Here is a 670,090-nt window from a genome sequence, read left to right on the forward strand (position 1 = left end):
AGTTCCACTTCTGCGGACGAAAGTGCCAGCACCACTTGCGGGGCCCCGCGCCGGAACGCGTCGGCGACCTCGATCTCGGGCAGTTTGGTCGGGACAGGCGGTAGCGAGTTACGCACAGTGAGCAACCTTCGGGCGCAGATGAACCACGACCCCGGCCTCCATGAGGAGACCGGGGTTCGGTGAGTGGATGGGGAGGGGAGCCGGAATCAGCCGGTGACCTCCTGAAGTGCTGCGCCGAGGTCCTTCGCTTCTTCCGCGGAGAGCTCGACGACGAGACGGCCGCCACCTTCCAATGGCACTCGCATCACGAGGCCCCGCCCCTCCTTGGTCACTTCGAGGGGACCATCTCCGGTCCGGGGCTTCATGGCCGCCATAGCGTGCTCCCTCCGTCTCAACCGGCGCGCCCGGGTCGCGCACTCCCATGCCAGCCGGGTCTTGACCCCCATTGTCCCTCATCAGCGGCCGGGCGCGAACGCGGACCGATCATTTGCCGCCGTATCGGTGCTGGTATGCGCCACGCGGGGCTGAAAGACTCGGCGGAGGACCCACGATTACGCCAAGAGGAGCACCACAGTGACCACACCCGACGTCCTCCTGACCGCCGACGCCGACGGCGTGCGCACCCTGACCCTGAACCGGCCGGAGGCGTACAACTCGCTGACCGTCGAGCTCAAGGAACGGCTGCTCGCGGAGCTGCGCGCCGCGGCCGACGACGCGGACGTGCGCGCGATCGTGCTCACCGGCGCGGGAAAGGCGTTCTGCGCGGGACAGGACCTGAAGGAACACGTCGGGCTACTGCAGGCGGGAGACCCGGCCCCGCTGCACACGGTGAGCGACCACTACAACCCGATCGTCAAGGCCATCGTGGACATGCCGAAGCCGGTCATCGCCGCGGTCAACGGCACGGCCGCCGGCGCGGGTGCCGCCTTCGCCTACGCGAGCGACCTGCGGATCGCCGCCGAGTCGTCGTCGTTCCTGATGGCCTTTGCGAACGTCGGGCTCGGCCCGGACTCCGGCGCGTCGTGGACACTGCAGCGGCTCATCGGCCTCGGCCGCGCCGCCGAGCTGATGCTGCTGGCCCGCACCGTCGACGCGGGCGAGGCGCAGCGCATCGGCCTGGTCGGCGAGGTTGTGCCCGACGAGGAGCTCGCCGCGCGCGCCCAGGCCGTGGCCGCGAAGCTCGCCGCCGGCCCGACGGTGGCGTACTCGAAGATCAAGCACGTGCTCGCCGTCTCCGCGCAGTCCTCTCTGGACGAAGCGCTCGCGGCCGAAGACGAAGCCCAGACCGCGCTCGGCGCCACCGCCGACCACACCGAGGCCGTGGAAGCCTTCGTCGGCAAGCGCAAGCCGAACTTCCAGGGCAAGTAGCCGTCAGTGTTCCGTCCGGTTCCGGCCGGACGGAACACTCACGAGCGGTTCGCCCGGAAGCAGCCCGCGACGTGGTCGTCGACCATGCCGGTCGCCTGCATCAGCGCGTAACAAGTGGTCGGGCCGAGGAATGCGAAGCCGCGCTTCTTCAGCTCCTTCGCCATCGCCTTCGACTCGTCGGTCACGGCCGGCACATCGGCCATCGTCCGCGGCCGCTTGTGCTTCGCCGGGGCGAACGACCACAGCAGCTCGTCGAGCGGCACGTCCAGATCAGCGATCGCGCGCGCGTTGTTGACGGCCGCCAGGATCTTCGCGCGGTTGCGCACGATGCCGGCGTCGGCCATCAGCCGCTCGATGTCGGCGTCGCCGAAACGCGCGACCTTCGCCGGCTGGAACTTGCGGAACGCTTTGCGGAAGTTCTCCCGTTTGCGCAGGATCGTGATCCACGACAGCCCCGACTGGAACGACTCGAGCGACAGCCGCTCGTACAGCGCGGCCTCGCCGTGCAGCGGCTCGCCCCACTCCTCGTCGTGGTAGGCGGTGTAGTCCGGCGTCGAGTTCCCCCAGGAGCAGCGCTTGACGCCGTCCTGGCCCAGCAGATCGATCACTGCTCACCGACCGAATAATCCTGCACGAAGTTCGCGAACCGTTTCATCGACTGGTGCACCCCGAGCGAGAACGCCGGGCGCACCACGGGCCAGCCGAGGCGCCCGATCAGCCCGAACGGCAGGTCGAGGTGCTCGGCCCAGACGAACGTTGAGCGGGTCGGCCCGTTGGCCACGACCTGGAACGCCGCCGTGCCGCGCACAAGGCTGCCCAGGTGGCGCATGGTCACCCGAAGCGGCGGCTCCCACGCCGTGACCTCCATGGTGTCGGTGAACCCGACGCCGCCGATCCCCGTGGTGGCCGCGATCTTCGAGCCGACGCTGCGCCCGTTGCCCTCGAGCACGCGCACGGTGGTGCCGAGCACCCACTCGCTCTGGCGCGGCCAGTCGGTGAGCGCCAGCCACGTCGTGCCCGCCGGCGCCTCGACCTCGACGGACAGGATCAGGTCACTACTCACCCGCGGGCCTCGGCTCCGGCTGGGCCGCTTCGAGCTCCGCGACGCGGACGCGCAGCTCGTCGAGCTCCACTCCGAGCCGGCGCATCACCCAGTCCACTTCGGACATCTTGTACCCGCGCAGCACGAGCTGGTAACGCACGTGACGCACGTCCTCGCCGGTGATGTCCTCGGCGGGCAGGCGCGTGGGCGAGCTGCCCGGCGGCAGCGGGGCCAGCTCCTCGCCCCGGCCGAACACCACGGCGGCGAGCAGGAACACCACGGCGGCCACCAGCAGCATGACTACGAGGTAGATCAGCGCGGTCGTCACGCCACGATCGTGGCACACCGGCCCCAGGAACGTCGCGCGAGCACGACCAGACGCACCGACAGCAGTACATACGCCACCATCAGCAACACACACGGAACGGACAGGAACAGCCGCGAGACGTCCACGAACCCCGTCGCCACCACGAGAGTGAGCACCGAAGCGAGGTTCACGCCGACGGCGCCGGCGATGAAGTACCCGCACGTGCGCGCCAGGCGGACGCCGTCGATGCGACGGCTCAGCCAGCGTGCGCAGACCAGCGCGATGAGCCCCACGGCGGGGACCACGAACACCGCGCCGTGGGAGAAGTGCGTGGCCACGCGGTACCACTCGGGCGTCGGGGTCGACAGGCGCGTCCAGTCGCCGAAGGTGAGGATCCGGGCGAAGTCCCAGGAAAGCTGCATCGCGGGCACGCCGAGCACGAGCTTCCACAGCGTGCGCACGCCGCTGTGCATGGACAGCTCCGCCTGGTAGTCGTCGGCGACCACCGCGACGCCACCGAAGTCGGCCACCGCGCGGCGCTCGGCTTCCTCGGCCGGCCAGCCGCCTTCGCGGTACGCGTCGGCCGCGTCGTGCAGGCCGTCGCGTGCTTCGGAGAGCAGGTCGTCCTTCGTCGATCGGCAGCCGACGAGCCGCCGGTCGAGATCGCTCAAGTACCCCTCGATCGCGTTCACGCGGACCTCCCCCGCCGTCATGCCTCCGCCCGCAGGACGCCGCCGATCACCGTGGTGAACTCCCGCCACTCGGCCCGCTCGGCGGCGAGCGCCTGCTGCCCGGAGCGGGTGAGCCGGTAGGTGCGGCGCTTGCGCCCCGACACCACGTCCCACTCACTGGCCAGGTAGCCGGCCCGCTCCAGCCTGCGCAGCGCCGGGTACACGGTCCCGGTCGGCAGGTCGAGCGCGCCGTCACTCCGCAGCGAGAGCGCCTCGATGATCGCGTAACCGTGCAGCTTCCGGCCGTCGAGCACAGCCAGCAGCAACGCGTCGAGGTGCCCGCGCAACGTGTCCGCCTTCATAGGTGGGCAGTCTACTCATGTCGTCCCCGGAAGCGTAATCCCCCGTTCCACGCCGGGGACCCGGGTAAAACCCTGAGATGACCCGGATCTCATAGATTTCTCAGCTACATGTAGCTGCGCTACCTATACACTCGCTCGGCATGGACCCCCTACCCATAGCAAGACTCCAGTTCGCGACCACGACGTCGTTCCACTTCCTGTTCGTGCTGCTCACGCTGGGCTTGGTGACCGTGACAGCGGTCATGCAGACACGCGCGACGATCAGCGGCACTCCGCAGCTGCTCCGCATGACCCGGTTCTGGGGCCGGCTGTATGTGATCAATTACGCGCTGGGCATCGCGACCGGAATCGTGATGGAATTCCAGTTCGGGCTCACCTGGACCGGGCTTTCCACATTCGCCGGCGACGTATTCGGCGCGCCGCTCGCGATCGAGACGCTGGTGGCGTTCTTCCTCGAGTCCACATTCCTGGGGCTGTGGATCTTCGGCTGGGGCCGGCTGAACAAGTGGCTGCACCTGGCGCTGATCTGGCTGGTCACGCTCACCGCGTACGCGTCGGCGCTGTTCATCATGGTCGCCAACTCGTTCCTGCAGAACCCGGTCGGCAGCCACTTGCAGGGCGGGGTGCTGCACCTCGACGACTTCGGCGCGCTGCTCACCAACCCCGCGCTCGTGGCGTCGCTGCCGCACGTCATCGGCGGCGCGTTGATGACCGGCGGCTTCTTCGTGACCGGCGTGAGCGCGTACCACTTCCTCAAGCGCACCGCGGAGGTCGACTTCTTCACCCGCTCGATGCGGTTCGGCGTGGTCACGGCGCTGATCGGCAGCATCGTCACGATCAACCAGGGCTTCGTGCAGTTCGGCGAGCTCGCGAAGTACCAGCCGGACAAGCTCGGCGAGAGTGCCGTCGGGGTGCCACTGGCGGCGATGATCGGGATCGGGTTCGTTGCGCTGCTGTGCTCGCTGGCCGGCACGATCCTGCTGATCCGCAATTGGCTGATGCGCGCCCGGTTCCTGCATTACCTGATGGTCCCGGCGATCGCGCTGCCGTTCGTGGCCGCGATCTGCGGCTGGCTCGTGCGGGAGATCGGCCGCCAGCCGTGGCTGATCTGGGGGAAGCTGCGCACGGCCGACGCGGTCGCCGACGTGCCCGGCGGCCAGGTCCTGTTCTCCTTCATCGCGTTCGGCGTGCTCTTCGCGGCGCTCGCCGTGGCGGACTGGGTGCTGCTGTCGCGGATCGCGCGGCGTGGGCCGGAGCCGGAAGAGGCGCCCGCGGAGCCCGAACTCCCCGTACTGAGCGGAGTCTGACGATGACGACCATCTGGTGGGGTGTGCTCGGGCTGCTGCTCGGCGGGTATTTCGCACTGGCCGGCTACGACTACGGCGTGGGCTTCCTGCTGCCCGGCCTCGGCCGCGACGAGGCGAAGCAACGGCGGGCGCTGGGTGCGCTCGGGCCGTTCTTCCTGGCCAACGAAGTGTGGCTGATCGCCGCCGTCGGGGTGCTGTTCGGCGTGTTCCCGCACCTGGAGGGCCGGGTGTTCGCCGGCGCGTACGTGCTGGTGGTGGCGCTGCTGCTGGGGCTCGTCACATTCACCGCGTCGGTTCAGCTGCGCAGCCGCCGGCCCGACGCGCGCCGCGGGCCGTGGTCGTTCGGCATCACGGCGGGCGCGCTCGTGACCACGCTGGCGTGGGGCCTGTTCCTGGGCAACCTCGTGCTCGGCCTGCCGGTCGACGCCCAGGGCAACCCGGTCGACGACGTGCTCGCGCTCTTCGACCCGTACGCCGTGCTGTGGGGGCTCGGGTTCGTGGCACTGTTCGGGCTGCAGGCCGCGGTGTTCCTCACCGTGCGCGGCCCGGCGGAGCTCGCCGGCCGGGCGGCGCGGTTCGCGAAGACGTTCGCCACGCCGGTCGGCACCTTCCTGGTGGTGGCCACGGCGTGGGGCGCGCTGGCGGTGTCGGGGATCTCGTGGGCCGCGATCGCGGTGACAGCGGTGGCGTTCGCCGCGTTCGGGACCGTCCTGTTCGGACTGCGGTCCAAGCGGTACCGGCTCGCGCTGCCCGCGGCGATGCTGCTGTCGACGACCCCGGCGTTGGTGGTGGGCGCGCTGCGGTTCCCGACGATTCTGGTGTCCACTTCGGACCCCGCGTACGCGCTGACCCTTTCCGACGCCTTCACCGCACCCGAGACAGCGGGGCTGCTCGCGTGGTTCGCGGTGCCCGTGCTCGTGGTGCTGGTGGTCGTGCAGTGGCTGACCTGGCGGGCGAACCGCGGGCCGGTCGACCGGCAGTCGTTACTGCACTTCTAGAGGGGGAAAGAAATGCCGTCACTGCCCGGCTCGCGCCGGTACCTGGTCCTGCTCGGAGTCCTCGGCGCGCTGACCGCCGGGGTGGTCCTGTTGCAGGCCGAAGGCCTCGCGACGCTGCTCACCGGCGGCAGCCTGGGCGTCACGCTCCTTGTCGCAGTGGGCGCGCGGGTGCTGCTCACGCTGGGGCAAAGCGTGGTCACCGGCCGGTTCGCGGCCGACGCCCAGGCCGGGCTTCGCCGGCGGCTGCTCGGGTCGACGGCCGACGCCGGCGTGGTCACCACGCAGGTCACGAAGGGCGTCGACGCGACCACGGCGTACCTCACCGGCTACCTGCCGGCGCTCGTCGCGTCGGTGCTCGTGCCGGTCGCCGTGGTGGTGCGGCTGGTCACGACGGACCTCACGTCGGCGCTGATCGTGGTGGCCACGCTGCCGTTGATCCCGGTGTTCGCGGCGCTGGTCGGGGCTCGCGCGAAGGCGCGCACGGAACGGCAGTGGGCGCTGCTCACCCGGCTGGGCGGGCACTTCCTCGACGCCGTGCGTGGCCTGCCGACGTTGAAGCTGTTCGGCCGCGCCCGCGCGCAAGCCCAGCACGTGCGCGCGATGGCCGACGCCCACGCCGACGCGACGCTGGGCACGCTGCGCGTCGCGTTCCTGTCGTCGCTGGTCCTGGAACTGGTGGCGACGCTGTCGATCGCGCTGATCGCGGTGCCCATCGGGTTCCGCCTGCTCGAAGGCTCTCTCACCGCGCACACGGCGATGCTCGTGCTGGTGCTCGCGCCCGAGGCGTACCTGCCGTTGCGCGCGGCGGGCGCGAAGTTCCACGCGGCGGCCGAAGGGCTCACGGCGATGCGTGAAGCCTTGGCTACTCCCCTGCCGGCCCGGCGCGGTGGCACGGTGACCCGGCCGGCGGGCCCGCCGGAGATCGAGTTCGACGGTGTTTCCGTGCGCTACGGCGAGGTAACCGCATTGTCCGAAGTGGACCTCGTGATCGGTCGCGGTGACCACGTCGCCATCACCGGGCCAAGTGGTGCCGGGAAGTCGACGCTGCTGGCCGTGCTGCTGGGGTTCGTCACGCCGACAACCGGCCGGGTGCTCGTGGATGGCGTCGACCTGCGGTCCCTCGACCACGCGGCCTGGCTGTGCGACACGGCGTGGCTGCCGCAGCGGCCGACGTTGTTCAGCGGCACCGTCGCGGAGAACATCGCGTTCGGTTCCGGAGCCGACGTACCCGCCGCCGCCCGCGCTGCCGCGCTCGACGAGGTCGTCGCCGAGCTGCCCGAGGGCTACGCGACGCGCATCGGCGAGCTGGGCGCGGGATTGTCGGCGGGGCAACGGCAACGCGTCGGCCTCGCCCGCGCCCTTGCTCGAACCGACACCGGGCTCGTGCTGCTCGACGAACCCACCGCGCGGCTCGACCGGCGCACCGAGCAGGCGGTGCTCGACGGGGCCGCGGCGCTGCTGCCCGGCCGCACGGCGTTGTTCGTCGCGCACCACCCCGCGTTGGCCGAGATGGCGACGCGTTCCGTCCCGCTCGTGGGCGGCCGAGTTCCGCTGGGGGTCCGATGAACGTCGCGCGACTGCTCCGGGCCGCGTTGCTCGCGGCCGGGGCCGAGATCTCCGGGCTGGCGCTGACCGGAACGGCGGCGTGGCTGTTGATGCGGGCGGCCGAGCGTCCGCCGCTCGCCGCGCTGACCGTCGCGATCGTGGCGGTTCGCGTTTTTGCCTTGGCCCGCGGTGGTTTGCGCTACGCCGAGCGCCTGGCCGGGCACGAGGTCGTGCTGCGTTATCTCGGCGCGTTGCGGGCCCGGGTGTACGCGGCGCTCGTGCCACGGCGCGTCGCCGAACATTCCGGCGCCGACCTCGTGACACGGCTTGTGTCCGATGTGGACGCCGTACAGGACGCCGTGCTACGGCTGGCACTTCCGGCTGCGGTGGCGGGAATCGTCGGCCTGGCGTTGGCCGTGGTCACGGCATTCGTGAGTCTCCCGGCCGCGGCGGTGCTCGTGGCCGGGCTGCTCATCGCGGGTGCGCTGCTGCCGTGGCTGGCCGCACGTGTCACGGCGAAGAGCCAGGCCCTCACCTCGTCCGCGCGGCAGGAGCTGGCCGAACGCACGGTCGAGCTGGTCACCGGCCGCCATGAACTCGTGGCCTACGACGCCGAACCTCAGGCGACGAAAGCCGCCGACACCGTGATCGACGGGATCGCCGCGCGGGCCCGCAGCGTCTCGACCCGGCTGTCAGCGCTGACCGCGGCCGGCGCCTTCATCCAGCTCGCGACGACGGCAGTCGTGGCCTTGCTCGCCGGCGCCAGTCTGCCGGTGACCGCCGCGTTGACACTGGCCGTGCTGGCGCTGTTCGAGATCGTCCTGCCCCTGATCGCCGCGGCCCAGCGAGTCCCGGAGCTGCGGACGTCACTGGACCGCGTGCGCGAACTGCTGGCGACCACCCCGCCGGAGCCTCCCGAACACACCGGACCCGGTCACCTGAGGCTGGAGAACGTGACAGTCCAGTACCCGGGCCGACAGCCCGCCCTCCAAAACATCAACCTCGACCTCCCACCGGGCACCCGGCTGGGCGTGCTCGGCCCGTCGGGCGCCGGCAAAACCACCCTGCTCCACGTCCTGCTCGGCTTCACCACACCCACGTCCGGCCGGGCCACAGTGGACAGTCAACAGATCCAAGGCCCCAGCCCGCAGGTGGTCTCCGGCGCCCTCGCCGACGCGCACGTCTTCGCCACCACCGTCCGCGAAAACCTCCTCATCGCCTCGCCAAGAGCGTCCGCCGTCACCGACCTCGACGTCCCCCTGGACCGCGACGCCACCACCCTCTCCGGCGGCCAGCGCCAGCGCCTGGTCCTCACGCGTGCCGTTCTCGCCGCCCCGCCGGTCCTCGTCCTCGACGAGCCGGTGGAAGGCCTCGACGAAACCCACGGCGACGAGGTCCTCGCCCGCGTCCTCGCGAACGCAAAAGGGACCGTCGTCCTCGTGACGCACCGCCCTGAGCACCTGGCCGGCTTCGACCGCGTGCTCAGCCTCGAGGACGGGCGGCCCGCACCTGCGCCATCGGCGGCCGGTCCAGCACGGGGATCTCGCTGACGTCGGGCAGCCACTCCCCCGACACCTGCACGAACTGCGTCAGCCGCGCGTCGGCGTCGGTCGGCACGCCGCAGCGGCCCAGGGCCGTGCCGAGGATCTGCCGAGCCATCACGCCCAGCTGCAGCAGCGAGCGGTTGCGGTGCTTGCGGACGCCGAGGTTGACCTGGGCGAGTCCGTCGAGGCCGTAGCGCTGTTCGGCGTCGAGCAGCAGGCCGATCTCCACGCCGTAGCCGCCGGCGAAGGGCACCGACTCGAAGAACTCGCGCGTGCCCGCGTACTCGCCGCCGAGCGGCTGCACGAGCTCGCCCAGCGCCGGGCGCAACGCGGACAACACGGGCCGGGCCAGCAGCTCCGTCACGCGGCCGCCGCCGGTGCTCTCCAGCCGCAACGGACGCCGGTAGAAGCCTTTGACCAGGTGCACGCCGGGTTCGGTGAGCAGCGGCCCGAGCAACGCCGGCACGAACGCCGGGTCCGGGTCCACGAGGTCCGAGTCGAGGAAGACCACGACGTCGCCGGTCGTCGCGGCCAGCGATCGCCAGAGCACCTCGCCCTTGCCGGAGCGCGGCGGCAGCTCAGGCAGCACGTCCTCGCGGTGCACCACCCTCGCGCCGGCCGCGGCCGCGACCTCGGCGGTGGCGTCGGTGGAACCGGAGTCGACCACCACCAGCTCGTCGACGACGTTGCCGAGCAGTGGCCGCACCGACGCGACGACGTCACCGACAGTTCGCTCTTCGTCCAGCGCCGGCAGCACCACGGAAACCGTGCGGTCACGCTTGGCCGCCAGGATGTCAGCGGGCGTCCACGCGGGTTCCTGCCAGGTGCGACGTTCGAACCAGCTCATCGGCCGATCGTGCCATGCTGGTGCCACCGACCTGCCCGCCGGAGGGAGACCCCTTGCTGCCCCTGCTCGTCCGTTTCGTGCTCGGCCCGCTGGTCCGCACGATCTACCGCCCCGAGGTGGAGGGTGTGGAGAACGTGCCGGCCGACGGACCGGTGCTGCTCGCGGCCAACCACCGCGCGGCGCTGGACACCGGCGTGATCACCTTCACCACGCCGCGCAAGGTGTGTTTCCTCAGCAAGGCCGAGTACTTCACCGGCACGGGCCTGAAGGGCCGCTTCATCGCCAACTCGCTCGACGCGCTGGGCTACATCCCCGTCGAGCGCGGCAGCGCCTCCGCCGGCCTCGCCGCCCTGGAAGCCGGGCGGCGCGTGCTCGACGACGGCGGCGTGTTCGCGATCTACCCCGAGGGCACGCGTTCGCTCGACGGCCGCCTGCACCGCGGCCACACTGGCGTCGCGGCGCTCGCGCTGTCCACCGGCGCGAAGGTCGTGCCCGTCGCGTTGTGGGGCACCGAGGGCATCCAGCCGGACGGCTCGAAGATCCCGCACGTGTGCAAGATCAAGATCAAGTTCGGCACCCCGCTGGACTTCTCCCGCTACGAGGGCCAGGACTCGTCGTCGGCCATCCGCCGCTCCGTGACCGACGAGGTCATGTACTCGATCCTCGAGCTTTCGGGCCAGGAGTACGTGGACACCTACCACAAGCGCCCGAGCGAAGGCGCTGCTTGATCCGTCAGTTCCACTTCGGGGGCGCAGGCGGGGCGTACTCGGCGAAGCGGTCCAGCAGCGCCGACGCGTCGGAGTCGACCAGCAGCAGGTCGCGGTAGCCGGCGCCCAGGAACCCTTCGGTGACCATGTGGTCGGAGAAGGACACGAGCGGGCCGTAGTAACCGCCGACGTCGACGAGACCGATGGGCTTCGAGTGCAGGCCGAGCTGGGCCCAGGTCCACACCTCGAACAGCTCCTCCAACGTCCCCGCACCGCCGGGCAGCGCGAGGAAACCGTCGGACAGCGCGGCCATCTTGGCCTTGCGCTGGTGCATGTCGGAGACCACGTGCAGCTCGGTGAGGCCCGCGTGCGCGATCTCCACACTGGACAGCGCCTCGGGGATCACGCCGATCACCTCACCGCCCGCCGCCAGCGCGGCGTCGGCAACCACGCCCATGGTGCCGACGCTCGCACCGCCGTACACGAGGCCGATGCCGCGCTGGGCCAGCAGTTTGCCCAGTTCGGCGGCGGCCTCCGCGTACGCCGGGGTGAAGCCCATCGAGGACCCGCAGAAGACGCAGACCCGGCGCAACGAGCTCATCAGTGGGTGTCCTCCCAGGCCTGGTACGACTCCTCGACCACGCGCACCGCGTCGTCGATGTCGTCGGTGAGGTGCAGCAGGTCGAGATCCTTCTCGCCGATCTTGCCGCCGTCGAGCACCGACTTCGAGATCCAGTCGTAAAGCCCGCCCCAGTACTCGGTGCCGAACAGCACCACCGGGAACTTGGTCACCTTCTTGGTCTGGACCAGCACCAGCGCCTCGAACAGCTCGTCGAGCGTACCGAAGCCGCCGGGCAGGCAGATGAAGGCCTGCGAATACTTGATGAACATCGTCTTCCGCGCGAAGAAGTAGCGGAAGTTCACGCCCAGGTCGACCCACGGGTTCAGGCCCTGCTCGAACGGCAGCTCGATGCCGAGGCCCACGGAGAAGCCGCCGGCCTCGTTCGCGCCGCGGTTCACGGCCTCCATCGCGCCCGGCCCACCGCCGGTGATCACGGCGAAGCCGGCTTCGGCGAGCGCGCCGCCGATCTTGCGGCCCAGGTCGTACTCGGGGTCGTCGCGCTTGGTCCGCGCGGAGCCGAACACGGTCACCGCACGCGGCACCTCCGCGAGCGCGCCGAAGCCCTCCACGAACTCGGCCTGGATGCGCAGCACCCGCCACGGGTCGGTGTGCACCCAGTCGCTCGGGCCGCGCGCGTCCAGGAGCCGCTGGTCGGTGGTGCTGCCCTGGTCACGACGGTCGCGCCGAAGCACGACCGGGCCCTTGTGGCGCTCCACCGGGCGCTCGGGGTACTGGCCGTCCGGAAACTCAGACTGTTCACTCACCAACCCAGCCTACGGGCCGTCCCGCCAGGCAGAACCCCAGCGTCGCCACCATCGGGCGACGTCGGTGACGGCGAGGTGAACGGTCCCTTGTGGACCACCGGTCCACACCTACCAACGACCGGTTCACGGCAAGTCCCGACGAAAGTAGCGCCGCGTACCGCAGACCGGTAAACGCCCTGATGTTCAAGGGTTTTTCGAGGTTGATTAATGCCTGGGTAATGCTTTCCTGGGCCATTCGGAGCATTGACCGACCCTGTGACGACTCCTTTACTCACGGTGATCATCCCCGTCCCCGAAGGGAACCCGATGACCGGCAGAAGAGGGATCACCGCAGGCCTGGCGACGCCGGTGTTCGCGTTGGGCGCGCTCACGCAGCCGTCCGTCGCGGCGGCCGCGGTAGCGCCGGACATCTCGCTCGCCAACATCAAGACGCACCTCAACCAGCTGGAGACCATCGCCCGCCAGAACGGCGGCAACCGCTCAGCCGGTGGTGGTTACGCGGCCTCAGTGTCCTATGTGGAGGGTAAGCTGCGCGCCGCCGCTACACCGTGACCCGTCAGACGTGCACGAGCTGTGCCGGTCGGACGCAGAACCTCGTCGCGGAATGGCCGAAGGGCGACACGAACCGCGTGCTCATGCTCGGCGCGCACCTCGACAGCGTGAGCGCCGGGCCGAGCATCAACGACAACGGTTCCGGCAGCGCGTCGATCCGGAGGTCGCGCTGACGCCGGCGCGCACCGATCCGGCGATGGCCCAGCGCGTGCGGTTCGCCTGGTGGGCCGACGAAGAGTCGGGGATGCGCGGCTCGAAGTTCTCCGTGAACAGTATCGCGGCGGCCAAGCGGGCGAAGATCACCGCGTACCTCAACTTCGACATGATCGGCTCGAAGAACTGGGGCTACTTCGTCTACGACGACGTCGCTTCGATCAAGAACGTGTTCGACAAGTACTTCGCGACCGCGATGCTAATGCCTGAGCAGCCCGGCTCCGCGGAACTGGAGGAGAGGCTCTTGCTTCCCGAGCACCGCCGGCCGGAGGGGTACGGCCTCGCGTTCCTCGAATCCGAGGAACACTCGGGGGAACCCCGACGGCACATCGTGACCGAGTTCGGCCATCGAGGCACCGCAGTCGTCGTCTGCGAGTACCTCGAGGGCCGCGACGGTGAGCAGGTCCCGATGGTGGATTTCCGCTGCTCGCGCCGTCGCCGTCTGCAGCAGCGAAGCGGTGCCCTTGCGGTCCGGGCGGCGCCGAGCCGGCCCCGGCCGAGAGCGGCGCGCCGCAGCCACCACGAACAGTCCGGTGAGCACCCTGTCCGGCGCACGTAGCCAACCCAGTCTTAGATGGTGTTGCCTATCGTCGGACTCAACGAAAAGGGAGTGGTGATGGCGACGGACACAGGACGAGCCGGCGAAGCCGGGGCACTTGTCGGGGCCGCGGTACGAGCAGCGCGGACGCGATCGGGGCTGTCCACACGAGATCTTGCCGCGCGCGCCGGCATCAGCCAGCCCTTCCTGAGCCAGCTGGAGCGAGGGCTGCACGCACCGTCGGTCAACACCTTGTACCGGCTCGCCGAAGCGCTGGCCGTCTCCCCCGCCGACCTACTGCCCGCGTTGCCGGCCTCGCCGATCTGCGTGGTGCGGGCGGCGGATCGCCGGCTCGACGCCCTGAACGAACGGCCCGAGACGGCGTCCTCGAGGACTGCCCGCGGCTCGGGCGCCATCGCCGAGATCATCGAGTACATCGCGGAGCCGGGCCAGGACATCGACGGCTGGTTCTGGCGGGACAGCGACGAGGCGCTGATCGTCCTGGAAGGCCGACTGCGAGTCGACTTCGAGGGCGAGGAGTCCGTGCGGCTCGATCCGGGCGACTGCCTGTTCCACCCCGGCACGACCCGGCACCGCTGGGCCCGGGTGGACGAGGACCGGTTGCGCGTGGTGCTGATCGTCGCCGGCGATAGGTGACACCAATCGAAACGGGGGATTCTTCGGTTCGTTACATGTCCGCAACACAGGTCACCACACTGGTGAACCTGGTGTGCGGAGGCAGCCGCCCCGCGCTCGATGCGAAAGGTCGGTGCCACCATGTCCGGTCCCCACTCCGGCACCCTGCAGGTCCCCCTCATCGACCTCAGCCGCTGGCCCGGCGGGTCCGCGTCCGACCGGGCCGCGATCGCGGCGGCGGCCGACGAGGCGGCCCGAACGGTCGGCTTCATGCAGATCGTCGGGCACGGCATCCCGGCCGCGGCGGCCGACGGGCTCGCCAGGGCGATCGACGCGTTCTTCTCCCGGCCGGCGGACGAGAAGCGACAGTGGCTCCCCGCGACGCCGGAGACCAACCGCGGCTACACCCCGCCCCGCGCGGAGAAGGTGAGCCTCAGTCTCGGTGTGACCAGCCCGGAAGACCTGTTCGAGGCGTTCAACGTCGGCGCCGACGTGACTGCGGCCGGGGCACCGGAGCTGCCCGCCGACCACTACCCGGCGAACATCTGGCCACCCGTGCCCGGTTTCCGGGAGCGGGTCACGGAGTGGATGACCCACGCCGGCGCACTGGCCCACCGACTCACCGACATCTTCGCGCTCGCGCTCGGCCTCGATGAGGACTTCTTCGCCACCCGCACGACGCACTCGATCGACGTGCTGCGGATGAACAACTACCGGCTGCCCGAGCAGGAGACGGTGGTGGACCGGGGTCAGATGGGCATGGGGGCGCACACCGACTACGGCATCGTCACCGTGCTGTGGGCCGACGCCGTGCAGGGGCTGCAGATCCTCGACGGCGACGGGGCGTGGCACGACGTGTTGCCCGCCGACGGCGCGCTGCTGGTCAACCTCGGCGACGCCCTGGCCCGCTGGACGAACGACCAGTGGCGCTCGACCCTGCACCGGGTGCTGCCACCGACCGACGGCACGGGCCGGTTGATCCCGCGCCGGTCGGCCGCCTACTTCCACGACGGCAACTTCGACGCTGTCATCGAGGTCTTGCCCCAGTGCGTGCCCGAAGGCGAGCAGCCGCTCTACACGCCGACCACCGTGGCCGACCACATCGCCGCCAAGCTCGCCGGGTCCCGGGCTCTTCGGCCGAACGCCGCGGCGGAGCGCGAGGCCGCCCGCCTCAACGCCGCCGCGGCCCGCTAGGAGGCCGGCATGTCCTCCACCGAGAACGGGGTCCGCCACCCCACCGACCAGGTACCGCCGACGGGCCGGCTGCTGCTGCTGGGCCTGCAACACCTGTTCATCATGTACACCGGCTGCATCGCGGTCCCGCTCATCTTCGGGGCGGCCGCCGGCCTGTCGCACGACACGATCGCGCTGCTGGTCGACGCCGACCTGCTCGTGTCCGGGGTCATCACGCTGATCCAGAGCGCAGGGGTGGGCCGGATCCTCGGGGTCCGGCTGCCCATCGTGGCGGGCGCCACGTTCACCCTGATCACCCCCATGATCCTGATCACCAAGGGCTACGGGCTACAAGCGGTGTACGGCTCGATGCTGCTCGCGGGGATCTTCGGGCTCGTCATCGCGCCGCTGTTCGCGCGGGTGGTGCGGTACTTCCCGGCGATCGTCAGCGGCACGGTGATCACGGTGATCGGGCTGTCCCTGATCGGGGTCGGCGTGCAGCTGGTCGCCGGGAGCGACAGCACCGCGCCGGGCTACGCGTCGGTGCCGCGGCTGGCGCTGGCGGCCGGGGTGATCCTGGTCATCGTCGCGTTCATGCGGCTGTTCAAGGGAATCCTCGGCCAGGCCGCGGTGCTGATCGGGCTCGTGCTGGGCACCGCGGTGGCGGTACCACTCGGTTTCGTGAACCTGGCCGGGGTGGCCGGCGCCCCGTGGTTCGGGTTCCCGATGCCGTTCCAGTTCGGCGCCCCGCACTTCCCGATCGCCGCCGTGCTCTCGATGTGCGTGGTCATGCTGGTGACGTTCACCGAGTCCACGGCCGACATGCTGGCGGTCTCGGAGATGGTCGGCAAGCCGCTCACCAGAGGCGACCTCGCCCGCGGCCTGGCCGCGGACGGGCTCTCCGGAGTGCTCGCCGGAATCATGAACTCGTTCATCGACACCGCCTACGCCGAGAACGTCGGCCTGGTCGAGATCACCCGCATCCGCAGCCGGTGGATCACGGCGGCGACCGGCGCCATGCTGATCGTGCTGGGCTGCGTGCCCAAGCTCGGGGCGGTGGTGGCGTCGCTGCCGGACCCGGTGGTGGGCGCGGCGGGGCTGGTGATGTTCGCGATGGTGTCCGCGGTCGGGATCAGGGTGCTCAAGAAGGTCGACTACGCCGACAACCACAACCTGCTGGTGGTCGCCCTGTCGATCGCGGTCGGCATGGTGCCGGTGGTGGCGCCGTCCATCTACACGCACCTACCACAGGGCCTGCAGATCGTCTTCGGCAGCGCCATCACCAGCACAGCGCTGTGCGCGTTCGTGCTCAACGTGTTGTTCAACCACACGCGGGGGAGCAGAAAGCGCGCCCCTGCCGCCGGCGTGGAGCAAGCGTCGCGGGCGGCGTGAGCCAGAGGCGGCCTGGCGCGGATTCGCGCCAGGCCGCCGCGGCCGGATGCACCTGGAACGTGCGCGCGAGGGGGTCCCAGCCAACCGGCAGTGCGGGCGGCACCTCGACGGTCGAGGTCCACTCCACCGACTGGCCGCGCGTGAGCGAATCCTCGATGTATCACACCGCCGGCAAGGGGAGGCCGATGCCGCGCTCTGCAGCACGACAGCGTTGCTGTGCTTGGTCACCGAGACCACGCGGTCGAGCTAGCCGTAGCCGTGGTTCAGCCGGACCCCGCGTCCGTCGGTGACCGTGGCAACCTCGGGAGAGCGAGTCGTAGGTGTAGCTGGCAGGCCGATCAGGTTGTTGAGCGAGTCGTAGCTGTTGGTCGTCGAGTTGTTCAGCCCTCCAGTGGCAAAGATTGCTTTGAGGGTGATCGCTGGAATCTCCTTCCTCCAACCCGATCTACTTGTCCAGACCACTCATTTGTCTAGACCACTCGTTCGTAGGTAGTCAACTGCTCCGTTCGCCGCTTACCGTTCCCCGGAACGCCGCGTGCTGGGACAGCGTTGCCGCGAGACGGGAGCCGGTATGTTCGGTCGCAAGTCACGGATCTTCGGCGCGGTGGTGGCCGCTGCGCTCGCCCTGCCGCTGGCGGGGCTCACGGGAACCGCCGGGGCGTCGGTGCAGGCCGACACGTGCGCGGCGAAGTCGAAGCCCGCCGGGAAGGTGCTGCAGGGCTACTGGGAGAACTGGGACGGCGCCGCCAACGGCGTGCACCCGGGCCTCGGCTGGGTCCCGATCACCGACGCCCGCATCAAGTCCCACGGCTACAACGTGATCAACGCGGCCTTCCCCGTCATCCGGTCCGACGGCACGGTGCTGTGGGAAGACGGCATGGACGCCGGCGTGAAGGTGGCGACCCCGGCCGACATGTGCGCCGCCAAGGCCTCGGGCGCCACGATCCTGATGTCCATCGGCGGCGCGGCGGCGGGCATCGACCTGTCGTCGTCGACGGTGGCGGACAAGTTCGTGAGCACGATCGTGCCGATCCTCAAGAAGTACAACTTCGACGGAATCGACATCGACATCGAGACTGGTCTGACCGGCAGCGGGAACATCAACTCGCTCTCCGCTTCGCAGTCGAACCTCATCCGCATCATCGACGGCGTGCTCGCGCAGATGCCGTCGAACTTCGGCCTCACGATGGCGCCCGAAACCGCTTACGTGACCGGCGGCAGCGTCACCTACGGCTCGATCTGGGGCTCGTACCTGCCGATCATCAAGAAGTACGCCGACAACGGCCGCCTGTGGTGGCTGAACATGCAGTACTACAACGGCTCCATGTACGGCTGCTCCGGTGACTCCTACGAGGCCGGCACCGTGCAGGGCTTCACCACGCAGACCAACTGCCTCGCCAACGGCCTGGTCGTGCAGGGCACGACGGTGAAGGTGCCGCTCGACAAGCAGGTGCCCGGGCTACCGGCGCAGTCCGGCGCGGGCGGTGGGTACATGGCGCCGAACCTCGTCTCGCAGGCCTATCGTGCCGTTTCAGGCGTAAAGGGCCTGATGACCTGGTCCATCAACTGGGACGGCTCGAAGAACTGGACGTTCGGCGACAACGTCCGCTCGCTCGAAGGCCGCTGAACCCGGCGCCGGGGCCTGAAACACCAGGCCCCGGCCCCGGAACCGCTGCCCGGGATCCCGCTGCCGGACTTCACTACGGCTCAACAGGTCCGGCTTCCGTTGACGTCGCTGATAACGTGCCCCGACAAAGTCAAGCAGAGGAGACGACGTGTTCGGGCGCAAGCGAAGCAACGGACAGCGTGGCGGGCCCGTGACGTTCAACGCCGATGCCGGACTCCTGAGTGTGCGGGTCGGTGACGAGAACGGCCACCCGCTCCCGGGCACGCAGATGGTGATGCTGCACAAGCGCAGCCAGCGTCAGACGAAGGCCGTCGCGGACGAGTTCGGCCTGGCAGTGAGCACCTTGTCGGCCGGGACATACGCGGTGTCCGTGAGCGCGAGCGGCTACCAGGCACAAAACAGCACCGTCGAGGTCGTGAGCGGCGACCACACCTCGCTCGCGGACCTGCGGCTCGTGCCGGACGACAACCGCCAGCTCCCCGACCCGGGCGAATGGGTGCTCGACCCCGACCACACGGCCATCCGGTTCATCGCGCGGCACATCGGGCTGTGCGAGGTCCACGGCCGGTTCCGCAGCTTCCAGGGCAGCATCGTCGTCGGCAAGCAGATCGAGGACTCCACCGTCGAGGTCGTGATCGACGCCGCGAGCATCGACACTTCGGCCGAGAAGCGCGACGACCACCTGCGGTCCCCGGACTTCCTCGACGTGCGCCGCTTCCCGCAGATCCGCTTCCACGGGCACCGGTTCCGCCGCGCGCCCGGCGACCGCTGGAGCATCGACGGCACGCTCAACCTGCACGGAGCCAGCCGCGGCGTGCGGCTGGACGCCGGCTACCTGGGCCTGCGGACGTGGAACGGCGACCGGCTCGGCGCCATCGCCACGACCGAGCTGCACCGCGAGGACTTCACGATCAACTGGCAGCAGACGCTGGCCAAAGGCCTGGTCATGGTCGGCTCGACGATCGAGATCAAGCTCGACATCCAGGCCGTTCGCGCTTAGCCGTCCTCGCCACTCACCCCCGGCCGCCGGGTTGCGGCAAGCACCCCAATGCCGCGTTCGGTGCGCCCAACGCACCCGATGCGGCGTTCGGTGCGTTCAGCGCACCCAATGCCACATTGGGGGTGGGTGAGCAGGGCGCGGCGGCCGGCCGTCAGCTCAAGAACTTGCGCAGGATGTCGGCCACCTGGCGGATCTCCGCCACGTGCACGTGTTCCTGCTGCGTGTGCGCGAGGCTCGGGTTGCCGGGGCCGAAGTTGACGGCCGGCATGCCCAGCGCCGCGAAGCGCGCGACGTCGGTCCAGCCGAGCTTGGCGGCCGCGCGGCCACCGGCGGCGGCCACGAGCTCGGCGGCCGCCGGGGCCGAAAGACCAGGCAACGCGCCCGGCGAGAGGTCCGTGAGCGTGGCGTCGTAGCCGTGGAAGACCTCACGCACGTGGGCTTCCGCCTGCGTGGGGTTGCGGTCCGGGGCGAAGCGGAAGTTGACCGTGAGCACGGCGGCGTCGGGCACGACGTTGCCGGCCACGCCGCCGGAGATCTTCGTGGCCTGCAGGCCCTCGCGGTAGGTGAGGCCGTCGATGTCGACCACGCGCGGCGCGTACTCGGCGAGCCGGCGCAGGGGCTCGGCCAAGGCGTGGATCGCGTTCTCGCCCATCCACGCGCGGGCGGTGTGCGCGCGGGTCCCGCTCGTGCGGATCTCGACGCGCAGCGTGCCCTGGCAGCCGGCCTCGATCGTGCCGTTGGAGGGCTCGCCGACCACGGCCAGGTCGCCGGCCAGCCACTCGGGCAGCTCGCGCTCGATGCGGCCGAGGCCGTTCTTGACCGCTTCGACCTCTTCGTTGTCGTAGAAGACGAAGGTGATGTCGTGCTTCGGTTCGGGCAGCGTGGCGGCGAGGTGCAGGAACACCGCGTCGCCGCCCTTCATGTCGACGGAGCCGAGGCCGTGGAGCAGCTCCTCGTCGCCGGATCCGGTGCGGTGCGACGGGAGGTTGGCGTTCTCCGGCACGGTGTCGAGGTGCCCGGCGAGGATCACGCGCGAGCCGCGGCCGAGGTTCGTGCGCGCGAGCACCGCGTCGCCGTTGCGGACGACCTCGAGGTGCGGCGCCTGCTCGGTGAGCGCGGCCTGCACGGCGTCGGCGAGCCGGCCCTCCTCGCCGGAGACGCTGAACGCGTCGACGAGGGTGGCGGTGAGGTCGGCGGGGTCGGCGCGCAGGTCCAACGAGGTCATACCGGCACCGTACCGACCCGGTGCGAGGGCTACGGTGAGGGACGTGCGCACGCGAAGCTCCCTGGTCGCTCTCGGCGGCGTCCTCCTGACCCTGGTCCTGACCGGCTGCGGCTCCGAGGCGGGCCCCACGCCCGGCCCGAACCCCGGCTCGCCGGGCCCGGACGCCCTGCCGATCAAGCTCGACGCGCTGTCCGCCGACGCCTGCTACACGAGCCCGCAGACGCAGCTGCCGAAGGGCTGCGAGAAGTTCGTCACGGAGGTCGGCGGCACGGCCGCGTCGGTGCACGAGCGCGCAGCGGCCGGCAAGACCGTCGACGTGGCGCTCGACCACGCGGCGGCCGCGCTCGACCAGGGCGTGAGCGCGTTCCGCGGGGCGGGGTGCACGACCGTGCCGAGCCCGGGTGGCGCGTGCACGCAGGCGCTGATCACCATCTCGGGCGCGCTCACGTCGGTGAAGAAGCTCGTGAACCAGCAGGCCACCACGGGTTGAGGCGCGTCACTCGACTACCGTGACCGGCGTGAGCGAGCAGACCCCTGACCCCGAAACGACCGGCGCCGTCGGCGTCGGGCTGGCCACCGTCGCGTCCGACGGGACGGTGCTGGACACCTGGTACCCGCACCCGAAACTGACCGGCACCAGCGCCAGTGGCACCGAGCGGCTGTCGGCCGCCGAGACCACCGAGCTGCTCGGCGACGCCGCGGCAGCGCTGCTCGGGCCCGACACCGACCGCGGTGTCGAGGTCGTCGCGGTGCGCGTGACGATCGACAGCCTGGCCACGGCCCCGGCCGACGCGTACGACGCCTACCTGCGGCTGCACCTGCTGTCGCACCGGCTCGTGCAGCCCCACGGGCAGAACCTCGACGGCATCTTCGGCAAGCTGGCCAACGTCGTGTGGACGAACCACGGCCCGTGCCCCGTCGAGGGCTTCGAGCAGACCCGGCTGCGGCTGCGCAGCCGTGGCGCGGTGACCGTGTACGGCGTGGACAAGTTCCCGCGGATGGTCGACTACGTGCTGCCCACGGGCGTGCGCATCGCCGACGCCGACCGCGTGCGCTTGGGCGCGCACCTCGCGTCCGGCACGACCGTGATGCACGAGGGCTTCGTGAACTTCAACGCCGGCACGCTCGGCGCGTCCATGGTCGAGGGCCGCATCTCGGCGGGCGTGGTCGTGGGCGACGGCAGCGATGTCGGCGGCGGGGCGTCGATCATGGGCACGCTCTCGGGCGGCGGCAAGGAGGTCATCGGGATCGGCGAGCGCTGCCTGATCGGCGCCAACGGCGGCGTGGGGATCTCCCTCGGCGACGACTCCGTGATCGAGGCCGGGCTCTACATCACGGCCGGCACGAAGGTCGTCGTCGACGGCAAGACCGTGAAGGCCCGGGAGATCTCGGGTATTTCGGGTGCGCTCTTCCGGCGGAACTCGGCGACGGGTGCGGTGGAGGTCGTGTCGCGCACCGGCGTCGGGATCGAGCTGAACGAAGCGCTGCACGCGAACTGATCCTTTACGAAACGGGGCGCGCTCCACCAGGGGCGCGCCCTTTTTCGTCACACGTCACGTCCACTCTGCCTGCGGGTTCACCTACCATTCATGTCGTGACCACCGAATCGTTGCCCTCCTCGACCCGCCGCCGCGCACCTGAGCCGACGACCCCGGCCGAGCTCGGCCTGCCCGACGAGCCCGCGAAAGCCGGCCCCCGGGACCCGGCGGCCACCCACATCCGGGCCAAGCTGGACCACGAGCTGCGCGAGCTGCTGGCCCGCGAGCCCGGCACCCGCAGCGGCGCGGATCCCGAAGACCTGCACCAGATGCGCGTCGCCCTCCGGCGGATGCGCAGTGTGCTGAAGACCTCCGGAGCGCTCATCGGCGGCTCCGCCGAGCCCGTGCGCGTCGAGCTGGGCTGGCTCGGCCAGTCCCTCGGCGAGGTCCGCGACTACGACGTGCTGATCGGCCACCTGCGCGAGGTGATCGCCACCTTCGAGGTCCGCGACCAACCCGCGGGCCGTCGCCTGGTCTCGAAGTTCGTCACCGAACGCGGCGCCGCCCGCCGGCGGCTGGCGCGCGCCCTGTCGAGCGCCCGCTACGCCACGCTGTTGCAGCGCATCGCCCAGCTCACGCGCACGCCGGACCACGAGCTCGACCCCACGCCGCTCGGGTCGGGCAGCCTCGCCACCGACGTCCGCAAGCCCTACCGCCGCCTTCTCAAGGCCGTGCGCGCCCTGCCGTCCGACCCGCCGGACGACGACCTGCACGCCCTGCGCATCTACAGCAAGAAGCTGCGCTACACCGCCGAGCTGGCCTGCTCGTCGGCGAAGAAGAAGCAGGCCGCCGCCCTCACCGACCTGGTCAAGGCGACCCGCAAACTCCAAACCGTCCTCGGCGACCACCAGGACGCGGTGATCGCGGCCGAGAAGGTGCGCTCCGTCCTGCCCGGCGCCGACAGCGAGGTCGGCTTCATCGCGGGCCGGATTGCGGAACACGAACTGCTGAAGCGCACCGAGGCCCGGGCGGCTTGGCCGGCGGTGTGGGCCCGGATCGACAAGGCGGCTCACGCGGCTCTCTGACCGAACACCCGCCGACAGACAGCCCCCGCCCTCCCCAGGGGGGCGTCCCCATGTCCATTCTATCGGCCACCTCCGACAAAACCGGTGGTCAAGCCGGTTGGGGACCGAGTCGTCCACAACTCGACGGAGCTGTGGACAACCCACTCAACCCCAGTCACTAAGCCGTGATCGACCAGACGTAGCCGTCCGGCCGAACCAGCACCCGGCGGCCCGCCGCGGCCTCGTAAGCCGCGTACGCGTGCCCGCCGACGTCCACCAGGTCCGGGCCCGAAGCCACCGACCCGGCGGGCAAGATCCGGTACCCCGGAACCTCCGACGAACCCACCACACCCGAACCGAAAACCAGCTCCGCAGCGTGCGGCCCCCGGAACAGCTCGAACAGCCGCATCGACTTGCCGTTCGCATCCACCAGCGGTGCATCCGGAGCCCGGTCCCCCGCCCGAAGCGAGCCGGCACCAGCACCAGCCAACGGCCCACCTCGGTACCCGACATCCAGCTGCTGCGTCTCCGACCCCCGCCGATGCGCGTCCTCATCCCCGTCGGTGTATTTCTCCATCAAAGCCGTCGAAATCCCCAGCACCCGCGCCGCGACCGCGCGCCGCTCGGGCTCGTAGCTGTCCAGCAAGTCGGCGGACCCGGAGGCCAGCTTCCATCCCAGGTTGTACGCGTCCTGGACCCCGGTGTTCAGCCCCTGCCCGCCCGTCGGCGGGTGCACGTGCGCGGCGTCGCCCGCCAAGAACACGCGCCCGACGCGGAAGGAAGCAGCCAGGCGGATGTTCGGCCGCCACACGGTCGACCAGGCCAGGTCGAACAGCTGAATCCCCCCGCCCGACACGGAGTCCAGCCGCGCCTGCAACGCCGGCAGCGAAGTCTCCACCGCCAGATCCCCATCCCCCAGTGGCGCCCCGAACTGGAAGTGCGGGGTACCGGCCAGCGGCGTGAACGCCACCCCGCTCATCGGCGACGAAGCCGGCGCGAACCAGTACGACGAGTCGTGCGAAAGCCCCGAAGCCTGGACGTCCCCCAGCAACATCCGGATCGACTCATCAGTTGTGCCCTCGAACGGAATCCCCAGTGCCTTGCGCACAAAGCTCTTGCCGCCGTCGGCGCCGACCAAGTACGCCGCCTCCACCGTCTCCCCCGTCGACAGCGAAGCCGTCACACCCGAAGAAGACTGCGTGAAGCCCTCCAGCCCCACCCCGAGCTCCACCTGCACCCCGAACGACGACAGCCGCTCCCGCAGGATCCCCTCTGTCTGCGACTGCCCCAAGAACCAGATGTTCGGGTACGGCACCGCGGGCGTCGGCTCGACGGTGTCGCTCATCCAGCGCTCCTGCACGAACTCGCCGTCCAGGTAGACCTTCATCGGGTACTGCGGCGAGCCCGCGGCCAGCACCGCGTCGAGCACACCCAGGTCCTCGAAAACCTCCAGCGTGCGGGGCTGCAGGCCGTCGCCGCGGGAGCCGTTGAAGAACGCCGACGCCTTGTCGATGAGCCGGACCGCGACGTCGCGCCGGGCCAGTTCGATGGCCAGCGTCAGGCCGGTCGGGCCCGCTCCCGCGATCAGCACTGCGGTGTCCATGTCCCCTCCAGTGAATTAGAATTCAATGAATCTGGATTCATCATGCGCGCTGCTAGCGTTCCTGTCAAGGGAGGTGCCGAGATGACGGCGACGAGCCGCAAGGAGAAGGCCGCCGAGACGGAGACCGCGTTGAAGGAGGCGGCCAAGCGCGTGTTCGCGCGCAAGGGCTACCTGAACACGAAGATCACCGACATCACGGCGGAAGCCGGCCGCGCGGCGGGCTCGTTCTACAACCACTTCGCCGGCAAGGAGGAGCTGCTCGAAGCACTCCTGGGCGACCTGGCCGCGGCGGGCGACGAGGAGGCGGCCGCGGAGGGCCACCTGTCGGACTTCAGCGACCCCGAGGCCGTGCGCTGGCACGTGCGCCAGTACTGGGACTTCTACAAGGCCAACGCGGCCACGATGCAGGCGCTGCGCCAGGCGTCGATGGTCCACGACGGGTTCGCGAGCACCCTCGCGAGCTTCGGCGTCACACAAGCGGCCGACCTCACGGGACACCTCGAGCGCGTCACAGCCGCCGGTTACGAGCTGCCCGCGTCGACGCAGCTGAGCATCGTGATGATGTACCAGCTGATCGACAACTTCGCGCAGATGTGGCTCACCGCCCCGGAACCCACGGGCTGGACGGCGCCGAGCGACGACGAGGCCGTCGAGGCGCTCACGAGGTTCGTCTACCGGGGCTTCACGGGACGCGATTTCTGAGCGGGCGCACCGAAGCGCGCCCGCTCGGGAATCAGGAGTTCAACCGCTCCGCGGCGGTGTCGATGCGCTCGTCGGTGGCGGTCAGCGCCACGCGCACGTGGTTGCCGCCGGCCGGGCCGTAGAACGTGCCCGGCGCCACGAGGATGCCGCGCTCGGCCAGCCACGCGACGGTGTCCAGCGCCGGTTCCCCGCGCGTGGACCAGAGATACAGCCCGGCTTCGGAGTGGGAGATCTCGAAACCGTTGTCCTGCAACGCTTTCCGCAACACGAGCCGACGGCGCAGGTAACGCTCGCGCTGCGCGGCGACGGCCTCGTCGTCGGTCAGGCCGGCCACCATGGCCTCCTGCACCGGACGCGGCACGATCATCCCGGCATGCTTGCGGATCTCCAGCAGCTGCTTGACCAGCCGGGGATCGCCGGCGATGAAGCCCGCGCGGTAGCTCGCGAGGTTCGCCGACTTCGACAGCGAGTGCACGGCCAGCAGCCCGTCGAGCCGTCCACCGTGGACGGACGGGTGCAGCACCGACACGGGCTCGGCGTCCCAGCCGAGCGAGAGGTAGCACTCGTCCGACGCCACGATCACGTCGCGCTCACGCGCCCACTCCACAACCTTGCGCAGGTGCTCGACCCCGAGCACCTTGCCGGTCGGGTTCGACGGCGAGTTGAGCCAGATCATGGCCGGACGCTGAGGACCGAGCTGCGTGAGCCCGTCCGCGCGGATGACGTCGGCGCCCGCCAGCAGCGCACCCACCTCGTAGGTCGGGTACGCCAGCTCGGGGATCACGACGGTGTCGCCCTGACCGAGGCCGAGCAGCCGCGGCAGCCAGGCCACGGCTTCCTTCGACCCGATCGTCGGCAGCACCGCGTCGGGCTCCAGACCCTCCACGCCGTAGCGCCGGCCCAGCGCCTCCACCGCGGTGGTCCGCAGCGCGGGCGTGCCGTGGGTGGCCGGGTAGCCCGGGATCTCCGAGACCGACGCCAGCGCGTCGCGGATCCCGGCCGGAACCGGGTCCACGGGCGTGCCGACGGAGAGGTCGACGATCCCACCGGGATGCGCCTGCGCGCGGGCCTTGACCTCGGCGAGCGAATCCCAGGGGAAGTCGGGCAAGGGGCGGGTCGTCATTCGCCCTGCGGGGGCAGCGCCTTGATGAAGGCGGGGTCGTGGCTGGTCTTGCCGACCTTGGAGGCACCGCCGGGCGAGCCCAGCGTGTCGAAGAAGTCGACGTTGGCCTTGGTGTAGTCGGACCAGTTGTCGGGGACGTCGTCCTCGTAGTAGATCGCCTCGACCGGGCAGACCGGTTCGCAGGCGCCGCAGTCGACGCACTCGTCGGGGTGGATGTACAGCATCCGCTCGCCCTCGTAGATGCAGTCCACGGGGCACTCGTCGATACACGCCTTGTCGAGCACGTCGACGCAGGGCTCGGCGATCACGTAGGTCACTGCGTACTCCTGCTTTTCTCTGCTTAGCCAGTCCCTGCGGACATTACGCGCTTCCCGAGGCACCGGTAGTGCTTAGGCAACCCTTAGCCATACCCCTGGTATGGGGCCGAATGTCCCGCTCAGCGGTCCCGGCGGCGGGGCTTCGGGGCGTTGCGCGCGTCGCCGGTGATGGTGAACCCCGGGCCGGCGGGCTTGGTGTCGCCCTCGCGCTTCTCTTTGAGGGTGCGTTCGAAACCGTCGGCGATCTCGTCGACCAGGTCGTCGTTGTGCTTGTCGTCCCTGCGCACGTAGCTCATCGGTTCTCCCTGAGAACATGGGGTGCCGCCTCAAGGACAATCTAACCGTGAACGACTCGGAAAAGCTCGAACTCGTGTGTGCGCAGGCCTGGCAGCCGGTGGTCGACGAACCCCTCGGCGACTGGCGCCTGCGCTGGGCCGGCGGCTTCACCGGGCGCGCCAACAGCGCACTCGCCGTGGGCAACCCCGGCCGGAGCGTGGCCGTCGCATTGAAGGCCGTCTGTGACTTCGCCCACGATCGGGGGATCCCACCGGTCGTCCAGGTGATCCAGGACAGCGGCACCGAGCGTGAGGTGGCGGCCGCCGGCTGGCGCGAGTGGACCAAGCACGCCGCGGGCTACCAGGTGTCGGTGCTCGTCGGGCCGCTGCCGGCCGGGCCCGCGCAGGACGCCGAGGTCCTCGACGAGCCGACGCCGGCGTGGTGGGAGCTGGCCGCGGACAACTCGTCACCGGGCACGGCCGAACGCCACGTGCTGAGCACGGGCAAGGTGGGTTATGGCGTGGTTGACGTGGACGGCGTCACCGCCGGAGCTGTGCGCGGTGCCATCGTGGACGGGTGGCTGCACGTGTCGCGGCTGGCCGTGCGGCCGGAGTTCCGCCGGCGTGGGCTCGCGTCGGCGCTCATGTTCGCGCTGGCCGGCTGGGGCCGCGCGCACGGTGCGGAGAGGTGGGTGTTGCAGGTGGCCGTGGCCAACGAAGGCGCGTTGAAGCTGTATTCCGCGCTCGGCTGTACGGAGCACCACAGGTACCGCTACTGGGGCCCCGGTGCCTCCGCGTGCGAGGATCCGCAGTCGTGAAGATCGTCGTACTGGTCGGTGGAGTCGGTGGCGCGCGCTTCCTGCTCGGCGTGAAGACCGCACTCGGGACGCCCGCGATCGGCGAGCCGGAGAGCCCGTCACCGCACGAGGTCACGGCGCTGGTGAACACCGGCGACGACGTGTGGATGCACGGCCTGCGCATCTGCCCCGACCTCGACACCTGCATGTACACCCTCGGCGGTGGCATCGACACCGAACGCGGCTGGGGCCACGCGGGCGAGACGTGGGTCGTCAAGGAGGAACTCGCCGCGTACGGCGCGGAGCCGACGTGGTTCGGGCTGGGAGACAAGGACATCGCGACGCACTTGATCCGCTCGCGGATGCTGCGCGCGGGCTACCCGCTCTCGGCCGTCACCGACGCGCTGTGCGACCGCTGGCGCCCGGGCGTGCGGCTGCTGCCGATGTCGGACGACCGCGTGGAGACCCACGTCGTGATCGACGACCCCGACCAGCCGGAGCAGCAGAAGGCGATCCACTTCCAGGAGTGGTGGGTGCGCTACCGGGCCGACCGGCCGGCGCACTCGATCGTTTCGGTCGGCGCCGAGGAGGCCAAGCCCGGGCCGGGGGTGCTCGAGGCGCTGGGCGAGGCCGACCTGATCCTGTTCGCGCCGTCGAACCCGGTGGTGAGCGTCGGCACGACGCTCGGGGTGCCGGGTGTGCGCGAAGCGCTGCGCAAGTCGAAGGCCAAGGTCGTGGGCATCTCGCCGATCATCGGTGGCAAGGCGCTGCGCGGCATGGCCGACGCGTGCCTCACGGCGATCGGCGTGGAGACCTCCGCCGAGGCCGTCGGCCTGCACTACGGCGCTCGCTCCGACGGCGGGGTGCTGGACGGCTGGCTCGTCGCCGAGGAGGACCACGATGTGACGGTGCCGGGCGTGGCCGTGCGCGCGGTGCCGCTGCTGATGTCCGATGTGGACGCGACCGCCGCGATGGTGCGGGCGGCCTTCGACGTTGCGGGAGTTTCCGGTGTCTGATTCGGCCAAGCCTGAGTTCAGCGATCACGCCTCGGCCAAGGTCGAGATCCTGCCCGTGACCGGGCTGCCCGAGTTCCGTCCGGGCGATGACCTCACCGGCGCCCTCGTCGCGGCCGCGCCGTGGCTGCGGTCCGGCGACGTGGTGGTGGTGACGAGCAAGGTGTTCTCGAAGGTCGAGGGCCGGCTCGTGCGCGTGCCGAGCGACCCCGAGGCCCGCGACGCGGCGCGGCGCGAGCTGATCGACCAGGAGACGGTGCGGGTCGTCGCGCGCGTCGCGCGCACGGTGATCACGGAGAACCCGCTGGGGATCGTGCAGGCGGCTTCGGGGATCGACGCGTCGAACGTGCAGGGCGACGAAGTCGCACTGCTGCCCGCGGACCCGGACGCATCGGCGCACGCGCTGCGCGGCGGGCTGCGGGAACGGCTGGGTGTCGAGGTCGCCGTGGTCGTCACGGACACGATGGGCCGCGCGTGGCGCGTCGGGCAGACCGACGCCGCGATCGGTGCTTCGGGCCTGCGCGTGCTGCACGCGTACGCAGGGCAGGTCGACTCGCAGGGCAACGAGCTGGCCGTCACGGAGATCGCGGTGGCCGACGAGCTCGCCTCCGCCGCAGACCTGGTCAAGGGCAAGCTGGGCGGCCTGCCGGTGGCGGTCGTGCGCGGCCTGCAGCTCACCGACGACGGCTCCACCGCGCGGAACCTGATCCGGCCCGTCGACGAGGACCTGTTCCGCTTGGGTACCAACGAAGCTCTGGCACAGGGGCGGCGCGAAGCCGTGCCGCACCGGCGTTCCGTGCGCACGTTCTCCGACGCGCCGGTGGATCCATCGGTGGTTCGGCGGGCGGTCGCGGCGGCGTTGACCGCGCCCGCGCCGCACCACACGCACCCCGTGCGGTTCGTGTGGCTGCGCGACGCCGGGTTGCGCGCGAAGCTGCTGGACGCCATGCGCGAATCGTGGCGCGCGGACCTTTCGAAAGACGACTTCACACCGTCGCAGGTCGAGAAACGCTTGTCGCGCGGGGACATTCTGTATCGCGCGCCCGAGGTCGTGATCCCGTTCCTCGTGCCCGAGGGCGCACACACCTACCGCGACCAGCGGCGCAACGACTGCGAACACACGATGTTCACGGTCGCCGCCGGCGCCGCGGTACAGGGTCTGCTGGTCGCGTTGGCGGCGGAGGACCTGGGCTCGTGCTGGATCGGGTCGACGATCTTCGCGGCCGACCTCGTGCGGTCGACGCTGGGCCTGGATTCGCGCTGGGAGCCGCTGGGCGCCGTCGCGATCGGGCATCCGCTGGAGACGCCGCCCGTGCGTTCACTGGGCGAGCCGGGCGAAGGTCTGGTGGAGCTGTGAACTTGCATTCGGACGCCGTGACGGTCCTTTCGACGTGGACCCCTTCTCTGGGCTCGCAGGAATCTTTGCGCCAGGCGTTTCTGGGTTTCCTGGCGACGCGGGACGACACCGTGCAGCGCTCGTGCGAGGCAGGGCACCTCACGGCGTCGGCCGTGGTCCTGGACTCGACGGGTACGCAGGTGCTGCTGACGCTGCACCCGCGCGTGGGCCGCTGGCTGCAGCTGGGCGGGCATTGCGAGCCTTCTGACGCGTCGGTCGCCGAGGCCGCTCTGCGCGAGGCGACGGAGGAGTCGGGCATGGCCGGCCTGACGATCGGCGCCGAGCCGGTGCACCTCGACGTGCACCCGATCACGTGCTCCCTCGGCGTGCCGACGCGGCACTTCGACGTGCGCTACGCGGTCCGCGCGCCGGCGGGGGCCTTGCCCGTCCGCAGCGACGAGTCCGACGACCTGCGCTGGTGGCCGGTCGGCGCCCTGCCCGCGGGGTCGGAGGACTTGGCCGAACTCGTGAACGCGGCCGTTTCGTCCCGTTAGCATGGCGGGCATGCCCCTGGTGCCCGCCAACCCGCACATCCACACCGGCGACGGTGGTTTCGTGAGCGGCTGGGTCGTGGCCGTGGGGTTCGGGGTGGCGATCGTGCTGGTCGTGGTGGGTGTGATCGTCAGCCTGCGCAGGAAGCGCCGGCGTTAGGGAGGTTCCGCGGTGACCGTGAGCTACGACAGCGCCTCTTCGGTGCCGCCGTTCGAGCAGGTGCGCTCGTCGATCGCCGCGCAGATCAACGACGGCACCCTCGCCGTCGGCGCCAAGCTCCCCACCGTGCGCGCACTGGCCTCGGACCTGGGCGTCGCCCCGAACACGGTGGCGCGCGCCTACCGGGAACTCGAGGAAGCCGGCCTCATCGAAACGCGCGGCCGGGCAGGGAGTTTCGTGGGTGCTTCGGGGGATGAGTCGCGTTCGCGGGCTCTGGCGGCGGCCGCGGATTACGCAGCGGTGACGCGGCAGCTGGGGCTGTCGACGGACGAGGCGCTGGCCATCGTGACGGCCGCGCTGCGCTGACCGTTTCGGTTTCGCCCGGCCCCTGACGGCCGGTCCCCCTACGATGGCGATGGCCTGTGGCCGGGGAGAGGGGATTGTGTCGTGAACGCCATTCAGCCTTGGCATCTCATCATCTTGTTGCTGCTGGCGGGCATCGTCGTGGCGATCGTGGTGGGTGTGCAGGCTTCGAAGAAGCGGCGGCAGCCGCCGATTCCCCGGCCGTGGCAAGGAATGCAGTCTCCGGGATATCCGCCGGGGCAGCAATCTGGATATCCGCAGCAGCCGGGGTATCCGCCGGGCCAGCCGTACGGGGGCTATCCGGGACAGCAGCCTCCGGCGCCGCCCGGCCGATACCCGCCGCCGCAGCCGTACCCGCCAGGTCAACAACCGCCGTCCGGATTCGGGAACTGAAAAGGAGATTCAGCCGCCGTGTTGCGTTTCGCACTCCCAGCGCTGCTGATCATCGTGCTGGTGATCATCCTCGTGCTGAAGTTCACCGTCGGGCGGAAGCCGAAGCAGCAGCCTGGTCCGCAGTACCCGCCGCAGCAGCAGTATCCGCCGCAGCAGTTCGCGCAGCAGCAGCCGATGCAGCCGGGGCAGTACCCGCAGCCGGGATACCCCGGGCAACAGCCAGGACCGTATCCGCAGCAGGGATATCCCGCGCAGCAGCAAGGTCAGCCGAACCAGCAGGCCGTGCAGAACTGGCAGCCCTACCCCTCACCGCAGCAGCCAGGCCAGCCGGGTCAGCCTGGTCAGCCGGGTCAGCAACAGCCGAACCAACAGCCGGGCCAGGGTCAGCAGCCGCCGCAGTAGGTCACATCGCGCGGTAGTCGCGGAGTTCGATGCGGGGCCCGAAGCGTGGCGCACGGGCCCCGCCGACCTCCAGGTACCGGATCGCGCGCTGACGTTGCGGGGCGTAGGGCGCGAGGAGTTCGGCCATGGCCTCGTCGTCGATGCGGTGGCCGAGGAGCGTGTGACCGACCATCGACGGGATGTTGTAGTCGCCGAAGCTGACGGCGTCCGGGTCGCCCCAGGCGCGTTGGGCGATTTCGGCGGCGGTCCACACGCCGATGCCCGAGACCTTGCGCAGCAGGGCCCGGCCCTCGGAACCCCTTAGCGCCACGGCTTCCTCCAGCCGTGGAGCCACGCGCGCGGCGTTGATCAGCGCCGTCCGGCGTTTGAGGTCCACGCCGATGCGGTGCCAGTTCCAGTCCACAATGGACCGGATTGCGACCGGCGACGGCGGTACGCGCAGCGAAGCAGGCCCCGGGCCGGGCGCGGGCGTGCCGAACCAGCGGCACATCTCGGCCCACGACCGGATCGCCTCCTTGCCCGACACCTTCTGCTCCAGCACCGCCAGCACGAGCGAGTCCCACACGCGCCGCGTCGAGCCGAGGCGCAGGCCGGGGGCGTCGTGGCGCGCGCGGGCGACCACGGGGTGGTGCGCGACGAAGCCGGTGTCGTCGTCCTCGGCGCCCAGCAACGCCGGCACGCCGTCGAGCAGGAACTCCGCGCCCGGGCCCCACGCGTCGGCCTCGACGACGCCGTCGGGCCGGCGCAGCAGAGCCAGCGTGCCCTTGCCGGACGGCGTGTTGGCGGCCAGCCACCAGACGCCGCGGTCACCGCGGAAGTTCAGCGAACCGCGCCCACGGCTGAGCGGGCCCAGCACCGCGGCCAGGTCCAGCGGGAAGGGCGGTCGCCACTCGATCATGCGTCGCTCGAGAACCGGATGCCGCCGTCGGGCAGGGTGACGCCGGGCCAGACGCGGGCGCCGTCGAGGAGCTCGCAGCCCGCGCCTACGGACGCGCCGTCGCCCAGGACCACGCCACGCAGCACGGCACCCGCCCCGACGAACGCGCCGCGGCCCAGCACCGAACGCTCCACAGTGGCCCCGGCCTCGACCACGGCTTCGTCGAACACGACCGAACCGTCGACGGTCGCACCGTCGCCGATCACGGCCTTCTCGCCGACCGTCGTCCCGCCCGTCAGCTGAGCCGACGAAGCCACGGAAGCACCGTCGAGCACCAGCGACTCGCCGGTCGGGCCCGCCAACGCGGACGTCGGCGCGATGCCGCGCACGAGGTCCGCACTGCCGCGGACGAACGCCTCGGGCGTGCCGACGTCGAGCCAGTACGAGGAGTCCACAAAGCCGTGCAGGTGCGCGCCGGCTTCGAGGAGTCCGGGGAACGTCTCGCGCTCCACCGACACGCGCCGGCCCGCCGGGATGGTCTCGACCACCGAGCGGCGGAAGACGTAGCAGCCGGCGTTGATCTGGTCCGTCGGCGGGTTGGGCGTCTTCTCGAGGAACGCCTGCACGCGGCCGTGCTCGTCCGTGGGGACGGAGCCGAAGCGGCTCGGGTCGGGCACGCGCTGGAGGTGGAGGGTGACGTCGGCGCCGGTGTCCACATGGGTCTGGAGCTGGTGGCGCAGGTCGGCGCCGGAGAGGATGTCGCCGTTGAAAATGATCGCGTGGTCCGCGCGCAACCTGTCGTACACGTTGCGGATCGCGCCGCCGGTGTCGAGCGGCTCGTCCTCGACCACATACTCGAGCTCGAGGCCGAGGGCCGCCCCGTCGCCGAAGTACTCCTCGAAGACCTCGGCACGGTAGGACGTGCCGAGCACGACGTGGCGGATCCCGGCCGCGCGAATTCGCGAGAACAGGTGACTCAAGTAGGGGGTGCCTGCCGTCGGCAACATCGGCTTCGGCGCGGACAGGGTGAGCGGCCGCAGGCGGGTGCCCTTGCCCCCGACCAGCACGACGGCGTCGACCTCGAGCTCGGACGTCACAGAAAACTCCTCTTGTATCACGCACCGCTGAGCGACAAGCCGCGGGAAACGCTGACGGCTGCGCCCCCGAGGGCCTACCCTAGACAGGAAACAGGTGGGCCTTTCCCCAGAGGCCCCGGGTCAGTCGGGAGGCCGAGGGGATGGACCCCCGCGATCGCGCGGACGCTTTGCTCGCACGCGCACGTTCCCGCGGCGCCTTTGTGGTGACGCCGGACAACATGACATCGCCGATGGACGCCTCCAACACGCAGCAGATCCCGAGATCCGTGGTCTCGGAGCTCGACCAGCAGGATCCCGACACGACGACGCAACTGCCGGCGTCGTTGATCGAGGAGAACGACGAGCATCCGCTGGCGAAGCCGAGCACGACCACGCCGCTGGAGGTGCCGGCCGCGCAGGTGACCACGCCGCTGGTGGCGCGCCCGCAGGCCGCGCCCGTGCCGAGTCCCCTGCGGGAGCCTGCCGAGGAAGAGCTGACCGGGCTGGTGCCGACGATCAAGCAGAGCAGCGGCCGGTCGAACCTCTCGCGGCGTCTCGACGGGCTGTGATCACGCGCCCTCGAGCTTGACGCGAACGGCCAGCCCGAGCTTCACCGCCGCCAGCACGGGCTTCCACAGCACGCCCTGGTGCCGGTCGGCGAGGTAGCGGTAGGCGCTGGCGTGGTGCGCGCGCAGCATCTTCTTCGACACGCGCGCCGTGGACACGCCACCGATGTGCATCACGCTCGACGAGGGCGCGTAGACGTTCAGCCAGCCGGCCTTCGCCAGGCGGTCGCCGAGGTCGACGTCTTCGAAGTACATGAAGTAGCGCGTGTCGAAGCCGCCGACCGAGTCGAACGCCTCGCGCCGGAACAGCTGGCACGAACCGCTCAGCCACTCGGACGTGCGCTCCTGCGGCGTGGCGTTCTCCTGGCGGTACTGGCGCGTCCACGGGTTGCCCGGCCAGACCGTCGCGAAGACGGCGTGCCCGATCCCCCGCCCGAACGACGGCAGAAGACGAGCGGACGGGTAGACGGTCCCGTCGAGGTCATGGATCAACGGCCCGAACGCACCCCCACGCGGCCACCGCTTCGCGACCTCGAGGAGCGCGTCCAGCGACCCCCGCTCCCACTCCAGGTCCGGGTTGACCACGACGACCCACCCATAGCTGTCGTCGAGCGCCGCCACGCCGCGGTTGGCGGCCGTGCCGTACCCGACGTTCTCGCCGATGCTGACCAGCCGGACGTTCTCGCGCTCCGCCGCCTTCTCGGGCCCGCCATCCGTGGACGCGTTGTCCGCGACCACCACACGGACCTCACGGTCGGTCGCCTTTTCCAGCGTGTCGAGGAACTTCTCGAGCATGTCGCCGGGAAAGTAGGTCACGGTCACGACGGCCAGATTGTCGCCGTAGCTGCGCTGCTCAGTCACGGCACCCATTGTCCCCTGCTCACACACGGCTACGGGCATGCATCGACCCCGTCACCGAGGGTGATGCCGGGCGGGCCGGGCGGTCTTCGGGACACGACGCCGTTCGCCCTGCCGCCGGTTTCGGCGAGCACCCGCGCAGCGTTCAACCGCGCCGGTCAGTGCATTCGGCGGTGCCGATCCCAAGCCTTCCCATACGCCTCCCGATGACGCTCCGCCGTCGTCGCCCAGGAGAAGTCCTTGGCGCGCTGCTGGGCGGCCGCCGAGAGGAAGGCGCGGTGGGACGGGTCGGCGAGGAGTTCGGTGATCGCGGCGGCCACGTCGCCCGCGCCGACGCCGCAGTAGGCCACGGCGTCGCCGCCGACTTCCGGTAGCGACAAGCGGCGGGTGGTGAGGACAGCGGCGCCGCAGGCCATGGCTTCGAGCACGGGCAGGCCGAAGCCCTCGCCCAGGGACGGGTAGGCGACCAGTTCGGCGCCGCCCAGGAAGCCCGCGAGAGTCCCGAAGGGCAGGTACCCGGCGCGGATCACGCGCAGGCGGTGGGGCACGGCGTCGAGTGCGCGTTCGACCTGTGTGTCCCAGCCCGGCTGGCCGGCGAGCACCAGTGCGGGGGCGTCGCGCTCGCCCGACATCGCCCGGGCGTAGCCGCGGATCAGCGCCGGCACGTTCTTGCGCGGCTCGAGCGCCCCGAGGAAGGCGATGTACGGCGTCCGCCCGATGCCGACGGCCGCGCGAGCCGCGGCGATCTCCTCGGGGGACGGCGGGTGAAAGCGTTCCGTGTCCACGCCGTGGTGGATGATTTCCAGTTCCGCGTGCCGGACGGGGGTCACGCGGCCCAGCTCCAGCGCCGTCGCCTGGCTCGGAACGACGCACAGCGTCGCGCGGCGCAGCGCGGCCACGGTCCACGCGCGGAAGAACCGCGCCTTCACCGACGAGTGCAGCACGGGGTCGGTGAAGAACGTCGCGTCGTGCAGCGTCACGACCGAAGCCGCGCCGCTCGCGAGGGGCATCGTGTAGTGCGGCGAGTGGACGACGTCGGCCGCCAGCCGGCGCACGAGCCGCGGCAACGTCGCCTGTTCCCAGGTCAGACGGGCCGTGCGGGTGGACGTCGCGGGCGACGCGGGCACCACGCGCGCGCCGGGGGCGAGCCGGTCGTACAGCGACAGGTCACGGGGCTGGCACACGACCGTCAGCCGCGCGCCGTCCTGGTCCAACGCCGCGACGAGCGAGTCCACGTACCGGCCGACGCCACCCCGATCCGCGGGCACCGCGGTCGCGTCGATCAACACACGGGGATCACCGGTCACGTGAGCAGAGTACGGCGATCACCCAGCGAGCAAGTAAGGAACCGACGAACTGACAGTGCGTGACCCGATCTCGCAGGTGACTCAGGTTCGCTTCCGATGCGCCGCCCACACCGCTTCCGCCGCGGCGCGCCACGTGAACTCGCGCGCGCGGTCGCGGCCGAGCCGCACCAGTTCCGCCGCCCGCGAAGGCGACCCGAGCACCTCACGCAACCCGGCCGCCAACGCCACCGCATCACCCCGCGGCACGACCACCCCCGCGCCACCGGCGACCTCCACCAGCGCCGGCACGTCCGTGTGCACCACCGGCACTCCGGAAGCCATGGCCTCCAAAACCGGCAGCCCGAAGCCCTCCGCCAAACTGGGCACGGCCAGGACGCTCGCGCCGCGCAGGGCCGTAGCCAGTTCCGCGTCCGTGACCTTGCCCAGGACGTGCACGTCCGTCAGGCCGCGCGAAGCCGCGAGGTGCACCGGATCGATGCCGCCCCAGCCGGGCTGCCCGGCGAGCACCAAGGCGACATCGCCCACCGCGGCGACGGCGTCCACCAGCACGTCGATGCCCTTGCGCGGCTCGATCGTGCCGACGGCCAGGACGTACTTCGACGGCAGGTCCAGCGCCGCCTGTCCCTGAGGCACCGTCACGCCGTGGGGCACGACGCGCACCGGCACGGTCACGTCCACCAGCACGGCCAGCTCGTCGGCCGCCGCTCGCGTCGGCACGATCAAGGTCGACGCCCGGCGCGCGGCTCGCGCGATCATCGACCGGTGCCAGCTCACGCCGCGGGCGGTGAGGGTCTCGGGGTGGGTCCACGGCACGGTGTCGTGGACGGTCACGGTGAGCGTGCGGCCCGCGGGCGGGCGCGGGGGCGCGAAGGGCGTCGGCGCGTGGACCGCGTCGCCGCCCGGCCACCAGGGCACGCCGAGCTGCCACAGGCCGACGAGGGCACGCGGCGGAACCGGGAGCGCGCGCGGCCCCTCGACGCCTTCGACAACGGCAGGCGATACGTCTGCGTGGCGCGCGACCACGCTCGACACCGTCCAACCCGGCGGCGCGGTGCGCGCCAGCGCGGGCAGCAGTTCGGCGGTGTACCGGCCCGTACCACCCGGGACGGGGGCGAGCAGCTGCTCGGCGAGCACTACCAGTTCGGGCACGCCGCTATTCTCACCCAGGTGACCAGCGCGGAAACCGGCAGCACCGTCGTCGTGGTCACCTGGCGTGGCGCGGCTCACGTCGAGGCCTGCCTCGACGCCCTCGCCGCCCAGACGCGTCCACATCGGACGCTCGTGATCGACAACGCCTCCGACGACGGCACGGCCGCCCTCCTGGCGGCCCACCCGTCGAGACCGCAGGTCATCCGCCTCAGGCGCAACACGGGCTACGCGGGCGCGATGGCCGTGGCCCTCGACCGCACGACAACCCCGGCCATCGCCTGGCTCAACGACGACGCCGCCCCCGAACCCACCTGGCTCGCCGAGCTCGAAGACACCCTCGACGAACAGCCGCTCGCCGCCGCCGTCACGAGCCACTTGGAGCTCGCCGACGGCACCACGCAGTCGACCGGCGTCCGCCTCACCGCCGACGGCCACGGCGCCGACCTCACCGAACCCGTCGACGAGGTCTTCGGCTTCTGCGGCGGCGCCGCACTCCTGCGGGCCGACGCCGTGCGCGCCGTCGGCGGCGTCCCCGCGAGCTTCTTCTGCTACTACGAAGACACCGACACCGCGTGGCGCCTGCGTCTGGCCGGGTGGCACGTCGTCTCGGCCCCGAAGGCCCGCGTCCGCCACCTCCACGGCGCGAGCACGAAACCCGGCTCACCCCTGTTCCACCGCTGGAACGAACGCAACCGTCTCCTCATGCTCCTGCGCTGCGCCCCGGCCGCGATCGCCGTGCGCGAAATCGTCCGCTTCGCCCTGATCACCGCCCTGCTCCCCCTCCGCCGCAGCAAGCCCGACGCCGCCAACTTCCACGTTGGCCTTCGCGCTCGCGTGCTGGCCGAAGTCGCGATCCGACTCCCCGCCACCCTGCGCGCCCGCAGACGCACAGGCACGATCACCACCCTCGGCCGAGGGGCGATCTGGGACGCCTGGGCGGGCCCTTAAGCTGGGTCAGGGCCGACACCACGGACAGGAGCTCGTTTTGGCGCTGGGGGAACCTCAACCGCTCGTCTCGGTGATCGTGGTGAACTACCGCGGCGCCGAAGACACGATCACCTGCCTTCGCGCGCTGTCGGCCGAGCTGGACTACGAGCACGTCGAGCTGATCTGCGTCGAGAACGCCTCCGGGGGCGACGACGCCGAGCGCATCCGCGCCGCCGTGCCGGACGTGACGCTGATCGAGTCGCCCGTGAACAGCGGCTTCGCCGGGGGCTGCAACCTCGGCGCGAAGCACGCGGGCGGCACCGTCCTCGCCTTCCTCAACAACGACGCCCGCCCAGCGCCCGCGTGGGTCTCCGCGGCCGTCGCGGAGCTGCGGGCGCAGCCGACCGTCGCGGCGGTGGCCAGCAAGGTCGTCGACTGGGACGGCACCGGCACCGACTTCGTCGACGCGGGCCTGACCTGGTTCGGCATGGGCTACAAGCGTCACGCGGGCAGCCCGCTGGCCGACGTGCCCGAGGCGGAGCGCGACGTCGCCAAGGACGTCCTCTTCGGCACCGGCTCGGCGATGTTCGTGCGCGCTTCGGTGTTCGCCGAGCTCGGCGGCTTCGACGAACGATTCTTCATGTTCTACGAGGACGTCGACCTCGGCTGGCGGCTGAACCTGCGCGGCTGGCGCGTGCGCTACGTGCCGGAATCGCTGGCGTATCACCGCCACCACGGCACGATGTCGGCCGTCGACGCACCCGAGACCGGCCGCGAGACCTTCCTGCTGGAACGCAACGCGCTCGCCGCGCTCTACAAGAACCTCTCCGACGAGTCGCTGGCCAAGGCCCTGCCCGCGGCGCTCGCGCTGGCCGTGCGCCGCGCCACCGCCCGCGGCGGGCTGGACCCCGAGCAGCTCAACCTCGAAAAGGGTGTCGGCCCGGTCGAGACGGGCGACCTCGCGGTGCCCCGGACGACGGTCGCGGGCGTGCTGGCCATCGACCGGTTCGTGGAGATGATGCCGTCGCTCGCCGAGTCGCGCGCCGAGGAGCAGGCCGCCCGCGTCCGCACCGACGCCGACCTGCTTCCCTTGCTGCGCAAGGCTTTGGAGCCCGCGTATCCCCTGCCGGACTACCTGCGCGCCCACGACATCCTCGTGGAAGCCTTCGGCATCGAGGCCGTGTTCGGCCAGCGCCGCAAGATCCTCGTGCTCACGGGCGACTCGATCACCGAGCGCATGGCCGGCCCGGCGATCCGCGCGTGGAACATCGCCTCGACGCTCGCGGCCGAGCACGAAGTGCACCTGATGACCACCAACCCGCTGCTCTCGCCACCACCCGCCGCGTTCAAGATCAGCTCGGGCAAGTTCCGCGACCTCGACGCGCCCGTCGAGTGGGCCGACGTGATCATCCTGCAAGGCCACGTCCTGGAACTCGCGCCGACGCTGAAGAAGCAGCACGCGAACAAGATCGTGGTCGCCGACGTCTACGACCCCATGCACCTCGAGCTTCTGGAGCAGGGCAAGGGCGTGGCCGACGACCAGCGCGCCCTCGACCTCGCGGGCGTCACGAAGGTCCTCGACGCACAGCTGGAGCGCGCCGACTTCTTCCTCTGCGCGTCGGAGCGGCAGCGCCACTTCTGGCTGGGCCACCTCGCCGCGCTGGGCCGACTGTCGCCGCGGCTCTACGACGCCGACCCGACCACGCAGTCACTGCTGGCCGTGGTGCCGTTCGGCCTTTCGCCGCAGGAACCCGTGCGCACCGGCCCCGGCCTGCGCGCGTCGCTCGGTCTCGGCGAGTCCGACCGCGTGGTGCTGTGGGCCGGCGGCGTGTACAGCTGGTTCGATCCGCTCACGCTCATCCGCGCGATGGATCTGCTCTGCCAGAACCGGGACGACGCGCGGCTCGTGTTCCTGGGTATGAAGCACCCGAACCCCGAGGTCGCCGAGATGGACATCGGCGCGCGCACGATCCGCCTGGCCGACTCGCTGGGCCTCACCGACAAGCACGTGTTCTTCAACGAGCAGTGGGTCCCGTACGGCGAGCGCCAGAACTGGCTGCTCGACGCCAACTGCGGCGTGACCACGCACTACGAGCACGTCGAGACCACGTTCGCCTTCCGCACGCGCGTGCTCGACTACCTGTGGGCGGGCCTGCCGATCGTCACCACCGACGGCGACGCGTTCGCCGACCTCGTCCGCACCGAGCGGCTCGGAGTCGTCGTGCCGGCCGAGGACGCGGAGGCGCTGGCGGCCGCGCTGGAGAAGTCGCTGTACGACAAGGAGTTCGCGGCCGGCTGCGCCGAGCGGATCGCCGAGGTCGCGCGCCGCTACGCGTGGCCGGAGGCGCTGAAGCCCCTGGTGGAGTTCTGCCGCAACCCGCGGCCCGCCGCCGACCGGCTGCCGGGCACCGCGGACCTCACGACCACCGCCCCGGTTCGCGGCACGGCCCTGGTCCGCCGCGACGTCGACCTCGTCCGCGAGTACCTCGCGCAGGGCGGCGCGAGCGAGCTGGCCCGCCGCGTCGGCGGCCGCGTCGTGAAGGTCGCCCGGCAACGGTTGCGCCGTGGCTGACCGACCGCTGCGCGTGCTGCTCGACGGCACTCCGCTACTCGGCTCCCGCACGGGCATCGGCCGCTACACGGCGGCGTTGAGCGAGGAACTGGCGTCGATGTCCGAAGTGGACCCTCGCGCGGTGGCGTTCACGTTGCGCGGCTGGCGAAAGCTGCGCGGCGTCCTGCCCCACGGCGCGCGGGCGCGCGGCATGCCGGTGCCCGCGCGGCTGTTGCGCCGCGCGTGGCTGCGTTCCGAGCTCCCGCCGGTCGAGCTGTTCGCCGGCCCCACCGACGTCGTCCACGGCACCAACTTCGTCCTCCCCGGCCGCCTGCGCGCCGCCGGCGTGCTGACCATCCACGACCTGGCGTTCCTCGACGAACCCGGTGAGCTCGCGCCGTCCGACCGGGCGTTGCCGGAGCTGGTGCGCCGCGGCGCCCGCCGCGCCGACGTGATCTGCACACCCACCTCGGCCGTCGCCGACTCGGTGGCCGAGCGCCTGGACGTCTCGCGCGACAAGATCGTCGTCACCCCGCTCGGCGTGAACCCGGCGTGGTTCACCGCGCGCCCGCCGGACGACGGTCAGCGGGCGAAGCTTCGCCTGCCCGAGAAGTACCTGCTGTTCGCCGGCGCCGCCGGGCCGCGCAAGGGCCTCGACTGGCTGGCCCGCACGCACGCGTCGGCGCCCGATCTGCCGCCGCTCGTATTCGCCGGGCCGGGCCCGTTCCCGCGGCTGCCGCGCTCCGGGCAGACGGGCTATCTGTCCGATGTGGACCTCAGGACCGTCGTCGCCGGGGCGGCCGCGCTGGTGCTGCCGTCACGCGACGAGGGCTTCGGACTGCCGGTGCTGGAGGCCATGGCGTCCGACATTCCCGTGGTCTGCACGGACATTCCGGCGCTGCGGGAAGTAGCCGGTCCGTGTGCGACGCTCGTGCCCTACGACGACGTCGACGGGTTGGCGACGGCGTTGCGGCAAGCCGTGCTCGATCCGCACGCGACGGCCACGTCCACAGCCCGCCGCACGCACGCCGCCGGCTTCACCTGGCGCAACTGCGCGACGCTGACCGTCGAGGCCTACCGCCGGGCCGCCGGCCGCTGATCCGCTCGTGAGTGGCGCCCGCCGACGGAACCGGCGCGCGCCACTCACGAGTCAGCTCCGGAAGTACTCCGCCAGCGCCTCGCGCCACGGCCGCAACGGCGTCAGCCCCGCCTCGCGCCAGGATGCGTTGGACAGCACCGAATACGCGGGCCGCGGCGCCGGGCGCGGGAACTCTTCGGTCGTGCACGGCCGCACCCGCTCGGGATCCGCGCCGATCTCCTCGAAGATCGCCTTCGCGAACCCGCACCACGTCACCTCGCCCTCGCCGGTGCAGTGCAGCACCCGCGACGACGGACCCTCGCCGGCCGCGATCCGCCCTGCCAGCTCCACCAGCCCACCGGCCAGGTCCGCGGACCACGTCGGCGATCCGACCTGGTCGTCCACCACGGTCAGCTGGTCCTTCTCGCCCTCCAGCCGCTGGATGGTCTTGACGAAGTTGGCCCCGCTCTTGCCGTAGACCCAGCTCGTCCGCACGACCCAGGCCGACGCGCCGGATCCGAGCACCGCGTCCTCGCCGGCCGCCTTGGTCCGCCCGTACGCGCTCTTAGGGCCCAACTCGTCCGTGACCTCGTACGGCCGCGAAGCGTCGCCCGGGAACACGTAGTCCGTGGACACGTGCACCAGCGGCACCCGCCGCGACGAGCACACCGCGGCGAGCACCCGCGGCCCGTCGGCGTTCACGCCGAACGCGCGAACCTCATCCTGCTCGGCCGCGTCGACCGCCGTGTAGGCCGCCGCGTTCACGACCACCGGGGCCGCACCCGAGGCGGCGGCGCGGGAAACCAGGGCGTCGAGTGCCCTCACGACCTCGCCCGCCGAGCGGAGATCCAGCTCCGCCGAAGACGGCGCGACCACCTCCACCTCGGGACCCGCGAGCGCTGCCAGGTCGCGGCCGAGCTGGCCGGAACCGCCGGGGACGAGCAGAGCGAGCCGCACCGTCTTACCTCCACACGAAAAGCTTCGCCGAGCACGAAAAAAGTTCAGGATGTGCCGAGCGCGGCGCGGCCCTTCAGCGGCTCCCACCACGCGCGGTTGTCGGTGTACCAGCGCACCGTACCCGCCAGACCGTCCTCGAAGGACACCCGCGGAGCGTAACCGAGCTCGGAGCTGATCTTGGTGATGTCGACGCTGTAGCGCCGGTCGTGGCCCTTGCGGTCCTCCACGGGCTCCACCCGCTCCCAGCCGACGCCCACCGCGTCGAGCAGCCGGCCGGTGAGCTCGCGGTTGGTGAGCTCCGTGCCACCGCCGATGTTGTAGATCTCGCCGGCGCGCCCGCCGTCGGCGACGAGCTGGATGCCGTGGCAGTGGTCGTCGACGTGGAGCCAGTCGCGCACGTTGAGACCGTCGCCGTAGAGGGGCACTTTCAGCCCGTCGAGGAGGTTGGTGGTGAAGAGCGGGATGACCTTTTCAGGGAACTGGTACGGGCCGTAGTTGTTCGAGCACCGCGTGACGCACACGGGCAGCCCGTGGGTGCGGAAGAACGAGCGCGCGATCAGATCCGACGACGCCTTCGAGGCCGAGTACGGCGAATTCGGCTCCAGCACGTGGTCTTCCGACCACGAACCGTCCGCGATGGACCCGTAGACCTCGTCGGTGGACACGTGCACGAACTTGCCGACGCCCGCCTCCAGCGCGGCCTGCAGCAGCGTCTGGGTGCCCAGCACGTTGGTGAGCACGAAGTCGGCCGAGCCCAGGATCGAACGGTCCACATGCGACTCCGCCGCGAAGTGCACCACCAGGTCGACGCCGCGCATCAGGTCCGAGACCAGGGGGGCGTCGCAGACGTCGCCGCGGACGAACCGCAGGCGGGGGCTGCCGGCGACCGGGTCGAGGTTCGCCTCGTTGCCGGCGTAGGTGAGCTTGTCCAGCACCACGACCTCGGCGTCACGCAGCGTCGGGTAGGCACCCGAAACCACCTGCCGGACGTAGTGCGATCCGATGAACCCTGCACCGCCCGTGACCAGGACTCGCATCCTTCTCCACCCTTCGTGCCCGCTTCTCGTGCCCGACCGGGCAATCCGACCACCAGACTACGGATGACTCACACGAGACTCGGTAGAGTCTCCTGGAGGCACTCTGGTGCCCATCGGGCATGGGTGGGGGAGGAACGCGTGACCGAGTGGCCTGGGTCACCGCTGCCGTCGCAGCGGGTACCGGCAACGCAGGGCCGCGGCGTACTCGTGGTGCTGCGCCGCGGTGGCAAGGTCGTGCTCTCGATGTTCTCGATCGTGGTCCTGGCGCTGACCTGGTACGGCTGGCAGTTCATCGGCGACCCGCAGACCGGATTCACGACCACGCAGATCTTCGACGAGCCCGAGGCGCACGCCAAACCGCTCGACGGCGCCATCGACATCCTCCTCGTGGGTCAGGACAGCCGCACCGACGCGCAGGGCAACCCGCTGCCGCGCGAAGTGCTCGACATGCTCCACGCCGGCATCGCGGACGGTGAAAAGCAGACCGACACGATGATCCTGGTGCACATCCCCCAGAACGGAGAGCACGCGGTCGCCATCTCGTTCCCGCGCGACTCGTGGGTGGAGATCACCGGTGGCTTCGGCAAGCACAAGCTCAACAGCGCGTATGTGTACGCCTACAACGACACGTTCAAGACGCTGCAGAATCAAGGCGACGCCGACCTCAAAAACGTCGACGAGAAGTCCAAGGTGGCCGGTCGCAAGAACCTCGTGGCCACGCTGGAGAAGTTCATCGGCAAGCCGGGCATGATCGACCGCTACGCCGAGGTGAACCTCGCGAGCTTCTACGAGATCACGAAGGCCATCGACGGCGTGGACGTGTGCCTGAACAAGGCCGTGAAGGAGAAGAAGTCCGGCGTGGACCTGCCGGCGGGCCGCCAGAGCATCTCGGGCGTGCAGGCACTCGCGTTCGTGCGCCAGCGCTACGGCCTGCCCAACGGCGACCTCGACCGCATCGCGCGCCAGCAGGCGTTCCTCTCGGGGCTGGCCAACAAGGTCCTCTCCGGCGACGTGCTCACCAACCCGGGCAAGATCGCGCAACTCGTGGCCGCGGTGAAGAAGTCCGTGGTGCTTTCCGAGGGCTGGGACCTCACCGAGTTCGCGGAGCAGATGCGCGGCCTGACGGGCGGCAACGTCGAGTTCCACACCATCCCCACGCAGGGCAACGCGGTGATCGGCGGCGCCGACGTGTTGCGCGTCGATCCGGCCCAGGTGCAGGCGGAGGTCGACCGGCTCACCTCCGACGGCACACCCGACACCCCCACCTCGACGCCCGCCACGCTGCCCGGCGCCGGCGCCGTGACGGTCGAGCTGTTCGACGGCAGCGGCGCCGACGTCGCCACGCAGACCCACACCCTGTTGCAGGGCAAGGGTTTCCAGCTCGCCGGCGACACGAAGCTGTCCACCCGGGCGAGCACGGTGATCCGCTACAACCCGGCCGACGACGCCGCGCTCGCGCTGGTCCGCCAGGCCCTCGGCGGCGACCTCGAGGCCGAGCCGGACTCCGACGTCACCGCCGGGCACGTGCGTGTGCTGCTGGGCAAGGACCGTCGCGGAGCGGGCGCCGGATCGGGGTCGACCCCGACCGTGACGAGCACCCCGACCAAACCCAGCGCGCCGGCCGCACCACCCGCTCCGCCGATTACGGCCGGCGGAGTGCCCTGCGTCAACTAGAGTCGGGCACTCAGCGTGGCGGCCGGGGGCGGCCTCTAGGCTGGGCTATGGGGAGGTACGTGGGGTGGACGAGAACGAGGACAAGCCGGACCGCGCCGAGAGCGCGGAGCCGACAGAGCCGTCGCCGGACGAAGCCGTCGAGCCGGCTGAAGCTGCCGAGACGCCGGACTCGGACACGGACAGTGACGAACTGGCACAGTCTTCCGACTGGAAGCCGTCGCCCTACCCCCGGTTGGACCTGCCGCAGCCGACGGTGCGGACCCCGCGTGTCCGCCCGGGCCGCGCCGGCCGGATCACCCGGCGGATCGCGCTCGGGCTCGTCTCGGTGCTGGCGCTGGGCGCCACCGGTTACGCGTACGTGACGAAGGACCAGCTGCAGAGCAACGTCCCCACCACCGACGTCCTCACCCCCCGCGCGGGGGAACCGCCGGCCCCGCCCGCCGACGACGGCGCCACCGACATCCTCCTCGTCGGCAGCGACGCCCGCACCGACGCGCAGGGCAACCCGCTGCCGCTGAGCATGCTGAAGTCGCTGCGCACCGAGGAGAAGGCGGGGATCAACACCGACACGATCATCCTGCTGCGCTTCCCAAAGGACGGCAGCAAGCCGTCGGGCGTCTCGATCCCGCGGGACAGTTGGGTCGACATCCCGGGCCGCGGCCAGGCGAAGATCAACTCGGCGTACGGCGTGGCGAAGGCCAAGTTCGCCGACGCCGAGCGCGCCAAGGGCGAGCGCGACCAGGCGAAGATCGAGCGCGACTCCGACAGCGAGGGCCGGCGCGTACTGGTCCAGACCGTGCAGGACCTCACGAAGATCCGGGTGGACCACTACGCCGAGATCAACCTGCTGGGCTTCTACCTGCTCACCGAGGCGCTCGGCGGCGTGAAGGTGTGCCTGAACCACTCGACGTCGGACAAGGACTCGGGTGCGGACTTCCGCCGCGGCGTGCAGACGGTGTCGGGCGGCGAGGCGCTGTCGTTCGTGCGCCAGCGCAAGAACCTGCCCCACGGCGACCTCGACCGGATCGTGCGCCAGCAGGCGTTCCTTTCCTCGGCGCTGCACCAGGTGCTGTCGGCGGGCACGCTGACCAGCCCGTCGACGGTGAGCAGCCTCATGGACGCCGTGCACCGCTCGATCACGCTCGACGACGGCCTCGACGTGCTCGACTTCGCGCAGCAGGTGAAAGGCGTGGCGTCCGGCGACCTGAACTTCACGACCGTGCCGGTGATCACGGCCAACGGCCGCAGCGCCGACGGGCAGAGCATCGTCGAGATCGACCCGGCGGCGGTGCGCAAGTTCGTCTCCGGCCTGGTCGGACGCGCGCCCACCGGCGGCGGTGGGGCCGCGGCCGGCGCGCCTGCGCCGCGGCTGCAGTCGGGCATCCCCGGCGTGCCCTGCGTCGACTGAGGCCCCGGCTAGCCTGGGGCGCATGAGTCTGACCGAACAGCTGCTGCGCCCGCTGCTGGCGTCGCCCGCGAAACCGCTGATCACGCACTACGACGACCAGCTCGGCAGCCGCGTCGAGCTGTCGGTGGCGACCACGCTGAACTGGGCCGCGAAGACCGCCAACTGGCTCGTCGACGAGTTCGACGTCGAGCCGGGCGACGACGTCGCCGTGCAGCTGCCCGCCCACTGGCAGACCGCCGGCATCCTGCTCGGCGCCTGGTGGTGCGGCGCCCGCGTGGTCCCCGAGCCCAACGGCGCGCGCGTGGTGTTCATCGGACCGGACGCTTCCGTCGACGCACCGGCCGTCGCCGTGGTCTCCCTCGACCCGATGGGCCGGGGCCTGTCCACTCCCCCGGCGGGCGGCGCCCTCGACTACCTCACCGAGGCGCGGATGTCGGGCGACCAGTTCACACCGATGTCCCCCATCCCCGGGGACACTCCCGCGCTCGGATCGTCCACAGTGGACGGGGTTCTCGCGGAAGCCCGTGCGCGCGCCGAAAAGCTGGGTCTGACCGCCACCGACCGCACCCTGTCCACCTTGGACTGGACTATCCCCGAAGGCGTCCTGGACGGCTTCCTCGTGCCCCTGGCCGCGAGCGCCCACCTCGTCCAGGTCACTCACGCGGACCCGGCGAAGCTCGACCGCAAACGCGACGCCGAACGCACCACCACCTACCTCGGCTGACCGTCAGCGGCGGAAACCCGCTTGACGGCCAACGGTTTCCCCGGGTCGGATGACGTGCCATGACCCCCGGACAACCGCACCCCCTCGACGACGACCTCGTCCGGCGGCTGGTCGCCGGGCAGTTCCCGCGGTGGGCGGCGCTGCCCGTGCGGCGCCATCCCTCGGGCGGCACGGTCAACGCCGTGTACCGGCTCGGCGAGGACTTGGCCGTGCGGCTGCCGCTGCTCGAGAGCGGGGCGAAGGACGTCGCATTGGAACAGGAGTGGCTGCCTCGCCTCGCCCCGAGCCTGCCGACCGCCATTCCGGAGGTGGTCGGGGCCGGCGAGCCCGCCGAGGGGTATCCGTGGCCGTGGTCGGTCTACGGCTGGCGCACGGGCGAGCACCCCGAGGCGGAAGCGCTTGCCAAGCCGCTGGCGCTGGCCGAAGACTTGGCCGGGTTCGTGGCGGCGATGCGGAGCATCACCTTGCCGCGAGCGCAGCGCGCCCACCGCGGCGGACCGCTCACCGAGCTCGATCCGTGGACGCGGGCCGCGATCGGCGAACTCCGTGGCCTGCCGCAGGAGGGCATCGACTGCGACGCCGCGCTCGCCGTGTGGGAGCAGGCGCTGCGCGCGCCGGGCTGGACCGGGGAGCCGGTGTGGCTGCACGCCGATCTCATGCCGGGCAACCTGCTGCTCGAGAACGGCCGGCTGACTTCGGTGATCGACTTCGGCTGCACGGGGACGGGTGATCCGGCCTGCGATCTGTTCCCCGCGTGGAACCTGCTGCCGGCGGGTGCGCGGGAGGTCTTCCGCGAGGCGCTCGGCGTGGACGACGCGACCTGGGCCCGAGGCCGGGCCCGCACGCTTTCCCAGGCGCTGGGCGCCCTGCCGTACTACCGGGAGACGAACGCGGCGATGGCGAACACCGCCCGGCACGTCATCCGGACGGTGCTGGCCGAAGCCCGCTGACGCTGTGGTTACACGGTTTCCAGCTCGGCCATAGGGGTGGTACGGGTACGGGCCTCGCGCTTGCGCCAGAACAGAACGTGGTCCAGGGAAAGCCACCCGCCGTTGAAGCCGAGGGCGAGGGCGGCCAGGCCGAGCACCAGGACGAGCTCGTAACCGCCCGTGCCGGTGAGGCCGTTGGGCGCGTGGACGGAGAGCAGCGCGCCCGCCATGTCCACGACGTAGCCGACGGCGATCAGCGGCAGCAGGAAGCCTGCAACGAACGCGACCGAGCCGAGCACCTCGAGGATGATCACGAAGACCGCCGCGATCGTGGGCAGCGGCACGCCGACCTGGCCGAAGAAGTCCGCGGTGGCGCCGACCCCGCTGTTCCACTTCTGCAGGCCGTGGGCGAAGAACACCACCGCCACGCCAATGCGGCCGAGCAGCAGTGCGACGTCCTTGACTCGAGCGAACATGAAAACTCCTGATCGGTGATCTTCCCACTGCCCCGGCCCACAGTAGGTCGGAGGGCGCCGCCGAAGCCCGCTTCGGCGAGTGATCGACAGGAAACCGACAGGCACCGGAAAATACTCGCTGTACGCGTCCGTCACCGAGCGGTATCGTGCCGACCGCCCTGTTCGAGACGGTGAGGAGACCCCGATGCGCCGACAGTCCGACCGACCCCAGTTCGGCCTGTCCATCGCATCGATGAGGACCTCACCCGTTCATGAAAACCCTCACCCTTGGCATCCTCGCGCACGTCGACGCCGGTAAAACCAGCCTGACCGAGCGCCTGCTCTTCGAGACCGGCGTGATCGGCCACCTCGGCAGCGTCGACTCCGGCGACACCCAGACCGACTCCCTGGAGCTCGAACGCCGCCGCGGAATCACCATCAAATCGGCTGTGGTCGCCGTGACCACGGGCGAGCACCGGCTCACGCTCGTGGACACCCCCGGCCATTCCGACTTCATCGCGGAGGTCGAACGCGCGCTCGGTGTGCTCGACGGCGCCGTGCTCGTGGTGTCCGCAGCCGACGGGGTGCAGGCGCAGACCCGCGTGCTCATGCGGACCCTCACGCGCCTCGGCATCCCCGTGCTCGTGTTCGTGAACAAGATCGACCGCGTGGGCGCGCAGGAAACCGCCCTGCTCGACGCCCTGCGCACGCGGCTTTCCCCGCGTTGCGTCGCGCTCGACACCGTGACCGGACTCGGGACACCGCAGGCGAAACCCGTGCCGCTGCCACCCGGCGACGAGCTGGCCGAGGCGCTGGCGGACGACGACGAGTTCTTGGCGTCCTACGTGGAGGGACGTGATCCGGACTACCACGCGGCCCTGGTCCGCCAGGTCGCGCGCGGAGCCGTGCACCCGGTGGTGTTCGGCTCGGCGATCACCGGCTCGGGCGTGGCCGCGCTCGTCTCGCGCGTGCGGGAGCTCTTCCCGGCAAGGGAACGCACCGAGGCCGGCGAGCTGGCCGCCACCGTGTTCAAGATCGAACGCGGGCGCGCCGGGGAGAAGATCGCGTACGTCCGGGTGCGGTCGGGTTCACTGAGCCCGCGCAGGCGGTTTCCCTTCCACCGCCGCGAAACCGACGGCACGGTCACCGAGCTGACCGGCCGCGCGTCCGCCGTGCGGGTCTACGAACACGGCGCCATCCCGGTCGACGGCACGGCGTGCACCGGCGACGTCGCCCGCGTGTGGGGCCTCAAGGACGTGCGGATCGGCGACCACCTGGGTCTCGCCGGCACCCTGGCCGAGCCCGGATTTTTCGCCCCGCCCAGCCTGGAGACGGTGGTGCGGCCCGTCGACCCGGACGACGCCGTGGCCCTGTACTCGGCGCTGGAACGACTGTCCGAACAGGACCCGTTGATCAGCGTCCGCCGCCACGAACACGAAGTCTCCGTGCGGCTCTACGGCGAAGTCCAGAAAGAGGTGATCCGCTCGACGCTGGCCGAGGACTTCGGCCTGGCCGCGGAGTTCGAGGAGTCCCGCATCCTGCTCGTCGAACGCCTCTGCCGTGCGGGCCACGCCGTGGGCCACCGCGCGCCTGATGAACGCGTGTACTTCTGGGCCACCGTCGGCCTGCGCGTGGAACCCGGCCCGCCCGCCTCTGGCGTCGCATACCGGCGGGGAGTGCACCTCGGCTCACTGCCGCTGGCATTCCACAAGGCCATCGAGGAGACCGTGCACGAGCAGCTGCGCCACCGCCCGCGCCCGGTGATCGACTGCGTGGTGACCTTGACCGACGCCGCGTTTTTCCCGCCGCTCACCACGGCCGGCGACTTCCGGGGCATGACCGCGCTCGTGCTTGCCGAAGCCCTGCGCGCAGCCGTCACCCGCGTGCACGAACCCTTGCACAGCTTCGAAGTCGAGGCCCCGGCGAACGCGGTGAGCGGCGTGCTCCGCAAGCTCGTGGAGCTGCGCGCGGTGCCCGACGAGCCCACGGTCACGGCCACCGGCTGCACCGTCACCGGCACGATCCCGGCCGCGTCCCTGCACGAGTTCGAGCAGGCGTTGCCCACGCTGACGCAGGGCGAGGGGGTGTTCTTCAGTGAGTTCGCCGAATACCGGCCGCGCTGAGCTTCACCGCCGGTGCGCCCACGAGGCCCCGAAACAGTACGCGCCGAACGCCGCGAGTCCTAATGCGACGATCGTGAGCAGCACCGTGCCGAACGGCTGGCCTGCCAACGTCCGCAGCGCCGCGTCGAGGCCACCGGCCGCCCGCGCGTCCGACCGCAGACCGGCGTACCCCAGCAGGACGGCGATCACGGCGAAAACCACGCCTTTCGCCAGGTAACCGCCGGTGCCGAGGCGGGCCACCCAGCGCCTGGTGGCCCGCGGCAGTTCGAAGGTGTCGAGATCCTCCATAAACGACCTCCGCACGCCCTTCACGCCGGCCGCGACGGCCACCGCGGCCACGCAACAAGCCGCCACCACGACGATCGCCGGTCCGGCCGGCAACGAGAGGAGTTTCGCCGTGGCCTCCTGCTGACGCTGGTTGCCCGCGGCCGAACCGGCGCCCACGGCGATCCGGATCGCGCTGTAGCCCAGCGCGAACACCACGATCGCGCGCCCGGCCGCGCCGAGGCGTTTGCGCACCCGTTCGCCGCCGGACACCCACTCGTAGCCGGTCGCGGCCATGAGCACCTGCCACAACCCGAACGCGAGCAGCCCGATCGCGAGCACCCACAGCACCACGAGGCCGAAGGAGTTCGAGCCGATCTCCTGCAGCGCACCGTTCTGGTCCGCAGGTGCGTCGCTCCCACCGCCGAACGCGATGCGCAGCGCGAGGTAGGCGACGATCAGGTGCACCACCCCGTAACAGGCCATGCCGGCGCGGCCGAGTGCTTGCGCGGTCGTGCTGCGGCGGGTGTTGCCGATCGGGATTCTCGTTCTGACTGCGTTCATCCGGGCACCTCCGTGGCCGGAGTGCCCGGGTTTCACCCGCCTGACACGAAAACCGGGGCCGATTGGGCCATTCAGCGCAGTCGGACTGTCCCGAATGGACTCAGGCCGGGCGGCGGCGCACCGAGTCGAGCGCGGCCCAGCCGCCGTGGGTGGCCAGGAGTGTCAGTACCTGCTCAGCGTGTGCGGCGAAGCGCTGCAGATCTTCGTGGAGCTTGGGCGCGCGGTCGGAGTCCAGTGGCGCGAAATCGTCCCACCACAGCCCGATCACGGCGCTCGCGCACAGCGCCAGCGACTGGATGACATGCACGAACTCCTCCGACGGGTCGGCGGAAGTCTCGCGGTACACGGTCTCGATGTCGTCGCACGCGCCGAGCAGTTCGCGCAGCTGGTTGACCGCGTCGGCGGGAGTGCCGTCCCACGCGGCCGTGGGCCAGGCGCGGTCGCTCAGCTCGAGCCACAGGCGCCAGCCGGCGACCAGCTCGGCGTCGTCGCTCGGCTTCCAGGTGTCAGGGACCGGCCAGAACATGTCGACGACTGTGACACTCGGCCGCGGGGCTGCACAACCGGAATGGCACAACGGGACGAAAAGAGTTCGCGTTTGTACCTAATTCTGGAATCCTCGTTACGTGCTGATCCGCGACGCGACGAGCCGAGACTGGCCCGCCATCTGGCCGTTCCTGCACGACATCGCCGCCGCCGGCGAGACCTACGCCCTGCCCCGCGACCTGGGCGAACAGGCCGCGCGCGACCTCTGGCTGATGTCCCCGCCCGGCCGCACCGTTGTCGCTGGGAACGATTCCGACGCCATTCTCGGCTCGGCGAAGATGGGGCCGAACCGCGAAGGACCAGGCTCGCACATCGCGACCGCGAGCTTTATGGTCGCGCCCGCTTCCGCCGGTCGAGGCGTCGGCCGCGCGCTCGGCACACACATGCTGGAGTGGGCGCGCGCCGAGGGCTACCGTGGGGTGCAGTTCAACGCCGTGGTCGAAACCAACACCCGCGCGGTCGCCCTGGGGGAATCACTCGGCTTCACCGTGATCGGCACGGTGCCCGGGGCTTTCCACCACCCGGTGCGCGGGTACGTGGGGCTGCACGTGATGTACCAGTCGCTCAGCTGATCACCGGGGGCACGAACACGCACTTCGGGGTCTGCGCGTGCGCCGGGTCGAGCGCGTTGAGCACCTCGCGCTCGGCGATCGGGTCGTACGGAATGCCCAGGTGGTCGGTGAAGTCGGCCGAGCAGACGTCCTGCAACACGATGTTCTTGACGTTCGAAGCCGGCTTGAGGAACGCGTTGGTGTAGGGCGTGACCACGTCGTCGTACTTGGTCTGAATCACGGTGTAGTCGATGCCGGGCACCGTGTCGCCGCCGGCGTTGAGGTCGGTCAGGAACGCCGAACCGGTGGACTGCTCGTTGCACGACGCGCACGCGAGGCCCACGAGATCGCGCACCGGCGGGATGGCCTGCAGCGTGCTGAGCAGGCCGAACAAGCTCGTGCCGTAGTTCGACGGCGACAGGCCGATGAGCTTGCCGATCTTCGAGGCGCCGCCGAGGTACTTGATCCAGTAACGCGGGTTCATGCCGCCCTGGGAGTGCCCGACGACGTCCAGCTTCGCGGCCCCGGTGGCCGCGAGGACCTTGTCCCCGAACGCCGCGAGCTGCGCGGCCGTGCCCGCGACCGGGCCGACGGTCTGCAAGAAGCTGCCCGGCGAGCCGCCGAAGTTTCCGGCGAACACGCAGTAACCGTGGTCGGCGAGCACCTTCGAGAGGTTGGCCCAGTTCTCGTATGCGTTGGCCGTGGTGCCGTTGGACAGCAGCACCGGATTGGGGTGTTCGGCCGACGGCTTGCAGTTCCAGTCGTTGGCGCCGGGCGGGGCGATCGTCGGCTGCACCACGGAGTACAGCGCGGCCGAGATGATGTTCGGCTGGACCGGACCGGTCGCCTCCTTCACCGCCGCGTCCGCGGTGCCGGTACTCAGGGCGACTGCTCCCACTGCCGCCACGAGAACCACTACCCGACGCCCGAACGCGCGCACACCCATCCGCTCCACCTCTCTGTGAACCGATGGTGACCCCAGTCACCTGATCAGTTAACGCGTTGCGAGAGGAACGGAAACTCCTCCGAGTGGGTTACTTGCCCGCAGCGTGGGCTTCGAGGAATTTCTTCAGGTGCGGGTACACGTCCGACGCGTGGGTGAGGCTGAGGAAGTGCGCGCCGCTCACGATCGTGACCAGCGGTTCGGCGTTGGGCAGCGCGGCCACTAGCGACTCGGCGCGCGCCATCGGGTACTCGTTGTCGCCGCTGCCGTGCAGCACGAGCACCGGCAGCTGGATCTCGCCCGCGCGTTCGAGCACGCTGTCGCGGCTGACGAGCGTCTCCATGATCCGCTGGAACTTCTCCCCCGGGACCTCGAGCCACTTCGTTTTCCACGCGGACGCTTCGTAGTCGCCGAGGCAGAAGACGGCAACGCCATCGACCAGTGGCTCCGGCCCGGCTTCGAGCCAGGCGGCGATCAGGTGCCGGTAGACCGTGGCGGTGCCTTCGGCTTCCTTCTCGGCGGACGTGCCGAGCACGGCCATCGCGGTCACGCGCTCGGGCTGGAGCAAAGCCATGCGCAGGGCGATGAACCCGCCCTGGCTCGTGCCGATCACGGCGGCCCGCTCGATGCCGAGGTGGTCCAGCACGCCGAAGGCGTCGCGGGCGACGTCCCAGTAGTCGAAGTCCGCGTCGGCCGGAGTGCCGCCGTGGCCGCGTTCGTCGATCGCGATGAGCCGGTAGTCCGCGCCGAAGGACTGGACCTGTGGCTCCCACATGTCGATGTCCATCAGGAAGCTGTGCAGCAGCAGGACAGCGGGGCCATCACCGCCGTAGTCGACGAAATGCACCTGCTGCCCACCGTTGACAGTCACCGTCGCCATCCGACACCTCCGCGTTGGGGATCAGCATGGCACATGTCTCACATGCGCCCGGATCGGGCAAGAGGCAGGGAAATCCTCCCCCGAATGCCCGACGGTGCCGCGGTTTCGCCGGTGCCGCGCGGATCAGTTCACGGCGGTGTGCGCGGCGAGGAAACCCTTGAGGTGCGGGTTGACGTCGGCGGCGTGGGTGAGGCTGAGGAAGTGCGCGCCGTCCGCGATCGTGACCAGCGGCTTCGCGTTCGGCAGGCCGTTGACGAGCTCTTCCGCCTTCTCGACGGGGTAGGCGCGGTCGGCTGTGCCGTGCAGGACCAGCACCGGGGTCTGGATCTCGCCGAGGCGGTCGAGGAGGCTGTCGCGGCCGGCGAGGACGCCGATCAGCAGGCCGGCTTGCTCGCCCTGGTAGTGCTCGCGCCACTTGGCCTTCCACGCCGTGGCGTCGAAGCTGTCGCCGAAGCAGATGGCGGCGACGCCGTCGATCACGCCGTCGGGGCCGTTCTGCGCCCACACGTCGCCGAGCTGCCGGTAGACGGCGGCGACCTCGTCGGGCTCGGCGGCGGCCGACGTGCCGAGCACGGCCAGCGCGGTCACACGCTCGGGCTGGAGCAAAGCCATGCGCAGGCCGACGAACCCGCCCTGGCTGGTGCCGATCACGGCGGCGCGGTCGAAGCCGAGGTGGTCGAGCACCGCGAGCGCGTCGCGGGCGACGTCCCAGTAGTCGAACGGCCCGTCGGCCGGGGTCTCGCCGTGGCCGCGCTCGTCGATCGCGATCAGCCGGTGGTCGCCGCGCAACGCCTCGACCTGCGGGAGCCACATGTCGACGTCCATCAGGAAGCTGTGCAGCAGCACGACGGCCGGGCCGTCGCCACCGTGGTCGACGTAGTGGACCTGTTGCCCACCGTTCACGGTCACCGTGGCCACACCGCACCTCCGCATTGAGACAGACAGACGTTTTGTCTCACGTTCAGGGTGTTTTGGCAAGCGGAGTCGGCCATACTGCGCGGATGGCCGGCCCTCCCTCCACCGACGACGTCGTCCGCGCGGCGACCGAGGCGTACCTGCGCGGCCGGACGATCGACATGTCGGCACTCGCGGCCGAGCTCGGCTTGAGCCGCGCGACGCTGTACCGCCGCGTCGGCAACCACGAGCAGCTGCTCGGGCGCGTGCTAGCCGACAGCACCGAACGCACCTACCTCGCGATCGAGGCCGGCGTGACCGGTCCCCCGGGCCTCGCGCGGACGCTGGTGGTAGTCGAGCTGTTCATGCGCACCGTCGTCACGCTCGCGCCGCTGAATGACCTCGCCCGGCGCGACCCCGTGCTGTTCGCGAAGGTGATCATGTCACCCGGCGAGGTCGAGTCCCGGGCGGCCCGCCTGTTCACCGAGCTGCTCGACCGCAACGGCCTGCGCTTCGACGCGCCGACGGCGGCCGTCGCGCAGGCCGTGATCCGCATCGGCGACTCGTTCATGTACTCCCAGCTCCTCGGGGGCGAGCCGCGGCTCGACGACGCCGTACAGGTCATCGGGCTGCTGCTCGCCACCGCGAAGTGACCTTCCGCGGCTCGGTGATCAGCGCCGGCGCAGGCGCTTGTCGAGGATCGCCGGCGTGGGGTTGATGTAGAAGTCGCCCGAGTGCACGTCGACCCCCGGCGGCACGATCTCGTCGATGCGGTCGAGCACGTCGTCGCTCAGCTCCACGTCTGCGCCGGCCAGCAAGTCGGTGAGGTGCTCGGGCCGGCGCGGGCCGATCAGCACCGACGTGACGGCCGGATGGGCGCGCACGAACGCGATCGCCAGGTGCGGCACGGAGATCCCCGTGTCGGCGGCGAGCTTGGTCAGCTCCGCGACGGCGTCGGCCTTCGCCTGGACGCCCGGCCGCGAGAGGTCGAACATCTGCGCGCCGCGGCCGGCGTTGCGGTGCCCGGCCGTCGGGTCGGCGCGGCCGGAGAGCCAGCCGGAGTTGAGCGGGCCGAAGGTGAGCACGCCCATGCCGTAGCGCTGCGCGGTCGGCAACACACGCTGCTCGATGCCACGCGTGAGGATCGAGTACGGCGGCTGCTCGGTGCGGAAGCGCTGGTGGCCACGGCGTTCGGCCGTCCACTGCGCTTCCACGGTCTCCTCCGGCGAGAAGAACGAGCTGCCGATCGCCCGCACCTTGCCCTCCCGCACGAGGTCCGACAGCGCGCCGAGCGTCTCGTCGATGTCGGTGTCCGGGTCGGGCCGGTGCAGTTGGTACAGGTCCACGTAGTCGGTGCCGAGGCGGCGCAGGCTGTTCTCCAGCGCCCGCTTGACCCAGCGCGGTGAGCCGCCGCGCTGGTTCGGGTCCTCACCCATGGGGAGGCCGAACTTGGTCGCCAGCACCACGCCCTCGCGCCGACCCGCGAGCGCCTTGCCGACGATCTCCTCCGACTCCCCGGTCGAGTAGACGTCGGCCGTGTCGAGGAAGTTGATGCCGGCGTCGATCGCCGCGTGGATCATGCGGACCGACTCGTCGTGGTCGGTGTTGCCCATGGCGCCGAACATCATCGTGCCGAGCGCGTACTCGCTCACGGATATGCCGGTGCCGCCGAGAATGCGTCGTTTCATGGTTCCCACGCAACCACCCTTCGCACCCGAGGTGAGAGGACTCCCTCTACCGGGGGTCCAGCAGACCCCCTCTCGAGGCGGACATCGGCCTTACGCTGGGTCGCATGAGCGAGCAACTCCGGGACTTCCTGCGCTCGCGCCGAGCGAAGATCACCCCCGCCGACGCGGGCCTCACCCCGCACCCCGGCCCCCGGCGCGTGCCCGGCCTCCGCCGCGAGGAGGTCGCGCAGCTCGCGGGCGTGAGCGTGGACTACTACGTCCGCCTCGAACGCGGCCGCAACCTCAACGTCTCCGAGTCCGTCCTCGACGCCATCTCCCGAGCCCTGCAGCTCAACGACCTCGAGCGCACCCACCTGTTCACCCTCGCCAAGCCCACGCGCTCACGGCCGCGGCCCCTGCCGCCCCAGCGCGTCCGCCCGGGCCTGCAGCTCGTGCTCGACAGCCTCCACCACGTGCCGGCCATCGTGCTCGGCCGCCGCATGGACGTGCTCGCCGCCAACCGCCTCGCCAACGCCCTCTACTCCGACTTCGGCGCCCTCCCTCCTCGCTCCCGCAACATGGCCCGGCTCATCTTTCTCGACGACACCGTCCGCGGCCTCTACACCGACTGGGAAGGCGCCGCCCGCGGCGTCGTCGCCACCCTCCACCTGTATGCGGGCCGCTACCCCCACGACCCGGCGCTCGCGGAGCTCATCGGCGAACTCTCCCTTGGCGACCAGGACTTCCGCCGCTGGTGGGCCGACCACGACGTCTTCGAACGCACCCACGGCGTCAAGCACTACCACCACCCGCTCGTCGGCGAGCTGACGCTGGGCTACGAAGCCATGACCCCCGTCGACGACCCCGAACAAACCCTCGGCATCACGACCGTCGAGCCGGGCTCCCCTTCCGAGGAACGCCTGCGCCTCCTGGCGAGCTGGACCTCACCGGCCACAGTGGACGGTTAGCTTTCGCTCGAGTATTCGTCCTTGAACCCCTCCTCTCCCAGTGCTGTGACAAGACGCGCCCGCAACGCCTCCCGCACCTCGGCGTCATCGGGATCGAGCACCTGACCCCGCTCCCGCAACGCCCTGTCCACTTCCGCCAGCAACCGGACGGCCCCCGCGGCGTCTCCATCCCTCTCCGCCAGCACGGCACTCGCGAGTTCGCCGTACGGCACCAGGTCACCGACGCCGCTCTCCCTCGCGTACCGCCGAACTCCCTCGAACAACTCCCGAGCCCGCCCGGCGGCGCCGGACTCCAGCTCGACGTACCCGAGGTTCAGCTGCTCCCAGACCACGAGATCAGCCAGCCCCGCCTCCTCCCGCAACGCGATGCTCCGCGCGAACAACTCCCGCGCTTCCGCCAGCTCGCCCCTCATCCGCGCGACTGCCGCCAGCACATGCACCGGCCCCCGCTCCAACGCCGAGTCATCGCTCCGGCGCGCGACCTCGAGCGCCTCCACGGCCAACTCCCGGCACCCGGCCAAGTCCCCACCCCGCACGGCAACCCTGGCCAACATGCACAGCGCATCAACCTCGCCGGCAGCGTCGCCCTCGGCCTTCGCCCGCCCGAGCTCCGCGCGACTCAACCGCTCGACAGCGTCGGTCTCTCCTCGCCGAAACGCAGCGAACGCCTGTTCCGCAAACGCCATCCCACTCCCTTCCGACCCAGCGACCGACGCACCGAACGCTCCCTCGTCACGCCGCTTCCCGCAACGGCACCTCGATCAACTCCGCCGCAGCAACCAGCTGCGCGGCAAGCTCGCGCGCCCCGGCCCCGTCGACCTCGACATCGGCCCAGCAGTCCCGGTTCTCGACGTGCACCAGCACCGTCTGCCGCTCGGTGGTCTCGGTCCGCCAGGCCGTCGCGGAGACGATCGGCGGCTCGGCGCCGTCGGACACCATCCCGCGCACGTCCGGCGCACCTGCATCACACGCTTGCCGCTCCTCGTCCTGGTACCGGCACCACTCCGCGTGCCGATACGGCCGAGCCGCCCATCCCCTACCGACCAGGTCTTCGTCATCACCACTCCTCATTCGGTGCTCCTCGTGCAGCACGGTGCTCCATCAGCACCGCTGTCACCCAGAGTGCCTCAAGCGGCGCTGCACGTCAAGCACTACACTGCTCCTCGTGCAGGATTACCCGGAACCACCGCGCGAAGCTCCCGGCGACGCCATCGGCGCCCAAGCCGAGCGCACCTTCGCCCTGAACATGCGCGCGCTACGAGAAGAGCTGGGCGTGTCCCAAGCGGGCCTCGCGAAGAAGCTGGAACGGGTAGGAATCCAGCTCGACAGCACAGCCATCACCCGCATCGAAAAACACGCCGACGGCACCACCGGGCGGACAATTCGCCTCAGCGAAGCCGTCGCCATCGCGAAGGTCCTCAACACTTCGCTCGCGAACATGGTCCTGCCCGCGCGCTCGAGCCTGTTCGAACAACTGTCCCACGCGGCAGAAGAACTGGAATCCGCAACCGACGCCGCCGACACAGCCAATCGCCACCGCGACGACGCCGAGGAAAAAGTCCGCACGCTGCAAAGCCGCTTCGTCGAGCGGGAAGTCCCCAGCCTGCACGAGATCCTGCGCTACACCGCGCGAGACCTGCACCGTCTGGCCGACACCTGGAGCGAGCAGCGGGATTCGTTCAAACAACAGCGGATCAACCTGGCGAAGAACGCCGACGCGACCGATCCCGAAACCGAGTCAAGGCTGCTGCAACTCGAGGAAAAAGAACTGATCTGCCTCGACATCCTCTACCGCATCGAAGATGCCGTCAAGATCCGCGCCGGGTGGCGACGGCAATAAAAAAGCCCGCGCACCCGGAAAAGGTGCGCGGGCCGAACGACAAGAACCTCAGCCCTTGAGCAGAGCCCGAGCCATCACCATGCGCTGGATCTGGTTCGTGCCTTCGTAGATCTGCGTGATCTTCGCGTCGCGCATCATGCGCTCGACCGGGAAGTCGCGGGTGTAGCCGGCGCCGCCGAACAGCTGGACGGCATCGGTGGTCACGGACATCGCGATGTCGGACGCGTAGGCCTTCGCGGCCGACGCCATGAAGCCCGCGCGCTTGTCGCCGCGCTCGGAGGCGGCGGCGGAGGCGTAGACGAGGTGGCGGGCGGCCTCGATCTTCGTGCCCATGTCGGCGATCATGAACTGCACGCCCTGGAAATCGCCGATCGCCTTGCCGAACTGCTTGCGGTCCTTGACGTACGCGATCGCGGCGTCCAGAGCACCCTGGGCGATGCCCAGCGCCTGCGCGCCGATGGTCGGGCGCGTGTGGTCGAGCGTCTTCAGCGCGGTCTTGAGGCCCGTGCCCGGCTCGCCGATGATGCGCTCGGCCGGGATCGTGCAGTTCTCGAAGTAGATCTCGCGCGTCGGCGAACCCTTGATGCCGAGCTTGCGCTCCTTCGGCCCCACGGAGAAGCCCGGGTCGTCCTTGTGCACGACAAACGCGGAAATGCCGTTGGACTTCTTCTCCGCGTCCGGATCGGTCACGACCATCACCGTGTACCACGAAGATTCACCCGCGTTGGTGATCCACGCCTTGGTGCCGTTGAGCACCCAGTGATCACCGTCGAGCTTCGCCCGTGCGCGCATCGACGCGGTGTCCGAGCCGGCTTCGCGCTCCGACAGCGCGTACGACGCCATCGCCTCGCCCCGCGCAATCGAGGGCAGCACGATCTTCTTCAGCTCTTCCGAGGCCGACAGGATGATCGGCTGCGTGCCGAGCTTGTTCACCGCCGGGATCAGCGACGCCGACGCGTCGACCCGCGCGACCTCCTCGATCACGATGCAGGCGCCCACGGCGTCGGCACCCTGGCCGTCGTACTCCTCGCCGATGTGCACGGCGTTGAAGCCCGACTTGGTCAGCGCCTCCAGCGCCTCGGTCGGGAACCGCTCGTTCTCGTCGACCTCGGCCGCGTACGGCGCGATCTCCTTCTCGGCCAGAGCCCGGACCGCGGCCCGCAGCTCCTCGTGCTCCTCGGCAAGCTGGTACAGGCCCTCGGCCACTTCCGTCACCTTCTCTGCAGCAATGGGGAGAGTTCTGTCGATGTTAGCGCTCGTTCACGCCGGGCGCTCCGCTCGTTCTTGTGTCCTTGGCCGCACTCTTCGTAAGGTCGGGTGATGGCCATCACCGCGTCGACGCCGCCGCCCGGATTGCCCGCTTCCCTCACTTACCCCGATGTTCCGGTGGGTTCGATACTCGCCGGTGCCGCCGCCCGCTTCGGTGATCGCACCGCGTTCGCGATGGGCGACGACAGCCTCACCTTCACCGAAACGTACGCAGGCGCGTGCAAGTTCGCCAACGCGCTGCTCGCCCGCGGCATCGGCCACGGCGACGTGGTCGCGATCCACCTGCCCAACTGCCTCGCCTATCCCGTCGCCTACTACGGCACCCTGCTCGCCGGCGCCACCTTCAGCCCGACGAACCCGCTGCTCCCGCCCGACGACCTGGCCTTCCAGCTCACCGACTGCGAGGCCGCCGCGGTGGTCACGTTCGGGCCGGTCGCGGGCACCGTCGCGGCCGTCGCGGACCGGATCCCGGCGCGGCTGACGATCGTGGTCGCGCCGAGTGCGCCGGCTTGGTCCGACGCCGTCGTCGAGTTCAAGCAGTTCTTCGCCGAAGCGCCGGCCACCCGGCCCGACGTGGCCATCGACGTCCACCACGACCTCGCCCACCTCGCCTACACCGGCGGCACGACCGGCCGGTCGAAGGGCGTGGAGCTCACGCACCGCAACATCGTGGCGAACACGCTGCAGAGCGCGTGCTGGAGCAGCGGCTCCATCCCGGCGCTGGATACCCACGGTGACGTGATCCTCGACCAGATCGGCAGCGCGGACGAGTGGGTCGGACGCCTCGGCACCGGCGTCGCGATCAACCTGACGCCCTGGTTCCACGCGATGGGCGTGATCGCCGGCCTCAACGCCGCGCTGCTCAGCGGTTCCCAGACCGTGCTGCACGCGCGCTTCGACCCGGCCGCGTACGTCTCCGACGCCGAACGCCTGCGCGTCACGTCCCTCGGCGGCGCGCCCGCATTGTTCGCCGCGCTGCTGGCGACGCCCGCGTTCCACACGGCCGACCTGTCGTCCGTGCGCAGCATCGGCTCCGGCGCGGCGCCGATGAACCACGAGATGATCCGCGCGCTCCACGAGCGCTTCCCCGGCATCGTGATCGCCGAGGGCTACGGCCTCACCGAGATGACGATGGGCGCGGTGATCTCGCCGTCGTACCGCTCCGGCGTGCGCAAGGTGGGCTCCGTCGGCGGGCCGATCTTCGACACGGAGGTGAAGATCGTCGGCCTCGACGAGGACCCGCTGCCCGCCGGCGTTGAGGGCGAAGTCTGCCTGCGCGGGCCACAGATGATGCGCGGCTACCGCAACCGGCCGGACGAAACGGCCGCGGCGCTCGTTGACGGCTGGCTGCACACGGGCGACATCGGCGTGCTCGACGAGGACGGCTACCTGTCCATTGTGGACCGCAAGAAGGACATGCTGTTGTACAAGGGATACAACGTCTTCCCGCGCGAGCTGGAGGAATTGCTCATCGCATTGCCGGGAGTCGCGACGGCCGCCGTGGTCGGCCGCCCGCAGGCCGACGTCGGCGAGCTGCCCGTCGCGTTCGTGGTGGGGCAGCCGGATGCGGACCTGAACGCCGAGGGGCTGATCGCCGCGGTGAACGAGAAGGTGGTGCCGTACAAGCGGATCCGGGAGCTGTACTTCGTCGACGAGATCCCGGTGTCGGCGGCGGGGAAGGTGCTGAAGCGGGAGCTTCGGAAGCAGCTGCCCTGACCTACTGGCCGGCCTTCTCCCGCAGCGCCGCGTCCTTCTCCAGCACCAGCGCCTCCAGGCTCGACTGGAATTCCGCCAGCTTCGACTGCAGCTGCAGGTCCGAAGCCGCCAGGATGCGCACGGCGAGGAGGCCGGCGTTGCGCGCGCCGCCGACGGAGACTGTGGCGACGGGGATGCCGGCGGGCATCTGGACGATGGAGAGCAGCGAGTCGAGGCCGTCGAGGTACTTCAGCGGGACCGGCACGCCGATGACGGGCAGCACGGTGGCGGAGGCGACCATGCCGGGCAGGTGGGCGGCACCGCCGGCGCCGGCGATGATGGCGCGCAGGCCGCGGGAGGCGGCGGACGTGGCGTAGTCCAGCATGCGCTGCGGGGTGCGGTGGGCGGAGTAGACGCCGACCTCGTACTCCACGCCGAACTCCGCCAGGGCCTGACCGGCGGCCTCCATGACGGGCCAGTCGGAGTCGCTGCCCATGATCACGCCCACCTGCGGCGCCATATGTGTTCCCTTCAGTGGATCAGTGGATCTCGTAGCCGTCGAGCCAGACGGCGTGGGACAGCCAGTGGGCCGACAGCAGCGCGCGGTTGCGCAGGTCGTCCATGTCGTCGCCGACGAAGTTGACGTGGCCGAGCTTGCGGCCGGGGCGGTCCTGCTTGCCGTAGAGGTGGATCTTCACGTCGGGGTAGCGCGCGAACAGGTGGTGCACGCGCTCGTCCGGGCTCATCTGCGGCGTGACGTCGGCACCGAGCACGTTGGCCATCACGCACGCGGGCGCGACGAGGTCGGTGCGGCCCAGCGGGTAGTCGAGCACGCCGCGCAGGTGCTGCTCGAACTGCGACGTGCGAGCGCCGTCCATCGTCCAGTGGCCGGAGTTGTGGGGGCGCATGGCCAGCTCGTTCACGAGCAGGCCCTTCTCCGTCTCGAACAGCTCGACGGCCAGCAGCCCCGTGACGTCCAGCATCGACGCGATGCGCAACGCGAGGTCCTGCGCTTCGTGCACGCGCTCCTCGGACAAGCCGGGCGCGGGGGCGAGGACCTCGGTGTTGATGCCGCCGGTCTGCACCGTCTCGACCACCGGGTACGCGGCTCCCTGGCCGAACGGCGAGCGGGCGACCAGCACCGCCAGCTCGCGCTTCATCTCGACCTTCTCCTCGACCAGCAGCGCCGTGCTCGCGTCGAGCAGGCGCGGCACCACCTCGCGCGCGTGCCGCGCCGTGTCGAGCATCCAGACGCCGCGCCCGTCGTAGCCGCCGCGAGCGGCCTTGAGGACCACCGGCCAACGGTGCGCCGCGCCGAAGCTGATCACGTCGTCCACAGTGGACACCTCGGCGAACGCGGGGCCGGGCACCTCCATGCCGGCCATCATCTCGCGCATCACGAGCTTGTTCTGCGCGAACCCGAGCGCCGATGGCGCCGGCCGCACCACGACGCCCTCCATCACGAGCGTCAGCAGGTGCTCACCCGGCACGTGCTCGTGGTCGAACGTGAGCACATCGACACCCTGCGCGAACTTCCGCAGCGCCTCGAGGTCGGTGTGGTGCCCGATGACGACATCGGACGCCACGAGCGCGGCCGAATCGTCCGCACTCGCCGACAGGACCCTCAGCGACTGACCTAGGGAGATCGCCGCCTGGTGCGTCATGCGGGCCAGCTGCCCGCCACCCACCATGCCCACCACGGGAAGACCGGTTCGTTTGTCCATAGCGCCGCTCAGGTTACTTGGCGAGACCTGGCGGAGCTGCGGGTACCGGCTCAGTGAGCCGCGCCACCAGCACCCGCGGCCAGCCGCGCGCGTCCGTTCCGCTCCCCGGCCGCCGCCTTGGTGCGCGCGGTCAAGTGCTTCACGACGTACTCGGCATCGCGACCGGCGCCACCGACGAGCATCGACGAGAACGCCCACTGGAACGACAGCCCCACGAAGTACAGGCCCGGTGCCGTGGTCGCCACGCCGCGCTCCTCACGCGGCCAGCCGGAGCCGTCCGTGACGGATGGGTCGATCCAGGAGAAGTCCTGGCGGAACCCGGTGCACCACACGATGTTGGCGACGTCGAGCGCTCGGCCGTCGCCGAGGACGGGCGCACCACCGCGGACGCCGGTCGTGCGGTCGGCGACGAGCTCGACGCCCTCGCGGGTCAGATCGGCGCGCTTCACCCGGATCAACGGTCCGCCGTGCGCCCGGATCTCGGACCGCATTGCACGGCCGAGCGGCGTCCGCAGGGTCATCAAGTGTTTGGCCGCGAAGAACAGCACCGGGAAGATGACCCGGGCCGGGCGCCGGTTGATGTCGAACGGGAACTCACCGCGGATCGGCCCGCTGAGCACCGTCGGATGACCCGCCCGAGCGGCCTCGTACGCGATGTCGCCGCCCGAGTGCGAAGCGCCGACGACCAGCACCGGCCCGGGCTTCAGCTGCGCCGGGTTGTGGTACTCGCTGGAGTGCAGCTGCCGGATCCCGGGGTCGAGCCCCCCGGCGAACTCCGGGACCCGCGGCGCACGGCCGAAGGTACCTGTCGCGACCACCACGTTGTCGCAGGTGAACGTCGTGGTCCCGGTGGTCACCTCGTAACCGGCCTCGGTTCGCCTCACGCTCTCCACGCGCTGCCCACCCCTCACGGGCAGCGAGAACCGGCGAGCGTAGGTCTCGAGGTAGTCCGCCATCTCGTCCTTGGTCGGGTAGTGCATCGGCGGACCCGGGTAGGCCATGCCGGGCAGCCCGGCCGCCAGGGCCGGGGTGAACAACCGCAGCGTGTCCCAGTGGCAGCGCCAGTTGTCCCCGATCCGGTCGTTGCCGTCGAGGACCACGAAGTCGCGCCCCCGCCGCGCGAGGTAGTGGCCGGCTGACAGGCCCGCTTGCCCCGCCCCGATGATCACGGTCTCGGTGCGCTCGTGCTCGTTCATCAGTGACACCTCCTGACCAGCACGTTAGGAGCCGCCCGCGCGGTCGGCATCGAACAGCCGTACCACTTCGGTCCGGGGCGGGATGGTCCGTCCGTACCACGGGTCAGATGAGGTGGTGCTGCACCGCGTGGGTGGCCGCGGCGGCGCGCGAGGGCACGCCGAGCTTGGCGAACACGTTCTGCAGATGCCGGCGCACGGTGTGTTCGCTGATCACCAGCCGCGCCGCGATCTGCCGGTTCGACAGCCCCTCGGCCACCAGCGCCAGCACCTGCAGTTCCCGCTCGGTCAGCGAGGTGGGCGGCGTCGGCAGAATCGGCGGAACGCTCGTGCCGGCGCCGAGCCGGTGCAGGACCTCGCGCGCGGTGGCGAAGTCCACCTCGGCCGCGTCGTCATCACCCGTCAGCTGCCGGGCCCGGCCGATGAGCAGGCGCGAGCGGGCTCCGTCGTACGGCGCGTCCAGCTCGGCCCACCCCTCGCACGCGGTGCGCAGCTCGGCCAGCGCGGCCGACGGATCGCCCTCCGCCAGCAGGACCGAGCCCCGCGCGTGCGCGGCCGTCGCCCGCAGCAGCGGCATCCCGATCTCGGCGGCGATCGCCGTCAGCTCGTCGGCCGCGCCGCGGGCGGCACCCGGTTCTCCGGCGGCCAGCACGATCTCCACCTGCGCCGCGAGCATCCGGGCGCGCACGAGGTGGTCGTCCGCCGCCTCGGCCACGGCGTGGCCGATCGCCGAGACAGCCGCTGCCGTCCGGCCCTGGGCCAGGCGCAGCAACGCGCAGCCGGGCTGGGTGGGATGGCCGTACTCGCCGGCTTTCCGGTAACCGTCGTCGGCCGCGGTGAGCTCGCCGCGCAGCCGCCGCAGCTCGGCCTCCTGGTACAGCGCCATGCCGAGCGCCGGCTGACGGCGCAGGCCGGAGAGCCGCTCACCGGCGCGGCGGGCCTCCACCAGGGCTTCCGGCCACGCGCCGAGCGCCTGCAGCACCTGCGAACGGTGCACCAGGCACTGGCCGCGGAACAGCACCAGGTCCGGCTGCGCCGCGCACCACGCGCTCAGCGACGCCGTCCACTCCTGCGCCCGGATGACGTCGAAAACCTCGTGGCAGCCTTCGATCGCGCTGCAGTAGACCACTCCGGCGGGGATCGGCGACACCTCGCCCGAGGTCACCGAGACCATCGCCTCGTCGAGCAGGGCCAGTCCTTCGGCGGTGCGGTGCAGCTTGATCAGGGCCCGGCCCTGCGCGTGCCGGCCCAGCGCCAGCAGGTCCGTGTCGCCGAAGCGGGAAGCGATCTGCACAGCGGCGGTGAACGCGTCGTGCGCGCCCCGGGTGTCACCGCCCTGGATGCGCTGCAGGCCGACCGGGACGAGGAGGTAACCCCGCTCGACGCAGTCCAGGCCGTGCTCGTCGAGCAGCCGCCGCGCCCGCGCCAGCCAGCCGTTCGCACGAGCCGGCTCACCCCGCAGCAGCAGTGGCAGGGCCAGGAAAAACGCGCATCGGGCAGCCTCGGCCGGCCCACCATCCCGCACGTACTCGAGATACGCGCGCTCCCGTGATTCGAAACTTTCGTCGTCGTGCCCGAGCAGATATGCCGCCGTCGAAAGGCGCACGAGATCTTCCGCGGTGAGCGACGCACGGCCTCCGGTGAGCCGTGTGTACACCTCCCGCCACGCCTGTCCGGCGAAGGCCCGCTCGGCCGTCTCGCCGTTCACCACCGCCATGCACCTCCCGGCAGTCGTTCCACTGTACGACGCGGATTCGACGCTGGGGAGCGGCGATGCTATTTCGCCAGCCTCGCCACGGGAGAGCTCAGCCGGAGCTCGCGCACCGCCAGGCCGACGATCGTGCAGGCCGCCGCGACGACGTAGGCGTTGCCGAGGATCGACCAGCCCAGGCCCCACGTGAACTCGACGTCGGCGCCGTTCGGGACGAGCATGACGACTTCCGAGGCGAACAGGGCGGTGGCCGCGAGGGCCCACCAGCGGCGACCCGTGGTGACGAGCAGGGCGATCAACGGCACGGCCCACACCCAGTGGTGCGACCAGGAAACGGGCGAAAGCAGCAGTCCGTAAAACGCCGTCACCAGCAGGGCGGCCTTCGGTTCGCCCCTGCGGTGCAGCCGGATCACGAGCCACACGGCGGGCACGGCGAGGACCGCGCCGACGGCGACGGCCACCGTGAGCGACCACGGGGCGAGGGCGGAGGCGCGGTTGACGAGGCCGTTGAGCGACTGGTTGAAGATCCACGTGACCGAGCCGACGCGGCTGGGGTCGGTGGCGGACTTCGTCCAGAAGAACCACGCGTCGTGCGGGATGACGGCGAACATGACGGCCTCGAGGCCGACGAAGGTGGCCAGTGCGCGCAGGCCGTCTTTCCAGCGGCCGGTGAAGAACAGGTGCGGCACGAAGATCAGGGGCGTCAGCTTGATGGCCGCGGCGACGCCGACCAGCATGCCCGCCCGGCGTGAGCCGCGCAGCGAAAGCACCAGAACGTCGACGACCACGAACGCCATCAGGATCAGGTTGATCTGGCCCAGGAACAGCGTTTTCCACACCGGTTCCAGCGCCAGGGCCAACGCGGTGCCGCCGAGGAGCCACCAGCGCGAGGGGCGCGCGACGACCGCGATCACCACGGTCAGTGACACCACCGACAACACCGTCACCACGCCCCACACCAGCCCGGCCGGCACGAGGGCGAGCGGGAGGAACAGCGCGGCCGCGGCGGGGGTGTAGGTGAACGGCAGCCGGACCCAGTCGGGCAGGGTCGTGAGATCGCCGGTGGTGTAGAGCGGCTCGCCTTTGAGCAGGGTCAGCGCGCCGCCGCGGTAGACGGCGCTGTCGGCGCCGAGGTGCCGGTGGGTGAGCCAGACGGCGGCTCCGAGGACGAGTGCGAGGAACGGCAGCGCCAGCAGGCGCGGGTCAGTGAGCCGGCGTGGCGTCGGCACGGTCCGCGGCCTCCCCTGAGCCCGAACCCGATCCAGAACCGGAATCCGGCCCCGAATCCGGGCCTGGGCCCGAACCGCGATTACGCGCCCGCCGCTGCAGCCCCCACCGCAGGATCAAGGCAACCCCCAGCACCACCGGCATCAGGATGTACGCGTCACCGAGGACGTTCTGCCACACCTTCCAGTGCAGCTCGACGTTGCGGCCGTTCGGCAGGATCAGCAGCACGCAGCTGACGAACACGAACGCCACCAGCCCCGTGCCCAGCCAGCGTTTCCACGCCGTGGCGGGCGTCGTCTTCGGCAGGCGCGACACGAGCAGCACGATCAGCGGCGCCACCCACACCCAGTGGTGCGACCACGAGATCGGCGACATCAGCAGCGTCCAGAACGCCGTGACGAGCAGTGCGGCCAGCGCCTGGCCCTTGCGGTGGAAGCGGATCAGCAGCCACAGCGCCGGGATCGCCAGCAGCAGCCCGATGCCCATCGCCGCCTTCGACGCCCACGGCGCGAGGTCGGTGGCGCGGTTCATCAGCGCGTTGAGCGACTGGTTGCCGGCCCAGTGCACGGGCCCGATGCGGCCGGTGTCGGGCAGCGTCGTGGTCCAGTAACGCCACGCGTCGTGGGAGTTGATCAGGAACATCAGGCCCTGCAGGACCACGAACGTCGCCAGCCCGCGCAACGCGTCCTTGCGGCGGCCGGTGATGAACAGGTGGCCAAGGAACACCAGCGGCGTGAGCTTGATCGCCGCCGCGACGCCCACCAGCACGCCGCCCCACCGGCTGCCGCGCGCGCCGAGCACGAGCATGTCCAGCAGGATCATGGCCATCAGGATCAGGTTGATCTGACCCAGGAAGATCGTGCGCCACACCGGTTCCAGGCCGAGGAAGACCACGAAGAACACGATCGTCGACCGCGCGGGCGAGGCCCACCACCGCGGCCCGTCCTCCTCCGGCCTCGGCAGCGCGCCGATCGAGATCCGCACGGACAGCGCGAGCGCGCCCAGCGAGACGGCCGTCAGGAACCCCCACGCCACCTGCGTCGGCACGAGCGCCAGCGGCACGAAGAACAACGCGGCCGTCGGCGGGTACGTGAACGGCAGCAGCGCCCACCACGGTTCGGTGGACAGGGTGTTGGTGTCGTAGAGCGAGTCCCCGTGCAGCAGGGTGAGCGCGCCGCCGCGGTAGACCGCGCTGTCGACCCCCAGCCCCCACTCGTGCGTCCAGCCCCAGATTCCGACACCTATCGCGACCAGCGGGATCACCGACAAGATCAGGATCGACCGCGGCCGCATCGACAGTCTGGCGAGTGACTTGCGCAGGGCCAGACGAGGCTGGACAGCGCTCGCCGGAACTTCGCCGTCGACGGCGGAGGGTACGGTCCTGGTCACCACACCAGGAAATCATGAACGCGCCGGAGCAGGCCCGATGGGTCGGGCCGGGGCCGAGCGTCAGCCCCGGGCGAGGTCCGCCAGCAAGTCGCACGCACGGTCGTGCGAAGCAGGCAGGCGGACCGCCGAGACGCGCGGCCGGTTGACCTCCCGAAGCTGCGCGTCGACCGACAGCCGGTCGTTCAGGGCCCGGCGCAAAGCCACTCCCCGCGAAGCCAGCCGGCCGTCCCGGCGGCACAGCACCGCGACCACCGACGGCCCCAACGTCGCGTGGCTCTCGCCGGTGTCGAAGACCGCGCGCATCGCGTCGGCCACCAAGATCATCCCCGTCAGCCGGGGCCAGCCGGACACCGCGGTCAGGTCCATCGCCACCACCAGCAGCACGTGCTCGTCGGCCGCACTCGCCCGGTAGACCTCCGCCAGCCGCGTCCGCAGGTACGCGGCAGAAGGCAACCCGGTCAACGGATCGGTCACCTCGGTGTGCACGAGCTGATCCGTCGCCACGTCCGCCCACGCCAGCGCGGTCACGCGCAGTAACCGCGCCGGTGTCGCGTCGACGTCCGGTGAGACAAAGCCGTCGACCGCGTCCGGGTCGGCGAGCACCGCGTGCAGCGCGGCCAGGTCGGACAGCGTCTCCGCGAGGTTCGCGCCCGCGGCGGCCCGGGCTCGACCGAGGCCGGCCAGCGCCGTCTCCGCGCCCGTCGCGCCGTGGCGGACCACGGCGGCGCACACGGCGTCCACTTCGGGCAGTGCCCAGTCGCTCGGGAAGCGCCACCCCGCGGCGAGACTGGCGGTGCGCCATCTGGCCCGCAGCGCGCGCAGGTTCCGATCCCGGTCGAACCGGGCGCGGGACTCCTGCTCGCCGGCGGGACCGGACAGTGCCCCGGTCGCCGGTACATCCACTGGCCACCGCTCCTTCCCGGTCGATGTCGATCTTGTCCTGCTCCACTCAGGGGACGTGACACCACCGTCCGCGTGACGGCGTTCCGGGGTCTTTTTCGCAGGACGGGCGCAGCGACACACCCCAGACCCGGGTGAACTTGTTGCGCCGACGGAGTCAACACACCGACCACGAGGTGACGCGTATCGCCGCGTCCGTCACACTTGTGCTCGCGTTACAGAGGTAGATCGTGGCTGGCCAGGCCGCGTGCGCCAGATGAAGGAGCCTCGTGTCCACCGTTCCCGCCGATCTGTCCGGTAAGAGCGACACCGAGCTGATCGCCGAGGTCCGCTCAGGGAACATCGCCAGCTACGGGCCCCTTTACGAACGCCACAGCCGCGCCGCCCACAACCTCGCCCGCCAGCTCGCGCGTTCGAGCTCCGAGGCCGACGACCTGGTGTCCGAAGCCTTCTCGAAGGTCCTCGAGACGCTGCGCGGCGGCAAAGGTCCGGACACCGCGTTCCGCGCCTACCTCCTCACCGCCCTGCGCCACACCGCGTACGACAAGACCCGCCGCGACCGCCGCGTCGACCTCAACGAGGACATGAGCGACGTCGGCGGGGCCATCGGCGAGGCGCTCACCGTGCCGTTTTCCGACACCGCCGTGGCCGGGCTCGAGCGCACGCTGGCAGCGAAAGCGTTCGCGCGGCTGCCGGAACGCTGGCAGGCCGTGCTCTGGCACACCGAGATCGAGCAGCAGAGCCCGGCCGAGGTCGCGCCGCTGCTGGGCCTGACCGCGAACGGCGTGTCCGCGCTCGCCTACCGCGCCCGCGAGGGCCTGCGCCAGGCGTACCTGCAAGTCCACCTGCAGGAAACCGCCGCCGAACGCTGCCACGCCACGGCCGAGCGGCTCGGCGCGTGGACGCGCGACGGGCTGTCCAAACGCGAACGCTCCCAAGTGGAGAACCACCTCGACGAGTGCGAGGACTGCCGCGGGCTGGCGGCCGAACTGGCCGACGTGAACGGCGGCCTGCGCGCGATCATCGCTCCGATCGTGCTGGGCGGCGCCACGCTGGGTTACCTCGCGACGATCGGCGCCGCCAAGGCGAGCGCGGCCACGGCGGGTGCCGCCGTGGGTGCCGGCGCCGCCGCGGCGGGTGGTGCCAAGGCCGGTGCCGCAGCCGCAGCTTCCGCGCCCCGCCAGTTCGCGGGCGTCGCGGCTTCGGGCGCCGCCATCGTGGCGACGGTGGCGGTCGCGCTGGCCGCGGCCGGCTCGCCGCAGGAGATCCCCGTGGCCGCGCAGGTCCCGCCGCCGGCCGCCGCGCCCGCGGTGCCGCCGGCCAAGCCCGCGCCTCCCGCGCCCCCGGCCCCGCCCGCACCGCCGCAGGCGCCGCCGCCCGCGGTCCCCGCGCCCCCGCCCGTCCAGCCGCCTGCCGCGCCGCCCGCGGCACCGCCGCCCCCGGCGACACCCGCGGCGGCGAAGATGTCGGCAACCACTCCTTCCGGTGATCTCGAACTCCAGCCCGGCGCCGGACCGGTGAACCTGCCGATCACAGTCCGCAACGACGGTGGCAGCCCGTCCGACCCCGTGCAGGTCGCGTTGAACCTGCCGCCCGGGGTGTCCGCCGTGCCAGCGGGTGGCGGTGGCGGTGCCGTGAGCGGCTTCTCGCGCCAGGCCGAAACGCCGGCGACGACCCAGCTGAGCGTCGACTGCCCCGGCGGCACCGGCACCGTGACGTGCAAAACGGGCTCCGGCCTGCAGCCCGGCCATACGGCCGTGCTCACGTTCCGTCTGCAGGCCGACGACTCCGCGCAGGGCGGCACCGTCACGGGTTCGGTCACGGCGGGCGCGACGATCAAGGTCGCCGTGAGCGTGAAGGTCACCGTGAAGTCCCCGCCCGACCTGCTCGCGCTGCAGGCCGACACCGACGGGCTCTCGGCGTTCCCGTGGACGCGCAACCCCCTCGTCTACGTCCGCGTCCGCAACACCGGTGACACCACGAAGCCGGTCACGGTCACGTTCGACCACGCGCTGTACCAGTCGTGGAGCCTCAGCGGCTTCCCGTGCCACTCCACGGACACGGGCGCCACGTGCACCACGCGCGGTGCGCTCGCACCCGGCCAGCACGTGAACCTGTGGGTGCGGCTCAAGGGCCGCCCGGCGCACAACGCGGCCGTGACCGTGAACGCGACACTCGGCAAGGCGGCGCAGCAGGCCAAGGTGTCGTTCGGCTGCTGGCTCAAGATCTGCGACGTGCCGTACCCGACGACCGGAGTCCCGCCGACGCCGTCTACTTCCTCGACGACGACCCCGGAGACCTCCGAATCGTCCAGCTCGTCGAAGAAGCCGCCGCACCGGAAGCCGACGCCGTCGAGCACCCCGCCGGCGAAGCCGACGGACCCGGTCACCACCACCCCGCCGAGCACGCCGTCGACCACCACGAGCGCGCCCCCGACCCCGGGAAGCGGCAACTCCGGCAAACCCGGCGAGACCCCGCCGTCGATCGAGCCCCGCGGCTTTTTCGACTGGCTGAGGGGGTAGCGTCGTCCAGGTGCGAGGGTTCCTGGCGAAGCACCGCGAACTGCTGCGGTTCGCCGTGGTCGGCGGGATCAGCTTCCTGATCACCACGGCGATCACCTACGTCCTGAAGTTCACCGTGCTCCGGCAAAACCCGGTCACGGCGCTCATCATCGGCGTGCTGATCGCCACGATCTTCTCCTACGTCGCCAACCGCGAGTGGTCGTTCCGCACGCGCGGCGGCCGCGAGCGCACGCACGAGGCCGCGCTGTTCTTCCTCATCAGCGGCATCGCGCTGGGGCTCAACGCGTTGCCGCAGTGGATCTCGCGCTACGTGCTCGACCTGCAGCAGCCGCACCTCACGCTGCTCGGGCAGGAAGTCGCCGACTTCGTGAGCGGCATGATCATCGGCACGCTGCTGGGCACGCTGTTCCGCTGGTGGGCGTTCAAGAAGTGGGTGTTCCCCACGGAGGGTGCCCGCCTGCGTGCGATCAGGTCATCGGACGATGCGGACATTCCCGGCAGGAAGGCCGCCTGAGACCCGCGGTGACCTCGGGTTCTCTAAACTGGGCGGCGTGACCGTTGTCGAGACCGTGCTGGCCCGCACGCCGGAGCCACTGCGCTCGGTGCTCATCAAGCACCGGGAGATGCTGAAGTTCGCGATCGTCGGCGGGACGACTTTCGTGGTCGACAACGGCGTCTGGTACCTGCTCAAGCTCAGCGTCCTCGAGTCGAAGCCGACGACCGCGAAGGCCATCGCCATCATCGTGGCCACGATCGTGTCGTACGTGCTCAACCGCGAGTGGTCCTTCCGCACCCGCGGCGGACGCGAGCGGACCCACGAGGCCGCGTTGTTCTTCGTAATCAGTGGCGTGGCGGTGGTGGTGAACCTGATCCCGCTGTACGTCTCGCGGTACGTGCTGCACCTCGAAGAGCCGTTCGTGTCGAGGTTCATGCAGGAGTTCGCCGACTTCGCGAGCGGCTCGATCATCGGCATGCTGCTGGCGATGGTGTTCAGGTACTGGGGCTTCAAGAAATGGGTCTTCCCGGCTGAGCTGGGCGAACGCCGGCGCGAGCAGGTCACGCGGCTGCCGCGGTAAATTGGTTGCTCGTCGACATGCACTTGTCTAACGTCATGTTTGTTGTTGTTGCTGTTGCTTCTTGAGACGCCACCCGGGGTCGACCGGGCCGGTGGGACGAATCCGAGGTGGTCGCCGAGCGCGAAGAGGACCGCACCCGTTCACGGGTGACGGTTGGAACCTTTTCCCGTCTCGTGCCCTCGCACGCCCTCGTGCGGTTTTTGTTCTGTCTCAAGGAGTTCTTTTCGTGATCCTCGTTCTCGGCGCCACCGGCAAGGTCGGCCGCGCCCTCGTTCCCGCTCTGCTGGACGCCGGTGCCTCAGTCCGCGCCCTCACGCGCGACCCGGGCCGCGCCCGCATCGACCCCCGTGCCGAAGTGGTGCGCGGCAACCTCGACGACGTCGGTTCCGTGCCACTGGACGGCGTCTCCCGGGTGTTCGTGTTGACCTCCGGCCACGGTGGCGACTCGGCTGCGCAGGAGACCGCGCTCGCCGGCGCCGCCGCCCGGGCCGGCGTCACCCACCTCGTGAAGCTGTCCACCACCGGCGTCCACTTCGGACAGACGGACCCGATCACGCTCGCGCACGCCCGTGCGGAGCAGGCGATCCGCGAAGCCGGTCCGGCGTGGACGATCCTGCGCCCCGGCGCGTTCATGGACAACCGCCGATTCTGGCTCCACTCCGCCCGCACGGACGGCGCCGTGTACGTCCCCGAAGGCGACCCCGCGTCGGCCCTGGTGCACGTCCGCGACGTCGCCGCCGTCGCCACGCTCGTGCTCACAACCCCCGGCCACGAGGGCGCCACCTACGAGCTCACCGGCGGCGAAGCCCTCACACCCGCCCAGCAGGTCGCCATCCTCGCCGACGCGCTCGGCCGGCCGGTCCGCTATGTCGAAGAGCCTGAACCCGCCGCCCGCGCGCGCATGCTCGCCCTGGGCTGGCCGGCCCAGGCGATCGACGGCGCGTTCGAGCTCAAGCGCCAGTCGGCCGGCCGGGAGGACGTCGTGTTCGACACGGTGGAACGGCTGCTGGGCCGCAACCCGCTGACGTTCGCCGACTGGGCCAGGGAAGTCGCCGGATGACCAAGCAGGGGACCGGTCCCCGGCCGCAGCTCTAGCCTCGGCCCCCGAAAGGGGGGCGCGAGGTGGACCAGGAACCGGCGGTGCCCGAGGTCGTGGTCGTCATCGGCGCGGTCTGGCTGGTGGGCATAACCTGGTACACCATCGCGAAGATCCGCTCGTCCAGGACGTTTCGCCGCCAGCAGGTGCTTCAGATCGCCGGGATCAGGGAAACGAAGCCGGGTCCCGCCGAGCTGGGTGCGCTGGTGTCGGTCCACCGCTCGGAGGGCCGACACCGGCGGCGCCGGGTCGCGCTGCGGGCCACGCTGATCGGGTTCGTCGGGCTAGCGGCCGTGCTCTGGATCGACTTCACTGCGCTCGGCGACGACTCAGGCGACCACGTGGTGCCGATCGGGGGCTTCGCGGCGCTGGCCGGGCTCGCGTTCGCCGTGCTGGCGAGCGGCATCAGCGTCGGCGTGCGCGAGGTGCGGCACGGCGACGAGGAGTTCCGCCTGCACGAAGGCGGCTTCGTCCACACCGACCGCCACGGCACGCGGACGGTCAAGTGGGCCGACGTCGCCTATGTGCACCAGCGGACCGGCGGCACGCGCTGGACCGCCGTCGGCAAGCTCGAACTCCGCGACGGCGCGCGGATCGTCGTCGCGGGTCTGGTCGAGAACTGCTCATTGCTGCTCGAACGGGCGAAGCTCGCAGTCCACCTCGGTCGGTACCCGCGCCGCTCGGCCTAGCGCGGCACCGGCTCCGCCGGCCAGCGGACCTCGCCGACATCGTCCGGGCGGGGCACCTTCAGGAACAGGCTGAAGATCGCCGGACGCTTGTTCGACAGTTCGAGGCGGCCGCCGTCGGCTTCGACGAGGGCGCGGGCCAGGGCGAGGCCGACGCCGGTGGAGCCACCGCCGGAGAAGCCGCGTTCGAAGATGTGCGGGGCGAGCTCGTCGGGCACGCCGGAGCCGGTGTCGCCGACCTCGATGACGACGGTGGCGTCGGACTCGCCACGGCGCGCGGCGAGAGTGACGGTGCCGGCACCGTGGCGCAGAGCGTTGTCCAGTAGGACTCCGATGACCTCGCGCAGGCGGCCGGGGGTCGCGCGGGCCATGAGGCCGTCGGCGATCTTCAGGCGCAGGTTGCGGCCTTCGACGCGCAGCAGCTGGCGCCACTCCTCCGCGACTTGCGGCAGCGTCGCGTGCAGGTCGACGGGCTCGGCGTCCACCTCGCGAGCCGCGCGGGCGGCGGCGAGCAGCTCGTCGAGGGCTTCGGCCAGGCGGTCGGCCTGCTCCTGCGCGGCCCGCGACTCCTCGACGACGTCGGGGTCGCCGTGCACCGTCAGCGGTTCCAGCCGCAGCTGCAACGCGGTGAGCCGGCTGCGCAGCTGGTGCGAGACGTCGCCGACGAGCTGCCGCTCCCGCTGCACGAGCTGCGCCAGCGCCGAGGCCGACGTGTCCAGCGCCTCCGCGACCATGTCCAGCTCGGCCACGCGGTAGCGGCCCGGGTCGGGCCGGAAGTCACCGCCGCCGAGGCGCGACGCGCGGTCCGCGACGTGCCGCAACGGTTTCGCCAGCCGGCGCGCGGTCACCGTCGCCACCACCGCGCCGGTGCCGACGGACAGCACCACCAGCAGCACCACGAGCAGCGTCACCTGCGTCTGCTTCGTGCGGACGGGACCCCTGGGGATCGACAGGACCACCTCACCGTGGCGTGCCGTCGGCACGATCTCCACGACCGGGTCGGGCCCGGGGTTGACGCCGAGGTGCTTCTCGATCAGCCCGTCGCCGCGGACCTCCAGGAACCCGCCGTGCGGCACGCCCACGCGGAACTGCTGGATGTCGATGTCGTCGCCGTTGGCGACCTGTGTGTCGACGGTCGCGGCGATCACCCGCGCGCGTTCGGCCAGGCTCTCGCGGTTGAGGTTCTCCACCAGCCGCCAGGCCGTGACGCCGAGCGGGATCCCGAGCACGGCCGCGGTCACGAGCACGGCCAGCAGGATCGCCATCAGGATGCGGCGGCGCATGCTCATCGCGCGACGCTATTCGACGTTGAAGCGGAAGCCGACACCGCGGACGGTCGCGATGCGCCGTTCGCCGTCGGAGTGCGTGGACTTGGCGGGGCGCCCGGCCGCCTCGTCGGCCGCGACGGCGAGCTTGCGCCGCAGCCAGGACATGTGCATGTCGAGCGTTTTCGAAGTCTTCGACTCCAGCTCGTTCCACACCTCGGCGAGGATCTCGTCGCGGCTCACGACCTGGCCCGCGCGCGTCATCAGCACGCGCAGGAGCTCGAACTCCTTGTTCGCCAGCTGCACCTCGTGCAGGTCGACGGTGACGAGCCGCGCCCCGAGGTCCATGCGGACACCCCCGGACTCGAGCACCTCCGGCACCCGGCGGCGCAGCAGCGCGCGGATGCGGGCCAGCAGCTCCGCCAGACGGAACGGCTTGGCCACGTAGTCGTCGGCCCCCGCGTCGAGCCCGACGACGAAGTCGACCTCGTCGGTGCGGGCGGTGAGCATCAGCACCGGCAGCTCGGTGCCGCCGGCGCGCAGTCTGCGGCACACCTCCAGCCCGTCCATGCCCGGCAGGCCCAGATCGAGCACGAGCAGGTCGACGCGGTGGGCGGAGGTGGCGCCGAGCACCGCCGGTCCATCGGTGACGACCTCGACCTCGTACCCCTCTCGCTGCAGCGCCCGGGACAGCGGCTCGGCGATGGTGGGATCGTCTTCGGCAAGTAGGACCATGCTCACCTCGCCAACCTTACGGCGAACACCCGTGAAACCATCGTGACCGTGCCTGGCTACGAGGATGATCTGACCCTTGCCACCCGGCTGGCTGACGCCGCCGACGCGATCACCACAGCGCGTTTCCGCGCGCTCGACCTCTCGGTGTCCCGCAAACCCGACCGCACTCCGGTGACCGACGCGGACACCGCCGTCGAGGACGCCATCCGTGCGATCCTCGCCACAGAGCGCCCCGGCGACGCGGTCGCGGGCGAAGAACGCGGTGGTACGGCCGGCGCGACCGGCCGCGCGTGGGTGCTCGACCCGATCGACGGAACCAAGAACTTCCTGCGCGGCGTGCCGGTCTGGGCCACGCTGATCGCGCTGGTCGAGGACGGTTCGCCCGTCGTCGGCATGATCACCGCGCCGCTGCTGGGCCGCCGCTGGTGGGCGTCGCGCGGCGACGGCGCGTACAGCAGCGACACGGCCGGCGTGCGGCGGCTCGCGGTGTCGGCCGTGGCTTCGCTGGAAGACGCGTACCTCTCCACGACGGACCTCAACACGTGGACCGAGTACCACTCCCGCGAGAAGTACCTCGCGCTGACGGAGGCCTGCTGGGAGAGCCGCGCGTTCGGCGACTTCTGGCAGCACTGCCTGGTGGCGGAGGGCGCGCTGGACCTCGCGGCGGAGTGCATCGTGAACCCGTGGGACGTCGCGGCCGCGCAGGTCCTCGTGACGGAGGCCGGCGGGCGGTTCAGCGACCTCACGGGCGCGGCGACCTACGAGGGCGGCTCGGCGTTGTCGAGCAACGGCGCGCTGCACGACGCCGCGCTGGCCGTGCTCAAGCGCTGAGCCGGCCTGCTCCTGGTACTGCTCCGACGGGCTCGTGAGTGGCGGTTCGCCCCGCCACTCGCGAGCGGTTCAGTGTCCGGGCAGCACGCCGACAGCGCCGCGCGCGACCTGCGACCACGCGAGGCGGCCGAACAGGTAGTGGCAGGCGACCTGCTCGGACGTGAAGCGCGCCCAGTCGTAGCGGTTGCCCTGCTCGCGCCAGAAGACTTCCCAGCCCTCGTCGTCGGCGGGCATGAGGCACCACGCGTTGTCGGCCTCGGTGCCGACGGAGACGACCTCCGCGGGCACGCCCAGCCGGTCGAGCCAGCGCCGGATCGACTGCGTGTTCATCGCGCCTCCCGCATGACGTCGGCCAGGAATCCCAGGGTGACCAGCTCGTCGGCGGCCAGCACGGCACGGTAGCGGATCCCGCCGCCCGGCTGCCCGAACCACTCCGGCGTGGTCGAGCTCCACATCGGCACGGGCTTCACCACGCGATAGCGCCGGTAGCCCGCGTGGCGCGTGGACTCCGGCAGCGAACGCTGCGCGAACGGCGTGCCGTCGACGGTGAAGAGGCGGCCGTGCTCGTCGCCGAAGCGGTCGAGCCACGTGTTTTCCGGGAGTACCACGGCTTTTTCTTCCTGGACCGGTGGCCACCCGGTGTCCTCTGCGCCCGGCTCGTAGCCCTCGAAGAGCGCGGCGGGCGGCTGCGGGTCGGCGGGCGGCGCGGGCGTGCGACGGAGGCCCCGCGAGACGTACTCGAGCGTCGCGGTGTCGTCGAGCAGCGCCGAGTCCGGGTGGTCGAACGGGCCGGAACCGTTGTCCGGCAACGGCAGTTGCAGCGCGGGCCGGTCCGCGGCCACGGGCAGGTGCCCGATCGGGAACATGTGGACCAGGAACAACGCCAGCACGCTCTCGCGCTCGGTGCGCAGCGCCCCCATCGGCGGAGGCGGAGGCGGGGGCGGCGGCGCCGGGTACGGCACGGGCCCGCGGAAGACCTGGTTGTACGGCCGGCCCGCGAACGGCAGGCGCGGGGCCGGCTGTGCGGGCGGGAGGCGGGTGCCGGTCGGGGGTGTCGGGACGTCGTCGAACCCGCCGTCGAGCAAGCCGCCGTACTGTGCGGGCAGCCGGATGGGCCCGGTGGCCAAGTCGGTGTCGACCGGTTCGGCGTGTTCGGACACGGACACCCTCTTCTCGGTTGCTCCGGCTTCAGGAAAGACGTCCGCCGCGCCAGCCGGTTCCACACAATTCCCCGATAGGGGGAACTTCCGCGCGGCACCGGACAAGGTGGTGATTCCACCTTATCCGGCAGAGGCGATCTTCCGCCTCACCAAGGCCCGCGCCACTCCGCGTCGTTCGACGACCTCGAAATCCGCGCGCGTGAACAGACCGAGGGTCCCGTGGTAAAGATCCGCGGGCGGGCGGTCGCCCGCAGCCGCGGGGTAGCCCTCGACGATGTCGGCGCCGCGCTCCGCCGCGTACTCGACGGCCGCGTGCAGAAGTGCGGTCGCCAGTCCTTGCCGACGGCCGCGACGGTCGACGTAGAAGCACGTCACCGCCCAGACGTTCCCGGGTTCGGCCGAAGCCGCCACGGGAGAGCGCGCCAGCCGCGGGTTGTCCGCCTTCGGCGACACGGCGACCCAGCCGAGCGGCTCACCGTCGACCACGGCCAGCAGACCCAGCGGCACGCCGGATTCGGCCTCGCCGCGCACGTGCGCCTTGCGGCCGTCGCGCCCCGCGGCCTTGAAGTCCGGCCCGGTCAGGCGGAAGAACGCGCACCAGCAGCCGCCCTGCACGCCGCCCGGCCCGAAGAGCTGCTCGAACAGCGGCCACGAAGCTGCGTCAAGCGGGACGAACTCGCGCACGTCAGCCGGCGAGGGCGGTCACGACCCGCGACGGGGACGGCCGGCCGAGCTGCCCGGCCATCCACACGCTCGTCTCCACGAGCTTGCCGAGGTCCACGCCGTGCTCCACGCCGAGGCCCTCCAGCAGCCACACGAGATCCTCGGTGGCGAGGTTGCCCGTGGCCGACTCCGCGTACGGGCAGCCGCCGAGGCCGCCGGCCGATGAGTCCACAGTGGATACTCCGGCGCGCAGCGCGGCCTCGGTGTTGGCCAGGGCCTGGCCGTAGGTGTCGTGGAAGTGCACGGCCAGCGCGGAAACGTCCACTCCGGACTTCTCGAACTCCTGGACCAGCCGCGTGACCTGACCGGTGGTCGCGACGCCGATGGTGTCGCCCAGCGACAGCTGCGAGCAGCCGAAGTCGAGCAGCCGCTTGCCCGCGCGCACGACCTGCTCGGCCGGCACCACGCCTTCCCACGGGTCGCCGAAGCACATCGACAGGTAGCCGCGCACGTCCAGGCCCTCTCCGCGCGCCCGCGTGACGACCGGCTCGAACATGGCGAACTGCTCGTCGAGCGTGGAGTTCAGGTTCTTCTGCGCGAAGGTCTCGGTGGCGCTGGCGAAGATCGCGATGTCGGAGACACCGGCGTCGAGCGCGCGGTTGAGGCCGCGCTCGTTGGGCACGAGCACCGGATAGCGCACGCCCTCGCGGCGGTCGAGGCCGGCGAGCAGCTGTTCGGCGTCGGCGAGCTGCGGCACCCACTTCGGGTGCACGAAGCTGGTTGCCTCGAGCGTGGTGAGGCCGGCTCCGGCAAGGCGGTCGAGGAACTCCAGCTTCACCTCGACCGGCACGACGGCGGACTCGTTCTGCAGGCCGTCGCGCGGACCGACCTCCCAGATCGTCACGCGCTGGGGCAGGCCCTCGGCGGGGACCCGTTCGGGCAGGCCGACTTCGCGGGCGCCCACGTCAGCGCCGCCGTCCGCGCGGCGGGTGGTTCGTCGGCGGCAGCGGCTCGGTGTCCTGGGCACCACCCTGTCCGCCCTGCCCCGGTGCGCCGCGGTAGTCGTCGTACGGGTTGTCGTTGACCTCGCGGTAGATCACCGTGTGCACGCGCTCGACGTGAGGGATGTCGTCGAACTTCAGCGGCTCGTCCGAAGCCGACTCGATGATCAGCGTGCCGCAGCCGAACACCCGGTCCAGCAGGCCGTGCTCGAACTGGACGCTGTTGATGCGCGACATCGGGATGTCGATGCCGGTGCGCTTCACCACGCCTTCGCGCGCGATCAACCGGTCGGTGGTCACGATGAAGTGCGTGGTCCGCCAGCGCACCAGCGGCGCAAGGAACAGCCACACCACGAGCACGAGCGCCACCACGCCGATGGCGATCATCGCGACGTTGTTCCAAGGCGCCGTCACGTCCTGCGCCAGCAAGATGAGCCAGACGGCGGCCGCGATCGTGATCACGAAGGCCACGAACGGGAAGATCAGCATCTTGAAATGCGGGTGGCTGTGCACCACCACTTCCTCGTTCTGGCTGAGCAAATCGTCCGGATAGGCCACGGCGGACGCTCCCCTGGTGTGTGCCTGTGCTGTGTCTGCGCTGGTCGACTTACCGTACCGGCGCGAGGGCGCCGGCGGCGCCCGGACACCGCGGTTTACCAATCCGACCAAAAGTAGGCCGACTCTCGCGCGGCACGTAACCGTTGCCGCGAAGCCGTTCGGCCGTGACTGTGGTCGGATTGGTAACGATCGGCACAGTAGGTCACGCCGGGCGCACGTGCACCACGTCGCCGGCGGACACGGTCACGCGGCGGCCGTCGGTGGCGTCGACCAGCAGCTGCCCGGTCGCGTCGAGGTCGGCCGCGCGGCCGGTGAGGGCGCGGCCGCCGGGCAGCTCGACGCGCACCTCCTGACCGAGGGTCGCGCAGTGGGCGCGGTAGTCGTCGAGCAGGCCGGCGGCGGTGAGGTCGCCGGACGCGGCGCGCCAGCGGCGTTCGAGGTCGTCGAGGCGGGTGAGCAGGGCCAGCGCGACCTCGGTGCGGTCCGGGTCGGCGGCGCCCTGCTCTGCGAGCGACGTCGCGGGCAGGCCGCCGGGGCCGGCCGGCACGTCTTCGCCGAGCGGCAGCACGTTGAGGCCGATGCCGAGCACGACAGCCGGCTCGCCGCCCGCGACGGCCTCGGCCAGGATCCCCGCGCACTTGGCGCGGTCGGGTCCGGCCAGCACGTCGTTAGGCCATTTGAGAACGGCGTCGACCCCCAACTGGGCGGCGACCCCGCGCACGGCGAGGCCGGCCACCACGGACAGTGAACCGAGCGCCGCGAAGGGGACGCCCGCGGGCCGCAGCGCCACGCTCAAGTACAGCCCGGCGCCCTTCGGCGAGCTCCACGAACGCGCCCGCCGGCCGACGCCCGCGGTCTGCTGCTCGGCGAGCAGCACTGTGCGGTCCGCACCCCCGTTTTCCAGGGCTTCCCGCAGGTCGGCGTTGGTGGAGCCAGTGGACTCCACCACGTCCACCCGGGAGTACCGATCGCCGAGTCCCTCGCGCAGTCGCGCTGCGTCCATGCCAGACATGTGCCCAGAATATGAGAGTCCCCCTAACGTGCAAGCGACTCGCTCGTTACGCAGAGGTGCGCTCTCCTAGATTGGACGCTGTGACGCCGCCTGACCCCGAGCACAGCGCTGTGCTCGATTCAAAAGACGTGCCGGATTCAAAAACCGGGCCGGAAGAAACTGCCGTGCCCTCGTCTGCCGCTGCCGGCAAGGGGACAGGCAAGTCCTGGGCTCGCGGTGCGTTCCACCGTGGACTCGTCGCGCTGCCGCTCGTGGCCGGCCTCGTCACCGCGGGCTGGCTCGTGGCCGACCGTGACCAACCAGCGCCGCAGACTCCGGTCGCGACCGCCGCCACGGCTCAGGCCGGACCGTCGGTGCTCGAGGTGAGCGCGCCCGTCGCGGCGCAGGAACCCGGGCAGGGCGCCTCCGGCGGTGGCGGCAAGACGCCGTTGCAGCAGTGGGCCGAGTCGCTCGCCGGCCCCCTCGACATCCCCGCCGACGCGCTGATCGGCTACGCCAACGGCGAGCTCGCGCTGCGCTCCGAAGACCCCGGCTGCCACCTTTCGTGGGTGACGCTCGCGGGCGTCGGCGAGGCCGGCTCGGACCACGGCCGCCACGGCGACAACCCGATGGGCTTGTCGCCGGCGGCGTGGAAGAAGTACGGCGCGAAGATCCCCGGCATCGACAAGCCTGCTCTGACCGACCCCAGCTCGGCGTCGGTCGCCGCGGGCCGCGCCCTGTGCGCCGGCGGCACCGACCTGTCCGCGGGCACGGGCTGGTGGAAGTCGATCGCCGCGTACGCGAGCAAGGACACCGAGCTGTTCCGCCAGCGCGTGCTCGGCAACGCGCAGCTCTACGCCACGCTCTCCCTCGACCCCGCGAAGGCGAACAGCCCGGCCGTGCGCGCCACCCGCTTCGCCCTCGGCCAGCTCGGCCTCCCCTACGTCTGGGGCGGCAACGGCCCCGACGCCGGCGCCGCGGGCTTCGACTGCTCCGGCCTGACGAAGGCGTCGTACGACAGCGCCGGCGTCGCGCTGCCCCGCACGGCCGACAGCCAGTTCCGCTCCCTGCCCCCGGTCACCGGCGAACCCGAGCTGGGCGACCTCGTCTTCTACGGCTCCCCGGCCACGCGCATCCACCACGTCGGCCTGTACCTGGGCAACGGCCTGATGATCAACGCGCCCACCGAGGGCCAAGCCATCCAAATCCACACCTACCACTCCCGCGGCGACGACTACGCGGGCGCGGGCCGCCCGGCCTGATCACCGTTACTTCAGCCGCCTTGGCGACGGGCAGGCTCGGTTGGCCTTTCGCCGTGCACAGCCAGGAATCCGGTGAGCCGCTGGTCGATCTGCTCGCGCGCTACGCACGGGTGAACGCGGACAGGACGTTCCTGAAGGACGCGGGTGTCTCCCTGCCGAGGGTGACGGATGCGACGAGCGCGACGCGGACGTGTTGGCTGCCTCCGGTCGGCCCCACGACGTACTGCGGCGGACCACCCACGACGACGCGGTCGCCACACTCCGGGAGCTCGGTGCCGCGTGGGACGTTCGTGGTGCGGCGTCGGTGTGGGTTGCGGGGTTGTGGTCGGCGTCGTGGGCGTGGCGCCCCGCGCTGACCGGGGTCCTGCTCGCGCGGGCTGCCCGAGCACGAGTCCGTTCCGTATCGGGGATCAGCCGTCTGCCGGGTGTGCGGGACGAACGCGTTGCCTGTTCTCGCCCCGACGGAGGAGTGGTACCGGCGGCACACCGAGGGCGCGCCTGGCGGCGGCGGACCACCCCGGACTGGTGCGGCGCTGGTCGGACTACGTCGAGCGGGACCAGCGCCCGAACGACCGGGTCGAGGTCCAGGGACCGCTGGCGTGGTGGCGATCGTCGGACGGTTTGCGCGAGGACGTCGTGCACGAGGTGTTCGCCGACTTCGACGTCGAGTCCCTGGACCTCGACGCGCCGCGGCCGGCGCCGGACCCGTTGCCCGGCGCGACGATCGTGGCCGGGTCCGGGAGCTGGCGAAGCAAGCCCGCACCGGCGCGGTTCCACGATCCGTCGGCACGGAACCAGCCACGGCGGGCGACGTGTACGCCATGCGGGTCGCCGCCGACCGGTGGGTGACCGTGTACGTCTGGTCGGTCGACTCGAAGGCCTGAGCACCCAGTTCGGGGCCACTCAGCCGAAGACGAGCCGCTTTCCCGCCTTGCCGGGCTCCAGCAGCTCGAACTTCAGGCTCAGATCGGTGCGAGCCAGGAGCTCCACTTGCTGGGTGAACGGCTCACTCGTGGCGTACACGGTCTTCTCGAACTTCCACTCGTCCTTGAACCACGCGCGGAGCGCTGCGAGAAGACGTTCGTCCATTCCCTTCTCCATTTCGGGCCGGCGAGCCCAGAAGAAGACGACCGCGTCGACGTCCGCCCAATCGTCGGCACCGACGGGAATCACCGTGGACTTCGCGAGGAACGTGGCGCTCGGGGGGAAGACGTAGACGCAGCCCACGCACCTGGTGCCGGACGGGTCGAGCACGGTGTAGTTGAACGCGCGGTGCGCGGCATGGCGTTCTTCCATATCCACGACGTCTTTCCGGTTCTCTTCCACCGTGAAGTCGTCTTCGGGCCACGTCGACTGCCGCCACAACCGCAGAGGCTCCCGCGTTTCCATCACGGCGGCGTAGTCCTTCTCCGTGTCGCCGACCACGATCGGACGCAAGGAGAACTCGTCGGTCTTCAGCTCCGGGGGAACAGGTTCGGTCGCATCGGTGAATGGCACGTCCGGCTCCTTCGACGAGTTCCCCATGGGTACTGATCACCGTACGACGGCGCTCAACCGAGTTACGGCGGCCGGAAACGCGTCACCAGTCCGAAGGGACCAGCAGCTCCTGCGGTTTGCGGTCGGCGTGCATGGTCCACAACAGCTCCGCCAGGTCGGCCGGATCGGCGGCCGGGAAGGCGGCCTCGGGTTGGCCCGATGCGCGGTAGTGGTCGTCGAAGGGCGTGCCGGTGATGCGGGCGCCGATGTGGAGCTGGCCGACGAACACACCCTGGTCGGCGACCTCCGCGGCCAGCGCCTGGAGGTAGTTGCGTTGCGCGGCAAGGAGCGTGGCCCAGCCGGTCATGTGGGCCCGGCCGGAGACGGCGGCGGCGCCCTGGGCGGTGAGGATCGCGCCCTCGCCGCGAGTGAGCATGGCGGGAAGGAACTCCTGGACCACGGCGAGGAGGGCGTCGAGCGTGAGCGGCATCAGTTCGTGCAGCCGGGCGGCGGTGAGGGAGACGGCGGCGGTGAAGCCCGGGTCGGCGGGCGAAGGGGCGTAGTAGACGACGTCGGGGTCGCCGACAAGAGCGCGGATCCGCGTGGCGAGAACGGGAATCGAAGCCGTTTCGGACAGGTCTGCGGGGAGGACGTGGGCGGTGCTGCCGTCGGCCGCCAGCACGGCGGCGAACTCCTCCAGCGGAGCCCGGCGGCGGGCGACGAGGACGACGTCGTAACCCGCCTTTCCATAGCGGCGGGCGATGGCGCGGCCGACACCCGGGCCGGCTCCGAACACGACTAGCGACTTGGTCATGGTGACAAGCCAACTCCGCCGAGGCCAGACTATCCATGGTCGACGGTCCAGGATTCCTTTGCGATCGTCTACCGTCGTAGTCATGGACGTGCTCACCGACCTCCTACACCGCGCCCGCGCGAGGACCGCGCTGGTGCGCCAGCTGATCCAGCGCCCGCCTTGGTCGGTCGCGTACGCGGACGCTCCCGCGCTCACCGTGATGGCCACGCTCGGCGGCCACGCGTCGATCCGGGTCGGCGGCGAGCCGGTGCGCCTCGAAGCCGGGGACATCGCGCTGGTCACCAGCCGCGACTACACCATCGCCGACGACCCGGGCACGGCCGAGCAGGTCACGATCCGCGGAAACCGCAAGTACCTGCCCAGCGGTGAACCCACGACGGAGCACTGGTTTCTCGCCCCGCGCACGTACGGCGACGGGCTGCCCGGCGCGACCGTGATGCTCCGGGCCGCATACGAACTCCACGGCGAGGTCAGCGATCGGCTCCTCACCCTCCTGCCGGAGCTGGCCGTGGTGCCGGCGGGACCACGCACGGGCGCGACGCTCGACCTGCTCGCGGCCGAGGTCTCCCGCGACGAACCGGGCCAGGGCGCCGTGCTCAATCGGCTGCTGGATCTGGTGCTGGTCCAGGCTTTGCGGGCCTGGTGCGCCGAGTCGCCGACCCCGCCGTCGTGGTACCGCGCGCTGGCCGACCCGGGCGTCGGCGAGGCGCTGCGGCTGCTGCACGGCGATCCCGCGCACCGGTGGACGGTCGGCGAGCTGGCCGCCAAAGTCGGCTTGTCCCGAGCCGCGTTCGCCGCCCGGTTCGCGACGCTCGTCGGCGAACCGCCGCTCACCTACCTCACCGGCTGGCGCATGACGCTGGCCGCGGATCTGTTGCGGGACACGGAAAACCCGATCGCCCAAGTCGCCCGCGAGACCGGTTACACCGACGCGTTCGCGTTCAGCGTGGCGTTCAAGCGCGCCCGCGGCGTCAGCCCTTCGGACTGGCGCCGGACCGTTGCGGGCCAGCTTGCTAGCCGGGGCGTGCGAGATCGCCTTTGAGCCGATCTCGCCGGTGGTCACCTAGGAGCTGGTGCTGGAACGAAGCGTGAGCCAGTACGTGATCCTCGGTGCCGGCCTCGATTCCTTCGCCCAGCGGTACCCCGGAAAGAGCACTGTCTTCGAGATCGACCACCCGGCACCCAGGCCTGGAAACGCGAGCGCCTGCAAGCCCTCGGCTACCCATTGCCGACGCTGGTGCCCATCGAGTTCGAATCCGGCCAGTCGTGGCCCGCCGAACTCGAAGCCGCGGGCTTCGACCCGACACAACTCGCGGTTTTCGCGTCCACGGGCGTGAGCATGTACCTGTCGAAGGCCACCACGGCGGAAACCCTGCGCGCCATCGCCGGCCTGGCCAGCGGCACGACGCTCGCGATGACGGAGAGGACTTCCTGGTCGCTCGGGTCTGATCCGGCCACGCACCGCGCCAACCGGACGAATGCGCTACTCCACCCCCTTGTTGTTCATTTTCCGACCACGCGCCGGACCCCAACCGGGCACGCCCCGGCCCGCTGGCGTCCCCATCATGAGTCGCCCTTCCCCCCGACCCAGGAGGACTCATGATCCGCAAGCGGATCGTGGCCGCGCTCGCCGCGGCGACGCTGGCCGCGGCCGGCGTTGTCACGGCGGCCGCGACGAACACCGGCGAACCGGACGTGGCGCCCGCCGCCGCGGCCGTACCGGCGTTCGACCACGTCGTGCTGGTGATGTTCGAGAACAAGAAGGCCTCGTCCATCACCTCGTCGGCCGCCCCGTACTTCACGTCCTTGGCCAGCCAAGGCGCGAAGTTCACCAGCTCCTTCGCCATCACCCACCCCAGCCAGCCCAACTACGTCGCCCTGTTCTCCGGCGCCACCCAGGGCGTCACGAGCGACTCCTGCCCCGCCAACCTCGGCAGCAAGGCCAACCTCGGCCAGCAGCTGATCGGCGCCGGCAAGTCGTTCAAGGGCTACTCCGAGTCGATGCCGTCGGACGGTTACACCGGCTGCTCCAGCGGCACCTACATGCGCAAGCACAACAGCTGGGTGGACTTCTCGAACGTCCCGGCGGCCAGCAACGTCCGCTACTCCAGCTTCCCCGCCGACTACACGACGCTGCCCACGGTTTCCTTCGTGACGCCGAACATGTGCAGCGACATGCACGACTGCTCGATCGGCACGGGTGACACCTGGCTCAAGAGCCACCTCGACTCGTACGCGCAGTGGGCCAAGACGCACAACAGCCTGCTGATCGTCACGTTCGACGAGGACAGCGGCACCTCGGTCAACCAGATCTACACCACGTTCGTCGGCGCCCACGTGAAGCCGGGCAGCTACTCCGAATCCATCAACCACTACACGGTCCTGCGCACCATCGAGGCCTCCTACGGCCTGCCGGGGATCGCGGGCGCGGCGAGCAAGTCGCCGATCCTCGACGTCTGGCAGTGATCCCTCCCGCGGGCGTGTCCCATGTGTCCACAGTGGACACAGGGGGCGCGCCCGCGGGCTCCAGAAGGGCGCGTCCGTGTACCTCTCCACCATCGGCCGCCGCGAGCACAAGGTCTCCCGAGGGAAGATCGCCGCGAACGTGCTCGCGCTCGGCACCGTCAGCCTCGTCACGGACATCTCCTCGGAGATGGTCACGGCGGTGCTGCCCATCTACCTCGTCCTCAGCCTGCACCTGAGCCCCGCGATCTACGGCCTGGTCGACGGCCTCTACACCGGCGCGACGGCGCTGCTGCGGCTCGTCGGCGGCTACCTCGCCGACCGCGTGAGCCGGCGCAAGACCATCGCCGGGATCGGGTACGCGATCTCGGCCGTCGCGAAGCTCGGGCTCGTCGCCGCCGGCGCGTCGGCGGGCGCGATCGGCGCGGTGATCACCGCCGACCGCACCGGGAAGGGCCTGCGCACAGCCCCGCGCGACGCGCTGATCACCTTGTCGGCGCCGCAGGACATGCTCGGGCGCGCGTTCGGCGTGCACCGCGCGATGGACAGCGCCGGTGCGTTCGCGGGACCGCTCGTGGCGCTGGGCGTGCTCGCGTTGGTCGGCGCTTCGAGCACCGACGCGTTCGACGCCGTGTTCGTCACCAGCTTCTGCATCGCGGCGATCGGCGTGCTGCTGCTGATCCTCTTCGTGCGGGACCACCGCACGCCGCGCCCGGCCACCGGCACGGTGTCCCCTCGCGCGGCGGCAGCGCTGCTCAAGTCGGCGCCCGTGCGGCGGCTGCTGATCGCCGCGTGTGTGCTCGGCACGGCGACCATCGGCGACGGCTTCGTCTACCTGCTGCTGCAACGCCGCGAAGACATCGGCACGGGCTGGTTCCCACTGCTGGCCGTGGGCACGAACCTCGCCTACCTCGTGCTGGCCGCGCCGCTCGGCTCTCTGGCCGATCGGTTCGGGCGGCTGCCGGTGGTGCTCTGCGGATACGGCGCGCTGGTCGTGGTCTACCTGTTGCTGGCCGGGCCTGTGTCGGGCTGGCCGCTGGTGGTGCTGTCGCTCGCGCTCTACGGCGCGTTCTACGCGGCCACCGACGGCGTGCTGATGGCGCTGGCGGGACCGGTGCTGCCGGAAGCCCTGCGGACCACGGGCATCTCGCTCATCCAGACCGGCCAGGCGGTGGCGTACTTCGTCTCGTCCGCGCTGTTCGGGCTGGCGTGGCAGGTGTGGGGCATCGGGCCGTCGATGGCCGTGGCGGCGGGCGCGGCCGTGCTCGCGATCGTGGTGACGTTCGGACTCCTTCGGAAGGCGCGATGAAAACGCGGATCTTGGTGGCAGTGGCGGGCGTCGTGGTGCTGGTCGCCGCGGCGGCGGTGTACGTCGGGATGGCGGCGGCGCGCAACCGCGACGTCGCGGCCACCGGCACGGTGTCCCTGGCTCCGGGCCCGCGGCTGCTCGTGCGCAGCACGGCCGACGCCTCGCGCGGCCACGTCGTCACGGTGTCGGTGGCAGACCCGGGCGGCCCGCGCGCGGTGTCTCCGGTGACGTGCGCGCGCGTCTACGCTGCCGCGGGCACCGGCCTGTGCCTGCGCCAGGACGGCGACCTGACCACGTACCAGCTGGCGGTGCTCGACTCCGGGCTCACGTCGAAGCGCGAGATCCCGCTGGTCGGCCTGCCCAACCGCGCGCGCGTCTCGCCGAGCGGCAACCTGGTCGCGTGGACGGTGTTCGTCACCGGCGACTCCTACAACGGCGGCGTGTTCTCCACGCGCGCCGGCATCCTCGACACGCGCACGGGCGAGCTGGCGCCGTCGCTGGAGGACTTCGCGGTGACGCTGAACGGCAAGCCCTACCAGGCCGTGGACCTCAACTTCTGGGGTGTCACGTTCACCCGCGACGACCACACCTTCTACGCCACGATGTCCACGGCCGGGCACCGCTACCTCGTGCGCGGCGACTTCCGGGCGCACACGATCGTGTCGCTGCGGGAGAACGTGGAGTGCCCGTCGCTGTCGCCGGACAGCACGCGCATCGCGTTCAAGTCGGCCATCGACGACGACCCCGCGAAGGGCTGGCGCCTGTCGGTGCTCGACCTCGCGTCGGGCCGCGTGACGCCACTGGCCGAGACCCGCAGCGTCGACGACCAGGCGGCGTGGCTCGACGAGCGCTCCGTCGCGTACGCCATTCCGCGCGGCACCCAGCACTCGGACGTCTGGACGGTGTCGGCTGACGGCAGCGGCGTGCCGCGCGTGCTCGTGCCGGACGCGGAGTCGCCGGCGGCGCTGGGCTGATCGTCGCCCGGACGCCGACGGGTGTCAGACTTGTCCGGAACAGCGGATCTGACACCCAGGGAGAGCGATGAGCGCGGAGCCGGACCCGGCCGACGTGCTCGCCGCGGAGCTGGCCGCGCTGCGCGCGAGCGCCGGCAACCCGTCGTTCCGCAAGATGGCCGAGCGCTCCGGCTGCATCTCCCACACCACCTTGCACGAGGCGGTGAAGGGCACGCGGTTCCCGTCGTGGGAGACCACGCGGGAGTTCGTGAAGGCGTGTGGCGCGGGCGAGGAGCCGTGGCGGGCGCGGTGGGTGGAGCTCAAGGGCGTGCCACCGGTGCCGGAACCCGTCGCCGTGGCCGCGCGGGCCGCGCCGGGTCCTGCCGAGCCTCGCAGTCCCGAGCCGGACGTCGAAGGTGTCCGCATCGCCCCGCCGCCGCGCAAGCGCTCCACCCGGCGGAACGCGCTGGTCGTCGCCGCTGCCGTGATCGCCGTGCTGGCCGCGGTGGCCGCGTTCGTCATCCCCGGCAAGCTGATCGCTCCGGCAGGCGACGCGAGCGCCCGCGTCCCCGGCGACAACACCAAGTTCATCGCCGACGTGACGGTGCCCGACGGCGCGGCGGTGCACGTCGGCGTGACCGTGCAGAAGGTGTGGGAGCTCGAGAACTCGGGTTCGGTCCGCTGGCACGAGCGCTACCTGCAGCGCATGGACCTGCCGCCCGCGCCGGGCACCTGCCGCACGCCCGAGCGCGTGCTGATCGGCGACACCGCGCCCGGCGAGCACGTGATGATCAGCGTGCCGCTGACGGCGTCGGACGCGCCGGGCCGCTGCTGGATCGGCTGGAAGATGGTCGACGCCGCGGGCACTGAGTTCTTCACGACGAAGCGTCCGGTGTACGTGCTCGTGACCGTCGTCCCCTGACGCTGTCAGATTCTGTAAGACCTGGTCAGGTCGGTACCGAACACCCCGTTCCCGCCGGAAAATAGATCGCAGCGAAGGCGTGCCTCCCCCGTCTTCGACGGATTCTGGGGGTCGGTCCGTGGGGTGGCCCGGGCGAAGGGTGCCCCACGGACCGCCGATTTCACGCCGTGCGGCGGAACGTGCTCCGGTAGGCGCTGGGCGACACCCCGAGCGCGCTCTGCAGGTGCTGGCGCAGCGACGCCGCCGTGCCGAAGCCGCAGTCGGTCGCGATGCGGTCGATCGGCAGGTCCGTCTCCTCCAGCAGCTGCCGCGCGCGTTCCACGCGCTGCTGCGTGAGCCACTGCAACGCCGAGATCCCGACCTCCTCGCGGAAGCGCCGCGTGAACGTCCGCACGCTCATCGCCTCCTTCGACGCCAGGTCGCGCAGCGTCAGCGGCCGGTCGAGGTGCTCCAGCGCCCACGCCCGCGCGGCGCCCGTCGACGCGGACTGCGGCTCGGGCACCGGGCGGCGGATGAACTGCGCCTGCCCGCCCTCGCGGTGCGGGGAGACGACGGTGCCGCGCGCGACCTCGTTGGCCACAGCCGCGCCGAAGTCGCGCCGGATCAAGTGCAGGCAGAGGTCGATGCCGGACGCGACGCCGGCGGAGGTGAAGACGTTGCCGTCCTCGGTGTAGAGCACGTCAGGGTCCAGCTTCACCCGCGGGTACTCCAGCTGGAACTCGCACGCCGAACGCCAGTGCGTGGTCGCACGGCGGCCGTCGAGCAGGCCCGCGGCGGCGAGTACGAAGGCGCCGGTGCAGATCGACGCGATGCGTGCGCCGGGGCGGATGCGGTCGATGGCGCCGGCCAGCGCCGGCGGGTACTCGCGGCCGGTGGGCTCGTACTCGAGCGAAGACGCCGGGATCACCACCGTGTCGGCCTCGGCGATCGCCTCCGGTCCGACCGCGACGGGGATGACGACGTCGGAGTCGGTGCGGACGTCGCCGGGCTCGGGTGTGCAGGTGACCACCTCGTACAGCGGCTCGCCCTCGGCCGAGCGCGCCTGGCCGAACAGCCGGTGCACGATGCCGAGCTCCATCACGAGCATGCCGTGGCGCACGAGCACCGCCACGTGGTGCCTCTCCGGGTGCCGGAAAACGGACATGGCCCGATTCTTTCACAGGTTGTCCATCGGGCCACTTTTTCCGGGCCGGGCCGCGAGCGACCCTGGCGACATGAACGTCCTCTGGCTCTTCGCCCACCCCGACCCGCACTCCCTCGGCGGCGCACTGCGCGACGAGGGCCTGGCGACGCTGCGCGCCCTCGGCCACGACGTGCGCGAGTCGGATCTGTACGCCATGCACTGGAATCCGGTCGTCGACGAGATCGCGGCGGTTCCGGACGACGTCCGCGCCGAACAGGCCAAGCTGACCTGGGCCGATGCCGTGGTCTTCCAGTTCCCGCTCTGGTGGTACGGCACGCCCGCCATGCTGAAGGGCTGGTTCGACCGCGTCTTCGTGAAGGGTTACGCGTACGACGTCCACCGCCCCGACGGCCGCCCCGCCCGCTATGGCGAAGGCCCGCTGGCCGGCAAACGCGCGCTGGTCGTCGTCACCACCGGCTCGCCCGCCCCGGCCCTCGGCCCGCGCGGTGTCAACGGCCCGCTGCCCGACCTGCTCTTCGGCCTCCAGCACGGCACGCTCTTCTACACCGGCATGTCGGTGCTACCGCCCTTCGCCGTGTACGACGCGGACCGCATGACGGCGTGCGCGTTCGCCTCGGCGGCTTCGGCCTTGCGGGCCCGGCTGGGTGACCTCGGGACGGCTTCACCCCTCCCGTTCCGCCCCCAGAACGGCGGCGACTACGGTCGCGACCTCGTGCTGCGCCCCGAAGTGGCGCCCGGCCGCGAAGGCCTGGACGTTCACCTCTGCGGCGCCACCAGAGGCGCACCCGGTCGCTGACGGCTACCCGGTGAAGAAGGAAGCGGCCGACTTCATGGCCGCCTCGTCGGCCAGCACGTCGCCGGGCCTGCTCCCGTTGCCCAGCAGCACACCACCCCAGTGCATGCCCAGGTACGCGGCGGTCTTCTCCAGCGTGCCCACCAGCGGGTCGGCCTGCTCGGGCCCCTCACTCAGCACGCTGACGCCCCACAGCGTCTTGCCCTTCATCCGAGCCTTGAACTCCGCCCCCGGCACCCTCATCCACCCCGACCAGTAGTCCAGGTACAGCTTCACGCTCGCCGCCACCGAGTACCAGTACACCGGCGACGCGATCACCAGGTCCGTGGCCGCGAACGTCGCGTCCATCAGCACCTTCTCATTGCCCGCCGGCTCCGGGTGCTCGCCGAAGCCGTGCCGCCGGTCCTCGAACGCGGGCAGCGGCACCTCCGGCAGCCGGATCCACGTTTGCTCGTGCTGCCGGGTGATCTCCCTCGCGGCGCGCCGGGCCAGCATCTCCGTGTTGCCCCCGGCGCGAGCGGCCGCCACCAGGAACAGGAAGCTCCGATCCATCACGATCTCTCCCCCATCAAGTCTATGCATGTGCATTCAAATGTTGTCACTGCATGTACTCTGACGTCAAGGGGAGGGCCGATGAGCAACGACGAAGACGCGTGGGGCCGGCTGCTCCTGCTCCACACCCGAGTCGAGCAGGAACTGGCGAAAGCCTTGCAGCGCAAGCACGGCATCGGGTTGTCCGAGTACCGCGCGCTCGGCAAGCTGGCCGCCGCGCCCAAGGGTGAGCTGCGGATGCAGGAGCTGGCCGAAGCGGTGGGGCTCAACCAGAGCTCGGTGAGCCGCATGGTGGCGCGCCTCGAGGACCGGGGCCTGAGCGTCCGCGATCTCTGCGAAGACGATCGCCGGGGCGTCTACTCCGTGATCACCGAAGCGGGCCGAGCCCGGCACGCCGAAGTCGAGACGACCTACCGCACCACTCTCACGGCCGCGCTCGACAAGGCGGGCGCCGACCCGTCGCTCGCGGCCGCGATCGCGTCGGTCCGAACCGCCTGACTCCGGCCCGCCCCGAGAAGCTCAGCCCAGCGCGCGGTTGTACGGCGCGAACCTCCGCGCCGCTTCGCCCGGCAGCGACCTACCGCCGTGGACCAGCCGGGGAGCCGGGCCGATCGGCAGCAGCCCCGACGCGCGGCACCACTCGGAAAGGCCCGCCTGGGCCAGATCCACGTCCACCCGGATCCGTCCGCCGGCCGCCCGCGCGATGCCGCGGATCAACGCCCGGGCCTGCTCCTCGTCCGGCGCGACCACCGGACCGATCACCGTCACCCCGTCCAGCACGGTGCCCAGAGCGAACCCGTCGTCGGTCACGTGGACGTGCTCGGCCTCGAACAGCAGCCGGTCCAGCAGCGCCTCCCGCGCGAAGCCCTGCGCGCCGGCGTCGAGTGAGTACACCCGGGCCACGTCGGCCGGCGTGATCGGCCGCGAAGCCGGACCACCGTCGTCGGTGAGCACGCCGATGTGGCCTTCGCAGCCGCCGTCGACCACGAAGCCCAGGGACTCGTACAGCCGCAGCCCGAAGTCGCTCGCGTGCAGGAACACCGTGGCGTCGCCCGCGGCCGAAACCGCCTCGGCCGTCACTCGACCGCCCAGGCCCTGGCGTCCGTGCCGGGCGGCGACCACGACCATCGAGATCGACGCGACCGGTCCCGTCTCCACAAGGATCGAGGTGGCGGCGAGCCCGCCGTCAGGCGCGTCGATGCCGAAGCCGCGGCCGACGTCGAGCAGGATCGACCACTTGCGGTGCTCCCGCGGCCAGTCGCGGTCGGCTCCGAGATCGAGGCAAGCGGACAGATCGGCGGGCCCGAGCGGGCGGACGGGAAGCACGCAGCCAGCCTATGCCCGGGGAGGCGTACGCCACACGCGAAGCGACCTGGCGGTAGCTAAGCTCCGCTTCATGAGCAGTGCGACGCAGCCGCTCGGGACTCCGCCCGAGGAAGAACCGGACATCCACACCACGGCCGGCAAGCTCGCGGACCTCTACCGCCGCTACGACGAGGCCGTGCACGCCGGATCCGAGCGTGCCATCGAGAAGCAGCACGCCAAGGGCAAGAAGACGGCCCGCGAGCGCATCGATCTGCTGCTCGACGAGGGGTCGTTCGTCGAGCTCGACGAGCTGGCGCGCCACCGCTCCACGAACTTCGGGCTGGAGAAGAACCGCCCGTACGGCGACGGCGTGGTCTCGGGCTACGGCACCGTCAACGGCCGGCCCGTGTGCGTGTTCTCCCAGGACGTCACGGTCTTCGGCGGCGCGCTCGGCGAGGTGTACGGCGAGAAGATCGTGAAGGTCATGGACCTCGCGATCAAGACCGGCTGCCCGATCATCGGCATGAACGAGGGCGGCGGCGCGCGCATCCAGGAAGGTGTGGTGTCCCTCGGCCTCTACGCCGAGATCTTCCGCCGCAACACCCACGCTTCGGGCGTGATCCCGCAGATCTCCCTGATCATGGGCGCGAACGCCGGCGGGCACGTCTACTCGCCCGCGCTCACCGACTTCGTGGTGATGGTCGACGAGACGTCGCAGATGTTCATCACCGGCCCGGACGTCGTGAAGACCGTGACGGGCGAGGACGTGACCTTCGAGGAGCTCGGCGGCGCGCGCACGCACAACACCAAGTCCGGCGTCGCGCACTACCTCGGCTCCGACGACGAGGACGCGATCGCCTACGTCAAGGAACTGCTGTCGTACCTGCCGCAGAACAACCTGTCCGAGCCGCCGGCCTTCGAGCCGGGTGAGCCCGCCGGGTTCTTCGACGACGTGACCGACACCGACCGCGAGCTCGACACGATCATCCCCGACTCGCCGAACACGCCATACGACATGCACGAGGTCGTCACCCGCGTGCTCGACGACGGCGAGTTCCTCGAGGTCCACGAGCTCTTCGCGCCCAACATCCTCGTGGGCTTCGGCCGCGTCGACGGCCAGAGCGTGGGCGTGGTCGCGAACCAGCCGACGCAGTTCGCCGGCTGCCTCGACATCGCGGCGTCGGAGAAGGCCGCGCGGTTCGTGCGCACGTGCGACGCGTTCAACATCCCCGTGCTCACCTTCGTTGACGTGCCCGGCTTCCTGCCCGGCACCGACCAGGAGTGGAACGGCATCATCCGCCGCGGCGCGAAGCTGATCTACGCCTACGCGGAGGCCACGGTCCCGCTGGTCACCGTGATCACGCGCAAGGCCTACGGCGGCGCGTACGACGTGATGGGCTCCAAGCACCTCGGCGCCGACGTCAACCTGGCCTGGCCGACCGCGCAGGTCGCCGTGATGGGCGCGCAGGGTGCGGCGAACATCGTGCACCGCAAGACGCTCGCGGCCGCCGCGGCCGAGGGCCGTGACGTCGACGCACTGCGCGCCGAGCTGATCCAGGAGTACGAGGACACGCTGCTGAACCCGTACGCCGCCGCCGAACGCGGGTACGTCGACTCGGTGATCGTGCCGGCGCACACGCGCGGCCACATCACGAAGGCGCTGGCGCTGCTGAAGACCAAGCGCGAAACGCTGCCGCCCAAGAAGCACGGCAACATCCCCCTGTGAGGTCTCCCGTGAGCGATCGCCCCTTGCTTCGCGTCGTCCGCGGCAACCCGGACGACGCCGAACTCGCCGCCCTCACCGCTGTTGTGGCGGCGGTGGCGGCGTCTTCGGGTGGCTCGCCCGCGCCCGAGAGGCGGACGTCGTGGTGGAACGACCGCGCGGCACGGCTGGGCACGACGCCGCAGCCGGGCGACGGCGCGTGGCGGGCTTCGGCGCTGCCGCGCTGACCCGAGCTTCGGCCGGGTTCAGCCCGTGCAACCGTTCACGACGCGGTCGGCCAGCGCGTCGGTGAACTCGCGCGTGACGGGCGCGCCGGTGACCAGCACGCGGTAGTGGACGGGCCCGATGGCCTGCTCCACCAGGCAGTCGAGGTCGGTGTCGGCGGGGAGCTCGCCGCGGGCGACCGCCCGTTCGAACGGCAGCCGGTCGCGTTCGTGCTGCCCGTGGATCTGCTCCGCACGCAGCCGCGCGGCCAGCTCCGGGTCGTGCTGCGCCTGCCCGATCAGCGCGCGGAACACTGCGCCGGCGTCGGCCGTGGTCAGGAAGGTCGCGACAGCCGCGAGGTGCTCCCGCAGGTCGCGGCGCAGGTCGCCGTGGTCGGGCGGCACGAGCTCCTCGGCGAGGTCGTCGCCAAGCGCGTCCAGCAGGATGTCCACTTTGGACGGCCACCAGCGGTAGATCGTCTGCTTCGCCACGCCTGCGGCCGCCGCGATCCGCTCGATCGTGAGCCCGGCGAAACCGTGTTCCACCAGCAGGTCGTCGGCGGCCTCCAGCACGGCGCGGCGTGCGTCTTCGCTGCGGCCGTAGCGGTTCCCGTGATGCCGGCGCGTGTCCGGTGCAGTGGTGTTTCCCACCTCGGCGAGCCTAATCGGCTTCTAGACAAGACGCAACGTCGCGTCTAGCGTAGGCCGCGGCAAAAGGGGGTCACTCGACATGTGTTCCGCGTGTGGCGTGCCGACGCACGTCCTGGAGGAAGGCGGCGGGGACGGCGCGGTCGCGACCGCGCCGCGCAAGTTCGCCGCGCTGTACAACAAGGACTGCCGCCCGTACCTGTTCGGCGCGGCGCTCGCGATGATGGCCGACAACATCGAGCACGTCATCACGTACTGGGTGCTGTGGGAGAAGTTCCACTCGCCCGCGCTCACCGGCTTCGAGGTGATCAGCCACTGGGTGCCGTTCCTGCTGTTCTCGGTGTACTTCGGCGGGCTGGCCGACCGGCACGACTGCCGGCGGATCATCCAGGCCGCGCAGGTGTTGTTCATGCTCGTGTCGGCACTGTGGGGCGTGCTGATCCTCACCGACACGTTGCAGGTCTGGAGCGCGTGCGTGCTGCTGATCTTGCACGGTGTCGCGGGCGCGGTCTGGGGTCCGGGCGAACAGCTGATGCTGCACGACTTCGTCGGCCCGTCCGAGCTGCCGAGCGCGGTGCGGCTCAACGCGACCTTCCGCAGCCTGGGAATTCTCTTCGGCCCGGTCGTCGGGTCGGCACTGCTGCTCGGGCTGGGGCCGGTGGCGGGGATCTTCGTGAACGTCGCGTTCTACCTGCCGCTCACGATCTTCTTGTTCCGCACCAAGTTCACCGGTCACACGCGCGACGGCGGCATCGTGGCGCGGCCGCGCGTGGGGCTGTTCGACTCGGTGCGAGTACTGCGCGAGGTCGGCGCGAACCCGACGATGGTCGGGATGATCATCCTGGCCGGGCTCGGCGCGTTCTTCGTCGGCGCTTCCCTGCAGAGCGCGATGCCGATCTTCGCCCAGGACCTGGGCGCGGGCAGCGCCGGCACGGCGTACGGCGTGCTGCTGTTCGCCAACGGAGCCGGCGGTGTACTCGGCGGCATCCTGCTGGAGGCGACGGGCCGGATCAAGCCGAGCGTGTTCGCGGCGGTGGTCAGCACGGCGATCTACGGGTTGTCGAGCCTGTTCTTCGCGATGACGGCGAGCTATCCGCTGGCGTTGGTAATGCTGGTGATCGGCGGTGTCGCGAACCTGGCGTCGATGTCGATCGGACAGACGGTGGTGCAGCTGCTGGCGAAACCGGCCGAACGCGGGCGGGTGATCGGGGTCTACAACGTCTCCGCCAACGGCCTGCGCGCCGGGAGCGGGTTCACCGTCGGCCTGCTCGGTGCGGCGGTGGGGGTGCACTGGTCACTCGGGCTGAGCGCGGCCGCGCTGACGGTGGGGACGGGTATTTCCGGCTGGTACTCGCTGTGGGGGAAGCGGGCGCGGGAGGCGCGGAAGCAGTTGCAGCACGTGGCTGACTGAGGTCTGGAGTCCTTTCGGTGCCCGTCGCCCCTTGTCCGGGGCGGCGGGCATCCGCGTTTGCGCTGGTCACGCACAGCGACCGCGGTTTTTGTCGGTGCCGCCGGTTACGGTGTCTTCGTCGGGTCCAAACCTTGCCATCACCGTGCGCGACAGAGCGCTCACCAGCGCAAATCGCACTGGACCCGCCCGTACCCGAAGTCGTATAGTCCCGTTGCATATAGTCCACATGGAATAACCACGCCGGATCACTCGAAAGGATCAACAGCCATGGTTGCGGCGAAGCTGACCGCTCTGGGGGTGGCCGTGCTGGAGCTTCTCCACGAGAAGCCGATGCACCCCTACGAGATGGCGCAGCTCATGCGCGAGCGCTACGTGGACCAGCGCGTGAAGCTGAAGGCCGGGTCGCTCTACCACACCGTGGAACGGTTGCAGCACAACGGTTTCGTCGAGATCGTCGACACCCAGCGCGACGGTCGGCGGCCCGAGCGGACCGTGTACGCGATGACAGCGGCCGGCAAGGACGTGTTCGAGCAGCGAGCTCGGGAGATGCTGGGCGACGTCGCCCAGGAGTACCCGGAGTTCCTCAGCGGGCTGGCGGTCATCGACGACCTCGGCCGGGACAAGTCGCTGGCCGAGCTGGAGCACCGCCTCACGCTGCTGCGCGCGAGCATCGCGGCCGACCAGGTGATGTTCAAGAAGGTGCGGGACAACGCGGTCCCCGAGATCTACTGGCTCGATTTCCGCTACGCCGCCGCCCACCGGGCTTTCGAGCTCGAGTGGTGCGAACGCCTGCACGCCGATCTTTCCTCAGGGCGCATCCGGTTCCAGGGCGAGAAGCCCTCCCTCAGCCTCATCAAGGAACACCATGAACGCAAGACAAGCTAACCCGTGGGCCGCGCTGAGCGCGTTGTGCCTCGGGTTCTTCATGATCCTGCTGGACACCACCATCGTGTCCATCGCCGTGCCGAACATGCTGAGCACGCTCAACACGGGCTTGAACTCCGTGGTGTGGGTGATCAGCGTCTACCTGCTGACCTACGCCGTGCCGATGTTGTTCACCAGCCGCCTTGGCGACCGCTTCGGGCCGAAGCGCGTGTTCCTCGCCGGCCTGGTCGTGTTCACGGGCGCGTCGCTGTGGTGCGGCCTGTCCGGCAGCGTCGAGATGCTCATCGCGGCGCGCGCCGTGCAGGGCCTCGGCGCCGCGCTGATGACGCCTCAGACGCTGGCGTTCATCACGCACCTGTTCGCGCCCGCCAAGCGCGGCCCTGCGATGGGCGCGTGGGGCGGCGTCGCCGGCCTGGCCACCATCGCGGGCCCGCTGCTGGGCGGCGTGCTGGTCGACCACCTCGGCTGGGAGTGGATCTTCTTCGTCAACGTGCCGATCGGCGTGATCGCCATCGTGCTGACAGTGCTGCTCGTGCCCGACTGGCAGCCGAAACACGCGCACGCCTTCGACTTCATCGGCATCTTCCTGTCGGCGGCCGGGCTGTTCTGCTTGGTGTTCGGCGTGCAGAACGGCCAGCAGTACGACTGGGGCACGGTCTTCGCCGGCATCACGGTGTTCGAGTTCATCGGCGCCGGCGTGGTGCTGCTCGTGGCGTTCGTGCTGTGGCAGAAGTACAACCGCCGCGAACCGCTCGTGCCGCTCAACGTGTTCAGCAACCGCAACTTCTCCGCGGGCACGCTCACGGCCACCACGGTCGGCTTCACGATGACCGGCATGTTCCTGCCGCTGATCATCTACATCCAGACGGTGCTCGGCCTGAGCCCCACGCTCGCCGGTGTGCTGACCGCGCCGATGTCGCTGCTGTCGGGCGTCATCGCGCCGTTCGTGGGCCGCGCGTCCGACCGCATCAACGGCAAGTACCTCGTGATGGGCGGGCTTTCCCTGCTCGCAGTGGGCATCGGCATCATCGCCGTGCAGGCTCGCCCGGACACCAGCCCGTGGGCGCTGATCCCGGCGCTGCTCGTCTGCGGTCTCGGCATCGGCTGCATCTTCTCGCCGATGAGCAACCTGACCATGGCCTCGGTCCAGCCCCAGCTCGCCGGCACCGCGTCGGGCATCTTCAACACCGCCCGCCAGGTCGGCGGGGTCCTCGGCAGCGCGGCCATCGGCGTGCTCCTGCAGGCCCGCATCAGCGCCTCCATCGCCGACGAGGCCACCACCGCCGCGGCGCAGCTGCCCGAGCAGTACCGCCAGCCCTTCACCGACGGCATCGCCCACGCCGCCGCCTCGACCGGTGAGTTCGGCTCCTCCGCGAGCCCCGCGCCCATCCCGGGCCTCCCCGCCGACGTCGCCGCCCAGGCGGGCCGCCTCGCCTCCGAAGCCGTCCACAACGGCCTCAGCGACGCCGCCCGCGCCACGCTGATCCTGCCGATCGCCGTGCTCATCCTGGGCGTCGTCTCGGCGTCCTTCCTGCGCCGCGTCACCCCCCGCCCCGCCCCGACGGCCACCACCCCGACCTCGTCGGAAACCCCGGTCACCGCCTGACTTGGCAGGCCAACCGAGCCTCGTGCACAGCTCAACCACGCTGCCCAAGACCGGCCGCATCGGCCGGCTCGGGCAGCGGCGGACGACAGCTGCGGGCTCGCGGCGCCTATGAGTGGCCAAACCGGCGAACCCAGCCCGCACTCACGGGGCTTGGCCGGTGCGGCACAAAACGACGTGCTGCCCCTCGGCCGCCGGTGCGGGAGCCGGGGCCGAGGGGCGGCACGTTTACCGCGGGAGAAAAGTCGAGGGGTCAGCAGCCGGGTACGGCCGGAGTCGACCGGCCGGGCGGCAGCAAGCTCACCCGCGCAGAGGTGGGGAGCTCTTCAGAGCCTCAGAACCACCAGCACGAACTGGGTCGCGGTGTTTCGGCGCGCGCAGGCGTGCCCACCACGCGGAGCGCAGCCTGGTCGGCGGCGTGGATTCCGTCACCCGGACCGTCATGCGGCACCGTGGTCCCTTCCCGGCATCTGCCTTGATACCGTCGAGGCGAGCTGAGCCGATATGTTGCGAGCAACAACAAACTAGCTCCACGTTCGGGTGTTGCAGGTCACAATTCGGCAACGCTCGCTACGCGCGGTAGCTTTCACCCGTGCGTCTCGTACTTGCTTCCCAGTCCCCCGCCCGTCTCGCGTTGTTGCGCGCCGCTGGGCTTGAGCCGAGTGTCGTGGTGTCCGGCGTCGATGAGGACGCCGTGGCGGCGGCGCTCACCGATCCGGCGCCCGATGAGCTCGTGATGGCGCTCGCCGCGGCGAAGGGCAACGCCGTGTTCGCCGAGGTGGCCGGTATCCACTCCGACGCGGTGATCGTGGCGTGCGACTCGATGCTGTCGATCGGCGGCGCGATGGTCGGCAAGCCCGGCACGCCAGAGATCGCGCGGCAGCGGTGGGAGGTGATGGCCGGCAACTCCGGCGAGCTGCTGACCGGCCACGCCATCATCCGCGTCGAGAACGGCCACCGCACCAAGGAAGCCGCCGGCACGCAGCGCACCACCGTCCACTTCGGACGGCCCAGCGCCGAGGAGCTCGACGCCTACATCGCCACCGGCGAGCCGCTGCAGGTCGCGGGCGCGTTCACGCTCGACGGGCTCGGCGGCTGGTTCGTCGAGGGCATCGAGGGCGACCCGTCGAGCGTCATCGGGCTCAGCCTGCCGCTCGTGCGGCGCCTGCTGACCGAGGTCGGCGTGAGTGTCGCGGATCTCTGGACGCCTCCCACATCCTGAGAAGACTTTCACTCCACCGAGTGATCGAAGAAAGTTCATGTTCGGCCCGGTTCGAGCCTGAACGGGAACTTTCGACCTCTGGGGTGGCTTCGTGTCCTTCCTCCGCGCGTACACCAAACCTCGAGTCTTCGCGGCCGCGGTGATCGGCTCGCTCGTCGTGGGCGCGGCGCTCGGCGTCCTCGCCCGGACGACGAGCGCCACAACGCTGACCAACGTCCTCCACGAAATCGGCGAAATCTTCACGACGCTGCTGCAGATCGCGGTGATCCCGCTGGTCTTCACGGCGATCGTGGTCGGCATCACCAGCCTGCGCGGCCTCGGCGGCGGGCGCACGGCCGCGCGGCTCGGCGGCCGCACGGTGCTGTGGTTCGCCATCACGTCGTTCATCGCCTCGCTCATCGGCATCGCGATCGGCACGCTGTTCAGCCCCGGTGCCGGCGGCCTCGGCGCGGGCATCGCGGCCACGGCGAAGAACGCCGACAAGGCCGCCAAGAGCGTGAGCAACTGGGGTTCGTGGGATTCCTTCATCGACGGTCTGCTCCCCCAGAACTTCTTCTCCGCCTTCGCCGACGGCAACACCCTCCAGGTGCTCTTTCTCGCCGTGCTGATCGGCGCCGCGGCCTACAGCCTTGGCGACAAGGCCAAGCCGTTCGTCGACTTCACCACGAGCGTCTTCGAGATCATCCAGCGCTACCTCGGCTGGATCGTGCGCCTGGCCCCGCTCGGCATCGCCGGCCTGATCGGCGCCGCCGTGTCCAACTACGGCGACGCCCTCTTCCGCCCGCTGCTCTCCACCACGGCCGCGGTCTACGTCGGGTGCCTGCTGGTGCTGTTCGTCGTCTACCCGATCCTGCTGAAGTTCGTCGCCAAGATCAGCCCGGCCACGTTCTTCGCCAAGGCCGGCACGGCGATCCAGTTCGCATTCGCCTCGCAGTCCTCCGCCGCGACGCTGCCGCTCACCCGCCAGGCCGCGGTGAACCTGGGTGTCGAACCGTCCTACGCCGCCTTCGCCACGCCGCTCGCCAGTGCGACCAAAATGGACGGTTGCGCCGCCGTTTTCCCTGCCATCGGCGCCATTTTCATCGCCAACCTGTCGGGCGTGCAGCTGAGCATCGGACAGTACGTGGGCATCGTCGTGGTCGCCGTGCTCGGCGCGCTCGCCACCGCGGGCACCACGGGCTGGCTCACCGCGCTCACGCTCACCACCGCGTTCATCGGCCTCGACGCCAAGCAGGTGGCGCTGGGCATCGCGCTCATCTACTCCGTGAACCCGATCATGGACATGATGCGCACGGCCACCAATGTCGCCGGCCAGATCGTGGTCCCGACCATCGTCGCCCGCGCCGAAGGCCTGCTCGACGACACGGTGCGCGACACCCCGGCCCCCAAGGTCCAGGCCGAGCCGGTCAGTGCCTGACCAAACCGCCTGACCAAACCGCCTGATCCGACGCGACGGCGGCTGGGCAACAGCACCAGCCGAACTCAGCCGCCGTCCGCGCACGGCCGCAGCTCCGAGGCCCGCACCTCGACCTGCGGCCACCCCCTCAGATCCGACGGCGACGCCACCTTCTCGGTACAGCCGAGCTCCGTACCGTCGAGCTGGTAGACCTCGGCGAGCACCGGCGCGGCCTGGCACTTGGGCGTGCCCGGTGTCGCATCCGGACACTCATGCCGCACGACGATCACGTCAGGCCGGCCGTCGGTGTCGACGTCGAAGAGCGAAAGCGTGCCGGCGTCGGCGAAGTAGGGCTTCCCGAAGTCGCGCCACACCCCGCCCGAGCCGACGAGCAGCTCGCCGAACGCGCCGCCCGCGCCGTCGCCCCCGCCGACGTCGCCGGTCACGAGGCACGCCGACGTCTCCCCCGCGATGCAGCGCAACGACTCCGCGGTCAGCTTCGCCCCCATCGTGGTGATCGCGAGCTCGAACTCCGTGCCGGGCTGCGGCCCCACCTGCACGCGCCCCCAGCCGCCCGACGCGTCGGAGAGCAGCACGACCGGGGTACCGCCCACGGTCATCGCGGCCAGCTGGCGGCACGCGCCGCTGCCGCACGTCGCCGTGGTGGGCGCCGCCGGCTCCAGGCTCACGGGCGGAACGCCGGGCGCACCGTCGGGTTTCGGGCGCAGCACGACGACGACCACCAGCGCGGCCACCGTCACCACGGCGGCGAGCACCGCCGTGAGCAGCGCGGACCGCGGGGTCCGGGTCGGCGAAATCCGCATAGCCGAGACTGTAGGCGACCTTGCGGAGGGTGGCCGTCTATGTTGTTCCGGTGACGAACCCCAACCTCCCCCCGGCCCTGTACCTGCCGACCGGCCCGGTCTCCGGGACCACGGACGGCGGCACCGGTGCCAACATCGAGCTGCGCCGCACCCCCGACGGCCGCGTGGCCCTGGTCGCGTTCACCGCGCTCGACCGGCTGATCGACTGCTGCGGCGACCACCAGCCGTGGATCATGATCAACACCGAGCACCTGCCGAAGATCCACCAGGTCAACCCCTACGACGTGATCGTGCTCGACTCCGAACTCCCGGTCGAGCTGCGCCACACCGCGCGGGTATAACGAAACCACCGGGTGGTCCAGCTCTCATCCAAGCGGGTAGTGCGGTCCGTAGACTCCGGGACACCAGGCAGTGGAGCTCACGGGAGGTACCGGGTGACCGAGCAGGACGTCGCGAGCACGGGTGGTCCGGTGACCAAGATTCTCGTCGCCAACCGCGGTGAGATCGCGGTCCGCGTGATCAGGGCGGCGAAGGACGCGGGTCTCGAAAGTGTGGCCGTGTACGCCGATCCCGACCGCGACGCACCCCACGTGCGCCTGGCCGACGAAGCGTTCGCGCTGGGCGGCACGACCGCCGCCGAGAGCTACCTCTCCATCGACAAACTCCTCGACGTGGCCAAGCGTTCCGGCGCCGACTCCGTCCACCCGGGATACGGGTTCCTGTCGGAGAACGCCGATTTCGCCCAGGCCGTACTGGATGCCGGGCTCACGTGGATCGGCCCGAGCCCACAGTCCATTCGCGACCTCGGCGACAAGGTGACCGCGCGGCACATCGCGACGCGCGCCGGCGCGCCGCTCGTGCCCGGCACCAAGGAGCCGGTGAAGAACGCGGACGAGATCATCGCGTTCGCCGACGAGCACGGCCTGCCCGTGGCGATCAAGGCGGCGTTCGGCGGCGGCGGACGCGGCCTCAAGGTCGCCCGTACGCGTGAGGAAATCCCTGAGCTGTTCGAGTCCGCGACGCGCGAGGCGGTGGCCGCGTTCGGCCGCGGCGAGTGCTTCGTGGAGCGCTATCTCGACAAGCCGCGCCACGTCGAGGCGCAGGTGCTGGCCGACCAGCACGGCACCGCGATCGTCGTCGGCACGCGCGACTGCTCGCTGCAGCGCCGCCACCAGAAGCTCGTCGAGGAGGCGCCCGCGCCGTTCCTGTCCGACGACCAGCGCCGGCGCATCCACGAATCGGCCAAGGCGATCTGCAAGGAAGCCGGCTACTACGGCGCCGGCACCGTCGAATATCTCGTGGCCACCGACGGCACCATCTCCTTCCTCGAAGTGAACACCCGCCTGCAGGTGGAGCACCCCGTGTCCGAGGAGACGACAGGCCTCGACCTCGTGCGCGAGATGTTCCGCATCGCGCGCGGTGAGAAGCTGCGCATCACCGAAGACCCCGAGCCGCGCGGGCACTCCATCGAGTTCCGCATCAACGGTGAGGACGCCGGCCGCGGTTTCCTGCCGGCGCCGGGCACCGTCACGAAGTTCATCTCGCCCAACGGCCCCGGCGTGCGCGTCGACTCCGGCGTGGAGTCCGGCAGCGTGATCGGCGGCCAGTTCGACTCGATGCTCGCGAAGCTGATCGTCACCGGTTCCGACCGCAACAACGCGCTTGAGCGCAGCCGGCGCGCGCTGGCCGAGTTCGTGGTGGAGGGCATGGCGACCGTGCTGCCCTTCGACCGCGTGATCGTGGACGACCCGGCGTTCATCGGCGACGAGAACGGTTTCTCCGTGCACACGCGCTGGATCGAGACCGAGTTCGACAACAAGATCGAGCCGTTCGTCGCACCTGACGCAGAGGCCGAGGAAGAGGCCCCGCGGCAGAACGTGGTGGTCGAGGTCGGCGGCCGGCGCCTCGAGGTGTCGCTGCCGGGCGGCTTCGCGCTCGAAGGCGCGGGCGGCGGGGCGACGGCCACGAAGGCCAAGCCGCGCAAGCGCTCGGGCGGCGCGAAGGCAGCGGTGAGTGGCGACGCCGTCACGGCGCCGATGCAGGGCACGATCGTGAAGATCGCGGTGGAGGAAGGCCAGCACGTCGAGGCGGGCGAGCTGATCGTGGTCCTCGAGGCGATGAAGATGGAAAACCCGGTCACGGCGCACAAAGCGGGCACCGTCACAGGGCTTTCGGTCGAGGTCGGCGCCGCCGTGACCCAGGGCACGCAACTTCTGGAGCTCAAGGACTGAACTTGTGCCGAATGTCGTGGGTCCCCGGGCCCGCGGCGGCATACCATCGTCGGTGTGACAGAGGTTCCGTCTCCGCAACTGCGGATCAGCGACCAGGAACGGGAATCCGCGCTGAATGCGCTCGGTGAGCACATGAGCGCGGGGCGGATCGACATCGACGAGTACGGCGAGCGCTCGGCGCGCATCACCGCGGCCAAGACGCGGGGTGAGCTGGCGGGGCTGTTCGACGACCTCCCTGCTCCGCACCCGGTGTACGGCGGTGCGGCGCCCGTCGCGCCCGCATCGGTTCCCGCCGCGCCTCCGGTTCCCGCCACCGCTCCGCAGACGGCGGTGGCCCGGCCGGACGGGTGGAACGGTGGCCAGCGAGCGGCGGCCGCACTGGTACCACTCGTGTGGATCGCGACGATCGCGCTGATCGCCACGGGCACGCTGCCCGCGTGGCCGCTGGTCATCGCGCCGATCGCGCTCAGCATCATCGGCCGAGCCCTGTGGGGCCACGGCGGCGGCAACCACCACAACCACCGGGACCGCCACCGCGAACACCGCATCGACCACCGCGAAGCCCGTCGCGAGATGCGCGACGAGATGCGCGACGAGTTCCGTCGCCGACGCGACCGCTGGTGAGGCGCACCCCGTGTCCGACATGCGGCTGAGCGACGAGGAACGCCAGGACGCGCTCGACGTGCTTTCCGAGCACGTCCGCACCGGCCGCCTGGACGTCGACGAATACGGCACCCGTTCGGCCAAGGTCACGGCCGCCAAGCGGGTCAGCGACCTGGAACCCCTGTTCGACGACCTGCCCTCACCCCGGCCGAGCGCGCTGCTGGCCATTTCGCGGCCCAACGCCAACACCGTGCCTGCTCCGAGCCCCGCCGGCGACAGCGCGTTGATGCGCTTCGCCCTGCGGTTCGCCGTGCCGATCGCGGTGGTGGTGGCGATCGCGGTGTTCGTGCTGTCGCGCGGGCGGCTCATCCTCGTCTTCGCGCTGCCCCTGGCGATCCTCCTGATCACGGGCTGGCGCCGGCGCTGATCCACCGATCGGTGGAGGCCGGCGTCGAACAGTGGACCCCGGCGTGCGCGTCGAGCTGCGAGAATCGCGCCCATGATGGGTGTGGTGCCGGGTGTCGTGCACCCGCACGGCGAGCGGCTGGCCGGGCCGCTGTTCGCCGTGATCGGGATCGTGGTGCTCGCCGTGTGCACGATCTGGGCGGCGGGTGACCACGTCGGTGCGGTGACGCTCGTCGTCGCGGGCCTGTCGGCGGCGTGGCTGCTGCTGCTCGTACCCTTGTTCCCGCGCCGGGCGCAGCACCCGTGGCTCGCGGTCGGGTTCTTCGCCGGCCTGCTGGCCGGAGTGGCCGCCCTCACGACGCTCGACACCACCTACACGGCCTTCGCGTCGATCGGCTACCCCATCGCGTTCGTGCTGTTCGCCGCCCGCTGGAGCATCTTCGCCGTCACTGCGACGGCCGTGGTTCCCTTGCTGGCCAAGGGAATCTGGGGCGCGGACACGCCGACGCCGGCCTGGGTGTTCGTCGTCTCGGTGGTCGGGCCGATGCTGTACGCGGCGTGGTTCGTCGGCGCGGAGAACGACAAACGGCGACGCGCCAACGCGGCCCTCGCCGAGGCCAACGCGCGGCTCGAAACCGCGCTCGAGGAGAACGCCGGGCTCCAAGCGCAGCTCCTCACGCAGGCGCGCGAGGCCGGCGTGCACGACGAACGCCAGCGCATGGCGCGCGAAATCCACGACACGCTCGCGCAGGGCCTCACCGGCATCGTCACGCAGCTGCAGGCCGCGGACCGGGCTTCGTCCGCGGAGTCCCGGCAGCGCCACCTCACCCAGGTCCACACGCTCGCCAAGGACAGCCTCACCGAGGCCCGCCGCGCCGTGCAGGCGTTGCGGCCCGAGCCGCTCACGGACTCGCGGCTGCCCGAAGCGTTGGCGGAGCTGGCGCGGCGCGTCACGGACACGTCGGGCGTCGCGGTGACGGCCGAGACCTCCGGCGAACCCGTGCCGCTGCTGCCGGAGCTGGAGGTGACGCTGTACCGCGTGGCGCAGGAAGCCTTGGCCAACGCGGAAAAACACGCGCGCGCTTCGCGTATCGCCGTCTCCCTCACCTACACCGGCGACGTCGTCCTCCTCGATGTCCGCGACGACGGCGCCGGCTTCGACCCCGCGTCACCGGCGTGTGGCGACGGCACCGGCTTCGGCCTTCAGGCGATGCGCCAGCGCGTGCGGCGCGTGGCGGGGATGTTCGTGCTCGAATCAGCACCGGGCGAAGGCACCGCGGTCAACGTGCAGCTTCCGGCCATCCCGGCGGACCGATGATCCGCCTCCTGCTCACCGACGACCATCCGATCGTCCGCGACGGCCTGCGCGGCGCGTTCGAGGGCTGTTCCGACATCGAGGTGATCGGCGAGGCGGCCACGGGCGTCGAGGCGCTGGCCTTCGTCGCGCGCCATCACCCCGACGTCGTCCTCATGGACCTGCGCATGCCCGAGCTCGACGGCGTCGGTGCGATCCGCCGGCTCGCCACCGAGCACCCCGCCGTGCGCGTGCTGGTCCTCACCACGTACGACTCCGAGTCCGACGTCCTGCCCGCCATCGAGGCGGGCGCCACCGGCTACCTGCTGAAAGACGCGCCCGTCGCCGACCTGCAGCACGCCGTCCGTGCCGCCGCCCGCGGCGAGTCCGTGCTCGCGCCCGCGGTGGCTGCCCGCCTGATGGCACCGCTGCGCCGCCCCAAGCCGGGCGCGTTGACCTCCCGCGAGCTCGATGTCCTGCGGCTGGTCGCCGCCGGCGCCACCAACCGCGCGGCGGCGAACCAGCTGTTCATCAGCGAGGCCAGCATCAAGACGCACCTGCTGCACGTCTACGCCAAGCTGGGCGTGAACGACCGCGCGGCCGCCGTCGGCGAGGCTTACCGGCGCGGGCTGCTCTGACCTTCACCCATTTGCCGGACAACGTCCGGTTCGTCTGCTTCGTGAACTCTCCGACAAAGGGGAGGAATCACATGAAGCTCAGAGCACTGGCGGTCGCCGCGGCCGCTGTCGTCGTGACCGGCCTGGGGGCAGTCCCGGCGAGCGCGGAGACCTGGCACGCGACCTTGCTGCCCCTGCCGAAGGGGCACGAGGACGCGACCGGCTTCCTCATGGGCGCCGACGGCCACGGCGGCTTCGCCGGCGAGTTCGCCATCGACGGCACCTCACAGGTCGTGACGTGGACCAACGGGCAGCCCACCGTGCGCGGGCTCCCGGTGGGTTACGAGTTCGCGAGGGTGGTCGACGAGAACAGCTCCGGCGTGGTCCTCGGCGACGCGGTCGACTACGACACCGGCCTCAGCCGCGGATTCCTCTTGGACGGCAACGGTTTCCACCTCCTGCCGGAGGCTCCGGGTTACGTCGGCAGCCAGGCCACCGCGCTCAACGACCGCGGCGACGTGCTGGCGCTGCTCTTCGCCGACGACCCGGCCAAGGACGCCGTCGCACTGTGGCCCGTTCTCGGGCAAGGCCTGGTCATCGTCCCGCACACCGGTGAGTGGGCCGACGCACGCGACCTCGACGAGGACGGCACCGTGCTGTTCTCGGACCATCTGTGGAAGAACGGGGGGAGCACGCCGCTGACCCTTCCGGCCGGTTACTCCTCGGCGTTCGCGCTCGCCATCCGCGACGGCGTGGTGGTCGGGTTCGCGAACCCGGACGGCCCGCCGCCGAGCCAGGCGTTCAGGTGGACCGCCCCGGACCGCCCCGAGCCACTGCCCCAAGGTGACCAGGCCCGGTTCGTCAACAGCACCGGGCTGAGCGCCGGTCAGCTGCCCAACCTGACGACGCCGAACGCCGGCGCTCCTTTCGCCTGGCAGGACACCACGCCACTCGGCAAGTTGCCCCTGCCCGACGGCTACCGCAGCGGCGACGTCCACTCCGTCGGCGACGACGACACGATCGGCGGAATCGTGTCCAACGGGCCGCTCGACGAGGGTGGCGCACCCGTCATCTGGGAGCGCTGACGGCCCGGCTCTGGTTACCCTCGTGGCGTGGAACCCGTGGAGATCAACGCGGGCGCGTACTACCTGCGCCAGCTCCGGGCGGACCGGCACCTCGACGACCGGGCCGCGCTGATGGAGGCGTTCGCCGATCCGGAGCACAAGCGGTACGTGCTGAACTACCGGCTGCGGACGCTCGACGAAGCGACCGAGTACATCGCGCTGCGCACGGTGCAGTGGTCGTGCGACGAGCGGTGCTCGTGGGCGGTCGCGGAGCCGACGACCGGACGGCTGCTCGGGGAGGTCGGGTTGCGGGATCTGGACCTGACGTTCGACACCGCCGAGGCCTCCGTCTGGACGCATCCCACGGAGCGGGGCAAGGGCGTGGCGAGCACGGCGCTGAGCGCGGCTCTGCGCTACGGCTTCGGCGGGCTCGGGCTGCAGGAGATCAGTTACCGGCACGAGGAGAGCAACGTCGTGTCGGCATCGGTCGCCGCGAAGTGCGGGTTCGCGTACGTCGGACCGGAGCGGACGCCGGCGCCGACCGGCGAGCCGTTGATCAGGTGGATCCGCAAGGCCTGAACCAGCGGTGAAAATTCAGCGAAGGGCGCCTCGGCCGAGCCGGGGCGCCCTTCGGTGCAAAGCCGCCAACGGCACCTTCGGGGAATCCAAGTCCCTCAAGGTGCCCTTCACAGACCTCAGCTCACCGGCTCGATGATCCCCGACCGAGCCTCCGGCGCCGAAGCCCGCAACGCGTCCGCCGACTCGTCCGTCGGCTGCGACTGCGACTCGCGTTCGGCCTCCACGCGAGCCGTGTAGACGTCGACCTCGCGCTTGATCGTCTCCGCGGACCAGCCCAGCACCTCGCCGACGAGGCGCGCGACCTGGTCGGCGCAGTCGGCGCCGCGGTGGGCGTATTCGATGGAGATGCGGGTGCGCCGCGCGAGCACGTCTTCCAGGTGCAGCGCGCCTTCGTGGCTGGCGGCGTAGACGACCTCGACGCCCAGGTAGTCGGGCGCGGAGTCGATCGGCTTGAGCAGCTCGGGACGGCCGTCGGCCAGCGTCAGGACCTCGTGGACCAGCGAGCCGTACCGGTCGAGCAGGTGCCGCACGCGGTACGGGTGCAGGCCGTGCTGCGAGGCCAGGTGGTCGGCCTGGTTCACGAGAGCGTGGTAGCCGTCGGCGCCGAGCAGCGGCACCTTGTCCGTGATGGACGACGGCGGCCGGCCCGGCAGGTCCACCACGGCGGCGTCGACGGCGTCGGCCGCCATCACGCGGTACGTCGTGTACTTGCCGCCCGCGATCGCGACCAAGCCCGGCGACACGCGCGCGACGGCGTGCTCACGCGAAAGCTTCGACGTCTCCTCGCTTTCGCCCGCCAGCAGCGGACGAAGGCCGGCGTACACGCCCTCGATGTCGTCGTGGGTGAGCGGTGTGGCCAGCACCGTGTTCACGTGGTCGAGGATGTAGTCGATGTCGTGCTTCGTGGCCGCGGGGTGCGCCAGGTCGAGGTGCCAGTCGGTGTCGGTCGTCCCGACGATCCAGTGGTTGCGCCACGGGATGACAAAGAGGACAGATTTTTCAGTGCGCAGGATCAGTCCCGACTCCGAGACGATCCGGTCGCGCGGCACCACGATGTGCACACCCTTGCTCGCGCGCACGCGGAACCGCCCGCGCCCGCCCGAAAGGCGCTGCAGCTCGTCGGTCCACACGCCGGTGCAGTTGATGACCGCGCCGGCCTGGATCTCCGTCTCGCGCCCGTCCTCGACGTCGCGCACCCGCACGCCCGAGATGCGGTCGGCCTCGCGCAGGAACCCCACCACCTGGGTCGACGTGCGCACCACGGCGCCGTAGTGCGCGGCGGTGCGGGCGACGGTCATGGTGTGGCGGGCGTCGTCGGACTGCGCATCGTAGTAGCGGATGCCACCGATGAGCGACGACCTTTTCAACGCAGGAACCATCCGCAAAGCACCCGCCCGGGTGAGGTGCTTCTGCCCCGGAACGGACCGCGCGCCGCCCATCTGGTCGTACATCAACAGGCCCGCGGCGGTGTACGGCCGCTCCCACACGCGGTGGGTCAGCGGGTACAGGAAGCTCACCGGCTTGACCAGGTGCGGGGCCAGCGTGGTCAGCATCAGCTCGCGCTCGTGGAGCGCTTCGCGGACCAGGCCGAACTCCAGCTGTTCCAGGTAGCGCAGGCCACCGTGGAAGAGTTTGCTCGACCGGCTCGACGTGCCGGATGCCAGGTCACGGGCCTCTACGAGCGCCACGCGCAGGCCGCGGGTCGCCGCGTCGAGCGCCGTCCCGGCACCCACGACCCCGCCGCCGATCACGACCAGGTCGAAGGTCTCCTTGCCGAGGCGCTGCCAGGACTCCTCGCGCACCGTCGGCCCCAGCTTCGCTTCCGTCACCGCGGCTGCCCTCCTCGCGACTGGCTGTTGCACACCCCCAGCATTGCACGACTACCGAGCACTTCGCCCGGCCGGAAACTTGTCCGTACCGGCGTGGCAGAGCAGCATGGACGATCTCGGCGCAACGAAGCGGCGAATTGGGAGGGAAGCGATGAGCGAACAAATCTCTCAGAGGTCAAACGCTTGGAGCCGACTAAGCTCGAGTATTGGTGGCGAATTACTCGCAGAGTTTCTGGGAACCGCCGTCATCATCCTCCTCGGCTGCGGCTCGGTCGCGGTCGCGGTGGTGGGGCTGCCCGGCTCCGGCCGGCAATCGGTCGATTTCGGTGCGTCCAACTGGCTGATCATCGCATTCGGCTGGGGCATCGCCGTGATGTTCGCGGTCTACATGACCGCCGGCGTCAGCGGAGCGCACCTCAATCCGGCCGTCACGCTGGCGTTCGCGGTCCGGCGGAAGTTCGCGTGGGCCAAGGTGCTGCCGTTCTGGTTCGCCCAGGTGGTCGGCGCGCTGGCCGGGGCCGCAGTGGTCTACGCGGTGTACCACGACGCGATCAACACCTTCAACGCCACACAGAACCCACCACTGTCGCGACCGGACTCATTGGGCACGTTCTCCATCTTCGCGACTTTCCCGGCCGAGTACTTCGGCGGCGGAGTGTGGGGACCCTTGCTCGACCAGATCGTCGGCACCGCGATCCTCGTCGGCATCATCGCGGCCTTGATCGACACCCGCAACAACGCGCCCCAGAGCAACATGGGACCGTTCCTGATCGGCTTCGTGGTCGTGGGGATCGGGCTGTCGTTCGGCACGAACGCGGGTTACGCGATCAACCCGGCACGCGACTTCGGGCCAAGGCTGCTGACCCTGTTCGAAGGGTGGGGGAACAAAGCCTTCCCTGGCAACGGCGACTGGTTCAGCAACTACTGGTGGATCCCGATCGCCGGGCCTCTCATCGGTGGCGTGGTCGGCATCCTGATCTACGACCTGCTCATCGGCCAGGTGCTCACGGCACGCGAGAACGCGCTCGTCCAGGTCGAGCCGGAGCCGGGGCGGGTCCCGGCCGAGGAGCCGAGCCATCGGTCGAGCGCCGAATGACCGGCAAGATCACGTCTCAGCTGGGTCTCGCCAGAGCGAGGGAGCAATCATGACTTCGTACGTAGCCGCGATCGACCAAGGCACCACGTCGACCCGCTGCATGATCTTCGACCACTCCGGCCGGGTGGTCGCCGTCGACCAGCGCGAGCACGAGCAGATCTTCCCGAAGGCCGGCTGGGTCGAGCACAACGCCGAAGAGATCTGGGAGAACACGCGCGCCGTTGCCGGGGGCGCGCTCGCCAAGGCGGACCTGACCACCAAGGACATCGCCGCCGTCGGCATCACCAACCAGCGCGAGACGGCGCTGGTGTGGGACCGGACCACGGGCAAGCCGGTGTACAACGCGATCGTCTGGCAGGACACGCGCACGGACAAGATCGTCGGCGAGCTCGGCGCGCTGGGCGGTGGCCAGGAACGTTATCGCCAGAAGGTCGGCCTCCCGCTCGCGACGTACTTCTCCGGCCCGAAGGTCAAGTGGATCCTCGACAACGTCGAGGGCGCCCGCGCGAAAGCCGAGGCCGGTGACCTGATCTTCGGCAACATGGACACCTGGGTGCTGTGGAACATGACGGGCGGCGCCGACGGCGGTATCCACGTCACCGACCCGACCAATGCGTCTCGCACGCTGTTGATGGACCTCGACACGCTGCAGTGGGACGCGGACATCGCCGGGGAGATGGGCATTCCGCTCTCGATGCTGCCGGAGATCCGCTCGTCGTCGGAGGAGTACGGCAAGGTTCGCGAAAAGGGTGCGCTCGCGGGCGTGCCGATCGCCGGGATCCTGGGCGACCAGCAGGCCGCGACGTTCGGCCAGGCCTGCCTCTCGCCCGGCGAGGCAAAGAACACCTACGGCACCGGCAACTTCGTGCTGCTCAACACCGGCACTGAAAAAGTCATGTCGGACAACGGCCTGCTCACCACGGTCTGCTACAAGATCGGCTCCAACGACACCGTGTACGCGCTCGAGGGCTCGATCGCCGTCACCGGTTCGCTGGTGCAGTGGCTGCGCGACAACCTGGGCATGATCGCGTCGGCCGCGGAGATCGAGGAGCACGCCCGCACGGTGGAGGACAACGGCGGTGCGTACTTCGTGCCGGCGTTCTCCGGTCTGTTCGCGCCGTACTGGCGCTCGGACGCGCGCGGCGCGATCGTCGGCCTCACGCGGTTCGTCAACAAGGGCCACCTCGCGCGGGCCGTGCTCGAGGCGACCGCGTTCCAGTCGCGTGAGGTCATCGACGCGATGAACGCCGACTCCGGCGTGCCGCTCAAGTCGCTGAAGGTCGACGGCGGCATGGTCGTGAACGAGCTGCTCATGCAGTTCCAGGCCGACATCCTCGGCGTGCCCGTGATCCGGCCGGTGGTCGCCGAGACCACCGCCCTTGGCGCGGCCTACGCGGCCGGGCTGGCCGTCGGGTTCTGGGCGTCGGAGGACGACATCCGCACGAACTGGGCGCAGGACAAGCAGTGGGACCCGTCGATGGACGAGTCCCGCCGCGAATCGGAGTACCGCAACTGGAAGAAGGCCGTGACGAAGACGTTCGACTGGGTCGACTGACCCGCGGTTTCGTTTCGGCGATCGGCCCCCGTCCTGCTTCGGACGGGGGCCGGTCGCGTTCCTGGATCCGGCAGGTGTTCGGGTCAGGCGCCCCAGCCCTCTTGGGTGCCGGACTGCTCGTTGGGTGCCATGAGCTGGAAGGACGCGCCCTGGTTGTCCTTGGCCATGAGCATCCGCCCGAACGGCGTGTCCACCGGGTTCTCGGTCACGGTGCCGCCCAGCTCGGGGATCTTGGCCGCGGCGGCGTCGACGTCGACAGACCAGAAGTAGGTCATCCAGCCCGGCTCGTAGTCACCGTTCGCCTGGCCGAGGCCGCCGGTCGGGCGGCCGTCGATGTCGAGGGTGGCGTAGGTGAACTCGTCGTTCGAGATGTCGTTGAACGAGTAGCCGAAGACGTTGCCGTAGAAGGTCTTGGCGGCGGCGAAGTCGCGCGACATGTTCTCGTTCCACGCGAGCGCGCCCGGTGCGAGCGTGACCTGCGTACCGGAGTGCTGACCGGCCTGCCAGAGGCCGAACACGGAGCCTGTCGAGTCCGTCGCGATCGCCATGCGCCCCTGGGTCATCACGTCCATCGGCGGGGCGACGACGTGGCCGCCGGCCTCGGCGATGGCGGCCACGGCCTTGTCCACATCGGACACGGCCAGGTACGTGGTCCACGCGGCCGGCATGCCGGCTTGCTCAGCCGGGATCTCCCCCACCCCGGCCACCGGCCGCCCGGCGAGCTGCGCCATGCCGTAATAGCCGGTTTCGGCGCCGCCGAACTGCACGTCCCAGCCCAGCAGGCTTTCGTAGAACTTCGCGGCGGCGGTTCTGTCGGGCACCATCAGGTCGACCCAGCACGGCGTGCCGTCGGGCCAGCGTTCGTCGCGGAACAACATCTGCACTCCCCATGATCAGTTGCGATGCGGATTGTGTCTGCGGCCACAGTCTTACACCGGCCACCGACAAAACCGCGAACCATCACGAACGAGCAGCGATCAGTGACCGTCGGCGACGAGCCGCGCGTAGACGATCACGTTGTCCTCGTAGTTGTGCGCCGCGCGGTCGAACGCGCCGCCGCACGTGATGAGCCGCAGCTGCGCGTCGGGAGTGTCGCCGTACACCGCGTCGCTCGGGAACACGTCCTTCGGCACCTGGTCCACCTTGGTCACTTCGAACCGCGCCGTGCTGCCGTCTTCCCGCTTGATCGAGACCTGGTCCCCGGGCGCCATTTCCTTGAGGTGGAAGAAGATCCCCTCGTGCTTGTTGCCGTCCACGTGCCCGAGCACCACCGCCGGGCCGCGCTCCCCCGGCGTCGGCGAGTACTCGTACCAGCCGGCCTGCAACGGCGTGCTCACCGGCGGCACCTGCACGGTGTTGTCGGCGTTGAGCCCGAGCGGGACGAGCGTGGAGTGCGCGTCGATCTTCGGGATGTCCAGCGACACTGGTTTGGACTTCGGCAGCACCACGGACGTCTCGGGCGCCGGCGGCGTCAGGGAATGTCCCACCGGCGGCGGGGACGAAGCGGACGGAGCGGCGCAGCCACCGAGCACGGCCAGCGCAGCCAGAGCCACCGCGGCGAAAGTCTTTCTGAACATGTCTCCCCCTTCGGGTCCCGAGGGCGCACTGAGCACCCAACCAGGTGACCGAGCGCGGTCGCCGGAGGGGCCGCGACTCCCCTCCGGCGACCGGGTTTCGTCAGCCGCGCGAGCGCCGCCGCGCCAGCACCATCCCCGCGCCGCCGAGGGCCAGCACGCCCATCGCGCCCGCGGCCAACGCGAGCCCGGACGACGAGTCGTCGACGGGACCGTCGGTGCCACCGGTCTGCGGCGCCCCCACCGGCACCTTGGTGACCTGCTTCGGCGTCGTCGGCGTGGTCACCACGGCGTCCTTGGCCGGCAGGACCTTGAAGCTCTGCGCGAGCTTGGCCTTGCCGCAGAGGAACGTGACGGTGTAGGTCCCCGGCTTCGCGTTCTTGTTCACGTCCGCCAGCGTCTGGTAGACGTACGCGGTCTCGAGCGGCTGCTCCGTCCCGACGGCGTGGAGCTCCCCGAACGTGATCACCGGCGAAGACAGCTTCATGCTCGTCTTCGGCGGGCACACCACCCGCGCCGTGACCGAGTCACCGGCTCTGGCCGCGCGTGGCAGGACCGTGAGCGACGGCTTGGGCGGCCGGTGCTCGCCCGTCGGCGGTGTGGGCTTGTCCCGACGTGGGCGGGACCGGCGTCGAGGTGCTCGACGCCGGCTGCCCGGGCGTGGTCGGCGCGGTGGACTCGGCCGCGAAGGCCGGCGCGGCCGTGAGCAGACCGGCCGCGAGAATCGACGAAAAAACTGCAATGCGTTTCATGGAGTTTCCCCTCAACTGATTTTCCGCAACGGAGAACAGCGGATTCCACAACCCCGCGCGTACAGTTCCCCCTGCCGCGCGACCGTGCTCCTCCGACACCATGAAGACGTCTCTGACCTGCACCGGGTTGTCAATCAGGGTAACGATTCGAGCACGTCGGGAACTCGGTCCGGCGCACACGAAAAAGCCGCCGGAAATGGTTCCCGGCGGCTTTCAGTGGGTCTGGATGCGCTATTCGGCGAGGCTTCCGTCGCCCGCCTTCGCGGCGCCAGCAGGAACCGTCGCCACCTGGGCGGCCGGCACGGTGAACGTGGCGGCGTAGGTCTTTCCGCCGCACGCCACAGTGAGCGGGTAGTCGCCGGCGGCGGTGCCGGACACGAGGTCGGCGTCGGCGGAGACGGTGGCGCGTACGCCGACGAAGGGGCCGAAGTCGTAGTTCGCGAACTTCAGCACGGGCGAGCTGAACGTGGTCGAGCCGGCCTTGGCGCCGGGGCAGTCGGCGAGGGCGACGTTGGACTCGCCGCGCTGGAAGTGGTTCACCAGCCCGTGCAGGGCCGCCGTGTCCTGGTTCAACTGCACGGTCACGGCCGGCGCGGGCGCGGCCGCGGGCCCTCCGGTCGCCGCCACCGCTTGTCCGGCCACGGCGACCGTCCCGATCGCCACCGCCGCAACGAAAACCGCCCTCTTGCGCACCCTCGGCCCCTTGTCCCGCTCAGTCATCAGCCTGTCACCGCACAAGACGCGGCGAGCCACGTGGGGTTGCGCGGGAATGGAAAAACTGTCCGAACCAGATCGACCGGGATCAGTCGAGGTCGTCGTGGCGCATCAGCTGACGCCCCGCCTCGGTGATCGAGCCCGACAACGACGGGTACACCGAGAACGTCAGCGCCAGGTGGTCCACCGTCAGCTGGTTTTGCACGGCCAGCGCGATCGGCAGGATCAGCTCGCTCGCCGACGGCGCCACGACCACACCGCCGACCACCACACCCGTGGCGGGGCGACAGAAGAGCTTCACGAAACCGCGGCGCAGGCCTTCCATCTTGGCGCGGGCATTGGTGGCCAGCGGCAGCATGATCGTGCGCGCCGGCACCTCGCCGGAGTCGATGGCGTGCTGGCTGATGCCGACGGTCGCGATCTCCGGGTGCGTGAACACGTTGGCGGCCACGGTCTTCAGCTTGATCGGCGCGACGCCCTCGCCCAGCGCGTGCCACATCGCGATACGGCCCTGCATGCTCGCCACCGACGCGAGCATCAGCAGGCCGGTGCAGTCACCCGCCGCGTAGATGCCGGGCACGCTGGTGCGCGACACGCGGTCGACGGTGATGAACCCACCGGGGCCGGGCTCGATGCCCACGCGGTCGAGGCCGATGTCGGCGGTGTTCGGGATGGACCCGACGGTCATCAGCGCGTGGCTGGCCTCGATCACCCGGCCGTCGGCCAGGTGCACGGCCACGCCCTTCTCCGTGCGCTCCACGCGCTCGGCGCGCGCGTGCTTCGCGACGGTGGTGCCGCGCTGCGAGAAGACCTCTTCGAGCACCGCGGCGGCGTCGGCGTCCTCGTGGGGCAGCACGCGGTCGCGGCTGGACACCACGGTGACCTTCACGCCCATCTCGGTGTACGCCGACGCGAACTCGGCGCCGGTGACACCCGAACCGATCACGGCGAGGTGCTCGGGCAGCTCGGTGAGGTCGTAGAGCTGGCGCCAGTCGAGGATGCGCTCGCCGTCGGGCACCGCACCGGGCAGCACGCGCGGGGTGGCGCCGGTGGAGATCAGCACGACGTCGGCGCCCACGGCCTCCGTGGTGCCGTCGGCGTGGGTCACGGCGACCTTGTGCGTCGCCAGGCCCGGCTCCTCGTCGCAGAAGCTGGCGGTGCCGTTGATCACGCGCACGCCCTCGCGCTGCACGCGGGCGCGGATGTCGGCCGACTGCGCGAGCGCGAGGCCCTTCACCCGGCCGTGGACGGTCGGCAGGTCGACGCTCGTGTCGGCCAGATCGGTGTTGATGCCCAGCTCACCAAGGTCGTGCATCTTCGCCAGCGCGCCGGAAGACGCGATGAACGTCTTCGACGGAACGCAGTCGTAGAGGACACAAGCGCCGCCCAGGCCGTCACGCTCGACGATCGTCACGTCGGCGCCGTGCTGCGCGGCGACCAAGGCGGCTTCGTAACCCGCCGGGCCCCCGCCCATGATCACGATCCTGGTCACCTGAGGTCCTCCTCGATACGCGTGTGGCCGGTGGGTCCAACGGTACGCGGAGGGGTCCGTCGCCAAGCGAAGTGGCCGGACACGGCATGTGCATCCGCTCGTGCGCTGAGCGGGTCGCTAGGCTGTCGCCCGTGCCGTTGTATGCCGCTTACGGATCGAACATGGAGCCCGCCCAGATGCTGGAGCGCGCCCCGCACGCACCGATGGCCGGCACCGGCTGGCTGGAGGGCTGGAGGCTGACCTTCGGGGGCGAAGACCTCGGCTGGGAAGGCGCGCTGGCCACCATCGTCGAGGACCCGGCCTCCCGGGTCTTCGTGGTGCTCTACGACGTGACCTCGCTCGACGAGACCGGGCTCGACCGCTGGGAAGGCGGCGAGCTCGGCATGCACAACAAGATCCGCCTGCGGGTCCAGACCATGGACGGCTCGGTGCTCGCCTGGCTGTACGTGCTCGACGCGTACGAGGGCGGCCTGCCGTCCGCGCGCTACCTCGGCGTGCTCGCCGACGCGGCCGAGGCCGCCGGAGCCCCCGCCGACTATGTGGATGACCTGCGCACCCGGCCGTGCTCTGGGATCACCGGCTGACCACAGCCCTGTGGACAACTCGGCGGATTTACGCGCCGACCTGGGCATCATGAACGGTGTTCACCATCAGTCGGTAAAGCTCTGACACGGCTTCACGTTTTCTGCTTGCGACGCTTTGTTTTGCGGCCGTCGTGCGAGTTGTCAAAGGTGCTTATAGGCGGCTTGGATCCGTTGGGGTATAGGTAAAAACGCTCGTTTCAACCACTTTCACCGAAGTGCCCCGGCGGCCGTTGATCACCCGCTGTGAATAGGCGGCTCGACGGCTCGATGAGGGTTCACGAGACCGGGTGAAAACGGTGTTCACAGGGCTTTGCCTGGACGCAAAAACCACCCGCTTGAGTTATCCACAGCTCGGCCGAGCTGTGGATAACTCAAGCGGGTGAGGCTGTGGACAACTCAGGCGAGAGCGGCCAGCGCGGTGTGGACCAGCGTGCGGACACCGACCATCAGCGCCCGCTCGTCGAGGGTGAAGGTGGGGCGGTGGATGTCGGCCTGAGGGGCCGGCGGGCCGGGCCACACGCCGAGGCGGGCGAACGCGCCCTGGGCGTGCTCGAGGTACCAGCCGAAGTCCTCGCCGCCGGAGGACTGCTCCGTGCCGGCCAGGCCTTGCTCCCCGAGAGCGGCTTCGACGCCCGCGCGCAGCAGCGCCGTGGACTCCGGGTCGGAGACGACCGGGGGCACGCCGCGGCGGTAGTCGAGCGAGAAGCCGACGCCGGTGGGCGCGAGCAGCGACTCCACGGACGACGCGACGAGCGGTTCGAGCGCCGTCCACACCTCGTGGTCGGCCGTGCGCAAGGTGCCGCGCAGCACGCCGTCCTGCGGGACCGCGTTGGCGGCCTGGCCGGCGTGCACCGCGCCCCACACGAGCACCGTGCCCGAGCGCGGGTCGACGCGGCGCGACAGCACCGACGGCAGCGACGTGATGACCGTGCCCAGGGCGTACACGAGGTCCGCGGTGAGGTGCGGCCGCGACGTGTGGCCGCCGGGCGAGGTGAGGCGCAGCTCGATCAGGTCGGCGGCCGAGGTCAGCGCGCCCACGCGGGTGCCGACCTTGCCGACCTCCAGTCGCGGGTCGCAGTGCAGGCCGAAGATCCGCTCGACGCCTTCGAGCGCGCCCGCCGCGATCATGTCCAGCGCGCCGCCAGGCATGACCTCCTCGGCGGCCTGGAAGATCAGGCGCACGCGGCCGGGCAGCTCGGGAGCGCCGGCCAGCGCGCGGGCCGCGCCCAGCAGGATGGCGGTGTGGGCGTCGTGCCCGCACATGTGGGCCGCGCCTTCCGTGGTGGAGGCATACGGCAGACCCGTGTCCTCCGTGAGCGGCAGCGCGTCCATGTCGGCACGGAGAGCGACGCAGCGCTCGCCCTGGCCGATGTCGCACACCACACCGGTGCCGCCGGGCAGCACCCACGGCTTGAGCCCGACGGCGCGCAGCAGCGACACGACCAGCTCCGTGGTCGCGAACTCGTGCCGCGACAGCTCCGGGTGGGCGTGGATGTGGCGGCGCCACGCGAGCACGTCGGTGACGTTGGCCCGCAGCCAGTCGTCCAGCCAGAACGGCCCACGCCCCGCACCGAGATCGTCCACAGGTGCCATGCTGACGCCGGCTTCGGTGATCAGCGCGATGGGCGCCTCGATCGGGTTGGCCATGCGACCCTCGGGGTCACCTGGAACGTCCGGACGTGAGTCAAGCACAGTCACACCGCACCTCCTCCCGCTCCCGCAACACCGGTGGCGCCTGGGACCCGCACCGTGCCGTTCGATCTGTCGTACGCATTTGCAGATGATCGTGCACCATGCAGGTGGCAAGCCGCTCGCCCCGACGGGGGACCCGAGACGGCCGGTACCGGATCTGCGTTGAACGGCCCGACGAAATTCGGTCAGGGTGAACCGGGCCGATTCAGCCGTTGCCCTTCTTACGCTTCCGCCGCCCGAAGAACACGATGGCGAGCAGCACGACGGCGACACCGCCCGCGATCAGCTTGTTCCGCGTCTTCTGCGCGTTGGCCTTGTCGGTCTGCGTCGGGTCCAGCACCGGACCCGGCGCCGCCTGCTGCGGGGCCGGGAGCAGCGCTTCCGCAGGTGCCGCGGTCTGCGCTTGGACCTGGGCTTGAGCCTGAGCCGGCGCCTCGACGACGGCCGCCTGAGCCGGAGCCGCGCAGTAGAACAACGCGCCCAGCAGGCCGACCAGCAGCAGTCCCCGCACCTTCGCCATGACATCCCTTCTACGGCACTGCGTCGCATTCTGCCCGCCGAACGGCCGCGACGTCAGCCGCCACGCGGTGGAGGCGCTCCGTTCAGCCCGCGCCATCGCCCGCCGACCGCATCTCCACACGGTGACCGGTCGTCACGGAGCGTGGAGCGGTCGTGAGGTCAGACCAAAGTCACTTCGGGGGACCGTTCGTCAGCCGAACGGGGCCGGTGGGCCACCGAGGGTGGGTTCGGCGGGCCTTTTGTCGCCTCGGTTGCTCGAACGGGGGTTGGGGGGTGGCGGCTTCGCGGTCATCTGCGGGGTTGGCGGTGGTGGCTTCGTTGTCATCCACGGGGATGGCGTGTGGCGGGTCCGCAGTCATCTGCGGGGATGGCGGGTGGCGGCTCCCCTTATCCGGCTCCCGTTATCCACAGGGCGCTCGCGGTGGGCGGAGTTGTCCACAGATTCCGTTTCGGCCGTTTTTCAAGGTCAGGGGCCGATAGACTGGGATGGGGACGCCCCCCAAGGGAGGGCGGGGGCTGTCTGGCGGGCGGGGGCTGTCTGGCGGGCGGGGGCTGTCTTCCACAAAAACAGCTCAGCTGTCCGTCGGTTCCCCGAACGCCGTCAAGATCCGTTCCGCCGCCAGCGTCGCCGTCAGCTCGCCGTCGCGGACCGCGCGTTCGATGTCGGTGACCTGGGCCCGCACCGAAGGGTGCGACGTCAGGCGGTCCAGCAGCTGCTCCCGCACCATCGACCAGGTCCAGTCGACCTGTTGCTGGCGGCGGCGGCTGGAAAGCTCACCGGACTCCTGCATCAGCGAGCGGTGCCGGCCGATGGTCGCCCACACCTCGTCCAGGCCGGAGCCCTCGAGGGCGCTGCAGGTCAGCACGGGTGGCGTCCACGGTGCGTCCTTGCCGTAGATCATCCGCAGTGCGCCCGAGAGCTCGCGGGCGGCGCGGGCGGCGTCGCGGGTGTGCGGGCCGTCGGCCTTGTTCACGGCGATGACGTCGGCCAGTTCGAGCACGCCCTTCTTGATGCCCTGCAGCTGGTCGCCCGTGCGGGCCAACGTCAAGAACAGAAAGGAGTCGACCATGTTGGCCACCGCGACCTCGGACTGCCCGACGCCGACGGTCTCCACCAGCACCACGTCGAAGCCCGCGGCTTCCATCAGCACGATCGTCTCGCGGGTCGCCCGCGCGACTCCACCCAGCGTCCCCGACGTCGGAGACGGGCGGATGAAGGCGCGGGGATCCACGGCCAGCCGCGACATGCGCGTCTTGTCGCCGAGGATCGAGCCGCCCGTGCGGGTGGAGGACGGGTCCACGGCGAGCACGGCGACGCGGTGGCCGGCCGCCGTGAGGTCCGTGCCCAGCTGGTCGATGAAGGTCGACTTGCCGACGCCGGGTACGCCCGTGATGCCGACCCGCTGGGCGCCCCCGGCGTGCGGCAGCAGCTCGACGAGCAGCTCCTGCGCCTGCGCCCGGTGGTCCGCCCGGTGCGACTCGACCAGCGTGATCGCCTTGGACAGGGTGCCGCGGTCGCCCGCGAGCACGCCCTTCGCGTAGGCGGCGACGTCGATCCTGCGAGGCAAGGCTCAGGACTCCTGGTGCGCGAGCTGCTCCAGCAGGCCGATCGCCGCGTCGGCGATGACCGTGCCCGGCCCGAAGATGGCGGCGGCACCGGCGGCGCGCAGCTCGTCGTAGTCCTGCGGCGGAATGACGCCGCCCACGACGACCATGATGTCCGACCGCCCGAGCTCGGCCAGCTCGTGGCGCAGCGCCGGCACGAGCGACAGGTGCCCGGCGGCCAGCGAAGACACGCCGATCACGTGCACGTCGGCCTCCGACGCCTGCCGCGCGACCTCACCGGGCGTGGAGAACAGCGGGCCGACGTCGACGTCGAAGCCCAGGTCGGCGAAGCCGGTGGCGATCACCTTCTGGCCGCGATCGTGGCCGTCCTGGCCCATCTTCGCGATCAGGATGCGCGGCCGGCGCCCCTCGTTCTCGGCGAACTTCTCGACGAGCGCTCGCGCCTTGTCGACGTTGTCCGACTTCCCCACCTCTTCCCGGTACACGCCGGAGATCGTGCGGATCTGCCCGGAGTGGCGGCCCCAGATCTTCTCCAGCGCGTCGGAGATCTCGCCGACGGTGGCCTTCGCGCGCGCCGCGTCGATGGCCAGCGCGAGCAGGTTCCCACCACCCCGAGCACCCTCGGTCAGCCGGCGCAACGCGTCTTCCGTCGCGGCGGAATCACGCTCCTCACGCAGCCGCCGCAGCTTCTCCAGCTGCTGCGTCCGCACGCCGGCGTTGTCGACCTTCAGCACGTCGATCTGCTCGTCGTCGGTGACCTGGTACTTGTTCACCCCGATCACGGGCTGGCGGCCGGAGTCGATGCGCGCCTGCGTGCGCGCGGCGGCCTCCTCGATGCGCAGCTTCGGGATGCCCTCGTCGATCGCGCGCGCCATGCCGCCCGCGCTCTCGACCTCCGTGATGTGGCCCCACGCCTTGCGCGCGAGGTCGTAGGTCAGCTTCTCGACGAACGCACTGCCGCCCCACGGGTCGATCACCCGCGTGGTGCCCGACTCCTGCTGCAGCAGCAGCTGCGTGTTGCGGGCGATGCGCGCGGAAAAGTCGGTGGGCAGCGCGAGCGCCTCGTCGAGCGCGTTGGTGTGCAGCGACTGCGTGTGGCCCTGGGTCGCGGCCATCGCCTCGACGCAGGTGCGCGCCACGTTGTTGTACACGTCCTGCGCGGTCAGCGACCAACCCGACGTCTGCGAGTGCGTGCGCAGCGAAAGCGACTTCTCGCTCTTGGGATCGAACTGCTTCACCAGCTTCGCCCACAGCAGCCGAGCCGCACGCAGCTTCGCGACCTCCATGAAGAAGTTCATGCCGATCGCCCAGAAGAACGACAGCCGCGGCGCGAACTTGTCCACGTCCAGCCCCGCGTCGACGCCGGCGCGGATGTACTCGACGCCGTCGGCCAGCGTGTACGCCAGCTCCAGGTCGGCGGTCGCCCCGGCCTCCTGCATGTGGTAGCCGGAGATCGAGATCGAGTTGTACTTCGGCATGTGCTGCGAGGTGAACGCGAAGATGTCGGAGATGACCCGCATCGACGGCTGCGGCGGGTAGATGTAGGTGTTGCGGACCATGAACTCCTTGAGGATGTCGTTCTGGATCGTCCCCGCGAGCTGCTCCGGCTTCACCCCCTGCTCCTCCGCCGCGACCACGTAGAGCGCGAGCACCGGCAGCACGGCGCCGTTCATCGTCATCGACACGCTCATCTTGTCGAGCGGGATGCCGTCGAAGAGCTGGCGCATGTCGTAGATCGAGTCGATCGCCACGCCCGCCATGCCGACGTCGCCGGACACGCGCGGATGGTCGGAGTCGTAGCCGCGGTGGGTGGCCAGGTCGAAGGCGACCGACAGGCCCTTCTGCCCGGCCGCGAGGTTGCGGCGGTAGAAGGCGTTGGACTCCTGCGCGGTGGAGAACCCGGCGTACTGGCGGATCGTCCACGGCTGGTTCACGTACATCGTGGGGTACGGCCCGCGCAGGAACGGCGCGATGCCCGGGTAGGTGCCCAGGAAGTCCACATCGGACAGATCCTCGGCCGTGTACACCGGCTTCACGCCGATGCCCTCGGGCGTCTCCCAGGCCAGCGCGTCGGGGCCCTTGCCGGTGGCGTCCTGCACGGCCTGCGCCCACGCCGCGCGGTCCCCCGGCTCGGGGGTGCCGAGCGGGACGTCGGCGAAATTCGGGATGCTCATGCTTCCACTCCCAGCTGTACGTGGATGCCGGTCAGGACTTCGAGCGCGTCGCAGCCGGCGAAGACGTTGCCGCTCACGCCGGGGTAGCTCGCCTTGCCGGCGAGCAGCACCTTCTCGGCGCCGAGCGACGCGGCGACGTCGGCCGCCTGTTCTTCGTACGCGGCGTCGGTGCCGCAGAGGCACGCGATGCGCGCACCGCTTTCCCGGAACGCAGCGGGCAGGTCGTCGGTCGCCCCCGGGTTCACGGCCTCGAGGCCGCCGGCCTGGAACAGGTTCGCGGCGAACCCGGCGCGCGTGGTGTGCGCGGCGACGGGACCGAGCGTGGCGAGGAAGACCTTCGGCCGTTCGCCGTGCTCGGCCAGGTACTTGTCGGAGGCGTCGCGCAGCTGCTCGAACGCTTCGGCGTAGCGGTGGCGCGGCAGGCCACCGTCCACAGTGGAGCTTACCGTTTCCCTGGTCACGGGTTTCTCGGCCAGGTTCGGGAACTCGCTCACGCCGGTGATCGGGTCTCGGCGCGTGGCCAGGCGCTTCGCGCGCTTGTCCCACGTCGCGGCCAGCCGCGCGGCCAACGCGCCCGACGCCAGCTCGGCCTCGACGCCGCCCGCGCCTTCGATCGCGGTGAACTCGGTCCACGCGGCTTTCGCCAGCTCGTCGGTGAGCTGCTCGACGTACCAGGAGCCGCCGGCCGGGTCGATCACGCTGCCCAGCTTCGACTCCTCCAGCAGCACCGCGTTGGTGTTGCGGGCGATGCGCGCGGAGAACGCGTCGGGCAGGCCGATCGCGGAGTCGAACGGCAGCACGGTCACGGCGTCGGCGCCGCCGACGCCCGCGGCGAAGCACGCGACGGTGGTGCGCAGCATGTTCACCCACGGGTCGCGCTGAGTCAGCATCGCGGGCGAGGTCACGGCGTGCTGGTGCATACCACGCGCGCCGGCGGGCGCACCCGAAACTTCGAGCACGCGGTCCCACAGCCGGCGGGCGGCGCGGAACTTGGCGATGGTGAGGAACTGGTCGGCCGTGGCGGCCAGGCGGAACTCCAGCTGCGCGGCCGCGGCGGAGACGTCCAGACCGGCTTCGGTCAGCGCCCGCAGGTACGCGACACCGACGGCGATCGTCGCGCCCAGCTCCTGCGCGTCGGAACCACCGGCCTCGTGGAACGGCAGGCCGTCGGCCACGAGCGTGCGCACCTTCGGGTACTTCGCGGCGACGCGCGCGGCCAGCTCGGCGGCGGGGGCGACAGGCAGCGCTTCGCCCGTCCGCGCGCCGACACCGATCGGGTCCGCGCCGAGCACGGCGACGGCCTCACTGGGCGGAATTTCACGCTCGGCCAACACGTCCAGCAGAGCGTCGGCCGCGGCGGCGTACTCCGCGCCGGCGTCGAGGACCACCGGCGCGAGGTCGAGGTAGACCTCGTTGAGCGCGTCGGCCAGCGCGTCGAGCGGGAGCGCTTCGCCGCCGACGCGCAGCCACACGGACGTGGCGCCGCCTTCGAGGTCGGCGAGGATCGCGGTGTTGGTGGCTTTGGCGTCGGCCCGCAGGTGGCGCACGCGCACGTCCCACCCGGTGCCGATCACGCCTTCGGGCCGCGCGCCACGGACGAACGGCGGCAGCCCCGGGTAGCCGGGCTCGCCGGCGGCGTCTTCACGCGTGTACAGCGGCTGGATGTCGATGCCGTCGTACGTGTGGGTGACGAGTTTGCTCTCCGGCGCCCCCGCGAAGTCCTCCGGCAGACGGCCACTCTTGCGCAGCACTCCCGCCACGAGTTCCTGCCACCGGGCCCGGTCGGCGGCAGGAAACCCGGCCGCCAGCGCGAGCTCGGGTTCGGAGATCGGCACCGACTCCGGCCCAGCCACGTTCGTCATACCCAGTGATGGTAGAGGCACGCCAGTGCCGGCACCTGTGACTCTAGTCGCCCCACCAGAGTGTTCAGGGGTATCCGCGGAACACGGGTGGGCAGGTCTTGCACACTGGGTCGAAGAGTGTCGCTGCCTTACGACACAATCAGGGGGTGTCCTCCTCGAAGGAAGAGCCGAGCCCAGCACAGTCGAGCGCAGCCGAGCCGCAGTCCCGTGTGGTCGCCGGGCGCTACCGGCTGCGATCCGTGCTCGGCTCGGGGTCGATGGGCACGGTGTGGTCGGCCTACGACGAGTTCCTCCACCGGCCGGTGGCCGTCAAGGAGATGAAGCTGCCGCCGGGCGTCCCGGCGTCGCAAGCGGACGAGTTGCGTGAGCGGACGCTGCGCGAGGCGCGCGCGATCGCGGTGCTGTCCCACCCGAACGTGATCATCCTTCACGACGTCGCGCGCGACAACGACGAACCGTTCGTGGTCATGGAGCTGCTGCCCTCGCGCAGCCTCGCGCACATCCTGCGCGACCACGGGCCGTTGAACGTGGAGCAGGCGGCAGCCGTCGGCATCGCCGTCGCCGCGGCGCTCGAAGCGGCGCACGACGCGGGCATCACGCACCGCGACGTGAAGCCGGGCAACGTGCTCGTGGCCGGTGACGGGCGGATCAAGCTCACCGACTTCGGCATCGCGCGCAACGTCTCCGAAGCCACGATGACGCGCACCGGGATCATGCTCGGCTCGCCCGCCTACATCGCGCCGGAGGTCGCGTCGGGTGGCGCGGTCACGCCGGCGGCCGACCTGTGGGGCCTGGGCGCGACGCTGTTCGCCGCCGTCGAGGGCGCGCCGCCGTACGACGCGGACGGCGATCCACTGGAGACAGTCGGCAAGGTCGTGAACGGCTCGGTGCCCAAGCCGAAGCCGGGCCCGCTGGCCGACGTGATCGCCGCGTTGATGAAGAAGGAGCCGGAGAAGCGGATCTCGCTGCGCGAGGTGCGTCACCGGCTGTACCCGTTGCAGGGCAAGACGGCGCTCGACCTGTTCGGGCCGGAGCTGTTCCGCACGCCGGACGGGAAGAAGACTTCGGCGCAGCTCGATGCAACCGACACGCAGGTCTTGGAGACGGTGGCGCCGACCGACAAGAAGTCGGAGGCAAGTGGCGCACTGGCGGCGGACCCGGGTCCGTTGCCGTTCCTGCGGCAGGGCGCGGCTCCGGCTCCTGTTGTCGCCGCTCCGGTTGCCTCTGCTTCGCGGCGACGCAGCCCGCGCGCGTCGGCGTTGCTGGCCGTCGCGGCGGTGGTGCTGTTCCTCGTCGCCGGTATCGGCGGGTTCGCGCTGGCGCGCCTGATCAGCGGGCAGTCGCTGATCCCGCCCGCCGGCAGCGCCACGTCCGCCGGTGCGCCGGGCGCGACGGTGCCGCCACCGCAGGACGTGAACCTGGTGCAGCAGCGCGGCCACGCGAGCGAAACGGCCAATTCCACGCGCGACACCGAGTACGTCATCTCAGTGCCGGAAGGCTGGCAGCGCTTCATCGCCGGCCGGTCCTCGAACAGCGTCGGCGCGTCCACGGTCGTGCAGTACGTGTCGCCGGACGGGCACCAGTCGTTGCGCATCGAACGCTTCCCGAACTTCCTCAAGAAGCACGACGTCGCGGACTACGAGGGGAGTCTCCGGGCCTCAGCGGACCCGGGCGGGTTCGCCTTCGCCAAGGTCCCCGTGCAGACCGACGCCGGGACCGAGATGATCTACCGCACCGTGGAGCACGGCGATTCCGCGCAGAGGGGCCCCGATTCCTCGATCACCCGCACGACCTTCGCCTTGCTGAAGACCTCGGGCGAGTCGCTGTGGGCCGTCTCGCTCACCGTGCCGCCGGAGATCGAGCCCGACGGCGCCGAAACGTGGGACCGGATCAAGCAGACGCTGTCGTTCCCGGGCGACCAGTAGGACCTCAGCCCAGGCCGTCCGGGTAGCGCCGGCCCGACTCGGCCGCCTGCGCGAGGCGGCGCAGGCCCGCGAACAGCCGGTCGCCCAGCACGGTGCCGACCACGGCCGCCTCCACGATCCGATCCAGTGACGGATGAGCGGCGAGCGTGTCGAGGTCGACCTCGGCGATGCGGTCGGCGAGCGTGGCGTAGTCCTCGATGCGGTCCAGCAGCGCGGGGTGACCGAGCGCGCGGATCGTGCACAGCGTGGTGATCAGCCCGGGCGCCGCGGGGTGCTCGGGCGCGAACTTCCAGCCGTGGGCCGCGGTCAGCTTTTCCAGCAGGTCCAGCGCCCACGCGCGGGCCTCGTCGTCGACGTCGGACGTGCCGCCCACGAGGGCGCGCTGGGTGACGCCGAGGACGTCGTTGGTGGGCTCGCCCGCGTCGATGGCCGCGAGCACGCCGCCGACGGTGGCCACGGACAGGCCGCCGACGTCGAGCAACGCGCGGATGAGCTTGAGGCGCTGCACGTGCTCGTCGCCGTAGCGCGCCTGGTTGGGGCTGGTGCGCTCGCCCGGGTGGAGCAGGCCTTCGCGCAGGTAGTACTTGATCGTCGCGACCGGCATGCCGGACTCGGCGCTCAGTTCGGCCATCCGCACGGCCGCATCAACTCCTCGAACTCGGGACTCGGTCAAAGGACTCAGGCATTTCAGGACTCGGGTCATCTCAGGGACATCCCTGAGGACTTCTCAGCTTGGATAGTCTAGCTTCCCATAATGGATACTATGACTATCCATCCTGGGAGGACATCATGACCTTGCTTCCGAGCCGAACGAACACCTGGCACCGGCCGTCCACGCTCTTCGCGGCGGGACTCGTCGTCACCGCGCTGGCCTGCGTCGTCGCGATGGTGGTGGACCAGCGCACGGTCCTCGGCGCGCCCGTGTGGGCGAAGCTGCTGAAGTTCGCCATTTCGGGTGCGCTGTACTTCTTCACGTGGGGCTGGCTGGTGTCGCTGCTGCCCCGCTTCCGCCGGACCGCGCACGTCGCCACGACCGTGGTGATCGTGCTGTTCGCCGCCGAGTACGTGGTCATGGTCTTCCAGGCGGTGCGCGGCCGGCCCAGCCACTTCAACAACGCGACGCCCCTGGACAACACGCTGTTCCAGCTCATGGGCGGCATGGTCGCCACCATCTGGATCGCGACGCTCGTGCTCACCGTGCTCCTGATGTTCACGCGCCTCGAAGACCGCGCCACCCACTGGGCCGTCCGTACCGGCGCGGTCATCTCGCTCATCGGCATCGGCCTCGGCGCCCTCATGACGGGCCCGACGGCCGCCCAGCAGCAGGCGTTGAACGCGACCGGCGTGTCGGCTCTCGTGGGCGCCCACAGCGTCGGCGTCCCCGACGGCGGCCCCGGCCTGCCCATCCTCGGCTGGAGCACCACCGGCGGCGACCTGCGCATCCCGCACTTCACCGGGATGCACGCGCTCCAGCTGCTGCCGCTGGTTGCGCTGGGGTTGGGCCTGCTCGCCACGCGGGTGCCGCGCCTTCGCGACAGTGCGGTTCGTGTCCGGCTGGTGTGGGTCGCGACATTCGGCTACGCGGGCCTCGTCGCCCTCGTGACCTGGCAGGCGCTGCGCGGCGAGTCGCTGATCCACCCGAGCGCCCCGACCCTCGCGGCCGCCGGCGCCCTGCTCGCCGCGGTAGCGCTGGGCGGCTTCGCCTCGGTGTACCGCCCGACCCGCGAGCTCGTGCGATGACCGCGCTCGCAGTCACCTTCGGCAGCGGGGGCGAGCCGCCCTTCGCCGCCCGCACTCCGCGGCGGCGCGGCGGCCGGGCCGCCGCGCGGTCGGCGGGCCGCCCACCCCATCGGGAGCTCGTGCGATGACCCAGCAGTCGTTCACCTGGACCTTCCCCCTCGCGACGCCCTTCTGGGCGCTGATGATCTTCGCTCCCACGTGGCGGCGGACGCGGCAGATCATGGCGTCGCCGTGGGTGCCGTTGCTGCCCTTGGCGTGTTACTTCGCCATCGCGATCCCGCACTTCGGCGAGCTGTGGCAGGCGGTGAGCCGACCGGACCTCGCCCTGCTGCAAGCGTTTGCGGGGTCGTCGGCGGGGGCGGCGTTGTTGTGGGCGCAGCTGATCGCGTTCGACCTGTTCCTCGGGCGGTGGATGTTCTTCGAGGCGCGCGAGCGGGGGATCCCGTGGTGGCAGGTCAGCCCAGTGCTGGTGCTGACGATTTTCCTGTCTCCGTTCGGACTGGTGGTGTTCCTGGCGCTGCGTAGTGCCCGGATACGCTCGGCGCCATGACCAACCACGAGGAAGCGGCCGCGGCCGCCATCGCCGAGCGGACCGGCGTCGAGAAGCACGACATCGCCGTGGTGCTGGGCTCGGGCTGGCGCCCGGCCGCGGACGTGATCGGGACGGCCGAGGCGGAGATCCCGTTCGGCGAGCTGCCCGGTTTCACCACTCCCGGCGCTGTGGGGCACGGCGGGACCGTCCGGTCGCTGAAGATCGGCGACAAGCGCGCGCTGGTGCTGCTGGGCCGCACGCACTTCTACGAGGGCAAGGGCATCGACCCGGTGGTGCACAACGTGCGCACCGCCGCGGCGGCCGGCGCGCGCACCGTCCTGCTCACCAACGCGGCCGGCGGCCTGCGCGAGGGCTTCAGCGTCGGGCAGCCGGTGCTGATCTCCGACCACCTCAACCTCACGGCCCGCTCGCCGATCGTCGGCGCGAAGTTCGTGGACCTCACCGACCTCTACTCCGCCCGCCTGCGCGGCGTCGCGAAGGAGATCGACGGTTCGCTGGAGGAAGGCGTCTACGCCGGCCTCACCGGCCCCCACTTCGAGACGCCCGCCGAGATCCGCATGCTGCGCACGATGGGCGCGGACCTCGTTGGCATGTCGACGGTCCTGGAGGCCATCGCGGCCCGCGCCGCCGGGGTCGAGGTGTTCGGGCTGTCGCTCGTCACCAACCTCGCCGCCGGCATGACGGGCGAGCCGCTCAACCACGAAGAGGTCCTCGAAGCCGGCCGCCAGGCGGCCACGCGCATGGGTTCGCTGCTCAAGGAGCTCATCGCCCGCGCGTGACGACGTGCTGCGAAGGGCACCTCGAACGCGAGGTGCCCTTCCCGTCGTCAGACGTACTCGGGCAGCTGCGCGGTTACCTCGTCCGGCGACGGCATCGCCGCCACCTCCGCCGCCAGCGCCCGCACGGCGTCGGCCACCGTCGAGTCCGCCAGAAGCCGCCGCGCGCTCTCCCGCACCGCGTCGGCCGTCACCGCGTCGCCGAGGAGTCGCTCGCCGACGCCGGACCCGGCGACGGCTTCGGCGTTGGTGAACTGGTCGGCGCCCTGCGGCAACACGAGCTGCGGCACCCCAGCGGAAAACGCGCCCATCGTCGTGCCGCTGCCGCCGTGGTGCACCACGAGGTCGACGTGCGGCAGCAGTTCCGACTGCGGCACCCACGCTTCGAGCCGCACGTTGGCCGGCACCTCGCCGAGTGAAGCGACGTCGACCGACGGTCCGGTCGCCACCAGCACGTCGACGTCAAGCGCCGCGAGCCCGGTGATCGCCGCGGTGAGGATGTGCGCCTGGCTCATCGGCGTGGTGCCGAGCGTGAGGTAGACGAGCGGGCGGCCGTGGTCCACGACCCCCGCGGGCAGGTCGCCCGGCTCGCTCCAGCCCACCGGCCGCAACGGCAGCCTCCGGGCGCGCGCGACGAACTCGGGCGACTGCACCGACGGCGGGCAGATGTCCACGAACGGGTTGCCCCACGAAGGCCGGTCTCCGCCGGTGATGCCGAGTTCGGCGGCGTAGTCGTCGAGGGCGCCGCGGATCTCCGCCATCAGCCCGTCGGCCGAGACGCGCCCGAAGCCGTGGCCCATGGCCGGGATGCCGGCCTTCCTGGCTGCGAACGCGCCGCCGGAGTTGCCGACCTCGTAGATCACCAGGTCGGGCCGCTCCCGCTCGAACAGTGCGCCGAGGTCGGCGACGAAGCGCTCGGGCAGCACGCGGCCGAACACCTGGCCGATGACCTCGGCCATTTCCTCCTCCGACGCCTCACGCCGGCGCTGGGCCGGATCACCGGCGTACTTCGAGGCGAACGCGTCGTAGATCGTCAGGCCGGCCTTCTCCGGCCGCAGGCCCGCCTTTTCGAGCACCGGATGGAAGTCCTCCGCTGTCGCGAAGGCGACGTCGTGCCCGGCGCCGCGCGCGGCGACCGCGAGCGGAATCAGGGGGTAGAGGTGACCGTGGGACGCGAGGGAGGTGAACACAAGTCGCACCACTGCGACGGTAGTGACTTGTGTGCCGCCCCGTCAGGTGAATTCCGCAAGGACTTCCACCGTCCGCTGTTGCTCGGCGGCGGATCCTTGGGGCGAAAAGAAGAATTCGGTCACGCCGGCGTCGCGCAGCCGGCCGAGCTGAGTGGTGACCGCGTCCTCGTCGCCCACCACTGCGACGTCACCCGCCCCGGCCACGCCCTCACGGTCGAACACCGCGCGGTATTCCGGCGAGCGCGCCGCCAAGGCGAAATCCGCCGAAATCCGCGCCCGCACACCGCTTTCCTTGGCTGTGACGCACGCCGGCAGCGCGGCGATCACGCGGGCCGCCTTCCCGATCGACGGAACCACATACTCTCCCAACGCCTTCGGCCCCGCGAGCCACGTCACCGTGCCGTCGGCCAGCTCGCGCGCGACCCTCAACATCGCGGGCCCGAGAGCCGCCACGACCACGGACGGCGGCTGCGCACCCGGCACCGCCACGGATCCGAAAGCCGTGAGCGTCTCCCCGGAAAACGCGACACTTTCCCCTCGTAGCAACGGAATCAGCACCTCCAGGTACTCCCGCATCCGCCGCGCCGGGCGGTCCACCGGCAGCCCGAACATCGGCCCGACCATTCCCGCGATCCCCGCCCCGACTCCGAGCGTCAGCCTGTTGCCCGTCACCGCCTGCACGCTCAGCGCCTGCCCGGCCAGCACCAGCGGATGCCGCTGTGGCACCGGCACCACGGCCGTTCCGAACGCGATTCCCGGCACCGGCCCGAGCGCACCCAACGCAACCATCGCGTCCCACCCCAGCGCCTGGCTCACCCACGCCGTCGCGAACCCCGCGGCTGCCGCGACCCGCGCCTGCTCGACCAGCTCCGCGGCCCCGGTCGGACCCCGCAGATCCCCGACCGCGATCCCGATTTTCACCTGATCCTCCTAAGTGGGGTACCACCCCGTTTCAAGACCGGTACGATACGGAGGACCGCCCCGTTTTGCAAACACGCAGCCACCAGCGACAAGAGGCAAGCCCATGCGCGCCGACGCCCGCCGCAACTACGAGCGGCTGCTCGCGACCGCCGTCGAGGTCGTCGCGGAGCAGGGCGCAGATGCCTCGCTCGAAGAGATCGCTCGACGCGCCGGCGTCGGCTCCGCGACGCTGCACCGCCACTTCCCCGGCCGCGCCGCGCTGCTGGAAGCCGTGTTCCGCGAACGCGTCGAGAACCTCTGCACCCTCGCCGCGGAGCTGGCCACTGCCCCGAGCCCCGGCGACGCGCTGGTCACGTGGCTGCGCGCGGTGGTCGCCCACGCCTCCGCCGCCCGCGGCCTCGGCGCGGCCCTGCTGCTCGGCGCCAAGGAAGGCCGCGAGTACCACGCGAAGATCCTCGACGCGGGCCACCGCCTCCTGGCCCGCGCGCAGCAGGCGGGCGAGGCGAACGAAGCCACCGGGACCGACGACCTGCTCCTGCTCGTCAACGCGATCTCCCTGGCCACCGAGGACGACGCGGACCGCGCCGACGCCCTGCTCACCCTGGTCGTGGCCGGGGTCCGGCGCCCGAAACCCGTACGCTGACCCGGTGCAGAACACGATTACTCCCGAGCTGCGCGATGCCGCCTACCGGTGGATCGCCGAGGACCCCGACCCGTCGACGCGCGAGGAGCTGCGGCAAGTGCTCGACCGCGCCCTCGCCGGCGACGCCACCGCGGCCGACGACGTCGCCGACCGGATGGCGGGACCGCTCGAGTTCGGCACGGCCGGGTTGCGCGGGCCGGTGCGGGCGGGGCCGAACGGGATGAACGTCGCCGTCGTCACGCGGACCACCGCGGGCGTGGCGCAGTGGCTCACCGAAAAGGGCCTCGCGGGTGGCGTGGTCGCGGTCGGGCGCGACGCGCGGCACGGGTCGGAAGCGTTCGCGCAGGCGGCCGCCGAAGTGCTTACCGCGGCGGGCTTCGCCGTGAAGACGATGCCGCTGCCGTTGCCGACGCCGCTGCTCGCGTACTCGGTGAAGCACTACGACGCGATCGCCGGAATCCAGATCACCGCGTCGCACAACCCGGCCGCGGACAACGGGTACAAGCTCTACGACAGCACCGGCGGCCAGATCGTGCCGCCGTCCGACGGCGAGATCGAGCACGCCATCCAGGCCGCGCCCGCCGCGGTCGACGTGCCGCGCGCACCCGGGGCCGAGGTCGTCGACCCGCGCGCCGCGTACCTCGCCGACGTCGCGAACCTGCCCAGAAGCCCGGAGCGCGAGCTGCGGATCGCCGCCACCGCGCTGCACGGCGTCGGCGCGGCGACGCTGGAAACGGCGCTCACGCAAGCCGGGTTCACCGACGTGCACTTCGTCGCCGAGCAGTCGCGGCCCGACGCCGACTTCCCCACCGTCTCGTTCCCCAACCCCGAGGAACCCGGCGCCACCGACCTGCTGCTGGCGCTCGCGTCCAAAGTGGACGCCGACCTCGCCGTGGCGCTCGATCCGGACGCCGACCGCTGCGCCCTCGGCGTGCGCGGCCGCGACGGCGAGTGGCGCATGCTGCGCGGCGACGAGACGGGCGTGCTGCTCGGCTCACACCTGCTGTCCACAACGGACAATCCCGATCCGCTCGTGGCCACCACCATCGTGTCGTCCTCGCTACTCGGCGAGCTGGCGAAGGCCGCGGGCGCGCGCTACGCCGAGACGCTCACGGGCTTCAAGTGGCTGGTGCGCGCGGGCGAAGGCCTGATCTTCGCCTACGAGGAGGCGCTCGGCCTCTGCGTGAACCCGGGTTTCGTGCGGGACAAGGACGGCATCGCCGCCTCCGTGTTCGCCGCCGGGTTCGCCGCGGCGCTCAAGGCCGAGGGCCGCACGCCTCTCGACGTGCTCGACGACATCGCCACCGGCCACGGCGTGCACCTGACGGACCAGGTTTCCTTGCGGGTCACCGACCTTGCCGTGCGCGGCAAGCTGATGGCGAGCCTGCGCGCCGAGCCGCCGGTGACACTCGGCGGCACACCTGTCAAGCAGGAAGACCTCCTGCCCGACGCCGACGTGCTGCGGCTGCGCGGCGACGGCCTGCGTGTGGTGATCCGCCCGTCGGGCACCGAGCCGAAGTTGAAGGCCTACCTGCAGGTGGTCACGCCGGTGACCGGTGACCTCGCGGCGGCGCGGGAAACCGCGTCCACTCGCCTCAGCGCGGTGCGGGAAGACATAAACATGCTGCTGAGCTGACCGGGACCGGGGGCCCCGGTTCGACGTCGCGGCCGAGCAGGGTCGGTCCGAACAGGCCGACGACGTCGACCAGCAGCAGCACCACGAACGCCGCGATGAACTCCCGCCGCCGCGAGAGGATGGCGGCGAGCAGGCCGACCACCGCGGGCACCATCCACGGCCACAGCCGGTCCATCTCGCTGGTCCAGCCGTGGGGCGCGAAGATCGCGTCGGTGAACACGGCGAAAACCAGCGCGAGCGTGCTGACGAGCCCCGCCAAGCCGAGCAGTACGATTGCGGCTACCACAAGACGGGGCCGCAGTCTCTCCCCCATCACCGGACCCAGCCTGCCCGCGCGTGGACACGGGCACAAGTGGCAGGCTGCGGTCATGGCCACGCTGTTACTCGTGCACCACACCCCTTCGCCGTCGATGCAGGCGATGTTCGAAGCCGTGCTCGCCGGCGCGAAGCACCCGGACATCGAAGGCGTCGACGTCGTCCGCCGCCCCGCGCTCGGCGCGACCGCGGCCGACGTGCTGGCCGCCGACGGTTATCTGCTCGGCACCCCCGCGAACCTCGGCAGCATGAGCGGCGCCCTCAAACACTTCTTCGACACCGTCTACTACCCGTGCCTCGACTCGACGCGCGGCCGTCCGTTCGGCGCGTACGTGCACGGGAACAACGACACGGCCGGCACCGCGCGCCAGCTCGCGTCGATCACCACGGGGCTGGGCTGGACACAGGTCGCGGACCCCGTACTGCTCACGGGGGAACCGGACAAGGCGGCGCTGGAAGCGTTGCAGGAGCTGGGTGCGACGGTGGCCGCAACACTCATGGGCTGACCGGCCCAGAAAATAAAGGGGCCTGTCACCGGAAGCCCTGGGGGTCGACCTCCGGCAACAGGCCAGATCAAGGGTTCGCTACGAGGCGATCAACCTTGACCACTCAAGCGTACTACAAATGGCTGATCACGGCGAGCCAGGCGCAGGACAAGATCCCGCTCCGGGTTCCGAACACCCCCAGAGTGCGGACGTGTCCGGAGCGGGACGCGGCCACTGTAAACCACTGCATACAGGCGGTGTCAACAGGTGCGTACAGTAGACACGCCGTTACCGATCCGGCCAAAAGTAGGCGGGCACCGAGCCGGGCGCTCTCGCGTCTGGCAACCATTCCCGCCGTGGCTGTGGTCGGATTGGTAACAGACGGCACAGTACTATCCGGACAAGGGGAAAGGGGCGGTGATGCCACGGCAACGCACCTTCGCGGAGAAGCTGAGCACGCTCATCGACTCGTCCCGGGCGGACGGCCGCGCACCGCACAGCTACCGGGAGATGTCGGCGGCGATCGAGCGCACGGGCGGGCCCGCGATGTCGCCGGCGTACCTGCAGCAGCTGGCGACCGGAAAGCGGATCAACCCGAAGATCCACTACGTCGAGGCGCTGGCGAAGCTGTTCGGGGTGCCGGTCACGTACTTCTTCGACGACGAGGACGAGCGCGTCTCCGGAGACGCGCCGGCCGTCGAGGCGAAGCTGATGGCCATGCGCGCGCAGGAGCTCTCGCCGCAGGGCCGCCGTCAGGTCATGGACCTGCTCGACCTCGTCGAGCGCTATGAGCGCGCCGAACGGGAAGGCCACAGCGGACCGTGAAGGAACGCGAACTCCGCAAACGCTGCCGGCGGCTGCTGAAGGACCTCGACATCAGGCCGCCGCTCGACGTCGGGCAGCTCTGCGAACGCCTCGGCGAGCGCCGCGGCCGCGCGATCCGGCTCATGGCCTACCCGCTCGAAGTGCCCGGCCCGTTCGGCTGCTGGATCGCGACCGCCTCGGCCGACTACATCTTCTTCCAGCAGGAAACGACGAAAGCCCACCAGGACCACATCATCCTGCACGAGCTCGGCCACCTGCTCGCCGACCACGAACCGGGCGGAGACGCGGAACCGGCCGATTTCCTGCGGGGCCCGGCCGTGGAAAGCCTCGACGGGGACACCGTGCGCCGCGCGTTGCGCCGCACCTCCTACGACGAGGCCCACGAGTGGGAGGCCGAGACGGTGGCCACGATCATCCTCGAGTGGGCGTCGGTGCTGAACTACACGATCCCGCGCGCCGCGGCCGACCACGACCTGCGGCGCATCCAAGGCACGTTGGGCGACCACCAGGGCTGGCTGTGACCGCTGCCTTCTTCGCCCTCTTCACCGCGGCGCTCGCCTGGCGCGTCTACCAGCTGGTGCGCTCGCCGCGGCTGCCGAACTGGGCCGTCACGGTCACCATCGCCGCGTTCGCGCTGGCGTTCCTTGCCCAGCAACGCGGGGTCACCACGTGGTTCGACGGCCTGACCGCCCCGGGTGGCGCGCGGCTGGCGAACAACGTGCTGCTCTCGTGCGGCGTCTGCTCGCTGCTGATCTTCTTCCTCGGCTCCGCGCTCGGCCCGCGCCAGGCGCGCCGCGTCGCGCTGGAGCTCGTGCCGCTGGCCGCCGCGATCGCCGTGATGACGTTCGCGCTGGCGATCACGCCGGTGCCGCTGCGGGGTGCCGCCCTCGGGCCGGACACGGTGCACGAGCCTGGGATCGCGTTGTTCTACTTCAGTGGTGGGGCGTACCTGATCTACGCGATCACGGCGTGCGCGGTGTGGATCGTGCGCTACCAGCGCGTGGCCGACCCGCACCTGCGCACGGGCCTGCGCATCGGTGCGGCGAGCCTCCTCGCGGCGGCCGCCGGCAGCGTGTTGCGGGCGCTGTACCTGGTGGTGGCGTGGGTGTTCGACGTGGCCGTGCCGGCGTTGCTGTGGCTCGGGGTGCCTCTGGTGATCCTCGGCAGCGTGCTGTTCCTCGCGGGCATCACCTATCCCGGTGTGCGGGCTCGCGTGGCGGCTGTGGTCCGGCGGCGCCGGCACCGGGCCGACCACCACCGCCTCGCTCCACTGTGGACACTCCTGGTGGCGGCTTACCCGAGCATCGTGCTGCGGACGCCGCCGGGCAACGGCCTGCGCGACCGGTTCGCCGTGCACCGCCGCTACTACCGGCGCGTGATCGAGATCCGCGACGGGCTGGTGCAGCTGAGCCCGTACCTGGAGACGGACCTGGCCTCACTCGCGGCCGACGATCCGTCCGCCGCGGCCGCGGCACTGCGGACCGCGCTGGCCCGCCAGGCCTCAGGTGAGGTGAGCGACGGGCGGGCCAAGCTCGTGCTGCCGGGCGGCGGCGCGGACCTGGAATCGGACGTACGGCCGCTGCTGTCGCTGTCGGCAACGCTTGTGGGAAAGGAAAACTGAACGTGGACACCCTGATCACGGCGGCCCGGGTGCTGCCCCGGCCCTCGACCCCGATCGACGGCGGCGCCGTGCTGGTGCGCGACGGCGAGATTGTCGCGGTCGGTCGGCCCGACGAGGTGGCCGCGGCGGCCGTCGACCCCGTGGTGCGCGATTTCCCGGACGCGACCGTGCTGGCGGGACTGTTCAACTCCCACGTGCACCTGTGTTTCGACGCCACGCGCGAGATGCTGCCGAACTTCCTGGCCAGTGATGACACCGATGTCGCGAACGGTGCGGAGGAACGGCTCGGGCAACTGCTGCGCAGCGGCGTCACCACCGTACGCGACCTCGGCGGCCGCACCGTGGTGAAGCCGGCCGGCGGACCGCGGGTGCTCGCGGCCGGGCCGCCGATGACCGTCCCGGATGGACACTGCCACTTCTTCGGCGGCGTGGTCTCCTCCGACGCCGAGATCCGCGCGCGGATCGACGCCAACGCGGCCGCGGGCGCCGACGTGATCAAGGTGATGGCGGGCGGCGGCCAGATCACGCCCGGTGGCGCGGAGATGTGGGAGTCGCAGTTCGACGCGCGGCAGCTCGGCGTGGTCGTCTCGCAGGCCGCGCGGCGCGGACTGCCGGTCGCCGCGCACGCCCACGGCGCCGACGCGATCGCCGACTGCGTCGAGGCCGGCGTCTCGACGATCGAGCACTGCACGTTCATGACCGGCCCGCAGCAGACCGACCTGCGCCCGGAGGTCGCGCGCCGCATGGCCAAGGGCGGCGTCTCGGCGTGCTCCACGAGCAGCCGCAACTGGCGGATGATGGTCGAGCGCATGGGCGAGGACCTCGCACGCCGCGTCTACGGGCGGCTGCCGTGGCTGGAGGAACACGGTGTGCGCCTGCTCTCGGGCACCGACGCGGGCCTGCCCGGCTCGACGTTCGACGACCCCGTGGGCGCGCTCGAGCTGTACGAATGGCTCGGCTTCTCACGGCGGCGAATCCTCGAGATCGCCACCGAGGACAGCGCAGCGGGCCTCGGCCTGGGCTCGGTCACAGGCCGGCTGGAGCCCGGGCTGGCGGCCGACCTGCTGGTGGTCGACGGTGACCCGCTGGCCGAACTGGCGGCGCTGGGCAAGCCACTGCTGGTCATGGCGCGGGGCGTCGCGGCTTCCTGAGCTGCGCGCTTACTGAAGTACTGGGTTGCTGAAGTACTTAGTTACTGAACAGGGTCGATCTTGACCTTGCTCACGCTCCCTTTCGATACGTCGGTGCATTGAGTACGCTGGCGTATCGAAAGCGGGAGGCCTGATGATCGAACCGACGGCGGACCGCGTGCCGCGCCGTCGCGCGGAGACCCGCCGGCGCCTGCTCGAAGCCGCTCTCCCGGTGTTCGCCGAAGAGGGCTTCGGACGGTCCACAGTGGAGCAGATCTGCGAGCGCGCGGGCTACACACGCGGTGCGTTCTACTCGAACTTCGCCTCGCTCGACGAGCTGTTCCTGGCCATGTGGGAAGGGCGGTCGGCGGCGATGATCGCGGCCGTGCGCGCGGCGTTCGACGCGTTCACGCCGGTCGATCTGCCCGACGTGCGGGCGGTCGTCGAGCGCGTGCTGCCCGCGATCCCCGTGGACGACGCGTGGTTCCGCGTGAGCGCCGAGTTCACCGCCCACGCCCTGCGCAACCCCAGCCTGCGGCGCGTGATGACCGCGCGCGAGGAAGCCATCGCCGAAGCGCTGATGCCGCTGATGGTCGAGCTGCTCGCGCGGGCCGGCCGCTCGATCCCCGATCCCGTGGCGCTGGGCCAGGCGCTCGTCGCGATGCACGACGGCACCAGCGTGCAATGCCTGATGGACCCCGACAACCCGCTCGTGTGGCAGCGGCGCCGTGACCTGTGCGTACAGGTGATCACGGCCTACACCGAGGAGACTTGAGGTTGGACGCCTTCGAAGCGGACGCGATCGTGGTCGGCGCCGGCCTGGCCGGGCTGGTCGCGACCCACGAGCTGGTGAAGGCCGGGCGCCGCGTGCTCGTGCTGGACCAGGAGAACCGCGCGAACCTGGGCGGCCAGGCGTTCTGGTCTCTCGGCGGGCTGCTGTTCGTGAACAGCCCCGAGCAGCGCCGGCTGGGGATCAAGGACTCCTACGAGCTGGCGTTGCGCGACTGGCTCGACTCGGCCGGCTTCGACCGCGAGGACGAGGACCTGTGGGCGCGCAAGTGGGCCGAGGCGTACGTCCGCTTCGCCACGTACGAGAAGCGCGACTACCTGCACGAGCTGGGCCTGCGCGTGACGCCGCTGGTCGGCTGGGCCGAGCGCGGCGGCGGCAAGGCGGGCGGGCACGGCAACTCCGTGCCGCGGTTCCACCTGACGTGGGGCACCGGGCCCGAGGTGGTGCGGGTGTTCGCCGAGCCGGTGCTGGCGGCGGAGCAGCGCGGCCAGGTGCGCTTCGCGTTCCGGCACCAGGTCGACGAGCTGGTGGAGACCGACGGCGTGGTCACGGGTGTGCGCGGGACCGTGCTGGAGCCGAGTGATCTGCCGCGGGGCAAGAAGTCTTCACGGGTCGCCGCCGGTGAGTTCGAGCTGTCGGCGCCGGCGGTGCTGGTGAGCTCCGGCGGCATCGGCCACAACCACGAACTGGTGCGGCAGAACTGGCCCGTCGACCGGCTGGGCCCGGCGCCGGCGACGATGATCCCCGGCGTTCCGGCCCATGTGGACGGTCGCATGATCGGCATCAGCGAGGCCGCGGGCGCGCGCGTGGTGAACCGGGACCGCATGTGGCACTACGTGGAGGGCATCCACAACTGGGACCCGATCTGGCCGGACCACGCGATCCGGATCATCCCCGGGCCGTCGTCGATGTGGTTCGACGCCAACGGGGTGCGGCTGCCCGCGCCGAACTTCCCGGGGTTCGACACGCTGCAGACGCTGAAGGCCGTGCTGTCGACCGGTTACGACTACTCGTGGTTCGTGCTCACGCAGTCGATCCTCGAGAAGGAGTTCATGCTGTCGGGCTCCGAGCAGAACCCGGACATCACGGGGAAGGACCTGAAGCAGACGTTGCTCAGCCGCGCCGCGAAGGGCGCGCCGGGGCCGGTGGACGCGTTCAAGCGCCACGGCGTCGACTTCGTGGTGGCCGACGATCTGGCGACGCTCGTCGACGGGATGAACAAGATCGCTCGCGGGCCGGCCCTGGACGTTTCCTTGCTGGAGCGCCAGATCGTGGCTCGTGACCTTGAGATCGGGAACCGGTACTCGAAGGACCTGCAGCTGATGGCGGTGGCCAACGCGCGCAAGTTCGTCGGCGACCGCGTCGCGCGCGTGGCGAAGCCGCACCGGATCCTCGACCCGGCGCACGGGCCGTTGATCGCCGTGCGGCTGAACATCCTCACGCGCAAGACTTTGGGCGGCGTGCAGACGGACCTGGACTCGCGCGTGCTGCGGGCCGACGGCACGCCGCTGACCGGGCTGTACGCGGCGGGCGAGGTCGCGGGCTTCGGCGGCGGTGGCGTGCACGGCTACAACGCGCTGGAGGGCACGTTCCTCGGCGGCTGCATCTTCTCCGGCCGCGCCGCCGGGCGCACCATGGCCCGGGCGGTGAAGTGACGCGGCGAACGACCGGCACCGTCCTCGACGTCGACGGGGTCGCAATGCACCTGCGCGAAGACGGCCCCGCCGACGCGCCGGCCGTGCTGCTCGTGCACGGCTTCAGCGGCTCGCTGCACTCCTTCGACCGCCTGGCGCCCCTGCTGGCCGACCGCTTCCGCGTGCTGCGTCCCGACCTGCGCGGCCACGGCTGCACGGGCGGCCACACGGGCCTCGACGCCGTCTCCCAGGCCACGACCCTGGCCGGCGCCCTGAAGCTGATCGGCGCCGGCCACGTGACGGCCGTCGGCCACTCCTTCGGCGCCGACGTGGTGCTGGCGCTGGCTTCGCTTTCGGGGACCGTGACCCGGACCGTCCTCATCGGACAGGCGCCGGACTACAGCCACGCCACTTTCCCGCCGGGCAACGGTTTGCTCGCGGCGCCGTTCGCCGGCCGCTTGCTGCACCGTTTGGCTTCGTCGGCCCCTGTCGGTTTCGTGTTGCGCCCTACCCCGCTGCGCCAGGCCCACGCCGACTTCTCCGCCACCAGCCCGGCCATGGCCCACGCCGTCCTCACCGAACGGCGCCGCCTCCTGGCCACCAACCCGCTCGACGCGCAGATCTCCGCGCTCGGCCTGCCCACCCTCGCGATCCTCGGCCGCCGCGACCGCCTCTACGACCACACTTCCGCCGCCACCCGCTACCACACCGCCGGCGCCGACGTCACCTTCCTTGATTCCGGCCACACCCCGTTCGTCGACCAGCCGGCCGAAGTCGCCTCGCTGGTCGCCTCCTTCTCCCTCCAGCCCTGACCCGGCCCCGCCGAGGGGGCGGGACCGCTGCAGCGGCTGCGAGGGAGACACGAAAACAGCCCCGCCGGGCTTTCGCCGGGCGGGGCTGTTTTCGGTGATCTACAAGGAAAAACTCAAGCCGGCGTAACCAGCCCACCCACGGTCGCGGCGACGTCGGCCAGCGCGACCTGCTGCTGTTCCCGCGTGGCCAGGCTCCGGACGGTCACGTTCCCACCGTCCCAGTCCTCCTGGCCCACGATCACCACGGCCGCGGCGCCGGCCTTGTCGGCGCGGGTGAGCTCCTTGCCGAGCTTGCGGTGCTCGATCGGGGTCGACGTGCGGAGGCCGGCGCGGCGCAGGGAGGTCGCGACCTGGCGAGCGGCGTCGGCGAGTTCCTCGGTGACCGGGATGACCATGACGTCCACCTCGGTGCGCGGGGCGGGCGTGAGGCCGTGGGTGTCGAGGAAGTCCATGAGCGTGACGTCGCCCATGCCGAAGCCGATGCCCGGGATGCGTTCCTTGGTGAAGAGCGAGGCGAGGTCGGCGTAGCGGCCGCCGCCGAAGAGGGCGCGGCGGTTCTTCGGCGAGGTGTCGAAGACCTCGAACACGGTGGACGTGTAGTAGGCCAGCCCGCGCACGATCATCGGCTCGAACTTCACCAGGCTCGCGGCCGAGCTGGACAGCACGCGCACCAGGTTCGACTGCTCCTTGACCTCCGCGGGCAGCTCGTCGAGCAGCGCGGCACCGGAGCCGAGGGCCTCGGTGAGCTTCTCGAACTGCTTGTCCGTGAGTCCGATCTCCTCGGCGGACGAAGCGTGCTCCTCCGCCGACGTCTTCTCCCAGCGGTCCACCAAGCCGAACACGGCCGGCAGGTGCTCCGCGGAGACGCCCACCACGTCGATGAGCGCCGACGTCAGCAGGTTCCGGTCGTTCACGCGCACGGCGAACATGTCCGAAGACGCACCCACCGACTCCATGAGGTCGTGGATCAGCTCGAACATCTCGATCTCGCAGTTCGCGCTCTCGGAACCGAAGATGTCCGCGTTGATCTGCCAGTGCTCCCGCACGCGGCCACGCTGCGGGCGCTCGTAGCGGAAGCAGTTCGGGTGGCTGTACCAGCGCACGGGGAACGACAGCGATTTCGCGTTGCCGGCGATCATCCGGGCCACCGACGGCGTCATCTCCGGGCGCAGCGCGAGGCGCTCGCCACCCTTCGTCGTCAGCGTGTAGAGCTGCTGGTCGGCGATCTCCTGGCCCGACTTCCGCTCGTAGATCTCGGCGGGCTCCAGCACGGGAGCGTCGTAGCGGAGGAAGCCGTAGCGCTCCAGGACGTCGTAGAGATGGCCGAACACCTGCGTGCGAACGGACATTTCGGCGGGGACGAAGTCTCGGGTCCCCTTGACAGGCGCGGTCGACAGGTATTCAGGCACGTCATCAAGCTTAACGACCGTGCCCAGCCGTTAAAGGAAGGCCACCCCGTACGCCGTGATGAGCACGGCCGCGCCGAGCAGCACGGCTCCGGCGGTGGTGATCGACATGCCGACCCGCGTGCGCAGCATCGCCAGGAAGAACCCGCCCGACTGCGCCAGCACGCCGAACAGCAGCAGGAAGCACGCCACCCACCGCAGCGAATCCGACAGCCCGCTGCGGTCGAGCACCTGCAACGCCACCAGCGCGAGTACGAGCAGCACCCCGGCGTGCGCGTGGCCGGCGCGGAAGAAACTCTTCTGCCGGTCGTTGAGCACCCCGCGCTTGAGCAGCCCCATCAGCGCGTAGCCGCCGTACATCACCGTGGGCAGCGACACGAGGGCGATGACGGTGAACAGCTGGACCGGTCCGTGCATGGCTTTCTCCTCCCAGAGCGTTCTGGAAGTAACCATAACACCGTTTTAAAACACTGTCACGCTACGCCTTTCGCAACGCCTACCGGCGCGCCCGTTCGACGTCGGCGGCGGCGCGGCGGTGAGATTCGGTCGTCGTCCCGGCGAATAGGGTCGACCGATGACTTCACGGCCTTCCGTCGAGCAGTTCCTCCGGACCTTTCACGACCGTGACCCTGGCAAGCAGTCGGTGAGCATTCGCGAAGTCCTGACTCCGGACGGCCGCACGGCGTATGAGGCGTTCGCCGACCGCGTCGGCGACGCCGATCGGGTGCTCGACCTCGGGTGCGCGGACGGGGAGCTGCTGTCCGTGTTCGCCGATCACGGAGCGCAGCGGTTGGCGGGGATCGATCTTTCGGTGAACGAGCTCGCGTTCGCACGCCGGCGGCCGGAGCTGCAGCACGCGGATCTTCGCGTCGGTCGGGCACAGGAGCTGCCCTGGGAAGACGAGTCGTTCGATGCGGTGGTGTCGCACATGGCGTTCATGCTGATGAGCGAGCCGGATCAAGTTGCGGCGGAAGCGGCGCGAGTGCTGGTGCCCGGTGGGCGGTTCGCGATCGCGGTGGGAAGCGGTGGTGCCGAGGAAAGTGCTGCCCTCGAGGTGTTCCGGTCGCTCGCCCTGCCGCTCTTTCGGGCTGCTCGCGGGCAAGGGTTGTTGCCGAGGTTCGGTGATCAGCGCAGTCGGACCAGGGAGGGTCTCGACGAGATCCTCGGGCCGGTGGGGTTCGCGCCGGTGACGTGGGAGCGGATCACCATCCGGCACCGCAGTACCCCGCTGGCGGTATGGCAGGACAACGCGGAGACGTTCTACGAGTTGTCCGTGGTGCCGAAGGATGAGGTGGCCGAGTTGCGGGAGAGGTTCCTGGCGGAGGTCGAACCGCTCGCGGTGGATGGCTTGGTGCCGTGGGCGATGGGGATCAACGTTGCTGCTACTCGGCTGGTGGGTGGTGGCGCGTAGTCGCGGACGGCTCGGGAACGAGATCGATCGCAGTTGCCGGGCGTGAGGTGGGAGGCGGAGCAGCCGGGTTCAGGGGCGCCGGCCGCTGGCGCTCAGGCCCTCGTGAACCTCAGCGTGAACGTCGCCCCGACGCCCGGAACCCCCGCCGCGGCGATGGTTCCGCCGTGGCCCGTCACGACTTCGTGCACCAGCGCCAAACCGAGCCCGAACCGGCGGCCCTCACCCTGGCCGCCGTGGGCGAACCGCTCGAACAGCCGCTCCGCATCCCGTTGCGCGAAGCCGACTCCGGTGTCGGCGACGCGGATCTCGACGTGCCGGTCGTCCGGGTTCTCCAGCGTCACCTCGATCGACCCGCCGGGCGGGGTGTGGCCGATCGCGTTGTCCAGCAAAGCCGACAGCACCCGCCGCAACGCCGCCGGCACGCCCGGCACCACGTCGAGCAGTCCCGGCGAACGGCGCACCTCGATCCGCACGCGCCGGTCCCCCGCGCGCACGGCTTCGGCCTCCACCGCCTGCTCGGCCAGCAGACCGAGCTCCACCGGCTCCAGCAATGGCCGCTCGTTGCACGCCTGCGTCGACAGCAGCAGGTCCTCCACGACTTCACCCAGCTCGCGTGTGCCGGAGACCAGCAGGTCCAGGTCGTCCGAGGGCACCGGCGACACCCGTGCCCGCCGCGCCAGCAGCTGCGCGCGCGTGTGCAGGCGGGTGAGCGGCGCGCGCAGCTCGTGCGACGCGTCGGCGACGAAGGTGCGCTGGCGCCGCAACGCCTCGCCCAGCGGCCGGATCGCGCGCGCGGCCAGGACGAAGCCGCTGAAGACGGAAACCAGCAGTACCACCAGTTCCGCGATCACCAGGCCCATCAGCAGCTGCTGCCGGTCGGCGGCCTGGTAGCGCTGGTCGACGAAGACCTGCCACACCTGGCCGCCGTGGTCGACGGCGCGGACCGTGAACGTCGAGCCGGCCAGTTCCTGTTCCGTGGTCACGGAACCGCCGGGCGGCACGGTGGGCGCGGGCGGCGGCACGAACGGCAACGCCGCGGGCACGTGCCCGGCCGGCGTCACCAGGAACACGCAGCCCGGCGGCGTCGCCGACAGGCCCTGGGCCAGCGTGTAGTCGATCTGCCGGTCGACCTCCTCGCCCTGGCCGTGCACCAGCACCCAGTACGCGATGGCGCCGGCGGCGAGCACGACCAGCGTGATCACCACGGCGATCTGGCTCGCGATCGTCCGCCGCGCGCGCCGCAGCGCCCGCGTGTCGGGATCGACGATCACCGTCACATGGCCCCGATCTGGTAACCCAGGCCGTGGACGGTCTTCACCACCTCGCGACCCAGCTTGCGCCTCAGGTAGTACACGTAGGTGTCCACAATGGATTCCCCCGTCGAGTCGGCGAACACGTGGGTGCGCAGCGCCTCCCGCGGGTGGATGGCCTTCGGCCGCTGCGCGAGCGTGCGCAGCAGCTCGAACTCGCGCCCCGACAACGTCACACGCTCCCCGCGGGGCAGCACGACCTCGTGGCGCAGCAGGTCGAGCGCCGCGGTGCCGAGCGGCAGGCACTCGGCACCGTCGAGGTCCCGCCGGCACAACGCGCGCAGCCGGGCCAGCAGCTCGTCGGTCTCGAACGGTTTCACCAGGTAGTCGTCGGCGCCCGCGTCGAGACCGTGGACGCGGTCGGCCAGCTCGCCCAGCGCCGAAAGCACCAGCACGCGCGCGGTCACGGCCCGGCGCCGCAGCCCGGCGAGCACCTCGAGCCCGTCCATCACCGGCAGCCGCCGGTCGAGGATGATCACGTCGTGGTGGCCGGTGAGGCCACGGTGCAGGCCGCGCTGGCCGTCGTGGGCGAGCTCGACCTCGTAGCCCTCGCCGGTGAGCAGCTCGGACAGCATTCCGGCCAGTTCACGATCGTCCTCCACGAGGAGCACTCGGGCTGCGCTTCCTGCCTCTTCGTGCACGTGTTCATACTCGCAGTCAGCGCGCCGATTGAACCCTCAACTTTCGTAGGGAATCGATCATTTACCCGCTGGTTGGGCCGAAAGGAGGAACTCCGGCAGCTGATCGGACGAGTACTTCTTCCGATCCCGCCGGTCGATCCAGCTCAGCAGCGGGGCGGTCATGATCGTGGTCACCAGGGCCACGAGCACCAGCACTGTGAACAGCGCCGGCGACACGATGCCCGCCTGCAGCCCGACGTTCAGCGCGATCAGCTGCATCAGCCCCCGCGCGTTCACGAGCACGCCGATCCGCAACGCGACCGGCTGCGGCTCCCCCGCCAGCCGCGCCGCGCCCCACGACGCCCCGAGCTTCCCGACGATCGCCACCACCACGCACAGCAGGGCGAACAGCAGCAGGTTCGGGTCGGCCAGCAGCGCGAACCGCGTGTTCAGGCCGGAGTAGGTGAAGAACAGCGGCAGGAACACGACGTTGCCCACCGGCAGCAGCTTCGAGACCACGGCGTCGGCCGCTTCGCCGCGCGGGAACGCGATGCCGGTGACGAAGGCGCCGAACACCGCGTAAAGCCCGATGGTGTCGGTGAACCACGCGGCGGCGAACAGGATCATCGCGGTGACGAGCAGCCGCTGGTCCACCGACATCCGCGGGCTGGCGAACATCTTCGAGAACACCCGCCGCGCCACGATCCACACCAACAGCGCGAACACCACGCCGCCGCCCAGCGCCAGCGCGATCGGCCCGGCCGAGCCCGCGTGCATGCCGACGACCACCGCCAGCAGGATCCACGCGAGCACGTCGTCGACCGCACCGCACGCCAGCGCGAGCGAGCCGAAGCGCGTTTTCGTCAGGCCGCGTTCGGTGATGATCCGCGCGAGCATCGGGAACGCCGTGATCGCGATCGCGACCCCGACGAACGCCGCCGACACCACCGGCGACACGCCCGGCTTGGTGATGCCGACCCAGCCCGTGCCCACCACGGCGACGCCGATCCCCAGCACGAGCGGAATCCCGGTCCCGGCGCTCGACACGGCGGCCACCAGCTTCGACGACTCCCGCACCGTTTTGGTGCGGAACTCGTAGCCCGCGCCGAACATGTAGAGCACGAGCCCGATCTGCCCGCCCAGGTACACGAGCGTGCGCACGGTGTCGGGGAACAGGTACGACTGGACGCCCGGCAGCAGGAGCCCGAGCAGCGACGGCCCGAGCAGCACCCCCGACACCATCTCGCCGACGACGGGCGGCTGCCCGAGCTTCACGGCGAGCATGGTCACGAGCCGCACCACCACCAGGATCACCACCGCCGCGAGGAAAAACGCGGGAGCCGCCTCTGACGCGGTCATCATTCGCCTCCGTGGTTCGCGAAGTAGTTCACGCACAAACGCTTCTGCCGCGCGTCGAGCACCATGTAGGTGCCGAACACGAGCTGGGCGAGGCTGCGCCACACGTCTTCCCAGCGATCGCGCACGGCGAGGTACGCCAGCGGGCCGCGGGTCGAGCGCGCCGAGCCGCGCGGGGTGAGGAACACCGGGCCGCGGTTGGGGATCGAGCGCGTGTGGGCCGCGCTCGACACGACGGAGTAGCGGCGCAGGAACTCCCGCGTCACCACGCGCATCGTGATCGGCGCCAGCCCGCGGGCCGGGCACGCGCGGTTCTGCGCGACGCCGAAGGGCAGGAAGTTCACGTCCTTCTTGGCGGGCGCTTTGCTGGAACCTGCTGCGTGCGCCGGGCACCCGACCGGCGGCTCCCAGCGCGACGGGTCGAACTCGTCGGGCCGCTCGAAGCCCGCGTGGTGGAAGTCGGGGTAGCTGAACAGGAGCACGGTGCCGGCGTCGATCGTCGTGTCGTCGAGCTCGATGTCGCCGGTGGTGATGCGGTGGGCGATGCCGAAGAGCGGGTAGGTGCGCAGGCCCTCGTCGATCACGCGGTCGAGGTACTCGTCGTCGTCCGGGTCGGCCGCCAGCCGCCGCTGCACGTCCGGGTGCTGCGCGATGATCATCAGCAGGTGCGCCATCGCCTCCGACATCTGCACCACGGCGGTATTGAAGAACGTGCCCTGCAGGTAGAACACCTGCTCGTCGCGCGTGAGCCGGGTCGGCAGCGCGTGCGGGATGTCGCCGAGGCGACGCCGCAGGTACTTCGTGAGCTTCGCGCGGCGGCGCATGTTGCGGGGCCGCACGCACTTCAGCGCCGACACGACGTCGTCGGCGTGGCCCACGATGAGGTCGCGCGCCTCGGGCGGGCACGGTTCGCCGAACACGAGCTCGTAGTACAGCTCGGCCCAGATCGGCATCATCTCGTCGCGCAGCCGGATCAGCCGGCCGTCGCCGACTTCCAGGCCGTCGAGCACGTGCTCGGCCACGCGGCGCGTGAGCTCTTCGGACTCCGCGCGCGTCTTCACGAGGATATGGCGCGTGGTCTTGGCGACCTCGTCGTAGCGCGGCCCCGCCTCCAGGTGCTCCTGGTGGACCTCCGGGCCGGGCGCGAGCCAGTACCAGAACAGGTCCGACAGCGCCGCGCCCTTGCTGCGCCCGTTGGCCGCCGGGTCGGCGTACACGCGGCGGAAGTTCTTCACGCCCACGCGCTCGCCGGGGATCGGCAGGCCTTCGTCGCCGTTGACCAGCGCGAAGATCTTCACCCGCAACGCGACCACGCGGCCGGGCAGCCATTTCGGCAGCGAACCGACGAGCCCAGCCGCCAGCGCGGCCGTGAGCAGCCGCCTCATCGGACGAGGTCCGCGGTCAGGTCGCCGAGCGCGGCGGCCCCGCACAGCGCGAGCGTGTGGTCGGTCTCTTCCCGGAGGCGTTCCAGCACTTCCGTCACCCCTTCCTCACCCGCCGCGGCGAGGCCCCACACCACGGGCCGGCCGACGCCGACGGCGGTGGCGCCCAGCGCGAGCGCCTTCACCACGTCGGTGCCCCGCCGCACGCCGCCGTCGAGCACGAGCGGGATCGCGCCCGCCACGGCCTCGGCCAGCGCGGGCAAAGCGTCCACAGTAGACACGGCGGTGTCGAGCTGACGGCCGCCGTGGTTCGACACCACGAGCCCGTCGACGCCGGCCCCGACCGCGAGGCGGGCGTCGTCCGGGTGCAGCACTCCCTTGAGCAGCACGGGAAGCGCCGTCGTGCGCTTGAGCCACGCCACGTGCTCCCACGTGAACTCGGCCGACATCTCGATGTCGCGCACACGGCCCGAACCGTCGCGCAGGTTCTCCACAACCAGCCCGGGCGGCAGGTCGTGGAAGCCGTTGCGGTGGTCGCGTTCCCGCCGGCCGAACACCGGCGAGTCGACCGTGACCACGAACGCCCGCACGCCCGCGCGTTCGGCCCGGCGCACCACGGACTCCGTGAACTCCAGGTCCGGCTGCAAGTACAGCTGGAACCACAGCGCCGGGTCGGCCGCGGCCTGGCGCGCGGCGTCGGCGATGTCCTCCACGGCCGTGGTCGCGGCCATGCTCACCACCAGCACCGTGCCGGCTTTCGCGACCGCCTTCGCCGTCGCCAGTTCGCCGTCGGTGTCCGCCAACCGGTGGAACGCCGTCGGCGACACCAGCACCGGCATCGACAGCGGCGAGCCGACCAGCTCCGTCGCGAGGTCGCGCTTGGCCGCGCCCCGCAGTACGCGGGGCACGAGCACACGCCGGGAGAACGCCTCTTCGTTGGCCCGCAGCGTCAGCTCGTCGCCGGCGGCACCCGCGTAGAAGTCGTAGTGCGCCGGGTCGAGCCGCTCGCGCGCCGCGGCTTCGAGTTCCGCGATCGTGCGCACGGGTCAGGCCAGCTGGTCGGTGAAGAACTTCGTGAGCGCGTCCACGTGCACGGGGCGGTCCCACTCGTTCTCGAGGTTCTCCGTCACGTGGTGGGTCGCCACGAGCTCGCCGCGCCGGTAGTGGCGGACGATCGGGTGCAGGTAGTGGCCCTCGCCGTTGTCGTTGGCGACGTCCTGGCTCGCGCGCTTCACGGTGAAGTCGAACGGGTCGACCTTGTCGTGGTCCGGGCCGTAGTCGAGCGTGATGAGGAAGGCGTTTTCGGCGCCGTTGAGCGGAGAGTCGGCGAAGCGGGCCACCGGCATCTCTTCGAGGTAGCGGGCCTGGCCGCCCTCGACGATGAGGATGTCGGCGAGGAAACCGAACTGCTGGAACAGCCCGGAGGTCCGGTTGATCCGCTTGAGCACGGCGTCGACCAGCTCGCCGGTCTCGGCCTTGAGCACGGTCTGCGGCCACTCGTTGTCGTGGTAGCGCTCTTCGAGCACCTTCGACAGCGCGCGCACGCCGTAGCGGAAGCCGTGGATGAACCCGCTGGTGGCCTTCTTGAAGTCGCGGGCCTGCGTGATCGTGCCGGCGAAGTACAGGCCGGGCACGTTCACCGACTCCCACGACGACGTCTGCGCCGGGAAGCGGTCGTTGATCGTGAGCTCGGGGCGGCAGTCCTCGTCGAACATCGAGGCGTCGAAGCGGAAGCCGGTGGCGGCGATCACGCGGTCGTAGCGGATCTCCTTCACGACCTCGTCGGCGCGGGCGAAGGCGAACTTCACGTGGTAGCCGTCTTCGTCCTTGCGGATCTCCCGCACGTCGCCGTCGAGGATCGCGTGCTGCAGCTTGAGCTGGTACATGTCGAGCACGCCGGCGTTGAACGCGCGCAGGTGGCCGACGAAGTGCGTGCGCCAGGCGAGCTTCACCGGGCGCGGACCGGCCACGTGCAGCACGGCCGCGTACGCGTTGATGCTGTCGGCGGTCTCGAAGGCCGAGTTGGCCTTGCCGAGGATGAGCACGCGCTTGTTGGTGAACTGCGCGGGGTCGGTGTCGAAGTCTGCGTACTGGTCCACGAGCTCCATGCCCGGAACGTCGGGGATGTACGGCTTCGTCACACCGGTCGCCATGATCAGGCGCTTGGTGGTGAACGCGACTCCGTCGCCGTCGGTGATCGTGAAGAGAGCGCTTTCCTTGTCACGGCTGATCCGCGTCACCCGGGTGCCGTAGCGGATGGCGATCTTGTGCTTCGCCGCGTAGTCGGCGGTGTAGCGCACGAACGTCTCGGCCGGCGGGAAGAGCTCGGCGCTGTAGTCGGTGAACAACAGGGGGTCGGGACCGTCGTCGAGGAGTGAATTCCAGTCGACGCGCAGGTTGAGCTCCGGGTCGGTCCAGCCCGTGTGCTTCTTGTTCACCGAGATCAGCGTGCGGTGGCGCGGGAACCTCGTGAAGAACGTGGCCGGCGTGGGGCCGGCTTCGAGCAAGAGGTAGCGGTGACCCGCCTGTTCGAGCTGCCGGCCGAGCTGCAGGCCCGCGGGCCCCGCGCCGACCACCAGATAGTCCAGAACGTCGTCCACCACACCGGCCTCCAGCCTCGATCTTCGCCTGACGGCCGACAGCCTGAACCCGAGATCTCAGAAAAGGCTCAGAGATCCCGATCAGCGGGTGGGCGAAAATCCGTGAAGGGCACCTCGGGGGAACCAGCGTCCCGCAAGGTGCCCTTCACGGTCAGGTGGCTCAGCGTGACAGGAGCTTCATCGCCGTCTCGGAGTAACGCTTGCCGGCCACTTCGGCGGCGGGCACGGCCGTCTCGATCGCTCGGATGTCCTCTTCGGACAGTTCGAGCGCGACGGCGCCGACGTTCTCGTCGAGGTACTTGCGCCGCTTCGTCCCCGGGATCGGGACCACGTCGTCGCCTTGGGCCTGCACCCAGGCGAGCGCGAGCTGCCCCGCGGTCACGCCCTTCCGCTCGGCCAGTGCGCGCAGCGCCTCGACCATCGCGAGGTTCTTCTCGAGGTTGCCCTCGGCGAAGCGCGGCTGCGTCTGGCGGCGGAAGTCGTCCTCACCGAAGTCGGCGGCCGAGGTGAACTTGCCGGTCAGGAACCCACGGCCCAGCGGCGAGTACGGCACGAGGCCGATGCCGAGCTCCCGGCACGCCGGCACCACGGCGTCCTCGATGTCGCGCGACCACAGCGACCACTCCGTCTGCACGGCAGAGATCGGGTGCACGGCGTGGGCGCGGCGGATCGTCTCGGCGCCGGCCTCGGACAGGCCCAGGTGGCGCACCTTGCCCTGCCGCACCAGCTCGGCCATGGCCCCGACCGTCTCCTCGATGGGGACGTCTGGGTCCACGCGGTGCTGGTAGTAGAGGTCGATGTGATCGATGCCCAAGCGCCGCAACGAGTTCTCCACGGCCTCGCGCACGTACTCCGCGTCGCCGCGCACCCCGCGCTTGCTCGGGTCCTCGCGGTCGCGCACGAAGCCGAACTTCGTGGCCAGCACGACCTTCTCGCGCCGGTCGGCGATCGCGCGGCCGACGAGCTCTTCGTTGGCCCCCATGCCGTACATGTCGGCGGTGTCGAGCAGCGTCACGCCAAGCTCCAGCGCGCGGTGGATGGTGGCGATCGACTCGGTGTCGTCACCCTCTCCGTAGAACTCGCTCATCCCCATGCAGCCGAGGCCCTGCGCGCTCACTTCGAGCGTGCCGAGGCGGCGGGCAGGCAGCGTCGACCCAGCCATGTTTTCTCCTGGAGTTCGGTCTGTGAAGGGCCCCGGGAGTCCCAGGGGCCCTTCACGGAAAGGATTTACTTGCCGGCCGCGCGCGCGAGCCGCTCGGGGTAGCGCGCCCCGGCCACGGCGCCGGCCGGAGCCGCCTGCTCGATCGCCGCGATGTCCTCTTCGGACAGTTGCAGCTGAGCCGCGGCGACGTTCTCTTCGAGGTACTTGCGGCGCTTCGTGCCCGGGATCGGCACCACGTCGTCGCCTTGGGCCTGCACCCACGCGAGCGCGAGCTGCCCGGCGGTCACGCCCTTCGCCTCGGCCAGCGCGCGCAAAGCGTCCACAATGGCCATGTTCTGCTCGAAGTTGCCGTCGGCGAAGCGCGGCATCCCGCGGCGCATGTCGTCCTCGGGCAGGTCCTTGACCGACGTCACAGCGCCGGTCAGGAAACCGCGGCCGAGCGGCGAGAACGGCACCACGCCGATGCCCAGCTCACGGCAGGTCGCGAGGATCTCGTCCTCGATGCCGCGCGTCCACAGCGACCACTCGCTCTGCAGCGCCGTGACCGGGTGCACCGCGTGGGCGCGCCGGATCGTGTCGGCGTTCGCCTCGGAAATCCCGGCGTAGCGGATCTTTCCGGCAGCCACGAGCTCGGCCAGCGCGCCCCACGTCTCCTCGACGGGCGTGTCCGGGTCCACACGGTGCTGGTAGTAGAGGTCGATGTGGTCGACACCCAGGCGCTGCAGCGACTCGTCGCAGCACTGCTTCACGTACGCGGCGTCGCCGCGCGCGCTCATGCCGCCGTCCTTCCACACGATGCCGAACTTGGTGGCCAGCACCACCTGGTCGCGCCGGTCCGCGATCGCGCGGCCGACCAGCTTCTCGTTCTCCCCCGCCCCGTACACGTTGGCCGTGTCCAGCAGCGTCACACCCAGCTCCAGCGCGCGGTGCACGGTGGCGATCGACTCGCTGTCGTCGTCGCGCACGCCGTAGGCCTGGCTCATTCCCATGCAGCCCAGTCCCTGGGCGCTTACTTCCAGCTCACCGAGTTTCCTCGTAGCGATCACGCGGAGATCTCCTCCATGGCGGACACGTGGCCGAGGACCTTGCGTTCCACCTGGTCGTAGTTACTGATCTTGTAATCCAGAATGTCCAGGCACCCCTGGAGCTCGGCGATCCGGTCGGCTACCGACTGGCGCTGCTCCACGAGGATCGCCTTGCGGCGCCCGGCGCTCGCGACGCCGTGGCGCCGCAGTGACGCGTACTCGCGCATGCTCTTGATGGGCATGCCGGTGAGCCGCAGCTTGGTGAGGAACCCGAGCCAGTTCAGATCGTCGTCCGAATACGCGCGTCGCCCCGCCGCGTCGCGGGCCGGCGGGTCCAGGAGCTTGATCCGCTCGTAGTACCGAAGGGTGTCGATCGACAGGCCGCTACGTCGTGCGGCTTCCGCTATCGAGTAGCTCATACGCTCGACAGTACGACCTGGAGTGCGCTCCAGGTCAAATCCCGATCGGGTGGGGTGATGCCCGGATTGCGCAGGTCAGCCGGTCAACCCCCGTGAAATGCACGCCGGCCCGCCCACTCACGCCCAGCCCTCAACACCCTGGACCGACCACATCACCCGACTGACGGTCGCGTACCGTAACACCGTTGCGTTACCCTGAGCGCGTGCCCCGTCCCCGTACGCACGACGAAGCCCTCCGGCTGAAGCTGCTGGACCGGGCCGGCGAGCTGATCTCCGCCGACGGCCCGAAGGCCCTGTCCCTGCGCAAGCTGGCCGCCGACGCCGGGACGTCGACCACGGCCGTGTACTCACTGTTCGGCAGTAAGCCGGACCTGGTCAACGCGCTGTACGTCGAGGGCTTCCGCCGCTTCGGCGAGCGACTGAACGCCGTGGAGCGGACCGACGACGCCGTCGCGGATCTGGTGCGCCTCGGCGTCGCCTACCGCGCCAGCGCGCAGGCCGATCCGCACCTGTACGCGATCATGTTCACGCGCTCCGTGCCCGGATTCGAGCCCAACGCCGAGGCCGACCGCCTCGCCCGCACCACCCTCGAGCCACTCGAGGACACCATCCGGCGCGGAATCGCGTCGGGGCAGTTCGCAGACGTGGCGCCCGAGGTGATCATCGTCAGCTCGTGGGGCCTCGTGCACGGGCTGGTGTCGCTGGAGCTGTCGGGGAACCTGCCGCCGGAGTTCAGCGTGAGCGGTGCGTACGAGGAAGCCTTGCGCGCCAACGCTTCCGGCTGGCTCAAGGGACCGAACCCGGCGTAAGCGCCACGGCGGGCGATGGTCACCGCCACCGTCAGGTCAGCTTGAGCTGGGCTTCGATCACCACGTTGCCCGCGGCGTCGTAGGCCTTCACCTTCGACCCCGGGTCCGTGTCCGGGTAGTTGTCGGCGTCGGTGTGCCAAAGCGCGAAGGTGCCGTGCGACAGCACCGCGTCCTGCGGCTGCCGGCCCGGGTAGGTGACCGAAACCCGCGTCACGTTCGGCGGTACACCGCCGGCGAACACCTGTCGCTCGGGCTCACCCGTTTCCTTCACCGGGGCCAGCACCGAGCTGAGCACCCCGAAACCCGAGAGCGGCCTCAGCTCACCCTGCCCGCCGGCCGGGTCGACCGCGTAGTAAGTGTCCCCCGCCCTCCCCGGATAGGGGCGCGCTGAGCAGGTGATCACGTGCTGCCCCAGCCGCGCGACAACGAACCTGCGGTTGTTCCAGCTGAGGTAGGCGCCCGCCACGTAGGCGTCGCGGTCCGGCACCTGCCGCTGGGACCCGGCCAGGCACTCGCCGAGGAACTTGCCCGCTTCCGACGTCCGCTCCGCCGGTGCCGGGAGATCGACCGTCGTCACCAACGGCGCCGGGGCCACCGGCACGACAGCGGACGCGTCCACCGGCCTGAGGGGCAGCACCGGTCCGAGGGCGACCGGCACGGTCGGCGCAGAGTCGGTGAACACCGCGAACTGGTGGGACCTCGCCGAAACCGTCGAGACAGGAGGGCCGCCGAGCAGCGGGTTCGACCCCGGCGCAACTGCCTGCACGCTCTGCCATGACGGGTCCGCCAACCCCGCGACCAGGCCGTCGGCCGTGCGCAGGAGCACCTTCGTATTCGTGCCGGGCACCAGCACCGGCTTCGCCCCCGGGTCCGAGACGGTCACCGACGTCGCCGTCACCTCGCAGAACACCGGCTTGTCCCCGATCGTCGCGGCGATCACGATGGCGGCGCCGTGGCCGGCGATCAACTCGATGTTCCAGCCCCGCGGATCGGTGATGGCGGAGCTGTAGGGCTTCGCCGCGTTCCAGCAACGGTCGAGCACCGCCTGCGCGGCGTCACTCCCCGCATTCGGCGCCGCGGGCGTCACCGGTCCGTTCGCGCCGTCGCGCACTACGCCGGTCGCGAACACCGCACCGGCGGCGAGCACCACCACGGCCGCCGCGGCGAGCCACATCGGACGGCGGCGCGAGGGCCGGCTCTCGTCGGCGAGCCCGGCGCGGATCCGGAGCCGCATGCGGTCGCGTACCTCGGGCGGCAGTTCACGGCGCGGGGGGAGGTTGTCGATCATTTGTCCTCCAGAAGGGCACGCAAATGGGCTCGCGCCCGGGACAGGTGCGAGCGGACGGTGACCTCCGCTACTTCGAGCAGCGCCGCCGCGTCGGCGGTCGGCACGTCGCCCAGCAGGCACAGCTCCACGACCTGGCGCTGCGCCTTGGACAATCCGGCGACGGCGTCGAGGATCGCCTTCAGGCGTTCCTCGCCGTCGAGCTGGGCCGCGACGGCTTCGGCGTGATCCGAAACCACCTGCGGTTCCGGGATCCGGCTCAGCAGCCGCAGCCGCCGGCGCGCGCCGCGGTGTTCCGTGCGGGCGAGATTGCCCGCGACGGTGTACAGCCACGGCAGCGCGCTGTCCCTGATCAGCTTCAGCTCGGCGCGCTTGCGCCAAGCGATCAGGAACGTGTTCGACGTCAGGTCCTCGGCCACCGCCCACGACCCGGTCAGCCGGTAGGCGTGGTTCCACACCGCCTGCGCGTGGCGTTCGAACAGCTCGCCGAACGCCCTCTCGTCCCCGCCTGCCGCGCGCCCGAAGAGCTCGGCGTCCACGGTTGCCCCTTGGATGGTCACACCGGGAAGTGGCCGGGAACCTCCGAAGTGTTGTGAGTGTTGCGCTGGTGGTTCAGACCGCTTGATCAGACCGCTTGGTTAGACGGCTTGTTTAGACGGCTTGGTTCAGACCGCGCCGTACTGGCGGTCTCCCGCGTCGCCGAGCCCGGGGACGATGAAGCCGGAGTCGTTGAGCCGCTCGTCGATGCTCGCGGTGACCACGCGCACCGGCAGGCCGGTCTTCTCCAGGTGCGCCAGACCTTCGGGCGCGGCCAGGGCGCAAATAGCGGTCACGTCCGTCGCACCCCGGTCCGTCAGCAGCCGGATGGTGTACTCCATCGACCCGCCCGTCGCGAGCATCGGGTCAAGCACCATCACGGGCCGGTCGGCCAGCGACTCCGGCAGCGATTCCAGGTAGGGCGTCGGCTTGAGGGTCTCCTCGTCGCGCGCGAGCCCGACGAACCCCATCTGCGCGTCGGGGATCATCTTGTGCGCCTCGTCGGCCATGCCAAGGCCGGCGCGCAGCACGGGGACCAGCAGCGGCGGGCTGGCCAGCCGGTAGGCCTCCGTGCGCGCGACGGGCGTGTGGATCCGCTCGGTGCGCACCGGCACGTCGCGGGTGGCTTCGTACACGAGCATCACAGTCAGCTCGTGCAGCGCGGCCCGGAACGCCGCGCTGTCCGTCCGCGCGTCACGCATCGTGGACAGGCGGGCCTTGGCCAACGGGTGATCGACGACGTGCACATCCATGCCGCCTAACTTAGCTGCCGAGTGTCGTCCGCGTCTCGGCTCATCTCGTAGTAGTTCACCGCCTCGAAAAAATGCCCCACCACGGGCGCCAGCTTGTCGAACGGCCACGCCGGCACATCCGCCACGTTCGCATCATCCGGCGGCTCGATGCAGACAATCATCCTCCAGTTGGCGTACGATCCACTGATCTTCCAAGACTGGCGCATGGGTTTCCTCCTCCGCGAGAACACGAGCCAAACGTTCTCCCGATGCCAGAACCGCACGCAACCTTCCTTCAGGTGAGCGATCTTTCGTGCCACCGTGGCAAGAGGACAAAGTGTGCCCATGACGAAGAACAAAGGAGTCTCCGTTCGGCAGCGGAGAGTTTCCGGGGAACTGCGCCGCCTGCGGTTACTGCGGAAGATGACCTGCAAACAGGTGGCCGAAGGCGTGGACTTCTCGGAGAGCAAGATCTCCCGCATGGAAACGGGCGACCGCGGCTTGTACCCCGACGACGTCGCGGCGATCCTCGGTTTTCTGCAGGCTCCGTCGGATCTGCGGCAAGAGCTCATGGCGCTCGTGAGGGGTGGCGAGGAGCGCAACTGGCATGAAGTGAACGGGAAGTTGCCACCCACGTGGAAGGACCTGATCCGGTTCGAGGAGCAGGCTTCGGTCATCAAGAACTACGAGACGCTGCTGATCCCCGGCATCGCGCAGATCCCTGAATACAGTCGCGAACTCATCCGCGGCAACGACACCCTACTCACCGAGACTGAGGTCGAGAGCTTGGTAGCCGCGCGCGCTACCCGGCAACTGATTCTGAGCCGCAGAGATGCCCCCTCGGTTCACCTCATCATCGATGAAATGGCCTTGCACCGCCAAATTGGCGACTCGGCAACAATGCATAATCAGCTCCGGCATCTCCTGCAGCTGAGCCGACGCTCGAACGTAACCGTGGAGATCGCTCCCTTCGCGGCCGGCGCGCACCCTGGCTTGCGCGGCCCCTTTGTCCTCCTCGAATTTCACAGCGAGCCGACCCTTGCGCACGTCGAGAGCCCGGGTACCAGCAGCTTTCTCGAAGAAGATGACTACATCGACAGCGTCAAGACCGCTTGGCGCAGCATCCGCTCCATCGCCCTGTCATCAGACGCCTCAGCCCGGATGATTGCCGATATGATCGGCGAGTCGACTCAAGCCGAGGAGTACGAACCATGATCGCCCCCGACTTCGCCCAGGCCATGTGGCGGAAGAGCTCCTACACCACCAGCGACTCCAACTGTGTCGAGTTCGCGGCTTGGCAAACGAGTTCCTACACCACAGACCAGTCCAACTGTGTCGAGGTTGCCACCTCATTGGTCGAGATCGGGATCCGCGACACGAAGGACCGCGCGGGCGGCCACCTCACCGTGTCGCGGACCGCGTGGACCGCCTTCCTCAGCTCCGCGCGCTAGCGAACCAGCGAACCCACCGCCGCTGCCAGGCCGTTTCGACGGCCCGGTGGTGGTGGTTCTCGCGTACCCACGTCACAGCGTCGTCAGGCCCAAGGTCGGAGAGCGTGGCAAGACAGGCGAGGACCGTGCCGGTGCGGCCGACCCCTCCGTAACAGGCCACCTCCACCGATTCCCCCGCCAGCGCGCGGGCGTGCAGCGCCAGGATCTTGCGCCGAGCGTCGCCCCAGTTCAGGGGCAGCAGGAAGTCCGGCCAGCGGATCCAGTCGTGCTCCCAGGTCAGCCCGGCGTCGTACTTGCGGCGCAACCGTCCCGAGCCCAGGTACAGACCATAAGTCGGCGCCGGGCCTTCCGGCGCGGGTCGGCCGAGGCCGCGGCCGCGGACCTGGGCGCCGTCGGGCAGTGCGAGGGTCCCCACCAGAGCAGATGCCATCGCCCCATCTTGGCCCTTATCCGTCGTTCGATGGACCCCGAGCGACCCCGATCGGGCTAGGCTGCCGCGGGTGAGTGACGACGCAGCCCTTCCGAGCCCCGACCAGATGCGGGCCTCCGACGCCGACCGCGAGCAGGTCGCGCAGGTTCTGCACCAAGCGCTGTCCGAGGGCCGCATCACGATCACCGAGCTCGAGGAACGGCTCTCCACCGTCTACGCGGCGAAGACCATCGGCGAGCTGAAGCCTGTGACCCGCGACCTGCCGATCGGCGCCACGCCCACCACGCCCTCCACAGCTCTGCAGCCGGCCACCAGCCGCGCCCTCGGCCTCCCCGACAGCCGCATCGGCGGCCACCCGGGCTCCAACGTCTCGATTGGCGTTCTCTCCGGCGCCATCCGCAAGGGCAGCTGGGTACTCCCGCCGCAGCACACGAGCGTCGCCTTCTGGGGCGGCGCGGAGATCGACCTCCGCAGCGCCCGCTTCGCCGACAAACAGTCGACCATCACCGCCGTCGCCATCATGGGCGGCATCGAGATCACGGTCCCCGACGACATCAACGTCGACGTCACCGGCCTCGGCCTCATGGGCGGCTTCGTCCTCGAAGACAAGTCCGGCGCCCCACCCGCGCCGGCCACAGCCCCCACCCTGACCATCAACGGCCTCGCCTTCTGGGGCGGCGTGGTCGTCTACCGCAAGAAGGCGAAGAAGGACAACCCGCAGATCGAATCCTGAACGCAGGCCAGGTAGCACAACAAGGTCGACGCCCACGTGGTGTGGACATCGACCCCGTGGGAACTGATCACTAGCGGGGTTGGCGTGCCCGGCTGGTGAAGTGGGCGACGGCAGCCGCGATTCCCAAGATCAGGCCGAGGGCGACGAGATAGGGGCCGAACGTCAGTGCGACGTCGGCGCCGATGTTCGCCCCATTTCCGGAGTCAGAGGCCTGGTAACTGATGGATCCGACAGACAGCACCACCGCGCCGACCGTGATCACGATGATTGCCCCCAAGCCGAGGCCCTTCGTCACGCCTGTCATGGACTCTCCCCTAGCTGTGATCGCCGGTGCCCTCATGATGTGAGCGACCGAACTGCCGAAGCCCGCAGGGAACTTTCCCCTGCGCCAACGGTTTCAGCGTTGCGACAGGTGCGCGTCCATGCGGGGACGGTTTCCTCGCTACGTCACCCGAGGGCATCGCCGCCGGTTGATCTTGCCTCGCACGATGACACCGCGGGATCAAACGGTCGCAAGTAACCCGAACAGCGGAACCGGCCATGGGTCCCACGGGGGCCCGCAATACCTCCTTCGTGATCTGTGGACAACCCGCCCGACCCCGGGCAGTCATCCACAGATTTCCGTGAGTGACCCGGCACAGGACGTGGCCGACCTACACTCACAGGCATGACCACAACCACCAGCCCGAACGCGGCGCCGGACACCCCGGCGCCGCTGGCGGACGTGACTCGCGACGAGGCGAGCCTGCGGCGGTTCCTGCACGGGCTGCCCGGCGTCGACCAGGTCGGGGTCGAGCAGCGAGCGGCGGCCTTGGGCACACGCAGCATCAAGAAAGACGCCAAGCGCTGGGCGATCGACACCGCCATCTCGATGGTCGACCTGACCACGCTGGAAGGCGCCGACACACGCGGCAAGGTCCGCGGGCTCGCGGCGAAGGCCTTGCGCCCGGACCCGGAGCGACAGGACTGCCCGCGCGTGGCCGCCGTGTGCGTGTACCCCGACATGGTCGAGGCCGCGGTCGACGCGCTCAAGGGCAGTGCCGTGCACGTGGCGAGCGTCGCGACCGGGTTCCCGTCCGGGCGCACCAGCCGTGAGGTCAAGCTGGCCGACACGAGGCTGGCCGTGGAATACGGCGCCGACGAGGTCGACATGGTGATCGACCGCGGCGCGTTCCTCGAGGGCCGCTACATGGACGTCTTCGACGAGATCCGCGCGATCAAGGCGGCGTCCGGCGAAGCGCACCTGAAGGTGATCCTGGAGACCGGCGAGCTGGCGACGTACGACAACGTCCGCCGCGCGTCGTGGCTCGCGCTCCTGGCGGGTGGTGACTTCATCAAGACGTCCACCGGCAAGGTGTCCCCCGCCGCGACGCTGCCGGTCACCCACGTGATGCTGCAGGCGGTGCACGACTGGCACGAACAGACCGGCGAGCTGCGCGGCGTGAAGCCCGCGGGCGGCATCCGCACGGCGAAGGACGCGATCAAGTACCTGGTCGCCGTGCACGAGGTGGCCGGCGAGCAGTGGCTGACCCCGGACCTGTTCCGCTTCGGCGCGTCCAGCCTGCTCAACGACCTGCTGCTGCAGCGGCGCACCCAGGTGGACGGCCACTACAGTGGCCCCGACTACGTGACGGTGGACTGACATGGGCATCTTCGAATACGCCCCCGCGCCCGAGTCGCGCGACATCGCGAACCTCAAGGACCACTACCGGCCGTTCATCGGCGGCGAGTTCGTCGACGGTTCGGGCGAGCCGCTCAAGACGGTGAACCCGGCCACCGAGGAAATCCTCGCCGAGGTCGGCACGGCGTCGGTGTCCGATGTGGACACCGCGGTACGCGCGGCGCGCAAAGCCTACGACACCGTCTGGTCGAAGATGCCCGGTAGCGAACGCGCGAAGTACCTCTTCCGCATCGCTCGCCTGATCCAGGAGCGCTCGCGCGAGCTGGCCGTGCTGGAGTCGCTCGACAACGGCAAGCCCATCAAGGAATCGCGCGACTCCGACGTCCCCACGGCGGCGGCGCACTTCTTCTACCACGCCGGCTGGGCCGACAAGCTGGAGTACGCGGGCTACGGCCCGAACCCGAAGCCGTTGGGCGTCGCGGGCCAGGTGATTCCGTGGAACTTCCCGCTGCTGATGCTGGCGTGGAAGATCGCGCCCGCGCTGGCCACCGGCAACACCGTCGTCCTCAAGCCGGCGGAGACCACGCCGCTCACGGCGCTGGTGTTCGCCGAGATCTGCCAGCAGGCCGAACTGCCGCCGGGTGTCGTGAACATCCTGCCGGGCGCCGGGGACATCGGTGCGGCCATCGTGGAACACGGTGACGTCGACAAGATCGCGTTCACCGGCTCCACCGAGGTCGGCAAGCTGATCCAGCGCACGGTGGCGGGCACGCGCAAGAAGCTCACGCTGGAGCTGGGCGGCAAGGCGGCCAACGTCGTGTTCGACGACGCGCCGCTGGACCAGGCCGTGGAGGGGATCGTCAACGGGATCTTCTTCAACCAGGGCCACGTCTGCTGCGCGGGTTCTCGGCTGCTGGTGCAGGAATCCGTGGCCGAGGAGGTCATGGAGAAGCTGCGCTACCGCGTCTCGACGCTGCGGATGGGCGACCCGCTCGACAAGAACACCGACATCGGCGCCATCAACTCCGCCGAGCAGCTGGCGAAGATCCGCGGGCTCGTGGAATCGGGCGACGCGGAGGGCGCGCAGCGCTGGACCAGCCCGTGCCCGGTGCCCGACCGCGGGTTCTTCTTCGCTCCCACGGTGTTCTCCGACGTGCACCAGTCGATGCGGATCGCGCGCGAGGAGATCTTCGGGCCGGTGCTGTCGGTGCTCACGTTCCGCACGCCGGACGAGGCCGTCGCGAAGGCCAACAACACGCCGTACGGGCTGTCGGCCGGCATCTGGACCGAGAAGGGCTCGCGCATCCTCTGGATGGCGAACAAGCTCCGGGCCGGCGTCGTCTGGGCCAACACGTTCAACCGCTTCGACCCCGCCGCGCCGTTCGGCGGCTACCAGGAGTCCGGGTTCGGCCGCGAGGGCGGGCGCACCGGCTTGGAGGCCTACCTCAGTGTCTGATTCAAAGCAGTCTGAGTCGCGCATATCCGTCGCGAAGACGTACAAGCTCTACATCGGCGGGGCCTTCCCTCGCTCGGAGTCGGGCCGGGTCTACCCCGTCACCGATCCGCAGGGGAAGTTCCTGGCCAACGCAGCGCACGCGTCGCGCAAGGACGTGCGTGATGCCGTCGTGGCGGCGCGCAAAGCGTTCCCCGGCTGGTCGGGCGCCACGGCCTACAACCGCGGCCAGGTGCTCTACCGCGTCGCCGAGATGCTGGAGGGCCGGCGCGAGCAGTTCGTGAGCGAGGTCGCCGCGTCGGAAGGTCTCGCGCCGAGCCAGGCGGAGTCCCTTGTGGACGCCGCTATCGACCGCTGGGTCTGGTATGCCGGGTGGACGGACAAGATCGCGTCGGTGCTCGGCGCGGCGAACCCCGTTGCGGGGCCGTACTTCTCCTTCACCGTGCCCGAGCCCACGGGCGTGGTCGGCGTGCTCGCGCCGCAGGCGTCGTCGCTGCTCGGCCTGGTGAGCGTGCTGGCGCCGGTGCTGGCCGGTGGCTCCACGGCCGTCGTCGTCTCGAGCGCCGAGCGGCCGCTGCCGGCGATCACGCTGTCGGAGGTCCTGGCGACGTCCGATCTGCCCGGCGGTGTCGCCAACGTGCTGACCGGCCGCGCGGCCGAGCTCGGCCCGTGGCTGGCTTCGCACGGTGACGTCAACGCGCTCGACCCGACCGGCGCCACGCCGGAGGACCGCATCACGCTGGCGCGCGAGGCGGCGGGCACGGTCAAGCGCGTGCTCACGGTCCCCGACGCCGAACCCGACTGGACGCCGACGCCGGACCTCTCGCGGCTGCGCCGGTACCTGGAGGCGAAGACCGTCTGGCACCCGCTGGGCGTCTGATCCCGGACTGAAAGCCAGACATAGAAAAGGGGCGGGCGGCACCCCCTGGTGTGCCGCCCGCCCCTGAAACCAGAGCCGTCACGCAGTCGGCGCGAGCCCCTGCGTCACCGCGCCGACGTCGATGGTGTGGCTGACCGAGTCGGCGTCGACCTCGCCGAGGGTCCAGTCCACGTTGACGTTCGGGTTGATGTAGTCACCGTGCTGGTTGGAGTCGGACGGCGCCACGACGTTGAGCCCGTTGGGCGTCTGCTGCTGGGCGTAGGGCTCGATGCCGGTCCAGTGCAGCGGCACGTAGGCCGAGGAACCGTCGACGAGCGCCACGGCGGGCGCGTCGGCCGGGGCCTGGTTGTTGATCAGCACGTTGTGCGCGCCGATGAGGTCCACCTCGAGGTTGCCGGGCAGGTAGCAGCGCTCGCCCGGGTTGGCCGTGAACTGCAGGGCGCCGTAGCGGTTGCCCGCGCCCGCGCCGCCGTAGACGAGCTTCGAGGTGAACTGGTTCGACGTGCACGGCTGCACCGACGAAGCAGACGACGCAGGCGAAGCAGACGAAGCCGGCGCGGCGTTCGCGGTCCCGGCAGCCAGAGCCGTTGCCCCGGCGGCGATCCCGGCCACGGCGACGGCGGCGACAACGCGGCTGATGGTCTTGCGTGTGGTCATCTCGGACTCTCCCCTGTTCGAACCCGGGCAGCCTCTCCGCCCGGCAGAACGACCGTTTTGGTGATTCATTCCCCTCGGTCGCTCTCACCAGGAAAGACGTCCACGCCACGGGCGGGATGTCCGGCTGTGGGATCAGCCGCAGAAACGCAACCCCAGCCACCCCGAAGCGTCACAAAGAGTGAACACGCGCGCGGGCGCGGTTCAGTTGACCGGTGCCGTTCAGCTGGTCAGGGCGGTTCAGTTGATGTCGTGCCGGCCCAGCGGCCGACCCGGCAACGGCGTCCCCGGCCGGGCCTGCAGCCCGTCGATCATGATCGCGATGCTGCGTGCGGTCGACATCCGGGCGATTTCCGGCGAACGGGACTCCAGCTGACGCAGCAGTAGCGCGAACAGCATGGCCACGTCGCCCTCGGCGACGTCCGGGCGCAACGTTCCCTCGTTCTGCGCGCCCTGCACCATCGCTTCCAGCTCGACCAGCAGCTCTTCGCGCAACCTCGCGATCGCCGGGTCTTCCTTCAGGATCTCGTGCGCCTTCTTCGACAACATCGCCAGCTGCACGGAAAGGTGCAGCTCAACGGACTGGTGCAGCAGCCGCACCAGCGCCCGCCAAGCCGTGGGCTCCTGTTCAGCCGCCTCGCGCGCGTCGTCCAGCACCCGCGAGAAGTTGTCGACGGCCACCGCCCGGATCAGCGCTTCGCGGTCGGGGAAGCGCCGGTACAGCGTGCCGACGCCGACACCGGCCGCGCGGGCGATCTCCTCCATCGGCACCTCGGGCCCGAACTCCGCGAAGATCGTGCGCGCCGCGGCGATGATCTGGTCGCGGTTGCGCCGCGCGTCCGCACGCAAGGGGACCTGGGGATCCGCACTCATGGCCCACCTTCCGCTCGCCGGGAACTCGTTACGCGCGCAAATTCTCGCATGGACAGCGCTCCACGCACCGCGACCACAACCCGTCACCCCTTTGCTAGTGGACGACGATCCTCCGCTTCGGTACCGTGGGAAATGAACCGGAATGTAATCCTCCACATACATTGCGTAAAGGTTCAAAACCGCCAAAAGGGGATCACACCATGACAGAAGTTGCCGAACCCGAGCTCGCCAGCTTCCCGATGGCGCGCACGTGCCCGTTCGCGCCGCCGCCGGAGTACGAGCGTTTCGAGGACGAGCGGGCGAAGCTCGTCGAGCTCGACTCGGGCCAGCGCGCCTGGGTGCTGTCGAAGCACGAAGACGTGCGCTCGATGCTGAACGACCCCCGGTTCAGCTCCAACCGCTTCAACCCGGGCTTCCCGGTCCTGTTCCGCGACGGAGCGCCGCGGCGCGAGCGCAAGCTCAACCCGTCGCTGATCAACATGGACGCGCCGGAGCACGGCCCCGCGCGCCGCGAGGTCGTCGGCGAGTTCACTGTGAAGCGCATGAAGGCACTTCAGCCGCGCATCCAGGAGATCGTCGACGAGCACATCGACGCGATCCTCGCCGGCGACCAGCCCGCCGACCTGGTCTCGGCGCTGTCGCTGCCGGTCCCGTCGCTCGTGATCTGCGAGCAGCTCGGCGTTCCCTACGCCGAGCACGACTTCTTCCAGCAGCACAGCTCGCGCATCCTCAGCCGTGAGGTCTCCTCCGACGAGCGGCTCGAGTCCGTGATCGCGCTGGAGGAGTACCTCGACAAGCTGGTCGCGGACAAGGAGGAGAACCCCTCCGACGACCTCCTTGGCCGCCAGATCGCGAAGAAGCGCGAAGAGGGCGAGTACGACCGCAATGACCTCACGTCGCTCGCGTTCCTGCTGCTCATCGCCGGTCACGAGACCACGGCGAACATGATCTCGCTCGGCACCGTCGCGCTGCTGGAGAACCCGGACCAGCTCGAAGCGATCAAGGCCGACCCTGGCAAGACCCTCGACGCCGTCGAGGAACTGTTGCGCTACTTCACCATCGCCGAGTTCGCGACCACGCGCGTCGCGACCGAGGACGTGGAGATCGCGGGCATCACGATCCCGGCCGGCGACGGCGTGATCGGCCTCAGCTACGCCGCCAACTTCGACGGCGATGCCTTCCCCGAGCCCGAAAAGCTCGACATCACCCGTGGTGGGCGCAAGCACGTGGCGTTCGGCTTCGGCGCGCACCAGTGCCTCGGCCAGAACCTCGCGCGCATGGAGCTGCAGATCGTGTTCGACACGCTGTTCCGCCGCATCCCGACCCTGAAGCTGGCCACCCCGGTCGACCAGCTGCCGTTCAAGCACGACTCCGCGATCTTCGGTCTCCACTGTCTGCCCGTCACCTGGTGAGGGAGGAAGCATGAGCACGATGGAGGAACTCCCGGTCGCCCGGAAGTGCCCGTTCGCGCCGCCGGAGGAGTACACGGCCACGCGCGAAGAGGCGCCCGTGCACCGGGTGAAGATCCCGGACGGCAAGCAAGCCTGGACGGTCTCGCGGCACGAGGACGTGCGAGCCGTGCTCAACGACCCGCGGTTCTCCGCCGACCGCTTCCACCCCGACTTCCCGACGCTCGTCCCGGGCGGCAACGTCATCCGCCGCACCGAGGCCGAGCGCACGATGCTGGCGATGGACGCGCCGCAGCACGGCCCGGAACGCAAGGCGGTGCTCGGGGAGTTCACCGTCAAGCGCGTCGCCGAGCTGAAGCCGCGGATCCAGGAGATCGTCGACGGTCTGATCGACGACATCCTCGCAGCCGACGGACCCGTCGACCTCGTGGAAAAGCTCGCGCTGCCGGTCCCCTCGCTCGTGATCTGCGAAATGCTCGGCGTCCCCTACGAAGACCACGAGTTCTTCCAGGAGAACACCAAGCAGCTCATCAACCGCGCCACCTCGGCAGACGACCGGCGCGCCGCGTTCGAGCGCGTGCAGCGGTATATGGGCGAGCTCATCGCGAAGAAGGAAGCCGACCCTGGTGACGACCTCATCAGCCGGCAGATCGCGAAGCGGCGCGAAGACGGCACGTACGACCGGGCGAAGCTCGTCAGCCTCGCGTTCCTGCTGCTCGCGGCCGGGCATGAGACCACGGCGAACATGATCTCGCTCGGCACCGTCGCGTTCCTGCGGAACCCGGAGCAGCTGGCGCTGATCAAGGCCGACCCGGCCAAGACGCTGACCGCCGTCGAGGAGCTGCTGCGCTACTTCTCCATCGTCGACAACACCACGCGAATGGCGAAGGAGGACGTCGAGATCGGCGGCGTCACCATTCCCGCCGGTGAGGGCGTGGTGGTGATGACGTACGCGGCGAACTGGGACCCCGAGGCGTTCGAGGACTCGTCGGCGTTCGACATCGAGCGCGGGGCGCGCCACCACGTGGCGTTCGGGTTCGGGCCGCACCAGTGCCTCGGCCAGAACCTCGCCCGGACGGAGCTGCAGATCGTGTTCGACACGCTGTTCCGCCGGATCCCTTCTCTGCAGCTGGCCGTCGACGTCGACGACCTGCCGTTCAAGGACGACGCGCTCATCTACGGCCTCTACGAACTGCCCGTGACCCGGTGAAGGAGGAGCGATGACCACGGCCGAGGAACTCGAACTGCCGGTGGCGCGAAAGTGCCCGTTCGCACCGCCCGAGGAGTACACGCAGATCCGCGAGGAACAGCCGATCACGCGTGTGAAGATCCCCGACGGCAAGGAAGCCTGGGTGGTCTCGCGGCACGAGGACGTGCGGACGGTGCTCAACGACCGCCGCTTCTCCTCCGACCGCTTCAACCCGAACTTCCCGATCCTGGTCAAGGGCGGCAACGTCTTCCGCCAGACCAACGCCGAGCGCACGATGATCACGATGGACGCGCCGGAGCACGGCCCCGCGCGCAAGTCGGTGCTGGGCGAGTTCACCGTGAAGCGCGTGAACGCGATGCGGCCGCGGATCCAGGAGATCGTCGACGGGTTGCTCGACGAGATCCTCGCGTCCGAGGGACCAGTGGACCTGGTCGAGAAACTGTCGCTGCCGGTCCCGTCGCTCGTGATCTGCGAGCTGCTGGGTGTGCCGTACTCCGAGCACGACTTCTTCCAGGAGAACACGGCGAAGCTGCTCAAGCGCACGGTGAGCTTCGACGAGCGGCGCGCGGCGTTCGAGCGTGTGCGTGGTTACCTCGGCCGGCTGATCACCACAAAGGAAGCCGACCCGGGCGACGACCTGCTGGGCCGGCAGATCGTGAAGCTGCGCGAGGAAGGCAACTACGAGCACGGCGCGGTGCTGGGCCTGTCGTTCCTGCTGCTCGTCGCGGGCCACGAGACCACGGCGAACATGATCTCGCTCGGCACCGTCGGCCTGCTGCAGAACCCCACGCAGCTGGAGACGATCAAGGCCGACCCGGGCAAGACGCTCGACGCGGTCGAGGAGCTGCTGCGCTACTTCACGATCGTCGACACGGCCACCGCGCGTGTCGCGGTGGAGGACGTGGAGCTCGACGGCGTCACCATCCGGGCGGGTGAAGGTGTGCTCGCGCTCGGATACACCGCCAACTGGGACCCGGCGGTGTTCGACGAGCCTTCGAAGCTGGACATCACTCGCGGGGCGCGCCACCACGTCGCGTTCGGTTTCGGGCCGCACCAGTGCCTGGGCCAGAACCTCGCGCGCGCCGAGCTGCAGATCGTCTTCGACACGCTGTTCCGCCGGATTCCGACGCTACGGCTCGCCGTCGACGTGGACGACCTGCCGTTCAAGGAAGACGCGTCGATCTACGGGCTGTACCGGCTGCCGGTGACCTGGTAGAGATCAGTCTGCTCCCACCACGAGCCAGGAAGAGGAAGTCATGAAGATCATCGCGGACACCGGCAAGTGCGTCGGCGCCGGCCAGTGCGTGCTCACCGAGCCCGCCCTGTTCGACCAGAGCGAGGACGACGGCACGGTGATCGTGCTCAACGAGACGCCCGAGGGCGAGCTCGTGGACAAGGCCCGCGAGGCCGTGAACGTGTGCCCGAGCCAGGCGCTTTCGTTGCAGGAGTGAGTTAGCTGGCCGCGGTGAAGAGCACCGTGGTGTAGTCGCAGGTGAACTGACCGCCGCGGGCGTCGATGGCGGCGCCCACGGCGGCCAGTACCTCTTCCTGCTGTGGCTTCGGGACGCGGGTGAGGCCGCCCTGAGTGGGGAGCAGATCGAGGTACTCGGCGCGGGTGTAGTTCTGTTGCCAGGTGTAGAAGTGCCTTTGCGGGTTGTGGAAGCCTGTTTTGTGCAGTGCTTCTTCGGTTTTGTCGATGATGGGTTTGTAGGCTTCTCTGTTCGGGGTTCTGTCGACCTTGATGGGGAAGTTCGGGGCTACCTTGCGGAACGCTTCGCCGAAGGCTTTCGCGATGTCGTCCGGCGGCAGGAAAAGGTGCCAGAAGACGGCGAAGGTGCCTCCTGGCTTGACCACTTGGGCAGCTTTCTCGGCACCCCTCTGCGGATCCACCCAGTGCCAGGCTTGGCCGGCGGTGAGGATGTCGAAGGTGCGGTTCTTCGGGTCCCACTCTTCGAAATTGGCGACTTCGACGTCGATCCCGGTGGTTCGGGCGAACTCGGCCATGCGCTCGTCGGGTTCCACTCCGAGCACCTGGCAGCCCGTGTTTTTGAACTGCCGCGCGGCGATGCCGGTGCCGGTGCCGACGTCGAGGATGCTTGCGCCGGGGGTGTTTCCGACGATCTCGGTGATCAGCGCTTCCGGATACCTCGGCCGCGCACGGTCGTAGCGCCCGGCGTCGATCCCGAACGACTCGGCTGTCTTCCTCAACTCGTGCGGCTCAGGTACCCCCATCACGCCCACTCCCCTCAGACAGGCCCCCGCCCTCCCTAGGGGGGCGTGCCCATGTCCAGTCTACTGGCCACCCCCGACGAAACCCGGGCCCAAGACGGAAATGTGCCGAGTAGTCCACAACTCGACGGCCCTGTGGACAACTCGCGACGAAACTCCCGCGCACTACAGAACCCGGCTGGACGAAAGGCATGCGGCACAAGCACTTCACTGACTTCGACGGCTTCCTGACCGAACTCGTCCTCGACCGCATCGCCCAGGTCCGGGCCTTCTCCGACACCCTCACGGATGCGGCAGGCACCGGCTCGATGGTCGACAACGTCCACGGCTCTCCAGCAGGTCTTCACCTCGGTCGCCGTCTCCATCGTCGCCCTCATCACCTTCCGCGACGAACTCCGCACCCGCCTCCGCGCCGCTCGCCCCGGCACCGGCGTCCCCCTCGCCTCCGACGCCGCCCGCATGCTCGCGCGCTACCTCACCGCCGAACGCACCCTCGGCCGCCTCACCCCGGACGCCGATGTCGACACCCTCGCCCCGACCTTGGTGGGCGCCGGGCACCTTCACTTCGCCGACCGCTCCCCCGATGCGTCGTCCTTGCGTCCCATGGTCGCGGCGGTCCTTTCAGGCGCGCTGGCATAAAAAGGTGGCCACCCCCGAACCGACGAGGATGGCCACCCGAAAAACAGAACCTACTTCACCGCACCCATCGACAACCCCCGCACCAGGTGGTTCTGCGCGAACCACCCCACGATCATCACCGGCAGCGAAGCCAACAACGCCGCAGCGGACAACTGCGCCCAATACAAACCTTCACTCGTGATGAACCCGACCAAAAACACCGGCACCGTCCCAGCACGGGCGGCCGTCAGGTTCACCGCGTAGAAAAACTCCGTCCACGAGAAAATCACGCAAATCAGCGCCGTCGCGGCGACGCCCGGGGCGACGACCGGCATGATGATCTTGCGCAGCAGCGTCGGGAGGTTGGCGCCGTCGATGTGGGCCGCCTCGATCATCTCGCCGGGGACCTCGAGGAAGAACGAGCGCATCATCCAGATCGCGAGCGGCAGGTTCATCGACGTGTACAGGATGATCAGCGCCCACACCGTGTCGAGCAGGTTGGTGTTCTGGGAGATCACGTACAGCGGGATGATGGCCGCGACGATCGGCAGCATCTTGGTGGACAGGAAGAAACTCAGGGCGTTCTTCGTCTTCTTCACGGGCGCCAGCGAAAGCGCGTACGCCGCCGGAATGCCGAGGAGCAGCACCAACAGCGTGGACACCACCGTCACGAACGCCGAGTTCGCCAGGTACGGCAGGAAGCCGCCCTTGAGAACCCCGGAGATCTGGTCGAAGGTCGGGCTGAAGAAGAGCTTCGGCGGGTCCGTGTAGGCGTCGGATTCCTGCTTGAACGCCGTGAGGATCATCCACAGCAGCGGGAACACGAAGAGGATCGCGACGATCCACGTGACGACCGTGAGCGAACCCGCCCCGTAGCGGCGCTTGCGCCCGGAAACCCCCGAAACCTCGGAAACAGCCGTGGTCATTTCGTGCCTCCGTCCACCGAGAACGCGCGGAACATCAGGCGCAGGGCGAACGTCGCCACGATCATCGTGATGATCACGACCACCACACCCATCGCCGACGACTGGCCGATGTCGAAGCCCTCGAACGCGCGCTGGTAGATGTAGAACGGCAGGTTCGTGCTGGCCGTGCCCGGACCGCCCTGCGTCATCAGGAAGATCGCGTCGAAGCTGTTCACGATGTAGATCGCGCCCAGCAGCGTCGCCAGTTGCAGGAACCGCGACAGGTGCGGCAGCGTGATCGACACGAACGTGCGCCAGCGGCCCGCGCCGTCGACCGACGCGGCCTCCAGCACGTCCTTCGGCTGGCTCTGCAGGCCGGCGAGCGTCAGCAGCATCATGAACGGCGTCCACTGCCAGATGATCTGCGCCATCACCGCGGCGAGCGGGAACTGCGAAAGCCAGTCGACGTCGGTGCCGAACACGAAATGCAGCAGGCCGTAGGTCGGGTCGAACATCGTGGTCTTCCACAGCAGCGCGCCGGCCGCGGGCAGGATCAGGAACGGCGTGATCAGCAGCGTCCGCACGAAACCGCGGCCGACGAACTTGCGGTCCAGCAGGATCGCCAGGCCCAGCCCGAGCAGCAGCGACAGGAACACGCACACCACGGTGAGCACCACGGTGTTGAGCAGCGCACCGAGAAACGTCGAGTCGGTGAAAACGTCGGCGTAGTTCTGGAAGCCGACGAAGTGGAACGAACCCGGCCGCACCAGGTTCCACGACTGGAACGAGTAGTAGATGGTGAGCAGGAAGGGAATCTGCGTCACCGCGATCACGAAGATCAACGCGGGCAACAGGGGCAGCCGCCGCTTCCCCGCCTTGTTGGTGGCCTTCTTCGTGCTCGCAGGGCGGGTGGTGGCCGGCGCCGTGCCGGCGGGGACCGAAATCGTACTCATGGCTTCACCGCCTGGTAGGACTCGCCGACTGTGGCCGCGTACTTCTGCGACTGCTGTAGCGCGTCCGCTACTGAGGTCTGGCCCGCGATCGCCGCCGACAACTGCTGGCTGACGCGCGTGCCGAGGTCCTGGAACTCCGGGATCCCCACGAACTGGATCCCCGGGTACGGCACCGGGCTCACCATGGCCTTCTGCTGGTTGGCGTCGGCGATACCGTCGAGCGTCGGCTGGGCGTAGGCCTTGGCCGCATCGCGGTACTGCGGGATCTCGTATGTCGACTGGCGCGTGCCCGGCGGCACGCGGTTCCAGCCGTAGGTCTCGCCGACCTTCTTCGCGTACGCCTTGTCGGTCATCCAAGCCATGAACTTCCAGGCGTCGTCCTTGTCCTTGGCGACCTTCGGGATCCCGAGCGCCCATGTGTAGAGCCAGCCGCTGGCCTGCGTCTTCTCGACCGGGGCCGGCGCGTAGCCGTTCTTGCCGACGACCTTGCTGCTGGTGGGGTCTTCGGTGGTGCCGGTCATCGACGTGGCGTCGTACCACATCGCGGCCTGGCCCTGGGCATAGCGCGTGCCGCACTCGGAGAACCCGGCGCTGGAGGCGCCGACCTCACCGTGGTCGCGCACGAGGTTCACGTAGAAGTTGGCCGCCTGCGTGAACTCCGGGCTGGTGAGCTTGGCGTTCCAGTCCTTGTCGAACCACTGCGCGCCGAAGGTGTTGGCAACGGTGGTGAACGGCGCGAGGCTCTCGCCCCAGCCCGGCTTGCCGCGCAGGCAGATGCCCGCGATGCCGGCGTTCTTGTCGTCGAGCTTCGCCGCGTAGTCCGCGATCTGCTGCCACGTGGGGTGCGCCGGCATCGTGATCCCGGCCTTGGCGAACAGGTCCTTGCGGTAGACCACAAAGGACGATTCCCCGTAGAACGGCACCGCGTACATCTGGTTCTCATACGACAGCGACTGCCGGATGCTGGGGATGAAGTCGTTCTCGTCGTAGCCAGGAGTGGCCTTCATGTGCGGTTCGAGGTTTTCGAGCCAGCCGTTGGCCGCCCACTGCGGGGCCTCGTAGTTGCTGATCATCACCACGTCGAACTCGCCGCCCTGCGTGGCGGTGGACGCGGTGATCTTCGCGCGTGCCTCGTTCTCCGGCAGGGAGACGAACTTGAGGTGCACGCCCGGGTTCGCCTTCTCGAACTCACTCGAGAGCGAGATGGCGTCCTTCATCTGGGGGTTCGAGACGATCGCGATGACGAGCGTCCGCCCACCGTTGCCGAACGATCCGGCTCCGGCGCATCCCGTGACGAACAACGCTGTTGCGGCAAGGAGGCACAGGAGCTTACGCACGGCCACCTCCGGGGAGCACCTGGATCTTGAGGCCGGAGCCGCCGCGCATCTTGGCCAACGCGTCGGGGTACTGCTCCAGCGGGAGCGTGTCGGTGATCAGCGCTTCGGTGTCGATGAAGCCCTTGGCGACGAGGTCGAGCGCGCTCGCGTAGCTGTTGAGCACGGCCATGGAGCCGACGATGGTGATCTCGTCGTTGTAGATGCGGAAGGGCGAGAGCGCCACGCGGGCCTCGGCGGGCGCGACGCCGAACACGAGCAGGCGGCCGCCACGGCGCAGCGCGTCGAAAGCCGACTCGATGGCGGGGGCGGCGCCGGTGCAGTCGACGGCGGCGTCGTAGAGCTCACCGTCCAAAGCGGACACGTCCTCGGCCACGGCGGTGGCGCCGAGGCTGGTGGCGCGCGGCAGGCGGCTCGCGTTGCGGTCGACGACCGTGACTTCGGCGCCCGCGCGCTGCAACAGCTGCTGCATGATCAGGCCCATCGTGCCGGCGCCGACCACGAGGAACCGTTCGCCGGCCTCGACGCCGATGCGGCGCACACCGTGCACGGCGCACGAGACGGGTTCGACGAGCGCGCCCTGTTCCCACGTCATCGAGTCAGGCATCTTGTGGCACGTGTCGGCCGGTACGGCGACGTACTCGGCGAACGCGCCGTTGACCGTGTCGCCGGTGGCGTTCCAGTTGGCGCAGAGGTTGCCGTGGCCGGAGCGGCACGGCGTGCAGTAGCCGCAGTACAGCGACGGGTCGACGGCCACGCGGTCGCCGATCTTCCACTCACCCGGTATGTCGGCGCCGAGCTCGACGATCTCGCCGGCGAACTCGTGGCCGGGAACGATGGGGTACGGCGTCGGCGGGAAGTGCCCGTCGGCGATGTGCAGGTCGGTCCCGCAGATCCCGCAGGCGCCGACCTTCACGACGACCTGGCGCTCTCCGGGCTTCGGATCGGGAACGTCGCCGACCCGGATTTCCCCGGGCCGGTCCACGATCGCGGCACGCATGCCTCATCCCCTTCCTAGGCGCTCATCTGAGCAGCATCAACGTGTGGCGCAGCTAATTGGTGAAAGCATTACAGGGGTTTTTTAGGGGTTTCGTCAACCTTTCGGGTTGGATTCTGCGCTATGGTGCTCATATGAGCAGGCAGAAGGCCCGGCCACTGCTGACCGAGAGCTTGGAGCTGGCTACCATGGCCCGCCGCTTCTACGTGCAGGGCCGCTCGAAGCTGGAGATCGCCGAAGAGTTCGGCGTGAGCCGGTTCAAGGTCGCGCGCCTGCTCGACACCGCCCGGGAGACGGGCCTGGTCAGGGTGGAGTTCGACCTGCCCGCGCCGCTCGACGTGGAGCTGTCCGACGAGGTCAGGCGCGCGTACGGGCTTCGCCGCGCTTTGGTGCTCGAACGAGCGGCGGCGAAGGAGCCGCGCGAGGTCGTGCGCAAGAAGGTCGGGACGCTCGCCGCTCACCTCCTTGAGGAGATCGCCCGCCCGACGGACGTCATCGGGCTGTCGTGGGCCCGGTCGGTCAACGCGATGACCGAGGCCATCAGAACGCTTCCGCGCTGCCCGATCGTGCAGTTGTGCGGAGTGCAAGCCGGCATGGACATGCGCGGGCGCTCCGTCGAAACCGTGAGCCGCGTGACCTCGGTCTCCGGCGGCGACGCTTATCCGATTTTCGGCCCGCTCGTGCTGCCGGACCGGCGAACCACGGAGATCCTGCGCCACCAGCCCGGCATCGCGGAGACTTTCGGGCAGTTCGGCAAGCTGACGAAGGCCGTGGTGAGCATCGGCGCCTGGTCACCCGGCGAGTCCACCGTGTACGACGCCCTGGACGAAGCCGAGCGCGCCGCCATCGCCGCGCGCGGGGCGACGGCCGAGGTCGCGGCTCGGCTGTTCGACGCTTCGGGAAACGCTTTGTCGACGGGTCTGGCGCACCACGTCCTGGCGATCAGCACGGAGGAGCTGCTCGCGGTGCCGGAGGTGATCGCGATCGGCTACAGCGAACCGAAGGCGGCCGCGGTGGACGCCGTACTGAGGTCCGGCATGGTGTCGACGCTCATCACGGACGCGGCGGCCGCGGTGCCGTTGCTGGAGCTGGCGGAGAAGCGGCCTTTGTCAGAGTGAGCTGTCGACGGCGAGCACACCGGCGAGGATGACGAAGCAGATGCCCGAGCCGGCGTCGACCTTCCGCTGGGTCTTGGCCTTGACGCCGGCGACGCCGATGGCTCGGCCGACCAGCACATAGGCGAGGCCGACGACGAGCTCCACCCCGAGGTAGGCGGCGCCCAGCTCGGCGAGCGCTGTCGGGCTGCCGGTCGTGGTGAACTGCGGCAGGAGGGCGGCGAAGAGCAGCAGCGCCTTGGGGTTGCTGATGGCGACTGCGAACTCGTTGACCACTACGGCTCGCAGGTTCCTGCTCTTGGGCGGATCCTGCGTCTGGCTCATCTCGCGGCGGGCCTTGAGGATGCTGCTGATGCCGAGCCACAGCAGGTAGGCGACGCCGATCCACTTGAGGATCGTGAGCAGCTCGGCGGACGCGGCCAGCAGCGTCCCCAGCCCGGCCGCGACCAGACCGATCAGGACCACGAACGCCACGAACCGGCCGCCGATGCCGGCCATGGCGTAGCCGACGCCGTAGCGGGCGGCGTTGCGCAGGCCCAGCAGCTGGTTGGCGCCCGGGATGAGCGACACCAGGACCGCGGCGGGGACAAATCCGGCCCAATCGACCATGGCTCGCCTCCTCGGGTTTCGTCCCGGGGGACGGTAACCTGGGTTTGTCCGGCTGGGGCAGGGTTTGTGACGAAGTCTTCGGGCGTTGCCGGCTTCGGACGGTCGATGTCGCCGCTCAGGCGGTTGTCGGCCGAACGTTCGAGCATGGTTTACCGCGCGCGACGAGGACATCAACCTTCACCGCGACTCACCAGCGCAACGCGCCTCGAGCCGGTGGGCTGTCTCGGACAGCACCTCCCGACTGCACCCACCGATGTGCTCCGCAGCTCACCACGGCAGCGCGGGCGCAGCTCACCGCACCTGCAGGCAGAGTCCGCGACTCAGGCCACGTCGCTGGAGGCAGTTCACAGCGCGCCGAAACCCGGGCCTACGACACCACCGAACACCGCGAACTTCCCGGACCACAGCGAGCACAACCCACCCGCGACAACCCTTTGTGCATGCGCGCCGGCCCCCCGCAGACGCTGTCTTCGACACGCGGGCGGCGTTCGTCTCGGGGTGATCTCAGGGTGTTCACCGGATGTGCCCGCGGTGGTGTCCAGGCGATTGTTATTGCCGTGACTCGGGTTTCGCCGCGGTGGCGGCAGGCGGTGGTGTGGCTGCACGCGGTGTCGTCGATCGCGTGGATGAGCCAGGCGATCGGGCTCATGACGCTGACGCTCGTGGCGCTCCAGGGCGACGCGGCCACGCGCGCCACCGCGATGAACATGGCGCGGCACCTGGACACGGCGTTGCTGGCACCCATGGCGAACGCCGCCGCGTTCACCGGGCTGGTGCTGGCGGGCGCGACGGCCTGGGGGTTCTTCCGGCACTGGTGGGTGCTGGTGAAGTTCGGGCTCACGCTGGTGCAGCTGTACGCCGGGATCTTCCTGCTGTCACCCGCCCTCGAGAACGCCGCCGCGACGGCCACCCCGACGTGGCAGCAGGCCGCCGGCGCGGGGCTCATGGCGGGTGGATTGGCCGTGCAGGCGTGGATTTCCGTGGCGAAGCCGTGGTCCCGCACACCCTGGTCCCCGGCCGCGAAACCCGCGACGGCGCCCACGTGGGTGTTCGTGGCGGCGATCGTCGCGCCGGTTCTCGACACCACCATGGGTCTGGTGCTGGGCTACCCGTTGCCCGCGCTGTCCCTGGTGATGCTCATCGTCCTGCTCAGCGGGCGGCGGCAGCGCCTGGCCGTGGCCTGACGCTGCCGCTCGTTCACTCGACGTCTCCGCCGCTGGCGGGCTTGGCCTCAACGTCGCCGCCACTCGCCGGCTTCGCTTCCACATCCCCGCCACTGGCCGGCTTGGCCTCGACGTCACCACCGCTGTTGTTCTTGTCCTCCACCATGGTTCCCTCCTCCTTCTCGGCGCGCCCAACGCTAAGGCGCACCGCGGAGCCCCACGGTCACTTGGACAAACCTCACTCAAACGGACGCGCGTCGTCAGAGCTGATTGACGTCCGTGATGCGCACGACGGCCGAGCCGATCTCGTCCGAGGCGCGCAGGTCGACCTCCGCGCTGATGCCCCAGTCGTGGTCACCGGCGGGGTCGTCGAAGATCTGGCGAACGCGCCACACGTCGGGTTCCTGCTCGATGAGCAGCAACGCGGGCCCGCGGGCGTCGGGGCCGATGCCCAGGGAATCGTGCTCGTCGAAGTAGTCCTCGATGGCGTCTTCCCAGGCGTCGGCGTCCCAGCCGGCGGCGGCGTCGAGCTCGCCCAGGGCGTAGTAGTTGCGGCGGGCGGCGAGTTCGACGCGGCGGAAGAGCTCGTTGCGCACCAGGACGCGGAAGGCGCGTTCGTTGCGGGTGACCGCGGGTGGCTCGGAAGGCCGGCGTTCCACAGGAGAACCGTCAGTAGACGGATGCCGCAACGCTTCCCACTCGTCCAGCAGGCTGGAGTCGACCTGGCGGACGAGCTCGCCCAGCCATTCGATGAGGTCCTGCAGCGCCTCGGTCTTCGCCTCGTCCGGGACGGTGTGGCGCAGGGCGTCGTAGGTGTCCGCCAGGTACCGCAGCACCAGGCCCTCGGAGCGCGCCAGCTGGTAGAAGCCGATGTACTCCACGAAGTTCATCGCGCGCTCGTACATGTCGCGCACCACGGACTTCGGGGACAGCTCGTAGTCCGCGACCCACGGGTGGCCCTGGCGGTAGCTGGAGTACGCCGCGGAAAGCAGCTCCTCCAACGGCTTCGGGTACGTGACCGCCTCGAGCAGCTCCATGCGCTCGTCGTACTCGATACCTTCCGCCTTCATCGCCTGCACGGCCTCGCCGCGGGCCTTGAACTGCTGCTGCGACAGCACGGGCCGCGGGTCGTCCACAGTGGATTCCACAATGGTCACGACATCAAGCGCGTACGAAGGCGATTCCACATCAAGCAGCTCCACCGCTGCCAAGGCGAACGGCGACAACGGCTGGTTCAAAGCGAAGTCGAACTGCAGATCCACCGTCAGCCGCACGATCCGGCCATCAGCGTCCGGCGTGGACAGCCGCTCGACGACACCCGCGGCCAGCAACGCCCGGTAAATGGCGATCGCCCGCAGGATCAGCTTCCGCTGCGCCGGACGGTCGGAGTGGTTGTCCTCCAGCAGGTGGCGCATGTGGTCGAACGCGTTGCCCGGCCGGGAGATCACGTTCAGCAGCATCGAGTGGCTGACCCGGAAACTCGAGGTCAGCGGCTCGGGGTCGGCCGCGATCAGGCGGTCGAACGTGCTCTCCGTCCAGTTGACGAACCCCTCCGGCGCCTTCTTCCGGACGATCTTCTTCCTCTTCTTGGGGTCGTCGCCCGCCTTCTCGAGGGCCTTCGCGTTCTCCACGACGTGGTCGGGCGCCTCGACGACCACGTACCCGTCGGTGTCGTACCCGGCGCGACCCGCGCGGCCGGCGATCTGGTGGAACTCGCGCGCCTTCAGATGGCGCTGGCGCACGCCGTCGTACTTGGTCAGGGCGGAGAACACCACCGTGCGGATGGGCACGTTGATGCCGACGCCGAGCGTGTCCGTCCCGCAGATCACCTTGAGCAGCCCGGACTGCGCGAGCGTCTCGACCAGGCGCCGGTACTTCGGCAGCATGCCCGCGTGGTGCACGCCGATGCCGTGGCGCACGAGCCGCGAGAGTGTCTTGCCGAAGCCCGCGGAGAAGCGGAAGTCGCCGATGAGGTCGGCGATCGCGTCCTTCTCGGCCTTCGTCGTCACGTTGATGCTCATCAGCGTCTGCGCCCGCTCGATGGCCGCGGCCTGGGAGAAGTGCACGACGTACACGGGCGCCTGGCCGCCGTGGAGCAGCTCGGACATGGTCTCGTGGATGGGCGTGAGCGCGTAGCGGAACGTCAGCGGCACGGGCCGCTCCGCCGACGTGACGACCGCCGTCGAGCGGCCCGTGCGCCGGGCGAGGTCCTTCTGGAAGAACGAGACGTCGCCCAAAGTGGCCGACATGAGCACGAACTGCGCGCCCGTCAGCTCGATGATCGGGACCTGCCACGCCCAGCCGCGGTCGGGCTCGGAGTAGAAGTGGAACTCGTCGGCGATCACCTGGCCCACGGGCGCGTCGGCACCGAAGCGCAACGCGATGTTCGCCAAGATTTCCGCGGTGCAGCAGATGATCGGCGCGTCCGCGTTCACGCTGGAGTCGCCGGTCATCATGCCGACCTTGTCGGCGCCGAAGATCTCGATGAGCTGGAAGAACTTCTCCGAGACCAGCGCCTTGATCGGGGCGGTGTAGTAGCTGCGGCGGCCATGGGCGAGCGCCGTGAAGTGGGCGCCGACGGCCACGAGGCTCTTCCCGGAGCCGGTGGGCGTCGAGAGGATCACGTTGGCGCCCGAGACGACCTCGATCAGCGCCTCCTCCTGGGCCGGGTACAGCTGGATGCCCCGCTCGGCCGTCCACGTGGAGAAGGCTTCGAACAGGGAGTCGGCGTCGGGATCCGCTGGCAGGAGGTCTGTGAGTGTCATAGCGCTGCCCATCGTGCCATCCCCGGGCCGTCAGTTCCGCAGGGGCGATCGCGGGTGCTTGCCCCAACCCGTAGGCTTCGCGGTACCGCGCACCGACCGGGGGATACTTCCGGGCACGCGCGCGTACACGGGCGTTACTCCGGAGGGTTCAGGCATGGCACAGGACATCATCCCGATCGAGCTCGGGCTGCCGCAGGGCGACGTCGTCACCCTGTGGGCTCCGCGGTGGCGGGAGGACGGCGAGGAGTGGGAAGCGTTCCTCGGCGACGAGGACGACCTGTACGCCTTCCCGGACGCCGCTCACCTGGCCGCTTTCGTGCGCACGTCCGACCAGCACGACCTGCTCGACCACCCGGCGTGGGACGCGGTCCCGGCGCTGAACGTGCCCGAGCTGATCCCGGACGACGACCACTCCTACGACCTCGTCGGCGTGCCCGAGCTGGTCGCCGAGGAGCCCGACTCGTGGACGATCGCGGAGCTCGCGGAGATCGTCGGCATCGTCCGTTCGCTCGCCGACGTCTGCGAGCTCGAAGAGGTGCACGAGGTCCTCGACGCGTACGAGGGCTTCTCGCTCCTGGAGCAGGGCCGGCTGCCGTTCACCGGCCGCGAGGGCGAGGCCCTGTGGAACGACCTGTCGAAGGCCGTGTCCGAGAAGTGGGACATCGTGCTCGACGCGATCGACAACCTCGTGACCGTGCCCGACGTCGACGCCGCCGTGCTTGAGCAGACCGCCGAGGAGCTGGCGGCGTTCCACGAGGAGTCGGCCGAGGCCGAGGCCGCGCAGCCGGAGGACCTCGAAGCCGTGGACGCGCCCGACTCCGACGAGGAGGAGGACGACGAGCCGGTCGGCTTCTGGGGTGAGGTCGGCATCGACCCGATCAAGATCGTCACGGCCGGCGCCGAGTACTACACGCTGCGCTGCTACCTCGACGACAAGCCGATCTTCCTCGGCAGCGAGGGCGAGATCGACGTCTTCTCCTCCGAGAAGGCCCTGCTCGCCGCCCTCAAGGACGGCAAGGACGTGGCCGACACCGACCTCGCCGACGTGTCCACTTGGGACGACGTGCTCACGAAGGCGGCCGCGGACGACCTCGAGATCGACATCGACGCCGAGAACACCTACGTACTCACCGGCCTCGACGACGACATCGCCGACGGCGTCGAGTCCATCGACCCCAACCAGCTGGAGCTGGCTGTCGAGCTCATCACCGACGCCGCCGACTGGGCCGAGGACGACTCCGTCGAGACGGCGCTGTCGCAGAACGAAAGCCTCGGCTGGCTCGTCTCGTTCGTCCTGCGCCCCGACCCGACACGCCTCGAGCCGAGCGCGCCGTTCGACACCGAGCAGAGCGCGTGGCGCAAGCTGGTGGAGTCGTTCGAGAACCGCCTGACGGTGGTCTGAACCTCTTGAGTTGACGGAAGGCCATCCGCTGGGGATTCCCGGTGGGCGGCCTTTTGTCGTTGTGAGCCTCGGCCAGATCCCGGCAGTGAACCCCGCCCTCCCGCGGCAGAGCTCCGGCAAAGTTGTTTGTGCTGGTCATGGGCGATTTCGAAGAGTGTCATTGACCATGCGTCGCGGTGTTGATGTGGCCTGTGTTGGGCAGGGCTTCGTCGCCAGGTTGCGCGGGACGGCGATTGTCCGGGGCCGGTGTGGGGCCCCTTGATCAGCAGTCGGTTGTTGCTTCCCCGGCAGCGAGTTGAGCTCTGCACGCGGCCTGGATCTCGCGCACAAGTTGGTCCTTCGGCCGACCCCAACCCGCGGCCCACTCGTCCTCAAGGCCGAACACCTGGCCGAGCGGGAGCGCGATGACGCTGTCGGAGTAATCGGATCGGGCCACGATCTCGTATACTTTGTCCAGGACCCACCGCTCGGTGGCTCGCCCGTCGGCCTGCATACGCGCAAGTTGGGCGAACACCACCTGGGCTGCGGCAGCATCTGAATCCGGGATAGCTGCACGGCAGTCGGCCAGCGCCGCGGGCAGCAGGTCGTGGACCTCGTAGGGCTCAGCGCCGCCAAGGCCGGCCAAGGCCCTGAGTGCCTCTCCGTCGTAGCCCCGAACGAGCCAGTGCGCTGCCCAAAGGGGGATGCGCTCGGACGGTACCGTGCCGAGCGTTACCCATGCGGCGACCAACTCCGGAGTCGGGAGCCCACCGGAGCCCGGTGCCGGCCAGTCGTGCATGCCGGCCATGATGCCCCGGCCAGAGGGACATGCCCTCAACGATTTGTTCAAAGCGGATCTCTTCGAGTCTTCCGCCAGGCCGGGCCGACCCTCAGGATCGCCCATCGGTCAGGACGGCCACAGGAACCCTTCCTGAGCTGCAAAAACACCGCCACTAGTTCTGTCCACACACAAACTCCGAGTAGTGCTGGACCGCGCCAAGTCGGCCGGGCGCCTGCGCGCGGACTTCGAGCCGGCCGACCCTGGCGCCGCTGGTGTCCGCGATGGCGCAGCTGATCCGCTAGTCCACGCCGGACACCTGGCTCCGCCACGGCGCGTTCTTTCGGGATGGGCTACGCGCCTAGTCCTCTTCGGACCGCGTCCCGATCAGTGGGCCACTTCAGCTTCCGCACGGACCGGGACCACAGCGATGGCCAGTGCGGGGAAGATCGCGACGAGGCAGAACGCCAGCGCGTAGCGGCTGTCGCCGATGACGAGGCCGAGCAGGGGTGGCGTGAGGGCCCCGGCGATGTTCTGCGCGGTGTTCTGGGTGGCCATCGCGCGGCCGGACCAGGCGACGCCGGCGAGCTCGGCGGAGGCGGTGAAGCCGAGGCCGTTGTCGGCGACCGTGATGATCGCAGCGAGGACCAGGGCGATCAGCACGAGCCACAGCCACGTCACGTCGCCGAGGGCTACGAGCAGCATCACGACCACGCCGGCCACCGCGAGCTGCCGCATCGGGCGCAGGCGGCTGCCGACGCGGTCGGACCAGTAGCCCGACCCCAGCCGGCCCGCCGCGCCGAGCACCTGGGCCACCGCGAGGAACACGCCGGCGCCCGACGGGCTCCAGTGGTGCTGCGACACGAGGTAGACCGGCGCGAACGCCGAGACCGTGAACTGCGGCACGACCAGCAGCGCGCTCGCGCCGTGCACGCGCCAGAGCCACGGCTTGCGGTACGGCGAAGGCGGCTTCGAAGCACCGGCGGCAGGGCGCGGCGGCCGCGGCGGGTCGGCGACGAACACCGCGACCAGCAGCGCGACCACGATCCCGAGCACGGCCGGCAGCAGCATCGCGGCCTGGAACCCCCAGCGCGCGGCCAGCGGCGGCAGGCCCAGCGCGGCCACGCCGACGCCCAGCGGCTGCGCCGTCTGCCGGATGCCCATCGCCATGCCGCGTTCGGACTTCGAAAACCAGCCCATCACGACGCGGCCGCTCGCCGCGTTGACCGAAGCCGTGCACGCTCCGGCAACAAGGAACAACCCGAAGAGCAGCCCGACCGGGTGATGCCACAGTGCGGCGTACACCAGGAGTAACCCCGAACCGCCCAGTCCGAGGGCCATGATCAGGCGCTCTCCGTAACGGTCCGCAGCCGCGCCCCACACGATCAGGGTGAGCAGCAGGCCGATGCTCGGCGCGGCGACGACGGTGCCGGCCTCGGCGAGCGTCAGGTCGTCGGCGGCGCGCATCGCAGGGATCAGAAAGGGCAGCCCGTAGAGGAAGGAACAGCTCGCGGTCTGCGCGGCGAGGCCGAGCGCGAGAATGAGCCACCGTCGAGAACTGGGCTTTTCGCGTATCGCCTCACCGGCCGCGACCTGCGACATCTTTCCCACCGTCTCACATATTGAGAATTAGTTCCTACATTCTGAACTTTAGTTGGGCATGCTAACGAACGCAACCGCCAAGGAGGCGGTCACGTCCGGAAGCGTCGGAGGTCAGGCCAGAGCGGCGTACCCGGGCTTGATCACGTCGTTGATCAGCGACAACCGGGCGTCGAAATCGAGGAACGCGGATTTCATGGCATTGATCGTGAACCAGCGAAGATCATCAAGACCGAACCCGAACGTGGTCGCCAGAGCGGTGAATTCACTGGTCATCGTGCATCCGCTCATCAGCCGGTTGTCGGTGTTCACCGTGACCCGGAAGTGCAGCCGGGCGAGCTGGGCGATCGGGTGCTCGGCGAACGACGCGACGGTGCCCGTCTGCACGTTCGACGTCGGGCAGACCTCCAGGGGTATGCGGCGGTCCCGAACGTAGCTCGCCAACCGTCCAAGGTGGACCGTTCCGTCCGAATCGGTCTTGATGTCCTCGACGATCCGCACGCCGTGGCCGAGCCGTTCGGCGCCGCAATACTGGATGGCCTCCCAAATGGACGGCAAGCCGAATGCCTCGCCCGCGTGAATCGTGAAATGCGCGTTGTTCTGACGCAGATATTCAAATGCGTCGAGATTTCGGGTCGGCGGAAAGCCGTCCTCGGGGCCGGCGATGTCGAAACCCGCCACGCCGGCGTCGCGGTGGCGCACCGCCAGCTCGGCGATCTCGAGGGCGCGGGCGTGCTGGCGCATCGCGCAGAGCAACGTGCGGACCTTGATCGCACCGCCCGCGGCGGCCACGCGCTGTGTTCCCTCGACGAGACCGGTCTGGACCGCTTCGACCACCGCATCGAGTGACAGGCCGCGTTCGACGAACAATTCGGGTGCGTAGCGCAGCTCGGCGTAGACCACGCCGTCGGCCGCGAGGTCTTCCACAGCCTCGGCCGCGACCCTGACCAGCGCTTCCTCGGTCTGCATCACGCCGCAGGTGTGGGCGAACGTCTCGAGGTAGGACACGAGCGAGCCGGAGTCGGCGGCTTCGCGGAACCAGCGGCCGAGGGCCGCGACGTCGGTGGTCGGCAGAGCGTCGTAGCCAGTCACTTCGGCGAGCTCGACGACGGTGGCCGGGCGAAGGCCGCCGTCCAGGTGGTCGTGCAGCAGGACCTTGGGGGCCCGAAGCAGGGTCTCTGCGTCGAGCGGGGTTACGTCTGACATGCACCAACGGTAGTCTCGTTGTCATTCCCCTACATGGCGGTAACTCTCAGCGTCGAGGCAACCCTCAGCTTTGACGATCAAGGAAGGAATCGGCCATCCGGGTAACGCGGCCGTTATCCCGTCTTAGCGGGGCCCATACGCACAGCAATTTTTCACTGGATAAGCTTCGTCCCACGTCCCTTCCATTTCCCCGCCGACGAAGGACACAGCAGTGACCACTGACAACCACATTGCCGCTCCGTCCTTCGACCGGATGCGCAACATGCTGGTGCGCGCGGCCGAAGTGCGCGAGAGCGAACAGCAGCAGATCTTCGACGCGCTGGACGACATCTACGCCCGGCTCGCCCCGGTCGACTCGCTGGGCGCCGTTCGGAAGCGGCTGTCCGAGATGCCCGACCGCACCGAGGTCGGCGTGATCGCGGAGCGCCTCGACGAGGCCATGACGCGGCTGGAGGCCCAGGACAACGCGATCGCCGCGATCACCCACGCGGTCGAGAGCATCGTCGACAAGCTGGCCAAGCCGTTCGCGCAGCTCGACGGCCGGCTCGACGGCGTCGCCGCGCGGTTCGAGGGCGTCGCGGGCCGGATGGACGGGCTCGAGGACAAGCTGCAGAACATCCACCGCCGGCTCGACGAGCTGGGCGGCCACCTGGACAAGCAGGACGCCAAGCTCGACTCGATCCCGCAGACCACGCAGGCTCCGGTGCGCGAGCGCATCGAGCTCGCGGAGGCCACTCTGCGCGAACGCATCGAGACGGCCGACCACGAGCTGCGCACCCGCGTCGACGAGCTCGACCGCGCCACTCGCGAGCGCTTCGACAGCACCGCCGACGCGCTGCGCACCGCCATCACGGAGACCGGCGAGATGGTCGACGCCTCCGAGCGCCTCGAAGGTCTGGTCAACCGCCTCGACACGGTCACCCAGCGCCTCGACGACCTGGGCAACCGTCTGGACAAGGTCGAAGACGGCTTCGTGTCCCAGCTGGGCGACCTGGACGGCTCCATCAAGTCCGGCCTCTCCAAGGTCGAAGGCACGCTGGCCAAGCAGCCCGACACCGACTCCGTCGACTCCCTGGTGCGCCGCTCGAACGACGAGTCCGTGCGACGGATCGGTGGTCAGCTGGACGAGGCCATGGCGACCTTCGCCGAGCTGATGCTCGGTGGCGGACCGGCCGTGCAGCAGATCTCCCCGCCGGCGCCCGCGCCGCGTCAGCCGCGGCGCAGCTCGCGCAACGGCCGGTCCCCGAAGGCCGTGGACCCGAAGGCGAAGAACGGGTCTGAGCCGGAAGATGCTGCTGGTGAGTGAAGTCTGAACCTCCGGATATGAAAGTGCCCCCGCCTGATGGTGGGGGCACTTTCATATCCAACGCAAAGATCGTCGGTCAGGAGCGGATGGTCTCCAGGACGATCGGCCCGACAGCCGGAGCCGTGTCCGACACAGAGAACGCGCCCGCCAAAGCCTCCAACGCGCCGGCCACCGCGTCCGGTGTGTCCGTGTGCAGCTCAAGCAAAGGCTCGCCCGCGGTAACCGCCTCGCCGGGTTTGGCCAGGCACAGAATGCCCGCAGCGGCCTGCACCGGGTCTTCCTTCCGAGCCCGCCCCGCGCCGAGGCGCCAAGCAGCGACACCGACCGCGTAGGCGTCCAGCGAAGACAGGACGCCCGAAGCCGGAGCCGGGACCACATGGACATGCGCGGGCGGGGGAAGCGGCGCCGAAGGATCGCCACCCTGAGCGGTGATCATGCGGGACCACGTTTCGTAAGCCTCGCCCGAAGCCAGCACCTCCGCAGGGTCCACTGAGGACAAACCCGCCAAAGCGAGCATTTCGCGGGCCAGAGCCACGGTCAGCGAAACCACGTCAGCCGGACCGCCGCCCTGCAAGACCGAGACCGCCTCGGCGACCTCGACCGCGTTGCCGACCGCGCGGCCGAGAGGCACGTTCATGTCCGTGATCAACGCAGTGGTCGCGACCTCGTGAGCCGCGCCGATGGAGACCAGGGTGGAGGCCAGCGAACGAGCGTCGGCCACTGTCTTCATGAAGGCACCCGAGCCCGCCTTCACGTCCAGGACCAGGCCCGAAGCGCCCTCGGCGATCTTCTTCGACATGATCGACGAAGCGATCAGCGGGATCGACTCGACCGTGGAAGTGACATCCCGCAGGGCATACAGCTTCTTGTCCGCCGGAGCCAGCCCCTCCGTGGCCGCGCAGACGACGGCACCGACCGACGAAAGCTGCCCGGTGATCTCGTCCAAAGACAACGCCGCGCGCCAGCCTGGGATGGACTCCAGTTTGTCCAGGGTGCCGCCCGTGTGGCCGAGGCCGCGGCCGGACAACTGGGGGACGGCCGCGCCGCAAGCAGCGACCAACGGTGCCAACGGCAGAGTGATCTTGTCGCCGACACCGCCCGTCGAGTGCTTGTCCACCGTCGGGCGCCCCACGGACAGCGACAGGCGCGAGCCCGACGCGATCATCGCGCCCGTCCAGCGGGAGGTTTCGCCAGGGGTCATCCCGCGCAGAAAGATGGCCATCGCCAGCGCGGCCATTTGTTCCTCGGCCACAACCCCCTGCGTGTAAGCGTCCACCACCCAGTCGATCTGCGCGTCGGACAGAGCTCCGCCGTCGCGTTTGGTCCGGATGACGTCGACCGCCACTGGATCTGACGCCGCCTCCGCGGGAGGGAGTGCGTCGGCGGAGGTCACGGGAGGTCCTCGGGCCCGAAGGCGTCGGGCAGGACGTCGGACATCGGCAGGATCCCGCGTGGAGTGTCGACCAAACACGACGACCCGCCCAGCTCGAACAGGATCTGCCGGCACCGCCCGCACGGCATGAGCAGCTCACCCGCGCCGCTGCGGCAGGCGACGGCCACGAGCCGGCCGCCGCCCGACAACCGCAGCTGGCCCGCCATCGTGCATTCCGCGCACAGACCCAGGCCGTACGAAGCGTTCTCGACGTTGCAGCCCGTCACCATCCGGCCGTCGTCCACGATGCCCGCGACGCCGACGTGCAGGCCCGAGTAAGGCGCATAGGCCGAGGCAGCAGCCGACACCGCCGAAGCCCGCAGCGCGTCCCAGTCCACAGAGGTCATCAGTCCCCCTCCCCTCGCCGATAAGGCGCACCGTCGGCCTTCGGTGGACGGAGCCGTTGCGACGCCACCGCGAGCACGATCAGCGTCACGAAGTGCGCCGTGTACGGGATCAGGTCGCTCGGCAGCGTGTCGTTGGTCCAGTAGATCGCGTACAGCGCCCCGGCCCCGATGACGCCCAGAGCCGCCGCCAGCCAACGCTTCCGAATCAGCTGCACCACGACGATGATCGCCAGCAGGATCACCGCGCCGTACAGCAGCGCGAGCACCGCCTCGCCACCGCCGGCGAGCTGCAGGCCGTCCGCGTACCCGAACAGCGCCGCGCCGCCGAGCAGGCCGCCCGGGCGCCAGTTGCCGAAGATCATGGCGGCGAGACCGATGTACCCGCGGCCGTTGGTCTGGTTCTCGAGGTAGTCCGCGCCGCCCTTGAGCAGAACCAGCGAAGCGCCACCCATGCCGGCGAAACCGCCGGAGATCAGCACACCGAGGTACTTGTAGCGGTACACGTTGACACCCAGCGACTCCGCGGCCACCGGGTTCTCACCGCACGAACGCAGCCGCAGGCCGAACCGCGTGTGCCAGAGGATCCAGTAGCTCACCGGCACCAGGATGATCGCGATCATCGTCAGCGGCGCGACGCCGGTGATCAGACCACGCAGGATGCCGGCGACGTCGGAGATCCCCACGCGCTGCTCGTTCTCCAGCGTGCCGAGCCAATCGGACAGGCCCGACGCGGAGTACGTGTCGAACTTCGGCACCGGCGGCGACTGCCGCGGGTTGCCCGAGATCGGCTCGAAGATCAGGTTCGCCAGATATTTCGCGATGCCCAACCCCAGCAGGTTGATCGCCACACCGGAGACGATGTGGTTGACGTTGAAGGTCACCGTCGCGATCGCGTGCAGCAGGCCGCCGATGGCGCCGAACGCGATGGCCGAGAGCAGGCCGACCCACACGCCGCCGTAGTACGCGCCCCAGGCCGCGCCGAAGGTGCCGAGGATCATCATGCCCTCGAGGCCGATGTTGACCACGCCCGCGCGCTCCGACCACAGGCCGCCGAGCGCACACAGCAGGATCGGCAGCGCGAGCCGCAGGGCCGTCGACGCCGTGTTGCTCGACGTCAGCGCCGAAACACCGGTCGCGTACGACGCCGTCGACATCACCGCGATCGCCACCACGGCCCAGATCACGCCACGCAGCCAGCCGGGAATCCGTCGCCGCCGTTCCACCACCGGCTCCGGCATGCCGGAGGCGGGCTCCTTCATGGGGAACTCCGTCACCTGGCTCACACCGCACCGCCTTCCGCGACGGAGGCACCCTTGCGCCCGTTGCCGGCGAGCGCCCGGCCCACCCTGCGTTGTTCGGCCGCGAGGTCGGCGCGGCGCACGATCTCGTACGCGACGACGACCGACAGCACGATGATGCCCTGCATGATCGTCGCGATCTCCTTGGACACGTTGATCTGCTCCAGCGACACCGCCGAGGTGTCGAGGAACGCCCACAGCAGCGCGCCGAACGCGATGCCGCCGGGGTGGTTGCGGCCCAGCAGCGCCACGGCGATGCCGGTGAAGCCGTACATCTGCGTGGCCGTGATGCCGTAGCTGTAGTCGCGGCCGAGCAGCTCCGGCATGGCGACGAGACCCGCCACCGCACCGGAGAGCAGCATCGCGATCAGCGTCATCCGCTTCGCGCTCACGCCACCGGCCGCCGCCGCCGTCGACGACTCACCGCTCGCCTTGAGCTCGAAGCCGAACCGCGTGCGGTTGAGCATGAACCAGTAGGCGATGCCGATCACGATGGCGATGAAGAAGAACCCGAACAGCACGCCCGAGCCGAGGGGGACGCCCGGGATCCGGCCCGACGGCGCGATCGTGCGCGTGCCGATGTTGTTGCCCGACTGCACGCCGAACTGGTCGGCGTTGACGAGGAACGCGATGATGCCGGCGACGATCGAGTTCAGCATGATCGTCGAGATGACCTCGCTGACGCCGCGGGTCACCTTCAGCACGGCGGGGACCAGCGCGTACAGCGCACCCGACGCGACCGCGACGATCAGGATCACGATGGTGTGGAGGATCGGCGGCAGCTGCAGCGCGCCGCCGATGATCGCGGCGACCACGGCCGCGAACCGGTACTGGCCCTCGACACCGATGTTGAACAGGTTCATCTGGAAGCCGATGGCCACCGCGAGCCCGGACAGGTAGTACACCGTCGCGAGGTTCACCGTGTCCACGGCGGTGGAGCCCTTGAAGAGCTGCCCCACCATGGTCCCGTACGCCTCCAGCGGGTCGGCGCCGGAGATGACGAGCGCGATCGCCGAGAGCAGCACGGCGAACACGATCGCGAGCAGGGGCGGCAGCAGCCGCGTGCGCCACGAAGTCATTACGCTTCTTCACCTTCTTCGGCACCGGTCATGGCGGAACCGAGTTCCTGCGGGGTCACCGTGGCGGGGTTCGCCTCGCTCACCAGGCGCCCGCGCAGCATCACGCGGATCGTGTCGGAGAGCCCGATCAGCTCGTCGAGGTCGGCGGAGATCAGCAGCACCGCCAGGCCGTCGGCGCGCGCCTGCCGGATCTGCTCCCAGATCATGGCCTGCGCACCGACGTCGACACCGCGCGTCGGGTGCGAAGCGATGAGCAGCACGGGGTTGCCCGACAGCTCGCGCCCGACGATCAGCTTCTGCTGGTTGCCGCCCGAGAGCGCGGCGGCCGGCACATCGATGCCCGGCGTGCGCACGTCGTACTCGCGCACGATGCGCTCGGTGTCGCGGCGCGCGCCGGCGATGTCCAGCAACTGTCCACTCGAGACGGGTTTGCGCGTCTGGTAGCCGAGGATCCGGTTGGCCCACAACGGTTGCGTGAGCAGCAGGCTGTGGCGCGTGCGGTCTTCGGCGATGTAACCGATGCCGGCCTCGCGCCGCGCGAGCGTGCCCAGCTTCACCAGGTCGTGGGTTTTGCCGTCGGCCTCGGCGAGCTCGATGTGCCCGCCGCTGGCCTTGCGCATGCCCATGATGGTCTCGACGAGCTCGGTCTGGCCGTTGCCCTCGACGCCCGCGATGCCGAGCACCTCACCCGCGTGCACCGTGAACGCGATGTCGTCCAGCAGCTTCAGCTCGGAGTTCTCGGCCGTGAGGCTCAGGTCCTTCAATCGCAGCACGTCGCGGTCGGTCACCGTCGACTCGCGCGTCTCGGGGCTGGGCAGCTCCGAACCGACCATCATCTCCGCCAGCTGACGGCTGGTGATGGTCTTCGGGTCGGCTGTGCCGACGGTGGTGCCGCGCCGGATCACCGTGACGGTGTCGGCGATGGCCCGCACCTCGTCGAGCTTGTGGGAGATGAAGAGGAAGGTGTAGCCGTCGGCCTGCATTTCGCGGACCGTGCTGAACAGCGCGTCGACCTCCTGCGGCACGAGCACCGCGGTGGGTTCGTCGAGGATGATGATCTTCGCGCCGCGGTAGAGGACCTTCACGATCTCCACGCGCTGGCGGTCGGCCACGCCGAGCTCTTCCAGCAACGCGTCCGGCTTGGCGCGCAGGCCCGTCTGCTCGGAGAGCTTCTTGAGCCGGGCGCGCGCTTCACCGCCGATGCCGTGCAGGGCCTCGCCGCCGAGGAACACGTTCTCGGCGACGGTGAAGTTGTCGGCGAGCATGAAGTGCTGGTGCACCATGCCGATCCCGGCCTGGATGGCGTCCTGCGGGTTGCGCAGCTTCACCTCGGTGCCGTTGATGGCGATGGTTCCCTCGTCGGGCTGCTGCATCCCGTAGAGGATCTTCATCAGGGTCGACTTGCCCGCGCCGTTCTCGCCGCAGAGGGCGTGCACCTCGCCCGCGGCCACGGTGAGGTTGACGTCGGAGTTGGCGACCACACCCGGGAACCGCTTGGTGATCCCGGTCAGCTGGACGGCCGTCGTGCCCCGGTCGGGGACGGCATCGGCCTCGGCAGTGCTCATGGGAGAGGCATCCAGTTCTGTCGAAACGCGTGAGGGCTCGGAAGGAAGATCCTTCCGAGCCCTGGCACGTGGCGTGTACTACTTGGTCGGCTTGTCCGAAACCTGGATGGCGCCCGAGATGATCTGGGCCTTGTACCCTTCCAGCACGTCCTTGATGTCGTCGACCTTGCCGCCGGAGGTGGCGTAGCCGACGCCGTCGACCTTCAGGTCGAAGCGCTGCGGCAGCACGCTCAGGTCACCCTTCGCGTCGGCCTGCAGGAAGTCGAACACCGCGACGTCCACGCGCTTCATCATCGAGGTGAGGATGATGTCCTTGTCGGCGGCGACCGTGGCCTGGTTGTACTGGTCGGAGTCGACACCGATGGCCAACGCCTTGCCCGACGTCTTGGCGGCGTCGAACACACCCTTACCGGAGGCACCGGCGGCGTGGTAGATCACGTCCGCGCCGTTGTTGATCTCGGCGGCGGCCTTGACGTTGCCCTTGGCCGGGTCCTGGAAACCGGAGAAGTCGCCGGCCGGCGTCAGGTACTCGTCCTCGATCTTGACCTTGTTCGACACGGCCCGCGCACCCTGCAGGTAGCCGGCCTCGAACTTCTGGATCAGCGGCGTGTTCACCCCACCGACGAAGCCGATGTGGCAGTTCTTGCTCTTGTAGACGGCGGCGACGCCGGCCAGGAACGAGCCCTGCTCCTCGGCGAACACCAGCGGCGTCACGTTGGGGAGCTTGATGGTGTCGTCGTCGACGATCGCGAACCGGGTGTTCGGGTGCTTCGGCGCGACGGCGGCGACCGACGGCGCGTAGGCGAAACCGACCGCGATGATCGGGTTCAGGCCCTGCGACGCCATCTGCTCGAGCCGCTGCTGCTTGGCCGACTCGCTCTCGCTCGGGCTGGCCGTGCTCTCGTTGACGGTCGTGATGCCGAGCTCGGACTTCGCCTTGTCGACGCCGGCCGCGGCCGCATCGTTGAAGGAGGCGTCACCCCGGCCGCCGATGTCGAACGCCAGGCCGACCTTGAGCTTGCTGCCGTCCACCTTCTCGCCGGACGAGCTGCTGGTCGTGGCTGCTGCCGGAGCCGCGGGCGGCTTCGGCGCGGTGACGCAGCTCGTGTCAGAGCTGCCAGCCGCGGCGGTGTTGCTGCTGCTGCCCCCGCCGGTGTCCTTCGCGCACCCTGCCAAGGTGAGGACCCCGGCCATGGTCGCGGCGGCCAGCGCGGTTCCACGCATGCGACGCAACGTGTGTCTCCCTCCCCGCTGATCCAGCGGACTAAGTGGAAGCGACCCGGTACCGGTGTCTTCCTTCGGTGCCGAGTTCAACCGCCAGACCGTACCCAACAGCCAGACAACCGCCATAGGAAAGGCACGCTACGTAACACAAACGTTTACTCAGCGGTCTGATTCGCGACCGATCGTGTACTTACGGTGATCAACTGGTTCAGGAAGGTACTCACCAGCTGTCACAGCCCGGGGTCCCGCGGCCCGTCGTCGCCGCGCGGTGAAACCCGTCCGGACGATCTTCGTCCACCCCCGGCGGAGGGCCTGGCCGACCGGGCGTTGCGGACATCACGAAAACCGTTCGGGCCCGGCTGGTTTTTCACCCGCCGCCGCAAGCGGTACCGGCCTGCTGAATCGAATCGACCGGGCCGGGAGCCCCAGGTCGGATTCGCCCTGGACCGCCCGTGCCGCGTGGCCGGCGCCACACGTCCGAGTGGTGCGGGACGCTCCGGGTGTCTGGTCCATCACAGAGACGAACCCGGAGGTGAGCCGGGTCCAGATGGCGGGTCTAGCATCCTTTCATCCACGCTCGATGGCCCTAGATCTCGGCACCGCTGCCGGCGTTGTCCCCAGTGGACCGACGCGGAAGCGGGTGCGGACCTCACCGGTCAGCCGGGCACAACAGATGACGTTGGAGGCCGTTCACCGATGTCCACCACGGCGAGCACTGCCACCGAGGCAGGAGCGAGCGATCGGGCGGGTGCCTCACGCCGGCAGGGGACCTTCTACCGGGGCGACCCCGGCATGTGGTCCTGGGTGCTGCACCGCATCACCGGCGTGCTGACATTCTTCTTCCTGTTCGTGCACGTGCTCGACACCTCGCTCGTCCGCGTGTCGCCGAACACCTACGACCAGGTGATCGAGACGTACAAGACGCCGCTCGTGAACCTGCTCGAGGTCGGTCTGGTCGGCGCGGTTCTCTTCCACGCCCTCAACGGCGTCCGCGTCATGCTGGTCGACTTCTGGTCCAAGGGCCCGAAGTTCCAGAAGACGATGCTGTGGGTGATCGGTGTCGTGTGGGTCGTCGTGATGATTCCGGGTGCGTTCTTCATGCTGAAGCGCACGGTCGAGACGCTCTTCGGGGGTAACTGACCATGGCCGACTCGCTCGTCATCGAATCGCCGCGCACCCCGAAGCGCCCGGCGGCCCGCCGCAGCAACTTCGAGCTCTACAGCTGGCTGTTCATGCGCATCTCGGGCCTCGCGCTGATCATCCTGGTGCTGGGCCACCTGCTGATCATGAACATCCTCGACGGCGGTGTGCACCGCATCAACTGGGGCTTCGTCGCCGGCCGCTGGGCTTCGCCGTTCTGGCAGTTCTGGGACCTCGCGATGCTGTGGCTCGCCGAGATCCACGGCGGCAACGGCCTGCGCACGATCATCGACGACTACGCCCGCAAGGACTCCACGCGGTTCTGGCTGAAGATCCTGCTGTACGTCTCGATGGTCCTGATCCTGGCCGTCGGCACGCTGGTGATCTTCACGTTCGACCCCGAGATGCCCGCCAGCTAGGCGCACCCACCACACACAGTGCTCGATTCCTGATAAGCGGAGCAATCCCTATGCAGTTCCACAAGTACGACGTGGTGATCGTCGGCGCCGGCGGCGCCGGCATGCGCGCGGCCATCGAGTCCGGCCAGCGCGCCCGCACCGCGGTCCTCACCAAGCTGTACCCCACGCGGTCCCACACCGGCGCCGCGCAGGGCGGCATGTGCGCCGCGCTGGCGAACGTCGAAGAGGACAACTGGGAGTGGCACACCTTCGACACCGTCAAGGGCGGTGACTACCTCGTCGACCAGGACGCCGCGGAGATCATGGCCAAGGAGGCCATCGACGCGGTCCTCGACCTCGAGAAGATGGGCCTGCCGTTCAACCGCACGCCCGAGGGCAAGATCGACCAGCGCCGCTTCGGCGGCCACACCCGTGACCACGGCAAGGCGGCCGTGCGCCGCGCCTGCTACGCCGCGGACCGCACCGGCCACATGATCCTGCAGACGCTGTACCAAAACTGCGTCAAGTACGGCACGGAGTTCTTCAACGAGTTCTACGTGCTCGACCTCGTGACCAGCGAGGACGAGAACGGCAACCCGATCGCGTCGGGCGTCGTGGCCTACGAGCTGGCCACCGGCGAGCTGCACGTGTTCCAGGCCAAGTCCATCGTGTTCGCCACCGGCGGCGCGGGCAAGATCTTCAAGACGACGTCGAACGCGCACACCCTCACCGGTGACGGCCTCGGCATCATCTTCCGCAAGGGCCTGCCGCTGGAGGACATGGAGTTCTTCCAGTTCCACCCGACCGGCCTCGCGGGCCTGGGCATCCTGATCTCCGAAGCCGTCCGCGGCGAAGGCGGGATCCTGCGCAACTCCGAGGGCGAGCGGTTCATGGAGCGCTACGCCCCCACCATCAAGGACCTCGCGCCGCGCGACATCGTCGCCCGCTCGATGGTCCAGGAGGTGCTGCAGGGCCGCGGCATGGGCCCGAACAAGGACTACGTGGTCCTCGACGTGACGCACCTGCCGGTGGAGGTCCTCGAGACCAAGCTGCCGGACATCACCGAGTTCTCGCGCACCTACCTGGGCGTCGACCCGGTGAAGGAGCCGGTGCCGGTGTTCCCGACCTGCCACTACGTGATGGGCGGCATCCCGACCAACATCCACGGCGAAGCGCTGCGCGACAACGAGAACGTGATCCCGGGCCTGTACGCGGCCGGCGAGGTCGCGTGCGTGTCGGTGCACGGCTCGAACCGCCTGGGCACCAACTCGCTGCTGGACATCAACGTGTTCGGCCGCCGCGCCGGCATCGCGGCCGCGGAGTACGCGCTGGCCCACGAGCACGTCGAGCTTCCGGAGCTGCCGACCAAGCTGGTCGAGGAGCAGCTGTCGGGCCTGCTGTCGGAGCACGGTGACGAGCGCGTCGCCGACATCCGCAAGGAAATGCAGCAGACGATGGACTCGCACGCCTCGGTGTACCGCACCGAGGACACGCTCAAGCAGGCGCTGACCGACATCCAGGCGCTGAAGGAGCGGTACACGCGGATCACCGTGTCGGACAAGGGCAAGCGGTACAACACCGACCTGCTCGAGGCCGTTGAGCTGGGCTTCCTGCTCGAACTGGCCGAGGTCCTGATCGTGGGCGCCCTGGCGCGCAAGGAGTCGCGCGGCGGCCACGCCCGCGAGGACTACCCCAACCGCGACGACACGAACTTCATGCGCCACACCATGGCCTACAAGCAGGGCGAGGGGCTGTCGTCGGACATCCGCCTCGACTACAAGCCGGTGACCTTCACGCGTTACGAGCCGATGGAGCGGAAGTACTGATGACTGCGGCAACCACCGAAGAAGCACCCGCGGCCTCGCAGGACCACACGCCGATCACGGTCACGCTGAAGATCCTGCGCTTCAACCCCGAGGTCGACACCGAGCCGCACTGGGAGTCCTACGACGTCCCGGCGCAGCGCACCGACCGGCTGCTGAACCTGCTGTTCTACGTCAAGGACTACATCGACGGCACGTTCTCGTTCCGCCGGTCGTGCGCCCACGGCGTGTGCGGCTCCGACGCCATGCAGATCAACGGCATCAACCGTTTGGCCTGCAAGGTGCTCATGAAGGACCTGCTCGAGAAGGACGGCAAGAAGACCGTCATCTCGATCGCCCCGATCAAGGGCCTGACGACGTTGAAGGACCTCTACGTCGACATGGACCCGTTCTTCGAGGCCTACCGGTCGGTCAAGCCGTACCTCATCAACTACGGCCACGAGCCCTCCCGCGAGCGCATCCAGTCCCAGGCCGACCGCGACCGCTTCGACGACACCACCAAGTGCATCCTCTGCGCCTGCTGCACGTCGTCGTGCCCGGTCTACTGGAACGACGGCTCGTACTTCGGTCCGGCCGCGATCGTCAACGCGCACCGCTTCATCTTCGACTCCCGCGACGACGCGGCCGAGGAGCGGCTGGACATCCTGAACGACTCCGAGGGGGTGTGGCGCTGCCGGACGACGTTCAACTGCACGGACGCTTGCCCACGTGGGATCCAGGTGACGAAGGCGATTCAGGAAGTGAAGCGCGCACTTTTGTTCAAGCGCGTCTGAGAAATTCGTTGCGGAGAGGCCCCCGTCCGGTTCGCCGGATGGGGGCCTTTTCGTTGCCGATTTGCAGCCAAGGCGGACAAAACTCCCCTGAACGGCGCTAGGGCGACTGTGCGTGATGGGACTAGCCTGACGAGTTACCGATGACTCGGACGGTCGTGCGACGGGGAACGAGCAGATGAGTGCTGGTGCGGAACTACGTAAGGTGCTTTCCCAACACTTGGCACGGTTCATCGCAGATGTCGAAGAACTCGTGTTCCGACATGGCTACTTGCGGGTGTTCGCGGCGGCGGTCGCCATGCTCGGCAGCGTGGGCCTGCTCGGCGAGGTGCTCGGCATGGAGTGGTTGCGCACGACGTTCGCCAGCATCGCGGGTGGGCTGTTCGTGATCGCCAGTGCGATCTCCTTCGCCGGCACCCACAAACTCCGCACCCAGGCGCAGCACAGTGAGGAGCTGCTGCACCGGTACGCCGACGCGCTCGCCGGGCGCACGCGCAAGCCCATCGCCGTGCAGGAGTGGATGCAGGAAGTGACCATTGAGGACAACGGCGACGCGTTCTGCCGGCGCGTGCTCGTGCTCCACGAGGCGAACGACAACGTCCCGCGTTACCTGTCCGTGAATCTCGTGTACTACGGAACCACGCCGATGTCCGAGCGGGCCCGTCGATTGGTGCAGTACAAGGCTTTCCACGCCGGGCCCGAAGACATCGACCAGAAGACCCGCGCCAACGCGACTTCGATCTGGTCCACCTCCGCGAACGGAAAACCGAAACTGGACATCTATATCCACCTCGGCACGATCGTTCAGGAAGGCGACGTGGTCACCGTGGAATGGATTTGGCCGAGGTACTCGGTGGACCTGATGTCGGGCGCCGAACCGGAATCGTTCGACGTGATGTTCCGCAAAGAAATCAGCAAGTTCGAGCACCGGGTGATCTTCCGCAACGTCAAGCGCGACTCGGCCTTCGTCGTGCGAAACCAGGGCGCACAAGGACTGCGGCGGCTCCGGCAGGGCAAGGACGTGATCGTGGAGTTCTCCGCGGCGAATCCGAAAATGGCTCAGTACATGGGGTTCATCGCCGACTATTCACCCGATTTATGACGGTCATAAAAAAAACCCGGAGTGCGGACTCCGGGTTTTTCGGGTGTGCGACCGGAACAACCGATCAGTTGCCACCCGTTTCGGAACCGCCGGACATACAAATTCCATTCGGGTAATGCGAGCCGACGCTGGAAGGGCTCGCGTGAGCGCTGACACTACTCCATTCGCGCTCCCCTGTCATACCGGCGGACGGCCGTATCCGGCGACCGCCGAGCCACCCGCCCCTGGCTCAGGAATCGCCCGAAGATCGTTCCTTCGATCGGGTGGAGCGCAGCGCGCGCCAGCCCAGCACCCCGATGATCGTACCCAGCACGAAGGACACCACCGTGAGCACCGCGTGCACGATGAAGTACGCCGTGGGGGAACCATCGGCTGACCAGGACTGGGAGCTGGCCCAGAGGTTCTTGGCGAAGGTGATCCAGATGATCCAGGACCACACGCCGAACAACAGCAGGAAGACCGCAGTACCTCGCGAAATGCGCATGCCCCTGAGTATGCAACCGGGCTCGCGCCGCTAGATTGCGTGGGTGCACAGCGTTTTCTCCCGGTCGCTCCCGGTTCTCGTCGCAGTGGTGGCCATTGGGCTGTTCGGCGGTGGAATCGGCCCGACGGCAGCCGTAGCCCAGGCTCAGCCCTGTCAGGACCAGGCCGCGCCGCCCGCGCCGGTGGACACGTCGGAGAAGCCGGCGCCCGGGCAGCCGACCCCGCCGCCTTTGCCGGTGCCCGTGGAGCCCGTCGGGGGGCTGCGCATGGGCGGCTGCGGGATGATCCTGCCCGACGGCGCGCTCAACCCACCGGACGGCAACACGGCCGCGTCGTGGGTGGTGCAGGACCTCGACACCGGCGACGTCGTCGCGGCGAAGAACCCGCACGCGCGGGAGCGGCCGGCGTCGCTCATCAAGACGCTGCTCGCGCTCGTCGTCACCAGCGAGATGAAGCCCGACCAGATCGTGGTGCCCACGAAGGAGGACGCCGAGCAGGAGTGCACCTGCGTCGGCATCGTGGCGGGTGCGAGCTACACCGTCGACCAGCTGCTGCACGGCCTGCTGATGCACTCGGGCAACGACGTCGCCCACGCGTTCGCGACCGCGCTCGGCGGGGTCGACATCGCGACCACGAAGATGAACCTGCTGGCCAGGCGCATCGGCGCCACGGACACGCGCGCGGCGACGCCGTCGGGCCTCGACGGGCCCGGAATGTCGACCTCGGCCTACGACCTGAGCGTGATCTTCCACTACGCGATGAAGCAGCAGGAGATCGCGCAGGCCGTGGCCACGAAGTCGTACACGATTCCGGCGGCGGGCGGCAAACCCGCCATTCCGGTCTTCAACGACAACAAGCTCCTCGGTGTCTACCCCGGCTTCCTCGGCGGCAAAACGGGCTTCACCGACGACGCCCGCCACACCTACGTCGGCGCCGCGGAGAAGGACGGCCACCGCCTCGCCGTGGTGATGATGCGCGCCGAGCAGCGGCCCACGAAGGTCGTGGACCAGGCGGGCAAGCTGCTCGACTACGGCTTCGCGCTCGAAGCCGACCACGCCGAGCCCGTCGGGCGCATCGCGTACGAGGCCCTCGTGGCCACGGCGCCGCCCGGTCCCCCGGCGAACGTCGCCGCCGGCGCCGCATCGTCGGCCGCGCCCGCGAAGGAAGACCCGTTCGGCACCACGGGCTGGATCCTCACGCTGGTGGTCGCCCTGATCATCATCGGCGGGTTCGTGATCGGCCACCAGCGCAAGAAGCAGGCCCAGCAGTAGATCGGGCCTAGTCCCGCCGGCGCCCCATCCAGCCGAGCAGCGCACCCACGCCGAACACGCCCGCGGCCGTGCCCAGACCGAACCCGCGTTGGACGGTCACGCGCGGCTCCAGCAGCACCGGCGCCGGCGGCCGCACGACCTTGCGCTGGTTCTCCTTCGCGGTCGCGGTCCAGGCCGTGACCATGAGGATGAACCGCGACACGAGGTTCGCGAACACGAGCAGACCGATGATCGGCCCGAAGATCGCCGCCGCCGGCGACTTCGTCACGCTCGCCAGGTAGATCGACGCCACCTGCTGCAGGATGACGAACCCGATCGCGGCGACGATCGCGCCCTTCACCGCACTGCGCATGGCCACGTGCTCGCGCGGCAGCCGCGCGATGACCCACAGGAACACGAGCGTGTTGGCCGCCAGGCCGAGGATGATCGTGGCCACCCGCAGCACCCAGACCGCCCAGGTCTCGTGCTCCAGGCCGACGAGCTCGAGCAGGTACTGCCCCACCCCGCCGCCCGCGGCGGTCACCGCGAACGACACGATCAGCGCCACGCCGAGCCCGACGAGCGACAGCAGGTCCTTGATCGTCGTCGACACGATCGGCTGCGGCTTCTTCTCCTGCCCCCACTGCGCCGTGAGCGCGTCGCGCAGGTTCGACATCCAGCCGATGCCCGAGTAGAGCGCCAGGAGCAGACCGAAGATCCCGATGCCGCTGCCGGACTTGATCGCCGCGTCGACGATCTGCGTCACGAGCCCCTGCAACGCCTCAGGCACGGAACTCTTGATGCCGTTGGTGATCTGGGCGATCACCGCCGGGTCGCCGCCCACGACCATGCCCACGATCGCGAACGCCACCATGAAGATCGGGAAAACCGCCAGCACGCTGAAGTACGTGATGGCGGCGGCGTAGTGGTTGCCGTAGTTCTCGCCGAAGGATTCGTTGGCTCGGATCAGGTGATCCAGCCACGGGTACTTCCGCCGCAGCCGAGGCAGCAGCTTTTCCTGGTCACCAGTCTTGTTCGCCACCGTAAAACGCTAACCACGGTGGGTGATAGTCGCAACGCGAGCGGGTACCCGGGGGTCAGTCCAGGGCGGCGAGCACCGCTCGGTAGGCGTCGCCGACGCGACCGGCCGACGTCGTGATCACCCGTGCCCGCGGCCGGTCGGCGAGGAGGGATTCGAGACGGCCATAGAACGCGGCGACATCGGCCGCGGTCGTGTCGTGGTGATGCGGCCCGGGCGTGCGCGAGGCGAAGCGGCTGAGGACGTTTTCGCGGGTGTCCCAGAGCACGAGTTCATGAAACGAAGCGCCGACGTCGTGGGCCAGTTCTTCCAGCTGCAGCAGGAAATCCGGGCGTGCGAGCAGCTGCGGGACGACGACGTCGTGGCCCGCGGTGAGGTGCGCGCGGGCGGCGGCGAGAGCCAACGCGCGCGCCGCCAAGCCGGACTCTTTCGGCCGCGCGCGCCAGCCGCCGACGAGCGAGCGCACGCGGTCGACGTCGAGGTTCAGCGTCGGCGGGTGGGCCTCCGCGAACCGCTCCGCCAACGTCGACTTGCCGATGGCGGGCGGTCCGTTGAGGACGATCAGCCGCACTTACGTCCCCTGAAAACCCTGGGCGATCTTCTGGCCGGCGGGCACCAGCAGGCTGGTTGGCCTCGGCGAGGGTGCTGCCGTTGGGGTGGCCGTCGTGGTCGACGCGTCGGTGCCGATGGCGGGGCTCACCACGTCGGCTGTGAGCAGCGGGCACGGCTGTGCGACCGGTTCCGGGAAGACCGGGCTCGAGTAGCCGACGATGCTCGGGCCGGCCGGCGCGTTTGCCTGCTTCTCGAGGTTCTGCATCACGCGCTTGGCGATGTCCTGCAGCTTGCCGACGCTGCCGTTGCCCTTGAGGTCGAAGTCGAAGCTCGCCATGGTGTCGCCGAGGATCACGGTGGCCTGGCCCGAAGCGTCGGGCGCTGGGACCGGGCGGCGCTTCGAGTACGCGTGCACCGGGCCGAGCGTGATGCTCGCCGGTGCGCCGGCGAACGCTGCTGGCGTGTCGGCCACGGGAGGTACGTACGCGGGCTGCGACACCGCGACGGCCAGGCTCTCCTGCAGCGTGCCGTCCTTCGGCTCCAGGGCGTAGGCGCACTTGTTGAGCGCCAGCCCGTCGGCCTTGGAGTACGTGATGGCCGAGGTGTCGAGCGGGCCCTTGCCGTCGCCCACGAGGTCGGTGCGCTCGAAGTTGACGGAGTTCGGGTCCGGCCGACGTGTCTTCACTTTTGTCCCCCGGACAAAAGCTCGATCAGCGAGAGGCAGGCAGGAAGCCCAACCGCTCGTACACGGTGGCGAGCGTGGGCGCTGCCACCTCCCGGGCACGCTGCGCACCGCGGGCAAGAACCTTGTCGAGCTCGGCGACGTCGTCCAAATAGGACTGGACGCTTGCCTGCAGCGGCGTGACCCACTCGACGAGTACCTCGGCGAGGTCCTTCTTCAGGTCGCCGTAGCCCTTGCCCTCGTACGCCGCTTCGAGGTCGGCGATCGAGCGCTCGGTGAGCGCCGAGTAGATGCTCAGCAGGTTGGAGACGCCGGCCTTGTTCTCCGCGTCGAACTTGACCTCGCGGCCGGTGTCGGTCACGGCGGAGCGGATCTTCTTGGCCGAGCGCTTGGGGTCTTCGAGCAGCTCGACGAGACCGTTGGCCGCGGACGCCGACTTGCTCATCTTCGCCGTCGGGTCCTGCAGGTCGTAGATCTTCGCGGTGTCCTTGACGATGTAGGGCTCGGGCACCGTGAACGTCTTGCCGAGGCGGTTGTTGAAGCGCTGCGCGAGGTTGCGCGTGAGCTCCAGGTGCTGGCGCTGGTCCTCGCCCACCGGCACGGCGTTGGCCTGGTAGAGCAGGATGTCGGCGGCCTGCAGGATCGGGTACGTGAACAGGCCCACACTGGCGCGGTCGGCGCCCTGTTTGGCCGACTTGTCCTTGAACTGCGTCATCCGGCTGGCCTCGCCGAAACCGGTCTGGCACTCGAGCACCCAGCCGAGCTGCGCGTGCTCGGGCACGTGACTCTGGACGAACAGGGCACTTCGGTCAGGGTCGACGCCGATCGCGAGCAGCTGCGCGGCCGAACGGCGCGTGCGCTCCAGCAGCACCTTCGGGTCCTGCTCCACCGTGATGGCGTGCAGGTCGACGACGCAGTAGAAGGTCTCGTGCGTGTCCTGCAGCTTCACCCACTGCCGCAGGGCGCCGAGGTAGTTGCCGAGGTGGAACGAGTCGGCCGTCGGCTGGATCCCGGAAAGCACCCGCAGGCGCCCGTTCTGTTCGTCGGACACGTCGGCGATTCTTTCAGGAGCCGGAGAGGCGGGTCACAGGGAGGTCTCTCTGGAGTACTCGGCGGGGGTTCTCAGTGGGGCTTCGGCGGGGTGCCAGGGCGTTTCCAGGGCGTTACTAGGGGTGCTGGATCGGCGCGAGGGGCCGGGTGGGCTCCTCGGTGTCGGCAGGCTCGGGGGTGGGCAGGGCCGTCGCGGTCGCCGCGCGCGTCTTGCGGCGCTGGCGCAGGACGCCGAGGGCCATGCCGACGATGCCCAGCGCCACGGCGACCAGCCCGACGGGGCCGAGGATGCCGAAGCCTGCCGAAGGGGTCTCCGCACGGACGACGCTGTCGTCGGCGAGCGCCGTGCCGCTGCCCGCGAGCAGCAGGACGGCCGGCAGCACGGCGAGCGTCGCCGACCGGGCCGAGCGCAGCGTGCACCGCAACAGGAGATGACCTGGGTTGCGCACCGGAGTGCCTCCCGCGAAGTGATGTTCCTGGCGAGATCTCTCACCCGTAAGGATGAGTCATACAGTGAAAAAACTACCGAGCGTGTCAAGACCTGTCGGTTCTGATCAACTCGGGCGCCGAGACTAGCGCCCGTCCGGGGAGGGCAGGTGACCACCCCCGGGCTGACGGTGTCACCGGTGGTCAGCGCTCTTTCGCCGGTTTTTCGGGCCGCCGAGGTCGCCCGAACGGCTGTCACGAGTGTCGGCTTGGTCCGGTTCCGGTCGCGCGGCGCGAGCAAAATGTGAAAAACGTTCACCCGTTTGGCGGCGACGAACTACGGACAGCAAGTTATTCACCAACCTTGTTGGTCTGATCGCGTCTTCTTGACCGAATCACGACACTAGGCCCTGTTTTCTCCCGAGCGATTGGTCTATACCTCTGTGGTATAGACCACTTCAGGGGCGAACAAAGGAGTGAGCCCATGTCTCTCCGAAGGATCCTCACCGCCGTCGGGATGGCCGCCGCGGCCGCGATCACGGTGCTCGTGCCGGCCACCACGGTTGCGAATGCCGCGCCGGCCGCGAGCTTCGTAGTCAGCGAGTCGCAGTTCAACCAGATGTTCCCGGGCCGGAACTCGTTCTACAGCTACAGTGGACTGACCAACGCGCTCGGCGCATACCCCGGCTTCGCGAATTCCGGCAGTGACACCGTGAAGAAGCAGGAAGCCGCGGCGTTCCTCGCGAACGTGAGCCACGAAACCGGTGGCCTGGTGTACATCGTGGAGCAGAACACCGCGAACTACCCGCACTACTGCGACACGAGCCAGTCGTACGGCTGCCCCGCGGGCACCGCCGCGTACTACGGGCGCGGCCCGATCCAGCTCAGCTGGAACTTCAACTACAAAGCCGCGGGCGACGCGCTCGGCATCGACCTGCTGAACAACCCGAACCTCGTGCAGAACGACTCGGCCGTCGCCTGGAAAACCGGCCTCTGGTACTGGAACACCCAGTCCGGCCCCGGCACCATGACCCCGCACGACGCCATGGTCAACGGCCGCGGCTTCGGCGAGACGATCCGCAGCATCAACGGCTCCATCGAATGCAACGGCGGCAACCCCGCCCAGGTCCAGAGCCGCATCGACGCGTACAACAAGATCACCGGCATCCTGGGCGTCGACCCGGGTGGCAACCTCAGCTGCTGACGCTGCCGAGGTTGCCGGCAGGGCCCCTCGGTGGCGGCTGAGGGGCCCTTCTGCTTGGCAGGTAAGGAAATCAGCCTCGGCGGCGGCGAAACCGGCGCCGGGGCCGGGGCCGCACCGCGCTTCGGTGAGAGATCAGCGCGGGAAAGGCACGTCGTACGTCGCCGTGACGGGGGCGTGGTCGGACCAGCGTTCGGCGTAGGTGGCGGCGCGCTCCACGACGACCGACTGTACGGCGTCGGCCAGGGCCGGGGTGGCGAGCTGGCAGTCGATGCGCCAGCCGGAGTCGTTGTCGAAGGCCTGGCCGCGGTAGGACCACCAGGTGTAGGGGCCCGGGCCGTCGTGGAGGCGGCGTTGCACGTCGGCGTAGCCAGCCTCTTCGAAGACGCGGCCGAGCCAGGCGCGTTCTTCGGGCAGGAAGCCCGAATTCTTGTGGTTGCCCTTCCAGTTCTTCAGGTCGACGGTGTCGTAGGCGATGTTCCAGTCGCCCACCACCACGACCTCGCGGCCGGCCGCGGCGGACTTGGCGCGCAGCTCGCCGAGGTAGGGCAGGAAGGCCGCCATGAAGCGCTCCTTCTCGTCCTGGCGCTCGGTGCCGACATCGCCGCTCGGCAGGTACAGGCTCGCGACGACGACGCCCGGCAAGTGCATCTCGAGGTAGCGCCCGCTGTCCTCGAACTCGGGCTCGCCGAAGCCGACGCGCACTTCGTCGGGCTCGACGCGGCTGTAGAGCGAGACGCCGTTTCGCCCCTTCGCAACCGAGGGCGCGTGGGCGGCGAACCAACCCTCCGGTTCGACCACGTGCGCGGGCAGCTGCGCGGCCTCGGCCCGCACCTCCTGGCAGGCGACGACGTCGGCCTTCGTGGTGGCGAGCCACTCGACGAAGCCCTTCTTCACGGCGGCCCTCAGGCCGTTGACATTCACGGTGGAGACGGTCAGCACCCCGCGCACGCTACCCGCCGGGTCCGACAATCCTGTGCCAGACTGCGCGCATGGCGCGACTCACCGTGCTCGGCAGCTGCGGCGCCTGGCCCGAACCCGGCCGCGCGTGCGCGGGATTCCTTCTCTCACAACGAAACCACCACATCGTGCTCGATCTCGGGTACGGCGCGGCGAGCCGGCTCTTCACGCACGTCGCCGCGAGAGACCTCGACGCCGTCGTGATCACCCACGAGCACCCCGACCACATCGCGGACCTCACCGCGCTCAGCCGCGCGTGGCACTACACCGTCGAGGACCAGCGCTTGCCGCTGCACTGCGCCCCCGGCGTCCTGCGCCGCCTCGAAGCCGCCGAGCCGCGCCCGCACCCGGCCACGATCTTCGACATCCGCACCTTCGCGCGGCCCGAAACCGTCGGCCCCTGGCAGCTCACCTCCACGCCGCTCCCCCACCACGTGCCCAACCACGGCGTGCGGCTGAGCTCGCCGCACGGCACCGTCGCGTACTCCGGCGACACCGGCCCGTCGCGGCTGCTCGTGGAGCTGGCGCGCGACGCCGAGCTGCTCATCTGCGAAGCCACCCTCCAAGGCGAGCCGCCGGACGAACCGCGCCACCTGCTCACCGCCGCGGAGGCCGGGCGGACGGCGGCCGAGGCGGGCGTCCAGACCTTGCTGCTGACGCACTTCTGGCCCGGCGCCGACCGTTCCGTGTCCGCCGCGGAGGCGCGCCGGGAGTTCGACGGCGAGGTGCTCATCGCGGACGAAGGCCTGACCATCGAGCTTGACGCCCACTAGCTAACAGGATTAGCTTTAAAGCTATGACAGTTAGCCAACCCGATGTCCCCTAGAGCCGGCCTCACGCCGGACGCCGTCGTCACCCTCGCCCTCGAGGTGGTGGACGCCGACGGCGCCGACGCGCTCAGCCTCGCCAAGGTCGCCGAACGCGCGGGCGTCGCCACGCCCTCGCTGTACAAGCACGTCGGCGGGCTCGCCGCCCTGCGCCGGCTGGTCGACCTGCGCGTGGTCGCCGAGATGACCGAAGCGTTGCGCGGTGCGGCGACCGGCCGTTCCGGTGACGACGCGATCGAGGCGCTCGCCGACGCCTACCGCGCGTACCTGCGCACCCACCCCCACCGCGTCGCCGCACTGGAAACCGCGCCCGACGAGGGCGACGAGGAGCTCGCGAAGGCCACCCATGGCGTCGCCGAAGTCGCCTTCGCCGTGCTTCGCCCGTACGGGTTCGACCAGGCGAAGACCGTGCACGCGACGCGGTGTCTGCGCGCGGCCGTGCACGGCTTCGCGAGCCTCGAAGCGTCCGGCGGCTTCGGCCGGCCCGAAGACGCCGACGCCAGCTTCACGCTCCTGAAAACGATGCTCGTCCGCGGCATCACCGACTACGCCAGCTGAGGAGAACCATGTCCTTCGTCCTCGCCGTTCTGCTGTTCACCGTCGCGCTGGGAATCCCCGACGCGCGGTTCCCCTGGCAGGCCAAGGCCAAGGCCACGCCTGCCGAGAACGAGGTCGGCAGATGATCGCCGGGCACTTCGGGCTCGCCGCCGCCGTGAAAGCCGGCCGGCCCGCCGTTCCCGTGTGGACGCTGATGCTCGCGACCGCGTGGCTCGACATCGTGTTCACGCCGCTCTACCTGACCGGAATCGAGACCATCGATCAGTCGGGCGGCACGGGCTACGGCGAGGGCGTGATCCACGCCGACTACACCCACTCGCTCGTCGGCGCGCTCGTGCTCTCCGCCCTGTTCGGCCTGGTCGCGGCGCGGTGGCTCGGGCGCAGCGCCGGCGTCGCGCTCGGCGCGGTGGCGTTCTCGCACTGGCTGCTCGACCTCGTCGTGCACCGCGCCGACCTGCCGATCCTGCCCGGCAACGCGGGCAACCTGCCGACGTTCGGCTTCGGCCTGTGGCGGCTGCCGGCGGTGTCGATGACCGTGGAGGTCCTGCTGCTCGTGGTCGGGATCGGCCTCTACTGGCGGGCCGCGGCGAAGCGCGACCGGCGCAAGGCGCGCACGCTGGCGCTGATCGCGGCGCTTTCAGGCGTGATCACGGTGGCGCTGGACTTCGCGGGCCTTTAGCCCTTCAGCGCCCGTTCGCGCCGAAACCATTCAGCACTTCGAACCCTCGAGTGGCTTCACGAAGCTGCTCGCCACCCACTTGTCCTTGGCGACCTCGCGGAATCCGTTCTGCTGCACCGGCATCGCGTCGAACTCGGCGCCGTTGAGGTACTTGCCGACGATCTTGCCGTTGCCGTCCGGGGTTTCGCGGGCGTTGAGGACGTCGGCGGTCACCGCGACCTTGCACCCGGTCGGGGAACCCTGGGCGTCGGCCTGGCCCTTTTGGTTCAGGACGTAGATCACGATCACGGCAACGATCACACCGATGATGATCAGGGTCTTCTTCGGTATCAACCCCAGGATCACGGCCGCTCCTCCGTCACCAAAACGTCAGTCGCGAAAAATCGGGCTCCACCAGGGTAGACACGGAGTGGGTCCGCCCGACAGGTCCGGTCGGACAGACCACCCGGAGGCGCCAACAGCGTCACCCTCTGGTGACAACCGGTAGTCACGACGAAGGGGCACCTCGGAAGACTCCTCCGAGGTGCCCCTTCGCGGTGGTGGGAAAGGCAGTTCAGCCGGTGGCTGGTGCGGCCTTCGAATCAGCCCTGGGCGATCTTCTTGGCCAGGTTCTCGTCGAGCGTCCCGAGGAACTCCTCGGTGGTCTGCCACGCCTGCTCCTTGCCGACGAGCAGCGCCAGGTCCTTCGTCATCTTGCCGCCTTCGACGGTGTCGATGACCACGCGCTCGAGGGTGTTCGAGAAGCCGATGAGCTCCGCGTTGCCGTCGAGCTTGCCGCGGTGCTCCAGGCCCCGGGTCCACGCGTAGATCGACGCGATCGGGTTCGTGGAGGTCGGCTTGCCCTGCTGGTGCTGGCGGTAGTGGCGGGTGACCGTGCCGTGGGCGGCCTCGGCCTCGACGGTCTTGCCGTCCGGCGTGCGCAGCACCGACGTCATCAGGCCGAGCGAGCCGAAGCCCTGGGCCACGGTGTCGGACTGCACGTCACCGTCGTAGTTCTTGGTGGCCCAGACGTAGCCACCCTCCCACTTGAGCGCCGCGGCGACCATGTCGTCGATGAGGCGGTGCTCGTAGGTGAGGCCCTTGGCGTCGAAGTCGGCCTTGTACTCCGCCTCGAAGATCTCCTGGAACACATCCTTGAACATGCCGTCGTAGGCCTTGAGGATCGTGTTCTTGGTGGAGAGGTAGACCGGCATGCCGCGGTCGAGGCCGTACTGCAGCGACGCGCGCGCGAAGTCCTCGATCGACTTGCGGTAGTTGTACATCCCCATGGCGACGCCGCCGCCCTCGGGGAAGTTGGTGACCTCGAACTCCATCGGCTCGGAGCCGTCGGCCGGGGTGTAGGTCATCGTCAGCGTGCCCGGGCCGGGGACCTTGAAGTCCGTGGCCTTGTACTGGTCGCCGTGGGCGTGACGGCCGATGATGATCGGCTTGGTCCAGCCCGGTACCAGACGCGGCACGTTCTGCATGATGATCGGCTCGCGGAAGACCACGCCGCCGAGGATGTTGCGGATGGTGCCGTTGGGGCTCCGCCACATCTTCTTCAGGCCGAACTCCTCCACGCGCGCCTCGTCGGGCGTGATCGTGGCGCACTTGACGCCGACGCCGTGCTTCTTGATGGCGTTGGCGGAGTCGATGGTGATCTGGTCGTCGGTGCGGTCCCGCTCCTCGATGCCCAGGTCGTAGTAGTCCAGGTTGACGTCCAGGTACGGGTGGATCAGCTTGTCCTTGATGAACTGCCAGATAATGCGGGTCATCTCATCGCCGTCGAGCTCGACGACGGTGCCCTGGACCTTGATCTTGGCCATGAGCAGCGGTGCTCCTTCCGCGGATCTTCGCGTTATTTCTTCGACTTCGTCGGTAGCGGTACAAGCGTACTGCTTGCCGGAGCTGGATGGTTCCAGAAGTGGTCGGCATCAAGTCTCCACCCCTGGCGCGAGGCTCCGACGGGTGGGCACGCCACGCGTTCGCGAGTCGCGGAACCGGGTGAGGTCGGCGACCATCCCATCGGGGAACCATTCATCCGGGAGGTCACGCTATGTCGTATTCCGACCCGTACACCAGCTTTGAACCCGCCACGGTCCCGCCGCGCGGCCGCGCGGTCCCCCGGGTGCTGAGCGGGCTGCTGGGCCTCGTGGTCACGCCCGTCGCACTCGGCCTGCTCAGCTACGGCGGCTACCGGCAGCAAACGCTGATCGCGGTGATGAGCACGCGCCGCGACGCACTCGGCATCGCCCTGATCGCCGGCGGCGCGATCCTGTTACTGCTGGTGGCGGCGCTGGGCGCGTGGTCGTCGTCGGGTCCGCTGCTGGGCGGGCTCGTGTGGGGTGTGTTGCCGGGCGTCGTCGTGCTGGCTGTGCCGGAATGGGGCTTCGACCTGCTCGACGTGCTGCCACGCGGCGGGCTGTCGTTCGGGCTGACGTCGTGGTTGTTCTCCGGTGCACTGCTCGCCAGCGGGTTCCTGCTGGTCGGCACGAGTCTGGCGACCACGGTGGTGCGGCGGCGACCTGTGCGGTGATGGGGTTCGGGGCGCAGTGAGAACATCGTCACATGGGTCTGTTCACCGTGGCCGAGGCGCGCGCCGAGCTCTCCCGGCTGCTCCCGGTCCTCGCCGAGCTCGTCCGCGTACGCGCCGACGCCGCCGAGCTCGCCGCATCACTGCGCCCGGGCGGCCGCGACACCCCCCTCGGCGGCCTGCCGGAGTGGAAGGCCGCACAGGCCCGCCTCGACGAGCTGATGACCACCGTCCAACGCACCGGCGCCGAGCTGAAGGGCTTCGCGCCCCTTCTGGTCGACTTCCCGGCGTCCTTGGACGGCGACGACGTCCTGCTCTGCTGGCTCGAGGGCGACCGCGAGCTCGCCTGGTACCACCGCGTCGACCTCGGCTTCGCGGGGCGGCGTCGACTTCGCTGAAAAACCGCTGGTCAGAGCCGATACGGTGCTTGTCGTGACCTCAATCTTCGACGAACAGGCCGCCAGTTACGACGACGATCTCTTCCACCCCCTGGTGGCGGACACCCTGATCTCCCTCCTGCCCCCGCGCCCCGCGTTGCTCGTCGACGCCGCCACCGGCACGGGCGCCGCAGCGTTCGCTTCGCTCCGGCTTTCGCCCTCGTCGGTGCTCGGGGTGGACTTCTCCACCTTGATGATCGAGCGGGCACGCGCGAAGGCCACTTCGCTGGATCCGGCGGGCGTGATCTCGTGGCAGGTGGGTCCCGCCGTGCCGCTGCCGGTCGCCGACGGCGCCGCCGACGCGGTGGTGTGCGCGTCGGCGCTGCACTTCCTGGGCGCCACAGCCCTGACCGACTGGGCGCGGGTGCTGCGACCGGGCGGGGTGCTGGCGTTCAGCATCTCTTCGTCGGCGCGCTTCAAGCGGGACGGGCCGATGGCCGAGCTGATGCCCCGGGACCTGCGGATTCCGGGCTCGGAGCAGGAGGCCGCCGCGCTGGCCACGGCGGCGGGGTTCTCGTCGGCGGAGGGTCAGACGGTGAAGGCCCACCTCGGAGGACGGGAGCGGTCGGTGTTCGCGGTGAGGGCGGTTCGGTAGCTGCTTACCCGCGGTTGATCGGAACGGCGGCTCCGGCCACCAAAGCCCGGTGGCCGGGGCCGCCGAAGCGGAACTTGTGTTCGATCAGTGGTGGAAATGGACCGCACCAGTCGTGGCGGGACCGGTGGGGCCGGAGCAGTGCAGGGTGAAGGTCGTGTCGAGGTCGGTGATGGTGCCGTCGGCGGCGCGGGCGAGGCGGGTGACGGTGAAGTCGGCGGTGGCGTCGTCCGCGACGTCTGCGCAGACCTGGTTGCCGTCCGCCTGAGTGCCACGGAAGGCGGCGAAGCCCGGGGTGTCGAGTTGCGGCGCAGACTGGTCCCGGAACCGTGCGCCGGTGTAGGAGCCTTCCTGCAGTTGCCGGCCGGCGGGCGCACTGAGCTCCAGGCGCGCCCAGTCCCAGCCGCCGTCGGCGTCGACCTTCACGGCACCGTTGTACTCCCACGCGGTCAGCTGATCCGCACCCCACGAGTAGCTGCCCACGAACGCGTGCGCGCCGGCCTCGGACGTATAGGTGAAAGCGTCCTGCGGATCCGCCTGGGCCACCGCGACGCCCGCCGTACCGACCACGCACACCGCGGCCGCGACGATCAGCGGTGCTACTTCTTCGCCGCCGCCTTCTGCTCCTTCTTGAACGCCCGGACCTCCGCCAGCGTCTTGGCGTTCACCACGTCCGCGATGGAACGGCGGGACCCGCGGTCCCCGTAGGCACCAGCCGCCTCGCGCCAGCCCTTGGGCTGCACACCGTACTGCTTCCCCAGCAGTGCAAGAAAGATCTTGGCCTTCTGCTCCCCATACCCGGGCAGCGCTTTGAGCCGCTTCAGCACCTCCGGCCCGTCCGGCTTGGGCCGCCCCTCAGTCCAGATCGCCTCGGCATTGCCGTCGTAGTGCTCCATGATGACCTGGCACAGCGCCTGCACCCGACGTGCCATCGACCCGCCGTAGCGGTGAATGGCAGGCGGCGTCACACACTTCTCGACGAAGTCCTCGGTGTCCGCCTCGGCGATGCGCCGCACGTCGAAGCCGCCCATGCGGTCGGCGATCTTGCGCGGGCCGAGGAAGGCGACCTCCATGGAGATCTGCTGGTCGAGGAGCATGCCGACGAGCAGCGCGACCGGGTCCTCGCTCAGCAGCTTGTCGGCCTCGGCGTCGCCGCTCAGGTGCACTTCACGCGTCATGCGGTCCATTTTGGCAGGTCGCGACCCAGACGCGCAGCTCCCCGAGCGGGATGGCGCCGTAGGCCAGCGCCGAGGCCAGCTCGTCGCCGTGTTCGTAGCCGACGATCGGCAAGCCCGGGAACGCGGCGGCGGCGCCGGCGACCGCGCCGGCCCAGTCGTCGCCGGTGAAGTTCCACAGGCCGACCGCGGTCGCGCCGCGGTGGGCGATGGCCGCGCCACGGAGGTGGACGAATGACGGGTCCGGTGACGCAGACGAGGGCCACCCCGACGACGACAGCACCGGGAACTGCAACCACGTCGCCGAGAACACCACCTCGAAGCCCGGCAGCTCAAGCGACGCGAAGCTGTCCTTCACCGAGCAGCCGGCCGAAGCGTCCACGAACGGCAAGATGTCGGCGGCGGTGGCGTCCGGCGACAAGGTCACCGCGTCGGGGTAGAACTCCGGGGTGCGCGCGGGCGAAGTCCACGCATGCGGGCCGAAGACGCCGGAAACTCCGCCGATGCGGCAGAAAACGTCGCACCACGCCGCGTTCTCCGAAACGGCCGCCCTCAGCAACGGGCGAACCACAGTACGTCCGGTTCACCGCGCGGCACCGGGACCTCCACCACGCGTACGTCAGCGAAGCGCCCCTGCAACCGATCCGTGAACGCAGGAGAAGCGTCGGCACTCCACACCGCCAAGACGCCGCCCGGGCGCAGCAGGCGGGCCAGACCGTCCACTCCGGACTCGCCGTACAACGAGGCGTTGCCCTCGGTCACCGTCCACTCGGGACCGTTGTCGGTGTCGAGGCACAGGGCGTCAAAGGTTTCCCCCGAAGAACGCAGCCACGACACCAGATCCGCCTCCACCAGCGACACTCGGTGATCCTCCAGCGCCGCACCGTGCATCGCGCGAAGCGGGCCCGTGCGGTTCCACGCGATCACCGCCGGCTCGCGCTCCACCACCACAACCGACCCGACGTTCGGGTGATCCAGCGCCGCCCGCAATGAAAAACCCACCCCCAGGCCGCCGATGAGCACACGGGCGCCCGGCGCCAGCAGGTCGGCGGCCTCGGTCACGAGAAGCCGTTCGGATTCCCCGTTTCGCGTGTCCATCAGGAACACACCGTTCTCGATCACCTCGAGCGCCGCGCCTTCGCGACGGAGCACGAGCTCACCGCCCAACCCGCGGGCCACGTCCAGAACCTCAGCCACACCGTCAGCTTCGCACAACTGCCCTGTACGCGGCCGCGAAGCGCTCCTACTCTCAACCATGGAGGTGAAACCCCATGCACGCGACGGTAGGAGACGAGATCCAGGTCCACGGCCGCACGGTGGGAGCTGCCGAGCAGCGCGCCGAGATCCTCGAGGTGCGAGGCCCGGACGGCTCACCACCGTACGTGGTCCGGTTCGCCGACGGACACGAAGCACTGCTGTACCCCGGGCCCGACTGCGAGATCGTCACCGACTAGCCGACGGCCACTTCTTCCCGGGCCGTCACGCGACGAGCGCGGCGCGTCTCCCAGAAGAAAACCATCACCGCGATCGCGACTGCGCTCAGCACCGCGGCGATCTCCGGCAGCACCGTCGGCCCCGCCGACGTCAGCACGGCGCCGCCGACGATGCCGGAGAGCCCGACGCCGAGGTAGATCGCCGACGCGTTGAGCGAGAGGGCCAGCTCGGCGTGCCCGGGCGACAGCTCGATGAGCCGGTGCTGCATCGGCGGGTTGATCGCCCACGTGATCGTGCCCCACACGAAGAACGTCACGCCCGCGCCGGCCACGGTCACCGACGTGAACGGCAGCAGCGCCAGCACGACGGTCATCCCGCCCAGCACCAGGAGCACCGGCACGCGCGCGCCCCACCGGTCGGCCGCGCGGCCGCCAAGGTAGTTGCCCAGTGCGCCGCCGATGCCGTAGCAGAACAGCAGCACAGTGACGGTGCCTCCGGTGATCCCGGCCGTCACGGCGAGCAGTGGCGACGAGAGCGTGTAGACCATGAACGCGCCGAGGCACGCGAGCACCGTGGTGACGAGCAGCGCGACCACGCGCTTGTCGCGCGCCACCGCGAAGCGCTCGGCCAGCCGCACCGCGGGCGGCGGCGCGACCCGCGGCAGCACGAGCCGCACGGCGACCGCGCCGGCCAGCGACAGCACGCCGACGAGCAGGAACGCAGTCTGGTAGTCCCACTGCTGCGAGACCAGGCTGCCAAGCGGCACCCCGAAGATCAACGCGACTGTGAGCCCGCCGAACACCATCGCGACTGCGCGGCCGCGGCGTTCCGGCGTGGTCAGCTCAGCGGCCACGGCGCTGGCGGCCGGAGTGAAGACAGCGGCGCCGACGGCCGTGACAACCCGCGCGAGAAGCAGCGTGGTGTAGCCAGGCGCGACGGCGGCGAACAGGTTGCCGAGACCGGTGACGACGAGCGCGGCCACCAGGAGCGTCCGGCGCTCCCAGCGGCCGGTGACGGCGGCGAACAGCGGCGAGCCGATCGCGTACGCGATGGCGAACGACGTGACGAGCTGCGCGGCGGCGGTGGCCGACACGTGCAGCTCCGAGACGAGCGACGGCAGCAGTCCGGCGACGATGTAGCCGCTGGTGCCGACCCCGAAGGCCCCGAACGCCAGCACGGCGTTACGCGAGCTCCCCGAGGTGGAGACGCTGGACATGGTGGTGCCCCCAAGAGGTGAACGGGATTGGTTCGACGAACGTCGTAGTTCGATGCCGACCGTACACCGCGGGCCCGACAATTTCGAGGAACGTCGTACTATGGACGCATGGCCGCCACCACGCACCTGACTCCGCTCGTCCACCCCGAGTGCGACGAGATGACCGTCGAGTCGGTGCTGCGCGCGCTCGCCGACCCCGTGCGCCTGGCGATCGTGCGCCAACTGGCCCGGACCGAAGCCGAGGTGTCGTGCGGCGGGCTCGAGGTGCCGGTGACCAAGTCCACACTCACGCACCACCTCGGCATCCTGCGTGCCGCGGGCGTGATCGCCGGCCGCCAGGAAGGCACGACGCGGTTCAACTCCTTGCGCCGCAACGATCTTGACGAGCTGGCGCCAGGCTTGCTCGACGGGGTGCTCGCCGCGCGCCGCTGACGGTCGCCCTACGTGAAGAGCCTCACCCGGATACCGGGATGACAAAACCACGCCCTATCGGTTGAACTGGGTGCAGACAGCACGACGGCGTCGGGGCCGCACGGCTGTCTTGTTTTTTGCCCCTCGTCTAAAGCGCTTCAGAACGGGGTCGCCCCGGGCTGAGTAATCGATTTCTCAAGGAAGGAGAGCCGTGCCCGTCGCGTTGCTCGCGCTCGCCATCGGTGCCTTCGGCATCGGGACCACCGAGTTCGTGATGATGGGTGTGCTGCCCCAGGCCGCCGCGGACTTCCACATCGACATCCCCACCGCCGGCTACTTCATCTCCGCCTACGCGCTCGGTGTCGTGATCGGCGCACCGCTGCTGACCGCGGTGGCCGTGCGGCTGCCGCGCAAGACCATGCTGCTCGCGATGATGGGCCTGTTCACGCTGGGCAACGCCCTGTTCGCGCTGTCGCCGAACCAGGGTTTCGGCATCGCGTTCCGCTTCCTGGCCGGCCTGCCGCACGGCGCGTTCTTCGGCGCCGGCGCGGTGGTCGCGTCGAGCCTGGTGAAGCCGGGCGACCGCGCGAAGGCCGTGTCGATGATGTTCATGGGGCTGACGCTGGCAAACGTCGTCGGCGTGCCGCTCGGGACGTTGCTGGGCCAGCAGGTGGGCTGGCGGGCGACGTTCGGGGTGGTCGCGGTGATCGGCCTGTTCGCCGCGGCCGCCATCGCCAAGCTGGTGCCGCACCAGGGCCGGCCCGCCGAGGCAACGCTGCGCGGTGAACTGGGCGCGTTCCGGCGACCGCAGGTGTGGCTGGCGCTGGCGATCGTGACCTTCGGGCTCGGTGGGGTGTTCGCGTGCATGTCGTACATCGCGCCGATGCTCACGGACGTCGCCGGGTACTCGCCCGCAGACGTGACGCTGCTGCTGTCGCTGGCGGGTGTCGGGATGACCGTCGGCAACTACCTGGGCGGGCGGCTCGCGGACCGCGCGCTGATGCCTTCGCTGTACGCGGCGATGCTTTCGCTGGCGGTGGTGCTGGGGATCTTCACGCTGACGGCCCACTCGAAGGTCGGCGCGGCGATCACGATCTTCTTCGTCGGTGTCGCGGGCTTCATGATCGGCCCGATGATGCAGACGCGGATCATGCAGAAGGCCGGCGGAACTCCGTCGCTGGTGTCGGCGGCCGTGCAGTCGGCGTTCAACATCGCGAACTCGATCGGCGCGTACCTCGGTGGACTGGTGATCGCCGGCGGCCTCGGGCTGGTGGCGCCCAACTGGGTCGGCGCGACGCTGGCCGTGCTCGGGCTGTCGATCGCGGCGGTTTCCGGGACCTTGGACCGGCGCGACGCGCGGGCCGAGGAGCAGCGGGAGCTGGTCCTGGCTTCGTGACACCCGGATGACGCGAAGCGGCCCCGCACCAGTGCTCGGTGCGGGGCCGCTTCGCGTTCCGGGACTACAAGCCGTCAGGACGTGGCGTCGAACGGACCGCCCGTGATCGTCAAGGCGATGTACAACACGGCAGCGCACAGGGCGAAGTAGGTGACGATGTCCACGACCTTGCCGCGGATCGCCAGCAGCCCGACGCGGTCCTCCGGCAGCAGCAGCCGCAACAACCCGCCCACGAACAGCGCGGCGCCGACCAGCACCGCGCCCTCTCGCCAGTGGTACTGCAGGATCCGCAGCGCCGCGGCGAGCAGCAGCAGCATGACCAGCCCGAAGGGCACGTGGACGGTCCACGACCTTTTCGTGCGAGGCCGGTCTGCGGTCATGGTCACCGGCTCGCGACCGCGCGCTCGGCGGCTTCGACGACGTTCGACACGAGCATCGCGCGGGTCATCGGGCCGACACCGCCTGGGTTCGGCGAGAGCCAGCCCGCGACCTCGGCCACGCCCGGGTCCACGTCGCCCGTGAGCTTGCCGTCGACGTGGGAGACGCCGACGTCCAGCACAGCCGCGCCGGGGGCCACCATGTCGGGCTTGATGATGCCGGGCACGCCGGCGGCGGCGATGACGATGTCGGCGCGGCGGACCTCGGCGGCGAGGTCGCGCGTGCCGGTGTGGCAGAGCGTCACGGTGGAGTTCTCGCTGCGGCGCGTGAGCAGCAGGCCCATCGTGCGGCCGACGGTGATGCCGCGGCCGACCACCGTCACGTTGGCGCCGTCCAGCACCACGCCGTGGCGGCGGAGCAGCTCGATGATCCCGTACGGCGTGCACGGCAGCGGGCCGCGCTGGCCGAGGACGAGGCGGCCGAGGCTCGTGGGGGCGAGGCCGTCGGCGTCCTTGTCGGGGTCGATGCGCTCGAGGACGCGGTTGGCGTCGAGGTGCTTGGGCAGGGGCAGCTGCACGATGTAGCCGTGGCACGCCGGGTCGGCGTTGAGGTCGTCGATGACGGCCTCGAGCTTCTCCTGCGAGATGTCGGCGGGCAGATCGCGGCGGATCGAGTTGACGCCGATCTTCGCGCTGTCCGCGTGCTTCATCTTCACGTACGAGTGCGAGCCCGGGTCGTCGCCGACCAGCACCGTGCCCAGCCCGGGGACGACGCCCCGCTCGGCGAGCGCGGCCACCCGCGGGCGCAGCTCCGCGAAAATGGCGTCCTTCGTGGCCTTGCCGTCCAGAATCTTCGCCGTCACGGTGACCATTCTCGCAAAGCGCCGCCCGCGCCCGGATCTCGCCCAGGCCGCATACGCAGCGTGCTCGCCGCACCACCCGATCGGCCCGCGCGTCGTGATCGGACGCGCAGGGCCACCGGACGTAGACTCGTCGTCACCCCAACGCCGGAGCCCAGTCCCAGCCCGCACGGGTGTGTGATCTTGAGCATCGCGCGTCGACCGAGGTCAGACCGCCCCTGAGTGGCAAAAGACCTATGCGGGGTGCGTTCGCGCGCGCGAACAGTCAAAATGTTCCCGTGGCACAACCGACGACGCAGCTGAACGCGACCGAGCAGGACACACTGGTCAAGCAGATCGGACTCGCCCTGCTGCGCGCAGCACCACGCGACTGGCGCAAGGTCACGGTGGAGTATCGGGCCGTCGGCAGGTACCACGAGCTGACGGGCGAGATCCGCACCGAAGACGGCACCGGGCAGGAGTGGGTCGCCACCCACGACATCGCGACGCTCTTCGGCCGGCTGCGCGCGGGCATGTACCGCGACGGCCGCGGCACGTGGTTCAACGCGCGCTACCAGCTCGACCACCCGTCCAGCTACAACCTCGAGTACAACCGCGAGGAGCCCACGTGGCACCTCGCGCCGCCACCCCAGGCGTACCAGGACGAGCTGCGCATGTTCCCCCGGACAGAGGAGAACGTGCCGGAGTGGCTGATCCGGCGCCTGTCCGGCCTCGGCCCCGAGCAGCCCGGCCCGCACTTCCGCATCGCGCGGATCTTCGACACGATCGGTCCCGCCGGGCGTCCGGTCATCAACCGGCCCGATCTCGACGTCGCCGAGCAGGACCGCCTGCTCGACTACCTCGACCACGCGCCTGTGGTGGTGCAGGACCGCGGCTACGACATCGACCGCCTCGCGCCGACGCCCGAGGCGACCGTGCCCGTGGCCTTCCACAGCGACGGGCAGTGGATCTGGCCCGCGGCCGTGAACTTCTACCTGCGCCGGTACGGCGTATCGCCCGAGCCCGACCTGGTGGAGCACATCCGGTCCAACGGCTTCCAGCTGCCGCAGGTCGACGACCTCGCGCTGCAGGGCGCCACCGCCTACCTCACGCGGGGCAGTCAGCAGCAGCGTCCAGGCCCGCCGCCGCAACAGCAGCAGCCGCCCACGCCGCCTGCTCCCCCGGCCGCCCAGGCGCCGCCGGCCCCGGCTCCCGAAGCCGCTCCGCCCGCGCCGGTCGACGTGCCGCTCGCCGTGCACACGCCGCCCGCCGAGCCGGAGGCCCCGGCCGAACCGCCGTTCGAGCAGGTCTTCGACGGTTCCGGCCCGCAGCATGACGACGGCCCGGGCTTCGAGAACGAGCAGTACCAGGACGAGCGCTACGACGAGTTCGGCGACCGCTTCGGCGGCGAGGACCACTTCGAGGACCAGCAGCACTCGGACTTCGAACCGGCCCCCAACGGCGCCGGGTCGAACGCGGGCGCGCCGCCGAACGGCGCCGCGGCCGACAACCCGACGCCGGTGGCCGAGCGGACCGCGATGTACGCGCCCGTGGACCCGAACGCCGCACGGCAGGCGCACGAAGAGCAGCAGCGCACAGCGATGTACCCGCCGGTCGACCCGAACGCCGCACCGCCCGCGCACGAAGAGCAGCAACGCACGGCGATGTACGCGCCCGTCGACCCCAGCGCCGCACCACCCGCGCACGAAGAACAGCAGCGCACGGCGATCTACGCGCCGGTCGACCCGAACTCCGCCCCGCCGGAGGAGGACGCCGAGCAGACGGCGCTGTACGCGCCCGTCGACGCCGCTCCGGCCGAGCAGCCGCTCGAGGAAGAGCCGGTGCTGTTCACTCACACTGAGGAACCTTCGCGGCATGAGGAGCCGGCCGAGCAGCACACCGCGCTGTACGCCCCGGCCGACCGCGGCGAGGAGCAGTACGAAGAAGCCGAGTCTTTCGAAAACGCGCAGTCGTTCGAGGAGGCGCGGTCGTTCGAGGACACGCGGTCGTTTGAGGGTGGCCAGCCGCTCGAGAACACGCAGACGTTCGAGAACAGCCAGACGTTCGAGAACAGCCAGTCGTTCGAGGACGGCCAGCACTTCGAAGACGGCCAGTACGACCAGTCGGGCCAGTACCAGGACGAGCAGTACGAGGGCGACGAGCACTACGACGAGCAGCCGTACGGCGAGTCCCAGTACGGCGACCAGCCCCGCGACGGTGGCGGCCCCGCCGGCCGCGAACCGGACTTCGACTCGGGCCCGCCGACCGCGATGATCACGCCCGACGAGGGGGTGCCGGGTGTCCTGCCGGTGCCCGAGCTGCCCGTGCCGCCGCGCGCCGGCGCCCGGCCGGAGCCGGCCGGGGAACCGCAGCGGCAGCCCCAGCAGCCGCCGAGACGGCCGCGTCGCGATCTCCCGGCCGAACCCGCGCTGGCGAAGCTGCAGACGCGCCTCGACGAGCTGGACGTGCCGGACGCCGCCTACCAGCTGGGCACGCCGACCGAGCGCGGCTGGACCGTGGAGCAGGTGGACGAGGGCTGGCGCGTCGGCTGGTACGACGGCGAGCTGATCAACCCGGCAGTGTTCGGCGACTCCGACGACGCCGCCGCGTTCATGCTCGGCAAGGTCCTGCTGCACCCCGACGGCCACGAGCCCGCCGAGGAGCAGCCGCCCGCACCGCCGGCAGAGCCCGTGGCCGAAGCCCCGAAGCCGCCGGTGGTGACGACGCTTTCGCCGGAGGTCGCCACGGGTTCGTTCCCGGTGCGCCCGCGCGAGGCCGTGCCGCCGCAGGAGCAGACGGCGTTCACGTCGGCCGAGGAGCTGCTGGGCGACGAGCCCGAGGCCGAAGAGCCGCCGCAGCGACAGGTCCCGCCGCCCCCGCCTCCGCAGCCGCCGACGCAGGTGACCCCGCCGGTTCAGCCGCTGCAGCGCCGGGAGCCGCCGATGCCCCCCGCTCCCCCTGTGGGTGGCGGGCTGGGCTTGCCGACTGGGCCCGGTGTGCCGCCGGGTGCTCCCGTCGGCGGGCCGGGTGGACCCGGTCTCGGTGGTCTTGGTCTCGGTGGTCCTGGTCTCGGTGGGCCTGGTCTCGGTGGTCCGGCCGGCCCCGGTGGACCGAGTGGACCGGGTGGACCGGGTGCGCCCGTCGCGCCGTCGCGCCGGGAGGAGCCGGCGCGGGCCAACGGAGCGCCGCGAGCCGCCGCCGGTGGCGGTGGCGGTGGCAACAACCAGTGGCCGATCGGGCCGCTGTCGGGTGAGCCGCCGCTGACGTTGTTCCGCGGCAAGGAAATCCGTGAACTGCCCGCGGGCAGCGAGCTCGACCGCTTCGGCGGCCCGAGCGGCAACCTGACCTACGCCGCGGGGACGCCGTTCGAGGAGCGTTCGCTGGTGCCGGAGTGGGTGAACCGGCCGTACCACGTGTACCGCGTGCAGCGTCCGCTCGAGACGCTCGCCGGTGTCGCGATCCCGTGGTTCAACCAGCCCGGCGGGGGTTCGGCGTACCTGCTGCCCGCCTCGATCGAGGAACTGCTGGCCGAGGGCGACCTGCTCGAGCTGGAGCCGGGTGAACCGCCGATCGACTGAGTTGTTGATTGAGTTGCTTGCTGAAAAGGGGCGGGGCCTGCGGGTTCCGCCCCTTTCACGTCCCGCGGGCGTAGCGGTGCTTGACGCGAGCAGGAAGTATTCGGGATCGCCATCCGGCCGCAGGACGACCTCGGGCAGCTGCCGTTCGGCGGGCACGTAGTGGCCTCGCTGTTGAGGCGCAGGAGCAGGTCGCGGGTCGAGGTGGCGAGCAGCGCGGCGTCACCGCCTTGGCCGGGCGCCGGCTTCACGGTGATCCGCAGCAGCCGGTCGCGGTCGTTCTGTCCGGCGCTGGGGCAAGTGGCGGCGACGGTCGATGGCCGGCCAACGCCGGGTCTGATGTCAAGTGCCTTGCTCTGAGTTGTCCACAGCAGCCAGCGGGGGCCCCGACTTGTCCACAGATTCCGCGGTGGCCACTTTTCGGGGCCTGGTAACGATAAACTGGGACGGGGACGCCCCCCAGGAGGAGGGCGGGGGGCTGCCCTCGGCCCGGGCCGGCGCAGGCACCGTGAACACCGCCACCCTCAGCGGTCGTACTGCACGAGCGTCGGCATGCGGGGTTCGCCGAAGAGCTCGCGGGCAAGTGCCGGCCGTTCGGCGAGGAATCGCCGGGTCGACGCCGCTGTCGGGTTTCAGGCCCGGTTTCTTCGATGTGTCACTTGACGATGAGGCCGTGGGCGGCGGCGAACCCGATGGCTGTCTCGACGTCGACGTAGGCGCCGCGCAGGTCGGCCTGCACGAGGGCGTTGGCGTCGAGCCGGGTGCCGCGCAGGTCGGCGCCGGGGAGCTTGGCGCCGAGGAGGCGGGCGCCGGTGAGGTCGGAGTCGCGCAGGTCGGTGTCGGTGAGGTCGGCCTCGGTGAGGTTGGCCTCGCGCATGCGCAGGCCGGACAGGTGCAGCTTGCGCAGCCGGCCGCGGGCGAGGGAGACCAGGGACAGGTCGCACTCCGTGAGCGCGATGCCGAGGAATCGGCAGTCCACAAAGGATGAACCGAGCAGCGAGCACGACGACCACCGGCTGTCGGCGAGCACCGCACGGTCGAACGTGCAGCTGCGGAAGGCCGAGGCGTCGTGGCGCGAGCCGGCGAGGTCGGCCTTGGTGAAGTCGCAGTTGTCGAACGTGCAGCCGCGCGTGCGCAGGTCACGCAGGTCGGCCTCGGTGAAGTCGCAGCCCGTGAACTGACGCTTTTCCCACCACTGCCCGGAAAGCACGGCGTCGCGGTAGTCCTCACCGGTCTCGATCACCTCGACAGGATGTCACACGGCTTCAGCGGGCCTGGCGCATGGCGCGGAACATGGCCCGCGCCGACGGTGGCGCGGGGAGCTCGTCGGTGGTCGCGGCCGTGTCGAACGACTCGATCATGTAGGCGAGGAAGCGGCGCCAGGTGTTCGGCGCGGTCTGGGCGGTCGCGGTGAGCACGCCGGCGTTGGCCATGAGCAGCATGATCAGGTCTTCGGCGACGAAATCGGGCCTGAGCCGGCCCGATTCCTGTGCTTTGCCGATGAGCCGGGCGAAGTTCTGGTATGCGCGGCGGCGCTGGGCCTCGAACGCCTTCGCCGTGGGGAACGAGAGCGTGAGTACATGGGTGAACCCCTGGTCCTCGGCCTGCATCGCGCAGAGCGTTTCGAGGTAGCCGCAGAAGCCGTGCCACGGGTCGGGGGTCGGCGAGGGCGGTTTCGACGGATTCGGCGTAGATCGTCATCTTCTCGGTGAAGACGCTGGTGATCAGGTCTTCACGGGTGGGGAACCGGCGGTAGAGCGTGGCGATGCCCACGCCCGCCGCGTCGGCGACCTCGCGCAGCGGCACGCTCAGGCCGCGCTCGGCAAACAGCCGGTGCAGTCGCCGCTGCCGGTTTGGCTCGCCGTCGGAGGCAGCCCCGCGTCCGTGGTCCGCGCCGGGCGGCTCGGCCTGCCGTTCGCGCTCGGCATCCTCGGCGGGCAGGCGCCGCAGTTCGCCCCGCTGATCGACGTCCACCGCCGCGCGCTCACCCACTACGGCCACGCCCCGCAACCCGTGGCGATCACGCTGCACGGCTTCGTCGCCGACACTTCGCAGGCCGCGGCCGACCTCTACTACCCCGCCGACGCCTCGGTCATGAACCGCATCCTCGCCGAACGCGGCATCCCACCCACGACCCGCGCCGAGTTCACCGCGAAGACCACCCTCACCGGCGCCTACGCGGTGGGCTCGCCGGCGGCCGTGGCGGAGAAGATCCTTTACCAGCACGAGCTCTTCGGCCACGACCGCACGTTGCTGCAGCTGGGCATCGGCTCGGTCTCGCACCGGGATTTGCTGCGGGCCATCGAGTTGCTGGGTACAGAGGTGGCGCCGATCGTGCGCGCCGAGGTCGCCCGCCGGGGCTTTGTCGGGGTCACCGGAAGTCCCGCGACTTCGCCGTGATCCGCAAGGGCAGCGGCTCCAGCTTCTGAGCGCGCACGCTCGCCACGCCGTCCGCCTTCTCGACGACGCCGCGGACCAGCAGGGCGGTGCTGGAGCGCGCGACGCGGTGGAAGCGTTGCCAGAGGCCGAGGGTGCAGACGACGTTGACCATGCCCGTCTCGTCCTCGAGGTTGATGAAGGTGACGCCGCCGGCGGTGGCGGGGCGCTGGCGGTGCGTGACGGCGCCGCCGACGAGGACGCGGGCGCCGTCGGGCTGGTCGAGCAGGCGGGCGGCCGGGACGACGCCCAGGGTGTCGAGGTGGTCGCGCACGAACTCCGTCGGGTAGCTGTCCGGCGAGAGGCCCGTGGCCCACACGTCGGCGGCGGCGAGGTCGAGGTCGTCCATGCCGGGCAGCGTCGGGGCGTCGGCGCCGGGAGCCGTGCCCGGCAGCTTCTCCGGGCGGTCCTGCGCTACGGCGCCCGCGGACCACAGGGCCTGCCGGCGGTCGCCGCCGAAGCAGCTGAAGGCGCCGGCCGTAGCGAGGGCCTCCAGCTGTGGCGCAGTGAGCCGCACGCGGCGGGCGAGGTCGGACATGCTCGCGAACGGGACGCCCGACCGTTCGGCGACGATCTTCTCCGCCAGCTCGTCGCCGATCAGCCGCACGGTGCCGAGGCCGCCGCGGACCGCGTGCAGCTTTCCGTTGTCCGGCAACGGTTCCAGCGTCGCCTGGGGCAGGCTGAGATTGATGTCGGGGCCGAGCACCGTGACGCCATGGCGCCGCGCGTCGGCCACCAGCGACTGCGGCGAGTAGAACCCCATCGGCTGCGCGCGCAGCAGCCCCGCGCAGAACGCGTCCGGGTGGTAGTACTTGAAATACGCGCTCGCGAACACCAGGTACGCGAAGCTCAGCGCGTGGCTCTCCGGGAAACCGAAGTTCGCGAACGCCTTGAGCTTCAGGAAGATCTTCTCCGCGAGCTCCGGCTCCAGGCCGTTGGCTGCTGCGCCGTCGAGGAACCGCTGCCGCAGCAGCTCCATCTTCCGCTCGGAACGCTTGGACCCCATCGCGTGGCGCAGCTGGTCGGCCTCCGCCGCGGTGAAGTTCGCGACGTCGAGCGCGATCTGCATCAGCTGTTCCTGGAACAGCGGCACGCCTTTGGTCTTGTGCAACGCGTTTTCCAGCAGCGGGTGGTCGTACTCCCACTCCTCGCGCCCCTGCTTGCGTCGGATGTACGGGTGCACGGAGCCGCCTTGGATCGGCCCGGGCCGGATGAGCGCGACCTCCACGGCCAGGTCGTAGAACTCCTCCGGCCGCAGCCGCGGCAGTGTGGCCAGCTGCGCGCGGCTCTCCACCTGGAACACGCCGATCGCGTCGGCGCGGCAGAGCATCCGGTAGATGTTCCGGTCCTTCAGGTCCAGGTCGGCCAGGTCGATCTTCTCGCCCTTGTACTCCTCGACGAGGTCGAGCATGTAGTGCAGCGCGGACAACATGCCCAGGCCCAGCAGGTCGAACTTCACCAGCCCGGCCGCGGCGCAGTCCTCCTTCTCCCACTGCACCACGCTGCGGTTCTCCATCCGCGCCCACTCGACCGGGCAGACCTGGCTCACCGGCTCCTGGCAGATCACCATGCCGCCGGAGTGGATCCCGAGGTGGCGCGGAAAGTCCTCGAGGGCGAACGCGAGCTGCACGACGTCGTCCGGAATATCGTGGTCGTGGTCCTTTTCGGTGCTGCGCAACGCTCCCCAGCGGTCGATCTGCTTGCTCCACGCGTCCTGCTGGCCGGGTGAGTAGCCGAGCGCGCGGGCGGCGTCGCGGATCGCGGAGCGGGCGCGGTAGGTGATCACGTTGGCTACCTGCGCGGTGTTGAGGCGGCCGTGCTTGGCGAAGACGTATTGGATGGCCTCTTCGCGGCGATCGGACTCGATGTCGAGGTCGATGTCGGGGTAACCGTCGCGGTCGGGGGCGAGGAAGCGTTCGAAGAGCAGCTTGTACTTCACCGGGTCGACCTTGGTGATGCCCAGCGCGTAGCAGACGGCGGAGTTCGCGGCCGAGCCCCGGCCCTGGCAGAGGATGGTGCTGTCGCGGCAAAAACGCACGATGTCCCAGACGATCAGGAAGTAGCCGGGGAAGCCGAGGTCTTCGATGATCTTCAGCTCGTGCTCGATCTGGGCGTACGCGGCGGCTTCGTCCTCCTTGCCGAGGTAACGCTCTTCGGCACCCTTCATCGTGAGGTGGCGCAGGTACGTCGTCTCGGTGTGGCCCTCCGGCACGTCGAACGGCGGCAGCTCGGGCGCGAGGAGCTCCAGCTTGAACGAGCATTCGACGCCGAGCAGCGCCGAGCGTTGGACTGCGCCGGGGTACCGCCGGAAACGCTCGGCCATTTCGGTGCCGGAGCGCAGGAAAGCGGCGCCGTCGCTGGGCAGCCAGCCTTCGAGGTCGTCGATGCCGCGGCGCGCGCGGATCGCGGCGACGGCGTCGGCGAGGCGGCCGCGTTCGGGACGGGCGTAGTGCGCGGCGGTGGTGGCGACGGTGGGCAGGCCGAAGTCGTTCGCCAGCTCGGCGAGGAGGTCGTTGTGGGTGCTGTCGAGGGGCTGGCCGTGGTCGAAAAGCTCGACGTAGACGTTGTCGCGGCCGAAGAGCTCGACGAGTTTTCTCAGCTGCGTGGCCGCGGCGGCCGGGCCTTCGCCCAGCAGCGCTTGCCTGACGGAGCCTTTGCGGCAGCCGGTGAGCACGGCGCACTGGCCGGTGACCTCTTCGGCGACGGCGCGCAGGTCGTAGACGGGACGGCCTTTTTCAGCCCGCTCTTGCTCGCCGGCGGCGCCGACAGCGCAGTCGTAGCCGCGCAGCTGGCCGGCGGTGATGGCACGGCACAGGCTGCGGTAGCCGTCGTCGCCGCGCGCGAGCAGGAGCAGGTGCTGGCCTTCGGGGTCGGCGACGCCGTTCTGCGGGGCGGAGAGGCCGAAGCTCAGCTCGGTGCCGAACACCGTGGCAACGCCCAGCTCCTTCGCGGCTTCGGCGAAGCGGACGACGCCGTACATGCCGTCGTGGTCGGTGAGCGCGATGGCGTCGAGGCCGAGCCGCGCGGCCTCCTCCACGAGCTCCTCGGGGTGGCTGGCGCCGTCGAGGAAGCTGAAGTTGGAGTGGCAGTGCAGCTCGGCGTACGGCACGCGCGACCCGGACTCGACCTCGCTGCGCGGCGGCGGCACGTCGGCGGGGCGGCGGTAGACGTCGCGTTTGCGGCCCCACGCCGGGCTGTCGCCGTGGTCGCCGGGCGGCACGTCGCCGTCGCCGGACAGGGCCCGCGCGAGGTCCTGCCAGGGGACGGGCGGGTTGTTCCAGCCCATCTAGTCGTTTTCGGGGGAACTGCGGGGCCCCGGGATGAGCGGGGGTTCCCGGCGCACGGAGGCGGTTTCGGTTTCGTCGTCCATCAGTCGTAGATTCCTTCCACTGTCCACACAGGATTTTCGGTGCCGGAGCACAGGACGAGCACGGCTTCGTCGGCGTCGTCTCCTCCGGCGGCGGCCAGGAGCAGCTGCAGGCGGGCCTGTTGCGGCGTGGCCGCGCGACGGCTGGCCGCGACGGGCCACGGGCCGGCCCAGTCGAGGACCATCCGCGGAGGGGCGCCCGCGACGCTCAGCCGGCACGGCGGCGCCGTGAGCTGCTTGCGGCTGGTGATGCCGACGGGCACGCCCTGCTCGTCGACGACCTTGACCGGCACGGGTTGTTCGAGCACCGTCGCGGGTGACGGCGCGGGCAGGCGGCCCGGCCACGTGGCGTCCGGCGGCGAGACGGGCTCGCGCGGGTCGCCCCACGGGATGAGGCGGACGCGGCCGGCGGGGTCGCGGCCGCCGTCGAGGATCGGGGTGACGACGCCTTCAGGGCCGAGCAGGCCCTGCACGCGGACGAAGGCGCGGGCGGCGCGTTCGGTGGTGAGCTCGTCGTCCTCACTGCGGTTGCCACCGTGCCAGAGGCCGAGCTGCAGGGACTTGCCCTCGACCGTTTCCTCCGGCTCCAGCCGCAGCCGCGCGACGCCCGAGGTGGGCCGGTTGCCCTTCAGCCAGCCCTCGAACTGCCACCGCACGCGGTCGGCGACCCCTTGGGGTGTCAGGGGTTCCGCGCAGCGCCAGACGCGGCCGAGCTGCTCGCCGCCCTCGGTGGTGGCGTAGATGCCGAGGCGCGTGCACGCCAGGCCGCGGTCGGCGAGAGCCGCGTGGAACCGCGCGCCGAGGTTCTTGGCGAGGAACGCCGCGACGTCGACGCGTTCCAGCACCGGGTCGAACTCCTCGGTGAGTGTGAGGTCGGCCGGCGGTTTGCGGCGCAGCGGAGGGCGCTCCGACAGCCCGCGCGCCAGCCGGTGGGCGAGCACGCCGTCGAGGGCGAAGCGGGACATCACGTCGCGTTCGGTCAGCTCCGCGAACGCCCCGAGTGTTTTGAGGCCCAGGCGTGTGAGCAGGTCGACGAGCTCCTTGCGCTCGACGTCGGGCTGGTCGAGCTCGGTGATGCGCAGGGGTGCGAGGAATTGTCTCGTTTCCCCGGGCGGCACGAACTCACCGTGCCGGGCCGCGATCGTGGCCCCGAACAGCCCCTCCGCCACCCCGACCTGGCACTCGACGCCCGCCACCGCGGCCACCTGGTCCAGCAGCTTCTCCGCGAGCGGATGCTCGCCGCCGAAGTAGCCCGCCGCGCCCGCCACGGGCACCGCGATCAGCCCCGGCCGCACCACCTCCAGCCCGACGACCAGCTCCTCCACGGCGCGCGCGACGTTCTCGAACAGCCGCGCGTCCCGCCCGTCGTCCACGCCGAACACGCCCAGCTCGGGACACTTCGACTCCGCCTCCCGCCGCCGCATCCCCCTCCGCACGCCGTTCTTGCGCGCCACCGCGGTACACGCCACGACGCGGTTGGCGAGGAACACCGCGGCCGGCTTGGTGAGCGGCGCGCCGGCCGCGGCCACCGCCGCGACGGCGGGCCAGTCGGGGCACCAGAGGACGAGCATCCGGGCGGGGAGGGTGGTGGTTCTGGGGGTTTCTTCGGTGATGGTCATCCGGCCACCTCGGGGTGTCTGATGTGGACGGATGTCACGCGAGTTCCGGCGGTCGCCGGAGAGGAAAGGACGTGCGAACCGGGCGCACGCCGGCGTAAAGCCGACCCACGCGGCACAACGACGAGCACGAAACCCGCGCAGGCGGCGCCACGGCCCCGGTCTGCCTTCGCACGACCATCCCGCACGAAGTCCGGAGCGAAACGATCTGAATCGCGTAGTCGCTGTCCCAGCGAAACGCAGACGGCAGTCATCCCACAGCCTCCTCGTCAAGCCGCTGCAGCGGAAGACCCACCGGAACCGCGAGCGGCTCCACCGGAAGCGCACGGCCGTCGGGGCCGGGCAAGGCGACGGAAACCGACCGGGGCCGAGCAGCGGAACCCCGCCCGCGAGCGTGGACCTCGGCGGTCCGGGAGCGCAGAAACCCCGCCCCAGAGCCGAGAAACCCCGTCCACTCGCCCGGGACGCAGTGGAGTTCCACGTCGGCCGCGGGCCAGGGGCCGAGGGTGAGCAGGACGGTGCCGCGGTGGCGGGCGCGGGCGGAAAGGCGCCGGGCGACCGCGGGGCGGACGGAGCGGGGCTCGGTGACCACCAGGTCGACGCCGTCGAGGAGGGCGGCGACCACGGACGGGTACTCGGCGCCCGGGCGGGGCACGAGGGCGAGGCGCGACACCTCGACGCCGTGCTCCGCCGCCGCGGCGATGCCCAGGGAGGGCACGCCGACCACCGCCGCCCACGACCCGGCGGCGGTGGCCTCGGCGAGCAGGGCGAGGAGCAACGACGGGGAGCGGTGGACCGCCACAGTGCTCCCGCGCCGGAGCCCCGCGTCGGGCAGCAGGCCGGCCAACGCCGGGGACACCGGGAGCACCCTTCCCGTCGTCCTGGCGTGCTCAGCCTGCTCCGCGACCCGGCTCGCCGTGCTCACGCCGGGCAGCGCAGCGAGCCGAGCCACGGGCTCCACCACTGCCGTCACCGCACACCCCTCCCCTCCACGCACACGCCGGCGCCCACCCTCACCGCAGGCCCAGGCCAGGGCCCCACAGGACGAGCACCGACGCACCGCGGGGAAGGCGGCCTTCGACACCCTGCATCGAACACCTGTTCGATGCATCAAGTAGACCGGGATCCGGCAGCCGTGTCAAGCCGGGTCTGATGTCGACGGACGATAGTTCGCACTTTCAGGTCGTTGTTGTCACGGTCGCCGGCGCCACGAGCCAGGCGACAGCCGAGCCAGACGGGAAACCCCGCCGCTCGTGCTCGGTAGTGTCGGCGAGTGGACGGGACGAACCCAGCCGGCGAGGTTTCCTACAACCGGAGAGCCTTCGCTGAGGCGTACGTGCTCGCGCGGGCATCCGAAGACGATGCTTTCGGGGAATACCAGCAGGAACAGTCGGCGTACAACACCGCACTACGCGCGCACCGCCAGTGCGTGCTCGATGGACTACAGACGTTGTTCCAGCTCAGGCTGGACAGGGAATCGATCAGCTCCACGCCCGGCGCGGCTCCGTTGTTCATGCTGTTCGCCAGCACCGCCGCCTCCTGCCTGGCATTGCGAACACCCTGGTCGAGCTACCGGGAAGCAGGCCTGTTGCACCGCAGACTCGGCGAACTGGGCCCCGCGGGCGTTCGGATCATCGAGGCATCCGAGCTGATCACCCAGCTGACCGACCAGTCCCGCCAAGCCCACCTCGACCTCCTGGCGGAACTGCTCGGCGTGCTCCTCGGTGAGCGCGGCGACCTCGTGTTCACCTCGGCCGACCTGCTTGCCGCCGGCGTGGACGACACACCACCCGACAGCCGTGACTACCCGTGGGACTTCGAGAACGACTGAACGGCCGGACACAACCGTCCTAAGTAGAACCACAGAACCCGAAGCGCGACAACCACAACACGCTCGGTGTCCGCGATACACTGGGCCGAACGGGGCCACCGGTCCGTACCACGTCCGAGCGAAGCTGGTGGAGACAAGCATGAAACACCTCGCCCTGCGGCCGTTCGCCGAGGAAGATCTGCCGGTGCTCGATCGGTTCGCCGTGGAGCCTGACGTGATGGGCGCGTTCCAGTGGGCCGGGTTCGGCAGCGCGCAGGAGCGCCGGCGGCGGTTCGCCGAGGACGGGTTCGTGGGGGACGCGTCGACGGCCGTCGCGGTGACCGTGGACGGGGTGGTGGCCGGGATGGCGAGCTGGGAGGCCGCCGATCGGGGTGGGCCGGCGGGTGGCTGTTACGAGATCGGGGTGACGCTGCTGCCCGACCACCGCGGCCACGGCCTCGGCACGAAGGCCCACCGTCTTCTGGTCGAGCACCTGTTCCGTTTCACGCGCGCCCACCGGCTCGAGGCGTTCACCGACAGCGAGAACCTCGCCGAGCAGCGCGTGCTGGAGAAGGCGGGCTTCCACCGTGAGGGCCTGATGTGCCAGGTGACCTGGCGAGACGGCGCCTACCGTGACGAAGTCGTGTACGCGCGCCTTCGCGAATAAAAAGGGGCCGGCCCTCGAAAAGAGAGCCGGCCCCCAGGAAAACCTCAGTGCGCGAAGTGGCGCGTCCCCGTCAGGTACAGGGTGACGCCGGCCTTCTCGGCCGCCGCGATCACCTCGGCGTCGCGGATGGAGCCGCCGGGCTGCACGACGGCGCGCACACCGGCCTCGAGCAGGACCTCGAGCCCGTCCGGGAACGGGAAGAACGCGTCGGACGCGCCGACGGAACCCTTCGCCCGGTCGCCCGCACGCGCGACCGCGAGCCGCGACGAGTCGACGCGGTTGACCTGGCCCATGCCGACGCCGACGGTCGCGCCGTCGTGGGCCAGCAGGATCGCGTTGGACTTCACCGCACGCAGCGCACGCCACGCGAAGGCGAGGTCGGCCAGGGTCGCCGAGTCGGCCGGCGTGCCCGTGGCGAGCTGCCAGTTGGCGGGGTCGTCGCCGGGCGCGTCGATCGCGTCGACGGTCTGCACGAGCACGCCGCCGGAGATCGGCCGCAGCTCGACGGGCGCCGGGTTCTCGATCACGGGCAGCTTCAGCAGCCGCACGTTCTTCTTGCGCTGCAGGATCTCCAGCGCCTCCGGCTCGAAGTCCGGCGCCAGCACGACCTCGGTGAACACCTCGGCGATCTGCTCCGCCGCGTCCACGGTCACCGGCCGGTTCGTGGCGATCACGCCGCCGTAGGCCGAAACCGGGTCGCACGCGTGCGCCTTGCGGTGCGCCTCGGCGATGTCCACGCCCACCGCGATGCCGCACGGGTTGGCGTGCTTGATGATCGCGACGGCCGGGTCGGCGAAGTCGAACGCGGCGCGGCGAGCGGCGTCGGTGTCGACGTAGTTGTTGTACGACATGGCCTTGCCGTGCAACTGCTCCGCGTGCGCGAGGCCCGGCTGCGAACTCTGGTACAGCGCGGCCTTCTGGTGCGGGTTCTCGCCGTAGCGCAGCACGTCGGCGCGGTCCCAGGTGGCGCCCAGGAAGTCGGGGAAACCGGAGTCGTCCGCGGGCGCGTACACGTTGGCGAACCACGAAGCGACAGCCGTGTCGTACGCCGCCGTGTGCGCGTACGCCTGCGCCGCGAGCCGCTTGCGGTCGACGAGCTCGAAGCCGCCCGCCGTGACCTGCTCCAGCACCCACGCGTAACGCGCCGGATCCACGACCACCGCGACGCTGCCGTGGTTCTTCGCGGCCGCGCGCACCATCGCCGGGCCGCCGATGTCGATGTTCTCCACGCAGTCCTCGGGGCTCGCGCCCGACGCCACCGTCTGCGTGAACGGGTACAGGTTCACCACGAGCAGGTCGAACGCCGCGATCTCGAGCTTCCGCAGCTGCTCGACGTGGTCGGGGTTGTCCTGGTCGGCCAGCAGGCCTGCGTGCACGCGCGGGTGCAGCGTCTTCACGCGGCCGTCGAGCGACTCGGGGAACCCGGTCACCTGCTCCACCGGCGTGACGGGGACCCCGGCGTTCGCGATCACCTTCGCGGTACCGCCGGTCGACACGATCTCCACGCCCGCGGCGTGCAGACCGGTCGCGAGCTCGAGCAGGCCGGCCTTGTCCGAGACGCCGATCAGCGCGCGCCGGACCGGGCGTCGTCCCTCTGGAGTGCTCACGAAAACCTCACCTTTCGTCCGTCCACGGTGCAGCCACCACGGCCGAGTCGCTCGATCGTTTCAACCAGCAGCCTGCGTTCCACGGCCTTGATCCGCTCGTGCAGGACGTCTTCGGTGTCGTCGGCCTCCACGACCACCGCCTCCTGGGCGATGACGGGGCCGGTGTCCACGCCCGCGTCGACGAAGTGCACGGTCGACCCGGTCACCTTCACGCCGGCCGCCAGCGCGTCGGCGACCGCGTGCATCCCCGGGAACGACGGCAGCAAGGCCGGGTGCGTGTTGATCACCCGGTTCGCAAAGCGCGACAGGAACTGCGCGCCGAGGATCTTCATGAACCCCGCCGACACCACCAGGTCGGGCTCGTACGCGGCCACGGCGTCGGTGAGCGCCTTGTCCCACGCGTCGCGGTCGGGGTGGTCGGCGACGCGGACGGTGAACGACGGCACGCTCACGCGCTCGGCCCGCGCCAGCGCCTCGATGCCCGTGCGGTCGGCGCCCACGGCCACGACCCGCGCCGGAAAGGCGGGGCGGGCAACGGCGTCGAGCACCGCCTGCAGCAGCGTGCCCGAACCGGATGCGAGCACGACGATCTTCACCGGGGTCGGCAGGTCCAAGCGGCTGGCCAGAACGGGCTCCTTGCACGGTGGCGGCGCACCTCAGGCGCACCACGCTTCACCAGGTCACCCCAACCCTAACGGTCGCGCTCGCGGCCCTCGTCCTCACCGGAGCCGTCGGTGGACTCGGTCACAGCTCCGCGCCCGTCGGAGGCCCGGTCCGGGCCGGCTTCCGGCTGGTCGAGCGCGACGTCTTCGGGCAGCTCGAGGCCCAGTTCGGCCTCGGCTTCGGCGTCGTACTCGTCATAGTCGGGCTCGGGCTGCCGGGGCTGGGGAGCGGTTCCGGGCCCCGGTTCCGGCTCGGTGAACTCGGTGTCGGACGCGTCGGTGTCGAGCTCTTCCGGGTCGACGTCGGCCGGCGCCGCTTCGGGATCGAGTTCGTCGGGATCGACCTCGTCGACGTCTTCCTCGCCCGGTTCGTCCGTGTCCTCTTCGGACTCGTCGGAATCTTCGGCCAGGTCTTCGTCAGCCAGGTCCTCTTCGTCGGTGAACTCGCCGGCGTCCTCGACCTCCAGCGTGTCCGGCGGCGCGGCCGGCGCGTGCTCACCGGCGAAGAACGCCACGAACCCACCCGGGATCACGATCCAGCAGAACGCCACGATCGACGCCACCCCGACCGGCACGCTCACCGGGTCGAACGGGCCGTCGGCGAGGCGCCCGCCCGCGAGCGTCCCCAGCACCACGCAGCCGAACCCGACCACGGCACCCGCGACGGCGACGATCCGGATCCGGCCGGCCGGGTCGTCGTCCGCGTGGCGCACCGACCAGCCGACCAGCGCGCCGACGGCCGCCGGCAGCACCAGCAGCACGGGCCACCACGCGGCGGTGTGCTCGGGGATGCCGCCGAGCAGCGGCACCGCGGGCACGGAGCCACCGCGGTAGCCGACGAGGCTGACGTCGAGCGAGCCGATCGTGAAACCGGGTCCGCTGACGAACGACAGCGCCGCCACCACGGCGTTGGGCAGGTAAGCCACCGAAAGCAGGAACAGCCCGAAGCTGTTGCCGAACGAGGGCTCGAACAGATCGTCCACAGTGGACACCGACACCACCGTGGCGACGGTGAACACGATCGCGCCCACCGCCAGCAGCGCCGCGAGCCCCAGCGCGCCCGCGCGCAGGCCGCGCACGGCCGACGGGTCGAGCCGTTCGGCTACCGCCGCGGGCAGGCCGCAGCGACGCACCGCGCCGCCCGTGGCCGCCAGCACGGCGAACACGCCGGGCACCACGAACGCCAGCAGCGGGTTCACCCGCACCGGCGCGCTGAGCGAGAGCAGTCCGATCAGAAGGCCGAACAACGCGTGCGCGGCGCCGATCACGGAGATCAGGGGAACGGCCTGCCGCAGCGTCGTGCAGCCGAGCCGCAGCGCGGCGCCGGACGCGGTGCGCGCCACGAGCAGCACGGCGCCGATCGTCGGCAGCAGCGGCAGCACACCCAGCGGGTGGCCGCCGATGCCGAGCTGCACCTGGAACCCCGCGAGCCAGCCGGGGCCGGCCGAGAGCAGCACGCCGGCGGCGGAGAACGCGGTGCGTTCGGCGGTCAGCGCGACGAGCGCGACCAGCGTCGCGACCACGGCGTACTCCGTGATCAGCGGGCCGAAGGCGGTGGTGAGCAACACCCGCACCCGGGTGGCCGGAGCGACCTGGGCGTCGAGTTCGACGGTGTCGCCCACCGGCTCGCCGCCCGGCGGGCGTTGAGAACTGGTGAGCTGCTGCATGCTTCGCACCTTGACACCCGTGCTGGACCGTCCGGGTGAGGCACGCCGCCCGCCCCGGGCGTGGCGAAGCTAACCCACCCGGTCGGGGGCACCCGGACAACAAAAAACACCCGCTGTGACACGGAGAGTCACAGCGGGTGTTTTCACGAGGTGACAAGCGCCTCAACGCGGCATTGGGTGCGCCCAACGCACCGAACGCCACGTTGGGGCGGTCGGGCCGGGCACCGGGTCAGCCCTGCTGGCCGAAGCCGCCCGGCGGCGTGCCCGGGGGCTTGCCCTGCTCTCCCTGCGGCTGCTGGAAGAACTGGCCCTGCTGCGGCGCGTACGTGGTCGCCTGCTGGCCCGGCGGCGTCGCGCCCGGCTGCTGCGGGAACTGGCCCGGCTGCTGCTGCGGCTGGTAGGGCCCCGCCTGGCCGTACTGCTGGTAGTGCGGCACCGCGGGCTTGGGCGCCGGCGGCTTGAGCACGCCGTACTCCATCAGCAGCGCGGCCACCGCGACCAGCATCTGCACGATGCCGAGGATCAGCACCACCGTGACGATGCCCGGCGTGCTCTGCTCGGCCACCACCGTGTCGAGCGTCCCGAGCGCGCCGACCACGCTGAACAGCGCGGCGAACGGCAGTACGCGCGGCGCCTTCGGCAGCGCGTGCAGCGCCGCGAGCAGGCCACCGGTGAGGAGGAAGATCGTGTCCTGGCCGACGTCACCCGCCTCGTCGGAGAAGCCGATGAAGTACTGGACGACGCCCAGCACGGTCACCACGAGCGCGAGGACGAGTGGGAGGTTCTGCGGCAGCACCGGCCCGGCCGAGGACGGCGGTCCCTGCTGCGGCTGCTGTTGCGGGAACCCGCCCGACGGGGGCGGTCCCTGAGGGGGCTGCTGCTGGCCACCGCCCTGCTGGGGGTAGCCAGGCCCGCCGCTGGGGAAGGTCATCGGAAGCTCTCCTGTCGTTCGCCGGCAACTCCGGGGGAAGGTGGCACCCGGACGAATCACGTGACGGCCGCGTCGCCGAACGCTAGCGCATCCGAGGGTCCCCCGTCCGGGCCGTTGGACGCACGGGATGCCCGATCGGTTGCGGCCGGAAACGCCGCGGGCCGGGCACCCATACTGGTGCCCGGCCCGTGTGACCCGCGTTCAGGCAGGTCAGAGACTGTTGTACAGCTCGCGCGCGAGGATGGCGGTCTCGCTCGGGGTCTTGCCGACCTTTACGCCGGCAGCCTCGAGGGCCTCCTTCTTCGCGGCCGCCGTGCCGGAGGAACCGGACACGATGGCACCCGCGTGACCCATCGTCTTACCCTCGGGGGCGGTGAAGCCCGCGACATAGCCGACGACCGGCTTGGTCACGTTCTCCTTGATGAATGCCGCGGCCCGCTCCTCGGCGTCGCCACCGATTTCACCGATCATCACGATGACCTTGGTGTCGGCGTCCTTCTCGAACGCTTCGAGGGCGTCGATGTGGGTGGTGCCGATGATGGGGTCACCGCCGATGCCGACGGCGGTGGAGAAGCCGATGTCACGCAGCTCGTACATCATCTGGTAGGTCAGCGTGCCGGACTTCGAGACGAGGCCGATGTGGCCCGGGCCCGAGATGTCGGCGGGGATGATGCCGGCGTTGGACTTGCCGGGGCTGATCACGCCCGGGCAGTTCGGGCCGATGATGCGGGTCTTGTTGCCCTTGGCGACGGCGTGGGCCCAGAAGTAGGCCGAGTCGTGCACCGGGATGCCCTCGGTGATCACCACGGCGAGCGGGATCTCGGCGTCGACGGCCTCGAGCACCGCGTCCTTGGCGAACTTCGGCGGCACGAAGATGACCGACACGTCGGCGCCGGTCTCCTTGATCGCCTCTTCGACGGTGCCGAAGACCTTGAGGTCCTTGCCCTCGATGCTCACGGTCTGGCCGGCCTTGCGGGCGTTGACGCCACCCACGATGTTCGTGCCGGACTTCAGCATCTTGGTCGCGTGCTTCATGCCCTCGGAGCCGGTGAGCCCCTGCACGATGACCTTGCTGTTCTCGTTAAGGAAGATCGACATCTCACGCACCTGCCGCGGCGAGCTCGGCAGCCTTGTCGGCCGCGTTGTCCATTGTGTCCACCACGGTGACGAGCGGGTGGTTCGCGTCGGCCAGGATCTGGCGACCCTCGACGACGTTGTTGCCGTCCAGGCGGACGACCAGCGGCTTGGTGGCCTCGTCGCCAAGGATCTTCAGGGCCTCGACGATGCCGTTGGCGACCGCGTCGCACGCGGTGATGCCGCCGAAGACGTTGACGAAGACGCTCTTCACGTCGGTGTCGTTGAGGATGACGTCCAGACCGGCCGCCATGACCTCCGCCGACGCGCCGCCGCCGATGTCGAGGAAGTTCGCCGGCTTCACGCCGCCGTGCTTCTCACCCGCGTACGCCACCACGTCCAAAGTGGACATGACGAGCCCGGCGCCGTTGCCGATGATGCCGACCTGGCCCTCGAGCTTGACGTAGTTGAGGTTCTTGGCCTTGGCCTTCGCCTCGAGGGGGTTCTCGGCGTCCTTGTCGACCAGGGCCTCGTGCCCGGCCTGGCGGAAGGAAGCGTTCTCGTCCAGGGTGACCTTGCCGTCGAGGGCGATGATCTTGTCCTGGGGGTCGCGCACCAGCGGGTTGACCTCGACGAGGGTGGCGTCCTCGGAGACGAAGGTCTCCCAGAGCTTCACGACCACGTCGGCGGCCTCGTCGATGATGTCGGCCGGGAAGTTGCCGGCCTTCAGGATCTCGAGCGCCTTCGCCTTGTCGACACCGGCGATCGAGTCGACCGGGATCTTCGCGAGCGCCTCGGGGCGCTCCACCGCGAGCTGCTCGATCTCCATGCCGCCCTCGGAGGACGCCATCGCCAGGAACGTGCGGTTCGCGCGGTCCAGCAGGAAGGAGAAGTAGTACTCGGACGCGATGTCCGACGCTTCCGCCACGAGCACGCGGCGCGTGATGTGGCCCTTGATGTCGAGGCCCAGGATGGCTTCCGCCTTCTCCTTGGCCTCGTCCGGCGTCTGGGCCAGCTTGACGCCACCGGCCTTGCCGCGTCCGCCGACCTTCACCTGCGCCTTGACGACGACCTGGGTGCCGATCTGCTCCGCGGCGGCCTTGGCTTCTTCGGGGGTGTTTGCCACCGAGCCCGGCAGAACCGGTACTCCGTGGGCGGCGAAGAGATCCCTCGCCTGGTACTCGTAGAGGTCCACTACTCCAGTCTCCTGACGACACGCCACTGTGGTGGTCCGTTACCGAACCGCGCTGTCGGACCAGTCGAGGTTAGCGACCAGCGCAGGAGCAGGGGACTCCGCACCTGGTGAAGTCGGTCACCGTGCGCGGTCAGGGGGTGTGAGTCCGCCCACCGGGGCCGTTTTTTCGCCCCCGGCGGCGGCCGTCGCGGCGGCTGTTGCCGTGACGACGATCGCGGCGAGGCCGAACCAGAACCCGAGCGCGGGCATCCGTCCGGCGATCCCGACGAGCGGCAGCTGTGCCACGTGGACAGCCAGCACGAGCACCGCCCCGGTGAGCGCGGCCGCGGCGGCGCCGGGTCGTGAGCGGACGCTCAGCGCGAGCACGCCGAGGACGACCAGCAGCGCGGTGAGCAGTCCCCACGACGGAGTGTCGAAATCGGACCAGAGCCCGGGCGACGGATAGTCGGGCGCCGTGAACACCGGGGTGCCGAAGGCGAGGACGGACAGGATCGCGGCCGCGGCGACGGGCAGCAGCACCCGGGGGCGCGGGCCTTCGGTGCCTTCGTCGTCGCGCTCGACGACGCCGGTGATGGCGGCCGCTAGCGCAGTGAGCCCGGCAAGGCCGAGCGCGATCGCGGTGAACACGGCGCCGGCGCCGAGGTGGTAGCTGATGGTGCCGCCGAGACCGTCGAGCCCCGTCAGCCCGGTCGCTTGCGACGCGGTGATCGCGGTGCTGAGCACGGCCGTGCCGGCGAGGACGACGCCGGCCCAGAGGACGGCGAGGATACCGCGGGCGGTTTTGAACGCGAACAGGAACGGCGCCGGCAGGGCGACGAGGATCGCGGCCGTGAGCAGGAGCCAGCGGGCGGGGCTCTGGGTCGCGGTGGCCGTGTCGAGTTGCGGGGCGAGCGCGCCCACGACTCCGACGACTGCCGTCAGCAAGGCGAGCAGTGCCGTGGCGGTGCGCCACAGCGTGAGGCTCGGAACGCGTGCTTCGCCGGCCAGATCGGTGCGTTCGACCTGGGCGAGTTGCGGCGTCGCGAGGGGCGCGAGAACGAGCACCACCAGCATCGCCACGACGGCGACGACCGGACCCCACGCGAGATGCAGCCCGCCCACCGCCAGCCCGCCGACCAACGGCGGCAGCGCCACGGCGAACGTCGCCGCGGCCGCGCCGCCCAGCGTCCCGCGCGCCACGCCGTCGGACGCCGCGCCGAACCCGAGCACGACGGCGAGCAGAAGCGCGCCCGCGATGACGACGTAGCCGGTGAGCGCCAGACCGGGACCTTCGAACGCCGAGTACGCCGGGAAGAACGGGTTGTCCGAGATGACGGGCGCCATCAACAGCCCGACGCCCGCGGCGATGGTGAGCAGCGGCACGACCAGCCGCCACCGCCGTCGTCCGCCGTCGTCGCCCGCGACCTCGTTGAGCTGCCGCGCCACCTGCCCGGCCGCGATCCCGGCGGCGATCGTGAGGACGTGGCCGGCGAGAAGCAGCCAGAACCCCGCGCCGACCGCACTGCGGTCCAGCAGGCGGTCGGGGAGGTACAGCTCGGGGCGGACGGTTTTGGAGCCGTTGGCGAAGAACTGCAGGTCGAGGAGGAGGCGGCCGGGAGCGAGGGCGGCCAGGCCCGCGGTGAGGCCGGCGGCCAGGCCGTGCCTGCCGCTGTAGGCCGCCGCGGCGACGATGCCCGCGGGGACCAGCGCGAGGAGGGCGAGGAGGGGCCAGGCGAGGTAGCCCGGGTTCGCGTCGGGTGAGACGGGGAGGATCGCGCCGGCCGTCGGGGCGAGGGCGCCGATGCTGAGGAGCGCGACGGCGGTTTTGAGCTGCGGTGAGGGGGCGCGGTCGGAGTATTCGAGGTCGAAGTGCGCGGTGGGGGCCCGGTCCGGTTCGGTGGTCGTGGCGCTGCCGGGGTTGGTGCGGGTCACGCCACCACTGACCGCTGCGCTCTCCTTGTCACGACTGCCATGGCTGCCTTGACTCGCAGCCCCGGCTCCGCTCCCGGCACTCGCCTCACGATCGATCGTGCCGAGTTCATCGCGCGCGCTGCCGCGCTCTCGCTGCCGCCCGGTGTGGGTGCCGCCGGTCGCGATGCTCGGCTCGCCGGCACGGACCTCGCCGCGCACCGGGCTCTGCCCTCGGCCCGCGCCTCGGTCGCTACTGGCCGAGGTCCCTGTCTCGCCGGGGGCGGCAGCCGGCTCGTCGCCACTCGACTCGCCGCTGCGGGCGCTCCTGGTCGAGGTCGCCGTCTCGCCGCGGGCGGCGGGTGGCTGGTCGCCGGCATCGGCGGGAGCCGTGCCGTTCGCGGGGGCGTTGCCATTCGCGCGGGACGAGACGCCGCCGGTGGTATCGCGGTCGGCCGCGGCGCCGGGGCTGTCGACGGGCCGGCGGCCGCTCGTGCGGCGCTCACGGCGGGTCTCGGCGCGGGCGCGCTCGCGGGCGGCGGCCTTGCGCTCGGCGAGGCTGGGCCGTCGAGCGCCGGCGGGCGGCCTGGGGCTGTCCGGGTCGGAGCCGGAACGGGCCGGGGAGGAGTCCCCGTCGTGGGGTCCTTCGGACGAAGTCATCGGACGCGACGCTAGCAAGTCGGACACCGCGCGGCCCCCGCAGTGCGACCGCGGCGGGGCGGTTTGCAAGACGAGGGCCGGCATGGGCGCTGGTGGAGCAGGTGCCAGCCGGGAGCGGGAGGTGCGCCAGCGGCAACGGCGCGCGGCGGTCGAGTGGCCGGGCCGACGAACAGCGGCCTGGCCGCTGCGGCAGCGCGGCGGCCGAGTGGCCCGGTCGGTGGAGAACCGGCATGCGGGCACCGGCCGGCAGCCTGCAGGAAGCAAGCACTTGACCTCCGCTCGGCCACTGCGAGCAAGTCGGCACGGTCGCAGCCCGAAACAAGCGCAGCTCGCGGGCGCAAGGCCGCGAGCGCTGAGGCGAGCCGGAGCGAGGCCCCGCACGCGTCGCCATTCGCAGGTCGGCGGCCGGCAAGAAGCGGACAGCGCTGGAGAACCCAGACGTTGAGCGGGTCGCGAACGGCAGCGGGCGGCGGCGGGGCACGGCTTCGCGGGGTCGCAACCGGTGGCGGCGCAGCGTCGGCCCGCGTCGGCGGGTTGATCGGTCAACCGGGTGATCACCCGAGCAGACAAGTGACCGGCGCCACATGCGCGGGCGTGGATTCCCTTCAACACGGGACCGCAAACGTTTATTTCAACGGTGGGGCCGTTCGGTGGGGTACGAGGGGGCCGTTTGGGGGTGCGAATGCCCGAAAGTCTTGTAACGGAGATCACACCGATCGGAGTAGTTTCGGATTAACTTTGGGTAATCCCTACAGCTAGCAGCGTGATGGGGACCGCCCGTTCGGCCGAAACGGCGAGGGCACCTTGCTCACAACGGTTCCCCTTCGTTACTGTCCCACGGTCCCCATTACAGTCAGGTCACGAAGCGCAACGCCGAGCCAACCACCCCCGAGGTCGGCTCAACGGGATCCCCCGCCCGTAGTCACGCGACGACCCGGCTCCCCGACGATGGAAGGCCCTGTCTTGGCTTCACACCGCTCCCCCGGCGGCCAAGCCCCTTCCCCGGCGCTGAAGGACGCACTGGACGGTGCGGTCATCCGCGTGCGGGGTTCGCACCGCATCGCCCCGCCGTCCTCCGCCCTGCGTGGGCGGGTCGTGGTCGCAGCTGTCGCGGCCGGCGCGTTCGCCGCCGCCGCCGCGGGCCAAACCCTCAAGACCGTGACGACCGACTCCGACACCGCCGTCGCCCCGCTCGCCAACGCCCAGGACGCGAGCGCCTCGTTCACCCTCGGCAGCGCGGGTTCAGGGGGAGCCCCCGAGCTGCTGCCCGCCGGCCACTCGATGGACGCCTCCGCCGAGGCCGCCCGCATGGCCGACAGCCTGAAGGTCACCGAAGCCCGCGAGAAGGCCGAAGCCGCGGCCGCTCAGAAGGCCAAGGAAGAAGCCGAGCGCCCCAAGACCTGCCTGCCGGCCCACGGCACGTTCACCTCGGGCTTCGGCGCCCGCTGGGGCAGCAGCCACCTCGGCATCGACATCGCGAACTCGATCGGCACCCCGATCTACGCCGCCTCCGACGGCACCGTCATCCAGGCCGGCCCCGCCAGCGGCTTCGGCCTCTGGGTCCGCGTCCAGCTCGACGACGGCACCATCCAGGTCTACGGCCACATGAACAGCTTCTCCGTCCACGAAGGCCAGAAGGTCAAGTGCGGCGAGCAGATCGCCGAAATCGGCAACCGCGGCGAGAGCACCGGCCCGCACCTGCACTTCGAGGTCTGGCAGAACGGCACGAAGAAGATCGACCCGCGCCCGTGGCTCGCCGCTCGCGGCATCGTCGTCTGAGTTTCGGCTGGCGCTCCTTACTGTTCTTCGGTTTCGACTCTGTTTTCGGTTTCGACTCTGTTCTTCAGTTTCAATACTGTTCCACTCGGCCGCGGTCAGCGCCCCCCGCGCTCTCCGTGGCCGTGTACGTTTCGCAAGCCTTTCCACGCACTGCCCGAAGAAGCGGCTACGGCGCCCACGCATCCTCTCGACCGCCGGAGACAGCTCTAGCGCTCCCCGGTGGGTGAGCGGCGGATGAAGTACGCGACAGCGACCTGCCAGACCGTGCAGAGGCTTGCCGGGCGGCGGCGGAGGGGCCAGCGGCCCAGGCGGCCCGCGCCGCACGTTTGGCAGTGGCCGTCGGGGCCGAGGTCGTGGTGGCGGAGCAGGGCGCGCCACGCAGCGGCCAAGCGGTGAGCTTCCCCCGAAGCACACCCGGAGCCGGGTTCCGCATAGTCGGCCGAACCGAGCTCCGTCGAGCCGCACCCTGAGCCGGCAGAACCGCCGGAAACCCCCGAGGTCCCCAGAACTCCCCGTAAATAGTCTTGTACCCCCGCGGCCAGGACCCCAAACAAGATCGCGTCCACACCCTCGTGCTCCCTCCCGAGGCGGCCGGCGAACGAGCACCAGCCTACCCCATTAATTCGAACTTGTGTTCGACTGGAGGGAGCCTAACCGAGGGGTCCGACAAAAATCAGAGCTTCACCATCGGCACGCTGCCGATCAGCATGAGGCGGACCTTGCCGGACGCGCCGAAGTCGATGGTGGCCGTGGCGCGGGGGCCGACGCCGTCGCAGGAGATGACGGTGCCGAGGCCGTACTTGTCGTGGCTGACGCGGTCGCCGACGTCGAGCTTGAGGGCAACCGTGTCCTTCCAGCCCTTGCCGAACGGCGAAGACGACGTCGTCGTAGTCGACGAAGTGGACCGCCGGCCCCACGTCGTGGCCGCGCGCGGGCCCGAGGACGACGAGCCCGAGGACGACCCGAAGTTGCCGAAGCCAGGCGAAGACGGCTCCAGCCGGCGCCAGTCGACCAAGTCGGGCGGCAGCTCGTCGAGGAAGCGCGAAGCGGGGTTCATCTGCGGCTGGCCCCACGCCGAACGCACGAGCGCGCGCGAGACGTACAACCGTTGCCGCGCACGCGTGATGGCCACGTACGCGAGCCGGCGCTCCTCCGCGAGCTCCGTCGGGTCGCCAAGGGCGCGCATGTGCGGGAAGACGCCGTCTTCCCAGCCCGTGCAGAACACCACCGGGTACTCGAGGCCCTTCGCGGTGTGCACGGTCATCAGCGTGACGACCCCCGCGCCGCCGTCGCCCTCGTCGCCGCCGTCGGGCGACGGGATCGAGTCGGCGTCGGCGACCAGGGACACGCGCTCCAGGAACGCGGGAAGCGAACCGGGCGCGGGCACGCCGTCGTCGAGCACCAGCTCGGCGTTCTCGTCCTGCTGGACCTCGGCGGTGAACTCCGCGAACTCGCGCGCCACCGTGACGAGCTCCGTGAGGTTCTCCACGCGGGAGGCGTCCTGCGGGTCGTCCGACTCCTCGAGCTCCGCGCGGTACCCCGTGCGCTCCAGCACGGCCTCCAGCAGGTCGTGCACCTCGGAACCCGACGCCGCGAGGTCACCCAGGTCGTCGAGCAGCGACACGAACCCGGTGATCGCCTTGGCGGAGCGCGGGTTCAGCAGCGCCACCTTGCCCTCGACGGCATCGCGCAACGCGGCCGCGAAGGTGATGCGCTCGCGCTCCGCGTGCGTGGCCACCACGGCCTCGGCACGGTCACCGATGCCGCGCTTGGGCACGTTCAGGATGCGGCGCAAGGAAACCGTGTCGTCCGGGTTCGACAGCACACGCAGATACGCGAGCATGTCGCGCACCTCGCGCCGTTCGTAGAACCGCACGCCGCCGACGACCTTGTACGGCAGGCCGAGCCGGATGAAGATTTCCTCGAACACCCGCGACTGGTTGTTGGTGCGGTAGAAGACGGCGACGTCGGAGTAATCCGCCTCGCCCTTCTCCGCCAACGCGTCGATCTCGCCCGCGACGAACGCGGCCTCGTCGTGGTCGTTGTCCGACACGTAGCCGACGATCTTCTCGCCGTCGCCCGAATCCGTCCACAGCCGCTTCGCGCGCCGGTTGGGGTTGCGCTCGATCACGGCGTTGGCCGCCGACAGGATCGTCTGCGTGGAGCGGTAGTTCTGCTCCAGGAGGATGGTGTGCGCGTTGGGGAAGTCGCGCTCGAACTCCTCGATGTTGCGGATCGTCGCGCCGCGGAAGGCGTAGATCGACTGGTCCGCGTCACCCACCACGACCAGCTCGGCCGGGTCGATCCCGGTGTCCGTCGCTTCGGTGCCTGCCAGCACACGCACCAGCGTGTACTGCGCGTGGTTCGTGTCCTGGTACTCGTCGACGAGGATGTGACGGAACCGGCGGCGGTAGTACTCCGCGACGTCCGGGAACGCCTGCAGCAGCGAGACCGTGCGCATGATCAGGTCGTCGAAGTCGAACGCGTTGGCCGCCTCGAGCCGGCGCTGGTACTCGACGTAGACCTCGGCGACGCGGCGCTCCAGGTCGTTGGCGGCGTTCGCCACGGCCGCGTCGGGGTCCGTCAGCTCGTTCTTGAGGTTCGAGATGTGCACCGCGAGCGTGCGCGCGGCGTACTTCTTCGGGTCGATGTCGAGGTCGCGCGCGACGAGCGTGATGAGGCGCTTGGTGTCGTCCGAGTCGTAGATGGAGAAGCTCGACGACATGTCCAGCGTCTTCGCCTCGCGGCGCAAGATCCGCACGCACATCGAGTGGAACGTGGACACCCACATCGCGTTGGCCCGGCGGCCGACGAGCGACGCGACGCGCTCACGCATCTCGGCCGCGGCTTTGTTGGTGAACGTGATCGCCATGATCTCGCCGGGGTGCACCCCCCGCTCCGCCAACAGGTACGCGATGCGGCGCGTGAGCACGCGGGTCTTGCCCGACCCCGCGCCGGCGACGACGAGCAGCGGCCCGCCGGCGTGCATGACCGCTTCACGCTGCGCGGGATTGAGGTCCTCGAGCAGCTCGGCGGCGGCCTTCCGGGCAGGCGCGGGCTTTTCTGCGGGGAGATCGAAGAGGGTGTCCATCGCCTGTCCACGCTACCCCTGGGGTACGACAGGTTCGTCAGAGGCAACTGCGCCTGTCGACGTACGCCGCGGTGTCGCCTCCCGTCCGACGCGCCGGGGCGTTCGCGCGCGGAGCATCGAACGGTATGGACGACAAGATCCCCGCCCGGTTGAGGGCATCCGACAGCGACCGAGAACGCGTCGCCACGACCATCCAGTCCGCCGGTTCCGAAGGCCGGCTCACGCTCGAGGAGGTGGAGGAACGACTCGGCGCGGTCTACGCGACGCGCTACGTCGACGAGCTCGGCGCGCTCACCACCGACCTGCCCCGCCCCGAAGTCGCGCGACGGCCGGGATCCGGCTGGCCGCTCACCCGCGCCGCGTTGCGCGAGCACCCGGCGCTGCGGATCCACGCCGCGATCGTCGTGGCGCTGGCGGTGCTGCTGATCGTGCGGTGGGCGGTGCTGGGCGTCGGGTTCTTCTGGCCGGCGATGCCGTTGTTCTGGCTGTTCGTCACCCTCGTGGTGCACGCGCGGGTGCGGAGTTTCCGGCGGCGCGGTGAAACTCCTGTGCCATACTGACCACATGCGGCACAGTAGTGAGCGATTTTTCTACGGGACCCGGACTCCGGCTCCCGTGATCGCGTAGTGCCCCACCCGCCATCACCCGCAGCCCCGGAGTCCACGGACCCGGGGCTTTCGCCGTCCCAGGGGCCACTGGGAGTCCGGACTTCAGAGAGGTCCCGATGAACGCGCAGACTCAGAACGCCGACGGACAGCCCGCCGAGAACACCGCCGCCGGCGAGGACATCTCCTCGCTGCGCAAGGAGATCGACTGGCTCGACGCCGAAATCCTGCGGCTGGTCAAACGTCGCGTGGAGGTGTCGCAGACGATCGGCGCGGCCCGCATGGCCGCCGGCGGCACGAGGATCGTCTACAACCGCGAGATGGACGTGCTCGCGCGCTACCGCGAGCTGGGTCCGGAAGGCCGCCAGCTCGCGATGGCGCTGCTCAACCTGGGCCGCGGCCGCCTCGGCCGATGAACTTCCGGCCACATCGGGGACTTCCCCGATCCGCCGGTCCGCAAAAACGGGCAGACTGGACCCATGATTAACGTCATCGCCGTCATCATCGCGATCGCGAGCGTGCTGGCGGCACTGGGCCATGTCGGGTACCTGGCGCTGCTGAACAACGCAGCGGGTAAGCGGGCCGGCGGTGCGCCCGTCGCGCAGTACGTGCGCAGCCGCTGGGCGGTCGCCGGTGGTACCACGGCGGCATCACTGTTCGCGTGGCTGCTCACTTCCGGGTCAGGCGTAGCCGACGTCATCGCCATTGTGATTGCTATCGGTAGCGGTGCTGTGGCGACGAAGGCTCTCCAGACGACCCGAGAGAAGTACCGCAGCGGAGGGTGATCTGCTCTACCTGGGGCGATTGCACTGCGTAGCGTGACCCCACGCCCGTTCGGTCGTCCCCGACAGAGTGAAACCTGTGCAAGTTGCAGGTTGCCCAGAGACTTTCGCCTGGCGGTTTCCTACTCTTGGGTTCGTGAGGACCCTTGCGTCTGGGTCGGGCGACGCCCGGAGGACGCGCGGTAGCTGCGGCTCCGCGCGCCCACTGCCGCGTGCGCGTGCAGATGCGCGGGAGTTCGCAAGTGTGGTCGCAAGTGACTCCGTTCGCGCCTCTGCTCCGATCGGGTTGATCGGAGTGCCGGCGCCGTCACGCCCACACCGGGGAGGGGTCGGACGGGCATGACGGGAAACGCGATGGGTGGGTCGAGAAGCTCGAGCCACCCGGACACGGTGACGGCCGCGGAGGTCACGGTGCCGGGCAGGCACCGGGCTCGCAGTCTTCAGGACACGGACACGTGGACGCCCGTGGTCCCGCCACACGGCGGAGGTCACCACCGCCACCGGCCCGGCGGCGAGCACATCGACGCCCCGGCCGGCGCCCTGCCGTTGCCCCCACCTCGCCGGCGAGCGGCCGATCCGCGCTCGACGTTCGCGCCGACGCACGGGACTCTGCCCGTGCCAGGGCCCGGCGTGCTCCTGCCGCAGCCCCAGCAGGCCCGGCAGACGCACCCGCGCCGCCCGATCCCGCTCCCGCAGCCGACGCGCAGGCCGGACGAGCCGCGCGACGAGCACCGCGTCCATGAGGACTATCGCGCCTACGACGCGCTCCCCGAGCACGCGCTGAACGGGCGCGGGCCGTACGCACCGCCGACGCGAGGCCGCACCGAGTTGCCCCAGCCCGGCCACGGTGACCGGGGCTTCACCGCCGGCCGCCTCGACGAGGCCGGCTCGATCGACGGCCCGCCCGAACCCGAGTCGTTCTGGAGCGGAGCTCAGTCCGGTGACCTCGCCGACGCGGCGGGGCCGGAGTCCGCGCAGGCCGAACAACAGGGGCCCGCCGGACACACCGTGCTTCCGCGGACCGACGACCTCGCCGAGCCCCGTCCGGAGGCAGAACCGCGTGCGTTCGCCGGGCAAGCAGTGCTGCCGGAGTCCGGCGAGGGCGCACCGGAGTTCGCGCAGGACGAGCGGCGCCTGCCCACCGGACAGGCCGTGGTGCCTGATCCCCAGCCCGTGAGCGAGATCGACCGCGCCTGGGCGGCGCCGGGGACCACGCGTTCGCTCGCCGACATGCCGATGCACGACGGACTCGGCCGGCCGCAGGTGCGCCGCAGCCGGCGCGAGCGGGTCGCGGCGACCGCCGCCACGCTGGCCCAGCCGCAGCCCCCGGAGCACGACGAGGCCGAGCTCGCCCGCGAACACATCGAGCTGAGCGCGCCGCCGGAGCCCGCCGCCGAGCAGCCGGCCAAGCCCGAGCCCCCGCGGCGCCAGCGCGTCACGCTGCGGGCCCCGGCCAAGCCGCGGGTGCGCGGTCCGTTCGACGAGGCCTCGCTCGACGAAGACGACGAAGTGCGCGTGTACGCCGCTCCCCTGCTCGACGGGCTCGGCAAGTTCGACCTCGGCTCCGTGCCCGCGTCGGTAACCCCGCCCAAGACGTGGCGGAAGGCAGCGTGGTTCGCGACCGGCGCGTCGGGCGCGGTGGTGGTCGGGCTGCTGTTCGCCGGGACCTTCCTCGTCGGCGGACCCACCACGACCACCGACGCGCTCGGCGGCGGCTGGCCGGGCCGGCAGAACGGCGGCAACCCGCTGATCCTCCCGGACCCGTCGCTCGGCCAGCAGGGCGGCACGGGTGGCGCGGGCGGCGACCCGCAGGACAGCAGCAGCTCCGGCGGCGGGCGCTCCGGCACCCGGGACGACGCCCCGGACACGCACCCGCAGAACGCCGTGGGCTCCGAGACCAGCGAAGACGAGTCGCCGCCGGACTCCTCGTCCAGCGGAGACTCGTCGGATCCCATCACCACCGGGCCGACATCGACGCCGGCGCGGCCGCCCGCGAAGCCGCCGGTCACCCCGGCGCAGCGCGAGACCTCGCCGACCAACGTCTTCTACGAGACCTCCCCGGACCCCAAGGCGATGGGGGACAACACGGAGAGGTTCTTCAACAACGTCACCACCGACCCCTCGGAGGCCGCGGCCGTCACCACCGGGGACCTCAAGCAGGAGGGCTCGCAGGGCCTGCGCCAGCGCTACGCGAACGTCGCGTACTTCGAGGTCAAGAAGGTCGAGATCGACCCGGACAACAACACCACGGTCAACACGCTCGAAGTGACCCACACCGATGGCACCAAGACCATCGAGCAGCGCACGCTCACCTTCGGCGACGACGAGAAGATCGCCGACGACGGCGCCTGACCAGGCATGATCGTCCGGCATGGGCCGCGCGTTTCGTGCAGGTGCAAACTGCCCGTTCCGATGCACGTGCGGTGCGGTAAGCGGTTGAACTTGGTCCGGGTGGGTGACATAAGCTGCCGCTCGTCGTATGACGACGGCATTCCGGCGACTGAGCCTGGCGGGTGCCCGTCGCCACAGGGTTACCTGGCGACAGCAGGTCTGGATCCGACCACGAGTCGGCCGTCCGGACCAGCGGCGTACGACCGAACGGCCGTACCGTCGTCCCCCCGAACCCCCAGAGCGAGGACTTTCGTGCTTGATCGGCAGCGCACACGGCGTGAGACCCGCGAGGTCACTGCCGTCCGCGTCGAGGACGTGATCCCTCCCGAGCTGCTCGACGGCGTCGGCGACGCGGACCGCGACTACCTCGAGCAGGTCTTCCGCGAGCCGCAGAAGTACCTGCCGCCGCGGTCGCACCGCGCGGAGACCGCCAGATCCGCCGAGCCGGCCGAAGAGCCCGAGAGCCGCTTCGCCCGCCGCGCCAAGCAGGCGGGCCTCGTCGGCGCCGGCGCGCTCGTCGCGGGCGCCGTGGTCACCGCGGCCCTGCTCAGCGGCGGGCCCCGGCCGACCACGCCGGTCGCCGAGGACACCATCCCCACCGGTTTCAGCGGCGCCGCCGCGCTCGGCGGCCAGGCCGTGCCCGGCTCGCAGGAGCACGGCTCCGGCGGCACCACGTCCGGGCACCGCGAAGGCACGCAGGCCGAGTCCGGCGCCGGCACCACGCAGCCCACGCACGACATCGGCTCGACCACGGAGCAGGCCGGCACGCCCAGCACGTCCGCGCCGAGCAGCACGCCTCCCTCGGAGCACACCGAGTCCACGAGCGCGGAGACCGCGTCCGACGCCGACAAGCTGAAGGCCGTGAAGGCCTTCTACGCCTCGATCGACAAGAACCCCGACAGCGCGCTGGCGCTGCTCGCCCCCGGGCTCGCCCAGGGCGAAGCCGGCAGCCTGGTCCGCGCGTGGAGCGCGGCCCGCTCGATCGACGTTCAGGAGGCCCGCGTGCAGGACGACGGCTCGGTGGTCGCCGTCGCGGTGCTGCACCAGGCCGACGGAACACTGCTCCGCGTCACGCAGCTGTTCGACGTCGTGGAGCGCGATGTCATCTCCGAAGCGCGACTGCTCTCCGCCGTCGCATTCTCGTGACCTGCGACGATCCTGTTCCGGGTAGACGATCAGACCGTGCCGAGTGTGTGTGCACAGAGTGAACGCCTAGCCTTGTCACGGGCCGGTCTCGGGAAAACCGGCACACGGCCCACGACAGGTGCCTACGCTGCGGTGCTGCGGCCGGTTCGAGGTCGCATCTTCGGGGTGGGCACGTCCCGCTCCGGGCAGTCGGAGCCCCAAAGGGAGGTCGCGTGAGCGACGAGGGTCGTCTGGTCGCCGACCGGTACCGCATCATCGGCCGGATCGGCTCGGGCGCGATGGGTGCCGTCTGGCAGGCACACGACGAGGTGCTGGGCCGCACGGTGGCCGTCAAGCAGCTGCTGATGCAGCCGGGCCTCGATGAGCACGACGCCGAAGACGCCCGGCAGCGCACCATGCGCGAGGGCCGCATCGCCGCGCGCTTGCACCACCCCAACGCGATCTCGGTGTTCGACGTCGTCACCGACGACAACGGGCAGCCGTGCCTGATCATGGAGTACCTCAACTCCACGAGCCTGGCCCAGGTCCTGCAGGAGCGCGGCACGCTGCCGCCGCTGGAGGTCGCGCGGATCGGCGCGCAGGTGGCCGCCGCGCTGCGCGAGGCGCACGCCGTCGGCATCGTCCACCGCGACATCAAGCCGGGCAACATCCTGCTGGCCGGCAACGGCACCGTGAAGATCACCGACTTCGGCATCTCGCGCGCCAAGGACGACGTCACGGTCACCAAGACCGGGATGATCGCCGGCACGCCCGCCTACCTCGCGCCCGAGGTCGCGATCGGCGGTGACCCCGGCCCCGAGTCCGACGTGTTCTCGCTCGGCTCCACGCTGTACGCCGCGTGCGAGGGCCAGCCGCCGTTCGGGCTGTCGGAGAACACGCTGAGCCTGCTGCACGCCGTGGCCGCGGGGCAGATCAACCCGCCGCGCCAGTCGGGCCCGCTCGCCAGCGTGCTCGCCGTGCTGCTGCACCCCGACATCCACCACCGGCCCACCGCCGAGGAGTGCGAAGAGCTGCTGGCCTCCGTCGCACGGGGCGAAACGCCGCTGGGCGGACCGGCCGGCGAGACCGTGATGGTGGCCTCGGCCGGCACGCTGGGCGCTGCCGCCGTGGCCGGCGCGGCCGCCACGCACCTGTTCCCCGAAGAGGACATGGACGACGCCGCGCACTCTGGCACGCTGCTCGACGCGCCCGGCCCGGCGCAGCAGTACTACGACGACGAGGCCGAGTACCCCGCGGCCGCCGCGTATCCCGAGAACGACTACGACCGGTACGACCAGCAGTACCAGGGCGAGCCGCCGCTGTACGGCGACCCGGGCCGCAACGGCCTGGCCGCCACCCGGTCCGTGCCGACCCACGACGCCTACAACCAGTACGACGACCAGTACGACGACGGGTATGACGACGGCTACGACGAGCCGCCGCCCCCGCGGGCCCAGACCAGCCCCACCGACGACGAGGACGAGAAGCCCGGCGCGTGGAAGAAGCCGGCGATCATCGGCGCGATCGTGGTGGTCGGCCTGGTGGCGCTCGGCGTGTGGCTGCTGAGCTCGAACAACCCGCCCGACGCTTCGCAGCAGCCCGCTCCCCCGGCGACGTCTTCGAACGTGGTTCCGACCACGGGCACGGCGCCTTCGAGCGAGGAAGCAACCACGAGCGAGGAAGAGACGTCCTCTTCAGAGGAGTCCTCTTCACGCGAGACGTCGTCGTCTCGCCGGACCTCCCAGCGGAACACACCTTCGCGCGAGACATCGTCCGAGCAGGAGACCCCGACGAAGCCGTCTACGCCGAAGACAACTCCGACGACGACCCCTTCGGAGACGACGTCGGACACTCCGAGCGTGACGCCCAACCCTTGATCCAGGAACAGATTTGAGTTCAGAAGGCACCATCGTCGGCGGCCGGTACCGGCTCGACCAGCCGATCGGCCGCGGCCGCGCGGGCATCGTGTGGCAAGCGTTCGACACGCGGCTGTTCCGCACGGTCGCGATGAAGCGCATGTACCTGCCCGTCGGCCTGCCGCCGGACCGCGCCGAGCAAGCGCGCGCCGCGGTGATGCAGGAGGGCAAGGACGCGGCGCGCGTGGATCACGCGAGCGCGATCACCGTGTACGACGTGCTGCCCGACGGACCTGACGTCTGGCTGGTGATGGAGTACATCCCGTCGCGCGGGATGGCGTCGTTCCTCGCCGAGCACGGACGGCTCACGCCCGAGCAGGCGGCGTCGCTCGGGATCATGCTGGGCGACGCGATGGCGGCGATCCACGCGGCCGGCATCGTGCACCGCACGCTCGAACCCGGCACCGTGCTGCTGGCCGACGACGGCGGCGTGAAGCTCACCGACATCGGCATCACCGGCGGCGGGGCGCACCCCGCCTACCGCGCGCCCGAGGTGACCCGCGGTGCCCCGGCCTCGCCGGCCGCCGACGTGTTCTCGCTCGGCGCCACGCTGTACACGGCCGTGGAGGGCGTGCCGCCGTTCGGTGAGGACGGCGAGGCGTCCGAGCGGCCGCCGCAGAACTCCGGGGTGCTCGCCGCCGCGTTGCGCAAGATGCTGCGGATGGACCCGACGGCACGTCCGACGATGGCCGACACGGTGGCCGCGCTCAGCGCCATCACCGAGGGCCGAGAGCAGACCGCGTTCATCCCGCCGACGGCACCCGCGATGCCGACCATGCCCGCGTCGTGGCCGCTGCCCCCGCAGCAGCCGGGCCAGCCGGGGCCGTTGATGCAGATGCCGGTGCAGCAGGTGCCCTACGCGCCGGCCGCACCGCAGCCCATGCAGCAGCCGATGGCCGCCCAGCCCACGCAGCAGATCCCGCCCCAGCAGCAGCCGGTGCAGCAGCAGCCCCTGCAGCCGCCGTCCGCGCGGTTCGTGCCGTCGGCGGCTCAGCAGGCGGTGTCGGCCGCGGAGGTGCGGCAGAAGGCGGCCGCCCGCCGGAAGTTGATCCTCATGGTCGCCGCGATCCTGTGCGCGGTGTTGATCGGGATCGGCGTTTCCGAGCTGTTCTTCGTCTGAGCAGTCAGAGTCGTTTGAGCCGTCAGGCGACCTTCGCCGTCGCCTGACGCATCGCGTCGATCAGCGTCCGCACAGCCGGATTTCCGACGGCCCGCGCGGCGATGGCGGCGTGGATGATCCGGCACGGCTCGGGGTTGCGGATCCGCCGCACGGCCACGCCCGGGTGCGCGGGCCCGACACCCAGCTCCGGCACCAGCCCCACGCCCAGCCCGGCCGCGATGAAGCCCTGCGCCGTGAGGTAGTCCTCCGACTCGACCACGATGTTGGGCGCGAACCCGGCCGAAGCGCACGCGCCGTCGAGGATCGCGCGGCACATCCCGGGCATCGGGTCCACGCCCACCCACGGCTCGTCGGCAAGGTCGGTCAGGTCGAGCACGCGCTTGCGCGCCAGCGGGTGCGCGCGGGGCAGCACCGCGCGGTACGGGTCGTCGAGCAGGTGCACGAGCTCGATCCCCTTCGCCGGCGGCGCGGGCCGGGGGAAGACGACGATCGCGACGTCGGCGCGGCCCTCCTCCACCTCGGGCATCGGGTCGTCGGGGTCGACGAGCTTGAGGTCGAGCCACACGCCGGGGTGCTCACGGCGGACGGCGGCCACGGCGTGCGGGATCACCGAAGCGCCGGCTGTGGCGAAGTAGCGGATGGCCAGCTTGCCGGTGCGCCCCTCCTTGAGCTCCGTCAACGCCGCTTCGGCGCGCGCCAGCTCCGCGCTCAGCGTCTCGGCGTGCTCCGACAGCAGCACGCCCGCGGGCGTGGCCCGGATGCCGCGGCCGACGCGTTCGAGCAGCTCGGTGCCCGCCTCGCGTTCGAGGACCGAGAGCTGCTGGCTGATCGCCGACGGGGTGTACCCGAGGTTCCGCGCCGCGGCGGTGATCGACCCGCTGGTGATCACCGCGCGCAGTACCTGCATTCGCCGCACGTCGAGCATGGCCGAATTCTACAGCTCTGCTTAAGCGTTCCTGCAGTTATTTTCGCTTGTCCTTACGTCTGGGCGGGGTCAGGCTGAACTTCGGCCGAGAAGGAGGAACCGGGGTGGGCGAGACGAAGACCCTGCTCAGGATTGCCGCGCTGGCACTGATGTGGGGTTCGAGCTTCTTCTGGATCAAGCTGGGGCTCGCGGCGTTCTCGCCGGTGCAGCTGGTGCTGGCGCGCTTGGTGCTCGGCGCCGTGGTGCTCGTGGCGCTGTGCCGGCTCGGTCGCCGCCGGCTGCCGACGGACAAGCGCACGTGGCGCCACCTCACCGTGGCCGCGTTCTTCCACAACGCGTTGCCGTTCCTGCTCTTCGCGATCGGTGAGACCACTGTGGACTCCGGCATCACCGGCGTGCTGAACTCGACGACGCCGCTGTGGGTGCTCGTGGTGGCGCCGTTCCTCGGGGTCCGCCACCGGATGACGGCGATGCGCGCGGCCGGACTTGTGGTGGGCCTGGCGGGAATCCTGCTGATCTTCGCGCCGTGGGAGGCGTCCGGCCTGCTGAGCTGGGGCGCGCTGGCCTGCCTCGCGGCGGCGGCGAGCTACGGCTTCGCGTTCGTCTACGAGGGCCGCTACCTCTCGGACACCGGCGACTCGCCCTACGCGCTGTCGGGCGGGCAGATGATGATCGCCGCCGGGTTCCTCGTGCTGGTGGTGCCGTTCGGCGGGCTGTCGCCGGTGCACCTGACGCCGCTGGCCGCGTTCGCCGTGGTGATCCTCGGCATCGGCGGGACCGGGATCGCGTTTGCCCTCAACTACCAGCTGCTGGCCAGCGAAGGCGCCGTCGCGGCGTCGGTGGTCGGGTACCTGCTGCCGATCGTGTCGGTGGCCCTGGGCGCGATCTTCCTGCACGAGCAGCTGAGCTTCCGCGTGATCGCGGGCATGGTCGTGGTGCTGGGCGGCGTCGCGCTCACGCGGGTGCAGCGGAAGAAGGCCGTGGCCCCGAAGCCGCTGGTGGCCGCGGAGCCCGCCGCCTAGACGAGCCGGCGGTCCGAGGCCCAGCGGGAGAGCTCGTAGCGGTTGGACAGCTGGGTCTTGCGCAGGACGCTCGACACGTGCGTCTCCACCGTCTTGACCGAGATGAACAGCTCCGACGCGATCTCCTTGTACGCGTAGCCGCGCGCGAGCAGGCGCAGGACGTCGCGCTCGCGCGGGGTGAGCAGGTCGAGCTCGGGGTCGTTGATCGGTGCCGAACCGGGGCGGTCGGCGAACGCGTCGAGCACGAAACCGGCCAGGCGCGGGGAGAACACGGCATCGCCGTCGGCCACTCGGACGATCGCGCGCACGAGCTCCTTCGACGAGATGGTCTTGGTGACGTAGCCGCGCGCGCCGCCGCGGATCACGGCGATCACGTCCTCGGCGGCGTCGGACACCGACAGCGCGAGGAACACGACGTCGGGCAGCTCCGGGCGCACGCGGCGCAGCACCTCGGCGCCACCACCGTCGGGCATGTGCACGTCGAGGAGCACGACCTGCGGTTTGGTGCGCGCGATGCCGGCGACGGCGTCGGCCACCGAACCGGCCTCGCCGACCACCTGCACCTCGTCGGTGATCGAGTCGAGCTCCGTGCGGACCCCGGCGCGGAAGAGCGCGTGGTCGTCCACGAGGAACACCTTGACCGGCTCGCGCTGGGTCTCCGTCACCGTGCTGCTCCCTCGCTCGTTGTCGCCCAGCCTGAGCATAGCGACGTCACGCCGCGCCCTTGGCCGCTTTGAGCGGCATGGCCAGCTGGACTTCGGTGCCCTCGCCCGGCGCGGTGCGCAGCCTGCAGGTGCCGCCGTGACGTTCCATGCGGCCGCGGATCGAGTCGGCGAGGCCGTGGCGGTCGGCGGGGACCACCTCGGGGTCGAAGCCCTTGCCGCGGTCGCGGATGAAGACCGTGACCTCGGTGGGTTCGACCTCGGCGTACACACTGACCTCGTCGACGCCGGCGTGCTTGGCCGCGTTGACCAGCGCTTCGCGGGCGGCCTGGACGAGGGCCGTGAGGGGTCCGTCGATCTCGACGTCGCCGACCACGACCTGGCTGACGGAGATCGCGAAGGTGTCCTCGACCTCGCCGCACGCGGCGCCGAGCGCCTCGGACAGCGGGACGGCGCCTTCTTCCTGCTCCTTCGACTTCTTGTCACTCGGCTTGCCGTAGCCACCGGGGCCGTAGAGCCAGCCGCGCAGCTCGCGCTCCTGGCCGCGCGCCAGCCGCGCGACCTCGTGCGGCTGGTCGGACTGGCGCTGGATCAGGGCGAGCGTCTGCAGCACGGAGTCGTGCAGGTGCGCGGCGATCTCGGCGCGCTCGTCGGTGCGGATGCGCGCCCGGCGCTCGTCGCCGAGGTCGCGGACCAGGCGCAGCCAGAACGGGATCGTCAGCACGGCCACGCCGACCAGCGTGGCGAGCACGGCGATGAGGGCGAACTTGACCTGGTCGAAGCTGCCGCTGCGGAAGACGACGACCCCGATGCCGGTGGCCACGAGTGCCACGCCGGCGAGGATCCGGATGATCGCGGCGCTGCGGCCGCCGCCGCCCACGAACGCGCCCGTGACGCCGTCGCGCGCCCCCGTGCGCCAGCGCCGGCGTTGCGATTCGTCGGCCTCGCGCCAGACCACGGCCGCGCCGAGCATGGCGATGGCCAGCGGCACGGCGACCCAGCCGCGGATGGTGCCGGACAGCGTTCCGCTCGCGATGGCGAGACCGATGCCGAGCGCGATGAGGCCGAACGCCTGCTGACGTTCCTTCGTGGCCTTCTTGCTGTCGACCTCGGCGGTGTCCTCGGCCTGCTGCGGCACGAAGACCCAGAGAAGCCCGTACGCGAGCAAACCGGCGCCGTTGAGGGCCGCGAGCAGCGCGAACGCCAGGCGCACCCACAGCACGGGCACGCCGAGGTGGTCCGCGAGCCCGCCCGCGACACCGGCCACGGCCCGCCCGCTGCGGCGCCGGTGCATCTTCGGCCGCCCGGGCTGCCCGGCGACCTCGGAGGCCCCGGACGTCCCGGAAGTCCCCGGGGCGCCGGAAGCCGCGGTGGCCGTCATGACGGCAGGCGGCACCGGCCCCCGGGCCGGGTCGCTCACCTGCCCGGCGGCGCCGAGGTCGAGGAAGTCCTGCACGCCGTCCATCGTCACACGCCGCGAACAGTTCTGACATCGGGGAAGCCCCTGATCACGCCCCGGACACCGGCGGCACTCAGGGGAAACCTCAGGGAACGTCCCCGATGTGGCGCCGCCGCGGGTCGCGCATGCTTTGCCGTATGAGTGGTGCGAATGAGGCGCCGAGCCCGAAGTCGAATCCTTTCAACGGCTTCGAGGAGACGGTGAAGGATTTCTGGGTGAGCCGGCCGCGCCGGCCGCACGTGGGGCGCAAGGTCGCGGGGGTCGCGGCGGGGCTGGGGAACCGGTACGGCATCGACCCAGTTGTGATCCGGGTGGCGCTGGTCGCGGCGATGGTGTTCGGCGGCTTCGGGCTGGTGTTCTACCTGCTCGGCTGGCTGTTGTTCCCGAGCGAGGGCGACGAGACGTCGGGCTTCGAGGCGATGATCGGCCGCGGGCGCTCGACGATGTCGAAGGCGTTCGCCGTGGTGCTCACCATCGCGTTGATCCCGGCGGTCGGTCTCACGTTCGGCAACGGCTGGTTCGACGGCGGTGGCCTCATCGGGTTCGCGCTGCTCTCGGCAAGCCTCTACCTCCTGCACCGCAGCCGCGGACAGGACAACCGCCCGGCGCCGGTCGTCGCGTACCCCGCGTATGAGACGGCCCAGGCCGTGCCCGGAACCGGAGCCTTCACGATGACGGACACCACGACGGAACCCATGGGCGCCGCCGCTCCCGGCTGGGACCCGCTGGCCGCCGATCCGGCGGGCTGGGACCTGCCGGACCCGGCGGGGCCGACGCCGCCGGAGAACCCCTACCACTACGAGTCCGACGATCCGGCCCCGCAGCCGCGGCAGCCGCGGTCGAAGATCGGTTCGGTGACGATGGCGGCGGCCGTGGTCGTGGCCGGCGTGGGCGTGGTCCTGAACCTCAACGGCGTCGACTGGTTCTCGGTGCGCCACATCATCGGCCTGGTGCTGGGCGTGCTCGGCGTCGGCATGGTGGCCGGCGCGTTCGTCCGCGGCTCACGCGGGCTCATCGCTGTGGCGCTGCCGCTCGCGATCGTCGGCATGATCATGACGACCAGTGCGTTCAACAGCATCGACCTGCGCGGCGGCGTCGGCGACCTCGACGCGACCCCGCACTCGGTGGCCGAGTTGCAGCCGGTGTACCGGCACGCGGCGGGCGACATCGACCTCGACCTGACACAGCTGCCGGCCGGCGACCCGATCACCACCTCGGTCAGCAACGGCGCCGGCGACACCCGGGTGACCGTGCCGGCGAACGCCGATGTCACCTACACCTGCAAGAACTCCGCCGGCGACGTCGACTGCCTCGACCGCTCCACGAGCGGCGTCGGCCAGGGGGCGCTGACCGGGACCGACTTCGGCGACGACGGGCCGGGCGGGCAGAAGATCACCCTGAACGTGACCAACGGTGCCGGCAGCGTGGAGGTGCTCCGTGGCTGACAACTCGAACATCCCGACCCGCCGCCGCGGCGTGGACGTGATCACCCTGATCGTCGGCCTCGCGACCCTGCTGGTCTCGGGCTACGTGCTCTCCGACGGCGCGAGCTGGCTGCCCGCCTTCGACTTCCGCTGGGTTGTCGCGGGTGGCGCGGTGTTCATCGGAGTGCTGCTGCTGGCGGCTTCCTTGCGGCGCAAGCGGTACTGACCCTTCAAACACCACTGACCTTCAAACACCACCGAACGCGAAGGGGCCCCGTCGAATCCCGACGGGGCCCCTTGGCGTTCAGCTCATTCCCACTCGATGGTGCCCGGCGGCTTGCTCGTCACGTCGAGGACAACGCGGTTGACCTCCGGCACCTCGTTGGTGATGCGCGTCGAGATGCGTTCCAGCACCTCGTACGGCAGCCGCGTCCAGTCGGCGGTCATCGCGTCCTCGGAGGACACCGGGCGCAGCACGATCGGGTGGCCGTAGGTGCGGCCGTCACCCTGCACGCCGACGCTGCGGACGTCGGCCAGCAGCACCACCGGGCACTGCCAGATCTCCTGGTCCAGGCCCGCGGACGTGAGCTCCTCGCGCGCGATGGCGTCGGCCGCCCGCAGCGTCTCGAGCCGGTCGGCCGTGACCTCGCCGATGATGCGGATGCCCAGGCCGGGGCCGGGGAACGGCTGGCGCTGCACGATCGTCTCGGGCAGCCCCAGCTCGAGGCCCACGCGGCGCACTTCGTCCTTGAACAGCAGGCGCAGCGGCTCGACGAGCTCGAACTGCAGGTCGTCGGGCAGGCCGCCGACGTTGTGGTGGCTCTTGATGTTCGCCGTGCCCTCGCCGCCGCCGGACTCGACGACGTCGGGGTAGAGCGTGCCCTGCACGAGGAACTTGTAGTCGCCCTGCGCCTTGAGGTCGCGCTCGGCCTGCTCGAACACGCGGATGAACTCGCGCCCGATGATCTTGCGCTTCTGCTCCGGGTCGGTCACGCCGGCGAGCGCGCTGAGGAACCGCTCGCGCGCGTCGATGGTCACGAGCTTCACGCCCGTCGCCGCCACGAAGTCCTGCTCCACCTGCGTGCGCTCGCCCGCGCGCAGCAGGCCGTGGTCCACGAACACGCACGTGAGCCGCTCGCCGATCGCGCGCTGCACGAGCGCCGCCGCGACGGCCGAGTCGACGCCGCCGGACAGGCCGCAGATCGCCCGTCCGTCGCCGATCTGCTCGGCGATGCGCGTGACCTGTTCGTCCACAATGGACGACGTGGTCCACTGCGGCTTGATGCCCGCGATCTCGGACAGGAACCGGCGCAGCACCTCCTGCCCGTGGGGCGAGTGCGCCACCTCCGGGTGGTACTGCACGCCGGCGAAGCCGCGGTCGACGTCCTCGAAGCCGGCCACGGCCGCGCCGTCGGAGTTGGCGGTGACGACGGAGCCCTCGGGCGCCTTCGTGACGCTGTCGTTGTGGCTCATCCACGCCGTCTGGTGGCCGGGCAGACCGGCGTGCAGCCGTCCGCCTTCGCCGACCACGCGCACGTCGGTGCGGCCGAACTCGCGGACGCCGGTGGGCTCGACGATGCCACCGAGCGCCCGCGCGAGCAGCTGGTGGCCGTAGCAGATGCCGAGGATCGGCACGCCGGCCTCGACCAGCTTCGGGTCCATGCCCGGGGCGCCCTCGGCGTAGACGCTCGACGGGCCGCCCGACAGGATGATCGCCGACGGGTTCTTGGCCAGCAGGTCCTCGGCGGTCGAGCTCGACGGCACGACCTCGGAGTACACCTGCGCCTCGCGCACGCGGCGGGCGATCAGCTGCGCGTACTGCGCCCCGAAGTCGACGACGAGTACCGGACCGGTGGGATTGGCCACCTACGACCTCCAGGCGAATGAGCGCTTTTGCCTCCATAGTCCCAGGTGGGCTGGGTCACGCCGCCCTCACCCCGTGACTGGCCTCCGAATGAGGACCGCACCTGTCCGCGAAGCGTCTTACCGTTCCCCCATGACTGTCGAATGGACCACCGAACTGCACGACCAACTCGACTGGCACTGGCAGCACCACGTGCGTTCGCGGCTCGACGGGCTCGGGGACGACGAGTACTTCTGGCAACCTGTGCCGAACTGCTGGACCGTGCGCCCGCGTGCGGAGAAGCCGGACGGGCCCGGGGCAGGGGACTTCACCGTCGACTTCGCGTACCCGGAGCCGGTACCGCCGCCCGTCACCACGATCGCGTGGCGGCTCTCGCACGTCATCGTCGGCGTGCTCGGCATGCGCGCCGCGTCGCACTTCGGCGGGCCGGCGATGAGCTACGAGACCTTCCCCTACGCCGGCACCGCGGCCGAGGCGCTCGACCAGCTCGACTCCGCGTACGACAGCTGGATCAAGGGCGTGCGGGGGCTCGACGCCGAAGCGCTCGCCCGTCCGGTGGGCGAGGCCGAGGGGCCGTTCGCCGAGTACCCGATGGCCGCGCTCGTGCTGCACATCAACCGCGAGACCATCCACCACTGCGCGGAAGTGTTGCTGCTGCGGGATCTCTACCGGAGCAAGTGACACAACGACGGCCCGGTCCCCCGACCGGGCCGTCGTACCCCCAGGGCCCCCGAGCTAGCCGCGCACCTTGGGCAGGAGCGCGAATCCGAGTGCCATGCCCAGCAACGCGGGCAGGCCGTGGTTGTCGTGCACGAGCGTGTCGACGACCGCGAGCGGCGCCACGAGGATCGGCACCACGAACGCCTGCGTCGGCAGCTGCACGCCGTGGCGTGCCGGCGCCCGCAGCAGCGCCACGGCCAGCGCGCCGATGAGCCCCGCGACGCACATCGAGTTGCCCGCACCCACCGGCTGCAGCCAGACGTAGCTCATGAACTGGCCGAACAGCCCGCACCCGAAGTACAGGACGAACATGCGCACGCGGCCGAAGTAGCTCTCCGCCAGCGTGCCGAAGATCGCCAGGATCACCAGGTTGAAGACGCCGCCGAGCAGTCCGCCGTCCTGGAAGAACATGCCGGTGAGCAGGCGCCACCACTGTCCGGTGTCGATCGCCGCGCCGTCGCGCCGCACGTGCTCCAGCAGCCCCGGCACCGCGAGCTGGGCGACGAGCGCCGCCGCCGTGACGAGGAACACCGCGCCTGTGAGGACGGGTACCCGGCGCGGGCCGATCCGGTCGAAGACGGCCACGAACGGGTTGCTGTGCCAGCGTTCCGAGGTCGGGTTGGTCATGCTCCGAACGTAAGTGGAGACGCGGCTGAGCACCCCGGACATTTGTCATGACACGGCCGGGGCATGCGTCATGAGGAATGAATCCCGGCCCGGATGACTCGGAACAGATGACGGCGAAAACCCGGAAAGGATCTTTATGCGAGCGACACTCATCTACGGCGCCGGCGACGTCCGCGTGGAGACGGTGGCCGACCCGAAGGTGGCCCAGGCGACGGACGCCGTGGTCCGCGTCGTGCGCTCCTGCATCTGCGGCAGCGACCTGTGGCCGTACGGCGGCATGCCCGCGCAGGAGAACGGCCGGCCGATCGGCCACGAGTTCCTCGGCGTCGTGGAGGAAACCGGTGCCGACGTGACGAGCGTGCGCAAGGGCGACCTGGTCGTGGCGCCGTTCGTGTACTCGGACAACACGTGCGAGTTCTGCCGCGAGGGGCTGCAGACCTCGTGCTTGCACGGCGGCAACTGGGGCGTCGACGGCGTGGACGGCGGTCAGGGCGAGGCCGTGCGCGTACCGCAGGCCGACGGCACTCTCGTGAAGCTCCCGCTGGCGCTTGAAGAAACCTCCGACGACATGCTCGCTTCACTGCTCACGCTGTCGGACGTGTTCTCCACCGGCCACCACGCGGCCGTGACCGCCCGCGTCGCGCCGGGCAAGGCGGTGACCGTGATCGGCGACGGCGCGGTTGGCCTGTCCGCCGTGCTGGCCGCGAAGCGCCTCGGCGCCGAGCACATCGTCCTCATGGGACGCCACCAGGCGCGCACCGACCTGGGCCGCGAGTTCGGCGCGACGGATGTCGTGGCCGAGCGTGGCGACGAGGGCATCGCGCGCGTGCGTGAGCTGACTGGTGGCCACGGCACGCACACCGTGCTGGAGTGCGTGGGCACCAAGGCGGCGTTCGAGATGGGCCTCGGCGTGGTGCGCGCGGGCGGTGCGCTGAGCCGCGTGGGCGTGCCGCAGTACCCGGAGGGCCCGATCGGGCGCCCGGTGTTCACGCGCAACATCACGATCACCGGCGGCGTGGCCCCCGCGCGCCACTACATCCCGCAGCTGCTGCCGGACGTGCTCGAGGGCCGCTACCAGCCGGGCCGCGTGTTCGACCGGACGATCGGGCTCGCCGACGTGCCCGCGGGCTACCAGGCGATGGCCGACCGCGAGGCGCTGAAGGTTCTCGTCAAGCCGTGACCGACGCGCCGTGTGAGCCCCGTAAGGGTGGGGGTTCACACGGCACGCACCGCGCCCCCATACCTTGGTATGCATGGACATGATCACCCCGGAGCCGCGGCCCGCGTGGGTCGCCGGCCGGGCGGAGCAGGGGGCCGGGACCCTCGTCGTGCGGCACCCGGTCGACGGCAGCGAAGTGGCGACCGTGGCGGTGCCCGGCGCGGAGCAGGTGGAGCGCGCCGTGGCGGCCGCCGCGGGCGTCGCGCGGGAGTTCCGCCGCTCCCCCGCGCACGAGCGCGCGGCGGCGCTGGAGCATGTGTCGCGCGGGTTGCGGATGCGGGCCGAGGAGATCGCCGAGGTGATCACCGCGGAGAACGGCAAGCCGCTCAAGTGGGCGGAAGCCGAGGTGAGCCGCGCGGTTTCGGTGTTCCGCATCGCTTCCGAGGAGGCGCGGCGGTTCAGCGGTGACGTGCAGCGGCTCGACGCCGACCCGTCGGGCGACGCGCGGCTGGCTCTCACGCGGCGGGTGCCGCGCGGGCCCGTGCTGGGCATCTCGCCGTTCAACTTCCCGCTGAACCTGGTGGCGCACAAGGTCGCGCCGGCGTTGGCGGTCGGCGCGCCGATCATCGTGAAGCCGGCGCCGCGTACACCGCTGTCGGCGCTGATCCTCGGCGAGATCCTGGCTGAGACGGACCTGCCGCCCGGCGCGTTTTCCGTGCTGCCGCTGGGAAACGCGGAGACCCAGGCGCTGGTGGCCGACCCTCGGCTGCCCGTGGTGTCGTTCACCGGCTCCGGCCCCGTCGGCTGGTCGATCGCCGACGCGGCGCCGCGCAAGCACGTGGTGCTGGAGCTCGGCGGCAACGCGGCGGCCGTGGTCCTGCGCGACTGGCCCGACCCCGAGGGCGCGGCGCAGCGCATCGCGACGTTCGGCAACTACCAGGCCGGGCAGTCGTGCATCTCGGTGCAGCGCGTGATCGTCGACGCGGCGGTGGCCGAGGAGTTCGTGCCCGCACTGGTGGAGGCCGTGGAGGCGCAGCAGACGGGTGATCCCTACGACCGCAACACCGACGTCGGCCCGGTCGTCGACGAGGCCGCGGCCGAGCGGATCATCGCGTGGGTCGAGGAAGCCGTGGCCGCGGGCGCGAAGCTGCTCACGGGCGGAATGCGCGAGGGCACCCAGGTTGCACCGACGCTGCTCACGGACGTGCCACCGGACGCGCGCGTGTGGTCGGAGGAGGTCTTCGGCCCGGTGCTTGCGGTGTCCGTTGTGGACGGTGTGGACGAGGCCTTCGCGGCGGTCAACGACTCCGCGTACGGGCTGCAAACCGGCGTGTTCACGTCCGACGTGCAGCTGGCGTTCCACGCGTCGGCCGAGCTGGAGGTGGGCGGCGTGATCATCGGTGACGTGCCGTCGTACCGCGCCGACCAGATGCCGTACGGCGGTGTGAAGGGCTCGGGCTTCGGGCGCGAGGGCGTGCTGGCGGCGATGAACGACCTCACCGAGGAGCGCGTGACGGTGTTCACCGGGGTGGATCTGTAGGACTCGTGGGTGCCGGTCTCGCGCCGGCACCCACGAGCTTTACGCGGACTGCGCGAACTTGAGCACGCCGTCCGGGTCGTAGGTCTTGGCGACCTGGTCGAGCCGGGCGGCGTTGTCGCCGTAGTAGGCGGTTTTCCAGTCGGGCATGGCCGGGTCGAGGTAGTTGACGTAGCCGCCGCCGGCGCCCGCGTCGGCGAGGCCGCTGACCACAGTGGACACGGACTTGGCGACGCTGGTGTGGTTGCTCGTGGTGGCGGGCGCATAGACCTGGATGCTGGCCAGCGCCTTGCGGTGCGGGAACGCGGTGTCGGCGGGGGCGACGTCGGCGACCGCGCCGCCGAGGCCGTCGATGAGCAGGTCCATGCCCTTGTGGCCGGCGGCGAGGTCGCTGACCTTCGCGCCTTGGATGGGGTCGTTGATGATCCGCGACGAGGCCACGAACGTCTGGCGCGCTGAGCTGCCCGAGAAGTAGTTCATGGCGCCGCCGTAGCTGAGGCTCTTCATCGTGCGGCTGGACGGCGACGCGTTGAGCTTGCCCAGCAACGTGGTGAGCTCGCTCGTGCCGCCGACGAACGCGCCGCCGACGCGGCACGCCACCGGCGAGCCGCCCGACACGACGAGGTTCGACCAGAGCTCGGGCGGGGTCGTCGGGAGCCACTGCTGCCACGCGTCGAGCACGTCGCCCGCCGAGCCGCCCGGGAAGTGCAGCGAGAACACCGTGATCCCGGGCGCGGGGTCGGTGCTGAAGGTGAACGACGTGACGATGCCGAAGTTGCCGCCTCCTCCGCCGCGCAGGGCCCAGAACAGGTCGGGCTCGGAGTCGGCGCTGGCCGTGCGCAGTTTGCCGTCGGGCGTCACGACCTGGGCGGAAACGAGGTGGTCGCAGGTGAGGCCGTACTTGCGCGCCACCACACCGATGCCGCCGCCGAGCGTGAGCCCGGCGATGCCAACCGTCGGGCACGAGCCTGCGGGCAGGCAGCGGCCGGCCTTGGCGAGCGCCGCGTAGACGTCACCCAGCCGCGCGCCGGCGCCGATCACGACCTGGTCGCCCTGGACCTGGACGCTCGACATGCTGCCGACGTCGACGATCAGACCACCATCGGGCACGGAGTAGCCGGCGTAGCTGTGGCCCCCGCTGCGCGCGGCGATCGGCAGCCTTCCCGCTGCCGCGCCGAAGCAGGCCTGCACGTCTTCGGGCTTTTGCACTTTCGCCACGGCGGCCGGGGCGTGGCCGTCGAACAGCGGGTTGTAGCCGCGCTTGGCGGTGCCGAAGCCGCTGTCGGCAGGCAGCACGAGGTCGCCGCTGAGCTTGCTCCTCAACGCGTTCCAGTCCGGCGTCCCGGACGGCTTCGTCGACGGCGGCGGTGCTGTTGTCGTTGGCGTGGTCGTCGCCGGCGGTTGCCCGGGCGGCGCGGAGTTCGGCGCACACGCGGCGGCCACCGCACCGAGGGTGGCGAGCCCGGCGGCCCGCAGCAACGTCCTTCTCCCGACAGTCATGTTTGATCAGACGTTCCGGACAGCGGAGTGGTTCATCGGGTCGCCCGAGTGAGTGCTACGAGCAGGGTGAGTAGCCCCGCAGGTAGTGCCCCACGACGGCGTCGGCGGCGACGAGTTTCCTGGCCCGCTCCATGGCGGCGTGCACGTCGTCGGTGATCGCCACGACGGCGTCGCCGAAGGTCGCCGCGTCGGAGGTCGGCAGCTGGTCCGCGCGCCGGCGGAGCTGGCCAAGGTCGGCTTCGAGGCGCTGGTAGACGGCGTTGATCCGGTCGCGCGTGGCGCTCGGCGGAGTTTCCGAGACCTGCATCGCGTTGTCGTGCACGAGCCCGGCGAGGGTGGTGGTGTCCTGCACGGCTTCCTGCTGGAACTGCTTGCGGTGCGCCGGAGTGCTGGTTCCGGCGGTCTGGTCGTCCGCGGCGTGGGCGCCCAGGTTCCCGATCTCGGTCAGGACCTCCCTGGGTGTGCTGCAGAACGCGCCCGCCCAGTGCCAGGCCAGGGTGTCGGTCAGCGACATCGGGGCCGAAGACTTGGTCGGCGCGGGAGCGGGCGGCGGGCTCGCCGTGCAGCCGGAAAGCCCGAAGGCCGCCACGACGGCCATCACCGGAAACCAGCGCACAAGCCGAGCCTTTCTACGAGCAGACACGGAAGTCGCGCATGAACCGGGCCGTGGCCGGCTCGGCGGCGAAAACCTGGCGCGCGGCTTCGAAGGAGGTGTGGACCTGGCCGGCGTCGGCTGCGAGCTGGGGGCCGAAGGTGGCGGCTGCCGTCGGCACGAGGCCCGTGACGTGGTGCTCGATGCGGGTGAGGTCGGCCTTCAGCTGGGTGTAAACGGCGGTCAGGCGGTCACGCGCGGGGCTCGGCGAGGCACCGGCGACGTGGGCCGCGTTGGATTTCACGACGTCGTCGAGGAGCGCGAGGTTCAGCTCGGCGTCCTGCTGGGCCTTCTGGCGCTCGGCGACGGTGGCGTCGGCCATCGCGTCGTACGGGATGGCGCCGTAGCCGGTGTTCTTCAGCGACAGCAGCGCCGCCGAAGGGCCGCTGCAGAACTCGCCCACCCAGTGGTAGGCCTCGGATTCCGCCGACGAGGACGAGGCCGGCGGAGGGACGGGCGCGGGCTGCGGACTCGCCGAGCACCCCGAAACCACCACCACGGCCAGCACAGCCGCAACCGAAGACCAGCGCATGAAGCCGTCCCTTCCCCAGTACCGAGGCAAAGCCAAGCACAACGGGAACCGCGTCACACCAGGGACTTGAACTCCGGCACGGGGCCCGCCAACGCGTCGCCGGGGCCGCGGCCCGAGAGCCACGCCAGGAGGTCGCCGGGGGTGCCCGTGACGAGGCCGGCCGAGCCGTCGGCCATGGTCCATGTGTGGGTACCGTCGGTGAGGCGGATCGGGGGCAGGTCGCCGAGGTACATGCGGATCATGTTGGCCACGACGTCGTCGACGTAGCCGCCCAGCAGTGAACACGCGCTGGTGAAGTCGTGGCCGGCGTCGAGGTCGACGAGGTGGATGGTGGTCTCGGCGAGGCGCAGCGTCAGGGCGTCGGCGCCGGTCATGGGCTGGCCGCCGCGGCCGCGGACGGGCGCGGTCCACGCCTGGTCCGGCAGCGACGAAGCCAGGTCCACGAGCCGCTCCCCCGACGCGATGACGTCGGCGAGGATCTCGGCCGAGCCGCGGGCAGCGCCGGCGGCGATGTCGTCGTCGCGGGCGGTGCCGGGGCCGTACATGGGGCGCTCGACGCCGGTGGACGCCCACGTCAGGAGGTTGCCGACGGCATCGGCGTTGCGGGCGAGGTGAGTGAGCAGGTGCGCGCGGGTCCAGCCGGGCAACGCGCTCGGCGCGCGCACTGCGGTCTCGTCGAGGGAGCCGATGACCAGGGCCCACTCGTCCTGCAGTTCCTGCACGCGGGTCAACGCCGTTGTCGTCACCCGGCGATCGTAGGAGCTATCGACGGAGTGCGGCAGGGGCGTCGGAGGGAACAGCGGGATTCTTCGGCGCCACCGCGTCCAGCCGCGCGTACGCCGCGTCCTGCCCCGGACGCTGATCCGCCTCACCCTTGTTGGGCCAGAACGCAAACGCTCGCTCCGCCTGCGCCGTGATCGTCAGCGACGGGTTCACGCCCAGGTTCGCCGTGATCGCCGAACCGTCCACAACGGACAGTCCCGGGTAGCCGTAGACCCGGTGGTACGGGTCGATCACACCGGATTCCGCGCTGTCCCCGATCGGCACGCCGCCGATGAAGTGGGCCGTGAGCGGGATGTCGAAGATCTCGCCCCACGTGCCGCCCGGCATCCCGCCGATGCGCTCGGCCGTGCGGACGTTGGCCTCGTGCCCGGCCGGGATGAAGCTCGGGTTGGGCTCGCCGTGACCCTGCTTCGACGTGTACTTGCGCCGCCCGAAGAGCCCGGGCCGCGTGTACGTGGTGATGGAGTTGTCGAGGCTCTGCATCACCAGCAGGATCACCGTGCGCTCGCTCCAGCGGTAGCCGTTGAGCAGCTTCGCGGACTGCAGCGGGTGCTTGACCAGGAACGTCAGCGCCTGGCGCCAGCGCGGCACCGGCGAAGCGCCGTCCGTGGAGACGGTCTGCAGCAGGCTCATCGCGTTGCTGCCCTTGCCGTAGCGCACGGGCTCGATGTGGGTGTTCTCGTCGGGGTGGATCGACGACGTGATCGCGACGCCGCGGCTGAAGTCGCGCGCGGAGTCCACCGCGGTGCGCGCGGCGCCGATGATCGCCTCGGAGTTCGTGCGCGTCAGCTCGCCGAGCCGCCGCGACAGCTTCGGCAGCGCGCCCGTGTCCTTCATGCGGTGCAACAGGTTCTGCGTCCCCCACGTGCCCGCGGCGAACACGACCTGGCCCGCGGTCACGGTGGTGCGGAAGCGCTTCGAGCGCGTGCCGGTCTTCTGCAGCGTCACGCGGTAACCGTCGCCCACCGGCTCGACCGACGCGACGGTCGTCAGCGGGATGACCTTCGCCCCGTCCTGCTCGGCGAGGTACAGGTAGTTCTTGACCAGCGTGTTCTTCGCCCCGACGCGGCAACCCGTCATGCAGGCGCCGCACTCGGTGCAGCCGACGCGGTCGGGCCCGGCGCCGCCGAAGAACGGGTCGCGCACGGTCTCGCCGGGCTTGCCGAAGTACACCCCCACCGGCGTCGGGTGGAACGAATCGCCCACGCCCATGTCCTTCGCGACGTCGCGCATCACCACGTCGGACGGTGTCAGCGTCGGGTTCGTGACCACCCCGAGCATCCGGCTCGCCTGGTCGTAGTGCGGCGCGAGCTCCGCCTCCCAGTCGGTGATATGGGCCCACTGGCGGTCGGCGTAGAACGGCTTCAGCGGGCGGTACAACGTGTTCGCGTACACCAGCGACCCACCGCCGACGCCCGCGCCGGCCAGCACCATCACGTCGTTGAGCATGTGGATGCGCTGGATCCCGTAACAGCCGAGCTGCGGCGCCCACAGGTACCGCTTGAGGTCCCACGACGTCTTCGCGAACTCGTCGTCCGCGAACCGCCGCCCCGCCTCCACCACGGCGACGCGGTAGCCCTTCTCGGTGAGCCGCAGCGCCGCCACGCTGCCCCCGAACCCGGACCCCACCACGACGACGTCGTAGTCGGGCCCGCCCTGCGCTGTGGTGGTGTTACTGGCAGTCACAGGTCCGAGCGTAACCCGGGGATGTCCTTCTGACCAGAGGTAAGTTACTCGCCGGTTACATCGCCGAACCGCGGAAGCTGAGCTCGGCCAACCGATACGATGCCCGCCGATGACGGTGAATTCGGTCCGAGCCCGGAGACGGGCCGGCGCGGCGAGCCAGGCCGGCGTGAAGGTGCGCCTGCGCGAGATCCGCCCCGCCGACCACCGCGTGCTCGCCGGGTTCGACCGCGACGCGGCGCGCGGTCACGACCTGCGCCTCGGCGGCTACCGGCACTGGGCCGCGCACCGCGGCCGCGCAGGCGATTCAGGCGACGACTTCCACTTCGCCATCGAGGCGCGGCATAGCCGGGCAGTGGTCGGGTCCATGTGGATCCAGGCCGATCCGGCGACGCGCCGCTTCAGCTACGGCATCGGGATCGGCCCGCAGCACCGCCGTTGCGGGTATGCCGCCGACGCAGTCACCGTGCTGCTCACGGTCATGTTCGAGCAGCGCGGCTACCGCGAGTGCGTGGTGAGCGTGAACGGCGCCAACTTCGCTTCCCTTGCGCTGCACGGAGAACTCGGCTTCCGAGAGGAAGGCCGGCCGCGCGACACCGAGCTGCGGCACGGGGAGGTGCGGTATCCCGTCCTGATGGGACTCACGGCGGCCCGGTTCGCCGCGCACCAGCCGGCCGGGCGCGGACCCCTGCGCCCCGAGCGCGGACGGCACTGGCGAACCCCGCGCCGAGGCCGGCACTGGGCGTCCCGCGCCGCGTCCTGAAACTCGTGAAAGAGGCCCCCACGTCCAGGACGCGGGGGCCTCACCAAGCGAACGATCAGCGGCGGACGGTCAGCCCGACCCGCTGGAACTCCTTCAGGTCCGAGTACCCCGTCTTCGCCATCGCGCGACGGAGGGCGCCGAAGAGGTTCACCACGCCCTCGGCGTCCGAGGACGGGCCGAAGAGCAGCGTCTTCAGGTCCACGGCGTAGTCGGAGTCCGGGCCGGCGACGACGCGCGAGCGCGGCAGCGACGGGTGCGCCGCGGCGGCGGTCCAGTAGAGGCCCTGGCCGGGCGCGTCGGTGGCGGTCGCCAGCGGCGCGCCGAGCATCACGGCGTCGGCGCCGCAGGCGATGGCCTTGGCGATGTCACCCGAGGTGGTCATGCCGCCGTCGGCGAGGACGTGGACGTAACGGCCGCCGGTCTCGTCGAGGTAGTCGCGGCGGGCGGCCGCGGCGTCGACGATGGCGGTGGCCATGGGGACGCCGATGCCGAGCACGCGGTCGGTGCTGGTGACACCCGGGGTGTAGCCGTGGCCGACGATCACGCCCGCCGCACCGGTGCGCATGAGGTGCATGGCCGTGCGGTAGTCGCTCACGCCGCCGGCGATCACCGGCACGTCGAGGCGGCCGATGAACTCCTTGAGGTTGAGCGGTTCCGCGTCGCGCTGCACATGTTCGGCGGAGATGATCGTGCCCTGCACCACGAGAATCTCGACGCCGGCGGCCAGCAGATCGGGCGTGAGCTCCGCGGCGTGCTGCGGGCTCACGCGCGCGGCCACTGTGACGCCCGACTCGCGGACGGTCTTGATGGCCTCGCTCAGCAGGTCGAGCCGGACCGGCGCGGCGTGCAGCTCCTGCAGCTCGCGGACGACGGCCGCGGGGTCCTCGGTGTCCTCCGCGGCGCGGACCAGCCGGAAGATGGCGTCCTCGACGTTGGCGTGGCGCGCCCACAGGCCCTCGGCGTTGAGCACGCCCAGGCCGCCCAGCTCGCCGATCGCGACGGCCGTGCCCGGCGACACGATGGCGTCGGTCGGGTGCGTGACCAGCGGCAGGTCGAAGCGGTAGGCGTCGATCTGCCACGAGGTCGACACCACCGACGACGACCGCGTGCGCCGCGAGGGCACGATCTCCACGTCATCGAGGTCATACGCCCGCCGCGCGGTGCGACCCATCCCGATCTCGACCAGATCCCGCACGTGATGTCCCTTCTCGCACCGACGACAACGCTGTCCATTGTCGCTAGTCCGCGTGGGTGACCAACGCACGGGGGCAGTTTCGAGGGCGAACAACCGCAGGTTGTGCACCGCGTCACGAGGTTGTTTGCCACCGCCGTTTCGCGCGCTGTTGGATGCGTCGGACGACGACAGGGGGACGAGAGTGGCGCTGGGGCAGGACTTCCGACGGCTGTGGCTGGCCTACGCCACGAGCACCGCCGGCACATGGCTCGCGCTCGACGCGTTCCCGTTCATCGCCGTGACGGTGCTCCACAGCAGCACCACGGAGGTCTCGGTGCTGGCCGCGGCTGGCCTGGCCGTCGGCGCGCTGCTCGCCGTGCCGCTCGGGCCGTGGGTGGAGTTCCGGCGCAAACGGCCGGTGCTGGTGGCGATGGACGCTGTGCGCTTCGTCGCACTGTTGACCTTGCCACTCGGCTACGCGCTGGGCGGGCTCACGTTCGGGCAGCTCGTGGCCGTGTCGGTGGTCGTGGCGACCGCGAACATCGTGTTCACGGCGGCCAGCGGCGCCTACCTCAAGGGCATGGCGACGGGCGAGGACCTGCTCGTCGCCAACGGCCGGTTCGAGACCACGCAGTGGACCGCCACCGCCGTCGGCCCACCTTCGGGCGGGGCACTGATCGGCGTGTTCGGACCACTCACGACAGTGGTGCTCGACAGCGTCAGCTACCTGCTCTCCGCGCTCGCGATCGGCGCCATCCGCACGCCCGAGCCGCCGCCCACCGCGCGCCCGGCGACGGTCCGGACCAGGGACGTCCTCGACGGCTGGCACTACATCCTCGGCCACCCGCGGCTGCGCGCGTTGTTCCTCAACACGACGCTGGTGAACGGCCTGATCATGGCGACGTCACCGCTGCTCGCGATCCTGCTCCTGCGCGAACTCGGGTTCGCGGCGTGGCAGTACGGGCTGGCGTTCGGCGTGCCGTGCCTCGGCGGGCTGCTCGGCTCGCGGCTGTCGCGCCGGATCACCGCGCGCTTCGGCCCCGAGCGCGTGCTGCTGGTGACGGGGACGCTGCGCGTGATCTGGCCGGTCGCCCTCGCCTTCACGCCGCACGGGCCGGCGGGGCTGGGGTTCGTGATGCTCGTCGAGTTCGGGCTGATCCTCACGATCGGCATCTTCAACCCCGTCTCGGCCACCTACCGGCTGCAAGAAACGGAGACCTCACGCGCCACCCGGGTGCTGTCCGCTTGGGGCATCACCGGCGGGGCGACACGGGCCGCGCTGACGCTGGTGTGGGGCGCGCTCGGCGCGTGGCTCGGCACGCGCGAGGCGATCGGCCTCGCGGGGCTGCTGATGCTGGCCACGCCCGTGCTGCTGTGGCGGGTCAGAACAACGTCACGCCCGCCACGGCCCCCGCGACCGCGGAAAGCAGGCCCACCGCCAGCGACACCGGCAGCGCCCGCTTCCCGCCCCGCACCATGAGGAACACCGCGTAGGCCAGCACGAGCACCCCGATCACGCCGCCCCAGACGGGGCCGACGAACAACGAGGTGCGCACGATCGTCGTCTCGCCGCCGCTGCGCACCGCGCGCACCGCGCCGGAGCGGTCGGCCCGGGTGAGCTCCACGGAGGCGCCGACGCCGGCGTCGAGGCCCGGGTCGTCGCCGGAGACCTCGACGTCTTCGCCGATCTGGGTGGTGAACCGCACCACGTACCGGATCGTGCGGTCACCGGTGCCAGGCACTTCGCGGCAGCTCACGACCTGGGCGGCCTCGACGTGCGCCGGTCCTCCGTACTCCACCACGAGGCCCGCCGCGACGGTCGCCGGCACGGCGAAGCCGACGACGACCACGAACAACTCGGCGAGACGATCCGCTTTCACCGCACCACTCAGCCGCACCGCGGCCGTCGCCGTGAGGGGACAAATGCCGCTCAGTGCTCAGGGCCCCGAAAACCGCGTCAGAAGGAGCCACGCTCCACGGAATCCGTGCGCAGCACCGATTCCTGATGGAAGAGCTTCTTGTAGTCGGTGCGGATCTGCTCGAGGTCGGTGTCGGCGTCGCGATCGTCGAACGGGTAGAGGATCACGAGCACGATCGAGTGCTCACGCGTGATCTCACCCGACGCGATCCGGTACTGGCCGGTGCCGCCGCTCCCCCGCCGACTCCCAGGACCGCGGCCGCAGTGACAGCCAACACAACCCGTCGTGAAATCGACATCCCGCCCGCCCCCTTCGAGAAAGATCAACGTCTCGAAGGGGGCTGGGACGGGCGGGATGTCGGGAAGATCCGTTCGGGCGGAGTTACCGCGCGGAGTAGTTCGGGGCCTCGACGGTCATCGTGATGTCGTGCGGGTGGCTCTCCTTCAGCCCGGCCGCCGTGATGCGCACGAGCTGCGCCTCCTGCAGCTGCGCGATCGTCTCGGCGCCCGCGTAGCCCATGCCGGCGCGCAGGCCGCCGACGAGCTGGTGCACGACGTTGGCGAGCGGCCCGCGGAACGGGATGCGGCCTTCGATGCCCTCGGGGACGAGCTTGTCCTCGTTGAGCACGTCGTCCTGCGCGTAGCGGTCCTTCGAGTACGACTTGCCCTGGCCGCGCGACTGCATCGCACCCAGGGAACCCATGCCGCGGTAGACCTTGAACTGCTTGCCGCCGACGAGGATCAGGTCGCCGGGCGACTCGGCGGTGCCGGCGAGCAGGCTGCCCAGCATCACGCTGGACGCGCCGGACGCGATGGCCTTGGCGATGTCGCCGGAGTACTGGATGCCGCCGTCGCCGATCACCGGGATGCCGGCCGGGCGGCAGGCCTGGTCGGCCTCGTAGATCGCGGAGATCTGCGGCACACCGACGCCGGCGACGATCCGCGTGGTGCAGATCGAGCCCGGGCCGACGCCGACCTTCACGCCGTCCACGCCCGCGTCGACCAGCGCCTGCGCGCCCGCGCGCGTGGCGACGTTGCCGCCGACGATGTCGACGGTGTCGCCCAGCTCCTTCTTCAGCAGCTTGACGGTTTCGACCACGGCGCGGGAGTGGCCGTGGGCGGTGTCGACCATCAGCACGTCGACACCGGCCTCGGCCAGCGTCATCGCGCGCTTGTGCCCGTCGGCGCCGACGCCCACGGCCGCGCCGACGATCAGGCGGCCGTCGGTGTCCTTGGTGGCGTTGGGGTACTGCTCGGTCTTCACGAAGTCCTTGACCGTGATCAGGCCGCGGAGCTTGCCGGCGCCGTCCACGATCGGCAGCTTCTCGATCTTGTGCCGGCGCAGCAGGCCGAGCGCGGCGTCGGCCGTGACGCCGACCTGCGCGGTGATCAGCGGCGCCTTCGTCATGACTTCGCTGACCAGACGGGTGTAGTCGACCTCGAACCGCATGTCGCGGTTGGTGATGATGCCCACGAGCGAGCCGGACGCGTCGGTGACCGGGACGCCGGAGATGCGGAAGCGGGCGCAGAGGGCGTCGACCTCGGCGAGCGTGTCGTCGGGCGAACAGGTGACCGGGTCGGTGACCATGCCGGCCTCGGACCGCTTCACCACCTCGACGGCGGCCGCCTGCTCGTCGATCGGCAGGTTGCGCTGCAGCACGCCGATGCCGCCCTGGCGCGCCATGGCGATCGCCATGCGGGCTTCGGTGACGGTGTCCATGGCGGCGGAAACCAGCGGGACGTTGAGGGTGATGTTGCGCGTGAGACGGGTACTGGTGTCGACCCCGCTGGGCACCACGTCGGATTCGGCCGGCAGCAGCAGCACGTCGTCGAAGGTCAGACCCAGCATCGCGAACTTGCTGGGCACGGGGGCGGTGATGCTTTCGCTGGTCATAGCGGGCGAAGGGCCTTCCTGGCGGGGGTGAGCGATCTGGCCGAGGGGCTGGCTGAGCCTTCCCCTCATGATATCCGGGCTCCGCCCCTGACCCGGGTGGGTGGGGACGGGCGCCACACGGCGGGTACCGTGCAGGCCGTGCCGCACGACGTGTTGCCCCCCGACCCCTTCGCGGACGACCCGGACGATCCGGCCCGGGCGTTCCTCGATCCCGAAGACCAGCTGGACGAGCCCATCAGCCCGGACGAACGCACCGAGCTGCTGGCCGACCTCTCCGACCTGGCGGTGTACCAAGCCCTCCTGGAGCCTCGCGGCGTCCGCGGCATCGTCGTGGACTGCGGCGAATGCGACGAACCCCACTACCACGACTGGCACCTCCTGCGCGCCAGCCTCGAACAGCTCCTCGCGGACGGCCGCATGCGCCCCCACGAGCCGGCCTTCGACCCGAACCCCGGCGACTACGTGAGCTGGGACTACTGCCGCGGCTTCGCCGACGGTGTGACGGCGAACGAGAGCGCGTACTGAGTTTTTTGCTGTTGCGTTGACCGGCCCTGGTGAGACTGCTCACCAGGGCCGTTCTCGTCTCCGGCCGGGCTGACCCGGCCGGCCCGGCTGATCCGGAGACGAAAAACGCCCCGGCCGGAGCCAGGGCGTTTTCGATGCGAGGTCTTACGGGTTCTCCGGCGAGCTGTTCTGGCCGCCGACGGTCCCGCTTTCCGAGGATTCGTTGGATTCGTTGCGGGGGCTGCCGCCGCCGCTGCCGGGGTCGTTGCCCGTCGCGTTGCCCGTGGCGTCGGTGGGTGTCGTCGGCGGCGTGGGCGTGTCGGTGGTGGTGTCCGGGGGCGGCGGAGGCGGGGGCGGCGGCGCCGTGACGCTGGTCGTGTCCGGCTGGCTCGTGGAGCCCGAGCCGGTGCCGGGCAGGGACGTCGGCTGGCCGCTCGACTGCTGCGACGCCGTGTTGGCCGGATTGTTGACCGGCGGCGGCGTGGACGGGTTGTTCGGCGGGTTCTGGCCCGTGGTGGGCACGGTGGGGGCACCGAGCTGGGCGGCGAGCTGGCGGTGCTGCTCGAGCAGCTGGTCGCGGTTCTCGTCGTCGGTGACCTGGTTCAGTGCGGCCTGCGCGTCGTCGAGGGCCTTGCGGGCGTCGGCGAGGCGGTTGTCGGCCAGAGCGAGGTTGGCCTTCTCGAGGTCGAGCTTCGCCGCGGCGGCGGCTTCGACCGAGTGGGCGTGGTCGGTGTAAAGGACCTTGGTCAGGCCCCACAGCGTGTCGCCGGGCTGGGCGTCGCGTGCGGCGAGGCCGGTGCCGGCGAACGCGATGGCCACCGCGGCGCACGCGGCGGCGACCGGCACCAGGATGCGGCGCCGTCGGCTGCGGTCGGCGCGTTTGCGCGCCAGCGAAGCCGTCTTCACGGTGGTGACGGCGGTGTCGACGTCGACCAGCTCGGCCAGCGGCTCGCTGTCGATGTCGCGGCGCCAGGCGAGCAGCAGCGCGTTGAGCTCCTGGTCGCCGAGCCCGTCGGCGATGGCCGGATCCGTGCCGCCGAGTGCGTCGAGCAGTGCGTCGTCGGCCTGGATGGCCGTGAGGTCACCGTCGGCCTCCGGCTCGTAGGCCATCATGCCGCTCGTGAACGCGGACGGCGACAGGTCACGATCGTCGTCGTGATCGGTCACTCAGATCACCTCCTCGGCGGCGAGCACCTTACGCAGGCGAGCAAGCGCTCGGTGCTGGGCGACTCGAACGGCACCCGGGGTCGACCCGACGGCCTCCGCGGTCTCTTCCGCCGACAAGCCCACCACGACGCGCAGCACGACGATCTCGCGCTGTTTGTCGGGGAGCACCTGCAGCAGCTGTGCCATCCGTTCGTTCAGCTCGCCCTGCAACGCGCGCTGTTCCGGACCGACGCCGACCTCGACCTCGTCGGGGACCTCGGCCACCGGTTCAGCCCGGTTGCGGGCCGCCGCGCGGTGCGCGTCGGCCACCTTGTGCTGGGCGATCCCGTAGACGAAAGCCAGGAACGGGCGGCCCTGTTCACGGTACGAAGGCAATGCCGTGAGCACCGCGAGACACACCTCCTGCGCAACATCGTCTGCCGAAGCGAACGAACGCTCCTGCCTGCCAACTCGAGCGCGGCAATACCGCACTACCAGGGGGCGGATGGCCGCCAGCAGCCGATCGACTGCCTGGGGGTCTCCCTCCACGGCAGCGGCGACCGGCTCATCCAATCCGTCCCCCACATTGGCCATCGCAGACAACAGTCCCAGTGTTACGTGTAGGCGTGCAAAGAATCCGGCGCGTGGTCATCATGCCCCGCCCGCCGGTGACAGTTACCGTACCGTCGGCGACCTCTCCGACAACCGCCAGAGGTGGTCACCGGCGAGCCGCGTCCGTGGACCCGGCCGCACCGCACCTGTCGACCAGAAGACCAACGAGTGGCTGACCTGCGGGGTACGGCTTGCTGCCCGGCAGGGTGGCGCCGGCTGGGAGCCTGCCCGAGCGGTGGGGACGAAGGCGACGAACGTGACAGGTGACACATCTGTCACCGATGACACAGGTCAAGACCCGAGGACACAGGTACGGGCCAGGGCGGCAACCCTGGCCCGTCGTCACCGTGGCGTCAGAACGGACAACCTGTCACGCGGAGCGTGGTCTAGCAGTTACTCGATTTCAGGACGCAGTACTCAGGACACGAGGCCACGGCGGAAACCGTGGGCCACGGCCTGGGCGCGGTCGCGGACGCCGAGCTTGCGGAACAGCCGCCGCGCGTGCGTCTTCACCGTGTCCTCGGACAGGTACAGCTCACGGCCGATCTGGCCGTTGCTCTTGCCCTGGCTCATGCCGCGCAGCACCTGCAGCTCGCGCTCGGTGAGCTGCACGCCGGGGTCCGACGGCTGGCGCGGCGCCGGCACCGAGGTGCTGGCGAGCGTGTGGGCCAGTGCGGCGACCAGCTCGGGGCGCGAGGCGTCCCAGCGGAGGTAGCCGCGGGCACCGCCGGCGATGGCGGCGGCGATGCTGCCGGCGTCGTCAGGGGCACCGAAAACGATGACGTTCGCCTGGGGGTTCGCGGAGACGAGCCGCCGAGTGGCTTCGACGCCCGTCGGGACCGCGCGCTGCGTCCCGACCAGCACGACGTCGACCGGCTGACGGGTGTACCGGGCCAACAGCTCGTCACCGTGCGCTACGCAGTCGATGCGACTGACCCCTGGGACCGCGGACATCACACGGGTGAGCCCTTCGCGGACACTGCGTCGGTCGTCGCAGATCAAGACCGTCGTCACGGGGTTTCCTTCCTGCAGCCGGGTGACATTCCACTTCCCCTATCGGACGCTTTAGCCCGAACCTTGACACGATCCGGTGGCTTTTTTTGAAGTTTCTTAGCCCGGATGCCGGAACGGCGTTTCCAGAGGGCTCAACCCGGCCTCTCCGGCACCCACGGTGAATCCTCTGCGATCCGCATCACGCAAGGATCTGCGTGCCGTAACACTGCGTGCAACACCTCAAGGCTTCTGAATCGATACTTCTCGGCGTGTCCGGGGTCCAGATCGGCCGCCACGCGTGTCGCCACCCAAATAAGTGAATAGAGTTCGTATTTCTCGGCGGCCATGGCGGCATTTGTGACGACGTCGAGTGCAGTAGCGCGTTGCTCCGGTTCCCCGGCCGTCGCGAGTGCGACTCCGAGCACGATGTCGGATTTGACGACGTGCCGAGACGAACCGCGCACCCGCGCCGTTTCCGCAGCTCGCCGCGCGGGCGCGATCGCTTCACGCGGGCGGCCGGCGGCCAGCTCGATCTCGGCGCCGACCCAGCCGCCGCGGACGGTCGCGCGCCAGCGGTCGTCGGCCTCCGCCGCGCGGGCCGCCAGACGCCGGGCTGCGGCGAGGCGGCCCAGGGCGAGGTTGTCGGCGGCCAGGCCGAGCAGGGCGTCGGCTCGCGCACCGGCCGCGTCGAGGCCGTCCGGGTCCACGCGGGTCGCGCCGGCACCGTCCAGAGCCACCAGGGCCTCCCCGTCCAGCGCCCGCGCGGCGACGTGCCCCCCGAGCTGACGGCGGTGCGACGCCAGCGTGGTCGCGGCCAGAGAGGCCACCACCGGGTCGGCACCCCGGCGCAGGTCGGCCAGCGCCGTGGTCGCGGCGGCGTAGCGACCCTGGGCGCCGAGCACGACGGCGGCCAGCAGCCGCTGCCGGGGCGCGGCGGAGCGCGGCGCGGGGACGGGCACCGGCGGCGGCACGAGATCGCCGAACGCGAGCTCGACGAGGGAGGTTCGGGGCACGGGACCTTTCTAGCGCCCCGCCCCGACAAGAACGTGCTCGACGCGGCCCGCGGCGGCGGGCAGGTCGGCGAGCAGCTCGACCTTGTCGGGCAGCGTGGCGACGTCCCAGCCGGGCCCGCACGCGAACAACCGGCTGCGCTGGCGGCCGCGGGACACCCGCGCGAACAGCCGCGGGTCCGCCGCGTCGCGCCGGTGCGCCCACAACACCACCGCGGCGGGCGCGCTGCGGCGCACGGCCACCGCCAGGACCTCCGCGGGCAGCGGCACGCCGAACAGCTGCGCGCCGATCCGCCGCCCGGCCAGCGCGGCCGCGAGCGCGTAGACCGGCATGGTGTCGCGTTCCTCCGGCACACACGCGAGCAGCACCGGACGCAGGTTGAGCGGCGCGTCGAGCACGGGCGTCGCGCGCACGAGCGCCGCGTACACGCACTCGGCCAGCAGGTACTCGACCTCGGCGCCGGCACTGACCCCGCGCCAGCGCGCGCCGAGCGCCGCGAGCACCGGCTCGACCACACCCGACCATGCGGCGAGCACGCCCAGCTCGTCGAGGGCCTCGGCCAGCATGCGCTGCACGGCGCCGACGTCCATGGCCAGCGCGGCCGTGCTCAGGCGGCGGGCCAGGCGCGACGGAACCTCACCGTCGGCGGGCGCGGAGTGTGCCGGGGTCGCGGGTTCGTCGGCGGGCGGGACGATCTCCGCGCGCGGCATCTGCTGCAGCGCGTAGCGAGCGGCTTCGGCTGTCGAGGCACCGCGGAGGAGGGCGCGCTGCATGAGCTCGAGGCGATCGATGTCGGAGCTGCCGTAGCGGCGGTGCCTGCCGTCGGTGTGGCGGCTGGGGCCAAGGCCGTAGCGGCGGTCCCAGGTACGGAGGGTCGACGGGGCGACCCCGAGCCGGCGAGCGACCGAGGCCACCGGCAGGGTGGGTTCTCCTTCACGCGCTCCGGATCCCACCCGGCCAATATCCAGGCCCGCGAGAGTCACGGCAACCGGAGCCAAAACCCCTGCTCACCATTCCGGGGGATGCCTAACGGCTGAATCATCCCGAAGCCCTTGAACAACTATTGGCGCGCTTCTAACGTTACCGCCGTTGCACCGAATGGAGTATCGGCACCACAGCAGAGCAGCAAATGGCATCGACCGGATGACGGAGGCGGTCAGGATGGCAGACACGCGCAGGCTCCCCGGTCCCAACGCAGATATGTGGGACTGGCAGCTGGAGGGGTCGTGTCGGGGGATGGACAGCGCGGCGTTCTTTCACCCGGACGGCGAGCGGGGTCCGGCTAGGGCACGCCGTGAGGCCAGGGCGAAGGCGGTCTGCCTGGCCTGCCCGGTGCTGGACATGTGCCGGCGGCACGCACTGGCCGTGCACGAGCCCTACGGGATCTGGGGCGGACTGTCGGAGTCCGAGCGGGAGAACCTGATCAAGCAGGACAAACGAGCGCTGAGCATGTCCGGCGGCTGAGCGCGATCACGAACTCGCGACAGGGGCGGTGTCCACTTCGGACGCCGCCCCTGTCGCGTATCCGGCGTCGGTGCCCGGCCACGAGCGCATCGCCAGGTCGATGGCGGCGGTGAGCCCCGCGAGGTCGACGCCGTCGCGGGCCTGCATCGACAGCCCGAACAGCACCGTGGCGTAGTAGGCGCCGAGCGCGTCGGGGTCCCCGGTCAGCTCGCCGGCGTCGATGCCCCGCCGCAGCCGCTCGCGGATCAGCTGGCGCACCTCCGCGCGCGATTCGGCGAGCAGGTCGAACACGCCCCGGTTCGCGGGCGAGCAGTTCGTGCCGGACAGCACGACCATGCAGCCCGTGGGGTGGCCCGGCTCCACGTACGTGCGGGCGTTGTCCCGAAGCATCGCTTCGATGGCTTCGCGCGCCGTCGGCTCTTCGGCCAGCGTGCGGGGCGTGTGGCTGCCGTACGTGGTGCCGTAGCGGTCGACGGCCTCGCGGAACAGCGCCTCCTTGCTGCCGAAAGCCGCGTACAGGCTGGGCGGGTTGATGCCCATCGCGCCGGTGAGGTCGGCGAGCGACGTGCCCTCGTAACCGCGCTCCCAGAACACGAACATCGCCTGCGTGAGCGCGTGTTCTCGGTCGAACGCGCGGGGCCGGCCACGCGGTGACATGGACCACCTTCTTTAGCAAGCGATACAAAATACTTGACGCCGCCATGCTACAACGTCTTTTATGTAGTCATCGATACAGAAAGGAACCTCGATGGGAACGCTGGACGGCAAGGTCGCCCTGGTGACAGGCGGCAGCCGAGGCATCGGCGCGGCGATCGCGAAGCGGCTCGCCGCTGACGGCGCCGACGTCGCCATCACTTACGAACGCTCCGCGGACAAGGCGGCCAAGGTCGTCACCGAGGTCGAGGAACAAGGCCGGCGCGGCCTCGCGCTGCAGGCCGACTCCGCGGACGCCGCGGCGGTGGCCTCGGCCGTCGACCGCGTCGCCGAGGAGCTCGGCGGGCTCGACATCCTGGTCAACAACGCGGGTATCTCCATCGCGGCGCCGCTCGACGAGCTCTCGCTCGACGACATCGACCGCACGCTCTCGGTGAACGTGCGCGCCGTGCTGGTCGCCACGCAGGCGGCGCTGAAGCACCTCCCCCGCGGCGGCCGCGTGGTCTCCATCGGCAGTGACCTCGCCGAGCGCGTGCCGTTCCCCGGCATGAGCCTGTACTCGGCGAGCAAGGCGGCGCTGATCGGCTTCACGCGCGGCCTGGCGCGCGACCTCGGGCCGCGGGGCATCACCGCCACCGTGGTCCACCCGGGCTCGACGAACACCGACATGAACCCGGTCGACGGTCCCAGCGCTGCGGCACAGGTGCCGCACATCGCGCTCGGCCACTACGCGGACGCGGCGGACGTCGCCGCGACCGTGGCCCATCTGGCGGGCCCGGACGGCCGCTACGTGACGGGCACGGCGATCACGGTCGACGGCGGGTTCACCGCCTGAGCCGCGGGGCGCCGGTTCCGGCCGGCGCTCACCGGGGCCGCGCCGCCAGTCCGGTCCAGAACCGGAGGGCGGCGCGATCCAGCTCGAGGGCCAGCTGCGTGGCGTGGTCGGACGCGGCGGCGGTGCCGTGCCGGGCGATGCGGCCGCGGTGCTGCTCGACCTGTTCGGCCGCGAGCCGCGAAAGGCTCTCGGGGTCGGCGAGGTCGCTGAACGCGAGCTTGAGCCAGGCCACGCCGCGGATCTCGGCCGGCTCGGCATCGGGGCGGCTCAGCCACTCCCGCAGCGCCCGGTGGCCGGCTTCGGTGACGCAGTAGGTCTTGCGACGGCGGCCGGACGTCTCCTGATCACCTTCGAGCAGCCCTTGCTCCTGTAGCTGGCCGGAAATCGCGTACAGCTGCGCGTGCGGGATGGGCCAGTACCGCCCGATCGAGCGGCGCAACGCCTGCTTCACCGCGTACGGCGTGGTCACGCCGAGCTGGGCGACCATGCAGAGCACCACGTACGCCGTGGCGGAAAGCTCTCGCGTTCCCGAAGTCATCGGCGCCTCCAGTAGTCACACTGAGACTACTCGACGGCACCGGGAAACCCGGCGGCCAAGATCTTCCGCACGCGATCGGTCAGGCCGCGGCGTTCGTGCGCCGGACGCACCGGTGGCGGAAAGACGGCGGCCGAACCAGTCGGTGCCCCGGGAGGGAAACCCAGGTGCACCAAGCGATCCGGGTAGAGCGCGACGCTCGTGTGGACCTCGTAGGTCACGCGGTCGCCGTCGAGGTCCCGCGAGCAGCGGCTCCCCCGGGACCAAAAGAACCGGGGCGGCACCCCCTTCGAAAGGGAGTACCGCCCCGGTTCGACGTGCTGGTGGAACTAGTGCGAGTGACCGTGGCCGTGGCCGGCGTCGGGTTCCTCGTCGACCGGCTTCTCGACCACGGCGCTTTCCGTGGTGAGCACGAGCCGGGCGATGGACGCGGCGTTGGCGACCGCGGAGCGGGTCACCTTGACCGGGTCGACGATGCCCGCCGCGATCAGGTCGGTGAGCTCGCCGGTGGCGGCGTTGAAGCCCTCGCCCCAGCTCTGCTCCTGGACCTTGTTCACGATGACCGCGCCCTCGTGGCCCGCGTTGGTCGCGATCCAGAACAGCGGGGCGGTGAGCGCGTCGCGGACGATGCGGACGCCCGTGGCCTCGTCACCGGTCAGGCCGAGGTCGCCCTCGAGCTCCTTGACCGCGTGGACCAGAGCCGAGCCACCGCCGGGGAGGATGCCCTCTTCGACAGCCGCCTTCGTGGACGCAACGGCGTCCTCGATGCGGTGCTTGCGCTCGTTGAGCTCGGTCTCGGTGGCCGCGCCGACCTTGATCACGGCCACGCCGCCGCCGAGCTTCGCGAGCCGCTCCTGGAGCTTCTCGCGGTCCCAGTCGGAGTCGGTGGTCTCGATCTCGTTGCGGATCTGCGCGATCCGGCCGGCGATGGCGTCCTTGGAGCCCGCGCCGTCGACGATCGTGGTGTCGTCCTTGGTGACGACGATCCGGCGCGCGCGACCCAGCGAGCTGAGGTCGATCTCGGACAGCTTCACGCCGATCTCGGCGGACACGACCTCGCCGCCGGTGATGAACGCGAGGTCGTCCAGGAACGCCTTGCGGCGGTCGCCGAAGAACGGCGCCTTGACCGCGACGGCGATGATCGTCTTGCGCAGCGAGTTCACCACGAGGGTGGACAGCGCCTCACCGTCGACGTCCTCGGCGATGATCAGCAGCGGCTTCTTGGCCTCGACGACCTTCTCCAGCACCGGGAGCAGGTCGGCCAGCGCCGAGATCTTCTCGCGGGACAGCAGGATGTAGGCGTCCTCGAGGATCGCCTTCTGGTCCTCGGGGTTGGTCGCGAAGTGCGCCGACAGGAAGCCCTTGTCGAACTGCACGCCCTCGGTGATCACGAGCTCGGTCGCCAGGGTCGACGACTCCTCGATGGTGATCACGCCGTCCTCGCCCACGCGCTCGACGGCCTCGCCGAGCAGCTGGCCGATCGTGGCGTCGCGGGAGGTGACGGTGCCGACCTGCGCGATGTTCTCGCGGCCCTTGACCGGGGTGGCCTTGGACTTGAGGACCTCGATGACCTTCTCGGCCGCGGCCTCGATGCCCTTGCCGACCGCGGTCGGGTTGGCGCCGGCGGCAACGTTGCGAAGGCCGTGCTTGACCAGCGACTGGGCGAGCACCGTGGCGGTGGTCGTGCCGTCACCGGCGACGTCGTTGGTCTTCGTGGCCACGTTCTTGGCCAGCTGCGCGCCGAGGTTCTCGAACGGGTCGTCGAGCTCGATCTCACGGGCGACGGTCACGCCGTCGAGGGTGATGGTCGGGCCGCCGAACTTCTTGTCCAGAACGACGTGGCGACCACGCGGGCCGAGGGTCACCTTGACGGCGTCGGCGAGCTTGTTCACCCCGCGCTCGAGCGCGCGACGAGCGTCCTCGTCGAAACTGATCTGCTTGGGCATAGCGTGTTCCGCTTACCTTTCAGGGGTTTTTGAACGCAAGAACGCCCCGTCCCCCGGCTTGTGCGGGGCCCGGGGCGTCATGCGCTTCGAGCGGACGTCAGTTGATGACGGCCAGCACGTCGCGGGCGGAGAGGATCAGGTAGTCCTCGCCGTTGTACTTGACCTCGGTGCCGCCGTACTTGGAGTAGATCACGACGTCGCCCACGGCCACGTCGAGCGGCACGCGGTTGCCCTTGTCGTCGATCCGGCCCGGGCCCACGGCCAGAACCTTGCCCTCCTGGGGCTTTTCCTTGGCGGTGTCGGGGATGACGAGGCCGGAAGCGGTCGTCTCCTCGGCCTCGCTCGTCTGGACAACGATCTTGTCCTCGAGCGGCTTGATGTTCACGCTCACCGGGTTGACCTCCACGGTCGTCGAAAGCGTCGGCAGGATGACTTACGGCTCCTACCACCCCCGCCGTCGCGGGTGCCGGGCGTGTTCGGGCCGTTCGATTAGCACTCTAGCCACGGGAGTGCCAGCATTGCAAGGAGGGTCCATCTGACGTGGGGGAATCCTCGGCGAAGCGGGCTGACCGGGGGTTTTGTTCCGCGATCGTTTCGAACCCCGTCGTCAGGCGCCGTCGATCAGGATGAGCAGGCCGATGCCGATCAGCACGGCGGGCAGGACGACGTGGCCCCAGCGCGCGAGCACCCGTGCGACGGCGGGGCGCGTGGCGAGGTGGCGGCCGGCGGCGAGCCAGGCGGCGACCAGCACGAGGAACACGACCGCGTAGACGCTCGTGCCGCCCGGTCCGGCGGTGGCGAAGACGGGGACGTAGACGCCGATGTTGTCGCCGCCGTTGGCGAACGTGACGGCGGCTACTTCGAGGGTCCGCGGCCGGCCGGGCCGGGTGGTTTCCCCGTCGTCGCCGCGGTGGCGCCAGGCCTGGACGGCGGCGCGGATCCCCAGCGCGATCGGCAGCAGGCCGAGGTACGGGACGAAGCCGGCCGGCAGGAACGTCACCCCGAACGCGGCCGCCACGGCGACGGCGAGGATCGCCAGGAACCCGAGGTACTGGCCGATCGCGACGGCTCGGGTCGCGCCGGGAAGGCCCGCGCCGCGGGCGAAGAACAGGGCCAGCACGAGGAGGTCGTCGACGTTGGTCACGGCGAACAGGCCCACGGCCTGGCCGACGACGGTCAGGTTCACCCTCGCGAGAGTGCCAGGACCGCTCGGTCAGGCGGGTTTGGTGGCGCGGACGATCGCGGAGTGCATGCCGTCGGCGACGGGGTGGGTCGGGGTGAGCTGGATGTCAGCGAAGCCCGCGGCCTGCAGGCCGGCGCGGTACTCCGCGAAGCACAGCGCGCCCGCGATGCAGCCGACGTAGTCGCCGCGTTCGGCGCGCTGGGCCGGGCTGAGGGTGTCGTCGGCGACGACGTCGGTGAGGGCGAGGCGGCCGCCGGGCGTGAGGACGCGGAAGGTTTCCGCGAAGACGGCGGGCTTGTCGGTGGACAGATTGATCACGCAGTTGGAGATGACGACGTCGATGGTGTTCGCGGGCAGCGGGATGGACTCGATCGCGCCGCGCAGGAACTCGACGTTCGTGGCGCCGGCTTTGGCGGCGTTGGCGGTGGCGAGGGTGAGCATCTCGTCGGTCAGGTCCAGGCCGTAGGCCTTGCCGGTGGGGCCGACGCGGCGGGCGGACAGCAGGACGTCGATGCCGCCGCCGGAGCCGAGGTCGAGGACGTGGTCGCCGGGTCGGAGCTCGGCCACGGCGGTCGGGTTGCCGCAGCCCAGGGAGGCGGCGACGGCTTCGGCGGGCAGCTCGGCGCGTTCGTCGGCGGCGTAGAGGGTGGAGCCGAAGTCCACCTCGACCGGTGCCGGGCCGCAACAGGCGGCCCCGCCCGAGGTGACTTCGAGAGCGGCCGCGGCGTAGCGCCGGCGCACGGTTTCACGCAGGTCGGTCATCGTGCTTCTCCTCGCTGGATCAGCTTGTATCGACGTTTGTGGAAACAACCTTGCGCCTTGGATCGGCGAACGTCAATATAGAAGCATGTCGATGCAAAAGCTGCCGGTGCTCGATCAGGGCGAGGTGTGCTGCGCGGGACTGACCTCCGCGCCGCTGGCCGAGGCCGAAGCCGCCGAACTCGCCCGCGTGTTCAAGGCACTGGGCGACCCGGTGCGACTGCGGCTGCTGTCGATGATCGCCTCCCGCGAGGGCGGCGAGATGTGCGTGTGCGAGCTGACGCCCGCGTTCGACCTGGCGCAGCCGACGATCTCGCACCACCTGAAACTGTTGCGCCAGGCCGGTTTGATCGACTGCGAGCGACGGGGGACGTGGGTCTACTACTGGGCTCTTCCATCCACAATGGAGAGTCTTGCGGCTGTTCTTCGTGCGCCCCAACGGTGACCATGTCGCTCTGGCGGCGGGCCGTCGCCGAGGCCGCGGGAACGGCGTCGCCGGCGGCCGTAGTCGTCGGCTCCGGCGCCCAGGCCGGCGTGTGCGGGCGCTCGTCCGAGAACTTTCGCTGCTGGACGAGTACCGCCTGACCACGGCCGAAGATCGCTAGGCTCGCTCCCGTGAGCAGCAGACTGGCCGACGGCAGCGCAGGCGACGCGGACTACGGCGAGATCGGCAAGGTCTACACCGGGTTCCGCAACCCCGACCCCCGCATCGCCGCCACGGTCTTGGCGTCGCTCGGGGACGCGAAGACCGTGCTGAACGTCGGAGCCGGCGCGGGGTCGTACGAGCCGGCCGACCGCCGAGTGACGGCCGTGGAGCCGTCCGCGTCGATGCGGGCGCTGCGGCGCGCGGACAGGCCCGCGGTGGATGCGACGGCGGAGGATCTTCCGTTCGGGGACAACAGCTTCGACGCGGCAATGGCGACGTTCACCGTGCACCAGTGGCCGGATCTCGCGAAGGGGCTGGGCGAGGTCCGGCGCGTCACGAAGGGTCCCGTCGCGATCCTGACGTGCGATCCCGACCGAGTTCGGGACTTCTGGTTGTACGAGTACGCCCCCGAAGTGCTCGACACAGAGGCGCGCCGGTACCCGGCGATCAGCGAGATCGCGAAGTACCTGGGCGACACCGAGGTCGTGCCCGTGCCGGTGCCGCGCGACTGCGTCGACGGGTTCAACGAGGCGTACTACGCGCGGCCGGAGATGCTGCTGAAGCCGGCGGCGCGGCAGGCGTGTTCGGCGTGGAGCTTTGTCGACGCCGCGGCCGAGGAGCGCTTCACCCGCAAGCTGACCAGCGATCTCGCCAGCGGGACCTGGGCCGCGAAGTATGACGCGCTAAAGGACCAACCCGCGTTCGACGGCTCCCTCCTGCTCGTGATCGGCCGCTGACGACCGCTGGGCGAAACCGCCGTCGCGGAGGCTTACCAGGCGCCGACGTTTCTGGTTAAGTTTCGCCGGAAAAGCACCGACACCTGGGGGTCCCACCGATGTTCCACTCCGTTACGCGGCGGCTGGCCGTCGCGGGCGGGGCGGGGTTGCTGGCGGTCGCGTTGGCGACGTCGGCTCCCGCCCAAGCCCAACCAGCGAACCAACAGCGACAGCAGGACTTCGCAAACGCGGCAAGCGAGTTCGGCGTCCCGCTGGACGTGCTGCTCGGCGTCTCCTACCTGGAGTCCCGCTGGGATTACAACGCCGGTACGCCCAGCACCGCCGCCGGCTACGGGCCGATGCACCTCACGGACCTGCGCACGGCCGGCGTCGTGACCAGTGAGTTCGACCAGAACGGCGAAGACCCGCGCGGCGACGACGCCCGGCCGGCGCTGCACCTCAAGCCCACGCAGCAGCCCGCGGCCGTCCCGCCCGGTCTGCAGACCGTGGACCAGGCCGCGGCCCTGCTGCACACGGACGCGGCGACGCTGCGCACCGACCCGAAGCAGAACATCCGCGGCGGCGCGGCCCTGCTGGCCGAGTACCAGCGCAAGCTCGGCGTACGCAGCGAAAACGCGAAGGACTGGTACGGCGCCGTCGCCGCGTACAGCGGCTCCGAGGACGTGACGGCGGCCCAGACCTTCGCCGACGAGGTCTACGGCACCATCGCCACCGGCGAGACGCGCACGACGGACGACGGCCAGGCCGTCACGCTCGCCGCGACCCCCGGCGTCACACCCGACAAGGCGCAGGCCGAGCGGCTGGGCCTCAGGACAGACGCCCCGCCCGCCACCGAGTGCCCGAAGTCCGTGGCCTGCGAGTCCGTGCCGGCGCCGTACCAGGAGCTGCCCGGCGGCGACTACGGCAACCACGACATCGCGAACCGGCCGCAGAGCCAGAAGATCGACACGATCGTCATCCACGACACCGAGGGCTACTGGGACGACGCCCTCACGCTGGCGCAGGACCCGACCTACCTCGCGTGGCACTACACCGTGCGCTCGCAGGACGGCCTGATCGCGCAGCACGTGCCGACCAAGGACGTCGGCTGGCACGCGGGCAACTGGTACGTCAACGCGAAGTCCATCGGTGTCGAGCACGAGGGCTTCGCCGCGCAGGGCACCTGGTACACCGAAGCGATGTACCGGTCGTCGGCGAAGCTCGTCGGCTACCTGGCGAAGCGCTACGGCGTGCCGCTCGACCGCGCGCACATCATCGGCCACGACAACGTGCCGGGCACCACGCCCGCCACGATCGCCGGCATGCACTGGGACCCGGGCCCCTACTGGGACTGGTCGCACTACTTCGACCTGCTGGGCGCGCCGATCAAGGCCACCGGCCGGGCCGGCTCGTCGATGGTGACGATCGCGCCGAAGTTCGCCGCCAACCAGCCCGTGTTCACCGGCTGCGACAAGATCGGCTCCGGCACCCCGTGCGCCGCGCGCGGCTCGGAGGCAGTTGCGCTGCACACCGCGCCGGACGCCGCGTCTCCCCTGCTGTCCGACACCGGGCTGCACGGAACCGGACCGTCCACTATGGATGTTTCCGACGTCGGCAGCCGTGTGGCCACCGGCCAGCAGTACGCCGTGGCCGGACGCCAGGGCGGCTGGACCGCGATCTGGTACCTGGGCCAGAAGGGCTGGCTGCCCAGCAATACCGTGGTCCCGGCGAGCGGTCTCGTCGCCACGCCGAAGCCCGGCAAGGCGACGATCCCCGTCTACGGACGGGCGTTCCCGGAGGCGTCGGCCTACCCGGCGAACGTCGCCGTGCAGGCGCTGGCGCCCATGCCTTACACGTTCGCGGCGGGCCAGAGGTACTCCGTCGGCGGCGTCGTTCCGTCGGAGTACTACTCGGCGACGACGTTCGACGTGTCGGACCACGTGGTGGTGCGCGGCAAGATGAAGTACGTGGAAGTCCAATTCGGACACCGCGTCGAGTACGTGAACCTCGACGACGTGGTGCTGAAGCCAGCTTTCTGAGTCTTCACAACGAAGAAGGGCCCCTCCGCGGAGGGGCCCTTCTCGTGTCTCAGCTGTCCAGCGCCACCTTCACGCCGCTGGTGATCTCGGTGTTGCGCCGCGTCTTGGACCAGCCGTTGCGGCCGCGCACGAGGCGGATCACGGCGCGCCAGGACGTGATGTAGAAGGTGTAGATGTAGGCCGCGTACAGCAGGCCCATGCCGAGGCCGCGGAAGATGTTCTTGCTGCCCAAGCATTTCATTTGGTAGATCGGGCCCCACACCACGAACGGCAGCAGGCCGAACGAGCCGTAGATGGCGAAGAGGATCCAGGCGCCGCCGGTGAACCAGGTCCAGACCTGCGACGGGTCGCCGGCCGTGGTGGCTAGCAGGAGGATGAACGGCACCGGGTAGAGCAGCGAGCCGAGCAGCTGCATCCACGGCTGCGCCAGGTAGTACATCATCTCCGCGGCGCCCAAAGTGGACACGTGCGGCGAGTCCCAGATGCGGCGCAGGTACCGCGAGCACTGCATCGTGCCCTGGCCCCAGCGCGTTCGCTGCACGAGGAAACGCCGCAGGCTGTACAGGCCTTCCTGCGCCACATGGGAATCTGGGGTGAAGCCCGTGCGCCAGCCTGCCGTGAGCAGGTGGACGCCGAGCTCGAAGTCCTCCAGCAGAGAGCCGCGCCAGGGCTGGTGCTCGTCGCCGCCGATGGAGTCGAGGGCGGCGAGGCGGGTGAACTGGCCGTTGCCGCCCATGGAGATCGTGCCGGTGAAGCCGCGCGACGTTTGGATCGCGGCGATCGCCGTGCGGAACTCCAGGTCCTGCAACTGCGCCAGCTTGAGCCCGAACGCGCGCGCGAACCAGGTGCGCCCCGGCGGGCGGGTGCGGACGTTGCTCATGCGCACGTCGAGCTGCACGGCGCCGATCTTCTCGTCGCCGAAGAGGTGCTCGGCCGCGCAGACTTCGAGGCAGTTGGCGGCGGGGCGGCCGTCGGCGTCGACGACCACCACGACCACACGGTCGCGGTCGGTGTCGGGCTCGAGCCATTCGTTGAGGGCCTGGTAAGCGGCGTTGAGGGCGTCGCCCTTGCCGGTGCGGGCCTCGGGACGCTTGCGCGCCACCAGGTGCAGATTGGGGTCGTAGCCGCCGTTGCGCCGCCAGACCGAGCGGACGACGCGGGCGGTGCGGTCGTCGGAGTCGTCGTCGACCACCCACACGTGCGCACGGCGGAAGGTGGTGCGCAGGTAGCGCACGGTCTCGCGGATCACGGCTTCCTCGTCGCGGCACGGCACGAAGAAGTGCCAGGCGAACGCGCCGGGGTCGCCCACCGGGGCGGGTTTGCGGCGCAGGTAGGGCACCACGATCATCGCGACGTAGACGATGAACGCGACGCTCATCGTCAGCGCGAACGCCTGAGTGATCGAGAGCAGGACCTTGAAGCCGGTGTCGTTCACGCGGCCGTGCCCTGGTTCTTCTCCGCCTTCGTCTTGCGGGTCGCGAGCCAGACGAACAGCACGAGCGACACCGCGCCGCCGAGGACGCTGACCATCGAGCCGAGCAGCGTGTGGCCCCAGTAGTAGCCCTCGTCGGTGCCCAGTGCGTGGACCAGACCGACGATGGTGAGAATGCGCAACTGATTCACGAGAATGACGGCGATCGCGGCAATTACCAGCGAGAGAAACAGTCGGCGCGCATTCTGCGGACGGAAGTAGAGGAGCACCGCGGTCACGAGCAGAAGTGGCAGCAAGAGGAATACAGAAGAGCATTCCGGGGTCATTCTCAACCCGAACGGAGTAGCGCCGGTCAACCCGAAGTACACAGATTCGCGGCTACCGGCCACATAAACACCCGATGAGGTGATGACCCTCAGTATCGCCCCCGCGAGCTGCACTTCCAACTCGCGGTACGACCGCTCCACGAGCACCAGGACCACGCCGACCGCGACCACCCCGAGAACCGCCATACGCAGCGGAAACCGGGAGACGGGGGACACAGGTGTGTTCGCTACTGCCACGACGACCCTCTCAGCCGGAAACGTTCGGAAGAACGGCGGACCCCGGCGCCAGCGTAGGACACAGGTGCCGGAACTTTCGACAGGTATCCCCCTTCTCAGGGATCTCCCAGCGCCTTTCGGCACGAATGGCGAGAACCTTGCTAGGCCGTTCAGGTGATGCCCGCACCGACGTGGGGAACGGTCCGGTGAAACCACCCGATACGGTGGTCTCCCCGGAATTGTGTGCCATTTCCGGCAACGCCACCGATATTCGGTCAGCGTGCCGACTCTTGTTCAGCGGGATTCGTCCGTGCACCGGCTCGCCCTGACAAAAATCGGAGGACCAGTGAAGAAACACCTCTTGCGACGAGGCGGGATGCTCGCCGCTGTGGTGGCGAGCATCGCCCTCGCCGGAGCAGTTCCGGCCTCGGCGGCGCCCGGTGACGGCTCCGCCTACGGCGTGAACGTCGACGTGAAGCTGCTCGGCGCGTCCGCGGTCAAGCTCGGCCCGCTGGCGGCGGCGAACACCGACGGACCGACGAGCAACAGCACGGTCAGTGCCAACGCCGCCGGGATCCTCACCGCCGGGGTCATCAACACCTCGGCCGTCCGCGACGACAACTCGGGCGCGGTCACGGCGAAGGCGAGCACCGCCGACGTCGGGCTGCCGCTGCTGAAGGCGGCACTGGGCAACGTCGGGATCAAGGCCGTGGAGGCCGTCTGCACCGCGACCCAGGAAGGCGTCAAGGGCAGCTCCACGCTGGTCGGAGCCGATCTGGGCAGCGTCGGCGACATCGACTCGAACCCGGCGCCGAACACGCAGATCAAGGTCGGCCTCGGTCCGGTCAACGTGGCGACACTGATCCTCAACGAGCAGATCAAGAACAAGGACGGCAGCCTCACCGTCAACGCGCTGCACCTGAAGCTGCTGGGCGGCGTCGTCGGCGCCCTCGGCAGCGGCGACGTCATCGTGTCGTCGGCGACCTGCGGCCCGGCCGCTCCGCCGATGCCGCTCGCGTCGGGCGCCGGCCTGTGGGCGGGCCTCGGCGTGCTCGCGGCCATCGCCGTGCCGGTCGGCCTGCGGTTCACCCGTCGCCGCTCGGTCGCCTGACCGGTCCGGGGTGATCGACTGATGTACAAGATGCCAGGTGCGGGCGTCGGCGTCGCCGGTGGCGGCGTGGGCACCCTCGCCGCCACCGGCGCCGACGTCGGCTGGTGGATCACGGTCGGCGCGCTCCTCGTGGTCCTCGGGACCGTCGCGGTGATCGCCGCCTACCGCCGCAACCGGCGGCTCGCCCGCGGTTAGCAGCACCGTGGGCCACCGGATCCAGCCGGTGGCCCACGGTTGCGCGACACGTGCGCCGGGCTGCTCGCCTCCCGCGGGCAGCCCGGCGCCACTCCACAGACCGAACAACAAGGAGAGGGCGACCGGCCACAAGCGACAGCAACCGCGGCGCCACCGCCGGCTGCGTGCAGAACCGGCGCCGCGCGCGGAGCACCGGCGCAGGCGACCGGCACGCGCCGGTCGCCAGGCAACGGCACGAACCGCGGAGCCTCCGGGCGCGCGGAAGCAGGACACACAACCGAACAGCACAAGACCCCGTCAGCCGGCACCTCGCACGTGTCGCGCGGTGAAAGACCCGGCGGTTCGCTCGAACGTCGGTGGGCCGGGGTTTCCGGGACACTCGAAAGTGTGGAACACGTGGACGTGATGTTGCTGGCCGGCACGCGGCCGGAGGCGGTGAAGCTGGCGCCGCTGGTTGTGGCGCTCGAGGGGCGCGACGGGGTGCGGCCCGTGTTGGTGCACAGCGGCCAGCACCAGGGGATGGTGGAGCAGGCGCTGGTGCCGTTCGGGCTGGGCGTGGACGCGTGGCTGGACGTGCCGGTGCGGGTGAGCGGGACGCAGGCGGAGCTGGTGAGCGGGCTGCTGCCGGCGTTGGACGCGCAGTTGCGGAGCCTCATGCCGGCGGCGGTGGTCGTCCAGGGGGACACGACGACGGGGCTGGCGGGGGCGCTCGCGGCGTTCTGGCTGGGGATCCCGGTGGTGCACCTGGAGGCCGGGCTGCGGACGAACGATCTCGCCGCGCCGTTCCCCGAAGAAGGCACGCGGCAGATGGTGGCGCGCATCGCGGCGTTGCACCTGGCGCCGACCGAGGCCGCGGCGAAGGCGTTGCGCGTGGAGGGCGTCGCCGAGGAGAAGATCGTGCTGACCGGGAACACGGTCGTCGACGCGGTGCTGGCGATCACGGCGCGCGACCTGCCCGCGCACGATCCGGCGCTGGCGTTGCTGGAGATGGAGATCGCGGAGGCCGGGGAACGGCTGGTGCTGGTGACGTCGCATCGCCGGGAGTCCTGGGGTGAGCCGCTGAACCAGACGCTGAGCGCCGTGCGGCGGATCGTCGAAACCCATCCGGACGTGCAGGTGCTGTTCCCCGTCCACCCCAATCCGGCGGTGCGGGCGCAGGTCACCGCGACGCTCGGCGGCGTCGAGCGCGTGACGATCACCGAGCCGCTCGAGTACCCCGACCTCGTGCGCGCGCTGCGGCTGGCGTCGCTCGTGCTCACGGATTCAGGTGGCATCCAGGAGGAGGCGCCGACGTTCGGGACGCCCGTGCTGGTGCTGCGCGAGGTCACCGAACGCGCCGAGGCCGTCGACGCCGGGTGCGCGTGGCTGGTGGGCACGGATCCCGAGAAGATCACCGGCACCGCGACCCGGCTGCTGGCCGGGAGCCTGTGCCCCGCGCAGACACCGAACCCCTACGGTGACGGCCACGCCGCCGAAAAAGCCACCATCGCGATCGAGCGCCTGCTGGGCGTCAAGACCGCGCTGGAGAAGGCCCGCTCCTAGAGTGACACGATCTCCACCGAAAGCCCGGGGTTGGCCGAGAACTCCCACGGCGCCGTCGGGCGCCCGGCTGCGACGACGTGGGCGCCCAGCGCCGCGATCATCGCGCCGTTGTCCGTGCACAACCGGGGCCGCGGCACGCGCAGCTCGATGCCCGCCGCGGCGCAGCGTTCGGCCGCCAGCTCCGACAGCCGCGAGTTCGCCGCGACGCCGCCGGAGATCACGATGGTCCCGATCCCCTGTTCCCTCGCCGCCTTCACGGCCTTCGCGGTCAACACGTCCGCCACGGCCTCCTGGAACGAAGCCGCAACGTCGTTCACCGGTACCTCGCCACCGTCGCGTTCGACGTTCTCCACCCACCGCGCCACCGCGGTTTTCAAGCCGGAGAACGAGAAGTCGAACTTCGCGTCGCGCGGACCGGTCATCCCGCGCGGGAACGCGATGGCGGAGCCGTTGCCGAGCCGAGCCGCCTTGTCGATCGGCGGCCCACCCGGATAAGGCAGGTCCAGCACGCGGGCGACCTTGTCGTAGGCCTCGCCGGCGGCGTCGTCCACAGTGGACCCGATCTCGGTGATCTTCGACGCGATGTCGTCCACGCGCAGCAGCTGCGTGTGCCCGCCGGACACCAGCAGCGCGAGCACCGGCGTGGGCAACGGACCGTGCTGCAGCGTGTCCACGGCGATGTGCCCGGCCAGGTGGTTCACGCCGTAGAGCGGCACGTCGAGCGCCGACGCGTAGGCCTTCGCCGCCGACACCCCGACCAGCAACGCACCGGCGAGCCCGGGTCCGGCCGTCACGGCGATGGCGTCCACATCGGACAGCTTCAGCCCGGCCGTCGCGAACGCCCGCTCGGCCGTGGGCACCATCGCTTCGAGGTGCGCCCGGCTGGCGACCTCGGGCACCACGCCGCCGAAGCGCGCGTGCTGCTCGACGCTGGAAGCGACCTCGTCGGCGAGCAGTTCCACCGCGCCGTCGTCGTGCAGGCGGACGAGGCCGACGCCGGTCTCGTCGCAGGAGCTCTCGATACCCATGATGACGCGCGACATCAGCCGGCCACCTCATCTCGTGCCGGGGTCCGCGCCGGGCGGGCCATGGTGAACGCGTCGGCGCCGGAGGGCTGGTAGTAGCGCTTCCGGACGCCGAGCTTCTCGAAACCGTGCCGTTCGTAGAGGCCGACGGCCGTGTCGTTGTCGGTGCGCACCTCGAGGAACACGGGCGCCGACACCTCGTCGGCGCGGTCCAGCAGGGCGCGCAGCAGGGCCTTGCCGATGCCCTGGCCCTGCGCCTCGGGCACCACACCGATGGTGTGGATCTCCGCCTCGTACTCGCCGCGGCGGCCGACCACGGCGAGGCCGCCGTAGCCGAGTAGCTCGGTGCCGTCGTCGGTGCGCGCGGCCAGGTAGAAGTGGCCCTGGTCGAGCTCGGAGTGGAACGCGCGAGCGCTCCACGGGTCGTCGCCGGGGAAGAGCACCTGCTCGATCTCCGCGCAGCGCTTCAGGTCGCTGCGGCGCAGGCCGTCGAGCTTCACGGCGAGGTCACCCGCTTGCGGGCCGTCGGCTCGACAGCGTCGGGGCGGCGCAGGTACAGCGGCGTCAGCGGCTCGGGCGTCACGCCGGCGAGCAGGGCTTCGCGGGCGACGCGGACCAGCCCGGACGGCGACGGGAACCGCGGCTCGATGGGCACGACGCCGATCGCGTCGGCGTACTGCAGCGCACCGTCGCCCGCGGCGACGCGCGAAGTGGTCTCGACCTCGGCGGGCCGCTGCACGTGGGGACCGCTCACGCGCGTGCCGGCCGCGTCGTACTCGGCCCAGTACACCTCGCGCCGGCGGGCGTCGGTGAGCACGAGGAACGGCTTGTCCGTGCGCACCACCTCGGCGGCGATCGCGTCGAGGCTGCCGACCGGGTAGACGGGGATGCCGAGCGCGTGGCCGTACGCCGCGGCCGTGGCCATGCCGGCGCGCAGGCCCGTGAACGGGCCGGGGCCGACGCCGCACACGATCGCGTCGAGGTCGCGCAGGGTCACCCCCGCTGCCTCGGCCGCCGCGAGGGCGTGGGGCGTGATGAGCTCGCCGTGGGCTCGCGGGTCGACCGTGACGCGGTCGGCCCGGGTGGTCAGTTCCGACTCGTCCACGGCGACGATGCCCGCGGTCACGGCCGGGGTCGAGGTGTCGATCGCCAGTACCAGCACGGTTTCCCAGCTTACGTCCAGTCTCGAAGTGACAGGCTGGCGGGCCGAAGGGGCAACCCCGCAACCGTGTGAATCGCGTCGCAGGTGGCCGAGGTCACGGCGCGGTACGGTGCCGGTGAGACGCCCGCCGACGCCGCGCCGCAGGAGGTCCTCACCGTGCCCGATCCGCTGTTCCCCGCGATCACCGACGGCTCTGGCAAGGAGGCGGTGCGCTTCGGTGACCAGGCGCTCACCTACGCCGAGCTGGGCGCGGTCGCCGGTTCCCTGGCGAACGAGCTGCCCACCGGCCGGGTCGCGGTGTGGGCGACGCCGACGCTGCACACCAGCGTCGGCGTGGTCGCCGCGCTGCTCGCGGGGGTGCCCGTGGTGCCGCTGAACCCGAAAATCGGTGAACGCGAGCTGACCCACATCTTGTCCGACAGCACGCCGGCGCTCGTGCTGGCCGAGGCCGGCGTCGAGCTGCCCGAGGGGCTGGCCGGGCTCGAGCGGCGCGACATCCGGCTCACAGGGTCGGGGACCGTGCCCGCAGACGAGCCGGATGCCGAGGCGCCCGCGTTCATCGTCTACACCTCCGGCACCACCGGCCCGCCCAAGGGCGTGGTGCTCCCCCGCCGCGCGATCTCGGCCACACTGGACGCGCTGGAGGACGCGTGGGAATGGACCAGCGACGACGTGCTGGTGCACGGGCTGCCGCTGTTCCACGTGCACGGGTTGATCCTCGGCATCCTCGGCCCGCTGCGCCGGGGCGGCTCGGTGCGCCACCTCGGGCGGTTCTCGACCGAGGGCGTCGCCCGTGAGCTGACCAGCGGCGCGACGATGATGTTCGGCGTCCCGACGATGTACCACCGGATCGCGGAGACGGTGGCGAACGACGCCGAGCTGGCCTCGGCCCTGCGCGGCGCGCGGCTGCTGGTGTCGGGGTCGGCGGCGCTGCCCGTGCACGACCACCAGCGCATCACGGCGGCGACCGGGCAGCAGGTCGTGGAGCGCTACGGGATGACCGAGACGCTGATGAACACCAGCGTCCGCGCCGACGGCGAGCGCAAGCCGGGCACGGTCGGCGTGCCGCTGGCGGGCGTGGAGCTGCGGCTGGTCGACGAGGCGGGCAGGGAAATAGGCACAGCGATCACCGGTCTTGATCCGGCAGAGACCGTCGGCGAGATCCAGGTGCGCGGCTCGAACCTGTTCACCCAGTATCTCAACCGGCCGGACGCGACGGCTGCCGCTTTTGCGGACGGCTGGTTCCGCACCGGCGACATGGCGACGCGCGACGCCGACGGGTACGTGAAGATCGTCGGGCGCAAGGCCACCGACCTGATCAAGAGCGGCGGGTACAAGATCGGCGCCGGCGAGATCGAGAACGCGCTGCTGGAGCACCCGGGCGTCGCCGAGGCGGCCGTGACAGGTGAGCCGGACGACGATCTCGGTGAGCGCATCGTGGCGTGGGTGGTGCCCGCGGGTGAGCGGCCGTCGGCTTCGGAGCTGGCTGATCACGTGGCGAAACTGCTGGCGCCGCACAAGCGGCCACGGGTCGTGCGCTACCTGGACGCGTTGCCGCGCAACGACATGGGCAAGATCCTTAAGCGAGCTCTGGGGTGAGGCCCTCGGCCCGTGAGGTCATCGCGCAGGTGTCGACGGGGTTCACCGAGCTGTCCGATGTGGACAGTAGTGTGGACGACCCTCTCGGCTGGCCCGGCTACCGCGAGGCCTACGCGGCGGCCGCGGCGCGGACGGGCGAGACGGAGTCCGTGGTCGTCGGCGAGGCGCTGGTGGGTGCGACGCCCGCGGTGCTGGTGGTGTGGGAGTTCGGGTTCCTCGGCGGGTCGATCGGGCGACGGACCGGTGACCGCGTGGAGGCCGCGTTTTCCTGCGCGCGGTCGCGTCGTCTGCCAGTGGTGGCGTTGATCGCGACCGGTGGCTCGCGAATGCAGCACGGCATGCGCGCGTTGTCCCAGCTGCAGCGGATCGCGCGCGCTTCGGCGGCGGCGCGGGCGGACGGCGTCGCCCAGATCTCCGTGCTGCGCGACCCGACGACCGGCGGCGGCTGGGCGACGCTGGGTGCGAGCGCCGACGTGGTCTTGGGGCTGCTGCTGGCGCAGGTGGGGTTCGCGGGCTCGCGCGTGCGGCCGGCGACGTCGCCTTCGGAGGCTTACACGGTCGAGGCGAAGTACGAGTGGGGGCAGGTCGACCAGCTGGTGTCGCCGTCTTCGCTGGCGTCGGTGCTGGAGCGGTGGCTGGTGTTGCTGACTTCCCGTTCTTCCACGGCGGCTCCTCCCCCGGGCGCGTTGCGTTCGGTGCCGCTGCCCTCGACGGGGTGGGACGCTGTCCGCGCCGCCCGATCCTCGCGCCGCCCCCGTGCGGCTTCGTACGTGGACGCGTACTTCGACTGGCACGAAACCCTCCGCGGCGACCGCACCGGCGCGGTCGACGACGGCGTCCTCTGCGGCTTCGGCCTGCGCGAGGGCCGTGCGGTGGCCTTCGCCGCGCAATGCGGCACCGCCACTCGTCCGGCGGGCTTCCGCACGGCCGCCCGCCTCGTCCGGCTGGCTTCGCGGCTCGGCATTCCCGTGCTGACGCTCGTCGACACCCCGGGCGCCGCCAACGACGCCGACGCCGAAGAGGGCGGCGCCGGCCCCGCCATCGCGTCGCTGTTCGAGGCGATCGCCACCGCGGCCGTCCCGATCACCACCCTGGTCATCGGCGAGGGCGGCTCCGGCGGCGCGCTGGCCTTCGCGGCGCCGGACAACACGTGGATCGCGCCGGACGCCTACTTCTCTGTCACCTCGCCCGAGGCTGCCGCCGCGATCCTCAAACGCCCGATGACCGAGATTCCGGCCACGGCCGACCAGCTGCGGTTACGGCCTCAGGACCTCGTCGAACTCGGCTTGGCGCGGGGGATCGTGGAAGCCTGAAACGGTGTTGCGCCCGCGGCGAGAATGGGGGCGTGAAGATCATCGTGGTGGGGGCGAGCGGGACCGTCGGCAGCGCGGTCGCCGCGGCGCTGGAGGCGGCCGGGCACGTGGTCGTGCGAGCGTCGCGGCGGGGGCCGGTGCGGGTGGATCTGGAGGACACCTCGTCGATCGAGGGCCTGTTCCGCGCCGTGCCGGAAGTAGACGCCGTGGTGTGTTGTGCGGCGAGTGGGCCGCTGCTGGACTTGGCTTCTGCCAGTGACGAGGAGTTCGAGCAGGGGTTGCGTGGCAAGCTGCTGGGACAGGTGGCACTGGCCCGGCACGCGCTGCACCACTTGCGGGACAACGGGTCGATCACGCTCACCGGGGGAACGTTTGCCGCGCCGTTGGCCGGTGGTTCTCTCGGTGCGCTGGTCAACGCCGGTCTGGAGGGCTTCGCGCGCAACGCCGCCGCCGAGTTGCCGAGGGGGTTGCGGATCAACGTCGTCAGCCCGGGTTGGGTGGCGGAAACCCTGGCTGCGTTGGGTATCACCGACGCCGTCGGTACGTCCGCTGCCGAGGTCGCCCGCTGGTACGTGGGGTGCGTTTCCGGGACCGAGTCCGGGCAGACGATCACCGGGTGACGCGCGACGGGCGCGAGCTGGTTGCCAGCTCGCGCCGGCTTGCGATGGGCGCGGCGGGATGCCATCCGCTAGCGAGGCTTGCCGATCACCGCTGGGGCTTGCCATTCGCGGCGAGGCCTTGCCGCACGGTTCGCGGCGTTGCCACGGAGCTGGGCATCTTGCCAACGGCGAAGGCACCCACCGCTGACCTGTCACCTTGCCGGGCGTGCGGCGGCGGGGCCGGGGCCGGGGCTGGGGCCGGGCCAGGTCTAAGCCGACGGCAACGCCGACATCCGTGCCACCCAAGATCCGTGTGGCTCAAGCGAAACCTCGCGCACGTCGTCGTCCCGACGGGACATCCGCACCACCAGGTAGTCGGACGACAGCCGTTCCGCCGAGCCCTCGCCCCACTCCACCACGACGGCGGAGCGTTCCAGGTCCGTGTCGAGGTCCAGGTCGTCGAGCTGGGCGAGGTCGCCGCCGAGGCGGTAGGCGTCGACGTGGATCAAGGGCACGCCGAGGGAACCCGCGGCGTGGACGCGGGCCAGGACGAACGTCGGGGAGCTCACGCGGCCGCCGACGCCGAGGCCGTCGGCGATGCCGCGCGTGAGCGTGGTCTTGCCGGCGCCCAGGGGGCCGGCGAGCAGCACAAGGTCGCCCGCGCGCAGGGACGCGCCCAGGGACCTGCCGAACGCCATCGTGTCGTCGGGGGTCGCGAGAAGGAACGTCACCGTGTCCACCACCAGTTCCGCCGGTCGGGTGCGGCGCTTCCGGAACAGCGCTGCAGAAGATCGATGAGCCGGCCCGTGACGAGGTCGGGCTGTTCGAGCTGCACCATGTGGCCCGCGCCGCGCACGCGCACGAGCTCCGCCTCGGGCAGCTCGGCCGCGATGCGCTCGGCATGCGAGAACGGCGTGAACCGGTCGGAGTCACCACCGATCACGACGACCTGGGTGTGCTTGAGGCCCGCCAGGGCGGCGTAACGGTTGTGGCTGCCGAGCGTGTCGACGAAGTTCACCAGGCCCCGCACGGGCGTCACGGCCAGCATCTCGATCATGAAGTCCACCAGCCGCGGCGAGACGTCGCGGCTGCCGAACGCGAGGCGCCGCACGGCTTGCCGTTCCAGCTGCCCACCGGCCGCCCGCACGAACTCCACCAGGCCGGGCTGCCAGCCCGCGAGGTTGCCGACGCCGCGCGTCAACGGGTTGTACTTCGACAGCAGCGAACGCGGCAGCCCGCGCGCGCCCACCTCGCCCGCGGCCGTCGCGATGAACGCGACGCCACACACGCGATCCTCGAACAGCGAAGGGTTCTCCGCGGCCAGCTCCATGATCACCATGCCGCCCATGGAATGTCCCACGAGGACGATCGGCCCTTCGGGCACCATCGCGCGCAGCACGCTGTCGAGGTCGTGCGCCAGCTGCTCGATGGTGCTGGTCTCGGCCGTCGCCGCGCCGGACAGGCCGTGGCTGCGGTGGTCGTAATACACCTGCCGCACGCGCGGCAGCCGCAGCGAAGCGATCGCGCGGCGCTGGAAGTGCCAAGACTTGCGTGACAACGCGAACCCGTGCACGCCGACCAGCGTCAGCTCGGGCTCGCCGCCGTCCTCGGGGTCGATCTCCTCCACCGAAAGCGGCGTGCCGTCCTCGGCCGCGACCGTGGACGTGCGGTCGGGCTTCAGCTCGCCCAGCTGCTCGTCCACGTACTGGTCCTCACTCTGCCTGCGCTGTTGCGCCGCGACGAGGGCCGCGGCGGCCGTACCCATGGCCACCGCGCCGAGACCGCCGACGATCGCCCACAACCGAGCCGAAGGGCTCACGGCCTCTCCCCCAGGTACCGCCGCTGCACGCGCGGGCGGTACATCGACGTGACGATCTCGTAGTCGATCGTGCCCAGCTTGTCGGCCCATTCGCGCGCGGTCGGCTCACCTGAGCGACCGTCGGCGAACAGCACCACTTCTTCGCCGACAGCCGGGGTGTCGTCACCGCAGTCGACCACGAGCTGGTCCATGCACACGCGCCCGACGACCGCCCGGCGCCGCCCGCCCAGCCACACGTCCATGCGGCCCGACAGCGACCGCGGCACACCGTCCGCGTACCCGGCGGGCACCAGCGCCACGGTGGTGTCGCGCTCGGCCGTCCACGTGTGTCCATAGGAGACGGACTCGCCGGCGGGCAGGCGTTTCGTGAGCGCCACGGCCGCGCGGAACGTCATCGCCGGCCGCAGGTCTTCGTGCTGCGGCACGGGGTTCAGCCCGTACATCGCGATACCGGGCCGCACGAGGTCGAAGTGCAGGTCGGGCCGCGTGAGCACGGCCGCGGAGTTCGCCAGGTGCCGCAGCGGGTCCAGACCGGCCGCGCGCGCGGCGTCGTACGCGTCGGCGAAGCGCTTCGCCTGGATGTCGATCGACGGGTGGCCCGGGTCATCGGCGCACGCGAGGTGCGACCAGACGGCGACCACGTCCACGTCGGATGAAGCCGCGGCGGCCGCGACCAGCTCGGGCCAGTCGGCGGGCTGGCAACCGTTGCGCGACAAGCCCGTGTCGATCTTGAGGTGCACCCGAGCGCGGCGACCCACCTGCCGCGCCGCCAAAGCAATGCGCTGAAGTTCGTCGACCGAGCTCACACCCAGGTCGATGTCGGCGAGAATGCCGGGCCCGAAGTCGACCTCCGGCACGTCGAGCCAGCTGAACAGCCGCACCGACAGCCCGGCCCGGCGCAGGTCCAGCGCCTCACCGAGCGAGCAGGTGCCCAGCCAGGTGGCGCCGGCCTCCACCGCGGCCTGCGCGACGGGGACCGCGCCGTGGCCGTACGCGTCGGCCTTGACCACGGCCATCACGGCCGAACCGGCGGCGCGGCCGGTCAGCAGAGCGACGTTGTGGCGCACGGCGTCGAGGTCGATCACGACCTCCGCCCGCGGGAAACTGGCAGTCATACTGTGCTGATAGTTACCAATCCGACTTCAGTCACGGCGGGAACGGTTACCGAAGACGATAACGTCCAGTTGCGTACCCGCCTACTTCTGGTCGGATCGGTAACGCCCGCCAGTTTCCCACGCGGGTCCGAGAGTGCTGTGCGTCAGGGCAGGCGGAGCCCGCTGGTACCCGAGAACACGTGCAGCTCGTCGGGCCGGATCCGCAGGTGCAGCGTGTCGCCCATCGACGGGGTCGCGCGCGGGTCGACGCGGACCACGACGTTCTTCGACGCGCCCTCGGCGGTGATCTCGGGGTGCGCGCCGGAGAGCTTTCCGTAGACGTACGCGTCGGAGCCCAGCTCCTCCACCAGGTCGACCTTGATGGGCAGCGCGCCCGCGGCGTCGGTGGTGACCTCGAGCGACTCGGGGCGGAAGCCCAGCGTCACGGTGTCACCGTCGGCAGCCGAACGAACGGCGGGCGTGAGGGGGACGCTCGCGCCACCGATCTCGGCGCCGTCGGCCGTGAGCTTCGCCGAGACGAGGTTCATGGCGGGCGAGCCGATGAAGCCGGCGACGAACACGTTGGCCGGGTGGTCGTAGAGCGCGCGCGGGGTGTCGCACTGCTGCAGCAGACCGTCGGACAGCACGGCCACGCGGTCGCCCATCGTCATGGCCTCGACCTGGTCGTGGGTCACGTACACGGTGGTGACGCCCAGGCGGCGCTGCAGCGCGGCGATCTGCGTACGCGTGGACACACGCAGCTTGGCGTCCAGGTTGGACAGCGGCTCGTCCATGAGGAACACCTGCGGCTCACGCACGATCGCGCGGCCCATGGCGACACGCTGGCGCTGGCCACCGGAGAGGGCCTTCGGCTTGCGGTCGAGGTAATCCTCGATGTCGAGCAGCTTCGCGGCCTCGAGCACCTTCTGCTTGATCTCCGACGCCGGACGGCCCGCGATCTTCAGCGCGAAGCCCATGTTCTGCGCGACGGTCATGTGCGGGTACAGCGCGTAGTTCTGGAACACCATCGCGATGTCGCGCGAACGCGGCGGCAGCTGCGTCACGTCGCGGTCGCCGATCCAGATCGAGCCCTCGTCGACGTCCTCCAGGCCCGCGAGCATGCGCAGCGCGGTCGACTTGCCCGAACCCGACGGGCCGACCAGCACGAGGAACTCGCCGTCGGCGATCTCCAGCTCGAGTGCGTCGACGGCAGGCCGCTCGGTGCCGGCGTAGCGCCGGGAAGCCTTGTCGTAGGTGATGGTGGCCATCGGTCAGTCCTCTCCGAATTTCGCGGGAACCCCGTGCGCGGCTTCGCGCGCTTCGAGGTGGCGTCGCTGGATCTCCTTGCCCGCGGCGCGTTGCGCCTCGGCCGGCTCGTCCAGCACGAGCCGGTTTCCAGGTCCTTCGGCCACCCACGCGGGTGGTTCGGCGGTGCCGGCCAGCGCCCAGGCGGCCTGGCGCGCGGCACCGAGGGCGACGTACTCGCCCGTCTCGGGGATCACCACGGGCACGCCGAGCACGATCGGCGCCACCGCCCGCACGGCCGCCGACTGCGCGCCGCCGCCGATGAGCAGCACGCGGCGGACGTCCATGCCCTGCGCGCGCACGGCGTCGAGGCCCGCGGCCAGCCCGCACAGCATGCCCTCGACGGTGGCGCGGGCCAGGTTCTCCGGCGTCATGTTCGCCCTGGTCAGGCCGTGGAGCGAGCCCGTGGCATCCGGCAGGTTCGGGGTGCGCTCGCCGTCGAGGTACGGCAGGAGCGTGAGCCCGCCGGCGCCCGCTTCGGCGGCGAGCGCGAGGCGGTCGAACTCGGCGAGGTCGACGCCGAGCATGGTCGCGCCCGCGGTGAGCACGCGGGCGGCGTTGAGGGCGGCGGTGAGCGGCAGGAAGCGGCCGGTGGCGTCGGCGAACCCGGCGACCAGGCCGCTCGCGTCGGCCGAACCCGTCTCGGTCACCCCGAAGACGGTGCCGCTGGTGCCCAGGGAGATCACAGCGTCGCCCGGCGTGAGCTCCAGCGCCAGCGCGGCGGCCATGTTGTCGCCGGTGCCGGCGGAGACGAGCAGGCCGTTTTCGGTGTGACCGGCGGTATCGGAAGGGCCGAGCACGGTCGGCAGCTCGGGCGTGCGGCCACCGAACGCGTGGGCCAGGACGTCCACGCGGTAGGCGTTCTCCGTCGGCGAGAAGTAGCCGGTGCCGGACGCGTCGCCGCGGTCGGTCACGGCCTGCTCGGGCTTGCCGAGCAGGCGCCAGGTGAGCCAGTCGTGCGGCAGCAGCACGCGCGCGACGCGGTCGGCGTTGCCGGGCTCGTGCTCGGCGAGCCAGCGCAGCTTGGTGACGGTGAAGCTCGCGACCGGCACGGAGCCCACGGACTTGGCCCAGACACCGGCGCCGCCCAGTTCCTCGATGAGGTCCTGGGCGGCCTGCGCGGAGCGCGTGTCGTTCCAGAGCAAAGCGGGGCGAACCACCTCGCCGACGTCGTCGACGGTGACCATGCCGTGCTGCTGCCCGCCGATGCCGAGGGCTTTCACGCCGTCGAGCACACCGTCGGTGGCCTCGCCGAAGGCCTGCCACCAGGCTGCCGGGTCGACCTCGGTGCCGTCGGGGTGCGGCGCGCGACCGGTGCGCACGACGGCGCCCGTGCGCGCGTCGCAGACCACGACCTTCGTCGACTGGGTCGACGAATCGATCCCGGCCACCAGCTCAGCTGTCATAGGGCTGCCCCTCCTCGACGTGCTCGACGGTCTCCACGGCCGTGCCGGCGTTGAGCGCGGCCTCGATCTCCTCGGTCGGGGTGATCTCACTGGTGATCAGGAGGTCGTAGTCGCCGACGTCGCCGTGAGCGAAGGTCGCGGTGCGGCCGAACTTCGAGTGGTCGAGCACGAGCACGTTGCGGTTCGCGGCGCGCAGCACGGCCTTCTTGAGCTCGGCGTAGTCCTGCACGGGGTGGAAAAGCCGGCCGACGGCGACGGCGCTCACGGACACGAACGCGATGTCGGCGCGGGTGCGCTCCAGCAGCGCCAGCACGTCAGGGCCGGAGCAGGAGTCGTATTCCGGGTGGTAGCGGCCTCCGGCGACGACGACGTTCACGCCGTCGCCCAGCAGCTTGGCGGCGCGCAGGGAGTTGGTGATCACGGTGAGGCCGTCGATGTCGGCGAGGCGCTCGACCAGGGGAAACAGCGTGGTGGAGTCGTCGACGAACACGGTCTGGCCGGGTTCGACGTGTTTGACGGCCGCCTCGGCGAGTGCTTCCTTCTCGGCGGAGTGCAGCGTGAACCGGCTGGCGGTCTCCATCGTGAGCGCCGGGTAGGCCTCGACCTTGCCGCGCAGCTTGCGCAGGAGGCGGCGGTCGGCCAGGTCGTCGAGGTCGCGGTGCATCGTCATGAGGCTCACGCCGAAGCGGGTGGTGAGGTCGTCGATGCGTGCCTCGCCGTGCTCGATGACGTGGTCGAGGATGTCCTGCCGGCGCTGCTCGACGGCCGCGTCGGACGGTCGGGTCCTAGGCACGGCGCACCTCACCGTCGACCCGGTTGAGGGTCACCTGAACGGGGGCGCCAGTGCTCACACCTCGTTCTTACCAGATTTTATCGCCTTAGTTAACGGGTAACTCGATAACTTCTACGTCGCTAGTACCTCGAACGAGCTTGACAGCTCCCGGGATGGCGTCGACCAGACCGGACGCGGAGGTCGGCACGCCGTCCGCGGCGAGGGCGCCGGCGAGCGAGTGCACCTGCGCGCCCGCGGCGGCGGCCAGCCACGGGTCGAGGCCGGCGGCGAGCAGCGACCCGATGAGGCCGGTGAGGACGTCGCCGGAGCCGGCCGTCGCGAGCCAGGAGCCGCGCGGGGTGTTGACGGCGACGCGGCCGTCCGGCGCGGCGATCACGGTGCAGTGGCCCTTGAGGAGGACGACGGCGTTGTACTTCCTGGCGGCGTCGCGAGCGGCCTTGACCCGGTCGGCGCCGGGGCGGGTGCCCATGAGGCGTTCGTACTCGCCGGCGTGGGGCGTGAGCACGAGCGGGGTGTCGGGGTCGCGGGCGTCGAGGACGTCGGGGTGCTGGGCGATGATCGTGGTGGCGTCGGCGTCGGCGCAGACGGGCACGCCCTGGCCGAGGATGTGGCGCAGCACGTCGTGGCCTTCGGAGCCGGTGCCGATGCCCGGGCCGACGACCCAGGCCTGCACGCGGCCGGCGTCGGTGACGGAGCCCGTCGCGACGATCTCGGGCCAGCGGCTCCGGACTACGTCGGCCGCGGGGCCGGCGTAGCGGACCATGCCGGCGGTGGCGCGCACGGCGGAACCCGACGCGAGCACGGCCGCGCCTGGGTACGTCGCGGAGCCGGCGGCGATGCCGACGACGCCCTGGGTGTACTTGTCGTCGCCCGCGCCGGGGATGGGCCAGAGGTCGGCGAGGTCGGTGAGCTCGAGGCGCTGCAGGTCGGGGTCGCCGAGCTCGGGGCCCAGGCCGATGTCGACGAGCACGACGTCGCCGCACTGCTGGGGCGCGAGCGCGTGGACGGGTTTGGGGGCGCCGAAGGTGACGGTGAGGGTGGCGGTGACGTGGGGGCCGTCGACGGCGCCGGTGTCCGGGTCGACGCCGCTGGGGAGGTCGACGGCGACGATGGGCGCTTGGATTTTGTCGACGAGTTCGGCCGCGTCGGGGCGCAGCGGGCCTTTACCGGAGATGCCGACGATGCCGTCGACGACCACGTCGGCCTTGTCGATCCACTGTGGACTGTCCTCGACGGACACCACGCGGCCGCCGGCTTTGCGTAGCGCGGCCAATCCCTTGGCGTGCGCCTTCTCCGGCTTCAGCAGCACCGCCGTGACGGCCACGCTGCGGCGACGCAGGAACGCGCCGGCCCACAGGGCGTCACCGCCGTTGTCGCCGGAGCCGACGAGCAGCACGACCCGTCGTCCGGCGACGCCGCCGGTGCGTTCGGCCAGGAACCCCGCGAGGTGCGTGGCCAGGCCGAACGACGCCCGGCGCATCAGCTCGCCTTCGGGCGTGACGGCGAACAGCTTGCCCTCCGCCTCGCGAATCCGTTCCGTGGTCCAGATTCCCTGCACGGCGGGCCCTCCGCATTACTCGACGGTCACGGACTTCGCCAGGTTACGCGGCTTGTCGACGTCGTACCCGCGGGCGCGGGCGATCTCCGCGGCCAGCACCTGCAGCGGCACGGTGGACACCAGCGGCTGCAGCAGCGTCGGCACGGCGGGGATCTCGATCAGCTCGTCGGCGAACGGCCGCACCGCCTCGTCGCCCTCCTCGGCGATCACGATGGTGCGGGCGCCGCGGGCCTGGATCTCGCTGATGTTGGACACCAGCTTCGAGTGCAGCACCGCGCGGCCCTTGGGCGAGGGCATGACCACGACGATCGGCAGGCCTTCCTCGACCAGCGCGATCGGGCCGTGCTTGAGCTCGCCGGCGGCGAAGCCCTCGGCGTGCATGTAGGCCAGTTCCTTGAGCTTCAGCGCGCCTTCGAGGGCGACCGGGAACCCGACGTGGCGGCCGAGGAACAGCACCGCCTTGGAGTCGGAGATCCGGCGACCGAGGTCCCGGACCTGGTCCACAGTGGACAGCACCTTCTGCACGGCGGCCGGCATGGCCTCCAGCTCGGCGAACTCGCGGGCGACCTCGTCGGGGTACTTCGTGCCGCGCGCCTGCGCGAGCGCCAGGCCCACGAGGTAGTTGGCGGCGATCTGCGCGAGGAACGCCTTCGTCGACGCGACCCCGATCTCGGGGCCGGCGTGCGTGTACAGCACGGCGTCGGACTCGCGGGGGATCTGGGCGCCGTTGGTGTTGCAGACGGCGAGCACGCGGGCCTTCTGCTCGCGGGCGTGGCGGACGGCTTCCAGCGTGTCGGCCGTCTCCCCGGACTGCGAGACCGCGACGACGAGCGTGTCGCGGTCGAGCACCGGGTCGCGGTAGCGGAACTCGCTGGCGAGCTCGACCTCGACCGGCAGGCGCGTCCAGTGCTCGATGGCGTACTTGGCGACCAGGCCCGAGTGGTAGGCGGAACCACAGGCGACGACGAAGACCTTGTCGACGTCACGCAGGTCCTGGTCGGAGATGCGCTGCTCGTCGAGGATGATCCGGCCGGCCTCGAAGTGGCCGCGCAGCGTGTTGGCGAGGGCTTCGGGCTGCTCTTCGATCTCCTTGAGCATGAAGTACTCGTGGCCGCCCTTCTCGGCGGCGCTGAGGTCCCAGTCGACGGTGAACGGCTTGGCCTGCGCGGCGTCGCCGTGGAAGTCGGTGACCTCGTAGCCGTCGCGGGTGATGACGACCAGCTGGTCCTGCCCCAGCTCCACGGCTTCGCGCGTGTGCTCGATGAACGCGGCGACGTCGGACGCGACGAAGTGCTCGCCCTCCCCGACCCCGACCACCAGCGGCGAGGATCGGCGCGCGGCCACGATGGTGTCCGGCTGGTCGGCGTGCGTCACGACCAGCGTGAACGCGCCCTCCAGCCGCCGGCACACGGCCGCGACGCTGGCGGCGAAGTTTTGTTTTGTTTCGCCGCTGTTGTACGCCCGGGCCACCAGGTGCGCGGCGGTTTCGGTGTCGGTGTCACTCGCCATCTCGACGCCCTCGGCCTCGAGCTCCGCACGCAGGGCGGCGAAGTTCTCGATGATGCCGTTGTGCACCACGGCGACCTTTTTCGAGGCGTCCTGGTGCGGGTGCGAGTTCCGATCCACGGGCGCGCCGTGCGTCGCCCAGCGGGTGTGGCCCATGCCGGCGGTGCCGGTGAAGCCGTCCCTGCCCACGGTGTCGAGCTGCGCCTCCAGGTTGGCGAGCCGCCCTGCCTTGCGCTCGACCCTCAGCGCGCCGGCGCCGTCGAGCACCGCCACCCCGGCCGAGTCGTAGCCGCGGTACTCCATCCGCCGCAGGCCACCGAGGACCACATCCAGCGCCGGCCGGTGTCCGACATATCCCACGATTCCACACACGCGAACAAGCCTAACGAGGGATGTCCAGTCCCCTACTCCGGTACCTTCCCGAGGCTTTTCAACCCACCTGACCAGGGGAGATCGAGTGGTGACGGTGAAGAGTGGGGTGGGTTGGTTTGGACCCCTGATCGGTGGGGTTCTGGGGCTTTTCGGGGCTGGGGTGGGGGTGAGTTGTGGGGCTTCAGGTGGGGGCTACAGGCGGGGGTGAAGGGTGGGCTGGCGGGTGAGTTGCGGGGCCTTCGAGCGGCTCGGACTGAGGTGCTCCGGCGGCGGTCGTCGTGGCGGCTTTCGCGATCAGCTGTCTTGGCGCGGGGATTGCTCAGACGTCGCGCCGGGGCCTCGGCGAGGGTCTCGGTGTGCTACTGGCCACCACCGACGAAACCGGCGCGCGAGCCGAGTTGTCCACAGGCGGGGCGAGTTGTGGACAACTCCGCGCCCGGCGGATGTCGAATCAGCCGATTCCCGCTCGTGTAGAGGGCAAACGAGAGGAGAAAACATGCGTTCCCTCAGCGTCACCATGAACGTCACCCTCGACGGGGTCGTGCAGGGCCTCGGGCGGCCCGACGAGGACACGCGCGGCGGGTTCCCGCACGGGGGCTGGGGCACGAAGTTCCAGGACGAGGTCCTCGGCCGCGAGATGGCCAGGGGTATGAGCCAACCCGGCGACATGCTGTTCGGGCGCCGGACGTGGGAGGACTTCATCGGCGCCTGGGCGGGGCGCGACGACGGCAACCCGTTCACCGCGCACCTCGACGCCGCCACCAAGTACGTGGCCTCGACCACCCTCGGCAGCGCCGGCGCGTGGCAGAACTCGATCCTCCTGCCCGGCGACGCGACGAAGACCGTCGCCGAACTGAAGGCCGCGCCGGGGAACGATCTGGCGATCGTCGGCAGCGCGGCGCTCGTGCGGAGCCTGCACGCGGCCGGGCTGGTCGACCGCTACACGCTGGTCATCCACCCGCTCACCCTCGGCGTCGGCGCGCGGCTGTTCGAGGGCCCGGCGCCGCTGACCGAGTTCACGCTCACTCGCAGCGTCGCGACCACGAAGGGCGTGCTCATCGCGTACTACGAGCGCGCGTGACCTGGCCCGGAGCGGCGGGCGGGCCGGGGCCGGGCGCGGGCAGTAAGGTCACGCGCATGGCCAGCAAGCCCAAGCAACTGCTCGCGGAGCTGTCACACCCGGGGCCCCACGAGGTCCTGCGCGGCAACCTGGCCCTGGTCGGGCTGCCGGGGGTCGTGTTCACGCCCCGCCAAGGGCTGGGGCTGCCGGCCATCGCGTTCGGGCACGGGTGGCTGCAGCCCGCGTCGCGGTACCGGCACCTGCTGCACCACCTCGCGAGCTGGGGCGTGGTCGCCGCTGCGCCCGCGACGCAGGGCGGGCCGCTGCCGTCGTACCGCCTGCTGGCCAGCGACCTGCTGACGACGCTCGACGTGGTGACCACCGTCCGCCTCGGCCCCGACGGAATCAGCGTCGACCCTGCCAAACTCGGCCTCGCCGGCCACTCCACCGGCGGCGGGTCCGCCGTCCTCGCCGCCGCCCAAGCCGCCGCGGCCGACGACTCGGTGCGCCCGCGCATCCGCGCCGTCGCGACGATCACCGCCGCCCAGACCCTCCCCTCCGCCTCGGCCGCCGCCCAGCTCATCACCGCCCCCGGCCTGCACCTCGCGGCGGAGGATGACCTGGTCGCGCCGGCCGTGGGCCATGCGGAAGCGATTGCCACAGCGTGGGCTGGGCCTGTTCAGCTGCGCACGTTGGGGAAGTCCTCGCACCTCGGCGTGACCGAAGGGCGGCACTGGAGCCAGCTCCTGCTCCACGGCAAGCCGCACCGGCGTACGCAGCAGCTGACTCGGGCGTTGTTCACGGCGTTTTTCCTGACACACCTGACGGGTACGGAGCGGTACCTGCCGCTGCTGGACGCGGACGTGAAGCGGGCGCCGATCGAGCTGACGGAAGAGCCGGCTGCCTGACGGTCGGTGACCGGGGTTGGGGTGAAGGGGACCTTCACCGCTTCTGCCGGGCTGCCCCTGGGCTGGGTCGCCGATGTTGGCCGCGCGCGAAGGGACCGCTCGGCGCCCCGCCGCTGGGCGAAGGGACCCGCCGCGCACTTGCCGCGGTATTGAGTGGACCGGCGCCGGGTCGAGGGTTGGCTGTCGTTGAGCGGGCCGGTGCGGGCCAAGCTGGATCGCGCTGCCTCTCTCCCGTCGCGAAGGGGCCGGTCGCGAACCTGTGGCCGCGTGAAGGGGACATTCATCACGCCAACCAGGAGCTCCGGGGTCTCGCGGAGGCGGCGGGCTACGGCGCGTTGCTCTGAGAAGGTCTGAAGGGACCCGTCACGCCTTCACGCGGCGACCGAATGGGGTCAGTCGACCATCCAGGTGTTGTTCGAGAAGTCGTGGTCGTCGAAGCGGCCGGGGCGGGTGGCGTGGCCCGGGGTTGGCGGGGCGGGCTCGTCGGGCTGCGGGTCGGCAGGTGGGGTGAGGTCGATGGTGTGCGTGCGGTCGGTCATGGTCTTTTCGGTGAGCCAGCCGCCGGCTTCGCGGTGGCGGCGCTGGAGGTCCTGGGCGCGGGTGAGGTAGCGGCCGTGGGTGGCGGCGTCGCGGTGGAGGGACTCGGTGGCGGCGGACGTGGCCGAGGTGACGTGGCGGTCGCGGAGGGCGCGTTGTTCCTGGTGTTCGCGGGTGGCGGCGTCCTGGGCCGCGCGGGCGGCAGTGAGTCGGTCGGCGGCGGTCAAGCTGCGTGGGGCGGGCGGGTCAGCGGCGGTCAACGCCAGGCCCCTCGTCGAGGGAGCCGCTGATGCGGCCGGCCGAGGCGCGGGTGTCGAAGACGTCCGTGCCGAGGCGGGCGGCCGTGCGTGTTTGGTCGCCGGGGGCGGTGCCGAGGCCGCTCGGGCCAGGGAGGGGCAGGGCGCCGAAGCCGTTCATGCCGTCGGGGAGGGAGTCGGGGCTGGGGCCGAGGGGGTCGAAGGTGACGTCGCCGCCGGGGGCCGTGCCGAGTTCCGCGGAGGGGTGCTGGTCCTGGGGCGGGTCGACGATGTGGGCGCCGAGGTCGGACAGGGAGGCCGAGGCTGTGGTGCTGTCGTCCGGGACGTTCAGGTCACCCGAGGTCGAGCCTGACGATGGGTCAACGTCAGCCGTGACCACGGGGAGGCCAAGGGCGGGGGTTGGCGAGTCCACGGAATGGCCAAGTTCGGGAGTCAGTGAGCCCACGGGGAGGCCATGGGCCGGCGTTGGCGAGTCCACTGGAATGCCATGGGCGGGGGTTGACGAGTCCGCGGAAGGGCCGAGGACAGGAGTCGGTGAGCCCGCGGGGAGACCGAGGGCGGGAGTCGGTGAGTCAGCGGGGAGACCCAGGGGCGGAGTGGGGGAATCCACCCAAGAGTCCACTGTGGACGTCTCAACCGGAACAGCCAGGAATCCCGCCAGGATGCGGAAATGGCCGTCGATGGTGGAGGTGGCCGTCGCGCACAGACCCTGGAACGCGGCGTAGCGGCTGCTGAACTCGGTCGCGAAAGGACCGTTGAGCCATTGGCGGGCGGCGCGGGTGGCGTAGTCGTTGTCGGCGGGGTCGCAGTCACGTAGGCGGTTGTGGAGGTCGTTGCCGGGGCTGGCGGAGTCGAGCCACTGGGCGAGGTCGAGCAGCTCGTCCTTCGAGACGGCGCCGCCTCGGGCCACCGCGGCAACCCGTTGCGCCACCGGCAAAGGAGCGCCCGCGATCGAGTCGGTGCGGAGTTTCAGCGCTTCGTCCACTTTGGTCTTCAGGGCGGTGAAGACGTGGGTCATCGTCTCGGGGATGAGCTGGGCGGCTCCGGCGAGGTGGTCGAGCAAAGCGTCGGGGTGGAGGCGACGATAGGCACTCTGAGCGGCCGTCGCGGCGGGGCTTTGCCAGTCGCGGAAGAGGGTGGTGGCGGCGGTGGTCGCGTCGGTGTGGGTGGAGTCGAGGGTCTCGCGCGTGTGGGCCAGCGCGTCGGCGTCAGCGAGGAACTTGCGGAAGTCGAGGCCGGCGCTGTCCTGGAACTTGTCCCGGATGTCCTTGTCCACGTCGATCTTCGTGGCCGCGAACGCGTTCCAGACCGAGGCCCACTGCCCGAAGAAATCCAGCGCCGGCGTGGCGAGCGCGAGCACCTCGTCGGAGGTCGCCACCCCGACGCCGCCGGGCTCGGGGCCACGCAGCGCGCCGGTCATCGCTTCGCCGTGTTCCGCGCGGTGTCGACGTGCTCGCCCTCGATGGACGCGTACCGCCCCGCCGCCACGTCGACGCTGCTGCCGAACGACGCGAGCTCACCGGCGTAAGCCCGGACGGCATCGCCCAGCGCGGCGAACCCGTTGCGGTACGCGGCAAACGCCCCGCCGTGCCCGCGCCCGAAATCCGCCTCGACGACCTGCGACGCCACCCCGGACACCCGCCCGGCCGCGGCCTCGAGCGCGCCCTTCGCGGCGCGCATCGCCTCCGCGTCTGCCCGGTGGCTGCCCTCCGGCATGGCCACCCCCTCACTCCGCCGACCCGCACCCACTCCGACGCATGCCGCCGGCGCCCGGTGCCACTTTGCGTGCACCGGAAATCTAGCGAGTCAGAAGGCCCGAGTCGACAAAGAGCTCAGTTCGCGAGCCAGTTGGTCTCGGCGAAGTCGGTGTCGTCGTCGACGGCGTGCGCGGCCCGCCGATGCCGCCCGGACGGCTCGGCCGGCTGTTCCGCGGGCGCCGGAGCCGCGGGCCGCCTGCCGTAGCGGACCTCGGGGTCGTCGGCGGTGCGGAACCCGGCGCGGCGCTCGTTCTCGGTCTCGTCTTCCTCGAACCCGTAGTCGTTCTCGTCGTCGGCCCGGTTCCCGACGGTCTTCTCCGTCGCCCAGCCGCCGGCCGCCTTCGCGCGACGGTTGCGCTCCTGCAGCCGGACGAACACCTCGCCCTGGATCTTGCCCTGCTTCTCGAGCTTCTCCTTGCTCTCCGCCACCGCCTCGGCGCGGTTGCGGTCGAGCAAGGCCGACCGGGCGCTGTTCTCGGCCTCCAGCGTCGCGAGCTTGGCACGCATCGCGGCCAGCGCGTCCTGCGAACTCATCGGACTCCCCTTCCCGACTCCGGCTAGCGGCCCATCACGGGGTCATCGTCGAGCGAACCGCTGATGCGGTTGCCCGACTTCGTCGATTCGAACAGCCCGCGGTCGACGCGGTACGCGCTCGAGGACCGCTCCTGGTCCTGGCCGCCTCCGCCCCCCGCACCGCCCATCATGCCGCCGCCCATCATCCCCATCGAGGAGGACTGCTGACCCTGGTGGTCGCCCATGGTCGGCGCGGCGCCGAGCGGCGACGTCGACGGGTCGGTCGCGCCACCGCCCAGGGGCGCGCTCGCGTCCGGGCTCGTCCCGAGCGAGTCGTCCGCGTGCGCCTCGAAACCGCTGTGGCTGTCCAGCGGGTTGGTCAGCGACTGGGCGGTGGTCGAGTCGTCGACCACCCCCGGTGCGTCCTGCCCGGCGTGGCTCGCCGCGTCGGCGGTGAAGCCGGCCGGCTGCGGAACGTCCGCGGCGTGCTGCGGCCCGGCGTCCGCCGAGTGGAGCGGGACGGCTTCCTGCCCGTTCGAGTGCGCCGGAGAGTCCTGGCCTCCGAACCCACCGCCGGTGCCGGCCGAGTGGCCCGGCCCGTCCGGCGGGCCGCCCAGGTCGCCCGAGTGAGCGGCGCCCGGCACGTCCGGCAGCCCGTGCTGCGCCGTGGTGCCCGGCAGAGCGGTACCCGTCGGGTCGGTGCCTGTGAGCGCGTCCGGCTTGTCATCGTCGCCGAGGGTGTACTTGACGGGCTCGCCGATGCCGTCGTCGACGGTCACCACAGTCGGCCCGTCCGGCCCCGACGGCTGTTCCGCGGTGATCTTGAGACCGCCGTCCTCGATGTGGATCTTGCCGTCCAGGCCGGGCTCGTAGGTCTTGCCGGACGGGTCGGTGAGCTGAGCGCCATCGTGGCCCTGGGGGCCGAAGCCGGGAGTGGTTTGGCCGGGCAGAGTGGGCTGTCCGGGAAGACCCGGCTGGACCGGCTGACCCGAGTGCACCGGCTGACCCTGCAGGCCCGGCTGCCCGGGAACCGCGGCAGCACCGTCCTTCGGATCGTCGAAGTCCAGGTTGTACTGCTTGGGGTGCCCGGTGCCGTCGTCGACGGTGATGCCCATGCGGCCGTCGGAGTCCGGCTCGATCATCGCGATCTTGTGGTCGCCCTGCTCGACGGTCATCGTCTCGGGCTCGGCCGTCTTGATCGCCTCGCCGGTGCGCGGGTCGATCGGGTACGGCTTGCCCGTGGCGGGGTCGGTCTCGAGCGGCTGGTGCGTGACCGGGTTGAGGGCCGGGTCGGTCGCGTCCGGAGTCTTCGGCAGGTCGACCTTCGGGATCGCCGGCGTCCCACCGCCGCCACCGGCCGAGGGCATCCCGCCGCCACCGTTGCCTCCACCACCGCCGCCACTGCTGCTGGCCGGCTTGGTGGTGCCCGGGTCCGGCGGCGCGGCCTGGTCGACGTTCGAGAACGGGTCCTGCGGCAGCTGTGCGAAGAAGTCGGTGAGCGCGCGCCAAGCACCGTCGACCGCGGTGTGCGTGTTGGTGCACATCGTCTTGAAATCGCGGATGTACCCGTCGAAGAACTTCCCGAAGTTGTCCTTCAGGTAGATGTTGCACTGGTCGACGATGTGGTTGATCGTGTCGTCGTTGAGGTTGCACGAGTCGTCGTCGATCATCTGCTGCGATTCCTGGTCCAGGAACTTCGCGCAGTGTTTGAAGTCGTCCTGGCTGGCGTTGCTGCGCAGTTCGGCGATCCGGATGATCCGGTCCAGGTCCGGGGCGGTCACCTGGCCGAGCGAATCGACCCGGTACTTGATCACCCAGTTCGCCTTGTCCCGGCAGGCCTTGCCGACGAAACCGCACGCGGACTTCATCGCGTCGGCCGCGTGCGTGGCGGAATCGGACACGACCTTGGCGTCGGCCGTGTAGTTCTTCCGGAAGTTGTTCGCCGAGTCGGCCGCGCTGCCTTGCCAGTCGGCGAGGTTGGTCGAAAGCTGGCCTTCGACATCGGTCGACGCGTTGACCACGGCCCCGCTCAACGCCGTGAACTCGTCGGCGCCCGTCATGAACTTGGTGAACGGGATCTTCCGCTGCTCGTCGTAAAGTTTGTAGAGATCGTTCCTGTTGGCCGGCTGATAGGTCCCGACCAAGGCGACGGCGCGGTTGAACAACGGCACCCAGATGTCGAACGTCTTCATCCCCGGCAAGCCCAGGTCGAGGATCTCGTCGGACGTGTTCACCCCGGCGTTCGTCGCCGAGGCTTTGCCTGCCTGCGCGTCGAGCTTGCCCTTGGCGTCGTCCGCGGCCTTCTTATCGGCCGCGCGGGCGTCCTCCTGGTTCTTCTGGTGGATGCCGTTCGCCTGCGAATAGGCCGCGTAGACGTCGTCGTTGTCGTGGTTGTCGTCAGCGTCCTCGGGCGGATCGGCGCTGAGCGCCATGTCGTTCTTGACCCGATCGCGCCACTGCTCGAACTCGTGCTCGTCCTTGAACCCGTACTTCGTCGGGTCGTTGTCTTCGACGTACTTGATGTACTTCCACGCCAGGTCGGTCCCCGCCTGGGTCTTGCCGAGGCCGTTGTCGTAGAGGATCTCCTCGACTTCCTGGCGGGACGGAACGTCGTCGCCCTTGTCGGCGCTCACTTCCCCGCCGCCTTCACCGCGGAGCCGGAAGCGTCCTCATTGACCTGGTAGTGGCCGCCCGCCGAGTTGAGCTTCTGGGCGAAGGCGTCGGAGGCCTTCAGGTAGGCGTCGGCGATTCCAGCCAGGCGGAGGACACCCGAGTGGTACGGATCGAAGTTGTTGCCGTGCGCTTCGCCGAAGTCGGCGGCGACGATCTGCACGTCCTTCACCGCCGCGAGGGGTTGCTGCAGCGTGTTCCGCGGCATTTCGCTCACGGCTTTCGCGGCCCTCGTCAGCGCCTCAGTATCGACCTTGTGGCCGCCCGCCATCGCTCGCCCTCCCTAGAGCACCTGTGTTCCAGCACTCTAGGACGCACGGAACCCGCCCCCGGTGCCATCGCACTCGCACACGGAATGTACCCGGGCTGTGACGACGGGCGCAGCGATTCGGCAATCCGGGACGAATCAGGAGACCGCGGACACCACGCCGGCCAGCCGGTCCGCCGCAGCCTGGGCCGTGGAGTGGGCCGGGGCCTCGACCATGACGCGGACGAGCTGTTCGGTGCCCGAGGGGCGCAGGAGGACGCGGCCCTCTTCGCCGAGTTCGGCTTCGACCTCGCCGACGGCGTCGCGGACTTCGGAGGAACCCGCGACGGCCGCCTTGTCCGCGACGGGGACGTTGACGAGGACCTGGGGCAGGCGGTTCATCACGGACGCCAGCTCGGCGAGCTTCTTGCCGGTGGAGGCCATGCGGGACATGAGGCGCAGGGCGGTCAGCAGGCCGTCGCCGGTGGTGGCGTGGGCGGGGAGGACCACGTGGCCCGACTGTTCGCCGCCGAGGGCGAGGCCGGAGGCGCGCAGCTCTTCGAGCACGTAGCGGTCGCCGACGGAAGTGGTGACGACCGTGATGCCGTGGGCCTTCATCGCGAGGTGCAGCCCCAGGTTGCTCATCACGGTGGCGACGAGCGTGTCCTTCACCAGTTCGCCGTCCTCGGCCAGCGCGAGGGCCAGCACGGCCATGATCTGGTCGCCGTCCACGAGCTCGCCCGAGGCGTCGACGGCGACGCAGCGGTCGGCGTCGCCGTCGTGGGCGATGCCCAGGTCGGCGCCGTGCTCGACGACGGCGGCGCGGAGCAGGTCGGGGTGGTTCGAACCGCAGTGCTCGTTGATGTTGATGCCGTCGGGCTCCGCGTGGAGGGCGACGACCTCGGCGCCGGCGCGGCGGTAGGCCTCGGGGGCGGCGACGGCGGACGCGCCGTTGGCGCAGTCCACCACGACCTTCAGGCCGTCGAGGCGGTGCGGCGTGGCCGAGACCAGGTGGGCAAGGTACAGGTCGAGCGCGTCGGAGGCGTCGGACACGCGGCCGACGCCCGAGCCCGTCGGGCGGACGACGTCGGCGCCGCCGAGGCAGGCTTCGATCTCGTCCTCGATGCTGTCGGGGAGCTTGTGCCCGCCCGCGGCGAAGAGCTTGATGCCGTTGTCCGGCATGGGGTTGTGCGAAGCCGAGATCATCACGCCCAGATCGGCCTCCAGCGCACCCACGAGGTACGCGACGGCGGGCGTCGGCAGCACGCCCAGGCGCAGCACGTCGGCGCCGGCGGACGCGAGGCCCGCCACCACGGCGGCCTCCAGCATCTCGCCACTGGCGCGCGGGTCGCGGCCGACCACGGCCACCGGGCGGTGCGAACGGTCGTGCGCGGCGAGCACACGCGCGGCGCTGGCCGCGAGCGAAAGCGCCAGCTCGGGGGTCAGCTCGGCGTTGGCCAGGCCTCGTACCCCGTCGGTGCCGAACAGTCGGGCCATCTCCACGACCTCCTAGGTCCAATAGACCACGACAACCTAGCGGCGGCTGCGACCCGGCCGGGCCCCTGCCCCCACCCCAGGAATGTCGCGGACCGCGCGCGAAATGCATCACTGTGGGGCGGATGGGACGCATGAGGTCCCTGAGAACACGTTCAGACAGCACTCGGAAAGCACGAGAGCGCCCATCCGATGGACGGATGGGCGCTCCCGAGGTTGCCTCTCACGAGGCCAAGCACTTCAACCCCCGCACGACCGCGAGGTAAGCCCGCGAAGCACCAGGGCCCACCCCACGAATGACGTACGTCGCCCGTTCCAGCCCACGACTGCGTGAGCCGCGGGGGTCCAGGGGCTCGCCCCTGGCGGGGGCTTGGGGGTTCGACCCCCAAATGGTCCGCGAAGTGAGCCCAGCGAAGCGCCATCAGGCGCGAGCAGGACCACCCACGAACGCAGTGATCGTGGAGGGAGTCCGGCGAAGCGCCTCAAGGCGCTGAGCAGGACTCGCCCCACGACCGCAACATCAGCGCTTGCTGTACTGCGGAGCCTTACGGGCCTTCTTGAGGCCGTACTTCTTCCGCTCCGTGGCGCGCGCGTCACGGGTCAGGAAGCCGGCCTTCTTGAGGGCCGGGCGGTCGTCGGCGTCGACCTCGACCAGGGCGCGGGCGATGGCGAGGCGCAGAGCGCCGGCCTGGCCCGAGATGCCGCCGCCGTGGAGGTTGGCGAAGATGTCGAACGAGTCCGGCTTGTCGACCGTGACCAGGGGCTCACGGATGAGCTGCTGGTGCACCTTGTTCGGGAAGTACTCCGCGAGGGTGCGGCCGTTGAGCTTGAACTCACCGGTACCGGGGACGACGCGGACGCGGACCACGGCTTCCTTGCGACGGCCGACGGTCTGGGCGTTGCCACCCGCGGCGCGCGACGGACGCGGGGCGGCCGGCGACTCGCTCGTGGCGACAGCGCCGTCGACCGCGGGGGTCTCGGGAGCGGGGGTCTCGACCGCGGGGGTCTCCGACGTGGCGACAACGGCCTCGTCGGCCACAGGAGCCTCGGTCTCGGTGCTGGTCACAGACTGTTCCTCACTCACTGCGCGACCTGCGCGATCTTGGTGATCTCGCGCGCCTGCGGCTGCTGCGCGGCGTGCGGGTGCTGCGGGCCGGCGTACACCTTCAGCTTCTTGGCCATGGCGCGGCCGAGCTTGTTCTTCGGCAGCATGCCCTTCACGACCTTTTCGACAAGGTGCTCGGGCTTGGTGTCGAGCAGCTCGCCGAAGGAACGCTTGCGCAGACCGCCGGGGTAGCCACTGTGGCGGTACGCGAACTTCTGGTCGCGCTTGTTACCGGTGAGCGCGACCTTCTCGGCGTTGACGATGACGACGAAGTCGCCGGTGTCCACGTGCGGGGCATAAGTCGGCTTGTGCTTGCCGCGCAGCAGCGTGGCGACCTCGGTCGCGAGCCGGCCGAGCACGACATCCTCGGCGTCGATCACGTGCCAGGCACGAGTGACGTCGCCGGGCTTGGGGCTGTACGTGGGCAAGGGTCTACCTCGTCGTCAACATTGCGTGTGGGTTCTGTGCGGGCCTAGCGCTGACGCGCCGCAACGCACAACGACATATAAAGATACGCCTCTGCTTACGTGACCCGTGCAGCGGGGGGTGCCCGCCGGTCGAGACCCCCGAAACCGGGCACCTCGGACCGCATCGATGATTGTACCGGCCGACGTCACCGAACCACCCACGCGGGTCCGCGCGACCCGTCAAGATGAGACGATCCGCGCGGACAGCCGAACACCCGGGGGAAAGCGATGACGAAACGGGCAAGCCGGGCGGCGCTCGCCCTGGGCGCCGTGCTGGTGCTCGCGACCGCGTGCGGGCAGGCCCGCGCCGGCACCGCGCTGCCCAACGGCGACCAGGCCTCGGCCTACGTCGGCGCCAAGTTCGAGAAGGCGATGTCGAAGCTGGAGAACTCCATCCTCGACGCGCGCGACGTCACCAACTCCGCCGACGCGTACTTCAAGTTCGACGACAAGTGGATCCACAGCGTGATCACCTCGGCCCGCACAGGCAGCCCCGAGAGCCGCGTGGTCCACAACCGGTCGCAGAAGAACCCCGACGAGATCATCGACACGTTCACCCCCGCCGACGGGACGCTCGAGTACGTCTACCTCGGCCCCACGTACAAGTCGCTCGAGCCGACGGCATGGGTGTCGATGCCGAAGCCCGAGGCCGGGCTGATCCAGCCGTGCGCGTGGGGCGGTGTGCTCACGGCCTGCAAGATGGCCAACGCCGTGGACGATTCGTACAACGCCGACAAGAAGGCCGTACGCGGCGCGAAGAGCTCGGCCGACGGCTCGGCGGAGCTGACCGTGAACGTCCCCTTCTCGCAGTTCCTCGACAAGCGCGTGGAACTGCTGCCCGACTCGCTGCTCAACGAGGTGGGGCCGCAGCTGAACAAGTCCGTGATCCCCACCACGATCAAGCTCAAGCCGGACGGTTCGCTCGCCGAGTTCGTGATGGCCGCCAAGTTCTCCGGCGACGGCCACGACATCGAGCTCAACTACGACTTCCGCTTCACCGGCAAGGCGACCGCGCAGGACCTGCCGAAGCTGCCGGACGCGAGCCAGATCACCGCACTGCCCGACGACGCCGCGAAGCAGGACTTCTACAACCGGCTCGCCCAGCTGCAGGGCAACTGATGAGCACCCGAGGTGACCTCCGATGACCCAGCCGCCCGAGCATCACCGGCAACCACAGCGGTGGTGGCAGCCGCCCACGGCGCCCGCGTCCGGCGGTCTTGGTGGGCAGGAAGCCCAGTACCCCGGCCAGTGGCAGCAGGGCCCGATGCAGCAGGGTGCAGCGCAGCAGGGTGCGTGGCAGCAGCCGCAAAACCCGCAGCAGCAAAACCCGTGGTCGCAGGGAACACCGGCGCAGTACCCGAACACCGGCGGACAGCCGTACGCCAACCCCCAGCAGTACGCGAACCCCGGAGCGCAGCCGCAGCCCGGCGTCGCCCCGCAGCAGTATCCGGCGAGTGGTCCGCAGCAGTACGCGAACCCGGCGAGCGCGCCGCAACAGCAGCCCTACGCCACCGGACAGCAGGCGCAGCAGGTGCCGGGCGTGCCGCCGCAACAGCAGGGCGCGGCGTTCGGCGGCGGGTTCCAGCCGACGACGTACGGCGGGCTCGGCGCGTTCTCCGCCGAAGCCGTGAAGAAGGCCCCGCGTTCGAAGCGGCCGTGGGTGATCACCGGCGCGGCCGTGGCCGTGGTGATCATCGGCGGCGGCGCGGCGTGGCTGCTCGGCGCGTTCCAAGGGGACACGCTCGACCAGAAGTCGTTGCAGGACGGCGTTTCCCGCGTGCTCGCCGAGAACTACGGCGAGCCCGACGTGAAGAACGTGACCTGCCCTTCGGGTGAGTCCACGCAGAACGGCACCACCTTCGACTGCACGCTGCAGCTCGGCGGGCAGCCGCGAAAGGTCACGGTGCGGGTGCTCAACGACAAGCCCGAGTACGAGGTCGGCGCGCCGCACTGAGCGGCAGGGACGCGCCAGTCCACAACGGACGCGGCGAAGCCCCTTGCCCCGCACACGACTGCGTCACAACGAAAACGGCGGGCCCGCACCGAAGTGCGGAGCCCGCCGTGGTTTCGTCAGAACCCGAGAATCAGAAGAGGTTCTCGACGTCCTTGTCGGTCTTGGTGTAACCGTCGGCGATCTCCGGCAGCGCGATGGCGATCTGCGCCAGCAGCTGGGTGAGGTCGTTGAAGCTGTTGTCCCAGTCGGCCTGGGCCTTCAGGTAGTTGTCCTTGGCCGCACCGGTCCAGGTGTTCGTGAGCTTGCTCAGGTCTTCCTTGAGCCGGTCGAACGAGGACTTCAGGTCCTTGGTGGTCGCGTTGCAGTCGTCAGCCGCCCGGTGGATCGTGGCCGGGTCAACGAGGATGCGTGCCATGTCGTACTCCTGTCAAAGTCGGGGTGTGGAATGGATGAACTGAACGTTGCCGCTCGGCTCAGCCGAGGACGCCGAAGCCCTTGTTGAAGCTGCTCACGATTTCGTTCTGCTCGGCTTCAGTGCGCTGGTACTTGGAGCCGGCTTCCTGCAGCAGGTCCGCAATGCGCTGGAGGGACTGGTTCAGCTTCTTGCCCGACTCGTCGAAGCGCTGCATGACGTTGTTGAACGCCTGAGCCGCTTCGCCGTCCCAGCCCGCGCGAGTGGCTTCGATCTCGCCCTGCAGCGTGGAGAGCCGCTGGTCCATCGCGACGCGAACGTCGGTGACCTGGTTCTCAGCGTTGGTGAACTCTTCCGGAGTTCCTTCAAAGCCGCCAGCCGCCATGGGAACTACCCCCTTCATCTGATTGTCGTGCGTACCGGCGTCCTGTTTCCGCCGTACACCCCTACGACGAAGACAGTGCCAGGTTCGGTTCACCCTTGGTGCGAGATTTCCCAAGTAGTTGCTTGCGTGAACGCCACCCGAGGGAACCGGCGCCGCCGAGCCGAGCGCGACGCCGCCGGGAGAAGTCACAAAACCCTTGGCCTACTGGGCAATTAGCACACGCACAGCCGGAATGAACCAGTTTCACGGTTCCCGGCTCATGATTCGCAACTGCGAAAAGTCCTCTTCGTCATCACTCGTTCGTGCGGCCGGCGAGGGAACTTCGGGCTCGGACCGGACCAATTCGGCCTCCGTCGGCAGGTGCGGCATCGGCAGCCCGCACGCCGCGCGGAACCGGGCGGCGGCACCGCGCAGCACCCGCGGAGTCGGTTCGACCGCGCCGCCGCCCGCGAGCCGGTGGCGGGCGTAGGCCTTCATCAGTTCCCGGTTGTCCTCGCGGTGGCGGACGTTGCGGGCGAGCGCGGTGCCGGCGACCCGGCGCGCGTGCGTGACCGCGTCCTGCCCCGCTCGCGTGAAAGCCGCCGCGGCGGACTCGGGTTCCGACGGCACGGGCACTCCTTCAGCTGGTGATCTTCAGCGTCCGCACGATCTGCTCGCAGGCCGTGTCGACGCGTTGCCGCAACGCGGGGGCTTCGTACTGGCACCCCACGTGCACCCGGATCTTCCCTTGCACCACCACGTACCAGTTCACGGTGAGCTGGTCGCTCTTGCGCTGGTGGTACCCGATCACGGTGCGGCCACCGTACGTCAGGTCCGGATCGAAGGCGTTGTAGTTCGGGTCCCTGGCCGCCTGCGCTTGCAAAGATTTCACGAGTTGCGCGCGGTCGACGGTCGCGTCGTAGTCCATCACGAACTCCTGGGCGACCACGAGGTCGTTGCCGGCCGACGCGTCCTGCGGGTGCAGGATCACCTGGCGCTCGGCGACCTGGTCGGAGGTCTGGACCCAGTCCTGGGGCGCGCTGACGCTGAAGTCGTACTGGACGAACGTCTTACCCGGCAGCCCCGCCGGGTCGTCGCCGCCCCGGTTGACCACGAACAGCACCACCGCGGCGACGACCACGACCACCGCCACGACCGCGCCGATCCCCCACAGCCGCTTCCGGCCGGCGCTCTTGCCGGTGGCGCTGGTCTCCGGCGGCCACGGCTGTCCCGGCGGGCGGCCTGGACCACCCGGCTGAGGGGGACGCGCCGAGCTCGGAGCAGGTCCCGCGAAGCCTCGGCCCGGCGTCGGCCGCACCGCTGGAATCGGCCCTGACAATGGCTGGGGCGCCGCCTGGGGCGCTGATTGCGGCCTCGGCTGAACCCGTGGTGCAGCGGGCCGCGACAACAGCTCGGTACGGCCGTCGCCCTCGGGCAGCTCGCCGGGCCGCACGACGTCGGTGCGCTGCTCGACCGGCGGAACGCCACCGAGAGCACCGGCCCGGCGCCCCACCGAGGCGCCGGGCAGCGCGCCCGTGCGGTCGGGGTCCACGAGCACCGCCCGCAGCGCACCGCGCGCCACCACCGTCTCCGGCTGGTCGAGGCTCGTGGGCACCACGCCGGTGCGCTCGTGGACCAGGCGGGAGATCATCGGGATCCGGCTCGAGCCGCCGACGAGGAAGATCGCGGTGAGCTGCTTGGGCCGCAGCCCGGCGTCGGCGATCGCCGCGCTGGTCAGCTCCACCGTGCGCCCGAGCGGCGCCGCGATGAGCTTCTCGAGGTCCTCGCGCGTCACGTGCGCGTCGGCGAACGGCGGCGGCATCGGCACGTCGGTGTACGTGTGGCGCGACAGCGTCTCCTTCGCGCCGCGCACGTCCTGGCGCAGCACGCGGCGGCGGCGCCGGTCGGCGAGCTCGCGGCCCGTGACCAGCTGCTGCCACGCGTCCGGATCGGCCCCTGACACCAGCGAGCCGATGTGCTCCAGCAGGGCCTGGTCGATGTCCGCCCCGCCGAAGCTCGGATCGCCGCGGGTGGCGAGCACCTGGAAGCCACCACGAGCGCCCGGCCCACGCCCGGCCTCGGGCAGCCGCCGCACGACGCTGACGTCGACCGTGCCGCCCCCGAGATCGAGCACCGCGAGCGCGTCTCCGGGCCGGCCGCTGAACTCCACGGTCCGCCCGTCCGGCTGCGCGACGGGTGTGAAGGTGGCCGCGTGGTACACGGCCGCGGCCACCGGTTCGGGCACCAGCGCGACCTCGCGCGCCAGCCGGCCCGCGGCCTGCCGCAGCAGACGGGTGCGGATCGCACCCCAGTCGGCGGGGTGCGTGAGCACGAGCAGGTCGACCTCGGCGTCGCCCGCGATGCGGCGCGCCTCGGCCACCGCCCGGCCCAGCACGGCGTGGACGACGTCGGTGACCCGCAGCACGGAGTCGCCGAGCAGCAGGTCACCCTCGTCGATGCGCCGCTTCGGGTTCGGTTCGTAGCGCGATGGGTCGACGGCCGCCTGCCGCTCGGCCTCCTGGCCGACGAACAGCGTGCCGTCGGCGGCCGCGAAGACCGCCGACGACATCAACGGCTGGCCGTCGATCACCACGACCTGCGGCTCGCGGCCGTTGACGGAGGCGACGACGCAGGTGCTGGTGGTCCCGAAGTCCACCGCGACCCGCACCGTCACCCGTCACTCCTGCCGTCGCCCGGGCATCGGCCGCGCACGCCGCGGCCGGCCACCGAAATCAGTCGGGCTGGATCCATGACACCTGCACGAGCTGCCTGCCGTTCTTGCGGCTGAGCATCACGCCCCGGCCCGGTGGCATCGCGGCGGGCCGGATGTTGCCGATCAGCACGCCCTCGTCCTTCGAGCCGTTCATGACCATGCCCGGCGCCGCGATCTCCTTGAGCTTGCCGATGACCGGGTCGTAGGAGGCCCTCGACGCACCACCGGTGCGGCGCACGATGATCAGGTGCAGGCCGACGTCCTTCGCCTGGGCGAGGAAGTCCGCCAGCGGCTTGAGCGGGTTGGACGTCTGCGTGGCCACCAGGTCGTAGTCGTCGACCAGGATGAACAGCTCCGGCCCGGTCCACCACGACCGGTTCCTCAGCTGGTCCTGCGTGACGTCCGGGCCCGGCAGCCGCCGGGTCATCGACCCGTGCACGTCCTTGACCATGCTGTCGAGCTGGTTCGACGACACGGCGTACCCGAGCAGCGAGTCGCCCTCGAGGAAACCGAGCATCGTGCGCCGGTAGTCGACCAGGAGGACCACGCCCTCCTGCGGCGAGTACCGCTCGGCGATCCCGCGGCCGATCTGGCGCAGCAGGTTCGTCTTGCCCGACTCGCCGTCGGCGAACGCGAAGAAGTGCGGCTCGGCGTCGAAGTCGAGGTAGACCGGCGAGAGGTCGTCCTCGTTGACGCCGAAGGGCACCAGCTTCGTGTTGCGCTTGGAGTCGATCTTGAGGACTTCGTCGTAGGTGATCATCTCCGGCAGCAGGCGGACCTGCGGTGCGGTGCGACCACGCCAGGCGCCGCGGATCTTCGCGACGGCGTCGGCCACACCCGCGGCCAGCGACTCGGCGTCGCTGGAGCCGTCGATGCGCGGCAGGCCCGTGAGCATCTGCAGCTTTTCGCGGGTCAGACCGCGGCCGGGGCGGCCCGCGGGCACGTTCACCGCCACGCGGCGATCGATGTCCGACTCGGTCGGGTCACCGAGGCGCAGCTCGAACCGGGTGCCCAGCATGTCCTTGATCGCCGGGCGCAGGTCGGCCCACCGGTTGGCCGAGATGACCACGTGGATGCCATACGACAGACCCTGCGTGGCCAGCCGCGTGATCGACGCCTCGAGCTCGTCGAAGTCGTCGCGGATGGCGCGCCAGTTGTCCACGATCAGGAACGCGTCGCCGAACGGGTCCTGCTCGGCGGGGATCTCGCCGCGGCGCTTGCGGTTGCGGAACTCGGTCATCGAGTCGATGCCCAGCGCGCCGAACCGGCCTTCGCGCTCGGTCATGAGCGTCGTCAGCTCGGCCACGATCCGGCGGGCCTTGTCCGGCTCGCGCCGGGCCACGGCCACGCCACCCACGTGCGGCAGGTCGGCGAGACCCGCGAGCGTGCCACCACCGAGGTCGAGGCAGTAGAACTGGACTTCGTCGGGCGTGTGCGTGAGCGACATCGACATGATCAACGTGCGGAGCATGGTCGACTTGCCGGCCTGCGGGCCACCGGCGATGACCGCGTGACCGGCGGCACCGGAGAAGTCGGCCCACAACAGGTCGCGCCGCTGCTCGAACGGCCGGTCGACGATGCCCAGCGGCACCTGCAGCCGGCCGTTGCCGAAGAACCCGACCGGGGACAGGCCGCGGTCGTCGGTGGGGTTGAGGTTCGGCAGCATCGTGTCGAGCGAGTTGGACTCGTCCAACGGCGGCAGCCACACCTCGTGCGCGGGCGGGCCCTGGCCGATGAACCGGTCGACCATCACCTCGAGCTCGCTCGGTTCGGTGGCCTCCTCCGACTCCTTCGGCTTCGCCACCTCTTCGACCGGCTCGAACTCCGGCTCCGGCTCGGGCGGCAGCTCGACGAAGTCGGGCACGAACAGCTGCGGGCGCTTGTCCGCACGCACGACCGTGGCCACCGGCCCGGCGGCCTTGATGCCGGCGGGCCGGTACGGGCCCGACACGTACGACGCCTTGAACCGCACCATCGTGGAGGTGTCGTACTTGAGGTAGCCCGAACCCGGGATCGACGGCAGCTCGAACGCGTCCGGCACGCCGATCGCGGCGCGCGACTCCGCGGCCGAGAAGGTCTTCAGACCGATCCGGTAGGACAGGTAGGTGTCCAGACCGCGCAGCTTGCCCTCCTCCAGCCGCTGCGACGCGAGCAGCATGTGCATCTGCAGCGACCGGCCGACGCGGCCGATCTGGAGGAAGATGTCGATGAAGTCCGGCTTCGCCGTGAGCATCTCGGAGAACTCGTCGATGCAGATGAACAGCGCGGGCAGCGGGTCGAGGTCGGCGCCGTTCTCACGCGCCTTCTCGTAGTCCCACACGTTCTTGTAGTTGCCCTTCGCCAGCACTTCCTGGCGCCGGGACACCTCGCCCGCGATGGCGTCCTTCATGCGGTCGACCAGGGTCAGGTCGCCCGCGAGGTTGGTGATCGTGGCGGCGACATGCGGGGCCTTGTCCAAGCCGAGGAACGTCGCACCACCCTTGAAGTCGACCAGGATCATGTTCAGCGACGTGCTCGAGTGCGTGGCCAGCAGGCCCAGCACCAGCGTGCGCAGGAACTCCGACTTACCCGAACCGGTCGCCCCGATGCACAGGCCGTGCGGGCCCATGCCCTCCATCGCCGCTTCCTTGATGTCCAACTCGACCGCCTGGCCGTACTCGCCGACCCCGAACGGCACGCGGTAGCGGTCGCGCACCGGCCGCGGACGCCAGGCGCCCTGCACGTCAAAAGTCATCGGGTCACCCGGGATGCCGAGCAGCTCCAGCAGCGTGGGGTTGGACAGCAACGGCTCGTCGTCCGACGCCTCCGTGCCGCCACCGCCCCCGACCCGGTACGGCGCGATCAGCCGGGCGAGCGCCTCGGCCTCGACCACCGAGAGCGTGTCCGGCCGGCCGAACCACTCGACACCGCCCGCGCTGCGCGCGCCGAGGCGGTCGGGCTCGGCCACGAGCCGCAGGCCGCGTCGGGCGGAGAGGTTCCCGAGCGTGTCGGACAGGTCGATCAGCGTGACGCCGACCAGGCCCTCTTCGAGGATGATCTGCTCTTCGCGCGTGACCTCGGCGTCGTCGATGATGATCACGACGTGCGGCTGGTCGGGCGCCGGCGTGGCGTTGCGGGAGAACCGCTGCCGGTCACGCAGCTCCTCGTCGAGCCACTGCTCGATCTGCGACAGCGAGCCGGCCATCAAACGCAGCTGGCCGATGCCGTCGGACATCGTGGGGTGCTGCACGTGCGGGAGCCACTTCGCCCACTCCCACTCCTCCTTCGCGCGGCCCGCGGTGGCGATCGCGATCATCACGTCGTCGGGGCTGTGGAAGGCGACCAGCTGCGCGAGCATCGCGCGGGTCAGACCACGCGTGAGCGAGCGCTCGCCCTGCATGCTCACCGCGGCGAACCCGCGCAGGGTGATCTGCGTGGGCAGGTCGGGCACGATCGAGTGCGCGCGCACGAACCGGCGCAGCGCGAGGGTGGCGATCGGCTCCAGCTCGTCGACCGGGCCGGTCTGCGGCGGCACGAGCCGCGTGGCGAGGCGGTGGGAGCTGCGGCCGACGCGCAAGTGCAGGAAGTCCTGGTCGTTCTGCCGGCGTTCCCACATGCGGCGGCTGGCCGCGAGCGACCACAGCGACTGCGGGTCGGGGTGCACCCACTCGAGCGCGGCGCGCTGGTCGACCATCGCCTCGCGGGCGCGGTCGCGCATCTGGCCCAGGTACCGCAGGTAGTCCTTGCGGTCCTCGTCCATCTCGGCCTTCTTGGCCCCGCCGCCCTTACCGCCACCGCCGGCGAGCATGCCGACGGTGCCCATGAGCATCATGCCGCTCATCATGATCGTGGTCGGGTTCTTGCCACCCGCCGTGAACATGAAGACCATCATCCCGAGCGAGGCGAAGATCATCACGCCCGGAATCGCCTTCGCGACGATGTTGCCCGGGATCGTGCGGGGTACTTCGGGTGGGGGTTCGAGGTGCACCTCGCCGCCCGGCGGGCGCGGCGCCGCCAACCTCGGCGACTTCTTGAACTGAAGCGTGCTCATCGAAGGACCCCTCTATTCCAACTCGACGATTGCCGGCCGGCTCCTGCGCTCGGGCGCGCGTGACAACCTATCGAACGTCGCCGGGGATTTCCGGCCAACGCCCGGAAGTGCACCGAGCTTGCCCCCTCGTCGGATACTTACGGACACCGGCACGTCCGGCACCTCGCCCGCGAACCCGTTTCCTCTGATCCCCGGAGTGTACGGCCCACCACCGACAGCGAGGACCCGAATCGGCCGATCCCACCTGGTCGCGCCGCCCGTCCGTCGTCCGGCGGGTGTACTTTCGCCAAGGATTTTCGGACAGTCGATGATCCCGGCTCCAGGGTTCGGTATAAGTTGCCCCGGGAGTTGACTCTTCAGAGCGGGGGCATCTAGTGGCAACGGGCACGACGGTATTCAGCAGGGTGACGGTGGTCGCACCGAACACCCGGATCGACGTCGCGCTACCGGCCGACGTCGCGGTGGCCGACCTGCTGCCGATGCTGCTGGAGATGGCCAAGGAGACCTCGCCCGACGGTGGCGCGCGCCACGGCGGCTGGGCACTGGCCAAGCTCGGCGACGCCCCGCTCGACCCGAGCCGCACGCTGGCGTCGCTCGGCGTCGTGGACGGCGAGCTGCTGCAGCTGCGCAAGCGCAACGAGAACCCGCCGCCGCCGCTGTACGACGACGTGGTCGACGCCATCGCCGAGTCGACTCCCGACAGCTTCCGCCCGTGGACCAAGGAGACGGCCCGCCGCTTCGGGCACGTGGCGGGCGGCCTCGCGCTGTTCATCTCGGCGCTGGCGCTGTTCATGAGCGGCTCGCTCTACGGCGGCAGCGCGCTCGCCGCGGCCATCGCCGGCGGCCTCGGCGCGATCGCCTGCGTGGCAATCGGCGCGACGCTCGCGAAGGGCTACCAGGCCGAAGGCACCGGCGTGCTGATCGCCGCCGCGGGCGGCCTGCCGCTGGCCTTCGTGAGCGGCTTCTACATCGTGCCCGGCCTTTCGGTCCGGGCGAACCTGCTGCTGGGCGCGGTGCTCGTGCTCATCGTCTCGGCGGTGTGCATCCTCATCATCGGCGCCGGCATCCGCATCTTCATCGCCGCGGCCACGGCCGGCACGTTCGGCGCGATCGCGTTCCTGGTCGCGACGCTCGTGCCCGGCGCGACCCCCGCGGGCGTGGGCGCCGGTGCGGTCGCCGTGTCACTCGCCTGCATCTCGATCCTGCCGCGCGCCACGATTTGGCTCGCGAAGCTCCCGCTGCCGCACGTGCCCAGCACTGCGGAGGAGCTGAAGGAAGACTCCGGTTTCCCGGACTACGAGGCCATCGAGCAGCGCACCGCGATCGCCCACGACTACATGACCGGCCTGATGATCGGCTGCGGCGCCACCACGGCGATCTCCGCCGTGTTCGCCGCGACCGCGCCGGGCTACTTCGGGGTCATCCTCGGGGTGATCGCCACGCTCGTGCTGCTGCTGCGCGCCCGCGCGTACGCCAACGGCGCGCAGGCCATCGCGCTGCTCACCACCGGCATGGTGTCCGCCGCCGGCATCCTCGTCGGCTGGCTCTTCGCCACCACGGCGGAGTTCCGGCTGCTGTACGTGTTCGGCGCCCTGATCGTGGTCGCCGCGGGCTCGCTCGTGGTCGGCGTGATCTTCCCGAACCAGCGCTTCTCGCCGCCGCTGCGGCGCACCGTGGAGATCCTCGAGGCGATCTGCATCGCGGTCGTGCTGCCGCTCGCGCTCGGCGTGATGGACCTCTACACGACGCTGCGCCACCTGAACCTCAAGTGAGGCAGCAGATGCGCGCGCGACGTCCGCTCGTCCGGCGGCTCGGGATCGGTGGCCGCACGGGTGTCGTCCTGCTCGCGGCCGGGCTGGGGGTGCTGTCGCCGTTCGCGCTCGTCTCGCCCGCGTCGGCGCAGCAGGACACCGGTGCCGCTGGCACGTGGGCCATTCCGCCGCAGGTGGACCTGACGGCGCTGCCGGCGGACACGGGGAAGCCGGACAAGAACTACCAGAAGAAAACCCAGTGCGTGCAGCGCAGCCTCGGCGACAACGTCCAGATCAACACGATCCCGTGGGGTCAGAGCTACCTGCAGCTGGACAAGGCGCAGCAGATCGTGCGCGCGGCCAAGGGCAATGTCGGCAAGGGCATCAAGGTCGCGGTGGTCGACACGGGCGTCACGCCGCACCCGTGGTTTGAGGGCCGGGTCGAACCCGGCGGTGAGTACGTCGCGACGCCGGACAACAACCAGCCCGGCGGTCTGCAGGACTGCGACGGCCACGGCACCGAGGTCGCCGGCATCATCGCGGGCAACCCGGACGACCCGAAGGTCGGCTTCATCGGCGTCGCCCCCGACGCCACGATCGTGTCCTACCGGCAGCTGAGCTCGAACTACGCCGAGGACACGAACAACACCGGCGGCGACACCGGCCAGCCCGGTGGTGGAACCGGCACCCCGCCCGGCGGGCAGAACGGCAGTCAGAACGGTGGCCAGAACGGCAACCAGCTGCCCGGCAACGGCGGCGGTGGCGGCCAGGTCAGCGGCAGCGGCGCCGGTACGAGCCCCCAGCAGAAGAGCGACGGTGACACCCGTCAGCTGCAGAAGGAAGGCACCGCGGGCACGCTGGACACGCTGGCCCAGATCCTCCGAGGCATCGCCGACCGGGGTGACATCAAGGTCGTCAACATGTCGGTGGACCACTGCCGTGCGGCCACTGGCCCCGACAGCATCCAGAAGGGCGAGCAGGAGGTACAGGCCGCGGTGAAGTACGCGGCCGACCACGACGTCGTGGTCGTGGCCGCCGCGGGCAACGTCTCCGACGACTGCCCGCAGAACGACCAGGCCGACCCGAACAAGCCGCGCTCGATCGTCACGCCGCCGTGGTTCGCCGACGACGTGCTGTCGGTCGGCGCGATCGACGAAACCGGCGGCGTCGCGTCGTTCAGCGTGCACGGGCCGTGGGTCGGCGTGGCCGCGCCGGGCACCGACATCGTGTCGCTCGACCCGGCCGAGGGCTCGACGGGTCTGGCCAACCTGACCATCGATGGCACCCAGCAGTCGCCGATCCAGGGCACGAGCTTCGCCTCGCCGTACGTGGCCGGGGTGGCCGCGCTCGTGCGCCAGATGTACCCGCAGCTCAAAGCGCGCCAGGTGATCCAGCGCATCGAGGCCACCGCGCAGCACCCGGCCGCACCGGGCGGGCGAGACGACTTCGTGGGCTACGGCGTGATCGACCCCGTGGCCGCGCTCACCGCGAACCTGCCGAACGACGTCGGCGAGCTCGCGAAGCCGAAACCCGTGGTGCAGACGGCGGTGCTGCCGCCGGCCGACTCGATGAGCTCGACGCCGATGATCGTGGCGCTGGCCGGCACCGGCGGTGGCATCGTGGCGCTGCTGATCACGCTGTTCGTGATGCACACGATCCGGCGCAACCGCCCGACCGGCCCGCCGAGCTGAGCAGTACCCGACCGAAGACGCTGAAGGGGCCGTACACCGCGAAAATGCGGTGGACGGCCCCTTCGGTCAGTTCTGGGGTTTCTTGGCCGTGGCGGGCTTCTGAGGGTCCTCGCCGATCACGGGTGGCGTGACCGGCGCGGGATCACCGAGGAGCTCGGAAGGCTTGGCGGGCGTGCGGTTCTTGGCCTGGCGCGTGCCGCCACCGCCACCGCCCATTCCGCCGCCGCCCATGCCGCCCATCGGCATCATGGGCATCATCGACATGCCGCCGGACTCGTTCTGGGCGACCGGCGCGGGCGCCGGGGCGAGCCCTTCGGGCCCGATCGGCGGCACGCCCGCCTGGCCCTGGGTGAGGCGAGGGTCGGCGCCGGTTTCCTTGCCCTGGTGGAGTTCCTCGGCCGCGGACGCCGAAACGGAGTCGTCGGCCGACGGTGTCGTGGCGTCGGTATGGGTCGCTGCGGTCGCGGCTTCCGCGTGGACCGTGCCGGGGTGAGTTGCGGCCTGCTGAGCCGCGCCGTCGTGCGTCGGCTGCTCCGATGTGGACGGCCCCGCGGTGACCGCTGAGGGCTGCTGCGCCGGCGCGGAATCGCCTTCGTGCAGCCGGAACTGCTCCTGCGGGTAGTGCTGCCGCACGGCGATGCTCGACTGCTCCCCCGCCGGTGCGTCCACGCCGTTGCACAGCTGCGCGAAGTGCTGCAGCACGTCCTCCGCCGCGTCGTAGAGCGACTTCACCGACTGCCCGGTCTCACGCAGCTGCGTGCGCGAGCGGCTGACGCCACCGACCGGCAGCATCGCCGACTCCGACAGCAGGTCGGCCGAGTCCACGAGCACGTCGGCGGCGTCGCCGACGATCTTGCGCAGCGATCCGGCCAGTTCCTCCAGCGCGCCCGCCAGCTCGTCCAGCGCGTCTTCGACGCCTTCGCTCGCGGACCGGATTTCACCCAGGTAGGTGACAAACGCGTCGGCGTCCTCCCCGGACCACGACGCGTCGAGCCGGCCCAGCTCGTCGGCCAGGTCGGCGGAAACGCCGCCCGCCGTCTTCGCCGCGGTGCGCAGGCGCTGCGCTTCTTCGTCGAGCTCGGCCCAGCGGCCGACCAGCGGCCGGTAGTACGTCTCGACGGGGTCGGTCACGCCGAGCTCACCCGCGAGCTCCGACACGAACGTCAGCGACGGCTCGGTCACGACAGCCCCCCGGCGCGCTTGATCTGCTCGGCCGCGTCGGCGTCACGCTGCGCGTGGCCGGCGGTGAGCTGGTCCAGCGCTTCCGCGGCCGAACGCAGCGCGGCCGCGCCTGCCTGCAGCTGCTGCCGCAACGCCCCGGACGCCCGCGCGTACGACTGGTCCAGACCGAGCCGGCCACCGAGCTCGCCGTATGCCTCGACCGTGATCGCTCCCGCACCGACGCCGGCCGCGGCCGTGTCCAGCTCGTCGGCGGCCACCGCGACCTTGGCCGCGTAGCCGCCGACGATTTCGCCGTCGATGTTCAGCGCGTTGTTCCCCGCTGCCACGACATCCCTCCGCTCACCCGACTGTCTTCGAGTGTGACGGACGCGAACCCGCTTCAGTTCCCGGCCGGCTGACCGGCTTGCTGGTTGGCCGGCGTCTGGAACGAACCCGCGTTCGGGTCGATCGGCACCGAGTCGAACTGCTTCATCACGTCCTGCGTGTTCAGCGACGAACCCGTGGGCAGCAGACCGATGATCGACTCCGGCGCGGGCTGCGCTTCGGTCAGGCCGAGCGCGGCGGCCGTCGCCTGGTCCGGCACGCCGTACCGGAGGCCGCGGTCGCTGATCAGCTGGATCGGGCCCTTGAAGAACGTCGCGGGCGACTCGGTGGCCGACTGCACCACGGCGCCGAAGCCCGGCGGCATGTAGAAGCCGGTGATCGGCAGGCCGTTCGGCCCGGTGTTGCTGATGCTCTGGACCTTGCTCGAGCCGTCGGCGTTCGTCGTCTCGGCCGGCAGGCCCTTGCTCACGTACACCGAGGTGTGGGCCGTCTTCTTGTTGGCGTCGAGCGACCAGCCGAGGCACGCCACCGGCGAGCCCTGCGTGGCGTCGAGCACGGTCGGGGTCTGCTCGGGGTAGTTGTCGACCTTCACGAACCCGCCGTCGGTGGGCTGCAGCCGTGGGACGTTGTTGATCTTCTCCAGGCCGAGGTCGGTGATCTTGGTCCCGCCGCCGTTCTTCGCCGTGCGGACGATGTCGGCGACCGCGGACGACACCTTCTGGATGCCGTTGCGGGTGATCAGCCAGAAGTCCGGCTGCGCGCCCGACGGGGTCGTGGAGAACACATCGCCGACGGTGAGGCCGTCGAAGTCCTGCTGCGGCGCTTCACCGGCGCCATCGACGACCGGCGGCACCAGCTTGCCGACGTCGGGGATCGCGTTGAGGAACGCCTGGGAAGCCTTGCGCGCCTTGGCCGGCAGCTGTAGCGCCGCGCGCACCGGGTCGTTGTCGCCGAGGTCGACCTCGGCACGCACGGTGTTGGCGTCGGGCCGCGCCTGCGTGGCCTGCAGGCGGTAGATCAGGTAGGTCTTGCCGTCGTCCGCGCGGGCGAGCAGCGCCTGGCCCTTCGCGAGTTCGGTGCCGACGTTCGCGACACCGCCGATCACGGTGGTGTCGGTGCGGTTCACGCTGTCGGGTTGCGGCAGCCGCGTGTCGAGCGCCACTTGGTCACAGACCGCCCAGTTGGGGGAAATGCGCTGGGTCTCACCGGGCAGAAGTTGTGGCCCATCGGGAATGCCGGTCAGCTTCTCGCGCGGAATATTCTTGAGCTGTTCATCGGAGACGACGGTCGGATTCACCGCCGCGGCCGGCGCGGCATTCGACGCGGGCTGCGCTCCGCCTTGTGCGCCTTGCGTCTGCTGCTGCGACTGCGCGAGCAAGATCAGGCGCGCGGAAGCGAGGTTGAACGTCGGAATCAGCTTTTGCGGATTGCCCGTGACCACGTAGACGGTGCCGGACTGCTCACCGATCACGATGCCGCCCGACGCCGGCACGGCGGGAGCCGGGCTGAGCAGGGCGATCAACACGAAAACGACCGCGCCGAGCACACCGAGGATCACCCCGACGACGGTCGCCCGCGAGTGCGTGCGCATCGGGTCGTGGAGCATCACCGCGTCGCGGCGGACGAGCGCCGACTGCATCCGGCGCATGACGAACTTGTAGGCCTGAACCTGACTCTTAGTCGTGGGTGTTGATGGCATTCTCGACCTACAGTCCTCCCCGTCGCGGTACGGTTCCGCAGGATAGCCGTACGGGGACCGTCTGGTGTGGGGTTTCTACCAACTCAAGCTAGGGTCGGACACCTCGGGACCGGCTTTCCGGGAACGTAGCACTCACGAGGGGAAGAGAACGCGCGGATGTCCGTCACCACGCCTCCACGTCCGCCAGGGCCCCCCGGGCCACCGCCACCCGGAGGACGTCCTCCGGGCCCGCCGCAGCGGCCGGGCAGAGCAGGCGGACCGGGCGGACCCGGTGGCGTGCCGGGCGGTCCTGGCGGCCCCGGCGGAGTCCCGCGTGGACCCGGTGGCCCGGGCGGTCCCGGTGGTCCCGGTGGTCCCGGAGGACCCGGCGGGCCCGGCCCCCGCGGCGGCGGCCCGGGTGGTCCAGGAGGACCTGGCGGACCCGGTGGCCCTGGAGGTCCGGGGGGACCTGGCGGGCCTGGCGGCGGTTCCGGCGGACCCGGTCCTGACGGCCCCGGTTCCGGTGGCTCGCCGCAGGGTGGTGGCACTGCGACCGCGACCCGCATGGCCCCGCCTTCGCGTCAGCGGTCCGGCGGCATCAACCTAGGCCCGCTGCCTGTGGCGAACCTCGTGCTCCTCGAGGTGGGTGTCGCGATCGGACTCGTGCTGCTCGCGATCAACATGGAGCAGCTGAAGTTCATCGCCATCGGCGTCGCCGCCGTTTTCCTCATCTTCGCGTTCCTGCGCTGGGGCGGGCGCTGGTTCACCCAGTGGCTCGGTCTCACGCTGCGCTACCGCTTCCGTTCGCACGACCGCGTCGCGACCCCGCCGCCGCCCAGCAGCCTCGAAGAGCTGGCCGCGGAGAACACCACGGTGACGGGCCCGGACGACGCGCGCGTGAACCTGCTGCGCCTGGCCGTGCCGGACCTCGTGGTGGCGCACGGCGTCGACCACGAGCGCCAGCAGGTCGGCCTCGCCTGGAACGACGGCACGTGGACGGCGGTGCTCCTCGTGGAGCCGACGCCCGCGCTGATCACCCAGGCCGGCGGTGCGCCGAGCCTGCCGCTGTCGGCGCTGGCGCCGTGCCTCGAGGACCGCGGTGTGGTGCTCGACTCGATCCAGATGATCTGGCACAGCTACCCGGGTTCCGCGGCGCTGCCGTCGGACTCGCCGGCGCTCAGTTCGTACATGGAGGTGCTCGGCCCGCTGCCCGCGGCGGCCCGGCGCACCACGTGGATCGCGATCCGCCTCGACCCGCGCCGCTGCGCGGAGGCGATCCGGGAACGCGGTGGCGGCGTTGTCGGCGCCCACCGCGCGCTGATCGGTGCGCTGTCGCGCGTGCGCAACGCGCTGGAGTCGCAGGGCGTGCCGACGCGGCCCCTGGACCCGGACGAGCTGCTGCGTGCCAGCATCTCCGCCGCGGAGCTCACGGCCGTGGCGGGTTCGTCGACGAAGGTCACGCTGCAGGAGAGCTGGACGGGCGTCACGGCGGCCGGCATCGGGCACTCCAGCTACGCGATCACGAGCTGGCCGAAGGGCAAGATCACCGGCAGCCTCGACGCGCTCACGAGTGTGCGCGCGCTGTCGGCCACGGTCGCCATGTCGATTTCCCCTGCCGCGGACGAGGGCCGTATCGGCCTGCGCGGCGTGGTGCGCGTGAGCGCCCGCAACCCGCGTGAGCTCGAGGCCGCCGACCAGCGGCTCAAGTCCATTTCGGAGCGGCTCGACGTCGACCTGACGCCGTTGCGGGGCCTGCAGATCTCCGCGTTCGCCGCGACCCTGCCGATCGGAGGTACGGCATGAGCACCCGCCTTCGCGACGCCGGGCAGAACCCTGGCGTGGCCCCGGAGTTCACCGTCGACCCCGCGATGCTCGACGCGATCAGCCCCTCGGGCGACCGCGGCGGCATCGTCCTAGGCTCGGGCCTGAAGGGCGAACCGCTCACCATCTCCGCCCTGCGCTCCACGCCGACGCGCATCGTGCTCGTGGGCGGGCTGTACCTGGCCCGTCAGGTGGCGCTGCGCGCGATGGCGGTCGGTGCGTGGGTGGTTGTGGCCACCGGGCGTCCCGCGGCCTGGCAGGTGCTCTCCCAGGCCGCCGGCAACCGCGACGGCCGGCCCTCGCCCCTGGTGCAGATCCGGCGCCTGTCGCCGGTCGAGCTGCCGCGCCCGTCGGAGGACGCGCCGCTGCTCGTGGTCACCGACGGCGGCCCGACCCCGCAGGACCTCTTCCCGCCGCGTTCGCCGTGGCAGACGACCGTCTACGTCCTGCCGTACCTGCACCCGCAGGCCGGCGCGACGGCCAATGCCGCGGACCTCGTGCTGATGCAGCGCCTGCCCGCCGGCCAGGCCGAGCTGGCGGCCCGCATCTGGCGCCTGCCGCCGCAGATGATGCGCCAGCTGACCACGCTGAAGGACGACCAGGTCGTGGCGCTGGGCCGCAACCTGTGGCGTCCGCTGCGCCTGGTGACGACGCAGAAGGAACAGCAGCTGCTCGGCCCGGTGCGCCGGGGCGACTGAGCCGGTTTCGCTTGTGGTGAAGGCCTCCTCGACACGTTCGAGGAGGCCTTCGCTGTGTTCAGATCAGCAGTTCGGCGACGACACCCGGGGCCTCCCGCATCGCGTTGTGGGCGGTCGGGAGGTCACGGACGCGCCAGCCCGGATCGGCTTGGAGCCGGGCGCGGAGTCCGGCGAAGGGGGTGCCGTCTTCCCAGCCGGAGCAGTAGACGAAGTCGCGCCGGGGCACGCGATCGACGACGCCGGTGAGCCGGATCGTTTGCACGAGGGAGGCCAGCGGGTGGGGCCGGCGGCGGGGATCGCCGCCGTGCGGGGCGCGGAAGGGCGGGCGGACGGTGTGGCCCGTGTCGGCCGCACCGGCCACGAAGGACTGCCGGTAGGCCTCGGTGGTCAACGACCAGCACGACTCGCCGTCACGCGGAACGTAGGCGTCGAGGTGAACCAGACGCGAGACCCGGCCACCCGCGCGGTCGGCAGCGGCGGAGATCACCATCCCGCCGTAGCTGTGCCCGACCAGGGTCGCGTCGGTGATCCGGGCGCGATCCAGGAGGCTCACGACGTCGTCGGCGTGGGTGTCGAGGTTGGCGCTCGCAACCGTCGTGTCGTCATCGTCGGGCCGCAGTCCCGTCAGGGTCAGCGCGTGGACGGTGTGACCGGCCTGTTCCAGTAGCGGGATGACCGACTCGAACGTCCAGGAACCGTGCCACGCACCGGGCACGAGGACGAACGTCGCCATGGCAAATCTCCTTCTTGGCTCGCGAGGGAGGACCACCCCAGGTCATCACCCCCAGGGCGTGGCGCACCACCGATAGGCCGCCCCTTGATGCCCGTACGCCGCCACGGGTCCGCTAGCGGCGGGCCAGCAGGTGCGCGTCGAGGAAACCCCGCTCGGACCGCGGGTCGTGGACGAGGCGGGCGGACTCGTCGAGGCCGGCGTCTGCGAGCAGCTCGGCGAAGCGGTCGACCGGCCAGCTGTAGGCGGGTGCGACCTTGTGGTCGAAGGGGACCGGCTCCGGGGCGTCGGTCGCGAAGAACGAGACCAGCGACAGACCGCCCGGGGCCAGGACGCGCGTCAGCTCGGCGAGCAGCGCGGGCACTTCCGCCGGCGGGGTGTGGATCAGCGAGTAGTGGGCCACCACGCCGCCGAGGGAGCCGTCCTCGAGCGGCAGGGCTTCCGTCCGGGCCTCGTCGAAGCGCAGCACCGGGAACGACTTCCGGGCGTGCTCGACCATGCCAGGAGACAGGTCGAGGCCCCGGGCGGCCAGCCCCTGGTCGGCCAGAAACGCGGTGATGTGCCCCGGACCGCAGCCGATGTCGGCCACGCGCGAGTTGCCCGTCGCGGCGACCAGCTCGGCGAAGGTGCGGACCATGGTCCGCGTGAACGGCATCGTCTCCAGCTGCCGGTCGGCGAAGAGCGACGCGTACAGCTCGACGACGCCGTCGTAGGCCGCCCTGGTCTCGTCCTGGTGCTCCCCCATGCGGAGAGAAGCTACAGGTCGTCGGCGGAGCGGACGTTGCGCGTCTGCTCGGCGCGCGCGGCGAGTTCTGCGTCCGGCGGGTAGTCCACGGCGGTGAGCGTGAGGCCGTGGGCCGGCGCGACGGCGCTGTCCCGCTTGCCGCTGGAGAGGACCTCGGCGGGCCAGGAGCGGGCGCGGCGGCCGTCGCCGACCATCAGCAGCACACCGACGAGGCTGCGGACCATCGAGTGACAGAAGGCGTCGGCGGAGACGCGGACTTCCAGCAGGTGCTCGTCGAGCCGGGTCCACTCCAGCTGCTGCAGCTCACGGATCGTGGTGCCGCCCTCGCGCTGCTTGCAGTAGGCGGCGAAGTCCTGCAGGCCGAGCAGGTCCGCGGCGGCCTCGTTCATCGCGTCCGTCGACAGTGGACGGCCCCATGCGAGGGTGTCGTTGCGACGCAGCGGATCGACGCCCCACGGCGCGTCTGAGACGCGATAGTGGTAGTGGCGGCGGATGGCCGAGAAGCGGGCGTCGAAGCCCGCAGGGGCGACGCGGGCGCGGAGCACGCGCACGTCTGCGGGCATCAGCTTGTTCCAGCGGCCCGTCATGCGCGTGAGGTCCGGGATGCCGTGCGCGTCAACCGGCACGCGGCCGGGAGCACCGGGCTCCAGCGGGACGACGTCCACGTGCACGACCTGACCCGTCGCGTGCACCCCGGCGTCCGTGCGGCCCGCGACGACCACGGACTTGGGCACGGACGCGCCCGGAGGCTGGCGCTGCAGGGCCGCTTCCAACTCGGCCTGCACGGTGCGCCGGCCGGGCTGGCGGGCCCAGCCGGAAAAGTCCGTGCCGTCGTAGGACACGTCCAAGCGCAGACGAACGAGCCCGCCCTCCCCGGAGGGAGTGGCGGGCTCGTCCGGTGTCGACTGTGCCGTCAGGACTTCAGTCCTTCTTGGCGTCCGCGTCGTCAGCGGCCTCGTCCGAGTCCGACTCGGCCGAAGCCTCCTCCGAAGCCGCGGCCTCGGTGGTCTCCTCGGCCGGAGCCTCGGCGACGGCTTCTTCCGACGTGGTCTCTTCGACCACGGCAGCCTCGGCCGGCTTCTCGTCCTTCGCGAACTTCGTGTTGCGAGCCCGCTCGGCTTCCGACGTCACGGTCTTCTCCGCGACCAGTTCGATGACGGCCATGGCGGCGTTGTCGCCCTTGCGCGGCATCGTCTTGGTGATGCGGGTGTAACCGCCGGCGCGCTCCGCGAAGTGCGGACCGATCTCGGCGAAGAGCTTGTGCACGACGTCCTTGTCACGCACGACCTTCTGCACCTGGCGACGGTTGTGCAGGTCGCCCCGCTTCGCCTTGGTGATCAGCTTCTCGGCCAGCGGGCGCACCCGGCGGGCCTTCGCCTCGGTCGTGGTGATCTTGCCGTGCTCGAACAGCTGCGAGGCCAGGTTGGCCAGGATCAGCCGCTCGTGCGCGGACGAGCCGCCGAGCCGGGCTCCCTTGGTAGGGGTGGGCATTGGTTCTCCTAGTTCAGCTGCACAGCTCCAGGCCTACGCGGCCTTACAGCTGCTCCGTCTCTGCGTAGTCCTGGCCATCGTCGTGGCCCTCGTCCGAAATCCCGCCGCCGATGCCGGCGACGCTTCCCGACCAGCCCTCACCGTCGTAGCTGGCGGCAGCCGCGGTCGGGTCGAACCCGGGCGGGCTGTCCTTGAGCGCCAGGCCGAGACCGACCAGCTTCAGCTTGACCTCGTCGATCGACTTCGCACCGAAGTTGCGGATGTCGAGCAGGTCCGCCTCGCTGCGCGAGACGAGCTCGCCCACCGTGTGGATGCCTTCGCGCTTGAGGCAGTTGTACGACCGGACGGTGAGGTCCAGGTCCTCGATCGGCATCGCGTAGGCGGCGATGGTGTCCGCTTCCTGCGGCGACGGGCCGATCTCGATGCCTTCGGCGTCGACGTTCAGCTCGCGAGCGAGACCGAACAGCTCCACCAGCGTCTTGCCCGCCGACGCGACCGCGTCGCGCGGCGTGATCGACGGCTTGGTCTCGACGTCCAGGATCAGCTTGTCGAAGTCGGTGCGCTGCTCGACACGAGTGGCCTCGACCTTGTACGTCACCTTCAGCACCGGCGAGTAGATCGAGTCGACCGGGATACGGCCGATCTCGGCGCCGGCCTGCTTGTTCTGCAGGGCCGGAACGTAACCGCGGCCGCGCTCGACGACGAGCTCGATCTCGAGCTTGCCCTTGCCGTTCAGCGCCGCGATGTGAAGGTCCGGGTTGTGCACGGTGACGCCGGCCGGGGGCACGATGTCGGCAGCCGTGACCTCACCGGGGCCCTGCTTGCGCAGGTACATGGTGACCGGCTCGTCCTCTTCCGAGGACACCACGAGCTCCTTGAGGTTCAGGATGATGTCGGTGACGTCTTCCTTCACCCCGGGAACGGTGGTGAATTCGTGCAGCACGCCGTCGATGCGGATGCTCGTCACGGCCGCGCCCGGAATGGACGACAGCAGCGTGCGCCGCAGCGAGTTGCCGAGCGTGTAGCCGAAGCCGGGCTCCAGCGGTTCGATGGTGAACCGGGAGCGGGTCTCGTTGACCGTCTCTTCGCCGAGAGCCGGCCGCTGGGAAATCAGCATTTTTCCTAATTCCTTTCCAGACGACGCCCGCCATATGACGTCGAAGGGATGGCGCGGCGGCGGCGCACTTCGGGCGCCGCCGCCCGTAACTCGGCCCGGAAGCCGGGTTACTTGGAGTAGAGCTCGACGATCAGCTGTTCCTGAACCGGAACGTCGATCTGCGCACGCTCCGGCAGCTGGTGAACCAGCACGCGGAGGTTGGACTGGACGACCTGCAGCCACGCCGGAATGGGGCGCTCGCCGAAGGACTCCTTCGCCACCACGAGGGGCAGCATCGTGAACGACTTCGGCCGCACGTCGATGATGTCCCACTTGGAGACCTGGAAGGACGGGACGTTGACCTTCACGCCGTTGACCAGGAAGTGGCCGTGGCTCACCAGCTGACGCGCCTGGCGGCGCGTGCGGGCGATGCCGGCGCGGTAGATCACGTTGTCCAGCCGGGACTCGAGGATCTGCAGCAGGTTCTCACCGGTCTTACCGGGACGCCGGACGGCTTCCTTGTAGTACCGGACGAACTGGCGCTCGAGAACGCCGTAGGTGTAGCGAGCCTTCTGCTTCTCCTGCGACTGCAGGAGGTACTCGGACTCCTTGATGCGCCCGCGGCCGTGCTGGCCCGGCGGGTAGGGGCGACGCTCGAAAGCCTGGTCGCCGCCGATGAGGTCAACCTTGAGGCGACGCGAAATACGCGTCGCGGGGCCGGTGTAACGAGCCATTTCTTCTTACTCCTCCCCGTTCCTCAGACCCGGCGCCGCTTGGGCGGGCGGCAGCCGTTGTGAGGCTGCGGGGTCACGTCCTGGATGGTGCCGACCTCGAGACCGGCGGCCTGCAACGAGCGGATCGCCGTCTCGCGGCCCGAACCCGGGCCCTTCACGAAGACGTCGACCTTCTTCATGCCGTGCTCGGCAGCCTTGCGGGCGGCGTTCTCGGCGGCCATCTGCGCGGCGAACGGGGTGGACTTGCGCGAGCCCTTGAAGCCCACGTGACCACTCGACGCCCACGCGATCACAGCGCCCGTGGGGTCCGTGATCGAGACGATGGTGTTGTTGAACGTGCTCTTGATGTGCGCGTGACCGTGCGCAACGTTCTTCTTTTCCTTGCGGCGGACCTTCTTGGCCCCCGCCGCAGTACGAGACTTCGGTGGCATGTTCTGAGGGTTCTCCTGTTAGCGCGCGTTCTCTTGGTGAGCGGCGGCCGCTTCGGCCTGTCCGCGCCGGATGATCGACCCGGCGTCGGTGTACAGGTTGCGCAGCGCCATCGGGCGGGCGTAGAGCGCCTTGGGCGAGACACAAGCCGTGCCGCGACGGTTCCCGCCGCCCATCTGCACGACCTTCTTGCCCTTGACGCTCACTTCTTGCCAGCCTTCTTCTTGCCGGCGACCGTCTTCTTCGGACCCTTGCGGGTGCGGGCGTTGGTCTTGGTCCGCTGACCGCGGACGGGCAGACCACGACGCCAGCGCAGGCCCTGGTAGGTGCCGATCTCGATCTTGCGACGGATGTCGGCGTTCACCTCACGGCGAAGGTCACCCTCGACCTTGAAGTTCTCGTCGATGTACTCGCGCAGCTTGATGAGGTCGTCGTCGCTGAGGTCCTTCACGCGGGTGTCCGCGTTCAGCTCGGCGGCGGCGATCATCTGCTTCGAGCGTGTACGGCCGATGCCGTAGATGTAGGTCAGCGCGATCTCCAACCGCTTTTCGCGGGGGAGGTCTACGCCAGCGAGTCGTGCCATGGGCGCTATAGCTCCTTCTTCGATTTCGTCTTCAGGTCTTCTCCCCGTCCGGTTCCGGAACCGACTCGCCTGTCGTGCCCGCCGCTTGCGCTGCGGGTGTCCCGGCCCCGGCCTGAAGTCCGGGGGTGAACCGGACCGCTCACGCGGCCCGGCAGGTGCGGGGAGGGTGTGTAGCCGTCAATCCGCTCTGCTGAAGTGCAGTGCTCAGCCCTGACGCTGCTTGTGACGCAGGTTCTCGCAGATCACCATGATCCGTCCGTGGCGGCGGATCACCTTGCACTTGTCGCAGATCTTCTTGACGCTCGGCTGGACCTTCACGTCTCCGACTCTCCTGCTTCTTCTCAGCTCTTCGTGATCACTTGTAGCGGTAGACGATGCGACCACGAGACAAGTCGTAGGGCGAAAGCTCCACGACGACCCTGTCCTCGGGCAGGATGCGGATGTAGTGCTGCCGCATCTTGCCGCTGATGTGGGCAAGAACTTTGTGGCCGTTCTCCAACTCGACGCGGAACATCGCGTTGGGGAGCGGCTCGACCACGCGGCCTTCGACCTCGATGGCCCCGTCTTTCTTAGCCATGTCCTCCGCAATCCCTGAATGCACGCTTGATGCACACAGCGTGATCGGTTTGAGCTCGAGTCCCTTGCTTACTGGGGTGCTGCTCCGGCACACTCCACCCCGACTCCGAGTGTTCGCGAGAGTTCACGAGCGCGCAGGAACCGGCGCGATGAGTACGCCGACTTGACAGAGTACGCGACTCGTGTCGCGACCCCCAAACGGGGGGTAACTGTGCTACAAGCCGGCGGTCGGGCGCCAGGGTTCCAGTATGCCTGAAAACGAGCCGACCTGCGAGAATCGCCTGGTCAGGTGAACTTTTCCAGCCGGGTGAGCGGCAGTGCCAGCCCTCGTCAGTCCTCTTCGGGCGCGGTGAGCACCCAGGGACCGTCCTCCGTGATGGCGACGGTGTGCTCCCAGTGCGACGCGCGGGAGCCGTCGGCCGTGACCACGGTCCAGCCGTCCTCGAGCTCCACGGTCTCGCCGCCGCCCCCGGTGAGCATGGGCTCGATCGCGAGCGCCATGCCGACCTTGAGCCGCGGGCCCTTGCCGGGCTTGCCGACGTTGGGCAGGAACGGGTCCATGTGCATCTGGCGGCCAATGCCGTGGCCGCCGTACTCGAGGATCATCCCGTACTCGACGCCGTTGTCGCGGCCGGCCTTCTCGGCCGCGGTCTGCACGGCGAACGAGATGTCGGTGAGCCGCCCGCCCGCGCGCACGGCCTCGATGCCGGCCCACATGGACTTCTCCGTGGCGGCGGACAGCGCGAGGTCCTTCTCGCTGACGGCGCCGATCGCGAGCGTCACGGCGGAGTCGCCGTGCCAGCCGTCGAGGATGGCGCCGCAGTCGACCGAGATCAGGTCACCGTCGCCCAGCACCTGCCGGCTCGACGGGATGCCGTGGACGATCTGCTCGTTCACCGACGCGCAGATCGACGCGGGGAAACCGTGGTAACCCTTGAAGGACGGCACGGCCCCCGCGTCGCGGATCGTCTGCTCGGCCAGCTCGTCGAGCTCGGCAGTGCTGACACCGACCTGCGCACGCTCGCGCACGGCGGACAGCGTCCTCGCGACGACCAGCCCGGCCGCCCGCATCGCCTGCAGCTCGCCCGGCGTCTTGACCTCGATCATGCGCCCACGGCGGAGCACTTGCAGAACACGCAACCCTCCGAGATTCACGTGCGGTCGCGCAGCGCTTTCAGCACGCGGTCCGAGATCTCCTGCACGTCGCCCACGCCGTCGACAGCCACCAGGATGTCGGCGTAGTACTCCAGCAGCGGAGCGGTCTCTGACCAGTAGATCTGCTGACGGCGGCGGATGACCTCTTCGGTGTCGTCGGCGCGGCCGCGGGCCATCAGCCGGGACACGACGACGTCTTCAGGCACCTGCAGCTGGATCACGGACTCGAGCGCGCAGTCGGATTCCTTCAGCATCTCGCCGAGGACCTCGGCCTGCTTCGTGTTGCGGGGGAAACCGTCGAGCAGGAAGCCGGCCTTCGCGTCGGGCTCGGCGAGCCGCTCGCGGACCATCTCGTTGGTCACCGAGTCGGGGACGAGCTCACCCGAGTCGAGGTAGCGCTTGGCCTCCTGGCCGAGCGGCGTCTCCTGACCGACGTGTGCGCGGAACAGGTCACCCGTCGAGATGTGCGGAACCCGCAGCTGCTCCGACAGGGCCACCGCCTGCGTACCTTTACCCGCGCCGGGCGGGCCGACGAGAACCACACGCGTCACTTCAAGAACCCTTCGTAGTTGCGCTGCATCAGCTGGCTTTCGATCTGCTTCACGGTGTCGAGACCGACACCCACCATGATCAGCACAGCCGTGCCACCGAACGGGAAGTTCTGGTTGTTCCCGCTGCCGGTGAGGGACAGGAAGAAGTTCGGGAGGATCGCGATGATGCCCAGGTACAGCGAGCCCGGCAGCGTGATGCGGCCGAGGACGTAGCTCAGGTATTCGGCAGTGGGGCGGCCCGGGCGGATACCCGGGATGAACCCACCGAACTTCTTCATCTCGTCCGCACGCTCGTCGACGTTGAACGTGATCGTGATGTAGAAGTACGTGAAGAAGATGATCAACGCGAAGTACGCGAGGATGTGCACCCAGCTGCTCTGGTTGACCAGGTAGTTCTGGATGAAGGACTGCCAGCCGGAGTTGCTGTTCGGGTCGCCGATGAGCTGGCTGAGCAGCTGCGGCAGGTACAGCAGCGACGACGCGAAGATGACCGGGATGACACCGGCCTGGTTCACCTTGATCGGCAGGTAGGTCGACGTGCCGCCGTACATCCGGCGGCCGATCATGCGCTTGGCGTACTGCACCGGGATCCGGCGCTGCCCCTGCTCCACGAAGATGACGCTCGCGATGATCACCAAACCGAACACGCAGATCATGACCAGGGCGACCGCGCCGCCGTTGCTCATGATGTTGGCGCCCTCGGTGGGGATGCGGGCCGCGATGTTCAGGAAGATCAGGACCGACATGCCGTTGCCGACGCCGCGCTCGGTGATGAGCTCGCCCAGCCACATCATGACGGCGGTGCCCGCGGTCATGGTGCAGACGATCAGCGCCAGCGAGTAGACGCTGTTGTCCGGGATGATCTGCTGCTGGCAGCCCTGGAAGAGGGTGCCGCGGTCGGCCAGCGCGACAACGCCGGTGGCCTGCAGGATCGCCAGGGCGATCGTGAGGTACCGGGTGTACTGCGTGAGCTTGTTCTGGCCGGCCTGGCCTTCCTTCTTCAGCTCCTCGAACCGCGGGATCACCACGGTCAGCAGCTGGATGATGATGCTCGCCGTGATGTACGGCATGATGCCGGTCGAGAACAGCGACAGCTGGAGCAGCGCACCACCGCTGAACAGGTTCAGCAGCTGGTAGACGCCCTGCTGGTCGGCCTGAGAGCTACAGGCCTGCACTGCGGAGAACGAGATCCCCGGGGCCGGGATGGCGGCACCGATCCGGTAGACCGCGACGATGGCTAGCGTGAACAGGATCTTCTTGCGTAGATCCGGCGTCGCGAGAGCCGAGCGGAAGGCGCTGAGCACGCGGGGGACCTCCTCGGCGTCGTCGGCTGTCCTACCGACGATCGGCTTGGCCGGCACGAGGCCGGCGGGAACACAGCTCACTGGCAGGCAAGCCAGGAACGCCTCAGGGCACAGTGGTCCCGAAGCGTGTCGCCGACTCTAACAGCTTCACAGGGCGCGTCCGCAGCGCGTGTGCGTTTTCCGTCTCAGCCGATCCCGAGACGCCTGGGGCGATGTCGCAGGTTGGACCGTTCGCACCCGAAATGATCACCTGTTCGGCCCCGGTCTTCGGTAGGTGTCCCGGTGGCCGCTACACCCTGGACGCACGGGTGCGGCCAGGGTTGCTTCGTTGCGGGGCAACGGGATCGGGCCGCGGGCGCGAGTCCCGCGCGGCCGGCCGCAACGTCCTCAGTGGCCCTCAGCGGACGCGTCCGGCCCACTCCGCGCGACGGCGCCTACCGCGGCCGCGAACGCGCGTACAGCGCTTGTGGACGAGCCCACACAACGAATCGGGCCCACCCAGCTGTGCGCTGGATGGGCCCGAGTCGTGTGTCAGGTGCTTCAGTTGCCTCAGTTGGCGGTGGCGGAACCACCGGCAGCTTCGAGCTTCTCCTTGGCAGAGCCGGAGAAACCGTCCGCGGTGACGTCCAGCTTCACGCCGTCGACGTCGCCGTTGCCGAGGACCTTCACGAGGCTGCCCTTGCGGACGAGACCGCCCGCGACGAGCTCCTCGACGCCGATCTTGCCGCCGTCCGGGAAGACGCGGGCGATGTCGCCCACGTTCACCGGCTGGTATTCGGTGCGGAAGCGGTTCTTGAAGCCACGCAGCTTCGGCAGCCGCATGTGGATGGGCATCTGCCCACCCTCGAAGCCGGCGGGCACGTTCTTACGGGCCTTGGTGCCCTTCGTGCCGCGACCGGCCGTCTTGCCCTTCGAGCCTTCACCACGGCCGACGCGCATCTTCTCGCGCTTCGAGCCCGGAGCCGGACGCAGGTGGTGGATCTTGATGGCCGTCATGCCTGGACCTCCTCGACCTCCACCAGGTGGCGGACGGTGTGGATCAGGCCGCGCACCTGGGGGGTGTCTTCACGCACGACGCTCTGGCGGATCTTGCGCAGCCCGAGGGTGCGCAGCGACTCGCGGTGAGCGTGCTTCGTGCCGATCTTGCTCTTGACCTGGGTGACCTTGAGCTGAGTCATGTCACGCCCCCTGGCCCGCGCGCTGGCGCAGCATCCGGGCCGGAGCGACGTCCTCGAGCGGGAGACCGCGGCGGGCCGCGACCTCTTCGGGACGCTGCAGACCCTTCAGGGCCGCCACGGTCGCGTGCACGATGTTGATCGCGTTGTCGGAGCCGAGCGACTTCGACAGCACGTCGTGAACACCCGCGCACTCCAGCACCGCGCGCACCGGGCCACCGGCGATGACACCGGTACCGGCCGAAGCCGGACGCAGCAGCACGACACCGGCGGCTTCCTCACCCTGGATCGGGTGGGGAATGGTGCCGCCGACGCGAGGCACGCGGAAGAAGTTCTTCTTCGCTTCCTCGACGCCCTTGGCGATGGCCGCGGGAACTTCCTTGGCCTTGCCGTAGCCGACGCCGACCTGACCGTCACCGTCACCGACGACGACGAGGGCGGTGAAGCTGAAGCGACGACCACCCTTGACGACCTTGGCGACGCGGTTGATCGTCACGACCTTCTCGAGGTGCGGGGTCTTGTCCTGGCCGGCCCCGCCACGGCCGCTGTCGCGCCGGTCCCGGCCGCCACCGCGGCGGTCATTGCGGTCGTTGCCGCCCTGACCGCCCGGTCCGCCCTGGCCGCCGCCGAATTGCCGCGTACGTCCCGGCATCAGGCTTTCCTTCCATTGACGAGCATCTGCATCAGAACTCCAACCCCGCCTCACGGGCGGCGTCGGCGAGCGCGGCGATGCGGCCGTGGTAGGCGTTGCCACCACGGTCGAACACCACCGCCGAGATCCCGGCCGCCTTGGCGCGCGCGGCGACGAGCTCGCCGACCTTCGCGGCCTTGGCCTTCTTGTCGCCGTCGGTCGCCCGGACGTCCGCCTCGAGGGTGGACGCCGACGCCAGGGTGTGGCCGGCGAGGTCGTCGATCAGCTGCACGGCGATGTGCCGCGAGGACCGCTTGACGACCAGGCGCGGACGAACCGGCGTGCCGTTGACCTTCTTGCGCAGGCGGAAGTGCCGACGGGTCTTCGCGACGCGGCGGCGGGTCGAGACATCCTTGCCGACCGGCTTGCGCTTCGTGGTAGTCGTGTCGCTCATGATCACTTACCCGTCTTTCCGACCTTGCGGCGGATCTTCTCACCCTCGTAGCGCAGGCCCTTGCCCTTGTACGGGTCGGGACGGCGCAACTTGCGGATGACCGCGGCGATCTGGCCGACCTTCTGCTTGTCGATGCCGGACACCGAGAACCGGGTGGGCGTCTCCACCTTGAAGGTGATGCCCTCCGGCGCCTCGATCTTCACCGGGTGGCTGTAGCCGAGGGCGAACTCGAGGTCCGAGCCCTTGGCCTGCACGCGGTAACCAACACCGTGGATTTCCATCTTCTTCTCGTAGCCGGCGGTGACGCCGACGACGAGGTTGTTCACCAGCGTACGCGTGAGACCGTGCAGCGCCTTGGAGGTGCGCTCGTCGTCCGGGCGCTTCACCTGCAGGGTGCCGTCTTCACCGCGCTCAACGGTAATGGGCTCCGCGAGGGTGTGCTCGAGGGTGCCCTTGGGCCCCTTGACCTGAATGTGCTGACCGTTGATGGTCACGTCGACCCCGGAGGGGACGGCGACCGGCAGCTTTCCGATGCGTGACATGTCTGTGCCCCCTTCCTTACCAGACGTAGGCGAGGACTTCGCCGCCCACGTTGTTGCGCTTGGCCTGACGGTCGGTCTGCAGGCCACCGGACGTCGAGATGATCGCGACGCCGAGGCCACCCAGCACGGACGGCAGTTCGGTCGATTTTGCGTACACCCGCAGACCCGGCTTGGACACGCGCCGGAGGCCGGCGATGCTGCGCTCGCGGTTGGGGCCGTACTTCAGCTCCACGATGAGGTTCTTGTGCTTCTCGCCCGGCTCGTCGCGGTAGCCCGCGATGTAGCCCTCGCGCTTGAGGATCTCGGCGATGTTCGCCTTGATCTTCGAGTGGGGAAGCACGACCTCGTCGTGGTACGCCGAGTTCGCGTTACGCAGACGAGTCAAGAAGTCTGCGATGGGGTCGGTCATCGTCATGGTGACCTGTCAACCTTTCTCGCCTGGTTCCCCGCCCTCTCGGGCGGGGCCTGTGGCGAACTGGGAAATAGTTTCGAGCCTCTTACCAGCTGGACTTGCGGACGCCGGGCAGCTCGCCCGCGTGCGCCATCTCCCGGAGACAGATCCGGCAGAGCCCGAACTTGCGGTACACCGAGTGCGGCCGACCACAACGGTTGCAACGGGTGTAACCCCGCACGGCGAACTTCGGCTTCTTGGCGGCCTTGTGGACCAGAGCTTTCTTGGCCATCGGCTCAGTTCTCCTTGAACGGGAAGCCGAGCTTGCGCAGCAGCGCCCGGCCCTCGTCGTCGGTGGTGGCGGTGGTGACGACCGTGACATCCATGCCGCGCGGACGGTCGATGGCGTCGGGGTCGATCTCGTGGAACATCGACTGCTCGTTGAGACCGAACGTGTAGTTGCCGTTGCCGTCGAACTGCTTGCCGGACAGACCGCGGAAGTCGCGGATACGGGGCAGCGCGATGGTGAGCAGCCGGTCGAGGAACTCCCACATCCGGTCGCCGCGCAGCGTCACGCGCGCACCGATCGGCTGGCCCTCACGCAGCTTGAACTGCGCGATGGACTTGCGAGCCTTCCGGACTTCCGGCTTCTGGCCGGTGATCAGCGACAGGTCGCGGACAGCACCCTCGATGAGCTTGCTGTCGCGGGCCGCGTCACCCACACCCATGTTCACGACGACCTTCACGACGCCGGGAATCTGGTGCACGTTGGGGATGGAGAACTCCTTCTGGAGTTCGCCCTTGATCTCTTCGCGGTACCGGGTCTTCAGACGCGGCACCATCTTCTCTGCGGTGGTCATGTCAGATGTCCTTGCCGTTCCGGCGCGAGACCCGGACCTTCTTGCCGTCCTCGCCGATGCGGTAGCCCACGCGGGTCGGCTTACCGTCCGAGTCCACGACCATCACGTTCGACACGTGGATGGGCGCTTCCTGGGTCACGATGCCGCCGGACTGCGCACCACGCTGGGTCTGAGTGATCCGGGTGTGCTTCTTGATCCGGTTCACGCCCTCGACCAGCACGCGGTCGCGCTCCGGGTAGGCCTGGATGACCTTGCCCTTGGCGCCCTTGTCCTTGCCGGCGATGACGACGACCGTGTCGCCCTTCTTCACCTTCATGGCTTACAACACCTCCGGCGCGAGCGAAATGATCTTCATGAACTTTCGGTCGCGCAGCTCGCGGCCCACCGGGCCGAAGATGCGGGTGCCACGAGGCTCGTTGTCGTTCTTGATGAGCACGGCGGCGTTCTCGTCGAAGCGGATGTAGGAACCGTCCGGACGACGACGCTCCTTCACCGTGCGGACGATGACCGCCTTGACGACGTCGCCCTTCTTCACCCCGGCAGCCGGGATGGCGTCCTTCACGGTGGCGACGATGATGTCACCGATGCCCGCGTAGCGCCGCCCGGAGCCACCGAGAACACGGATGCAAAGGATTTCCTTAGCACCGGTGTTGTCGGCAACCCGAAGCCGCGACTCCTGCTGGATCACGTCAACTCCTGTATGTCGCGCTGGTTCTCGCTCGCGCGAGCCTTGCGGAACCAAGGACTCCGAAGAGCCCTGCTTACTTGGCCTTCTCCACGACCTGCACGAGGCGCCAGCGCTTCGTCGCCGACAGCGGCCGGGTCTCCATCAGGGTGACCCGGTCGCCCACGCCCGCCTCGTTGTTCTCGTCGTGCACCTTGACCTTGGTGGTGCTGCGCAGAACCTTCGAGTAGCGCGGGTGCTTCTTGCGGTCCTCGAGCTCGACCACGATCGTCTTGTCCATCTTGTCCGAGACGACGTAGCCCTCGCGCACCTTGCGGTAGTTACGCGCGAGCTTCTCGGTGGTGGGCTCGCTCATGCGGCACCTTCACTCTCGCTGTCGGGGGCCACGGACAGGCCGAGCTCACGCTCACGCATGACCGTGTAGATCCGCGCGATGTCCGTACGGACGGTGCGCAGCCGACGGTTGTTGTCCAGCTGCCCGGTCGCCATCTGGAAGCGGAGGTTGAAGAGCTCCTCCTTGTATTCCTTCAGACGCAGCACGAGCTCTTCCGCGGTGAGCTCACGAAGCTCCGAAGCCTGGGCGGCGCCGTTGGCCATCAGAACTCACCACCTTCACGGGTCACGATGCGGCACTTCATGGGCAGCTTGTGGATCGCGCGACGGAGCGCCTCACGGGCGGTCTCCTCGTTCGGGAACGAGATCTCGAACATCACGCGACCCGGCTTCACGTTGGCGATCCACCACTCGGGCGAACCCTTACCGGAACCCATGCGGGTTTCCGCCGGCTTCTTGGTCAGCGGGCGGTCCGGGTAGATGGTCGTCCACACCTTGCCGCCACGCTTGATGTGACGGGTCATGGCGATACGAGCGGACTCGATCTGCCGGTTCGTCACGTAGCTGTGCTCAAGCGCCTGGATGCCGTACTCGCCGAAGCTGACCTTCGTACCGCCCTTGGCGGCGCCGTGGCGCTTCGGGGAGTGCTGCTTCCGGTGCTTGACCCTGCGCGGGATGAGCACGTCTCAGCCCTCCGTCTTTTCTGCGGTCTCGGCAGCCGGGGCCGCCTCGGTCGCCACGGGTGCCGCGTCTTCGTTCTTCGCGGCGGCAGCAGCGCGACCGGCTTCGGTCGAGGTCGCCGTCGTGCCCGAGGCGCCGGAGCGGCGCGGGCGAGACGGACGGTCACCGCGGTCGCGGCGCGGGGCCCGCTCGGCAGCCGCGGCGGCGTCGCGCGCCTCGCGGGCCTTGAGGCCACCCACCAGCTCGCCCTTGTAGATCCACACCTTCACGCCGATGCGACCGAACGTCGTCTTGGCCTCGAAGAAGCCGTAGTCGATGTCGGCACGCAGCGTGTGCAGCGGAACCCGGCCGTCGCGGTAGTGCTCGGAGCGGGACATCTCGGCACCGCCGAGACGACCGCCGCACTGCACGCGAATGCCCTTGACCTGCGGCGAACGCATGGAGGTCTGGATCGCCTTGCGCATCGCGCGGCGGAACGCCACGCGGTTGCTCAGCTGCTCCGCGACACCCTGCGCAACGAGCTGGGCGTCGGACTCGGGGTTCTTGACCTCGAGGATGTTCAGCTGGACCTGCTTGGCGGTCAGCTTCTCCAGCGCGCCACGGATCCGGTCGGCCTCCGCACCACGACGGCCGATGACGATGCCCGGCCGGGCGGTGTGGATGTCGACGCGAACGCGGTCACGGGTGCGCTCGATCTCGACCTTGGAGATGCCGGCGCGCTCCATGCCCGTGGACAGCAGCTTGCGGATCTTCACGTCCTCGGCCACGTACTCCGAGTACTGCTTGTCGGCGTACCAGCGCGACTTCCAGTCCGTGGTGATACCCAGGCGGAAGCCGTGCGGGTTGATCTTCTGGCCCACTACCGGCCACCTGCCTTCTTCTTGCTCTGCGCCTTCTTCACGTCGGCCTTCGGACGCGACTCCACCTCGACGGTGATGTGGCTGGTCCGCTTGCGGATCCGGTACGCGCGGCCCTGGGCCCGCGGGCGGATGCGCTTGAGGGTCGGGCCCTCGTCGGCGTACGCGTTCTTGACCCAGAGCGTCTCCGGGTCGAGCTGAAGGTTGTTCTCGGCGTTGGCCACGGCACTGGCGAGCACCTTCGCGACCGGCTCGCTGGCCGCCTGGGGGGCGAACCGGAGCACGGCCAAGGCGTCGGCGGCGCTACGTCCCTTGATGAGCTCGATCACCCGGCGCACCTTGGTCGGCGAGTCCCGGACGAAGCGAGCCCGCGCGTAAGCCGTAGGCAGAGCCTCGACCGTCGCGTCGTTCTGGGCGTTCATCGCTACTTCCCTTGTCTTGTTTCGTGCCCGCTCAGCGGCGGCGCGACTTGCGGTCGTCCTTGATGTGACCCTTGAAGGTCCGCGTCGGGGCGAACTCGCCCAGCTTGTGACCCACCATGGCCTCGGTGACGAACACCGGGACGTGCTTGCGGCCGTCGTGCACGGCGATCGTGTGACCCAAGAAATCCGGGATGATCGTCGAGCGACGCGACCAGGTCTTGATCACGGTCTTCTTGTTGGCCTCGTTGAGCGCGTCCACCTTCTTGAGCAGGTGGTCGTCCACGAAGGGCCCCTTCTTAAGGCTGCGTGGCATGTTCTTCTACCTCCCTGCTCAGCGCTTGTTCTTGCCGGTACGGCGGCGGCGGACGATCATCGCGTCACTTGCCTTGCGGCGACGCGTGCGGCCCTCGGGCTTACCGTTCGGGTTCACCGGGTGGCGACCACCGGAGGTCTTACCCTCACCACCACCGTGCGGGTGGTCGACCGGGTTCATGACGACACCACGGACGGTGGGGCGCTTGCCGCGCCAGCGGTTACGACCCGCCTTGCCCCAGTTGATGTTGCCGTGCTCGGAGTTGCCCACCTCGCCGACGGTCGCGCGGTTGCGCACGTCGACGTTGCGGATCTCGCCCGAGGGCAGCCGGAGCTGGGCGTAAGGCCCGTCCTTGGCCACCAGCTGCACCTTGGCGCCGGCGGAGCGCGCCATCTTCGCGCCGCCACCGGGGCGGAGCTCGATCGCGTGGACCACGGTGCCGACCGGGATGTTGCGCAGCGGCAGGTTGTTACCCGGCTTGATGTCGGCGCGAGGGCCGTTCTCGACGGTGTCGCCCTGCTTCAGCTTGTCCGGCGCGATGATGTAGCGCTTCTCGCCGTCGGCGTAGTGCAGGAGCGCGATGCGCGCGGTGCGGTTGGGGTCGTACTCGATGTGCGCGACCTTGGCCGGCACGCCGTCCTTGTCGTTACGACGGAAGTCGATGACGCGGTAGGCGCGCTTGTGGCCGCCACCCTTGTGACGGGTGGTGATCTTGCCCGACGAGTTACGACCGCCCGAACCGCTCAGCGGACGCAGCAGCGACTTCTCCGGCGTGGAGCGGGTGATCTCGGCGAAGTCCGAGACGCTCGAACCGCGACGACCCGGGGTCGTCGGCTTGTACTTGCGGATGCCCATTGTCAGCTCAGTCCTTTACGCGGTGGGTCCGCCGAAGATCTCGATCGCCTTGCTTTCAGGCGAAAGAGTCACGATGGCGCGCTTGGTGTCCTTGCGCTTGCCGAAGCCTGCGCGAGTCCGCTTCCGCTTGCCCTGACGGTTGGCCGTGTTGACGCTGACCACCTTGACACCGAACACCTTCTCGACCGCGATCTTGATCTGGGTCTTGTTGGCGTCCGGGCGGACGATGAACGTGTACTTGTGGTCCTCGAGCAGCCCGTAGGACTTCTCGGAGATGACCGGCGCGAGCAGGATGTCGCGGTGGTCCGGAATGGCGACCGAGCTCACTTCTCGTCACTCCCTTCCGAAACTTCGCCCGACCGAGCGGAGGCCTTGACGGCCTTGCCACTGGCGGGGCCTGCGACGAACGCGTCGTACGCGGCCTTGGTGAACACGACGTCGTCGTTGACCAGCACGTCGTAGGTGTTGAGCTGGTCCGCCCAGAGAATGTGGATCTCGGGGAGGTTCCGCAGGGAGACCCAGCTGAGCTCGTCGGCCCGGTGCAGCACCACGAGCACGCGCTTCGCCTGCGTCACGGCGGCGATCGCGGTCTTGGCAGCCTTGGTCGACGGCTTTTCGCCGGTGACCAGTTCGGTCACGACGTGCAGCTGGCCGGCGCGAGCCCGGTCGGAGAGGGCGCCACGCAGAGCGGCGGCCTTCATCTTCTTCGGGGTGCGCTGCGTGTAGTCACGCGGCGTGGGGCCGTGGACGACGCCACCGCCGGCGAACTGCGGCGCGCGGGTCGAACCCTGGCGGGCACGACCGGTGCCCTTCTGCCGGTACGGCTTCTTGCCGCCACCGGAGACCTCACCACGGGTCTTCGTGTCGTGCGTGCCCTGGCGCGCGGCGGCCAGCTGGCCGATCACGACCTGGTGCATCAGCGCGATGTTGGCCTGCACGTCGAAGATCTCCGCGGGGAGGTCGACCGTGCCGTCGGCTTTACCGGCCGGGGTCTTCAGCTCGACGCTTGTCATTCGGAGTTACCACCCTTCGCGGCGCTGCGCACGAACAGCAGGCCGCCCTTGGGACCGGGCACCGCGCCCTTGATCAGCAGCAGGCCGTCTTCGGCACGCACCGCGTGCACGGTCAGACCCTGCGTGGTGACCCGGTCGGAGCCCATCCGGCCCGCCATGCGCAGGCCCTTGAAGACGCGGCCGGGGGTGGCGCAGCCACCGATGGAACCCGGCTTGCGGTGCACGGCCTGAGCACCGTGGCTCGCGCCCTGGCCCTTGAAGCCGTGGCGCTTCATGACACCGGCGTAGCCCTTGCCCTTGCTGGTACCCGTGACGTCGACCTCGACGCCGGCGGCGAACACCTCAGCGGTGATCTCCTGACCGACCTCGTAGGTGTCCGCGTCGGTGGTACGCAGCTCGGCGAGGAAGCGCCGCGGGGTCACGCCCGCCTTGTCGAAGTGGCCGGTGCGCGGCTTGTTCACCCGGCGCGGGTCGACCGCACCGAAAGCCAGCTGCACGGCCGCATAGCCGTCCTTGTCCTGGGTCCGAACCTGGGTGACCACGTTCGGACCGGCCTTCACGACGGTGACCGGGACAACCCGGTTCTGCTCGTCGAAGACCTGGGTCATGCCGAGCTTGGTGCCCAGGATGCCCTTCATCTGCCTGTCAGACATGAGTCTCTTACTCTCCGCCGCTCGCCAGCCGCTACTGGATGTTGACGTCGACGCTCGCCGGCAGGTCGATGCGCATGAGCGCGTCGACCGTCTTCGGCGTCGGGTCGAGGATGTCGATCAGACGCTTGTGCGTGCGCATCTCGAAGTGCTCGCGCGAGTCCTTGTACTTGTGCGGCGAGCGGATGACGCAGTAAACGTTCTTCTCGGTGGGCAGCGGCACCGGCCCGACAACACGGGCACCGGTGCGCGTGACCGTCTCCACGATCTTGCGCGCCGAGGTGTCGATCGCCTCGTGGTCGTAGGCCTTGAGCCGGATGCGGATCTTCTGTCCCGCCATGGTGGCTGCTCGTTCCTTCGTCGTCTCGTGCCGCTTTGTCTCGTCAACCCGGGCCTGAGGCCCCGGTTTCAGCAGTTCAACGGCCCTGTCCCCGGTCCACGCGGTCGGGCGTGTCGCGCCCGACGCACAGACGGATCCCGTGGGATCGTCCTGCCTGGTCTTCCTCAACGTGAGGAGGCCGCGAGCCCGCCGCGCCGCATCAACTGCAAGCACCGCCGGCCACTTGGCCTTTGCCCGCTAGCCTCACCCCGAAGGAAGAGCTGGACGGACCGTGGCCACTCGTACAGGGGCGGCCGGAACCCCGTGAGTCAATCGAACAACTCGAGGATTCGGCCGCCCCGGGACGAGCAACCTGAATAGTGTCGCACACGTGAGTTGACGCCCTTGACCGGGGGGTGTAGTAGCCCGGTCAAGGGCGTCGAAATCACTTGATGATCTTGGTGACCTGACCCGCACCCACGGTGCGGCCGCCCTCGCGAATCGCGAAGCGCAGGTTCACGTCCATGGCGATGGGCTGGATCAGCGCCACCGAAATGTCGGTGTTGTCGCCCGGCATGACCATCTCGGTGCCCTCGGGGAGGGTCACGACGCCGGTCACGTCAGTGGTGCGGAAGTAGAACTGCGGGCGGTAGTTGTTGAAGAACGGGGTGTGACGACCACCCTCGTCCTTCGACAGGATGTAGACCCGGCCCTCGAAGTCGGTGTGCGGGGTGGTGGTACCCGGCTTCACGACGACCTGGCCGCGCTCGACGTCCTCGCGCTTGATACCGCGGACGAGGAGGCCGACGTTGTCGCCCGCCTGGCCCTGGTCCAGCAGCTTGCGGAACATCTCGACACCGGTGACAGTCGTCTTGGTCGACTTCTCCTTGATGCCGACGATCTCGACCTCTTCGTTCACGTTGACCACGCCACGCTCGACGCGGCCGGTGACGACGGTGCCGCGACCGGTGATGGTGAAGACGTCCTCGATCGGCATGAGGAACGGCTTGTCGAGCTCACGCACCGGGTCCGGCACGTTGTCGTCGACGGCGGTCATGAGCTCGAGGACAGCCTCGGCCCACTTGGCGTCGCCCTCGAGAGCCTTCAGGCCCGAGACGCGCACGACCGGCGCGTCGTCGCCCGGGAACTCCTGCGAGGACAGCAGCTCGCGGACCTCCAGCTCGACGAGCTCGAGGATCTCCTCGTCGTCGACCATGTCGGCCTTGTTCAGCGCGACCACGATGTAGGGCACGCCGACCTGGCGGGCGAGCAGCACGTGCTCGCGGGTCTGCGGCATCGGGCCGTCCGTGGCGGCCACGACCAGGATCGCACCGTCCATCTGGGCGGCACCGGTGATCATGTTCTTGATGTAGTCCGCGTGACCGGGGGCGTCGACGTGCGCGTAGTGACGCTTCTCGGTCTGGTACTCGACGTGCGAGATGTTGATCGTGATACCGCGCTGGCGCTCTTCGGGCGCGTTGTCGATCTGGTCGAACGCACGCGACTCGTTGAGCTCCGGGTACTTGTCGTGCAGAACCTTGGTGATCGCCGCGGTCAGCGTGGTCTTGCCGTGGTCGACGTGACCGATGGTCCCGATGTTGACGTGCGGCTTGCTCCGCTCGAACTTCGCCTTCGCCACTGGAATGTCCTCCTGGACTGATTTCGCTTTGTGCTCACCGGCCGGCGTGGCTGCCAACCGCTGATTGTTTCTCGTCTTTGCTGCGGACGTTCAGGAGTGTTCCTTATGCCCGCGAGCGAAGGGGAACTACTCCCCCGTCGCCTTCGCGATGATTTCCTTCGCGACGTTCGCGGGAACCTCGGCGTAGGAGTCGAACACCATGGAGTAGTTCGCGCGACCCTGGGTGCGAGACCGCAGGTCGCCGACGTAACCGAACATCTCCGACAGCGGTACCACTGCCTTGACGACACGGGTACCGGCGCGCTCCTCCATGGCCTGGATCTGGCCACGGCGGGAGTTGAGGTCACCGATCACGTCACCCATGTAGTCCTCGGGAGTCGTGACCTCGACGGCCATCATCGGCTCGAGGATGACCGGGCCGGCCTTCTTCGCGGCTTCCTTCATCGCCATGGAACCGGCGATCTTGAACGCCATCTCCGAAGAGTCGACCTCGTGGTACGCGCCGTCCAACAAGGTGAACTTCAACCCGACGAGCGGGTAGCCGGCCAGCACGCCGTACTGCATGGCGTCCTGCCCGCCCGCGTCGACCGACGGGATGTACTCCCGCGGCACGCGGCCGCCGGAGACCTTGTTGTCGAACTCGTAGAGTGCACCGTCGGTCGTCTCGAGCGGCTCCAGCTTCACGATGACCTTCGCGAACTGGCCGGAACCACCGGTCTGCTTCTTGTGCACGTAGTCGAGCTTGTCGACCGTCTTCTTGATCGTCTCGCGGTAGGCGACCTGCGGCTTACCGATGTTCGCCTCGACCTTGTAGTCGGACTTCATGCGGTTCACCAGCACCTCGAGGTGCAGCTCGCCCATGCCCGCGATGATCGTCTGGCCCGTGTCCTCGTCGAGCTGGACCTGGAAAGTGGGGTCTTCCTCGGCCAGCTTCTGGATCGCGAGCGACAGCTTCTCCTGGTCGGCCTTCGTCTTCGGCTCGATGGCCACGCGGATAACGGGATCCGGGAAGGTCATCGACTCGAGGACGACCGGGTTCTGCGGGTCGGCCAGCGTGTCACCGGTCGTGGTGTCCTTCAGGCCGATGACCGCGTAGATGTGGCCGGCCTGGGCCTCGTCGACCGGGTTCTCCTTGTTGGAGTGCATCTGGAAGAGCTTGCCGATGCGCTCCTTGCGCTCCTTGGTCGCGTTGACGACCTGAGTGCCCGCGGAGATCTTGCCCGAGTAGACCCGGATGTAGGTCAGCTTGCCGAAGAACGGGTGCGCGGCGATCTTGAAGGCGAGCGCGGCGAACGGCTCGTCGACCGACGGCCTGCGCAGGACCGGGGTCTCCCCGTCCGGCAGCGTGCCCTCGACTGCCGGCACGTCCAGCGGGGACGGCAGGTAGTCGATGACCGCGTCCAGCATCGGCTGCACGCCCTTGTTCTTGAACGCGGAGCCGGTGAGCACCGGGTACGCCTCGCGCGCGACGGTGAGCTTGCGGATGCCGGACTTGATCTCGGCTTCCGTGAGCTGCTCGCCCTCGAGGAACTTCTCCATCATGGCATCGTCGGTCTCGGCGACGGCCTCGACGAGCTTCTCGCGGTACTCGGCGGCGCGGTCGGCCAGCTCGGCCGGGATCTCCTCGACGGAGTAGTCCTCGCCCTTGCTCACCTCGCCACGCCAGGTCAGCGCCTTCATGCGGACCAGGTCGACGACACCCTCGAAGTCGTTCTCGGCGCCGATCGGCAGCTGGATGACCAGCGGCCGGGCACCGAGGCGCTCCTCGATGGTGCGCACGGTGAAGTAGAAGTCGGCACCCAGCTTGTCCATCTTGTTGACGAAGCAGATGCGCGGAACTTCGTACTTGTCCGCCTGCCGCCAGACCTGCTCGGACTGCGGCTCGACACCTTCCTTGCCGTCGAAGACGGCCACGGCGCCGTCGAGCACGCGGAGCGAGCGCTCCACCTCGACGGTGAAGTCGACGTGCCCGGGGGTGTCGATGATGTTGATCTGGTGATCGGCCCAGAACGTGGTGGTGGCAGCCGAGGTGATGGTGATACCCCGCTTCTGCTCCTCCTCCATCCAGTCCATGGTGGCGGCGCCGTCGTGGACTTCGCCGATCTTGTAGTTGATCCCGGTGTAGAACAGGATCCGCTCGGTGGTGGTGGTCTTACCGGCGTCGATGTGCGCCATGATCCCGATGTTGCGGACCTTGTTCAGGTCGGTCAGCACTTCACGTGCCACGAGAGTGTTCCCCTGTCTCGAACGTGGGGCCCGGCATGGCTTGGATCGGCAGCCGGGCGGTCATCACCAGCGGTAGTGCGCGAAGGCCTTGTTGGACTCGGCCATCTTGTGCGTGTCTTCACGGCGCTTGACGCTGGCGCCAAGACCGTTGCTCGCGTCGAGCAGCTCGTTCTGCAGCCGCTCGATCATGGTCTTCTCGCGGCGAGCCTGCGAGAAGGAGACCAGCCAGCGCAGCGCCAACGTGGTGGAGCGGTTGGGCTTGACTTCGATCGGCACCTGGTAGGTGGCGCCACCGACGCGGCGGCTCTTCACCTCGATGGTGGGCTTCACGTTGTCGAGCGCGCGCTTCAGCGTGACGACCGGGTCGGTGCCGGTCTTCTCGCGAGCGCCTTCCAGCGCGCCGTACACGATGCGCTCGGCCAGCGACCGCTTCCCGTCCTTCAGCACCTTGTTCACCAGCTGGGTGACCAGCGGGGAGGCGTAGACCGGGTCGGAGATCAGAGGCCGCTTGGGGGCCGGACCCTTGCGGGGCATTAGCTCTTCTCCTTCTTCGCGCCATAGCGGCTGCGCGCCTGCTTGCGGTTCTTCACACCCTGGGTGTCGAGCGAACCGCGGATGATCTTGTAGCGAACGCCCGGCAGGTCCTTCACCCGGCCACCGCGCACGAGCACCATCGAGTGCTCCTGCAGGTTGTGGCCCTCACCGGGGATGTACGCCGTGACCTCGATGCCGCTCGTCAGCTTCACACGCGCAACCTTGCGCAGCGCCGAGTTCGGCTTCTTCGGGGTCGTGGTGTACACGCGGGTGCACACGCCACGACGCTGCGGGCTCCCCTTGAGGGCCGCGGTCTTCTGCTTGGCAGCCTTGTCCTGGCGGCCCTTGCGGACCAGCTGCTGGATCGTGGGCAATGGACCAGCTTTCTGTCGCGTTCTTGCTGCTTCTTCGTGTCTTCACCGGCCCCCGCGGTCGGGCGTGTCGGCCCGCGTCACGGTCTCTCGACCGGTACTTTCCCGAAGGGGTTTTCCGTCGGAACCCCACGTGGACGAGGCCGGTGAACCGGGTGCGCGAGCACCCCGCTCATGCCGTACGGCACGCGGAGCGGCCCGACGCCTGCCGGGCACGGTCTCCAAAGATACCCGGCCACTTGACGGGCGGTCCGGGCGGGGGGTCCGAACTGACGGTGACCGCCCATCGTAACCCCAGATGAGGGCCCTGCGCCTAGAGCCGCGCGGAGAACCCATCATCCAGAACGTGACGGACGTCCCCCCTATTCCTCGGCTATTCCTCGTCCGGCTTCGCGTGGTCGGGCCGCCCCGGGTGGGGGTCGCGCGACAGGTCGATCAGCGGGTGGACGCCGGCCCCCTCAGGCGCGGCGTGACTCCCTTTGGTGTCCTTCTGCCCCTCTTCAGGCCGGTCGGCGGTGCCGTTGCCGTCCATCACGCACTCCTCAAGTCGGTTTCCCTGCGGCTCGCACGCTACCTATTTCCACTATCGGGTGACACACGGGGATGGAACGTCGCTTTCCCCAGGTGATCGACTTCCCCGTTAACCAGTGGACGAACCGGACACGATGATCTCGTGACCGTGAACTGGACTATCACGCCAATCCCCGTCGATCACCCTGACGCGCGCGCGATCGTGCGCGATTACCTCACGGACGTCGCGAGCCGTTACTGGGGCCGACCGGCCACGGAAGCGGAGGTCGACCAGGTTCTGGCCGACGAGCCCGGCGACGATCTCGTCGCCCCGACCGGCGCGTTCCTCATCGCCCGCCTGCCCGACAGCACCGTGACCGGCTGCGCCGGCACGCGCGTGGTGCGGCCCGGGCTGAACGAGCTCACGAAGGTGTACGTGCGCCCGGCCCACCGCGGCCAGGGCGGCGGCGCACGCCTCGTGGCGGCGGCCGAGGAGGCGGCGCGGTCGCTGGGAGCCGAGACGCTGCGGCTCGACACCCGGCACGACCTCATCGAGGCCCGGGCGCTGTACGCGCGGACCGGGTACACGGAAGTCGAACCGTTCAACGACGACCAGTACGCGGAGCACTGGTTCTCGAAACCGCTCGGGTGAAACGGTTCCGGACTGTCCACACCGGATATCCGCCGTCTACAAAGGACTGCCGAGGGCAGCCGGGCGCCAGGGCGGCGCCGTCGCCTCTTCCGGGAAAAGATTCACGACTTCGCAGCGCGAACGCGACAGAAGCGGCATAATCCGCACGTCCGCACACCCGTCGTGCACGTGAGGGGGCCGCCGTGTCGGCTGAGATGGATCGTCTCGTCGCCGAGTTCGAGAAGTTCCAGAGCAAGATCAAACAGGCCGAGGCGAACTTCGCGAAGGTCGGTGACCTGCAGGACGAGGTGGTCGCGCTCGAGGCGACGGCGATGTCGCCCGACCGCGCCGTGACCGTCGTCGCGGGCCCGGGCGGCTCCGTGAAGGACATCCGCCTCACGGCCGAGGCCCTGCGCCAGCAGCCGCAGCAGCTGGCCACCACCATCCTCTCCACCCTGCACCGCGCAGTCGCCGACGCGGCCGTGCAGCAGGCCGGCATCGTCGACGCGCACGTGGGCGCCGCCTTCGGCCTCGACGTGTCCGGCCAGGTCCTCGAAGCCCAGGCCGAAGCGATGGGAACCACGGCCGAAGAGCTGAAGTCCAAGGCCTCGGAGGCGCAGCCGGCCCCACGCCGGCTGTCGGACGAAGACCTCGAACACGGCGACATCCTGCGCCGCCACGAGCCACCGGCCGCTCCCCCGCCGCCTCCCCCGGCTCGCCCCGCCGACGAGGGCGTCCGGCGCCTGTGGGACCACGAGGAGGACCGATGAGCCACGACGTAGACCCCCAGATCCTGAAGACCTACGCCTCCGGCACGTTGCCGCACTACAAGGACGAGGCCACGAAGTTCGGCAACCTCGTCAGCCAGGCCGACGTGACGGACAAGTCGTGGGGCCTGATCGGGCTGGCGGTGAAGCAGACGTACACGAGCAAGCTCGACGACCTCCGCCAGATGCTCGAACTGATGAAGACCGGCGTCGACACGCTGGGCGGGAAAGTGAACCAGGCCGCGGAGATCTACGACGGCCATGAGAAGGACACCGTCGTGACCTTCGGCAAGTTCAAGGCGAACATCGACGGACCGCTCTGAGCAGGGGGAGACCGAAATGGCCGACAGCATCGCCGACGGCGTCAAACTGGAGCACGAGGACGAGGGTTTCCTCCACGACGCCAACGAAGCCGCCAAGAAGGCGCCGATCATCGGCAAGGGGGTCGAGGGCGTCGAACGAGGCATCAAGGGCTTCAGCGAAGCCGACGATGCCGGCGAATTCGCGGCGGCCACCGGGCAGATGCTCCAGGACGGCGCGGGCTTCGTCGCCGGCGCCGCGGTGGACGTGGCGAGCTTCGCACTCGACCCCGTCGGCTGGCTGGTCAGCAACGGCCTGAACATGCTCCTGGAGCTGATCTCGCCGCTGCAGGACGCGCTGCACTTCGTGACGGGCGACGGCCCGGCGCTCAAGGAGGCGGCCGGCAACTTCAGCGAGATCGGCGTCGGTTTCGTCAAGCTCGGCGACGACTTCGCCAAGAAGGGCAAGGAAGAGCTGCGGACCTGGCAGGGCGACGGCGGCAACGCGGCCCGCAGTTCGCTGGACCAGTTCTCCGAGGGCATCAAGGGCATCGGCTCGACCACCGGCGGGGTCGGCGAGACCCTCCAGATGTGGTCGATGGTCATGACCGTCATCGAAGAGGTCGTGAAGGCGATCATCAGCGAGCTGGTCAGCTGGCTGATCTACATCTGGCTGCCGGCGCTGGCCGCCTCGATCGTGAGCCTCGGCTCGTCGGTCGCCGCCGCGATGACCGCCTCGATCGCCAAGGCGGCCGGTGCGTTCACCAGGATCACCTCGAAGCTGGGGAAGCTGGGCGAGCTGCTCCAGAAGTTCATGACCTTTCTCTCGAAGTGGACCGACGACCTGATCAAGCAGGGCCGCAAGCTCACCCCGTCGGGTGCCGCGGGAATGACGCCCGGCATGGAGAAGGCCGCCACCGGCGCGATCGCCTCGGCGACGAACTCCCGCGGCATGGCGACGGTCGAGGCGCTGAAGGAGTCGGTCAAGGCCGGCGGCGAAGAGGCGCTCAAGGGGGTGACCGGCGTGAAGATCGGCGATCTCGACAAGGGCTCGGCCTACAGCGGCAAGGCCGGCTTCGACTTCGTCAACAAGGCGGTCGACAACACCCGCGACATCCTGAAGTCCCGCGGCGGGAGCGACGCGGCCGGTTACCACTCCGAAGAGGACACCCGCGAGAACCTGGACATGGACCAGTAGATGGACCTGTTCGAACCGTGGTTCATCGTCGGTGGTTTCGCGCTGGGGTTCGTCCTGCTGTGGCTGGGCAACTGGCTCGAGCGGCGCAGTGGCGTCGCGGCGGCAGTCTGCTTCGCGCTGTGCGGCGTCGCGTTCTCCGAAACGTCGCTGTACTGGCTGTCTGCCGGCACCGGCAGCAACGTGCCGCAGTTCCTGTGGATCGCGTTCCCCGTGGCGTTCGCGGCGTTCGTCGTGTGGCGAGGCTGGCGGCAGCGGACGTGGATCGCGCGGATCCCGGGCTCGGCCGACCGGCAGACGTTCGGCGTACTCCCCCACCTCGGCCGCGGGGTACCGCTCAACCACCCGGACCCCGGCCCGGTGCGGACCACGGTCGAGTTCGACCAGCAGGGCCACCGGGTGCTGGGCATCGAGTACTCGATCACGCCGCGTCGCGAAGACGAGCAGTTCGCCGAGGTCGCCAAGGTCGCCGAGCAGATCGACTCGATCTACTCGGCGGTCGAACTGCGGATCCCCGCCGTGCCGGCGCTGACGATCTCGCCTAAGACGGGGGCGTTCGAACCCGAGCACTTCACCCCGCTGGAAGACGCCCGGATCACCCGCAACGCCTTCGGCTGGCTGCGGCCCGACACGGCGCTGGAGACCTTCGAGGTCGACGCCGAGTTCGACCGCCGGTTCTCGGTGACCACGTCGGACCCCAAGTTCGCCGCTGCCGCGCTCACCGACGAGGTCCGCGCGCTGATCCTCGGTGACCTGTGGTTCCGCGTGCACGAGGTCGCCTTCCACGGCGACGCGACGTGGACCACGGAGTCGGGTGGGCTCACCGAGGACCGCATGTTCGGCAGCTCACGTCGGCTCGCGATGCTGGTCGCGGCCGTGCCCGCCCCCGTGTGGGAGGTCTGGGGCGGTGACCGCGGGTTCGCCTCGGTGACCACCGGCTCGGACACGAGCTACGTCGCCTGGAACGGCGGCCGCGGCGGCGCGGTCCGAACGCCGGTGAACCGGTTCCGCGAGGCGGCGGACCGGCAGCCGGTCACCTCGGTGTCGCTGACCACGCGCACGATCATCGCACTGGCCCTGACGCTGCTCGGGCTTCTGCCGATCCTGAACTCCCTGTCGGCACTCGTCGGAGTGGCGCCCGAGACCCAGCTCTCCGTCCTCGAAGCGCACGAAGGCTTTGCCGGCAACTGCTCCTCAAGGAGCGCCAGCTGCACCGGCAGCAACGACTGGGTCCGCGGCACCTACGTGCTCGACGGCGAGACCCACGACGTGTCGACCGAGTGGATCGACACGCTGCCTGCCAAGGGCGCCGTGGTCGACGTGGAGATCGGCCCGCTGTGGTGGCATCCGGTCCTCGAGAGCAGTCTCGCCGCGGTGGTCACCCTGCTCATCGGCCTGCTGCCGCTTCTGGCGGGCGCGATGCTCGCAAAGGCCACTTACCGGCCGAGGCCGCCCCGGCGCGTCAGGAAGCTGCGCAGGGCCCAGGAAGCCACCGTCACGTAATCACAGGCGGGTGCCGCAGTCGCCGCAGAAGATGGCGCCGGCGGTGGAGGGCTTGCCGCATCCGGTGCAGTGGACGGTGGGGGCCAGGGACGAGCCGCAGGAGGCGCAGAACTTGCCGCCCTCGGCCTTCACGCCGCAGCTGGGGCAGGTGAGGTGGGCGCGGGTGTCCAGGTCGAGGTCGCGGGTCCAGTCGCGGTCGCGGGCGCGGTCCCAGATCTGGTCGCGCTGCGCGGAAGCCTGGGCGCGCGAGATCTCCTCCGCGACGCTCGGCGAGCACCGCAGGCACTGCCCGATCTCGGTGTTCCAGCACTGGTCCGCGCACATCCAGTCGCTGCAACCCCGGCACTGGCGGAAGCTCGGCGAGATCTCCTTGACCGCGGCCGCGAGCGCGCGGTCCTTCGCGGAGGAGTTCGTCGCGCGGTCGTAGCGCCACTGGTCGGCGGAGTAGCTCAGGTCCTGCAGCTTGCCGCCGAAGAACGAGCCCACCGCGCGCAGGACGCCGCGGCCCGTTTCGACCGCGTCGCGCTGGAAGGCCGACCGGTAGCCGTTCCCGCAGCGTTCACAGCGGAACTCGAACTGGTAGCCCTGGGTGTTGGAGATATCGGAGAAGTTGTCCGTGAACGGCACGACGTCAGCCACGGCTGCCAAGGTAGGCGCGCTCCCTCGGCGCCGGGACCGTAGAAGTGCCGACAACAACGTGACTACCGGCTGCATCCATCTCAGCTAAAGTCAGACGGACGACAGCCGACACACGAGAAAGGCCCCCGCCCGGAAACCCGGGACGGGGGCCTTCTCAGCTACGGAACGGTCAGCGGAAGTCGCGGCCGAAGTCGTAGTCGTCGAGCGGAACAGCGGCACCGGTGCCCGAACCGAACACGTCCGGGGTGTAGTAGCCGTCGTCGTAGGACGGGATCGCGTAAGCCGCGACCCGGGCCTCCTCGGTCGGCTGGACCTGGATGTTCCGGTACTTGTTGATGCCGGTACCGGCCGGGATCAGCTTACCGATGATCACGTTCTCCTTGAGGCCCACGAGCCGGTCCGAACGGCCGTTGATGGCCGCGTCGGTCAGGACACGCGTGGTCTCCTGGAACGAGGCCGCCGACAGCCACGAGTCCGTGGTCAGCGAGGCCTTCGTGATGCCCATCAGCACCGGACGACCCGAAGCCGGCTCGCCGCCTTCGGAGACCGTCGACCGGTTGCGCGCCTCGAACTTGGTCCGCTCGGGCAGCTCGCCCGGCAGGAAGTCCGTGCCACCCGAGTCGATGACCGTCACGCGGCGCAGCATCTGCCGCACGATGACCTCGATGTGCTTGTCGTGGATCGACACACCCTGCGCGCGGTACACCTTCTGGACCTCGTCGGTGAGGTGCATCTGCGCCTCACGCGGGCCCATCACGCGGAGCACCTCGTGCGGGTCGGGCGTGCCCTCGAGCAGCTGCTGCCCGACGTTGACGTGGTCACCGTCGCCCAGCGGGCCGTTCGGGGTGTTGGCGAGCCGCTGCCGCTTGGACAGCTTGTCGAAGACGATCTCCTCCGACCCGTCGTCCGGGATCAGGGTGATCTTCCAGAACCGCTCGCTCTCCTCGATCCGCACGCGGCCGTCGACGTCCGCGATCGGCGCCTTGCCCTTCGGCACGCGAGCCTCGAAGAGCTCGGTGACACGGGGCAGACCGGTCGTGATGTCGTCACCGGCGACACCACCCTGGTGGAACGTACGCATCGTCAGCTGCGTACCCGGCTCACCGATCGACTGGGCGGCGACGATGCCCACGGCCTCGCCGACGTCGACGAGCTCGCCCGTCGCCATCGAGCGGCCGTAGCAGGTCGCACACACACCGACTGCCGACTCGCAGGTGAGGACCGAGCGGACCTTGACCTTCGTGATGCCGCTGGAGAGCAGCTTCGCGATGGCCGGGTCGCCCACGTCGTCACCGGCGTTGAGCACGACGTTGCCCTTGGCGTCCACCGCGTCCGTCGCGAGGTTCCGCGCGTACACGCTGGTCTCCACGTGCTGGTCCGGCACGACCTTGCCGTCACCGACGTCCTCGCCGACGACCATCATGATGCCGCGCGTGGTGCCGCAGTCGACCTCGCGGACGATGACGTCCTGCGAGACGTCCACCAGACGACGGGTCAGGTAACCCGAGTCGGCGGTACGGAGAGCCGTGTCCGCCAGACCCTTCCGGGCACCGTGCGTCGCGATGAAGTACTCCGCCACCGACAGGCCTTCACGGAAGTTGGCCTTGATCGGACGCGGGATGTACTCACCCTTCGGGTTCGACACCAGGCCGCGCATGCCGGCCAGCGACCGGACCTGCGTCATGTTGCCCGCCGCGCCCGACTTCACGATCATGGCGATCGGGTTGTCGTCCGGCAGCGCCGTCTCCATGATCTTGTGGACCTCTTCGGTGGCCTGCGTCCACACCTTGACGAGCTCGTTGTTGCGCTCGGTGTGGGACAGCTGACCACGCTGGTACCGCTTCTCGACCTGGTCGGCCTTGCCCTCGTACTCGTCGAGAATGGCCTTCTTGCCCTCGGGCACGAGCACGTCGGAGATGGCCACCGTGACGCCCGAGCGGGTCGCCCAGTAGAAGCCGGCGTCCTTGAGCTTGTCCAGCGTCTGCGCCACCTGCGTCATCGAGTACCGCTCGGCGAGGTCGTTCACGATCGCGGCCTGACGCTTCTTCGGCATCGGCTCGTTCACGAACGGGTAGTCCGCCGGCAGCAGGTCGTTGAACAGCACGCGACCCAGCGTCGTCTCGGCCAGCCACATCTTGCCCGGCTCCCAGCCCTTCTCCGCGAGCCGCGCTTCGTCGGCCTTGGCCGGCTGGCGGTCCGTGACGCGGATCTTGATGGGAGCGTGCAGGCTCAGCGCCTTGCGGTCGTACGCCATGATCGCCTCGGCCGGCGACGAGTACGCGTTGCCCGCGCCCTCGGCCTTCTCGTTGAGGCGGGTCAGGTGGAACAGGCCCGTGACCATGTCCAGACGCGGCATGGCGAGCGGGCGGCCCGACGCCGGCGACAGGATGTTGTTCGCCGACAGCATCAGGATCCGGGCCTCGGCCTGCGCCTCGGCCGACAGCGGCAGGTGCACCGCCATCTGGTCACCGTCGAAGTCCGCGTTGAACGCCTCGCAGACCAGCGGGTGCAGCTGGATGGCCTTGCCTTCCACCAGCTGCGGCTCGAAGGCCTGGATGCCGAGGCGGTGCAGGGTCGGTGCGCGGTTCAGCATCACCGGGTGACCGGTGATGACCTCTTCGAGCACGTCCCACACCTGCGGGCGCGAACGCTCCACCATCCGCTTGGCGGACTTGATGTTCTGAGCGTGGTTCAGGTCGACCAGCCGCTTCATGACGAACGGCTTGAACAGCTCGAGCGCCATGTCCTTCGGCAGACCGCACTGGTGCAGCTTCAGCTGCGGGCCGACGATGATGACCGAACGGCCCGAGTAGTCCACGCGCTTGCCGAGCAGGTTCTGGCGGAACCGGCCCTGCTTGCCCTTGAGCAGGTCGGACAGCGACTTCAGCGGCCGGTTGCCCGGGCCGGTGACGGGACGACCGCGGCGGCCGTTGTCGAACAGCGCGTCGACGGCCTCCTGCAGCATCCGCTTCTCGTTGTTCACGATGATCTCGGGCGCGCCGAGGTCGATCAGTCGCTTGAGGCGGTTGTTGCGGTTGATCACGCGGCGGTACAGGTCGTTCAGGTCCGACGTCGCGAACCGGCCACCGTCGAGCTGCACCATCGGGCGCAGGTCCGGCGGGATGACCGGCACGGCGTCGAGCACCATGCCGCGCGGGTCGTTGCCGGTCGCCTGGAAGGCGGCCACGACCTTGAGGCGCTTGAGCGCGCGCAGCTTCTTCTGGCCCTTGCCGTTGCGGATGGTGTCGCGCAGGTTGTCGGCTTCGGCAGCGACGTCGAACTCGGCGGCCAGCTTCTGGATGGCCTCCGCGCCCATGCCGCCGGTGAAGTACTCGCCGTAGCGGTCGACCAGCTCGCGGTAGAGCAGCTCGTCGGCGATCAGCTGACGCGCGTCGAGCTTCGTGAAGGTCGTCCAGACCTCCTCGAGGCGGTCGAGCTCGCGGCCGGCGCGGTCGCGCAGCTGACGCATCTCGCGCTCGCCGCCTTCCTTGACCTTGCGGCGCACGTCGGACTTGGCGCCCTCCGCCTCCAGCTCGGCCAGGTCGGCTTCCAGCTTCTGCGCGCGAGCCTCGATGTCCGCGTCACGCTTCGTCTCGAGGTTCTTGCGCTCGACGCCGATCTCGTTCTCGAGGGTCGGCAGGTCGTTGTGGCGCAGCTCCGCGTTCACGCCCGTGATGACGTAGGCCGCGAAGTAGATGATCTTCTCGAGGTCCTTCGGCGCCAGGTCCAGCAGGTAGCCCAGGCGGGAGGGAACACCCTTGAAGTACCAGATGTGGGTGACGGGCGCGGCCAGCTCGATGTGGCCCATCCGCTCGCGGCGCACCTTGGCGCGGGTCACCTCGACGCCGCAGCGCTCACAGATGATGCCCTTGAAGCGGACGCGCTTGTACTTGCCGCAGTAGCACTCCCAGTCCCGGGTGGGACCGAAGATCTTCTCGCAGAAGAGACCGTCCTTCTCAGGCTTGAGAGTCCGGTAGTTGATGGTCTCCGGCTTCTTGACCTCGCCGTACGACCACTGACGGATGTCATCTGCGGTGGCAAGACCGATGCGGAGCTCATCGAAGAAATTGACGTCCAGCACGTCTTTGCATCCCCTTGGGGTTGTATCGACTAGAGGAATTGGCGGGCGAGCCGGGACCCACGGGAGGCAGGTCCCGGCTCAGCACGCGATCAGTGCACGACGTCGTCCACCGAGGGCGACTCGTTGCGGGACAGGTTGATGCCGAGGTTGGCCGCAGCGCGCTCGAGGTCCTCGTCGTCGGAGTCGCGCATCTCGATGGCCGCACCGTCGCTGGAGAGCACCTCGACGTTCAGGCACAGCGACTGGAGCTCCTTCAGGAGCACCTTGAACGACTCCGGGATACCCGGCTCGGGGATGTTCTCCCCCTTGACGATGGCCTCGTACACCTTCACGCGGCCGACCACGTCGTCCGACTTGATCGTGAGCAGCTCCTGCAGCGTGTAGGCAGCGCCGTACGCCTGCATCGCCCAGCACTCCATCTCACCGAAGCGCTGGCCACCGAACTGCGCCTTACCACCCAGCGGCTGCTGCGTGATCATCGAGTACGGACCGGTGGAGCGGGCGTGGATCTTGTCGTCGACCAGGTGGTGCAGCTTCAGGATGTACATGTAGCCGACCGCGACCGGGTACGGGTACGGCTCGCCGGAGCGGCCGTCCAGCAAGGTCGCCTTGCCGTTCTCCTTGACCATGCGCTCGCCGTCGCGGTTCGGCTTGGTCGCCCCGAGCAGCCCGGTGAGCTCTTCCTCCTTCGCACCGTCGAACACCGGCGTGGCGGTGTTCGTGTTCGGCGCGACGTCGTAGAGCTCCTCGGAGAGGTTCTTCGCCCACTCCGGGTTGCCCTCGATCGTCCAGCCCTGTGAGGCCAGCCAGCCCAGGTGCAGCTCGAGGATCTGGCCGATGTTCATCCGTCGCGGAACACCGTGGGTGTTCAGGATGATGTCGACCGGCGTGCCGTCCTCCATGAAGGGCATGTCCTCGGCGGGCAGGATCTTGCCGATGACGCCCTTGTTGCCGTGGCGGCCGGCGAGCTTGTCGCCCGGCTGGATCTTGCGCTTCTGGGCCACGTAGACGCGGACCAGCTCGTTGACGCCCGGGGGCAGCTCGTCGTCGTCCTCGCGCGAGAACACGCGGATGCCGATGACCTTGCCGGTCTCGCCGTGCGGCACCTTCAGCGAGGTGTCGCGGACTTCGCGGGCCTTCTCACCGAAGATCGCGCGCAGCAGGCGCTCTTCCGGCGTCAGCTCCGTCTCGCCCTTCGGCGTGACCTTGCCGACCAGGATGTCGCCGTCGCGGACCTCGGCGCCGATGCGGATGATGCCGCGCTCGTCGAGGTCGGCGAGCACCTCCTCGGAGACGTTCGGGATGTCCCGGGTGATCTCCTCGGCGCCCAGCTTGGTGTCGCGGGCGTCGATCTCGTGCTCCTCGATGTGGATCGACGTGAGCACGTCGTCCTGCACCAGGCGCTCGGAGAGGATGATCGCGTCCTCGTAGTTGTGGCCCTCCCACGGCATGACCGCAACGAGCAGGTTCTTGCCCAGCGCCATCTCACCGTTCTCGGTGGACGGGCCGTCGGCGATGACCTGGCCCTTTTCGACGCGGTCACCCTCGTCGACGATCGGGCGGTGGTTGAAGCACGTGCCGTGGTTGGAGCGGCGGAACTTGTACAGTCCGTAGCTCTTCCGCGTGCCGTCGTCGTGCATGATCGTGATGATGTCCGCGGACAGCTCCTCGACCACGCCGGCCTGCTCGGCCACGAGGACGTCACCGGCGTCGACCGCGGCGCGCAGCTCCACACCCGTGCCCACGTACGGGGCCTGGTTGCGCAGCAGCGGCACGGCCTGGCGCTGCATGTTCGCGCCCATCAGCGCGCGGTTCGCGTCGTCGTGCTCGAGGAACGGAATCATCGCGGTGGCGACCGAGACCATCTGCCGCGGCGACACGTCCATGTAGTCGATCTCGAGCGGGTCGATCAGCTCGACCTCGCCGCCCTTGCGGCGACCCAGGACCTTGTTCTCGACGAAGTGGCTGTCTTCGGTCAGCGGCGCGTTGGCCTGCGCCTTGACGAAGCGGTCTTCCTCGTCGGCCGTGAGGTAGTCGACCTGGTCGGTGACCTGGCCCTCGACGACCTTGCGGTACGGGGTCTCGATGAAACCGAACGGGTTGACCCGCGCGTACGAGCAGAGCGAACCGATCAGGCCGATGTTCGGGCCTTCCGGCGTCTCGATCGGGCACATGCGGCCGTAGTGCGACGGGTGGACGTCGCGGACCTCCATGCCGGCGCGCTCACGGGACAGACCACCGGGGCCCAGCGCCGAGAGGCGGCGCTTGTGGGTCAGGCCCGACAGCGGGTTGTTCTGGTCCATGAACTGCGACAGCTGCGAGGTGCCGAAGAACTCCTTGATCGCCGCGCCGATGGGGCGGATGTTGATCAGGGTCTGCGGCGTGATCGCCTCGACGTCCTGCGTGGTCATGCGCTCGCGCACGACGCGCTCGGTGCGGGAGAGGCCGACCCGGATCTGGTTCTGGATCAGCTCACCCACCGTGCGCAGGCGGCGGTTGCCGAAGTGGTCGATGTCGTCGGTCTCGACCGGCACCTCGACGTTCGACACGCTGGTCATCTTGTCGTCGCCGGCGTGGAGCCGGACCAGGTACTCGATGGCCGAGACGATGTCCTCTTCGGTCAGCGTGCCCGTGTCGTACGGGGTGTCGAGACCGAGCTTCTTGTTGACCTTGTAACGACCGACCTTGGCCAGGTCATAGCGCTTCGGCTTGAAGAACAGGTTCTCCAGCAGCGTCTGCGCGCTCTCCTTCGTGGGCGGCTCGCCCGGACGGAGCTTGCGGTAGATGTCGAGCAGCGCCTCGTCGGTGCCGGCGGTGTGGTCCTTCTCGAGGGTCGCCAGCAGCGTCTCCGAGAAGGAGAAGCGCTCGCGGATCGCCTCGGTGGTCCAGCCCAGCGCCTTCAGCAGCACGGTGACCGGCTGGCGGCGCTTGCGGTCGATGCGCACGCCGACGGTGTCGCGCTTGTCGACGTCGAACTCGAGCCACGCGCCGCGGCTCGGGATCACGCGAACGCTGAAGACGTCCTTGTCGGTCGTCTTGTCGACACTGCTGTCGAAGTACACGCCCGGAGAACGCACGAGCTGGGACACGACGACCCGCTCGGTGCCGTTGATGATGAAGGTGCCCTTGTCCGTCATCACCGGGAAGTCGCCGAGGAAGACCGTCTGGCTCTTGATCTCACCGGTGTTGTTGTTGACGAACTCCGCCGTGACGAACAGCGGGGCCGCGTAGGTCATGTCCTTGTCCTTGCACTCCTCGATCGAGGCCTTGACCTCGTCGAAGCGCGGAGCGGAGAAGGACAGCGACATGGAACCCGAGAAGTCCTCGATCGGGGAGATCTCGTTGAGGACCTCTTCCAGGCCGCCGACCGGGTTCTCGTCACCTTCGTTGACGCGGCGCTCGAACCACGCCTCGGCTCCGGTGAACCACTGGAACGACTGGAGCTGCACGTCCAGCAGGTTGGGGGTGTTAAGGGGTTCGCGAATCTTTGCGAAAGAGACCCGCACGGGCGCGCCGGGGATACCCGTGGACTCCGAGCGGGATACAGCCGAGGTGGTCGCAGCAGTGGCCTGGTTCGCGGGAGAGACTGCCAAGATGCGTCCTTCCGGGGACAATGAGCGGTGAGCAGCCGCAATGGCAACAGGTGCCGTCGCGGACTGTCAGGGGTGCCGTGTGCCCACTATCCTAACTACCGGCTCCGGGCAGCCTGAAAGAGGGCAGCGCAAAGAGGCAGTCTAGCCCGAACGACGCGGTCTGTCCAGGGGGCGCTCCTGATGGGGCCCAGCCTGCCTCGCGGCGTTGTAGCAATGCCTCCGGCCTGCCCGGGTTCTGCGTCCCTCCCGCAAGGTTCGCGCTCCCGGCCGTGACCGTTGGCAGTAAGCCTGAACCCACGACGCCTTCGAGTCAAGATGCCACTCGGGGGTCGGACCGGTTGGCGCAGCGTCGACCGGGGCATGCGGAGGGTGACAAGCGGGATGATCATCCCGGTTACCCGCCGGTACCTGCGGAATCGTGGTCTGGGAGTGGATCGGGGAGGGTTTTAAACGGTGTTCTGCGTCACGAACAGGGGTCGTGGAGTGAGTGGTCCAGTCGGCGCCGGGGTGTGGCGTGGAGCGCGGCTGAGGAGTCGGCAGAGGCCTGTTCGGGGTGGTCCGAGGGGCTGAATCCGTGGTGGTCCGGAGGAGAGCTGCTCTTGGCGGGCTACTCGTGGCGGGGTGCTCGGGGTGGTCCGGGGGCTGATCCGGGTGGTCCGGAGGAGAACTGCTCTTGGCGGGCTACTCGTGGCGGTCTGTTCGGGGTGGTCCGGGAGGCTGGTCCGGTGTCCCGCGGGGCCGGGTGCGGTGCCCGGCTGGGGGGGCGCGCGGGTGCCTTGCGTCACGGGCAGCTTGGCCCGGCACGGGCAGTGCGGCGCTTGTCCACAGGCAGTTCGGCGCACCACAGGCAGCTCGGCTTGTCCACAGGCACCCGGCTGACTCCGGAGTTGTCCACAGATTTCGTTCCGGGCATTTTTCGAGGTCAGGGGCCGATAGACTGGGATGGGGACGCCCCCCATAGGGAGGGCGGGGGTTGTCCGGCAAGAGCGCGGGGCTTTGCGCGACGGGAGCCGTTCGAGAGTTGTCGATGGCTCCGGGCATCGGGATCGAGCCGTGCCAGTGCGGGTTCGGCGAGCGTCCGGGCGTCCGGGCGTGGCCGACGTTTGGTGGTGGCGCGTGCGGGCTGGAGTGCGGCGGCAGGGAGACGGCGCGGGTCGGGAGCAGGCCCGCGTGCCCGACCCGCGGTCTCGGAGCGGCCGCCGGCACGGCACTGCGGGCGTTCGTTCGCGATGAGCTGGACTGCCGGTTCACCCGCCGAACGCGCCGTGATCATCCCGAGCAGCCAGGGTGGCAGCGCTGTCGCAACCACCGCCGGAAGCCGGCGTGACCCGTGGGGCCGGGCCCCGCGGTACGTCCGGGCAGACAAATCCGGCATCGGCACGATTGCGTGTCCATCCGGCGAGATTGTCCGGGTTTCGTGAATTCCCCACCGCTAAAATCGGATCCGATCCTGGTCGCCGGCCCACGACGGAGAGCTCATGTTCGGGAACGAGACTGCTCGTCGCTCCACCGTGATCCTCGCCGTCGCGCTGGCCGCACTCACCGTCGGAGGCACTCAGGCCATGGCCGCATCCGAAAAGACCGCCACAGACACCGCGGGCCGCGCGTTCGGCCGGCTCGGGCCGCTCGCCGACCTCGTGGTCGAGCGCCTGCGGGTGGGTGACCGAGTGGCCGCGTCGAAGTTCGGCACGGACAAGCCCATCGACGACCCGGCGCGCGAGGAGCAGGAGCTCGCTGCGGTGCGCACGCGCGCGTTCGCGCTGGGCTTGGACCCCGAGCGCACGGCCGCGTTCTTCTCCGACCAGATCACCGCGAGCAAGGTCGTGCAGCGCGGGCTGTTCGACCGCTGGACCGCGCACCCCGAGCAGGCGCCCACCACCCGCCGGGACCTCACCGAGATCCGCGCCGAGCTGGACGAGCTGACCACGTCACTGCTGACCGAGCTGGTGGCCACGAACGACGTCCGCGACCACGGCGCGCCGTGCCGCGTGGACGTGCTCGAGGCGCAGACCTCGGCCGACGTCGTCGACCACCTCGACGAGCTGCACCGCACCGCGCTGCGCACGGCCCTGCAGTCGCTCTGCTGAGGCCCTGAACGAAAGCAGAAGGCCCGGTGCCCGATCGAGCGGGCACCGGGCCTTCTGCTTCGACTTACTTCGACGGCGGCGGCGAGGCCGGGGCCGAGGAGGCGGGTGCCTTGGCCGCGGGCGGCGCCGGGGCCTTGTACGTGTCGAGGTCGGTGATCTTCCACGTGTCGCCCTGCAGCTGCGCGTCGACGTGCAGCTGGGCCGAGCCGGCGGTGGTCTGCTTGGTGTCGGCACGCGTGGAGGTCTGGTCCACGAACACCATCACGCGCGCGAGGTCGCCGTTGAGCATGATCACGGCGCTGCGCGTGACCTTGCAGGTCACCACCATCTTCTGCTGCGGCGCGAGGCGCTTCACCTCGCCCATGAGCGAGTTGTACTTGGCCTTGACGCTGTCGTTGGCGAGCAGGCCGTTGGCGGCGTCCTCGGTCTTCTTGATGTTGTTGAAGTCGTAAGAGAACAGGGCCTCCGTGGCCTTGGAGACCTGGTCCTTGACCTGCGCGGTCTTCGCGACGTCCAGCAGCGCGGTGTTGCTGGTGGAGTCGGAGGCGTCGTCGAAGCCGAGCTTGAAGAACACCGCGCCCGCGGCGAACACCAGGCCCACCACGAGCAGCACGACGGTCAGCACGACCGTGCGGTCCTGGCGCGGCTGCTGCCTCGCCCACGGCGGCGGCACGGCGGGCGCGCCGGCGGCCTCCTGCTCGGCCTCGTCGACGTCCACGGGCTTCGCGCGGCCCGAGTCCCGGCGCTTGCGGCGGGGAGCCGCGCGGACTGTCTCGTCAGTTTCCTCGGGAGTGTCGACGGCCTCCCCGGTGAGGGCGTCGACCTCGGCTTCGTCCTCGACCGGGGCCGCGGTGTCCACGCCGGCAGCGTCCTCGGGGTCCTCCGTGGCCAACCCCCGCGACCGCGAGATCCCCGCGCTCTTCGGGAACCGGATCTCCTGGGTGACCTCGGACGGATCCGCGCTGGTCAGCGGGCCTGTTCGCGGCACCGGACGCGGGCGCGGCTTGGCCGCGGCGGGAGCCGGAGCAGGGGTCGGCAGCTCGTCGGTGGACGCAGGTGCGCCGTCCGCGCTCGACGGCTTGCGCAGCCCGGCGACCCTCGGCCGGCGGGCCGGCGGGGTGCTGCTGCGGGGCGGCTGGCGGCGGGAGGGGGGCACTAGGAGAACTCCGTTCTGCGGTGAAGCTACTGGCCGGAGGCGACGAGGGGGACGTTGTCGATGCCGGACAGCTTCCAGTCGTTCCCGACGCGGGTCATCGAGACCTCCAGGCGCAGCGCCTTCGCGGAGCTCTGCGCGCCCTGGGTGACGTCGGTGGTGATGGCGGCCAGGAAGCTGGCCTTGCCCTCGTGGTCGTCGAGCTCCTCGACCGCGATGTCCTGCACGGTCGTGGTGACCTTCGTCTTCGCGTCGGTCAGCGCCTTGCCGTAGGTGGGCTTCAGCTGGTCGATCTGCTTGGCCATGTCGTCGTCGGACACGGACTTCTGGCGGGCGAAGACGGCGTCGAGGTTCTGGTAGTCCACCTCGGTGTAGGCCTTCACGGCGTTGGCGCCCGCCTTCACGACGTCGTCACGGGACTGCGCCAGTGCCGCGTTCTCCCCCGTGCCCGCGACCCACCACATGATCCCGAAGACCACCGCGACCACGAAGGCGGCGAGCGCGAACGCCCCGGCGCCAAAGAGCCACACGCGCGGCGAGCCCGGCAGAGACCGCTTGGCCGGCGAAGCGGCACCGGTCGAAGCAGTGTCCGAAGCGGAAGCCGGGGCTTCCGGCGGCGACGAGGTCACCCCTTCCTCGGCGGCGGCCTGTTCGGAACTCATATCACTCCAGGGTAGGTAACGGTCATCGAATCCACGCCCACGCGGCTCAGCCTGAGAGACCGAGCAGCGCTCCCAGGCTGTTCAACGAGACACCCGGGCTTCCGGCTACGCCCGGAACGGCGGCGTCGCGCATGTCCTGCAGTTCCTGGGCCGGACGGCCCGCGTTGGCATCCACATCGGACTGCGACGGCGCGACCGGGGCCCCGCCGTACGGCGCGTTCTGCGAGCCGCGGACGTTGATGGGGCTGCCCTTGGGCTCGGCACAGTACACATTGTCATCGGCCGGCCGCGGTGACGTGTCGGCGCCCGTGCGGTACTGGCTGTACGGCAGGTAGCCCTTCGTGCAGGCCGGCGGGTTGAACAGGTTCAGCACGAGCCCGAGGTGGGCGGTGCCGTCGCCCGGCGCCACGCTGGCGGCCGCGCCGGCCAGCGCCGGGTAGGTCACCAGGCCCTGCTCGATGCCGTCGAGACGGGTCACGGTGACGTTGGCCGTGGTCAGCAGGTTCGCCGTCAGCGCGCCCAGGCCCGGCCCGGTCTCGTTGACGACCTGGTCGATCTGCGCCGCGACCTGCGGCGTGATGCCGATCAGCTTGCGCAGGTCGCCGTCGGAGTTCTTCAGCGTGCCGGTGAGCTCGTTGAGGTTCTTGGAGAAGTCCGCGAAGTTCGACGCCTCGTGGTTCTGCGTGTCCAGCGCCTGGCCGCCGGCGTCGAGCAGCTGCACGGTCTGCGGCAGGTACTGCTGGGCCGTGGCCGTGAAGCTCTGCGCGGTGTCGAGCAGCTGCTGCAGGTCTGCGCCGGTGCCGCGGAACGCGTCGTAGGACTCGTCCACGACCGTCCGCAGCGAGTCGGTGGGCACGGAGGCCGCGAGCGAGTCGAGGTCCGAAAGCAGCCGGTCGGTGCTGACCGGCACGGTGGTCTTCGACGCCGGGATCACCGAACCGCCCGCGAGGTACGGGCCCTTGTCGTTCTTCGGCCGCAGGTCCACGTACTGCTCACCCACGGCCGAGCGGTTGGCGACCACGGCGTCGAGGTCCGCGGGCACCTGCGGCGCCGACGGGTCGATGTCGAGGTCGGCCTCCAAGCCGGTCTGCGTGAGCCGCAGCTGGCCGACGCGCCCGATGTTGAAGCCGCGGTAGGTCACCTCGGCGTTGGTGAAGATGCCGCCCGAATCGTTGAGCTGCAGCTTCACCGTGTAGCCGCTGTCGCCGAACACCGAGCCGAGGCCGGCGAAGCGGACCAGGGCGTAGACGAGGGCCACGATCGAGATGATCACGAAGGCGACGAGCTGGAACTTCGTCTTGCGCAGCAACATCAGCCCGCACCTCCCGAGAGGATCCCGAAGAGCCCGGACAGCCCGCCCTGCGACGGCTGCCCGCCGCCCTGGCCACCACTGGAATTCGGCTTCGCGTTCGACCCCGACTGGCCCCCGAGCGGTAGCAGCGGCGGCTGGTCGCCCTGCGTGCCACCGGTAAGGCCCGGCACCGGCAGCAGGTTCGACAGCGGGTTGTCCCGGCTGCGGCCCAGGTTGTCGATGACGTCCTTGAGGTTCAGGTCGACCTTCGCGAAGAGGTTGAAGTAATCACCCTTCACGTCGTTGTAGGCCTGGTCGGTGAACGGGAAGGTCAGCAGGATCTGCAGCGCCTGCGGCAGGTCGTTGCCCGCCTCGCCGAGCTTCTGCAGCGTCGGCGTGAGGGCCTTGAGGTCGGCCACGAGGTCCGCCTTGCTCTTGTTCACCGTGTCGGTGGCGACGCCGGAGAGGTTGTTCAGCGCGTTGAGCATGGTCACGAGCTGGCCGCGCTGCTGCTCCAGCACGCCGATGCCGGGGCCGAGGTTGTCGACGGCACCCACCAGCTTGTCCTTCTGGTCGTTCAGCGTCATCGACAGCCGGTCGAGCCCATCGAGCGCGCGGGTGATGTTGCGCGACTGCTCGTCGAGGTTCGTCACGAGCTCGTTGGCGTTGTCCAGCAACGCCTTGATGTCGGGCTCCTTGCCCGCCGTCGCGTTGTTGAGCTCCTTGGTGATGGTGTTGAGCTGCTCGACGCCACCACCGTTGAGCAGCAGCGACAGCGCGCCGAGCACCTCTTCGACCTCGACGTCGCGGCCGGTGCGCGCGAGCGGGATCGTGGCGTTGTTCGCGAGCGTGCCCTGCGCCTGCCCGTCGCCGGGCGAGGAGAGCTCCACGTACTTCTCGCCGAGCAGGCTCGACTGCTTCACGTTGGCCAGTGCGTTGGCCGGCAGCTTCACGTCGCCGTTGATCTCCACGGTGACCTCGGCGTGCCAGCCGTCGGGGGTGAGCCCCACGGACTCGACCTGGCCGACGGGCACCTCGTTGACCTTCACACCGGCCTGCGGCACGAGGTCGAGGACGTCGGAGAACTGCACCTTGACCTTGTACGGGTGACTGCCGAGGTCGGCGCCACCGGGCAGCGGCACGTCGTAGATCCCGGTGAACCCGCAGCCGGACAGCACCAGCGCGGACACCGTGGTGACCACGCCGGCGGCGGTGAACCTCCTGAGGCGCTTCATGCTCAGCTCCCCGTCCCGTAGACCTGGCCCGCGAGCGGGAGCGGCAGTGGCGGCAGCTTGCCGTTGGACATGGCCTGCACCACCTGCGCCGTCGAGGGCAGCGGCACCGCGCCGTCGACCACGCCGGCGATCGAGCCGCACGTGTCACCGAGCAGCTTGAGCGCGTCGGGCGTCTGCTTGAGCAGGTTGCAGACCATCACCAGCGGCGGCTGCGTGAGCTCGTTGAGGTTCGGCCGCGCGTCGAGCGTGCCCGCGGAGCCGTTGTAGACGTTGACGAGGTTCGACAGCGCCACCGGCGCCACGTCGAGGATCTCCGACAACGCGCTGCGCTGGTCCACGAGCACCTTGGTGACGCCGGCCAGCTTGTCCACATTGGACTTGAGCCGGCCGCGGTTCTGCTCGATGAAGGTCTGCACCGACTGCAGCGTGGTGCTCAGCTGCTGCACGGTGGCGGCGAGGTCGTCCTTCTCCCCCGCCAGGTACCCGCTCACGTCGGCGAGCTGGCTCTCGAACTGGCGCACCTGGCCGTCGCTGTTGACCAGCGTCTGCGAGAACTGGCCGAGGTTCTGCACGGTCTGGAACAGGTCGTCCTTGTTGCCGGCGAGCGTGCCGGACGCCTGGCCGAGCTTGGCGATCGTGTCGTGCAGGGCCTGGCCGTTGCCGTCCACGTTCTTCGCGACGGTGTTGAGCAGGTCCGACAGCGAGCCGTTCTTGTTGGCGCCGTTGGGGCCGAGCGTCTCGCTCACCTTCGCGAGGCTCGCGGCGAGCTGGTCGACCTCGAGCGGCACCTCGGTGCGGTTGAGCGGGATCACGGCGCCGTCGGAGATCTTCGGGCCGCCGGTGTACGCGGGCGCGAGCTGGATGTAGCGGTCGCTGACCAGCGACGGCGAGACGATCAGCGCCTTCGCGTCGGCAGGCACCGGCACCGAGCGGTCGTACTCGAAGTCCACGCGCACCTGGTTGCCCATGGGCTGGACCTTGGTGACCGTGCCGAGGTCGACGCCGAGCATCCGCACACTGTTGCCCTCGTAGAGGCCGACAGCGCCGGAGAAGTACGCGGTGAGGTGGTTGCGCCCCGCGTCCTTGAGCGTCCACCAGAGTCCGCCCGCGATGACGAGCGCGAGGACGACGGCGACGGACGCGCCGCGCAGGAGCGACTGGCCGAACCGGGTGTCACTCATTTCGTGTAGCACCCCTCTTGGTTGAGCGGGCCGATCGAGGGCGCCACCAGGCCGCAGATGTAGTTGTCGAACCAGTGCCCGGTGCCGATGGTGTTGGTGAACACGCGCACGAAGGGGGCGAACTTCGCGATGCCCTGCGCGAGCGAGTCCTGGTTGCGCTGCAGCATCGACGTCAGCTGGTCCAGCTGCGTGAGCACGGGGTCGAGCTGCTTGTCGTTGTCGTCGACGAGGCCCTGCAGCTGAGTGGCGAGCTCCTTGGAACCGTCGAGCAGCGCGGTGATGGCCTGCTCGCGCTTGGAGATCTCGTCGAGCAGCTGGTTGCCGTCGGTGATCAGCTTCTGCACCTCGGCGTCGCGGTCGACCAGCGTCTGCGACACCTCGCGGGTGTTGGCCAGCAGGTTCGACAGCTGCGAGTCGCGCGAGGCGATCGTGTCCGACAGCTTCGACAGGCCCGAGAGCGCGCCCTTCACGTCCTCGGGCGTGTTGGCGAAGGTCTGCGTGATGGTGTCGAAGCTCTGCGCGAGCTGGTCGGTGTTGATGTCGTCGACGGTCTGCGAGAGGCCGCGGAACGCATCGAGCACGTCGTAGGGCGACATCGTGCGGTCGCGCGGGATCGGCTGGCCCGGGTTGAGCGTGCCGACGCCCTGCGGGTCGAGCGACAGGTACTTCTGACCCAGCAGCGTCTTGATCTTGATCGCGGCCGAGGTCTTGTCGCCGAGCCAGGCGTCCTTGACCTTGAACGACACCTTCACGCTGGCGCCGTCGAGCTTGATCTCGGAGACCTTGCCGACCTTCACGCCGGCGATGCGCACGTCGTTGTCGGTCGTGAGCCCGGCGGCCTCGGAGAACTCGGCGCTGTAGGTCGTGCCGCCACCGATGACCGGCAGGTCGTCGGAGTTGAGCGCGGCGACGAAGCCGAGCACGAGCACCGCGAGCCCGACCAGTGCGATCGGGACGGGGTTGCGCTTCTGGAAGGATTTCATCCGCTGCACCTCTCCCGGTTGGACGGCAGCAGCGGCACGTCGATCGGTTCGTTGATCAGCGGCGGCAGGGCGACGTTGCCCTTGACCTCGCACGCGTAGAAGTTGAACCAGGAGCCGTAGTCGGCGGTGCGGGTCAGCGCGCTCACCTTCTGCGGCAGGAACTGGATGAAGTGCTCCAGCGTCGGCTCGTTCTTGTTGAGCTTGGTGGTCAGGTCGCCCAGCGCGCTGATGTCGTCCTTCAGCGGCTGGCGCGCGTCGCCGAGCAGGCCGGCGGTGGTCTGGGCCAGGTTGCCGAGGCTGTCGATCGCGTCGCCGATGGGCTTGCGGTCGGCGGCAAGGCCGGACACCAGCTGCTGCAGCTTCACGATCAGGTCGCTCAGCTGCGGCGTGTGCGCGTTGACCGTGTCGAGCACGGAGTTGAGGTTGTCGATGACCTCGCCGATCACCTTGTCCTTGTCGGCGATCGTGGTGGCCAGCGAAGCGGTGTGCGACAGCAGGCTCTCGACGGTGCCGCCCTCGCCCTGCAGGACCTGGATGACCTCGTACGAGAGCTTGTTGACGTCGTCGGGGTTCAGCGCGGTGAACAGCGGCTTGAACCCGTTGAACAGCTCGGTCAGGTCCAGCGCGGGTGTGGTGCGTTCGAGCGGGATCGAGCCGCCCGGGGGCAGCGTCTTGCCGGAGGTGTCGCTGCCCTCGCCGAGGGAGAGGTAGCGCTGGCCGACAAGGTTGCGGAACTTGATCTGCGCGGTGACACCCGCCGGCAGCTGCCGTCCGGCGTCGACCTCGAAGTCGACCTGCGCCTGGCGCTTGTCGACGATCTTCACGTCCTTCACCGTGCCCACGCGGACGCCGGCGATGCGGACGTCGTCACCGTTGAGCAGCAACGTCGCGTCGGTGAAGCGCGCGGAGTAGTCCTTGGTGCTGGTGGTGTTGATGTTCGCGATGCTGATGCCGAGCACGGCGGTGAACAGCACGGTGATCACCACGAAGATCGACAGTTTGATCAGCGGTGCGGCCAGTCCCCTCACTTCACCGTCACCTCCGCGCCCCGGTACAGCGGGCCGACGAGCAGCGAGCCCCAGCCGGGGAAGTCACCTTCCGGCATCCCGACCTGCGGGGACACGAGCTGGCCGAGGAATTCGTTCTCCGCGCTCGAGTACGCCGGGTCACCCCCGCTCGTGCCGCCGCCGAGGCCCGCGGCGTCGGCGAGGAAGTTGCCCGGGTTCACGCCGGTGCTGTGGGAATTGGGTGCCGTCGTGTGGGTCGTGCCGTCCTTGAACGCGCCGTCCGGCGGCGCCTGAGGAAACGGGTTCGGCAGGTTCTTGAGGTCGTAGCAGCGCGGGCCGCGCTTGTCCTCGAACCGCGGCTCGTCCTGACCCGCCTTGTAGGGACCGCGGTTCACGACCACCTCGATCGTCGCATGCAGGCCGGGCTGGTTCGTGCCCTTGCCCAGCGCCTTGTCGACGACCGGCACGAGCTTCGACATCTGCCCGATCACGCACGGGTACTCCGGCGCGTACTTGGCGAGCAGCTCGGCCGTGGGCCGCGCGGTGTCGGCGAGGCTGATGATGTTCTGGGAGTTGGCTTCCAGGAACGACTGCAGATCCTGCGAAGCCGCGGTCAGGTTGCTGTAGAGGCTCGCGAGGTTCTGCTGCTCGTCCACCACGGTGCGGGTGGTCGTGCTCAGGTTGTCGAGGCTCTGCACCAGGTCCGGCGCCGACGCGCTCAGGTTGTCGGAGAAGTCCGCCAGCGCCTTGAGGTTGTGCTGCAGCTGCGGCTCGTGCGGGTTCAGCTTGCCGATGTAGTCGCCCAGCTGCGAGAGCGTCTCGCCGAGCGGCTTGCCCCGGCCCTGCAGCGCGGTGGAGATCGCGGTGAGCGTGCTCGAAAGCTTCTGCGGCTGCACCGCCTGCAGCACCGGCATCAGGTGCTCCAGCGCCTGCTCCAGCTCGATCGCGCCCGAGGTGCGGTCCTGCGGGATCACGTCGCCGTCGGTGAGCGTCTTGGCCGACGGGTTCTTCGGAATCTCGAGCGAGACGTAGCGCTCGCCGAAGAGCGTCTTGGGCAGGAAGCGCGCCGAGACGTTCTCCGGGATCAGCTTCACGTAGTCCGGCTGGAGGTCCAGCGTGAGCTCGGCCCCGTCGGCGGTGGCCGCGATGGTCTTGACCGACCCCACGATCAGGCCGCGCACCTTCACGTCCGACTGCTCCAGCAGCTGATTGCCGATGCTGTCGGCCTCGAGCTTCACCGTGACGAACTTCGTGAACGCCTTGTTGTACAAGGCGATGCTCAGGGCCACACCTCCCACGAGCAGCGCCACGAGCAGCAGGCCCAAGAGCCTGCGCCGTAGTGTGATCATCCCGCAATCCTCACCGTGACGTCGGTTCCCCAGATGGCGAAACCGATGAAGAAGTTCACGATCGAAACCGTGACGATGGAAAGGCGAACCGCGCGGCCCACGGCCACGCCCACGCCGGCCGGCCCACCGGAGGCGCGGTAGCCGAAGTAGCAGTGCGAAAGAATGATCAAGATGCTGAAGATGAGCACCTTGATGAACGAGTACAGAACGTCTTGCGGTGGTAGGAAAAGGTCGAAGTAGTGGTCGTAGGTACCCGCTGACTGGCCGTAGATGTAGATGACCACCAGGCGTGAGGCGAGGTAAGAGCTCAGCAGGCCGATGATGTAGAGCGGGATCACGGCCACGAACCCGGCGATGATCCGCGTGGTCACCAGGTACGGCAGGCTCGGCACGCCCATGACTTCCAGCGCGTCGATCTCTTCGGAGATCCGCATGGCGCCGAGCTGCGCGGTGAAGCCGGCGCCGACCGTGGCGCTCAAGGCAAGGCCGGCGACCAGCGGTGCGATCTCGCGGGTGTTGAAGAACGCCGTGAGGAAGCCGGTGAACGCCGAGGTGCCGATGGAGTTCAGGGCCGAGTAACCCTGCAGGCCCACGAGGACACCGGTGAACAGCGTCAGGCCGACCATCACGCCGACCGTGCCGCCGATGACCGCGAGCGAGCCGGACCCGAAGCTCACCTCGGCGAGCAGGCGAAGGACTTCCTTCATGTAGCGGCGCAGCGTGCGTGGTGTCCACAGAAGCGCGCGGCCGTAGAAGGACATCTGGTCGCCCAGGGTGTCCAGGGTCTCCAGTGGACGGTGGGCGACGCGCTTGGCACCCGAGATGAACGTCATGTCAGTCCAGCTTTCCGGGCACGATCTGCAGGTAGATCAGCGTGATCACGAAGTTCACGACGAAGAGCAGCAGGAACGTGATGACCACCGACTGGTTCACCGCGTCGCCCACGCCCTTCGGGCCGCCGCTGGGGTGCAGGCCTCGATAGGCCGCCACGACCGCGGCGATGAAGCCGAAGATCAGGGCCTTGAGCTCACCGACCCAGAGGTCGGGCAGCTGCGCCAGCGCGGAGAAGCTCGCCAGGTAGGCGCCGGGCGTGCCGCCCTGGAGCACGACGTTGAAGAAGTAACCGCCGAGCACGCCGATGACGCTGACCATGCCGTTGAGCAAAAGCGCGACGAGCATCATCGCGAGCGTGCGCGGCACGATCAGGCGCTGGACCGCGGAGACGCCCAGCACCTCCATCGCGTCGATCTCCTCGCGGATGGTGCGAGCGCCGATATCGGCACAGACCGCGCTGCCGCCCGCGCCGGCCACCAGCAGCGCCGTGACGAGCGGGCTGGCCTGCTGCACCGTGGCAAGCACGGAACCGGCGCCGGTATAGGACTGCGCGCCGAGCTGACGCGCGAGCGCACCGAACTGCAGCGAGATGACCGCGCCGAACGGGATCGCGACGAGCGCCGTCGGCAGAATCGTGACGCTGGCGACGAACCAGGCCTGCTGGATGAACTCCCGCAGCTGGAACGGGCGCTGGAAGATGCCGCGGATGATGTCGAGACCGAGGGCGAACAGGTTCCCGGTCTCGCGGAGCATGCCGTGCCCGGGGATTTTCCTCGCCGGTGCTGCGTTCGAGCTCACGCGCCACCCGGCCCGTTGCCGCCGGGACCGGAGTAGCCGCCGCCTGGCCCTCGCGGGCCGGAGCCGCCGGGGATCCGGGCGACTTGGTCGGCGGGCAGCTGGCCCTGGTGCTGGTTCGCCACGGGGCCACGGTCGGAGATCCGGGGGATCTGCTGCGTGTCCTCGGGGCCCGGGTGACGGGCCGGCGCGTGGGCGGCGTGCACGTTCGCTTGGACGTTGTAGTGCCGCTGCTCCTCCGGGCTCAGGGATTCGATGATGCCCTCCTGCGCGGCCGGCGGGAGCGTGTGGAGGATCCGCATCACGCGGTCCATCCGGCGGCGGGCGCCCGCGCGCTCCGGCAGGCCGGGGCTGGGCTGCATCTGCGGGACGACGCCGCGGATGTCCTCGTCGGGCGAGCCGTCGGAGTGCCCCGCGGCGGCTTCGGCCTCCTCGCGCGCCATCGTGGCGGTGTCCTTCTCCTCGGACATGCCGATGGGACCGCGCTTGCGGCCGTTGAGGAACTGCTCGACCACGGGCTCGTCGCTCGTGAGCAGCACCTCGCGGGGGCCGAACATCACGAGCTCCTTGCGGAACAGCATGCCCAGGTTGTCGGGCACCGTGCGCGCGAGATTGATGTTGTGGGAGACGATGAGGATCGTCGCGTCGATCTGCGTGTTGAGGTCGATGAGCAGCTGCGAGATGTACGCGGTGCGCACGGGGTCCAGACCGGAGTCCGGCTCGTCGACCAGGATGATCTGCGGGTCGAGCACCAGCGCCCGCGCGAGGCCGGCGCGCTTGCGCATACCGCCGGAGATCTCGCCGGGCAGCTTCTTGTCCGCGCCGGCCAGACCCGTCATCTCCAGCTTTTCCTGGACGATGCGGCGGATCTCGGACTCGGACTTCTTGGTGTGCTCCCGCAGCGGGAAGGCGACGTTGTCGTAGAGGTTCATCGACCCGAACAGCGCGCCGTCCTGAAACAGGACGCCGAAGAGCTTCCGGATCTCGTAGAGCTTGTGCTCGGAGCACGTGACGATGTCCACGCCGTTGATCACGCAGCGGCCCTTGTCGGGCTTCAGCAGGCCGATCATGGACTTGAGGAACACCGACTTGCCGGTTCCCGACGGGCCGAGCATCGCGGACACCTCACCCGGGGGCAGCGTCAGCGTCACGTCCCGCCAGATGGTCTGCCTTCCGAAGGACTTCGTCAGACCTTCGATGACCACCTCGGCGCCCATCACACCTCCAGGAGCTGTTCCGCGTCGTCGCGCACCGCCGCCCCGCCGCGACTGGCAGCGGAGCCCGCGCCGATGCGCGCCGCGATCTCCGCGTCAACCAGGTGCAACGAGCTGAGTGCGAACAGGTTACTCACCAGTTTTCCGGCCTGGCGAGGCCGGTGAGCACCTCACCCGTTCGTGGCCTTGTCCGGTGACCGCTGGCAGCACGGTAGTGCACGTCACTCCCGGGCGCAGATCCAGATGGCCCAAACGCCCTCACTCCGTCGGGCTAACAGGAGTAAACGGAACAGACGGACGACGAACTCGACGTGATCGAGTGATTCGCTTCGGTCACTTGGACGCGATCACGATTCCGCAGATCACGGACGCGACGACGCCGAGCACGGCGATCGTGGTGAGCACGAGGACGTAGCGGCGGGTGGCGACCTGCTGGGCGAGCAGTTCGACGAGGAGGTGCTGCACGTAGGCCTGGTCCTGGCCCGCTTCGGCGGATTCCTTGAGTCGCTTCTGGACTTCTTCAGGGTGGAGGTCGCTGGTGGAGAAGTAGCGCGGCAAGGCGGCAGTGTCGTCGGTCATGGAGCGGCCCTTCTGATCGCGGTGGGTGGCGGTGTGCCGCACGGGAAGCCGCTCTGCCTGGCTTGACTGTTACGCGTCGTGATCAAAAGGAAAGGGGCGGGCATCCGAGTGGATGCCCGCCCCTTCACGAGGTGGTGCGGTAGGCGCTTGCGCGCCCGGGATCACTTGATGGTGATCTTGGCGCCGGCGGCCTCGAGCTTCTCCTTGGCGGCCGCAGCGGCCTCCTTGTCGACCTTCTCCAGGAGGGCCTTGGGAGCGGCCTCGACCAGCTCCTTGGCCTCCTTCAGGCCCAGACCGGAGACGACCTCGCGGACGACCTTGATGACCTGGATCTTCTTGTCACCGGCGGACTCGAGGACGACGTCGAACTCGTCCTGCTCCTCGGCTGCGGCCGGGGCGGCGCCGACCGGGCCGGCGGCGACGACGGCGGCCGGGGCGGCGGCGGTGACGTCGAAGGTGGTCTCGAACTCCTTCACGAAGTCCGACAGCTCAAGAAGGGTGAGCTCCTTGAAAGCGTCGATCAGCTCGGCGGTGCTCAGCTTCGCCATGATGGCTTCCTCTCAGAAAAAACGAACGAACTCGACGTTCGGGGTGGGGGTGGATCAGCTCTCGGCGGGTGCTTCGGCTGCTTCGGTACCGGTGGCGTTGCGCTGCTTCTCCTCCAGCGCGGCAGCCAGGCGGGCGACCTGGGACGCCGGCGCCTGGAACAGCGCGGCGGCCTGGGACAGCTTCGCCTTGAACGCGCCCGCTGCCTTGGAGAGCAGGACCTCACGGCTGTCGAGATCGGCGATCCTCGCGATCTCGTCCACGGACAGCGCTTTGCCGTCCATGTAGCCGCCCTTGATGACAAGCGCGTTGTTGTCCTTCGCGAAGTCGCGAAGCGCCTTCGCGGCGTCGACCGGCTCACCTTCGACGAAGGCGATCGCGGTGGCACCGACGAACAGGTCGTCCAGACCCTGGACACCGGCGTCCTCGGCGGCACGCTTCACGAGGGTGTTCTTCGCGACCCGGTACTTGGCACTGGTGCCGAGAGCGCGGCGCAGCTGAGACAGCTGGGACACGGAGAGGCCGGTGTACTGGGTAACGACTGTGGCCGAGCTGCTGCGGAAGCTCTCCGCGATCTCGGCGACGGCCGCCACCTTGTCGGGCTTCGCCATGGTCGCCTCCTCTCTTGGCTAGTGGATTCCACTGGTCCTTCGAGAGCCCTCTGAGACGAAAAAACGCCCACGCGCAGTCAGCACGGGGCGTTACACGGCGATTCCCCTGAGGGAGAGCCGAACCTCGTTCCTCCTGCGCGGGCCGCCCGCTCATCTCGCGGGACCTTCGTTCCGAGCGCCGTGGAGCACTCGGAAAACCAGCGGTCTTCGGTAGAACCGTCGACAACTATACGTGAAGGGTTTCCGGCCTTTCGCCCACCCCCCTGCCTGACCAGCGACAAGCCGCCCGGACTCGGGGATTCGCCGGCGAGCGGGCATCATTGGTGACGTGGCGGAGCAGCGTGATCACGGACAGCCGGACAACCCCACCGGCCCCGGCCCCCGACCTGCCGACGGCACGCAACCGGTTCCGGGCGGGTTGCCGCAGCCATCGGGGCAGTCTGGTTCTGGGCAGTCGGGTTCTGGGCAGTGGCCGGGTGCGGAGCAGCCTCCGGTGGCTGGGGTTCCGCAGTTGCCGTCGAGTTCACCGGCCGCCACGGAGTCCTCGCACCTTCCTGCGTTGCCCCAGCCGTCCCAGCCCGCTTCGGGCGAACCACCGCTGGATGCCGCGCAGCTGGAACAGTTCCGCCAGTTCCAGCAGTTCCAGGACTACCTCCGCTTCACCCAAGCCCAGCAAGGCAACCAACCGGCACCAACACCCGACGCCGGCCTGGTCCCCGCGGGCTCCCGCCAGCCGCAGACTCAGCCGGGCCGGCAGCCACCCGTACCTCCGGGGCCGCCGGGAGCGCTGGCGCCGTACGAGGAACCCCGCCGTCGCCGCCCGGTCCCCCGCTGGCTCAAGCGCCTCGGCGGGAAGATCCTGGGGTGGGTGATCGTGCTGGTGATCCTCGGTATCGCCGCCACGTGGGCCTACCGCCACTACTTCCCCAGCGACGACGGCAAGTCCTCCGCCCAGATCGCGGCCGAGGGCGGCGGGACCTACCACACGAACCACATCTTCTCGACGAACCCGTACGAGGCCGTCCGCTTCGTCTTCCACAACATCGCGCAGGGCCGGGTCGAAGACGCGTGCGGCCGGTTCGACGAGCCCGTCCAGACCAAGTTCGCCCAGGACGTCGGCCAGCCCGACTGCAAGGTGGCGGTCGAGAAGCTGCACGCGCAGGTCACCAACCAGAACGACTACGCCGAATCGCTGCCCTCGTACGTCTCCGGCGCCCCGCCCGCAGGCGTGGTGACCATCGACTCCTGCGACTACACCATCGCCGGCGGCCCGGCACTCGGCGTGTTCACCGTGTCCCAAGTGGACAAAGGTCAGTGGCTGATCACGGGCCACTCGCCGGGTCCGGAGAAGTGCGGGCCCCCGTCAGCCTCGAACTCCACTCCTCCAACGACCTGACCAGGTCAGGCAGCCGCGCAGCGACCACTTCGGACGGTGCGGCCAGCGCCGCGGCCGCCACCACGCGCCCCGACTCCGTGACGGGCACGGCCACCGCGGCCATCGTCTCCATGGCGTGCCCGGAGTCGACCACGGCGTAGCCCTGCGCACGGATCTCCGCCGCCTCCGCGAGGAGATCGACGCCCGCGCGGGTGTCGGGCTCCTGCGCCACCACCGCACGGCGGTCGGCCTCAGGTAGCGAAGCGAGCAACACGCGCCCAGCCGCCGTACGCGGGAGCGCGGAGCGAAGGGACCGGGAGAGCGCGTAGTCGAACGGCTCGTCCGTGCCGGCCCAGTCGACGTACACCGCGTTGTCGCCGACCTGCACCGCGAGCAGTGCCGCGCACCCGGCGGCCGCGCTCAGCTCGGACTGCAACGCCCAGGGCTTCCGCACCGACTCCGACCGCGCCGGACTCGCGGCCTACGACGAGATCGTGCAGGCGTCCTCCGGCATGGCCGACCTGATGCGCCGCGCGACCGGCAAGCCCACCTACGCGCCGACGATCCTCGCCGACAAGCTGTGCGCGCTCACCATCGTCTACTCCGTGCTCGCCGCCGTGGTGCACCAGCGCACGACCAGCCGCGGCCAGCGCGTGGAGGTGCCGATGGCCGACACGATGCTGGCGTTCAACCTCGTCGAGCACCTCGCCGGCCACACGTTCGAGCCTGCGATCGGCCCGATGGGCTTCAACCGGTCGATGACCGAGGGCCACCAGGCCGTGCGGACGGCCGACGGCTGGGCCTGCGTCCTGCCCTACACCGAGAAGAACATCGCCGACTTCTTCCGCGCCGCCGGCCGCGAAGACCTCGCCACCGACCCGCGGTTCGGCGACCCCGCCAGCCGCGCGAAGAACTACGGCGAGCTGTACGACGAGATCGGCAAGCTCTCCGTCGAAAAGACCACGGCGCAGTGGCAGAAGATCTGCGCCGAGCTGTCCATCCCGTTCGCACCGGTGCTGGAGCTGGAAGACGTGGAGACCGACCCGTACTACACGGGCAGCGGCCTCGTCTCGCTCGCCGAGCACCCGACGGAGGGCACGTACCGCCAGGTCGGGCCGCCGATGATCCTCTCCGACACGCCGCCGTCAGTGCGCCGCCACACGCCCGCGCGCGGTGAGCACACGAGCGAGCTGCTCGCTGAGCTCGGTTACGCCCGCGAGGAGATCGCGAACCTCGTCTCCCCCGTGTCCGCGTAGGCGAAGAAGTCGGCCAGTGCCAGGGCGAACGCGGGGTCCGCGACGGCCGTCATGTGGTCGCCCGGGACGCGCACGAGGCGGGCGCCCGCGATGCCGATGGCGAGGCGCTCAGGCTGGGCCGCGAGCTGGTCGCGTTCGCCGGCGAGGATCAGCGTGGGGACGGTGATCTCGGTCAGGGGGATGGACGTGCGGCGTGAGGCGCGCAGGACGGCGGCCAGGGCGTCGACGTCGCCGCCCGTGCGGCGGGCGAGGCGGCGGAAGGGGCGGACCTGGGCGGGGACGTCGGCGTGGTCGTCGGCGAGGAGGCCGTCGGCGAGCTGTTCCGGCTCGACCACGCGCGTGTCGACGCCGCCGAAGTCGATGATGCCCGCGCCGATGCCGCCGGTGGCCAGGCAGCGCACGCGTTTGTCCTTGGTGGCCACGATGAGGGCGACGATCGCGCCCATCGAGTAGCCGGCGAGGGAGACCTCGTCGAGGCCCAGCTCGTCGAGCAGGGCGGACACGTCGCGGGCCATCACGTCCTGGCCGTAGCAGGCCGGGTCGTGCGGTTTGTCCGACGCGCCGTGGCCGCGGGCGTCGAGGCCGATCACGGTGAACCCGGCTTCGACCAGGGTGCGCACGACACCGGTGCCGACCCAGTTCACCTGCGCGTCGGCCGCGAAGCCGTGCTGGAGCACGACGGGGCGACGGTGCCGGCCGTCGCCCTCCCACACCGTGTAGCTCAGGCGGAGCCCGTCGGGAGCGGTGAACGTCGTCGTCGGCATAGTGTCCATGAGACACGAAAAAAGGGCGGCCACGCACATTGCGTGACCGCCCTTTCGCGTGATGTGCGACTCAGACGGCCGCGTCCTCGCTGAGGAGGTTGCGCGTCCGCAGCGGGTCGACCGGGATGCCCGGGCCCATCGTGGTGGTGAAGGTGATCTTCTTGACGTAGCGGCCCTTCGCCGACGACGGCTTGGCCCGCAGGATCTCGTCCAGCGCGGCCGCGTAGTTCTCCACCAGCTTCTCGGTGTCGAACGACGCCTTGCCGATCACGAGGTGCAGGTTGGCCTGCTTGTCGACGCGGAAGTTGATCTTACCGCCCTTGATGTCCTGCACGGCCTTCGTGACCGCGGGGGTCACCGTGCCGGTCTTCGGATTCGGCATCAGGCCACGCGGGCCGAGGATGCGGGCGATGCGGCCCACCTTGGCCATCTGGTCCGGCGTCGCGATGGCGGCGTCGAAGTCGAGCCAGCCACCCTGGATGCGCTCGATCAGCTCGTCCGTGCCGACCGCGTCCGCACCGGCGGCCTCGGCCTCGGCGGCCTTGTCGCCGACGGCGAAGACGATGACGCGAGCGGTCTTACCGGTACCGTGCGGCAGGTTCACGGTGCCGCGGACCATCTGGTCGGCCTTGCGCGGGTCGACACCGAGACGCATCGCGACCTCGACGGTCGCGTCCATCTTGGTCTTGGAGGTCTCCTTCGCCAGCTTCGCGGCCTCGAGCGGAGCGTAGAGACGCTCCTTGTCGATCAGCTCGGCAGCCTGGCGGTAGGCCTTGCTGTGCTTGGTCATGCTTCTGTCCTTACTTAGTCAAAACGGATCAGTGTGGTGACGAGCCAGCACTGGCTCTCCCACGGTGTTGCTTGAGGAGCTTCAGCCCTCGACCGTGATGCCCATGGAGCGGGCGGTACCGGCGATGATCTTCGCCGCCTGGTCGATGTCGTGGGCGTTGAGGTCGGACTCCTTGGTCTTGGCGATCTCGCGGACCTGGTCCCAGGTGACCTTGGCGACCTTGGTCTTGTGCGGCTCGCCGGAGCCCTTCTCCACGCCCGCGGCCTTGAGCAGCAGCCTGGCGGCCGGCGGCGTCTTCAGCTTGAAGTCGAACGACCGGTCTTCGTACACGGAGATCTCGACCGGGACGACGTCCCCGCGCTGCGACTCGGTCGCGGCGTTGTAGGCCTTGCAGAACTCCATGATGTTGACGCCGTGCTGGCCCAGCGCCGGGCCGACCGGCGGCGCGGGGTTGGCCGCACCGGCCTTGATCTGCAGCTTGATGATCGCCGCAAGCTTCTTCTTCTTGGGTGGCATTACCTTGTGTCCTTCTTACTGACGTGAGTCCCCCGCACACCTGCCAGTACGCGGGGACTGCCGGTCGGTATTCCCGACCGTCAGATCTTGGAGACCTGGGTGAACGAGAGCTCGACCGGGGTCTCCCGGCCGAAGATCGACACCAGGACCTTCAGCTTCTGTCCGTCGACGTTGACCTCGGAGATCGTCGCGGGCAGCGTGGCGAACGGGCCGTCCATGACGGTGACCGACTCGCCGATCTCGAAGTCGACCTCGACAGCGCCGCCACCGGACGGCGTCGACGCCGCGGCGGCCTCGCCCTTGCCGGCCTTCGCCGGGGCTTCCTTCTCGACCTGCGGCGCGAGGAACTTCAGCACCTCGTCCACGGTGAGCGGCGACGGGCGCGAGGTCGCGCCGACGAACCCGGTGACACCCGGCGTGTTGCGCACCGCGCTCCACGAGGCGTCGTTCAGATCCATCCGGACCAGGATGTAGCCGGGCAGCACCTTGCGCTGCACCTGCTTGCGCTGGCCGTTCTTGATCTCGGTGACCTCTTCGGTCGGAACCTCGATCTGGAAGATGTAGTCCTCGACGTCCAGCGTCGTGGTACGGGTCTCGAGGTTCGTCTTGACCTTGTTCTCGTACCCGGCGTAGCTGTGCACGACGTACCACTCGCCCGGCGCGGCCATCAGCTCGGCGCGCAGCGTGGCGACGGGGTCGTCGGACTCGGCGGCCGGCTCGGACTCGGCGGCTTCGTCGGCCACGGCGTCGGCCACGCTGTCGTCAGCCTCGGTGTCGTCAGCCGTGTCGGCGTCGTCAGCCTCGGTGTCGGCTTCGTCGTCGGCGCTCTCGTCAGCGCTGTCTTCGACGGCTGCGTCGACCTCTTCGCCGGCGTCGGGCACCTCGACGGGCTCGAGGTGAGCGGACTCCTCGTCGCCGAGTGCCGCGTGCACCTGCTCGTCGGAAAGCTCGGTCAGGTCGCGACCGGCCTCTGTGCCGTTGTCGGAGGTCACGTTCCGTCCTCTCAGTTGATCACTTGCCGGGCTCGGGCAGGCCGGCCCGCGCGGCGCACGGTGGCGCGCGCCTCCGGCCTCAGCCGAAGACCAGCCCGATGACCTGCTTGAAGGCCAGGTCGAGGCCGCTCACGAGGGCCACCATGAACACCACGAACACCAGCACGACCGCGGTGTAGGTGACCATCTGCTTGCGGTTGGGCCAGATGACCTTGCGCAGCTCTGCCCAGACCTCGCGGACGAACCGCATGATCCGCGCGAAGGGCGACGCCTTCTTCGGCTTCTGGTCCCGCTTCGGGGTCGGCGCGCCCTTGGCGTCGGCGGGCTTCGCGACCTTGTCGCCCGCCTTGCCGGACGGCCTTGTGCCGCCCGAACGCGCCTCGGACTTGCCGGACGGGCGGGCGGAAGCGCGGCGCTCACGCCGAGCCGCGGCGGTCGCCGGGCGGGACTCGACCCCGGGCTTCTTGCCCGACTCGTCCTGCTCGTGCTCGCCGCTGGCGTCGCTGTCGCTCACGACCACTCCTCCGCTCCACCAGTACCCGTACGCAGGGGTGACAGGACTTGAACCTGCAACCTGCGGTTTTGGAGACCGCTGCTCTGCCAATTGAGCTACACCCCTGTGGAACCTGGTCACCCAGGCTCCGGAGGACGCATTCCATCGTCCCCACCATCCGGCGGGGATGACCGTAGTGCGTTCCGAGTTCCGAAGTCTACGGCAAGCCGGATCGAGGCCCGCAACCGCGCCCCCCTCGTTAGTCGGGTGCCCCCGCACCGACCCCCCGAGTCCCTGCTCCAGCGCGCCGGGAACGTGACCGGCGAGCGCCGCCGAGCCGTGCCAGGATGGCCGCATGCGCCCGTCCGCGATTAATCGGGAAACAACCCTCCGCACGGTGGTCAACGCGGATTCCGCGGTCGTTCATCCCGTACTCGCGAGGCACTTCGGAAGCCGCCGGAAAACCTTGCCGCACCGGGGAAATTCCGGCGCCCCGGCCGAGAATCCGGTGATCCCCAGCGAGGTCCCCGGTTCGACGCGCGATCTTCGTTGCCCCGCAAGAAAAGTCGTCCCCGAGGAGGCCCGGTGACCGCGTTGCGACTCGGACTCGCCCTGCCGCAGTACGGCAAGCTCGCCGACCCCACTGCCATCGCCGGATTCGCCGCTGCGGCCGAAGAGCTCGGCTACGCTTCGCTGTGGGTCGGTGACCGTGTGCTCACCCCGCTTGAGCCCTCGGACCTGTACCCAGGAGGCGGCACGCCGGAGCGGCCGTACCCGCCGGAGTTCATCCACTTCGTCGACCCGTTCGTCGCGCTGACGGCCGCCGCCGGCGCCACGAAGACCGCGCGGCTGGGCATGAGCACGCTCTCGGCGCCCGTCTACGCGCCCGTGCTGTTGGCCCGGACGCTCACGTCGCTCGACCTGCTCTCCGGCGGCCGCCTCGACGCCGGGTTCGGCCTCGGCTGGCTGCGCGACGAGTACACCGCCGCCGGCGTGCCGTGGGCCGGGCGTGGCGGGCGCCTCGACGAGCTGATCGAGGTCCTGCGCACGCTCTGGACCGCCGACCCCGCGGGCCACGACGGCGAGCGCTGGCAGATCCCGGAGTCGCACGTCGGGCTGCGGCCCACGCAGAACCCGCACCCGCCGATCCTGCTCGGCGGCATGTCCGAACGCGCCCTGCGCCGCGTCGGAACGAGCGCCGACGGCTGGCTCCCGACGCTGCTGCCCCCGCAGTACCTCCACCGGATGTGGGCGGTGATCGCCGACGCCGCCACCAAAGCCGGCCGCGACCCGGCAACGCTGCGGCGTCCGCTGCGCGTCAACCCGCGCGAGGGCACGCCCGTGGTGACGGTGACCGACCTCGCGTCGGCGCTGAAGGGTGCCGCAGACGAGGGGTTCACCGAGGCGTTCGTGGACCTGCACTACATCGCCGACGGGGTCGAGCACGCGCTGGAGCTGGCCGACCAGCTGCGCGCCGCCGTGGACCGGTAGGGGTCTCACCCGGATACCCGTCGTCACGCGGGGTCGCGGACCGGTAGAAACGATCAGGTGGCGGCGAAGAAGAGCGGCGGATGCGGGTTGCTGATCCTGGTGGTCGTGGTCGCGCTGCTCGGGGTGGGGTACTACAAGTCGAAGCATGGTTCGTCGACCGAGCCGCCGGCCGGCGCCGGCACCGGGGGTGGCACGGGCCGTTACGTGGCGCTCGGCGACTCGTACACCTCCGCGCCGCGCACGGGGAAGGCGGCGGGCACGCCCGCGGGCTGCGACCGTTCGGACGACAACTACCCGCACCTGGTGGCCGCGAAGATCAAGCCGGCGCAGTTCGTGGACGTCAGCTGCAGCGGCGCCACCACGGCGGACCTCACGGGCTCCCAGTCGACCCACAACGGCACGAACCCGCCGCAGCTGGACTCCGTGACGTCGGCGACCACGCTCGTGACCCTGGGCATCGGGGGCAACGACGTCGGGTTCATTTCGCTGGCGCCCAGCTGTGCCACCTCGCACCGCGACGGCGCGCCCTGCCACGACCGGCTCACCGCGGGCGGGCACGACCAGATCTCCGACCGCATCGACGCCGTGGCGGGCAAGCTCGGCGCGGTGCTCGACCAGATCCACACCAAGGCCCCGAAGGCCCGCGTGGTCGTGGTCGGCTACCCCACCGTGCTACCCGACGGCGACGGCTGCTGGCCCGCGATCCCCGTCGGCTCGGGCGATGTCGCGTACTTGCGTGACTCGCTGAAGCACCTCAACGACGTGCTCGAAGAGCAGGCCAGAACCCACAACGCGGGCTATGCCGACACGGCCGGGCCGAGCAAGGGCCACGACGTGTGCACGAGCTCGGGCACGCGCTGGGTGGAGGGCCTGGTGCCGACGTCGGCCGCGGCCCCGCTGCACCCCAACGCGCGGGGTGAAGCGGGGATGGCGACGGCCGTCGAGTCGGTGGTGAGCTGAGCGTCAGGCGCGGATGAGCGCCTGCGGCTTGCCCAGCACGGTCTTGCCGTCGAACTTCACGACCAGGTCCACGCGGGCGACGCCGTCTTCCGAGATCGCGCCGACCTTGCCCGTCATCTCCACGAGGGCGCCCTCGGCGTCGTCGGTTACCGCCACGGGGCGGGTGAAGCGGGCGCTGAAGTCCAGCAGGCGCGAGGGGTCGCCGAGCCAGTCGCTGACAACGCGCCCGGCCAGCGCCATGGTGAGCATGCCGTGGGCGATCACGTCGGGCAGGCCGACTTCCTTGGCGAAACGCTCGTTCCAGTGGATCGGGTTGAAGTCCAGCGCGGCGCCCGCGTAGCGGACCAGCTGCTCACGCGTGACGCGCACCTGCAGCGAGGGCAGTTCGTCGCCGACGTTCACGCGTCCTCCCCTCGCACCACGAGCTGCGCGCGGGTGGTGCAGACCAGCTTGCCGTCGGCGTCGGTGATCCGGGCGCTGACGTTGATGAAGTCGTTGCCGGCGCGGGCCATGATGTTCTCGATGGTCGCGCCGATCTCCAGCACGTCGCCCGCGTGCACGGGACGCTCGTAGGTGAAGCCCTGGTCGCCGTGGACCATGCGCGAGTAGTCGAGCCCGAGCTCCGGGTCGGCCACGATCCCGTTGACCTTGGGCAGGTTCAGGAGCGTGAGGAACGTCGGCGGCGCGACCACGTCCGGGAAACCGGCCGCGCGGGCCGCCTCCGGGTCGCGGTAGATCGGGTTGGGGTCTCCGATCGCCTCGGCGAACTCAAGGATCTTCTCGCGGCTCACCGCGTACTTTCCGGCGGGCGGGTAGCTCCGCCCGGCGAACGACTGGTCCAAAGGCACCCGCTGAGGCTAGCCGACCCGAGCCGGTGGTCCGAGAGGTCCCCGGACGGGCCCAGCGCCGGTCCTCAACTGGCCCTGAACAGCGAAAAGCCGCCCCGGCACTGGGCCGGGACGGCTGTTCGAAGCTGGACGAGAACCGCTAACGTCAGCGGGTCTCTTTGTGAGTCCGGTGCGTACCGCAGTTCGGGCAGAACTTCTTCATCTCCAAGCGGTCCGGGTCGTTGCGCCGGTTCTTCTTGGTGATGTAGTTGCGGTGCTTGCACTCCTCGCACGCCAGCGTGATCTTGGGTCGCACGTCGGTGGCAGCCACAGCGTTTCCTTCTCTCTCAGATCCGGGGGCCAGCCCCGTCGTTACCGCGTAGCGGTGGCCGGACTTGAACCGGCGACACAGCGATTATGAGCCGCTTGCTCTGCCAACTGAGCTACACCGCCATAACCAACGCCCACCCTGCCGACTCGACCCGTGGGGGTCCAGGGGGCGGAGCCCCTTGGCGGGGGTCTGGGGGTTCGACCCCCAGATGGACGCCGCGAAGCGAGCTAGGCTTGCGATTTCCACAAGCATAGCTCGCCATACTCGCGAGCCCCTTTACGGAATCGAACCGTAGACCTTCTCCTTACCATGGAGACGCTCTGCCGACTGAGCTAAAGGGGCCTGCCTCTTGCGAGGGCTTGAAAAGATTACCAAGGGGGTTCACCCGTGCGTGCACGAGGGGTCCCCTTACCGCGAAACCTCAGGTCAGCAGGGTCAAGACCGTCTCCGAGTGCCGGCCCGGCGACCGCGCCGTACGGGCCTGCAGCCAGGCCTCAAGACGGTCCTCGGGCAGCGGGCGCGAGATCAAGTATCCCTGGGCAACGTCACACCCCATTGCCTCCAGCTGGTCGCGCGCGACGTCCTCCTCGACGCCCTCCGCGACCACCGTCAGGCCCAGCGAGTGACCCAGCTCGACGATCGAACGCACCACGGCCAGGTCACCGAGGTCGGTGCCCATGCCGAGCACGAAGCTCTTGTCGATCTTCACCTGATCCACCGGCAGCTGCCGCAGGTACGCGAGCGACGAGTAGCCCGTGCCGAAGTCGTCCACGGCCAGCACGATGCCCAGCGAGTGCAGCTCCCGCAGGATCGGCAGGGCCTTCTGCGGGTCGGACATCACACCGGACTCGGTGAGCTCGAACGTGAGCAGCTCGGGCGGCACGTCGTAGCGCTCCAGCTCGCGCTGGACCTTCGCCGGGAAGTCCTCGTCCGCCAGGTTGCGCACGGACAGGTTCACGGCCGCGGAGATGCGCAGGCCCTCGTCGAGCCACTTGCGCACGCGCTTGAGTGAGGCTTCGAGCACGAACGACGTCAGCACGCCGATGAGGCCGGCCGCCTCGATGGCGGGCACGAACTCGTCGGGGCCGAGCCGGCCGAACTCCGGGTGCACCCAGCGCACCAGCGCCTCGACGCCCTGCACCTGACGGTTCGGCAGCGTGATCTTCGGCTGGTAGTGGACGGACACGTGCCCGTCCTCCAGCGACTGCCGGAACTGCGTCACCATCTGGAAGCGGCGCAGGAAGATCTGGCCCATGCTCGGCACGTAGCCGCGCACCTCTTCGCCGCCGCGAGTGGCCCGCACGGCGACGTCGGCGCGCTGCAGCAGGCCGTCGACGTCCACGGGCTCGCCGCCGTCCTCGGTGGAGGTGGTGGCGTAGCCGATCATCGCGTTGGCCTCGACCGAAAGCCGGTCGACGGGGTAGGGCGCCGAAAGCTGCACGCGCAGGCGTTCGGCCGCGGCGTGGGCGTTTTCCGACGTGCAGCCCACGAGCAGGGCGGCGAACGACGCGCCCTCCAGGCGGGCGAGCGGCACGTCCGGACCCAGCGCGTCGCGGATCCGGCGGCCGGCGGCGATCACCATGCGGTCGGCCCACGAGTAGCCCAGGGCGTCGCTGACGGTCGAGAAGACGTCGAGGTCGATGCGCAGCACCACGGCGTTGGCGAAGTCGCGCAGCGGCTCCTTGGCGACCTGCTGGAAGCCCGGCCGGTTGAGGTGGCCGGTGAGCGGGTCGTGGTAGGCGTCGTGGCGCAGGGTCGCGAGCAGGCGCCGGTTGTCGAGCGACGTCGCGAGGTGGCTGGCCATCGTGCCGAGCAGCTGCACGTCGTACTTGCCGAAGCCGCGCCAGCGGGAGAGCCGGTCGTGGGCCTCGACGACACCGAGCAGCTGGTTGGCACTGCGCAGCGGCACCACGAGCGCCTCCTGCGCGCCGCGGTTGAGCAGCGCCGCGCGGACGTCGGGGTTGGCCTCGGTGATGCGGAAGTGGCGCACGTGGGCGCCGGGCAGGCGCTGCAGCGGGTCGTCGGCGTTCGGGTCCACGGGCGGCAGCTCGTCGCCGGCCACGACCACGCGCATGGTGTCCTTGGCCTCCAGGCGCAGCCGCAGCACGACGCGGCCGGCGGCCAGCTGGTCCTTGATCCGCTCGGCGATCGTGGCCCACTCGCGCACGTCGACGCCGCCCACGAGCTCGTCGGCGCGCCCGGCCGGACGCGCGGCGGCCTGCTGGCCCGAGCGCGCGACCATGAGGCTCACGTCGGACAGCGCCTCCATGTCCCGCTGCTCGCGCAGCAGGTCGGAGTAGGCCCAGTACAGCGCGGTCAGCCCGAGGAACACGGCCAGCACCAACGGCCACGCCTGCGGGGTGTTCGCGATCACGAGGTAGCCGCTCAGGCCCACCGACGCGTTCACGAAGCCCACCACGAGGATGCGGCCGGTGAGGCGGATCGCGGTGCTCACGCGCATGCGGCGGCGCAGCACGCGCACGGCGGCCAGCGCCAGCAGCGTGCTCACCAGCGGCGCGGTGAGCGTGCCCGCCAAGGCGGCGACCCACGGCATGGCCTCGCCGCCGCCCACGGCCTGCTTGACGAGCCCGGCGACGGCGAACGCGCCGGTGATCTCGAGCAGGAACGCGCCCGCGTTGTAGAGGACGCGACCGGCGACCTTGCGGGCCAGCAGCGTGCCGATGCCCGCGACGAGGTGCGCGGCCAGCACGACCTCGAACGGAGCGACGAAGAAACCGATTACCAGCGGAATTTCTGTGAACGAGATCGTCCACGAAATGCCGCTTCGGACGTCGACGTTGATGCCCAGCTGTTCGGCGAGCAGGAACGCGAGCGCCAGCACTGGTCCGATCCACCAGAGCTTGGCCGAGCCGTGGAAAGGTAACCAAGAACCGACCGCGAACGCGGTGATCAGACCCAGGCCGAGAACGGCGAAGGTGAATATGCGGAACCGGCGTTCGTCCGTGCGGGCCTCGGTGAAGGTCCCGGAAACGGCGCCCCCCTTGGCCTGTTTCGCCGCTGGAGCGGCATCAGGCCTGCCGTTGCTGTCCGGCATCCGACCTTCCTTCCCGGCTGCCCACCGGTCGCGCTCGTCAGTGACGTCAGGTGTGGACAAGGGCCATACCGTACCCCGGAGGGCGTACCCGTGTCCCTTTCGAGACAGTAGGAGATCACCCCAGGGTTAACAATGGGCTTGTGGCGCTGACCAGCGTGGACCAAGGAGTGAAACTCCCCGTTCGTGCCTGATCTGACGCCGTGGGGTGTGTTCAGGGGTTCTGCCGAGTCCCGCGGGGCGACAATGAAGTACATGCACAACGACGTGACAGCCACCGGGCACGCGGCGCGGATCGCCACGGTGGACGCGCTGCTCCCCGCGCCCCTCCCCTTCGAAGTCCACGACGACGCCACCCTCCTGTCGGCGCAGGTCGGAGACACGAGGGCCGCCGGTCTGGCCACCAGCACCGAGCTCGGCCCCGACAGCTCCCAGTCCATCTGGCGGGCCCTGACCGAGCACCGGCTCGAGGTCCAGCTCGCCGGCCCGGACCCCGCCGCCGGCCTCGACGCGTTGCTCACTCGATGGGATGAACACCTGTCGACCATCGCCCGCCCGGGGGATCCCGAGTGCGCGGCCGTGGTCTCCCGGCCCAGCCGTGACACCGCCGGCGTGACCGAAATGCTGCGCCACGGCTTCGCCCCCGTCGGCGTGATCGCCGTCCGCCCGGCCCAGCGCATGGCCGCCTCGGGCCCCACCACGACCCCCGGCGTCTGCATCCGCCACGCCACGCCGGACGACCTCGACACAGCCATGTGCCTGATGCTGGAGCTGCAGCGGTACGACGCTCAGTTCGGCAAGGTGACCGTGCGCCCGGGCATCGAGGAACTCGTGGGCAAGGGGCTGCTGCGCCAGCTCGAACGGCCGGAATCCCAGGTGTGGATCGCGGAGCTGTACGGCAAGGCGCTCGGCATGGTCGTGCTCCAGATGCCCGACGAGACGGCGTGGATCCAGCACCGCGTGGCCGCTTCGCGGATCGGGTACCTGTCTTCGCTGGCAGTCGCGGAGGCCGCGCGGTCGGCTGGTGTGGGTACGGCGCTGGCGGCGCACGCGCACCAGGTGTTCGACGAGGCCGGGGCGGATGTCGTGCTGCTGCACACGGCGGTGCCGAACCCGCGGTCGACGCCGTTTTGGTACGCGCAGGGGTACCGGCCGTTGTGGACGGGGTGGCAGCGGAGGCCTGCGGTGCGCTAGTTCGTGGCGTGGTGGCGGACGAGTGGCAGGAAGAGCTCGTCCACCAGGATTTCGACGTCGGGCACCGTGCGCTTGGTGATCATCTCGTAGCGCACGAGGACCGCGGGCATCCGCAGGACCGTGTCGGGGATGTGGCCCGTCCCGATCTCCCCGCGTTCGGCCGCGCGCCGGACGATGCGCTCGAAGACGTCGGGCACGGTCGTCGCGAGGGCCTCCGGTAGCTCGGCCAGCTCGCTGAGCAACCCGGTCATCACGTCGATCCCGACCAGCACGATGCGGTCGGCGATGGCCTGCAGGGTGGCCAGGACGTCCTGGCGGAGCTCCCCCGTGTCCGGCACGACGTCGGCGATCGAGCCGACGTGCGCACGCACCGCGGCGTGCACGAGCGCCGCCCGGTTGGGCCACCGCCGGTACAACACGGCGCGGCTGGTGCCGGCGGCTTTGGCGACGGCGTCGATGGTGAAGCCGTCGTAGCCGGTGCGGTTGAGCTCGGTCCAGGCGGCTTCGACAAGGGCTTCTTCGAGGACCGCGCCCCTTCTCCGTTGTGCAGTGCTCACCCTCGCGAAGATACACGTGTATCTTAATCTCGATAAGATACACGTGTATCTAATGGGGGCGATCGTGGAGGAGAAGCTCGAACCGCTCGGGTGGCCGCTCGTGCGGCTGGCGCTGGTGATCGTGCTCGGCGGAGTCGCACCACTGGTGGACACGACAATCGTGAACGTCGCGCTGCCCACCGTCGCCGCCGATTTCGGAGTGGGCACGGCGGCGATCCAGTGGGTTTCGACCGGGTACCTGCTGGCGCTGGGGGTAGCGATCCCCGTGACTTCGTGGGCGACGAGCCGGTTCGGCGCGGCGCGGTTGTGGCTGGCCGGGCTGGCGGTGTTCCTCGCCGGCTCCGCGCTGTCGGGGCTGTCGTGGAACCTGGGCAGCCTGGTCGCGTTCCGCGTGCTGCAAGGTGTGGGCGCCGGCGTGCTGCTGCCGGTGCTGCAGACGATCCTGGTTCGGGCGGCGGGGCCGGCGAAGACGGCGCGATTGCTGACGATCGTGATGCTGGTGAGCGTGATCGCGCCCATCGCCGGGCCGCTCGTCGGCGGCGTGATCGTCGCCGGCGGGAGCTGGCGCTGGCTGTTCGCGATCAACGTTCCGCTGTGCCTGACGGCGATCGTGCTGGCGCGGCGGTTCGTTCCGATGGACTCCGCCGACCGCCGGAGCCGGCTGGATCTGCCGGGGCTGGGTTTGCTGGCGCCGGCGGTGGTCGCGTTGTTGTTCGCTCTCAACGATGCGGCGTCGGGGAGCGGGTTCGTGGTGCCGTTGAGTGTGGGGGTCGTGCTGCTCGGCGGGTTCGCGGGTTGGAGCCTGCGCCGGGGTGAGCGTGCGTTGATTCCGGTGCGGCTGTTCGCCAACCGGGCGTTCGCGCTTCGGCCGCGGTGTTGTTTCTGACCGGATTGTCGTTGTACGGCGCGCTTTTCCTGATCCCGCTGTACTTCGAGCAGGAGCGCGGGCTTGGTGCGTTCGCGGCCGGGATGATCCTCGCGTTACAAGGGGTGGGATCGCTGCTGACGCGGTGGGTGGGCGGTGTGATCGACCGCGTGGGGGCGCGCGTGATCGCCGTCGTCGGGATCGCTGGGTGTGCGGCGGCGACCGTGCCCTTCGTGGTGGCCGGGCCGTCGACGAGTTTCGTGGTGCTCGGCGTCGCGCTCGTGGTGCGGGGCGGGGCGTTGAGCGCGGCGAACATCGCGGTCACGTCGGCCGCGTTCACGCGGTTGCCCCGGGAGGACGTGCCGTCGGGGCGGCGGTGGTGCGGCTGGTGCAGCAGCTCGGCGGGTCGGCGGGCACGGCGGTGCTCGCGGCGATCGCGGCCGCGGGTGCGTTCCACGTGGCGTTCGTGGTGAGCGCCGCGCCGGCGATCGTCGCCGTCGGACCCGCTTTGCTGCGCGGCCGTCGGAAGATCGTTGTCGCTGCTCGCTAGGCTTGGCGTTCCGCGACGAGGGGAGTTCCGACGTGAGCGAGCAGCCGGCGGCCGCGCCGAAGGCGCCCGAGGGCGTGGACACCGAGAAGCCTTCGGCGGCGCGGATCTACGACTGGTACCTCGGCGGCACTCAGAACTGGGCCGTCGACCGCGAGTTCGGCCGGCGCGTGGAGCAGCAGTGGCCGCTGGTGCGGCCGGGCGCGAAGCAGAACCGCGAGTTCATGAACCGTGCGGTGCGCGCCGCGCTCAAGGCGGGGATCCGGCAGTTCATCGACCTCGGCTCGGGGGTGCCGACGGCCGGCAACGTCCACGAGGTCATCGAGGCCGAGCTGGACGACGACGACCGCGCGACCGTGTTGTACGTGGACTACGAGCCGGTGGCCGTGGCCCACGCGACGCTGATCCTCGAGGAAGAAGCGGCCACCGACTGGGCCGGCATCCTGCAGGCCGACATGCGCGACCCCAAGGCTGTGCTGCATTCACCGACCACGCGCGAGTTCATCGACTTCGGCAAGCCCGTGTGCCTGCTGATGATGGCGGTGCTGCACTTCGTCGGCCCGGACGACGACCCCGAGGGCCTCGTCAAGGCCTACCGCGACGCGCTCTCGCCGGGCAGCTGGCTGTCCATCTCGCAGATGAGTGAGGGCGACGGCGACGGCCCGGCGCTCGAAGGCCTGCGCTGGTTCGTGGAGCAGTACCGCAAGACCAGCAACCCCGTCTGGATGCGCGACCGCGACGACATCGTGCCGTTCTTCGGTGGCTGGCCGTTGCTGGAGCCCGGGATCGTGCACCTGCCGGACTGGCGGCCGGAGCGTGAGCTGAACGCGGTGGAGGCCGAGGCCAGACCGTTCGCGTGGTGCGGGGTCGCGGAGAAGCCGTGACCGCGCCGGACGCGCCGGCCGGGGTGGACGTCGAGAAGCCGTCGGCTGCGCGCGTCTACGACTGGTACCTCGGTGGTTCGCAGAACTGGGCCGTCGACCGCGAGTTCGGCCGGCGCGTGGAGAAGGTGTGGCCGCTGATCCGGCCCATCTCGCGGCAGAACCGGGCGTTCATGAACCGCGTGGTGCGGGCGGCGCTCGACGCCGGGATCCGGCAGTTCGTGGACCTCGGCTCGGGCGTGCCGACGGCGGGGAACGTCCACGAGATCGTGCGCGAGCGGCTAACGGAGGACGAGCGCGCGACCGTGGTGTACGTGGACTACGAGCCGGTGGCCGCCGCGCACTCGCGCGTGATCCTCGAACGCGAGCACGCGGGTGACTGGGCCGGCCTCGTGCAGCGCGACATCCGCGACCCGGACGCCCTCTTCGCCGACGAGACCACGCGGCGGCTCGTCGACTGGTCCGAACCGGTGTGCCTGCTGATGATCACCGTGCTGCACTTCATCGGCCCCGACGACGACCCCGGCGGGCTCATGGCGACCTACCGCGCGAAGCTCGCCCCCGGCTCGTGGCTGGCCGTGACGCACGGCACGTGCCGCGACGACGCGCCGCCGGAGCGCGCGGCCGAGGTGAAGACGTTCATCGACGCCTACCGCGACACGTCCAACCCCGCCTACCTCCGCTCGGACGCCGAGATTCTGCCCTGGTTCGGCGGCTGGCCCCTGCTGGAGCCGGGGCTGTCCCCGCTGCCGGACTGGCGGCCGGACCGGCCGGTGTCGACGCTGGAAGCGGAGACGCGGCCGTTCGCCTGGAGCGGGGTCGCGGAGAAGCCGTGACCGGGCCCACGTGGCTCTGACCAGCGCGGGGGCGTGATCGCTGCCAGCGAACACTCCTCGGGAAACAAACCCGCCCCACGGATAGTTGAGCAAGGCAGACTCAACTAATCGAGGAGTGCACATGTCAGATCCCCGCCTCCTGCCCGTTCTCCCGCTCGATGACGACGTCGTGCTGCCGGGCATGGTTGTCCCGCTCGACCTCACCGACGCCGAGACCCGGGGCGCAGTGGAGTCCGCTCAGGCCAAGACGCCCGCGACGGCGTCGTTCCCCGGCATCCGCTCCGGCGCGGCCACCAAGGCCGAAGTGCTGATCGTCCCCCGCATCCACGGCGAGTACGCCGAGATCGGCACGGTCGCCACCGTCGAGCGCATCGGCCGGGTTCCCGGCGGCAAGGCCGCCGTTCTGCTGCGCGGCACCGGCCGCGCCGTGGTGGGCCGCATCGCGGACGGTCCCGGCGCCGCGCGCTGGGTCCACGCAGACGAGGCCACCGACTTCACCGACGACCGCTCCACGCAGCTCGCGTCGGAGTACAAGGCCGTGGTCATCTCGCTGCTCCAGCAGCGTGGTGGCTGGCAGATGATCGACGCCGTCCAGCAGGTCGAGGAGCCCTCCGCGGTCGCCGACCTGTCCGGCAACGCGCCGTACCTGGCCACGGAGCAGAAGCTCGAACTGCTGACCACACTTGACGTGAGCAAGCGGCTCGAGAAGGCCATGGAGTGGAGCAAGGAGTACCTCGCCGAGCTCGAGGTGACCGACACCATCCGCAAGGACGTCCAAGAGGGTATGGACAAGCAGCAGAAGGAATTCCTGCTGCGCCGCCAGCTCGAGGCGATCCGCAAGGAGCTCGGTGAGCTCGACGGTTCCGACAAGGACGACGACTATCGCGCCCGCGTGGAGGCCGCCGACCTGCCCGACAACGTCAAGAAGGCCGCGCTGGCCGAGGTCGACAAGCTGGAGCGCACCTCCGAGCAGTCGCCCGAGGGCGGCTGGATCCGGACCTGGCTCGACACGGTGCTGGAGCTGCCGTGGAACGAGCGTACCGAAGACGTCTACGACATCGCCGCCGCGCGCGCCGTGCTCGACGCGGACCACGCGGGCCTCGACGACGTCAAGGAACGCATCATCGAGTACTTGGCCGTGCGCAAGCGTCGCGCGGAGTCGGGGCTCGGCCCGGTCGGCGGACGCCGTTCGGGTGCCGTGCTCGCCCTCGCGGGCCCTCCCGGTGTCGGCAAGACGTCGCTGGGCGAGTCCGTGGCGAAGGCCATGGGACGCAAGTTCGTGCGCGTCGCCCTCGGTGGCATCCGGGACGAGGCGGAGATCCGCGGGCACCGTCGTACCTACGTCGGCGCGCTGCCGGGCCGCATCGTGCGGGCCATCAAGGAGGCCGGTTCGATGAACCCGGTCGTGCTGCTCGACGAGATCGACAAGGTCGGCGCCGACTACCGCGGCGACCCGACGGCCGCCCTGCTGGAGGTGCTGGACCCGGAGCAGAACCACACGTTCCGCGACCACTACCTCGAGGTGGAGCTCGACCTGTCCGACGTCGTGTTCCTCGCGACGGCCAACGCGCTGGAGACCATCCCCGGCCCGCTGCTCGACCGCATGGAGCTCGTCACCCTCGACGGCTACACCGAGCACGAGAAGGTGACGATCGCCCGTGACCACCTGCTCCCGCGCGAGCTGGAGCGCGCCGGCCTCACGACCGGCGACGTGGTGATCACCGACGCGGCGTTCAGCCGGATCGCCGCCGAGTACACCCGCGAGGCGGGCGTGCGCGACGCGAACCGGACGATCGCCAAGCTGCTGCGCAAGATCGCGACGAAGGTGGCTCTGGACTCCGTTTCGCTGCCGGTGTCCTTGGACGCCGCGGACCTGGAAACCTACCTGGGCCGCCCGCGCCACGTGCCGGAGTCGTCCCTGCCCACCTCGACCCAGCGCACGTCCATCCCGGGCGTCGCGACGGGCCTGGCCGTGACCGGCGCGGGCGGTGACGTGCTCTACATCGAGGCGTCGCTGGCCGACCCGGAGAGCGGCTCGACGGGCCTTCAGCTCACCGGCCAGCTCGGTGACGTGATGAAGGAGTCGGTGCAGATCGCCCTGTCGTACCTGCGCTCGCACGGCGCGGAGCTCGAACTGCCCGTCAGCGACCTGAAGGACCGCGGCATCCACGTCCACGTCCCCGCGGGCGCGGTGCCGAAGGACGGCCCCTCGGCCGGCGTCACCATGACGACGGCTCTGGCTTCGCTCCTGTCCGGGCGTGTGGTTCGCGCGGATGTGGCGATGACCGGTGAGGTCTCGCTGACCGGCCGTGTGCTGCCGATCGGTGGGGTGAAGCAGAAGCTGCTCGCCGCGCACCGGGCCGGGATGAAGACGGTGATCATCCCGCAGCGCAACGAGCCGGACCTGGACGACGTGCCCGCCGAGGTGTTGTCGCAGCTGGATGTCCACGCTGTGGCGAATGTCGGCGAGGTGCTGGAGCTGGCTTTGACGCCTGCTTCGTCGGAGATTCCGCAGGCTGCGTGAGTCGCTTGTAGACAGACGGAAGGCCCTCGTTCCCTCGGGAACGGGGGCCTTTCACTTTTCGAAGGCCTCCACCACGACCCGCGCACTCTCGTCTCCGAAGGCACCGGCGCGCCTCTCGATATCGGCGAGCTGGGCAGCGGCGCGCGAGCAGGGGAACCCGAACCGCGCGAGCACCCGCTCCGACGCGAGCGTCAGCGCCGCCCGCGAGCGCTCGACGAACTCGGCGACCGGGTACTCCTCCCCCGCGGCGAAATGCTCTTCGACCACAGTGGACGGTGAATAGCACCGCTGCACCGAGGAATCCGGCCAGCGCACTCGGAACACCATCTCGGGCATGGGGGCCTCCTCGCGGTTGCCGCGAGTGGACACCACTGACGTTTCGCCTATGTTGCGCGAAGGCGCGGGTGTGATCAGGGCAACAGCCCTCGGCGAACCCACTGCTCGGTGAACCGGTGCCGGCCGATGCCGACGGCGGCGAACTCGTCGCGGTGGGATCCGGCGTCGACGCCAAGGTGGCGGAGGGCTTGGGAAGCCGGAGAACCCTCGGGCGGGTTGACGAGCTCGTCTTCGGAGACGTGGATCGGGCCGAAGACGACGGCCCCCGATTCCCACACCTGGGCGGCTTCCAGCACGTAGGTCATCAGAAGTCGAGCTTTCGCCACTCGAAGTGGGCGCGCCAGGTGGTGTCGTGGGTGGCGAAGGCGAGGAAGGCCGTGGCGACGTCTTCGAGGGAGGGGACGTCGGTGCGGTAGTGGCGGTCCGGGGAGCCGTCGCGGTGTTCGAGGGCGTACAGGTTGCCGACAGCGCCGGCGGACTTGCCCTGGCCGACCTGGACGTAGGAGTCGCCGCGTTCGAGGATGGCGTACCAGTTGGCGGCGGAGAGGCGCTGCAGGGCGGCGCGGATGGCGGCGGGGTCGGGGTTTTCGAGGTGGGAGCCGTCGCACGCGGTCAGGGAGAGGGCGGCCGGGTTGTGGACGTCGCCGGTCTGCGGGTTGTACACGACCAGGCCGTGGTGACGGGCCAAGTCCAGCACGACCCGCAGCACGACGCCGGCGAAGGACCAAGAGATGGGCATGACGACGGCGTCTTCATAGCGACTGAGGGCCGCCGACCAAGGCGCCTTTTCGAGATCGCCGGTCTCGAGGGCGTCGACGAGTTCGGGGTACCGCGCCGTCAACTCACGGTAGAACGCCGCCACCTGCGGGTGCCGTATCTCGCCGGGCTCGATCTCGAAGAGCTGCTCGTACTTGCGCTTCGCGTCGGCTGCGCTCATGGCCGCGGGCGCGAACCACACCGCGAGATCGAAACTCATCGGCACTTCCCCCCAGTTTGGGGACGAGCTTACGTCGCCTCCACGCGGCCGAGCATCGAAGCGAGCTTGGTGAGGGCGTAGTAGATGTCGATGTCGATCACGACCTGGCGATGGCGCTCCAGCGTCTCCGGCAGGCGGGCGAGCAGGGCGGGCGCGGTGGCGGGGTCGAGGAGGAGCTCGTCGAGCCGCGCCTGGCCGCCGAGGGCGTCGATGAGGGCTTCGACGTCCCAGTCGTCCCAGGCCTCGTACGTCGGGTCCTCGACGTCCACGTCGGACGGCACCGCCGCGCGGCACACGTAGATCATGAGGTGATCGAACTCGTCGAGGGCGCCGACGTGAGCCTCGTGCCAGCCCGGCGGCGGTGCGGGGAAGCTGCTGCGGAACGGCTGGAACCCGATGACCTCGCCCATGCCCGGAAGTCTGCCATCACACCCGGGTGTGAATCCCCTGGTCGGGCCTTTGATCACCCGAAATTGTCGGACCTCGCCGTTAGCCTGGCGGTGTACCGACTGGGGAGGACCACTGTGGAACTCACGACGCACCTGCCACCCGCCGACCGCGAACGGGTCGAGTCGCGGCTGGAGCACAACCTGATGGCGTGGCTCACCACCGTGCGGCCGGACGGGCAGCCGGTCACTGTGCCCGTGTGGTTCCTCACGCGCGGAGACGGAACGGTCCTGCTCTACAGCCGCCCTCACACGCGAAAGCTGCGCAACATCGCCGCCAACCCGAAGGTCAGCCTGGTACTGGACGTCACCGACGTCGGCCGCAACGTCGTGCGGATCGAAGGCCTGGCCACGCCCGCGACAGCCCCGCCGGCCGACCGGAACCCCGCGTACCTGGCCAAGTACACCGAACGCATCGCGGCACTGTTCGACACGCCTGAGCGGTTCGCCGAGTTGTTCTCCGTCGCGGTGGTGGTGACGCCGACGAAGGTGAGCACCTCGTAAGACAGCACGTTTGTCGAATCGAGACTCTGCCGTGGGGTGTATGTGAGGCGGCAGGACAGAGACGCTCCCATCGCTCCGGCTGGTCGCCCACCCACCGGTCGACTTCGCGCTCCTACTCCAACATGGATTAGTCCTCGTCGGCCGGCGGCCGGTGCTGGAGGTTGGTTACGTCGTTCATGCCACCTTCAGCCAGTGGGACAATGTGATCGTATTGCGCTCGATTAATGGGACTGCATGATCCCCCGAGATCTCTTTCACAATCGCAGCATCTACCCCTATCGCGAAAGAACGCCGCCCTCTTTGCCGACTCCGGAATCTTTGCTGAATTGCAGGCAACAGCGATCCAGACCCCGACGGAGGGCTGACCTGCACGTTCACGACCGTCCGCACCAGCAACAGGCGCCGCGGCCCACGAATGACCCACGCTCACATGCGCCGCGGCTAGAAACGCCACTCCCACCCGTTCGAGGTGTCTGGAGCTGGAGTCTTCGGCGGGGCCAGAGCGGGGTCGGTCGGAGCGAAGACCTTCGGCCCGTCCGGAAGAAGGATCAAGGTCCCCGACGCGGCCAGCGAAATCAACGGGATCTGGCCCGTGTACTTGCTGTTGGCGGTGTAGTGCTGCGGCAGCGGCTCGGACTTCGGGCATTCTCCCTTTTGGCTGACCTGGGTGGCTCCGTCCGCGCCCTTGATCTCGAACGCCCACGGGTTCAGGAGGGCGTAGACGGTCTCAAGATCGACGGGTGCGGCGGGCGTGTACGTCTTGACGGTGACATCGAGGAGCAGCATGTGTACGCCCTCCACGCGATCCTGGTAACACTCGGGGTCGACCTGGATCTTCGTGATCCAGAAGTCGAAAACCGGGTTGGGCGAGTCCGGGGTCCTCACCTCCGCGCGGTCGCCGACCTTCCTGATGATGTAGCCGTCCGAGGACAGCGTGGGGGCTGCTGTCGCGCTTGAGGACGGCGTGGTTGCCGGTGGCGCGAACGTGGCCGGCGCGGGGTGGTTCCCCGCTGGAGCCGTTGGTCCCGAGCATGCGCCGATCGCCAACGTGAGTGCGGCGAGCGAGAAGCCCAGGGTGCGTCTTCGGTACATGTCGGTGTCCCCTCACTCAGCCGAGCAGGTGTTCCGCGTAGTCGCGTCGAGGGCGCTCACCGGCAGGTGAGGCTCGAAAATCTGTGGAGCGTATGTGGGGCGGGCAACCGGAAACGGCCGCACACGCCTGCACACAGCCGCGCAACACAAGATCACCCCCGTGACCTGTTGACGCTGGTCACGGGGGTGATTTGGCTGGTGTGGCAGGTGAGGGATTCGAACCCCCGAAGGCTGAGCCGTCTGATTTACAGGGAAAGCGCTACGACGCCGTGACCAGCATGTTCGAGGTTTTCCCGGCCCGTGCGGCCACCATGCGGCCACGGCCTGCGTCGTCCTCGGCTAAAACCAGCCCTTTTCGGGCTTCAGCTCGGACGTGGCCACCTCTTCGATGTAGCCGTTCTCGAACTCAACGGTGGCGAAGTCGCCGCCGAACAGACCCGAGCGGGTCGAGGTGATCCGCCCCTCGGTGCCCTTCGGGACATGGCTGAAGAACGCCCCGCCGACGGCGGATCGGCTGGAGACCCGGTCGCCGCTCTCGAAGCTCGTCGGCTGGTCCTCGGTCCACCAACGGCCCCGCGGCTCGTTCTTCGCGTCTCCCGCCGAACGCCGCGCGCCTGGCATCGCGGTCGAGTCGCCCCGGTCACCGAGAGCCGGTCGGTATAGGCCTTCGCCGCTGAAGTCCGCGGCGTAGCTGGCCGGCGCCTCACTTCGCGTGCTGGGGTCGCCCGGACGCCATGGCGTGAAGTCCTGCCAGGCTGTCCCGTCGTAGTCGTCTCCACCCTGATCGCTGTATCCGCCCGCGCTTCCCTCGGGACGTCCTGGCATGTTCGTCACCCTCCCCAGCGTTTACGAATTGAGCTACCGTGTTGCCCGGGTTGTAGTCATGCAAGAGGGGAAAATAGGAATGTTTCGCCGACCACCCGAGTACATCGTAGTTCAGCAAATTCGCCGCCGACGCCGATGGATCCTTCCACTCGCCTGCGCCATTGCGGCCCTCATTTCCGGCCTTGCGCTCTCCCTGGGCGTATTCCTAAGCGTCTTGCTTGCCGCCGGGATTGCCATGCTCGTGACGGTTCTGCGACGCCGCTGAGCAGCGAAGCCGGAGGGCGAAGAGGTTCCGCCCTCCGGCTTACTTCCCCAGCAAGGTCTCCAACGTTTCAGCGGGAGTCACGCACCGAAACCCCGTGTCGTCATCACACATACTCTTTGCCGCGTCATTGAAGAGCGATGGCGTAACCCGATTGAAAGGGCTCGTCCACGCACCACCCTTTAGCTCGTGGCGACCCGGACGACTTTCCGTGGCACACCATTCCCAAACATTCCCGCACATGTCGTAAACACCGTAGGGGCTCACGCCACTCTGGTACGTATTTACAGACGTCGTAGCCCCGACGCCATTCTCGCGAACGTTGCACTTTGCGGGCGTCGGCTGGTCCCCCCAGGGGTAGACCGAACCACGCGTTCCCCGACTAGCCTTTTCCCACTCCTGTGCCGAAGGCAGCGCCTTGCCTGCCCACTCGGCATATGCAGTGGAGTCTTCCCATGTCACGAAAACGACTGGATGGCCAGAAATAGCGTCCGGAAAATTCCCGTCTTTCCAGTGCGTCGGCGGATTGTGTCCAGTCGCAGCAACAAACCGGCCATATTCAGCGTTGCTGACGGGGTAAACGTCGATATAGAACGCCGGGACCCAAATCGGAGAGTTACTCGGGCCCGACAAAAAGACGTTTCCCTCCACCTTGACCATGAGAGCACCGTCTCGCGGATGCCGAATCGCCGATTCGCCAATCGGAACGTCATGCACGCCCAATTGCGGGGCGGGGACCAGCGAATCGGCAGTAAGGTGAGAGAACCTGGCTTTAGTGTCCGGGTCAGACCGCACTAGGCAGGTGTCGAGTGCAGCCTGGTTGATCGGGCGAGGCTTAATGTTCTCCCCGCCCGCCTCCCATTTCGAAATCATGCGTTCACTGACGCCGAGGTGGGCGGCAAACTCGCGAATGCTCATTCGTTTAGATTCGCGTAGCGCGCGCACCTCGACGCCAGTCCACCGCTGAACCGTGGTAGTCACTGTCGCCTCCCCTGCGTGGTGCTCTACAACCACGCAGCCTAGCGTGACTCGACCGTCACTACAGTCGTTCTGCCGGAATGTCCGTGTACAGGTCCCGCAGCTCGTTCAGCAGCTTGTGCTCAGTCGGCCATGCGGTTCCGTCAACCGATGCGACCGCGCGCACACCCGTCGCCGCATTGGTGGCGAACGCGCCGTCCATCCCCGCCAGGTCGGACAGGGTGAGCGGCTCGGTCGTGACCGTCTCGTCCACCGCCTGGTGCAGCAAGGTCATCGTGATCCCCGAGAGGTACTCGGACCGAGGCCATACAACCCCTCCGTCGCGGATGAAGCCGATGTTCGACGTCGCGATCTCCGAGATGGTGCCATCGGGGTTCAGGAACAGCACGTCGTCGAAGCCCTCCCGCTGTGCCGACCTGCGCGCCTCAAGCGCTCCGAACAGGCCGATGTGCTTCACACTGGGCTTTTCGCGCCGGTATGACGCCGCCTGCAGTCGAAGCGGGGGTGCAGCGCTTGCCGACGCCGCACGCGTGGTCACGAGCACAGCCGGCTCGGCATCCGAGCCGATGGTGCCGAGGTCGAGAGCCGGGTCGTAGATCGTGACTCGGGCGACGACTCGCGCCGCGCCGGCCTCGTCCAGCGCGTGCAGGATGTACTCACGCACGCGGTCAGTGTCGAGCGCGACGCCGAAGAGCAGCTGGCAGTCGCGCACGAGCCGCTCCATGTGGAGCGACAAGCCTCGAACGCGAAGATCCTCGACCAGCATCGAGGTGAAGTGCCCGTAGTTGGTGAGCGCCAGCGCCTTGACCTGGTCGAGCGACGCCTTGCTGCCGTTGATTTCCATACTCGAAGCCTGCCTTCTGTCGAGCCGGCGCGAAACCTGGAACGACGCGTAGTTCAGGGAAAGTTCAGGGGTCCCGGTGCAGTAGAAGTTCAGCGTCCGGGGTGGTTACGACAGTTCCTCGATCTTCGCTGGTCCAGCAAGCTTGATCACATCGAGGCGGACACCACAGCCCGCCCCCAGCGACCAGGAGGACACCATGGCGAAGAACTCGTTCCCCGGACTCAAGACCGGCTCCAGCCCGCTCGCGAAGCTCATCAGCACGGTCGTGGTGCTGGCACTGCTCGTCCTGGTCGTGAAGTACCCGAGCGACGCGGCCTCCGCGGTCCACGGGGCCGCCTCGGTCGGAAGTGACGCGATCGACGGCGTCGTCAGCTTCTTTCGCGGCCTGCAGGGTCACTGACCCGCTTCAAGGCGTTCCACGCGCTCACGGAGTGCCTCAACCTCCTGGGCCAGCTGCGCAAGCGTGACCTGTTCTTCTGGCTCCTGAGGCGGCTCATTGACGAATACGCCAACAGTGGGGCGCGAGTAGAGCCACCCCCCGCTTTCCAGCTCCTTCAAGGCTCGTCGGAGTGTTCCGACAGCAACACCTAGTTCGCTGGCCAATTCGGTATGTGGCGGGAGCTTGTCACCCGGCTTGAGTTGCCCGGTACGGATCCGCCGAACGATCGTGTCGGCTGCAATCTCGAACTGCGCCACCCGCGGCACGCCATCGCTCATGCGCCGATTCTAGCGCCGATGAGTCAACTCAACATGGTTCACCCGATCGGCCGCTGTCGCGATGAGTCAACTTAAACTAACTTGATATGTATCAACAACGAGAGGAAAGCCCCGATGAGGTTCGCTCACATCACCCGCCGCGACGCTGAGGCCCAGCTGGACGGCTTCGACTACGACGACGTCTCAGTTGTTCAGGAGGCTTCGGCGTTCGCGTTCGACCGCTCGGAGCTGGTCTGGGACGAGGCTTTCGACCACGCGGCGCAGGACGTGGAGCTGGAGCTGACGCTGGCCGAGCAGGCCGAGGCGGCGGCGTTCCTGGCGAGCGAGTCGAACCAGAACCGGGCGGCCCGTGGCCGTCGGCGCGCCGGTCGGACGGCGTTGCGTCGGAACTTCCCGCTGGCAAGCGTGCAGGGCTCGGGCGAGACGGCCGCGGTGCGTGCGACGTTGCTCGGTGAGGTGGCGTGATGGCTGACCGCCTGTTCCTCCCGGCCGAGTTCTCCCAGTTGGCAGCCACGATGCCGCCCGCGTCGGCGGCGCCGACAGCCCGGTGGGCGTGGCTGGATCAGACGCACAGCGACTTGCGCCAGCTCTTCAGTGGCCGGCACGGGCTGGTGGCGATGCGGCTGGCGAAGGTGATCGACCAGGCCCGCGGCGCTGCGCTCGACGAGATCAAGAAGACCTCCACCGCTTCGGCCGCCTGACGGTCTGCACCGAAGGAGACGACGTCGTGTTCACGCAGGACATCCACAACAACATCGGGCGCCGGGCCGCGATCCGGGGCGAGCGGTCCGGCCGTGTCTGGCAGGTGATGCGCGCCGTCGCCGGTCGTCGCTACTTGGTTCGCAACATCGCGACCGGTCAGTGCCGGACCGTCGACCACAACGCGCTCTCGAACCTCTACTGACCCATCAGATTCGAGCTCCAGACGTAGCTACGCACGTCTTCCGCGCACTTTTCCGCAATTTCCGAATTCCCGCCCGGGGACCGCCATGCCTTCTCCCGGTTCGGCCCGCTCGAAAGGACCGCTCATGACCAGCACTACGACCGCCGCGATCGTGGGCCGCTTCGGCGCCCTGGTGAAGACCCTGACCCGCAACGCCGAGGTCCTGACCAAGGCTGGGCTGCCCGAGAGTGTTGTGGCGGTCCGGGCGACCGTGTATCTCGACGTTGCGGCGCAGCTGGAGCTGCTCGTGAAGACCGAGGCCGAGATCGCTGCGGGCAACCCGCTCGTCGTGGTGCTGTCCGAGGCTGACGCCGCCGTGGTCGTGGCCCGCCGCCTTGAGCAGCTGGCCGGCCAGCTGACCCGCAACGCCCGGCTGCTCACCACCCGTACCACCGACCCGGTGATGCACCGCCGCGCCGCGGTCTACCGCGACGTGGCCGCCACGGCCCGCCTGTGGGCCGACGACGCGGCTGCGCAGGCCGCCAGCCGTGTGCGGCGCACCATCCGACCGCCGCTGTCGACTGTGCTGGCGACGCCGAACCCGGTCGTCGAGCAGGCCGCCGCCCGGGCGCCGCGGGTTCGGCCGGCGTTTCTGGACGCCTTGGTCGACGCGATCGCCAAGCGCCGCCGCCAGGGCTGGTCGGTAGCCCGGTTGACGCTGTGGCTGCGCAGCACCCTGCGGGACCCGCAGACCGACGCGATCCACCCGTGCGCGGAGCGCTCGTTCGTCTCCTACGTCACCGAACTGCTGGCCCACCCCCAGGTCAGCCACATCCCGGCCGCCGCCTGACCGCCAGACCGACCGAAGTCACCCTCCTGAAAGGACACACGTCATGTCGTTCAAGTCGCTGATCGGCTCGCTCGCCGCGAAGATCGCCGCGAAGCTCGATGACCGGGACCCGGTTTTCTACGCCGCGGACATGGTCGCCTTCACCCTGCGCGACGGGGTGTGGCACGTGCTGGTGATCCAGCGCGGCTGGAATCCGCACAAGGGCAAGCTCGCTCTGCCCGGCGGGCACGTCGACCGCAACGAGACGTCCCGCGACGCCGCGGTGCGGGAGCTGGCCGAGGAAACCGGCATCCAGGTGCCGCGCGGCACGTTCGTCGACCAGGTCGGGGTCTGGGACGACCCGTTCCGCGACGCTCGCGGCCGGTACGTGTCGGTGGCCTACAGCGTCGTGATCTACGACGCGCCGGACCCGGTCGCTGCCGACGACGCCGCCGCGGCCGAGTGGATGCCGGTCCACATCGCCACCCGCGTCGCCGACAAGGGCGGGTTCGCCTTCGACCACCACCAGATGCTCGGCCAGGCGATGCACCACCTCCACGTGCCGGTGCCGTCCTGGCCGCACACCGACGAGGACGCGTAACCACCGGCCACCTCGCACCTCAACCGAATCGGAAACCGTACAGAAAGGACAGTCCATGACCGGACCCGAGCACTACCACGAGGCCGAACGGCTTGTCGCCTCGACGAGCCTGCGCAATCCCCTCCCCGAAGACGCGAACAAGCTGGCTGCCGCGCAGGTGCACGCCACGTTGGCGCTGGCGGCGGCAACGATCGACACGGCCGACCTGTGTCCCAGCGTGGCGTGGGTCGAGGTCACGAGGGGTGCCGCGTGACCTCGACCCTCATTGCGCAGGCCGCCCGCAAGCTCGACTGCCGTCAGTCGATCGCCGCCGGCTTCGTCAACGCCGTGCTCAGCAAAGACCGCCAGGGCTGGAAAGCCCCGGCCATCGCCGAGTGGCTCGTCTCCTGGCTCGACCCCAACGACCCCGCCGCGAGCACCGAGTTCGTGACCTGGGTGCTCAAGAACAAGCACCTGGCCGCCTGAGACCCGCACCACCCAACACAGAGAAGGGAAACCGAATGTCCACGAAGGACCACAAGGTCGTCATCTCGAAGGCCAACGGCACGAAGAAGACCGTCTGGGCCACCGAAAACGAAGCGCGCCGGCTGGAGGATCTGCCGTTCAAGGACCCGACGGTTCTCGTCGTCACGGTCACCCCGCCGCGCTGAACCCGCCCCGGCCCGGCGGCCCATTCCGCCAAGAACACCCCGCCGGGCCGGGCGGAATCCCCTGTCACCACGAGACCGCAGAACAGGAGAACCGAGATGGTACGCAAGTTCGTGAAAGCCAAGATCGAGCAGGTCAAAGACGAATGGGCCGCGTCCGGAGCCGAGGTCGACGCACTGCTGAGCGACCAGGCGAACTACACCGGCGCCACCGCATGGGGCTGGAGTGACAACGCCCGGCCGTGCAAGGTCAAGGGCTGCGTCCGCGCCCCGAAGAACGGCGCCTTCTGCCGCAAGCACGCCCGGGGTGCCCGATGACCACCACGTCCACGGCCACCGACACCATCCTCGCCGGTTTCAACAACGACGACATCTTCGGCGAATACGGCTCCGTGTACTTCGACGGCGCGCTCGCCTACCTCACCCGCTGGCTCGACAGCGTCTCCGATCAGGAGGACGCCTTGATCGAGATGCACGCTGCGATCGTCCGGCGTGCGCAGGCAGGGTGGCGCGACCAGCTCGACCACGTCAGCGAGGTCGCCGCGGTCGTGTTCGGCCTGACCCGCGCGGTGCAGCACAGCCGCACACCGATGCCGGCCGACGTACTGCTCAACCTGCTCACCCACGCGCTGTGCTCGCTGTGGCTCGACTGGATGTGCTCGGACCGCAAGGACCACCTGCAGATGGCCCGCAACTGGATGGCGCAGGCGTACCTGGTCGCCGGGGTCCAGGAATCGACGGGAGCGACACGGTGACGCTGAACGTGTTCATGGCCGCCCGCCTGCTCGACCCCGTCAACCGGTGTGCGGTCGGGCACGAGCTGCGGGTCTGCTTCCGTTACGACCCGGCCGACCCGTACGCGGTGCAGCTGAACGTCACCGACTCCGGCGGCCGGCGGATCAGGTGGCTGTTCAGCCGCGACCTGCTCGCCGACGGCCTCGCCGACCGCGCCGGTCACGGCGACGTGCGCATCACCTCCTTCGCCGACACCGTCGAGATCGTCCTGTCCTCCCCGGACGGCATGGCGCGACTCGAGTTCTCCCGCGCCGACCTCGAACGCGGCCTCGACGAGACCGAAGCCCTCGTGCCCGTCGGCGCCGAAGCCGCCGCGTTCGACTGGGACCGCGAGATCGCCCTGCTCGGCCGCGACGCCGCCTGACCCGCCACCACCCCGTACCAGCCCAGAGGCCGCCGGCCTCTGGTTCCGCACGCCCGAAAACCGGGTGGCGGCAAGGAGAAAACGAGGAAATGAGGTACCGACCATGGCCAACACCCAGCGGGTCCTGAGCGAGGCGCGCGCCACGCTGCGCAACGCAATGTGGAGCGCCGAGGACCGCCTCACCGCCCGCGAGCGTGCCCGCCTGGACGAGCGCAAGACCGCCGCGACGCGAGCGCTCGACGGGTTCGACGACCTGCTCGCCAAGCACGGCGAGAGCAAAGCCCTGCACCTGGTCACCACGGCCGTCGACAAGTACGCCGTCGGCGTCATCCTCGAGATCAACACCGCCCGCCGCCGCTGACCCGCGGCTCCCGTTCTGCCGGGGCGATCCCGCCGACCTCGACGTCCGGGGTCGTCCCGGTGCACCAACACCGCTGGAAATCCCTTTAACCACAACGAAAGGACGTAGCCCGATGAGTTTCGCGGACTGGCAGACGCGACAGCTTCAAACCTGGATCAAAGACGGGGACGATCTCGCCGCGAAGGCCCGCAAGCTCGGCTCGCCCGGCAAAAAGCTGGCGACCCTGCGCAAGAGCGCCGTGGCCGCCTTCGACCGGGAAGTCCTCAAGGGCAAGGACGGCGACTTCCCCGCCGTCAAGGATCTCATCGTCACCTACCACAGCGCCGCCATCGACGAATGGAACGCCCTGCGCTGACGATCGCGCAGCTTGAGCCGCCCACCCGCACATTCCCCCGGGGCCACTCGTCAGCCCTGATTCCGCGCACCCGAAAAACCCAGCAACAGAAGGGAAACCCACATCATGCGACGCTCACGCGAGGCCGACAACCGCAAGCGCATCGACCCCGACCTGAACGGGGTCACGACCCTGGGACGGTGCCTCGGATGCCGACGCCGCACCCACAAAAACACCAACCTGTGCGGGCGCCCGGCCTGCGCCCGCGCGGTCGCGAAGGTAATGGAATGACCGCCTGCCGGCACACCGCGTTCATCGCGAAGCTCAAGGGCGGATGGGTCTACAAGACCTGCCGCAACTGCCCGCACTCCTGGTCCGAATCGATGCCACGGCGCGAATCGCGCACGCCGCAAACCGCGACCAAGCGCTAGGGACCCCGGCCCGGTGGCCCACGCCTCACGAGCACAACCCACCGGGCCGGGGTCTGACCCCGCTCTCCCAGCACTCACGTACCCGGAAAGGGGAAACCCCATGGTACCGGCCCCACCCACGCCCAGCCCGGCGGCGACCGGCCGCCCGGACCGCCAGCCGATCGAGCCCGTCGGCACCTATCACCTCGCCGCCACCACACCGGCGCGCCAGCCCGGCGCCTGCCGCTGCATCACCCACTGCCGCAAGCCCGCCGCCACCAACTGCCACCTGCGCGTGAGCCGCGAGGAGGCCGCCTCGGCCGACCCGACCAGCCAGGAGCGCTGACCCGCGATGGACAAGAAACTCGCCGAGGCATACCGGCACAACGCCGCTGACGAGGAATCGACCGCGACCGCCCTGCGGGACAAGGCCGAGCAGCTCGAACGCGACGGGGACTTCCGGATGGCCTCCACCTACTACACGGCGGCGGCCAAAGCCGAGCAGCGCGCCAAGGTCTGGCGCGGCCTGCTCACGTAGCCGACCAGCAAGGAGTTCTGACCCATGTCCCAGACCACTGACCGACCCACCGAAAACCCGGACACCGCACCCGAGGTCGTGTTGTGCATCGACGCGGACTGCCCGTCCTGCGGCTGGCCCGAGCGCACGCTCACGGTGCCCCAGAAGGTGTTCGGCTGCCCGCAGTGCACCCACACGAGCACCGAGCGAGGTGCGTGATGAACGTGTTCGAGGTGCTGGAGCGCAAGGGAACGCTCGTGCTGCTCGGCTTCCTGGCCGCCCTGCTCGGGTTCGTGGTGCTGCACCTGATCCGGATCCCGCTGGTGCTGCTCGCGGCGATCCTGGCCGGGGTGATGGCCCGGCTGAACACCGGCCTGCAGCGGCTCGCGACCGAGCCGGCGCGCGGCCCGGTCAACCAGTTCTTCCCCCCGAACTTCCCCGTGACCCGAAAGGAGCCCGCCCATGTCTGAGCTCACCATGCCCGGCCCGGCCACCCGCGAGGACGCCGTTGACGCGCTGCAGCTGGCCCGCGACGACGCCCGCCGCGAGGCGGTCAGGTTGGTGACGGGCCAGCTGTTCATGATCGCCGTCATCGTCGTGGTCTGCGCGCTGGCCACCCGCTCGTGGATGCCGCCGTGGTGGGGCTGGGGCCTGATCGGCCTCTACGCCGCCGGTGTTCTGCACGACGGCAGCGACCTGGCCGGAATCGTGACCGGGCGGATGACGTTCGACACCACCCTCGACGACGGCACCACGGTGCATCTCTGCGGTCGCCGCTACTGCCCGCACTACCCGGAGGTGACGCCATGACCGAGCAGCACCCGTGCCGCACCCGGACCGAGAAGGCTCTGGTGTGGACGGTCGGACGCTTCGGCGAGCTCGCCGCGGTGGGCGCGCCGGTCGTGATCGGCGCGTTCACCACCAGCTGGCTCGACCTGCTCTCCGCCGCGATCGCCGCGGTCTGGGCCGCGCACGAAATCCGCCTGCACCACGCCACCCGCAGCACCCGCGCCGCGGTCGCCGGCACCCCGCCCCGACCCCGACTCACCACCACCTCGCCCGACCCGGCCCCGGCCGGGGAGGCCGAGTCCACCGGCCGGAAGGAGGCCAACGCATGACCACCACGACCGAACACCTCGACGACGGCGAGCCCGGCGGCGAGTTCTCCCACGGCCTGGCCGCCCTCGAACGCCACCTCGCCGACGTCGCCGACGCCGACGCCGACACCATCGGGCCGGACGAGGACGGCGAGGCCGACGCGGACCCGCGCGAAAGCGCCAGCGCGGGCCGGGCCGGGGTGACGCGGCGGGTCAAGCGCCGCGTGGCCGAGCACCAGGAGGCCCACCGGCTGCTCGCGCTGGAGGCCGACACCGCACCGTTCGAGGTCACCACCGACAAGGTCCGCACCCGCCGCAAGGCCGTCAACGAAGCCGCCGCGCTGTGGCAGCTCTCCCGCGACCCCCGCGTGCTGGCCTACCGCGACGCCCGGATGCTGCGCCTGATCATCGGCGTTGCGCTGGTGTCGCTGATCCTGGCGCTGGCCTGGTCCACCGCCGGGGTCCAGGCCTTCGCCGCCGAGGGCAACCCGCCCTGGAGCCCACAGTGGTGCTTCGCCTGGCTGGCCGAACCGTTCTGCTCGCTCGCCCTGCTCATGGTCGTGGCCGGCCGCGCCTACCTCACCACCCGCGGCCAGCCACTGCGCTCGGGCAGCGTCGAGCGCACCGAGTGGGTGTTCCTCGGGCTCACCCTCGGCATGAACGCCTGGCCACACCTGCCCGGTGTCGCCCCCGACTTCACCGTGTCCAGCCTCGTGCTGCACCTGCTCGGCCCGGTCGTCGCCGTCGCGGTCGTGCGCTGCCTGCCCCACCTGCTCGCCGCGTTCTCCACCCTCGACGTCACCCCCGACACCCCCACCGAGCCGACCCCGGCACCCACCGCCCCGGCGAGCGTCACCGCGGTCGCCGACCCGACCCCGGCGGCGGACCCACCGGCCGCCCCAGCCCCGCGACGCATCGCTCCGGCCCGCCGGCCGGGTGGACGCAAGACGGTCCGCTCGACCATCCCCGAGCCGAAACGGCGCGGACTCGACGAGCTGCGCGAGGAGTTCACGGCGCTGCTCAAGAACCCGCCCGCCGGGTTCCGCCCGGACGTCGTGGAGGACATCCGCAAGGCACTGCAGTGCGGCAAGAAGTACGCCATGACGCTGCGCGACGAGTACAAGAACCGCCCCACCGACTAACCCCACCCGGGTCCGGGCAGGGTCGGTCACCCTGCCCACCGGGCACGCGGTGCCGACCCTGCCCGTGACCTGCACGAGTACACCGCAGGAGGACCCCATGGCACCCATCGACCACGACGACGAAACCACCCCCGACACCACCCCCACCGAGACCGTCGAGTCCACCGGTGAGCTGGCCACGGTCCACCCCCTGCGCACGGTCGAGTCCACCGGCCCGGCCATCCAGGGCGAGCTCGTCTCCGACGAGGAATGGGCCCTGCTCACCTCCCCGCGGGCGCAGGCCGCGTGGCGCTACCGCCAATACCGCGACAACGCGGTCACCGTCGCCCGGGTCACCCGCACCGCGGTCACCCACGACGCGACGAAGACGTCGCTGCGGTTCGTCGGCCGGCACGTTTCCTACACGATCGGCGGCGGCCTGATCGTGGCGAAGCGGGTGTGGGAGGCGAAGACGAACTCTCGCTACGAGCGGCTGATGCGCTCGGCCGAGTCCAGCGGCAACACCGAGGAGCTGCACTACTGGGAAGAGCGCGCGGAGCTGGCGAAGGAGAAGCGCCATCAGCGGGCGATGGACTGGCTGGAGGCACCGAAGCGGGTCGCGAAGGGCGCCGGGATCGTGCTGCTCGTGGCGATCGTGATCCTGTTCGGGATCGGCTGCATGCTGGGGATCGCGTTCAAGGACTGGGCCATGGTCGTGGCGCCGTTTACCGCGGTCACCGACGTGGTCCGCTGGGTCGCGATCGCGATTTCCGTGGCGTGGGGCCCGTTCCTGCTCGGTGCCCCGTGGCTCGCCGCGGTGGTGCTGCACCACCTCGGCCGCAAGGCCGAGGCTCACCCGTCGTGGCTGGCCCCGTCCGGCGCGACCGGGTCGGACGCAAACGTGCTGGTCACGGCCGATGGGATCGTGACCGCGCTGCGGCACCTGAACATCCCCGCGCTCAAGGCCGCGCTCAAGGATGGCTGGGCCCCACGGTTCGAGCTGACCCCGACCCGCGAGGGTTCGGGGGCGTTCAAGGGCTACCGGGCGATCGTGGACCTGCCGATGGGCGTGACCCCGACGATGGTCGCCGACAAGCGCGATGTGCTGGCCAAGAACCTCAGCCGCAACGCGGTCGAGGTGTGGGCCTCGGACTACGGCCAGGAGAAGGGCGGCAAGGCCGGCTACCTGAACCTCTACGTCGCCGACTCCGGGGTCATGGACAAGCCGACGCCGCCGTATCCGCTGCTCAGCGAGGGTATGGCCGACGTGTTCGAGGGTGTGCCGATCGGCATCACCCAGCGCGGCGACATCGTGTTCCTGCCGATCAACGGGTCGAACGCGGTGTTCGGTGGCCGGCCGGGGCAGGGAAAGTCCAACGCTCTGCGGGTGATGGTGCTTGGGGTCGCGCTGGACCCGCTGGCCGAGATCCGGGTGCACGTGTTCGCGCTCAACGGCGACTTCGACGCCTATGCACCGCGGCTGTCGATGTATGAGAAGGGAGCCAACCCCGAGCACGCCGCGCTGGCGGTCGAGCACCTGGAGCAGCTGTATGCCGAGGTAGAACGGCGTGAGGGGCGCCTGGCCGAGCTGGGCGCGAAGAAGCTCACCCGCCAGATCTCCGAGCAGCACGAGGACATGCGCCCGCTGCTCGTGGCCTTCTCCGAGTGCCACGAGCTCTTCGGCAACGCAGAGCACGGCAAAACCGCCGCTGACCTGGCAGTTCAGGTTGTGAAGCGGGGTCGTAAGACGGGCGTGAGCACCGTGTTCGACACCCAGTCGTCGCGGGCGGACGCGATCCCGTCGCAGCTGGTGGAGAACGTCGGCGCGAACGGCTGCTTCTCGGTGAAGACCTGGCGTTCCAACGACGGTTTCCTCGGTGACGGCAGCTTCGCCGCCGGGATCCGGGCCACGGAGCTGCGGTTCAACGTCGACCGCGGCACCATGGTCGCCACCGGCATGACCGAGGAGCTGTTCGAGATCGTGCGGACGTTCTTCGTCGAGGTCGACGACGACCGCGGCTGGGACCAGGCCACCGAGGTCATCGAACGGGCAATGGCCCAGCTCAAGCCCGGTACCGCCGTGGCCGGCGCCCGCCCGGCCGCCCAGATCGAAGCGCCGCGCGACCTGCTCGACGACGTGCTCGACGTGCTGGGCGACGAGGACAAGGTGGCCGCCACCGACGTGGCCGCCCGCCTGCGGGAACTCGCCCCCGGCCACCGGCCCTACCAGGGCCTCACCGCCGAGAAACTCGCCGACGCACTCAAGGGTGAGGGCGTGAAGGTCACCAAGGTCAGCGTCCTCACGGTGTTCACGGAGCGTGTTCGCGCCGCGATCGCCACGCGGGACGCCGACGCGTAGGGAGGGAACCCACCCGCTGTCCCCGAACCCCGCCCACAGCGGGCCGGGGACAGCGGCGCTCCCTCTCCTCCCTCGTTCCCTTCCCGATCATCGTCGCTGATCAGCCGTAGGGAGCCACCCAAGGCGGTCGGGAAGGGGATTTTCCCTTCCCGGCCCCGGATTCCCTCGCCCGCTCCCTGCCGATTCCCTACCTCGCCCACGCCTCATCATGCCCAAAATTGATTACACACAGTGATATTCGGAGGTTTGCATGTCCGCTAGTTCGTGACCCACCGCCGACCTCGGCGGCTTCGGACCAAGTCCCACTCGTGAAAGGAAAGTCATGTCCAGCACGCCCCGTGAATCCCAGATCAAGACCATCCTGCGAGCCCTCGCCGAGGCCGACGCCGCCATCACCACAGCCGAGAAACGAGGGGGCAACAAGGAGATGGCCGCGGCACACCGCGCCGCCGCGGTGGCCCAACGCGCCATGAAGAACGCGACCGGTGAAGAACTCGCCGCCGTGCGCGCCCGCCGGGGCCGCTGATGGCCCGCTACAGCCCCGGCGATGCCTCGACGCTCGCGCTGGCCGCGCACGAGGTCGCCCACGCCGTCGCCTGCCGTGCGGCAGCCACCCGCCGCGGGGGCAGGCTGGCCGTGCGGCGCGTGGTCCTCACCGCCGAACGCGGGTTCATCGAGCACGCCGACGCCGACCCCGCCAACCCCGACCAGATCGACACCGCTCTGATCATGACCCTCGCCGGCCGCGAAGGCGCCGCCCGCTGGGTCCAGCGCAACGCCGGCTACTGGCGCGGTGCCGCGCTGCGCTGGGCCGCCCAAGGCTGCGACTCGGACCTGGCCTACTTCCACCGGATCAAACACCACTCCACCCGCTCGACTGGCTGGCTCGAAAACCGGGCCCGCGCCGTGGTCGCCAGCAACTGGGGCCGCATCGACCGCCTCGCCCACCAGCTCGTCACCGACGGCCGCCTCTCCGGCCGCCATTTCAACTGACACCCATACACACCAACGCAGGCAAGGAGCCCGACCTGAACCTGACGATCGCGATCACGCTCGTGCACGACTTCGTCCGCGCCGAAGTGCCCGAGCACGCCCGCACCGCGGCCGACTCCGTCGCCTACACCCGGAAAACCCTCACCCGGGCCGAAGTGAACGAGCCCAGTCCGCCCGACACGAACCCACACGACGAACGCGTCTGGCAGGCGCACGTCGCCGTAGTCAAGGCGCGCGGCACCGAGATCACCCGCGCGCTCAAGAACGTCCGACGCTGAAACCCGACCAGGAAGGACCCACCATGACCAGCGACACCGCCGTCGATGGCGGCGACGAGCTCACCTCGATGTTCAACCAGCACGGCTTCGGCCCGGTCACCCGCACCTGGCTGGCCCGGCCCAACCACGACAACATCCCGATCTACACCATCGCACCCGACTCGCCCACCAAAGCCCACGCCCTGCTGCGGTGGCTGGACATCGTCGACGTGGTCGACGCGACCGCGGGCAAACGCGACGCCAAGGACCCGCTCGTGCGGCTCAACATCCGCGGCCGCTTCCCACACGGAGAGCGGGTCGTCGTGACGGCGATCTTCGACGAACGCACTGAGACCGCCCAGACCGACCACATCTACGCCGTCATCGAAGCCCAGCAGATCCGGCAGCTGGTGGCCAACCTCGCGGACATGGAACAGGACTGACCCCGAGCACGACCGCCCGCGACAGCTGACTAAACGACACGCCACTCACCCCGGCCGGCGCCCCGCTGGCCGGGGTGAGCCGTGTCCACAGTGGAGAAAGGGAGGCCCCGATGGCTGAGCGTCTGGTGGTGTCGCTGCGGCGGTGGGCGCTGGAGTTCGCTGGCAGGGGGTGGCCGGTCTACCCGCTGCGGCCCGGCGCCAAACGCCCGGACTGGCACCGCAAAGACCGCTGCCCGCAGACCGGGCGCTGCGCAGGCGGGCACGTCACCCCCGAGCAAATGTCCTCGACCGACCCCGAGCTGATCGAACGGGCGTGGGAGGCGACGCCGTGGAACATCGCCCTCTTTCCCGGCCCGGCCGGGATGCTCGGGATCGACTGCGACCAGCCCAAGCCCGGGCAAACCGGCGCCGGTGACCCCGACGGCTGGACCCAGCTGCAGCGGCTGGCGAACGAGCGGGGCGGGCCGCTGCCCGACACCTTCACTGTCACGACCCCCTCCGGTGGCCGGCACCTGCTCTACACCGTCCCGCCCGGGTGCCTGCTGCGCTCCACGGTCAAGCACATCGCCAGCAACGTCGACACCCGCGGCTGGGGCGGCTACCTCGTCGGCGCCGGATCACTCCGCCCGGACGGCGCCTACGAACTACTCGACGACACCAACCCGGCACCGCTGCCGGGGTGGTTGGTCCAAGCCAACGTCGAACACGCCTCCACGGCCATCTCAGCGCCACGCGAGCAGGCCGTAGCCGCGCCGAGTGCCTACGTGGCGAAGGCATTGCAGGGCGAGACCGACCGTGTCCGCAGGGAGCCACCAGGGCGGCGGAACAAGGTGCTCTCGACCGCCGCCTACGCGCTCGGGCAGCTCGTCGGCGCCGGGCTGCTCGACGAGCACCAGGCCCGCACTGACTTGCAGGCCGCCGTCGCCGCCTGGGGCGACACCGCCTCGCTGGGCAAAGACCACGGCGTCATCGAAACCAGCCTGCGCGCCGGCGCCGCCAACCCCCGGCGCATCACACCCCGCGGCCACCGGGCCGCATGACCGTGATGGAGGTGACACACGATGGCTCGTCAACACCCGTGGGTGCTCGCAGCGGTGTGCTGGTCGCCGGACCGGGAGTTCACCCGCGGCACCTGGCACGGCAAACCCCTGCTCTCGCACGGCATCGCGCCACGCGACAAGCTCGCGACCCGCCGCCAGTTGCGCGCGCTCGGCCTGCGCCCCGGCGGGCAGGACCCGGTCGCGTTCCTGTACTTCCGCTGCCGCAAGGCCGCGAAGATCGTGCACGCCGACCTCTACCTGATCGAGCACGCCAAACCGGTCCGGCCGATGACCCCCGGCCGTCGGGCCGCGCTCGACAAGGCCATGGCCGCACGCCGAACCTGCCGTAGTTGCGGCGAAACCGGCTGGGCCGAGCTGCCCCGCGCGCACCGCACCTGCGACCCCTGCCTCGCCGAGGACGGCCTCCCGCCCGACAGCCACCTGCACGACTTCCTCGCCGGCGAACCCACCCTCACCGCCGACGAGCACGCCGCACTCGACCACGCCCGCCCCGGGCAGAACGAGAACCCCGGATGGACACAGGAGATCGCCGCATGAGCACACGACTGAACGAGCACGCCCGCGAGCAGCTGCGCGCCGCCGGAGTCAGCCCGACCGAATGGGCCCGCCGCAACTACTTCATGGACGGCCAGTGGCACGGCGACGCCTGTGGCTGCCCCGACGATCGCTGCATCGGCTACCACCACGACGCCGAAGACGACTGCGGTTGCCTGCCCGCGTTGCTGGACTAGAGAGGAGTTGAGCATGGGATGGTTCAGCCCCCGCCGTGACCCCACCGACCCGCACCAGCTGCGCATCGCGATCCACGAACTTGGCCACGCCGCCGTCTGGTCCGACGCCGGACTCCAGATCCGGGAGGTCGTGCACACCGGGGATTCCGGGCACTGCGCCGTCGTGTGGGACCCGAACAACCTCACCGGCTACGCCGTCGGCTGTTGGGGCGGATTCGAGGCCGAAGACCGCTGGCTGCGTGCCCACCGCGCCGGACACGCCAGCCGGGGCAACGCCTCCCACGACATCGGCAACTTCCGCCACGTGAACCGGGGCCTCGACAAGCGCCTGTCCGAGGGCAGGGCCCGGGCCCTGGCTCGGGCCGCGGTCGGCCGCCACTGGCGCCGGATCGAAACCCTTGCGCCGCAACTCATCCATGCAGGGCGACTGACCGGCATTCGCCTCTGAACCCCGACTGCCGCCGAATGGCTCGTGCGTGCGGCCGTTGCGTCGCTCGAAGCCACCGGCCGCCGCGCCGCCTGACACCGCGCCCGTTGCGGTCTCCGACGTCGCGCTCGCTTGATGGGAGAACTTCCATGTCCAGCCAGCCAAATCCAAGCCGCCCGCTGTGGGCAGTGAACACCGAAGGGAGCCCGCGCGTGCGGATTGGAGAAGACCCCGAGGCGATCCGTGTGATCACCGACGCGGTGAACCGCCGCATCATCCCCGAAACCTACGTCTCGGACGGGGCGCCGGTGGTGGTCGAGGAGATCTCCGGGGCCGCCGACCCCGCCACCGCCGAAGATGACGTCGCGCTGCCGATCGTGGCCTCGGTGCTTAAGCCGGCACTGCTGGCCGGGTTGCTGGCCGAGCATGCCGAGGTCTACCGGCCCAAGCTCGTGCGCGACGCGTGGGTCGACACCGAAGTCAGCCCGCCCGGGCCGGTGCTCGCCGCGGTGCTGGCGCGCCAGTCCTGGCCCGGGTTGCCGGTCCTGCGGCGGATCATCTCCACCCCGGTGCTGCGCCCGGACGGGACCCTGCTGCAGGAACCCGGCTACGACCGGGCAACCGGCTTCTACCTCGCCGGCAACCACCACCTGCAGCGCGTGCCCGACCACCCCACACCGCAGGAAGTCGCCCAGGCCCGCGAGTTCCTGCTCGAACGGTTCCTGCGGGACTTCCCATGGCGCTCACCGGCCGACCGGGCGAACTACCTCGCCCTGCTCGTCACGCCCTTGATCCGGCCCTTCACCCGCGCTCTGTCCCCGTTCGGCATGATCGAGGCCTCGATGCCCGGCTCAGGCAAGACGATCCTCGCCGGCTGCGTCGGGCTCCTGGTCGGGCAGCGCGTGCTGACCTGGACCGAATCCGAAGACGAGCTGCGCAAGAGCATCACCACCGTGCTGTCGGACGCGGTCGGGGTGATCGTGTTCGACAACCTCGCCGAAGGCGCCGTCGTCGACTCCGCCGTGCTCGCCCGCCTGGTCACCGAGCGGACCTGGTCCGACCGCAAGCTCGGCACCAACGCCGCCGCCACGTTCCCGAACGACCGGCTGTGGCTGGCCACCGGCAACAACCTGCGCACTGGCGGCGACATGGCTTCCCGCTCGGTGTGGGTGCGGCTCGACCCGAACTGCCCCCGCCCGGAAACCCGCACCGGGTTCACCATCCCCAACCTCGACACCTGGATCCTCGACCCCGCCAACCGCGCCACCGTGCTGCGCCACATCCTGATCCTGATCCTCGACTGGACCGCCAACGGCGCACCCTCGGCCACCGCCGTCCCGCAGATGCGCCAGTTCACCCCCTGGGCCCGGCACCTCGGGGGCTTCCTCGAACACCACGGCATCCGCGGATTCCTCGCCAACGCCGACGCCACCCGCGACCTCGACGACGAAGACGCCGAATGGCGCTCGTTCTTCCTCACTTGGGAGGAGCTCCACGGCGAGCGACACCTGACCGCACAGGAACTGCGGGTCAGCGGCGAACCCACCGTCGGCACCGATCCGTGGGCCGGGACCTTTCCCGTCACCGCCTCCGGGAAGCCGCTCACCACCAAGAGCCTCGGCAGGAAGCTGGCAGGGCAGGTGGACCGCTGGCACACCGACGTCGTGTTACGCAGCGAAGTCGACAGCCACCGCAACTGCAAAACCTACTGGGTAGTACGCAACGACTCCTAGAACGAACGCCAAAAGAAACCCGCAAACCCGCAAACCCGCAAAAGATCTTGTTTCAACTCTCTCACCAGGGAAAACAAGGTCTCTCGGGGTTGCGGGTTTGTTTGATCATGAACCCCTCCAAACCCGCAAACCCGCGGGTTTGCGGGTTTCTCCCACCACCCCGCCACGAGAAACCCGCAAGCAAAGCCCCAGGTCAAAGGGCACTTTGCGGGTTTGCGGGTTTGCGGGTTTCTCTCCAGCCCCACGCCGCCAGACCCGCCAAACCCGCATCCCCCACCTGCCAGCACTCACTTCGCATCAACTACGGAACGTGACCAATTCGGCCAAGGAGGGCCGACCAGTGACACGACCCACTGCCCATCCGAGCCATCGCACCGAAGGGTCATCACCGCCATGGTCGCAAACCACAGCTCCGACAAAGACGAACTGCTCACGCTCGCCGAGGTCTGCCAAGAGCTGAAGATCGCCCGGTCGACCTTTTATGACTGGAAAGCACATGGTGAGGCGCCAGCCGTACACCGACTGCCCAACAACAAGCTGCGGATCAAGCGCACGACGCTGAACGCGTGGCTTCAATCGCGAATGGAGGAAGCTGCCTAATGGCCGACGTGTCGTACCAGGTAAAGGTGTGGACTCTGCAGAAGAGGAAGCACCGCAGCGGCAACGTGACTTACCGAGTTCGGTGGACGCTCGACGGAATCATGCCGCCGTATGGCAAGACATTCGGCACGTTCGCCCTGGCTGATGGCTACCGCTCGAACCTCATCGCCGCGGCGAGGAAGGGCGAGCCCTTTTACCTCGACGGCGGCCTGCCGCGCTCGCTGGCGGTGAAAGTCACCTCGTCGTTGTCGATGCTCGATCTAGCCGTTGGCCACGCAGATCAGAAGTGGGCGGGAGCCGCGCCCAAGTCCCGACGGAGTCTTGCGAGTTCGTTGGTGACGATCACCCTCGCGATGGTGCGAGAGGGCGCAGAAATCGACGTCACGAGTCGACAGGTGCGCATGGCGCTAACGCAGGCGTTCAATAAGAAGGTGAGCGACGACGGGCTTTCTGACGACGTCATCGCGCAGATGTCCGAAATTCGACGAGCGGTCCGACCGGCTGCTGATTTCGCGAAACCCAGCGTACTGCGGATGGTGCTCGACGGGTTCGCGCGGAACGTCAACGGATCGGTCTCGGCAGAAGACACCGTACGACTTCGCCGAGTCGCACTGCGCGACCTCCTTGACTTTGGAGTCGAGGAAAAGGTATTCGACACTAACCCCATGGACGAAGTGAAGGTCAAGAAGCGCAATTACGAAGTGGCGGCGGTAGAGCCTGGCGTCGTTGCCAACCCAATCCAAGGGCGCATGTTGATCGCCGCCGCGCGCGAGCGCCGCCCTGAGCTGGCGGCGTTCTTCGGCCTCATGTTCTACGCCGGTTTGCGTCCGGAGGAGGCGCTGGACTTGAAGGCCGCGGATCTGGAGATTCCGGCCGAAGGGCGCGGATGGCTTCGCTTAGGCTCGGCTCGCCCGCAGATCGGGGGCGAGTGGACCGACTCTGGCGAGCATTCCGAGGCGCGCCAACTCAAGCATCGTGCGCGTGGGTCGACTCGGTCGGTGCCGGTGGCTTCCGAGCTGACCGAGCTCTTGCACGCCCACATCGCGATCTTCGGCACTGCACCAGACGGCCGGCTCTTCCGGGGGATACGCGGCGGCAGCCTGAACACCTCGGTGTATCAACGGGTCTGGAGCGCCACGCGTCGTGACGTGTTCACACCCACCGTCGCGGTCGGCCCGCTGGCGAAACGGCCGTATGACCTGCGCCACGCTGCCCTGTCGCTGTGGCTCCGGACGACCGGCGATCCCACGCTCGTCGCGAAGTGGGCAGGGAACAGCCCGGCCATCCTGCTGAAGACGTACGCGAAGTGCGTGTCAGGAGGAGACGACCCGGCGGCCGAGAAGCTCGACGCCGCCTATTCGGCCTGAAACGGGAGCACCTGGCCGCGGCCACGGTGCGGCCACCACGCGGCCAAAACAGCCGGACGCGACCGGACACGGCCGGACAACACAAGATCACCCCCGTGACCTGTTGACGCTGGTCACGGGGGTGATTTGGCTGGTGTGGCAGGTGAGGGATTCGAACCCCCGAAGGCTGAGCCGTCTGATTTACAGTCAGATCCCTTTGGCCGCTTGGGTAACCTGCCATGGCCGGGTGACCGGCCGCGTAGAAGGATACCCAACGGTCCGACGCGCCGATCAACCGGGGACCCCACCAGGTGACAGGGGCTAGGCTGGTGGCCCCTGACGAGCGAGTACGAGGTGTGAGGACACGTGGCGGATCCCTCTTTCGACGTGGTGAGCAAGGTCGACCGCCAGGAGGTGGACAACGCCCTGAACCAGGCGAGCAAGGAGCTGGGCACCCGGTTCGACTTCCGGGGCACGGGCACGAGCATCGACTGGTCCGGCGAAGAAGCGCTCACCATCGAGTCGGAGACCGAGGAGCGGGCGCTCGCGGCCGTGGAGGTCTTCAAGGAAAAGCTGATCAAGCGCAGCATCTCGCTGAAGGCGTTCGAAGCCGGCGAGCCCGCGCTGTCCGGCAAGATCTACAAGATCGGCGGCAAGATCCTGCAGGGCATCGCGTCGGACAAGGCGAAGCAGATCGCCAAGTTCATCCGCGACGAAGGCCCGAAGGGCGTCCAGGCCCAGATCCAGGGCGACCAGCTGCGGGTGTCGGGCAAGAAGAAGGATCAGCTGCAGGACGTGATCGCCCTGTTGAAGGGCAAGGATTTCGAGATCGCGTTGCAGTTCACGAACTATCGCTGAGGCGCCGCGGGCATCCGGTCGCAGGGTGCCCGCCTCGACGTCCCGTCTGGTGACGTAGCGCGTTGACGGTGAGCGACTCCGGGCTGTCGCTGAGGAATCGCCAGTGCGGACGGCCGGCAGCCGCGGCCACGACACCCCTCCGCCGACGCCCGAGGACGGTGGCGTCGTGTGGGGTTCGGCGCTGACCGGACGACCAGACCGTCGACCGACGTCACTGCTGCTGAGCCGACCTGGCGAACTGCGTCGGAGTTTGGCCGTAGCGGGATTTGAACGCGCGGATCAGGTGGCTGCTGTCCGAGAACTGCCAGCGGGCCGCGACTTCCGAGACGGTGGCGTGGCCCGTGGCCAGGTCCGAACGCGCGCGTTCCAGGCGGCGGCGCCGGACGTAGGCCGTGACGGACTCGTCGAAGCCGGCGAAGGCGCGGTGGAGGGTGCGGACCGAGACGTTCAGGTGGCGGGCCAGCACGGCCGGCGAGAGGTCCGCGTCCGGGAGCAGGGCGTCGGCGAGGTCGCGGGCGGCCTGGGCCAAGGCGGTGGCCAGCAAGGGGTCGGCGCAGTCAGTGTGGCCGAGGATGACGCCCTTCGCCAGTTCCACCAAGGACGCGCGCGCGGTGATGAGGCCGGCCGGGGTGAGGGTGTCGACGGTGGCCTCGACGGCGCGGGTCTGGGCGAGCAGAAGGCGGACCTCCGCCGAGCCGGCGAGACCGATCACGTGCCGGTCGGCCAGGTGGGGGCGCAGCTGGTCGACGGGCAGCTGCAGGACGGTCGCGGTCGTGCGCGGCTCGACCTCGAACGTCCACGAGGGATCGTTGAGGCGCACCACGAACTGGCGTCTCCACACCCTCCACCACGGACGAACGCGGCGCTGAGGTTCAACGGAGACGGCGTTCGCGTCCAATCGCGTGGCACCGGGGCGTTCCTAGCGTGAGGCGGAGCGCCGCCGGGGAGTCCGGCAGGCCCGGTGCGGAAGGACCCGCCATGACCGCGGACCCGGCAGCACAGATGCTCGACCTGCTCACCGGCGGCTGGGTCGCCCAGACCCTGCGCGCCACGGCGGAGCTGAACATCGCCGACCACCTCGCCGACGGTCCCGCCACGGCCGAGCAGGTCGCGGAGCGTGAGGGCAGCGACCCGCGCACGACGTACCGGCTGATGCGCGCCGCGTCGTCACCAGCGTCGGGCCCGGCACGGGGAAGTCCGAAGTGGTGGCGCCGATCTCGTTGACCGCGAGGTCCATGGTGCCGCCGCCCTGGACCCAGACGGCGGAGTTGCCGCGCGAGCCGGTTTTGAAGGTCGCGTGGGTGACGCCCGCGGGGACCACCAGCACAGCGTCGCCCTTGCCGGCGTAGGGCTTGCCCGCCGTGACGGCAGGGAGGGTGCGGTGGTCGGAGAGGGTGGCGGTCCACGAGGAGTTCGCGTTGATCGTGAGGGTGCGGGAGGGGTCGCGGCCTTCGGTGACGTTGAACCAGACCGTGCCGTGGTACGCGCCGATGGCGTTGATGAGCGAATTCTCGTCGCCGTCGGTGTGGACGAAGATGTTGGAGTCGCAGTGCGGACAGTCGAAGGTGAGGTAGCCGGGGACGTCGGTGGGCCACGACAACTGAACCGTGGCGTCGCCCTTGCCGGTGTGGGTTTCCGTCGGGGCTTCCAGGCGACGCGGGGGCGGGGGCGGCGCAACCGAAGTCGACGAAGGCGCGTCGACACCCAGCGACCCGAGGATCACCCCGCGCCCCGACGGCTGGACGCTGCACGAGGCCGTGACCAGGCCCGCGAGCAGCAGCACCGCAACACGCCCGCGGACGCGCGTCATCAGACATTCCCCCTCGTGAGCCGCCGCGCGGCTCTCAGGTGATCTTTCGTCACCCTTTGACGATCCGTTACCTCCACCTGACACCCGATCGGGCGGGTCAAACCCCTCGACCGGGTGGAGTCCTGGCGCTGACCTGCGGAAGCGCCGCAAAGCGGGCCGGAACGGAAGCGGTTGCGTGGTGTAATCGCGCGGCCCGCCCGCGAGAGAGGTTCGCCGATGCGCCGTTGGACACCCGTGATCGCCTTCCTCACGTCACTGGTGGTGCTGGCCGCCGGGCTCACGCCCGCGTCGGCCGTGGTCGACAAGCAGCAGCTGGTGCCGGGGTACGGCTCGTACGCGCGGCTGATCCGGCTGCAGTACTCGCCGTTCGGCAAGGGGCACATCCTCGCGTCGCTCACGAGTGAGGACGGCGGCGGCAAATTCACGCCCATCATGGAGAGCACCGACGAGGGCGCGAGCTTCCACAAGATCGGCGAGATCCGCGACCCCGACGGCAAGCTCGGCGAATGCTGCGGCACCCTCTACGAGCTGCCCCAACGCGTCGGCCGGCTGCGCGCGGGCACCGTGCTGTGGGCCGCCAGCTACCGGCAGGACGCGGGCGCCCAGCGGCGCATCGGCATCAAGGTCTGGGCCAGCTCCGACGGCGGGAAGCGCTGGACGTACCTGTCCGAGGCCGCGGTCTCGCACAACCACGACGGCATCTGGGAACCCGAGTTCACCGTCGACGCCGGCGGCACGCTCTGGCTGCACTACGCCGACGAGACCCAAGCCCCGAAGTACGCGCAGGTGCTCAACCGCGTCGCGTCCACCGACGGGATCCACTGGGGCACTAAACAGCTCACGCTGGCCATCCCGCCCGACCGCGTCCGCCCGGGCATGCCGATCATCCGGCGCCTGCCCGACGGCCGGTACTGGTTCAGCTACGAGATCTGCAACTACGGCGACCGCTACTGCGACCCGTACTACAAGATCTCCGCGGACGGCGCGAACTGGGGCGATCCGGCCGATCCGGGCACGCGCGTGAACACGGCCGGCGGCAACTACTTCCAGCACGCGCAGACCGTCACGCTCTTCCCCGGCGGCCCCAACGGCGTGCGGCTCGTGATGGTCGGGCAGATCTACACCAACGCCAAGGGCACGCCCGTCGCCGGCAACGGCCAGACCTTGCTCGCCAACGACAACCTCGGCGCCGGCAACTGGTACCCGCTGCCCGCCCCCATCCTCATCACCGGCATCTACAACAACTTCTGCCCCAACTACTCGTCCACGCTGCTGCCGGTCGACGGCGGGAAGAGCGTGCTGGAGGTCGCGACCGAGTACAACCTCGGCTGCAAGGCCTACTTCGGCAAAGGTCCGATGGGCTGACACACTCACTCGGGACGGTGAACGCCACGAGTGAGGAGACGGATGAAGGGCATCGTGCTGGCGGGGGGCAGCGGGACGCGGCTGCACCCGATCACGCAGGCCGTGTCGAAGCAGCTGCTGCCGGTCTACGACAAGCCGATGATCTACTACCCGATCTCGGTGCTCATGCTGGCCGGCATCCGCGAGATCCTGGTGATCTCCACGCCCGCCGACCTGCCGAACTTCCGGCGCCTGCTGGGTGACGGCAGCCAGTTCGGGCTGTCGTTCAGCTTCGCCGAGCAGCCCAGCCCCAACGGTCTGGCCGAGGCCTTCGTCATCGGCGCCGATTTCGTGGGCGACGACTCCGTGGCCCTCGTCCTGGGCGACAACATCTTCTACGGCCAGGGTTTCTCGCGCACCCTGCAGGACGCGTCGACCGACCTCGACGGCTGCGTGCTGTTCGGATACCGCGTCAAGGACCCCGAGCGCTACGGCGTCGGCGAGATCGACGGGTCCGGCAAGCTCGTGTCGATCGAGGAGAAGCCGGTGAAGGCGCGCTCGAACAACGCGATCACCGGGCTGTACTTCTACGACAACGGCGTCGTCGACATCTCGCGCGCGCTGAAGCCGTCGCACCGCGGCGAGCTGGAGATCACGGACGTCAACCTCACCTACCTGCGCGAAGGCCGCGCCACCCTCATCGAGCTCAGCCGCGGCTTCGCCTGGCTCGACACGGGCACGCACGACTCGCTGCTGGAGGCCGGGCAGTTCGTGCAGGTGCTGGAACACCGCACCGGGGTGCGCATCGCCTGTCTCGAGGAGATCGCGGCGCGCATGGGCTTCATCAGCGCGGACGAGTGTTATGCGCTGGGGACGAAGCTGGCGAAATCGGGGTATGGGGATTACGTGATGAGCGTGGCGCAGTCGTTGGGTGCGACCGGGGCGTAGCTCCGCTCAGAAGCCCCGCGCCATCGCTTCCAGGCGGCGGATGCGGTCCTCGATCGGCGGGTGCGTGGAGAACAGCTTCGACAGCCCCGCGCCCGGGCGGAACGGGTTGGCGATCATCAGGTGGGACTGCGAGACGACGGCCGGTTCGGGGGCCAGAGGCGCCGCGCGCGTGCCCGCCTCCAGTTTGCGCAGGGCCGAGGCCAGGGCGAGCGGGTCGCCCGTGAGCTCGGAGCCCGAGGCGTCCGCCTGGTATTCGCGGGAGCGGCTGACGGCGAGCTTGATCACCGACGCCGCGATGGGGCCGACGAGGACGAGCAGCAGGGACACGAACGGGTTGCCGTCGCGGCTGTTGCCGCCGAAGAAGAAGGCCAGGTTGGCGAGCACGCTGATGACGCTGGCGAGCGCGCCGGCGACGCAGGAGATCAAAATATCCCGGTTGTAGACGTGCGACAGTTCGTGGCCGAGGACCGCTCGTAGCTCGCGCTCGTTGAGCAGGTCGAGGATGCCCGCGGTGCAGCACACGGCGGCGTGTTGCGGGCTGCGGCCGGTGGCGAACGCGTTGGGCGCGACCGTCGGGCTGAGGTAGAGCGCGGGCATCGGCTGGCGCGCGGTGGTGGCCAGCTCGCGCACGATGCGGTACATCGCGGGCTGCTCGACCTCCGACACGGGCCGCGCGCGCATGGCGCGCAGGGCGAGCTTCTCGGAGTTGAAGTAGGCATACGCGTTGACCCCGAGGGCCAGCACCAGGCCGATGATCAGCGCGCCGCGGCCGAAGAGGCTGCTGATCGCGATGATGATCGCCGACAGCAGACCGAGCAGCAATGCCGTCTTCAGCCCGTTCTGGTGTTTGTGCACGCGGCTCGCCTCCGTCCGCTTGTCAGGGGTGATTACTCATCGGAAACAACGCGATCGGGCGACCCGAAGTTCCTTCGCATGATCCACCGGCGGGTTATGGTCGGGAAAGTTTTCCCAGGTGATCATCCTCGGCGGAGGTGGGCGATGCGCGGTCCCGAACTGAGCCGACGGGGGCTGTTCGCCCTGGCCACGGCCGGGGTGGCCACCGCCGCGCTGCCCGGGACCGCGTTTGCGGAGCAGGTGAGCGTCGTCGACGTCGGCGGGGCGCTCACGGCCGTCGCGGTGAATCCGATCACGGGGCTGGTGTATGTGACCGACTCGAACTCCGGCTCCGTCGCCGTGATCGACCCGGCCGCGGGGCGCGTGACCACGATCATCACGGTCGGCGGCAAGCCCAGCGACGTCGCCGTGGACTCGGCCGCCAACCGCGTGTACGTGGCCAACCCGCCGGGCGGCACGGTGATCGCGCTCGACGCGCTCAGCCACCAGACGATGAGCGTCGTCGGCGCGGGCGCCGGCGCGTCGTCGCTCGCCGTGGACTCGGCGGCGAACAAGGTCTACGCCGTGAGCGACACCTCGGGGACGCTCGCCATCCTCGACACGCTGAGCCTCACCACGCAGCGGATCGTGGCGGCGCCGAAGCCGAGCCTCGCGGGGATCGCGCTCGACACCGGGCGGCGCATCGCCTACTGCACGAGCCCCACCACCGACTCGGTCGAGGTGTACGACATCGACGCCGGCAAGTTCACGAGCAGCGCCGGGGTCGGCGCGTCGCCCACGGGTGTGGTGGTGCACGAGGCGAGCGGCACCGTGTTCGTGGCCAACTCGGCGATCCACCACATGTCCATTGTGGACGCCGTGACGCGCGAGCAGAGCAAGACCGTGTTGCTGCGCAGCGAAGCTTCGGCGATCGCCGTGCACCAAGGCACCGACACGATCTACACCAACGGCGGCCAGAACGGACTGTCCCGAGTGGACGGCAAAGCCGGCGTGCTGACAGGCGAACTGAGCCTCGGCGTGAACCCGGGCGACGTGGCCGTCGACCAGCGTTCGCGCGCCGTTTACGTGACGGATCCCTTGCACGGAACCGTTTCCGTCATCCGCAATTTCTGACGCCGCACCTGGTGTAACTCCAGGTATACGTTCGGTCATATGAAACTCGGACTGCAGATCCCCAACTTCACCTGGCCAGGAGGTCCGTCGAAGCTCGGCGCCGACCTCGCCTCCGTCGCGCGCTCGGCCGACCAGGCCGGCTTCGAGTACCTGGCGGTGATGGACCACTTCTTCCAGATCCGCGGCGTCGGACCGAGCGAGAACGAGATGCTCGAGGCGTACACGGCGCTGGGCTTCCTCGCGGCGCACACCGAGCGCGCGAAGCTGCTCACGGTGATCACCGGCGTGATCTACCGCCACCCGGGCCTGCTCGCGAAGGCCATCACGACCCTCGACGTGCTTTCCGGCGGCCGCGCAGTGCTCGGCATCGGCGCCGGCTGGAACGAGGAGGAGTCGAAGGGCCTCGGCTTCCCGTTCCCGTCCACCGCGGAGCGCTTCGAGCTGCTCGAGGAGAACCTGCAGTACATCCTGCAGATGTGGGACGAGGGCGACGCCGCGTTCTCCAGCAAGCACTTCGAGGCCGAGCGCCTGCTCAACTCGCCGCAGCCGATCACGCGCCCCCACCCCCCGATCATGATCGGCGGCGGCGGCGAAAAGAAGACGCTGCGCTTCGTCGCCAAGTACGGCGACGCGTGCAACATCTTCAACACCCCCGACCTGGAACACAAGCTCGATGTGCTCAAGCAGCACTGCGAGAACGAGGGCCGCGACTACGACGAGATCACCAAGACCGTCTACCACACCCTCGACATCGGCGCCGACGGCGAGAAGACGGGCGAGCTCCTGGCCGAGCTGGAGCGTCTGCACGGCCTGGGCTTCCACGCGGCGATCGGCAGCATCCCGACGTTGCCGGATGTGTCGGTGATCGAGAAGTTCGCGAAGGACGTCATCCCGGCGGTCGAGAAGCTCGCATGAAACTGGGATTGCACCTCCCCCAGCTGACCTGGCCGAACGGTCCGGCGGCACTCGGGCCCGACCTCGCCACGGTGGCCAAAGCCGTGGACGAGGCCGGGTTCGAGTACCTGTCGGTGATGGACCACTTCTTCCAGATCTCGCGCTACGGCCCGCCCGAGCGCGAAATGCTGGAGGCGTACACGACGTTGGGGTTCCTCGCCGCGCACACTTCGCGGGTCAAGCTGCTCACGCTGGTCAGCGGCGTGATCTACCGGCACCCGGGCCTGCTCGCGAAGGCCGTCACAACCCTCGACGTGCTCTCCGGCGGCCGCGCGATCCTCGGCATCGGCGCCGGCTGGAACGAAGAGGAAGCGAAGGGCCTCGGCTTCCCGTTCCCGCCGCTCAAGGAGCGCTTCGAACAGCTGGAAGACGCCCTGCGCTACGTCCTGCAGATGTGGGCCGAAGGCGACGACGCGTTCTCCGGCAAGCACTTCGAGGCCGAGCGCCTGCTCAACTCGCCGCAGCCGATCACGCGCCCCCGCCCCCCGATCCTCATCGGCGGCAGCGGCGAGAAGAAGACGCTGCGGTTCGTCGCGCAGTACGCCGACGTCTGCAACCTCTTCCCCGGCCCGGACCTGCCGCACAAGCTCGACGTGCTCAAGCAGCATTGCGCCGCCGTCGGCCGCGACTACGACGAGATCACCAAAACCGTCGCGCTGTGGCTCGACATCGGCGAGAACGGTGAGAAGACCGGGCAGCTCCTCGACGAGCTGGGGCAGCTCGCCGAGCTCGGCGTCCACGCCGCCATGGGGTGGATCCCGGGTGTGCCCGATCCGCGGGTGATCGAGAAGTTCGGCACCGACGTAACCCCAGCGGTGGAGAAGCTCTAGACCACCGCCGCAACACAGTCACAATCCCTCGCCGGGGTGCGGGAAAAACCCACGCACCCCGGCGCGGCGTTTACTCTCCGCACACGCCGCCGGACAAGGTAAAGACCACGCCAATCCCCTGCTCCCACCAGGCGAACAAGCCGGGAAAAGCGCTGCGAACCGGGCCGAGCACATCTCATTCGGAAAACGGTGGTCCACCGCTCACACGCTCGCTGTAACGACCCCCCGCTGGTCATCGACGTGTCTAGCACGCAAGCCGCGAGCCGAGGAGCCCGTTGATGACCACATGCCGACTCTGCGGTTCGACAGCTCTGGTGAGTGTCGTCGATCTCGGAGCGACCCCGCCGTGTGAGCGGTTCCTGACCGCGGAACAGCTGGTCGAGCCCGAGAACACCTACCCGCTGCACCTGCAGGTCTGCACGGAGTGCTGGCTGGCGCAGATCCCCCCGCTGATCACTCCCGAGGACACGTTCACCGATTACGCGTACTTCTCGTCGTACTCGACCTCGTGGGTCGAGCACGCCAAGCAGTACGTCACCGAATCGGCCGAGCGGCTCGGGCTGGGGTCCGGCTCGTTCGTGGTCGAGGTGGCGAGCAACGACGGTTACCTGCTGCAGCACGTCGTCGAGCGGGGCATCCGGTGCCTGGGCATCGAGCCGTCGGTGAACGTCGGGCAGGCGGCGCGCGACAAGGGCGTGCCGACGAAGACGGCGTTCCTCAGTCCCGAGACGGGGCGCGACGTGCGTGAGGAACACGGGCCGGCGGACCTCGTCGCGGCAAACAACGTGTACGCGCACATCCCCGACATCATCGGCTTCACCCACGGCCTGCGCGCCCTGGTGGCCGACGACGGCTGGGTCAGCATCGAGGTGCAGCACCTGCTCACGCTGATCAGCGAGAACCAGTACGACACGATCTACCACGAGCACTTCCAGTACTACACCGTGGAATCCGCGCGTCGGGCGCTCGCGGTCGGCGGACTGTCCGTTGTGGACGTCGAGCTGCTGCCGACGCACGGTGGCTCGATCCGCCTGTGGGCGCGACCGATGGAGGTCGCCGGCGAGCCGAGCGCGCGGATGGTCGACGTGCTGGAGCGCGAGAAGGCCGCGGGCCTGCACGAGCTGTCGGGCTACACCGAGTTCGCCGAGCGCGTCACGCGCGTGCGCCTCGACCTGCTGGAGTTCCTGGTCAAGGCGGCCAAGGAGGGCAAGACCGTGGTGGGCTACGGCGCACCCGGCAAGGGCAACACGCTGCTGAACCACTGCGGCATCCGCCCCGATGTGCTCGCCTACACCGTCGACCGCAACCCGTACAAGCACGGCCGGTACACCCCGGGCACGCGCGTGCCGATCCTCGAACCCGAGCGGATCGCGGCCGACAAGCCCGACTACGTCCTCGTCCTTCCCTGGAACCTCAGGAAGGAACTCACCGAACAACTGTCCTATGTAGACGACTGGGGCGGGCGGCTCGTGTTCCCGATCCCCCGTCTCGAGATCGTCGAGGTGAAGCAGTGAAGGTAGTCCTGTTCTGCGGCGGCTACGGCATGCGAATGCGCAACGGAGACGCCTCCGACGTGCCCAAGCCGATGGCCATGGTCGGCCCGAGACCGCTGATCTGGCACGTGATGCGCTACTACGCGCACTTCGGCCACACCGAGTTCGTGCTGTGCCTGGGCTACGGCGCCCACCACATCAAGGAGTTCTTCCTCAACTACAAGGAGACGACGTCCAACGACTTCGTGCTCCGCGGCGGAAAACCCGAACTCCTGAGCACCGACATCTCCGACTGGACCATCTCCTTCGTGCAGACCGGCATCGAGTCACCGATCGGCGAGCGCCTGCGCCGCGTGCGCGAGTACCTCGACGGCGACGAGATGTTCCTCGCCAACTACGCCGACGTGCTCACCGACGCGCCGCTGGACAAGATGGTCGAGCGCTTCGAGCAGACCGACGCCGGCGCGTCGATGATGGTCGTGCCGCCGCAGTCTTCGTTCCACTGCGTGGAGATGGACGAGGGCGGGCTCATCGGCGCGATCACCCCGGTCAGCGACATGCCGCTGTGGGAGAACGGCGGCTACTTCGTGCTGCGCCAGGAGATCTTCGACCACATCCCCGAAAACGGCGACCTCGTCGCCGACGGCTGCGGCGAGCTCGCCAAGCGCGGCCGGCTGCTGGCCTACCCGTACCGCGGATTCTGGAAGCCGACCGACACCGTGAAGGAACGCTTCGCGCTCGACGAGGGCTACACCCGCGGCGACCGGCCGTGGGCGCTGTGGGAACGGGACCGGGTGCACGCGTGATCAGGCTCGGCACGGAAAAGCTCGACAGCGTCGTGGTGCTGGGTGCGCACTGCGACGACATCGCCATCGGCGCCGGCGGGACGCTGCTCACGATCTGCGAGCAGCGGCCCGGCCTCCGCGTCGACGCGCTGGTGCTGTCGGGCGGCGGCACCGAACGCGAGGCCGAGGAACGGGCCGCGCTCGCCGCGTTCTGCCCGGGCGCGGACCTCGACGTCACGGTGCTGAAGCTCCCCGACGGCCGCCTCCCGGCACACTGGGACGAGGCCAAGAACGCGCTGGAGGAGCTCAAGCAGCGCACCGACCCGGACGTGGTCTTCGCACCGCGCACGGCCGACGCGCACCAGGACCACCGCGGCCTCGCGCAGCTGGTGCCCACGGTCTACCGCGGGTACCTGGCGCTGGGTTACGAGATCGTGAAGTGGGACGGCGACCTCGGCCGCCTCCCGGCCTACGTCCCGCTCGCGGACGAGCTGGCCGAGCAGAAGGTGCGGCTGCTGCAGGAGCACTACGCCTCCCAGCGGCACCGCCCCTGGTACGACCGCGAGGCCTTCCTTGGCCTCGCCCGCATCCGCGGCATCGAGTGCCAGCAGCGGTACGCGGAAGCGTTCGAACTGAACAAACTCGTTCTCGACCTGAGGGGCTGACTGACATGCGGGTGTTGCTGACCGGGCACACGGGATACCTCGGCACGGTGATGGCGCCGGTGCTCACCGAAGCCGGGCACGACGTCGTCGGCCTCGACTCGGGGCTCTTCGCGAGCTGCCTGCTGGGCCCGGCACCGAAGGACCTGCCGACGATCAACGTGGACCTGCGCGACGTGCGGCCCGAGCACCTCGAGGGCTTCGACGCGGTGATCCACCTGGCCGCGCTGTCGAACGACCCGCTGGGCTCGCTCGCGCCGGAGCTCACCTACGACATCAACCACCACGCGTCGGTCCGGCTCGCGCAGCTGGCCAAGGATGCCGGCGCCGGCTGGTACCTCTACGCGTCCACCTGCTCGGTCTACGGCGCCTCGGGCGGCAGCGGCCTGGTCGACGAGGACGCGCCGCTGCGGCCGGTCACGCCGTACGCCGAGTCGAAGGTGCGTGTGGAGGACGAGGTTTCCAAGCTCGCGGACGACGACTTCACGCCGGTGTACATGCGCAACGCCACCGCGTTCGGCTTCTCGCCGCGGCTGCGCGCGGACATCGTGCTCAACAACCTCGTCGGCCACGCCTACCTCTCGGGCGAGGTGCTCGTGCTGTCCGACGGCACGCCGTGGCGGCCGCTGGTCCACGCGCGTGACATCGCCCGCGCCTTCACCGCCGCGCTCGACGCGCCGCGCGAGGCCGTGCACAACAAGGCGTTCAACATCGGCACCGAGCGCAACAACGTGACGGTGGCGGAGATCGCGCAGGAGGTCGTGGAGGCCGTGCCGGGCTCCAAGCTGCGGATCACCGGCGAGGCCGGTGCCGACCCGCGCTCGTACCGCGTGGACTTCTCGCGCTTCCGCGAGGCGATCCCGGGCTTCGAGTGCGAGTGGGGGGTGAAGGACGGCGCGCTGCAGCTGATCGACGCCTACCGCGCCTACGAGCTCACCAAGCAGCAGTTCGAGCGCCGCTTCACGCGGCTCAACTGGCTGTCCGACCGGCAGGCCGAGGGGGCCGTCGACGACACGCTGCGGCAGCGCTGATGCTCACGGGGGGCGAGATGCACGCGCTGGTGGAGCGGCTGTACCCGCTCTGCCGCAGCATCACGGGGGACGGCGTCCGGCAGACGCTGGCGATCGTCGGTGAGCACCTGGACCTGCGGGTGCACGAGGTGCCCACCGGCACGCAGGTGCTGGACTGGACCGTGCCGCAGGAGTGGAACATCCGCGACGCGTACGTCGCGGATGCCTCCGGCCGGCGCGTGATCGACTTCCGCGAGTCGAACCTGCACGTGGTCGGTTACAGCGTGCCGGTGGACGAGACGATGAGCCTCGCCGAGCTGCGCGGGCGCCTGCACACGCTGCCCGAAAGCCCCTCCTGGGTCCCCTACCGCACCAGCTACTACTCGCTCACCTGGGGTTTCTGCGTCGCGCAGGACGTGCTCGACGCGTTGCCCGAGGGCGATTACCACGTGAAGATCGACTCGACGCTGGCCGACGGCTCGCTCACCTACGGCGAGCACGTCGTGCCCGGCGAGGTGAGTGACGAGGTGATCGTGTCGTGCCACGTCTGCCACCCGTCGCTGGCCAACGACAACCTCGCGGGCATCGCGGTGGCCGTGTCGCTGGCGCAGGAGCTGGCTGTCGAGAAGCCGCACTTCACGTACCGCTTCCTGTTCATGCCGGGCACGATCGGCGCGATCACGTGGCTCGCGCGCAACGTTGAGCACGTCGACCGCGTGAAACACGGCGTGGTGCTGGCCTGCGCGGGTGACCGCGGCTCGCTCACGTACAAGCGCAGCCGCCGCGGTGACGCGGACATCGACCGCGTGATGGCCCACGTGCTCAAGGACAAGCCGCACGAGATCCGCGAGTTCTCGCCCTACGGCTACGACGAGCGGCAGTTCTGCTCCCCCGGCTTCAACCTCGGCGTCGGATCCCTGACGCGCACGCCGTACGCGGGCTACCCGGAGTACCACACGTCGGCCGACAACCCGGCCTTCGTTTCGCCGGAAGCCATGGAGGACACGCTCGACACGCTGCAGACGGCGTTCTCCGTGCTGGAGCGCAACCGCCGCTACGTGAACCTCAGCCCCTACGGCGAGCCGCAGCTCGGCAAGCGCGGGCTGTACGACTCGCTCGGCGGCCGCAGCGACGCCAAGGAAGCGCAGCTGGCGATGCTCTGGGTGCTGTCCTACTCCGACGGCGAGCACAGCCTCCTCGACATCGCCGAACGCGCGGGCCTGCCGTTCGGCGCCGTGGCCACCGCGGCCCAGGCACTGCAGGTCGCCGGCCTGCTCAAGGAGTGAGCCCGGTGCCCGGGATCCTGCGTTCGCGGGCCGTCCGCGCCATGGCGGGGCGGCTGAGCTGGGGCCTGGGCGACCAGGCCGTGTCGAGCCTGACCAACTTCGTCGTGGGCCTCTACGTCGCGCGGTCTCTGGGCGCGGCGGCGTTCGGCCTGTTCAGCATCGCGTGGGTCACCTACGGCGTGATCCTCAACGTCTCACGCGGCCTGGCCACCGACCCGCTGATGGTGCGGTTCTCCGATGGCGCCAAGTCGCGCTGGCGCGAGGCGCTCGGCCAGGCCGTGGGCACGGCGCTGCTCGTGGGTGTCGCGAGCGGGATCGTGAGTGTCCTTTTCGGACTTCTCGTGGGCGGTTCGCTCGGCGGCGCGTTCGTGGCGCTCGGTGTGGTGCTGCCGTTCCTGCTGGTGCAGGACTCGTGGCGGTTCGGGTTCTTCGCCGCGGGCACCGGGCAGAAGGCGTTCGTGAACGACGGGATCCAGGCCGTGGCGCTGTTCCCGGCGCTGGTGATCGGTGCGCGGTACGGCACCGTGGTCGCGTTCCTGCTGGCCTGGGGCTGTTCGGCCGGTGTCGCGGCGGCGTTCGGGTGGGTGCAGACGAGCGTGCTGCCGCGGCTGGGCGGGGTGCGCTCGTGGCTGCGCGACCACCGTGAGCTGGGCGTGCGCTACCTGCTGGAAAACGTGAGCAACAGCGGGTCTTCGCAGCTGCGCGCGTATGGGCTGGGCGCGGTTGCCGGCCTCGCCGCGGTCGGCACGGTGCGCGGCGCCGAGCAGCTGCTCGGGCCGTTCCTCGCGTTGCTGATGGGGCTTTCGCTGGTCACGGTGGCGGAGGGCGCGCGGGTGCTGCAGCGCTCGCCGCACCGGCTGTGGCACTTCTGCGTGGTCCTCGGCGGCGTGCAGGCCGCGGCCGCGCTGGCGTGGGGCCTCGGGTTGCTGCTGCTCATCCCGGCCGAGGCCGGCCGGTTCGTGCTCGGTTCGCTGTGGGACACCTCGTCGCTGCTGATCCTGCCGGTCACGTTCGCCGTGGTCGGCGCGAGCTTCACGACGGGCGCGACGGCGGGTCTGCGGGCGCTGGGCACGGCAAAGCGCAGCCTGCGTTCACAGCTGATCGCTTCGGTGTTCTACGTCGTGTTCGGCCTGATCGGCGCCGCGCTCGGTGGTGCGGCCGGGTCGGAGTGGGGCGTCGCGATCGCGACGATCACCGGTTCGGCCGTGTGGTGGTGGCAGCTGCGGATCGCGCTGCGTGACCACTTCGCCATCGCCGACAACCTGCCCACCGCACCGGCGCAGCGCACCGGCGAGCATTCCCTCGAGTTCCACCCGGTGTCAGGTTCGTTCAGCCATGAAGAGCTTCATTCGGCGTCAGACGGAATGACAGAAATGAGAACGGGATGAGCACGGTTCCCCGGCTGACCATCGGTCTGCCCGTGTACAACGGCGAGGAGTTCCTGGGCGAGGCGCTCGACGCCTTGCTCGGTCAGACGTACGAGGACTTCGAACTGGTCATCTCCGACAACGCGTCGGCCGACGGCACCGAAGAGATCTGCCGCCAGTACGCGGTGAAGGACTCGCGTATCCGCTACGTGCGCCAGGCCCGCAACGTCGGCGCGACGCCGAACCACAACGTGCTGCTCGACATGGCGCGCGGCGAGCTGTTCAAGTGGGCCTCGCACGACGACCTCTACGGGCGCGAGCTGCTGGCCAAGTGCATCGCGGTGCTCGACGAGCGGCCCGAGGTCATCGTGGCGCACTCGCACCAGGCGATCATCGATGGGAACGGCGCGGTGACCGTGCCGCTGGAGTACGTGCACAAGACCGACGCGCCGCGGCCGTCGACGCGGTTCAAGAGCCTGCTGTTCGAACCCGGCGGCGACGACTTCTACGGCGTGATGCGCACCGACGTGCTGCGCCGAGTCACGCCGATGGACAGCTACCACCACGCCGACCGCACCTACGTGGCCGAGCTGGCGTTGCACGGGCCGTTCCACCAGGTGCCGGAGCTGCTGTACTTCCGCCGCGACCACCCGGACCGCGCCGAGCGTGCGAACCCGAGCAAGCGCTCGCGGTGCGCGAACCTCGATCCCAAGCGCGGCAACCCGGTCACGAACCCGACGGCGCGGTTGCTGGCCGAATACGTGTGGGGTTACGTGCACGGTATCCGCACGGCGCCGCTGTCTTCGCGCGAACGCCGTGCGTGCTACCTCGCGCTGGTCGAGTGGTTCTCGAGCCGGGCGCGCCCGGGCGGCGGCGGGGAGCGAGTCGAGGACCGCGCACCGGTGGCGGCCGACGAGCTGTCGATGACCGTCGACCTCGTGGTGGCCGGACGCGAACGGCGGGTTTCGTGACCACACGCGTCGGTGTGTTCGGGCTCCTGGGCTCGGGCAACCTCGGCAACGACGGGTCGCTGGAAGCCGTGCTCGGTTTCCTGCGCGCGGAACACCCGGACGCCGCGGTGACGGCGTTCTGCGGCGGACCGGAGGTCGTGCAGGCCCGCTACGGCGTGCCCGCGGTCCGGCTGAACTGGTACTCCGACGAGTACCGCACGGCGGCCGGCGTGCGCGCGATCGCCACGAAGGCGCTGGGCAAGCTCGTCGACGTGGTGCGCACGGCGCTCTGGGTGCGCCGCCAGAACGTGGTGATCGTGCCGGGCATGGGGGTGCTGGAGGCGACGCTCCCGTTACGGCCGTGGGGTTTCCCCTACGCGTTGTTCCTGCTTTCGCTGCTGGGGCGGCTGTTCGGCACGAAGGTGGCGCTGGTCAGCGTGGGCGCGGACCGGATCAGCGTGCCGGCCACACGGTTCCTGGTGCGGCAGGCGGCGCAGCTCGCCGCGTACCGGTCCTACCGCGACGAGCTGTCGCGTTCGGCCATGGCCGGCATGGGCGTGCGGACCGCGGGTGACGGCGTGTACCCGGACCTCGCGTTCGCGTTGCCGACGCCGGTCGCGGACGAAGATCCCCGGGCCGTGGGCGTCGGCGTGATGGCCTACTACGGCGGGAACGAGGACCGGTCGCGGGGCGAGGAGATCTACCGGTCCTATGTGGATTCCCTGACGGAGTTCGTGCGGTACCTCGTGGCCGACGGCCGGCCGGTGCGGCTGTTCATCGGCGACCGCGCCGACCTCGCTGTGGTGGACGAGATCGTGGCCGCGGTGGACTCACCGCTGGTCACGGCCGAGCCGCCGGGGTCGCTGGGCGAGCTGATGACCGCGATGGCCGGCGTGGGCACGGTGGTGGCCACTCGCTATCACAACGTGCTGTGCGCGCTGAAGGCCGGGAAACCGACTGTCGCGATCGGTTACGCGAAGAAGAACGACGTGCTGATGGCGGAAATGGGCCTCGGCGAGTTCTGCCAGGAAGCGCGGTCGGTGGACGTGCCGCGGCTGATCGCGCAGTTCGAGGAGCTGGAAAGCCGCGCCTCGGAACTGAAAGCGACGCTGGACGAACGCAACGAGGACAACAAGCAACGTCTGAAATCCCAGTTCGCCGTGCTCTCGTCCACGCTCTTCCCCGTTTCGGAGGCCCGATGAAAGCCATTCCCGTGCCGGCGATCTCCGGCCTGATCCTCTTCCAGCCGACCCCGCACCGCGACGAGCGCGGGTTCTTCTCGCGCACCTTCGACGCGGACGTCGCGCGGTCCGTCGGCATCGACCCGGACGCGTTCGTGCAGGACAGCGTGTCGCGGTCGGTGCGGGGCGTCGTGCGGGCGATGCATCTGCGCTCGGGCGCCGGTGAGGCGAAACTGGTCCGGTGTTCGTTCGGCGAGGTGTTCGACGTGGTCGTGGACCTGCGGCCGGAGTCGCCGACTTTCCGGGCCATGGAAACGTTCCGGCTTTCCGGCGACACGCAGGTGAGCATTTACATCCCGGCCGGGTGCGCGCACGGCTTTCAAGCTTTTTCCGATATCGCTGACGTCTCGTATCGCATCGATCGCGTGCACAATCCGGACGAAGACGTCAGTATCGCCTACAACGATCCCGAACTCGCGATTCCGTGGCCGCTGCCGCCCACGCTGATGTCCGAACGCGACAAGACCGCGCCCTCGCTGGCTGAGGCGCTGCAGACCTAGAAGGTGACCACAATGGACCTGCCCCGCTCCCGTGCCGCGAACGAGCGGCTGCACCGGGTGATCCCCGGCGGCGCGCACACCTACGCCAAGGGTGAGGACCAGTACCCCGAGCACCTCGCGCCCGTGATCTCCCACGGCCGCGGCGCGCACGTGTGGGACGTCGACGGCAACGAGTACGTGGAGTACGGCTCGGGCCTGCGCTCGGTGAGCCTCGGGCACGCCCACCCGCGCGTGACCGAAGCCGTGCGCCGCGAGATCGAGCGGGGCAGCAACTTCACGCGTCCGTCCATTGTGGAAGCCGAGGCCGCGGAGCGGTTCCTCGAGAACGTGCCGACCGCGGACATGGTCAAGTTCACCAAGAACGGCTCCGACGCGACGACGGCCGCCGTGCGGCTCGCGCGTGCCGTGACGGGGCGGCCGCTGGTCGCGTTGTGCGCCGACCACGCGTTCTTCTCCACCGACGACTGGTTCATCGGCACCACGGCCATGCCCGCCGGCATCCCGGGTGAGATCACGGACCTGACGGTGCGGTTCCCGTACGGCGACCTCGCGGCGACCGAGGCCTTGCTGCAGCAGCACGACGGGCAGGTCGCGTGCCTGATCCTGGAAGCCGCGACGCAGCAGGACCCGCCCTCCGGGTACCTCGCGGGTCTGCGCGACCTCGCCCACCGCTACGGCGCGCTGCTGGTCTTCGACGAGATGATCACCGGCTTCCGCTTCTCCGAGCACGGCGCGCAGGGGCTGTTCGGCGTCACGCCGGACCTGTCCACGTTCGGCAAGGCGCTCGGCAACGGCTTCGCCGTGTCGGCCCTGGCCGGCAAGCGCGAGTTCATGGAGCTCGGCGGCCTGCGCGACCAGCGCGAGCGCGTGTTCCTCCTGTCCACGACCCACGGCGCCGAGACACACTCGCTCGCCGCGGCGATGGCCGTGATGGACACCTACGAGGCCGAGGACGTCACCGCGCGCCTGCACGCGCTGGGCGCGCGGCTGGCCGCCGGTGTGCGCGAGGTGGCCGCGGCGCACGACGTGGCCGACCACGTGGTGGTGCGTGGCCGTGACAGCAACCTGGTCTTCGGCACGCTCGACGCGTCCGGCGCGCCATCTCAGGACTACCGGACTTTGTTCCTGCGCCAGCTCGTGACGGGCGGCGTGCTGGGCCCGTCGTTCGTGGTCAGCGCGGCCCTGACGGACGCCGACATCGACCACACCGTCGAGGCGGTGGCCGGGGCCTGCGTGGTCTACCGCAAGGCGCTGGACGCGGGCGACCCGTCGCCGTGGCTCGGCGGACGGCCGGTGAAGCCGGTGTTCCGCCGCAAGGCCTGAGTTACTTGACGAGCACCAGGTAGGCGAATCCCAGCACACCCCGGTAGGCGGTGACGTACTCGCGTTCGCGGGTTTCGAGCCACTCGCGCGTCTCGGCGGCGCGTGGGTCGTCGGGGTTTGCGAGCAGCCACCGAAGCCGGCCGGCGCGGGAGGTGGACTCGAAGTCGTCCCACTCGCGCTGGTCGGCGGTGCTCAGGTGGAGCACGCGCCAGCCCGTGTCGCGGCAGGCTTCGAGGAGGCCGGGCAGCGGGAGGACGTCGTCGCCGAAGATTTCGCGAGCGGCGGGCGTCGGGTCGGCTGACCAGCAGCCGTCGCCGTAGAGCAGGTGGTCGGTGACGCCGGCGAGGGCGGCCAGGGCCTGGCGGGTGCCGCCGAAGGCGTGGGACGCGCCGACGCAGAGCGCGCGGTCGGCCCGGCCCTGCCAGGCGGCGGCGTCCTGCTCGACGAACTCGACCTGCGCGCCGCGTTCCTTCGCCGCGCGGCGGCCGCGTTCGATCGCCACCTCGTCGGTGTCCACCGCGATGCCGCGCGCGGCCGTGCCGTCGACCGCGCGGATCAGCAGCTCACCCCAGCCGGCGCCGAGGTCGACGACGGTGCCGTCGGTGACATCGAGGCGGTCGAGCAGCAAGGCGGCGTGGGGTTCGTCGAGCGGGGCGTTCCAGCGCATCGCGGAGCGGCGGGAGAGCGTGAAGTCGTCGGGCACGGGCGACAGCCTCGCTGCCGGACCTACGGGTGTCACGCAGTTTTCCGCGGCCGGAGTGATCGACATCTCGGTTGGACGGGAGGTGAACCGCAGGGGTTTCTGGCACCGTGTCTCATTCATGAGCAATCCCTTGATCGCGCCGACCCAGGACTCGACGAAGGCGTATTCGGGCATCACGCTGCTTGAAGACGCCAACGACCTGAAGACGGCGATCGAGACCGGTGACTGGGCGTCGGTGGCGATGGGGGCGGTCGGGACGGCGCTCGACGCGCTGTCGATGGCCATGGACCCGTTCGGCGCGATCCTCGCGGCGGGCGTCGGCTGGCTGATGGAGCACGTCGGGCCGCTCAAGGAAGCGCTCAACGGGCTGACCGGCAACGCGGACCAGATCGCGGCGCAGTCGGAGACGTGGAAGAACGTCGCGGGTGAGCTGGAGGCCGTGGCGTCGGACCTGCAGGACATGGTGCAGGCGGACCTGCAGTCGTGGACGGGATCCGCGGCGGACGCGTACCGCCAGCGCAGCCAGGATCTGGCGTCTCTGCTGGGAAGTGCGCAGAAGGGCACCGAAGGCGCGGCCAGCGGTGTGAAGACGGCCGGCGAGGTCGTCGGCGCGGTGCGGGCGCTGGTGCGCGACATCATCGCCGACCTGATCGGGCACATGATCAGCTGGGCGTTGCAGGTGGTGTTCACGCTCGGGATCGGGTTGACGTGGGTGGTGCCGCAGGTCATCAACGCCGTCGCAAAGACCGCGTCGAAGATCACCGACGTCGTGACGAAGCTGGTCAAGGCGCTCAAGGCGTTGATCCCGCTGTTGAAGAAGGCGGGGACGCTGTTCGAGGACGCGGGCAAGGCGTTGAAGGGGCTCAAGGGCGGCAAGATCTCGGCGCCCCCGAAGCCGAAGAGCGTCGACGCGCCGCCGAAGGCGCCCGACGTGAAGACGCCGCCGAAGGGCGGGGGCGACAGCACGACGGCGTCGGGCTACACGCCGCCGCCCAAGCACGACACTCCCCCGCCGACGAAGAACGATGACTCGACGACGGCGTCCAGCGCCGGGGACACTCCGCCGCCGCTGAAGAACGACCCGCCGCCTGCCGCGAAGACGGACGACTCGACCAGCGCGTCCAGCGCGGGCGGCACCCCGCCGCCGCTCAAGAACGACCCGCCGCCGAAGACGAACGACTCCACGAGCGCGTCCAGCGCCGGCGACACCCCGCCGCCGGCCAAGAACAGCCCGCCGCCGCTCGACCCGCCGCCGGCCGACCGCGGCCTGCCCGGCGGTGGCAACGGTGGTGGCACGGGTGGTGGCAAGGGGGGCGGCAAGGACACCACCTCCGCACAGAGCTCGATCAAGGACACCAACACCACCCCGCGCTCGAACGACACTCCGACGGCCGACCGCCTCGCCTGCGGTGACCCCATCGACGTCTCCACGGGCCGGGTCATGCTCACGCAGGAGGACGTCCGGCTGGACGCCGCGCTGCCGCTGGTCCTCTCGCGCACGCACCTGTCGTCGTACCGGATCGGGCGGGCCTTCGGCGCGTCGTGGGCCTCGACGCTCGACCAGCGGCTCGAAGCCGACGGCGACGCCGTGCACTTCGCGGCCGAAGACGGCACCTTCCTCGAGTACCCGAAGCCCGTGGTCGGCGGCGAGGTGCTGCCGGTGACCGGCCCCGCGTGGCCGCTGACGCGCGCCATCGACGGCTCCTACGTGCTCACCCAGCCCGACCGCGGCCGCGCGCTGCTGTTCTCCGGCGCGACCGGGCGCCTGGTCACGGTGAGCACGATGACCGGCGACCAGCACTTCCGCCTGTCCTACGACGACGCGGGCACGCTGACCGACCTCACGCACTCGGCGGGCCACCACGTCGGCGTGACCACCGACGGCGGCCACGTCACCGAGTTGACGCTGCTCAGCGGCGGCGCGCCGGTCGTCCTCGTGCGCTACGCCTACGACGAGCGCGCGAACCTGGCCGAGGTCCGCAACTCCTCGGACCTGCCGCTGCGCTTCGGCTACGACGCCGAGGGCCGGCTCGCGAGCTGGGAAGACCGCAACGGCATGTGGTACCGCTACTCCTACGACGCGCAGGGCCGCTGCGTACGCGCCGAAGGCCGCGACGGCGATCTGCGCTACGGCCTCGCATATGACCCGCGCCGCACCACGGCCGTCGACTCGCTCGGCGCCACCACGGTGTTCGACCTCAACGACGCGTTCCAGGTCGTGGCGGTGACCGACCCGCTCGGCTTCACCACGCGCATGGAGTGGGACGACCGCGACCGGCTGCTCTCGAGCACCGACGCGCTCGGCGCCACCACCCGCAACCAGTACGACGAGGCCGGCGATCTCGTGGAGATCGTCGCGGCCGACGGCTCCCGCACCACGGCCGAGTACGACGACGAGCACCGCCCGGTGAAGGTCGTCGAAGCCGACGGCGCGGTGTGGCTGCGGGAGTACACAGAGGACGGTGACATCGCGGCGGCCGTCGACCCACTCGGCGCGCGCACGCGCTTCGAGTACGCGCGGCCGGGGCTGCCCGCCACCGTGACCGGGCCGCTCGGCGAGGTGACGCGCTACGAGTACGACGCCGCGGGTCTCCCGGTCGCGGTGACCGACGCCGTCGGCGCGACGCAGCGCACGGTGTTCGACCGCTTCGGCCGCCCCGCCGCCGAAACCACCGCACTGGGCGCGGTCACGCGCACCGCGTGGACCGTCGAGGGCGAGCCGCTGAGCGTCACCCGCCCGGACGGCACGAGCGTGTCCTACCGTCACGACGGCGAAGGCAACCTCCGCGAAACCCGCGAAGCCACCACCGTCTCGCGCACGGACTACTCCGGGTTCGACCGGCCCGTCGCCGTGACCGCGGTCGACGGCTCGCGCGTGGAACTGAGCTACGACACCGAAACCCGCGTCACGGGCGTGCGCAACGAGCTGGGCGCGCGGTGGCGCTACGAGTACGACGCCGCCGGCCGGCTCGCGGCCGACACCGACTACGACGGCCGCCGCCGCGCCTTCCGCTACGACGCGGCGGGCCGGCTGGTCGAGCAGACCTCGGCCGGCGGCCGCGTGCTGCGCTTCGGCTACGACGCGGTGGGCCGCATCGTGCGGCTGGACGCCGACGGCGCCGTCGCCACCTACGAGTACGACCTCGCCGGCCGGCTCGTCCGGGCCGTCAACGAGGACACGGACCTGCGTCGCACCTACGACCCCGCCGGCCGCCTGGTCGAGGAGTCGGTGAACGGCCGCGTGCTGTCGTCCACTTTCGACGCTTCGGGCCGCCGCACCTCGCGCACGACGCCGACCGGCGCCCACGCCGAATGGCGCCACGACGCGGCGGGCCGGCCGATCGCGCTGCTCACCGCGGGCCGCGAGCTCACCTCCGTGCGTGACCTCGAAGGCCGCGAGGTCGAGCGGCGGCTGGGGAACGTGCGGCTGCGCCAGGCCTGGGACGCGCGCGACCGGCTCGTGACGCAGACCCTCGTGAACGGTCGGCCGCTGCAGCAGCGCTCCCTGCACTACCGCCACGACGACACCGTGACCGCGGTCGACGACGCGCTGACCGGGCGGCGGCAGCTACGGCTGGACCCGATCGGCCGTCCGCTGGCCGTCGAGGCCCCGGCGAGCCGCGAGACCTACGGCTACGACGCGGCGGGCAACCTCGTGCAGCCCGGCAACCGCGTGTACGCCGGCAGCCTGCTCAAGCGCGACGACACCGCGGAGTACGAGTACGACCCCGACGGCAAGCTCGTGCTGCGCCGGACCGCCCAAGGCAACGAATGGCGGTACGAGTGGGACGGTCACGAGCGGCTCGTCGCCGTGCACACCCCGGCCGGCCACCACTGGCGCTACCGCTACGACGCGCTCGGCCGCCGCGTCGCCAAGGAGCTCCTCGACGCCGCCGGCACCCTGCGCACCCGCACCGAGTTCACCTGGGACGGTGAGCAGCTCGCCGAGCAGGTCACCGACGGCGTGCGGGCCCTGGTCTGGCACACCGAACCCGGCAGCGGCCGCGTGCTCACGCAGACCGAACGTGTGCTGCACCAGGCGAGCGGCGAATGGCGCGACCACAGCCTCCGCGGCGTCGTCACCGACCTCGCGGGCGCCCCGACCGAGCTGCTCGACGCCGAACAGGGCCTGGTCTGGCACGGCACGCTCACCGCGTGGGGCGCCGCGACCGGTCCGATGCCGACGCCACTGCGCTTCGCCGGGCAGTACCACGACGACGAAACCGGCCTGCACTACAACTTCCACCGCTACTACGACCCGACCGCGGCGCGCTACCTCAGCCCCGACCCCTCGGGCCTGAGGCCGGCGACGAACCCGTACGCCTACGTCGCCGACCCGGTCGGCTGGACCGACCCGCTCGGGCTGGCGCCGTGCAAGCTGTCGTTCGACCAGGCGCACAGCACGCCGGACGGGCCCTCGCTGAACCTGCGCGGACCACGCAAGTCGGGCAAGACCGGCCGGACGCCGAACAAGATCCGCGACGAGCAGAAGTTCAACGACATCGCGGAGAAGGCCGGTGTGCCGAACCCGAACAAGCAGCGCCTGACGCTCAACGGCGACGCCCAGACGATGGTGGAGAACAACCGCGGGCTCGGCGGGAAGCTGCACGAACAAGCGCGCAGCGATGGCCTGGTCTCACCGGTGTCCAAGGACCGGCAGGCCGTCGATGCGCTGGGCCGCAACGACCCGAACACGAGGAACTTCTGGGAGCAGCAGGACCGGCGCGACCAGCACACGGCGAACCAGGTGACCGAGAACAACAAGCAGGACCACCGCGACGCCGGCCGCGATCAGGAAGTGGACGACCGGCTGCGCCCCGTCATGGACAAGCACGAGGCCACCGGCTCGTTGCTGGACAAGTACGACGGCGTGGTCGTCGGCGGCAAGCACGACGGCAAGCACCCGGGCCTGGAGATGATGCGCGACAACATGGGCGACCTGAAGAACAACGGCGTCAACAAGGTCTACCTGGAAAGCCTGCGCGACGACGCGCACAACGGCATGGTCAAGGACTACCTCAACTCCCCGCCCGGCAGCGAGATGCACCCGGATCTGAAGAAGTACCTCGACTCCAGCCCGAACGGCAAGCTGGTGGGCCAGGTGATCGACTCGGCGAAGAAGGAGGGCGTCGACGTCATCGGCATCGGCGGCAACCCCGCGCGGCGCGACCTCGACGGCGGCGCCGGGCTGTTCCAGCGCCACGCGATGTTCAACTCCTACGGCGCTGAGTCGGTGGCGCACCACCAGACGGCCAACCCGGGCAAGTACGTGATGGAGATCGGCGAGGCGCACGGCAAACCGCACACGTGGAACGGTGCCGCACCGGTCAACGTCGGTGGCGTCGACCTGCCGCCGAGGTCGGCGGGGATCGGCGACCTGCTCGGCGTGCCGCAGGTGAAGGGCGACGGCCCGGGTGGCACGCTGCAGCGGATCGACGGTTCGACGAACCTGAGCTGATCAGTCCACTTCGGAAATGATCCACCAAGTGCGCAATTTCGCGGAAATGTGTTGTCGGGCAAGGAAGATTCACTCGTCGGGGCAGTCGGCGGACCCCATCAGGGAAGTTACGGGGGCGCCGGCGGACCGTAGCGTTGGGCCATGGGTAGATCCGTGGCCGTCGTGGTGGGGCTCGTATATCTGACGAGCGGCCTTTCTGGAGCGACGGCCTCGGCCGGGACCGCCGCGGTGTGCGGCACGACGGTGACGGAGTACGCGTCGGCGCCGTCCGGGGCCGTGGTGGTGGATCCGGCACACGACAGCGAGCTCGCCCAGCGCACATCGGACAGCCCGGCGGGCACCACGTTCTGGCTCAAGCCCGGCACGCACACGCTCGGCACCGACGCGTTCGGCCAGGTCCAGCCCAAGGACGGCGACACCTACCTCGGCGCGCCGGGCGCCGTCCTCGATGGCCGCGGCGTCAACCAGGCCGCGTTCACCGGGCAGGCCAAGGACGTGACGATCCGCGGCCTCACCGTGCGGGGCTTCGCCGCGCCGCAGGACCAGGGCGTGGTGAACCACGACTCGGGCACGCACTGGGTCATCGAGGACAGCACCATCGAGGACAACCGCGGCGCCGCGCTGATGGCGGGCGACCGGCAGGAAGTCCGCCGCAGCTGCCTGAAGGACAACGGCCAGTACGGCATGAACGCCTACCGCGCCGGCGACGGCATCACCGGGCTCGTGCTGGAGGGCAACGAGATCACCGGCAACAACACCGACGACTGGGAGACCAAGGCGCCGGGCTGCGGCTGCAGCGGCGGCGTGAAGTTCTGGGCCGTGAACGGCGCCGACATCACCGGCAACTGGGTCCACGGCAACCACGGCCCCGGTCTGTGGGCCGACACCAACGACAACGACTTCCTCGTGCGCGACAACGTGATCGAGGACAACGACGCCGAAGCGCTGTTCTACGAGATCAGCCACAACCTCACCGTCAGCGGCAACGTGTTCCGCCGCAACGGCCTCGTCGCCGGCCGCGCCCGCGCCGCCAAGGGCGACAACTTCCCCGTCGCCACGATCTACCTCTCCGAGTCCGGCGGCGAACCCCGCCTGGGCGCGCGCACGCACCAGATCGACATCGGCGGCAACACCTTCGAGGACAACTGGGGCGGCGTCGCCCTGTGGGAGAACGCCGACCGCTTCTGCAACAGCCCGGCCAACACGTCCACGGGCTACTGCACGCCGTTCGCCACGAAGGCCCAGTGCAGCGCGCCGGGCATCGCGCAGAAGCCGCTGTACGACGACTGCCGCTGGAAGACGCAGAACGTGACGGTGCACGACAACACGTTCACCTTCGACCCGGCGCACCTGGGCTGCACGCAGTTCTGCGGCCGCATGGCGGTGCTGTCCAACTACGGCAGCTACCCCGACTGGTCCCCGTACAAGGGCGACGTGGTGCAGCAGGCCATCACCTTCGGCCAGAACAACCACTTCAGCGACAACACGTACTCGGGTCCGTGGATGTTCGTCGCCCACGACACCAGCCGGGTGCTGACGCCGGAGCAGTGGCAGGCGGGGCCGTACGGGCAGGATCAGGGCAGCAAGTTCTGACGCGGTTGATTCAGGCGCAGACTGGTCACATGCCACTGAAGCGCGCGGACGTCGTCACGGCGGCGCTGGAGATCCTCGACGCCGAGGGACTCGACGGGCTGACCATGCGCGAGCTCGGCGCCCGCCTCGGCGTTCGGGCCGACGCGATCCACGGGCTTTTCAAGGACAAGGACGCGCTGCTCGGCGCGATGGCCGACCGGATCACGGCCGCGATCACGGAGACGCCGTTCGATGACGGTCCATGGGACGCGCAACTGGTCGAGCTGGCCCACCGCGCACGCGGCGCCCTCCTCGCGCACCGCGACGGGGCGCGGGTGGTCGCCGGCACCTCCGTCGTGGAGCCGAACACCGTCCGCGGCGGCGAGGCGGCCCTCCGCGCCCTCGCCGACGCCGGCATGCCGATCGAACGCGCTGGCTGGGTCGTCTTCGCGCTCCTGCTCTACGTGCTCGGCCACACGATCGAAGAGCAAGCTGAACGCTCCGGCGACCAGGCGCGCGGCGCCGGGTCCGACAATCGGCTGAACCACGCGATGGACAGCGTGCGCAAGGCCGCCCCCGAGGCTCGGTTCGCGTTCGGCCTGGAGCTGTTCGTCGACGGCGTCCGCGTGCGGCTCGCAGCGGCGCAGGCTTGAGGAGCCCAGGCCTAAAGCCGCACGGCGACGCGGTCGATCGCGAACGCGGTGGCCGGGACGATGGCGAGCGCCGCCGCAAAGCCGCCGATGGTGTCGGTCGGGTAGTGGGCGCCGAGGCCGACTTCGGCCCAGGCCATCAGCGCGCCGCAGATGAGCGCGAGGGTGAGCGTCAGGGTGATGGCGGCGGCGCGGTGCAGGCGGTCGGCCAGCACGAACGCGCCGATCAGTGCCAGGGCGGTCGCGAAGGCGGTGTGGCCGCTCGGGTAGGACAGGAAGTGGCCGTGGATGGTGCGGCCGGTGATGGGCTTGAGCAGCGACGTCACCGCCACCGTGAGCCCACAGCCCACCAGGGTGAGCACGGCCGTGCGGGGGCGGCGGGCGAGCAGCGCGCCGCCGGTGATGAGCACGATCACGATCGCCGAGCCCGCCGGCTCCCCGACGAAGTCCACGGCCGTGGCGAGGTACCACCAAGGGTCCGGCAGCAGGTCAGGGCCGGGCAGGAGCGGGGTGTCGAACGCGGTGGGTTGCGACTCCCCTGCGAAGCGGACGGCGAGGACCACCAGCACGACCAAGCCCAGGCCGGCGGCGACCAACACCGGCGTGCGCACGGACACCGGCAGCGCGGGCGGCGCCGCGCGGACGGCGGATCTCATCGAGCGGAATCTCTCATCGAGCCGAGCTCCCTTTCACCCCGCGGAACCCTGACCGGACCGAGCAGCAAGCGGACAACCCGCCGAGGAGAACCGTACGGCGGCTTTCGTCACCTCGGTGTCAAGCCGGGCGGTAGGCGGCGATCGTGGCCTCGTAGCCCTCGACCAACCGCCGGAAACCCACGGCGGGGGTGAAGTCCTCGTCGTAGCCCCGGCGGGCGGCGTCGCCCATCTTGTGGTTGCGTTCGGGGTCGGCGAGGACGTCGCGAAGGGCGTCGGCCAGTGCCGAAGCGGAGCCGGGCTCGTGAAGGACGCCGGTGACGCCGTCGGAGATCAGTTCTTCGAAGGCGCCGTGGGCGGGCGCGACGGTCGGCACGCCGGCGGCCATGGCCTCGACCACGACGAGGCCGAATGCCTCCAGCCACGCCGAAGGGGCGACCACCGCGGCCGCCGAGGCGGTGAGCTGCCGGCAAGCCGCCTTGTCTTGCAGCCCGACGTACGAGACGTCCGAGCGTGAAGAAGCCCAAGCGGCGACGTCGTCCGAAAGCGGCCCGGTGCCCGCGATCACCAGCGGCAAGCCGAGTGAACCGCCGAGCAGGTCCCACGCCGCCATCAGCAGCGGCACGCCCTTTTCCTCCGTCAGCCGGCCGAGGAACAGCACGTGGGAACCCTCGCCCACCCGCCGAACGCCCGGGTCGGTCACGAAGTTGTGCTTCACCGTCATCCGCGAAGCCGGCATCCCCGCGTCCACGAGCAACCGCCGCTGGGCGTCGGAGATGCAGAAGAAGCGCGTCACGTCGCTGCGCCACCGCGAGCGGTTCAGCAGGAGGTTCGCGGCCATCGGCACCGTCGCCGCGGGCGAGCCCCGGTAACACCCGTGCCGAACGGCGGGAACGGGCGCGCCACCCACGCAGTCCGTGCAGATCCGCCCGTCGCGGTAGAGCGTGCCGGGCGGGCAGACCATGCCGTAGTTGTGCAGCGTCGCCACCACCGGCACCCGCGCGTCCGCGCACGCCGCCAGCACCGAGGGCGACAGGAGCGGGAACGTGTTGTGAACGTGCACCACATCCGGCCGCTCGACCTGCAACCGAGCCGTCAGCTCAGCCCGCGCCGAACGGTTCCACGGCACCCGCACCGGCACCAAAGCCTTGCGGGGCAAGGACATGGCAGCGATGTCGTCGCTCTGCCGCTCGAACAACGAAACCCGAACGCCGCCGGCCGCCAGCAAAGCCGTCTCCGCGTCGACCACGTTGTTCTCCCCGCTCGGCTGCTCCGAGCGGTAGCGGTTGTGGACCACGAGCACCTTCATGCGGGCTGCCCCTTCGGAATGAACTCTTCGTCGGAAGCGGCCCGCACCGTGCCCTGGGCCAGCAGCGACGCGGCCAGCGCCAGGTGCAGCAGGTACGGCGACGCGTCACCGAGCCCGGCCTCGGTGTAGGACGCGGAAATGCAGTACGTGATCAGGAAGATCGCACACGCGCGCGCCAGCGACGGGGGCCGCAGCACGGCCACGGCGACCAACACGAGCAGGAACGCCGCGACGATCGCGATGCCCGTGAACCCCTGCTCGTGGTACACGGCGAGCCAGCTGTTGTCGATCGGCAGGCCGTCGTAGGACTTGTCGGTGAGCCCCACGCCGAAGATGTACTCGTTGACCGTGCGCGGCGCGGCCAGCAGCGCGTCCCACACCTTCGCGCGGCCGGTGAGGCTGGAGAAGTTCTCCTCGCTCTGCCCGCGCAGGAACCACGCTTGCAGCAGCCCGCCGAGCACCACCACGGAGAAGCCCGCCACCAGCACGAACGTGGTGAACACCTTGCGCGCGCGGGAGTTCGTCATGGCCAGCGACAGCAGCGCGACCACGAGACCGGCCACGAGACCGAGCGTCGCCGTGCGCGTGTGCGAGAGCAGAAGCAGCCCGAGCGAGGGCACGATCACGATCAACGCGCTCGTCATCGTCGTGCGCTTGCCCAGCCACAGCAGCGCCGCCAGACCTGCGATCACGGCCGCGTACTGCCCGACCTGCGGCGGCGTCAGCGGCCACACCGCGCCCGCGAGCCGGCCGCCGTAGCTCTCCGGCATGGCCTTGCCCGGCGCGATCACGAGCCCGATCGCCACCGACACCAGCACGGCGCTGAACATCTTGATGTGGTGGCGCACGAACGTGAACGACCCGTTCCACCAGCGCGTGAGCAGCCACAGCGTCGCGAGGAACACCCCGAAGCGGAAGCACCGGAACAGCGACCCGAACCCGGCTTCCAGGTGCAGGCTCGCGACGGTGCTCGTGACCAGCAGCAGCGTGAGCAGCAGCAGGTACGCGCTCGGCCGGATCTTCAGCCGCGGGTTCAGCGCCAGCGCGATCACGAACGCCGTCATCAGCGCGCCCATGGTCACGATCTGGCTCACTGCGCGCGGCAGCGGGATCACGGTCTCCGCGCCGGTCGACCCGAGCGTGTTGAGGATCAGCAGCGCCCACGCGGCGCCGACGAGCTTCGGGGTCCGCTCGCCCGTCTCCGCCGGTGTCGGTTGCCGGATGCTCGTCAGCAGTGCCATGTCAGCCTCCGCCGTTGCGCTGGTACGTCGTGCGCGCGTCCTGGTTGTACGGCGCGCCCTCCCACTCGCCGATGCCGAGGACGTGGCTCATGTCCGTGGCGATGAACGTCCACGGCCCCACGTACGCGTTGTCGTGCCAGCTGTTGCCCTGCTTGAAGGTGATCGCGTTCTGCACCACGTCACCCTTGTACGGCGACCAGTCCGGGTAGGTGCCGAAGTTCGACAGCAGTCCCATGCGCCCGCACGTCTCCTCGCAGCCGATCGCCGAGGGCTGCAGCGTGAAGCGGTTGTTGTGGATGTCCACGCGCTGGGTCTTCCAGCGGCAGTCGTCGTAGAGCGGCTTCTGCGCGATCGCCGGCGCGGCGCACTTGGCGGTGTCGGGCTGGAGCTTCGTGCAGACGCCGCTGGAAGTGTTGGCCGGGCTGTTGCAGAAGCGGTCGGCGTTCTCCCACAGGGTGATGCCGTTCCAGTTGTTCTCGAACACGTTGCCGTAGATCTCGAGCTTCGACGTGCGGGCCTTCACGCGCGGTTCGCCGCCGGACTCGGAGATGTAGATCGTCGCGGTCGGGAACGAGTCGCCGCGGTCGGCGTAGTCGCGGCCGTCGACGAGGTTGTTGCGCCGGATCGTGTTGTTGCGGATCACGGCGTTGTAGCTGGTCTCGTAGATGATCGCCGCGCTGTCGTTGCTCTCGATGAGGTTGCCCTCGATGAGGAAGTCGTTGTCGTTCGTGTCGGCCCACAGGCCGGTGCCGCGGTTGTCGTGCACCCAGTTGCCGACGACGTCGGCACCGTTGACGGCCCAGAACTTGATGCCGCCGGTGCAGCCGCAGCCGTCGATCTTCTTCTCCCAGTCACCGGTGTTGTTGCCGGTGATCTCGTTGCCACGCACCACCAGCCCGGTGATGTCGTCGTCGGCGGAGAACGCGTTCATGCCGTACTGGCCGTTGCGGCGCAGGCAGTTGTCGAGCACCTGCTGCTTGTTGCCCGCCATCAGACCGGCGCCGTCGTTGTCCTGCACGGTGGCGTGCTGGATCACCCAGCCGTCGCCGGAGTCGTGGTTCACCACGCCTTCGTCGCGCGGGGCGACGAAGTTCTGCACGGTGAGGTTGGTGATCTTCACGTTCTTGGCGTGGCCGGTGAAGGCGTACTGGTTGATCTTGCGCCCGTCGAGCACCGCGCCCGGCCCGCCGATGAAGACGTCGCCGTCCTTGGGCTGGACCTGGTCGAACCGGTCGTCGCCGAGGTGGTGGCTGCCCGGCGCGAGCCAGAACGTGGTGCCGGCCGCGGCGTCGCGGACCTTCGCGGCGAAGTCGTCGGTCACCGCCACGGCCTGCGCGCCCGCGGGCGCGGTGGCGGGTCCGGGCGGCATCTTGTCGCACACCGCCGCCACCGGCCCGGATGGCGCCGCCGACGTCGCCGCGGCCTGGCTCGACGCGGCGTCGTCGTCGGGCGCGCTCGTGCACCCGGCGAGGACGAGCGGGCACAGCAGACCCAGGAACAGCAAAAGCCTGCTGGTCGATCGCACCGGGTGGATCCTCTCGATCTATTGAAAACTCAACGTGGTGGTCAAGGGTTCCGCGGCCGTACCCGTGCCGATCAGCGTGGTCGACGGTTCGCGCCGGCCGAAGCCTGCGGAGTACCAGCCGAGCGGCGGGTTCGTCTCGCCGCGGTGCGCGGCCCAGGTCAACGTCGGCGGCAGCGCCAACGTTGCCGTGTGGCCGGGCCAGCTCAGCCGCGCCGTGCGGCCGTCGAGGGTGACCTCGACGAGCGGGCCGAGGTGGAAGGCCAGTTTCGCCGGTAGCGTCAGGTCGCCGTCGACCTCGTCGAGGATCGTCAGCGTCCGGTCCTCGAGCTCCACGCAGCGGCGGTGCACGGCCGGCGCGTAGCCGTCTTGCTCGGCGCGCCAGCGCACCGGGCCGACCGCGAGCGTGCGGGTCTGCGCGTGTCGGGTCCACAGGAACGGCCCGCCGGACGCCGAGGAGTCGGTGTCGCCGAGCTGCAACGTGTTGTGGCCGAGCGTCGAGCGGAAGTAGGAGCGCCACTCGGGTTCGCCGTGGTAGCAGTAGGTGCCCGGGTCGGCGAGGATGTCGACGCCGTCGTGGCGGACCTCCAGCGCCAGTGCGTCCGCGTGGGCGTGGGCGGCGATGGCGAGGAAGCCGTGGGGGCCGCCGTCGCAGCGGACCCAGATCTCCGGCTCGGCGGTGTTCTCGGCCGGGGTGCGCAGGATCGTCATGCCGGCGTCGAAAAGGTCGTCTATCCGCCGCGGGGGTCGCGGATCGGTGAGCTCGGGGACACCGCCGAGCGAGGCGAACACCATGGTGCGCACGTCGCCGACCGGCACCTTCGGCCACCACTCCTGCCGGCCGAACAACGCGTCGCCGGTGGCGAGCAGCGAAGCCCAGCGGCTGGTGCCGGTGCCGTCGACGATCAGGCCGTAGCCGTCGTCGGCGTCGCCCTGGCGCGGCGGCCGCAAGTGGGAGTCCACAATGGACGCCAGCGCGTCGCACATCCGGCGCAGCACGAGCCAGGTCGACTCCGGCACGACCGGGCCGGCTTCCAGCGCGGCCGCGAGACCCAGTTCCAGGACCAGGCCGTGGTACTCCGTGGCCAGCTCGCGGTTGAGCCCGGAAGCGAACGTGTTGGCCTGCAGCTGCGTGTCCAGCGACTTCAGCGCCGCGTCGCGCCAGGCGGGCGACTCGGGGAACCAGCCGAACGCGCACGCGGCCGCAAGCTGGCCGGCATCCTCGGCGATCACGTGGTTGTTCGCGGACGAACCCCGGCTCGGGAACGCCGCGAGCCAGCGCTGGTGGTGCCAGATCTGGTGCAGTGCCTCGGGATTGTCCTCGAACAGACCGGACGCGCCGGTCCAGCCGTCGAGTAGCCGGCGCACCCAGACCCACGACAGCAGCCGGATGCCGAGCTCGATGCCGCTCACCCAGTGCACGCCACGCATCGGCGGGTTGGCCGCCCACCAGGACTTCAGGTGGTCGGCCACGCGGTGGGCGAAGCGGTCTTCGCCGGTCAGCGCGTACGCGGCGGCCAGCACGGTGAGGTGCTGGTGGCGCGACGGCTCCCAGATCTGCTTGATGTCGCCGACCGCGTCTTCGCTGCGGTAGGCGATGTCGAAGGAGTACGCGTCGGAGGGCGCGTGCCGGCCGGTCTTCGGATCGAACGACCAGTCCGGCGTCACGAGGTCCGCGCGCTCCACACCGAAGTACTCGGCGTGGCCGTCCATCAGCCGCTCGGCCGTGGCCAGCAGCTCGGCGCGCGCCTCGGCCGACACGCCTTCTACGCTCGCCGGCCGCGCGAATGCGCGGTGCGACAGCCACGTGGCCTTCTGCTTCGCGACCCCACGCCACTGCTGCTTACGCAACGCGTCGGTGGCACGACCGGCCACCTCGGCCGGGCTCATGGCCGAAAGTCTTCGCAGGTACCAGGCGGGATCCATCAGCCGAGCACCTCTTTCGGCTCCAGCCGCACCGGCGCGCCGGTCTCGAGGCTGCGGTTCACGGCGAGTGTGGCCAGCGTGGTGTTCACCAGCGACTCGACACCGATCGGCATCGCGACGCCGGTGGTCAGCGCCGTGACGAACGCGTCGATCTCGGCCTTCTGGCCCTTGTCGCGGCCCTTCGGGATGCGCGAGCTGGCCCAGCGCTTCTTGCCGTACACCGAGGCGCGGGCGAAGTCGTCGAACTTCAGCACCTTGCCGTCGGCCAGTACCTCCAGCGTCTCCTTCTGGAACGACGTGGAGCCGCTGGTCACGTAGCTGATGGCCGCGGTCGACCCGTCGGCGTAGCGGAGCAGCACCTGCAGGTCGTCGTTGCCCGGGGTCGCGGTGGCGTAGACCGAGATCGGGTCACTGCCGAGGAACCAGCTCACCGTGTCGATGAAGTGGCCGCCCTCGCCGACGAACCGGGAGCCCTCGGAGTCGGCCTGGTTGTACCAGCTGGTGGACTCCAGGCGGCCCGCGTTCACGAGGTAGCGCACCGAAGCCGGGCCCAACCGGGGACCGAACTGCATCCTGGCCTCGTTGAGCAGCGGCGCGAAGCGGCGGTTGAAGCCGACCTGCAGCCGGTTGTTGCCCGACTCCTCGATGGCCTCGACGATCCCGCGCAGCTCCTTCTCCGACAGCGCCAGCGGCTTCTCCACGAACACGGCCTTGCCGGCGAGCAATGCGCGGCGGGTGAGCTCGGCGTGCGAGCTGTGGCGCGTCACCACGAACAGCGTGTCCACCGACTCGTCGGCGAGCAGCGCGTCGAGGTCCGTGGTGGCGCGAGCGAAGCCGAACTTGCGCTTCGCGTTGGCACCCGAGAGCGCCGACGTGGTGACCACTTCGGACAGTGCCACGCGGTCGTGGGCGACCAGGTGCGGCAGCAGCATCGACGACGCGTAGTTGCCGGCACCGACGAACCCGACGCGCAGGCGGCCACGCGGAGTCGCGCGGGTGCCCGTCTCCGCGGGCAGCGCGACCGAGGAGACCACCGGGTCGGCTTCGCCTTCCGGGCCGTCCGGGTACTGGAAGAGCACCGCGACGGCCTTGAGCTCACCGTCCTGCAGCGACTTGTACGTCTCCACGGCCGTCGAGAAGTCGGCGGTGTGCGTGATCAGCGGTTCGACGTCGAGCTTGTCGCGCGCGGCCAGGTCGAGGAAGCACTCGATGTTGCGGCGCTCGGTCCAGCGCACGTAGCCGATCGGGTAGTCGCGGCCCTCGAGCTCGTACTCCGGGTCGTAGCGGCCCGGCCCGTACGAACGCGAGAAGCGGACGTCGAGTTCCTTCTCGTAGTAGGCGTTCCACGGCAGGTTGAGCGAGATCTTGCCGATGTCGACCACGCGGCCGCGGTCGCGCGCGAGCCGTGCGGCCAGCTCCACCGGGTCGTTCGAGGCGCCACCCGCGGCCAGGTAGACCTGGTCCACACCGTGGCCGCCGGACAGCTCCGCGACGGCGTTGTCCACCGTGCCCGAGCCCGGGTGCGCGCAGGTCAGCGCACCGAGCCGCTCGGCCAGTTCGCACCGCGACGGGTCCGGGTCCACGCCGACGACGCGTACGCCGGAGGCGACCAGCAGCTGCACCACGAGCTGCCCGATCAGGCCGAGCCCGATCACCAGCGCGAGGTCACCGAGCTGCGGCTCGCCGCGGCGCACGCCCTGCATCGCGATCGAGCCGACCGTGCCGAACGCCGCGTGGCGCGGTTCGAGGCCTGCGGGCACGCGCGCGTAGAGGTTCTTGGGCACCCAGTTGAGCTCGGAGTGCAGCGCGTGCTCGTTGCCCGCGCACGCCACGACGTCGCCCACCGCGACGTCGTCGATCCCGGCACCGACCTCCACAACCACGCCGGACAGCGAGTAGCCGAGCGGCGTGTAGGAGTCGAGCTTGCTGGTGACCTTGCGGTAGGTGGCGGCGAGGCCGTTGGTGGCGACGCTCTGCATGACTTTGGCGACCTGGTCCGGCCGCGAGCGCGCCTTGCCGATCATCGACATGCTCGCCTCGGACACCTTCATCATCTCGGTGCCGGTCGAGATCAGCGAGTACACCGTGCGCACGAGCACGCCACCCGGCTTGCACGCCGGGACCGGGACGTCGAGGAGGGCCAGCTCCCCGCTCTTGTAGTTCTGCACTACCTGCTTCACAGCACTCCTAGCTGCTCGGAATAGTCGTCGAAGACGCGGCGCGGTACCAGTACTCAAGGGTCAACACGTGCCAGAGGTGCTTCGCGCGGTCCTGCTGCCCGGCGGCGTCCTCGGCCACGAGCTTCTGCAGGGCCTCCCGCTGCAGGAACCCGGATTCGACGAGCACGCCCTCGTTCACGACCTCCCGCACCAGCGGGGCCAGGTCGCGGCTCATCCAGGCCCGCAGCGGGGCGCTGAATAGACCCTTCGGGCGGTAGACGATCTCCTTCGGCAGGATCGCCAGCGCGGCTTCCTTGAGCGCCGCCTTGCCCTGGCGGCCGACGATCTTCTTGTTTCCCGGCACCCGGAACGCCGCCTTGACCACCTCGACGTCGACGAACGGCGTGCGCACCTCGGTGGAGGCGGCCATCGTCGAGCGGTCGGTGTAGGTGAGATTCAGGCCGGGCAGGAACATCCGCGTGTCGGCCAGGCACATGCGGTTGACGTAGTCGCTCAGCGCCTGGTCGTGGTACGTGTCCGCGTGTTCGGTGAGCACGTCGTCGACGTCGGCGGCCAGGTCCGGGTTCACGAGGTCGAGCAGCTCGCCGCGGTCGTACATCGTGTAGCTGCGCCGGAACGCCGTCTCCTCCGGCAGCTCCGCGAACGACAGGAACCGCTTGGCGAACCGCACCGTGCGGTAACCGCGGCTGGCAGACGCGACGGGCAGGCGGTCCACGACGGTTTCGATCGGCTTGCGCACCAGGCCGGGAACGCGTTGGTAACGCAGGGCGAGCTGGTTCGCGTAGTGCTTGCGGTAGCCGGCGAACATCTCGTCGGCGCCCATCCCGGACAGCATCACCTTCACGCCGGCCTCCCGCGCCGCCGAGCAGATGAGGAACGAGTTGATGGCCGCGGGGTCGCCGATGGGCTCGTCGAGGTGGTAGGTCATGCGCGGCAACAGGTCGAGCACCTGCGGCGCGATCTCGATCTCGTGCAGGTCGACACCGAACTGCTTGGCGACGATCCTGGCGTACTTCAAGTCGTCCGGCATCGCCTCGAACTTGGCGTCCTCGGCGCGGAAACCGATGGTGTACGCGGAGATCCCGGGCTGCTGCCGCGCGGCGAGCGCGGTGAGGTAACTGGAGTCGAGGCCGCCGGAGAGGAACGTGGCGACCGGGACGTCGGAGAGCAGGTGCTTGCTCGTGGAGTCGGCGATCACCTCGTGGAGGTCGACGTCGCCACCCCCCTGAACCCGATACGCCTCGCCTTCCTCGGCGACCTGGCGCAGCGACCAGTAGGCGCCGCGCTCGCTCGTGCGGTCCGGACGGAAGCGCACCCACGCGCCGGGCTGCAGCTTCTCGACCTCGCGGTACGCGCAGCGGCTGTCGGGCACCCAGTAGTACAGCAGCGATGCGATGAGCGCCGCTTTGTCGACTTCCAGCGTGCCGCCGAGCTCGGTGGCCAGCGCCTTGAGCTCCGAGGAGAACGCCACGCCACCGTTTCGCCGCACGAAGAACAGCGGCTTGATGCCCAGCTGGTCGCGCACCAGCGTGAGCTCACCGGTGCGTTCGTCGAAGACGCCGAACGCGAACATCCCGCGCAGCCGCGGCAGGCAGTCGACGCCCCACTCGCGCCACGCGCGCAGCAGCACCTCGGTGTCGGACGTGCCGCGGAACCGCACGCCCTTGCCCTCCAGCTCCGCGCGCAGCTCCGGGGCGTTGTAGAGCTCGCCGTTGTACGTCAGCGCGAGCCCCTCGGCCACCATCGGCTGCGCGCCCGTCTCGGACAGGTCGACGATCGACAGCCTGCGGTGTCCGAAGTGGACTTCTCCGGCGCCGGCGCGGTGGTCGTAGCGCCCCGAACCGTCCGGCCCTCGGTGCGCGAGGCACTTCGTGAGCCGATCGGTGAGCGGGCCGCCGTCCGGCCAGTGGTAGGCACCTGCGATGCCGCACATGTTCGTGACCCTCTCTAGCTTTCCGGACCGGACTGGACGGGCGCGAACTTCTTGGTCGGCATCTCGGAGTTGCCGGGCTCGGACTTGCGCTGTTCCGGCGCGCGCTCCTCGGGCTTGCGCGGCACCGGGCTGAGCCGGCGGGTCGGCGCTTCGAGGTGGCCCTTCGTTTCGACGGGCACGGCGGGCTTGGCCGGTTTGACGACCGACGCCTCGACGGTGGTCGCCGCATCGTTCACGTCGTGCTCGACCGGCCAGTCGATCGGCTTCTCCGGTTCCTGCTCCACGAACTTCCGCAGCGGCTCGGCCGGCTTCTCGATCTGCTTGGCCGCCACCACGGACGCCCGCCCGCGCAACGCGGTGTGCAGGCCGTCCCACAGCGTCCCGTCGGTCTGGTCCTTCGGGTCCGGATCGACGAGCACTACACCCAGGATCGGGATGCCGCAGTCGGCGAGCTGCCGGGCCACGGTGTGCAGCCACAGCGTGTTCGCGTGGCCCGAGCGCACGACCAGCACCGTCTCCGTGCCGAGGTACTCCAGGTCCGTCCACGCCGTGCCGGGCGCGACCGTGCCCACGCCGAGCCGGTACACCGCGCGCTTGATCGACGGGTCCCCGACCTCGACCACCTTCACGTCGCCGGCCACGGTCAGGCGCTTCGCGTCGTGACTCGGCAGGTCGTCGATCACCACGACCGGCCCGTCCTCGGCCAGCTCCGCCGCCATGTCCACCGCGAGCCCCGCGGCCACGCCGGGCGCGCCGAGCTCCAGCAACGACAGCGGCCCGCGTTCGGCCCGGGCCGCCCGCACGAGAGTCACGGCCACGCGCTTGCGTTCGACCACCGGCTTCGACTTGGCCCACAACCGTTTCGGGCCGCGCAGCTTCGACGGCAGCTGCGCGATCACCGACGCACCGAGGTGCTCGGAGACCTCGCGCCGCAGCACCGGCCGGTCGCGCACGAGCGCGGTGACCATCGCCAGGGCCAGCCCGAGGGCGAGGCCGAGCGCTAAGCCGATGGCGCCGTTGGTGGCGACCGTCTTGAGCAACGACACCTTCTGGATCGCCGGCGCGTCCACGATCTGCGTGCCCGCGGCCACCTGCGGTGTGCCGATGCCTGCCTGCTGCGCCTGGTTCTGCAGGTCGGCGATCTTCGACACGAGGTCCGCGCGCTGCGTGTACAGCTGCTCGAGCGTGCCGGCGTTCGCCCGGCTGCCCTTGTCCGCCTCGGTAGCGGCCTGCGAGTCGATCTGCGCCAGCTCCTGCTGCGCCTGCGTGCGCTGGTCGAGCAGCGCCTTGGCCTGCGCGGTCGCGGCGGCCTGGTTGCGCTGCACGTGGTCGGCGATGAAGACGTCGGCCAGCGCCTGCGCCTTGGCGACGGCGTCTTCCTTGGTCTTGGCCGTGACCGTCACCTGCATGACGTTGTTGGTCAGGCCGAGGCCGGTGTAGTCCTTCAGGAAGTCTTCGGTCGCCTCGGTGCTGTGCACCTTCTGCAGCGCTTCCGACGCGATCTTCGCGGTCTCCAGCACGGCGACGTCGGTACGCATCAGCGTGCCGCTGTCGGTCGGCGAGTCGTCGGGGTGGATCACGATCACCTTGGTGACCGCGGTCGGCGGGGCCGGCAGCAGCACGGCCACCGCGCCGCCGACCACCAGGCCCAGCAACGCGAAGGCGACCCACAGCCGGCGGTGCCGGCGCACGGCGACGACGATTCTCTGCAGGTCGATCAGTGGTGGCGAGGAGCTCTGCGAACTGGTCATGACGAACCTGCCATCGCGTCACGGTCCACCGGGACCTGGGGTGGATCCGCCGAGGCGGGTTCTCTGCGCGGTTTCCCGGTGACACGGACCTGACGCGTGAGCACGGCGCCGAGCACTTCGTGGCCCGCGTCGGCGCACGCCTCGGCGATCGCCACGAGCTCCCACGCGCTGCGGCTGCCGACCGAGAGCACCACGAGCACGCCGGCGGTGCCGTCGGGCACGGTCGGCTGCACGCCGGAGCCCACGGTGACCTCCGTGATCGTCAGCTCCACCCGCACGCGCTCGGTCTCGGCGACCTTCGCGAACTGAGTCGCCGCGCGCCGCGCCGCGCTGTCGCCCGCGGCGACGAGCACGAGCAGCCGCAGCACGCCGTCGCGGTCGGTGCCCAGCCGGGCGAACACCCGGCGGTACCGCACCTCACGGCTGGACTCGTCGGCCGAAGCCGGCACCTCCGGCAGGTTCCACGGCTTGTCGCTGCCCGTGATCCGGCGCAGCGCGCCCCGGAAGCCGGCGGTGCGCTCAGGCTCACCGGTCTCCGGCACGTCGACGCTCGCCAGCACCGGCGCGCCCAGCGCCGAGCCGATCTCCGTCTCACTGCGCGGCCGGCGGTCGCTGCGCGCCCCGAAGAGGTAGCTGAGCAGGCCGATGAGGAAGAACAGGATCGCGCCGCCCCCGGCAAGCTGCGGCAGCGTGGGCGGAGCCTGCGAGGTCGGCTTCTCCGACGGCCCCATCACGACCATGTTGCCGGCGCCCGTGGCCGCGTCGGCCGCGTCGAGGTTGTTCATCGCCTGCTCCAGCGAGGTGCGCAGGCCCTGCAGCTCCGTGCGGACCTGCACGCCCTCCACCGTCTGGCCGTCGGACACCGAACGGGACAGGTCGAGGATGCGCTGGTTGGTCTGCGCCACCTGCTGGCGCAGCGCCTCCCGCTGCTCCTGCGCGAGCTGGGCCGACGAGCCGGCCGAGTTGGACAGCAGCTGCGTGGAGTACTTCACGAACTCCTTGGCCACCTGATCGGCCAGCTGCTGCGCGTGCTCCGGGCTGTCGCTCGAAGCACTGATCGCCACGACGTTGCCCTGCGCCACCGAGGCCGTGACCTTCTTCTGGAGGTCCGGACCGGCCTCGCGCATGCCGAGCGCCGCGGCCGCGCGGTCCAGCACCACCGAGCTGGTGGCCACCTGGGCCTGCGTCAACAGCTCGTCGGCCTGGCGCGGGCCCTGCAGGAGCACGCTCGCCGTGGTCTCGTAACCGGGCGAGAGCACGACAGAAGCACCCGCACCGACGCCCGCCCCCACGACCACCAGGATCAGCAGCGCCCTCCAGCGTCTGCGCAGAACCTGTCCCACCATCGAAAGTCGTACCGTGTCGTCACTCAAAACCGGGGTCTCCCCTCCGAAAGTGGCGTACCGGTCACTGACCCCGTCGTCGTGCTGGAGGCGTTGGTTACACCGAACGCACGAACCTTGTTCAAACCGCGATCAAGCACGTGGGCTCAGCGCGCAGCCCGCTCGTACGCGGCGAGCAGGGCTTTCTGTGAGTTCGCCCAGGCCAGTGGCCCGCTGACCCGCGCCTTGCCGAGTTCCCCCATCCGGACGCGCTCGCCCGGGTCGTCGAGCAGCACGGCGACGAGCTTCGCGAACTCGGTGACGTCGTTGGCCGGCGCGTAGAGAGCGGCCTCACCCGCGGAGACGCGGGCCTCGCGTAGTTCGAACGAGACGATGGGTTTGCTCATCGCCATGTACTCCATGATCTTGTTCATGGTCGACACGTCGTTGAGCGGGTTGAGCGGGTCGGGCGAAAGGCACACGTCGGCCGCGGACAGGTAGCGCAACAGGTCGGCGTCGGAGACGCGACCGGTGAACTCGACCTGGTTCTCCAGGCCCAGTTCCTTCGACAGCGCCACCACGTCGTCGAACGCGTCGCCGGCGCCCACGAACACGGCGTGCCAGTCGTCGCGGCCGATCTCGTCACGCAGGGAAGCCAGCGCACGCAACGCGTAGTCCACGCCGTCCTGCGGCCCCATCACGCCGAGGTAGCAGAGCAGGTGCGGTTTGCCGCGTTTGAGCTCCGGCTCCACCGCCACCTCGTGGAAGCGCTCGACCACGGGCGCGCTGCGGACCACGAACACATCCTCGGGCCGCTTGCCGCCGCGGATGAGGGCGACCTGGCGGTAGCTCTCGTTGGTGGCGATCACAACGTCGGCCGCGCGGTAGGTGGAGCGCTCCAGCGCGCAGACGCCGCGGTAGAGCAGGTCCTGACCACGGTCGAAGCGCGACAAGTACAGCTCCGGCACGAGGTCGTGCTGGTCGAAGATGAACTTCGCACCCTGGCGCTTGAGCATCCGCGCCACGAGGAACAGCAGGTCCGGCGGGTTGCAGGCGTGGACCACGTCGACCGGACCGACCCTGCGGGCCAACCGGAACGTGTGCCACACCGCGGAGCCGTACTCCTGCAGGTACCCCGCGGGGCCACCGGTCGCCGCCTTGAGCGGGTAGCGGTGGATGTGCACCTCGTCGATCACGGCTTCGGGTTCGGTATCACGTTTCGTGCCCTGCGGGCAGATCACGTGCACCTCCCAGCCGGCGTCGCGCAGCGTCTGGCACTCCTGCCACACGCGGCGGTCGAACGGCACCGAGAGGTTCTCGACCAGGATCAGGGCTTTTTTCTTGTCACCAGGCAAGGCCGACGTATCCCTCTTCGGCCCGGCGCACCTCGGCGTCGGGGAGGCGGACGAGGTCGACGAGCGTCTGCTCGCCACCGTGGGGAAGAGCGGCCAGCACGGCCGGGTCGGCGGTGCCGACGAGGCACACCTCGGCGTGCTCCAGCACCTCTTCGACCGAGCTCGCGAGCAGCGAGCCCAGGTGCGGCAACCGGGCATCGATGTACTCGCGGTTGGCGCCCATGAGCCGCGAGAGGCTCACGTTGGCGTCGTAGATCTTGAGGTCGAAGCCCTTGCCCAGCAGCCGCTCGGCGAGCTCGACGAGCGGGCTCTCGCGCAGGTCGTCGGTGCCCGGCTTGAACGACAGGCCGAACAGCCCGACCTTGCGCTTGCCGGTGCGCGCGACGAGGTCGAACGCGCGCTGCAGGTGATCTTCGTTCGAGGGCAGCACGTGCTCGAGGATCGGCACCGACACGTCGGCGCGACGTGCGGCGTAGACCAGTCCGCGCAGGTCCTTCGGCAGGCACGAACCGCCGAACGCGAAGCCCGGGCGCAGGTACGCGGGGCTCACGTTGAGCTTGCGGTCGGCGAGGAAGACGTCCATCACCTTGTGCGAGTCGAGTCCCAGCGCGCGGCACACGGCGCCGAGCTCGTTGGCGAAGCCGATCTTCAAGCCGTGGAAGGCGTTGTCGGCGTACTTGGTCATCTCCGCCACCGGGATCGGCACGCGGAAGACGTCGCCGGGCAGGCCCGTGTAGAGCTCGGCCACGATGTCGCCGCTGGCCGTGTCGAGCTCGCCGATCACGGTCTTGGGCGGGTCGAAGAAGTCGCGCACGCTGGTGCCCTCGCGCAGGAACTCCGGGTTCACCGCCACGCCGAAGTCGACGCCCGCGGTTCGGCCGCTGGACTTCTCCAGGATCGGCACCAGCAGGTCGAGACAGGTGCCCGGCAGCATCGTGCTGCGGAACACCACCGTGTGGCGGGACCCCTTGTGCGCCAACGCTTCGCCGATCTCGTCGGCCACACGCTCGAGGTACTCGGTCGAGAGGCTGCCGTTGGGCGCCGAAGGCGTGCCCACGCAGATCAGCGACACGTCGGTCGCCGCCACCGCCTCGGCCACGTCGGTCGTCGCGCGCAGCGCCCCCGACGCCACGACCTCGGCCGTCAGCTCACCGATGCGTTCCTCGACCACCGGCGCGTTGCCGCGCGTCACCAGGTCGACCTTCACCGGGTTCACGTCGACCCCGACGACCTCGTGCCCGTTCCCCGCCAGACAGGCCGCGGACACACACCCCACGTACCCCAGCCCGAAGACACTGATCCTCACGCTTGAACCTCCGCCCGCATTCGCTGATCCCTTGGTCGGCGCGCGGACGCAGTTCGTTACCCGTTCAGGCCAGTGGAGAAATGGCAACCGGATTGGCGTATCGATTGTGCGCTTTTTCGGCCTCTCGTAGTGGTCTCGACAACATTTTCGTTGCCGTAGCGCCATTTCTGCCAGGAATCGACGAAGCGCCGGGGAAGCTCGACAAAGCCTCCCCGGCGCCGTTGTTCGTCAGGCTCAGTTGTTGTTCACGAACGTGCCGGCCAGGTTCTGGCCGGTGCTCGTGGCCGTGCCGTGGTTCTCGATCGGCGAGACCTTCGAGTTCTTGAAGCAGATGTAGGTCACACCGGAGTCGGTGCCGCCGTTGGACGGGTCGGGGTTGATGCCGAGGTCCTTGGCCGTCGCGTACGAAGCCTCGCCGATGATCCCGGTCGGCCCGGTGTCACCGATGACGGTGTATTCGACTTTCCCGTTGTAGATCACCGCACAGGAACCGCCGCCCTTGAGACCGGAGGACGAGTAGTTCCACGTGCCGCTGGAGCTCGGCACGACGATGTAGGGCAACGTCGCAGCATTCAGCGGCTTTCCGTCGCTCTGGTGGAACGCCGTGTCGCCCTGGAAACAGCAGTCGGTGTCCTCGTTGCACTGCGACGTGCGCTGCCCGTCGCAGTCGATGTCCATGTCGGCCTTCCAGAACACGGCCCCGTTGGCGTCACACACGGCGACGGTCTTGGAACCCGCGTCCTCGTCGGTCTTGTACTTGCCGTTCGAGATCTGGTTGCAGCTATTGGTCTTCGCCAGCAGCTGCGCCGCCGTCGGGCCCGCGGCCGGTGCCGCGGCGACCTGGGCGTGGTCCGGACCCGCCGGCGTCCCAGCGGCCGAGGCCGACGCCACCGCCGCCGGCATCACCGCGGCGGCGATCGCCATGGTCGCGAACAGGATCAGCTTCCTCATCGAGGCTCCCTGTCAGTCAAGAGAAACTGTTAGTTAGGAAAGTTTCCTTACTGTTTGCGGCGTAGCGCACAGGATGCACCCGGGCGCGCACGGTGACAAGGGCCGGCCGTCAGTGGTTTTCCCACCAGCTGGCAACGCTTGACGAAACCGCTGGTGCACCAGGAAACCGTTCACGAAACCGGAAAACCGAAGTCCCGAACACCGGTACACAGCTCAGCGCAGGGGACCCCCACCCAACGCAAGCCGACGACGCACTGCCGCCAGCACCCGGCCCCCGCCCGGCACCAACGTGAGCCGCCCCGCGAAGGACCGCAGACTCAGAACGTCAGAAGTCCCGTCAACCGGCCCGGCCAGCGGTGCCCGTACCGACCCACCAGCACACCCTCTGCCCACTCGCGATCCAGATCCCGATGCACCTCGACGCGGTTCTGCAACCACTCCCCGCCGCGAACACTCGAACTACCAGGACCGGAACCGGCATACACCCGCGTCGCACCGGCCGCCCTCAACCGCCCCAGCACGCGCCGGTCCACCCGACGCCCGGACAGGGAGTACCGGCACACCGCCCGCCCACTCAGCTCCCCCAGCAACCGCGGCGCCGCATCAAGCTCCCGCCGCAACACGCGTTCCTCGAACCGCCGCGCACCGAACCGGTCCCAGCCGTGCGACCCGACGTCCATCCCGGCCGCGACGAGCTCACGCAACCCGGCACGATCCACGAACCCCCGCGAGCCGACCCGGCCGGCGAGCGGGAAGAACTCCCCACGCAGCCCGCGCTGCACCAACTTCGGCAACGCGACCTCGATGTCCGAGATGTTGCCGTCATCGAAGGTCAGCCGCGATTCAGGGCACTTCGCGACGACGTCCAGCAAGGTGTCGAACTGCTCCACCGTGATCCAGCGCTCGTCTTCGCCCGGATCGAGCGCGCGCTGGGGTCTGCCGATGCCGTGCACGGCGAAGTTGACCATCGCACCTCGTCCCGGTTCGGAGCGTCGGACCTCCTGTACGTCGATTAATCGAATTGGCAAATGGAGTAGTTACACTATCTACACAAAGTTATTTGCGAATCTCCAAAGTGCAGCACTTCGGCCCGCCGCCGGCCTTCCGCAGTTCGGAAATGTCCTGGTAGACGGGCTCGTAGCCCCGCGCGGCCAGCTGCGCGCCCAGCCCGACGGCCTCCAGGGGCAGCACGACGTTGCGCCCGTCGGAGACGCCGTTGAGGCCGAAACACTCGGCGTCGGCGGCCGTGGCGATCACGGCGTCGGGGAACAGGCGCCGCAGCACGCGCTGCGAGCCCGACGAGAAGGCCGCCGGGTAGTAGGCGATCTGCGCCGCCGTGGTGTCGGTCCCAGCGTCGGCTTCGGTGAGCACGAACAGCGCCGTGTCGAGGTGGTAGTACCGCGGGTCGACCAGGCTCAGCGACACCACGGGCACGCCGAGCACCTCCTGCGCCTCCGCGTGCGCGGCCGGGTCGGTGCGGAAGCCGGTGCCGGCGAGCAGCAGCTTGCCCGTCCAGGCGAAGTCGCCCTCGGCCTCGTTGATGCGCTCCGGCATCGTCAGGTCGCGGTAGCCGTGCTCCACGAACCACCGGCGGAAGTGCTCGGCCTCGGCCGCGCGCTGCGGCGCCCGGAAGCGCGAACCGAGCACGCGCCCGTCCACGACGGTGCCGGAGTTCGCCGCGAACACCATGTCGGGCAGGCCCGGCTGCGGCTCGATCTCCTCGACGGTGTGGCCCAGACGGCGGTAGGTGTCGCGCAGCTCGGTCCACTGCGCCACCGCGACGTCGGCGCTGACCGGCGCGGTCGGGTCCATCCAGGGGTTGATCACGTAGTCCACCGCGAAGAACCGCGGCGGGCACATCAGGTAACGGCGGGTGGTGGGCACTCGCTGCACAGACTCTGCCTGCATGATTGAAGGGTAAGGTCGGCCTAATCGTGCAATCAATCTCTGTTCGCTGCGCACATACCTGCTAAACATTGCGTGTGAACACCATCGACCAGCGAATCGTTTCCTGCCTGGTGGCCAACGCGCGGTCCAGCTACGCCGAGATCGGCAAAGTCGTCGGGTTGTCCGCCCCGGCGGTCAAGCGCCGCGTCGACCGGCTGTTGGAAACCGGCGTGCTGCGCGGCTTCACGGCGGTCGTCGACCCGGAGGCGCTCGGCTGGGGCACCGAGGCCTTCGTAGAGGTGCACTGCCAGGGCAACGTCACGCCCGCCCGCATCCGCGCGCGCCTTGAACCACTGCCGGAGGTCGTGGCCGCCTACACGGTCTCGGGCGCGGCCGACGCGATCGTGCACCTGCGCGCCGCGGACATCCACCACCTCGAGACGGCGCTCGAGCGGCTGCGGGGGCTGGAGATCATCGACCGCACCGTTTCGACGGTCGTCCTGTCGCGGCTGCTGGAACGGCCGCCGAACCCGCAGAGCTGACCGGCGGACCTGTTCGGACCACCGGGCTTCATCGGGAACTCGAATGAACTATCCACATGCCGGGACGCAGATGCGGGACCAGTCCATTCGGTGGCATCGTCCATGCCACAGACCGGGAAATCCGGTTTGTGTGGCCCATCAGAGGGAGACGTGCGTCACTGCGGATCCCCCGGAAATCCCGTTACCATCGGTTACAGGTAACAAATGGCGCTTGCCGCCGGTAACGGGATGAAGGCTTCCACTCCGGGTACCCCACACTTCGGGAACTCCCGAGTCCTCGACGAGTAACCTCGGGGGTGGCCTGGTGATCCAGCCGACATCGCCGGGCGGGCGTTTCCCCGGGGGCCGACCCGGGGTCGCAGCACGTCGGGAGAGAGGGATTCCCTGACCCATGAGCACGAGTGCGAACGGCGGTCCGGGAAGCACGGCGGCCGGCAACGGTCACAGCAGCGCTTCCCTGACCAGCTCGAGGTCGACCGAAGTCAGCAAGCTGGACCGGGTGGTCATCCGGTTCGCCGGTGACTCGGGCGACGGCATGCAGCTGACGGGCGACCGGTTCACGTCCGAGGCCGCGGCCTTCGGCAACGACCTGTCGACGATGCCGAACTTCCCCGCCGAGATCCGCGCGCCACAAGGCACGATCCCAGGCGTCTCGTCGTTCCAGGTGCACTTCGCCGACTACGACATCCTCACGCCCGGCGACCGGCCCGATGTGCTGGTGGCGATGAACCCCGCCGCGCTGAAGGCGAACCTGCGCGACGTCCCGCAGGGCGGCACGATCATCCTCAACACCGACGAGTTCTCCAAGCGCAACCTCGTGAAGGTCGGGTACGACAACGACCCGCTCGACGACGACACGCTGTCGGCCTTCCAGGTCCACCGGGTCGCCATGTCGACCCTGACACAGGGCGCGCTCGCCGACACCGGTCTCGGCAAGAAGGACGCCGAGCGGTGCAAGAACATGTTCGCGCTCGGGCTGCTGTCGTGGATGTACCACCGGCCGACCGAGGGCACGGAGCGGTTCCTTCGCGAGAAGTTCGCGAAGAAGCCGGACATCGCCGAGGCCAACATCCTGGCCTTCCGCGCGGGCTGGAACTACGGCGAGACCACCGAGTCGTTCGCCACGACGTTCGAGGTCGCGCCGGCGAAGCTCGACCAGGGCACCTACCGGCAGATCACCGGCAACACGGCGCTGGCGTACGGGATCGTGGCGGCCGGGCAGCAGTCCGGGCTGCAGATCCTGCTGGGCACCTACCCGATCACCCCGGCGTCGGACGTCCTCCACGAGCTGTCCAAGCACAAGAACTTCGGCATCATCACGTTCCAGGCCGAGGACGAGATCGCCGGCATCGGCGCAGCGCTGGGCGCCTCGTACGGCGGCGCGCTGGGCGTGACCTCGACGTCCGGCCCGGGCATCGCGCTGAAGTCGGAGACCATCGGGCTCGGCGTGATGACGGAGCTGCCGCTCGTGGTCATCGACGTGCAGCGCGGCGGCCCGTCCACGGGTCTGCCGACCAAGACCGAGCAGGCCGACCTGCTGCAGGCGATGTTCGGGCGCAACGGCGAGTCGCCCGTGCCGATCATCGCGCCGCTCTCCCCCGCCGACTGCTTCGACGCGGCGCTGGAGGCCACGCGGATCGCGCTGAAGTACCGCACGCCGGTGCTGCTGCTGTCCGACGGCGCGATCGCCAACGGCTCCGAGCCGTGGCTCGTCCCGAACGTCGAGGACCTGCCGGACCTGCGTGTGGAGTTCGCGCAGGAACCCAACTCCGACAACGGATCCGGTGAGTTCTGGCCGTACGTGCGCGACCCGGAGACGCTGGCGCGCGCGTGGGCTGTGCCGGGCACGCCGGGGCTGCAGCACCGCATCGGCGGCCTCGAGAAGGCCGACGGCACCGGGCACATCTCCTACGACCCGGACAACCACGAGAAGATGGTGCGGCTGCGCCAGGCCAAGATCGACGGCATCGACGTGCCCGACCTGGCGGTCGACGACCCGTCGGGCGGCAAGGCGCGCGTGCTCGCGCTCGGCTGGGGCTCGTCCTACGGCCCGATCGGCGCGGCCTGCCGGCGCGTGCGGAAGCTGGGCATGCCGATCGCGCAGGCGCACCTGCGGCACCTCAACCCGCTGCCCGCGAACCTGGGCGAGGTGCTCCGGTCCTACGACAAGGTCGTGCTGCCGGAGATGAACCTGGGCCAGCTCGCGCTGCTGCTGCGCGGGAAGTTCCTGGTGGACGTGCACTCGTACACCAAGGTGGCGGGGCTGCCGTTCAAGGCCGAAGAGCTGCAGAACGTGTTCGCCGACATCATCACCAGCACCATCCCGGAGGGCGTCAAGTGACCGCCATCGACCTCGGACTGCCGCAGCTCGGCGGTCTGGACCTCGTTCCCACCACCGACGAGCCGCAGAAGGCCAAGGACTACAAGTCCGACCAGGAAGTGCGCTGGTGCCCGGGCTGCGGTGACTACGTGGTGCTCAACGCCGTGCAGTCGTTCCTGCCGACGCTGGGCCTCAAGCGCGAGAACATCGTGTTCATCTCGGGCATCGGCTGCTCGTCGCGCTTCCCGTACTACCTCAACACCTACGGCATGCACTCGATCCACGGCCGCGCGCCGTCGATCGCGACCGGCCTGGCCACCACGCGCCCGGACCTGTCGGTGTGGGTCGTCACCGGCGACGGCGACGCGCTGTCCATCGGCGGCAACCACCTGATCCACGCGCTGCGCCGCAACGTGAACATCAAGATCCTGCTGTTCAACAACCGGATCTACGGCCTGACCAAGGGCCAGTACTCGCCCACTTCGGGCCAGGGCATGGTCACCAAGTCGACCCCGATGGGTTCGGTGGACACGCCGTTCAACCCGCTGTCGCTGGCGATCGGCGCCGAGGCGTCGTTCGTGGGCCGCGCGCTGGACTCCGACCGCAAGGGCCTCACCGAGGTTCTCGAGGCGGCGGCCCGCCACCGCGGCTCGGCGATCGTCGAGATCTACCAGAACTGCCCCATCTTCAACGACGGCGCGTTCGACGTCCTGAAGGACAAGGACGAGGCCGCCTCCCGGCTCATCCCGCTCAAGGCGGGCGAGCCGATGCGCTTCGGCGCCGAGGGTGAGTTCGGCGTCCGCCGCGGCGAGTGGGGTGGCCTGGACGTCGCCAAGGTGAGCGACATCGGCGAGGACAACCTGGTCGTCCACAACCCGACCATCGCGGACACGTCGTACGCCTTCGCGCTGACCCGCCTGGGCGACCAGAACCTGACGCACGTCCCCACGGGCATCCTGCGCCAGGTCGAGCGCCCGACCTACGACGACGGTGCTCGGGCCCAGGTGGAAGAGGCCCGCGCCGCCCGCAAGCCCGACCTGCAGGGCCTGCTGCGCGGCAAGGACACCTGGACTGTCGTGTAGTTCTCGGTCTGACACGAAAGAAGGCCTCCCCGCTTGGCGCGGGGAGGCCTTCTTTCGTTGCTGGGTAAGACTTAACTCAACCACGCCGCGAGATCGCGCGCTCAAAGGCGATCTCGCACGCGGCGGCGGAGCCGACGCCAAAAACACAGAGGCCGCCGAGACACAGCTTTTCTGGTTGCCCCGGCGAAGCCGCAGGCAATCAGGAAAGCGGCCGGAACCCAACACGCTCAGCATCGGCGGCCGTACGGAACCAGACTTCGGCGACCATTCGCGGGAACTGCGGCGATTCTTCGGTGCAGTACCGCAAAGCCGTGACACTGGCCTTGACCGTGAAGGCGTCCGACGGGCGGCCGCCGCCGGGGCGGGGCATGGCGGAGCCGGGGCCGAAGGGGCCGGGCGGCACGGAGTCCTCGCCGGTGTCGCGGGCCGGGGGCGGTTCGGGGGCGGCCATGGCGGCGACCTGGTTGGGCTGCACGGACGGCTCGAACAGCGAACCGCTGTGCGCGCCCGTGAGGTCCGGCTCGCGGCGTTCGACCGGCCGCATCGACGGCTGGATCGGCCGCGGCGGCTCGAAGCCGCCGCGCGGGGACTCGCGGGGCTGGCGCTTGGGCAGGCCGCCGGGCTCCAGAGGTTCCTCTGTGGACTCTTCGGATTCCTCCACCGCGGCCGCCTGCGCCGCCATGGCCGGAGCCGGCGTCAGGTGCTCAGTGGACTCGGGCTCGTCGAGGTAGTCACCACCCGGCGCATCCTCGAAGGGCGAGCGGTCCGGCAGTTGCTTCGAGAACCAGTCCGATTCGGACTGTTCCGTCGCGGGCGCGGGCTGGAACAGCGACACCGGCTCGTCGGACGGCTCCAGGCGGCTCTCGAACGACGAGGGCTCCAGCGTGCTCTCGAAGGGTTCGAGCTTGCTCTCGAACGGTTCCACCGCGCGGTGGTAACCGCTGCCGTGGTCCTCGTCCTCGAGATCGACCGCGTGGTGGTAACCGCTGTCCGGCTCGCGCGAGACCGGGCTGAGGTACTCCGTCGCGGCCGCGCGGTAGACGTCGCCACTGTCCACGGAGGACGCCAGGGCCGGCTCGTCGGATTCGGGCGAAGCGCCCGGGTCCGGCGCGGTGCGGTACTCGGCGTCGTACTCCGCCTCCGGGTCGAACCCGGCGGGCGGCGTCGTGGCGATCAGCTCGGTCGGCGCGTGCTCGCGCTCGTCGCGGGTCCACGCCGGCTCGCTGTCGGGTTCCGCGAAGTCGGACGTGAACACCGGTTCCGAAGCCACGGGAGCGTCCACCGGCGGCAGCACCGACGTCCGGCTGGACGCGGCGGCCAGCGCGGCCGCGTTGGCCGGCGTGCGCGCGTTCTCGGCGTGCGCGGACGCCAGCGCCTCTTCCAGCTCACGGATGCGCTTGCGCGCAGGCACCACGAGGACCAACCAGGCCACGAGCGCGCCGACGAAGAACGCCAACAGGCTCCACAGCCAGACTTGTCCGAAAATGGACATCTTCTCTGCCCCTTTTAATGCGTCCGCGCGACCAGGTAGTCGGCGACCGACTCGCAAGCGTCGCGCGCGGGGGAAGCGGGCAGCGCGGCGAGCTCGGCACGTGCCCGCGAAGCGTAGTCGGAAAGGGTGACGCGCGCGCGTTCGAGTCCACTCGAGCGGCGCAGCAGCTCCAGGGCTTCGGCGACCACCTCGTCCTCGGCGATCGGGCCGGCCAGCAGCTCCACGAGCCGCGGGTCGGTGTCCGGGTCGGCCAGCGCGTAGAGCATCGGCAGCGTGCGCACGCCTTCGCGCAGGTCCGTGCCCTGCGCCTTGCCCAGCTCGTCGGACGGCGACGCGATGTCGATGATGTCGTCGGAGATCTGGAACGCCGTGCCGATGATGTCGCCGAACCGGCGCAACGCCTGGATGTACGCCTCGGGGGCGCCCGACATCATGCCGCCGAACCGCCCGGACGTCGCGATCAGCGAGCCGGTCTTCTGCGCGATGACGGTGAGGTAGTGCTCCACGGGGTCGTCACCGGGGCCGGGGCCGACCGTCTCGCGCATCTGACCGGTCACGAGCTCGCCGAACGTCTCGGCGATGATGCGCGCCGCGTCCGTCCCGAGGTCGGCGACCAGGCGCGAGGCGTGGGCGAAGAGGAAGTCGCCGGTCAGGATCGCGACGGTGTTGTCCCAGCGCGCGTTGACGCTCTCCGCGCCGCGCCGCATGGTCGCCTCGTCCATCACGTCGTCGTGGTACAGCGTCGCCAGGTGCACCAGCTCCACCGCGGCGGCCGCGATGAGCACGTGGTCATCCTGGCGCGGCCCGAACTGCGCCGACAGCAGCGTGAACAGGGGCCGGAAACGTTTGCCCCCCGCCTCGACCAGGTGCAACGCCGCGTCGTGCACCGCCTGCACATCGCTCTTCACGACGTCCCGCAGCATCGCCTCGACGTCCGCCAGCCCGCCGGCGATCGACCTCAGCAGCGTCTCGTCCTCGATCTGCAGCCCGACGGTCGCGCGGAGGTCCTCGACGGCGCCATCCCGCGCAGCGGGGGCTCCCGCCCCCGGGGGTGGTGAAGACACAGACACGTCGGCTCCGCTCTCTCATGCGCCGGTCGGGTTATCCGGCTTTCAGAGTAGTGGCTACCCCTGGTACGCCGTTTATCCGCTGTCCAGGGGAAACGGTGACGAACATGACACCGGAGGGCAACCCGGTCCCAGAAGTCAAGGCCGGGCCCCGAACGGGTTGATCCCCCGGCACGGACGAGTGATCAACGCCCGGCAGCGCAACGGGCGAAACGGGCGCGCGGATATTCACTCAGTGGGAGTTCGCCGGCGCGGTCCGTGCGGCTTGAGTGCAGGGAGGTCAGGACATGCTGAAGAACGTGAAGACGGGGCTCGTCGCGGCGGTGGTGATGGCGGGGAGCGTGGTGGCCGGCGGGGTGGCCCACGCGCAGACGCCCGCGGGTGTGGCCGACCTCGGTGAGGCGAGCTTCACCAAGGGCTCGACCACGGTGATTGTGCCGTCGCTGGCGCCGTGCGCGGTCGAAGGGCCGACGAGCGCGTCGGCGGGCTCGCTCAGCAAGACGGGCCTGAGCTGGGGCGGAGGCACGTCGTCCTGTACGACCACGGTGGTCGACCCCGACAACGACACCACCAGCACCAAGTCGACGGCCACGGGCAAGAACTTCGAGCTCTCGGCCCTGGTCAGTAGTGGTGGCCCGCGCATCCGGCTCGCGAGCTACACGGTCACGTGCGACGCCGTGCAGCGCCAGACGAGTGCCAATTGGACGTTCAGCGGCCTGGCCGGCATCACCGGCCTGCCCTCCCCCGTTCCCGCCGGTTATACGAAGCCCATCACGAAGTCGGGCGGGACCGTGCTGGCCAACGCGGTTTTCAACACCCAGACGTTGCCCGGCGACGGCAGCATCAGCTTGACCATGCTGCGTATCGACTTCCAGCCCGCATCCGGCCTTACGGGCTCAGTCGTCGTCGGTCGCACTTCGTGCTCCCCCACGCCGTAATTTGGCCTCGACTCCGTCGAGGCGTGCGAGATCGCCTTTGAGCCGGCTCCTGGATTGAGTGATCTGACCGGCCGGGGGCCGATCGGATCACTCAATCCAGCAACCGGCGCGATCTCGCGCGTGGGTCGGCACCGCGGCGTCAAGCCAGGAGCGCGGCGCGGAGTTCGGAGTCGCGGAGCAGGTCGAGGAGGGAGGCGTCCGAGAAGATGCGCGGCGCGCCCGCCAACAGAGCCTGGCGGAGCATCGCGTGCAGGACGTCGGCGTGAGGCTGGTCGCGCAAGGTCCAGATGGCGCGGCGGCGGGTCTCGGCGGAGCCGTTCCACCAGTGGAACACCAGCGCGGCCACCTGGTCCACCGCGAGAGCGCGCCCACGTTCCAGCAACGGCCGGTTGAGGCCGCAGATCTCGATCGTCGCGCGGCCTTTGTCGGTCAGCGGGCGGTAGGTGCCGATGGACAGCACCAGGAACAGGTGCTCCAGCGGATCCTCGGCGGTCGGGTCGATCAGCAGTGGCCGGCCCGAAGCGTCGAGCGGGAAGCGGTCGCGCTTGTGGTGGCTGTTGCAGTACTCGCACGCCAGCAGGTGGTTGAGCCAGTCGAACGCGCGCCGCGGCGCCAAAGCCACCGGCTCGAAGTGGTCCACAGTGGACCCCAAGCCGTCACCGCAGTACATGCAGTAGCCGCGGCCCGAGGCCATCGCGGCCAGGTGCGTGCGGATCGACCGGCGGGCCCCGCGCGCGGAAGTCCACAAGCGACGCGCGGTTTTGCTGTCGCCAGACGGAATCCGCGAGGTAAGTCGCACCAACTCGAGAGCAACCGCAGCGGGCAGCGCCACCCTGCGCAGCGCGATCACCGTTCGTCGAAGTGGCGCGTGACGTCGTCGACGCGGCTGGGCGGTGAGCTGCTCAGACGGTCGCGCAGCTGCTCCCATTCGCGCAGGCCGTCGGCGTCCGCCTGGCCCGTGGCCACGAGCAGCTCCAGCTCGGCCAGGTGCTCGCGCAGCTCCACGGCCCGCGGCGAGTACGGGCTGTCGAGCCCGAACAGGTCCGACAGCACGGCGTCGTCGCCACTGCCGTAGACCACACGCTGGTACAGCTCGTCGGACACCACGCGCGGCGGCTCCTGCTCGTCCGGCCCCGGCAGGCGGATCAGGCCACCCGGATCGGCGGCCTGGCACACGTAGGGGCTGTGCGTGCTCACCACGAACTGGATCCGCGGGAAGTGCGCCTTCAGCCACGGCCCGATGCGCTTCTGCCACGACACGTGCAGGTGCGCGTCGACCTCGTCGATCAGCACCACGCCGGACGCGTCGATCCCCAGCCCCGCGTCCGCCAGCTGCCGCACGAGGTCGACGACCAGCGCCGTCACCGTGCGGTAGCCGTCGCTCATCTCGCGCAGCGGGAACCGGTCGCCGCGGTAGGACACCCACAGGCCGTCGGAGTCGACGTCGCGCACGCGGTAGCCGTCCGGCAGCAGGCCGTCGCCCAGCAGTGTGAGCACGGAGTCCTTCAGCTCCTGCGCGCCCGCCTTGCCCTCCAGCGCGCGCAAGTGCTGGTTGATCAGCCACGCCACGCCTTCCGCGAGCGAAGCGTCTTCGCTGAACAGGCTCGCCACGCGCGCGAACTCCCCGCGCATCAACGACTGCGCCTCGGGCGCGCCCCCGGCCAGCCGCCGGAACGGCCCGTAGCCGGCGCAGAACGCGGGCCCCTCGCCCACCACATCGACGTCAATGGAACTGCCCTCGGCGACCAGGCTCTCGGCGAAGGGCGGCTGCACGAGCGCCTGCGCCAGCGCCCGCAGGAACGTCGTCTTGCCCGACCCGTTGCGCCCGGCCAGCACGGTCCAGCCCGGCCCCGGCAGCTTCAGGTCCACCGTGCGGGCACCGCGGAACCCCAGGACGTCCGTGATCCGCACCCGCTCGATGTGCATGCCCTGAGCTTATCGGCCCGGACAAGCCGAAGGCCGCTGTGTTCATGGCGTCGGCTCCGCCGCCGCGGGCGAGATCGCCTTTGAGCCGGCTCCTTCCCTCCCGACATGATCGGCCCCGGGGGGCCGACCACATCGGGAGGGAAGAAACCGGCGCGATCTCGCGGCGTGGTTCAGAAAACCTACGAAGCGAAGCCGCCCGAGCTGGCCCACGAGAGAGCGAACGAGGGAACCAGGCCGAGAACCAGCGTCACCACCACGCCGAGGGTGATGGCCGCCGTGGTGAAGCCGCCCGGGATGGCGACGGTCGGGCCGTCGGCCGCCGGCTCGGAGAAGTACATCAGCACGATCACGCGCAGGTAGAAGAACGCGGCCACCGCGCTGAACACGAGCGCGATCACCACCAGCGGAGCCATGCCGTCGGACAGGGCCGCGGAGAACACCACGAACTTGCCCACGAACCCACTGGTCAACGGAATACCGGCCAGCGCCAGCAGCAGGAACGTGAACACGCCGGCCAGCACCGGCGACCGTTTCGCCAGCCCCGCCCATGCGGACAGGTGCGTAGCCTCACCGCTGGAGTCGCGCACCAGGCTGATCACGCCGAACGCCGCCAGCGTCGTGAAGCCGTAGGCCAGCAGGTAGAACAGCGTGCTCGACAGGCCGTCCTCGGTCATCGCGATGGCACCGACGAGCAGGAAGCCCGCGTGGGCGATCGAGGAGTACGCGATCATGCGCTTCACGTCGGTCTGCGTGAGGCCGAGGATCGCGCCGATCGCCATCGAGATGATCGCCACGGCCCACAGCACCCCGCGCCACTCCCAGCTTGTGGAAGAGAACGCGACCGACAGCACGCGCAGGATGGCGCCGAACGCGGCGACCTTCGTGCACGCCGCCATGAAGGCCGTGACCGGAGTCGGCGCGCCCTGGTAGACGTCCGGCGTCCAGGTGTGGAACGGGCCGACCGAGCCCTTGAACAGCAGACCCACCACCAGCAGACCGAGGCCTGCGAACAGCAGCGTGTCGGAACGGTCCGAGCCGGCGGCGGCGTTGGCGATGTCGGCGAGCTTCACGGAGTTCGCGTAGCCGTAGAGCAGCGCGAGGCCGTAGAGGAAGAACGCCGAGGAGAACGCGCCGAGCAGGAAGTACTTGACCGCCGACTCCTGCGAGATGAGCCGGCGCCGCCGGGCCAGGCCGCACATGAGGTACAGCGGGAGGCTCAGCACCTCGAGCGCGATGAACATCGTGAGCAGGTCGTTGGCCGCGGTGAAGGCCATCATGCCGCCGAGCGCGAAGAGCGTGAGCGGGAAGACCTCGGTCTGCGACGTCGTCGCGGAGGCGACCTGCGCGCGGTCCTGCACGGTGCCGGGGCTGATCGCGGCCTGCGCCACGAACGCGCCACCGGGCTCCACCTTGCGGTCGGCGATGAGGAACACCGCGCCGAGCCCCAGCAGGAGCAGCGTGCCCCAGAGGAACAGCGACGGCTGGTCCACCGAGATCGCGCCGGCGAACGTGGTCACGCCCGCCTTCGGCGCCGTCCGGGTGGCGTACATGATCAGCGAGACCCCGGACGCGAGGATCGCGATCACGGTCACGAAGACCTGCGCGTACCAGCGGGAAGCCTTCGGCGCGAACGCCTCCACCAGCACGCTGACGCACGCGACGCCGAAGATGATCAGCAACGGCAGCACGGCCGCGTAGTCGACCGAAGGTGTCGCCACCTGGGCCGACGGAGCCTGGGAGAGACCAGGCCCAATGAGACTGTCGAGCACGGTTTACTTGCCTCCCTGCACGGCAGACAGCGTCGCCTGCACCGACGGGGTGATCGTGTCGAGCACCGGCTTGGGGTAGAAACCCAGGCCGATGATCAGGATGACCATCGGGGCCAGGATCGCGATCTCCCGCCCGCCGAGGTCCTTGATGGCCTTCTTGGCCCCGAGCTCCGGCGCCATCGCCGTGCCCGGGCCGCCGCCCACGCCGATGAGCGCGTCACCGCGCACCGGGCCCTGCATGATCCGCTGGTAGAGCCACAGCACGTAGGCCGCGGCGAGCACCATGCCGACCGTCGCGATGATCGTGTACACCGGCTGCGTCACGAACGAGCCGATGAGCACCAGGAACTCGCTCACGAACGAGTTGGTGCCCGGCAGCGACAGCGCGGACAGACCGGCGATCAGCAGCATCCCGCCGAGCAGCGGGGTCACCTTCGCCATCCCGCCGTAGTCGGAGATCCGCGTGGACCCACCGCGCATCACGATCAGGCCGATCACCACGATGAGCATCCCGGTAGAGAGGCTGTGGTTCAGCATGTACGACACGGAGCCGATCATGGCCTGCTCGTTGAAGGCGAAGATGCCCAGCGAGATGAACCCGAAGTGGGCGATCGAGACGTAGGCGATGAACCGCTTCATGTCGCTCTGCCCGGCCGCGAGGATCGAGCCGTAGATCACGCCGATCACCGAGAGCACCAGCACCAGTGGCGCCAGCGCCTTGCTCGCCTCGGGGAACATCGGCAGGCAGTAGCGCAGGAAGCCGAACGTGCCGACCTTGTCCAGCACACCCACCAGCAGCACCGCGACGCCGATCGGAGCCTGGCTCGCGGCGTCCGGTAGCCAGGTGTGGAACGGCACCAGCGGCGCCTTGATCGCGAACGCGAGGAAGAAGCCGAGGAACAGCCAGATCTGCGTGCCCGTCGGGGCGTCGCGCACGACCGTGACCAGCGTGGCCCAGTCGAACGTGCCCTTGCCGAGCTTGTCCGACGCCAGCGAGTACGCGCCGATCGCCGAGGCCAGCATGATCAGGCCGCCGAGGAACGAGTACAGGAAGAACTTCACGGCCGCGTACTGCCGGTTCGCGCCGCCGTAACCGCCGATCAGGAAGTACATCGGGATCAGCATGATCTCGAACAGCACGTAGAAGAGGAACACGTCGGTCGCCGCGAAGACGCCGATCGTGATCGCCTCCTGCAGCAGGATCAGCGACAGGAACCCACCGGCGGTGCGGCCGGCCGGGAGCTTGTCGGTGAGCCCGAGCGCGCCCACGACGATCGGCACCAGCAGGGCGATCACCGCGATCATGATCAGCGAGATGCCGTCGGTGCCGAACGAGATGTGGATGCCGAAGGTCGGGATCCAGTCCATCGAGGTCGCCTGCTGGATCCGCGCTCCGGACGGCGAGTAGCTCGCCCAGAACGGGATGATCAGCAGGAACTCCACAATGGACACGACGAGCGCGGTCGCGATCGCGGCCCGGTCGTTCCCCTTGAGGAACGCCAGCACCAGCGAGCCGACCAGCGGCAGCAGGATGAGCGCCAGGAGCCAAGTCATGTCAGGAGAACCTCACCAGCAGAAGGGCCGCCAGAAGCAGGAACGTGCCGCCGAGCATGGACAGCGCGTACGACCGGACGAACCCGGTCTGCATGCGCCTCAGCCGGCCGGACCCGCCGCCGAGGGCCGCGGCGAGGCCGTTGACCGCCCCGTCGACCCCGCGGTTGTCGACGTACACCAGCGCCCGCGCGAGCCAGGTGCCCGGGCGGGCGACCAGCGTCTCGTTGAGGGCGTTGCCGTACAGGTCCTTGCGAGCCGCCCGGACGACCCAGGAGACGCGCTGCGGGCGCTCGACCGGGATGTCCCGGCCGGGCCGGAAGATCCAGACCGCGAGGAGCGCGCCGATCAGGGCGAGCGCGATGGTGAGCCACGGGATCGCGTCGGCCGAGATCGGGGCGTGCTCGGCCTCGTGGTACGCGCCGACGGTCGGGGCCAGCCAGTTTTCGAACCGGTCGCCGATGGCGAAGAACGCACCGGAGCCGACCGAGCCGATCGCCAGGATCGCCATCGGGATCCACATGATCGGCTTGGACTCGTGCGGGTGGAAGTCGCGGCCGTCGGAGCTCTTGATCTCCTTCCAGCGCGACTTGCCGAAGAAGGTCATCATCATCAGGCGCGTCATGTAGAACGCGGTGAGCCCGGCGCCGATGATGCCGGCGAGGCCGAACACCCAGCCGCGCCAGCCTTCCTGGCCGAACGCGGCTTCGATGATCGCGTCCTTGGTGTAGTAGCCCGCGAGGAACGGAAAGCCGATCAGCGCGAGGTAACCGAGGCCGAAGGTGACGAACGTGATCGGCATCTTCTTGGCCAGGCCGCCGAACTTGCGCATGTCGACCTCGTCGTTCATGCCGTGCATGACCGAACCGGCCCCGAGGAAGAGCCCGGCCTTGAAGAAGCCGTGGGCCACGAGGTGCATGATGCCCAGCGCGTAGATGCCCGGCCCGAGGCCGACCGCCAGCATCATGTAGCCGATCTGGCTGACGGTGGAGTAGGCGAGCACCTTCTTGATGTCGTCGTAGGCACAGCCGACGATGCACCCGATCAGCAGCGTGACCGCGCCGACGAGCGTGACGACCAGCCGGCCGTCCGGCGTCGCGGAGAAGATCACGTTGGAGCGGGCGACGAGGTAGACGCCCGCGGTGACCATCGTTGCCGCGTGGATCAGGGCCGAAACCGGGGTCGGGCCCTCCATCGCGTCCGGGAGCCAGGCCTGCAGCGGGAACTGGCCCGACTTACCGCAGGCGCCGAGCAGCAGCAGGATCGCGATCGCGGTGATCGCGGCCGGCGGGATCTGCCCGTTGGTGAGGCCGTCGAAGACCTGGGTGTACCCGGTGGAGCCGGTGTACTTGAACATCAGGAAAATCGCCAGCGCGAGCCCGACGTCACCGACGCGGTTCATCAGGAACGCCTTCTTCGCGGCGGTGGCCGCGGACGGGCGGTTCTGGTACCAGCCGATGAGCAGGTACGACGCGAGACCCACGCCTTCCCAGCCGAGGTACAGCGTCACAAAGCTGTTGCCCAGTACCAGGATCAGCATCGAGGCGACGAACAAGTTCAGGTACGCGAAGAAGCGGTATCGGCCCTCGTCGTCGGCCATGTAGCCGATCGAGTAGAAGTGGATCAGCATGCCGACGCCGGTGATCAGCAGGACGAACGTCAGCGACAGCGCGTCGATGCGCAGCCCGAAGTCCACCTGGAGCTGACCCGCCGGAATCCACGAGTACAGGTTGATGTTCTCGGTCGCGTTGCCCGCCGTCGAGAAGAAAAGGATCACTGCGTAGACAAACGCCAGGGCGACGGTGGCGGTGCCGAGCAGATGCCCCCAGGCCTTCGCCCGTTTCCCGGAAAGCAGGAGGATCAGGGCTCCGAGGGCCGGAAGGGCCACCAGCAGCCACGATGATGCGGTCACACTAGCCCTCTCAGTACTTCAGCAGGTTGGTGTCGTCGACCGAGGCCGAGCGCCGGGTGCGGAAGATCGACATGATGATCGCCAGGCCGACCACGACTTCGGCGGCGGCCACGACCATCACGAAGAACGCCATCACCTGGCCGTCGAGCCCGCCGTTGATGCGGGCGAACGTGACCAGGCTGAGGTTCACCGCGTTGAGCATCAGCTCGATGCACATGAACACGACGATCGCGTTGCGGCGGACCAGGACGCCCACGGCGCCGATGGAAAACAGCAACGCCGACAGCAGCAGGTAGTAGCTCGGGGTCACTTTCCTTCCCCTTCTTCGTCGGTGCCCGCGGCAACGCTGTCGCCGCCGACCAGCGCGTGGGCATCGGGCTTGGGGCCCTCGTCGGCGATGAGCTTGCGCTCGCGCATGAGCTGCAGCGCCGAGGTGGATTCGATGATCGCCGAGAGCGATTCCGGCGCGATCGAACCGTCGGGCAGCAGGGCCGGCACGGCGACGGAGTTGGCCGTGGCGAACACACCCGGGCCGGGCAGCGGCGACGGGCGGTCGTGCTCGCCGCGGAAGCGCAGCTTCACGAGCTCGCGCTGCGGGACCTTGCCGCCCTTCTTGTGGCGGTCGGTGAACGCCAGCACCATCGCGCCGAGCGCGGCGGTGATGAGCAGCGCCGACGTGAGCTCGAACGGGAACAGGTACTGCGTGAAGATGATCCGCCCGAGGCCGCCCGCGCCACCGCCGTTGGCGGCGTACGGATCGAGTGCCGGGGCCGGAGTCACGTTCACCATCGAGCGGAACACGCCGGCGGCGATCAGTGCGGCGAGCCCGATGCCGAGCACCGTGGCCATGAACCGCTGTCCGCGCAGCACCTCGACCACGGAGTCGGAACTCTCGCGGCCGACCAGCATCAGCACGAACAGGAACAGCATCATGATCGCGCCGGTGTAGACGATGATCTGCGTGAACCCGAGGAACGGCGCCGACTGCGTCATGTAGAGCGCGCCCAGGCTCAGCATCGTGAGCACCAGCCACAGGGCCGAGTGCACGGCGTTGCGCGAGAAGATCATCCCGAGCGCGCCGAGCAGCGAGAGCGGGCCGAGGATCCAGAACGCGATCGCCTCGCCCACCGACACCGAGGTCGACGCGGCGGCGGGCGCCTGCGCGAGAACTGCCGCGATCATTGCTTGGCCTCCTGCTGCTGCGCCTTCGCCAGCTCAGGACCGTTCACGTAGTAGTCCTGCTCGTTGTCGCCCAGACGCATCGGGTGCGGCGGCTGCTCCATACCGGGCAGCAGCGGGGCGAGCAGGTCTTCCTTGGTGTAGATGAGCCGCTGACGGTCGTCGTCGGCGAGCTCGTAGAAGTTGATCATCGTCAGGGACCGCGTGGGGCAGGCCTCGATGCACAACCCGCAGCCGATGCAGCGCAGGTAGTTGATCTGGTAGTCCGCGCCGTATCGCTCACCCGGGGAGAAGCGCTCCTCCTCGGTGTTGTTGCCGCCTTCGACGAAGATCGCGTCGGCCGGGCAGGCCCAGGCGCACAGCTCGCAGCCGACGCACTTCTCCAGCCCGTCCGGGTGGCGGTTGAGCTGGTGGCGACCGTGGTACCGCGGCGCGGCCGGGGCACCGGCCTCCGGGTACTCCTCAGTGGCGACCTTCTTGAACATCATCGCGAAGGTGACGCCGAAACCCTTGATGGGATTGAGGAAGTCAGTTGCCCCCATCTTCTGCCCCTTCCTGTGCTGCGGTGCCGACGGCCGCCGGCTTGCGCCGGGCCGCCCTCGCCTCCGCCTTGGCCAGCGCCTTCTGGCGCGGAGTGCTCTCGGGAACCTTCAGGTCCAGCGGGGGCACGGGGAACCCGCCGCCCGTGAGGTCGACGTAGTCGCCTTCCGGCAGCTTCTTGTTCGGCACCGCCAGGCTGATCAGCACGAGCACCACCAGCACGATGCCGACGCCGACGAGGATCTGCGGCCAGCTCCACTGGATGGTCTTGATCGCGACGACCACGAGGATCCAGACCAGGTTGATCGGCACCAGGACCTTCCAGCCCAGGCGCATGAACTGGTCGTAACGCAGCCGCGGCAGCGTGCCGCGCAGCCAGATGAAGCAGAACAGCAGCACGAACAGCTTCGCGAAGAACCAGAGCATCGGCCACCAGTTCTGGTTCAGCGGCGAATCGTCGCCGACGAACGGGAACCGCCAGCCGCCGAGGAACAGCGTGGTGCAGAACGCCGAAACGATCACCATGTTCACGTACTCGGCGAGGAAGAACATCGCGAACTTCATCGAGCTGTACTCGGTGTGGAAACCGCCGACCAGTTCCGACTCGGCCTCGGGGAGGTCGAACGGCGCGCGGTTCGTCTCACCGACCATCGAGATCAGGTAGATCACGAAGCTCGGGATCAGCATGTAGAAGTACCAGCCGTGGGCCTGCTGCGCCACGATCTCCGACGTCTGCAGCGAACCGGAGTAGAGGATCACCGCGACGATCGAGAGGCCCATCGCGATCTCGTAGGAGATCACCTGCGCCGCCGAGCGCAGACCACCGAGCAGCGGGTACGGCGAGCCCGAGGACCAGCCGGCAAGGACGATGCCGTACACGCCGATCGACGAGCACGCGAGGATCACCAGCACGCCCACCGGCAGGTCCATCAGCTGCAACGTGGTCGTCTGGCCGAAGATCGACACCACCGGGCCGAACGGGATGGCCGACAGGGCGATCAGCGCGGGGACGGCGGCGAGCACCGGCGCGAGGAAGTACACCTTGCGGTCGGCGGTGTCCGGGATGATCTGCTCCTTGAACGGGAGCTTGATCGCGTCGGCCAGCGACTGCAGGTATCCATTGGGACCGACGCGGTTCGGGCCGGGCCGGTTCTGCATCCGGCCGACCGCCTTGCGCTCCCACACGATCAGGAAGATCGTGAGGATCGGGCCGATCAGCAGGATGACGACGGCCTTGATCAGGATCAGCCACCACGGGTCGTCCGCGAGCAGGCGGGCCCTCTCGGCGGCGTCCGGCATCTGCGCCAGGAACGGCATGAGCTGCGGGCTCACTGTTCACCTCCGGAGATCTGCACCAGCGCGCCGTGACCCGCGGCCAGTGCGGCGCGGACGGCGGAGCCGTCGGAGTTGCCCGGGAGCCACACGACCCCGTCGGGCAGGTCGGCGACCTCGACGGGCAGCGTGATCGAGCCGCGCTCGGTGGACACGCGGACCACGACGCCGAGGCCTTCGGCGGTCTTCGCCGATAGCCGGGCCACGGGCTTGCGCTGCGTGCCCTTGAGGTGCGGTTCGTCGTCCTGCAGCGAGCCGTTGTCGATCAGCTGCCGCCAGGTGGCGAGCACGGCCTGGCCGGCGCCCGGCACCGGCGCGGCCTGCGCCGCGGTGGCGATGTGGCCCCAGTTCGTCGTGCCCTGGCCGAGCTTGGCGAAGTCGCCCGCCGCGGCGGCCGGCGTCTGCGTGAACAGGTCCACGTCCATCTCGACGGCGAGAGTGTCGAGCACCCGGCCGTCAGAGAGAGACCCGGTGCCTTCGACCGTGATGTCGAACTCGCGGCGGCGGCCCTCCCAGTTGAGGTAGCTGCCCGCCTTCTCGACCGACGGCGCGATCGGCAGGACCACGTCCGCCCGTTCGGTGACCTCGCTCGCCCGCAGCTCCAGGCTGACCACGAAGCCCGCGTTGTCGAGCGCACGCCGGGCCAGGTCCGGGTCGGGCAGGTCGTTGGGGTCGAGCCCGCCGACGACCAGGCCGTCGAGGTCACCGCCCGAAGCGGCTTCCAGGATGCCTGTGGTGTCGCGGCCCGCCGCGGCGGGAAGCTCGGCGCCCCAGCGCTTTTCGACCTCGGCGCGAGCTGCGGCGTCGGTGACCGAGCGACCGCCCGGCAGCAGCGTCGGCACGCAGCCGGCGGCCAGCGCACCGCGTTCACCGGCTCGGCGCGGGATCCACGCGAGCCGCGCGCCCGTGCGCAGGACCAGCGCCTGCAGCGAGGAGAACAGGCCGGGGACCTCGGCGGCGCGCTCGCCGACGAGGATCACCGCGCCACCACCGGCCAGGGCGGAGTCGAGGTCCGGCGCGTGCTGCGCGATGCCGTCGACCGCGGCGGCTTCCCCACCCGGCACGCAGGCGAGCAGCTCACCGAAGGTCTTGCGCACCGACGAGGTGGTCCACTGTCCCAAGTGGACGACGCGGGTGCGGTTCTTGCGGGCTGCCTTGCGCAGCCGCAGGAACACGATCGGTGCCTCGTCCTCCGGCTCGAAGGCCACGCACAGGACCGTGCGGGCCTGCTCGATCTCGCCGAAGGTCACGCCGGTCTCCGGCGTGGTGGCCACGACCGACGAGGTGAGGAACGCCAGCTCCTCGGCCGAGTGCGCGCGAGCGCGGAAGTCGATGTCGTTGGTGCGCAAGGCGAGCCTGGCGAACTTCGAGTACGCGTAGGCGTCCTCGACGGTCAGCCGGCCACCGGTGAGCACGCCGACGCCCTTGCCGTCACGGGCCTTGGTGAGGCCCTCGGCCGCGGTGCGCAGCGCGTCGGTCCAGGAGGCCTCCTCCAGCACGCCAGCCTCGTTTCGGACCAGCGGGCGGCGGACGCGGTCGTCGGCCTGGACGTAGCGGAACCCGAAGCGGCCCTTGTCGCACAGCCACTCTTCGTTGACCTCGGGGTCGTCGCCCGCGAGCTTGCGCTGCACCTTGCCGCGGCGGAAGTCGGTGCGCTCCGCGCAGCCCGAGGAGCAGTGCTCGCACACGCTCGGCGAGGACACCAGGTCGAACGGGCGGGACCGGAACCGGTACGCGGCGCTCGTGAGCGCGCCGACCGGGCAGATCTGGATGACGTTGCCCGAGAAGTAGCTCTGGAACGGCTGGCCGCTCGTGGTGCGGGAGGCCAGGTCCAGCACGTCGGCCGTCTCGGCGGTGCCGATCTGCTGGTGCGCGCCGCGTTCGAGCAGTTCGATGAACGGGTCGCCCGCGATCTGCGCCGAGAACCGCGTGCAGCGCTGGCAGAGCACGCAGCGTTCACGGTCCAGCAGCACCTGCGACGAAATCGGCAGCGGCTTCGGGAACGTGCGCTTGGTGTCGACGAACCGCGACTCGGTACGGCCGTGGGCCAGCGCCTGGTTCTGCAGCGGGCACTCACCGCCCTTGTCGCAGATCGGGCAGTCGAGCGGGTGGTTGATGAGCAGCAGCTCCATCACGCCCTGCTGCGCCTTGTCGGCGACGCCGGAGGTGAGCTGCGTCTTCACGACCATGCCGTCGGCGACCGTCATCGTGCACGAGGCCTGCGGCTTCGGCATCGGCCGGCCGCCCATCTCCACCTCGACGAGGCACTGGCGGCAGGCGCCGGCCGGGTCGAGCAGCGGGTGGTCGCAGAAGCGCGGGATGACCGTGCCGAGCCGCTCGGCGGTGCGGATCAGCAGCTCGCCCTTGGGCGCGATGACCTCTTCACCATCAATGGTCAGCTTCACGTGACCTTCGGGGACCGGGGTCTCCGTGGTCGCGGGCTTGTCGGGCGCGATCGTCATGCCTGAGCTCCCACCAATTCGGGCTGGGCGGCCTTGTTCTTTTCGCACAGCGCGAGGAACTCCTCGCGGAAGTACTTGATCCCGCTCTGGATCGGCGACACCGCGCCGTCACCCAGGGCGCAGAACGAGCGGCCGAGGATGTTGTCGCAGACGTCCAGCAGCGTGTCGATGTCCTCGGCGGTGCCGTGGCCTTCGACCATGCGCTCCAGGATCTGCGCGAGCCAGTACGTGCCTTCGCGGCACGGGGTGCACTTTCCGCAGGACTCGTGCTCGTAGAACTCGGTCCACTTCATCACGGCCCACGGCACGGACACGGTCTCGTTGAAGACCTGCACCGCCGTGGTGCCGAGCATCGAGCCGGCCTCGGCCGCGCCCTCGAAGTCGAGCGGCACGTCGAGGTGCTCGGCGGTGAACATCGGTGTGGACGAGCCACCCGGCGTCCAGAACTTCAGCGGGATGCCGTCCTTCATGCCGCCCGCGAGCTCGAGCAGCTCGCGCAGCGTGGTGCCGAGCGGGCACTCGTACTGGCCGGGCTTCTCGACGTGGCCGGAGATCGAGTAGATCTTCGGGCCGGGCGACTTCTCGCGGCCCATCTCGCGGAACCAGTCGGATCCCGCGTTGATGATGAACGGCGCGCTCGCGATGGTCTCGACGTTGTTCACCGTGGTCGGCGCGGCGTAGAGGCCGGCGGCCGCGGGGAACGGCGGCTTCAGGCGGGGCTGGCCGCGACGGCCTTCCAGCGAGTCGAGCAGCGCCGTCTCCTCGCCGCAGATGTACGCGCCGGCGCCGGCGTGCACGGTCAGCTCCAGGTCGTAACCGGTGCCGAAGATGTTCTTGCCGAGGTAGCCCTTGGCGTACGCCTCGCGCGCGGCCGCGTTGAGCCGGCGGATGCAGTGCAGGGCCTCACCGCGCACGTAGATGAAGCAGTGGTTCGACCGCATCGCGTACGAGGCGATGATGCAGCCCTCGATGAGCGAGTGCGGGTCGGCCATCATCAGCGGGATGTCCTTGCACGTGCCCGGCTCGCCCTCGTCGGCGTTGATCACCAGGTAGTGCGGCTTGTCGAAGTTCGGCGGCATGAACGACCACTTCACGCCGGCCGGGAACCCCGCGCCACCGCGGCCGCGCAGGCCGGAGTCCTTGACGACCTGCACCAGCTGCTCGGGCGTGCCGGCGAGCGCCTTGCGCGCGGCCGTGTAGCCCTCGAGCTGCTCGTAGGTTTCGATGCGCCAGGAGTTCGGCGACAGCCAGCGCTTCGTGAGGACCGGAGTAATGGGATCGGGCATTACTTCTTCTCCAACTCAGGCAGCGGAACGTCCTTCGTCGCCGGCGCGGTCCAGCCGCGCTCGGCCGCGATCTGGGCCCCGCGCAGGGTTTCGACGGCCTGCGACGGCCCGTCGACGTCCCCGCGGTAAGTCTGTTCGTCCTCCGGGAAGAACCCGGCCAACTGCAGCTCCGCGCCCTTGAAGTTCGTCAGCGGCGCGCCGCGCGTGGGGGCCGGCTTCTTGCCCGCCTGCAGCGCGTCGACCAGCGCCACCGCCTTCTCCGGCGTCTGGTTGTCGAAGTACTCGTAGTTGACCTGGATGACCGGGGCGAGGTCGCAGGCCGCGAGGCACTCGGCGTGCTCCAGCGTGATCGAGCCGGGCTCGTTCGGCGTGCCCGCCGTCTCCTCCTGGCCCAGCGGCGCGTCGTCGGAACCGAGGTGCGTCTGGAGCTTCTTGTAGATCGCCTCGCCGCCCATCGCCGCGCACAGCGTGTTGGTGCAGACGCTCACCAGGTGTTCACCGCAGGGGCGGCGCTTGTACATGGTGTAGAACGTCGCGACCGCGCTGACCTCCGCGTCGGAGAGGTCGAGGTGCTTCGCGCAGAAGGAAATTCCCTCCTGGCTGACGTACCCCTGCACCGACTGCACGAGGTGCAGCATCGGCAGCAGCGCCGAGCGCGCCACCGGGTAGCGGGCGATGATCTCCTTCGCCCGCGTGTGGGTGTCCTCTTCGAACACGTCCACGGCCGGGTTGTCGGCCAGGATGCCTTCGGCCGCGACCGGGCCGGGTGCGATGGCGACCACGTCGGTGTCGGCGCCCGCCGCGGCGTGCGTCGTCTTCGCGTTGTGCGGCCCCGGCTCCGGAACTGCCGTCGAGTACGTCATCGGTCCACTCCCCCCATCACCGGGTCGATCGACGCGACCGCTGCGATCACGTCGGCCACCAGCCCGCCCTCGGCCATCGCGGGCATCGACTGCAGGTTCACGAAACTCGGTTCGCGCACGTGCACGCGCAGCGGCCGGGTGCCGCCGTCGGACACCAGGTGCGCCGCGAGCTCACCGCGCGGCGACTCGACCGGCGAGTACACCTGGCCCGGCGGCACGTGGAAGCCCTCGGTGACGAGCTTGAAGTGGTGGATCAGCGACTCCATCGACTGGCCCATGATCTTCTTGACGTGCTCGAGCGAGTTGCCCATGCCGTCGCTGCCGATCGAGAGCTGCGCGGGCCACGCGACCTTCTTGTCCTCGACCATGACCGGGCCCGGTTCGAGCATCTTCTGGACCTGCTTGATGATCCGCAGGCTCTGGTGCATCTCCTCGACACGGATGAGGTACCGCGCCCAGCAGTCGGCGTCGGTCGAGGTGGGGACGTCGAACTCGATCTCGTCGTAGCGCGAGTAGGGCTCGGTCTTGCGCAGGTCCCACGGCAGGCCGGCCGAACGCAGGATCGGGCCGGTGACGCCGAGCGCGAGGCACGCGTCGACCGGCAGGACACCCACGCCCTTGAGCCGGTTGCGCCAGATCGGCTGGCCGGTGAAGAGCTTGTCGTACAAGGGAAGACGGCTGTCCATCACCTTGCAGAACGCGGAGACCTTCTCCTGGAAGTCGTCCGGCATGTCCTGCGCGAGGCCGCCGGGGCGGATGAACGCGTGGTTCATGCGCAGCCCGGTCAGATGCTCCAGCAGGTGCAGGACCTCTTCGCGCTCGCGGAAGCCGAGCGTCATCGCCGTGGTGGCGCCGAGCTCCATGCCGCCGGTGGCGATGTAGACCAGGTGCGAGCCGATGCGGTTGATCTCCAGCAGCATCACGCGCAGCAGCTCCGCGCGCGGCGGGGCCTTGATGCCCAGCAGCTTCTCCACGCCGAGGCAGTAGGCCATCTCCGTGGACAGCGGCGCGAGGTAGTCCATGCGAGTCACGAACGTGACGCCCTGGGTCCAGGTGCGGTATTCGCAGTTCTTCTCGATGCCGGTGTGGAGGTAGCCGATGACCGACCGCAGCTGCGTGACGGTCTCGCCCTCCATCTCCAGCACGAGCCGGAGCACGCCGTGCGTCGACGGGTGCTGCGGGCCCATGTTGATGACCATGCGCTCGTCGTGCTGCGCGTCGGAGACGACGTCGTCCCAGTCGCCGCCGGAGACCGTGTAGACGCGGCCTTCGGTGGTGTCGCGCGAGTCGGCGTACTCGAAGGCTTCTTCTTCGCCGTCGATGATCTCGGACATGTTCTCGCTGGTAGTCACGAGTACGACCTCCGCTGGTCCGGCGGCGGGATTTCCGCGCCCTTGTATTCGACCGGGATCCCGCCGAGCGGGTAGTCCTTGCGCTGGGGGTGGCCGTCCCAGTCGTCCGGCATGAGGATGCGGGTCAGCGCCGGGTGTCCGTCGTAGACGATGCCGAACATGTCCCAGGTCTCGCGCTCCTGCCAGTCGGCCGTCGGGTAGAGCCCGACGAGCGAGGGCACGTGCGCGTCGTCCACGTCGAGGGTGACCTCGACGCGGATGCGGCGCCGGTAGGTCATCGACGTGAAGTGGTACACGGAGTGCAGGCGCTGAGGCACGTCCACGCCGTAGTCCACGCCGGACACCGAGCTCAGCAGCTCGAAGCGCAGGCCGGTGTCGTCGCGCAGCACGCGGGCGACTTCCAGGAGGTGCTCGCGGTCGACGTAGAAGGTGATTTCGTCGCGGTGGACCGTGGTCTGCAGAACCGCCGCGGCCGGAACCTTGTTGTCCGCCAAGGCCGCGTAGAACTCGTCGGCGAACTCGTCGAACCAGCCGCCGTACGGGCGCTCGGCCGGGGGCGGGCTGTAGGCGGGCAGGCGCACGCCGCCGTAACCGGAGGTGTCACCGCTGCCGGTGACGCCGAACATGCCCTTGCGGGCGCGGCCGGTGACGACGGGCTCCACCGGAGCCGCGGGCGTCGTGCCCTGCGGCTCGAGGCCGGCTTCGGGGCGCTCGGCGCTGGACTGCTCGCCACCGGTTTCGGGGGTTTCGGGATTTTCGGCCACCGGGCTCACTTCTTCGCGTACTTGATCGACGAGGCGATCAGCTCGGTGCGCGCGCCGCTGGCCGCGCGGATGGCGGCGCGGCGGGCGTTGATCGGCTCGTCCTGGATCTTGGCGTGCAGCTTGAGGATCGCGTCGAGCAGCATCTCGGGGCGCGGCGGGCAGCCGGGGAGGTACATGTCGACCGGCACCACGTGGTCGACGCCCTGCACCACGGCGTAGTTGTTGAACATGCCGCCCGACGAGGCGCAGACGCCCATCGCGAGCACCCAGCGCGGCTCGGCCATCTGGTCGTAGATCTGGCGCAGGACGGGCGCCATCTTCTGCGTCACGCGGCCGGCCACGATCATCAGGTCGGCCTGGCGCGGGGTGGCGGAGAAGCGCTCCATGCCGAAGCGCGCGATGTCGTAGCGGGAACCGCCGACGGTCATCATCTCGATCGCGCAGCACGCGAGCCCGAAGGTGGCAGGCCACAGCGAGTTCTTGCGCGCCCAGTTGACCAGGCCCTCGAGGCTGGCCAGCAGGATGCCGTTGGGGAGTTTCTCTTCGAGGCCCATGGCTTCAGTTCCAATCCAGGCCGCCGCGCCGCCACACGTAGGCGTACGCGAACCCGACCGTAACGATGAACAGAGCGATCTCCACCAGGCCGAACACACCGAGCGCGTTCGCGTTCACTGCGAACGGGTAGAGGAACACCATCTCGATGTCGAACAGGATGAAGAGCATCGCCGTGATGTAGTACGCCACCGGCATCCGGCCGCCGCCGACGAGCGGCTGCGGCGAAGGCTCGATCCCGCATTCATAGGCCGCGAGCTTCGCCTTGTTGTAGCGGCTGGGGCCGACGAGCGGGCCCAGCAGCACCGACAGGGTGGCGAAACCGAGCGCCAGCACGAACAACAGGACGAGCGGCAGGTACACCTTCAGGCCAGGCGCGGCCGCAGCTCCACTGGGGTCGGCCTGCGCCAGCACGGGCAACATCAGCACGGGGTCTTCGCCATCCTTTCCGCGCCGCTGCGGGTTGCTTCTCGGGTGGTGGTCCGCTTCCTCGTCGGCACCCTAAGGGAGCTGGGTCACACCGCCGAGGGTCAGGGCACCCTTACGGCCCGTGGTCGGGCCGCGGGGTGCTTGTGAAATAGTTCACAAGCCACTCGTCGTGGATGTGAAGCGATTCACAAGCATGGGGGGAGTGTAGGACGCGACTCACACGGCCGTCTCTAGGGGCCGTGGTATAAGGTTTACCTAACTTGACCGCCTGGCCAAGACAGTGCAGCGCGGGTCGCACTCGCGGGACCAGCGATTAAGGGGTTGGTCACCGGGGTCGCCGGGGACAATCCGGACGTGATCTTGTGACGTATCCCACCTGACCGGCTGGGCAACCATTGCTCCAGCCGGGTACCGGCGCACCGGCTCGTGGGACGTCAGCGGGGTCGTTCGGTCTGTTGTCCGGGGTGCCGCTTCGGGTCAGCGGGGGCTGGGCGTGGCGCGGGCGAGAGCCGCGATCAGGCGGTCGACGCCGTCGCCGCCCTTGGCGTCGTAGCAGCCGGAAAGTCCCTTGTACACCAACGGAAGGATCTTGTTGATCCGCAAGCCGTACTTGGTGCACACGTGCATGACCTTTGGGTTGCCGATGAGCTTCGCGAAGACGTTGCCGAGGCGGTAGTACCCGCCCATCAGCTCGCCGACGGCGCGCGGGTAACCCTGCAGCGCACGCTCGCGCGAAGGGCCTTCGCGGCGGGCGAGCGCCTGCACGACGACCTCCGACGCGAGCTGCGCCGACTCCATCGCGGCGGAGATGCCTTCGCCGTTGAACGGGCTCACCATGCCGCCGGCGTCGCCGAGCAGCAGCAGGCCGTCGCGGTAGTGCGGGGTGCGGTTGAAGCCCATGGGGAGGCCGGCGCCGCCGACCTTGCCGATGGCGTTCTCCTCGCGGTAACCCCATTCCTCGGGCGTGCCGTCGAGCCACTGGCGCAGGAGCGCGCGGTAGTCGGTGTTGCGGAACGAGGCGGACGTCGAGAGCATGCCGAGCCCGACGTTCACCGTGCCGTCGCCGAGCGGGAACGCCCAGCCGTAGCCCGGCAGGAGCTTCGGGTTGCGCGGGTCCGAGCGGTCCCACAGCTCGAGGTGGCCCTCGATGAATGGGTCGTCGTGGCGCGGGCTCTTGTAGTACCGGCGCACGGCGACGCCCATGGGGCGCTTCTCGTTCTTCTCGATGCCGACGCTCAGCGCGAGCCGCGCGGACACCCCGTCGCACGCCAGCACGAGCGGCGCGCGGTAGCTCACCGGCGTCTTATCGGGGCCGACCTTCGCCTCGACGCCGACCACGCGGCCGGACGAGCCGGTGATGGCGTTGGTGACGGTGGTGCGCTCGTACAGGCGCGCGCCGGCCTTGACCGCGGTCTTGGCCAGCAGGTCGTCGAAGTCCTGGCGCGTGCGGGCGACGCCGTAGGGCGGGTAGCTGGTGAGGTCGGGCCAGTCGAGCTCGAGCGTGAGGTCGCCGGTGAGGATGCGCAGGCCGCGGTTGTGGACCCAGCCGTTCTCTTCGCTCGTGTCGATGCCGAGGTCGATCAGCTGCTTCACGCCGCGGGGCGTGAGGCCGTCGCCGCAGACCTTCTCCCGCGGGAACTCGGTCTTCTCCAGCAGCAGCACGTCGACCCCCGCGCGCGCGAGGTACGTGGCCGCGGTGGAACCGGCCGGTCCGGCGCCGACCACGATCACTTCGGCGTCGTGGTCCGGGCTGCGGCGGGAGATCGTCATGTCACGAGTCTACGGAGGGCTTCTTCGCGCGGTGAATGGCGACGACGCCGAATGTGAGGTTCAGCCACTCCACTTCCGTCCACCCGGCGCTCGCGATGATCTCGCCGAGCGCCCGCTGGTCGGGCCACGCGAGCATCGATTCGGCCAGGTAGGCGTAGGCCTCGGGGTTCGTCGACGAGCGGCTGCCGACCCACGTGAGCAGCTTCAGGATGAAGCGCCGGTAGAAGAACCGGATGGGCGCGAACGTGGGCGTCGACACCTCACAGATGACCAGCCGGCCCCCCGGCTTGACCACGCGGAGTATTTCGGTGAGCGCGGCCTTGGTGTCGACGAAGTTCCTCAGCGCGAGCGAGATCGTGACGGCGTCGAAGGTGTGGGTTTTGAACGGCAGGTGCAACGCATCCGCCGCGACCATCGGCACCTTCCGGTGCAGCCCCGCGCGCAACATGCCGACCGAGAAGTCGGCCGCCACGCACCACGCCCCGCCACGCGCGTACTCGACCGTCGACACGCCCGTCCCGGCCGCCAGGTCGAGCACCTTCTCACCCGGCTTGGCATCCAGCACCCGCGCCGTGGTGGTCCTCCACCGCCGGTCGAACCCGAACGTCATGAACGAGTTCGCCCGGTCATAACCGGACGCCACGCCGTCGAACATCGCGGCGACTTCGTGCGGATCCTTGTCCAGACTGGCGCGGGGCATGCCTCGAATCTAGACACTCACGGACAGCTCACCCTCTGAGGGTGGCTGAGGCGCTGGTCAGGTGGGCTGGGCTGAGGGCGGGTCTGGGGTGGGCGGGGGTCGCGGCGGCGGGGCCCGGTCGCGACGGTTGGCTCTGTGCGAGCGGTCCTCTCGCACGTCCGCGACGGCACGAACGGTCCCCTCGTCCTCGCAGCGCGAACGGTCCCGTCGTACGGAGCAACCGGAGCGAACGGTCCGCTCGTGGCCGTGGCGTGGGTGCGGAGGGACCGGTCGCGAAGCCGGCGCTCGGCCGGGACCCCGGTCAATCCGAGTGGACTGGTCCGAGCGAGGTTGGTCCCGGCGTATCAAACCCTGCCGAGGTCAACCAAAGCCAGCCGAGGTTAACCAAAGCCAACCAACCTCAGCCGAGGGCAGCGAGCATCCCCCGCACCGACTCGGGCCAGGCGAATTCCTCGGCGCGGGCGCGGGCGGCGGCGCGGCGGAGGTCTTCGGGGCTGTCCAGGAGCCCGGTGACCGCGGTGGCGAAGGCGGGGGCGTGGTCGTCGACGGCGGCGCCGCAGCCGGGGCGGACGATTTCGCGCAGGGCGGACGACGCGGAGACCACCACGGGGGTGCCGGAGGCGAGGGCTTCGAGGGCGGCCAGCCCGAACGTCTCGTGCGGGCCCGGGGCGAGCGAGACGTCGGCGGTGGCCAGTAAGCGAGCGACCTCGTCGCGGCCGGAGAGGAATCCCAGGAACGTCACGGGGAGGCCGCGGGCGCGGCGTTCCAGCGCGCGTCTTCGAGGCCCGTCGCCGGCGATCACCAGGCGCACGCGGGCGCCGGACTCCGTCAGCTCGGCGACCGTGTCGACGCTGCGCTCCACGTGTTTCTCGGGAGACAGGCGTCCACAGTGGACCAGCAGGGCGTCCGCGCCACCGGCCAGCGAATGCCGCCACGAGTCCGAGCGCATCGAGGGCGCGAAGGTCGCCAAGTCGACACCCAGGGGGACCCGGCGGACGTTGGGCGCGGAGATCCGGTCGAACTCGGCGCGGGCGAAGGCGGTGGTGCACACGACCGTGTCGTAGCTGGCGGCCATCCGGCGGTTGGCGACGTCGGCGACACCGCGCGCAACCGGCCGCGGCAGAAGAAACTGCTCCAGTAGACGATCGAGACGCTCGTGGGAAATCACCGTGCTGGGAACACCATTGCGGCGGGCCCACGTGCCCATCCCGCGCAGCGTCAGCCGGTCCGAGACCTCCAGGCGATCCGGCGCAAGCCGCCGCAGCACAGACCGCACGCGATGCGGGTCGACCGCCCGGTAACCGCCCGTGCCGGGGATCCGAGGCGCCGGCAGCGAGTACCGCCGCACGCCCGTGGGCAGCGTCTCCACGGCATACCGGGTGCCCGGCACGACGAGGGTCACGCGGTGCCCGCTGGCGACGTAGCCCGCCCCGAGGTGGTGCAGGGCGGTCCGCAGCCCTCCCGAGCGCGGCCCGTAGAAGTTCGCCAGCTGGACGATGTGCATCGCTCAGGCCGCGCGCGCGGCCCGGTCTTGCACGGCCTCGTAGTGACCCACCAGCTCCCGGCAGACCGCGGGCCACGTCCGGCCCAGCACGACCTTCCGGGCCTTCTCCCCCAGCCGCGCCCGCAGGGCGGCGTCGCGCAGGTCGTCGATGCGCTCGACGAGCGCGCGGCCGAACTCGTCGCGGTCGGCGGGCAGCAGGTACCCCGTGCGGCCGGGCAGGACGAGGTCTTTCGGGCCGCCCGCGTCCGGGGCGAGCACCGGCAGGCCGGAGGCCATGGCTTCCTGGACGGCCTGGCAGAACGTCTCGTGCGGTCCCGTGTGGACGAACACGTCGAGGCTCGCGTAGGCCACCGACAGCTCGTCGCCGTACCTCGCGCCGAGGAAGGCGGCGCCGGGGAGGCGTTCGCGCAGAGAGGGCAGCTCCGGGCCGTCACCGACCACGACCACGCGGATGCCAGGCACGCCGGCCAGCGACACCAGGCGGTCGACTTCCTTCTCCGGCGCCAGCCGCCCGACGAAGCCCACGAGCAGCTCGCCATTGGGCGCCAGCTCGGCCCGCAACGCGGGGTCAGCGTGCGACGGCGAGAAGCGGTCGATGTCCACGCCGCGCGCCCAGCGGTGCACGCGGGGCACACCGTGCAGCCGCAGCTGCTCGACGGAGTCGGAGGACGGGGCGAGCGTCCGGTCGGCCCGCGAGTGCACGCGGCGCACCCAGCGCCAGGCGGCGCGCGCGCCGATGCCGAAGCCGTACGACGTGGCGAAGCCCGCGATGTCGGTCTGGTAGACGGCGATCGACGGCACCCGCAGGCGCCGCGCCGCGGCCAGGCCGCGCGCGCCCACCACGAAGGGCGAGGCCAGGTGCACCACGTCCGGGCGGAAGCCGCTGAGCGCCGTGAGCACAGTGCGCGTCGGCAGGCCGATCGGCAGGGAGTGCACGCCGGGCACGTCCAGCGCGGGGATGCGGACGACCGGTGCGCCGCGGTAGGACTCGGGCCCCGGTCCCGGCGCCACCACGAGCACGTCGTGGGCGCGGTCGACCAGGTGCTCGACGACCCGCAGCACGGAGTTCGTCACGCCGTTCACCTGGGGCAGGAAACTTTCGGTGACTATGGCGACTCGCACCCGGCCACTGTCGCACCGGCGTGTGCGACCCGGACCAATCCTTCGTGACAGCTCGGCCAACGGTGTTCGAACACTCCGAAGCGTTGGCTTCCGGACACAGTCCGTCAACAGATTCGCCACGACATGTCACCTCAAGGTCGTGTCCCGGAAACCAGGACGGCCCAGACTAAGCAGGCATGACCCTCTTGTCCTCCAGGCCGTCGCAGCCCGTGGAGCCGGGGCTGCTCTCGAGGGCTCTCGAGGTGGCCGGCCGGCTGGCCAACGACGCCACCGACGTGATCACCGCGACGGCGGGCCGCGGAGCCCACCCCTCGACCCTGGACTCCCCGTTCGACTGGGTCACCGACACCGACCGCATCCTCGAGCGCCACACCCGCCGGGTGCTGACGGCCGAGTTCCCCGGCATACCTGTGGTCGGCCACGAGTTCGGCGCCGACCACGGCGCCGACGTGGCCGAGTACCGCTGGGTGGTGGACTCCGTCGACGGCACCGCCAACTACGTCGCCGGCGTGCCCTGGTGCGCCTACAGCCTCGCGCTGATCGACGCGTCCGGGCCGGTGGTGGGGGTCGTCGCCGACCCGTACCGCGCCCAGATCTACGCCGCCGCCCGCGGCCGCGGCGCCCGCGCCAACGGCAAACCCATCCAGCTCGTCGACCGCCGCGTGACGGCCGGCGCCATCGTCTGCACCGAGCTCGCGCGCAAGGGGCCGTGGCCGGGGATGGGTGGCTTCATAGAGCGCGCGGCGGCCGCCCACGCGGGCGTGCGGGTGCTGGGCTCGGCCGCGCTGTCGATCGCGCAGGTCGCGCTCGGCCACGCGGCCGCCGCGGTGCTGCACAGCTACCACGAATGGGACGTCGCGGGCTCTGTCGCCATGGCAATCGAGGCCGGCGCGGTAGTGCTGGACAAGCACGGCGAGGACACGACGCTGCCGACGGACGGCCTGCTCGTGGCCGCTCCGGGGGTCGCGGACGAGGTCCTGAGCTGGTGGCAGGAGACGGCGACAGTCGCCACGACCTGATCCGGCGTTCGGGCGGCCGGGTCTCGGTCGCCTGAACGCTGCGCTCGATCAGGCCGCGCAGCGATCACGTCGCTGCGAATCCGGTGCCGGGTGAACACGAAGCCAACACCGCGCGCCTTGGCGGAGCCGCCACAACCGCGTCACAGCGACCGCGGCACACAGCGAGAGGGTCAGCGCCGCAGGCCAAGACGAACCACGCGGGTCAGGCGACCGCGACCTCTGGCACCTCGGCAGCCGCCCGAGCGGCCCGGTCGCGCTTGATGAGGCGGCGCAGCCACCACATCAGCGGCCCCGCGACCAGCCAGGTGAACAGGATGGTCGTGCCCAGCGGCAGGAGGGTGAGCGTCGCGGTGCGGCCGGCGACGCGGGCGGTGCGGTCGGGGTTCGTGACGTCGTACTCGATGGCCACGAGCTGGCCCGCCATGAGGCCGGACGGGTAGAGGACGCCGTTGGCCGGGCTGTGGACGATGCCGTCCGGGCTCTGGAACTGGATGATCGTGCGGTCGAAGTTCACGGACTCGACGGTGGCCGTGGCCGTGCCGAGGTGGGACTCGATGGCGTTGTCGTTGCGGATGGCCGCGAAGAGCAGGCTCACGCACATGACGGTGAGGAGCGAGGCGACACCGAGGACGGCGAACCACCCGATGCGCCTCGCCCGCTCACGCCTGACCGTCACATCGCGAGGTTACCAATCCGGCCAAAAGTAGGCCGACCCCCACTCGGCACGTAACCGTTGCTACGAAGCCATTCGGCCGTGACTGTGGTCGGATTGGTAACGATCGGCACAGTAGTGCCTCACCGTTCCCCCGCGGCGGCGAGCATGCGGTGGTTGGCCCGGATCTGGTCGTAGGACTTCGGCTTGACCAGAGCGTGGGCCGACCGCGCAGCCCGAGCGGCAGCGCCGTTCGGACCGACGGCCGGCTTGCCCTTCGTGAACAGCCACGTCTGGAACAACGCCTGCAGCGGCTTGCCCGACACCTGCTCGGCCAGCGCCTCGAACTCCGGGATCACGCCGTGGCCGCCGGCCTTCGTGGCCTGCCATTTCTGCAGGATGGCGAAGAACGCGTCGTCCCCGACGGTGGTGCGCAGGGCCTGCAGGGCCATCGCACCGCGGTCGTAGACGGCGCCGTCGAACTGGTTCTCCTCGCCCGGGTCGCCGGGCAGGACCTGCCAGAACGCGTCGTCGGCGGCGTAGGAGTCGTAGGCGTACTGGGCGAGCTCGGCCGTGGTGCCCTCGCCCTCGTGTTCGGACCAGAGGTATTCGGCGTAGGACGCGAAGCCCTCGTTGAGCCAGATGTCGCTCCACTTGCCGAGCGAGACGTTGTCGCCGAACCACTGGTGGGCGTTCTCGTGGGCGATGAGCGTGGTGTTGGAACCGTTGAGGAAGTTTTTCAGGCCATAGGTCGGGCGGGTCTGGTTCTCGAGCGAGAACGTGATGCCGCTGGTGACCACGCCGCCCTCGGCCTCGAACGGGAACGGCCCGAACTGCGTGGCCAGGAACGCGTCGATCTCCGGCGTCCGCTCGACGCTCGCCTTGGCCGCGTAGAGGGAGTCGCCGAGGTCGGAGCCGTACGCGGTGATGAACGGCTTGCCGTCCGGCGTAGTCGACTGGTTCACCTCGTACTTGCCCACGACGAACGACGTCAGGTAGGTGGCCTGCGGCTTCGTGCTGCGCCAGTTCCACCGCGTCCAGCCGGCGCGCGACTGGGTCTTGCGCACGAGGGTCCCGTTCGTGATGGCCGCGTTGCCGTCCGGCGCCTCGATGCTGACGTCGTAGGTGGCCTTGTCCGTGGGGTGGTCATTCGAGGGGAACCACCACTGCGCGCTTTGCGGCTCGTCGACGCCCAGCGCGCCGAACGCGCCGTGCTTCCAGCCGTGCAGCCCGTCGACGGCCTCGGTGGACGGCGTGTCGTCGTAGGCGACGACGACGGTGGTGGTCTGGCCCTTGAGCAGCGGGTGCGCGGGGGTGATGACGAGCTCGCCGTTGCCGTTCTGGTTGGCGAAGGTCGCGGCCTCGTTGCCGACCAGCACGCTCTTGGCCTTGAGCGCGAAGTCGAGGTCGAACCGCGACAGGTCCTGCGTCGCGGTGAGCAGCAGCGTCGTCGTGCCCGCCAGCCGGTCGGTCTCCGGCTGGTAGGTCAGGCGGATGTCGTAGTGCAGGACGTCGGTGCCGCCGTTGCCGGCGTTGGGGTAGTACGGATCACCCACCCCCGGCGCCCCCGGCTGCGGCGCGGCCGACGCCACCCCCGCGACCAGCACCGACACCACTCCCGCCGCGACCAACCCGAGCCCGGCCCGACCTCTTCCACGCATGGCGTTTCCTCCCAGACGGTGATCAACGCGCTCGAACGTAGCCAGGGTTCGAGTTGCGAGGTACGTCCGTTGGGAGGTTCTTACCCGCTGGGACTCCGGGAGGTAATCACTTGACGAGGCCACGATTCTCGATCGTGTGACAGAAGAACCGCTGATCGGGAACGTGACGAGCGGCGTCGTCCGCGTCGGCGCCACGGTGCGGCGCCCGGCCGGGCCGTGGACCGAGGCCGTGGACGCGGTGCTGGCGCACCTGCGTTCGGTCGGGTTCCGCGCGGCGCCGAGGCCACTCGGGCGCGACGAGCGCGGCCGGCAGGTGCTGGAGTTCGTGCCGGGCGAGGTGGGCGGCCCGTACTCCCCCGGCGACCTGCACGACCTCGGCCGGACGCTGGCCGAGCTGCACCAGGCGCTGGCCGGATTCGTCCCGCCGCCGGGCGCGGCCTGGCAGCGGCTCATCCCGCCGGACCGCGAAGAACTCGTGTGCCACAACGACGTCGCGCCGTGGAACATCGTGCGCACCGAGCGTGGGTGGGTGCTGATCGACTGGGACTGCGCGGCGCCGGCGTCGACGGTGTGGGATCTCGCCTACACCGCGCAGACCGGGGCGGACCTGCGCGCCGACCGGCCGGTCGCGGAATCCGCCGCCCGCCTGCGCGCGTTCACCGACGGCTACGGCCTCGACGAGCGCCAACGAGCCGAGCTTCCGGCCGCGCTTGGCCGCCGCGCCCGCGCGATGCACGGCTTCCTGCGGGCGAACGCCGCAGCGCAGCCGTGGTCGCGCATCTGGCGTGAGGACGGCCCCTACTGGCTCGCGACCGCGGACTACCTCGACGCCCACCAGGACGCGTGGCGGACCGCGCTGGATTGAACCTCAGCCGTTGCCGACGGCCGAGGCCACGGCCTTGCGCAGGCGGGCGTGCAGGTCGCGGTGGCGCGAGCGGTCCACGCGCACCTCGACGACCCGCAGGCCCGGCGCGGGCTTCAACGCGGCGCGGAACTCCGACACCGAAGAGGCCACCACGTGCGGCACCCGGTAGCCCGCGCACAACGCGCCCAGGTCGGCGCCGTGGGGAGTGCCGAACACGCGCTCGAAGCTGTCCGCGTGCTCGGGTGCGCCCTGTTCCAGCAGCGAGAAGATCCCGCCGCCGTCGTCGTTGAGGACGACGATGGTGAGGTCCGGACGTTGCTCGGCGGGACCGGTCAGCAGGCCGGAAGCGTCGTGCAAGAAAGTCAGATCGCCCAGCAAAGCGTACGAAGGCGCGCGGTGCACGGTGGCCGCACCGATGGCCGTGGAGACCGTGCCGTCGATGCCGGCGACGCCGCGGTTGCGGTGGACGAGCACGTCGGGACGCAGGGTCCCGGCCAGCGCGACATCGCGGGTCGGGTTCGACGAACCCACCACCAGAAGAGCACCCTGCGGCAGGGCGTCCACCAGCTCCGAAGCGACGCTCAACCCGCTGGGCCACGGCTCCTCGGCCAGAGCGAGAGAAACGGCCGCGGCAGCAGCCGCGTCGGCGCGTTGCCAGCCCGCGAGCCACTCCGGGTCCGCGGGCTTCGTGGGCTCGGCGAACCACTGGCCGACCTGGCGGACGTTGTGCGCCGGCGCGGGCCAGTCGGAGTCGGGGCGGACCAGCAGAACTTCCACCGCGGGGTCCGAGAGCACGTTCTGGACCTGCCGGAACACCGTCGGCCGGCCGAGGCACAGAACCTGCTCCGGCTTGTGGTGTGAGATGAACTCCTCGACGCCCAGCAGCCACGCGCCCGACGAGATGGCCGTGGAGCCGGACAGGCCCAAACCACCAGTCTCCGAAACCACCGGCCAGCCGTGCTGCTCGGCCCACTCGCTGGCGGCCTGCACGCCGGTGTCGCACGCGATCACAAGGCCGTGGCGGGCCGAGGGGACCACAAAGGACGGCAGGGCGCCGAAGTCGGGGAGCTCGGTCCAGCGTTCGCCGTCGGCGCGGCCTTCGGTGGACTCGTACCACTCACCGTCATCGTCGAGGTCCGGCACCAGCGGCTCGCGGAACGGGATGTTCAGGTGCACCGGGCCGCTGCGCCACTCGCCGTAGGCGGCGTTCCAGGCGCGGCAGATCTGGCTGCGCCAGTAGGAGTTCTGGCCGGCGCGCCGCTCGGCGACGGCCAGCTCGTCGAAGTAGCGCACGGCGTTGCCGTAGAGCTGGTACTGGTCGATCACCTGGCTGGCGCCGGCGGAGCGCAGCTCGGGCGGGCGGTCGGCGGTGAGCACGATCAGCGGCACGCCCGCGCGGTCGGCCTCAAGCACGGCCGGGTGGAAATTCGCTGCCGCCGTGCCGGAGGTGCAGACCACCGCCGACGGCCGGCCCGTGCGGGCGGCGATGCCGAGCGCGAGGAACGCCGCACCGCGCTCGTCGATACGCACGTGGAGCTGGAGTCGGCCGGCCGCGGCCGCGTCGTAGAGCGCGATCGACAGCGGCGCGTTACGCGAACCCGGGCAGAGGACGACGTGGGACACGGTGTTGCGGACCAGTTCGTCGACGATGACCCTGGCCTGCGCGGTGGAGGGGTTCACCGGCAGGCTCCGGGTAAATCGCCCACGGACGCGCTACCTCCCGCGGAGGCGGCATCAGGCTCAGCAGAGATGTCCACAGGTCCTATTCTCCCAAACGTGGATGACGCCCGAGTTTCCGAGCTGTTCGACCCCGCCGCGTGGACCGAGGTCGAAGGTTTCGCCTTCACCGACATCACCTACCACCGCTCCGCCGAGAGCCGCTCCGGCAAACGGGTGGTCCGCGTCGCGTTCGACCGTCCGGAGGTCCGCAACGCCTTCCGCCCGCACACGGTCGACGAGCTCTACCGCGCCCTCGACCACGCCCGGATGAGCTCCGACGTCGGCTGCGTCCTGCTCACCGGCAACGGGCCGTCGCCCAAGGACGGCGGCTGGGCGTTCTGTTCCGGCGGTGACCAGCGTATTCGCGGACGCTCCGGGTATCAGTACGCGAGTGGGGAGACCTCCGACACGGTCGACCCCGCGCGCGCCGGCCGGCTGCACATCCTCGAGGTCCAGCGCTTGATCCGGTTCATGCCGAAACCGGTGGTCGCGGTCGTTCCCGGCTGGGCCGCGGGCGGTGGGCACTCGCTGCACGTCGTGTGCGATCTCACGCTCGCCTCCGCCGAGCACGCGCGTTTCAAGCAGACCGACGCCGACGTCGGCTCGTTCGACGCCGGCTACGGCTCCGCCTACCTCGCCCGCCAGGTCGGGCAGAAGTTCGCGCGCGAGATCTTCTTCCTCGGCCGCGACTACACCGCCGAGCAGATGCACCACATGGGCGCGGTGAACGAGGTCGTCCCCCACGCCGATCTGGAAAAGGTGGCACTGGAGTGGGGCTGGGCCATCGTCGGCAAGTCCCCGACGGCGCAGCGCATGCTGAAGTACGCGTTCAACGCGATCGACGACGGCCTCGTCGGCCAGCAGCTCTTCGCCGGCGAGACCACGCGGCTGGCGTACATGCAGGACGAAGCCGTGGAAGGCCGCGACGCGTTCCTGCAGAAGCGGGACCCGGATTGGTCCGACGTCCCGTACTACTACTGATCCACCGGGAGACCTTGTGCGTGTGGTGTGGCTCGACGGGAGCGCCGAAGCGGTGTCCGCCCTGGACACGGCCGTGGCGGCGGCGCTGGACGGCGGCGAGGCCGTGCTGCCGCTGTCTTCGGCCGACCCGGCGGCGCCCGGCGTGCTCGAGGCGATGGCGCCGGACACCCCGGCCGAACCGGACACGGCCGTGATCATCGCCACGTCCGGGTCGACGGGCGCGCCGAAGGGCGTGCTGCTCTCGCCGGGCGCGCTGACGTCGTCGGCCACTGCCACGCACGCGCGGCTCGGCGGCGCGGGCCACTGGCTGCTCGCCACGCCGGCGCACTACATCGGCGGCCTGCAGGTACTGGTCCGCGCGCGGCTGGCGGGCACGAAAGCCGCTTTCCTGACCGGGGCGGGCTTCCGGCCGGACGAGTTCGCCGCCGCCGCCGCGCCGGTGCTGGCCGAGGACGGGCCGCGGTACACGGCGCTGGTGCCGACGCAGCTCGTCCGGCTGCTCGACGACGGCGGGGCCGGGCTGTCCGCGGCCCGCGCGTTCGACGGGATCGTGCTGGGCGCTGCGGCGACGTCGGCGACGCTGCGTACGCGGGCTGTCGAGGCCGGCGTGCGGATCGTTCCCGCGTACGGCATGAGCGAGACCGCGAGTGGCTGCGTCTACGACGGGGTGCCGCTCGACGGGGTGCGTGTCGAGCCGGACGCCGACGAGCGGCTGCGGATCTCCGGGCCGGTGCTGGCCCACGGCTACCGGCTCGCGCCTTCACTCACCGAGGAGTCGTTCCAGGACGGCTGGTTCCGCACCTCCGACCGCGGGCGGCTGCTCGACGACGGCCGCGTCGAGGTCCTCGGCCGCGCGGACGACGTGATCAACACCGGCGGCGTGAAGGTGTCGGCGGGGTCGGTGGAGCGGGTGCTCGGGGCGATCAAGGGCGTGCGCGACGTCTGCGTGGTCGGGATCCCGGACCCCCAGTGGGGTGAAGCGGTGGTCGCGTTGGTGGTCGCGGAGGGACCGGTCGCGGGCGAAACGCTGCGCGCCGTCGTCCGCGAGGAACTGGGCGCCGCGGCCACGCCGAAGCAGGTCGAGTTCACGGCCGAATTGCCGTTGCGGGGCCCCGGGAAGATCGACCGGGCAGCCGTCAAAGCCCTGTTCGCCCTCCGGACGGCGTGAAATCCCGCCGGATCGTTGACAGGGTGCCAGTGATCACGGTTGCCTCGGGGTATGACGAGGTGGACGAAGGCTGCCGTGGCGGTCGTGGCTCTTGCGGTGGGGTTGGTCATCGGCGCGGGCGCCGCGTCGGCCGACGAGCCGAACAGCAGCGGGACCCTCACGTGGCAGGTCACGGGTTCCTGATCGGGTGAAGATCGCATGGCGTTGAATAACGACCATGGCGACAGTGAGTGAGTGGATCGAAGGCGCCCGCCCGCGGACGCTGCCCAACGCGATCGCGCCGGTGGTCGCGGGCGTCGGGGCGGCGATCGCGCTGGACGCGTTCTCGTGGTGGCGCTCGGTGCTCGCGCTGCTGGTCGCGCTCGCTCTGATCATCGGCGTGAACTACGCCAACGACTATTCCGACGGCGTGCGCGGCACCGACGAGAACCGCGTCGGCCCGCTGCGCCTCGTCGGCTCCGGCACGGCCGCCCCGAAGGCCGTCCTCGCGGCGGCGCTGGTGTGTCTTGGCCTGGCCGGCGTGCTGGGCCTGCTGCTCGTGGCCCTCACCGGCTTCTGGTGGCTGCTGATCATGGGCGGCGTCTGCATCCTCGGCGCGTGGTTCTACACGGGCGGCAAGAAGCCGTACGGCTACTACGGCTTCGGCGAGATCGCCGTCTTCGTGTTCTTCGGCCTCGCCGGCGTGCTGGGCACCGTCTACGTGCAGGCCGGGCGCGTCAGCTGGGCCGGCCTGGGCTGCGCCGTCGCGGTCGGCTGCTTCTCCACGGCGGTGCTGACGGCCAACAACCTCCGCGACATCCCCACCGACATCGAGTCGGGCAAACGCACCCTCGCCACCCGCCTCGGCGACAGCGGCACGCGCCGCTTGTACCTCGCACTGGTGACGGTGCCGTACGTGCTCACCGTGGTCCTCGGCATCTGGCACCCGCTGCTGCTCATCGCCCTGGTCACGGCACCCATGCTGCTCAAGTCCGTCCGCGCGGTCGGCGGCGGCAAAGTGGGCCGCGAACTCATCCCGGCCCTACGCGACACGGGCCTGGCCATGCTCGCCTGGGCGGTCCTCAGCGCGGTGGCGCTGGCGTTCTAGCCACAACCCACGCAACACGCCCCTGCGAGGACCTGCACGGACGCGGACCTACCCCTCAAACCGACCGGTCAGCAGAAACTCATCGAACTTCGCCCGATACGGCGCGATATCGAGATCCTGCTCCGCCAACCACTCATCCGAGTAGTACGTGTTCGCATACCGATCCCCACCGTCACACAACAACGTGACGACAGACCCGGCCTGCCCCTCGGCGATCATCCGCGAGATCAGCAAAAACGCGCCGTACAGGTTCGTCCCCGTAGACCCACCGGCCCAGTGCCCCGTGTGGTCCCGCAACAACCGGATGGCGGCAAGCGACCCGGCATCCGGCACCGAGAACATCTCGTCGATCACCCCGGGCACGAACGACGGCTCCACCCGCGGCCGGCCGATCCCCTCGATCCGCGACGGCATCCCCGTCGAGTAGTCCAGCGCCCCGGTCTCCCAGGCACTGAAGAAGGACGAGTTCTCCGGATCCACCACGGCGATCTTGGTCGTATGGCGCTTGTACCGCACGTACCGCCCGAACGTCGCGCTCGTGCCGCCCGTCCCGGCGCCCACGACGATCCACGACGGCACCGGATGCCGCTCGGCGCGCATCTGCGCGAACACCGATTCCGCGATGTTGTTGTTGCCGCGCCAGTCGGTCGCGCGCTCGGCGTAGGTGAACTGGTCGAGGTAGTGCCCGCCGCACTCGGCGGCGAGGCGTTCGGCCTCCGGGTACATGTCCGGGGCGCGGTCGACGTAGTGGCAGTCGCCGCCGTAGAACTCGATGAGGGCGATCTTCTCCTTGCTCGTGCGCCGCGGCACCACGGTCACGAACTTGAGGCCCAGCATGCGCGCGAAGTACGCCTCGGACACCGCCGTCGAGCCGCTGGAGGCCTCGATGAGCGTGGTGTCCGGGCCGATCTGGCCGTTGACCAGGCCGTAGAGCAGCAGCGACCGGGCCAGCCGGTGCTTGAGCGAGCCCGTGGGGTGCACGGACTCGTCCTTCAGGTAAAGGTCGACGCCCCATTCCTGGGGCAGTGGGAACACGTGCAGGTGGGTGTCGGCGCTGCGGTTCGCGTCGGCCTCGATGATGCGGACGGCCTCACGCACCCAGGCCCGGTTGTGGAGCCTGCTCACGCGGCCTCGTCGCCCGGGTTCGACGGGAGGTCGCCGCGCAACTGGGCGCGCAGGGCGGCCCGCGCACGAGCCCGCGACTCGTTGCGCTTGGCCAGCCCGGCCGTCACGCGCGCGTTGAGCTTGCGGAACAGCAGCAGACCCAGCGGCAGGCCCACGACGAGCCCGATGAGGAGGGACACCAGCAGCGGCACCCCGACCAGCGACAGCACCCAGGCGACCACGGCCACCAGCGCGAAGCGCGCGACCAGGTACAGCGTCAGGTCACGGGGCAGGTTTTCCGGCGATTCGGGTTCCGGCGATTCGCTCACATCAAGGGAGGCTACGCCTTGTTCTCGGCCTCTTCGTCCAGGCCCGCGTTGTTCGGGCGACCCTCGAAGCGGGTCGAGAGCACCACCGTCGTGTTGGTGCGCCCGACGCCCGGGATGCGCCGCAGCCGCCCGAGTGTGTGCTCCAGCTCGTCGACGGTCGACACGCGCACCTTCACCACGAACGCCTCGTCGCCGGCCACGGCGTAGCAGCTCTCCACCTCGGCGAGCTCGCCGAGTGCGGTGGCCACGTCCTCGTCGGTGGCGGTGTCCGTCGGGTGGATGCCCACCAGCGCCGTGACGCCCAGACCGACGGTGCCCGGGTCCACCATCGCGTGGTAGCCGGTGATCACCCCCGCGGCCTCGAGCTTGCCCACGCGCTCGTGCACCGACGAGGCCGACAAACCGACGGAACGGCCGAGGTCGGCGTAGGTGGCCCGGCCGTTGACCCGCAACGCCGCGATGATCTTCCGGTCCAGCTGATCCACCGGCTCATTATGCTTCGCGGCCCGCGCCGGTCGCAGGGAAGGTAAGACGCCCGGATCAACGGACAGAGTGTCTACTGCGTCACAACGTCGCCGATGGCCGCTATCGCCCGCGATGCCCCTTTGGCGCGTCTTTACCTGAGGCCGCCGCTCCGCAGAAGAAAACCTCCTGGTCAGAGCCATTTGAACAAGGACTTCACACACGGGAGGACGCCAGAGGTTATGTCCCTTTTGCACTTTAAGGGCTCTTTACTCAAGGACAACCGTTCGAGTACCCGACGGGTGAAGTGCCACGATTGCCGCGTTGGCTACCCCGGCGCGACGGGCGAAAGGCCCGATGCCTCCGGTATAGCAAGTAGGTCGTTAAGGAGGCGGAAAATGACCGCGACGATGGGCGGAAGGTTGCTCACCCCGGGAGAGGTGGCCGCCTTGTTCCGGGTGGACCCGAAGACGGTCACCCGGTGGGCCACGGCCGGCCGGATCGGCTCGATCCGGACCCCGGGCGGGCACCGCAGGTTCCGCGAGTCCGAGGTGAACGAGCTCCTCGCCGAGCTCACCACCGACGCGAGCGAACCGGCCCGCAAGGCCTGAACCACCGCGACGAGAGGGTCGTGAGTGGTAAGAGGTGACTTCCCGCACCTCTTACCGGTCACGACCCTTCGTCGTACCCGGGGTTCGGGCCGGCGCGGCGTTTTGGGGCTAACCTGGGGAACCGGCAAGGCCTTGCACGACGGAAGGACCGGGCATGATTGCTCTGCTCGCAGCGGTGGGCGCGATCACCATCGCCGTTCTGTTGTGGCGGGCCTTCGGCGCGCAACGCATCGGTGTGCCCGATCGGCGGCCCACCCTCGCGCCCGACGACGACCCCGACTTCCTGCGCAAGCTCGGCGAGCAGCAGCGCAAGCGGCCCACCGACGACCCGGACGCCTGAGCGCCGGCAAGACGTAAAAGCGCCCCAGCACGTGCGGCCGGGGCGCTTTCGCAACGCTTTACGAACCGGGCTCCGTGGTACCGAGCAGCGGTACTGAATCAGCGGTCTTGGCTCAGCGGTACTGCTGCGCCCCGAAGCCGTCGGCCACCGTCGCCGCCAGCTCCAGCAGCGCCAGGCGCGTGTCGCCGCCCAGGCGTTCCAGCTCGACCTCCGCGCCCTCCTCGAGGTGCGCGTCGAACGGGATGCGGCACACGGCGCGGACCTTCGCGCCGAAGTGGGCCGAGAGCTTGTCGAGGTCGACCGAGCTGCCCTTCGGGCGCACGGAGTTGATGACCACGACCGAGCGCTTCACCAGGTCGCCGTAGCCGTGGGCCTCGAGCCAGTCGAGCGTGGCCGAGGCGCTGCGGGCACCGTCGACCGAGCCCGACGAGACGACCACGAGTGAGTCGGCGACGTCGAGCACGCCCTTCATCGCCGAGTGCATCAAGCCGGTGCCGCAGTCGGTGAGCACGATGTTGTAGAAGTGCTCCAGCAGGTTGACCGTGCGCCGGTAGTCGGTCTCGGAGAAGGCCTCCGACACAGCCGGGTCCTGCTCGCTGGCGAGGATCTCCAGCCGGCTCGAACCCTGTGAGGTGTACGAGCGGACGTCGCTGTAGCGGGTGATCTTCTCGGCGTCGCGCAGCAGGTGCCGCACGGTCGCCGTGGTCTCGATGGCGATCTTCTGCGACAGCGTGCCGCGGTCCGGGTTCGCGTCCACGGCCACCACGCGGTCGCCGCGCAGCGAGGCGAAGGTCGAGCCCAGCGTGGTCGTGGTGGTGGTCTTGCCGACGCCGCCCTTGAGCGACAGCATCGCGATCTTGTAGCACCCGCGCAGCGGCTGGTTCACGCGCGCGATCAGCTCGCGCCGGCGCGTGTCGGCCGGGCTTTCGCCGGGGTTGAGCAGCTTGCCGGTGCCCACGAACAGCGCCTTGCGCCAGCCGGACTGCGGCGTGCGCTTCGCCTGCTTCACCAAGTGCGCGGTGGTCAGGTCGTCGGGCACGGCCGAGTGCCGGCCGCCCGGCTGCGGCAGGACCGAAGGCTGCTGCTGCGGTTGCTGCTGCTGCGGGTGCTGCTGCTGCGGTTGCTGCGGGTAACCCGCGGGCGGGTACTGCTGCTGCGGCTGCAACGGCGGAAGGTTCTGGTCGTACTGCTGCTGCGCGTACCCGGGCGGAACCTGGCCGGGCTGCGCCGGCTGGGCCGCCTGCGCGACGGGCTGACCCGGCACGGCGTGCGGGCCCGAGTTCGGGTTGGGCGAGGCCACGACCTGAGTCGGCTGGGCCTCATACGCGTCCGCGGACGGGTGCGGCGTCGAGTCCGTGCGTTCGTCGGAGAACAGTTCGGCCGCCGGTTCCGGAGCGGGTTCGGGCTGTGCCTGAGCCTGCTCGGGCTGCCCTGGAACACCGCCGGACTCCGCCCGGGTGGCCGCCTCTTCGCTGGGTCCGGTCACCGCTGCCAACCTCCCGATCGCACCGCCTGCTGGATCCTCAGGTATCGACGGTAGTCGGGTGGAGTGTTACGAACCGCGTGGACCCCCGGTCAGTTCACCCCTGCGTAGGAGTGCAGTCCGGCAGTCACCAGGTTGATGAAGAACAGGTTGAAGATCGTCACCGCGAAACCGACGATGTTGATCACGGCCGCCCGCGTGCCGCGCCATCCCGCGGTGGCGCGGGAGTGCAGGTAGGCGGCGTAAACGACCCACGCGATGAAGGCGACGGTCTCCTTCGGGTCCCAGCCCCAGAACCGGCCCCACGCGGCCTCGGCCCACACCGCGCCGCAGAGCACGCCGAAGGTGAAGATGGGGAACGCCACGATCGTGGCGCGGTAGGCGATGCGGTCGAGCACGTCGGCGGCCGGGAGCTTCGGGCCGAAGCCGGGGAACTTGGCCGGGTTGCGGTCATACGCGGTGCGGAAGAGGTAGAGCACGCTCGCCACGCCGGGCACCAGGAACACGCCGGAGCCGATGATCGCGGCCGACACGTGGATGTAGAGCCAGTACGACTGCAGCGCGGGCACGACCGGCGCGGCCACCGTGTAGAGCAGCGTGCCGTTGATGAACATCAGGATCACGACGGGCAGCAGCAGGAAGCCCGTGAGGTGGCGCACCGGGAACTTCCGGATCACGATCAGCCACGCGACCACCGTGATGAAGGTGACCGCCATGCCGTACTCGTACATGTTGCCCCACGGCGCGCGGTGCACGGCGAGGCCGCGCAGCACGATCGCGGTGAGCTGCAGCAGCGCGCCCAGCACCAGCAGCGACGCACCCATGCGGCCGATGCGCTCGGCGCGGCCGACCTCGCGCGGGGCCTCGGGCTCAGCCGGGTTGTCGGCGTCCTCGATCACCGGCCCGCCGGCGCCGACCAGCGACTTCTGCGCGCTGCGCGCGTGGGCCTGGCGGCCCTTCGCGCCGAAGGCCTGCTCGAACAGCGAGAGCAGGAGCGCGAGGACATAGATCGCCACCGTGGTGGTGTAGAACCAGTCGCTGTACTGCGACAACGTCTCGTTGATCTGCATGCCTCAGCTGCCTTTCCGGCCCGTGACCAGCCGTTCGCTGATCCGCTGGAACTCTTCGCCGTACCCTGCCTGGTCGGTGCGCGCCAGCCCGGCGACCTCGATCACGGTACCCGCGTGTCCGTCGTCACCCGGGCGCACCCGCACCCACACCCGCCGCCGCTTGACCAGCAACGATCCGCCCAGGCCCACGAACATCACGATCGCGAAGCCGAGCACGAACACCTGCGTGGGGTCGTGGGAGATCTGGAGGTTCACCCACTTGTTCACGCCGTCGAAGCGGACCTTGGTGCCGTCGTCGAGCGTCACCGACTGGCCGATGGCCAGGTTCTGCCGCGCGACGCGCTTGAGGCGCCCGTCGGCCACTCGGCCCTGGTCGACCTCGAACACCGACTGCCCGCGGCCCGCGTCGAGGCCGAGGTCGCCGCGCAGGACGTCGACGGCGACCATCGGGTTGTTCAGCTCGGGCGCGGTGGAGGTGAGGATCCCGCCGTGGACGAACGAAGTCGGCGCGAGCACCCCGGTGATCGCGAGCTGCTTGGTGCGCCGCTGGATCTCGTCGGTGATGCCGGGCTGGTCGAACTTCGTGGCGCCCTGCGAGAGCATCGTGGTCGTGTCGGTGGGCCGCCACTGCGTGTTCTGCGTGCGCTGCTCGCCGTTCGGGAACGTCACGGTGAACTGGGGCGAGTAGCCGTTGCCCAGCAGGTAGACGCGGTCGCCGACGGTGCGCAGCGGATCGTTGACCTGGAGGTTGTACGGCCGCCACGTGTTGGTCTTGAGGTCGTCGCCCGACTGGTACTGGATGTTCGAGTGGTAGTAGTCGGCCTCGCCGGCGGGCGTGTAGTTCGCGGTGAAGTCGTTGACCTTCACGCAGAACGCGTCGAGGTCGGTGCCGTCGATGCGCAGGCCGGCTTCGAACGAGTCGTAGTTGTAGATGCCGGAGTTGCAGAACTGGCTGCCGTCGGCCTGGACGATGACCTGGCCCTCGTAGCTGTAGAGCTTGCCGAGGGCGAAAAAGATGATCAGGCCGAGCATGCCGAAGTGGAAGAGCAGGTTGCCGGTCTCGCGCAGGTAGCCGCGTTCGGCGGAGATGCTGTAGCCGCCGCCGTCGTCTTCGTCACGCTCGATCCTGCGCCAGCCGGAAAGCTGCTTGCGCACGTCTTCGCGGATCGACTCGGGCGTGCGCGAGGTGCGGACGATGCGGTGGTGCGGCATGCGCGCCAGGTTGCGCGGCGTCAGCACGGGCTTCGCGCGCATCTGCTTGACGTAGTCCCAGCTGCGCGGCGTGAGGCAGCCGATGAGCGAGATCATCAGCAGCAGGTAGATCGCCGAGAACCAGACGCTGGAGTAGACGTCGTAGAACTCCAGCTTGTCGAGCAGGGTGCCCCACCAGCCGTGGCTGGTGATGTACTCGTCGACCTTGGCCGCGTTGAGCCGGTTCTGCGGCAACAGGGCGCCGGGCAGCGCGGCGAGCGCCAGCAGGAACAGCAGCACGAGCGCGGTGCGCATCGACGTGAGGCCGCGCCAGGTGTTGCGCAGGAAGGCGAGCAGTTGCTTGCCGGCCGAGGGCCGGTAGGGGTGCTGCGGGCTGGCCGGGGGCGCTTCAGTGGTGGTCACAGTGGCAACACCAGGTTCGAGGCGACGGAGTTGCGGAGCCAGCCCATGACGTCTCCCCAGAGTCCGGTGACGAGCAGGATGCCGACGACCATCAGGAGCCCGCCGCCGATGAGCTGCACGCGGCGGCCGTTGCGGCGCAGCCAGTCGGTGGCGCGCACGGCCCAGCGGGCGCCGAGCGCGATCAGCAGGAACGGCAGGCCGAGGCCCAGGCAGTAGACAAGCACCAGCAGGTACCCGCGCGCGGCCGCGCCGCCCGTGGCGCTCGCGAGGCTCGTGACAGCCGAGAGCGTCGGGCCGATGCACGGCGTCCAGCCGAGGCCGAACACGGCACCCAGCAGCGGCGCGCCCCAGATCCCGCCGCCCGGCACGCGGTGCGAGCGGACCTCTCGCTGCAGGCCCGGGATCCAGCCGAGGAACACCAGCGCCATCGCGATCGTGAGCACACCGCCGATGCGCTGCAGCAGGTCCTGGTTGATCAGCAACGTGTCCGCGAGCCAGACGAGCGTGCCGAGCGTCGCGACGAACACGACGGTGAACCCGAGCACGAACAGACCCGCGGCGCCGAGCACGGCGTAGCGGCCCTTCTTGCGTTCCTCGTCGACACTCACCGCCGGCGCGTCGGCTCCCACCAGCGCCGCCAGGTATGCCAGGTACCCGGGCACGAGCGGCACCACGCAGGGCGACGCGAACGAGATCGCGCCGGCCAGCAACGCCACGCCCGCGGCGAGCAGCAGCGGTCCGGAGATCGCCAGCTCGGACACGGAGTTCACGCACTTGAGAGTAGGCAGTGAGCTTCGCGTAAGACGGGCGGGGGCAGCTCACAGGACGTACGCCACAGCCCGAAGGGGACCAAGGTCCCACTCGTGACCGGCGTTGCCGGACGGATCCGGCCGCGCCGGTCACCGAGTGAGCGAGCGGGCAGGCGGGCTACTTTTCGGCCAGCAGGCCCTTCACCGTGGGCATCAGATCCGACGCCAGGACCGGCCGCAGGAAGATCGCGGCGACGCGGTGCTGCTTGTCGAGCACGATCGTCGACGGGATGAGGTTGCGGGGGTAGCCCTCGAGGCTCAGCAGCACGCGGCCCGAAGCGTCCCAGATGGACGGGTACGTGATGTCGCGGTCGCGCACGAAGTCCTGGGCGACCGAGCGGGCCGGGTCGCGGACGTCGAGGCCGATGAGCTTGGCGCCGAGCGGGGCCATCTCCTTGCTGGCGGTCTCGAGTTCCGGCGCCTCCGCGCGGCATGGGCCACACCACTGGCCCCACAGGTTGATCACCAGGACCTGGCCGGGGAAGTCGGTGATGGAGAGCTGCTTGCCCTCGTTCATGAGGTCGTCGCCGGCCAGCGTGGGCGCGGTCTGGCGCTGCGCGATCGGGTACTTGATGTCGACCTGGCCGCCCGGCGACACGAAGCTGAACGTGCCGCCGGAGACGACGGCGTCCTTGCCCGTGGAGCAGCCGGCCACCAGAAGCGCGGCGGCCAGCAGAGCGCCGATCGCCCGCTTCATGCGCCCGTCACCTTCGGGTCCGTGGTGCCCGCGGGTTCGCTGTAGACGATGTCCACGAGGGCCTCGCCGTCGAAGACCAGCGACGTCAGCGAAGCCAGCGAGCACTGACGGTTGCGCGGGTCGTGCCACAGCCGCTTGGCCTCGAGGAACCGCCGCAGCGTCCAGATCGGCAGCTGGTGCGACACGCACAGCGCCTCGCGCCCCTCGGCCTGCTCGCGGGCGCGGTACACCGCGCCGAGCATCCGGTGCGCGATCTCGACGTACGGCTCGCCCCACGACGGGCGGAACGGGTTGACCAGGTGCGGCCACGCCTTGGGCTGGCGCAACGCACCGTCGCCGACGGCCACGCGCTGGCCCTCGAAGACGTTGCCCGCTTCGATCAGGCCCTCGTCGGTCGCAATGTCGAGGCGGTGGGCGGCCGCGATCGGCGCCGCCGTCTCCTGGGCGCGCTGCAGCGGCGACGCGACGACGTGCGCGAGGTCGTGGCCGGCCACGGCTTCCGCGACGGTGAGCGCCTGGCGCTGCCCGCGGTCGGACAGCCGGAAGTTCGGCAGCCGGCCGTAGAGGATCTTGTCGGGGTTGTGGACTTCGCCGTGGCGCAGGAGGTGGACGACAGTGGTCACGGCTTGACCGCCTCGGCCGCGGCGCGGGCAGCGGCCGGGAGAGCCGCCTCGATCACGCCGAACGCTTCGTCGTCCATCGCGGCGTTCACGAACCACGCCTCGTACGCGCTCGGTGGCGCGTACACGCCGGCGTCGAGCAAAGCGTGGAAGAAGGCCGGGAAGCGCCAGGTGTCGGCGGCCTGCGCGCCCGCGTAGTCGCGGACGGCGCCGTCGGCGAAGAAGACGCTCACGAGGTTGCCCGCGTACTGCACGTTGTGCGCGACGCCCGCTTCGGTCAGCGCCGCGTCGAAGAGCCCGCCGAGCCGCTTCGCGTTGGCGTCAAGCGCCGCATACACGGCGTCGTCGGCCGCTCGCAGCGTCGCGAGGCCCGCGGCGACGGCGACGGGGTTCCCCGACAGCGTGCCCGCCTGGTAGACGGGACCGCCCGGCGCGAGCTTGGCCATCACGTCGGCGCGACCGCCGAACGCGGCGGCCGGCAGCCCGCCCGACATGACCTTGCCGAAGGTGTAGAGGTCACCGGCCACGCCTTCCAGGCCGAACCAGCCGGCGCGCGAGACGCGGAAGCCCGTCATGACCTCGTCCATGATCAGCAGCGCGCCGTGCTCGTGGGCGATCTCCGCGAGGCCCGCGTTGAACCCGGCATCCGGGGCGATCGCGCCCATGTTGCCCGCGGCCGCCTCCGTGATCACCGCCGCGATCTCGCCCTCGTTCTCCACAAAGGACTTCCGCACGGCGTCGAGGTCGTTGTAGGGCAGCACGATCGTGTCGGCGGCCTGCGCACCCGTGACGCCGGGCGAGGTCGGCAGCCCGAGCGTCGCGACGCCGGAGCCGGCCTGGGCCAGCAGCGCGTCGACGTGACCGTGGTAACACCCGGCGAACTTCACGATCTTCGCGCGGCCGGTGAACCCGCGGGCGAGGCGGATCGCGCTCATCGTCGCCTCGGTGCCGGAGTTGACCAGGCGCACCTGCTCGACGGGCTCGACGCGGCCGATGATCTCCTCGGCCAATTCGACCTCGCCGATCGTCGGCGTGCCGAACGACAGCCCGCTCGTGGCGGCCGCGCGCGCGGCCTCGACCACCTGCGGGTGGGCGTGTCCGAGGATCATCGGGCCCCAGGACGAGACGAGGTCGACGTAGCGGTTGCCGTCGGCGTCCCACAGGTGGGGGCCCTCGCCGCGGACCATGAAACGCGGGGTGCCGCCGACCGAGTTGAACGCCCGCACCGGCGAGTTCACCCCGCCCGGGACGGCCGCCTTCGCGCGTTCGAACCAAACCTTGGACTGCTCGGTGCCAGTGCTCACCCGTCCAGTCTCGCAAATCCCCGAGCCGACATCGCGCGCGCGGGCGGCGGTGCTCCTAATATGGCCGATCACGGGCGGTTCGCCAGGTACCGCCGAGCCGGCGTGACGGGGAGGGAACGTGACCACGCCCACCCACCGACGCAACCCCTGGGTCGTGCTCGTGGTGTTCTTCGTGCTGGTCGCCGTGGTCGCCATCGTGGGCTCGCTCGCGGCCACGTCGGCGCCCGAGACGTACGCGCGGCTCGTGCTGCCGGAGTGGGCACCGCCGGCGAAGCTGTTCGGTCCTGTGTGGACACTCCTGTACGTGCTGCTCGCGTTCGCCGGCTGGGTCTACTGGCGCACGGACGGCGAGACGCAGGGCTTCGCCATGTACGGCGTCAGCCTGCTGTTCAACCTGCTATGGGCACCGCTGTTCTTCGCGGGCGGCTCCACGCGGTTGGCCTGCGTGGACATCATCCTGCTCGGCTTCACCACGCTGATGACGATCGGTCTGTTCTACCGCCGCTCACACCTGGCCGCGGTGCTGCTGCTGCCGTACTTCTTCTGGATCGTCTACGCGACGGCGCTGAACGTGGCGATCATCGCGCTGAACGAGAATCTCAACTAGCTTCGCGCGCCGTGAAGACGTGGACGACGGTGCCGCGGCTGAAGGCGGTGGTGCTCACCGGGTCGAGGGTGAGCGGCTTCGTGAAGAGCCGCTCGCCGTCACCCAGCACGACCGGGTGGACGACGAGGCGGTACTCATCGATGAGGCCGGTCTCGATCAGGGACCGGGCGAACCGGACGCCGCCGTGGGCGAGCGGGTAGCTCGGTGCGCCCGTCGGCCGGCGCGACGTAGCCGTCGAGCGAGACGGACATCTTCAGCACGAGTGCGACCATGCGCAGCGATCGTAAACGGAAACTAGCTGCTCGCGCCCGTGTAGCGACGCAGGCCGGTGCGCCACACGAGGATCGCGACGAGCACCGCGGCGGCCGCGGTGACCAGCGCGCCGAGCACGAGCAGCGCGTCGGCCGGGCGGGCGAGGACGCGGGCAGGCGCCGAGGCGACCACCGCGAGCGGCAGCACGTAGGTGAACACACGCCGAAGCGGCCGGGCGTAGATGTCGGCGGGATAGCGGGCAAGCTGCCAGACGTTCCCGAAGAGGCTGTGCAGGTCGAGCTTCGGCGCCCAGAACGCGAGGCTCGCGAAGATCATCCCGACCGCCCACGTCGTCACCGTCGCGCCGGCCACCAGTACGGCCCACACCGAGAACGCACCGGCACCGGGGAACTGCGGCAGCTCGCCCGCGCCGGCGAATTCAGTGATCCACGCGTGACACGCCGCGAGCAAGGAAGACCAAGGGAATTACCACCGTCAGGGGTCCGATGGGTGCACGATCGGACACGGAACCGGGTACCGCCAGTTAAGGCGGCGCCCGGCCGGGTAACTAGGGCAGGATGCGGTAACGCTCGGCGACGGCGTGGAAAGCCGCCTTGGGCTCCCACGGCAGGCCCGGGTACGTCGTGCCGCCGCGGCCTTCCAGCACCTTGACGATGCCGCCGCCGGCGAGGTCGAGGTCGTCGCGCGGGTCGCCGTCGGGGCGGTGCGGGTGCGTGCGCAGGGCGAAGAGGTAGACGAACGCGCTGTCCACGCCTTCTTCTTCGAAGATCTCCAGGAGCTCGGTCAGGTACCGGGCTTGGCCGGGCTCGTCGCGTTCGTAGACGTCTTTCAGCCGAATCGGCCGGCCGTGCTGGTCGTTCTCGACGATCTCCATGCTGCGCGGCGCGACGTCACCGGCGCCGCGCCAGGTGGCCGTGCCGAACCCCGTGATGACCACGGGTTTGTCCTGTTGCGTCAACGTCCGCACGCCTTCGCGGAACACGTCGGCGACGGCGGCCGAGCGGATCAGCTCCAGCGTCGTGAAGTCGAACAGGTCCCAGTCGACGCGTTCGAACTGGATGGCCGCGTAGGTGACCTTGCCGCCGAAGGTCTTGCGGATCGCGGGCACAGCTTCGCGGAAGAAGTCGTTGAGGCGTTCGCTCACCGTTGCCAAGCGAGCAGGCCGGTCGGCAGGGTCGCCGAGCAGCCGGCCGAGGCGCTGCTCCAGCGTGGCGCCTTCGGCGAAACCCTGGACCATCACCGACAGCTCGGCCCCGGCGACGAACACGACCTCCGCCCCGGTGCGCCTGATCCGTTCGGCGCGTTCGGCACAGTCGGCGAACAGTTCGTGCAGCTCGTCCACAGTCAGGTCGAGCGGGTACGGCGAGAACCACACCTCCAGGCCCAGCTCGGCGGCGAGGCGCCCGGCGATCTCCAGCCGCTCGGGGACACCGCCGACGAGCTGGACGGCGGTGCAGTGCAGGTCGTCGCGGATGATCGTGAGCTCGCGCCGGACGACGTCCGCGTCGAAGTCGTCCCAGGAAGTGGCCCCGTTCTTGAGGAATCCGGTGTCGTAGGCAATGCCGTTCGCTCTCATGGCGGCGAGACTAACTCGCAAAGTTGCGTGGACGCAAGATTGCGGATACGCAGGTTTTCGGCTTTACTGGTCCCGTGACCGGTCTGCGTGAACGCAAGAAGCAAGCCACCCGCACGGCGTTGAGCTCCGCCGCGTTGCGGCTGGCGCGGGAGCGTGGGCCGGAGAACGTGCGGGTCGACGACATCGCCGAAGCCGCCGGGGTTTCGCCGCGGACGTACAACAACTACTTCGCCAGCCGGGAGGACGCGATCGTCTTCGCGGTGACCAGCGATCGTGAAACGCGGGTCGCGGCCGCCGTCCGTGCTTCTTCGGGCAGCTTGGCCGACGCGGTGGTGGAGGCCGTGGTCACGCAGTACACCGAGCCCGGCGAGGACGCCCGCGAAGCGCTGCTGCTCATCACGACGAGCCCCGCGTTGCGCACCGCGTACGCGCGCTCGGCGGGGGCCCTGGAACTACCGTTGACCTCCGTGCTGGCGGAGCGCGTGCCGGATGGGCCCACCGCCCGCGTGCTGGCGGCCGCCGTCGCCGCCGCCGTGCGGATCGCGCTCGAACAGTGGGCCCAGCCGGTGACCTCGGGTTTTGTCGTGGTGTCGGGTTCACTGCCGGACCTGCTGCGGTCGGCGCTCGCCCCATTGGTGCCGGCGTTGACCGCCGCTCAGGCCAGGCCGGAGGCGGACAGCGGGTCGTAGCCGGGCGTCCGGATCAGCTCCTGCAGCTGCCTGCGGCGGACGCCGACGTTGCTGCCTTCGAGGACCGGGTACGACAGCGCGTCCATGAGGTGACGGACCGCGGATGATACCCAGTTACCGACCAAACGGTAAGTAATCGAGTTTCACAGGTCAGCGAGCAGGCTGCTGCACGATCGCCTGCGCCGCGACGGTGCCGTCGGAGCCGGGGCGGCCCTGGACCGTGACGGTGGCGCCGGGTTTGAGGTCGGAGAGTTTGCCGGGCTGGGTGAGGCCGACGGTGGTGGAGTCCGAAGTGGACACGGTGACGTCGGTGCCCTGCGCGGTTTTCAGGGTGACGGTGGTGCCGTCGACCTTTTCGACCGTGCCGACGGTGCCGCGGCCGGCGCCGCCGCGGGCGCCGGTGAAGCCGCCGGCGCCCTGGCCCGCGCCCTGTTGGCCGGCGCCTTCCTCGCCTGTGCCAGTGCCCGTGCCTTGACCGGTGCCGCGGCCGCCGAAGGTGCCGCGGGCGCCACCCTGCTGGCCGCCTGCGCGGGCAGCGGCGGCACCGCCGCCACCGGAGCCGGAGCCGAGTGCCGAGTGCGTCCAGGCGCCACCGGCGAAGGACAAGGCGATGACCAGCAGGCCGGCCAGCACGAACGTCGGTTTGCCGAACGGCTTGGCGACCCGCTTCATCTCCTGGTTGAGGTCACCCTCGACAGCCGGGGAAGCCACGATTTCCTCAGGCGACGGAGAAGGAGAAAGCGAAGCAGCCAACGGCGCCGTCACCGGCGGAAACTCGGTCGTCGGCTCGTCGGGAACGGGGTTTCCCAACCCGGGCGACTGGGTGGACGAAGACATGTGCGAAGGCTCCTACTCGTGCCGGAGGGCGTCGATCGGGCGCAGGCGCGAGGCCCGGTTCGCCGGGAAACTGCCGAAGAAGAGACCGATCAGTGCCGATACCGCGAAGGCCAGCACGATCGACGACGGCACCACCACCGGGGTGATGCCCGCGAAGCTGAACTGGCTGCCGACCACGCCGATGACCACGCCGAGGAACCCGCCGAAGAGGCTCAGCATCGTGGCCTCGGCGAGGAACTGGCCGAGGATCGCCGCCCGGGGCGCGCCGATCGCCTTGCGGATGCCGATCTCGCGGATCCGCTCGGTCACGGTCACCAGCATGATGTTCGTGACGCCGATTCCGCCCACCAGCAGGGAAATCGCCGCGACCGCGCCGAGCAGCACGGTGAACGTCTGCGTGGCCGACGTCCGCGTCGCCAGCAGCTGTTCGGAGTTCTGGATCTGGTAGTCGGGTGTGCCGCCGAGGCGGATGCCGTGGCGGGCGTTGAGGATCGCGGTGATCTCCGCCTGCGCGAGCGACACCGAGTCGGCCGACGTGGCCTGCACGGCGATCTGGCTGAGGTTGCCGTAGCCGGCGAGCGAGTTCTGCACCGCGCTGATCGGGGCGATCGCGACGTCGTCGGCGTTCTGCAACCCGGTGCTGCCCTTGGCCTGCAGCACGCCGACCACGGTGAACTGGATGCTGTTGAGCAGCACGTTCTTGCCCACCGGCTCGGCACCGCCGAAGATCGACTGCGCAGTGGTCGGCCCGAGCACCACGACCTTGCGCGCCTGCTTCACGTCCTCGGAGGTGAACAGCGCCCCGTCGGCGATCTGGCGGTTGGTGGTGGCGAAGTAGGCCGGTTCGGTGCCCGTGACGGACGAGATGTCGTACGACGTCTGCCCGTACGTGGCCGTCGCGTTGGTGTTGACCACCGGCGAAGCGGCCTTCACGTCGGGTGCGCCGACCGGATCCACGAGCGCGTGGGCGTCCTGCACGGTCAGCGGCCGGGCCTCGCTGCCCTGCCCGCCGCCCCGCGACGGCGACACGTTCACCACGTCCGTGCCCAGGCCCTGGATGCTGGCGGCGATCGCGGCGGAAGCGCCGTTGCCCACCGCCACCAGCAGGATCACCGAAGCGACGCCGATCGTGATGCCGAGCGTGGTGAGCGTGGAGCGCAGCTTGTTGGCGGTGAGGCCGCGCACGGCGAAGCGCAGCACCTCGAACACGTTCACGCGACCACTCCGACGCTGCGGTTGCGCTCGTCGGCCACGATCCGCCCGTCGCTGACCCGCACCACGCGGTGCGCGTGCTCGGCGACCTCGTCCTCGTGCGTGATCACCACGATGGTGCGGCCCAGGGCGTTGAGCCGGTCGAACACGCCCAGCACGTCTTCGGTGCTGGCGCGGTCGAGGTTGCCGGTGGGCTCGTCGGCGAGCAGCAGCGCGGGCCCCGTCACCAACGCTCGCGCCACGGCGACACGCTGTTGCTGCCCACCGGAAAGCTCACTCGGCAGGTGCTTGGCGCGCTCGGTGAGCCCCACCATTTCCAGCGCGGCCAACGCCCTTGTCCGGCGCGCGGCCCGTCGAAGTCCACTGTAGACGAGTGGAAGTTCCACATTGGACAACGCACTCGTGCGCGGCACGAGGTTGAACGACTGGAAGATGAAGCCGATCTTGCGGTTGCGCAGCAGGGCGAGCTGGCGTTCGTTGAGGTCCGCGACGCTGAAGCCGTCGAGCAGGTACTTGCCCGAGGTCGGCACATCGAGGCAGCCCAGCATGTTCAGCAGCGTCGACTTGCCGGAGCCGGACGCGCCCATGATGGCCACATACTCCCCCGGCCGCACGACCAGTTCGACCCCGCGCAGCGCGTGGACGGCCGTCTCGCCGGAGCCGTAGGTCTTGCGCAGCGCGGAGACCGTGATCACGGGTTTCATCCGCGTCCCCCGCCACCGAAGCCGCCGGTCTGGCCACCGCGGAAGCCGCCGCCGGCGCCGCCGGTGCCACCCGTTCCACCGAAGCCACCGATTCCGCCGCCGCGCTGTCCGACGCCGCCCGTGGTCGTGGTCGGCGACGCGGCCGTGAGCACCACGCTGTCACCCTCGTTGAGGCCCGACTTGATCTCCACAGTGGACTCACCACGTACGCCGATCTGCACCTGCTCCGGCACATCGCGGCCGTTCTGCTGCACCGTGACGATGTTCGTGGTGCCCGTGGTGGTGACCGCGGCGGCCGGCACGCTCAGCACGTTGTCGGCCTCCGCGACGGTGATCACGACGCTCGCCGACTGCCCGGGCCGCAGCCCCGACGGCGGGTTGGTGAGCGTGAGCTGCGCGCCGTAGGACACGACGCTGCCGCTGGTCGTGGGCGTGAGGTCGATTTTCGACACCGACGCCTGGATCGGCTGGTCGGGCGAGGCGTTGAGCGTGACGGTGGCCCTCTGGCCCGCCTTGACCTTGCTCACGTCGATCTCGGCCACGGAGGTGTCCACGAGCAGGTTGGTCATGTCGGTGATCTGGACGAAGCCGGTGGACGACGAGCTGCTCGAGGAGCTGCTCGACGCACTCTGGCCGTTGCCACCGCTGCCGCCGGTGCCGCCCGAGGAGCCGGTGCCGCCGGAGCTTCCGGACCCGCCGCTGCCGGCCTGCTGGCCGACGGTGCCGTTGACCGCGGTCACGGTGCCGGCGCCCGGCGCGGTGAGCACCGTCGCGTCGACGGCCGCCTGGGCCGTGTCGACGTCGAGCTGTGCCTGGTCCACTTTGGCCTGCAGCGAGGTGGTGGACTCCTGGGGCGACTGGGACTGCTGGCCCTGGCCTTGTCCTTGACCGGAACCGGAGCTCGTGGCCGAGGTGGCGGCGTCCTCGCCGTCGGCGAGGTTGTCCTCGGCCACGTCGAGGTTGGCCTTGGCCACCTGCAGCTGTTTCTCGGCCTGCGTGGAGTCGATCGTGGCGAGCTTCTGTCCCGCGCTCACCACGTCACCGACCTTCACGTCGATGCTCGTGACCTTGCCGGAGGTGGTGAAGTTGGCGGCGCCGGTGTAGCCGCTCGAGAGGGTGCCCGCGGCGGAGACCGTTTCGGTCACGTCGCCGCGGCGCACCGGTGTGGTGCGGGTCTGTGCCTGGGCGGTGTTGCTCGCCGGCGTGAATGCTTGGTAGATCCCGAAAGCCGCACCGCCGAGCAGTACGACCAGCACCCCGTTGATAACCCATGTCCGGGTACGCAGCCGCGTCATGGGCGCAACACTGGTGGCGCTGCTTAGCAGTCAGCTGTTGGTTCCCTGTGGGTCAGCTGTGGATGTGGCACCTCGAGTTGCGGACTCAGTGCTTGTTGCGACGGTGCCGCGCACTCACCGCGAGCAACAGCTGACGAACCGCGTCCACCACGAGCACGCCGCACAGCGCGCCGAGCGCGAGCGCCCCCGCGATGTGGCCGCCGAAGTACCGCTGTGAAGCCAACTGGGCGCCGTCGCCGGCGGTGGTGACGACCGTGACGACGCCCGCGTGCCACAGCAGGAACGCCAGCCACAGCACGACCGCGGCCACGACCAGCTCGCCGAGCGCCACGAACGCGCGCCACGGCTGATTGAGCCGCGCCGCCTTGGCCGAATCGCCGGGCCAGAGGTCGGCGCCGGTCGGCTGGGGAAGGTCGATCACGGGATCAAGCCTCTCAGGTTTCGGGCCCTGCGTCATTTCGCCTCGTTCGCCTCGTTCGCCTCGACGAGCCGGGTGAGCGCCGCCTTCAGCGCCTCGACGTCACGGGCCCACGCGAGCACGACCGTGCCGTCGTCGAGCTTCACGGGCAGCTCGTCGTACTTGTTCGGCACGCTCCACCCACCGCCGAGCACACGCGCGCCGACGGGGGTGCCGACGTCGGTGACGTCCGCGATCCGCTTCGCCTCGACGCTTTCGCGGCCCTGGCGCAACGCCAGCGTGGTCACTTCCAGCGAGAGGAACCGCCGGCGCGCGTAGACCCACGGGATCGTGAGCCCGCATAGCGCGACCGCGATCAGCAGCCACGGGATCCAGTGCACCGGGCCGCCGGTCGCCAGCTCCGCCACCGCACCGAGCACCGCGAACAGCGGCCCCCAGACCAGGGACACCCAGCCGACGCCGGGTTCGGAGTAGAGCGTGCGGTCCATTACAGCTTCTTGCCGACCTTGGGGAAGTAGTCCCTGGAGGTGCTCGGCACGTACAGCAGCGCCACCAGGATCACCAGCAGCAGCGACGACACCACCGAGAACACGCTGCGCACGAGCCCGAGCTGGAACACCAGCCCCAGCAGCGCCAGCATCGTGACCACGGAGCGGGCCGAGCGCGTGCCCTCGCGGGCCTTGTAGGCGAACAGCACCATGATGATGCTGTAGCAGAGCGCGCCGACGAACAGCGCCCACACGAGCGTGGTGGCGTTGGACTCGAGCTGCGCCATGTCGAGCTTGCGGCCCGGCGCCGTCGCCTTCACGGCCTGGTCGACGAGCTGCTGCTTGAAGAAGATCGTGACGACCTGGCCGATCAGCAGCACCACGGACGCGACGATCGTGAGGATGAACGCGGCCTGCACCGGTCCGGGAGCCTTCGCCTTCGCAGGCTCCTCGGCGTTCTGCATGTACCCCGGGTACGACGCGACGGGCGGCGCCGGGGGGAAGCCGGTCGGGAGCTCTTTCGCCTGCTCTTCGACCTTTTCGACCTGCTCGGCTTCGTTCGACGCAGGCTCCGGCTTCGCGAGGTCGTCGCTGGTCAGCCCCGCGGGTTCGGCGGTGTTGTCGTCCTTCTCGGCCACTCGTGGACTCTAGCCCAGTGCGGGCTCAGTCGAGCCAGGCGGCGGCTTCGGCGGCCCAGTACGTGAGGATCAGGTCGGCGCCCGCGCGGCGGATCGACGTGAGCACTTCCAGGATCGTGCGCTCGCGCTCGAGCCAGCCGTTGGCCGCGGCGGCCTCGACCATCGCGTACTCGCCGGAGATGTTGTACGCCGCCACCGGAACCGGCGAGATGTCCGCCGCCGCCTTGATGACGTCCAAATAGGACAGTGCCGGCTTGACCATGATCATGTCGGCGCCCTCGGCGAGGTCCAGCTCGATCTCGCGCAACGCTTCACGCGCGTTGCCCAGGTCCTGCTGGTAGGTCTTGCGGTCGCCCTTGAGCTGCGAGTCGACGGCCTCACGGAACGGGCCGTAGAACGCGCTGGCGTACTTGGCCGAGTAGGCGAGGATCGCCTTGTCGCTGTGGCCCACCTCGTCGAGCGCGCGGCGGATCACACCGACCTGGCCGTCCATCATGCCGCTGGGCCCGAGCACGTGCGCGCCCGCTTCCGCCTGCGCCACGGCCATTTCCGCGTACACGCGCAGGGTCGCGTCGTTGTCCACGGCGCCGTCCGCGTCGAGCACGCCGCAGTGGCCGTGGTCGGTGAACTCGTCGAGGCACGTGTCGGCCATCAGGACGGTCGCGTCCCCGAGCTCGTGGCGCAGGTCGCGCAGCGCGACGTTGAGGATGCCGTTCTCGTCGACCGCGCCGGACCCTTCGGCGTCCCTCTTGGCCGGCACACCGAACAGCATCAGCCCACCCACGCCGGCGTTCACCGCCTCCACCGCGGCCTTCCGCAGCGTGTCCCGGGTGTGCTGCACAACCCCCGGCATACTCTGAATCGGCCGCGGCGCGGCGATACCCTCGGCCACGAACATGGGCAGAATCAGCTGACGCGGGCGAAGCGTCGTTTCACCGACCAGCCTGCGCATGGCCGGCGTGGTACGGAGCCTGCGGGGTCGATGCTCAGGGAACACGTCGTTCACGGTACTCCGGCTGTTCGCGGGGCATTTCGCGTGCCCTCGGGAAAAACCACGTTCTGACAAGGTGTCTGGAAACTCCGGTACACGAGAAAGGCCCCTCCCCGGATACCGGAGAAGGGCCCTTCCCGAACCACGAACCGTCAGCTACGACGCGCCCGCTTCGCCTTCCGAGGCGGCGGCAAGGCCCCCTCCGCGCGAAGCCGGGCGGCGTGCTCCGCCAGGGCGTCCACCAGGTGCGGCACGTCGGCCTTCTCCGGCTGGACGTCGACGCGCAGGCCGAATTCCACGGCGGTTTCCGCGGTCTTCGGGCCGATGCACGCGACCAGGGTGCGTGTGTGCGGCTTGCCGGCGATGCCGACCAGGTTGCGCACCGTCGAGGACGAGGTGAAGCAGACCGCGTCGAAGCCGCCGGTCTTGATCATCTCGCGGGTCTCGGCGGGCGGCGGGGCGGCGCGGACCGTGCGGTAGGCCGTGACATCGTCGATTTCCCAGCCGCGGTCGCGCAGGCCGGCGGACAACGTTTCGGTGGCGATGTCGGCGCGCGGCAACAGCACCCGGTCCACCGGGTCGAGCACGTCGTCGTACGGCGGGAACTCGGCCAAGAGCCCTTCGGACGACTGCTCGCCCGACGGGATCAGCTCGGGGATGATGCCGAACGAGCGGACCTTGGCGGCCGTCGAGGCGCCGACGCAGGCGATCTTCACGCCGGAGAACGCGCGGGCGTCGAGACCGAACTCCTCGAACTTCTCCCACACCGCGCGCACCGCGTTGGTGGAGGTGAAGACGATCCACTGGTAGCGGCCGTCGACGAGGCCCTTCACCGAGCGCTCCATCTGCGCCGGGCTGCGGGGCGGCTCGACGGAGATCGTGGGCACCTCGTGCGAGGTCGCGCCGTGGCTGCGCAGCCGGTCGGCCATCTCGCCGGCCTGTTCCTTGGTGCGCGGCACCAGGACCTTCCAGCCGTAGAGCGCGCGCGACTCCCACCACGACAGCTTCGAGCGATGCCCGGCGGCCTGGCCGATGGTCACGATCAGCGGGCCGACGAGCTCACCCGCGTCGTTGCCGAGCGTGCTGAGCGTGGAGTCGAGGGTGCGCTGAGTGTTGATGGTGCCGTTGGCCGTCACCGCGACGGGCGTGGACGGCGGCATGCCCTTCTCCGTGAGCCGGCTCGCGGCCTCGGCGAGGTGCGCCGAGGTGGCGTGCAGCACGAGCGGGCCGGGTTGCGCGGCGAGCGCCGCCCAGTCGACCTCGCCGCGGACGTCGACCTCGGTGTGGGTGCCGCCCAGTGCGACACCGGCGTAGGCCGGCACCGCGGCGCCGGGGGAAACGCCCGGGATCACCTCGAACACGGCGGACGTGCGGGCCACGGCCTGCACCTCGTTCACCACGGCGGGGGTGGTCAGCGGGTCGCCGGCGACCAGGCGCAGCACGAGCCGCCCGGCCTTGGCCTCGGTGGTCAGGTCCTTCGACACGTCGGCGGGCTCACCGACGGCGGGCCGGACCTCGGCGCCGGGGGCGGCGAAGGCGAGCACGGCGGCAGGCACGTCGGGATCGGTCACCACGACCTCGGCCTTGGCGAGCAGCTCCTGGGCGCGGACTGTGAGCAGCCCGGCGTCACCGGGGCCCGAGCCCACGAAGGCGACGCGCCCAGCGGTCTTGCGAGCGGGGGTCATCTCTGGCGTTTCTCCTGTCAGGCGACCGGGTACGTCATCGGCCGCAGGTGTGTGGTGCTGGTCGTTCGGGTGCGGTGCGGGTTGCGTCACTGGGCGGGGCCGGAAAGCAGTGCGCCGGCACCCAGGTCGAGGAGCTCGGCGGCCAACGTCCGGCCGAGCTGCTCAGCCTCGGTGAAGTCGGCGAGTGCGGAAGCCCGCAGCATGTCGACCGCACCGTTCTCGCCCTCGACGGCCGCGGTGCCGCGCAACGAGATCCGTTCCACGACCGCGCCCTCGGAGTCGAGGTCCTCGACGATCTCGGCGAGCGCACCCACGGGTGCGCTGCACCCCGCCTCGAGCGCGGCCAGCAGAGAACGCTCGGCCGTCACCGCGGCCCGCGTGCCCTCGTCGTCCAAACTGGACGCGAGCAGGTGCTCCACGTCCACGTCTTCGGCCCGGCACTCCACCGCCAGCGCCCCCTGCGCGGGAGCGGGCAGCATCTGGATCGGGTCGAGGGTCTCGGTGATCGCCCCCACCAGACCGATCCGGGCCAGTCCGGCACGCGCGAGCACCACGGCATCGAGCTCGCCGTCGGTCACCTTGCGCATGCGGGTATCGATATTGCCCCGAATCGGCACGATTTCCAAACCGAGGCCCAGCGCGAGCAGCTGCGAGGTGCGCCGCGGCGCCCCCGTGCCCACCTTCGAACCGGGCGGGAGCTCACCCAGCGTGAGGCCGTCGCGGGCGATCAACGCGTCGCGCGGGTCCTCGCGCGGCGGCACGGCGGCGAGCACGATGCCGGCCGCCGGCGCCGTGGGCAGGTCCTTGTACGAGTGGACGATGACGTCGATTTCCTTGCGCAGCAAGGCTTCCCGCAGCGCCGAGGTGAAGACGCCGACGCCGATCTGCGGGATCGGCTTGCTGGAGACGTCGCCGGGGGTGGTCACCGTGACGATCTCGACCTCGGCGCCGGTGGCACGGATCTTGTCGGCCACGGTCTCGGTCTGCGCGACGGCGAGCTTGCTGCCCCGCGTCCCGATGCGAATCACTCTGTCCACTGCTTACTTCTTCTCGATGTCTGGCGGCACGGCGGTGGGGCTCGCCACAGCCGCGGGGGCCTGCGGGTCGAGGCAGAACAGCTCGCGCAACGCGTTGGCGTAGTCGGTGTCGGCCGTCTCGGCGGCCAGCTGCTTCACCCGCACGGTGGGCGCGTGCAGCAATTTGTCGACGACACGGCGGACCGTGCGGCCGACTTCTTCGCGGACCTGCGTGTCGAGGTCCGGGAGGCGGTTGTCCAGACGAAGCAGCTCCGCGTCGACCACGTCGGCCGCGCGACGGCGCAGCGCGGTGACGGTGGGCGTGACCTCAGCGCTGCGCTGGCCGGCGAGGTAGTCGCGCACCTCGTCGAGCACGATGCCGTTGGCCTTGATCGTCTGGCGTTCGGTGGTCGGGGCACCGGCGTCGCGCATGCGGCGCTGGATCGTCTCGAGGTCGACGACGGTGACGTCGACCAGGTCGGCCACGCCCGCGTCGACGTCCTTCGGCAGACCGAGGTCGCACACCACGAGCGGGCGGCCCGCGCGGGCGGGCACGTGCTCGGGCAGGAACACGGCATCCTGCGCACCGGTGCACGACACGACGATGTCGGCTTTCGCCACGGCGTCGGCCAGCTCGGACAGCGGCACGGGGCGCGCGGGCACGCCCTCGATCGCGGTCTTCTCGGCGAGCCGCGCGGCGTTGGCCTCGGTGCGGTTCGCCACGGTGATCTCGCCGATGCCGGCCTTGCGCAGGTGCGACGCCGTCAGCGCGCCCATCGAGCCGGCGCCGACGATCAGGGCGTGCTTGCCCACGAGATCACCCGCGGCGGCCAGCGCCTCGGACACCACGGACGCGCCCAGCTGGTCGAGACCCGTCTCGGAGTGCACGCGCTTGCCGACGCGCAGCGTCGTCTGGATCAGCTCGTGCAGCGTGCGCCCGACGGTGCCGGCCTCACGCGCGGTGGCGTAGGCCGAGCGGACCTGGCCGAGGATCTGCGTCTCGCCGACGACCATCGAGTCGAGACCCGAGGTCACGGAGAACAGGTGCTCGACGGCCGCGCCGGCGTAGTGCACGTAGAGGTTGTCGTAGAGCTCCGCCGGCTCCATGCCGGCCTGGCGGGCGAGCACGTCGGAGACGTCGTTGACGCCGCCGTGGAACGTCTCGACCACCGCGTAGACCTCGATGCGGTTGCACGTGGAGACCAGCATGGCCTCGCTCACGCTCTCGGCCTGCTGCAGCTCGTGCAGGACCTTCGTGACCTCTTCGGCGGGCACGGCGGCCCGTTCGAGCGTGGTCAGCTCCGCACTTCGGTGGGAGAGCCCGACCGCCAACACGCTCATCCGCGCACCACCATTCCAAGACCGCCGTCTGCCTGTCCGTTGCCGCTGCTGCCATTGTCGATCGGCAGGCCGGCGTCCGGTAACCCGGTATTCCCCTGAATTGCCAGGGCGTCATCGGCACGGCGAGCCACGTGGAACGAGAGGATCTGAAGTTCGACCGCCAGGTCGACCTTGCGGACCTCGATGTGCGCCGGCACCTGGAGCACCACCGGCGCGAAGTTCAGTATGCACTGGACGCCGCCCGCCACCAGCCTGTCGCACACGGACTGCGCAGCGGTAGGAGGTGTGGCGATGATCCCGATGGAAATCTGCCGTTCGGAGCAAACTCGCGGGATTTCGTCCAGGTGCGAGACGGGCAGACCCCCTACGGGAACCCCGACGAGGTCGGGGTCGAGGTCGAACAGCGCCTCTACGGGGAACCCGCGGCCGGGGAACCCGCCGTAGTTGGCCAGCGCGTGACCGAGGTTACCGATCCCGACCACGGCGACGCGGTGCTGGCGAGTGAGGCCGAGGATGCGTTCGATCTGGCTGACCAGCACCTGCACCTCGTAGCCGACGCCACGCGTGCCGTACGAGCCGAGGTAGGAGAGGTCCTTGCGCAGCTTGGCGGAGTTCACACCCGCGGACGCGGAAAGCTCTTCGCTGGAGACGGTGGTCGCGCCCTGCTCCGCCATTCCGGACAGGACACGGAGGTAGACGGCGAGGCGCGCGACGGCCGCTTCGGGGATCTGCTTGGCGCGGACGGCGGTCTCGACCGCGCTGTCGACCGCGGGCATCTCCGCCGTGGGCGCGTTGTCGGCATCGGGCGCTGCCCGCCGGGCGCGGCCATTGCCCTTCGCGGCCCGGCGGGGTGGTTCAGCGGGCGGTTCGGCACCGCTGCGCCTCCCCCGCTGTGTCACCACGCCGGCCACTCCTCAAGATTGGGTCGCATCTCTTGACCCCGCGACTGGAGTCCGGTTCAATGCCGGGCTTTTGCGGGACGAGTCCCTACGGTAGTCCACTTGTGAACGCGCGCACAAAGTCACTGGTCATCGACATGACGCGACGCACACCTGCCCCCGATCAGGTGACCGCGGGGCGCGTGGCGCCGGGCACCGGGGCCGGCCGGGCAAGATCATCCGCGCCCTGCCCGCGTTTCGGAGGTTGTTCAGGCTGATGGCCACCCACTGGATCTGGTACGTGATCTCACCGATCGTCGTCATCGGCGGCGCCTACCTGTACTACCGGCGCTACCAACGCCACCGCGCCGCCATCCAGTCCTTCGCCGCCGACCGCGGCTGGTCCTACACCGAACGCGAGCCCGACCTCGTCGGCCGCTGCTACGGCCGCCCGTTCGAGGGCTACGGCCGCCGCCGCCGCACCTGGCACGCCGTCGCAGGGCACTGGCGTGAGCTGGAGGTGCTGTCCTTCGAGTACAGCGAGGTCGTCGGCCACCAGAACCGCGCCCGCCGCCGCTGGACGCAGCTCACGGGCGTGCGCCTGCCCTTCCCCGCGCCCGAGGTCTACGCCGCCCCGCGCGACACCCTGGGCCGGCTCGCCCGCGACCTCGGCTTCAACCGCGCCGGCACCGGCGACGAGCCGTTCGACCAGGACTGGGTCACCTACGGACCGGTGACACCCGCCATGCAGGAGTGGCTACGCCGGCACGGCCGCCCGTTCCGCGTGGTCGCGGGCATGGCCGAGACCTGGGACGGCGGCCGGTTCAACACCCAGCGGGTGGAGCCGGCGGTGGCGGATCTGGCCGAGCTGGTGCCGTTGCTGAGCGGGGTCCACGGCGGCCGGTGAGGATGCTCGTCGAGGGCGACCCGGACCAGCTGTTTTCAGAAGCTGCCGGGCTGAAGCCCGTCAGCGGTTGACGTGGAGGTGGGCGAGCGTTGGCCGGGCACTGGTACTGGTATGTCGTCCTGGCGCTTGTCGTCGGCGGTTACGGGCTTTGGTACCTGCTCGGGTATCGGCGCCGGACCGCGACCTTTGCCGCCGGGGCGGGCGAGCGGGGGTGGACGTACCGCGCGCCAGCACTCACTGTGCGGCGCCGCGGGGTTGCGGGTGTCGTCGCGGGACGGCTGGGCGTGGGCGGGAGCGCGACCGGTAATCCCGACTTCGATCGGCGGTTCGTGTTCGAGGGCGACGCCACGGTCCTCACCCCCGAAGCGCAGACATGGCTCACCGCCCACCCGCGACCGTTTCGCATCGATGGCGGCGAGGTCCTGGTGTGGAACGAAGGGCGGTTCGACCTCGACCGCGTGGAGCCCGCACTGGAGCAGTTCGGGGAGCTGATCTCCCACACCCGGCTCGGCTGACCAGACGAGAACAAGTCAGGCGTTGACCATCACCGAGTGCCAGCCCGAGGCGCCGTCCGGTACGGGCTCGGCGGCCTGGTCCGTCTGCGTGTAGCCCGACTGGTCGGTGGCCCGCACCGTCACGGTGTGGCTGCCGGACGGCACGGCCACGTCGGTCCACCACATGCGCCAGGTGTCCTTGTTGACCTCGGTCGACAGGGTGGCCGGCTGCCACGGGCCCTGGTCCACGCGCACCTCGACCTTCGCGATGCCGATGTGCTGGGCCCACGCCGTGCCGGCGACGCGGAGCTTGCCGGAGGTCACCTTGGCGGTGTCGATGCGCGATTCGGTCTTGATGGGTGCCTGTTCGGCCCAGCCGCGCTGCAGCCAGTAGGACTGGCGGTCGTCCCACTTGGCGAACTCGAGGTTGGTGACCCACTTCGTCGCGGAGACGTAGCCGTACAGGCCGGGGATGACGATGCGCGCGGGGAAGCCGTGTTCGACGGGCAGGGGTTCGCCGTTCATGCCGATGGCGAGCATGGCGCCGCGCGTCGGGTCGAGGGCGATCTTGGCGGGGGTGCTGCAGGTGAAGCCGTCGATGCTCGTCGCGTACATCTGTTCCGCGCCCGGTTGCACACCGGCCGCGTTGAGCAGGTCGACGAGGTCCACGCCGATGAACTTGGCCGTGGAAATCAGATCCCCGCCGACCTCGTTGGAGACGCAGGTCATGGTGATCTCGCGCTCCACGAGCGGCCGCGAGCGGATGTCGTTGTAGGAGAACGAAACCTCGCGGTTGACGAGGCCGTGGATCTTCAGGTTCCACTCCTCGGTGCGCACCTGCGGCACCACGAACGCCGTGTCGATGCGGTAGAAGTCCGAGTTCGGCGTGATGAACGGCGGCGAGCCCAGCTTCTGGAAATCGGCATCGGGCGGCAGCGGCGGGGCCTTGCGCGCGGCGACGAGCGGTCCCACGGCCGCGCGCGACTGATCGGCGCTGCCCGTGCTCGAGATCGCCTGCCCGGCGACGGCCGCGACCCCCGCGCCCGCCGCGACGCCGATCCCGCGCGACAGGACCTGCCGCCGCGTCGGCCCCTTCGGCGGACGGCTGTCGTCGAACGCCGTCGGCAGCGCGTAGTGGTGCAGCCAGGTGAACACGAACGCCGAAGCCGCCAGCGACACGACGGGCGCCAGCAGCGCGAGCTGCCCGACGTCGGTGCGCTCGTACACGGCCGCGACACCGGCGATGCCGAGCAGCACCACCACGATCTGGCCACCCCGCGGCGTCCGGCGTGAAACCTGCCCGGCCAGCACCGCGAACAGCACCAGCACCACGGCGAGGCCGATCTTCAGCACCGTCTTGTCCGCCGTGCCGAGCGTCTGCTCCGCCCACACCACCACGGCGTGCGGGCTGTGCGCGATCACGAAGTCGGCGACGGCCACGAACGGCGACGCGTTGTAACCGACGAAGCCGGCGATGAGATGCCCCACGCCCAATGCGGTGACCAAGGCCGCCAGCCCGATCAACGACGCGATCAGCAACGACAGCCGCCGCGGCTCGGGGGGCTTGACTACCTGCGGGGCTTCCTTCAACGCGCTCACCCCACCATCTTCGGCGGGCTCAGACCCCGATATCGCCCGGAACCCTTACGACTTGATTACCGCATCGGACTATCCGGCGGAACTATCCGATCAGGGCCAGGCGGAACCGCTCTTCCTCCACGCGCCAGTACCCGTGTTCCGCACCGTCGATGAGGATCACCGGAACCTGGTCGCCGTACTCGGCTCGCCACTCGGCGTCACTGTCGACGTCCGCGAGCTCCCACGGCACGTCGAGCTCGCCGCAGATCCGCGCGACCTCGGCCTCGGCCACCTCGCAGAGGTGGCAGCCGGCGCGCGTCATCACCGTCACCTGATGCACCACCGCAGTCTAGAACCGCGTCAGCGCAGCTTGAGCCGCCGCAGCTTCCCGGTGGCCGAATGCGGCAGGTTCTCCGCGAACTCCACGAGGTGCGGCACCTTGTACCCGGCCAGGTTCGCCGCGCACTGGTCGCTCACCTGCTGCTCCGACAGCGCCGCGCCGTCGGCAGGCACCACCACGGCCTTCACGGCCTCGCCGCTGCGCTCGTCGACGACCCCGATCACGGCGACCTCCGCCACGCCCGGCAGCCGCGAGATCACGTCCTCGACCTCGTGGGGGTAGACGTTGAATCCATTGACGATGATCAGGTCGTTGGCGCGGTCGACCAGGTGCAGGTCGCCGTCGAGGTCGAGGTAGCCGACGTCGCCGGTGCGGAACCAGCCCTCGGCGTCGGGGCCGTGCGCGCCGTCGGGCCAGTAGCCGGAGAACAGGTTCGCGCCGCGGATCGACACCAGTCCCGTGTCGCCGCCGGACTCGAAGACGTCGGCGACGTCGTCCGGGTCGAGCGGCACGCCCTCCTCGGTGCCGTCGCTGTCGACCAGCCGCAGCTCGATGCCGGGCAGCGGCCGCCCGACCGAGCCGGGCTTCGGGTAGCCCGTGACCAGCGTCGACGTGACCACGGGCGCGCATTCGGTGAGGCCGTAGCCCTCGTAGACCTCGTGGCCGGTGGCCTCGCGGATTGCCGTCAGCACGCGCGGGTGCAGCGGCGCGGCGCCCGAGGTCAGCATCCGCACGGTCGCGAGCCCGCGCGCCAACTCCTCGGCGCCGAGGTCGGCGAACTCCATGTACATGGTCGGCACGCCGGCGATCGACGTGACGCGGTATTCGGCGCAGTCGTCCAGCGTCTTCGCCGGCTCGAAGCGCTCCGAGAGCACGAGCGTCGCGCCCACGGACGTCGCCTGCAGCAGGCCGGGCCCGAGGCCGTAGACGTGGAACAGCGGAATGGTCACGAGCATGCGGTCCTCGTGCACCAGCACGCCGTCGACCCGGCTGAGCTGCTCGAGGTTCGCCAGCAGCGCGCGGTGCGAGAGCAGCACGCCGCGCGGCGGGCCGGTGGTGCCGGAGGTGTAGGAGATCACCGCGATGTCCTCGCCGCCGCGGCCGAGGTCCACGGGGTCTCCCCCTGGCTCGCCGCGTGGTGACAACGCGGTGAGGCCGTCAGGTAACTCGGAGTCATCCCGCTGGATCGCGATCCGGGGGTCGCAGTGCGTCAGCAGCCGCTCCAGCTCCGGCGCAGGCGCCTGCGGAGACAGCGGCACGGCGATCGCGCCGGCGCGCAGCACGCCGTACAGGGCGACGGCGAAATCCGCCGACGTCGGCAGCCGCAGCACGACCCGGTCGCCCGGCGCCACGCCGGCTTCGACGAGCCGCCGCGCCTGCGCGTGGGCCGCCTCGTCGAGCTCCCGCCAGGTGAGCGCGGCCCCCGTGCCGGTCTCGGTGACGGCCGTTTCGTCCGCCCACCTGGCTGCCGCCTTGGTGAGCAGCTGCGCGACACCCTCCACCGGGCCCCCTTCCTGCTGTAGCCCTTTTGTCATCTTGTCACCCGTAACGGGGATGCCGCGCGATCGTCGCACCTCCGGTACCGCGGGACCTCTACCTACTTCGCGGTAACTACACGTATGCTGCACTGCGTCGCCGGGTGGCGTTGATCACTGCCGGGTGACGCGAGAAAGGGAGTCACCGTGACGAACTTGCTGGTCTGCGCCGTTTACGCGGTCGTGGAACACGCAACGCGGCCCCTCTCCGCTCGTGTGGGGGACAAGGGCACTGCCCATCGCGAAGGCCGCCCGCGCGGCCTTCGGACCGCAGGAGGTGCCGCCCTGTGACCCTGCCGACCACCGCGAACCGCGGCCCCGTCGTGATGTTCGCCGAACGTGCGTTCGGGCGCCCCGCCGCCGGCCCGCTGACCCGCGCGACCGAGGCCGCGCCGGCCCCGGACCCCGCCGAAGCCGCCAAGATCGAGGCGTGGGACCTCGTCCGCGAAGCGCAGGAGGGCGACTCCTCCGCGTTCGGGAAGCTCTACGACCGGTACGTGGACGTCGTCTACCGCTACGCGCTGTTCCGCCTCGGCGACCGCGAGCTGGCCGAGGACGTCACGAGCGAGACGTTCCTGCGCGCACTGCGCCGGATCACGTCGGTCAGCTACCAGGGCCGCGACGTCGGCGCGTGGTTCGTCACGATCGCCCGGAACCTGATCCTCGACCACGTGAAGTCGAGCCGCTTCCGCCTCGAGGTCGTGACCGACGAGGTGAGCGAGCCGGGCTCGGCACCGGTTTCGGCCGTCGGGCCGGCCGCGCAGGCCGGGCCGGAGCAGCAGGCCATCGCAGGCGCGACCCGCGCGGAGCTGCTGCGCTGCGTCGCCGAGCTGGGCGAGGACCAGCGCGAGTGCATCGTGCTGCGGTTCCTGCAGGGGCTGTCGGTCGCGGAGACGGCCCAGGTGATGCGCCGCAACGAGGGCGCTATCAAGGCGTTGCAGCATCGGGCTGTCCGCCGGCTGGCCCAATTGCTGCCCACCGGGCTGCGCTGACTTTTTTCACGTCCCGGCGCAACCGTAACTTCTTCGTCTTCTTAATCGTTTCTCCACGCAGACCGGCTGTCAGGGCCGGGGCTTGTAGAGCTTTGTGAAGCTTTGTGGAGACGGAGCAGCACCGTGGGCGTGCCCGGGTGGTTTTCGCGGGATCGAGCCGAGAGCGAGCGGTTCGATCGCGCCCTGGACCCGTCGCCCGTGGAGCGCGACGGCGAGTTCGCCGATGAGCTGGCCGTGGTCGCCGCCCTGCGCTCGCTGGGCGAGGCGGGCGCGCCCGACGTCGAGACGCGCGAGCGCATCCGGGCGGAGATCGAGGGCCGGCTCGGCGAGCCCGTCGCGCGCCGACGGTGGAAACCGCGGATGGCCGATCTCGTGGCGGCCGGCATCGCGCTCGTGCTGGGGCTGGCGGGGCTGACGCTGCTGCTGTCACGAAACGCCATGCCCGGCGACGCGCTGTACACCGTGAAGCGCGCGGGCGAGGAGACGTCGCTGGGGCTGACGTTCGGCGACGAGGCCAAGGCGCGAAAGCACCTGGACTTCGCGGCCAACCGCGTGAGCGAGCTGGGGCTCATGACGGACGCGTCGCCTTCGGCGTACCGGACGGCTCTCGGTGATTTCAGCAGCGACGTCCGCGCGGGCGTCACGGCGCTGACGACCCTGGCGACGGGTGGCAGCGGGCGCACGCAGCTGTCGGACCTCGAGACGTGGACGAAGGAGCAGGCGCGGCTGCTGGCGGCCGAGCAGCCGCGGATCCCGACGTCCGCGCGGGCGGACCTGAGTGGTGCGCGCGGGCTGCTGACCCGCGTGCAGCAGCGGACGTCGGCGCTGGTTTCGCGGCTGAACTGCTACGAGATCACCACGGGCAGCTCCGACGAGCTGGGCCTGCTTCCGGCACGGGGCGCGTGTACGCAGCAGCCCGCGCGTCCTGCCGGTTCCGCGTCGACGTCGCCTTCGTCCCCCGGCTCCACCCCTACGCCCACCGAAAGCGGGGTGCCGCCGGCGACCGGGACGTCGTCCTCGCCGGACCTGGCCGTGTCCGGCACGCCGACGCCGACGTCCGGCGGCAGCGCCACGACTCCGCCGCCGGTGTTCGCGCCGCCGATCACCACGCCGACGACGCCGAGGCTGCCGACGACCAGCCCGCCGCCGCCGTTGATCTCGATCCCGCCACTGCTGCCGGGCCTTCCTCCCATCGTCATCGGGTGATCACGCGGCGCGTCGGCAACCCCTGATCGAGGCCCTCACCACACCTGGAACGGGTGAGTCGCATGGTCGCTACGCTGTGCGTCAGGACCCGGCCGTTCCCGGCCGCCGGGACGTGCCCGAACGTGGAGGCGGTGTGCGTGTCAGCTTGGCGTGGCAAGGATAAGAGTCAGGAGCTCGAACGGCTCGCCACGCTCGCGGGCGAGGCGTCGGCCGAGGCCGCCCAGATCACGGCGAACGCCGAGCCCGCCGTGCCCCCGGCGCCGCCGGACCTGACCGCGGCCGCGTTCTTCGACGTGGACAACACGATGATGATGGGCGCGTCGATCTTCTACTTCGCGCGCGGCCTCGCGGCGCGCAAGTTCTTCACGTCCTCCGACCTCGCCGGTTTCGTGTGGCAGCAGGTGAAGTTCCGCCTGGGCGGGCGCGAGAACAAGGAGGACATCAAGTCCCACCGCGAGCGCGCACTGTCCTTTGTGGCCGGTCGTACTGTCGAAGAACTCACTAGCATCAGCGAAGAGATCTACGACGAGCTCATGGCCGACAAGATCTGGTCCGGCACCCGCGCGCTCGCCCAGATGCACCTCGACGCGGGCCAGCGCGTGTGGCTCGTGACGGCCACGCCCATCGAGCTCGCCGCGATCATCTCCCGGCGCCTAGGCCTGACCGGCGCCCTGGGCACCGTCGCGGAAACCAAGGACGGCGTCTACACGGGCCGCCTGGTCGGCGACCTGCTCCACGGCCGCGCGAAGGCCCACGCCGTCCGTGCGCTCGCCTCGCGCGAAGGTCTGAACCTCAAGCGCTGCACGGCGTACTCCGATTCGCAGAACGACGTGCCCATGCTGTCCGCCGTCGGCACCGCCGTGGCCATCAACCCGGACTCCGGCCTGCGCGACGTGGCCCGCGCCCGAGGCTGGGAAATCCGCGACTTCCGCACGGGCCGCAAGGCGGCGAAGATCGGCGTCCCGTCGGTCCTGGGCGCGGGTGCGCTCGCGGGCGCCGTCGCGGCGGGGATGGCTTACCGCCGCCGCTGACGTCGTCGCCGACGGGCTGAGCCGGCTCAGCCGCGGAAGATGTTCTTGCGCTGGGCGAGGCGGCGGTACAGGGTCTGCTGGATGGATTCCCGCACCTGGTCCGTCAGGGTGAACACGAGCATCGGGTCGTCGACGGCGTCCGGGGTGTAGTCGTCCGTGCGGATGGGCTCGCCGAATTCGATGGTCCACTTGGTGGGCAGCGGGACGGCGCCGAGCGCGCCCAGGAGCGGGAAGAACGGCGTGACCGGGAAGTACGGCAGGCCGAGCAGCCGCGCGAGCAGGCGGATGTCGCCGAGTTTCGGGTACGTCTCCTCCGCGCCGACGACGGACACGGGGATGATCGGCACGCCCGCGCGCATCGCGGCGGAGACGAAGCCGCCGCGGCCGAAGCGTTGCAGCTTGTAGCGCGCGGAGAACGGCTTGCCGATGCCCTTGAAGCCCTCCGGCCACACGCCGACGAGCTCGCCGGCGCTCAGCAGACGTTCGGCGTCGGCGTTGCAGGCCAGCGTCTGGCCCGACTTGCGCGCGAACGAGCCCACCAGCGGCATCTTGAACACCAGGTCGGCGCCGAGGCCGCGCAGGTGGCGCCCGCCCGTCTCGTCGTGGACGGCGACGGCGGTCATCAACGCGTCGAGCGGCACTGTGCCCGAGTGGTTCGACACGAGCAGCGCGCCGCCGGCCGTCGGGAGGTTCTCGACGCCGAAGGTGTCGACGCGGAACCACTTCTCGTACAGCGCGCGCAGCGGCGGCAGCACGAGGGTCTCGGTGAGCTCGGCGTCGAAGCCGAACTCGTCGACGGTGTAGTCGCCCGTCAGCCGGTTTCGCAGGAAGGCCAGCGCCGACCGCACGGACTCCGGCAAGGGTTCCGGCTCGGCGGGCGACGGCGGGGCGGCCGGGAAGGCCACCACCGGCGCGTCCGAAGACGGCTCCGACGAGGACGACGGCGGCGCGGCCGGCTGCGAAACCCGCCCCGGGCCGTGCAGCGGGATCACCTGAGCCTCGGCCCCGTTCACGGTGTGCGCCTCACTTCCGGTCACGGGGCTCATCGGCCGGCCTGCCCGGTCGCGGCGGCCACGAGGACCTTGCCGGCCAGCGAGGCCAGCCGGGCGCCGTCGAACACCGGGCGCAGGCCGCGGCCCGTGGTGTAGTCGTCGAACGCCTCGCGCGTGGTGAAGCGAGGCTGGTAGCCGAACTCCTTCTTGAGCTTCGTGATGTCCACGACCCGCCCGAAGTTCAGCAGGCGGACCTGGTCGGCCGAGAAGTCGACCACGCGCGCGCCCCGCAGGACCTTGCCCACGGACGGCACCACGGCGCTCGGCATCGGCAGCCCCACCCGGCCCGCCCGGCGGATCGCCTGGGACAACCCGAGTACCCCTTCCGACGCGACGTTGAACACGCCCGGCTTGTCCTGCAGCACGGCCTGCTCCAGCACGCCCAGCGCGTCGGACGCGTGCAGCAGCTGCAGGCGCGCGTCGTAGCCGAAGACGGTGGGCACGACCGGCAGCGCGAAGTAGCGCGAGAGCACCGTGTCGACCTCGGGCCCGATGACGTTGGCGAAGCGCGCGAGCGTGACCGTGATGTCGGGCCGGCGGCGGGCGAGGCCGCGCACGTAGCCCTCCACCTCAACGGCGTCCTTCGCGTAGCCGGTGGACGACGCCGGGATCAGCTCGGAGTCCTCCGTGAACACGGCCTGCGAACGCGCCCCCGCGCCGTAAACGGCCGCGGTGGACTTGACCACGAGCTTGCGCACCTTCGGCGAGCTCTGGCAGGCCGCCAGCAGCCGCATGGTGCCGATCACGTTCAGTTCCTTGACGGCGGAGCGGCGGCTCGGCCCGGCCGGGTGGGTCAGACACGCCGTGTGCACCACCGTGTCGACGCCGGCGCTGCTGATGACCTTGGCGATCAGCGGATTGCGGATGTCGGCGCGCACGAACTCGGCGCTGCCCATCCGCTGCAGGACGTCTTTCGCGGGCGGCGCGGTGTCGACGCCGATCACGCGCTCGAAGGCGGAGTTGGTGCCGAGGCGGGCGAGCAGCTTCCCGCCCACGTCTCCCGCGACCCCGGTGACGAGCACGATGTTCGACGGCATGGGACTCCCTGTGCGGCTGGGCTGTTCGGCTGGGCGTAAGAGGGTGGATGATCACCCGAAGTGCACGAGCCTGCACTCATTGGAAGCATCGCGCGGACGCCCCACCGATGTTACCGGCGCCAGGGGGTGCCCTGACCAGGTCTTACTTCGTATTTACAACTCCACCAGAGAATTGCGACTCACGCCTCACTCAATCGGGGGAGAAGGCCCACTAAATGGACGTGGCCCGTCCAGAGACTGGACGGGCCACGGCGCATCAGCTGTGGGGCTGGCTCACTTGCCGGCCTTCCGACGCTGCACTCGCGTACGGCGAAGCAACTTGCGGTGCTTCTTCTTGGACATGCGCTTGCGGCGCTTCTTGATCACGGAACCCATGGGCGCTCCTCAGTTGTCGTCGGTCACGCTGCCCGGCGCAGCGTCCAACGGGTGGAGCGCACAGGCACGAGCGATTTACCAGGTTACCCGCGTGCCGACGCGGGCCGGTCGGCGGGCATGGGTGAACACATGCCCGGCGACCGCCCAGACCCCGCCCGACCGCCGCCCTCAACGGAGCGGCGCGCCGCGCTGAGCTGCTATCCGACGTCGAAGTAGGCACCCTGCAGGTACTCGTGCACGGCCTTTTCGGGAACCCGGAACGACTTCCCCACCCTCACAGCGGGGAGCTCACCCGAGTGCACCAGCCGGTACACGGTCATCTTCGAGACCCGCATCAGCGTGGCCACCTCGGCGACCGTCAAAAACTGGACCTGCCCGACCGAGGGCAAATCCTCCTTCTTGTTCGGCGACATGATTACCGCGTCCTTCGACACGTGTCGCGCCACGAGGCTTCCCCACCTGTGGTATCGACACGCACGTGCTCTTCTAGAGGGTAGCGGGACACGTGGGACTAGTGCGACGGCTGTCACCGGGATGGGCCCCTACCTGCGGGTTTTCGCCGCACGGATTACCCACTCGGGTCTGGTTTGCCGGTTTTGTCAGTCCTCGTGGGCGCGGCCGAGCTCTTCAGAACGGTCGCGCGCGGCCTCGATCGCGTCCAGCAGAGCCGCCCGGACGCCGTGCTTTTCGAGCTCACGGATCGCGTTGATGGTGGTGCCGGCGGGCGACGTGACGGCCTCGCGCAGCAGCACGGGGTGGTCCGTGCCCTCGGCGAGCATCTTCGCGGCGCCCACGGCCGACTGGATGATCAGCTGCCCCGCGAGCGCGCGCGGCAGGCCGAGCAGGATGCCGGCATCGATCATGGCCTCGACCAGGTAGAAGAAGTAGGCCGGTCCCGAGCCTGAGAGGGCCGTGACGGCGTCCTGCTGCGATTCCGGTACCTCGACGACCTGGCCGACGTGCGAGAGCAGCTCGTGGACCGTGGCGAGGTGTTCGGCGGTGGCGTAGCGGCCGGGCGACATCGCGCTCATGGCCTCGCCGACCAGCATCGGCGTGTTCGGCATCACGCGGACCACAGGCACACCGTCAGCCAGGCGCCGCTCGTACAGCGCCGTCGGCAGCCCCGCACAGAGCGAGACGACCAGCGAGGACGCGCCGAGCAGCGGCGCCAGCTCCGCCAGCACCGGCTCGATGTCCTGCGGCTTCACGGCGACCACGAGCACGTCCGCGCGCTTGGCGGCGTCCTCCACGGTGGCCGCGCGCATCCCCGGGTAGCGCTCCTCGAGCTCGCGGACGCGGCCCTCGTAGCGCTCGGTGAAGAGCAGGTCGCCGGGCGCGTGGCCCCCGTGCAGCAGCCCCGACAGGAGGGCTTCGCCGATCTTTCCCGCGCCCAGCACCGCAATCACACTCATGCCACTGAGAGTGCCAAACGCGCGTCAGGCTCCGGGTGCCGGGGCGAGCGCGAGCTGGCGCGCCTGCGCGACGAGGCGGCCCTGGGAGTCGATCACCGTGGCGTCGGAGTCGAACCAGGCCTCGTGCACCGAACGCGATTCCACCAGGATGCGCAGCCAGCCGGGGGCCGGGCGGGTGCGCAGGAACGCCGTGAGCTGCACCGTGGGCGCCCAGCCGACGCGGCCGAGGTTGGCCACCACCGGCGGGTTGAGGTCGCCAGCGAGGAGTGCGAAGTAGACGTCGCCGATCCCGTCTCGCGGACGTGCCCACAACTTCAGCCGCGGCGGGTCGCCGGCACGCCCGGCGAGGTACCCCGCCGTGGCCGGGTCCACGCGGATCTCGCAGCTGGAGGAGAGGTTGAACACGCCCTCGGAGGTTTCGGCGCCCAGCGGCACCGCGCCCGAAGGCGGTTCGGCCGGCAGCTGCGGCACGTCGCTCCAGTCCGGGCGGCGCATCGGCAGCCGCCCGGTCGTGACGCGCGCCTCCACGCAGCTGCGCCCGCGCTGCTCCAGCCGCACCGCGACCACCGACGCGCGGCGGCCGACCTTGCGGACGTCGGTGCGCAGCAGCACCGGACCCAGTGCCGGCGCGTGCAGGAACTCGGCGCTGACCACCAGTGGTTCCACCGTGGGTTCGCCGCGTTCGCCGAGCACGGCCGTGGCGGCCTTGGCGAGCAGGGCCAGGAGGAACCCGCCGTGGGGATGGTTCGCGATCGCCCAATCCGCTCTCAGCGTGGCCGTGAAGGTCCCGTCTCCGAGGGAGCGGACCGCGCTGGCCGCGTCGAACGCCGTCGCCGTCTGTTCGGCCCGGCTCACGAACGGCCGGCCACGGCGGCGCATGTGGCGGAGAAGTTCAACGATCGCAACGAGTTCACGGTCGGCACTTTACGTGTCGATGAGCCGGATGAGGGTGTCCCGGGGCCCGGGACCGCCCGGACAGCCGATCATGCTAACGGCCTGGTCACTGTCCGAGGTGCAACCGGGCGAACAGCAGCGCCTCCGCGAGGGCGCGGGCCCGCTCGGCGGTGGCGATGGCGTGGCGTGTGTTGACCTCGAGCACGACCTGACCGGTGAAGCCGTCGCTGACCAGCTTTTCCAGCAGTTCGGCGCACGGCTGGCCCCCGTGGCCCGGGATGAGGTGCTCGTCCTTGGGCACGCCGGTTCCGTCGGCGAGGTGGACGTGGCTCAGGCCCTCCCCCATCCGCTCGGCCAGCGCGAGCGCGTCCATCCGCGCGGCGGCGCTGTGGGAAAGATCAAGCGTGTAGTGCCGGAACCCGACGTCCGTGGGATCGATCGACGGCCGGAACGCCGACACCCGTGCGTTCCGCGACCCACCCGGCGGACGCACCTTGAACATGTTCTCCACGGCGACCTCGATGCCGGATTTCTCTTCCAGCTCGTCCACGAGGTCCCCGAACCCGTCCCCATAGCGCCGCTGCCACCGGAACGGCGGATGCACGACGACCGTCCGCGCCCCCAGTTGCTCCGCGGCCTCCACGGACTTCCGCAGCCTGATCTCGGGATCCGGCGACCAGACCCGCTGCGTGATCAACAGCGACGGCGAGTGGATCGAAAGGATCGGCACGTTCGTGCGCTTCGACCACCGGCGCACGGCCGCGACGTCCTGGCTGATGGGGTCCGCCCACACCATGACCTCGACCCCGTCGTACCCGAGCTCCGCCGCGAGCTCGAACGCCGCCCCCGCCCGCAGGGGCCACACCGACGCAGTGCTCAGGCCCACAGGTATCGGCTTCTCAGGCGCGTTCACGGGGCCATCCTGCCTTGCCCGGGGTGGGCGTGTCGCAGGTGCTGTGGGGTGGGCGTGTGTTCGCGGATGGGGACAGCGCCTGGCTGGGGCGCGAGGTCGCGGGCGTCGTCAACCGCAAACACCAGGCGGCTCCCCAGGTGGTCTTGACCACGGCGAGCGAAGCCCAGGCCGTCCCCCGCCGTAAACGCAAGAACTCCCGGCCCGCAACCAGCGAGACCGGGAGTTCCCGACAAACCCGAAACCGCCTAACGCCCCACCAGCAACAGGGCGGCAGGTGACACCGTCACCACCAAACCCACCAGGATGGCCAGCAGCGTGGTCTGCAGGTCTTCCGCGCGGCGGATCTTGCGGACGATCCACACCAGCGCCACGATCACCAGCAGTGCGCCCACGAGGGCGGCCGGCGCGAGGTTGACCCACAGCCAGTTGAAGCCGAGCCACACGCCGGCGCCGCCGACGACGCCGAGGGCAAGTTGGCCCGCGAGGGTGAGCCACTGTTTGCCGGGGGAGCCTTCGAGGGCCGGCTCGGCGGCCACGGGAGCGGCGGCGGGCTCTTCGGGGGCGACGTCGTCGTAGTCGTCCTCGTAGTCGCCGTGCTGGTCGTAGCCGTAGTCGTCGCCGTCGAAGTCCGGGGAGCCCGGCTGGGCGAACTCGCGCTCGTACTCGGACAGGTCGTCGTCGACGGGGCCGCCGCCAGGGGCGAACGGCATGGGCGCCGGGTAGCCCGCGGTGGGCGGGCCGGCGTCGAAGTCGGCGGGGGCGGCCATGGTGGGCGGGCCGCCGTCGTAGTCGCCCTCGGGGGCGTACGGCTCGGCGTAGTCGTCGGCCGCGTAGTCCTCGTCGGCGTAGGCGTCGGCGGACTCGCCCGGGACGACCGGCATCACGCCGATCTCGGTGTCCTCGAGTTGTTCCTGCTCACGACGTTTGCGCCAACCCGCCAAGCCCGGCGGCTGAGCGGGAGGACCACCGGGGCGAGGACCACCCGGGCCAGGACCGGGAGCCACCTCAGGCGCCTCCGGCGCCACCCCGGCCACGGCGTCGAACTGCTCCGTGTGCGGGTCCTGCTGCGGCGCGGGACGGCGGGCCGGCGCCCGGCGCGGACGCTGCGGCGCTCCCGTGGGGAACGCGCCACTGGCCATGGGCGGCTCGGGCACATCGGCGTCGGGCGTGCCGTCAAGACCGTCGAGGCGCGACGCGAGCGGGCCGCCCGGCGCGGGCGGCGGGCCGGGATGACGGCGGACCGGCGGCACCTGGTTGCGGGTCTCTTCCGCACCCGGCGGCGGCACCGGCTGCTGGCGCGTCGGACGGCCGCGCGGCGGCACCGGCATCTGGCCGGACTCCTGCGGCGGGGCCGGCGGACGCACGAACTGGCTCGACTCGGCTGAAGGCGAAGGCGGAACCGGCAGCTGCGCCGACTCCTGCGGCCGCGCGAACTGGCCCGAATCCTGCGGCGGAGCCGGCGGGCGCGTGTAGCCCGTCTCCTGCGGCCGCACGAACTGCCCGGACTCCTGCGGCGGAGCCTGCGGCCGGGCGAACTGCCCCGACTCAGGTGGCGGCTGGCGAACGTACCCGGAATCCTGCTGCCCGTTCACCGGCCGGACCGACCGCGTCGGTGGGCCGGCAGGACCACCGGGGCCACCCGGACCCGCAGGACCAGGACCAGGACCAGGACCAGCCAACCCACCCGGTCCCTGAGGACCGGCAGGCGGCGCAGGAGGAGCAGGCGGACGCTGCAACGGCCCCGGCTCCTGCGGCACCGCCCGCGGCGCGGGGGCCGCGGGCCCGTCCGAACGACGACGGCCACCCGCCGAGCGCGAAGGCGGCGGCGGAGTGCCGCCGTCGCTGGTCACACGGTCGATGATCGCCTGCGGGGCGGTGTCGCTCACACCCGCGGCGCGACGGCCGCTCTCCGGCTGCGGCTCGGGGGCTTCGTCGTCTTCGGCTGCGCGACGCCTGCGCCGCCGTGAGCCCTCGACCTGCTGCCCGTGCTGGGCGAGCAGTTCGGCCACGGTTTTCTGGGGCGGGGCGCCGTTCTCGTCGGTCATACCGTGCTGTCCAAAGCGCGCTCGGGGTTGGCCACGGCACGCGCCGGCGGCCGGACGCAGGCGGCGCCGCGCGCGCTGAACACCGTGCTGTGCATGTCCGTCACCTCTTCACCGTGCCTGTTTTCCGTCACCGAAGTCCAGTCCGCTGCTGTCACCGGTCCTCCCCGTTCGCCGAAACGCCGGTGAGGGCGGCCCCAGTTTCGTCCGCGCCGTTGGAATGGTCCAGCCGTCGCAGGATGACACCCTCTCGCAGTGCCCACGGGCAGATCTCGAGTTCTTCGAGGGAGAGCGCCCGCATGGCGGCTTGCGCCACCAGAGCACCCGCCACGAGCTGGTGCGACCGGCTCGAGCTGACCCCCTCGAGTTGCGCGAGGTCCGCTGCGGGCATGCGCGAAACGAAGGCGATGAGCTGGCGCAACGCGGTGTCCGTGAGCGTACGGCGCACGCGCGGGCCCGCCGCCGAGGGGGCCGCGCCGGTGAGCCTGGCCAGGGAGCGGAACGTCTTCGACGTCGCCACCACCCGATCGGGTTCACCCCATTTCGCGACCTTCTTCGCGAGCCCGCCGAGCTCGCCCTCCAGCCACGCGGAGGTCGCCACGACCTCCGAGCGCGTGGGCGGGTCGTGGCGGAAGCGCGTGCGCGTGGTGCGCCCGGCTCCCAGCGGCAGCGACTCCGCGAGCACGGGCTCCTCGTCGCGGCCCATCGCGACTTCCAGCGAGCCGCCGCCGATGTCGAGCACCAGCACCTGGCCGGCCGACCAGCCGAACCACCGCCGCACCGCCAGGAAAGTCAAGCGCGCCTCGTCGACGCCGGAGAGCACCTTCAGCTCGACGCCGGTCTCTTCCGCGACTCTGGCCAGCACCTTCGCCGAGTTCTTGGCTTCGCGCACGGCCGACGTCGCGAACGCCATCACCTCTTCGCACCCGAGCCGGACGGCCGAAGCGCGCGCCGACTCCACGGCCCGGGCCAGCTGGTCGGAGCCCGCACGGCTGAGCTCGCCGGATCGCGTGATCTGCTCGGCGAGGCGCAACACGGCCTTCTCCGAGTGCATGGGCGTCGGGTGCGCACCACGATGGGCGTCGACCACCAGCAGGTGGACGGTGTTGGACCCGACGTCGAGTACCCCTAGGCGCACGAGGATCCAGCGTACCGGTCCCACAGCCAGGTCTCGAAACTGTAACCAACACCACTCGGTCCGGGCTCGACTCTGCGTGGCCGAACGCCCGCACAGGGTGAAAAATAAAGCGTTTTCCCAGGAGCCAAAACGGCCGGAGCGGCAAGAAAAAACCCCGCCACCCCGGCCGTGCTCCGGTGTTTTACCTACCGGCGGCTCACGTCTCGAACTTGTACCCGAGGCCGCGCACCGTCACGAGGTGGCGCGGGGAACCCGGGTCGGGCTCGATCTTCGAGCGCAGGCGCTTCACGTGGACGTCGAGGGTCTTGGTGTCCCCGACGTAGTCGGCGCCCCACACGCGGTCGATCAGCTGGCCGCGCGTGAGCACGCGGCCCACGTTGCGCAGCAGGTACTCCAGCAGGTCGAACTCCTTGAGCGGCAGCGAAACCTCGGCGCCGTCCACGGTCACGACGTGCCGCTCGACGTCCATCCGCACGGGCCCGGCCGAGAGCACCAGCGGCGCCAGCTCGCCCTCCGCGCCCGGCTCGCCGCCGCGGCGCAGCACCGCGCGCACGCGCGCGATGAGCTCCCGGGCCGAGTAGGGCTTCGTCACGTAGTCGTCGGCGCCGAGCTCGAGGCCCACGACCTTGTCGATCTCGCTGTCGCGCGCCGTCACCATGATCACCGGCACGGCCGAACGCTGGCGCAGCTGCTTGCACACGTCCGTGCCGCTCATGCCCGGGAGCATGAGGTCGAGCAGCACGATGTCGGCACCGTTGCGGTCGAACTCCTCGAGCGCCTGCTGTCCCGTCCCGGCCACCGCGGCCGTGAAACCTTCCTTGCGCAACAGGAAGGCGAGCGGGTCGGCGAAGGACTCTTCGTCCTCGACAATGAGAACCCTCGTCACAGGTTTCCTCCATGGTCTGGGCTGGAGAGCTCCTGCCCGGTTGCCACGAGCCGGGGTGTCCGCTCGGGGGTCTTGTCCTGCCGCACCACGGTGGCGGGCTGGGTCTGCTGTTTGCCACGCGCGCCGTCGCCGCCGGGCTCGGGGCTGACGTGCGCGGGGATCCGCAGCGTGAACGTGGACCCGGTGCCGGGTCTGCTCCACAGGCCCACCGAACCGCCGTGGTTGGCCGCGACGTGCTTCACGATCGCCAGGCCCAGCCCCGTGCCGCCGGTGGCGCGGGAGCGGGCCTTGTCCGCGCGGTAGAAGCGCTCGAACACGCGCTGCTGCTCGTCTTCGGCGATGCCGATGCCGCGGTCGGTCACGGCGATCTCGACCATGCCGTCGGCCAGCCGGCGCGAGATCGACACCGGGCTGCCCGGCGACGAGTACGCGACGGCGTTTTCCAGCAGGTTCGACAGCGCCGTGACCAGCAGCGTCCGGTCGCCCTCGATGAGCAGGCCGCTCGCCGTGTCGGTGGTGATGGTGATCTCCGCCGACTCCGCCGACAACGTTGTCCGGCCGAGCGCCTCCCGCACCACGGCGTCGACCTCGACGACGTTGAGGTCCGGCAGCCGTTCGGCGCCCTGCAGGCGCGAAAGCGCGATGAGCTCGGTCACGAGCGTGCCCAGCCGGGTCGACTCGCGGAGGATCTTGCTGCCGAAGCGGCGGACCTCGTCCACGTCGTCGACGGCGTCGAGCACGGCCTCGGTGAGCAGCGCGATCGCGCCGACCGGGGTCTTGAGCTCGTGGCTCACGTTGGCCACGAAGTCGCGCCGCACGGCTTCCAGGCGGATGGCCTCGGAGTGGTCCACGGCCTCGACCACGGTGAAGCCGTCGCCGAGCGGGCGGACCTCGCCGAGCACGGCCTCGGGCTGTCGCCGCCCACGGTTCTCGAGCGGCGACAGGTCGATCTCCATCGGCTCGTCGGTCTCCACCACCTGCTCGGCGGCGGCGCGGGCCCGCGGGTCGGCCTGGTTCACGCGCACCAGGCCGAGCTCGTAGGCCCTCGGGTTGTGCAGCACGAGGTCACCGAAGCGGTTGAGGACGATAACGCCGCTCCGGGACGACCGGATCAGCCGTTCGAGAAGCTCCGCCACGGTCGGTCCCACCGGCCGTGCCGTCTCCTTCCGGGCCCGAGCCCGGGCGATGAGAAACCCGACGACCGCGCCGACGACAAGAGCGCCGATGGCCGAGATCAGGGCAACAGGCGTGGTCACGAGGGAATCGTAAGCATCCCGGTAGCCTTTCGGACCAGTCCTGGAAGCCCGGTCGTGAGGCGCGTGACACCTACAGGGGACAAGTTCGCCCTGGTGTCAGGCCCCGTTCACCCGGCCGAGATCTTCCGGACAAATGTTCACGCTCCGTCGAGCTCGGCAAGATCGCCGGCCGTCAGGCGCAGCTGCGCGGCGGCGACGTTCTGTGCCAGATGGTCCGGGTTGCCCGTACCCGGGATCGCGAGCACGTGATCACCTTGCGCGAGTGTCCACGCGAGACGGACCTGGGCCGAGGTCGCGTCGTGGCGCTTCGCGACCGTCGCCACGCGCTCTTCGACGCCCGTTTCGTCGGTTTGTCCACTCGCGACGGCGAACCACGGCACGAAGGCCACGCCGTGCTCACCGCAGAGCCGCAGCAGCTCGTCGTCCTCGCGGACGGCGGTGAGGCCGTACTGGTTCTGCACGCAGACCACGGGCGCGATCGCCAGCGCCTCCGTGAGGTGCTCCGGGCCGACGTTGGAGATGCCCAGCTCGCGGATGAGGCCGGCCTCGCGCAGCTCGGCCAGTGCGCCGAAGTGCTCGGCGATGGAGCCCGTGCCGCGGCCGAGACCCGTGCCGATGCGCAGGTTGACCACGTCGATGTGGTCGCGCGCGAGCTGGCGCAGGTTCTCCTCGACCTGGCCGCGCAGCTGGTCGGGCCGCGCGAAGGGCAGGAACTCGCCGGACGGGTCGCGGCCGGGGCCGACCTTCGTGGTCAGGACCAGGTCGTCGGCGTACGGCGAGAGGGCCGTGTTGATCATCTCATTGGAGGAGAACTCCGGCGTGAAGTAGAACGCCGCCGTGTCGATGTGGTTCACGCCGAGCTCGAGCGCGCGGCGCAGGACAGTGAGGGCGCGCTCGCGGTCGGCGCTGGTGCCGCCCGTGAACGGGACGAGCCGCATGGCGCCGAAGCCGAGGCGGTTGACGGTCAGGGAGCCGAGCTGCCACGTGCCGGCGGCCGCGGCGGGAAGTGCTGTCTGGGTCATGACTTCCAGCGTGACCTGGCGGCTTTCGCGTCGCCCGGATTGGCAGGAAGCTGCCACCCGGCAGTGGCCGCGGTCGCTCCACGAGGTGACACTGGAGTGCGTGACTCGAGTCGACGACGTCGTGACCGTGCGCGGCGAACGCGAGCTGTTCGACCGCACCGCCCACCTGTTCGGCAGCGCCACGGACATCGCGTGCGCCGCGAACACCCTCTTCACCTGGGCGGCTTCGCGCCCGGGCACCGGCGTGCCCCCGGTGCCCGACCTGCAGGGCCGGCGGGCGCGCAAGATCTACGTGCCGAGCGTGCTGCTGGACGAGGCGAGCGTCGAGCACCTGCGCCTCCTGCGCAAGGTCGGCGCGCAGATCCGGATCACCGAGCGCGAGATCAACGAGACGATCATCCTCGACGGGCGCCTCGCGATCCTCGCCGCCGAGGTCACGCCGGACGGGCGCAGCTACACCGTCCTTTCGCGACCCGACCTCGTCAACGGGATCTCGTCGCTGTTCGAGGCCGCGTGGCGATCGTCGACGGACCTCGCGGCGTTCGAAACGCGCTACGCCGAGCTGCGCCGGCACACGCCGCGGCTGCTGGACTTGCTGCTGTCGGGCTGCACCGACGAGACCGCGGCGCGCACGATGGGCGTCGGCCTGCGGACCTACCGGCGCTACGTCGCGGAGCTGATGGCAGCGTTGGGGGCGACGTCGCGGTTCCAGGCCGGGGCGCGCGCGAAGGAGGCCGGTCTGCTGTGAAGCGTGGTGTCGTGGTGTTGCTCGCCCTGTTCGCTGCCGGGTGCAGCTCGGCGGTGGGCGGGAAGGCCGCGGTTCCGCCGCAGCCCGCCAACCTGGCCTACGTGGACGCGAAGGCCACGAGCGACGCCTCCGCGGGGATCAAGAAGGCCGTGGAGACCGTGTTCAGCTTCGACTCCACGGACACGGCCGCGGTGGCGAAGAACGAGCAGGAGTACTTCACCGGCAACGCCCGCACGCAGTTCGACCAGACCTTCGCACAGATCAAGACCACTCCGGTGAAGACGCAGACGCACGTGATCGATTCGGGCGTCGCCGCGCTGTCGCCGGGCGGGGCCACGGTGCTCGCCGCGATCAAGCAGCAGAGCCAGGCCCCCGATGGCAAGACCAACGCGGCGCTCGCGGTCGTCCTCGTGACCGCCGCACCGGCCGGCGACCACTGGCGCGTCAGCGACCTGAACCTCAACCCGCGCGGCACCCTCGGCCCGGCGGCCGACCCGGGCGCCCCGCGCCCCGCCGTCACCCGCGACTCCGCCCTCGCCGCCGCCCGGCACGCCGGCTCGGTGCTGCTGACCGTCGACGCCCATAACGCCGACGCCGTGTACGACGGCTACGAGAGCGTCGCCGTCGACCCGCTCCTCACGCAGTTCCGCGCGACCCGCCAGACCACCGTCGACAGCATGAAAAGCAGCGGCGCCAAGGCTTCCTTCAACTCCCAGTCCGCGGCCGCCGTGTCGTCGGCCTCCGCGGACGGCAAGACCGCCACGGTCCTCCTCGACGCCGTCGTCTCGACCCAGCAACAGGGCGGCCCACAGGACCGCACCATCCCCGTCCGCCTCACCCTGGCCCGCCTGCCGGACGGCGGCTGGAAGGTGTCGGCGATCGACCCGTTGAACGCTGCCTGACCCGCTCCCCGTCTACGCCGAAGGGCCACCGCGCAGCTCGCGCAGTGGCCCTTCGTCCGCCGTGACTGGGTAAAGCTCAGCGGCCCTGGTTCGCCACCGCGGCAGCGGCTTCCTCCGCCGCCTCCGGGTCGAGGTACAGGCCGCCCGGCTTGATGGGCTGGAGGTCGTCGGTGAGGTCGTAGCGCAGGGGGATGCCGGTGGGGATGTTGAGGGCCGCGATGTCCGTGTCGGAGATGCCGTCGAGGTGCTTCACGAGCGCGCGCAGCGAGTTGCCGTGCGCGGCGACCAGGACGTTCTTGCCCGCGCGAAGGTCGGGGACGATCTCGGACTCCCAATACGGCAGGAGGCGCTCGACGACGTCCTTGAGGCATTCGGTCAGGGGCGCGTTGTCGCCGAGGTCGGCGTAGCGCGGGTCGCCGGCCTGGCTGAACTCGTCGGCCGGGTCGATGGCGGGCGGCGGGGCGTCGTAAGAGCGGCGCCAGAGCATGAACTGCTCCTCGCCGAACTCCTCCAGCGTCTGCTTCTTGTTCTTGCCCTGCAGCGCGCCGTAGTGGCGCTCGTTGAGCCGCCAGTCGCGCTTGACGGGGATCCAGTGCCGGTCGGCGGCGTCGAGGGCGATGTTCGCCGTGCCGATCGCGCGGCGCAGCAGCGACGTGTGCACCACGTCCGGCAGCAGCTCCGCCTCGGCCAGCAGCTGGCCACCCTGGCGAGCCTCGCGCTCGCCCGTCTCCGAAAGCGGCACGTCCACCCATCCGGTGAACAGGTTTTCCGCGTTCCACGTGCTCTGTCCGTGACGCAGCAGCACCAGCGTCCCAAGTTCAGCCATGGCGCACAGCCTGCCAGAGCGGACCAGGTTCGTGACTGGTGAGTCCCGCTTGAACGATGTTCTACAGAGAGTGTGTTACCCCATAGTAACACCTTCACCCGAACAGAAGTCAGCCCGTCAACAAGCCGCGAAAAGGGTGCAATGTGCTGCGCGCTGTTATCCCGCCTCGCGAAGTTCACTCGAATGGAGTAACGAGTAGTCTTGTGATTACAGGTGGACATCTGACAGGTTTGGCATGTCCCGCTCAGCCGGATTCCACGCACTCCCCGGCTGACGGCGGGCTATGACCGCGGCTCGTCTCCCCCCTGCCGAGCCGCGGCCCGCCGGCCCCGTTGGCATCCCCCTCGTCACCGGGTCCTTGATCGGCGGGAACTTCAGCGGGGCGGCTCGAGATCGCGACTCCCCCCTCCCTCGAGCCGTCCCGCCTTTCCCGTTATCCCGCAGGTCCGGCGGGGACAGCCGCGTCTGCCGTGTCACCGACCGGCCGCGAACGGCGTCGCTTGCGCGCCCACCACCACACCGCCCCGGCCGGGATCCCGAGCACCACGGCGAACGGCGCGATCGCCCCCAGCGCCGTCAGGAAGCCGCCGCCGACGGTCAGGAACGCGTCCCAGCCACCGGCGAGCCCCGCAAGGAAGCCGGGCAAGTCATCGGATGTCTGCCCGGGACCGGTCACGACGTCGGCCGTCACGGACAGTGCCACTGTCGACATCGCGACACTCCCCGCGAGCGCCTTCTGCTGCTGTTCGAGTGACTCGAGCGCGGCTTCGCGGTTGGTGAGCTCACTCTCCACACTCGCGATCTCGGAGATCGACGTCGCCTTCGCCAGCAACGCCCGGATCCGGTCGACGCTCGCGCGCTGCGTCGCCAGGCGCGCGTCCACGTCGACCACCTGGGCGGTGACGTCCTGGGAGCTCAGCTCCCGCTTGGTGACCTTGCCGAGCCCGGCGAGCTGGTCGAGCACCCCGTCGAGCTTTTCGGCGGGCACGGCGAGGCTCAGGGTCGCGGACGACTCCAGCGTGCTCTCCTGGCCCGTGTACCCGCCGGCTCCGGCCGCGATCACCCGCGCCCGCGAGACGACGTCGTCGAGCTTCGGGGTCGAGAGGTCCAGTCGCGCGCTCCGGGCGAGCTTGCGGTCGGTGGTCCCCGCGGCCCCCACCGCCGGCGGAACCGGGCCCTTCGTGGTCAGGCCCTGCTGCGGCACACCGGGTTGCGCCACCCCCTGCTGGGGCAGTCCCTGCTGGGGCACAGCCGCGCGCCCGGCAGCCACCCCACTGTCGGCCTCAGTCGAGTTCGGCTCGTTCGCCGTGCACCCCGCCAGTGCCACCAGCAACCCGGCGCCGGCCAGCACCCATCTCCATCGAGTTCTCATCCGTCCTCCTCCACTCGGGTGGCAGACGGACGGACCCCGGCGTCAACGGCGTTGCACGGCCCGAGTCACGAGTCGGTCAAGCCCGGCTCGTGCGGCTTCTCGGGCGCCACGAGGTGCTTGAACGCCTGGAGGTTCGCCAGCGACTCCCCGCGCGACACGCGCCAGTCCCACTCGCGCTTGATCGACGACGCGAACCCGATCTCCAGCAACGTGTTGAAGTCACCGTCGGCGGCTTCGAGCACCTGCCCGAGGATCTTGTCCAGCTCGGCGTCGGTCACGGTCTCCTTGCCGAAGCGCCCGACGAGGTAGATGTCGCCGATACTGTCCACTGTGTAGTGCACGCCGTAGAGCCGGGCGTTGCGCTGCAACAGAAAGCGGTACACCTGCTCGTGCGCCTCGTCCGGGCGGCGGCACACGAACGCCTCCACGGAGAACGCGTGGTCGCCGTCCACGAGCCAGCAGTTGGTCTGGAGCTTCTTCGTGCCCGGCAACGTCACGAAGTACTTTCCTTCGCCACGCCGGTCGTACTTGAGCTCGGCAGCGTCCAAAGTGGACTTGATCGTCGCGTCCAGGCTCACACGGCCACCTCCGCCCGCACGTCGAGCGCTCCGCGGAACGCCTTGGTCGCCTGAGCATAGATCTCCAGCAGCGAGTCCGTGGTGCGGCTCCAGGAGAAGCGGTGGGCGTGCAGCACGGCGTTGGCGCCGAGCTCACGCCGGCGTTCCGGACGCAGCGCGACGGCTGCCAGAGCGTCGGCCCAGTCGGTCGCCGTGTGCGAAGGCACGAGCAGCCCGGACACACCGTGCGGCACCGCGACCGGCAGCCCGCCGACCTCGGCGGCCACCACGGGCGTGCCGCAGGCTTGCGCCTCCAGCGCCACGAGCCCGAACGACTCGTTGTAGCTCGGCACGGCGACCACATCGGCCGCGCGGAACACGTCCACGAGCTTCTGCCCCGGCTGCGGCGGCAGGAACCGCACCTGCTCCTGGATGCCGAGCGTCCACGCCAGTTCCTTGAGCGCCTGCGGCTGCTCCAGCCCGGTGCCCGACGGCCCCCCGACCACGAGCACCACGAGCTTCGAGCGCAGCGCCGGCCGCTGGGTCAGCAGCTCGGCGGCCGCGCGCAGCAGCACGTCCGGCGCCTTCAACGGCTGGATCCGGCCCGCGAACGCCAGCACCACGGCGTCCCGCGGCAGCCCGAACGCGTCGCGCGCCAGCGCCTGCGAACCGGGCGTGAAGCGGTCGAGGTCGACACCCGGCGGCACGGCGTGCACCGCATGCGGGTCGGCGCCGTAGAGGTCCACGAGCTGGCGGGCCTCGACCTGCGTGTTGGCGACCAGGCAGTCGGCCTCGGCCACCACCTGGTCCTCGCCCATCACGCGCGTGCGCGGCTCGGGCTTGTCGCCGTCGGCGAGCAACGAGTTCTTGACCTTCGCCAGCGTGTGGGCGGTGTGGACCAGCGGCACGCCCCAGCGGTCGCGCGCGAGCCAGCCGACCTGGCCCGAGAGCCAGTAGTGCGAGTGGATGAGGTCGTAGTAGCCGGGCTCGTGGAACGCCTCGGCCCGCAGCACGCCCGAGGTGAACGCGCACAGCTGCGCTGGCAGCTCGTCGCGGCCCAGCGGCTCGAACGGGCCGGCCTGCACGTGGCGCACGGTCACGCCCGGCGCCAGCTCGGCCAGCGGCGGCTGGTCCGACGAGGTCGCACGGGTGAACACCTCGACCTCGACGCCGCGGCGCGCCATCTCGGTGGCGGTCTCCCGCACGTACACGTTCATGCCGCCCGCGTCGCCGGTGCCCGGCTGTTCGAGCGGCGAGGTGTGCACGGACAGCACCGCGATGCGACGCGGCGCAGCGCGGAACCCCGACAGAGAGGAGATGGTCACCTGGTCACTACTCCTGTGTGCGCTACTCGGCTGTTTCCCCGGAGAACCGCCGCAGCGCGGAGTTGAACTCCCCCGCGTCCTCGACGAACGGCAGATGCCCCGCATCAACGAACCAACGCAGAACGGCCCCCGGAATCTTCCCGGCCGAATATTCCGCTGCCGACGGATCGACCACGCGGTCGGCCGTGCCATGCACGACCAGGACCGGTTTGTCGACCTTGGCCAGCACTTCAGCGCTCTCCACGTCGCGCCTGAACAGCGCCGCGCGCACGGCCGGCGGCACCGCCAACGACATCCCGAGCAGGGCTTGCGCGAATGTCCCGGGCACCGAGGCGTTCGCCTGGGCCCGGGTGAACTCGACCAGCGCAGGCACGGCGACCTCGGGATCATCCGAGAGCGCCGCGGGCAGCGCGGCCCGCATGACCGATCCGGTCTTACCGCCTTCGCGGCCGCGGCCGATCTCCGTGATGGCTCCGACGAGCACGATCCCGGCCAGCCGTGCCGTTCCGTGCACCCGCAGGTAGTCGGCGATCACGAGCCCACCGTAAGACCAGCCGACGACGATCGCGTCGGGGCCCGCGAAGTCGAGCACGGCGGCGAGGTCGTCGGCCCACTGGCGCGGGTCGTCGTAGCCGGCCGCCGGGACGTCGGACGCACCGTGGCCCCGCAGGTCCATCGCCACCAGGCGGAACCGCTCCGTGAGCGCCGGGTCGGCCAGCTGGGCCGCCCACGCGCGCGACGACTGGGCCCAGCCGTGCACGAAGACGATCGGACGCGAGTTCTGGGCACCCTCGACGCGCAACGCGATACGCACGCCGGAGGTACCGACCACTTCGGTGTTCACGAGGTCAGTTCGTAGCACGCTTCACTTCGCCGCCGACAGCGTCTTCCAGGTGGACCAGTCGTAGAACCAGTCCTTGACGTCGGAGCCGGTGGGGCTGGACAGCTGCGAACCGGTCACCTCCACCGGGTCGCCGATGAGCGCGGAGTCGAAGTACTCCTTCGCGTCGGCTTCCAGCAGGTTGACGCAGCCGTGGGAGTTGTTGGTCTTGCCGATGTTGGCAGCGTTGTCCTGGTTTTCGTGGATGTACTCGCCGTGGTTGGAGATGCGGCAGGCCCACTTCTTGTTGACGTTCGTGTAGCCGTAGCGGGCGTTGTCGAACACCGCCGTGGGCTCCTTCGACATCACGATGAACGTGCCGTTGGGCGTGTTGCGGTTCACATCGGAGTCGAGGCCGTTGGCGCACGGGTAGCTCTTGTACACGGAGCCGCCGCGGTAGACCTTCATCTCGTGGTCGGGGGTGTTCACCTTCACGACCTGGTTGCGGCCGATCTTGAATTTGGTCGTGACGTCGGCCTTGCCGTAGGCGCCGTTGCCGAGGTCGACGCCGTAGAGGTTGGCCTCGACCTCCACGGTCGTGTTCTCCGGCCAGTACTCCTTCGGCCGCCAGTCGACCTGCGTGGCCGAGAGCCAGCCCCACGAGCCTTCGACGTCCGTCTTCACCTTCAGCGCCTTCTCCACGGCCGCGCGGTCCTTCGGCGCTTCCTTGAACTTCACGCTGATCGGCATCGCGACGCCCACGTGGGCGTCGTCGGCCGGGTTGAGCGTGGCGCGCAGCTGCTTGGCCGGGTCGACCGTCGCGAAGGAGCCCTTGAGCTCCACGGGCCGGTTGTCGGTGCCGGTGGCCTTGGCGGCGTAGGTGTAGGTCTTGCCGTAGCCGAGCGATTCGGAGCTCTTCCAGGTGAGGCCGTCGGCCGCGAGGTCACCCTTGACGGCGTCGCCGTCGGCGTTGGTGACCTTCACCTCGCTGAGCTTGCCGTCGGTCACCTTGATGACCACGGGCTCGCGGACGTCCGCGTCTTTCGCGTTCACGGCCGGCGTGGCGGTGATCTTCGCCACCGGGTCCACGGGCTTGCCGACGTCCTCCCCACTCCCGCCGAGCGGCAGCGCCGTGCCGTTCGTGGTGGTCGAACATGCGGCCGCGAGCGCCCCCGCCCCCGCGGCGAGCACCGCCTTGAACACCGTGCGCCGTTCCATCCCCGTGAACCTCCCCTTTTGGACAACGCCGACCCCCGCACCGGCGGATGCTTCCACGCTGTCAGCGCCGGTGAGCGCCTCGACGTTACCTGCCGACGCCGGGTTCACCCAGTGAGTGGCGCCCGCGTCATGTCGACAAGACGTTTCATCCACCGGGTGGTTCCGCTGGTGACAGCGTTGTGACGGGATCAGAACGAGCAGGCGATCAGCAGCGGTTCCGGGTGCAGCGTCACGCCGAAGCGGTCACGCACACCGTCGCGGACTTCGCGGGCCAGGGTGAGCAGGTCGGTGGTCGTGGCGGTGCCGCGGTTGGTCAGGGCGAGCGTGTGTTTCGTCGACAGCGAGGCGCGGCCGCCGGGGCCGGGGTGGCCCTTGGCGAAGCCGGCGCGCTCGATCAACCACGCAGCGGAAAGCTTCACGCCACCGTCGGCCGGGTACTGGGGCACGGCGACGTCCGGGCCGACGACGGCGGTGATCCGCGCGAGCACGGCCTCGACGTCGGGCGAAGGGATGATCGGGTTCGTGAAGAACGAGCCGGCGCTCCACGTGTCGTGGTCGGCCGCGTCGAGGACCATGCCCTTGCCGCGGCGCAGGCCCAGAACCGCGGAGCGCGCGGCGGCGGTGGGGACTTTCGCGCCGATCTCGACACCGAGCGTGCGGGCGAGCTCGGCGTAGCGGATGGGCGCGGACTCACCGGCCGGGTCGACGCGGAAGCGGACGCTGAGCACCACGCCGCTGTCGGTGCCCTTGAGCACACTGGTGCGGTAGGCGAAGCCGAGCTCGTCGGCCTTGACCGTGCGCACCTCGCGCGCGGCGCGGTCGTAGAGCTCGATCGAGACGATGGACTCGGCGACCTCGCAGCCGTACGCGCCGACGTTCTGGATCGGTGTCGCGCCGACGGAACCCGGGATCCCGGACAGGCACTCGAGTCCGCCGATGCCCGCCTCGACGAGCCCGGCGACGAACGAGTCCCACTCCTGCCCCGCGGCCGCCTCGACGACGTCGTCGGAGTCGTCGGTGTCGCCGGCCCAAATCCAGCCGGTGTTCGCGACCTGGATGAGCGTGCCGGGGAAACCGCCGTCGGCCACCACGAGGTTCGAACCGCCGCCGAGGAGCAGCACGCGTTCGCCGGCGGCGTCGGCCTCGCGCACGGCGGCGACGAGATCGTCGCTGGTCGTGGCCCGCACGAACCGGCGCGCGGGTCCTCCGAGGCGCAGCGTCGTGTACTCGGCGAGGCGCGGCGGCGCGGGCGTTTCGACGGGGTTCACGCTGCCTAACGGTACTGTCCGGCCCATGGGATCCCGGATCGAGCACCGTGCCGAGTTCTCCGCCGGACTCGGGGCCGTGCTGGCCGCCGTGTCCGGTGAGGACGCGCTGCGGGCGCGCCTGAAGGAGCTGGGCGGCGACAACGCGGCGCTGCTCTCGCACTCTGTCACCAAAGACACCTCCGGCGACGTCGTGCGCTACGAACTGCAGCACGGCATCGCCGCGCAGCGCCTGCCCCAGGCCGTGCAGGCCCTGCACCGGGGCGACATCATCGTGCACCGCAAGCAGGTGTGGCAGCGCTCCGGCGACGCGTACACGGGCAAGGTCGACGTCAGCGTGAGCGGCGTGCCGGGCGAGATCGGTGCGCAGACCTTCCTGACGCCGCGTGGTGAGCGCGTGGAGTTCCGGACGTCCGGCGAGGTGACGGTGCGGATCCCGCTGTTCGGCGGAAAGATCGAGGAGTTCGTGGCCCAGCAGGTGACGAACCTCTTGGCCCACGAAGCCGACTTCACCACGTCGTGGCTGGCCGAGCACGCCTGAGCCCGGTGGGCGCCCCGACGAGGGGCACCACCAATCCCAATCGGTTACGCAGAGTCGATCGCTGGCTCGCGAACGACCCCGCGGTGACGCGGCTGTTGCGGCGAATGCCCGACCCGCTCGTGGTCGACCTCGGCTACGGCGCGTCACCCGTCACGACCGTCGAGCTCCTTCGCTGGCTACGCCGGGTCCGCACCGACGTCCGTGTGCTCGGGCTGGAGATCGATCCGGAGCGAGTGGCGTTCGCGCGCCGCGCCGCTGACCCTCCGTGGCTGGACTTCCGCCGCGGCGGCTTCGAGCTGGCAGGCGCGCGGCCGGTGGTGGTGCGGGCGTTCAACGTGCTGCGCCAGTACGCAGAGCACGAAGTCGCCGGCGCGTGGAAGGTGATGCTCGACGCGATGCCCGACGACGGGCTGATCGTCGAGGGCACCTGCGACGAGATCGGACGGCTGGCCTCGTGGGTCGTCGTGGGCAGGGCCGGCCCGGTTTCGCTGACGGTATCGATGCGGCTCGCGGACCTGGAGCGTCCATCCATTGTGGCCGAACGACTGCCCAAGGTTCTCATCCACCGCAACGTTCCCGGCGAGCCGGTGCACGCGTTCCTGTCCGCTTTGGACGACTGCTGGGCCGCCGCGGCGCCACACCGGTCGTTCGGGGTGCGGGCGCGGTGGGTGTCGGCGGTGGGAATGCTGCAAGCCCGGGGCTGGCCGTTGCTCGGCCGGCCGGAGCGCTGGCGGCTCGGGGAGCTGACGGTGCCGTGGGAAAGTGTGAACCCGCTCTGAATTGACTACGGACAGTGCCCGACTGGGCTGATCAGTGCGGGTACGAATGCGTCGTCCGGGTACGAATCCCACCTGTTCACCGACCCACCCCCGCGGTGTCACCCGGTGGCGACCTGTGGTGATCACGATAGGCAGGTGGAACTGCTTCAACACGCCACCGACCTGCTGCGCGGCGCGCTGGGTTCGCCGTGGCTCTGGGTGCTCGTGTTCGCCGTCGCGGGGTTGGACGCGCTGCTGCCGTTCATGCCCAGCGAGACGACCGTGGTGACGGTCGCGGTGCTGCTCGGGCCCGACCCGGAGCGGCTGGCGTTGCTCGCGCTCGTCGCGGCGGCCGGGGCATGGGCCGGCGACTGCCTGGGCTACACCGTGGGCCGGGCGGCCGGGCCGCGGGCGCTCGCGCGGCTGCAGCGCGGGCCGGCGGGGCGGGAGCGCTACGAATGGGCGCGCGAGCAGGTGCGGCGGCAGGCGCCGTTGCTGATCATCGCCGCGCGCTACCTGCCGGGCGGCCGCGTGGCGAGCGCGCTGGCCACGGGCAGCCTCGGCTACCCGCTGCGCCGCTTCATGCCGCTCGACGCGGCCGGCGCCGCCGTGTGGGCGGTCTACAGCGTGCTGATCGGCCTGGCCGGCGGCTCGACGTTCGCCGACGAGCCGGTGAAGGGCCTGCTCCTGTCGTTCATCCTCGGGCTCGGCCTGGTCACCCTCATCGAGTTCGGGCGGCGCCTGCGCTTGCGGCGACTACGGTCGAGCGATGCACCTGACCGAGGCGATCGACATCCACGCCGACCGGCTGAAGGCGGCGGCCCTGACAGCGGGCCCGTCGGCGCGCCTGCGCAACTGTCCGAAGTGGACGATGCACGACCTGGTGACGCACCTGACGACAGTGCTCTCGTCCACGGTCGCGGCGATCACGGACCGACCCACTGAGCCCGCGCCACCCACCGACTGGGCCGACGCGCTCGGCCGGTGGGACGGCCAGCGCCTCGCCGTCCGCGAAGCCCTCCGGCTGCCTGCCGATACCCCAGTGCGATCGCCGTTCCCCGGCGGCGGACTGCTGACGGTCGGCCGCTGGGCCCGGCGCCTGGCGCACGAGACGGCGATCCACCGGCTGGACGCGGAGAGCGCCCTGCCCGAGCCGCCGGCCACGCGGTACGCGGACGTGTTCGCGGTGGACGGGATCGATGAGTTCCTGACGTTCTTCGTTCCCCGCCGGGCCGCTCATCAGGACGGCGTCGTGCGGATCGAAGCCGGAGACCGTGCGTGGACGGTCGTTCTGCGTCCCGGTGAGACTCCGGCGGTCGAGTCGAGCGGCACCGCGGACCTCACCGTCACCGGCTCACCCGACGACGTCTACCGCGCCCTCTGGGGCCGCCCCCACGCCGCGCGGATGGTGGGCCGCGTCGCACTCCTGGAGCCCCTCGCGGCGCCCTGACCAGCACCGGCGAGAATGGTGGGCGTGCCTGATCCCCAGCGTTACGTGCTCACCTTCGGCTGCCCCGACCGCACCGGCATCATCGCCCGCATCTCGGGCTTCCTCGCCGACCACGGCGGGATGATCGTGGAGGCGGCGTACCACACCGACCCGGACTCGGGCTGGTTCTTCACGCGCCAAGTGGTGCTGGCGGGGTCGCTGCCGTTCGACGCCGACGGGTTGCGGGAGCGGTTCACGGCCGTCGCAGAGGAGCTGTCGGCCGAGTCGAGCTGGCAGGTGCGCGACACGGGTGAGCGCCCGCGCGCCGTCGTGCTCGTCTCGAAGGCCGGGCACTGCCTGTACGACCTGCTGGGCCGCGTCGCGTCCGGGGAGCTCGACGTGGACATCGCGGCGGTGATCGGCAACCACGCGTCGCTCGCGGACATCACGCGGGCGCACGGGATTCCGTTCTACCACGTGCCTTTCCCGGCCGACGGGAAGGCCGAGGCGTTCGCCCAGGTGCGCAAGCTCGTCGACGAGTACGACCCCCACGCCGTGGTGCTGGCGCGTTTCATGCAGGTGCTGCCGGCCGAGCTGTGCGACGAGTGGGCCGGGCGGGCGATCAACATCCACCACAGCTTCCTGCCGTCGTTCATCGGGGCGCGGCCGTACCACCAGGCGCACATCCGCGGGGTCAAGCTGATCGGCGCGACCTGCCACTACGTGACGGCCGACCTCGACGCCGGCCCGATCATCGAGCAGGACGTGATCCGCGTGGACCACGGCGACTCCGTCGACGACCTCGTGCGCAAGGGCCGCGACATCGAGAAGGTGACGCTGGCGCGCGGCCTGCGCTGGCACCTCGAGGGCCGCGTGCTGGTGCACGGCAACCGAACGATGGTGTTCTGAGCGCAGGCCGCGCGGCGGCGATCAGGCGCCGATCGTCGACGCGTCGATCACGAAGCGGTAGCGCACGTCGCTGTTCTCCACGCGCTCGTAGGCGGTGTTGACCTGGTCGGCGGTGATCGTCTCGATCTCGGCGCCGATGCCGTGCTCGGCGCAGAAGTCGAGCATCTCCTGCGTCTCGCGCATGCCGCCGATGCCGGAGCCGGCGAGGATCTTGTTGCCGCCAAGCAGCGAGAAAGCGTTATACGACAGGGGTTCGCCCGGCGCGCCGACGTTCACCATCGCGCCGCCCACGCGCAGAAGGCTGAGGTAGGCGTCGATCGGCAGCTTGGCCGAAACGGTGTTGAGGATGACGTCGAAGCGCCCGCGCAGGACGTCGAACGTGGCCTCGTCGCCGGTGGCGTAGTAGTCCTTCGCGCCGAGCTTGAGGCCGTCTTCCTGCTTCTTCAGGCTCTGGCTGAGCACGGTCACCTCGGCACCCATGGCCACGGCGAGCTTCACGCCCAGGTGGCCGAGCCCGCCGAGGCCGACGACGGCGACCTTCTTGCCCGGCCCGACGTTCCACTGGCGGAGCGGCGAGTACGTGGTGATGCCCGCGCACAGCAGCGGCGCGGCGATGTCGAGGCCCAGGTCTTCCGGCACCCGGCAGACGAAGTGGTCCTTCACGACGACCTGGCGGCTGTACCCGCCGTAGGTGTTCTCGCCGTCGTAGCCCACGCCGTTGTACGTCGGCACGTTGCCCTTCAGGCAGGACTGCTCGACGCCGGCCAGGCAGTATTCGCACTCGCCGCACGAGTCGACCATGCAGCCGACGCCGACGCGGTCGCCGACCTGGTACTTCGTGACACCCGAGCCCACCGCGGCGACGACGCCGGCGATCTCGTGGCCGGGCACCATCGGGAAGATCGCGGTGCCCCAGTCCTCCTTGGCCTGGTGGATGTCGCTGTGGCAGATGCCGGCGAACGCGACGTCGATCAGCACGTCGTCCGGACGCAGGTCGCGGCGCACGATCGTCGTCGGCGCGAGCGGCCGCCCCGCGGCCGGTGCGGCGATGGCGGGCGTGGTGGTGGTCATGAAATCCTCCAGACGATTCCGGGCTCGGCCGCCCGGACAATGTAAGACCCCCTTACATCTTCTATAGTAAGAGGGGTCTTACATCCGCGCGACCGAGATCGGGTGTGATCCACGACATGGGCGGCAAGTACCACCACGGCGACCTGCGCGCCGAACTCGTGCGCGTCTCGCTCGACCTGATCGCCGAGCAGGGCGTGGAGGGGTTCTCCGTCGCCCAGGTCGCGAAGCGCGCGAACGTCTCCGCCGCCGCGCCGTACCGCCACTTCCCCGACCGGTCCAGCCTGATGGCCGCCGTCGCCGCCGCGGCCGCCTGCCGGCTGCGGGACCTGGTCGACAAGGTCATCGCCGAGGAGCCCGACCCGGTCACCCGCCTGGCCTCCGCGCAGGGCACCTACACGCGCTTCTTCATCGACACGCGCCTCGGCTTCCCGGTCCTCTTCGCCGACGGCCTGGCCAACCCCGAGTACACCGAGATGCACGACCAGCGCCGCGCCATGTTCAGCACGTTCCTCACCCTCAGCCTCGCCGTCACCGACGGCCACGCCACGGCCCTCGAACTGCTCGAACAACTCAACGCCCAGTCCCACGGCTACGGCTCGCTGTACCTGGACGGGGTGTCGCCGCGCATGGGGTACTCGGCCGACCAGGTGGTGGCCAAGTCGACGAGGGCGGCGCGGATCGTGATCGAGGCCTACCGGACGCAGTGAGGTGAGTGCGCATGCTCTGCGTGTTCGACGTGAACGAGACGCTGCTCGACCTCCGGGCGCTCGATCCGCTGTTCCGCGAGCTCACCGGGAGCCCCACCGCGCGGCAGGAGTGGTTCGCGCTGGTGGTGCACACGGCGTTGACCGTGACGGCGACCGGGGACTACCGGGACTTCGCCGAGATCGCCGGGCTGGCCGCCATGGATACCGCAGGCCGGTACGGCCGCGAGCTCACGGACAACAACCTGGCCAGGATCGGCGACGGGCTGCGGTCGCTGCCCGCCCACGCCGATGTCGACGAAGCCCTCCGAACGCTCAAGCAAGCCGGCCACCAAGTCGTCGCGTTGACGAACTCGCCGCTCGCCACCGCGGAGGCGCAGTTGCAGAACGCGGGGCTCGCGACGAGGTTCGACCGGATCTTCTCGGCGCAGCAGGTCAGCCGGCTCAAGCCCGCGCCCGAGCCGTACCGCCAGGTGCTGAGCGCTTGCGGCACAACGAAAGCCGTGATGATCGCCGCGCACGGGTGGGACCTGGCGGGGGCGGCGGCGGTCGGGATGGAGACCGCCCTCATCGCGAGGGACAACCAGCGGCCACTCCCAGGCCGGCCCGCCACCTACACGGCGACGAGCCTGCCCGAGCTGGCCGCGAAAATCAGCTGAGCCGCACCAGCATCTTGCCGGTGTTCGCGCCACTGAGGAGGCCAAGGAAGGCGTCCGGGGCGTTGCGGATGCCGTCCACAATGGTCTCCGAGTACTTGATCTCGCCGGAAGCCACCAGCGGCGCCACTTCGGACACGAACTGCTGCTGCAGGTGCCAGTGGTCGAGCACGAGCATGCCCCGAATGGTCAGGCGCTTGGCGATGATCTGCACCAGGTTGCGCGGCGCGGGGGTGGCCTCGGTGGCGTTGTACTGCGAGATCATGCCGCACACGGTGATGCGCCCGTGCAGGTTCATCGACGCGATGGCGGCCTCGAGGTGCTCGCCGCCGACGTTGTCGAAGTACACGTCGATGCCCTCGGGCGCGGCGGCGGCCAGCTGCTGGGCGACGGGGCCGTCCTTGTAGTTGAAGGCGGCGTCGAAGCCGAGATCCTCCACGAGGTGGCGCACCTTCTCCGCCGAACCCGCGCTGCCGATCACGCGCTTGGCGCCCTTGAGCTTCGCCAGCTGGCCGACGAGCGAACCCACCGCGCCGGCCGCACCGGAGACGAACACCGTGTCGCCCGGCTTGAACTCCGCGGTGACCAGGAGCCCGGCGTACGCGGTGAGGCCCGGCATGCCGAGCACGCCCAGGTACGTCGAAAGCGGGGCGACGGAACCGTCGACCTTCACAGCCTTCGTCGCGTCGACCACGGCGTGGGTGCGCCAGCCGAGCTGGTGCAGCACATGGTCACCGGGCTTGAAGCCGTCCACAGTGGACTCCACGACCTCGCCGACCGCACCGCCGCTCATCGCCTCGCCGACCGCGAAGGGCGGCGCGTAGGACTTGGCGTCGTTCATCCGGCCGCGCATGGCCGGGTCGACGCTCATGAACACGTTGCGCACCAGGAGCTGACCGTCGGCCGGCGTCGGGATGTCGGTGTCGACGACGTCGAAGTTTGCCGACGTCGGCACGCCGTGCGGGCGGGCGGCGAGCCGGATCTCGGTCGCCTGGGTCGGTGCGCTCACCACGGGACTCCGTTCATGACAAGACTGGTTTCCTGAGACTGGGTAAGAACCGGGGCCATCGCCCCGCATACACCCGCCCCAACGAGCCAACCGGGGCGATCATTCCGATTATGCCCGGCCGTGTGGCAAGCGCTACACGATCTCCTCGAGCTTGCCGAGCACGCCGTCGTAGATCTTCTTCAGCCCACCGGGCGCGAACGTCTTCTCGAAGAAGCCGCCGACGCCGCCGGCACCGTCCCAGCTGGTCTGGATCCGCACGACGCTGCCCGAGCCCGAAGGCGAAACGGTCCAGGTCGTGACCATGCTGGAGTTCGCGTCGGTCTCCACGAGGGTGCCCGGCGCCGGCTCGGTCACGGTCGCGGCGACGTCACGCACCCGCTTGGACGTGGCCTGCAGCTTCCAGCTCGCCTTGGTGCCCGCACCCACGCCACCTTCGGTGACTTCGTAGTCGCGGTAGTGCTCGGTGAGCAGCTTCGGCCGGGTCTCGGCGTAGTCGGCGACCAGCTCGCGAACCCTGTCCACCGGCGCGTCGATCGTGCGCTCCGCGGTGGCCGTGACCTTACCCATCTCGCTCCTCGCTGTACTGGAGAACCCCTCACGCGCCACCTTCGCACACCACCCGGTCGGGCACCGCGTCACCAGGGGTTTCCCGCCGAGGGTCACACGCAAAACGGGCCGCCCGGGGAAGTCCCCGGACGGCCCGTCGTCGGCGCGAGAGATCAGGCGAGGCCCTGCTGCGTCAGCCAGTCCTTCGCCACGTCGGCAGCCGGGTCACCGTCGGAGTCCACACGCTTGTTCAGCTCGCGCATGCCGTCGGTGGTCAGCTTCGCCGAAACGGCGTTGACCGCGGCCGCGAAGTCGGCGCCACGCTCGTCGAGCACCTTCTTGTTCACCGCCGGCACCACGTTCTCCGTCGGCACGATCTGCAGGTCGTCCTTGAGCGCCACGTACTGCGGGTCGCCGACCAGCGGGCTCACCGAGTCGACCGGGATCACGGTCGCCGCGCCGGAGTCGAGCTGCTGCACGCGCGGCCCGGCTTCCTGCACGGTCTGGAACGAGGTGTTCGTCAGCTTGTAGACGTCGGTGAAGCCCTTGTAGCAAGGCAGCCGCGACTCGCACTCCGGCGGCCCGGCCATGACGACCTTGGGCAGCTTCTTGAGGTCGCTGATGCTCGTGATGCCGTTGGCCTTCGCGACGTCGGCCTTCATGATGTAGGTGTTCTTGTCCTCGGCCGCGGCGTAGTTCAGCAGCGCGATGCCGTCCGGCGCGAACAGGTCCGTGAGCTGCTGGTGCTCTCCGTCGGCCGTCTTCACGGCGTCCTTGCCGAAGCCCGTGGTGATCGCCGCGCCCTGGTACTCGGGCAGGAACTGCAGCTCACCCGACTTGAGCGACGGGTAGATCAGCTCCCGCGAACCCAGGTTCAGCTTGCGCGTGACGGGGTAGCCCTTGGCCTCGAGCGCGCCCGCGTAGATCTCCGCCAGGATCTGACTGTCGGTGAAGTTGAACGACGCGACGACAATCGGCGCCCCGCCCTTGCTCTGCGCGGCGGGCTGGCCACTGTCGGAGCCCTCACCCCCGCACGCGGTCAGGCCGAGCGCGGCCACCGCCACCCACGCGGCCGCTCGGATTTTCCGGGTCCAGCGCACGTCCCCACACTCCTCGTGTCACGAACAGAGGATTGGACCCTAACCGTGAGCCACGACAGAAACCACATACCGGGAATCACCGGCATCGAATCTCAACAACCGAAATCGCAGCGCTCGAACGGGGTAACCTTCCGTGGTGCATGCGTCTTCGGTCACCCCGCTGCTCACCGAGAGCAGCCGGCCGATCTTCGAGTGGCGGTGGGTCGAGCGCAACGCCGACGCCATCGGCCAACGCCTCGGTGAACACATCGCCCTCACGGCCACGGCCCTGGGCATCGGCTTGGTGGTGTCGCTGGCGCTGGCCACGCTCTGCCTGCGGTACCGCTGGTTCTACCCGTTGGTGCTGGGCACGGCGGGTGCCTTGTACGTGATCCCGAGCCTGGGGGCCTTCGCGCTGCTGGTGCCGTTCTTCGGGCTCACGTTCACCACGGCGGTGATCCCGCTGGCCACTTACACGCTGCTGATCCTGATCCGCAACATCGTCACGGGCGTGCAGCAGGTGCCCGCCGAGGTGCGCGAGGCGGCGATCGGCATGGGCTTCACACGCGGGCGGCTGCTGTGGCAGGTGGAGCTGCCGCTGGCGCTGCCCGTGGTGATCGCGGGCCTGCGCGTGGCCGCCGTGACCACGATCGGCCTGGTCACGGTCACGTCGCTGCTCGGCATGGGCGGGCTCGGGTACTTCATCCGCGCCGGCATCCAGACGACCACGCCGAACCCGAGCCCGATCATCGTCGGCGTGGTGCTGTCGGTGGTGCTCGCGGTGGTCGTCGACCTGTTGTTGTGGCTGAGCGAGCGCGCGCTGGCGCCGTGGGTGCGGAAGGTGCGGGCGCGATGAACGTCTTCACGCAGCTGGGCGAGTGGCTCTCGGCGCCGAACCGCTGGAGCTGGACCGACCCCGCGGGGGTGCCGTACCGGACGGTGGAACACCTGTGGTTCTCCGTGCTGTCGCTGGTGGTCGCGGCCGTGCTCACGATCCCGCTCGCGCTGTGGCTCGCGCACTACCGTCGCGGCGCGTTCCTCGCGAGCAGCGCCGTGAACATCGGGCGCGCGATCCCCAGCTTCGGCCTGATCATCCTGTTCTGGTTCCTGGCCAGCCGCTGGGGCGCCGACACGGACTTCTGGCCGCTGCTGCTCGCGCTCGTCGGCCTGGCGCTGCCACCGCTGTTCACCAACACCTACGCCGGCGTGGTGCAGCTGGAACAGGAGACCATCGACGCGGCGCGCGGCACCGGCTACCGCGAGTGGCAGATCATGCTTCGCTTGGAACTGCCGCTGGCGTCCCCGGTGATCGTCGCCGGCGCCCGCGTGGCGTTCCTGCAGCTGGTGGCCACCGTCGCGATCGGCGCCATCGTGAACGACGGCGGCGGCCTCGGCCGCTACATCGTCGACGGCTTCGCCGAAGGCGCCCAGGGCTACGGCGAAATCTTCGGCGGCGGTCTTGCCGTGATCATCCTGGCGCTGCTGTGCGAAGGGATCTTCGCGCTGCTCACCCGGTGGGCGACGCCGAAGGGTGTCGCGCTGCAGACGGCTCGGCGCGACTAGCTGAGGTCCCTGAGGTCGTTGAAGTACGCCTCGCGGCAGGCCGCCACGAGCCGTTCGACGTCCGGGCCCAGGGGCCGGTCGACCAGGACCGGCGGCACCCGTTCGGTGATCCACTCGTAGATCGCGCGGAGTCCGGGGCTGCCGGGGCCGTCGCCGAGGTGGCGGGCCTGCGCGCCGGCGATCAGCTCACACGCGGTGATGGCGAAGACGTGGTCCACGGCCACTTCCAGCTCGTGGCCCGCGGCCCAGGCGAAGGCCTGCACGTCCTCCTGGCCGGCCGACGTGTCCAGCGAGCCCGGGGTCGCCGGCGCGGCGAGGCGGCGCAGCGAGTGCAGCTCGCCGACCGCACGCTTGTGCAGCGGCGTCAGGCCCGCCTGCGGGCCGGGGTCCACGGCCAGCTGCGGGGGCAGGCCGCTGAACTGCGGGTCGAGGAGCCGGTGGGTGCGCTGCACGGAGATCTCGCCGGCGTGCACGAGCGCGGCTTTCATCGCGTCCATGCGCAGCCCCAGCTCCGCCGCGTGGTAGCCGGTCGTGGGCACGAGCTTTCCATCCACAAAGGACGGTGAGTCGTCCGGCGTCTGCCAGGTTTCCCCGAGCGTTTCGACGAGGTCGGCGCACACCTGGTCCACGAAGCCGATCACCCGCGGGCCGACCCGCACCGAAACCGGTGCCTGGACCACCGGGCGCGTGGAGGAGCCGCTCGTGAGGGACAGCACTTCGGACAGCACGGCTTGGGCGTGCCGGTTCGCCACCGGGTAGCGGTACACCTCGCGCGGCGCGCCGAGCGCGTCCACGGCGATGGCGGCGCACAGCGTCTGCAGGTCGACCAGTTGGCGCACGCGGCCGGAGAGCGTCCACGCGTAGGCCTGGGCCAGCGGGGAGCCCTGGATGAGGCTCGCGCCTTCCTTGGGGCCGAGCTTGAGCGGCTTTGCGTTCCTGTCGGCGAGGGCGGCCGCGGCGGGTGTTTCGACGCCGTCCTCCAGCACGGTGCCGAGGCCGGTGAACGTCTGGAACGCGTGCGCCAGCGGGATGATCTCGCCGGCGCTGCCGAGGCCGTCCCGGGGGACGGCGGGGAGGAAGCCGTCGTTGAGGCGGTCGGCGAGGAATGTGACGAGCTCCGGGCTCACGGCCGCTTCGGGCCGCAGGAACCCGCGCAGGCGCATGAGCAGGAGCGCGCGCGTGAGCTCCGAGGACAGCCACGGCGGGCCGCCGACCGCGCGGCCGACCAGCAGGTTGTGCTGGTGCTCGGACTGCTGGGCGACGGTGAGCTTGACGCCGGCGAGGCGGCCCATGCCGGTGTTGACGCCGTAGACCGGGCCGTCGGCGGCGTCGAGCACGGCCAGCATCGCGGCGCGGTTCTCTTTGACGCGCCTGAGCAGGTCCGGGTGCAGTTCGAGGGGTTCCCCCGGCTCGCTGCCGGCCGCGAGGACGTCGGCGGGTTCGCGGACGATCACCGGTACGGCAGCATCGTGCCGACGTCCGCCGCTTCCGCGCGTTGCAGGATCATGTGCGCGACGGCGACGTCCGTTGTGGACAGTCCGCGGTGCCAGAAGAGGATGCGCTCGTCGTCGCTTTCGCGGCCGGGGCGGTTGCCCGCGACGACGTCGCCGATCTCGGCGTGGACACCGGTTTCGGTGAGCAGCCCGGCGTTGAGGTGCGGCCGCAGGGCGCCGAAGCGGGGGTTGCCCGACTGCGACTCGCGCCAGTTGTCGACCACGACCTTGTCCACGGCGTCGAGCAGCGTGAGCTCCAGCGCGCTGATGGTGCCGTAGGGCACGAGGAACGCGCCGGGCCGCAGGAACTCCTTGCGCACCAACGCTTCCGGCTCCGTCAGGCGGGAGGCTTCGACGAGCACGTCGGCGCCGTCGAGGGTTTCGGCGGCGGTTTCGCAGACGCGGACCTGCTTGCCGAGGTGCTCGGTGAGCCGGTGCGCGAAGTCCTCGCGGGACTCGGGGCGTTTGCTCGTCACGCGGATCTCGTCGAAGTCGAAGAGCGAGTCGAGCAGCACCACGTTCCACCACGCCGTGCCGCGCGCGCCGACGTGGCCGAGCACCTTCGAACCCGGCCGCGCCAGGTGTTTAGCGCCGACGGCCGTCATCGCGCCCGTGCGGGCCTCGGTGATCATGGTGCCGTCGACGATCGCGCGCGGCATGCCCGTCTCGGGGTCGAGCAGGAGGATCAAGGCCATCTCGCTGGGCAGGCCGCGTTCGAAGTTGCCGACGAAGTCGCCGACCACCTTCACGCCGCTGACCTGCTTGGCCGAGAGGTGGCCACGCAGGATGTTGAAGTGGCCCTTGCCGCCGTTGTCGGGCACGAGGTGCGTGCGCGGCTCGAACACGACCTCGCCGCGGCCGTGGTCGGCCAGCACGTCCTCGACGGCGCCCACGATGTCGGCGTCGGTGATGCCGAGGCTGTCGATGTCGTCGCCGGTCAGGTAGCGGAGCCAGACCGAGTGCGGCACAGTCACCGGGCGAGGTCCTCGATGACCTCGGCGTTGGGGAGCGTCTGCAGGGCGGCGCCGGAGATGAGGAGCTTGCTGCCGCGGATGCCGCTGCCGATCACGAGCTCCGGCGCGGCGGCCACGCGGGCGTCGATGAGGATCGGCCACTCGGCGGGCAGGCCGACGGGCGTGATGCCGCCGTACTCCATGCCGGTGAGGGACACGGCTTCGTCCATGGGCGCGAAAGACGCCTTGCGCACGTCGAGGCGGCGCTTGATCACGCCGTTCACGTCGGCGCGCGTGGTGGCGAGCACAAGGGCGGCCGCGAAGCGCACTTCGCCGGCCCGCTTGCCGGCGACGACGACGCAGTTGGCCGACGCTTCGAGCGGCGAGCCGTAGGTCTCGCAGAAGGCCGCGGTGTCGGCGAGCTCGGGGTCGATCTCCGCGACGCCGACCGCGTCGGGCTCCGCGAGGGCGGCGAGCGCCTTCGCGACGGGTTCGGCGAGCAGGTCGGTGCGGGTGGGCGCGGGGACGACCGTGAGGCTCCCGGCGATGGTCCAGGTGGTCACATTGAGAGAATCTACGCGGCTACCAGTTGCGCTTGCCCCGCTGCACCTCGATGAGCCTCGGACGGACGTCCACCAGGTACACGAGCGCGGCGGCCATCGCGGGCACCCAGAAGATGAACCCGACACCGCTGACGTCGTTGCCGAACAGAACCATCGCGAGCGTGGCGCCGCCGGTGATCAGCAACCAGATCGGCTTGGTCTTGCGGTCGGCCGCCTGGTACGCGTCGGACCGCTGCAGCAGCGCGTGAACGAAGGCGAAAAGCCCGACCAAGGCGCTGCCCCAGTGGATGACCTGAAGTATCCAAGCGGCAACCAGCACGGACGCCAGCTTACGGCAAACCACCCAACGCGCCGGTGGCCCGGCACTTCACAAGCGCCGCGGTGTGGGGTGGGTGTGACCTAGTTCTCTGTCCTGGTGGGGGTCTTGCGTTCGGCCCTGTGGTTCGGGTGTGCCGATGCGGCGGTGTGGCGGGCGGGGAACGGGCTCTTCGGGCCGGCTTTTGAACCGGGGCGGGCAGTCGCGCGGGAAACGCGGTCTCACCGTTGCCGGCCTTACAGCGGGACTCGGCGCGGGGCACTGCCCAGCCACCGAGGTAGCCGCGGGCGCCGGCCCTTTTCTCGGCACTCGTGAGCACACCTGCCCGCCGAAAAGGCGGGGTTGCGCCGCACAGCACGGGGGAATCCGCATCTGCTTCTCGACCATCGCGAGCGGTTGCGCGGGTCGTACCGCGGCTGGAAAGCGGCCTCTCCCCGTTTGTCCGCCATCACGAGCGGCTGCCAGCGAACGGGCAGGGTTGTGGCGCGTGTCCCAAAAGGCGGCCGTCCCTCCTTGCCGGCCATCGGGAGCGGGCCTCCTTGTGACCGATCTCGCCAGCCGGCGCGTGGATGCGGCTCCCACGTTGCCGCTCTTGCCACCCCAACCAAGAGAAGCCCGCTCCCCGGCGGCCGACCTGTCGGTGCGGCGCGCCGGGGAGCGGGCTGGTGTCGTTCTCGGGCTTACTTCTCGGTCTTCGGCGCGGCGGCCGGCTTCTTCGCGACCGTCGTGGTGGTGCGGCGGGCGGGCGAAGCGGTCTTCGGCGCCGTGCGGTTGGCGGTCTTGCGCGCGACCGAGCGGGTCTCGTGGGCGAGGTCGTCGCCGAGGTCCTCGACGGCTTCGGCGGTCTCGTCGGCGACCTCGGTCACCTTGCGGGCGGTCTTCTCGCCGACGGAGCGGGTGCGCTTGGTGACCTTGGCGAGCACGCCGTCGACGCGCTCGCGGGTCTCGCCGGCCAGGCCGTCCACGCGCTCCTGCGCGGTGGTCAGGGCGTCCTCGAGCTGGTCGAGGGCCTTCTTCACCTGCGGCTGCGCGGAGATCTTGTCCCAGGTCTGCTCGCCGGACTCGGCCAGCTTGTTGTAGAGCTTGAGCGCGGCCTCGGTGTACTCGTCGATGACCTTGCGCAGCTCGGCCGGGTCGAGCTTGCCGCGCAGGCTCTCGACGTCGGTGGGCAGCTCTTCGAGGTTCTTGCGGGCATTCTCGCCGCTCTTGCGGGCCTTCGCGACGGCGTCGGTCACGGCCTGGCTCGCGAGGTTGCCGGCGCCGAGCGCGGCGAGCAGCGGGGTGCGGACCTGGTCGATGGCGGTGCTGACGGCCTTGCGGACGTCCTCGGTCTTGGGCGTGGTCATGCCGACTCCTCTGTGGTGTCGTGGGTGGTCTTGGTGGTCGTCGGTGGCTCAGCGGGCGTGCCGGCGGCGTTCTCCCGCCGGAAGGACTCGTAGACGTCGAGCAGAACCTGCTTCTGCCGCTCGGTCAGCACGGTGTCGGCGCGAATCGCGTCGCCGACCGGGCCTCCCGTGGGCAAGTCGAGGATTCCTGCTTGCACGTAAAGCGCTTCGGCCGAAATCCGCAGACCTTTGGCGATCTGCTGCAGGATCTCCGCGCTGGGTTTGCGGACCCCGCGCTCGATCTGGCTCAGGTACGGATTGGACACGCCGGCGAGCTTCGACAACTGCCGCAACGAAATCTTCGCCGAACTCCGCTGCTGGCGGATGTACTCGCCGATGTCGGAGGCGATGTCCGCGACCTTCTCGATCGGGTTTTGGGTCCCGCCGGGTTCTGTCATCCGGTCACCTCCTCGCGACACTTCCGACCGTACGCGGACGTGCTAGCTATTGCAAGCACCCTGCTTGCACTTGCAGGTGTGGTTCCGCTCACCCGGCTACGGTGGTCCCCATGGCGACTCAGCGGTTGCGCCGCAGGCTGGTCAAGCACCTGGTCGACGAGGACGTGCTGCACGACCCGAAGTGGGTCGAGGCCTTTCGCGGCGTGCCGCGCCACGTGTTCCTGCCGCAGTTCTTCACGCGCGTCGACGAGGGCTGGGCGGCTGTCGACCGCGACGATCCGGGGTGGCTGGAGCGGGTCTACTCCCCCGACGTGCTGGTGACGCAGCTCGACGACGATTCGTCGCTGTGGGACAAGGCTCGACGCGAGGGGCCGATCGACGGAGTACCGACAAGTTCTTCGAGCATGCCCGCGATCATGGCGATCATGCTCGAGGAGCTGCGCGTGGAGGACCGGCAGCGGGTGCTGGAGATCGGGACCGGGACGGGGTACAACGCGGCTCTGCTGAGCCATCGTTGCGGGTCGGGTTCAGTGTCCACTGTGGACGTGGACGCGGGACTGGTTTCGGCTGCGCGTGGGCATCTGCAGGAGGCCGGGTATGCGCCGTCGTGCGAGGTTGGCGATGGGGCGCTCGGGTTTCCGGCCGGGGTCCTGTTCGACCGAGTGTTGTGTACGGCCTCGGTTTCTTCGGTGCCGCCGGCCTGGCTTGAGCAGACGGTGCCGGGCGGCCTCGTGGTGACGACGTTGAACCGGCCGTTGGGCGCGGGGCTGGTCCGGCTGGTCGCCGGCTCAGGCGCGACGGGCCACGGGCGGGTCCTGGCCCGCGACGGTCGCTTCATGCCCCTGCGCGCCCACCGCCTTCCGGCTCCGGCGGCTCTACCTTCGCCCGCTTCTGCGGATTGGCGGCCGACGCAGCTGCCGATTGATTTGCTGCTGAAGCCTCACTTGAAGTTCGAGTTCTTCGCCTCCTTGGAACTCCCGGGCGTCCACCCGGTCCGCGAACTCCCCGACGGCTCGACCGACGCGATTTCCTCGGGGGACCCCCATGCGGGCCCCTTCGCCCTCACCCACCCCGACGGCTCGTGGGCCCGCTTCCGCAACCACGGCGACACGCTCGAAACCGCCCAAGGCGGCCCCCGCGGCTTGTGGGACCTCGCCGAGCGCGCCCTCGTCCTGTGGAACTCCCTGGGCCGCCCGGAGCGCGACCGCTTCGGCCTGACTGTGGATGGTTCGCGGCAGGAGTTCTGGCTGGATGAGCCGGATGGGCTTCAGTGGGAGTTGAGTTAGGCCGGACCCGACGGATGCTCGCTGTACTTGTGGACAAGTCAGTAGGTCCGACCCAACCGGCGGGGGGCTGTGGACGGTTGCTGGGTTCAACCCAGCCCATCCCCACTTGCCGGTCAGCCAGTCAGGTTCGACCTAACCCACTTCTCCGCCTGGGTGACCACGTCATCGAGCGGCGTGGCGGTGGTATCGAGGTGCGGGACCTGAGTGCGGATCCACTGGTTGAACTCGAGCATCTCGTCGATGCGCGGCTCGTCCCATTCACGCCACGCGGGGCGGGCTCGCAAGCGTTTGCGGAGAGCCTCGTCATCGGCGACGAGGGCGAGGTAGTGCACGTCGGAGAAGAAGGCGCGTTCCGGCAGGGGCTCGATTTCCTGCGGGGCGACGGTGCCGCACAGGACGACCGGCCGGCCGTTCTGGTGCAGCATCGCCGCCATGCGGAGCCAGGCCGCGCGGAAGGCCGGGATGTCGTCGCGGAGGGCGCCCGTCCACAGGACGTCCTGTTCCAGCACCACCGCATCCCCGGCCAGCCGCGCGGCCAGCGCCGGGCCGACAGTGGACTTGCCCGCGCCGCTCGGGCCGGTGAGCGCGAACAGCGGCAGCCGCCGGAACGGCCACCGATGTCCACAGAGGACACACCCCAGCACCGCGCCCTCGACCCGCGGGCGGTCGGCACGATCGCCGCACGCGGGACAAATCCGCAGGTCGAGGGCGGGCGCTGGATCAAGAGCGGACACCGAGCCCGCGCCGGGAACCGGATCGACGGAACGCAACTCAGTCGAACAGGTTCTCGAGGAAGCCGCGTTTGCGGTGCCCTCCATGGGGCCGAGGTGAGTCCGCGTAGCCGCGATGCCCGCCGTAGGGCCGCGGCGAGTCCGAGTAACCCCCACCGCCCCCATAAGGCCTAGGCGAATCCGAATACCCACCACCGCGATAGGGCTTCGGCGAGTCCCCGTGCCCACCTCGGTACGGGCGCGGCGAGTCCGCCCGCCCGTAGCGCGGCGGTGGCTGCGCCCCGCCGTAGTACGAGCTCTCGGCTCCGGCGATCTGCTCCAGCTCACCGTGGTCCAAGAAGATCCCCCGGCACGCCTCGCACTGTTCGATGTGGATGCCGTTCTTGTCGACGGTCCGCATCCGGTTCTGACACTTCGGACAAATCACGCATCCGAGACTACGCAGATTCCGCCCGGCGCGTCAGCAGGCGCACAGGCAGAACGGATGACCCACCGGATCGGCGTAGACGCGGAAGGTCGAGGGCGAGTCGTCGAGCAGCTTGGCGCCCAGGGAGAGCACGCGGGTGTGCGCGGCCTCCAGGTCGTCGACGTCCAGGTCGAGGTGGGCCTGCTGGGGCAACGAAGCCGAGGGCCACTCGGGCGCGCGGTAGTCCGCCACCTGCTGGAACTCCAAGCGCGCACCGCCGGTCGGGTTGACGAGCCGGGCCCAGGAGCCGTCCGCGTGCACCGCGGGCTCGGGCCAGTCGAGCACCGCGCGGTAGAAGCCGGCGAGCGCGGCGGGGTCCGGGCAGTCGAAGACGGTCGAGCCGAACGTCGGAACAGCACCCATGATCGTGACTCCCTCCAGTAACCAGTATTCGGAGTATGGGAGTTACCAGCCGACGAAGCAACCGCCCTCGCTCGTACACTGGTTGCGTGCACACCGACGCGACCCTGGTGGTGGACTTCCTCAACACCGTCGACATCGAGCGCGGCGAGGACCTGCTGGACGACCCCGGGCTGTGGCAACGCTGGTCAGCCGAACGCGGCGTCTCCCCGAGCAACGCGGACGAAGCCCGCGCCATCCGCGACGGGCTGCGCGCCGCCGTCGGAGATCCGCGACTCCCCGTGGAACAGCTCGAAGTCCCGCTGACCTTCTCGCTGAACAACCAAGGCCCGCAGCTCCTCGGGACAACCGCAGTGTCCGCGGTGCTGGTCGCGGCCACGCGGCTCTCCATCCGCGGAGACTGGGTCCGACTCAAGATCTGCCCGGCCGACGACTGCCTCGAAGCCTTCTACGACGAGTCCCGCAACCGCTCGCGCACGTGGTGCTCCATGCGCGTCTGCGGCAACCGCGAGAAGGCCCGGACCTGGCGCGCCCGCGCGATGGGTGTGCACAACTGAGAGCCTGTGGACAACTCATGCACAGCCACCAGATATGCACGTGCAGGCGCACCGGATCCCCACAACTTGTGGATGGGCGTTAGGCCAGATCCGTGAAAAGTTGTGGATAACCCGGGGGATAACTCAGCTTCCTGTGGACAACTGGTTTGAAGGTCCCCTGGGTGTGGTATACGCACCAGCTGCGCATGAGCGGCCACGCTCCGGCACCCAGAACCGGCGACAACTACGAAAAGCCCAAATCAGAACAGCAGCTGCGCCACCGTGTAGATCACCAGACCGGCCAACGCGCCCACCACCGTGCCGTTGATGCGGATGAACTGGAGGTCGCGACCCACCTGCAGCTCGATCTTCCGCGACGTCTCCTCGGCGTCCCAGCGCTCGACGGTATCGGTGATGATCGTGGTGATCTCCTTGGAGTAGTTCTTCACCAGATACGCCGCAGCGCCCTCGACCCAGCTGTCGACCTTCGACGCCAGCGAGTCGTCCGTGATCAGCCGCTCGCCGAGCGACTGCAGGCCCGCGCGCACGCGCCGGCGCAGCTCGCTCGACGGGTCCTCGGCCGCGTTGAGCAGCATCTCCTTCGCCGTGGCCCACGCGTTGCCGATCAGCTTCTGCACCTCGTCGTGGTGCACGATCTGGCCCTTGATCTGCTCGGCGCGCTCCATGGTCTTCGGGTCGTTCTGCAGGTCCTGCGCGAACTCGCCGAGGAACTTGTCCAGCGCCAGGCGCATCGGGTGGTTCACGTCCGTCTTCACGGCCCACGCGAACGACAGCACCTCGCCGTAGACCTTGTCCGCCAGCATCTCGTCGACGAACTTCGGCGACCAACTCGGCGCGCGGTCGGAGACGACCCGCAGCATCGCCTGGTGGTTGTCGCGCACCCACTCGTAGGCCCGGTCGCACATCAGGTCCACGAGCTTGTGGTGCGCGCCGTCCTCGAACACACCCGCGAGGATCTTGCCCAGCGGCGGACCCCACGGCCGGTCGACGATGCGCTTGACCACAGCCTGTTCCATGATCGCCTGCACGTCCTCGTCGCGCAGGACCGTGACGGCGCCGCGCACGACCGTGGCCAGCTCCGACGTCACACGCTCGGCGTTGTCCGGCTGCGAAAGCCACCCGCCGAGGCGGCGCGAGATCTCGACGCGCTTGAGCTTGTCGCGGATCACGTCCTCGGAGAGGAAGTTCGAGCCGACGAAGTCGCCCAGGCTGTCGCCGAGCTGGTCTTTCTTGTTCGGGATGATCGCCGTGTGCGGGATCCGCAGGCCCAGCGGGTGGCGGAACAGCGCGGTGACGGCGAACCAGTCGGCGAGCGCGCCGACCATGCCGGCCTCGGCGGCCGCCTTCACATAGCCGACCCACGCGGGCCAGCCGGCCGACTCCGCCCAGCTCGTGAGCAGGAAGACGACCGTGGCGCCGAGGAGGAAGGACAGCGCGACCTGCTTCATCCTCCGCAAGCCGCGCCGTTTTTCCGCGTCACCGGCGGCGCCACCGGGCGGGTCTGCGGGCGTGACCTTGGCTGGGGTGAGTTGCTCCACGACGCCATTGTCCGTGAGGATGCGTTTTCGTGCGTGAACCAGCTCTCGTCCCCCGCCTCCGCCCCTTCACCGCGACGATCTTCGCCGAGATGACGGCGCTCGCCGTGAAGCACGGCGCCGTGAACCTCGGCCAGGGTTTTCCCGACACCGACGGGCCCGCCGGCATGCTCGAAGCGGCGAAGAACTCCCTGTTCGGCGGCGACAACCAGTACCCGCCGGGCCCGGGCCGCCCCGAGCTGCGCGCCGCCATCGCGCGACACCGGCTGCGCTACGGCACCGAGTACGACCCGGACACGGAAGTCCTGGTCACGACGGGTGCGACCGAGGCCATCACGGCCGCGCTCATCGCGTTGACCGAGGCCGGTGACGAGGTGATCGTGGTCGAGCCGTACTACGACTCCTACGCCGCGGCCGTCGCGATGGCCGGCGCCCAGCGGCGCGTGATCGGCCTGGTCGAGACGGCCGACGGACGCCTCGAGCTCGACCTCGACGCCCTGCGCGACGCCATCACGCCGCGCACCCGCGCGGTGCTGCTGAACTCGCCGCACAACCCGACCGGCACCGTGTTCTCTCGCGCGCAGCTGGAGGCCGTGGCGGCGCTGTGCGTGGAGCACGACCTCATCGCGGTGACCGACGAGGTCTACGAGCACCTCGTGTTCGACGACGCGTCCCACATCCCGCTCGCCACCCTGCCCGGCATGCGCGAGCGGACGGTGTCGATCTCCAGCGCCGGCAAGACGTTCAACTGCACCGGCTGGAAGATCGGCTGGGTCTGCTCGACGCCCGAGCTCGTGGCCGCGGTGAAGGCGGCGAAGCAGTTCATCACGTTCGTCTCGGGCGGGCCGCTGCAGCCGGCGGTGGCGTACGCGCTGGACCACGAGCTGCCGTGGGTCGAAGAGCTGCGGACGAGCCTGCAGGACAAGCGCGACCGGCTGTCGGCGGGACTCGCGGACGCGGGTTTCGCCGTTCGCCCCAGCAGCGGCACGTACTTCTTGACGGCCGACGTCCGCCCGCTCGGTTTCACCGACGCCGCCGAGCTGGCGTGGGCGCTGCCCGAACGCGTCGGCGTCGCGGCCGTGCCCGTGAAGGTGTTCACAGATCACCCGGACGAGTGGAAACACCTGCTGCGTTTCGCGTTCTGCAAGCGGAACGAAGTCATCGACGAGGCCGTCGGGCGGCTGCGCCAACTCGTCTGACCACTGCGGTTACCGAATAACGAGTTGCAAGGCGGTTACGCTCCAGATTCATCGACGGTGCGTTAGTGATGCGATACCGAGAGTATGGTTTTGGGGTGAAACATCAGGTCAACGGCCATGCGGGGGTCCGCCCGGATGGCCGCAGAGGGTCCCATCGGGCGCACGCTGAGTGATCAACTTCGGCTGCTCGGACACCGGAGCCGGTAAGTCCGTTCCGCCTTACGGGGTGGATCGAACGCAGGGAAGATGAAACACTCGCGACCGGTGCTAGAAAGAGTGCAGCCCCAGGGGAACTGCGACCTGGCCGGAGAAGAACCCCAGTTGGATCAGTCTCGTGCGGTAGCCGCATGAGCTTCAGGCGCGGACGGTGGTGGTGGCGTGAGCGACACAGCTGCCGCACGCACCGACACACCACTCCTGAACAGCGCTGATCCCGGACCGGCTCCTGCCGTGGTGGCTTCTGTACTTCCGCCCGCCAGCGCTCCCGCGAAGGGGTCGGGTTCGAGCGACCTCGCTTCGGTGCGCAGGCCGCGGCCGTGGGCGGCCCCGTTGGCGAGGCCGGCCGCGCGGATCGCGCTGGCAGGCGGGTTGACGTTGGCCGGGTGGCTGCTCGGCGCGTTGGTCGCCGGGGCCGGCGCGGAGGCAGCGGAACAGCCGCACGGCCTGGGCGCGCCGGGGAACACCGTGGCGACCGCGCCTGGGCATACCTGGCACGGCGAGGCTCGGGAGCACCGTCGAGAACCGCGCGGACATCCTTGGCACGGCGTTTCGACTGGGTCCACTGCGGACTCGCGTGCCACGGGAACTTCCGGTGGCAGCAAGGGTTCGGCGACCGGAACTTCCAGCGACAGCACCGACTCGGCCGCCGCCACGCCGAACACTTCCGGCACGAGCGCTTCCGACGAGAGCACTCCTGACACGAGCGCCTCGGACACGACCACTTCCGGCGCGCCGAGCACGTCCGGCACGAGCGAGTCGGACCAGGCCGAGACGCCCGCCAGTTCCGGCGGCAGCACCGACTCCGCTGCCACGACCGGCGCGAGCCAGGGCGGCGCGAACGCCGGCTCCGCTCAGGTCGTACCCGGCGAGTCAGGCGGAGCGAAGCAGCACGAGACCGGCGACTGCGACGGGACCCACCACAGCGCGACCGACCAGACCACCACCGACACCACGGCGACCGACCCCGCCACGGCTCCCAGCACCACCGACACCACCAGCACCGACACCGAGGCGCTGCTGCGTGCCACGCCGTCGCAGGGCGGGTTGCTCGGCGGCGTGCTCGGGCTGGTCGACAACACGGTGCACTCGATCACCGGCGTGGCCGGAACCGTGGGCGACGTCGGGGACACCGTGTTGCCGACGGTCACGACGGTGCCGGGTGCGGATGACGCGCCGCCGTTGATCCCGATCGGGGATGTGCTCGGGCCGGTGTTCTCGGGCGGGACGGTGAGTGGCGGGGTCACGGCGACCGTGCCCGAGCTGACGGTCCAGCCCGGTGAAGTGGTGAGTGCCGTGGTTCCGGTGGTCGTGCCTCAGCCGGCGCCGATGACCGTGCCCAAGGCGGCCGCACTGGTGCACTACCCGAGTGTCGTGCACCTGATTCCCGTGCAGCAGCGCAGCACCGGCGCGCAGCACGCGAACAACGAGAACTCCCACGTCGGCGTCACAGGTGGCGGCGGTAGTGGGGGCGGCGGTGGCCTGCCCGCGGCGCCCAGCGCGCCCGTCGCGCCGACCACCACCGTCAACCCGGGCCACGACGGCTCGGGCGGCGCGCGGCAGCCGTTCGCCGTCGTCGGGGACAGCGTGACCACCACGCAGCTCAAGCTGATCGGCGTCAGCCGCGACCACGAGGTCGACGGCGCGGGCAGGGACGCAGCCCTGCCCACCACCTCCCCGGACTGACCGGCACCCGGTCCACCGGGGAGAGCCACGTCCAAACCAAGATCAACTTCTTGGAGCGCGCGCCCGTTCGCTGCGCCTGGCTCACCCTTTCGCACCAATCATTCGACAAGGGGCGATCCATGCGTACGACCAGCCTTCCCGACCGGCCGACCGCGCCCGGCCGGATCGGGTCCTGGTCCCGGCGCCGCGCTGCCCCCGCGGCGCCGGGACCCACAACGGGCGTGCTCCGGAGGTTCCCGCTCACCGCGCCGAGCGGGAACCTGCGCCAACCGAAGCCCGCCTGAGCCGTCGGCGCTTCCCGGCACGTCGAGGGGCTGTGCCGGGAAGCCGCCGCGGCGCCCGCTCTGAACGGAGCGGGTGACGAACAGCCGGTGCGCCGGATGCGACCACCACCATCCCTGGAGTGGTTGGAACATCCGGTGCACCGGCTGTTTATCGTTTACGGCCCTGTTCCGGGGGAAACGGCGCCGCAGCAACAAAATCCGGCTGCGCGGGCCCGGTCGAGACGCCCGGATCCGAACCTCAGGTCACCGGCACGTTCGCCGCGGGCACGTCCGCGTAGCCGCGCACCGACTCGACGGCCAGGCTCAGCCGCCGCACGGCCTCGAGCAGCTGGTCGGGCGGCAGGCCGAACGGCAGGCGCAGCCAGCGTTCGAGGCCGCCGTGCACGCCGAAGCGCGAGGCGGGCGCCAGCTGCACGCCGTGGTTCGCCGCCGAGACGGCGAGGCGCGTGCTCATCGGTTCCGGCAGGCGGCACCACAGCGACAGGCCGCCGGCCGGAACCTCGAACGTCCACTCAGGACAGTAGGCGTGCACGGCGTCGATCAGGGAATCGCGCTGCAGCCGGAAATCCACGCGACGCTGGGCCAACGCCGCGTACCCCTCCGGCTCCAACAGCGAAGCCAGCACCAGCTGTTCGAACACCGGCGCCCCCAGGTCCACGGCGAAGCGCGACGACAGCAACCGGTCGAGCAGTTCGGCCGACGCGCGGATCCAGCCCAGCCGCAGCCCGCCCCACTGCGACTTCGCGGCCGAGCCGACCGTCAAGGCCAAGTCCCCCGCGAACGCGGCCAGCGGCGGCGGCGCGTCGAGCGGATCACCCTCGTAATCCAGCTCCACCAACGATTCGTCGACCACCACGGGCGTGCGCGAGCGCGCGAGGAGGCCGCCGAGGCGTTCGCGGCCGGCGGCGTCGAGGCGCAGGCCCGTGGGGTTCTGGAAGTCGACCACGAGGTAGCCGAACCGCGGCGACGCCTGGCGCAGCGCCGCCTCGATGCCGGTGAGGTCCCAGCCGCGCACGGGGTCGAGCGCCACCGGCACGGGCAACGCGTGGGCGGCGCGCACGGCGTCGATCGCGTTGGGGTACGTCGGCTGCTCCACCAGCACGCGGTCGCCGGGGCCGGCCAGCATGCGCAGGCACAGCACGAAAGCCGAGTACGCGCCGGCCGTCAGCATCACCTGGTCGGGAGACGTCGGCAGCCCACGCGCGGTGTAGCGCTCGGCGATCCGCTCGCGCAGCAGCGGCAGGCCGCCGGTGAGGTAGCCGTTGCCGCTCAGGTGCTCCACGAGGTCGCGCCGCGCGGCGTCGACGGCGTTGATCAGGCCGGGCAACGCGGGTGGCGCGGCGCGCGCGAGGTCGATCAGGCCATCGCGTTCGTGCTGGGCCGGCGCGGCCGAACGGTGGCCGGCACCGGAGATCCACGAACCGGCTCCACGACGGCTGGCGACGACACCCGTGGAACGCAGCCGGTCCAGCGCCGCGCCGATGAGCGTGCGGCTGACGCCGAGGGCGTCGGCGAGCTCACGTTCCGCGGGCAGCCGGGTGCCGATGGGGAGCTGGCCGTCGAGCACCTGCAGCTCGACGGCCGCGGCCAGATCCGCCGCGCCCTGGCGAGAGCCGCGACGACGCCACTCCCCGAGCAACACAGCCAATCGAGTGCCAGATACGCGGCTACCCAGCGGAAGATGCGAGGTCATAAGACCAATTATCCGACATTGGCCATGGATTACCAGTCCACTTGTGGCCGATAGTGGAGAAGTGGCAGTTGTCGACCTCAGTCCCCTCAGCGTCCGCCGGGCACCCGTCCGCCGTGGTGCCCAGCTCCTGGCCGGGCTCGCGCTCTACGGCGCCAGCATGGCCATGCTCACCCGCGCCCACCTCGGCCTCGACCCGTGGGACGTACTCCACGAAGGCATCACCAAGCTCACCGGCCTGAGCTTCGGCACGGTCACGGCCATCGCGTCGGTGTTCGTGCTGCTGCTGTGGATCCCGCTACGCCAGCGGCCCGGCATCGGCACCGTGGCCAACGTCGTGGTGATCTCCGTGACCGTCGACGCCGTACGCGCGGTGTTGCCCGACCAGCACGCGCTCGCCCTCCAAATCCTGCTGCTGGTCGGCGGCGTGGTGCTCAACGCCGTGGCCACCGCCGTCTACGTCGGGACCCGGCTCGGCCCCGGGCCGCGCGACGGGCTGATGACCGGCCTCACCGCGCGCACCGGCTGGTCGGTGCGGCTGGTGCGCACCGGGATCGAGGTGACCGTGCTCGCCGTCGGCTGGCTGCTCGGCGGCACCTTCGGCGTGGGGACCGTGCTCTACGCGCTCACGATCGGACCGCTCACGCAGGCCCTGTTGCCGCTGGTCACATGGCGGACCGGGCGCCGCGAAGAGCAGCAGCACTAGCCCGCCTCCCGTTGCGCGACCACGCGCCGCACCGACACGTAGTCGACGCCGTGCGCGGCCAGCAGATCGGGCACCGGGCCCTTCTGCTGCACCAACGCGAGCAGCAGGTGCTCCTGGCCCAGGTGCTTGTCCCCCAGCTTCACGGCTTCGCGCAGGCTGAGCTCCATCGTGCGCTTCGCGTCGGCGGCGAACGGGATGTGGCCGCGTTTGGCGCGTCTGCCACCACCGGCGAGCGCGCCCGGGCCGTGGGTCTCCTCGACGCGCTCGACGATCTGCTCCACGTCGATGCCGAACTCGGTGAGCGCGGCCACGTCGGCGTCGCTGATCCCGCCGCGCCGGCGGATACGGTCGAGCTCGGCGAGCACGTCCTCCCGCGAAACGCCGAGCTCCTCCAGCAGCCGCAGGCCGGCGCCGTTCTCGGTGCGCGCGAGCCCGGCCAGCACGTCGGTGAGCTCGATCTGCCGCGCGCCGGCTTCGCGCGCCACGATCTGGGCCTCGACCACGGCCAGCCGCGCGTCGAGCGTGAACCGTTCGAACATCAGTGCCTCCCGTACTTCTTGTGGACGGCCTGCCGGCTGACCCCCAGCTCGGCGGCGATCTCCTGCCAGGACCAGCCGTGCACGCGGGCGCTGCGCACCTGCACGGCTTCGAGTTGTTCAAGGAGCCGACGAAGCGCCGCGACCGCGCGAAGCCCCACTCGGGGATCACGGTCGCCCGCCCTCGCGGCCAGGTCTGTTGCTTCCGTCATGGTGTCAATCTAGGTTGACACCCTCGCTTCTGTCAACTCAAGTTGACAGCGCACTCGGGTTAGCATCGAGTGATGCCCGAGATCGCGATCGCGGAGCGCGCGGGAGTAGGCGCGGACGGCCTGCCTCGCGCGAGCGAAGACCACGTCGTGGTGCTGGACAACGCCGTGCTGCTGCTGGACGGCGCCACGTCACCGAGCCCGGACCTGCCGCCCGGCGGCTGGTACGCGGACCTGCTGGTGCGCCGGCTGGCGGACGAGCTGAGAGAAAGTCCCAAGGAGGACCTCGCCGTCGCGCTGGCGTCGTCCATCGCCGGCGTCGCGGCGGAGCACGGGCTGGAGCCCGGGCACTCGCCGTCGAGCACCGTGTCGATCCTGCGCTGGGACGCGGCCGAGGTCGAATCCCTTGTGCTCGCGGACAGTCCGGTTGTCGCGTTCGGACAGTTCGGGGTGGACGTCGTGGCCGACGACCGGCTGGTCTCCCTGCGCGACGGCGGCCTGCTCCAGACCGGCGCCGACGTCCGCCGCCGCCGCAACGCCGAGGGCGGCTTCTGGGTCGCCGAAGCCGATCCCGCGGCGGCGTCGAGGGCCGTGCGGCGCTCGTGGCCCCGCCCTGAGGTCGACGCCGTGCTGCTCGCCACCGACGGCGTGTCCACCGGGGTCGACGACTACGGCCTCTTCGGCTGGCCCGACGTCCTGCGGCTGGCTCGCGCGAGCGGCCCGAACGCGGTGCTGGATGTCGTGCGAACTGCGGAAACGCAGGATCCCGACGGTTCACGCTGGCCGCGCGCGAAGCGCCACGACGACCAGGCGCTGGTGCTCGCGGAGTTCACCAGCGCGATCGAATAGGGGTCGAATTCAGGGTGATCCCGGATCACGGATCGCGCCAACCCCGCGACGCTGGTGGCCATGGGGATTTCACGGGGGTTGCGGATCTGGCGGACGGGCGCGCTGGTGGCGATCGGGTGGGGGCTGTTCACGATCACCCTGATGCACGTGATCAGCTCGCGCGACCCGATCCACGACACGTTGTCCAGCTACACCACCACCGACCCCGGCCTGCTGAGCGCGAGCGTGCTGGCGCTCGCCGTCGGTTCGCTGGCCGTGCTCGGTTGCCTGGCCGCCGGTGGCGTGCCGCTGCCGCGGACCACGCGGGTGCTGATTTCGTTGTGGGCCTTGGGTTTGGCAACGGCCGCGGTGTTTCCGGCGAGCTACCCGCCGCACCCGGACCTGGCGAGCGGCGAGATCCACCTGTACTCGTGTGTGGTGGCGTTCGCGAGCCTGCCGGCCGCGGCGCTGACGTTGCTGGAACCGTTGCGCGGCACGGCCGAACGCGCGCTCGTGGCGCGGTGGCTGCGGTTCGGAGTGGCCGTTTTGGTGGTGTTCGGCGTGAGTTTCCTGTTCGCGCGCCTCGACGAGGCCGGGCTGCCGGTCCACACCGTCACCGAGCTGCTGCCGGCCGGGGCCACGCAACGGTTGATGCTCGTCGCCGACGTCGTGCTGCTGCTGGGCTTGATCCGCGTGGCGGTGCGGGTCGACGCCACCCGCGCGGCGGCCGAGCTGCAACCGGCCACCGCGCGGGACTGACTCACTCCTGCATCGCGGCGACGAATTCCGGCGCGTAGCCGTAAAGCCCGGGCAGGCCGCCGGTGTGCACGAACACCACGGTCTCCTCCGGGTCGAACCGGCCGTCGGCGGCCCATTCGACGAGCGCGGCGGCGGCCTTGCCGGAGTAGACCGGGTCCAGCACCACGCCTTCGGTGCGGCCGAACAGCCGCAGCGCGCCCCACGTCGACGGCGCCGGAATGCCGTAGCCCTCGCCCAGGGTGGAGTCGCTCATGCGCACGTGGTCGAGCGACGGCGTGTCGACGCCGAGCAGCTGCGCGGCCGACGTGACGAGGTGCGTGAGGTTGTCGGTGGCCTCGTCGAGCGGGTGGCTCACGCACGCGAAATCGGCGCCGAGGTTGCCGAGCAGCGCCGTGCCGAGCGAGAGGCCGGCGGACGTGCCGCCACTCGCGTGGGGCGCGACGATGCGCGCGCTGTCGATGCCGAGCGCCGAGAGCTGCTGCGCGAGCTCGTGGGACGCGGCGACGTAGCCGAGCGTGCCGAGCGCGTCGGACCCGCCGACGGGGACGGTGAAGACCTTGCGGCCCTCGTAGTCGGCCGACGCGAGCAGCTCTTCGTACGTGCGGTCAGCTTCTTCGGCCGTGGCGCAGATGTGCACGCGAGCGCCGAAGAGCAGGTCGAGCGGGATGTTGCCGGAGTGCTCGTAGGCCTCGCCCTCGCGCGGCACCTTCGCCGTGAGCACGAGCTCGCAGCGCAGCCCGAGCCGCGCACACGCGGCCGCGGTCTGGCGTCCGTGGTTGGTCTGCAGGGCGCCGAAGGTGATCACCGTGTCGGCGCCGGCCGCGAGCGCCGCGCCGAGGTGGAAGTCGAGTTTGCGCAGCTTGTTGCCCCCGACGCCGAGCGGGTGCACGTCGTCGCGCTTGAGCATCAGCCGCGGCAGCCCGAGCGCCTCGCCCAGCCGCGGCGCCGCCAGCAGCGGCGTCGGTCCGCTGCCGAGCCCCGCCCGCGGGAACGCGTCGAAAACGGGAAACCGGTCGAAGTCGAACGTCATCGATCCTCCGTGGTGCTGGGGCGGGCTGGTGCCGGGATTCGGACACAATCGTCAGCCTCGGGCAGGGCGGCTGTCGAACCAGGGAGCCGGAATCACAGTCCGGTGGTAACGTTCGTTCGAACGAACGAGAACCCCGGGGGTGGCCCGATGACCGTCAGGGCTTCTGAGATCAGCGCAGTCGCGTTCACGACCGTCTCCGAGCAGGTGGCGGCGCTTGAAGCAGGCGAAACGACGTCCGTGGCGCTCACGGCCGCGGCCCTGGCAGAGGCGCACGCGAGCCAACCTGTACTGAACGCCTTCCGCCGGATCCGGGACGAGGAAGCCCTCGTTGAGGCCGAAGAAGCCGATCGACGCCGGGCGCGAGGTGACCGAACGCCGTTGCTGGGCGTGCCCGTCGCGATCAAGGACGACGTGGACCTCGCGGGCCTGCCGACGGCGTTCGGCTGCGCGGGCGACTTCCCCGCCGCGACGCAGGACGCGCCGGCCGTAGGGCTGCTCAAGCGGGCCGGCGCGGTGATCATCGGCAAGACGAACACGCCTGAGCTGGGGCAATGGCCGTTCACGGAAGGGCCGGCGTTCGGGGTCACGCGCAACCCGTGGCACCCCGACCACACGCCCGGCGGGTCCTCCGGCGGCTCGGCGGCCGCGGTGGCCGGCGGCGTGGTCGCGGCCGCGCTGGGCTCGGACGGCGCCGGGTCGGTGCGCATCCCGGCGGCGTGGACGGGGCTCGTCGGCATCAAGACGCAGCGCGGACGCGTGCCGCTGGGCGGGGAGCTGTTCCACGGCCTCACCGTGCTCGGGCCGCTCGCCCGGACCGTGGCCGACGCGGCGACCCTGCTCGACGTCACCACGGGCTCCGACAGCACCTTCCGCAGTGCGGCCCGCCGCGAACCCGGCCGGCTGCGCATCGGGCTGTCGACGAGGATTCCTTTCACCGCAACGAAAACCACCCTCGACCCGATGGTCGAAGCGGCCGTGCGCAACACCGCGGAGGCGCTCGCGAACCTGGGCCACGAAATCGTCGAGATCGATCCGGACTACGGGCTCATCGGGCTCACCTTCCTGCCTCGCTCGCTCACCGGCGTGCGCGACTGGGCCGCTCGCGTCCCCGAGAAGGCCAAGCTCGACCCGCGCACCCGCGGCAACGCGCAGCAGGGCACCGTGCTCGCCGGCGCGTTGAAACTCGCCCGCGCGCTCGAACCCGCGCTGCAGCGCCGCATCGGCTCGGTGTTCGGACGCGTCGACGTGCTGCTCACCCCGACCACCGCGACGCCGCCGCCGAAGACCGGCGCGTTCGACGGCCTCACCGGCTGGCGCACCGACCAGACGATGATCGCCGCGTGCCCCTACGCTTGGCCGTGGAACGTGCTGGGCTGGCCGGGAATCAACGTCCCGGCCGGACAGACGGCGGACGGGCTCCCCCTCGGCGCCCAGCTGCTGGGCCCGTCGCACGCCGAGGAGCGGCTGATCTCCGTTGCCGCGCAACTGGAAGAGGTCCAACGGTGGCACCTGCGCCGGCCCGCAAGGGTGTGGTGAACACCCGCGACGCGATCCTGCGGGCGACGCTCGAGGTCGTCGGCGAACAAGGCGTCGGCGGGCTCACCAACCGGCGCATCGTGGCCGCCGCGGGCGTCTCGCTCGGCACACTGACCTACCACTTCCCCAGCCAGACGGCGCTCCTGCGCGAGGCGATGCTGCTGTTCGCCGAGGAGGAGACGGCGAAGCTCGCCGCGATCGCCGACGCCCACCGAGCCGACGGCCTCAGCCTCGAGCAGGCCGCGGCCGTGGTGGAGCACGTGATCGAGCAGCTGCCGTTCGGCACCGACGACCTCGCGCCCCACGAGCTCTACCTCCAGGCCGCGCGCGATCCCGGGCTGCGCGAAGCGTCCGCGCGCTGCTTCGCCGCGTACGACGATCTGGCCACGACGATCCTGCGTGCGCTCGGTGTGGCCGATCCCGCGCGGGTGGCAGGTCCCGTCGTCGCGCTCATCGCCGGGCTGCAGCTGCGCCGGCTGTCGACGGGCACCGACGTGGCGGCCGCCGAGCCGCTGATGATGCTGCTGCGCGGGGCCTGACGTGGGGCCGCCGGTCGTGCCGGGCACCGCTGCGTGGCGGTACTTCGGCGACTTCCGCGACCTGCTGCTGGCGGGGCAGGTGCTGGTGCTGCAGGTGGCGCACCCCGTGGTCGCGGCTGGGGTGCGGGACCACTCGGACTATGTTTCGGATCCCTGGACGCGATTGATGCGCACGGGGGCTTCGCTGTCGATTTACGTGTACGGCGGTGCTTCGGGCGCGCGGTTCGAGGCTTCGCGGTTGCGGGAGCTGCATCGGACGTTCACCGGAGTGGCCGACGGGCGGCGGTACAGCGGTCTCGACCCCGGCGCGTATGCGTGGGTGCATGCGACGCTGGTGAAGGTTCCGGTTGATGTGCAACGGTTTTTCGGCCGTCCGTTGAGTCTTGCCGAGCTTGACGAGTACTACGCGCAGATGTGCGATATCGGCCGGGTGCTCGGCGTGCGGGAGCGGGATCTGCCGGCGGACTGGGCCGCGTTCGAGCGGTACTACGACGAGATGGTCGCGTCGTTCCGGCCGAACGAGACGATGACGACGTTGTTCGAGACCATCCACACCGTGCCGAAACCCGTGCGGTGGCTGCCGGATCGGTGGTGGCCTCGACTGCGGAGCGCGCAGGCCGCGGGGCAGCTTTTCTTGATCCGGGCGACGTTGCCGTCGGCTTTGCGGGAGCAGCTCGGTCTACAGTGGACTTCTCGTGATCAGCTGCGGTTCGCGCGATTCTGCCGTGTGGTGCGGATTGTCGGCTGGTTGGTGCCAGTGCCGTTGCGGACGGCGCACATGCGGTGGATCGGCAAGCTGAACGTGTGGCTGCGCGCCCATCCGCGGGCTTACCGGCTGATCTCCTGACTCAGCCGCGGGTGCGGGCGTAGTGCGCTCGGGCCTTGGCGCGGTTGCCGCAGCGGGACATCGAGCACCACTGGCGGGTGCGGCGGGGTGATGCGTCCGCGAAGCGGAGGCCGCAGTCTTCGGCCGCGCAGACGCGGACGTCCACCGGACTGGTCACCAGTTCGATCACGTCGGTGGCGATCAGCGCGAAGGCGGCGGCGACCGGGTTACGGGGAATGGGTGCCGCTTTGTGCAGCTCACCGCCCGACAACTGCAGGCGCGCGTTGGGCAGCGGCTCCTCGACGGCTTTGTTGACCAGCTCGACGTCCTGCTGCGCCGGCGGGGTGGTGACCAGCCGGTTCACTGCCTCCCTGAGCCATTTCGCCGTTTCGAGGTCTTCCTCCATGACGGGCACCCGGCCCTCGGTGAGGCCGGCGAGCGACAGCCACTCGGCGAGCGCTTCGGGCGAAGTCAGCTGCTCGAACCCCCCGGCTTGGTAGCGGTTGCGCAGCGTGTTGACGAGGTCGAGACCCGGCCGGCCGCCGTCGAAGACCCACTCCATGGGGTGGATTCTAACCCTTGCCACCGGTTAGCCGCATCCGGTAGCGTCTAACCTCATGATCCGGTTAGAATCTTCGATGGCCCAGGTCGGCGACCTCCGGATGCACTACCTGCGCGGCGGCGACGGCCCGCCCGTGTTCCTGCTGCACGGCTGGCCGCAGACGTCGCACTGCTGGCACCGCGTCGCGGGCCCGCTCGCCGAAACCCACACCGTGATCGCGCCCGACCTGCGCGGCTACGGCCGCACCGACAAACCGCGCGGCGGCTACGACAAGCGCACGATGGCCGCCGACCTCGCGCAGCTCGCCGAGCAGCTCGGCTTCGACCGGCTGGCCGTCGTCGGCCACGACCGCGGCGGCCGCGTCGGGCACCGCTGGGCGCTGGACCGGCCCGAGCAGGTCGAGCGCCTGGCCGTACTCGACATCGCGCCGACGCGCGAGATGTGGAAGCGGCTCGACTCCGACGTCGCGAAGGGCTACTGGCACTGGCTGTTCCACCTGCAGCCCGACCTGCCGGAGCTGCTGGCGGGCAGCAACATCGCCGCGTACCTCGGCTACTTCTTCGAACGCTGGACGTTCCAGCGCCAGGGCCTGCCCGCCGAGGACGTCGACGAGTACGTGCGCGCGTTCTCCGCCCCGGGCGCCCTGCGCGCCGGCTTCGACGACTACCGCGCCTCCTTCCCGGACGACGCCACCCTCGACGACGCCGACTTCGCCGCGGGCAAGCGCCTCACCCAGCCCCTGCTCGCGATGTGGGGCCAGGCCGGCCTCCTCGGCAAACTCCCGACCCTCGACATCTGGCGCGACTACGCCGACAACGTCACCGGCGTCGGCCTCGACAACTGCGGCCACTTCCTGCCGGAGGAACAACCGGAGGTGGTGGTGTCGCACCTGCGGGAGTTCTTGGGCTAGACCTTGATCAGCTCGTCGACGACCCAGTGCGCGACGCCCTCGGGGAACGGCGACGGCAGCCCGAGAACCACGTGTTCGAAGCCGGCGTCGACGGCCTGGGCGATGGCTTTGCGCGTGTGGCCGGGGTCCTCGCAGGACGCCTGCAGGTGGATCGAGCGGGTGATCTCCGCCGGGTCGCGGCTGAGCTCGGTGCAGTAGCGGTCGAGAAGGGCGCTGCGGCTCACGGCGTCTTCGAGGTCGCCGCCCGGGATGTTCCAGATGTCGGCGTGGGCGGCGGCCACGCGCAGGGTGGCGGCCGCGCGGCCGCCGATGACGATCGGGGGGTGGGGGCGCTGCACGGGCTTGGGGTTGCCGAACGCACCCTTCAGCCGGACGGTGTCGCCGGCGAAGTCGAAGGGCGCGTCGTCCGTCCACAAGCGACGGATGACCGTGCAGGCTTCGGCGAGGGCCTGGACCGCGTGCGTGGTCTCGTGGAACGGCAGGCCGTGGGCTTCGTATTCGCGCCTCGCCAGCGGATGGCTCGGGCGTGAGCCGACGCCGATGCCGAAGTCCAAGCGGCCGGCGGAAACGACGTCGACGGTCGTGGCGATCTTGGCGAGCACGGCGGGCGGGCGGAAGCGGTTGCTGGTGACCATGAGGCCCAGGCGCAGGCGCGAAGTTTGCGCGGCGAGGGCCGAAAGCAGGGTCCAGCCTTCGAAAATCGGGCCGCCGGGGTCGCCGGCGATGGGCAGGAGGTGGTCGAAGAGCCAGGCGTGCTCGATCTCCGGCAGTGCGTCGGCTTCGCGCCAGACGCGCACGAGGTCGTCGTAGCCCACCTGCATCGGGGCGGTCATGATGCCGAACCGAGGTGACATGGGGAGGTTCCTTTCAGCGGCGACGCAATGAGGGATCGAGCAGAGCGGGTGGGGTGTCGAACTTCTCGTGCGCGGCCAGGTCCACACCGGGCGCGACGATCTCGTCGATCGCGTCCAGCACGTCGGCAGACAGCACGGTGTCGGCGGCCGCGAGGTGCGAACGCAGGTGCTCCAGCGTGCGCGGGCCGATGATCGCGCTGGTCACGGCCGGGTGCGCGGTCACGAAGCCGAGGGCGAGCTGGATCAGCGTGAGCCCGGCGTCGGCGGCGACCTTCGCCAGGCGCTCCACGGCGTCGAGCCGAGCCTGGTTGGCGGGCAGCGTCAGGTCGAAACGCTGAGGCAGAACCCGAGACCGGCTCGTCGTGATCTCGCGCCCCTCGCGGACGGCTCCCGAGAGCCAGCCGGACGCGAGCGGGCTCCACGCCAGCACGCCGAGGCCGTACTCCGCGGTCATCGGCAGCACGTCGGCCTCGATGCCGCGTTGCAGGATGGAGTAGCTGGGCTGCTCGGTCACGTAGCGGCTCAGGTGGTGCTCACGCGCCGCCCACTGCGCCTGCACGATCTTGTACGCGGGGAAGGTCGACGAGCCGAAGTAGCGGATCTTCCCGGCCCGCTGCAGGTCGGTGAGCGCGGAAAGCGTCTCCTCGTCGCTGGTCGCGGGGTCCCAGCGGTGGATCTGGTAGAGGTCGACGTGGTCGACGCCGAGCCGGCGCAGGCTGTTGTCGAGCTCCGTGACGAGCCAGCGCCGCGAGCTGCCGCGGTGGTTGCGCTCGTCGCCCATCGGCATGGCGGCCTTCGTGGCCAGCACGAGGTCGTCGCGGCGGCCGGCGATGGCCTTGCCGACCATCACCTCCGACTCGCCGGTGCCGTACATGTCGGCCGTGTCGACGACGTTGATGCCGCCTTCGAGCGCGGCGTCGACGATGGTCGTGGCGTCGTCCTGCGTGGTGCGGCCGATCGCGCCGAAGTTCATGGCGCCGAGCGAGAGCGCGCTGACCTGCACGCCGGTACGACCCAAGGTGCGGTACTGCATGGGATGGTCCTCCGAGAAACAAGCGGAACGTTGCTCCGTTAACCATACGGAGCATTGTTCCGCTTTGCAAGGACACCGTGCAAGGGGACCGGCACCTCAGGGTCTGCATCCCCCGAACCGGGGATGGATCTTCCCCCGCTTCCGTGACGATTCGGCTGCCGTGACCTCGCTACCTTTTCCCGTGATGGGGACCACAAAGAGAACGGCGCTACTGATGGTGCTGTGCGCGCTGGGGATCGCGCTCGGCGGCGGCACCGCGCACGCCGACGGGGCGCCGGTCGGCGCGGACATCCAGGTGGCGCAAACGCTCGGCGCCCGCGAGCTGACCGTGATCATCCGGCGGATCGACGTGACACCGGGCGACCTGCACGTCGACATCGCCACGCACGCGGGCACCGCGCCCGGGACGCTGCGCCTGGCGGCGGCCGCCGACGGCATCGTGTTCTCCCGCGGCGACGTCGTGCTCGGCGCGACACCCGGGCTCTACTCGGGCACGGTCGGCGTCGACCACGCCGGGCCATGGGAACTGCGGCTGACCGACGGGACGACGACCGCGACTATTCCGTTCGTCGTCCCGGCGCGCGTGGTGCCGCCGTGGGAGAAGGCGGCGTACGGCGGTTTCGTTGCGGCAGGAGCGCTTCTGCTCATCGCCTTGGTCGTGGCGGTGCGGTCACGCAGAACCGCCTACGCCCTGCTGCCGACGGGCGGGATGGTCGCGGCACTGGCCGTCGCGGTCACCGGCGCGCTGCTGTCCACCGGCACTCCCCCGCCGCCCGCGCCGGGCGCACAGCTCGACGCGACCGTCGACAACGTCACCGATCCGTACGCGCTGTCACGCCTGCCCGGCACGGACTACTCGCGGCCGCCGGTGAACCTGACCGTTGGCGCGCAAGGAAAGTCGATCGCCCTGCACTTCACCGACGGCTCCACCGGCCGGCCCGCCGACGACCTCGTGATCCACGACGACGCGCTGGTGCACCTCATCGTCGTCTCACCTTCGGGCCGCCTGTGGCACCTGCACCCGGTGCGGGTGGCACCCGGCGAATACCACGTCGACTTCACCCCGCCGGAGTCCGGGACCTACGCGGTCGCCGCGGAACTCGAGCGACGCGGCGGCGGCGTTCAGCTGGCGAGGTCCACTGTGGACTTCAGCGGCGGCACCGGCAACCCCGCCGAAGTCCCCGCAGGGCCGGGAAAACGCGTCGTCGACGGAGTGCGGATCGACGTGACGACCACGGCCGTGCAAGCCCGCACGCCCGTCACCGTCACCGCGCACTTCCCCACCGGCGATCTCCAGCCGTGGCTGGGCATGCTGGGCCACCTGATCGTCGTCGGGCCGCTGCCCTCGGCAAACAACCTCGGCGCCGCGGCCGCCACCGCACCGACGTGGGCCCACGCGCACGCGATGCCGCCGTACGTACCGGGCCTCACGGGCGTGCCGGACGAGACCGTCGCCGCGTACGGGCCCGACGTGCCTTTCACGTTCACCTTCCCCGCGCCCGGCCGCTACCGGCTGTGGCTGCAGGCCGAACGCAACTGGTCCGTGCTGACCGTGCCGGTGGTGCTCGACGTGCCGGCTGTTCCTGGAGGGGGCCAATGAAAACGAAACGTCCGGTGGTGCTGATCGGCGTCGTCGTGGTGGTGGCCGCGGTCATCGCGGGCTGGCTGCTGTTCGGCGGCGGGTCGAGCGGTCCCACCGTGCTGAACTCGACGACCGGCCCGTACACCGTGCAGCTGTCCGCGGACGCGCCACGCGTCGGCGGCAACACGTTCGCGTTCGCGGTGACCGGTCCCGCCGTCGACGGCGTGACGGTGGAGCCGGTGATGCCGCAGATGGGCCACGCCGTCACGCCCGTGCCGGCGACTGCCGACGGGCCGGGACACTTCCGCGCCGCCGACGTCGGCCTGCCGATGGCGGGCCAGTGGGAGATCACGGTCTCCCTGCGTGGGCCGGCGGGCACCGGTCAAGTCGTGTTTCCCGTGTTGGTCAACCAGTAAGGAGGGGGCTGGGGATGGATCTCACCGCGTCGGGGGCCCGGGTGGTCACCGCGACGAGAAGGCCGGGGCTGGCACCCGCGTGCACAGTGCTCGCGGGGTCGGTGATCTCGATGGTCGGGCTCACCTGGGACGTGCAATGGCACGACGACGTCGGCCCGGACACGTTCTTCACGCTGCCGCACCTGTTCCTGTACTCGGGCAGCGCGATCGTCGGGCTCGCGAGCCTGGCCGTGGTGCTGCTGACCACGGCCGCGCAACGCGCCGGGCGGCCGGTGGACCCCCGCATCGGCGGGCGCGCGATCGGCGTGTTCGGCCGGACGTTCGCGGCGCCGGCGGGCTACCTCGTGTCCGGCGTCGGCGCCGCGTTGTTCCTGATCTACGGGCTGTGGGACCAGTGGTGGCACGGGCTGTACGGCTTCGACGCCGTGATCGACTCGCCGCCGCACATCGGGCTGCTGCTCTCGGTGACGCTGTCGATCATCGGCACCACGATGGTCTTCGCGGCCGCGCGGGAGCACCGCTGGGGGCGGATCGGGGTGTTCGGCTCGCTGGCCGTGCTGATCGCGTTCAGCGCGGTGACGGCGCTGGGGTTGCAGCAGGTGGACCTCGACCCGGTGGAGGCGACGTCGGTGGGGTCGACGCTGTTGTCCGTACTGCTCGTCTTCGCCGGCGCCGGGTTCCTGCGCCGGCCGGGCGGCGCCGTGGCGACAGCGGCGATCCTGGCCGTGATCCAGGCCGTCTTCTGGTGGTTCTCGCCGTGGGCCGCGCGCTCGTACGCCGACCTCGTCGGGCTGCCGGTGCGCGACTACGTGAGCGGCGTGCCCGACATGCCCGCGCTGATGCCGATGGCGCTCCTGCCGGTGGCCGCATTGGTCGAGGCCTACCTGCTCCTCGCGCGACGACGGGGCTGGCAGCTCGGCCGCGTGTCCGTGCTCGCGGGCGGGCTGGCCGGGCTGCTGGTCGGCGCGACCCTGCTGGTGCAGCGCGGCTTGGTCTACTCCGGTCACGTCGGTGACCTCACGGCGGTTCTCGCGACCGGCCTCGCCGCCGGCGTGCTGGGTTCGGCGGGCGGCTTCGCGGGCTGGCGCTTCGGCGGCATGCTCCGCCTGCTCGCCCCGGCTTCGGAGGTGCAGACCCATGCGTAAGACACTGCTGGCGCTGGGCGCGGTCATCGGCCTGCTGCTCGCCACCGCGCTGCCGGCCAACGCGTACGAGCCGGTGAACATCGTCCACACCGAACGCGTGCAGGCCGGGCCCTACGGCCTCACCGTCGGCTTCTCGACGTGGCCGCTGCGGGCCATGCAGTCGCTGGACTTCACCTTCATCCCCGACGGCGGCATCGGCACCAAAACGGGCACGCTCGCCATGCACAACCCGTCGGTCGCCGCGTTCCAACGGCCGCAGCCACTGGCGCGCCACCCGCGCAAGCGCGACGTCTGGGGTCTGGACATCCGGGCCCTGCCGACGGAAGGCGCGTGGGCGTTCCGCTTCACGATCAACGGCCCCCAGGGTCAGAGCACGGGTGAGCTGAAGAGCCTGCCGGTGCTGGCGCAGCCGGGACCGCCGATGGGGCTGAGCTGGGCGATCAGCAGCCTGCCGCTGATCGGCCTGGTGGTGCTCGTGGTCATCGCCTGGCGCCGCACGCGAGGCCGGCTGCGTGGCGGCGGGGTTCCGGCCGCCGCTTGATCCGGTTCCGGCCGGGGGTACCGATGAGGTGCTCCCGGCCGGTTGATCACCAGCCCTCTCCCGCTGACCACCCTGGGTCAGCGCAACTCACTCGTTCGAGTGACAGTTGGTGAACCACTCACGTCAAGGCCCGCACGCGGACTCTTGCGTAAATCGCGAACCCAGCGTCAAGCACCGGGCGGCAGGTCGAACTGCCCGGCCTTCACCGCGACCAGGAAGGCCTCCCACTCGCCCCGGTCGAACACGAAGACCGGACTGGACGCGAGCTTCGTGTCGCGGACGCCGACGAGGTCGGAACGGCCCAGGTTGACCTCGACGCAGCTGCCGCCATTGGGCTCACTGGCGAACGACTTCTCCCAGGCAGCGTCCTCGAACAGCCCCTCGGCCTTGTCCGGGTCGTAATCCTGGAGCGACGGATAATCCGTCATGGGTCGTACCTCCGAGCCTCCTGCAGGGTGTGCGGTCGCCACGCACGTCCCCGGCTTCTTTCTGTCACTACGGAGCAAACCGCAGGGCCAAGCGGGTGATCAACTCGACCCGATCTCGACATGAAGATTATTCCAGGAGTAGGATTAATCGCATCGATCGGGGCGTCGGTGGTGGGTGAATGGCTTGCTGCATTCGGCCCAGCCCGCCAACGGAGCCCACGAACCGTCGCCGACCTCGGGGGGAGGGACCGCGTGATCATCCAGGACAGCATGACGGCGAACGTGCTCATGACGGGCAGGCTCGCTCCCGGCAGGGCCGGCGAATCCCGCCGTGTCGTGCACGTGTTCGAGGTGGACACCGCGGGTTCTTCCACTGTGGTGCTCGCGCGGTGCGGGGAATCACTTTCCCGCACGCACGTCGAGTGGCTGGCGCCGGGCGTGGGCATGCCATGCGAAAGCTGTCTCGGTCTGGCCGGAGCGGATCTGCCCCGGTCACCGCTATCGGAACTGGGGGTGTGATCTCATGGCCGTCCGGCTCACCACGCTCTTCCGCCGTGAGGATGAACACACTCACGGCCGGCGTGGGATCAACCACGAGCTGCGCAGCCGCTTCGGCTTCAGCCTGATCCAAGCGCCACTGCGCAGCCCGGTCACTTGGGACACCGACCTCGACGTGCCCGCCCCGCGCCAGCCGGACCTGGTCCGCGCCACGAGGCCGCTGGAGGCGCGCGTCGACCTCGCACCGCTCGTCCACGGACTGGGCCCGTCCCGCGCGTAGGCGCGACACAGACCACCGAACCAGCGCGCCCCGGGTCATCACCCTCCCGGGGCGCGCATTCGTCGTTACGGCTTCCGTCCCACGGCGCAGATGCCGCCGCTGAACGACGGGTCGGCGGCCATGCGGTCGCTGTTGCGCGACTCGCCTTCCTCCGGCCGCCATTCCGAAACCCAGACCACCCCGGGGTCCACGAGCTCCAGACCGTCGAAGAACTCCGCGAACTCCGCGCGCGAGCGGAAGTGGATCGGGGTGCTCGACTGCTTGTACTGCTCGTGGATCGACTCGCGGCTGTCGCCGTCGGACTCCGGCACGCCGTCGAGCGTGATGTGCGAGGCCATGAAGAACGAGCCGGAAGGCACGAGCGAGAGGTACTTGCGCACCATCTCGTGCGCCCCCTCCTCACGGCCGATGAAGTACAGGACGCCGGACATGATCAACCCGATCGGGCGTTTCGGGTCCAGCACGCCGGTGTCGAGCGCACGCGGCCAGATGTCACCCGGGTAGCGCAGGTCGCCCTGAAGCACCGCGTGCCGGTCGGCGACGCCCTCGCGCTCCAGCAGGATCTGGGAGTGGGCGACGGCCACGGGCTCGTTGTCCACGTACACGCACCGCGCGTCGGGGTTCACCGACGTGGCGATCTGGTGCACGTTGCCCGCCGTCGGCACGCCGGAGCCGAGGTCGAGGTACTGGTCGATGCCGTTGCGCGCCATGTAACGCACGGTGCGGCCGAGCAGCTCGCGCCCCGACTTCGCGATGGTCTTGATCATGGGGAAGGTCTGGACCGCGCGTTCGCCGAACTCGCGGTCGATGGCCCAGTTGGCCGTGCCGCCGAGGAACCAGTCGTAGATGCGGGCCGCGTTGGGCCGATCGAGGTCGATGCCCTCAGGGGCTTCGGAATCCGGTACCTGTGTCATCAGCTGTCCCTTTCCGACCCGCGGTGTGCTGGTGCGGACCAGTCTGCCGATCTCCCGGCCCGTCCCGCAGCCGACCCCTGATCGAGTGACACCCGATCGGAGCTTGCGGTGACGGAATCCCAGGAAAACGACGAGACCGGCCCCGTCGTCAACCACTACTTTGCCGGGAATGCGCTTCCTTTTCACCTTCGTCGGCGGCCGGGGCCACTTCGATCCGATGGCACCCGTCGCGCGGGCCGCCGCAGCGCGCGGGCACACCGTCGCCGTGGCCGGGGCGGGCAGCCACGTGCCGGCGATCGAACGCGCGGGGTTCACGGCGCTGGCCACGAGCGCGCCCAGGCCTGAGGTGGCGCCGGCCCGAGAGCCGCTGCCGCCCGTCGACCCGGCGCGCGACGACTGGGAGATCCAGGAGCTCTTCGCCCGCCGCGCCGGCCGTGAGCGCGCCGCCGCGTTGCTGCACATCATTCGCGACTGGCGGCCCGACGCCGTGATCCGCGACGAGGTCGATTTCGGTGCCGCGATCGCCGCCGAACGGCTGGGCGTGCCGTGCGTGAACGTCCTCGTGCTCGCCGCGGGAACGTTGCTGCGCAAGGACCTCGTGGCCGAACCACTGCACGAGATCCGCGCCGCGCACGGCCTGCCGGCGGACCCTGCGCTGACGATGCTGGAGGGGCAGCTCGTGCTGTCGCCGTTCCCGCCGTCTGTCCGCGACCCGGCCTCGCCGTTGCCGCCCGGCGCGTTCTCCTTCCGCCAGGGCGACCCGATCCCGCCGCGGCCACCGCACGACCCGCCCGGCGTGTACTTCACGCTCGGCACGGACTTCAACACCGCGTCCGGCGACCTCTTCGAGCGCGCGCTGGCGGGGCTCGCCCGACTGAACGCGAACGTGACCACGACCGTCGGCACCCAGCTCGACCCGGCCGTCTTCGGGCCGCAACCCGCGCACGTGCGCGTCGAACGCTTCGTGCCCCAAGCCGAGCTGCTGCCGTCGGTCGACCTCGTGGTGTCCCACGGCGGGTCCGGCAGCCTGCTGGGCGCGCTGGCCCACGGGCTGCCGTCGCTCGTGTTCGCCATGGGCGCCGACCAGCCCGGCAACGCCCGCCAGACGACCCGGCTCGGCACCGGCGTCGCGCTGGACCCGGAAACCGCGACACCGGACGAAATCCACGAAACGGCGGTGCGGCTGCTCACCGAACCGCGGTGGCGCGAGGCGGCTCAGCGCGTGCAGGAGGAGATCAACGGCCAGCCCGGCGCGGCAGAAACCGTGCCACTGCTGGAAATCACTGCGACATCTGCGCCCGGTAGCCCTCGGCGAGCTCCTTGAGGAACTGCCGCGTCTCGGCGCGCTCCAGCGCCGCACCGCGCAGCCGGTCCCACGAGTCGACGAAGATGTTGAAGTCCTTGACGTCGTCGAGGTAGAGCCCGCCCGCGGAGTGTTCGATGTAGACGAAGTCCCGCGTGCGATCGGGGAAGCGCATGATCGTGAAGTCGTTGGGCACCGCGGCGAGCTTCGCGCCGAAGGGCAGCACGTGCACGTACACGCGGGGGTAGCGGTCGAGCGCCAGCATGTGCTCGACCTGGTCCAGCATCACCGCCGGCGCGATCCCGCCCGGGGCGCGGCGCAGCGCGCCCTCGCTCACGATGAACCGGTAGTACGGCGGCTGCTGCTGGTCGAACACGGCCTTGCGGTCGAGCCGGTTGCGCACCAGCGACGTGACGTCGGTCGCACCCGCCTCCGTGAACTGCTTGAGCATGTAGTGCTCGGACTGCAGCGGGCCCGGGATGCGCTCACCGTGCCAGGTGAGGATCTCCGCGGCCGCCGGCTCGAGGTCGGTGAAGGTGCGGAACCAGTGGGGCACCACCGAGCGGTAGCCCGACCAGTGACCGCGCTGCCCGGCGGCGGCGCGGGCCAGATTCATCAGGGTGTCGGCTTCTTCGCCGTTGATCCCGAACGCGTTCAGCATCGATCGCACATCTCCGAGCTTGACCCCCACTGCTCCGGACTCGATCTTGTTGACCTTGCCCTGGGTGCAGCCGAGAACTTCGGCGACCTGCTGCTGTGTCATCCGCGCGGCGTTTCGAGCATGCCGGAGCTCGTTTCCGAGCTGCTTCCGGCGCGAGGTGACGGTGCTCGCCATCAGCCTTGCTCTCCCGGACCACTAACCGCCGTAGCAGTCTCTCGACCACTGCCGACGCGCGAACGTTCGAACCACCCAGGTTAGTACCTTTACCCAACGGGGTTCGATGATGACACCGCGCAGCGTTCCAGGAAATGATCCGAAAAGCCAGTCACCCCGGGTATCACTCGCCTGGACCAGGCCATCCAGCGCCTTTCGGACACTGCCGCTGCTCCATCCGGACTACATCGGCGCCCGGTGCTGCGACGCTCGGTTCTGAGGCATAGTGGCGGACGTGATCGATCGCTCCCCCGGCGCCGCGAAGGTCGAGCGCCTCGCAGACGGCGTCTTCGGCTACGTGCAGCCCGACGGTTCCTGGTTCATCAACAACTGCGGGTTCGTCGCGGCCGGTGACCACACCGTGCTCATCGACACGTGTGCCACCGAGCGGCGCACGCGCGCTCTGCTGGCCGCCGCGGAGGCCACGACGGGACCTGTCACGACGCTCGTGAACACCCACCACCACTCCGACCACACCAACGGCAACTACCTCGTCGGCGGCGCGACGATCATCGGCCAGCGCAAGACGCGGGACGCGATGCTCGCCGCCGGCATCGAGACCTACGAAGGCGCGCTCGTCGGCAACGACTGGGGCCACCTGGAGCTGCGCGCGCCCGACGTCGTGTTCGACGACCGGCTGACCGTCCACGCGGGCGACACCGTGATCGAGCTCGTGCACCCCGGCCACGCCGCCCACACCACCAACGACGTGCTCGCGTGGCTGCCCGAGCAGCGCGTGCTGTTCGCGGGTGACCTGGTTTTCCACGGCGGCAGCCCGTTCGCGTTGATGGGCTCGGTCGCCGGCTGGCGTGCGGCGCTCGACGTGATCCGCGAGCTGGAGCCGGCGCTGATCCTGCCCGGCCACGGCGGCCCGTGCGGACTGGAGACGGTGGACGTCGTCGACGCGTACCTGAAGTTCGTCCAGGAAACGGCCGAACGCGGCAAGGCGGCGGGGCTTTCCCCGTTGCAGCTGGCGAAGGAGACCGACCTCGAGACCTTTTCGGACTTGTCCGAACAGGAACGGCTGGCCGGCAACCTGCACCGCGCGTACGCCGAGCTGGACGGTGCGGAGTGGGGCGCGCCGATCGACCTGGTCGCGGCGATCACCGACATGGTCGCCTACAACGGCGCGCCCATCCGCTGTTTCTCCTGACGTTCACAGGAAAGACGCGAGCAGCTCCGCCGTGGCCTCGCGCAGCCGTGCGCGCGTTGCAAGGTCGTAAGTCCCTTCGTGCGCGCGGGCCGGGTTCAGTCCGTCGAAGTACCGGCCAGTGCGCTCGCCGGCCGCGCCGGTCGCCACGTTGAGCACGGCCTTCGTGCCGGTGCCGACGGTCGACATCGGCGGGATCAGCGACTCGCGGACCATGTGCGTGTTCATCAGCGACGCCGGGTGCACGCAGTTGACGGTGACGTCGCTGCCGTCGAGCTCGGCGGCGAGGTCGAAGGTGAACGCGGCGAGTGCGAACTTGCTGCGGAAGTACGCCTCCGAGCCGCGGTAGCCGCGGTCCAGGCGCAGGTCCGCGAAGTCCACCGGCGCCTGGCCGACCGAGCCGACGTTGACGATCCGGGCGCCGGAGCCGAGCCCGGGCAGCAGCCGCCGGGTGAGCAGCACCGGCGCGAGGTAGTTCACGGCCAGCCGCAGCTCGTGGCCGTCGGCGCTGAGCTCCCGTTTGCGGTACGGCGGCCGGCCCGCGCCGACCCCGGCGTTGTTGACGAGCAACCCGACTTCGCCCACCTGCTCGGCGAGGTCACGCACCTGCGCGAGCGAACCCAGGTCGGCGAGGCACGCCTCGGCCTTGCCGCCCGCCTCGGCGATCCGCTCGACGACCGCGTTGGCGCGCTTGGCGTCGCGCCCGTGCACGACGACGTGCGCGCCCTGCTCCGCGAGGGCCAGCGCCACCGCGCGGCCGAGCCCGGCGGTCGCGCCGGTCACCAATGCCTTCTGTTCCAGCATGAACGTCTCCACATGTACTCAAGGACATGTACCCCGGGACACGACGAATCTTCCACATGTCCCCAGGGACATGTCAAGGTAGGCTTCGGACCGGAGGTGTCGCCTTGTCGTTGCGGTATGGGCTGCTCGGGCTGCTCGCCGAGGGGCCGGCCAGCGGCTACGACCTGGCCCGGCGATTCGAAGAGGCGCTCGGCCCGGTGTGGCCGGCGCAGCACCCGAAGATCTACGCCGAGCTGTCCCGGCTGGCCGAGGCCGGCTTGATCGAGGTCGACAGCCACGGCCCGCGCGGGCGCAAGGCGTACCGGATAACCGAGACCGGGCTCACCGCCGTGCGTGCGTGGTTGGCCGCAGGCGAGGTCGACCACACGTTGCGCACCGAGTCGGTGCTGCGGTCGTTCTTCTTCTGGCTGATGGAGCAGGACGACCTGACCGAGCACCTGCGTCGCGAGCACGAGTTCTTCAGCGAGACCGCCGAAACCATGCGCGCCTACGCGGCGGCCAAGGACCGCGGTGACTTCGGCACGAGCCCGCAGACGAAGGCGATGCGCGTGGCCGTGGAGGCGGCGATCCGGATCTACCAGGCGATGGCCGACTGGGCCGAGTGGGCACAGACCGTGCCCCCGGCGACAACGGCCGAGGACGGGCCATTCCCGAACTCCCGGTGAATGTTCTCGCAGGTTCGCCGCGGCCCGAACGACGCTAGGCTCGCACCGGAGAAGAGACTTCGGAAAGGGTTCGGATGAGCAAGAAGGCGAGCATCGGGGTCACCGGCTTGGCGGTCATGGGCCGCAACCTGGCGCGGAACCTGGCCCGGCACGGGCACACGGTCGCCCTGCACAACCGCTCCGAGGCGCGGACGCGCACGCTCGTCGAGCAGTTCGGCGACGAGGGCGACTTCATCCCGGCGTACTCCGCGCAGGAGTTCGTCGACGCGCTGGAGCGGCCGCGGCAGATCGTGATCATGGTGCAGGCCGGTGGGCCCACCGACGCCGTGATCGAGGAGTTCGCACCGCTGCTGGAGCCGGGCGACGTGATCGTCGACGCCGGCAACGCGCACTTCGCGGACACCCGCCGGCGCGAGGCCGCGCTGCGCGAGCGCGGGCTGCACTTCGTCGGCACGGGCGTGTCCGGCGGCGAGGAGGGCGCGCTCAACGGCCCGAGCATCATGCCGGGTGGGTCGAAGGAGTCGTACGAGTCGCTCGGCCCGCTGTTCGAGGACATCTCGGCCAAGGTCGACGGCGAGCCGTGCTGCACGCACATCGGCGCGGACGGCGCGGGCCACTTCGTGAAGATGGTCCACAACGGCATCGAGTACGCCGACATGCAGCTGATCGCGGAGTCGTTCGACCTGCTGCGCGGCGCCGCCGGCTACTCGCCCGCGGAGACCGCCGACGTGTTCTCGACGTGGAACACCGGCCGGCTCGAGTCGTACCTCATCGAGATCACCGCCGAGGTGCTCAAGCACGTCGACGGTTCGGGCAAGTCGTTCGTCGACATCGTCGAGGACGCGGCGGAGCAGAAGGGCACCGGCCGCTGGACCGTGCAGATCGGGCTTGACCTGGGTGTGCCGATCAGTGGCATCGCCGAGGCCGTGTTCGCGCGTTCGCTTTCGGGCTCGAAGCCGCTTCGCGCAGCCGCTCGCGGGCTGGCGGGGCCGGTGCGTACGCCGCTGAAGGGCGCCGCGCTGGAGACCTTCGCCGACGACGTCGAGCAGGCGCTGTACGCGTCGAAGGTCGTCGCGTACGCGCAGGGCTTCAACCAGATCCAGGCCGGCGCCACGGAGTACGGCTGGGACATCGACCTGGGCGCCGTCGCGTCGATCTGGCGCGGGGGCTGCATCATCCGCGCGAAGTTCCTGAACGACATCACCGCGGCCTACGCCGAGGACCCGGCTCTCCCGACGCTGCTGACCGCGGGCGCGTTCCGCAAGGCCGTCGAAGACGCGCAGGACTCCTGGCGTTCGGTCATCTCCACGGCGGTGCGGCTCGGCATCCCGACGCCGGGCTTCTCCACCGCGCTGGCGTACTACGACGGCCTGCGCGCCGACCGGCTCCCGGCGGCGCTGGTGCAGGCTCAGCGTGACTTCTTCGGTGCGCACACGTACCGGCGGGTGGACCGCGAGGGTTCGTTCCACACACTGTGGGCCACGGATTCTCGTGACGAGGTCGGTGCTTGATCTTTTGCTGAAGGGACCCCCGCCGTTTCTTGGTGGGGGTCCCTTTTTCATTGCGTGTACTGAGTGAGCCAGGGCGGGACCTGCGGACGGCGGTAGGTCTTGAGGTCGTCGCGGTAGTGCTGCGGCGGCAGGAGCTGGTGCGGCGGGAAGGGTTCGTCGCCGTAGTCGTAGGTGACGCTGAGCTGTCCGCTGTTGAGGACACTCAGGATCAGGCGCCACCACGGGCCGGCGGACATCTGCGCGGCGACGTGGCGTTGGTTGCGCAGCATCGCGGTGATGGGCTCGGGGACGTAGGCGTCGCGCTGCTGGTTGCCCGCGAAGAAGCGCAGGAGCGCGATCTCGGCGGACACGGTGAAGGAGAACTCGGCGGAAAACCATTCCCAGCCTTGCGGGCCGAGAAGCGCCAGCTGTTGCACGATCGGCTCGAGCAGACGGCTGGCTTCGGCGGCGAGGGCTTCGTCGTTGTCCGGCGGCGGGGTGTCCACGATTTCGAAGCTCTGGATGGCGGGAGGGCCGTCGCCTTGGGCGTCTTCGAACGCTCGGCGGAACTCCTCCATGAACGGGTCGGCCATCGCGCCAGCCTAGGGGTCAGGCGGTCATCGTCACCAGGAAACCGGCGACGACGACCGCCAGAAGCAGGAACCTCACTGCTCCCGCGCGGAAACGATCTCCGCGAGGGCCTCCTGGATCTTCGCTTCGGCCGGTTCCTTCGTGATGCCCAGCCCGGTGAGTACCTCGTAGCCGGCGCCTTCGCCCTGTTCCAGGAGCGCCAGCAGGATGTGCTCCGTGCCGATGTAGTTGTGGCCCATCCGCAAGCCTTCGCGCAGGGTCAGCTCGAGTGTCTTCTTCGCGCCGGCCGTGAACGGCATCGGGTCCGGCACCGGATCGACCGGTTCGGGCAGTTTCGCCTCCGCGGCTTCCTTCACGGCTTCCAGGGTCACGCCCTGAAAAACGATGATCCCCGCAGCCAGCGCGGAGGGCTCCGTGATCAGCCCGAGCACGAGGTGCACGGTGTCGATTCCCGGGCTGCGCGCCTCGTTGGCGGCTCTCTGCGCCGCCACGACCACATTTCGCGCAAGAAGGGTGTAGCGCCCGTACACCCGCTGGATGTTGCCCGCCGCGTCGTCCTTCGGCACGAACCGCTTCTGCGCGGCCTGTTTGGAAACCCCCATACTCACGCCGATCTCCGTCCACGACGCGCCGGAGCGGCGCGCCTGGTCCACGAAGTGCCCGATGAGGTGGTCGGCCAGCTCACCGAGGTGCTCCCCCATGTACACCGCGTCGGACAGCTGCGCGAGGGCGTCTTTGTCGTTGTTCGCCTTGATGGCGCTGATGAGGTCGTCGAGCTTCACCGGAGAGGTCATACCGTCAACTGTAGGTTGACGATCTGGTGTCGTCAACCCACAGTTGACCAGGTCAGGTCGCGGCGAACGGTGTCACCGGGATCTGCAGTTCGGTGACCCAGCCCGTCTCGTCGCCGTCGGTGTGCAGGTAGACCTCGCGCGCGTGGCCCGGTTCGGCGCGGTAGCCGTTGTCGTCGATCCAGCGCGCGAGAGCCTGGTACGACTCGGCGATGGTGGCCATCGTGCCGCGGTGGACGAGCGTCGCGGCGTGGGCGAGGCTCGGCAGCTCCACCTCGTCCAGCCCGGCACCCTCCGACGACCCGACGTAGGGCGCGCACGCCTGCACGTGCACCCGATCGTCGGCCGGCTCGTACCAAGCGATGGCCGGCCCGGCGAACTTCAGGCCCGCGCGCTCCATCCGTTCCGCGAGACTCGCGCACAGCCCGCCGACGACGGGCCCGATGTCGTCGTACTCGAACGACTCGGCAATCCCCCCGACCGCAACAACGCGAGCACCCTCGACCGGCTTGACCACGACGTCCACTTCGGACATGGTGTCCTCCACTTCGATCAACCGGAGCCTCGCCTCGACGCGCGCCAGCCGCGCCGTCTCCGCCGCGACCCGCTCCGCGAGCTCCCCGCGGCGCAACCTGAGCATCCCGCGCAGCTGCTCCGCGCTGGGCCGCTCGTCGAGCACCTCGGCGACCTGCTTCAGCCCGATGCCGAGATCACTCAACGCCAGGATGCGGTTGAGCCGCGCGAGCTGGTCCGCCGCGTAGTAGCGGTACCCACTGTGCGGATCCACCCGCGCCGGCCTCAGCAGCCCGAGCGCGTCGTAGTGCCGCAACATCCGCACGGACACGCGGCCGACCTTGGCGAACTCTCCGATGCTGAACATGACACCACCTACGTTCGGGTCTCACACGGTGTCAGAGTCAAGCGCGCATGGCGGGTGGTTCGCAATCGGTGAGGCATCAGGCGCCGAACGGCAACCCCACGTAGTTCTCCGCCACGCTCGTCGCCGCGGCACGCGACGAAGCCGTGTAGCGGAGTTGCGAGAGCTGCAGCCGGCGGGCGAAAGCGTCGGCGCCCGGGTCGACGTGGAGCATTGTCGTCATGAACCAGGAGAAGTGTTCGGCGCGCCAGACGCGGCGGAGGCAGGTGTCGGAGTAGGCGTCGGCCAGGGAAGGGTCGCCTTTGAGCAGGGTGACCAAAGCACGTGAGAGCACGCGGACGTCCGCGACGGCCAGGTTCATGCCCTTCGCGCCGGTCGGCGGCACGATGTGGGCGGCGTCGCCGGCGAGGAAGAGCCGGCCGTGGCGCATGGGTTCGGCGACGAAGCTGCGCATGGGCGTGATGCCCTTGTCGAGGATCGGGCCTTCGCGCAGGGTGAATTCGCCGTCGACCGCCAGGCGCACGGACAGCTCGGACCAGATGCGGTCGTCGGACCAGGCCGCGAGGTCCTCACCAGGGTCGACCTGCAGGTAGAGGCGCGTGATTTCCGGCGAGCGCATGCTGTGCAAGGCGAAGCCACGCGGGTGATGCGTATAAATCAGCTCCTCGTGCGAAGGCGGCGTCTGCGCCAGGACACCCAGCCACGCGAACGGGTATTCCCGCTCGAAGTACTGCAACACACCGTCCGGAATGGACGGACGAGACACACCGTGGAAACCGTCGCAGCCGACGATGGCGTCGCATTCGAGAACCTGCGAAACACCAGCGGAATCCACATACCGGACCACCGGCCGAGAAGTGTCCACATCAGACACAGCAACGTCCGAAACCTCGAACTCCAACGGCAAACCCTGACGCTCATGCGCGTCCACGAGGTCCTTGACGATCTCCTGCTGCCCGTACACCGTGATCGACCGCCCGGTGAGCTCGGTCAGCGCGATGCGGTGGTCCTGGCCGTCGAACCGCAGCGAAAAACCCTCGTGCGGCAGGCCTTCCCGGGCCAGCCGGTCGCCGAGGCCGATCTCCGTCAACAGCTCGACCGTCGGTTGTTCGCAGACCCCCGCGCGCACGCGTTGCCGCACGTACTCGCGGTCGCGCGCCTCCAGTACGACGGCGTCCACGCCTTCAGAGTGGAGCAGGTACGAAAGCAGCAGACCGGCCGGGCCGGCGCCGATCACAGCGACCTGGGTGCGCAACGGGGGTACCTCCGAACGAATAACGTCAAGCCGCGGAACGCGACTTCACATGGGCTTTCAAATCGAACGAGCTGGCTTCGAGGTCGGCGTACGACGGGCGCAGCTCCGCCGTGAACAGCCGGCGCGCGGCGATGTGGTCAGGCGGGCGGTTCACGGACTCGACGGCGATCAGCACGCCGTCGCGGAAGGACAGCACGGAAAACCGTCCCTCGGCGCGGTCGCCGGTCACCACGGTCTTGTCCGCGTTCGCGAGGATGCCGACGATCTGCAGCTTCGCGCCCGTCTGGTCGGTCCAGAACCACGGCAGGCTCTCGTACGGCGCGGCGTCGCCGGTGATCGCCGCGGCGACGCATCGGGCCTGGTCAACGGCGTTCTGCACCGACTCCAGCCGCGTCGCCGCGCCCGCGTGGACGCACGGGAAGTTGGCGCAGTCGCCGATCGCGAAGATCTTCGGGTCTTCGGTACGCAGGTGCTCGTCGACGACCACACCGTTGGTCACCGTCAGCCCGGCCTGCGAAGCGAGCGTCGTCTCGGGCACCACACCCACGGCGACCACCACCAGGTCGGCCGGCAGCCGCGAGCCGTCGGCCAGCTCGACCGACGAGACGTGCCCGTCGCCGTGCAACGCCGTAACGCCTGTTCCGAGCAGCACCGTGTGCCCGGCCTTTTCGTGCAGCTCCTTGAAAAACGACGACACCTCCGGCGACGCCACACGCGCCAGCAGCCGGTCCTGCGCCTCGACGACCGTCACGGGCCGCCCGGCGTGCGAAGCGAACTCGAGGCCGATGAAGCCGCCGCCGATGACCACGACGTTCGAAGCCGCTTCCAGCGAAGCCCGCAGCCGATCCGCGTCATCCCGCGTCCGCAGCATCAGCACGCCGTCGAGATCCGCGCCGGGCACCGGCAGCACCCGGTTCCGCGCGCCGGTGGCCAGCACGAGGTGGTCGTAGGAAAGCTCCTCGCCCGACTCGAGAACCACCCGCGAAGCAGCCCGATCCACCGAAGCCACCCGGCCCGGCACGAGCTCGATGCCCTTCTCCGCGAAGAAGTCCTCCGGCCGCAGCCGCAGCTGCTCGTCGCCCGCCGTGCCCTTGAGGTAGGCCTTCGACAGCGGCGGCCGCTGGTACGGCACGCCCGGCTCGTCGCCGACCAGGACCACCCGTCCGGTGAAGCCCTTGTCCCGCAACGAAGCCGCGGCCTGGAAGCCGCTCTGGCCGCCGCCGGCGACGAGGACGGTCTCGGGCGAGGATCCTGTGGTCATAACTGCTCCTCCGGCAAGCGCAGGACCAGACCGTCGAGGTCCTCGGTCACCGGAAGCTGGCAGGACAGCCTGCTGGTGGCCGCCCTCGGGCTGGCCGTGCAGTCCAACATCTCCTCTTCATCTGAGCACAAGGGCCCAAGATCGTCGAGGCGCGCCGGGTCGACGTAGACGTGACAGGTCGCACACATGGCGTTACCGCCGCACTCGGCCACGATCCCGTCGACGCCGTGGTCGATCGCCACCTGCATCAGGGAGCGACCGACCGTGGCCTCGACGGTTCGGGAGGTCCCGTCGGACTGCACGTAGGTGACCTTCGGCATCCCGGTCACCGGACCCGCACCGGCAGCGAGGCGAGGCCGCGCAGCGTGTTGGACAGCTGGGGCCGCGGCTCGCCGGCGAGCTCGATCGTCGTGACGCGCCGGGCCAGCTCCGCGAGCAGCACCTCGCCTTCGAGCCGCGCGAACATCTGGCCGACGCACGCGTGGACACCCGAGCCGAACCCGACGTGCCCGGCCGCGCGCCGCGTGATGTCGAACGTGTCCGCGTCGGGCCAGCGCCGCGGGTCGCGGTTGGCGGCGGCCAGGAAGAGCAGCACCTTCTCCCCCGCCGGGATGCGCACGCCGCCGATCTCGACGTCGCGCGTGGTGGTGCGGAAGAACGTCTGCACCGGCGACGTGAACCGCACGACCTCTTCGAACGCCGCGCGCGAGCTTTCTGGCTTCTCGCGCAGGGCGGCCCACTGGTCGGGATACAACGCGAAGCACAACACGGCGTTGCCCAGCGCGTGGACGGTCGTGTCGACGCCGGCGCTCAGGAAGGAGCGCACGAGCAGCGCGCGCTCTTCCTCGGTGAACTCTGAAGCGGCTTCGTGGATCCGCGCGCCGAGCCCGCCCGGCGCGAGGTTCTCGGCCCGGCAGTGCTCGGCGATCCACTCGCGGGCCACCGCGCCGCGCTCCATGGCCTCGGTGAAGAGGTGGTTGCGGGGGCCGAAGCCGTTGAACACCATGGCGCCGTACGGCAGGAGGTGCTCACGGCCTTCGGCGGGCAGGCCGGCGGCGTCGGGGAACACCTTGAGCGGGAAGGCCTCCGCGAAGTCGGCAACGGCGTCGAACTCGCCGCGCGCCACCAGCGCGGCCACGAGCTTCTCCGCTTCACGCGCGAAGGTGTCCCGGTAGGTCTTCACGACCTTCGGCGTGAGCACGCTCGTCACGGTGTGGCGGGCCCGGTCGTGCTCCGGCGCGTCGGCCTCGAGCAGCAGGCTCGGCGGGCGCCATGGCGTCTCCTTGCGGAAGTCGCTGAGCCCGACGCCGGCCGACGAGCAGAACGTCGCGGGATCGTTCAACGCCTGCGTGACCTCTTCGGCGCGGGCCATCGCCCACACGTCGTAGCGGCCGAGGCGCACGACGGGACCGGCGTCGCGCAGCCGTCGGTGCAGCGGCACGGGGTCGGCGAGGACTTCGTCGGCGAACGGATCGTCGTCGAGCGTGATCACCGGGCCTCCTCACGTCGTCGGGATGGCCCTCAGGGTGCTGCGTCGGCGCCCTTCAGCACAGCATGCCTTCCACTGAGTGGAAGAAAGCGTGGTTTCAGGTTCAGTGCGTCTCGCGATGCGCGTCTTCGGAAAGCCGCAGCGTGGCGCCGAGCGTCCGTGAAATACCGCGCGCCGCCGCCCGCACGGCCGGCACCAGCGTCAGCGGGTCCGTCCCCTCGGCCGGCACGACCACGGAAATCGACGCGACCACCGTGTCCGACGCGCCGTGCACCGCCGCCGCGACGGAGAGGGCGGGCAGCTCGATCTGGCCGTCACTCACCGCGTAGCCGTTGCGGCGGACGTCGGCGAGCACGCGGCGCAGCTGCTCGGGCGAGTGGATGGTCTTGCCGGTGTAGCGCTTGAGCGGCAGCCCGAGCACCTGCTCCTGCACCTCGGCCGGCGCGTGCGCGAGCAGCACCAGCCCCACGCCCGTCGCGTGCAACGGCAGCCGCCCACCCACGCGCGAGATCACGTTCACCGCGCGGCGCCCGGAAAGGCGTTCGAGGTACACGACCTCGGCCCCGTCGAGCACGGCGAGCTGCACGTTCTGGTGCGTGGCCTCGTAGAGATCCTCGAGGAACGGCATCGCGCTCTCCCGCAGCTGCGCCCCGTGCGGTGCGAGCGACGCCACCTCCCACAGCCACAGCCCGACGCGGAAGTGCCCCTGCTCGTCGCGCTGCAACGCCCCGCGCCGCACGAGTTCGCCCGCCAGCCGGTGCGTCGTCGACAACGGCAGCCCGGCCCGCCGGCTCAGCTCGGACAGCGTCAACACCGGTCGCTCGGACGTGAACGCGCCCAGCACGTCCAACACCCGCTCCACGACCGACGGTGGCCGCTGCGCGTTGTGCCGCATGGGTATCAGTCAAGCACCCCTACGGCGCCGACAGCAGATCCGGATCCTTCCTCGCCCCCAGGTGGTTGAACAGCAGGTTCAGCAGGAACGCCAGGATCGACGCCAGCGTGATCGGGCTACCGCAGATGGTCTGGAGCCACGCGGGGAAGTGCTGGAAGAAGATGGACGTGCCGAAGCGGTCGGTGGCGAAGGCGGGCAGGAGGCCGACGCCGAGGGCCACCGCGACGATGAACGTGTTGTGGTTGCCGGAGAACTCGACCTTCTTGAGGTTCTGCACGCCCACCGCGGCGACCATCGCGAACATGATCACCGCGACGCCGCCGACGACCGGCTCGGGGATCGCGGCGATGGCGGCGCCGACCTTCGGGATCAGGCCCATCACCACGAGCAGGCCGCCCGTCACGGCGACGACCCAGCGGCTGCGCACGCGCGTCATCTGGACGAGGCCGACGTTCTGGGCGAACGCGGTGTCGGGGAAGGAGTTCATGAAGCCGCCGAGGATCGCCGAGAGGCCGTCGGTGGCGAGGCCGCGGGCGACGTCCGCGCCGGTGGCCGGGCGGCCCGTGATCTCGCCGACGGCGATCATGTCGGCGGTGGACTCGGTGAACGTCACCAGCATGACCACGCACATCGACAGCACGGCGGCGATCGGGAACGTCGGCGCGCCGAAGTGCAGCGGGGACGCAAGCCCGAACCAGCTCGCCTGCCCTACACCGCCGAACTGCGTCAGGCCAAGGGGAATCGCCACGATCAGGCCGACGGCGAGCGCCACCAGCGGCGCGATCTGCGCGACGAACCCGCGCAGCACCCGCGTGAGGAGCACGATCAGCGCCACCACGCCGAGGGCGATGGCGACGTGCGACGGGGTGGCGTAGTCGGGTGCCTCCGTGTCGTGGCCGGCGATCATCGCCGCGCCCGGGCCGAGCAGCGAGACGCCGATGACCAGCAGCAACGTGCCCGAGACCAGCGGTGGGAAGAACCGGATCATCTTCGCGAACGGCCGCGCCAGCAGGAGCCCGAACACACCCGAGGCGATCATCGAGCCGTACACCGCGGTGAGGCCGTACTGCGAGGCGATCAGGATCATCGGGTTGACCACGGTGAACGTCGCGCCCGCGACCACCGGCAGCCGCACGCCGATGAGCTTGCCGATGCCGATGGACTGGACCAGCGTGGCGATACCGGCCACGAAGAGGTCTGCGTTGACCAGCAACGCGATCGTCGCCGCGTCGAGCTTCAGGGCGCTGCCGACGATCAGCGGCACGGCGACCGACCCCGTGTACATGATCGCCATGTGCTGCAGGCCCAGCAGGAGCAGCCGCCCGGCGGGCAGTCCTTGGTCGACCGGGTGTTTGGTCATGGGGGCAGCCCTTTCACGCGGATCCGATCGCGCATCTTCTCACGACACATACCGCCGGTTTGTGTGTGACGATGCGAGGATGACTCCGCGTCCCCCCTTCCGCGCAGATCACGTCGGGAGCCTGCTGCGGCCGCCGGTTCTGCGCGACGCCCGCCGCCGGCACACCTCGGGTGAGATCACCTCCGAACAGCTGAAGGCCGTCGAAGACGACGCGATCCGCGACGTGGTCAAGATGCAGAAGGTCGCCGGCTTGTCCTCGGCCACCGACGGCGAGTTCCGCCGCGCGTCGTGGCACATGGACTTCATCTACTCGCTTGGCGGCATCTCGCAGAGCGACGAGCGCCTGCACGTGAAGTTCCACAACCTCGCTGGCGACCTCGAGTTCAGCCCGCCCGGCCTGCAGGTCGACGGCCGTGTGCGGCTGGACCAGCCGATCTTCGCCGAGCACTTCGAGTTCCTGAAGTCCCACGTGGACTCCGGCATCACGCCGAAGCTCACGATCCCGTCGCCGAGCATGATCTACTACCGCGGCGGCCGGGCGGCGGTGAGCGAGACCGTCTACCCGGACCTGGAGGAGTTCTTCGCCGACCTGGCCACGGCGTACGCGGCGCAGCTGACGGCGATGGGCGAGCTCGGCTGCACGTACCTGCAGCTCGACGACACCAGCCTCGCGTACCTGAACGACCCTGCGCAGCGCGAGCTCGTCGCGCGCATGGGCGGCGACCCGGACACCCTGCATCTGCGCAACATCCAGCAGATCAACGCGGCGCTGCGCGGCCGGACCGAGGGCATGAGCGTGACGACCCACCTGTGCCGCGGCAACTTCCGCTCGTCGTGGGCGGCTTCGGGCAGCTACGAGTTCGTGGCCGAGGCCCTCTTCGGCGAGCTCGGCGTCGACGGCTTCTTCCTGGAGTTCGACGACGAGCGCTCCGGCGGGTTCGAGCCGCTGCGCTTCGTGCCACCGGGCAAGCGCGTGGTGCTCGGGTTGGTGACCACGAAACGCCCCGAGCTGGAAGACGCGGACGATCTGGTGCGCCGCATCGAGGAAGCCGCGCGGTTCGTCGACATCGACCAGCTCTGCCTTTCGCCGCAGTGCGGCTTTTCCTCCACGGAGGAGGGCAACGAGCTCACCACGGACGACCAGCTGCGCAAGCTCGAACTGATCGTCTCGACCGCAGAACGAGTGTGGGGCCGGTGATCACCTGCGTGGTCGACTACGTCATCGATCCCGCGAAGATCACCGAGTTCGAACGCTTCGCGCAGGCGTGGATGCGCCTGGTCACCCGCGAGGGCGGCGTGCACCACGGCTACTTCCTGCCCGCGGAGGGCGCGAGTGACGAGGCCAGGGCGTTGTTCAGCTTCGAAAGCCTCGCGGCGTACGAGCAGTACCGCGCGCTCTTCGGCGTCGACCCGGACTTCGTCGCGGCCGACCGCATCCGCGACGAATCGGGCTGCGTCGTGCGGTACCGCCGCAGCTTCATGCGCCCACTGATGCCGGACGACGACAGCTGACCCACGAGCGGTCGCCGGGCCGGATTCCGCGCACCGCAACACTTCCCGCGCCACGGGGACGCACAGAATGGTTGCGAAATCGACGCGTCGGAGCAGCCGGACTCAGATGCAGAGGATGCCCAGTACACACGGCCGCTTGGTCGTCGTCGTGGTCGACGGAGGCGGCGGCGGCTGGTTGTCCGACGAGGCACCACCCGAGCCGGGCTGCGAGCCGGTGGGCGAGGTCGGCGAGTCGGAGCCGCTGGTCGCGGTGCCGGAGTCGCTGCTCGACGTCGTGCCGGGCTCGCCGCCGCCGCGCGGGTTGAGCGGGTCGATGATGGACGTGATCTTCGGGGCGCTGGCCTCGGTGGTCTCGTCGTCGCTCGACGAACCGGAGTCCGAGTCCTGACCGTCTCCGGACGCCGCGATCGAGGCCGGTGGCGGGCTCGACTCCGAGACGCCACCCGCACCGTCGGTGCGGTCGGGCATCTCGATGACCTTCATCTCGGTGAGACGCGTGGCCTCGTCGTTCGTCGTGGTGCCGAACGACACCAGGATCGCCGCGGCGCCACACCCCACGACCACGGCCGCCATCACCGCGACCATGCGCCAGCGCGAGCGCGAAGGCGGTGGCAGACGTTCGCCCCAACCTTCGCGCACGAGTAGTTCGGCGACCGAAACCTCTTCGTCCACCAGCGGGCCTTTCACCAGGAGTGGGCCATTCATACCGCACCGGGCCACCGAACGGGTGAATAATGACAGAAAGTTCTACGCAGTGTGCGTCACTCTAGCGGGTGAGAATCACAGCGCTTTCACAGCTGCCCTTAGCGAAACTCCCAGGATGCCCGGAGAGCCTGGAGTAATGCTGCTGCGAGCCCGACAGCCGGTCACCCTCCGAGACTGGTGGACCCACCGGCTCGTGGGCGAGGCCGCGCCTGCCCGGGTAACGCTGACCTGGCGAGCCGTGGTCCGCAGCTTTGCGCGGGCGCTGCCGACCCCGCGGTCCACACCGTTCACGTTCGGTTACCTCATCATCCTGCTCGGCACCACGCTCGTGCTGCGCTTCGCCGACCCGGTCGTCACGGCGAAGCTGCTGCAGCTCTCCAGCACCGACGCCCACAACCTTTGGCGCCGCCCCCTCGTCTCCCTCCTCAGCAGCGCGCTGTGGCTCGAAGACGGCGGCTGGCTCGCCTACGCGATCATCTTCACCATCGCGCTCGCCCCGCTCGAACGCCGCTTCGGGCCGGGCCGCACGGCGATCGTGTTCTTCAGCGGCCACGTGCTGGCCACGCTCGCCACCGAAGTGCCCGTGATGCTGCTGATCAGCGGCGGCGTGCTGCCGACGACCGCGAGCCGCTGGCTCGACATCGGCGTGAGCTACGGCTTCTTCACCACCGCGGGCGCGCTCGTTTTCCTGCTGCGCGGCCGGCCGCGGATCGTCGCGCTGGTGGTCATGGAGCTGTTCATCGCGGCGGTCTGGGTGTTCGACTCGCCCGGCAGCCTCGATTCCGTGGTCACCGTGCTCGGCCACGCGTGCGCGGCGCACTTCGGCCTCTTCTACTGGGGCCCGCGGCTTCGCGCCCGGCGTGAATCGGCGCCTGCCGGGCGCGACACCTAGGGAATTCGCGGAGCCGGCCCCGACGGCACGTGATATACGAAGGTTCCCCGGCGCATATACACGACAGATCCCTTGGTGGTGTAATCGACGGGCCACACGCCGACACAGGGGGACCGGACGCACTATGGAGGCCGACGCCCTAGCAAAGGCGCAGCTCGCGGAGCTGGCCGAACGCTACCGGCGGCTCGTGGAGCTGAGCGCCGACGCCACCTGCGTGCACGAATGCGGCGTGATCACCTACGCCAACCCCGCAGCGCTCGATCTCTTCGGCGCGCAGTCGACTACTGAGGTCGTGGGCCGGCCGGTCACCGACTTCGTGGTGACCGAACGCGATCGCGACGAGAAGCCCGGGGGCGAACCGGTCGAAACGGTCGTGAAACGAGTGGACGGCAGCACGTTCGCCGTCGAGACGGTGTCGCTGCGCACCGGCGACGAGGCCGCGTCGGCGATCCAGGTCGTGATCCGCGACGTCGCCACGCGCCGGGCCGCCGCCACGCAGGCCGCTGTGGTGTCGCAGGTGAGCGACGCGATCGTGGCGGTGACCGCGGACGGCATCGTCACGAGCTGGAACCCCGCGGCCGAGACCGTGTACGGGTGGACCGCCGGGGAGGCCGTCGGCCGCCCGGCGCGCGAGGTGCTCGGCGCCGATCCCGATCCCGCGGCGATCCAGCTCGCGGGAGGCGTGGTGCAGCAGACGCACCACCATCGCGAAGGGGCTCCGCTCTCGATCCGCGTTTCCGCAGCTGAGATGAATGACGGCCACGTGCTCGTGTGCGCTGACGAGACGGCCCGCCGCCGAGCGGAGCAGCACTACCGCACAGTGGTCGCCGCGCTCGACGAAGGCGTGCTGGTCGTGGGCCCGAAAGGCCTGATCGAGTCGGTGAACCCCGCGGCGAGCCGCATTCTCGGCGTGCCGGCCGACGAGCTGATCGGCTTGCCATGCTCGTCACTCGTGCTCTTCGACGAGTCCGGGCACCGGCTGCCCGAGGACGAGCTGCCGTCGATCTCCACGCGCCGCACCGGGATCACGCAGAATGGCCTAGTCCTGCGCTTGCGCCGCGCCGACGGCCGTGACGTGTGGGTGGCGCTGACGTCACGGCTGCTCAACCCGGACGACCCCGCCGGCGTCTCCGTGGTCACGTCGTTCACCGACATCACCGAGCGGCGCGCGATCAGCGCCCGCCTGGCGCACGACGCGACCCACGACCCGTTGACGCGCTTGGCCAACCGCACACTCGTGCTCGACCGGCTCGATCGCCGCGACCGCGTCAGCCCGACCACGGTGCTGTTCCTCGACCTCGACAAGTTCAAGATCATCAACGATTCCCTCGGCCACTCCGTCGGCGACCAGGTGCTGCGAATCGTCGGCGAGCGCCTGCGCCGCGCCACCGCCGCGGTCGACGTGGTGGGGCGCTTCGGGGGTGACGAGTTCGTGGTCGTCACGGCCGGGGCCACGGCCGACGCCGAGGTGCGCTCGCTCGCGGCGCACCTTCGTTCGGTTCTGGCGGAGCCCATTTCCGTGCACGGTCGCGAGCTCCACGTGAACGCGAGCATCGGCATCGTCCTCGTCGCGGCGGGCGACCAGCGCAGCGCCGAAGACCTGCTGCGCGACGCGGATGTCGCGATGTACCAAGCGAAAGCCCTCGGCCGCGGGCGGTACGAGTTCTTCGACGTCGCGCTGCGCGAACGCATGCAACGACGGCTGCGCATGGAGCAGGACCTGCGCGACGCCGTCCACAGTGGACAGCTTTGGCCCGCGTACCAGCCCGTGGTCGACCTGCGCACCGGCGAGATGGTGGGCGTGGAAGCGTTGCTGCGCTGGACCCATCCCGGCCACGGCGCGATCTCGCCCGCGGAGTTCATCCCGCTGGCCGAGGAAAGCGAGCTGATCAACGAGATCGGCAAGTTCGTGCTGCGCGACACCACGCGCGAGGTGGCTGCCCTGCGTTCGTCCCGCGGTCTGGACCTGTCACTGAAGGTGAACCTTTCCGTGCGCCAGCTGGAAGACCCGCAGCTGGTGCCGGCCGTGCGCGACGCCCTGGCGACGACGGGTCTGCCGCCGTCCGCGCTGTGCCTGGAGGTGACGGAAAGCGCGCTGATGCGCGACGAGGTCGCCGCCGCGGAAGTGCTGGCAGCACTGCGTTCCCTCGGTGTACTGCTCGCGATCGACGACTTCGGCACGGGCTATTCCTCGTTGGCACAGCTGCGCCGCCTGACCCTCGACACGCTGAAGATCGACCGCTCGTTCATCACCGGCATCGCCGACTCCCGCGACGCCGCGGCGATCGTCGCGAGCATCATCGCGATGGCGCACGCCGTCGGCTTGACCGTGGTGGCGGAGGGCGTGGAGACGGCCGAGGAGCTGGCGCTGCTGCGTCAGCTCGGCTGCGACCAGGCCCAGGGCTACCACCTGGGCCGGCCGGTGCCTGCCGCGGAGCTGTTCGCTCAGTAGCGCTTTCGCAGTGCGTCGTGTTTTTCTCCACGTTCTCGAACGGGCTCGTCTCGACGTGCGCCCGCGCCAACTCCCTCAGCGCCTCGGCTGACGGTGGCCGGCGCGGGCGTCCGACCCGCTCGAGGCACGCGTCGACGTCCACTGCGGCGGTGTTCCACTCCCCGGTCATGGCGACCAGGGCGCTACCTCCACCGCGGTGCAGATCAAGCCTCGTGCACCACCGGCCGCACCTCGACCGCGGTGTGCTTCGCCTCCGGAACCTGCGCGGCGAGCTCGATCGCCCGCTCCTTCGTGGGGACGTCGACGAGGTAGAAGCCGCAGAAGAAGGTCTCGCTGCCGTGGATGAGGCCGGCCTCTTGCCGCGCCTTGCCATCGCGCACCTGCACGGTGACGCTCTCGTCGGGCGCGGCCAGCGCCTTGGTCTCGACGAACTCGGCGGCGTTGTTCTTCATGAAGGCGTCGTGGCCGTCGTACACGTCCTGCTTGGCGCTTTCGGGAAGGTTCTCCCAGACGGCGGGGGTCATGTTGATGGTGAGCAGGTACTTCATGGTGGGCTCCTTCGGTCCGGTGTTGGTTTCACCGGGTGGTCGGAGCCGGGGTGGTGGTCCGGACATGGCTGCGCGAAGTTTTTTCTCGCGTCAGCCGTAGTGGGCCTTCAGCCGGTTCACCACGGCGCCGAGCAGGCCGGCGGTCACCGCGACGGTTCTCGGGCCGAGCGACACGTTCGATACGTCGGAGATGTCGAGGTGGATGCGCAGGTTGTCGAACACTGCGTCGGCTTGGCTGTCTTGGATGTTCGCGTGGTCCCAGGGCCCGGCGACCTTGTCGTCCCAGGGCCTGCCGAACCGGTGGCCGGCGTCGGAGAAGGCGTCTTCGCCGTTGTACCGCCGGACGTCGAGGTGGAGCGTTCGGGTCTCGGAACGATCGACGGTGTAGCCGTCCTGGCAGGCGTAGAAACCGCCACCTCGACAGCTCCCCGACGCGATCGTAGCGACGGCTCGCCTTCAGGCTCGGCTGATCACCACGTACCGATCGTCGTCGATCTCCGCGCCCCACAGCGCCGGGTCGTCCAGCTTCTTGACGTGTGCCTCTCGCCAGTGGGCCAGCACCAGTGCCCGGCACTGCGCCGCTGTCAGCCCGGCCCCGGTGGACCAGCGGCCCTCGATCAGCACCAGACGCCCGCTGGGGCGCAGCAGCCCGGTCCAGCGCGCCACCGCGGCGGCGGGATCGGGCATCGCCCACAGCACGTGCCGGACGAGGACCACGTCGTACGCGCCTGCCACGCACGGTGGGTCAGCCGCGTCGCCGTGCCTGAACTCGACGTGGACCTCCTTGGCCGCCGCCTTCGCCTCGGCGAGCTCAAGCATCCTGCGGGATAGATCCACTCCGGACACCTCGTACCCCGCCTCGGCCAGCAGCACGGCGAGACTTCCCGTCCCACACCCCATCGACCACAGATGCCGGCTCCTTCGGCATGAGCGGCAGCAGGAGATCCCGCCACGCCACCCGCACGGCCGGATCGCGCAACCCGTGATCGGGCTGCTCGTCGAACTCCGCGGCGTGCGCGTCCCAGAGGTCTTGCGTCACGTGCGGCATCCTGCCAGCCGTATTCGGCGCGGAGAAACGAGAAAACCGCCTCGACCGAAGTCGAGGCGGTTTTGGCCTCACAGATCGGTCTCAGGGAACGCACGTCCACCGTACGGGCAGCGTCTTTCCAGTCGCCGAGTCAACGTAGTCGCCGCCGACGACCCCGGCTTCGGTGATCGATGCGGCGACCGCGCGGGTAGAGCCGGCCGGGGCCGGCAGGTCGTGCCAGTTCCCGCCAGGAGTGACGACAACCGGTGACGTGGTCTGCTCGCCCGGCTGCCGGTAACTCATCAGGACCGTACCGGTCGAAGTCACCGCGAGCCCCTCGGTCGTCGGCGTCCCCGGTGTCGAGAGCAACGCCCCGGACAGGTCCCATTCGACCGCCCCGTATCCCAGAACGGATCCGACGATCCGCTGGCCACGGATGCCCGACACCCCCGAAACGGCTCCGCCGGGTGGCACGGTGAGGGTTCGACGAGTTCCATCCGGCGCCCAGACGTACCCGTAGACAGCCGAGTCGATCACGCCGGAAATGGCGACGCTCCCGTCATCACCGATCTGCGGGAACGCCGGGAAGAAGCCGTCCGGAGTCGACAGGACGACCGGCGGGTCCGCCTGGTGCCCGGCCCGCCACACCGCGACCTTCGCAGCACCGGCGCGCGAGATCAGGCCGACGATGTCACCGGCGCCGTTGATCCCGTTGAGACTCGGGGATTCGCCTCCGAACACCGAAGCCGGCTGCAACGCTCCGGCGTGGTACCACAGCGGCGAACCAGTCCCGACCTCGCCGGAGCGCTCACCGACCACGTCACCCGCCGCGTTGATCCCCGTCAGAGCCAGCGATCCGCTCGGGGAGGGCAGCCCTTCCGGAACGCCGTCATGCCAGAGGATCAACTGTTGTCGGCCACTGGTAATACTCCGACCGGCAAAAGTGGTGGTCCCGTCGGTCGCCGACACGAGCGCACTCGTAACACCCGAAGGCAGCACGAGAGGCTCGGCGACGTAGGTGCAGGCCGCTTCCGCGGCTGCGGGCGTGGCCACCGCCACGAGCGTGACTGAAGCGACGACGGCGGCCGTGGCAAGCGCGACCAACCCGGATCTCAGCATTCGCAAGGGTTCCCTCCCATTAGGACAACACGGGAGGACCGCACCACCACCGGCCGTCCTCGACGGCACGGCATCCCCCCATTCAGCCAGCCTCGCGGATCACGCACGCGCGCAACAAGGGATCGAACAAATGTTCGATCAGATGGCCCAGTCTTGGACGCGTCACGAATGCGGCGAGCGGAGCATCTTCAGGGGCCACATCACTCGCAAAGCCCGAGCTCGCGAACGTTTCCGCAGATCAGAGGTCGAATTCGCCCAGAGTCCTGATCGGCCCCGGAAACGAGAAACCGTCCCGACCGAAGTCGAGGCGGTTCTGGGCGGTAGCCAGGGCCGGGGTCGAACCGGCGACATTCCGGTTTCAGTCCTAGGCAAGGCTGCTCAGAGCCCGTCAGGCCTGGAACGGGGCGTGAGGGGCATGGCGCAAAGTTATTCACACACAGTGGATAAATCCCGCGAACAGATCACTCCGTGTGATCACGAGTGGATCACCGAGAGCGGGAATTCCGGGAAAGTCCGGCAGGATTCGGTGCATGCGTTTGTCTCGAAGATTCATCGCCGTCGCCTTCGTGGCGGCGGCTGCCGCGGGGTGTTCGAACGGTGGGAGCGGAGCGGTGGTGGCGGCCGCCTCCAGCAGCAGTCCTGCGCCCATCACGAGCGCCAGTTCGAGTACTCCTCCTCCGGCGCCGTTCGTGCCGGCGGTGTCACCGGCCAAAGTGACTGCGGCATGTCCGTATCTGGGCCCACAGGAGATCGCGAAGGCGATCGAGGACCCGAACATCTACGACAGCAGGGAACTATCCCCGAAACCAACCGGGTACGGGTTCACCGCCTACGCCTGCGAGTACAACCGCGCCGACGACCCCGGTTCCCACCTGGCGGATCTCGCGGTTCTCCCCCTGCCGACAAAGCTCCCGCAGGAGAAGGCGCTGGAAACGGCCACCGAGCTCTGCGCCGACAAACCGCAGTCGCTCACCGAAGCCGCGGTCTACTGCCTCAGCAAGGACAACGGCACCGCGATCACGGTCGCCGTGCCGAGCCACGGTGTGACTCGCATCGCCATGTTCTCCTTGGCCGCGCCCGTCAACGACAGTTACCGCGACGGCTACGTGACCTTGGCGAAAACCCTCGCCGACCGGCTGTGATCACGACAACGCCGGAGGCCGGACCGAAACGCAGCCAGTAGCACGATCATCGGGGATGTCGCGTCGCGTCGGGGCAGCACAAGCCGCTTCCACCGCGACATCCCCGCGACCATGCCGGCGATCGTCGACCTGGCGTTGGTGCCACGCGCGCCGAGTTCGGTCCCGGAAAACAAGAAAGCCGCCTTGACGTGAGTCAAGACGGCTTCTTCGAGCGTGGCCAGGGCCGGGGTCGAACCGGCGACCTTCCGCTTTTCAGGCGGACGCTCGTACCAACTGAGCTACCTGGCCGGGAACGCCGGCTAGTAGCCGAACGATCTTGCGACCCTGACGGGACTCGAACCCGCGACCTTCGCCGTGACAGGGCGACGCGCTAACCAACTGCGCCACAGGGCCTTACTGGTACTGCGTCTAGCTTGTACTGCGTACTCCCAACGGGATTCGAACCCGCGTTGCCGCCTTGAAAGGGCGGAGTCCTAGGCCACTGAACGATGGGAGCCCAGCCGGTTTCGGCGAACCGACCGACTGCGCTCTCAGGTTCCCCCGGGAGCGATTACAAGCATAGGGCACGCCCCCACCGCTTTACACCGGGGGGTGACTAACCCTCCGGCAAGCCCATGACCTGCAACAACAGCACCAGCGAGGCGGCCCAGCCGAAGGTCGGCCCCACCGGGCGTCGATCAAGCCCGCGCCGGCCGCGAAGCAGGCAAAGCGATCAACCCCGTTCCTCGGGCGCCGAAGAGCCGGCGCCTCGAGAACCGTCAACAAGTCACACGACAGCCCACGCCGAGCCGTCGAGCCACTCCGAGCAACCCCGATCCCAACCGACGACAGACCTCAGCGCTGAACCGGCGCCTGTCCACCCTCGTCGAGATCGAGGCCGAGCATCTCCAACAGCTGGGAGCAGTCGTCGACCCCCAGTGCGCCGTTGGCGACGGCAAGGCGGGCTCGCCGCACTTGATCGTCGGAGACGCGTTGGCCGTCGGTGGCCCCGCGTTGTGTCGGCACGCCGCCGCCGGTCAGCGACGTGCTTCCGCCATCGGCACCTTCGTACCGAAGGAGGAACTGTCGAACTTCCACAGACCCGCTCATGGCCCCTCCGCCCGGTTCTGAACAACTGGCCGCGAGGCTAGCCAGAGCGAAGCGCCACAGGCAGCCCCCCGGAGAGTGAACCTGGGAACACTCTCCGCACAACCCTGTGCAATCGCCGAACACCTTCACAAGATCGTGAATGTGAACCGGAGTGTGGATTTCTCACGGGTTCCACTCGCCCAAGCCCGAAACTCGTGCAACAATCGATGGTGCTGACACACCCCCGGTCAGCGCCTGTGGAGATCCCCTCCGACCCCCGCGTTCCTCCCCCTGGCGCGGGGGTCTCTCCATTTCCGCACTTTTGCGTGGCGACCTGCTGAAACTCGCCTTGCGCAAGGCGTGAACAGCACATCCACAGACGGTTATTGAACAGCGTTTACCGTTGGGCTGATCAGGTGATCGAATAGGCTCAATGAGCGACCGAATTGCTTGTGTCGTGTCTCACAGTCGTTTGTTTGCCGAGACCCAACCGTTATCGTGTTCGGGTGCCTCTTCCCTCACTCGGCCGCCTCGGCAGCCGTACGAACCTCAAGGCCGTCTCGTCCGGACGGCACCGCAACGCCGCCAAGTCGGCGGGCGAAGAAGTCGTCGAGGACCAGGAGCTCACCAGCTACCTCGCGGCTCTCGCTCCGGACTCCGACCCCGAAAGCACCGGGACCGGCAAGCGCTTCGGTGAGGCGCAGGTCTACCAGCTGCGCATGAACCTCATCGCGAGCCAGCAGCTCAAGGACATCGCCAACGAGCGCGACATTTCCCCTCAGGCGCTGGCGATGGAGTGGATCCTGGAACGCCTCTCCTGGGAGGGCCAGGCCGCGTCGGCGCAGGAGCGCCGGCACTCCGACGCGATGACCGACGAGTTCAGCTTCCCCCAGGGTTCCTTCGACGAACCGCTTCTCCCCCGCTGATCGAAGCGCGACGAACGCAGGCGAGAAAGCCCTCGGCGCACCAGCGCCGGGGGCTTTTCCATGATCGGACGTCACGCTGTGTCAGTGAAACCACGCTGTGTCAACAAAACGGTGTCACACAACAACTTGTCACGAAAAAAAGGAACTCCCGGCGAGTGACTCACCGGGAGTTCCTTACTCAGGCCTGAACAAACGCGTCGGGCTTGTCTCAGATCGGGCGGACCTTCTGGGCCTGCGGGCCCTTCTGGCCCTGGCCGACCTCGAACTCCACTCGCTGGTTCTCCTCGAGGGTGCGGAATCCGCGCCCGTCGATCTCCGAGTAGTGCACGAACACGTCACCCTCACCGCCGTCCTGAGCGATGAAGCCGAAGCCCTTCTCCGCGTTGAACCACTTCACAGTGCCTTGCGCCACCGCTGTACTCCTCGTAACAGATCCGCTTCGAATGCCACCGAAGCGGCACCCCAGGCCGTCCCGGGCGGTTCCAACGAGTCGAGCGAAGAGCTGTCGGGCCCCACGGCTCGCGTCAGAAGTTCCGCGAGTGTGAAGCCACGAACACGCAAAACGACGGCCTGCTCAGCAGCCTACCGAGATCTGGCCAAATCTGAAGCCCGTGATCTCGCAGATCGGTTCACAGACTCGCACGTCACCGGAACGTCGTATCGCCGCCTACGCAGCGCGGTCGGTCCATCCGGTTAGGCTGATCGCGCACGGCCGCGCCGGACATCACCGTGCACGTCCTGAAGTCGCCTGGGCCCCGTACGTGAGCTTCGCGAGGTTGGTGTGACGTTGGTCACTATCCGATCGATCAACGTTCGGGCCCTTCGGGACGTCTGGGTGGTTGGGGTCGTCCAGGGGAGATTGGGGATCGGTGTGACTATCCGACACTTCGCGCGCCGTAGAGCGGGCATCGCGGTTCTGGGGGTCGTCGCCGCGCTCACGCTCGGTGCGTGCAGCAGCGATCCGACCACCGTGAGCGCCAGCGGCAACACGGGCGGGGGCCCGACGAAGGCCGCGCCGGTCGCCAAGCCGGCCACTCTCACGCTCGCGCCCGCGGCCAACGCCAAGGACGTGGCGCCGGGCGATCCGGTGAAGGTGACCGTCGCGGACGGCACGCTCGACTCCGTCACGCTGACGAACCCGGACGGCAAGCAGGTGCAGGGCCAGCCGTCGGCGGACAAGAAGAGCTGGGCCACCACCGAGGACCTCGGCTACAGCAAGACCTACACGTGGTCCGGCCAGGCGACCGGCAGCGACGGCAAGCCGGTGCAGATCAGCGGCGCCTTCACCACCGTGAAGCCGCGCCGGCAGATGGCGGGCAGCCTGAACGTCGGCGACGGCCAGACGTACGGCATCGCGATGCCGATCGCGCTGACATTCTCGAGCGCTGTGAAGGACAAGGCGTCCGTGGAGAAGGCGCTGTCGGTGGAGACCACGCCGAAGACCGAGGGCTCGTGGGCCTGGCTCAACGGCGACACCTCCGTGCACTGGCGGCCGAAGGAGTACTTCGCGCCGGGCACCGAGGTGAAGGTCAACGCGAACATCTACGGCGTCTCCATGGGCGGCGGCACGTACGGGCGCCAGGACATCTCCGCGAGCTTCAAGATCGGGCGCTCGCAGATCGTCAAGGGCAACACCACGCAGCACCGCATGCAGGTCATCCGCGACGGCAAGCAGGTGATGGACTTCCCGGTCAGCTACGGCCTCGACTCCGACCCGGGCCGCGTCACCCACAGCGGCGTGCACGTGGTGATGTCGAAGCACGCGACGTACTCGATGAGCAACCCGCGCTACGGCTACACCGACGTGAACGTCCCGTGGGCCGTCCGCATCTCCAACAACGGCGAGTTCATCCACGGCCTCGCGGGCTCCATCTGGGCGCAGGGCAAGAAGAACATCTCCCACGGCTGCCTCAACCTGTCCCCGGCGAACGCGAAGATCTACTACGACAGCGTGTTGCCTGGCGACCCGGTGGAGATCACGGGCAGCACCCAGACGCTCACGTCGAAGGACGGCGACTACAGCGACTGGACTTATGACTGGGCTGCGTGGAGCAAGTTGTCCGCGGTGTGAGTTCAAGGTGCACGGTGAACGGCCGGGGGTTGGTGCCTCCGGCCGTTTGTCGTTGGTGGGGGTTGTTTGGTGGGGGTTGTTTGGTGGGGCGCAAGCGTTTGCGGTCTGGTCGGGGTGGGCCCGGTTCGCGACTCGGCGCTGGGCACGCGGCCGCGAGTCACAGCAAGTCGGGATTGGACCTCCGGCAAGGCCTTGCGACCCAGCGTGGGGCTCGGTCCTGCTGCCGGTCGCGGGGCGGGCCGCATTTGGTTCGACCACGGTGCCTGGCGGGACAGCGGGTGCCGGCGGCCAACTCGCATGGGTTGCGCTCCGGGTCGAGCCTCACGGCGGAGGCGCGGCGCCAATCCGCGGAGCCGCGACCCCTCCGAGACCCGCAGCCAGGCCGCGCGTGGCTCGACCACCGTGCCCGGCGGAACAGCGGGCAGCGGAGGCCGGCGTGGACGTCCGGCTTGGTGGAGCGTCGGCGAGGGTGCCGGTCGTTGGCGGGGTGCGTCGTGGGACGGGTGCGAACGCCTGCGGGGGGTGCGGGAAAAACTTGGCGAACTCGATGCAACCCGGTTCGGCGCCGGCGGCATGACTAGGGGCAGAAGAGGCGCCGCCGACCGGGGTGCTCGTGAGCCTGAGGAGCTGTTTTGCGTATTCGTTTCGCGTTGAGTGTCGGTGCGTTGCTGCTGGCCGGGGGTGCCCTGACGGGTGGGGCGGTGGCGTTCGCGCAGCCGGCGCCGCCGACGGCCGCGACGCAGCCGACGTTGCCGGCCCAGGAGCCGCCGTCGGCTACGACGCGGCCGGCGTTGCCGACGCAGCGTCCGACCGAGGTCGCGCCCCCGACCGCGGTGCCGACGCGGATGCCGGCGCAGGCTCCGGGTGTGCGGGCGCCGAGCGGCGTGCGCGTGCCGACGGCGATCCCCGCGGGGCCGACCGGCGACCTGAACCTGCCGGACATCTGGGGCTGATCGCGCAGGTGATCTCCCGCTCCCGTCCGGTGTCCGGGCCGAGCTCGCCGTGGGACGGCGAGTTCGCCCGGTACTTCGGCGAGCGCGCGCACAGCCTGCGGGCCACGGCGTACTTGTTGTGCGGCGACTGGCACCGCGCCGAGGACCTCACGCAGGCCTCGCTGTTGAAGCTGTACCTCGCGTGGCCGCGCCTGTCGCGGCACGACAGCCTGGACGCGTACGCGCGCAAGATCGTGCTGCGCACGTTCCTCGCCGAGAACCGCCGCAGCCGCTGGAAGCGGGAGCGCCTGACCGACGCTCCACCCGACGTCCCCACCACGGACGCCGAAACCGAACACGACATGCTGGTGCGCCAGGCCCTCGCGGTGCTGGCGCCCCGTCAACGCGCCGTACTGGTGCTGCGGTACTTCGAGGACCTGTCCGTCGACGAGACGGCCGCCGCACTCGGCTGCAGCACCGGCACGGTGAAGAGCCAGGCCGCCCGAGGCTTGGCCACTTTGCGCAACCGGCTGGGGCCGCACTTCGTGGCTGTGGCTGTTCCTGGAGGGAGGTGACTGTTCCGGTGAACCGTGATTTTGGTGGTGCTGACGGCTTTGGGCGTGGGCCGGGAGGCTCTGACGGCTTCGGCCCGGGCGACTTCGGCTCGCGCGCGGGCGGGTCTGGCGGCTTCTGCGGTGACTCGACGGGCTCGGGCGGCTCTGCCAATGGCGGCTCGGGCGGCTCCCGCTCTGGCCGCGACTTCGACTCAAGCTCGGATCGCGACTTCGGCTCGGGCTCGGGCTCGAACCGCAACTTCGCCCTCGACTCGAATGCCGACACCAGCTCCGACCCGACCTCCGACACCGACGTCCGCGCCCTGTTCTCCACCCTCCCAGACGGCCCACCCCTCACCCTCTCGGCCGCCGACGTCATCAACGACGGCGCCCGCATCCGACGCCGCCGCAAGCGCCTGGCCGTGGCCGGCAGCTCCGTGGCCACCGCGGCGGTCCTCGTGGTGGCCGGCCTGGCCGTGAGCTTCGCCGCCGGCCACCACGGCCCGCCGACGCCCGTCCAGCCCGCCGGCCCCGGCTTGTCGACCATCGCGCCGACGCCTTCGCCGTCGAGCTCCCTGCCGACCACCCCACCCACCGCCGACACGACCGCTCCGCCCGGCAACCCGACGCCGACCCGCTCGGCGGTCCAAGCCCCGGGCCAGCCGCCGGAGTCCCTTCCGTCTTTCCCCCGCACGCCGGTCCGTCTGCCCCCGTCGGCCACCACGGTCCACACGCACGCCAGCGCACCACCGGTCGCCACAACGCGCTGAGACACCGCCACCCCCGCACGAGTGGACCGCTGGGCCCGGCCGATCCGCGCGAGTGGACCACTCGTGCCGCGCCCGTCGCACGACCGGACCCATCGAGCCACCGCCGCTGCACGAGTGGACCAGTCGTGCACGGCTCCCAGCCCCAACGGACCCGCCACCCACCCGGCACGAACGGACCGGTCGAGCCACAACCACCACGCGACTGGACCTTTCGAACCGCGTTCGCGCCGCGACTGGACTGGTCGAACCACGTCAGCGCCGCGAGGGACCGGTCGCGTCGAGCCGTGCGGTGCGAGGGGGACCGGTCGTACCAGCAGACGAGGCGTTCGGGCGGCAAAGCCGAGCCACCAGCGGCCCAGACCTCTCACTCAGTGAGGCACCAATCCCCTGTTCAGACCACAGTTACCGCCCCACAACCAGGGTGGCCGACGTCACCCCGGCCAAGTGGGTTTTCGGCGAAATATCCGGGCGCCTTGTGGCGATGTTTCCTGTGGTGGTCGACGAAGGCCGCCGACATCCGTGCTCAGCCGGTCGAACCAAGAGCGAGCCGGCCCGAGAACTCGAGGAGGAAGCAAAAATGGTGTTCGCCGCACTCATGATCGAAACCGTAGTAGCTGTTGTGGTCGCCGGCGGGTTGGCGACTTGGGCGCGCAAGCGTTTCGCTGCTCCTCGCCCGGTCGAGGTTGCCGAGGTTCGCTGAGCGGAGCAGCCCAAAAGCGGTCCACAGTAGACACAGTAGACATAAAAGCGGCCCGTCCCCCAGCACAAGGGAGACGGGCCGCGAAACAAACAAACCCGAACTCAGCGAGCAGCACCCGCCAGCTTGCCACCCGTGTCCGCGGTGTCGATCTGCTCGATCGGCACCTGCGAAGTCTCCGGGATCTTGAAGATCGGCACCAGTGCGATCACGGCGGCGATCATCAGGTAGTACGCCGGCCAGTCCTTGTTGCCCGTGCTCTGGATCAGGGCCGTCACGACGACACCACACGTGCCACCGAACAGCGACGTCGAGATGTTGTAGCCGATCGCGAACGAGCCGTAGCGCACGCGGGTCGGGAACATCGCCGGGAACGTCGAGCCGATCACGGCCAGCATCAGCACCAGCAGGAACGCGACGATGCCGAACCCGACGATCAGCCACAGGATGCTGCCCGACTGCATCAGCTTGATGCTCGGCCAGCTCAGCACCAGGAACCCGAGCGCGGCGGTGATCAGCAACGGTTTTCGCCCGATGCGGTCGGACAAAGCGCCCAGCGGCAGGATGATCGCGGCCTGCACGATCTCCACGCCGATGATGATCAACGTGGACGTGTTGTCGTTGATCTTCAACGTATCCGTGAAGTACGTCGGCATGGTCGTGAGCAGCATGTAGTCCGCGATGTTCAGCAGCAGCACGATGCCGATGAGGTTGAGGATCATCCGCCAGTTGCGGGTGAAGGTCTCCTTCAGCGGCGCCTTCTTCGGCTTGTTGCCGGAAGCCTCGAGCCGCTTGAACTCCGGCGTGTCCTCGAGCTTCGAGCGCAGGTACAGACCGATGAGGCCCAGCGGCAGCGCGACGAAGAACGGGATCCGCCACGCCCACGCCTCGACCTGGTCGGCCGGCAGGGAAAGCGTGACCGCGAGCACGACGACGTTGCCCAGCACGTAGCCGCTCAGGGTCCCCAGTTCCAGGAACGATCCGAAGAATCCACGGCGTTTCGTCGGTGCGTACTCGGCGATGAACGTTGCCGCGCCGCCGTACTCACCGCCCGTGGAGAAGCCCTGGATCAAGCGCAGCAACAAGATCGCGATCGGTGCCGCGATGCCCATGCTGTATGGGCCCGCGTAGGTCGGCAGCACGCCGACCAGGAACGTACAGCCCGACATCAGCAGAATGGTGATCGCGAGAACCTTCTGCCGCCCCAGTTTGTCGCCCAGCGGGCCGAAGAACGCCCCGCCGAACGGCCGCACGATGAACCCAACCGCGACCAGCGCGAGCGACTTCAGCACTGCGTTGCCCTCGCCGGGGAAGAAGACCGTGCCGATGCTCGTGGCGATGGCGCCCGAGGTGAAGACGCCGTAGTCGTACCACTCGGTGGCGTTACCCATCGCCGACGCGAGGACTGCCCGTTTGACGGTTCTCGGATCCACGTCCGGTGTTTTCGCCGTTGCCTCGCTCATCCCCGCGACGACCTCCTCGCACGCGACCCAGTAGCTCCGATGCAGCTCATTTCCCGAGTGTTGTCCGGCTGGGATTAATCGGCAGCGTGAGACGCGAAAGTTCTACCGTACGGAATTTTCCGACTACTGTGCGCTTAGGAAAACGCGCGCCGCAGGTCAGGCCGCGTACCGCGAACGGCTACTCGCGGGTTAACGTCAGCGCATGAGTCGTGTTTCTGGACCGTGGCCGCCGGTGTCCGTGGAGCCACCCGCTGTGCACCCGAAGGCCCCCGCGGCCGGCACCGAGCTCGGCGTGCATTTCGACGAGTGTTTCGGCTGCGGCGACGAGGTGGACGCGGGCCTGCGCCTGCGTTCGATCGTCGGCGAAGGGCACACAGTGCTCTCGAAGTTCACCGTCACGCCCGCCCACCAGGGAGCGCCCGGCCTCGCGCACGGCGGGCTGCTGGCATGCGCGTTCGACGAGGCCCTGGGCAGCGCGGTCGGCAACCTGCTGCGGCGCCCGGCCGTGACCGGCAAGCTCGAGACAGACTTCCGCCGGCCCGTGCCCGTCGGCTCGACGCTGCACATCGAGACCCGCCTGGACGGCACCGCGGGGCGCAAGATCTACGTTTCCGCTGACGGTCACCTCGACGCGCCCGACGGGCCGGTCGCCGTGACCGCGCGCGCCCTGTTCGTGGCGGTCGGGTTCGAGCACTTCACCACGCACGGTGACCCGGCGGCGTTGCAGAAGCTGGCCGACGCGCGCGAGAAGCAGCGTCGCGCGCAGGACGGTCAGGAGTGGGAGATCAATCCCTGACCTCGGGTTTCGCGTACAGGATTTCGCGGGCCTGCTCCGCGGCGCGGGCGATGCTCTCGCCGACGAAATCGACAAACCGGGCGATGTTCTCCAGGCGCGCGGCTGCGGGGGTGTCGCGGCCGAGGATCGCGACGCCCTGGCGCGCGGTCTCGGCGAGCTGGGCGTTGGCGCGCGCGCTGGCGAGGACGGACTGGTACCAGACGTCGTTGTCGGCGACGTAGCGCTCGCGGCGGCGCTCGTCGCGCTCTCTGCTGAGAAGGCCCAGGCCGTCGAGGAGCGAAACGGCCTTGGAGACGGACGCCGGGCTGACCTGCAGGTGGCGGACGAGCTCGGCGGCGGTGACGCTGCCTTCGTCGCTGATGTAGAGGCAGGTCAGGACGCGGGCGGCCATCCGGGGGAGGCCGGATTGCATGAGGAGGACGGTGAAGGTCTCCTCGTACTCGCGGACGGCTTCGGCGTCGCGGCCGTGGGGTTGCGGGGCTTCTTGGCTCAGGGGCGCTGCTGTCTTCTTCCGGCGCCGGGTGCGGTGCTCGGTGGCGTGGTGAGCCAGGTCGGCGCGATACGAGGTGGGGCCGCCGTTGCGCATGACCTCGCGGGTGATGGTCGACGTGGGGCGGTCGAGGCGGCGGGCAATTTCCGCGTAGGCGAGGCCGTCGGCGAGGCCCAGGGCGATCTGCTGGCGCTCTTGCTGGGTGAGTCGGCCGCCGGGCATCTCTTCTCCCTCGTGTTGCTTGCTGGGTCTTCAGCGTAGCGTTTTATTATGGTTCATTGCAACGGCTGTGTTGCGTTAGGTTTTGCTCCATTGCAATGATTGCGCGGCTGTGAGCTGGTATTTTCTTGTTCCCGTGCACCGGACTTGTTGCCTGATTCTTGAACGCAACGTAGCGTTTCTCATGTCGGAAACAACGAGCACAGGAGCTGATCCAGATGCAGAAGTTCACCACCACCGCCCCGATCTCCGCCTTCGTCACCATTCCCGCGGGGCGCGTTCAGTTCATCGCCGCGGACCGCGCCGACACCGCCGTCGAGGTCCGGCCGGCGGACGCTTCGAAGGCCCGCGACGTGAAGATCGCGGAGCAGACCACGGTCTCCTTCGCGGACGGCGTGCTGCGGATCGAAGCCACGGCGAAGAACCAGATGCTCGGCGCGTCGGGCTCGGTCGAGGTGACCGTGCAGCTGCCCGCCGACTCGCGCGTCTCCGCCTCGGCCGCGAGCGCCGACTTCCGCGGCGTGGGCCGGCTGGGCGAAGTTTCGTTCGAGGGCTCGCACGGCACGATCAAGGTCGACGAGGCCGCCGGTGTGCGACTGTCCACTCAGGCCGGTGATGTCTCGGTCGGCCGGCTGAACGGCCCGGCTTCGATCACGACGGGTAAGGGAAACATCGACATCGCGGAGGCCGTGCGCGGGTCGGTTGTGCTGCGGACGTCGGCCGGCGATGTGTCGGTGGGTGCCGCTCCGGGCGTCTCGGCTTCGCTGGACGCGGGGACGTCGTACGGGCGGGTCCGGAACTCGCTGCAGAACGCCGGCGGTCTGGCGGACCTGACCATCGACGCGACGACGGAGTACGGGGACATCAACGCGCGCAGCCTGTGACTTCGGGGTTGGTGCTGGGGATGGCTGGGGGCTGGAGTGGAGCCGGACGGTTGGGTCGGCTCTGCTCCTTTGCCCCCTAGGCCCGGCCTGGACAGGCCCCCGCCCTCCCGGGGGGGCGTCCCCGAGTCCATTCTATCGGCCCCCACCGACAAAAAGCCTGGTGAGAGCCGGTTGAGGGGTAGTTGTCCACAACCCGGACGAGTGATTACCAGGCGCCATTCAAGCCCCGGGGAACGGCCTACGTGAACGTCCGCGGACGGATCGAGTTGGCTCGGTCCACCAGCGCTACCCGGTCCTCCGTAGTCCCCGCCAACCGAGCCAACGTGCGGTAACACCGCTCCAAACCGAACCGCACATCCCGCTCCTCCAGCGCGTACCCGAGGACCTTCGAGGTCTCGGCCGGGGAAGGCGCGGAGGGCGTGCGAAGCCAGTCGTACGCGGCTTCGAGGACTTCGGCGGACAGGCGGGTTCGGCGTTCGGCGTCGAGGTTGAGGCGTTCGAGGCGCAGGGAGGCGTCGAGGAGGTCCTGTTCGGAGATGCGGGACTGCTCCGAGGCGGCGCTGGATTGGGTTTTGATCTTGATGGCGGCGACCTGGGCGTCGATGTAGTGCGTGGAGGTGGCGGGGACCATCTCCAAGACCTCGACGGCGCTGGCTCGGGCGCCCTGGGCCAAGTACACGCGGGCGAGGCCGAAGGCGGCGCTCACGTAGGTGCGGTCGGTGCGCCAGACGAGCTCGTAGTAGCGCGCGGCGCCGAAGTAGTCGCCGACGCCCTCCGCGCTGACGGCGAGCGCCAACTTGGGGGCGATTTCGCCAGGGAGGTCGTCGTAGACGGCTTCGAAGGCGACGTGCGCGACGCGCGGGCGGGCGCCGGCCAGCTCGATCAGGCCGCGGTACCAGTCGATGCGCCAGTCGTGCGGGAAACCGTTGCGGATGGCCAGATACTGGGCCGCCTGGAGCTGACGCTGGGCTTCCACGAACTCGCCGAGCTCAATGCGTGCGCGGACGATGCGCAGGCGCACCTCGATGGACTCGCGCGGCGCGCCGGCGAGGGCCTCGATGGCTTCGCGCGGGTCGAGCGCGGTGGTGGTCGCCAGGACGCCGGCCGCGGGGTCATCGGTATCAACCTGCGGGATCGGCAGGCCGGCGACGACCTCGGCGGGCTCGGGCAACGGCACGGTCGTGCCGGCTTCGGGGACGACGAGGTGCACGCCGAACGTGCGGCTCTCCGGCCCGAAGACCGTCGACGCGGCGGGCCGCGGTTTGCCCGTGCCGAGCGCCATGATCTCGCGCAGCACGCCTGTGAGCTGGTCGGCCATGTCCTCGGCGGCGAGGAAGCGGCGGTCCGGGTCGACATGCGTCGCGCGCTTGAGGAAGCGGTAGTACGAACCGAAAAGCGCGAACAGCGGCACGGCGTCGGGGCCGGGCAGCGTCGACTTGAACTTCGTGGTGTAGCCCTGGAACTCGAAGCTCAGCACGGCGAGCGTGCGGCCGACGGTGTAGAGATCGCTCGAAATCGACGCACCCTGCGTCGCCAGCTCGGGCGCGCTGTAGCCGGTGGTGAAGAACAGCGGGCTCTCGTAGTCGTCGAGCCGCCGGACGGCACCCAGGTCGATCAGCTTGAGCTGCTCGTGGGTCTGGATGACGTTGTCGGGCTTGAGGTCGCAGTAGAGCAGGCCCTGGCTGTGGAGGTAGCCGAGGGCGGGGAGGATCTCGAGGCCGTACGCGATGACCTGCCCGATCGGCAACGGCTCGGGCCGCTTGCTCTCCCGGTGGTGCTGCAGGGCGAGCTGGCGCAGCGACTGGCCGCCGACGTACTCCATCACGATGTAGCCGACGGACGTGCCGGTCTGCGCGTCCGGGTGCTGCACGAAGTTGTGGATCTTGACGATGTTCGGGTGCTCGACCTCGGCGAGGAACCGCATCTCGTTGGCGGCGGCGGCCATGGCGGTCGCGTCGCCCGTGTCGATCAAGCCCTTGAGGACGACCCACCGGTCGGAGACGTTGTGGTCCTGCGCGAGGTAGATCCAGCCGAGGCCGCCGTACGCGAGAGCGCCGAGCACTTCGTACTGACCGCCGACGAGCTCGTTGGGCTGCAGCTTCGGCAGGAACGAGAAGGACGTGCCGCAGTTGTCGCACTTGCCTTCGGGGTTGGCGGGCTTACCGTCCTTGGCGCGGCCGACTTTCGAGCCGCAGTTGCCGCAGAAACGCTTTTCCTCGGAGACGACGGGGTTCGCGAGCACGGCCGTCGCGGGATCGCGGTACGGCACGGGCGGGACGTCGATGAGGCCGGCGCCGAGGCGGCCGCGGCGGGAACGTCGGCTGGAGGTGCGGGAGCCGGTGCGCCGGGAGGTGCCGGGGAACGAGCCGGTGCCGCTGCCCTGGGAGCCGCTGCCGGTGCCGGTCCCTTCGCTGCGGGTGCCCGTGCCGTGGCCTTCGCTGCGGCTCGCGGCGACGACGCTGTCCGTGCCCGGGTCCGGCAGGGATTCCTGCGGCTGGAGGCGCGGCGACGGCGGCATGATGCTCTGCGTACCGGGGCTCGGGTTCGCGAGGACGCTGGTGGGCATCGGCGCGGCGGGGTCGACGGGGGCGACCGGCTGCTGGGACTGCGGGAGGATGACCGGAGCCAGGTCGCCCGGGGGGCGGGTGGGGTCTTCTGGCTTGGCTTCGGGATTTTCGGTGCGGGCCGAGTCTTGTTGCTGTGCCGGGTCTTGGTGCTGCGCCGGGTCGTCGGTTGCGGTCGGTTCGGCGACGCGGTTGGCCTGCTCGGAGGGCTGGCGGCCGGTGAAGGTGGCCTGGTTCGGGTCCGTGGCTTCGCTGCTGCGGTTTCCGGGCTGGGTCTCGGAAGGCTGCTGGGCGGAGCCGGCCTGGTTCGGGGTGTCGGACTCGGGGGCGCGGGCTCCTGGCTGGACTTGCTTCCAGGGGATCGCGGTGGAGTCGGGGGTGCGGCTGGGCTGTGCGGAGGTGCCCGGGTTTTGGGCGGGGTCGGCGGGGCGGCCGGACTGCGTGAAGGTGCCCGGGTTTTGGGCGCCGGTCGCGCTCGGGTCGGCGGCGCGGTTGGGCTGCGAGGAAGTGCCCTGGTTCGGGGTGCCGGTCGCGCCTGGGTCCGCCGGGCGGCCGGGCTGGGACGAGGTGCCGGGGTTCGAGCCGGGCTCGGCGACGCGGTTGGACTGTTCCGGAGCCGGGCGGCCGGGGGCGTACTGGGAGCCGGGGTAGGGCTGGCCCTGGGTGCCGGGGCGGGCGGGGTGGCGTTGCTGGCCCGTGTGGGACTGGGGCGGGTAGCCCGGAGTCTGCGGGTACGCGCGGGATGGGGACTGCGGGGATTGCGGGTGCGGCGGGTAGGGCTGGCTTTGCGACGGAGGCTGCTGGCCGTACGGAGGCTGGGGGTAGCCGGGCTGGCCCTGCTGGCCTGGACCCTGCATCTGGCCCGAGCCGGGTTGGCCTTGCTGCTGGCCGGGAGCGCCCGGCGGCTGCTGGCCTTGCGACTGACCCGGGCCGCCCTGCGGCTGCTGGCCCGGACCACCTTGGTATGGCTGTCCCGGGTACTGCGGCTGCTGCGCACCTTGTCCCGGAGTCTGCTGGCGGTAGACCGGGGTGTTGATCACGGTCGGCGACTCGGGATCCGGCCGAGCGGCCGGGTCGAGGCGCCCGGACACCGACGGCTCCGGCGTGTCCCAGCGGACCGGCGGCGGCGGAGTCCACGAGGGCGTCTCGGCGCCCGCTTTCTCGTCCGGCGCGGCGTGCCGAGGACGGCGCGGCTCCTCCGACACAACTACCTCCCGAGATCCCCGCGGAAAAAGTCCCTCATTGATCCTAGTCGGGCACCACGGCGCGGGGGTCCGGACGCCTCAGGTCCGCCCGAAGGGACCTGCCGCGCACCGACGCTTGGCCGACGGAACCGCCTGCGGAGCTGGGAACCGGCGCGACTGGACCATTCGCGCACGGATTCGGGACGACCGGTCCACTCGCGCGCGCCGCCGCGAACGGCCCAGTCGCGCGGCCGCCGCGGCGCGAAAGGTCCAGTCACGCAGCCGCGGCGGTCCGAACGGTCCCCTCGCGAGGTTGATACGGCGCGAGAGGTCCCCTCACGCACGGGCACCGATGCGAGAGGTCCAGTCGCGCGGCCGCGGCGGTCTGAACGGTCCCCTCGCGAGATTGGAGCGGCGCAAGCGGTCCCCTCGCTTGGTTGGTGGGGCGCGAGCGGTCCAGTCGGACGGCCGAACCGGTGCAAGCGGTCCCCTCGCTTGGTTGGTGCGATACGAGAGGTCCAGTCGGACGGCCGAACCGGTGCAAGCGGTCCCCTCGCTTGGTTGGTGCGATACGAGAGGTCCAGTCGCGCGGCCGAAACCGGTGCGAGAGGTCCAGTCGCGCAGCGGCGGTGGTCTGAACGGTCCCCTCGCGAGGTTAGAGCGGCGCGAGCGGTCCCCTCGCACGGCCGAACCGGTGCGG

Annotated in this window: 695 protein-coding genes, 7 tRNA genes and 5 pseudogenes (1 of these 707 only partly in view); 297 read left to right on the forward strand and 410 right to left on the reverse strand. The window is 70.1% G+C overall.

From position 1 onward, the window contains the following. Together AB0H62_RS00795 and AB0H62_RS00800 are read right to left on the reverse strand one after the other, a co-directional pair. Positions 1–116: the 5' portion of a leucyl aminopeptidase family protein gene (locus tag AB0H62_RS00795; protein WP_360583315.1), read on the reverse strand. The gene continues 1,309 nt to the left of window position 1, outside the view; only the first 116 of its 1,425 coding nucleotides appear in the window; its start codon is at positions 114–116; its stop codon lies beyond the left edge, outside the window. Between the two features lie 90 nt (positions 117–206). Continuing rightward, entirely contained in the window at positions 207–374 is a 168-nt protein-coding gene (locus AB0H62_RS00800; RefSeq protein WP_005155393.1) for a DUF3117 domain-containing protein, read from the reverse strand. Between the two features lie 199 nt (positions 375–573). On the opposite strand from AB0H62_RS00800, the gene AB0H62_RS00805 reads away from it, so the two are divergent. Next, positions 574–1,368 carry an enoyl-CoA hydratase-related protein gene (locus AB0H62_RS00805; RefSeq protein WP_360583317.1) on the forward strand — a complete coding sequence of 265 codons (795 nt, stop codon included), beginning with the start codon at positions 574–576 and terminating at the stop codon, positions 1,366–1,368. A 38-nt stretch (positions 1,369–1,406) separates the two neighbouring features. Here AB0H62_RS00805 and AB0H62_RS00810 read toward each other — a convergent pair whose 3' ends face one another. Genes AB0H62_RS00810 through AB0H62_RS00830 form a run of 5 tightly spaced genes read right to left on the reverse strand, consistent with a single transcriptional unit; the run spans position 1,407 to position 3,750 of the window. Then, positions 1,407–1,976, reverse strand: a complete 570-nt coding sequence (locus tag AB0H62_RS00810) for a DNA-3-methyladenine glycosylase I (RefSeq protein WP_360583319.1) — start codon at positions 1,974–1,976, stop codon at positions 1,407–1,409. Beyond that, positions 1,973–2,431: an SRPBCC family protein gene (locus AB0H62_RS00815; protein WP_360583321.1), complete on the reverse strand. Its 459-nt coding sequence runs from the start codon at positions 2,429–2,431 to the stop codon at positions 1,973–1,975. The genes AB0H62_RS00810 and AB0H62_RS00815 overlap by 4 nt, the downstream gene beginning before the upstream one ends. Beyond that, complete coding sequence (locus tag AB0H62_RS00820; protein ID WP_220246407.1) at positions 2,424–2,738, reverse strand: DivIVA domain-containing protein; 315 nt, start codon at positions 2,736–2,738, stop codon at positions 2,424–2,426. The genes AB0H62_RS00815 and AB0H62_RS00820 overlap by 8 nt, the downstream gene beginning before the upstream one ends. Continuing rightward, complete coding sequence (locus tag AB0H62_RS00825; protein ID WP_255638671.1) at positions 2,735–3,409, reverse strand: permease prefix domain 1-containing protein; 675 nt, start codon at positions 3,407–3,409, stop codon at positions 2,735–2,737. The genes AB0H62_RS00820 and AB0H62_RS00825 overlap by 4 nt, the downstream gene beginning before the upstream one ends. A gap of 17 nt (positions 3,410–3,426) precedes the next feature. Beyond that, the gene (locus AB0H62_RS00830) at positions 3,427–3,750 is read right to left on the reverse strand and encodes a helix-turn-helix transcriptional regulator (RefSeq protein ID WP_220246405.1); all 324 of its coding nucleotides are present in this window, start codon (positions 3,748–3,750) and stop codon (positions 3,427–3,429) included. 140 nt (positions 3,751–3,890) lie between these two features. Between AB0H62_RS00830 and AB0H62_RS00835 the strand changes: the two genes are divergently transcribed. The 4 genes from AB0H62_RS00835 to cydC are packed head-to-tail and all read left to right on the forward strand — an operon-like array spanning position 3,891 to position 9,150. Next, positions 3,891–5,057, forward strand: coding sequence for a cytochrome ubiquinol oxidase subunit I (locus AB0H62_RS00835; protein WP_360583324.1), 1,167 nt, complete (start codon positions 3,891–3,893; stop codon positions 5,055–5,057). A 2-nt stretch (positions 5,058–5,059) separates the two neighbouring features. Continuing rightward, positions 5,060–6,055 (forward strand): cytochrome d ubiquinol oxidase subunit II, encoded by a 996-nt coding sequence (locus AB0H62_RS00840; protein ID WP_360583326.1) that lies wholly within the window; start codon positions 5,060–5,062, stop codon positions 6,053–6,055. A 12-nt stretch (positions 6,056–6,067) separates the two neighbouring features. Continuing rightward, on the forward strand, positions 6,068–7,621 hold the full coding sequence (gene cydD, locus AB0H62_RS00845; protein ID WP_360583328.1) for a thiol reductant ABC exporter subunit CydD: 1,554 nt from the start codon (positions 6,068–6,070) through the stop codon (positions 7,619–7,621). Further along, positions 7,618–9,150: a thiol reductant ABC exporter subunit CydC gene (cydC, locus tag AB0H62_RS00850; RefSeq protein ID WP_360583330.1), complete on the forward strand. Its 1,533-nt coding sequence runs from the start codon at positions 7,618–7,620 to the stop codon at positions 9,148–9,150. Before cydD ends, cydC begins: the two co-directional genes overlap by 4 nt. Here cydC and AB0H62_RS00855 read toward each other — a convergent pair. Next, positions 9,083–9,991 carry a glucosyl-3-phosphoglycerate synthase gene (locus AB0H62_RS00855; RefSeq protein ID WP_360583332.1) on the reverse strand — a complete coding sequence of 303 codons (909 nt, stop codon included), beginning with the start codon at positions 9,989–9,991 and terminating at the stop codon, positions 9,083–9,085. The two genes, cydC and AB0H62_RS00855, sit on opposite strands and share 68 nt — an antisense overlap. A gap of 53 nt (positions 9,992–10,044) precedes the next feature. Here AB0H62_RS00855 and AB0H62_RS00860 point away from each other — a divergent pair, with 53 nt between their 5' ends. Continuing rightward, a complete protein-coding gene (locus AB0H62_RS00860; RefSeq protein WP_220246399.1) occupies positions 10,045–10,719 on the forward strand; it encodes a lysophospholipid acyltransferase family protein in 675 nt (224 codons plus the stop codon). A gap of 4 nt (positions 10,720–10,723) precedes the next feature. Here the strand turns inward: AB0H62_RS00860 and AB0H62_RS00865 are convergent, their stop codons facing one another. Next, positions 10,724–11,299: a TIGR00730 family Rossman fold protein gene (locus tag AB0H62_RS00865; protein WP_220246398.1), complete on the reverse strand. Its 576-nt coding sequence runs from the start codon at positions 11,297–11,299 to the stop codon at positions 10,724–10,726. Then, a complete protein-coding gene (locus AB0H62_RS00870; RefSeq protein WP_220246397.1) occupies positions 11,299–12,084 on the reverse strand; it encodes a TIGR00730 family Rossman fold protein in 786 nt (261 codons plus the stop codon). The genes AB0H62_RS00865 and AB0H62_RS00870 overlap by 1 nt, the downstream gene beginning before the upstream one ends. Positions 12,085–12,390: 306 nt before the next feature. On the opposite strand from AB0H62_RS00870, the gene AB0H62_RS00875 reads away from it, so the two are divergent. From AB0H62_RS00875 to AB0H62_RS00910, 8 genes are all read left to right on the forward strand, one after another. After that, the gene (locus tag AB0H62_RS00875; RefSeq protein WP_360583335.1) at positions 12,391–12,636 is read left to right on the forward strand and encodes a hypothetical protein; all 246 of its coding nucleotides are present in this window, start codon (positions 12,391–12,393) and stop codon (positions 12,634–12,636) included. Then, positions 12,633–12,809 carry a M28 family peptidase gene (locus AB0H62_RS00880; protein WP_360583337.1) on the forward strand — a complete coding sequence of 59 codons (177 nt, stop codon included), beginning with the start codon at positions 12,633–12,635 and terminating at the stop codon, positions 12,807–12,809. The genes AB0H62_RS00875 and AB0H62_RS00880 overlap by 4 nt, the downstream gene beginning before the upstream one ends. A 23-nt stretch (positions 12,810–12,832) precedes the next feature. Next, the gene (locus AB0H62_RS00885; protein WP_360583339.1) at positions 12,833–13,408 is read left to right on the forward strand and encodes a M28 family peptidase; all 576 of its coding nucleotides are present in this window, start codon (positions 12,833–12,835) and stop codon (positions 13,406–13,408) included. Between the two features lie 57 nt (positions 13,409–13,465). Continuing rightward, positions 13,466–14,044 carry an XRE family transcriptional regulator gene (locus AB0H62_RS00890; protein ID WP_360583341.1) on the forward strand — a complete coding sequence of 193 codons (579 nt, stop codon included), beginning with the start codon at positions 13,466–13,468 and terminating at the stop codon, positions 14,042–14,044. A gap of 120 nt (positions 14,045–14,164) precedes the next feature. After that, positions 14,165–15,217, forward strand: a complete 1,053-nt coding sequence (locus AB0H62_RS00895; RefSeq protein ID WP_360583343.1) for a 2-oxoglutarate and iron-dependent oxygenase domain-containing protein — start codon at positions 14,165–14,167, stop codon at positions 15,215–15,217. A 9-nt stretch (positions 15,218–15,226) separates the two neighbouring features. After that, complete coding sequence (locus AB0H62_RS00900) at positions 15,227–16,588, forward strand: nucleobase:cation symporter-2 family protein (protein ID WP_360583345.1); 1,362 nt, start codon at positions 15,227–15,229, stop codon at positions 16,586–16,588. A 571-nt stretch (positions 16,589–17,159) separates the two neighbouring features. Then, positions 17,160–18,215 (forward strand): chitinase, encoded by a 1,056-nt coding sequence (locus AB0H62_RS00905; RefSeq protein WP_220246393.1) that lies wholly within the window; start codon positions 17,160–17,162, stop codon positions 18,213–18,215. A 148-nt stretch (positions 18,216–18,363) separates the two neighbouring features. Continuing rightward, positions 18,364–19,215, forward strand: coding sequence for a YceI family protein (locus AB0H62_RS00910; RefSeq protein WP_220246392.1), 852 nt, complete (start codon positions 18,364–18,366; stop codon positions 19,213–19,215). A gap of 151 nt (positions 19,216–19,366) precedes the next feature. On the opposite strand, the gene dapE is transcribed toward AB0H62_RS00910, so the two are convergent. After that, complete coding sequence (gene dapE, locus AB0H62_RS00915; RefSeq protein WP_220246391.1) at positions 19,367–20,440, reverse strand: succinyl-diaminopimelate desuccinylase; 1,074 nt, start codon at positions 20,438–20,440, stop codon at positions 19,367–19,369. A 43-nt stretch (positions 20,441–20,483) separates the two neighbouring features. Between dapE and AB0H62_RS00920 the strand changes: the two genes are divergently transcribed. The 3 genes from AB0H62_RS00920 to AB0H62_RS00930 all read left to right on the forward strand — a co-directional run bounded on the left by AB0H62_RS00920 (position 20,484) and on the right by AB0H62_RS00930 (position 23,003). Beyond that, the gene (locus AB0H62_RS00920; RefSeq protein ID WP_220246390.1) at positions 20,484–20,930 is read left to right on the forward strand and encodes a hypothetical protein; all 447 of its coding nucleotides are present in this window, start codon (positions 20,484–20,486) and stop codon (positions 20,928–20,930) included. A 28-nt stretch (positions 20,931–20,958) separates the two neighbouring features. After that, positions 20,959–21,939: a 2,3,4,5-tetrahydropyridine-2,6-dicarboxylate N-succinyltransferase gene (gene dapD / locus AB0H62_RS00925; protein WP_220246389.1), complete on the forward strand. Its 981-nt coding sequence runs from the start codon at positions 20,959–20,961 to the stop codon at positions 21,937–21,939. Between the two features lie 95 nt (positions 21,940–22,034). Beyond that, entirely contained in the window at positions 22,035–23,003 is a 969-nt protein-coding gene (locus tag AB0H62_RS00930) for a CHAD domain-containing protein (RefSeq protein WP_220246388.1), read from the forward strand. Positions 23,004–23,160: 157 nt separating this feature from the next. Here AB0H62_RS00930 and AB0H62_RS00935 read toward each other — a convergent pair whose 3' ends face one another. Beyond that, a complete protein-coding gene (locus tag AB0H62_RS00935; RefSeq protein WP_360583349.1) occupies positions 23,161–24,585 on the reverse strand; it encodes an FAD-dependent monooxygenase in 1,425 nt (474 codons plus the stop codon). 81 nt (positions 24,586–24,666) lie between these two features. On the opposite strand from AB0H62_RS00935, the gene AB0H62_RS00940 reads away from it, so the two are divergent. Continuing rightward, positions 24,667–25,287 carry a TetR/AcrR family transcriptional regulator gene (locus AB0H62_RS00940; RefSeq protein WP_360583351.1) on the forward strand — a complete coding sequence of 207 codons (621 nt, stop codon included), beginning with the start codon at positions 24,667–24,669 and terminating at the stop codon, positions 25,285–25,287. A gap of 31 nt (positions 25,288–25,318) precedes the next feature. Here the strand turns inward: AB0H62_RS00940 and dapC are convergent, their stop codons facing one another. The 3 genes from dapC to AB0H62_RS00955 form a co-directional block, all read right to left on the reverse strand. Next, complete coding sequence (dapC, locus tag AB0H62_RS00945) at positions 25,319–26,410, reverse strand: succinyldiaminopimelate transaminase (protein WP_220246385.1); 1,092 nt, start codon at positions 26,408–26,410, stop codon at positions 25,319–25,321. Continuing rightward, positions 26,407–26,727, reverse strand: a complete 321-nt coding sequence (gene fdxA, locus AB0H62_RS00950; RefSeq protein WP_220246384.1) for a ferredoxin — start codon at positions 26,725–26,727, stop codon at positions 26,407–26,409. The genes dapC and fdxA overlap by 4 nt, the downstream gene beginning before the upstream one ends. A 119-nt stretch (positions 26,728–26,846) precedes the next feature. Beyond that, positions 26,847–27,023 (reverse strand): hypothetical protein, encoded by a 177-nt coding sequence (locus AB0H62_RS00955; protein WP_220246383.1) that lies wholly within the window; start codon positions 27,021–27,023, stop codon positions 26,847–26,849. A gap of 47 nt (positions 27,024–27,070) precedes the next feature. On the opposite strand from AB0H62_RS00955, the gene AB0H62_RS00960 reads away from it, so the two are divergent. The 8 genes from AB0H62_RS00960 (at position 27,071) to AB0H62_RS00995 (ending at position 32,017) form a co-directional block, all read left to right on the forward strand. Further along, on the forward strand, positions 27,071–27,820 hold the full coding sequence (locus AB0H62_RS00960) for a GNAT family N-acetyltransferase (protein WP_360583354.1): 750 nt from the start codon (positions 27,071–27,073) through the stop codon (positions 27,818–27,820). Continuing rightward, positions 27,817–28,815 (forward strand): 2-phospho-L-lactate transferase, encoded by a 999-nt coding sequence (gene cofD, locus AB0H62_RS00965; protein WP_360583356.1) that lies wholly within the window; start codon positions 27,817–27,819, stop codon positions 28,813–28,815. Before AB0H62_RS00960 ends, cofD begins: the two co-directional genes overlap by 4 nt. Continuing rightward, positions 28,751–30,169 (forward strand): coenzyme F420-0:L-glutamate ligase, encoded by a 1,419-nt coding sequence (locus AB0H62_RS00970; protein WP_220246380.1) that lies wholly within the window; start codon positions 28,751–28,753, stop codon positions 30,167–30,169. The genes cofD and AB0H62_RS00970 overlap by 65 nt, the downstream gene beginning before the upstream one ends. Then, complete coding sequence (locus AB0H62_RS00975) at positions 30,166–30,702, forward strand: NUDIX hydrolase (protein WP_220246379.1); 537 nt, start codon at positions 30,166–30,168, stop codon at positions 30,700–30,702. Before AB0H62_RS00970 ends, AB0H62_RS00975 begins: the two co-directional genes overlap by 4 nt. A 10-nt stretch (positions 30,703–30,712) precedes the next feature. Beyond that, positions 30,713–30,859 carry a hypothetical protein gene (locus AB0H62_RS00980; RefSeq protein ID WP_220246378.1) on the forward strand — a complete coding sequence of 49 codons (147 nt, stop codon included), beginning with the start codon at positions 30,713–30,715 and terminating at the stop codon, positions 30,857–30,859. Between the two features lie 12 nt (positions 30,860–30,871). After that, positions 30,872–31,225: a GntR family transcriptional regulator gene (locus tag AB0H62_RS00985; RefSeq protein ID WP_220246377.1), complete on the forward strand. Its 354-nt coding sequence runs from the start codon at positions 30,872–30,874 to the stop codon at positions 31,223–31,225. A gap of 81 nt (positions 31,226–31,306) precedes the next feature. Continuing rightward, positions 31,307–31,615, forward strand: coding sequence for a hypothetical protein (locus tag AB0H62_RS00990; protein WP_360583360.1), 309 nt, complete (start codon positions 31,307–31,309; stop codon positions 31,613–31,615). Between the two features lie 18 nt (positions 31,616–31,633). Beyond that, positions 31,634–32,017 carry a hypothetical protein gene (locus AB0H62_RS00995; RefSeq protein ID WP_360583362.1) on the forward strand — a complete coding sequence of 128 codons (384 nt, stop codon included), beginning with the start codon at positions 31,634–31,636 and terminating at the stop codon, positions 32,015–32,017. Between the two features lies 1 nt (position 32,018). Here the strand turns inward: AB0H62_RS00995 and AB0H62_RS01000 are convergent, their stop codons facing one another. Both AB0H62_RS01000 and AB0H62_RS01005 read right to left on the reverse strand, forming a co-directional pair. Beyond that, positions 32,019–32,912, reverse strand: coding sequence for a DNA-3-methyladenine glycosylase 2 family protein (locus AB0H62_RS01000; protein WP_360584626.1), 894 nt, complete (start codon positions 32,910–32,912; stop codon positions 32,019–32,021). Continuing rightward, positions 32,912–33,991, reverse strand: coding sequence for an NDP-sugar synthase (locus AB0H62_RS01005; RefSeq protein WP_220246374.1), 1,080 nt, complete (start codon positions 33,989–33,991; stop codon positions 32,912–32,914). The genes AB0H62_RS01000 and AB0H62_RS01005 overlap by 1 nt, the downstream gene beginning before the upstream one ends. 140 nt (positions 33,992–34,131) lie before the next feature. On the opposite strand from AB0H62_RS01005, the gene AB0H62_RS01010 reads away from it, so the two are divergent. Further along, positions 34,132–34,539: a hypothetical protein gene (locus tag AB0H62_RS01010; RefSeq protein ID WP_354871199.1), complete on the forward strand. Its 408-nt coding sequence runs from the start codon at positions 34,132–34,134 to the stop codon at positions 34,537–34,539. On the opposite strand, the gene AB0H62_RS01015 is transcribed toward AB0H62_RS01010, so the two are convergent. The 3 genes from AB0H62_RS01015 to AB0H62_RS01025 form a co-directional block, all read right to left on the reverse strand. Next, positions 34,540–35,397 carry a glycosyltransferase family 2 protein gene (locus tag AB0H62_RS01015; protein WP_360583365.1) on the reverse strand — a complete coding sequence of 286 codons (858 nt, stop codon included), beginning with the start codon at positions 35,395–35,397 and terminating at the stop codon, positions 34,540–34,542. Positions 35,398–35,552: 155 nt separating this feature from the next. Beyond that, positions 35,553–36,683 carry a glycosyltransferase family 1 protein gene (locus tag AB0H62_RS01020; protein WP_220247369.1) on the reverse strand — a complete coding sequence of 377 codons (1,131 nt, stop codon included), beginning with the start codon at positions 36,681–36,683 and terminating at the stop codon, positions 35,553–35,555. Positions 36,684–36,782: 99 nt separating this feature from the next. Further along, positions 36,783–37,850, reverse strand: coding sequence for a glycosyltransferase family 1 protein (locus AB0H62_RS01025; RefSeq protein ID WP_360583367.1), 1,068 nt, complete (start codon positions 37,848–37,850; stop codon positions 36,783–36,785). An 18-nt stretch (positions 37,851–37,868) separates the two neighbouring features. Between AB0H62_RS01025 and AB0H62_RS01030 the strand changes: the two genes are divergently transcribed. Genes AB0H62_RS01030 through AB0H62_RS01040 form a run of 3 tightly spaced genes read left to right on the forward strand, consistent with a single transcriptional unit; the run spans position 37,869 to position 42,427 of the window. After that, on the forward strand, positions 37,869–38,798 hold the full coding sequence (locus AB0H62_RS01030) for a glycosyltransferase family 2 protein (RefSeq protein ID WP_360583369.1): 930 nt from the start codon (positions 37,869–37,871) through the stop codon (positions 38,796–38,798). 37 nt (positions 38,799–38,835) lie between these two features. Beyond that, positions 38,836–41,349: a glycosyltransferase gene (locus AB0H62_RS01035; RefSeq protein ID WP_360583371.1), complete on the forward strand. Its 2,514-nt coding sequence runs from the start codon at positions 38,836–38,838 to the stop codon at positions 41,347–41,349. Then, positions 41,342–42,427, forward strand: coding sequence for a glycosyltransferase family 1 protein (locus AB0H62_RS01040; protein ID WP_360583373.1), 1,086 nt, complete (start codon positions 41,342–41,344; stop codon positions 42,425–42,427). The genes AB0H62_RS01035 and AB0H62_RS01040 overlap by 8 nt, the downstream gene beginning before the upstream one ends. A 51-nt stretch (positions 42,428–42,478) precedes the next feature. On the opposite strand, the gene rfbD is transcribed toward AB0H62_RS01040, so the two are convergent. Next, positions 42,479–43,363, reverse strand: coding sequence for a dTDP-4-dehydrorhamnose reductase (gene rfbD / locus AB0H62_RS01045; protein WP_360583375.1), 885 nt, complete (start codon positions 43,361–43,363; stop codon positions 42,479–42,481). A gap of 44 nt (positions 43,364–43,407) precedes the next feature. Continuing rightward, the gene (gene rfbB, locus AB0H62_RS01050; RefSeq protein WP_360583377.1) at positions 43,408–44,400 is read right to left on the reverse strand and encodes a dTDP-glucose 4,6-dehydratase; all 993 of its coding nucleotides are present in this window, start codon (positions 44,398–44,400) and stop codon (positions 43,408–43,410) included. 138 nt (positions 44,401–44,538) lie between these two features. On the opposite strand from rfbB, the gene AB0H62_RS01055 reads away from it, so the two are divergent. The 4 genes from AB0H62_RS01055 to AB0H62_RS01070 all read left to right on the forward strand — a co-directional run bounded on the left by AB0H62_RS01055 (position 44,539) and on the right by AB0H62_RS01070 (position 49,156). Beyond that, positions 44,539–46,074 (forward strand): LCP family protein, encoded by a 1,536-nt coding sequence (locus AB0H62_RS01055; RefSeq protein ID WP_360583379.1) that lies wholly within the window; start codon positions 44,539–44,541, stop codon positions 46,072–46,074. A 64-nt stretch (positions 46,075–46,138) separates the two neighbouring features. After that, the gene (locus tag AB0H62_RS01060; RefSeq protein ID WP_360583381.1) at positions 46,139–47,482 is read left to right on the forward strand and encodes an LCP family protein; all 1,344 of its coding nucleotides are present in this window, start codon (positions 46,139–46,141) and stop codon (positions 47,480–47,482) included. A 22-nt stretch (positions 47,483–47,504) separates the two neighbouring features. Further along, positions 47,505–48,206 carry a TIGR03089 family protein gene (locus AB0H62_RS01065; protein WP_360583383.1) on the forward strand — a complete coding sequence of 234 codons (702 nt, stop codon included), beginning with the start codon at positions 47,505–47,507 and terminating at the stop codon, positions 48,204–48,206. A gap of 59 nt (positions 48,207–48,265) precedes the next feature. Further along, positions 48,266–49,156, forward strand: a complete 891-nt coding sequence (locus AB0H62_RS01070; RefSeq protein WP_360583385.1) for an aminoglycoside phosphotransferase family protein — start codon at positions 48,266–48,268, stop codon at positions 49,154–49,156. 8 nt (positions 49,157–49,164) lie between these two features. Here the strand turns inward: AB0H62_RS01070 and AB0H62_RS01075 are convergent, their stop codons facing one another. Beyond that, positions 49,165–49,611: a DoxX family protein gene (locus tag AB0H62_RS01075; RefSeq protein ID WP_360583387.1), complete on the reverse strand. Its 447-nt coding sequence runs from the start codon at positions 49,609–49,611 to the stop codon at positions 49,165–49,167. Positions 49,612–49,862: 251 nt separating this feature from the next. Here AB0H62_RS01075 and AB0H62_RS01080 point away from each other — a divergent pair, with 251 nt between their 5' ends. Beyond that, positions 49,863–51,713: a translation factor GTPase family protein gene (locus AB0H62_RS01080; RefSeq protein WP_360583389.1), complete on the forward strand. Its 1,851-nt coding sequence runs from the start codon at positions 49,863–49,865 to the stop codon at positions 51,711–51,713. 3 nt (positions 51,714–51,716) lie between these two features. Here the strand turns inward: AB0H62_RS01080 and AB0H62_RS01085 are convergent, their stop codons facing one another. Both AB0H62_RS01085 and AB0H62_RS01090 read right to left on the reverse strand, forming a co-directional pair. Then, positions 51,717–52,541, reverse strand: coding sequence for a DUF1206 domain-containing protein (locus AB0H62_RS01085; protein ID WP_360583391.1), 825 nt, complete (start codon positions 52,539–52,541; stop codon positions 51,717–51,719). 100 nt (positions 52,542–52,641) lie between these two features. After that, a complete protein-coding gene (locus tag AB0H62_RS01090) occupies positions 52,642–53,067 on the reverse strand; it encodes a hypothetical protein (RefSeq protein ID WP_220246358.1) in 426 nt (141 codons plus the stop codon). Positions 53,068–53,167: 100 nt separating this feature from the next. On the opposite strand from AB0H62_RS01090, the gene AB0H62_RS01095 reads away from it, so the two are divergent. After that, positions 53,168–53,659: a GNAT family N-acetyltransferase gene (locus AB0H62_RS01095; protein WP_360583393.1), complete on the forward strand. Its 492-nt coding sequence runs from the start codon at positions 53,168–53,170 to the stop codon at positions 53,657–53,659. Here AB0H62_RS01095 and AB0H62_RS01100 read toward each other — a convergent pair. The 3 genes from AB0H62_RS01100 to AB0H62_RS01110 all read right to left on the reverse strand — a co-directional run bounded on the left by AB0H62_RS01100 (position 53,652) and on the right by AB0H62_RS01110 (position 56,379). Continuing rightward, complete coding sequence (locus AB0H62_RS01100; RefSeq protein ID WP_360583395.1) at positions 53,652–54,536, reverse strand: alpha/beta fold hydrolase; 885 nt, start codon at positions 54,534–54,536, stop codon at positions 53,652–53,654. The genes AB0H62_RS01095 and AB0H62_RS01100 overlap by 8 nt on opposite strands. A 136-nt stretch (positions 54,537–54,672) precedes the next feature. Then, positions 54,673–55,461 carry an alpha/beta hydrolase gene (locus AB0H62_RS01105; RefSeq protein ID WP_360583397.1) on the reverse strand — a complete coding sequence of 263 codons (789 nt, stop codon included), beginning with the start codon at positions 55,459–55,461 and terminating at the stop codon, positions 54,673–54,675. 123 nt (positions 55,462–55,584) lie between these two features. Next, positions 55,585–56,379 (reverse strand): alpha/beta hydrolase, encoded by a 795-nt coding sequence (locus AB0H62_RS01110; RefSeq protein WP_360583399.1) that lies wholly within the window; start codon positions 56,377–56,379, stop codon positions 55,585–55,587. Positions 56,380–56,462: 83 nt separating this feature from the next. Between AB0H62_RS01110 and AB0H62_RS01115 the strand changes: the two genes are divergently transcribed. After that, positions 56,463–57,008 (forward strand): QsdR family transcriptional regulator, encoded by a 546-nt coding sequence (locus AB0H62_RS01115; RefSeq protein WP_360583401.1) that lies wholly within the window; start codon positions 56,463–56,465, stop codon positions 57,006–57,008. Positions 57,009–57,026: 18 nt separating this feature from the next. Here AB0H62_RS01115 and AB0H62_RS01120 read toward each other — a convergent pair whose 3' ends face one another. Next, a complete protein-coding gene (locus tag AB0H62_RS01120; protein ID WP_220246352.1) occupies positions 57,027–58,043 on the reverse strand; it encodes an aldo/keto reductase in 1,017 nt (338 codons plus the stop codon). A gap of 104 nt (positions 58,044–58,147) precedes the next feature. Here AB0H62_RS01120 and AB0H62_RS01125 point away from each other — a divergent pair, with 104 nt between their 5' ends. Beyond that, on the forward strand, positions 58,148–58,990 hold the full coding sequence (locus AB0H62_RS01125; protein ID WP_354871140.1) for a helix-turn-helix transcriptional regulator: 843 nt from the start codon (positions 58,148–58,150) through the stop codon (positions 58,988–58,990). Here the strand turns inward: AB0H62_RS01125 and AB0H62_RS01130 are convergent. Further along, complete coding sequence (locus AB0H62_RS01130; protein ID WP_360583403.1) at positions 58,987–59,676, reverse strand: hypothetical protein; 690 nt, start codon at positions 59,674–59,676, stop codon at positions 58,987–58,989. The two genes, AB0H62_RS01125 and AB0H62_RS01130, sit on opposite strands and share 4 nt — an antisense overlap. 46 nt (positions 59,677–59,722) lie before the next feature. After that, on the reverse strand, positions 59,723–60,061 hold the full coding sequence (locus tag AB0H62_RS01135) for a hypothetical protein (RefSeq protein WP_360583405.1): 339 nt from the start codon (positions 60,059–60,061) through the stop codon (positions 59,723–59,725). Between the two features lie 94 nt (positions 60,062–60,155). On the opposite strand from AB0H62_RS01135, the gene AB0H62_RS01140 reads away from it, so the two are divergent. Beyond that, positions 60,156–60,830, forward strand: coding sequence for a helix-turn-helix transcriptional regulator (locus AB0H62_RS01140; RefSeq protein WP_360583407.1), 675 nt, complete (start codon positions 60,156–60,158; stop codon positions 60,828–60,830). A 48-nt stretch (positions 60,831–60,878) separates the two neighbouring features. On the opposite strand, the gene AB0H62_RS01145 is transcribed toward AB0H62_RS01140, so the two are convergent. Further along, the gene (locus AB0H62_RS01145; RefSeq protein WP_220246347.1) at positions 60,879–62,045 is read right to left on the reverse strand and encodes an acyl-CoA dehydrogenase family protein; all 1,167 of its coding nucleotides are present in this window, start codon (positions 62,043–62,045) and stop codon (positions 60,879–60,881) included. 105 nt (positions 62,046–62,150) lie between these two features. Here AB0H62_RS01145 and AB0H62_RS01150 point away from each other — a divergent pair, with 105 nt between their 5' ends. Then, complete coding sequence (locus AB0H62_RS01150) at positions 62,151–63,815, forward strand: AMP-binding protein (RefSeq protein ID WP_360583409.1); 1,665 nt, start codon at positions 62,151–62,153, stop codon at positions 63,813–63,815. A 1-nt stretch (position 63,816) separates the two neighbouring features. Here the strand turns inward: AB0H62_RS01150 and purE are convergent, their stop codons facing one another. The 7 genes from purE to AB0H62_RS01185 all read right to left on the reverse strand — a co-directional run bounded on the left by purE (position 63,817) and on the right by AB0H62_RS01185 (position 71,941). Then, positions 63,817–64,314, reverse strand: a complete 498-nt coding sequence (gene purE, locus AB0H62_RS01155; protein ID WP_220246345.1) for a 5-(carboxyamino)imidazole ribonucleotide mutase — start codon at positions 64,312–64,314, stop codon at positions 63,817–63,819. Positions 64,315–64,333: 19 nt separating this feature from the next. Continuing rightward, positions 64,334–65,518, reverse strand: a complete 1,185-nt coding sequence (locus AB0H62_RS01160) for a 5-(carboxyamino)imidazole ribonucleotide synthase (RefSeq protein WP_360583412.1) — start codon at positions 65,516–65,518, stop codon at positions 64,334–64,336. Between the two features lie 50 nt (positions 65,519–65,568). Then, the gene (locus tag AB0H62_RS01165) at positions 65,569–66,714 is read right to left on the reverse strand and encodes an NAD(P)-binding domain-containing protein (protein ID WP_360583414.1); all 1,146 of its coding nucleotides are present in this window, start codon (positions 66,712–66,714) and stop codon (positions 65,569–65,571) included. 103 nt (positions 66,715–66,817) lie between these two features. Further along, a complete protein-coding gene (locus tag AB0H62_RS01170) occupies positions 66,818–68,428 on the reverse strand; it encodes a LuxR C-terminal-related transcriptional regulator (RefSeq protein WP_255638664.1) in 1,611 nt (536 codons plus the stop codon). A 59-nt stretch (positions 68,429–68,487) separates the two neighbouring features. Next, positions 68,488–69,618: a glycosyltransferase 87 family protein gene (locus tag AB0H62_RS01175; RefSeq protein ID WP_255638785.1), complete on the reverse strand. Its 1,131-nt coding sequence runs from the start codon at positions 69,616–69,618 to the stop codon at positions 68,488–68,490. Between the two features lie 7 nt (positions 69,619–69,625). After that, complete coding sequence (locus AB0H62_RS01180) at positions 69,626–71,038, reverse strand: glycosyltransferase 87 family protein (protein ID WP_360583416.1); 1,413 nt, start codon at positions 71,036–71,038, stop codon at positions 69,626–69,628. 60 nt (positions 71,039–71,098) lie between these two features. Next, a complete protein-coding gene (locus AB0H62_RS01185; protein WP_220246340.1) occupies positions 71,099–71,941 on the reverse strand; it encodes a GGDEF domain-containing protein in 843 nt (280 codons plus the stop codon). 266 nt (positions 71,942–72,207) lie between these two features. On the opposite strand from AB0H62_RS01185, the gene AB0H62_RS01190 reads away from it, so the two are divergent. The 5 genes from AB0H62_RS01190 to AB0H62_RS01210 all read left to right on the forward strand — a co-directional run bounded on the left by AB0H62_RS01190 (position 72,208) and on the right by AB0H62_RS01210 (position 77,321). Beyond that, a complete protein-coding gene (locus AB0H62_RS01190) occupies positions 72,208–74,460 on the forward strand; it encodes a sigma-70 family RNA polymerase sigma factor (RefSeq protein WP_360583418.1) in 2,253 nt (750 codons plus the stop codon). Positions 74,461–74,470: 10 nt separating this feature from the next. Next, the gene (locus AB0H62_RS01195; protein ID WP_220246338.1) at positions 74,471–74,974 is read left to right on the forward strand and encodes a GtrA family protein; all 504 of its coding nucleotides are present in this window, start codon (positions 74,471–74,473) and stop codon (positions 74,972–74,974) included. Between the two features lie 37 nt (positions 74,975–75,011). After that, on the forward strand, positions 75,012–75,536 hold the full coding sequence (locus AB0H62_RS01200) for a GtrA family protein (RefSeq protein ID WP_354871113.1): 525 nt from the start codon (positions 75,012–75,014) through the stop codon (positions 75,534–75,536). A gap of 226 nt (positions 75,537–75,762) precedes the next feature. Continuing rightward, positions 75,763–76,596 (forward strand): NAD(P)H-binding protein, encoded by an 834-nt coding sequence (locus tag AB0H62_RS01205; RefSeq protein WP_360583421.1) that lies wholly within the window; start codon positions 75,763–75,765, stop codon positions 76,594–76,596. Between the two features lie 62 nt (positions 76,597–76,658). Beyond that, on the forward strand, positions 76,659–77,321 hold the full coding sequence (locus AB0H62_RS01210; protein WP_360583423.1) for a hypothetical protein: 663 nt from the start codon (positions 76,659–76,661) through the stop codon (positions 77,319–77,321). Here AB0H62_RS01210 and AB0H62_RS01215 read toward each other — a convergent pair. Beyond that, positions 77,318–78,601 carry an ATP-binding protein gene (locus tag AB0H62_RS01215; protein ID WP_220247367.1) on the reverse strand — a complete coding sequence of 428 codons (1,284 nt, stop codon included), beginning with the start codon at positions 78,599–78,601 and terminating at the stop codon, positions 77,318–77,320. The two genes, AB0H62_RS01210 and AB0H62_RS01215, sit on opposite strands and share 4 nt — an antisense overlap. A 15-nt stretch (positions 78,602–78,616) precedes the next feature. Continuing rightward, positions 78,617–79,318 carry a response regulator transcription factor gene (locus tag AB0H62_RS01220; protein WP_220247366.1) on the reverse strand — a complete coding sequence of 234 codons (702 nt, stop codon included), beginning with the start codon at positions 79,316–79,318 and terminating at the stop codon, positions 78,617–78,619. A gap of 42 nt (positions 79,319–79,360) precedes the next feature. On the opposite strand from AB0H62_RS01220, the gene hisN reads away from it, so the two are divergent. Continuing rightward, on the forward strand, positions 79,361–80,149 hold the full coding sequence (gene hisN / locus AB0H62_RS01225; protein ID WP_360583425.1) for a histidinol-phosphatase: 789 nt from the start codon (positions 79,361–79,363) through the stop codon (positions 80,147–80,149). 69 nt (positions 80,150–80,218) lie between these two features. On the opposite strand, the gene AB0H62_RS01230 is transcribed toward hisN, so the two are convergent. The 6 genes from AB0H62_RS01230 to AB0H62_RS01255 all read right to left on the reverse strand — a co-directional run bounded on the left by AB0H62_RS01230 (position 80,219) and on the right by AB0H62_RS01255 (position 84,543). After that, positions 80,219–80,479, reverse strand: coding sequence for a hypothetical protein (locus AB0H62_RS01230; protein WP_220246333.1), 261 nt, complete (start codon positions 80,477–80,479; stop codon positions 80,219–80,221). After that, entirely contained in the window at positions 80,476–81,309 is an 834-nt protein-coding gene (locus AB0H62_RS01235; protein ID WP_360583427.1) for a TNT domain-containing protein, read from the reverse strand. Before AB0H62_RS01235 ends, AB0H62_RS01230 begins: the two co-directional genes overlap by 4 nt. 120 nt (positions 81,310–81,429) lie before the next feature. Beyond that, entirely contained in the window at positions 81,430–81,993 is a 564-nt protein-coding gene (locus AB0H62_RS01240) for a GNAT family N-acetyltransferase (RefSeq protein ID WP_360583429.1), read from the reverse strand. A 1-nt stretch (position 81,994) separates the two neighbouring features. Beyond that, complete coding sequence (locus AB0H62_RS01245; RefSeq protein WP_360583431.1) at positions 81,995–82,936, reverse strand: hydroxymethylglutaryl-CoA lyase; 942 nt, start codon at positions 82,934–82,936, stop codon at positions 81,995–81,997. Between the two features lies 1 nt (position 82,937). Next, positions 82,938–83,531: a PH domain-containing protein gene (locus AB0H62_RS01250; RefSeq protein ID WP_220246329.1), complete on the reverse strand. Its 594-nt coding sequence runs from the start codon at positions 83,529–83,531 to the stop codon at positions 82,938–82,940. Between the two features lie 202 nt (positions 83,532–83,733). After that, entirely contained in the window at positions 83,734–84,543 is an 810-nt protein-coding gene (locus AB0H62_RS01255) for a biotin--[acetyl-CoA-carboxylase] ligase (RefSeq protein ID WP_220246328.1), read from the reverse strand. Between the two features lie 164 nt (positions 84,544–84,707). On the opposite strand from AB0H62_RS01255, the gene AB0H62_RS01260 reads away from it, so the two are divergent. Beyond that, positions 84,708–85,784, forward strand: coding sequence for a C40 family peptidase (locus tag AB0H62_RS01260; RefSeq protein ID WP_360583434.1), 1,077 nt, complete (start codon positions 84,708–84,710; stop codon positions 85,782–85,784). Between the two features lie 525 nt (positions 85,785–86,309). Continuing rightward, entirely contained in the window at positions 86,310–86,633 is a 324-nt protein-coding gene (locus AB0H62_RS01265) for a hypothetical protein (protein WP_360583436.1), read from the forward strand. Between the two features lie 54 nt (positions 86,634–86,687). Here the strand turns inward: AB0H62_RS01265 and AB0H62_RS01270 are convergent, their stop codons facing one another. Together AB0H62_RS01270 and AB0H62_RS01275 are read right to left on the reverse strand one after the other, a co-directional pair. After that, entirely contained in the window at positions 86,688–87,281 is a 594-nt protein-coding gene (locus tag AB0H62_RS01270; RefSeq protein WP_360583438.1) for a hypothetical protein, read from the reverse strand. A gap of 82 nt (positions 87,282–87,363) precedes the next feature. Next, positions 87,364–88,074 carry an SDR family NAD(P)-dependent oxidoreductase gene (locus AB0H62_RS01275; protein ID WP_220246324.1) on the reverse strand — a complete coding sequence of 237 codons (711 nt, stop codon included), beginning with the start codon at positions 88,072–88,074 and terminating at the stop codon, positions 87,364–87,366. Positions 88,075–88,156: 82 nt separating this feature from the next. On the opposite strand from AB0H62_RS01275, the gene AB0H62_RS01280 reads away from it, so the two are divergent. From AB0H62_RS01280 to AB0H62_RS01305, 6 genes and pseudogenes are all read left to right on the forward strand, one after another. Further along, a complete protein-coding gene (locus tag AB0H62_RS01280) occupies positions 88,157–89,116 on the forward strand; it encodes an AraC family transcriptional regulator (protein WP_220246323.1) in 960 nt (319 codons plus the stop codon). Positions 89,117–89,174: 58 nt separating this feature from the next. After that, positions 89,175–89,677, forward strand: a pseudogene (locus AB0H62_RS01285) (class I SAM-dependent methyltransferase). Next, the gene (locus AB0H62_RS01290) at positions 89,674–90,540 is read left to right on the forward strand and encodes an alkaline phosphatase family protein (protein ID WP_360583440.1); all 867 of its coding nucleotides are present in this window, start codon (positions 89,674–89,676) and stop codon (positions 90,538–90,540) included. The pseudogene AB0H62_RS01285 and the gene AB0H62_RS01290 overlap by 4 nt, the downstream one beginning before the upstream one ends. Before the next feature lie 76 nt (positions 90,541–90,616). Next, complete coding sequence (locus tag AB0H62_RS01295; protein WP_220246321.1) at positions 90,617–91,846, forward strand: MFS transporter; 1,230 nt, start codon at positions 90,617–90,619, stop codon at positions 91,844–91,846. Then, positions 91,843–92,820 (forward strand): hypothetical protein, encoded by a 978-nt coding sequence (locus tag AB0H62_RS01300; RefSeq protein ID WP_220246320.1) that lies wholly within the window; start codon positions 91,843–91,845, stop codon positions 92,818–92,820. Before AB0H62_RS01295 ends, AB0H62_RS01300 begins: the two co-directional genes overlap by 4 nt. A 67-nt stretch (positions 92,821–92,887) precedes the next feature. After that, positions 92,888–93,721, forward strand: a complete 834-nt coding sequence (locus AB0H62_RS01305; protein WP_360583443.1) for an NBR1-Ig-like domain-containing protein — start codon at positions 92,888–92,890, stop codon at positions 93,719–93,721. A 160-nt stretch (positions 93,722–93,881) separates the two neighbouring features. Here the strand turns inward: AB0H62_RS01305 and AB0H62_RS01310 are convergent, their stop codons facing one another. Continuing rightward, the gene (locus tag AB0H62_RS01310) at positions 93,882–94,865 is read right to left on the reverse strand and encodes a helix-turn-helix domain-containing protein (RefSeq protein WP_360583445.1); all 984 of its coding nucleotides are present in this window, start codon (positions 94,863–94,865) and stop codon (positions 93,882–93,884) included. A 70-nt stretch (positions 94,866–94,935) separates the two neighbouring features. Between AB0H62_RS01310 and AB0H62_RS01315 the strand changes: the two genes are divergently transcribed. After that, positions 94,936–95,661 (forward strand): NAD(P)H-dependent oxidoreductase, encoded by a 726-nt coding sequence (locus tag AB0H62_RS01315; RefSeq protein WP_360583447.1) that lies wholly within the window; start codon positions 94,936–94,938, stop codon positions 95,659–95,661. Between the two features lie 3 nt (positions 95,662–95,664). Here AB0H62_RS01315 and AB0H62_RS01320 read toward each other — a convergent pair whose 3' ends face one another. Then, positions 95,665–96,210 carry an NAD(P)H-dependent oxidoreductase gene (locus AB0H62_RS01320; RefSeq protein WP_360583449.1) on the reverse strand — a complete coding sequence of 182 codons (546 nt, stop codon included), beginning with the start codon at positions 96,208–96,210 and terminating at the stop codon, positions 95,665–95,667. A gap of 81 nt (positions 96,211–96,291) precedes the next feature. Between AB0H62_RS01320 and AB0H62_RS01325 the strand changes: the two genes are divergently transcribed. Then, a complete protein-coding gene (locus AB0H62_RS01325; protein WP_220246315.1) occupies positions 96,292–96,708 on the forward strand; it encodes a MarR family transcriptional regulator in 417 nt (138 codons plus the stop codon). A gap of 21 nt (positions 96,709–96,729) precedes the next feature. On the opposite strand, the gene AB0H62_RS01330 is transcribed toward AB0H62_RS01325, so the two are convergent. After that, positions 96,730–97,536 (reverse strand): GNAT family N-acetyltransferase, encoded by an 807-nt coding sequence (locus tag AB0H62_RS01330; protein ID WP_220246314.1) that lies wholly within the window; start codon positions 97,534–97,536, stop codon positions 96,730–96,732. Positions 97,537–97,606: 70 nt separating this feature from the next. Between AB0H62_RS01330 and AB0H62_RS01335 the strand changes: the two genes are divergently transcribed. Beyond that, positions 97,607–99,241 (forward strand): acyl-CoA carboxylase subunit beta, encoded by a 1,635-nt coding sequence (locus tag AB0H62_RS01335; RefSeq protein ID WP_220246313.1) that lies wholly within the window; start codon positions 97,607–97,609, stop codon positions 99,239–99,241. 8 nt (positions 99,242–99,249) lie between these two features. Beyond that, a complete protein-coding gene (locus AB0H62_RS01340) occupies positions 99,250–99,465 on the forward strand; it encodes an acyl-CoA carboxylase subunit epsilon (RefSeq protein WP_220246312.1) in 216 nt (71 codons plus the stop codon). 18 nt (positions 99,466–99,483) lie between these two features. Here the strand turns inward: AB0H62_RS01340 and AB0H62_RS01345 are convergent, their stop codons facing one another. Beyond that, positions 99,484–100,092 (reverse strand): TetR/AcrR family transcriptional regulator, encoded by a 609-nt coding sequence (locus AB0H62_RS01345; protein WP_360583452.1) that lies wholly within the window; start codon positions 100,090–100,092, stop codon positions 99,484–99,486. Positions 100,093–100,189: 97 nt separating this feature from the next. On the opposite strand from AB0H62_RS01345, the gene AB0H62_RS01350 reads away from it, so the two are divergent. From AB0H62_RS01350 to AB0H62_RS01370, 5 genes are all read left to right on the forward strand, one after another. Further along, positions 100,190–101,500 (forward strand): MFS transporter, encoded by a 1,311-nt coding sequence (locus AB0H62_RS01350; RefSeq protein WP_360583454.1) that lies wholly within the window; start codon positions 100,190–100,192, stop codon positions 101,498–101,500. Positions 101,501–101,767: 267 nt separating this feature from the next. Beyond that, positions 101,768–102,385: a helix-turn-helix transcriptional regulator gene (locus AB0H62_RS01355; protein WP_360583456.1), complete on the forward strand. Its 618-nt coding sequence runs from the start codon at positions 101,768–101,770 to the stop codon at positions 102,383–102,385. Next, on the forward strand, positions 102,366–103,991 hold the full coding sequence (locus AB0H62_RS01360; RefSeq protein ID WP_360583458.1) for a DHA2 family efflux MFS transporter permease subunit: 1,626 nt from the start codon (positions 102,366–102,368) through the stop codon (positions 103,989–103,991). Before AB0H62_RS01355 ends, AB0H62_RS01360 begins: the two co-directional genes overlap by 20 nt. 589 nt (positions 103,992–104,580) lie before the next feature. Further along, complete coding sequence (locus tag AB0H62_RS01365; RefSeq protein WP_360583460.1) at positions 104,581–105,210, forward strand: nucleoside triphosphate pyrophosphatase; 630 nt, start codon at positions 104,581–104,583, stop codon at positions 105,208–105,210. 91 nt (positions 105,211–105,301) lie between these two features. After that, positions 105,302–106,627: a dicarboxylate/amino acid:cation symporter gene (locus tag AB0H62_RS01370; RefSeq protein ID WP_220246306.1), complete on the forward strand. Its 1,326-nt coding sequence runs from the start codon at positions 105,302–105,304 to the stop codon at positions 106,625–106,627. A gap of 65 nt (positions 106,628–106,692) precedes the next feature. Here AB0H62_RS01370 and AB0H62_RS01375 read toward each other — a convergent pair whose 3' ends face one another. Next, the gene (locus AB0H62_RS01375) at positions 106,693–107,430 is read right to left on the reverse strand and encodes a hypothetical protein (protein ID WP_220246305.1); all 738 of its coding nucleotides are present in this window, start codon (positions 107,428–107,430) and stop codon (positions 106,693–106,695) included. A 50-nt stretch (positions 107,431–107,480) separates the two neighbouring features. On the opposite strand from AB0H62_RS01375, the gene AB0H62_RS01380 reads away from it, so the two are divergent. The 8 genes from AB0H62_RS01380 (at position 107,481) to AB0H62_RS01415 (ending at position 114,223) form a co-directional block, all read left to right on the forward strand. Next, on the forward strand, positions 107,481–107,771 hold the full coding sequence (locus AB0H62_RS01380) for an SAV_915 family protein (RefSeq protein WP_220246304.1): 291 nt from the start codon (positions 107,481–107,483) through the stop codon (positions 107,769–107,771). Between the two features lie 93 nt (positions 107,772–107,864). Then, entirely contained in the window at positions 107,865–109,661 is a 1,797-nt protein-coding gene (locus AB0H62_RS01385) for an acetyl/propionyl/methylcrotonyl-CoA carboxylase subunit alpha (RefSeq protein ID WP_360583463.1), read from the forward strand. Between the two features lie 54 nt (positions 109,662–109,715). Next, positions 109,716–110,285, forward strand: coding sequence for a DUF1707 domain-containing protein (locus AB0H62_RS01390; protein WP_360583465.1), 570 nt, complete (start codon positions 109,716–109,718; stop codon positions 110,283–110,285). 10 nt (positions 110,286–110,295) lie between these two features. Then, complete coding sequence (locus tag AB0H62_RS01395) at positions 110,296–110,691, forward strand: DUF1707 domain-containing protein (RefSeq protein ID WP_360583467.1); 396 nt, start codon at positions 110,296–110,298, stop codon at positions 110,689–110,691. Positions 110,692–110,763: 72 nt separating this feature from the next. Further along, positions 110,764–111,987, forward strand: coding sequence for a sensor histidine kinase (locus AB0H62_RS01400; protein WP_360583469.1), 1,224 nt, complete (start codon positions 110,764–110,766; stop codon positions 111,985–111,987). After that, positions 111,984–112,601, forward strand: coding sequence for a response regulator transcription factor (locus AB0H62_RS01405; protein WP_220246300.1), 618 nt, complete (start codon positions 111,984–111,986; stop codon positions 112,599–112,601). Before AB0H62_RS01400 ends, AB0H62_RS01405 begins: the two co-directional genes overlap by 4 nt. A gap of 71 nt (positions 112,602–112,672) precedes the next feature. Further along, positions 112,673–113,665, forward strand: coding sequence for a hypothetical protein (locus tag AB0H62_RS01410; protein ID WP_360583472.1), 993 nt, complete (start codon positions 112,673–112,675; stop codon positions 113,663–113,665). Between the two features lie 27 nt (positions 113,666–113,692). Continuing rightward, a complete protein-coding gene (locus tag AB0H62_RS01415) occupies positions 113,693–114,223 on the forward strand; it encodes a GNAT family N-acetyltransferase (protein WP_220246298.1) in 531 nt (176 codons plus the stop codon). A 116-nt stretch (positions 114,224–114,339) separates the two neighbouring features. On the opposite strand, the gene AB0H62_RS01420 is transcribed toward AB0H62_RS01415, so the two are convergent. Then, the gene (locus AB0H62_RS01420; RefSeq protein WP_220246297.1) at positions 114,340–116,052 is read right to left on the reverse strand and encodes a glycerol-3-phosphate dehydrogenase/oxidase; all 1,713 of its coding nucleotides are present in this window, start codon (positions 116,050–116,052) and stop codon (positions 114,340–114,342) included. Between the two features lie 151 nt (positions 116,053–116,203). Between AB0H62_RS01420 and AB0H62_RS01425 the strand changes: the two genes are divergently transcribed. Beyond that, positions 116,204–117,148: an MIP/aquaporin family protein gene (locus AB0H62_RS01425; RefSeq protein WP_220247364.1), complete on the forward strand. Its 945-nt coding sequence runs from the start codon at positions 116,204–116,206 to the stop codon at positions 117,146–117,148. Positions 117,149–117,197: 49 nt separating this feature from the next. Beyond that, complete coding sequence (gene glpK / locus AB0H62_RS01430) at positions 117,198–118,703, forward strand: glycerol kinase GlpK (RefSeq protein ID WP_360583474.1); 1,506 nt, start codon at positions 117,198–117,200, stop codon at positions 118,701–118,703. 83 nt (positions 118,704–118,786) lie between these two features. Here glpK and AB0H62_RS01435 read toward each other — a convergent pair whose 3' ends face one another. From AB0H62_RS01435 to AB0H62_RS01460, 6 genes are all read right to left on the reverse strand, one after another. Then, on the reverse strand, positions 118,787–119,581 hold the full coding sequence (locus AB0H62_RS01435) for a VOC family protein (RefSeq protein WP_220246295.1): 795 nt from the start codon (positions 119,579–119,581) through the stop codon (positions 118,787–118,789). 99 nt (positions 119,582–119,680) lie between these two features. Next, positions 119,681–120,280 carry a class F sortase gene (locus AB0H62_RS01440; protein ID WP_360583476.1) on the reverse strand — a complete coding sequence of 200 codons (600 nt, stop codon included), beginning with the start codon at positions 120,278–120,280 and terminating at the stop codon, positions 119,681–119,683. 100 nt (positions 120,281–120,380) lie between these two features. Continuing rightward, complete coding sequence (locus AB0H62_RS01445) at positions 120,381–120,764, reverse strand: hypothetical protein (RefSeq protein ID WP_360583478.1); 384 nt, start codon at positions 120,762–120,764, stop codon at positions 120,381–120,383. A 40-nt stretch (positions 120,765–120,804) separates the two neighbouring features. After that, entirely contained in the window at positions 120,805–121,029 is a 225-nt protein-coding gene (locus tag AB0H62_RS01450; RefSeq protein WP_360583480.1) for a hypothetical protein, read from the reverse strand. Positions 121,030–121,260: 231 nt separating this feature from the next. Further along, the gene (locus tag AB0H62_RS01455; protein ID WP_360584629.1) at positions 121,261–121,722 is read right to left on the reverse strand and encodes a hypothetical protein; all 462 of its coding nucleotides are present in this window, start codon (positions 121,720–121,722) and stop codon (positions 121,261–121,263) included. Between the two features lie 109 nt (positions 121,723–121,831). After that, entirely contained in the window at positions 121,832–123,235 is a 1,404-nt protein-coding gene (locus AB0H62_RS01460; RefSeq protein WP_220246291.1) for an NAD(P)H-quinone dehydrogenase, read from the reverse strand. 131 nt (positions 123,236–123,366) lie between these two features. On the opposite strand from AB0H62_RS01460, the gene AB0H62_RS01465 reads away from it, so the two are divergent. Then, a complete protein-coding gene (locus AB0H62_RS01465) occupies positions 123,367–123,819 on the forward strand; it encodes a gamma-glutamylcyclotransferase (RefSeq protein ID WP_220246290.1) in 453 nt (150 codons plus the stop codon). A 396-nt stretch (positions 123,820–124,215) separates the two neighbouring features. Here the strand turns inward: AB0H62_RS01465 and AB0H62_RS01470 are convergent, their stop codons facing one another. The 5 genes from AB0H62_RS01470 to AB0H62_RS01490 form a co-directional block, all read right to left on the reverse strand. After that, positions 124,216–125,517, reverse strand: coding sequence for an amidohydrolase (locus AB0H62_RS01470; protein ID WP_220246289.1), 1,302 nt, complete (start codon positions 125,515–125,517; stop codon positions 124,216–124,218). Positions 125,518–125,716: 199 nt separating this feature from the next. Then, the gene (locus AB0H62_RS01475; RefSeq protein ID WP_220246288.1) at positions 125,717–126,031 is read right to left on the reverse strand and encodes a hypothetical protein; all 315 of its coding nucleotides are present in this window, start codon (positions 126,029–126,031) and stop codon (positions 125,717–125,719) included. A gap of 571 nt (positions 126,032–126,602) precedes the next feature. Next, the gene (meaB, locus tag AB0H62_RS01480) at positions 126,603–127,598 is read right to left on the reverse strand and encodes a methylmalonyl Co-A mutase-associated GTPase MeaB (RefSeq protein WP_360583483.1); all 996 of its coding nucleotides are present in this window, start codon (positions 127,596–127,598) and stop codon (positions 126,603–126,605) included. A gap of 3 nt (positions 127,599–127,601) precedes the next feature. Beyond that, a complete protein-coding gene (gene scpA / locus AB0H62_RS01485) occupies positions 127,602–129,770 on the reverse strand; it encodes a methylmalonyl-CoA mutase (protein WP_220246286.1) in 2,169 nt (722 codons plus the stop codon). Continuing rightward, positions 129,767–131,632 carry a methylmalonyl-CoA mutase subunit beta gene (locus tag AB0H62_RS01490; protein ID WP_360583486.1) on the reverse strand — a complete coding sequence of 622 codons (1,866 nt, stop codon included), beginning with the start codon at positions 131,630–131,632 and terminating at the stop codon, positions 129,767–129,769. The genes scpA and AB0H62_RS01490 overlap by 4 nt, the downstream gene beginning before the upstream one ends. Before the next feature lie 209 nt (positions 131,633–131,841). Here AB0H62_RS01490 and AB0H62_RS01495 point away from each other — a divergent pair, with 209 nt between their 5' ends. Next, complete coding sequence (locus AB0H62_RS01495) at positions 131,842–133,557, forward strand: serine/threonine-protein kinase (RefSeq protein WP_220247363.1); 1,716 nt, start codon at positions 131,842–131,844, stop codon at positions 133,555–133,557. 4 nt (positions 133,558–133,561) lie between these two features. On the opposite strand, the gene AB0H62_RS01500 is transcribed toward AB0H62_RS01495, so the two are convergent. After that, on the reverse strand, positions 133,562–134,188 hold the full coding sequence (locus tag AB0H62_RS01500) for a MerR family transcriptional regulator (RefSeq protein ID WP_220247362.1): 627 nt from the start codon (positions 134,186–134,188) through the stop codon (positions 133,562–133,564). Positions 134,189–134,346: 158 nt separating this feature from the next. Between AB0H62_RS01500 and AB0H62_RS01505 the strand changes: the two genes are divergently transcribed. The 3 genes from AB0H62_RS01505 (at position 134,347) to AB0H62_RS01515 (ending at position 136,629) form a co-directional block, all read left to right on the forward strand. After that, the gene (locus AB0H62_RS01505) at positions 134,347–135,297 is read left to right on the forward strand and encodes a hypothetical protein (protein WP_220246284.1); all 951 of its coding nucleotides are present in this window, start codon (positions 134,347–134,349) and stop codon (positions 135,295–135,297) included. A gap of 124 nt (positions 135,298–135,421) precedes the next feature. Then, a complete protein-coding gene (locus tag AB0H62_RS01510) occupies positions 135,422–135,847 on the forward strand; it encodes an ABA4-like family protein (RefSeq protein WP_360583488.1) in 426 nt (141 codons plus the stop codon). Next, positions 135,844–136,629, forward strand: coding sequence for a purine-nucleoside phosphorylase (locus AB0H62_RS01515; RefSeq protein ID WP_220246282.1), 786 nt, complete (start codon positions 135,844–135,846; stop codon positions 136,627–136,629). Before AB0H62_RS01510 ends, AB0H62_RS01515 begins: the two co-directional genes overlap by 4 nt. A gap of 47 nt (positions 136,630–136,676) precedes the next feature. On the opposite strand, the gene AB0H62_RS01520 is transcribed toward AB0H62_RS01515, so the two are convergent. Together AB0H62_RS01520 and AB0H62_RS01525 are read right to left on the reverse strand one after the other, a co-directional pair. Further along, positions 136,677–137,825 (reverse strand): glycosyltransferase, encoded by a 1,149-nt coding sequence (locus AB0H62_RS01520; RefSeq protein WP_360583491.1) that lies wholly within the window; start codon positions 137,823–137,825, stop codon positions 136,677–136,679. A 33-nt stretch (positions 137,826–137,858) separates the two neighbouring features. Continuing rightward, positions 137,859–138,737, reverse strand: a complete 879-nt coding sequence (locus AB0H62_RS01525) for a TIGR03564 family F420-dependent LLM class oxidoreductase (protein WP_360583493.1) — start codon at positions 138,735–138,737, stop codon at positions 137,859–137,861. A gap of 103 nt (positions 138,738–138,840) precedes the next feature. Here AB0H62_RS01525 and AB0H62_RS01530 point away from each other — a divergent pair, with 103 nt between their 5' ends. Beyond that, on the forward strand, positions 138,841–139,380 hold the full coding sequence (locus AB0H62_RS01530; protein ID WP_360583495.1) for a helix-turn-helix domain-containing protein: 540 nt from the start codon (positions 138,841–138,843) through the stop codon (positions 139,378–139,380). Positions 139,381–139,384: 4 nt separating this feature from the next. Then, a complete protein-coding gene (locus AB0H62_RS01535) occupies positions 139,385–141,016 on the forward strand; it encodes a phospho-sugar mutase (RefSeq protein WP_360583497.1) in 1,632 nt (543 codons plus the stop codon). Here the strand turns inward: AB0H62_RS01535 and AB0H62_RS01540 are convergent. Continuing rightward, positions 140,976–141,302: a hypothetical protein gene (locus tag AB0H62_RS01540; RefSeq protein WP_266118302.1), complete on the reverse strand. Its 327-nt coding sequence runs from the start codon at positions 141,300–141,302 to the stop codon at positions 140,976–140,978. The genes AB0H62_RS01535 and AB0H62_RS01540 overlap by 41 nt on opposite strands. 82 nt (positions 141,303–141,384) lie before the next feature. Here AB0H62_RS01540 and AB0H62_RS01545 point away from each other — a divergent pair, with 82 nt between their 5' ends. From AB0H62_RS01545 to AB0H62_RS01580, 8 genes are all read left to right on the forward strand, one after another. Further along, positions 141,385–141,837, forward strand: coding sequence for an NAD(P)H-dependent oxidoreductase (locus tag AB0H62_RS01545; RefSeq protein WP_360583500.1), 453 nt, complete (start codon positions 141,385–141,387; stop codon positions 141,835–141,837). Between the two features lie 399 nt (positions 141,838–142,236). Beyond that, positions 142,237–142,641 carry a helix-turn-helix transcriptional regulator gene (locus AB0H62_RS01550; protein WP_220246275.1) on the forward strand — a complete coding sequence of 135 codons (405 nt, stop codon included), beginning with the start codon at positions 142,237–142,239 and terminating at the stop codon, positions 142,639–142,641. Next, positions 142,638–143,162: a hypothetical protein gene (locus AB0H62_RS01555; RefSeq protein WP_360583502.1), complete on the forward strand. Its 525-nt coding sequence runs from the start codon at positions 142,638–142,640 to the stop codon at positions 143,160–143,162. The genes AB0H62_RS01550 and AB0H62_RS01555 overlap by 4 nt, the downstream gene beginning before the upstream one ends. Continuing rightward, positions 143,159–144,262 (forward strand): MAB_1171c family putative transporter, encoded by a 1,104-nt coding sequence (locus AB0H62_RS01560; RefSeq protein ID WP_360583504.1) that lies wholly within the window; start codon positions 143,159–143,161, stop codon positions 144,260–144,262. The genes AB0H62_RS01555 and AB0H62_RS01560 overlap by 4 nt, the downstream gene beginning before the upstream one ends. Before the next feature lie 2 nt (positions 144,263–144,264). Continuing rightward, positions 144,265–145,413: an amidohydrolase family protein gene (locus AB0H62_RS01565; protein WP_360583506.1), complete on the forward strand. Its 1,149-nt coding sequence runs from the start codon at positions 144,265–144,267 to the stop codon at positions 145,411–145,413. Positions 145,414–145,546: 133 nt separating this feature from the next. Then, positions 145,547–146,167 (forward strand): TetR/AcrR family transcriptional regulator, encoded by a 621-nt coding sequence (locus AB0H62_RS01570; protein WP_360583509.1) that lies wholly within the window; start codon positions 145,547–145,549, stop codon positions 146,165–146,167. A gap of 2 nt (positions 146,168–146,169) precedes the next feature. Then, entirely contained in the window at positions 146,170–147,837 is a 1,668-nt protein-coding gene (locus AB0H62_RS01575; protein ID WP_360583511.1) for an FAD-binding dehydrogenase, read from the forward strand. After that, positions 147,834–148,628: an alpha/beta hydrolase gene (locus AB0H62_RS01580; RefSeq protein ID WP_360583513.1), complete on the forward strand. Its 795-nt coding sequence runs from the start codon at positions 147,834–147,836 to the stop codon at positions 148,626–148,628. The genes AB0H62_RS01575 and AB0H62_RS01580 overlap by 4 nt, the downstream gene beginning before the upstream one ends. Positions 148,629–148,741: 113 nt before the next feature. Here the strand turns inward: AB0H62_RS01580 and hisS are convergent, their stop codons facing one another. Further along, on the reverse strand, positions 148,742–150,037 hold the full coding sequence (hisS, locus tag AB0H62_RS01585; RefSeq protein ID WP_220246270.1) for a histidine--tRNA ligase: 1,296 nt from the start codon (positions 150,035–150,037) through the stop codon (positions 148,742–148,744). A 30-nt stretch (positions 150,038–150,067) separates the two neighbouring features. Then, a complete protein-coding gene (locus tag AB0H62_RS01590; protein WP_360583515.1) occupies positions 150,068–150,451 on the reverse strand; it encodes a hypothetical protein in 384 nt (127 codons plus the stop codon). Positions 150,452–150,608: 157 nt separating this feature from the next. Here AB0H62_RS01590 and AB0H62_RS01595 point away from each other — a divergent pair, with 157 nt between their 5' ends. Further along, positions 150,609–151,445, forward strand: a complete 837-nt coding sequence (locus AB0H62_RS01595; protein ID WP_360583517.1) for a class I SAM-dependent methyltransferase — start codon at positions 150,609–150,611, stop codon at positions 151,443–151,445. A 92-nt stretch (positions 151,446–151,537) separates the two neighbouring features. Here the strand turns inward: AB0H62_RS01595 and AB0H62_RS01600 are convergent, their stop codons facing one another. The 9 genes from AB0H62_RS01600 to AB0H62_RS01640 form a co-directional block, all read right to left on the reverse strand. Beyond that, entirely contained in the window at positions 151,538–152,716 is a 1,179-nt protein-coding gene (locus tag AB0H62_RS01600; RefSeq protein ID WP_220246267.1) for a HAMP domain-containing sensor histidine kinase, read from the reverse strand. Between the two features lie 2 nt (positions 152,717–152,718). Next, entirely contained in the window at positions 152,719–153,366 is a 648-nt protein-coding gene (locus tag AB0H62_RS01605) for a response regulator transcription factor (RefSeq protein WP_360583519.1), read from the reverse strand. 87 nt (positions 153,367–153,453) lie between these two features. Beyond that, positions 153,454–154,734: a cation:proton antiporter gene (locus AB0H62_RS01610; RefSeq protein ID WP_220246265.1), complete on the reverse strand. Its 1,281-nt coding sequence runs from the start codon at positions 154,732–154,734 to the stop codon at positions 153,454–153,456. Continuing rightward, complete coding sequence (locus AB0H62_RS01615) at positions 154,734–156,116, reverse strand: cytochrome P450 (RefSeq protein ID WP_360583521.1); 1,383 nt, start codon at positions 156,114–156,116, stop codon at positions 154,734–154,736. Before AB0H62_RS01615 ends, AB0H62_RS01610 begins: the two co-directional genes overlap by 1 nt. Continuing rightward, complete coding sequence (locus tag AB0H62_RS01620; RefSeq protein ID WP_360583523.1) at positions 156,113–157,156, reverse strand: alpha-hydroxy acid oxidase; 1,044 nt, start codon at positions 157,154–157,156, stop codon at positions 156,113–156,115. Before AB0H62_RS01620 ends, AB0H62_RS01615 begins: the two co-directional genes overlap by 4 nt. A gap of 3 nt (positions 157,157–157,159) precedes the next feature. Beyond that, on the reverse strand, positions 157,160–158,716 hold the full coding sequence (locus AB0H62_RS01625) for an NAD(P)-binding domain-containing protein (protein WP_360583525.1): 1,557 nt from the start codon (positions 158,714–158,716) through the stop codon (positions 157,160–157,162). A 157-nt stretch (positions 158,717–158,873) separates the two neighbouring features. Then, positions 158,874–159,875 carry an aldo/keto reductase gene (locus tag AB0H62_RS01630; RefSeq protein ID WP_220246261.1) on the reverse strand — a complete coding sequence of 334 codons (1,002 nt, stop codon included), beginning with the start codon at positions 159,873–159,875 and terminating at the stop codon, positions 158,874–158,876. A gap of 65 nt (positions 159,876–159,940) precedes the next feature. Beyond that, positions 159,941–160,921, reverse strand: a complete 981-nt coding sequence (locus tag AB0H62_RS01635; RefSeq protein ID WP_220246260.1) for an aldo/keto reductase — start codon at positions 160,919–160,921, stop codon at positions 159,941–159,943. Beyond that, positions 160,918–161,319: a MerR family transcriptional regulator gene (locus AB0H62_RS01640; RefSeq protein ID WP_220246259.1), complete on the reverse strand. Its 402-nt coding sequence runs from the start codon at positions 161,317–161,319 to the stop codon at positions 160,918–160,920. The genes AB0H62_RS01635 and AB0H62_RS01640 overlap by 4 nt, the downstream gene beginning before the upstream one ends. A 203-nt stretch (positions 161,320–161,522) precedes the next feature. Between AB0H62_RS01640 and AB0H62_RS01645 the strand changes: the two genes are divergently transcribed. Then, a complete protein-coding gene (locus tag AB0H62_RS01645) occupies positions 161,523–162,128 on the forward strand; it encodes a TetR/AcrR family transcriptional regulator (RefSeq protein ID WP_220246258.1) in 606 nt (201 codons plus the stop codon). A gap of 31 nt (positions 162,129–162,159) precedes the next feature. Here AB0H62_RS01645 and AB0H62_RS01650 read toward each other — a convergent pair whose 3' ends face one another. The 4 genes from AB0H62_RS01650 to AB0H62_RS01665 form a co-directional block, all read right to left on the reverse strand. Further along, positions 162,160–163,416 (reverse strand): hypothetical protein, encoded by a 1,257-nt coding sequence (locus tag AB0H62_RS01650; protein ID WP_220246257.1) that lies wholly within the window; start codon positions 163,414–163,416, stop codon positions 162,160–162,162. Continuing rightward, a complete protein-coding gene (locus AB0H62_RS01655; protein WP_255638654.1) occupies positions 163,413–163,952 on the reverse strand; it encodes an RNA polymerase sigma factor in 540 nt (179 codons plus the stop codon). Before AB0H62_RS01655 ends, AB0H62_RS01650 begins: the two co-directional genes overlap by 4 nt. Before the next feature lie 126 nt (positions 163,953–164,078). Beyond that, positions 164,079–164,702, reverse strand: coding sequence for a uracil phosphoribosyltransferase (gene upp / locus AB0H62_RS01660; protein ID WP_220246256.1), 624 nt, complete (start codon positions 164,700–164,702; stop codon positions 164,079–164,081). A 5-nt stretch (positions 164,703–164,707) separates the two neighbouring features. Beyond that, the gene (locus tag AB0H62_RS01665) at positions 164,708–164,908 is read right to left on the reverse strand and encodes a hypothetical protein (protein ID WP_220246255.1); all 201 of its coding nucleotides are present in this window, start codon (positions 164,906–164,908) and stop codon (positions 164,708–164,710) included. Between the two features lie 118 nt (positions 164,909–165,026). On the opposite strand from AB0H62_RS01665, the gene AB0H62_RS01670 reads away from it, so the two are divergent. Together AB0H62_RS01670 and AB0H62_RS01675 are read left to right on the forward strand one after the other, a co-directional pair. After that, entirely contained in the window at positions 165,027–165,896 is an 870-nt protein-coding gene (locus tag AB0H62_RS01670) for a helix-turn-helix transcriptional regulator (RefSeq protein ID WP_360583530.1), read from the forward strand. Then, entirely contained in the window at positions 165,893–166,132 is a 240-nt protein-coding gene (locus AB0H62_RS01675) for a DUF397 domain-containing protein (RefSeq protein ID WP_220246253.1), read from the forward strand. The genes AB0H62_RS01670 and AB0H62_RS01675 overlap by 4 nt, the downstream gene beginning before the upstream one ends. On the opposite strand, the gene AB0H62_RS01680 is transcribed toward AB0H62_RS01675, so the two are convergent. Then, positions 166,116–166,562 carry a protein tyrosine phosphatase gene (locus AB0H62_RS01680; protein WP_220246252.1) on the reverse strand — a complete coding sequence of 149 codons (447 nt, stop codon included), beginning with the start codon at positions 166,560–166,562 and terminating at the stop codon, positions 166,116–166,118. The genes AB0H62_RS01675 and AB0H62_RS01680 overlap by 17 nt on opposite strands. Positions 166,563–166,668: 106 nt before the next feature. On the opposite strand from AB0H62_RS01680, the gene AB0H62_RS01685 reads away from it, so the two are divergent. Continuing rightward, on the forward strand, positions 166,669–167,295 hold the full coding sequence (locus tag AB0H62_RS01685) for a DUF1707 domain-containing protein (RefSeq protein WP_220247358.1): 627 nt from the start codon (positions 166,669–166,671) through the stop codon (positions 167,293–167,295). A gap of 70 nt (positions 167,296–167,365) precedes the next feature. On the opposite strand, the gene AB0H62_RS01690 is transcribed toward AB0H62_RS01685, so the two are convergent. Next, positions 167,366–167,599 (reverse strand): hypothetical protein, encoded by a 234-nt coding sequence (locus tag AB0H62_RS01690; RefSeq protein ID WP_220246251.1) that lies wholly within the window; start codon positions 167,597–167,599, stop codon positions 167,366–167,368. A 363-nt stretch (positions 167,600–167,962) separates the two neighbouring features. Here AB0H62_RS01690 and deoC point away from each other — a divergent pair, with 363 nt between their 5' ends. From deoC to AB0H62_RS01705, 3 genes are read left to right on the forward strand one after another with little or no spacing between them, the layout of a single operon-like run. After that, on the forward strand, positions 167,963–168,937 hold the full coding sequence (gene deoC / locus AB0H62_RS01695; protein ID WP_220246250.1) for a deoxyribose-phosphate aldolase: 975 nt from the start codon (positions 167,963–167,965) through the stop codon (positions 168,935–168,937). Between the two features lies 1 nt (position 168,938). Beyond that, positions 168,939–170,372: an aldehyde dehydrogenase family protein gene (locus AB0H62_RS01700; RefSeq protein WP_220246249.1), complete on the forward strand. Its 1,434-nt coding sequence runs from the start codon at positions 168,939–168,941 to the stop codon at positions 170,370–170,372. Then, complete coding sequence (locus AB0H62_RS01705) at positions 170,365–171,249, forward strand: aldehyde dehydrogenase family protein (RefSeq protein WP_220246248.1); 885 nt, start codon at positions 170,365–170,367, stop codon at positions 171,247–171,249. Before AB0H62_RS01700 ends, AB0H62_RS01705 begins: the two co-directional genes overlap by 8 nt. Before the next feature lie 78 nt (positions 171,250–171,327). Here the strand turns inward: AB0H62_RS01705 and AB0H62_RS01710 are convergent, their stop codons facing one another. Both AB0H62_RS01710 and AB0H62_RS01715 read right to left on the reverse strand, forming a co-directional pair. Further along, positions 171,328–171,906, reverse strand: coding sequence for a DUF4232 domain-containing protein (locus tag AB0H62_RS01710; RefSeq protein ID WP_220246247.1), 579 nt, complete (start codon positions 171,904–171,906; stop codon positions 171,328–171,330). 237 nt (positions 171,907–172,143) lie between these two features. Beyond that, positions 172,144–172,776 (reverse strand): TetR/AcrR family transcriptional regulator, encoded by a 633-nt coding sequence (locus tag AB0H62_RS01715; protein ID WP_220246246.1) that lies wholly within the window; start codon positions 172,774–172,776, stop codon positions 172,144–172,146. Between the two features lie 200 nt (positions 172,777–172,976). Between AB0H62_RS01715 and AB0H62_RS01720 the strand changes: the two genes are divergently transcribed. The 4 genes from AB0H62_RS01720 to AB0H62_RS01735 are packed head-to-tail and all read left to right on the forward strand — an operon-like array spanning position 172,977 to position 176,846. Further along, complete coding sequence (locus tag AB0H62_RS01720) at positions 172,977–174,188, forward strand: cytochrome P450 (protein WP_220246245.1); 1,212 nt, start codon at positions 172,977–172,979, stop codon at positions 174,186–174,188. Between the two features lie 10 nt (positions 174,189–174,198). Further along, complete coding sequence (locus tag AB0H62_RS01725) at positions 174,199–175,395, forward strand: cytochrome P450 (protein WP_360583534.1); 1,197 nt, start codon at positions 174,199–174,201, stop codon at positions 175,393–175,395. 10 nt (positions 175,396–175,405) lie between these two features. After that, complete coding sequence (locus tag AB0H62_RS01730; RefSeq protein WP_360583536.1) at positions 175,406–176,611, forward strand: cytochrome P450; 1,206 nt, start codon at positions 175,406–175,408, stop codon at positions 176,609–176,611. A gap of 40 nt (positions 176,612–176,651) precedes the next feature. Continuing rightward, positions 176,652–176,846: a ferredoxin gene (locus AB0H62_RS01735; RefSeq protein ID WP_204091560.1), complete on the forward strand. Its 195-nt coding sequence runs from the start codon at positions 176,652–176,654 to the stop codon at positions 176,844–176,846. A gap of 1 nt (position 176,847) precedes the next feature. Here AB0H62_RS01735 and AB0H62_RS01740 read toward each other — a convergent pair whose 3' ends face one another. Further along, a complete protein-coding gene (locus tag AB0H62_RS01740; protein ID WP_360583538.1) occupies positions 176,848–177,627 on the reverse strand; it encodes a class I SAM-dependent methyltransferase in 780 nt (259 codons plus the stop codon). Between the two features lie 285 nt (positions 177,628–177,912). On the opposite strand from AB0H62_RS01740, the gene AB0H62_RS01745 reads away from it, so the two are divergent. After that, on the forward strand, positions 177,913–178,263 hold the full coding sequence (locus AB0H62_RS01745; protein ID WP_220246241.1) for a hypothetical protein: 351 nt from the start codon (positions 177,913–177,915) through the stop codon (positions 178,261–178,263). 50 nt (positions 178,264–178,313) lie between these two features. On the opposite strand, the gene AB0H62_RS01750 is transcribed toward AB0H62_RS01745, so the two are convergent. From AB0H62_RS01750 to AB0H62_RS01765, 4 genes are read right to left on the reverse strand one after another with little or no spacing between them, the layout of a single operon-like run. Next, positions 178,314–179,168 (reverse strand): carbohydrate ABC transporter permease, encoded by an 855-nt coding sequence (locus tag AB0H62_RS01750; protein WP_220246240.1) that lies wholly within the window; start codon positions 179,166–179,168, stop codon positions 178,314–178,316. Beyond that, positions 179,165–180,100, reverse strand: a complete 936-nt coding sequence (locus AB0H62_RS01755) for a sugar ABC transporter permease (protein WP_360583541.1) — start codon at positions 180,098–180,100, stop codon at positions 179,165–179,167. Before AB0H62_RS01755 ends, AB0H62_RS01750 begins: the two co-directional genes overlap by 4 nt. Continuing rightward, the gene (locus tag AB0H62_RS01760) at positions 180,097–181,437 is read right to left on the reverse strand and encodes a sugar ABC transporter substrate-binding protein (RefSeq protein ID WP_220246238.1); all 1,341 of its coding nucleotides are present in this window, start codon (positions 181,435–181,437) and stop codon (positions 180,097–180,099) included. Before AB0H62_RS01760 ends, AB0H62_RS01755 begins: the two co-directional genes overlap by 4 nt. After that, positions 181,430–182,434, reverse strand: coding sequence for a zinc-dependent alcohol dehydrogenase family protein (locus tag AB0H62_RS01765; protein ID WP_220246237.1), 1,005 nt, complete (start codon positions 182,432–182,434; stop codon positions 181,430–181,432). The genes AB0H62_RS01760 and AB0H62_RS01765 overlap by 8 nt, the downstream gene beginning before the upstream one ends. A gap of 131 nt (positions 182,435–182,565) precedes the next feature. Between AB0H62_RS01765 and AB0H62_RS01770 the strand changes: the two genes are divergently transcribed. After that, positions 182,566–183,549 carry a sugar-binding domain-containing protein gene (locus AB0H62_RS01770; protein WP_360583543.1) on the forward strand — a complete coding sequence of 328 codons (984 nt, stop codon included), beginning with the start codon at positions 182,566–182,568 and terminating at the stop codon, positions 183,547–183,549. On the opposite strand, the gene AB0H62_RS01775 is transcribed toward AB0H62_RS01770, so the two are convergent. Next, positions 183,541–184,155 carry a LysE family translocator gene (locus AB0H62_RS01775; protein WP_220246235.1) on the reverse strand — a complete coding sequence of 205 codons (615 nt, stop codon included), beginning with the start codon at positions 184,153–184,155 and terminating at the stop codon, positions 183,541–183,543. The genes AB0H62_RS01770 and AB0H62_RS01775 overlap by 9 nt on opposite strands. 557 nt (positions 184,156–184,712) lie before the next feature. Between AB0H62_RS01775 and AB0H62_RS01780 the strand changes: the two genes are divergently transcribed. Continuing rightward, complete coding sequence (locus tag AB0H62_RS01780; protein WP_360583546.1) at positions 184,713–185,339, forward strand: hypothetical protein; 627 nt, start codon at positions 184,713–184,715, stop codon at positions 185,337–185,339. A gap of 13 nt (positions 185,340–185,352) precedes the next feature. Here the strand turns inward: AB0H62_RS01780 and AB0H62_RS01785 are convergent, their stop codons facing one another. Together AB0H62_RS01785 and AB0H62_RS01790 are read right to left on the reverse strand one after the other, a co-directional pair. After that, the gene (locus tag AB0H62_RS01785; RefSeq protein WP_255638653.1) at positions 185,353–185,484 is read right to left on the reverse strand and encodes a hypothetical protein; all 132 of its coding nucleotides are present in this window, start codon (positions 185,482–185,484) and stop codon (positions 185,353–185,355) included. Positions 185,485–185,578: 94 nt separating this feature from the next. Continuing rightward, entirely contained in the window at positions 185,579–188,083 is a 2,505-nt protein-coding gene (locus tag AB0H62_RS01790) for a DEAD/DEAH box helicase (RefSeq protein ID WP_220246233.1), read from the reverse strand. Between the two features lie 154 nt (positions 188,084–188,237). On the opposite strand from AB0H62_RS01790, the gene AB0H62_RS01795 reads away from it, so the two are divergent. Then, a complete protein-coding gene (locus tag AB0H62_RS01795; protein WP_220246232.1) occupies positions 188,238–189,485 on the forward strand; it encodes a primosomal protein in 1,248 nt (415 codons plus the stop codon). A 262-nt stretch (positions 189,486–189,747) separates the two neighbouring features. On the opposite strand, the gene AB0H62_RS01800 is transcribed toward AB0H62_RS01795, so the two are convergent. From AB0H62_RS01800 to AB0H62_RS01810, 3 genes are all read right to left on the reverse strand, one after another. Continuing rightward, positions 189,748–190,263 (reverse strand): hypothetical protein, encoded by a 516-nt coding sequence (locus AB0H62_RS01800; RefSeq protein WP_220246231.1) that lies wholly within the window; start codon positions 190,261–190,263, stop codon positions 189,748–189,750. Positions 190,264–190,629: 366 nt separating this feature from the next. Next, positions 190,630–191,844, reverse strand: coding sequence for an MFS transporter (locus AB0H62_RS01805; protein WP_360583549.1), 1,215 nt, complete (start codon positions 191,842–191,844; stop codon positions 190,630–190,632). Positions 191,845–191,955: 111 nt separating this feature from the next. Continuing rightward, entirely contained in the window at positions 191,956–193,047 is a 1,092-nt protein-coding gene (locus tag AB0H62_RS01810) for an adenosine deaminase (RefSeq protein ID WP_220246229.1), read from the reverse strand. 211 nt (positions 193,048–193,258) lie between these two features. On the opposite strand from AB0H62_RS01810, the gene AB0H62_RS01815 reads away from it, so the two are divergent. Further along, on the forward strand, positions 193,259–194,353 hold the full coding sequence (locus AB0H62_RS01815; protein WP_220246228.1) for a PA containing protein: 1,095 nt from the start codon (positions 193,259–193,261) through the stop codon (positions 194,351–194,353). Positions 194,354–194,429: 76 nt separating this feature from the next. On the opposite strand, the gene AB0H62_RS01820 is transcribed toward AB0H62_RS01815, so the two are convergent. The 6 genes from AB0H62_RS01820 to AB0H62_RS01845 all read right to left on the reverse strand — a co-directional run bounded on the left by AB0H62_RS01820 (position 194,430) and on the right by AB0H62_RS01845 (position 201,298). Next, positions 194,430–195,746 (reverse strand): thymidine phosphorylase, encoded by a 1,317-nt coding sequence (locus AB0H62_RS01820; protein ID WP_360583551.1) that lies wholly within the window; start codon positions 195,744–195,746, stop codon positions 194,430–194,432. Next, entirely contained in the window at positions 195,743–196,132 is a 390-nt protein-coding gene (locus AB0H62_RS01825) for a cytidine deaminase (RefSeq protein ID WP_220246226.1), read from the reverse strand. The genes AB0H62_RS01820 and AB0H62_RS01825 overlap by 4 nt, the downstream gene beginning before the upstream one ends. Then, on the reverse strand, positions 196,132–197,391 hold the full coding sequence (locus AB0H62_RS01830) for an ABC transporter permease (protein WP_360583554.1): 1,260 nt from the start codon (positions 197,389–197,391) through the stop codon (positions 196,132–196,134). Before AB0H62_RS01830 ends, AB0H62_RS01825 begins: the two co-directional genes overlap by 1 nt. Before the next feature lie 20 nt (positions 197,392–197,411). Next, on the reverse strand, positions 197,412–198,509 hold the full coding sequence (locus tag AB0H62_RS01835; RefSeq protein ID WP_220246224.1) for an ABC transporter permease: 1,098 nt from the start codon (positions 198,507–198,509) through the stop codon (positions 197,412–197,414). Continuing rightward, on the reverse strand, positions 198,509–200,074 hold the full coding sequence (locus tag AB0H62_RS01840; RefSeq protein WP_220246223.1) for an ABC transporter ATP-binding protein: 1,566 nt from the start codon (positions 200,072–200,074) through the stop codon (positions 198,509–198,511). Before AB0H62_RS01840 ends, AB0H62_RS01835 begins: the two co-directional genes overlap by 1 nt. A gap of 78 nt (positions 200,075–200,152) precedes the next feature. Beyond that, positions 200,153–201,298, reverse strand: coding sequence for a BMP family ABC transporter substrate-binding protein (locus tag AB0H62_RS01845; RefSeq protein WP_220246222.1), 1,146 nt, complete (start codon positions 201,296–201,298; stop codon positions 200,153–200,155). Positions 201,299–201,994: 696 nt separating this feature from the next. Between AB0H62_RS01845 and sdhC the strand changes: the two genes are divergently transcribed. The 5 genes from sdhC to AB0H62_RS01870 all read left to right on the forward strand — a co-directional run bounded on the left by sdhC (position 201,995) and on the right by AB0H62_RS01870 (position 206,531). Continuing rightward, entirely contained in the window at positions 201,995–202,438 is a 444-nt protein-coding gene (sdhC, locus tag AB0H62_RS01850; protein ID WP_354876176.1) for a succinate dehydrogenase, cytochrome b556 subunit, read from the forward strand. Positions 202,439–202,440: 2 nt separating this feature from the next. Beyond that, the gene (locus AB0H62_RS01855; protein ID WP_220246220.1) at positions 202,441–202,857 is read left to right on the forward strand and encodes a succinate dehydrogenase hydrophobic membrane anchor subunit; all 417 of its coding nucleotides are present in this window, start codon (positions 202,441–202,443) and stop codon (positions 202,855–202,857) included. A 50-nt stretch (positions 202,858–202,907) separates the two neighbouring features. Continuing rightward, complete coding sequence (sdhA, locus tag AB0H62_RS01860; protein WP_220246219.1) at positions 202,908–204,662, forward strand: succinate dehydrogenase flavoprotein subunit; 1,755 nt, start codon at positions 202,908–202,910, stop codon at positions 204,660–204,662. Then, on the forward strand, positions 204,662–205,432 hold the full coding sequence (locus tag AB0H62_RS01865; RefSeq protein ID WP_220246218.1) for a succinate dehydrogenase iron-sulfur subunit: 771 nt from the start codon (positions 204,662–204,664) through the stop codon (positions 205,430–205,432). Before sdhA ends, AB0H62_RS01865 begins: the two co-directional genes overlap by 1 nt. 175 nt (positions 205,433–205,607) lie before the next feature. Continuing rightward, positions 205,608–206,531 carry a hypothetical protein gene (locus AB0H62_RS01870; RefSeq protein WP_220246217.1) on the forward strand — a complete coding sequence of 308 codons (924 nt, stop codon included), beginning with the start codon at positions 205,608–205,610 and terminating at the stop codon, positions 206,529–206,531. A gap of 229 nt (positions 206,532–206,760) precedes the next feature. Here the strand turns inward: AB0H62_RS01870 and AB0H62_RS01875 are convergent, their stop codons facing one another. Then, positions 206,761–207,015: an SCO4848 family membrane protein gene (locus AB0H62_RS01875; RefSeq protein ID WP_220246216.1), complete on the reverse strand. Its 255-nt coding sequence runs from the start codon at positions 207,013–207,015 to the stop codon at positions 206,761–206,763. Positions 207,016–207,109: 94 nt separating this feature from the next. Here AB0H62_RS01875 and AB0H62_RS01880 point away from each other — a divergent pair, with 94 nt between their 5' ends. Further along, on the forward strand, positions 207,110–208,285 hold the full coding sequence (locus tag AB0H62_RS01880) for a serine hydrolase (protein ID WP_360584632.1): 1,176 nt from the start codon (positions 207,110–207,112) through the stop codon (positions 208,283–208,285). Positions 208,286–208,292: 7 nt separating this feature from the next. Here AB0H62_RS01880 and AB0H62_RS01885 read toward each other — a convergent pair whose 3' ends face one another. From AB0H62_RS01885 to AB0H62_RS01905, 5 genes are all read right to left on the reverse strand, one after another. Continuing rightward, positions 208,293–209,306 carry a YhjD/YihY/BrkB family envelope integrity protein gene (locus tag AB0H62_RS01885; protein ID WP_360583558.1) on the reverse strand — a complete coding sequence of 338 codons (1,014 nt, stop codon included), beginning with the start codon at positions 209,304–209,306 and terminating at the stop codon, positions 208,293–208,295. Between the two features lie 55 nt (positions 209,307–209,361). Then, positions 209,362–209,874 (reverse strand): AAA family ATPase, encoded by a 513-nt coding sequence (locus tag AB0H62_RS01890; protein ID WP_360583560.1) that lies wholly within the window; start codon positions 209,872–209,874, stop codon positions 209,362–209,364. Beyond that, a complete protein-coding gene (locus tag AB0H62_RS01895; protein ID WP_360583562.1) occupies positions 209,875–210,540 on the reverse strand; it encodes a hypothetical protein in 666 nt (221 codons plus the stop codon). Positions 210,541–210,565: 25 nt separating this feature from the next. Next, positions 210,566–211,588, reverse strand: a complete 1,023-nt coding sequence (trpS, locus tag AB0H62_RS01900; RefSeq protein ID WP_220246211.1) for a tryptophan--tRNA ligase — start codon at positions 211,586–211,588, stop codon at positions 210,566–210,568. A gap of 115 nt (positions 211,589–211,703) precedes the next feature. Beyond that, positions 211,704–212,036, reverse strand: a complete 333-nt coding sequence (locus AB0H62_RS01905; protein WP_360583564.1) for a hypothetical protein — start codon at positions 212,034–212,036, stop codon at positions 211,704–211,706. Between the two features lie 461 nt (positions 212,037–212,497). Here AB0H62_RS01905 and AB0H62_RS01910 point away from each other — a divergent pair, with 461 nt between their 5' ends. Further along, positions 212,498–213,217 carry a chitinase gene (locus tag AB0H62_RS01910; protein ID WP_220246209.1) on the forward strand — a complete coding sequence of 240 codons (720 nt, stop codon included), beginning with the start codon at positions 212,498–212,500 and terminating at the stop codon, positions 213,215–213,217. A 132-nt stretch (positions 213,218–213,349) separates the two neighbouring features. Here AB0H62_RS01910 and AB0H62_RS01915 read toward each other — a convergent pair whose 3' ends face one another. Next, positions 213,350–214,165, reverse strand: coding sequence for an exodeoxyribonuclease III (locus AB0H62_RS01915; protein ID WP_220246208.1), 816 nt, complete (start codon positions 214,163–214,165; stop codon positions 213,350–213,352). A 41-nt stretch (positions 214,166–214,206) separates the two neighbouring features. Here AB0H62_RS01915 and AB0H62_RS01920 point away from each other — a divergent pair, with 41 nt between their 5' ends. From AB0H62_RS01920 to AB0H62_RS01930, 3 genes are all read left to right on the forward strand, one after another. Continuing rightward, complete coding sequence (locus AB0H62_RS01920; RefSeq protein WP_220246207.1) at positions 214,207–214,947, forward strand: MBL fold metallo-hydrolase; 741 nt, start codon at positions 214,207–214,209, stop codon at positions 214,945–214,947. Between the two features lie 42 nt (positions 214,948–214,989). Beyond that, entirely contained in the window at positions 214,990–215,559 is a 570-nt protein-coding gene (locus AB0H62_RS01925; RefSeq protein ID WP_360583567.1) for a WHG domain-containing protein, read from the forward strand. Positions 215,560–215,680: 121 nt separating this feature from the next. Continuing rightward, entirely contained in the window at positions 215,681–216,238 is a 558-nt protein-coding gene (locus AB0H62_RS01930; protein WP_360583569.1) for a permease, read from the forward strand. A 30-nt stretch (positions 216,239–216,268) separates the two neighbouring features. Here AB0H62_RS01930 and AB0H62_RS01935 read toward each other — a convergent pair whose 3' ends face one another. Together AB0H62_RS01935 and AB0H62_RS01940 are read right to left on the reverse strand one after the other, a co-directional pair. Next, positions 216,269–216,583: an SH3 domain-containing protein gene (locus tag AB0H62_RS01935; protein ID WP_255638651.1), complete on the reverse strand. Its 315-nt coding sequence runs from the start codon at positions 216,581–216,583 to the stop codon at positions 216,269–216,271. A gap of 236 nt (positions 216,584–216,819) precedes the next feature. Next, entirely contained in the window at positions 216,820–218,043 is a 1,224-nt protein-coding gene (locus AB0H62_RS01940) for an NADP-dependent isocitrate dehydrogenase (RefSeq protein ID WP_220246204.1), read from the reverse strand. Positions 218,044–218,273: 230 nt separating this feature from the next. Between AB0H62_RS01940 and AB0H62_RS01945 the strand changes: the two genes are divergently transcribed. The 3 genes from AB0H62_RS01945 to AB0H62_RS01955 are packed head-to-tail and all read left to right on the forward strand — an operon-like array spanning position 218,274 to position 219,782. Continuing rightward, on the forward strand, positions 218,274–218,753 hold the full coding sequence (locus AB0H62_RS01945) for a hypothetical protein (RefSeq protein ID WP_255638650.1): 480 nt from the start codon (positions 218,274–218,276) through the stop codon (positions 218,751–218,753). A gap of 32 nt (positions 218,754–218,785) precedes the next feature. Then, positions 218,786–219,148, forward strand: coding sequence for a DUF2203 domain-containing protein (locus AB0H62_RS01950; protein WP_220246203.1), 363 nt, complete (start codon positions 218,786–218,788; stop codon positions 219,146–219,148). Between the two features lie 34 nt (positions 219,149–219,182). Beyond that, positions 219,183–219,782: a class I SAM-dependent methyltransferase gene (locus AB0H62_RS01955; RefSeq protein ID WP_220246202.1), complete on the forward strand. Its 600-nt coding sequence runs from the start codon at positions 219,183–219,185 to the stop codon at positions 219,780–219,782. Between the two features lie 84 nt (positions 219,783–219,866). On the opposite strand, the gene AB0H62_RS01960 is transcribed toward AB0H62_RS01955, so the two are convergent. The 4 genes from AB0H62_RS01960 to AB0H62_RS01975 are packed head-to-tail and all read right to left on the reverse strand — an operon-like array spanning position 219,867 to position 222,151. Continuing rightward, a complete protein-coding gene (locus AB0H62_RS01960) occupies positions 219,867–220,349 on the reverse strand; it encodes a hypothetical protein (protein WP_220246201.1) in 483 nt (160 codons plus the stop codon). A 29-nt stretch (positions 220,350–220,378) separates the two neighbouring features. Further along, entirely contained in the window at positions 220,379–220,957 is a 579-nt protein-coding gene (locus AB0H62_RS01965) for an HhH-GPD-type base excision DNA repair protein (RefSeq protein ID WP_220246200.1), read from the reverse strand. Next, positions 220,947–221,513 (reverse strand): hypothetical protein, encoded by a 567-nt coding sequence (locus AB0H62_RS01970; protein ID WP_220246199.1) that lies wholly within the window; start codon positions 221,511–221,513, stop codon positions 220,947–220,949. Before AB0H62_RS01970 ends, AB0H62_RS01965 begins: the two co-directional genes overlap by 11 nt. Continuing rightward, complete coding sequence (locus AB0H62_RS01975) at positions 221,507–222,151, reverse strand: spermidine synthase (RefSeq protein ID WP_220246198.1); 645 nt, start codon at positions 222,149–222,151, stop codon at positions 221,507–221,509. The genes AB0H62_RS01970 and AB0H62_RS01975 overlap by 7 nt, the downstream gene beginning before the upstream one ends. A gap of 74 nt (positions 222,152–222,225) precedes the next feature. On the opposite strand from AB0H62_RS01975, the gene AB0H62_RS01980 reads away from it, so the two are divergent. Further along, positions 222,226–222,408, forward strand: coding sequence for a DUF1918 domain-containing protein (locus AB0H62_RS01980; RefSeq protein ID WP_220246197.1), 183 nt, complete (start codon positions 222,226–222,228; stop codon positions 222,406–222,408). On the opposite strand, the gene AB0H62_RS01985 is transcribed toward AB0H62_RS01980, so the two are convergent. Next, positions 222,405–223,604, reverse strand: coding sequence for an MFS transporter (locus AB0H62_RS01985; RefSeq protein WP_360583574.1), 1,200 nt, complete (start codon positions 223,602–223,604; stop codon positions 222,405–222,407). The genes AB0H62_RS01980 and AB0H62_RS01985 overlap by 4 nt on opposite strands. Before the next feature lie 108 nt (positions 223,605–223,712). Here AB0H62_RS01985 and AB0H62_RS01990 point away from each other — a divergent pair, with 108 nt between their 5' ends. Beyond that, positions 223,713–224,036, forward strand: coding sequence for a metalloregulator ArsR/SmtB family transcription factor (locus AB0H62_RS01990; protein WP_220246195.1), 324 nt, complete (start codon positions 223,713–223,715; stop codon positions 224,034–224,036). Between the two features lie 190 nt (positions 224,037–224,226). Next, on the forward strand, positions 224,227–225,411 hold the full coding sequence (locus tag AB0H62_RS01995; RefSeq protein ID WP_220246194.1) for an MFS transporter: 1,185 nt from the start codon (positions 224,227–224,229) through the stop codon (positions 225,409–225,411). A 74-nt stretch (positions 225,412–225,485) separates the two neighbouring features. Here AB0H62_RS01995 and AB0H62_RS02000 read toward each other — a convergent pair whose 3' ends face one another. Beyond that, the gene (locus tag AB0H62_RS02000) at positions 225,486–225,791 is read right to left on the reverse strand and encodes a DUF3017 domain-containing protein (protein WP_220246193.1); all 306 of its coding nucleotides are present in this window, start codon (positions 225,789–225,791) and stop codon (positions 225,486–225,488) included. Between the two features lie 2 nt (positions 225,792–225,793). After that, entirely contained in the window at positions 225,794–226,651 is an 858-nt protein-coding gene (locus AB0H62_RS02005) for a bifunctional methylenetetrahydrofolate dehydrogenase/methenyltetrahydrofolate cyclohydrolase (protein ID WP_255638649.1), read from the reverse strand. Between the two features lie 275 nt (positions 226,652–226,926). On the opposite strand from AB0H62_RS02005, the gene AB0H62_RS02010 reads away from it, so the two are divergent. Beyond that, positions 226,927–230,205 (forward strand): glycohydrolase toxin TNT-related protein, encoded by a 3,279-nt coding sequence (locus tag AB0H62_RS02010; RefSeq protein ID WP_360583577.1) that lies wholly within the window; start codon positions 226,927–226,929, stop codon positions 230,203–230,205. Between the two features lie 652 nt (positions 230,206–230,857). On the opposite strand, the gene AB0H62_RS02015 is transcribed toward AB0H62_RS02010, so the two are convergent. From AB0H62_RS02015 to AB0H62_RS02025, 3 genes and pseudogenes are all read right to left on the reverse strand, one after another. After that, complete coding sequence (locus AB0H62_RS02015) at positions 230,858–231,445, reverse strand: pentapeptide repeat-containing protein (protein ID WP_360583579.1); 588 nt, start codon at positions 231,443–231,445, stop codon at positions 230,858–230,860. Between the two features lie 22 nt (positions 231,446–231,467). After that, a pseudogene (locus tag AB0H62_RS02020) lies at positions 231,468–231,845 on the reverse strand (TetR/AcrR family transcriptional regulator); the annotation flags it as partial. A gap of 88 nt (positions 231,846–231,933) precedes the next feature. Continuing rightward, positions 231,934–232,041 (reverse strand): annotated as a pseudogene (locus AB0H62_RS02025) (helix-turn-helix domain-containing protein); the annotation flags it as partial. On the opposite strand from AB0H62_RS02025, the pseudogene AB0H62_RS02030 reads away from it, so the two are divergent. Then, a pseudogene (locus AB0H62_RS02030) lies at positions 232,021–232,602 on the forward strand (LLM class flavin-dependent oxidoreductase); the annotation flags it as partial. The pseudogenes AB0H62_RS02025 and AB0H62_RS02030 sit on opposite strands and share 21 nt — an antisense overlap. On the opposite strand, the gene AB0H62_RS02035 reads toward AB0H62_RS02030, so the two are convergent. The 3 genes from AB0H62_RS02035 to AB0H62_RS02045 all read right to left on the reverse strand — a co-directional run bounded on the left by AB0H62_RS02035 (position 232,574) and on the right by AB0H62_RS02045 (position 238,594). Beyond that, entirely contained in the window at positions 232,574–235,924 is a 3,351-nt protein-coding gene (locus AB0H62_RS02035; RefSeq protein ID WP_360583581.1) for an error-prone DNA polymerase, read from the reverse strand. The pseudogene AB0H62_RS02030 and the gene AB0H62_RS02035 overlap by 29 nt on opposite strands. Before the next feature lie 83 nt (positions 235,925–236,007). Next, positions 236,008–237,576 (reverse strand): DNA polymerase Y family protein, encoded by a 1,569-nt coding sequence (locus AB0H62_RS02040; protein ID WP_360584634.1) that lies wholly within the window; start codon positions 237,574–237,576, stop codon positions 236,008–236,010. A 295-nt stretch (positions 237,577–237,871) separates the two neighbouring features. Continuing rightward, a complete protein-coding gene (locus AB0H62_RS02045; RefSeq protein WP_255638647.1) occupies positions 237,872–238,594 on the reverse strand; it encodes a hypothetical protein in 723 nt (240 codons plus the stop codon). Positions 238,595–238,894: 300 nt separating this feature from the next. Between AB0H62_RS02045 and AB0H62_RS02050 the strand changes: the two genes are divergently transcribed. Further along, positions 238,895–239,452 carry a hypothetical protein gene (locus AB0H62_RS02050; protein ID WP_360583584.1) on the forward strand — a complete coding sequence of 186 codons (558 nt, stop codon included), beginning with the start codon at positions 238,895–238,897 and terminating at the stop codon, positions 239,450–239,452. Between the two features lie 139 nt (positions 239,453–239,591). Then, a complete protein-coding gene (locus tag AB0H62_RS02055; protein WP_360583586.1) occupies positions 239,592–240,098 on the forward strand; it encodes a GNAT family protein in 507 nt (168 codons plus the stop codon). 44 nt (positions 240,099–240,142) lie between these two features. Here the strand turns inward: AB0H62_RS02055 and purH are convergent, their stop codons facing one another. The 7 genes from purH to AB0H62_RS02090 all read right to left on the reverse strand — a co-directional run bounded on the left by purH (position 240,143) and on the right by AB0H62_RS02090 (position 249,781). Then, positions 240,143–241,705: a bifunctional phosphoribosylaminoimidazolecarboxamide formyltransferase/IMP cyclohydrolase gene (gene purH / locus AB0H62_RS02060; protein WP_360583588.1), complete on the reverse strand. Its 1,563-nt coding sequence runs from the start codon at positions 241,703–241,705 to the stop codon at positions 240,143–240,145. Continuing rightward, positions 241,702–242,319, reverse strand: coding sequence for a phosphoribosylglycinamide formyltransferase (gene purN / locus AB0H62_RS02065; RefSeq protein WP_220246183.1), 618 nt, complete (start codon positions 242,317–242,319; stop codon positions 241,702–241,704). Before purN ends, purH begins: the two co-directional genes overlap by 4 nt. A gap of 77 nt (positions 242,320–242,396) precedes the next feature. Then, positions 242,397–244,034, reverse strand: a complete 1,638-nt coding sequence (locus tag AB0H62_RS02070; protein ID WP_220246182.1) for a DUF6350 family protein — start codon at positions 244,032–244,034, stop codon at positions 242,397–242,399. Positions 244,035–244,263: 229 nt separating this feature from the next. Next, positions 244,264–244,965 (reverse strand): DUF5336 domain-containing protein, encoded by a 702-nt coding sequence (locus AB0H62_RS02075; RefSeq protein WP_220246181.1) that lies wholly within the window; start codon positions 244,963–244,965, stop codon positions 244,264–244,266. 210 nt (positions 244,966–245,175) lie between these two features. Then, positions 245,176–246,063 carry a succinate--CoA ligase subunit alpha gene (sucD, locus tag AB0H62_RS02080; RefSeq protein WP_220246180.1) on the reverse strand — a complete coding sequence of 296 codons (888 nt, stop codon included), beginning with the start codon at positions 246,061–246,063 and terminating at the stop codon, positions 245,176–245,178. Between the two features lies 1 nt (position 246,064). Further along, positions 246,065–247,234, reverse strand: coding sequence for an ADP-forming succinate--CoA ligase subunit beta (sucC, locus tag AB0H62_RS02085; RefSeq protein WP_220246179.1), 1,170 nt, complete (start codon positions 247,232–247,234; stop codon positions 246,065–246,067). Positions 247,235–247,351: 117 nt separating this feature from the next. Continuing rightward, positions 247,352–249,781: a hypothetical protein gene (locus AB0H62_RS02090; RefSeq protein WP_360583592.1), complete on the reverse strand. Its 2,430-nt coding sequence runs from the start codon at positions 249,779–249,781 to the stop codon at positions 247,352–247,354. A 1,095-nt stretch (positions 249,782–250,876) separates the two neighbouring features. Between AB0H62_RS02090 and AB0H62_RS02095 the strand changes: the two genes are divergently transcribed. After that, on the forward strand, positions 250,877–251,560 hold the full coding sequence (locus AB0H62_RS02095) for a M23 family metallopeptidase (protein ID WP_220247353.1): 684 nt from the start codon (positions 250,877–250,879) through the stop codon (positions 251,558–251,560). 206 nt (positions 251,561–251,766) lie between these two features. Here AB0H62_RS02095 and AB0H62_RS02100 read toward each other — a convergent pair whose 3' ends face one another. Together AB0H62_RS02100 and pcrA are read right to left on the reverse strand one after the other, a co-directional pair. Further along, positions 251,767–251,949: a hypothetical protein gene (locus tag AB0H62_RS02100; protein ID WP_220246178.1), complete on the reverse strand. Its 183-nt coding sequence runs from the start codon at positions 251,947–251,949 to the stop codon at positions 251,767–251,769. 284 nt (positions 251,950–252,233) lie between these two features. Further along, on the reverse strand, positions 252,234–254,651 hold the full coding sequence (gene pcrA, locus AB0H62_RS02105; protein WP_220246177.1) for a DNA helicase PcrA: 2,418 nt from the start codon (positions 254,649–254,651) through the stop codon (positions 252,234–252,236). A 125-nt stretch (positions 254,652–254,776) separates the two neighbouring features. On the opposite strand from pcrA, the gene AB0H62_RS02110 reads away from it, so the two are divergent. The 7 genes from AB0H62_RS02110 to AB0H62_RS02140 all read left to right on the forward strand — a co-directional run bounded on the left by AB0H62_RS02110 (position 254,777) and on the right by AB0H62_RS02140 (position 262,590). After that, complete coding sequence (locus AB0H62_RS02110; protein ID WP_360583595.1) at positions 254,777–255,211, forward strand: DUF1707 domain-containing protein; 435 nt, start codon at positions 254,777–254,779, stop codon at positions 255,209–255,211. A 164-nt stretch (positions 255,212–255,375) separates the two neighbouring features. Then, positions 255,376–255,672 (forward strand): chorismate mutase, encoded by a 297-nt coding sequence (locus AB0H62_RS02115; protein ID WP_220246175.1) that lies wholly within the window; start codon positions 255,376–255,378, stop codon positions 255,670–255,672. Positions 255,673–255,735: 63 nt separating this feature from the next. Further along, positions 255,736–256,041: a hypothetical protein gene (locus tag AB0H62_RS02120; RefSeq protein WP_220246174.1), complete on the forward strand. Its 306-nt coding sequence runs from the start codon at positions 255,736–255,738 to the stop codon at positions 256,039–256,041. Positions 256,042–256,377: 336 nt separating this feature from the next. After that, on the forward strand, positions 256,378–258,390 hold the full coding sequence (locus AB0H62_RS02125) for a hypothetical protein (protein WP_360583597.1): 2,013 nt from the start codon (positions 256,378–256,380) through the stop codon (positions 258,388–258,390). 291 nt (positions 258,391–258,681) lie between these two features. Beyond that, positions 258,682–259,575 (forward strand): hypothetical protein, encoded by an 894-nt coding sequence (locus AB0H62_RS02130; RefSeq protein ID WP_220246173.1) that lies wholly within the window; start codon positions 258,682–258,684, stop codon positions 259,573–259,575. 212 nt (positions 259,576–259,787) lie between these two features. Beyond that, a complete protein-coding gene (locus AB0H62_RS02135) occupies positions 259,788–261,431 on the forward strand; it encodes a serine/threonine-protein kinase (protein ID WP_360583599.1) in 1,644 nt (547 codons plus the stop codon). 13 nt (positions 261,432–261,444) lie between these two features. Next, positions 261,445–262,590 carry a serine/threonine-protein kinase gene (locus tag AB0H62_RS02140; RefSeq protein ID WP_220246171.1) on the forward strand — a complete coding sequence of 382 codons (1,146 nt, stop codon included), beginning with the start codon at positions 261,445–261,447 and terminating at the stop codon, positions 262,588–262,590. A gap of 22 nt (positions 262,591–262,612) precedes the next feature. On the opposite strand, the gene AB0H62_RS02145 is transcribed toward AB0H62_RS02140, so the two are convergent. After that, positions 262,613–263,515, reverse strand: coding sequence for a LysR family transcriptional regulator (locus tag AB0H62_RS02145; protein ID WP_220246170.1), 903 nt, complete (start codon positions 263,513–263,515; stop codon positions 262,613–262,615). 104 nt (positions 263,516–263,619) lie between these two features. On the opposite strand from AB0H62_RS02145, the gene AB0H62_RS02150 reads away from it, so the two are divergent. Continuing rightward, the gene (locus AB0H62_RS02150) at positions 263,620–264,537 is read left to right on the forward strand and encodes a DMT family transporter (protein ID WP_220246169.1); all 918 of its coding nucleotides are present in this window, start codon (positions 263,620–263,622) and stop codon (positions 264,535–264,537) included. Here the strand turns inward: AB0H62_RS02150 and AB0H62_RS02155 are convergent. Together AB0H62_RS02155 and AB0H62_RS02160 are read right to left on the reverse strand one after the other, a co-directional pair. Beyond that, entirely contained in the window at positions 264,534–265,241 is a 708-nt protein-coding gene (locus AB0H62_RS02155) for a response regulator transcription factor (RefSeq protein ID WP_255638645.1), read from the reverse strand. The genes AB0H62_RS02150 and AB0H62_RS02155 overlap by 4 nt on opposite strands. Before the next feature lie 7 nt (positions 265,242–265,248). Further along, entirely contained in the window at positions 265,249–266,493 is a 1,245-nt protein-coding gene (locus AB0H62_RS02160; RefSeq protein ID WP_255638781.1) for an ATP-binding protein, read from the reverse strand. Positions 266,494–266,795: 302 nt separating this feature from the next. Between AB0H62_RS02160 and AB0H62_RS02165 the strand changes: the two genes are divergently transcribed. Next, entirely contained in the window at positions 266,796–268,103 is a 1,308-nt protein-coding gene (locus AB0H62_RS02165; RefSeq protein ID WP_220246166.1) for a PspC domain-containing protein, read from the forward strand. After that, on the forward strand, positions 268,096–268,308 hold the full coding sequence (locus AB0H62_RS02170) for a hypothetical protein (protein ID WP_255638644.1): 213 nt from the start codon (positions 268,096–268,098) through the stop codon (positions 268,306–268,308). The genes AB0H62_RS02165 and AB0H62_RS02170 overlap by 8 nt, the downstream gene beginning before the upstream one ends. An 83-nt stretch (positions 268,309–268,391) precedes the next feature. Here the strand turns inward: AB0H62_RS02170 and guaA are convergent, their stop codons facing one another. Then, entirely contained in the window at positions 268,392–269,948 is a 1,557-nt protein-coding gene (gene guaA / locus AB0H62_RS02175; protein ID WP_220246164.1) for a glutamine-hydrolyzing GMP synthase, read from the reverse strand. Between the two features lie 130 nt (positions 269,949–270,078). Here guaA and AB0H62_RS02180 point away from each other — a divergent pair, with 130 nt between their 5' ends. Further along, positions 270,079–270,627 (forward strand): DinB family protein, encoded by a 549-nt coding sequence (locus AB0H62_RS02180; protein ID WP_220246163.1) that lies wholly within the window; start codon positions 270,079–270,081, stop codon positions 270,625–270,627. Positions 270,628–270,681: 54 nt separating this feature from the next. Here the strand turns inward: AB0H62_RS02180 and AB0H62_RS02185 are convergent, their stop codons facing one another. After that, positions 270,682–271,293, reverse strand: a complete 612-nt coding sequence (locus AB0H62_RS02185; RefSeq protein WP_360583604.1) for a rhomboid family intramembrane serine protease — start codon at positions 271,291–271,293, stop codon at positions 270,682–270,684. A gap of 136 nt (positions 271,294–271,429) precedes the next feature. Here AB0H62_RS02185 and AB0H62_RS02190 point away from each other — a divergent pair, with 136 nt between their 5' ends. Then, positions 271,430–272,473, forward strand: a complete 1,044-nt coding sequence (locus AB0H62_RS02190; protein WP_360583606.1) for an alcohol dehydrogenase catalytic domain-containing protein — start codon at positions 271,430–271,432, stop codon at positions 272,471–272,473. Between the two features lie 73 nt (positions 272,474–272,546). Beyond that, positions 272,547–273,992 (forward strand): aldehyde dehydrogenase family protein, encoded by a 1,446-nt coding sequence (locus AB0H62_RS02195; RefSeq protein WP_360583608.1) that lies wholly within the window; start codon positions 272,547–272,549, stop codon positions 273,990–273,992. 39 nt (positions 273,993–274,031) lie between these two features. Here AB0H62_RS02195 and AB0H62_RS02200 read toward each other — a convergent pair whose 3' ends face one another. The 5 genes from AB0H62_RS02200 to AB0H62_RS02220 are packed head-to-tail and all read right to left on the reverse strand — an operon-like array spanning position 274,032 to position 279,142. Then, positions 274,032–275,489: an FAD-dependent oxidoreductase gene (locus AB0H62_RS02200; protein WP_360583609.1), complete on the reverse strand. Its 1,458-nt coding sequence runs from the start codon at positions 275,487–275,489 to the stop codon at positions 274,032–274,034. Positions 275,490–275,544: 55 nt separating this feature from the next. Beyond that, positions 275,545–276,105: a hypothetical protein gene (locus tag AB0H62_RS02205; RefSeq protein WP_360583611.1), complete on the reverse strand. Its 561-nt coding sequence runs from the start codon at positions 276,103–276,105 to the stop codon at positions 275,545–275,547. 13 nt (positions 276,106–276,118) lie between these two features. Continuing rightward, complete coding sequence (locus AB0H62_RS02210; RefSeq protein WP_360583613.1) at positions 276,119–276,673, reverse strand: hypothetical protein; 555 nt, start codon at positions 276,671–276,673, stop codon at positions 276,119–276,121. A 53-nt stretch (positions 276,674–276,726) separates the two neighbouring features. Next, positions 276,727–277,419 carry a maleylpyruvate isomerase family mycothiol-dependent enzyme gene (locus AB0H62_RS02215; RefSeq protein WP_360583615.1) on the reverse strand — a complete coding sequence of 231 codons (693 nt, stop codon included), beginning with the start codon at positions 277,417–277,419 and terminating at the stop codon, positions 276,727–276,729. A gap of 16 nt (positions 277,420–277,435) precedes the next feature. Continuing rightward, on the reverse strand, positions 277,436–279,142 hold the full coding sequence (locus AB0H62_RS02220) for a GMC family oxidoreductase (RefSeq protein WP_220246155.1): 1,707 nt from the start codon (positions 279,140–279,142) through the stop codon (positions 277,436–277,438). Between the two features lie 172 nt (positions 279,143–279,314). Here AB0H62_RS02220 and AB0H62_RS02225 point away from each other — a divergent pair, with 172 nt between their 5' ends. Further along, the gene (locus tag AB0H62_RS02225; protein WP_255638780.1) at positions 279,315–279,902 is read left to right on the forward strand and encodes a GNAT family N-acetyltransferase; all 588 of its coding nucleotides are present in this window, start codon (positions 279,315–279,317) and stop codon (positions 279,900–279,902) included. 55 nt (positions 279,903–279,957) lie between these two features. Here AB0H62_RS02225 and AB0H62_RS02230 read toward each other — a convergent pair whose 3' ends face one another. Further along, positions 279,958–281,097 carry a GuaB3 family IMP dehydrogenase-related protein gene (locus AB0H62_RS02230; RefSeq protein ID WP_220246153.1) on the reverse strand — a complete coding sequence of 380 codons (1,140 nt, stop codon included), beginning with the start codon at positions 281,095–281,097 and terminating at the stop codon, positions 279,958–279,960. A gap of 181 nt (positions 281,098–281,278) precedes the next feature. Here AB0H62_RS02230 and AB0H62_RS02235 point away from each other — a divergent pair, with 181 nt between their 5' ends. After that, entirely contained in the window at positions 281,279–282,556 is a 1,278-nt protein-coding gene (locus AB0H62_RS02235; RefSeq protein ID WP_360583618.1) for an MFS transporter, read from the forward strand. Here the strand turns inward: AB0H62_RS02235 and AB0H62_RS02240 are convergent. From AB0H62_RS02240 to guaB, 3 genes are all read right to left on the reverse strand, one after another. Beyond that, the gene (locus AB0H62_RS02240; RefSeq protein ID WP_360583620.1) at positions 282,459–282,956 is read right to left on the reverse strand and encodes a hypothetical protein; all 498 of its coding nucleotides are present in this window, start codon (positions 282,954–282,956) and stop codon (positions 282,459–282,461) included. The two genes, AB0H62_RS02235 and AB0H62_RS02240, sit on opposite strands and share 98 nt — an antisense overlap. 77 nt (positions 282,957–283,033) lie before the next feature. Beyond that, positions 283,034–283,321, reverse strand: a complete 288-nt coding sequence (locus AB0H62_RS02245; RefSeq protein WP_360583621.1) for a DUF3574 domain-containing protein — start codon at positions 283,319–283,321, stop codon at positions 283,034–283,036. Positions 283,322–283,376: 55 nt separating this feature from the next. Then, positions 283,377–284,888, reverse strand: a complete 1,512-nt coding sequence (guaB, locus tag AB0H62_RS02250; protein WP_220246151.1) for an IMP dehydrogenase — start codon at positions 284,886–284,888, stop codon at positions 283,377–283,379. A gap of 129 nt (positions 284,889–285,017) precedes the next feature. On the opposite strand from guaB, the gene AB0H62_RS02255 reads away from it, so the two are divergent. Next, complete coding sequence (locus AB0H62_RS02255) at positions 285,018–285,413, forward strand: DUF5319 domain-containing protein (protein WP_220247349.1); 396 nt, start codon at positions 285,018–285,020, stop codon at positions 285,411–285,413. A gap of 144 nt (positions 285,414–285,557) precedes the next feature. Here the strand turns inward: AB0H62_RS02255 and AB0H62_RS02260 are convergent, their stop codons facing one another. The 5 genes from AB0H62_RS02260 to AB0H62_RS02280 all read right to left on the reverse strand — a co-directional run bounded on the left by AB0H62_RS02260 (position 285,558) and on the right by AB0H62_RS02280 (position 290,107). Next, positions 285,558–286,505, reverse strand: coding sequence for an anti-sigma-D factor RsdA (locus AB0H62_RS02260; RefSeq protein WP_220247348.1), 948 nt, complete (start codon positions 286,503–286,505; stop codon positions 285,558–285,560). Positions 286,506–286,559: 54 nt separating this feature from the next. Continuing rightward, positions 286,560–287,132: a sigma-70 family RNA polymerase sigma factor gene (locus AB0H62_RS02265; RefSeq protein ID WP_220247347.1), complete on the reverse strand. Its 573-nt coding sequence runs from the start codon at positions 287,130–287,132 to the stop codon at positions 286,560–286,562. 435 nt (positions 287,133–287,567) lie between these two features. Next, entirely contained in the window at positions 287,568–288,164 is a 597-nt protein-coding gene (locus tag AB0H62_RS02270) for a response regulator transcription factor (protein WP_020662719.1), read from the reverse strand. Positions 288,165–288,295: 131 nt separating this feature from the next. After that, complete coding sequence (locus AB0H62_RS02275; protein ID WP_360583625.1) at positions 288,296–289,156, reverse strand: hypothetical protein; 861 nt, start codon at positions 289,154–289,156, stop codon at positions 288,296–288,298. Positions 289,157–289,165: 9 nt separating this feature from the next. Then, on the reverse strand, positions 289,166–290,107 hold the full coding sequence (locus AB0H62_RS02280; RefSeq protein ID WP_360583627.1) for a MerR family transcriptional regulator: 942 nt from the start codon (positions 290,105–290,107) through the stop codon (positions 289,166–289,168). A gap of 190 nt (positions 290,108–290,297) precedes the next feature. Here AB0H62_RS02280 and AB0H62_RS02285 point away from each other — a divergent pair, with 190 nt between their 5' ends. Then, on the forward strand, positions 290,298–290,618 hold the full coding sequence (locus AB0H62_RS02285; RefSeq protein WP_220246148.1) for a WhiB family transcriptional regulator: 321 nt from the start codon (positions 290,298–290,300) through the stop codon (positions 290,616–290,618). Between the two features lie 6 nt (positions 290,619–290,624). On the opposite strand, the gene AB0H62_RS02290 is transcribed toward AB0H62_RS02285, so the two are convergent. Then, entirely contained in the window at positions 290,625–291,275 is a 651-nt protein-coding gene (locus tag AB0H62_RS02290; protein WP_360583629.1) for a TetR/AcrR family transcriptional regulator, read from the reverse strand. 91 nt (positions 291,276–291,366) lie between these two features. Between AB0H62_RS02290 and AB0H62_RS02295 the strand changes: the two genes are divergently transcribed. Then, positions 291,367–292,107, forward strand: a complete 741-nt coding sequence (locus AB0H62_RS02295) for an SDR family NAD(P)-dependent oxidoreductase (RefSeq protein WP_220246146.1) — start codon at positions 291,367–291,369, stop codon at positions 292,105–292,107. Between the two features lie 28 nt (positions 292,108–292,135). Here the strand turns inward: AB0H62_RS02295 and AB0H62_RS02300 are convergent, their stop codons facing one another. From AB0H62_RS02300 to arsM, 5 genes are all read right to left on the reverse strand, one after another. After that, the gene (locus tag AB0H62_RS02300; protein WP_220246145.1) at positions 292,136–292,645 is read right to left on the reverse strand and encodes a PadR family transcriptional regulator; all 510 of its coding nucleotides are present in this window, start codon (positions 292,643–292,645) and stop codon (positions 292,136–292,138) included. A 326-nt stretch (positions 292,646–292,971) separates the two neighbouring features. Continuing rightward, complete coding sequence (groL, locus tag AB0H62_RS02305) at positions 292,972–294,588, reverse strand: chaperonin GroEL (RefSeq protein WP_220246144.1); 1,617 nt, start codon at positions 294,586–294,588, stop codon at positions 292,972–292,974. 97 nt (positions 294,589–294,685) lie between these two features. After that, positions 294,686–294,979 (reverse strand): co-chaperone GroES, encoded by a 294-nt coding sequence (gene groES, locus AB0H62_RS02310; protein WP_009072407.1) that lies wholly within the window; start codon positions 294,977–294,979, stop codon positions 294,686–294,688. A 216-nt stretch (positions 294,980–295,195) separates the two neighbouring features. Continuing rightward, positions 295,196–295,774: a cadmium resistance transporter gene (locus AB0H62_RS02315; RefSeq protein ID WP_360583633.1), complete on the reverse strand. Its 579-nt coding sequence runs from the start codon at positions 295,772–295,774 to the stop codon at positions 295,196–295,198. 27 nt (positions 295,775–295,801) lie between these two features. Further along, on the reverse strand, positions 295,802–296,533 hold the full coding sequence (gene arsM, locus AB0H62_RS02320; protein WP_360583635.1) for an arsenite methyltransferase: 732 nt from the start codon (positions 296,531–296,533) through the stop codon (positions 295,802–295,804). Between the two features lie 85 nt (positions 296,534–296,618). Here arsM and AB0H62_RS02325 point away from each other — a divergent pair, with 85 nt between their 5' ends. The 3 genes from AB0H62_RS02325 (at position 296,619) to AB0H62_RS02335 (ending at position 299,931) form a co-directional block, all read left to right on the forward strand. Next, complete coding sequence (locus AB0H62_RS02325) at positions 296,619–296,975, forward strand: metalloregulator ArsR/SmtB family transcription factor (RefSeq protein WP_360583637.1); 357 nt, start codon at positions 296,619–296,621, stop codon at positions 296,973–296,975. Between the two features lie 170 nt (positions 296,976–297,145). Continuing rightward, positions 297,146–297,913: a class I SAM-dependent methyltransferase gene (locus tag AB0H62_RS02330; RefSeq protein WP_360583639.1), complete on the forward strand. Its 768-nt coding sequence runs from the start codon at positions 297,146–297,148 to the stop codon at positions 297,911–297,913. Positions 297,914–298,011: 98 nt separating this feature from the next. Further along, positions 298,012–299,931, forward strand: coding sequence for an N-acetylmuramoyl-L-alanine amidase (locus AB0H62_RS02335; protein WP_360583641.1), 1,920 nt, complete (start codon positions 298,012–298,014; stop codon positions 299,929–299,931). Between the two features lie 49 nt (positions 299,932–299,980). On the opposite strand, the gene AB0H62_RS02340 is transcribed toward AB0H62_RS02335, so the two are convergent. Both AB0H62_RS02340 and xrtP read right to left on the reverse strand, forming a co-directional pair. After that, the gene (locus AB0H62_RS02340) at positions 299,981–301,309 is read right to left on the reverse strand and encodes a glycosyltransferase (RefSeq protein ID WP_360584638.1); all 1,329 of its coding nucleotides are present in this window, start codon (positions 301,307–301,309) and stop codon (positions 299,981–299,983) included. Between the two features lie 53 nt (positions 301,310–301,362). Next, the gene (xrtP, locus tag AB0H62_RS02345) at positions 301,363–301,905 is read right to left on the reverse strand and encodes an exosortase P (RefSeq protein WP_360584640.1); all 543 of its coding nucleotides are present in this window, start codon (positions 301,903–301,905) and stop codon (positions 301,363–301,365) included. A gap of 346 nt (positions 301,906–302,251) precedes the next feature. On the opposite strand from xrtP, the gene AB0H62_RS02350 reads away from it, so the two are divergent. The 3 genes from AB0H62_RS02350 to wecB all read left to right on the forward strand — a co-directional run bounded on the left by AB0H62_RS02350 (position 302,252) and on the right by wecB (position 304,753). Next, positions 302,252–303,016 carry a choice-of-anchor P family protein gene (locus AB0H62_RS02350; RefSeq protein WP_255638641.1) on the forward strand — a complete coding sequence of 255 codons (765 nt, stop codon included), beginning with the start codon at positions 302,252–302,254 and terminating at the stop codon, positions 303,014–303,016. Between the two features lie 21 nt (positions 303,017–303,037). Further along, the gene (locus AB0H62_RS02355; protein ID WP_354876031.1) at positions 303,038–303,211 is read left to right on the forward strand and encodes an LPXTG cell wall anchor domain-containing protein; all 174 of its coding nucleotides are present in this window, start codon (positions 303,038–303,040) and stop codon (positions 303,209–303,211) included. A gap of 396 nt (positions 303,212–303,607) precedes the next feature. Further along, positions 303,608–304,753, forward strand: coding sequence for a UDP-N-acetylglucosamine 2-epimerase (non-hydrolyzing) (wecB, locus tag AB0H62_RS02360; protein WP_360584642.1), 1,146 nt, complete (start codon positions 303,608–303,610; stop codon positions 304,751–304,753). Here wecB and tsaD read toward each other — a convergent pair. The 3 genes from tsaD to tsaB are packed head-to-tail and all read right to left on the reverse strand — an operon-like array spanning position 304,750 to position 306,940. Then, positions 304,750–305,796, reverse strand: coding sequence for a tRNA (adenosine(37)-N6)-threonylcarbamoyltransferase complex transferase subunit TsaD (gene tsaD, locus AB0H62_RS02365; protein ID WP_220246136.1), 1,047 nt, complete (start codon positions 305,794–305,796; stop codon positions 304,750–304,752). The genes wecB and tsaD overlap by 4 nt on opposite strands. After that, positions 305,796–306,278, reverse strand: coding sequence for a ribosomal protein S18-alanine N-acetyltransferase (rimI, locus tag AB0H62_RS02370; protein ID WP_360583644.1), 483 nt, complete (start codon positions 306,276–306,278; stop codon positions 305,796–305,798). The genes tsaD and rimI overlap by 1 nt, the downstream gene beginning before the upstream one ends. After that, entirely contained in the window at positions 306,275–306,940 is a 666-nt protein-coding gene (gene tsaB, locus AB0H62_RS02375) for a tRNA (adenosine(37)-N6)-threonylcarbamoyltransferase complex dimerization subunit type 1 TsaB (protein WP_220246134.1), read from the reverse strand. The genes rimI and tsaB overlap by 4 nt, the downstream gene beginning before the upstream one ends. A 156-nt stretch (positions 306,941–307,096) precedes the next feature. On the opposite strand from tsaB, the gene AB0H62_RS02380 reads away from it, so the two are divergent. Genes AB0H62_RS02380 through AB0H62_RS02390 form a run of 3 tightly spaced genes read left to right on the forward strand, consistent with a single transcriptional unit; the run spans position 307,097 to position 310,472 of the window. Then, on the forward strand, positions 307,097–308,539 hold the full coding sequence (locus AB0H62_RS02380) for an acyl-CoA synthetase (protein WP_360584644.1): 1,443 nt from the start codon (positions 307,097–307,099) through the stop codon (positions 308,537–308,539). Next, entirely contained in the window at positions 308,536–309,852 is a 1,317-nt protein-coding gene (locus AB0H62_RS02385) for a carboxyl transferase domain-containing protein (protein ID WP_360583646.1), read from the forward strand. Before AB0H62_RS02380 ends, AB0H62_RS02385 begins: the two co-directional genes overlap by 4 nt. 32 nt (positions 309,853–309,884) lie before the next feature. Beyond that, on the forward strand, positions 309,885–310,472 hold the full coding sequence (locus AB0H62_RS02390) for a short chain dehydrogenase (RefSeq protein WP_360583648.1): 588 nt from the start codon (positions 309,885–309,887) through the stop codon (positions 310,470–310,472). 248 nt (positions 310,473–310,720) lie between these two features. Here AB0H62_RS02390 and tsaE read toward each other — a convergent pair whose 3' ends face one another. The 8 genes from tsaE to glmS all read right to left on the reverse strand — a co-directional run bounded on the left by tsaE (position 310,721) and on the right by glmS (position 320,304). Beyond that, complete coding sequence (gene tsaE / locus AB0H62_RS02395; protein WP_266118299.1) at positions 310,721–311,194, reverse strand: tRNA (adenosine(37)-N6)-threonylcarbamoyltransferase complex ATPase subunit type 1 TsaE; 474 nt, start codon at positions 311,192–311,194, stop codon at positions 310,721–310,723. Next, entirely contained in the window at positions 311,179–312,270 is a 1,092-nt protein-coding gene (locus AB0H62_RS02400; protein ID WP_360583651.1) for an alpha/beta hydrolase, read from the reverse strand. The genes tsaE and AB0H62_RS02400 overlap by 16 nt, the downstream gene beginning before the upstream one ends. Beyond that, on the reverse strand, positions 312,267–313,385 hold the full coding sequence (gene alr, locus AB0H62_RS02405) for an alanine racemase (protein ID WP_360583653.1): 1,119 nt from the start codon (positions 313,383–313,385) through the stop codon (positions 312,267–312,269). Before alr ends, AB0H62_RS02400 begins: the two co-directional genes overlap by 4 nt. A 143-nt stretch (positions 313,386–313,528) precedes the next feature. After that, a complete protein-coding gene (gene ugpC, locus AB0H62_RS02410) occupies positions 313,529–314,632 on the reverse strand; it encodes a sn-glycerol-3-phosphate ABC transporter ATP-binding protein UgpC (protein ID WP_220246129.1) in 1,104 nt (367 codons plus the stop codon). Between the two features lie 3 nt (positions 314,633–314,635). After that, on the reverse strand, positions 314,636–316,075 hold the full coding sequence (xylB, locus tag AB0H62_RS02415) for a xylulokinase (protein WP_360583655.1): 1,440 nt from the start codon (positions 316,073–316,075) through the stop codon (positions 314,636–314,638). Continuing rightward, positions 316,065–316,868, reverse strand: a complete 804-nt coding sequence (locus AB0H62_RS02420; RefSeq protein WP_220246127.1) for a DeoR/GlpR family DNA-binding transcription regulator — start codon at positions 316,866–316,868, stop codon at positions 316,065–316,067. The genes xylB and AB0H62_RS02420 overlap by 11 nt, the downstream gene beginning before the upstream one ends. Positions 316,869–316,953: 85 nt before the next feature. After that, entirely contained in the window at positions 316,954–318,426 is a 1,473-nt protein-coding gene (locus tag AB0H62_RS02425) for an NAD(P)H-hydrate dehydratase (RefSeq protein ID WP_360583657.1), read from the reverse strand. A gap of 15 nt (positions 318,427–318,441) precedes the next feature. Beyond that, complete coding sequence (gene glmS, locus AB0H62_RS02430; protein ID WP_220246125.1) at positions 318,442–320,304, reverse strand: glutamine--fructose-6-phosphate transaminase (isomerizing); 1,863 nt, start codon at positions 320,302–320,304, stop codon at positions 318,442–318,444. Positions 320,305–320,800: 496 nt separating this feature from the next. Here glmS and AB0H62_RS02435 point away from each other — a divergent pair, with 496 nt between their 5' ends. Both AB0H62_RS02435 and AB0H62_RS02440 read left to right on the forward strand, forming a co-directional pair. Then, the gene (locus AB0H62_RS02435; RefSeq protein ID WP_220246124.1) at positions 320,801–321,385 is read left to right on the forward strand and encodes a dihydrofolate reductase family protein; all 585 of its coding nucleotides are present in this window, start codon (positions 320,801–320,803) and stop codon (positions 321,383–321,385) included. A 56-nt stretch (positions 321,386–321,441) separates the two neighbouring features. Then, positions 321,442–322,272 (forward strand): alpha/beta hydrolase, encoded by an 831-nt coding sequence (locus AB0H62_RS02440; RefSeq protein ID WP_220246123.1) that lies wholly within the window; start codon positions 321,442–321,444, stop codon positions 322,270–322,272. Between the two features lie 392 nt (positions 322,273–322,664). Here AB0H62_RS02440 and AB0H62_RS02445 read toward each other — a convergent pair whose 3' ends face one another. The 9 genes from AB0H62_RS02445 to rplM form a co-directional block, all read right to left on the reverse strand. After that, entirely contained in the window at positions 322,665–323,069 is a 405-nt protein-coding gene (locus tag AB0H62_RS02445) for a hypothetical protein (protein ID WP_360583660.1), read from the reverse strand. Then, positions 323,056–324,486 (reverse strand): hypothetical protein, encoded by a 1,431-nt coding sequence (locus AB0H62_RS02450; RefSeq protein ID WP_360583661.1) that lies wholly within the window; start codon positions 324,484–324,486, stop codon positions 323,056–323,058. Before AB0H62_RS02450 ends, AB0H62_RS02445 begins: the two co-directional genes overlap by 14 nt. Then, on the reverse strand, positions 324,483–324,782 hold the full coding sequence (locus tag AB0H62_RS02455) for a hypothetical protein (protein WP_220246120.1): 300 nt from the start codon (positions 324,780–324,782) through the stop codon (positions 324,483–324,485). The genes AB0H62_RS02450 and AB0H62_RS02455 overlap by 4 nt, the downstream gene beginning before the upstream one ends. Before the next feature lie 116 nt (positions 324,783–324,898). Further along, the gene (locus AB0H62_RS02460) at positions 324,899–325,357 is read right to left on the reverse strand and encodes a hypothetical protein (protein WP_360583663.1); all 459 of its coding nucleotides are present in this window, start codon (positions 325,355–325,357) and stop codon (positions 324,899–324,901) included. 23 nt (positions 325,358–325,380) lie between these two features. Further along, on the reverse strand, positions 325,381–327,969 hold the full coding sequence (locus AB0H62_RS02465) for a hypothetical protein (RefSeq protein ID WP_360583665.1): 2,589 nt from the start codon (positions 327,967–327,969) through the stop codon (positions 325,381–325,383). After that, on the reverse strand, positions 327,966–328,277 hold the full coding sequence (locus AB0H62_RS02470; protein WP_360583667.1) for a hypothetical protein: 312 nt from the start codon (positions 328,275–328,277) through the stop codon (positions 327,966–327,968). The genes AB0H62_RS02465 and AB0H62_RS02470 overlap by 4 nt, the downstream gene beginning before the upstream one ends. Before the next feature lie 135 nt (positions 328,278–328,412). Further along, on the reverse strand, positions 328,413–329,750 hold the full coding sequence (gene glmM / locus AB0H62_RS02475) for a phosphoglucosamine mutase (protein WP_360583669.1): 1,338 nt from the start codon (positions 329,748–329,750) through the stop codon (positions 328,413–328,415). A gap of 517 nt (positions 329,751–330,267) precedes the next feature. Continuing rightward, the gene (rpsI, locus tag AB0H62_RS02480; RefSeq protein ID WP_220246115.1) at positions 330,268–330,813 is read right to left on the reverse strand and encodes a 30S ribosomal protein S9; all 546 of its coding nucleotides are present in this window, start codon (positions 330,811–330,813) and stop codon (positions 330,268–330,270) included. Between the two features lie 14 nt (positions 330,814–330,827). Continuing rightward, the gene (rplM, locus tag AB0H62_RS02485) at positions 330,828–331,280 is read right to left on the reverse strand and encodes a 50S ribosomal protein L13 (protein ID WP_220246114.1); all 453 of its coding nucleotides are present in this window, start codon (positions 331,278–331,280) and stop codon (positions 330,828–330,830) included. Between the two features lie 267 nt (positions 331,281–331,547). Here rplM and AB0H62_RS02490 point away from each other — a divergent pair, with 267 nt between their 5' ends. Further along, the gene (locus AB0H62_RS02490) at positions 331,548–332,438 is read left to right on the forward strand and encodes a hypothetical protein (protein ID WP_360583671.1); all 891 of its coding nucleotides are present in this window, start codon (positions 331,548–331,550) and stop codon (positions 332,436–332,438) included. 22 nt (positions 332,439–332,460) lie between these two features. Further along, positions 332,461–333,273 (forward strand): DUF4333 domain-containing protein, encoded by an 813-nt coding sequence (locus AB0H62_RS02495; RefSeq protein WP_360583673.1) that lies wholly within the window; start codon positions 332,461–332,463, stop codon positions 333,271–333,273. A 130-nt stretch (positions 333,274–333,403) separates the two neighbouring features. Here the strand turns inward: AB0H62_RS02495 and AB0H62_RS02500 are convergent, their stop codons facing one another. The 5 genes from AB0H62_RS02500 to eccCa form a co-directional block, all read right to left on the reverse strand. Continuing rightward, positions 333,404–333,688, reverse strand: a complete 285-nt coding sequence (locus AB0H62_RS02500; RefSeq protein WP_220246111.1) for a WXG100 family type VII secretion target — start codon at positions 333,686–333,688, stop codon at positions 333,404–333,406. A 58-nt stretch (positions 333,689–333,746) separates the two neighbouring features. Further along, entirely contained in the window at positions 333,747–334,070 is a 324-nt protein-coding gene (locus tag AB0H62_RS02505) for a WXG100 family type VII secretion target (RefSeq protein ID WP_220246110.1), read from the reverse strand. Positions 334,071–334,313: 243 nt separating this feature from the next. Continuing rightward, positions 334,314–334,679: a hypothetical protein gene (locus AB0H62_RS02510; RefSeq protein ID WP_220246109.1), complete on the reverse strand. Its 366-nt coding sequence runs from the start codon at positions 334,677–334,679 to the stop codon at positions 334,314–334,316. A gap of 10 nt (positions 334,680–334,689) precedes the next feature. Next, positions 334,690–336,723, reverse strand: a complete 2,034-nt coding sequence (locus AB0H62_RS02515; protein WP_360583676.1) for a type VII secretion-associated protein — start codon at positions 336,721–336,723, stop codon at positions 334,690–334,692. Between the two features lie 58 nt (positions 336,724–336,781). Beyond that, complete coding sequence (gene eccCa, locus AB0H62_RS02520; protein WP_220246108.1) at positions 336,782–340,792, reverse strand: type VII secretion protein EccCa; 4,011 nt, start codon at positions 340,790–340,792, stop codon at positions 336,782–336,784. A 404-nt stretch (positions 340,793–341,196) separates the two neighbouring features. Between eccCa and eccD the strand changes: the two genes are divergently transcribed. Continuing rightward, positions 341,197–342,564, forward strand: coding sequence for a type VII secretion integral membrane protein EccD (gene eccD / locus AB0H62_RS02525; protein WP_220246107.1), 1,368 nt, complete (start codon positions 341,197–341,199; stop codon positions 342,562–342,564). Positions 342,565–342,572: 8 nt separating this feature from the next. Continuing rightward, positions 342,573–344,234, forward strand: coding sequence for a S8 family serine peptidase (locus AB0H62_RS02530; RefSeq protein ID WP_220246106.1), 1,662 nt, complete (start codon positions 342,573–342,575; stop codon positions 344,232–344,234). A 66-nt stretch (positions 344,235–344,300) separates the two neighbouring features. Here AB0H62_RS02530 and AB0H62_RS02535 read toward each other — a convergent pair whose 3' ends face one another. Genes AB0H62_RS02535 through eccB form a run of 3 tightly spaced genes read right to left on the reverse strand, consistent with a single transcriptional unit; the run spans position 344,301 to position 347,439 of the window. Beyond that, positions 344,301–345,416, reverse strand: a complete 1,116-nt coding sequence (locus AB0H62_RS02535) for a WXG100 family type VII secretion target (RefSeq protein ID WP_220246105.1) — start codon at positions 345,414–345,416, stop codon at positions 344,301–344,303. Continuing rightward, the gene (locus AB0H62_RS02540; protein WP_255638639.1) at positions 345,413–345,742 is read right to left on the reverse strand and encodes a hypothetical protein; all 330 of its coding nucleotides are present in this window, start codon (positions 345,740–345,742) and stop codon (positions 345,413–345,415) included. The genes AB0H62_RS02535 and AB0H62_RS02540 overlap by 4 nt, the downstream gene beginning before the upstream one ends. A 53-nt stretch (positions 345,743–345,795) precedes the next feature. Next, a complete protein-coding gene (gene eccB, locus AB0H62_RS02545; RefSeq protein ID WP_220246104.1) occupies positions 345,796–347,439 on the reverse strand; it encodes a type VII secretion protein EccB in 1,644 nt (547 codons plus the stop codon). A 543-nt stretch (positions 347,440–347,982) separates the two neighbouring features. Between eccB and eccE the strand changes: the two genes are divergently transcribed. Both eccE and AB0H62_RS02555 read left to right on the forward strand, forming a co-directional pair. Next, positions 347,983–349,221, forward strand: coding sequence for a type VII secretion protein EccE (eccE, locus tag AB0H62_RS02550; protein WP_220246103.1), 1,239 nt, complete (start codon positions 347,983–347,985; stop codon positions 349,219–349,221). Next, positions 349,218–349,937, forward strand: a complete 720-nt coding sequence (locus tag AB0H62_RS02555) for a hypothetical protein (RefSeq protein WP_220246102.1) — start codon at positions 349,218–349,220, stop codon at positions 349,935–349,937. The genes eccE and AB0H62_RS02555 overlap by 4 nt, the downstream gene beginning before the upstream one ends. Positions 349,938–349,995: 58 nt before the next feature. On the opposite strand, the gene AB0H62_RS02560 is transcribed toward AB0H62_RS02555, so the two are convergent. The 40 genes from AB0H62_RS02560 to AB0H62_RS02755 form a co-directional block, all read right to left on the reverse strand. After that, positions 349,996–350,670, reverse strand: a complete 675-nt coding sequence (locus AB0H62_RS02560; RefSeq protein WP_360583681.1) for an alpha/beta fold hydrolase — start codon at positions 350,668–350,670, stop codon at positions 349,996–349,998. Between the two features lie 112 nt (positions 350,671–350,782). Beyond that, the gene (locus tag AB0H62_RS02565) at positions 350,783–351,412 is read right to left on the reverse strand and encodes a class I SAM-dependent methyltransferase (protein WP_360583683.1); all 630 of its coding nucleotides are present in this window, start codon (positions 351,410–351,412) and stop codon (positions 350,783–350,785) included. An 11-nt stretch (positions 351,413–351,423) separates the two neighbouring features. Continuing rightward, positions 351,424–352,260 (reverse strand): tRNA pseudouridine(38-40) synthase TruA, encoded by an 837-nt coding sequence (gene truA, locus AB0H62_RS02570; protein WP_360583685.1) that lies wholly within the window; start codon positions 352,258–352,260, stop codon positions 351,424–351,426. A gap of 73 nt (positions 352,261–352,333) precedes the next feature. Next, on the reverse strand, positions 352,334–352,903 hold the full coding sequence (gene rplQ, locus AB0H62_RS02575) for a 50S ribosomal protein L17 (RefSeq protein ID WP_220246099.1): 570 nt from the start codon (positions 352,901–352,903) through the stop codon (positions 352,334–352,336). Positions 352,904–352,946: 43 nt separating this feature from the next. After that, positions 352,947–354,020 (reverse strand): DNA-directed RNA polymerase subunit alpha, encoded by a 1,074-nt coding sequence (locus AB0H62_RS02580; protein ID WP_220246098.1) that lies wholly within the window; start codon positions 354,018–354,020, stop codon positions 352,947–352,949. Between the two features lie 107 nt (positions 354,021–354,127). Beyond that, positions 354,128–354,733 carry a 30S ribosomal protein S4 gene (rpsD, locus tag AB0H62_RS02585; protein WP_220246097.1) on the reverse strand — a complete coding sequence of 202 codons (606 nt, stop codon included), beginning with the start codon at positions 354,731–354,733 and terminating at the stop codon, positions 354,128–354,130. 23 nt (positions 354,734–354,756) lie between these two features. Next, the gene (gene rpsK, locus AB0H62_RS02590) at positions 354,757–355,164 is read right to left on the reverse strand and encodes a 30S ribosomal protein S11 (RefSeq protein ID WP_004558885.1); all 408 of its coding nucleotides are present in this window, start codon (positions 355,162–355,164) and stop codon (positions 354,757–354,759) included. A gap of 18 nt (positions 355,165–355,182) precedes the next feature. Continuing rightward, positions 355,183–355,368: a hypothetical protein gene (locus AB0H62_RS02595; RefSeq protein WP_220246096.1), complete on the reverse strand. Its 186-nt coding sequence runs from the start codon at positions 355,366–355,368 to the stop codon at positions 355,183–355,185. Continuing rightward, positions 355,365–355,745, reverse strand: a complete 381-nt coding sequence (rpsM, locus tag AB0H62_RS02600; RefSeq protein ID WP_220246095.1) for a 30S ribosomal protein S13 — start codon at positions 355,743–355,745, stop codon at positions 355,365–355,367. Before rpsM ends, AB0H62_RS02595 begins: the two co-directional genes overlap by 4 nt. A 204-nt stretch (positions 355,746–355,949) precedes the next feature. Further along, the gene (rpmJ, locus tag AB0H62_RS02605) at positions 355,950–356,063 is read right to left on the reverse strand and encodes a 50S ribosomal protein L36 (protein ID WP_004558882.1); all 114 of its coding nucleotides are present in this window, start codon (positions 356,061–356,063) and stop codon (positions 355,950–355,952) included. Between the two features lie 37 nt (positions 356,064–356,100). Continuing rightward, complete coding sequence (gene infA / locus AB0H62_RS02610) at positions 356,101–356,322, reverse strand: translation initiation factor IF-1 (RefSeq protein ID WP_004558881.1); 222 nt, start codon at positions 356,320–356,322, stop codon at positions 356,101–356,103. Positions 356,323–356,651: 329 nt separating this feature from the next. Next, positions 356,652–357,428 (reverse strand): type I methionyl aminopeptidase, encoded by a 777-nt coding sequence (gene map, locus AB0H62_RS02615; protein WP_220246094.1) that lies wholly within the window; start codon positions 357,426–357,428, stop codon positions 356,652–356,654. Between the two features lie 44 nt (positions 357,429–357,472). Continuing rightward, positions 357,473–358,027, reverse strand: coding sequence for an adenylate kinase (locus tag AB0H62_RS02620; protein WP_220246093.1), 555 nt, complete (start codon positions 358,025–358,027; stop codon positions 357,473–357,475). Continuing rightward, a complete protein-coding gene (gene secY, locus AB0H62_RS02625; RefSeq protein ID WP_220247338.1) occupies positions 358,024–359,331 on the reverse strand; it encodes a preprotein translocase subunit SecY in 1,308 nt (435 codons plus the stop codon). Before secY ends, AB0H62_RS02620 begins: the two co-directional genes overlap by 4 nt. Positions 359,332–359,880: 549 nt before the next feature. Continuing rightward, entirely contained in the window at positions 359,881–360,327 is a 447-nt protein-coding gene (rplO, locus tag AB0H62_RS02630) for a 50S ribosomal protein L15 (RefSeq protein WP_220246092.1), read from the reverse strand. Then, a complete protein-coding gene (gene rpmD, locus AB0H62_RS02635; protein ID WP_020643215.1) occupies positions 360,324–360,509 on the reverse strand; it encodes a 50S ribosomal protein L30 in 186 nt (61 codons plus the stop codon). The genes rplO and rpmD overlap by 4 nt, the downstream gene beginning before the upstream one ends. 1 nt (position 360,510) lies before the next feature. After that, the gene (gene rpsE / locus AB0H62_RS02640; RefSeq protein ID WP_220246091.1) at positions 360,511–361,158 is read right to left on the reverse strand and encodes a 30S ribosomal protein S5; all 648 of its coding nucleotides are present in this window, start codon (positions 361,156–361,158) and stop codon (positions 360,511–360,513) included. A gap of 31 nt (positions 361,159–361,189) precedes the next feature. Continuing rightward, positions 361,190–361,591, reverse strand: a complete 402-nt coding sequence (rplR, locus tag AB0H62_RS02645) for a 50S ribosomal protein L18 (protein WP_220246090.1) — start codon at positions 361,589–361,591, stop codon at positions 361,190–361,192. Positions 361,592–361,593: 2 nt separating this feature from the next. Next, entirely contained in the window at positions 361,594–362,133 is a 540-nt protein-coding gene (rplF, locus tag AB0H62_RS02650; protein WP_220246089.1) for a 50S ribosomal protein L6, read from the reverse strand. Positions 362,134–362,149: 16 nt separating this feature from the next. Next, entirely contained in the window at positions 362,150–362,548 is a 399-nt protein-coding gene (gene rpsH / locus AB0H62_RS02655) for a 30S ribosomal protein S8 (RefSeq protein ID WP_220246088.1), read from the reverse strand. Positions 362,549–362,630: 82 nt separating this feature from the next. Next, a complete protein-coding gene (locus AB0H62_RS02660; RefSeq protein ID WP_220246087.1) occupies positions 362,631–362,816 on the reverse strand; it encodes a type Z 30S ribosomal protein S14 in 186 nt (61 codons plus the stop codon). A 4-nt stretch (positions 362,817–362,820) separates the two neighbouring features. Further along, positions 362,821–363,384, reverse strand: coding sequence for a 50S ribosomal protein L5 (gene rplE, locus AB0H62_RS02665; RefSeq protein ID WP_220246086.1), 564 nt, complete (start codon positions 363,382–363,384; stop codon positions 362,821–362,823). A 1-nt stretch (position 363,385) separates the two neighbouring features. Then, positions 363,386–363,700, reverse strand: a complete 315-nt coding sequence (gene rplX / locus AB0H62_RS02670; RefSeq protein ID WP_204091700.1) for a 50S ribosomal protein L24 — start codon at positions 363,698–363,700, stop codon at positions 363,386–363,388. 3 nt (positions 363,701–363,703) lie between these two features. Then, positions 363,704–364,072 (reverse strand): 50S ribosomal protein L14, encoded by a 369-nt coding sequence (rplN, locus tag AB0H62_RS02675; protein ID WP_004558867.1) that lies wholly within the window; start codon positions 364,070–364,072, stop codon positions 363,704–363,706. Positions 364,073–364,145: 73 nt separating this feature from the next. Continuing rightward, positions 364,146–364,424: a 30S ribosomal protein S17 gene (gene rpsQ / locus AB0H62_RS02680; protein WP_220246085.1), complete on the reverse strand. Its 279-nt coding sequence runs from the start codon at positions 364,422–364,424 to the stop codon at positions 364,146–364,148. Next, positions 364,421–364,666, reverse strand: coding sequence for a 50S ribosomal protein L29 (gene rpmC, locus AB0H62_RS02685; protein WP_220246084.1), 246 nt, complete (start codon positions 364,664–364,666; stop codon positions 364,421–364,423). Before rpmC ends, rpsQ begins: the two co-directional genes overlap by 4 nt. Further along, positions 364,666–365,085: a 50S ribosomal protein L16 gene (gene rplP / locus AB0H62_RS02690; protein WP_004558864.1), complete on the reverse strand. Its 420-nt coding sequence runs from the start codon at positions 365,083–365,085 to the stop codon at positions 364,666–364,668. Before rplP ends, rpmC begins: the two co-directional genes overlap by 1 nt. A 3-nt stretch (positions 365,086–365,088) precedes the next feature. Further along, positions 365,089–365,943, reverse strand: coding sequence for a 30S ribosomal protein S3 (gene rpsC / locus AB0H62_RS02695; protein WP_220246083.1), 855 nt, complete (start codon positions 365,941–365,943; stop codon positions 365,089–365,091). After that, positions 365,943–366,362, reverse strand: a complete 420-nt coding sequence (gene rplV, locus AB0H62_RS02700; RefSeq protein ID WP_220246082.1) for a 50S ribosomal protein L22 — start codon at positions 366,360–366,362, stop codon at positions 365,943–365,945. The genes rpsC and rplV overlap by 1 nt, the downstream gene beginning before the upstream one ends. Positions 366,363–366,393: 31 nt before the next feature. Further along, the gene (gene rpsS, locus AB0H62_RS02705) at positions 366,394–366,675 is read right to left on the reverse strand and encodes a 30S ribosomal protein S19 (protein ID WP_153035997.1); all 282 of its coding nucleotides are present in this window, start codon (positions 366,673–366,675) and stop codon (positions 366,394–366,396) included. Between the two features lie 18 nt (positions 366,676–366,693). Beyond that, complete coding sequence (rplB, locus tag AB0H62_RS02710; RefSeq protein WP_220246081.1) at positions 366,694–367,530, reverse strand: 50S ribosomal protein L2; 837 nt, start codon at positions 367,528–367,530, stop codon at positions 366,694–366,696. 15 nt (positions 367,531–367,545) lie between these two features. Continuing rightward, complete coding sequence (gene rplW / locus AB0H62_RS02715) at positions 367,546–367,857, reverse strand: 50S ribosomal protein L23 (RefSeq protein WP_220246080.1); 312 nt, start codon at positions 367,855–367,857, stop codon at positions 367,546–367,548. Then, entirely contained in the window at positions 367,854–368,543 is a 690-nt protein-coding gene (gene rplD / locus AB0H62_RS02720) for a 50S ribosomal protein L4 (RefSeq protein WP_220246079.1), read from the reverse strand. The genes rplW and rplD overlap by 4 nt, the downstream gene beginning before the upstream one ends. Further along, a complete protein-coding gene (gene rplC / locus AB0H62_RS02725) occupies positions 368,540–369,196 on the reverse strand; it encodes a 50S ribosomal protein L3 (RefSeq protein ID WP_220246078.1) in 657 nt (218 codons plus the stop codon). Before rplC ends, rplD begins: the two co-directional genes overlap by 4 nt. Before the next feature lie 31 nt (positions 369,197–369,227). Next, positions 369,228–369,533: a 30S ribosomal protein S10 gene (gene rpsJ / locus AB0H62_RS02730; protein ID WP_003102098.1), complete on the reverse strand. Its 306-nt coding sequence runs from the start codon at positions 369,531–369,533 to the stop codon at positions 369,228–369,230. Between the two features lie 424 nt (positions 369,534–369,957). Continuing rightward, complete coding sequence (gene tuf, locus AB0H62_RS02735; RefSeq protein WP_220246077.1) at positions 369,958–371,151, reverse strand: elongation factor Tu; 1,194 nt, start codon at positions 371,149–371,151, stop codon at positions 369,958–369,960. Positions 371,152–371,277: 126 nt separating this feature from the next. Then, the gene (gene fusA, locus AB0H62_RS02740; RefSeq protein WP_220246076.1) at positions 371,278–373,377 is read right to left on the reverse strand and encodes an elongation factor G; all 2,100 of its coding nucleotides are present in this window, start codon (positions 373,375–373,377) and stop codon (positions 371,278–371,280) included. A gap of 63 nt (positions 373,378–373,440) precedes the next feature. Further along, the gene (gene rpsG, locus AB0H62_RS02745) at positions 373,441–373,911 is read right to left on the reverse strand and encodes a 30S ribosomal protein S7 (RefSeq protein ID WP_220246075.1); all 471 of its coding nucleotides are present in this window, start codon (positions 373,909–373,911) and stop codon (positions 373,441–373,443) included. Then, positions 373,911–374,285 (reverse strand): 30S ribosomal protein S12, encoded by a 375-nt coding sequence (rpsL, locus tag AB0H62_RS02750; protein ID WP_003102113.1) that lies wholly within the window; start codon positions 374,283–374,285, stop codon positions 373,911–373,913. The genes rpsG and rpsL overlap by 1 nt, the downstream gene beginning before the upstream one ends. A 370-nt stretch (positions 374,286–374,655) precedes the next feature. Further along, positions 374,656–374,814, reverse strand: coding sequence for a hypothetical protein (locus AB0H62_RS02755; RefSeq protein WP_220246074.1), 159 nt, complete (start codon positions 374,812–374,814; stop codon positions 374,656–374,658). Positions 374,815–374,955: 141 nt separating this feature from the next. Here AB0H62_RS02755 and AB0H62_RS02760 point away from each other — a divergent pair, with 141 nt between their 5' ends. The 5 genes from AB0H62_RS02760 (at position 374,956) to AB0H62_RS02780 (ending at position 379,187) form a co-directional block, all read left to right on the forward strand. Beyond that, positions 374,956–375,444, forward strand: a complete 489-nt coding sequence (locus AB0H62_RS02760) for a GNAT family N-acetyltransferase (RefSeq protein WP_360583695.1) — start codon at positions 374,956–374,958, stop codon at positions 375,442–375,444. A gap of 182 nt (positions 375,445–375,626) precedes the next feature. Beyond that, entirely contained in the window at positions 375,627–376,193 is a 567-nt protein-coding gene (locus AB0H62_RS02765; protein ID WP_360583697.1) for a YbaB/EbfC family nucleoid-associated protein, read from the forward strand. Next, positions 376,190–376,513 carry a hypothetical protein gene (locus tag AB0H62_RS02770; RefSeq protein WP_220246071.1) on the forward strand — a complete coding sequence of 108 codons (324 nt, stop codon included), beginning with the start codon at positions 376,190–376,192 and terminating at the stop codon, positions 376,511–376,513. Before AB0H62_RS02765 ends, AB0H62_RS02770 begins: the two co-directional genes overlap by 4 nt. Positions 376,514–376,529: 16 nt before the next feature. After that, a complete protein-coding gene (locus tag AB0H62_RS02775) occupies positions 376,530–377,687 on the forward strand; it encodes a hypothetical protein (protein ID WP_360583700.1) in 1,158 nt (385 codons plus the stop codon). Continuing rightward, the gene (locus AB0H62_RS02780) at positions 377,688–379,187 is read left to right on the forward strand and encodes a hypothetical protein (RefSeq protein WP_360583702.1); all 1,500 of its coding nucleotides are present in this window, start codon (positions 377,688–377,690) and stop codon (positions 379,185–379,187) included. It begins immediately after the preceding gene. On the opposite strand, the gene AB0H62_RS02785 is transcribed toward AB0H62_RS02780, so the two are convergent. The 3 genes from AB0H62_RS02785 to AB0H62_RS02795 all read right to left on the reverse strand — a co-directional run bounded on the left by AB0H62_RS02785 (position 379,188) and on the right by AB0H62_RS02795 (position 387,500). Continuing rightward, positions 379,188–379,826 (reverse strand): zinc ribbon domain-containing protein, encoded by a 639-nt coding sequence (locus AB0H62_RS02785; protein WP_255638637.1) that lies wholly within the window; start codon positions 379,824–379,826, stop codon positions 379,188–379,190. Positions 379,827–379,995: 169 nt separating this feature from the next. Further along, the gene (locus tag AB0H62_RS02790) at positions 379,996–383,907 is read right to left on the reverse strand and encodes a DNA-directed RNA polymerase subunit beta' (protein ID WP_220246068.1); all 3,912 of its coding nucleotides are present in this window, start codon (positions 383,905–383,907) and stop codon (positions 379,996–379,998) included. An 89-nt stretch (positions 383,908–383,996) separates the two neighbouring features. Next, positions 383,997–387,500: a DNA-directed RNA polymerase subunit beta gene (locus AB0H62_RS02795; RefSeq protein ID WP_220246067.1), complete on the reverse strand. Its 3,504-nt coding sequence runs from the start codon at positions 387,498–387,500 to the stop codon at positions 383,997–383,999. A 1,478-nt stretch (positions 387,501–388,978) separates the two neighbouring features. Between AB0H62_RS02795 and AB0H62_RS02800 the strand changes: the two genes are divergently transcribed. Continuing rightward, on the forward strand, positions 388,979–389,587 hold the full coding sequence (locus AB0H62_RS02800) for a chorismate mutase (protein WP_360583704.1): 609 nt from the start codon (positions 388,979–388,981) through the stop codon (positions 389,585–389,587). 64 nt (positions 389,588–389,651) lie between these two features. On the opposite strand, the gene AB0H62_RS02805 is transcribed toward AB0H62_RS02800, so the two are convergent. From AB0H62_RS02805 to rplJ, 15 genes are all read right to left on the reverse strand, one after another. After that, on the reverse strand, positions 389,652–390,743 hold the full coding sequence (locus tag AB0H62_RS02805; protein WP_360583706.1) for a hypothetical protein: 1,092 nt from the start codon (positions 390,741–390,743) through the stop codon (positions 389,652–389,654). A gap of 26 nt (positions 390,744–390,769) precedes the next feature. Beyond that, positions 390,770–391,402: a hypothetical protein gene (locus AB0H62_RS02810; RefSeq protein WP_360583708.1), complete on the reverse strand. Its 633-nt coding sequence runs from the start codon at positions 391,400–391,402 to the stop codon at positions 390,770–390,772. A gap of 46 nt (positions 391,403–391,448) precedes the next feature. After that, positions 391,449–392,714: an MlaD family protein gene (locus AB0H62_RS02815; RefSeq protein WP_220246065.1), complete on the reverse strand. Its 1,266-nt coding sequence runs from the start codon at positions 392,712–392,714 to the stop codon at positions 391,449–391,451. Next, positions 392,714–393,928, reverse strand: a complete 1,215-nt coding sequence (locus AB0H62_RS02820) for an MCE family protein (RefSeq protein ID WP_360583710.1) — start codon at positions 393,926–393,928, stop codon at positions 392,714–392,716. The genes AB0H62_RS02815 and AB0H62_RS02820 overlap by 1 nt, the downstream gene beginning before the upstream one ends. A 2-nt stretch (positions 393,929–393,930) precedes the next feature. Next, entirely contained in the window at positions 393,931–395,109 is a 1,179-nt protein-coding gene (locus tag AB0H62_RS02825) for an MCE family protein (RefSeq protein WP_360583712.1), read from the reverse strand. Beyond that, on the reverse strand, positions 395,106–396,092 hold the full coding sequence (locus AB0H62_RS02830) for an MCE family protein (protein ID WP_220246062.1): 987 nt from the start codon (positions 396,090–396,092) through the stop codon (positions 395,106–395,108). Before AB0H62_RS02830 ends, AB0H62_RS02825 begins: the two co-directional genes overlap by 4 nt. Continuing rightward, positions 396,089–397,120: an MCE family protein gene (locus AB0H62_RS02835; protein WP_220246061.1), complete on the reverse strand. Its 1,032-nt coding sequence runs from the start codon at positions 397,118–397,120 to the stop codon at positions 396,089–396,091. The genes AB0H62_RS02830 and AB0H62_RS02835 overlap by 4 nt, the downstream gene beginning before the upstream one ends. Continuing rightward, a complete protein-coding gene (locus AB0H62_RS02840; protein ID WP_360583715.1) occupies positions 397,117–398,448 on the reverse strand; it encodes an MCE family protein in 1,332 nt (443 codons plus the stop codon). The genes AB0H62_RS02835 and AB0H62_RS02840 overlap by 4 nt, the downstream gene beginning before the upstream one ends. After that, positions 398,445–399,281 carry an ABC transporter permease gene (locus AB0H62_RS02845; protein WP_220246059.1) on the reverse strand — a complete coding sequence of 279 codons (837 nt, stop codon included), beginning with the start codon at positions 399,279–399,281 and terminating at the stop codon, positions 398,445–398,447. The genes AB0H62_RS02840 and AB0H62_RS02845 overlap by 4 nt, the downstream gene beginning before the upstream one ends. A 1-nt stretch (position 399,282) precedes the next feature. Further along, positions 399,283–400,035, reverse strand: coding sequence for an ABC transporter permease (locus AB0H62_RS02850; protein ID WP_326838172.1), 753 nt, complete (start codon positions 400,033–400,035; stop codon positions 399,283–399,285). A gap of 41 nt (positions 400,036–400,076) precedes the next feature. Further along, the gene (locus AB0H62_RS02855) at positions 400,077–401,294 is read right to left on the reverse strand and encodes an ATP-binding cassette domain-containing protein (protein ID WP_360583717.1); all 1,218 of its coding nucleotides are present in this window, start codon (positions 401,292–401,294) and stop codon (positions 400,077–400,079) included. Then, the gene (locus AB0H62_RS02860; RefSeq protein ID WP_255638634.1) at positions 401,294–401,428 is read right to left on the reverse strand and encodes a hypothetical protein; all 135 of its coding nucleotides are present in this window, start codon (positions 401,426–401,428) and stop codon (positions 401,294–401,296) included. Before AB0H62_RS02860 ends, AB0H62_RS02855 begins: the two co-directional genes overlap by 1 nt. Before the next feature lie 196 nt (positions 401,429–401,624). Further along, complete coding sequence (locus AB0H62_RS02865) at positions 401,625–401,870, reverse strand: hypothetical protein (protein WP_360583719.1); 246 nt, start codon at positions 401,868–401,870, stop codon at positions 401,625–401,627. A gap of 161 nt (positions 401,871–402,031) precedes the next feature. Further along, positions 402,032–402,418: a 50S ribosomal protein L7/L12 gene (rplL, locus tag AB0H62_RS02870; protein WP_220246057.1), complete on the reverse strand. Its 387-nt coding sequence runs from the start codon at positions 402,416–402,418 to the stop codon at positions 402,032–402,034. Positions 402,419–402,472: 54 nt separating this feature from the next. Continuing rightward, positions 402,473–403,027 carry a 50S ribosomal protein L10 gene (gene rplJ, locus AB0H62_RS02875; RefSeq protein WP_220246056.1) on the reverse strand — a complete coding sequence of 185 codons (555 nt, stop codon included), beginning with the start codon at positions 403,025–403,027 and terminating at the stop codon, positions 402,473–402,475. Positions 403,028–403,586: 559 nt separating this feature from the next. Here rplJ and AB0H62_RS02880 point away from each other — a divergent pair. Further along, positions 403,587–404,423: a hypothetical protein gene (locus tag AB0H62_RS02880; RefSeq protein WP_220246055.1), complete on the forward strand. Its 837-nt coding sequence runs from the start codon at positions 403,587–403,589 to the stop codon at positions 404,421–404,423. On the opposite strand, the gene AB0H62_RS02885 is transcribed toward AB0H62_RS02880, so the two are convergent. Further along, on the reverse strand, positions 404,350–404,856 hold the full coding sequence (locus AB0H62_RS02885) for an IclR family transcriptional regulator C-terminal domain-containing protein (protein ID WP_360583722.1): 507 nt from the start codon (positions 404,854–404,856) through the stop codon (positions 404,350–404,352). The two genes, AB0H62_RS02880 and AB0H62_RS02885, sit on opposite strands and share 74 nt — an antisense overlap. On the opposite strand from AB0H62_RS02885, the gene AB0H62_RS02890 reads away from it, so the two are divergent. Further along, entirely contained in the window at positions 404,747–405,658 is a 912-nt protein-coding gene (locus AB0H62_RS02890) for a CoA transferase (protein ID WP_360583724.1), read from the forward strand. The genes AB0H62_RS02885 and AB0H62_RS02890 overlap by 110 nt on opposite strands. Here the strand turns inward: AB0H62_RS02890 and AB0H62_RS02895 are convergent. From AB0H62_RS02895 to AB0H62_RS02920, 6 genes are all read right to left on the reverse strand, one after another. Then, positions 405,610–406,422: an alpha/beta hydrolase gene (locus AB0H62_RS02895; protein WP_360583726.1), complete on the reverse strand. Its 813-nt coding sequence runs from the start codon at positions 406,420–406,422 to the stop codon at positions 405,610–405,612. The genes AB0H62_RS02890 and AB0H62_RS02895 overlap by 49 nt on opposite strands. A 70-nt stretch (positions 406,423–406,492) precedes the next feature. Further along, the gene (rplA, locus tag AB0H62_RS02900) at positions 406,493–407,212 is read right to left on the reverse strand and encodes a 50S ribosomal protein L1 (RefSeq protein ID WP_220246051.1); all 720 of its coding nucleotides are present in this window, start codon (positions 407,210–407,212) and stop codon (positions 406,493–406,495) included. 81 nt (positions 407,213–407,293) lie between these two features. Further along, complete coding sequence (rplK, locus tag AB0H62_RS02905) at positions 407,294–407,728, reverse strand: 50S ribosomal protein L11 (RefSeq protein ID WP_220246050.1); 435 nt, start codon at positions 407,726–407,728, stop codon at positions 407,294–407,296. A gap of 80 nt (positions 407,729–407,808) precedes the next feature. Then, positions 407,809–408,720 carry a transcription termination/antitermination protein NusG gene (gene nusG / locus AB0H62_RS02910; RefSeq protein WP_220246049.1) on the reverse strand — a complete coding sequence of 304 codons (912 nt, stop codon included), beginning with the start codon at positions 408,718–408,720 and terminating at the stop codon, positions 407,809–407,811. A gap of 79 nt (positions 408,721–408,799) precedes the next feature. Continuing rightward, on the reverse strand, positions 408,800–409,234 hold the full coding sequence (gene secE, locus AB0H62_RS02915; protein ID WP_220246048.1) for a preprotein translocase subunit SecE: 435 nt from the start codon (positions 409,232–409,234) through the stop codon (positions 408,800–408,802). 32 nt (positions 409,235–409,266) lie between these two features. Further along, positions 409,267–409,339: transfer RNA gene (locus tag AB0H62_RS02920), tRNA-Trp, on the reverse strand. Between the two features lie 459 nt (positions 409,340–409,798). Here AB0H62_RS02920 and AB0H62_RS02925 point away from each other — a divergent pair. Further along, positions 409,799–410,704 carry a TIGR03619 family F420-dependent LLM class oxidoreductase gene (locus AB0H62_RS02925; RefSeq protein WP_360583729.1) on the forward strand — a complete coding sequence of 302 codons (906 nt, stop codon included), beginning with the start codon at positions 409,799–409,801 and terminating at the stop codon, positions 410,702–410,704. Positions 410,705–410,761: 57 nt separating this feature from the next. After that, entirely contained in the window at positions 410,762–411,664 is a 903-nt protein-coding gene (locus tag AB0H62_RS02930; protein WP_360583731.1) for an SGNH/GDSL hydrolase family protein, read from the forward strand. Between the two features lie 3 nt (positions 411,665–411,667). Here AB0H62_RS02930 and AB0H62_RS02935 read toward each other — a convergent pair whose 3' ends face one another. The 6 genes from AB0H62_RS02935 to AB0H62_RS02960 form a co-directional block, all read right to left on the reverse strand. After that, positions 411,668–412,066 carry a MaoC family dehydratase gene (locus AB0H62_RS02935; RefSeq protein WP_360583733.1) on the reverse strand — a complete coding sequence of 133 codons (399 nt, stop codon included), beginning with the start codon at positions 412,064–412,066 and terminating at the stop codon, positions 411,668–411,670. Then, complete coding sequence (locus AB0H62_RS02940; RefSeq protein WP_285970696.1) at positions 412,063–412,512, reverse strand: MaoC family dehydratase N-terminal domain-containing protein; 450 nt, start codon at positions 412,510–412,512, stop codon at positions 412,063–412,065. Before AB0H62_RS02940 ends, AB0H62_RS02935 begins: the two co-directional genes overlap by 4 nt. Positions 412,513–412,657: 145 nt before the next feature. Next, positions 412,658–412,822, reverse strand: coding sequence for a 50S ribosomal protein L33 (gene rpmG / locus AB0H62_RS02945; RefSeq protein ID WP_020668467.1), 165 nt, complete (start codon positions 412,820–412,822; stop codon positions 412,658–412,660). A 49-nt stretch (positions 412,823–412,871) separates the two neighbouring features. Beyond that, positions 412,872–412,944, reverse strand: a tRNA-Met gene (locus tag AB0H62_RS02950). A 147-nt stretch (positions 412,945–413,091) separates the two neighbouring features. Then, positions 413,092–413,164: transfer RNA gene (locus AB0H62_RS02955), tRNA-Thr, on the reverse strand. Between the two features lie 79 nt (positions 413,165–413,243). Then, entirely contained in the window at positions 413,244–415,877 is a 2,634-nt protein-coding gene (locus AB0H62_RS02960) for an EAL domain-containing protein (protein WP_360583736.1), read from the reverse strand. Positions 415,878–416,129: 252 nt separating this feature from the next. On the opposite strand from AB0H62_RS02960, the gene AB0H62_RS02965 reads away from it, so the two are divergent. Beyond that, the gene (locus AB0H62_RS02965; RefSeq protein WP_360583738.1) at positions 416,130–417,068 is read left to right on the forward strand and encodes a GNAT family N-acetyltransferase; all 939 of its coding nucleotides are present in this window, start codon (positions 416,130–416,132) and stop codon (positions 417,066–417,068) included. On the opposite strand, the gene AB0H62_RS02970 is transcribed toward AB0H62_RS02965, so the two are convergent. Next, positions 417,065–417,625: a TetR/AcrR family transcriptional regulator gene (locus AB0H62_RS02970; protein ID WP_360583740.1), complete on the reverse strand. Its 561-nt coding sequence runs from the start codon at positions 417,623–417,625 to the stop codon at positions 417,065–417,067. The genes AB0H62_RS02965 and AB0H62_RS02970 overlap by 4 nt on opposite strands. Here AB0H62_RS02970 and AB0H62_RS02975 point away from each other — a divergent pair. The 5 genes from AB0H62_RS02975 to lon all read left to right on the forward strand — a co-directional run bounded on the left by AB0H62_RS02975 (position 417,618) and on the right by lon (position 423,278). Then, entirely contained in the window at positions 417,618–418,511 is an 894-nt protein-coding gene (locus AB0H62_RS02975; protein ID WP_360583742.1) for an MFS transporter, read from the forward strand. The genes AB0H62_RS02970 and AB0H62_RS02975 overlap by 8 nt on opposite strands. Positions 418,512–418,522: 11 nt before the next feature. Beyond that, complete coding sequence (locus AB0H62_RS02980; RefSeq protein WP_360583744.1) at positions 418,523–418,963, forward strand: MFS transporter; 441 nt, start codon at positions 418,523–418,525, stop codon at positions 418,961–418,963. Positions 418,964–419,072: 109 nt separating this feature from the next. Beyond that, positions 419,073–419,921: an SAM-dependent methyltransferase gene (locus tag AB0H62_RS02985; protein WP_360583746.1), complete on the forward strand. Its 849-nt coding sequence runs from the start codon at positions 419,073–419,075 to the stop codon at positions 419,919–419,921. After that, complete coding sequence (locus AB0H62_RS02990) at positions 419,918–420,754, forward strand: SAM-dependent methyltransferase (protein WP_360583747.1); 837 nt, start codon at positions 419,918–419,920, stop codon at positions 420,752–420,754. Before AB0H62_RS02985 ends, AB0H62_RS02990 begins: the two co-directional genes overlap by 4 nt. Before the next feature lie 121 nt (positions 420,755–420,875). Next, positions 420,876–423,278, forward strand: coding sequence for an endopeptidase La (gene lon / locus AB0H62_RS02995; RefSeq protein ID WP_360583749.1), 2,403 nt, complete (start codon positions 420,876–420,878; stop codon positions 423,276–423,278). Between the two features lie 51 nt (positions 423,279–423,329). Here lon and AB0H62_RS03000 read toward each other — a convergent pair whose 3' ends face one another. The 4 genes from AB0H62_RS03000 to AB0H62_RS03015 all read right to left on the reverse strand — a co-directional run bounded on the left by AB0H62_RS03000 (position 423,330) and on the right by AB0H62_RS03015 (position 425,000). Then, positions 423,330–423,614, reverse strand: a complete 285-nt coding sequence (locus AB0H62_RS03000; protein ID WP_220246035.1) for an MSMEG_0570 family nitrogen starvation response protein — start codon at positions 423,612–423,614, stop codon at positions 423,330–423,332. Between the two features lie 74 nt (positions 423,615–423,688). Continuing rightward, a complete protein-coding gene (locus AB0H62_RS03005) occupies positions 423,689–423,919 on the reverse strand; it encodes a hypothetical protein (RefSeq protein WP_220246034.1) in 231 nt (76 codons plus the stop codon). Continuing rightward, positions 423,919–424,590 carry a hypothetical protein gene (locus tag AB0H62_RS03010; RefSeq protein ID WP_360583752.1) on the reverse strand — a complete coding sequence of 224 codons (672 nt, stop codon included), beginning with the start codon at positions 424,588–424,590 and terminating at the stop codon, positions 423,919–423,921. Before AB0H62_RS03010 ends, AB0H62_RS03005 begins: the two co-directional genes overlap by 1 nt. 29 nt (positions 424,591–424,619) lie before the next feature. After that, positions 424,620–425,000: a hypothetical protein gene (locus AB0H62_RS03015; RefSeq protein ID WP_360583754.1), complete on the reverse strand. Its 381-nt coding sequence runs from the start codon at positions 424,998–425,000 to the stop codon at positions 424,620–424,622. A 114-nt stretch (positions 425,001–425,114) separates the two neighbouring features. Here AB0H62_RS03015 and AB0H62_RS03020 point away from each other — a divergent pair, with 114 nt between their 5' ends. Then, positions 425,115–425,540, forward strand: a complete 426-nt coding sequence (locus AB0H62_RS03020; protein ID WP_220246031.1) for a TIGR03667 family PPOX class F420-dependent oxidoreductase — start codon at positions 425,115–425,117, stop codon at positions 425,538–425,540. Positions 425,541–425,981: 441 nt separating this feature from the next. On the opposite strand, the gene AB0H62_RS03025 is transcribed toward AB0H62_RS03020, so the two are convergent. The 4 genes from AB0H62_RS03025 to AB0H62_RS03040 all read right to left on the reverse strand — a co-directional run bounded on the left by AB0H62_RS03025 (position 425,982) and on the right by AB0H62_RS03040 (position 429,541). After that, positions 425,982–426,425: a hypothetical protein gene (locus AB0H62_RS03025; RefSeq protein ID WP_360583756.1), complete on the reverse strand. Its 444-nt coding sequence runs from the start codon at positions 426,423–426,425 to the stop codon at positions 425,982–425,984. Between the two features lie 546 nt (positions 426,426–426,971). Then, a complete protein-coding gene (locus AB0H62_RS03030) occupies positions 426,972–427,457 on the reverse strand; it encodes a hypothetical protein (RefSeq protein WP_360583758.1) in 486 nt (161 codons plus the stop codon). Between the two features lie 304 nt (positions 427,458–427,761). Beyond that, positions 427,762–428,733, reverse strand: a complete 972-nt coding sequence (locus AB0H62_RS03035) for an SUMF1/EgtB/PvdO family nonheme iron enzyme (RefSeq protein WP_360583760.1) — start codon at positions 428,731–428,733, stop codon at positions 427,762–427,764. 25 nt (positions 428,734–428,758) lie between these two features. Continuing rightward, on the reverse strand, positions 428,759–429,541 hold the full coding sequence (locus AB0H62_RS03040) for an aminotransferase class IV family protein (RefSeq protein WP_360583762.1): 783 nt from the start codon (positions 429,539–429,541) through the stop codon (positions 428,759–428,761). Positions 429,542–429,737: 196 nt separating this feature from the next. Here AB0H62_RS03040 and AB0H62_RS03045 point away from each other — a divergent pair, with 196 nt between their 5' ends. Next, on the forward strand, positions 429,738–429,941 hold the full coding sequence (locus tag AB0H62_RS03045; protein ID WP_360583764.1) for a hypothetical protein: 204 nt from the start codon (positions 429,738–429,740) through the stop codon (positions 429,939–429,941). Here AB0H62_RS03045 and AB0H62_RS03050 read toward each other — a convergent pair. Beyond that, on the reverse strand, positions 429,935–430,258 hold the full coding sequence (locus AB0H62_RS03050; RefSeq protein ID WP_360583766.1) for a winged helix-turn-helix domain-containing protein: 324 nt from the start codon (positions 430,256–430,258) through the stop codon (positions 429,935–429,937). The genes AB0H62_RS03045 and AB0H62_RS03050 overlap by 7 nt on opposite strands. A gap of 114 nt (positions 430,259–430,372) precedes the next feature. On the opposite strand from AB0H62_RS03050, the gene AB0H62_RS03055 reads away from it, so the two are divergent. The 33 genes from AB0H62_RS03055 (at position 430,373) to AB0H62_RS03215 (ending at position 448,188) form a co-directional block, all read left to right on the forward strand. Further along, positions 430,373–430,723 (forward strand): hypothetical protein, encoded by a 351-nt coding sequence (locus tag AB0H62_RS03055; protein WP_360583768.1) that lies wholly within the window; start codon positions 430,373–430,375, stop codon positions 430,721–430,723. Then, entirely contained in the window at positions 430,723–430,959 is a 237-nt protein-coding gene (locus AB0H62_RS03060; protein ID WP_360583770.1) for a hypothetical protein, read from the forward strand. The genes AB0H62_RS03055 and AB0H62_RS03060 overlap by 1 nt, the downstream gene beginning before the upstream one ends. Positions 430,960–430,985: 26 nt before the next feature. After that, positions 430,986–431,162, forward strand: coding sequence for a hypothetical protein (locus AB0H62_RS03065; RefSeq protein ID WP_360583772.1), 177 nt, complete (start codon positions 430,986–430,988; stop codon positions 431,160–431,162). A 124-nt stretch (positions 431,163–431,286) separates the two neighbouring features. Beyond that, entirely contained in the window at positions 431,287–431,991 is a 705-nt protein-coding gene (locus tag AB0H62_RS03070) for a hypothetical protein (RefSeq protein WP_360583774.1), read from the forward strand. A 43-nt stretch (positions 431,992–432,034) separates the two neighbouring features. Beyond that, entirely contained in the window at positions 432,035–432,571 is a 537-nt protein-coding gene (locus AB0H62_RS03075; protein WP_360583776.1) for an NUDIX domain-containing protein, read from the forward strand. A 55-nt stretch (positions 432,572–432,626) separates the two neighbouring features. Continuing rightward, positions 432,627–432,824, forward strand: a complete 198-nt coding sequence (locus AB0H62_RS03080) for a hypothetical protein (protein ID WP_360583778.1) — start codon at positions 432,627–432,629, stop codon at positions 432,822–432,824. Further along, positions 432,821–433,036 (forward strand): hypothetical protein, encoded by a 216-nt coding sequence (locus AB0H62_RS03085; protein WP_360583780.1) that lies wholly within the window; start codon positions 432,821–432,823, stop codon positions 433,034–433,036. The genes AB0H62_RS03080 and AB0H62_RS03085 overlap by 4 nt, the downstream gene beginning before the upstream one ends. Positions 433,037–433,071: 35 nt before the next feature. Next, on the forward strand, positions 433,072–433,221 hold the full coding sequence (locus tag AB0H62_RS03090) for a hypothetical protein (protein ID WP_360583782.1): 150 nt from the start codon (positions 433,072–433,074) through the stop codon (positions 433,219–433,221). Between the two features lie 96 nt (positions 433,222–433,317). Further along, positions 433,318–433,536, forward strand: a complete 219-nt coding sequence (locus AB0H62_RS03095) for a hypothetical protein (RefSeq protein WP_360583784.1) — start codon at positions 433,318–433,320, stop codon at positions 433,534–433,536. Further along, positions 433,533–433,973: a hypothetical protein gene (locus AB0H62_RS03100; protein ID WP_360583786.1), complete on the forward strand. Its 441-nt coding sequence runs from the start codon at positions 433,533–433,535 to the stop codon at positions 433,971–433,973. Before AB0H62_RS03095 ends, AB0H62_RS03100 begins: the two co-directional genes overlap by 4 nt. After that, on the forward strand, positions 433,970–434,377 hold the full coding sequence (locus tag AB0H62_RS03105) for an SsgA family sporulation/cell division regulator (RefSeq protein WP_360583788.1): 408 nt from the start codon (positions 433,970–433,972) through the stop codon (positions 434,375–434,377). Before AB0H62_RS03100 ends, AB0H62_RS03105 begins: the two co-directional genes overlap by 4 nt. Positions 434,378–434,480: 103 nt before the next feature. After that, on the forward strand, positions 434,481–434,738 hold the full coding sequence (locus tag AB0H62_RS03110; RefSeq protein ID WP_360583790.1) for a hypothetical protein: 258 nt from the start codon (positions 434,481–434,483) through the stop codon (positions 434,736–434,738). A gap of 112 nt (positions 434,739–434,850) precedes the next feature. Continuing rightward, positions 434,851–435,093, forward strand: coding sequence for a hypothetical protein (locus AB0H62_RS03115; protein ID WP_360583792.1), 243 nt, complete (start codon positions 434,851–434,853; stop codon positions 435,091–435,093). 188 nt (positions 435,094–435,281) lie between these two features. Continuing rightward, on the forward strand, positions 435,282–435,503 hold the full coding sequence (locus tag AB0H62_RS03120) for a hypothetical protein (protein ID WP_360583794.1): 222 nt from the start codon (positions 435,282–435,284) through the stop codon (positions 435,501–435,503). A 100-nt stretch (positions 435,504–435,603) separates the two neighbouring features. Further along, a complete protein-coding gene (locus tag AB0H62_RS03125; RefSeq protein ID WP_360583796.1) occupies positions 435,604–435,828 on the forward strand; it encodes a hypothetical protein in 225 nt (74 codons plus the stop codon). Between the two features lie 6 nt (positions 435,829–435,834). Beyond that, entirely contained in the window at positions 435,835–436,020 is a 186-nt protein-coding gene (locus AB0H62_RS03130) for a hypothetical protein (RefSeq protein ID WP_360583798.1), read from the forward strand. 24 nt (positions 436,021–436,044) lie between these two features. After that, on the forward strand, positions 436,045–436,218 hold the full coding sequence (locus tag AB0H62_RS03135; RefSeq protein ID WP_360583800.1) for a hypothetical protein: 174 nt from the start codon (positions 436,045–436,047) through the stop codon (positions 436,216–436,218). Next, a complete protein-coding gene (locus AB0H62_RS03140; RefSeq protein ID WP_360583802.1) occupies positions 436,218–436,469 on the forward strand; it encodes a hypothetical protein in 252 nt (83 codons plus the stop codon). The genes AB0H62_RS03135 and AB0H62_RS03140 overlap by 1 nt, the downstream gene beginning before the upstream one ends. Beyond that, positions 436,462–436,809, forward strand: coding sequence for a hypothetical protein (locus AB0H62_RS03145; protein ID WP_360583804.1), 348 nt, complete (start codon positions 436,462–436,464; stop codon positions 436,807–436,809). The genes AB0H62_RS03140 and AB0H62_RS03145 overlap by 8 nt, the downstream gene beginning before the upstream one ends. Continuing rightward, positions 436,806–437,117, forward strand: coding sequence for a conjugal transfer protein TraH (locus tag AB0H62_RS03150; RefSeq protein WP_360583806.1), 312 nt, complete (start codon positions 436,806–436,808; stop codon positions 437,115–437,117). The genes AB0H62_RS03145 and AB0H62_RS03150 overlap by 4 nt, the downstream gene beginning before the upstream one ends. Further along, the gene (locus AB0H62_RS03155) at positions 437,114–438,238 is read left to right on the forward strand and encodes a conjugal transfer protein TraI (RefSeq protein WP_360583808.1); all 1,125 of its coding nucleotides are present in this window, start codon (positions 437,114–437,116) and stop codon (positions 438,236–438,238) included. Before AB0H62_RS03150 ends, AB0H62_RS03155 begins: the two co-directional genes overlap by 4 nt. A 97-nt stretch (positions 438,239–438,335) precedes the next feature. Next, entirely contained in the window at positions 438,336–440,576 is a 2,241-nt protein-coding gene (locus tag AB0H62_RS03160; protein ID WP_360583810.1) for an FtsK/SpoIIIE domain-containing protein, read from the forward strand. Between the two features lie 322 nt (positions 440,577–440,898). Beyond that, a complete protein-coding gene (locus AB0H62_RS03165; protein WP_360583812.1) occupies positions 440,899–441,102 on the forward strand; it encodes a hypothetical protein in 204 nt (67 codons plus the stop codon). Continuing rightward, a complete protein-coding gene (locus tag AB0H62_RS03170; protein WP_360583814.1) occupies positions 441,102–441,569 on the forward strand; it encodes a hypothetical protein in 468 nt (155 codons plus the stop codon). Before AB0H62_RS03165 ends, AB0H62_RS03170 begins: the two co-directional genes overlap by 1 nt. Positions 441,570–441,631: 62 nt before the next feature. Further along, on the forward strand, positions 441,632–441,847 hold the full coding sequence (locus tag AB0H62_RS03175) for a hypothetical protein (protein WP_360583816.1): 216 nt from the start codon (positions 441,632–441,634) through the stop codon (positions 441,845–441,847). A gap of 23 nt (positions 441,848–441,870) precedes the next feature. Beyond that, a complete protein-coding gene (locus AB0H62_RS03180) occupies positions 441,871–442,269 on the forward strand; it encodes a hypothetical protein (RefSeq protein WP_360583817.1) in 399 nt (132 codons plus the stop codon). 110 nt (positions 442,270–442,379) lie between these two features. Next, entirely contained in the window at positions 442,380–443,309 is a 930-nt protein-coding gene (locus AB0H62_RS03185; RefSeq protein WP_360583819.1) for a bifunctional DNA primase/polymerase, read from the forward strand. Positions 443,310–443,330: 21 nt separating this feature from the next. Then, complete coding sequence (locus AB0H62_RS03190; protein ID WP_360583821.1) at positions 443,331–443,867, forward strand: RRQRL motif-containing zinc-binding protein; 537 nt, start codon at positions 443,331–443,333, stop codon at positions 443,865–443,867. After that, positions 443,864–444,061, forward strand: a complete 198-nt coding sequence (locus AB0H62_RS03195) for a hypothetical protein (RefSeq protein WP_220244397.1) — start codon at positions 443,864–443,866, stop codon at positions 444,059–444,061. Before AB0H62_RS03190 ends, AB0H62_RS03195 begins: the two co-directional genes overlap by 4 nt. 13 nt (positions 444,062–444,074) lie before the next feature. Then, positions 444,075–444,509: a hypothetical protein gene (locus AB0H62_RS03200; protein ID WP_360583823.1), complete on the forward strand. Its 435-nt coding sequence runs from the start codon at positions 444,075–444,077 to the stop codon at positions 444,507–444,509. 191 nt (positions 444,510–444,700) lie between these two features. Next, a complete protein-coding gene (locus AB0H62_RS03205; protein ID WP_360583825.1) occupies positions 444,701–446,221 on the forward strand; it encodes a hypothetical protein in 1,521 nt (506 codons plus the stop codon). Positions 446,222–446,614: 393 nt separating this feature from the next. Further along, the gene (locus AB0H62_RS03210) at positions 446,615–446,821 is read left to right on the forward strand and encodes a helix-turn-helix domain-containing protein (protein WP_360583827.1); all 207 of its coding nucleotides are present in this window, start codon (positions 446,615–446,617) and stop codon (positions 446,819–446,821) included. Further along, positions 446,821–448,188, forward strand: coding sequence for an integrase (locus AB0H62_RS03215; RefSeq protein WP_360583829.1), 1,368 nt, complete (start codon positions 446,821–446,823; stop codon positions 448,186–448,188). Before AB0H62_RS03210 ends, AB0H62_RS03215 begins: the two co-directional genes overlap by 1 nt. A gap of 136 nt (positions 448,189–448,324) precedes the next feature. Here the strand turns inward: AB0H62_RS03215 and AB0H62_RS03220 are convergent. Further along, positions 448,325–448,406 (reverse strand) — tRNA-Tyr (locus AB0H62_RS03220). Between the two features lie 127 nt (positions 448,407–448,533). Between AB0H62_RS03220 and AB0H62_RS03225 the strand changes: the two genes are divergently transcribed. Next, complete coding sequence (locus AB0H62_RS03225) at positions 448,534–449,025, forward strand: YajQ family cyclic di-GMP-binding protein (RefSeq protein ID WP_220246029.1); 492 nt, start codon at positions 448,534–448,536, stop codon at positions 449,023–449,025. Between the two features lie 211 nt (positions 449,026–449,236). On the opposite strand, the gene AB0H62_RS03230 is transcribed toward AB0H62_RS03225, so the two are convergent. After that, positions 449,237–449,866 carry a helix-turn-helix transcriptional regulator gene (locus tag AB0H62_RS03230; RefSeq protein ID WP_360583831.1) on the reverse strand — a complete coding sequence of 210 codons (630 nt, stop codon included), beginning with the start codon at positions 449,864–449,866 and terminating at the stop codon, positions 449,237–449,239. Between the two features lie 161 nt (positions 449,867–450,027). On the opposite strand from AB0H62_RS03230, the gene AB0H62_RS03235 reads away from it, so the two are divergent. The 3 genes from AB0H62_RS03235 (at position 450,028) to rfbA (ending at position 453,127) form a co-directional block, all read left to right on the forward strand. Further along, positions 450,028–450,249, forward strand: coding sequence for a methyltransferase dimerization domain-containing protein (locus AB0H62_RS03235; RefSeq protein ID WP_360584647.1), 222 nt, complete (start codon positions 450,028–450,030; stop codon positions 450,247–450,249). An 802-nt stretch (positions 450,250–451,051) separates the two neighbouring features. Beyond that, on the forward strand, positions 451,052–452,200 hold the full coding sequence (locus AB0H62_RS03240) for a sialidase family protein (RefSeq protein ID WP_360583833.1): 1,149 nt from the start codon (positions 451,052–451,054) through the stop codon (positions 452,198–452,200). Between the two features lie 42 nt (positions 452,201–452,242). Beyond that, a complete protein-coding gene (rfbA, locus tag AB0H62_RS03245) occupies positions 452,243–453,127 on the forward strand; it encodes a glucose-1-phosphate thymidylyltransferase RfbA (RefSeq protein ID WP_220246024.1) in 885 nt (294 codons plus the stop codon). Positions 453,128–453,133: 6 nt separating this feature from the next. Here the strand turns inward: rfbA and htpX are convergent, their stop codons facing one another. Next, on the reverse strand, positions 453,134–453,982 hold the full coding sequence (gene htpX / locus AB0H62_RS03250) for a zinc metalloprotease HtpX (protein WP_220246023.1): 849 nt from the start codon (positions 453,980–453,982) through the stop codon (positions 453,134–453,136). A 144-nt stretch (positions 453,983–454,126) separates the two neighbouring features. Between htpX and AB0H62_RS03255 the strand changes: the two genes are divergently transcribed. From AB0H62_RS03255 to AB0H62_RS03315, 13 genes are all read left to right on the forward strand, one after another. Beyond that, the gene (locus tag AB0H62_RS03255; protein WP_360583836.1) at positions 454,127–455,095 is read left to right on the forward strand and encodes a YncE family protein; all 969 of its coding nucleotides are present in this window, start codon (positions 454,127–454,129) and stop codon (positions 455,093–455,095) included. 39 nt (positions 455,096–455,134) lie between these two features. After that, positions 455,135–456,010 carry an LLM class F420-dependent oxidoreductase gene (locus AB0H62_RS03260; protein WP_360583838.1) on the forward strand — a complete coding sequence of 292 codons (876 nt, stop codon included), beginning with the start codon at positions 455,135–455,137 and terminating at the stop codon, positions 456,008–456,010. Then, the gene (locus tag AB0H62_RS03265; protein WP_360583840.1) at positions 456,007–456,879 is read left to right on the forward strand and encodes an LLM class F420-dependent oxidoreductase; all 873 of its coding nucleotides are present in this window, start codon (positions 456,007–456,009) and stop codon (positions 456,877–456,879) included. The genes AB0H62_RS03260 and AB0H62_RS03265 overlap by 4 nt, the downstream gene beginning before the upstream one ends. 278 nt (positions 456,880–457,157) lie before the next feature. Further along, complete coding sequence (locus tag AB0H62_RS03270; RefSeq protein WP_220246019.1) at positions 457,158–458,393, forward strand: class I SAM-dependent methyltransferase; 1,236 nt, start codon at positions 457,158–457,160, stop codon at positions 458,391–458,393. Continuing rightward, positions 458,390–459,178: a glucose-1-phosphate cytidylyltransferase gene (locus AB0H62_RS03275; protein WP_220246018.1), complete on the forward strand. Its 789-nt coding sequence runs from the start codon at positions 458,390–458,392 to the stop codon at positions 459,176–459,178. The genes AB0H62_RS03270 and AB0H62_RS03275 overlap by 4 nt, the downstream gene beginning before the upstream one ends. Then, on the forward strand, positions 459,175–459,822 hold the full coding sequence (locus AB0H62_RS03280; protein WP_360583843.1) for a PIG-L family deacetylase: 648 nt from the start codon (positions 459,175–459,177) through the stop codon (positions 459,820–459,822). The genes AB0H62_RS03275 and AB0H62_RS03280 overlap by 4 nt, the downstream gene beginning before the upstream one ends. A gap of 5 nt (positions 459,823–459,827) precedes the next feature. Beyond that, on the forward strand, positions 459,828–460,850 hold the full coding sequence (locus AB0H62_RS03285) for an NAD(P)-dependent oxidoreductase (RefSeq protein ID WP_220246016.1): 1,023 nt from the start codon (positions 459,828–459,830) through the stop codon (positions 460,848–460,850). Next, positions 460,850–462,115, forward strand: a complete 1,266-nt coding sequence (locus AB0H62_RS03290; protein WP_220246015.1) for a DUF4910 domain-containing protein — start codon at positions 460,850–460,852, stop codon at positions 462,113–462,115. Before AB0H62_RS03285 ends, AB0H62_RS03290 begins: the two co-directional genes overlap by 1 nt. 41 nt (positions 462,116–462,156) lie before the next feature. Next, the gene (locus AB0H62_RS03295; RefSeq protein ID WP_360584649.1) at positions 462,157–463,503 is read left to right on the forward strand and encodes a hypothetical protein; all 1,347 of its coding nucleotides are present in this window, start codon (positions 462,157–462,159) and stop codon (positions 463,501–463,503) included. After that, entirely contained in the window at positions 463,500–464,453 is a 954-nt protein-coding gene (locus tag AB0H62_RS03300) for a glycosyltransferase family A protein (protein ID WP_220246014.1), read from the forward strand. The genes AB0H62_RS03295 and AB0H62_RS03300 overlap by 4 nt, the downstream gene beginning before the upstream one ends. Beyond that, positions 464,450–465,634: a polysaccharide pyruvyl transferase family protein gene (locus AB0H62_RS03305; protein WP_360583846.1), complete on the forward strand. Its 1,185-nt coding sequence runs from the start codon at positions 464,450–464,452 to the stop codon at positions 465,632–465,634. Before AB0H62_RS03300 ends, AB0H62_RS03305 begins: the two co-directional genes overlap by 4 nt. After that, positions 465,631–466,173, forward strand: a complete 543-nt coding sequence (rfbC, locus tag AB0H62_RS03310; protein ID WP_360583848.1) for a dTDP-4-dehydrorhamnose 3,5-epimerase — start codon at positions 465,631–465,633, stop codon at positions 466,171–466,173. Before AB0H62_RS03305 ends, rfbC begins: the two co-directional genes overlap by 4 nt. Before the next feature lie 12 nt (positions 466,174–466,185). After that, positions 466,186–467,496, forward strand: coding sequence for a glutamate-1-semialdehyde 2,1-aminomutase (locus AB0H62_RS03315; protein ID WP_360583850.1), 1,311 nt, complete (start codon positions 466,186–466,188; stop codon positions 467,494–467,496). Between the two features lies 1 nt (position 467,497). Here AB0H62_RS03315 and AB0H62_RS03320 read toward each other — a convergent pair whose 3' ends face one another. Further along, complete coding sequence (locus AB0H62_RS03320; RefSeq protein ID WP_360583852.1) at positions 467,498–468,199, reverse strand: class I SAM-dependent methyltransferase; 702 nt, start codon at positions 468,197–468,199, stop codon at positions 467,498–467,500. A gap of 118 nt (positions 468,200–468,317) precedes the next feature. Between AB0H62_RS03320 and AB0H62_RS03325 the strand changes: the two genes are divergently transcribed. From AB0H62_RS03325 to AB0H62_RS03335, 3 genes are all read left to right on the forward strand, one after another. After that, entirely contained in the window at positions 468,318–473,657 is a 5,340-nt protein-coding gene (locus AB0H62_RS03325) for an RHS repeat-associated core domain-containing protein (RefSeq protein WP_360583854.1), read from the forward strand. Between the two features lie 141 nt (positions 473,658–473,798). Beyond that, entirely contained in the window at positions 473,799–475,250 is a 1,452-nt protein-coding gene (locus tag AB0H62_RS03330) for a right-handed parallel beta-helix repeat-containing protein (RefSeq protein ID WP_360583855.1), read from the forward strand. A gap of 29 nt (positions 475,251–475,279) precedes the next feature. Beyond that, positions 475,280–475,882 (forward strand): TetR/AcrR family transcriptional regulator C-terminal domain-containing protein, encoded by a 603-nt coding sequence (locus tag AB0H62_RS03335; protein WP_360583857.1) that lies wholly within the window; start codon positions 475,280–475,282, stop codon positions 475,880–475,882. Between the two features lie 11 nt (positions 475,883–475,893). On the opposite strand, the gene AB0H62_RS03340 is transcribed toward AB0H62_RS03335, so the two are convergent. The 14 genes from AB0H62_RS03340 to ddaH form a co-directional block, all read right to left on the reverse strand. Continuing rightward, positions 475,894–476,535, reverse strand: coding sequence for a phosphatase PAP2 family protein (locus tag AB0H62_RS03340; protein ID WP_360583859.1), 642 nt, complete (start codon positions 476,533–476,535; stop codon positions 475,894–475,896). A 118-nt stretch (positions 476,536–476,653) separates the two neighbouring features. Next, positions 476,654–477,841, reverse strand: a complete 1,188-nt coding sequence (locus AB0H62_RS03345; protein ID WP_360583861.1) for a glycosyltransferase family 4 protein — start codon at positions 477,839–477,841, stop codon at positions 476,654–476,656. Beyond that, positions 477,838–479,082 (reverse strand): O-antigen ligase family protein, encoded by a 1,245-nt coding sequence (locus tag AB0H62_RS03350; protein WP_360583863.1) that lies wholly within the window; start codon positions 479,080–479,082, stop codon positions 477,838–477,840. The genes AB0H62_RS03345 and AB0H62_RS03350 overlap by 4 nt, the downstream gene beginning before the upstream one ends. A gap of 1 nt (position 479,083) precedes the next feature. Further along, positions 479,084–480,451, reverse strand: coding sequence for a right-handed parallel beta-helix repeat-containing protein (locus AB0H62_RS03355; protein WP_255638778.1), 1,368 nt, complete (start codon positions 480,449–480,451; stop codon positions 479,084–479,086). Between the two features lie 174 nt (positions 480,452–480,625). Beyond that, the gene (locus AB0H62_RS03360) at positions 480,626–482,530 is read right to left on the reverse strand and encodes an alginate lyase family protein (RefSeq protein WP_360583864.1); all 1,905 of its coding nucleotides are present in this window, start codon (positions 482,528–482,530) and stop codon (positions 480,626–480,628) included. Beyond that, positions 482,530–484,710: a bi-domain-containing oxidoreductase gene (locus AB0H62_RS03365; protein ID WP_220246003.1), complete on the reverse strand. Its 2,181-nt coding sequence runs from the start codon at positions 484,708–484,710 to the stop codon at positions 482,530–482,532. The genes AB0H62_RS03360 and AB0H62_RS03365 overlap by 1 nt, the downstream gene beginning before the upstream one ends. Before the next feature lie 7 nt (positions 484,711–484,717). Continuing rightward, a complete protein-coding gene (gene asnB / locus AB0H62_RS03370) occupies positions 484,718–486,643 on the reverse strand; it encodes an asparagine synthase (glutamine-hydrolyzing) (RefSeq protein WP_360583867.1) in 1,926 nt (641 codons plus the stop codon). 14 nt (positions 486,644–486,657) lie between these two features. Further along, positions 486,658–488,394 (reverse strand): Wzz/FepE/Etk N-terminal domain-containing protein, encoded by a 1,737-nt coding sequence (locus AB0H62_RS03375; RefSeq protein WP_360583869.1) that lies wholly within the window; start codon positions 488,392–488,394, stop codon positions 486,658–486,660. Further along, positions 488,391–489,740 (reverse strand): exopolysaccharide biosynthesis protein, encoded by a 1,350-nt coding sequence (locus AB0H62_RS03380; RefSeq protein ID WP_360583871.1) that lies wholly within the window; start codon positions 489,738–489,740, stop codon positions 488,391–488,393. Before AB0H62_RS03380 ends, AB0H62_RS03375 begins: the two co-directional genes overlap by 4 nt. Positions 489,741–489,883: 143 nt before the next feature. Beyond that, positions 489,884–491,071, reverse strand: a complete 1,188-nt coding sequence (locus AB0H62_RS03385; protein ID WP_360583873.1) for a glycosyltransferase family 4 protein — start codon at positions 491,069–491,071, stop codon at positions 489,884–489,886. Then, positions 491,061–492,377, reverse strand: a complete 1,317-nt coding sequence (locus tag AB0H62_RS03390) for a nucleotide sugar dehydrogenase (protein WP_360583875.1) — start codon at positions 492,375–492,377, stop codon at positions 491,061–491,063. Before AB0H62_RS03390 ends, AB0H62_RS03385 begins: the two co-directional genes overlap by 11 nt. A gap of 234 nt (positions 492,378–492,611) precedes the next feature. After that, positions 492,612–493,328, reverse strand: coding sequence for a glycoside hydrolase family 75 protein (locus AB0H62_RS03395; protein ID WP_220245997.1), 717 nt, complete (start codon positions 493,326–493,328; stop codon positions 492,612–492,614). A gap of 317 nt (positions 493,329–493,645) precedes the next feature. Further along, on the reverse strand, positions 493,646–494,296 hold the full coding sequence (locus tag AB0H62_RS03400) for a polysaccharide deacetylase family protein (protein WP_220245996.1): 651 nt from the start codon (positions 494,294–494,296) through the stop codon (positions 493,646–493,648). 88 nt (positions 494,297–494,384) lie between these two features. After that, positions 494,385–495,236 (reverse strand): dimethylargininase, encoded by an 852-nt coding sequence (gene ddaH, locus AB0H62_RS03405; RefSeq protein ID WP_360583878.1) that lies wholly within the window; start codon positions 495,234–495,236, stop codon positions 494,385–494,387. Positions 495,237–495,310: 74 nt separating this feature from the next. Between ddaH and AB0H62_RS03410 the strand changes: the two genes are divergently transcribed. From AB0H62_RS03410 to AB0H62_RS03420, 3 genes are all read left to right on the forward strand, one after another. Further along, positions 495,311–495,757, forward strand: coding sequence for an Lrp/AsnC family transcriptional regulator (locus AB0H62_RS03410; protein WP_220245995.1), 447 nt, complete (start codon positions 495,311–495,313; stop codon positions 495,755–495,757). Between the two features lie 391 nt (positions 495,758–496,148). Continuing rightward, positions 496,149–498,098, forward strand: a complete 1,950-nt coding sequence (locus tag AB0H62_RS03415; RefSeq protein ID WP_220245994.1) for a 2-oxoacid:acceptor oxidoreductase subunit alpha — start codon at positions 496,149–496,151, stop codon at positions 498,096–498,098. Beyond that, positions 498,095–499,159, forward strand: coding sequence for a 2-oxoacid:ferredoxin oxidoreductase subunit beta (locus AB0H62_RS03420; protein WP_220245993.1), 1,065 nt, complete (start codon positions 498,095–498,097; stop codon positions 499,157–499,159). Before AB0H62_RS03415 ends, AB0H62_RS03420 begins: the two co-directional genes overlap by 4 nt. A 199-nt stretch (positions 499,160–499,358) precedes the next feature. On the opposite strand, the gene AB0H62_RS03425 is transcribed toward AB0H62_RS03420, so the two are convergent. Together AB0H62_RS03425 and AB0H62_RS03430 are read right to left on the reverse strand one after the other, a co-directional pair. Next, entirely contained in the window at positions 499,359–500,651 is a 1,293-nt protein-coding gene (locus AB0H62_RS03425) for a LapA family protein (RefSeq protein ID WP_360583881.1), read from the reverse strand. Positions 500,652–500,665: 14 nt separating this feature from the next. Further along, a complete protein-coding gene (locus AB0H62_RS03430; RefSeq protein ID WP_220245991.1) occupies positions 500,666–501,715 on the reverse strand; it encodes a polyprenyl synthetase family protein in 1,050 nt (349 codons plus the stop codon). A gap of 290 nt (positions 501,716–502,005) precedes the next feature. Here AB0H62_RS03430 and AB0H62_RS03435 point away from each other — a divergent pair, with 290 nt between their 5' ends. Next, positions 502,006–502,656: a hypothetical protein gene (locus tag AB0H62_RS03435; protein ID WP_360583883.1), complete on the forward strand. Its 651-nt coding sequence runs from the start codon at positions 502,006–502,008 to the stop codon at positions 502,654–502,656. A gap of 139 nt (positions 502,657–502,795) precedes the next feature. Here the strand turns inward: AB0H62_RS03435 and AB0H62_RS03440 are convergent, their stop codons facing one another. The 20 genes from AB0H62_RS03440 to AB0H62_RS03535 all read right to left on the reverse strand — a co-directional run bounded on the left by AB0H62_RS03440 (position 502,796) and on the right by AB0H62_RS03535 (position 525,669). Next, entirely contained in the window at positions 502,796–503,404 is a 609-nt protein-coding gene (locus tag AB0H62_RS03440; RefSeq protein WP_360583885.1) for an HNH endonuclease, read from the reverse strand. A gap of 98 nt (positions 503,405–503,502) precedes the next feature. Continuing rightward, the gene (locus AB0H62_RS03445) at positions 503,503–504,582 is read right to left on the reverse strand and encodes an AAA family ATPase (protein ID WP_360583887.1); all 1,080 of its coding nucleotides are present in this window, start codon (positions 504,580–504,582) and stop codon (positions 503,503–503,505) included. Between the two features lie 179 nt (positions 504,583–504,761). Next, on the reverse strand, positions 504,762–506,336 hold the full coding sequence (gene nuoN, locus AB0H62_RS03450; RefSeq protein ID WP_220247330.1) for an NADH-quinone oxidoreductase subunit NuoN: 1,575 nt from the start codon (positions 506,334–506,336) through the stop codon (positions 504,762–504,764). Positions 506,337–506,354: 18 nt separating this feature from the next. Continuing rightward, the gene (locus AB0H62_RS03455; protein ID WP_220245987.1) at positions 506,355–507,905 is read right to left on the reverse strand and encodes an NADH-quinone oxidoreductase subunit M; all 1,551 of its coding nucleotides are present in this window, start codon (positions 507,903–507,905) and stop codon (positions 506,355–506,357) included. A 1-nt stretch (position 507,906) separates the two neighbouring features. After that, positions 507,907–509,814, reverse strand: a complete 1,908-nt coding sequence (gene nuoL, locus AB0H62_RS03460) for an NADH-quinone oxidoreductase subunit L (protein ID WP_360583890.1) — start codon at positions 509,812–509,814, stop codon at positions 507,907–507,909. A 10-nt stretch (positions 509,815–509,824) separates the two neighbouring features. Then, entirely contained in the window at positions 509,825–510,124 is a 300-nt protein-coding gene (nuoK, locus tag AB0H62_RS03465) for an NADH-quinone oxidoreductase subunit NuoK (protein WP_220245985.1), read from the reverse strand. Then, the gene (locus AB0H62_RS03470) at positions 510,121–510,996 is read right to left on the reverse strand and encodes an NADH-quinone oxidoreductase subunit J (protein WP_220245984.1); all 876 of its coding nucleotides are present in this window, start codon (positions 510,994–510,996) and stop codon (positions 510,121–510,123) included. Before AB0H62_RS03470 ends, nuoK begins: the two co-directional genes overlap by 4 nt. After that, a complete protein-coding gene (gene nuoI, locus AB0H62_RS03475) occupies positions 510,993–511,535 on the reverse strand; it encodes an NADH-quinone oxidoreductase subunit NuoI (protein ID WP_220245983.1) in 543 nt (180 codons plus the stop codon). The genes AB0H62_RS03470 and nuoI overlap by 4 nt, the downstream gene beginning before the upstream one ends. Further along, complete coding sequence (gene nuoH / locus AB0H62_RS03480; protein WP_360584652.1) at positions 511,522–512,850, reverse strand: NADH-quinone oxidoreductase subunit NuoH; 1,329 nt, start codon at positions 512,848–512,850, stop codon at positions 511,522–511,524. Before nuoH ends, nuoI begins: the two co-directional genes overlap by 14 nt. Positions 512,851–512,861: 11 nt before the next feature. Next, on the reverse strand, positions 512,862–515,327 hold the full coding sequence (locus AB0H62_RS03485) for an NADH-quinone oxidoreductase subunit G (protein WP_360583893.1): 2,466 nt from the start codon (positions 515,325–515,327) through the stop codon (positions 512,862–512,864). Further along, positions 515,324–516,613, reverse strand: a complete 1,290-nt coding sequence (gene nuoF, locus AB0H62_RS03490; protein ID WP_220245981.1) for an NADH-quinone oxidoreductase subunit NuoF — start codon at positions 516,611–516,613, stop codon at positions 515,324–515,326. Before nuoF ends, AB0H62_RS03485 begins: the two co-directional genes overlap by 4 nt. Beyond that, complete coding sequence (nuoE, locus tag AB0H62_RS03495) at positions 516,613–517,476, reverse strand: NADH-quinone oxidoreductase subunit NuoE (protein ID WP_360583895.1); 864 nt, start codon at positions 517,474–517,476, stop codon at positions 516,613–516,615. The genes nuoF and nuoE overlap by 1 nt, the downstream gene beginning before the upstream one ends. Beyond that, positions 517,473–518,810: an NADH-quinone oxidoreductase subunit D gene (locus AB0H62_RS03500; RefSeq protein WP_220247328.1), complete on the reverse strand. Its 1,338-nt coding sequence runs from the start codon at positions 518,808–518,810 to the stop codon at positions 517,473–517,475. The genes nuoE and AB0H62_RS03500 overlap by 4 nt, the downstream gene beginning before the upstream one ends. A gap of 14 nt (positions 518,811–518,824) precedes the next feature. Beyond that, entirely contained in the window at positions 518,825–519,592 is a 768-nt protein-coding gene (locus tag AB0H62_RS03505) for an NADH-quinone oxidoreductase subunit C (protein ID WP_360583897.1), read from the reverse strand. Positions 519,593–519,597: 5 nt separating this feature from the next. After that, positions 519,598–520,146 (reverse strand): NADH-quinone oxidoreductase subunit B, encoded by a 549-nt coding sequence (locus AB0H62_RS03510; protein ID WP_220245978.1) that lies wholly within the window; start codon positions 520,144–520,146, stop codon positions 519,598–519,600. Positions 520,147–520,150: 4 nt separating this feature from the next. Next, positions 520,151–520,567 carry an NADH-quinone oxidoreductase subunit A gene (locus AB0H62_RS03515; protein ID WP_220247327.1) on the reverse strand — a complete coding sequence of 139 codons (417 nt, stop codon included), beginning with the start codon at positions 520,565–520,567 and terminating at the stop codon, positions 520,151–520,153. Positions 520,568–521,050: 483 nt separating this feature from the next. Continuing rightward, positions 521,051–522,343 (reverse strand): geranylgeranyl reductase family protein, encoded by a 1,293-nt coding sequence (locus AB0H62_RS03520; RefSeq protein ID WP_360583899.1) that lies wholly within the window; start codon positions 522,341–522,343, stop codon positions 521,051–521,053. A gap of 1 nt (position 522,344) precedes the next feature. After that, positions 522,345–523,043 (reverse strand): demethylmenaquinone methyltransferase, encoded by a 699-nt coding sequence (locus AB0H62_RS03525; protein WP_220245976.1) that lies wholly within the window; start codon positions 523,041–523,043, stop codon positions 522,345–522,347. A gap of 400 nt (positions 523,044–523,443) precedes the next feature. Then, positions 523,444–524,547 carry a glycosyltransferase gene (locus AB0H62_RS03530; protein ID WP_220245975.1) on the reverse strand — a complete coding sequence of 368 codons (1,104 nt, stop codon included), beginning with the start codon at positions 524,545–524,547 and terminating at the stop codon, positions 523,444–523,446. 3 nt (positions 524,548–524,550) lie between these two features. Then, on the reverse strand, positions 524,551–525,669 hold the full coding sequence (locus tag AB0H62_RS03535) for a glycosyltransferase family 1 protein (protein ID WP_220245974.1): 1,119 nt from the start codon (positions 525,667–525,669) through the stop codon (positions 524,551–524,553). 176 nt (positions 525,670–525,845) lie between these two features. Here AB0H62_RS03535 and AB0H62_RS03540 point away from each other — a divergent pair, with 176 nt between their 5' ends. Continuing rightward, positions 525,846–526,688, forward strand: coding sequence for an inositol monophosphatase (locus AB0H62_RS03540; RefSeq protein WP_220245973.1), 843 nt, complete (start codon positions 525,846–525,848; stop codon positions 526,686–526,688). Positions 526,689–526,890: 202 nt separating this feature from the next. On the opposite strand, the gene AB0H62_RS03545 is transcribed toward AB0H62_RS03540, so the two are convergent. Continuing rightward, positions 526,891–527,364 carry a DUF3592 domain-containing protein gene (locus AB0H62_RS03545; RefSeq protein ID WP_220245972.1) on the reverse strand — a complete coding sequence of 158 codons (474 nt, stop codon included), beginning with the start codon at positions 527,362–527,364 and terminating at the stop codon, positions 526,891–526,893. Between the two features lie 119 nt (positions 527,365–527,483). Then, positions 527,484–529,001: a M1 family metallopeptidase gene (locus AB0H62_RS03550; protein ID WP_360583903.1), complete on the reverse strand. Its 1,518-nt coding sequence runs from the start codon at positions 528,999–529,001 to the stop codon at positions 527,484–527,486. Between the two features lie 136 nt (positions 529,002–529,137). On the opposite strand from AB0H62_RS03550, the gene AB0H62_RS03555 reads away from it, so the two are divergent. After that, positions 529,138–529,866, forward strand: coding sequence for a phosphotransferase (locus AB0H62_RS03555; protein ID WP_220245970.1), 729 nt, complete (start codon positions 529,138–529,140; stop codon positions 529,864–529,866). A gap of 3 nt (positions 529,867–529,869) precedes the next feature. Here AB0H62_RS03555 and menD read toward each other — a convergent pair whose 3' ends face one another. Further along, positions 529,870–531,546 (reverse strand): 2-succinyl-5-enolpyruvyl-6-hydroxy-3-cyclohexene-1-carboxylic-acid synthase, encoded by a 1,677-nt coding sequence (gene menD, locus AB0H62_RS03560; protein WP_360583905.1) that lies wholly within the window; start codon positions 531,544–531,546, stop codon positions 529,870–529,872. Positions 531,547–531,642: 96 nt separating this feature from the next. Here menD and AB0H62_RS03565 point away from each other — a divergent pair, with 96 nt between their 5' ends. The 4 genes from AB0H62_RS03565 to AB0H62_RS03580 are packed head-to-tail and all read left to right on the forward strand — an operon-like array spanning position 531,643 to position 534,821. After that, positions 531,643–532,566 carry a 1,4-dihydroxy-2-naphthoyl-CoA synthase gene (locus AB0H62_RS03565; RefSeq protein WP_220245968.1) on the forward strand — a complete coding sequence of 308 codons (924 nt, stop codon included), beginning with the start codon at positions 531,643–531,645 and terminating at the stop codon, positions 532,564–532,566. A gap of 16 nt (positions 532,567–532,582) precedes the next feature. Next, positions 532,583–533,734, forward strand: a complete 1,152-nt coding sequence (gene menE / locus AB0H62_RS03570; RefSeq protein ID WP_220245967.1) for an o-succinylbenzoate--CoA ligase — start codon at positions 532,583–532,585, stop codon at positions 533,732–533,734. Between the two features lie 51 nt (positions 533,735–533,785). Then, positions 533,786–533,917, forward strand: a complete 132-nt coding sequence (locus tag AB0H62_RS03575) for a hypothetical protein (RefSeq protein ID WP_354884518.1) — start codon at positions 533,786–533,788, stop codon at positions 533,915–533,917. A gap of 34 nt (positions 533,918–533,951) precedes the next feature. Then, entirely contained in the window at positions 533,952–534,821 is an 870-nt protein-coding gene (locus AB0H62_RS03580) for a 1,4-dihydroxy-2-naphthoate polyprenyltransferase (protein ID WP_220245966.1), read from the forward strand. A 48-nt stretch (positions 534,822–534,869) separates the two neighbouring features. Here the strand turns inward: AB0H62_RS03580 and AB0H62_RS03585 are convergent, their stop codons facing one another. Genes AB0H62_RS03585 through AB0H62_RS03595 form a run of 3 tightly spaced genes read right to left on the reverse strand, consistent with a single transcriptional unit; the run spans position 534,870 to position 536,739 of the window. Further along, the gene (locus tag AB0H62_RS03585; RefSeq protein ID WP_220245965.1) at positions 534,870–535,946 is read right to left on the reverse strand and encodes a PLP-dependent cysteine synthase family protein; all 1,077 of its coding nucleotides are present in this window, start codon (positions 535,944–535,946) and stop codon (positions 534,870–534,872) included. Next, a complete protein-coding gene (locus AB0H62_RS03590) occupies positions 535,943–536,254 on the reverse strand; it encodes a DUF4229 domain-containing protein (RefSeq protein WP_220245964.1) in 312 nt (103 codons plus the stop codon). Before AB0H62_RS03590 ends, AB0H62_RS03585 begins: the two co-directional genes overlap by 4 nt. An 11-nt stretch (positions 536,255–536,265) precedes the next feature. Beyond that, on the reverse strand, positions 536,266–536,739 hold the full coding sequence (locus AB0H62_RS03595) for an Lrp/AsnC family transcriptional regulator (protein WP_220245963.1): 474 nt from the start codon (positions 536,737–536,739) through the stop codon (positions 536,266–536,268). 375 nt (positions 536,740–537,114) lie between these two features. Between AB0H62_RS03595 and AB0H62_RS03600 the strand changes: the two genes are divergently transcribed. Beyond that, positions 537,115–537,327, forward strand: a complete 213-nt coding sequence (locus AB0H62_RS03600) for a BldC family transcriptional regulator (protein ID WP_072474890.1) — start codon at positions 537,115–537,117, stop codon at positions 537,325–537,327. A gap of 154 nt (positions 537,328–537,481) precedes the next feature. Beyond that, positions 537,482–537,667, forward strand: coding sequence for a hypothetical protein (locus AB0H62_RS03605; protein WP_220245962.1), 186 nt, complete (start codon positions 537,482–537,484; stop codon positions 537,665–537,667). Between the two features lie 112 nt (positions 537,668–537,779). Here AB0H62_RS03605 and AB0H62_RS03610 read toward each other — a convergent pair whose 3' ends face one another. From AB0H62_RS03610 to hemL, 7 genes are all read right to left on the reverse strand, one after another. Then, positions 537,780–539,153 (reverse strand): MinD/ParA family protein, encoded by a 1,374-nt coding sequence (locus tag AB0H62_RS03610; RefSeq protein WP_360583910.1) that lies wholly within the window; start codon positions 539,151–539,153, stop codon positions 537,780–537,782. An 89-nt stretch (positions 539,154–539,242) separates the two neighbouring features. Then, positions 539,243–540,220 (reverse strand): c-type cytochrome biogenesis protein CcsB, encoded by a 978-nt coding sequence (ccsB, locus tag AB0H62_RS03615; RefSeq protein ID WP_220245960.1) that lies wholly within the window; start codon positions 540,218–540,220, stop codon positions 539,243–539,245. A 3-nt stretch (positions 540,221–540,223) separates the two neighbouring features. Beyond that, positions 540,224–541,834, reverse strand: a complete 1,611-nt coding sequence (locus AB0H62_RS03620) for a cytochrome c biogenesis protein ResB (protein WP_220245959.1) — start codon at positions 541,832–541,834, stop codon at positions 540,224–540,226. Then, entirely contained in the window at positions 541,831–542,604 is a 774-nt protein-coding gene (locus AB0H62_RS03625) for a cytochrome c biogenesis CcdA family protein (RefSeq protein WP_220245958.1), read from the reverse strand. The genes AB0H62_RS03620 and AB0H62_RS03625 overlap by 4 nt, the downstream gene beginning before the upstream one ends. A 157-nt stretch (positions 542,605–542,761) precedes the next feature. Beyond that, positions 542,762–543,340 (reverse strand): TlpA disulfide reductase family protein, encoded by a 579-nt coding sequence (locus tag AB0H62_RS03630; RefSeq protein WP_360583912.1) that lies wholly within the window; start codon positions 543,338–543,340, stop codon positions 542,762–542,764. Further along, positions 543,337–543,963, reverse strand: coding sequence for a histidine phosphatase family protein (locus tag AB0H62_RS03635; protein ID WP_220245956.1), 627 nt, complete (start codon positions 543,961–543,963; stop codon positions 543,337–543,339). Before AB0H62_RS03635 ends, AB0H62_RS03630 begins: the two co-directional genes overlap by 4 nt. Further along, positions 543,960–545,264, reverse strand: coding sequence for a glutamate-1-semialdehyde 2,1-aminomutase (gene hemL / locus AB0H62_RS03640; protein WP_220245955.1), 1,305 nt, complete (start codon positions 545,262–545,264; stop codon positions 543,960–543,962). The genes AB0H62_RS03635 and hemL overlap by 4 nt, the downstream gene beginning before the upstream one ends. A 118-nt stretch (positions 545,265–545,382) precedes the next feature. On the opposite strand from hemL, the gene AB0H62_RS03645 reads away from it, so the two are divergent. Further along, positions 545,383–545,871 (forward strand): TspO/MBR family protein, encoded by a 489-nt coding sequence (locus AB0H62_RS03645; RefSeq protein ID WP_360583915.1) that lies wholly within the window; start codon positions 545,383–545,385, stop codon positions 545,869–545,871. On the opposite strand, the pseudogene AB0H62_RS03650 reads toward AB0H62_RS03645, so the two are convergent. The 3 genes and pseudogenes from AB0H62_RS03650 to AB0H62_RS03660 form a co-directional block, all read right to left on the reverse strand. Continuing rightward, positions 545,864–546,049 (reverse strand): annotated as a pseudogene (locus AB0H62_RS03650) (dihydrofolate reductase family protein); the annotation flags it as partial. The gene AB0H62_RS03645 and the pseudogene AB0H62_RS03650 sit on opposite strands and share 8 nt — an antisense overlap. Before the next feature lie 116 nt (positions 546,050–546,165). After that, on the reverse strand, positions 546,166–546,594 hold the full coding sequence (locus tag AB0H62_RS03655) for an ABC-2 family transporter protein (protein ID WP_220245953.1): 429 nt from the start codon (positions 546,592–546,594) through the stop codon (positions 546,166–546,168). A 97-nt stretch (positions 546,595–546,691) separates the two neighbouring features. Further along, positions 546,692–547,720, reverse strand: coding sequence for a hypothetical protein (locus AB0H62_RS03660; protein WP_360583917.1), 1,029 nt, complete (start codon positions 547,718–547,720; stop codon positions 546,692–546,694). A gap of 74 nt (positions 547,721–547,794) precedes the next feature. Between AB0H62_RS03660 and AB0H62_RS03665 the strand changes: the two genes are divergently transcribed. Then, a complete protein-coding gene (locus tag AB0H62_RS03665; protein ID WP_360583919.1) occupies positions 547,795–548,409 on the forward strand; it encodes a TetR/AcrR family transcriptional regulator in 615 nt (204 codons plus the stop codon). 150 nt (positions 548,410–548,559) lie between these two features. Here AB0H62_RS03665 and AB0H62_RS03670 read toward each other — a convergent pair whose 3' ends face one another. The 12 genes from AB0H62_RS03670 to AB0H62_RS03725 all read right to left on the reverse strand — a co-directional run bounded on the left by AB0H62_RS03670 (position 548,560) and on the right by AB0H62_RS03725 (position 559,936). After that, positions 548,560–549,246 carry a hypothetical protein gene (locus AB0H62_RS03670; RefSeq protein ID WP_360583921.1) on the reverse strand — a complete coding sequence of 229 codons (687 nt, stop codon included), beginning with the start codon at positions 549,244–549,246 and terminating at the stop codon, positions 548,560–548,562. A 12-nt stretch (positions 549,247–549,258) separates the two neighbouring features. Next, positions 549,259–550,461, reverse strand: coding sequence for an ABC transporter permease (locus AB0H62_RS03675; protein ID WP_220245949.1), 1,203 nt, complete (start codon positions 550,459–550,461; stop codon positions 549,259–549,261). After that, on the reverse strand, positions 550,458–551,162 hold the full coding sequence (locus tag AB0H62_RS03680) for an ABC transporter ATP-binding protein (RefSeq protein ID WP_360583923.1): 705 nt from the start codon (positions 551,160–551,162) through the stop codon (positions 550,458–550,460). Before AB0H62_RS03680 ends, AB0H62_RS03675 begins: the two co-directional genes overlap by 4 nt. Further along, positions 551,159–552,457 carry an HlyD family efflux transporter periplasmic adaptor subunit gene (locus tag AB0H62_RS03685; protein WP_360583925.1) on the reverse strand — a complete coding sequence of 433 codons (1,299 nt, stop codon included), beginning with the start codon at positions 552,455–552,457 and terminating at the stop codon, positions 551,159–551,161. Before AB0H62_RS03685 ends, AB0H62_RS03680 begins: the two co-directional genes overlap by 4 nt. 85 nt (positions 552,458–552,542) lie before the next feature. Next, a complete protein-coding gene (locus AB0H62_RS03690; protein ID WP_360583927.1) occupies positions 552,543–552,878 on the reverse strand; it encodes a hypothetical protein in 336 nt (111 codons plus the stop codon). Between the two features lie 32 nt (positions 552,879–552,910). After that, positions 552,911–553,363 carry a hypothetical protein gene (locus AB0H62_RS03695; protein WP_360583929.1) on the reverse strand — a complete coding sequence of 151 codons (453 nt, stop codon included), beginning with the start codon at positions 553,361–553,363 and terminating at the stop codon, positions 552,911–552,913. Beyond that, positions 553,363–554,001: a hypothetical protein gene (locus AB0H62_RS03700; protein WP_360583931.1), complete on the reverse strand. Its 639-nt coding sequence runs from the start codon at positions 553,999–554,001 to the stop codon at positions 553,363–553,365. The genes AB0H62_RS03695 and AB0H62_RS03700 overlap by 1 nt, the downstream gene beginning before the upstream one ends. Positions 554,002–554,026: 25 nt before the next feature. After that, the gene (gene hemB, locus AB0H62_RS03705; RefSeq protein WP_220245943.1) at positions 554,027–554,998 is read right to left on the reverse strand and encodes a porphobilinogen synthase; all 972 of its coding nucleotides are present in this window, start codon (positions 554,996–554,998) and stop codon (positions 554,027–554,029) included. A 146-nt stretch (positions 554,999–555,144) separates the two neighbouring features. Then, positions 555,145–556,677 (reverse strand): bifunctional uroporphyrinogen-III C-methyltransferase/uroporphyrinogen-III synthase, encoded by a 1,533-nt coding sequence (locus AB0H62_RS03710; protein WP_220245942.1) that lies wholly within the window; start codon positions 556,675–556,677, stop codon positions 555,145–555,147. A gap of 86 nt (positions 556,678–556,763) precedes the next feature. Further along, positions 556,764–557,714: a hydroxymethylbilane synthase gene (gene hemC, locus AB0H62_RS03715; protein ID WP_220245941.1), complete on the reverse strand. Its 951-nt coding sequence runs from the start codon at positions 557,712–557,714 to the stop codon at positions 556,764–556,766. Positions 557,715–557,717: 3 nt separating this feature from the next. Further along, entirely contained in the window at positions 557,718–559,034 is a 1,317-nt protein-coding gene (locus tag AB0H62_RS03720; RefSeq protein ID WP_360583934.1) for a glutamyl-tRNA reductase, read from the reverse strand. After that, positions 559,031–559,936, reverse strand: coding sequence for a redox-sensing transcriptional repressor Rex (locus AB0H62_RS03725; RefSeq protein ID WP_220247325.1), 906 nt, complete (start codon positions 559,934–559,936; stop codon positions 559,031–559,033). The genes AB0H62_RS03720 and AB0H62_RS03725 overlap by 4 nt, the downstream gene beginning before the upstream one ends. A gap of 253 nt (positions 559,937–560,189) precedes the next feature. Here AB0H62_RS03725 and AB0H62_RS03730 point away from each other — a divergent pair, with 253 nt between their 5' ends. Next, a complete protein-coding gene (locus tag AB0H62_RS03730) occupies positions 560,190–560,819 on the forward strand; it encodes a hypothetical protein (protein WP_220245939.1) in 630 nt (209 codons plus the stop codon). An 89-nt stretch (positions 560,820–560,908) separates the two neighbouring features. Further along, positions 560,909–561,334: a hypothetical protein gene (locus AB0H62_RS03735; RefSeq protein ID WP_360583936.1), complete on the forward strand. Its 426-nt coding sequence runs from the start codon at positions 560,909–560,911 to the stop codon at positions 561,332–561,334. A 15-nt stretch (positions 561,335–561,349) separates the two neighbouring features. Here AB0H62_RS03735 and AB0H62_RS03740 read toward each other — a convergent pair whose 3' ends face one another. From AB0H62_RS03740 to AB0H62_RS03750, 3 genes are all read right to left on the reverse strand, one after another. Further along, a complete protein-coding gene (locus AB0H62_RS03740; protein ID WP_360583938.1) occupies positions 561,350–562,912 on the reverse strand; it encodes a molybdopterin-dependent oxidoreductase in 1,563 nt (520 codons plus the stop codon). Between the two features lie 82 nt (positions 562,913–562,994). Further along, positions 562,995–563,234: a glutaredoxin family protein gene (locus AB0H62_RS03745; protein ID WP_220245936.1), complete on the reverse strand. Its 240-nt coding sequence runs from the start codon at positions 563,232–563,234 to the stop codon at positions 562,995–562,997. Between the two features lie 17 nt (positions 563,235–563,251). Beyond that, positions 563,252–564,766, reverse strand: a complete 1,515-nt coding sequence (locus AB0H62_RS03750) for an AMP-binding protein (RefSeq protein ID WP_220245935.1) — start codon at positions 564,764–564,766, stop codon at positions 563,252–563,254. A gap of 287 nt (positions 564,767–565,053) precedes the next feature. On the opposite strand from AB0H62_RS03750, the gene AB0H62_RS03755 reads away from it, so the two are divergent. The 3 genes from AB0H62_RS03755 (at position 565,054) to AB0H62_RS03765 (ending at position 567,995) form a co-directional block, all read left to right on the forward strand. Further along, complete coding sequence (locus tag AB0H62_RS03755; RefSeq protein WP_360583941.1) at positions 565,054–565,758, forward strand: sigma-70 family RNA polymerase sigma factor; 705 nt, start codon at positions 565,054–565,056, stop codon at positions 565,756–565,758. A 123-nt stretch (positions 565,759–565,881) separates the two neighbouring features. Beyond that, a complete protein-coding gene (locus tag AB0H62_RS03760) occupies positions 565,882–566,964 on the forward strand; it encodes a DUF5667 domain-containing protein (protein ID WP_360583943.1) in 1,083 nt (360 codons plus the stop codon). 122 nt (positions 566,965–567,086) lie between these two features. Beyond that, positions 567,087–567,995, forward strand: a complete 909-nt coding sequence (locus tag AB0H62_RS03765; RefSeq protein WP_220247323.1) for an HAD-IB family hydrolase — start codon at positions 567,087–567,089, stop codon at positions 567,993–567,995. Between the two features lie 26 nt (positions 567,996–568,021). Here the strand turns inward: AB0H62_RS03765 and AB0H62_RS03770 are convergent, their stop codons facing one another. From AB0H62_RS03770 to AB0H62_RS03805, 8 genes are all read right to left on the reverse strand, one after another. Further along, on the reverse strand, positions 568,022–569,041 hold the full coding sequence (locus AB0H62_RS03770) for a lysophospholipid acyltransferase family protein (RefSeq protein ID WP_220245933.1): 1,020 nt from the start codon (positions 569,039–569,041) through the stop codon (positions 568,022–568,024). Continuing rightward, complete coding sequence (locus AB0H62_RS03775) at positions 569,038–570,084, reverse strand: NAD-dependent epimerase/dehydratase family protein (RefSeq protein ID WP_360583945.1); 1,047 nt, start codon at positions 570,082–570,084, stop codon at positions 569,038–569,040. The genes AB0H62_RS03770 and AB0H62_RS03775 overlap by 4 nt, the downstream gene beginning before the upstream one ends. A gap of 273 nt (positions 570,085–570,357) precedes the next feature. Next, positions 570,358–570,459, reverse strand: coding sequence for an AURKAIP1/COX24 domain-containing protein (locus AB0H62_RS03780; RefSeq protein WP_007030867.1), 102 nt, complete (start codon positions 570,457–570,459; stop codon positions 570,358–570,360). Positions 570,460–570,656: 197 nt separating this feature from the next. Beyond that, positions 570,657–570,872 (reverse strand): helix-turn-helix domain-containing protein, encoded by a 216-nt coding sequence (locus AB0H62_RS03785; protein ID WP_101436173.1) that lies wholly within the window; start codon positions 570,870–570,872, stop codon positions 570,657–570,659. A 186-nt stretch (positions 570,873–571,058) separates the two neighbouring features. Beyond that, the gene (gene proC / locus AB0H62_RS03790; RefSeq protein WP_266118269.1) at positions 571,059–571,871 is read right to left on the reverse strand and encodes a pyrroline-5-carboxylate reductase; all 813 of its coding nucleotides are present in this window, start codon (positions 571,869–571,871) and stop codon (positions 571,059–571,061) included. Between the two features lie 24 nt (positions 571,872–571,895). Next, complete coding sequence (locus AB0H62_RS03795; RefSeq protein WP_360583948.1) at positions 571,896–572,726, reverse strand: thioesterase family protein; 831 nt, start codon at positions 572,724–572,726, stop codon at positions 571,896–571,898. A gap of 145 nt (positions 572,727–572,871) precedes the next feature. Then, on the reverse strand, positions 572,872–573,678 hold the full coding sequence (locus AB0H62_RS03800) for a sugar phosphate isomerase/epimerase family protein (protein WP_255638626.1): 807 nt from the start codon (positions 573,676–573,678) through the stop codon (positions 572,872–572,874). Positions 573,679–573,923: 245 nt separating this feature from the next. Next, on the reverse strand, positions 573,924–575,270 hold the full coding sequence (locus AB0H62_RS03805; protein ID WP_360583950.1) for a hypothetical protein: 1,347 nt from the start codon (positions 575,268–575,270) through the stop codon (positions 573,924–573,926). A 393-nt stretch (positions 575,271–575,663) separates the two neighbouring features. Between AB0H62_RS03805 and AB0H62_RS03810 the strand changes: the two genes are divergently transcribed. Then, entirely contained in the window at positions 575,664–575,909 is a 246-nt protein-coding gene (locus AB0H62_RS03810; RefSeq protein ID WP_220247901.1) for a hypothetical protein, read from the forward strand. On the opposite strand, the gene AB0H62_RS03815 is transcribed toward AB0H62_RS03810, so the two are convergent. The 4 genes from AB0H62_RS03815 to AB0H62_RS03830 form a co-directional block, all read right to left on the reverse strand. Further along, positions 575,875–576,858 (reverse strand): Ppx/GppA phosphatase family protein, encoded by a 984-nt coding sequence (locus AB0H62_RS03815; RefSeq protein WP_220245928.1) that lies wholly within the window; start codon positions 576,856–576,858, stop codon positions 575,875–575,877. The two genes, AB0H62_RS03810 and AB0H62_RS03815, sit on opposite strands and share 35 nt — an antisense overlap. Before the next feature lie 196 nt (positions 576,859–577,054). After that, positions 577,055–577,744, reverse strand: coding sequence for a response regulator transcription factor (locus AB0H62_RS03820; protein WP_204091841.1), 690 nt, complete (start codon positions 577,742–577,744; stop codon positions 577,055–577,057). Continuing rightward, positions 577,741–579,000: an ATP-binding protein gene (locus AB0H62_RS03825; protein ID WP_220245927.1), complete on the reverse strand. Its 1,260-nt coding sequence runs from the start codon at positions 578,998–579,000 to the stop codon at positions 577,741–577,743. The genes AB0H62_RS03820 and AB0H62_RS03825 overlap by 4 nt, the downstream gene beginning before the upstream one ends. A gap of 137 nt (positions 579,001–579,137) precedes the next feature. Then, positions 579,138–580,022 (reverse strand): aldo/keto reductase, encoded by an 885-nt coding sequence (locus AB0H62_RS03830; RefSeq protein WP_360583954.1) that lies wholly within the window; start codon positions 580,020–580,022, stop codon positions 579,138–579,140. Positions 580,023–580,122: 100 nt separating this feature from the next. Here AB0H62_RS03830 and AB0H62_RS03835 point away from each other — a divergent pair, with 100 nt between their 5' ends. Continuing rightward, on the forward strand, positions 580,123–580,770 hold the full coding sequence (locus AB0H62_RS03835; protein ID WP_354867079.1) for a DNA-binding response regulator: 648 nt from the start codon (positions 580,123–580,125) through the stop codon (positions 580,768–580,770). After that, positions 580,767–581,672 (forward strand): hypothetical protein, encoded by a 906-nt coding sequence (locus AB0H62_RS03840; RefSeq protein ID WP_360583956.1) that lies wholly within the window; start codon positions 580,767–580,769, stop codon positions 581,670–581,672. Before AB0H62_RS03835 ends, AB0H62_RS03840 begins: the two co-directional genes overlap by 4 nt. A 76-nt stretch (positions 581,673–581,748) precedes the next feature. Here AB0H62_RS03840 and AB0H62_RS03845 read toward each other — a convergent pair whose 3' ends face one another. The 7 genes from AB0H62_RS03845 to AB0H62_RS03875 form a co-directional block, all read right to left on the reverse strand. Next, on the reverse strand, positions 581,749–582,498 hold the full coding sequence (locus AB0H62_RS03845; RefSeq protein ID WP_220245923.1) for a phosphoglyceromutase: 750 nt from the start codon (positions 582,496–582,498) through the stop codon (positions 581,749–581,751). A gap of 433 nt (positions 582,499–582,931) precedes the next feature. Then, positions 582,932–583,870: a DUF4349 domain-containing protein gene (locus AB0H62_RS03850; RefSeq protein WP_360583958.1), complete on the reverse strand. Its 939-nt coding sequence runs from the start codon at positions 583,868–583,870 to the stop codon at positions 582,932–582,934. Between the two features lie 65 nt (positions 583,871–583,935). Continuing rightward, positions 583,936–584,448 (reverse strand): YbjN domain-containing protein, encoded by a 513-nt coding sequence (locus tag AB0H62_RS03855; protein ID WP_360583960.1) that lies wholly within the window; start codon positions 584,446–584,448, stop codon positions 583,936–583,938. Continuing rightward, entirely contained in the window at positions 584,445–585,752 is a 1,308-nt protein-coding gene (gene mshA, locus AB0H62_RS03860; protein WP_360583962.1) for a D-inositol-3-phosphate glycosyltransferase, read from the reverse strand. The genes AB0H62_RS03855 and mshA overlap by 4 nt, the downstream gene beginning before the upstream one ends. Before the next feature lie 22 nt (positions 585,753–585,774). Beyond that, a complete protein-coding gene (locus tag AB0H62_RS03865; protein WP_360583964.1) occupies positions 585,775–586,596 on the reverse strand; it encodes an alpha/beta hydrolase in 822 nt (273 codons plus the stop codon). Positions 586,597–586,617: 21 nt separating this feature from the next. After that, positions 586,618–587,790 (reverse strand): Ig-like domain-containing protein, encoded by a 1,173-nt coding sequence (locus AB0H62_RS03870; protein ID WP_360583966.1) that lies wholly within the window; start codon positions 587,788–587,790, stop codon positions 586,618–586,620. A gap of 188 nt (positions 587,791–587,978) precedes the next feature. Then, positions 587,979–589,058: a UDP-N-acetylmuramate dehydrogenase gene (locus tag AB0H62_RS03875; protein WP_255638623.1), complete on the reverse strand. Its 1,080-nt coding sequence runs from the start codon at positions 589,056–589,058 to the stop codon at positions 587,979–587,981. Positions 589,059–589,083: 25 nt separating this feature from the next. Here AB0H62_RS03875 and AB0H62_RS03880 point away from each other — a divergent pair, with 25 nt between their 5' ends. From AB0H62_RS03880 to purU, 5 genes are all read left to right on the forward strand, one after another. Beyond that, entirely contained in the window at positions 589,084–589,596 is a 513-nt protein-coding gene (locus AB0H62_RS03880; RefSeq protein ID WP_220245917.1) for a DUF2505 domain-containing protein, read from the forward strand. Further along, a complete protein-coding gene (locus AB0H62_RS03885) occupies positions 589,575–590,375 on the forward strand; it encodes a class I SAM-dependent methyltransferase (RefSeq protein WP_360583969.1) in 801 nt (266 codons plus the stop codon). Before AB0H62_RS03880 ends, AB0H62_RS03885 begins: the two co-directional genes overlap by 22 nt. A 135-nt stretch (positions 590,376–590,510) precedes the next feature. After that, positions 590,511–591,299 (forward strand): VTT domain-containing protein, encoded by a 789-nt coding sequence (locus AB0H62_RS03890; protein WP_360583971.1) that lies wholly within the window; start codon positions 590,511–590,513, stop codon positions 591,297–591,299. Beyond that, positions 591,202–591,804, forward strand: coding sequence for a maleylpyruvate isomerase N-terminal domain-containing protein (locus AB0H62_RS03895; protein WP_360584655.1), 603 nt, complete (start codon positions 591,202–591,204; stop codon positions 591,802–591,804). Before AB0H62_RS03890 ends, AB0H62_RS03895 begins: the two co-directional genes overlap by 98 nt. A 15-nt stretch (positions 591,805–591,819) precedes the next feature. Beyond that, a complete protein-coding gene (gene purU, locus AB0H62_RS03900) occupies positions 591,820–592,692 on the forward strand; it encodes a formyltetrahydrofolate deformylase (RefSeq protein WP_220245914.1) in 873 nt (290 codons plus the stop codon). A gap of 21 nt (positions 592,693–592,713) precedes the next feature. Here purU and AB0H62_RS03905 read toward each other — a convergent pair whose 3' ends face one another. Next, on the reverse strand, positions 592,714–593,763 hold the full coding sequence (locus AB0H62_RS03905) for an NAD(P)-dependent alcohol dehydrogenase (RefSeq protein ID WP_220245913.1): 1,050 nt from the start codon (positions 593,761–593,763) through the stop codon (positions 592,714–592,716). 104 nt (positions 593,764–593,867) lie between these two features. Here AB0H62_RS03905 and AB0H62_RS03910 point away from each other — a divergent pair, with 104 nt between their 5' ends. Both AB0H62_RS03910 and AB0H62_RS03915 read left to right on the forward strand, forming a co-directional pair. Then, the gene (locus tag AB0H62_RS03910) at positions 593,868–594,470 is read left to right on the forward strand and encodes a TetR/AcrR family transcriptional regulator (protein WP_255638620.1); all 603 of its coding nucleotides are present in this window, start codon (positions 593,868–593,870) and stop codon (positions 594,468–594,470) included. An 11-nt stretch (positions 594,471–594,481) separates the two neighbouring features. Then, entirely contained in the window at positions 594,482–595,126 is a 645-nt protein-coding gene (locus AB0H62_RS03915) for a haloacid dehalogenase type II (RefSeq protein ID WP_360583974.1), read from the forward strand. On the opposite strand, the gene AB0H62_RS03920 is transcribed toward AB0H62_RS03915, so the two are convergent. The 3 genes from AB0H62_RS03920 to AB0H62_RS03930 all read right to left on the reverse strand — a co-directional run bounded on the left by AB0H62_RS03920 (position 595,119) and on the right by AB0H62_RS03930 (position 597,778). Beyond that, positions 595,119–596,132, reverse strand: a complete 1,014-nt coding sequence (locus tag AB0H62_RS03920; RefSeq protein WP_360583976.1) for an NADP-dependent oxidoreductase — start codon at positions 596,130–596,132, stop codon at positions 595,119–595,121. The genes AB0H62_RS03915 and AB0H62_RS03920 overlap by 8 nt on opposite strands. Before the next feature lie 132 nt (positions 596,133–596,264). Beyond that, complete coding sequence (locus tag AB0H62_RS03925; protein WP_220245910.1) at positions 596,265–596,699, reverse strand: SRPBCC family protein; 435 nt, start codon at positions 596,697–596,699, stop codon at positions 596,265–596,267. A gap of 152 nt (positions 596,700–596,851) precedes the next feature. Then, entirely contained in the window at positions 596,852–597,778 is a 927-nt protein-coding gene (locus tag AB0H62_RS03930; protein WP_360583978.1) for an ABC transporter substrate-binding protein, read from the reverse strand. Between the two features lie 136 nt (positions 597,779–597,914). Here AB0H62_RS03930 and AB0H62_RS03935 point away from each other — a divergent pair, with 136 nt between their 5' ends. Both AB0H62_RS03935 and AB0H62_RS03940 read left to right on the forward strand, forming a co-directional pair. Then, positions 597,915–598,613 carry an ABC transporter permease gene (locus tag AB0H62_RS03935; RefSeq protein WP_354866993.1) on the forward strand — a complete coding sequence of 233 codons (699 nt, stop codon included), beginning with the start codon at positions 597,915–597,917 and terminating at the stop codon, positions 598,611–598,613. Next, positions 598,610–599,320 (forward strand): ABC transporter permease, encoded by a 711-nt coding sequence (locus AB0H62_RS03940; RefSeq protein ID WP_220245907.1) that lies wholly within the window; start codon positions 598,610–598,612, stop codon positions 599,318–599,320. Before AB0H62_RS03935 ends, AB0H62_RS03940 begins: the two co-directional genes overlap by 4 nt. On the opposite strand, the gene AB0H62_RS03945 is transcribed toward AB0H62_RS03940, so the two are convergent. From AB0H62_RS03945 to AB0H62_RS03970, 6 genes are all read right to left on the reverse strand, one after another. Next, the gene (locus AB0H62_RS03945) at positions 599,317–600,771 is read right to left on the reverse strand and encodes an aromatic amino acid lyase (RefSeq protein ID WP_360584657.1); all 1,455 of its coding nucleotides are present in this window, start codon (positions 600,769–600,771) and stop codon (positions 599,317–599,319) included. The genes AB0H62_RS03940 and AB0H62_RS03945 overlap by 4 nt on opposite strands. Continuing rightward, positions 600,771–601,787 (reverse strand): ornithine cyclodeaminase family protein, encoded by a 1,017-nt coding sequence (locus tag AB0H62_RS03950; protein WP_255638618.1) that lies wholly within the window; start codon positions 601,785–601,787, stop codon positions 600,771–600,773. Before AB0H62_RS03950 ends, AB0H62_RS03945 begins: the two co-directional genes overlap by 1 nt. Further along, positions 601,784–602,329: a YbaK/EbsC family protein gene (locus AB0H62_RS03955; protein WP_220245906.1), complete on the reverse strand. Its 546-nt coding sequence runs from the start codon at positions 602,327–602,329 to the stop codon at positions 601,784–601,786. Before AB0H62_RS03955 ends, AB0H62_RS03950 begins: the two co-directional genes overlap by 4 nt. A 19-nt stretch (positions 602,330–602,348) precedes the next feature. Next, positions 602,349–602,648 (reverse strand): DUF2516 family protein, encoded by a 300-nt coding sequence (locus AB0H62_RS03960; RefSeq protein ID WP_220245905.1) that lies wholly within the window; start codon positions 602,646–602,648, stop codon positions 602,349–602,351. A 677-nt stretch (positions 602,649–603,325) separates the two neighbouring features. Further along, positions 603,326–603,991: a hypothetical protein gene (locus tag AB0H62_RS03965; RefSeq protein WP_220245904.1), complete on the reverse strand. Its 666-nt coding sequence runs from the start codon at positions 603,989–603,991 to the stop codon at positions 603,326–603,328. Beyond that, the gene (locus AB0H62_RS03970; RefSeq protein WP_220245903.1) at positions 603,988–604,428 is read right to left on the reverse strand and encodes a helix-turn-helix transcriptional regulator; all 441 of its coding nucleotides are present in this window, start codon (positions 604,426–604,428) and stop codon (positions 603,988–603,990) included. The genes AB0H62_RS03965 and AB0H62_RS03970 overlap by 4 nt, the downstream gene beginning before the upstream one ends. Positions 604,429–604,538: 110 nt before the next feature. Between AB0H62_RS03970 and AB0H62_RS03975 the strand changes: the two genes are divergently transcribed. Next, positions 604,539–605,714 (forward strand): methyltransferase domain-containing protein, encoded by a 1,176-nt coding sequence (locus tag AB0H62_RS03975; RefSeq protein WP_220245902.1) that lies wholly within the window; start codon positions 604,539–604,541, stop codon positions 605,712–605,714. A 113-nt stretch (positions 605,715–605,827) separates the two neighbouring features. On the opposite strand, the gene AB0H62_RS03980 is transcribed toward AB0H62_RS03975, so the two are convergent. Genes AB0H62_RS03980 through AB0H62_RS03990 form a run of 3 tightly spaced genes read right to left on the reverse strand, consistent with a single transcriptional unit; the run spans position 605,828 to position 607,274 of the window. Then, positions 605,828–606,448 (reverse strand): AAA family ATPase, encoded by a 621-nt coding sequence (locus AB0H62_RS03980; protein ID WP_360584659.1) that lies wholly within the window; start codon positions 606,446–606,448, stop codon positions 605,828–605,830. Positions 606,449–606,485: 37 nt separating this feature from the next. Then, a complete protein-coding gene (locus AB0H62_RS03985; protein WP_220245901.1) occupies positions 606,486–606,872 on the reverse strand; it encodes a zf-TFIIB domain-containing protein in 387 nt (128 codons plus the stop codon). A gap of 33 nt (positions 606,873–606,905) precedes the next feature. Continuing rightward, the gene (locus AB0H62_RS03990) at positions 606,906–607,274 is read right to left on the reverse strand and encodes a VOC family protein (RefSeq protein WP_220245900.1); all 369 of its coding nucleotides are present in this window, start codon (positions 607,272–607,274) and stop codon (positions 606,906–606,908) included. A gap of 86 nt (positions 607,275–607,360) precedes the next feature. Here AB0H62_RS03990 and AB0H62_RS03995 point away from each other — a divergent pair, with 86 nt between their 5' ends. Further along, complete coding sequence (locus AB0H62_RS03995; protein ID WP_360583983.1) at positions 607,361–607,828, forward strand: CGNR zinc finger domain-containing protein; 468 nt, start codon at positions 607,361–607,363, stop codon at positions 607,826–607,828. 239 nt (positions 607,829–608,067) lie between these two features. On the opposite strand, the gene AB0H62_RS04000 is transcribed toward AB0H62_RS03995, so the two are convergent. Then, a complete protein-coding gene (locus AB0H62_RS04000) occupies positions 608,068–609,366 on the reverse strand; it encodes a DUF445 family protein (protein WP_220245898.1) in 1,299 nt (432 codons plus the stop codon). Positions 609,367–609,395: 29 nt separating this feature from the next. Here AB0H62_RS04000 and AB0H62_RS04005 point away from each other — a divergent pair, with 29 nt between their 5' ends. Next, the gene (locus AB0H62_RS04005; protein WP_220245897.1) at positions 609,396–610,562 is read left to right on the forward strand and encodes a pyridoxal phosphate-dependent aminotransferase; all 1,167 of its coding nucleotides are present in this window, start codon (positions 609,396–609,398) and stop codon (positions 610,560–610,562) included. A 378-nt stretch (positions 610,563–610,940) separates the two neighbouring features. Next, positions 610,941–612,464, forward strand: a complete 1,524-nt coding sequence (locus AB0H62_RS04010) for a hypothetical protein (protein ID WP_360583986.1) — start codon at positions 610,941–610,943, stop codon at positions 612,462–612,464. A 522-nt stretch (positions 612,465–612,986) separates the two neighbouring features. On the opposite strand, the gene AB0H62_RS04015 is transcribed toward AB0H62_RS04010, so the two are convergent. Further along, entirely contained in the window at positions 612,987–614,441 is a 1,455-nt protein-coding gene (locus AB0H62_RS04015) for a PLP-dependent aminotransferase family protein (protein ID WP_220245895.1), read from the reverse strand. 61 nt (positions 614,442–614,502) lie between these two features. On the opposite strand from AB0H62_RS04015, the gene AB0H62_RS04020 reads away from it, so the two are divergent. After that, positions 614,503–615,144, forward strand: a complete 642-nt coding sequence (locus tag AB0H62_RS04020) for a hypothetical protein (protein WP_220245894.1) — start codon at positions 614,503–614,505, stop codon at positions 615,142–615,144. Here AB0H62_RS04020 and AB0H62_RS04025 read toward each other — a convergent pair. Both AB0H62_RS04025 and AB0H62_RS04030 read right to left on the reverse strand, forming a co-directional pair. Further along, a complete protein-coding gene (locus AB0H62_RS04025) occupies positions 615,141–615,683 on the reverse strand; it encodes a Clp protease N-terminal domain-containing protein (RefSeq protein ID WP_220245893.1) in 543 nt (180 codons plus the stop codon). The genes AB0H62_RS04020 and AB0H62_RS04025 overlap by 4 nt on opposite strands. Then, positions 615,683–615,892, reverse strand: a complete 210-nt coding sequence (locus AB0H62_RS04030) for a sigma factor-like helix-turn-helix DNA-binding protein (RefSeq protein ID WP_004559389.1) — start codon at positions 615,890–615,892, stop codon at positions 615,683–615,685. Before AB0H62_RS04030 ends, AB0H62_RS04025 begins: the two co-directional genes overlap by 1 nt. 72 nt (positions 615,893–615,964) lie before the next feature. On the opposite strand from AB0H62_RS04030, the gene AB0H62_RS04035 reads away from it, so the two are divergent. Together AB0H62_RS04035 and AB0H62_RS04040 are read left to right on the forward strand one after the other, a co-directional pair. Next, entirely contained in the window at positions 615,965–616,738 is a 774-nt protein-coding gene (locus AB0H62_RS04035; protein ID WP_360583989.1) for a hypothetical protein, read from the forward strand. A 60-nt stretch (positions 616,739–616,798) separates the two neighbouring features. Beyond that, complete coding sequence (locus AB0H62_RS04040; RefSeq protein WP_220245891.1) at positions 616,799–617,476, forward strand: DUF998 domain-containing protein; 678 nt, start codon at positions 616,799–616,801, stop codon at positions 617,474–617,476. 1 nt (position 617,477) lies between these two features. On the opposite strand, the gene AB0H62_RS04045 is transcribed toward AB0H62_RS04040, so the two are convergent. Continuing rightward, a complete protein-coding gene (locus AB0H62_RS04045) occupies positions 617,478–618,506 on the reverse strand; it encodes a D-cysteine desulfhydrase family protein (protein ID WP_360583991.1) in 1,029 nt (342 codons plus the stop codon). A gap of 147 nt (positions 618,507–618,653) precedes the next feature. Between AB0H62_RS04045 and AB0H62_RS04050 the strand changes: the two genes are divergently transcribed. From AB0H62_RS04050 to AB0H62_RS04060, 3 genes are read left to right on the forward strand one after another with little or no spacing between them, the layout of a single operon-like run. Next, positions 618,654–620,042, forward strand: a complete 1,389-nt coding sequence (locus tag AB0H62_RS04050) for an amidase (RefSeq protein WP_360583993.1) — start codon at positions 618,654–618,656, stop codon at positions 620,040–620,042. Further along, a complete protein-coding gene (locus AB0H62_RS04055) occupies positions 620,009–620,581 on the forward strand; it encodes a TetR family transcriptional regulator (protein ID WP_220245888.1) in 573 nt (190 codons plus the stop codon). Before AB0H62_RS04050 ends, AB0H62_RS04055 begins: the two co-directional genes overlap by 34 nt. Position 620,582: 1 nt before the next feature. After that, positions 620,583–621,428 (forward strand): oxygenase MpaB family protein, encoded by an 846-nt coding sequence (locus AB0H62_RS04060; protein ID WP_360583994.1) that lies wholly within the window; start codon positions 620,583–620,585, stop codon positions 621,426–621,428. Between the two features lies 1 nt (position 621,429). On the opposite strand, the gene AB0H62_RS04065 is transcribed toward AB0H62_RS04060, so the two are convergent. After that, positions 621,430–621,969, reverse strand: coding sequence for a CGNR zinc finger domain-containing protein (locus tag AB0H62_RS04065; RefSeq protein WP_360583996.1), 540 nt, complete (start codon positions 621,967–621,969; stop codon positions 621,430–621,432). Between the two features lie 55 nt (positions 621,970–622,024). Here AB0H62_RS04065 and AB0H62_RS04070 point away from each other — a divergent pair, with 55 nt between their 5' ends. Then, the gene (locus AB0H62_RS04070; protein ID WP_360583998.1) at positions 622,025–622,879 is read left to right on the forward strand and encodes an alpha/beta hydrolase; all 855 of its coding nucleotides are present in this window, start codon (positions 622,025–622,027) and stop codon (positions 622,877–622,879) included. On the opposite strand, the gene AB0H62_RS04075 is transcribed toward AB0H62_RS04070, so the two are convergent. Both AB0H62_RS04075 and AB0H62_RS04080 read right to left on the reverse strand, forming a co-directional pair. After that, a complete protein-coding gene (locus AB0H62_RS04075; RefSeq protein WP_360584000.1) occupies positions 622,876–623,733 on the reverse strand; it encodes an LLM class flavin-dependent oxidoreductase in 858 nt (285 codons plus the stop codon). The two genes, AB0H62_RS04070 and AB0H62_RS04075, sit on opposite strands and share 4 nt — an antisense overlap. 13 nt (positions 623,734–623,746) lie before the next feature. Then, the gene (locus AB0H62_RS04080) at positions 623,747–624,766 is read right to left on the reverse strand and encodes an aldo/keto reductase (protein ID WP_360584002.1); all 1,020 of its coding nucleotides are present in this window, start codon (positions 624,764–624,766) and stop codon (positions 623,747–623,749) included. A 184-nt stretch (positions 624,767–624,950) separates the two neighbouring features. Here AB0H62_RS04080 and AB0H62_RS04085 point away from each other — a divergent pair, with 184 nt between their 5' ends. From AB0H62_RS04085 to AB0H62_RS04100, 4 genes are read left to right on the forward strand one after another with little or no spacing between them, the layout of a single operon-like run. Further along, positions 624,951–626,366, forward strand: coding sequence for a hypothetical protein (locus AB0H62_RS04085; RefSeq protein ID WP_360584004.1), 1,416 nt, complete (start codon positions 624,951–624,953; stop codon positions 626,364–626,366). Next, the gene (locus AB0H62_RS04090; protein WP_220245881.1) at positions 626,363–626,764 is read left to right on the forward strand and encodes a FixH family protein; all 402 of its coding nucleotides are present in this window, start codon (positions 626,363–626,365) and stop codon (positions 626,762–626,764) included. The genes AB0H62_RS04085 and AB0H62_RS04090 overlap by 4 nt, the downstream gene beginning before the upstream one ends. Before the next feature lie 14 nt (positions 626,765–626,778). Next, entirely contained in the window at positions 626,779–627,909 is a 1,131-nt protein-coding gene (locus AB0H62_RS04095) for a hypothetical protein (protein ID WP_220245880.1), read from the forward strand. Further along, on the forward strand, positions 627,902–628,450 hold the full coding sequence (locus tag AB0H62_RS04100; protein WP_360584007.1) for a hypothetical protein: 549 nt from the start codon (positions 627,902–627,904) through the stop codon (positions 628,448–628,450). The genes AB0H62_RS04095 and AB0H62_RS04100 overlap by 8 nt, the downstream gene beginning before the upstream one ends. Before the next feature lie 167 nt (positions 628,451–628,617). Here AB0H62_RS04100 and AB0H62_RS04105 read toward each other — a convergent pair whose 3' ends face one another. After that, positions 628,618–628,878 (reverse strand): DUF397 domain-containing protein, encoded by a 261-nt coding sequence (locus AB0H62_RS04105; protein WP_220245878.1) that lies wholly within the window; start codon positions 628,876–628,878, stop codon positions 628,618–628,620. A 252-nt stretch (positions 628,879–629,130) separates the two neighbouring features. Here AB0H62_RS04105 and AB0H62_RS04110 point away from each other — a divergent pair, with 252 nt between their 5' ends. Beyond that, a complete protein-coding gene (locus AB0H62_RS04110; RefSeq protein WP_220245877.1) occupies positions 629,131–629,397 on the forward strand; it encodes a hypothetical protein in 267 nt (88 codons plus the stop codon). A 4-nt stretch (positions 629,398–629,401) separates the two neighbouring features. After that, entirely contained in the window at positions 629,402–629,656 is a 255-nt protein-coding gene (locus AB0H62_RS04115; RefSeq protein ID WP_285970871.1) for a hypothetical protein, read from the forward strand. A 65-nt stretch (positions 629,657–629,721) separates the two neighbouring features. Here AB0H62_RS04115 and AB0H62_RS04120 read toward each other — a convergent pair whose 3' ends face one another. Then, positions 629,722–630,570, reverse strand: coding sequence for an SAM-dependent methyltransferase (locus AB0H62_RS04120; protein ID WP_354873171.1), 849 nt, complete (start codon positions 630,568–630,570; stop codon positions 629,722–629,724). A 169-nt stretch (positions 630,571–630,739) separates the two neighbouring features. Between AB0H62_RS04120 and AB0H62_RS04125 the strand changes: the two genes are divergently transcribed. After that, the gene (locus tag AB0H62_RS04125; RefSeq protein WP_360584010.1) at positions 630,740–631,894 is read left to right on the forward strand and encodes a glycosyltransferase; all 1,155 of its coding nucleotides are present in this window, start codon (positions 630,740–630,742) and stop codon (positions 631,892–631,894) included. On the opposite strand, the gene AB0H62_RS04130 is transcribed toward AB0H62_RS04125, so the two are convergent. Then, positions 631,851–632,708, reverse strand: a complete 858-nt coding sequence (locus AB0H62_RS04130) for a helix-turn-helix transcriptional regulator (RefSeq protein WP_220245873.1) — start codon at positions 632,706–632,708, stop codon at positions 631,851–631,853. The two genes, AB0H62_RS04125 and AB0H62_RS04130, sit on opposite strands and share 44 nt — an antisense overlap. 274 nt (positions 632,709–632,982) lie before the next feature. Between AB0H62_RS04130 and AB0H62_RS04135 the strand changes: the two genes are divergently transcribed. Next, a complete protein-coding gene (locus AB0H62_RS04135) occupies positions 632,983–633,900 on the forward strand; it encodes an MBL fold metallo-hydrolase (protein WP_360584012.1) in 918 nt (305 codons plus the stop codon). Between the two features lie 3 nt (positions 633,901–633,903). Here AB0H62_RS04135 and AB0H62_RS04140 read toward each other — a convergent pair whose 3' ends face one another. Next, positions 633,904–634,701, reverse strand: coding sequence for an SDR family NAD(P)-dependent oxidoreductase (locus AB0H62_RS04140; protein ID WP_220245871.1), 798 nt, complete (start codon positions 634,699–634,701; stop codon positions 633,904–633,906). Positions 634,702–634,805: 104 nt separating this feature from the next. On the opposite strand from AB0H62_RS04140, the gene AB0H62_RS04145 reads away from it, so the two are divergent. Together AB0H62_RS04145 and gndA are read left to right on the forward strand one after the other, a co-directional pair. Next, complete coding sequence (locus AB0H62_RS04145; RefSeq protein WP_220245870.1) at positions 634,806–635,366, forward strand: PadR family transcriptional regulator; 561 nt, start codon at positions 634,806–634,808, stop codon at positions 635,364–635,366. A 74-nt stretch (positions 635,367–635,440) separates the two neighbouring features. Next, positions 635,441–636,877, forward strand: coding sequence for an NADP-dependent phosphogluconate dehydrogenase (gndA, locus tag AB0H62_RS04150; RefSeq protein WP_220245869.1), 1,437 nt, complete (start codon positions 635,441–635,443; stop codon positions 636,875–636,877). Between the two features lie 47 nt (positions 636,878–636,924). Here gndA and AB0H62_RS04155 read toward each other — a convergent pair whose 3' ends face one another. The 9 genes from AB0H62_RS04155 to AB0H62_RS04195 all read right to left on the reverse strand — a co-directional run bounded on the left by AB0H62_RS04155 (position 636,925) and on the right by AB0H62_RS04195 (position 645,375). Then, positions 636,925–637,449: a hypothetical protein gene (locus AB0H62_RS04155; RefSeq protein WP_220245868.1), complete on the reverse strand. Its 525-nt coding sequence runs from the start codon at positions 637,447–637,449 to the stop codon at positions 636,925–636,927. Between the two features lie 72 nt (positions 637,450–637,521). Continuing rightward, positions 637,522–638,241 (reverse strand): Clp protease N-terminal domain-containing protein, encoded by a 720-nt coding sequence (locus tag AB0H62_RS04160; RefSeq protein WP_220245867.1) that lies wholly within the window; start codon positions 638,239–638,241, stop codon positions 637,522–637,524. A 52-nt stretch (positions 638,242–638,293) separates the two neighbouring features. Next, positions 638,294–639,118 carry a MerR family transcriptional regulator gene (locus AB0H62_RS04165; RefSeq protein WP_220245866.1) on the reverse strand — a complete coding sequence of 275 codons (825 nt, stop codon included), beginning with the start codon at positions 639,116–639,118 and terminating at the stop codon, positions 638,294–638,296. A gap of 76 nt (positions 639,119–639,194) precedes the next feature. Continuing rightward, positions 639,195–640,370, reverse strand: a complete 1,176-nt coding sequence (locus tag AB0H62_RS04170; RefSeq protein ID WP_360584017.1) for a 4-hydroxybenzoate 3-monooxygenase — start codon at positions 640,368–640,370, stop codon at positions 639,195–639,197. Between the two features lie 25 nt (positions 640,371–640,395). Next, on the reverse strand, positions 640,396–641,631 hold the full coding sequence (locus tag AB0H62_RS04175; protein WP_220245864.1) for an FAD-dependent oxidoreductase: 1,236 nt from the start codon (positions 641,629–641,631) through the stop codon (positions 640,396–640,398). Further along, positions 641,628–641,951, reverse strand: coding sequence for a 2Fe-2S iron-sulfur cluster-binding protein (locus AB0H62_RS04180; RefSeq protein ID WP_220245863.1), 324 nt, complete (start codon positions 641,949–641,951; stop codon positions 641,628–641,630). Before AB0H62_RS04180 ends, AB0H62_RS04175 begins: the two co-directional genes overlap by 4 nt. A 5-nt stretch (positions 641,952–641,956) precedes the next feature. Further along, positions 641,957–643,123: a cytochrome P450 gene (locus AB0H62_RS04185; protein ID WP_360584020.1), complete on the reverse strand. Its 1,167-nt coding sequence runs from the start codon at positions 643,121–643,123 to the stop codon at positions 641,957–641,959. A 100-nt stretch (positions 643,124–643,223) separates the two neighbouring features. Beyond that, positions 643,224–644,015 carry an IclR family transcriptional regulator gene (locus tag AB0H62_RS04190; protein ID WP_354873146.1) on the reverse strand — a complete coding sequence of 264 codons (792 nt, stop codon included), beginning with the start codon at positions 644,013–644,015 and terminating at the stop codon, positions 643,224–643,226. 19 nt (positions 644,016–644,034) lie between these two features. Further along, positions 644,035–645,375, reverse strand: a complete 1,341-nt coding sequence (locus AB0H62_RS04195; RefSeq protein WP_220245860.1) for a nucleobase:cation symporter-2 family protein — start codon at positions 645,373–645,375, stop codon at positions 644,035–644,037. Positions 645,376–645,454: 79 nt separating this feature from the next. On the opposite strand from AB0H62_RS04195, the gene AB0H62_RS04200 reads away from it, so the two are divergent. Together AB0H62_RS04200 and AB0H62_RS04205 are read left to right on the forward strand one after the other, a co-directional pair. Further along, positions 645,455–646,573, forward strand: coding sequence for a 5-methyltetrahydropteroyltriglutamate--homocysteine S-methyltransferase (locus tag AB0H62_RS04200; RefSeq protein WP_360584022.1), 1,119 nt, complete (start codon positions 645,455–645,457; stop codon positions 646,571–646,573). Beyond that, positions 646,570–646,887, forward strand: a complete 318-nt coding sequence (locus AB0H62_RS04205; RefSeq protein WP_220245858.1) for an NIPSNAP family protein — start codon at positions 646,570–646,572, stop codon at positions 646,885–646,887. Before AB0H62_RS04200 ends, AB0H62_RS04205 begins: the two co-directional genes overlap by 4 nt. A gap of 102 nt (positions 646,888–646,989) precedes the next feature. Here AB0H62_RS04205 and AB0H62_RS04210 read toward each other — a convergent pair whose 3' ends face one another. Further along, the gene (locus AB0H62_RS04210) at positions 646,990–647,592 is read right to left on the reverse strand and encodes a hypothetical protein (protein ID WP_220245857.1); all 603 of its coding nucleotides are present in this window, start codon (positions 647,590–647,592) and stop codon (positions 646,990–646,992) included. 136 nt (positions 647,593–647,728) lie between these two features. Here AB0H62_RS04210 and AB0H62_RS04215 point away from each other — a divergent pair, with 136 nt between their 5' ends. Both AB0H62_RS04215 and AB0H62_RS04220 read left to right on the forward strand, forming a co-directional pair. Beyond that, positions 647,729–648,484, forward strand: coding sequence for a rhomboid-like protein (locus AB0H62_RS04215; protein WP_255638616.1), 756 nt, complete (start codon positions 647,729–647,731; stop codon positions 648,482–648,484). 124 nt (positions 648,485–648,608) lie between these two features. Further along, entirely contained in the window at positions 648,609–650,936 is a 2,328-nt protein-coding gene (locus AB0H62_RS04220) for an EAL domain-containing protein (RefSeq protein ID WP_360584025.1), read from the forward strand. Positions 650,937–651,139: 203 nt separating this feature from the next. Here AB0H62_RS04220 and AB0H62_RS04225 read toward each other — a convergent pair whose 3' ends face one another. The 4 genes from AB0H62_RS04225 to AB0H62_RS04240 form a co-directional block, all read right to left on the reverse strand. Next, a complete protein-coding gene (locus AB0H62_RS04225) occupies positions 651,140–651,484 on the reverse strand; it encodes a YciI family protein (RefSeq protein ID WP_360584027.1) in 345 nt (114 codons plus the stop codon). 90 nt (positions 651,485–651,574) lie between these two features. Continuing rightward, positions 651,575–651,706, reverse strand: a complete 132-nt coding sequence (locus AB0H62_RS04230) for a hypothetical protein (RefSeq protein WP_360584029.1) — start codon at positions 651,704–651,706, stop codon at positions 651,575–651,577. Positions 651,707–651,940: 234 nt separating this feature from the next. Continuing rightward, entirely contained in the window at positions 651,941–652,384 is a 444-nt protein-coding gene (locus tag AB0H62_RS04235) for a class I SAM-dependent methyltransferase (protein ID WP_360584031.1), read from the reverse strand. A 229-nt stretch (positions 652,385–652,613) separates the two neighbouring features. Continuing rightward, positions 652,614–653,630: a hypothetical protein gene (locus AB0H62_RS04240; RefSeq protein WP_360584032.1), complete on the reverse strand. Its 1,017-nt coding sequence runs from the start codon at positions 653,628–653,630 to the stop codon at positions 652,614–652,616. Between the two features lie 713 nt (positions 653,631–654,343). On the opposite strand from AB0H62_RS04240, the gene AB0H62_RS04245 reads away from it, so the two are divergent. Then, on the forward strand, positions 654,344–654,772 hold the full coding sequence (locus tag AB0H62_RS04245; protein ID WP_360584034.1) for a hypothetical protein: 429 nt from the start codon (positions 654,344–654,346) through the stop codon (positions 654,770–654,772). Positions 654,773–654,986: 214 nt separating this feature from the next. On the opposite strand, the gene AB0H62_RS04250 is transcribed toward AB0H62_RS04245, so the two are convergent. The 4 genes from AB0H62_RS04250 to AB0H62_RS04265 form a co-directional block, all read right to left on the reverse strand. Continuing rightward, positions 654,987–655,060 (reverse strand) — tRNA-Phe (locus tag AB0H62_RS04250). A gap of 31 nt (positions 655,061–655,091) precedes the next feature. Next, positions 655,092–655,165 (reverse strand) — tRNA-Asp (locus AB0H62_RS04255). Between the two features lie 30 nt (positions 655,166–655,195). Then, positions 655,196–655,268: transfer RNA gene (locus tag AB0H62_RS04260), tRNA-Glu, on the reverse strand. A gap of 338 nt (positions 655,269–655,606) precedes the next feature. Beyond that, positions 655,607–655,861, reverse strand: coding sequence for a hypothetical protein (locus tag AB0H62_RS04265; protein ID WP_220245849.1), 255 nt, complete (start codon positions 655,859–655,861; stop codon positions 655,607–655,609). A 485-nt stretch (positions 655,862–656,346) separates the two neighbouring features. Between AB0H62_RS04265 and AB0H62_RS04270 the strand changes: the two genes are divergently transcribed. After that, positions 656,347–656,766: a hypothetical protein gene (locus AB0H62_RS04270; RefSeq protein WP_220245848.1), complete on the forward strand. Its 420-nt coding sequence runs from the start codon at positions 656,347–656,349 to the stop codon at positions 656,764–656,766. Positions 656,767–656,974: 208 nt separating this feature from the next. Here the strand turns inward: AB0H62_RS04270 and AB0H62_RS04275 are convergent, their stop codons facing one another. Then, positions 656,975–657,178, reverse strand: a complete 204-nt coding sequence (locus AB0H62_RS04275; protein ID WP_020669570.1) for a cold-shock protein — start codon at positions 657,176–657,178, stop codon at positions 656,975–656,977. Between the two features lie 459 nt (positions 657,179–657,637). Between AB0H62_RS04275 and AB0H62_RS04280 the strand changes: the two genes are divergently transcribed. The 5 genes from AB0H62_RS04280 (at position 657,638) to AB0H62_RS04300 (ending at position 661,793) form a co-directional block, all read left to right on the forward strand. Continuing rightward, complete coding sequence (locus AB0H62_RS04280) at positions 657,638–658,837, forward strand: Ig-like domain-containing protein (RefSeq protein WP_360584037.1); 1,200 nt, start codon at positions 657,638–657,640, stop codon at positions 658,835–658,837. A gap of 632 nt (positions 658,838–659,469) precedes the next feature. After that, positions 659,470–659,790 (forward strand): hypothetical protein, encoded by a 321-nt coding sequence (locus tag AB0H62_RS04285; RefSeq protein WP_220245846.1) that lies wholly within the window; start codon positions 659,470–659,472, stop codon positions 659,788–659,790. A gap of 8 nt (positions 659,791–659,798) precedes the next feature. After that, on the forward strand, positions 659,799–660,344 hold the full coding sequence (locus AB0H62_RS04290) for a SigE family RNA polymerase sigma factor (protein ID WP_220245845.1): 546 nt from the start codon (positions 659,799–659,801) through the stop codon (positions 660,342–660,344). Positions 660,345–660,352: 8 nt separating this feature from the next. Then, positions 660,353–661,093: a hypothetical protein gene (locus AB0H62_RS04295; RefSeq protein ID WP_360584039.1), complete on the forward strand. Its 741-nt coding sequence runs from the start codon at positions 660,353–660,355 to the stop codon at positions 661,091–661,093. A gap of 421 nt (positions 661,094–661,514) precedes the next feature. After that, entirely contained in the window at positions 661,515–661,793 is a 279-nt protein-coding gene (locus tag AB0H62_RS04300) for a hypothetical protein (RefSeq protein WP_220245843.1), read from the forward strand. A gap of 101 nt (positions 661,794–661,894) precedes the next feature. On the opposite strand, the gene AB0H62_RS04305 is transcribed toward AB0H62_RS04300, so the two are convergent. Continuing rightward, complete coding sequence (locus AB0H62_RS04305) at positions 661,895–663,253, reverse strand: MFS transporter (RefSeq protein WP_354873115.1); 1,359 nt, start codon at positions 663,251–663,253, stop codon at positions 661,895–661,897. 202 nt (positions 663,254–663,455) lie between these two features. On the opposite strand from AB0H62_RS04305, the gene AB0H62_RS04310 reads away from it, so the two are divergent. Then, positions 663,456–664,049, forward strand: a complete 594-nt coding sequence (locus AB0H62_RS04310; RefSeq protein ID WP_220245842.1) for a PaaI family thioesterase — start codon at positions 663,456–663,458, stop codon at positions 664,047–664,049. Here AB0H62_RS04310 and AB0H62_RS04315 read toward each other — a convergent pair. Further along, positions 664,039–664,761, reverse strand: coding sequence for a helix-turn-helix domain-containing protein (locus AB0H62_RS04315; protein WP_360584042.1), 723 nt, complete (start codon positions 664,759–664,761; stop codon positions 664,039–664,041). The two genes, AB0H62_RS04310 and AB0H62_RS04315, sit on opposite strands and share 11 nt — an antisense overlap. Before the next feature lie 215 nt (positions 664,762–664,976). Between AB0H62_RS04315 and AB0H62_RS04320 the strand changes: the two genes are divergently transcribed. After that, positions 664,977–665,642, forward strand: a complete 666-nt coding sequence (locus tag AB0H62_RS04320) for a DUF4097 family beta strand repeat-containing protein (protein ID WP_360584044.1) — start codon at positions 664,977–664,979, stop codon at positions 665,640–665,642. A gap of 238 nt (positions 665,643–665,880) precedes the next feature. On the opposite strand, the gene AB0H62_RS04325 is transcribed toward AB0H62_RS04320, so the two are convergent. Further along, positions 665,881–668,208, reverse strand: a complete 2,328-nt coding sequence (locus AB0H62_RS04325; RefSeq protein WP_360584661.1) for a tetratricopeptide repeat protein — start codon at positions 668,206–668,208, stop codon at positions 665,881–665,883. Between the last annotated feature and the right edge of the window lie 1,882 nt (positions 668,209–670,090).

The organism is Amycolatopsis sp. NPDC050768 (assembly GCF_040654155.1).
Taxonomy (GTDB): Bacteria; Actinomycetota; Actinomycetes; order Mycobacteriales; family Pseudonocardiaceae; genus Amycolatopsis.

Coding starts and splice junctions, on each gene's coding strand:
- AB0H62_RS01740 (WP_360583538.1), bottom strand. CDS start 177,627: ATGGGGGTACCTGAGCCGCACGAGTTGAGGAAGACAGCCGAGTCGTTC.
- AB0H62_RS04220 (WP_360584025.1), top strand. CDS start 648,609: ATGGAGGCCGACGCCCTAGCAAAGGCGCAGCTCGCGGAGCTGGCCGAA.
- AB0H62_RS03325 (WP_360583854.1), top strand. CDS start 468,318: ATGAGCAATCCCTTGATCGCGCCGACCCAGGACTCGACGAAGGCGTAT.
- AB0H62_RS02435 (WP_220246124.1), top strand. CDS start 320,801: ATGCGTTCCCTCAGCGTCACCATGAACGTCACCCTCGACGGGGTCGTG.
- AB0H62_RS01680 (WP_220246252.1), bottom strand. CDS start 166,562: ATGGCATCTGCTCTGGTGGGGACCCTCGCACTGCCCGACGGCGCCCAG.
- AB0H62_RS01360 (WP_360583458.1), top strand. CDS start 102,366: ATGAACGCAAGACAAGCTAACCCGTGGGCCGCGCTGAGCGCGTTGTGC.
- rplJ (WP_220246056.1), bottom strand. CDS start 403,027: ATGGCGAAGCCCGACAAGGTGGCGGCCGTCGCCGAGATCGCGGAGAGC.
- nuoH (WP_360584652.1), bottom strand. CDS start 512,850: ATGCCGTTCCTGGCGCAGATGCCGGACGCCGCCGAGAGGGCCCGCCTG.
- AB0H62_RS01855 (WP_220246220.1), top strand. CDS start 202,441: ATGGCCGACTCGCTCGTCATCGAATCGCCGCGCACCCCGAAGCGCCCG.
- AB0H62_RS04240 (WP_360584032.1), bottom strand. CDS start 653,630: ATGCTGAGATCCGGGTTGGTCGCGCTTGCCACGGCCGCCGTCGTCGCT.
- AB0H62_RS03040 (WP_360583762.1), bottom strand. CDS start 429,541: ATGGAAATCAACGGCAGCAAGGCGTCGCTCGACCAGGTCAAGGCGCTG.
- rpsG (WP_220246075.1), bottom strand. CDS start 373,911: ATGCCCCGCAAGGGTCCGGCCCCCAAGCGGCCTCTGATCTCCGACCCG.
- AB0H62_RS04265 (WP_220245849.1), bottom strand. CDS start 655,861: ATGAGCGGGTCTGTGGAAGTTCGACAGTTCCTCCTTCGGTACGAAGGT.
- rpsE (WP_220246091.1), bottom strand. CDS start 361,158: ATGCCGGGACGTACGCGGCAATTCGGCGGCGGCCAGGGCGGACCGGGC.
- AB0H62_RS03350 (WP_360583863.1), bottom strand. CDS start 479,082: ATGGCACTGCTGACGAGCATCCGGCAACCGACACCGGCGGAGACGGGC.
- AB0H62_RS01410 (WP_360583472.1), top strand. CDS start 112,673: ATGAAGCTCAGAGCACTGGCGGTCGCCGCGGCCGCTGTCGTCGTGACC.
- AB0H62_RS01940 (WP_220246204.1), bottom strand. CDS start 218,043: ATGGCCAAGATCAAGGTCCAGGGCACCGTCGTCGAGCTCGACGGCGAT.
- AB0H62_RS02755 (WP_220246074.1), bottom strand. CDS start 374,814: ATGGACGGCAACGGCACCGCCGACCGGCCTGAAGAGGGGCAGAAGGAC.
- AB0H62_RS01315 (WP_360583447.1), top strand. CDS start 94,936: ATGAACGTCCTCTGGCTCTTCGCCCACCCCGACCCGCACTCCCTCGGC.
- AB0H62_RS04310 (WP_220245842.1), top strand. CDS start 663,456: ATGAGTCGTGTTTCTGGACCGTGGCCGCCGGTGTCCGTGGAGCCACCC.
- AB0H62_RS01435 (WP_220246295.1), bottom strand. CDS start 119,581: ATGTTGTTCCGCGACGAACGCTGGCCCGACGGCACGCCGTGCTGGGTC.
- AB0H62_RS02115 (WP_220246175.1), top strand. CDS start 255,376: ATGAACGCGCAGACTCAGAACGCCGACGGACAGCCCGCCGAGAACACC.
- proC (WP_266118269.1), bottom strand. CDS start 571,871: ATGAGTGTGATTGCGGTGCTGGGCGCGGGAAAGATCGGCGAAGCCCTC.
- AB0H62_RS03330 (WP_360583855.1), top strand. CDS start 473,799: ATGGGTAGATCCGTGGCCGTCGTGGTGGGGCTCGTATATCTGACGAGC.
- tsaD (WP_220246136.1), bottom strand. CDS start 305,796: ATGTCGCGCGTCATCATGGGTATCGAGAGCTCCTGCGACGAGACCGGC.
- AB0H62_RS01730 (WP_360583536.1), top strand. CDS start 175,406: ATGACCACGGCCGAGGAACTCGAACTGCCGGTGGCGCGAAAGTGCCCG.
- AB0H62_RS02055 (WP_360583586.1), top strand. CDS start 239,592: ATGAAACACCTCGCCCTGCGGCCGTTCGCCGAGGAAGATCTGCCGGTG.
- AB0H62_RS04080 (WP_360584002.1), bottom strand. CDS start 624,766: ATGCAGTACCGCACCTTGGGTCGTACCGGCGTGCAGGTCAGCGCGCTC.
- AB0H62_RS01530 (WP_360583495.1), top strand. CDS start 138,841: ATGCGCGCCGACGCCCGCCGCAACTACGAGCGGCTGCTCGCGACCGCC.
- AB0H62_RS04225 (WP_360584027.1), bottom strand. CDS start 651,484: ATGAAGTACCTGCTCACCATCAACATGACCCCCGCCGTCTGGGAGAAC.
- AB0H62_RS03255 (WP_360583836.1), top strand. CDS start 454,127: ATGCGCGGTCCCGAACTGAGCCGACGGGGGCTGTTCGCCCTGGCCACG.
- guaB (WP_220246151.1), bottom strand. CDS start 284,888: ATGACCAGCGAAAGCATCACCGCCCCCGTGCCCAGCAAGTTCGCGATG.
- AB0H62_RS01785 (WP_255638653.1), bottom strand. CDS start 185,484: ATGGTGGAGGACAAGAACAACAGCGGTGGTGACGTCGAGGCCAAGCCG.
- AB0H62_RS02120 (WP_220246174.1), top strand. CDS start 255,736: ATGATTAACGTCATCGCCGTCATCATCGCGATCGCGAGCGTGCTGGCG.
- AB0H62_RS01400 (WP_360583469.1), top strand. CDS start 110,764: ATGATGGGTGTGGTGCCGGGTGTCGTGCACCCGCACGGCGAGCGGCTG.
- AB0H62_RS03180 (WP_360583817.1), top strand. CDS start 441,871: ATGACCAGCGACACCGCCGTCGATGGCGGCGACGAGCTCACCTCGATG.
- AB0H62_RS01500 (WP_220247362.1), bottom strand. CDS start 134,188: ATGGCCGAACTGAGCGCCGAGTCCGGCATGCCGGTCGCGACGATCAAG.
- AB0H62_RS02075 (WP_220246181.1), bottom strand. CDS start 244,965: ATGACCTTCCCCAGCGGCGGGCCTGGCTACCCCCAGCAGGGCGGTGGC.
- AB0H62_RS03550 (WP_360583903.1), bottom strand. CDS start 529,001: ATGCGTGGAAGAGGTCGGGCCGGGCTCGGGTTGGTCGCGGCGGGAGTG.
- AB0H62_RS01790 (WP_220246233.1), bottom strand. CDS start 188,083: ATGACACTCACAGACCTCCTGCCAGCGGATCCCGACGCCGACTCCCTG.
- AB0H62_RS01490 (WP_360583486.1), bottom strand. CDS start 131,632: ATGACGAACGTGGCTGGGCCGGAGTCGGTGCCGATCTCCGAACCCGAG.
- AB0H62_RS04025 (WP_220245893.1), bottom strand. CDS start 615,683: ATGTTCGAACGGTTCACGCTCGACGCGCGGCTGGCCGTGGTCGAGGCC.
- rplE (WP_220246086.1), bottom strand. CDS start 363,384: ATGACCACCGCAGAGAAGATGGTGCCGCGTCTGAAGACCCGGTACCGC.
- gndA (WP_220245869.1), top strand. CDS start 635,441: ATGAGCAAGAAGGCGAGCATCGGGGTCACCGGCTTGGCGGTCATGGGC.
- AB0H62_RS01280 (WP_220246323.1), top strand. CDS start 88,157: ATGGACGTGCTCACCGACCTCCTACACCGCGCCCGCGCGAGGACCGCG.
- rpsM (WP_220246095.1), bottom strand. CDS start 355,745: ATGGCACGACTCGCTGGCGTAGACCTCCCCCGCGAAAAGCGGTTGGAG.
- AB0H62_RS01845 (WP_220246222.1), bottom strand. CDS start 201,298: ATGCGTGGAACCGCGCTGGCCGCCGCGACCATGGCCGGGGTCCTCACC.
- AB0H62_RS03140 (WP_360583802.1), top strand. CDS start 436,218: ATGAACGTGTTCGAGGTGCTGGAGCGCAAGGGAACGCTCGTGCTGCTC.
- AB0H62_RS04190 (WP_354873146.1), bottom strand. CDS start 644,015: ATGCGGCACAACGCGCAGCGGCCACCGTCGGTCGTGGAGCGGGTGTTG.
- lon (WP_360583749.1), top strand. CDS start 420,876: ATGTCAGATCCCCGCCTCCTGCCCGTTCTCCCGCTCGATGACGACGTC.
- AB0H62_RS04090 (WP_220245881.1), top strand. CDS start 626,363: ATGAAAACGAAACGTCCGGTGGTGCTGATCGGCGTCGTCGTGGTGGTG.
- AB0H62_RS03010 (WP_360583752.1), bottom strand. CDS start 424,590: ATGAGTTTCGATCTCGCGGTGTGGTTCGCGCCCGCGGCCATGAGCGCA.
- AB0H62_RS01515 (WP_220246282.1), top strand. CDS start 135,844: ATGACCAACCACGAGGAAGCGGCCGCGGCCGCCATCGCCGAGCGGACC.
- AB0H62_RS03965 (WP_220245904.1), bottom strand. CDS start 603,991: ATGACCACGCCCAAGACCGAGGACGTCCGCAAGGCCGTCAGCACCGCC.
- AB0H62_RS03215 (WP_360583829.1), top strand. CDS start 446,821: ATGGCCGACGTGTCGTACCAGGTAAAGGTGTGGACTCTGCAGAAGAGG.
- AB0H62_RS03455 (WP_220245987.1), bottom strand. CDS start 507,905: ATGACTTGGCTCCTGGCGCTCATCCTGCTGCCGCTGGTCGGCTCGCTG.
- rplC (WP_220246078.1), bottom strand. CDS start 369,196: ATGTCTGACAGGCAGATGAAGGGCATCCTGGGCACCAAGCTCGGCATG.
- AB0H62_RS01115 (WP_360583401.1), top strand. CDS start 56,463: ATGGCCGGCCCTCCCTCCACCGACGACGTCGTCCGCGCGGCGACCGAG.
- AB0H62_RS03870 (WP_360583966.1), bottom strand. CDS start 587,790: ATGGAACGGCGCACGGTGTTCAAGGCGGTGCTCGCCGCGGGGGCGGGG.
- AB0H62_RS03730 (WP_220245939.1), top strand. CDS start 560,190: ATGGCCACCCACTGGATCTGGTACGTGATCTCACCGATCGTCGTCATC.
- rplQ (WP_220246099.1), bottom strand. CDS start 352,903: ATGCCCACCCCTACCAAGGGAGCCCGGCTCGGCGGCTCGTCCGCGCAC.
- AB0H62_RS01320 (WP_360583449.1), bottom strand. CDS start 96,210: ATGGATCGGAGCTTCCTGTTCCTGGTGGCGGCCGCTCGCGCCGGGGGC.
- rpmD (WP_020643215.1), bottom strand. CDS start 360,509: ATGACTCAGCTCAAGGTCACCCAGGTCAAGAGCAAGATCGGCACGAAG.
- AB0H62_RS02580 (WP_220246098.1), bottom strand. CDS start 354,020: ATGCTGATTTCCCAGCGGCCGGCTCTCGGCGAAGAGACGGTCAACGAG.
- AB0H62_RS00830 (WP_220246405.1), bottom strand. CDS start 3,750: ATGAAGGCGGACACGTTGCGCGGGCACCTCGACGCGTTGCTGCTGGCT.
- AB0H62_RS01215 (WP_220247367.1), bottom strand. CDS start 78,601: ATGCGCCGCCGCATCCTGATGGCGATCCTGCTGGCCGTGCTCGTGACC.
- rpsQ (WP_220246085.1), bottom strand. CDS start 364,424: ATGAGCGAGCCCACCACCGAGAAGCTCGCGCGTAACTACCGCAAGGTG.
- AB0H62_RS00940 (WP_360583351.1), top strand. CDS start 24,667: ATGACGGCGACGAGCCGCAAGGAGAAGGCCGCCGAGACGGAGACCGCG.
- AB0H62_RS01440 (WP_360583476.1), bottom strand. CDS start 120,280: ATGTTCAGAAAGACTTTCGCCGCGGTGGCTCTGGCTGCGCTGGCCGTG.
- AB0H62_RS03400 (WP_220245996.1), bottom strand. CDS start 494,296: ATGGTCAACTTCGCCGTGCACGGCATCGGCAGACCCCAGCGCGCGCTC.
- AB0H62_RS02110 (WP_360583595.1), top strand. CDS start 254,777: ATGGACGACAAGATCCCCGCCCGGTTGAGGGCATCCGACAGCGACCGA.
- nuoE (WP_360583895.1), bottom strand. CDS start 517,476: ATGACGTACTCGACGGCAGTTCCGGAGCCGGGGCCGCACAACGCGAAG.
- upp (WP_220246256.1), bottom strand. CDS start 164,702: ATGGATGTGCACGTCGTCGATCACCCGTTGGCCAAGGCCCGCCTGTCC.
- AB0H62_RS01545 (WP_360583500.1), top strand. CDS start 141,385: ATGGCCACGCTGTTACTCGTGCACCACACCCCTTCGCCGTCGATGCAG.
- AB0H62_RS04095 (WP_220245880.1), top strand. CDS start 626,779: ATGGATCTCACCGCGTCGGGGGCCCGGGTGGTCACCGCGACGAGAAGG.
- AB0H62_RS02145 (WP_220246170.1), bottom strand. CDS start 263,515: ATGCTCGACGTGCGGCGAATGCAGGTACTGCGCGCGGTGATCACCAGC.
- AB0H62_RS03710 (WP_220245942.1), bottom strand. CDS start 556,677: ATGACCCCCGCTCGCAAGACCGCTGGGCGCGTCGCCTTCGTGGGCTCG.
- AB0H62_RS01825 (WP_220246226.1), bottom strand. CDS start 196,132: ATGACCTCTGTGGACTGGGACGCGCTGCGGGCTTCGGCGGTGTCGGCT.
- AB0H62_RS01795 (WP_220246232.1), top strand. CDS start 188,238: ATGGCACAGGACATCATCCCGATCGAGCTCGGGCTGCCGCAGGGCGAC.
- AB0H62_RS01765 (WP_220246237.1), bottom strand. CDS start 182,434: ATGCGTGCCGCGATCGTGGACCGGCCCGGGGAAATCCGGGTCGGCGAC.
- AB0H62_RS04195 (WP_220245860.1), bottom strand. CDS start 645,375: ATGACCAAACACCCGGTCGACCAAGGACTGCCCGCCGGGCGGCTGCTC.
- alr (WP_360583653.1), bottom strand. CDS start 313,385: ATGACTGCCAGTTTCCCGCGGGCGGAGGTCGTGATCGACCTCGACGCC.
- AB0H62_RS02845 (WP_220246059.1), bottom strand. CDS start 399,281: ATGACGTTCATCTCGGGTGCCAAGCGCGTCGCCCACCGTCCACTGGAG.
- AB0H62_RS01630 (WP_220246261.1), bottom strand. CDS start 159,875: ATGGCTGGGTCGACGCTGCCTGCCCGCCGCCTCGGCACGCTCGAAGTG.
- AB0H62_RS01475 (WP_220246288.1), bottom strand. CDS start 126,031: ATGGCGAAGGTGCGGGGACTGCTGCTGGTCGGCCTGCTGGGCGCGTTG.
- AB0H62_RS03880 (WP_220245917.1), top strand. CDS start 589,084: ATGGGATCCCGGATCGAGCACCGTGCCGAGTTCTCCGCCGGACTCGGG.
- AB0H62_RS00970 (WP_220246380.1), top strand. CDS start 28,751: ATGTGGACGCGACCGCCGCGATGGTGCGGGCGGCCTTCGACGTTGCGG.
- AB0H62_RS03300 (WP_220246014.1), top strand. CDS start 463,500: ATGAGCACGGTTCCCCGGCTGACCATCGGTCTGCCCGTGTACAACGGC.
- AB0H62_RS04085 (WP_360584004.1), top strand. CDS start 624,951: ATGGGGACCACAAAGAGAACGGCGCTACTGATGGTGCTGTGCGCGCTG.
- AB0H62_RS04130 (WP_220245873.1), bottom strand. CDS start 632,708: ATGGCGAGCACCGTCACCTCGCGCCGGAAGCAGCTCGGAAACGAGCTC.
- AB0H62_RS02775 (WP_360583700.1), top strand. CDS start 376,530: ATGGCCGACAGCATCGCCGACGGCGTCAAACTGGAGCACGAGGACGAG.
- AB0H62_RS03485 (WP_360583893.1), bottom strand. CDS start 515,327: ATGACGATCGCGCCCGACAAGCCCGCGACCACGGAGACCCCGGTCCCC.
- AB0H62_RS01135 (WP_360583405.1), bottom strand. CDS start 60,061: ATGAGGAGTGGTGATGACGAAGACCTGGTCGGTAGGGGATGGGCGGCT.
- AB0H62_RS01665 (WP_220246255.1), bottom strand. CDS start 164,908: ATGCGCCAGTCTTGGAAGATCAGTGGATCGTACGCCAACTGGAGGATG.
- AB0H62_RS01220 (WP_220247366.1), bottom strand. CDS start 79,318: ATGGTCCTACTTGCCGAAGACGATCCCACCATCGCCGAGCCGCTGTCC.
- AB0H62_RS02800 (WP_360583704.1), top strand. CDS start 388,979: ATGTTCGGGAACGAGACTGCTCGTCGCTCCACCGTGATCCTCGCCGTC.
- rpsJ (WP_003102098.1), bottom strand. CDS start 369,533: ATGGCGGGACAGAAGATCCGCATCCGGCTCAAGGCCTACGACCACGAG.
- rpsH (WP_220246088.1), bottom strand. CDS start 362,548: ATGACGATGACCGACCCCATCGCAGACTTCTTGACTCGTCTGCGTAAC.
- AB0H62_RS00890 (WP_360583341.1), top strand. CDS start 13,466: ATGGCGACGGACACAGGACGAGCCGGCGAAGCCGGGGCACTTGTCGGG.
- rplR (WP_220246090.1), bottom strand. CDS start 361,591: ATGAGCGACACGACTACCACGAAGCGCAAGCCGGTCGGCAAGGATGTC.
- nuoI (WP_220245983.1), bottom strand. CDS start 511,535: ATGGGGGCAACTGACTTCCTCAATCCCATCAAGGGTTTCGGCGTCACC.
- AB0H62_RS01305 (WP_360583443.1), top strand. CDS start 92,888: ATGAGCGCGGAGCCGGACCCGGCCGACGTGCTCGCCGCGGAGCTGGCC.
- AB0H62_RS02180 (WP_220246163.1), top strand. CDS start 270,079: ATGACTGTCGAATGGACCACCGAACTGCACGACCAACTCGACTGGCAC.
- eccE (WP_220246103.1), top strand. CDS start 347,983: ATGGCCCCGCCTTCGCGTCAGCGGTCCGGCGGCATCAACCTAGGCCCG.
- AB0H62_RS04315 (WP_360584042.1), bottom strand. CDS start 664,761: ATGCCCGGCGGCCGACTCACCCAGCAAGAGCGCCAGCAGATCGCCCTG.
- rpmC (WP_220246084.1), bottom strand. CDS start 364,666: ATGGCCAACGGCGCCGCCCAGGCTTCGGAGCTTCGTGAGCTCACCGCG.
- purE (WP_220246345.1), bottom strand. CDS start 64,314: ATGGCGCCGCAGGTGGGCGTGATCATGGGCAGCGACTCCGACTGGCCC.
- AB0H62_RS03285 (WP_220246016.1), top strand. CDS start 459,828: ATGCGGGTGTTGCTGACCGGGCACACGGGATACCTCGGCACGGTGATG.
- AB0H62_RS01615 (WP_360583521.1), bottom strand. CDS start 156,116: ATGAGGCGGCTGCTCACGGCCGCGCTGGCGGCTGGGCTCGTCGGTTCG.
- AB0H62_RS03335 (WP_360583857.1), top strand. CDS start 475,280: ATGCCACTGAAGCGCGCGGACGTCGTCACGGCGGCGCTGGAGATCCTC.
- AB0H62_RS01750 (WP_220246240.1), bottom strand. CDS start 179,168: ATGACCACGGCTGTTTCCGAGGTTTCGGGGGTTTCCGGGCGCAAGCGC.
- AB0H62_RS03695 (WP_360583929.1), bottom strand. CDS start 553,363: ATGGACCGCACGCTCTACTCCGAACCCGGCGTCGGCTGGGTGTCCCTG.
- AB0H62_RS03470 (WP_220245984.1), bottom strand. CDS start 510,996: ATGATCGCGGCAGTTCTCGCGCAGGCGCCCGCCGCCGCGTCGACCTCG.
- AB0H62_RS02035 (WP_360583581.1), bottom strand. CDS start 235,924: ATGGGCTGGAACAACCCGCCCGTCCCCTGGCAGGACCTCGCGCGGGCC.
- AB0H62_RS00855 (WP_360583332.1), bottom strand. CDS start 9,991: ATGAGCTGGTTCGAACGTCGCACCTGGCAGGAACCCGCGTGGACGCCC.
- AB0H62_RS01300 (WP_220246320.1), top strand. CDS start 91,843: ATGAAAACGCGGATCTTGGTGGCAGTGGCGGGCGTCGTGGTGCTGGTC.
- AB0H62_RS03235 (WP_360584647.1), top strand. CDS start 450,028: ATGCTCGACCTGCTCACCGGCGGCTGGGTCGCCCAGACCCTGCGCGCC.
- AB0H62_RS03520 (WP_360583899.1), bottom strand. CDS start 522,343: ATGACGATCTCCCGCCGCAGCCCGGACCACGACGCCGAAGTGATCGTG.
- sucD (WP_220246180.1), bottom strand. CDS start 246,063: ATGTCGATCTTCCTTAACGAGAACAGCAAGGTCATCGTGCAGGGGCTC.
- nuoF (WP_220245981.1), bottom strand. CDS start 516,613: ATGCCCGATCCCATTACTCCGGTCCTCACGAAGCGCTGGCTGTCGCCG.
- AB0H62_RS03770 (WP_220245933.1), bottom strand. CDS start 569,041: ATGAGCCCCGTGACCGGAAGTGAGGCGCACACCGTGAACGGGGCCGAG.
- AB0H62_RS02815 (WP_220246065.1), bottom strand. CDS start 392,714: ATGTTGCTGCGCAAGACGAAGTTCCAGCTCGTCGCCTTCGTGATCATC.
- AB0H62_RS02440 (WP_220246123.1), top strand. CDS start 321,442: ATGGCCAGCAAGCCCAAGCAACTGCTCGCGGAGCTGTCACACCCGGGG.
- AB0H62_RS02840 (WP_360583715.1), bottom strand. CDS start 398,448: ATGATCACACTACGGCGCAGGCTCTTGGGCCTGCTGCTCGTGGCGCTG.
- AB0H62_RS03845 (WP_220245923.1), bottom strand. CDS start 582,498: ATGGCTGAACTTGGGACGCTGGTGCTGCTGCGTCACGGACAGAGCACG.
- AB0H62_RS03355 (WP_255638778.1), bottom strand. CDS start 480,451: ATGCCGCCCGGACCCGCCACCGCGCCCGCGGGCGCGCAGGCCGTGGCG.
- AB0H62_RS03100 (WP_360583786.1), top strand. CDS start 433,533: ATGACCACCACGTCCACGGCCACCGACACCATCCTCGCCGGTTTCAAC.
- AB0H62_RS02565 (WP_360583683.1), bottom strand. CDS start 351,412: ATGGGGGAGCACCAGGACGAGACCAGGGCGGCCTACGACGGCGTCGTC.
- AB0H62_RS02040 (WP_360584634.1), bottom strand. CDS start 237,576: ATGCTCGTCCTCTGGTGCCCCGACTGGCCCGCCGTCGCGGCGGTGGCC.
- AB0H62_RS02470 (WP_360583667.1), bottom strand. CDS start 328,277: ATGGCGGGCGGCCACAAGGTCGATACTGAGGCGCTGACGAGGGCCGCG.
- AB0H62_RS01595 (WP_360583517.1), top strand. CDS start 150,609: ATGACTTCACGGCCTTCCGTCGAGCAGTTCCTCCGGACCTTTCACGAC.
- rfbC (WP_360583848.1), top strand. CDS start 465,631: ATGAAAGCCATTCCCGTGCCGGCGATCTCCGGCCTGATCCTCTTCCAG.
- rplF (WP_220246089.1), bottom strand. CDS start 362,133: ATGTCACGCATCGGAAAGCTGCCGGTCGCCGTCCCCTCCGGGGTCGAC.
- AB0H62_RS01425 (WP_220247364.1), top strand. CDS start 116,204: ATGAGCGAACAAATCTCTCAGAGGTCAAACGCTTGGAGCCGACTAAGC.
- AB0H62_RS01610 (WP_220246265.1), bottom strand. CDS start 154,734: ATGACCGCGTCAGAGGCGGCTCCCGCGTTTTTCCTCGCGGCGGTGGTG.
- AB0H62_RS01735 (WP_204091560.1), top strand. CDS start 176,652: ATGAAGATCATCGCGGACACCGGCAAGTGCGTCGGCGCCGGCCAGTGC.
- AB0H62_RS03580 (WP_220245966.1), top strand. CDS start 533,952: ATGGCGACAGTGAGTGAGTGGATCGAAGGCGCCCGCCCGCGGACGCTG.
- AB0H62_RS04050 (WP_360583993.1), top strand. CDS start 618,654: ATGACCGTCAGGGCTTCTGAGATCAGCGCAGTCGCGTTCACGACCGTC.
- AB0H62_RS03445 (WP_360583887.1), bottom strand. CDS start 504,582: ATGCACATCGAGCGGGTGCGGATCACGGACGTCCTGGGGTTCCGCGGT.
- cydC (WP_360583330.1), top strand. CDS start 7,618: ATGAACGTCGCGCGACTGCTCCGGGCCGCGTTGCTCGCGGCCGGGGCC.
- AB0H62_RS02825 (WP_360583712.1), bottom strand. CDS start 395,109: ATGAGTGACACCCGGTTCGGCCAGTCGCTCCTGCGCGGCGCGTCCGTC.
- AB0H62_RS01650 (WP_220246257.1), bottom strand. CDS start 163,416: ATGATCGACAACCTCCCCCCGCGCCGTGAACTGCCGCCCGAGGTACGC.
- AB0H62_RS02195 (WP_360583608.1), top strand. CDS start 272,547: ATGGACATGATCACCCCGGAGCCGCGGCCCGCGTGGGTCGCCGGCCGG.
- AB0H62_RS02210 (WP_360583613.1), bottom strand. CDS start 276,673: ATGCGCTGGTCTTCGGTTGCGGCTGTGCTGGCCGTGGTGGTGGTTTCG.
- AB0H62_RS01720 (WP_220246245.1), top strand. CDS start 172,977: ATGACAGAAGTTGCCGAACCCGAGCTCGCCAGCTTCCCGATGGCGCGC.
- rplK (WP_220246050.1), bottom strand. CDS start 407,728: ATGCCACCCAAGAAGAAGAAGCTTGCGGCGATCATCAAGCTGCAGATC.
- AB0H62_RS00840 (WP_360583326.1), top strand. CDS start 5,060: ATGACGACCATCTGGTGGGGTGTGCTCGGGCTGCTGCTCGGCGGGTAT.
- AB0H62_RS01375 (WP_220246305.1), bottom strand. CDS start 107,430: ATGCGGATTTCGCCGACCCGGACCCCGCGGTCCGCGCTGCTCACGGCG.
- AB0H62_RS01710 (WP_220246247.1), bottom strand. CDS start 171,906: ATGACCACACGCAAGACCATCAGCCGCGTTGTCGCCGCCGTCGCCGTG.
- AB0H62_RS04175 (WP_220245864.1), bottom strand. CDS start 641,631: ATGACCACAGGATCCTCGCCCGAGACCGTCCTCGTCGCCGGCGGCGGC.
- AB0H62_RS02560 (WP_360583681.1), bottom strand. CDS start 350,670: ATGGCGACGTTCGTCCTCGTGCCCGGTGCGTGGCACGGTTCCTGGACG.
- AB0H62_RS01980 (WP_220246197.1), top strand. CDS start 222,226: ATGCACGCGACGGTAGGAGACGAGATCCAGGTCCACGGCCGCACGGTG.
- AB0H62_RS00905 (WP_220246393.1), top strand. CDS start 17,160: ATGTTCGGTCGCAAGTCACGGATCTTCGGCGCGGTGGTGGCCGCTGCG.
- AB0H62_RS01550 (WP_220246275.1), top strand. CDS start 142,237: ATGCCACGGCAACGCACCTTCGCGGAGAAGCTGAGCACGCTCATCGAC.
- AB0H62_RS04125 (WP_360584010.1), top strand. CDS start 630,740: ATGCGCTTCCTTTTCACCTTCGTCGGCGGCCGGGGCCACTTCGATCCG.
- eccB (WP_220246104.1), bottom strand. CDS start 347,439: ATGCCATCAACACCCACGACTAAGAGTCAGGTTCAGGCCTACAAGTTC.
- AB0H62_RS03395 (WP_220245997.1), bottom strand. CDS start 493,328: ATGAGGAAGCTGATCCTGTTCGCGACCATGGCGATCGCCGCCGCGGTG.
- AB0H62_RS01510 (WP_360583488.1), top strand. CDS start 135,422: ATGACCCAGCAGTCGTTCACCTGGACCTTCCCCCTCGCGACGCCCTTC.
- AB0H62_RS04045 (WP_360583991.1), bottom strand. CDS start 618,506: ATGACGTTCGACTTCGACCGGTTTCCCGTTTTCGACGCGTTCCCGCGG.
- AB0H62_RS01290 (WP_360583440.1), top strand. CDS start 89,674: ATGATCCGCAAGCGGATCGTGGCCGCGCTCGCCGCGGCGACGCTGGCC.
- AB0H62_RS01310 (WP_360583445.1), bottom strand. CDS start 94,865: ATGTCCGTTTTCCGGCACCCGGAGAGGCACCACGTGGCGGTGCTCGTG.
- AB0H62_RS03925 (WP_220245910.1), bottom strand. CDS start 596,699: ATGGGTAAGGTCACGGCCACCGCGGAGCGCACGATCGACGCGCCGGTG.
- AB0H62_RS03905 (WP_220245913.1), bottom strand. CDS start 593,763: ATGACCACCACCACGCCCGCCATCGCCGCACCGGCCGCGGGGCGGCCG.
- AB0H62_RS02490 (WP_360583671.1), top strand. CDS start 331,548: ATGACGAAACGGGCAAGCCGGGCGGCGCTCGCCCTGGGCGCCGTGCTG.
- AB0H62_RS03345 (WP_360583861.1), bottom strand. CDS start 477,841: ATGAAGGTGCTCGTGGTCCACAACCGCTACCGCTCGGAGCAGCCGAGC.
- rfbB (WP_360583377.1), bottom strand. CDS start 44,400: ATGCGAGTCCTGGTCACGGGCGGTGCAGGGTTCATCGGATCGCACTAC.
- AB0H62_RS04035 (WP_360583989.1), top strand. CDS start 615,965: ATGCCCGAGATCGCGATCGCGGAGCGCGCGGGAGTAGGCGCGGACGGC.
- AB0H62_RS01925 (WP_360583567.1), top strand. CDS start 214,990: ATGTCCCCTAGAGCCGGCCTCACGCCGGACGCCGTCGTCACCCTCGCC.
- AB0H62_RS01125 (WP_354871140.1), top strand. CDS start 58,148: ATGAGCGAGCAACTCCGGGACTTCCTGCGCTCGCGCCGAGCGAAGATC.
- AB0H62_RS03155 (WP_360583808.1), top strand. CDS start 437,114: ATGACCACCACGACCGAACACCTCGACGACGGCGAGCCCGGCGGCGAG.
- AB0H62_RS03090 (WP_360583782.1), top strand. CDS start 433,072: ATGTCCACGAAGGACCACAAGGTCGTCATCTCGAAGGCCAACGGCACG.
- AB0H62_RS01105 (WP_360583397.1), bottom strand. CDS start 55,461: ATGGCGACGGTGACTGTCAACGGTGGGCAGCAGGTGCATTTCGTCGAC.
- AB0H62_RS03160 (WP_360583810.1), top strand. CDS start 438,336: ATGGCACCCATCGACCACGACGACGAAACCACCCCCGACACCACCCCC.
- AB0H62_RS02460 (WP_360583663.1), bottom strand. CDS start 325,357: ATGAGTTCGCAGGACGCGCTGGCCGCGATGCGTGCCAAGCTCGCGACG.
- AB0H62_RS03575 (WP_354884518.1), top strand. CDS start 533,786: ATGACGAGGTGGACGAAGGCTGCCGTGGCGGTCGTGGCTCTTGCGGTG.
- purU (WP_220245914.1), top strand. CDS start 591,820: ATGGTGGGCGTGCCTGATCCCCAGCGTTACGTGCTCACCTTCGGCTGC.
- arsM (WP_360583635.1), bottom strand. CDS start 296,533: ATGACCGACCTGCGTGAAACCGTGCGCCGGCGCTACGCCGCGGCCGCT.
- AB0H62_RS01070 (WP_360583385.1), top strand. CDS start 48,266: ATGACCCCCGGACAACCGCACCCCCTCGACGACGACCTCGTCCGGCGG.
- AB0H62_RS04030 (WP_004559389.1), bottom strand. CDS start 615,892: ATGACGGAAGCAACAGACCTGGCCGCGAGGGCGGGCGACCGTGATCCC.
- AB0H62_RS02455 (WP_220246120.1), bottom strand. CDS start 324,782: ATGCCGGAGGGCAGCCACCGGGCAGACGCGGAGGCGATGCGCGCCGCG.
- AB0H62_RS03195 (WP_220244397.1), top strand. CDS start 443,864: ATGAGCACACGACTGAACGAGCACGCCCGCGAGCAGCTGCGCGCCGCC.
- AB0H62_RS01325 (WP_220246315.1), top strand. CDS start 96,292: ATGAGCAACGACGAAGACGCGTGGGGCCGGCTGCTCCTGCTCCACACC.
- AB0H62_RS00885 (WP_360583339.1), top strand. CDS start 12,833: ATGGCCCAGCGCGTGCGGTTCGCCTGGTGGGCCGACGAAGAGTCGGGG.
- AB0H62_RS01670 (WP_360583530.1), top strand. CDS start 165,027: ATGACGAAGAACAAAGGAGTCTCCGTTCGGCAGCGGAGAGTTTCCGGG.
- AB0H62_RS01230 (WP_220246333.1), bottom strand. CDS start 80,479: ATGAACACGCAGTCGATCCGGCGCTGGCTCGACCGGCTGGGCGTGCCC.
- AB0H62_RS03265 (WP_360583840.1), top strand. CDS start 456,007: ATGAAACTGGGATTGCACCTCCCCCAGCTGACCTGGCCGAACGGTCCG.
- asnB (WP_360583867.1), bottom strand. CDS start 486,643: ATGTGCGGCATCGCAGGTGCCTACCACTGGCCGGACGGCGGCCCGCTC.
- AB0H62_RS04180 (WP_220245863.1), bottom strand. CDS start 641,951: ATGCCGAAGGTCACCTACGTGCAGTCCGACGGGACCTCCCGAACCGTC.
- AB0H62_RS00875 (WP_360583335.1), top strand. CDS start 12,391: ATGACCGGCAGAAGAGGGATCACCGCAGGCCTGGCGACGCCGGTGTTC.
- AB0H62_RS03200 (WP_360583823.1), top strand. CDS start 444,075: ATGGGATGGTTCAGCCCCCGCCGTGACCCCACCGACCCGCACCAGCTG.
- AB0H62_RS01965 (WP_220246200.1), bottom strand. CDS start 220,957: ATGACGCGTGAAGTGCACCTGAGCGGCGACGCCGAGGCCGACAAGCTG.
- AB0H62_RS01130 (WP_360583403.1), bottom strand. CDS start 59,676: ATGGCGTTTGCGGAACAGGCGTTCGCTGCGTTTCGGCGAGGAGAGACC.
- sdhC (WP_354876176.1), top strand. CDS start 201,995: ATGTCCACCACGGCGAGCACTGCCACCGAGGCAGGAGCGAGCGATCGG.
- AB0H62_RS01810 (WP_220246229.1), bottom strand. CDS start 193,047: ATGTCAGACGTAACCCCGCTCGACGCAGAGACCCTGCTTCGGGCCCCC.
- AB0H62_RS02265 (WP_220247347.1), bottom strand. CDS start 287,132: ATGGCCAATGTGGGGGACGGATTGGATGAGCCGGTCGCCGCTGCCGTG.
- AB0H62_RS02290 (WP_360583629.1), bottom strand. CDS start 291,275: ATGTCACCGCGTGGCCGGCCCCGCGCGTTCGACCGAGAACACGCGCTC.
- AB0H62_RS04065 (WP_360583996.1), bottom strand. CDS start 621,969: ATGGAGTGGGTCTTCGACGGCGGCCGGCCGGGTCTCGACCTCGTCAAC.
- AB0H62_RS01675 (WP_220246253.1), top strand. CDS start 165,893: ATGATCGCCCCCGACTTCGCCCAGGCCATGTGGCGGAAGAGCTCCTAC.
- AB0H62_RS03170 (WP_360583814.1), top strand. CDS start 441,102: ATGGCCCGCTACAGCCCCGGCGATGCCTCGACGCTCGCGCTGGCCGCG.
- AB0H62_RS03630 (WP_360583912.1), bottom strand. CDS start 543,340: ATGAAGCGGGCGATCGGCGCTCTGCTGGCCGCCGCGCTTCTGGTGGCC.
- AB0H62_RS03295 (WP_360584649.1), top strand. CDS start 462,157: ATGGCGGGGCGGCTGAGCTGGGGCCTGGGCGACCAGGCCGTGTCGAGC.
- pcrA (WP_220246177.1), bottom strand. CDS start 254,651: ATGGACACCCTCTTCGATCTCCCCGCAGAAAAGCCCGCGCCTGCCCGG.
- AB0H62_RS01990 (WP_220246195.1), top strand. CDS start 223,713: ATGGCCGCCACCACGCACCTGACTCCGCTCGTCCACCCCGAGTGCGAC.
- AB0H62_RS01010 (WP_354871199.1), top strand. CDS start 34,132: ATGGACCCCCGCGATCGCGCGGACGCTTTGCTCGCACGCGCACGTTCC.
- AB0H62_RS03990 (WP_220245900.1), bottom strand. CDS start 607,274: ATGGGTGCTGTTCCGACGTTCGGCTCGACCGTCTTCGACTGCCCGGAC.
- ugpC (WP_220246129.1), bottom strand. CDS start 314,632: ATGGCCACCATCACCTACGACAAGGCTTCCCGGCGCTACGCCGGCACC.
- AB0H62_RS01950 (WP_220246203.1), top strand. CDS start 218,786: ATGGGTCTGTTCACCGTGGCCGAGGCGCGCGCCGAGCTCTCCCGGCTG.
- AB0H62_RS03135 (WP_360583800.1), top strand. CDS start 436,045: ATGTCCCAGACCACTGACCGACCCACCGAAAACCCGGACACCGCACCC.
- AB0H62_RS01090 (WP_220246358.1), bottom strand. CDS start 53,067: ATGTTCTGGCCGGTCCCTGACACCTGGAAGCCGAGCGACGACGCCGAG.
- AB0H62_RS03150 (WP_360583806.1), top strand. CDS start 436,806: ATGACCGAGCAGCACCCGTGCCGCACCCGGACCGAGAAGGCTCTGGTG.
- AB0H62_RS02530 (WP_220246106.1), top strand. CDS start 342,573: ATGCGCGCGCGACGTCCGCTCGTCCGGCGGCTCGGGATCGGTGGCCGC.
- AB0H62_RS00800 (WP_005155393.1), bottom strand. CDS start 374: ATGGCGGCCATGAAGCCCCGGACCGGAGATGGTCCCCTCGAAGTGACC.
- AB0H62_RS03780 (WP_007030867.1), bottom strand. CDS start 570,459: ATGGGTTCCGTGATCAAGAAGCGCCGCAAGCGCATGTCCAAGAAGAAG.
- AB0H62_RS04105 (WP_220245878.1), bottom strand. CDS start 628,878: ATGACGGATTATCCGTCGCTCCAGGATTACGACCCGGACAAGGCCGAG.
- AB0H62_RS02855 (WP_360583717.1), bottom strand. CDS start 401,294: ATGGGCGCCGAGGTGGTCATCGAAGGTCTGACGAAGTCCTTCGGAAGG.
- rpsS (WP_153035997.1), bottom strand. CDS start 366,675: ATGCCACGCAGCCTTAAGAAGGGGCCCTTCGTGGACGACCACCTGCTC.
- eccCa (WP_220246108.1), bottom strand. CDS start 340,792: ATGAGCACGCTTCAGTTCAAGAAGTCGCCGAGGTTGGCGGCGCCGCGC.
- AB0H62_RS04215 (WP_255638616.1), top strand. CDS start 647,729: ATGCTGCTGCGAGCCCGACAGCCGGTCACCCTCCGAGACTGGTGGACC.
- AB0H62_RS02155 (WP_255638645.1), bottom strand. CDS start 265,241: ATGCTCAGGCTGGGCGACAACGAGCGAGGGAGCAGCACGGTGACGGAG.
- AB0H62_RS02895 (WP_360583726.1), bottom strand. CDS start 406,422: ATGCCGACGACGACGTTCACCGCTCCCGACGGGCTCCGCCTGAGCTAC.
- AB0H62_RS04165 (WP_220245866.1), bottom strand. CDS start 639,118: ATGTTCAGCATCGGAGAGTTCGCCAAGGTCGGCCGCGTGTCCGTGCGG.
- AB0H62_RS02820 (WP_360583710.1), bottom strand. CDS start 393,928: ATGAAGCGCCTCAGGAGGTTCACCGCCGCCGGCGTGGTCACCACGGTG.
- AB0H62_RS04155 (WP_220245868.1), bottom strand. CDS start 637,449: ATGGCCGACCCGTTCATGGAGGAGTTCCGCCGAGCGTTCGAAGACGCC.
- AB0H62_RS01690 (WP_220246251.1), bottom strand. CDS start 167,599: ATGACAGGCGTGACGAAGGGCCTCGGCTTGGGGGCAATCATCGTGATC.
- AB0H62_RS03290 (WP_220246015.1), top strand. CDS start 460,850: ATGCTCACGGGGGGCGAGATGCACGCGCTGGTGGAGCGGCTGTACCCG.
- AB0H62_RS03050 (WP_360583766.1), bottom strand. CDS start 430,258: ATGAGCGATGGCGTGCCGCGGGTGGCGCAGTTCGAGATTGCAGCCGAC.
- AB0H62_RS03605 (WP_220245962.1), top strand. CDS start 537,482: ATGATTGCTCTGCTCGCAGCGGTGGGCGCGATCACCATCGCCGTTCTG.
- AB0H62_RS02340 (WP_360584638.1), bottom strand. CDS start 301,309: ATGAGCGTCGCGTTCATCGTCTACGTCGCGATGATCGTGGTGCCCTAC.
- ddaH (WP_360583878.1), bottom strand. CDS start 495,236: ATGCAGGCAGAGTCTGTGCAGCGAGTGCCCACCACCCGCCGTTACCTG.
- AB0H62_RS04075 (WP_360584000.1), bottom strand. CDS start 623,733: ATGTCACCTCGGTTCGGCATCATGACCGCCCCGATGCAGGTGGGCTAC.
- AB0H62_RS02000 (WP_220246193.1), bottom strand. CDS start 225,791: ATGACCGCAGACCGGCCTCGCACGAAAAGGTCGTGGACCGTCCACGTG.
- AB0H62_RS02285 (WP_220246148.1), top strand. CDS start 290,298: ATGACGGAGGCGGTCAGGATGGCAGACACGCGCAGGCTCCCCGGTCCC.
- rplL (WP_220246057.1), bottom strand. CDS start 402,418: ATGGCGAAGCTGAGCACCGCCGAGCTGATCGACGCTTTCAAGGAGCTC.
- AB0H62_RS03055 (WP_360583768.1), top strand. CDS start 430,373: ATGAGGTTCGCTCACATCACCCGCCGCGACGCTGAGGCCCAGCTGGAC.
- AB0H62_RS01335 (WP_220246313.1), top strand. CDS start 97,607: ATGAGCAGTGCGACGCAGCCGCTCGGGACTCCGCCCGAGGAAGAACCG.
- AB0H62_RS01755 (WP_360583541.1), bottom strand. CDS start 180,100: ATGAGTACGATTTCGGTCCCCGCCGGCACGGCGCCGGCCACCACCCGC.
- AB0H62_RS02555 (WP_220246102.1), top strand. CDS start 349,218: ATGAGCACCCGCCTTCGCGACGCCGGGCAGAACCCTGGCGTGGCCCCG.
- AB0H62_RS03515 (WP_220247327.1), bottom strand. CDS start 520,567: ATGTTGCCCGTGCTGGCGCAGGCCGACCCCAGTGGAGCTGCGGCCGCG.
- AB0H62_RS02505 (WP_220246110.1), bottom strand. CDS start 334,070: ATGGCGGCTGGCGGCTTTGAAGGAACTCCGGAAGAGTTCACCAACGCT.
- deoC (WP_220246250.1), top strand. CDS start 167,963: ATGACCACAACCACCAGCCCGAACGCGGCGCCGGACACCCCGGCGCCG.
- AB0H62_RS03970 (WP_220245903.1), bottom strand. CDS start 604,428: ATGACAGAACCCGGCGGGACCCAAAACCCGATCGAGAAGGTCGCGGAC.
- AB0H62_RS01170 (WP_255638664.1), bottom strand. CDS start 68,428: ATGGCGGTGGTGAACGGCGAGACGGCCGAGCGGGCCTTCGCCGGACAG.
- AB0H62_RS00835 (WP_360583324.1), top strand. CDS start 3,891: ATGGACCCCCTACCCATAGCAAGACTCCAGTTCGCGACCACGACGTCG.
- AB0H62_RS01065 (WP_360583383.1), top strand. CDS start 47,505: ATGAGTCTGACCGAACAGCTGCTGCGCCCGCTGCTGGCGTCGCCCGCG.
- AB0H62_RS02335 (WP_360583641.1), top strand. CDS start 298,012: ATGTTCCACTCCGTTACGCGGCGGCTGGCCGTCGCGGGCGGGGCGGGG.
- AB0H62_RS03120 (WP_360583794.1), top strand. CDS start 435,282: ATGCCGACGCCGCACCCACAAAAACACCAACCTGTGCGGGCGCCCGGC.
- AB0H62_RS01570 (WP_360583509.1), top strand. CDS start 145,547: ATGATCGAACCGACGGCGGACCGCGTGCCGCGCCGTCGCGCGGAGACC.
- AB0H62_RS02495 (WP_360583673.1), top strand. CDS start 332,461: ATGACCCAGCCGCCCGAGCATCACCGGCAACCACAGCGGTGGTGGCAG.
- AB0H62_RS01875 (WP_220246216.1), bottom strand. CDS start 207,015: ATGCGCATTTCGCGAGGTACTGCGGTCTTCCTGCTGTTGTTCGGCGTG.
- AB0H62_RS01770 (WP_360583543.1), top strand. CDS start 182,566: ATGAGCAGGCAGAAGGCCCGGCCACTGCTGACCGAGAGCTTGGAGCTG.
- AB0H62_RS03000 (WP_220246035.1), bottom strand. CDS start 423,614: ATGCCCGAGATGGTGTTCCGAGTGCGCTGGCCGGATTCCTCGGTGCAG.
- AB0H62_RS01715 (WP_220246246.1), bottom strand. CDS start 172,776: ATGAGTGCGGATCCCCAGGTCCCCTTGCGTGCGGACGCGCGGCGCAAC.
- AB0H62_RS03850 (WP_360583958.1), bottom strand. CDS start 583,870: ATGAGAACTCGATGGAGATGGGTGCTGGCCGGCGCCGGGTTGCTGGTG.
- AB0H62_RS01685 (WP_220247358.1), top strand. CDS start 166,669: ATGCGGGCCTCCGACGCCGACCGCGAGCAGGTCGCGCAGGTTCTGCAC.
- glpK (WP_360583474.1), top strand. CDS start 117,198: ATGACTTCGTACGTAGCCGCGATCGACCAAGGCACCACGTCGACCCGC.
- AB0H62_RS03240 (WP_360583833.1), top strand. CDS start 451,052: ATGCGCCGTTGGACACCCGTGATCGCCTTCCTCACGTCACTGGTGGTG.
- AB0H62_RS01920 (WP_220246207.1), top strand. CDS start 214,207: ATGGCGCGACTCACCGTGCTCGGCAGCTGCGGCGCCTGGCCCGAACCC.
- AB0H62_RS01830 (WP_360583554.1), bottom strand. CDS start 197,391: ATGAAGGAGCCCGCCTCCGGCATGCCGGAGCCGGTGGTGGAACGGCGG.
- AB0H62_RS01800 (WP_220246231.1), bottom strand. CDS start 190,263: ATGCACGACTGGCCGGCACCGGGCTCCGGTGGGCTCCCGACTCCGGAG.
- AB0H62_RS01085 (WP_360583391.1), bottom strand. CDS start 52,541: ATGAACGCAGTCAGAACGAGAATCCCGATCGGCAACACCCGCCGCAGC.
- rplX (WP_204091700.1), bottom strand. CDS start 363,700: ATGAAGGTGAAGAAGGGCGACACGGTCGTCGTCATCGCCGGCAAGGAC.
- AB0H62_RS04235 (WP_360584031.1), bottom strand. CDS start 652,384: ATGGGGTGTGGGACGGGAAGTCTCGCCGTGCTGCTGGCCGAGGCGGGG.
- glmM (WP_360583669.1), bottom strand. CDS start 329,750: ATGGCCCGACTGTTCGGCACCGACGGGGTACGAGGCCTGGCCAACGCC.
- AB0H62_RS01445 (WP_360583478.1), bottom strand. CDS start 120,764: ATGAAGCTGTCTTCGCCGGTGATCACGTTCGGGGAGCTCCACGCCGTC.
- AB0H62_RS00955 (WP_220246383.1), bottom strand. CDS start 27,023: ATGAGCTACGTGCGCAGGGACGACAAGCACAACGACGACCTGGTCGAC.
- AB0H62_RS01640 (WP_220246259.1), bottom strand. CDS start 161,319: ATGAGCTACTCGATAGCGGAAGCCGCACGACGTAGCGGCCTGTCGATC.
- AB0H62_RS03785 (WP_101436173.1), bottom strand. CDS start 570,872: ATGTCGCCGAACAAGAAGGAGGATTTGCCCTCGGTCGGGCAGGTCCAG.
- rplD (WP_220246079.1), bottom strand. CDS start 368,543: ATGACAAGCGTCGAGCTGAAGACCCCGGCCGGTAAAGCCGACGGCACG.
- AB0H62_RS02165 (WP_220246166.1), top strand. CDS start 266,796: ATGAGTGGTGCGAATGAGGCGCCGAGCCCGAAGTCGAATCCTTTCAAC.
- AB0H62_RS01835 (WP_220246224.1), bottom strand. CDS start 198,509: ATGACTTCGTGGCGCACGCGGCTGCTGCCGCCCCTGCTCGCGATCGTG.
- AB0H62_RS01165 (WP_360583414.1), bottom strand. CDS start 66,714: ATGAACGAGCACGAGCGCACCGAGACCGTGATCATCGGGGCGGGGCAA.
- AB0H62_RS00935 (WP_360583349.1), bottom strand. CDS start 24,585: ATGGACACCGCAGTGCTGATCGCGGGAGCGGGCCCGACCGGCCTGACG.
- AB0H62_RS03435 (WP_360583883.1), top strand. CDS start 502,006: ATGCTGAAGAACGTGAAGACGGGGCTCGTCGCGGCGGTGGTGATGGCG.
- AB0H62_RS01405 (WP_220246300.1), top strand. CDS start 111,984: ATGATCCGCCTCCTGCTCACCGACGACCATCCGATCGTCCGCGACGGC.
- AB0H62_RS00865 (WP_220246398.1), bottom strand. CDS start 11,299: ATGAGCTCGTTGCGCCGGGTCTGCGTCTTCTGCGGGTCCTCGATGGGC.
- AB0H62_RS03340 (WP_360583859.1), bottom strand. CDS start 476,535: ATGAGATCCGCCGTCCGCGCGGCGCCGCCCGCGCTGCCGGTGTCCGTG.
- AB0H62_RS03095 (WP_360583784.1), top strand. CDS start 433,318: ATGGTACGCAAGTTCGTGAAAGCCAAGATCGAGCAGGTCAAAGACGAA.
- AB0H62_RS04040 (WP_220245891.1), top strand. CDS start 616,799: ATGGGGATTTCACGGGGGTTGCGGATCTGGCGGACGGGCGCGCTGGTG.
- AB0H62_RS04100 (WP_360584007.1), top strand. CDS start 627,902: ATGCGTAAGACACTGCTGGCGCTGGGCGCGGTCATCGGCCTGCTGCTC.
- AB0H62_RS02780 (WP_360583702.1), top strand. CDS start 377,688: ATGGACCTGTTCGAACCGTGGTTCATCGTCGGTGGTTTCGCGCTGGGG.
- AB0H62_RS03360 (WP_360583864.1), bottom strand. CDS start 482,530: ATGGATCCCGCCTGGTACCTGCGAAGACTTTCGGCCATGAGCCCGGCC.
- AB0H62_RS02125 (WP_360583597.1), top strand. CDS start 256,378: ATGACGGGAAACGCGATGGGTGGGTCGAGAAGCTCGAGCCACCCGGAC.
- AB0H62_RS02325 (WP_360583637.1), top strand. CDS start 296,619: ATGTCGATGCAAAAGCTGCCGGTGCTCGATCAGGGCGAGGTGTGCTGC.
- dapE (WP_220246391.1), bottom strand. CDS start 20,440: ATGACCTCGTTGGACCTGCGCGCCGACCCCGCCGACCTCACCGCCACC.
- scpA (WP_220246286.1), bottom strand. CDS start 129,770: ATGAGCATCCCGAATTTCGCCGACGTCCCGCTCGGCACCCCCGAGCCG.
- AB0H62_RS03080 (WP_360583778.1), top strand. CDS start 432,627: ATGACCGGACCCGAGCACTACCACGAGGCCGAACGGCTTGTCGCCTCG.
- AB0H62_RS03500 (WP_220247328.1), bottom strand. CDS start 518,810: ATGTCCGAGATCATCGACGGCGAAGAAGAAGCCTTCGAGTACGCCGAC.
- AB0H62_RS03115 (WP_360583792.1), top strand. CDS start 434,851: ATGAGTTTCGCGGACTGGCAGACGCGACAGCTTCAAACCTGGATCAAA.
- AB0H62_RS03190 (WP_360583821.1), top strand. CDS start 443,331: ATGGCTCGTCAACACCCGTGGGTGCTCGCAGCGGTGTGCTGGTCGCCG.
- AB0H62_RS03775 (WP_360583945.1), bottom strand. CDS start 570,084: ATGCCGTCGAACATCGTGCTCGTCACCGGGGTCGCGGGAGACGTGGGC.
- AB0H62_RS03070 (WP_360583774.1), top strand. CDS start 431,287: ATGACCAGCACTACGACCGCCGCGATCGTGGGCCGCTTCGGCGCCCTG.
- AB0H62_RS01355 (WP_360583456.1), top strand. CDS start 101,768: ATGGTTGCGGCGAAGCTGACCGCTCTGGGGGTGGCCGTGCTGGAGCTT.
- AB0H62_RS02660 (WP_220246087.1), bottom strand. CDS start 362,816: ATGGCCAAGAAAGCTCTGGTCCACAAGGCCGCCAAGAAGCCGAAGTTC.
- rplV (WP_220246082.1), bottom strand. CDS start 366,362: ATGAACGCCCAGAACGACGCGACGGTCGAGGCTCTGCCTACGGCTTAC.
- AB0H62_RS03210 (WP_360583827.1), top strand. CDS start 446,615: ATGGTCGCAAACCACAGCTCCGACAAAGACGAACTGCTCACGCTCGCC.
- rpsK (WP_004558885.1), bottom strand. CDS start 355,164: ATGCCACCGAAGTCTCGTACTGCGGCGGGGGCCAAGAAGGTCCGCCGC.
- cydD (WP_360583328.1), top strand. CDS start 6,068: ATGCCGTCACTGCCCGGCTCGCGCCGGTACCTGGTCCTGCTCGGAGTC.
- AB0H62_RS02355 (WP_354876031.1), top strand. CDS start 303,038: ATGTACAAGATGCCAGGTGCGGGCGTCGGCGTCGCCGGTGGCGGCGTG.
- AB0H62_RS03415 (WP_220245994.1), top strand. CDS start 496,149: ATGAGCACGAGTGCGAACGGCGGTCCGGGAAGCACGGCGGCCGGCAAC.
- AB0H62_RS03685 (WP_360583925.1), bottom strand. CDS start 552,457: ATGACGCGGCTGCGTACCCGGACATGGGTTATCAACGGGGTGCTGGTC.
- AB0H62_RS01450 (WP_360583480.1), bottom strand. CDS start 121,029: ATGAAACGCATTGCAGTTTTTTCGTCGATTCTCGCGGCCGGTCTGCTC.
- AB0H62_RS04120 (WP_354873171.1), bottom strand. CDS start 630,570: ATGACACAGGTACCGGATTCCGAAGCCCCTGAGGGCATCGACCTCGAT.
- AB0H62_RS03530 (WP_220245975.1), bottom strand. CDS start 524,547: ATGCACATCGTCCAGCTGGCGAACTTCTACGGGCCGCGCTCGGGAGGG.
- AB0H62_RS04210 (WP_220245857.1), bottom strand. CDS start 647,592: ATGAATGGCCCACTCCTGGTGAAAGGCCCGCTGGTGGACGAAGAGGTT.
- AB0H62_RS01775 (WP_220246235.1), bottom strand. CDS start 184,155: ATGGTCGATTGGGCCGGATTTGTCCCCGCCGCGGTCCTGGTGTCGCTC.
- AB0H62_RS03975 (WP_220245902.1), top strand. CDS start 604,539: ATGGCGACTCAGCGGTTGCGCCGCAGGCTGGTCAAGCACCTGGTCGAC.
- AB0H62_RS02260 (WP_220247348.1), bottom strand. CDS start 286,505: ATGATGGCCTACGAGCCGGAGGCCGACGGTGACCTCACGGCCATCCAG.
- AB0H62_RS01945 (WP_255638650.1), top strand. CDS start 218,274: ATGTCGTATTCCGACCCGTACACCAGCTTTGAACCCGCCACGGTCCCG.
- AB0H62_RS03680 (WP_360583923.1), bottom strand. CDS start 551,162: ATGAAACCCGTGATCACGGTCTCCGCGCTGCGCAAGACCTACGGCTCC.
- map (WP_220246094.1), bottom strand. CDS start 357,428: ATGATCGAGGTCAAGACGCCGGGCGAGCTGCAGGCGATGCGGGCGGCC.
- AB0H62_RS02770 (WP_220246071.1), top strand. CDS start 376,190: ATGAGCCACGACGTAGACCCCCAGATCCTGAAGACCTACGCCTCCGGC.
- AB0H62_RS01985 (WP_360583574.1), bottom strand. CDS start 223,604: ATGTCCAGCGTCTCCACCTCGGGGAGCTCGCGTAACGCCGTGCTGGCG.
- rfbA (WP_220246024.1), top strand. CDS start 452,243: ATGAAGGGCATCGTGCTGGCGGGGGGCAGCGGGACGCGGCTGCACCCG.
- AB0H62_RS02090 (WP_360583592.1), bottom strand. CDS start 249,781: ATGACTTCGTCCGAAGGACCCCACGACGGGGACTCCTCCCCGGCCCGT.
- AB0H62_RS01930 (WP_360583569.1), top strand. CDS start 215,681: ATGATCGCCGGGCACTTCGGGCTCGCCGCCGCCGTGAAAGCCGGCCGG.
- AB0H62_RS03915 (WP_360583974.1), top strand. CDS start 594,482: ATGCTCTGCGTGTTCGACGTGAACGAGACGCTGCTCGACCTCCGGGCG.
- AB0H62_RS04320 (WP_360584044.1), top strand. CDS start 664,977: ATGCAGAAGTTCACCACCACCGCCCCGATCTCCGCCTTCGTCACCATT.
- AB0H62_RS03005 (WP_220246034.1), bottom strand. CDS start 423,919: ATGACCTACGTGCTGGAAGCCGCCCAGGTGTGGGAATCGGGGGCCGTC.
- AB0H62_RS00980 (WP_220246378.1), top strand. CDS start 30,713: ATGCCCCTGGTGCCCGCCAACCCGCACATCCACACCGGCGACGGTGGT.
- AB0H62_RS02185 (WP_360583604.1), bottom strand. CDS start 271,293: ATGACCAACCCGACCTCGGAACGCTGGCACAGCAACCCGTTCGTGGCC.
- AB0H62_RS03060 (WP_360583770.1), top strand. CDS start 430,723: ATGGCTGACCGCCTGTTCCTCCCGGCCGAGTTCTCCCAGTTGGCAGCC.
- AB0H62_RS02960 (WP_360583736.1), bottom strand. CDS start 415,877: ATGCCGGACAGCAACGGCAGGCCTGATGCCGCTCCAGCGGCGAAACAG.
- AB0H62_RS02830 (WP_220246062.1), bottom strand. CDS start 396,092: ATGAAATCCTTCCAGAAGCGCAACCCCGTCCCGATCGCACTGGTCGGG.
- AB0H62_RS02850 (WP_326838172.1), bottom strand. CDS start 400,035: ATGCTCCGCGAGACCGGGAACCTGTTCGCCCTCGGTCTCGACATCATC.
- AB0H62_RS03130 (WP_360583798.1), top strand. CDS start 435,835: ATGGACAAGAAACTCGCCGAGGCATACCGGCACAACGCCGCTGACGAG.
- AB0H62_RS02500 (WP_220246111.1), bottom strand. CDS start 333,688: ATGGCACGCATCCTCGTTGACCCGGCCACGATCCACCGGGCGGCTGAC.
- AB0H62_RS03660 (WP_360583917.1), bottom strand. CDS start 547,720: ATGAGAGCGAACGGCATTGCCTACGACACCGGATTCCTCAAGAACGGG.
- AB0H62_RS04160 (WP_220245867.1), bottom strand. CDS start 638,241: ATGACCTCTCCGGTGAAGCTCGACGACCTCATCAGCGCCATCAAGGCG.
- AB0H62_RS04305 (WP_354873115.1), bottom strand. CDS start 663,253: ATGAGCGAGGCAACGGCGAAAACACCGGACGTGGATCCGAGAACCGTC.
- AB0H62_RS03380 (WP_360583871.1), bottom strand. CDS start 489,740: ATGGTGGGACAGGTTCTGCGCAGACGCTGGAGGGCGCTGCTGATCCTG.
- AB0H62_RS04140 (WP_220245871.1), bottom strand. CDS start 634,701: ATGCTGGAACAGAAGGCATTGGTGACCGGCGCGACCGCCGGGCTCGGC.
- AB0H62_RS02965 (WP_360583738.1), top strand. CDS start 416,130: ATGCACAACGACGTGACAGCCACCGGGCACGCGGCGCGGATCGCCACG.
- AB0H62_RS03750 (WP_220245935.1), bottom strand. CDS start 564,766: ATGACAAAAGGGCTACAGCAGGAAGGGGGCCCGGTGGAGGGTGTCGCG.
- AB0H62_RS01255 (WP_220246328.1), bottom strand. CDS start 84,543: ATGTCTGGCATGGACGCAGCGCGACTGCGCGAGGGACTCGGCGATCGG.
- AB0H62_RS03185 (WP_360583819.1), top strand. CDS start 442,380: ATGGCTGAGCGTCTGGTGGTGTCGCTGCGGCGGTGGGCGCTGGAGTTC.
- AB0H62_RS03260 (WP_360583838.1), top strand. CDS start 455,135: ATGAAACTCGGACTGCAGATCCCCAACTTCACCTGGCCAGGAGGTCCG.
- AB0H62_RS03425 (WP_360583881.1), bottom strand. CDS start 500,651: ATGTCCATTTTCGGACAAGTCTGGCTGTGGAGCCTGTTGGCGTTCTTC.
- infA (WP_004558881.1), bottom strand. CDS start 356,322: ATGGCTAAGAAAGACGGGGCCATCGAGGTCGAAGGCCGCGTGGTCGAG.
- AB0H62_RS04115 (WP_285970871.1), top strand. CDS start 629,402: ATGGCCGTCCGGCTCACCACGCTCTTCCGCCGTGAGGATGAACACACT.
- AB0H62_RS02200 (WP_360583609.1), bottom strand. CDS start 275,489: ATGACTGTCGGGAGAAGGACGTTGCTGCGGGCCGCCGGGCTCGCCACC.
- AB0H62_RS01865 (WP_220246218.1), top strand. CDS start 204,662: ATGACTGCGGCAACCACCGAAGAAGCACCCGCGGCCTCGCAGGACCAC.
- xylB (WP_360583655.1), bottom strand. CDS start 316,075: ATGACAGCTGAGCTGGTGGCCGGGATCGATTCGTCGACCCAGTCGACG.
- AB0H62_RS02160 (WP_255638781.1), bottom strand. CDS start 266,493: ATGCACCGGCGCCGCAGCGGGCGGGCCGTGGCCGGTGTCGCGGGCGGG.
- AB0H62_RS01745 (WP_220246241.1), top strand. CDS start 177,913: ATGCGGCAGGCACCGGCTCGATGGTCGACAACGTCCACGGCTCTCCAG.
- AB0H62_RS03670 (WP_360583921.1), bottom strand. CDS start 549,246: ATGTCTTCGTCCACCCAGTCGCCCGGGTTGGGAAACCCCGTTCCCGAC.
- AB0H62_RS01910 (WP_220246209.1), top strand. CDS start 212,498: ATGTCTCTCCGAAGGATCCTCACCGCCGTCGGGATGGCCGCCGCGGCC.
- AB0H62_RS01505 (WP_220246284.1), top strand. CDS start 134,347: ATGACCTTGCTTCCGAGCCGAACGAACACCTGGCACCGGCCGTCCACG.
- AB0H62_RS03510 (WP_220245978.1), bottom strand. CDS start 520,146: ATGGGCCTCGAAGAGAAACTCCCCAACGGCATCCTGCTGGCCAGCCTC.
- AB0H62_RS01870 (WP_220246217.1), top strand. CDS start 205,608: ATGAGTGCTGGTGCGGAACTACGTAAGGTGCTTTCCCAACACTTGGCA.
- AB0H62_RS01150 (WP_360583409.1), top strand. CDS start 62,151: ATGGCCATCACCGCGTCGACGCCGCCGCCCGGATTGCCCGCTTCCCTC.
- AB0H62_RS01840 (WP_220246223.1), bottom strand. CDS start 200,074: ATGAGCACTGCCGAGGCCGATGCCGTCCCCGACCGGGGCACGACGGCC.
- AB0H62_RS03045 (WP_360583764.1), top strand. CDS start 429,738: ATGGCGAAGAACTCGTTCCCCGGACTCAAGACCGGCTCCAGCCCGCTC.
- ccsB (WP_220245960.1), bottom strand. CDS start 540,220: ATGCAGATCAACGAGACGTTGTCGCAGTACAGCGACTGGTTCTACACC.
- AB0H62_RS03145 (WP_360583804.1), top strand. CDS start 436,462: ATGTCTGAGCTCACCATGCCCGGCCCGGCCACCCGCGAGGACGCCGTT.
- AB0H62_RS03075 (WP_360583776.1), top strand. CDS start 432,035: ATGTCGTTCAAGTCGCTGATCGGCTCGCTCGCCGCGAAGATCGCCGCG.
- AB0H62_RS03125 (WP_360583796.1), top strand. CDS start 435,604: ATGGTACCGGCCCCACCCACGCCCAGCCCGGCGGCGACCGGCCGCCCG.
- AB0H62_RS02295 (WP_220246146.1), top strand. CDS start 291,367: ATGGGAACGCTGGACGGCAAGGTCGCCCTGGTGACAGGCGGCAGCCGA.
- dapC (WP_220246385.1), bottom strand. CDS start 26,410: ATGACGACCCGCCCCTTGCCCGACTTCCCCTGGGATTCGCTCGCCGAG.
- AB0H62_RS01120 (WP_220246352.1), bottom strand. CDS start 58,043: ATGAAACGACGCATTCTCGGCGGCACCGGCATATCCGTGAGCGAGTAC.
- AB0H62_RS02450 (WP_360583661.1), bottom strand. CDS start 324,486: ATGACCGGCGCGCTGCGTGGCCCCGAGCCCGGCGGCGTCGGGGTGGCG.
- AB0H62_RS02300 (WP_220246145.1), bottom strand. CDS start 292,645: ATGACTTCGGGAACGCGAGAGCTTTCCGCCACGGCGTACGTGGTGCTC.
- AB0H62_RS03165 (WP_360583812.1), top strand. CDS start 440,899: ATGTCCAGCACGCCCCGTGAATCCCAGATCAAGACCATCCTGCGAGCC.
- groL (WP_220246144.1), bottom strand. CDS start 294,588: ATGCCCAAGCAGATCAGTTTCGACGAGGACGCTCGTCGCGCGCTCGAG.
- AB0H62_RS02810 (WP_360583708.1), bottom strand. CDS start 391,402: ATGAGTTCCGAACAGGCCGCCGCCGAGGAAGGGGTGACCTCGTCGCCG.
- AB0H62_RS04325 (WP_360584661.1), bottom strand. CDS start 668,208: ATGCCCACCAGCGTCCTCGCGAACCCGAGCCCCGGTACGCAGAGCATC.
- AB0H62_RS03270 (WP_220246019.1), top strand. CDS start 457,158: ATGACCACATGCCGACTCTGCGGTTCGACAGCTCTGGTGAGTGTCGTC.
- AB0H62_RS04015 (WP_220245895.1), bottom strand. CDS start 614,441: ATGACCTCGCATCTTCCGCTGGGTAGCCGCGTATCTGGCACTCGATTG.
- AB0H62_RS01725 (WP_360583534.1), top strand. CDS start 174,199: ATGAGCACGATGGAGGAACTCCCGGTCGCCCGGAAGTGCCCGTTCGCG.
- AB0H62_RS03110 (WP_360583790.1), top strand. CDS start 434,481: ATGGCCAACACCCAGCGGGTCCTGAGCGAGGCGCGCGCCACGCTGCGC.
- AB0H62_RS04200 (WP_360584022.1), top strand. CDS start 645,455: ATGACTCCGCGTCCCCCCTTCCGCGCAGATCACGTCGGGAGCCTGCTG.
- AB0H62_RS01160 (WP_360583412.1), bottom strand. CDS start 65,518: ATGGACAAACGAACCGGTCTTCCCGTGGTGGGCATGGTGGGTGGCGGG.
- AB0H62_RS03525 (WP_220245976.1), bottom strand. CDS start 523,043: ATGCCCCGCGCCAGTCTGGACAAGGATCCGCACGAAGTCGCCGCGATG.
- AB0H62_RS01075 (WP_360583387.1), bottom strand. CDS start 49,611: ATGTTCGCTCGAGTCAAGGACGTCGCACTGCTGCTCGGCCGCATTGGC.
- AB0H62_RS02070 (WP_220246182.1), bottom strand. CDS start 244,034: ATGCAGCAGCTCACCAGTTCTCAACGCCCGCCGGGCGGCGAGCCGGTG.
- rplO (WP_220246092.1), bottom strand. CDS start 360,327: ATGACGGCCATCAAGATCCACCACCTGCGTCCGGCTCCGGGCTCGAAG.
- sdhA (WP_220246219.1), top strand. CDS start 202,908: ATGCAGTTCCACAAGTACGACGTGGTGATCGTCGGCGCCGGCGGCGCC.
- AB0H62_RS01700 (WP_220246249.1), top strand. CDS start 168,939: ATGGGCATCTTCGAATACGCCCCCGCGCCCGAGTCGCGCGACATCGCG.
- AB0H62_RS00895 (WP_360583343.1), top strand. CDS start 14,165: ATGTCCGGTCCCCACTCCGGCACCCTGCAGGTCCCCCTCATCGACCTC.
- AB0H62_RS04070 (WP_360583998.1), top strand. CDS start 622,025: ATGATCCGGTTAGAATCTTCGATGGCCCAGGTCGGCGACCTCCGGATG.
- AB0H62_RS03540 (WP_220245973.1), top strand. CDS start 525,846: ATGACCCTCTTGTCCTCCAGGCCGTCGCAGCCCGTGGAGCCGGGGCTG.
- AB0H62_RS02190 (WP_360583606.1), top strand. CDS start 271,430: ATGCGAGCGACACTCATCTACGGCGCCGGCGACGTCCGCGTGGAGACG.
- AB0H62_RS03030 (WP_360583758.1), bottom strand. CDS start 427,457: ATGCCAGGACGTCCCGAGGGAAGCGCGGGCGGATACAGCGATCAGGGT.
- rplB (WP_220246081.1), bottom strand. CDS start 367,530: ATGGGCATCCGCAAGTACAAGCCGACGACCCCGGGTCGTCGCGGTTCG.
- AB0H62_RS01275 (WP_220246324.1), bottom strand. CDS start 88,074: ATGACCAAGTCGCTAGTCGTGTTCGGAGCCGGCCCGGGTGTCGGCCGC.
- AB0H62_RS03830 (WP_360583954.1), bottom strand. CDS start 580,022: ATGACCCAGACAGCACTTCCCGCCGCGGCCGCCGGCACGTGGCAGCTC.
- AB0H62_RS03315 (WP_360583850.1), top strand. CDS start 466,186: ATGGACCTGCCCCGCTCCCGTGCCGCGAACGAGCGGCTGCACCGGGTG.
- AB0H62_RS03940 (WP_220245907.1), top strand. CDS start 598,610: ATGAACGTCTTCACGCAGCTGGGCGAGTGGCTCTCGGCGCCGAACCGC.
- AB0H62_RS00900 (WP_360583345.1), top strand. CDS start 15,227: ATGTCCTCCACCGAGAACGGGGTCCGCCACCCCACCGACCAGGTACCG.
- AB0H62_RS03720 (WP_360583934.1), bottom strand. CDS start 559,034: ATGAGCGTGTTGGCGGTCGGGCTCTCCCACCGAAGTGCGGAGCTGACC.
- AB0H62_RS02865 (WP_360583719.1), bottom strand. CDS start 401,870: ATGACCGACGACACTGCCGCCTTGCCGCGCTACTTCTCCACCAGCGAC.
- AB0H62_RS03600 (WP_072474890.1), top strand. CDS start 537,115: ATGACCGCGACGATGGGCGGAAGGTTGCTCACCCCGGGAGAGGTGGCC.
- AB0H62_RS03375 (WP_360583869.1), bottom strand. CDS start 488,394: ATGACCAGTTCGCAGAGCTCCTCGCCACCACTGATCGACCTGCAGAGA.
- AB0H62_RS01590 (WP_360583515.1), bottom strand. CDS start 150,451: ATGCACGGACCGGTCCAGCTGTTCACCGTCATCGCCCTCGTGTCGCTG.
- AB0H62_RS01805 (WP_360583549.1), bottom strand. CDS start 191,844: ATGTCGCAGGTCGCGGCCGGTGAGGCGATACGCGAAAAGCCCAGTTCT.
- rplA (WP_220246051.1), bottom strand. CDS start 407,212: ATGACCAAGCACAGCAAGGCCTACCGCCAGGCTGCCGAGCTGATCGAC.
- AB0H62_RS01080 (WP_360583389.1), top strand. CDS start 49,863: ATGAAAACCCTCACCCTTGGCATCCTCGCGCACGTCGACGCCGGTAAA.
- AB0H62_RS03015 (WP_360583754.1), bottom strand. CDS start 425,000: ATGGGCGAGGTCATCGGGTTCCAGCCGTTCCGCAGCAGCTTCCCCGCA.
- rpsD (WP_220246097.1), bottom strand. CDS start 354,733: ATGGCTCGTTACACCGGCCCCGCGACGCGTATTTCGCGTCGCCTCAAG.